781 protein-coding genes, 1 tRNA gene, 2 other RNA genes, 11 pseudogenes and 1 riboswitch (1 of these 796 only partly in view) are annotated in these 922,746 nt (G+C 47.6%); of the genes and pseudogenes, 439 read left to right on the top strand and 356 right to left on the bottom strand.

The window, feature by feature from the left end:
• Positions 1-3 carry the start of a hypothetical protein gene (locus U2F10_RS16975; RefSeq protein ID WP_499872829.1) on the bottom strand. The gene continues 369 nt to the left of window position 1, outside the view, so only the first 3 of its 372 coding nucleotides appear in the window; its start codon is at positions 1-3; its stop codon lies off the left edge, out of view.
• Positions 4-388: 385 nt separating this feature from the next.
• Between U2F10_RS16975 and U2F10_RS16970 the strand changes: the two genes are divergently transcribed.
• On the top strand, positions 389-676 hold the full coding sequence (locus U2F10_RS16970) for a hypothetical protein (RefSeq protein ID WP_006515333.1): 288 nt from the start codon (positions 389-391) through the stop codon (positions 674-676).
• A gap of 93 nt (positions 677-769) precedes the next feature.
• Here the strand turns inward: U2F10_RS16970 and U2F10_RS16965 are convergent, their stop codons facing one another.
• Positions 770-2,686, bottom strand: a complete 1,917-nt coding sequence (locus tag U2F10_RS16965; RefSeq protein WP_163698420.1) for an ABC-F family ATP-binding cassette domain-containing protein — start codon at positions 2,684-2,686, stop codon at positions 770-772.
• Positions 2,687-3,246: 560 nt separating this feature from the next.
• Between U2F10_RS16965 and U2F10_RS16960 the strand changes: the two genes are divergently transcribed.
• On the top strand, positions 3,247-5,151 hold the full coding sequence (locus U2F10_RS16960; protein ID WP_250565085.1) for a sensor histidine kinase: 1,905 nt from the start codon (positions 3,247-3,249) through the stop codon (positions 5,149-5,151).
• Here U2F10_RS16960 and U2F10_RS16955 read toward each other — a convergent pair.
• Positions 5,148-6,623: a DEAD/DEAH box helicase gene (locus U2F10_RS16955; protein ID WP_163698424.1), complete on the bottom strand. Its 1,476-nt coding sequence runs from the start codon at positions 6,621-6,623 to the stop codon at positions 5,148-5,150. The genes U2F10_RS16960 and U2F10_RS16955 overlap by 4 nt on opposite strands.
• 266 nt (positions 6,624-6,889) lie before the next feature.
• Between U2F10_RS16955 and U2F10_RS16950 the strand changes: the two genes are divergently transcribed.
• Positions 6,890-7,060: a hypothetical protein gene (locus U2F10_RS16950; protein WP_163698426.1), complete on the top strand. Its 171-nt coding sequence runs from the start codon at positions 6,890-6,892 to the stop codon at positions 7,058-7,060.
• Positions 7,061-7,538: 478 nt separating this feature from the next.
• On the opposite strand, the gene nrdJ is transcribed toward U2F10_RS16950, so the two are convergent.
• The gene (nrdJ, locus tag U2F10_RS16945; protein ID WP_499872826.1) at positions 7,539-9,716 is read right to left on the bottom strand and encodes a ribonucleoside-triphosphate reductase, adenosylcobalamin-dependent; all 2,178 of its coding nucleotides are present in this window, start codon (positions 9,714-9,716) and stop codon (positions 7,539-7,541) included.
• A 724-nt stretch (positions 9,717-10,440) separates the two neighbouring features.
• On the opposite strand from nrdJ, the gene hpsE reads away from it, so the two are divergent.
• From hpsE to U2F10_RS16925, 4 genes are all read left to right on the top strand, one after another.
• Positions 10,441-11,457, top strand: coding sequence for a hormogonium polysaccharide biosynthesis glycosyltransferase HpsE (hpsE, locus tag U2F10_RS16940; RefSeq protein ID WP_163667858.1), 1,017 nt, complete (start codon positions 10,441-10,443; stop codon positions 11,455-11,457).
• 67 nt (positions 11,458-11,524) lie between these two features.
• Positions 11,525-12,538: a glycosyltransferase family 2 protein gene (locus U2F10_RS16935; protein WP_163667856.1), complete on the top strand. Its 1,014-nt coding sequence runs from the start codon at positions 11,525-11,527 to the stop codon at positions 12,536-12,538.
• 10 nt (positions 12,539-12,548) lie between these two features.
• Positions 12,549-13,796, top strand: a complete 1,248-nt coding sequence (locus U2F10_RS16930) for a glycosyltransferase family 4 protein (RefSeq protein ID WP_499872824.1) — start codon at positions 12,549-12,551, stop codon at positions 13,794-13,796.
• A gap of 92 nt (positions 13,797-13,888) precedes the next feature.
• Positions 13,889-14,767, top strand: a complete 879-nt coding sequence (locus U2F10_RS16925) for a sulfotransferase family protein (RefSeq protein ID WP_499872822.1) — start codon at positions 13,889-13,891, stop codon at positions 14,765-14,767.
• A 152-nt stretch (positions 14,768-14,919) separates the two neighbouring features.
• On the opposite strand, the pseudogene U2F10_RS16920 reads toward U2F10_RS16925, so the two are convergent.
• Positions 14,920-15,029, bottom strand: a pseudogene (locus tag U2F10_RS16920) (IS982 family transposase); the annotation flags it as partial.
• Positions 15,030-15,124: 95 nt separating this feature from the next.
• On the opposite strand from U2F10_RS16920, the gene U2F10_RS16915 reads away from it, so the two are divergent.
• The 14 genes from U2F10_RS16915 to U2F10_RS16850 all read left to right on the top strand — a co-directional run bounded on the left by U2F10_RS16915 (position 15,125) and on the right by U2F10_RS16850 (position 36,432).
• Positions 15,125-15,994 (top strand): sulfotransferase family protein, encoded by an 870-nt coding sequence (locus U2F10_RS16915; RefSeq protein ID WP_499872820.1) that lies wholly within the window; start codon positions 15,125-15,127, stop codon positions 15,992-15,994.
• A gap of 377 nt (positions 15,995-16,371) precedes the next feature.
• The gene (gene htpG, locus U2F10_RS16910; protein ID WP_499872818.1) at positions 16,372-18,348 is read left to right on the top strand and encodes a molecular chaperone HtpG; all 1,977 of its coding nucleotides are present in this window, start codon (positions 16,372-16,374) and stop codon (positions 18,346-18,348) included.
• 841 nt (positions 18,349-19,189) lie between these two features.
• Positions 19,190-19,426: a 50S ribosomal protein L28 gene (gene rpmB / locus U2F10_RS16905; protein WP_006515318.1), complete on the top strand. Its 237-nt coding sequence runs from the start codon at positions 19,190-19,192 to the stop codon at positions 19,424-19,426.
• Positions 19,427-19,922: 496 nt separating this feature from the next.
• Complete coding sequence (hpsA, locus tag U2F10_RS16900) at positions 19,923-24,443, top strand: hormogonium polysaccharide biosynthesis protein HpsA (RefSeq protein WP_499872817.1); 4,521 nt, start codon at positions 19,923-19,925, stop codon at positions 24,441-24,443.
• 56 nt (positions 24,444-24,499) lie between these two features.
• A complete protein-coding gene (locus tag U2F10_RS16895) occupies positions 24,500-25,177 on the top strand; it encodes a prepilin-type N-terminal cleavage/methylation domain-containing protein (protein WP_499872815.1) in 678 nt (225 codons plus the stop codon).
• Positions 25,178-25,201: 24 nt separating this feature from the next.
• On the top strand, positions 25,202-26,245 hold the full coding sequence (locus U2F10_RS16890; RefSeq protein ID WP_163698439.1) for a PulJ/GspJ family protein: 1,044 nt from the start codon (positions 25,202-25,204) through the stop codon (positions 26,243-26,245).
• A 21-nt stretch (positions 26,246-26,266) separates the two neighbouring features.
• Positions 26,267-26,788, top strand: coding sequence for a pilus assembly FimT family protein (locus U2F10_RS16885; RefSeq protein ID WP_163698441.1), 522 nt, complete (start codon positions 26,267-26,269; stop codon positions 26,786-26,788).
• A gap of 222 nt (positions 26,789-27,010) precedes the next feature.
• Complete coding sequence (gene hpsA, locus U2F10_RS16880) at positions 27,011-31,837, top strand: hormogonium polysaccharide biosynthesis protein HpsA (protein ID WP_499872813.1); 4,827 nt, start codon at positions 27,011-27,013, stop codon at positions 31,835-31,837.
• Between the two features lie 46 nt (positions 31,838-31,883).
• Entirely contained in the window at positions 31,884-32,558 is a 675-nt protein-coding gene (locus U2F10_RS16875; RefSeq protein WP_250565083.1) for a prepilin-type N-terminal cleavage/methylation domain-containing protein, read from the top strand.
• Positions 32,559-32,581: 23 nt separating this feature from the next.
• Positions 32,582-33,619: a prepilin-type N-terminal cleavage/methylation domain-containing protein gene (locus tag U2F10_RS16870; protein WP_499872811.1), complete on the top strand. Its 1,038-nt coding sequence runs from the start codon at positions 32,582-32,584 to the stop codon at positions 33,617-33,619.
• Between the two features lie 21 nt (positions 33,620-33,640).
• On the top strand, positions 33,641-34,174 hold the full coding sequence (locus U2F10_RS16865) for a pilus assembly FimT family protein (protein ID WP_499872809.1): 534 nt from the start codon (positions 33,641-33,643) through the stop codon (positions 34,172-34,174).
• 127 nt (positions 34,175-34,301) lie between these two features.
• Positions 34,302-34,847 carry a pilus assembly FimT family protein gene (locus U2F10_RS16860; RefSeq protein ID WP_163698445.1) on the top strand — a complete coding sequence of 182 codons (546 nt, stop codon included), beginning with the start codon at positions 34,302-34,304 and terminating at the stop codon, positions 34,845-34,847.
• Between the two features lie 53 nt (positions 34,848-34,900).
• Entirely contained in the window at positions 34,901-35,545 is a 645-nt protein-coding gene (locus tag U2F10_RS16855; RefSeq protein WP_499872807.1) for an HAD family hydrolase, read from the top strand.
• 71 nt (positions 35,546-35,616) lie between these two features.
• Positions 35,617-36,432, top strand: coding sequence for a sulfite exporter TauE/SafE family protein (locus tag U2F10_RS16850; RefSeq protein WP_163698448.1), 816 nt, complete (start codon positions 35,617-35,619; stop codon positions 36,430-36,432).
• 77 nt (positions 36,433-36,509) lie between these two features.
• Here the strand turns inward: U2F10_RS16850 and U2F10_RS16845 are convergent, their stop codons facing one another.
• A complete protein-coding gene (locus tag U2F10_RS16845; protein ID WP_499872805.1) occupies positions 36,510-37,763 on the bottom strand; it encodes a tRNA nucleotidyltransferase/poly(A) polymerase-related protein in 1,254 nt (417 codons plus the stop codon).
• Between the two features lie 337 nt (positions 37,764-38,100).
• Here U2F10_RS16845 and U2F10_RS16840 point away from each other — a divergent pair, with 337 nt between their 5' ends.
• Genes U2F10_RS16840 through U2F10_RS16830 form a run of 3 tightly spaced genes read left to right on the top strand, consistent with a single transcriptional unit; the run spans position 38,101 to position 41,163 of the window.
• Entirely contained in the window at positions 38,101-38,382 is a 282-nt protein-coding gene (locus tag U2F10_RS16840) for a Ycf34 family protein (protein WP_163667823.1), read from the top strand.
• A 39-nt stretch (positions 38,383-38,421) separates the two neighbouring features.
• On the top strand, positions 38,422-40,197 hold the full coding sequence (locus U2F10_RS16835; protein WP_499872803.1) for a WD40 domain-containing protein: 1,776 nt from the start codon (positions 38,422-38,424) through the stop codon (positions 40,195-40,197).
• A gap of 54 nt (positions 40,198-40,251) precedes the next feature.
• Positions 40,252-41,163: a S66 peptidase family protein gene (locus U2F10_RS16830; RefSeq protein ID WP_163667819.1), complete on the top strand. Its 912-nt coding sequence runs from the start codon at positions 40,252-40,254 to the stop codon at positions 41,161-41,163.
• A gap of 49 nt (positions 41,164-41,212) precedes the next feature.
• On the opposite strand, the gene U2F10_RS16825 is transcribed toward U2F10_RS16830, so the two are convergent.
• The gene (locus U2F10_RS16825; protein WP_499061827.1) at positions 41,213-42,634 is read right to left on the bottom strand and encodes an NAD(P)/FAD-dependent oxidoreductase; all 1,422 of its coding nucleotides are present in this window, start codon (positions 42,632-42,634) and stop codon (positions 41,213-41,215) included.
• A 460-nt stretch (positions 42,635-43,094) separates the two neighbouring features.
• On the opposite strand from U2F10_RS16825, the gene U2F10_RS16820 reads away from it, so the two are divergent.
• Positions 43,095-44,900, top strand: a complete 1,806-nt coding sequence (locus tag U2F10_RS16820) for an aspartate kinase (protein ID WP_163698457.1) — start codon at positions 43,095-43,097, stop codon at positions 44,898-44,900.
• A gap of 50 nt (positions 44,901-44,950) precedes the next feature.
• Here U2F10_RS16820 and U2F10_RS16815 read toward each other — a convergent pair whose 3' ends face one another.
• Positions 44,951-45,796, bottom strand: coding sequence for an AAA family ATPase (locus U2F10_RS16815; RefSeq protein WP_499872996.1), 846 nt, complete (start codon positions 45,794-45,796; stop codon positions 44,951-44,953).
• A gap of 430 nt (positions 45,797-46,226) precedes the next feature.
• On the opposite strand from U2F10_RS16815, the gene U2F10_RS16810 reads away from it, so the two are divergent.
• From U2F10_RS16810 to ctpC, 3 genes are all read left to right on the top strand, one after another.
• On the top strand, positions 46,227-46,697 hold the full coding sequence (locus U2F10_RS16810) for a tetratricopeptide repeat protein (RefSeq protein WP_163667811.1): 471 nt from the start codon (positions 46,227-46,229) through the stop codon (positions 46,695-46,697).
• A gap of 137 nt (positions 46,698-46,834) precedes the next feature.
• Positions 46,835-48,061: a (E)-4-hydroxy-3-methylbut-2-enyl-diphosphate synthase gene (ispG, locus tag U2F10_RS16805; protein WP_163667809.1), complete on the top strand. Its 1,227-nt coding sequence runs from the start codon at positions 46,835-46,837 to the stop codon at positions 48,059-48,061.
• 373 nt (positions 48,062-48,434) lie between these two features.
• Positions 48,435-49,733: a carboxyl-terminal processing protease CtpC gene (gene ctpC, locus U2F10_RS16800; protein WP_163667807.1), complete on the top strand. Its 1,299-nt coding sequence runs from the start codon at positions 48,435-48,437 to the stop codon at positions 49,731-49,733.
• Between the two features lie 16 nt (positions 49,734-49,749).
• On the opposite strand, the gene U2F10_RS16795 is transcribed toward ctpC, so the two are convergent.
• The 4 genes from U2F10_RS16795 to U2F10_RS16780 form a co-directional block, all read right to left on the bottom strand.
• A complete protein-coding gene (locus U2F10_RS16795; RefSeq protein WP_499872801.1) occupies positions 49,750-49,965 on the bottom strand; it encodes a DDE transposase family protein in 216 nt (71 codons plus the stop codon).
• Between the two features lie 22 nt (positions 49,966-49,987).
• Positions 49,988-50,512 carry a CDP-diacylglycerol--glycerol-3-phosphate 3-phosphatidyltransferase gene (pgsA, locus tag U2F10_RS16790; RefSeq protein WP_163698459.1) on the bottom strand — a complete coding sequence of 175 codons (525 nt, stop codon included), beginning with the start codon at positions 50,510-50,512 and terminating at the stop codon, positions 49,988-49,990.
• 5 nt (positions 50,513-50,517) lie between these two features.
• Positions 50,518-51,423 (bottom strand): CDF family zinc efflux transporter Cdf31, encoded by a 906-nt coding sequence (cdf31, locus tag U2F10_RS16785; protein WP_499872799.1) that lies wholly within the window; start codon positions 51,421-51,423, stop codon positions 50,518-50,520.
• 74 nt (positions 51,424-51,497) lie between these two features.
• Entirely contained in the window at positions 51,498-51,992 is a 495-nt protein-coding gene (locus tag U2F10_RS16780) for a gamma-glutamylcyclotransferase (protein ID WP_163671761.1), read from the bottom strand.
• 577 nt (positions 51,993-52,569) lie between these two features.
• Between U2F10_RS16780 and U2F10_RS16775 the strand changes: the two genes are divergently transcribed.
• On the top strand, positions 52,570-52,896 hold the full coding sequence (locus tag U2F10_RS16775; protein WP_006515289.1) for an Hpt domain-containing protein: 327 nt from the start codon (positions 52,570-52,572) through the stop codon (positions 52,894-52,896).
• 107 nt (positions 52,897-53,003) lie between these two features.
• On the opposite strand, the gene U2F10_RS16770 is transcribed toward U2F10_RS16775, so the two are convergent.
• Both U2F10_RS16770 and U2F10_RS16765 read right to left on the bottom strand, forming a co-directional pair.
• Complete coding sequence (locus U2F10_RS16770; RefSeq protein WP_163667798.1) at positions 53,004-53,420, bottom strand: bactofilin family protein; 417 nt, start codon at positions 53,418-53,420, stop codon at positions 53,004-53,006.
• A gap of 401 nt (positions 53,421-53,821) precedes the next feature.
• Positions 53,822-54,511 (bottom strand): diacylglycerol/polyprenol kinase family protein, encoded by a 690-nt coding sequence (locus U2F10_RS16765; RefSeq protein ID WP_499872797.1) that lies wholly within the window; start codon positions 54,509-54,511, stop codon positions 53,822-53,824.
• A gap of 124 nt (positions 54,512-54,635) precedes the next feature.
• Between U2F10_RS16765 and pyrH the strand changes: the two genes are divergently transcribed.
• The 4 genes from pyrH to U2F10_RS16745 all read left to right on the top strand — a co-directional run bounded on the left by pyrH (position 54,636) and on the right by U2F10_RS16745 (position 57,879).
• Entirely contained in the window at positions 54,636-55,364 is a 729-nt protein-coding gene (pyrH, locus tag U2F10_RS16760) for a UMP kinase (RefSeq protein ID WP_006515286.1), read from the top strand.
• The gene (gene frr / locus U2F10_RS16755) at positions 55,351-55,908 is read left to right on the top strand and encodes a ribosome recycling factor (RefSeq protein ID WP_163667793.1); all 558 of its coding nucleotides are present in this window, start codon (positions 55,351-55,353) and stop codon (positions 55,906-55,908) included. Before pyrH ends, frr begins: the two co-directional genes overlap by 14 nt.
• A 215-nt stretch (positions 55,909-56,123) precedes the next feature.
• Complete coding sequence (locus U2F10_RS16750) at positions 56,124-57,254, top strand: geranylgeranyl reductase family protein (RefSeq protein ID WP_163671760.1); 1,131 nt, start codon at positions 56,124-56,126, stop codon at positions 57,252-57,254.
• A 436-nt stretch (positions 57,255-57,690) separates the two neighbouring features.
• On the top strand, positions 57,691-57,879 hold the full coding sequence (locus tag U2F10_RS16745; RefSeq protein WP_006515283.1) for a hypothetical protein: 189 nt from the start codon (positions 57,691-57,693) through the stop codon (positions 57,877-57,879).
• A gap of 63 nt (positions 57,880-57,942) precedes the next feature.
• Here the strand turns inward: U2F10_RS16745 and rlmN are convergent, their stop codons facing one another.
• Positions 57,943-59,001, bottom strand: coding sequence for a dual-specificity RNA methyltransferase RlmN (gene rlmN / locus U2F10_RS16740; protein ID WP_499872795.1), 1,059 nt, complete (start codon positions 58,999-59,001; stop codon positions 57,943-57,945).
• Positions 59,002-59,103: 102 nt separating this feature from the next.
• Entirely contained in the window at positions 59,104-59,922 is an 819-nt protein-coding gene (locus tag U2F10_RS16735; protein ID WP_163667787.1) for an SPFH domain-containing protein, read from the bottom strand.
• Positions 59,923-60,100: 178 nt separating this feature from the next.
• On the opposite strand from U2F10_RS16735, the gene U2F10_RS16730 reads away from it, so the two are divergent.
• Positions 60,101-60,802, top strand: a complete 702-nt coding sequence (locus U2F10_RS16730) for a DUF2135 domain-containing protein (RefSeq protein ID WP_499872793.1) — start codon at positions 60,101-60,103, stop codon at positions 60,800-60,802.
• A 22-nt stretch (positions 60,803-60,824) separates the two neighbouring features.
• Here U2F10_RS16730 and U2F10_RS16725 read toward each other — a convergent pair whose 3' ends face one another.
• Together U2F10_RS16725 and U2F10_RS16720 are read right to left on the bottom strand one after the other, a co-directional pair.
• On the bottom strand, positions 60,825-61,559 hold the full coding sequence (locus tag U2F10_RS16725) for a rhomboid family intramembrane serine protease (protein ID WP_163667781.1): 735 nt from the start codon (positions 61,557-61,559) through the stop codon (positions 60,825-60,827).
• Between the two features lie 122 nt (positions 61,560-61,681).
• A complete protein-coding gene (locus U2F10_RS16720; protein ID WP_499872791.1) occupies positions 61,682-62,605 on the bottom strand; it encodes a LysR family transcriptional regulator in 924 nt (307 codons plus the stop codon).
• A gap of 627 nt (positions 62,606-63,232) precedes the next feature.
• On the opposite strand from U2F10_RS16720, the gene U2F10_RS16715 reads away from it, so the two are divergent.
• The 3 genes from U2F10_RS16715 to U2F10_RS16705 all read left to right on the top strand — a co-directional run bounded on the left by U2F10_RS16715 (position 63,233) and on the right by U2F10_RS16705 (position 66,716).
• Complete coding sequence (locus U2F10_RS16715; protein ID WP_163667775.1) at positions 63,233-63,922, top strand: response regulator; 690 nt, start codon at positions 63,233-63,235, stop codon at positions 63,920-63,922.
• The gene (locus U2F10_RS16710) at positions 63,922-65,898 is read left to right on the top strand and encodes a sensor histidine kinase (protein ID WP_499872790.1); all 1,977 of its coding nucleotides are present in this window, start codon (positions 63,922-63,924) and stop codon (positions 65,896-65,898) included. Before U2F10_RS16715 ends, U2F10_RS16710 begins: the two co-directional genes overlap by 1 nt.
• 614 nt (positions 65,899-66,512) lie before the next feature.
• Complete coding sequence (locus U2F10_RS16705; protein WP_163667768.1) at positions 66,513-66,716, top strand: hypothetical protein; 204 nt, start codon at positions 66,513-66,515, stop codon at positions 66,714-66,716.
• A 376-nt stretch (positions 66,717-67,092) separates the two neighbouring features.
• Here U2F10_RS16705 and U2F10_RS16700 read toward each other — a convergent pair whose 3' ends face one another.
• The 5 genes from U2F10_RS16700 to U2F10_RS16680 form a co-directional block, all read right to left on the bottom strand.
• On the bottom strand, positions 67,093-68,427 hold the full coding sequence (locus U2F10_RS16700; RefSeq protein ID WP_499872788.1) for an HlyD family secretion protein: 1,335 nt from the start codon (positions 68,425-68,427) through the stop codon (positions 67,093-67,095).
• 459 nt (positions 68,428-68,886) lie between these two features.
• Positions 68,887-70,587 carry an ABC1 kinase family protein gene (locus tag U2F10_RS16695; protein WP_163667762.1) on the bottom strand — a complete coding sequence of 567 codons (1,701 nt, stop codon included), beginning with the start codon at positions 70,585-70,587 and terminating at the stop codon, positions 68,887-68,889.
• A 330-nt stretch (positions 70,588-70,917) separates the two neighbouring features.
• Positions 70,918-71,265: a phage holin family protein gene (locus U2F10_RS16690; protein WP_006515272.1), complete on the bottom strand. Its 348-nt coding sequence runs from the start codon at positions 71,263-71,265 to the stop codon at positions 70,918-70,920.
• A 128-nt stretch (positions 71,266-71,393) separates the two neighbouring features.
• Positions 71,394-72,047, bottom strand: coding sequence for a PD-(D/E)XK nuclease family protein (locus U2F10_RS16685; RefSeq protein WP_499872786.1), 654 nt, complete (start codon positions 72,045-72,047; stop codon positions 71,394-71,396).
• Between the two features lie 93 nt (positions 72,048-72,140).
• Positions 72,141-74,204 carry an IMS domain-containing protein gene (locus tag U2F10_RS16680; protein ID WP_499872784.1) on the bottom strand — a complete coding sequence of 688 codons (2,064 nt, stop codon included), beginning with the start codon at positions 74,202-74,204 and terminating at the stop codon, positions 72,141-72,143.
• 581 nt (positions 74,205-74,785) lie between these two features.
• On the opposite strand from U2F10_RS16680, the gene pdhA reads away from it, so the two are divergent.
• From pdhA to U2F10_RS16650, 6 genes are all read left to right on the top strand, one after another.
• Entirely contained in the window at positions 74,786-75,814 is a 1,029-nt protein-coding gene (gene pdhA / locus U2F10_RS16675) for a pyruvate dehydrogenase (acetyl-transferring) E1 component subunit alpha (protein ID WP_499872782.1), read from the top strand.
• A 54-nt stretch (positions 75,815-75,868) separates the two neighbouring features.
• Complete coding sequence (locus tag U2F10_RS16670) at positions 75,869-76,852, top strand: alpha-ketoacid dehydrogenase subunit beta (protein WP_499872780.1); 984 nt, start codon at positions 75,869-75,871, stop codon at positions 76,850-76,852.
• 170 nt (positions 76,853-77,022) lie between these two features.
• Complete coding sequence (gene secD / locus U2F10_RS16665; protein ID WP_499872778.1) at positions 77,023-78,462, top strand: protein translocase subunit SecD; 1,440 nt, start codon at positions 77,023-77,025, stop codon at positions 78,460-78,462.
• Positions 78,459-79,409, top strand: coding sequence for a protein translocase subunit SecF (gene secF / locus U2F10_RS16660; RefSeq protein ID WP_163667751.1), 951 nt, complete (start codon positions 78,459-78,461; stop codon positions 79,407-79,409). The genes secD and secF overlap by 4 nt, the downstream gene beginning before the upstream one ends.
• A 55-nt stretch (positions 79,410-79,464) precedes the next feature.
• Positions 79,465-79,875, top strand: coding sequence for a hypothetical protein (locus U2F10_RS16655; protein WP_163667748.1), 411 nt, complete (start codon positions 79,465-79,467; stop codon positions 79,873-79,875).
• Positions 79,876-80,001: 126 nt separating this feature from the next.
• On the top strand, positions 80,002-80,586 hold the full coding sequence (locus tag U2F10_RS16650) for a GNAT family N-acetyltransferase (RefSeq protein ID WP_163667744.1): 585 nt from the start codon (positions 80,002-80,004) through the stop codon (positions 80,584-80,586).
• On the opposite strand, the gene U2F10_RS16645 is transcribed toward U2F10_RS16650, so the two are convergent.
• The 4 genes from U2F10_RS16645 to U2F10_RS16630 form a co-directional block, all read right to left on the bottom strand.
• The gene (locus tag U2F10_RS16645; protein ID WP_163667741.1) at positions 80,520-81,782 is read right to left on the bottom strand and encodes an ABC transporter substrate-binding protein; all 1,263 of its coding nucleotides are present in this window, start codon (positions 81,780-81,782) and stop codon (positions 80,520-80,522) included. The genes U2F10_RS16650 and U2F10_RS16645 overlap by 67 nt on opposite strands.
• Before the next feature lie 63 nt (positions 81,783-81,845).
• A complete protein-coding gene (locus U2F10_RS16640) occupies positions 81,846-82,649 on the bottom strand; it encodes an ABC transporter permease (protein ID WP_250565698.1) in 804 nt (267 codons plus the stop codon).
• A gap of 48 nt (positions 82,650-82,697) precedes the next feature.
• A complete protein-coding gene (locus U2F10_RS16635) occupies positions 82,698-83,417 on the bottom strand; it encodes a sigma-70 family RNA polymerase sigma factor (protein ID WP_163667737.1) in 720 nt (239 codons plus the stop codon).
• Between the two features lie 451 nt (positions 83,418-83,868).
• Positions 83,869-84,684 (bottom strand): ABC transporter permease, encoded by an 816-nt coding sequence (locus tag U2F10_RS16630; protein ID WP_163667720.1) that lies wholly within the window; start codon positions 84,682-84,684, stop codon positions 83,869-83,871.
• A gap of 145 nt (positions 84,685-84,829) precedes the next feature.
• Here U2F10_RS16630 and arfB point away from each other — a divergent pair, with 145 nt between their 5' ends.
• Positions 84,830-85,249: an alternative ribosome rescue aminoacyl-tRNA hydrolase ArfB gene (arfB, locus tag U2F10_RS16625; RefSeq protein WP_163667717.1), complete on the top strand. Its 420-nt coding sequence runs from the start codon at positions 84,830-84,832 to the stop codon at positions 85,247-85,249.
• Positions 85,250-85,336: 87 nt separating this feature from the next.
• Here arfB and U2F10_RS16620 read toward each other — a convergent pair whose 3' ends face one another.
• The 3 genes from U2F10_RS16620 to U2F10_RS16610 all read right to left on the bottom strand — a co-directional run bounded on the left by U2F10_RS16620 (position 85,337) and on the right by U2F10_RS16610 (position 87,906).
• Entirely contained in the window at positions 85,337-85,630 is a 294-nt protein-coding gene (locus U2F10_RS16620; protein ID WP_163667711.1) for a hypothetical protein, read from the bottom strand.
• 24 nt (positions 85,631-85,654) lie between these two features.
• A complete protein-coding gene (gene uvrC / locus U2F10_RS16615) occupies positions 85,655-87,544 on the bottom strand; it encodes an excinuclease ABC subunit UvrC (protein WP_163667707.1) in 1,890 nt (629 codons plus the stop codon).
• A gap of 80 nt (positions 87,545-87,624) precedes the next feature.
• Entirely contained in the window at positions 87,625-87,906 is a 282-nt protein-coding gene (locus U2F10_RS16610) for a YggT family protein (RefSeq protein WP_163667704.1), read from the bottom strand.
• A 248-nt stretch (positions 87,907-88,154) separates the two neighbouring features.
• Between U2F10_RS16610 and psbX the strand changes: the two genes are divergently transcribed.
• The 3 genes from psbX (at position 88,155) to U2F10_RS16595 (ending at position 89,760) form a co-directional block, all read left to right on the top strand.
• Complete coding sequence (gene psbX, locus U2F10_RS16605) at positions 88,155-88,271, top strand: photosystem II reaction center X protein (protein ID WP_036020238.1); 117 nt, start codon at positions 88,155-88,157, stop codon at positions 88,269-88,271.
• Positions 88,272-88,552: 281 nt separating this feature from the next.
• Positions 88,553-89,491: a Ycf66 family protein gene (locus U2F10_RS16600; RefSeq protein ID WP_499872776.1), complete on the top strand. Its 939-nt coding sequence runs from the start codon at positions 88,553-88,555 to the stop codon at positions 89,489-89,491.
• A gap of 20 nt (positions 89,492-89,511) precedes the next feature.
• The gene (locus U2F10_RS16595; RefSeq protein ID WP_163702720.1) at positions 89,512-89,760 is read left to right on the top strand and encodes a hypothetical protein; all 249 of its coding nucleotides are present in this window, start codon (positions 89,512-89,514) and stop codon (positions 89,758-89,760) included.
• Between the two features lie 8 nt (positions 89,761-89,768).
• On the opposite strand, the gene U2F10_RS16590 is transcribed toward U2F10_RS16595, so the two are convergent.
• Both U2F10_RS16590 and U2F10_RS16585 read right to left on the bottom strand, forming a co-directional pair.
• Positions 89,769-90,239, bottom strand: a complete 471-nt coding sequence (locus U2F10_RS16590; protein ID WP_163702719.1) for a GNAT family N-acetyltransferase — start codon at positions 90,237-90,239, stop codon at positions 89,769-89,771.
• 194 nt (positions 90,240-90,433) lie between these two features.
• Positions 90,434-94,333: a CHAT domain-containing protein gene (locus tag U2F10_RS16585; RefSeq protein ID WP_499872774.1), complete on the bottom strand. Its 3,900-nt coding sequence runs from the start codon at positions 94,331-94,333 to the stop codon at positions 90,434-90,436.
• 208 nt (positions 94,334-94,541) lie between these two features.
• Between U2F10_RS16585 and secA the strand changes: the two genes are divergently transcribed.
• From secA to U2F10_RS16570, 3 genes are all read left to right on the top strand, one after another.
• Positions 94,542-97,352 carry a preprotein translocase subunit SecA gene (secA, locus tag U2F10_RS16580; protein ID WP_163667689.1) on the top strand — a complete coding sequence of 937 codons (2,811 nt, stop codon included), beginning with the start codon at positions 94,542-94,544 and terminating at the stop codon, positions 97,350-97,352.
• Between the two features lie 106 nt (positions 97,353-97,458).
• Positions 97,459-100,674, top strand: coding sequence for a two-partner secretion domain-containing protein (locus U2F10_RS16575; protein WP_499872772.1), 3,216 nt, complete (start codon positions 97,459-97,461; stop codon positions 100,672-100,674).
• Complete coding sequence (locus tag U2F10_RS16570) at positions 100,671-103,187, top strand: CHAT domain-containing protein (protein WP_499872770.1); 2,517 nt, start codon at positions 100,671-100,673, stop codon at positions 103,185-103,187. Before U2F10_RS16575 ends, U2F10_RS16570 begins: the two co-directional genes overlap by 4 nt.
• Here U2F10_RS16570 and U2F10_RS16565 read toward each other — a convergent pair.
• The gene (locus U2F10_RS16565; protein ID WP_006515246.1) at positions 103,184-103,534 is read right to left on the bottom strand and encodes a hypothetical protein; all 351 of its coding nucleotides are present in this window, start codon (positions 103,532-103,534) and stop codon (positions 103,184-103,186) included. The genes U2F10_RS16570 and U2F10_RS16565 overlap by 4 nt on opposite strands.
• Before the next feature lie 275 nt (positions 103,535-103,809).
• Between U2F10_RS16565 and U2F10_RS16560 the strand changes: the two genes are divergently transcribed.
• Both U2F10_RS16560 and U2F10_RS16555 read left to right on the top strand, forming a co-directional pair.
• Positions 103,810-104,100, top strand: coding sequence for an antibiotic biosynthesis monooxygenase (locus U2F10_RS16560; RefSeq protein WP_163667673.1), 291 nt, complete (start codon positions 103,810-103,812; stop codon positions 104,098-104,100).
• A gap of 20 nt (positions 104,101-104,120) precedes the next feature.
• The gene (locus tag U2F10_RS16555) at positions 104,121-105,305 is read left to right on the top strand and encodes an iron-containing alcohol dehydrogenase (RefSeq protein WP_499872768.1); all 1,185 of its coding nucleotides are present in this window, start codon (positions 104,121-104,123) and stop codon (positions 105,303-105,305) included.
• A gap of 34 nt (positions 105,306-105,339) precedes the next feature.
• Here the strand turns inward: U2F10_RS16555 and U2F10_RS16550 are convergent, their stop codons facing one another.
• Both U2F10_RS16550 and U2F10_RS16545 read right to left on the bottom strand, forming a co-directional pair.
• Complete coding sequence (locus tag U2F10_RS16550; protein WP_163667667.1) at positions 105,340-105,792, bottom strand: phosphate-starvation-inducible PsiE family protein; 453 nt, start codon at positions 105,790-105,792, stop codon at positions 105,340-105,342.
• Between the two features lie 183 nt (positions 105,793-105,975).
• Positions 105,976-106,488 (bottom strand): DUF937 domain-containing protein, encoded by a 513-nt coding sequence (locus U2F10_RS16545; protein WP_499872766.1) that lies wholly within the window; start codon positions 106,486-106,488, stop codon positions 105,976-105,978.
• A 170-nt stretch (positions 106,489-106,658) separates the two neighbouring features.
• On the opposite strand from U2F10_RS16545, the gene U2F10_RS16540 reads away from it, so the two are divergent.
• Positions 106,659-108,098 (top strand): YcjF family protein, encoded by a 1,440-nt coding sequence (locus tag U2F10_RS16540; protein WP_499061801.1) that lies wholly within the window; start codon positions 106,659-106,661, stop codon positions 108,096-108,098.
• Positions 108,099-108,327: 229 nt separating this feature from the next.
• Entirely contained in the window at positions 108,328-109,281 is a 954-nt protein-coding gene (locus U2F10_RS16535) for a sulfotransferase family protein (RefSeq protein WP_499872765.1), read from the top strand.
• A gap of 31 nt (positions 109,282-109,312) precedes the next feature.
• Here the strand turns inward: U2F10_RS16535 and U2F10_RS16530 are convergent, their stop codons facing one another.
• Positions 109,313-109,474 (bottom strand): hypothetical protein, encoded by a 162-nt coding sequence (locus U2F10_RS16530; RefSeq protein ID WP_163667656.1) that lies wholly within the window; start codon positions 109,472-109,474, stop codon positions 109,313-109,315.
• Between the two features lie 163 nt (positions 109,475-109,637).
• On the opposite strand from U2F10_RS16530, the gene U2F10_RS16525 reads away from it, so the two are divergent.
• The 4 genes from U2F10_RS16525 (at position 109,638) to U2F10_RS16510 (ending at position 113,781) form a co-directional block, all read left to right on the top strand.
• Positions 109,638-110,624 carry an ABC transporter ATP-binding protein gene (locus tag U2F10_RS16525; RefSeq protein WP_163667653.1) on the top strand — a complete coding sequence of 329 codons (987 nt, stop codon included), beginning with the start codon at positions 109,638-109,640 and terminating at the stop codon, positions 110,622-110,624.
• 86 nt (positions 110,625-110,710) lie between these two features.
• Positions 110,711-111,694, top strand: coding sequence for a CAF17-like 4Fe-4S cluster assembly/insertion protein YgfZ (gene ygfZ, locus U2F10_RS16520; RefSeq protein WP_163667650.1), 984 nt, complete (start codon positions 110,711-110,713; stop codon positions 111,692-111,694).
• A gap of 338 nt (positions 111,695-112,032) precedes the next feature.
• On the top strand, positions 112,033-112,569 hold the full coding sequence (locus U2F10_RS16515; protein WP_499061799.1) for a hypothetical protein: 537 nt from the start codon (positions 112,033-112,035) through the stop codon (positions 112,567-112,569).
• A 468-nt stretch (positions 112,570-113,037) separates the two neighbouring features.
• Positions 113,038-113,781 (top strand): glycoside hydrolase family 24 protein, encoded by a 744-nt coding sequence (locus U2F10_RS16510; RefSeq protein WP_499061798.1) that lies wholly within the window; start codon positions 113,038-113,040, stop codon positions 113,779-113,781.
• A gap of 33 nt (positions 113,782-113,814) precedes the next feature.
• Here the strand turns inward: U2F10_RS16510 and U2F10_RS16505 are convergent, their stop codons facing one another.
• From U2F10_RS16505 to U2F10_RS16495, 3 genes are all read right to left on the bottom strand, one after another.
• Positions 113,815-114,888, bottom strand: a complete 1,074-nt coding sequence (locus tag U2F10_RS16505) for an anthranilate phosphoribosyltransferase family protein (protein ID WP_163667641.1) — start codon at positions 114,886-114,888, stop codon at positions 113,815-113,817.
• A gap of 71 nt (positions 114,889-114,959) precedes the next feature.
• The gene (locus tag U2F10_RS16500) at positions 114,960-115,886 is read right to left on the bottom strand and encodes a LysR family transcriptional regulator (RefSeq protein ID WP_006515233.1); all 927 of its coding nucleotides are present in this window, start codon (positions 115,884-115,886) and stop codon (positions 114,960-114,962) included.
• A 385-nt stretch (positions 115,887-116,271) separates the two neighbouring features.
• The gene (locus tag U2F10_RS16495; protein ID WP_499867088.1) at positions 116,272-117,546 is read right to left on the bottom strand and encodes a HEAT repeat domain-containing protein; all 1,275 of its coding nucleotides are present in this window, start codon (positions 117,544-117,546) and stop codon (positions 116,272-116,274) included.
• A gap of 575 nt (positions 117,547-118,121) precedes the next feature.
• Here U2F10_RS16495 and U2F10_RS16490 point away from each other — a divergent pair.
• The 6 genes from U2F10_RS16490 to U2F10_RS16465 all read left to right on the top strand — a co-directional run bounded on the left by U2F10_RS16490 (position 118,122) and on the right by U2F10_RS16465 (position 129,232).
• The gene (locus U2F10_RS16490; RefSeq protein ID WP_499872764.1) at positions 118,122-119,987 is read left to right on the top strand and encodes a ferredoxin--nitrite reductase; all 1,866 of its coding nucleotides are present in this window, start codon (positions 118,122-118,124) and stop codon (positions 119,985-119,987) included.
• Between the two features lie 478 nt (positions 119,988-120,465).
• The gene (locus U2F10_RS16485) at positions 120,466-120,642 is read left to right on the top strand and encodes a hypothetical protein (RefSeq protein ID WP_250565078.1); all 177 of its coding nucleotides are present in this window, start codon (positions 120,466-120,468) and stop codon (positions 120,640-120,642) included.
• A gap of 653 nt (positions 120,643-121,295) precedes the next feature.
• A complete protein-coding gene (locus U2F10_RS16480) occupies positions 121,296-122,858 on the top strand; it encodes an MFS transporter (RefSeq protein WP_163667628.1) in 1,563 nt (520 codons plus the stop codon).
• A 201-nt stretch (positions 122,859-123,059) separates the two neighbouring features.
• Complete coding sequence (locus U2F10_RS16475) at positions 123,060-125,291, top strand: molybdopterin oxidoreductase family protein (RefSeq protein ID WP_499872762.1); 2,232 nt, start codon at positions 123,060-123,062, stop codon at positions 125,289-125,291.
• A 375-nt stretch (positions 125,292-125,666) separates the two neighbouring features.
• Complete coding sequence (locus tag U2F10_RS16470; RefSeq protein WP_499061794.1) at positions 125,667-127,403, top strand: diflavin flavoprotein; 1,737 nt, start codon at positions 125,667-125,669, stop codon at positions 127,401-127,403.
• 107 nt (positions 127,404-127,510) lie between these two features.
• Positions 127,511-129,232: an oxygen-binding di-iron domain-containing protein gene (locus tag U2F10_RS16465; protein WP_499872760.1), complete on the top strand. Its 1,722-nt coding sequence runs from the start codon at positions 127,511-127,513 to the stop codon at positions 129,230-129,232.
• Between the two features lie 44 nt (positions 129,233-129,276).
• On the opposite strand, the gene U2F10_RS16460 is transcribed toward U2F10_RS16465, so the two are convergent.
• The 5 genes from U2F10_RS16460 to U2F10_RS16440 form a co-directional block, all read right to left on the bottom strand.
• The gene (locus U2F10_RS16460) at positions 129,277-130,065 is read right to left on the bottom strand and encodes an amino acid ABC transporter ATP-binding protein (RefSeq protein ID WP_431732030.1); all 789 of its coding nucleotides are present in this window, start codon (positions 130,063-130,065) and stop codon (positions 129,277-129,279) included.
• Positions 130,066-130,166: 101 nt separating this feature from the next.
• Positions 130,167-131,762, bottom strand: coding sequence for an amino acid ABC transporter permease (locus tag U2F10_RS16455; RefSeq protein WP_499872759.1), 1,596 nt, complete (start codon positions 131,760-131,762; stop codon positions 130,167-130,169).
• A gap of 5 nt (positions 131,763-131,767) precedes the next feature.
• On the bottom strand, positions 131,768-133,216 hold the full coding sequence (locus U2F10_RS16450) for an amino acid ABC transporter permease (protein WP_163667618.1): 1,449 nt from the start codon (positions 133,214-133,216) through the stop codon (positions 131,768-131,770).
• Positions 133,217-133,577: 361 nt separating this feature from the next.
• Positions 133,578-134,672, bottom strand: coding sequence for an amino acid ABC transporter substrate-binding protein (locus U2F10_RS16445; RefSeq protein WP_499872757.1), 1,095 nt, complete (start codon positions 134,670-134,672; stop codon positions 133,578-133,580).
• A gap of 404 nt (positions 134,673-135,076) precedes the next feature.
• A complete protein-coding gene (locus U2F10_RS16440; RefSeq protein ID WP_163667612.1) occupies positions 135,077-135,286 on the bottom strand; it encodes a hypothetical protein in 210 nt (69 codons plus the stop codon).
• A gap of 122 nt (positions 135,287-135,408) precedes the next feature.
• On the opposite strand from U2F10_RS16440, the gene U2F10_RS16435 reads away from it, so the two are divergent.
• Complete coding sequence (locus tag U2F10_RS16435; protein ID WP_163667609.1) at positions 135,409-136,614, top strand: lipid-A-disaccharide synthase-related protein; 1,206 nt, start codon at positions 135,409-135,411, stop codon at positions 136,612-136,614.
• 55 nt (positions 136,615-136,669) lie between these two features.
• Here the strand turns inward: U2F10_RS16435 and ilvN are convergent, their stop codons facing one another.
• Positions 136,670-137,200, bottom strand: coding sequence for an acetolactate synthase small subunit (ilvN, locus tag U2F10_RS16430; RefSeq protein ID WP_163671756.1), 531 nt, complete (start codon positions 137,198-137,200; stop codon positions 136,670-136,672).
• A 312-nt stretch (positions 137,201-137,512) separates the two neighbouring features.
• Between ilvN and U2F10_RS16425 the strand changes: the two genes are divergently transcribed.
• The 4 genes from U2F10_RS16425 to U2F10_RS16410 all read left to right on the top strand — a co-directional run bounded on the left by U2F10_RS16425 (position 137,513) and on the right by U2F10_RS16410 (position 143,297).
• Positions 137,513-138,733, top strand: a complete 1,221-nt coding sequence (locus tag U2F10_RS16425; protein WP_163667607.1) for a caspase family protein — start codon at positions 137,513-137,515, stop codon at positions 138,731-138,733.
• 147 nt (positions 138,734-138,880) lie between these two features.
• Positions 138,881-141,841, top strand: coding sequence for a HEAT repeat domain-containing protein (locus U2F10_RS16420; protein ID WP_163698281.1), 2,961 nt, complete (start codon positions 138,881-138,883; stop codon positions 141,839-141,841).
• Between the two features lie 202 nt (positions 141,842-142,043).
• Complete coding sequence (locus tag U2F10_RS16415) at positions 142,044-142,643, top strand: Crp/Fnr family transcriptional regulator (RefSeq protein ID WP_163667601.1); 600 nt, start codon at positions 142,044-142,046, stop codon at positions 142,641-142,643.
• A 15-nt stretch (positions 142,644-142,658) separates the two neighbouring features.
• Positions 142,659-143,297, top strand: coding sequence for a TVP38/TMEM64 family protein (locus U2F10_RS16410; RefSeq protein ID WP_499867096.1), 639 nt, complete (start codon positions 142,659-142,661; stop codon positions 143,295-143,297).
• Between the two features lie 132 nt (positions 143,298-143,429).
• Here U2F10_RS16410 and U2F10_RS16405 read toward each other — a convergent pair whose 3' ends face one another.
• Complete coding sequence (locus U2F10_RS16405; protein WP_499872755.1) at positions 143,430-144,563, bottom strand: ATP-grasp domain-containing protein; 1,134 nt, start codon at positions 144,561-144,563, stop codon at positions 143,430-143,432.
• A gap of 600 nt (positions 144,564-145,163) precedes the next feature.
• Positions 145,164-145,460, bottom strand: a complete 297-nt coding sequence (locus U2F10_RS16400) for a helix-turn-helix domain-containing protein (protein WP_163667592.1) — start codon at positions 145,458-145,460, stop codon at positions 145,164-145,166.
• A gap of 137 nt (positions 145,461-145,597) precedes the next feature.
• Here U2F10_RS16400 and U2F10_RS16395 point away from each other — a divergent pair, with 137 nt between their 5' ends.
• The gene (locus U2F10_RS16395; protein ID WP_006515208.1) at positions 145,598-146,527 is read left to right on the top strand and encodes an isoaspartyl peptidase/L-asparaginase family protein; all 930 of its coding nucleotides are present in this window, start codon (positions 145,598-145,600) and stop codon (positions 146,525-146,527) included.
• Positions 146,528-146,988: 461 nt separating this feature from the next.
• On the opposite strand, the gene U2F10_RS16390 is transcribed toward U2F10_RS16395, so the two are convergent.
• Positions 146,989-149,241, bottom strand: a complete 2,253-nt coding sequence (locus U2F10_RS16390; RefSeq protein WP_499872754.1) for an MASE1 domain-containing protein — start codon at positions 149,239-149,241, stop codon at positions 146,989-146,991.
• Positions 149,242-150,066: 825 nt separating this feature from the next.
• Here U2F10_RS16390 and U2F10_RS16385 point away from each other — a divergent pair.
• Positions 150,067-150,489, top strand: a complete 423-nt coding sequence (locus U2F10_RS16385) for a hypothetical protein (protein WP_163667586.1) — start codon at positions 150,067-150,069, stop codon at positions 150,487-150,489.
• Positions 150,490-150,542: 53 nt separating this feature from the next.
• Here the strand turns inward: U2F10_RS16385 and U2F10_RS16380 are convergent, their stop codons facing one another.
• The 4 genes from U2F10_RS16380 to psb34 form a co-directional block, all read right to left on the bottom strand.
• Positions 150,543-152,501 (bottom strand): sugar phosphorylase, encoded by a 1,959-nt coding sequence (locus tag U2F10_RS16380; protein ID WP_163667583.1) that lies wholly within the window; start codon positions 152,499-152,501, stop codon positions 150,543-150,545.
• Positions 152,502-153,340: 839 nt separating this feature from the next.
• Entirely contained in the window at positions 153,341-154,855 is a 1,515-nt protein-coding gene (locus U2F10_RS16375) for a hydroxysqualene dehydroxylase (RefSeq protein WP_163667580.1), read from the bottom strand.
• 141 nt (positions 154,856-154,996) lie between these two features.
• Entirely contained in the window at positions 154,997-157,093 is a 2,097-nt protein-coding gene (locus U2F10_RS16370; protein ID WP_499872753.1) for a hypothetical protein, read from the bottom strand.
• Positions 157,094-157,325: 232 nt separating this feature from the next.
• Positions 157,326-157,496, bottom strand: coding sequence for a photosystem II assembly protein Psb34 (gene psb34, locus U2F10_RS16365; protein WP_163667573.1), 171 nt, complete (start codon positions 157,494-157,496; stop codon positions 157,326-157,328).
• Positions 157,497-157,714: 218 nt separating this feature from the next.
• Between psb34 and U2F10_RS16360 the strand changes: the two genes are divergently transcribed.
• Positions 157,715-158,986 carry a GTPase family protein gene (locus tag U2F10_RS16360; protein ID WP_499872751.1) on the top strand — a complete coding sequence of 424 codons (1,272 nt, stop codon included), beginning with the start codon at positions 157,715-157,717 and terminating at the stop codon, positions 158,984-158,986.
• 40 nt (positions 158,987-159,026) lie between these two features.
• On the opposite strand, the gene U2F10_RS16355 is transcribed toward U2F10_RS16360, so the two are convergent.
• The gene (locus U2F10_RS16355) at positions 159,027-159,872 is read right to left on the bottom strand and encodes a CPBP family intramembrane glutamic endopeptidase (RefSeq protein ID WP_163667567.1); all 846 of its coding nucleotides are present in this window, start codon (positions 159,870-159,872) and stop codon (positions 159,027-159,029) included.
• 172 nt (positions 159,873-160,044) lie between these two features.
• On the opposite strand from U2F10_RS16355, the gene U2F10_RS16350 reads away from it, so the two are divergent.
• Positions 160,045-160,932: an ATP adenylyltransferase family protein gene (locus U2F10_RS16350; protein WP_163667564.1), complete on the top strand. Its 888-nt coding sequence runs from the start codon at positions 160,045-160,047 to the stop codon at positions 160,930-160,932.
• Positions 160,933-161,005: 73 nt separating this feature from the next.
• On the opposite strand, the pseudogene U2F10_RS16345 reads toward U2F10_RS16350, so the two are convergent.
• Positions 161,006-161,321 (bottom strand): annotated as a pseudogene (locus tag U2F10_RS16345) (Mo-dependent nitrogenase C-terminal domain-containing protein).
• Positions 161,322-162,215: 894 nt separating this feature from the next.
• Here U2F10_RS16345 and groL point away from each other — a divergent pair.
• Positions 162,216-163,895, top strand: coding sequence for a chaperonin GroEL (groL, locus tag U2F10_RS16340; RefSeq protein ID WP_163667556.1), 1,680 nt, complete (start codon positions 162,216-162,218; stop codon positions 163,893-163,895).
• Between the two features lie 142 nt (positions 163,896-164,037).
• Positions 164,038-164,535, top strand: coding sequence for a hypothetical protein (locus U2F10_RS16335; protein ID WP_163698269.1), 498 nt, complete (start codon positions 164,038-164,040; stop codon positions 164,533-164,535).
• A gap of 203 nt (positions 164,536-164,738) precedes the next feature.
• Here the strand turns inward: U2F10_RS16335 and U2F10_RS16330 are convergent, their stop codons facing one another.
• From U2F10_RS16330 to U2F10_RS16320, 3 genes are all read right to left on the bottom strand, one after another.
• A complete protein-coding gene (locus U2F10_RS16330; protein WP_499872750.1) occupies positions 164,739-167,120 on the bottom strand; it encodes an alpha/beta hydrolase family protein in 2,382 nt (793 codons plus the stop codon).
• A 335-nt stretch (positions 167,121-167,455) separates the two neighbouring features.
• Positions 167,456-168,871, bottom strand: coding sequence for a hypothetical protein (locus tag U2F10_RS16325; protein ID WP_499872749.1), 1,416 nt, complete (start codon positions 168,869-168,871; stop codon positions 167,456-167,458).
• A 137-nt stretch (positions 168,872-169,008) separates the two neighbouring features.
• Positions 169,009-169,233, bottom strand: a complete 225-nt coding sequence (locus U2F10_RS16320) for a hypothetical protein (RefSeq protein WP_163667544.1) — start codon at positions 169,231-169,233, stop codon at positions 169,009-169,011.
• A 499-nt stretch (positions 169,234-169,732) separates the two neighbouring features.
• On the opposite strand from U2F10_RS16320, the gene U2F10_RS16315 reads away from it, so the two are divergent.
• Positions 169,733-170,437 carry a hypothetical protein gene (locus tag U2F10_RS16315; RefSeq protein ID WP_499872748.1) on the top strand — a complete coding sequence of 235 codons (705 nt, stop codon included), beginning with the start codon at positions 169,733-169,735 and terminating at the stop codon, positions 170,435-170,437.
• Positions 170,438-170,806: 369 nt separating this feature from the next.
• Complete coding sequence (locus U2F10_RS16310) at positions 170,807-172,372, top strand: IS5 family transposase (RefSeq protein ID WP_499872746.1); 1,566 nt, start codon at positions 170,807-170,809, stop codon at positions 172,370-172,372.
• Positions 172,373-172,396: 24 nt separating this feature from the next.
• Here the strand turns inward: U2F10_RS16310 and U2F10_RS16305 are convergent, their stop codons facing one another.
• The 6 genes from U2F10_RS16305 to gcvH all read right to left on the bottom strand — a co-directional run bounded on the left by U2F10_RS16305 (position 172,397) and on the right by gcvH (position 180,378).
• The gene (locus U2F10_RS16305) at positions 172,397-172,639 is read right to left on the bottom strand and encodes a nucleotidyltransferase family protein (RefSeq protein ID WP_499872745.1); all 243 of its coding nucleotides are present in this window, start codon (positions 172,637-172,639) and stop codon (positions 172,397-172,399) included.
• A 371-nt stretch (positions 172,640-173,010) separates the two neighbouring features.
• Positions 173,011-175,773, bottom strand: a complete 2,763-nt coding sequence (locus U2F10_RS16300) for a GUN4 domain-containing protein (RefSeq protein WP_499872744.1) — start codon at positions 175,771-175,773, stop codon at positions 173,011-173,013.
• 103 nt (positions 175,774-175,876) lie between these two features.
• Positions 175,877-176,254 carry a HEPN domain-containing protein gene (locus U2F10_RS16295; RefSeq protein WP_499872743.1) on the bottom strand — a complete coding sequence of 126 codons (378 nt, stop codon included), beginning with the start codon at positions 176,252-176,254 and terminating at the stop codon, positions 175,877-175,879.
• Positions 176,251-176,574, bottom strand: coding sequence for a nucleotidyltransferase domain-containing protein (locus tag U2F10_RS16290; protein ID WP_499872741.1), 324 nt, complete (start codon positions 176,572-176,574; stop codon positions 176,251-176,253). Before U2F10_RS16290 ends, U2F10_RS16295 begins: the two co-directional genes overlap by 4 nt.
• 303 nt (positions 176,575-176,877) lie before the next feature.
• Positions 176,878-179,790 carry an aminomethyl-transferring glycine dehydrogenase gene (gene gcvP / locus U2F10_RS16285; RefSeq protein ID WP_499872740.1) on the bottom strand — a complete coding sequence of 971 codons (2,913 nt, stop codon included), beginning with the start codon at positions 179,788-179,790 and terminating at the stop codon, positions 176,878-176,880.
• Between the two features lie 195 nt (positions 179,791-179,985).
• Complete coding sequence (gene gcvH, locus U2F10_RS16280; RefSeq protein WP_490795681.1) at positions 179,986-180,378, bottom strand: glycine cleavage system protein GcvH; 393 nt, start codon at positions 180,376-180,378, stop codon at positions 179,986-179,988.
• Positions 180,379-180,737: 359 nt separating this feature from the next.
• On the opposite strand from gcvH, the gene U2F10_RS16275 reads away from it, so the two are divergent.
• Positions 180,738-181,538, top strand: coding sequence for a M15 family metallopeptidase (locus tag U2F10_RS16275; protein ID WP_163667525.1), 801 nt, complete (start codon positions 180,738-180,740; stop codon positions 181,536-181,538).
• Positions 181,539-181,666: 128 nt separating this feature from the next.
• Here the strand turns inward: U2F10_RS16275 and U2F10_RS16270 are convergent, their stop codons facing one another.
• The 5 genes from U2F10_RS16270 to U2F10_RS16250 form a co-directional block, all read right to left on the bottom strand.
• Complete coding sequence (locus U2F10_RS16270) at positions 181,667-183,178, bottom strand: radical SAM/SPASM domain-containing protein (protein ID WP_163698242.1); 1,512 nt, start codon at positions 183,176-183,178, stop codon at positions 181,667-181,669.
• Between the two features lie 10 nt (positions 183,179-183,188).
• The gene (locus U2F10_RS16265) at positions 183,189-183,560 is read right to left on the bottom strand and encodes a CU044_2847 family protein (RefSeq protein ID WP_163667519.1); all 372 of its coding nucleotides are present in this window, start codon (positions 183,558-183,560) and stop codon (positions 183,189-183,191) included.
• 127 nt (positions 183,561-183,687) lie between these two features.
• Entirely contained in the window at positions 183,688-185,646 is a 1,959-nt protein-coding gene (locus U2F10_RS16260; protein ID WP_499872737.1) for a trypsin-like peptidase domain-containing protein, read from the bottom strand.
• 163 nt (positions 185,647-185,809) lie between these two features.
• Positions 185,810-188,524: an AAA family ATPase gene (locus U2F10_RS16255; protein WP_499872735.1), complete on the bottom strand. Its 2,715-nt coding sequence runs from the start codon at positions 188,522-188,524 to the stop codon at positions 185,810-185,812.
• 458 nt (positions 188,525-188,982) lie between these two features.
• Positions 188,983-190,425, bottom strand: coding sequence for an adenylate/guanylate cyclase domain-containing protein (locus U2F10_RS16250; protein WP_163699038.1), 1,443 nt, complete (start codon positions 190,423-190,425; stop codon positions 188,983-188,985).
• Between the two features lie 266 nt (positions 190,426-190,691).
• Between U2F10_RS16250 and U2F10_RS16245 the strand changes: the two genes are divergently transcribed.
• From U2F10_RS16245 to U2F10_RS16230, 4 genes are all read left to right on the top strand, one after another.
• Complete coding sequence (locus U2F10_RS16245; protein ID WP_163667508.1) at positions 190,692-192,170, top strand: TldD/PmbA family protein; 1,479 nt, start codon at positions 190,692-190,694, stop codon at positions 192,168-192,170.
• A gap of 126 nt (positions 192,171-192,296) precedes the next feature.
• On the top strand, positions 192,297-193,640 hold the full coding sequence (locus U2F10_RS16240) for a TldD/PmbA family protein (RefSeq protein ID WP_499872733.1): 1,344 nt from the start codon (positions 192,297-192,299) through the stop codon (positions 193,638-193,640).
• Between the two features lie 236 nt (positions 193,641-193,876).
• Positions 193,877-195,673, top strand: coding sequence for a serine/threonine protein kinase (locus U2F10_RS16235; RefSeq protein ID WP_163667502.1), 1,797 nt, complete (start codon positions 193,877-193,879; stop codon positions 195,671-195,673).
• A gap of 181 nt (positions 195,674-195,854) precedes the next feature.
• A complete protein-coding gene (locus tag U2F10_RS16230; protein WP_163667500.1) occupies positions 195,855-196,334 on the top strand; it encodes a DUF4198 domain-containing protein in 480 nt (159 codons plus the stop codon).
• Between the two features lie 191 nt (positions 196,335-196,525).
• On the opposite strand, the gene U2F10_RS16225 is transcribed toward U2F10_RS16230, so the two are convergent.
• Positions 196,526-197,155 carry a LabA-like NYN domain-containing protein gene (locus U2F10_RS16225; protein ID WP_163667497.1) on the bottom strand — a complete coding sequence of 210 codons (630 nt, stop codon included), beginning with the start codon at positions 197,153-197,155 and terminating at the stop codon, positions 196,526-196,528.
• A 170-nt stretch (positions 197,156-197,325) separates the two neighbouring features.
• Between U2F10_RS16225 and U2F10_RS16220 the strand changes: the two are divergent.
• Together U2F10_RS16220 and U2F10_RS16215 are read left to right on the top strand one after the other, a co-directional pair.
• Positions 197,326-197,505 (top strand): annotated as a pseudogene (locus U2F10_RS16220) (hypothetical protein); the annotation flags it as partial.
• 66 nt (positions 197,506-197,571) lie between these two features.
• A complete protein-coding gene (locus tag U2F10_RS16215; RefSeq protein WP_163661787.1) occupies positions 197,572-197,823 on the top strand; it encodes a hypothetical protein in 252 nt (83 codons plus the stop codon).
• A gap of 27 nt (positions 197,824-197,850) precedes the next feature.
• On the opposite strand, the gene U2F10_RS16210 is transcribed toward U2F10_RS16215, so the two are convergent.
• Both U2F10_RS16210 and U2F10_RS16205 read right to left on the bottom strand, forming a co-directional pair.
• The gene (locus U2F10_RS16210) at positions 197,851-198,621 is read right to left on the bottom strand and encodes a cobyrinic acid a,c-diamide synthase (RefSeq protein WP_163667493.1); all 771 of its coding nucleotides are present in this window, start codon (positions 198,619-198,621) and stop codon (positions 197,851-197,853) included.
• 134 nt (positions 198,622-198,755) lie between these two features.
• Positions 198,756-199,343, bottom strand: a complete 588-nt coding sequence (locus tag U2F10_RS16205; protein WP_163667490.1) for a sulfite oxidase-like oxidoreductase — start codon at positions 199,341-199,343, stop codon at positions 198,756-198,758.
• Positions 199,344-199,792: 449 nt separating this feature from the next.
• On the opposite strand from U2F10_RS16205, the gene U2F10_RS16200 reads away from it, so the two are divergent.
• The 4 genes from U2F10_RS16200 (at position 199,793) to bioF (ending at position 205,405) form a co-directional block, all read left to right on the top strand.
• Complete coding sequence (locus U2F10_RS16200) at positions 199,793-202,747, top strand: phycobilisome rod-core linker polypeptide (protein WP_499061763.1); 2,955 nt, start codon at positions 199,793-199,795, stop codon at positions 202,745-202,747.
• 213 nt (positions 202,748-202,960) lie between these two features.
• Positions 202,961-203,440, top strand: a complete 480-nt coding sequence (locus U2F10_RS16195) for a hypothetical protein (RefSeq protein ID WP_499872731.1) — start codon at positions 202,961-202,963, stop codon at positions 203,438-203,440.
• 271 nt (positions 203,441-203,711) lie between these two features.
• Positions 203,712-204,221 carry a hypothetical protein gene (locus U2F10_RS16190; RefSeq protein ID WP_163699029.1) on the top strand — a complete coding sequence of 170 codons (510 nt, stop codon included), beginning with the start codon at positions 203,712-203,714 and terminating at the stop codon, positions 204,219-204,221.
• Positions 204,222-204,232: 11 nt separating this feature from the next.
• Positions 204,233-205,405 (top strand): 8-amino-7-oxononanoate synthase, encoded by a 1,173-nt coding sequence (gene bioF / locus U2F10_RS16185; RefSeq protein WP_163667478.1) that lies wholly within the window; start codon positions 204,233-204,235, stop codon positions 205,403-205,405.
• Between the two features lie 71 nt (positions 205,406-205,476).
• On the opposite strand, the gene U2F10_RS16180 is transcribed toward bioF, so the two are convergent.
• A complete protein-coding gene (locus U2F10_RS16180; RefSeq protein ID WP_006515358.1) occupies positions 205,477-205,704 on the bottom strand; it encodes a hypothetical protein in 228 nt (75 codons plus the stop codon).
• A 53-nt stretch (positions 205,705-205,757) separates the two neighbouring features.
• Here U2F10_RS16180 and ribD point away from each other — a divergent pair, with 53 nt between their 5' ends.
• Entirely contained in the window at positions 205,758-206,861 is a 1,104-nt protein-coding gene (gene ribD, locus U2F10_RS16175) for a bifunctional diaminohydroxyphosphoribosylaminopyrimidine deaminase/5-amino-6-(5-phosphoribosylamino)uracil reductase RibD (protein WP_163667475.1), read from the top strand.
• Positions 206,862-206,893: 32 nt separating this feature from the next.
• Here ribD and U2F10_RS16170 read toward each other — a convergent pair whose 3' ends face one another.
• Both U2F10_RS16170 and U2F10_RS16165 read right to left on the bottom strand, forming a co-directional pair.
• On the bottom strand, positions 206,894-207,256 hold the full coding sequence (locus U2F10_RS16170) for a thioredoxin family protein (protein WP_163667472.1): 363 nt from the start codon (positions 207,254-207,256) through the stop codon (positions 206,894-206,896).
• Positions 207,257-207,699: 443 nt separating this feature from the next.
• Positions 207,700-208,101: a hypothetical protein gene (locus U2F10_RS16165; RefSeq protein ID WP_163667470.1), complete on the bottom strand. Its 402-nt coding sequence runs from the start codon at positions 208,099-208,101 to the stop codon at positions 207,700-207,702.
• A 164-nt stretch (positions 208,102-208,265) separates the two neighbouring features.
• On the opposite strand from U2F10_RS16165, the gene gntT reads away from it, so the two are divergent.
• The 4 genes from gntT to U2F10_RS16145 all read left to right on the top strand — a co-directional run bounded on the left by gntT (position 208,266) and on the right by U2F10_RS16145 (position 212,483).
• On the top strand, positions 208,266-209,612 hold the full coding sequence (gene gntT, locus U2F10_RS16160; RefSeq protein ID WP_163667467.1) for a guanitoxin biosynthesis MATE family efflux transporter GntT: 1,347 nt from the start codon (positions 208,266-208,268) through the stop codon (positions 209,610-209,612).
• 74 nt (positions 209,613-209,686) lie between these two features.
• Positions 209,687-210,463, top strand: a complete 777-nt coding sequence (locus tag U2F10_RS16155) for a TIGR00297 family protein (protein ID WP_499872728.1) — start codon at positions 209,687-209,689, stop codon at positions 210,461-210,463.
• A 194-nt stretch (positions 210,464-210,657) separates the two neighbouring features.
• Positions 210,658-211,809: a phosphotransferase enzyme family protein gene (locus tag U2F10_RS16150; protein WP_499867129.1), complete on the top strand. Its 1,152-nt coding sequence runs from the start codon at positions 210,658-210,660 to the stop codon at positions 211,807-211,809.
• 149 nt (positions 211,810-211,958) lie between these two features.
• Complete coding sequence (locus tag U2F10_RS16145; RefSeq protein ID WP_163667459.1) at positions 211,959-212,483, top strand: DOMON-like domain-containing protein; 525 nt, start codon at positions 211,959-211,961, stop codon at positions 212,481-212,483.
• 14 nt (positions 212,484-212,497) lie between these two features.
• Here the strand turns inward: U2F10_RS16145 and U2F10_RS16140 are convergent, their stop codons facing one another.
• Positions 212,498-213,562: a mechanosensitive ion channel family protein gene (locus U2F10_RS16140; RefSeq protein ID WP_163667456.1), complete on the bottom strand. Its 1,065-nt coding sequence runs from the start codon at positions 213,560-213,562 to the stop codon at positions 212,498-212,500.
• A gap of 288 nt (positions 213,563-213,850) precedes the next feature.
• On the opposite strand from U2F10_RS16140, the gene U2F10_RS16135 reads away from it, so the two are divergent.
• Complete coding sequence (locus U2F10_RS16135; protein ID WP_163699017.1) at positions 213,851-214,336, top strand: GNAT family N-acetyltransferase; 486 nt, start codon at positions 213,851-213,853, stop codon at positions 214,334-214,336.
• 140 nt (positions 214,337-214,476) lie between these two features.
• Here the strand turns inward: U2F10_RS16135 and U2F10_RS16130 are convergent, their stop codons facing one another.
• Positions 214,477-215,550, bottom strand: a complete 1,074-nt coding sequence (locus U2F10_RS16130; protein ID WP_163667450.1) for a fibro-slime domain-containing protein — start codon at positions 215,548-215,550, stop codon at positions 214,477-214,479.
• Positions 215,551-215,790: 240 nt separating this feature from the next.
• Entirely contained in the window at positions 215,791-216,816 is a 1,026-nt protein-coding gene (locus U2F10_RS16125; protein ID WP_163667447.1) for a bilin-binding protein, read from the bottom strand.
• A gap of 539 nt (positions 216,817-217,355) precedes the next feature.
• Here U2F10_RS16125 and U2F10_RS16120 point away from each other — a divergent pair.
• From U2F10_RS16120 to U2F10_RS16105, 4 genes are all read left to right on the top strand, one after another.
• Complete coding sequence (locus tag U2F10_RS16120; RefSeq protein WP_499872726.1) at positions 217,356-218,447, top strand: DUF362 domain-containing protein; 1,092 nt, start codon at positions 217,356-217,358, stop codon at positions 218,445-218,447.
• A 148-nt stretch (positions 218,448-218,595) separates the two neighbouring features.
• Positions 218,596-219,219, top strand: a complete 624-nt coding sequence (locus tag U2F10_RS16115) for a TetR family transcriptional regulator C-terminal domain-containing protein (protein WP_163667443.1) — start codon at positions 218,596-218,598, stop codon at positions 219,217-219,219.
• Positions 219,220-219,332: 113 nt separating this feature from the next.
• Positions 219,333-220,007 carry a glutathione S-transferase family protein gene (locus tag U2F10_RS16110; protein WP_163699013.1) on the top strand — a complete coding sequence of 225 codons (675 nt, stop codon included), beginning with the start codon at positions 219,333-219,335 and terminating at the stop codon, positions 220,005-220,007.
• 30 nt (positions 220,008-220,037) lie between these two features.
• Positions 220,038-220,592, top strand: coding sequence for a GrpB family protein (locus tag U2F10_RS16105; protein ID WP_163699011.1), 555 nt, complete (start codon positions 220,038-220,040; stop codon positions 220,590-220,592).
• Positions 220,593-220,616: 24 nt separating this feature from the next.
• Here the strand turns inward: U2F10_RS16105 and U2F10_RS16100 are convergent, their stop codons facing one another.
• Positions 220,617-221,075: an arsenate reductase/protein-tyrosine-phosphatase family protein gene (locus U2F10_RS16100; protein ID WP_163667434.1), complete on the bottom strand. Its 459-nt coding sequence runs from the start codon at positions 221,073-221,075 to the stop codon at positions 220,617-220,619.
• 350 nt (positions 221,076-221,425) lie between these two features.
• Between U2F10_RS16100 and proX the strand changes: the two genes are divergently transcribed.
• Positions 221,426-222,430: a glycine betaine/L-proline ABC transporter substrate-binding protein ProX gene (proX, locus tag U2F10_RS16095; RefSeq protein WP_348918188.1), complete on the top strand. Its 1,005-nt coding sequence runs from the start codon at positions 221,426-221,428 to the stop codon at positions 222,428-222,430.
• Positions 222,431-222,622: 192 nt separating this feature from the next.
• On the opposite strand, the gene U2F10_RS16090 is transcribed toward proX, so the two are convergent.
• Positions 222,623-223,693, bottom strand: coding sequence for a WD40 repeat domain-containing protein (locus U2F10_RS16090; protein WP_163667429.1), 1,071 nt, complete (start codon positions 223,691-223,693; stop codon positions 222,623-222,625).
• Positions 223,694-223,808: 115 nt separating this feature from the next.
• Positions 223,809-224,363 carry a phosphoribosyltransferase gene (locus U2F10_RS16085; RefSeq protein ID WP_163667426.1) on the bottom strand — a complete coding sequence of 185 codons (555 nt, stop codon included), beginning with the start codon at positions 224,361-224,363 and terminating at the stop codon, positions 223,809-223,811.
• A gap of 209 nt (positions 224,364-224,572) precedes the next feature.
• Here U2F10_RS16085 and U2F10_RS16080 point away from each other — a divergent pair, with 209 nt between their 5' ends.
• On the top strand, positions 224,573-225,979 hold the full coding sequence (locus U2F10_RS16080) for an MFS transporter (protein ID WP_499872723.1): 1,407 nt from the start codon (positions 224,573-224,575) through the stop codon (positions 225,977-225,979).
• Positions 225,980-225,988: 9 nt separating this feature from the next.
• On the opposite strand, the gene U2F10_RS16075 is transcribed toward U2F10_RS16080, so the two are convergent.
• Positions 225,989-226,417, bottom strand: a complete 429-nt coding sequence (locus U2F10_RS16075) for a HEPN domain-containing protein (protein ID WP_499872722.1) — start codon at positions 226,415-226,417, stop codon at positions 225,989-225,991.
• A 303-nt stretch (positions 226,418-226,720) separates the two neighbouring features.
• On the opposite strand from U2F10_RS16075, the gene U2F10_RS16070 reads away from it, so the two are divergent.
• Complete coding sequence (locus U2F10_RS16070) at positions 226,721-228,388, top strand: serine/threonine-protein kinase (RefSeq protein ID WP_499872720.1); 1,668 nt, start codon at positions 226,721-226,723, stop codon at positions 228,386-228,388.
• A gap of 117 nt (positions 228,389-228,505) precedes the next feature.
• On the opposite strand, the gene U2F10_RS16065 is transcribed toward U2F10_RS16070, so the two are convergent.
• Together U2F10_RS16065 and purM are read right to left on the bottom strand one after the other, a co-directional pair.
• A complete protein-coding gene (locus tag U2F10_RS16065) occupies positions 228,506-229,336 on the bottom strand; it encodes a prohibitin family protein (RefSeq protein ID WP_163667415.1) in 831 nt (276 codons plus the stop codon).
• A 66-nt stretch (positions 229,337-229,402) separates the two neighbouring features.
• Positions 229,403-230,467, bottom strand: a complete 1,065-nt coding sequence (gene purM, locus U2F10_RS16060; protein WP_163696992.1) for a phosphoribosylformylglycinamidine cyclo-ligase — start codon at positions 230,465-230,467, stop codon at positions 229,403-229,405.
• Positions 230,468-231,060: 593 nt separating this feature from the next.
• Between purM and U2F10_RS16055 the strand changes: the two genes are divergently transcribed.
• Positions 231,061-231,975, top strand: a complete 915-nt coding sequence (locus tag U2F10_RS16055) for a septal ring lytic transglycosylase RlpA family protein (RefSeq protein WP_163696990.1) — start codon at positions 231,061-231,063, stop codon at positions 231,973-231,975.
• 165 nt (positions 231,976-232,140) lie between these two features.
• Positions 232,141-233,691, top strand: a complete 1,551-nt coding sequence (locus tag U2F10_RS16050; RefSeq protein ID WP_163667406.1) for a bifunctional pantoate--beta-alanine ligase/(d)CMP kinase — start codon at positions 232,141-232,143, stop codon at positions 233,689-233,691.
• A 345-nt stretch (positions 233,692-234,036) separates the two neighbouring features.
• On the opposite strand, the gene U2F10_RS16045 is transcribed toward U2F10_RS16050, so the two are convergent.
• Both U2F10_RS16045 and U2F10_RS16040 read right to left on the bottom strand, forming a co-directional pair.
• Positions 234,037-234,801: a YebC/PmpR family DNA-binding transcriptional regulator gene (locus tag U2F10_RS16045; protein WP_499872717.1), complete on the bottom strand. Its 765-nt coding sequence runs from the start codon at positions 234,799-234,801 to the stop codon at positions 234,037-234,039.
• A gap of 145 nt (positions 234,802-234,946) precedes the next feature.
• Positions 234,947-235,966: a glucokinase gene (locus tag U2F10_RS16040; RefSeq protein WP_163667386.1), complete on the bottom strand. Its 1,020-nt coding sequence runs from the start codon at positions 235,964-235,966 to the stop codon at positions 234,947-234,949.
• A 149-nt stretch (positions 235,967-236,115) separates the two neighbouring features.
• On the opposite strand from U2F10_RS16040, the gene cofH reads away from it, so the two are divergent.
• From cofH to U2F10_RS16025, 3 genes are all read left to right on the top strand, one after another.
• Entirely contained in the window at positions 236,116-237,267 is a 1,152-nt protein-coding gene (gene cofH, locus U2F10_RS16035) for a 7,8-didemethyl-8-hydroxy-5-deazariboflavin synthase subunit CofH (RefSeq protein ID WP_499872716.1), read from the top strand.
• 118 nt (positions 237,268-237,385) lie between these two features.
• On the top strand, positions 237,386-238,114 hold the full coding sequence (locus U2F10_RS16030; RefSeq protein ID WP_499872714.1) for a hypothetical protein: 729 nt from the start codon (positions 237,386-237,388) through the stop codon (positions 238,112-238,114).
• The gene (locus U2F10_RS16025; protein WP_163667378.1) at positions 238,029-238,880 is read left to right on the top strand and encodes an alpha/beta fold hydrolase; all 852 of its coding nucleotides are present in this window, start codon (positions 238,029-238,031) and stop codon (positions 238,878-238,880) included. The genes U2F10_RS16030 and U2F10_RS16025 overlap by 86 nt, the downstream gene beginning before the upstream one ends.
• A gap of 29 nt (positions 238,881-238,909) precedes the next feature.
• Here U2F10_RS16025 and U2F10_RS16020 read toward each other — a convergent pair whose 3' ends face one another.
• From U2F10_RS16020 to U2F10_RS16010, 3 genes are all read right to left on the bottom strand, one after another.
• Positions 238,910-239,275: a hypothetical protein gene (locus U2F10_RS16020; protein ID WP_499867144.1), complete on the bottom strand. Its 366-nt coding sequence runs from the start codon at positions 239,273-239,275 to the stop codon at positions 238,910-238,912.
• A 51-nt stretch (positions 239,276-239,326) separates the two neighbouring features.
• Positions 239,327-240,367, bottom strand: a complete 1,041-nt coding sequence (locus U2F10_RS16015; RefSeq protein ID WP_499061742.1) for an alpha/beta hydrolase — start codon at positions 240,365-240,367, stop codon at positions 239,327-239,329.
• Between the two features lie 110 nt (positions 240,368-240,477).
• Complete coding sequence (locus tag U2F10_RS16010) at positions 240,478-240,804, bottom strand: hypothetical protein (protein WP_163667370.1); 327 nt, start codon at positions 240,802-240,804, stop codon at positions 240,478-240,480.
• A 287-nt stretch (positions 240,805-241,091) separates the two neighbouring features.
• Between U2F10_RS16010 and U2F10_RS16005 the strand changes: the two genes are divergently transcribed.
• From U2F10_RS16005 to U2F10_RS15970, 8 genes are all read left to right on the top strand, one after another.
• Positions 241,092-241,598 (top strand): DUF1499 domain-containing protein, encoded by a 507-nt coding sequence (locus U2F10_RS16005; RefSeq protein ID WP_163703222.1) that lies wholly within the window; start codon positions 241,092-241,094, stop codon positions 241,596-241,598.
• 128 nt (positions 241,599-241,726) lie between these two features.
• On the top strand, positions 241,727-242,545 hold the full coding sequence (locus U2F10_RS16000) for a GNAT family N-acetyltransferase (RefSeq protein WP_250565391.1): 819 nt from the start codon (positions 241,727-241,729) through the stop codon (positions 242,543-242,545).
• A 69-nt stretch (positions 242,546-242,614) separates the two neighbouring features.
• Positions 242,615-244,261 carry a phytoene desaturase family protein gene (gene crtI, locus U2F10_RS15995; protein WP_499867147.1) on the top strand — a complete coding sequence of 549 codons (1,647 nt, stop codon included), beginning with the start codon at positions 242,615-242,617 and terminating at the stop codon, positions 244,259-244,261.
• Positions 244,262-245,152: 891 nt separating this feature from the next.
• Positions 245,153-245,671 carry a GNAT family N-acetyltransferase gene (locus tag U2F10_RS15990; protein WP_250565075.1) on the top strand — a complete coding sequence of 173 codons (519 nt, stop codon included), beginning with the start codon at positions 245,153-245,155 and terminating at the stop codon, positions 245,669-245,671.
• 32 nt (positions 245,672-245,703) lie between these two features.
• Positions 245,704-246,033 (top strand): hypothetical protein, encoded by a 330-nt coding sequence (locus tag U2F10_RS15985; RefSeq protein WP_499867148.1) that lies wholly within the window; start codon positions 245,704-245,706, stop codon positions 246,031-246,033.
• 154 nt (positions 246,034-246,187) lie between these two features.
• Positions 246,188-246,637, top strand: a complete 450-nt coding sequence (locus U2F10_RS15980) for a GNAT family N-acetyltransferase (protein WP_499872995.1) — start codon at positions 246,188-246,190, stop codon at positions 246,635-246,637.
• Between the two features lie 193 nt (positions 246,638-246,830).
• Complete coding sequence (locus U2F10_RS15975; protein WP_163667351.1) at positions 246,831-247,364, top strand: hypothetical protein; 534 nt, start codon at positions 246,831-246,833, stop codon at positions 247,362-247,364.
• A gap of 455 nt (positions 247,365-247,819) precedes the next feature.
• Positions 247,820-247,895: riboswitch (Glutamine riboswitch) on the bottom strand.
• 164 nt (positions 247,896-248,059) lie between these two features.
• Positions 248,060-248,599: a GNAT family N-acetyltransferase gene (locus U2F10_RS15970; RefSeq protein WP_163667348.1), complete on the top strand. Its 540-nt coding sequence runs from the start codon at positions 248,060-248,062 to the stop codon at positions 248,597-248,599.
• A gap of 13 nt (positions 248,600-248,612) precedes the next feature.
• Here the strand turns inward: U2F10_RS15970 and U2F10_RS15965 are convergent, their stop codons facing one another.
• Positions 248,613-249,038 carry a hypothetical protein gene (locus tag U2F10_RS15965; RefSeq protein WP_163667345.1) on the bottom strand — a complete coding sequence of 142 codons (426 nt, stop codon included), beginning with the start codon at positions 249,036-249,038 and terminating at the stop codon, positions 248,613-248,615.
• 126 nt (positions 249,039-249,164) lie between these two features.
• Entirely contained in the window at positions 249,165-249,869 is a 705-nt protein-coding gene (locus tag U2F10_RS15960; RefSeq protein ID WP_499061737.1) for a pirin family protein, read from the bottom strand.
• Positions 249,870-250,040: 171 nt separating this feature from the next.
• Here U2F10_RS15960 and U2F10_RS15955 point away from each other — a divergent pair, with 171 nt between their 5' ends.
• Complete coding sequence (locus U2F10_RS15955) at positions 250,041-250,940, top strand: LysR family transcriptional regulator (RefSeq protein ID WP_499061736.1); 900 nt, start codon at positions 250,041-250,043, stop codon at positions 250,938-250,940.
• Positions 250,941-250,975: 35 nt separating this feature from the next.
• Here the strand turns inward: U2F10_RS15955 and U2F10_RS15950 are convergent, their stop codons facing one another.
• On the bottom strand, positions 250,976-251,410 hold the full coding sequence (locus U2F10_RS15950) for a hypothetical protein (protein ID WP_499872712.1): 435 nt from the start codon (positions 251,408-251,410) through the stop codon (positions 250,976-250,978).
• 129 nt (positions 251,411-251,539) lie between these two features.
• Between U2F10_RS15950 and U2F10_RS15945 the strand changes: the two genes are divergently transcribed.
• On the top strand, positions 251,540-252,271 hold the full coding sequence (locus U2F10_RS15945) for an aspartyl/asparaginyl beta-hydroxylase domain-containing protein (RefSeq protein WP_499061734.1): 732 nt from the start codon (positions 251,540-251,542) through the stop codon (positions 252,269-252,271).
• A 53-nt stretch (positions 252,272-252,324) separates the two neighbouring features.
• Here the strand turns inward: U2F10_RS15945 and U2F10_RS15940 are convergent, their stop codons facing one another.
• Positions 252,325-252,813: a sterol desaturase family protein gene (locus U2F10_RS15940; RefSeq protein ID WP_163667329.1), complete on the bottom strand. Its 489-nt coding sequence runs from the start codon at positions 252,811-252,813 to the stop codon at positions 252,325-252,327.
• 122 nt (positions 252,814-252,935) lie between these two features.
• On the opposite strand from U2F10_RS15940, the gene U2F10_RS15935 reads away from it, so the two are divergent.
• On the top strand, positions 252,936-254,603 hold the full coding sequence (locus tag U2F10_RS15935) for a GH3 auxin-responsive promoter family protein (protein WP_163667326.1): 1,668 nt from the start codon (positions 252,936-252,938) through the stop codon (positions 254,601-254,603).
• 32 nt (positions 254,604-254,635) lie between these two features.
• Here the strand turns inward: U2F10_RS15935 and U2F10_RS15930 are convergent, their stop codons facing one another.
• From U2F10_RS15930 to U2F10_RS15900, 7 genes are all read right to left on the bottom strand, one after another.
• Positions 254,636-256,411: a ShlB/FhaC/HecB family hemolysin secretion/activation protein gene (locus U2F10_RS15930; RefSeq protein ID WP_499872710.1), complete on the bottom strand. Its 1,776-nt coding sequence runs from the start codon at positions 256,409-256,411 to the stop codon at positions 254,636-254,638.
• Positions 256,412-256,608: 197 nt separating this feature from the next.
• On the bottom strand, positions 256,609-258,006 hold the full coding sequence (locus U2F10_RS15925; RefSeq protein ID WP_499061732.1) for a sensor histidine kinase: 1,398 nt from the start codon (positions 258,004-258,006) through the stop codon (positions 256,609-256,611).
• The gene (locus tag U2F10_RS15920; RefSeq protein ID WP_499872709.1) at positions 258,003-260,738 is read right to left on the bottom strand and encodes a CHASE2 domain-containing protein; all 2,736 of its coding nucleotides are present in this window, start codon (positions 260,736-260,738) and stop codon (positions 258,003-258,005) included. The genes U2F10_RS15925 and U2F10_RS15920 overlap by 4 nt, the downstream gene beginning before the upstream one ends.
• Positions 260,739-260,959: 221 nt before the next feature.
• Positions 260,960-261,853 carry a DUF928 domain-containing protein gene (locus U2F10_RS15915; RefSeq protein ID WP_499872707.1) on the bottom strand — a complete coding sequence of 298 codons (894 nt, stop codon included), beginning with the start codon at positions 261,851-261,853 and terminating at the stop codon, positions 260,960-260,962.
• 306 nt (positions 261,854-262,159) lie between these two features.
• Entirely contained in the window at positions 262,160-262,345 is a 186-nt protein-coding gene (locus U2F10_RS15910; protein ID WP_499872705.1) for a hypothetical protein, read from the bottom strand.
• Positions 262,320-264,893 carry a CHAT domain-containing protein gene (locus tag U2F10_RS15905; RefSeq protein ID WP_499872704.1) on the bottom strand — a complete coding sequence of 858 codons (2,574 nt, stop codon included), beginning with the start codon at positions 264,891-264,893 and terminating at the stop codon, positions 262,320-262,322. Before U2F10_RS15905 ends, U2F10_RS15910 begins: the two co-directional genes overlap by 26 nt.
• Before the next feature lie 87 nt (positions 264,894-264,980).
• Positions 264,981-267,653, bottom strand: a complete 2,673-nt coding sequence (locus U2F10_RS15900; protein ID WP_499872702.1) for a two-partner secretion domain-containing protein — start codon at positions 267,651-267,653, stop codon at positions 264,981-264,983.
• A gap of 179 nt (positions 267,654-267,832) precedes the next feature.
• Between U2F10_RS15900 and U2F10_RS15895 the strand changes: the two genes are divergently transcribed.
• The 3 genes and pseudogenes from U2F10_RS15895 (at position 267,833) to U2F10_RS15885 (ending at position 270,838) form a co-directional block, all read left to right on the top strand.
• Positions 267,833-268,594 (top strand): ABC transporter ATP-binding protein, encoded by a 762-nt coding sequence (locus U2F10_RS15895; protein ID WP_163667304.1) that lies wholly within the window; start codon positions 267,833-267,835, stop codon positions 268,592-268,594.
• A 28-nt stretch (positions 268,595-268,622) separates the two neighbouring features.
• Positions 268,623-269,426 carry an ABC transporter permease gene (locus tag U2F10_RS15890; protein WP_499872701.1) on the top strand — a complete coding sequence of 268 codons (804 nt, stop codon included), beginning with the start codon at positions 268,623-268,625 and terminating at the stop codon, positions 269,424-269,426.
• Positions 269,427-269,483: 57 nt separating this feature from the next.
• Positions 269,484-270,838, top strand: a pseudogene (locus U2F10_RS15885) (cytosine deaminase).
• Between the two features lie 39 nt (positions 270,839-270,877).
• Here U2F10_RS15885 and U2F10_RS15880 read toward each other — a convergent pair.
• On the bottom strand, positions 270,878-271,564 hold the full coding sequence (locus tag U2F10_RS15880) for a HEAT repeat domain-containing protein (RefSeq protein ID WP_163667294.1): 687 nt from the start codon (positions 271,562-271,564) through the stop codon (positions 270,878-270,880).
• 568 nt (positions 271,565-272,132) lie between these two features.
• Here U2F10_RS15880 and U2F10_RS15875 point away from each other — a divergent pair.
• Both U2F10_RS15875 and U2F10_RS15870 read left to right on the top strand, forming a co-directional pair.
• Positions 272,133-272,519, top strand: coding sequence for a Nif11-like leader peptide family natural product precursor (locus U2F10_RS15875; RefSeq protein ID WP_163667291.1), 387 nt, complete (start codon positions 272,133-272,135; stop codon positions 272,517-272,519).
• A 435-nt stretch (positions 272,520-272,954) separates the two neighbouring features.
• On the top strand, positions 272,955-275,516 hold the full coding sequence (locus tag U2F10_RS15870) for a DUF3536 domain-containing protein (RefSeq protein ID WP_499872699.1): 2,562 nt from the start codon (positions 272,955-272,957) through the stop codon (positions 275,514-275,516).
• A gap of 60 nt (positions 275,517-275,576) precedes the next feature.
• On the opposite strand, the gene U2F10_RS15865 is transcribed toward U2F10_RS15870, so the two are convergent.
• Positions 275,577-276,185, bottom strand: a complete 609-nt coding sequence (locus tag U2F10_RS15865; protein WP_163667285.1) for a peptidoglycan-binding domain-containing protein — start codon at positions 276,183-276,185, stop codon at positions 275,577-275,579.
• Between the two features lie 171 nt (positions 276,186-276,356).
• Positions 276,357-277,214 (bottom strand): peptidoglycan-binding domain-containing protein, encoded by an 858-nt coding sequence (locus tag U2F10_RS15860; RefSeq protein WP_499872697.1) that lies wholly within the window; start codon positions 277,212-277,214, stop codon positions 276,357-276,359.
• 563 nt (positions 277,215-277,777) lie between these two features.
• Between U2F10_RS15860 and U2F10_RS15855 the strand changes: the two genes are divergently transcribed.
• Positions 277,778-278,728 carry an ion channel gene (locus U2F10_RS15855; protein ID WP_250565074.1) on the top strand — a complete coding sequence of 317 codons (951 nt, stop codon included), beginning with the start codon at positions 277,778-277,780 and terminating at the stop codon, positions 278,726-278,728.
• A 142-nt stretch (positions 278,729-278,870) separates the two neighbouring features.
• Here the strand turns inward: U2F10_RS15855 and U2F10_RS15850 are convergent, their stop codons facing one another.
• From U2F10_RS15850 to gyrA, 5 genes are all read right to left on the bottom strand, one after another.
• Positions 278,871-279,962, bottom strand: coding sequence for a response regulator (locus tag U2F10_RS15850; RefSeq protein WP_163667279.1), 1,092 nt, complete (start codon positions 279,960-279,962; stop codon positions 278,871-278,873).
• A gap of 827 nt (positions 279,963-280,789) precedes the next feature.
• Positions 280,790-282,967: a polyphosphate kinase 1 gene (gene ppk1 / locus U2F10_RS15845; RefSeq protein ID WP_499872695.1), complete on the bottom strand. Its 2,178-nt coding sequence runs from the start codon at positions 282,965-282,967 to the stop codon at positions 280,790-280,792.
• Between the two features lie 35 nt (positions 282,968-283,002).
• Positions 283,003-283,209, bottom strand: coding sequence for a hypothetical protein (locus tag U2F10_RS15840; protein ID WP_163667274.1), 207 nt, complete (start codon positions 283,207-283,209; stop codon positions 283,003-283,005).
• A gap of 215 nt (positions 283,210-283,424) precedes the next feature.
• Complete coding sequence (locus tag U2F10_RS15835; protein ID WP_163667271.1) at positions 283,425-285,047, bottom strand: mechanosensitive ion channel; 1,623 nt, start codon at positions 285,045-285,047, stop codon at positions 283,425-283,427.
• Between the two features lie 310 nt (positions 285,048-285,357).
• On the bottom strand, positions 285,358-288,075 hold the full coding sequence (gyrA, locus tag U2F10_RS15830) for a DNA topoisomerase (ATP-hydrolyzing) subunit A (RefSeq protein WP_499872694.1): 2,718 nt from the start codon (positions 288,073-288,075) through the stop codon (positions 285,358-285,360).
• 310 nt (positions 288,076-288,385) lie between these two features.
• Between gyrA and U2F10_RS15825 the strand changes: the two genes are divergently transcribed.
• Positions 288,386-289,312, top strand: a complete 927-nt coding sequence (locus U2F10_RS15825; protein WP_499872693.1) for a histone deacetylase family protein — start codon at positions 288,386-288,388, stop codon at positions 289,310-289,312.
• A gap of 100 nt (positions 289,313-289,412) precedes the next feature.
• On the opposite strand, the gene glgP is transcribed toward U2F10_RS15825, so the two are convergent.
• Positions 289,413-292,040: an alpha-glucan family phosphorylase gene (gene glgP / locus U2F10_RS15820; RefSeq protein WP_499061722.1), complete on the bottom strand. Its 2,628-nt coding sequence runs from the start codon at positions 292,038-292,040 to the stop codon at positions 289,413-289,415.
• Between the two features lie 322 nt (positions 292,041-292,362).
• On the opposite strand from glgP, the pseudogene U2F10_RS15815 reads away from it, so the two are divergent.
• A pseudogene (locus U2F10_RS15815) lies at positions 292,363-292,605 on the top strand (Ppx/GppA phosphatase family protein); the annotation flags it as partial.
• A 29-nt stretch (positions 292,606-292,634) separates the two neighbouring features.
• Here U2F10_RS15815 and U2F10_RS15810 read toward each other — a convergent pair.
• Positions 292,635-293,873, bottom strand: coding sequence for a hypothetical protein (locus tag U2F10_RS15810; protein WP_499872692.1), 1,239 nt, complete (start codon positions 293,871-293,873; stop codon positions 292,635-292,637).
• A 264-nt stretch (positions 293,874-294,137) separates the two neighbouring features.
• Here U2F10_RS15810 and U2F10_RS15805 point away from each other — a divergent pair, with 264 nt between their 5' ends.
• Positions 294,138-296,477, top strand: a complete 2,340-nt coding sequence (locus U2F10_RS15805) for a phycobilisome rod-core linker polypeptide (protein WP_499872690.1) — start codon at positions 294,138-294,140, stop codon at positions 296,475-296,477.
• A 358-nt stretch (positions 296,478-296,835) separates the two neighbouring features.
• On the opposite strand, the gene cpeA (U2F10_RS15800) is transcribed toward U2F10_RS15805, so the two are convergent.
• On the bottom strand, positions 296,836-297,330 hold the full coding sequence (gene cpeA / locus U2F10_RS15800; RefSeq protein ID WP_499872689.1) for a C-phycoerythrin subunit alpha: 495 nt from the start codon (positions 297,328-297,330) through the stop codon (positions 296,836-296,838).
• 72 nt (positions 297,331-297,402) lie between these two features.
• Entirely contained in the window at positions 297,403-297,957 is a 555-nt protein-coding gene (gene cpeB / locus U2F10_RS15795; RefSeq protein ID WP_006515438.1) for a phycoerythrin subunit beta, read from the bottom strand.
• A 319-nt stretch (positions 297,958-298,276) separates the two neighbouring features.
• Between cpeB (U2F10_RS15795) and U2F10_RS15790 the strand changes: the two genes are divergently transcribed.
• From U2F10_RS15790 to U2F10_RS15775, 4 genes are all read left to right on the top strand, one after another.
• A complete protein-coding gene (locus U2F10_RS15790) occupies positions 298,277-298,519 on the top strand; it encodes a DUF8630 family protein (RefSeq protein WP_006515439.1) in 243 nt (80 codons plus the stop codon).
• An 88-nt stretch (positions 298,520-298,607) separates the two neighbouring features.
• Positions 298,608-299,519: a HEAT repeat domain-containing protein gene (locus tag U2F10_RS15785; RefSeq protein ID WP_499872688.1), complete on the top strand. Its 912-nt coding sequence runs from the start codon at positions 298,608-298,610 to the stop codon at positions 299,517-299,519.
• Positions 299,503-299,814: a hypothetical protein gene (locus U2F10_RS15780; protein ID WP_499872686.1), complete on the top strand. Its 312-nt coding sequence runs from the start codon at positions 299,503-299,505 to the stop codon at positions 299,812-299,814. Before U2F10_RS15785 ends, U2F10_RS15780 begins: the two co-directional genes overlap by 17 nt.
• A gap of 47 nt (positions 299,815-299,861) precedes the next feature.
• The gene (locus tag U2F10_RS15775) at positions 299,862-300,062 is read left to right on the top strand and encodes a hypothetical protein (RefSeq protein WP_006515442.1); all 201 of its coding nucleotides are present in this window, start codon (positions 299,862-299,864) and stop codon (positions 300,060-300,062) included.
• On the opposite strand, the gene U2F10_RS15770 is transcribed toward U2F10_RS15775, so the two are convergent.
• The 14 genes from U2F10_RS15770 to U2F10_RS15705 form a co-directional block, all read right to left on the bottom strand.
• A complete protein-coding gene (locus U2F10_RS15770; RefSeq protein WP_006515443.1) occupies positions 300,059-300,676 on the bottom strand; it encodes a HEAT repeat domain-containing protein in 618 nt (205 codons plus the stop codon). The genes U2F10_RS15775 and U2F10_RS15770 overlap by 4 nt on opposite strands.
• A 96-nt stretch (positions 300,677-300,772) precedes the next feature.
• Positions 300,773-302,056: a C-phycoerythrin alpha-cysteine-82 phycoerythrobilin lyase CpeY gene (gene cpeY / locus U2F10_RS15765; protein WP_499872684.1), complete on the bottom strand. Its 1,284-nt coding sequence runs from the start codon at positions 302,054-302,056 to the stop codon at positions 300,773-300,775.
• 301 nt (positions 302,057-302,357) lie between these two features.
• Positions 302,358-302,852 (bottom strand): C-phycoerythrin subunit alpha, encoded by a 495-nt coding sequence (cpeA, locus tag U2F10_RS15760; protein WP_023072362.1) that lies wholly within the window; start codon positions 302,850-302,852, stop codon positions 302,358-302,360.
• Between the two features lie 72 nt (positions 302,853-302,924).
• Complete coding sequence (cpeB, locus tag U2F10_RS15755) at positions 302,925-303,479, bottom strand: phycoerythrin subunit beta (RefSeq protein WP_006515438.1); 555 nt, start codon at positions 303,477-303,479, stop codon at positions 302,925-302,927.
• A 220-nt stretch (positions 303,480-303,699) separates the two neighbouring features.
• Positions 303,700-304,005 carry a hypothetical protein gene (locus tag U2F10_RS15750; protein ID WP_036020344.1) on the bottom strand — a complete coding sequence of 102 codons (306 nt, stop codon included), beginning with the start codon at positions 304,003-304,005 and terminating at the stop codon, positions 303,700-303,702.
• A gap of 49 nt (positions 304,006-304,054) precedes the next feature.
• Entirely contained in the window at positions 304,055-304,666 is a 612-nt protein-coding gene (locus tag U2F10_RS15745; RefSeq protein ID WP_499872994.1) for a chromophore lyase CpcT/CpeT, read from the bottom strand.
• A 305-nt stretch (positions 304,667-304,971) separates the two neighbouring features.
• Entirely contained in the window at positions 304,972-305,499 is a 528-nt protein-coding gene (locus U2F10_RS15740; RefSeq protein ID WP_006515448.1) for a phycobiliprotein lyase, read from the bottom strand.
• A gap of 256 nt (positions 305,500-305,755) precedes the next feature.
• Complete coding sequence (locus U2F10_RS15735) at positions 305,756-305,965, bottom strand: rod-capping linker protein CpcD domain-containing protein (RefSeq protein WP_499872681.1); 210 nt, start codon at positions 305,963-305,965, stop codon at positions 305,756-305,758.
• 118 nt (positions 305,966-306,083) lie between these two features.
• The gene (locus tag U2F10_RS15730) at positions 306,084-306,839 is read right to left on the bottom strand and encodes a phycobilisome rod-core linker polypeptide (protein ID WP_499872679.1); all 756 of its coding nucleotides are present in this window, start codon (positions 306,837-306,839) and stop codon (positions 306,084-306,086) included.
• A 120-nt stretch (positions 306,840-306,959) separates the two neighbouring features.
• Positions 306,960-307,721: a phycobilisome rod-core linker polypeptide gene (locus U2F10_RS15725; RefSeq protein WP_499872677.1), complete on the bottom strand. Its 762-nt coding sequence runs from the start codon at positions 307,719-307,721 to the stop codon at positions 306,960-306,962.
• 545 nt (positions 307,722-308,266) lie between these two features.
• Positions 308,267-309,007: a phycobilisome rod-core linker polypeptide gene (locus U2F10_RS15720; protein WP_006515452.1), complete on the bottom strand. Its 741-nt coding sequence runs from the start codon at positions 309,005-309,007 to the stop codon at positions 308,267-308,269.
• 98 nt (positions 309,008-309,105) lie between these two features.
• Positions 309,106-309,966 (bottom strand): phycobilisome rod-core linker polypeptide, encoded by an 861-nt coding sequence (locus U2F10_RS15715; protein ID WP_499872675.1) that lies wholly within the window; start codon positions 309,964-309,966, stop codon positions 309,106-309,108.
• 511 nt (positions 309,967-310,477) lie between these two features.
• A complete protein-coding gene (locus U2F10_RS15710; RefSeq protein ID WP_490795597.1) occupies positions 310,478-311,167 on the bottom strand; it encodes an ankyrin repeat domain-containing protein in 690 nt (229 codons plus the stop codon).
• Between the two features lie 13 nt (positions 311,168-311,180).
• A complete protein-coding gene (locus tag U2F10_RS15705; RefSeq protein ID WP_499872674.1) occupies positions 311,181-311,756 on the bottom strand; it encodes a bilin-binding protein in 576 nt (191 codons plus the stop codon).
• Positions 311,757-311,868: 112 nt separating this feature from the next.
• On the opposite strand from U2F10_RS15705, the gene U2F10_RS15700 reads away from it, so the two are divergent.
• On the top strand, positions 311,869-312,528 hold the full coding sequence (locus U2F10_RS15700; RefSeq protein ID WP_163670399.1) for a HEAT repeat domain-containing protein: 660 nt from the start codon (positions 311,869-311,871) through the stop codon (positions 312,526-312,528).
• 361 nt (positions 312,529-312,889) lie between these two features.
• On the top strand, positions 312,890-313,423 hold the full coding sequence (locus U2F10_RS15695; RefSeq protein WP_499872672.1) for a phycobiliprotein lyase: 534 nt from the start codon (positions 312,890-312,892) through the stop codon (positions 313,421-313,423).
• A 48-nt stretch (positions 313,424-313,471) separates the two neighbouring features.
• Here U2F10_RS15695 and U2F10_RS15690 read toward each other — a convergent pair whose 3' ends face one another.
• Positions 313,472-314,320: a pentapeptide repeat-containing protein gene (locus tag U2F10_RS15690; protein ID WP_499872670.1), complete on the bottom strand. Its 849-nt coding sequence runs from the start codon at positions 314,318-314,320 to the stop codon at positions 313,472-313,474.
• Between the two features lie 161 nt (positions 314,321-314,481).
• On the opposite strand from U2F10_RS15690, the gene U2F10_RS15685 reads away from it, so the two are divergent.
• From U2F10_RS15685 to cpcF, 7 genes are all read left to right on the top strand, one after another.
• Positions 314,482-315,072: a phycobiliprotein lyase gene (locus tag U2F10_RS15685; RefSeq protein WP_006515459.1), complete on the top strand. Its 591-nt coding sequence runs from the start codon at positions 314,482-314,484 to the stop codon at positions 315,070-315,072.
• A 114-nt stretch (positions 315,073-315,186) separates the two neighbouring features.
• A complete protein-coding gene (locus U2F10_RS15680) occupies positions 315,187-315,915 on the top strand; it encodes a 15,16-dihydrobiliverdin:ferredoxin oxidoreductase (protein ID WP_490794773.1) in 729 nt (242 codons plus the stop codon).
• Between the two features lie 115 nt (positions 315,916-316,030).
• The gene (locus U2F10_RS15675; protein ID WP_499872668.1) at positions 316,031-316,774 is read left to right on the top strand and encodes a phycoerythrobilin:ferredoxin oxidoreductase; all 744 of its coding nucleotides are present in this window, start codon (positions 316,031-316,033) and stop codon (positions 316,772-316,774) included.
• Between the two features lie 678 nt (positions 316,775-317,452).
• The gene (gene cpcB / locus U2F10_RS15670; RefSeq protein WP_490794771.1) at positions 317,453-317,971 is read left to right on the top strand and encodes a C-phycocyanin subunit beta; all 519 of its coding nucleotides are present in this window, start codon (positions 317,453-317,455) and stop codon (positions 317,969-317,971) included.
• A 144-nt stretch (positions 317,972-318,115) separates the two neighbouring features.
• Entirely contained in the window at positions 318,116-318,604 is a 489-nt protein-coding gene (gene cpcA, locus U2F10_RS15665; protein ID WP_490794770.1) for a C-phycocyanin subunit alpha, read from the top strand.
• A gap of 138 nt (positions 318,605-318,742) precedes the next feature.
• Positions 318,743-319,582, top strand: a complete 840-nt coding sequence (cpcE, locus tag U2F10_RS15660) for a C-phycocyanin alpha-cysteine-84 phycocyanobilin lyase subunit CpcE (protein WP_499872666.1) — start codon at positions 318,743-318,745, stop codon at positions 319,580-319,582.
• Positions 319,582-320,223 (top strand): C-phycocyanin alpha-cysteine-84 phycocyanobilin lyase subunit CpcF, encoded by a 642-nt coding sequence (gene cpcF / locus U2F10_RS15655; protein WP_163702033.1) that lies wholly within the window; start codon positions 319,582-319,584, stop codon positions 320,221-320,223. Before cpcE ends, cpcF begins: the two co-directional genes overlap by 1 nt.
• A gap of 107 nt (positions 320,224-320,330) precedes the next feature.
• Here cpcF and cysC read toward each other — a convergent pair whose 3' ends face one another.
• The 5 genes from cysC to U2F10_RS15630 form a co-directional block, all read right to left on the bottom strand.
• Positions 320,331-320,873, bottom strand: coding sequence for an adenylyl-sulfate kinase (gene cysC / locus U2F10_RS15650; RefSeq protein ID WP_006515466.1), 543 nt, complete (start codon positions 320,871-320,873; stop codon positions 320,331-320,333).
• 207 nt (positions 320,874-321,080) lie between these two features.
• Complete coding sequence (locus tag U2F10_RS15645; protein ID WP_163670381.1) at positions 321,081-322,880, bottom strand: SLC13 family permease; 1,800 nt, start codon at positions 322,878-322,880, stop codon at positions 321,081-321,083.
• 490 nt (positions 322,881-323,370) lie between these two features.
• Entirely contained in the window at positions 323,371-324,525 is a 1,155-nt protein-coding gene (locus tag U2F10_RS15640) for an AI-2E family transporter (RefSeq protein WP_163670379.1), read from the bottom strand.
• Positions 324,526-324,565: 40 nt separating this feature from the next.
• The gene (locus tag U2F10_RS15635; protein ID WP_499872665.1) at positions 324,566-325,933 is read right to left on the bottom strand and encodes a TldD/PmbA family protein; all 1,368 of its coding nucleotides are present in this window, start codon (positions 325,931-325,933) and stop codon (positions 324,566-324,568) included.
• Positions 325,930-327,369: a TldD/PmbA family protein gene (locus U2F10_RS15630; protein ID WP_499061710.1), complete on the bottom strand. Its 1,440-nt coding sequence runs from the start codon at positions 327,367-327,369 to the stop codon at positions 325,930-325,932. Before U2F10_RS15630 ends, U2F10_RS15635 begins: the two co-directional genes overlap by 4 nt.
• 235 nt (positions 327,370-327,604) lie before the next feature.
• Between U2F10_RS15630 and U2F10_RS15625 the strand changes: the two genes are divergently transcribed.
• Together U2F10_RS15625 and U2F10_RS15620 are read left to right on the top strand one after the other, a co-directional pair.
• A complete protein-coding gene (locus tag U2F10_RS15625) occupies positions 327,605-328,051 on the top strand; it encodes an Lrp/AsnC family transcriptional regulator (RefSeq protein ID WP_163670373.1) in 447 nt (148 codons plus the stop codon).
• 151 nt (positions 328,052-328,202) lie between these two features.
• Positions 328,203-328,808 (top strand): LysE family translocator, encoded by a 606-nt coding sequence (locus tag U2F10_RS15620; protein WP_499872663.1) that lies wholly within the window; start codon positions 328,203-328,205, stop codon positions 328,806-328,808.
• A gap of 20 nt (positions 328,809-328,828) precedes the next feature.
• Here U2F10_RS15620 and U2F10_RS15615 read toward each other — a convergent pair whose 3' ends face one another.
• Entirely contained in the window at positions 328,829-329,428 is a 600-nt protein-coding gene (locus tag U2F10_RS15615; protein ID WP_163670369.1) for a hypothetical protein, read from the bottom strand.
• 125 nt (positions 329,429-329,553) lie between these two features.
• Here U2F10_RS15615 and U2F10_RS15610 point away from each other — a divergent pair, with 125 nt between their 5' ends.
• From U2F10_RS15610 to U2F10_RS15590, 5 genes are all read left to right on the top strand, one after another.
• Positions 329,554-330,228, top strand: a complete 675-nt coding sequence (locus tag U2F10_RS15610) for a Uma2 family endonuclease (RefSeq protein WP_499872661.1) — start codon at positions 329,554-329,556, stop codon at positions 330,226-330,228.
• A gap of 140 nt (positions 330,229-330,368) precedes the next feature.
• Positions 330,369-332,060 (top strand): AAA-like domain-containing protein, encoded by a 1,692-nt coding sequence (locus U2F10_RS15605; protein WP_499872659.1) that lies wholly within the window; start codon positions 330,369-330,371, stop codon positions 332,058-332,060.
• Positions 332,061-332,493: 433 nt separating this feature from the next.
• A complete protein-coding gene (locus U2F10_RS15600) occupies positions 332,494-336,507 on the top strand; it encodes a tetratricopeptide repeat protein (protein WP_499872657.1) in 4,014 nt (1,337 codons plus the stop codon).
• Positions 336,508-336,639: 132 nt separating this feature from the next.
• Positions 336,640-336,762: a hypothetical protein gene (locus tag U2F10_RS15595; RefSeq protein ID WP_499872655.1), complete on the top strand. Its 123-nt coding sequence runs from the start codon at positions 336,640-336,642 to the stop codon at positions 336,760-336,762.
• 752 nt (positions 336,763-337,514) lie between these two features.
• Positions 337,515-339,818, top strand: a complete 2,304-nt coding sequence (locus U2F10_RS15590; RefSeq protein ID WP_499872653.1) for a choice-of-anchor Q domain-containing protein — start codon at positions 337,515-337,517, stop codon at positions 339,816-339,818.
• A gap of 95 nt (positions 339,819-339,913) precedes the next feature.
• Here the strand turns inward: U2F10_RS15590 and U2F10_RS15585 are convergent, their stop codons facing one another.
• Entirely contained in the window at positions 339,914-340,258 is a 345-nt protein-coding gene (locus U2F10_RS15585; protein ID WP_163670359.1) for a DUF952 domain-containing protein, read from the bottom strand.
• Between the two features lie 59 nt (positions 340,259-340,317).
• On the opposite strand from U2F10_RS15585, the gene U2F10_RS15580 reads away from it, so the two are divergent.
• The 3 genes from U2F10_RS15580 to U2F10_RS15570 all read left to right on the top strand — a co-directional run bounded on the left by U2F10_RS15580 (position 340,318) and on the right by U2F10_RS15570 (position 343,243).
• The gene (locus U2F10_RS15580) at positions 340,318-340,974 is read left to right on the top strand and encodes an SOS response-associated peptidase (protein ID WP_163703718.1); all 657 of its coding nucleotides are present in this window, start codon (positions 340,318-340,320) and stop codon (positions 340,972-340,974) included.
• 288 nt (positions 340,975-341,262) lie between these two features.
• On the top strand, positions 341,263-342,417 hold the full coding sequence (locus U2F10_RS15575; RefSeq protein WP_163670357.1) for a murein hydrolase activator EnvC family protein: 1,155 nt from the start codon (positions 341,263-341,265) through the stop codon (positions 342,415-342,417).
• Between the two features lie 109 nt (positions 342,418-342,526).
• Positions 342,527-343,243: a hypothetical protein gene (locus U2F10_RS15570; RefSeq protein WP_163670356.1), complete on the top strand. Its 717-nt coding sequence runs from the start codon at positions 342,527-342,529 to the stop codon at positions 343,241-343,243.
• A gap of 20 nt (positions 343,244-343,263) precedes the next feature.
• On the opposite strand, the gene U2F10_RS15565 is transcribed toward U2F10_RS15570, so the two are convergent.
• Together U2F10_RS15565 and U2F10_RS15560 are read right to left on the bottom strand one after the other, a co-directional pair.
• Positions 343,264-343,947 carry a response regulator gene (locus U2F10_RS15565; RefSeq protein WP_499061704.1) on the bottom strand — a complete coding sequence of 228 codons (684 nt, stop codon included), beginning with the start codon at positions 343,945-343,947 and terminating at the stop codon, positions 343,264-343,266.
• A 51-nt stretch (positions 343,948-343,998) separates the two neighbouring features.
• Positions 343,999-345,237 (bottom strand): sensor histidine kinase, encoded by a 1,239-nt coding sequence (locus U2F10_RS15560; RefSeq protein ID WP_163670352.1) that lies wholly within the window; start codon positions 345,235-345,237, stop codon positions 343,999-344,001.
• Positions 345,238-345,472: 235 nt separating this feature from the next.
• On the opposite strand from U2F10_RS15560, the gene U2F10_RS15555 reads away from it, so the two are divergent.
• The 4 genes from U2F10_RS15555 to U2F10_RS15540 all read left to right on the top strand — a co-directional run bounded on the left by U2F10_RS15555 (position 345,473) and on the right by U2F10_RS15540 (position 350,540).
• Positions 345,473-346,192: a Spy/CpxP family protein refolding chaperone gene (locus U2F10_RS15555; protein WP_499872651.1), complete on the top strand. Its 720-nt coding sequence runs from the start codon at positions 345,473-345,475 to the stop codon at positions 346,190-346,192.
• Between the two features lie 137 nt (positions 346,193-346,329).
• Positions 346,330-348,453, top strand: a complete 2,124-nt coding sequence (locus U2F10_RS15550) for an AAA family ATPase (RefSeq protein WP_499872649.1) — start codon at positions 346,330-346,332, stop codon at positions 348,451-348,453.
• Between the two features lie 44 nt (positions 348,454-348,497).
• Positions 348,498-348,983: a DUF29 domain-containing protein gene (locus U2F10_RS15545; RefSeq protein ID WP_163670346.1), complete on the top strand. Its 486-nt coding sequence runs from the start codon at positions 348,498-348,500 to the stop codon at positions 348,981-348,983.
• 375 nt (positions 348,984-349,358) lie between these two features.
• Entirely contained in the window at positions 349,359-350,540 is a 1,182-nt protein-coding gene (locus U2F10_RS15540) for an RtcB family protein (RefSeq protein ID WP_499061700.1), read from the top strand.
• A gap of 2 nt (positions 350,541-350,542) precedes the next feature.
• Here U2F10_RS15540 and U2F10_RS15535 read toward each other — a convergent pair whose 3' ends face one another.
• Positions 350,543-351,073 (bottom strand): type III secretion system chaperone, encoded by a 531-nt coding sequence (locus tag U2F10_RS15535; RefSeq protein WP_490793332.1) that lies wholly within the window; start codon positions 351,071-351,073, stop codon positions 350,543-350,545.
• A 184-nt stretch (positions 351,074-351,257) separates the two neighbouring features.
• Between U2F10_RS15535 and U2F10_RS15530 the strand changes: the two genes are divergently transcribed.
• The 6 genes from U2F10_RS15530 (at position 351,258) to U2F10_RS15505 (ending at position 361,293) form a co-directional block, all read left to right on the top strand.
• Positions 351,258-353,792: a glycoside hydrolase family 3 protein gene (locus U2F10_RS15530; RefSeq protein ID WP_499872646.1), complete on the top strand. Its 2,535-nt coding sequence runs from the start codon at positions 351,258-351,260 to the stop codon at positions 353,790-353,792.
• 354 nt (positions 353,793-354,146) lie between these two features.
• On the top strand, positions 354,147-354,872 hold the full coding sequence (locus U2F10_RS15525; protein ID WP_499872644.1) for an ATP-binding protein: 726 nt from the start codon (positions 354,147-354,149) through the stop codon (positions 354,870-354,872).
• 247 nt (positions 354,873-355,119) lie between these two features.
• Positions 355,120-355,998, top strand: coding sequence for an RnfABCDGE type electron transport complex subunit D (locus tag U2F10_RS15520; protein ID WP_499872642.1), 879 nt, complete (start codon positions 355,120-355,122; stop codon positions 355,996-355,998).
• A gap of 450 nt (positions 355,999-356,448) precedes the next feature.
• The gene (locus tag U2F10_RS15515; protein WP_499872640.1) at positions 356,449-357,927 is read left to right on the top strand and encodes a DUF2330 domain-containing protein; all 1,479 of its coding nucleotides are present in this window, start codon (positions 356,449-356,451) and stop codon (positions 357,925-357,927) included.
• 95 nt (positions 357,928-358,022) lie between these two features.
• Positions 358,023-359,792, top strand: a complete 1,770-nt coding sequence (locus U2F10_RS15510; RefSeq protein WP_163699307.1) for an ABC transporter substrate-binding protein — start codon at positions 358,023-358,025, stop codon at positions 359,790-359,792.
• 316 nt (positions 359,793-360,108) lie between these two features.
• Positions 360,109-361,293: a pentapeptide repeat-containing protein gene (locus U2F10_RS15505; protein ID WP_499872638.1), complete on the top strand. Its 1,185-nt coding sequence runs from the start codon at positions 360,109-360,111 to the stop codon at positions 361,291-361,293.
• A 14-nt stretch (positions 361,294-361,307) separates the two neighbouring features.
• On the opposite strand, the gene U2F10_RS15500 is transcribed toward U2F10_RS15505, so the two are convergent.
• The 3 genes from U2F10_RS15500 to sufR all read right to left on the bottom strand — a co-directional run bounded on the left by U2F10_RS15500 (position 361,308) and on the right by sufR (position 363,039).
• A complete protein-coding gene (locus U2F10_RS15500) occupies positions 361,308-361,694 on the bottom strand; it encodes a tetratricopeptide repeat protein (RefSeq protein WP_163670315.1) in 387 nt (128 codons plus the stop codon).
• Between the two features lie 348 nt (positions 361,695-362,042).
• On the bottom strand, positions 362,043-362,327 hold the full coding sequence (locus U2F10_RS15495) for an NDH complex assembly factor CRR9 (RefSeq protein ID WP_499061694.1): 285 nt from the start codon (positions 362,325-362,327) through the stop codon (positions 362,043-362,045).
• Between the two features lie 79 nt (positions 362,328-362,406).
• Entirely contained in the window at positions 362,407-363,039 is a 633-nt protein-coding gene (gene sufR, locus U2F10_RS15490) for an iron-sulfur cluster biosynthesis transcriptional regulator SufR (RefSeq protein WP_006515512.1), read from the bottom strand.
• A gap of 179 nt (positions 363,040-363,218) precedes the next feature.
• Between sufR and U2F10_RS15485 the strand changes: the two genes are divergently transcribed.
• The 7 genes from U2F10_RS15485 to ybaK all read left to right on the top strand — a co-directional run bounded on the left by U2F10_RS15485 (position 363,219) and on the right by ybaK (position 370,856).
• Positions 363,219-363,578, top strand: coding sequence for a ferredoxin-thioredoxin reductase catalytic domain-containing protein (locus U2F10_RS15485; protein ID WP_163670311.1), 360 nt, complete (start codon positions 363,219-363,221; stop codon positions 363,576-363,578).
• Positions 363,579-363,709: 131 nt separating this feature from the next.
• Complete coding sequence (gene sufB, locus U2F10_RS15480; protein WP_163670309.1) at positions 363,710-365,149, top strand: Fe-S cluster assembly protein SufB; 1,440 nt, start codon at positions 363,710-363,712, stop codon at positions 365,147-365,149.
• Positions 365,150-365,181: 32 nt separating this feature from the next.
• Positions 365,182-365,964 carry a Fe-S cluster assembly ATPase SufC gene (gene sufC / locus U2F10_RS15475; protein ID WP_163670307.1) on the top strand — a complete coding sequence of 261 codons (783 nt, stop codon included), beginning with the start codon at positions 365,182-365,184 and terminating at the stop codon, positions 365,962-365,964.
• Positions 365,961-367,241, top strand: coding sequence for a Fe-S cluster assembly protein SufD (sufD, locus tag U2F10_RS15470; protein WP_499872636.1), 1,281 nt, complete (start codon positions 365,961-365,963; stop codon positions 367,239-367,241). Before sufC ends, sufD begins: the two co-directional genes overlap by 4 nt.
• 3 nt (positions 367,242-367,244) lie before the next feature.
• Complete coding sequence (locus U2F10_RS15465; RefSeq protein ID WP_163670303.1) at positions 367,245-368,507, top strand: SufS family cysteine desulfurase; 1,263 nt, start codon at positions 367,245-367,247, stop codon at positions 368,505-368,507.
• A 195-nt stretch (positions 368,508-368,702) separates the two neighbouring features.
• Complete coding sequence (locus U2F10_RS15460) at positions 368,703-370,361, top strand: GGDEF domain-containing protein (RefSeq protein WP_499872635.1); 1,659 nt, start codon at positions 368,703-368,705, stop codon at positions 370,359-370,361.
• A 27-nt stretch (positions 370,362-370,388) separates the two neighbouring features.
• Entirely contained in the window at positions 370,389-370,856 is a 468-nt protein-coding gene (gene ybaK, locus U2F10_RS15455) for a Cys-tRNA(Pro) deacylase (RefSeq protein ID WP_163670292.1), read from the top strand.
• 45 nt (positions 370,857-370,901) lie between these two features.
• Here ybaK and U2F10_RS15450 read toward each other — a convergent pair whose 3' ends face one another.
• A complete protein-coding gene (locus U2F10_RS15450; RefSeq protein ID WP_348918268.1) occupies positions 370,902-371,657 on the bottom strand; it encodes a response regulator in 756 nt (251 codons plus the stop codon).
• A gap of 907 nt (positions 371,658-372,564) precedes the next feature.
• Between U2F10_RS15450 and U2F10_RS15445 the strand changes: the two genes are divergently transcribed.
• From U2F10_RS15445 to U2F10_RS15430, 4 genes are all read left to right on the top strand, one after another.
• Complete coding sequence (locus tag U2F10_RS15445) at positions 372,565-373,863, top strand: GAF domain-containing sensor histidine kinase (protein WP_499872633.1); 1,299 nt, start codon at positions 372,565-372,567, stop codon at positions 373,861-373,863.
• A 124-nt stretch (positions 373,864-373,987) separates the two neighbouring features.
• Positions 373,988-375,793 (top strand): proline--tRNA ligase, encoded by a 1,806-nt coding sequence (gene proS, locus U2F10_RS15440; RefSeq protein ID WP_499872631.1) that lies wholly within the window; start codon positions 373,988-373,990, stop codon positions 375,791-375,793.
• A 54-nt stretch (positions 375,794-375,847) separates the two neighbouring features.
• A complete protein-coding gene (locus U2F10_RS15435) occupies positions 375,848-376,636 on the top strand; it encodes an LmeA family phospholipid-binding protein (protein WP_163670281.1) in 789 nt (262 codons plus the stop codon).
• Positions 376,637-376,783: 147 nt separating this feature from the next.
• Entirely contained in the window at positions 376,784-377,896 is a 1,113-nt protein-coding gene (locus U2F10_RS15430) for an alkene reductase (RefSeq protein WP_499872629.1), read from the top strand.
• 399 nt (positions 377,897-378,295) lie between these two features.
• Here U2F10_RS15430 and U2F10_RS15425 read toward each other — a convergent pair whose 3' ends face one another.
• Positions 378,296-378,571 carry an HNH endonuclease gene (locus tag U2F10_RS15425; RefSeq protein WP_499061685.1) on the bottom strand — a complete coding sequence of 92 codons (276 nt, stop codon included), beginning with the start codon at positions 378,569-378,571 and terminating at the stop codon, positions 378,296-378,298.
• 258 nt (positions 378,572-378,829) lie between these two features.
• Between U2F10_RS15425 and U2F10_RS15420 the strand changes: the two genes are divergently transcribed.
• Positions 378,830-383,452 (top strand): NB-ARC domain-containing protein, encoded by a 4,623-nt coding sequence (locus U2F10_RS15420; protein WP_499872627.1) that lies wholly within the window; start codon positions 378,830-378,832, stop codon positions 383,450-383,452.
• Between the two features lie 607 nt (positions 383,453-384,059).
• Here the strand turns inward: U2F10_RS15420 and U2F10_RS15415 are convergent.
• Positions 384,060-384,761, bottom strand: coding sequence for a DUF4079 domain-containing protein (locus U2F10_RS15415; RefSeq protein WP_163668066.1), 702 nt, complete (start codon positions 384,759-384,761; stop codon positions 384,060-384,062).
• A 344-nt stretch (positions 384,762-385,105) separates the two neighbouring features.
• On the opposite strand from U2F10_RS15415, the gene U2F10_RS15410 reads away from it, so the two are divergent.
• Positions 385,106-387,358: a glycosyltransferase gene (locus U2F10_RS15410; protein WP_499872626.1), complete on the top strand. Its 2,253-nt coding sequence runs from the start codon at positions 385,106-385,108 to the stop codon at positions 387,356-387,358.
• 289 nt (positions 387,359-387,647) lie between these two features.
• On the opposite strand, the gene U2F10_RS15405 is transcribed toward U2F10_RS15410, so the two are convergent.
• From U2F10_RS15405 to U2F10_RS15395, 3 genes are all read right to left on the bottom strand, one after another.
• Positions 387,648-388,751: a hypothetical protein gene (locus tag U2F10_RS15405; RefSeq protein ID WP_499061682.1), complete on the bottom strand. Its 1,104-nt coding sequence runs from the start codon at positions 388,749-388,751 to the stop codon at positions 387,648-387,650.
• Between the two features lie 702 nt (positions 388,752-389,453).
• Positions 389,454-391,052, bottom strand: coding sequence for a glycosyltransferase family 39 protein (locus tag U2F10_RS15400; RefSeq protein WP_499872624.1), 1,599 nt, complete (start codon positions 391,050-391,052; stop codon positions 389,454-389,456).
• Positions 391,053-391,150: 98 nt separating this feature from the next.
• Complete coding sequence (locus U2F10_RS15395; RefSeq protein ID WP_499061680.1) at positions 391,151-392,791, bottom strand: FAD-binding domain-containing protein; 1,641 nt, start codon at positions 392,789-392,791, stop codon at positions 391,151-391,153.
• A gap of 159 nt (positions 392,792-392,950) precedes the next feature.
• Here U2F10_RS15395 and U2F10_RS15390 point away from each other — a divergent pair, with 159 nt between their 5' ends.
• Complete coding sequence (locus tag U2F10_RS15390; protein WP_163668055.1) at positions 392,951-393,481, top strand: hypothetical protein; 531 nt, start codon at positions 392,951-392,953, stop codon at positions 393,479-393,481.
• A gap of 6 nt (positions 393,482-393,487) precedes the next feature.
• On the opposite strand, the gene U2F10_RS15385 is transcribed toward U2F10_RS15390, so the two are convergent.
• From U2F10_RS15385 to murC, 4 genes are all read right to left on the bottom strand, one after another.
• On the bottom strand, positions 393,488-393,955 hold the full coding sequence (locus tag U2F10_RS15385) for a low molecular weight protein-tyrosine-phosphatase (protein WP_163668053.1): 468 nt from the start codon (positions 393,953-393,955) through the stop codon (positions 393,488-393,490).
• A gap of 95 nt (positions 393,956-394,050) precedes the next feature.
• Complete coding sequence (locus U2F10_RS15380; RefSeq protein WP_163671767.1) at positions 394,051-394,398, bottom strand: YbaB/EbfC family nucleoid-associated protein; 348 nt, start codon at positions 394,396-394,398, stop codon at positions 394,051-394,053.
• 97 nt (positions 394,399-394,495) lie between these two features.
• Positions 394,496-395,407 (bottom strand): UDP-N-acetylmuramate dehydrogenase, encoded by a 912-nt coding sequence (gene murB, locus U2F10_RS15375; RefSeq protein WP_163668050.1) that lies wholly within the window; start codon positions 395,405-395,407, stop codon positions 394,496-394,498.
• A gap of 76 nt (positions 395,408-395,483) precedes the next feature.
• On the bottom strand, positions 395,484-396,935 hold the full coding sequence (murC, locus tag U2F10_RS15370) for a UDP-N-acetylmuramate--L-alanine ligase (protein WP_499061679.1): 1,452 nt from the start codon (positions 396,933-396,935) through the stop codon (positions 395,484-395,486).
• 409 nt (positions 396,936-397,344) lie between these two features.
• Here murC and U2F10_RS15365 point away from each other — a divergent pair, with 409 nt between their 5' ends.
• Positions 397,345-398,364 carry a type I glyceraldehyde-3-phosphate dehydrogenase gene (locus U2F10_RS15365; protein WP_499872622.1) on the top strand — a complete coding sequence of 340 codons (1,020 nt, stop codon included), beginning with the start codon at positions 397,345-397,347 and terminating at the stop codon, positions 398,362-398,364.
• Positions 398,365-398,475: 111 nt separating this feature from the next.
• On the opposite strand, the gene U2F10_RS15360 is transcribed toward U2F10_RS15365, so the two are convergent.
• On the bottom strand, positions 398,476-399,507 hold the full coding sequence (locus U2F10_RS15360) for a tetratricopeptide repeat protein (protein WP_499872620.1): 1,032 nt from the start codon (positions 399,505-399,507) through the stop codon (positions 398,476-398,478).
• A gap of 247 nt (positions 399,508-399,754) precedes the next feature.
• On the opposite strand from U2F10_RS15360, the gene U2F10_RS15355 reads away from it, so the two are divergent.
• The gene (locus tag U2F10_RS15355) at positions 399,755-401,416 is read left to right on the top strand and encodes a B12-binding domain-containing radical SAM protein (protein WP_499872619.1); all 1,662 of its coding nucleotides are present in this window, start codon (positions 399,755-399,757) and stop codon (positions 401,414-401,416) included.
• A 296-nt stretch (positions 401,417-401,712) separates the two neighbouring features.
• On the opposite strand, the gene mnmH is transcribed toward U2F10_RS15355, so the two are convergent.
• The 3 genes from mnmH to U2F10_RS15340 form a co-directional block, all read right to left on the bottom strand.
• Positions 401,713-402,744, bottom strand: a complete 1,032-nt coding sequence (mnmH, locus tag U2F10_RS15350; RefSeq protein WP_499872617.1) for a tRNA 2-selenouridine(34) synthase MnmH — start codon at positions 402,742-402,744, stop codon at positions 401,713-401,715.
• Positions 402,745-402,784: 40 nt separating this feature from the next.
• Positions 402,785-405,022, bottom strand: coding sequence for a selenide, water dikinase SelD (gene selD / locus U2F10_RS15345; RefSeq protein WP_499872993.1), 2,238 nt, complete (start codon positions 405,020-405,022; stop codon positions 402,785-402,787).
• Positions 405,023-405,138: 116 nt separating this feature from the next.
• The gene (locus tag U2F10_RS15340; protein ID WP_490793640.1) at positions 405,139-405,555 is read right to left on the bottom strand and encodes a tetratricopeptide repeat protein; all 417 of its coding nucleotides are present in this window, start codon (positions 405,553-405,555) and stop codon (positions 405,139-405,141) included.
• 347 nt (positions 405,556-405,902) lie between these two features.
• Here U2F10_RS15340 and U2F10_RS15335 point away from each other — a divergent pair, with 347 nt between their 5' ends.
• The gene (locus U2F10_RS15335) at positions 405,903-406,592 is read left to right on the top strand and encodes a M23 family metallopeptidase (protein WP_163668035.1); all 690 of its coding nucleotides are present in this window, start codon (positions 405,903-405,905) and stop codon (positions 406,590-406,592) included.
• Between the two features lie 224 nt (positions 406,593-406,816).
• On the top strand, positions 406,817-407,107 hold the full coding sequence (locus tag U2F10_RS15330) for a hypothetical protein (RefSeq protein ID WP_163668033.1): 291 nt from the start codon (positions 406,817-406,819) through the stop codon (positions 407,105-407,107).
• A 132-nt stretch (positions 407,108-407,239) separates the two neighbouring features.
• Here the strand turns inward: U2F10_RS15330 and ftsH are convergent, their stop codons facing one another.
• The 4 genes from ftsH to U2F10_RS15310 all read right to left on the bottom strand — a co-directional run bounded on the left by ftsH (position 407,240) and on the right by U2F10_RS15310 (position 411,855).
• Complete coding sequence (ftsH, locus tag U2F10_RS15325) at positions 407,240-409,159, bottom strand: ATP-dependent zinc metalloprotease FtsH (RefSeq protein WP_499872615.1); 1,920 nt, start codon at positions 409,157-409,159, stop codon at positions 407,240-407,242.
• A gap of 133 nt (positions 409,160-409,292) precedes the next feature.
• The gene (locus tag U2F10_RS15320) at positions 409,293-410,408 is read right to left on the bottom strand and encodes a beta-ketoacyl-ACP synthase (RefSeq protein ID WP_499867215.1); all 1,116 of its coding nucleotides are present in this window, start codon (positions 410,406-410,408) and stop codon (positions 409,293-409,295) included.
• A 29-nt stretch (positions 410,409-410,437) separates the two neighbouring features.
• A complete protein-coding gene (locus U2F10_RS15315) occupies positions 410,438-411,181 on the bottom strand; it encodes a peptidylprolyl isomerase (RefSeq protein ID WP_163668027.1) in 744 nt (247 codons plus the stop codon).
• A 92-nt stretch (positions 411,182-411,273) separates the two neighbouring features.
• Positions 411,274-411,855, bottom strand: a complete 582-nt coding sequence (locus tag U2F10_RS15310; protein WP_499061676.1) for a photosystem I assembly protein Ycf4 — start codon at positions 411,853-411,855, stop codon at positions 411,274-411,276.
• Positions 411,856-412,364: 509 nt separating this feature from the next.
• Between U2F10_RS15310 and U2F10_RS15305 the strand changes: the two genes are divergently transcribed.
• Both U2F10_RS15305 and U2F10_RS15300 read left to right on the top strand, forming a co-directional pair.
• The gene (locus U2F10_RS15305; RefSeq protein WP_163668023.1) at positions 412,365-413,375 is read left to right on the top strand and encodes a phosphoribulokinase; all 1,011 of its coding nucleotides are present in this window, start codon (positions 412,365-412,367) and stop codon (positions 413,373-413,375) included.
• A gap of 413 nt (positions 413,376-413,788) precedes the next feature.
• The gene (locus U2F10_RS15300) at positions 413,789-414,226 is read left to right on the top strand and encodes an FHA domain-containing protein (protein ID WP_006515552.1); all 438 of its coding nucleotides are present in this window, start codon (positions 413,789-413,791) and stop codon (positions 414,224-414,226) included.
• A 106-nt stretch (positions 414,227-414,332) separates the two neighbouring features.
• Here the strand turns inward: U2F10_RS15300 and U2F10_RS15295 are convergent, their stop codons facing one another.
• Positions 414,333-414,668 (bottom strand): hypothetical protein, encoded by a 336-nt coding sequence (locus tag U2F10_RS15295; RefSeq protein ID WP_006515553.1) that lies wholly within the window; start codon positions 414,666-414,668, stop codon positions 414,333-414,335.
• Positions 414,669-414,923: 255 nt separating this feature from the next.
• Between U2F10_RS15295 and tmk the strand changes: the two genes are divergently transcribed.
• From tmk to U2F10_RS15235, 12 genes are all read left to right on the top strand, one after another.
• Positions 414,924-415,586, top strand: coding sequence for a dTMP kinase (tmk, locus tag U2F10_RS15290; protein WP_163668021.1), 663 nt, complete (start codon positions 414,924-414,926; stop codon positions 415,584-415,586).
• Positions 415,576-416,559 carry a DNA polymerase III subunit delta' gene (locus U2F10_RS15285; RefSeq protein WP_499872614.1) on the top strand — a complete coding sequence of 328 codons (984 nt, stop codon included), beginning with the start codon at positions 415,576-415,578 and terminating at the stop codon, positions 416,557-416,559. Before tmk ends, U2F10_RS15285 begins: the two co-directional genes overlap by 11 nt.
• A gap of 77 nt (positions 416,560-416,636) precedes the next feature.
• Entirely contained in the window at positions 416,637-417,815 is a 1,179-nt protein-coding gene (locus tag U2F10_RS15280) for an HlyD family secretion protein (RefSeq protein WP_499872613.1), read from the top strand.
• Positions 417,816-417,817: 2 nt separating this feature from the next.
• Positions 417,818-418,963 carry an ABC transporter permease DevC gene (devC, locus tag U2F10_RS15275; protein ID WP_499872612.1) on the top strand — a complete coding sequence of 382 codons (1,146 nt, stop codon included), beginning with the start codon at positions 417,818-417,820 and terminating at the stop codon, positions 418,961-418,963.
• Positions 418,964-418,974: 11 nt separating this feature from the next.
• On the top strand, positions 418,975-420,144 hold the full coding sequence (devC, locus tag U2F10_RS15270) for an ABC transporter permease DevC (protein WP_163702628.1): 1,170 nt from the start codon (positions 418,975-418,977) through the stop codon (positions 420,142-420,144).
• A gap of 35 nt (positions 420,145-420,179) precedes the next feature.
• Positions 420,180-420,968 carry an ATP-binding cassette domain-containing protein gene (locus tag U2F10_RS15265; RefSeq protein WP_163668013.1) on the top strand — a complete coding sequence of 263 codons (789 nt, stop codon included), beginning with the start codon at positions 420,180-420,182 and terminating at the stop codon, positions 420,966-420,968.
• A gap of 14 nt (positions 420,969-420,982) precedes the next feature.
• On the top strand, positions 420,983-421,465 hold the full coding sequence (locus U2F10_RS15260) for a type III secretion system chaperone family protein (protein ID WP_163668011.1): 483 nt from the start codon (positions 420,983-420,985) through the stop codon (positions 421,463-421,465).
• Between the two features lie 427 nt (positions 421,466-421,892).
• On the top strand, positions 421,893-422,861 hold the full coding sequence (locus U2F10_RS15255) for a sulfotransferase family protein (RefSeq protein WP_499872609.1): 969 nt from the start codon (positions 421,893-421,895) through the stop codon (positions 422,859-422,861).
• A gap of 301 nt (positions 422,862-423,162) precedes the next feature.
• Positions 423,163-425,196, top strand: a complete 2,034-nt coding sequence (locus tag U2F10_RS15250) for an elongation factor G (protein WP_163668007.1) — start codon at positions 423,163-423,165, stop codon at positions 425,194-425,196.
• A gap of 238 nt (positions 425,197-425,434) precedes the next feature.
• Positions 425,435-426,148: an NfeD family protein gene (locus U2F10_RS15245; protein WP_163702623.1), complete on the top strand. Its 714-nt coding sequence runs from the start codon at positions 425,435-425,437 to the stop codon at positions 426,146-426,148.
• A 20-nt stretch (positions 426,149-426,168) separates the two neighbouring features.
• Positions 426,169-427,641 carry a flotillin family protein gene (locus U2F10_RS15240; protein WP_163668003.1) on the top strand — a complete coding sequence of 491 codons (1,473 nt, stop codon included), beginning with the start codon at positions 426,169-426,171 and terminating at the stop codon, positions 427,639-427,641.
• Positions 427,641-428,891 carry a flotillin family protein gene (locus tag U2F10_RS15235; protein ID WP_163668001.1) on the top strand — a complete coding sequence of 417 codons (1,251 nt, stop codon included), beginning with the start codon at positions 427,641-427,643 and terminating at the stop codon, positions 428,889-428,891. The genes U2F10_RS15240 and U2F10_RS15235 overlap by 1 nt, the downstream gene beginning before the upstream one ends.
• A gap of 266 nt (positions 428,892-429,157) precedes the next feature.
• Here the strand turns inward: U2F10_RS15235 and U2F10_RS15230 are convergent, their stop codons facing one another.
• Positions 429,158-429,877 (bottom strand): phycobilisome rod-core linker polypeptide, encoded by a 720-nt coding sequence (locus tag U2F10_RS15230; protein WP_250565089.1) that lies wholly within the window; start codon positions 429,875-429,877, stop codon positions 429,158-429,160.
• Positions 429,878-430,240: 363 nt separating this feature from the next.
• Positions 430,241-430,798, bottom strand: a complete 558-nt coding sequence (locus U2F10_RS15225) for a PadR family transcriptional regulator (protein WP_163667997.1) — start codon at positions 430,796-430,798, stop codon at positions 430,241-430,243.
• Between the two features lie 178 nt (positions 430,799-430,976).
• Between U2F10_RS15225 and U2F10_RS15220 the strand changes: the two genes are divergently transcribed.
• Entirely contained in the window at positions 430,977-432,263 is a 1,287-nt protein-coding gene (locus tag U2F10_RS15220) for an efflux RND transporter periplasmic adaptor subunit (protein WP_499872607.1), read from the top strand.
• Positions 432,264-432,416: 153 nt separating this feature from the next.
• Positions 432,417-435,500, top strand: a complete 3,084-nt coding sequence (locus U2F10_RS15215; RefSeq protein WP_499872606.1) for an efflux RND transporter permease subunit — start codon at positions 432,417-432,419, stop codon at positions 435,498-435,500.
• A 259-nt stretch (positions 435,501-435,759) separates the two neighbouring features.
• Here the strand turns inward: U2F10_RS15215 and U2F10_RS15210 are convergent, their stop codons facing one another.
• Positions 435,760-436,875, bottom strand: a complete 1,116-nt coding sequence (locus U2F10_RS15210) for a glycosyltransferase family 2 protein (RefSeq protein ID WP_499872604.1) — start codon at positions 436,873-436,875, stop codon at positions 435,760-435,762.
• Positions 436,876-437,880: 1,005 nt separating this feature from the next.
• Between U2F10_RS15210 and U2F10_RS15205 the strand changes: the two genes are divergently transcribed.
• The 4 genes from U2F10_RS15205 to U2F10_RS15190 all read left to right on the top strand — a co-directional run bounded on the left by U2F10_RS15205 (position 437,881) and on the right by U2F10_RS15190 (position 441,943).
• The gene (locus U2F10_RS15205; RefSeq protein ID WP_499872602.1) at positions 437,881-438,834 is read left to right on the top strand and encodes a putative 2-dehydropantoate 2-reductase; all 954 of its coding nucleotides are present in this window, start codon (positions 437,881-437,883) and stop codon (positions 438,832-438,834) included.
• Between the two features lie 116 nt (positions 438,835-438,950).
• The gene (locus U2F10_RS15200; RefSeq protein ID WP_163667979.1) at positions 438,951-439,439 is read left to right on the top strand and encodes a WbuC family cupin fold metalloprotein; all 489 of its coding nucleotides are present in this window, start codon (positions 438,951-438,953) and stop codon (positions 439,437-439,439) included.
• A gap of 71 nt (positions 439,440-439,510) precedes the next feature.
• Positions 439,511-440,962 carry an alanine/glycine:cation symporter family protein gene (locus U2F10_RS15195; protein ID WP_499872600.1) on the top strand — a complete coding sequence of 484 codons (1,452 nt, stop codon included), beginning with the start codon at positions 439,511-439,513 and terminating at the stop codon, positions 440,960-440,962.
• A 96-nt stretch (positions 440,963-441,058) separates the two neighbouring features.
• Positions 441,059-441,943: a hypothetical protein gene (locus tag U2F10_RS15190; RefSeq protein ID WP_499872599.1), complete on the top strand. Its 885-nt coding sequence runs from the start codon at positions 441,059-441,061 to the stop codon at positions 441,941-441,943.
• Between the two features lie 195 nt (positions 441,944-442,138).
• Here the strand turns inward: U2F10_RS15190 and U2F10_RS15185 are convergent, their stop codons facing one another.
• Entirely contained in the window at positions 442,139-442,345 is a 207-nt protein-coding gene (locus tag U2F10_RS15185) for a hypothetical protein (protein ID WP_006515584.1), read from the bottom strand.
• Between the two features lie 297 nt (positions 442,346-442,642).
• Here U2F10_RS15185 and U2F10_RS15180 point away from each other — a divergent pair, with 297 nt between their 5' ends.
• The 6 genes from U2F10_RS15180 (at position 442,643) to U2F10_RS15155 (ending at position 450,243) form a co-directional block, all read left to right on the top strand.
• Positions 442,643-443,569: a hypothetical protein gene (locus U2F10_RS15180; protein ID WP_499872597.1), complete on the top strand. Its 927-nt coding sequence runs from the start codon at positions 442,643-442,645 to the stop codon at positions 443,567-443,569.
• 561 nt (positions 443,570-444,130) lie between these two features.
• The gene (locus tag U2F10_RS15175; RefSeq protein ID WP_163667971.1) at positions 444,131-444,718 is read left to right on the top strand and encodes a LabA-like NYN domain-containing protein; all 588 of its coding nucleotides are present in this window, start codon (positions 444,131-444,133) and stop codon (positions 444,716-444,718) included.
• Positions 444,719-444,843: 125 nt separating this feature from the next.
• Complete coding sequence (locus U2F10_RS15170) at positions 444,844-445,143, top strand: hypothetical protein (protein ID WP_499061659.1); 300 nt, start codon at positions 444,844-444,846, stop codon at positions 445,141-445,143.
• A gap of 416 nt (positions 445,144-445,559) precedes the next feature.
• A complete protein-coding gene (locus U2F10_RS15165) occupies positions 445,560-447,869 on the top strand; it encodes an ATP-binding protein (protein ID WP_499872595.1) in 2,310 nt (769 codons plus the stop codon).
• Positions 447,870-447,905: 36 nt separating this feature from the next.
• The gene (locus U2F10_RS15160) at positions 447,906-448,373 is read left to right on the top strand and encodes a response regulator (RefSeq protein WP_163667967.1); all 468 of its coding nucleotides are present in this window, start codon (positions 447,906-447,908) and stop codon (positions 448,371-448,373) included.
• A gap of 274 nt (positions 448,374-448,647) precedes the next feature.
• Positions 448,648-450,243 carry a hybrid sensor histidine kinase/response regulator gene (locus U2F10_RS15155; RefSeq protein ID WP_499872593.1) on the top strand — a complete coding sequence of 532 codons (1,596 nt, stop codon included), beginning with the start codon at positions 448,648-448,650 and terminating at the stop codon, positions 450,241-450,243.
• A gap of 112 nt (positions 450,244-450,355) precedes the next feature.
• Here the strand turns inward: U2F10_RS15155 and U2F10_RS15150 are convergent, their stop codons facing one another.
• Both U2F10_RS15150 and U2F10_RS15145 read right to left on the bottom strand, forming a co-directional pair.
• Positions 450,356-451,021, bottom strand: a complete 666-nt coding sequence (locus U2F10_RS15150; protein ID WP_163667964.1) for a response regulator transcription factor — start codon at positions 451,019-451,021, stop codon at positions 450,356-450,358.
• Between the two features lie 35 nt (positions 451,022-451,056).
• Positions 451,057-452,496: a sensor histidine kinase gene (locus U2F10_RS15145; RefSeq protein ID WP_499872591.1), complete on the bottom strand. Its 1,440-nt coding sequence runs from the start codon at positions 452,494-452,496 to the stop codon at positions 451,057-451,059.
• Positions 452,497-453,012: 516 nt separating this feature from the next.
• Here U2F10_RS15145 and U2F10_RS15140 point away from each other — a divergent pair.
• From U2F10_RS15140 to U2F10_RS15065, 16 genes are all read left to right on the top strand, one after another.
• Complete coding sequence (locus U2F10_RS15140) at positions 453,013-454,380, top strand: UDP-glucose dehydrogenase family protein (protein WP_499872589.1); 1,368 nt, start codon at positions 453,013-453,015, stop codon at positions 454,378-454,380.
• 27 nt (positions 454,381-454,407) lie between these two features.
• Complete coding sequence (locus U2F10_RS15135) at positions 454,408-455,634, top strand: glycosyltransferase family protein (RefSeq protein WP_499867240.1); 1,227 nt, start codon at positions 454,408-454,410, stop codon at positions 455,632-455,634.
• The gene (locus U2F10_RS15130) at positions 455,622-456,908 is read left to right on the top strand and encodes a glycosyltransferase (RefSeq protein ID WP_499872588.1); all 1,287 of its coding nucleotides are present in this window, start codon (positions 455,622-455,624) and stop codon (positions 456,906-456,908) included. The genes U2F10_RS15135 and U2F10_RS15130 overlap by 13 nt, the downstream gene beginning before the upstream one ends.
• A gap of 142 nt (positions 456,909-457,050) precedes the next feature.
• On the top strand, positions 457,051-458,211 hold the full coding sequence (locus U2F10_RS15125; RefSeq protein WP_499872586.1) for a glycosyltransferase family protein: 1,161 nt from the start codon (positions 457,051-457,053) through the stop codon (positions 458,209-458,211).
• A 113-nt stretch (positions 458,212-458,324) separates the two neighbouring features.
• Entirely contained in the window at positions 458,325-459,515 is a 1,191-nt protein-coding gene (locus U2F10_RS15120; protein WP_499872584.1) for a glycosyltransferase, read from the top strand.
• Positions 459,516-459,531: 16 nt separating this feature from the next.
• Positions 459,532-460,608 (top strand): glycosyltransferase family 2 protein, encoded by a 1,077-nt coding sequence (locus U2F10_RS15115; protein ID WP_163667957.1) that lies wholly within the window; start codon positions 459,532-459,534, stop codon positions 460,606-460,608.
• Positions 460,609-460,778: 170 nt separating this feature from the next.
• Complete coding sequence (locus U2F10_RS15110; RefSeq protein ID WP_499872583.1) at positions 460,779-462,617, top strand: ABC transporter ATP-binding protein; 1,839 nt, start codon at positions 460,779-460,781, stop codon at positions 462,615-462,617.
• Positions 462,607-463,695 (top strand): histidine phosphatase family protein, encoded by a 1,089-nt coding sequence (locus tag U2F10_RS15105; protein ID WP_499872581.1) that lies wholly within the window; start codon positions 462,607-462,609, stop codon positions 463,693-463,695. Before U2F10_RS15110 ends, U2F10_RS15105 begins: the two co-directional genes overlap by 11 nt.
• A 668-nt stretch (positions 463,696-464,363) precedes the next feature.
• The gene (locus U2F10_RS15100; RefSeq protein ID WP_499867246.1) at positions 464,364-465,521 is read left to right on the top strand and encodes a glycosyltransferase family 2 protein; all 1,158 of its coding nucleotides are present in this window, start codon (positions 464,364-464,366) and stop codon (positions 465,519-465,521) included.
• Positions 465,522-465,748: 227 nt separating this feature from the next.
• A complete protein-coding gene (locus U2F10_RS15095; RefSeq protein WP_499872579.1) occupies positions 465,749-466,777 on the top strand; it encodes a glycosyltransferase family 2 protein in 1,029 nt (342 codons plus the stop codon).
• A gap of 449 nt (positions 466,778-467,226) precedes the next feature.
• Positions 467,227-467,448, top strand: a complete 222-nt coding sequence (locus U2F10_RS15090) for a hypothetical protein (RefSeq protein ID WP_499872578.1) — start codon at positions 467,227-467,229, stop codon at positions 467,446-467,448.
• 46 nt (positions 467,449-467,494) lie between these two features.
• Entirely contained in the window at positions 467,495-468,097 is a 603-nt protein-coding gene (locus U2F10_RS15085) for a TetR/AcrR family transcriptional regulator (RefSeq protein ID WP_499872576.1), read from the top strand.
• Between the two features lie 176 nt (positions 468,098-468,273).
• Entirely contained in the window at positions 468,274-469,011 is a 738-nt protein-coding gene (locus U2F10_RS15080; RefSeq protein WP_499061645.1) for an SDR family oxidoreductase, read from the top strand.
• Between the two features lie 258 nt (positions 469,012-469,269).
• Positions 469,270-469,863, top strand: a complete 594-nt coding sequence (locus U2F10_RS15075; RefSeq protein WP_499872574.1) for a DUF8737 domain-containing protein — start codon at positions 469,270-469,272, stop codon at positions 469,861-469,863.
• A gap of 165 nt (positions 469,864-470,028) precedes the next feature.
• Entirely contained in the window at positions 470,029-470,226 is a 198-nt protein-coding gene (locus U2F10_RS15070; RefSeq protein WP_431732022.1) for a Rossmann-fold NAD(P)-binding domain-containing protein, read from the top strand.
• Positions 470,227-470,321: 95 nt separating this feature from the next.
• Positions 470,322-471,506 carry an MFS transporter gene (locus tag U2F10_RS15065; RefSeq protein WP_163664652.1) on the top strand — a complete coding sequence of 395 codons (1,185 nt, stop codon included), beginning with the start codon at positions 470,322-470,324 and terminating at the stop codon, positions 471,504-471,506.
• Here the strand turns inward: U2F10_RS15065 and U2F10_RS15060 are convergent.
• Together U2F10_RS15060 and U2F10_RS15055 are read right to left on the bottom strand one after the other, a co-directional pair.
• Positions 471,503-472,051, bottom strand: a complete 549-nt coding sequence (locus U2F10_RS15060) for a TetR/AcrR family transcriptional regulator (protein WP_499872573.1) — start codon at positions 472,049-472,051, stop codon at positions 471,503-471,505. The two genes, U2F10_RS15065 and U2F10_RS15060, sit on opposite strands and share 4 nt — an antisense overlap.
• 19 nt (positions 472,052-472,070) lie before the next feature.
• Positions 472,071-472,553: a hypothetical protein gene (locus tag U2F10_RS15055; protein WP_499872572.1), complete on the bottom strand. Its 483-nt coding sequence runs from the start codon at positions 472,551-472,553 to the stop codon at positions 472,071-472,073.
• A 490-nt stretch (positions 472,554-473,043) separates the two neighbouring features.
• Here U2F10_RS15055 and U2F10_RS15050 point away from each other — a divergent pair, with 490 nt between their 5' ends.
• On the top strand, positions 473,044-473,187 hold the full coding sequence (locus U2F10_RS15050; protein WP_006515612.1) for a hypothetical protein: 144 nt from the start codon (positions 473,044-473,046) through the stop codon (positions 473,185-473,187).
• A gap of 196 nt (positions 473,188-473,383) precedes the next feature.
• Here U2F10_RS15050 and U2F10_RS15045 read toward each other — a convergent pair whose 3' ends face one another.
• Entirely contained in the window at positions 473,384-473,602 is a 219-nt protein-coding gene (locus tag U2F10_RS15045) for a DUF2811 domain-containing protein (protein ID WP_156828329.1), read from the bottom strand.
• Between the two features lie 535 nt (positions 473,603-474,137).
• Between U2F10_RS15045 and U2F10_RS15040 the strand changes: the two genes are divergently transcribed.
• Positions 474,138-474,611, top strand: a complete 474-nt coding sequence (locus tag U2F10_RS15040) for an MOSC domain-containing protein (RefSeq protein ID WP_163702888.1) — start codon at positions 474,138-474,140, stop codon at positions 474,609-474,611.
• A 124-nt stretch (positions 474,612-474,735) separates the two neighbouring features.
• On the opposite strand, the gene U2F10_RS15035 is transcribed toward U2F10_RS15040, so the two are convergent.
• Entirely contained in the window at positions 474,736-476,214 is a 1,479-nt protein-coding gene (locus tag U2F10_RS15035) for an amidase (RefSeq protein ID WP_499867252.1), read from the bottom strand.
• Positions 476,215-476,284: 70 nt separating this feature from the next.
• Positions 476,285-477,211, bottom strand: a complete 927-nt coding sequence (locus U2F10_RS15030) for a LysR family transcriptional regulator (protein WP_348917968.1) — start codon at positions 477,209-477,211, stop codon at positions 476,285-476,287.
• Between the two features lie 215 nt (positions 477,212-477,426).
• Here U2F10_RS15030 and U2F10_RS15025 point away from each other — a divergent pair, with 215 nt between their 5' ends.
• The 5 genes from U2F10_RS15025 (at position 477,427) to U2F10_RS15005 (ending at position 481,630) form a co-directional block, all read left to right on the top strand.
• Positions 477,427-478,113, top strand: a complete 687-nt coding sequence (locus U2F10_RS15025; protein WP_163664638.1) for a type 1 glutamine amidotransferase domain-containing protein — start codon at positions 477,427-477,429, stop codon at positions 478,111-478,113.
• A gap of 228 nt (positions 478,114-478,341) precedes the next feature.
• The gene (locus tag U2F10_RS15020; protein WP_163664636.1) at positions 478,342-479,136 is read left to right on the top strand and encodes a phosphoribosylaminoimidazolesuccinocarboxamide synthase; all 795 of its coding nucleotides are present in this window, start codon (positions 478,342-478,344) and stop codon (positions 479,134-479,136) included.
• A 161-nt stretch (positions 479,137-479,297) separates the two neighbouring features.
• Positions 479,298-480,272 carry a glutathione S-transferase family protein gene (locus tag U2F10_RS15015; RefSeq protein WP_163664634.1) on the top strand — a complete coding sequence of 325 codons (975 nt, stop codon included), beginning with the start codon at positions 479,298-479,300 and terminating at the stop codon, positions 480,270-480,272.
• A gap of 101 nt (positions 480,273-480,373) precedes the next feature.
• Positions 480,374-481,168 (top strand): ADP-ribosylglycohydrolase family protein, encoded by a 795-nt coding sequence (locus tag U2F10_RS15010; RefSeq protein WP_499872570.1) that lies wholly within the window; start codon positions 480,374-480,376, stop codon positions 481,166-481,168.
• Positions 481,169-481,426: 258 nt separating this feature from the next.
• Positions 481,427-481,630, top strand: a complete 204-nt coding sequence (locus U2F10_RS15005; RefSeq protein ID WP_348918289.1) for a hypothetical protein — start codon at positions 481,427-481,429, stop codon at positions 481,628-481,630.
• A gap of 288 nt (positions 481,631-481,918) precedes the next feature.
• Here U2F10_RS15005 and U2F10_RS15000 read toward each other — a convergent pair whose 3' ends face one another.
• The gene (locus U2F10_RS15000) at positions 481,919-483,151 is read right to left on the bottom strand and encodes an aminotransferase class V-fold PLP-dependent enzyme (RefSeq protein WP_250564945.1); all 1,233 of its coding nucleotides are present in this window, start codon (positions 483,149-483,151) and stop codon (positions 481,919-481,921) included.
• A gap of 677 nt (positions 483,152-483,828) precedes the next feature.
• Between U2F10_RS15000 and U2F10_RS14995 the strand changes: the two genes are divergently transcribed.
• Both U2F10_RS14995 and U2F10_RS14990 read left to right on the top strand, forming a co-directional pair.
• Positions 483,829-485,826, top strand: coding sequence for a C1 family peptidase (locus tag U2F10_RS14995; RefSeq protein ID WP_499872568.1), 1,998 nt, complete (start codon positions 483,829-483,831; stop codon positions 485,824-485,826).
• A 111-nt stretch (positions 485,827-485,937) separates the two neighbouring features.
• Entirely contained in the window at positions 485,938-488,742 is a 2,805-nt protein-coding gene (locus tag U2F10_RS14990) for a WD40 domain-containing protein (protein ID WP_499872567.1), read from the top strand.
• 180 nt (positions 488,743-488,922) lie between these two features.
• Here the strand turns inward: U2F10_RS14990 and U2F10_RS14985 are convergent, their stop codons facing one another.
• Together U2F10_RS14985 and U2F10_RS14980 are read right to left on the bottom strand one after the other, a co-directional pair.
• Entirely contained in the window at positions 488,923-489,978 is a 1,056-nt protein-coding gene (locus U2F10_RS14985) for an MBL fold metallo-hydrolase (protein WP_499872565.1), read from the bottom strand.
• Positions 489,979-490,255: 277 nt separating this feature from the next.
• Entirely contained in the window at positions 490,256-490,507 is a 252-nt protein-coding gene (locus tag U2F10_RS14980; protein ID WP_499872563.1) for a hypothetical protein, read from the bottom strand.
• A gap of 518 nt (positions 490,508-491,025) precedes the next feature.
• Between U2F10_RS14980 and rbp (U2F10_RS14975) the strand changes: the two genes are divergently transcribed.
• Complete coding sequence (gene rbp, locus U2F10_RS14975) at positions 491,026-491,319, top strand: RNA-binding regulator (RefSeq protein ID WP_163664623.1); 294 nt, start codon at positions 491,026-491,028, stop codon at positions 491,317-491,319.
• Positions 491,320-491,618: 299 nt separating this feature from the next.
• Here rbp (U2F10_RS14975) and U2F10_RS14970 read toward each other — a convergent pair whose 3' ends face one another.
• The 6 genes from U2F10_RS14970 to U2F10_RS14945 all read right to left on the bottom strand — a co-directional run bounded on the left by U2F10_RS14970 (position 491,619) and on the right by U2F10_RS14945 (position 496,734).
• Positions 491,619-493,031, bottom strand: coding sequence for a tetratricopeptide repeat protein (locus U2F10_RS14970; protein ID WP_499872562.1), 1,413 nt, complete (start codon positions 493,029-493,031; stop codon positions 491,619-491,621).
• A gap of 58 nt (positions 493,032-493,089) precedes the next feature.
• A complete protein-coding gene (locus U2F10_RS14965; RefSeq protein WP_499872560.1) occupies positions 493,090-494,493 on the bottom strand; it encodes a sensor histidine kinase in 1,404 nt (467 codons plus the stop codon).
• Between the two features lie 2 nt (positions 494,494-494,495).
• Entirely contained in the window at positions 494,496-495,125 is a 630-nt protein-coding gene (locus U2F10_RS14960; protein ID WP_499061637.1) for a LysE family translocator, read from the bottom strand.
• Positions 495,126-495,330: 205 nt separating this feature from the next.
• Entirely contained in the window at positions 495,331-495,852 is a 522-nt protein-coding gene (locus tag U2F10_RS14955) for a shikimate kinase (protein WP_499872559.1), read from the bottom strand.
• 265 nt (positions 495,853-496,117) lie between these two features.
• A complete protein-coding gene (locus U2F10_RS14950; RefSeq protein ID WP_163701097.1) occupies positions 496,118-496,543 on the bottom strand; it encodes a type II toxin-antitoxin system VapC family toxin in 426 nt (141 codons plus the stop codon).
• Positions 496,534-496,734, bottom strand: coding sequence for a hypothetical protein (locus tag U2F10_RS14945; protein WP_163671665.1), 201 nt, complete (start codon positions 496,732-496,734; stop codon positions 496,534-496,536). Before U2F10_RS14945 ends, U2F10_RS14950 begins: the two co-directional genes overlap by 10 nt.
• Before the next feature lie 95 nt (positions 496,735-496,829).
• Here U2F10_RS14945 and U2F10_RS14940 point away from each other — a divergent pair.
• Positions 496,830-497,340: pseudogene (locus U2F10_RS14940) on the top strand (Uma2 family endonuclease); the annotation flags it as partial.
• A gap of 96 nt (positions 497,341-497,436) precedes the next feature.
• Positions 497,437-498,372 carry an IS5 family transposase gene (locus tag U2F10_RS14935; protein ID WP_499870216.1) on the top strand — a complete coding sequence of 312 codons (936 nt, stop codon included), beginning with the start codon at positions 497,437-497,439 and terminating at the stop codon, positions 498,370-498,372.
• A 79-nt stretch (positions 498,373-498,451) separates the two neighbouring features.
• Here U2F10_RS14935 and U2F10_RS14930 read toward each other — a convergent pair whose 3' ends face one another.
• Both U2F10_RS14930 and U2F10_RS14925 read right to left on the bottom strand, forming a co-directional pair.
• Positions 498,452-499,843, bottom strand: coding sequence for a mCpol domain-containing protein (locus U2F10_RS14930; RefSeq protein ID WP_499872557.1), 1,392 nt, complete (start codon positions 499,841-499,843; stop codon positions 498,452-498,454).
• 697 nt (positions 499,844-500,540) lie between these two features.
• On the bottom strand, positions 500,541-502,193 hold the full coding sequence (locus tag U2F10_RS14925) for an FAD-dependent oxidoreductase (RefSeq protein ID WP_499061634.1): 1,653 nt from the start codon (positions 502,191-502,193) through the stop codon (positions 500,541-500,543).
• Positions 502,194-502,476: 283 nt separating this feature from the next.
• Between U2F10_RS14925 and U2F10_RS14920 the strand changes: the two genes are divergently transcribed.
• The 3 genes from U2F10_RS14920 to U2F10_RS14910 all read left to right on the top strand — a co-directional run bounded on the left by U2F10_RS14920 (position 502,477) and on the right by U2F10_RS14910 (position 505,527).
• On the top strand, positions 502,477-503,265 hold the full coding sequence (locus U2F10_RS14920) for a phytanoyl-CoA dioxygenase family protein (protein ID WP_499872555.1): 789 nt from the start codon (positions 502,477-502,479) through the stop codon (positions 503,263-503,265).
• A gap of 114 nt (positions 503,266-503,379) precedes the next feature.
• Entirely contained in the window at positions 503,380-503,688 is a 309-nt protein-coding gene (locus U2F10_RS14915) for a cupin domain-containing protein (protein ID WP_163669415.1), read from the top strand.
• 471 nt (positions 503,689-504,159) lie between these two features.
• Positions 504,160-505,527 (top strand): MATE family efflux transporter, encoded by a 1,368-nt coding sequence (locus tag U2F10_RS14910; RefSeq protein ID WP_499061632.1) that lies wholly within the window; start codon positions 504,160-504,162, stop codon positions 505,525-505,527.
• A gap of 16 nt (positions 505,528-505,543) precedes the next feature.
• Here the strand turns inward: U2F10_RS14910 and U2F10_RS14905 are convergent, their stop codons facing one another.
• A complete protein-coding gene (locus tag U2F10_RS14905) occupies positions 505,544-506,104 on the bottom strand; it encodes a TetR family transcriptional regulator (protein ID WP_163669411.1) in 561 nt (186 codons plus the stop codon).
• A 162-nt stretch (positions 506,105-506,266) separates the two neighbouring features.
• On the opposite strand from U2F10_RS14905, the gene U2F10_RS14900 reads away from it, so the two are divergent.
• The gene (locus U2F10_RS14900; protein ID WP_499872554.1) at positions 506,267-506,890 is read left to right on the top strand and encodes a glutathione S-transferase family protein; all 624 of its coding nucleotides are present in this window, start codon (positions 506,267-506,269) and stop codon (positions 506,888-506,890) included.
• A 91-nt stretch (positions 506,891-506,981) separates the two neighbouring features.
• A complete protein-coding gene (locus U2F10_RS14895; RefSeq protein ID WP_499872552.1) occupies positions 506,982-507,587 on the top strand; it encodes a pyridoxamine 5'-phosphate oxidase family protein in 606 nt (201 codons plus the stop codon).
• Positions 507,588-507,663: 76 nt separating this feature from the next.
• Here the strand turns inward: U2F10_RS14895 and U2F10_RS14890 are convergent, their stop codons facing one another.
• Positions 507,664-508,443 (bottom strand): ZIP family metal transporter, encoded by a 780-nt coding sequence (locus tag U2F10_RS14890; RefSeq protein WP_163669404.1) that lies wholly within the window; start codon positions 508,441-508,443, stop codon positions 507,664-507,666.
• A 276-nt stretch (positions 508,444-508,719) separates the two neighbouring features.
• Here U2F10_RS14890 and U2F10_RS14885 point away from each other — a divergent pair, with 276 nt between their 5' ends.
• The 4 genes from U2F10_RS14885 (at position 508,720) to U2F10_RS14870 (ending at position 511,481) form a co-directional block, all read left to right on the top strand.
• Positions 508,720-509,013 carry an STAS domain-containing protein gene (locus U2F10_RS14885; RefSeq protein WP_036018518.1) on the top strand — a complete coding sequence of 98 codons (294 nt, stop codon included), beginning with the start codon at positions 508,720-508,722 and terminating at the stop codon, positions 509,011-509,013.
• 126 nt (positions 509,014-509,139) lie between these two features.
• An RNA gene (rnpB, locus tag U2F10_RS14880) (RNase P RNA component class A) lies at positions 509,140-509,583 on the top strand.
• A gap of 47 nt (positions 509,584-509,630) precedes the next feature.
• On the top strand, positions 509,631-510,401 hold the full coding sequence (rnc, locus tag U2F10_RS14875; RefSeq protein ID WP_163669403.1) for a ribonuclease III: 771 nt from the start codon (positions 509,631-509,633) through the stop codon (positions 510,399-510,401).
• 60 nt (positions 510,402-510,461) lie between these two features.
• Positions 510,462-511,481, top strand: a complete 1,020-nt coding sequence (locus U2F10_RS14870; protein WP_250565137.1) for a Gfo/Idh/MocA family protein — start codon at positions 510,462-510,464, stop codon at positions 511,479-511,481.
• A 95-nt stretch (positions 511,482-511,576) separates the two neighbouring features.
• Here U2F10_RS14870 and U2F10_RS14865 read toward each other — a convergent pair whose 3' ends face one another.
• Complete coding sequence (locus U2F10_RS14865) at positions 511,577-513,589, bottom strand: sensor histidine kinase (RefSeq protein ID WP_163669401.1); 2,013 nt, start codon at positions 513,587-513,589, stop codon at positions 511,577-511,579.
• A 500-nt stretch (positions 513,590-514,089) separates the two neighbouring features.
• Between U2F10_RS14865 and U2F10_RS14860 the strand changes: the two genes are divergently transcribed.
• From U2F10_RS14860 to U2F10_RS14850, 3 genes are all read left to right on the top strand, one after another.
• Positions 514,090-514,809 (top strand): RibD family protein, encoded by a 720-nt coding sequence (locus U2F10_RS14860; RefSeq protein WP_163669399.1) that lies wholly within the window; start codon positions 514,090-514,092, stop codon positions 514,807-514,809.
• Between the two features lie 189 nt (positions 514,810-514,998).
• Positions 514,999-516,189 (top strand): GNAT family N-acetyltransferase, encoded by a 1,191-nt coding sequence (locus tag U2F10_RS14855; RefSeq protein ID WP_163669396.1) that lies wholly within the window; start codon positions 514,999-515,001, stop codon positions 516,187-516,189.
• 194 nt (positions 516,190-516,383) lie between these two features.
• The gene (locus U2F10_RS14850; RefSeq protein WP_163669394.1) at positions 516,384-516,791 is read left to right on the top strand and encodes a DUF4346 domain-containing protein; all 408 of its coding nucleotides are present in this window, start codon (positions 516,384-516,386) and stop codon (positions 516,789-516,791) included.
• Here the strand turns inward: U2F10_RS14850 and U2F10_RS14845 are convergent.
• A complete protein-coding gene (locus U2F10_RS14845) occupies positions 516,788-517,792 on the bottom strand; it encodes a glycosyltransferase family 2 protein (RefSeq protein ID WP_163669392.1) in 1,005 nt (334 codons plus the stop codon). The genes U2F10_RS14850 and U2F10_RS14845 overlap by 4 nt on opposite strands.
• A 615-nt stretch (positions 517,793-518,407) precedes the next feature.
• On the opposite strand from U2F10_RS14845, the gene U2F10_RS14840 reads away from it, so the two are divergent.
• Positions 518,408-518,944, top strand: a complete 537-nt coding sequence (locus U2F10_RS14840; RefSeq protein ID WP_163669390.1) for a PTPA-CTERM sorting domain-containing protein — start codon at positions 518,408-518,410, stop codon at positions 518,942-518,944.
• Positions 518,945-519,094: 150 nt separating this feature from the next.
• Here U2F10_RS14840 and U2F10_RS14835 read toward each other — a convergent pair whose 3' ends face one another.
• Together U2F10_RS14835 and U2F10_RS14830 are read right to left on the bottom strand one after the other, a co-directional pair.
• Positions 519,095-519,364, bottom strand: a complete 270-nt coding sequence (locus U2F10_RS14835) for a YciI family protein (protein ID WP_006515648.1) — start codon at positions 519,362-519,364, stop codon at positions 519,095-519,097.
• Positions 519,365-519,423: 59 nt separating this feature from the next.
• Entirely contained in the window at positions 519,424-520,089 is a 666-nt protein-coding gene (locus U2F10_RS14830) for a cofactor assembly of complex C subunit B (protein WP_163669388.1), read from the bottom strand.
• 115 nt (positions 520,090-520,204) lie between these two features.
• On the opposite strand from U2F10_RS14830, the gene U2F10_RS14825 reads away from it, so the two are divergent.
• Positions 520,205-521,545, top strand: coding sequence for a D-alanyl-D-alanine carboxypeptidase (locus tag U2F10_RS14825; RefSeq protein ID WP_499872550.1), 1,341 nt, complete (start codon positions 520,205-520,207; stop codon positions 521,543-521,545).
• Here U2F10_RS14825 and lptC read toward each other — a convergent pair.
• Positions 521,514-522,668 (bottom strand): LPS export ABC transporter periplasmic protein LptC, encoded by a 1,155-nt coding sequence (gene lptC / locus U2F10_RS14820; RefSeq protein ID WP_499872549.1) that lies wholly within the window; start codon positions 522,666-522,668, stop codon positions 521,514-521,516. The two genes, U2F10_RS14825 and lptC, sit on opposite strands and share 32 nt — an antisense overlap.
• A gap of 62 nt (positions 522,669-522,730) precedes the next feature.
• Positions 522,731-523,363, bottom strand: coding sequence for a LabA-like NYN domain-containing protein (locus tag U2F10_RS14815; RefSeq protein ID WP_163669383.1), 633 nt, complete (start codon positions 523,361-523,363; stop codon positions 522,731-522,733).
• Positions 523,364-523,992: 629 nt separating this feature from the next.
• Here U2F10_RS14815 and U2F10_RS14810 point away from each other — a divergent pair.
• Together U2F10_RS14810 and U2F10_RS14805 are read left to right on the top strand one after the other, a co-directional pair.
• Positions 523,993-524,637 (top strand): MotA/TolQ/ExbB proton channel family protein, encoded by a 645-nt coding sequence (locus U2F10_RS14810; protein WP_163699470.1) that lies wholly within the window; start codon positions 523,993-523,995, stop codon positions 524,635-524,637.
• Positions 524,638-524,832: 195 nt separating this feature from the next.
• Positions 524,833-525,633 carry an N-acetylmuramoyl-L-alanine amidase gene (locus U2F10_RS14805; RefSeq protein ID WP_163669379.1) on the top strand — a complete coding sequence of 267 codons (801 nt, stop codon included), beginning with the start codon at positions 524,833-524,835 and terminating at the stop codon, positions 525,631-525,633.
• A gap of 6 nt (positions 525,634-525,639) precedes the next feature.
• Here U2F10_RS14805 and U2F10_RS14800 read toward each other — a convergent pair whose 3' ends face one another.
• The 7 genes from U2F10_RS14800 to U2F10_RS14770 form a co-directional block, all read right to left on the bottom strand.
• Positions 525,640-526,629 carry a hypothetical protein gene (locus tag U2F10_RS14800; RefSeq protein WP_499867281.1) on the bottom strand — a complete coding sequence of 330 codons (990 nt, stop codon included), beginning with the start codon at positions 526,627-526,629 and terminating at the stop codon, positions 525,640-525,642.
• 41 nt (positions 526,630-526,670) lie between these two features.
• On the bottom strand, positions 526,671-527,609 hold the full coding sequence (locus U2F10_RS14795; protein WP_499061627.1) for an Npun_R2821/Npun_R2822 family protein: 939 nt from the start codon (positions 527,607-527,609) through the stop codon (positions 526,671-526,673).
• 14 nt (positions 527,610-527,623) lie between these two features.
• A complete protein-coding gene (locus tag U2F10_RS14790; RefSeq protein ID WP_499061626.1) occupies positions 527,624-528,622 on the bottom strand; it encodes an Npun_R2821/Npun_R2822 family protein in 999 nt (332 codons plus the stop codon).
• Positions 528,623-528,714: 92 nt separating this feature from the next.
• Positions 528,715-530,802 carry an ABC transporter ATP-binding protein gene (locus tag U2F10_RS14785; RefSeq protein WP_499061625.1) on the bottom strand — a complete coding sequence of 696 codons (2,088 nt, stop codon included), beginning with the start codon at positions 530,800-530,802 and terminating at the stop codon, positions 528,715-528,717.
• A gap of 74 nt (positions 530,803-530,876) precedes the next feature.
• Positions 530,877-532,118 (bottom strand): glycosyltransferase family 4 protein, encoded by a 1,242-nt coding sequence (locus tag U2F10_RS14780; protein ID WP_499872548.1) that lies wholly within the window; start codon positions 532,116-532,118, stop codon positions 530,877-530,879.
• 174 nt (positions 532,119-532,292) lie between these two features.
• On the bottom strand, positions 532,293-533,207 hold the full coding sequence (gene ylqF, locus U2F10_RS14775) for a ribosome biogenesis GTPase YlqF (protein ID WP_490794365.1): 915 nt from the start codon (positions 533,205-533,207) through the stop codon (positions 532,293-532,295).
• Complete coding sequence (locus U2F10_RS14770) at positions 533,204-533,608, bottom strand: universal stress protein (protein ID WP_163669365.1); 405 nt, start codon at positions 533,606-533,608, stop codon at positions 533,204-533,206. The genes ylqF and U2F10_RS14770 overlap by 4 nt, the downstream gene beginning before the upstream one ends.
• Before the next feature lie 178 nt (positions 533,609-533,786).
• On the opposite strand from U2F10_RS14770, the gene U2F10_RS14765 reads away from it, so the two are divergent.
• The gene (locus U2F10_RS14765) at positions 533,787-534,995 is read left to right on the top strand and encodes a phosphoglycerate kinase (RefSeq protein WP_490794366.1); all 1,209 of its coding nucleotides are present in this window, start codon (positions 533,787-533,789) and stop codon (positions 534,993-534,995) included.
• Between the two features lie 129 nt (positions 534,996-535,124).
• Here the strand turns inward: U2F10_RS14765 and U2F10_RS14760 are convergent, their stop codons facing one another.
• The 4 genes from U2F10_RS14760 to U2F10_RS14745 all read right to left on the bottom strand — a co-directional run bounded on the left by U2F10_RS14760 (position 535,125) and on the right by U2F10_RS14745 (position 540,962).
• Entirely contained in the window at positions 535,125-537,599 is a 2,475-nt protein-coding gene (locus tag U2F10_RS14760; protein ID WP_499872545.1) for a DUF4132 domain-containing protein, read from the bottom strand.
• A gap of 1 nt (position 537,600) precedes the next feature.
• Positions 537,601-537,996 carry a hypothetical protein gene (locus U2F10_RS14755; protein ID WP_163669359.1) on the bottom strand — a complete coding sequence of 132 codons (396 nt, stop codon included), beginning with the start codon at positions 537,994-537,996 and terminating at the stop codon, positions 537,601-537,603.
• Positions 537,997-538,082: 86 nt separating this feature from the next.
• Complete coding sequence (locus U2F10_RS14750) at positions 538,083-539,996, bottom strand: hypothetical protein (protein WP_499872544.1); 1,914 nt, start codon at positions 539,994-539,996, stop codon at positions 538,083-538,085.
• A 147-nt stretch (positions 539,997-540,143) separates the two neighbouring features.
• Positions 540,144-540,962 carry a hypothetical protein gene (locus U2F10_RS14745; protein WP_163669354.1) on the bottom strand — a complete coding sequence of 273 codons (819 nt, stop codon included), beginning with the start codon at positions 540,960-540,962 and terminating at the stop codon, positions 540,144-540,146.
• Between the two features lie 279 nt (positions 540,963-541,241).
• On the opposite strand from U2F10_RS14745, the gene U2F10_RS14740 reads away from it, so the two are divergent.
• Entirely contained in the window at positions 541,242-541,967 is a 726-nt protein-coding gene (locus U2F10_RS14740) for a Uma2 family endonuclease (RefSeq protein ID WP_163669352.1), read from the top strand.
• Between the two features lie 7 nt (positions 541,968-541,974).
• On the top strand, positions 541,975-542,106 hold the full coding sequence (locus U2F10_RS14735; RefSeq protein ID WP_499872541.1) for a hypothetical protein: 132 nt from the start codon (positions 541,975-541,977) through the stop codon (positions 542,104-542,106).
• 244 nt (positions 542,107-542,350) lie between these two features.
• On the opposite strand, the gene psaB is transcribed toward U2F10_RS14735, so the two are convergent.
• Both psaB and psaA read right to left on the bottom strand, forming a co-directional pair.
• On the bottom strand, positions 542,351-544,555 hold the full coding sequence (psaB, locus tag U2F10_RS14730; protein ID WP_163669350.1) for a photosystem I core protein PsaB: 2,205 nt from the start codon (positions 544,553-544,555) through the stop codon (positions 542,351-542,353).
• A gap of 23 nt (positions 544,556-544,578) precedes the next feature.
• Positions 544,579-546,846, bottom strand: a complete 2,268-nt coding sequence (gene psaA / locus U2F10_RS14725; protein ID WP_163669349.1) for a photosystem I core protein PsaA — start codon at positions 546,844-546,846, stop codon at positions 544,579-544,581.
• 589 nt (positions 546,847-547,435) lie between these two features.
• Here psaA and U2F10_RS14720 point away from each other — a divergent pair.
• Positions 547,436-548,980, top strand: a complete 1,545-nt coding sequence (locus U2F10_RS14720) for a hypothetical protein (RefSeq protein WP_499872539.1) — start codon at positions 547,436-547,438, stop codon at positions 548,978-548,980.
• Between the two features lie 40 nt (positions 548,981-549,020).
• Here the strand turns inward: U2F10_RS14720 and U2F10_RS14715 are convergent, their stop codons facing one another.
• The 3 genes from U2F10_RS14715 to ggpS all read right to left on the bottom strand — a co-directional run bounded on the left by U2F10_RS14715 (position 549,021) and on the right by ggpS (position 553,516).
• The gene (locus U2F10_RS14715) at positions 549,021-549,956 is read right to left on the bottom strand and encodes an NAD(P)H-dependent glycerol-3-phosphate dehydrogenase (protein ID WP_163671854.1); all 936 of its coding nucleotides are present in this window, start codon (positions 549,954-549,956) and stop codon (positions 549,021-549,023) included.
• A 212-nt stretch (positions 549,957-550,168) separates the two neighbouring features.
• Positions 550,169-551,857 (bottom strand): glycerol-3-phosphate dehydrogenase/oxidase, encoded by a 1,689-nt coding sequence (locus U2F10_RS14710; RefSeq protein ID WP_163670612.1) that lies wholly within the window; start codon positions 551,855-551,857, stop codon positions 550,169-550,171.
• A gap of 147 nt (positions 551,858-552,004) precedes the next feature.
• Positions 552,005-553,516, bottom strand: coding sequence for a glucosylglycerol-phosphate synthase (gene ggpS / locus U2F10_RS14705; protein WP_163670614.1), 1,512 nt, complete (start codon positions 553,514-553,516; stop codon positions 552,005-552,007).
• Positions 553,517-554,041: 525 nt separating this feature from the next.
• Here ggpS and gghA point away from each other — a divergent pair.
• The 5 genes from gghA (at position 554,042) to U2F10_RS14680 (ending at position 560,732) form a co-directional block, all read left to right on the top strand.
• Positions 554,042-556,495, top strand: coding sequence for a glucosylglycerol hydrolase (gghA, locus tag U2F10_RS14700; protein ID WP_163671855.1), 2,454 nt, complete (start codon positions 554,042-554,044; stop codon positions 556,493-556,495).
• A 259-nt stretch (positions 556,496-556,754) separates the two neighbouring features.
• Positions 556,755-557,042, top strand: a complete 288-nt coding sequence (locus U2F10_RS14695) for a DUF6679 family protein (protein WP_006515682.1) — start codon at positions 556,755-556,757, stop codon at positions 557,040-557,042.
• A 315-nt stretch (positions 557,043-557,357) separates the two neighbouring features.
• The gene (locus U2F10_RS14690) at positions 557,358-557,747 is read left to right on the top strand and encodes a VOC family protein (protein WP_006515683.1); all 390 of its coding nucleotides are present in this window, start codon (positions 557,358-557,360) and stop codon (positions 557,745-557,747) included.
• Positions 557,748-557,826: 79 nt separating this feature from the next.
• Positions 557,827-559,317, top strand: coding sequence for a glycerol kinase GlpK (gene glpK / locus U2F10_RS14685; protein ID WP_163702666.1), 1,491 nt, complete (start codon positions 557,827-557,829; stop codon positions 559,315-559,317).
• Positions 559,318-559,637: 320 nt separating this feature from the next.
• Positions 559,638-560,732, top strand: a complete 1,095-nt coding sequence (locus U2F10_RS14680; RefSeq protein ID WP_499872537.1) for a hypothetical protein — start codon at positions 559,638-559,640, stop codon at positions 560,730-560,732.
• Between the two features lie 296 nt (positions 560,733-561,028).
• Here the strand turns inward: U2F10_RS14680 and U2F10_RS14675 are convergent.
• Together U2F10_RS14675 and U2F10_RS14670 are read right to left on the bottom strand one after the other, a co-directional pair.
• Positions 561,029-561,319: pseudogene (locus U2F10_RS14675) on the bottom strand (DUF3179 domain-containing protein); the annotation flags it as partial.
• Positions 561,320-561,344: 25 nt separating this feature from the next.
• Positions 561,345-561,563, bottom strand: a complete 219-nt coding sequence (locus tag U2F10_RS14670) for a hypothetical protein (protein WP_250565983.1) — start codon at positions 561,561-561,563, stop codon at positions 561,345-561,347.
• A 244-nt stretch (positions 561,564-561,807) separates the two neighbouring features.
• Here U2F10_RS14670 and U2F10_RS14665 point away from each other — a divergent pair, with 244 nt between their 5' ends.
• Positions 561,808-562,071 carry a hypothetical protein gene (locus U2F10_RS14665; protein WP_163661795.1) on the top strand — a complete coding sequence of 88 codons (264 nt, stop codon included), beginning with the start codon at positions 561,808-561,810 and terminating at the stop codon, positions 562,069-562,071.
• A 43-nt stretch (positions 562,072-562,114) separates the two neighbouring features.
• Here U2F10_RS14665 and U2F10_RS14660 read toward each other — a convergent pair whose 3' ends face one another.
• The gene (locus U2F10_RS14660; protein WP_163670624.1) at positions 562,115-563,590 is read right to left on the bottom strand and encodes a leucyl aminopeptidase; all 1,476 of its coding nucleotides are present in this window, start codon (positions 563,588-563,590) and stop codon (positions 562,115-562,117) included.
• 273 nt (positions 563,591-563,863) lie between these two features.
• Here U2F10_RS14660 and U2F10_RS14655 point away from each other — a divergent pair, with 273 nt between their 5' ends.
• The 3 genes from U2F10_RS14655 to tatC all read left to right on the top strand — a co-directional run bounded on the left by U2F10_RS14655 (position 563,864) and on the right by tatC (position 568,478).
• The gene (locus tag U2F10_RS14655; RefSeq protein WP_499872536.1) at positions 563,864-566,050 is read left to right on the top strand and encodes a lytic transglycosylase domain-containing protein; all 2,187 of its coding nucleotides are present in this window, start codon (positions 563,864-563,866) and stop codon (positions 566,048-566,050) included.
• 295 nt (positions 566,051-566,345) lie between these two features.
• The gene (locus U2F10_RS14650; RefSeq protein ID WP_499872534.1) at positions 566,346-567,608 is read left to right on the top strand and encodes a helix-turn-helix domain-containing protein; all 1,263 of its coding nucleotides are present in this window, start codon (positions 566,346-566,348) and stop codon (positions 567,606-567,608) included.
• Between the two features lie 108 nt (positions 567,609-567,716).
• Complete coding sequence (tatC, locus tag U2F10_RS14645) at positions 567,717-568,478, top strand: twin-arginine translocase subunit TatC (protein WP_163670630.1); 762 nt, start codon at positions 567,717-567,719, stop codon at positions 568,476-568,478.
• Between the two features lie 82 nt (positions 568,479-568,560).
• Here tatC and rsmG read toward each other — a convergent pair whose 3' ends face one another.
• A complete protein-coding gene (gene rsmG, locus U2F10_RS14640; RefSeq protein ID WP_499872532.1) occupies positions 568,561-569,313 on the bottom strand; it encodes a 16S rRNA (guanine(527)-N(7))-methyltransferase RsmG in 753 nt (250 codons plus the stop codon).
• Positions 569,314-569,374: 61 nt separating this feature from the next.
• Entirely contained in the window at positions 569,375-570,025 is a 651-nt protein-coding gene (locus U2F10_RS14635; protein WP_163671857.1) for an ABC transporter ATP-binding protein, read from the bottom strand.
• A gap of 123 nt (positions 570,026-570,148) precedes the next feature.
• Between U2F10_RS14635 and U2F10_RS14630 the strand changes: the two genes are divergently transcribed.
• Both U2F10_RS14630 and U2F10_RS14625 read left to right on the top strand, forming a co-directional pair.
• Positions 570,149-570,601 carry a DUF3531 family protein gene (locus U2F10_RS14630; RefSeq protein ID WP_499872530.1) on the top strand — a complete coding sequence of 151 codons (453 nt, stop codon included), beginning with the start codon at positions 570,149-570,151 and terminating at the stop codon, positions 570,599-570,601.
• A 60-nt stretch (positions 570,602-570,661) separates the two neighbouring features.
• Positions 570,662-570,916: a hypothetical protein gene (locus U2F10_RS14625; RefSeq protein ID WP_163696251.1), complete on the top strand. Its 255-nt coding sequence runs from the start codon at positions 570,662-570,664 to the stop codon at positions 570,914-570,916.
• Positions 570,917-570,928: 12 nt separating this feature from the next.
• Here U2F10_RS14625 and U2F10_RS14620 read toward each other — a convergent pair whose 3' ends face one another.
• Positions 570,929-571,519: a chromophore lyase CpcT/CpeT gene (locus U2F10_RS14620; protein WP_163670635.1), complete on the bottom strand. Its 591-nt coding sequence runs from the start codon at positions 571,517-571,519 to the stop codon at positions 570,929-570,931.
• A gap of 214 nt (positions 571,520-571,733) precedes the next feature.
• Between U2F10_RS14620 and U2F10_RS14615 the strand changes: the two genes are divergently transcribed.
• The 4 genes from U2F10_RS14615 (at position 571,734) to U2F10_RS14600 (ending at position 575,353) form a co-directional block, all read left to right on the top strand.
• A complete protein-coding gene (locus tag U2F10_RS14615; protein ID WP_499872528.1) occupies positions 571,734-572,291 on the top strand; it encodes a phycobiliprotein lyase in 558 nt (185 codons plus the stop codon).
• Positions 572,292-572,519: 228 nt separating this feature from the next.
• Positions 572,520-573,656, top strand: a complete 1,137-nt coding sequence (locus tag U2F10_RS14610; protein WP_499872526.1) for an SPFH domain-containing protein — start codon at positions 572,520-572,522, stop codon at positions 573,654-573,656.
• Positions 573,657-573,898: 242 nt separating this feature from the next.
• A complete protein-coding gene (locus tag U2F10_RS14605; protein WP_163670641.1) occupies positions 573,899-575,044 on the top strand; it encodes a TFIIB-type zinc ribbon-containing protein in 1,146 nt (381 codons plus the stop codon).
• A 165-nt stretch (positions 575,045-575,209) separates the two neighbouring features.
• The gene (locus U2F10_RS14600) at positions 575,210-575,353 is read left to right on the top strand and encodes a CAB/ELIP/HLIP family chlorophyll-binding protein (protein ID WP_163670643.1); all 144 of its coding nucleotides are present in this window, start codon (positions 575,210-575,212) and stop codon (positions 575,351-575,353) included.
• Between the two features lie 195 nt (positions 575,354-575,548).
• Here U2F10_RS14600 and U2F10_RS14595 read toward each other — a convergent pair whose 3' ends face one another.
• Positions 575,549-575,860 carry a hypothetical protein gene (locus U2F10_RS14595; RefSeq protein WP_163670645.1) on the bottom strand — a complete coding sequence of 104 codons (312 nt, stop codon included), beginning with the start codon at positions 575,858-575,860 and terminating at the stop codon, positions 575,549-575,551.
• A gap of 54 nt (positions 575,861-575,914) precedes the next feature.
• On the opposite strand from U2F10_RS14595, the gene U2F10_RS14590 reads away from it, so the two are divergent.
• Positions 575,915-576,769, top strand: coding sequence for an ABC transporter ATP-binding protein (locus U2F10_RS14590; RefSeq protein ID WP_250565191.1), 855 nt, complete (start codon positions 575,915-575,917; stop codon positions 576,767-576,769).
• Between the two features lie 110 nt (positions 576,770-576,879).
• Here the strand turns inward: U2F10_RS14590 and U2F10_RS14585 are convergent, their stop codons facing one another.
• Entirely contained in the window at positions 576,880-577,299 is a 420-nt protein-coding gene (locus tag U2F10_RS14585; protein ID WP_163670647.1) for a hypothetical protein, read from the bottom strand.
• 379 nt (positions 577,300-577,678) lie between these two features.
• Between U2F10_RS14585 and ssrA the strand changes: the two genes are divergently transcribed.
• Positions 577,679-578,071: a transfer-messenger RNA gene (gene ssrA / locus U2F10_RS14580) on the top strand.
• Between the two features lie 967 nt (positions 578,072-579,038).
• On the opposite strand, the gene U2F10_RS14575 is transcribed toward ssrA, so the two are convergent.
• The 3 genes from U2F10_RS14575 to U2F10_RS14565 all read right to left on the bottom strand — a co-directional run bounded on the left by U2F10_RS14575 (position 579,039) and on the right by U2F10_RS14565 (position 585,768).
• Positions 579,039-581,570, bottom strand: coding sequence for a CHAT domain-containing protein (locus tag U2F10_RS14575; protein ID WP_163670649.1), 2,532 nt, complete (start codon positions 581,568-581,570; stop codon positions 579,039-579,041).
• 296 nt (positions 581,571-581,866) lie between these two features.
• Complete coding sequence (gene ggt, locus U2F10_RS14570) at positions 581,867-583,672, bottom strand: gamma-glutamyltransferase (protein WP_499872524.1); 1,806 nt, start codon at positions 583,670-583,672, stop codon at positions 581,867-581,869.
• A 29-nt stretch (positions 583,673-583,701) separates the two neighbouring features.
• Positions 583,702-585,768, bottom strand: coding sequence for an NAD(P)H-quinone oxidoreductase subunit 5 (locus U2F10_RS14565; protein ID WP_250565463.1), 2,067 nt, complete (start codon positions 585,766-585,768; stop codon positions 583,702-583,704).
• Between the two features lie 305 nt (positions 585,769-586,073).
• Here U2F10_RS14565 and U2F10_RS14560 point away from each other — a divergent pair, with 305 nt between their 5' ends.
• The 6 genes from U2F10_RS14560 (at position 586,074) to U2F10_RS14535 (ending at position 594,871) form a co-directional block, all read left to right on the top strand.
• Positions 586,074-588,086 carry a mechanosensitive ion channel domain-containing protein gene (locus tag U2F10_RS14560; RefSeq protein WP_499872522.1) on the top strand — a complete coding sequence of 671 codons (2,013 nt, stop codon included), beginning with the start codon at positions 586,074-586,076 and terminating at the stop codon, positions 588,084-588,086.
• 364 nt (positions 588,087-588,450) lie between these two features.
• Positions 588,451-589,602 (top strand): hypothetical protein, encoded by a 1,152-nt coding sequence (locus U2F10_RS14555; RefSeq protein WP_163670654.1) that lies wholly within the window; start codon positions 588,451-588,453, stop codon positions 589,600-589,602.
• Positions 589,603-589,756: 154 nt separating this feature from the next.
• On the top strand, positions 589,757-590,737 hold the full coding sequence (locus U2F10_RS14550) for an AAA family ATPase (protein WP_499872520.1): 981 nt from the start codon (positions 589,757-589,759) through the stop codon (positions 590,735-590,737).
• Between the two features lie 3 nt (positions 590,738-590,740).
• Positions 590,741-592,081 (top strand): DUF58 domain-containing protein, encoded by a 1,341-nt coding sequence (locus U2F10_RS14545; protein ID WP_499872518.1) that lies wholly within the window; start codon positions 590,741-590,743, stop codon positions 592,079-592,081.
• Positions 592,066-593,232: a hypothetical protein gene (locus tag U2F10_RS14540; protein ID WP_499872516.1), complete on the top strand. Its 1,167-nt coding sequence runs from the start codon at positions 592,066-592,068 to the stop codon at positions 593,230-593,232. The genes U2F10_RS14545 and U2F10_RS14540 overlap by 16 nt, the downstream gene beginning before the upstream one ends.
• A gap of 559 nt (positions 593,233-593,791) precedes the next feature.
• On the top strand, positions 593,792-594,871 hold the full coding sequence (locus U2F10_RS14535) for a calcium-binding protein (protein ID WP_163666171.1): 1,080 nt from the start codon (positions 593,792-593,794) through the stop codon (positions 594,869-594,871).
• A 74-nt stretch (positions 594,872-594,945) separates the two neighbouring features.
• Here the strand turns inward: U2F10_RS14535 and U2F10_RS14530 are convergent, their stop codons facing one another.
• Positions 594,946-595,176 carry a helix-turn-helix domain-containing protein gene (locus U2F10_RS14530; protein WP_499872514.1) on the bottom strand — a complete coding sequence of 77 codons (231 nt, stop codon included), beginning with the start codon at positions 595,174-595,176 and terminating at the stop codon, positions 594,946-594,948.
• Positions 595,177-595,271: 95 nt separating this feature from the next.
• Here U2F10_RS14530 and U2F10_RS14525 point away from each other — a divergent pair, with 95 nt between their 5' ends.
• Complete coding sequence (locus U2F10_RS14525; RefSeq protein WP_499872512.1) at positions 595,272-595,517, top strand: hypothetical protein; 246 nt, start codon at positions 595,272-595,274, stop codon at positions 595,515-595,517.
• 102 nt (positions 595,518-595,619) lie between these two features.
• On the opposite strand, the gene U2F10_RS14520 is transcribed toward U2F10_RS14525, so the two are convergent.
• Positions 595,620-600,680, bottom strand: a complete 5,061-nt coding sequence (locus tag U2F10_RS14520) for an NB-ARC domain-containing protein (protein ID WP_499872511.1) — start codon at positions 600,678-600,680, stop codon at positions 595,620-595,622.
• An 86-nt stretch (positions 600,681-600,766) separates the two neighbouring features.
• On the opposite strand from U2F10_RS14520, the gene U2F10_RS14515 reads away from it, so the two are divergent.
• On the top strand, positions 600,767-601,117 hold the full coding sequence (locus U2F10_RS14515) for a CU044_2847 family protein (protein WP_499872510.1): 351 nt from the start codon (positions 600,767-600,769) through the stop codon (positions 601,115-601,117).
• A gap of 169 nt (positions 601,118-601,286) precedes the next feature.
• Here U2F10_RS14515 and U2F10_RS14510 read toward each other — a convergent pair whose 3' ends face one another.
• Positions 601,287-601,670: an endonuclease domain-containing protein gene (locus U2F10_RS14510; RefSeq protein WP_499872508.1), complete on the bottom strand. Its 384-nt coding sequence runs from the start codon at positions 601,668-601,670 to the stop codon at positions 601,287-601,289.
• Positions 601,671-602,009: 339 nt separating this feature from the next.
• Here U2F10_RS14510 and U2F10_RS14505 point away from each other — a divergent pair, with 339 nt between their 5' ends.
• The 5 genes from U2F10_RS14505 to hetR all read left to right on the top strand — a co-directional run bounded on the left by U2F10_RS14505 (position 602,010) and on the right by hetR (position 606,899).
• Complete coding sequence (locus tag U2F10_RS14505) at positions 602,010-602,582, top strand: YdcF family protein (protein WP_499872992.1); 573 nt, start codon at positions 602,010-602,012, stop codon at positions 602,580-602,582.
• A 56-nt stretch (positions 602,583-602,638) separates the two neighbouring features.
• Positions 602,639-603,388: a DUF533 domain-containing protein gene (locus U2F10_RS14500; protein WP_163671149.1), complete on the top strand. Its 750-nt coding sequence runs from the start codon at positions 602,639-602,641 to the stop codon at positions 603,386-603,388.
• 23 nt (positions 603,389-603,411) lie between these two features.
• The gene (locus tag U2F10_RS14495) at positions 603,412-605,196 is read left to right on the top strand and encodes an FAD-dependent oxidoreductase (RefSeq protein ID WP_499872506.1); all 1,785 of its coding nucleotides are present in this window, start codon (positions 603,412-603,414) and stop codon (positions 605,194-605,196) included.
• Positions 605,197-605,331: 135 nt separating this feature from the next.
• Positions 605,332-605,730, top strand: coding sequence for a hypothetical protein (locus U2F10_RS14490; RefSeq protein ID WP_499060786.1), 399 nt, complete (start codon positions 605,332-605,334; stop codon positions 605,728-605,730).
• 263 nt (positions 605,731-605,993) lie between these two features.
• Complete coding sequence (gene hetR / locus U2F10_RS14485; RefSeq protein WP_036020477.1) at positions 605,994-606,899, top strand: heterocyst differentiation master regulator HetR; 906 nt, start codon at positions 605,994-605,996, stop codon at positions 606,897-606,899.
• A 168-nt stretch (positions 606,900-607,067) separates the two neighbouring features.
• On the opposite strand, the gene U2F10_RS14480 is transcribed toward hetR, so the two are convergent.
• The 3 genes from U2F10_RS14480 to csaB form a co-directional block, all read right to left on the bottom strand.
• Complete coding sequence (locus U2F10_RS14480; RefSeq protein WP_163661409.1) at positions 607,068-607,295, bottom strand: hypothetical protein; 228 nt, start codon at positions 607,293-607,295, stop codon at positions 607,068-607,070.
• A 224-nt stretch (positions 607,296-607,519) separates the two neighbouring features.
• Complete coding sequence (locus U2F10_RS14475; protein WP_163661411.1) at positions 607,520-608,872, bottom strand: hypothetical protein; 1,353 nt, start codon at positions 608,870-608,872, stop codon at positions 607,520-607,522.
• Between the two features lie 183 nt (positions 608,873-609,055).
• Positions 609,056-610,132, bottom strand: coding sequence for a polysaccharide pyruvyl transferase CsaB (gene csaB, locus U2F10_RS14470; RefSeq protein WP_499060787.1), 1,077 nt, complete (start codon positions 610,130-610,132; stop codon positions 609,056-609,058).
• A gap of 185 nt (positions 610,133-610,317) precedes the next feature.
• Here csaB and U2F10_RS14465 point away from each other — a divergent pair, with 185 nt between their 5' ends.
• Genes U2F10_RS14465 through U2F10_RS14450 form a run of 4 tightly spaced genes read left to right on the top strand, consistent with a single transcriptional unit; the run spans position 610,318 to position 613,095 of the window.
• Positions 610,318-610,614: a DUF2499 domain-containing protein gene (locus U2F10_RS14465; RefSeq protein ID WP_163661414.1), complete on the top strand. Its 297-nt coding sequence runs from the start codon at positions 610,318-610,320 to the stop codon at positions 610,612-610,614.
• Complete coding sequence (locus U2F10_RS14460) at positions 610,607-610,903, top strand: DUF3593 domain-containing protein (RefSeq protein WP_163661416.1); 297 nt, start codon at positions 610,607-610,609, stop codon at positions 610,901-610,903. Before U2F10_RS14465 ends, U2F10_RS14460 begins: the two co-directional genes overlap by 8 nt.
• Positions 610,904-610,947: 44 nt before the next feature.
• Positions 610,948-611,625 carry a Uma2 family endonuclease gene (locus tag U2F10_RS14455; RefSeq protein ID WP_499872504.1) on the top strand — a complete coding sequence of 226 codons (678 nt, stop codon included), beginning with the start codon at positions 610,948-610,950 and terminating at the stop codon, positions 611,623-611,625.
• A 24-nt stretch (positions 611,626-611,649) separates the two neighbouring features.
• A complete protein-coding gene (locus U2F10_RS14450; RefSeq protein ID WP_163661420.1) occupies positions 611,650-613,095 on the top strand; it encodes a protein adenylyltransferase SelO in 1,446 nt (481 codons plus the stop codon).
• Positions 613,096-613,148: 53 nt separating this feature from the next.
• Here the strand turns inward: U2F10_RS14450 and hpsJ-B are convergent, their stop codons facing one another.
• Together hpsJ-B and deoC are read right to left on the bottom strand one after the other, a co-directional pair.
• Positions 613,149-613,931, bottom strand: coding sequence for a hormogonium polysaccharide biosynthesis protein HpsJ (gene hpsJ-B, locus U2F10_RS14445; protein WP_163661422.1), 783 nt, complete (start codon positions 613,929-613,931; stop codon positions 613,149-613,151).
• Positions 613,932-614,074: 143 nt separating this feature from the next.
• On the bottom strand, positions 614,075-614,755 hold the full coding sequence (gene deoC, locus U2F10_RS14440) for a deoxyribose-phosphate aldolase (protein WP_499867324.1): 681 nt from the start codon (positions 614,753-614,755) through the stop codon (positions 614,075-614,077).
• Positions 614,756-615,128: 373 nt separating this feature from the next.
• Here deoC and U2F10_RS14435 point away from each other — a divergent pair, with 373 nt between their 5' ends.
• From U2F10_RS14435 to U2F10_RS14420, 4 genes are all read left to right on the top strand, one after another.
• A complete protein-coding gene (locus tag U2F10_RS14435) occupies positions 615,129-616,073 on the top strand; it encodes a glycosyltransferase family 2 protein (RefSeq protein ID WP_499867325.1) in 945 nt (314 codons plus the stop codon).
• A gap of 142 nt (positions 616,074-616,215) precedes the next feature.
• Complete coding sequence (locus tag U2F10_RS14430) at positions 616,216-617,157, top strand: glycosyltransferase family 2 protein (RefSeq protein ID WP_163661428.1); 942 nt, start codon at positions 616,216-616,218, stop codon at positions 617,155-617,157.
• Entirely contained in the window at positions 617,157-617,813 is a 657-nt protein-coding gene (gene hpsU / locus U2F10_RS14425) for a hormogonium polysaccharide biosynthesis acetyltransferase HpsU (protein ID WP_250564744.1), read from the top strand. The genes U2F10_RS14430 and hpsU overlap by 1 nt, the downstream gene beginning before the upstream one ends.
• 47 nt (positions 617,814-617,860) lie before the next feature.
• A complete protein-coding gene (locus tag U2F10_RS14420; protein ID WP_163661430.1) occupies positions 617,861-618,628 on the top strand; it encodes a TspO-related membrane protein in 768 nt (255 codons plus the stop codon).
• Here U2F10_RS14420 and ilvA read toward each other — a convergent pair.
• Positions 618,607-620,118, bottom strand: coding sequence for a threonine ammonia-lyase, biosynthetic (gene ilvA, locus U2F10_RS14415; RefSeq protein WP_163661432.1), 1,512 nt, complete (start codon positions 620,116-620,118; stop codon positions 618,607-618,609). The genes U2F10_RS14420 and ilvA overlap by 22 nt on opposite strands.
• A gap of 201 nt (positions 620,119-620,319) precedes the next feature.
• On the opposite strand from ilvA, the gene U2F10_RS14410 reads away from it, so the two are divergent.
• Positions 620,320-620,739 carry a hypothetical protein gene (locus U2F10_RS14410; protein WP_499872502.1) on the top strand — a complete coding sequence of 140 codons (420 nt, stop codon included), beginning with the start codon at positions 620,320-620,322 and terminating at the stop codon, positions 620,737-620,739.
• Positions 620,740-620,857: 118 nt separating this feature from the next.
• Positions 620,858-621,403, top strand: a complete 546-nt coding sequence (locus U2F10_RS14405) for an EF-hand domain-containing protein (protein ID WP_163661435.1) — start codon at positions 620,858-620,860, stop codon at positions 621,401-621,403.
• Between the two features lie 45 nt (positions 621,404-621,448).
• On the opposite strand, the gene U2F10_RS14400 is transcribed toward U2F10_RS14405, so the two are convergent.
• Both U2F10_RS14400 and U2F10_RS14395 read right to left on the bottom strand, forming a co-directional pair.
• Positions 621,449-626,344 (bottom strand): WD40 domain-containing protein, encoded by a 4,896-nt coding sequence (locus U2F10_RS14400; RefSeq protein WP_499872500.1) that lies wholly within the window; start codon positions 626,342-626,344, stop codon positions 621,449-621,451.
• Positions 626,337-627,710 carry a P-loop NTPase fold protein gene (locus U2F10_RS14395; protein WP_163661439.1) on the bottom strand — a complete coding sequence of 458 codons (1,374 nt, stop codon included), beginning with the start codon at positions 627,708-627,710 and terminating at the stop codon, positions 626,337-626,339. The genes U2F10_RS14400 and U2F10_RS14395 overlap by 8 nt, the downstream gene beginning before the upstream one ends.
• Before the next feature lie 341 nt (positions 627,711-628,051).
• Between U2F10_RS14395 and U2F10_RS14390 the strand changes: the two genes are divergently transcribed.
• Together U2F10_RS14390 and U2F10_RS14385 are read left to right on the top strand one after the other, a co-directional pair.
• Positions 628,052-628,936 carry a hypothetical protein gene (locus U2F10_RS14390; protein WP_499872498.1) on the top strand — a complete coding sequence of 295 codons (885 nt, stop codon included), beginning with the start codon at positions 628,052-628,054 and terminating at the stop codon, positions 628,934-628,936.
• Between the two features lie 76 nt (positions 628,937-629,012).
• Positions 629,013-629,183 carry a hypothetical protein gene (locus tag U2F10_RS14385; protein WP_250564745.1) on the top strand — a complete coding sequence of 57 codons (171 nt, stop codon included), beginning with the start codon at positions 629,013-629,015 and terminating at the stop codon, positions 629,181-629,183.
• Positions 629,184-629,221: 38 nt separating this feature from the next.
• Here U2F10_RS14385 and rarD read toward each other — a convergent pair whose 3' ends face one another.
• Positions 629,222-630,091, bottom strand: coding sequence for an EamA family transporter RarD (gene rarD, locus U2F10_RS14380; protein ID WP_163661442.1), 870 nt, complete (start codon positions 630,089-630,091; stop codon positions 629,222-629,224).
• A gap of 131 nt (positions 630,092-630,222) precedes the next feature.
• Here rarD and U2F10_RS14375 point away from each other — a divergent pair, with 131 nt between their 5' ends.
• The 4 genes from U2F10_RS14375 (at position 630,223) to U2F10_RS14360 (ending at position 634,112) form a co-directional block, all read left to right on the top strand.
• Entirely contained in the window at positions 630,223-630,642 is a 420-nt protein-coding gene (locus tag U2F10_RS14375) for an HHL1-like protein (protein ID WP_163700698.1), read from the top strand.
• Positions 630,643-630,715: 73 nt separating this feature from the next.
• Positions 630,716-631,627, top strand: coding sequence for an RluA family pseudouridine synthase (locus tag U2F10_RS14370; protein ID WP_163661753.1), 912 nt, complete (start codon positions 630,716-630,718; stop codon positions 631,625-631,627).
• 210 nt (positions 631,628-631,837) lie between these two features.
• Positions 631,838-633,238 (top strand): aspartate ammonia-lyase, encoded by a 1,401-nt coding sequence (locus tag U2F10_RS14365; RefSeq protein WP_499872497.1) that lies wholly within the window; start codon positions 631,838-631,840, stop codon positions 633,236-633,238.
• A 43-nt stretch (positions 633,239-633,281) separates the two neighbouring features.
• Entirely contained in the window at positions 633,282-634,112 is an 831-nt protein-coding gene (locus U2F10_RS14360; RefSeq protein ID WP_163661448.1) for an SWIM zinc finger family protein, read from the top strand.
• Positions 634,113-634,119: 7 nt separating this feature from the next.
• Here U2F10_RS14360 and U2F10_RS14355 read toward each other — a convergent pair whose 3' ends face one another.
• Both U2F10_RS14355 and U2F10_RS14350 read right to left on the bottom strand, forming a co-directional pair.
• Positions 634,120-635,937: a hypothetical protein gene (locus U2F10_RS14355; RefSeq protein ID WP_499872495.1), complete on the bottom strand. Its 1,818-nt coding sequence runs from the start codon at positions 635,935-635,937 to the stop codon at positions 634,120-634,122.
• A gap of 100 nt (positions 635,938-636,037) precedes the next feature.
• Entirely contained in the window at positions 636,038-637,660 is a 1,623-nt protein-coding gene (locus tag U2F10_RS14350; protein ID WP_499872493.1) for an RluA family pseudouridine synthase, read from the bottom strand.
• Positions 637,661-638,103: 443 nt separating this feature from the next.
• Between U2F10_RS14350 and U2F10_RS14345 the strand changes: the two genes are divergently transcribed.
• Positions 638,104-639,807 (top strand): DUF262 domain-containing protein, encoded by a 1,704-nt coding sequence (locus U2F10_RS14345; RefSeq protein WP_499872491.1) that lies wholly within the window; start codon positions 638,104-638,106, stop codon positions 639,805-639,807.
• Positions 639,808-639,943: 136 nt separating this feature from the next.
• On the opposite strand, the gene lnt is transcribed toward U2F10_RS14345, so the two are convergent.
• From lnt to U2F10_RS14330, 3 genes are all read right to left on the bottom strand, one after another.
• Positions 639,944-641,392, bottom strand: a complete 1,449-nt coding sequence (gene lnt, locus U2F10_RS14340) for an apolipoprotein N-acyltransferase (protein ID WP_499872489.1) — start codon at positions 641,390-641,392, stop codon at positions 639,944-639,946.
• Positions 641,393-641,527: 135 nt separating this feature from the next.
• On the bottom strand, positions 641,528-642,289 hold the full coding sequence (locus U2F10_RS14335; RefSeq protein ID WP_163661755.1) for a phosphoadenylyl-sulfate reductase: 762 nt from the start codon (positions 642,287-642,289) through the stop codon (positions 641,528-641,530).
• A 171-nt stretch (positions 642,290-642,460) separates the two neighbouring features.
• Positions 642,461-643,240, bottom strand: a complete 780-nt coding sequence (locus tag U2F10_RS14330) for a class I SAM-dependent methyltransferase (protein ID WP_499872488.1) — start codon at positions 643,238-643,240, stop codon at positions 642,461-642,463.
• Between the two features lie 105 nt (positions 643,241-643,345).
• Between U2F10_RS14330 and U2F10_RS14325 the strand changes: the two genes are divergently transcribed.
• A complete protein-coding gene (locus U2F10_RS14325) occupies positions 643,346-644,257 on the top strand; it encodes a LysR family transcriptional regulator (RefSeq protein WP_499872487.1) in 912 nt (303 codons plus the stop codon).
• Here the strand turns inward: U2F10_RS14325 and U2F10_RS14320 are convergent.
• Positions 644,223-645,887: a Ppx/GppA phosphatase family protein gene (locus tag U2F10_RS14320; RefSeq protein ID WP_499872485.1), complete on the bottom strand. Its 1,665-nt coding sequence runs from the start codon at positions 645,885-645,887 to the stop codon at positions 644,223-644,225. The two genes, U2F10_RS14325 and U2F10_RS14320, sit on opposite strands and share 35 nt — an antisense overlap.
• A gap of 293 nt (positions 645,888-646,180) precedes the next feature.
• On the opposite strand from U2F10_RS14320, the gene U2F10_RS14315 reads away from it, so the two are divergent.
• Positions 646,181-646,867 (top strand): Bax inhibitor-1/YccA family protein, encoded by a 687-nt coding sequence (locus U2F10_RS14315; protein WP_163661460.1) that lies wholly within the window; start codon positions 646,181-646,183, stop codon positions 646,865-646,867.
• A gap of 143 nt (positions 646,868-647,010) precedes the next feature.
• On the opposite strand, the gene U2F10_RS14310 is transcribed toward U2F10_RS14315, so the two are convergent.
• Positions 647,011-647,619 (bottom strand): nucleotide-binding protein, encoded by a 609-nt coding sequence (locus U2F10_RS14310; protein ID WP_163661462.1) that lies wholly within the window; start codon positions 647,617-647,619, stop codon positions 647,011-647,013.
• Between the two features lie 74 nt (positions 647,620-647,693).
• On the opposite strand from U2F10_RS14310, the gene tsaE reads away from it, so the two are divergent.
• The 9 genes from tsaE to U2F10_RS14265 all read left to right on the top strand — a co-directional run bounded on the left by tsaE (position 647,694) and on the right by U2F10_RS14265 (position 659,461).
• On the top strand, positions 647,694-648,239 hold the full coding sequence (gene tsaE / locus U2F10_RS14305; protein ID WP_499872483.1) for a tRNA (adenosine(37)-N6)-threonylcarbamoyltransferase complex ATPase subunit type 1 TsaE: 546 nt from the start codon (positions 647,694-647,696) through the stop codon (positions 648,237-648,239).
• A complete protein-coding gene (locus U2F10_RS14300) occupies positions 648,214-648,669 on the top strand; it encodes an EVE domain-containing protein (RefSeq protein ID WP_163661464.1) in 456 nt (151 codons plus the stop codon). The genes tsaE and U2F10_RS14300 overlap by 26 nt, the downstream gene beginning before the upstream one ends.
• Positions 648,670-648,906: 237 nt before the next feature.
• Positions 648,907-650,403, top strand: a complete 1,497-nt coding sequence (locus U2F10_RS14295) for an ammonium transporter (RefSeq protein ID WP_499872481.1) — start codon at positions 648,907-648,909, stop codon at positions 650,401-650,403.
• 110 nt (positions 650,404-650,513) lie between these two features.
• Positions 650,514-651,704 carry a response regulator gene (locus U2F10_RS14290; RefSeq protein WP_163661466.1) on the top strand — a complete coding sequence of 397 codons (1,191 nt, stop codon included), beginning with the start codon at positions 650,514-650,516 and terminating at the stop codon, positions 651,702-651,704.
• Between the two features lie 157 nt (positions 651,705-651,861).
• Complete coding sequence (locus U2F10_RS14285; protein ID WP_163661468.1) at positions 651,862-652,227, top strand: response regulator transcription factor; 366 nt, start codon at positions 651,862-651,864, stop codon at positions 652,225-652,227.
• 80 nt (positions 652,228-652,307) lie between these two features.
• Positions 652,308-652,811 carry a CheW domain-containing protein gene (locus U2F10_RS14280; protein WP_163661470.1) on the top strand — a complete coding sequence of 168 codons (504 nt, stop codon included), beginning with the start codon at positions 652,308-652,310 and terminating at the stop codon, positions 652,809-652,811.
• A gap of 44 nt (positions 652,812-652,855) precedes the next feature.
• Complete coding sequence (locus U2F10_RS14275; RefSeq protein ID WP_499872479.1) at positions 652,856-655,726, top strand: methyl-accepting chemotaxis protein; 2,871 nt, start codon at positions 652,856-652,858, stop codon at positions 655,724-655,726.
• 46 nt (positions 655,727-655,772) lie between these two features.
• Positions 655,773-659,015: a hybrid sensor histidine kinase/response regulator gene (locus U2F10_RS14270; RefSeq protein WP_499872477.1), complete on the top strand. Its 3,243-nt coding sequence runs from the start codon at positions 655,773-655,775 to the stop codon at positions 659,013-659,015.
• A complete protein-coding gene (locus U2F10_RS14265) occupies positions 659,012-659,461 on the top strand; it encodes a chemotaxis protein CheW (RefSeq protein WP_163661475.1) in 450 nt (149 codons plus the stop codon). The genes U2F10_RS14270 and U2F10_RS14265 overlap by 4 nt, the downstream gene beginning before the upstream one ends.
• A gap of 81 nt (positions 659,462-659,542) precedes the next feature.
• On the opposite strand, the gene U2F10_RS14260 is transcribed toward U2F10_RS14265, so the two are convergent.
• Positions 659,543-660,388 carry a DUF4058 family protein gene (locus tag U2F10_RS14260; RefSeq protein WP_163661477.1) on the bottom strand — a complete coding sequence of 282 codons (846 nt, stop codon included), beginning with the start codon at positions 660,386-660,388 and terminating at the stop codon, positions 659,543-659,545.
• A 395-nt stretch (positions 660,389-660,783) separates the two neighbouring features.
• Here U2F10_RS14260 and U2F10_RS14255 point away from each other — a divergent pair, with 395 nt between their 5' ends.
• The 3 genes from U2F10_RS14255 (at position 660,784) to U2F10_RS14245 (ending at position 664,069) form a co-directional block, all read left to right on the top strand.
• On the top strand, positions 660,784-661,206 hold the full coding sequence (locus U2F10_RS14255; protein ID WP_163700731.1) for a tetratricopeptide repeat protein: 423 nt from the start codon (positions 660,784-660,786) through the stop codon (positions 661,204-661,206).
• Between the two features lie 376 nt (positions 661,207-661,582).
• Entirely contained in the window at positions 661,583-662,554 is a 972-nt protein-coding gene (locus U2F10_RS14250) for a UDP-glucuronic acid decarboxylase family protein (protein WP_163661481.1), read from the top strand.
• 135 nt (positions 662,555-662,689) lie between these two features.
• A complete protein-coding gene (locus U2F10_RS14245; protein ID WP_006515775.1) occupies positions 662,690-664,069 on the top strand; it encodes a UDP-glucose dehydrogenase family protein in 1,380 nt (459 codons plus the stop codon).
• Between the two features lie 142 nt (positions 664,070-664,211).
• Here U2F10_RS14245 and U2F10_RS14240 read toward each other — a convergent pair whose 3' ends face one another.
• Complete coding sequence (locus U2F10_RS14240; RefSeq protein WP_006515776.1) at positions 664,212-664,673, bottom strand: T3SS (YopN, CesT) and YbjN peptide-binding chaperone 1; 462 nt, start codon at positions 664,671-664,673, stop codon at positions 664,212-664,214.
• Between the two features lie 165 nt (positions 664,674-664,838).
• Here U2F10_RS14240 and U2F10_RS14235 point away from each other — a divergent pair, with 165 nt between their 5' ends.
• The 9 genes from U2F10_RS14235 to msrA all read left to right on the top strand — a co-directional run bounded on the left by U2F10_RS14235 (position 664,839) and on the right by msrA (position 674,032).
• On the top strand, positions 664,839-666,263 hold the full coding sequence (locus U2F10_RS14235) for a DUF697 domain-containing protein (protein WP_163661487.1): 1,425 nt from the start codon (positions 664,839-664,841) through the stop codon (positions 666,261-666,263).
• Positions 666,264-666,526: 263 nt separating this feature from the next.
• On the top strand, positions 666,527-667,249 hold the full coding sequence (gene thyX / locus U2F10_RS14230) for an FAD-dependent thymidylate synthase (RefSeq protein WP_163661489.1): 723 nt from the start codon (positions 666,527-666,529) through the stop codon (positions 667,247-667,249).
• Positions 667,250-667,421: 172 nt separating this feature from the next.
• Positions 667,422-667,805, top strand: a complete 384-nt coding sequence (locus U2F10_RS14225) for a response regulator (protein WP_163661491.1) — start codon at positions 667,422-667,424, stop codon at positions 667,803-667,805.
• 212 nt (positions 667,806-668,017) lie between these two features.
• A complete protein-coding gene (locus U2F10_RS14220; RefSeq protein WP_163661493.1) occupies positions 668,018-668,260 on the top strand; it encodes a hypothetical protein in 243 nt (80 codons plus the stop codon).
• A 583-nt stretch (positions 668,261-668,843) separates the two neighbouring features.
• A complete protein-coding gene (gene rpoD, locus U2F10_RS14215) occupies positions 668,844-669,977 on the top strand; it encodes an RNA polymerase sigma factor RpoD (protein WP_163661495.1) in 1,134 nt (377 codons plus the stop codon).
• A 342-nt stretch (positions 669,978-670,319) separates the two neighbouring features.
• Positions 670,320-670,925, top strand: a complete 606-nt coding sequence (gene lexA / locus U2F10_RS14210; RefSeq protein ID WP_006515782.1) for a transcriptional repressor LexA — start codon at positions 670,320-670,322, stop codon at positions 670,923-670,925.
• 145 nt (positions 670,926-671,070) lie between these two features.
• On the top strand, positions 671,071-672,711 hold the full coding sequence (locus U2F10_RS14205) for a DUF3352 domain-containing protein (RefSeq protein ID WP_499872475.1): 1,641 nt from the start codon (positions 671,071-671,073) through the stop codon (positions 672,709-672,711).
• A gap of 176 nt (positions 672,712-672,887) precedes the next feature.
• Positions 672,888-673,208 carry an STAS domain-containing protein gene (locus U2F10_RS14200; protein WP_006515784.1) on the top strand — a complete coding sequence of 107 codons (321 nt, stop codon included), beginning with the start codon at positions 672,888-672,890 and terminating at the stop codon, positions 673,206-673,208.
• Positions 673,209-673,357: 149 nt separating this feature from the next.
• Positions 673,358-674,032: a peptide-methionine (S)-S-oxide reductase MsrA gene (gene msrA, locus U2F10_RS14195; RefSeq protein ID WP_163661501.1), complete on the top strand. Its 675-nt coding sequence runs from the start codon at positions 673,358-673,360 to the stop codon at positions 674,030-674,032.
• A gap of 136 nt (positions 674,033-674,168) precedes the next feature.
• On the opposite strand, the gene pheS is transcribed toward msrA, so the two are convergent.
• Positions 674,169-675,161, bottom strand: a complete 993-nt coding sequence (gene pheS, locus U2F10_RS14190) for a phenylalanine--tRNA ligase subunit alpha (protein WP_163661502.1) — start codon at positions 675,159-675,161, stop codon at positions 674,169-674,171.
• A gap of 71 nt (positions 675,162-675,232) precedes the next feature.
• Between pheS and surE the strand changes: the two genes are divergently transcribed.
• Positions 675,233-676,066 (top strand): 5'/3'-nucleotidase SurE, encoded by an 834-nt coding sequence (gene surE, locus U2F10_RS14185; RefSeq protein ID WP_499872473.1) that lies wholly within the window; start codon positions 675,233-675,235, stop codon positions 676,064-676,066.
• A 345-nt stretch (positions 676,067-676,411) separates the two neighbouring features.
• The gene (locus U2F10_RS14180) at positions 676,412-677,293 is read left to right on the top strand and encodes an MBL fold metallo-hydrolase (RefSeq protein WP_163661506.1); all 882 of its coding nucleotides are present in this window, start codon (positions 676,412-676,414) and stop codon (positions 677,291-677,293) included.
• Positions 677,294-677,546: 253 nt separating this feature from the next.
• Here the strand turns inward: U2F10_RS14180 and U2F10_RS14175 are convergent.
• The 3 genes from U2F10_RS14175 to psbZ all read right to left on the bottom strand — a co-directional run bounded on the left by U2F10_RS14175 (position 677,547) and on the right by psbZ (position 678,628).
• Positions 677,547-677,618, bottom strand: a tRNA-Gly gene (locus U2F10_RS14175).
• 143 nt (positions 677,619-677,761) lie between these two features.
• Positions 677,762-678,301 (bottom strand): 6,7-dimethyl-8-ribityllumazine synthase, encoded by a 540-nt coding sequence (gene ribH / locus U2F10_RS14170; protein WP_163661508.1) that lies wholly within the window; start codon positions 678,299-678,301, stop codon positions 677,762-677,764.
• Positions 678,302-678,439: 138 nt separating this feature from the next.
• Positions 678,440-678,628 (bottom strand): photosystem II reaction center protein PsbZ, encoded by a 189-nt coding sequence (psbZ, locus tag U2F10_RS14165; protein WP_006515790.1) that lies wholly within the window; start codon positions 678,626-678,628, stop codon positions 678,440-678,442.
• A 277-nt stretch (positions 678,629-678,905) separates the two neighbouring features.
• On the opposite strand from psbZ, the gene U2F10_RS14160 reads away from it, so the two are divergent.
• From U2F10_RS14160 to U2F10_RS14135, 6 genes are all read left to right on the top strand, one after another.
• Positions 678,906-681,647 (top strand): CBS domain-containing protein, encoded by a 2,742-nt coding sequence (locus U2F10_RS14160; protein ID WP_499872471.1) that lies wholly within the window; start codon positions 678,906-678,908, stop codon positions 681,645-681,647.
• 413 nt (positions 681,648-682,060) lie between these two features.
• Complete coding sequence (locus U2F10_RS14155) at positions 682,061-682,621, top strand: hypothetical protein (RefSeq protein WP_250565878.1); 561 nt, start codon at positions 682,061-682,063, stop codon at positions 682,619-682,621.
• Between the two features lie 121 nt (positions 682,622-682,742).
• Positions 682,743-683,042, top strand: coding sequence for a DUF6825 family protein (locus U2F10_RS14150; RefSeq protein ID WP_006515793.1), 300 nt, complete (start codon positions 682,743-682,745; stop codon positions 683,040-683,042).
• A gap of 276 nt (positions 683,043-683,318) precedes the next feature.
• The gene (locus U2F10_RS14145; RefSeq protein WP_348917900.1) at positions 683,319-684,995 is read left to right on the top strand and encodes an ABC1 kinase family protein; all 1,677 of its coding nucleotides are present in this window, start codon (positions 683,319-683,321) and stop codon (positions 684,993-684,995) included.
• Positions 684,996-685,021: 26 nt separating this feature from the next.
• Positions 685,022-685,753, top strand: coding sequence for a PP2C family protein-serine/threonine phosphatase (locus tag U2F10_RS14140; RefSeq protein ID WP_163661516.1), 732 nt, complete (start codon positions 685,022-685,024; stop codon positions 685,751-685,753).
• Between the two features lie 88 nt (positions 685,754-685,841).
• Positions 685,842-686,711 carry a universal stress protein gene (locus U2F10_RS14135; RefSeq protein ID WP_163661518.1) on the top strand — a complete coding sequence of 290 codons (870 nt, stop codon included), beginning with the start codon at positions 685,842-685,844 and terminating at the stop codon, positions 686,709-686,711.
• Between the two features lie 21 nt (positions 686,712-686,732).
• Here the strand turns inward: U2F10_RS14135 and U2F10_RS14130 are convergent, their stop codons facing one another.
• The 5 genes from U2F10_RS14130 to U2F10_RS14110 form a co-directional block, all read right to left on the bottom strand.
• Positions 686,733-688,253, bottom strand: coding sequence for a serine/threonine protein kinase (locus U2F10_RS14130; RefSeq protein WP_163661520.1), 1,521 nt, complete (start codon positions 688,251-688,253; stop codon positions 686,733-686,735).
• A 393-nt stretch (positions 688,254-688,646) separates the two neighbouring features.
• Entirely contained in the window at positions 688,647-690,107 is a 1,461-nt protein-coding gene (locus U2F10_RS14125; RefSeq protein WP_163661522.1) for a serine/threonine protein kinase, read from the bottom strand.
• Positions 690,108-690,442: 335 nt separating this feature from the next.
• Positions 690,443-690,889, bottom strand: coding sequence for a hypothetical protein (locus U2F10_RS14120; RefSeq protein WP_163661524.1), 447 nt, complete (start codon positions 690,887-690,889; stop codon positions 690,443-690,445).
• A gap of 180 nt (positions 690,890-691,069) precedes the next feature.
• The gene (locus U2F10_RS14115; RefSeq protein WP_163661525.1) at positions 691,070-692,212 is read right to left on the bottom strand and encodes an anhydro-N-acetylmuramic acid kinase; all 1,143 of its coding nucleotides are present in this window, start codon (positions 692,210-692,212) and stop codon (positions 691,070-691,072) included.
• Between the two features lie 18 nt (positions 692,213-692,230).
• On the bottom strand, positions 692,231-692,935 hold the full coding sequence (locus tag U2F10_RS14110) for a potassium channel family protein (RefSeq protein WP_006515801.1): 705 nt from the start codon (positions 692,933-692,935) through the stop codon (positions 692,231-692,233).
• A 392-nt stretch (positions 692,936-693,327) separates the two neighbouring features.
• On the opposite strand from U2F10_RS14110, the gene U2F10_RS14105 reads away from it, so the two are divergent.
• The 3 genes from U2F10_RS14105 (at position 693,328) to U2F10_RS14095 (ending at position 696,864) form a co-directional block, all read left to right on the top strand.
• Complete coding sequence (locus tag U2F10_RS14105; protein ID WP_499872469.1) at positions 693,328-694,491, top strand: GuaB3 family IMP dehydrogenase-related protein; 1,164 nt, start codon at positions 693,328-693,330, stop codon at positions 694,489-694,491.
• 566 nt (positions 694,492-695,057) lie between these two features.
• Positions 695,058-695,378: a thioredoxin gene (gene trxA / locus U2F10_RS14100; protein WP_006515803.1), complete on the top strand. Its 321-nt coding sequence runs from the start codon at positions 695,058-695,060 to the stop codon at positions 695,376-695,378.
• Between the two features lie 421 nt (positions 695,379-695,799).
• Complete coding sequence (locus tag U2F10_RS14095) at positions 695,800-696,864, top strand: LOG family protein (RefSeq protein ID WP_499872468.1); 1,065 nt, start codon at positions 695,800-695,802, stop codon at positions 696,862-696,864.
• A 61-nt stretch (positions 696,865-696,925) separates the two neighbouring features.
• On the opposite strand, the gene U2F10_RS14090 is transcribed toward U2F10_RS14095, so the two are convergent.
• The 8 genes and pseudogenes from U2F10_RS14090 to prfB all read right to left on the bottom strand — a co-directional run bounded on the left by U2F10_RS14090 (position 696,926) and on the right by prfB (position 704,456).
• Complete coding sequence (locus U2F10_RS14090; RefSeq protein ID WP_163661529.1) at positions 696,926-698,575, bottom strand: N-acetylmuramoyl-L-alanine amidase; 1,650 nt, start codon at positions 698,573-698,575, stop codon at positions 696,926-696,928.
• A gap of 259 nt (positions 698,576-698,834) precedes the next feature.
• Entirely contained in the window at positions 698,835-700,160 is a 1,326-nt protein-coding gene (locus U2F10_RS14085) for an aminopeptidase P N-terminal domain-containing protein (RefSeq protein ID WP_250565590.1), read from the bottom strand.
• A gap of 24 nt (positions 700,161-700,184) precedes the next feature.
• Positions 700,185-700,942: pseudogene (locus U2F10_RS14080) on the bottom strand (MBL fold metallo-hydrolase).
• Between the two features lie 126 nt (positions 700,943-701,068).
• Positions 701,069-701,680 (bottom strand): anthranilate synthase component II, encoded by a 612-nt coding sequence (locus U2F10_RS14075; RefSeq protein ID WP_163661535.1) that lies wholly within the window; start codon positions 701,678-701,680, stop codon positions 701,069-701,071.
• A 28-nt stretch (positions 701,681-701,708) separates the two neighbouring features.
• Positions 701,709-702,152: a diacylglycerol kinase family protein gene (locus tag U2F10_RS14070; protein WP_163661537.1), complete on the bottom strand. Its 444-nt coding sequence runs from the start codon at positions 702,150-702,152 to the stop codon at positions 701,709-701,711.
• A gap of 267 nt (positions 702,153-702,419) precedes the next feature.
• Positions 702,420-702,938 (bottom strand): rRNA maturation RNase YbeY, encoded by a 519-nt coding sequence (gene ybeY, locus U2F10_RS14065; protein ID WP_163661539.1) that lies wholly within the window; start codon positions 702,936-702,938, stop codon positions 702,420-702,422.
• Positions 702,935-703,111, bottom strand: a complete 177-nt coding sequence (locus tag U2F10_RS14060) for a DUF3285 domain-containing protein (protein ID WP_006515811.1) — start codon at positions 703,109-703,111, stop codon at positions 702,935-702,937. Before U2F10_RS14060 ends, ybeY begins: the two co-directional genes overlap by 4 nt.
• Before the next feature lie 219 nt (positions 703,112-703,330).
• Positions 703,331-704,456 (bottom strand): peptide chain release factor 2 gene (gene prfB, locus U2F10_RS14055; RefSeq protein ID WP_163661541.1). Its coding sequence is split into 2 segments (ribosomal slippage): positions 703,331-704,380 and positions 704,382-704,456, totalling 1,125 coding nucleotides; the frame shifts between segments, so codons are not numbered across the junction.
• A 91-nt stretch (positions 704,457-704,547) separates the two neighbouring features.
• Between prfB and U2F10_RS14050 the strand changes: the two genes are divergently transcribed.
• Entirely contained in the window at positions 704,548-705,189 is a 642-nt protein-coding gene (locus U2F10_RS14050; RefSeq protein ID WP_163661543.1) for a TenA family protein, read from the top strand.
• Here U2F10_RS14050 and U2F10_RS14045 read toward each other — a convergent pair.
• Positions 705,165-705,716, bottom strand: coding sequence for a 2'-5' RNA ligase family protein (locus tag U2F10_RS14045; protein WP_499872467.1), 552 nt, complete (start codon positions 705,714-705,716; stop codon positions 705,165-705,167). The genes U2F10_RS14050 and U2F10_RS14045 overlap by 25 nt on opposite strands.
• 80 nt (positions 705,717-705,796) lie before the next feature.
• On the opposite strand from U2F10_RS14045, the gene U2F10_RS14040 reads away from it, so the two are divergent.
• Positions 705,797-706,063: a YciI family protein gene (locus tag U2F10_RS14040; RefSeq protein ID WP_163661547.1), complete on the top strand. Its 267-nt coding sequence runs from the start codon at positions 705,797-705,799 to the stop codon at positions 706,061-706,063.
• Between the two features lie 64 nt (positions 706,064-706,127).
• Entirely contained in the window at positions 706,128-706,613 is a 486-nt protein-coding gene (smpB, locus tag U2F10_RS14035; protein ID WP_163661549.1) for an SsrA-binding protein SmpB, read from the top strand.
• Here the strand turns inward: smpB and U2F10_RS14030 are convergent.
• The 6 genes from U2F10_RS14030 to tig all read right to left on the bottom strand — a co-directional run bounded on the left by U2F10_RS14030 (position 706,610) and on the right by tig (position 714,324).
• Positions 706,610-708,145 (bottom strand): peptide ligase PGM1-related protein, encoded by a 1,536-nt coding sequence (locus U2F10_RS14030; protein ID WP_499868721.1) that lies wholly within the window; start codon positions 708,143-708,145, stop codon positions 706,610-706,612. The genes smpB and U2F10_RS14030 overlap by 4 nt on opposite strands.
• A gap of 203 nt (positions 708,146-708,348) precedes the next feature.
• Positions 708,349-709,134, bottom strand: a complete 786-nt coding sequence (locus U2F10_RS14025) for an RNA polymerase sigma factor SigF (protein WP_006515817.1) — start codon at positions 709,132-709,134, stop codon at positions 708,349-708,351.
• A 564-nt stretch (positions 709,135-709,698) separates the two neighbouring features.
• On the bottom strand, positions 709,699-710,529 hold the full coding sequence (locus U2F10_RS14020) for an alpha/beta fold hydrolase (RefSeq protein ID WP_499872466.1): 831 nt from the start codon (positions 710,527-710,529) through the stop codon (positions 709,699-709,701).
• Between the two features lie 76 nt (positions 710,530-710,605).
• On the bottom strand, positions 710,606-711,952 hold the full coding sequence (gene clpX / locus U2F10_RS14015) for an ATP-dependent protease ATP-binding subunit ClpX (RefSeq protein WP_163661555.1): 1,347 nt from the start codon (positions 711,950-711,952) through the stop codon (positions 710,606-710,608).
• Positions 711,953-711,964: 12 nt separating this feature from the next.
• Complete coding sequence (clpP, locus tag U2F10_RS14010; protein ID WP_036018558.1) at positions 711,965-712,600, bottom strand: ATP-dependent Clp endopeptidase proteolytic subunit ClpP; 636 nt, start codon at positions 712,598-712,600, stop codon at positions 711,965-711,967.
• A 350-nt stretch (positions 712,601-712,950) separates the two neighbouring features.
• Complete coding sequence (gene tig, locus U2F10_RS14005) at positions 712,951-714,324, bottom strand: trigger factor (protein WP_163661557.1); 1,374 nt, start codon at positions 714,322-714,324, stop codon at positions 712,951-712,953.
• 896 nt (positions 714,325-715,220) lie between these two features.
• Here tig and U2F10_RS14000 point away from each other — a divergent pair.
• The 5 genes from U2F10_RS14000 to U2F10_RS13980 all read left to right on the top strand — a co-directional run bounded on the left by U2F10_RS14000 (position 715,221) and on the right by U2F10_RS13980 (position 722,708).
• The gene (locus tag U2F10_RS14000) at positions 715,221-716,255 is read left to right on the top strand and encodes an aspartate-semialdehyde dehydrogenase (protein WP_163661559.1); all 1,035 of its coding nucleotides are present in this window, start codon (positions 715,221-715,223) and stop codon (positions 716,253-716,255) included.
• A gap of 215 nt (positions 716,256-716,470) precedes the next feature.
• Entirely contained in the window at positions 716,471-717,370 is a 900-nt protein-coding gene (gene dapA, locus U2F10_RS13995) for a 4-hydroxy-tetrahydrodipicolinate synthase (RefSeq protein WP_163661561.1), read from the top strand.
• A gap of 143 nt (positions 717,371-717,513) precedes the next feature.
• The gene (locus U2F10_RS13990) at positions 717,514-719,385 is read left to right on the top strand and encodes a ribonuclease J (RefSeq protein ID WP_499059329.1); all 1,872 of its coding nucleotides are present in this window, start codon (positions 717,514-717,516) and stop codon (positions 719,383-719,385) included.
• Between the two features lie 672 nt (positions 719,386-720,057).
• Complete coding sequence (gene rne, locus U2F10_RS13985) at positions 720,058-722,118, top strand: ribonuclease E (protein ID WP_163661802.1); 2,061 nt, start codon at positions 720,058-720,060, stop codon at positions 722,116-722,118.
• 8 nt (positions 722,119-722,126) lie between these two features.
• Entirely contained in the window at positions 722,127-722,708 is a 582-nt protein-coding gene (locus U2F10_RS13980) for a ribonuclease HII (RefSeq protein WP_499872463.1), read from the top strand.
• Positions 722,709-722,748: 40 nt separating this feature from the next.
• Here U2F10_RS13980 and U2F10_RS13975 read toward each other — a convergent pair whose 3' ends face one another.
• Positions 722,749-723,294, bottom strand: a complete 546-nt coding sequence (locus tag U2F10_RS13975) for a DUF1997 domain-containing protein (RefSeq protein WP_163661806.1) — start codon at positions 723,292-723,294, stop codon at positions 722,749-722,751.
• A gap of 177 nt (positions 723,295-723,471) precedes the next feature.
• Between U2F10_RS13975 and pheA the strand changes: the two genes are divergently transcribed.
• Entirely contained in the window at positions 723,472-724,320 is an 849-nt protein-coding gene (pheA, locus tag U2F10_RS13970; protein WP_163661808.1) for a prephenate dehydratase, read from the top strand.
• A 30-nt stretch (positions 724,321-724,350) separates the two neighbouring features.
• Here pheA and U2F10_RS13965 read toward each other — a convergent pair whose 3' ends face one another.
• From U2F10_RS13965 to U2F10_RS13930, 8 genes are all read right to left on the bottom strand, one after another.
• A complete protein-coding gene (locus tag U2F10_RS13965; protein WP_163661810.1) occupies positions 724,351-725,007 on the bottom strand; it encodes an LON peptidase substrate-binding domain-containing protein in 657 nt (218 codons plus the stop codon).
• A 246-nt stretch (positions 725,008-725,253) separates the two neighbouring features.
• Positions 725,254-725,571, bottom strand: a complete 318-nt coding sequence (gene rpsJ / locus U2F10_RS13960) for a 30S ribosomal protein S10 (RefSeq protein ID WP_006515830.1) — start codon at positions 725,569-725,571, stop codon at positions 725,254-725,256.
• A gap of 115 nt (positions 725,572-725,686) precedes the next feature.
• Positions 725,687-726,916: an elongation factor Tu gene (gene tuf, locus U2F10_RS13955; protein WP_163661812.1), complete on the bottom strand. Its 1,230-nt coding sequence runs from the start codon at positions 726,914-726,916 to the stop codon at positions 725,687-725,689.
• 26 nt (positions 726,917-726,942) lie between these two features.
• The gene (fusA, locus tag U2F10_RS13950) at positions 726,943-729,018 is read right to left on the bottom strand and encodes an elongation factor G (protein WP_163661815.1); all 2,076 of its coding nucleotides are present in this window, start codon (positions 729,016-729,018) and stop codon (positions 726,943-726,945) included.
• 80 nt (positions 729,019-729,098) lie between these two features.
• A complete protein-coding gene (gene rpsG / locus U2F10_RS13945; RefSeq protein ID WP_163661816.1) occupies positions 729,099-729,569 on the bottom strand; it encodes a 30S ribosomal protein S7 in 471 nt (156 codons plus the stop codon).
• A 162-nt stretch (positions 729,570-729,731) separates the two neighbouring features.
• Positions 729,732-730,106, bottom strand: coding sequence for a 30S ribosomal protein S12 (rpsL, locus tag U2F10_RS13940; protein ID WP_006515834.1), 375 nt, complete (start codon positions 730,104-730,106; stop codon positions 729,732-729,734).
• A 274-nt stretch (positions 730,107-730,380) separates the two neighbouring features.
• Entirely contained in the window at positions 730,381-730,806 is a 426-nt protein-coding gene (locus U2F10_RS13935; protein ID WP_163661818.1) for a phosphomannose isomerase type II C-terminal cupin domain, read from the bottom strand.
• A gap of 416 nt (positions 730,807-731,222) precedes the next feature.
• Positions 731,223-733,061, bottom strand: coding sequence for a phosphodiester glycosidase family protein (locus U2F10_RS13930; RefSeq protein WP_499059339.1), 1,839 nt, complete (start codon positions 733,059-733,061; stop codon positions 731,223-731,225).
• A 741-nt stretch (positions 733,062-733,802) separates the two neighbouring features.
• On the opposite strand from U2F10_RS13930, the gene gltB reads away from it, so the two are divergent.
• The 3 genes from gltB (at position 733,803) to gap (ending at position 740,450) form a co-directional block, all read left to right on the top strand.
• Positions 733,803-738,449: a glutamate synthase large subunit gene (gene gltB, locus U2F10_RS13925; protein ID WP_499872460.1), complete on the top strand. Its 4,647-nt coding sequence runs from the start codon at positions 733,803-733,805 to the stop codon at positions 738,447-738,449.
• A 141-nt stretch (positions 738,450-738,590) separates the two neighbouring features.
• Positions 738,591-739,190: a DUF1802 family protein gene (locus tag U2F10_RS13920; protein ID WP_499059344.1), complete on the top strand. Its 600-nt coding sequence runs from the start codon at positions 738,591-738,593 to the stop codon at positions 739,188-739,190.
• Positions 739,191-739,385: 195 nt separating this feature from the next.
• Positions 739,386-740,450, top strand: coding sequence for a type I glyceraldehyde-3-phosphate dehydrogenase (gene gap, locus U2F10_RS13915; RefSeq protein ID WP_163661826.1), 1,065 nt, complete (start codon positions 739,386-739,388; stop codon positions 740,448-740,450).
• A gap of 87 nt (positions 740,451-740,537) precedes the next feature.
• Here gap and psb32 read toward each other — a convergent pair whose 3' ends face one another.
• The 3 genes from psb32 to purN all read right to left on the bottom strand — a co-directional run bounded on the left by psb32 (position 740,538) and on the right by purN (position 742,367).
• Positions 740,538-741,248, bottom strand: a complete 711-nt coding sequence (gene psb32 / locus U2F10_RS13910) for a photosystem II repair protein Psb32 (protein WP_250565608.1) — start codon at positions 741,246-741,248, stop codon at positions 740,538-740,540.
• Between the two features lie 97 nt (positions 741,249-741,345).
• Positions 741,346-741,564: a hypothetical protein gene (locus tag U2F10_RS13905; RefSeq protein WP_163661828.1), complete on the bottom strand. Its 219-nt coding sequence runs from the start codon at positions 741,562-741,564 to the stop codon at positions 741,346-741,348.
• A gap of 140 nt (positions 741,565-741,704) precedes the next feature.
• Entirely contained in the window at positions 741,705-742,367 is a 663-nt protein-coding gene (gene purN / locus U2F10_RS13900) for a phosphoribosylglycinamide formyltransferase (RefSeq protein ID WP_499872458.1), read from the bottom strand.
• A 189-nt stretch (positions 742,368-742,556) separates the two neighbouring features.
• On the opposite strand from purN, the gene U2F10_RS13895 reads away from it, so the two are divergent.
• From U2F10_RS13895 to dprA, 3 genes are all read left to right on the top strand, one after another.
• Positions 742,557-744,239: an ATP-binding protein gene (locus tag U2F10_RS13895; RefSeq protein ID WP_499867362.1), complete on the top strand. Its 1,683-nt coding sequence runs from the start codon at positions 742,557-742,559 to the stop codon at positions 744,237-744,239.
• 46 nt (positions 744,240-744,285) lie between these two features.
• Positions 744,286-744,948, top strand: coding sequence for a DUF2301 domain-containing membrane protein (locus U2F10_RS13890; protein ID WP_163696652.1), 663 nt, complete (start codon positions 744,286-744,288; stop codon positions 744,946-744,948).
• Positions 744,949-745,060: 112 nt separating this feature from the next.
• Positions 745,061-746,257 carry a DNA-processing protein DprA gene (dprA, locus tag U2F10_RS13885; RefSeq protein WP_163661836.1) on the top strand — a complete coding sequence of 399 codons (1,197 nt, stop codon included), beginning with the start codon at positions 745,061-745,063 and terminating at the stop codon, positions 746,255-746,257.
• Positions 746,258-746,288: 31 nt separating this feature from the next.
• Here dprA and U2F10_RS13880 read toward each other — a convergent pair whose 3' ends face one another.
• The gene (locus U2F10_RS13880; RefSeq protein ID WP_163661838.1) at positions 746,289-746,903 is read right to left on the bottom strand and encodes an FHA domain-containing protein; all 615 of its coding nucleotides are present in this window, start codon (positions 746,901-746,903) and stop codon (positions 746,289-746,291) included.
• Between the two features lie 626 nt (positions 746,904-747,529).
• Here U2F10_RS13880 and U2F10_RS13875 point away from each other — a divergent pair.
• Positions 747,530-748,939, top strand: a complete 1,410-nt coding sequence (locus tag U2F10_RS13875) for a 1-acyl-sn-glycerol-3-phosphate acyltransferase (RefSeq protein WP_163696656.1) — start codon at positions 747,530-747,532, stop codon at positions 748,937-748,939.
• Between the two features lie 36 nt (positions 748,940-748,975).
• Here U2F10_RS13875 and U2F10_RS13870 read toward each other — a convergent pair whose 3' ends face one another.
• The gene (locus U2F10_RS13870) at positions 748,976-751,159 is read right to left on the bottom strand and encodes an AAA family ATPase (RefSeq protein ID WP_499872456.1); all 2,184 of its coding nucleotides are present in this window, start codon (positions 751,157-751,159) and stop codon (positions 748,976-748,978) included.
• Between the two features lie 234 nt (positions 751,160-751,393).
• Positions 751,394-751,885, bottom strand: a complete 492-nt coding sequence (locus U2F10_RS13865) for a photosystem I reaction center subunit XI (protein ID WP_163696660.1) — start codon at positions 751,883-751,885, stop codon at positions 751,394-751,396.
• A gap of 464 nt (positions 751,886-752,349) precedes the next feature.
• On the opposite strand from U2F10_RS13865, the gene U2F10_RS13860 reads away from it, so the two are divergent.
• The 3 genes from U2F10_RS13860 (at position 752,350) to U2F10_RS13850 (ending at position 758,693) form a co-directional block, all read left to right on the top strand.
• Complete coding sequence (locus U2F10_RS13860) at positions 752,350-756,249, top strand: hypothetical protein (protein ID WP_499872454.1); 3,900 nt, start codon at positions 752,350-752,352, stop codon at positions 756,247-756,249.
• Positions 756,250-756,333: 84 nt separating this feature from the next.
• Entirely contained in the window at positions 756,334-757,167 is an 834-nt protein-coding gene (locus U2F10_RS13855) for an FHA domain-containing protein (RefSeq protein WP_499059358.1), read from the top strand.
• Between the two features lie 590 nt (positions 757,168-757,757).
• On the top strand, positions 757,758-758,693 hold the full coding sequence (locus U2F10_RS13850; protein WP_163661861.1) for a ribonuclease Z: 936 nt from the start codon (positions 757,758-757,760) through the stop codon (positions 758,691-758,693).
• A gap of 22 nt (positions 758,694-758,715) precedes the next feature.
• Here the strand turns inward: U2F10_RS13850 and U2F10_RS13845 are convergent, their stop codons facing one another.
• From U2F10_RS13845 to rimO, 10 genes are all read right to left on the bottom strand, one after another.
• Positions 758,716-759,204 carry a hypothetical protein gene (locus U2F10_RS13845; RefSeq protein WP_499872452.1) on the bottom strand — a complete coding sequence of 163 codons (489 nt, stop codon included), beginning with the start codon at positions 759,202-759,204 and terminating at the stop codon, positions 758,716-758,718.
• Positions 759,205-759,357: 153 nt separating this feature from the next.
• Positions 759,358-759,903 carry a bifunctional adenosylcobinamide kinase/adenosylcobinamide-phosphate guanylyltransferase gene (cobU, locus tag U2F10_RS13840; protein ID WP_163661864.1) on the bottom strand — a complete coding sequence of 182 codons (546 nt, stop codon included), beginning with the start codon at positions 759,901-759,903 and terminating at the stop codon, positions 759,358-759,360.
• Positions 759,903-760,040, bottom strand: coding sequence for a hypothetical protein (locus tag U2F10_RS13835; RefSeq protein WP_499872450.1), 138 nt, complete (start codon positions 760,038-760,040; stop codon positions 759,903-759,905). Before U2F10_RS13835 ends, cobU begins: the two co-directional genes overlap by 1 nt.
• A 116-nt stretch (positions 760,041-760,156) precedes the next feature.
• Positions 760,157-760,783: a DedA family protein gene (locus U2F10_RS13830; RefSeq protein ID WP_163671556.1), complete on the bottom strand. Its 627-nt coding sequence runs from the start codon at positions 760,781-760,783 to the stop codon at positions 760,157-760,159.
• A 242-nt stretch (positions 760,784-761,025) separates the two neighbouring features.
• Positions 761,026-761,583, bottom strand: a complete 558-nt coding sequence (locus U2F10_RS13825) for an Npun_F5560 family protein (protein ID WP_163661868.1) — start codon at positions 761,581-761,583, stop codon at positions 761,026-761,028.
• 429 nt (positions 761,584-762,012) lie between these two features.
• A complete protein-coding gene (gene rpsF, locus U2F10_RS13820) occupies positions 762,013-762,357 on the bottom strand; it encodes a 30S ribosomal protein S6 (protein ID WP_163661870.1) in 345 nt (114 codons plus the stop codon).
• Between the two features lie 156 nt (positions 762,358-762,513).
• The gene (locus U2F10_RS13815; RefSeq protein WP_163661872.1) at positions 762,514-763,032 is read right to left on the bottom strand and encodes a Tic20 family protein; all 519 of its coding nucleotides are present in this window, start codon (positions 763,030-763,032) and stop codon (positions 762,514-762,516) included.
• Between the two features lie 54 nt (positions 763,033-763,086).
• Positions 763,087-763,299: a hypothetical protein gene (locus U2F10_RS13810; protein ID WP_250564847.1), complete on the bottom strand. Its 213-nt coding sequence runs from the start codon at positions 763,297-763,299 to the stop codon at positions 763,087-763,089.
• Between the two features lie 103 nt (positions 763,300-763,402).
• The gene (locus U2F10_RS13805) at positions 763,403-764,797 is read right to left on the bottom strand and encodes a DEAD/DEAH box helicase (protein ID WP_006515861.1); all 1,395 of its coding nucleotides are present in this window, start codon (positions 764,795-764,797) and stop codon (positions 763,403-763,405) included.
• A 38-nt stretch (positions 764,798-764,835) separates the two neighbouring features.
• Positions 764,836-766,197 (bottom strand): 30S ribosomal protein S12 methylthiotransferase RimO, encoded by a 1,362-nt coding sequence (gene rimO, locus U2F10_RS13800; protein ID WP_163661876.1) that lies wholly within the window; start codon positions 766,195-766,197, stop codon positions 764,836-764,838.
• A gap of 304 nt (positions 766,198-766,501) precedes the next feature.
• Between rimO and btpA the strand changes: the two genes are divergently transcribed.
• On the top strand, positions 766,502-767,314 hold the full coding sequence (gene btpA / locus U2F10_RS13795; RefSeq protein ID WP_499872448.1) for a photosystem I biogenesis protein BtpA: 813 nt from the start codon (positions 766,502-766,504) through the stop codon (positions 767,312-767,314).
• Between the two features lie 150 nt (positions 767,315-767,464).
• Positions 767,465-768,385 (top strand): vitamin K epoxide reductase family protein, encoded by a 921-nt coding sequence (locus U2F10_RS13790; RefSeq protein ID WP_163696668.1) that lies wholly within the window; start codon positions 767,465-767,467, stop codon positions 768,383-768,385.
• Positions 768,386-768,442: 57 nt separating this feature from the next.
• Here U2F10_RS13790 and U2F10_RS13785 read toward each other — a convergent pair whose 3' ends face one another.
• Positions 768,443-769,663, bottom strand: coding sequence for a PP2C family protein-serine/threonine phosphatase (locus U2F10_RS13785; protein ID WP_250565610.1), 1,221 nt, complete (start codon positions 769,661-769,663; stop codon positions 768,443-768,445).
• Positions 769,664-770,271: 608 nt separating this feature from the next.
• Here U2F10_RS13785 and U2F10_RS13780 point away from each other — a divergent pair.
• Positions 770,272-770,733 carry a cupin domain-containing protein gene (locus U2F10_RS13780; RefSeq protein ID WP_006515866.1) on the top strand — a complete coding sequence of 154 codons (462 nt, stop codon included), beginning with the start codon at positions 770,272-770,274 and terminating at the stop codon, positions 770,731-770,733.
• A complete protein-coding gene (locus U2F10_RS13775) occupies positions 770,733-772,382 on the top strand; it encodes a CocE/NonD family hydrolase (protein ID WP_163661882.1) in 1,650 nt (549 codons plus the stop codon). Before U2F10_RS13780 ends, U2F10_RS13775 begins: the two co-directional genes overlap by 1 nt.
• A gap of 6 nt (positions 772,383-772,388) precedes the next feature.
• Here the strand turns inward: U2F10_RS13775 and U2F10_RS13770 are convergent, their stop codons facing one another.
• The 5 genes from U2F10_RS13770 to U2F10_RS13750 form a co-directional block, all read right to left on the bottom strand.
• Complete coding sequence (locus tag U2F10_RS13770; RefSeq protein WP_163696672.1) at positions 772,389-773,090, bottom strand: Uma2 family endonuclease; 702 nt, start codon at positions 773,088-773,090, stop codon at positions 772,389-772,391.
• Positions 773,091-773,158: 68 nt separating this feature from the next.
• Complete coding sequence (gene hisB, locus U2F10_RS13765; protein ID WP_163671558.1) at positions 773,159-773,794, bottom strand: imidazoleglycerol-phosphate dehydratase HisB; 636 nt, start codon at positions 773,792-773,794, stop codon at positions 773,159-773,161.
• Between the two features lie 182 nt (positions 773,795-773,976).
• Positions 773,977-775,071: a 3-dehydroquinate synthase gene (gene aroB, locus U2F10_RS13760; RefSeq protein WP_163661886.1), complete on the bottom strand. Its 1,095-nt coding sequence runs from the start codon at positions 775,069-775,071 to the stop codon at positions 773,977-773,979.
• Between the two features lie 125 nt (positions 775,072-775,196).
• Positions 775,197-775,658 carry a Tery_1686 family protein gene (locus U2F10_RS13755; protein ID WP_163703386.1) on the bottom strand — a complete coding sequence of 154 codons (462 nt, stop codon included), beginning with the start codon at positions 775,656-775,658 and terminating at the stop codon, positions 775,197-775,199.
• Between the two features lie 176 nt (positions 775,659-775,834).
• Positions 775,835-776,407 carry a hypothetical protein gene (locus tag U2F10_RS13750; RefSeq protein ID WP_163661888.1) on the bottom strand — a complete coding sequence of 191 codons (573 nt, stop codon included), beginning with the start codon at positions 776,405-776,407 and terminating at the stop codon, positions 775,835-775,837.
• Positions 776,408-776,804: 397 nt separating this feature from the next.
• Between U2F10_RS13750 and U2F10_RS13745 the strand changes: the two genes are divergently transcribed.
• Complete coding sequence (locus U2F10_RS13745) at positions 776,805-777,962, top strand: histidine kinase (RefSeq protein WP_163661890.1); 1,158 nt, start codon at positions 776,805-776,807, stop codon at positions 777,960-777,962.
• Between the two features lie 34 nt (positions 777,963-777,996).
• Here the strand turns inward: U2F10_RS13745 and U2F10_RS13740 are convergent, their stop codons facing one another.
• Together U2F10_RS13740 and U2F10_RS13735 are read right to left on the bottom strand one after the other, a co-directional pair.
• A complete protein-coding gene (locus U2F10_RS13740; protein ID WP_163661892.1) occupies positions 777,997-778,677 on the bottom strand; it encodes a PspA/IM30 family protein in 681 nt (226 codons plus the stop codon).
• Positions 778,678-778,753: 76 nt separating this feature from the next.
• Complete coding sequence (locus U2F10_RS13735; protein WP_499872446.1) at positions 778,754-780,100, bottom strand: hypothetical protein; 1,347 nt, start codon at positions 780,098-780,100, stop codon at positions 778,754-778,756.
• A gap of 132 nt (positions 780,101-780,232) precedes the next feature.
• Here U2F10_RS13735 and U2F10_RS13730 point away from each other — a divergent pair, with 132 nt between their 5' ends.
• Positions 780,233-780,784, top strand: coding sequence for a DciA family protein (locus tag U2F10_RS13730; RefSeq protein WP_163661896.1), 552 nt, complete (start codon positions 780,233-780,235; stop codon positions 780,782-780,784).
• A gap of 327 nt (positions 780,785-781,111) precedes the next feature.
• Positions 781,112-781,417, top strand: a complete 306-nt coding sequence (locus tag U2F10_RS13725) for a hypothetical protein (RefSeq protein WP_163661897.1) — start codon at positions 781,112-781,114, stop codon at positions 781,415-781,417.
• 132 nt (positions 781,418-781,549) lie between these two features.
• Here the strand turns inward: U2F10_RS13725 and U2F10_RS13720 are convergent, their stop codons facing one another.
• Together U2F10_RS13720 and U2F10_RS13715 are read right to left on the bottom strand one after the other, a co-directional pair.
• Positions 781,550-781,897 (bottom strand): DUF4189 domain-containing protein, encoded by a 348-nt coding sequence (locus U2F10_RS13720; RefSeq protein ID WP_163661899.1) that lies wholly within the window; start codon positions 781,895-781,897, stop codon positions 781,550-781,552.
• 113 nt (positions 781,898-782,010) lie between these two features.
• Positions 782,011-783,039, bottom strand: coding sequence for a hypothetical protein (locus U2F10_RS13715; RefSeq protein WP_499059379.1), 1,029 nt, complete (start codon positions 783,037-783,039; stop codon positions 782,011-782,013).
• A 749-nt stretch (positions 783,040-783,788) separates the two neighbouring features.
• Here U2F10_RS13715 and U2F10_RS13710 point away from each other — a divergent pair.
• On the top strand, positions 783,789-784,844 hold the full coding sequence (locus tag U2F10_RS13710) for a DUF8738 domain-containing protein (protein ID WP_499872444.1): 1,056 nt from the start codon (positions 783,789-783,791) through the stop codon (positions 784,842-784,844).
• 108 nt (positions 784,845-784,952) lie between these two features.
• Positions 784,953-785,675 (top strand): annotated as a pseudogene (locus U2F10_RS13705) (IS5 family transposase); the annotation flags it as partial.
• Positions 785,676-785,721: 46 nt separating this feature from the next.
• Here the strand turns inward: U2F10_RS13705 and U2F10_RS13700 are convergent.
• The gene (locus tag U2F10_RS13700; protein ID WP_499870216.1) at positions 785,722-786,657 is read right to left on the bottom strand and encodes an IS5 family transposase; all 936 of its coding nucleotides are present in this window, start codon (positions 786,655-786,657) and stop codon (positions 785,722-785,724) included.
• Positions 786,658-786,748: 91 nt separating this feature from the next.
• Here U2F10_RS13700 and U2F10_RS13695 point away from each other — a divergent pair, with 91 nt between their 5' ends.
• From U2F10_RS13695 to U2F10_RS13680, 4 genes are all read left to right on the top strand, one after another.
• The gene (locus U2F10_RS13695; protein WP_499872991.1) at positions 786,749-787,069 is read left to right on the top strand and encodes a transposase; all 321 of its coding nucleotides are present in this window, start codon (positions 786,749-786,751) and stop codon (positions 787,067-787,069) included.
• A 369-nt stretch (positions 787,070-787,438) separates the two neighbouring features.
• On the top strand, positions 787,439-787,759 hold the full coding sequence (locus tag U2F10_RS13690; RefSeq protein WP_499061304.1) for a hypothetical protein: 321 nt from the start codon (positions 787,439-787,441) through the stop codon (positions 787,757-787,759).
• Positions 787,678-788,127: an HNH endonuclease gene (locus U2F10_RS13685; RefSeq protein ID WP_499872442.1), complete on the top strand. Its 450-nt coding sequence runs from the start codon at positions 787,678-787,680 to the stop codon at positions 788,125-788,127. Before U2F10_RS13690 ends, U2F10_RS13685 begins: the two co-directional genes overlap by 82 nt.
• Before the next feature lie 94 nt (positions 788,128-788,221).
• Complete coding sequence (locus U2F10_RS13680; RefSeq protein WP_499872440.1) at positions 788,222-788,599, top strand: DUF8738 domain-containing protein; 378 nt, start codon at positions 788,222-788,224, stop codon at positions 788,597-788,599.
• A gap of 26 nt (positions 788,600-788,625) precedes the next feature.
• Here U2F10_RS13680 and U2F10_RS13675 read toward each other — a convergent pair whose 3' ends face one another.
• Entirely contained in the window at positions 788,626-789,093 is a 468-nt protein-coding gene (locus U2F10_RS13675) for a ribonuclease toxin HepT-like protein (RefSeq protein WP_499872439.1), read from the bottom strand.
• Positions 789,090-789,461, bottom strand: coding sequence for a nucleotidyltransferase family protein (locus U2F10_RS13670; RefSeq protein ID WP_499872438.1), 372 nt, complete (start codon positions 789,459-789,461; stop codon positions 789,090-789,092). Before U2F10_RS13670 ends, U2F10_RS13675 begins: the two co-directional genes overlap by 4 nt.
• Before the next feature lie 120 nt (positions 789,462-789,581).
• Here U2F10_RS13670 and U2F10_RS13665 point away from each other — a divergent pair, with 120 nt between their 5' ends.
• Positions 789,582-790,196: a phycobiliprotein lyase gene (locus tag U2F10_RS13665; RefSeq protein WP_163661911.1), complete on the top strand. Its 615-nt coding sequence runs from the start codon at positions 789,582-789,584 to the stop codon at positions 790,194-790,196.
• 163 nt (positions 790,197-790,359) lie between these two features.
• Here the strand turns inward: U2F10_RS13665 and U2F10_RS13660 are convergent, their stop codons facing one another.
• Positions 790,360-792,981 (bottom strand): M1 family aminopeptidase, encoded by a 2,622-nt coding sequence (locus U2F10_RS13660; RefSeq protein ID WP_499872436.1) that lies wholly within the window; start codon positions 792,979-792,981, stop codon positions 790,360-790,362.
• Positions 792,982-793,235: 254 nt separating this feature from the next.
• On the opposite strand from U2F10_RS13660, the gene U2F10_RS13655 reads away from it, so the two are divergent.
• The 6 genes and pseudogenes from U2F10_RS13655 to U2F10_RS13630 form a co-directional block, all read left to right on the top strand.
• Positions 793,236-794,180 carry a class I SAM-dependent methyltransferase gene (locus tag U2F10_RS13655; protein ID WP_499872435.1) on the top strand — a complete coding sequence of 315 codons (945 nt, stop codon included), beginning with the start codon at positions 793,236-793,238 and terminating at the stop codon, positions 794,178-794,180.
• A gap of 257 nt (positions 794,181-794,437) precedes the next feature.
• Positions 794,438-796,024: an NAD(P)H-quinone oxidoreductase subunit 4 gene (locus U2F10_RS13650; protein WP_163661917.1), complete on the top strand. Its 1,587-nt coding sequence runs from the start codon at positions 794,438-794,440 to the stop codon at positions 796,022-796,024.
• Positions 796,025-796,174: 150 nt separating this feature from the next.
• The gene (locus U2F10_RS13645) at positions 796,175-797,536 is read left to right on the top strand and encodes an FtsW/RodA/SpoVE family cell cycle protein (RefSeq protein ID WP_499061297.1); all 1,362 of its coding nucleotides are present in this window, start codon (positions 796,175-796,177) and stop codon (positions 797,534-797,536) included.
• 84 nt (positions 797,537-797,620) lie between these two features.
• Positions 797,621-798,361, top strand: coding sequence for a cytochrome c biogenesis protein CcdA (locus tag U2F10_RS13640; RefSeq protein ID WP_163661920.1), 741 nt, complete (start codon positions 797,621-797,623; stop codon positions 798,359-798,361).
• A gap of 42 nt (positions 798,362-798,403) precedes the next feature.
• Positions 798,404-799,765 carry a cytochrome c biogenesis protein gene (locus U2F10_RS13635; protein WP_499872433.1) on the top strand — a complete coding sequence of 454 codons (1,362 nt, stop codon included), beginning with the start codon at positions 798,404-798,406 and terminating at the stop codon, positions 799,763-799,765.
• A gap of 85 nt (positions 799,766-799,850) precedes the next feature.
• A pseudogene (locus tag U2F10_RS13630) lies at positions 799,851-800,155 on the top strand (Uma2 family endonuclease); the annotation flags it as partial.
• A 36-nt stretch (positions 800,156-800,191) separates the two neighbouring features.
• Here U2F10_RS13630 and U2F10_RS13625 read toward each other — a convergent pair.
• The 3 genes from U2F10_RS13625 to menB form a co-directional block, all read right to left on the bottom strand.
• Complete coding sequence (locus tag U2F10_RS13625) at positions 800,192-800,752, bottom strand: DUF6891 domain-containing protein (protein ID WP_499872431.1); 561 nt, start codon at positions 800,750-800,752, stop codon at positions 800,192-800,194.
• Positions 800,753-800,873: 121 nt separating this feature from the next.
• Positions 800,874-801,656 carry an aminoglycoside phosphotransferase family protein gene (locus U2F10_RS13620; protein ID WP_163661927.1) on the bottom strand — a complete coding sequence of 261 codons (783 nt, stop codon included), beginning with the start codon at positions 801,654-801,656 and terminating at the stop codon, positions 800,874-800,876.
• A gap of 132 nt (positions 801,657-801,788) precedes the next feature.
• Entirely contained in the window at positions 801,789-802,622 is an 834-nt protein-coding gene (gene menB, locus U2F10_RS13615; RefSeq protein ID WP_163661929.1) for a 1,4-dihydroxy-2-naphthoyl-CoA synthase, read from the bottom strand.
• 194 nt (positions 802,623-802,816) lie between these two features.
• Here menB and hemJ point away from each other — a divergent pair, with 194 nt between their 5' ends.
• A complete protein-coding gene (gene hemJ / locus U2F10_RS13610) occupies positions 802,817-803,407 on the top strand; it encodes a protoporphyrinogen oxidase HemJ (protein WP_163661931.1) in 591 nt (196 codons plus the stop codon).
• A gap of 189 nt (positions 803,408-803,596) precedes the next feature.
• Here hemJ and U2F10_RS13605 read toward each other — a convergent pair whose 3' ends face one another.
• Complete coding sequence (locus tag U2F10_RS13605) at positions 803,597-804,556, bottom strand: LysR substrate-binding domain-containing protein (RefSeq protein ID WP_163661932.1); 960 nt, start codon at positions 804,554-804,556, stop codon at positions 803,597-803,599.
• A 97-nt stretch (positions 804,557-804,653) separates the two neighbouring features.
• Here U2F10_RS13605 and chrA point away from each other — a divergent pair, with 97 nt between their 5' ends.
• Positions 804,654-805,826, top strand: coding sequence for a chromate efflux transporter (chrA, locus tag U2F10_RS13600; protein ID WP_163703007.1), 1,173 nt, complete (start codon positions 804,654-804,656; stop codon positions 805,824-805,826).
• Positions 805,827-805,954: 128 nt separating this feature from the next.
• On the top strand, positions 805,955-807,016 hold the full coding sequence (locus U2F10_RS13595; protein WP_163661936.1) for an N-acetyltransferase DgcN family protein: 1,062 nt from the start codon (positions 805,955-805,957) through the stop codon (positions 807,014-807,016).
• Between the two features lie 56 nt (positions 807,017-807,072).
• Here the strand turns inward: U2F10_RS13595 and infA are convergent, their stop codons facing one another.
• The 21 genes from infA to rplC all read right to left on the bottom strand — a co-directional run bounded on the left by infA (position 807,073) and on the right by rplC (position 818,225).
• The gene (gene infA / locus U2F10_RS13590) at positions 807,073-807,297 is read right to left on the bottom strand and encodes a translation initiation factor IF-1 (protein WP_006276978.1); all 225 of its coding nucleotides are present in this window, start codon (positions 807,295-807,297) and stop codon (positions 807,073-807,075) included.
• A gap of 251 nt (positions 807,298-807,548) precedes the next feature.
• On the bottom strand, positions 807,549-808,103 hold the full coding sequence (locus U2F10_RS13585; RefSeq protein WP_163661938.1) for an adenylate kinase: 555 nt from the start codon (positions 808,101-808,103) through the stop codon (positions 807,549-807,551).
• A complete protein-coding gene (secY, locus tag U2F10_RS13580) occupies positions 808,103-809,425 on the bottom strand; it encodes a preprotein translocase subunit SecY (protein WP_163661940.1) in 1,323 nt (440 codons plus the stop codon). The genes U2F10_RS13585 and secY overlap by 1 nt, the downstream gene beginning before the upstream one ends.
• Positions 809,426-809,523: 98 nt before the next feature.
• On the bottom strand, positions 809,524-809,970 hold the full coding sequence (rplO, locus tag U2F10_RS13575) for a 50S ribosomal protein L15 (protein WP_163661942.1): 447 nt from the start codon (positions 809,968-809,970) through the stop codon (positions 809,524-809,526).
• A 36-nt stretch (positions 809,971-810,006) separates the two neighbouring features.
• Positions 810,007-810,531 carry a 30S ribosomal protein S5 gene (gene rpsE, locus U2F10_RS13570; protein WP_163661944.1) on the bottom strand — a complete coding sequence of 175 codons (525 nt, stop codon included), beginning with the start codon at positions 810,529-810,531 and terminating at the stop codon, positions 810,007-810,009.
• Between the two features lie 21 nt (positions 810,532-810,552).
• Positions 810,553-810,909: a 50S ribosomal protein L18 gene (gene rplR, locus U2F10_RS13565; protein WP_006515900.1), complete on the bottom strand. Its 357-nt coding sequence runs from the start codon at positions 810,907-810,909 to the stop codon at positions 810,553-810,555.
• Positions 810,910-810,916: 7 nt separating this feature from the next.
• On the bottom strand, positions 810,917-811,453 hold the full coding sequence (gene rplF, locus U2F10_RS13560; RefSeq protein WP_163661946.1) for a 50S ribosomal protein L6: 537 nt from the start codon (positions 811,451-811,453) through the stop codon (positions 810,917-810,919).
• Positions 811,454-811,520: 67 nt separating this feature from the next.
• Complete coding sequence (gene rpsH / locus U2F10_RS13555; protein WP_163661948.1) at positions 811,521-811,922, bottom strand: 30S ribosomal protein S8; 402 nt, start codon at positions 811,920-811,922, stop codon at positions 811,521-811,523.
• A 20-nt stretch (positions 811,923-811,942) separates the two neighbouring features.
• The gene (rplE, locus tag U2F10_RS13550) at positions 811,943-812,488 is read right to left on the bottom strand and encodes a 50S ribosomal protein L5 (protein ID WP_163661950.1); all 546 of its coding nucleotides are present in this window, start codon (positions 812,486-812,488) and stop codon (positions 811,943-811,945) included.
• A 44-nt stretch (positions 812,489-812,532) separates the two neighbouring features.
• On the bottom strand, positions 812,533-812,844 hold the full coding sequence (rplX, locus tag U2F10_RS13545) for a 50S ribosomal protein L24 (RefSeq protein WP_163671561.1): 312 nt from the start codon (positions 812,842-812,844) through the stop codon (positions 812,533-812,535).
• Between the two features lie 29 nt (positions 812,845-812,873).
• Positions 812,874-813,239, bottom strand: a complete 366-nt coding sequence (rplN, locus tag U2F10_RS13540; RefSeq protein ID WP_006515905.1) for a 50S ribosomal protein L14 — start codon at positions 813,237-813,239, stop codon at positions 812,874-812,876.
• Positions 813,240-813,251: 12 nt separating this feature from the next.
• Positions 813,252-813,503 carry a 30S ribosomal protein S17 gene (rpsQ, locus tag U2F10_RS13535; protein WP_163661952.1) on the bottom strand — a complete coding sequence of 84 codons (252 nt, stop codon included), beginning with the start codon at positions 813,501-813,503 and terminating at the stop codon, positions 813,252-813,254.
• 14 nt (positions 813,504-813,517) lie between these two features.
• Complete coding sequence (gene rpmC, locus U2F10_RS13530) at positions 813,518-813,766, bottom strand: 50S ribosomal protein L29 (RefSeq protein ID WP_163661954.1); 249 nt, start codon at positions 813,764-813,766, stop codon at positions 813,518-813,520.
• A gap of 3 nt (positions 813,767-813,769) precedes the next feature.
• Positions 813,770-814,189: a 50S ribosomal protein L16 gene (rplP, locus tag U2F10_RS13525; protein ID WP_006515908.1), complete on the bottom strand. Its 420-nt coding sequence runs from the start codon at positions 814,187-814,189 to the stop codon at positions 813,770-813,772.
• A gap of 36 nt (positions 814,190-814,225) precedes the next feature.
• Positions 814,226-814,957, bottom strand: coding sequence for a 30S ribosomal protein S3 (rpsC, locus tag U2F10_RS13520; RefSeq protein WP_006515909.1), 732 nt, complete (start codon positions 814,955-814,957; stop codon positions 814,226-814,228).
• Positions 814,958-815,001: 44 nt separating this feature from the next.
• Complete coding sequence (gene rplV, locus U2F10_RS13515; protein WP_499872429.1) at positions 815,002-815,364, bottom strand: 50S ribosomal protein L22; 363 nt, start codon at positions 815,362-815,364, stop codon at positions 815,002-815,004.
• 11 nt (positions 815,365-815,375) lie between these two features.
• Positions 815,376-815,654: a 30S ribosomal protein S19 gene (rpsS, locus tag U2F10_RS13510; RefSeq protein WP_163661956.1), complete on the bottom strand. Its 279-nt coding sequence runs from the start codon at positions 815,652-815,654 to the stop codon at positions 815,376-815,378.
• 78 nt (positions 815,655-815,732) lie between these two features.
• Positions 815,733-816,596 (bottom strand): 50S ribosomal protein L2, encoded by an 864-nt coding sequence (rplB, locus tag U2F10_RS13505; RefSeq protein ID WP_163661958.1) that lies wholly within the window; start codon positions 816,594-816,596, stop codon positions 815,733-815,735.
• Positions 816,597-816,637: 41 nt separating this feature from the next.
• A complete protein-coding gene (locus U2F10_RS13500; protein WP_163661960.1) occupies positions 816,638-816,943 on the bottom strand; it encodes a 50S ribosomal protein L23 in 306 nt (101 codons plus the stop codon).
• Positions 816,936-817,568 carry a 50S ribosomal protein L4 gene (rplD, locus tag U2F10_RS13495; protein WP_499872427.1) on the bottom strand — a complete coding sequence of 211 codons (633 nt, stop codon included), beginning with the start codon at positions 817,566-817,568 and terminating at the stop codon, positions 816,936-816,938. Before rplD ends, U2F10_RS13500 begins: the two co-directional genes overlap by 8 nt.
• An 18-nt stretch (positions 817,569-817,586) precedes the next feature.
• Positions 817,587-818,225 carry a 50S ribosomal protein L3 gene (rplC, locus tag U2F10_RS13490; protein WP_490795605.1) on the bottom strand — a complete coding sequence of 213 codons (639 nt, stop codon included), beginning with the start codon at positions 818,223-818,225 and terminating at the stop codon, positions 817,587-817,589.
• A 467-nt stretch (positions 818,226-818,692) separates the two neighbouring features.
• Here rplC and ndhN point away from each other — a divergent pair, with 467 nt between their 5' ends.
• From ndhN to U2F10_RS13400, 18 genes are all read left to right on the top strand, one after another.
• Entirely contained in the window at positions 818,693-819,166 is a 474-nt protein-coding gene (ndhN, locus tag U2F10_RS13485; RefSeq protein ID WP_163661966.1) for an NAD(P)H-quinone oxidoreductase subunit N, read from the top strand.
• A gap of 90 nt (positions 819,167-819,256) precedes the next feature.
• Complete coding sequence (gene ldpA / locus U2F10_RS13480; protein WP_163703010.1) at positions 819,257-820,402, top strand: circadian clock protein LdpA; 1,146 nt, start codon at positions 819,257-819,259, stop codon at positions 820,400-820,402.
• A gap of 99 nt (positions 820,403-820,501) precedes the next feature.
• A complete protein-coding gene (locus tag U2F10_RS13475) occupies positions 820,502-822,286 on the top strand; it encodes a R3H domain-containing nucleic acid-binding protein (protein WP_499872424.1) in 1,785 nt (594 codons plus the stop codon).
• Positions 822,287-822,413: 127 nt separating this feature from the next.
• On the top strand, positions 822,414-822,824 hold the full coding sequence (psb27, locus tag U2F10_RS13470; protein ID WP_163661969.1) for a photosystem II protein Psb27: 411 nt from the start codon (positions 822,414-822,416) through the stop codon (positions 822,822-822,824).
• Positions 822,825-823,040: 216 nt separating this feature from the next.
• Positions 823,041-823,154: a 50S ribosomal protein L36 gene (gene rpmJ, locus U2F10_RS13465; protein WP_006515920.1), complete on the top strand. Its 114-nt coding sequence runs from the start codon at positions 823,041-823,043 to the stop codon at positions 823,152-823,154.
• 106 nt (positions 823,155-823,260) lie between these two features.
• Positions 823,261-823,641, top strand: coding sequence for a 30S ribosomal protein S13 (gene rpsM / locus U2F10_RS13460; protein WP_163661971.1), 381 nt, complete (start codon positions 823,261-823,263; stop codon positions 823,639-823,641).
• 169 nt (positions 823,642-823,810) lie between these two features.
• Entirely contained in the window at positions 823,811-824,203 is a 393-nt protein-coding gene (gene rpsK, locus U2F10_RS13455) for a 30S ribosomal protein S11 (protein WP_163661973.1), read from the top strand.
• 66 nt (positions 824,204-824,269) lie between these two features.
• Entirely contained in the window at positions 824,270-825,217 is a 948-nt protein-coding gene (locus tag U2F10_RS13450) for a DNA-directed RNA polymerase subunit alpha (RefSeq protein WP_006515923.1), read from the top strand.
• Positions 825,218-825,311: 94 nt separating this feature from the next.
• Positions 825,312-825,662: a 50S ribosomal protein L17 gene (rplQ, locus tag U2F10_RS13445; protein ID WP_006515924.1), complete on the top strand. Its 351-nt coding sequence runs from the start codon at positions 825,312-825,314 to the stop codon at positions 825,660-825,662.
• A gap of 9 nt (positions 825,663-825,671) precedes the next feature.
• The gene (gene truA, locus U2F10_RS13440) at positions 825,672-826,550 is read left to right on the top strand and encodes a tRNA pseudouridine(38-40) synthase TruA (RefSeq protein ID WP_499061290.1); all 879 of its coding nucleotides are present in this window, start codon (positions 825,672-825,674) and stop codon (positions 826,548-826,550) included.
• An 89-nt stretch (positions 826,551-826,639) separates the two neighbouring features.
• A complete protein-coding gene (gene rplM / locus U2F10_RS13435; RefSeq protein WP_163661979.1) occupies positions 826,640-827,071 on the top strand; it encodes a 50S ribosomal protein L13 in 432 nt (143 codons plus the stop codon).
• A gap of 48 nt (positions 827,072-827,119) precedes the next feature.
• A complete protein-coding gene (gene rpsI / locus U2F10_RS13430) occupies positions 827,120-827,530 on the top strand; it encodes a 30S ribosomal protein S9 (protein ID WP_006515927.1) in 411 nt (136 codons plus the stop codon).
• 49 nt (positions 827,531-827,579) lie between these two features.
• Positions 827,580-827,822, top strand: a complete 243-nt coding sequence (gene rpmE, locus U2F10_RS13425) for a 50S ribosomal protein L31 (protein ID WP_006515928.1) — start codon at positions 827,580-827,582, stop codon at positions 827,820-827,822.
• A 106-nt stretch (positions 827,823-827,928) separates the two neighbouring features.
• On the top strand, positions 827,929-829,032 hold the full coding sequence (gene prfA / locus U2F10_RS13420; RefSeq protein ID WP_163661980.1) for a peptide chain release factor 1: 1,104 nt from the start codon (positions 827,929-827,931) through the stop codon (positions 829,030-829,032).
• Between the two features lie 109 nt (positions 829,033-829,141).
• Positions 829,142-830,419, top strand: coding sequence for a metallophosphoesterase family protein (locus tag U2F10_RS13415; RefSeq protein ID WP_499872422.1), 1,278 nt, complete (start codon positions 829,142-829,144; stop codon positions 830,417-830,419).
• A gap of 57 nt (positions 830,420-830,476) precedes the next feature.
• Entirely contained in the window at positions 830,477-831,259 is a 783-nt protein-coding gene (locus tag U2F10_RS13410; RefSeq protein WP_499872420.1) for a tetratricopeptide repeat protein, read from the top strand.
• A 131-nt stretch (positions 831,260-831,390) separates the two neighbouring features.
• On the top strand, positions 831,391-833,019 hold the full coding sequence (locus U2F10_RS13405) for a M48 family metallopeptidase (protein ID WP_499872418.1): 1,629 nt from the start codon (positions 831,391-831,393) through the stop codon (positions 833,017-833,019).
• Positions 833,020-833,728: 709 nt separating this feature from the next.
• Entirely contained in the window at positions 833,729-834,169 is a 441-nt protein-coding gene (locus U2F10_RS13400; protein WP_163703012.1) for an RNA recognition motif domain-containing protein, read from the top strand.
• A 102-nt stretch (positions 834,170-834,271) separates the two neighbouring features.
• Here U2F10_RS13400 and crtB read toward each other — a convergent pair whose 3' ends face one another.
• The gene (crtB, locus tag U2F10_RS13395) at positions 834,272-835,201 is read right to left on the bottom strand and encodes a 15-cis-phytoene synthase CrtB (RefSeq protein ID WP_163661989.1); all 930 of its coding nucleotides are present in this window, start codon (positions 835,199-835,201) and stop codon (positions 834,272-834,274) included.
• A 385-nt stretch (positions 835,202-835,586) separates the two neighbouring features.
• Here crtB and glyA point away from each other — a divergent pair, with 385 nt between their 5' ends.
• Complete coding sequence (gene glyA, locus U2F10_RS13390; protein ID WP_163661995.1) at positions 835,587-836,867, top strand: serine hydroxymethyltransferase; 1,281 nt, start codon at positions 835,587-835,589, stop codon at positions 836,865-836,867.
• Positions 836,868-837,155: 288 nt separating this feature from the next.
• The gene (locus U2F10_RS13385) at positions 837,156-838,217 is read left to right on the top strand and encodes a glycosyltransferase family 4 protein (protein WP_163661996.1); all 1,062 of its coding nucleotides are present in this window, start codon (positions 837,156-837,158) and stop codon (positions 838,215-838,217) included.
• A 90-nt stretch (positions 838,218-838,307) separates the two neighbouring features.
• Here the strand turns inward: U2F10_RS13385 and U2F10_RS13380 are convergent, their stop codons facing one another.
• Positions 838,308-839,858, bottom strand: a complete 1,551-nt coding sequence (locus U2F10_RS13380) for an ArnT family glycosyltransferase (RefSeq protein WP_499061287.1) — start codon at positions 839,856-839,858, stop codon at positions 838,308-838,310.
• A 130-nt stretch (positions 839,859-839,988) separates the two neighbouring features.
• Here U2F10_RS13380 and U2F10_RS13375 point away from each other — a divergent pair, with 130 nt between their 5' ends.
• From U2F10_RS13375 to aroQ, 3 genes are all read left to right on the top strand, one after another.
• The gene (locus U2F10_RS13375; protein WP_499872416.1) at positions 839,989-841,257 is read left to right on the top strand and encodes a competence/damage-inducible protein A; all 1,269 of its coding nucleotides are present in this window, start codon (positions 839,989-839,991) and stop codon (positions 841,255-841,257) included.
• Between the two features lie 150 nt (positions 841,258-841,407).
• Positions 841,408-841,563, top strand: coding sequence for a hypothetical protein (locus U2F10_RS13370; protein WP_156828345.1), 156 nt, complete (start codon positions 841,408-841,410; stop codon positions 841,561-841,563).
• Positions 841,564-841,672: 109 nt separating this feature from the next.
• Positions 841,673-842,116, top strand: a complete 444-nt coding sequence (gene aroQ, locus U2F10_RS13365) for a type II 3-dehydroquinate dehydratase (RefSeq protein ID WP_006515939.1) — start codon at positions 841,673-841,675, stop codon at positions 842,114-842,116.
• Positions 842,117-842,211: 95 nt separating this feature from the next.
• Here the strand turns inward: aroQ and U2F10_RS13360 are convergent, their stop codons facing one another.
• On the bottom strand, positions 842,212-843,522 hold the full coding sequence (locus U2F10_RS13360; RefSeq protein ID WP_348918747.1) for an AAA family ATPase: 1,311 nt from the start codon (positions 843,520-843,522) through the stop codon (positions 842,212-842,214).
• A gap of 213 nt (positions 843,523-843,735) precedes the next feature.
• Here U2F10_RS13360 and U2F10_RS13355 point away from each other — a divergent pair, with 213 nt between their 5' ends.
• A complete protein-coding gene (locus U2F10_RS13355) occupies positions 843,736-844,284 on the top strand; it encodes a hypothetical protein (protein WP_250564855.1) in 549 nt (182 codons plus the stop codon).
• Between the two features lie 16 nt (positions 844,285-844,300).
• On the opposite strand, the gene U2F10_RS13350 is transcribed toward U2F10_RS13355, so the two are convergent.
• Positions 844,301-844,915 (bottom strand): hypothetical protein, encoded by a 615-nt coding sequence (locus tag U2F10_RS13350; protein ID WP_499872413.1) that lies wholly within the window; start codon positions 844,913-844,915, stop codon positions 844,301-844,303.
• A gap of 96 nt (positions 844,916-845,011) precedes the next feature.
• Here U2F10_RS13350 and U2F10_RS13345 point away from each other — a divergent pair, with 96 nt between their 5' ends.
• From U2F10_RS13345 to secG, 4 genes and pseudogenes are all read left to right on the top strand, one after another.
• On the top strand, positions 845,012-845,737 hold the full coding sequence (locus U2F10_RS13345; protein WP_499872411.1) for a DUF928 domain-containing protein: 726 nt from the start codon (positions 845,012-845,014) through the stop codon (positions 845,735-845,737).
• Between the two features lie 130 nt (positions 845,738-845,867).
• Positions 845,868-847,589 (top strand): ABC-F family ATP-binding cassette domain-containing protein, encoded by a 1,722-nt coding sequence (locus U2F10_RS13340; protein WP_499872410.1) that lies wholly within the window; start codon positions 845,868-845,870, stop codon positions 847,587-847,589.
• Between the two features lie 577 nt (positions 847,590-848,166).
• Positions 848,167-849,765 (top strand): 2,3-bisphosphoglycerate-independent phosphoglycerate mutase, encoded by a 1,599-nt coding sequence (gpmI, locus tag U2F10_RS13335; RefSeq protein ID WP_163662007.1) that lies wholly within the window; start codon positions 848,167-848,169, stop codon positions 849,763-849,765.
• A 167-nt stretch (positions 849,766-849,932) separates the two neighbouring features.
• Positions 849,933-850,154, top strand: a pseudogene (gene secG, locus U2F10_RS13330) (preprotein translocase subunit SecG); the annotation flags it as partial.
• Positions 850,155-850,514: 360 nt separating this feature from the next.
• Here secG and tkt read toward each other — a convergent pair.
• The 3 genes from tkt to acpP all read right to left on the bottom strand — a co-directional run bounded on the left by tkt (position 850,515) and on the right by acpP (position 854,582).
• Positions 850,515-852,512 (bottom strand): transketolase, encoded by a 1,998-nt coding sequence (tkt, locus tag U2F10_RS13325; RefSeq protein ID WP_499872408.1) that lies wholly within the window; start codon positions 852,510-852,512, stop codon positions 850,515-850,517.
• 507 nt (positions 852,513-853,019) lie between these two features.
• Positions 853,020-854,273 carry a beta-ketoacyl-ACP synthase II gene (fabF, locus tag U2F10_RS13320; RefSeq protein ID WP_163662013.1) on the bottom strand — a complete coding sequence of 418 codons (1,254 nt, stop codon included), beginning with the start codon at positions 854,271-854,273 and terminating at the stop codon, positions 853,020-853,022.
• A gap of 66 nt (positions 854,274-854,339) precedes the next feature.
• Positions 854,340-854,582: an acyl carrier protein gene (acpP, locus tag U2F10_RS13315; RefSeq protein WP_006515949.1), complete on the bottom strand. Its 243-nt coding sequence runs from the start codon at positions 854,580-854,582 to the stop codon at positions 854,340-854,342.
• Positions 854,583-855,005: 423 nt separating this feature from the next.
• Between acpP and psaC the strand changes: the two genes are divergently transcribed.
• Positions 855,006-855,251 carry a photosystem I iron-sulfur center protein PsaC gene (gene psaC, locus U2F10_RS13310; protein ID WP_006515950.1) on the top strand — a complete coding sequence of 82 codons (246 nt, stop codon included), beginning with the start codon at positions 855,006-855,008 and terminating at the stop codon, positions 855,249-855,251.
• A 92-nt stretch (positions 855,252-855,343) separates the two neighbouring features.
• Here psaC and U2F10_RS13305 read toward each other — a convergent pair whose 3' ends face one another.
• Positions 855,344-856,249: a cell division protein FtsX gene (locus tag U2F10_RS13305; RefSeq protein ID WP_163662015.1), complete on the bottom strand. Its 906-nt coding sequence runs from the start codon at positions 856,247-856,249 to the stop codon at positions 855,344-855,346.
• Positions 856,250-856,439: 190 nt separating this feature from the next.
• Here U2F10_RS13305 and def point away from each other — a divergent pair, with 190 nt between their 5' ends.
• From def to U2F10_RS13275, 6 genes are all read left to right on the top strand, one after another.
• Positions 856,440-856,997 (top strand): peptide deformylase, encoded by a 558-nt coding sequence (gene def, locus U2F10_RS13300; protein WP_348917902.1) that lies wholly within the window; start codon positions 856,440-856,442, stop codon positions 856,995-856,997.
• A gap of 80 nt (positions 856,998-857,077) precedes the next feature.
• The gene (locus tag U2F10_RS13295; protein WP_006515953.1) at positions 857,078-857,278 is read left to right on the top strand and encodes a hypothetical protein; all 201 of its coding nucleotides are present in this window, start codon (positions 857,078-857,080) and stop codon (positions 857,276-857,278) included.
• Between the two features lie 146 nt (positions 857,279-857,424).
• Positions 857,425-858,414: a methyltransferase domain-containing protein gene (locus U2F10_RS13290; protein WP_163662017.1), complete on the top strand. Its 990-nt coding sequence runs from the start codon at positions 857,425-857,427 to the stop codon at positions 858,412-858,414.
• A gap of 53 nt (positions 858,415-858,467) precedes the next feature.
• Positions 858,468-858,911 (top strand): DUF29 domain-containing protein, encoded by a 444-nt coding sequence (locus U2F10_RS13285; RefSeq protein WP_163662018.1) that lies wholly within the window; start codon positions 858,468-858,470, stop codon positions 858,909-858,911.
• Between the two features lie 48 nt (positions 858,912-858,959).
• On the top strand, positions 858,960-860,192 hold the full coding sequence (locus U2F10_RS13280) for an FAD-dependent monooxygenase (RefSeq protein WP_163703015.1): 1,233 nt from the start codon (positions 858,960-858,962) through the stop codon (positions 860,190-860,192).
• Between the two features lie 216 nt (positions 860,193-860,408).
• Positions 860,409-860,891, top strand: coding sequence for a hypothetical protein (locus U2F10_RS13275; RefSeq protein WP_163662022.1), 483 nt, complete (start codon positions 860,409-860,411; stop codon positions 860,889-860,891).
• A 30-nt stretch (positions 860,892-860,921) separates the two neighbouring features.
• Here the strand turns inward: U2F10_RS13275 and U2F10_RS13270 are convergent, their stop codons facing one another.
• The 5 genes from U2F10_RS13270 to argC all read right to left on the bottom strand — a co-directional run bounded on the left by U2F10_RS13270 (position 860,922) and on the right by argC (position 873,879).
• Positions 860,922-862,670 carry a DUF3747 domain-containing protein gene (locus U2F10_RS13270; RefSeq protein WP_163662024.1) on the bottom strand — a complete coding sequence of 583 codons (1,749 nt, stop codon included), beginning with the start codon at positions 862,668-862,670 and terminating at the stop codon, positions 860,922-860,924.
• A gap of 401 nt (positions 862,671-863,071) precedes the next feature.
• Complete coding sequence (locus U2F10_RS13265; protein ID WP_499872407.1) at positions 863,072-866,506, bottom strand: EAL domain-containing protein; 3,435 nt, start codon at positions 866,504-866,506, stop codon at positions 863,072-863,074.
• A 483-nt stretch (positions 866,507-866,989) separates the two neighbouring features.
• Positions 866,990-871,192, bottom strand: coding sequence for a DEAD/DEAH box helicase (locus tag U2F10_RS13260; protein WP_499872406.1), 4,203 nt, complete (start codon positions 871,190-871,192; stop codon positions 866,990-866,992).
• Between the two features lie 121 nt (positions 871,193-871,313).
• On the bottom strand, positions 871,314-872,339 hold the full coding sequence (locus U2F10_RS13255; RefSeq protein WP_163662030.1) for a DUF1350 family protein: 1,026 nt from the start codon (positions 872,337-872,339) through the stop codon (positions 871,314-871,316).
• Positions 872,340-872,907: 568 nt separating this feature from the next.
• Positions 872,908-873,879: an N-acetyl-gamma-glutamyl-phosphate reductase gene (gene argC / locus U2F10_RS13250; RefSeq protein WP_499872404.1), complete on the bottom strand. Its 972-nt coding sequence runs from the start codon at positions 873,877-873,879 to the stop codon at positions 872,908-872,910.
• Positions 873,880-874,051: 172 nt separating this feature from the next.
• Here argC and U2F10_RS13245 point away from each other — a divergent pair, with 172 nt between their 5' ends.
• Positions 874,052-875,554, top strand: a complete 1,503-nt coding sequence (locus U2F10_RS13245) for a serine/threonine protein kinase (RefSeq protein WP_499872402.1) — start codon at positions 874,052-874,054, stop codon at positions 875,552-875,554.
• 110 nt (positions 875,555-875,664) lie between these two features.
• Entirely contained in the window at positions 875,665-876,165 is a 501-nt protein-coding gene (locus tag U2F10_RS13240) for a hypothetical protein (protein WP_499872400.1), read from the top strand.
• A 19-nt stretch (positions 876,166-876,184) separates the two neighbouring features.
• On the opposite strand, the gene U2F10_RS13235 is transcribed toward U2F10_RS13240, so the two are convergent.
• The 7 genes from U2F10_RS13235 to U2F10_RS13205 form a co-directional block, all read right to left on the bottom strand.
• Positions 876,185-877,798 (bottom strand): IS1634 family transposase, encoded by a 1,614-nt coding sequence (locus U2F10_RS13235; RefSeq protein ID WP_499871633.1) that lies wholly within the window; start codon positions 877,796-877,798, stop codon positions 876,185-876,187.
• Positions 877,799-877,892: 94 nt separating this feature from the next.
• Complete coding sequence (locus U2F10_RS13230) at positions 877,893-879,383, bottom strand: alpha-amylase (protein ID WP_163696917.1); 1,491 nt, start codon at positions 879,381-879,383, stop codon at positions 877,893-877,895.
• A gap of 469 nt (positions 879,384-879,852) precedes the next feature.
• Positions 879,853-880,149, bottom strand: coding sequence for an RNA-binding regulator (gene rbp, locus U2F10_RS13225; protein WP_006516039.1), 297 nt, complete (start codon positions 880,147-880,149; stop codon positions 879,853-879,855).
• 352 nt (positions 880,150-880,501) lie between these two features.
• On the bottom strand, positions 880,502-881,092 hold the full coding sequence (locus U2F10_RS13220) for a slr1658 family protein (protein WP_163662143.1): 591 nt from the start codon (positions 881,090-881,092) through the stop codon (positions 880,502-880,504).
• Between the two features lie 97 nt (positions 881,093-881,189).
• Positions 881,190-883,328 carry a SpoIIE family protein phosphatase gene (locus U2F10_RS13215; RefSeq protein ID WP_499867503.1) on the bottom strand — a complete coding sequence of 713 codons (2,139 nt, stop codon included), beginning with the start codon at positions 883,326-883,328 and terminating at the stop codon, positions 881,190-881,192.
• Between the two features lie 57 nt (positions 883,329-883,385).
• Positions 883,386-883,739, bottom strand: a complete 354-nt coding sequence (locus tag U2F10_RS13210) for a slr1659 superfamily regulator (RefSeq protein ID WP_499061209.1) — start codon at positions 883,737-883,739, stop codon at positions 883,386-883,388.
• Positions 883,740-883,892: 153 nt separating this feature from the next.
• Positions 883,893-885,089, bottom strand: coding sequence for an aminotransferase class V-fold PLP-dependent enzyme (locus U2F10_RS13205; protein WP_499872398.1), 1,197 nt, complete (start codon positions 885,087-885,089; stop codon positions 883,893-883,895).
• Between the two features lie 228 nt (positions 885,090-885,317).
• On the opposite strand from U2F10_RS13205, the gene U2F10_RS13200 reads away from it, so the two are divergent.
• The 6 genes from U2F10_RS13200 (at position 885,318) to gatC (ending at position 890,921) form a co-directional block, all read left to right on the top strand.
• A complete protein-coding gene (locus tag U2F10_RS13200) occupies positions 885,318-885,896 on the top strand; it encodes a hypothetical protein (protein WP_163662151.1) in 579 nt (192 codons plus the stop codon).
• A 49-nt stretch (positions 885,897-885,945) separates the two neighbouring features.
• A complete protein-coding gene (aroA, locus tag U2F10_RS13195) occupies positions 885,946-887,295 on the top strand; it encodes a 3-phosphoshikimate 1-carboxyvinyltransferase (RefSeq protein WP_163662152.1) in 1,350 nt (449 codons plus the stop codon).
• Between the two features lie 225 nt (positions 887,296-887,520).
• Complete coding sequence (locus tag U2F10_RS13190; protein ID WP_499867505.1) at positions 887,521-889,245, top strand: putative bifunctional diguanylate cyclase/phosphodiesterase; 1,725 nt, start codon at positions 887,521-887,523, stop codon at positions 889,243-889,245.
• 236 nt (positions 889,246-889,481) lie between these two features.
• On the top strand, positions 889,482-889,925 hold the full coding sequence (locus U2F10_RS13185; RefSeq protein ID WP_163696930.1) for a hypothetical protein: 444 nt from the start codon (positions 889,482-889,484) through the stop codon (positions 889,923-889,925).
• 120 nt (positions 889,926-890,045) lie between these two features.
• Positions 890,046-890,567 carry a photosystem I assembly protein Ycf3 gene (locus U2F10_RS13180; protein WP_163662155.1) on the top strand — a complete coding sequence of 174 codons (522 nt, stop codon included), beginning with the start codon at positions 890,046-890,048 and terminating at the stop codon, positions 890,565-890,567.
• A 66-nt stretch (positions 890,568-890,633) separates the two neighbouring features.
• A complete protein-coding gene (gatC, locus tag U2F10_RS13175) occupies positions 890,634-890,921 on the top strand; it encodes an Asp-tRNA(Asn)/Glu-tRNA(Gln) amidotransferase subunit GatC (RefSeq protein ID WP_163671570.1) in 288 nt (95 codons plus the stop codon).
• A gap of 70 nt (positions 890,922-890,991) precedes the next feature.
• On the opposite strand, the gene U2F10_RS13170 is transcribed toward gatC, so the two are convergent.
• Positions 890,992-891,744 (bottom strand): creatininase family protein, encoded by a 753-nt coding sequence (locus U2F10_RS13170; protein ID WP_163662156.1) that lies wholly within the window; start codon positions 891,742-891,744, stop codon positions 890,992-890,994.
• A 143-nt stretch (positions 891,745-891,887) separates the two neighbouring features.
• Between U2F10_RS13170 and U2F10_RS13165 the strand changes: the two genes are divergently transcribed.
• On the top strand, positions 891,888-892,175 hold the full coding sequence (locus U2F10_RS13165; protein ID WP_163662157.1) for a DUF6679 family protein: 288 nt from the start codon (positions 891,888-891,890) through the stop codon (positions 892,173-892,175).
• Positions 892,176-892,210: 35 nt separating this feature from the next.
• On the opposite strand, the gene U2F10_RS13160 is transcribed toward U2F10_RS13165, so the two are convergent.
• Positions 892,211-893,890 (bottom strand): MBL fold metallo-hydrolase, encoded by a 1,680-nt coding sequence (locus U2F10_RS13160; protein ID WP_499872397.1) that lies wholly within the window; start codon positions 893,888-893,890, stop codon positions 892,211-892,213.
• A 59-nt stretch (positions 893,891-893,949) separates the two neighbouring features.
• Positions 893,950-894,072, bottom strand: a complete 123-nt coding sequence (locus U2F10_RS13155; protein WP_284681761.1) for a DUF8629 family protein — start codon at positions 894,070-894,072, stop codon at positions 893,950-893,952.
• 201 nt (positions 894,073-894,273) lie between these two features.
• On the opposite strand from U2F10_RS13155, the gene U2F10_RS13150 reads away from it, so the two are divergent.
• Complete coding sequence (locus U2F10_RS13150) at positions 894,274-894,864, top strand: DNA-3-methyladenine glycosylase (RefSeq protein ID WP_499872396.1); 591 nt, start codon at positions 894,274-894,276, stop codon at positions 894,862-894,864.
• A 19-nt stretch (positions 894,865-894,883) separates the two neighbouring features.
• Here U2F10_RS13150 and U2F10_RS13145 read toward each other — a convergent pair whose 3' ends face one another.
• Entirely contained in the window at positions 894,884-895,459 is a 576-nt protein-coding gene (locus U2F10_RS13145) for a hypothetical protein (protein WP_490793906.1), read from the bottom strand.
• A 243-nt stretch (positions 895,460-895,702) separates the two neighbouring features.
• Here U2F10_RS13145 and U2F10_RS13140 point away from each other — a divergent pair, with 243 nt between their 5' ends.
• The gene (locus tag U2F10_RS13140) at positions 895,703-896,743 is read left to right on the top strand and encodes an aspartate carbamoyltransferase catalytic subunit (protein WP_499872394.1); all 1,041 of its coding nucleotides are present in this window, start codon (positions 895,703-895,705) and stop codon (positions 896,741-896,743) included.
• A gap of 175 nt (positions 896,744-896,918) precedes the next feature.
• Here the strand turns inward: U2F10_RS13140 and U2F10_RS13135 are convergent, their stop codons facing one another.
• Positions 896,919-897,179, bottom strand: coding sequence for a GIY-YIG nuclease family protein (locus U2F10_RS13135; protein WP_163662166.1), 261 nt, complete (start codon positions 897,177-897,179; stop codon positions 896,919-896,921).
• Positions 897,180-897,357: 178 nt separating this feature from the next.
• On the opposite strand from U2F10_RS13135, the gene U2F10_RS13130 reads away from it, so the two are divergent.
• From U2F10_RS13130 to U2F10_RS13105, 6 genes are all read left to right on the top strand, one after another.
• Complete coding sequence (locus U2F10_RS13130; RefSeq protein WP_163696937.1) at positions 897,358-897,849, top strand: molybdenum cofactor biosynthesis protein MoaE; 492 nt, start codon at positions 897,358-897,360, stop codon at positions 897,847-897,849.
• A gap of 113 nt (positions 897,850-897,962) precedes the next feature.
• Positions 897,963-898,823, top strand: coding sequence for a DUF1361 domain-containing protein (locus tag U2F10_RS13125; protein ID WP_163662170.1), 861 nt, complete (start codon positions 897,963-897,965; stop codon positions 898,821-898,823).
• 311 nt (positions 898,824-899,134) lie between these two features.
• A complete protein-coding gene (locus U2F10_RS13120; RefSeq protein WP_163662172.1) occupies positions 899,135-899,386 on the top strand; it encodes a DUF2283 domain-containing protein in 252 nt (83 codons plus the stop codon).
• A 234-nt stretch (positions 899,387-899,620) separates the two neighbouring features.
• Positions 899,621-901,726: a bifunctional arginine dihydrolase/ornithine cyclodeaminase gene (argZ, locus tag U2F10_RS13115; RefSeq protein ID WP_499872393.1), complete on the top strand. Its 2,106-nt coding sequence runs from the start codon at positions 899,621-899,623 to the stop codon at positions 901,724-901,726.
• Positions 901,727-902,298: 572 nt separating this feature from the next.
• Positions 902,299-903,954 (top strand): transglutaminase domain-containing protein, encoded by a 1,656-nt coding sequence (locus tag U2F10_RS13110; RefSeq protein ID WP_499872391.1) that lies wholly within the window; start codon positions 902,299-902,301, stop codon positions 903,952-903,954.
• A gap of 184 nt (positions 903,955-904,138) precedes the next feature.
• Positions 904,139-904,300 (top strand): hypothetical protein, encoded by a 162-nt coding sequence (locus tag U2F10_RS13105; RefSeq protein WP_499872389.1) that lies wholly within the window; start codon positions 904,139-904,141, stop codon positions 904,298-904,300.
• Between the two features lie 264 nt (positions 904,301-904,564).
• Here the strand turns inward: U2F10_RS13105 and U2F10_RS13100 are convergent, their stop codons facing one another.
• Complete coding sequence (locus tag U2F10_RS13100; RefSeq protein WP_499872387.1) at positions 904,565-905,341, bottom strand: transposase; 777 nt, start codon at positions 905,339-905,341, stop codon at positions 904,565-904,567.
• Between the two features lie 59 nt (positions 905,342-905,400).
• Here U2F10_RS13100 and U2F10_RS13095 point away from each other — a divergent pair, with 59 nt between their 5' ends.
• The 3 genes from U2F10_RS13095 (at position 905,401) to U2F10_RS13085 (ending at position 908,609) form a co-directional block, all read left to right on the top strand.
• A complete protein-coding gene (locus U2F10_RS13095; protein ID WP_499872385.1) occupies positions 905,401-905,874 on the top strand; it encodes a hypothetical protein in 474 nt (157 codons plus the stop codon).
• Positions 905,874-906,668, top strand: coding sequence for a hypothetical protein (locus U2F10_RS13090; RefSeq protein ID WP_499872383.1), 795 nt, complete (start codon positions 905,874-905,876; stop codon positions 906,666-906,668). The genes U2F10_RS13095 and U2F10_RS13090 overlap by 1 nt, the downstream gene beginning before the upstream one ends.
• 336 nt (positions 906,669-907,004) lie before the next feature.
• Positions 907,005-908,609, top strand: coding sequence for a DUF6399 domain-containing protein (locus tag U2F10_RS13085; RefSeq protein ID WP_499872382.1), 1,605 nt, complete (start codon positions 907,005-907,007; stop codon positions 908,607-908,609).
• Between the two features lie 64 nt (positions 908,610-908,673).
• Here the strand turns inward: U2F10_RS13085 and U2F10_RS13080 are convergent, their stop codons facing one another.
• Entirely contained in the window at positions 908,674-908,874 is a 201-nt protein-coding gene (locus tag U2F10_RS13080) for a ribbon-helix-helix domain-containing protein (protein WP_499872380.1), read from the bottom strand.
• A gap of 203 nt (positions 908,875-909,077) precedes the next feature.
• Here U2F10_RS13080 and U2F10_RS13075 point away from each other — a divergent pair, with 203 nt between their 5' ends.
• The 6 genes from U2F10_RS13075 to U2F10_RS13050 all read left to right on the top strand — a co-directional run bounded on the left by U2F10_RS13075 (position 909,078) and on the right by U2F10_RS13050 (position 913,327).
• Complete coding sequence (locus U2F10_RS13075; RefSeq protein WP_499872378.1) at positions 909,078-910,079, top strand: ParM/StbA family protein; 1,002 nt, start codon at positions 909,078-909,080, stop codon at positions 910,077-910,079.
• A gap of 3 nt (positions 910,080-910,082) precedes the next feature.
• Positions 910,083-910,223 carry a hypothetical protein gene (locus U2F10_RS13070; protein ID WP_499872376.1) on the top strand — a complete coding sequence of 47 codons (141 nt, stop codon included), beginning with the start codon at positions 910,083-910,085 and terminating at the stop codon, positions 910,221-910,223.
• Between the two features lie 200 nt (positions 910,224-910,423).
• Positions 910,424-910,549 (top strand): hypothetical protein, encoded by a 126-nt coding sequence (locus tag U2F10_RS13065; RefSeq protein WP_499872375.1) that lies wholly within the window; start codon positions 910,424-910,426, stop codon positions 910,547-910,549.
• Positions 910,550-910,613: 64 nt separating this feature from the next.
• Positions 910,614-911,108 (top strand): hypothetical protein, encoded by a 495-nt coding sequence (locus U2F10_RS13060; RefSeq protein WP_499872374.1) that lies wholly within the window; start codon positions 910,614-910,616, stop codon positions 911,106-911,108.
• A 4-nt stretch (positions 911,109-911,112) separates the two neighbouring features.
• Positions 911,113-911,622 carry a hypothetical protein gene (locus U2F10_RS13055; RefSeq protein ID WP_006515979.1) on the top strand — a complete coding sequence of 170 codons (510 nt, stop codon included), beginning with the start codon at positions 911,113-911,115 and terminating at the stop codon, positions 911,620-911,622.
• Positions 911,623-911,695: 73 nt separating this feature from the next.
• Positions 911,696-913,327, top strand: coding sequence for a DNA translocase FtsK (locus U2F10_RS13050; RefSeq protein ID WP_499872373.1), 1,632 nt, complete (start codon positions 911,696-911,698; stop codon positions 913,325-913,327).
• Positions 913,328-913,960: 633 nt separating this feature from the next.
• Here the strand turns inward: U2F10_RS13050 and U2F10_RS13045 are convergent.
• From U2F10_RS13045 to U2F10_RS13035, 3 genes are all read right to left on the bottom strand, one after another.
• Positions 913,961-914,392: a PIN-like domain-containing protein gene (locus U2F10_RS13045; RefSeq protein WP_499872372.1), complete on the bottom strand. Its 432-nt coding sequence runs from the start codon at positions 914,390-914,392 to the stop codon at positions 913,961-913,963.
• Positions 914,389-915,096, bottom strand: coding sequence for a DUF433 domain-containing protein (locus U2F10_RS13040; protein WP_499872370.1), 708 nt, complete (start codon positions 915,094-915,096; stop codon positions 914,389-914,391). The genes U2F10_RS13045 and U2F10_RS13040 overlap by 4 nt, the downstream gene beginning before the upstream one ends.
• Before the next feature lie 247 nt (positions 915,097-915,343).
• Complete coding sequence (locus U2F10_RS13035) at positions 915,344-915,934, bottom strand: Uma2 family endonuclease (RefSeq protein ID WP_499872368.1); 591 nt, start codon at positions 915,932-915,934, stop codon at positions 915,344-915,346.
• 418 nt (positions 915,935-916,352) lie between these two features.
• Here U2F10_RS13035 and U2F10_RS13030 point away from each other — a divergent pair, with 418 nt between their 5' ends.
• Complete coding sequence (locus tag U2F10_RS13030; protein WP_499872366.1) at positions 916,353-916,598, top strand: hypothetical protein; 246 nt, start codon at positions 916,353-916,355, stop codon at positions 916,596-916,598.
• 34 nt (positions 916,599-916,632) lie between these two features.
• Positions 916,633-917,532: a site-specific integrase gene (locus U2F10_RS13025; RefSeq protein WP_499872364.1), complete on the top strand. Its 900-nt coding sequence runs from the start codon at positions 916,633-916,635 to the stop codon at positions 917,530-917,532.
• Positions 917,533-918,117: 585 nt separating this feature from the next.
• Here U2F10_RS13025 and ltrA (U2F10_RS13020) read toward each other — a convergent pair.
• The gene (gene ltrA, locus U2F10_RS13020; RefSeq protein WP_499870311.1) at positions 918,118-919,836 is read right to left on the bottom strand and encodes a group II intron reverse transcriptase/maturase; all 1,719 of its coding nucleotides are present in this window, start codon (positions 919,834-919,836) and stop codon (positions 918,118-918,120) included.
• Positions 919,837-920,402: 566 nt separating this feature from the next.
• Positions 920,403-922,142 (bottom strand): group II intron reverse transcriptase/maturase, encoded by a 1,740-nt coding sequence (gene ltrA, locus U2F10_RS13015; protein ID WP_499870313.1) that lies wholly within the window; start codon positions 922,140-922,142, stop codon positions 920,403-920,405.
• Between ltrA (U2F10_RS13015) and U2F10_RS13010 the strand changes: the two genes are divergently transcribed.
• Positions 922,141-922,467 carry a hypothetical protein gene (locus tag U2F10_RS13010; RefSeq protein WP_499870315.1) on the top strand — a complete coding sequence of 109 codons (327 nt, stop codon included), beginning with the start codon at positions 922,141-922,143 and terminating at the stop codon, positions 922,465-922,467. The genes ltrA (U2F10_RS13015) and U2F10_RS13010 overlap by 2 nt on opposite strands.
• Before the next feature lie 36 nt (positions 922,468-922,503).
• Positions 922,504-922,626 (top strand): hypothetical protein, encoded by a 123-nt coding sequence (locus U2F10_RS13005; protein WP_499870316.1) that lies wholly within the window; start codon positions 922,504-922,506, stop codon positions 922,624-922,626.
• Positions 922,627-922,746: the final 120 nt, after the last annotated feature.

Raw genomic sequence — 922,746 nt, 5'->3', positions numbered from 1 at the left:
CATAGTGGACAGCAGAAGGATAACTAATAGCAAGTGGCGATAGGTCATCAAGGCATGCTGTCCAGTAACAGTGCACTAATAGGTTATTCAACTTTCACCGGCTCACGCTGTCCGTCCGCTGAAATATCCACAAAGTACCAACCCTTTTTGTGGCATACCTTTTTGCATCAACTGTTTCAAATCTCGTATGTAGCTTCAGCAACGTTCGTTCTCTTTCTGATGAAAAAGTTGTCTACCCCCCTCAAGGAATGAACTATGATTTTTAGTTTGACTTCTAAACAAAGGTCTCTAGCCAACCACCCCCACCTAGATCAATTAAGCTTCGCAACAGGAACGTAGGCGATTGAGAATTTTTCTCTTAGCGTAAGGATAAAGCAATTCGTATACTATGTTCACCAAATCTTACTATCTACTACGCTCCACCCACGACGGGCAATATCTCGCTGCGAAACCTCGCAATACTGAAACCTCAAAAGGGTTTTTGATGCTTTTTAACGCTGACTATGAAGCCCTTAGCTATGTTAATCAGCATGCAGCTGAAGTCGCTAATCGCTTTGCCGTCGAACCCATCAGTGGGCCACAGCTTAAGCAAATGATGGAGCGCTGGGGCTATGAGGGGGTAGGAGTCGTTAACGATCCGCTAGTGCCACAGGTAGAGTTTTTAAAACGTAGTTAAGTAAGTTTTGAGTTTAAGAGAATACATCAAGTTGCCTTAATAATTTTTAGGCAGTCCACCCAAAATAAGAACTTAAAACTTAAAACTCAAAACTTACTCCATTAGCTCCGCTAACTCCATCCACCGCTCTGTTGCCGTATCAATCTCCGTTGTCAGATCTGCCAATCGCTGAGACAGTACCTGCATTTCGTTGTAGTCGCTAGGTGGGTTAGTATACAGCTGGTTTTCTAGGGTTCCTTTTTCTGCTTCTAAAGTTGGAATTTTCTCTTCCAAAGAGGCATACTCACGCTTTTCTTTATAGGAGATTTTCTTGGGCTTTGATGAGGTTTGAGTTTTGGGTTTTGAATTTTGAGTTTTCTGTGGTTTGGCAGCAGCTTCCTGTTTAAGTTTCTTTTTCTGTTCAGCTTTCTCTTTATAGTCTAAATAGACTGAATAGTTTCCAGGATACTGCTTGAGATTACCTAACCCTTCAAACGAAAACACGTTTTCAACAGTACGATCGAGAAAATAACGATCATGAGAAACAACAATCACACAGCCGTTAAAGTCTTCTAGATAGTCTTCTAGAATGCCTAAGGTCTGCACGTCTAAATCATTGGTAGGCTCGTCCAGAATCAGTACATTAGGAGCCTGCATCAACACCCGCAACAAAAACAGACGTCGTCGCTCACCACCAGAAAGCTTATGGATCGGCGCATATTGCTGATCGGGCGGAAAGAGAAATCGTTCCAGCATTTTAGAAGCGGTAATCACCGTACCATCGGCAGTGGTTACCAGCTCAGCCACGTCCTTTAGATAATCGATCACCCGCTGGTCTTCATTAATGTTCACATCGTCGGAATACTGGTCAAAATAGCCGATGTGAATAGTAGAACCAATCTCAACGATGCCAGCATCAGGCTGCTCGCGCCCGGTGATAATATTCATCAACGTGGACTTGCCCACACCGTTGGGGCCAATGATGCCAATGCGATCTTCTGGGGTAAATAAATAAGAAAAGTCTTTGATCAGAATGCGGTCATCGTAGCCTTTGGTGACGTTTTCTAGCTCAATGACTTTTTTACCGATGCGGCGACCGGCAGTGGCAATCTCCACATTGCCCTGGACTTGCTTAAACTCAGCGTTTTGCATATCGCGGATGCGATCAATGCGGGCTTTTTGTTTAGTGCTACGGGCCTTGGCACCGCGCTGTAGCCACTTTAGCTCACGTCGGAGCACTCCAGCGTGCTTTTTCTGGCTGCTGGCGGCTGCATCTTCTTGAGCCGCTTTTTTCTCTAGGTAATAACTATAGTTGCCTGAGTAGGGATACAGCTCACCTCGATCAATTTCTAGAATGCGGTTGGTGACTCGATCCAGGAAATAGCGGTCGTGGGTAATCAGGAATAGGGCACCACGATAACGGCCTAGGTAGTCTTGGAGCCACTCTACCGACAGGGCATCAAGGTGATTGGTAGGCTCATCCATAAGAATAAGGTCGGGTTCGGAGAGGAGGGCGGTTGCGATCGCAATCCTTTTCCGATATCCCCCCGACAGCGTTCCAATCTTGACATTAAAATCCTCAATTCCCAGCTTGGTCAATATCACCTTCGCCTGAGTCTCTAGCTCCCACGCATTCGCCTGATCAATCTGCTGAGATACCCGTGATAGCATCGCCATCAGCTGGTTCGTATCTCCTGTCGCGTCCGCCAACCGAGCAGAAATCAGCTCATACTCCCGCACCAGCGCCATACTGTCACCGCTATCGGCAAACACCTGCTCCAGTACCGTCAGGTCTTCATCCAAGTCTGGCTGCTGGGGCAAATAGACAATTTTGCTGCTGGCATTCTTCCAAATTTCGCCGCTATCGATGGGTTCTATACCCGCGATCATCTTTAGCAGCGTTGACTTACCCGAACCGTTGGTGCCAATCAGCCCCACCCGGTCCCCTTCCTCAATACTAAAGCTGGCATCCCGAAGAATTTCCTTAATGCCAAAGTCCTTATTTATGTCCCGTAAAGCCAGCAGAGTCATTAGTCAACGCAGAACAACCGTAGCTAGTGTAACGTGGGTGACCGACCTATGATTCTGGACCAGCATCCCATTAATGGTGGCAGCTGGCTCAATGCCGCCATACCTTAACTCAACAATGCCCCACGCATACTGTCATAGTCACGGACCTCAATAGACATTAGACATTGTTATTGCGTTAAAGAAATAGATAATGGTGTCTTTTTTATTTTGATGTTATCCCATCTTTCCAAGACGAAAATCATCCAATAAAGTTGCCAATCAACTGAAGATTTTTCACAAACTTTAAACACCTGGGGTACTTGATGAATAGAGAATTGAAGACTCGTGGACCAGCCCAATTTATGACGGATTTGACTTCAGCATCTACGTATTATGAGCAAAACCTGGATGCGTTATACCTTGAAGGACAACAAATTTTAGGTAATAGCGACTATCTTCCAATCAACACCAATTAGTCTGGAATAATGTTTTAACCCATGGGCTTGCTGTACTTCAAAAGGTTGCTACTTAAATACCAGAGAGCATCACTACCACTAAAGATTAGCGTGCCTTTCATTGTGATGTTTCTAGGTTTCTGGGTAGTCAGCGTTGCTACAGTAGGAAAGTTTTTCTCACATAAGTTAGAACAAGATAAAAAGGAGCAGGCAGAAGAACTTGCTGCTTTGGTTGAGAGAGATATTTATCGAGAAATGGCTTCTCTACGGCAAGGGGCCCGTTTTTTATCCATTGAAGCCTTCATAACTCAGGCAATCATCAATCAAGATATCAATCAACTCCAGCAAACAATACTCCCCCTCGAAGGGATTTTAGAGACCGATATTACTAATATTATCGATCATAATAAAAGACAACTATTTCACGACAAAGATACTAAACTACAGAGTTTCAATCTTAACGACCAAGAGATCAATAACCTACTAATCAAAGGATCAGAGATTACTGATGTTGTCAGTAGCCATAATTTTGGACCTCCTGTTTTAATTGGTACTGCACCCATTAAAAATGATCAAGGGGTAATCGGCGGCGTTCTACTGGGTACAGCCCTTGATAGTGATTTTCTCAATCAAATTAATTTAACGATTCAAGAACAGATCATTGTTTTATCAGATGATGTAATTGTCGCCTCCACATTTTCATCTGACACTGTCCATTTAGATCAACTAAGTCTCGGTAATCTCCAGGATTGTATTACTATCGATCGTCAGAAATTCTTAGCGGAGTCTATTTCTCTGGCTAGCTTCGATGGTGAACAGTTTCAGCTAGTGCTACTGATTTCCCAACAGTCGTTAACTCAGGCAAAAGATGCACTTTGGTTTTTTATCGCCATTGTCACATTAGGTGGGTCATTTATTACCTCTATCCTTGGCTATTGGATTGCAAAAAGAATAGCCAGACCCATTCAAGATATTACTCTGATAGCACAACAAGTAGCCGGAGAAAGTCGCTTTGATTTACGGGCACCTGCCAGTACGCAAGACGATATTAGTATTTTAGCCCTGTCTGTCAATCAGCTGATTGAATGGGTTGGCCATTATACCTATGAACTAGAAGTAGCGGCCCAAACATTGGAAAGCAGAGTACAACAGCGAACAACAAAACTATCCAACACCTTAAAGGAGCTAAAAGCGACCCAAACCCAGCTGATTCAAACTGAAAAAATGTCTAGCCTTGGCCAGATGATCGCTGGCATTGCCCATGAAATCAATAATCCCATTAGTTTTGTTCAAGGTAACATCGAGCCTCTAAAGGAATATTTTGAGGATTTACTAGAGCTGATCAAAACTTACCAAACAGAGTATCCAGAACCGTCCTTAGCAATTCTTCAAAAGTTAGAAGAAATTGATTTTGACTTTTTATTAGAAGATTTGGATAAGCTCTTGGGTTCAATGAATGTGGGAACAGAACGAGTCCATGAAATTGTCCAGTCGTTACGCAATTTCTCCCGTCTGGATGAGGCCACGGTCAAAGATGTTAATATCCACGAGGGCATTGATAGCACATTACTTATCCTCAATCACCGCATCAAACACGAAGTCACCGTTGTAAAGAAATATGGTGAGCTACCCCTGGTGCGCTGTTATCCCGCTCAGCTTAATCAAGTATTTACTAACGTAATTGTCAATGCCTTAGATGCCATGTTTGAGGCTAATTGCGATCGCAAAAAGCTAAAAATCATCACCCGCAGGGTTGATAACAAGCATGTTCAAATTATTATCTGTGACCGAGGTCCCGGCATTCCCCGCGAGATCCGCAGAAAGATTTTCGACCCCTTTTTCACAACAAAACCAGTGGGTAAAGGGACAGGTCTAGGCTTAGGCATTTGTTTTAGGATTATTCAACAGCACCACGGCAAAATCCGAGTACGCTCTAAGGTAGGTAAAGGGACTGAGTTTCTTATCACCTTACCCATCGACGTATTACCCGCTGATCCAGCCATCGCCAAATCCGCCAGAGTCGCAAGTTAATAGGGTAGATCTTCAGACTGCCAATCCGGACTGGACTCCGCCACCAAGGGCAGCTGTCCAACATCTGTACGATACCCCTTATCCCGCTGATCTGGTTCTCGTTTACGTGGGGACTGTTTGCGTCGACGGGCAATATTCTCCTCCGTAGTCTCTTCTGCAATCACTTCATACAAGATCGCTAATTTATTCCCATCTCCCTTACGGAGCACACGACCTAAACGCTGAATATATTCCCGAGTAGAGCCACTGCCTGATAACAAAATTGCAATTCTCGCGTCAGGAACATCCACCCCTTCGTTGAGCACATGGGAAACAACAATGGTCTTATAGTCTCCTGTGCGAAAGCTTTGCAAAACCTCACGCCGCTCTTTTACCGGAGTTTGATGGGTAATGGCAGGGATCAAAAAATCTTGGGAGATTTTATACACTGTGGCATTGTCATTGGTGAAAATGATGGTGCGTTCAGGGTAATGCTGAGCCAACAGATCTTCTAATACCCTCAGTTTGCCAGCGGTGCCCAGGGCAATATTTTTAGCCTCGCGATGAGCCAGCATTGCCCGACGCCCCGTTTGCGAACGTGCACTGGCGGTGACAAATCGCTTCCATCCCTCAGGGCTGCCGAGCCAAATCCGAGACTGCTGCAAAAAGTCGTTGCGTCGTTGAATCAGCTCTGCATACCGCCGCCGCTCAATTTCTGACAAAGAGACTTTTAGCTGCACAATTTGATAGGGGGCTAACGCCTGACCAGACAATTCAGCCGCCGTTTTGTGATAGACAACTGGCCCCAGTAGCTGATCGAGATCGCTATGGCGTCCATCAGCCCGATCAGGGGTAGCGGTTAGCCCCAATCGGTAGGGTGCGATCGCATATTCAGCAATCACCCGATTAAAGTCACTGGGCAAATGGTGGCATTCATCGCACACCAATAGGCCATAGCGATTGCCCAAACTCTCTGCATGGATCGCCGCACTATCGTAGGTCGCCACTAAAATATCGGTGCGATCGCGACTGCCCCCACCCAACAAACCAATATCCGCATCGGGAAATGCCGTCTCTAAATGGGCATACCACTGATGCATCAAATCTAATGTGGGCACCGTAATCAAAGCACTGCGGGGAATAGCCTGTAGCGCTAATTGAGCCAGGTAAGTCTTACCCGCCGCTGTCGGCAAAACCACCACCCCTTGCCACCTGTTTTGCTGCCAAGCCTGGAGAGCTTCGCTTTGATGGGGATAAGGTTTAAACGTCAGACGAGGCGTTAGTTCCAAAGCGGTAAAGTCAGACGCCTGATCATTCACCTCCACCTGCTCACGACGCAGCGTCTCTAACAATGGGCGATAGCAGTGGGCCGGGATCCGAAACCGTTCAATGCGGTCATCCCACACGGCATGATCAATCCACCCCTTACCTCGCGGCGGCGGGTGCAAAATTAATGTGCCGCGATCAAACCGCAGCGTGGGTATACGCACCATACACAGAAAACATAAAAACGGGTTGCGTGAAGACCGCAACAACAACAGTAGCTAACTATACCAAGCTCAGTTATCTACCCTAGTTCCTGATTAAAGGAACGTTAAGTCTCCTACATTTTTTTGTCGACTACGTGTAATCACCGAGGTCGTTTATGGACATTTGGTGACAATTAAATCAACTATCCGAGAACCCATGCAGCTTTGCTCTGGAATCGATAGGTTCAAAACTGTATTTATCCGTAGCATTTACCAAGGAGAATCGTCATATGGATATGTCAATGATTCTAGGTTTGACTCTTGCCGGTTTAATTATGCTGCTCAATGGCAACAAACATCAGGGAAAAGAGTCCAAAACACGATCCGGTAACTCATCTGAGTTTATAGTCAGCGTTGGCGGCGACGGCGGCGTCTCCATCAGCCCTAAGAAAAAATCCTGAGACTTTAGAGACTAAGGTCCATGGGCTCACGTTTGTTTGTCAACCCCATGCAATGATCATCCGTCATTCTTAACCCGTTCTAATACCAATCGGAATTCAGTCACTCCGATTAATCAGGGACAATCCCGTAGGGGCAATCCCTTGTGGTTGCCCTTCGATATTGGGTGCAGATAACCAGGATGTTGTATAAGACCAAATCCGAATTCAGTCACTCCGATTAATCAGGGACAATCCCGTAGGGGCAATCCCTTGTGGTTGCCCTTCGATATTGGGTGCAGATAACCAGGATGTTGTATAAGACAACAATTCAAAATTAAATTAAACACCTGAGGGGGGATTCGCAAAATTGTGAATCCCCCCTCAGATGTAATTATCTAAAACCAGCGCAAGAGAACCCTGGTTTATAGAACAAACCCTAGTAAGGTGAGTGACTATTTAAGAAATCACCCCACTCTCCACTGTCTATTCCCCATTGCCCCTAGCCAGGCGTCTTCTCCGGCAACAGGCACTTATCAGAATCACAGCCTGCCGGACCAGCTTCAATCAGTTCACCCGCATCATAACGCTCTAACGCTGCATGGAAATTCTCGGTGGAACGACGGGCTAGAACCTCGTTACACAATTCCTCGTAGCGTGCTTTATCAATGGGTTCAAACGGCAAACGTGGGAATGTTTGCAGATCATCAAAGCGTGCCAGTAGGGCCGAAGAAATATAGCCTTCGTCATTTTGAATCGCCCGGTGAATGCGTTCTGCTAGAACCTCAATTTCATTTTCACGAAATTCGATAGTAGCCGAGGTATTATGCGCCGTATAGTGCCGCTGTACCTGCATGTAGAAATCAAACTGAGTCAGGGCAGAGAACTGCTCAATGGCAATCTGATCTGCCCCTGGCAAATTAGCCCAGGGCACCTCCACAGGCATTTCCACTAGCCACTCAGTACAGCGGGGATCAAAAGGATCGTTTAGCAGGTTGCCGTTCTCATCTTTATCAGACTGGGATGGCACCACCGCATAACCATAGTCAATACAAGCCAGGGCCACCGGATCATCCTTGCGGAAGGTAATGCGACGGATAAAGCGTTGGGACTTAGGTGGATGCCAACCAGAAGACGCACCGCTGAGGAGACTCTTCGTACCAGCAGGTTGCACAGTTGTGCAGCGGTTGGGACGCTTGATGTTATGGCGATCGCAATAGTCCCAAACCGTCCCATGGACAATGGCCTTCCAACGGCTTAGATACTCTTGCTCCTTGGCCTTAAACTGTAGTCCCTGCATGGTATCTGGGCGACCAGCTTCCCACCATTTCAGCCAGTCCACTCCAAAGGCCTGCACAAAGAAGTCAAATAGTCCGGTAAAGGACACGCCGACAATGGGATCATCCAACCGTGATTGCTGATAGCGGGGTTCAATAAACTGGTGATTGAGCAGAGCAGCAACTGCGATCGCACCGGCACGGAAGGCATCTTCCTGTTCTTGCAGGTTCTCTGGATCAATTTGGTTCAAGTGAATTTCCGCCAGATTGCAGTGGAAGTTCTGGCCCAAAATTTCACCGCAGGGGTTTAGGCCATAGCGCCCTTCGCCCTGGGCACGGCGTTCTGCTTCACCCGCCCACTGAATCGCCCCTTCACCGGAGTAAAACTGCTTACGCACCGCATTGGTCATTTCCTCCAAGGATGGCTTGGTGTGGAACACCCGCGTGTGGTTAGCCATACGCAGCGCATCACGCTCAGGGTCAATTCGCCAGTTGCCGTCAGCATCCTGTTGCCACAGATTATCTTTAGCCGCCGCCGCTTGCTCATCATGGCTGTCAAACTGACGCATCCCCGCCGACCGCCGGATATTACCAGCCACCACACAGGCCGCAGCTTCATCAATTAACAGACAGCACTCCACAGAGTTGAGCTTACGGCCAATGGCTTTATTTAAAATTGTGGCGCAGCGATTGTATAGCCCCGGCAGCTTCACCGGATTGGCCATGCCGCCAAATCCCTTCAACTTTTCCCCCGCAGGACGCACATCACTCAGATTAACGATAACGTCTACATCCCCTGTGAAATCATCACGGCTGGAAAGCTCTAAAATCGTCTGATACGACATCACCCAGCCATTACGACTATCACCAACACGGATCTCAACACGGTTGCCATCCACCACGACATCCGTTTCTTCACGACGCTGAGCCACAGGCGTAGCCCCCACATCGCCAGCCATGGTCACCGTTAACCGATTACGAATCACTGGCAGCTGATCGATGTATTTAGGCTCTAGCATCGCACCGGTGCCACAGCCCATCATCGCTAAATCCATCATCAGACCAAAGGCACGCCAGTCCACCACATTGGTGCTGGTACAGTTATAGGCCCCAGAGAAATTTTTCTGCTGCCTACTCCACTCAGTCCCCCCGACCCAGAGCCAACGACCCGACGGCAGCGCCTTTAATTCCCGCTGCATTCGCTGCACCAGGGCCTTTTCGTCCGCCGTCAGCTTACCCAGTTCCACCAGACCGCCTAGGGTGCGATCGCAAACGTCATACCAAGATTCCCGCTGTCCATCGTCCAAACGACGGCTATAGGTACGATAAAAAACTGGATAGGCCGCTGGCGCAGTTCCAGGGAAAGGCGTTTTTGTACGTAGTCGTTCTAACTCTTGAACCATTCGTCTGGACTTCCTTACGAATCTAAGGGTGTGAGTGAAATAGGGTCGTTAACGATGGGGATATACATCAAACCTTGGGAAACAGCACATGTAGCGCCAATGATGTCCCCAATACTTGTTAACACTCTAAATGTGCTATGGCACATGGAAATAAAGCCTAACACCACCATCAAAAAAAATCTAGCGTCTTGCCTTTAGGGCGAACGCTAGATGTAGCGATCAGTAAATTTTTTATCCATTACGTGAACTAAAACCCCTAAACAGCCGTCAATCCTAACTAACGAACTAATCGACGATTTAGCAAGATGACGTAAGGGGAGACGATATACCGTTGTCAGGCTATATTAATTGCAAGACCCAGGGGTATTTACATCCACATCCAAGCAACGTTCAAGGCCTGATTCCATTGGATCAAGGCTATTTTTTAAAGCTCAGTTTTAGGGTTGTGAGCCAGGTGCGATTTAAAAAGTGGTCAAATTACTAAAGTTATTAAATAGGTTGACCGGTAAGCTGCAATGTGAGGGTAGCCATATATAGAGGACCTAAAGAATATATGGTTATAGATACTCTAATTGGCACTGGGCTTACATAATGCTCCATATAGCATTCTCGTGGTGTTTGGTAAAGATTTCCTGTCTTAACGATTAACTCAATTCCTTTTACGGGTTTTTCCGAAGTTAGTTCTACTTCCCTGTATCCAATGCTGTGAATCAACCCATTGACCATGAGCCATTCAGTAGTGTTGTCCTCTCCATTAACAGAGACAGTGCAGCGGCCATGTGACTTCACGATTGCTATTTGCACCTATAACGGTGCCCAGCGTATTCCGGCTGTTCTCGATCGACTACAGCAGCAGCTTAATACTCAAATACTGCGCTGGGAAGTTTTTGTAATCGACAACAACAGCAGCGATTCTACAGCTGCAGTCGTCCAGGAATACCAGCAGAAGTGGTCGTCTGACATTCCGTTGCGGTATTTATTTGAGGGTCGTCAAGGGGCCGCTTACGCTCGCCAGCTAGCCATGGAAACGGCTAAGAGCGAGCTTGTCGGTTTTTTAGATGACGATAATTTACCGGCTGATAACTGGGTAGCAACGGCCTATAAGTTTGGCCAGCAGCACCCACATGTTGGGGCCTACGGCAGTCAAATCTATGGCCAGTTTGAAGGCACGCTCCCCGATGACTTTCATCGGATCCAGTCATTCTTCGCCCTAACTCAGCGAGGTGATGAAGCCCATGTTTATCAGCCTCGCCAGCGAGTCTTGCCACCCTCCGCAGGTCTAGTGGTGCGGCGGCAGGCTTGGTTGAAAAACGTCCCCCGTCAACTCATTTTGACCGGGCGTCATGACGAACAAATGCTCACGGGCGAAGATTTAGAAGCCATCGCCCACATCCGCAGAGGTAACTGGGAAATTTGGCACAACCCCGACATGAAGGTTTGGCATCAGATCCCAGCCCGTCGTTTGCAGCGCAGTTATCTGCTGCCATTTTTCCGAGGCATTGGCCTCAGCCGCCACGTGACTCGCATGCTCAACATGCCCTCCTGGCAGCGTCCCTTTATGTTTTGGGTGTTTATAGCCAGCGATTTGCTTAAAGCCCTACACCATGTGGTGACTTACCGCACACTACTCCAAACCAAGGTTGTCCCGGCATGTGAGCTAGAATTCTATCTTTGCAGCTTGGTCAGCCCACTTTATATCTGGCGTTTACTATTGCTTAGGTTTCTAAAAAATAAATCTTGAGATATCAATTATCTCAACTACTTTGGGAATATAGAACCGTAGGGACTGCATAATTCTGCGCCTCCTGATGTCAGCCCTCCAAGGCTATGTTTATTTGATACCTATGACCTGTGTCAGTGCTGCACTCATCCTGCCCGTTCGAAATCGTCAAGCCTATACATCAGCCATTTTGCATCAGCTGAGGGCTCAAATTTCTGCGTCCTCAGGTGCACATACCATCGAAGTGATAGTGGTGGATGATGGGTCTACCGATGGGACACCTGAGTTGATTCGCCAAACCTTTACAGCAGTTCACTTACTACAAGGGGATGGCGAGCTTTGGTGGACGGGTGCGATCGCAACCGGCATGAACTTTGCCCAGCAGCAACTGCAAACAGACTATGTCGTTTGGCTTAACGACGACATCACGTTAGCAGACGACTTTATATCCCAACTAATCCAGGTATGTCAGAAAAATTTAAATAAAAAAGTAATCACCGGCGGCATCGTATGTGCTCAATCTCACCCAGACTGGATTGTATTTGGCGGGGTGATTGCCAGCCAACCCATTAATAACCTGGAGCAATTTAGCGATAGTCCAATAATTCCAGTAGATACCTTAAACGGCAACATTGCCGTCATACCCACTGCATTGATAGCAGACATTGACCTCCCCAATGCCAAACGATTTCGCCACTACGGCGGTGATTACGAATATATCTGCAGAGCGAAGGAAGCAGGGTACAAAGTGCAACTGTCCAATCAACTAAACGCAAGCACTGATTGGCAAACCAGTGACGTCATTCGCTACATGCCCCTGTGGATTCAATGGTATATCAGCCAAACCTTTACGGATAAGCTCAAGGTTCTCCAAAGCTTAACTAATCGAAAATCGCCCCATAACGTCGAGCACATGGTTAACAGCATCCATCGGCAGTCTAACCATGTACCCCGCTGGATCTACCTTATTTTTCATCTCAAAAAACTCATAAAACTCGTTAGTAGCGCCCTCATTCCCGCATCGTTACGCCACAAACATGTTCAAGCTTATTTCCAAAAACATAACGTGCCCTCCGACGTTGTGCAATCTGTCTTGCAATAGCTGAGTTTCGATGAAAATATTACATCTCAGCACATCAGATGCGAATGGCGGAGCGGCTCGGGGTGCCTATTGGATGCATACGGCCCTCAAACGAGCTGGCGTCGATTCCCACATGCTCGTGGCCGAAAAATATACTGATGACTCAACAGTAATTGGCCCAAGTGGCATTACAGGAGGACAAAAAATTCTTAACGGTATTCGTCAAACCGTCGAATACTGGCCCTTAAAACGTTATCCCCACAAATTACCGGGCCTCTTTTCCCCGGCTATTTACCCCAATCCAGTTATCAAACAAATCCAACAAATTAAGCCAGACATCATTAATTTACACTGGGTTGGGTTAGGGCTGCTCAGGCCAGAACAACTCAAAACATTTACCCAGCCCATCGTCTGGACATTACGGGATATGTGGAGCTTTACCGGAGGTTGCTGCTACACCCAAGGCTGTACTCGATATCAACAGCAATGTGGCCGCTGTCCTATGCTGGGCTCCACTCAAGAAAAAGACTTATCTAGAAAAGTTTGGCAACGCAAATATCATGCCTGGCAAAACCTGAATCTAACCTTAGTACCCATTAGCCAATGGGTAGCTGACTGCGCCAGCAAAAGCGCTCTATTAAACCAGTATCCTGCCCAAGTCATCCCCAATGCCGTAGATACTGATATTTTTCGTCCTATTGACAAAAATATCGCCCGTGACATTCTGAAACTGCCTCAACAGGATAAACTCATCCTTTTTGGTGCGTTAAGTGCAACCACTGATAAGCGCAAAGGCTTTGACCATTTAAGAGCTGCTCTAAATACACTAAAAAGTAACAATACCTTGCCTCTGCGAGCTGTCATCTTTGGTGCGAACAAAATATCACCATCAATGAAACTCAATATCCCTCACACTATGCTGGGACGCCTAAACGACAATGTCACACTGGCACTCGCCTATTCAGCCGCTGATGTGATGGTAGTCCCTTCTGTTCAAGAAGCCTTTGGTAAAACCGCCATTGAAGCCATGGCCTGCGGCACACCAGTGGTATCCTTTGATGCCACTGGCTTACGCGATATTGTTGAACATCAAAAGAATGGTTATCGTGCCGCATGCTTTAGTGCTGAAGACTTAGCTAAAGGTATTGAATGGACTCTTGAAAATACCGAGCGTCTACAACAACTCTCTCAACAATCTCGACAAACTGTAATTACAAAGTTTTCATTTGAAGTCCAATCAGCATCCTATAAGCAACTTTACCAAGAACTATTGCAATAAATTTGAGAAATCACCTTTGCACTAATTAACCACTATTAATAAAGTCACCTAGTTAATAAAACCACCTATTAATTTTTATCTGTGTTCCTCATATGATGACTCAAAAGCACAAGCACCCATATACAGCATCTCCTATCTTTATTGTTGGCTGTGCTCGCTCGGGCACCACTCTTCTGCAAAGCCTGCTAGCCAGTCATCCCGATATTGCTTCATTCCCAGAGTCCAAATTTTTTGTAGATCTTGTTTGGATGCCAGAAGAACGCTCACGTCGCTATGCCTTAGGTCTAGTTTCTAAGGAAATGCGCAACACAATGGAATCGTTTTTGCATGAAGTTGGGCATCCAGAACTCACCCATAAACTTCCGCGTTTACCCCTCATTCAGGCCTACGTTCGTAGCTTTAAAGAAATAATGGGCGAATTGACCCATCTACAGAAAAAATCTATCTGGCTAGAAAAAACCCCTGAACATTTACACCGACTGAAATATATCGAGCACTACATGCCAGAGGCCAAAGTGATCCACATTGTTAGAAGCGGCATGGATGTCATTGCTTCTATATATGACCTAGCTCAGCGTCATCCCAACCATTGGGGACGCACCTTTAAAACCCTGGATAATTGTATTCAACGTTGGACTGAGGACATTGCCATCACGCATCAGTACCTGGATAAGCCTAACCATACCTTGATTCACTATGAACAGATGGTTAGCCATCCAACAGATGAAGTCAAACGCCTCTGTAATTTTATTGGTGTCCCCTTTGATGATCACATGCTCGAAAACTATCGGAATACATCGAGCCAATTAATCCGATCTCGCGAAACGTGGAAAGCCTCAACTCAAAAAAATATACAGAATACAAATTCTCAGAAATTTTTATCAGTGTTTACCAGGGAACAGCAAAATCACGTTAAGAGCCTGGTGAAACAAGTCAATTTGCCAGTTTTACCAACACAAACATTGGCCTAAGGCTATTGGTCCGTCAGAACGTCATTACGGAATAAGCCTCAGACAGCAGGCTTACTCCAGATTAAGTGCTGGCTTTTGAGGCTGATGACAGGATGCAACTGCTGATGGAAGCTCACTAGAATTTTCATGGTTTCACTTAAGCTCATCGACTATCGCCGATGGCGATGGCTCAACCTATTGCCAATAAGCATGGCTTGCCATTGAGGCTCAAAGATTTGGCAAAATCATCCATCGGGTAGAACAGCTCTTCTAAACTGGATATAGGAGGAGCTAACTGTATGGTTTATTTTTGGTATTTCCAGCTTGCTCACCTCCTCCATTTCTTATCCCGTACTGAGGTTAATAGAAGCAAAAACTATGTCAGGCACTTTACACAGACTGAATGGAATTGCTTCGCGCTATCTAGACAAGGCATCTCGCCCATTTATTTGGCAAGCACGGTACGCAACATCACGTCATAGAGCCTTACCAAGTTTTGTAATTATTGGAGCCCAAAAAGCTGGAACAACCAGCCTATATCATTACTTAACCGAGCACCCCCAGTTATGGCCTGCTTATATTAAGGAAGTTCATTTCTTTGATGGTGGATTAGCACCCAAGATTGACACTTTCACCAAAGGAGAAAAATGGTATCGGGCACATTTTCCACTTAAAGCCCAGATACAACCAAGGGAACATACCTTTGAAGCTTCACCGCTTTATATGTTTAATCCTTTAGCAGCCAAGCGAATGTTTAACCTAATGCCTGGGGCTAAAATTATCACCATTTTACGTAATCCTACTGAGCGCGCTATCTCTCATTATTTCCATGAAAAGCGCTACGGACGTGAACCACTAAATATTGTTGAAGCAATAGCAGCTGAGGAAAAACGACTCGCACCAGCATGGGCTAACCATGATTATAAGAATGATTTTTTTATCCATCTGTCTTACAAGAGCCGTGGTCGTTATGCAGAACAACTCAAGAGATTTCTAGAGTACTTTCCTAGGAAAAACGTATTAATCCTAAGCTCTGAACAACTATTTCAAAACCCAGCATCTGTTCTACATCAGGTTTGTCAATTCATTGATATTGATACAGATTATAAATTCAAAAAATTGAGGCCTCGTAACATTGCATCTAATCGAGTCAACATTAGGCCCTCAGTTTATGAGTCCTTAAATTGTTATTTTGCTCCTTACAATCAAGAACTGTACAAATTAACGGACAGGTATTTTAACTGGTAAACCGAAACACTACTAATTTGCCAACTTAAAGTTTTTTCTATTTCCACCCAAATAGCATTTGGAAGGAATTCAACGTCTCGAAACACAATAGCTAACGCGTAACGCACTTACCCCTAATTTTTATAAAAGGTGTAGGGGAAACCGAACTACATTAGCGGAAATCTACAATTGGGTTCTAACTTACGATGTATCAGTATATGGTGCGGCATGCTTTATGCACGTTTCATACAAATCCGATAAAAATGGACAATCCTGTCGGGGCACTCCCTTGTGGATGCCCTTCGATAACGGGCGCTATCAGTCAGGATTTCGTATAAATTAGTGTATAAAGCCAACACCGTTAGCAAGTCTTAATGAGTCAGAGTAAATCGTAAGTCATGGCAGTTGTTCAAGAAACGGGAAACATCAGTATCCATACTGAAAATATTTTTCCCATCATCAAAAAGTGGCTCTATTCCGACCATGAAATCTTTCTGCGGGAGTTAATTTCCAACGCGGTAGATGCCATCAGTAAGCTAAATATGGTGTCCCGAAGCTCCGACTTCACTGGCGAAGTCGGCGAGCCGGAAATTACCATCGCTATCGATAAGGATGCCAAAACGCTCAGTGTTAGTGATAATGGCATCGGCATGACCGCTGATGAGGTTAAGAAATACATTAACCAGGTGGCCTTCTCCAGTGCCGAAGAATTTGTATCTAAGTATAAGGACAATACTGACCAGCAAATTATTGGTCACTTTGGCCTAGGGTTCTATTCATCATTTATGGTGTCCGACCGAGTCGAAATCGACACCTTGTCTTATCAAGCAGAAGCCACTGCTGTCCATTGGTCCTGTGATGGCACTACCTCCTTTGAACTGACTGATTCAGAACGAACTGACCGAGGCACCACCATCACCCTACATTTGATGGAGGAAGAGGCTGAATACCTGGAGACGACTCGCATCCAGCAGCTGATCAAAACCTACTGCGACTTTATGCCTGTTCCCATCAAATTAGATGGGGAATCTGCCAATAAACAAAATGCTCCCTGGAAGCAATCCCCCGGTAACCTCACCGATGAGGATTATCTAGAGCTCTATCGCTATCTCTATCCGTTCCAAGAGGAGCCGCTGCTTTGGGTCCACTTAAATACGGACTATCCCTTTGTCGTTAACGGCATTCTTTACTTTCCAAAGCTCCGCCCCGACGTCGACGTTACCAAAGGACAAATTAAGCTTTTCTGCAATCAAGTCTTTGTCAGCGATAACTGCGAGGAAATCATTCCTCAGTTTCTACTGCCCCTGCGCGGTGTCGTCGATAGTACTGACATTCCCCTAAACGTCTCCCGCAGCTTTTTGCAGAATGATCGCACCGTCCGTCGCATCGCTGACTACATTGCCAAAAAAGTAGGTGATCGTCTCAAAGAGCTATACCGCACTGATAAAGCAAAATACATTGAGTGCTGGCAAGATTTGGGCACCTTTGTTAAGTTTGGCTCCCTCAATAACGACAAGTTCAAGCAGCAGATCGCCGATTTTATAATTTTCCGCACCACGGCAAACCTCGTCAGCGATCAGCCGAAAGTTGAAGTGCAAACGGCAGAAGACGATGCCTGGCAGTCGACAGATGAGGAAAGCGCAGCCATTGATGCCAAGGGTAATCCCTACACCACTCTCAAAGAATATTTAGAGCGGAATAAGGAGAAGCATGAAAACCGAGTCTTCTATACAACGGACGAAGTATCCCAGGCCACCTATATCGATCTGCACAAGCGTCAGGGACTGGAAGTCCTTTATCTAGACTCCTTTATCGACACTCACTTTGTACCGTTTCTAGAACGGGAGTATTCTGATGTCAAGTTCTCCCGTGTAGACTCTGACCTGGATGACACCCTCATCGACGAATCAGCGGGTAGTGACATTGTCGACCCAACCACTAATAAAACTAAGGGTGAGCGGGTGAAGGAGCTATTTGAAAAAGCCCTCGATCAGCCCAAGGTTACGATTCGAACCGATGCCCTTAAGTCTGACGATGTCCAGGGTGCACCACCTGCCATTGTGCTACTTCCCGAAGAAATGCGCCGCATGCAGGAAATGATGGCGATGATGCAGCAGCAAACAGCTCAGTTTCCTGAGGAACATACCTTGCTGGTGAATACGGCTCATCCACTGATCCAGAATCTGCTAGACATGAGTCAGGGCGCAATTGTACAAGCTGACGGTGGCGAGTCTCCCACAGCGGCCATGGCTAATATGATTTGTCAACATGTCTATGATCTGGCTCTAATGGCGCAGAAAGGATTTGATGCCGATGGCATGAAGTCGTTTGTGGAACGCTCCAATAGCCTGCTAACAGGTTTAACCAAATCATAGGCAATGGCCGTTTTCTTGAAGACCTAATAGGTGTTTCTTAGAAAAGGCTATACCGGTTGCAGGCTCCCCCTTTTGACCTATCGTGTACACACAAGTCCTGGAAACTAGCGTTTGCGCTTGTCTAACCCCCTCTAACTCCCCCTTGGTAAGGGCTACCGTGTATACATAAGTCGGAGAGTCGCTCCAAATCTCGAGCCCACTCTGCGAGAAGAGCAAAGCTCTACATCCCCCAACCCCTTACTCCCTAAGGGAGAAGGGGGGCCTGGCCTCAAAGTCCTTCGCCCCCAGGGAGTAAGTCGGAGAGTCGCTCCAAATCTCGAGCCCACTCTGCGAGAAGAGCAAAGCTCTACATCCCCCAACCCCTTACTCCCTAAGGGAGAAGGGGGGCCTGGCCTCAAAGTCCTTCGCCCCCAGGGAGAAGGATTTAGGATGAGGGCCAATTCAAGGTCAGGTCTACTTTTTGGGACATTATCTTCTAGATGTGTATACACCGTAGTTGGTAAGGGGGAGGACCGGAGTTTCCCCCCTTGGTAAGGGGGGATTAAGGGGGGTAATGCACGATTGTGAACTCCCTTTCGAGATGTGTGTACACCGTAGCCCTTTTGATGGAATAGTCCACCTTTTCCAAATTAGGAATACTGGGGTTTCCCAATCCTGGGGAAACAAGACTCAAAGCCCCCAGAATTGGGGGGTAGGGGACCTGCCCCCCCTGAAACCCCTTGGCCTGTTACTCAATCATGGAAATATCTTTTGATTAGAGAATCAGCCCTAAAATATGAGGGGGTTGCATTTAAGAGTGCAACCATGTAAGGATTAAGGACTGTATTCCAAGGACTGTACCATGAGCCGCAGATGTGATCTGACGAATAAAAAGGCTAATAACGCCTTTGCTGTTTCTCACTCTCACCGACGTACCAAGCGTCTACAACAGGCAAATCTTCAAGACAAGCGGGTTTGGTGGCCCACAGGCAAACGTTGGGTAAAGCTACGTTTATCCACTAAAGCGATTAAAACCCTTGAAAAGAAAGGGATTGAAGCAATGGCCCGTGAGGCAGGCATTGATTTGAGTAAGTATTAGAGACTGTGGCACTGGTTCAGGCATTAATTTATTGAGTTTGCAATTGCCTGAGTTGATACAACTTAATGCTGCTTACTTAGCTTTATCAAAAGCTTAAAGTTTTGGTATGTTCACGGATAGATCCCCTGGCTGCAAAGTCAGGGGATTTACTGTATGTATAGTCGATGATATTCAAATGCAGGATCTTGCAGAACCTTAGTTATGTCGAACTGATCGTGATGTAGAGATAGATATCTATGGATTGTTTTGATCACGATCTGATCGATTCGTCATAAGGAATGGGTAAAGTTCAAGTAAACTATTCAGGCTTTATACTGATTACCAGTTTGGTAATTAAAGGTTTAGGCTGGGTAAATCTACTATGGGACATGTAGATACCACGCAAGTTTTCGTTCCCTGAGAGTTCAATTGCTTTAAGTCTTAAATAGACTGCAAATCGATGGTCATGTTGGCACATGCCACATCTGATCTAACGCTTATTTTTTAGAAGTCAGCGATGTCTACCCCAAAACGCTCTCGAGTTTCTAATCTTCGTCGATCTTTGACTCACGTTAGGCAATTACCCAAGCATTTTATGGCTTGGCTGCTGCGCCTTATTTTTGCTGGCGCTCGCTTCAGTCGCACAAACCAGGCTGGGTTTATCTTGCCAACAACAGTGATGTTGCTTTTGGTGTTGACTCTAACCGTCGGCGGCCTCAGCTTTCGTTCGTTTAGTCGACTAAACCAAACCATTGCCTATCGTGAGCAGCAGAGCATCGATAATTTTGCTGTTCCAGCAGTGGATAGGGCTAAGGCAAAGATTGAGTTCTTATTTACAAAAGATAAGGCCATCATCGATAAGCGACCGCCATCAAGTACTGATTTGGTCAATGCGCTCTTAGCTAAGTCAGGTACTTGGGGAGATGCAGATCATTCAGAGCAGGATCCCTACACCTTACCTGATGAAACTCAGCTAGATATTAATGGTGATGGCAACCCCGACCCTGCATGGAGTTTTCCATCTGACGACGGCAGTCTCATTGTGTACTCGCTTTTGACCTCTCATCAAGGAACAGATTCAGGTGGTAATGACATAACCTTAAGCTCTAATGAAACAGAGGAAAAAGCGAATGCCCTGGTTACGCGCAACGGTCCTATAAATACACAACGATCAGCAGAAGGTTGCCCTGTAAGCATCCTGTCAGGTGATGGTTGGCAAGATGCTGGCAGTAATCTACAGAAAAACTTCCAAATTGATGTTTTAACGATCACTAATCCTAACAGTCCTAATCGGACGGTTCATTCTGCCGAATATCAACAGGTCCGCAGTACTCCGAAAGGTAATAAGTATGGTGCCTGGTTCCGCTACGACATGGAAATATTTCCAGGTGAAGTTTTCCGTTGGAATGGGGCAATGCACTCGGAATCTAACATCATTACTAGCCAAGGACTGGAGGCATACTTAGTAAGTTCTCCAGAATCCTGTGTTTTCAGCACTGATGCATCGGAAATTACTCTTAGCCTAAGTGGATATGATACTAACGGAGATGGAAATGACGATACGTTCTTCCAGGGCCACCTAGTTTCAGGGGCTTCCAGGGATGACAGCTTTGGGGGAGGTACAGATTTCCACGATGAAAACAATGGGAATCCAGCTAACCCAGGTATTGATAGACTAAGAATTAATACTGACTCAGTAAATGAGGGTGCAGCATTCTTAACAGACGTCGCTGTGGATCCAGTTTTGATTCTTACAGAAGACGTAACTGCTAATTTGGATCCTGGCGACTGGGCTCCTGAAGCTGGTAAAGATGCCATAGCAGATATTGCGAATGATAGGCTTTTAACCAACAGCGCTCGGGTTCGTGTATTCCCCGATGCGACTCGTCCTTTTGTAGATGATGGGTTTCGTGCGGATAATCGCTATGGTCCAAAGCCACGTTATGACGCTTTAAATAGTTTGACTCAAGCTAATAGTGAAACCAATAATGTTTCCCACGTGATTGGTGACGTTATTAATGACAATCCACTGTTAGCCAGTGATAATCCAGCCGAACAGGAATATGGCTTAGATGGCTACTGGGAACGTCGCTCAGTTGCCCAGGGTTTACGAGTTATTGTTGGACAACGACTAGAGCTGGGTAACAGATTGGGTTGGGAAGCTGATGATCCACTCTATCCACCAACAACAGTTCAGGCCATAACCGATAAAGGTGCTGCTCAGGCTAAACAGCAGAAGTCATTGCGCGATAATTTGGCAGCTGTACAGGGCATGGTTGCTTACCACTACACCCAGGACGATGGGGAACTGCCATATATATGTATGGCTTCAACTGTCCATCCAGGGACTGAACAAACCCTCGCAAATAGTCGAACCTTTGGCACCTATCCACAGACGGCTGCTAATCGCATCGACTTTCTGACCGGTAATGGTACTAACGGTTGGGAGTTTGATTTCCAAGGCAGGTATGCAACCTCTGCTGCTTTTAGCGCTGCTGTGATGCCGGATCAACCCTTAGGTAGAGCACTACGCAATCTAGCGCATTTTGCTGGTGATCCCCAGGGAGGAGCACCTTCTTTTCCTCCAGTTCAAGGGATTCAGGGTGATGCTGTAGGGCCTATTCTGGATCCTGATGATGATTTTGTTCATCCCTATCCTTATTTATCTATGTGGGGTGATTTTTCAATCTTGCGCAGAATTCTGTTTGAGCACAACTACTTAAACGGTATTGAGACTGATTTAGTTGATACGTTGGCCAAATATGATGCTTTGAGTCCTGCTGATAAATCGACTCTACATTCCGCAGCTTGTACTCTGGGGATGCTGGCTGACAACATAGAGAAGCTTAAAGCTGAATATAATCTGCTTCAAGCTGATCCTGTAGTTGCTGCAATTGAGGCCGCGTTACCAACGCCTTTGGGAAGCCCGAAGCAAGCAAAGGAATGGCTCAATAATGAATTGGCAATGAGACTCTCCGCCGATGATTTAGAAAAAGCTAAACTCATAGCTCTGTACCGACAAGTTATACGCGATAGAACCTACGGTTTTGCCACAGGGGTTGCTCCTACTGACTGTGCAACAGACTTTCCAGGGAGCCCAAAGTTGGTTGGTGCTTTTTGTTCATCGTCTCAAAATCCAGCTTATCCATCTCTGTATTATTTGTTTCCGGTTCTTGATCATAACCAGAATGGTTCATTAGTTGCAGGTGTGCCTGGTGGTCCTCTTGGCAGTGTTGCTGCAACTCAAACAGATGAATACAATACTGAAGGGCTAGCTGCCGACAGATACATCTTTGATGACGTAACCCCAGGAAACATAAGAGTAAATAGTGAAGTTGTCTATGCAGTAATTGACCCCGCTAATGCATTAGATCCTACTGATTTAAGTAACCTTGCACTTGCTCCTGCAAATACCGTTGCTGATTTTCAACAACCAACAGAAAATATTGCAGCCCCTGAAGCAGATATCCGTGACGAGTTACAAAGAAGCACCATTAATGTCGGTGGCACTACCTTTAACGTTGATGGAAACCTCCATCAGCTAACCTTTTTAGACAAGGCGATGATGGATGGACGTGAGCTTTTAAGCACCCGTGTACTCAACTTAGACATTGAGAAGCTCACCCAAATTACTGCTGATGCAAGTTCATTCTTCATGGATGGCCCTGACCAGGTAGCCTGGCTCCCTGAAGTTGATGGTATTTTTTATGCGGCCCGAGAAGATGCTGTACGTGAAGATAGTATTGTTCGTCCCCGCCGGGCTGATTGGGCAACCTGCGGAGACTTTGCAAATCTTGTGGATAACGGGCAAAACTGTCCAATGGTTGTTGCCAACCCGGCTGATGCAAGTCAGAGAGGAACCTCTGACCCACCATTGGCCGACAACTTAATTAGTCCGAAGCCAGTTGATATGTACGCCGATCCAGATCGACGCCCCAACGGTTTTCGATTAATCAATGGCTCAATTATCTATCGCTCAGCAGATGACAAGGCAGCTGGTGTTACCTTTGTTACCGACAATACGGCCTATATTTATGGTGATTTCAACTTACACCAGGACGCTGCTGGCAATATCCTGGAAGAGTTCCAAACAAAGCTGGGTATAGATTTTGCAACAGGATTAGGTAATCCTTTTAATGATTTTTATGGCCGCACAAACCTGGATGCAGACTTTGCTCGGGGTGGTCAAGATCTTTGGAGGCCATCTGAAATTTTTGCTGATGCCGTCGGCATTTTGTCCAGCGAGTTCCGTGATGGTTGGGTTGAGGATGCCTATATTTACGAGACTGACGGTGCTGAAGGTACTGCAGCTGTTAGCTCCGCATATTTAAATTCGGATCGGCCTCGTAAGGGTACAAACGCTAGGCAAGCTGACGATTGGCAACGTGAAGATTTAGCAGCTACACAAGGTGATACTGATGTTACACTCCCTATCTGGTTTGACCGCAATGGGAGAGTTTTTAAAGCGCAAGATGAGGCTGATCTAGGTTCTCCGTACACCGAGTTTCCTACTACCTTTGGTGGTGCTAATGCTAATCAAATCGGATTAAACGAAAAGCTTGAGCGTCAGAGAAACCTCATAACGGCTGCAGACAATACCCGAGTGAATGCACTGCTAGTGTCAGGTATTGTGCCTCTGCGGTCAGGCCAAAACTATGGTGGGTTACACAACTTCCCACGACTGCTTGAATATTGGCCCGGTAAAAACTTGTTTATTTCAGGGGGCTTTTTCCAGTTGAACTTTAGTACCCAGGCAACGGCTCCATTTGACCAAGATGCCTGGGAACCAGGGGCAAATCCTAATGGTGCTCAGGTGGACAATGGCTTTTACGGTGCCGCCACCCGTATTTGGGGATATGATGTCGCCTTCCAATACACCAGTGTTGCCCCCATTGCCCGTCGATTTATTACATTTGGTCGCCCCAGAAGTGAGTTCTATCGAGAGCTACCGCTCAATGATGAGTACATCGCTAACCTTTGTACAGCAAGGAATAATGCGGGTGATCTCGAACTCGGTGCTGATGTTGGTTGCCAATAGGGAGTGAGCGAAAAATGTTTATGAAGAGTAGGCAACTAAAAAAGATGGCTAGGACAATGTCACAACCATCTACTCAGACCAATGACAGCGGGCTGACGCTGATTGAGGGGTTGGTAGCAATTGTGATTATCGCCATTACCACTACTGTCATGACGCCAATGGTAATTCTGGCAGTCGGAGCCAGAGTTCAGAGTCAGCGAACAGAGCAGGCCTTTCAAATAGCTCAAGCAGAAGTCGATCGCATCAAGGTAATTGTTGAGCGGGGCGGGGCTTACACCCTAAACATTGCACCAACGCCAGCTACTGTTGTTAGTACAGCTGATTTTGAGACACAAGTACCAGGCTCAGATCCTCCTGAATACATAATGCCGCCGCCTGCCACCATTGCGGATGATTACTCCACGACATCTGACTCTGCTCGGGGCATTGACTTTGATAACGATGGCAACGATGATTATGCCGTTCAAATCTTTAGAACTGCAGGGGTTGAAAGAAGCGGTCGACCAGTTGCCTTTGACCTGGGGGTTAGGGTCTATAGAGCTAATGCTTTAGCACCTGGCGCTAATTTAGGGGTAGAACAAGCTCGTCTTTCTGTAAGCAACAGTGAAGGGCAAGCAGGGAGTCGTCCCCTTGCCAATATCTATACAAGCATTATCAGAAGTGATGGTGAAGAATCACTTTGTGACTACTACGAATTTATTGATAATACTGCTTCAGTACCAGCTGATTGTTAACTGCATCATCCCTTGAGAGCATCCATGGCTGATTATCGTTCTAAAACTTTGTTGTATCGATGGCTATTGCAGCGTCGACAATATAAGGCTTCTGGTTTCACATTAACAGAAGTGCTAATTTCAATCGCCATCGCTGGCGTCATTGTGTCTGGTTTGTTATTTCTAGTGGTTGAACTGTTACAGATAGACCGCCGAGAAATTGCCTTGGAAAGGGTCCAGCGAGATATGCAGCGGGCGATGGACTACATTGCTGATGACTTAAAGGAAGCTGTTTATGTTTACGACAGCAGCAGTTTACCGGATATTGTTGCCGATATTCAGGAGTTAAGTGATGAAGAAGGCCCTGGTGTTACTGGTAGTGGTGATGCCGTCCCCTTAATTGCCTTCTGGCGCACGGTCCCTATCGAAGATGATGTCTTGCCCGATACTTGCACAGGCAGTCGTAGGGAGATTGAAATCTGTCGAGTTGCGAAAACACGTCGAGCTAGTTATTCACTGGTTGTCTACTATCAAAAGCATAGAGATGATGGCGCAGCGAATTATCCCTGGCAAGGTGAAAGCGTTCTCAGACGTTATGAGCTTCCACAATACAACCCAGGCACACTGAACGTAACAACTGGCTATATAGAGCCCATTGATCTAAACAATGGGGAAACTATTTTTGAAGAATGGACCGATATAGTAACGACTGCTATCTCTGGGGGTGAAAGTGCAGTACTAGTCGACTTTGTAGAAGAAGCTAATATAGATGGCGCTGGTGCTATTGACTGTCGAGCGTTAATTGCAGACTTTAACAGCCCTTTGACTGGAGAGGTAGACATCGCAGCCGATGAGTACAACTATGTGCTTACTCCTACAGATGCAACTGAGCAAACCGGATTTTTTGCCTGCGTACGAGCACCTGAGCCAGCGGGTGAAAATTTCAGAGCAACTCAGGATGTTTATCTTTTTCTCAGAGGTGATACCAGGTCTGCGAGTCGCTTTCTAGGACCTGCAAGTGACAACAGCATTCGCCCTGCACTGCAAACCCAGGTAAAGCTGCGTGGTGTCATTGACAAAGACGGATAAATAGCAACCAAAACACTCATCATGAAGCGATTTAGATTACCCAATTCTGCTAATGCAACAGCTGGTTTTACTTTAATTGAGCTGTTTGTAGTGATCATTATGGTTGGAATTTTGGCCGCCATTGCTGCACCGGGGTGGCTGGGTTATATGAATCGTCAACGAGTTAGTCGTGCCCGTAGTGATTTAGCTCAAATCATTCAAAATGCCCAAACCGAAGCACAGCAGAGAAACTCAACAAGAGTTATCAGATTTGCAGAAGATACTGGAATACCTGGTGCTCCAACAGTGCAAGTCAATTCTACAGTTGGTGTAACAACGGGTAGAGATCGTTCTGTCGGTGGAGAACAAAACGACAGCATACAATTAACAACTAGCGACCAAGAGTTTGTGTTTAACTACCGTGGTGAAGCAGAGGGTGCGCCGTATATTGTTTCTGTAACGTCTGAGTTCAGTAATAATCCAAGATGCATCATAGTACCAACATTATTAGGTGGGACTGTTCAAGCAGAAGGTGATGAATGCGATGCCGCTCTTTATGAGTAGAAACAGAATACGATAAACAGAATAATGGCTGTAAAAGCAGGCAGATTTGTTAATGTACCCTGTCAGTCATAAAACGTTTCAACTCTCTCAATATCTCAGTACATCCTGGGAACCCTTAGCCCTGAAATGTTGTAGTTGTCTAAACAGATCAGTGTATCCTGGGAACCATCTTTGAACTCAAGGTCGTTAGTCTAAAGTATCCTGCCTCATAGAAGGATACATATGAAACGCTTTCGGGTTCCTGTCCCTAATCGTCATTCACTAAATCATTATATTGGTCGAATACCTAAGCAGTTTATGGCTTGGGTGCTAAGGCTGGCTTTTATGGGTGCTCGCTTCAGTCGCACTCGACAGGCTGGCTTTGTATTACCAACAACCGTGATGCTGCTTCTAGTACTCACCTTAACTGTTGGGGGATTAAGTTTCCGCTCATTCAATCGGGCTGCTCAGACAATCGCATATCGTGAGCAACAACAGATTGACAACTTTGCTGCGCCCGCCGTTGACAGGGCTAAGGCTAAAATTGAGTACTTATTTACAAAAGATCCAGAAGTCATTAACAAGAGACCACCCTCTAGCAGTGACTTAATCAATTCACTTTTAAAGTATTCAAGGCCATTGGCAGACGGAGGTTACGGCCAAATCTGGGGGGCTGCAAATCAAGCCAATGACGATCCATACACATTGCCAGATGAAACCCAGTTAGACATCAACGACGATGGTAATCCTGACCCTGCGTGGAGCTTTGAATCCCGTGATGGCAATACCATTGTTTATTCAATCCTCACCTCTCACGAAGCAAGAGATTCAGATGGTGACATTATTCAAGACTCAGATGGTAATGAACTGACCCTAACCTCTAATCAGGTAGACGAAAAAGCAGATAACCTGGTTACGCGCAACGGTCCTATTAATACACAACAGTCGGTTGATGGTTGCCCTGTAAGTACCCTGGCCGGTGATGGCTGGCAAGATGCTGGCGGTACTCTACAAAAAGTCTTTCAAATTGACGTTCTAAACATTGCTAACCCCAACAATATTAATCGAACGGTTAGCTCCGCAGAATATCAGCAAGTACGCACTATTCCAAAGGGGAATGTATATGGTGCCTGGTTCCGTTACGACATGGAAATATTCCCAGGTGGAGATTTTCGCTGGAATGGAGCCATGCACTCAGAGTCAAACATCATTGCATTTGAGAATCTAGAGGCCTATCTAGTCAGTTCTCCAGAGTCCTGTGTTTTCAGTACCGATGCATCGGAAATTAGTCTCAGTGTGAGTGGCTACGATACCGATGGCGATGGCACTGATGATCAATTTTTCCAAGGGCATTTGATTTCAGGTGCATCAAGGGATGACGATTTTGGGGGAAATACAGAATTTCACAAAGAGAATAATGCTACCCCCACTAACCCTGGCAAAAATAATCTGAAAGATGATACCGATTCAGTTGATGAAACTGGTGGAACTGATGTCACAGATGTTGCTGTAGACCCAGTTTTAATTCTTACAGAAGACATTACTGTTAATTTGGATGATACATCGTGGGATCCTGAGGCTGCCAAAGATGCGTTATCTCCAAATCCTTTAGAGCCCAATGATCAAGTTCAACTGTTAAGTAATAGCAGTCGGGTACGCGTCTTTCCCGATGCGGCTCGTCCATTTGTAGATGATGGGTTTCGAGCAGACAATCGCTATGGGCCAAAGCCCCGTTACGACTCTGAAAATAGCTTGACTCAAGCTAATGGTGTATATCTCTCTACACCTCACCAAATTGGTGATGAAATTAATGACAACTCAGTGTTAGCTAGTGATAATGCGGCTGAGCAAGAGTACGGTCTAGATGGGTATTGGGAACGACGCTCTATTTCTCAGGGTTTACGTGTTGTTGTTGGTCAACGGTTAGAGCTAGGTAATCAGTTTGGATGGGAAGCTGATGATCCACTTTATCCACCCACAACAGTTCAGAATCTAACTCGTAGTGGAGGTGACATAGAAAAGACACCTGCTCAAGCTAAGCAACAAAAGTCTCTGCGGGATAACTTAGCAGCTGTGCAGGGCATGGTGGTTTACCACTATACCGAAGACAATGGAAACTTACCCTATATTTGTTCAGCGTCTACAGTGCATCCAGGTACTTTGGATACTTTAATAAATAGCCGTACCTTTACCAAATACCCAGAAACAGATGATTGGAAAATTGATTTCCTAACAGGAACAGGAACTAACGGCTGGGAGTTTAATTTTAGTAGTTTTGATAGTAATAGTAACGGCGACATCACCGATGAATTTGCCGATGACAAACCCATGGGCAAGGCGCTCCGTAATCTAGCGTATTTTGCCGGGGACCCTCAGGGTGGTGCGCCATCGTTTCCACCAGTTCAAGGAGAAGCCGGTCAGGCTGACGAATTTGTTCATCCCTATCCCTATCTATCCATGTGGGGAGACTTCTCAGTGCTCCGACGTATTTTTGACGACTACACGGTCAACACTGATGCCCAATACGATGATTTGAGCCCAGCAGATAAGTCTACCCTTCATTCTGCGGCTTGTACGCTAGGGATGTTGGCGTATAACTTAAAGAGTTTACAGCTTGAGTTTGATAACATTCCAGCCAATGGAAGTGCTGGTTTAAATGCTCTTGGGGTGCAGCTGGCCAAACTAATGGATGGAAATGTTGCCAATGGTGAGATTGGTGAAGATACAACAACTAACCTTTGTACAACTTCCTTAGGTAGTACAGGTTGTCCACCCAGTCCCTACGATCCAAGCTATTACACTCAATTTACAAAAGAGGAATGGCTCAACGCCCTTGAAAATGATGGTGCTCTGGGTGCAAACCTTGATACAGCCATAGCCCGAGCTGAAGTAATTGGCAGACTACAACAGGTTTTACGAGACCGCACAATGGGCTTTATCCCTGCGGGAACATCCCGTGGGATTGCTGGCTCAGGGACAGGGTATAACCCAGCTACAGGTACCTATACCTATCAAGGGTCTGGCGGAACTTTTGCTGGTGAAATCTTTGGTGCCGGTTGTGACCCAACTGGCTTTGCCACCACTGGTGGTAACTCTGAAGACGCCCAACTTGGTTTAACAATGGCCTTTTGTTCCATTTCTGAAGGGCCAAAGTATCCAAGCTTGCATTATCTTTTCCCAGTCACGGACCACGATTATCTTGACTTAAATAACTCAACTTATCGTCAACCCTACAGGGATAATTTCTATCCCACTGCCGTAACCACAACTGCCGAAGAACTTTTGAATGAAGGAAGCACCGCGTCTCCCTTTGTTGTCGAGGTTGATGAGAAAGGTACCACAGGGAGCCTTGCAAATGCGGCTGACGATGAAATTATTGGTGGTGTAAATGATGATGACAGCATACTCTTTACAACAGTTGGGCCAGATACTATTGCCCTAGCACCCAGGACCAGTCTTGCCAATTTCAGACAGCCAATCAGTGCGGGTACTGGCCTCAGCACCCGCGATGACCTGCAAACAAATGCAATTGATGCAGACGGTACCATCACAGAACTTGCATTTCTTGACAAAGCCATGATGGATGGACGCGAGTTGTTAAATATTCGCGTGCTTGATTTAGATATCGATAAACTGACGGATATTACTGCGGACGCTCGTTCATACTTTACCGTTGGCACCGAGCAAATTGCCTGGATTCCAGAAGACGATGGTATTTTCTATGCCGCCAGGGAAGATACTGTGAGAGAAGACAATATCGTTCGCCCTCGCCAGGCAGATTGGGCTACCTGTAAAGATTTTGCAAATCTACAGGATAACGGACAAAACTGTCCAATGGATGTTGTGCCAAATGGCCCTAATCAACAAGGAACCTACGATCCACCGTTGGCAGACAACTTAATTAGTCCAAAGCCGGTTGATATGTATGCTGATCCTGATCGACGCCCCTACGGGTTCCGGTTAATTAATGGTGCGATTATCCATCGTTCAGGGGACGACAAGGCTGCAGGGGTTACCTTTGTCACCGATAATCCAGCTTATATCTATGGTAATTTCAATCTCCACCAAGATACTTCTGGCAATATTCTCGAAGAATTTGAAGAACAGCTAGGCACAGACTTTGCCACCGGAGCAGGCAACCCCTTTAACGATTTCTATGGACGTAGCACCCTGGACCAGGACTTTGCACAGGGCGGCCAAGACCTATGGAGGCCTGCCGAAATTTTTGCTGATGCAGTCAGCATTCTCTCCAGTGAGTTCCGCGATGGTTACGTTGAAGATGCCTATATTTATGAAACTGACGGTAGTACAACTACCATAGGGGCTAATAGTGCTCAATCCTCATATCTAAATTCGGATCGACCGCTTAGGGAGGATGATGCTACATGGGAGCCACGCCACTGGCAGCGTGAAGATTTAGCAGACCAACAGGGTGATAGCAATGTTTCGCTGCCAATCCGATTTAATCGGAACGGCATTGCAGCTAAAGCACAGACTGAAGGGGACTTAAGTTCTGCATACACCGAATTCCCCACTACGTTTAATGGTGGCCGTGCAAACCATATCCAGTTTTCAGATGAGGCTGAACGTCAGGAGAATCTGATTCCAGCAGCTGATAATACCCGCGTTAATGCACTGTTAGTTTCGGGTATTGTACCGCTGCGAGCAGGCCAAAACTATGGTGGGTTACACAACTTCCCACGGCTGCTTGAGTATTGGCCTGGTAAAAACTTGTTTATTTCAGGGGGCTTTTTCCAGTTGAACTTTAGTACCCAGGCAACGGCTCCATTTGACCAGGACTCTTGGGAACCAGGTACTACACCTATTTCTACTGGTGGTAACAATGTGTACAACGGCTTCTACGGTGCCGCCACCCGTATTTGGGGTTACGATGTCGGTTTCCAGTACACCAGTGTTGCTCCCATTGCCCGTCGTTTCGTTGCCTTAGGTCGACCCAGAAGTGAGTTTTATCGGGAGCTGCCTCTACAGGATGAGTATATCGCTAACCTCTGTACAGCAGAAGATTCGACCGGTGCCCTTGTACTCGGTGCTGATGTTGGTTGCCAATAGGGAGTAATCGAAAATGTTTTTGAAAAATAGGCAACTAAAAAAGCTAATGAGTACTAAGTCGCAAGTACCTGTTAAGGCCGATGACAGTGGTCTGACGCTGATTGAGGGGTTGGTGGCAATTGTGATTATCGCCATCGCTACGGCAGTCATGACGCCAATGGTCATCCTGGCTGTTGGGACCAGAGTTCAAAGTCAACGGGCAGAGCAAGCCTTTCAAATAGCCCAGGCAGAAGTAGACCGGATAAAGCTGATTGTTAGTCAGGGTGGGAACTACACCTTAAATATTGCGCCAACACCAACGGGTGTAAATAGCGTAGCTGACTTTGATGTTGTTCCGGTCCCTGCGCCAAATGTTATTAACGACAACACATACTCAACAACAACTGACGCGGCTCGGGCCATTGATGTGGATAACGATGGCAACGCCGATTACGCTGTTCAGGTTTTCAAAACTGACGGAATTACAAGCGGGACAATCCCCGTCGCGTTTGATCTAGGGGTTAGGGTTTATCGCGCTGACATCATAGGAAGTTTAGATCCCACAGATGTGGAACAGGCCAGCCTGATTATGACCAGCGGTGAAGGGCAATCAGGTAATGCCCCCCTCTCCACTATCTACACTAGCCTCATCAGAAGTGATGATGAAGAATCACTGTGTGACTACTACGAATTCATCAACAGTGTTCAAGGAACAACTGTTTCTACGCCTTCTGAATGTTAACTGCACTATTCTTTGAAAGCTCCATGGCTAATTACCATTCTAAAAGTTGGTTGTATCGATGGCTGTTGCAGCAACGAAAATATCGAACTTCTGGGTTCACCTTAATGGAAGTTCTTATCTCAATGATCATTGCTGGCATCATTATATCTGGCTTGTTGTTTTTAGTGGTTGAACTGTTACAAATAGACCGTCGAGAAATTGCACTGGAACGGGTTCAACGGGATATGCAGCGTGCCATAGACTATATCGCTGATGATTTAGAAGAAGCTGTCTACGTCTATAACGATGTTCGCATGCAGGAGATTGTTGACGATATCCAGATTTTAAGTGACCAGATGGGCACTGGTGTGGAGGGTAGTGGTGATGCGGTTCCCTTACTTGCCTTTTGGCGCACAGTGCCTCTAGATGATGATGTGTTGCCTGATACTTGTACAGGCAATGACGATGAGATGGAAATCTGTCGAGTTGCGAGAACACGTCGAGCGAGTTATTCCCTGATTGTTTACTATCAACAGCATCGGGATGATACTGATGCAGACTATGTTTGGAAGGGTCCCAGCGTCCTCAGACGTTACGAGCTGCCCCAGTATGCCAACTTAGCCACTTTCACTGAAACCCCTGGTTACGCGGACCCTATTACGGACCAGGCTACTGATTTTGAAAACTGGGAGCCGAGTACAACGCCTGATGCTGTTGGCGGCAATAGCGTCGCGTTAGTAGATTTTGTGGAACAAGCGGATCCAGGGGGGACTGCTGTTGACTGTCGTAATTTAGTCTTTGGTCTCAATAGCCGTTTAACTGGAGAAAACGATAACACTAATGATGTATATGACTATGTCGTGACTCCTGAAAATGCGACCGATGCAGCTGGTTTTTTTGCTTGTATACGACAACCTAACCTGGCTGACGGAGATTTTAGGACAACCCAGGATGTCTATCTTTTTCTCAGGGGTGATGTTGAATCGGAAAATCGCTTTTTAGGGCCAGCAAGTGACGGCAGCCGTTTCCCTGTACTACAAACTCAGGTCAAGCTGCGCGGTGTCATCAATAAAGATGGATAATTAGCGATAAGGACACTAATCATGAAGCGATTTAAGCCACAAAAATCTATCTCTTCAACAGCTGGTTTCTCAATACTTGAGCTATTGGTGGTTATCATTATGGTAGGCATTTTGGCCGCCATTGTTGCGCCTGGCTGGCTGGGTTATATGAATCGTCAACGTGTGAGTCGTGCCCGTAGCGATTTAGCCCAAATCATTCAAACTGCTCAATCTGATGCACAACAAAAAAACTCCACTAGAGTCATCAGATTCTCTGGGGCTGCGGGTGTATCAGCTGCTCCTACAGTACAAGTAAACTCTACAACTGGTGAAACAACTGGTAGAGAACAGTCTGTTGGTGGAGAACAAAATGGCAGTATTCGGTTAACGGCGAATGTTCAAGAGTTTGTTTTTAATTATAAAGGGGAAGTTGAACCCGTTAATCCAACAGATTTACCCTATATTGTGTCTGTCACCTCGGAACTGAGTGAGACACCGAAATGTATCATTGTGCCGACTATACTTGGCGGCATTGTGCAAGCGAATGGTAACGATTGTGATGCTTCTCTTTACTAAGGACAACTCTCACAAAATATGAGAGTTTAAGGCTTGAGCATTTGATATTAGTCGAGCTTGTTGACAGCCAATTTAGGGCTATTTCTGGGAATTTTAAAAGTGTTGCAAGTTTCCGCTTAGCTATACTATGAGTAAATTCCACAGACTTCAATATTCTGTTGCTAGGGACTCTGGCTTTACACTTTTAGAAACAATTATAGTTCTCGTCGTTGTTGGTATTTTAAGTGCTCTAGTATTACCAACATGGAATGGATCGCAAGAACGATGGCGGGTTTCTGAAGCTCAAAGTAACGCCTATAGTGCAATTCGCAAAACTCAAGCGATGGCAATGCATCAGCACGTAACCTGGCAATTTAGTATTCGTGAATCACTCGCGGGCGAGGTGGAATGGGCCATGCACCCGCTGTCAGGTGTACCTGTTGACTGGACATCTTTGGGTGATAAAGCTCTGGATCTTGACCTGGCAGATACCACCTTGCATAAGCGCGATGGAGCGTACTATATACGCTTTGACTATAAGGGACGGTTAGCTTCACAGACACGGACGCTTACGTTCACCAGCAGCAGGGCACCATCCATAAAAAGCTGTATAGTAATGTCCACCCTATTGGGTGCTATCCGCCAATCCCATGAGCAACCAAAACCTAACGCCAGAGGACGATATTGTTATTAAACGGTATTGTTATTAAGTAGAGTAATTGTGTTTGCTTGCTTGGAGGGAGATTAATGGCTCCATACTCTCATGCTCAGATTGAAAGCATAGTTTTTGATCTGGGTGGGGTAATTGTCAATTTGGATTATGGTCTCACTATTCAAGCATTTAGTGAGTTGGCTGGTTATGACGTCACTCAGCAGTATAGTCAACAGAGCCAAGCAGACATTTTTTCCAAGTTTGAGGTTGGCAGTATTACACCAGCTGAGTTTAGACGCAGTCTGATGCAGTTGCTACAGTTTAAAGCTGACGATGAGGCAATTAATCAGGCGTGGAGTGCACTGATTCTTGATTTTCCGCCAAAGCGGGTGGAGTTAATACGTCAGCTCGGCCAACAGAAGCGGATATTTTTATTGTCCAATATTAATGAACTACATTTAGCGACGAGCGATCGCAAATTCGCCGAAGCCATGGGCAACGACATTGGCACCCTAGCCGATCAGTTTGAGCGGGTCTATTATTCGCATCTGGTGGGCGATCGCAAACCAAATACCAGCATTTTTCAACGGGTCATCGATGAAAACAACCTTGACCCCGCAAAAACACTTTTCCTCGACGATACAGCCCACAATTTAGTCGGAGCACAGCAGATTGGCTTGCAAACCGTACACATTACCCAGGAGCGCCCTATCGAAAGCCTGAATTTGTTGGATTTATAGCGATTTCAAACAATTTGGCCCTAGGAGAACGTATAGAATAGTAATCTATTCCCTTGATGTTGCATTCTCCTATGGTAAGCCTCGCTGATTTTGCCCTGTTTGCCCTGTTAGGTCTTGGCGCTGGGACTCTCGCTGGCATGTTGGGCATTGGTGGTGGCATGGTCATTGTGCCTGGCCTGTTCTATTTGTTTTCACTGATGGACTTGCCTAGCTACAGCCTGATGCATCTCGCTGCAGGCAGTGCCATGTGCATCATGATTTTTACCTCAGCAGCATCAACGTTTTCCCACCATATGCGCGGGGACGTCCATTGGGATATTTTTGGTCGGATCATCGCTGCCATTGGAGTGGGTGTCTTAATTGGTAATCTACTCTCTAATCATTTAGACACCCATTGGCTAGAAATTATTTTTGGGTCATTTCTCTTATTGGTGTCCGTCAAAATCTTGCTTAACTGGAAACCTGCCTTTGAAGAAACCAGCTCCCCACCCCTTGTACTGATCGCCACAGTTGGAACTTTAATTGGCTTTAAATCAGGCATCCTAGGCATTGGCGGAGGCGCAATCAGTGTACCTTTTCTCCTCTATTGTGGTCTTCCCATGAGCAAGGCTAGCGGTACCTCCGCCTCATTTACCTTGCCAATTGCCATCGTCGGTACCCTGTCATTTCTACTATTCTCTCAAGGATATACAGATATCTCCTGGGCAACGGGTTACATATACTGGCCAGCCGTAGCCTTAGTGGCTCCGTTCACCATGCTCGGAGCCCCCATTGGCACGCAGCTATCCCACATTATTTCCCCGCAGCAGCTACGGCGAATCTTTGGCTGGTTGCTGGTGGTCATTGGCCTACGTATGTTTGGTGGTGGTATTCAATTTTTGGCCTAGGAATAATACCTATAACAAACGACTGTTGAGGCAGCCTCTCCTTTGGAGATGTGCATTCAGCAGTTTGCTATACTGCCCTACTCAACCAACCAATCTTTTGCCCAAATCAACGCTTCATCCGCATTGGTCAATTCTCCACTGGCTTGGGCCTGTTCAATGGCACTGAGCAATTGTCCGATCTGAGGGCCTGATTTTAGATTTAACCCACGCATCAGATCCTTACCGCTGAGTAGTGGTATGGGGTGGGCAACCGGATCATCAGGTGTCTGATAGCGTTCTACCATCACCCCAACAGCGGTGGCCGGTATACCCATGGAAAGGGCGACTAACGAGACAGCGGGCAAGCTGGTGCCAGCGAACTTAAACAAAAAGAATTGGTCTGCTTTGGATAAACAACCATTTTGCTCAGCCATACGGTCCAAATAGGGCTGCACCTGGAGCACTCTAAAGATGGCCTGCCCCTCACTGCGGCTGTACTTTAAACGCATCAACCAACGGTGAGCTGCCTCTTCATCCAGCGGCAGTAACCGAGATAGGCGAGCGGCCTTAATCCAGCTACGATAGTGCCCTGCGGGAACTGTATCTTTCCAGCCATGGAGCAGCTGTAGGTAACCTGGTAGGTTGGGCAAGTTGACTAACGCACTATCTAAATTAGCCAGTTGCTGGGCATGGCCAGCATTGAGATGGGGTAGCCAGGCATCAAATAGGCCATCTTGCCAAGCCATTTTGAAACAAGCTGACCCGTTAGGCTGACTTAATAGGGCATCTAGCTCATGGCGAATACGCTCGGGGGCAATTTTTTGTAGCAGCGGTGCCAGCTCACGAATAGAGGCGCGAGTATCACTGTCAATGGTAAATCCTAACTGAGCTGCTTGACGATACGCTCGTAACAGTCGCAATGGATCTTCAGCCAAGTTTTCACGACTGACCATCCGCAATGTTTGCTGTCGCAGGTCAGCAATGCCATTGAGGGGATCGATGAGTCGATCACTGGGAGGATGATACGCGATCGCATTAATAGTAAAGTCGCGTCGCTGCAGATCCGTTTCTAGGGTGGGGCCTACCTGTTGGGCAAAGTCGATGGTCGCCTGGTCGAAGACAGCACGGGCAATTTGATTATCGGCATCGAGCACCACAAAGCCAGCCCGATAGCGTCTAGCAATGGCACTCGCGATCGCAACTGCTCCATCTGGTAAGACAAAATCTAAGTCTAAATATTCTGCCTGGCGCTCTAGCAAAGCATCCCGAACACTTCCCCCAACAACACAGGCCGTTTCCGGCAGCAGGCGGCTATCAAAGGGCCAAGTTTTAGGAATTAAGGCAGACGCCATAGACGACACAAACTTCAACGATGCAGCTCCAAACGTAGTGCGGCTTACAATTTTCCTATATTGCGTCGCCCGTAAACACGTATTTCGCAACCTAATTTTAGGCTTCTGCTAGGTTTTCGCTAAAACTTAGGGGCAACCGCACATTTTGAAACAAATTCCCCTGGCTATATTTTAGCTGCGTTAAAGTGGTGGCAAAGTGCATATATTCTGCAGGAATGCCCTCACTGGGTACGCCCCATCATCTGCCAAGTGCCAGCAGCAGCAACTTTTATTATTTATTCCCTACCCTGCTTTCACTCTCAACCATTCAGCCCCTTAAGCACACCTTTTCCATTCCATGTGTATTTGCATCAACTGCCACTATGTTGACCGCTGTATCACTTACCATGCGGTTGAAACGAACCATCGGCAGCCCCACTTAACAGATTCTCCAGATTTTGACCCCCAAAATCCGACAATTAACGCCAACATTAGCCCGCCCATTGTCAGCGTAGAAGGCGATCGGATTGTGCAGTCTGGCGACTTTGGCTTTGAATACGATGTGGTCGGCTGCGACAGTTTTCAACAGGATATGGGCAAATGGGCAAGATTGCGTCCCGGTGAAGCTATCCCCACATAATATGCCCATGGGTAACGAAGTGGGCACCGTCCATACACCATGGTGAGTCAAAGGACAGTTAACGGAAAACACCGTTATGAAATCATCCAAAGCTTTGGCAGAGGGCAAAGTGGCCAAACCGATCTCGCCCATGTTGTAGCACCTGAATCCAATCCGACCGCTCAACGGCTCCTCGTTGTCATCAAACAAATTTATCGCCCCCAGGAACCGCTCGATACCTTAACGAAGCGGATGCAAGCTGTGGGCCAACATCCTCAGCTACCGGCACTCGTCGATAGTTGGCAGACATCGGCAGGGCAGTTTCTAGCTTTTGAGTACATTGATGCCCCAGCCATCACCCAAGCAGAGCCTCCGCCTTGGCCAGCAAAAAAGGTGGAAGTTTGGTTGTTATCCCTTTTGGCAGTCTTAGAATATCTGCACAGTTTCCGCTTTATCCACGGTGACATCCGCCCAGACAACATTCGTCAAGGTCAGCAGCCGATGCTCATTGACCTGCGTATCACCAAACGTCTGGACAGACAGCAAACGCCCCTCAACGTCACTGGTGGCGACGCGGCCTATGCGGCCCCCGAACAAGCCCTTGGTCAGTTAGTCTGCGCTAGCGATTTGTACAGCCTGGGATTGGTAGCCATTCATTTACTGACCGGATTAAACCCATTTGATCTTTATTCAGTCGCTGACAATCGCTGGATTTGGCCCGATTTAGTCGCAACACCGATACCCAAGAATCTCAGCACCGTTCTCCATAAATTGTTGGCACGGTCCCTTGAAACTCGCTATGCCACTGCCAGTCAAGCGATTAGCGACCTAAAAAAATCTTCTGCCGTCTCCCTATTGGATAAAGCCCGTTCTCTACTATTGCCAATAGATACCTGGTCCCAGCCTCCACAAGCAAGCAAAGCCCCCGCATCCTCTAAATCTCTAACGGCCCTGTCCTCTCCACAACTCCAGTGGCAATTTCTATACCAATTTTCAACCGGCATCACCACGGCCTTAGCAATTCAAGGCAATATCCTGGCTATGGGCACTAGCTCTGGCAGTCTGCTCATTTGTGATTTACCTAGCGGTGAGGAGGTTTATACCTTAAAGGGTCGACGCCATCGAGATCGCATCACTGCCTTAACCTTCCATCCTCAGCAGCGCATCCTGTTCAGCGCCAGTAGTGATGGCACCGTCAAACTGTGGGATTTGAACCGTGGTGAGCTTGTGCAAACATTGCAACAACCCGGTTGGCAACCAACAGACCTGGCCGTCGCACCACCGTATCTCATCATCAGCGATGGCACAGGTTATATCGATCTGTGGGATTTGGCGAAGCTCTCACCCTGCCATCGGTTTAATCAACATCAGGATTGGGTTAGCGTGATCGCAACCAATGGCAAACAATTAGCCAGCATTAGTCGCGATCGCACCCTGCGGCTATGGTCTTTACCCGAACAGCGTCTGCTGGAAACCATACCCATGGGCCCAAGCCGAGCCCTCGCCCTTCACCCCAGCGGGCAGCATGTGATTGTTGGCAATGACCAAGGGCAGGTAAATGTCTGGCATGTAGCTAACCTCGCTAAACCCGATCGACTATGCAGTGCCGATGATGGGATTACGGCCCTAGCCCTGAGCCCCGATGCCCGATTGCTGGCAGTTGGTACCGATGGCAATGCTTTACGCATCTATCAGGGCACTAACGGGCAGTGTGTTTCTGAATTAGCGCAGGGATGGGGAGTGGTTGCGATCTCGTTTGACGGCAACACCCTTGTCAGCAGCAGCCAGGACGAAACCGTCACCGTATGGCAACGGAGCAACCACTCCGTGACATGATCCGTGACATGATCAGAGGCAACTTGTGAATCTCCTCTGTCAGTTGCCACAGCTATGGTCCATCCCTTACCTTCCCCTCTCGCTCCTGGTGATTTGCTTTACGCTATTGCTCCCAGTGGCGCTTTACGAGCAACCGAAAAATTCGAGGCAGGTGTGGCAGTGTGGCGAAAACGTGGTTATAGGGTAGAACTCAGCCCCACCTACGACACACGTTGGGGCTATTTAGCAGGTAGTGACGAGCAGCGTCGCCAGCAGTTACTTAACGCCCTGAAAGACCCTAGCTATCGTGGCGTACTATGTGTTCGAGGCGGTTATGGTGGCACCCGTCTGTTAGAAAACTTTCAATGGCCAACGGGCATTAATAAATGGCTCATTGGCTTTTCCGATATTACCAGCCTGCTGTGGAGCAGTCAGATGAGTGGCGGCGTCCATGGCCCCCTACTCACCACCATCAGCCAAGAAGCCCACTGGTCACTGCAACGGCTATTTAACTGGTTAGAAAACCAAACCCTAGAACCACTCAAAGGTCATAGCTGGGTCAGCGGCATCGCCACAGGCAAACTGCTGCCTGCCAACCTGACCGTGGCCACCTGCCTGCTGAACACCACCCATGAACCCAATTTTGCCGGAGCAATTCTGGCCTTTGAAGATGTAACCGAAGCACCCTATCGCCTCGACCGCATGCTCACCCACTGGCGGATGTTAGGCAAATTTGACCAGGTAGCAGGTATTGCCCTCGGTCGCTTTAGCCAATGCGAACCGCCAGCTAATATTCCTAGCTTCAGCGCTAAGGAAGTTTTACAAGAACGTCTGGGGGACCTGGGTATTCCCATCGTCGCTAATCTGCCCTTTGGCCATGATGGCGTCAATGCGGCCTTACCGTTCGGTATTCAAGCAAAAATAGAGGCCAGAGCCGATGGCCCTGGCCTCTTGTCATTTCCAAATCATTATCGACAACCGCTGTAGGGGCGTTCCATGGAACGCCCCTACAGCGGAAATTCCTACGTAATTATGATTAAGCCTTAACCATTTTCTTCTCGCCGTCACCAACGGTAACGATTTCGGTTTCCATTTCATTCATCACCGTTTCTGACAATGCTGGAATCGAATCATCTCCGGTAATCAGACGAGCACCACGCTGATAGGTGAAATAATTCCAGCCCCACTGCAACAGCACTAGCAGCTTGTTATCAAATTCGATCAGGAAGTAGATATGAACAAAAATCCAGATAAACCAGGCAGGGAAGCCAGATAACTTCATAAAGTTCAGGTCGGCCACGGCCTCATTACGGCCAATCACGGCCAGGCTGCCCTTATTCTTATAATTAAACGCCGGAACTGGTTTCTTAGCCAACTTAGTCTTGATGGCATTAGCCAAATAGCTACCCATATCCATGGCAACAGCTGCAGTACCCGGCAAAGGCTTGCCTTCATTGCCCTGGTAGGCAAAGTGAGCCAAATCGCCACCAATATAAAGATTGGGATAGTTCGGCACACTCAAGTCAGAGTCAACAATGACTCGACCAATGCGGTCGGTTTCAGCGCCAGTCTTTTCTGCAATGGTTTTACCCAGGGGAGAAGCCTTGATGCCAGCCGCCCAAAGTACGGTGCAAGCCTGCATATCAGTCACGTTTCCATCGTGTTTGATGGAAACTGTGTCACCGTCGATATTGGTAACCAAGGACTGTGTACGCACCTCAACCCCTAGCTTTTCCAAAGAAGCTTTAGCTGCAACTGACAAGTCAGCAGGGTAAGGGGGCAACACCCGGTCCATACCCTCTAGCAAAATAATTTTGGTTTCCTGGGGGTCGATATCGGTGAAGTCATCCTTGATGGTCTCGTAGGCCAGCTCAGCCAGAGCTCCAGCTAGCTCAACACCAGTGGGACCAGCACCTACCACTAGGAAGGTTAGAAGTGCCTTACGACGTTCGGGATCGGTCTCCTTCTCAGCAGCCTCAAATGCCAAGAAAATACGACGACGCACCTCCAGGGCATCTTCGATAGTTTTCATTCCAGGGGCAACATCAGACCAATGATCATTACCAAAGTAATGATGGCTAGAGCCAGTCGCTAAAATCAGACTGTCATAATCAATGACTTCATTACGCTTGAGGCTAACCTTTTGAGCATCGGGATCAACATCCACAACCTCACCCATCAGCACTTTGACGTTCTTTTGACGACTGAGTATAGAACGTAGAGGCGAAGAAATATCACCAGCTGACAGTCCACCTGTAGCTACCTGATAAAGCAATGGTTGAAACAGGTGAAAGTTCCGTTTATCAATGAGCGTCACCCTCACTGGGGCCTTGCCCAAAGACTTGGCGGCGTAAAGGCCGGCAAAGCCTCCACCAACGATCACCACATGATGTAGAGATTTTTGCTGAGCTGTGGTTTTTTGGGCTATAGGAGCCTGACCAGAAAGGGCTGCTGTCATAGCATTAAAAACTATTACGTATGATTAACAATCTTATATCGTCTATCTCTGAGTTGAACGCCTAAACCAGGGTCTTCTTCAAAGTTTATTTATATATCAGCTCATGAAGTAGGCCTGATATAGGGGTTTTTCCTATTTTGAAGATTCCCTTTTTAAGAAAAAAGCCTGAGAAAACTGCCACAATCAGTCCCAAAATCAGATGACGTATTTACTTCTCAGTATGTTTTTTAATGTGTCATGGGATTTACATACATGCTTCTACATTGTTCCGTCCGGAAGAATACATATCATTCAGATTCATGAGTCTGAAGCACCAAGACGGGGCTTGACTTGGTAATCTGATTAACCAGGTTTATAAAACAGTGCTAGGCGCATGTTTTTCTGATGGTTTAGACGAGACAAACTATTCAGATATTTCAGAGGGCAAATTGAGTTTGTGGGTTTGAGAGGGGGATAGACTATGGCTTTAATCGTCCAAAAGTACGGCGGCACATCGGTGGGCAGCGTTGAGCGGATCCAAACCGTTGCTGAACGGGTACAGGCAGCGGTACAGGCAGGCAATTCCGTTGTCGTGGTCGTATCAGCCATGGGCAAAACCACTGATAGCCTGGTCAAACTCGCTAGCGAAATTTCTAGCCAACCGAGTCGTCGAGAAATGGATATGTTGCTCTCCACTGGAGAGCAAGTATCCATTGCGTTATTGACAATGGCTCTCCAAGAACGAGGCCAGGCAGCGGTTTCTATGACCGGTGCCCAAGTTGGCATTGTGACAGAGGCTCGCCATAGCCATGCTCGTATTCTGCGTATTGAAACGGAGCGAGTCAAACGCCACTTAGAACAGGGTCAAGTCGTTGTAGTTGCTGGCTTTCAGGGTATTAGTGATGCCCCTGATTTAGAAATTACCACCCTTGGTCGCGGTGGCTCAGATACCTCTGCCGTAGCGTTAGCTGCTTCCCTACAAGCGGATGCATGTGAAATCTGCACAGATGTTCCAGGGATTTTAACCACGGACCCGCGTTTGGTGCCATCAGCCCAGCTGATGACTGATATCACTTGCGATGAAATGTTAGAACTGGCCAGCCTGGGGGCCAAGGTTTTACATCCAAGGGCCGTGGAAATTGCCCGTAACTACGGAGTTACCCTGGTGGTGCGTTCTAGCTGGACTGAAGATCCTGGGACCAAGGTTACCGCCCCGAACAGACTGCCACGCCCCTTAGAAGGGTTAGAGCTAGCTCACCCGGTGGACGCTATTGAGTTCGATACGAACCAGGCCAAGGTAGCCTTGCTCAGGGTGCCAGATCGACCTGGCATAGCGGCCCAGCTATTTGGTACAGTGGCTCAGCAAAATCTCAACGTTGACCTGATTATTCAGTCCATCAACGAAGGGAACTTCAATGACATTGCCTTTACCGTTGAAAAGGATGTCTTGGAAGACGCCAAAAACCTGGCATCATCACTGATTCCTTCATTGCGAGGTACCTCTGAGGATGGCGATACGGTTGCTTTGGTCACTGATACCCAAATTGCCAAAGTGAGCATTGCTGGTGCCGGTATGATTGGTCGCCCCGGTGTTGCCGCCAAGATGTTCTCCACCTTGGCAGCCGCAGAGGTTAATATCCAAATGATTGCGACGTCTGAGGTCAAGGTGAGTTGTACCATTGCTGCTGAGGATTGCGATCGCACCATCGCAGCCCTCTGTAATGCCTTTGACCTCAATCAGTCACCCGCCCGCTTAGATGCCACTGCGACCGTCCCTGGCCCTGCTGTTCGTGGAGTTGCCTTAGACCGTAACCAAGCTCGCTTGGCTCTACGCTATGTACCCGACCAACCCGGCATGGCAGCCAAACTCTTCCAAGTCCTGGCCGATCGAGGCATCAGTGTCGACATGATCATCCAGGCCCAGCGCTGTCGCGAACTCAACGGCATTCAAACCCGTGATATTGCCTTCACAGTAGCCCAGGCTGATGCGGACATGGCCAGGGGCGTTCTCCAGTCTCTCGCGACCGAGTTTGGCAGTAGTGAAATTGTTCTGGATAAGGCCATTGCTAAAGTCAGCGCCGTCGGCATCGGCATGATGACCGAACCCGGCACCGCTGCAAAAATGTTTCAAGCATTGGCCGATAGCGATATCAATATCCAGATGATTGCCACCTCAGAAATCAAAATTAGCTGCGTCGTCGCTGAAGATAGCGGTATTGATGCCCTAAAGGCTGTGCACACCGCCTTTGGCCTAGCAGGTAGTCAAGAAATTAAAGTACCCGCCTAATGGATAGAGAGTAATGGGGAGTGGCACTTGCCCAGGCAAAAACTTCTCTATCAACGCTCCACTTGCTCCAGCGACAAATGAGGTGCCACTGGTTTAATCACCGGTATGGGTTTAGACAATTGATTAAATAACTCCCAAAGCACCTCATTAGCATCCGTTGTGGGTTGAGAGGACCGGGAAAGCAAAATATCGCGACACACCTGCCGAAACTCAGCATCATCCGCTGAAATGTGGATCCTCTCACGCTGACAAACCTGGGCAATCATCAACTTAGGACGTAAGCTAAATTGCCCTTCAGGAGCCACGTGTCTAAAAAACTGCTGCACAATCCTAATCACCAAAGTGGCAGCATCATTAGAAATGCCCGCTAATTCTACTAACAGCTGCTGCTGAGTCAAAACATCTGGTTCCGACAAATGTATGGTGATCAAACGATCCAGTAATGCAGTTTGGGTGCCATAGGTACCATAGTATTCTTCCGAATTCGAAGTAAAAATCACTCGAAATTCAGGATGAATGGAAACATACTCTGAGCCATGGTCACCAGTCAGCACTAGAATCCGCTCCTCTAAAGCAGATAACAAAGCCGTATTGAGCTCAGGGCGAGAACGATTAAATTCGTCATAGATCAGCGTCCAACCTTCGGCGCAAGCTAGCCTGAGCCAAGAGTCTTGCTGACCAGAAACAGTTAATTCATGACCACCGACAACTAGCAGCATCGGACGCTTTCGACAGTCCGCTAAATGCATAGCTAACGTAGTTTTACCAATTCCCGTTGGACCTTCCAAGTGAATGGAATAGCCAGACCGCAAATATCGCAGCGCCCGCTTCATAATCTGGCCAAGTGCAGCAGTCTTTACAAACTGCTGAGGGCGCACCTGAATTACCGTGGACACCAAAGACACCGATCCCTTGTAAGTGGAGTATGGGCTATAACGTGTACACTGCCCATAAAGATTAGCTAATGCTGCTGTTAAAGATATCCCTATGAAAATGTTTCTACGTAGGAAGTGCCGATAGATAACTGAGAAGACCTACAAAAACATCTCAAAGATGAGCAACGGCATTTGCCTTAACATTCCCCAGTGGGGTATATCACTCTCTATTGTCCCCTCCCTAGGCCTATTCATAACCCAATAGGTGCTTTCCGCACTATTCAGGCTTAGCGTTATCTTTCGACTACTTAAGGAGCTACCGTCTGTTTTCCCAGACTTACTGATTCAGAGATCCCACTATTTTGCCAGGCCCACTGCTTTACAGGACCCACTGCTTTACAGGACCCACTGTTTTACAGGACCACTCGCCCCCGCTCGATTTGTCTAACTGATGGATTCTGCCTACATTGAGCGCCTATTACAGGCATTAAAAGATTCAGATGAAACTGTTCGCAATCAAGCAACAGGTGAGTTCTGGCATATGTGGTTTCACCAAAAAGGGATGCAAGGGGCCAAGCGTTTGATTGAAAGTCAGACCCTAGTAGAAGCCGAGCGGAATGATGAAGCCAAAGCCATTCTCGATGAACTCATTGTGACTGAACCTGACTTTGCCGAAGCATGGAACCGCCGTGCCGTTTTGAATTACATGCTCGGCAAATACCCAGCGGCTATTAACGACTGTGAAAAAACCCTTGAGCTCGTCCCTTACCACTTTGGCGCACTCCATGGTCTAGGGCTATGTCATGCATCCATCGGTAACTATCTAGATGCTATTCAATGCTTTCGTCGCACCCTAGATATTCAGCCGTTCTCCTTAATCAATCAACGGCTAATTTTGGAATGTACGGCCAAATTAACCTGATGCGCTGGTGGATCTAAAGTTGCTGTCTAGTGAACCGTGTTTTTGAAATGTCGCCCAGACTGCGAGTAACCACTTGCATTTTGTGAGACCCTGACAAAATACAATAGGCAATAACTTTAAAATTCGCTTCACGACGTATGCAAACCCTGACGCCCCCTTCTTCAAATACTGGTTTAAACGAACTGCTCGATACCAAAATTATTCGTCGCAAAACGCGTCCAGTGCCGGTTGGCAACGTCATCATTGGCGGCGGAGCTCCCGTCGTTGTGCAATCAATGATCAATGAGGACACCCTAGATATTGAAGGGTCCGTCGCCGCCATTCGCCGTCTGCATGAAATTGGCTGTGAAATTGTGCGCGTTACGGTTCCTAGCATAGCCCACGCTAAAGCCTTGGAAACCATCAAGGAGAAACTGGCAGCAACCTATCAAACAGTGCCTCTGGTGGCTGACGTACATCACAACGGCATGAAAATTGCCTTGGAAGTTGCCAAACACGTTGACAACGTACGCATCAACCCCGGCCTTTACGTGTTTGAAAAGCCTAGCGATGACCGTACTGAGTACACCCAGGCAGAATTTGATGCAATCGGTGAAAAAATCAGAGAAACCCTAGAGCCTTTGGTCATTGCCCTACGGGACCAAAACAAATCCATGCGCATTGGAGTCAACCACGGATCCTTAGCAGAACGCATGTTGTTCACCTATGGCGACACCCCTGAAGGCATGGTGGAATCGGCCCTGGAATTTATTCGTATTTGCGAATCCCTAAACTTCCATAATTTAGTGATTTCCCTCAAAGCCTCACGGGTACCTGTCATGCTGGCCGCCTATCGTCTCATGGCTCAACGCATGGATCAGCTAGACATGGACTACCCGCTGCACTTGGGGGTGACTGAAGCTGGGGATGGAGAATATGGTCGAATTAAATCGACAGCCGGTATTGGCACTCTCCTAGCCGAAGGCATTGGCGATACCATCCGTGTCTCTCTAACCGAAGCCCCTGAAAAAGAAATCCCAGTGTGCTATAGCATTTTGCAGGCCTTGGGCTTACGTAAAACCATGGTGGAGTACGTTGCCTGCCCATCCTGCGGGCGTACCTTATTTAATCTGGAAGAAGTTCTACACAAAGTACGCGCTGCAACTGACCATCTCACAGGATTAGATATTGCTGTGATGGGCTGTATCGTTAACGGTCCAGGGGAAATGGCAGATGCTGATTACGGCTATGTGGGTAAAACGCCTGGATATATTTCCCTGTATAGAGGGCGTGAAGAAATCAAACGTGTGCCTGAAGAAAGCGGCGTAGAAGAATTAATTAACCTGATCAAGAGTGATGGTCGCTGGGTAGAGCCGGACAAATAAGTGACATATCTGTAGAACAAATTACCGAGTACAGCATTCGGGGCTGTCATTTTTTCCTGAGGAAAAAATGACAGCCCCGGATATGTTTTAAGTACTGTTCAAGGAAAACTTCATCTCCAACTCATATCCATTTGTTAACTTGGAGCATAGAGCATGAGTCCAATGCACATTTAACCAGCCAAAAGCTAAGATTCCTTGCTAAATCTACTTACCGATTCCCGAGAGGAGTTGCTAAGCTGCATGAAATAACTAAATATTTCTATACCCCCTGCGGCAGTTGAGCAAAGCCTATATATTTGATAAGGGGTGTGAGTTAGTTATTTTGGCCGTTTGACTAGTTTCGTATCGTCCTATTGTTCTGGATCTCTTTTTTATGGCAACCAAGAAGCATGGCCTGATTTTGGGTGCAGCAGCGCTAGCAAGCATGGCTGTTGTCGTTGCAGGAACAAGCATTCACTGGTCTCAAAGTCAGGCGTTCTTTAAAGAGAGCCCGAAAGAGGTTATTGATGAAGTTTGGCAACTGATCGATCACGAATACGTCGACGAAACATTCAACGATCAAGACTGGCTAGCGATTCGCAACGACTATCTCAACCGTGACTACACAGATAGCACCGCGGCTTATGATGCCATCCGCGAGATGCTGGATTCTTTGGATGACCCCTATACTCGCTTCATGGATCCCCAAGAATTCCGCAATATGCAAATTGACACTTCGGGTGAGCTAACGGGTGTGGGCATCCAAATTTCCCAGGAGGAAGAAACAGAAGAAATCATCGTCGTTTCTCCCATTGAAGATACGCCGGCATTTGAGGCAGGAGTCCGCTCTGGAGATATTATTACCGGTATTGACGGAGAATCGACCGAAGGCATGGATCTAAGCGATGCGGTTAATTTGATCCGAGGTCCAGTGAATTCTGAGGTGACATTAACGGTCATCCGTGATGGTGAGCAGATAAACTTTGATCTTGTGCGTGCCCGCATCGAGATTCATCCTGTACGCTTTGCATATCATCCTGAACAGGAAGGTGGTGTTGGCTATATTCGTCTGACGCAGTTTAGTGCAAATGCGGCTTCTGAGATGCGTGAGGCGATTCAGGAACTAGAGCTACGGGATGTGACTGGCTACGTAATGGATTTACGTTCTAATCCGGGTGGATTACTTTACTCCAGTATTGATATTTCTCGCATGTGGCTCAGCGACGGCACCATCGTTTCAACCGTGAACCGTGAAGGTACCGTTGATGAGAATGTGGCCAGTGACCGCGCACTAACCGATAAGCCCCTGGTTGTATTGGTTGACGGTGGCTCTGCCAGTGCTAGTGAGATTCTGTCCGGAGCGCTACAGGATAATAATCGAGCGGTATTGGTGGGTACGAAAACCTTCGGCAAAGGTTTAGTGCAATCGGTCCGGGGACTTGGAGATGGGTCAGGGATTGCAGTGACCATTGCTAAGTACCTCACACCCAGCGGTCGCGATATCAATACCCTGGGCATTGAACCTGACTTTACCGTTGAACTGAGTGATGATGAGAGGGAATATCTGAGTGAAGACCGTGAACGGATTGGGACAGAAGAAGACCCTCAATACGCTAAAGCAATTGAAGTCTTAAACGATATCATTCGTGGCCAGCGAGAAGCAGCGAATGCTGGAGTAGTTTCGGTTAATTAAAAGCTGCTGTCACTCTCTATTTAGGCAAACATTTACCAGCTCGAATTAGCCCCACACGTTTAGCTATTGCTTCAGCTCGGCTCGCAAATGGTCCCCACATTTGTGGAGACTCACCTCGTTGAGCAAGTTCAGCCTGACTAAAAATTTCACAGTGTCCGTCAGTTTGCTTTATCACGTGCCAGGAGTCGGATTCCTGGGTATTTTGAGTGTCTTCAGGTGTTTCAGCAGCCATAGTTTTCTAAACAGACATCAGTTCATGACTTACCCGTAACTTTTCTAGCCGTGAGATAGATTAGGCCGGACCACCAGGTCAATCCTACAGCTAGCCAGAATATACTCAGGGCTGGTAGAGGATATTGCTGGGATATGGGTGAAATCAGGAGTGCGATCGCAACAATCTGCACCACTGTTTTCACCTTACCCCACATATTGGCTCCTGTAATCGTCGCCTGCCCTACACGCCAACCGGCAATGGTTAACTCCCGGGCCAAAATCAAAAATACGCCCCAAGCAGGTACCGTTCCTAGTTGCACCAAGACCATTAACGGAGCCAGCACCAATAATTTATCCACCAGCGGATCTAAAAACTTTCCCAGGTCAGTCACCTGATTAAGACGTCGTGCTAAATAACCGTCCAGCCAGTCAGTACAAGCCGCTAGCAGAAACACAACCACTGCCCACCAACGATTGTTAGTCGAGGGCGAGGGACTTGCCAGCAAGCCAAACACTAAGGGAATCGCCATCAGTCGAGAAACAGTAATCCATGTAGGTAAATTCATGGGGCTCACCGATAGCTAATATAATCTTCCCGATAGTTCGGCGGCTCGACATGAATGGTGACCCGAATTGGCCCAAACACCTTCTCTAGTTTCTGTTCAACCACTTCAGTAATATCGTGGGCACTGACCACATCTTTGGGTTCCACAATCAAATGCATATCAATAAATACCTGGCGACCCAAGAGGCCTCGTGAAGCAATGCTATGACAGTTCAAAACCCCAGGTACTCGCATTACTTCTCGATGGATTGCCTCTGGCGCAATGGCCATTTCATCCACTAGCCAGGGTAAATTTGCCGACAACACCACCCAGCCACTATGCAACACCAACACTGCCACCGGCAATGCCATCACAATATCTAACCAACCCAGCCCTCGCCACACCCCGATCAGACCCACAATGACAACAATGGTGATCCAGATGTCACTCATCGTGTGGTGCGCATCAGCGATCAGCAGTTTGCTACCCAAACGCATGCCCACCCTGCGCTCATAAACAGCCACAATGATATTGATGCCCAATACCAACAACATGAGCCAAAGAGCTATAGGGGTAAGGATCACGGGGTCAGATCCCATCAACAAACGTTCAAACGCACCCCTCAAAATTTCAAAACAGGCAATTCCCAAAAAAGCCGCAATCCCTAAGGCACCGACAGCTTCATATTTCTGATGGCCATAGGGATGCTCTCGATCAGGCTCTGGAGAGGCTAACTGATTGGTCACCAATCCCAAAATGTTGTTGGCACTATCGGTAACACTGTGCAGCGCATCAGCCAACAAACTCAAGGACCCTGTCCAAAAACCGACCAGTACCTTGAGAAGCAGAACCAATACATTAAGAAGCAGGGTGATTAGCAAGACCTGCCTCACTTCAGACCGATAGCTAACACCAGATACTTCAGTAGACATGCACGACTTCTCCGCAGCATGTTTAATAGTAGCGAAGGACGTTCCCCTATGGCGTAATGCTTAACGCTAAAATTCTAAGCTGCTTGCTGCTGCTGCAATTGCAGACCATGCATATGGGCAAACAACTGCCAGCAGTAAGACTCTGGTAAACCACAGGTAAGAGCTCCTCTCATGACCACATCAAAATACCAATCACTGGGAGCATGCTCATGCCCCAACTTCTCTAACACAGTGTAGGTACGTGTGTTAGAGAACGTCTTACCTCGACATTCGATAGTGACTGGGTGGTGCACATAGCCTTCTTCACGGTGATCAAGCAGCGCACTTAAATGCCAGGGCAATGAGTACAATACTCCGTGCACCGTTGCACCGGGGGTGTGCATAATGTCTAAAACACCGCACTGACGACGGCGCGAGTATCGAAAAAAGCCAAGCCGATAGCCCTTTAGCTGGGCTGGTCCAATCACATAGGGATGGGTGTTTTCCCGCAAAGAGCGCTTGAGATCGACAGGACACATACATGACCCATAGGCAAAATAGTAAAACTGCTCAGAGTTTCCATGGATCATTGTTATTGCCACAGTCAATCTCCCTTATCAACCTCAGAAAATTCAGTAAGTTCAGCCAGCTTACTCAAAACTTACAAATTTAAATGTACGAATATGACAAGAATTTAACAGAGATGGCTGGGGAAATAGAAAATCACAACAATTCCACACGATTTTATAGACTTAGAAAGTAGTTCTATCAACCTCCATGCCACACATCCATGCCATTCATTGTCGGCCTAATCATTTTGCTGATCAGCCTGCCATTATGCTTTGCCATTGATGGTCTAGCGCATTTGACGCCTACTCTGTCAACAATGCCACTATGGCTGTGGCTGATCGTTGGCTCAATTCTATTGAGTTGGTTAATGAAGGATAGCTAATGGCAGAAATACTTGAGACAGGATAATTTACTTGCCATTGCGGATCCTCAGGAGGATTTAATCGGAAACAATAATGTAGAGCAAGCTTTCTAGATCGCTTCATTTCCTGAAGCAGTAACAGCATTTGCTTAATCCCTAACAAAGCAACTAATCCTAAACCGAGCAAGTAAGCTACTCTCTATACAAAGCTGTGTATAAACACGTCATCACAAGCCATGGCCAAGAACTTCGATTTAGAGCAATTAGAACAGCTTGCTGGAGGAGATAAAGCCTTTGAAAAAGAACTTTTGAGGATGTTTGTAGGGGATACTGAAAATAGTCTGACTCAGCTGACAACAGCACTCTCTACGGACAATCCAGTCGCTGTACAAGAGCTAGCACACTATATCAAAGGGGCCAGCGCAAACGTTGGTGCCACTGGGATGTCTAAAACTGCTGCCAAGCTTGAGATGCTGGCTAAGCAAGGCAACCTGAAAAATGCGGCCAATCACATAAGACAGTTACAAGCGCTACACCAAGAAGTAAAGCGGTTAGCGCGTTAGAGTATCATATTTACTACTTATTTTATCTAACACTGAAATGCCCAACTGTAGTCACAGGGACGCAAAGTTGGGCATTCAGGCTATTAATAGCGCTGCGTTGACTGCACCTAGGCAGATGTACGACTCTCAGTAGGTTCGGTGGTGCCGTAAAGTTCTGGTAGATCACGTGATGGTGGTAGTGTCCGTGATTCCCGAGTCTCAATGTATCCTGTGTAGTAAGCCCCCGGTTCTATCTCCAAGGAACCTGCCACTACATCACCTTCTAAACGGGCTGTACCGCTTAACATCAGCTTACCTTCAGCAAATACTCGCGCTTTCAGTACACCCTGAACCACAATGTCGTGAGCACGCACCTCCTGGCCTTCTACCAGGCCAGTTTTAGAAATTTCCAGGTCTCCCTGTATATCAACAATTCCGTGAACAATGCCATCAACAACTAACTTGCCTTCGGCATGAACGTTGCCCTCTAATTCACATGTTCTGCTGAGATAGGTAAAACTAGTCGCTGGCTTTCGCTTGAACATAAACACAGTAATCAGTACCCGTACGGTTGGACAGCAGTAAAAAATGAAAGCTCTACCACGGGGTAAGGCCCCCAGATGCACACTTAAGCTAAATTTTGGCTATTGAACCATACAATCAAAACTCTAAACTCTAACCATCTACTGGCTGGACAACGACTAAGCAGACTGCTGCTTCTGAAAAGTTAAGCCTTTCCTTGCCTAAACTCTAGCATCAGTTTTTGATTCAGACTGTCGCTCAAGCTATTTGTTTACTTGGTTTTTTATACAGGGGGGTGCAAGATTCGTCTATAGGCACAGACAATCACCGCGAACGAAAAGCATGGCCTATGGCCTACATAAATTCCCAGGTAAGCATTCCATGACTTTTTTTGAAACAATCTATCTAGAACACTTGTGTGGGATTAGCCTAACAGGCTGCTTAATATCAGAGATACAGTAGTTGTACCGATAGGAACCGTAAGATTATCGATACCGTATTTAGACACAGCTTCCAGGGCAGTGGCTGCGATCGCAACGCCTAAGGCCACCAACAGCAGCGACCCGCTCATCCCTTGAAGCGAGCCGAGGACAATGAGCACAATCAGCGTACTTGCGATCGCCATCGTTAAGCTACCTTCATAGCTTTTTTTCTCCCCCCACAGTTCATAGGGATGCCGCCCCCATCGCTGCCCCACCAAAGCAGCCAGGCCATCGCCCCAACACATAATTAAAATGCCAATGACACCAAAATAGGGATACCCTTGAGGCCAACACCAGGCCATCACCCCTCCAATACTGACCGCATAAAAAAAAGTCCCCCAGCTGCGGCGACCCACACTGTTAATTCCTGGCAAAATAGGCACCCGATAGGACACTAACGCCACACCTGCAAACACGACGGAGGCCGCTACCCCCATCCAAGCAGGCAACATGAACCACCAAGCCAACAAAATCACATGGCCTGCTCCAATGTGCACAATCTTACGGGTAATCTCTGGACCAAATCCCGAGCGCCGTGCCCCTTCAGAAACAGAACCAATCAGCAACAACCAGGCCAAAACCAAACCAACCTGCCAGCTATAGACTGTAAATCCCACCTCCAATTGCCCCATGCACTACCATCCGCATAATCATTCAACGCGATTGTAAAGCCTACACTAGATCCTCCCTAAATGCGGTTCCCCAATCAACCTCAGACTGCTATCTTGATGGGGAAATTCAGTCACAAGCTATCGCATGGGGAATACCTACAAGCGAGTATTACTAAAACTTAGCGGCGAAGCCTTAATGGGCAATCTAGCCTATGGCATTGATCCAACTATAGTAGATGCTATCGCTCAAGAAATTGCAGCCACTGCTGCTCAAGGAGTTCAAATTGCTGTTGTTGTCGGAGGTGGCAACATCTTTCGGGGAGTTAAAGGCGCTGCATCCGGGATGGATCGGGCAACGGCAGACTACATTGGCATGCTTGCCACCGTCATGAATGCCATGACATTGCAAGATGCCCTAGAACGGATTGATGTCCCTACACGGGTACAAACTGCCATTTCTATGCAGGAAATGGCCGAACCTTATATTCGGCGACGGGCCATTCGCCACCTTGAAAAAAATCGAGTGGTCATTTTTGGCGCTGGTTCCGGTAATCCTTTCTTTACAACCGATACTACAGCTGCCCTGCGTGCGGCTGAGATTAATGCCGAAGTGCTACTTAAAGCGACTAAAGTAGACGGCGTTTATGATTCTGATCCCAATACTAACCCCAACGCAAAACGCTACTCCAGTTTGACCTATAGCCATGTTCTGGCTAAAGATCTCAAAGTGATGGATGGTACTGCCATTGCACTGTGTAAAGATAACAACATCCCCATCATGGTGTTTAATCTAGCTGTTGCTGGCAATATTCAACGGGCCATGACTGGGGAACCAATTGGCACAATTGTGGGAGGATCTTGTGAAGTTAGCTGATATTAACGACGTAGAACAGGCGATGCAGAAGGCGGTTGAAGCCACGAAACGCTCTTTTAACACCATCCGCACCGGGCGCGCTAATGCATCCCTGCTAGACCGTATTTCTGTTGACTACTACGGTGCCCCTACCCCCCTGAAGTCAATGGCTAACATTAGCACCCCTGACCCGAGCACGCTGATGATTCAGCCCTATGATGCCAGCATTCTCAGTCAAATCGAAAAAGCGATTTCCTTGTCTGACGTTGGGTTAGTTCCCAACAATGATGGATCGGTGATTCGGTTAAACATTCCTCCACTAACGACCGAGCGTCGTAAGGAGTTTGTTAAACAAGCTGGTAAGTACGCTGAAGAAGGTCGCGTCGCCATCCGTAATGTCAGACGAGATGGCATGGACTTTGCGAAGAAGCAAGAAAAGAGCGGTGACCTGTCTGAAGACGAAGCCCGCGATTTACAAGATCAGGTACAAAAACTAACAGATCAATACATTAAGAACATCGATAAGACATTAGACGATAAAGAAAAGGAAATTATGAAGGTGTAATCGCACCATATTGGTTCATCCTTAGCACCTAATCATCTCAATCCTGATCGTCACCTATGCAAAATTTGGTGACCACAGCCGCTTAGAATAAGTTGCGTCATTACTATTTGAGGCCTTTCACCTGAAACAGTCAGCTCATCAGTTGGGCTGATTTCAGGCTGATTAACACAATCAATTAGTAGTACAGATAAAGCGGAGCATATGGGGTGTGCATGATGTTTGACTGTATCGTCGTGGGTGCTGGACCTGGAGGGAGCACAACCGCTTATCAATTGGCTAAGCGGGGTCGGTCGGTGTTACTGCTGGAAAAGCATACGCTGCCCCGCTACAAGCCTTGCACTGGTGCTGTAGCTCCCAGTATTGCCACCTGGTTGGACTTTGATATCACCCCTGCGATTGATCAGAAGCTGCGTCGTATCCGCTACACCTGGCAGCTGGATGATCCCATCGAAGCAGAACTCGAAACCGACGAACCCATGTGGATTGTACGTCGGGATATCTTTGATCAATATTTGATTGACCAGGCCCTTAAGGTTGGCGTCGTCGTTAAAGATGGCACGCCTGTTACGTCTATTAGCTTTAAAGATCAAACGTGGACAGTTAACACTGACCACGGCTCCTATGAAGGCCAGTACTTGATAGCCGCAGACGGAGCCGATGGCCCCATGGCTAAGTGGCTCGGATTCAAATCAGAAAAGGTCCGTCAAGGTTATGTGCTGGAAATCGACTTACCGACCCCAGAGCCCCATCCAACCATGGCGTTTGAATTTGGGTTAGTTAAACAGGGTTGTCTCTGGAATTTTCCTAAACATCAGGGTCACTCCCTAGGCATTACCCGCTTTTTGGGAGACAACCTTAAAGATCCCGAACAGTCTTTAGCAACCTTTGCCAGGGGGCTGGGTGACGATGCTGAGGCAGGTCAACTTTATTCCCATGGTCTTAAGCTTTGGAATGGCAACACTCCTCTCCACACAAAACAGGCCCTGTTAGTGGGCGAAGCTGCAGCTTTAGTCGATCCCATGACAGCTGAAGGTATTCGTCCAGCTATTTTTAGCGGAATTCAGGCCGCTAAAGCCATTAATAAGGCTTTGGATGGCGATAACAAAGCATTGGCCAACTACAGCCAAGTTATTCATGAAGAGTGGGGCAACGACATTCAATGGAGTCACCGGATCGCCAATATATTTTTCCGCATGCAAAAAATTGGTTATCGCGTTGGCATTAAACGACCGACAGCAACTAAACGATTGGGTCAACTACTAGCTGGTGAAATTCGGTACGCAGATCTAGCCAATCGAGTCATTAAACGTATCAGTGGTAGCCTTTTACCCGGCAGAGGGGCTTAAGTTTACTTTTTTAGACTTAGCTAGTCACTTTTACTGATTTACACAGAAATATTAATTCTTCGCATAAAATAAAAATTCACTTATGAAAATGTAAATTCACAAGGAGATAAAATACCCATTCACAAGTAAATACGGCAAACAGTATAGTTTGCTGCTAATTATATAAATTAAACCTTTAGATTAATTCCACCAATACAATCCCTTCTAAACACATTCTTCATAAGTTTAATAACTTTTATTTTTTAAATTCTCTAAGTTTTATCTATTTTTTTAGGTCGTATTAAGCGCCTAAAAATAGGTCAGAATAAAGGCTCTAGCGGCAGCGGGGATCGCCCTTCAATCAAGCGATCCCCGCGCTTCTTGTAACTTTTGACACATTGTCGCGATCATGGAGACTTGTCATAATTAGGACCTGTCTACCTACTTAGCAATCTTTATGAGTACTGTGATTCAAACGATTCACTGCCCAAACTGTGGAAGGTCAGCCGAGCGTCACTATTTGAATGATCAGGAGTTAACTCGGACTCAATGTTCAGGCTGTGACTACTTGATGATTGTTTGCCAAAAAACTGGCAAAGTCATTGAAGCCTATGCACCAGGGATTACAGCTGCGATCGCACATTAAAAGAGCTTTAAATGTCTTGAAATACTCACAAAAAATGCAAAACTCTTTCCGTATAACTTTGGGCTAAGCGTTCACTTTGGATGCTCGCAATTGACCACAGGCAGCATCCTTTTCCAGCCCCCGCGAGTAACGAACACTGACGGCAATCCCGGCCGCTTTCAAACTATCGGTAAATTGGTTAACACGTTTACGTGAGGGACGCTGGTAATCTACCTCATCGATAGGATTATAGGGAATTAGGTTGACATGGCTTTGAAAGCCTCGCAACAGCTGTGACAACTCAGCCGCATGTTCGTTACAGTCATTCAAACCCGCTAGCAAAATATATTCAAACGTGACGCGACGTCCCGTCATAACAATATACTCACGACATTCATCGAGTAAATCGGTGAGGGGGTAATGTTGCGCACTGGGAATCAACTGAGTGCGCAACGCCTGGTTAGACCCATGCAAACTGACGGCCAACGTTGTCTGCAAACGATACTGAGCTAACCGGCGAATTTGCCCCGGAATACCCACAGTCGAAATAGTAATGCTGCGCTGACCAATACCAATATCTTGATTAAGGCATTTAACTGCACCCACAACATTCTGAACATTGATTAGGGGTTCCCCCATCCCCATAAACACAATGTTACTGACCCGTTGATCAAACGCTTCTTGTACGGTTAGGACTTGATCAACAATTTCATGGGTTGCCAAATTACGAACAAACCCGCCTTTACCCGTTGCGCAAAAATCGCAGGCCATGGGGCAGCCCACCTGGGATGACACACATACGGTCAAACGCTTGTCCGTTGGCATACCAACGGTTTCAATGATCTGCCCATCGTCTAAGCGCAACAGAAACTTAACCGTTTGATCAGCAGCAATAGAACGATGGTGAATGTCAGAACGCCCAATACATACATTTTCCATACCCTGACGCCAGGCCTTTGGAAAAACCGTAATGTCTGTTAAAGAACGCACACCTTTAGCGTATAGCCACTGGTGCAACTGCTTACCTCGATAGGCCGCCTGCCCTTGGGATTGTACCCACTCAGTCAATTCAGCTTGATTCATCCCCAGAAGAGGACGCTGAGCTGACGCATTGGTTAGTGAACCATCAAGGGTAGAAACCATGATTAAACACAATAAAAAATAGTCCAGACCCATGCTCTGGAACTATATCTTAGAAGATTTAGGTCGACCCTCAATTTTTCAACCTTGAGACAACGTCATTAATTAATTATTTGCCTCAGGATTTTCTTGAATCAGGTCCACCAAGCCTTCAGTCAATGCTCGAGGATCCATAAAGACCACTTTTGAGTTATCGCTCTCACCCAGCTTCTGATTGGCATCTACATAGCGTTGCGCAATCAAGAATTTTAATATATCGCCCTGACTTAGCTGCCCATCAAAGGCTTGAGCAATCAAACGCATCGACTGTACATTGCCCTCTGCTTCGAGAATAGCGGCTTCTTTTTGACCTTCGGCTTTAGTAATCGCAGCCCGCTTAGCAATCTCAGCCGCTTGCTCAAGCCGCATGGATTCTTCCACTTCAGATGGAATCTTAATCTCTTGAACTTCTACACGATTGACTTTTACACCCCAGGGCTCAGTTGCTTCATCCAATACATCAAGCAGGGCCTTATTAATGGCTTCTCGGGAAGAAAAGGTTTCTTGAAGGTCCATCTTACCAATTTCAGATCGCAGCGTTGTCACCACCAACTCTTGGATAGCGGTTTCTACATCTTCAATGGCGTAGTAGGTTTTTTCAAGATCAAGAATTCGCCAGTAAATGACAGCATCTATCTCAACATTGACGTTATCTCGAGTCGTTGCACTTCTAGGCTCAATATCTAGAATTTGCTCGCGCAGTGTATCCTCAATCACAAGAGCATCCAACAATGGCACGATGAAATTAACCCCCGGTTCCAGGGTGGAGCGATAACGACCCAAACGTTCTATTAAAGCTGCGTTGCCTTCTTTGACAACCCTCACAGAACCAACCGAGTAGCCAATAATGATCAATGAAAGGATAGCGAGAATAGAAGAGCCCATGGGGAACCGAAACGCAATGGCGATGGATGAATGTGCTCATGGATAACACATCTTTTGAGTTTCTGTCTAGCGTACAGTAGGGAAATTGAGATACCCTGCTCTCCACGTAACATCAATTCTTGAAAAGGCACTACTCAAGACAGTCTTTATGTCAGAAAAATTAATAGTGCAACACATCATGAAACAGATCGGTGCCACTGCGCTTAAAACAATCCCACTCTTTTTAGGTCTTAGTCTCTGGGAAGCATCAACCACAAGCGTTCTAGCCCAAATTGACCACAGCGGCTGTTATATCCAAGATCGCAATGGTGAATTTTATGACCTGAGTGTACTCTGTACCATCCCTAATGACGGCAATGTTGCACCGGTTTTACAGACTGGTGATGTGCAAGTGACGTTGCGCTGGAATACCAGCGATGATCTAGATCTAATCGTCGTTGACCCAGCCGGAAGCATTGTTGATTTTGGCTCTCCCACATCGCCTTCAGGTGGTCAACTGGATGTAGATGCCAATGGCTTTTGCCAAACTCAAAATTTCTCTCCGGTTGAAAATATCTTCTGGCCCACAGGCAGTGCTCCCGATGGCGAGTATTTGGCTTACGTTACCCTGGCTATCCCCTGTAGTTTAGAAGATCTGGCCAGTAACGATATCAATGCGGCAAATATCGCCTATGAAAACCTGGCAGTCCCCTACACTCTGACGATTTTGAATGATGGGGTGACAACAACCTATGAAGGCATGAGCAAACCTGAAGGATTGGGTGTAGACTACCCGTTTCAGGTAGGGCCGGTTACAGGCTCCAACGAAACGGATCTAGGAACCGATGAAGCACCTAAGGATGATTTAGAGCTGCCTAATTTTGGCCTACCAGAATTGTAGACAAGCACGGTCTAGCTAATGGCTAACGACGACGGCTTTGGTTTGAAGGACCTCGTCCCCCTGGTCCCCCTGGAAACAAACCCAATAGCGGTCCCAAAACCACACCAAAAATAAATCCACCGGCATGGGCCCAGTAGGCAACACCGCCTGTTCCCATATCTGCGCTGACACCCAGGCTAGCAATGCTGTTAAACGCTTGCATGACAAACCAAAAGCCTAGGAAAAAGACCGCAGGTATACGAACAGTTGTAAAGATAAAGAATAAAGGCAACAGTGTGAGAATTTGGGCCTTAGGAAAGCGAATGATATAGGCTCCCATCACTCCTGCGATCGCACCGCTTGCCCCCAATGTCGGAATCATCGAGCCTGGCGAGAAAATCCACTGAGACAACCCTGCCAACGCTCCACAAGCCAGATAAAACAGAATGAAGCGTCGGTGACCCATTTGGTCTTCGATGTTATTGCCAAAAATCCATAGATAGAGCATGTTACCCCCCAGATGGGCAGGCCCCCCATGGAGAAACTGAGAGCTAATCAGGGTAAACCATTCACCTATGGGATTAGCAGCCCGTCCAGCAAAGCTATCTGTCAGTTCAGCGGGGACAATCGCCCATACCGTAAAAAACTGATTAAGCGCCTCTTCTCCTGAGCCTTGAAGAGATAGCTCATACAAAAAAATCGCAACATTAAGGGCAATGATCACAAACACCACATAGGGCGTTGTGCGAGTCGGATTATTGTCGTTTAAAGGAACCACAAAAACGCTAGATAGGCTGGCTACCTACCCATTGTCGGTGATGAATGATGAGTTTTGAATGTTGAGTTTTAAGTTTTGAATTCTTGGCATTTTGTGGGGTGACATACCTAGATGCAATCCCTCTATGCAGCCTTAGGTTCAATGGGTTTGCCGCCCCAGACAGCCTTAATGGTGTCCAAAAAGGCAAACACTGAAGGCGGCTGTAGCGCATCCACCAGGGTTACCACCCCAATTACCCGTTCAAAGGGTTCTGGTAGCTGCGCAACGGTAATGTCGTCAGGGATAGGTTCAGCGGCTAACTTCGCCATAATGGTTGCCCCCAACCCCCGCCTTACCATACTGACAATGGTGGAATCTTCCCTCACGTCATAGGCAAAGTTGATCGATTGAGCATGGCGGGTTAAATATTGCTCAATGTTGTAGCGACAGCCATCGCCAGGGGGTGTTTGAATTAAGGGATATTTAAATAATTGCTCCCAGGTTAGTTGAGCATCAATGGGTTTAGCGGCAGGGGGCAATAACACCACATATTCATCCCGCAGCAGTTCCCATGCTTCAAAGTCGGCACTGGTGGGTAAATAAGTAAAGCCAATATCAATACGTCCCTGGCGTAGATAGTCTTCGACAAGGTGGTAATGACTAAACTCATCAATGGTCACACTGATGCCGGGATACTGCTGACGAAAGCGTTCGATCACCGCTGGCAAAATGTGGGTGGCCACACTGCGGAAGCCCCCCAAGCGCACCTGACCTGATTGCAACCCCTTCGCTAGCTGGGCCTGCTGACAAATTTTTTCTAGTCGGTCCATCACTTGCTCTGCTTCTGCTGTGATGGCTTCGCCGACGGGGGTGAGGACGGCCCCCTGGCGGCCTCGGTTAAGAAGGATCACACCAAGCTCGGTTTCTAGGGTTGCTATCGCATGACTCACCGCCGACTGCGATAGCTCTAACTGTAACGCTGCATCACTAAAAGTACCGGTCTTAGCAATAGCCACCAGTGCCCTGAGTTGGGAAAGTTTGAGTCGATTGGGATTGCTCTCGGCCATGGAGCACCTAATAATTGGACGATGCTTAAAACCGCATCCAAGTTAAAGCCCTTAAAGTCGTCTAAAACTATAGGTATGAATACGGCCTATATTAAATATTGCCTTAGGGTGCTCAATAAAATCGATTAAATTCATCTATACCTTTTATGCAACCCGTGAAGTAGATCATTTGATCTATTTGCTGACCGGACATAGACTAGAAAATTGGGCAAATAGCTAACAACGCTGACAACCATGGGTCTAATCAGCATTCGCCCGGAGGGTTTATAGCGTTCCCCAAGCAGCCTTTGCCTCTGGATGGATGGCAGTGCGGGGAGCCCGCCGTCATCGTGGCTACGAACAAAGAATTTTCATCATTTTGTAGTTTTCTACAAAGGTTCATAGCAATTTTTATTAAACAGATTGCAGGGTTTGATTATTGTCGAAAATGCTACTGAAAAATTAGTGTAGATACACCATTAGACAGGGTTTTCTGATATTTGAACGATCTCTGTCATCGGTACCAACGAAATGCTTGCCATAACCTTGTGCATCTCACCTAAACGAGCAAAAACGAGTCCGAGATCGGGGGCGATTGACCGTTAATGCTTTAGCATCTACAGCAGCCATAGATAGTGAACATGAACCATGGGCCCCACATTCAACGAAGCAACTACCGGTAAAATCCTGATTGTTGATGACCACCAGGTTGTACTGAGCGGCACCATCGACATATTACGGCAGCACTATCCAACCTACGAGCTGTTGACCGCTAAGACAGCCCAGGAAGCTCTAGAACAGCTAGCCAACCATCGCCTCAGCCTGGTTGTTTTAGATTTATCCATTCCTGAGGCCTACCAACAAGATGCCAAGGTAGAAACTGGCATTGAGCTGCTCAGGCAGGTGATGAAACATTACCCAGAGCAAAATATTACTGTCCAAAGTACCTACATTAAAGCTTTGGTCAGAGTTCGTTCAGAGATCGATAGTCATGAAGGTGGCTTCACCATCGTCGATAAGAGCATGTCCAGCCAGGACATTTTTCAGCGGGTTGACGGTGCCCTTAAAGGGTTTAGCCACACTAGAGGCATCAAGGCTCTGCAGGCTGGTATTGAACTTAAACCTGAGTGGTTAGACGTACTTACGTTAGCTTTTCACGAAGGGTTGCAAGATAAGGCTATTGCCCAAAAATTAAACGTACAACCCAGCACAATTCGTCACTATTGGAACAAGCTCTACGACGTTCTAGAAATTGACCCTGAACTTGATAAAAAAGACGGCAAAAATTTGCGCAGCCTGACTGAGATCCGGGCGCGTGAGCGAGGGCTACTGGACTAATGGAGGAGCAACGCCGCCGGGACAGGGTCTTAGATATCTTCAAAACTAGCCTGTGGGGTTTTGGCATCATTGCTTCAGTTTTGGGAGCCCGCACTCTAGGCGCATTTCACGCCCTAGAGTTGATGGTGCTAGATCGTTTTTTTACGCTCAACACCCGGCTTTCTATTGAAGCTCCAGATCAGAAAATTGCTATTGTGCAAGTTGGTCAGCCCTTTGTGGAAGGGTCCGCTGATAAAGGTTACACAATCACTGCCGACTCCCTGGCAAACGTTCTAGAAGGCATCTTCAACAGTGACCCCGCTGTTGTTGGCACCGATATTGTTTCGTATAGAATCACAGGCGATCACCAGGAACTGCTATCTGTTATCAATCAACATTCCAACTTGATCACAGTTGAAAATAGCGACCCCAACATTGCTGAACCCATTCCAGGACTCACTAGCCAACAATTATCTACTCAGGTAGGGTTCAACGATCTGATTTTTGATAGAGATGGCACTGTCCGTCGAGCTTTACTAGGCTCTTCGTTTCAAGGAGAGTCTAATGACTTCAAATTTTCCTTTCCAGTTCAAGTAGTTCGAGAGTATTTCAAAAACAGAGTTCAAAATACTGAAGGCGAAGCCATTGAGTTGGCAAATGGTCTCGAAGATACAGGCACCATGCGCTTTGGTTCTGCTGAGATACCGCGTATCCGACCTATTTATGGATATACCGAGCGAGAAATAGAGGGCGTTGAAACCCTGATTAACTACAGAGGCCAGATCACCCCTTTTAAAGTGATCAGTGCCAGGGAGTTACTGGTATCAGCAAACAAGGATGAGCTCATCAAAGATAAAATCATCATCCTCAACTTAGAGGGCCTATCACCGGGATTTGCAGTTCCTCTCACCAGGGTATTTAGAAGTAGTTTGAATGATAACGATAACGATCAGATAGTGACTGGCATCGAAATTCAAGCTCATATTATTAGTCAATTAGTCCAAGCAGTTGAATCCCAAAGACCTTTAATTTCAACCCATCAATCTGCGCAGTATATATTTTTAATCATTTTCTCAATACTGGGTATCAGCTGTAGTAGATTCTCAAAGGACGTCATCAGCAACATTATTAGCCTATCAATCGTTATTTTTTCAGGTACTTTATTAAGCTATTTATTATTGCTAAATCTAGGTTTTTGGCTGCCCCTGACTGCGACTCTGATATCTACAACGGCTAATGGGCTGATTTATATTAACTATGCTCAGAATAAGCGCCGCTGGGAAAAACTAATGGCGCAACGGAATCTAGCTCTCGAAAAGGAACGTCAGTTGTCTGAGCAATTAGATTCTCAACGCCAAAAAACAATTGAGAATGTATTTGATTCCATTCATAATGGTCCCTTGCAAACATTGGCAAATCTTCTCAGGCGAACCCGTGACGAAACTATTAATTTATCTGAAGTTTGCTTAAGTCTAGAAGATCTCAACCGTGAAATTCGCTACATAGGTGACTCGATTAAACAGGACGCTAGCGATCGCAAACATACCCTCGACGTTAGCTACGCTGGCACTAAGTTTGATTTAGGTATACCTCTGCACGAATTATTTCAAGAGGTTTATGATGCCATGTTATCAAGGCCATTATTAGGGTTTTCTAACCTTAAGTTCACCATCATATCGTTTGACCCAATTGAGTCCGAGAAATTAAGCATTGAAGTTAAACGCAAGCTATGTAGATTTTTAGAAGAAGCCCTCGGTAATGTTGGCAAACATGCAGTTGGTTCAACTCGTCTAGTCGTAACGGGAAAACATAAAGACAGTCATTATGAGCTGACCGTAGCTGATAACGGACCTTGCGAAAAACTTGATGAAGTGGAAACAGGAGAAGGAACACGCATTGGCAAGGAAGTCTCTAAATTAACGAGAGGTCAATTTATCCATAGACTCAACAAACCTAAGGGATTTCTATGTCAATTAACCTTCCCTATATCTACTTAATTTAATAATTAAAAGCCGTTTTTAAAGTGTTGATTTTGAATATCAGGTAAGCATATAAAGATTAGGAATTAAATACATTTATCTTCGAATTTAAGCCCTGATCAATACACAATAGGAACGTATTTATGAGGTGTCACTTAGTAACATTTAGGAGGTGATAAAAACGACTACTTTAAGAGTGACTAAAAGACTATGGCTCCATATTGTCATAGCATCAGTGATTTCAATGCCAATCATTTCTGTATTGGATAGTGCAGCTAGTGCCAACTATGTCCCCCCCCCGGACGCAGGACGCTCTGGTGATGGTAATGGTGGTTTCGGCTCCAGCCGTTAACTATCCACATTAGGAAATGATTTAAATCACAGAAGCGGGGTGATTTCCCATGAAATCACCCCGCTTTTTTAGTAAAGTGTCTACAACGTTGTAGAAAAGTTCAAAGGGCTTTGGAGAGAAGATCTGAGAGGCCTGAAGAAAAGCCCACAAAGGTCTGCATAAAAGCAAATTGTTTTGAAAAGAAGCCTTAGCTATTCTGTGATTGTTCGATAAAGCATCAGTGATACAGCTTACTTTCCTGCATGGCTAGCTGATTTTCCATCCGTATCATTAATTCCAGATGTCTGATGGTCATGCCGCTTTTTCAACATCCTTTGCTTTTCTCGGAGCTTGTGCAATGCCCTTTCTACCACTTTTTACCGTTTGTCTCGCTTTCTTTCTCTTTTCTGAGGTCTTAACTCCTAAGTCCAAGAAAAAGGAAACAAAAGACGTACCTACAAAATTGTTAATTGAGTTAACAAGCGCTGAAGGCAGTGCTGAGTAACTGGGCAATCATTGGAATAAGCACTAACCCCCACCATCTTGAGTTCAGAGGACAACACCATGATCGTTCTATCTTCCATGAAAGCAATGAGAACACGGCGTACAGAGCTATTGGCAAGCCTGGTGTTGTCCCTATGGCACAAGCTTAGACCCGAGCAAGGCTGTGAAGCTGATTGCTGCTAATATTCTGCGTTAGTCGATAGATGTAAGCGCTCGGTAAATAACCCACGACAATTTTTTCAAGTTTTGCTGTGACAGTAAGGAGTGAAGGCCAAGCGTTAGTGGTCTTTGCTCCTTTTTCTTATTAGGGCAGTGGGGAGCTTGCCCTGAGCCTGTCGAAGGGTGGGAAGTAGAGAAAAAGAGGGTGGAACCGACAACTAGTCTTGCTCATCTCGGTTAAAGCGGAGATTATCTAGGGTTTGGCCAGGGGGTAAATCCACAAACACACGGTCCTCAGCCGTGACACCATCTAAAATTTGGATTTGATTGCCGATCTGAGGCCCTAAGGTGACGGGACGGAAACGAATATTTTGATTGTTTGCACCAGGTACCAGCACACCGGTTTCCCCACCCTGGGTAACCACAGCAACCGCTGGTACGACTAAAGCATCTGTGAGGCGATTGCCGAGAAAGGCGACATCGACATTCATATTTGAGCGCAGCTGCTCTAGACCATTCTCTAAGCGAATTCGCACCTGAAAAATGGTGACATTTTGGCGTTCAATGGCCTCTGGGGCAATCAGCCGCACTGTCCCCTTAAACAGATTTTCTGGATAAGCTGTCGATATAATCTCTACCGCCTGACCCACTTGAATTTGACCTAAATCGGCTTCAGGCACTTCGGCAACAACTTCTAAACCATCGGCGATCGCAAAAATAGCACTAGATGTGGCTGAAGCCGCTTCAGATGCTGACGTGGTTGGCGTGACAAAGGCTCCCTCAGTGGCAAATTTTTGGGTCACGACCCCGGCAAAGGGGGCTCGGATAATGGTGTTGTCGATGCGAGTTTGAGCGGCTGAGACTTGGCCTTTAGCGCGCTCGACACGGGCAGTGGCCTGGGCAACATCCTCCGGGTCCGGATCATCTTCTAGATCTACAAACCGTTGTTGCGCTTCGACCACCCTGGCCTCAATCTGGCGCACATTGGCCAGGGCACTCTCGACGGCATTCTCACTATTGTCGAGTTCGCGAGCAGAAATTGCCCCCTGGCTGTAAAGGTCCCGATCGCGATCCAAGTCTCCCTCCACCAGGCTCAATCGCGCCTCAGCATCCACCAGCTGGGCTCTCACAGCCTCCAGATTTGACTCAGCCTGGGCCAGCTCTGGGCGATCTGTCCCCTGTAACAAATCTTGTAGTTGAGCCTCTACCTCTGCCAGATTGGCCTGGTTTTGGCGCAGTTGAGCATTCAAATCATCGATATCCATCCGGGCTACAACTTGCCCCTGCTCAACGATGTCTCCTTGTTCAACCAACAGCTCATCCACAATGCCCGAGTTCTTAGGGCTCAGGTTCACTGTGCGATAGGCTTCTACCTCACCACTGGCATTGATGCGAATCGTGACTTCTGCGGCCTCTACTGCCACAGTCAACGTATCAACATCGTAGGTATTGGCACGATAGCGCCGGAAGGTGACTGCGCCAATACCAATAATTGCGATCGCAACACCGCCAACAATCCATGGCAAAGGGCGCTGCTTAAAAAACCATTTCACTCGCTGATAACTCCGTGGTAATAACCGAGATTACTAGAGCACAAGCCAGTATTGATGCCCCTATGTAGCTTAACGAATTTATTGAATCATCAGGGTCAATAGGCATCACCAAAAACAACTATGGAGGAGAATATTTTAAGCTCACAACAAGGGTCGACAGATTTTCCCGTGCTTGAGCTTTAAATTATTACTGTTGCATAAGAGGGGTTCGATAGATAACAGAACGTCAGATAACAGAACGTTCTGTTAACCGTTCTAAAAACCTATACAAAATCCTGACTGATAGCGCCTGATGTCGAAGGACAGGCTTCGACGGTGCGCTCAGCCGACCTCCACAAGGGAGTGCCCCTATAGGATTGTCCATTTTTAATGTCTACTGACACAACAATTACCAGCGAGACAGACTCAAGCTCTGCTCGGAGTACCCTTAGATATTCGCTCTCTCAGTCAATGGTGGCGCTAATTATTGCCTGATAGTACAGCTGTTAGCTCAGCTGGGACTAGCGCCGCTGCCTGACTGCGAGAGAAATCTGCTAACGCACTCCAGGCTGCATCAAAGAGCTGATCAGGCTGCAAATCGTCCTTTACCAAATCCCACAAACGCCCGACCTCTTCGGTGTGCAAACGATTGTCCTCAGTAAGGGCAGCCAAAATTTGCTGCCGTAGATACTGACCTTCGTCAGACATTAAAAATTGCATCCCCAACCCGGCGGTGGGAATCAGGTTAAAGCCCTGATCGCCTTGGGCAATGCGAATCATATTCTCCAGACGCTGCCATTGGAAGCGGCCATCCTTGAACAAAACGTCAATCAGTCGCCTCCGCAGAGATTCGGTTTCACCCATTAGCAATCGCCTGGCCACATAGGGATAGGCAATCTCCACAATCTTAAATTCCGGATTGAGGGTGAGGGCCAGACCTTCTTGAGTAACCAACGAACGAATAATCAGTGCAAACTTGGCGGGTACTCGGAAGGGATATTCATATACCAGCTCTGAAAACCTATCGGTGATGCTCTTAAAGTTGAAGTTACTCACACTGGCACCAATGGCACCATCAAAAACCGCTTGCAGAGCAGGCACAATGGGCCGCACATCGACATCAGGGGTGAGAAAACCGAGTTTGACAAAATCATCGGCCAGCTTGTCATATTCCTGGTTGATTAGATGCACAACTGAGTCCACCAGAGTTTCCTTCATATCCTGGTTCAGCTGATCCATCATGCCAAAGTCAATGTAGGCCATGGCCCCATTGGGCATGGCAAACAGGTTGCCGGGATGGGGATCGGCGTGGAAAAAGCCAAACTCTAACAGCTGTCGAAGGCCTGACGAAACACCAATGCCAACCAGGTCATCAGAGTCTAAACCAGCCGCTTGCACCCGCTCGATGTCGGTTAGCTTAATGCCATCAATCCACTCCAGCGTCAGCACCCTGGTACTGGTATAGCGCCAGTAAATTGCTGGCACCTTGACCCTGGGGTCATCGGCAAAGTTAGCCGCGAAGGCCTCCGCATTACGACCTTCATTTAAGTAGTCGATTTCCTCAAAGAGCTTGGAGCCGAACTCATCCACGATCAAGGTGAGGTCGTGGCCCAGATTGAGGGGCAACCAGGGGGCAATCCAACCGGCAGCCCAACGCATCAAATATAGATCGCGGCAAATGATCGGCACTAATCCAGGGCGCTGAACCTTTACCGCAACCTCTTCTCCAGAGTAGAGGCGAGCTTTATATACTTGACCCAGACTAGCCGCGGCCACCGGCTCAGGCGATATGTAGCTATAAACTTCGTCAGGGGTGCGACCTAACTCTTTTTCAATAATTAGGCTCGCTACATAGCTATCAAAAGGGGGAAGCTGATCTTGAAGCTTGATCAGCTCATCTAGAAATTTTGGGTTGATTAAATCAGGGCGCGTAGAGAGGGCCTGACCAACCTTGATAAAGGTGGGACCAAGATCCGTTAATATCTGTCGCAATTGAGATGCTCGTTTGGGCTCATTGATGTCTTGACGCCCTAAACCTTTATCAAACAGCAGTCCTAAGAGAAAACTGCCAAGCATTAATACCACCGAAAGTGCCCGCCACAGCACTGTCCAAAGACGAAAGCGATAGTGGTTTGCGATCGCAACCGCATTGTACCGCCGCATCTTTTCAAGCTCAGCCATACAGTCTCATCTCCTAAGCCAAACGCTCAGTCAAGAAGGCACAGTGACACCTGGGTGGTATAAATATCATCAGCCTTCGCCCTAAGCAATGTGGATATTGGGTAAATTCTGCCCCACTATCCAACAGTAAATGTCTTAATCATAGTATAGATAACTACATTTTTATTTAGATTTCTCTGAGAATAACGAGTCCTACTCTAGTTAATCAACAAACAATAAGGAAGGAGCCTCTAGGGGCTCCTTCCTTATTTCACCTCAACTTCAAAAAAATAAACCAGCAAAAGGCTCAGTTGTTGGGGCCGCGCAGATATGTTGGGGCTGCGCAAATATTTAGATGACAGCGTTCAGGATAGAGGTGATAACCGATAGCAAAAAGGCACCGATAATCGCACTCCAGATGCCCCAGCGTAGGCGAAACCCCTCAACTAGCTTGGCAGACAGACCGAATAGAATCAGGTTTAGCAGCAGGCCCCCCAGGGTTACTAACCACAGCACACCCCCTAAAACTGGTAGGCCAGCAACAATATTGACAACGCCATTCAGCACACCAAAAACGAGGGCCGTAATCGCTGTTTTCCCGAAGCTATCAGACTCTACACCAGTGGGCAAAAAAGTAATAATTACCAGAGCAATGGTGGTAATCAACCAGGTAACAATAAAGGGAACGAGAACGTCCATGGCAGGGCTCCTTAGAGGCGATAATAACGGAATATCCGTGTTTACTCGTAGCAGTTTCGCCTGAAGTATATCAAATTTTTCTCTATGCGTAATTAAAGGAGTGTTAAGAGCAATGCCTTTAATTACGGCTATTTCAGCCGGTAATATTGGCGTAGTCGCTGCTGAAATTGTCCCCAGTGTTGGTCTAATTTGTCTGGGGTAAGTGTAAAAAGTTGCGGCGAGGCATCTTCGAGTGCGATCGCAACCATCGCCCGCTCCACCTTAATGTCATACTCCCGATATACCCAATTCACAGCCCAGCAGTAGGCCGCCACCTGTAGAAAATAATCTTCAATCCACTCTGGTTGTTTGGGGCGTCGTGCAGTTTTCCAATCACAGACCAATAGCTGCCCCCCATAGACCAACAGCGCATCTGGATACCCAGCAAATTTAAGTGGATGCCACACCGCTCCTTCCACCAAAAGCACTTCGTCAATATTTTTGAGCACCGGCTCAATAGATGCCCAAAAGCCTTCAGTTCCCTCCGGTAGCACCCAGTCTTCTTGACGCAGATAGGCCTTAATCACCTTGTGAATTTTTGTCCCAGATCGTGACGCTTTGGCGGTAATGCGATTGGCTTCTTCAGCGCCCACCCGCTCCCGCCAGCGCCACAGACGCTCTCTATCTTCCCAAGGCTTGGTCGCTGACAAGACTGTGGTCACTCCAGGCAGTTGCTGTCCTTCTATTTCGTAATGTCGACGACGATTTACCGAAACCTGCTTCGCTTTGTAATGGGGCAGCATTGACCAAATTATCCTAAGAAAAATTCACCCTAAAAACGTAGAGACGTTCCGTGGAACGTCTCTATAAAGCACCAAACACCCCATATGCAATCCCTACTGCACCGCAAAGGACTCAATCATCCATTTATCGTCTTCTTTTCTGAGGCTATACTCCACCGTCAGCTGATCTTCATAGGAGAATGCACCGTTATACTCACCAAATTGATAAGCATTCCCCGTTTCACTGACGTCAGCCGTCACTAGAATCTGGTCATCGCCAAGCTCTTCAGCAGTCAGATTTTGCATCTTTTGAACATATTCTAAATGGACACCCTCCCGCTGGTTGCTCTCTACCTTAGCAACCCACTGGGCAAGCGTTGGTTCCAACAAAATATCGGCCAGGGCATCAACATTCCACTGGGGACCCATGGCCTCAGATTTTATCTCATACCACTTTTCAATGGTCTCTTCAGCAATGACCTGTACATCACCGGTGGCCGTCGGTTGAATATCTGCAGTCGGCAGCTCAATAGCAGGACGCGTCACATCAATATCTAAAGGATCGCCCTTGATCTTAGGCCCACCAAACAGTCCGCCAAACAAGCTCAATAGCTGAGACATCATGAATCCCAGTACAATCAGGCCACCCAGAGCCAAAAGTAACACCAGTGCTAAGCGCCCCCATTTAGGAGATGAACGCCGTCGAGTTTTCACAACCGGCTCGTCAAACCCAACACTGGCAGTTAATTCATCATCGAGTTGGCCATCAGGAGATAGATTAGAAACCTCCTCCGCTGTGTAGGCCATCGGACGCGAGCCAGCAGTAGCAGCGGCACCAGCAGCACCGAGGCCGACCGTGGCCGCTGTACCGACACCAACAGAGGGTGCCGAGCCAAACGATGGACGCTCATAATCTGTAGGCACACGACTATAGCCTGACCCACCATAATCTGATGTGCCAAAGCGGCCAATGGGAGGCTGCGGCACTGCATCCTCAGGGGGCATGGATTCTAAGTAAGCTTGCACCTGCGCATTGGCAAAGTAGTCTTTGAGGGTGACATTGCTTTGATCCAAATCCCGAAAGAAGGGAAACACGTCCTGTTGTAACCAGCGTTCAGTGTACAAACACAGCCCAGGCAACAAATCCGGCGCGCCTGCAGAATGCTCCCTAATAAACGCTATGGGTTCATTCTCATGGCTGCGCTCCAGGGCGTAGGTGGCCTCTTCGGTTTGCCCGAGCAACACTGCACACACAGCCTGTTCTAGATAGACATCCTGGCGCTCTGTTAGCAAGGACAACCGCTGTTTAGCTTGACGCACAAGCTTAGGCTGATGCTTAGCAAAGCCCCTCGCCAAAAGTGCATACACCGATAGATAAACACCAACGGATGACGGTCGCTGAGCTTCACCCTCAAAAATATCCTGTTGCTCTGCCGATGTCAGGTAACTCCGCAACTGCTGCACAAATCGCAAAAAGTCCTCAACGCTTAACCCCGAGGCATCATCATTGGCACCATCAATGCCCCCTCGCGCTTCTAACATGGACTTCAATAAAGCGACACCTTGTTGTCTGGCCGCTTTATCGGCCAGGGGACGAGCCACCAGCTCTAGGATCCGATAGGGCTTAAGTCTATCGAGATCTGCATGAATTTCTGCCTGCATCTCGGGAAATAGGTTTTCCCGAAGCATGAGTTCCTGACCCGTTTCCAAAGACTCTGCTGCATTTTCGTATTGGTGCTGTTGCCACTGCTCTCGCCCTAGTTCCAGACAAGCCAGACCAATGGTCAAGACAACATCGGCAAGGGCATGCTCATCCCCCCCTTCTAGGGCACTAGCTCCGCTAGTTAAGTAAGGTCGTCCCAAGCGAATAACCAGCTCATATTCACCCAGTTCCAACAGCACCAGCAACGCTCCGATAAGCTGCTGCTCATAAATTTCAATTAAAGCGGGCTCAGCACCTGCCGCCAAAAGTTGAGCATCGTAAACCTGACGGGTGCCTGAGTCTTTTAGAGCAACATAGGCGGCATCAATCAGCTGTTTACGGGATTGAATTGCAAACTCCGAATATTCCCGACGAGGTAACTGTAAAGTACGATCACGATGAGCCTGCTCCAGTTGTTCCGCTGTCGCTTGCATGGGCAGCCCCAGAATTCGGTAATAATCTAGCGGAATTTGCACAGTGACTTCCTTAGCACTCAAGTTAACTTCAGCTTGTGTGTGAGGCTTTGCAGAACTCTAGTACAGGCACTAATGAACATCCCTATAATATGGATGGATAGAAACTACCTGAGCCGGGTAAAACAGTTGCCTACTTAAAACCGCATACATAATAGCGATGAAATGCTGATATTTGAAAGCCTACAGCAATGAATCAAACTTTTCAGGCAATTGGCTGAGGAAATTAAGGTTATAAAGCCACTGTTTTTAGTGGATATTTTCCCATGTAGCAGTCCCTATAAATCTATCTGCTTTGCTGGTTCTGGCGCAGAAAGAAACCTCAAAATAAAGTCCTCAGATCTACAATACTAAGCAAATGCTAAGTATTAATCTGCCAGGTACGACTACTCAATTTAAGTGGATATTCAAGCAGATTAAAAACATCGGTCACCGGGAAAGCGAGATTGTCGTCTAAAATTATGTTCGGTCGATTTTAACTTAATCGAGCCAACAAGTATCCGCGTAAGCGCGCGGTGATCATGAATTGATCACTTTTTTGAAATAATCATAATTTGTATTGCGGCGAGGCGATTGGCAAGCCAATGGTTCAGGAAAGGACATTACCAACATTTCAAGCAACTTCGGCAAAGCTCGATAAGCAGGAGGGCCTGAGGATATACGAAGATATGGTCCTGGGCCGCTATTTCGAAGATAAATGCGCCGAAATGTACTATCGGGGCAAGATGTTCGGATTTGTACATCTTTATAACGGTCAAGAAGCTGTCTCCACCGGAGTCATCAAATCGATGCGCCCTGATGACTATGTGTGCAGCACCTATCGTGACCATGTTCATGCCCTGAGTGCGGGAGTGCCCGCCAATGCTGTAATGGCCGAACTCTTTGGTAAAGAGACCGGTTGCAGCAAGGGTCGGGGCGGCTCCATGCATATGTTTTCCAAAGAGCACAACCTACTGGGGGGCTTTGCCTTTATTGGTGAAGGCATCCCTGTAGCCCTGGGCGCGGCATTCCAGTCGCGCTATCGCCGTGATGCCCTGGGTGATGCCTCTGCTGACCAGGTGACTGCCGCCTTCTTTGGTGATGGTACAACGAACAATGGTCAGTTTTTCGAATGCCTGAATATGGCTGCTCTATGGAATCTACCCATTCTATTCGTAGTTGAGAACAATAAGTGGGCGATTGGGATGGCCCACGAGCGGGCGTCTTCTCAAACCGAGATTTATCGCAAGGCCAGCGTGTTTGGTATACCTGGCTATGAAGTTGATGGTATGGATGTGTTAGCAGTACGCGAGGTCGCCCAAACGGCCATTGCCCGCGCCCGTGCGGGTGAAGGTCCCACCTTAATCGAGTGTTTGACCTATCGTTTCCGGGGTCACTCACTGGCGGATCCTGATGAGTTGCGATCGCAGGCCGAGAAAGACGAATGGCAGGCCCGCGATCCCCTCGTCCGCATGGAAGCATATTTGATTGAACAAAACCTAGCTGACGAAGCTGAGCTTAAGGCGATTAAAAAGCGGATCGAAGCCCACGTCGAAGACGCCGTCAAGTTTGCCGAAGAAAGCCCTGAGCCCTCTCCCGCTGAGCTTCATCGCTACATCTTTGCGGAAGAGTAATGTGAAATCCGCCTCCTGAATTAATCGCAGTTAGCAAATCAATAGGGTATCTAAATGGCAGAAACACTTTTATTTAACGCCCTGCGGGAAGCCGTGGACGAAGAAATGGGCAGGGATGAAACCGTCTTTGTTATCGGTGAAGATGTGGGCCACTATGGCGGTTCTTATAAGGTCACCAAAGGGCTGTACGAAAAATATGGGCCCCTGCGGGTGCTAGACACCCCCATTGCGGAAAACAGCTTTACCGGTATGGCCGTAGGTGCCGCCATGACCGGCCTAAAGCCCATTGTCGAAGGCATGAACATGGGCTTTTTACTGTTGGCTTTTAACCAAATCGCCAATAACGCAGGCATGCTGCCCTACACCTCTGGTGGTAACTACCATATCCCCATGGTGATTCGGGGTCCCGGTGGTGTGGGTCGTCAGTTAGGCGCAGAGCACTCCCAGCGTCTGGAGGCTTACTTCCAAGCAGTGCCCGGTCTGAAAATTGTGGCCTGCTCTACGGCTTACAACGCTAAAGGTCTGCTTAAGTCAGCTATCCGCGATCAAAACCCTGTTCTTTTCTTTGAGCATGTGCTGCTTTACAACCTCAAGGAAGACTTGCCTAGCGATGAGTACTTGGTGCCGTTGGATAAGGCTGAGATGGTTCGCCCCGGTAAGGATGTCACTATCCTCACCTATTCTCGTATGCGTCACCATGTACTGCAGGCAGTCAAAGGCATTGAAGCCCAGGGATTTGACCCAGAGGTCATCGACCTGATTTCCCTAAAGCCCATCGACTACGACACCATTGGGGCATCAATTCGTAAGACCCACAAGGTGATCATTGTCGAAGAGTGCATGCGCACTGGGGGAATTGCCGCTGAAATTATTGCATCGATCAACGATCGGTTCTTTGATGAACTAGATGCTCCAGTGATGCGTCTGTCTTCCCAAGATATTCCGACTCCCTACAATGGTCGTTTGGAAAGTCTGACCATTGTGCAGCCCAAACAAATTGTTGAGGCTGTGGAAAAAATGATGACTGCACGGGTGTAGTTCATTACTAAATAGACATCATGAGCACAGAGGATAGCCTTATCTTCTGTGCTTTTTTATTTCTACTAAGGGATTAATGGAACCAATAACGGCAACCTATAATAGGATGTTTGATCGGATAGCTAGTCACACGTACAAGGACCGGTGTATGGATAATACGGAGAAGGGCCATGGGTAAACAACGCTCGATGTTGGTGGTCATTGTTGGACTTGTGATCGCAGCAGTGTTTACCATTGTGCAACTGCCCACCCAGCTAGGCTTAGACCTGCGAGGTGGTTCCCAACTCACCCTCCAAGTACTGACCAATGAACAGATCACCCAAATCTCTGAACGAGAGTTAGAAGCTGTCCAACGGGTCATCGAAAACCGGGTTAATGGCCTCGGTGTGTCAGAAGCCATCGTCCAAAGCTCTGGGCAAGATCAGCTGCTGATTCAGCTGCCAGGTGTCAGCGACCCAGCCCAAGCTCAGCGCGTATTAGGGGGCACAGCCCAGTTAGAGTTTCGCTCCCAGAGACCAGGGACTGAAGGTCAACTGAGGGCGATCTCAGATATTGTCAACCAGCAAGAACTTGAGCAGGCAACTATCCTAGCTGTTGGTAATGAGAACATCACCGATGAGCAGCTGGCTGAACTTGACCGGGTTACAGCGAACCTGCAAACCAGCCGTGAAACATTGTTGGAACTGTTCGAAGATACTGATTTGACTGGGGACAAACTCACAGATGCTTTAGCCAGTCCCCTAGGCACCGGTCAATCATGGCAAGTCTCCATTTACTTCAACAACGAAGGCGGTACTCTTTTCACCGAAATGACCCGTAATATCGCAGGCACAGGTCGAGTTTTGGGCATTTTCCTGGATAATCGACTAATTAGTGCCCCCACAGTTGATGTACAGTATGCTGCCACAGGTATTTCCGGCAATAGTGCCACTATCTCAGGTAGTTTCAATGCCGAAGCAGCCAGGGATTTAGAAATTCAATTACGGGGCGGTGCTTTGCCCGTGCCCGTAGAAGTGGTCGAAAATCGCACGGTCGGCGCTACGTTGGGTCGCGATAGCATTCAACGTAGCCTATACGCAGGCCTTGCAGGCCTGATCTTAGTGCTGGTCTTTATGGCCGTTTATTATCGTCTACCCGGACTCTTGGCGGACGTTGCCTTGGTAGTTTATGCCCTGCTCACCTGGGCGGCCTACAACATTTTGGGTGTGACCATGACCCTGCCAGGTATTGCCGGTTTCATTCTCAGTATCGGTATGGCAGTAGACGCGAACGTCCTTATCTTCGAGCGCACCCGCGAAGAATTGCGAGCCGGTAAAACCCTCTACCGTTCCGTAGAGTCAGGATTTTATAGAGCATTCTCCAGCATTCTCGACAGCAATGTCACCACCATCATTGCCTGTGCTGCCTTGTTCTGGTTTGGTGCTGGTTTAGTTAAAGGCTTTGCCCTTACCCTGGCAGTCGGTGTGGCAGTGAGTCTGTTTACAGCCTTCACCTGCACCCGAAATCTTCTTTTCTTTGTGATTAGCTTTCCTCAATTTCGCAAGGTGGGCTATTTTGCCCCGAGCCTAGCCACCGATCTGCCCTCTACTTCGCAACCGTCCCAATCATGAAATTGAACGTCGTTAAACAACGCGGTATCTGGTGGCTCGTTTCTGGTGTCTTGGTCGTCGTCAGCCTTGCGGCCATGGCCCTGTCATGGTCACAGTTTAATGGCCCTGTTAAACCAGGACTAGACTTTATTGGTGGGACACGACTACAGCTAGAACGCAACTGCAGCGATGGGGTAAGCTGCACCGATCCTATTGATATCGTCGAAATTCGCACTATTTTAGATGAGCAAGGGTTGGAAGGCAGCAGCCTACAGCTAGTGGGCGATTCTGGCCAAGCCCTATCCATTCGTACCCGCAACTTAGACGTAGACGAACAAACAGAACTGCGCTCAGCCTTAGAAGGCTATCTCGGTGAGATTGATCCAACAGCTTCAAAAATCGATGTCGTTGGCCCAACCATTGGTGAACAACTTTTAGTGGCTGGTCTGCTCTCTCTATTGGTTGCTTTTGTTGGGATCACTGTTTATTTAAGTCTTCGGTTTAAATTTGACTATGCATTGCTAGCACTCCTAGCCCTGCTGCACGACGTAGTCATCACCCTAGGTATTTTTTCAATTCTGGGGCTCACCATTGGGTACGAGGCAGACAGTTTATTTATTGTGGCACTACTGACAATTGTTGGCTTTTCCGTCAACGACACCGTAGTCATCTACGATCGCATCCGTGAAAATTTCAAACTGATGCCCGATCAGGATATTGATCAAACGGTGAATGATGCTGTTAATCAAACATTAGGGCGCTCCATCAACACCACCATGACAACGGCGCTTCCCCTATTAGCCATCGTGATTTTTGGGGGAGATACCCTTAAGTTCTTTGCCTTAGCACTGATTGTTGGCTTTTTAGCCGGAGCCTATTCGAGTATCTTTATTGCTAGTACGCTGCTGGCTTTGTGGCGATCTAGCTCTAGCTCTAATACAGATATGGCGACATCAGCCACGGAGTAACTTTATAAGCCGTCTATCTTAAATACGTCGCAAAGGAGATTGATTAATCAGAGAGGTGACTTCTTCCAACGGTTCTAAAAACATCGACAGCAATTACACCACAGTCGCCACCGAACGGGCCATTGAAGCTCTGAGACAGCATTCTTTAACGACCTGGTGGCGGTTGACGGTGGGTATATGGCTAACAATTGGGCCGTTAACTCTATGGCAGCTGCGTTCAGAAATCAGCTTACTGTTGGATTATTTCACCTGGACCTCTGTCTACTACGGATTGAAGTATAACTTCTTAGGAGCTGTGGGGTTCTTTTTGTGCGTCGGTTTGGCTAGCACTCTACTAGTCCGTGAAATTCGTCATTTAGTCTTAGGTATTTCTCCTATCGAGCGCCAACGTTTAGAGAGCCAATTAGCTAAAATTCGTCGACAGGGACCCTCCCATCCATTGTGGTCGTTGGTCAGTCGACCATAAAGATTTCGTCGTAGGGTTCTTCCATGGAAGGGTCCTACGGCGAAATCTTCAATAATTACAAAATCATCCATTGATTTTGTGACACCATCGCTAAAATATCGAGTCTATAATCATTGGCTCTACTTTATGCGACTGACAACTGATCGATTAACAATTCGCGATTGGCGTCCGATTTACGACGCTCAGCAAGCATTTGATATTTACGGCGATCCCAGGGTGACACGTTGGCTACAGGGTCAGTCTGACAGTTCTATTCAGATGACCCAAGAACGACTACAGCGCTATTGTGAACGCTGTGTTGACGGCCTAGGAATTTGGGCCGTTGTTGAAAAAGCCATTGATCGAGCCATCGGCAGCATTCTGCTGATTCCTTTACCTAAGAACGACAAAACTGACAGTGGCAAAATTGAAATTGGCTGGCATTTTCGTCCTGCAAGTTGGGGCTATGGTTATGCTACTGAAGCAGCCAGTACCCTTCTTCAGTATGGGTTTCACACAAAACAGCTACCCACTATTTATGCAGTTACTACCCCAGACAATATTCGGTCTCAGCGGGTCATGACTCGGCTCGGAATGGAAGCCTTAGGGTTTACCGATGACTATTACGATCGCACCTTGCAGCTTTATCGTTTGGCATCTACAAACTATTCTTCTGGCCAACTCGCATCAATGGCCGATAGCACCGTATCAACGTCTGTGCCGCTGATGTAGTTGACCATTTCAGCCCAAAACGTACCGGTGCCTACCGCCGCTGGCATCAAGTCAGAACCATCAAAGCGAATGGTTTCGGCTTGGGTCAATACGGCTGCCATTTGGCGCACTCCATCATTGGGGTAGATAGCCAAGTCCACCTCTTGGTGGGGACTAATATAGCCACGGGCAGCCCAACTTTCGTGGGGAGTCACCGTTGTTAGATAGTTAATGGCCGCTTGGGCCGCTGGGGAATTATTGGTGATCGCAATTACCAAACCGCCCGTTAACAGAGGTGATTGCGGCCCATCCCCCGGCAATAAAAAGACCCGAGTGTCTTTCCCTGGCTCAACGGTATCGGGCAAAAAATCGGTAATAAAGCTAGCTTGACGATGCAGATAACAGCCTGGAGGTTGATCAAACATGGGGGCTGGCGCATCTCCAAAGGGAGTACTGATGGCACCAACAACGCCACCACGCACATAGCGATCGTTACGCACAATGTCTCCAAACATTTGGAAGGCCTCTTTAACCGGGGGAGAGTTAAAGGGAATCTCATGGGCGACCCACTGGTCATATACCTCAGTGCCTGCCGTTCGCAACAAAATATCTTCTACCCAGTCAGTACCCACCCATCCGGTGGCCTCTCCACTCTCCAGGCCAAAACACCAGGGTGTTTTACCATCAGCTGCAATTCTCTCAGTAAGACCGATCAGTTCATCCCAACTTTGAGGGATGTTATAGCCAGCCGCTTCAAAGGCATCAGGGTTGTACCAAACTAAACTTTTTGGATCGGACCGCATCCACAATCCATAAACTTGTTCATCCACGGTGCCTAAATCGACCCAGTCGGGGCCAAAGGCAGCGGTTAATGCGGGCAGCTCAACAATATCATTTAAGGGAGTCAGGGCTCCTTCTCTTGCCAGATCTCTCATGAGCCCAGGCTGTGGAAAAATTGCTAAATCTGGCACATCTCCTCCCGCCACCCGAATGGGTAACACAGTGGAGAAGGCATCTGTACCTTCATAAACCACCTCAATTCCAGTCTCGGCAGTAAAGGGGGCAAAGGCCTCTTCAACAATCTCCTGACCTACGCCAGTTAAGGATCCTAAGATGACTAATGTATCGCTGCTGTTGTTCTGGGAGTTGCCATTACAGGCGGTTAACAACAATGACAACACACTAACAATGTGGAGAGAACGGGGGGTAAATTTCATGACATCCGATGCCTGGTGACCTTGGCTAGTTTACGCATTGTAGGGGCATTGCCTGCAATCCCCCTAGCTGGATGCACTGGTGTAAAAACGTAATGCAAATCGCCAAAATAAACGGGATACTTGAAATAACCCTAAGGCGAGCAGTCCAGAGCCCGCTAACCAGGTAACTTCAATGCGATTAAGAAACACTTGGGCAGGCACTGTAGTTAAAAAAGCGACCGGAATCACAAAGGTGAAAAATATACGAAACGCAGCGGGATAAGCCACTATCGGAAACCGGCCAGCTTCTAAAAAGCCCCGTAGTACTTCTGTTACGTTATAAATTTTGACAAACCAGATACTCGTGGCTCCTAACATAAACCACAGACTGTATAAACTCATAAAGCCTAAAGCCAGGGGGACCATGGCGGCCAAGTAATTCCCCATACCCAATCCCAGTTGGTTGCCTGCGTATAGGATCATGACAGCCCCTAGCACCAGATCTGGAAATCCCCAAGGTGAAATCGTGCGTGTCGACAGCCAAAACTGAGAGCTAATGGGTTTAAGCAGGACAAAATCTAAGGTGCCGTCCTGTACATGCCTAACAATTCGACTCAGATTAGGGCTCAAAAATGTAGCGGCAAACCCCTGTAGCATGGTAAAAACACCCAATACCACTAGCGCTTCTTGCCATTGCCATCCTTGAAACTCGTAGCCCGTGCGATAGAATAAAAACAAACCAAATAAACTGCCACCCAAGGCCGTTAGGCTACTGAGGGTGGCAATTATAAAATTCAGGCGGTATTCAAGTTCAGCTGCGATCGCAACTTCCCAAAACAGCCGCAATACCCTTAAATAGCGCCGCACTGTCATTAACTCCCAAGTCATCAGCTCCATCGTAGCAACAGGCCTTGGAAGAATGGACAAGATTTCTAACTAGGCAGTATGTTGACCATCGATGTAGCGCTTCAGCTCACCTTGTAGACGATAGCGAGCCCGAGCGATACGAGACTTCACAGTACCCAAGGAAACGCCGGTAATTTCAGCAATCTCTTCGTAGGGCAGACCTTGAATCTCTCTCAAAACAATAGTAGTGCGGAATACTTCAGGTAATTCAGCTATAGCTGCTTGTAAACGCTCATAAAACTCATGGGTCATCATCGTATCCACGGGACTAGGGTCTTCTGAGGCAATCTCCCAATCAACCTGACCATCATCCAAATGCCTAGGGGCGTCTAGAGATAACGTGCCTGCGTGACGCTTACGCTTACGTAGCTCGTCATAAAACAAATTAGTGGTAATACGACTCATCCAACCCTTGAACTTTACAGGTGCCTGCAGACGATTTAGGTTGCGATAGACACGAATCCAAACCTCTTGAGCTAGATCAGCTCGGTCGGACCAATCTGGAGCAAGATGATAAAGCTGACGATCTACATGGGATTTGTAGCGACGCATTAGCTCCGAAAACGGTGCCTGCTCTGGATAACGGTTACGCTGACAAACAGTAATTAACTCGGTTAGATCTAACTGATTAAGGTGCTCAGCAATCAGTTTTTGACTGTCGGGTTGAATAGCTTGAAAAGGAGAGATTTTAGTAACAGAATCAAGAACTCCAGTGGATAAAGCGCGTGCGTCAAGTTGGATAGTAGTCATAATAAAAACAATTCAGGAAGTTGTTTAATACGGGGGCTGAATTGGCTAGGTCTTACACCTAAATTTAGTTAGAAATAATGGCAGTGTTCTGACTCTGGAATAACAAAGACTTTCGTGACGATCACTGAGCCCATCAACCAGTGTAATGAAAGCTACCAACATCAAACATCAGCCATCTAACCGAGCGTTGTTCCTAAGAAAACTCTCATTACCACTTTAGTCGGTGGTCCTCAGGTAGTCCGTAAAGTGTTAGTTAAGAGATAGGCAATAAAAGCTTTTGTCTAATAAAAAAGTTCAACTTAATCAGTGAAAATATGGGGGATATAAAGACGATTAGACATGCTTTAAAGTTAAGACGAACAGGCTACATATTAACTTTGCATAACCATCTCTAAGTTTATGTTTTCTACACATACTTAAGTACTGTATGTGCTGTGTTTAAAACAGCTACTTAAGCCCCCATGCCTGAATAGCGCTTTAAACCCTGCCGCCATAGCAAACGATTGAAGCACCAAAAAATTAGACACCATGCCAGGGTAATTAAAATACTCTTACCAATTTGAATAGGTAAACCAACCATCAAACTGGCGGGCACATAAATTAAATAGGGAAATGGAGTCCACATGACAATTGCGCGAACGGTCTCAGGGAATAGGGTAAGCGGTGCCACCATGCCTGAGAAAAAGGTGTAAAGCAAAAACGAGAATTGTTCAATTGCCGTTGCGCGCTCAACCCAAAATGCCATCATGGCATAGGTATATTGCATTAAAAAGCGCAGACAAAAGGCCAAACTAATCGCCACTAACCCCCAAACAATATGGGTAGGCCTTTGACGAGCGACAGGGTATAAGACTAAAAACAGCGCTACTAAAGCGGCAATAAATGGTAGCCTGGCCAGGCGTTCGGCTAGATGAGATGAAAAGTGACGCCAGCCCGGATCTAGTGGCTGTAGCAATAGCGGCGATAGCTTACCTTCTAAAACCTCACGCTCAAAATCCCAAATAACCCAAACAACGGTCAGCTGTCGCACAACAAAAACCGCTAAAAAATAGCGCACCACATCATCGGGATTCAGTTCAAACTGTCCGCTGCGAGCGGCTTCTTGCCACAACCCCATAAGGATTAACGGAAATGACCCCGAAAGCACCCAAAACATGAGTTCAGCACGATACTCAAGCATGTAAGCGTAGTAAACGGCAAGTAGCGTCGGGATTACTTGCACTAGACGTTGAGGATACTTAAGCAGAGACATCACAACTGAAGCCATAAAGGTTACTAGGCTATTAATTGAGCAGGATTGGCGTTTGAGTTACGAACTTTACGCCCTATTCAAACTTCAAAATTCAGCCTTCAAAACTTCTTTAGAGTTTAGTTGGTTATGCTGAAGGTGGGGCTATGGGAGTAAACGGGCAATGCTGAGGATTTCTAACCAGGTAACCATTCCAGATAGTGAAATTGAACTACAGGCGGTGCGATCGCAAGGTGCGGGCGGTCAAAACGTTAATAAGGTTGCCACAGCCATACACCTCCGCTTTAATATATTGGCCTCATCGCTGCCTGAGCACTATAAAACTAGACTGCTGACCTTAAACGATAGTCGCATAACCAAAGGTGGAGTAATTCATATTAAGTCTCAGGCTTACCGCACTCAGCTCCGTAATAAGACTGACGCCTTAGAACGACTACAGCAACTGATTAGAGCAGCCATGGTGGTTAAGAAAAAGCGTAAACCCACCAAGCCTAGTAAAGCAGCCAAGCAAAGGCGTCTTGATAACAAAACCAAACGTAGCCAGCGCAAAGCATCACGTGGTCGCGTTAGCTATGACGATTAATGACTTCAATGGATTTGATTTGCTTAGTCTGAACACAAGGGCCTGTTGTATTAAACCAGCGAGCCATAAGCTACTTAATCATAAAAATTAAAGCTCCAGACTACTATAGCGAGTCCAACTACCACCTACTGTTTCGCGCCAAGCTCCCCAACCAGGTGGTAAATCAGCAATTTCTTTCAGTGTGGGATCAATGTCCACAATACAGCCCATACCCACAACTTTTCCATCCTTGGGGTCATCTGTCGTACCACAGGTAAAGGCCCAGGAATGATCATCTGAATAATGCACAACCCTCAAGATGGAATGATGCTCATCCAAAACCTGTCGAGTCGTAATGGCAGCCACATTTTTAGCTTGATCGAATGGCCAATCGTCATTCATTTTGCTGATTGAGAGGTTAATTTCCTAAGACGATTCTGGATGAAAGTAATCATAGATCTGCTGAGCTAACTTAGGTCCCACCCCCGATACCGCTGTCAGCCGTTCTACGTTGGCCTCACGAATATAGTCGATGGACCTAAACTCAGCTAGCAGCATCTTTTGTCGATGGTGGCCCAGACCAGGAATCTCACTGAGACGAGAACGACGCATGCGATCTGTGCGTTTTTTACGGTGGAAGCTGACGGCAAATCGGTGGGCTTCATCCCGTAACCGTCGCAATAACTGCACTCCCGGCTGTTCTGCTTCAGTGGGCAATGGCATGGATTCCCCTGGCAAAAAGATCTCCTCGCGTTTTTTCGCCAGACTCACCACATTTAACTCACTGAGCAAGTTGAGATCTTTTAGCACTTCGACCACGGCTGAGAGCTGCCCTTTACCACCGTCAATCATCACGAGGTCGGGCCAGTCTGGATTGCCAATCCGTTCCTTAGACGGATCTTCTGCATATTTGCGAAAGCGACGACGGATCACTTCAGCCATACTGGCGAAGTCATCGGAATGACCGCTGGTAACCTTGGGATTTTTAATCTTGTAGTGACGATAGTGTTGTTTCGCAGGCAGACCATCCACAAATACCACCTGGGAAGCCACGGCATCTGAGCCTTGAATGTGGGAAATGTCATAGCCTTCTATGCGCTTGGGTTGGCCCGGTAGATCGACAATTTCCGCCAAATCCTGCATTGCCTGGTTATTGCGATCGGCAAACCGCTGGGTGCGCGCTAGCTCATACTGGGCATTGCGCTCCACCATTTCCACCAACGCTGCCTTGGATTGCCGCTGGGGCACTTCGATGGTAACTTTACGTCCCTTTTGCTGGGTAAGAAACTCCGCCAGCATATCGGCATCCGGCAACGGGTGCTGCACCATGATTTCGCTGGGAATTTCCACCGCATCTACGGTGGGATAATGCGCTTCAAGCACCCGCTGCAAAATTTGCCCCGGTGTGCCTGACTCGGTCTCGGCCACAAAGCCTAAACGTCCCACAAGGCGTCCTGCTCGAATTTGGAATAGCTGAATACAGGTGTGCTGATCGTCACCGGAGAGTGCGATCGCATCCCGCGAAATTGTGTCATCCGGCAACGCCACCTTTTGGTGGGCACTCAACGTTTGCAAGCCACGAATCTGATCCCGCAGTCGTGCCGCATGCTCAAAGTTAAGCTTTTCAGCCGCCTTTTCCATTTGGGCTGCCAAGATTGACTCCAATTCCTGCACCCGCCCCTGAAAAACCATTGCCACCTTTTGGACAATCTTGTGATAATCTCCCGGCGTAATCAGCTGTTGGCATACCCCAGGACATTGGCCAATGTCATAATTCAAGCAAGGTCGATCTTTAAATAAAGGCTGACGTCGCTGCCGCAGCGGAAATATTTTTTTAGAAATATGCAGCGTCCGGCGCAGCAAACCCGTATCTACATAAGGACCGTAGTAGCGATCTTTCTTGGTGGTTTTTCGACGCTTACGAGTAATAAAGATGCGCGGGTAATCTTCTGACCAAGTAATGCAGAGATACGGATATTTTTTGTCATCCTTAAGCAACACATTAAAATAAGGCTGATGCTGCTTAATTAAGTTAGCCTCTAACACCAGCGCCTCGGCCTCAGTATCCGTAACAATAAATTCGATATCCACCACCTGGGTCACCATGACACTGATGCGCGGCGCGTGGTGCTGTTGTCCATTCCTAAAATAGGAACGTACTCGATTGCGCAGGCTTTTGGACTTACCTATATAAAGGATTTGATCATCCCCATCTCGCATGAAATAAACGCCCGGTTCCTGGGGAATTTCCTTGAGACGAGTTGCTAAGCGTTCAGGGTCTTTTAGTAGCGTCGTTGCAGCAGCAGCGGAAGGCACTAAGGGTCTCTCCAAATCCGTTCTAGTAGACAGGGGCTATTGCCTTTCTATTCTGCATACATTTGTCCTAACTAGGTTAGCTAGAACATCTTTAGTAATCCTTGCTGACCCACTAATATTTCGCGCAATAGGCTGATAAAGGCCACCCAAATGATGGGAGAAATATCTACTCCACCAAACGGAGGGACTATTTTACGTACAGGAATCAAAAACGGCTCAGTCGGCCAGTACACCAAATTGAAGGGAAACTTGGTGGATTCTGCCTCGGGGTACCAAGTAAGAACGATGCGGAAAATAAACAGTAAGGTCATCACCGCTAGCAGCGGTCCAACGATCCAATTGCCAATTGTGATACCTGACATCGTCAATGTTCCTCGTTAAATGAGTGATTCACTTTAAGGATTGTAAAGCTTAGCTCGATGGCTATGGCCTGCACATTCGCAATCTTTTTAGTAAAAAAACTAAAAAGCCTTGATGTAAAAAGCATTTAGCGTTTTCAAGCACATTAACCCTGTTTTTTGCCCCAATGAAAAGGCTTCTCAAGGTTAACGTTGCTCGATACTATATTAAGCAAGCATTACAAACGTTTGCGGAACTAAAGAGTAAAGCCATGACACCTTCACTGACTAATTTCTTACTGAGCCTGGTTGCTGGAGCTGCAATTGTAGTGATCCCAGTAACTGTTGCTCTTGTCTTTATCAGTCAGCGCGACAAAATCAGACGCTAAACCTTATTGCATTTGGCTTGAAGTAAACATAAGTACTTTAAGTCTTTAAGTATAGGTAAGAGCAGCGATAATTTCCTGGTCAATGTCTTGTGTAAACGAACCGAGAGTACAGCCGATGCTGTGCTCTTTTTTATGACTGCAGTTTGACCATTGACACATTCTGAGCTGATTTATCAAAAGACAAATCCAAAGCTGCCCGCTAGGATAGAATTGGTGGCTATGGAATAGTCATGTCAGGCAAAACGCCTGTTAGAGGGCCACCATAATACGAGGAAGCAATTGTGAATTTTGGTACTCCTGTCCCGCTGCTGGTTGGATTAATACTCATTCTTGGTGCGGTTGGGCTTTTCTTTCTAGACAAATTTAAGCCGGGCTATGAACGCAGCTCTGACAAGGTTTACTCAATCCTACTTTTGCTGTCTGGCGTCTTCCTACTAGCCCATTTAAATATGGAGCTGCTGGCTTCTTTTCAGCAGGTAATGCTAGTGGGGATGCTGACTACCTTGATTATCAACGATATCAGCAAACGAGAGTCTAACCGCGTCAGGTCAGGGGAGCGTGAAGGTCCACCACCACGGCGCTATGAGGAACGTCCCCGTCGGGTTTATCGTGCAGAATTGGACGACTGGGATACACCAGGACCCAGACAACCTCGTATCCCCAGCGATCGCTATCGGGATGATAGCTATGGCGATCGCTACGAGCCACGCCCTTTAGAGCCCCAGCCCCCAGCCCCATATCAAGACCGTCGACCACCAGCACGCTTACAGCCAGGGCAGCCAAGACAGGGAGAAGAGTTTGATAACTACTCGAACGATCGGGGTCGACCCGATAGTGGTCCAGGGAATCGTTCAAACAGTTTTTACAACAACCCTCGCTATGATGGCAACGGGGGGCCTTCAGGTCCAGGCAGTCGGCCACAGCGACCAACCCAACGCCCACCACAGTCACCACAGCGCCCTCCCATGGATACACCGGTGCCTGCAGGTAATGGCGCTGGCCACAGCTTAGGTGGTTTGCCACAGCCGCCTCGGGAATCAGCCCCCCCCCTGCTGAGCGTCCTCCCCTTAATGTTCGTCCTCGCCCTACAGACGCCAACGAAGGAAGTTATACTGATTTTCGCCCCGCCGCCCCTAACGATGGTGCCTCTGAACCGCGCCCCGATGCGCCACCGCCGCAGCCCCCAGCCAAATACTAACGTTTTTGCATCCTTTTCTTAGAAAGCAGATCAACTCCACAAATGGTAAGAAAGAAACCTACACAGGCCCATATAACCAAGATCATTTCCAAAAGTCAGTCTGAATTTCTCAAAGCACGCACCAAAAAGCAGACGGAATATTATATGGGCGCTAAGTTAATTGAGGTAGGCGTCAACCCAGATAAAGCCATCTATCGATGGAAAATTTTGGACAAGGGTTCCAAAGAAGAATGGACCTACAGCGCCTATTGGGACGATAGCCGCGAAAAAATCGAAGCTGAAGGAGGGTAAGCGCGAGGCTAAGATCTTTGGACAGCCGCTTCAGCCTGTCGCAACAGACTGCCATCAATGGGCTGATTCACTAGCACCATTGTGGTGGTCTCATTTTTTATAAACCCGACACGTTCGTAAAATTGTTTTTGGTTGGTTGTCATCAGGTAAACCCGTTCTACGCTGCTCATATGGGGATGACTTAAAACTGTTTCCACCAATTTACGCCCCAAGCCAGCGCCTTGATAGTCATCATGGATGACCACATCCCAAATAGTGGCACGATAGACACCATCAGATGTGGCCCGAGCAAAGCCAATTAGCCGATCATCATGCCAGGCGACCACCACAGGGCAACTATAGCTAATGGCTTTAGCTAAATCCTCAAATCGTCGCCCCGCAGCCCAAAAAGCAGAGTGATTAAAGAGATTTCTAAGTTGCTCTAAATCTTTTGTTGCTAGCGTTTCGGTATAGCAAAACTGAACAGACCGAAAATCCATAGGTATGAAGCTAAAAAAGAACATTACCTACCCAGTCTGTCTTTAAAGACAAACAGGAATAGTAAAAAAGCTATAATCGCAAAAAGCTAAGGCAATGGGGTGGTAACACGATACATAGACTCAAGCACAGCCACCATCAAATCCACTGATATTTACCATCAAATAGTTTGGTATCGGGGAATACAGATTACCATCTACCAGGGACTGCCAACGAGGGTAAATGCAGCCCAGTAAAAGGGATGACTTAAAACGAGTCCCGTTTCATCGGCCAAGATCGGCGGCATGACTAAGGTGCCACCTGTCCAGACCAGTTGTCCGGCATCCACTGAGACATTGCCCCGTAGCATTGCCAGCTGAGCCTGGCGTAATGCCTCAGCGCGCATGGTGCTGGTGCGTAAATTGGAGTAAAACTCTGTCATTAAACCAGCCGTCCCCACATCATCGACTCGCCAGAGGCTAGCCATGGCGGTTTTCACCCCTGCCTTGACTGCTAAGCCAGCAAAGCCCAACTCCGCTTCTCGGCTGCCGAGGGCTGTGCGACAGGCACTGAGCACCAGCAAATCTACCGGTGGATTATCAAGACTGAGGCGAGAAAGTTGATCAAGGGTAAGGCGCTGATCCCATAACTGGATGTAGGAATTACTGGGATTACCAGCACGAAATTCTCCGTGGGTGGCCAGGTGCAGGATGTCGTAGTCGCCACTTTGACGATTGGCTAAGAGCTGTTCCAGGGTAAAGGATTCATTGAGGAAAAATCGTCCTGGCCAGAGAGTATCGGCAATGGTCCTCAGTTCTAAGGGAACCGCAGGTAGGGCAGGCTGTTCTAAAAAGGTGGAGGCTCCTGCCGCTAAAACCTCAGCAGGCCTAATATCGCTGTAGTCAATATTGGTTAAGCCGACACTGGGCATAATGCCTAAACTGTAACGCTCAATCAAAAAGGTTTCACCATCATGTAGGGCGGCTAGCGGTAGCGATCGCAACCCAGAGGGCAATACAAATGATAAATGACTGATTTCCTGTTCACTAAGTGCACTCTCCAACGGTGAAATCAGCCAGTTGTGTAGTTTTTGAGCTGAACGCAGGTAGCGACGACCAAATGTCACATTAGTCACCCCTCGATGAAATCGAGCAACAATATTTTGCACATCTGCCTTGGTGGTGTCGATGAGCAAACGCTGGGGGGGACCATTCTGAGTCACTAAAACGAGCTCTAACAGATAATTATCCTGGTTTAGCTCCAGTACCTGCTTTGTTTGAGCGCGATCATCAGGCACAAAGTCGATGTATACGATGCCTGGGGTATAGCCAGTTTCTATCGCCACCTGCCCCAACTTTTGCTGAACTTCTGGCAAGGGTAAGTTGGGCTCAGATTCCACCCCCAAGTACTGAGAATATTCTTGGGTTAGAACTTTCTCTTTGCCATCGAGTTTTTCTGCGGTAATTTCAGCATCCTCTAAAACATCAACAGAGAAGTCATCCCCATAGGCAAACTCATCATCGTCAAAGTCGCTGTCGTCGTTCTCATCGTCGTCCTCATCCTCAGCATCATCTGAGTCTGCGGTCTCCTCCGAGTCGTCATCTTCGAAGTCGCCGTCGTCAAAGTCGCCGTCGTCAAAGTCGTCGTCTTCGAAGTCGTCATCTTCGAAGTCGTCATCAAAATCATTATTGTCCTGGACGTCGTCGCCATCCTCATCGCCAGCAATGCTGAGGGGGCTAGAAGAGTCGTCTAAAGCACCGTCATCACCAAAGTCGTTGTCTCCAAAATCATCATCAAAATCGTCATCGTCAAAATCATTGCAGTCATTCACACAATCATTTGGATTCGTGCTGCCCGCTGTCACGATGCTGATATTGCCTTGGGAAAAGCTGTCAAGGAATGATCTGACGGGGGTAATGGCATTATTGGTGCTAGTTGCGATCGCACCTGCCGTTCCATTCACTGCCGCATTACCCACAACAAAAGGCGTTTGCCCTCCTCCCCCGTGGCGAATACGAATGTTGCCGTTATTAGCCGTCGTCACTAAGCTTTGACCAGCGCTATTAGTGCCCGTCACCCGCAACAATCCATCGGTTGTAATGTCAATTTCCGTTGCAGCTTGAATGGAATCCAACTCAACATTACCGACCGCATTCACCAATACCCGATTATCCATCAACGCAAATGTCGAGCGGACAGCGGGTTGAGTCGAGCTGCCTGTTTGACCATCCAAGGTCAATTGGTCGCTAATGGTCAGAGTGCCGCCTAAATCAATGCCAATGCCCGTTTGACTCACTCCATTGATTGCGATCGCTCCATTTCCAGCCGTACCAGCCGTATCAATCGAAGTATTGGCCCCAACCAAGACACCTGAATTATTGCTGTGCCGTCCCGCGATCGTGATATTGCCACCACGGGTCTGGAGAGAACTATTTGCCAACAATGAAACACCCGCCGCTGAAACAGTCTGCTCACCATTGCCCTGAAGCAATAACGCGCCCCCCGACGTGTCGACTAAAACATTGCTAGCAATCTCGACAACACCATTGCCTTGATTGTCCGTATCAGCTCGTAACTGCAGGTTGAGGGGACCAGAGGTATCACCAGGCGTAATGGAAGCCTGAACCCTAATATCGCCAGCCGCCAACAGTTCCAACGTGGCTCCAGGCTGAGCTGAATAGACCAACGGATCAATCAGAGTAATATTTCCAGCGGCTGTCCCCCCATTAGTGGTGGTTGCAACAACAACATTGCCATTGGCTAAACCAGCATTGAGCACACCAATGTCTAAAATGGCCACCGACCCCGTCGCTTCAAACGGAGTTGCGGCAGGGAGGTTCACATTATTACCACCGTTATTACGAATCTCAATGTCAAACGGATCCAACAACCACAAACCAGCACGACCCTGTGCAACGGATACATCCGGGGCTTGAGTCACCTCCAAAAAACCACGACTGCTGGTTTCTATAAACCCTCCATCCCCTGCCTGGGAGCCACCCGTTGCAGAAATTGCCCCATAAATGCGACTACTATCTTCTGACCAGATAATGATGTTGCCACCGGAGCCACTATCCTGAGCATCCGCGCTGAGCTCCACCGTTGGCGCAACATAAACAGCTCGAGCATTGGGTAGGGGGCCTGTGCCTTCTTGATTACCCCCCAACCAAATATTGCCACCCCCTTGGGTACCAGACACATTGACAGTCCCTGCTAATAGCCCCACCTGCTCCCCCAGGAGTTGCACATTACCGCCTTCTAAGCTGATATCTCCGGTAGACAGCACTGTACCGAGAGAGAGATCCATATCTGCCCCTGCCAGCTGAATACTGCCATCAGCATTCACCACCAATCCTGTTGCCGATGCCACAGAAACATCTGTCAACAAAGTGGGCAAGTCTAACGGGTTAAAACCACTGGTAATGTGTTGCGCAGCCAGGTCATAAGACAACACTGAGCCAGCCGAGCTCAAACGGACGTAGTGACTATCGGGCACTGTCGCCAGAGTGATAGAACCGCTGGTGCCACTCAGATCACCAGTATTAGTCACACTACTGCCGACTAAGGATAGCGAAGCTTCTGGATCAACAGTTAAATCACTGCTATTCAAAATAATGCCAGCAGCTCCAGCCCAGAACTCTAACCCGGTGGGTTCACCCACCAACAAGCCATAGTCCACTGAACCAAGGACCGGAAAGGTGCCATTATCGAACGTTACCCCGTCTGCCGTGGTCGCTAAGAAGCTCCCCGGCAAAGCCAGGGTGGCACGCTCACCAAAAATAATGCCCGCAGGGTTAAGCAGAAATAGATCGGCGTTGCTGCCTAAAAGCTGTAGTTGGCCATTGATTAATGAAGCATCCCCACCACTGATCCGTCCTAAAACATTAGCAACACCTGCAGGCACCCAAAAACTAGCCCGTTCAGCCTCATCCAGATTAAAACTCTCAAATCCGTGAAACAGATTCAAACCATCAGCAGACCGTTGGCCACCCGTGATGCTGTACTCATTTGCCCGTTGCTCAACCTGAGTCATGTCCGTAGGCACAATAGACTGTGCCATCACAGGGGCACTAACCCCCATGAGCCCACTGATCAGACCAATTGACCAAAAACGCACTTGCTTTCACTCCTACAGAGCACCCTCGACCTAGCTTGCCACAGTGTCTGAAACTATGGCGCTATTGAGCACAGCCTTGACACAATCAAAATCAATGTATTTACGAGTGAGGTAAACCGTCCCCAAGTAGGGGGTTTATCGGCTTAGGATATCTAGATAAGATAGGTATCGGGGTATAGTACCCACACTCGCCGTTTACTGCCCAGACATGCTGAAACGACTTTTAGGCGATCCAAACGCCCGTAAGCTCAAGCGCTATCAACCTGACGTCAAAGAGATCGCCCTCCTGGAAGAGGAAATCAAGGCCCTCTCAGATGAGGAATTGCGGGGTAAAACTGCTGAATTTAAGCAGCGCCTTAAGGATGGTGAGGATCTTGATGATCTCCTCACTGAAGCTTTCGCCGTTGTGCGTGAGGCGGGTACTCGGGTTTTGGGGATGCGTCATTATGACGTACAGCTGATTGGCGGCATGGTGCTTCATGATGGCCAGATCGCTGAAATGAAGACGGGTGAAGGTAAAACTCTGGTAGCCACCCTACCTGCATACCTAAATGCCCTATCTGGTAAAGGTGTGCACATCGTTACAGTAAACGACTACCTGGCTCGCCGCGACGCCGAATGGATGGGGCAGGTTCATCGTTTCCTAGGGCTATCAGTGGGTTTGATTCAGCAGGGCATGAGCCCATCAGAACGGCGTAAAAACTATGCTTGTGACATCACCTACGGCACAAATAGCGAGTTTGGCTTCGATTACCTGAGGGACAACATGGCCTCTTCCATTGAGGAAGTGGTACAACGCCCGTTTAACTTTTGTATCATTGACGAAGTTGACTCCATCTTGGTGGATGAGGCTCGTACACCGCTAATCATTTCAGGTCAGGTAGATCGTCCTCAAGAAAAATACGAACGAGCGGCAGACCTGGCCCGCCAGCTAGAAACCGAAGTGGACTACGAGGTGGATGAGAAGGCACGTAACGTTCTCCTCACTGATGAAGGGTTTGAAAAAGCAGAAAACCTTCTACAAGTCACGGATTTATTTGATCCGAAAGATCCCTGGGCTCACTTTGTATTTAACGCCGTAAAAGCAAAAGAATTATTTGTTAAAGACGTTAACTATATTGTTCGTAATGATGAAGTCGTCATTGTCGATGAATTCACTGGTCGGGTAATGCCGGGTCGTCGCTGGAGTGATGGTCTGCACCAAGCCATTGAGGCTAAAGAACATGTCCCTATCCAGCCAGAAACTCAAACTTTGGCATCCATCACTTACCAAAACTTCTTCTTGCTCTATGACAAGCTATCGGGGATGACCGGTACGGCTAAGACAGAAGAAGCTGAATTTGAAAAGATTTACGATATCGAAGTCACGATTATTCCTACCAATCGCCCGATTGCTCGTAACGATAAATCGGATGTTGTGTACAAAACAGAGCCAGCTAAATGGAAAGCGCTCGCCCAGGAATGTGCAGAGATGCATGAAACCGGTCGCCCGGTTCTGGTAGGAACCACCAGTGTTGAAAAGTCAGAGCTGCTATCAGGGCTTTTACAACAGCTCAATGTAGACCACAACCTGCTCAACGCTAAACCAGAAAACGTTGAACGGGAATCAGAAATTGTTGCCCAGGCAGGTCGCAGTGGCGCGGTTACCATTGCCACCAACATGGCAGGACGGGGTACAGATATTATTCTCGGCGGGAATAGCGATTATATGGCGCGCCTCAAGATCCGAGAATTTTTCATGCCCAAGATTGTCCGCCCTGAGGATGAACAAGGATTTGGTGTGGCCAAGGTGGCCGCCGCCGGTGGTAGTAGAACCAGTGCCAAAGGATTCCAGAGCAACGGTAAGAAACAAAAAACCTGGAAGGCTTCGCCTGAAATCTTCCCCACTGATCTGTCTAACGAAACTGAAAAGGCATTGAAAGATGCGGTAGCCTTTGCCGTTAAGACCTACGGACCTCAGAGTCTATCTGAGCTGGGTGCCGAGGATAAAATTGCCACCGCTGCCGAGAAAGCGCCTACAGAAGACCCAGCCATTCAGAGGCTACGGGATGTCTACAAGCTAATTTTGGCTGAATATGAAGCCTTTACTGACACTGAGCACGACAAGGTAATTGAGTTAGGTGGCTTACACGTAATCGGTACTGAGCGTCATGAGTCTCGTCGGGTAGACAACCAGTTGCGCGGTCGTGCCGGTCGTCAAGGGGACCCCGGTTCCACTAAGTTTTTCTTAAGCTTGGAAGATAACCTACTACGTATCTTTGGCGGTGACCGTGTTGCTGGCCTGATGAATGCTTTCCGAGTAGAGGAAGACATGCCCATTGAATCGGGTATGTTGACTCGCTCCTTAGAAGGCGCACAGAAAAAGGTAGAAACCTACTACTACGACATTCGTAAGCAGGTGTTTGAATACGACGAGGTGATGAATAACCAGCGTCGTGCCATCTATGCAGAACGCCGTCGAGTGCTAGAGGGCGACAAGCTCAAGGAACTGGTCATCGGCTATGGCGAACAGACCATGGATGACATTGTCGATGCCTATATCAACCCTGAGTTGCCTTCAGAAGAATGGGACCTCGAAAATATTGTTGGCAAAGTTAAAGAGTTTATCTACTTGCTCGAAGACTTAACTGCTGACCAATTAGAAAATCTCTCCATGGGAGAAATCAAGACCTTCTTAAGAGAGCAAGTCCATATTGCCTACGACATCAAAGAAGGCCAGGTGGACAAGATGAAGCCAGGTCTGATGCGTGAAGCAGAGCGATTCTTTATTTTGCAGCAGATAGATACCCTATGGCGTGAGCACCTGCAACAGATGGATGCTCTGCGCGAAACGGTTGGTTTACGTGGCTATGGTCAAAAAGATCCGCTGATTGAATATAAGAGCGAAGGTTATGAGGTCTTTTTGGACATGATGACTGGCATTCGTCGTAATGTGGTTTATACCATGTTCCAGTTCCAGCCTCAGCCGCCACCGCAAGCGGCGGCTACTGATGGCCCTATTGATGTAGAGGTCGTGTAGCAATTTTTTAAAAATTTATAGTTAAATCCGGTGATAACTCAAGGTATTCAACGAAATTAGATGCCTTGGGTTATAAATGTTGGGGTAACTTGAAAATCAAGCCTCCATGGTTTTTGTCACTCCCCTGGCGACCCCGCCCCCCGTTATTGCCTTGGTAGATCCTCTAGCGTCTCCGGTAGACGTTGCTAAGGTTGAAACAAGGATCTCAGATACCCTGTTAGCTCAGGCAGTCATCCCTGAGGGTGCCACTAATGTGGAAGTTGATAACGATCAAATTACCATTAGTGGTGGTGAGCAGGCGGGTTCAAACTTATTCTATGGGTTTGAGCAGTTTAATGTGCCCCCAGATGCCACCGCTGATTTCCTAGCCAATCCAGCTGTGCAGAGAGTGATTGGTCACGTTACTGGCGGTAATAGCTCGACTATCGATGGTCTATTGACCATTACGGGTGGGTCTGCCGATCTATTTATTATTAACCCAGCTGGTGTGCTGTTTGGTCCTAATGCTCGCCTCGATTTACCCGCTACTTTTACAGCAACTACGGCCCATGGTCTTAGTTTTGGCGATCAATGGTTCGATATCACCGGGGAAAATACAATCCAGGAATTAGGGGGTACACCTAGCGGTTTAGCATTTTCTGAGGCATCGGGTGCCATCGTTAACCTGGCAGATTTATCTGTTGATGGCTGCTTAATGTTAGCGGCAGGCACAGTCATTGATTTAGGGTCTTTGCAATCGGTTAATGGGGCTGTGCAGGTCTTGAGCCAAGATTCAGGGACAGTTGCCCTCCAAAATGGTCTGTTGCGACTAGACTTAACCACTGCAGCATTACCTGAGGAGTTAGGGGGCACAACGGTTTCGCTGGCAGATTTATTAACTGGAGGCATGGCAGAACAAGCAGCTGCCATTACCGTTGATGCTGAGGGCAATGTGGCTTTAGGTAACATTGCGATCGCACCAGGCGACAGCATCCTGCGCCAAGTCAACGGCCAAACGGCTCTTCTAGTGGCTCAGAACAACCTGCATCTCCCTGGTAGCCAGGTAAACACCGCCGAAGCAGCAACCCTGATCGGAGAGCACGTTCATATTACCGACAGTGCATCACAGCCCCTCAACCTGGATGCTGGCGGTAGATTAACCATCCAAGGGGATGACAGCATCGACATCCTAGCGCTGTATAACGATCAAACCTCTATTACCGGAGGTGATGTGGTGCTAGCTAGCAATGGTGAGATTTCTTTAGATGCCCACATTGGTAGCACAGGCGATGTTCAATTTACGACCCTTGAGCAACAGTCCGCAAACTTTATCAGTCTCTACGATCCGATTATTAGCGCTGATGGCAATGTCTCTTTTGGGAGCTACAGTGGGCCTGCGCTAAAGGTTGAAGCCACAGGCAGCATTACCGTCGATGGTGACATCACGATCACAGGACCAGACACCACATTGCCACAGATCCTGGAGTGGGAAAGCATCGGAGATGTTTCCTTTGAAACGTCACAGTTTGGCTTTGGCCCTGACATTGCTCCGTCCCAGATAGCGCTCAATATTGCCAATGGGACTAATGCAGCCACCCAAGCTGAGTTAGAAACTTTTTTAGGGTTACCCGCTGGTAGCTTAGACGGACTAGGCGATGGTACGGCCAGTACAGGCAGCGCCATCACCACCACCTTTAATGCTGAGGCAGGAGACACAGTCTCTTTTGATTGGAACTTTGTCACCAGGCTAACCGGGAATTTTGATACGGCTGACGATTTTGCCTTTGTGGCGCTGACTGGAACCGCCACCACAGAACTAGCAACCAGTGACTCACCCGGCTTAAACCCAACATCCAACAATTTTGAAAACTTCCCACGGATTTTTATCTCTCCCAGTGATGCGTCAACGGGTGCCCAGACATTTTCTACTGTGATTCCTGCCAATGGCAGCTATACCTTGAGTATTGGCTTAATGCGACAGAATCCCTCATCTGGCAACTCGTTCCTGCTGGTTGAAAATCCGTTTCCCGTACCAACTTTGATTTCTGATAACTCGCTTTTGGCAACAACCCCAGCTTTGATTTTGAGAGCTGGAGAAACCAGCCTGCAAAATACGGCCAATGTCCCTCAGTTAGGCTTGCCCGATCTCAATACTGATTTTGTAGCAACGGGTGCAGGCACCAGCCCGGCAAGTATCACAATCAATGGCGACATTGATACCAGTAGTAATCAGCCAGATGGGGGACCGGTCATTCTTTCAGCGCCTGGTGCGGTGACGCTAAATGGAGATGTCAATACCGTAGCGCAGTATAGCGGCGATATTGTGATTACAGGTAGTGAAATAACAACCGGACGGCTCAATGCAGGTGGCGGGTTTCAAAACGACAGTGAGGTGGTGCTCACATCCACTGAGGGCAATACGGTGGTGGAAACCATCTCTGCTGGCAGTGGTGGCGTAGATATCTCTGCAGCAGGTCTGTTTCAGGCTACAGATGTCTCCAATGCATCCGTCAGAATTACCCTTAATCCGGTTGAAGATGCAGACCTGATTGCCTTTTTACAAGAGGTTGATGCTGATGCCTTTAGCCAGATTGATTTAAGCCAGCAGATTGAGATTTTGATTCCAGTGAGTGTTGCCACGAGTCCAGGTAATGGACAACAGGGACGCATTCGCATTCGCCATGGAGGCGCAGGCATAGCCACAAACAACGATGATTACGACATTTCAGGGACAGCAGCCGTAACGTCGACACCATTTTTTGTTGGACCTGATGCCGACAATGTCACGATCACCATTAACCCTGAGGGTTCATCGTTTCAGGCTACGGTGAGTGGATTTACACCGCTCTTTAGCGACACTGAATTTCCCAGTGACGCCAGTGGAACCAATGGCGCTATTGCCCAGCTAACAGGTGATGGCAGCTTAGCCACAGCCTTTTTCAATGAACCCTTTGTGCCAGAGGTGCCCGGTCCCGGATCGGGGTCAACGCCCGGACCCAGACCCGGACCTCAGCCAACGGAGCCGTCTGGACCAGAATTTTCCACGGCGGACACAGATAATTTAGAAGAAACAGAAGACGGAGAAACCGTGGCAACAGAGAGCGATGCTGACAATCTCCTGGCGCTACGGGGAACTGCGGAAGACTGTGATGCAGATACAGTCACTCAGGAGGACGGTGTCACCCAACTATTGGGGGATTGTTTAGAAGAAAACAATGGGGAAACAGATCAAAGCAGCATCCCCATTGAACAGATTGAACAGTCATTGGATATGGCACCAGATCTATTACCAGATATATCATCACCGGATACATCTATAGATAGCGTAACTAGCAGACCATGATGTTCTTGGTTAACCGGCGGCTCAAGAGGACAGGTCGCTTATTGCTGGGCGTCTTGCTAGGACTGTTACTTACATTTCAAAGTGTAGTGACCTTTGCGCAGAGTCCTGCTGAGCTTTTTGTCCTGGGTCGGCAGCAGTATGGGAATCACCAGTATGAGGCTGCGATCGCAACCTGGCAACAAGCCCTAGCCCTTTACGAACGCCCCGCAGACCAAGCCGCCACCCTCAATGGTTTAGCAGCGGCCCATCTTGCCCTGGGCCAAAATCGAGCCGCTGTTGCCTTAGCTAGCCGGGCTCTAGACAGCTCAGCTCAGGTAGACGAACCTGCCATGGCTGCCAGGCTCCAGGCTCAGTCTTTAGGAAATCAAGGCATTGCACAGCGAGCATTGGGGCAGTATTTAGATGCGATCGCCACGTACCAACAGGCCCTAACGCTGATGCAGGACCAGGGCGATCAGTTGGGCGAATCAAGGGTACTGGGACTCTTAGGGAACGCCCATGAATCCCTAGGAGATTTTGACCAGGCCATTGCCTTACATCAGCGCAGTCTAGAACTGGCAAAAGACCTGGACAATCCACTACAGGAAAGTGCCGCCTTGAACAACTTAGGCGCTACCTACGCCACAGAAGGGCAGTACCCAGCAGCCATTAAGCTTTACCAACAAAGTTTAACCATTGCCCAATCCCTCAATGACAGCCTGCGCATCGGCTATGCCTTGAACAATTTAGGTACAGCTTTTCATGCCCAAGGCCAGCTAGACCAGGCCATTCAGAACTATGAGCAAAGCCTGGCCCTGGCAACCACCGTGGGCAATACCGGTCTGGAAGTCGACGCCCTCAGCGGCTTGGGACTGGCTTATGAAGAACTTGATGACTATGGCCAGGCGATTGAACTGCACTCTCGTAGCGTTAGCCTTTCAACCGCCATTGATGATCCACGTCGCCAGGGTCGCACCCTAAATAATCTAGGCCATGCCCTATTTGGGGCTAACCGGCTAGCAGAAGCGGAGGCTACACTACGATCCGCTATTCGCACATTAGAAGCACTGCGCCCCAGTCAAGATCAGTACAATATCTCGCTATTTGATACCCATGTGCTCACCTATAATCTGTTGCAACAGATTTTGGTAGCCAAAAACAAACCGGAAGCAGCCCTAGAAATTGCTGAACGGGGACGGGCCCAGGCATTTGTGGAATTACTGGCTCAGCGTTCTGACCAGATTCCTACCACCAAAATTTCTCTTCAGGAGATTCAAACCATTGCCCAGGAACAGCAAGCAACCCTGGTGGAATATACCTTAGTCCCTGATGCTAGTTTTAAGGTGCAGGGCAAACAAAGGGGAACTGCGGAAAGCCTTTATATCTGGGTAGTACAGCCCATGGGAAAGGTGATTTTTCGGCAAGTTGACCTCAAAGGGAAGGATATTTCCATCGCAGCTTTGGTTGAGACGAGTCGCGATCGCAGCGGCCTGCGATCTTCAGCAATTCGCCCCGGTGATCAGGTACGCCGTGAAGGAGAACCCACAGATTGGCCCCCCTATGAAGTTACCGCCATTAATCCCCAGGCTCAAACCGTTACCCTCAGCCACCCCGATTTTGTCCTGCCCAATCCAGTGGTCCCCCTGAGTGACGTCTATCAGGTGACAACTTCAGCATTTGCCCCTGTTCTGCAACAACGGCAGTATTGGAAAGAATTGCATGACTTATTAATTGAACCCATTGCCGATTTGCTGCCCAGCGAACCAACCGCAAGAATCTTTTTTATACCGCAAGAACAACTTTTTTTAGTTCCTTTTCCAGCGTTACAGGCAGAAGACAACAGTTATTTAATCGAGCATCACACAATTCTCACAGCCCCTGCAATCCAAGTTTTACAAGGAGCACAACCAACCAATAACGCTCTCTCCCAAGCCGACGATATTCTGATTGTAGGCGATCCGTCTCCCATGCCAGCCAACCTACAGCCCTTACCCTACGCACGGGATGAGGCCAAACAAATTGCCAATCTCTTCAACACCCAAGCCATCATCGGAGATCAAGCTACTGAGCCCACCATTCAGCAAGCATTGTCATCAGCCCGGCTGATTCACCTGGCCACCCACGGGTTCTTTAATGAAACCAACCCTTTAGAAGGATCGCTGGCCCTGGCCCCTGGCACCAATGATCAGCTTGGACCTGGAAGCGATGGGTTTCTAACCGCCAGAGAGATTTTAGACAGCCAGCTCAGTGCCGACTTGGTGGTGCTTAGCGCCTGTGATACAGGGCGAGGACGGATCACAGGCGATGGCGTGGTCGGCCTATCGCGTTCATTTTTGGCAGCAGGAGTGCCCAGGGTCATGGTTTCGCTGTGGCAAGTGCCCGATGAAGCCACCTCAGCCCTGATGCTTCACTTCTATGGGCAGCGCTTGGCGGGCGAAGACAGCGCCCAAGCCTTACGCCAGGCGATGCTATCAATGCTCGATAACTACCCTGCCCCCATTAATTGGGCGGCATTTACATTAGTGGGCGGCTAACCATCATTCGCCTCTAAATAAAGATTCACATCTTCAATAATGCGTGTGAGCTCAGCCTCGGTCGTCAGGCGTATGTGTTCGTCTCGCACGGTAATTAAAAGCTTGGCTGCAAAAGGGCTAGGCCAAATATTGGGGTTACAGAAAATTTCCAAAAATACATCCCCAGTGTGGCGATATTCTGTTGGTTTAACTGGCTTAGGTCTACCCGCACCCACCGTAGCTGCTGCGGAGGTTTTCAGAGTTTGGGTCAGGGTCACTAATGCTGACTTCAGTTCTTGGGCTGCCGCGACGGAAAAACTAAACTGAACCGAACCTTGAACCAGATTGAGGGTGAGTTGAGAAGCCATGAAACCTAACGATGAGAATTGCTTTGTGATCGTAACCCCAGCCTCTACGCAGAAACGCCACTGTCATAAAGTTTTAGGTTCTCAGCACTCGCCAGGTAAGTTTTTGCAACTTTTGTTGCACCAGGTTACTGCTATCAGCTGAATATCGGTATAAAGAGCAAAATTTTGGATAGGACAGTGAGCGGTGAGCGGTGAGTGGTCTTAATCTAACTCGCTATTCACGACTCACTATTCACGGCTCACCCCTAAAAACTCACCCCCATAAGGAGACATCTATGGTTGTAACCTGCGTTCATGTGTTTGTAAAACCAGAACATGTGGATGATTTCATTGCGGCCACAAAGGCAAACCATATTGGCTCAGTGCAAGAAATGGCTAACATCAGGTTCGATTTTTTGCAGGATCCAGATGAGCCAACCAAATTTATGCTCTACGAGGCTTACGAAACCGCAGAAGGGGCTGCTGCCCATAAGCAAACCGAGCATTATCTAACCTGGCGTGAAACCGTTGCTCCTTGGATGGCTCAGCCTCGGCAGGGTAAGCCTTACAACGTCATTGCTCCTTAAACGGCAACTGGAGAAACTCCATGGTATTTGCAAACTTTAGCTTTGCCAAAGTGCCCCCAATTTATTTTGGGGCTGGCAAACGACAGTTAATCCCTTCCTGGCTAAAAAAGAGAGGGCTGTCGCGGCTGTTGCTCGTCATTGGTGGGCAGTCTCTGCAAAAAACGGGCAAGCAAGCTCAAATTGAGGCAAGCCTCCAACAAGTTGGGCTAACCTACGAAATTATCAGCTGCACCGGGGAACCGACACCTGCTTTCATTGACGGCATTTGCAAAACCTACAGAGATGAGGGGATACAGGCAGTAGTCGGTATTGGAGGCGGTAGCGTAGTCGATGCAGGTAAGGCAATTTCGGCCATGCTGCCCCATGGCAATTCCATCATGGATCACCTGGAAGGCGTGGGTAAAGGTATTGCCCACAGTGGAGCGAAAATCCCTTATCTAGCGCTGCCCACCACCTCTGGCACGGGCAGCGAAATGACCAAAAACGCCGTCATTAGCAAAGTGGGTCCCCAGGGTTTTAAAAAATCTATCCGCCATGAAAATCTGATTCCTGACGGTGTAATTGTCGATAGCGAGCTGTTAATTACCTGTCCACCCCATATTACGGCTGCCTGCGGTTTAGATGCATTTACTCAACTCCTCGAACCCTATCTGTCCCCTACCGCCAGCCCCATGACAGATGCCTTGGCTTGGAGTGGTTTAACCGCCATTGGCCCAAATCTATTGGCAGCCTGCGGTGACGGTGCTGCCGATTTAACCGTGCGTGAGGCCATGGCCTACGGTTCAATGCTCTCAGGCATTTGCCTAGCCAATGCGGGGCTGGGCATTGTCCATGGATTAGCCTCACCATTGGGTGGATTTTTCCCCATACCCCATGGTGTTGTCTGTGGCACTCTCCTAGCCACTGCCAACCAGACAAATTGGCAAGCGCTTTTAGAACGAGAGCCGAAGAATCCAGCAGTAGACAAGATGGTTAAGCTGGGGGCTTTCCTAGGTGGCGAGCCAGGGAAAAAGCCAGCTGAGTATGGAGAGTCACTGTGTCAGATTTTGTGGAATTGGACCGAGAAACTTGAAATACCTAAGTTAAGTGAGTATGGCGTCGAAGTGTCAGATTTAAAACGAATCGTGGCAAAAACTCGTAATCGCAATAACCCTATTCAACTAACTCAAAACGAGATTAGCACTCTTGTACTCTCTCGTATTTAAATCATGGGGCAACTCAATGCCACTCCCTAAAAATTTAGCTATGGATATTCCTCACAATCCAATAACTAATTGACAGGGCGAGAATCGCAACTGCCAAACCAATAAGGCTAATACCGGTTACCTTTTCTAGATCCAAGATAATAATTTTACGCGCCACCGCTGTCAGTGAGGTAACGATCACCAGCTCTACCTGCACCACATGCTTCTTTAGATAGGCGGTGATATTTTCCAAAATTTCTAGAGCAATTAGGACGCTCAGAAATAGGCCAAAAATTTCACTGAGGGTGTTTTTAAAAAAGCCTGAAGGGCTGGGCTCTAATAATGCCACCGCTAAAAACCGAACCAGATCGACCATGATCACAAAGATCACCACCAGCATGGCAATGGATAACAGCTTCGAAACAATAGTTTCTATGCCATCAATACCGTGGAGAAAGCTTTCAGCACTTAACCAACTCCATCGCTTGCCATTTTTCTTACTGCCCATACAGATGCTCCAGAAAACGGATCCCCTCTAGGAGCACTATACAAGGCAGATGGTGGGGAGCGGGGAATAGGGAGTAGGGAGTAATGAATAGGGAGTGGGCTTTGAGGCGTCAAATTATTAGGGTGCTGATAAGCGGTTAAGATCCCCCCATTGCCCATTGCTCACTCCCCGTAGTAGGCCTATTTACATAAATCGACCGGCCATTTTCAAAATATCACCCATATCCACATCGCCATCGCCATCACCATCGAGGAAAGCGGTGACCAGCGGATTGCCTTGGGCTTGAGTCCCAGACTTAGCAGCTCCCTGATTAAGAAACTTCATCACAATGGGAATCACCATGGGCAGCATAGCCTGCACCTGATTGGCATCAAGGCCCGTTTTTTCAGCTACGGCTGCTGCCACCGCACTTTGCTGTGCAGGGCTAAATAGTTGAGGGAGTACACCAGCACCATCTGTCGTACCCTGTTTTACTAAGTCAAGAACAGCGTCCATGCCCTGGGTTTGTTGTTTTTCCCGCAGTGCCGATTGAACAAAGCCACCCACCACAGAGGCAGCTTGCTGAGTTGATGAAGGGTTAGCGTTGTTTGACTGAGCAACCTGCTGCGCCATCGATACAATTTGGCCAAGCTGACCGATGCTAGCTTCACGATTGGGGTCCTGAATGGCTCCCATTACTTGATCAAATATTCCCATGGGAATTAAAGATGTCCTTGGTTAGCAACAATTGGCGACACTCATCCGCCTTGTGTATAGTAGGACGCTACACTAACTCAGGTAAAAAATTGGCAATTTCATTTTATGAATTTAGGCTATATGTCTAATATTCAATCAGCGATGTCACCCAACGACAGCGAGCACCATCTATGCGGCGACCTCTAATCATCGCTATTGCAGTTTTGATTTTTCTCGGTTTGCTGTTATGGCTGATCAGCACCTTGGGGACTCTCTATGCTGGCCTGTCTAACTTACATCCATGGTTGGCTCAGGCAATCACTAGTTTGATCGTGGTGCTTATGCTAGCCGCGTTGGGGGTAGTTGCTTATTATGGCTGGCTGTTTTTGCGTCCGCGTCATCGTGCCCAGCCGCCACCATTGCCCAAAACCACCAGCGAAGCTGCCGTCGCCCAACTGCAAAGTCTGGATCAACAGCTCAGCCACATCCAAGATGAAGTTGCGCGGCAAGCGTTAGTTCAACGGGCGAAAACCGTAACCCATGCCTTTGAACAACAGCGGCTGCATTTAGTGATTGTGGGCAGCGGCTCAGCAGGTAAGACATCTCTGGCCAATGCCCTAATGGGAGAAATGGCTGGAGAAACAGCGGTCACTAAAGGGACAACGACTCAACAGCAAGATTACCGGATAGCTATTCCGGCCATTGATGGGGAAATTATCCTCAGTGATAGTCCCGGTTTACTCGATGTTGGTGCGGCAGATCAAAACACCCGAGAACTCGCAACCCAGGCTGACTTATTGCTGTATGTAGTCGACAATGATTTGCATCGGGCGCAGTATGAGATTTTGATGCAGTTGCTAGCAGTGGGTAAGCGCACCTTGCTAGTGCTGAACAAGATTGATCTTTACACCGATGATGAGGTGGCGCTATTGGTCAGTCGACTGCGGCAGCGGATCGGACAGCAGATGGAGGGTGAGGATGTGGTTGCGATCGCAGCCCATCCCAAAGACGAACCCACCCCCTACATTCAGCCCCTCATCGACCGCATCATTGCCATTCTTCGGGCCGAAGGTCGCGACCTGATTGCCAACAACATTTTGCTACAGTCCCAGCGGCTGAGTATAGAAGCACGACAGCTGCTAACCCAACAACGTCAGCAAAAGGCTGAGGCCATTATTGACCGCTACCAGTGGATTGGGGCAGGAGTATTAGCCGCCACACCGCTACCTGTCGTGGATATGCTAGCCACCGCCGCCGTGAATACCCAAATGGTAGTGGAATTGGGGCAGGTCTATGGCATCTCCGTCAGCATCGAGGATGCCCGCACCCTAGCGATCTCGTTAGCCAAAACCATGGGTAGCTTGGGCCTGGTTAAAGGAGCGCTCAAACTATTAACCGTTGGACTCCAGGCAAATCTGGCCACAGCCGTCGCTGGAAAACTTTTACAGGGTGTGAGCGCCGCCTACTTAACCCGCATTGCGGGCAAAAGTTTTGTGGACTATTTTGAAAACCAGCAGGATTGGGGTGATGGCGGTATGCAAGCCGTTTTGGAAAAGCACTACCAGCTCAACCGTCGCGACCAAATCGTTCAACAATTTATTCAGCAAGCCATCGCTTCTGTTCGCAGCTGAACCCACTGCTGAGCCCACTACGGATCAGGTTTATGTAACAGAGATGAAGTTACCAAAAATGACTATCTATAAGGAAAACTTGTCCATAGAATGGTGATACAGCGATTAATCTGATGGCATCGTCAGATTAATACTCCTTAAGCCCATTAGATACATCTCTACACCCTAGAGATAACGACAATAGATATTTAAATTGTCCTAGCCCCAATCTACTCAGCCCTGATTAACAATGACCGCTAACAACGCGCAGCCTGTCCCCAGTATTCTCAAGTCAGCTGTCGCCAAGCGCACACCCACGTTTCTGATTATTGGTGTGCAAAAAGCAGGGACGACATCTATATATAACTATCTAAAGCAGCATCCCCAGGTGTACATGAGCCCGGTTAAAGAAACAGACTTCTTTAACAAGGACTGGGACAATGCATCAGCTGAGATGAAACGCCGTAAAAAAAATGGACTTGTTAGTTGGGATCTATATACCCAACTATTTGATGGGGCAACCGATGAGCATCTGGCCCTGGGAGAGGTGTCTCCCAACTACATGCTCAACTACCAAACCTCGGCTGAGCTGATTCAACAGCGTTTACCCAAAGCCAGACTGATTGCCATACTACGTAATCCCTTAGAACGGGCCTGTTCTGACTATTTAATGAACAGGCGCGACGCCATCGGCAAACAGACGCCTCTGGCGGAACAAGTCCGCAGCCGTGGCGACACGTCCTATGTGTTGCTAAAGGGAAAATATTACGAATCCCTAAAGCACTTTTTTGATGTGTGCGATCGCAACCGCATAGATGTCTTCCTCTATGACGACCTGCGCAAAAACTCCCAAACCTTTATGCAGGGCATCTATCAATCCATTGGTGTAAACGCTGATTTTGTGGCAAATACCGCTAAAAAAGCCCAAACAGCCAAAGTTCCCAAGAACCAAGCACTCAATCGCCTACTCAAAACCCAAAACCCCATCCGCACGGTTGCCACTGGCATCATGCAGCTCGTTCCCACAGATCTGAGACATCAGTTGCGTGAAAAGCTGATTTCCATAAATTCCCAAGACAAGGACAAAGCGAAGTTCACAGAGGAAGACATGCTCCTCCTACAGCAGTACTATCGCGAAGATATTCTAAAACTCCAGGATCTTTTGCAACGGGATTTGTCGGCCTGGCTGAAGGATGCCAGCTAAGGAAAAGGACTTGAAAAATACAGAATTTCTTTTAACTGACCAAGAAATTCCCCCAACCCAGCACCAAACTACCCATCGGTGCTGGCACCATTTCGCCACGAAAATCCAGCATCTGCACCAGTAATAAATAGGCAATGGCTAATACTAATGAAATTGCACCCGTAATAATCGCAACAATTTTTGAACGATCCATATTAAAAGAGGTAGTCTAACGTTTTGGCATAGTATGACAGGGCTATTTAAACGCTCTGATAACCTAATCTAGGTTATTGAGAATCTACCCCCTTCTCAACTATACCGACTAGACCATACCTAATGTGTGCAGCGCCCCGTTAAGGGTCGTATTTTGTGAGTTAATGGACACCGTTTTTCCCACTGGTGCTAACCCGTCTGCCATTGTGCATCGTCCGGTTATCGTTAAAACTCAGGATCTGAGTAAGACCTATCGCACGGGTTTTTGGCTAAATCAAAAGATAACCTCACTACAGCATTGTTCCTTGGAGATATATCAAGGAGAAACGTTTGGATTATTAGGCCCAAACGGTGCTGGCAAAACCACACTCCTCAAACTGCTTTTAGGTATTATCCGTCCCTCTTCAGGCAGTGCTCAGCTGCTTAATCAGCCTGCTGGCGACCCAACTGTTAAGCAGCAAATCGGCTACTTGCCAGAAAATCCTTACTTTTATGACTATCTAACTGGCTGGGAATTTCTCACCTACTCTGCTGGTTTGTTTAATATTCCAGCCTCTATATATAAAGAGCGAATTCCTGAACTTTTGGATCGGGTAGGTTTATCACGACAGGCGGCCATTAAAAAACAGCTGCGCCAGTATTCCAAGGGGATGCTGCAGCGCATCGGCCTGGCCCAAGCCCTAATTAATGATCCAGATATCATTTTCTTAGATGAGCCCATGTCGGGACTGGACCCTACGGGTCGCTACCTGGTAAGGGAAGTCATTCTGTCGCTGAAAGACCAGGGTAAGACGATCTTTTTTAATAGTCATATTTTGGCCGATGTGGAAGTCATTTGCGATCGCATCGCTATCCTTAACGAAGGTGAACTGATCTGCCAGGGCAGTCTCCATGAGCTACTCGGGGCTCCCGATGCCTATTTTGTAAAAGGCCAGGGGGGCAGCCTGGATGTTCTAGAAAAATGGCTGCAAAATCTCACCTTCGAAGGCGGCTACTGGCAAGGTTATCTCCAAGGGAATCCCAACGACTTTATGGCCAGCGTCACCTTGATGAATGGCCGTCTAATTACTCTAGACCTCAGTCGGCTTTCCCTAGAGGCGTTTTTTATTCAGCAAATCAACCAGCAAGGGACAGCACCCAGCAAAACCTAAACACTAATTTCCCGATCAAGGGGACACAATCACCCCCAAATAGCTCTAAAGTATAAACTTCACCACGTAGTGTCTCAGCATTTGTCATGGTCGAAGTCTCTACTACTGCATTTATTGATCGCTCAGATTGGGGGCGGATTCAGATCACTGGAGATGATCGACTCCGCTTTCTCCATAACCAAACGACGAATGCTTTTGAACAATTAGCACCCGGCCAGGGCTGTGAAACAGTACTGGTTACATCCACAGCACGCACCCTGGATCTAGTCAGCGCCTATGTAGATAACAGTAGTGTTCTGCTGATGGTATCTCCTGGCATGGCAGACGAACTGATCGCCTGGATGGACCGCTATATCTTTTTTGCCGACAAAGTTAATCTCAGCAATCAAACCGAAGTAACCTTTGCCATTACCATCCTAGGCCCAGAAACTGACCAGCTTTTAACCAAACTTGAGTTACCTCAACCCGATACTGCCCCTTACAGCCATATCCTGGCCAATTGGCCTGCTGGCAACGTTGAAATTCAAGTTGTCAGAGAAACCGGTTTGGGAATACCTGGCTATACCTTAATCGGTGCTAAAGAGCACGGTCCTGCGTTACAAAACTGGCTAATTGAGCAACAGATATCTTGCCTATCCGCCCAGGAATGGGAAGTACTACGGATTCGTCAAGGTCGCCCTATGCCTGGGAAAGAATTAACCGATAAAGATAACCCCCTGGAAGCTGGACTCTGGCATACAGTTTCCTTTGAAAAAGGCTGTTATATCGGCCAGGAAACCATTGCTCGACTCAACACCTATCAGGGCGTGAAGAAACAACTTTGGGGCTTTAAGCTGGACAAACTAGTACCTGCTGATGCCGCCCTCAGCCTGGAAGGTGCTCCCATGGGCAAAATCACTAGTGTGGTAGCTGACGATACTGGTGTTTGGGGATTAGGGTACCTGCGTACTAAAGCCGGAGGCGCGGGGCTAACTTTAGAGGTAGAAGACACTACGGCTGAGGCAATAGATCTGCCATTTTTATCCCGTGGCTATTTGGATGACAGTCAGTCTCCCATTACTGCTCCCTAGCTCAACGGATAGCAATGTTATTTTTTAATATTTTCTCAGGAATTTCTTTTTTAAAACAGAACAACTAGTAGCTACAATAGGAGAAGCGTGGGTTTTTCGCTGCAGGTTTTTTAAAATTCGTTTCCGAGTGGAAAGACTAACTCTGACATGGGTACTCTGAAAGTGCGTTAAGAGATTCATGCCAGTTTAGTTCTGAAGAACACTCACCGTCTGCAGGAATAGGCCAACGCATCAGGTTTGAAAAAAACTTTATTCCTAAGACTATCCCTACCCCAGGGCAGGGATAGTCAGTTTCATATCAATGTGGCAAATAACAATACTATTTAGAGGCTTTAGTCATGGCAACATCCCCTTGGAGATTACCGCTTGATCGAGCAGTTCGCTACGCTGTTAGTGATGCGTTAGCGTCAGTCAAATCTTACGTGTACGATTTAGAGTATTCTCAGCGTCAGTCCTCCCAGGAGGTCATTCCCTGGAACAATTATTTAGCCGATCTCAGAGCTCTGCATCAGCTGCTGCTGAATCTACCAAGTCTCGAAACGGCTGCATGGTTAACCGACGACGACGCTTACAATGCCCCCACATTTACACCATTTGTTAATGGCATTGCTGACGCCAAAACAAGTATTCGTAGGGTTCACGGCTGGCTACTCTCTCTGTCTCATGCCACAACAGATCATAAGTCTGAACGTCATCCCCGTTCTATCTCCATAGAACAAGAGTATTATTTTCGTCAGATTGATAAGGCGTTAACTCAACTGCAATTGATGCCTACACCTGGTAGCGAAGCTTGGTACACCAAGTATGAACCGGCTGTTGAGAAAGTAACATCTGTCACAGCAAGTCAGCAACCTCGAGAACGAGCAGTCGCTTAACCCTAAATGGGCTAAATTTGCTCGGTGTTGCTTTCATATATATATGCTGAACTCTCTATAAAGGGAGCTGCCAATAGGCAGCTCCCTTTAATGCTGATGGTTGTTGATGGACAATCCCATGGGAATATTGGCACAGACAGGTCACGTTACCGTGGCGATAATTCAATAGTTCGATATACTAGATGCTCACGAAACTTATAGCACACTGCTGAATGCATATCTCATCTCCGAAGGAGAGGCTGCATATCTCTGAAGGAGAGGCTGCGCCAAGCCATATGTATAGCAATATAGCCACGATTCTATTGCGATATAATCTAGAGCCTTTATCAGGATTCCAAAGATTTTTCGTTTCAACTCCAGGGTCAATATCAAAAGCAACGGAAATTAGACACCCTTATCGTGTATTTCGTGATCGTGGGTCTTGCATCACTCATTGACCATCAATTCACCTGTCTAGGATCCTGAAACTTGTCTTCCCGCCCTCCTATTAATTCTCTTGATGAAGAATCTGCCCCACAGCAAAAGGCAGATTATGGTCCTCTGCTCATCACAATTTTGATGTTTTTAGGGGTTATTGGGGTGCTTTTCCACTGGGCATCCCCAAAAATGAATTGGCCCTACCGTTTACCAAAAGCATGGTTTGATCCATCTAGGTTATTAGGCCTAGGCTCAGCTAATTGGGTAGAATCCCCATTGCCTTTGGCCATGGTGGGGGGTGATCCATATATACGTGCCCTAATGCGGACCATCTCAGCCAGCGAATCGAATATGGATAAGCCATATCGCCTGCTGTATGGTGGCAAGACCATTGATCAATTGAGTCACCATCCTGATACCTGTGTACCGATCGAAACCGGTCCAAATCTGGGTGACTGCACAACCGCTGCGGGGCGATATCAGTTTTTGACAACAACCTGGCAAGCCAAAGCCGAGCAGTACCATCCCTATCCGCCGGACTGGTTTGAATTTTGGCAAGTCTATGATTTTTCGCCTGAATCACAGGATGTTGTTGTCTATCGCTGGCTGGCTGATCCAGATGCTTGGGGAACGGATATTAGTCAGCAATTACAGGCTGGGAAAATCAATCAGGTATTAGAACTGCTATCAGGCACCTGGACCAGTCTAGGTTATGGCATCGAAACCAATTCTATGTCCGGCCATCTGCCTCGCATCTATGGCGAGATGCTAGAAGAAGAACTCTCAGTCCCCTAGCGGCTGATTGGCAGCGGTGATGGAAATCATTGATTAAACAGCAGAGAGTTGAGGATTCAGTACGGTTGCGATCGCATCTCTAATTTGTTGGCGTTTAGCCTGTACCTGACCAGACTCCAGCAACTGCTGCGCCTGTTGTAAACCATCTGTGAGAGTTGCTGCCGCCTCTGCCCGCCATAGATAAAACCCCCCATTCCAAATCACTGAACGGGTTAACTCCGTCGGCTCCCCATAAATTGCCTGTTCTAGATAACGATTAAAATTCTCATCTAAACTCGGATCCGCACCTTCAAACCCATAGTCTCTTGGATGGAGCAACAGACGTTCAAATACAGGTTCTCCATCTTTCAGACTTCCCATGCCAATAATTGCTGTCCGACTGCGGGCTAAATCACAACTGCCTTCTAACCCTTTAACCGTTGTAAATTCTTCGGTATGGCGCAGCTGATAGGTTTCCTGAGTACGGGTTTCTGTAGGCGGATGTACAAAACTACTGACAACATGATGTTTACCATCGCAGGGGGACCACATTAACTCTACGGTAGCCAGTGTGGGTCGTTTGCCAATTTGCTCTCGATATGGAACTAACCCATGGGCTGCAAGAAAGTGTTGAGGCATGTAGACAAAGCCCACATGGGTAAGCTCAAACACTTTTTGGGTTTGGTCAAGCGTTAATGGTCGCCAAGTCAAACCTAAATCATGCCAAATATCAACCAGGGGTAATCCCATTTTGGTGGGCATCCGCTCGCCACCATGTAAAATCACCGGCACCCCTGCAGCAGCCAAAATTAATGCAGTAACAGGTGTCACCGGAGCATTACGAGCACGACCATCGTAGGGATTGTTTAACACCATCGTCCGATAGTCGGTCAGCGGTGCTGTTAATTTTCCCCCCATTTGATCGTAGCAATCTAGCATGCCAGCAAGTTCTGGAATGGTGGGTCGCTTAATCCTCTGCGCAATCATAAAAGCACCAATCTGAGCAGGGGTTGCCGTTTGCTCAAGCATCATCCGAGTAGCAAGGGCAGATTCTTCTCGACTTAAGTGCTTTGAGGTATGGGTGCCACTACCGATCTTCTTTAAAAGATCTCGAAAGGTGTTGCTCATAATGAGACTGGGGGTGGACGTTAGAGATTGGGGGTATACCCATCAAAATGACCTAGATAGGCCAATTAACTTTAGGCTACTAGGCTAGGTAATTCACTGAGCTGACTAAAGCTTTCATCTGCTAAACGCTGAACCATATCGCAGAACTGTCGTACGGGCGGTAACCGCAGACGATCTTGGGTAGTCACCATGACCACTTGACGAGTCAGAACAGGTGCAGCTGTGCTGCGAACAGCTAAACCAGGATCTCGACGACTTTCAGCCAGGGCCGACTGAGGCAATAGGGCAATCATTTTACCTTGGCGAACAACACCTCGAAATGCATCGAGGGTATTAAGTTCGAGGGCCATTTTTAACTCAGTTTCAGGCACCTGAGATTGAACCAATCGCTGCATGCCATAGCCATCTTTAAAGACCACATGGGGGTAACGGGCAATTTCAGACCAAGGAGCCGGGCTATAGGTTGCCAAAGGATGATCAGCCGCCATCAACACTTCCACCCGATCCTCATATAGAGGAGTGACCGACATCTCTTGGGAATTAGTCAGCATGGGATTGTGCATAACGATGGCGATATCCACCAGGCCATCTCGCAAAACCTTGAGAGATCGATCGCTACCGAGGGCCGTTACCCGCAACTGCACCTTAGGATACCGCTGACAAAACTGGGTGATAATTGGCGGTAAAAAGTGAGAACACACCGACTGAATCCCCGCAACACAGAGTTCTGGTTGGCGACCTTCCAGCAAATCTGCAATTTCACTCGTGGCCTGCTTCCACTCCTGACAAATCCGGCGGGCCCTGGGCAAAAGCCGTTCTCCACCAATGGTGAGCTTGGCTTGGGCCGTACGATGAAACAAGGGCATACCCAAGTCATCTTCTAAGCCACGAATTTGTCGGCTAACGGTGGACTGGGTAATGCCACATTTACGGGCTGCTGACTGAAAACTGCCGGTCTCGGCAATGGCTAAAAATGCTTGTAGCTGCTCTATGCGCATGGACTTACAAGGATTAGGGGCTTAAAAATCACCAAAAATGGCGAAGCCGTTCATCTCCACTCTAGGCAGCCTTAACATTATATTTAGTGCGTCTGGCTACCGGTGGCGGACCAACTAAGCAAATATTGCTAAAGATTTTTAAAACTGCACTATACATTCCAACCAGTAGCAATCCTCACAACCCCCTTAGGGTAGGCCGGTTGCTGCCATTTTTTGAAAATAGCAGTCAAACAAGCACTGAAATAATGCCGTCAGTGTTTATCAAAAGAAATATGGTTCTGAAAATAAGGATTGAGAAACAGGAGATCAGATTTTTATCTTTATTTTAATATTTTCTTAAGCTTATAGGTTGACCTTACTCCTGACTAGGCCTTAATCGGGTAAATTACCAAAGCTTCAGAACATCTGCCTGGTGTTCAGGGCTATCTTCAAGGTAGTTTGAAACTCGTTCCAAACTATGGTCAGGCTCCAAACGTTTTAAGGCAGCAATGGTGTGAATTGGGATAGCATCCGCCGTATGCTTCAGTAATGGTAATAGTGCATCAAATGCCTGGGGGAGTCCCAAACTAGCTAATGCCATAATCACTGCCTGCACGACAGCCTCCGATGGTTTGTTTTGTAACTGTTCAATCAAACTGTGGGTGGCTTGTTCAGACAGGGCTACCTGGCGCATGTCCCCAAGCACACGAACAATAGCTACTAATACCTGCGTTTTTTCTTGAGCAGTAAACAACTCGCTATCGTCAGCCTCTGTAGTTGCAAACTCTTTGAACGCATGGGTCAAGATGGCAAAAGCTCGCTGTGTACTTTGTTCGGTGACAGCGGCAACATGATCGCAATACCACTCCAATGCTCTCACTGTATCGATGCGTAGAGCTATTGGCGTGTGGATTGACAATAGTATCCGTTGGAGCGCATCAAGACTATCTTCATCACCTAAACGACCCAGGGCAAGGGCTGTCTGGCAACAAACACTGACATCAATATCCCATAGCAACGGTTGAAGCATTTGACTGATCTGGTGATGTGCTTGCAAATCGTGACGACGCCCCAACGCCATCACGGCTGCTTTACGCACCGCTGTAGCTGGATCGCCCAGGGCAGTCAATAAAACAGGCGTAACAACACTGCTATGGAAACTGCCTAACGCATCGATGGCATAGTAGCGGACAGTTGCATTTTCATCCCCGGCAACACTGACCATAGCGGGAATAACACCGCTAGATCGTACCTGGTTAAGGGCTTTTGCTGCTAGCAAACGTCGCCTGGGGTTTTGTAATAGCTGACTCAGAACAGTAATGGTAACAGGCCCCATGGCCGCCAACGTCTCAATGGCGAAAGCACTGAGCTCTGCCGCTTGCTCTGCCGTACGATTTACATAGTAAGTCGTATTATCAATCTGCTCGGCAATGGCGGCGATCACCTCAGGTCCAGGGAAATGCCCCAAGGCACGAATGGTAAACCAGTGGGTTTCAGCATCAACGGCAGGATCATTCAGTAACTCTAGGAGGGGTGCGATCGCACTATCCCCTTCTCTCACAATCAACTTGGCACTGTTCCACTTCTGCTTAAAATCACCCGTTTTGAAGTGCTGCCAGTGACTTACTCGACGTTCCAACCCTGAGGATTCCACACCGCTAAGACCCTTCGATGGTGGCATACATGAACTCCACAGACATCTCGTCCATTATTCCGCGAAAAGGAGCTAGTAGCACATTTACCCATGCATATATCGATTTTTCAAATGCAACATATGCATTATTTTGCCAACGTATCACTGCTTAAGATGGGATCTCATTAAAGTCCCAATAATTAATTGTAGGCATTTACAGAGGGCCACACCCACTTTAGAAGCTAGACACTGACTACTATCAAGACAAACCCAGAACGCTCAATTAAACCAACTGAAACCTGTAAGAAACAGAGATCAAAACACCAAATAACGCATCACCCCAATGCAATTCATGCAAGAGTGCATTGGGAATGGTAGTTTTCTATACAAAAAAATAAGGTTTTTCTCAATATTCTTTATTTAACTCGATAGCAAGCGAGCTAAATGAACTCCTGAAGCGGTTCCTTATAAGTGTGTCTAGCGGGGCAGGGCCATAGATTCTTAGGAATCTTGGTGTTTTGCTCCCGTTTTTTTTGCTTCGGCTAGACCGATGAACTGCCTAAGGTTGCACCGATGGCCGATGGGCTCAGGTGTTTTCTGTTAATTATGTTGGGAGTGCTGCTGTGGTCACCGCATCCACTACTGAGAAAAAGGTAAAACTCAATAAGTTTGAAAAATACAAAGCCGAAAAGGATGGCTTGGCAGTTAAGGACGAACTACAAAAGTTTGCCGAAATGGGTTGGGAAGCTGTTGATGAGACTGACTTAACCCAGCGTCTCAAGTGGTTAGGCATTTTCTTCCGCCCCGTTACTCCTGGTAAGTTTATGCTGCGGTTGCGCATGCCCCACGGATTAATTTCGGCCCAACAGATGCGTGTTCTAGCTGAAATTGTTCAGCGATATGGTGACGATGGCAGTGCTGACATTACAACCCGGCAAAATTTGCAGCTACGCGGCGTTCACTTAGAAGATATTCCTGATATTTTCTCCAAAATGCATGCCGTTGGTCTCACTTCGATGCAATCGGGGATGGACAATGTCCGCAACATTACAGGGTCCCCTGTTGCTGGCATTGATGCCAATGAATTAATCGATACCCGAGAATTGGTTCAAGCCGTGCAAGACATGATTACCAACAGTGGTCAAGGTAATTATGATTTCACAAATTTGCCGAGAAAATTCAACATTGCCCTCGAAGGAAGTACCGACAACTCGGTGCATGCCGAGATTAATGACATTGCCTTTGTCCCCGCTTACAAAGATGGCAATCTTGGCTTTAATGTATTAGTCGGCGGCTTCTTCTCATCCACTCGATGTGCGGCAGCCATCCCTCTAGATGTATGGGTTCCAGCAGACAAAGAAGATGTTGTTGAACTGTGTCGAGCCATCTTAACGGTTTATCGCGATAATGGTTCTCGGGGTAATCGTCAAAAAACCCGTTTAATGTGGTTGATTGATGAATGGGGGATGGACAAGTTCCGCACTGAAGTGGAAAAAAGCGTTGGCAAGCCCCTAGCCACAGCCGCACCTGAAGATGCCTTAGATGCTGATAAGCGAGATCACGTCGGTGTCTTTCAACAAAAACAGGAAGGTCTTAACTATATTGGCTTACATATTCCCGTAGGTCGTCTACGGGCAGAACAGATGCTGGACTTAGCTCGTGTAGCTGAAGTTTATGGCAGTGGCGAGCTGCGGCTAACCGTTGAACAGAATGTCATTATTGCTAACGTTCCAGATAATCGGTTAGCCGTCTTTTTAGCAGAACCTATTGTTCAGACGTTCCCCATTCAGCCATCTTCTTTAGTGCGCTCTTTGGTGTCTTGTACAGGGGCCCAATTTTGTAACTTTGCCCTTGTGGAAACCAAGATGCAATCCTTGGCCCTCGCGCGACGCCTCGACTCAGAGTTAGATATTTCTGAGCCTGTGCGTATACATTGGACCGGTTGCCCCAACTCCTGTGGTCAGCCTCAGGTGGCACAAATTGGCATGATGGGCACCAAAGCCCGCAAAAATGGCAAAATGGTGCCTGCAGTAGACATCTATATGGGCGGCACCGTAGGCAAAGACGCTCATCTGGGCGAGCGGGTCATGCAAAAGGTACCTTGCGATGAACTCCCCGGCGTAGTGCGCAAGCTGCTGACTGAAAACTTTGGAGCAACCCTCAAACCGGGTGTAGTGATTGACGAGCCTGTTGAAGAAACAGAAACAGCTACTCCTGTTAAAACGAAGAAACCTGCCGTTGTTGTTTTCTCTCAGTCTGACAAAGAGATTAACTGTGATGATGGTCAACCCATTTTGGCAATTGCTGAAGCAGCAGGGATAGACGTTGAAAGCAGTTGTCAGTCTGGTTCTTGTGGCACATGCAAGCTACCTCTGATAGAGGGCAAGATTCGTTATGAAGGCGATCCAGCGGCTCTTGAAGCTGGAGAGAAAGGTGCAGTTTTGACCTGTATCGCGCATGCGGAAGGTCGGGTAGTGATTGACGCTTAAGAAAGCATCATTTTGACAATTGCAAACCCCCTTGACAGCATCAACTATCAAGGGGGTTTTTATTAGGAAAAACGACAGTAAAACACCTGTAAAATGCAAATAATGCATTTGATATATGCAAAATAAAAATCAGTTTGTTAACGCCGTTAAAAATGTTACAGAACTGGCGTATAAACCATGGGCATTATTGGCATCATTAGAAACGCTTTCTCACTAATGAATAATCTAAAGTCATTGATATTTCCTGCTTTCCTGGGTCTTACTGCTGGAGTAGCCCACGGTATTATTTCGCACCAGACTGGATTACCCATGTCATTAACCGAGCAATTTATACAGCCATTCACTGCTTCTGAAACAGTCAGCTACTCGTTTCAAGACTAAATTTCGTAAACAGTATTGTTTGCTACAGAATAATTATGGGATGCTTGAGCTGACATTATAGTTCAGGGTTAGTTATATGGACTCCCAGACTCGTGCCATGTCTACTCAAGTTTCCAGCCTAGATCGAACTTTGGCGGCGGCTCTAGCAGCGTTTTCCATGTTTGTGGTTGGTTACACCGCTGTTCGTGTTTACTTAGCTCAGCCAGCTACAACCGCAGATGTGACTAACGTTACGCCTCACCAGGCTACATTGTGGTCTGAACTTGGCAAGTAGTTTGCATGATTAGCTAGACAAGCTAGCAAGAGCTAGACAAGCTAGCGAGCAACATAGACAGTTGGTTTTTCGATAAAATCTCTTGAAAGCCTGACATTCTCTGAGCGGAATGTTAGGCTTTTTAGCTGAAAAAACTTCTAATATCAGTCACTATCTAAAGTCTTGCATTTAAGCTATGAAACGAGCGCCAGGAATCTTGTAGCTACTGGCCACGACATCCGCAGAAGAGTGATCCAATAGTGTGGCCAAACTGCTTTCACTTCAGCATCTTGGGCGGCTTTATGCAAAAAACAAACAATCACATGCAAAAAAAGAATTACTTGTCGTTAACGGTAGCGAAAGGCACATTTTTACTTGTTGCTCACCGATAATGTAACGCTATGGTGATTTGGCTTTAGATTTTATCTGTTCAACTAATCTTAAATCGGCAGATTTCATCAAGTTTTTGTCAATGATTTTTGTTTTTTAGAGTGAGTTGATTAGAGAGATTAAGGGCTATCCACCATTAAATCTGTTGCGTCGCGTTGTCTGTTGTCCTTTCAGGATCCATAGCATTAGCGATTTTGTTCTAAAAAAGCAGCAGTCTGAAATCTACTAATGAGTGAATTTCAGAAGGAAAGTGAAATGTTTGTCTGTCCAGGAGAATAGAACTGATGCTAGGAGAGATGTGGTCCTTTAGGGGACGCTACAAAATCCTCCACATGACCTGGTTTGCCTTTTTCCTGTCGTTTGTTGTTTGGTTTAACCTGGCACCTTTGGCGACAGCAATTAAGGCGGATTTTGGTCTGGAGGTAGGTCAAATTCGTACCATTGCTATTTGCAATGTGGCTCTTACAGTTCCAGCTCGTGTCATCATCGGCATGTTGTTGGATAAATATGGTCCTCGTTTGACCTATTCGCTGTTGCTCATCTATGCAGCGATTCCCTGTATTATTTTCGCCTCTGCCCAAAGCTTTAACCAGTTGGTGATTGGCCGTCTGCTCATGGGTATTGTGGGTGCTGGTTTTGTCATCGGTATTCGCATGACCGCAGAGTGGTTCCCCCCCAAGGAGATTGGTCTGGCTGAAGGTATTTATGGTGGCTGGGGTAACTTTGGTTCTGCATTCTCTGCATTTACTCTTGTCGGTCTGGCAACTGCTCTCAACTTCATTCCTGGTGCTTTCCAAGTCCCTGACAGTGGTCCATTACTCAACTGGCGCATTGTGATTGCTGCCACTGGTATCATTGCAGCCCTTTATGGATGCTTATACTACTTCAGCGTGGAAGATACGCCCCCTGGTAAGGTTTACCAGCGTCCCCCCAGCACTCGCGGTATGGAAGTCACTACGGTAAGAGACTTCTGGGGTCTGATGCTGATGAATCTACCTCTAACTGGCATTCTGGTTGTTCTGGCTTGGCGTCTTAAGAAAGTTGGTTTCCTCAACGAAGGTACATTTGGTCTTGCGATCGCAGCCCTAATCGCCCTGTATCTCTTCCAGGCTTACAACTGCTGGACAGTCAATAAAGACTTATTGTCTGGTGCTAAGCGCTACCCTGCTGAAGATCGCTATAAGTTTAAGCAGGTTGCCATTCTTGAGCTAACTTACATTGTGAATTTCGGTTCTGAGCTGGCTGTAGTATCCATGCTGCCCGCTTTCTTCGAAGGCACCTTTGGTTTGAGCAAAGCCCTGGCTGGTATGTTGGCCGCAAGCTACGCGTTCATGAATCTGTTTGCTCGTCCTAGCGGTGGTTTGATTTCCGACAGACTCGGTAGCCGTAAAACAACTATGGGGGTTCTAACCCTCTTTATGGGCATTGGTTACCTTGTCATGAGCAGCATCCCTAGTATTCGTGATGCTCTCGGCGGCGGCGGTACCTTTATGGTTGGTCTCGCCGTTATCTTAACCATGGCTTGCTCCTTCTTTGTACAAGCTGGTGAAGGCTCCACATTTGCCATCGTGCCCCTTGTAAAGCGCCGTGTAACTGGTCAGATTGCTGGTAACGTTGGTGCTTACGGTAACGTTGGTGCGGTTGCTTACCTGACTCTTTACAGCTTGGTACCTGAGGGAGATATCGGTAACATCATCTTCTTCCAGACCCTAGGTGTTGCAGCAATTATTGTTGCCTTCCTATGCTTCTTCATCCTCGAAGAGCCCAAAGGTTCCTTTGCAGAGGCCCACGAAGGTGAAGACATATCTAATATATCTGTACCTGCTGATGGTTCCTACGTTGGCTAACGCCACAACAACGTTCGCTTAAGCGAGCAAAACAGCGTCGATACTGGTTGTCATTATCCCAAGTGTTATAGCAACCAGTGATGATAGCAATGTCAACTCAACAGATTGGGGGGCCGGTTTGCGCTCCCCTTTTCTGTCTAAAAAAGATTTAATTTTCGAATTAACATAAGACAGATTTCTTGTGGATGGAGGATGCGATCTATGGCTGATGGAGCAAAAACACTGTGCCCATACTGTGGTGTAGGCTGTGGCCTTGAGGTATTACCTCCTGCGCAACCGGGGCGAGCTGTAAATCGCGATGAACAGGGTAATCCGGTTTGGCAAGCGCGGGGCGATCGCAACCACCCATCAAGCAAAGGTCAGGTATGCATCAAGGGGGGCACCATCGGCGATTCCCTTGATCGGGGGCGATTGCTTCACCCAATGATGAGAGAGTCTCTCGACCAGCCACTACAGCGTGTCTCTTGGGAAGATGCCCTCAATCGCATCACCTATGAGATTCGTAAAACCTTGAATGAACGAGGTCCAGAAGCCATTGCCATGTATGGATCTGGCCAGTTTCAAACAGAAGATTATTACACCGCACAAAAGTTATTGAAAGGTTGTTTAGGTACTAACAACTTTGATGCCAACTCTCGCCTATGTATGTCGTCAGCGGTAGCGGGCTATATCCAAAGCTTTGGGTCAGATGGTCCCCCTTGTTGTTACGACGATTTAGAACAAACTGACTGTGCCTTTTTAATTGGGACCAATACAGCCGATTGTCATCCAATTGTGTTTAATCGGTTGAAGAAATACCACAAGAAAAACCGCAAGGTAAAGATGATTGTGGTGGACCCGCGCCGCACCGATACTGCAAAGGCAGCGGATTTACATTTGGCCATTAAGCCGGGAACCGATATTGCATTGCTCAACGGCATCGCCCACCTACTCTTGAGACATAGCTGGATCGATCCCAGCTTTATTGACTCCTGTACTGATGGCTTTAGTGACTATGCCCAGGTGGTGAAAAGCTATCCCCCCGAACGAGTGACTGAGATTTGCGGCATCACCCTGAGTGAACTTACCAAAGCAGCTGCCTGGTGGGGCAAATCTCAGCGAGTGCTATCCCTATGGTCTATGGGGGTGAACCAGTCCACAGAGGGAACTGCTAAGTGTCGCACCATCATCAACCTGCATCTGATGACAGGTAATATTGGCAAGCCTGGAGCGGGTCCTTTTTCTCTCACAGGGCAGCCCAATGCCATGGGGGGTCGAGAAGCGGGTGGATTAGCCCACATTTTGCCCGGTTATCGCCTGGTAAAAAACCCAGAGCATCGCCAAACAGTAGAAAAGGTATGGCAGGTGCCTGGGGGCAGTATTTCTCCGGTACCGGGGCTGGCGGCTTGGGATATGATGCTGGCCCTGGAACGAGGGGATCTAGGCGTCTTTTGGGTAGCTGCTACCAATCCCGCCGTCAGTATGCCAGATATTAAGCGCACCCAGGCTGCCCTCAGAAATTCTCCTTTCACCATTTGCCAGGACGCTTATTACCCAACCGAAACTGCTGCCTTTGCCCACGTAGTTCTACCCGCTACCCAATGGGGTGAGAAAGCCGGTGCCATGACTAATTCTGAGCGAGTGGTCACTTACTGCCCTGCCTTCCGTAATCCTGTTGGCGAGGCTAAGGCTGACTGGGAGATTTTTGCTGAAGTGGGTCGTCGATTGGGCTTTGAAAAACCGTTTGCTCAGCGCACATCAGCTGAGGTATATGACGAGTTTGTGACGCTGACAGCCAATCGCCTATGCGATTCTACAGGCCTCAGCCATGGGCGACTGGCGAAGGGACCCATTCAGTGGCCTTGCCCGGCAGGGGAGAGTGATGAGATCGCCTATGGCAAACATGACAAGCGACTATACACGAACTATCGATTTGCCACGCCTAATCAGAAGGCTAAGTTCTGTGCCTTCCATATTAAAGGGCTAGCTGAGCCTCCTAATGAGGATTATCCCTTTGTGCTGACAACGGGTCGACTGTATGGGCATTGGCATACTCAAAGTCGGACGGGACGGATTGAGCGGATTACAAAGCGTTATCCGGAGCCGCTGCTGGAGGTGAATCCTCGGGATGCACAGTTGCTGGAGGTGCAGTCTGGGGATTGGGTGGAGGTGCGATCGCAACGCAGCTTTGCCCAGCTAAAAGTTCTGGTCACGCAAAACATTACCCGTGGCACTATCTTTATGCCCATGCATTGGGGGTTTCTCTGGGGTGACAACATGGAAGTTAATGCCTTGACTCACCCGGAGGTTTGTCCAATCTCCCTGGAACCTGAGCTTAAGGCTTGTGCTGTGCAGGTGATTCCAGTTCCGGCACCTCAGATTTCCGATGAGGCCACTGTTAAGTCTCGGTTCGAAGCGGCCCAGAAAATAGCAATGGAACCTGTGAAAGTTTAAAGTTCGAGCATGGCTAATCCTCGGGAGAATTTAAAAGGCATCTAGGCAAACGCTTGATTGACCATATCTCGACACGGTTCACCGCACTAAGGGTAAGGGGACTGCACAACAATAAAGACCCAGGTTGGAGCTGTAGATGGGTGCATGAGTAATGGGGTAATGGGGTGGTTATTTAAGCGCAAGCGCCTAAGCCATCAGAGCTGTCAAAGCTTTTTAAAATTGATCAATACCTATGCATTAGCAAAGCAGATTAAATAACTAAAAAAATATTAGCTAAGCTTATAAGACAATTAGAGAATTAACATTTTACAGATCCTGATTCTGTCGCCACCATAGGGACAAGTCCATTAAATTTTCAGTCAGGATTTTCACCCTATGGTTACTCTTGCTGCTCCGTCAATAACAACGGCTTCACCAAATAGACTGACAATCCAAACTGCTGAAATTGCCTTGGGTTCTACAGCAATTCGTTGCCTTGACTGGGATCGAGACCGTTTCGATATCGAATTCGAGTTAAAAAATGGAACTACCTATAATTCTTTTCTCATCCGTGGTGATCAAACTGCGTTAGTTGACACATCTCACCAAAAATTTGAAGCGTTATATTTTGAGACTCTCGAAGGTCTGGTGGATCCAACAACAATTGATTATCTTGTCGTCAATCACACTGAACCAGACCACAGTGGCTTAATTGGCCGTTTGTTGGAGATTGTGCCCCAGTTGACAATAGTAGGCTCGAAGGTAGCCATTCAGTTTTTACAACATCAGCTGCATCGTCCATTTGCTTTTCAATTGGTTAAAAGTGGCAGCCAGCTAAATTTGGGGCAGGGACACTGTCTGGAGTTTGTTTCGGCTCCTAATCTTCACTGGCCCGACACAATCTTCACCTACGACAGTGGGACTCAGGTGCTCTATACCTGTGATGTGTTTGGCATGCACTACTGCGATGACGCTCTCTACGACGAGATACCAGAGCTGCTAGAGCAAGACTTTCAGTATTATTACGACTGTTTGATGGGGCCTAATGCCAGGTCCGTATTGGGAGCCCTAAAGCGGATGAATAAGTTGACGGTGACCCTGGTGGCCACCGGACATGGTCCCCTACTGCAACATCACCAGCAGCAATGGCTCGAATACTATCGCACCTGGAGCGAAGCCCAATCTAAGGCGACTCCCTACGTAGCGCTGATTTACACCGATGAGTATGGCCATAGTGATCATATCGCCCGTGCAATTGCTCAGGGTATTCACAAAACCGGCACCGATGTTGAGCTAGTGGACTTAAACGAAACCGATCTCCACGATGTGAGAGAAATTGCCACCACTGCCACCGCCCTGGTGGTAGGGATGCCACCTCAAGCAACCAATAATAGTCACGTCTCTGCTGCACTCAGTACAATTTTGGCGGTGGCCCATCCTAAACAGGCCATTGGCTTATTTGAAACGGGTGGCGGTCACGACGAACCGATTTATCCACTGCGTAATCGGTTTATAGAACTGGGACTAATAGAAGCATTTCCACCAATCTTGATCAAGGCGACCCCATCTGATGCCACTAAGCAACACTGTCAGGAAGCAGGCACTGATCTGGGGCAGTGGGTGAGTCAAAACCATCGGCAGCGTCGCAGAGAAGCCTCAGACTCTAGCTTAGACCAGGCTCTAGGGCGGTTGAGTAGTGGTCTTTATATAGTCACTGCCCGTAAAGGAGATGTCACCAGTGCCATGTTGGCCTCCTGGGTCATGCAGGCTACCGTTGAGCCTTTGGGGCTGGCGGTGGCCGTTGCTAAGGAACGTGCTATTGAATCTCTGCTGCATGGAGAGGATTATTTTGTTCTAAATGTGTTGGAAGAGGGCAACTACCAGCGGTTGATGAAGCATTTCCTCAAGCGCTTTCCCCCCGGTGCCGATCGGTTTATTGGCATTGCCACCTACGATGCGGAGAACGGTTCCCCGATTTTAGCTGAAGCACTGGCATATTTGGAGTGTCGGGTCATCAGCCGTACCGATGCAGGAGATCATTGGATAATGTATTGCGCTGCCGATCGTGGACGGGTGGCTCACCCTGACGGTATCACCGCTGTCCATCATCGCAAAGCCGGTAGTCATTACTAAAAATGGCGACTAATAACAAACTTTTTGGGTGTCATTGCCATGCATGACACTTCATTTTGTACTCACAGAAGTTTTTGCTCTAACCTATCACCAAGAGAACATATACGATGACTTATACAACACCAACAATTTCGTCAACCGGCAGCCGTCCTCGGGATGTGCAGGTGGCAGACATTGGTACACAATCCCAAGTATTACGATCTCGCACCTGGGATCGCCTCAAATTTGAAATTGAATATGGACGGCGGCGGGGCACCACCGCTAATTCCTATTTAATCAAAAGCGAGAAAGTCGCCCTTATCGACCCGCCAGGTGAGTCTTTTACAGCTACCTATTTAGCTACGCTACAACAACAGATTAACCCCCATAACATTGACTACATCATCACCAGCCACGTAAATTCTAATCGGATTGTTACCCTCAGGGGCCTACAGCAGATAGCACCCCAGGCAACACTGGTGTGTTCTCACCCTGCCTTCAGTACCCTAAAAAAATCAGGTCTAGTTTGGTCGGTGGTCCCTGTCCGTACAGGAGATACGCTAGACTTGGGTCAGGGACATCGCCTCAGCTTTATTAGTGTGCCAACCCCACGCTGGCCCGATGGACTTTGCACCTACGATCCAACCAGTGAGATTTTATATAGCGATAAGCTATTTGGCAGCCACTTTTGCGGCAACAATATTTGGGATAGCCACTGGCGTGAACTCAATGATGACCGCCGTTACTATTTTGATTGTCTCCAGGCCCCCCAGGCCAAACAGGTAGAAGTCGCCCTAGATCAGTTTGATGCCTTTTCTTTCAAGATTCTTGCGCCAGGCCATGGTCCCTTAGTACGTCATAGCCTGAGTCGATTTCGTCAGGACTATCGACAGTGGTGCCAGGAACAAACCCAACGGACACTGCGGGTTGCCGTACTCTACGCCTCGGCCTATGGTAGTACGTCCACCATCGCCCATGCCATTGCCCAAGGTCTCACAGACAATGGTGTGGCGGTGGAAGCTATTAATTGTGAGTATACTCCCACTGAGACTCTCACTAAAGTTGTTGCCGACTGTGATGGGTTTATTATTGGGTCGCCCACATTGGGTGGCCATGCCCCAGTACAAATTCAAACTGCCTTGGGTACAATCCTGGCAAATATACCTAAAACAAAGTTGACGGGAGTATTTGGCTCCTATGGATGGAGTGGTGAAGCGATTGACTTATTACAACAAAAGTTGCGGGATGCAGGTTATCGGTTTGGCTTTGAGCCAATTCGCGTGCAGTTTAGCCCCGATTCGACTACCCTCAAGATATGTCAAACTGCTGCAACCGCATTTGCTCAGCAGTTGCGTAAGCGTTCCCGTCAGCAGGTACCGCGTCAGACGATGGTCGACATTCAGACTAGCCGTACCGCTCAGGCCCTGGGGCGCATCATCGGCTCTCTATGCGTAGTTACCTTTGAACACCACAGTCACCATCGGGCGATTCTCACCGCCAGGATTTCCCAAGCCAGTTTCGCACCGCCAGGGATTATGATGGCTTTACCTATGGGGGATGATGCGATTTCAAGTCTACAAACCCAGGGCTCATTTGTTCTCAACATCCTCAAAGAAGGACGTAGTATCCGCCGCCATTTTTCCTATCAAAAATCCTGTCAGATTCCCGTAGATCAGCTGAACACCGAAATCTTACAAGGGGGAAAACCGATATTTACTGATGCTCTAGCCTATTTAGAGGGTACCATCATCAGTCAACAAACCATTGGCAGCCATCTATTGGTATACGCTCATATCAACAATGGTCAGGTATTAGATAAAGGGGGACTGACTGCCATCCATCAACTGTAAGGCATTAGGGCACCCACAAGAGCTGTCCCTACAGGATCGGATTCCTAAAGAATTTGAGACAAGAACTTCTGGGAGCGCTCTTCTTTAGGGTTATTAAAGAACTCATCCGGCGTGTTCTCTTCCACGAGCACACCAGCATCCATGAGAACAACTCGGTCAGCCACTTCACGGGCGAAACCAACTTCATGGGTAACACAGACCATGGTCATCCCTGTGTCTGCTAGACCACGCATAACATCGAGTACTTCTCGTACCATTTCAGGGTCGAGGGCAGAGGTGGGCTCGTCAAACAGCATAATCTTGGGTTGCATGGCGAGGGAACGGGCAATGGCCACCCGCTGCTGCTGACCACCGGACAACTGCCCTGGAAACTTATTAGCCTGCTCTAAAATGCCTACACGCTCTAACAGCTGCATGGCAATTTCTTCTGCTTCCCGTTTCTTCTGCTTGCGCACCCAAATCGGAGCCAGGGTGACATTTTGCAGAACCGTCAGGTGGGGAAACAGATTAAACTGCTGAAACACCATGCCCACTTCCCGACGAATCTCCTCAATGTTCTTCAAGTCGTGGGAAATCTCAATGCCATCAATAACAATGCTGCCCTTTTGGTAAGGCTCTAGAGCATTAAACGTACGAATAAAGGTGGACTTACCGGAACCCGATGGCCCCATCACGACCACCACTTCCCCCTTATACACATCAAGGCTGACGCCCTTGAGCACATTAAAGCCGTTGTCGTACCACTTCTCTACATCGCTAGCAACGATCACTGCCTCAGCACCGACAGAATTGCCGTTGGCATGATTGGTCATGGACATATCCGCTTGGGTCATCGTTATGGTTCCTCATGGTGGGGAAAAACCCCAGGACTATTTTGGCATTTACTACCCGTGGCGCTGTGGTGGACGACACGGGATTTAACATCGATTAGTACTTAACGTTCAGTGTTTAAGGCCTGCTCAATTCGTCGACTGCCCAAGGACATGGCATAGCAGAAGAACCAATAGAGCACGGCAATAAACAGATACACTTCGGAGTAATCTCCCAAATACTTGGGGTTAGCCAAAATACTGTTACTGATACCCAATAGTTCCACCAGACCTACAATGCCCAGCAGTGTGGTGTCCTGGAAAAGGCTGATAAACTGGCCCACAATCGCAGGAATTGCGGTCTTTAAAGCCTGAGGTAGGACAATCAAGGCCAATGTTAAGGGGCTATTCAGTCCTAACGAGGCTGCAGCTTCAAATTGACCTCGGGGAATAGCCTGCAAACCGGCCCTCACATTCTCTGCCAGATAGGCTGAACTAAACAGGGTCAAACCCACAATGGCCCGCACAATGTTGTCTGGTCGCACACCCTCAGGTAAAAACAGCGGAATCATTACCTGCCCCATAAACAGTATGGAAATCAGAGGTACACCACGAATCAGCTCAATGTAGGCAACGGATAATCCCTTGATGATGGGTAGACTGCTGCGCCGACCCAGGGCCATTAACACACCAATGGGAAAACATAGGGCAATACCAGTAATGGCAAGAAACAGCGTCAGGGTTAAACCACCCCAGTTGTTAGTGCCAATAGGCTTTAGCCCAAAAAAGCCGCCAGCAAGATCAAATATAGAACTGATGGCAAAGCAGCCTAAGCCAAAGGCAACGACGGCAATGACAAATGTAGTCAGGGTTTTACGCTCAGCCAAAATTGGCACCAGCAGCGACACAAAGGAAATATAGGTAACCAATGTAAGCAGCTTTAGGGGTAGCGGCACATTTAAGAACCCATACACTGGCAAGAACAGTGCTACACTGCCCGCAAACCAGACAATGCGCATCAGCCAAATGCCAATCGGGTTAAGGCTAACGGCATCAATAATTGAAGAATTGGCTAACAGTTTAAGTGCCATTGAGGCTAGCCAAATACTCGCGCCAACGGTGAGTACCAAAAAGATCAGGCTGTTGCGAATATCTCCCCCTGCTAGAATCAGCAGCGAAATAGAGTAAGCAAAAAACCAACCCGCCGACAAAAACTGACTGAGGGTCAGCTTCCGTTGGCCAATAGTTTTAGCCCCCCAGGCACAGGCCAGGGTGAGCACCACCATACCAATCAATGTCAGGGCCGATGGCCGAGTCAGTGGCAAAATAATCAGGCCAGCGCAAAGAATAGCGACGGTGATCAGCCCGCTGCGACCCAAGAGCTTGCTTTGGTTACGCGCTAGCAGTCCCCAGGTAAAACCGCCCATGGCAACATTGACAGCAAGGATGACCCAAATACGTGAACGGATCTCCGATGGGTATAGCCCTGACATAAATAAGGCCAGGTTGTTGGGGATTACGGCCCACTCAGCCAGTCGAATCGCCCAGTTGAGCATGCCCCATAGTGCTGCCAGCATGATGCCGACCAATACGACTGTTAGCAACGCGTTGTACCAGGTGTTGAACAAATGCTTACGCAGCCAGGCTACCGGACCTGCTTGGGCAATGGGCGGCGGGCTAGCGTCAACTACCAAAGGTGAATCAGGTGACGTTGTTGTCATCGCCTCTACCGCTCCTTAAATTGCACAGCACTGTTGAGTTGATTCATATTTACTGAAATCAAAAGGTTGATGATGAGATAGGTGGCCATCATCAGTAAAAAGACTTCTACCGGTCGCCCCGTTTGGTTAAAGGTGGTGTTGGCCACGGAATATAGGTCGGGATAACCAATGGCCAAGGCCAAACTGGAGTTCTTAGCCAGGTTGGCAAATTCACTGTTGAGTGGGGGAATAATCACCCGTAATGCCTGGGGAAACACCACCATACGCATGGCTAAACCTGATGACAGCCCTAGAGAACGGGCGGCTTCCCACTGGCCTTGAGAAACCGATTGAATTCCGGCCCGAACAATCTCAGCAATAAAGGCTCCGGTGTAAAAGGTTAACCCCGTCACAATGGCGGAATATTCTAACGACAGCCTCAGACCGCCAGTAACACCGCCGCTAAATGTACCGTCATCTCTGACACCAGCAACGGGTGCTTCCCAGCCGAGGGCAAAGAGAATAATGAGGACGCCGAGGAGCAGTAGACCTGCGATCGCAATCAGCTGTGGTTTACCCGACTGTCCCTGCTCTACAATCAGCTGTGTCCGCCAGCGGTTCAGCAATACCAAAGGCACAATCATCACTAGCAGCACAATCACCCATAGGCCTTGAGAGCTAGAGAATAGCGCGGGTAATGCACCTTTAAAATAAACCCCCTTACCCGCATTCCAGTTGAACAGCAGAAAGAACTCAGCCAATACCAAAATAGGGATCAAAAGAATGCTAAAGCCATAGTTGAGTAACGGTCCTATGCCGCCCTGATAGCGGCCAGCACGAATGACCCCAATCGAGCGCATCAACACGCCAATCAAAAGCAAGGACACAGCCAACAAAATCAAACTAGTCCACGTTGCTGGTGTAAACGATGGCCCCGGCAAATATATTCCTTTTTTGCTCAGTACCAGCCAGCTAGCATTGGCATTGGGAAAAATAAACGGGCTCCTCGGTGCAGGAAAACTAAAGAAAACCGCCAAATACCAGAAAAACAACTGGAGCAAGAGCGGTACATTACGCACCAGTCCTACATAGGCTCGACTAATTTTGTAAAGTAGCCAATTATCAGAGAAACTGGCTACTCCAGCGGTGATCCCAACCGTAGTTGCCAGAATCACACCGACAATCATCACTCGCAGAGAATTAATGATACCCACCTGGATAACCTTAGTGTAGGTATCCTGCGCCTTATAGTCCAAAAGGCTTTCACCAATCCCAAATCCGGCTGAATTCTTGAGAAAACCAAAGCCAAATTGAATACCTCGACCCAGCATGTTGTCATTGAGCGTGGCTGAGAAATGCCAGAGCAAATTCACCACAAACAACACAATCAGCGCTTGGAACGCAATCTTCCAAAAGCGTTCATCACGGAATAGAGATTGGATACCAGAAATTGGACTGTTACTTCGACTGGTCATAACATAGGAACAACTAAAGGCTTAGCAAAAGCAAATTGAAACCACATCGCACATTAAATTCTCAAATGTGCTCTGATTCTCAGCTGTGCTCTGGGAAAGACATATGTATATACGAACAAAGCTCTTATCATCAACACCTAAGTTCAATCATCATAGGGGGGTGACGATAGGAGATTCTAGCTTTTTTGCCCAGGCCACAAAAACTGTTAGTAAACGTAATGTAATTGCTTAGGTGCCGCAGTACGATGGGCTACCGTGCAACTAACTTCATCATTTGAAATAAAAAAATAGGGGCCTATTAGGCCCCTAAAAACTATCTAATGCTGGTTGTTAAAAAACACCATTAGATAGTTTCAGTTATTTAGCGGAAAGGAGGTGCATACATCAAACCACCATCGGTCCAAAGCGCATTCTGACCACGATCAAGTTCAAACTGGGATTCCTTACCCAAGTTGCGCTCAAAGATTTCGCCATAGTTACCAACGTGCTTAATAGCGCGTAGCATAAAGTCATTGGGCAGACCCATATCATCACCCAAAGTACCTTCAGCACCTACGAAACGTAGAATGTTGGGATCTTCGCTGTTAACGGCTTCTTCAATATTCTCAGAGGTTAGACCAAACTCTTCAGCCTGAATCAAACCGTAAGTAACCCACTTGACAGTATCAAACCAAGCAGAGTCGTTGTTAATGGTTACCGGTCCCAAAGGCTCCTTAGACATGGTGACATCTAACAGAACATGAGCATCGGGCTCGCTGAGGGTACTGCGACGAGCGATTAGCTGAGACTTATCAGAGGTAAAGCCTTCACAACGACCTTCATCGTAGGCAGCATAGCCAGCATCAGCATCTTGGAAGACAACGGGCTCAAAGCTAACACCACGCTGGCGGAACTGGTCAGTCAGGTTGAGCTCAGTAGTGGTACCAGTTTCAACACAAATGGATAGGCCTTCCATGTCTTCAAGGGTTTCAACACCACTATCAGCACGTACCAGCATGCCCTGACCATCAAAGAATGTAGTAGGAGCAAACTCCATACCTACAGATGTGTCGCGACTGATGGTCCAGGTGGTGTTACGGGAGAGCATGTCCACCTCACCCCCCTTAAGGGCCTCAAAGCGCTCGGTGGAATCTAGACGGCGATACTCAATGGCTTCAGGATCATCAAACAAGGCAGCTGCAACAGCCTTACAGACATCCACATCCAAACCGGAGTAAGTACCGCTCTCGTCAACAAAGCTGAATCCAGGAATACCACCATCAACACCGCAGTTTAGGGTGCCGCGACTAAGAACAGTTTCTAGGCGGCTACCACCGCTAACGGCACTCGAAACCGTATCGACAGCATCACCAGCCGCATCAGTAGCTGTATCAACAGCATCTTGAGCACCACCGCATGCAGCTAGCGGTAGGACAACAGCAAGTAATGCTGCTAATGAAGAACCCCTTTTTGCCATAGTTACCTCACACACTCCATTGGAATAAATCAAGTCAGCTTAGTGGAAAAACACAGCCTGTAAATCGAGAACCAATGCAGTTTTCAGAACCACGATCCACGACTTATGTAATGTATCTAGGCTGGATTTTTATGCATTCTAAGACGTTATGTTATCGCCTACCAGGAATTAATACGTATAATACGCGGCAGTTATGGCAAGAATATGAGGGCAATAAGGATTGATTTCAAAGAGATAGCAGCACTTTGTATTGCAGATCACTATTTTTGAAATCGAGTAAAACTTAAGACTTACTTAACCAGTGTTATTTAGGTTATCTATCGAAACGATAGAAATAATGCTAGGAAATGAAGTCTATTACTATGAGAATCTCTAATTCCTACCAGACAAAAATGACTGAAAGTTTATTCATTCTGAGCAATATCTCGAATTAGGGGAAGCTTAGAGCGAATGTAGTGGTTGACCTGGCTCAATTCAACTGTATCTAGAGGAGACTGATGACATAGCTGCTCTATCACCCAGTTGGTCAGCCCCTGATCGTCTAGGCTGAGAATATAGTTGCTGTGGGCGGCATCAATCACAGACCAAAGTTGACGAAGCAGAAAAGGAGACATGCAATTTTAATATTGTTTTAACATTCTCGTTTCCATTATCACTATTACATGCCAGGGTTGATGTTTAATTTTGACAAGTTTTCTCACAGACAAGCCGACTTAACTCAGGGTTGGTCGCTGTCATGAGGCTACTTTGTATCAGTAATGGGCACGGGGAAGATCTGATCGCCATCAGAATTTTGCAGGCTCTGCAAGGGTTAGCCCCTCATCTAAAGATGGCAGCCTTACCCATTGTGGGTGAGGGTCGGCAATATCAGAAATTAGGCATTGAAATTATTGGCCCCACGAAGAAAATGCCCTCCGGTGGCTTTATATATATGGACAGTCAGCAGCTGGCTCGGGATTTGCAGGGGGGGTTGCTTCAGCTGACGATTGCGCAGCTACGGGCTATGGGAAAGTGGCTGAATCCAGATGATGTGGTGCTGGCGGTAGGGGATATCGTGCCGCTACTATTTGGTTGGCTCAGCCGCCATTCATATGGATTCGTTGGCACTGCCAAGTCTGAATACCACGTGCGGGACGAGCAGGGCACATGCCTAGTAAAATCAACGTTGCTTGACGTCCTGGACTTTCAACGGACCTGCGTTTACATGCCTTGGGAGCGCTGGCTAATGAAACGTAGTGCCTGTGTATTCCCCCGCGATGGTATTACCACTCAACGATTACATCGCTGGGCCGTAGAAGCCTATGATGCAGGCAACCCGATGATGGATGGGTTTGCCATTCCTACCAGTCAACAGGTCCACCAACAAGGTCTAACTGTTTTGTTATTGCCGGGTTCCCGTGTACCTGAAGCCTATGAAAATTGGCAGCGGTTACTCCAGGGTGTGGATGACCTGACTCGCCATAGACATGAGCCAACCACTTTTTTGACCGCCGCTGCGCCCAGCTTAGATATGGAAATGCTGACGGAAACGCTCACTCATTATGGTTGGCAGTTTACAGGACAGGACCATCAACGAGGTCAGCATAGGCTACAGCTTGATCAGGGGTTATTTGTGGATTATGCCTATCAGGCTAACGTTGCGATCGCAACCGCCGGTACGGCCACCGAACAGTTTGTTGGCTTAGGTAAACCCGTACTCACCCTGCCGGGCAATGGCCCTCAATTCACCCTAAGTTTTGCCCAAGCCCAGGCTCGCCACCTTGGCCCATCGGTCACCCTGGTGGAGCACCCAAGCCAGATCAACCAAATGCTCACCGCCATCTTAAATGACCCAGAACGCCAGGCTATCATTTATAAAAATGGCTTGCACCGCATGGGTCCTCCCGGAGCGGGCAAGCGTATTGCTGAAATTTTGCTCAAAAAACTGCTATTGGCTGCCTAAATCAAGGGGCAAGGGCGCAGGTTATAGGCGTATGCGCCCCTACGGTTTGCACCATCTAACCGATGACTGCACTCATGGGTGCTTTGGCTTTCAGGTATTCCGTGTTGACTCCAGACTCACGGGTGAGGGCAATTTTGCCAGTGCGGGCAATCTCACGCACACCAAAGCGATCTAATACCTGAACAATAGCCACCATTTTGCCTGGATCGCCAACCACTTCAATGGTCAGCGACTCGTCTGAAACGTCCACCACACGAGCCCGGAAAATTTGGGCAAAATTGATAATCTCAGCCCGCGTGCTGCTAGTTGCATTGACCTTTAGCAACATCAGCTCGCGTTCAACACAGGGCTTCTCAGTAATGTCGTTCACCTTGAGCACATTGATGAGCTTGTAGAGCTGCTTGGTCAATTGCTCAATGACACCGTCATCTCCTGGCACCACCATGGTGATGCGAGAGATACCTGCCTGTTCAGCCGGTCCGACAGCCAGACTCTCGATGTTGAAACCACGGCGGGCAAACAATCCAGCAATGCGAGTCAGAACGCCTGCTTCATCTTCGACCAAAACAGAAAGGGTGTGTTTCATGGGAGGAACAGTGATGGAGATGGATCCAATCATGGGGTAGCCCCAATCATGGGGTAGCCCCCAGCAATGGGGGTGGCCCATTATTTTATTCCAGAACCCTACCTTCGAACACATCAACTTCAAGAAACCAATTTAAGAAACTAGGTTTCTTAAGGTGAAGCATCCCGGAAAGTGAGAATGTCCCTCGAAAATTTTTATACATACGGGCAAAACAGGCAATTAAACAGAAACATTTCAGAAATATTTCAAATAACAGCATTACTAACAGACCTAAAACGCTGTTTATTCAACCCTTTAGGGAGATTGGGAGATATGGGCAAACACATATTGCTGATCGCGGTAAGCACGGATGAATTGGCTATAGACACTATGGAAGAGTCTCCTGCGATCGCAAACGTCACTGCCCTCAGGAAAGCGCTATTAGTTGATTTAGAGGGGCTGCGGGATGATCAGATCATCACCCTAATCAACCCCAATCTGCGACAGATGCGCCATGCCATTGCGCTGATGACCTATCGCTGCCGTCACGATGATCTCTGTTTGATTTACTACACTGGCTATGGTGTGCTTGATCCCCGCACGGGGGCTATTTATCTGCCCGCCAGCGACACTGACCCCCATGCCGTTGCTACCACAGCCATCTCCAGTGACTATATTCGCCAGGCCCTACCGTCACTACAGGAGGGGCTTAATCGAGTCATGATACTAGATTGTCTTTGGAGTTCTTTACCCCAAAGCAACATTGATAATCCAACTATGCTACAAGGGGGAATGTCTCCCAACGGTCACTTACCAATGCCCCATTTGGCAGACTGCAACTGTGCCCTGCTCACAGCCTTAGCTAGCTCCGCAAACCCTTGGCCCACCGTCGATTTAGGTCTATCTCTCTACACTCACTATTTGATTGAGGGGATTACCACAGGATTAGCCGATACGGATGCCGATGGGGGTATCTCCATCGATGACTTACAAACTTACCTGGCGCGGGCACTCAGTGAGAGCCATACGGACATCTTTCCCATTGCTCTCTACACCCACAACGAAACAGCCGACACCCCACTGCTAGCCGTTCCTCCCTATTCTCCTGAACGGGAATATCGCAGTAGCCTTGAGGAATATGCCCACCGCCATCAGGGCCATATTCCACCCGCCAGCCGCAACATTTTAGAATTTCTACGCCATCAGCTGGGCATTAGCGTTTACCAGAGCCAAGAAATTGAAGCCAATGTGATGGCTCCCTACGCCCACCATAAGGACAGTTGCGATCGCTATCGACAGGCCATGCTAGCCGCTTTAGAACTGGAAAACCCCTTGGGCAAACCGCTAAAAAAGTGGCTACAGCATCTTCAGAGTGAGCTTGCCCTGAGTTACGAAGATGTGTGCGCCATTGAAGCCCAGGCCATGACCCACCCAGGCTCTGCAGGGCACCTGCAAACCTTGCCCCGCTGGTTAACCCCCATTGATGATCAACAGCCAAAACTGCCTGCCCATGTCCCCAATGGTCGTAACGGTCAGGACTATTACAACAGCTAGATCGACATTTAAAGATTCCCCTCATTTGGACTGTATGGGCAATATAGTTCAATCGATCACGTCAATTTGCTATTGATGATTGCCAGATGATCCGGTAGCGTCTTTGGCATGATCACCATCGGCTCTGTTTAGCTGTCCTGTTTGACCATGCAGTCAGATTTCTCATATTCCCAGCCCCAGTGGCTCCAGAAAATTTTTACGGCACTGAACCTGCGCCCTGAAGAAGGCCATCGCACCCTGCTGCTGTTTACCTTCTATACCTTCATGTCCATGGGGATTATGTGGCTGGAGGTCAGTTCGGCAGCATTATTTCTAGACAAGTATGGAGCCAAAACACTACCGCTGATCTATTTGTTTACGGCATTGGTAGGGGTAAGTTTAGGCAGCGTCTATTCTTGGCTACAGCGTCTGCTACCCCTGCGCCAGGTGATTGTGTTGATTGCCCTATTAATGACCTTACCCATTGGCCTATTTCGCATTGGGTTAGGCGTTGAGGTTTGGGCCGCCCCCACCATTTTTGCACTGCGTCTGTGGATGGAGGCCATCACTAACCTGAACGAGCTGAATTTATCCGTATTAGCCAATCAGCTGTTCAATATCCGCGAGATTAAACGCACCTTCCCCCTGATCAGCAGTGGCAATTTGGTGGCCGACATCCTCAGCGGGTTTACCCTGTTTGCCCTCCTGACAGTTTTAGATGTCAACAATGTTGTCTATCTGGTACTTGGCATCATGCTGGTGGCAACAGGCGTGCTGTTCTACATCAGCAAAACCTATGAACATGCCTTCCCAGACTCCAAACGCCGGACAGTGGAACTGTCCAATGCCAATTTTTCAGCCAGACGGTTGCGTAAGCTCATTCGCCGTTATGTGCTGCTTTTACTGAGCTTTTTTGTGATCGCCCAAATGCTTCTGTATTTGGTGGAATATCAGTATTTTCTACAGTTGGAAGCCCAAGAATTCAGCATTGATGCCATGGCCAAATTCCTGGGTATTTTCACCGGGGTATTGGGCCTCATGGAATTGCTTACCCAGCTATTTACCTCCAGTCGTTTAATTGAACGGTTGGGATTGTTTATGACAGCAGGTTTATTGCCAGCCTTAATGGCTATCTTCAGCTGTCTGTGCTTAGTGGTAAGTCTACCGGCGGTGGGTGGCGCAACCGGACTGTTTATCGGCCTGATATTGCTGAAGTTTATTGATGAATGGCTACGCTACACCATTGTGGCTAGCAGCCGCCCAGTCCTGTTTCAACCGGTTCCCGCTCAGCCACGGGCCAAGATCCAATCATTGGTCGGTGTAGCAGAATCCATCGCCATTGGTATAGTGGGCATCGGGATTTTACTGGTGATGGCTCTAGCAAATCACATTAGCTGGATGCAGGGGAGCAGCATCTTTTTGTTCATCACCCTCGGTCTATCATTACTGTGGTTAGGCAGCATTTTTTTGTTGCGATCGCAATATCTCAATCTTCTTGTACTCACAGCTGAACGCGGTCTTTTAAGCTTTTCCGACGCCAGTTTACGGGTATTAAAACAGGCGATTATCGAAGCCTTAGACAAACCTGGCCCCGAAGCCGATAAGCGCTCCCTAATTGAGCTGCTCACTCAGATTGAGCCTCGCAGCATCAGCGAAGTGTTGGCTCCCATGCTCAGTGAGCTTTCCCCCAATCTGCAACAGCAGAGTTTGGAGACCATGCTGGTCTATCCAGATCCCACATTTACGGGCTATGTCGACGCTCTCATTTACCCGTCCCAAGAGCCATCCATTTTGGCCTTAGCCCTCCGCTATGTCTGGCTGACCCAGCAAGATGGCGATGTGAATCAGCTCAAGCCCTATCTGAAACCTAGCATTGATCCAGCTGTACGCGGCACGGCTGCTTCCATGATGCTCAGACATGGAAACCCAGCAGAGCGGGCGCGGGCCACATACCTGTTGCAGCAGATGCTCACCCACCAGGAGGAACTGGAGCGGGTGATGGGCTGTCGCGCCTTAGGGGAAGCCGAGTACATGCAAGGACTGCGGCTCCATGTGCCCAATTTGTTGCAGGATGATTCACTGCGGGTACGACGGTCAATGTTGGAAGCGATCTCAGCCACACGGTTAGAAGAACACTATCCCTCACTGCTAAAGGCCCTCAGTTATAAATCCACCCGCGAAGCAGCGATGAAAGCCCTGAGCGAACTGGGCAATGACGCCCTCCCGATGCTAGTCAAGCTGGCCAACGATCCCTATAAAAGTGAAACCTTACGCCACCAGGCTTGGAATGTCATTGGCCGCATCGGCACCCTACAAGCCCTCAACCTATTGTCATCTAATTTGATGACGGCATGGGGAGGCCCCCGTCGCTGGATTTTACGCATCTTGTTAAAGCTCCTGGATGAGCAGGGCTTACGCCGGTCTACGGATATTGATAGTGCCCTTGACCAGCTCGGTCGTCCAGGGGTAGAAACCTTGTTAGATCAAGAGCTACAGTTTATTGGTCAGCTCTACAGTTGTTTGGAGGACTGTTCCGAAGAAAAGGCATCTGGAGAAACCTGCGAATGGCTGCGACGGGCTTTGCAGGATATGAAGGCGGATGCCATGCAACGCATATTGTTACTGCTGCGGTTTCTTTACCCATCTTCAGTGATTCAAGCAGCAGAGCTCAACCTGGATGGCTCAGCCGCCAGTCGAGCCAGAGGTCTGGAGATTTTAGACAATACGTTAAACATTCCTGCAAAGCGCGCCATTCTCACCCTATTTGACCGATCTAATTCTAATAATGAAACGACGCTAGCCGCCCTCCATCCACTGGTCACGTACCAGCCCCTGGAACCCCAGGAACGTCTACGCCAACTCATGGAATTAAGGCATTTTCTATCGGATTGGGCCTTAGCCTGCTGCTTTCATGTAGCCCGCACCGAGCGCTGGCCCCTAAGCGGTGACCATGTGATGGCATCGCTCCGCCACCCGGTCAGCTTTGTGCGAGAAGCCGCTTTAAGCTATTTAGACATGGCTTCACCCAGCAGCCTTCCCAGGTTGCTGCAGTTAATGGAAAAAGACTCTGATCCGCTGGTGGCTGACCAAGTCCAGAAAATGCTGGAAAAGCATGTGGCCACTCAATAAATACACAGTTTGAGGCGGTGGGATTTGGGTATGTTCAGGGTTAAGCAGATGTAGGTTTGGATAATGTATGTGGTCAATGTACTACCCTGTATTGCATCGACTGCCTCCGAGGGTTACACTGCCATAACTGAGCGGCCATCCACCGCTCAACTGTGCTCACTGTGTGGTTTTGACCAAATAGCATATCTAAACCAAGTTCACCATGCTCACCAGCGTTGATCGTTTACTATTCGTGCGGGGTGTCCCCATCTTTAAAGAACTGCGGGACGACTTTCTAGTGCGATTAGCATCCATCATGGATGAGCTGTCTTTTCCTGCAAATCATAGAATTTTTAAGGAAGGTGAAGAGGGCCGTTCTCTTTATATCGTGGTCTCAGGACAAGTACGGGTACATTTGCGATCGCAAAACCTAACCACCCTAGATAAGGGGACGTGTTTTGGTGAAATGTCCCTGTTTGATGCTGAACCACGCTCCGCCTCAGTGACCACCATTAATGCCTGCGATTGTCTGGTTCTGACTCAGCAGCAGCTATACGAAGCCATCGACGAAACCCCCGGCATCGCTGTCAACATTATTAAGCTCCTGTCGCGGCGCATTCGCGAGATTAATAAGGAGCGTAATCAAAAACAAGCCAGTCAACCCACAAAAATCTCACCCATCCTTCAGGATGCGCTGCAAGAAGTCCCCAGACCTAATGCTAGCAACGGCAATAGCAAGTCCCAGAGCCCTGCCAAAACTCGGCAGAGAAAAGTGCGTCAGACGCCAACAACCACTCGCTATGAAAACCCATGGCCCTATTAGTCACCCCGCTAAACCATGAATAAGACAAAAAAGTGGCTAAAACTGGTGGTAATTGCGATCGCAACCATCGCAGTTATTTGGCTCATTCAACGCTATGGCGTTAGTCAGCTACGAGACAACGTTGAAACCTTTGGCGTTTGGGCACCATTAGCCCTATTTTTCCTCAGGTTTACCAGTGTTGTTATTCCCGCTTTGCCAGGCACCGCTTACTCTGTATTGGCAGGGGGCCTACTAGGTTTTTCCCAGGGTCTTTTGGTGATCTGTCTGGCCGATCTCTGCTCTTGCAGCTTGAGTTTCTTTTTATCAAAGCAATTTGGTCGTAGCTTTGTGCAACGCCTGATAGGCGAAAGATTCATCAGCCGCGTTGATAACCTCAGTCAAAGGCACCTAGAACGCAACTTCTTCTTAATGACAGCCTTTCTAATGACAGGTTTTTTTGACTTTGTTGCCTATAGTGTTGGCCTCACAAAAGCACCCTGGTTACGATTTATTCCAGCCCTTATCCTGAGCATTGCCATCTCGAACCCTCCCATCGTCGCACTTGGGGCAGGCGTGTTAGAGCAAGGAAGATTACTGTTAGTTTTTGCAGTTTTAGGAGCCTTTGCCTTAGCACTTTTAACCGGCTTCCTACAGCGCAAGCAGCCCATAAGCTAATGCTTGCGCCCCAACCATAGCCAAAGACTGAATCGCATAATAATCAGTCCTATGGAAGAATAATGCAACATTCACTGCTCCAACGTTAGGGAGTCTAGCACCCATGAATGTTGCATTATCGTTTTTTACTCTTTAGCTAACAGCAACTGGCTGACGACTCCACTGATGCCGTATTTGTTGACTTAACTCCATCTGTTGTACAGGGGAGCCTGCCAATAATACAGTCACCTTACCCGCCTGAATAGTCCCCCAATTAACTAACACAACACCTGTTTTAGTGATTGGGTCAAATTCTAGGCCATCTAAACTCAAGTCCGCCAGTTGTCGACAGTCAGTATGCAAGGTTTCACTACACCAACTTGGTACATTCAACCGAGCGGCAATCTCAGTGGGATACGAGGAACCGTTATATCGAGGGTTGCATTCAATCGCTAAATATAGTGGCCCTGTTGGAAAATCCGCAACCGCCACATCAAACCCAAAGGTCCCCCTCATCCCCTGTTCAAACATCCATTGAGCCATGGGATCTGTAATATGCCATGGCTGATGCAATGTTGGATAACGATTACCGCCATGCACACAACCGTCTAAGATTTGCTCAGACACCAGAGCACGCGTTAATCCCTCCGATGTCACCCGATATTGCAGATTGAGAAAAGCAGAGGCCTGGATCTCCACCTGGACTTGAAAAGGCTTGTCTTTCGGAAACTGTTCTACAGCATCTAACAGATCCGCAGAATTCTCACATCGAAAAATACCAACACCATGATCTGAGACAGCTCGCTTTACATAGCAAGGATAGGAAAAAGCTTCAAGATTTCCTAATTGCGTACGACTTTCAAAACACTCAGTCTGGGGAACAGGAACACCGAGTTGATGAGCCAATGCGACAAAGTTATTCTTAGAATTCATGTATTCAACAACTTTGTACCAGTCGCCATCTAACTGCCTTAGGATCCTGGCATAACCCTGATTATGATCAGAGGAATCATATTCAAACGCATGGCCAAAGAAATAGACCGAGATTTCATCAGGAGACTGTTGAGCCAGCTCTTCAAAAGCAACATCCCAAATAATATCGTGACTATGCTCTAACCCAATGCGCGCATAGTGCTCTCTCAACATTGGCCAATCAGCCATCAAATCTGGATGTAACTGGACTTTATCCCCTGGAGAGCTTAAGCCCAAAGCTCTTCCTGAAAAAAGATGAACCCCCCGATTGGCGTCCAGGGTACTCATCATGATGTCATGGTTAAAGATCTTCATTGTTAAAATTCTCAGAGCGATAGTGAACCTAAATAACTAACGTAAGACTGCGAAGATTGCCCGCTTGCTCTATGTTTCCAGTGTCTGAGAGACAAATCGATTCAGAACACGACCTCCAACCACGGATCAGCATGAAGTATCCTGCATCACTAATGCAATAGTAAAATATTAAATAATTTGAGATATCAATATCTCTAGAGCACAAGCCTCGACTGCACACAGGCACTCCTACCAGCTTCTCAGACTCAACGTATCCAGCAAAAACCTCAATTAAGACACGATTATCAGCCAATCAAAGCTCTTTTCTCCCACTCTAAAAAACAGATTTTTTTGCCCTTAAAATATCTTGTTTTCATGACATGAGAACAGAAAAACTGTAAATCAATACTCTGTTTTGTTTAGAAAATTGTTATATATTCTTCGAACAAATGATTTCCAAGATCAAAATCAAACTTAACTCTTTAGTAAGATTTTAAAATATAAAAAACATTCTCCCGGCATTAAGAAGCCAGGAGAGAATAAAAAACAATGGGGCTTGATCTAACTACTGCTGACTGTAGCAGCAGTTAAACGACCTAATTGCTACTTATGTTGGAGCAATCAAGTTTGAACTGACATCTGCACGGTCAAACCGGCTTTAGTTAGAAGCTGAATCAAATCTTCCACTGAAAACCGGCTAATTTCGCCATTGATCAGATTTTGCATACGGGGAGAAGACTGCCGAAAAGCTTGGGCCGCCTCATCCAATGTCCAATGTCGTTCCTGAATATATAGCCGCAGCGCCAGCATTAACTCTGTCCTAATGCGCAAGCTCTCCAGCTCTGCTATTTCCAAATCTAATGTGGATTGCTCTAATACGGGTAACCCACTCACTCTCAAGTCTTGGAGCAAATTCATGATTAGCAATTAGATATGCTGACTTCAGCCACTACATTATGCGATACTTCTGTAGCCAAAGTAACCGAGTCTAATGCGCTAATAACTGAGTGCGTGAGATAACAGTGGGTTCCAGTTATTTGAAATTTTATTAAGCTATGCCAGATCAATTCTCTCTCATTATCCATGGTGGTGCAGGAGCTTTAGAACAAATAAAGCGTGAGGGAAATGAAACAGAGTTTATGGAAAGTATTCGCAGCATTTTAGAAAGTGGGCGCAGTATTCTAACAGCGGGTGGCAGTGCACTAGATGCAGTTGAACACTGCGCTGCTCAGTTAGAAGATGATCCACTCTATAATGCAGGTCGTGGTTCTGTTTTAAATGAATATGGTGAAGTAGAAATGGACGCTGCCATTATGGATGGCAAAACCTTCCAGGCAGGAGCTGTTGCAGGCATCACCTCAATCAAAAATCCAACTGCCCTAGCGCGCCAGGTGTTAGAGAAAAGTGAGCACGTTATGCTCATTGGGAAAGGGGCCCGTGAGTTTGCTAAATTTTGCGGTTTACCCCGCATGGCCAATGATTATTTCGTGATTGAGACTCGCGTTCGTCAATGGCGTGAGGCTCAAAAGGTAGGGGGCATGATGCTAGACCATGAAGCCGCCACACCTAGCCAAAAACTTGGCACCGTTGGGGCCGTTGCCAGAGATAGTGCCGGGAATCTAGCCGCCGCTACGTCTACGGGAGGGATTGTGAACAAACGCTGGGGGCGTGTGGGGGACAGCCCTATCGTTGGTGCTGGTGTCTTTGCTGATAATGACACCTGTGCTGTTTCCGCCACCGGCTATGGAGAACAGTTCCAACGAACGGTACTGTGCAAAATGATTGCGGATTTTGTTTACTTCCAAAAGTTGGATGCCCAAGCTGCAGCCACTGCTGGCATTGATTACTTAGTGAAAAAAGTCCAGGGTTTAGGGGGGGTCATCGTGATCGATCAAGCAGGCAACTGTGCCGTAGGCCATTCAACATCTGGCATGATTTACGGTTGGATTGAGCATGGCGGCGAAGCCCTATGTAAGTTGGCTTAAATCCATTGGCCATCCATAGGGTTAAATAGTGTGACTAAAATCACTGAATATCAATCAAAATTGTTCTTTAGCGATAAAAATAAAGCTGAATATCGGAGACAAGCCTCCAAAAGTACTCATTTCTGTTGGATTATCTCAAGCTCTTCTGTGTTTTTTGAGAACTATCACTCACCTGAGGTGGAAGCGAATGGGCTTTAGTCGCATCGACAATAATTCCATAGCCATTACAATGTTCACAGGGCCCGCCTGCACCACCGCACACAGGGCATAGCCCCTCGTGAGCCAGGGATTCATTAGATAAACGAATGCTCACGAACATGACGAAGCCTAACGCTGTTAGGATCGCTAAAAAAATCCATAGGGGAAACATCACCACCTAACCTCTGCATCAGCATTAATTATAGCGAATGTCTATTCACAAGGACGACTCTGATGAAGGCCTTGCATATCTTTAGTCGTATTTATTTCTCCTGTAATTGCCAGGAACCATTCCAACTCTTTTTAGGCGGATGTTTCTGAAGCTGCTGACAACGTTCTAAATAAATCCGTGTTGCTTGATCCTCAGGTGTTTTACGGAGCAACGTCATAAAGGTTTCAATGGCAAGATCAAACTCACGCTGCTCGTAAAGCATTCGGCCTTCTTCGTAGAGAGCAATGTGTTCTTGTTGAGTAGAGTTTAGGGGTTGTGACCGCAATCCCAACACTTCATACAAGTGCACCGGCTGCCGTTTACCCCGTACGCACACATAATCCAACTTTCTCACCCAGACTGTCTCCTTGCATAGCTCATAGGTATTTTCGCTAATGATAATGGGGCAACCATAAAACTTGGTAGCACTCTCAATGCGAGAGGTGAGATTCACACCATCACCGATGGCAGTAAACTCCATACGTTTACTGGAACCGATATTGCCCGTAATGACATCATCGGAATTAATGCCAATGCCAATTTGCAAAGTAGGCAAGCCCTGTAGCTGTTGTTGTTGATTAAAAACCGTCAGTTGTTGTTGCATACCTAAGGCGGTGGCAACTGCCCGCTGGGCATGATCTTCTTGGGGAAGTGGTGAGCCAAATACCGCCATAATGGCATCACCAATAAATTTGTCTAGGGTACCTCGGTGGGCAAAGATCACATCCACCATGGTCTCAAAGTAACGATTAAGGAGAACAACAATCTCTTCAGGGGCAAGCCGCTCAGTCAGTGCAGTATAGCTGCGAATATCAGCAAATAAAATCGATACAAACTGGCGCGCACCGCCTAAGGTGGTGTTATTGTTATCTAGTAGTTGTTCAGCCAGATCCTGACTCAAATAGCGATACATAGTAGCCCGCACCGTCTCTGTTTCTCGTAGTGCGGCCTCTGCCCGCTTACGCTCGGTGATGTCCTGTACTGTCCCCGTAATCCGATCGGTTTCGATATGAACATGCTCATTCACCGTACGCTCTGTACCATCGGGTAAAATCAGCCGATAGTCTAAACGGTAGGGTTTTTGATGGGTCCGTGCTACATTCCAAGCTAACCCCACCCGCCGCTGGTCCTCTGGGTGTACCCGTTCTAGAAATAACGATTGACTGGGTGGGACCGAACCAATAGGGTAGCCCAAAAGGTTATATAGCTCATTGGACCAAATGAGAGAATTATTGTGAGGCGACAGTGTATTTTCTCCCGTTTTTGTCACCACAGCATTGACAGTTTTATCAAGCGCTTTTTCATTCAGACTGATGCTCCAATCCCAGTTACCTAGCTGAGCAATGCGCTGGGCGTTAGCCAAGCTTGCTTCACTCCGGGCTAATTTTGCTCGACTTTGCTGACGTTCTGTCACAACCACCGACAACACCAACGCCGTCAGGGTAATCACAGCCGCATAGGTCTGGAGTAGCAATATTGCTTCCTCTAGGTTGCCGTCCGCTTTCGTAATAAACGGCCCACCCCGGTGCACGGCCCCTGTCACGGCAATGACTGACACCAGGAAGCTGGCCAGGGTAGTGCCGCGCAACCCCAATCGCAGGGCAGACCAAACGACAAAGGGGAAGGGGAGGTATTCTAAGGGGTATTTTGCGATCGCACTATCCGTATGTGCCCCAAACACCATGGCACTGACGGCCACCAGCAATCCTAAACAAAGACCTAACTCCCACCGGGAGCCAATGCGGAGGGTCATCTGCCGTTGCCGACCCGCTGCGATCGCTAACAATAGTGGTGTCAGCACCAAAATACCCATGCCATCTCCGAGCCAGATGACGATAGCATTTTGGACCAGCTCTTGCCCTGTTACTGCGCCAAACCCATAGCCCACAATAGTGCTATATACCGCATTAATAATAGGGGTGAGCAATACCCCAAAGCCGATAAAGGTTAGTAGATCATCCAGCTGCCAGTCGTATAGCTGCAAACTTTTCTCCCATCGACGGCGTAAGCAATAACTACCCACCACCGCCTGCAGAGCACTGCCAAAGCAGAGTATCAGAGACATTCCCCAGGGTGCTTGATCAGCGAGCGAGGCCCAAAATGCACCCAAGGCAACGCCAACCCAGAGGCTTTGGCCATTTATTAACAGAGCAGCTAGGGCAATGCCAGCCGGTGGCCACAGGGGCGAAGCCGTCGCTTCTATATTCAGCGCGTTGGTGGATAGCTGGGCGGCGAGAAAGAAACAGACGGCCAGACAGCCGATACGCACCCAATAACTGGTGTGCCATTGATGCTCATTTGCCATTGCTCAGTAGATGTCATAATTTCACGCTACACTGGGACAAACCAATGGTTCCAGTGGTCCCCGTTGAAAAAAATGCAGGTGGGTAAGGTCAGGGTACCCAACATTAATACATGTGTTGGCTAATAGTAGCTATTTAGATGCCGGGGCAGTGAAGAGGCAATTAATGGGTAGCAAAGGTACTATTTACCTAGCATTGCTGATCCTCGGGATGACTTTAGTTATGAGACACCGTTAAGTAGCAATGACTTTAGACCGGTTCATCCCCTAAATCAGCAATCGCATTTATCCCAACAAATTCATTCCTTGACCCAGAGGTGACAGTTAAGGCTACAAGAAAGCGGCATTTGCCACAATTCTATCTGCACCTGACAACTAGTAGTCTGTGACATCAGGACGAAAACCACCTTTAGATCACCAGGCAAACTTGCAAAAGAGAGACAAACTTAATCGAAAAGAGTTTTGTTAGATACAATACATTCAGAAACATGTAGAAGCGTCAGCAATCCCTGAGATGTCTAAATAACAACAAATACAAAGGCCTCAGGCGCATCATTAAAACATTACAACACAATGGGTTAGACCCCCCTTACTGTCCCCCATACTACTGCACCACCTACACTTAAGAACTACAAGGAGACTTTGATTAACAATTTAGACTAAAATCTAAAATCTTTATTAAAATCTTTTTGAGAGCCAGATAGCATTGATGTCAGGCAAAATGGCCCAGTTATCAAAGTTATCGTTGGACTTATACGTAGCTGATCCTCATAACATCCTCAAGGTCATCCTTTATGCTATGTATATCGAGTATTGAGTGAGGCCACTATGAAGAAAGTTGACAGTAAGGCAACTGGATGCTCCAATCAGCCTGGTCCAATTTCTTGGCAAAGCGTTCCTGAATTTATTCAAAAAGCATTGGCTGCGCAGGGTTGCGTTCTACTTAGGCATCGTCAACAACGCCCGTTACTAGCACATATTCGCTTTCAATACACCCCTTTTTCCTATGAGGGCGCACTTTATTACCTACAGTGCTGGTCCCATGATGAATGGGGAGTTTCTCCTAGTCCAATCATCTTTCCCTCTGAAGGCTCTTGTTCTTTTGATGAACTCAACAACGGCAGCCTGCTTTCACTAACTGTCAAAAAAGCTGTTGCTAAGTTTTATGGCATTTTTCCGGACAACTCTCCCTCTACTCCACCGTCACCTACCAAACAGTATGACGATAGATTACTACCGTTAGCTGGTTAAACCCATACGTGACGAATGCTGTCCCACGCTGAGTCAGCAGACAGCATTCCCTATCACTCGATCATTTGCTCTAGCTCAATCAGTGGAATTAGCCAGGCTACATCATAGGCAGCCAAGGTAACACTGAGGGTATCATCAACAATTCGCCAACCGCGACGCCCCATCAGGTCATACCAGTAATTATCCTGAGGAATTGCACAGAAAGGTTTGTTAGATCCATCATGGGACGTGTCTACCCTTTCTGATGACTGGGTATAGACGCCAGCCACCCCTAATCGCTCCAGTGGAATCGTAATCTGACAGCGCTGAGATGTCACATTAGTTAGCGTTAAAATATGTTGCTCACAGTCAGGCGAAATCCGTAGCAACGCAAAAACCGCCGGATCTACTTGAATTATTTTTTGGTCACCATTGGGATGAAAAGCCTTATTGCTGACCCGCACATCCAATAGTCGACTGAGTTGTGTGATCATCTGAGCAGGTCTAGAGTCAAGGTTTTTCAGTTCTTGCTTCAGGTCTGCGTAGTGAATTACGGCACGATTAATATCGCGTTTCACTTTTGTTTTTAGGACCGTCTCAATATTGTTACGGGTACCAACGAGACCATGCAAGTAAATTCCTGGAATGCCTCTAAGGACTAATGCAATACTGCGAGACGCGACCATACGTTTAATTTGTAGCTCTAGATCCTCATATTCACTATCCAAATTCAAGGCGCTAAACCAGGTGGAATTAATCTCATAGGGTTCTTCCACACCTCCTTCAGCCGTTCGATAGGAAATTAAGGCCCCGTGTTCTCTGGCACATCGAATGATAAAGCTAATCTGTTGCTCTGACAAAATATTTTTGACACCCAATAAACCAATCCCATCATGGGTATCAAGAATATTAAAAAATGTCATCGCATCCGACGGATACTCTAGAGTCTGTACCCATTTGGATAATTCTGTTGCGTCTTCTCGGTAAAAGGTGTATAACACCAGCGGTGGCAAAGCGAAGTTATACACCATCTGGGCTTCATCATACCCGTTACCGAAATAGGTAATATTCTCCTCATGGGGAATGTTAGTTTCAGTCGTTAAGGCAACTTGTGGTGCTGCAATGTCCAAGACATCCCTAAATAACCGAATCACCTCATGGGTTTGGGCCAGGTTAGCGCAGGGCGTTCCCGGTTCTTCCCATAAATAGGTCACTGCATCCAAACGGATAATATCGGCCCCCCGCCGAACATAGAGCAGTAATGTATCAATTACCTCCAGCAGCACTTTGGGATTCGTAAAGTTCAGATCAATTTGATCTGGTGAAAAGGTTGTCCAGACCCAGATGGGACCCTCAATGGACTGATATTGGGTCAAAATATCCGATGTGCGCGGTCGCACAATCATCTCTCGCTGTTCAGGTGTCAGCTCATCGGGTGAACGGTAAGCGGTGGCAAAGTTATGATAATCCGGATTGCCATTCAGCATTTCCTGAAAAGCTTTACTTTGAGAAGATGCATGGTTAAAAACACCATCAAACATCAACCGATAACGTTCTCCTAGGGACTCGATATCCTTCCAGGAGCCAAGGTTTGGGTCTACCTCTCTAAAATTGGTAATAGAAAAGCCACGGTCAGAGCTATAGGGAAAGAATGGCAAAATATGCACAGTATTGAATACCCCGCGCAGACCAGGCGTGCATTCTAAAAAGTCAGCTAGTGTTACCAGGGGAGAGACTGATTCGCTGATCAAGATATCGCCATAGGTAATCAGGGCAATATCTTGTTGTGTAAATCTATCGACAGGATTAAAGTGACCATTCTCTGCCTTCTTCCCAGGTATTTTGTGGGCATCGTGCACCTTGATCAGTCGCTCTAGCTCAGGGAGAGCTCGAGTAGCATCTGTTTCACCATAGAGAAAGGTCAGTCGTCCTAATAATCGCTGTCGTTGCTCTGAAGAAATCTGTAACAGTGGGGATGTATAGTCTGGGGCAGCACTATAGGCTTTTCTCTTGAGAAAATCAGAGCTTGACATAAAATACAGACCTTAGAGGACGACTAGCCCAGATTCTCCAGTTATCAATAGGCTCATTTTCAGGTGTATCGAACTCTTACCAACAATGGCAAGCATTCCCAAAAATTAGCGCTGGATTCTTGATAAAAATTGAAATTTTGTATCAAACTACACCTTACAAAATTAAGCCCAGGAGACAGGTCTATGCTACCTTTTTGTGGAAATGCTTAAAATCTCCTAGGCCATGTATGGGCATTACAGAGGTATAAACTCTGCATATTCTTTGAGAAGGGGATATGGGCTATCAAGGAGTGTGGCAGCAAATCTGGTAATAACAACAGGTGCTCCACTTCCTATAAAGAAATGGAGCACCTGAGAAGGAAACGCTTGTACTTTCTAGAATATGAGACTAAATATTGGAGCAGGTAATCACCTGACCAACGGCTGCTGAAATAGCTTCAATAAGACGTAAGTATCTAGACTGTGATTTTAGATACCCACTCCTGAACGAATGAGATCGCACTCTCCAACCAGCTACAACCCATAAAGTTGCAAATTTCAATTGTCGCAAGCAGCATAAGGGTGTTCATAATTATTTCTCCAAAACCTTAGCTACCCATACGCCAGCGGTTAGCTTCTCCCAGGGACACCCTCGTAAAGATCATATAAAGTTCTGAAAAGGCTACGGCATTCAAATTTTGAACTGCCTAGGGCATTGCTGATGGCCTCCAGTTAGGCAATAAAATGAGTAGGCCCCACCGGGTTCTTTGTGAGCCAGGTCAATGAACGCATCCATATGATTGCCAATGAAAGTTAGACACCGTTAGGCATATGCATAAAAACAACATGCAACTCGGCAACTAATAAGACCACCACTGTGGCACTACTTGATTCACCATTTGTCGCACCGTCTTATTAATCGCCCGTGCTGCCTGAATGTGGGGTTCATCGGGCACAATGGGGGTAATTTCTGCCGCTGTTCCGGTGCCCAGCATGCTAATTACCTGATTCGCTGCTTCTAAGCCAGTAACATAGGCCTTTTCCTGGGACCAGGAGCCGTGGCGCGTCACAATCCAATCACCACTCATAAACACATTGCTAAAGCTGGTTGTTCCCGGCAGCAGATAGCGATAGCTTCCCGGTGCAAAGTGGCTAACACCCTGGGAGATTCTCACAACGGCTTGGTCGACAACCTGGGCATCAGCAAACTCTGGAATACAGCCTGCCAAGTCTTTTTTCGTCAGGCTAACCACCTGTTCGTCACTTAAAGGCAACAACTGATTTGCATGGTAGTAGTCCACCTCAATCACACTACCGGGTTCATCCTTATACTCATCATGGAGAGCATTTAAGTCAAAGAAGGTCCATCCTGTGGCCTGATGAAAACCAAAGCAGGCATTGGATGGCAATGGTACGTCAATTTTGCGATCAAACCACAGTCGTGTCGCCAACACATCCACACCACCGAGGTTTTGCAAATCCCTAAATTCAGATCGATTGCGTAGAGCGTCACTGGCCGCAACAATCTTTTTCATCCCAGTAATGCCGACTGAGAAAATTACGGCATCTGCATCAAAGGTCTCATCCCCATCCATACCTGTGCAGACTACACCTGTCACGCGGTTATCCTTTACCTGCACATCACTAACTCGCTTATTGGCCAATACTTTGCCACCTAAAGACTCAATCCGTTCTACCCAGGGACGAAAGATCATCTCGCCTACGGTGCCTCGACACCAGCGCACATCAAAGTCAGGCTGGTGGGCCAAAATAAAGTAGTAGAGCATGCCCAATGCCGCCGCTGCCGAACATTGCTCACCCGGGGCAAACAGCCCCACCAGCAACATGGGTTCAAAGGATTCTTTATATAGACGTTCTGAAACACCATACTGCTTAAATAGCTCTCTAGCGGTCATGCCGTCGTAACGTTTCCAGGCATCGTCAGAGTTATCAAAATCCACCACTGCGTATAGCAACGGCAGTGCCGACAGCCGATCTGCCAGGGGTAGCCGCTTAAATTTGGTATGGACAAAGGTGCCCATGGGGCTGGGCAAATAAGGCATTGCCTGGAATAGGGGCGACTCCACCTCTAGACCCGCTGGGGAATATTGAGACGAGCGGGTATAGGGGGTAAACGGTTGAATACCCAGTTCATCCACCAGGCCAAAAATATTGTTGTAGGGATACCAGAAACCGTGAATACCGGCTTCTACAGAACGTCCCCCCGGCGTTTTCCAACCAGCAACTAGGCCACCGGGCTGGGGGCCAGCCTCAAGTAGCGTAACGTCATAGCCTTGCTTGGCTAGATGATAGGTAGCTCCAAGGCCAGCCCAGCCAGCACCAACAACGATTACTTTTTTCTCGGCTGAATTCATAAATTGCTTACTCGCCTACCTTTGTACTGTAGACCAGAAGCTCATCCGGTGCAGCCAGTCGCGATGCTCATCCCTAGTAAAGGGATTCACCAGACATCGCCAGAGGTATTAGCCAATAGCTTGATCAATCCTTTCCAGAAGTTAGGTATTATCCATTTCCATGGGATTGCCAGCGCTGACTAGACTGAGAAGTGGCCCCATCTGTTCCTGCCCATTGAGGGCTAGTTCACTGTGGCACAGGTAAAGTCTCTCTGTTGTTCGTCCTAATAAATCTCTCAAAATTCTCTCTAACCTGGCCTCGTGCATGGTCTCAGTATCCGCAGCTGTTACCGGTCGTTCTGGCCAACTGCTCAAGAAAATCTCAGCCCCAAACAGTTCATCACGACCCGTCAGCCAGCGGGGAGAACCGGCATCTAGCCAAAACTGCCAACGATGGGTAAGTCGCTGGGCTCGATACTGAAATACGGTGGCCAGGGTAACTCCCTGCCGCTCTCCATCTAACGATCTGGCCGGATAGGGATTGGCTGAGACTGTGCCTCGCTGAAGTAAACGGATAAAACGCCCCACATCACTGAGAGAATCGTCTCCTGGCATGCCGCCATAGAGAGCCAAGCGCTGCTCCACATCCCAAAAGTATTGAGCCGTTTCCATCAGTTCTCGCAGAGCTGAAAGCTGATCGATGGGTAGATAGTTACCACGCCATAAAAAATCTTGCACTGCCCGGTCCAGCATGATCACTGGACTGGTGGGATACCGCTGCTGCTGTTGTTTCTTTTGCTCGCTGAGCCAGTCCAAAATACGATTATAGGACTCTGTAGCCTGGTGGCCCAGACGATCCCACCGGGGAAAATTCTCCACCGGCAGCAGGCGAGGATGCTCAATATCGGGGACAAAACAATGGTCGGCAATTAACTCCGACCGCACTGGATCAATGCGGGTCAGGTCGAACCAGGGCAAACTGGCCTCAGTTTCTGGGGTTTGGCTGAGCACCACTAGCATTTCAGCCACGGCATCACGATTAACCAGTCGTCCTAACCCTGGATAAACCAGAGATAGTAAGGCAAGCAAAGCCCGCACAAATGGAGAACTAATTAAAGGTCGCTGATCTTTAAGGGAGGCAACAACAATGCCTCGATCACTCAAAATCTCGATTAGACTGTAGCGAGCAATGGCGTCTAAACCAGGGCCAATCACCGCAATTTCTGCTGGCGTCACGACTTCACGGTGAATGGCATCGGCCATAAAATCCGCAGTCTGCCGCAGCATTTTGCCTCGGGTGGTGGCTGTGATTAATTGCACCTGCTCGGGCAATTCGGGGATGGCCAACGGGTCTTGCACCCACTGCACCACATCATCGGCCATGGTGTAGCCGAGGCTATCAGTATCGGGGTGGGGCAGCTGTATCTGCTCACAGTCTGTTGCCAATGTTAGAGTGGCCGCAGGGTCAGCCCCTACGCCTAACCGCACTTGACCGCTGGGGTTATAGGTAAATGCCTGGGAGCGACCGGCAGTTTTGAAGATTTGGAAGAGGGGAATTGCGATCGCACTATACTCATCGACATCATCGGCAGCTGTCCCAGCAAATCTCTCTAGCAGCTGCGACTGATACTGAGATAAAGGCAACAAGTATCGCCAATAAAGCTCCGTCATCAGTCCATAGGTAAGCAACCCTCGTTCCAAACACCAAATGCGCCACTGCAACAGCGCAGCCCCAATCGCTTCCCAGGTGTTGGCTGGTACCAGGTTCGGCATCATTCCCTGTTGCAGTCGCAGGGTAATTTCTTCAGTTGGAATACCTGCCGAAGCTGCCAACTGCAATAAATCTAGAGCCCGTCGCACCGTTTGGGATTCTGGCCAGCCTTCCACTTGCAACTCTTCTGCCAAAAGTGGCTCCCATAGCTGCAACGCCAACAGCTGTTCATTTTCAGGACGCAGCTTGAGGGGAAACTGAGCTTTAAGCCCCAGAGACTCCACTAGCAAAGGCCAGAAAAGAATGACTTCATTCTGAATAAAACCAGCGGGCGTAGTTGTGGTGTAAGGTACCTGATCTTGCACAGCAGATGCCAGCCGCTGAGCTAAAGCCATGCGGTTATCACCGTTGGCAGCAAACATTAACCAAGGACGTTCAGCCGTAGCCGTCTGCTGCAATAGCCAATTTATCAAATGCTGGGTTTTACCACTGCGCGTAGGCCCCGTAATCCACATCGATACCATAGCCGCCTCGTCATCCTGGACCATGACATCTGATAGTAGCTCTAATATTCGTGATTAGTTGTGAGTGATTAGTTGTGAGTAATAAAACCCTTATACAGCAAAGAATAGCAGTTCTTAAATTTTAGGCCTTTGGGCAGTTGTCCCCATCCTTAGAGCGTCTCAATAATGGAAAAGGCTCGCATAATGCGAGCCTTTTCTAAAGGTAATAAGCAGTTAGCCGCTACTCAGGCAAGCCAGTCAAAAATTCAAAGCTGTCTTAGGAAATTACGGTTGTCAAAGCAATCAAGCCAACCACCAGGGCAGCACCAGCAAGACCCAAAATAACGTAGTTACGCTTTTCACTGGCTGTCGGAGGCTGAGCCTCATACATCTTGGGCTCAGAAGCAAAATTGTTAAGGCGTCCACCTTCTTCAGTGGTGTATGGCATAGGTATAAACTCTTACGGCACCATCACCTGTTAGCTTAGCAAAAGTTAGTGTAGTTATTTATCAAATCCGACACATTACACAATAAATCGCAATAATTGCTTCCGCAGGCACTTTCATATCGAGTAGTGAAATCAGCACCTAATCGGGGTGAGGTTCCCTCCTAGAGAGCGTTGAACTGATCGATACAATACTATTGAAGGCTCCATGAGGAGATGCGATGGCAGCATCCGCCCAAAATCCCCAGCCCAAAATCCCGTCATCACAAACGCAGCGCTGGCTAACGACTTGGCATGCAATCAAGTCCAGTATATCTCTAGATCAGGTCACCCAACGAGTGCTGAAATGGTTCGCAGTCGATGATGACCAAGTTGCCAATATCCTGGAAAAAATCAGGGCGGAACTACCTACCACTGAAGCTTGGCTGATCGGCAAACCCCAATCGGGCAAAAGTTCAATCGTGCGTGGGTTAACCGGAGTCTCTGCAGATATTATTGGCCAGGGATTTCGGCCCCATACCCAACACACCCAGCGTTACGCTTATCCATCAGCAGATCTGCCACTGCTGTTATTTACAGATACGGTTGGGCTAGGAGATGTGGACCGCGATGTAGACAGCATCCTACAAGAACTCCAAAATGACCTTGCTCAGCAGGCGCGCGGGGCGCGGATCTTGCTGGTGACAGTTAAGGTCAATGACTTTGCAGTGGAGAGTCTGCACCAGATTTTGCGTGGTGTTAGAGCCCAGCATCCAACAATTCCAGTGGTTTTAGTTGTCACCTGTCTGCACGAGCTTTATCCTACCGGGGCTGAGCATTCGCCCTACCCACCTACACAAACATCAATTCAACGGGCCTTTGGTGAACTCAAACGCAGTTTTGACGGTCTCTTTGACAGTGCCATTATGGTTGACTTCACCCTTGAAGAAGACGGCTACACTCCTGTTTTTTATGGGCTGGATGCGCTACTCACTGTCCTATCTGACCAGCTGCCCGAAGCAGAGTCCAATGCTATCCATCAACTGCTAGATCAGGCTGATGACGCCACCACCCAACTAGGGGCGATCTATCGAGATGTGGCTCGACGTTACATTTCAGCTTTTTCCGTGATTGCGGCCACATTAGCTGCGGTGCCGCTACCCTTCGCCACGATGCCAGCGATTACGGCGCTGCAAGTTTCCATGATTGTTGCCCTGGGGCAACTTTATGGTCAACGCCTCAGCTTTTCCCAAGCAGGCGGTGTTGCTAGTACCATCGCTGGAGGTTTCTTGGCCCAAGCCATCGGGCGAGAATTGATTAAATTGATCCCCGGTTTCGGCAGCGTTGTTGCGGCTTCATGGGCAGCAGCTTATACCTGGGCGTTGGGTGAAGGTGCATGCATCTACTTTGGCGATCTGATGGGTGGGAAAAAGCCTGACCCTGAACGCATTCAAGCCGCCATGAAAGATGCCTTTAAATCGGCAAAGGAGAGATTTCGTAAAAACCCCATGTAGGGGCGTTGCATGGAACGCTCCTAAACAACGGATTCGTTTATTATCCAAAATAGGGTGGTTGTGTATTTTTATGGGGCCAACTATTAGAAATGAAGTGCCATAACGTAGGCGCAGCCAAACACAGGCCGATAAGGCCCACCCACCAAGTCTGCTGAAAATCACCAATATCAAATGTTTGGGGACCAGGTGATAGCAATTCCGGTGCAACCGAGACAACATTGTTGAGCGCATGGGCAATAATCGGCACCCACAAACTGCGGGTGCGAATATACAACAGCGCCATAATCACACCAAACATGGTGAGCCCCAAGGGGTTGTTGATGTGTAACATGCCAAACAGTAAAGATGACATGATAATCCCCACAGGCAAATTCCATCGCACAGCCCAGCGTTGTAATAACACACCCCGAAATACAAATTCTTCAGCGATGGGGGCAAAAACCAGAACAACAAACAGCATCAAGTAGCGATATAGACCAGGAGCCACTGTTTCAACATTTAGCAGCTGTTCCGTCAGTCGTTCTTCCACAAACCCAGGAGCAAATAGTGAGACGGGGTAAAACAGCAATAAAAAGCTACTGAAAGAGAAAATCAGCATACTGGAAATTAACAATATGCCATAGGCCCACGGGAAACGCGGCGGCGGCCCAAATAAACGAGTTAGCTGCAAACCAGCTCGCTGCCCGGTGGTGATAAGAACGACACACACCAATCCAAAAATAATTATGAACTGGACAGGTATCCACAGTTTGTCATTTAGGGGCCAGGGCAGCAGCCGTTGATAATCAAGGATGCCATAGATAATTTCTACCAGCAGGTTGCTCACAATAAAAGCAACTAACACATGGGTACGGAATTTGAGTACTTCGAAGGGGTTCCTACCCATGCGAACACCTTAATAATTAGAGTGCATTTAATTTCAAAACAGATGACCAACTCGGGCATTACGGATCTATGCCGTGCATCAGAAACGATATGACGCGTCGGGATGTAACAACATATTTGTACCAGAGCTATGTTAAAACTGCATAGCAGTAGCGGTTTATCAGGATAGATATATGTGCGATCGCACAGACTCACACCCTCGCAAACCCTGGCAGTCCCATACCCTATGGTCCAAACTCCAAGCCCAAACCGAGCACGGCTTAACTACTGAAGCCCTAAAACCCATCGACACCGAGTATGAACTTGTTACCGATGGGTGTGTGGAGTTTATTATAAGAATTTTAACCAACCTAAACCGCAAAGCTCAGGCCCGTAAGGTTCAGGCCAAGAAAAAGACCAATCCGTTTTTACCCTACGACCCCAACCTTTATGTCACAGACATCTCCGACACCCATGTCTGTCTGCTAAACAAGTTTAATGTCGTTGACCATCATTTTCTGATCGTCACCCGTAGCTTTGAGTCTCAGCTCGACTGGCTTAACCTGGCTGATTTTGAAGCCCTTTGCCGCTGTATAGAAGAAGTCGCTGGCTTATTTTTCTACAATGGTGGATCCGCTGCTGGAGCCAGTCAACCCCATAAACACCTTCAGCTTATCCCCCAACAGTCCATGGATTTGCCCATTGAAGCAGCCATCCGCGTCACCAATTTTATTGATGGCATCGGTCAGTCGCCTCAGCTGCCCTATGCCCACCGCATCGTTCAACTCAGTCCTGATGACGGACCGCAGCAATGGCTTCAGCATTATCGACGACTATTACATAGCCTGGCACTAGATGATCCCACCGGACAATGGCAAGGGTCCCAGCGAGATGCCTATAACCTACTGGGCACACGCAACTGGTTAATGGCCGTGCCACGACGTCAGGATGACTATCTGGGCATCTCGGTCAACTCCCTCGGTTTTGCCGGTTCGTTATTGGTCAAAAACCAAGAGCAAATGGACAAACTTAAAGAAATCGGACCGATGACCTTATTAAAGGAAGTCGGCAAGGCAATTTAACTATGTAGGGACGCTCCATGGAACGTCCCTACCATAATGGGAATGTCCCTACACGAGTGGATACAACCCACATCTAAATTAGAGCGGAAATATCTTCGCCGCATTCATCGGCCAAGAAACATAGGGCCCGGAAGCGTAAACCCACTACCTCGTCATATAAAGGGTTAAGCTTACACATCGGAGGGATGTGAGCGATTGTGCGGCCAAACAGGACAATATCACGTTCAAATGGACATTGAGCAGGAACGACGCGAGCAATCCAACGTGCTTGCTCAGGGTCTTTAACATTTAAAGAGATCGATCCAGAATCGAAGAGGCTGCAACGGCTTGAACTGGAACTTGATGCCATGGAGAACGTGGTTCTTCAGAAATGCAGTGGCAGAAGACATGAGTTAGAAAGAAAGACTTAATTTTTCAGGAGAACAGATTGTTAGAAGCGCTGACTGTTTAGATAGAAGATTTATAAGGAGTTTAGTTATTAGAAACGCTAACTGTTCAGACAATGGAGTTATAAGGACTTGAGGAGTTGTGTGTTAATTCCCTCTAAGGTAAGCAATTAACGTTGTGCCTAGGTAAAGCGAATAATAACCCTGACGAAAGTTTTCTAAAGGTCTAATAAAGAACGGAAACTATAAAAACAATGTAATTTGAACTGGATTTCAGCCCAAAATAAATGCTAGAAGATGGATCCCAATTTGTGTGTTACGAACGAGACATTTTCTAGAATCTGATGCAAGATACGCATCTGACCTTTACCTTTCCGGATACTCGTAGCCCCTCAGAAAAACTTTGCAAATTTAGTCAAGGCCGTTGGTAGAAAACTAGGGAACGGAATAACACTAAAGTCATCTTGCCCAGATTCCCAAAGTTATTACCTACGAGATTGACGTAACAATAATTACCTCTCTCGGTAAATATATTAGTCAGTATTCAGCGGCATTAGGCAGTTCCCATCAGATTACCGTTGGGTAAAGCACTTAAGACATTGGGCAAGAAATTTGTCAAACCTGATACTCTACGCTGACCATCTTCTAGAGAATTGAATAAACTCAACAAAAGTTGATACGCCAGGTATGGCCACACTGCACAGCTACAGGGAGCATCTGAATTGCGGCATCTGAATTGCGGCATCTGATGGATACTGCGCAGGCAGACCAAGCATGGGGCGGTTCTAAGGATCGGTTATCGCGAATTAAGCAACACCATGTCGTGATATACGCTTAGTTAGCACTCTGACTCAGAGAGTGCTAAGGTCTTTCATTGCAGAGCTAAACGAGCTGACTATGGCGAAACTGGTAGTATTTGATGAAAAGTCCCGCCAGGCTTTAGAACAAGGCGTTAACGCCCTGGCCGATGCGGTCAAAATTACCCTTGGTCCTAAGGGTCGTAACGTTGTTCTTGAAAAGAAATTCGGCGCACCTCAGATTGTCAATGACGGCATCACCATTGCTAAGGAAATTGAGCTGTCTGATCCCTATGAAAACACCGGGGCACGGTTAATCCAAGAAGTAGCTTCTAAAACTAAGGACTTAGCTGGTGACGGTACCACCACAGCCACTGTGTTGGCTCAGGCAATTATCCGTGAAGGCCTCAAGAACGTAGCGGCTGGTGCGAACCCCGTGAGCCTACGTCGCGGTATTGAAAAAGCCGTTGCCAAATTGGTTGATGAGATTGCAGCGGTCGCTAAGCCTGTAGAAGGTAAGGAGATCGCCCAGGTAGCTACGGTATCCGCTGGTAGTGATGAAGCCATCGGCAGCATGATTGCCGAGGCTATGAATAAAGTTACTAAGGACGGTGTGATTACCGTTGAAGAATCTAAGTCCCTCAATACCGAACTCGATGTGGTTGAAGGGATGCAGATTGACCGGGGTTATATTTCCCCTTACTTCGTCACCGATCAAGAGCGAATGATCGCTGATCTTGAAGGTGCACTGGTTCTGATCACCGATAAGAAGATCAGTTCTATGCAGGACCTGGTAGGCGTCCTAGAAAACATCGCCCGTGCTGGCAAGCCCCTCGTCATCGTTGCTGAAGATGTAGACGGCGAAGCGCTGGCAACATTGGTTGTCAACAAGGCTCGTGGCGTCTTGAATGTCGCTGCGGTTAAGGCTCCTGGTTTTGGCGATCGCCGTAAGGCTATGCTGCAGGATATTGCTGTACTGACAGGTGGTCAGGTCATTTCTGAAGACATTGGTCTCAGCCTGGAAATGGCGACGGTTGAAATGCTAGGTACTGCCGATAAGATCACCATTACCAAGGACACCACTACTATTGTGTCTGAGAGTGGCAATAAGGCAGATATCGACGAGCGCATCGGTCAGATTCGTAGAGAGTTGAACGAAACTGACTCTGATTATGACAAGGAAAAGCTATCTGAGCGTTTGGCTAAGCTAGCGGGTGGTGTGGCCGTAATCAAGGTTGGTGCTGCCACTGAAACTGAACTGAAAGACCGCAAGCTACGCATTGAAGATGCCCTAAGCGCAACTAAAGCAGCTGTGGACGAGGGTATCGTTCCTGGTGGTGGCATTACGCTATTGCACCTGGCGCAAAAGCTTGACGACCTTAAAGCTAGCCTCAGCCCTGAAGAGCAGACTGGTGTCGACATCGTTATGCGGGCTGTAGAAGCTCCTCTGCGTCAGATTGCTGACAATGCTGGTGATGAAGGTAGCGTAGTTGTCGAGAAGGCACGTTCACTTCCTTTTAATGAAGGTTACAACGCCCTAACTGGTGCCTACGAAGACCTGATGGCTAGCGGTATTGTTGATCCCGCTAAGGTTGTACGTTCTGCATTGCAGGATGCTGCGTCTATCGCTGGCATGGTCTTAACGACCGAAGCACTTGTGGTTGAGAAGCCTGAACCTGAAGCTGCTGCACCTGGTGGTGACATGGGCGGCATGGGCGGCATGGGTGGCATGGGCGGCATGGGTGGCATGGGCGGCATGGGCATGCCCGGCATGATGTAACATCCATCCTGTCTTTTTAAGGCCATATTTTGTAGGGGCGTTCCGTGGAACGCCCCTATGTTTTTTATGATTGATTGGCGCAGGGATATTAATCGGCTATATTCTAAATAGTACATATTTACTTAGCGATTGGAAAAAGCCAGTGACTCAAGTGTCTGACCCAGCCAAGCTCCATGAGGTGGAACTCAGCCAGCGGATTTTAGAGATGGCAAGGGCAGGTGTGTATCGCGAGTCGCTGTTTGATACGTTTAATGGGGTGGCGAGCAAGCGTCAGGTGCGGGCTGCGATCGCAACCGCCAAACAGTTCGGCCTCCGTTCCAACCCAGCGCTCCGGGATACTGACCTGGGTACTTACTACCACATTGATTCCAAGCAATACGACAGCTTTCAAACGCTACTAGAATCAGCAATTTCGCCTGTATCCACCGATGATGTGGCCACTCGTCTGCGCAAACTAACGGAAGCTGTGCAGATTTTGGTGCGGGTATCGGGTGGCGTTGCGATCGCTCTTCTAATTAGCGGTAGTCTCTGTGTGCTGAATGGCAAGCTGACGCTAGCCGCAACTATCTGGAGCGCATCTCTGGCCGTAAGCCTGGTTTGGATGCTGCAAAAATTATTGGTTGGGTCATTGTTGGATTAAGGTTTTGCCCTCGGTATACCAATAAAAAATTAGATACCCCGCAGGGGCAATCCCTTGTGGTTGCCCCAATTCCTACGGACAACATATTTCTTTCGGGTGGTACAAAATTCTGGCAAATAGCGAGCAATATCGCGGGGTAAGCACGAGGCATTACCCCTACGGTGTTTCCATATATTGGAGATGTCAGGTGACCAACAAGGGGGTTAGGGTTCACCACCTTTTACATGGTCATCTAACCAAGACACCATTTCCCACAACACGTGGCCAACGGCTTCGCGCGAGCGATATACATGGCCCTCTGCCGGTAATGACACATAGCGCACCGTACCACCGAGGCCTTTCATCGCCTCGTAGAGACGCTCAGACTGAATCGGATAGGTACCTGGGTTGTTATCCTCAGCACCGTGGATCAACAACAGTGGCTCATTAATTTTTTCAGCGGCAATAAACGGAGACATGGTTAGGTACGTCTCAGGTGTTTCCCAGAAATTACGCTGTTCTCCTTGGAAACCAAAGGGTGTGAGCGTCCGGTTATAGGCCCCACTGCGAGCAATGCCTGCCTGAAAGAGATCGCTATGGGCGAGCAAATTAGCGGCGGTAAATGCACCATAGGAGTGGCCGCCGATGGCTAAGCGCTGACCATCGCTAACACCTCGTTCTACCAGCAAGTTAACTGCGGCCTCAGCACTCGATACCAGCTGCTCAATGTAGGTATCATTCGGTTGCTTATCCCCTTCACCCACAATCGGCATGGTTGGTCCGTTGAGGACAGCATAACCCTGCGTTAACAAAAACAAAACCGAATCTCGTCCTGGACGAGTGAACGTATACTCTGAGCGAGTATTCTGGCTAGCAACTGCACGATCTTTAAACTCTCGCGGATAAACCCAAAGCACCGTAGGTAAAGGGCCATCGGTCGCTGGATTATAGCCCGGTGGCAGGTATAGAGTGGCTGTCAGCGTGACTCCATCCGCACGGGGATAGCGCACAATTTCTTTTTGTACATCAGCATACCAAGCCAGGGGATCAACAAATTCCGTTAGAGGCTTCTCTTCTCCACTGGACAGCATCAGCTGATGATAGTTGCCTGGGCTAGTCTGAGATTCTCTTCGAACAATAATATTTTCAGCATTAGCATCTAGCAAACGCGTTATCCGACTAAAGACGTCTCCTTCAGCCTGCCAAAGACGCTCTGTTTCTAAGCTAGTCAGATCCAGACGATCTAAAAAGGGAAACACTCCATCGGGTGAAGCACCACCGCCGTTAAGGTACATACTCTTGCCATCCTCACTGAGCATCAGCACTGAACGGCCATAGGGCCCTGGCATCAGAACTGGACTACCTGGATTGGCATAGGCATTCTGAAAGTCTCTTTCATCTAGCAAGACTGGCTCCGAGGCAGTTTGCCCAAGATTAATGGACCAGGCTTTTAATTGACGGCTGTCGTACCAGGCTTCTGTCACAACAGCAAAATCTTCTGTGCTCCAGGTAACCCCACGAAATCGCAGGGTGGAACGCCATAGTTCTGTTGGCTCCCCGTCAAAAGGTGCAGCCAGAGTATACAGCCCATCCCGATGCTCCGCCTCATTGCTGGCATCACCACCGTCTAGGGCCTCTGTCCAGAATAGGGTGGCAGGCTGATCGGTCCGCCAGCCGATGCCCCGTTTACCCTGCCGCACTGAGTCAAAGGCAATGGGAATATCGTCGGCCAGGGGTAAATCCGCTAACTCATGTACCACCTCCCCCTGGCGGTTAAGCACCTCGTAACGCACCGGAAAACGAGATAGGGGAACCTGATAGGAAAAGGGACGATGCACGGTGGACCGTAACAGCCACTGACCATCGGGAGAAACCGTTACATTGCGGAGCAGGCTGGGATCATCCAGCAGGGTAATCTCTCCATCCAGGCTAATGTGGGCAATCTGAGATGAGAAATAATATTCAAGCAAAGCTTCATCGTGGGGGCTCTGCAACAAATTAGTGTAGGTGCGAGTCGCGGCCACCCGTCCCTGGCTGCTTTCAATCACAGGTCCAACAGGCACCTTAGGCTCAGTGGGGGGGACACCTAGCCCCTGGGGTCGCACTTTACAAATCAGCCCCTCATCCCCCGGCAGCCAACGACAAGGGCTGTTATACACACCATTGAGAAGCGGACCGCTCAGGGGTCTTGCCTTAGCTTCCGCCACATCTAAGACCCATAGCTCAATGCCATCAGCCTGGGTCAGCGTAAATGCCAAATAGCGATTATCGTAGGACCAGCGCAGGTTGCGGATCCGTGCATCCGGTGGTAAGTGGATGGGAGTACTCTCTAAGGTCCCTAGACGACGAACCGTCAGTCCTTTATAGGAACCTTCTTGGGCAGGTCCCCAGGTGTTAGGGTTGATTTTTGTACCTGCGATCGCAAGCCAGGGTTCTGATAATTCTGAAATTGGCAGCAGCGCCCGTCGTTCTAGTTCTACCAGCCACTGGTTATCTCGTGAAATCGACACTGCCGGTAGCGGGTCCACATCCAACATCGACGTAATCGGTTCAGGTGGATTTTGCCAGGTGGACATGGGCTGATCGGTCTGGGCTGAGACAGGCATAGCAATTAAAGGAATAACAACAAGCGGGAGCAAGTGTCGAAACATAGCGTATTTTGGGCTAGAACCTAGAGTCTAGATGCTTCCCGCAGCCTTGTGTTGTGCTGTCATGAAATCTAAAAAACTCAACATACGGGAGTTAAAGGGAATGGGAAGTAGGGGCAATCCCTTGTGGTTGCCCTGAAACGACAAGGCAGAACAGAATCAATTCCTTGTGGTTGCCCTGAGGCAGCATTACATACCAGGAGCAATTCCTGATATTCACCCTCGGCAACAAAAAATAAGGGGGCAGTAGAAAAATAAAGGACTGGTTAACAAAGGTATTAGGTTCTAGATAGTTAATCCTGCTGCCCCAAAAGGAATTCCTCCACATTTAGCCTGTCAGCTTCTGGAATGTTCACAACGACAAGATATCCAGCGAAATCTTCGCCATCAATATCCGTCAAGGCGGCCAAAATTTTGGGCATATCAGCCCGTTGTAGCCGCCCCTGATGATCATAGATTTCAATGGCAGACAGACAACCAATGGTAGGATTCCAGCCTGCGCTGGCAGGGTACTGACGGCTATTGGCAAAAAAGCCTGGATCTTCACCGGTACCGTGGATGCGGAAATAGTTACGTCCTGCTTTGCCGGCCCAGTAGGTTTGCTGAATGGGTAAATAATTACGCCAGGTTGGGGGCAGCAACGCCTGGTAGGCAGCCAGTCCACCGCTCCAGGGGGCTTGGTCTGCCTTAGTTTGGGATGGTAAAAAGGCTTTTACACCGGGTTCGTGGGGCACAAACAGCTGCACCAGGGCAAATTGACCGTAGGGTCGAAAGTAGTCGGTATCGGGCTGGGGAATGGTGCCTTCGATGCGATAAATTCCCTGGGGTGTTTCGCCTCGGGTGAAGTTCCAGGAGAGACCGGTGTGGAGAGATCGCAACCCCAACGGCACAGACCAAAGCTGTCCGTCTGCTCCGCGTACAAATTTGCCCTGGCGATCTTTGAGTACGGCCTGGCACAGCTGACCTCGGTCAGGAGAACAGAGCACGTAGAGATGCAACTGTTCAGGGGCAATGGTCCAATCTAATAGCTCATCCAGGGGCGGCATGGCGATCGGGTGATCGATGGCAGCAACATCGTGCAGAGTAGTCCTGAGGTATAGATCTTGGTGCCAGTTGGGGAAGCGTTGGCGGATGCGATCGCTGAGGACATATCGCTGTTGAGGCGTCGTTTCACCTTGAGCCAGGGCAGATAAGGCCATGGCTGACCACTTGGTATTGTGCACCTGGTCAACGGCATCCGCCAAAGACTGCTGAATTTTAGGATGGGCATTTGGAGCGCTTAAATACAGCTGGGTACCGATTTGAAACGCCATTTCTATGGTTTGGCGTTGATTGGCCGATAGCTGAAATGCGTTGGCTTGCCCCATCAGGTATGCAATAGCCTCATCAATGTATGCAGCCCGTGGTTCTAAAATGCCAGTGGACCAGAGGAGGTTTTGCCAGTGGGTCTGGTGCTCTTCGGTAAAGGGATAGAGGACCAGACTGTAGTTGTGGGGTTGGATGTGCGATCGCTGCTCTTCAACATAGGTTTCTCGGGCGGTTGCTGTTGCCACCGGCAGTTGGGTAATGGGCTGGGTGCCATTGCGGGTTAAGTCCTCAACCGCTATGGCGTCTGCCTTGGCGGAAAGTGAGGGACACAAACCAAGACAACAGACCTGAAGAACGACAAGACCGCTGACTCGATTGAGTTGGCTCGGCAGATTGAACATAAGGCTATATGGGCCAACATTATATTTGGATCATGTTTTAAAGATAAAACATATCCCATACAGCAGCTTACGAGCCCAGACGTTATTGATACCCGTGCTAGTCATATTGTGGGAAAGCAACAATTGAAGGTTAGCCTTTATCCCATAATGCCGTACTCCCAAACCCAATCGGGGGCTAGGTCTTCTTTTTTCATTGTCTCTTGCTTTTTCATCATCTCATGGTGGTTATGGGTATCCCAGGTGAAACCTGATGAGGGAATCTTAGGCATCTCATAGGGACTGCCTTTTTCTTCTATGGTTCTAGTCGAAACAGACTGAACATTGTAAGACTGACTGCCAGGAATGGAGGGTTCAGGTGCCATGGTGATTGCCTTGGGTTGCTTGAGGCTTGTATTTAAATATGGATACATGCCTGTAGCAGTAATTTCCAAGGAGGAAAAGCTAGTATTTTAATTTTTTCTGATTTTGGAAACTCATTGTTGGGTTGATGGTTGTTGGATTAGGTTGAAAAATACACAACGGTTGGTTTTATTGGTTTTCATACATTCAACCCAACTTACGCATTGGCCATATGGAAAGTTGGGATGCATCCCGGAAAATGGAGATAAATGTAGAATTAGTCTAGGTTAAATTTTCTGATTTTAACTGATGGACCCATGAAGCTAAAATCATGATGACTACGATCTGCATAGCCATTTCAACTCCACCATGGAGATCAGTCATGTCAGTGGATGACATTTTTTATGGAAATTTATCTGATGCAGTCTCAATATAACTATCTAAATTCTGTTCATTAGACGTTCTAAACAAAGCCGTTGCTTATCAATGATTGTCATCTAAGAATTCCAAGAGGTATTTAGTGTGATCCAAAATTGTCAAATCGATCCAACCCGCCTTAAACCCATGATGGAATGCATGGATATTATGGATATCAGTGAGTTAGTTGATTCTGTTCCAGAAGATGAGTGGGACTGGAATATTATCTCAAAAAGAACGGTTATTTATTCTTGTGGGATCATTTGTCGAGATGGAGATGTTGTAGAACACAACCACCATCCGACCGAGTTTGAGCTATGTCAGCGTCTATCCCAGGCAGCCGCTGACATTATGGATGGCATATATATCAAGATGGGAGATGAAGGCGATCATGACTTCTCACCATTCTATATTGTTGCGAATAGTGGCTCTAATATTCCAGAAGAGATTACAGAAGACTTAATACGTTCGGCCTTTGGTGGCACCATTCACTATACTGCCAGAATCACAGTTGAGCCATTAGACGGAATTGTCAGTCGGGTAGAAGACAATGCTGACCTGGACTATGGCGAAGATGATGGGGATAAAGTGTACAGGCAAAGTGAAGAACGTTATGTCAAAGCTTGGCAAGCTCTAGCGAAATGGTTTAATGAAACACCAGAGTTACAGGCTCCTGTGTTTGTGAGTGTGGACGAAAGAGGTGACGATGATGATGAGTCTATGGTGGGCTCTGTGTTTCCTAGGCTAGTGCTGGCACTAACTAACAATGGTAGTCTAGTTGGTCTTTTTAGCTGTGTGGTTCATACTTAAACGAATCGTAGCTGTCAGGGTGGATTAGGGGGTTGCGATCGTACCATCGTAGGTTGGGTTTCATCCCATCAAAATCTCTCGCCTGCAAACAACAACCTGATTAACCAAACATTATCAACATCCCAAAACACTTTCGATAGCACGTAGAATATCTCGGACACATAATTGCCAAGTTCTAGAAGACACGAACTTTATCCTCTAAAACCGGCTGTCTTAAGTGTTCTTTCAATGCATCTTCAGTGCCAATATCTAGGGTTTGCTGTTAAAGTCAGGCACCCATATTCTGCAAGGGTTTCAATCTATTGCGACGTGCTTAAGTGCACGGGAAAATAGCTAAAATGCTCAAAACCCTTGCACCTACTTCGGGAAATGTACCGACAACCTTCGCCCGGTCAGCTATCGTTCCAAGATTTTTATTTGCCGTTTGGGGGCAAGTTATCGGAAAAGAATCGTTGGGTCAAACTAGCTGGGATGATCCCATGGGATGAGTTTGAATCGATCTACGCTAGCCAGTTTAGTGAGGATATGGGAGCACCAGCGAAAGGATTTCGGATGGCGTTGGGGGCCTTGATTATCAAAGAGAAATTGGGAGTTAGCGACCGAGAGACGATTGACCAGATACGGGAGAACCCATATCTGCAATATTTTCTAGGGCTTCATGAGTACAGCGACACGCCCCCCTTTGATGCGTCAATGCTGGTCCATTTTCGCAAACGAATCAGTGTCGACCTAGTGTCAACGGTCAATGAGTCGGTGGTTCAAGCAGGCCTGCCTCCATGCCCCCAAGTCTCTCCCCCACCTGAGGAGCCTTCATCCGAGAGCGATGATGATGACTCAGACCCACCCAACCCGCCGCCATCGATTGGCAATCAGGGTCAGTTGATTGTGGATGCCAGTTGTGCGCCTGCCGATATTCGCTATCCAACCGACCTGGATTTGCTCAACGAGGCCAGGGAACAGAGTGAACGTCTTATCGATGAGTTGTATCAACAGGTTGCGGAATGTCTTCCTAAAAAGCCGCGAACGTATCGTCATATCGCTCGCAGAGACTTTCTCAGGATTGTGAAACGGCGCAAAAAGCCCCGCAAATTGATTCGTAAGGGACTGCGCCAACAGCTCAACTATATGCGTCGAAACCTGGGCCACATTGACCAGTTAATCGAGGCAGGAGCGACGCTTGCGGCGTTGAATCCACGGGAGTACAAGACGCTGTTGGTGATTCATGACGTCTATCGGCAACAACAGCACATGTACGACCGCAAGCAGCGCCGGATTGATGATCGCATTGTGAGTATTTCACAGCCCCATGTGCGTCCGATTGTGCGGGGTAAAGCGGGCACACCCGTCGAATTTGGGGCTAAATTCGATATCAGCTGTGTGGCAGGCTATGTGTTCCTCGACCATCTCAGTTGGGATAACTTCAATGAATCCACACACTTGATTACTCAGATAGAACGGTTTCGAGCTCGAACCGGACACTATCCAGATTCAGTCCATGCCGACCAGATTTATCGAACACGGGATAATTTGAAGTGGTGTAAACAGCATGGCATCCGTCTGAGTGGACCGCCTTTAGGTCGACCGTCTCTTGATGAGGCTCAACAAGCGCTCCTCCGACAACAAGCCCGAGACGATGAGAGTATTCGGGTCGCTGTCGAAGGTAAGTTTGGCCAGGGTAAACGACGATTTGGACTCGGACGGGTGATGGCCAAACTCGCCCAAACCGCCGAAACCATGATTGCCATCACCTGTTTGGTGATGAACTTGGAGAAACGGCTACGCCGTTTTATTGTCTTGTTTTTGCTAGTCTTGATGCGCTTACTACGCGGCTATCAGGCGAATGTGTGTCCCTTTACAGAAACGTTAAGCAAGGACTGGCTGAAAATCCTTGCCTCTGGGAAAGGGACTACTGACCCTGTCTGGGCTATTGGATAACCCCTGAGATTTCTATTCAGTTTTTCAGCAAACCCTATCTACAGGATACTGAAGCAGATCTTGAAGAAATAACCTGATTTTACTCAGACCAAATAGCCCGATAGGACGGGAAAACTCTACTAAACAATCAATGTCACTATCGGCAGTAGCCTGATTCCTGGCAACTGAGCCAAAGAGCTGCAACGAGGAAACACCTAACTCCTGTAGAACAGGTTGCTGAGCTTTAAGCTGAGCTAGAATTTCGTCTCGAATAGGAATCGACTTCATCCTGGTTATTGGCTAACAAGTATGAGCTTATCGTAGCAAAACATCGCAATCCATTAATGGCAAGGTTGATATTACACACCTTGCAGAGATTTATTGAATGGCTCGTAAATCAAGAATCTTACGCCATAACTTCTGTTATCACATCACCACACGATGTAATAATCGAGAATTTCGTCTGATACGCTATGAATGTCGTTCAGTCTTGTTGTATGACATTCAAAATGGAAGAAATTCGGGCAATGACAGAGAAATTTGTGATAGCCAATACACTGAATCCAGAGATTGCTAGGTGCCAGGTATTGAATTAACGAAACAGCGAGGATTGGTATGTAGAGACTGTGTTTAAGAAAGTTTAGATCTAACTGAAGCACTTACATACTACAGTTCACAAGTCTGGATGAGAGAGAAGAAATCCCCCACAACACCCTACCCCCCCTCCGAAGGGGGAGATGTCCAACAGGGCTTTGGGTCAAATCATATATCATCTGAAGTTTCCAGGAGTCGTTTTCACGCCATCCCACTTCTACTCCAAACTTTTCGAAAGCTTCTTTATAGTACTTGTAATCTGCCTTACCGCCACAGTTCAGATAGATTTCTTTTTGCATACTAAAGCCAAAACGCCCGCCACTAAACTTCAGCCATAAATGGTCAATCAGCTGTAAGTCTTCGCAAGGAAAAGCTTTAATGCTGTCAACATCCAACCATCCCTCTTCTTTCCGATTGGCCACCTCCAGCATCACTTTTTCAGTTTCCTTATCTGCCTCTTGCCACTGGGCGTTAGCCAGATAGTTGATTAGATTCCCATAGCGAGGATGCACCTGCTCGCGAACAATACATATAGCATTACCGGGAGTATTAGCAGATTGAGTAAAAGGTTGGAGATCTCCACTAGCGCCTCTTCGCCACTCCTCCTCTGTCGGAAAACGATAATGATACGTTTCTGTATCTGTAACCAAGTCAGCCTGAGTACTTAGCCATGCACAAAACCAACGTGCCTCCTCCCATGTAATTGGGCAATAACAACTTTCATTCGCAACAGATTGCGGACAATTGTCTGGATTCACAGTTGCATGAAACTGCCCATTAGCGACATCTTGCAAAAATAATTGAAATTCTCCCCAAGATGCCAACGTTTTACGAATAGATATATTTTCATCAAGTTGAATAACTTGGCTAAATTTTTCTCTTTGGTCTAAGTCACTTAGAAATTTATCATTTTCTGTCACAAGCGAAACAGACTCAACTTTAGGTATATCTAAAATATTTGGCAATTCTTCTGTAGATGTAATATTTGTTTTTACTTTGCGCGTAATAAGAGCGAGTTCATCATCCAAGTGTTGAATGCTTTGTGCTGAGATTTCTCGTCCTTCCGTTCGACAACGATCAGCCAATGCTAAGAGTTCAGTATTATTACCTTGGGAATATTGACTTATTAGGGCATCCACCAATCCTGTTGCATCTTTCTGGGCTGCATAAAAACAAACTACTTCATGCCATCGAGCATTATCCATATTCTCAAACAATATTGTCTCTCCAGCATCTCCCAATTCTTTTATATGGCAGGCGGCTAAATATTCTTGAAATGTCTGATGGCTAAACTCATACAGTCCTAACTCTTTCTCAACCAACAGGCCAGAAATATCTCGAATCTCTTCCCAAAACTGACCAGGTGCAATAGCTTGATCTTTATTGCATCGTCCTAACTTCTCCTCAACCCAAGGGGTAGCATCCATCAAGGTAAATTGGGTTACTTCCCGTTGCACCATCTCCCAAGCCAATAACTGCAACAACACCTTATTCTCCGTTGCCGTCAAACTCAGCTTTGTTCCTTTCGCATAGGGTCGCGTTCCCAGAAATAAATTACAAATCCGCTCGTATAGCTCCACCCGCCGCTTAGGTAAAAATGTATCCGCCCGATGAGTATTAGCAATCAATGTTAGCAACAAAGGATTGCTGGCAATGGCCGTTAGTTGAATATCTGCAAACAGCTGCTTCTTTAAATCAGCTGCACTTTTCTCCACCTCATCCTCAATGTGCGCACTGACCTGTTCAGGATCTAATTGCTCTCCTCGCTCCTGCTGATTACTGCCCCACTCCCGCTCATACAACGCCCGATACCAGTTATTGATAAAGGTTTCCTTTTGGAGATTATTAAACTTCAGCACCTCTAACCGAGTATCAATTTCAATCGGATGACTGGGCTCATCAGGTCGTAGGTCAAAGCCATGGGGTCGTGATGTCAAAATAAACTGCACATTGCCATAATCCTGCATTTGAGTATCCACCCACTGCCGGACTATCTGCCGCTGGGCCTTGGGTACTTCATCCAACCCATCAAACAACACCAAGCATTTTCCATCCTTCAGTACCTGATCAAACCAATGTTTTGAAGGCTTCAGGTTCTTACAGCCTCGCTGTTTTGGAATATGCTCCACAATCAGCTCACTCAAGGAGCAAGTCCTTTGTTCGTCCTCATCTATCCACCGTAATAGTCCATAAATTTCTCGCAAGCGCAACAGTACTGGAATAAACTGCGGAGTATCTTCCGGTGGGTCAATGGCATAGGTACGGGTCAAATGGCGCATCAGTGTCGTTTTGCCATAGCCCGGAGCTGCCAAAATTGCGATACGTCGATGGGGTGACTGGCTCGGCGTTTGATAACGTTTGGGCAAAAAATCCCAAATTGTTTTCTGGCCTGATAGATTCAGCTGGTCACGGGTTTGAATCTGCAGCGGCACATAAACCTTATCCAACGCTAGAGGCTGTAAGTTTTGAAAACCTTCTAGTTCAATGCGATCGCACTGAACCTTCAAAGCTTCCAAATACTGCTTATCAAAGCCACGATTCAGTACCCTTGACGCCGCTTTGTCGAATTCCTCATTCAATGCATCTGCTGTTTTTTCACCAGAAGACTTCAATCCAGATTTCCACTTGTCGATAATCGGCTGCCCAAAGCTGGTAACCAAACTGGTCGTCAGAGAAATCCCAAATGAGATAGCCGCCTTTGGAATGTCCTCTAGATAAAGGTTGTATAGGCCATAACCGCCACCGCCCAGCACCAAAAACTTGATCAAAGCATCAGCAAGTTTTTCTTCCAGAGACTTATCATCGGGCTGATTTCCAGGCGAAGACATAGGATGCAACTGAGGAACTCACGCCCCTATTCTACTCATGTAGCATCAGTACCGCGATAAAGCTCAGCCAGCGAAAACTCCAACTCAATACTGATCAAAATAATCACAGTAAATTCTGCTCTGCCAATGCAATAAACTGCTCACTCTGCTGAATCAGGATCCGTACCTCATCCAAGCTCAGATTAGTATCATCAATATTATAATCACCTTGTGTTCTCTTATCTTGAGCATCGATCAAATAACGATGCAACTCAACGGGAACCAAACCTGGCTTAGCAATCTCTCTACCAAACGCTGAAATAACGGCAGAATGACTAGAAAAGGATAGTCCCTTCTTCCACAGGAACGCCTCGGCAATGTAAAACATGGTGTAATACGCCCTTGAACCAGCAAAGTCATAAAGGCCGTTATCAGCCAGGAGTTTAGAAGCTACTAAACTTTCTTTTGCCTTATCAATAAATGCGTTCAGGCTAGCTGTCATACAGTCATACCTTCTTTTTTGACATTAGAGAGAAAGGGATTATTCTCTGTATGAAACTTCTCTACAGAAATAAAATGCCGTGAGATTACCACATCAAATTCAAGACACAGGTGTGCAATAAACTGGCTTGTCCTATCAATTTCCTGATAAGGATTGACTGGCTCATTCAGAACTACCAAAACATCTATATCAGAATCTGAACGACTATCCTCCCGAGCTTGGGAGCCATACAAGATAATACTTTGCAGCCGTTCCCGATACAGGTTGCTGAGAAACTGCTTCACTTTTTCTAAAATTAACGCTAGATCAGGATGTTTCATTGCAGCATTTGTCCTACAAAGACTAATTTTAGCAACTCTTAAGGGAGCAAAATGCCGCACTGACCGCCTAGATCCATTCTCTAGATTCATTGTAGACAGCTAGTTCCGCAGTTGTTCTAAAAGGGCAGCGTCTGCTGGTTGTAGATGATTCAGTAGTATGGCAGCTTGAGTTGCACATAGCTACAGACGAAAGCTGTTAGCGATCGCAAACTAAATGCACCGAGCCAACAAAAAAGAGATTGCTAGACAATATTTTATGCACTGTATAAACGTGATAACTAGCCAAACATTGGCAATCAATAACTACGCTTCGTAGGCCTCCATAGGTAAGCAAGAGCAAACCAAGTTGCGATCGCCATAGGCCTGATCGATCCGATTCACCGTCGGCCAGAACTTACGGTTCTTGGTCCACTGTGTGGGATGTACCGCCTGCTCACGACTGTAGGGTCGATCCCAATCAGCCGTCAGATCCACCGTCGTATGGGGCGCATTCACCAACGGATTATTATCCTGGGGCAGTTCACCCGCCTCAATTTGGCTAATCTCATCACGGATGGCAATCATTGCTTCGCAGAAGCGATCCAGCTCTGCCAAAGACTCACTTTCAGTCGGCTCCACCATAATGGTGCCTGCCACCGGCCAGGACATCGTGGGCGGATGGAAACCATAGTCAATCATGCGCTTGGCAATATCATCCACATTCACATTGGCCGACTTCTTAAAGCCACGCAGATCCAATATGCACTCATGGGCAACCAAACCAGCATTGCCCTTATAAAGAATGTCGTAGTGACTTGCCAAACGCTTGGCAATGTAATTGGCGCTGAGAATCGCTGTTTCAGTGGCATGGAGCAGACCAGCAGTCCCCATCATCTGAATGTACATCCAGGAAATGGGCAGAATGCTAGCGCTTCCCCAGGGGGCAGCTGCAACCGCACCGACGGACTGCTCAGTGCCCAGGGCGGGCGTCAGACTATGGCCAGGCAAGAAGGGCACCAGGTGCTTTTGTACACCAATGGGGCCAATACCCGGGCCGCCACCGCCGTGGGGAATACAGAACGTCTTGTGCAGATTCAGGTGACACACATCGGCACCAATGTCCCCCGGGCTACACAGGCCCACCTGAGCGTTCATGTTGGCCCCATCCATATATACCTGACCACCATGCTGATGAATGAGGTCGCACACAGTGCGGATAGTGGCTTCAAATACACCGTGGGTGGACGGATAAGTAATCATTAAGGCCGCTAGCTTATCGCTATGCTTCTCAGCCTTGGCAGTCAGATCCGCCACATCAATGTTGCCGTCGTCATCGCACTTAACGCTGACAACTTTCATACCGGCCATGACAGCACTCGCTGGGTTTGTACCGTGGGCAGATTGAGGAATTAAACAGATATTACGGTGCTCGTCACCTCGTGACTGGTGATATTGACGAATTACTAACAGACCAGCGTACTCCCCCTGGGACCCGGCATTAGGCTGTAGAGAAATGCCAGCAAAGCCAGTAATCTCAGCCAGCCAGGTTTCCAGTTGCCCAAACAAAACCTGATAGCCTTGGGTCTGCTCCAAAGGCGCAAAGGGATGAATCTGACCAAATTCAGGCCAGGTAACCGGCATCATTTCAGCGGTGGCATTCAGCTTCATGGTGCAGGACCCCAGGGGGATCATGGCCGAGGCCAGGGACAGATCCTTCATTTGCAGCGCGTACATATAGCGCAGCATCTCGGTTTCTGAGTGGTAGCTGTTGAATACTGGATGGGTTAAATAGTCACTGGTACGGGCCAGCTCTGTGGGGATAGTGGGCTCAGACTTAAGCAGTTCTATGGCTGGCATCGGCAGCTGGCCTGCAAATACCTGAAGGAGATGGATAACAGCCTCAGGGGTGGTGGTTTCATCCAGGGAAATACCAAGGGTGGTGGCATCAATGCGGCGGAGATTAATACCTTGGGTGAGGGCGCGATCGCAAATCTCCCCAGCCTGCTCACCCGCATCCACCGCCAACGTGTCAAAGAATGGCGCTTGCGGCAGCTCAAACCCTAGCTTACTCAGCCCTGCCGCCAGAACCACCGTCAACCGATGTACTCGGGTGGCAATGGCCTTGAGTCCAACTGGACCGTGGTACACCGCATACATGCTGGCCATGACCGCCAGCAGCACCTGGGCCGTACAAATATTGCTGGTCGCCGAGTCCCGACGAATGTGCTGCTCACGCGTCTGCAAGGTTAAGCGCAGAGCCGGTCTGCCCTTACTGTCTTTGGAAACACCCACCAGACGACCGGGCAGCTTACGGGCATAGGCCGTCTTGGTGGCAAAGTAGGCAGCATGGGGACCGCCATAGCCCAATGGCACACCCAAGCGCTGGGTATTACCCACAGCAATATCTGCCCCCATCTCGCCCGGAGCCTTTAGCAGAGTCAGGCTCAGTAGATCGGCGGCAACGGTCACCAGCGCCCCCGCTTCGTGGGCAGTGGCAATCACATCGGTATAGTCAGTGATCGCCCCAGTACTGGCGGGATACTGTAGCAACAGACCAAACAAAGGTTGACTAAAATCGGGAGCCTCGCTGACCACCACGTTAATTCCCAAGGGCAGCGCACGGGTTTGAATCACTTCAATCGTTTGGGGATGACAGCTGGCTGATACCCAGAATGTCTTGGCGGTCTTGGCGGCTTTGTTTTTGCACACGCCTAGACTCAGGGCCATGGCTTCAGCAGCAGCCGTGCCTTCGTCCAGCAGCGATGAGTTGGCAATTTCCAGCCCCGTCAAGTCGCTGACCATGGTCTGGTAGTTCAGTAGCGCTTCTAAACGACCCTGGGAAATCTCGGGCTGGTAAGGGGTGTACTGGGTGTACCAGCCGGGGTTTTCTAAAATATTGCGCTGGATGACGGGCGGGGTGATGCAGTTGTAGTAACCGAGGCCAATGTAACTGGTAAGGACCTGATTTTGGGTTGCGATCGCACGAATACTCTGTAACGCCCCATGCTCACTCATCCCCTCTCCCACAGACAAGGCACTGGCTAATCGAATCTCACCAGGCACCGCTGTATCAATCAGTGCTGATAGACTGTCATACCCCAGCACCGATAGCATCTGAGCGATGTCCATCTTAGTAAGACCGATGTGCCGTTGAGGAAAATCATTGGGTACAGCTAACTCATTAGCCCAGGTATTTGAAATGGTTGCAGACATCGACTCAGACTGTTCGTAGGACATCAATAGCTCCAGATAAAGCAGTTTTATGGACTGACACCAGCAAGCTGAACACCAGCTGAACCAACAAGCAAAAACCATCAGACATAAGCTGATGGCTACAAGTACTTATTCTTACCTATTTCATTGGGGATTTCACCTGCAATTCAAAGCCTGCTTTTCAAATATGGCACCTCTGTAGGGGCGTTGAATGTCCCCCTACAGACCCTCGACCTGTTCGGTATACTCCTCAGCCGTCATCGTATCGTCATCAATACCATCCAAATCATCAGCTTTGACCCGAATCAGCCAGCCATCACCATAGGGGTCATCACCAATTTGCTCCGGGGCATCTAGTAGCTGATCATTGCGCTCAAGGACCTCACCATTCACAGGAGACTTTAGATCTTCTACCGCTTTGACCGATTCAATCGTGCCAAACTTCTCACCAACTTCTACGTTGTCACCCAAATCAGGCAGTTCCAGAAACACAACATCACCCAACTGGTCAATGGCAAATTCTGTGATGCCGATGGTAACGATGTCACCGTCAATCTTTAGATACTCGTGAGTATCGGTATATTGCAAATTGTCAGGATATTCAAAGGCCATGGGGGTTCCTCAACAAGTCCATAACTTGTGAACAATAAGCCGCTGCTGATTTAGAGGATGAATCAATCTGCAAGACGGGCAATTAGCCAAGACTTTACAGATGGAGCCATACTCAGGATCAGCAACGCCCACAATGAGACGCCCAATGCCTGTGATCACAGGCCTTAAGCATGTTGCTCCCTGATGGATAGCATTCGTTGATGAAAGTTTGCCACGGAAGTTGGCCCAATTGATAGAGGTTTTAGACTTTTTCTTGGTTTTTATAGGATTTTTTTTGTTAACTTGCCTCAAAAAAACATTGATGCCATACACTAGCCGCAGAACGTATGAGTGACCCATTCACAGACCCTGGCAAATCCATGGCAAATTTTACTGACGATATCCCTGAAGCTAGGCGTGAAACCTTGATGGCAAGCGCTGAGCCAGCGTTAGCTAATTCTCCTGCAAACATCACACCGTGGATTTTCCTGACGATGGCAGTCTTAGGGTTGGGCAGTGCCGGGTTCTGGTGGCTAAGGCCCAGTACATCACTGACAGATGCACCTGACATTGAAGCACCGCCCGCTACCACAACCAGCTCTGCCGTTGCTGCAGAGACCCCGGATGTCACTGCCAACACACCAGCAGCCACTCCAGACAGCAATGAACCGGGTAGGCCCAATAGTCTTTTGGGCCATCGTCCTTACGATATTGCCGATGCCACTAGTCTGACCCCATTATCGACTAATGCCATGGTGCGGCTCCAACCTGAAGCCGCTCAAAAGGTGGAAACAATGATCACCGATGCTAAAGCGGTGGGTGTACGTTTGGGTGTTATCTCTGGGTTTCGTTCCTTAGAAGATCAGCAATACTTGTTTTTTGACCTGAAGGCAGAACGGGGCCAAACGACTCAAACCCGTGCAGAGGTCAGCGCCCCTCCTGGATATAGCGAACATCACACAGGCTACGCAGTTGATTTTGTTGACCTCTCACAACCTGCCACTGAACTCAATGCCTCTTTTGAAGAGACTCCAGCCTTTCGCTGGCTAAAAGAGAATGCTGCGTATTACGGCTTTGAAATGTCGTTTACTAAAGACAACAATCAAAATGTTGCCTATGAGCCCTGGCACTGGCGATATGTGGGCAATCAAGAGAGTTTAGAAATGTTTTATCAGGATTAGTGCGTGTCAACGCTAAGAATTCTGGTTATGACAGTGAGTGGTGAAGCGCGAATTGTGGGGAAAAGGATGTATTCAATACGATTGAAAATCGCTATAAACTACGTCCAAGAATGTCGGCAATACCCAATTTAATAACCGTGGCATTTAAGTAAACGTAATCCTTCCAATCGTAACAGTTCTGGATAAAGGGTTTGGTAAATAGTACAGTTAGGACTTTTTACATCCCAACGGCCAGTAACGCGAAAGGTTTCCACCGGGCAACCCCCCGTACAGCGGTAGCGATAGGTACAGGTCTGGCACTCTGGCTTTTCCTGTACCGATAGGTTTTGAATCGGACCATGGGCCAATGTAGGCAAAAGCTGATGAGCATCGAGATGATCGCTAATCGGCTGATCCAGGTGCATTTGACATTGGGCCACTTGCCCAGTGTGAGTGACCACCGCGTAGGTTTGCCCCACACCACAGGTGTGGGTATGGGCCTGGGATTGCACCTTATCCAATAGGCCATTGACCAGGGGGCGCGACGGTAAATTCTGCACCGTTGCCTGGTCAATGGTCTGCTCAATTACACGATAGGCAGCTTGCATGCCCTCAATAATAGTCTGCTGTTCTAGTTCAAAGTCTTGACGATCAGCACTCAACGGGGTTTGGCGATAAAAGTTCAGACTAAAGGGCCAGTTGTGGTCAAGTATCCACTGTACTAAATCCGCTAGATAGGGCGCACTGGCCCCCGTAACTGTGACACTCAGGTGTAGATCAATTTGACGCGGCTGCACTAAATTTTCTAACGTGTGCATTACCTGTTCAAAGCTCGCCCCTCCTCCTTTGCGTGGACGTTGCCGATCGTGGACGGCACCCAAACCATCTAAGGAGACCATTAAACGTACTTGCGTCGATTCAAACCAGTTCAACATGGTAGAAGTCAGGGTAACTCCGTTGCTGAGTACCACTTCTCTTAACTCCAATCCCGTTTTTTGGGCTAATGCCATGGCCCGTTCATGTAGTGTTTGAACCAGGGAAAAGTGAAGTGTGGCTTCTCCTCCAGCGTATTTCAGCTTAATTCGAGAAAATCCCTGACGACAAGCAGCGGTAAAAAGATTGTCTACAGTTTCTAAGCCCGTTTCTAAGCTCATATGGGCAGACGATTTACGCACATAGCAATAGGGACAATCCAAATTACAGGCATTAGTAACATGTAACCAGGCCGTCAGCTGATCGGGGGCAGTGGGTTGAATCTGAGGCTGATGCCCGGTGGGAATCAATAAATTTTGTTGTACCAATTCATGATCGATTGTCTCTTTTAATGGCTGGGCCTGTTGGTGAAAGGTTTGGTATCGCTGCCATGCGGCTGGATTCAACACACTGGGACCAGCAGGAGCAAAGGGACTAAACGCCAGTTGATACCCCTGGCGTAGAGACACCGTATAGGTTTCTGGCCAGGTAGAGAATGTAGTGTCTAATAGGTTTGTTGTGGTAATGGTAAAAGGCGCGTTAGGACAAGCACAGTCGCAGTCTGTTTCACCACTATTGACCACATTGTCAGCCGATTTGCTAGTCAGCAACTGTGGTGTTTGCAAAGCACTAGAAGACGGCTGCAATGTTTGATTGCCTAAATCTTCTGATTTATGTAAGCCAGACACGGCGATCGCCTCAATTGTTATTGATATCAGATTCAGCCTGGGAAGACTCTTTCCCTTCTTTCTTAGAGTGATTTCCAGACTGCCACTTGAGGGTCACGGTATAGCTGGCCTCTCCATTAGCCTGGGCTAGAGCAAACACAGGGACACTGGCTTCTACACCTACGCTCATCCCAAAGGTGACTTCTACTTCCTGAGGCCCCAGACTAGACATTAAGTTGATTAAATACTGAGCATTTTTCTTTAAGGCCTGGGCAGAGGCTTCAAAGGTACGATGAATATCTCTTTTATTGGCCACTAGTTCTACAGATTCAGTATCTTCTCCATCGGGGACTTCTACCCAAATAGGCCCCCCTGGTGTTTCGACCGATAGAAATTGACTCATAATATTACCTCATAAAAATTTCTGGATACACAATGTATTTGATTACAATGATTTTCCCCTTATTTCCTACATCGTCTAATTTTTTCCATATCACCTAACAAGAAGTAGGCTGCTATTGCTCTTATAATCATCTCCTCACTTCACCTAAAATCCCTAAAATAGTAGTGGAAGGAATGCAGTAAACGATATCTGTTCCTATCTTTGCGTGAATCATTCCCACTAACTCTCTGCCTTCAATATGACAGAGAGGTGCACCGCTGACGCCCCCTTCAACATTAGCAGGCCCACGATTGAGCAGTTTAAGAAAGCCGTTCGCGACTTTTTCCTTAAACACTAGAGATGAAAAACTGTCGCCTTTAAGATGTTTTGAGGCGGGATATCCAAAGCTATACAATGTCATTGCTTGTCGATGCTCGTTTAGATTGATAGGGTCAGAACTGAGGGGTAATAAATCATCCCAACAGACAACAGGGAGTCGAGGTGCCTTTTCAGAAACCAACCCTAAAATAGCAATATCTTGTCGAGCGCTCCAATCCTTTTCACTCCGAGCTTCAGGAACTCTGTACCAAAGTACTTTTAGATTTAAATCTTGAACATTAGGACCAAAAGTTCTTACCTTAACTAAATTTCCTTCTGAAGATTCTAGTTGTTTTATCACATGGGCACAAGTCACTACATAGTATTGCTGATTCAGCGTTATCCAAAAGCCTGTGCCTGAGACTTCTCCAATATCATTAATTAAGACGGTTGTCATTGTTTTACATTGATCTTGAACAGTCTGATTTAATGTTCGAATATCATCTTCAACAACTGTATCTGAATAAGAAAGAAAGGCATACTTGAGTAATTTTATCCAATCTACATCCAGCTTTTGTAGCAAATATTGACTCTCTTCATCATCGTCTAGTAAGGTTTCTAGTACTGATCGCGGTGAATCCATAATCTCTGTTTGTCTGTAATTCAAAATTTGAATACCGTAATGCAAACAATCCATCAATTCCGATGATTCTTCTAAACGATCCTGCTCTTCCATACGGCTTAAACAATGATAAATACTTTCTTTTAGACATCTAATCACATCGTTATAGGACCATTTTTTTGTGGCAGCCCATTCCTGATAAATTTCTTGAGCAAATCTATGTTGTTCTGAATACTGTTCGGGATCTTTGAATAACATTTGCGCCAGCGAACCTAGACGAAAAACAGGATCTAAAGCCTTTATTCCTGGAGAATTCTGAGGAGAGTAAAGCAAATTGCATTGAAGAAATTTTTCTATTAGTTTCAAGTCTGTCTGTTCAACAGATACTTGATACTTTTGCTCAATAAATCTAAGAATTGCCAAATCAACACGACGAAAAATTATCAAATGTGATAGGTAGGTCCGAAAACCAGGATCTAAATTTTCTACAAACCTACTTAATTCTTTTTCTACATGCTTCTTAAAGACTCTCAGATCTTTTCTACGTCTTAAGCTACGCGAAGGAATCCAACCATTTTTGAGTTCCTGTAGCAGTCCTAGAGATGCTCGAGGATGACCACCGGAAAATTGAAAAATTCGATCTACTACAGAGGGACAATAGTTTTGTGATCGATCTTGCCAGAGTACAGGAATGTTATTTTTTTCAATAAAATGATTAATAACTTCTCGATGAAATGCAGTCAACTTAATGGGTTTTCTGACAGTTGGCCAACGGGATGGACTAGGACCACAAATGCTATGACCAGAAAAAATCAATAAGAAGTTATCATCAGTTAAATCTTTTAGCTCTTGCTTCAACTCACGGGCAAGCTCACGTTTTACCCAATCTAGTGTTTCCTTTTCCAAATAATGGACATCGTCAAACATCAATGCCTGAGGCTGCCTAGATTGCAGTTGCTCTAGCAGAATATCAAGAGCATGCTGTAAATCTTCCGGCGATTCAATGGACTCTGCAGAAATTTCTTCAATGGCGGCAGTTACCGCATCCATTTTGCTTCGTGCTCGCTTTAACGAAATCAAAGAACAGCGCCATTCTTGGGTTTCATACTCTGTTTTCAGCTTAGTAAGAAAGGCGGTCTTACCATAGCCTGGCAGGGCATCTAACACCAATAATTCCCCTCGAAAACGGTTGACCCAGCTTAGGGCCTTTACTTGATTGTGAAAAGCAAACCTGAGGTTCGATGAACTGGTAGACATTTTGAAAACACACTATGACGTTAAGTCGAAAACTCTCAAATCGTTACTCTATAAAATCGACAATCACCATATTTCAGGTTTTTAACTCAGATAGTAAATCTTCTAAGGTGATGATGAAACCTGGATAGTGGTCGACAAGCACATGATCATTGGTTATGAGTTCTCTCCAGTAGTCGAGCAAATACTGGCACTGTTTCTTTTTTAGGGTTGAGTCTTCTATCTTTTCCAAGAGATCTTCTGTTAACCACGTTAACCACTCTTCTATTAGTAGCTCCCGCACGGCAGGGCTATTGCTGTTATTTAAACTGCATTGATCTAATTCAAGAATATTTATGTAGGACTGTAGGGCCATTTCCAATGATTGTGGATATTTCCCTTGATCAAATAGAATATTTGACAACGTTCGTTGTACTCGACCCATCAGATGAGGTGATTTCTTTTTCTCTGCCAGCTGTTTAGCTTGGATAGAAATGGTTTTAGCCTGTTCTAAATCCCCCTGAAGATAGAGGGCAACACCTGTATCTTGTAAGTTATCTATCTGCCAAACAAGATCGTTTAGCTTTTCGGCAATCACTTGACTCTTCTGATAGTAACCAAGAGCATCTAAAAATTTCCCTTGCTCTCGCAATAGGGTACCTTTTTCGTTATAGGCTTCGATGAGTAACTTTTCATACTTTTGTTGGCAATATTCAATGGCCTGGTCGAACATCGTCATCGCCTTTTCATAGTCTGCTTGGACTGTAGTAGCGTTTGCGCGATTTGGTTTGACCTTATTCCATCCGCTTTGACGAGAAAGCCTGCCATGGGCAATATTCACCATGGCTAACCCGCGGTCATAGTCAATTTCAGAAAAATGTTCAAAGGCTGCTTTAAAGTGCAAAGTAGCCTTATGCTCCTGCAAAGAGTTAGCAGCAATAATCCCTAACACATTATGAGTTAAGCCCAATTGCTTTGAGTTGCCTGAACGTTTAGCGATTTTTAGAGCACTCTTACTATGGGCGATCGCTTCTCGATTTTTTCCCTTAGCGTGAAAGAGATAGGCCAAATTTGTTTTCGTGGAGGCCCGATCAAGGTCGGCTGTTGGAATGTCTTTAAGCTTATCTAAAGACTGTTTATAATAGTCAATAGCCTGATCAAATTCTTCCCGTCGGCGATGGGTCCATCCCATGGCATTGAGAGTTTTACCAAAGTCCTGTAGAAGCTGCTGCTTTTCCCAGTGAGTACATTGGGAAAAGTTGAGTTCAGACCGAAACCAGTCCAGGCTTTGCTGACCTATCTCTAGGGCAACGGCAAAATTATTTAGATGAGCATAGGTAAAGACTAAATTAGGACGTACCTGGCTCTGAATAACCTTGGAAAGCGGCTGCTCAAAGATATCTTCAAAGCCTTGCCTTGCTTCTTGATATTGACCTTTATCATAGGCTAACGTTGCCCATGCCAATGCCAGTTCTTGTTTTTCTTGGTTATTTAATTGACCCTTAAACTGTTGAACTTCTTCATTTAGTGCTTCTTTAAAGCCGTTGATATTGGCCTGCTTAAGGAGGCTACGCCATCGGTCTAACCCCTGGTCCTTATCAGCATAAAGTGCATAGTAAAGCTGTTCTAGTTGAAGACTTTGTTTAAATACCTGATTTTTCTCTGCTGCAATCAGATGATTATAATATTCTACGGCCTTAGCACTCCATTCTCGCCGCAGACGGTTGTCAGGATCGCATGGCTGCCAAATGTAGTCATACACTAATCGCTGCATTTCATCGTGTAGCAAGCAGCTCTGGTGTTCACCGTTGGTATTGTAGTGAGATTTAACAAAGGAAAATTTAGAAACAGATTTAATCAAAGCTGAGGCGTTTTCTAGCGATTCCCCTAATATTTCCACCAAAAGCCCAGCATCAAAGCGTCGCTTTAGTTGAGCCATAGCCAGAATGGTCTGATCTTCTGGGTTACGGAGTTCACTGATGAGTTCAATCATCATCTGCTTAAACTCTTCTGGACTGTCTGCATTTAATTCTTCTGGTAGGCTGCCATAGTTTAACCAATCAATGGTTAATGCTACTAAAATTGGAGCCCCCTGGGAGAGTTTGGTAATGCGATCGATAAATTCTTGGGTAATTTCAGGTGCGGACTGCGTCTGAAAGGATCGATCAAAGTAATGACGTATCTCTTTGGGTGATAGGCCCTGTAATTTTAGAGGACTAATCTGGGGATGTTGACAATAGTCAGTAAGAGGTTTCCGACCCGCGGTGATCACTAAGGGCTTAAATTTTCTTTGTTGTTGCGGCCCGAGCTGGGGCAGCATTTCTCGAAAGAAACGTTGAACGGCCTGATTGGCAAGTTCGATGGTATCGAACAGTAGAATTATTCGTTCGGTATCTAACGTGTTATAGCAGTCTAAAAAACTTGATCGTAAATGCTCAATATCGTCCTTAGTCGCTTGAAAGCTATAGTCTAAATCTTTAAAGAATGGGGCAAAGGGTTGGGCTTTAGACGCCGTGGTTAGTTGTGCTGCGATACTTCTGAGAATTCCTCGCTCCGTTTGATGGGAGGTCAGATATAGATCAATGGGATACTGGGTAATAAGGATACGCTGATTTGTAGACCCTTGAGGTGCTTGGGCCAGCTCAACAAACTGCTTAAGTAATTGGGTTTTACCCATACCCCCATCGGCTTGGATGGAAAGCATCCACTGGGGATCAGGGTCGCTTAGGGAAGCCTCCATCATTTGGGTTAACCAGGCAAGCTCTTTTTCGCGACCCACAAAAATGATACGACTGTAAATAGAATCTGACATAGACGTACTACACATGAGATAACACTCTGAGCAGATGCGTGTATCAACAGCGGGGTTACTGTTAGGTTCAAAAAACGCTGACCAGGTCAAGAATCGGCTATTTAAGCAGGGGGAATGCTAACTGTTAACCAAAAGGCCAGCTTATTATGACGATTTGTGGATAACAATTCCCCTAAAGGTCAAGGTTCAATTTAGTTAAGAAACATGTCTTGCTTTTGACAATGCCTAAAAACTGCCATGGAGATAATTTGTATCCGTTAACTTTATTTTGGCAATAATTGCGACAAGTACATTTGATATTGGCATCTACTAGAAATTTAGGAAATCGCAAAAACACCTGTTCATATATTAGAACGCAAGCAAAAATTATTGCCCCTACTGGATAACCCCGATATCCTACGCCATAATTTGGCCATTGGTTATGGGTGAATACAAGCACCATCGGCCAATAGTCATTGCTATGGCAGGGCTTGTAGGGGCATCCCCTTGTGGGTGCCCTGGATACCTTTTACTGACGGCAACCATAGGTACGTGTGGGCCTGCCCCCGTCCTTTGATAGGAATACAGCCTCGGTCTTCAAATTGGAATTTTTCTTTGAGCAACTCATAGGTATCAGCACTGACCTGAATGCGATCTACTACCCCATGGGATTCCATACGACTGGCAATATTAACGGCGTCTCCCCATAGGTCATAGCTAAATTTCTTTTTACCGATGACACCAGCAACAACGGGGCCAGTATTAATCCCAATCCTCAACTTAAAGGGATGTTGTTTCACAGCCGCTTGCATATCAATGGCCATGGCCATGACAGCCTCGGCATGGTTGGTCATGGGTGCGGGCACACCACCTACCACCATGTAGGCATCGCCGATAGTTTTAATCTTTTCTAGACCATGGCGTTCCGCCAGAGCATCGAACACAGAAAAGATATCGTTAAGCTGGCAAACCAGATCGGTGGGGGCCGTGTGGGCTGCTAGCTGGGTAAAACCAACAATGTCGGCAAACAAGATGGTGACGTTTTCAAACCGGGAGGCAATGGCGGTGCGGTTGGAGAGATCGTTTTTGAGTCTGTTTGCGATCGCAACCGGCAACACATTACGCAACAATGCCTCTGTTTTCTCCTGCTCACCCCGCAGCGCCAATTCCGCTTGCTTACGCTCCTGCACTTCTTGAGAGATTTGACCAAACATCGAAGCAAACGCCTGAATAACCTCTCCAAGCTCATCCTGTTGAGCCTGCTTAAGACTTCTAAACTCAGCTAACTGGGGCTGATCAACCACATCTGCCGCTTGACATAAATCATCTCGTAACAACAGTAGCGGGTTAATCAACATCCGCTCCAGCATAAAAATCGTCACCAGGGTAACAAAAGCAGCAATAATAATAACAATAAAGAAAATTAGAGCCGAATACTGCACCATGTATCGCTTAACAGAGTTCGCATCATGGCGAATAACCAGTATGTAGCGATCCTGAAATTGTTTGCTGGGCCAGGCCACATCGTAACGGGTACCTGCATCTGTCAGCTGTGTTTCAATCTGGGTCAACCCAGTGGCTGGCACCCCTAACGAAGGCATTTCTCCAAACCCATCAATAAACTGTCCCGCCTCATCATAGAGGGCAGCCCCTAGAATAATTGAGTCAGTTTTTAAGACTGCCTGCGCCTCTACCAACAGTGATGTAGACAGCATATCTAGCATCGCGTTGGCCTTAATGGTGGCAATCACCTCTTGCGAGAGCGTCTCTAGCTCCCTCAGTTTGTCCGCCCGTCGCTGGCGATAGGACGGAATAAAAACTATAAATTCGATAACAACAAGGCTGAGAAAAATTGACGCAACAATTTTTCGAGACAAGCGAGATTTGAGTAACCCCAATGACGTCTGTAAAACACTAACCATGGTGACGGTCAACAACAACCACTCTAAATAGCTACCTACATAGATTTAATACCCATCGATAATGACAGACGCCCACTGATGTTATGGCCAACCCCATGCTGGGTCAGCCCCCCTAGGGGCCATCATACAAAGTTCCTAGGAGTCTATCCTGAAAATTAGCGAAGGATCCCATGAGCAGCCGCTTAGGTCTCCCAAAGATCCCTAATTAAACCCATGCGTTAGACTGATGGGAATTCACCCACGTTTTGAGAAATTAGGCAACCGCTATGACTCTTGCTGCTCCGCCACTGTCATCCCTACGCCTGCAGGAAATTCCTAATCAAACCTACCAGGCTGCCACTGATCGATTTGATGCCTCTTGGGCTGCTCCCCTGTCGACACTACTGGGCCTGGGTCGGGCGGCTGGAGCCGATTTCATTGAATTTTTTCTAGAGCGGCGCAACTACATTAGCTGCCTGGCCGAAGATGATGCTATCACAAGCATTTCCCCCAGTCTAACCACCGGTGCAGGGGTACGGGTTTTCAAAGGCAAAGCCGACTGCTACGTCAGCACTAATGATGTCAGCTTCCACGGCCTCAAAGCTGCCCTTGAAAAAGGGCTATCCATTATGGGGCTATTGCTACCCGCGAACTCCGCCTATGTGCCAGAAGTCACCCTGGAAATGTTCCGCGACTATGCTGCCACCAAGGAAAATTGGCTAGCTAACTGTAGCTCAATGCAGGTCATGGGCGATGTATTACTGGGGGCCAACGCCTCGGTAGAAAAGGTGGCCAAGCACCTCCAGGCAAGACGCACAGCCTACTTTAGAGATTGGCAAGAGGTCTTGGTGGCCAGTAGCGACGGCACCTTTGCCCGTGATATCCGCCTGACTCAGTCGGTGGGGGCCAACGTCCTCTGCGCCGACGGTGACCATCGCTCCTCCATTGGTCAGCGTTTGGGCAACACCAGCGACCCCAGCTTTCTAACCGCGTGGGACTATGGCACCACTGCCGAAGAACTGGCCGAGTCCGCAGGCAAAATGCTCTATGCCGACTATGTGGAATCGGGTAGCTATCCCATTATCATGGCCAACCACTTTGGCGGTGTGATCTTCCACGAAGCCTGTGGCCACCTGCTAGAGACTACGCAAATCGAGCGGGGCACCACACCTTTCATTGATAAGAAGGGCGAAAAGATTGCCCACGAAAATCTAACCGCCTGGGATGAAGGTCGTTCTAGCGAGTCCTTTGGCACCATCGATATGGATGATGAGGGCATGCCTGCCCAGCGCACCCTGTTGATTGAAAATGGTGTCCTTAAGAACTTCCTGTCTGATCGGGCAGGGGCTATGCGCACTGGCCACCCCCGCACTGGCAGTGGTCGTCGTCAGAACTATACGTTCTCCGCAGCATCTCGGATGCGTAACACCTTTATTGATACCGGTGACTACAGTCTGGATGATCTGTTTGCATCGGTAGACAGGGGCATCTATTGCAAGAAAATGGGTGGCGGTAGCGTTGGTGCCACCGGTCAGTTTAACTTTGCAGTGGATGAAGCCTATTTAATTGAGAATGGCAAAGTCACTCGGCCCCTTAAGGGTGCCACCTTGATTGGTGAAGCCGTGGACATTATGCAAAAGATTTCCATGTGCTCCCAGGATTTGAGCTTAGCCCCTGGTTTCTGTGGCTCCATCAGCGGCAGCGTTTATGTGACCGTTGGTCAGCCTCACCTGAAGGTGGACAGCATCACAGTCGGTGGCCGGTAAACCACAAACCAGCCAATAGGGTAGGCATTGCCACCGGCCAAACCCCCGATATCCCCGGAGGATGGGCAATGCCCCCTCCCCACGCAATGACATTCTCTTCAAATATCTCGCTGTTATTGTTAACCCATGTCCAAAGTCATCGAAATTTCTTCTAACGCCCAAGCCATTGCCCAGCGTCTCGGCATCACCAAGTACGATATCTACGGTGCTACCACCGATAGCACCAGTGTGCAGGTGGATAAGGGCGAACCTAAACAAGTTAAAGCATCAAATCGGGCCAGCGTTACCGTACGTGTGTGGAACGACCAGGGCCGGTTGGGGGTTACCTCCACCACCGATTTGGATGAACGGGGTTTAGAACTAGCCTTAAAAACAGCGGCTGAAGCCAGCGCCTTTGGGGCCACTGAAAATATTCCTGATTTTAGTCCTGAAGCTACGGCTCCATTACCAGAGGTGGAGATTATCCTAGCTGATCCGGCTCCAGTGGGAACATTGATTGATCGGCTGGTGACCGCTGAACAGGCATTATTGAATGCCCATGATGCGATCGCAAGTGTCCCGTATAACGGCATCGCCCAAAACACAAGCGAAAACTTCTATGTGAACAGCGACGGTGCCCAACGTAGTGCTGAACGCACCTTCGCTTCCGTTTATCTGTACACCAAAACAGAACAAGAAGGCCGCAAACCCCGCTCTGGTCATGCCATGCGGGTGGGTGTAGGTCCCAACTCTCTTGATATCGACGGTTGTCTCAAGGAAGCAACAGATAAAACCCTTAGCCACTTAGACTATGAGAAAATTCAGTCAGGCAAATATCGCGTTGTCTTTTCACCCGATGCATTCTTAAGCCTAATTCGGGCTTTTGGCAACCTTTATAACGCTCAGAGTGTTCTCGACAAACGTAGTCTCTCCACTGCCGAGAGTCTCAATACCACCATTGCATCACCGCTGCTATCGGTTTACGATGACGCCCTGCATCCAGGCAATATTAGCTCCGAAACCTTTGATGGGGAAGGCACCCCCACTCGACGACTGCCCATTATTGAAAATGGTGTGCTGACTAACTTTCTACATAGTGCAGGTACCGCCAAACGCATGGGGGCTCAACCCACAGGTCACGCTAGCATCGGTGCCAAAGTCAGCGTCGGCAGTAATTTTCTCCATATTACCCAGGGACAACCAGCAAAACAAAATTATAGTCTGGAAGATGCTGATGATAATATCGTTCTAATTGACGACTTACAGGCACTTCACGCCGGGGTCAATGCACTGCAGGGCTCTTTCTCACTGCCCTTTGACGGTTGGCTCATCCAAAAAGGCAAACGCACAAGTATTGAATCTGCAACGGTTGCTGGAGATTTTCGTCAGCTACTGCAATCCATCATCTATGTCTCCCCCGACGAAAAAGTGACGCCTAGTGGTGTTGCTCCTCATGTATGGATTGATGAATTATCGATCACAGGGGAATAACAGTAGAACCATGGTTGATCAGTGGTTGATCAGTCTCTAAGTCAGCCATGCAAAACAATACTGGCTTAATTACGTATTTCCTAGCGCATACTCGGTATCAACACGCCATGGGCTAGGAAATATCAACACACTATTCACACGGCGGATGTTTTCACTTTAAAGACGCTTCATTTTTTCTAGATTAAGGCAGCATTGTACGCTATTGGATAAGAGATATACTTACCCATATTGTAAGAATGACAAGCCTTACAGGTTCATCTCTAGCATCTGACCTACCTGATTTTCATAAATATGGTTTTCAACTTGAGTCTGAGCTGGGTGTCAATCGAGCTGGGGGACGAGTTACCTATTCAGCTACTCATCTAAAAACTAAACGGCGAGTAGTTATTAAACAATTTCAATTTGCTAAGTCTTCTGATTGGCAAGGGTATGACGCACTACTCCAGGAAGGGCAAGTTCTCAAAAGCCTCAAACATCCAGGCATTCCCAGGTATCTGGGAGCATTTAAAGCCGAAGAAGGCTTTTGCATGGTGCAAGAGTATAAACATGCCAAAAGCTTAGCGGAGCCCCGTAGTTTTAGCCCCGACGCAATTCGTCAAATCGCCGTCTCCTGTTTAGAAATTCTGGCCTATTTACAAAGTCGAATCCCACCCATTATCCATCGCGATTTTAAGCCTGCAAACATTCTGGTCAGCGATAACTTAAAGGTCTACCTCGTAGATTTTGGCTTTGCGCGCATTGGTGATGGTGAAGTTGGCATGAGCAGCGTTGTTAAAGGAACGCTAGGATTCATGCCGCCGGAGCAAATTTTTAACCGGCAGCTTACCGAAGCCTCAGATCTGTATGGGTTAGGAATGACCCTGATCTGTCTGCTGACCAACACACCCGCCCATCACGTAGGGAAATTAGTCGATGTCACTTACCAGGTTGATTTTAGTCAGTTCAAAGCCTATTTAAGCCCCCAATGGATAACGTGGCTCGAAAAAATGGTCCAGCCGCGTCTGAGCGATCGCTTCGAAAACGCCAGTGACGCCCTGGACAATATCCCAGAACATGGTCTACGCCAACCCCAGGCAAAGTTTAGCCAATCCACTATCAACCTGGTCGCCACAGACCGGGGAGAGCTATTAACAACGGCAATCACATTAAACAATTCTGTCCCCGAAACCACCTTAACGGGGCATTGGCAGGTTGCACCCCACAGCAGTGACCCCAATTTTGATAACGCTTACCATAGCTGGATTCAATTCTCCCCAACTGAGTTCCATGGCAATGACATCACAACTCAGCTTCAGATTGATACGAGTCAGTTAATGTCGGGGCAAACCTATCAGCGCAATCTATTACTGAGAAGCAATGCCCAAGAAGCAATTTATTCCCTTAATTTAAATGTGCAAACGGCCCCCATGCCGCTACTGAAGCCCCAAGGATCACCCTATCCATCACTGCTAGTTTTATTAGCAACCTGTTGGGTAACGGTTTGGGTTTTAGCGGCACTGGCCCCAGAGTATGAAGTGATTACACCGGGCATTAGAAACGTACTGATACTACTGGCACTCTTCGGCAATAGCCTGGGGATGCAAATCGGTGGTTGGCTGCTACATGAAGTCAGTCTTAAATCCCCAGCAGCTCGCATTATTACAATCGCAGGAGCCATCGCGGTCGCCTTGGTGGCACCGCTATGCCTATTGCTAGACATCACCGCTACCGACTACGTTACCTCCGCTATCACTGTGGGTCTTGGCATCATCAGCGGTAGTGTCATTGGGGTAATCGATGGTCTAACCATCGACCGTTTTTGGCAACGGGGCTTTCAACCCAAATTTTCCCTTGGGTTAACCTTACTAACCGGGTTATTGGGCACCAGCCTAGGGCTGATCCAGGGTCTGGCCCTTAGCGGTCCTTGGATTACGTTCGGATTAATTGCTAACGTGATTGCCATCGGCACTATGCTGACCTATATGCCTATCCAGCAGGCCAAGGCTATTGCCCTGTATCGTCGTAATGTGGAACGGAGTCTTATTCGTCCTTAGGCTCTAGGATAGACATGCATTGCCCATCAACAATAATTGCTCGTCAACAATATCTATCAATCACTCCTCATAAAATTAACTGCGCATTTTGAATTTAAAGGGGTAGCATTGGGATGTTCCATTGGAAAACGCTGTTAAATTGTGCCGTCAGCATTGGCATCAGATTTAGAGGGATTTTAGGATGACTCTTCGAAAACTAACACCGTTCATCGTATTCGGACTGCTTACAGTCGCAGGCAAGGCTTCGGCCCATATGGTTGAGACTAACTACTTTCTTGACCAGTTTTCGAACGAGCAATCCCAGCAGGTTTTAAGAATGCAGAGCACCTTTAGCAACGGTGCACCCCTTAAGGGCGCTAAGGTGAACGTGTATTCTCCCAATAATCCGATCAAACCCTGGACCCAGGGCGTTACTGACCAGGAAGGTCGGTTTAGCTTTAGCCCTGACCAAACCCTCACAGGTGACTGGGAAGTGATCATCCGTCAGCAGGGTCACGGCGATATTTTGACAGTCCCCGTCAATGAAACTGGCGTGACCACAGAACTGATTAGCGATATCGGTGACACCGATATCCACTACGGCGGTACCTCTTATATTGGCTGGGCCCTATCGTTGGGAACGCTAGTTACCTTAGGTCTTTGGCGACGCTTTCGGAAATAATTAAGCAAACTTCTACAGAATCAGGCAAACCAGTCGATCTGAGTCTAGATCGGCTGGTTTTTTAATGAATCTATAATGTGGAAACCCTGGTTGATCGCCCCTAACACATGGGAGCTTGCACAAGGCAAATCCCCGACAAGATACGCTGTCAGCAATCACTGATGGTGTGAACTATGGGGACCAATCTATAGTTAGGACAGCTTACAGATATACTCTTGTAGCTCTGCCAAATCTGTGTAGTGGTCAGCCAGATCAATTAAGGTATCGCTCGTCATCGATTGTAGGCTCACCAACTCTACCCGCACACCACGATAGCTCAGGGCATCTACCGCATAGGTTAAATGACCATCACCGCTCAATAAGGTGATGGTGTCGCAACTGTCAGCCAGACGTAGCATATCCACCGCCATTTCCACATGTAGATTGGCTCGACGGGAGCCATCAGCGACCTGGGCTAAATCTTTACTAATGACTCGATACCCATTGCGGTTAAGCCATAATAAGAAGCCACGCTGCTTTTCATTTTTAGGGTCTACACCGGTATAGAAGTAAGATCGCAGCAACTGCCGCTTGCCCACTAGCGCATTGAGCAACCGAACGTAGTCAACTTCAATCCCCAGATAAGAGGCGGAATAAAATAAGTTTGCGCCGTCAATTAAGACGGCCATGCGATCGCAACTAGCAGCAACATGATTGCCCGTATAGGGAGCAAACAATGTGCCATCTATGGGCGACAGCTTAAGATCCCCTCCTCGTGCCATACGACCGTTTGAGCCATGGGAAGAATGAGTCGCCCCATTGTGTTCAATATTATTTTCCATAAAGTTGATTGAAGCTGATATGCCGCAACATGCAGACTGGTTATATTGAGAATAGTATGAAATATTAATTATTTCTTAAGGTTTTATCCAGACTTTATAAAGTGCATTTGGATTTGAGCAGCTTCAAACTCTCAGAGAGACATCCCGTGAGCATCGGGCCGAAGGATTAATTTGAAATTGGTTTTGAGGGAATCGCCCAGTCTAAGCGACACAAATCAGGGATTTCTATCCGATTTCCTCGTATTTTACGCTGGCAGCATGATAAACCCATTGCAGAACAAGAGAAGCTAATTTATAGTTTGCTACTCGATAGCATTTGTTTCAGATTGGGTCATTCCGCCAATCAGTAAAGGCTTTCCGGTAGGATGCCAATATTTAAGACATCGATTCTTGGCAAACGCTCATATCTTAAAGCTATGAACGAACCTTCTGACAAGGCAATGAACCCTGCAGACAGTAATGAACAGCAAGAAAACGCTGAAACGGATGAAAATAATGTCGTTCAGCTAGTTGATCAACTCATCAGGGCCAAGCGTATTACCTACACCCAATATCAATCCCTTTCAAAAATGGTCTTGGCCGATGGCACCGTCGATGAGCAAGAACGCCGTCAAATTAATCGCCTATTCGATGCCATTCAAGCAGGGGGCATACGTATTGTGGAATAGAAACTCTGTGGAATATTGGCATAGGCGTTAGCCAAAAATAGCCGCATCGGAGTTTTGTTGAAAAATATGCTCGTAGTCAAATTGCAACGCATTTTGATGACGCATCACAATGGCCCCCAAATGACTAATCTGTTTGGGGGAGAAGCTTGCCATCACTAGCGCCACCGTTTGTCCAGGCTTCAGCTGAGGGATACGGATAAAATATTCGCGACGGGCAAAAAAGCGATTTTCATCCTTAGGCACAATTACACCATTTAGGCGATGGGCTCGCTGCACCGGTCGAATATACAGGTTAAAAAAGTCTTCTTGATTGGGCTGCAACCCATAAAACCGCTCGTGCTGCTCCCAACTCATACTAAACAGCAATATGAGTAGCTCAAATCCAAGGATGTAGGTGAGGACGCGATTGTGTTCCTGGCCATCTATCATCAGCCGAATGGCAGATTCCAGGTAGGCTTCACCCTCATGATGACGCGCCTGGGCAGTGTGGACATAATACTGACGCACATAGCGCCGCAGGACACTTTCAGTCAGCTTGGTCTCAATATGAAAACGCTGTAGATGATGATAAATGCGCTGCGTCGTATCGCGATCGTGAATGATGCGCGAAATCACACCATCAGCTGTGTACTCATCCAAGAACTGTATCTGCTCCTCCAGTGGAGTCGCACACATCACATGGCATAGGGACAACACGTAGCGGCGTTGTACCCAGGGCAACCCTAATAACCACTGTTGAGCTTCTGGAGGCAGAGATTGAATTAATTGTTTTGTTTGGGGGCCATTAATCGCAGACATGCGACCTGTAATTTACCGGTTTGCATCACACAGTGCACTGACATTTTCAGGAAGTTTGACCTGAACAACCTGGTTTAGGCCTGTTCAGGACTACAGATAAGTAAGCAGACGATCAGGAAACTTTTGTGTTCCGTCTAATCGCTATACCGCTCTTCGGCCCAAGGTTCACCTCGTTTGTGATAGCCATTTCGTTCCCAAAAACCAAGCACTGGCTCTACAGAAAACTCTAGACCACTGAGCCACTTAGCACTTTTCCAAGCATACAGATGGGGGACAACTAATCGCAGGGGTCCGCCGTGCTGCGAGGGTAAAGGCTGGCCTTCCAGGGTATGGGCCAGGAAATTTTCAGGTCGGGCAAAATCTGCCATGGCTACATTTGTAGTGTAACCGCCGTAGCAGTGGGCCATCACATGGGCAGCCCGCCCATCCACCTCAACCGTCGCTAATAAGTCCATAACGTTGACGCCAGTCCACGTCACATCTAGCTTGCTCCAGGTCGTTACACAGTGAAAATCCGCAGTGAACTGGTGCTGCGGCAATGCCATTAAATCGGCCCAACGTAAGGTTTTAGCGGTGACTAAACCCGATAAATTTAGCTGCCACTCGTCCTGGGTCACCTCTGGCGTAGGTCCATAGGTCAACACAGGAAACCCTTTAGCTAAATGCTGACCTGGAGGTACACGATCAGCAACGTCAGGACCGGGCTTTTCAAAGAACTTCATAGGAGCTGCCTTATTAAGGATGCTGCACGGGAGGTTGGGCTATGCAAAAACTGAGCTATGCGAAAACTGAGCTATGCAAAAACTGAGCCATGCAAAAACTTGGCTATTTAATTGTAGGGTGGCGGGGAGCAGATTGTAGGGTGGCGAGGAGCAGCCCCCCATCACGATCAGCCAAAATTAAATGTAGCTTTTCAAGTTATTACAACTCTTTACACCTGGATCCCGTTTTCTGGCAGACTCGGATATGTAGCTATTATCTGAAACGTTGACCGGGCACGAGTTTTCGCAGTTAATTACGGTGTAGCCCAGCTCTACACAAGCTCTAAGAAAGTTGAAGCCATTTATGCATAGCTCTCATAAACGGTCAAAGTTGGCTAGATCAAAGCGTTGCCGTTCTAAACGGTGGAGTGTACCAAAGTTTTCAAATAGAGGAAGGTATTGCCAAATCCATGATTAACAACACTTTGTTTCGCCCTACAGCAATAAAGGCTAACAGAAAGAAATTTAATCCTGAGGGTTTTGATTTAGCTGTAGCTCTGAAGAAAAAAAAGGCAGCTGAAGCAGCAAAAGCGGCAACTCCTCCAACAGCTGATTTTGACGTTCAAAAAAACTATTTAAGTCCTTTCTCAGACAGTCAACCTGTAGAGCTCATCGGCACAACATCCGTTACAGATTTAGATGTTGTTATCCGCGCTGCCTATAAGCAGGTATTTGGTAATGCTCATTTAATGGAAAGTGAGCGCTCTGCGATCGCAGAATCTCAACTGCGTAGAGGCGAAATCACCGTGCTGGAGTTTGTGCGTCAGCTAGCCAAGTCCGATCGCTACCGCGCCGTATTTTTTGAAAACTGCCCCAACATCAGAGCGGTCGAATTAAACTTCAAGCATTTGCTGGGTCGGGCTCCTGAGAATAACGCAGAGATTTCTGAGCACATTCAAACCCTGGCTGAAGATGGCTTTGAGGCCGAGATTGATTCCTACCTGGATAGCGACGAATACTTCCAGGCGTTTGGTACAGATTTAGTGCCCTACTATCGCGGTCATAAGACCCAAACAGGCAAGTCTGTATCTGGCTTTACCCACTCTGCTCAGCTGGTCAAGGGAGCCTCTAGCAGCGATAAATCCATTGAGAGCAACACCACACCTCAAATCCAGTCAGGTTTGCTAAGTGGCACACCGACTGAAATTAAGCCCCTAGCAACACTCCCCTTCTCCACACCTGTTATTCCAGAACAGGAATACCAGCAGCCTCAGCAGCAACTCACCAAAGCAGACTTTATTCCTGTCTATAAGTCAGCTGCCTTTTTATCGGAGCCGATCACGCCCAATGAATGGGTTAAACAGTACAACGCTAAGCAGGCGGCGGCCACATTCCCAGCCTCTCGGGCTAGCCAGCCAGTTAAGTTGTCCCCCGGTGCCTCTGGTGAAGATGTTGAAATTGTTATCCGAGCTGCCTATAAGCAGGTGTTTGGTAACGTTCACCTGATGGAAAGCCAGCGCATGGTGACGGCTGAGTCCCAGTTCAAGGATGGGGCTTTGACGGTTAAAGAATTCATCCGGGCCTTAGCTAAGTCTGACGCCTATCGTTCTCTATTCTTTGAGAACTGTTCAAATGTTCGTGCCATCGAGCTGAACTTCAAGCATTTGCTAGGCCGGGCTCCTGATAATTTCAAGGAAGTGTCTAAGCATCTTGGCATCCTGGCGGAAGGCGGTCTCGAAGTTGAAATTGATTCGTACTTTGATAGTGCGGAGTATGACGAAAACTTTGGTAAAGATACCGTTCCTTACTATGTAGCCTACGCCACCCAGACAGGTAAGAATGTTGCTGGTTACAACCGCATCTTTGATCTGATTAAGGGTCTTTCCAGCAGCGATCGCTCGGTTTCTGAGTCCATAAAAGCGAGTCAGAAATCCCAACTGCAAACAGCCCTAACCAAGACCTTCGAATCCAAGCAAGAAAACGTTTTCAATCCTAAGGGGTTCCAATTAGCCCAGGCCATTGGTACGCCCATCTTTGTTTCTAAACAGGATGTGGGGACGTCTTCTATCATCGGAGCCTATACTGACTCATTTGCTGAACAACAACCAGTTGAACTGATAGCGGGTGATAGTACTGCTCAAATCGATATAGTGATTGAAGCAGCCTACAGACAGGTGTTTGGTAACGCCCATCTAATGGAAAGCGAGCGCTTCCCCATCGCTGAGTCACAGCTACGCAACGGTGACATTACTGTCTTGGAATTTGTTCGGGCTTTAGCAAAGTCAGATAGATATCGCACCCTATTCTATGAGCGTTGCACTAACTTAAAAGCAGTGGAGCTGAACTTTAAGCACTTGCTGGGCCGAGCACCCGAGAGTGGTGCAGAGATCTCGCGTCATATTCAAATCTTGGCTGAGGAAGGATTTTACGCTGAAATTGACGCCTACCTGGATAGCGACGAGTACTTTGAAACCTTTGGGGCCAACATCGTTCCTTACTTCCGTGGCTACCAAACCCAAACTGGGAAAGGAATGGCCAGCTATACCCATTCCTTCCAATTATTACGTGGTGCCTCCAGCAGCGATAAGCAACTGAGCCAGTATGGTAGTGCTGCCGTTGATCAGTCCATTCTCAAAAACCAGTCCAGCCGTATTCCTGATATCTCCGAGCAGACTGTTCCGGTAGCCGATATTCGTCCTAAGACTCAGCCCGCTGCTCCAGTCATAACCCCTGATTATTCCTTTAACCTGGAGGCCACAAGCCCTCTAGCTTCAGTTGAACGTACGTCCATTTGGCAAGGGCAATACAACGCTCTGGCGAATCAGGATCCCATCAAACTCAACGCCGGTGCATCGGATGAAGATGTGAATCTGGCGATTAGCGCTATCTATAAGCAGGTGTTGGGCAATGCCCACATCATGGAGAGCGAGCGGTTGGCTAGTGCAGAATCCCAACTGCGCAACGGTGACTTAACCGTACGCGGCTTTGTGCGTGTATTGGCTAAGTCAGACCTATATAAGTCTCGCTTTATTGATAATGCCCCCCGTTATCGCTGCCATGAGTTGAACTTTAAGCATCTGTTAGGACGGGCTCCTGAAAGCTATGACGAGACTGTTTATCACAGTGCCGTCGTGGACAACCAGGGTTACGATGCTGACATTGATGCTTACATCGACAGTGAGGAATATCAAACTGCTTTTGGTGAGAATACAGTTCCTTACTACCGTGGCTATAAAACCCAGACTGGTAAGCGTCTGTTAGGCTACGTCAACATGTTCGATATGCTCACCAGCGTTTCCACCAGTGACAAGGCAGGCTCCAACAAAGCTCGGGTCGAGAAGCGTCTCTCCTACGAAAACCCTGCTAAGGTTCAGCCGGTCACCGATGGTAATCTGTTGATTCAGAAAATGTTTGGTCTGATCTAGTAGCGCCCAATCAAAAATCGTAGCGGCGGTTAAGTCGTGACTGAGCCATGGCCTTCCAGATGCCTAGTTTTAGGCATCTGGAAGGTTTTAATATGTAAGCAAACCTAACCACTGAGACGAACTGACCACTGACAAGGGATGTTTTGGCCGTGGATCTAAAATGGAAATAGAGGTGCCCCTGTAACGTTACGTGCAATGCACATTGAGGCCACTATGACACGCCCAAAATGGCTGAGGCTAGGAATTTTAGGAATGATCTGTGCGATCGCATCCCCGCTCGTCGTTCCCCCACTGGCTGAAGCGAATCAGATTATCATTCGCACCGACCACCACGGGCACCATCGATATCCTATTTACGAACGGCGATACCCTGCAAGAGACGATGTAACCGTGGAATTTATTGCTCGGGGCGACGAATGGGCCAATGTGTACGTTGACGGTCGTCGCATTTTTTCACCCCGCAATGCCAATCGCCGTAAGCGCTTCAACTTCAGAGAAGGGGCCTACGAAATCAAAATTACCGGTGCCGATTATTTTGATATCTGGGCAGAAGGCTATTTAGATGTGGGTCGCGATGATACCAACATTATTGTCGTCAGCTTTTCAGAAAGAGGCGTAAGGGTTTCCGGCGATCCCTATGCCTGGATTCCAATCTCCACAGAGCGCAGCTCCTCAAGGCGTCATCGTCGCTAATAGTTTGTCAAGCTCAAAATTCGACGTAAGAGGGTGAATCGTGACTAGCGAATGGGATTGCGATCATGAAAGCTACTCTGCTGAGAAACTCTCTCTCCAAAATTAAATCCTGACAGACTACCAGCATGGACTGGAGATACGTCTCAGGAAAAAATCTAAATGCGCTAGTGTGATATTTCCGAAATTTGATAGGTGGAATTTGATTACACCTATCGTCACAGCAAAATTTAGATCATTTCAATGAGTACCTATCAACTAAACCAGGGTCACTATGACACAGAAACAATGGCTCAAATTAGGGCTAGCAGCCCTGCTGGTTAGTGCAGTTACACCTTCTTTAATCAACCATTTAGCCACTCCCATAACAGCAGAAACTCTTATTGCAGAAACCCTTATTAGTGAGACAATTATCAACTACCCGTCCACGTCAAGAACTGACGAGCGCGACCATAGCGACGAGGACAATCACCATGACCGCGCAGCGCGAGAAGTCACCGTAGAAATTGTCGCCCAGGGCGATGAATGGGCCGATGTGTACATTGATAATCGCCGCTTATTTTCCCCTCGTACCCTGAACCGCAGCAAAAAATTTCAATTCGAAGCGGGAATTTACGACATTCGGGTTCACAGTGCCACCAATTACTTTGATCGCTGGGTCGATGGCTCTCTAGAAATTAGTGATGCTAATGGGGCATCGAGCACAGTCGTTCTTAGATTTTCAGAAACTGGGCGGGTGCGTGTATCTGGGCGGTATCATACCTGGATATCGAACTTAGACTAGCAATCACGACTTTGGTAGCAACCAATCCCTACGGATGGATTACGAAATCACTGCAGACACTGCAGCGAGCTAACTGGTACCGCCAGGTTCAAACTGTTGATGGCAAAGGTGGTGCTACCATCAGCGTCAATGGGCATACCTGCTTAAACTTCGCCAGCAATGATTATCTGGGCCTGGCGGGCGATCCAAGATTAGCCAAAGCAGCTGCGAATGCGATCGCAACCTACGGCACCGGTAGCACCGGCTCCCGACTGCTTAGCGGTCAGCGCCCCATCCACCGAGAGTTAGAACAGGCCATCGCAGAACTTAAAGGGACCGACGATGCCATTGTCTTTAGTTCAGGCTATTTAGCAAACTTGGGCACCCTCGCCACCCTGGTGGATCACCGCGATCTGATTGTGGCGGATCAATACAATCACTCCAGCCTACAAATGGGCGCTCGCCTCAGCGGAGCCACCATTGCCATATATGACCACAACAATTTAGAACAGCTACAGCATCATTTGACGCAGATGCGCCCCCAATATCGTCGCTGCATCATCGTCACCGACAGTGTCTTTAGTATGGATGGAGACCTGTGCCCGCTGTCAGAAATTTTAGCCATCGCCGACCAGTGGGACACCATGGTCATGGTGGATGAAGCCCACGGCACCGGCGTACTCGGTAAAACCGGTGGTGGTGCCGTAGAACTTCTCGGCTGTCGTCATCGCCCCATGGTACAAGTCGGCACCCTTAGCAAAGCCTTGGGCAGCTTAGGCGGCTACGTCACCGGTTCCGCTGAATTGATTGATTTTTTACGCAACCGTGCCGCCACGTGGATTTATACAACAGGTCTCTCCCCCGCCGATGCCGCCGCCGCCAGGACTGCGATCGCAATTCTCTCTCAAGAGCCCGAAAGACTCACCCAGCTAGCACACAACGCCACCTACCTCAGACAGCGCCTAGACCAGCTGTCCCACATTAGTCGCTTACCCTCCGAATCCCCAATTGTTTGCATCCAAGTCAAAGACGCAGCAACAGTACTTCAACTGGGTCAACACCTAAAAAAACAAGGAATTTTTGCCTCCGCAGTGCGCCCCCCCACTGTCCCCACCAGTCGTCTAAGGGCAACGGTAATGGCGACCCATTCGAGGGGAGACATTGATCGATTGGTAGCAGGGATTCAAGATTTTTTTGGTGAGTAGGGCATGGGCAGCGGGAGGTACACGAAGACGCTGTTAAACCAAACGGATTTTTCAGGTCCTTACCCTACTCCCTATTCTCCCAACTCCTCCGGCATCACCCACTTTCTCGGTTCTGTTGCCCGTGCCAAAATCTTCTTACGCAGTGCCTCTTCAGCAATTTCTAACATTTTGTCGAGAGACGTGTTTTCAATAAAATTCGACGCCTGTTGAGTATAAGCCTCATTGGGACAAGCATCGCCTTTAATGCAGCCGTTAACGCACTCAACGGCACAGTTCACGCTAGTGTTCTCAGTAGTCATGGGGTTATGTTAATAACTCTTCTTCTAATACAAAATTCTAGATAAATTTGCCCATGATTTCACAGAACGATTCGTCACTACCGACAGGTGAGAGTCACATCACAATGATGCATCGCTGTCTAGAGCTAGCGGCTCAAGGAGCCGGGCGAACAGCGCCTAACCCGATGGTGGGGGCGATCGTTGTTAAGGATGGACAAATTGTTGGAGAAGGGTTTCACCCCCAAGTAGGACAACCCCATGCAGAGGTTTTTGCCCTACGAGCAGCTGGTGAGGCCGCCCGAGGGGCCACAATCTATGTAAATTTAGAACCCTGCAACCACACAGGACGCACCCCACCCTGCACAGAAGCTGTGTTACAGGCAGGCATTGCTACGGTAGTGATTGGCATGCGGGACCCCAATCCTAAGGCCAGCGGCGGCATAGAGCGTTTACGCGCCGCTGGCGTTGAAGTTATTACCGATGTGGAAACAGTCGCCTGTGAACGCCTCAATGAAGCCTTTATCCATCGCATACGTCACCGTCAACCCTTTAGCATTTTGAAATATGCCATGACCCTTGATGGCAAAATTGCTACGGATACTGGCCATAGTGCCTGGGTCACCAGCCCTGCATCACGACGACATGTACATCAACTGCGAGGTCAGTGCGATGCCGTTATTGTCGGTGGCAATACGGTCCGAAAAGATAATCCTCGATTGACTAGCCATGGAGTATGCGATCGCAACCCACTCCGTGTAGTGATGAGTCGCAGCCTAGAGCTACCCACCAATGCTCATCTTTGGCAAACTGACATTGCCCCGACATTAGTATTTACAGAAATCAATCAGAAACAGGCAGAGTCCATATTGCCAACATCTATAGACGTCGTTTCCCTCAATCCATTAACACCCGAAGCAGTCGCTAATAACTTATTTGAACGGGGGTTATCCACAATTTTGTGGGAATGTGGTGGCACCTTGAGTGCAGTAGCTCTACAGCAGGGCGTTATTCAAAAAGTATGGGCATTTATCGCCCCTAAGCTGATTGGTGGCAGCAACGCTCAAACACCAATCGGCGATATGGGCTTTAGAGAAATGACTGAAGCCTTAGCCCTAAACAACATAGAGCTACAAAAAATAGGTCCAGACTGGCTGATTGAGGGATATCTAAAGGATTAAGTAAAAAATAAGTACCTTAAAACCGCTAGCTATTACCAACCAGTCCTACGATCCTTAGTCAGCCCAGCCTCTAACTGATGACGACGCATCAATAAGTTGAGCGCTCGGACAAACTCATCACGATTGCGCAACACATCAAACCGCTGAATCACCTGTCCTTGATCTAGAAATAGCAGCGTGGGTAACGTCTGCAGTCGATACAGATTTGCCAGCTTGAGATTTTCATCAGCATTAATATTAAAGACATTTACCTGACCTGACCAGTCTTGCTGAAACCTATTGAGCATGGGAGTCACTCGACGACACAACCCACACCAAGGAGCCCAAAAATGCACTAGAACCGGCACAGGAGAAGCTAGTACAACGCTTTCGAAATTGTCTTCAGAAATTGTCATTGACGCTTAATTATTGTCAGTATTGATAAAAATCTTTTAGTACTTCCAATCTTATTAAGAAAAGTCTAATACCGAAAGGGTATTGCTCTATTATTGTGAACCTTTTCTCACAAAAAAGACAGCCTGCCAATAATAAAAATCCACGTACGCTCAGCAATACCAACTTAAAGACATCAAGCCAAGATTAGAATTGTTACTAATCGTCGAAAGTCTTGTATAGATAGAGATATTGGACCATCAATGGTCACTTTTGTACAGTGTTTTTTTCTATGAAAACTTAAGAAAACATTAAATAATGTATCTGAATGATTCAGAAATTTATGTTTTGTTTGATCAACATAACCTCTGAATTGAGGCGTTCTCTCAAATGATGGCAACTAAATTTTCTTTGGCTGCAAACATTTACCTATAGCTAAAAATACAATTGGGTATAACTGACGATGTCACACCTCGCTTTGCATTTCTTTTTCAATCATATCCAGGGTTTTCACAACTAAGCGTTTGGCCTCTAGCTTCCAACCCCATGATTGAATACCATACGCAACGTAGAATCCTACGCCTGTAGCCATGAAGTCTAGGGGTTGCTGCATGGCAACCCCTAACAGCAGTCCTAAACCGCCAATGCCCCAAAAAGGTAGTGCTACCATCTGTCGGTCGCGTTCAACAATTTTGGCAAACATATTTTGAGGTATATCTGCCAGGATCTGCTCTTTAATCTGCTTTTGCTGAGGATATGGAACCGTCAGCCCAACCTTAGGCCGTAATTTTTCAATTTTTCGCGCTTCTGTACTGTATTGAGTCAGCTCGTCTTCGGCCATGGTGATGAGCTTTTCGATAGAATCCATAAAAAACGCAGAAATAACTGTAGGGTCAGCCTTTAAGGAGTCAGCTAAGACCTGAAAAACTGGCAAAAATGCTTTTAAGTATGCAATATTAACGTTTACTTAAGCATTATTAATTTAAGTCAGTAGTGTAACTCTCTGCAATCGGCTGGACTGCCTCAAAATCTATGGTTTCTGCTATCCCAGCATCGTACAAAAGCTTTTTGCCCCGGTTTTATCGGCTCTCAATCGTTGGGGTGTTTTCCAACATGATGGTGCCTTTAGCAGGTCTTTGTGATACTGCTTTTCTAGGGCATTTATCTGATATTCATTATCTGGCTGGAGTGATTCTAGGCAGTATTTTATTTGATTACCTCTATCGCATTCTTAAATTCTTACGCAACAGTACCAATGCATTAACGGCCCAGGCTGTCGGTGAAGACGATATGACAGGCGTATTGGTCGCGGTCTTGCGATGTGGGTTGGTGGCACTTGCGATCGCAGCCGTCATTTTACTGTTCCAATACCCCATCCATGAACTAGGCTTCACTATCCTGTCCGGAGCCCCTGAAACTGAACAGGCGGGCATCACCTACTTTAATGCCCGCATCTGGGGAGCCCCAGCGGTGCTTCTGAACTTTGTTCTCATTGGCTGGTTTTTAGGACGTGAGAAAAATGGCGTGGTTTTTCTCATATCCCTCATGGCCAACGGCTCTAATGTGCTGCTGGACTATATCATGATCAACCGCTGGGGTTGGGAAAGTACCGGAGCTGGTTTAGCCACTGCCCTGAGTCAGTACCTGGGCTTGTTAGTCGGGTTTATCGCCATTGTGCTGACCATAGACTGGACTTATCTAGGTAAGGCTATGGGGCAAGTGCTCGATCGTCAAGCACTCAGTTCCACCCTGATTCTCAAAGGCAATATCCTGGTCCGTTTTTTAGCCCTAATTTCTGCCTATTCCATCTTTACTAACCTGAGCGCCACCTTTGGTACCGTGTCTTTAGCAGAAAACGGTTTATTGCTGCAAATTGCACTACTCAGCCAGTTTACGGTTCAGGGAGTGGGGATGACGGCCCAAACCCTGATTGGCAACTTTAAGGGGCAAGGACGTACAGATAACTGTGTACCCGTCCTTAAAACCGCCATTGTAACGAGCCTGGTTATCTCCCTTGGCTTTGCCCTATCGGCAGTGATCTTTCCCAACACGATATTCAGCCTGCTCACCAGCCATACAGAAGTGAGTCAGGCCATGGGCAGCTATGCCGCTTGGCTGGTGCCCCTACTCAGCATCACGTCCGTTGCCTTTATGTTAGAAGGCTACTTTATTGGCTTAAAAGAAGGGGCAGTGTTAAGGGATGGTGCCCTGCTAGGTTTTGGCATCGGTTTCATTCCCTTAGCATCGTTGGCCGTCTACTGGCATAACAGCTATTTGCTATGGACAGCGTTAACAGCCTACATGACTGTCCTAATGCTGTTTTTGGTCTACAAGTTAGTCAAAATGCCATTGGCAGAACCGACAACGATATCATCTTAGAAGTAGGCCACTCCCACCACAGAAAACACTAACAGCCCGCTCCCGGTACACTATAAGCATAAGGAAACCGACCCATGACATGGCAAAACCCTTGGTTGGTTGCAGCCCTTTTCAACCTAGTTCTCATCGGCCTCGCCTTTGCTAGTCCCAAAAAGCTCTTAACTCCCATGGGCTATATCCATGCTTGGGTTTTGGGCGTTATCCTCTGGGGGTGCCTGGGCTGGCAGGCGTATTTTGTCACGTTGGTTTATTTTGCAGCCGGTTCTACAGTCACTAGAGTAGGCTTTGCCCAAAAAGCAGCTGCAGGCATTGCAGAAGATCGGGGCGGCGTGCGAGGCCCCGGCAATGTCTGGGGGTCAGCGTTGACAGCGGCCCTCTGTGCCCTATTGGTATGGTTTACAGGCCTGACATCTGCCACCCTAGCAGGATTAACCACTGGCCAAGTGACCCAGCTGCTGATTCTGGGGTTTGTGGCCAGCCTGAGTACGAAGCTATCGGATACGTCCGCGACAGAAATTGGCAAGGCCTACGGTCAACGGACATTTTTAATTACGACACTACAGCCCGTACCAAGGGGTACAGAAGGCGCTGTCAGCCTGGAAGGCACACTGGCCGGAGTCGTCGGCTCTCTGATTTTGGCAGTCGCAGCCTGGGGTGTTGGCTTGATTCCAGTGGTCGGTGTTGTTATCTGTGCCATTGCAGCCTTTGTTGCCACCACCATTGAAAGTTTGATCGGGGCAACAATTGAGGACAAGCTGCCAGGATTGACCCACGATGTGGTGAACATTATTAATACGCTGATTGGGGCTGTAGTTGCGATCTCACTAGGCGCTCTACTGGCTATTAAATAATGGTATGGCATTGACATTGCAGTAAAGTCCTAGGAATATTCTTTTAATCACCCATGGCTCGACATCAATCATGTCCTGGAGCTTAAACATATTGAAACTTCTAAAACCGTTGATGGAACCTTTTTATGGCCTATCCGGTTTCCCTAGTTCTAGGGATGAACGTATGATTAGCCAAAGTTTTATTAGACAATCCCATGCTCTCTGAGGCTGAGCTGCCTAAATCATCAACAAGCCAAAACAACACCCTTGCTCACATTGCCCAACAATTTATTGGCTATGGCACTGTAGGAGATATTCGCCCCCTCGGTAGCGGTAATATCAACGATACATATCTAGTTGATGCAGAACAGCCGTTTGTCCTCCAGCGCATCAATACTGAGGTATTTCCCCAGCCTCATCAGGTTATGGATAACCTGTGCCAGTTTGTCAGCCATGCTCATCAGCGCTTAGACAAAGCTCCCCTCAATCGTCGTTGGGAAGTCCCCACTGTTCTTAAAACAGATGACAATCAGCACCACTGGATAGATACCCAGGGTAATATTTGGCGCGGTCTGAGCTTTGTACAAGGCACCACCACATTCAACACCATTCAACACCAGGAACATGCCACTGAGATTGGCTATGGTCTTGGCTGTTTCCACAGTTTGCTCAGCGATCTGCCCTGTGCAAATCTGGCAGATACCCTACCTGGATTTCACATCACCCCTCACTATCTGAAACAGTACGATGCGATTCTGCCCCAAGCTGCTTCCCTATCTTTTGAAGAACATCACTGCTGCCAACTGATTGATAGCCATCGCCAGCGACTATCGGTCTTGGAAGATGCCAAAGCCACAGGTCGTTTGCCCCTACGCTCGATTCATGGGGATCCAAAGATTAACAATATCCTGATTGACACGACCACCGGACAGGCCACCAGCCTTATTGATCTAGACACTGTCAAACCCGGTCTGGTCCACTATGACATTGGCGATTGCCTACGCTCTAGTTGCAACCCATTAGGGGAAGAAACCCAAAATTGGCAAGCTGTCATCTTTGATGTGGAGCTGGGTGCAGCTGTACTAAAGGGGTATCTTTCCAGCGCTAGTGATTTCTTGAATGCGGTGGAATATGACTACATCTATGACGCTATTTGGCTGATTACGTTTGAGCTAGGATTGCGCTTTTTTAGCGATCACCTGGCAGGGGACATTTATTTTAAGACTCAGCGACCGAACCATAACCTTGAACGAGCGTTAGTTCAATTTCAGTTGGCTGAAAGCATTTGTCATCAGAAACCCTTAATTCAAACCGTAATTAATCAATTAAAAGCCCATTACTGTTCTGAAGTTGGGTATGTAGCTTAGAACTATTTAGTACGTACTGAGTTCTACAGGTAACTCAGTAGCTGTCCCCAGGCCTCTAGGCCCTTGGGCAAAGGAGCTTAGCAACATCGTTGTGGCTCCTCCCTTGGTAGACCTTATTTATCTTGTGTTTGTTCCCTTAGGAGACATCAATGGCTATACCATTTTCGCTAAAACCCTTCGAACCAGTCTCGAATTTAGTGATTTCTGGTCGGGTAGTCCGGGCTCAATCCTCTCTCACGGTCGAATACACCCTTACCGGTGCTGTCGAAGATCTCAAGCTCCCCCCTACTGACAGCAAAACCCCTAGCCGCCGCGATCATCTTTGGGAAAATACCTGCTTCGAGGTCTTTATTGGCATACCGGACTCATCCCGCTATTGGGAAGTTAATGCTTCCCCCAATGGCAATTGGAATGTATATCGCTTTGATGATTATCGTCAAGCTATGGTGGCCGAACCCGCCTGTAGCAAAATTGCTAGCACCTGGCAGCCTCTGACGAAAGGCTACTATTTAACCCTAGAGTTACCTACAGACGACTGGCTTGCTATCGATCAACCCCTAGAGCTGGGGATCAGCACCGTGATCAAAACTGACAGTGTTTCCCACTGGGCTCTAGACCATACAGGCCAAGAACCGGATTTCCACCGTCGAGATAGCTTTAGCCTCGCAGTTTAGGGGGTTTTGAGGTCTTAGGGCTTAGTGTTGAGTCGATTTAAGTACAACACCTGAGTTGGATAGGCAAATTCAATTCCAGCCTTGTCAAATTGTTCTTTAATGGTTAAATTCATCTGTTGTTGTACATCTATATAAACCATGTAGTCGTTAGTTTCTACGAGATAAACAACTTCATAGTTAAGACTGCTATCACCAAAACTAGCAAAATGAGCCCGGTCAAACGTGACCTGAGGGATTCCTTCAATGATGTGACGCAAAATATCGGGAATCAGCTCCAGTTGGGTCTTACTAGTCTCGTAAGTAACCCCTAAGTTAAACGCAATCCGTCGTTGGGCCATGCGCTGAAAATTCTGAATGCGCGAAGCCGTTAGATCGGTATTCGCTAAAATCAGCTGTTCTCCATCCAGGCTTTGCAGTCGAGTTGTTTTAATACCGACCTGTTGTACAGTGCCAGACATGTCGCCAACAACAATAAAATCACCAATCTCAAATGGGCGATCTAACAAAATAGAAAAATAGCTAAACAGGTCCTGCAAAATACCTTGGGAGGCTAAGGCGATGGCCACGCCACCAATACCTAAACCGGTTACAACGGCAGAAATATCAAACCCCAGGTTATCTAAAACAAAAACAATTCCAATCGCCCACAGAAATACACGCACAGCTGGGATTAGAGCATTAAGGCTCTGGCGCATATTGGGCTGGTCGCGATGGATAAATCCATAAATACGCAGGCTATATTCAGCCACTGACCCCACTAGCTGCAGCAACAGTAACGTGGCAAAGATAACGCCCACAACGGTCAGCAGCTCAGCAACAGTGGGATACAATGTCAGATTTTGCAAACTGATGTAGCCAAACCCCAGGTAAAGCAGCCACAGTGTCGGACGCTCTATCAAGCGCACCAGCTGATCATCTAAGGTATTGGCAGTGCGTTTAGCCCAGCGTTTGAGACGACGGAGGATAAGACGCTTAAGCAGATGTGCGATCGCAATACCTACACCAATATTAAGGAGCGAAATACCATAGGCCTCCAGGGTATTACCTAGAAAAGTTTTCTGCAGAATATCAGACAGCATGGGGACCAAGTCATCATCAGATTTAGGTTAACAGGGGTAGAGGTTCCTTGCATGGCTCTAACCTTGTTTACACAGCTCGCGCCGGTAACCAGAACCAAATCCGTAGTTCCTTATTCTCCTATTTTGATTCTCTCTGCAATAATCTCTTGTTGTCTTGACAGTTTTATTGAGACATTAAATAAATATAGCAATTGTCAATCGTGCTAAATACACCCTACGCCCTATTCCCCACCCACCCACTCACGCTAGACTAGACACCAAATTTTACACTCCCAAAAGGTGAACCATTTGGATTCCATAAAAATACGTCGGGCTCAGCTAAGTGATGCCCAAATCATTGCCAACTTCAACCGAGCCATGGCACAGGAAACTGAGAATAAAGACCTGATTCCTGAAGTGATCTTAGCAGGGGTAAATTCTTTATTGAACAACCCATCCCGGGGCTTTTACATCGTTGCTAAGGTTGACACTCAAGTAGTGGCTTGTTTGATGATTACGACAGAGTGGAGTGACTGGCGAAACAGTCTTTTCTGGTGGATTCAAAGTGTCTTTGTCAGTCCCAACTATCGTCGTCGTGGCATTTATCGCCGCATGTACCAATTCATTAAAGAGCTTGCACATCAGGAGCCAGATGTTTGCGGATTTCGTCTCTATGTTGAACAAGACAATATGCGAGCCAAGGAGACCTATGCAGCATTGGGTATGACCCAAAGCCCTTATCATCTCTTTGAAGAATTAAAGCCAGGTATCAAGTATTTGCAAAGCCCCATATAACCAACAGTCATTGGATATGGCTGTTAAACCTCTACCTGAAAACAGTGCGACTGATGTTTCCAATGATTGAAAACATCAGTCGCACTCAGTTGAAAGGATCACAGACACCTATTTGAATGTTACCGTGTCACATTAATGGACTAATGCAGGAAGTACCAGAGGCCGCAGATGGCCAGGAAGGCCAAAACCAGGTAGATAAATAGATAGCTGATCTTCCGAGGGGCTTCTGCGATCACAACCTTGGCCACCTTGCAGTCACCCACTGTATAGCCTTTACCAGGTTCTAGAGTCACCACAACCGTTTCATCCTTTTCACAAGCAACGGCATCAGCTAGAGGCTTCACTTCAATGCAGACCTCACTCTTACCCTTGGGTATCGTGACACTGCGACTAATTGCCTTATAGTCCTTGCCCTCTGTAGCTGTGCCACTAACACTGTAGGAAACTACAGTATCCTGCATGACGGGCTCTTCCGTGCAAATTAGGAACTTGCCTGTATCAATACAAACTTCACCTTTGTAAGGTTCAGTTGCTTTAGGATCGGGCGATTTAATGCAGACCTCTGGAGCGGGCTCCAAAAGGAGAGAGGTATCAATGCGAAAATGAGATTTTGTAGTGTGCCGCTCAGCAAAGAAAAGGTCAAAGGTATAATCTTTGCCCTTTTCTAGAACAAGAGTTTCACCGGTTGCTAAAGCTTGGTTAAACTGAGTTTCGCCAGCACTAATACCAAGATCAATGGTATCGGTCATGGGTGGATGCACACCACCTAAATCAATCACTAGCTTGCCGTCAATAAAGATCCACAGATCATCGTCGCCGACAAATGTAAATTTCTCAGTGCCCTTATAGGTAAACTTAGCGTGAATTTCGTAGGTAAAGTGATAGTTATGGGCACGTCCCTCATTGCCAAATAGCTCATTGTCAATGGGGAAAAATTCCGAATTCTCATAGGTAAAGACACCGTCATTGTCGGCATCTTCCAAAAGAATATCTAACTGCTTACTCTTGTTAACATCTACAACGTCACGGAACCACTGGTCAAAGTTCTCCTTACCTGTGGTGGTTTTACCTTTCCCTCCCTTATAAATAGGTTTTTTATCAACGCCAAGTTTAGATTCAACAATATTTTTCTCGGCAGCAATCACATGTTGAAAATCATTATGGCTGTCTTTAAAATCGCGAACTTTTCCAGACAATGTAATTTTTTGTGTCATGGGAGCTTCCTTGTTCTGAAATAGAGGCTCTTTTTTATACAATCACCATCCTAAACTTTCCAGAACCCACCTAAAAATTCCTCTGAAACTCCGTCACATCAAGGCCAACCAAATCATGAATCAACGTAACAGTATCAGCAAAGCTCTATAGAGCCTTACAGAACATCATTAACCATGCCGATATCACACCTATCCGCCATCTCTGCATCAACGGAGATTTGACGTAAAAATACCTAAAACCTAAAAACTATAGGCAGCTTCCACAACCTCTGCAGAAAATATGGTTTGGAGTAAATCAAAGTGAGGTAAACATAGGGCAAACTCATCGGAGGTGAGCAGCTGACCATATTCTCGTTGTAATAGCTTTAGCATATAGCGCACTAGCTCCCATCTCACATTGAATGTGGGATATAGCATCACACACAACGGAAACAGTTCCTGCTGAACAACACTGGTATTTTTCTCTAGTAAACAGACCCAAAGATAAATTTGAAACATTTCTGTATCTCGGGTACTAGAGGCCCTAACAGTTGTTGAACCCAAAGAGCCACTATAGCACTGGTGCCTTGGGAAAACCTCTAGAACTTGAGTTACCACATGCTGGGCAATGGTACTACTCTGAGGTAGAAGCGTTCGCACAACCTTTAGTTCCGACGAATTATAGCCATAATACGATGCAGCATCATAGGCTCTTTGCAGCGGCATATAGAGGTGATCATCAATTGCTTTGAAATAAAGCTGTAATATTCCCCGCTGCGATGGTTCAACTGATTCTAGCAATAGCTGCCCAGTGTAATGGAACTGCATACTGACAAAGCCAATGACCCTAGGATCTACAGCCGTAAATTTTGCTCGAATAATGCCTAAATCTGGGGCAATATTGACGGCAAATCGCTCAGGGTAAACAAATGAGGCGTAGCTTTCAAACGCTCTGTCAAAGATCTGAAACACATCACCAGCAATCGCCCATGGGTCAATAATATCGGGGTCTAACTGATGTTGTACTACCTGTTGTGAGAGAAGTTGCTCGGTTTTGTTCCATGCCCTCGCACTAATGGAGCGCAAATCTTGATGCAGCATCTTTGCAACTGCAGCCCGCAATTCACGTTCATCAGAAAAGACGGGTCGTGATGCTCCTTCCTTGACCATGCGCATGTAGCGAACAGCCCAAGCTTTAGAGAATGAAGACGGCGAGTCTAATTGATTAACTTTAGATAAGTCAATTTCTTGTGAAACAGATGACCCTATAGAAGATTCGGCAAACATTGTCTTCAAACGAGACTCTCGGAATAACGTTGACACACTTATAAAACAATTTGCCAACAAGATCCATCACCGGCAAACCATTAGTCCCCACAGCTAAGCGAGTGATCCCATAGCTCCTACCTATCAACACAACAATCATCAACGCGGTTCACATATCACTGCGCAAGTCAAGTAAGTCAGTTGGAACGACAAGCTGAACTCAGTACAAACTTCAGAACTTGTTACTGATTATCTAGCTATGGCCTTAAGATCAACTTAATATATTTACATTTCTTAAACTTAAGAGGTCCAACAACGTCCTAAAGTCTGACCACCTGAGATAAGGCTATGCATTGTTCGGATTTTTGTCAATCCATCAGGTCTCTAACGCTACGTAGGGTATATCGAACAGAATGAAATCAATGTCGTTCTATGGGCCAAAGCATCAATGTCGTTATGCAATTTTTATGTGAGTAAGAAATTAGGGTTCAGGGAATTCTCATATGCGCTAATCAAAATGGAGGCGATCTATCTCCAGTTACAAAAAGCCTCTGCTTGCCATGTCCCCCCAATCAAACCAACAACAAACTCGTCGTGGTCTACTGAAATATTTAGGGCTTCTGGCAGGTGCAGCCACCTTACCCCCTGTTCTCAATTCATGTAGTGCAGAATCAGCCTCCACGTCAGAACAATCTCGCTTCCCCCCAGAGCTATCTTCAAGCTTAGCTAAACCACTGGCAGCAGCTGGCCTTAATCCCCACCGAGTGGCTCTTGTTAAAACGACGGATCGAGCAGCTGGTGTAAGGCAGGCCATAGCGTTGTTGCAGCCCCCTAGCTTTAAGCAAAAGCGCGTATTTATTAAACCTAATTACAACACAGGCGATCCAGCCCCAGCTGCCACAGATCCAGTTGTATTGGAAACTTTGGTGCAAGAAATTCAGGTAGCTGGAGCAAGCGCTATTACCGTTGGTGACCGGTCTGGCATGGCAAACACTCGCAACGCTATGGCCCAAATGCAGGTTTTCAATCTCAGTCAGCGCTATGGGTTCAACACCCTTGTGTTTGATGAGTTGAGCCGAGACGACTGGCAATATTTTGCAGCGACTGGCACAAACTGGTCCCAGGGATTTGCGATGGCCCGGCCTGTTCTTAATGCCGATGCCATTGTCAATGTCTGCTGTCTTAAAACCCATCGGTTTGGTGGCCACTTTACATTGTCCCTGAAAAATACCATCGGCATGGTGGCTCGCTATGTGCCGGGTGATGACCATGACTATATGCGTGAATTACATCGCTCTGGCAGCCAACGGTTAATGATCGCCGAAGTCAATAAAACCCATCGCCCCTCGCTCATCATGATTGATGGTGTAGATGCCTTTGTCGGCGGCGGTCCTGAACAGGGACGGCGGGTACAGGCAGGGCTCATGCTAGCCAGCACAGATCGCATTGCCATTGATGCGGTTGGCATTGCCATACTACGCAAGCTAGGCACAACTCGCGAAGTATCCAGTGGGTCAATTTGGGATCAGGCTCAGATTAGGCGAGCAGCTGATTTAGGCTTAGGAGCCGTTAGCTCCGAGCAAATAGAACTGGTGACCGCTGATCAAGGGAGTGCCCAACTCGCTGATGAAATTCGTCAGTTTTTGGTTTGAAGCGCCTATTACGAAAAAGTTGACCATTGGATTAGATACCTATGCAGGTGAACTTTACTTGGCGATAGCTATTCTGATACTTTCAAGAAAGACCGATCGGTCTTTTTAGGATTTTCTCAGGCTCTAAACTTGTTTACCTGTTGCGACTGTGTCTAAAGCCCAGACTACAAAGGCCCATATTATCCAACAAGCGGCTGTTGTTTTTAACCAGCAGGGCTATGCGGGAACATCAATGGCTGACATCATGCAGACGACGGGATTAAAAAAAGGAGGCATATATAACCATTTCAGCAGCAAAGATGAATTAGCCTTGGCGGCTTTTGACTTTACCGTTGGCTTGGTGGCACAGCAATACAAAATTGCTCTGCAAGGGAAGCGCCACTCTATTGAACGTCTTAAGGTCATTATTGAAACCTTTTGCAGCATGGTGGATAAACCCGCTTTCAAAGGGGGATGTCCGTTAATGAATACGGCAATTGAGAGCGATGACACCCATCCAACTTTGCGCGATCGCACCTGCCAAGCCATGGATAACTGGCGGCAAATGATTCGCAAAATTATCAGTCTCGGCATCAAACATGGTGAAATTAAATCTTCACTCAATGCAGATGCCACCACTACCATTGTAATTTCCACCTTGGAAGGTGCTTTAATGATGAGCCATCTCTATGGTGATCACGTCCACCTATCCTGGGCTAAACAGCATTTATTTCAATACATTGCAACCCTTCAGCAAACAGATGACTCCACCCCCCTAGGTCTTTTGGAGTAGGGAGCCACCCAACCTAGCCTCAGGTTATTTTTTTCACCATTGCTTTTTCCTCAAAAAAGACCGATCGGTCTTTTTTTTAAATTTTATTTCTATTAAGGATTAAGGAGGACTCGATGCTGACGTTTTACTATCACCCCCTATCGCCTATCTCCCGACGTGTTTGGCTAGCGTTATTGGAAAAAGAGATTCCCTTTCAACCCGTCATCGTGGATCTGAGTAAACGTGAACAGTTTCAGACTGATTTCCTCACCCTCAACCCCTTTCACCATATCCCTGTGATTGTTGAAAATGGCTTTCGCGTGATTGAATCCATCGCAATTCTAGACTATCTAGAGGATCAGCATCCCCATATTCCATTGGTACCGGCATGTCATAGGGAACGGACAACCATGAGAATGATTCAAATGGTAACCGTCAATGAATTGGTCTCAAAACTCTCTAAAGTAATTAACCAAGACCATGTTCCATTGACAGCAGATGTCAAACAACAACTCAATGCTGCTTTAACATTTCTGAATAGTCACGTGGGCAAAGGGGGGTATTTTGGCGACACTCATTTAAACTTAGCTGACATTGTAGTGGGTGCAACGGTGCCATTATTCTGCAGACTGGGCATAGGGCTAACAGATTATCCTGCCCTCAATCAATGGAACAATCACATCACCGCTCGCCTGGCCTGGCAGGCAACAAATCCCAGTGATGTCGACTTCGAGGCTTGGAAACAACTACTACAGCGATGGATTCGCATAGCCATGAAGCGGCAAAAGCGACAGCATCAGAACAATTAACTCAACGGCTTTAATTAATTGACAAAAACCATGATCGTTATCCACTCTTACAAACCCACATGGCCCCAAGAATTTGCAGTGATTCAAGCCGCTTTGACAAAAATTTTAGGAGCACAGGCTCTCTGTATTGACCACATTGGTTCAACTTCAGTACCTGGCTTGGGAGCAAAAGACGTTATTGACATTCAGCTCACCGTACAGGCCCTTACACCCAACATTCCAGAAAAGCTAACGGAGGCAGGCTATTACCATCGGGAGCATATTACCTGTGATCACGTTCCCCTGGGTGCAGATGCCACTCCTCACCTATGGAAAAAACAATTCTTCCATCAACCGGATGGGCAACGGCGTGCAAACATCCACGTGAGAGTTGAGGGCAATCCTAATCAACAATATCCTTTGTTATTTCGCGATTACCTTCGTAGTCACCCAAATTCAGCCAAATCTGTAGAGCTGATTAAACGAGAAATTGCCAAGCGTCATGGCGATGATATTGATGCATACTATGACATTAAAGATCCGGTTTACGATTTGATTTGGGAAGCTGCCCTGGCCTGGTCAAAGGGGTTAAGTAAGGTTGAGTAGTCAACAACTTGTCAAAATTGTGCACTATTTGTTGCGATCGCATCCAGCTTGACACAATTCTCTATAGAGCAATACGCAACTCCGCTGAATAAATTCAGCACATTGTCGATATGCCTGCAATGTCTCACCATGGGGCACCGGAATATCTTGGGCTGGATGACCAATGTATTCCTGTATTGTGTATACCTTATCAGCAATAGCTGGCACCATACTGATGAGAAGAAACTTCTGGGGCCGGGTCATGGTAAAAATCAAATCAGCCCAGGCCAAATTTTCAGACGAAATCTTCTGGGAACAATGTTCAACAGAAAATCCATACTCTGCAAGCGTTTGCTGCATCTTATTAATCATCGGTTGCCCCTCCGATGCATAAATACCAGCTGAACGAACCTCAATACTGCCATTTTCTAAAATAGAACAAAAGAAGGTGGCCGCCGTCGGACTGCGACAAATGTTTCCATCGCAGACAAATAAAATCTTCATCCTGATTGTGAGTCTTATTTCCTGAATTTAGTAGTTTTGGTAAGTATGTTTAAAAACAATTTTTCAGCATCGAAATCAACCCAACCTTTGCATCAAAGAGATCGCCATAGTTACTGTATCAAACAAGTATAAACAGCAACCATTTAGATGTTTATCTCTTACAAAATGACGCCACTTAACTATCATTAAAGACGAACGAAAAGGTTAAAAACAAGTTAAGAAACCAGAGTTTTTTTCGAGGTTTATCATTAATGCAGCATATAATTAACCCCCATAACAATAACTTTATTACTTGACGAATATATCGACTAATCATGAGAGATTTATTGCTTAATTTATCAAGTTGTGTCGTGAAACCAGGGAAACGATTTTGCCCACTGTTTACGGCCCTCAGCGCTCTAACACTGTTTACTAGTTGCAGCAACGACACAAGCCAGAATGTTTCATTAGTCAGTTCAGATAACGTAATTCGTTCAGCCTATGGAACTTTAGAAGAGCTGTTTCAAACAGAGGTAATTAATATTGGCTTAGAATCATTAGGCTATAAACCAATCGCTGGTTCTGAGTTGGAATATGACGTTATTCACCAGGCTATTTCCCGTGACTACTTAGATTACACAGCCGTTCATTGGAATCCCCTCCATCGGAATTTCTTTGAAGAAAATGGAGGCCATGAAAAACTAAAACGAGTCAACCCATTAATCGATAATGCTTTACAGGGCTATCTAATTGACAAAGAAACATCGACCCAAAAAGGTATTGGTAGCTTGGAAGATCTGAGAGATCCAGAACTTGCTAAGCTATTTGATACCGATGGGAATGGTAAAGCCAACTTAATCGGTTGCCCACCAGGATGGGGATGCCGAGACGTGATCGAATCTCATCTCAACGATTACAATCTGCGAGATACTGTAGAGCACGATAATGAGAATTACTTTGCCTTGATGGAGACAACTATCAAGCGCTACAATGAAGGTAAACCAGTACTTTACTACACCTGGACTCCGCTATGGGTAAGTGGTGTGCTGGTACCCGATGAGGATGTTGTCTGGTTAGACGTTCCCGTTGTCGGTATTCAAGAAAACGCCTCTGTGATTGATGGTAAAAATCTTGGCTTTGAAGTTAATCAGATTGAAATTTTAGCCAATCGACAGTTTTTACGAGCACATCCAGACATCGCTCGATGGTTTGAACTCGTTAATATTCCCATCACAGACGTCAGCCTGCAAAATCAGCGTATGCGTGATGGAGAAAACACTCCCGCAGACATTCGTCGTCATGCAGAAGACTGGATCCGCGACAACCAAGGCACCTTTGACGATTGGATTGAAGATGCCAAACAGGCTGCCAAGTGATAAATGCAAACTAGAGAAAATCAGCTAGGTTTTCAATTTTGAGTTCTCGGCTTTAGTTGATTTCAAACTCAGAAATGAGGGTTGAATTAGAGCCTATTTTTGCGCAAAAGCGTTCTATAGCATGCTTCTTCAGAGATAATTGTCAGCACGATTGTTGGATTTATAAAATCCTTACCCCCTCCTATAAGCCTTTTAGCTTGGCAAACAGCCAGTCTTCTCATCTGTCAGTAGCCAAGTCTTTACCAAGCCATCATACCCACCACTTGCCAATATAGTGCCCTCTTGGTTAAAGGCAAGACTATACACAAATCCAGAATGGCCCCGCAAAGTGCAGCGTTCTACCGCCTGTTTCCAGTCCCATACCTTAACAGTTTCATCAAAGCTACTGCTAGCCAGCACCCCTCCATCGTCGCTAAATACAACATTAGCGACAACAAAATTATGTCCGCTTAAGGTTTGTTCAGCCACGCCGGTTGCTAAATTCCAAATTTGCACATTGGTATCATAGCTACTGCTAGCAATATATTGACCATCGGGACTAACGGCAACACCTGTTATTCTATCCGTTCCCGATTTGTAAGTTCGCACTGATTCTGAGGTCACAACATCCCACAGAGTCACCACTCCATCTTGATCGCCGCTCACTAATTCCTGAAAACTGGCAGAAGAGAATGCCAAACTGTTCACCTGTGCTCCAGAATCCACCAAGGTTGTAAATTCACGTCTCAGGTCAAGATCCCAAACTCGAATGGTGCCGTTACTGCCTCCGCTAGCGATAAGAGTGCCATCAGCGTTCACTGCTAGACTCACTATTCGACCAGAGCGACCCGTAAATATATGTTCTTCTAATCCTGTTTCAACGTTCCATACAACGATGTTGCCGTCACCTCCACCTGATATCAAATATTTTCCGTCAGGGGTAAACGCGACACTATTCACCCGCCCTGCATGGTTGAGAGTACGCTGTACTTTACCTGTATCTAGATCCCAAAGCTTAACCGTTTGGTCATAACTCCCGCTAGCGACAAGGGCTGCCTCTGGCTGCATGGCAACACTGAGTACCGTGGCGGTATGCTGTGCCAGAGAATGCTGTGTTGGCGTTGGTGCCGCTGCTATTGACCCATCCGCAGATTGTGTCGTCGTTTGAGAATAGTTTGAGTGCTGATTTAGACTCCCCCAAATTAATCCAAACACTGTTCCAATCACGCCAAGCGCCACTAAAACAATAATAGAAGGGGCTAGAAGCTGATTTCTTTGAAGCATTTTTAGTTTATTTCACTCCAATAACAACAAAAACAAACAACTTCTGCTAAAACAGCATAAAAGCCCAGACTATACGGTTTAAACCACAGTATTTTTCAGCCAAATTGCTTAATATTTATCGTTCTTTGGATTCCGCAAGGTCATCGATAGTCATCTCTTCGTACTTTTCAAAGGGTTGGTGAATCCATGGATTGGTTTCTAAATAATCAACATAATAGTCAGGCTTAATCACTGAACAGGCTTTGTACCAAAGTACGGCAGTCTTAATATCGTCAATATAGAACCCATATCGATGCTGCAACCAGCGAATGCTACGCTGCAAGCTTTGGCCTGAATCCACCAGATCATCCACTAAAAGAACATGGGTGCCAAGATTGGTGGTGGTCATACTCAAATCCCTAGAAAATGTGATTGACCCACGGGTCCGGTTGCCTTCACCGCCATAGGACGATGTGGAGAGAATAGCCAACGGTTGACCATAAATACGACAAAGAACGTCTCCAATCCGCAGACCGCCCTTAGCCAGACAGACAATCTGATTAAATTGCCATCCTGACTGATGAATAGCGACTGCTAAATTTTCAACGGCTTGGTAGTAGTCTGACCAAGACACATAAAGATCAGTATCGGTAGAAGGCCTAGTAGCTGCAAGATCTGAAGTTACGGACATGGATAACTCGGAGGAAAGGGGGGACACAAATAGGGCAATAATATAGCGTTGTTACATGGCCTGAAAGCAGCGTCTTTTCTTAAAAACGTTGCCCCACCAGGCAATGGCAGCGTACAAAGATTCTAGTGTGACGCTTGGTGTGACGATACAGTCAGGTTTGAGCCTCATTCTACAGATGATTTAATAATTTCTAGCAACCTCTCCACACTATGGAAACTTCAGGCAAACCATCGCATCCTCCAAAACTGACTTGGTCTACAAAACTGGCCTACGGTGCCGGGGATATGGGAGCGGGTCTAACCTCTAATTTATTAGCGTTTTCGTTTCTGATTTTCTTAACCAATGTTGCTGGATTAGACCCGCTCAAAGCAGGCACCGTGTTGCTGATTGGCAAAATTTGGGATGCTGTCAATGATCCAGTTGTCGGGATCTTGAGCGATCGCACCCGCACCCGTTGGGGACGACGCTATCCATGGATAGTGCTAACGGGCATTCCATTTGGAGCTACGTTTTTCCTAAATTGGATTGTTCCAGGGAGTACCAATCAAAACGTACTGTTTTGGTACTACGTTTTTGTTTCTGTGGTATTTCAGATATTTTTTACGACGACAAACTTGCCTTACTCGACCCTGACCGCCGAAATGACTCAGGATTATGACGAGCGGACAGAGCTTACATCCTTTCGACTGTCATTCTCCTTAGCAGGGGCAGTGCTAATTTTGGCGTTAGGCCTGGTGGTGGGTCAAATTACCACAGATCCCCAACAGCAATATCGCATCCTGGGCATCCTGGGGGGTGGCATTTCAATTGCAACGATCTATTGGTGTGTCTTTGGCACATTTCGGCACTCTCAAGAACAGGCAGCTTATCTCGGGAAATCGCTTAAAAACAGCGATTTTGACAACAACGGTTCATTTTTACAGCAGATAAAAATTGTTTTAAGCAATGGTCCCTTTCTATTTGTCGTAGGAATTTATCTTTTTTCATGGCTGGCGCTCCAGATTACAGCCGCCATCATTCCCTTCTACGTGACTTTTTGGATGGGAGCCGATGATTATTTTTTAGCCGCACTGTTGGTACAAGGTACGGCCATTCTGATGATGTTTATCTGCAACTTATTGGCTAAACGTATTGGTAAAAAAGGGCTTTACTTTTTAGGAGCTGGCGTTTGGACAATGGTGCAAATTGCTCTATTTTCCCTACAGCCAGGGCAACTCATGACCATGTATGGACTATGTATCCTTGCCAGTTTTGGTGTAGCCACAGCCTATGTTGTTCCCTGGTCGATTTTGCCAGATGTGATCGAACTTAATGAACTCAAAACAGGGCAACGTAGTGAAGGGGCCTTCTATGCATTTATGACTTTGCTACAAAAAATAGGGCTTGCTGTCGGTATTTTTCTCGTCAGTTTAGCGCTAGAAACATCAGGATTCGACAAAAGCTTTGCCACACAGCCAGATTCTGCACTGTGGGCAATTCGCTTTTTTATGGGACCTGTGCCCTTGATCTTACTCGTGGGTGGCATGGTGCTGGCATACTTCTATCCCATCACCAAAGCAGTCCATGCCGAAACCCTACTTAAGCTAGCTGAACGCCGTAAACAAATACAGCAGTAGGCAACACCACTAACTGCGTCGGCGAGCACCAACTTCCGCTGGCTCTGCTGGCGCCATTTCAGTAGAGAGATAATGCTTACCTAAATCTAAAAACGCGTTAGCACGATTAATGTGTTGCTTAGCATCAGCCAGGGTGGCTTTATCTGTATGAGAATAATCTGCGCGCAGTCTTGCGTTTAAGCCATCGTTTAGATACGCACTATAGGGTTGAAATAGAGGCCTTTTTTCTGAAAATTGTTCTGAAAATAGACTATTGACAGCTTCATTTTGAGTAGGTACAGCTGCAGTCTGCTCCAGGAGAAGTGCCTCAGCCACATACAACATGGCGTAATAGGCGCGAGAAATAGCAATATCGTAAAAGTGACTATGGGCTAATAGCTGAGCTGCCTTTATATTTTCCTTTGCATTTAAAAGACGTTGCTTCTGCTCAGACTTCATGAACAAGAACTCCGGAAAACATTGAAAATATCCGTCCCAGCGGACATTAAAGCATAAATTGGTCCCAATCTTAAAGATTTCTTTAAAAGATATGAAAATATGATTCTGAACCTACCACGGATAGTCAGATATATTAAGCCCCTTGCTCCCAAGAGGTTAAAACGATTGAGACATTGGGTCATATCTTGTCTAGGATTATCTTGACAGCAACCCATGGCACAGTTTTTAGGCTGTCGCTAATATCATGCACTCAAGGAAATTTTATGTTAGAGGTAATCGTGTGAAATTATACAAAGTGGCACGGTGAGCAGCATAAATTTGGTGGGCACCCGTCTCCAAAACGGAAAGTACGTCATCGAGAACGAGCTGGGACGCGGCGGTTTTGGGGTGACCTATCGTGCTATGCACCGAAGCCTCAATCAAGTAGTCGTCATTAAGACGCTACGTTGGCCAACCAATGATGCAGAAAACGATCAGCAACTGCAAAAGTTTCAGGCAGAAGCACGTCGTTTAGCTCAGTGCCAGCATCCCCATATCGTTAACGTTACTGACTTTTTTATCGAGGCGGAGCGCCCCTATCTGGTCATGGATTTTATTCCAGGGCAACCGCTATCAGAGCTTATTTTTCCCAATCGACCTTTACAGGAAGACCTAGCCTTACAGTATATTCGACAAATTGCCAGTGCATTACAAACCGTGCATGCCCAAGGCTTGCTTCACCGCGATGTGAAACCTCAAAACATCATGGTTAACCAGGGCAATGCGATTTTGATTGATTTTGGCATTGCCCGAGAACTGGTGAGTGGTCAAACCCAAACCCATACAAATTTAGTTTCTGAAGGCTACGCTCCCCTAGAGCAGTATTTGCCCAAGGCAAGACGTTCAGCGGCCTCAGATGTTTATGGTTTAGCGGCCACCCTCTACTCTGCTGTCACCGGTCAAGTGCCGGTAGCCTCTGTGGTGCGATCGCACCACCCCCTCACTCCCCCTCGACAGGTCAACGCCACTCTCAGCCCCAGCACAGAACAGGCAATCCTCCAGGGCATGGCGTTGCAACTAACTGAGCGCCCCCAGTCAATTGCCACCTGGCTAATGCTGTTACCAGCAGCCAACAAACGGGGGTTACAACCACCCACCACCCAAGCGACCCAGGTTGTGGCCCCTGGCAGCCCTTCAGGCTATGTTTCAGGTCAGGATGATTTTCAAACTGGTGCTAAGGAGAAGCAACAACAGAAACGACAGGGTCCAGGCGTTATTAAAGCATTCTTTTCTCTTATGCTCCTGGGACTGATAGCAGGTTCAGGATTTTTAGGCTATCGCGTATATATTGCTGTTCGCCAAGCGGTCAGTAATGTAAGGGACAAGACAGAAGACTTTGAAGTCTCTATGCCAGAGATTAGACTTCCCGAAGTCTCCCAACCTGAGCCAGAGGAAACATTAGCAGAAGAATCCAGCACTCCAACAGAAGTCCTTCCGGATCCAACAACTGCTGAGAGCGCACCGCCAAAACCTGTTGCCACATCGCCACGACTAATATTAAAAGACAGTGGCAATCCCAATACTGCTACACCTGGCAATGGCAGTATCGTACCCGTACCTGGCTTTGCCCCTGGCACAGCGGCAACAGCTGTTGTTAATCGCCTGGGGGAACCCACACGACAGTCTGTGTCTCCATCAGCCACAACGGCTGTATACGAGCTAGATCCAAATAGAGCAACCGTTGCCTATATATACAATGCTGCTGGTGACACTATTCAGCAAGCCGAGGCCGTCTTTGCCCCTTCTTACGATCGTTTAATCATGCGCACAGCGCTAGCAGGTATGCTCAATGGACAATCTACCCGAGAGATTGAAGGGGGGTTAGAACAGGTACGTACCGGTCAGGCAAATCAATTTCCCTTTGAGCACAACGGTTTAACCGGCAGCATCGAACGCAATGATAACGGGTTTATTCACATCCACGTGCGTTAGAAAACCGAGATCTCTCATATAAAACGAGACCCGGTGTAGAGACGTTCTATGGAACGTCTCTACACCGGGTTTGGTAATTAGGCGTAATTATCGACAACAACGTAATTACGTTCTCGCCTATTCGTTTTCCATGTTGAAGATAAAGGGTACCTGACCGCCCTTATCTCCCATAACCAACACCCTGGGCATCTGGGAACCACCGAGTTTCCAGGCTTCAATGGCCTCTTTCTGAAGCACCAGTTCACCCCCTTGGGCCTTTAATGTTTCAGCCAACAAACGCTGGGCTTCGGCGCGACCTTTGGCCCGGTTGACTTCTGCCTGGGCTTCTTGTTCAGCCTGCTGGGCTACATACACAGCTCGACGAGCACTTTGCTCAGCAATTTGCTTTTCTTCTACCGCTCGGGCAAATTCTTCTGAAAATGAGAGATCAACAACACTCGTATCAAGAATGATGATGCCGTACTTTTCTAAACGGCTACTGAGAGTATCGTCAAAATCTTCCTTTAGCTTCGTTCGTTGCGTAATCGCCTCTTCTACAGTGCGACGGGCAGCAGCAATCTTAAAGGATTCCTGGGTCTGGGGGGCAATGATCTTGGTAACTATATTGGCCAACGTTCCTTGCTTTCTGCGGATTTCCACAATATTGCTAGGATCTAACCGAAAGTTAATGGCAAATCGAGCCCGTAAATCCTGAAGATCCTTAGTGGAACTTTCAGCGGGCACTTCAAATTTCTGAACCGTAACATCGTAAACATCCACAAAAGACACCAGGGGTGGCTTGATGTGAATCCCCTCTAGCAAGGGGGCATTTTGGGCTTTCCCTAGAATGCTTAAGACACCGGCCTGACCAGGATTAATAATGACCAAAGTGCTGGTCAAAATCAGGCCGGTAATAATGGCCAAAAGTGCGATCGCAGCTGGCTGCCAGCTACCCGTCCGAGCGCTCAAAATTAGTTCCTCCGAGTGTAGATGGGGAAAATTTTTTTAGACAAAATTTTCTTTCCCCAACGTATCCTAACCTTCTGGCAACCCGGTGACCACTTTATCTCCATCAATCACAGTGCCAATTTGATAGGCGGATTGAAAATGAGCCAACGTAGCTTCGGCTTGATCAGCAGGTACAACCAGTACAAAACCAATACCCATATTGAAGGTTTTAAACATTTCAGCAGTCGCTACATTGCCAGCTGCTTGTAACCACTTAAATACCGGCAGTATGGGCCAACTATCCGCCTCTATATATATAGATTGATTTTCACCGAGGCAACGAGGCAAGTTCTCAGGAAAACCACCCCCCGTAATATGAGCCATAGCGTGAATTTCTAAGCCACTCTTCAGGGCAGCTAACACTGGTTTTACGTAGAGTTGAGTGGGTGTCAGCAACACCTCGCCCAGGGACTGACTCGCCAATAGCTCCGGGCATTCATCCCAGCCATAACCGACCGATCGATCTACGACTTGCCCACCCAAAGACTCCTGCCGGGGCGCTTCCGCCATAATTTTGCGCACCAGACTGTAGCCGTTACTGTGCACACCGCTGCTGGGTAGTCCAATTAAGACATCCCCTATGCGCACCCGAGAACCGTCTAAAATGGCACTTTTTTCGACAATACCGACACAGAATCCGGCCATGTCATACTCACCCTGGCCATAAAACCCAGGCATCTCAGCCGTTTCTCCACCTAGTAGGGCACAGCCCGACTGACGACACCCCTCGGCCACCCCTGCTACCACCTGGGTCAGCTGCTCAGGGGCCAATTGCCCCGTGGCCAAATAATCTAAAAAGTAGAGAGGTTCCGCCCCTGACGTCAGCACATCATTGACACACATGGCCACAAGATCAATGCCCACCGTATTGTGACGATTCAACATGTGGGCCAACTTGAGTTTGGTACCTACACCATCTGTCCCCGAAACCAGAACGGGCTGAGAATATCCCTCGGGAAGCTCAAAATAACCGCCAAACCCACCTAAACCACCCAACACTCCAGGACGGCGAGTTCCTTCCACCAGGCTGCGAATAGTTTCCACAAACGCACGACCTGCTTCAACGTCCACCCCTGCCTGTCGATAATCCATAGACCTTACAAGAAATAGCATCCCTTAGAATACTTGTGGACGGTGGGCAATGCCCACCCTACGCGCTAAGGGCCTCAGCCCCTAAGGGAAGATGGGCGATACCTCCAGTAGACAATGCCTAAAGACAATACCCAAAGACAATGCCCAAACCTATAGAATCTTCATGATATGTCCGTTGACAAGAACATTATTGGTCATGGAAACTAGACTTACCACGGGGACAAAGTCTAAAAACGAACTGTAAGGTTATTTGGCATCTATTAATAATCTGTAATCATTGCAAAGCCATACATAATTTTTCAAAAACTAATTAGTCTGCTAGGACAGCTAGAAAACCGTCTATAAGCCTTGGCTGTCGAAGCCTGTAACTGGCGAATGAAGAAATTGTAAAGATGTTCCGCTAGGCCATTGTCTGTTTTCCCGGTCAAAAATGCGGTTCCAAACAGCAAAATCTTCGTGATAGATTAGCTCGCGTTGCCAATTTTTATTTTGTCCGCGATGCATTGTCATCTTGAAGCTACCCTATTCAATCCATTGAATTTGCCACTTCTCGCTCTGCGATGTAGACGCATATGCCTGGTGCACTCTGATTTATGAACAAAAAGTTTATTGGTCGTGTAGCAGTTGCCACATTGCTTGCCACTGCCGTTTCGATTCCTGAACGGGTCCATGCCCAAACCTTTGATACAGGTCCCATTGGAGCGTTTGAGGTTTCAGTCAACGACCAGTCCTTGGAGTCGTCTTCAACCGATACGCTTCAGAAATTTAATCGGTCGACGACCACCGTTCGCGTTAATGCCCATGCCCATGAAAGTCGGCAAGCTGCAACGGTTTACGTTAAAGATATTCCCGTATTAACCTACATCGATTCATCTGATACAGCTGAGGTTGTATCTGGTTGGGTGCCCCTAGAAGAAGCCGCAACCAACAGGGTTATTGCTGATGCAACTCAAATGGCAGCACAGCTGGAGCAATTGAGCGATCGCAACACAGATTTCACCGCCCATTGGGATGACGGCACTTACATGGTCAAAGCTGGAGACAGCCCGCTGCTCACCTTGGGTGAAACAGTGCAGCTTTCCGATGCCACCGAAAATGACGCAGAAAACGTTCTGCAAATTACCAATCGGTTACGCCGTCTTATCGGTGATGGTGCGACAGAGCCCATTACTGAAGTCATCGGTAGACCCGAACCACAGCAAGTGGCAGCCATCCGTTCTAGCTATAGTGGCATGGCCTCCTGGTATGGGCCAGGATTTCACGGTCGGATGAGTGCCAGTGGTGAATCCTTTAACCAATACGCCATGACTGCCGCTCACCGCACCCTACCCTTTGGCACTCAAGTTCGGGTCACCAACTTGAACAATGGTCAGCAGGTTGTGGTCCGCATCAATGACCGTGGCCCTTTTAGCCGTGGGCGCATCATTGACCTCTCAGCTGGTGCGGCCAGTGCCATTGGGCTGCAAGCAGCTGGTGTCGGTCCTGTACAAGTTGAAGTGCTGCGTTAGTCTGGGTCAATCAGGTCTAACCCTATGTGGCCATGGCGACACCCAAGTGTTGCAATCATCTAGAGACAGGCTACGGGCCTATCCCTAGATGATTGTCTTAGTAAGACAACTAGGCCGTCTGCTATCGTTAAACCTTGTGTCTAAGGCGGTTGCCAGGAGACTGTCTTGCGTTTACTAAAAACGATAGAAGGATTGCGATGTTGGCTACGCAAACAGTCTGGCTCCATTGGTCTAGTGCCTACCATGGGAGCATTGCACCAAGGTCATCTCAGTCTGATTCATCGGGCACGACGCGATAATGAGTTGGTCATTGTCAGCATTTTTGTTAACCCCCTACAGTTTGGCCCCAATGAGGACCTCGCAGCCTATCCGCGAACCTTAGACTTAGATGCCAGAATGTGTGAAGCTGCTGGCGTTGACTGTATCTTCGCGCCAACAGCGTTAGACCTTTACGGGCCTAATTTTCAAGACGCTGACGCTCTGGTTACAGTTTTGCCCCCTCCCGCATTGGCGAGACCCCTGTGTGGACAGTTTCGCCCTGAACACTTTAACGGAGTCGCCACGGTCGTCACGAAACTTATTAGCCTAGTGAGACCACAGCGCTCTTATTTTGGTCAAAAGGATGCGCAGCAATTAGCCATCATTCGCCGATTGGTTAAGGACTTAAATCTGCCAGGAAGCATTATTGGTTGCCCAACTGTGCGAGAAGCGGACGGATTAGCCCTTAGTTCTAGGAATAAGTATTTAAGCGAGCAGGAACGTCAACAAGCAGTTATACTCTATCGGGGGTTAAGGAGAGCCAAAGAGAAGTTTAAAGCAGGTGTGCGATCGCAACATTCTCTCGCTTGCATCGTCTTTCAGTACTTAGAAACGGCACCCGCTGTCGCTCCCCAGTACATCGAACTGGTAAATCCATATACGTTGGCCCCCTTAGAAAAAGTTGAAACAGTTGGTATGTTGGCAGTAGCAGCATTTGTAGGGACTACACGATTAATCGATAACGTCGTTTTACGGGCACGGCGACCCATCATTGCCATTGATGGTCCCGCTGGTGCTGGTAAATCAACGGTGGCTAGGCAGTTGGCTCAGCAATTGGGTCTGCTTTATTTAGATACTGGGGCTATGTACCGTGCTTTTACCTGGTACGTTCTTGCCCAGGCATGCAACCCAGACGATGAAGTTGCTGTTGCTGACCTGCTACCTAAGTGTGAGATCAAGCTTGTTGCAACTCCTGCCGATGCAGGCCCTCACCCCCCGGAAGTCTGGGTAAACGATACATTGGTAACCCAAGCTATTCGCACCTCAGAGGTCACTGCCAACGTATCCACGATTGCCGCCCAGAGTTCTGTGCGGGAAGCGCTGGTCAAACAGCAGATGCAATATGGCCTAACCGGTGGTGTCGTGGCAGATGGTCGAGATATTGGGACCCATGTCTTCCCCGATGCTGAGCTCAAGATCTTTTTAACAGCATCCGTTGAAGAACGGGCTCGTCGTCGTCAAAGAGACTTGGCTAACCAGAACCAGCCTGTTCCTGAGCTGTCTGATTTGGCTCAAGCCATTAGTGAGCGTGACCATAAAGACAGTACGCGAGAGATTTCTCCTCTGCGCCAAGCAGATGATGCCATTGAAGTTGTTACAGATTCTCTGGCCATTGAAAGCGTCTTGGATAAGCTGTTGACCCTCTATAAAGAAAAAGTTGTCAGTGATGACGAGTAACACACACTGATAACGACTAGCCTCCTGCTCAGACCGCCCATAAAAACCAGGGGTAAATATACGTAAATTGGCTCAGATTTTCCGTCAATTTTGGCTCTAATTTACGTGTTTACGAGGAAGCTTTTACCCATATAAGCAGGGGAAAATAAAGCTAATTCTGAAGAACGCGTGCAAGGCGACTAATCATCCGAGGGGGCATTTGGATGGTTTATTTGAATCTTGTATCCATGCGTTTTACAGGTGAGCTGTCTGACCCTGGGGGCTTTATGGGGTCAGGCATTTTTCTTTTAAACGTTTGTTGGGTCGTTCCATGGAACGACCCAACAAACGTTTAAAAAGAATCTTCTAAAAGACCGCTGCTAAGATCTCCTCTTTCATGTCAAAGTTAGCAGTCACCGATTGTACATCCTCAAGATCTTCCAAAGCATCCATCATTTTTAATAGAGACTTTGCTTGATCAATATCGGTCACATCAACGGTATTACTCGGTACCCAGCGCACCTCAATATCCTTCACTGTATAGCTTTCACCTTTGAGATGAATGCTGAGATTCTCCAGATCGCTAGGGGGGCACAACACTTCTGCACCGGGGGTATCTTCATCCACTTCGGTCAATTCGTAAGATTCAGCTCCCCCTTCAATGGCCGCTTCTAATAGGGCATCTTCTTCCAACTCACCCTTGACGACAACTACGCCTTTTTGGTCAAACATCCAGCCGACACAGCCAGTTTCGCCAAGGTTGCCACCGTTTTTGCTAAACGCCGCTCGCAGATCGGCAGCGGTGCGGTTGCGATTATCGGTCAGGGCTTCCACCAGTACAGCAACACCGCCCGGACCATACCCCTCGTAACGAATGGATTCTAAGTCACCATCGCTGCCTAATTTGCCAGTCCCTTTTGCGATCGCACGGTCAATATTGTCATTGGGCACCCCCGCTGCCTTCGCTTTATCAATGGCCGTCCGCAGCTGAAAATTACCATCGGGGTCACCGCCACCATGCTTTGCTGCCACAATAATTTCCCGTGACAGCTTGGCAAATACTTTGCCCTTAACCGCATCAACCCGTGCCTTTTGGCGTTTGATATTGGCCCATTTACTATGCCCTGCCATAACGTCTTAGTCGTCATACACTAGCCCACTATTGTAGCGAGAAGTTTTGAAAGGAAATTGGAAAGGTTGGGAAAGAAATAGGGAATGGGCCATGGGAAAATCTCCCCTGTAGGGGCATTCCATGGAACGCCCCTACAGGGGAGCCTCACGCAAGTTGTCCCGCCCGTAACGCTGCCCCAATCAACCCTACGCTTTGATTGGTAACCAAGTGAATGGGCACATTATCCAGCAGTGGGCCCACGCGACCTTTGTGGCTAAAGGCTGTGAGAAAACTGCCGTCGCGGATCAGGGGCATGTTTTTGGCCGTGACGCCACCGGCTACGTAAAGGCCGCCGTAGGGTAAAAGTTTGAGGGCTAAATTACCAGCCGCCGCCCCGTAGGCATCAATAAAAATTTCCATGGTGCGGCCAGCAAGACGGTCAACGGTGGCAGCTTTGGAAATGGCAGCGGCTGGATCGGGGAGTTCGCTGCGTTTGCCTGCGCCTTGCTCCCAATTGCGCACCACTTGAGCGAGTTCTTCGGACTCAGTGGCAAAGTTGCGATCGCGTAAAAACTGATAGATAGAGACAATACCCTGGCCAGAAACCACCCGCTCCACAGAAACACGGGAAATAGAATGCTTGTCTAACAGGTAATGCAGTAACTGAAACTCCAGTTCAGAGCGAGGGGCAAAGTCGGCATGGCCACCTTCAGAAGGAAATACCTGGTATTGGCCACCGCAGTTAATTAAAAACCCCTGGCCCAGTCCAGTCCCAGCACCAATAATGGCAATGGGCGCTTGATCATCATGGGTTCCCGACTGTAGCGTACACACATCATCTGACGTTAGTCCTAGTACACCATAGCCAACGGCAGCAAAGTCATTGATCAGCTCTACCGTTTTGAGACCCAGTTCATCAGCGATGCGATCGCCACTCAAAGACCAAGCTAAATTTGTGAGCTGGGAACGATTATTGACCACAGGTCCAGCAATAGCAAAGCAGGCCGCTTGGGGCTGGGCATTTGAAACCGCTGCCAGAAAGTCTTTTACCATCGGCACCAAATCAGCATAATCGCCACTGACAAAGCGCTGTTCATGGAGCGTTTCTTGGGGATTAGTGCCAGACTGCACCAACCGCAAAATTGTTTTGGTACCGCCGATGTCACCCGCTAGTAGTTGCATCATAATGATTTCGAAATCAGGTCAAATTTAACGTGATAGTTGGAGAATATAGAAAGTCGTTGGCACGCCCTTTTAGATACCCCGCGATCATCGACGATCTCTTGAGGAATTAATTTCCCACAGTCCATTAGATCTATACCGCAACGAGTGTAATGCCCCTCCCCGTAGTCCCGACCATAGCCGACATTTTAGACCGAGCCCTAGACGGTGAGAATATTTCGCCAGACGACGGCATCACCTTACTGAGCCAGACCACAGCCGCAGCCGTGGAAACCATCCGAGCGACTGCTGATCAACTACGTCAACAGCAAGCGGGAGACACCGTCACCTATGTGGTCAATCGCAATATAAATTACACCAACATTTGCGAACAGCACTGTAGCTTTTGTGCATTTCGTCGCGATGCAGGGCAGGCGGGGGCTTACTGGCTCAGCTGGGAAAATATTCTAGAAAAAGCAACCGCTGCCGTAGAGACAGGCGCAACGGAAATCTGCATGCAGGGAGGCCTGCACCCAACGGCAAAAATTAATGGTCGCTCTTTGGACTATTACCAACAGCTCGTCACCACCATCAAGACAACGTTTCCTCACCTCCACATCCATGCTTTCTCACCCCAGGAGGTGCAGTTTATTGCCCGCGAAGACAATTTAGACTTTGCAACGGTCATAGGTGAACTGGCCCAAGCCGGTGTCGGCTCACTCCCAGGGACCGCCGCTGAAGTGCTTGATGATCGGGTGCGACGGGTGCTCTGTCCTGAAAAAATTGACACTGCCACCTGGATCAAGATTGTCACCCAGGCCCACGAGCTAGGCATGCCCACCACCAGCACAATGCTGTCAGGCCATATTGAAACCATTGAGCAGCAAATTGGCCACTTTGAAAAACTACGTCAGCTGCAACAGCGCTCTTTAGCAAAGGGTGACACAGGCATCACTGAGTTTATATTGTTGCCCTTTGTGGGACAGGATGCCCCAGCTCCCTTGCGGAAGCGAGTCGGTCGAGATCAGCCAGTGATCTCAGATGCACTATTACTAACGGCAGTGGCGCGTATTTATTTGGGTCGTTGGATCAAAAACCATCAGCCTAGTTGGGTAAAACTTGGTCTGGATGGTGCTACTGAAGCCTTACGCTGGGGCTGCAACGACATTGGTGGCACCCTGATGGAAGAGCACATTACCTCCATGGCCGGAGCGCAAGGGGGTACCTGTCAGTCAGTGGACAATTTGACGGGTGCGATCGCAACCCTTAATCGTCCCAGCCAACAGCGGGATACCTTATATAACTGGATAACGATCAATTATTAACAGACGCATCTAATCATTAATGTTTACTCAAATCTATTTCCATACCAATAGCAGATTTGTAGAGTAGTGCAGGACCATTAATCCGCTCGAATTCCAAGCCCTAGCATCCGTTAGCTGCATGCTTAAAATAGTCAGCATCTTACCTCCTGCCAAGCAGCATAAGCTCCGCAAACATCTCAACAAGCATCGATCCCTATTAGAACTGGATACGTCTAGCTATGGTATAGGACGACAGCGTTATTGGCTTGAACATCAGCCGATTTTAGGCAGCTGTGGTCGGTCTTATCAATCCGCCGTGCAGCACACCCAGTTTTGGGGCTTCTGCCGCACCATCTATCAACGGGCTAGCCAAGTTGCCCTACCCGATCAGGACGCACTTACCCCCGATGTGGGACTCGTTGCCTATGGCGGTGTGGGCATTCGTGAGCATCGCGACGATCCCTATGCCGCCTGTCCAGCTGTCAGTATTAACCTGTCAACTGTTCCAACTCAGTGGGGATATACCCCGAACTATACTGGCTACGATAAACTCCACCAAAAGCGGGCCACGGAAACAATCCATCGCTTACCACCGGGGTCAATTATCGTGTTCAACAGTCAAAATCCCCATCGGGTGATTAGCCCTGACCTCGAACGCTGGTCCATTAATCTGTGGCGGATCGCCCCCTCCTGTCGCCCTTACTTTCAGAGCTACTTAGACGCTTATCCCCTGGCTGTCAATAATGCGGTAAGCTTTTTCCCACAGGTGGGAGAAAAAAGCTATGGCCAAAATCGAGCTCAAGGATGTGCAAATTGGGGATCTGAACTGGGTATATCGCGAGCTAGTGCCCGACACCCCCAACGATAAGCCACCTGTTTTAATGCTCCATGGTCTGGTATCCCAAAGTTACAGCTGGCGCGATGTTCAGCCAGCGTTGGCTGAACAGGGGTTTCGTAGCATTGCCCCTGATTGGATTGGCCACGGCTCCTCTTCAAAACCAGATAAACGTCAGTTTGCTTATGACCAAGCCACCTATCTCAAAGCCCTTAGCGACTATATCGATACTCTGGAGCTGAGCCGTTTTTCCCTAGTAGTGCAGGGGTTTTTAGGGGTTACTGGTTTACTCTACGCTGCGCAGAACCCTGACAAAATCGAAAGATTAATTATTCTCAATACACCTCTCCCACCCAAAGCAGAGCTACCTTTCTCTGTAAAAATGATGGGCTGGCCTTTTGTAGGTGACATGGTGACCCAAGACCCGCTCTTGGTGGATCGCACCCTGGAAGGTGGTGGTCCTTACCAGGTCTCGGATGACGATCTAGATGTTTACCGCCGTCCATTTCTAAAAAGCTCTGATGTGGGCCGTTCATTGATGTGGACAATCCGCGCGATGAAAATGCCTCAAATTACTGAGCAAATTTCCCAAGGGTTTGCCAACTGGTCACGTCCTACCTTAGTGGCTTGGGGCATATCGGACCCCTGGCTATCAGCAGAAAGCGCCAAAGCATTCGCCAAAGGAGTTGAAGATGGCGAGTATATCGAAATGACAGAAGTAGGCCATTATGCCCAAGAAGATTGGGCTGATAAGGTGAGCGAGGCGGTGGTGCCATTTTTACGAAAACAGGAATTGTAGAAAAACCGCATCAACTCAAAATTCAAAACCTAAAACTCTTCTTTGTTGGGCAATTGCTTTTTTAGCTCTGCCAACAATATTGCTTGCTCTTCCTGTAGGCTGTTTAATCGCTGCAAGATTGTTGCAACGTGTTGTTCTTGAGCTGATTCTCCAGCTGTTGTTTTGGTCAATAGCCAACGCCCCAAGGAGAATGGAGAACGCCCCAGCCACTTGAGCAGACGGCGCAGCAGCTGACCAACAAGGGAAATGCCAAGTTGAAGCAGAATGATTAGAGAGATCGCGATCGCAACCAGCCAATAGGGGTGATGCAGTCCCCACAGAACTGCCGTTTCAGTCGGCGTTAACAGTGCTTCTGCAACTGTCCCTTCTAACAATAGACTGGCTCCGCTATTCACTATTGACTCTCCTACTTGCTACCAGCAGGCATTTGGACATTCCCTGTTGTCTTAATCATTCCGCCGTCTATGGCGTCTCCATCCTTTACGCCCCTTCAACTCCCGCTTAACTGCAATATCCCACTTATCCACCAGGGTCATCATGGCAGGCATATCACGAGATACCTTGTCCTGCCAGCCGAGATCAGCTACCACCGAATTAAATGTGCGGCGCTTGGTCATGCGATAGGCAATTTCCTCCACCTCTTCCCAGGTCAGATTACTCTCAATGTAGGCCTTCGTAATCACATTCAACAAGTTGGTAAATCGATTCCCCTCCGCTTCAGTCATCATCGTATGGGGGATATCTAACACCCGATCAAAGCTGTTGTACCAGCAATAGGGTTGATGTTCTAGTGCTGCTTCAAAGAAACGATGGTGATCGTAGTTGTTCACAGCGCGATCGCTTTCACTAGAGATCATAAAGATCGGGGCAATGGGAGACTTTTTGACCCGCTTAAAGTTATATTTTGCAATTCGTAACACTGCTCGCAGGGCAGAAATTTCAAACCCTGGATAGCTGGGACCCATTAATTTTTCCCATTCAAAATAGGTATCAATATGCCTAACAAATAAGTCAATCACCTTGCTGCTGGCACTAAAGTAAGGTGCAAATAACAGTGCCCGATAGATATCAGCAGCTTTTTCCATGGCCAGCCACGTCGCCAGGGTCGCACCACCAGACAAACCACCAATAATCACCTTCGAGCCCATTCTCTGGGCAATTTTAAGCCACTGCAACCCAAACTTAAGATAGATGCGGGGGTCTTCTGCTAGCGGCGGGGGATTACCCGGCCCCCATTGACCTGCCAAACCATGCATCGGTAACAAGGGCACTAGCACATTACACCCTGCTTTGTGTAAGGTTTCTGCCATGGGAATAAACTGATAGGGACCAGCCGTAAATCCATGGAAAAACAGACACACTTTTTCAGTGGGTTCGCTATGAAATAAAAAATACGACCGACAGAGATTATCAATTAGCGATAGCTCTGATTCACGAGCTGATATTTTGCTCTTCAGAACATTTTTAAGCGTTAGGTAGTCTGCCATAGCAACCTGATATCTGGGCATAGACGAATACTACCGCTCAGACTCAGCATATTCCTAAAGATTGCGGGACTGCTTAATTATCAGCTCGCCTTAACGCACAGATAACACGACTACTCTTGAGAGGCAGGTTGTTCGGTTGATTGCTCTTCAGACTGCGTGTCAGCGGCATTGCTCGTCAACAGCAACACTGCTCCGCGACCATCTACGATGCACGAACCACGTTCATCAGGCAATTCTACAATGGACCAAGGAATCAAAAAGGTTCCGTCTTCCATGGCCTTTGAAGGAGCAAGTTTTGGCGTCTTCTCAGCGGTAGCAACGGTTTCATAACAGCGATGGGCAATCGCTTCAACATCGTCAGGAATGACTGGCTTCTTAGGACCACAGGCACTTACTCCAGTCAGCAGCACTAACCATAAATAACGCAGCTTACCCATAGGCTTAGCCCCCAGATAGGGTTGATGTCGTACCGCACGGCACCCATTAGATATCCTCGACAGAATCATTCCTTAACTTGGTAACGCCCTTACAATCAATAGGAGCTGAAGGGAATCAAAGTAAACTGACAAATCTTGGCGGCGTGGGGAGTCAGGAACCAGGAATCAGAAGTCAGCGAAGGGCTGGATTTTGACTCCTGAATTCTGACATCCGGCTTAACCAGAATTTTTCGGTTTAAATGAGTCCTTACTGATAGCAGCTTACAGAACTTTTAGACCCAGTCCCCATGCAATTATTTCGCGTATTACTTCCCCTGTTAGTTGCCGTTTGCTTAGTGTTCACCAGTGCCCCTGCGGTGGCTGCACCCATAGCTGTTTTACCTGGCTTGCAGGGTGTATTTACGGGCACACCGCCGACTAACATTGGCATTCATGATGCTCAACTGATTGCCTGCCCTACGTCGCCTAACTGTGTTAGCAGCAGTGCCAGCGATGATGAGCACTATATTGCACCGATTGAGTATACGGCTGACAAAGACGCTGTTCGCGATCAGCTGGTGGCCATTATTAACAATCAGCCCCGCACTGAGATTATCGAACAGACTGATGACTATATTTTGGTGGAGTTTACCAGCCGTCTGATGGGGTTTGTGGATGATGCTGAGTTTTACTTTCTGCAAGATGGTAATAGCATTGCGATGCGCTCTGCGGCACGGTTAGGAGAGTCAGATCTAGGTGTGAACCGTCGACGTTTGGAGCAGTTTCGTTTAGCGCTGCAGAGTTTAGGGGCTTAGTATCAGAGCTATTGCTGTCAGGAAAGCTGGCCTTCTGAGTAAAGCCCTGACAGCAATTATTTATCCCTGAAATTTCCCCTCATCACTATCAAAACACCGTGACCTCACCCATCTACCAAATTCGACCCATGACTCGCGGTGAGCTCGACCTCGCCGTTGACTGGGCTGCGGCAGAAGGCTGGAATCCAGGCCTGCACGATGCCGATTGCTTTTATAATGCCGACCCCACAGGGTTTCTGATGGGATTTCTAGATGGAGCACCCATCGCTTCAATTTCAGCCGTTAAATACGGTGAATCCTTTGGGTTTATTGGCTTTTATATTGTGAAGCCAGAATTTCGGGGGCAAGGGTATGGGCTAGCCATTTGGCATAGTGCACTTGCATATTTAAAGGGACGAAATGTCGGTCTAGACGGCGTAGTTGCTCAGCAAGATAACTACGTTAAGTCTGGGTTTAGCCTGGCGTATCGGAATATTCGCTACGCAGGTGTGGGTAATGGTCAAGCGGATGATTCGGGCTGTGTGCCGCTGGCAAATCTGTCGGTAGAAACCGTGATTGAATATGATGGACGATTTTTTCCTGAGGTGCGATCGCACTTTACCCCATGCTGGATCGCGCAACCCAACAGCCACGCCGTTGCCATGGTGCAAGGACAAACCCTAAAAGGCTATGGCGTTCTGCGCCTCTGTCACAGCGGATACAAAATTGGCCCCTTATTTGCCGACACAGCAAACGTTGCCGATGGCATTTTTCAGGCCCTAATAGCCAAAGTGCCAGCAGGGGACTCATTTTACTTAGATGTACCGGAAGTCAATGGTGCAGCAGTCGCACTAGCCAAGCGATACAACATGCACTACGTATTTGAAACCGCACGGATGTATACCCAGACAACTCCAGAATTGCCGCTTAGCGGAATTTTTGGGGTGACTACATTTGAGTTGGGGTAGTGCTACGGCCCTGGAACGCTACAATATTAGAAATATTAAGTGTTCGTTACATTTGGATGGGAGTTGGTTATGGGGCGCAAGCAGGCCATCGTCATTGGAGCTGGAATTGGTGGACTTACCATGGGTATCCGCCTCCAAAGCTTAGGATTTGATACCACTATTGTGGAAATGCTGGATGCCCCTGGTGGTCGCGCTTACGTGCGTAAAGCAGATGGTTTCACCTTTGATATGGGTCCCACAGTCATCACGGTGCCCCACTTTATTGAAGAATTGTTCTCTCTGGAGCGTGATCAAGCAGCCCTAACCCAGGACGACTTCCCGGCAGAAATTGTCGATGAAAGCAAGCGTATCAAGTCCGGCATTTCCGGTGGCCCCAACACCAGTCGCTACGTCAAGATTGTTCCTGTACTCCCCTTCTACCGCATCTACTTTGATGATGGCACATTCTTTGACTACGACAGTGACCCTGAGAACACTCGCCGACAAATTCTAGAGCTGGGTGAACCCGGCGACTTTGAAGGGTACCAACGTTTCCACGCTGCAGCTAAAGCTGTTTTTGACCGGGGTTTTTTGGAATTGGGCTATACCCATTTTGGCAGCGTCGGCTCCATGCTCCGGGTAGTGCCTGAACTGCTGAAACTAGACGCTGTACGGACTCTATTTAGCTTTACTAGCAAGTACTTTAAGAGTGACAAACTGCGCCAGGTCTTCAGCTTTGAACCGTTGCTGGTGGGCGGCAATCCCCTTTCAGTACCTGGCATCTACGCCATGATCCACTTTGTTGAAAGCACCTGGGGCATTCACTTTGCCATGGGGGGTACCGGTGCTTTGGTCAGTGGCTTTGTCAACAAGTTTGAGGATCTGGGTGGCAAGATTGTTTACAACACCAAGGTCAACAAAATTAATGTCAAAAAAGAGAACGGCAAGAAAGTAGTCAAAGGCATTACCTTAGCTGATGGCACCGTCATGACAGCTGATGCTGTTGTTTCCAATGCCGATTGGGCCACCACCTATGGCAAGATGATTGAGCCCAAGTATCGCTTCTGGAATAGCGACCTACGGGTAAAAGTGACTCAACAGTCCATGTCGGCATTTGTACTGTACCTGGGCTTTAAGGCCGATGGCAATGAGAACACCAAACTGCGACACCACAGCATTATCTTAGGCCCTCGCTACGAAGAACTGTTAAAAGATATCTTTGGTCGCAAGGTTATGCCCAAAGACTATTCTCAATACGTTCACTTACCGACGTTGACAGATCCGTCTCTAGCCCCCGAAGGACACCATGCAGCCTACATTCTTGTACCTGTTCCTAATAATGCCTCTGGCATCAACTGGGATGAGATGGGTGAAAAACTAAAAGACAATGTGTTGACGTTCATGGATGAACGAGGATATTTGCCTAACATCAAGGAGCGCCTAGTCCATTGCAGTTACATCACACCTGACTACTTTGAGACTACGCTACAGGCCCACATTGGTAATGCCTTTGGCCCTGAACCCACATTGATACAGTCGGCATTCTTTAGACCCCATAACCGCAGTGAGGACATTGCTAACCTATATATGGTCGGTGCAGGCACACAGCCTGGTGCAGGTACACCCAGTGTGATGATGTCTGCAAAGATGACAGCCCGCTTAGTAGCAGAGGACTTTGCCATTGCCCCTGAGATTGTAGGGGGTATTGCTGAAGGGAAAGAGGCTTCTCTCGTTTAGGCGGTTGTTCACACAAACGAACGGCTTGTTTTTCCCCGATATGACAACTTTTGATCAGTGTTAACGGTTTAACCGATCACAACTTATCAGCTGAGGCCAGTTTGCTGTAATAGCGGCTGGCCTTTAATTTTAAGCATGATTATGTCTGTCATTTAGGATATGCGATCGCAAAGGTAAAGAAAAACTAAGAGTCTTTACCTACTTTTCAAAAACCAAGCCACTATCTTGGGTAAGCGAACATAATTAACGCTTTGATGGTGATTGGTCCATTAATCATCATTCAAGTCCGACAAGTGATAGGTATGAGGAGTTTATGTGTTGAGGTGACTTAGGCAAGCCTAGGCCATCTTGTTGATCGTTATACCAAGGAGTTCCCATGACACTTTTTCCCGCAATTATAGTGTTCGCTACAGTTTTTCTGCTTTTTTCCAAAGACGTCCTTGGCAAAAAAGAAGAGCCCAGGAAAAAGCTAAAAACTAATGCGTCTGAGACTAGTATGTCTGATGTATTGCTCAGATATAAGCTACTGAATGAACTGGGAGAAAAGCCCTAGCGACATCAACTTGTCCACAACTACAATGTCAACTGGGCACCAAAATAGTGATTAGAGCCAGTTTATCTTCATAGAAACTGGCTCTAATTCTTGTTTTTTAAGTGCCATTAAACTTTAACCATCACAACGGCATCGTCCTATTAAGGCCTTTATCAGTTGCTTTTCAAGCATAGTCTTGAACAGACTCAACGATACAAACGACTGCCAACTACCAGCATTGCCCTGACTGTTTGTACTACACCTGACATAAAGGCCCCCTATGGGTCATGTATGAGATTTATCCGAAATCCATACTTAAGGGATTGTTGTTTAAGCGACAGCAGTCAAGGTGTCTGTCTATGTCTACACAACTCATCCCACAAAGCCCGATTTTACTCCGAGCCTATTGCGATGAAGATTGGTCAGTTGTATGTGACATCCATGATCGCGCTCGGCCCCATGAGCTAACAGGTTCTTGCGATGCCAATAGCTTTTTGCCCCTGGCAGAGGACCCAGAAGATATCGACAATTTTCATCGCTCAGAAAAATTTGTTGCCTGCATTCAAGGCCAAGTCGTTGGTTTTGTCGGCATTGACGAAAATTTAGTTTCCTGGCTATATGTAGACCCAGATTACTTCGGCATTGGCATTGGCAGAGAACTTCTACAGCTAGGGTTAGAGCTCGCTGGCTCCCAAGCCTGGACAGTCGTTTTGAGTGGCAATACCCGTGCCCGTAGGCTCTACGCCAGCGAAGGCTTTCAGGTAGTCCACACATTTGAAGGTAGCAATGCAGGCTATCCATGCACCTGCCTGGAGCTATCCTTCAAGCCTAATCACATAAAATTACCCCAAGAACAAACGCAGTTTTATGCAGCCTAATTAGGTCAAGCTAAGCAAATAGTCAAATCATCATGAACACAGTCACAATTGTGTTGTTTGCGATCGCAGGCATCACCCTATGTTCTAATGTGTGGGCATATTGGCTCAACTCCAGATATCACACGTCTGACTATATGGGTGCATCAATTAATTTCCATGCCGGAAATTTTATGGTGGGCTTATTTATCGGTATAGGGATTGCCCTGCACATCAGCTGGCCATGGTGGTTAGGCATTATCGGCCTATTAGCCTGCTGGACTGGCAGCACTCCGCTTATGTGGCTTATCCATTTAGCCCTGGCTCCATTTCGTCAACCTCATCCCAGAACAACAGAGCTAAGACAAAAACAAGTAAATCGTTAACATGCTTAACAAGACCTCATATCTTGACCGTTGCTGATCCAGGAAATAACTTGACCTGACAGAATCTTCCTACATTGGCATTGATCAGATTAACGCTGCCCGAGGATCAGCAACACTATATTTTTTGACCCATAAGACTATGCTTAGATCCGCCATGAATATTCGAATTGCCCAGCGGCAAGATATTGAAACGCTGTTTGAAATCAGAACCAGCGTTATTGAAAATCATCAATCCCGTGAAGACATCGCTGAACTAGGTATTACTCCAGCATCGATCGCAGAAATGCTTGAAACCGACTGCTGCGCCTGGATTGCTGAACTAGATGGTGAGGATATTGGTTTCTCCATTGCCAATCAAACAGGAAAAAATATTTTTGGCATGTTTGTACGCCCCAGCTTTGAAGGTCGGGGTGCCGGTCGTCAGCTGATGCAAGCTGCTGAAGATTGGTTATGGTCCAGCAACATTAATGAGATTTCGCTAGTCACTGGAAATAATCCCAACTTGAGGGCTTATGGCTTTTATCTTCACCTGGGTTGGACACCCATCGCAGTCGAACAATATGGAGACTTTGCAGGCGAGATGAAATTTATCAAACGTCGTTAAGAGTAAGGGTTACGTATACCGAATGATACTGTTGTTTCAGATTTATAAGCATGCACTAATGCAACGACTATTTTAAGTACAAAGAGGTATTAAGCATTATTTCAAATCGACTTTTTCTGTTTAGCTCAAAAAAGTGTTGGGCAATACTTAAAGCATCAGAATCATTATTCTAGCTAGGTTCTCTACCACCAGAATGTTAGAAAAACTCTTCACTGGGACCGCTGTAGGATTTATTGCACTGTTAGCACTGGTCAAATCAACCTATGCATCTCCTAGCGAGCCAGTGACTGTCGATGTCTACGGCTCATCCTACAGTGTTGAGTTAGATCATGAGGCTACAGACCAGGTACTTAGAAACCAACCATGGTGGGGCAACAAAGCCCTCGCCAGCGAACTATGTGAAGCTTTAGTGTATGAAGGCGAAGACATTGCCAGTGTCGGATTTAACACAATGGAAATCAGTGGTGAAGATTACATTGAAGCTTATCTGGTCATGCCCCTCACCACATGTAGTGGACCAGTTTTAATTTCCCAAGCCGATATTGGACAAATGACTGGCGGCACATTTTTTGTTGTCTCAGGTAATGTTTGCTTCACAAGCAATTCAGAAACTCTCAGTGCTCAAGTGCGTAAGAATCATCCCCTGAGTCAGAACCTATACATAACGCCTCAAAATGTAAGCGTGTTAAATTGTGGCTATTTCAATAACTCAATCTTGTATTACTAGAGTTATCGGCGGCCCATTTGGAAGCTATAGATTTAAGCAGTGCACAAAATAGGCATCAACGGGTTACCGTTGACGCTTGTGTTTTATCTCCCATAGTAAACTGCTGAATGTATTCAGCAGTTTACTGCACACATAGTCGCTGATATTCAGAGCTTTCAGCTATAACTGTTGTTGTGAACGATATGCGCCAAGCTACAGTTATGATGCCTAACGACAGCATCATAAAGATCAGCAAGGCCGTACCGATTGCATATTGGTCAAATGCAAACAAACCTAAGCGTGAGAGTGCTCGTCAAATGAGTCAGAAGGCTGCTTGAAAGGTAATGAACCACTAATCGTCCAGCACAAAACCGGACAAAATACGATGCAATAGACTGTCAGTACGGTAATTAGCTCGGTAGCGGTTAAAGCGTTAGATGTCATGAGAATCGCCTCCTAAAAATACACATTGCAGAGGCGCGTTCCTTCAGGAAAATATCCCTACTTCCGTCCTTCAATATTCAAAGCTTTTTGAATCAAAGGATGAACGGTCTTTACATCTATATTCTATGTTACACATACCCTAAATGGTCAAGGAGTACAGCCAAAATGTCTACAATTCATAACAGAATCAACCTGAATTTATCTAGCCACTAGAATCATTTTTTTTAGTATGAAAATCAGGTTACAAATCAAAACGATTGAGGTAAAGATTCTTGAATAGAGCTATTAGGGAATTGGAAGCTAATGACATTGACCAAATTATCCAATACTTTCTGAAAGCAGAGTCTAAGTTCCTTAAAGGCATGGGAGTTGAACCTACCAAGTTACCCAGTGCTGATGAATGGAAAGCCCTTCTGAACAAAGACCTTAACCGCCCAATATCTGAAAGACACTTTTACTATATTCTCTGGGAATTGGATAACCATGCCATCGGTCATTCCAACATTAATAAGATTACATTTGGTCAAGAAGCCTACATGCATTTACATCTCTGGGAACCTCAAACGCGCCAGAGAAATCATGGAACTTATTTTATTGGGCAAAGCATTAGCAAATACTTTCAGACATTTGAACTTAAACGATTAGTTTGTGAGCCTTATGCTATGAATCCAGCCCCTAATAGAACCTTGGCTAAAGTGGGGTTTGAGCTCGTTAAAACCTATGAAACAACTCCAGGCTGGATTAACTTTCAGCAAACTGTTAACCGATGGATATTAAGTGAAGAAAAATGGTCACAGTCTGCGGCCATGTGAGACCTCACACATCTCACTGAGTATCTGGATTTAAGGGCACAATATATTGATTATTGGCTCGAACATAACAGGTATAAGCAACAGCAAAGTCATCCACCACCCTACGCTGCACATCCCTTAAGTCTGCGTTCACTTTGAGCCAAGGTTGACCGTTGACCAGGCTAATGGCATCATCGCCCTCAAAGACAGAGTCAACAACCGCACCATAGGCCAGTACAACGATGACATCTCCGTTGTCGCTGCGACAGTTAAGGCCCAGGTTATCCGTCTCTACAACAACCCATTGCCAGTGGGGATACATGCCTCGGTTGCCCTGCACACGCGCTGAGAAAAAATCTCCGTTAGTATCAAACCGGGGTACATCACTCATCTGAGCCTGTGCCGCAGTAGCTATGGAAACTATTCCGAGAAATGATGCTAGGAATCCACGAGTAATCATCAAACTATCCCTAATGTTAGCTAGGTCAGAATAGCACTTGCAAAAAACATCCCAATGACAAACCATGGGCCTACATAAGTAGGCCCATGGTTGCAGGCTATCTCCTATTGAGCATGACTTGCCTGGTTATGCAGCCATATCAAATAACAGAATCTCAGTATCATCTGTTTGACCTGCTATGGAGACTGCTTCAGAGGCCGAAATTGCGGCTCCATCACCGGCACTAAGGAGATTCTTATTCAAGTTAATCTGCCCGCGCACCACCTGAACCCAGGCAAGACGATTGTCTTGCAGCGTATAGTCAACTTGCTCGTTGAGCCCTAGTTGAGCTGCATAAAGATTCATATCCTGATGGATGGTGATGGATCCATCGCGACCGTCTTGGGAACCAACCAAGCGTAATCTGCCCTGTTTTTCTTCAGGGCTAAAGTACGTTTGTTCATAGCCAGGCTCAATGCCTTGCTTGTCAGGCAACACCCAAATTTGGAGAAAGTGTACAGGACTCTCTTTAGAAGCATTGTACTCACTGTGGCTAATGCCACTACCTGCAGACATGCGCTGCACATCACCAGGGCGGATGATGGAGCCATTGCCGATACTATCTTTATGCTCTAAAGCACCGTCCACAACATAGGAAATAATCTCCATATCGCGATGGCTATGGGTAGGAAACCCGCGCCCTGGAGCCACTTTGTCTTCATTGATAACCCGCAGAGTACCAAACCCCATATGGGCTGGGTCATAATAGCTGCCAAAAGAGAAGGTATGACGGCTATCGAGCCAACCAAAATTAGCGCTACCTCGTTCTGATGCAGGGCGAACAGTCATCATAGGTCTACCTCCCGTGTGGTGTATTGGGTGGAACTAATCCAATTATGAATTGCGTCTTTAAAAAAGACAATAATCAATTCAATTGACGCATTGTCCTTTTTTAGGCAACAATGAACCTACTTGAGATTCACGAAAAAAGCTATTCAAGATTGATTGAAAGGATAGGTCAGCATGGATAAGTTTGCGGCCATTCATGCCTTTGTACAGGTCGTGGAAGCTAAGGGCTTTGCCGCCGCGGCGCGGGACATGGGGATGTCGCGATCAGCAGTCAATAAATTAGTGATTAGCCTAGAAACAGAATTAGGGGCACAACTTTTGCAACGCAGTACCCGCAAGGTCACGCCAACGGCGACGGGTACCGCCTTTTACGAACGCTGTTTGGGTATTCTGGCAAACCTAGAGGAAGCTGAACTGGCAGTTTCCCAAACCCAAGTTGAACCGGTCGGACCGCTGCGAATCAATGCTCCAATGACCTTTGGCACCATGCATTTAGGCCCCATTCTGGCAGATTTTATGGCGCAATATCCTGGAGTCCAAGTACAGCTAACGTTGGAAGATCGGTTTATAGATCCATTAGCAGAGGGATTCGACCTCACGGTACGCATTGCCCAACCCCAAACATCCCTGCAGTTGGTGGTGCATGAATTGGCTCAACTCAATTGTTTACTCTGCGCTGCCCCTGAATATTTATGGCATCAAGGAATTCCTCGATCAGCACAGGATTTGGGTAACCATAATTGTTTGGCCTATGGTGAATTGTCAGGTCGCCATGAGTGGGTATTATCAAATGGTAATAAAGAAAATAGAGTCACTGTCACTGGGTCAATGTGCTCAAATAATGGTGAAGTGCTCAGGGACGCATCCATTCGCGGATTGGGGATTGTTTTATTGCCTCAGTTCATTGTTAAGCAAAGTTTAGCTTGCTGGGACCTGCAAGAAGTGGTGTTGGATTATCAACCTCAGGCATTATCGCTATGTGTGATTTACCCGATCAATCGACACTTATCCCCTAAAGTACAGCTGCTAACAGCATTTTTGCAGAAACGATTTGAACGATTGTTTACGCCATAGCTGAGCTAGCTTGTATGGGTCGTGTTACCTATCAACTAGCCCTTCGCTAATCGTTCACAAACAAACGCTTCCATCTCTTCATAGAGAAACTGTAGCTTGAGACCTGACTCGATATCAGCAGCTTGATCACTGAGTTCCATAAGCTCACCCACCCGATTGGCAATGATTTCGCTGGAATTGTAGAGAGTGTCAGGGGTTATGCCACCTCGACGTCCGGCTTCTAAAAAAGTGGCTTCCAGGTCTTCTCGCAAGTAAGCCGGGTCGATAATCCCGTTAGGAAAGCTCACCGCCAGATAAGCGCGGCACTCTAGCTCCATGCGATCAACGCTGTTATTCAACATCACGGAGTAGCCATCCTGATCCACAGTACCTGCTACTTCAGGGGTATTTTCAGCAGGAATTACCTGGGCTATCGCCGGCGTTCCATAGAACGCTACGGAGCCAAGGACAAAAAGCAGAAACGATTTCATAGGGAAGCAGGGGTAGAGCATGCTGACATGTGGGCCTAACCAGATACTATATCTTTACACTGATGTAACCACGGGTTTTGCCCAGTTTTTAGAGTGTTTTTTAGCTTGTCTTAACGTATTACGCTGTTTATGCAAATCACTCAGCCCCAAAGTCCAGACACCCCTATTCACCCAATTTTTGACCGCCCCTGGTATCGCCGATTTGAAGCGTGGCTTGGCAACTCATCTCCCCTCGGCAATGCGTCTATTTTTCCACCGGAAACGTTCCCTTGGGCAACAACACTTGAGAACAACTGGACTGTCATTCGCCAAGAGCTGGATCAGGTGTTAGCTGATGTGGATGCTCTGCCCAGTTTTCAGGATATTATGCCGCGCCAGAATCGGATTAGCCCAGATAATAAATGGAAAACCTATTATTTTTGTGCGTTTGGCTTTGTTGCTACTAAAAACTGTGAAAAATGCCCTCAAACCTGGGAGCTGCTCCAGGATATTCCTGGCTTAAAGGTGGCTTTCTTTTCTATTTTGGCCCCTGGGAAACACATCCCTGAACATCGCGGCAAACACAAAGGCCTAATTCGCTATCACCTGGGTCTCCGGGTGCCAGAACCGAAGGAAGCCTGTCGCATTCGGGTGGACACCACCATTACCCATTGGGAAGAGGGCAAAAGCTTGATCTTTGATGACACCTACTACCACCAGGTTTGGAACGACACCAATGGCTATCGTGTGGTGTTGTTTTTAGATATTGAGCGCCCCTTTAATTTTCCTCTGTCTTGGGTAAATGCGGCTATATCCAAACTTTTAGCGCTATCACCTCAGGTGAAACAGGCTAAGGAAAATTACGAAAGCTTTAGCCGGTAGAAACGGTGTATAGAGGCGTCTGTAGAGGCGTTCCAGGGAACGCCTCTACAGACCTACCACCATCTGACTGCCAGCATGGGTAGCTCTGGCAAATCGTCTTCCGTTGGCCACTCGACTGGCTTGTAAGTTCCAAAAATATGGTCCCACCAGTCAACGCCCAGGCCAAAGTTGTGGTTCCACATACCGTACTTGTGGTGTATGTAGTGGACGGGCATCTTCATCCAGAAGCACTTGCGAGGGTTTTCATGCTGTAGCTGGTGGGCATAGGCAGAAAAGGCGGCATACACTAGCGCGCCGCTGGCCCAGCCTAAACCCACCAGCAGGGAAAAGATAAAGGGAATGGCCATTGCGATCGCACTTCCCACGACATAATCTCGAAACTCCCACACCACACCCTGGCCTTCATTGCGGCGATGGTGATCGCGATGGCGCTGGCCAATTTGAGGGGAGGAATGCATTAGCCGATGCAGCCAATACTCAACAAAACTGGCAAACACAAAGGCCGCTACAAAGCTAATGACAAAAACTAGAGGCTGAGGCATTGATAACTCCATTAAGGACAAACACAGAGGCACGCCAATAAATCTACTGCTTCATCTTATTATTGTGAAGGATTTTTACGCAGACAAGACGGATTGTGAAGTTGCCCATGCCCCATGCCCCCATGCATTTATCCTTAACTGTGTTTGCGATGGCCGCCCAGTGGCAGCAACGAGCCTTTACCCGTCAGCTGCCCCAGGCCCAAGCCATCCAAGCTCGCTTTCTACAAAAATTACTGAAAGAACAGCAAGACACGGTCCTGGGAAAAGCATTAAAACTAGACCGCATCAGTAACCTTGAGGAATTTCGCCAGCGGGTGCCCTGTTGGCGCTATGACGGATATTCCCCTTATTTTGAACGGGCGGCAGCCGGCGAAACTAACGTGGTGTCGCCGTTTCCGGTGCAGGATTTTAACATGAGCAGCGGCTCCACCGGCAGCCGCAAGCTCATCCCCATCACTAAACGAGTCCAGCAAACTCGCTCCTATGCCAATCAGGTTGCCATGGGTTATGCCTTTGAGCAAGCTCAAGCCCAGGGTAGAGGCTTGGGGCAGCTATTGCTAACCACATTGATTACGCCCTTAGGGCAAACTGAGGGTGGCATTACCTATGGCCACGTCAGCGGCAATCAGATAAGAAGCACCCATCCTTGGGTCTTCAAACAGCTATTTCCCCAGCCCTACGACGCCATGCGGGTGAGCGACACAGCTGCCCGTAACTATGTCTGTCTGCTATTTGGACTCCGTCAGGAAAACCTCACGTCCATAGCTGCCAACTTTCCGCTCATTATGCTGCAGTTTTGCAGCTACTTAGAACGTTTTGGGCCAGCCTTGATCGATGATATTGGCCGCGGTGATATTTCCCAAGACATTCTTCTAGAGCCTGAACTGCGTCAGACTCTACAAAAACACCTATCGCCTCAGCCGCAACGGGCCAAACAGCTACAAACCTTACTCAAGCAACATGGGTGTTTATTACCCCGCTATGTCTGGCCAAATTTATCTTTTTTGGTCACCGCCCGTGGCGGCCCCTCAGATTTTTACTTCGAGCGTTTTGACAAATATTTTGGCAAAACACCGATTTTTGGGGGCACCTATGCCGCCTCAGAAGCCACATTTGGTAGCTATTGTCGACTTGATGCAGATGGGGCTATTTTAGCTATCAAAACAAACTTCTTTGAATTTGTTCCTCCCGATCAATGGGAAAAGAGCAATCCCCAAACGTTACTGCCTCACCAGCTAGAAGTGGGTGAATATTATCGCGTGCTCGTCACCAACTACTCAGGTTTTTGTCGTTATGACATTGGCGATGTCCTACAGGTGGTGGATATGTACCAAGGTGTGCCAGTAATCGTCTTTCGTTATCGCCAGGGGGGAGTCCTCTCAGCGATTTCAGAAAAAACCACTGAATATCATGTTACCCAGGCAATGGCAGCTTTGCAGGGCAATCTCCCCATCGAAGATTTTTGCGTCACTCTCTCAAAATCTCTCATTGATCCCTATTACGTTCTCAATATGGAATTGGCAGAAGCGACAAAACTCGCTGAGCCACAACAGTTTTTGCGGACATTTGACCGCCATATGCAACGGGCCAATGAGTCTTATGCATTGAAGCGTAAGAAGAATGATATTACCTCCCCTCAGCTCAATCTTTTAGCCGCCGGTAGCTTTAAACAACTACGACAGCAGCGTTTAAAGTCAGGGGTTTCTGATGATGCCCAGGTAAAACTATCGCACATTAGTAGCGATCGCACATTGCTGGATGGCATAACAATCATTCAGCAGATTCGTTAACCCAGAGGCCCTACCTTAGATTGGGAGCAACCTCAAAACGGCGTATATTGCACTGAGAAATAAATCCCACTGTCCTGCAGGCCTTCATCGTCCGTATCCAAATCAACTAAGGGAATGCCCCAGTCTATGCGGGCTGACACGTTGTTGCTCTGTTGCCAGAGTAGGCCAAAACCAATACCTGCCAGCGTATCGGGTCCCGGTGAACTCCCGTCATCATTCCAAACGGTGCCCACATCGACAAAGGGTGTCACTTGCAACAGGCCATCCAGCTCTGGCACCCTGGCGATGGGCCAGCGCAGCTCTGCCGATAACAGCGCCCCGTTATCCCGTCGCAAAGCATCTTGCCGATAGCCCCGTACGCTTTGAGCACCGCCTAAACTGAACTCTTCCTGGGAGAGCAAATCGTCAGTGGTAACCTGAATGTCACCCCGTAGAAAAAAGAGCTGATCTGGTTTGCCCAACAGTTTCACCCATTGTCCCTGGCCTCGCCAGGAAAAGAAACGGCTGTCAGGTGCATCAGTATTGATGTTGGCACCGAGTAAATCAACACCGACATTGAACTGCGATCGCAATGCCAGTACATGACGCTGACTCCGCTGGGTCCATTCTTGAAAAAACCGCACAGTGCTAATGCGAGTGCGGCCATTCTCATCGGCCCCCGGAGACAGGGGAAATGGCCCAATATCATCAAGGCCTAAACGGGTCTGGCTGGTTTGGTGGGAGAGTGTGAGGCCCAAAGCCGCCGACTGGGTGGGGGTTTCAATCAAAGGGCGACGATAGCCCAACTCATAATAGGCACTGTCAGAGGAAATATCGAGCACTGAGAAGGCAGAATTGATCACCTGGCTATCGGCATACCCAGCGGCCAGTCGCACCGTATCATCATTGGGGCTAACTGGCAGAGTATAGCTAAAGTCCACACCATCACTGCCATCAGTGTGCTTATAGCCCAGAGTAATGCGATCGCCAATACCCAATAAGTTGCCTTCGTCTACACCGACACTTACCTGAGTCCCCCCAATATTGGGCGACCGGCTGTTGGCCAAGCCCGTATTCACCGCAAATGAATCAGCCTCAACAATATCGATAACCAGCAAACTAGTGCCCTGGCTCACACCTGCCTGCAAATCAGCAGAAACTGTCTCAATTAATGGATCTAGCTGTAACCGCTGCAAACCCGCTAAAAGGTTATCAACGTTAAGCGGTGGCTGGGCCACCAAACCCACACGGCTCCTCACATAGTCGGGCTGTAACCGCTGGGTGCCCCGAACAATAATTTCTTCTAACTCACCCTCAATCACTTGAACAATGACCGTATCATCGACCAGGGTTTGGGGTGGAATAAACGCCCCTGACGTTAAATATCCTGCCTCTAAATATCGATCAGTAATGGCCGAACGCAGTTGTAACAGTTCATTAAAACTAACCTGGCGACCACGGTACTGGTCCAGCAGATCCGCAAAATCGTCTGCATCAAAAATCGTACTGCCAACAACTTCAATATCTGCCACATAGAAAGCAGCATCACCCTCACCTAAATCATCCTGCGGCGATAATGTATCTCCACCAGGCGATAGCAACTCATCGGGCGAAGGTAACGAAGGTGGCAAGGGTTCATCTGGCAACGGTATGTCGGGGGGGATATCAGGAGGGAGCGGTATTTCGGGGGGGGTATCAGGAGGGAGCGGCGATACCTGGGCTATGAGAGCGCCTTCAGGCCTTTGGCCAATAGCCGAATACAAGAGTAAACAGCCACATTGCCCTAACCCCAACAATACTTTAGCTAAGAATTTGTCTCTCAATGCCATAATCCGATTGATATGCCATCCGGCAAAGTTAGAAACTATAAGCTGCCTCCGGGTGTCCCGTTGGTGGCATAATTTTCAACGTTTCAGCAGTATGAGCGTTTGATAACGGGGTCTAGAATAACAGAGAAGCGATGTCAACGAACCTATTCCAATGGCATCAATATCGCCTACCAACAACGTTAATCTGCTTTCATTAGCTAAATTATTCCAGATTGGAGCGGCAACATCAGGGTAAAACACGTTCCCTGTCCTAAAGTAGATGTCACATCAATAGAGCCACCGTGCTTATCAACTACAATCTGCCACACGATAGCTAAGCCCAAACCTGTCCCCCGACCAACCTCTTTGGTTGTAAATAAATGATCAAAAATGCGTGGTTTGATCGCTTCATCCATACCTGCGCCATTATCTTCAATTTTTATCACAATATTATTACTATTTACTGCCAAGCCAGTGCTGACAGTTATCAGATTTACTCGGGATTGACCCATGTCACAACTGGATGATTGATTAACATCATCCAACGTATCAATGGCATTGGCTAACAGATTCATAAACACCTGATTGAGTTGCCCCGCAAAACACTCAATTTCCGGAATATTCTGGTAATGTCTCTTAACTTCGATTTCTGGCCTAGTTTCATTGGCCTTGAGGCGATGCCTCAGAATTAGCAATGTGCTATCAAGACCTTCATGGACATTAAACAATACCTTATGTTCTTTGTCTGCCCGTGAAAAAGTTCGAAGACTATCGCTAATATTATGAATACGCTCCATGCCAGTGAACCATGAAGACAAAATCTTTTCTAAGTCCTGACGTAAAAAGTCCCATTCAATTGTTTCAATCTGCTCTTGAATGGCCTGCCCTGGCTCTGGGAATGTCTTTTGGTACGCTTCAACTAAAGCTAACAGATCTTGAATATACTCTTGGAGGGGCCCTAAATTACCTTGCAAAAAACTAATGGGGTTATTGAGCTCATGGGCTATACCTGCCACCAAATTCCCCAATGCCGACATTTTTTCGCTTTGGACTAGCTGTAACTGAGCCTGCTGCAATTTGTTTAGGGAATCTGACAATTCAGCCGTACGTTGCTCAACCCTATGTTCAAGTTCTTGAGCTAATTGTTGCAGCCGAGATTCTGCCACAGTTTTTTCAGTAATCTCCTGGGTTAACAATTTATTTTTTTCTTCTAACTCTTGAGCCAGAAATTTCAAATGCAAATGAAGTTTGACGCGAGCGATGACTTCTTTTTGCTGAAAAGGTTTAGTGATATAATCTACAGCCCCCATCTCTAACCCGCGCACTTTATAGTCAGAATTCGAGAGGGCGGTCATAAAAATAATGGGTATTGCTTTCGTTTTAGCGTTAGTCTTTAGCCGCTGACAGGTCTCAAAACCATCAATACCTGGCATCATCACATCCAGTAAAATGAGACTAGGCTGAGCATATTGAGCCTGTTCAATGGCAGATACTCCATCAGTAGCAACCAGCATCGTCCAATCATTACCTTTTAGCGCATCGGACAGCATTTTTAAGTTTGTGGGTTTATCGTCCACAAGCAAGATCCGCACTGGTTTATCACAGGAGACACTCATAAAAATCTTCTCGATGACACGTGAACTTGCAATAGTTGTTTGATTTCTGAAATTTGAAAATTTTCAGCCAACTTTTTTAGGGTGTTAATTAACTGTTGTGATTGAGCGTCTGTCACCACTAGGGTCTTTAGCTTTTGTTCAATATCTTGAACATTCCCCATCATCGCCCAGTCATAGAGCTCATCTAAAACAGCATCGGGAATTAAAACAGGTATATGGACACCTATGTCAGCAGGCTGACGTGTGTCAAGGGTAAGATTATTACAATCGCTCTCATCATATATCCACTGTAGGTTGAGTAGTGTTTTTAGTGTTTCTGTTAAAGCATCTAAATCAATGGGTTTGGGTAAGAAAACATTAGCTCCAGCAGCTAAACTTCGTTGGCGGTCAGCTTCAAAAACACTAGCGCTGATGACAATAGTAGGTATGGTATTGAGTTCTTGTGTCTGGCGTAACTGCTGAAGAAATTCAATGCCATCTAAATTTGGCATGATCAAGTCAGTGATAATCAGATCAGGGGGTTGCTGTTTGACAAACTCTAAGCCTGAGAGACCATTATCAACACTATGGGCTTGGAATCCCATGTAATCAAGAAAATCTAACAACAGGTTAGAGTCTTCTGCACTGTCATCAACCACTAAAATACTGGGGACTTTCCCTTTAACACCAACAATGGTGTGATTTAGAGCTATAGGGTTATTACCATCGCCATAGTCCAATACAGGAATTTCCAAGTCCATCCAAAATAGACTGCCTTCTCCTGGAGTACTACGCACCTGAAGTTGGCTACCCATTAAATTGACAATTTGTTGACTAATCGCCAACCCTAAACCTGTGCCTTCTGACTTACGCTGGCTATTATCAACCTGTTCAAAGGGTCTAAAAATCTGTTCCAATTGATCCGCAATGATGCCAATTCCCGTATCTTCAACCGATATGCGTAACCGACAACTGTGAGGTAGCTCTGGTGAATGACCAGAATGGAGATTATCCAATTGTTCTACTCTGAAAGTAACGCTGCCTTGATCGGTGAATTTGATCGCATTGCCCATCAAATTGATTAAGACTTGGCGAAATCGTTTTTCATCAATCCGCACGATCTGAGGCAGGGGGTAATCAAAGTCAACGTTAAAAGCCAGCTGCTTGGCACTGGCCCGAATTTGACACATCTCAGCCACACCAGATAAAAGTGGTTCTAGATACACATCTTTGGGAAACAGTTCAAGCTTACGTGCCTCAATTTTTGCAAGGTCCAAAATATCGTTAATCAAAGTAAGCAAATGATTGCCACATTGATGAATAACTGAAATTTTATTGTGTTCTTCGTTCGTTAACGTCCGTGAGTTTTGCAAAATTTGGGCATATCCCAAAATGCCATTAAGGGGAGTACGCAACTCATGGCTCATGTTGGCTAGAAACTCACTTTTTGCTTGATTAGCACTATCAGCAGCCTGTTTAGCTTGAGCCAGTTCTTGGGTGCGCTCCTTTACTCTTGTTTCCAGGGTGAGCGAATAATCCAAAAGCTGTTGGTTAGAAAATTCTAATTGTTGATTTGTGAGCTGTAACCGATGCTTTTTAAAGCGACTAGTCGTTGCGATCGCGCTACCCACCAAAGCAGCCATCGGTGATACCACAGGGGCTACCCATCCCAGCAGAAAGCTGACATAACTTCCCCCCAGCAACAACACAGTACCCATTGCCGTGACAATGCTTGGCATTAAAAACCAGCGCTGCTGACGATTTTCTTGATGATTATAGGTTTCCAAAAACCAGTTGCCCACGGTTCCAAATAAGGACCATAGGATAATCCAGGCCCATTGATACTCCCATGTCCATCCCTTCAATAAAGGTCGCTGTCCCAGGGCAATGTTTAATAGATAACTGGTAATGTTGGCATGGACAAGCACACCAGCCATACGCTGATCCGTAGGCATGAAGCTATTACTGTAGGGAGTACCAAAAAAGTCCTTAGTACTGGCTGCCACTGAACCGATATAGACAATGCGATCTCGCATCAAATTCTCAGGAATCTTACCAGCCAGCACATCCATAATTGAAATTTGCTGATATCGCTGACTGGGACCATGCCAACCCATCAAAATTTGATAGCCCCCGAGTTCACTATGGGTATAGCCTGCCGTCCGTCGCACCATTGGCAAAAAATCAGCCTGCCCTAACCGAAAGTGCTGGCGCTCAGCATTTATAGCTTCAAGAAAAATATTATCCTTTTCTAAATAATTAAGGGCGACTTGAGTACCCAACCCAGTTTTAATAACAGACGTTCGTTTATCTTCAGCAACGATTAAAATACGTCGAATTGTTTGATCCTTGTCTACCACAAAATCGGCAACAGCCACCTGGCCAGAGTCTGCCAAGATCGGTGGAGGGGCTACCTGCGTACCAAACACCTTTTCAACACCAATGAGTTGAGGCGTTGTCTTAAAAACATCCAATAATTGTTGGTGCCCTGGTTCTTCTGGTAAATCTCGATAAAGATCTAACCCAATCACTCGAGGCTGTTGAGCTCGAATATTGTTCAACACCTGGGCCAAAGCTTCATCAGTAATCGGCCAGTGCCCCAACGCCTGGATATCTGGCTCATCTATGGTGACCACCACTACCCGCTCGTCAGTAGGCCCTAACCAACGACGACGATAGAACTCATCGCGTATAGTCCATTCCAGCAAATTTAGTAGACCAAACCCATTAGCAAACATCACAATAGCTGCCACGCTGGGTGCCACAAGCCAAATGGGCTTAGCTTGTTGAATAAATTGTCTCAGGGCAATTAAAAACACGTACTGATTAATCTATCTGTCAAAATTACACTCCATGCAGACGTTATGAAGTATTCAAGATTTGCTGTCTCAATCAGTCAATGATGATCGACACACACCCTTCACCAGCAAAGTTTAGACTTCATTTTTAACAGATAATATACGCTGCGGGTTAATTAAAGAAAAGAATGCTCTAACAGTACATCTAAACCAACCGATCCAAGGAATTCAGTCCAATTAGTAGCCGTATCAGCCTGGGTTTGAGAGTTGATTTGTAGTGCAGCCAGTTGCTCAGCAGCATCGTACCAAATACCAGCCTGGGCTAATGCCTTAGCTTTAGCTAAACCATCTTGCGTAGGACAATCTGCCTGAGCCAGCACCAAGGCCATATCAACTCGCTTAATCCAAGCTGTCACATAGGGACTACCTGGATTAATATATTTGCCCGTTTGCAACGTTACATACCATTGATAATATTCACCAATGGATAATTCTGGAGCCCCCTCTGGCAGAGTAATCCTTAAAATGCCATCAGCCTCATTCAGAGGAACAACCTGACGATAAATGACGGATTGCGTCTCATCTTTAAGACTAAAAATTGCAGTATGAGCCTCAGTTTCAGGCAAATAAGCCATGATTGTAGGTCGCGCTGAAACAGTAAGGCCATAAAGACTTGATGGGGTTACCGCCAACATAGCAGTCCCATTGTTGTTATGGGCGAATTCATCTACTGTGCCACCATTTGGCAAGAATAGTAGTGCAATATCTTCAGCATCCCCTACTCTAGACGCGCCACTCGCAGCTTGGTCAGGGGCAGAGTTTTCTGGCGGTGGAATAAAACCAATGCGCGTCGCACCGCCATCTGCATTTGCAGGTGCTGAATTATCTTGAGGCGGAATAAATCGAATACTACCACGGGAAGCCCCCCCATCAGCTTGATGGGGGGCGGTGTTATCACTTGGAGGAATAAAGGTCACGGCTAAGCCTGGCGCTAGGGTGACTAGCCAGACACCTAGAACCGTCCCAGCGAATCTGACCAAACGTATCGACACGCCACACTTCATAGTCATCAGCCTCACTCAACCCCCAGTAAGATTTCTGAAGTAATGATCCATAGGAACACAATCTTGCAGATGCCCCCTTCTGAAAGCACCAAAAGCATGACTGACCTTCGGCACACCGCATCAAAATTGGAGGCTTAAGGTTCCTTTCAAAAAATATGCATTATATGCAAGCACCAAGACGTCAACTAGAGCTAGAGCAATTCTTTAATAAACAGATTTCTAATGGAAATTGTAACTATTTAGCAACAATATCGCTGTCATCCATGACAGGTCTTTGTCAATTTTAATAAAAAAGAAACCATTTACCCTTATTTATTTCAGCACCTTACGGCGCAAAGTAATAAAAAGATTATCAGAAAAACCTTTGCCATGGGCTTTCCCCGTAAATCCACGGAAAGACTGTTGTGAAAAAGCATGGGCAGTTTTTACGCAAATCCACGGAAGTTTCTCGTCTTCTTTTAACAGACTCACCTCAGAGCCAATTACCGATGAGTACATAGGCTGACCAGAAAAAGGGATCAGCAAAGTCTTTTTTGTTTAAAAGGTTTAATTGTGCCTGGCGCAGGGCTTCTGCTTTAGTTAGTCCAGATTGTCCTAAATTTTTATACACATCGATCATCAGCTGCTTAGCCACTTCATCCTTAACAGACCAAAGTGTGGCCAACGTGGAACGGGCCCCCGAGCGCACTGCTAATCCAGCCAAACCTAGCAAGGCCCGATCATCCCCTGTAGCAGTTTCACAGGCACTCAAGGTTAACAACTCAATCGCCTGACTACGGTCTGCTTCTCTACGTTCCAGGAGTTCCGACAGTTCATTGATATTGATCGCCCCATCCCAGGTTAGGAAAAAAGTTTGGCTAAAATCAGAGCTAAACTGACCATGACTTGCCAAGTGAAGAATATTGACTTGGCGAGCGGCCAAGCTTTCGCGTAAAGCTTGACGCGTAAACTGTTGATCTAATAGCTGAGATGACGGAAATAGCTTACTGATATTGGCCACCTCTTCTTTAACTGCAGGCAATGCAGCAAAACGGCCACGAGCTTGACTAATACCAGCAACAATCCCCCTAGCATCTTGGCTATCTAATGCATTAGCAGGTAGAAGCTTTAAACCAGGGGATAGGGCAACAGCATATTTTTCAATTAGGTACTGCTGTCCATCGTGGAGAGCGGCCATGGGCAAATTGCGTAGCAGACCGTCTAAAACAAATACCAGTGTTTGATCCGACTTGAGGATACCAGCGTCTTCTGCCGGACGGATCAACCAGCTATACAGGGTTTGAGCATAGCTTAACTGTTCCTGGAAATCGGTAGATGGATGTAAGCTCGCCAAAAATGAACGCAGTGTTACCTCAAGAGTCGTGTATTCAATCTTGGTTTCGTAAACTTGCAGCGGCTGCTCGAACTGAGAGTAAATGACCGCCAATCGATCATCCAGAATGATGGCATAAACAACTGTAGCGTTGGGATCAATTTGCTCCACGTTACTACTCTCGATGTCGATACAAGCTTCCCGGAAGAAATTATCTAATGCAGCTATCTGCAGGTTTTCTAAAACGAGTCGTGCTTTTTCTAAAGAGTCCTGACTACCTTCTATTAGGAGTTGGGAAACAAGATCTCGATAAACGGGCTCGACCTGCTCTCGATAAGAAAATTGAATATCTTGATTGATCGCTAGTAGATCTCCTCTTAAAAGCTGAAGGGCTTCCACAGCCTTGGTATAAGCTTCGATTGATGATTGTAATTCTCCCTGCTGCTCAAATAGCTTTCCCAGTTGCCAGGCTGACTGAGCAATGATGTCTACTGACTGAATTGATTCGGCTATAGCAAGGGATTTTTGGGTCAGATTAAGGGCATCGGTAGATTGTTGGTTCTGACGATAAAGCTGTCCCAACTGAAAGAGAGAATACGCTTCTGCACGCTGATCTTTGAGTACGTTTGCGGCTTGAGCACCATTGGTCAATAGCTGATGTATTTGAGGTGCAGATAGGGGCTGAGCATCGCGGGGGAGGCGGGCCAGGTGGTGAGCCAGGTTCACCGTACTGTATATGGTTGTCCGGCTCAGGGGCAGGGTAACAAGCTGTGTTTGAATTTGCTCTGTGATTTTTGGAATCGCGATGGTGTCGTTAAGTTCAATATAGGTGGAGAGTTTATCTAAACGAGCCTGGAGCTGATCGAGGGGAGTGAGCGCCGCGTCCTCTGCAGCCTGGAAGTACTCTAGTGCCTTATGGGGTGACTCTATCCTGGCGGCCAATTTACCAATACTTAAGAAAATAGAACTGAGTTCAGATTGAGATGCCTCTAAATCGCGGGCAATTTCAAGACTTTGGGCCAGAGCGTTATAACTCTGCTGGGGAGAACCGATCAGCTGTAACGCTTGCCCCAAACTGCGCAGTGCTGCAATTTTTAACTCACCATCAGGCATCGTATCCAACTGTTGCGTAATGGTTTGCAACTGTTGCTTGGCACGTCGGTAAAACCCTAACGTTTGTAATGCCTGGGCCTGATTAATGCGAGCCCCCAACACACCTGCTGTGTCACCGACTTGGAGATAGTACGTCTCCGCCTTTTGCCACAGCTCTAGAGCTGTTTTAGCCTGCCCACTATGGTTAAGGACCAGGCTGGCTTGCGTATTCAGAGTTTGAGCCCAAAGAATGGGTTCTGCAAGGGAGGCGCGCTCTAGCAACGTGCGACTATTTTCAATTGCTTGATGGGCCTGGTCCCAGTTATTGAGCGCTTGATGGGCAGAGGCAATCCCATTCCAGCCCATTACTTGACGGGCTAGATCTCCCTGCTGAGCAGCCTGCTGGACTGCCATTTGCCATTGTGTAACAGCAGTGGCGAACTGTCCTGAGCGGTAGTAAGTGCGTCCGGCAGCCAGGGGGTCTGTCTCAGGGGCAATCTGCAACGCAGCGGGTACATCTTCGGTCACGGCTGGAACAGGTAAAACAAGGGGGCCAAGGGCGATCGCAACTGCCCCCAAAAATCCCAATACCCCAATCCCAAACCAACGGAGTCCTTTAAAGTAGAAAGACAAACGCGCCATAGCCTGACTTTTGCCCTAATGCAACCAGAATTTTCCTAAAGCAACAATAGCGTTAAGCAGATAAAAGCATCCTTTTTCTCCCATAATTTAACGAGGCGATAATGAACAGGTAGCCCTGAAATTGGGTGGAACAGTGGCATTAGCTGTAACTAGCTCAACTTGACCCAGCTCATTCTTGTACCAGACATTGGCCTCCGCTAATGTCGCCTCAGTGGAAACATCCGGTACCTCAACCTGCACGTCACCCTGGGTGGGGTTGAGAAAAGCAGTGAGGTCGCGGGTATCAGTCCAGGTGAGAGCTTGACTCATATTCTCAGTCGGGACCACAGGAACGCCCCCTCGCCCCGTGGCAACAAACCGATTACTCCCCCCCGTACATCCTTGAGCAACCTGGTTACTCGTATCAGCCAAGCTTGCAGGCAATTCTACCAAACCGGCATCTGGTTGGACATCAAAGTTACTAATGGCAACCGTACCACTAAGACCAAACTCAGAACTTGCGGTAATGTCGTTATTTGGGGTGAGTTGCCCACGGAACACTAACCCAAACAGCCCCTTGGTCGTAATATCAATGTTGCCACCACTTCCAAATACTGCATTGGCAACAATGTCACTGTTCTCTAAACCAACTATCACGGGAGCCGTTAGGGTAATGTTTCCCCCGGTTGCCATGCCCGTGGCACTGGTAATAATTTGACTATTCTGACGCAGCAAGATAACGTCAGTTGCCATGATGTTGAGATCCCCTTCATTACCTCCAGTTACCTTAGCTTGAAGGGTGCCATTGTTCAGAGAGAGTCTCTCAGTAGAAATCGTTAAGTTACCCGCAGCACCGCCATCAAGACTATTGACTGAGACACTGCCCCCATCACGAACCGTAATCTGGTTACCGATGAGATTAACTGAACCCGCATCGGCACTGGTTCTCGAACCAGACATAATGGCGCTACCCAGGAAATCATTTGTCGATTGTCCTATGACCTCAATGTCATCGGCACGAATCGTTACGCTTCCTGCATTACCAGTTCCATCCGTAGACGCTGTAATTTGCCCACCGTTATACACAGTTAAGCGATTTGCTTCAATATCTAACGACCCACCATTGCCCGTCGAACCAGTCACTGCATTGGCCACTAAACCACTGACTGCCCCAGTAAAATCTATAATCGGATCAGCAACGTCTATTTCATCTGCTCGAATAGTAATATTTCCCCCATCCCCATCTCCAACTGTGTTGACAGCGACTTTACCCCCCTGCACAACACTTAATCGCGGCGTGGTGATACTCAAGTTGCCAGCATTACCAGTGGAGCCAGGTTCAGCCGTAGAAAATAGACCACTTGACAAAGGTCCCGCTACAGATGTGTTAAATCCAGTGATTTCCACGAAGTCTGTTGCCACCACGACTAACTCACCAGCATCACCACCTGCCCCTTGAAGCGGTCCTGTGCCTATCTGGGCTCCATCACGTAGGACTAAAGAGCCAACATTCAGTTTTAAATCACCCCCATTTCCAGCATCAGACCCTACTCCAAACACATCATTAGTCAACCGTGAAATACCCTGAGCAATTAATTGATCAGCAGTAATTTCAATGTCTCCTCCTCGTCCAGTGCCAAACGTGCCTGAACTAAGAACAGTTGCAGCTTCATTTCCGTCAGGATTACCCAAAAGAAAAATCTCGTTTGCGTTGATGGTCATACCACCACTAACACCTGAAGCCTCAGTATCGGTGATGATCCAAGCGGCTTGACTCAGTAATAACTGACTGACATCAAGCACCAAATGGTTACCTCGTCCCTCATCAAAAACATTCACGAAGATAGCACTGGTAATATCACGGCTATTTGTACCCGTCACCTCTAACTGTTCAGACGCTCGAATGGTCACCGTTCCACCATCGATTGGTCCCAGATTAGAGGCTTCCAAAGTAGCATTACCAAGTAACCTCACATTACGCCCCTGTATTTGGAATCTACCACCGCCATCACCACTGACATCAGCATAGGTGCCTTGGTCGAGGGTAATATCCTGAAAAGAGTTTGCTTGGGTGTAGGCCAGCAAAAAAGTATCTAAATCCAGACCAACTTGACTACCGGAGGCTACGCTACCTAGAGATAACATTCCTTCAGGGGCACTCAAGAGACTTTCTGTAAACTGAAGATCTCCCCCTAAAAATCCTAGGGATTCTCCTGGATTAACCATGAGACTTCCTTGCTCCACAGTAATTGGCCTCGCAACATTGCCAAACTGTAGGCCTACTGGCACACTCACTGACAACAAAGGAGCATCTCCAGGCTCACGGCTGCTAAAACTCAGACCACCATTGAATAAAACACTTTCTGCTGTACTGGCAAAAAATGAGCCTGGCAACAACAACTCTACATTAGCGCCAAAGGTAATGCCGTTGGGATTAATCAGAAAGAAATCTGGATTGTTACCACCAGTTAGCTGTAATCGTCCATCTATCAAAGAGAGATTTGTACCGGTTACGCGACTAATAACAACATCTACAGTACGCTGAGTGCCATCTAACTGAAATAGAACATCAGCTGTGTTTGGTGAAAATTCTTGAAAACTATGGAACAGTGTGGTCAGTTGCTGACTACCTCCAGTGACTATAAAAGAAGCATTGCCTGAAACGGTCGTACCCACCGTTCCATCGGAAACTACGTTTTGGCCATAGCTAGGGCTAACATATACCAAAAACCCGAGCATACCCAGCAAACCCACACGCCAGGCAAATAGTCCATTGCTCATATCTACAGGTCAGTACCCATATAGCAGCTTAATTCTAGGCCCATAATACCCGCTGTCTCAATGATTAATCAGGGGCTAGGGTTCAAGTTTGCACCCATTCCCTCTGTAGAGTAGCAAAAATAGCGATGCGATCGCACCAAAGCCGTTACCCTAGAATTCGACGATTCACGACAACCCCTATGCCGGCCTCCCTGCTCTCCCTTAAGGATATCGATAAAGTTTATCAAAACGGTACAGTCGCTTTGCAGGGGCTCAATCTAGATGTCAAACCGGGGGAATTCATTAGCCTGGTGGGGCCATCGGGCTGTGGAAAAAGCACCGTGCTGCGTTTAGTGGCCGGGTTGGGTGCCCCCACAGGCGGCATTATAGACTGGCAAGACCCTAGCCAGCAGCGGCATCTAGCCTTTGTATTTCAAGATCCCGCCCTCATGCCCTGGGCCAGCGTTGTGGACAATATTCATCTCCCTCTCAAGCTAAAGGGGCAGTCATTACGTTCTGTGCGGGCAAGCATTCAAGAAACCATCAACACCGTTGACCTCTGCGGCTGCGAACACAGATATCCTCGCCAGCTATCAGGGGGGATGAAAATGCGCGTATCCATTGCCCGAGCACTGATCACTAAACCTCAAATACTGCTAATGGATGAACCCTTTGGTGCCCTGGATGAAATGACCCGTAGCCGTTTGAACAGTGACCTGCTGCATCTATGGGAAGCCAAACATTGGACCGTCTTATTTGTCACCCACAATATTTATGAAGCAGTCTATCTCTCCACACGGGTTATCGTTATGGCCGCTTGCCCTGGACGAATTGTGGCAGATATTCCCATTGAAGCAGCCTATCCCAGAACAGATTCGTTTCGCACATCGTCACAGTTTAATCATTATTGTCGCGAGATTATGGCCGCTCTATCGCAAGAAGAAGGTGTGAGTGTAGGATAGCGTACATCAGAGAGGGAATCAAAAACAGGTGTTTAAGCAGAGAAAACCAGCAGCTGTGTGGAGTTGGCTAGCTCCAGCATTGGTAGGCATTACAGCCGTCATTGGTTGGGATATTTTTGTCCGCGCCACCCATACTCCACCCTATCTCTTACCAGGGCCAGGGCTAGTGATCAAAACTCTCATAGAAGAATGGGGAGATTTGTTCCCATCACTGTTGATCACAGTTCAAATCACCGTGATGGCTTTTTTAGCTGCTGTGATTTCAGGCTTGTTGATTTCTGTTTTATTTGCCCAAAGCAAGTGGGTGGAGCGCAGTTTTTTTCCCTATGCGGTGATCTTGCAGACAACGCCAATTGTTGCGATCGCACCCCTAATTATCATTTGGCTACAAAACAACACCTTTATGGCCCTGGTGGTATGCGCCTGGATTGTGGCCTTTTTCCCCATTGTGTCTAACACCACCCTGGGCCTCAACAGCGCTGACCACAACCTCCAGAATCTGTTTGAAATCTATGGAGCGTCTCGCTGGCAAACCCTAATTCATCTACGTTTACCCAGTGCTTTACCCTATTTTCTAGGGGGTTTGCGCATCAGCGGCGGTCTCGCCCTAATTGGAGCAGTTGTCGCTGAATTTGTGGCGGGTACTGGCGGCACCCGTTCTGGCATTGCCTATCAAATCCTAATTTCTAGCTTTAACCTGCAAATTCCTCGCATGTTTGCCGCTCTGTTAATGACGACAGTGCTAGGGGTGGCTATTTTTGTTGGGTTAACGGTTCTGTCTGATCGCCTGCTCCGGCATTGGCATGAGAGCGCGGTTCGGCGCGAAAATTAACGTAAACGACATTAGCTACTGAAAATGGGGAATAGGGAGTGGGGAACGGAATACGGAATGATGCCTAAAACTGGATTTGTTGCTATTCCTGATGAAGACCATTATTGGTTAGCCAATGGTCGAATACCGGTTTGTTTTTTAGAGAATGATACGGACCTCAAGCCAATGCCATCTTTACAGGCAGTGCCGCATCAAGAAGACCTAGTGGCGGTGGATGTCGAGGTGCGGGGGGAGCGATCGCAAGTATCAGGCCAACGGACACAACAGATTTCCCCTCCCAACCGGCCATAGAACGACAAGTAGATCTACAACAAGGTTTAATTTGGCCTGGCTTTGTTGATATGCACACCCATTTGGACAAGGGGCATATCTGGCCACGCTGCCCTAACCCCAACGGCACATTTATGGGAGCCTTAGACACTGTACGACAGGACCATGGCAACTGGCACCCTGACGAACTGTATCAGCGCATGGAATTTGGTTTGAAATGCAGCTATGCCCACGGCACCCAGGCTATTCGCACCCATTTAGACAGCTTTGGCCCCCTAGGCAAAACCAATTTCACCGTATTTGACCAGCTGCGACGTCAGTGGAGCGATCGGCTCACCTTACAAGCTGTCTGCCTCGTATCCCTCGATTATTTCCTTACCCCCGACGGTGAGCCTTTAGCTCAGCTAGTGGCCAATTTTGGCGGCATCCTCGGCGGCGTAGCCTACATGAATAAAGACATCATCGCCCAATTAGATCAGGTCTTTACCCTGGCCAAACGCTATGGTCTGAATCTCGATTTCCATACAGATGAAAGCCTCGACCCAGAGGATATAACCCTGCGCTATGTGGCAGAAGCCGCATTACGCCATGACTTTCAAGGCTCAATTACCTGTGGTCACTGCTGTAGCCTATCGGTTCAGTCCCCTGAAGTCGTCGAAAAAACCCTCTCACTGGTCAAAGCTGCCAATATCGGCATTGTTAGCCTGCCCATGTGTAATCTGTATCTGCAAGATCGCCGGCCTGCTTACACGCCTCGCTACCGTGGGGTGACCATCCTGCATGAACTGCATCACTACGGCATACCCGTAGCACTTGCTAGCGATAACTGCCGAGATCCGTTCTATGCCTATGGCGATCATGATGGGTTAGAGGTGTTTAAACAATCAGCTCGCATTGGTCACCTCGATCGTCCATTTACCCACTGGCCCAAAAGTCTAGCCAGTCGCCCTGCCCAACTCATGGGTCTAGCCAATATGGGAACGTTAGCCCCCGGCAATTGGGCCAGTCTAATTTGCTTTAAGGCCCGGACGTTGAATGAATTAGTAGCCAGGGCCCAGTGGGATCGAGTAGTACTCCACCAAGGGAAACAAATTGATACAACGTTACCCGACTACAGCGAGCTAGATACCTTGTTCACATGAGCATGACCAACGTGAGCATAACTAGGCTCAACGTCGAATCTAGATGCGGCCTTCCAAGCCCACAATACGTCCAGCTAGACGATCTAATGAAATTTCTGCTGCTTCAGCCACTTGCGGATGGCTATCCTTGGCCAAATATCGTAAGGCTGATGTCCCCTTCTCGCTAGGCATATTGCCTAAGGCTTCGGCTAATCGCTGGCGTACGAGCCAATCGTCGGATTGAGCAAACGCCAAAATTTCATCCAGGGCTTCCAGGTCACCGATTTCACCAAAGGCAGCAATGGCCGCTTGCTGCAAAATCACCTCTGGACTGTGGAGAGCCTGAATCAAAGCATCATGGGCACGGGGATCTTTGAGATTGCCCAAGGATACCGCTGCACTAAAACGTACCAGCCAATCGGTGTCTTCATAGAACGAATGAATCAGGGGTTCAAATGCGCGGGGATCTTCCAAATAGCCCAAGGCACCTGCGGCATCTGCGCGGATTCCATAGTCTGGATCAGACTCTAAGATTTTGACTAAAAGGGGAAAACTTTCGTCAGTCTGCTTCACACCCAACGCAAAAATTGCCATTGAGCGAACCTGCTGATTATCATCATCCAGAACCAACTTAATCAGCTCTAATGCATCCGGCCCCGGTACGTCTCGCAAAGCTGCCAGCGATAGCTTTTTATCTTTGAGATCGCCAGTTTTAAGTTTCTCAGCAAGAACGACGAGATCGAGCATGACATCGTTAGTAGGGTCTTATACGAAATTAATTATAGATAGGATTTTAAGTGTGTGGAACCATTAATGCTAGGCACTGGGTTTGATCCCATCACATTTTATAGGGCTGCGGTGAGCCCAATGCACACCTACATATCCTAAAAAAATATTAGGGTGAAGCAGCGAGTTCACTGTTTAAGGTTAAGGGGAATTTGATTAGAAAAGTGCGGAATTCCGAACAGGGTCTCTGAAGAAACCAATACAGAGAAATCACAACCAGCGTTTTATACCCACGTTGGCCATTGGCTTTCTGACAGCACCTGTAATATTAGTTAAAGGACTCTGCACCATGGCTTATTTGGCTCACAACAAACGTAACAAACGTCGTAACCGCCATCGCTTTGCTCCTGCGCCCAATGGCAAGCCCAGACGTACACGTTCTGGCGGTGCTCGGTAAAATTTCTGTTTTTGTTAACATTAGCTGCGGGGCAGAGTTGTTATAGCTAGTGATGTGAATAGACCTTTTGGAGTATTAACTCGTGGGGGACTTTTCACTAGATCAATTGAACAACCTACCCTAATGCTAACCATGACTACCCATAATGTTCTGCAGTTTATGCAGAAAACCGCTGGCAATACCGCACTCCAGAAGCAGCTTGAGCAATTGCTTGGCTGCGGGGACGGCGACATTAGTTCCAGCGTCAACCTTGATCCCGAAGAATCGTTAGCCCTTAGCCAGCGGGCTCCTAAAGTGATTGAATTAGCCGCATCCATGGGCTACCAGTTTTCTAACGATGAGCTACTGTCAGTTATTGATGCATTTAGACAGCATCAAAATGGCACCCTGTCTGATGAAGATTTTGCCAATTTTCTAGGGATCAGATCAGGAGAAAGTGTACGCCCAGCCGTGCAGAATAACGTGAAGCGTCTTGCCAACTATCTATCTAAAACTTACTTGGGTGTACATCTGTCTTAACGATGCATCCCATCAGCACTGTCCAAATCGCCTGGGTTTTCAAAAGCAACGGTTGAAAGCTCAGGTTTCTTTATTGGTTTAAATAAGGAATGGAACCGTCATGTAGCCTCAATAATGCCTAAACAATTCTCACTCTCATGAAAAAAGTGTTATGTCGTCACAACAAAATGAACAACAGAAAAAATTAGGCATAGAGAATATTTTTTTACGTAACACTGCCTTGAGAAACGTAACGACGCTGGATCAGAAATCCTACCTTCGTTAGAGTGTCATTGGACTATACATGGTCCTGATATCGTAGCAGGCGATTACTCTAGCTAGTGTATGTAGGCTGAGTTTTCAAGGCTAATCACTCTGGATATGGTGAATCCCAGGGAAAGTCTATCGCCAGTCTCTTTTTAGAAGATTTTTGTCTATAGTGCAGTGTCACATAACATGGTTAATTCCCATTCTGTGACGACATCATTCTCTGATAATCAAGGGTTGATGCCGTCGTCTGAGGTACTTTCATCTGAGGTGCCCTCGTCTGAAGTATATGTATGTGTTCATGGGCACTTTTATCAGCCGCCTCGAGAGAATCCCTCACTAGAAGTAGTTGAGCGACAGTCAGGTGCAGCCCCTTTCCATGATTGGAATGAACGGATTTTGCGTGAGTCCTATCGCCCTAATGCATTTGCCCGCATCATGGATCACCAGGGCCAGATACTGCAAATTATCAACAACTATGAGTTTATTAGTTTTAATATTGGCCCTACGCTGATGAGCTGGCTAGCTCGCCACGATATTGAAACATACCGACAAATTTTGGCTGCTGATAAACGCAGTTGCGATCGCAATAACGGCCACGGTAATGCCATTGCCCAAGTCTATAACCACATCATTCTGCCCCTGGCCAACGAACGTGACAAGCTCACCCAGGTGCGATGGGGCATTGCAGATTTTCGTAAGCGATTTAATCGTGATCCCGAAGGCATGTGGCTGGCGGAGACAGCGATTGACCAAGATACACTGCGGGTCTTAATCCAAGAGGGCATTAAGTTCACCATTGTGGCTCCGTCCCAGGTACAGCGTTGCCGTCAGATGGCAACTGGGGATCAGGCCGCCGGAGAATGGCATCAGGTGGGTGGCGGCCAGATTGATCCCACCCGTCCCTATCGCTGTTTTGTGCCAGGTTTACCGGCAGGGCAAAACTACATTGATATTTTTGTCTACGACGGGCCGATTTCTGGGGACATGGGCTTTAGTGATATTTTGCAATCGTCCCAGTCCTTTGCAGACCGCATCGGCCAGGCCATTCGTGGCGAGCGCAAAGGGGCTCAGTTAATTTCCGTCGCCACCGATGGAGAAACCTTTGGTCACCACCGTGGTGGGGCAGAACGTGCCTTAGCCTATGCGCTGCAACATGAGTTTATGGATCGGGGTTGGAATGTCATTAGCTATGCCCGGTATCTCAGCCTATTTCCCCCCACCTGGGAGTTGGAACTGAAACCGGTCACGGCTTGGAGCTGTGCCCACGGTGTGGAGCGCTGGCAAAGTGACTGTGGCTGCGGTGGCGGTGGTGAGTGGCACCAACAATGGCGTGCCCCATTGCGTCAGGCCCTAGATTGGCTGAGGGATGAGCTGATCGAGATTTACGAAATTACTGGGGAAGATCTGTTTAAGGATGCTTGGGCGGCACGGGATAGCTATATCAATATTATTTGCGATCGCACCCCCCTCACCATCGAACAATTTTTCGCCAAACATCAGCACCATGAGCTGACACAGGTTGAACGCACAGATGCTTTGTCTCTCTTAGAGATGCAGCGCCATGCCATGCTGATGTATACCAGCTGTGGTTGGTTCTTTGAAGAAATTTCCCGTCCAGAAGGCACCCAGGTGCTCCGTTACGCAGCCCGTGCCATTGAACTAGCGGAAGAAATCTGCGGTGAGTCGCTAGAAGAAGACTTTATTGCCAAGCTAGCCCTGGCCCCCAGCAATATCCCCCTATTTAGGGATGGTGCTGGGGTTTATCGAGCCCAGGTACGCCCTGCCCGCATCAGTGTCGAGCAGGTGGTGGCCCACTACGCAATGTCCTCCTTGTTTCACACCTATCACCGCGAACAGCGTCTGTACTGCCATACGCTAACGCACCAGGACTATCAAAAACAGACCATGGGAGCCCTCACCCTAGCCCTGGGTCAGGTGACCATTGTGTCAGAAATCACCCAGGCAAAGGGCTGTTATACCTTTGCCGTATGTCATCTAGGGGGCCAAGAATTCCTGTGTGGCATTCGCCCCTTCAAAAATCGAATTGCCTATGCCCGGGCTAAAGAAGCCGTACTCAGAATTTTTGCCCAGGGCAGCATTGTCCAGACAATTGATGCCATCCAGACTCAGTTTGGAGAGTACACCTTTAACTTGCAACAGCTGTTTAGTGAAGAACGACAGCACATTATGCAGCTGCTGAGCCAAAATACCTTGGATCAGCTTAACCAGCTGTATACCCAAATTTATCGGGAAAACTATGGCGTGCTCATGGCTTTTCATCGGGAAAGCATGGATGTTCCCCGAGAACTACAGGTAGCTGCCGAAATCACCCTTAGCCACCGTGTTATCGACGTTTTACGACGTTTAGAACAAGACCTTAGTGATATTGACGAACACATTTTAGCCATCAGCACAGGCTATCTAGGGGAGCTAGAGGGTATCGCTATTGAAGCCAATCATTTGCGATGTCACCTCACCCTACCCCAAGCGACACCGATTTTAGAGGGCTTAATCTTACAAGCTCTACGTCAAACATTGCAGATTGAAACTGATGCGACGCATCAAGCCTGTACCCTCGCCGTCAATCCAATTGCTATTCAAGGCATTAAACGATTAATTGTCTTGGGAACTAACTTGGGACTCAATCTCAATTTAGAGCGATCCCAGGAGGTGTATTACAACTACGTACAACAATGCCCGCCCATACCCAGCCTAGGACAGGCACTGGGCATCGTAGAATCAGCGTAGAATCAAGCCCGGAGGGAGCTTACCCAGCTTTTATCGCAGCCTTTATCAGCGATAAAGGCTTTATCGCTGATAAAGCACGCGAGCTTCAAATCCTAATCGGCGAGCTTCCCGCACTCGGGCAACCGCATCAGCATGACTGCCATAACGCCCAATGTTAATAAACTCACCCTGACGTACATAGTCTATGGTGGCATTGCCAAAGGATTGTTGAACTTGTCCTAACTTTCTACGTGACTCGATAACGGCAGCCACATAGGGCGTATCATCTCCCTGCTCATTGCCACCATTGCGACCATCTTCTACGACCACATCAACTGTATTGGGGTTGAGCCCCAGGATATCGAGGGTTTGTGGGCCAGCCACACCGGTCACCGGCAAATCGTACAGCTGCTGAAACTCTGCCACAGCAGCCTGGGTCATGGGGCCATAGGCACCATCGACCGGACCTGTTTCAATCCCGTTACGATTCAAAGCTTGTTGCAATGCAGCGACGGCCTCGCCCGAATCACCCGGCCCAAGGGAAGGTGTCGTCACGGACCGAGGCACCCCACTAGGACTAGGCAGTGGCGGTGGTCCTGGTGGGGGTGGTAAGCGCTGCTGAGCATTACCAGGCGACCCTAGAAGTAGAAAAATACTGCTAACGACGACAGCTGTCAGTAACTTAGGCATCACAATAATCCCTGACTATAATGCGACAGATGCTAACTCAGCGTACAAACAGCTGCTCAGCCATATACGCTCATGCCAGCTCAGTGGATATCAGTCCCGCTCAGCTGGATGGCGTATATATTAGCGGATGATCACCGAAATTGTACTGATTAGCGTGGCAATCACTCCCATTTAATCCCGCAGCACCCGTGCGTCATAACCAAGGTCACTGGCGAAATCAGCCCAAGTACCAGCATCGGACTGGTCGAAAAAGCGTCCAATGCTGATATATTCGCCTAGATTATTCCGCTCCACCGTGGCATTGGGAAAATCTTCTTGAACCTTACTTAGCTGAGATGGACCGGCAATAATCGCGGCAACATAACGTCCCCGAGGAGACCGACTACTGTCAGCATCACGAATAGAGCTGTCCCCAGTAGTACCGGCGCTAAATCCCATATCGATCAAGGTGGTTCGATCGGCAATGCCATCAACCGGTAGATCTGCTGTTCGCTCGTAGGTTCTGATCGCTTGCTCAGTCTGAGCGCCATAAACACCATCTGCCTCCAGATTGAAGCCAAAGGTTCTGAGTACTCGCTGTAGAATTCGCACATCGTCTCGACTGGAAGCAGGCGTAATGCGATCAGAACTAATTGCCCCGTGCACAGGATGGGATAGGCCGACAGGTAAACGCGACAGGTCAACCCCGAGCAAATCTAAGGTTTCCGCATCAGCAATGCCGGTCACATCGAGACGGCGAATACGTTGGAACTGTCGTACTGCTTGGGTAGTGGCTGGACCATATACGCCATTGATGGCAACAGGAAACAACCCGATACTGTTTAGCTGTCGCTGCAGCTCTAGCACAGCAGGGCCCCGATCGCCTTCCCGAAGACGGAGCCGACTTTGGGCAATTAAAACAGACCCATCAAATCGGGTTGGAATCTGCGCCATAGCAGGCACACAGCTTAACAACCAGACACCCACAAGCAGCTTGACACTGAGGCGAGCAGTATGACGAATGGTGGGCAAAAAAACCGAAACGCTCATGGCTTGTTGTCCTAATGTCATCATTTCTAACAAATACAACATCCGGCTAAGTGAAATTACGCCCAGATTTTCTCCGATATGCGCGATATGTCTATTAAATCACCTGCCTAAGGAATATAAGCCTTCGTCAATATCAGCACGCATAATTACGTAAAAATATCAGCTATTTAAAGCTGGTATGGGGGCAACTTTGCCTTGGCGTGATCCTTGGACACCCACCTATGGTTTCAGGTGTTTTGTCCTAAGATTAGAACCAATCGATAAACGAATACTGGGAAAGCAATCGGTTTTAGCTACAATAAGCGGAAACAAAGCGTGAAAATTTGTAACACATTCCGGATTGAGCTATTTTAATTGGCTTAAGCGCTTGCCATCAATGCTCATATTTTCCAGCTGTTACCTCTAATAAAACCTGGTTCCAGCCTGGCATTCTTACAGCAAATAGGGCTAACCCATATTGTTCAACCTGCGACATGTGGCTGTAGTTGTCCCATGCCCTATGTTTGTCGTATCTGGCTGTAACAAATCCTGATGTCCTCCTAGTCCTATCTCGCTAAGACCGTATGCTAAAACCTCGACTTCGTCGTGCCTCAAGACGGCTACTGCTGTACCGAGAACAACGTTACCCCAATATTGAGCGGATTGGGGTAACCCATTCCCATTGGGGAGACCTCTATCACATCTTACTGACCATTTCCTGGCCGGCTTTTATCATGCTGGTCAGCGGTTGCTATCTACTGGTGAATAGTCTGTTTGCCATGGCCTATGGTCTGGATGCGAATGCGATCGCAAACATTCGAGATGGTCACTTTCAGGACTTATTTTTCTTCAGCGTTCAGACCATGGCCTCCATCGGCTACGGTGCCATGTACCCCACCAGTACATACACCCACTGGCTAGTGGTGATCGAGGCAATTTTTGGTGTGTTTTTCATCGCGGTCACTACGGGGCTGGTATTTGCCCGCTTCTCCCTGCCCACCGCTCGAATTCTATATAGTCGTGTCGCAGTGGTAGCCCCCTTTAATGGCGTCCCCACATTGATGTTTCGCACTGCCAATGAGCGCCGTAACTACATACTAGAGGCGCAGCTGTGGGTTACCCTCGTTCGGGATGAAACCACTGAAGAAGGTGAGTACATTCGCCGCTTCCACGATCTCCCCCTGGTCCGTTCCCATACACCCGTATTTAGCCTCTCCTGGACCGCCATGCACCGCCTGACCAGCGATAGCCCATTCTATGGTGAAACCCCAGAAACATTACGCCAAAACCGAGCTGAGATTATTGTTACCCTCACCGGTTTAGATGAAACTTTATCCCAGACAATCCACGCACGCCACTCTTTCAGTGCATACGACATCTACTGGAATCATAAGTTCGTAGATATTATTTCAACCAATGATAAAGGTCGCTCTGTCGTGGACTACAATCATTTTCACTCGATTGAGCCCGTGGAACAACATAGTACAGCCCATCGAAATCCTCAAGAGCAACTCACCAGCTGGACATCCCATTAAACCAATAGGTGCCCCTGATACCTGAAGATTTGCCCCCTCACAGTAAAGGGCCAGAGGACATCATTGTTGTTGATGCCCTCTGGCCTTAATACTCTGATTTTTAACCTGGGACCCCCTTATGGTTCCATTACAACGCTTTTGCCTAAACCAGCAGGGTGAAAAGCTTCACCATCAGCTTTGTACGATTGATAGGCTTACTGATATAAAAGGAAGCACCACACAGTTTGGCGCGAATACGGCCAATAAGGTTGGCTTTCCTAGCCATCAGAATAATCGGTACATCCTTATACTGGGGATGCCGACGCAGGTGAGAGCATAGGTCAAATCCGTCCAAACCTTCCATCGCAGTGGTCAGCATAATCAAATCAGGCTGACACTTTGCCAGGTCTGCTACGGCTGTAGCCACGTCATCCACTGATGTAATGGAAAAGACCGTGTCTTCTAGAAACTCTCTCAGCTCCCGCAAGGATTGGCTATCAGAATCAATACAAACGAGCTGATACGAAGGAGATCCACCCCCTGCAACCATTTGAGCAGGATTAAACGTATCAGGGCTCAGTACCTGTAAAGAGGACCCAAATGTGCTGGAAGACGACGCCTGATTGAGCAGGGTATCAATATCACTCTTTGGCTGAACCAGTTGATCAATAACGTTTCCTGGCTCAGGCATAACGACCTCCTGTTGTTTAACAGGAGGTGGCGTATTCCGCTTGGATGAAAAGGTTTCTGCCTCTTGATGACATTGCTCAACCAATGTACGAATATCTAGCGTACAAAAAGCTGGGTAATCAACAATATTGCTAAAGTTATTAACCTCATAGCTGCCTCGGCTAACCCTTAGTAGCGATGTGACTGTAGTCACTGCCAAAGCACGAATAAACTGCCCTGCTTGGTCAAAAGTGATGTGCTCTTGCTCTACGAGCCAACGAATAGCTCGATAGTCAGCAGTCAAATCATTGCCCTGGTGCGTATATTGCCGATGGTAGAGCTGCAGCTGGGCTAGAACCAAATCGGAAATTGCGTCAGGAAACAGCTGGCGTCCTTCAAATCTCAGTGCATCGAATCCATTCTGAGAACTCGTTGCAAACAGGAGCTTACCCCGCTGTAGCCATAGAGACCAACGAACATCATTGGAAACCACCAAGAGTTCGCCACTCACTTGACGCCCGACAAGCTGAGCTAGCAACGTGAGCGGATGTAATGTTTTTTGTGTAATAGTGCCTGCTAAAACCATGGGAAGAGTTCCGGTCAAAGAACGGTATTCGAAGGGGTAAAAATCAGATAGAGCAGCGATGGATGATGACTTAAGGACTAGTGGAAACAGATTCGATACAGTCGTGACAATATCGAAATTGCAGTCTCTTCCTGGTGTCGTTATCCAAGCAATTAAAAAGAAATTAATTGCCTTGCACTCTCTTGATATAAATAAAGATGAGAAGTAATTAACAACTAAGTAGATACACCTATATTGAAATTAAGCTCAAGCTGATCCAGGCACAGAATCTGTATTTTCCTAGAGTTTCTTTCAAATTGAACTTAACGACAATCGAAGAACACAAGCTTGAACGATTCATTTCACGGTTATATTGACTAATTTCAATCAACTGTTTTAGAAATGCAAGTATTTTCGTAGGAACTGGTCGAAAGTTTATATGTTTTGCCTTAGCAGTTTATATAAATCAAATTTTAAAATTTGATGTTTCAATTGATGCACCTTCCGGATATGTACGTAAATCGTATTTTTAATGATGCCATGCTTAGATCACATCCAATGTAAGACTTAGTTTTTAGAAGGCTCAGGCATTTGAACGGTTCCTTAAAATTACAGTAAACCTCATATACGGACTTCCAAACATACGTAGGTAGATGGCTCTTTTCTAACAGAATACCCAGCCACCAACCAGGTCTTTTCAGTCCATATTTATACGCACTTTTGCTGATAAAAGTGCATTTCTAGCAAGGTGTCATGGACATATTCCTTCAACAGCCATGAAAGTGTCCGCCGAACTGTCTCACAAACATCGGTATATTTGACCAAGGAGAACAACTCCGCAGAGAATCTTAGTAGACCTTGACACCTCTAGCCTGCTCCATCAAACATTGATGGGTACTCTTTTCTACCTCCTTGGGTTGCGGCTGACGCTGCACATAGGTCCCGTCTGACTGCATCTCCCAAGCCTGACGATTGTCGGCAAGACAAATATCCAAAATATTGCTCAGCTCTCGGCGTAAATGCGGGGCTAGAATCGGTGTCACAGCTTCAACTCGGCGATCTAAGTTGCGGGGCATCCAATCGGCACTACCAATGTAAAACTGCTCATTGCCATCATTCTGAAAGTAAAAAATACGAGAGTGCTCTAAAAATCGTCCAATAATACTAATGACTCGAATATTTTCGCTCACAGCTTTGACACCAGGCGTTAAACAACAGACACCCCGCACAATCAGGTCGATACTTACCCCCGTTTGAGATGCCTGGTAGAGAGCCTGGATAATACCGGGGTCTACAAGAGAATTCATCTTGGCAATGATGCGCCCCTTATCACCATGGGCAGTTTCCTGATGAATTAATGCCAGCATGCGCTCTCGCAAAGTAATGGGTGCAATCAGCAGCTGACGATACGCTTTTTGTCGCGAGTATCCCGTCAGGTAGTTAAAGAGATCGGTTAAGTCTGCACCCAGATCTTCACTACAGCTCAGCAGGCCCAGATCTGTGTACATCCGGGCGGTCTTAGGGTTGTAATTGCCAGTGCCGATATGAACATAACGACGGATGCCATCGTGTTCTTTACGCACAACAAGGGCAACTTTAGTGTGGGTTTTCAGACCTAAGAGCCCATAAACCACATGTACTCCCGCTTTTTCTAGGGTACGAGCCCAGTTAATGTTGTTTTCTTCATCAAAACGAGCTTTTAGCTCTACTAAGGCAACAACTTGTTTCCCATTTTCAGCTGCTGAAATCAGCGCATTGATTATGGGAGAATCTCCGGATGTGCGATAAAGCGTCATTTTAATCGTTAGCACATCCGGATCAGTTGCCGCCTGAGTAATAAATTGCTGAACGGTGGCCGCAAATGAAGTATAGGGATGATGAACTAGACGATCGCGACGGCGAATAATTGAAAATACATCATCGCCTTCACCGTCGGTCTCATCATGGTTGATGCGGTGCCATGGCAAAGGAATCACAGCATTCCAGTCAGGATCTTTCAACTCTGGCAGAGGTAATCCAATTAATTTCATCAAATCACCTAGACCAATAAGACCTTCGACGTCATAAATATCGTCCTCGGTCAAATCCATCTCTGAAAGCAAGGTGGCACGTACCTCAGGAGACGTATTTACCTGGAGTTCTATACGTACTAAGGAACCTCCCAGACGACGCTTACGCAGTTCTTGCTCCAGCGCCAACATTAAATCATCAGCATCATCCTCTTCCACGAACAAATCGGCATTACGGGTAATGCGAAACGTGTAATAGTCTTCGATTACCATGCCAGGGAAAAGGAACGCGAGGTTTTGGCCAATCACTTGTTCTAGGGGTATAGCAGCCCAGAGTGCGCCCTTCGGTTGTTGTGACTTAGGCAGTTGGATAAATCTTGGTAAAACCCTAGGTACTTTGATCCGGGCAAAGTGAGTTTCTTCAGAATCTGCCTCCCGCACCACAACCGCTAGATTGAGACTCAGATTAGAAATATAGGGAAAGGGATGGCCCGGATCTACGGCCAGTGGTGTCAATACCGGAAATATCTGATCTTCGAAATAGGCTTGTAGGTAAGCCACTTGCTTGCTGCTGAGATCGTCATAGTCCAGCAGATAGATGCCGTGTTCATGGAGCTGAGTTCTGACTTGCAAAAAGCAATCTTGTTGCCGAGCAAATGTTGGCCTGAGCTTACTGCCAATGGCTTGCAGATGTTCCATAGGGGTACGACCATCAGCAGTACGACGACTGACCTGGGCTTCAATTTGTTTTTTGATCCCCGCCACGCGCACCATAAAAAATTCGTCTAGATTATTGCTAAAAATCGCTAAGAACTTTAGCCGCTCTAGCATGGGTGTACGTGGATTTAGCGCTTCGTGGAGCACTCGTTCATTGAACGAGAGCCAGCTTAATTCTCGACTGATGTAATAGTTAGGCGAGGTTAAGTCAATATCAGAGGATACTGCTTTAGCTTGGCCATTGACATCATCATCTTTCGACCTCTTAGGTGCCGTTTTCTCAGCGCTTTTATCCAACATTTTTGTAGATATCCCTAGTCTATTTCTGACTTGTTCTAGAAAACATCACGCTCACGACCGACCCACCACTCGCCCAATTTCATGAGGTCGTCATGGATATCTGCCACCTGCTTAGCATAGTCATCCGCCGATAGCTCATGACGACGTTCTTGAAGCTTTTTGAGCCGTAATTGTATAAGCAGCCAAGGTTTACTCATACCGTCAGTTGCTTCAATATATTTTGCTAACTCATGGCTGTTCATAGGATTGTTGCCCTCGCAAATAGTAAGGTAAGGTCACTGACAGAGGTATATTTTTTTCACACCATCTTTACCTTACTGAAAAATCCAGACTCGTTATGGTGAACCGTCCTAATGAGTAAACCCGCAGAAGGGGAAGCACTTTAGCTTCTCTCTGCGGGTTTTTAATTAAGTTAGCATCCTATCAAGTATTTTGGATGCTTGTATCCCTGAGCAGATTAACGCTTCAGGGTATTTACCCAATCACGCAGGTTTTCAGCAGCCACATCACGTCCACCCAAACCAAAGGCAATCGCAATTGCCACAGCCACAGCCCCCAACAATAAACCAAAGGCCAGATTAACGATGCTAGTGGCCAAACCAATGTGCTGTAGAGCCATCGAGCCAACTAAAGCAATAATGGCAATCCGAGCAGTCTGGGCCAGGGTATTCGACGAAGACATGCCCATACCGCTAACCAAACGGAAGGCTAAGTTCGCCGCATATAGGCCAACGGCAAAGATAAGAACACCGGTTAGCACTCGGGCTGAGACGGCCAGAATATTGCTAACAATTTCAGTTAGAACGGGAAAACCAAGAATTTCAGTAGCAGTCACTGCACCGAGTAGAACAATGCCCACTAGAGCAATTATCCCAACAATCTCAGAAGGGGTTTTTTGAGGTGGCTCTACGGCAGGCATGGGCTCACCTTCAGCCAAGGTAGACACTTCAGGTTCAGGCTCAGTGAGTTCAGGGAAACCAAGCAGGCTAGTAACATTGTCAAAGCCGATACCCGATAGTAAACCCACCACTAAATCGGACACAAATTGACCAATGAAGTAGAAGACCACCAATACTACACCAGCAGCAAGTACCTGAGGAATGATAAAGAGCACTCGCTCCAACATCTCCACGGCAGGCCCAGAAATTGCCTCAATGTTAAGCTCATTTAGGGCTGCGATCGCAGCTGGGATCAAGATCAAGGTGTAAACCAAAACACCCGCCAGGCTAGAAATAGACGTGCCATCATCCGGCCGAGAGGCCAGACCAAAACGAGCGCCAAAGTTATCGGCCCCTGTTGCCATCAGCAGATTGGTGACGATTCCTTTAACAATATTGGCAACCAACCAACCAATGCCAAAGACAATACCGGCGGTAATGATCTGAGGAATGGCCGATAGGAAATTGCTGAGCAGCTCTTCAACAGGACCTAATAAACCGGGCAGCTGTAGAGCACTCAGTACCAGCGGCAAAGATAGGAGGAAAATAAACCAGTAAACGACATTCCCTAGGGTGTCGTTTACCTGGAAAGAATTGCCTTCAGAATCAACGCCCGTCTGTTCAGACAACCGCTCATCCAGGTTAAAGCGACCAAGACCGTTAACAACAGCGGACTTAACTACCTTAGCAATCACCCAAGTAACAAATAGGATGACAGCTGCACCTGCAAGACGAGGCACATACTCAAAGACAGTTTGCAATAAACCGCTAATGGGCTGTGAAACCGAATCCAATTTGAGCGCATTCAAAATGGCGATCAAGAAGAAAAGCATCACCACCCAGAACACGACGCTACCGACCGTGCTCTCGACAGAGACATCATTCCCTAACCCAGCCTTACTAGCTAGCTGATTGTCGAGATTTGTTTTACTGAGCAAAAACTTAACAAATGCTTTCGCAATTGTGGCAACCACCAGGCCCACAATTAAAAGCAAGAATGCACCGAACAAACCAGGCAAAAACGTACCCAGCTGATTACTAATGCTACTCGTAAATTCAGTAATCGAATTTGTCTGAGCAAGATTGAATGTAGGGTTCAAACTTAACCAGTCAAACCCAACCACCCCGTGGAGTTGAGTCATTGTTCTCTATTGCCTACTGAACATCTACATGTGCCGAACATGGCGCTAACCTATGGGCAAAAAAAATCATGTTTGCCCATAGGTTAGCGCCTAATATCAATTTTTTTTCCCGGAAGCTACATTAATAGCAGACTTTGTAATAAATCCCCTGTATTTCTAGGTACAACCGCCCATAATTCATGATTTCCTGGGGTTGTCAAGCAACAATTAGCCGATTTTAGGCATTTTTTGCTACTTCACGTATGCAGAAGACTACTCAGTCCATGGGCTATTCCGGGCATTGCTGATCCCCAGACACTGACTCCTCAGACTATTCATCACCAGATGCGTCATCACCAGATGCGTCATCGCCATTAGCATCTTCTAATTCATCGTTAACAGCCGCATCAGCTACAGACTCATCTCCAGGCTCAGGGGACTCATCAGTTTGAGCCTCCGCTGTGATCACAGCCTCTGGGACGTCATCTTCTGCGATCACAGCCTCTGTGACATCATCCGCAATCTCCAGCTCAGGCACAACAGCTACCGCCGCGATCGCATCATCGCCATCCAAACGCTGCAGTTGCACGCCCGTTGCCATTCTTGACTGGATTGAAATGGCATCAATTGCCTGACGAATGATGATGCCGCGTTGGGTAACTAACATGAGCTCATCCTTGGAATTTACAATTCGAAGGGCGACTAGCTCATCATTTTCCTTGCGGAATTTCATACCCACCAAGCCCATACCAGCCCGATTTTGCAGGCGGAAATTATCCACAGGCACCCGTTTACCCAAGCCACCAGCCGCAATAATCAATACCCAGGGACCACAATCTCCTTCGGCCACAGTCGCCGCATCATTCTCCTCCTCATCCACATCAGACGCTGCCACCTGAGCCGTAACCGCCGCAGGCAAGATATCCATGCTAATCAGCCGATCACCATTCCGCAGAGACATTGACTTCACACCACGGGTGGGGCGTCCCAAGGGTCTGAGCTGATCGTTGTCAGCCCTAAAGTGAATTGTCATCCCCTGCTGAGAACCAATAATAATGCTGTCTTCAGCGCGGGCTAAGCGGACCCATCGCAGCTGGTCGCCCTCTTCTAGAGAAATAGCAATCAGACCATTGGCCCGAATATTGCCAAAGGCGGATAGGGCCGTCTTTTTGATAAAGCCCCCCTGGGTGAGCATAACCAGGTACACATCTTCGGCAAACTCTTGCACACCCAGCACTGACGTCACTTTCTCTTCCCGAGGAATGGGCAACATTTGCACAATTGGGTTACCCCGTGCTACTCGAGACCCCTCCGGAATCTGATAAGCCCGCAGCGTATAGGCCACACCCCGATCGGTAAAGAACAGCATATGGTCGTGGGTGCAACAGGTAATGAAGTGTTCAATGGCATCATTGTCCTTCATCCGGGTACCTGACTTACCACGAGTCGCTCGATTCTGCGCCTCAAATGTAGACACAGGCATACGCTTGATGTAGCCTTGCTCGGTCACCAGAATGACAACCTGCTCATTGGCAATTAACGAAATATCCGTCAGCTCGTCTTCAGCTGCTTCAATTACAGTGCGCCGTTCATTGGCATGGCTATTACGCAGCTGCTGTAATTCTTCCTCAATAATGGCCAGAATGCGTTCACGACGAGCCAAAATATCACGCAAATCGGCGATTTTCTCCTGGAGAGCTTCATGCTCCTGTTGAATTTTGTCAGCTTCCAATGCGGTCAAACGACGCAGTTGCATCTGCAAGATGGCATCGGCCTGGGCAGACGATAGCTCATAGGATTCCATTAGTTCCTGTTTCGCAGTGCCCACATCGGCAGCATGGCGAATCAGCGCAATCACCGCATCCAGATTATCCAGGGCAATCAGATATCCCTGTAAAATATGGTCTCTCTCTTCAGCCTTACGTAGCTCATACCGAGTCCGTCGGGTAATTGTCTCTACTCGAAACTCTAAAAAGACCTCTAAAAATTGTCGCAGTGTTAACAACTGAGGCTCACCATTGACCAAGGCCAACATGTTGACGCCAAAGTTGTTCTGTAACGGCGTTTGCTTATAGAGATTGTTGAGCACCACCTTAGGATAGGCGTCTCGCTTGAGTTCGATGACGATACGCATGCCGTCGCGATCGCTCTCATCACGGATATCGGAAATGCCGTCTAATCGACGATCGTTAACGAGTTCAGCAATCTTCTCAATCAGACCAGCCTTGTTAGTTTGATAGGGTAGTTCCGTAACAATAATGGCTTCCCGATCAGGACGACCTGGGTATTCAATGGTCTCAATGGTGGCCACAGCACGCATGGTGACAGAACCACGACCTGTCAAATAAGCATCGCGAATGCCATTGCTGCCAATAATCTGAGCCCCTGTGGGGAAATCGGGTCCAGGGATATGATTCAGCATCAGTTCCTGACTAGTGATTTCAGGATTTTGAATCAGGGCAATCACGCCATCGACCAGCTCACCAAGATTATGGGGAGGAATATTAGTCGCCATCCCCACGGCAATTCCAGAAGACCCGTTTAGCAATAACTGAGGTATCCGTGCAGGCATGACGGTGGGTTCTTGCTGAGAACCGTCAAAATTATCTGCAAAGTCAACAGTCTCGGATTCGATATCTTGTAGCAGTGCATTACTGGTCAGCGCATGCAACCTTGACTCGGTATATCGCATGGCCGCTGGCGGATCATTGTCGATGGAACCAAAATTTCCATGGCCATCAATCAACGGGGCCCGCATGGAAAAGTCTTGAGCCATCCGCACCAGGGCATCGTACACAGCGGTGTCACCGTGGGGATGGTATTTACCTAAAACTTCACCAACAACACGAGCACATTTTCGGAAAGGTCTATCCGCAGTTAAGCCCAATTCGTGCATAGCGTAGAGAATGCGACGATGTACGGGCTTTAGACCATCCCTAGCGTCCGGCAAGGCCCGCCCTACAATGACGCTCATGGCGTATTCTAAGTAGGACCGGGACATCTCGTTGCGCAGATCAGTGGATACAATCCGCTCTTGGGGATTACTCATACGGAAAAGAGACTCCAAAAATGCCGGAAAAACAATACCTAACTTGATAAATTCTTAGCAGGTTTTTTAAGGTCCCAAATTTAGGGATATTTAGGAAAGTTTTCCTGGGAAATTTTCACTAAGAATGCATAAAATTTTAGCACATTACTGGCATTCTTGATGGTCACCGTAACCCAATAAAAAAGGGGGTTTGAGGTGGATCCTATGTCACTGTCTAACCCCACGAATTATCCATGGGGATGTTCCGATAAAAGGAGTTCTCGAAAAAAGTAATTTGCAATGGCCTTTAAAGACTCTGGAGAGAAAATTAGTGATACCCACCACTGCCCCCTTTCGCATCATCTATTCCGACCGTTTTTTGGACCACGATACAGGACCGGGCCATCCTGAAAATGCCGGCCGATTAACGGCGGTGGTCACAGCCTTGAAAGCCCATGCCATGGGCAACCAGTTGGAGTGGGTAGAACCCTGCGATCGCAACCCCCTAGACTGGATTAATGCTGTCCATGATCCGGCCTATGTCCTGACCCTGCAACGCATTGCTGAACGGGGTGGCGGGCGATTGGATGCCGATACTCCGGTGTCAACCGCCAGCTACCAAACCGCCCTACTGGCGGTATCTGCTTGGTTAGACGGGGTGGACTATGTTACGGACAACCATGGTACCTCTGGGTTTGTCCTCGCCCGTCCCCCGGGTCACCATGCTGAATATGGTCAGGGTATGGGGTTTTGTCTGCTCAGCAATGTTGCGATCGCGGCCCGCTACGCCCTAGAAAAACCTGGCATTGAGCGAGTTGCCATTCTTGACTGGGATGTGCACCATGGCAATGGCACCCAGCAGCTAATCAGCAATCAACGTCAGATCGTTTACTGCTCCTTACATCAAATGCCCGCCTACCCCGGCACTGGTCAAGCAGGGGAAACAGGGATGCACCGCAATGTGCTCAACATTCCCATGGCCTCAGGTAGTACCGTCGAGGATTATAAACACCGGTTTGAACAGCAAGTGGTCCCATTTTTGCAACAGTTTCAGCCAGATTTATTACTCGTCAGTGCGGGATACGATGCCAACGCCTCTGATCCCCTGGCAGGCATCGATTTAATGCCCGCAGACTATGGCTTTTTGGCAGCAGCCTGTCACAAAGTAGCCCCCCGAGTCCTATTTGGACTGGAGGGGGGCTACGATTATCAGGCCCTGAGCCAATCAGTGATTGCCACCATTGAAGCAGTCCTATAGACGAGAAATCTCAGGGCCAGCTAAACGCCCGAGAAGAGCATGCTTCAACGAAAACGTGAGGAGAGAGACAGGGGTTTGCCTGCCTTCTCCTCTTATCCAGCTAGGCAGTTACCTGGGTAGCTTCCATAGCCTCTAAATAGCCAATGACAATGCTTACATTGTCTGGATCGGCCCAAAGAATGAGGCGCGGCATATAGGAACTACTCAGATATTCATGCTTAGGTAACACCCTTAGAGAGAAGCCCTGAAGACCACTTTGGGTGTACGCAACATTGAGGTTATACAAGCTGCTGCCATCGGCATCTTGACCGCGATAAACCATCTCTGTTGCTTGGCCACCTTGCAACTCACCATCAATGTCGATCCCCCCTTGGTAAAACTCCACCGAAACATCCGAGGCCTTCAATTGCCCCAAATAAACGCGAGCATTTACCTGTAGCGGTTCATTCACCTGCAAACCAACATCATGGGATAGATAGATTTCGGCGATAGAAATCTGTTGCCAGTGCTGGTACAAGTCTGACTGCCACTGGGCTAGAGCCTTAGCTGGAGCATAGCTCTCGGCGACCAACTGCCGCCCTCGATCCGACGCTGCAAAATATCCTTGGTTGGCATAGTCCTGTAGCATGCGGGCCGTATTGAAGGTCGGGGTATTCAACCGGATAGCATTCTTCATCTTCGCCACCCACCCACGGGGAATGCCATGGCTATTCCGATCGTAGAAGAGAGGGACAACGGCGGTCTCTAACAGCTCATAGAGGTCATTGGCCTCCACTTCATCCTGATAGTCTTGATCATCGTAGTCTTCACCAGAACCGATGGGCCAGCCTGTGCGTACATAATCCGCCTCATCCCACCAGCCATCTAACACACTCAGGTTGGGAAGACCATTCATTGCCGCTTTCATCCCACTGGTTCCCGATGCTTCCCGAGGACGACGGGGGTTATTCAACCAGACATCACAGCCTGATACCATCCAGCGGGCGACGTGAATGTCATAGTTAGGAACAAACACAATGGAGCGATCTAAGCCTTCATCACGGGTAAAGTGAATAATGTTGCGAATCAGCTCTTTGCCTGGAATATCCTTAGGGTGAGCTTTACCGGCAATCACAAACTGCACCCGCCGCCCCAAGGTGTTAGAAACAATCTTCCGCAGACGTTCAACATCTCTCAAAAAGAGTGTGGCGCGCTTGTAGGTGGCAAATCGGCGAGCAAAACCAATGGTAAGAGTACCCGGGTCTAACACTTCTTGGGCCCGTTCCATTTCTAAATGAGAACCGCCTCGCTCCTTCACCGCTTTGTGTAGCCGGTCTCTAACAGACACAACCAGGTGAGAACGACAACTTTCGTGGTTGCGCCAGATCTCTTCATCGGGAATGGCAGCCACTTTGTCCCATAATGGATCATCCACACCGACGCTATCCCAGTTCGGTCCTAAGTAACGGTCATAAAGCTCCTGGGTAGATTTAGCCACACAGCTGCGGGCATGGACGCCATTGGTGATGGACGTAATCGGCACTTCATCCACTGGCAGACTGGGCCACAGACCACCAAACATCTTACGGGATACAGCACCGTGGAGCTTGCTCACACCGTTGACAAATGAGGCCATCTTAATGGCCAAAACCGCCATACTGAACGGAGCATCATGATCGACATCATCCTCTCGTCCCAGCCCCAAGAAATGCTCATGGGACAGACCAAAGCGTGCAGCATAGTGCCCTAAGTAATGGAATATTTTTTCTGGGGGGAAGAGGTCAATGCCTGCCGGGACAGGGGTGTGGGTAGTAAATAGCTGAGTTGCCTGGGCCATCTGCTGCGCTTCACTAAAGCTGAGTTCCTGGGCATCCATCAGCATACGAATGCGCTCTAAAGCCAAAAAGGCTGAATGACCTTCATTGAGGTGATAGGCCGATGGCTTTAACCCTAAGGCCTGGAGCATACGGACACCGCCAATACCCAGCATCATCTCCTGCTGGATTCGCATATCAATGTCGCCACCGTACAAGCGATCGCAAATGTCCTGATCGTGGGGGGCATTCGGCTCAATGTTGGTATCCAACAGATACAGAGGCACACGCCCTACGGTCACCCGCCAGATACGTGCATAGACTTTACGCCCCGGATAATCTACAGAAATGCGCAATTCATTCCCCTCACTGTCCCGCTCCAGAGCCAGGGGCATGTTGTAAAAATCGTTGATAGGATAGCGTTCCTGCTGCCAGCCATCAGCATTAAGATACTGGGCAAAGTAGCCTTCTTGATAGAGCAAACCAACGCCAACTAAGGGCAGCCCTAAATCGCTAGCCGTCTTTAAGTGATCACCCGCTAGAACGCCCAAACCTCCCGAATACACCGGCAGACACGTCGTCAAACCAAACTCCATAGAGAAGTAGGCGTAACACTCGTTATCCACAGGATTTGCCCGATTTACGTCGTACCATGACTGGGCATTCAAATAGTGCTCTAAACGCTCGACAGCATGGTTCATCTGGGCAATAAATCCACCATCCTCAGCAACGGCATGGAGCCGATCCTGACTAATGGTGCTGAGCATTAAGATGGGGTTGTAGCGACTAGATGCCCAAAGGTCAGGATCCAGACGTTTAAACAGGTCAATCGTCCCCACATCCCAATCCCAATGGATATTTTCAGCAAGCTGACGCAAAGGAGCTAACGAAGCGGGTAGTGTGGGTGTAACGTTAAAGGTACGAATCGGGCGCATAGATTTTTGATGCGAATGCTTCAAGTCCACGAACATTCTGGCCCTGAAATTTAGTTTGGCACCAAACCCTTAACACTGTTTTCGCTCCCCAGCTTGGCTTGTCTGCGGACAAACCAACCAGAATCAAGGCATCGCCCGAAAGCTAAAATTTTTCTTCATTTCAACAAGACCCGTATATTTTAATTGCGTTCAATTGCCTTTTATTGCATTTTATGTTTAGACGCAACATTAATGATAGAAATCGATCATGGCCAACGCAACCACTCATCTTGCAATCGATATCGACACTAAATCGACACCAAGTCTATAGGCTCGTTGTACGCTTCAAGGAGCCGTTAGTTCCCTTGCGCCCTCTATACAACAGAACACCACCTTAGTCATCGACCTTGGTGGTGGCAGCACCAAAATTGTTTATGGAGCCAACAATACCATTGAGTATCAACAAACTTTCCCTACAGGTACAGTGGTTGCCAAAGAAAAGTTTCAGCTGACGAAAAAGATTTCTACATCAGAAGTAGTCGCCCTACAAAAGAAAGTAAAACACTTGATAACAAAAGGCTTCTAACACGAATAACCAATAACCAAGAACTAAAATCATTGCATCGCACCTTTCAGTCGGCAGCCGACGCCTCCTCGATCTTGGAGACTTTTTTGGGCGACTTCTTGAGGGCTAAAGAACACTTTTTCTACAACCTGCCAGTCTCTTACCATCAACATTTCAAACAACATCTCTTGCTCGCTGGGTCCGCCATTGGTAATGTAGTAACAACAGCCATCCGCTCCCTCCACAAACTCTCCATTGAAGAAGTTATAGAGCATGGCCTTCTCTAGATTCTCTCGTCGTACCTCCATCCCTGCTTCTAATAGGTCTTGGGCTGCATCTTCTTCTAAACTGCATTGCAGTTTCAGCTTCGCTGCCATGGTTTTTGTTGTCATACAAGGCACCATTTCTGCCATCTCAATGGCGTCTTTAAGCGCTTGGCTGTTGTCATTGACAATGACAACTCCCTTACCAATAAACAGCATGCCCATATCTAAATGGAATTGTCCGGGCTGCTCCACACAGACCAGCTGATCAATACTGGCTAGCCCAAAATCCTCACAGATCACATGGCGCACCTCATGATCATTGAGCTGATAGAGATGGGCTGTGGTTGCGATCGCATCTTTGCCAACCAAAATCAAGGGTTTGCCAGTGGCATCCTCCCCCGTAATCATATTTCCCCCTTCTATATAGGCTCGAATGTGACCGACAGTTTGTCCCCTTACCTGGGCAACCAGCTCTCGTTCCACCGCCATTTTGAATTCATTTACCCTGATTCCCAAAGGAATCCATAAGTGGTCATCCTGTAGCACTTCCTCCAAAATATCTGGGGTCAGTTTTCCTTGCCACCGTTGTCGTCGCCCTGCGGTCATCGCCTTTGCCAGAAGATCATCATCAAACTGTCTCAGCACGGCCACACAATCATTTGCCAGATATTCCACACTATCCTCAGCCCACTTTGATACAGGCTTTAGGTTTTCGGTAATTGTATAGTTAAGCGCCTTATAGCAATCTTTTGCGAATTCCTGCTGAATCTCTTCTCGACAGCCACTGTCCGTCAAGATTTCCAGGTATACCCCCAGCTCATTGGCTATTTTCGCAAAGAATCTCAAATATTCTCTTTCAGTTTCGGCAGATACCTCGGTTTGGCCTCGCGTAAAGTTCATATGCAAAACCGTTGTCCGACCACCTGGCGTTTTCTTTTGGGGTAAGGCACCCCCAGTATCCACACTCGGCAGCTCTATCCTGTGATCCCATAGCGTCTCTATGTTCCTGTTCTGCACATTCATGCTGCTAGCCTCACAAAAGCTGATTGAAGGAATACCCAATCAGACCACCCAATACATTATGAAACGTCCTGCAAACAGATGTGAAGCGCCAGCGCTGGGAGTTGCCATTGAGTTGTAACAATTCCTCAAAGTTTACAGACCCTAATCTTAATAAAATGGTAACAATACACACTGTTTAAAATGGGCTGGATTATTGCCTTCACTGAGCAAAACGGCTCACAGACCCGGTTCAACTTATACAGCTATAAAAATTGGAGACGGTGAATGGTCAGCACATTTGCAAATCCTGTTGTTAATTCTGCCATTAGTTTGGGCACCCAAGCCTTTGATGAAACAGATCCCGTTCAACTATGGCCCAATGACTCTTTAGAAACCGTCGAGGTCGTTATTCGGGCTGTTTACCGGCAGGTTTTGGGCAATACCCATGTGATGGAGAGTGAGCGGGCTACCGTGGCAGACGCAGAATCACAATTACGAAGTCATGCTATCACCGTCCGAGAATTTATTCGTCAGATTGCTAAATCAGAACTGTATCGGTCTCGGTTTTTTGAGCCTTGTTCTCGCAATCGTTTTATTGAACTTAACTTTAAACATTTATTAGGGCGAGCGCCCAACAGTTATAGCGATATTGCTGACCATAGTTATCTCTTAGAAGCACAAGGATTTGAAGCAGACATTGACTCCTACCTAGATAGCGATGAGTACCAACAAACCTTTGGTGAAAGCATGGTGCCCTATTATCGGGGTCACAAGTCCCCGACAGGCCAGCAGGTATCCGGATTTCCCAATCTGCTAAAACTACTGCGCGGTGCAGCTAGCCATGACAACAACTTAGCCCACAATCAACAGTCCCGGTTAAATCAGGCCCTCATGGCGAATCAGATTGGTAAGATCGCCCCTGTCACTCGTCCCACCACACTCTGGAAATCTCCAGCCACCCAGGAGTTAGAGGCACGTTATGCAGCTTACGCTGCCGCACGGTTCTCACCCGCTAGACCTGCCATCGAGTTAGGGACTCAAGCCTTTGATGAAACAGCCCCAGTTGAACTACGCCCCAACGATTCATTGGCAGCCGTTGAGGTGGTGATTCAGGCAGTCTATCGACAGGTTTTGGGCAATGCCCATGTGATGGAAAGTGAGCGGGCTGCCATTGCGGATGCGGAAGCACAGCTACAAAGTCAAACTATCACTGTGCGCGAGTTTATTCGCAGAGTCGCCAAGTCAGAGCTATATCGGTCTCGCTTTTTTGAACCTTGCTCCCGCAGTCGGTTCATTGAATTGAACTTTAAGCACCTGTTAGGCCGTGCTCCCAATAACTACAGCGATATTGCTGACCATAGCCAGATCTTAGATTCAGCAGGGTATGAAACCGAAATCGACGCTTACCTCGGTAGCGATGAATATCTCCAGGTGTTTGGGGACAACACAGTGCCTTATTATCGAGGACACCAGTCTCCTATCGGACAAAAAGTAGCCGGATTTGCGAACCTACTAAAACTACTGCGGGGCAGAGCGAGCAATGATAGTAACCCGGCTTATTATGTCTCCCAAGCACGACTAATCCAGGCCACCATGACCAATAAGATTGGCGAAATCGAAGCGGTTAATAGCCCCGCTAAGCGCCAGCTGACTGTGATAGAACCCGAGAGACTCCTAACTGAGCAAGAAAAAATTGCCCAGCAAACATTCCAGGGTTACGCACCTTTCCGTCAAACATCACCAGTAGAACTATTGCCAGGTGCATCAACAGAGGAAAGTGAAGTGGTTATCCGGGCCATCTATCGTCAGGTGATGGGCAACGCTCACATTATGGAGAGTGAGCGTTTAGTGGTCCCTGAATCTCAGCTCAAAAATGGTAATCTGAGCGTTCGCGAATTTGTTCGTCAGGTCGCTAAATCTGAACTTTATCAGTCTCGGTTTACAAACTGCTATCGCTATCGAGCCATGGAGCTGCACTTCAAACATCTCTTAGGTCGTGCCCCCCAAAACTTTGCCGAAATGAAGGCCCACAGCGCCATTCTAGATACCGAAGGCTACGAAGCTGACATCGATAGTTATATCAACAGCGATGAATATCAAAATGCCTTTGGCGAGAACATTGTGCCCTACTATCGGGGCTATAACAGTGCGCCAGGACAGACCATGGTGGAATTCACCAATATGTTGCACCTGCTCAAGGGGGCCTCTGGCAGTGATAAGGATCTAACGGATAATCGCCCCCGCGTAACTAACGCGATGCTGCCCTATCAACCGATCAAAGTGAGCAAGCCCCGCGATGCTCAAGAGATTCTGGCAGAAATCTTTAACTTCACGCCAGCTGCAACATCTCCAACTGTTCCGGAGCCCCAGCCCCAAGTAAGTGAACAGGACGCACTGATTAGCAAACTGCAACAGCAATTAGCTGCCCTGCGTCCCTCCGCCAGTATTGGGGCATCTGTTCTAAACAAAGGAACGCAGCCAAGAACAGTCTTGTCTGGCAATAATTCTCTCTCCCAACCAACTGATGAGAAGGCAGCTTTAATTCAACGGTTACAGGGCGAGCTGATGGAAGCCCGAGCTTTAGCCACGATTGGTGATGCTCGTCTAACTAAGTGGCGACGATAAGCAGCACCCTATGTCTACATAGAGTGTGTCTACATAGAGATAAAGGTGAGTTCAAATACCCCTAATGTCAAAGGAGCTTGAGATTATCAAGCTCTTTTTTTGTTGAAAAGAGCCTCCATGGAGAACTCATCATAACTGGGCTCGCAGGTATTTTCATCATCCGCACAGACAAGATGCCATCAAGTTTGCCGACCAAATAGGTTCGTCAAATGCAATCCTAATCCTATCTATATAAAAACAACTCTGGGAGGCCATCAAGACCTCCCAGAGTAAGCTATTCAACTAATCTCTCAATCACAGTCAAATGACTAGGTTAAGTCAGTAATGACCAGGAAAGAGTCCCTTAGGAAAGAGTCCCTTAAGAAAGGGAGTTGATTACATAGTCAACCAGAGCGTTGTACTCAGTTAGAGCCTGAGCAGACATGTCGCGAGGAGCGCAACCACGGTTACGGGCAAAGCTTAGAGCCGCTACGTAAGGTGCAGTGGGTAGGTTAAGCGCACGGTAAACTTCACGCTGACCTGCAATACCCCACTCATCAAGAGGACCAGTACCACCCACGACTAGGCTGTAGCTGATCAGACGCATGTAGTGCTTAACGTCACGAAGACACTTAGCTTTGAATGTATCGGTGGAGTTTGCTTCACCCGCATTGTTCAAGTAGGGATACTTGGAGATGCATGCATCATAAGCTTCTTTAGCTACGTTATCCAAGTTGCCCGCTAGCTTCTCAGCAGCTTCAAGACGCGCTGCTGCACGCTGAAGACTACCTTGTACGGACTCTAGGTCGGAAGAGGAAGGAAAACGACCAGCTGCATCAGCTGCAGCGATCACAGTGGTAACAACAGATTTCATTTTTGGTATTTCTCCAGTAGTTAAATTGATCGTGATTGAGTCAGAGCAATCTCGCTTAGGTGCCTAATGAGACTAACCTAGAGCAGAGATAACGCGATCAAAGTAGCTGCCAGCTTCAGCAACCAAGGAAGCGCAACGATCGTCAGTTACAATAGAGCCCATCTTACGCAGACGTGCACCAGCGCGAGCTTCGCTAGGCTCATCTTTGATGTGAGCAGCGGCCTGTGCCTTCATGATCTGTACAGCGCGTACAGTGGATGTTGCAGGTACGCCTAGAGCAGCGTAAGTCTCTTTTAGACCATTCAAGCAACGATCATCTAGAACGGAGGCATCACCAGCTAGTAGCGCGTAAGTTACATAGCGAAGAACGATCTCGCCGTCACGTAGGCAAGCAGCCATACGACGGTTGGGGTAGCAGTTACCACCAGCTTGGATAAGACCTTGGTTCTCACAGATCATTCCAGCAATGGCATCAGAAACCATGCAGCTTGCGTTGGATGCAATGGCGTTTACTGCGTCTAGACGACGGTTGCCGCTTGCAACAAATGCCTTAAGGGCAGATAGATCACCTACGGGTGCAGTGCTAGCATCAGCGGATACTACCGCTCTAGAAAAAGCGTCAAGCATTGAGCTCTCCTTACTTCAACAACATATTTTGTAAGTTCTTCAGTCAACCGCCACAGCAGTTCGGTTGACGACAAAACAACAATAATCAATCGCTGTTCTTTAAGTCTTTGATATTAAGAACAAAGCAACATTCCGTTACATAAAACTCATTTACCTGATATTGAAGCAGACAAACTAATGACAAACGGCAAATCAGCCGTAAGAATAGATAAATACAAACCTTGTCCACGTCCAGAACTATAGTTTTGCCTTAGGGGACGCTAAGGGTTTCAACTTGGACGCGGTTTTTTAGAACACCTAATTTTGAAGAAACACTGCCATGACTAGCTCGACTGATACTGCTGCTCCTCAGGCTAGCATTGAAGAAATTACTGAATTAATAATTGAGTTTGAAAAGTATCGTGAGCGCTTAATGACTGAGACCCTAGACGCCGCCAAGAAAGCCAAAATGTCCAAGAAGGAAACCATGGCACGGTTGGAGCCTGAGCTAGCCAAAATTGATGCAGCTCTGACACAGCTGAATGCACAACTAGCCGCTCTACAGCCAGAAGTAACCGAGTAGGTTGATGATCTTGACAACTTGGTTGATCTCATTCACCAGACTAGCCTGGTGCTTATTTTGATTGGTTTTTGGATAGTCACCCGCAGTAATGGCAAATATGAGTACTGATTTAACTAGTGAAACAGCACGTCAGGCAGCAACTGACCAGCTTGTCCAACGTGTGAATGAGCAAATTGATTTGCTCTCATTTGATGAGTCAGACCAGGATACCCTCCGGCAGCTGGTAGAGAGTTTCTCAGATAAACGAGGCATGATGCGGCTACGTATTGCTGAAACCCTGGGACAAATTGGTGAGCCAGCTACACCTGTATTGGTTAATGCCCTGGCAAACCATCCCAATGAGGTTGTTCGTCGTGCCTGTGCTAAAACCTTGACATTAATTGCGGACCCCACCGCCATTCCTACGTTGGTCAATTCGTTTCTCAACGATAGTGATACGGTGGTGCAGGGCTCCTCGGTGGGTGCTTTGGCTAGAACCGGGCGTCCTGCTGCTCCAGAATTACTGAAGATTTTGGAAGATCCTAGCCATCCTGAAACCATTAAGGGGCATGCGGCTTGGGCACTGGCTTTTATGGGGTCTGAGGCTAAGGATTTGCTCTTGCAAACCTTGAATTCTGAGTCAGAAGCAGTGCGAGCTGCCGTGGTGGGTGCGATCGCAAAAGTTGCCCAAGAAGAAGGTAGCCCCGACAACTTCGATATTTTGATCAATGCCCTGGGTGACAAAGCCGAAGTTGTCCGCTGCGAAGCAGCAGCTGTTTTAGGTAATCTGGCCTATCAACCAGCTATCCCTACTTTGTTGCCGCTATTAAATCATGCCAGCCCGGAAACCCGTAAATCAGCGGTTTTGGCAATTATGAAAATCGGCCAAGCCAATACTATCGAAGCCTTGCAAACAGCCATGGCCAAGGAAACCGATCATAGTTTGAAACCCATCTTTAATTTGGCTATTAGCCAAATCCAGAAAAAGTCAACCGCTGCTAATAATGATGACTGGGATTGACGATCAAAATCCACTACGAACACAGCTGGAAAATGACCTAAGTAACTCAGAATGGCTTCAAAAATTTAAGGCCATTAATCAACTGCTCCACAGCCTTAAGGCTGAAATTTTAGAGATTCAAAGCTGTGAGCTTAAATGGGATACCCATAGCAATGGTTTGGTGATTCATTGCCCATCTGTAGACATTGCTCAACAATTGCAGTCTCAACAGCACCAGATTATTACTATTGCAAGCTATGCAAACTGCATCACATTAGTTCACCCTGGTAGCTCAGATATAATTCTGAAGGCATAGGACACTTATGCCCTTAGTTAAAAACTCAGGACTCTGCGATATTCGATATGAAAAACTATCGCCAAGCCCTTGATGAGGTTTTTCAATTAGAAAAAATAGGTGGCTTTCACTACACTCATCAAATCAAAACTTTAATTGAGAACGCTAAAAAAGCACGCCATTGGACATCCTTACTGAGGACACCGCCCTACCAATGGCGTACTGTTCTTAGAGACACACGATATGTACTCGATCAGCTTGAACCTTAACTCTCTGACTGTGAGCGACGAGAGAAGTTTTGCACCATTTCCAGGCGTGATATGGCACTGATGGCAGTTTCTTTAACGTAGCCATCCACTGATTCGTCCTCAGATAGCTTTTGAAGTACCTCAGCAACCTTGTCTCCTCCTACGGAAGCTAGGGCATTCACAATAGATACTGAGAGAGCCAGATTTTCAGTGGTTTGTAATGTCTCTAGCAAAATATCTAAAGCCGCATCGCCAATTTCTCCTAAGGCCATGGCAGATGCAATATGCACCACGGGATTTGGATCGTTAAGAGATTTTTTAAGACCTTCTAAACCCAGCTCTGGGAATGGTTCATTGGGAAAATTGAGGGCGACCTGTGCCAATGCCTTAGCACAGCTGCCACGCACAGTGACATTCTCGCTGTTACCCAAAGCTTCAACGATCGCAGGAACAGCATCAGCACCCACCGCACCCAGGGTTTTTACCGCTGCACGACGATAAGTAGTGTCTTCAGCATCCAGAGCCGCCATCAGTCGAGGAATTGTCGCATCATCGCGATTGTCAATGATATCCACCATGGCCCGCTCACGGATATGGGGATTGGGATGCTTTAGCTGTTCAAAAAAGGAATCCATGGGCTATTAAACAAAAAAGAATTTACTAAAAACAGGAGAATTGTAAGCCTCAGGGGGGTGGGTATTGCCCAACGTTTACAGACATTGGGCCATCAATTAAACTTCAGCCATCTTCCCTGAACGATTGGCTTTGGCCCTTACTGCCCAGTCATTGGCGTCTACCAATAATTGATGTTGACTGTAATCGCCTAATTTCTCCAGGGCCATTAACGATGCATATTGCAACATCCAAATTTTACTGTGGGCACTGGCCTGCAATGGGGCAATCGCCTGTGGATTCCCAAGTTCTCCCAGGGACAAGGCCGCTGCCGTCCGTGATTTCATAAATTGAGGCGAGGTATTATCAAGGGCCTCTAACAATAAATCATAGGCAGGCTCATGTTTGAGCCACCCCATTAGTTTCATCACGTGATAATGTGCCCCATAATCATTATGGGCTTCGGCTTCGTAGGTATCAAACAGTGCAGCCGGAGCAGCACCCGCTTGCTGCTCAATAAAGGTTTGAATGGCAAGGTAGGTGCGACCAAAATCTGTCTGATATAGCTCTTGCACCAAAAACTCTAGGGATGGAGGCTGATCGTATTCATGGACCAGTTCTAAATCGTTGGGATGATCCCATAGGATTTGCTCAATTACTGGCAAAACCTCGTCCAGGTTCACCTCACCACTCGCCATACCACTTTCTGCCAGGGCCCGCACTGCCCGTAGTCGGAACATTAGCGAAATCGGACAGCGGGCAATGGCAGGAAGTGCCGGATAATACTGAGCATTGATTAAATCTTCGAGACAGGCCCGACGGGCATTTACACTATCACTTTGGAGAAACGCAACGACCCGATTAATCTGGCTAAAGTCTCGGGTAAACCGACAGACGGTCGCGATCGCAGCACTGGCTGTGGGCTCATCCTCAGCATCCATAAAGGGCCGCACCCGATCCACTGCAGCTGCATAGTTCAATTTCACCAGGGTATGGATAATCACCCGATAGGTCTGGTCCGGTTTTTCTAGCAGATGCGCAATTTCTTCCAAAATCTCGGCATTCTCGGTACCAATTTCACCAATCGCCCATACAGCAGATTCTACGGTGTAGCGATCTTCATCTGCCAAACAGGTACGAATGACCTCTAAACCACGGATCGCCTTTAACTTTCCCAGGGTCTCCGCCGACTTACGTCGAGTAATGCGATTGTCCAATGAATCGTACGTGTTATTCACAGCACGAATCAGGGCGTCAATCGAGGCATCCGATGGATAGTTTGCCAATTGAGATGCGGCAATGTAGCGCTCACTTTCATCATCAGACTGCTCGGGAGGCGTATCTAGCAGCGCAATACATTGTTCTTCTGTTAAACCAAAAATATTGGCAAAACGCTTATCCATAGGACGGTTGAGCGACAAAAATCGTGAACATTCCCTTCGACTCCGCTCAGGGAAAAATGGCCAGAAAAACGAAGCATTGTGCAATCGTTTTATAAATCTTGTTGGCTGAGCGCAGTCGAAGCCAACAAACGACAACAAACCTGGAGACTCCAAAGAATCTCCAGGTTTTGACTAACTCAATGTAGTCAAGCTCTTAATCGTAGTCAGATGACTAGGAAAGGGTCCCTTAGGAAAGGGTCCCTTAGGAAAGGGTCCCTTAGGAAAGAGTCCCTTAGGAAAGAGTCCCTTAGGAAAGAGTCCCTTAAGAAAGGGAGTTGATTACATAGTCAACCAGAGCGTTGTACTCAGTTAGAGCCTGAGCAGACATGTCGCGAGGAGCGCAACCACGGTTACGGGCAAAGCTTAGAGCCGCTACGTAAGGTGCAGTGGGTAGGTTAAGCGCACGGTAAACTTCACGCTGACCTGCAATACCCCACTCATCAAGAGGACCAGTACCACCCACGACTAGGCTGTAGCTGATCAGACGCATGTAGTGCTTAACGTCACGAAGACACTTAGCTTTGAACGTATCGGTGGAGTTTGCTTCACCCGCATTGTTCAAGTAGGGATACTTGGAGATGCATGCATCGTAAGCTTCTTTAGCTACGTTATCCAAGTTGCCTGCTAGCTTCTCAGCAGCTTCTAAACGTGCGGCTGCACGCTGAAGACTACCTTGTACGGACTCTAGGTCGGAAGTGGAAGGAAAACGACCAGCTGCATCAGCTGCAGCGATCACAGTGGTAACAACAGATTTCATTTTTGGTATTTCTCCAGTAGTTAAATTGATCGTGATTGAGTCAGAGCAATCTCGCTTAGGTGTCTAATGAGACTAACCTAGAGCAGAGATAACGCGATCAAAGTAGCTGCCAGCTTCAGCAACCAAGGAAGCGCAACGATCGTCAGTTACAATAGAGCCCATCTTACGTAGACGTGCACCAGCGCGAGCTTCGCTAGGCTCATCTTTGATGTGAGCAGCGGCCTGTGCCTTCATGATCTGTACAGCGCGTACAGTGGATGTTGCAGGTACGCCTAGAGCAGCGTAAGTCTCTTTTAGACCGTTCAAGCAACGATCATCTAGAACGGATGCATCACCAGCTAGTAGCGCGTAAGTTACATAGCGAAGAACGATCTCGCCATCACGTAGGCAAGCAGCCATACGACGGTTGGGGTAGCAGTTACCACCAGCTTGGATAAGACCTTGGTTCTCACAGATCATTCCAGCAATGGCATCAGAAACCATGCAGCTTGCGTTGGATGCAATGGCGTTTACTGCATCTAGACGACGGTTGCCGCTTGCAACAAATGCCTTAAGAGCAGATAGATCACCTACGGGTGCAGTGCTGGCATCAGCGGATACTACCGCTCTAGAAAAAGCGTCAAGCATTGAGCTCTCCTTGTTTTGTTAAAAACTTTTTGTTGGTGAAACCAAACTCGTTTCGTTTGCGTTTCTCACCATCAGAACAATAGGAAATTGTGGTTACCCCTGTCTCATTTAGTAAAAACAAAGCAACATTCCGTTACAAGAGACACAGTTTTCTAATTTTCCGACTTTTTGTAGTGGTGTGATGAGCCTGTCAAGCTCCGGATGGTGGGCATTATCCACCCTACGCACGTTCATCAAATCGTGTGTGAAAGCTGCCGTATTTGATCCAATATTGCTGCAAATCATGGTGGGGAGTGTGCAAACTCGCTTTAGCTCTATACAAAACCACCCGGCGATGCTGACCAATCCAGATTTTTTTGACAGGATCTACACAGATTAGCGTCCCACCTAGGGATTTTAAGCATTCCTGAAATTTATCGACCGTTGAGTATTCAACAGTTTCAAAGATGAAGAAGTTACCCGAGCGAATCAAGTGTCGACTACGGATCCACGATTTCATTTTCTTTTGTGCTTGGGGAGGCAGCATGGAAATCCGAAGCGTTTCAGGGTCTATATCAAGGGTCGTTTCACGTTCTTCAGAAAGGTAACTCATTATCAAAACTGGCGCGTTTACGGAACTGCAAAATTCCCTCCGTTGAACCCCATACATATTCATCTGTTTCGACATCAATCCCTTGATCGATGCTCATCCATGTGTTTTCGGTAATTTCCACATGGCTAGTGAGATAGGTCAGTTTGCCTGCTTTAGGAATAATGCAAGCTTTCCCAGGTTCTACGCCGCCAATAAAGGTATCCTTTTCTCGCTTAAAGACCATCGAACAACCTTCTCGCCGTTCAATACAGTCAGGAGTAATGGTTTTCAGAATATCTAAGTTATGGCCTGCCCCAGCGTACAGAAACCGATCCTTAAGACCATAATTTTCAATGTAAATATGATCCCCCTTATCTACCAGGCGATGAACACCTTGACGATAGGGACTCCAAAGGTCGTAGTCCTGAGTTTGTTCAGAATATAAACCTATCCCCGAAAAAAAATCATAGGGTAATGGCCGAAAAAAGATGCGAATATGGGCAAATTTTGTGGGATCTTCAAACGCTTGATGCTGATTGCTAAAGTCCCCAGACATCCAACGGGCAAGAGTTATAAAGTTCTGAGAGTAAGAAACACTAGCATTGCCAGAAAGCATCATTTCTTAATAAAATGTTAAGGTTTTAACGTTGTTTTTTGAATATTAGAACAACACTGTTTTAAGGCTGGTGTTGCGATCGCACATAATCAAATTAGCACCTGCTTTAGTGTAAGCAAGCAACAGGCAAAAGCGCCAGATTTACAACAGCATCGCCCTACAGATTATCAATATTCGATGACTCAAGCCTAAAAATCATTGGACAGGCTTGTCTAGACAATTAAAACCGATAGAGGCGTTCCATGGAACGCCTCTATATTGGCATGTCTCTATATCGGAACGTTTTAAGCTAAAACGCCATATACCTAGCTCTTAACTCCGCGTCTGACCTCTGAAGAGAAACTAGCAGTGGTCACCCCCTTACCACTACTGGTTTTAATGAGCGAAACTCGGAATCGTAAATTGGGAGTAGCAAACCAAATCTTTTCTTCAGCCGCTGCCCGATCATAGGCCGTTGTCAAAATAAACGTACCGTCATCAGTCAGACAGTAAGAGCCAGCTGATTCCATGGTTTCCGCATATCCTTGCTCCCGCAATAATTTACCTGTAGTCGCACTATCAGGCACAGGCACCAAAATGGTAGAGCCCTCGATCACCTGCTCTTCGTCCCAGTCCGATTCTCCTTCCCAACGCATTTTGAAGGGACTCACTATCGCATCAGTAGCAATCTCATAGCGTTGACACAGGTCTAACACCCCCGGATCATCAACCGTTAGCGCTTCAATATTGATGGTGGAACGGACTTCTTCAAAATGACCAAATGCTAAATGATGGGCACTGCGTTGCGATCGCCATTCCCCTAGTGAGCGTTCGACAAAGGTTTCAATATCCATTGAGGTAAAACATTTTTTGAACCAGCTTATAATTTTATCTCTTCAGGTAACCACCCCAAGATGTCTTGCCTGACCTGAACGTTTGCTGGCAAACATTCAGTACCTACACCAAAGCCTCCAGGATGGCAGGTACATTACATCACCACCGATTCCTGAAGGCTTTAATGACTAACCTTGCTATCGCCCTATTGCCACAGCAATAAAAGAAATAGCAATCATCAGCTGTTATTTAGATATCTGAACTATCAGAACCAACTTAAGCACCGGTCACAGATACTCCCACAACCTTGCCACCAAGCTCAGCAATATTACGCATTGTTTGGGACATCTGGCTAAAGGGAACCTTGATCTGGTAGTTGCTAGATTTTGCAACAGACTGACGAGCAACACTTGCCACATCAATGGTGACTGCACGGGAGTCATAGTCACTCACACCAACACAACCAGTTGTTGTCATTCCTGCCATAGGTCATTACCTCGCAATAAAACCAATTTTCTAACACATACCCATTAGGTACATCTCCTCTCCAATGGTTAAGTGCTCAAGCCAACCTTGAACCAACCATGATCAGAGGAGAATTCGCTTATACCTCTGAGATACTGACGATCTTGGCACCAGAGCGCTGCATATTCTGGATACGGTTAGAAAGCTGACTAAAACCAACTTCTACACTGTAGTTACTCTTAGTTACCCGAGAGCCAAAATTAGCCTTGGATGCCACAATGCGGAAACGCTTGCCAGTATTGCTATAGGCTCCTGAACCAGTAGCAGGCGACTTAATTTTAGTGCCTAAATTACCGGCAACATCACTAATGAGTTTAGCTGACTTGCCTGTGTCATTGGCTGCATAACCACGATCTAAAGTAAACAGACGATTGAACGCTACATTCTTGACACCGGTTTGAGTATTAGCACCGCAGGCATAGGGCACAACATTCTCGCCAAATGCAGCGAGATACTCGTCACTACCAAGGTAAGAATCGATCTCAGCTTCATACCCCTCTGCATTGTAGGTCTGCACGTGGGCGGAGATTTCTGTTTGATCCTGGGGGGCACGACCTAGTAGATGCTTAAAGTTCAGCTCAATAAAGCGGTAAGGAGATGAATTGTTAAAAAAGCGATCCTTATAAATGTCAGATGTAGCTACAGCACGAACAAAACCACGCACAGTGATTTCGCCGTTTTTTAGCATTGACTCAGCACTGGTGAGGCGCTGACTATCTAACACATGAGCATTACCCAAAACCTGCTTATAAACCGCACGAATAACAACCTGTAGGTCGTCTTCAGTCGCATTGGAACGCAGTTCAACAGCTGCGTCGTTGATCCACAGTGACATAACCGTTTCTCCTAAACAATAGTGATGATTAATCAATCCGTAACCCTAACGTTACGGTACTTTTCACAACACAACACCAGCAGAGAATAGTCTCTCTGCTGGTGCATGCAACATCTAAACCTAGTTGGTTTCGGTGACGCTCAGAATCTTGCCACCCGTCTTCAGAATGGTCTGAATACGTTGGGACATCTGGTTAAAGGAAACAACGTATTCCTGCTTGCTAAGGCGACCCAGCGCAGCCGTAGCGGTTGAAGTCGTCGCTGTGATGCGGAACCGCTTACCTGTACTGCTACGGCCCGTACCAGCTTGGGGTGCAGAAATCTTAGTCGCCAAGTTACCACCGATATCACTAATCAGCTTGGCTTGGTTACTTCTATCGCTAGTTGCATCGCCGCGTACAAGGGCAAATGTACGGTTAAAGCCAACATTCTTAACACCGAGCTGAGTCTGGCTACCGCGTACAAAGGGGACACGGTTTTCGCCAAAATGAGCAGTGTACTCATCACTGTCGATGTAAGAATTTATCTCAGCTACATAACCACGCTCATTATAAAGAGCCACATGATTAGCAATTTCTGATTGCTCCTGAGGAGCACGACCGAGCAAATGCTTGAAATTTAGTTCGATAAAACGGTAAGCCGAAGAGCTCTCAAAAAAGAGGGCGCGGTATAGCTCAGACTGGGCTACTGCCCGGACGAATCCTCTAACTGTGATATCGCCATCACGCAGCAGGGACTCAGCACTAGTTAAACGCTGAGTCTCCATCACATGCTGGTTGCCTAAAACTTGCTTGTATACAGCACGGATAACCGTTTGCAGGTCATCTTCGGTTGCATTAGAGCGAAGTTCAACGGGCACAGCATTGGTCACCCAAAGTGCCATGGAACAATCCTCCGAAATATAAATTTGAGTTTGCTAAAGGGCATACCGCTAGAGCTGATGTAGCGATCAGTGCTCATCAGATAACGGATAGCGGGCTAACTAAATCTTCAAATCATCAAGCATTAGGGTCTGAGGCAGCTATTCATCATGGATGAAGCAACCAATCTGAACTGAACCTTTAAATAGCCCTATAACCACTAAGACCGATGTTCGATAACAGTGCCCTATTTAGACAGATATCGGATTTTGAGGGTCAAATGAGAACAACTTTGTTTTTCTTAATGTTTTTGGCAACGTATTTTGCACAAAAAGTAATAAACATAACAATTTTCCAGCAAATATGACGCTATGCGATCGCAAAATAATCCAGCATATCGCAACAAATCTCGCAGAAATGACAAATTATGGATAGATAAAACAATGAAATCGCAAACATTCAGTCTGCAATCCAAATATCTATATTTCACAACTTTAAAGACAACAAAGCCAACTAAAAAGGCCACCTTGTTAAACAAGATGGCCCTAACAAGTCACATCAAAAGAGATTAAACAATCTCAGTAATGCTCACAATCTTGGCACCAGTGCGGTGAATACGCTGAATCTGAGGTGTCATCTTATCGGCAGAAACAATGTACTCATTCATGCTGACGCGACGAGGAGAATCAAACTTAGCTGCTGTTGTCTTAATCTTGAAGCGCTTAGTTGTGCCAGAGTTCAAGTTAGTTGCAGCGCGCTTAACCTTATTACCCTTCTCAGTACCAGCCACCTGAGCAACTAGCTGGGCAGACTTAACAGAGCTGCTGACCTGAGCAGGACCGCGGTCAATTGCAAAGATACGGTTGTAGCTAACCTGAGATTGACCCACCTGAGTCAAATTAGCATTATAGAAGGGCACCACATTCTCGCCAAAACGAGATTGATACTCATCGCTGTCGATATAGGAATCGATCTCAGCGTCATACCCTTCTTCTACACAGCGGCGAATGTGCTCAGAAAGCTCAGCCTGGCTTTCAGGGGCACGACCCAAGAAATGCATGAAGTTTAACTCCACAAAACGGTATGGAGCACACTTCTCAAAGTAACGGCTGCGATAAAAATCAGACTTACCAACAGCACGAACAAAATCGCGCACGGAAATGCTGCCATCACATAGCTGAGATTCAGCAGTCACCAAACGCTCACTTTCCATAACATGGGGGTTACCCAAAACATGGCGATAAACAGAATTAATAACAGCCTGCTTTTCTTCGCTGCTGCTATTAGCCCACAACTCAAACGTTGCCATTGGAGATCTCCTACTGGTGATTATTAAAAAAGTCTCAACACTATTTACTACAAACTGACTAGAGCATTAATGGCCCTAGTCAGTTTTGCAATGAATACTTAGGAAACAAGGGTGATACTAGCAATCACACCGCCTTGCTTATGAATACGCTTGTATTCATCGGACAGCTTATCAAAGGGAACCATGTACACCTTGTTGGAGCGACGGAATTTAGACACACGGTTAAATGCGTTAGACCGGTAGCTAGTCACCTCAACGCGATAAATCTTGCCATTGGCACTGGCTCCTACACCATGGCGAGTGCGAGAAGAATCGGGGGGAGCCTGGAATGTGCCACCAGCAGACATTGGCGACAAAACAGGTCCCGGAATAGCGTTGATGACCAACCCATTCAGGCGAGGCTTCTTACCACTAACACTACCCTTCAAGGAACTGCTGGAAGCACCACGCACTAACTCAAAAGTATGGGTAAAGCCAACCATATTACTAGCTTCGGTCTTATAGCCACGGATATAAGGCACAAAATCCTGACCAAAGACATTCTGATACTCGTCGCTATCGATATAGGAATCGATATCAGCCCCAAACCCCTCTGTATCCAGAACGGCACTATGGGCTTTCATCTCTTCAAAACTATTGGGAGCTCGCCCCAGCAAATGACGGAAGTTGAGCTCAATGCTGCGATAACGGGGGCAGCTTTCAAAGAAACGGGCACGGTACATATCAGACTTAGCCACCGCCCGCACAAAGTCTCGAACGGTTAACTCACCACGCTTAAACTGAGATTCAGGCACCGCAAGGCGCTCGCTCTCCATTACGTAGGCATTACCTAAAACCTGTCTATAGACGGCTTTGATAATAGACTCGAGGCCCTCACTATCAAGGCCAGGAACCCACTCGACTGGAGGGGTCTCGTCGAAAAGGCTCACGCCCAATCGTGAAGCTGGTCCAAAAGCCATTAATGCTATCTCCTAGACGACAACAATGGTCTAAATAATTTTATCTCGGAATGTTAAGAAACTCAGGGGTAACAATAACCTCTAAGCATTGCTGAACCTTCTATGTAAATTGTTAGAACTGCTGACTAGCCTCTAACCAGCTAGTTTTAGAAAGTTCTGACAAGTCATACTGAAACCAGGCATAAACACTCACTAGAACCCATCTTCGTATATAAAAGCAGCCTCTAATCATCAAGAATTATAAACTCAGCATACAGACTGGGATAGGGGATATAAAACCGCCCATCACAGCCACCAAACAAGGAACAGAAACCCCTCCTATATATACACTTCAACCTCCATGACTATATCCTTGATATGACCCATCAGTTTGACTTAACTAGCAACCCGAAAGACACAAAAGTATACATTAAGCATTAGACCAGGGGATTTTCACAAACGAGATTTCAAGGCTTCTAGCAACTCAGATCTTAAAAGTTTACATTTCTACATTTATCCCCTCAGTAATGCACTATTCAGCCCCTGCTTTACGCAGCATAGCAACGGCCTGGCTTGAACGAAATGACTGCTGAGCTTCACTGAGAGCCGTACCTCCCCAACGGTTTTGGGACGTCACATCAGCACCTTCTGCCAGAAGTATTTCAATAATGTCAATGTCACCTCGGGCGGCAGCCATCATCAAAGGTGTCCACCCCCCTACATTGGCAGTATTCACAGCTGCACCCAACCGGATTAAACTCGCCACAGTAGGGGCATGACCATTACTAGCGGCCAGATATAATGCCGTGTCGCCAATCTTGTTGGTGTGGTGCACATCATCCCCGATCTGGGCCAATCGCTCCACAATATCGGCATGACCTTGACGAGCCATGAGCAGCAGGATGGTTTCTTGATAGCGATTGCAGACACTGGCATCGGTTTGTGCCCCATGGTCAAGCAATGTGAGCACAATATCTCGCTGATCGGCTTCAGCTGCATACAGAATGGCCGTGTAGTTAACTTCGTTGCGAGCGTTGACATTGGCTCCCACGTCCAGCAACAGCTCAACAATAGATAGATGTCCTTCAGCTGCCGCCCACATTAATCCTGTGCAACTCCGCCAGATACCTTCAATATCAGTACCTTTCACTAAAAGCCTTTTGATCGTTGCCACATCACCACGGATACAGGCATTAACCAAGGGTTCATGGGTAGATGACATGGCGTTCGTAAAACTAAGTGGCAGATTGAAACTGGCTCAGGGCCTGAATCAGGTGATCAAAATAGGGGTCAATCTGGCGATCGCTAGCCGTTATCTCCAACATTGCTAGTTGGTCTTTACTGGCCGTTTTTAGAGACTGCAAGCCATATACCATGGCATCGAGGGGTACCTGCAACTCTTGGTAAAGCTGCTCCATGTAAGACAGTCCCGTACTATTGGTATAGTCAGGTCGCTGGGCCGCGATGCCATAGGTAATGCAGCGTAAAAAATGCCAAAAATCTCGCCAACAGGCTTCAGCACGAATCGCTGGATATAATCTGCCACCGGCCCCAGTGATACCAGGAAATTTTTCAAGGACTTGTGCCCGAGCAGAATCCACAATCGCACTGGCATGGTCGCGTAGGTGACGGGCAATGGGACCAGCAGGCATTGTGTCTAGTAACGCATCGCCTAAGTAGACACGTTCGTTATCGGCGGTTTGGAGCTGTGCGATCGCATCTTCTCCAAATTCGTCTTGCCAGCCATTAAAACTGACAATTCGTGCTTTAAAAATGAGTTCTTTGACCCGAGGACTGAGGGACGATGACATGATTGTTTTAACACTCTCTAATTATTGTTACACACTGTTACAACCAAGGTAAAATCATCCTAGATGTAACGCTTCATCAGTGGTCCGCTGCTGACAATTGGCCCAATCAACTATGGAACTTTCCGATATTCAAGCCATCCTTGAACACCCCGATTCGCAGGAGCGCCTGAAGGGCATTGTGGCTCTCAAAGATTATGACGCTGATACGGCCAGCCCGCTACTGCTAAGTAAAAAGGACGATCCTGAGTTCTTGGTCCGTTCATTCGTAGCCATGGGCCTTGGGCGGAAACGTAGCGACACCGGCTTCGAGGCACTACTGGCAATGATTGACAATGATCCAGACGCTAACGTGCGGGCAGAAGCCTCTAACTCCCTGGCAATGTATGGTGACGCATCTATTCCCCATCTGGTTAAGACATTTCATGGCAACAGCAACTGGCTGATTCGGCGTAGCATTCTAGCCGCCATGATCGACCTCAACAGCCCAACAAATATGCTTGACATTTGTCTAGCGGCCATCATCGACAGCGATCTGACCGTAATCAACGCAGGCATTGACCATTTGAGCACCTTGGCAAATACCCACCAAGCAGAGGCAGCACTAGCCGCAATCTTACCCCTGAAAACGGCAGAGAACTGGTACACACGCATGCATGTCGCCTATGCCCTTAAGCGTTTCGACGCGCCAGCAGCCAAAGAGGCGTTGATAGAGCTGCGCCAGGATCAGCAACATAAGGTTGTCGCCGCCGCCCTGGAAGGGTTGGTGCCCTAAGCACAAGCGGCACTCACTCAGCCTATTCCCACTGGACGAACCTTGATAGATGCCAGTGACGCCACCTGAAGGACAGACAATTCTGTACGGAGAGTTGGGCAATGAGACTGTAGTCATAGCCTACGAATGCCCCCGCCAGACGTAGAACGGTAGGTATGGCTACAGCCATCAGAGCTAAGCTCTGTTAGCTTTTCTCTCAGTGGAAGATTAGTTGAGTCCACTGGGAGAGACGTGGCGCGTTCAATAAGTGCTTTATTGCTGTTTGATTAGATTTTCGCTACCTTTAATGTAAATAAATATAAACTTGTTTACCTATAGCTTGATTTCGAGTGCATCGCTTAATTTTAAGGTCCTAGATTCTATGTCATTGCCTGTGATCACCACCCCTATTGAAAACTTGGAAGCCTTGGCGGCTAATTTCTTTGAGCAATCTGCTGGCCAATGGACCTCCCAACGTCGTTACTACACACTCAAGAATGGTGAAGCTCAAGAAGTCGTGAGCGCCCTAAATATCGAGTTTTTAGAGGCTAATCACCCTGAACTCGTCGCTCTAGAAGCTATGCATGGCCTAGACACACCGATCATTTGCGGTGTGAAATCTTCGTGGGAAAGCAACTACATTAGTCCCAGCCGTAAACAAGCCACGGGTTCTACTGTTTTTGGGCTGCAAGGCAATATCCTGTATCGCGATCGCGGATTTGCTACGACAAAACCTGTGTTAGCTACCTATGAGATGCGCAATCTCAACACCATGCAGCTCCACACTGAGTACGGTGGTTCTGCCTTCGATGAAGAGCTTAAGCTAGTCGGCGACAAACACCGTACGCGCCAAACCATCATTTCGAGAGCTGGTCAGGAAATCATGATTGGTCAATATTTAGAGACACGGGCGTAAATCATTTGGAGGGTGGGCAATGTCCACCCTCCAAATGATTCCACCTGTCTATTCTGCTTCAGCGTCGAGCGTTAAACTCCGCCGCGTCGAATTGCGGGTCAGACCATTCCATACATCTAATTCACCGGACGAACGGCCTAATAACTGGCCTCTGGAATTTTGGGTCAGCCCCTGAGCCATCGTAAAATCGGCTCCGGCAATATTACCCACCATGTCAAACTCCACACCCGTTAGGTCTGCTGCCCGCAGATCCGCTTTCTGAAACTCAGTACCGCTGACTCGAGCATTTCGCAAACTGGCCCCCGTCAGAAACGCCTTCTGTAAATTTGCTCCACTCAAGCTGGCATCATCCAAAATAGCGCCTGTTAAATCGGCCCCACTTAGGTAAGCGCCTAAAAGTTTTGCTCCGCGAAGATTGGCCCCCCGCAAATAGGCCGTGTTTAAAAACGCACCATTGAGGACAGCTTCTGGGCCAACAGCCCCACAGCTTTTGTAGCGAAATCCTTCTGGCCAAAGGGTTTTATCATCATAGAGCGCAATGTTGAGCTTAGTCTCTGATAATACTGCGCCGCTAAAGTTAGCCCCACGCAGGTCAGAACGATGAACAAAGGCCCCTGTCAAATCCGCTCCACTTAAATCGGCCCCTGTGAGCTCCACACCGCGCAAATCAGCCTGTTGTAGCTGGGCACCGCTCAGACTTGCGCCAGCGAGGTTAGCACCAATTAAGGTCACCCCTTGCAGACAACTATTGGTCAGATTGGTCGCTGATAAATTAACTCGATATAAATCAAAGCCCCGCAGATCTTTACCCGAGAGATCAGCTCCTGACAAATCATGGTGAACTGCCAGACGATCTAACAACGACGCATCTAAACTTAGAGTTTCGGGATGGCTCATAGATAGCTAAACTTTGTAACTAAAGGATGAAACGTCGCTGGGCCTCGCAGGGATGAATCAGCGACGAAAGCAGTGATTTAAAGGTGTTCTTTAAGGTCAGTGTAACAGTGCCCTTGAACACATTCTTGAGCAAATAACCTATTTAATACGGACAATCTCCCATGCCATTTCAATCTCCCATGACCATGATGGATTTTTTTCGCAAAAGCGAAGGCATCTGGTTTATTCAGCGGGCCGTCCATCATTTTGACTCGGTGGCCGATGAATCAGGAGAGTCTAACCTGATCGTGGATGTCATCGAAGCGCAGGATCCGCGCATTGTAGAAATTTGTCAGAGCCAGGGGGTGGATCCAGGGAAAGCAGCGGGGGGAGCTCAGTTTTCCTGGCAGTCTAATACCAAAGAATTTACCTATGACTCTAAATATGCAGCCATCCTGGTGGATATTCCCAACAATGACCAGGGTCGCGCTGGCCAACTTTTAAGGGACCGCGGCTATGTGGAAAATATGCCAGTGGTAGGACGCTATGGATTTGCTGATGATGGTGTATTGACCATTGACAACGAGTATGACAAAAACCAGGGACAAGAGCGCTGCTGGTTTCTCTCCGACGACTTTCGCGTGCGGGTCAGCACAGCCCGACTCGCCAACGGCATTAATCTGATGACCTACTGCTCAGAGCGACGGTTTGTCACCCAGGATGACCTGGCAGCGATGGTTCAAGCCAATGCCGCCCGCTTGCCCACAGCCTGATGTAACGGAATGTATCTTTGTCTCTAAGATTCAAGACATGGGCCTCAGATATCTCCTATGCTGCAAATGGCAGAAGGTATCTGTCGTAACCGTTATAAATTAAGGCGAAGACACATGTACCGCCCTTTTCTAGAGCATTTAGAAGCCTCCTTAAAAGAGAGATTTGAACTACAGCCACGGGCTATTCCAGAGGGACTAGAGTGCCAAATTAGCGAGCGAGGGCGGAATCCAGCATCGATTCAAAGCTGGTGTTATCAGTCATCTGAATTACGAAAAATTCGCTACACATATATCGACGCTGGTAAAGGCGCACAAATATTTAATAGTGTCCTTTATCCTAATCATTGCTACGATGTGCCCCTACTGGGGATTGACTTTTTGTCCTTTGGTAAGGTTAAGAACTTAATTGTTCTCGATTTTCAACCCCTGTTCCAGGATGAAGCTTACGAAGCCAAGTATCTGATGCCACTCAAGGAGTTGCGCGATAACTACGCTGAGTTGGCCCAGGGTCTGGAAATGAAGTTTTACGATGCCAATCAGTACTTCTCTAAGTATTTATTGTTTGCAAAAACTGACACTGAAACAGTATCTACACGGGTTTTAGCGGCATTTAAAGATTATCTAGATCTCTACTGGAGAATTCTTGAAACTGCTGAACCGTTAACAACGGATGAAGAGATTGCCCGGGTGAAGAAAGCTCAGATTGATTATGACCAATATAGTGCTGAGCGAGATCCTGCCCATGGCCTCTTCAGCAGCTATTTTGGTTCAGAGTGGGCAGATCGCTTCCTCTATGAGTTCCTGTTTGAGGACGCAGTTCCCCTTGCTGTGCAGGCTCATTAGGTTTGAGCCTATTCGTGAGATAAGCCCCACCCAACTGATGATATTTCAGGGCACCTGTTAGAGACGTCCTTACACGATAAGGAATCTATGGCAGGTGCTTTAATTGTTTTTTCCTATGACTCTATATCAACCGTTTTTAGACCATGCGATCGCCACTCTCCAAGATCGCCTAGAGCTTTCTCCCTACCCAATTCCCGCCGGTTTTGAGAGCAACACAGCCACCACTGGCAAGGGCAAGCGCGAAGTCACTGTACTGACCACCAGTCACGGCTATTGTTCTCCCAAACTACGACAGATTCGGGCAGCCCATGTTCAAGCAGGCGACAGTTTACAAGTCCTCAACTTTGTGATCTTCCCCCGGCTAGAATACGACCTGCCCTTTTTTGGTGGAGATTTAGTGACATTACCTGGCGGGCACCTGATCGCCATTGACATGCAACCACTCTTCCGCGATAGCAAAGATTATCAGGCTCGCTATAGCCAGCCGATTATGCCCATGTTTGAGCGCTATCAGCAGAAGCTACCTTGGGGCGGTGATTTTCCAGCAGAAGCACAACCCTTCTTTTCCCCTGCGTTTCTATGGACCCGACCCACTGAACTAGAAGACGTGACCACCCATGTATTTAACGCCTTTAAAGACTATCTAGACGCTTATATAGGCTTTGTGGAAGCCGCGCAACCCGTAACCGACCCAGAACGGCTTCAGGCCATTGAAACCGCCCAAATTAACTATATTCGCTATCGTGCTGAGAAAGACCCGGCCCGAGGCATGTTAACTCGCTACTACGGCGCTGAGTGGACTGAAGAATATATCCATGGATTTCTGTTCGACCTGGAACGCTATTTACAAACTGCGTAGGCCCTTACAAGAAATCGCATAGGATACCTCAGGGAATTGCCCAAAAATAAAGACCCAGGTTGGGGCTGTAGATGGGTGGATGAGTGATGGGGTAATGGGGTGATTATTTAAGCGCCAGCGCCTAAGCAATTAACAAGTAAGTGGAAGAGACGGATCAACTCCGTACCACTTAATCTTTTGGTTGAATGTTTTTAATTGACAGAATACGAACCCCATGTATGCATGGGGTCAAGTTATCTTGGCAAAATATTTCTGACGACAGCCAAAAAATCTAGCATATTTTTAGGTGTTACATCTGTTATCAACTCCCCACAACCCTTATAATTCGTAATATATTGTGTCCCCGACGCGGTATATAAAATAGACTGATAGCTTTTAGCAGACAGGCTTGTAGCTGTTTTTTACAGAGGGCAAACAAGCAGAAGGCAAACAAACATCTGTTGCCAAGGGTGAAGTTTCTTTAACTTTGTTAGATTCGGTCCCTATTCGCTTTAATCTTCAGATTGAGGAGAGCGATGTTTGCTGAGATGATTCATGACTTCTGTAAAAGTCGTTTCAGATTGTCTGCATTCGCCTATCTCTATAATGAAACTGTTTTTGATGCAGTTGCTTAACGGGTTCTCGTCCCCACTTTTTTGGAAACTTACTTCGACGAATCAAATTTAGGAGAGTCAATCTATGTTTGATGCGTTTGCTAAGGTCGTCTCCCAGGCTGATGCAAGAGGCGAATATCTCAGCAGTGCTCAATTGGACGCTTTATCTGCAATGGTTGCTGACAGCAACAAGCGCATGGATGCGGTTAACCGTATTACCAGCAATGCGTCCGCTATCGTAACCAATGCCGCTCGTTCCCTATTTGCCGAACAGCCCTCGCTGATCGCTCCTGGCGGTAACGCTTACACCAGTCGTCGTAACGCTGCTTGCTTGCGCGACATGGAAATTATTTTGCGCTATGTCACCTATGCTACGTTCACTGGTGACGCTAGCGTTCTCGATGATCGTTGCTTGAACGGTCTACGCGAGACTTATTTAGCTCTTGGCACTCCCGGTGCTTCGGTTGCCGTTGGCGTTCAGAAGATGAAGGAAGCTGCTATTGCGATCGCTAATGATTCCAATGGCATTACTCCTGGTAACTGCTCCAGTCTAATGGCTGAGATTTCTGGTTACTTTGATCGCGCAGCTGCTGCTGTTGCTTAAGCTAACTCCCTAGGTAGTTTTTGGCGAGCTTAATGCTCGACAGCCTTTAGTGAGTTTGGTATTTGACAGATCAAGAGAGTTCTCTAATCAATAACTTCCTTTTTCTGTCCGTCTATTTAGAAACTTTGGGAGATATCTCAAGCAATGAAAACCCCTCTGACTGAAGCAGTATCTGCTGCTGATTCGCAAGGTCGTTTCCTAAGTTCCACCGAAGTACAGTCTGCATTTGGTCGTTTCCGTCAGGCAACTGCTGGTCTGGAAGCTGCTAGAACATTAACTGCTAAGGCTGATAGCCTATGCTCCGGTGCAGCAAACGCCGTTTACACTAAGTTCCCTTACACCACTTCCACTCCTGGTCCTAGCTATGCTTCTGACCAGCGTGGTAAGGAAAAGTGTGTGCGTGACGTCGGTTACTACTTACGCATGGTTACTTACTGCCTGATTGTTGGCGGTACTGGTCCTATGGATGATTACTTGGTAGCTGGTCTAGATGAGATCAACCGTGCTTACGAGTTGTCTCCTAGCTGGTATATTGAGGCGCTGAAGTATATCAAGGCTAGCCATGGTTTGAATGGTGATCCTGCTACTGAAGCTAACTCTTACATCGATTACGCTATCAATGCCCTAAGCTAGTTGCATCTTTAGCCTGTGGCAAGTTGCCGCACTGGTTAAGATTCAATTATTCCCAGAGATATTTGCGATCGCGCTTATTAGCGTTTGCCACTATCTCTGGGTTTGTTATGTTTGAATGTTGCAAATTTGAGGTCATTTGTGATCGGCGTTCCCCACAATCCGGACGGCAAGCCATTAACCTTGGATCAGGCATTGATCAATATCAACCAAACTGCCGATTCTGGGTTACGTTATTACGCAGCCTGGTGGTTAGGTAAAATGCGTATTTGCCAACCAGTAGCCATAGACGCTTTGCTTCTAGCATTAGAAGATAAAACCAATCGCTCACCAGATGGTGGTTATCCCTTACGGCGTAATGCAATCACAGCACTGGGAAAAATTGGATATGGTGATGACAGGGTGGTACCTGCCGTGATTCATAGTCTTCGCTGCGAAGATTATTACGTGAGAGAAAAAGCGGCTCAGACCCTAGAATGTTTGGGTGACTCGGTTGCGGTCCCGCCTTTAGTCGAGCTACTGGATGGTAGTGTCGAGAAAGCGGTACAGGCACCTGACAAACCCCATTTGGTACAACCCTATAACTCTATTTTGGAAGCTTTGGGCACCTTAGGCGATAAAAAGTTAGCTAACACCATTGCTCCTTTTTTGACTCACGATGTTCCTCAGGTACGTAACGCCGCTGCAAGAGCCATGTACCAAATTACTGGAGAGGCCCAGTATGCTGAGCGATTGGTTGATGTACTCAGTCATGATCAGCTACAGCTACGACGAGCGGCACTGATGGATTTAGGAGCTATCGGTTATTTGGCCGGGGCAACTGCAATCGCAAACACCCTAGCTGAAAACAGCATGAAACTGATTGCCCTCAGGGGCATACTTGAGCACCAAATTAGTTTTGAAATACAATCTGGGGAAGACACGTCACCCATTTCTGACGACAGCCGTCAAGTGATGGAACTAATGGATAGCTTGTTGTAATGGTCGCCCTACTGAAAACCTTTGATAGCTGTTTACAAGCGGTTAACGATGCGGATTCTGCCCAAGGCTTGTTAGATGCCGTTGAAGATCTAACCAGCCTTAAGGATGAACGCTCCATTCCCACGTTAATTCAAGTATTAGGCTTTAATAATCCAGGTGCCGCCGTCGCCGCCGTTGAAGGATTAGTCCAAATTGGTGTTCCATCGGTCTCACACCTGTTGGAAAAATTGGATAACTATAACTACGGCGCAAGGGCCTGGGCGATTCGGGCATTGGCGGGCATTGGCGATCCGCGTGGTCAACAACTATTACTGGATGCCGCTGCCAATGACTTTTCCCTCAGCGTCAGACGGGCTGCAGCGAGAGGTCTAGGCACCATTCGTTGGTCTGACATAGAAGAGGATAAGCGTAATGTGGCGATGGTGCGATCGCTAACAACATTGTTGCAGGTTACTGGGGACGAAGAATGGGTGGTACGTTACGCAGCGGTTGTAGGGCTAGAGGCCTTAGCCATGGAGCTCACCCACAGTACCCACAGCACTCAAATCACTCAATGTCTTAGCCAGCTTAGTCATCGTGACGAAACAGCAGCGGTACAAGCAAGAGCCCAATGGGCTTTAGAAAAACTGAGCCAAAAATAATACACAAAAACAGTAAAAGGGATAAAGAGACATAATGTCTCTTTATCCCTTTTTATCCCAAAGAAGACAATTCGCTGTTTACTCAAACAGCAATTCGAAGAACATTTTTAAGCTGCTACAGGAGATAAGTAACCAAGCTCTTCAAGCTTGGCCATCACCTTATTTACAGACTCTTCTAGAGTCTCGTTAACAGTCTCACAATTAACCTCGGGGTTTAGTGGCTCTTCATAGGGGTCGCTAATACCGGTAAAGTTCTTAATTTCACCAGAACGAGCCTTTTTATAAAGGCCTTTTACATCACGCTGTTCGCACACTTCAACCGGTGTGTTGGCATACACTTCTACAAAATCGCCAATGCGCTGACGGACCTGATCGCGCACTTCACGGTAAGGAGAAATTGCTGAGACCAACACAATCACACCGTTGCGAGTTAGCAGGTGAGATACAAAACCAATGCGGCGAACATTTTCGTCGCGATCTTCTTTGCTAAAGCCCAGACCTTTAGTGAGATTGGTACGAACAATATCACCATCTAGCACTTCAAGTTTGGCACCAGCCGCCCGTAATTTTTTCTCTAGAGCCTGACTGATAGTAGTCTTGCCTGAGCCGCTCAAGCCAGTAAACCAAACGGTTACACCACGATGTTGCATATAAAGATACTCCTAAAAACTATATTTGAACGCTACCCATATTCATGCAAACGTATTATACGTTACTAATCTTCATAAAGGGGTAGCTTAAGTAACGTTCCATGCTTTGGCGACTCTACGATGACTCCATAAGAGCTTAATCCGTTTTTGGTTCTTAGCTGTATAAATAACAAACTACTCACCCAAAATTGTAAACGCATTCGTTTACTAGATGCCGTAGAGCCAAATTGCCAGCGGTGGTGTCACTAGAGCCAACAACAGACTCAGAGGTCCTCCCACCCTAACAAAATCCAAGAAGCGATAGCCTCCTGCCGTATACACCATGGTATTCGTTTGATAGCCGATGGGAGTCATAAAACTGTTGGAGGCAGCAAAGGTGATCACAAACATCACCGTGAACACGTTAAGGCCTAGCTCTGAAGCCACCCTTAACCCTACTGGCAAAAGCAAAATAACAGCTGCACTGTTCGACAAAATGCTAGAGAGCACCGTTGTCAGCACATATAGCGCGCTTAGTAACCCATAACCTGATAGACTCCCGCCTATCGAAATAAGTTGCTGGGCTAGCAAAGCTGTTGCACCAGAGCTTTCCATGGCGGTTCCCAGAGGAATTAAACACGCCAGTAGAAAAATTACATCCCACCGTACTGCCTGATATAGTTCTCCAGGTTTTAGACAGCCGGTCAGGATCATCAGCATCACCCCTGCCAGGGCTGAGACCAAAATATTAATGGGTGTAAATGCTGCAACGGCAACTACACCCACACCAATCCCCATGGCTAAGTTAGCTCGATCAGATCGCAGACTTTCCAGATCGCGCTGCTCTAGGACTAGCAAGTCGCGACTGGTTTGCAAACCCAATAAGCTCTGCTTAGGCCCTTGCACTAGTAGCAAATCGCCAAACTTCAGCCGCACCTTGCCCATACGCTCACGCACCAGATCTTGACCTCGACGAATCGCCAAAACTGTCACATTGTAGCGCTGACGAAACCGCAGTTCCTTCAAAGTGGAGCCGACTAAATTGGAATTGGCAATGACTAGCGCCTCGGCGACGCCCTCTTGCCCTGAACTCAAGTCTGCCTGCCAGGACTTTTGTCCAAATTGCACATCGGGCAAAATTTCGATACCTTCGCCATCACGGATTTTCAGCAAATCATGCTGTCTAGCCCGCACCAGCAAAATATCCCCCGCACATAAGGACTTATCCCCCAGGGGCTGAGGAAAATGGTTGTCGTTACGGATAATTTCCAGGACATCTAGGTCAAACCGACGCTGTAGCTGACTTGACTGTAGTGTCTGTCCCACCAGACTGGAGCGGGGGGTGACAACCACCTCACTCACGTACTCTTTAAGGCCATATTCCTGGCTCAGGCTATTGCCAGAAACATCGCGATTGGGCAACAGAAACGGAGCAATAAATGTGAGATACAGCAACCCCACCACAAATATGACTGCTCCCAATTCCACAAATTGAAACAGGGAAAATTCGCCGTAACCCAACTGGTCTGACAAACCACTGGCCAATACGCTAGTCGATGTACCCACAACCGTCAGCATACCGCCCAGGATTGTGGCAAACGATAAGGGCATCAGCAGCTTTGATGGGGAAATACGATGCTGTTGGCAAAAGTCTTCAATGATGGGCAAAAACACGGATACAACCGCTGTATTGTTGATCAGACCAGAGATGGGACCCACAATGAGGCCCAATGCAAAAATCTGACGGCGGCAGGTTTTGCCCCCCCACTGAATCAACCAATTACTGGCTTGCTGTAGCGCTCCAGTGCGAGCAATGCCGGCACTCAGAATAAACATGGCCATTACCGTGATGGTGGCTGAGTTACTAAATCCAGCAATACCTTCTTGGGGACTCACTAGGCCTAGAACCATCAGAGCCACCATCACACCAAGGGCTGTGATGTCTGCTGGCAACCATTCCACTATGAATAGCAGTAGGGCAACCGCAGTTACCCCCAGAGTCATAAGAATTTGAATATCAATAGTCATACATCGCTAGCCAGACCAATAACGAGTAAGCCTTAGCGTGAAAAATTACTTAACTATAAGAAAGTCGAGAATATATATCAGCCAGCCCTACGGAGTAGAAAATCTACAAAACCCTTCTACCTTAGGACTTAAGGGAACATATGCCCTCAATAATTTGACATGCCATAGAGGGTAACCATGACAAATTATCCAACCTAAGGTTAGGGTCTTTGGTTAAATTACGGCAAGATAAACAAACTATTGCAGGCGACATTAACTCATCACATTAACTTAATGTAGACCGCTGCTAATTTAGGGACACTTCCAGCTGCTTATTCACTATTTTCTAGGAATTTACAGAGGCACACACCTAGAGTCAGCAGAGCCTGACGTATGTACGAACAGTGAGTTTGTAGCACAAGTCGTCCGTATCAACGGAACTTCATCAGAGCCTCACAGACAGGGTGCTCCAAAAATTGATGGCGTTCGACACTAATTACACAGGGTTTAGTTAGCTATCCGCCTGAAACGCAGCTAATTCTGGTAAAGCTCCACTGCGGCGCTGCTGCCGTTCAGCAATCAGCTTGGGACGCAGATATAGGTTTTCAAGCAGCACAGCACCTCCAGCAATCCAGGGAGGAACGATTAATGCACCAATAATGCCTAAGACCTGGGCCCCGCCCAAAACCGCCAGTAGCTGATACAGGGGATGTACTCCCACAGAGGAGCCTACGAGCAATGGATCAAGGACATAGGTCTCAAGATTTTGCGCCACAACATATAGCAAAAGCACCCATAAAAACGTCCAGCCGCCTTGGGGAATAGCCACTAACAGAGCTGGCACGGCCCCTAAAATTGGCCCTAAAAATGGGATCAAATTGGTGATGCCTGCGATCGCACCTAGCCCCACTGCTAAATCCCTTAAACCGAGTAAACTCAGCCCCACACCAGTGGCAACGGACAGCAACGCCGACACCACAATCCGTCCCCGCAAATATCCCCCAATCCGCTGCCCCATGGGAGGTACCTGGGCCAAAATTCGCTCATCCCATGGACTCGGCAGCAAGCGGGTCAAGTTTTTGATCAGGGTCCGACTGTCAGCCACCATGTAGCCCGACACAAATAGGGCCAACACTAAACTCAGCACGCCCCCCAAAATGCCCGTGGTTACCCCGTAGGAACGAATCAGCAACTGCTGACTCGACTTAATCGTCCAGCTAATCAAGCCCTGGACATCAATTAGCTGGGTAAAAAGTTCATTAGTGGTTAAGGCCTGAGTATCCGTAAAGGCCGTCAGCCAAGCATCGGCTTCATTGAGTAACCCTCTGATCGCCACCGGCAAGCGGCGAATGATCCGTTCTACCTGTTCAAATACCGTTGGGCCAATCAGCAACCCCAGCAAAACCAGGCCACCGATCAACGTGAGATAGACCAAGATTACCCCCAGCCAGCGAGGGACTCGATAGCGTTCAGCCCAGTCAACAACAGGAGCAATTGAACAGGCCAGGACGACTGAAATCATCACCAGCAGCAGTAAACTTTTGAGTTGCCACAGTAGAACCAATAATGGAATGGCTGCTATTAACAGCACAACACTACTGACAGAGATGGTTAACCGCTGAGGTGAATTATTAGCTGAGCTTTCGGCCCAGGATTCTTTGGCCATAAAGTGGCAATAGGGTGCAGTGTTTTTAGTCTACTGGCCTTTATAACGTATAGGTAAAATCATCCGCCAACACACCCGGTACACGACTATCCCCCAGACTGCGCTGGTCATAGGTATCGATACTGGAAATGGTTTCTTGAAAATCAGTCAGATCAATCAAACCATCGCCAAAGCATTGATACAGGCTTTCATCAAACCGCAGATTTTCAATGGGAGCAACAATTTCCCCATGTTCTACCCAGAAGCAAGCGTAGCGAGTCATGCCCGTCACCCGAGCATTGGGGTGATCGCTCCAGTTTAGGTAGTGCAAATTGGAAAGATATAGCCCTCGATCCAAGCTGGATAGAATTTTGTCAGCCGCCAATTTTCCCGGCAGAATCTCGGGGGCACGCAAATGCTCACCACGACTGGCGTAATTGGAGGGTGTCTGGTACTCCTTAGCGCTACGGGAACTGACCAAACTATTGACCAACTGCCCCTGCTCAATAATGGGCAACTGTAGGGGGGCTACCTCACCATAGGTATTAAATCGAGGCGTATTAGCCTGATGAAAATTTTCCCGCAGGTTAAATTTAGGCGAAAGTTGACGCTCGCCCTGACGCAATAGGCAAAATGCACTGTTGCCCTGCTGCAGGTCGGCTTCCCCTACACCGCCCCAGGAAAACATGTGGAGTAATTCAGCCACAGCCGCTGGTGCAAGATAGGTGCGATACTGCCCCCGCTCAATGGTTTTGGCCGGACGGCTCATCATGGTCAACTGCTGTTTAGCCTGGTTGATTTTATCGATGAACTGGGCCTGCTGCCATTGGCTACCAGCAAATGTGCCTTTGACAGCTCGATTTTGAGGATCAAATAGAGAGAAATCCAGACTGTAGCTGGTGCTCTCAAACCAGTGATGCTGACCGGCAGAATCTGCATACCCTCGGAAGATGAGGCCACCGGCATAAATACCTGTGAAATCCAGGGATTGGACCGGATCGAGCAGGGTGGATGCGATCGCATCGGCTGCCAACAGCTCTCCCTGATGGACGGTGCGACTGCTGGCTGACCCCGTAGGCAACACCAAAAACGGATCAACCGGCAACTGAGGCACCATGGCCTGCAAATCGTCCAATGCCGTTTTTAGCAACGGCCAGTCAGTTTCAAAATCTCCCACAAAGGGCACCGTCGCTGACGCTATACGATCGGTCTGCATCAGGGTCAAGGTCAGATTGCCATCGCTTACCTGCCCCGTTTGCCGCACCCGGGCCCGATTAAACCGAGTGAACTGACTATCTTCACCGCTGATGGTCAAGGTGTAATGATTAATGGTCGCATGGGCGGAGGCTAACGCATCAGCCAGCTGACCAAAAACACATTCCTTAGTCGTCACTGATTCTGCAACTGTTTCCGCTACAACACTACTCATACCGCACCCCCAAACACTTCAATATTGTCAAATGCACACATCGGCGAACCATGCCCCACCCGAATCAGCTGATTGGGTTCTCCCTTGCCACAGAAGGGGGTGCCATACATTTCCCAAGTGTTGCGATCGCCCACCTGGGAAAGACTGTGCCAAAACTGCGGTGTGACAGAGCGATAGTTAGGGTTCTTGATGGTGCGAGTCAGCTTGCCATTCTCGATCAGCTTGCCGTACTCACAACCAAACTGAAACTTGTGGCGTTGATCATCAATAGACCAGGAACGATTGGTCTCCATGTAGACGCCGTGCTCAATGCTGCCAATGATTTGCTCAAAGGAGCGATCCCCCGGCTCCAAATTAATATTGGCCATGCGGTCAATGGCGGGTCGATTCCAAGAGGACGCCCGGGAATTAGCCACCCCTGGCACCTGGGAACGCTGCTGGCTTTCCAGCCCCCCCAAGCCTCGCTCCAGTTTACCCCCACAAATCAAATACTCACGGGTAGCCCGAGTACCCACATCATCAAAGCCATAGCTGGCAAGCTCACCGGGCACGGTGGGATCAAAGGTGACATTCATCAAGGGGGAGCCATACTCTAAAGAGCCAAAATCCTCCAATTTGATAAAGCTGCCCCCGGCATAGTTACGTTCATCCCCCAAAATCCGATCCAGCTCTAAGGGATGCCCAATGCTCTCGTGAATTTGCAGCATCATCTGATCGGGGGCCAGCACCAGGGTAGTGGCCACATTGGGACAATTGTCTGCATCCAACAGCTCCACCGCCTGTTCTCCCACCTGCTGCACCCGCTGCCACAGATCTAAATCTGGAAATAGCTCCCAACCCCCTTGATAGCTATGGGCTAAATAGCCATGGTCAGTGCGCAGTTGTGTGGTCGGCCCATCTTGGGCAATGGTGCCAAAGTGGGTCTCTACTAAGTAGTCACGCTGGTAAATCTCTGAACCATTGCTGCTGACAAACCAGGTCTCAATATCATGGCTTCTAGCAGATGCACTGGTCTGAGCAATCTTGTCAGAGACCTTCAGGCGATCGCAAACCTGCAGCAAAATTTGATTGAGTTCAGCGGGAGATAGGGCATCCAACCCTTTGCGATGGGGGGATACATAATTCCCAGTAGCTTTGGGTCGGGCAGCTGTTGTAAACCTGTGGACTGCCCAGACACTAGCCGCAATGGCCTGATGGTAAGCAGACTCAATAGCCCTGGTCAGGGCAGCCGCCGAGAGATCATTGGTGGCGCTGTAGCCAAATTGCCCTTGAGCCAGCACTTCCACCATGGCTCCATGGCCAAATTGTTGAGTGTTGCGTTCCGGATGTGAATCGCGGATAGCACAGGACTTAGTTATATCTTTGACGGCACGAATACCGATCCAGTCGGTAGAGACCGTCGTAGCTGTGACGACGTCAGAAAGGAATTTAAACATATTTTCTCGGGTAGTGCAGACCAGGCGTAAAGCAATCCTGCGTACTACACCCTGTCTTGATAGTAGTAATTCTTACTCATCCAGCCCCTCAATGGGGGGGCAGACCCTCTACTAGCAACCACCTCTTTTTAAATTATTTAAGAAAAATCCAAATTAGCCTTAATTTAAAAATAAAAAATAGATTTATAACTTAAAAAAACAAGGTAAAATCAAAAAATACTTAAATACATTTTTAATGGACGACCTTGACAGCAAAATTTTAGGGGCATTGATGGTGGATGGTCGGGTGACGTGGTCTGACCTGGCTTCTCGTTATGGGGTGTCATCACCCGCCATTAGCGAACGGGTACGGCGTTTAGAAAAACGCGGCATTATTCAGGGCTATCGAGTGGTGGTTGATGCGGTGGAACTGGGCTATGACATCACGGCGTTTGTGGCGGTGGTATTGGAGCATCCGCAATATCGCCAGGGGTTTTTGGACTATGTCCAGGGGACACCTGCCATCCAGGAATGTCATCACGTGGCGGGAGATGGGGATTATCTACTGAAGGTGCGGTGCGGCAGGATGGCTGACCTGGAGCAGATTCTCAGTGAGGACATTAAGGGACTGCCAGGAATTTTGCAGACGAAGACATCGATTGCGTTATCGACGGTGAAGGAAACAACGGCGTTGGCGGTTTAAGGACGGGTGGGGTTCGATGCAGGGCACCCACAAGGGGAGCCCCTACAGGGATGTCTCCTCTGAGAAACCATTCGATATTGGGTCTATGCGATGCAGGGCACCCACAAGGGGAGCCCCTACGGATTAATCGATAAATTTGGGGTGTATTGCCATGATTTCTTTGTTTTTGCGGGGTTTAGTGTTGGGGATATCGATTGCGGCCCCCGTCGGTCCGATTGGGTTGTTGTGTATTCGGCGCAGTCTTTCCTATGGGACCATTACAGGCTTGCTGTCGGGTTTGGGGGCGGCAACGGCGGATGGGGTGTATGGTGCGATCGCAGCCTTCGGCCTGGCCTTTATCTCCAATTTCCTAACGAATCAGGCCCGGTGGCTGGGCATCATCGGCGGCCTATTTCTCTGTTATCTAGGCATCACCACATTTTTGAGTAAACCCGCCGAGAAAACCACAGAGACTAGCCGCACTGGCTTAGCCGGAGCCTATCTATCCACATTTGGTTTGACCTTAACAAACCCAGCCACGATTTTATCCTTCGTGCTATTGTTCGCTGGCTTTGCCCCGACAGGACTGGACTATGGCCAGGCAGTAGTAATGGTCGGTGGCGTATTTTTGGGCTCGGCTCTATGGTGGCTGATTCTAAGCAGTGGGGTATCTCGCTTACGCCATTGGCTAACACCTGGGCGATTGGTTTGGGTAAATCGTGTGTTTGGGGTATTGATTGCCGGGTTTGGGATTGTTGCCCTAAGCTGGCGGGGATAAGGCGAGGAAAACAACAACGACTATGATGCCATCCATACTAGGGATGCCAAAATTTGCTCAACAGGAGGTAAGGCATATACGGCCAAATCAATGGTGACCATGGATTCTGTAAGGGACAGAAACTGCCACTGAATTCCATTACTGATACTGCCGTAAATGGTTGCAATCTCATTTCCCTGATCTTGATTAAACCGCTGGGCCGCTACCATTTCAGCAATACATGGACCAAAACCAGTTTTAAGATCCGTTTTCTTCGCTTCGACCACAATAATGGCAGGCGCTTCAATTTCAAGCACTTCGGTCGAGCGGGTGATAAGGAAATCACATTGGCCATTCAAGCCAACGGTTTCATCAACATTAAAGTCTTCTCCTGAAAATAGACTGACGTGGCGATCCAGGTAACGACGTACTTCTAATAGGACAGGGTAGATAATGCCTTCAGAGCGGGCTTTCTCGCTGCCGGATGTAGCGACAATAGGCAGGCTTTCTTGGAGATAACCAGCAAGGATAGCAGATGGAGTAATATCGTCGAGTTTTGGTAAAAATCGCTTACCTTCAACCACAGTGAGGTCAAAGGCCATTTTTACACTGGCAATGGTTTTGAATTGACTGTAAGCCACAAAATTCGCCCTGCTTAACAGCTCCATTTTATTAGATGGGCTGAGAATTCCTGTCTATCCAGCAAACGGCTAAGCTCTAACTGGTGAAGTTAAACTAGAGTACAGACTATTTTGAGGCCAGACCTATGGTTCAGCAGCTAATCTCCGACAGTCAGCTTCCTGAGCAATACCCTGACAGCGATGGGCAACCCATGGCCGACAATACGAAGCAGTTCCGGTGGATCGTAGTAATTAAGGAAAATCTGGAGCGGCTATTTGCGGGTAATGCAAATGTCTTTGTTGCCGGGGATTTGCTGTGGTATCCGGTGGAGGGGAATCCAAAGCTACGTCAAGCACCGGACGTAATGGTGGTGTTTGGTCGTCCAAAAAGAGATCGGGGATCTTATCGGCAGTGGTTAGAAGATGGCATTACGCCCCAGGTGGTGTTTGAGATTTTGTCACCGGGGAATCGCTCTGGGGAAATGCTACGGAAGCTGAATTTCTATCAGATGCATGGTGTGGAGGAATATTACATTTACAACCCAGATGATAATGAACTGACCGGATTGCAACGTTCGGGAAAGGCACTACAGTTAGTTAGTGATATGCGAGGCTGGGTAAGTCCGGCCTTAGGTATCCGGTTTGAGCTAACGGAAGAAACGTTAGAAATTTATCGGCCTGATGGGGAACGGTTTTTGACCTACGTGGAGCTGGGAGAACTGCTAGAAGCTGAACGGAAACTCAGGCAAGCAGATCAGCAAAGGATTCAGACATTAGAAGAACAATTGCGGGAATTAGGGGTGAATCCAGAGTCGTTGTAAAAGTACCCCTGGGGGTAATAGACGACCATTGGAAAGCTGTATCAAAATTTTTAGTTAAGCTGTCGAAAATATTTTTTCTCCAGAGACTAGAGTAAAGACAGATACCTGCTCCCCATTAGCCCCCACTTTTGCCAAGTACCATGGCAGCAAAGACGATCCTGATCCTGACGGCAAATCCTTCAGATACTAGCCGTTTGCGGTTAGACGAAGAAGTTCGTGAAATCCAAGCAGGATTAAACCTATCCGCAGAACGGGACAGCTTTAACGTAGTGTCCCAATGGGCCACCCGACCTGACGATCTGCGGCGTGCCCTGCTCAAGTACCAACCCCAAATTGTTCATTTTTCAGGCCACGGTGCTGGAGCCGCAGGACTGCTCTTAGAAAATGACACGGGCGAGACTAAACCCGTCAGCAGCATTGCCCTATCGCGTCTATTCCGACTCTTTACAAGTGTAGAATGTGTGCTGCTTAACGCCTGTTATTCGCAGCATCAAGCAGAGGCCGTGGTGGAGCATGTGGACTATGTGGTCGGCATGACCAATGCCATGGGAGATAGGGCCGCCATTGAGTTTGCCGTTGGTTTTTATGATGCCCTGGGCTATGGCCATCCGGTGCCCTTTGCCTATGAAGTTGGCCTATCAGCCATTGCGTTAGAGGGCATTGATGAAGTTGCCACCCCCATTCTGAAAATACGCAAAGGGTTAACCGAAAAACTCGATAAGTCTCCAGAGCCCCAAACATCAAAGACTAACAATAAAGCCAAACCTGAGCTTGAACCAGAAACTAAGCAACGTTCTGTTGCTAAAACTGCTAAACCCATCACCCTTGAAGAACCAGAGGGACTAGTACCCTTAGACTCACCTTTTTATATAGAACGGCTACCCATTGAAACCGACTGTTATGAAACCGTCGTTAGACCGGGGTCTCTGATTCGGATCAAGGCCCCCCGACAGCTAGGGAAAACATCACTGCTGGTCAGAAGCATGGCCCATGCCAGGGCACACGGGTTTGAGACGGTGCGCTTAAGCTTTCAAACCTCTGACAATGAAACCCTGAACGACCTGGATGAGTTTCTCCAGTGGTTTTGCTGCAGCGTTACCGAAGAGCTGGATTTAGAAGATCGGCTGACGGACTATTGGAAAGGAGCGCGAGGCATCGTCCGCCGATGTCAACGCTATTTTGAACGCTACTTGTTGAAGGAGCTGGAGCAACCGCTGGTGTTAGGCCTGGATGAAGTGGATCAGGTGTTTGAGCATCCCGAAATCGCCACAGACTTTTTTGGCATGTTGCGGGTATGGCACGAAGAAGGTAAAACCAACCCCATATGGCGCAAGCTCAATCTGGTAATTGTCCATTCCAAAGAGGTGTACGTTCCCCTCAGCATTAACCGTTCCCCCTTTAATGTGGGGTTACCCCTTGAACTACGGCAGTTGAACGCAGACGAAATCGAAACCTTGATTGCTCGGCATCAGCTCAGTCTTTCTGCCCATCAAAAACAGCAGCTAGTGGAATTGGTGGGGGGACATCCATATCTCATGCGGGCAGCACTTTACCAGCTGGCGCGAGGTCGCATGAGTTTGACTCAGCTGATGGAAGAAGCACCCACTGAGGGTGGTTTATACAGCGATCATCTGCGGCGGCATTTACTTAATCTGGAAGCGGATTCAGCTTTGCTCAGGGCCTTTAAGCAAGTGATTCCCAGCTATCAACCGGTACAGATTGGCTCCACAGAAGCCTTTAAGCTCCACAGTATGGGTCTGGTGAAGTATGACGGCAATGCAGTGGTGCCGTTATGTGGTTTATACCGGCAATATTTCCAATCGCGGTTGTGAGGTTAAACAATTGAATATGCGGCAAATCCCTGATAGGACATTGTTGAGTAAGATCCTCCCCTTTATAAGGGGAGGTGCCGAAGGCGGAGGGGTCTTCGATCGTTGGCGCAAGTTATCCAAGCCCCTCCGTTGGTTCCCCCTACGAAGGCGGTGTACATACATCTCGAAAGGGAGTTCACAATCTTGCATTACCCCCCTTAATCCCCCCTTGGTAAGGGGGGAAACTCCGGTCCTCCCCCTTGGTAAAGGGGAGTTAGAGGGGGTTAGACAACCGCGAACGCTAGGTTCCAGGACTTATGTGTACACGGTAGCCTTGCGAAGGGGAACCGTTGCCAAAATGAGCGATTGTGATAATTTTCCAGACCTTGGACTTCATTCAAGATTCAGCGTTCGTTAAACGATTACTTTCCTGATGCACACCCCCTAAAAGATCATGGCTGAGTATCGATATCAAGTGGGCGGTAGCCTGCCGCCAGATGCCCAAACCTATGTTGAGCGTGCGGCAGACGAAGAGTTTTACCGGTTGCTTAAGGCTGGGGAGTTTTGCTATGTACTAAACTCACGGCAGATGGGTAAGTCTAGCCTGCGGGTGCGCACGTCTAACCGATTGCAGGCGGAAGGGGTGGCCTGTGCGTCTTTGGATGTGAGCGGCTTGGGTACCACTACTATCGAACCGGCAGAGTGGTACTTCGGCATTATGGATAGCCTGGTGGATCGGTTTAATATCGATGGGCTAGATCCTGGCTTTGATCTGGATGATTGGTGGGAGGAGAACCATAATCTGCCCCCGGTGCGACGGTTTGGTAAGTTTCTTAGCCATGTGCTGTTGCGGACGGTGGCCCAGCCCATGGTGATTTTTCTAGACGAAATTGACAGCGTCCTCAGCCTGGAATTTGATGCGGATGATTTTTTTGCCGTCATTCGAGAGTGCTTTAACAATCGCGCGGATAACCCTGACTATAATCGGCTGACATTTGCTCTGATTGGGGTGGCCACACCGACAAATTTGATCCAGGCAAAAGAACGGACGCCGTTTAATATTGGTCGAGCGATTCAGCTAACGGGGTTTACGCTTGATGAAGCGGCTCCACTGCTGCCGGGGTTAACCAAGAAAGTGAGCGATCCAGAAGCGGTGTTGCGGGCGGTGCTGCACTGGACGGGGGGACAGCCTTTTTTAACCCAGAAGGTATGTCAGTTAGTGATTCAGGCGGTGGAACGCACAGCAGAACAACCCACAGCTGATCAGCTGGTGGCTCAGGTGGTGCATACCCACATTATTGACAACTGGGAGATGCAGGATGAGCCGCCCCATTTAAAGACAATTCGGGACCGGTTAAGGGAGAATTCACGGGCGGGACAGTTGTTGAGCCTGTATCAGGAGATTGTGGAGCGGGGGCATATCCCAGTAGACGGCAGTGCTAAGCAAATGGCACTGCGGTTATCAGGGCTGGTGGTGGAGCAGGATGGCAGGCTACAGGTGTATAACCCGATTTACCAGACGGTGTTTACCCAGGACTGGATAAGGGATGCGTTGGTGAGTATTCGGCCCTATGGGGAGAAGTTGGAGGCGTGGGTAGCGGACCCGCAGGATAGTTTGTTGTTGCAGGGGAAAGAGCTGACCGATGCGCTGGACTGGTCGGAGTCGCGTAGTTTGGGAAAACAGGACTATGAGTATTTGGTGGAGAGTCAGAAACTGGGGTTGCGGGCTGAGTTGGCAGCAGTGCAGGCGACGGTGGCACAGCAGACGCAGTTGTTGAATACAAAGAATAAGGCGATTCAGCGGGCGGATGATGAGTTGGCAGATGCTAAAGCAGATCTCAAGCGTATTAATCAACAAGCCCGTTGGACTACTGGCATAGGCATAGGCCTGGTAAGTATGGCTTTAGCAGGAGCATTTTGGTCTGGGAACCATGCTCTTGCCCAGGGAGAGGAAGCCCGTAGAGCGAGGGAAATTGCTGAAGACTCAGAAATAGAGTTGTTAACGACTCAAAAATCACTCGAAAGATTAGAGACAAAAAATAATGATCTACTTGAAAATAACGAAGATCTTTCAGAAGCAAATGAACAGTTAACTGAAGCCAATGCAGAAGTTACTGAAGAGGCAAACATAGCTTTAGCAGATGCAGCAACAGCGAAACAACAGGCTGAAACTATCCGTAGACAAGTGGTAGGGCTTAATCAGGATTTAGCGGATAAAAATAGCCTGTTAGAAAATTTTCAAACACAACTTTCTAGTATTCAAACCGAGTTTAATCGAGTATCACAGGCAGTAGACACAGCACAGAGAGCACGCGACCAAGCTAATGAAGAACGCGAAAGTGCAGAAAAGTCTCGCAATATTGCCGTTAATCAAAGAGAACAAGCTCGGGAAGCCATTCGTTTTTCTATTGGTTCTTTAGGCATTCAGCGGTTTAGAAATACTTTTTATGAACTGGGTGGTTTACAAACAGCTATTCGCTTCCTCAATGATGGTTTAGAAAAAACTCAAGAGACTCAAAATAAACGAGGAGAGAGTTATGTGCATGGAAACCTGGGCGAAGTGCATAATGTTTTAGGGCAATATCCTCAAGCTTTAGAGTTTCACGGGAAACATTTAGAAATTGCTATAGAGATTCAAGACAGGCAAGGGGAAGGACAGGCCCTGGGTAATAAGGGAGAAGTGCTTTATAACCAGGGCAAATATTCCGAAGCTTTGATATTTCATGAACAACATTTAGCAATCACCCGTGAAACAAAGGATAGATTAGGTGAAAGTCAGGCATTAATGCACCTGGGACGTGTGTATCTGGCTACGGGCAAACCCAATCAGGCCTTAGAAATCCATCAAGAGAGTTTAGAAATTGCTATAGCCATTAAAGACCAATTTGGAGAAGGTCAGATTCGTAGCTATATGGGGGATGTGTATGATTTTCAGGGTAAGACAGCAGTAGCCCTGGAACAGTATGCACAGTCTATTGTTATTGCTAAAGCTGCTCAGGACAGTGTTGGCGAGGCAGAAACCTGGAGAAAGATAGCTGACATTAAAAAGCGCCAGGGCAACTATGATGAAGCATTTAATGACTATGAGTATGCACAAGTACTGTCTAGAGATGCTGATGATATCAAAGGTCTGAGTGATAGTTTGCGTGGTGTGGGTCAGCTTAGGGCTGAGCAATATAACTATGATGCGGCACTAGACAACTATCGTTTAGCCCTCAATTATTTGGCAGAGTTGGGAGATAAATCTGGCGAGGGCAATATGCGCCTGACCATTGGATGGTTATATGACGTTCAGGGACAATATGCTTCTGCCTTGGACGAATATCAAAAGGCTCTGGATATTCATCAGTCGATTGATAATCGACATGGTGAGGCAAGGGCTACAGATTTAATTGGAGGTATTTATTGGCATCGGTCTGAATATACAACAGCTTTAGACCTTTATGGACAGGCGCTAGCAATGCGCCGCGAGGTGGGCGATCGCGCGGGCGAAGGAACCACCCTTAACAACATTGGCACTGTCTATCGCGCTCAAAGCAACTATGCTGAGGCACTCAGCTATTACCAACAGTCCTTAGCCATTCAGCGTGAGGTGGGCGATCGCGCGGGCGAAGGAATCACCCTTAACAACATTGGCTTCCTTTATGATGACCAAGGCAACTATGCTGAGGCACTCAGCTATTACCAACAGTCCTTGGCCATTCGGCGCGAGGTGGGCGATCGCTCAGGCGAAGGAATCACCCTTAACAACATTGGCGCTGTCTATCGCGCTCAAGGCAACTATGCTGAGGCACTCAGCTATTACCAACAGTCCTTAGCCATTCAGCGTGAGGTGGGCGATCGCGCGGGCGAAGGAATCACCCTTAACAACATTGGCTTAGTCTATCGCGCTCAAGGCAACTATGCTGAGGCACTCAGCTATTACGAACAGTCCTTGGCCATTACGCGCGAGGTGGGCGATCGCTCAGGCGAAGGCGTCACCCTCAGCAACATTGGCTTAGTCTATCGCGCTCAAGGCAACTATGCTGAGGCACTCAGCTATTACGAACAGTCCTTGGCCATTCGGCGCGAGGTGGGCGATCGCGCGGGCGAAGGCGTCACCCTCAGCAATATTGGTGGCGTCTATGACAACGAAAATCGAGATGAAGAAGCCTTAGTTTATTATCAGCAAGCTCTTAATATCGCAAAGGAATTAGGACTGCGCTCTAGTGAAGCATATAGAACCTATTTAATTGGTACAGTCTATGTTGAACTTGCCCGATATCCAGAAGCCCTGGACACTCTTCAACAAGCATTTTTTATTATGAAAGAGTTAGGCCAGGAAGAGCTTATGCAACGGGCTCAGCGTTGGATGACAGATGCACTCGATGGCATTCGCAACACTTCTGTCAGTGAGTATCAACAACAATGTTATGCGGTTAGCCAAGCCACAGACATTCCCCTGATCGAGCTTTGTCCAGCAGAGTAGCGGGTTTGCCAATGCCATGGCGCAAGACACCGTAGGTTGCGGTTGTTGCACGAAACCCAACACACCAACCACCATCGCCACCAACATAACACCCAACATTTTTTATACAATCACCATTTGGAATTATCGGCTATGTTGGGTTTCGCAAGATTGAGATTCTGGCATAAAGCGTTTATTTTGGCGGCTCAACCGCAACCTACGATTTCGGATATCGTTGGCTTCGTTGGGTTTCGCAAGATTGAGATTCCGGTATAAAGCGTTCATTCTGGCAACTCAACCGCAACCTACGATTTCGGATATCGTTGGCTTCGTCGGGTTTCGCAAGATTGAGATTCCGGTATAAAGCGTTTATCCAACACGATCACCATTTGACGGAACACCGTAGGTTGCGGTTGAGGCACGAAACCCAACACTTCCAACCGCCACCAACACAACACCCAACATTTTTTATACAATCACCATTTGGAATTATCGGCTTCGTTGGGTTTCGCAAGATTGAGATTCCGGCATAAAACGTTTATTCTGGTGGCTCAACCGCAACCTACGATTGTGGATATCTTTGGTATCGCTTGGTATCGTTGGGTTTCGTGGGTTTGAATCTGTTTATAGATTTGACAAGCACTCACCCAAGAAGTTTTAATGAATTAAATTCTGGGAAAACTACAAAGGAGTCAAAGAGGGTAGAGCCCGCACAAACCTTTCTTTGGCAATGCATCTTACCGAAAATCTAGTTCCCTACACATTCTTTAGCGACACGAAAAGATATTGAACGGTAAAGACTTTACCCTCAATCAAACCATTATCCGGGCCATACCCTACTCAGAGGTAAGTGGTCTATATGGTCGCAACCCATAATCTGGATTTCGGGGTATTAATTGTTACCGCGTTTCAGGCGGTGCACTAAATCAGACAGCTCTAACCGACATTATTGTTGTGCTTCCGACAGCGCTTAGACCTGTCGGAATTTCCCTGCGCCAAAATCATCTGCAACCATTATTAAACTCGCTATGGCCACTATCACTGTCACCTCTACAGCAGACCGAGGAGCAGGATCACTTAGAAGCGCGATCGCAAAAGCCAAAAAAGGCGATACTATCCAGTTCGCCAAAAAACTCTCACAGAAAACCATTAGTTTGACCAGTGGACAACTCTCACTCGATAAATCAGTCACAATTGATGGCAAAAAGGCACCTGGCTTAACCATCAGCGGCAATAACTCTAGCCGTGTGTTCCTAGTGGAACGAAATCAGAAAGCTACCTTTAAGAACCTAACCATCGCCAATGGCAAAACCAAAGGTGGCGGTGGCGGCATCCTCACACGCCACGAAAGTACCCTGAACCTATTCAATGTGGCCCTCAGAAACAATACCTCAGCCTTAGGTGGTGGCATTCGTGTCGGGCATCTTGCCAAGGCAAACATCATCAACAGTCGCTTTACAGGCAATGATGGTACCCTCACCAACAAGTATGCAGGTTTTAGTGCTGGGGCCATTTCCCATGACGAATCGCGGGCTCACTTAATCGTCAAAGGAAGCACCTTCGCAAATAATCGCGGCTTTAATGGTGGAGCCATTTACGGTCGCTCCACCGTTGCCTTTCGGGTTGAAAACTCTGTCTTTCGCAATAACGTTGCTGTCAACAGAGGTGGCGGTGGAGCAATTTTCACAGATGGGGTTAGTTCCATCGGGTATTCCGGTCCTGGCAATAAAGGCACCATTGTCATCCGAGGCAGTCGCTTTGAAGGCAATCAAGCACAAGGGATGGGCGGTGCACTCTTCCTCTGGGGCTATGGCAAAGATAAAGCCATCATCAAAGACACCGTCATCATCGATAACAAAGTGACTTTCAATGCCAAAGGGGATGCCAAAGGGGGAGCTATCTGGGCCAAAATAGGTCTAAACCTGGAGAATGTAACCTTGGCCAACAACACCGCCACCCAACAAGGAGGTGCCCTATGGCTGGAGTCCAATTTACCCGCCAATATCGTCAATAGCACTTTCTCAGGCAATCGAGTGTTTAAGGATGCTGGCGGAGCCATGTTCCTGAACAATCGCTCTACACCTGTCAACATCACCAATTCAACCATTGCTTATAACTCGGCAGGTCGGGCCAATGGAGCCCTCTGGTATGCCAGAAACCATGCAGTAACCTTAAAGAACTCCATCATTGCCTTTAATACGGCTGACAAAGATAAACGTCAGAATCAAGTGGGTTTTCAGGCCATTGATGGGGGCGGCAATGTTGAATTTTCTAGCGATCGCAAGTCCATGCGGGTGCTAAAAAACAGCCTGGTTGCAGATCCCAAGCTAGCCCCCTTGAAACAACGCAACGGTGCCCTAATCCATCCGCTGCGCTCCGGTAGCCCCGCCATTGATGGAGGTAGTCGAGCCGGTGCGATCGCAGGCAACCAACGTGGCATACAACAAAATAATCGCGCCAATATTAGTGCATTTGAAGGCACCTTTTCGACGTCTCCCAAAGCCCGAATAGAATCTATTGGCGAATACGGCAATCTCACGCTCAACCATAGATGGAAAACGGTTTCCCTAGATGACACCTACAAAAACCCAGTTGTCCTTGTTTCTGACCCCACAGTCAATGATTCAGACCCAGTCGCTATACGTCTCCGCAATGTGGGCAAACAATCCTTCCAAATCAGGCTCCAGGAACCCAACTACAGCGACGGCATCCATAAAAATGAGTCCCTCTCCTATCTCGTCATGGAGGCTGGCGATTGGACCCTTAACGATGGCACTCGCATCTCAGCTGGCACTTACAACTCCAACCGTTTGACCTCCCAAGGCTTTGATACCAGGAAGCTACAGGGCTTCGACAAAACTCCCACAATCTTGTCCCAGGTACAAACCACCAACGGTGGCGATTGGGTGACCACCCGTGTCAAACAACAATCTTCCCAAGGTTTCCAACTGGCAATGCAAGAAGAAGAAGCCTTAAATCAGGGAGGACATGCCACTGAAACCTTAGGTTGGCTGGCCATTGAGCAGGGCACAGCAAGTGATGGTGACACACTATTACACGGGGGAACCACCAGCCGCAGCTACGATCACAATCGTTCTCAGGTCAACTTCAAGGCAGGGTTTGATACGGCACCTTCACTGATCGCTAAACTGGGGTCATTCTACGGTGCAGACACCGCCAACATCCGAATTGACGATATCACCCGTCAGAGCTTTGGTGTCGGTGTCTACGAAGAGAAGTCCCTCAATAGTGAGCTCAACCACACCCCCGAATCCATCTCCTTCCTAGCGTTGGAAGGTCAGTCAGGCATCTTAAGTGGAATGGCCGTGTAATGGCCGCGCCATAACTATTCCGCCATACCCCGACAGATCCTCGGTTTCTAGAATTGGCCTGGGCCTAATGGAAACCGGGGATTTATGCAGGAAGCTTATTTTAGCGCCAACGGCAACTGAAACACCCCCGCCTGATCATAGGTATCCTTATAAACCTGCTTCACCGCCGCCCAGGGCACCCGCCCATAAATGTGGGGATACAACTCCGTTCCACCCGACGTATTCTCCACACGAATCTCACAATCCATCGCTGCCGGGTCAATCCTAAACAACACCAGCCCCTGCTGCCCTGCATAGTGCCGACGGCTCACCCCCATGACCTGGTGCAAAAACGAACAGTGAATAAAGCCTTCCTCTGCTAAATCAGCTGACTCAAACCATCCCTGCGCCGCGGCCATCTGCACATCAGCCGCTGGCGCAATGCGATACAGCATTTCCATCGCCTTATCCTCCCTCTCAAAATTTTTTAGTACAATTGTCTCAGTTCACATTACTCCCCATGTGTGGTCGCTACACCCAAACCCACTCCGGCGCAGACTTAGCTGAGGCCTTTCAACTCACCACAGAGCCGGAACCACCACCGCGCTATAACATCGCTCCATCTCAACCTGTCTCAGCGATCATTGCCGGTCCTGACTATCGCATCTTCCAATGGGGTCTGGTTCCTTCATGGGCTAAAGATTACAAAATCGGCTATCGGCTGATCAATGCTAGATCTGAAACCGCCGCCGAGAAGCCCTCATTTCGCGCAGCCTTCAAACGTCGGCGCTGTCTGATTCCAGCCGATGGTTTTTACGAATGGCAGCGCACGGCTAGCAATAAAAAGAAGCAGCCTTTTTATATTCACCTGAGAGAACGGCCTATATTTGCTTTTGCTGGCCTGTGGGAGCAATGGGAAAGCGGCGATGGCAGTTACCTGGAAACCTGTACAATTCTCACCACGACACCGAATGAACTGATGGAGCCTATCCATAATCGGATGCCAGTGATTATTCCTAACGCAGACTATGACCGTTGGCTAACGGGAACACCAGCCCAAGTACAGGGATTAATGCAACCCTACAATGCCAACGACATGGAGGCTTATCCAGTCAGCACATTGGTCAATAGCCCCCGCAATGAGTTAGCTGATTGTATCGCGCCCCTTGAAGTTTAAGGACATTTCTAGGAAAGAAACTACCAGTTATCAAGGCCCCCAAACCCGCAATTCTGGGGGCTTTGAATCTTTTCCCCCAGAATTAGGGGCTAAGGGGGCCTCCAGCTGGTGTGGCCTTCTTGAGAAAACACCTAAGTTCGTACAGCAGAATCCATTACTGTGATCAGATGGACAGTACCCTTAAACTGAAAATCGTTATAGATGAATTTCGTTTTTTAAATCACCAAGTCGGGCTATCATGTGCTGCGTGTGTTCAGCTGGTGATCAAGCGAGTTCCTGACAAAACCAATGACTGCAAAACGAACACAGCGGTTTTTATCCCTCTTTGCCAGTGTGATAATTGGCGTGTCGTTTTTAGTGCCCATAGCTCTGGGGCAAACTCAAAACAGTGCGCCATTGGAACAGTTACAACAGCAACAGAAAAAAAATGAACAACAGCAGCAAGATTTAGAAAGAGAACAAAACCGGCTAAGGAATCTAGAAAACGAAGCAGCTCAACAGCTAGAAGGCCTACAGGACAGTATTACCATTACTGATCTCAAAATTGAAGAAACGGAGTTTCAAATCACCCAAGCCCAAGAGCGGCTAAAGCGTCTAGAAAATACGCTGACCATGGCCCAGAACGAATATGAAACGGTCAGAATCGGCGCGGTACAGCGATTGCAGTTTATGCAAAGACAGAAGGATGCCGAAGGCTGGGCTGTATTGCTTAAAAGTGAAAACCTAAACGAGTTTTTAGAGCGACGCTATCGGCTTGGTAAGATTTACCAGGCAGACCGCGATTTTATGGCGGAACTTCAAGAAAAAGCTGATTTTATCGTCCGGCAGCAGCAAGGGGTGGAAGCTCAGAAGAATTCTATTGCCCTATTACGTCAACAGCTGCTCGCCCGACGGGATCAATACGAGGCTCAAGCAGATCAGCAAACTCAGCTGATCACCAGGCTTAAGGATAATCGCAGTGCGCTAGAAGCGGCTCAGGCTCAGTTAGCGCGAGATTCTGAAAGTTTGGCTAATTTAATTCGCCAGCGCATTGCCGCAGCCAATGGCAGCGTACTGGGCACAGGCCAGATGAGCATTCCCACCTCAGGCGTTATCACCAGTCGTTTTGGCTCACGAATACACCCTGTGCTGGGATATCGTCGCTTTCATGCTGGTGTGGACTTCGGTGCGCCCTATGGCACCCGCATTACCGCCGCTGACTCAGGCAAGGTCATTTTTTCGGGTTGGTACGGTGGCTATGGTAATTCGGTGATTATTGATCACGGTGGTGGGCTGACCACCCTCTATGCCCATGCCAGTCGATTAAATGTTCGTGAGGGCCAAGCGGTGGTAAAAGGGCAATCTATAGCAGCAATAGGTTCCACTGGTCTTTCAACTGGGCCACATTTACACTTTGAAGTGCGTCGTAATGGTAATCCGGTAGATCCCATGGGATTCTTGTAGAACTAGATTACAAGCGCACAGACATCTTTTGCGACAGTACTCGTTACCAGATTTACAGTCACAGTCATTATGCCGATGCAAGCACTCACCAACTTGGGCTGGATAAACCATGGCTGATATCTATACTCGAATCAGCCGACTAGTTGCCCCAGTCATTATTGGATGCTTTATTTCTATTCCAGTTGCTCTAGCAGAACCCACGATTAATGAACAAATAGAGTCTGAGTTTGAACTTGAACCAGGCACAGTGGATAGTAGCCCCGTCCTACAGGAGTGGTTGCAGGGAACTCCGGATGTGCTTAGCAATATCCGCAATCAGCCCAGCTTTCCCTCAAGGCTACAGCTAAGCTACGCGCTATTTCCATCTAGCCAAGATGAGCGTGGTTTATCCATCGGAGTCGAAGATGTCTTTGTCGGGGATTTACCGCTGACGGTAAATGCTGATTATGTAGCTAATTTTGATGGTGGGGATATGGACCGAGAAGCCTACGGGGCACACCTGCGTTATTACGTATTGCCCTTAGGTGGCTATGTGAATGTGGCTCCCATTTTGGGCTATCGCCATGTGGAGGCGGTGGACTATAGCGAAAGTGGTGTGCAGGTAGGGTTTCAGGTAAAGGTGGTGCCATCGCGGGGGGGCGGTGCTGATTTTGCCTATACCCAGACCTGGGTGAGTCCTACGGAAAATGATTCGGTGATGATTACTCAGTTGGAGTTTGGCTATGGCCTGACGGAGCGATTACGGCTGGCAACGGATGTGGAGTGGCAGTTTGCGCCGGGGGCGACGGATAGTCGACTAGGTATTGGGATGGAATGGATGTTGTAGGGGCGTTCTATGGAACGCCCCTACGATAATTTGGAGGATAGTTTGGCGGCAAGCAGGGCGGCCTGGGTGCGATCGCGAACGCCCAAACGCCCTAAAAGCCTAGTCACATGGTTTTTCACCGTCCCTTCTGACAAAAATAACGCTTCGGCAATTTCCCGATTATTGGCCCCGGTGCCAATCAGGCGCAGCACATCTTTTTCGCGAGGCGTCAGCTCATCAAATCCTTCAGGCACATCTACTGGAGGGTCCTGCTGTCCGGCTAATATTTTTTCTAAAATGCCGGGACCAAACTGACTGTAGCCCTTAGCCACGGTACGAATGGCCTGGGCGAGTTCTTCAGACGGGGTATCTTTAAGCAAATAACCCCTGGCACCGACGGCCATGGCCTGGGCAATTAGGTCGTCATCGTCAAAGGTGGTAAGCACTAGAACCTGAATTGATGGATAGCGGGATGCGATCGCATCCGTTGCCGCCACCCCATCCATCACCGGCATGCGCATATCCATCAGCACCACTGCCGGCAGCTGAGCCGTTGACTCCAGCTGCCCCAGCACGGTTAATGCTGTCTCACCATTATCGGCATCGCCAACAATCACAATGTCGTCTTCTAAATCTAATAAAGTCTTTAACCCTTGGCGAATAATCTGCTGATCATCCACCAGCATCACAGGAATGGCATGAGGTTGATAATCTTGTTGCGTCATTGTTGTATTGCTATAAGTATCTATCGTTTAGGGCAACCACAAGGGATGCCCCTAGCTCGGAATAACTAAACGAATTTCGCACCCCTCCCCCGGTCGACTATTGAATGTAAGTCGACCACCCATGGCCTGGGCTCGCTCTCGCATCCCCTGTAAGCCAAAGCCTGTCGATGTTTGACTAAGGTCAAAACCACGACCATTGTCGCGCAATAAAAGTCTCGTACCAGACTCATCAGTGATCAATGTGAATTCTACTGCCGTTGCTTCAGCATGTTTCACAATGTTAGTAATGCCCTCTTGGGCAATGCGATAAAGGGCCATACTGGTTGCTTCAGGCAATGGCTGCAATAGCTGAATATTGATATTAGGGATAATGCCAGCACTGGTGCGTAGGGTGTCAATCAGTACATTTAACTTTGTATGCAGAGACTCTTTTAACTGGCCATCATCCCGCAATGTTGCCACAGACTGGCGGACATCCTGCAAAGCAACAGAGCCCAGCCGTTTTGCCTCAGTTAAAAGAGTTTTTGATTTTTGAGGATCTCGTTGAGAGAGTTTCAGAGCCCCTTCTAACTGAATATTAAGAGCCGTTAACGAATGACCTAACGAATCATGAATCTCACGAGCAATCCGGCTACGTTCTTGAACGGTTGCTAGCTGTTTCACCTGTGATGCAGAGCGCTTTAACTCTTTATTCGCCTTCTGTAAACGAGTTTGAATCGTTCTCTCATTGAGCAATGCATTCACCAACAACAATGTAAATACGAGAGAAAGGCCAAAGAACACAATCAGGTTCATTTGGAGACTACCAACTAAATGTTGTCGAATATGCCGAGGGATTTGCCCGTCAAATCCTCTGAATCTCAGGCTGAGTGTGGTCATAAATAACAAAAACGAGAGGGCCGTCACGGCAATCCGACCCATGACCCCCACCATTAAGCAACTACGAATGACCAGAACCAAATAAACAAACGGGAAAAGCCTAGCCCCTCGCAGCATCAGCCCTGATGTGACTAAAATCAATGCCACTTGCAGGGCAATATGGCCAAATCGCAGCCAAAAGCCTCTGGTGGGCAAATAGAGGCCCAAAAAGCCAAATAACAACAGGCAACCCACCGTGACCAATGGCCACTGCGTAAACATACGCACAGGCACATTCGGTAAGCTACGACGAGCCATATCCCGCAGCGGTGGTGCTGTCAGGATCCCCATGATCGACACCGCCAGCAAGCCCCACTCTAGATAGAGTAAAAATCGAAACGGATGATTTTGGAACTGGATGGCTCGGTTCATAGACAAAAATCCTTTCAAGATACACACCGGGATGGTGGTTATTGCTTACCTTACATCCCTACCCCTTTCCCAACCCTACCCAAAATTTCAAGCTTATACAGGTACTTTATTGGACCAGTGACTAAAGTCATCACTTCTCCCATGACTTCGGTCCTTCCTTACGGATGACTCTCGCTAGCAGCCATCAAAGATCTCCCTTGGCTAAGATGAGGCCATCAACAAGCAAACAAAACCTATGAAATTTCCAACCATCAAACAATGCTGTGGCGGGGCCCTGATGTTGACCGCTTTAGTAGCCAGCCCAGCTATTCTCAAAGCCAGTAACGCCAATGCGTTCTCCCCAAATATGGCAGAAGGGCTGAATCTTACGTCTGAACAGCAGGCTGAACTAAACGCCATTAAAGATAACGCCCGCACTCAGATTGAAGCTATCTTGACTGAGGACCAGGTGGCGGAACTGGACGGGCAAACGGGTCGCGATCGCAGACAGGCCATGCGCAGTATCAATCTCAGTGAAGAGCAACGGACCCAGCTCCAGGCCATTCGTGAAGAATCCCGAGCATCTGCTGATGAGGTTTTTACAGATGAGCAACAGGCTCAGCTCCAGGCCATGCGAGCTAACCGCATAGAGGGTCGTAAAAACCGCCGTGAAGAGTTTGCAGAAGAACTGAATCTCACCACTGAGCAGCGGGCTGAACTTGATGCCATTAAGGAAGATGCTCGCACCCGAGTGGAAGCAATTCTGACGGAGGAGCAACTGGCAGCACTGGAGGGTAAAACCGGTCGCGAGCGGGGACAGGCGATGCGCAGCTTCGATCTTAGCGAAGACCAACGAGCAGAGCTGCAGGTCATTCGTGAAGAATCCCGAGTCGCAGCCGATGCTGTGTTGACCAATGAGCAAAAGGCGCAATTGCAGGAAATACTAACCAATCGCGGCAATCGTCGCCCTCGCTAGTTATTCCAGGGTGCATCAGCATACAAATCAATAAGGGAAACACCTCAACCAGGAACGCTTTATGTTCCTGGTTTTTTCTTGTTTTTTTTGGGTATCATCTGCCGAAATGCCATCGGGATTGCTTGAATAGAACTACTATGGATAATTCTAAAAACCTGGTTTCAATTCAAATTGGTAGTCTAGTGTTACTGTCAGGAGCCCCTGGAGCAGGCAAGTCCACAGCATGTCAGCACCTGCCATCGGCATTAATCCTATCCAGTGACGCGCTGCGGCAAACTTTTTTTGGCACCGCTAAAACACTGGTGGATGGGCAGGTGGCCGACCGTCCCTTAGCCACCGACGACCGACTGATTTTTTCCACCCTGGAAAGCGTCGTTCGAGCGCGGCTAAAGGCGGGGCTAACCACCATTGTGGACGCCACATTGATTAGTGATAAAGAACGTAAACCCCTGGCCACAATTGCCGAAGAACTGGGCGTACCTGTGCAGGTGGTGATTTTTAATCCACCGTTGGAGCGGGTACAGCAGCAGAATAAGCAACGACGCTGTAGGGTGCCAGAGCAGGTGGTGGCTAAGTTTTGCGATCGCATCCAAACCAACTCCCAATGGCCCTTCATCCTGACCGAAGGCGACATCACATTGTCAGTGGAAATCCCTACAATTCCAGACACTATCAAGCTAGATGCCATTGGTGATATCCACGGATTGGCCAACACCCTCCAGACCATGCTCCACAAGCTGGGGTATGACGAGAATCTAATCCATCCTGAAGGGCGCAAACTTTGTTTTTTAGGAGATTTGGTAGACCGTGGACCTCAGTCCTTAGAAGTCCTGGATATTGTTATGCAGGCAGTGAGTCAGGGCCACTATTGTGTGCGGGGTAACCACGACAACAACCTGGCCCGAGGATTACGCGGCGATACCATCAAAAGCAAATCTACGCGGGGAACGCTGCACAAAGCCATGCAGCGTGACCAAGATTACCAGGCTCGGATCCGAGAGTTTATCCAATCCCTACCCTCGTTCTATCGATACCGCGATTATGTGCTGTGCCACGGTGATATTGAATGGTTTGATCCGGTGTTACAACCCGCCCACGATCGAGTGTATGGCCGCTGCCGTCTAGGCGAAAATCACGACACCGATGGTGTTTTTCGCAAGACCAGTCATTTAACCGTCGTTCGCGGTCACATTCCCCTCACCTCAGCAGGCGAACGCACCTACTCCTTAGAAAAAGGAGCCGGATTTGGTGGCCCCTTAGCCGCCATGCGTTTACCCGAGCAAGAACAACTAGACGTCCCCTGCGAGTTTGACTACAGCAAATGCCCACCCAGCTTTGCCAAACAGATGGAGGCACTTGTGCCGAAAAAGCTAGTCAAGCGAGTCAATGAAGGTTGGCTCACCCTATATAAGTACAGCTCCAAAGCCTTTTTCACCCCCTCAGCCTGGGACGACTATCCCGAGCTAAAACTGGCCCGTGGCATAGTGGTCGGGCTGGATGGCAATCCCGTCAGTCAACCCTTTCCACGCACATTTAACTATCTAGAACGAGACACCACTCTACCCCATGAAACCGACGTGATTGCCGTCGAAAAACTCAATGGCTTTTTAGTCACCACATTTTTGCATCCCTACGATCCCCATCAGGTTGTTGTGACCTGTTCTGGATCGTTTCAAGGAGATTATGTAGAATACGCCAAGTCACTGCTTTACAAAGATGGCCTCTATGGTCGCGTTTTAGCCTGGCTCAAGGCTAATCGGCACACCACCTTGCTATGGGAAGCGATTCATCCAGAAGACCCCCATATTATTCAGTATGGACCAGACGATTATGGCCTTCACTTGATTGGGGGTGGAATTTTAGGCCATGGATTTATGGGTGAAAAAGAGTTGGATGCGATCGCAACCACGCTGCAAACACCACGCCCCACCTGGTTTCTCTGTAGCTTTGGCGACGCCATTTCCAAATCCCACCACGTTGAACACGAAGGCTTTATGATCCGCCTCGCCAGCGACGGCAGCTTCGCCTTGAAATTAAAGAGTCCCTATTACCTGCGCACCAAATTCTTAGCCAGGATGACACCCAAAAAGTCTAAATTTATGTATGCCCAACCCAAGCGCTTTAAACATGAACTAGACGAAGCCTTCTGGCCGTTAGTCGATGCCGTCACCAGTCAAGTTACCCAAGAAACCTGGCTCAACTGGACCGATGTTGAACGTCGCGATTTTGTCCAAAGCTGGATGAACGAAGTATACAAGTAGTAGAAGTGTCACCAAGCCAATGAGACCATCTCCCAGAGATAGCCATGTCGAGTCCCACTAATCAAGCACCTACAACAGAGCATGCCTCAGCGGCCTCAGCGCCACGAGAAAATCTGTACGACACTGATTTTATGGCTTGGTGTGAGTATCAAGCCGAGGCATTGCGATCTCAGGACTTCAGGAATCTAGACTTAGCAAACTTAATTGAGGAAATTAGCGATATGGGTCGGGAGCAATTTAACAAAACTGCCTCCCTAACCCGTCAAATCATCATCCATATCCTTAAATTACAAGCTTTTCCTGATGATCAAGCAGCTGAACACTGGCGTGATGAAATCGAAGCATTCCAAGATAGCCTAGATGATATTGTCAGCGGCTCCATTCGCTATCGATTCCAACAACAAGAAACCTTTGCCGCCCAGCAAGCCAAAGCCTTACGACGACTCCAACGCAAATACCCCGACACCAAGTTCCAACCACTAGATTCAATGACACTTGATGAGATTATTGCTTGGCCTGAAAAGAGCTAACACAAAATTCTGCATAACAGCCATCAATACTGCCGGGTGGGCACAAGGCCGCACCCCTACGAAGATATTCACTTTGCGCACTAGAGATATGGGGTAAACACCCCCTCCGATTTAAGAAGTTTCGATCACCTCTTTTTTACGGTGTGGAGCGAACGCGGAGCAGCGTAACCACCTCACCGGCAACCAGTGCAACTACCTTCAGCTATTCCCCTGTAAACCTCTTATGCGAGGGGCCTGGGGAAGTTGAGTTCCCCAGATCGGGGGGTTTCAGGGGGGAAAGCCCTGAGCAACCCACTCCGCTATAAACCAGTCAACAAAAGCTATAACCAGCCCACATCTTCACCATTCCTCCCAGATCACGAATAAGATCGCACCATGCCCTACCAATCCGTCCCCTTCAAAACCAACAAACCCGTCCTCTCTTGGGCCAACCACGATCTCGGCTCCAAAGAGATCCAAATGGCCAAAAACGTCGCCTCACTGCCCTTTGTCTACAAACATGTCGCCCTGATGCCCGACGTTCATCTCGGCAAAGGAGCCCTCGTCGGCTCCGTCGTCGCCACCGAAGACGCCCTAGTCCCCGCTGCCGTCGGCGTCGATATCGGCTGTGGCATGTGCGCTCTTCAGACTCCTTACAAAAGCAAAAAGCTAGACGGCAAACTCAGAAAAATCCGTAAAGAAATCGAAGCCACCATCCCCACTGGCTTCGAAAGCAACAAGAAAGTTGGCAAATCCGTTTACAACTGGCAAGGCTGGCGTCACTTTAAAGACCTACATAAGGGCGTGCAGCATCTAGAAAAGAAAGCCCTGAGTCAAATGGGCTCCCTTGGTGGTGGCAACCACTTTATCGAAGTGTGCATCGATACCGAAGACACCGTCTGGCTTATGCTCCATTCCGGCTCCCGTAATATCGGCAACATGCTGGCCAAGAATCATGTCAGTACTGCCAAAAACCTGCAAAAGCTAGCCAACCAGAAGCTGCCAGATCCCGATCTCTCCTATTTTGTCGCCGGTACTGAAGAGTTTCGTAGCTACTGGAACGATCTACAGTGGGCACAGGCCTACGCCCTACAAAACCGAGAAGAAATGATGGCCCGATTTAAGCACATCATCGAAAAACATCTCGGCGGCGGCAAACCCTTTAAGCCATTATTGGCCGTCAACTGCCACCACAACTATGCCGAAAAAGAAGAACACTTTGGCAAAGATGTATACGTCACCCGCAAAGGAGCCGTTCGGGCACGCACCACCGACTATGGCATTATTCCCGGCTCCATGGGCACCAAGTCATACATCGTCAAGGGCAAAGGGAACCACGATAGCTACTGCTCCTGCAGCCACGGGGCCGGTCGCGTCATGTCCCGTAGCAAAGCAAAGGATACCTATACCCTGGACGACCTGATCGAACAGACCGCCGGCGTAGAATGCCGTAAAGACAAAGGCGTCATCGACGAAATTCCCGCAGCCTATAAACCCATTGATGAAGTGATGGCTAACCAGCGGGACCTGGTAGAAGTCGTCGCCACCCTCAAACAAGTCATCTGCGTCAAAGGCTAAGCCTAAATTTCTTCCACATTGCTACGACGCTGACGCTGGCGCAGACCAAAATTCAGCTCATTACTGGAGTAAGATGTGCCAAAGGTCTCAGCCAAGCTCACCACCTGACGCAGAGCTGAACGAAAGTTGTCTCCTTGCAGAGTGCTCAAGGGATGTAAATATACAGCAACCACAGCGCCATCGGTAACGGCATAACGGGCATCTAGGGCCGTATGGAAGTTAGCCGCCAGCATCGCCTGAACTTGCTGAGCCGTCAAGTCTTCCACCGGCATTACTGGGCTAAATACCCGCATCCGATCGTTATTGGCATCGGCCAGGATAATGACGGTGCGATCGCTAACCCTAAATTGCCACTGACCATTTTCTCCCTCAACGTTATCAACCTCCGACTGTAGGATTTGCTCTAGACGAGCCAATGTCATCAACTCCAGCCGCTCTGGTGTTTGAGCACAGGCCGCAGTCGTCACAAGCGGTATAGATGTGGCCATCAGACCAGCCGTTACAAAGGCTGCCGTACGGGGAATTAAAGTCATGGTTGGAGCTATAAAAGTTGCAGCCATGCTAAATAACCAAAATGAGCCCATCCTGAGAGTATCTAAAGGTTTTGATGATTTAAACAGCCGCTCATAAAGCTAAGACCTAGTAAACGTACTTAACACCGACACAGAGAAGAATTCACTTTACGATCTTCCATGGCAGCCCATCCCTTAAACTCTTATGATCAATATGAAAGTCACCCTTATTGGCCTACTGTTTGTATTCACACTCAGTAGTGCACTGATTGCATACTTGAGAACAGCAGCTAAGGGAAATGGGATGCCATCGATAGACAGCAGCGCCTCCCCTCAAATTACTCCAGAAAATTGGCCAACCACCCATGGCGGCGCACCCATAGAACCTGAGATTGAAGCCCGCATTGATGAATTAATGGCATCAATGACCCTTGAAGAAATGGTGGGTCAAACCATTCAAGCAGATATTGATCATGTCACCCCAGAGGATGTGCGTCGATATCGTCTAGGCTCAGTTCTCAACGGTGGAAACTCAGCTCCTGGTGAAAATGTTCGAGCCCCAGTTGAAGATTGGTTAGCCCTCGCTGATGAATTTTATGCAGCCTCCATGGATACCAGCAACGGCGGTCAGGCTATTCCCATACTGTGGGGCACAGATGCCATCCATGGCCACAACAATATTGTTGGAGCCACTGTCTTTCCCCATAATATTGGATTAGGGGCCACTCGCAATCTAGATCTGATCCAACAAATTGGCGAGATAACAGCACGGGAAGTAATTGTTACTGGCATGGACTGGACCTTTGCCCCCACCCTAGCAGTTGCCCGTGATAACCGCTGGGGACGCACTTACGAAAGCTATTCCGAAGAACCTGAGATTGTTGCCCAATATGCCACAACAATTGTCAAAGGCCTCCAAGGGGCACTGGGCACCGATGATTTTCTCAGCAACCAACACATTCTGGCCACAGCTAAACATTTTATTGGCGACGGCGGCACCCATAACGGAAAAGACCAGGGCGACAACATCGACAGTGAAGCTAACCTGCGAGACTATCACGGTGCCGGCTATCCACCAGCGCTCGAAGCCGGAGTACAAACTATCATGGCATCATTCTCAGCCTGGCATGGTCGGCACATGCACGGCCATGGACCCTTGTTAACCGATGTGCTCAAGCAGCGCATGGGCTTTAACGGTTTTATTGTGGGCGATTGGAACGGCCATGCTCAAATTCCAGGCTGTTCCACCAAAAGTTGCCCCGCTGCGTTTAATGCAGGCATTGATATGTTTATGGCTCCAGACAGCTGGCGTCAGCTACTCCAGAATACGGTGGCACAAGTCAAGTCTGGAGAAATTTCTCGTGAGCGCCTGGAAGATGCAGTAAGCCGTATTCTTCGGGTAAAATTTCGTCTTGGTTTGTTTGAAAAACCTAAACCCTCAGAGCGTCCCCTTGCTGGTCATTATTCGCTGTTGGGGCATCCTAATCACCAGGCTGTAGCACGACAGGCCGTACGTGAGTCTCTTGTTCTACTTAAAAACCAGGATAATCTTTTACCTTTACAGACCCATCAAACGGTATTAGTCACGGGAGACGGGGCTGATGCCATCGGCAAGCAGACCGGTGGTTGGACCCTATCATGGGAAGGCACTGGCAACACCAATGCTCACTTCCCCAACGGCACTTCAATCTGGGAAGGCATTCGCAACACAGTTGAAGCCGGTGGTGGAACCGCCATCCTCAGCTCAGATGGCAGCTATGATCAAACACCCGATGTGGCCATCGTGGTCTTTGGAGAAAATCCCTATGTTGAGTTTAAGGGAGATTTAGACAACTTAAATTTTGCCTCCGATCAGGAATTTCAATTACTTGAAACATTCCAAGCAGCAGGCATTCCCACAGTTGCTGTTTTTCTCTCAGGCAGGCCCCTATGGGTCACCCCTGAGATTAATGCTGCCCAGGCATTTGTCGCTGCCTGGTTACCGGGCACGGAGGGAGCGGGTATAGCCGATGTGTTAATTCGCAAACCCAATGGTGACATCAATTTTGACTTTACAGGCAAACTCTCTTTCTCATGGCCTCGCACAGCGATTCAGACCAAAGTAAATCGGGGTGATGATAATTACGATCCATTGTTTCCCTATGGGTATGGGTTAACCTATCAAGACAATGGCAATCTACCGCAACTACCTGAATTCTCAGGTTTAGATGGCAGCGAACAGACCACCAGTAATGCTCTTTTTGCATTGGGTAGACCCATGGCACCCTGGAGTCTGCAAGGTATTGTAGGCGATACCGCCAGTACAGTCGTGGATGCACACACTCAGCTAAATAATGTGCTCACCATCCGTTCAATTGATCGGGTAGCGCAGGAAGATGCAAAACAGTTTATTTGGAACGGGCAAGAAAAGGCTGCAATAGTACTCACTGGACCTGCCACTGACTACAGCGCTGCATCCCACTACGATGGTATGACATTGGTCCTACAGTATCGGGTAGATGCCCTACCAGAAGCACCGGTCACACTATTTGCAGAGTGCGGCGAGAACTGTCGCGCTAATTTGGATATGACTCAGCTATTTATGACCGAGTCTTTGGGAGAATGGACCCAGACAGAAATTAGTTTACGTAGCCTGGTAGACGCTGGCGCAGATATGGCTAGGCTGACAGCGTTAGGCTTTGAAACCGAGGCTCCCTTTTCTTTAAGCCTATCGGATATACGATTAGTGCCTAAAGATTAACGTTGACCCTCGAAAGTCAACCGTAAGGGGGACAGCAAACCTCAAACATATCTCAAAGAGGTACATTATTTTCATGCAGACGCCTCAAGGTCCGAGCTGTTGCATTCAGGCTCATCCCCTCACTTCTCGCACGGAATCAGTGCCAAAGACTGGAAATGGCTATTTCCAGTTGGGGATTAAGTATGGACTGTAGCTCCAGCCTGTTTTCCCTATGGCGGATCGACTGCCACAGTGACGTAAGCTAAACACGGTTGTAAGAGGCTGGACAACGAGATATCACCTCATCATTTTCAGCAATCAAACTCATCTAACGCTCAACAGGCTAAAATAACGGCGTTTGTAACCGTTTTCCCCATGGCGCGTTGGTTTAACATAGCTGGTCCCTGCAAGCCAGATAAGCATTACACACTGCCACCAACCGAGCGACTGCCCAATCTAGAGCGCGTCATTGACCAAGAGGGGTATTTCGTTATCCATGCCCCCCGGCAAACGGGTAAAACTACCGCTATGCTGGCCTTAGCTCAGCAACTTACTGCTAGCGATCGCTACACGGCTGTGATGGTTTCGGCTGAGGTGGGAGCCCCCTATGCTCAATCTCCCCTACAGGCTGAAACGGCTATTTTACGCGCATGGCAAGAGTCGGCTACATTTTGGCTACCGCCAGCGCTGCATCCACCGGTCTGGGAAGACGGGGCAAGTATTGGTCAAGCCCTAAGTCAGTGGGCTAAAAAATCGTCGCGCCCCATTGTGTTATTTATTGATGAGGTGGATGCGCTGCAAGATGAAGCTTTAATCTCACTGTTACGGCAGCTGCGGGATGGCTATCCCCGTCGGCCCCTGGGGTTTCCCCAGTCAATTGCACTGATTGGTGTGCGGGATATCCGTGACTATAAAGTTGCTTCTGGAGGCAGTACCCGACTGCATACAGCCAGTCCGTTTAATATCAAAGTTAAGTCGTTAACGCTGAGAAATTTTTCGGCTACGGAAATAGCCAATGAATCGCTAGTCAACCAAAAGGTTCAACAATTAACTCCCAGCAGAATTAAAATTCCCCTTGCGGGGATGGAAACAATTATCTAACAGAACTGAATATCTATAACAGAACGTCACAACCAACCACATTATTTTCATGCAGACGCCTTAGTCCAGAGTGACAGAGAGCAAGAATTAAGCCAAAAATAAGCCAGCTATACAGTAGTCTTTCTGAATCTAAGACATAGTGAGTCATTCAGCGATTCAATTCGTTTCGTTTTTTGTAACTCAGAGGACATCCGGGCTCAGCATCAGCCATACTAGCGGCCATAGTTGCCTGTATGGAAATCGGCCTATGGTTATCCCCACCATTCAAGCTCAGCTGAGCATTTTCAAAGATGCACGGGATTATCAGATCTTGTGTTTAGCCTTATTTCTAATTTTAGGTGTTGCCATGCGCGATTGGTCACTACAGCCAGCCATCGTCGCTACAGCAATCATCACAGCGCTGGGGAGCCAGGGGTTATTTTCTTGGCTAATGTCTCACAATTCATCATCAAACCAGCTGCAAACAATATCTCCAGCTGAATTCAACTGGCGTAGTCCACTGATTACCGCATTAGGTCTCAGCCTACTGCTAAGGACAGACCACATAGCCACTATGGCTCTAGCCGCCAGCATTGCCATTGCCAGCAAATTCCTTTTTAAGGTTAACGACAAACATTTTTTCAATCCTGCCAATCTTGGCATTATTGCGGCTCTGACGCTCACCAATGACGCTTGGGTATCACCAGGACAATGGGGGGATGAGATTTGGTACGGCCTAATTTTTATGGGTGCTGGAGGCATGGTACTCAAGCGCGTAGGCCGCTGGGACACCACCGGCATGTTTCTAGCCAGCTATGCCCTACTAGAAGCAGTGCGTAATCTATATCTTGGCTGGACCTGGGATGTGTGGGCACACCGCATGATGAGCGGCTCGTTATTGTTGTTTGCGCTGTTTATGGTAACGGATCCAAGGTCAATTCCCAATGCCCGACCAGCCAGACTAATTTGGGCGTTAGCAATTGCTGTGCTGACGTTTGTTTTACGTAATCACTTTTATCTCTCTACAGCAGTTTTTTGGGCATTGTTTGTATTAGCTCCGTTAACAATTATGCTTGACAAACTTTGGGAGTCTCCTCGATTTGAGTGGAAACAGTTTGGGAGAGTAGAGATATCGTCTGCAAAATAGACAAAAAATGCCTCAACAGAACTCTTCTAATTAGTTCAGAAACATCTACCAGCAAAAATTCCATCCCCTCTCGGGCTACAGGGTATACACATCTAGAAGCTAATGTCCCAAAAGGTAGGCTTGGCCTTGAATTGGCCCTCATCCTAAATCCTTCTCCCTGGGGGCGAAGGACTTTGAGGCTAGGCCCCCCTTCTCCCTTAGGGAGTAAGGGGTTGGGGGATGAGGGCTCGAGATTTGGAGCGACTCTCCGACTTATGTATACACGGTAGCCCTCAGGGAGTAAGGGGTTGGGGGATGTAGAGCTTTGCTCTTCTCGCAGAGTGGGTTCGAAATCTAGAGCTAGCTCTCCGACTTATGTATACACCGTAGCCCAGGAGGGGAAAGAGTTTCGGCTTCGCATTAAGGACTGCATTATCTCTCTATTTTCCGTTTTTAGTGAAGGAACCCTGTATGACTAGTTTGTTGCGCATAGCCATGATGGTGATGATTGCCATTGGCACATTCATCATCCATCCCCAACCTGCCCACGCCTTCTGTGGCTTTTATGTTGCCAAGGCCGATACTAGCCTTTACAACAAAGCCTCTCAGGTCGCCATTGCCCGCGATGGGAACCACACTGTATTGACCATGGGTAACGACTATCAGGGTGAGGTAAGCGACTTTGCCCTGGTGGTGCCTGTGCCCACCATCATTACTGAAGACCAGGTGGACGTGGCCGAAAAAGTGGTGCTCGACCGCCTTGATGCCTTCAGTGCACCGCGTCTGGTGGAATATTTCGACAGTGATCCTTGCGAAATTATGTACCGTTTGGAAGCTGAAGAATCACTGCGATTTGCCGATGGTGCCCCTCCCTCGGCAGCCCCATCACCCCGATCGTCAGCAGCTTTAGGTGTCACCATTGAGGAACAATTTTCCGTTGGGGAATATGACATTTTAATTCTCAGTGCCCGTGAATCGGATGGACTAGAAACCTGGCTTAGACAAAATCAATATCAGCTACCCGACGGCGCTAGCCAGGTATTGGCCCCTTACATTCGTCAGGGCATGAAGTTCTTTGTGGCTAAGGTCAATTTGCAGGAGTTTGATAGCAGTGGATATCAATCTTTGAGACCGCTACAAATCAGCTATGATTCACCAAAATTTATGCTGCCGATACGGCTGGGCATGCTGAACGCCGATGGTGATCAGGATCTGCTGGTCTATCTTCTTTCTCCAGAAGGACGTATTGAGCTGACGAACTATCGCACGGTGAATATTCCCACTGATGTTGACCTGCCTCTATTTGTGCAGAACGACTTTGGCAATGTTTATCCAGAGATGTTTCAGCGGCGCTATGAGCAGGAAAATAAAAATGTGGCGTTTCTTGAATATGCCTGGGATATGCGCAGCTGTGATCCATGCTCGGCTCCGGTATTGAATCTGTCTGAACTAGAGGCAGCCGGTGTCACCTGGCTCAGCCAAGGCGCGAACCAGCGACGTCCGTCTCCCAATATTGGCACTCCGCCAAGACCAGCAGCACCTTCTATATTTATTTCCCGGCTCCACGTGCGTTACAACCGCGATAAGTTTCCGGAAGATCTGATGTTTCAAACTACATCTAATCGGCAGTTTTTCCAGGGGCGCTATGTCACTCGCCATGCCTTTACCGGCAGTCTCGATTGCCCAGCTCGCCTACGGGAGGAGTACCCCAATGTCGAGGCTCGTCGTGAGTTGGAAGCATGGACCGGTGAAGACTACCGCAAAATTGTTGACGATGCCCAAGACCGTGGGCGGGCCTATGTACGTAACCTCATGGCTCGCTTTGAGCGGGAGTCCCAAAATTTAGCTCGCCTTACCGGTCGGGATATCCAAACGATTCGTCAGCGCATTAGCGACGAAGTCCCTCAACCAATACCATCCCCCTGGCTAATCCGATATCCCAAAAGTTAGCAAGGTGGACCATGCCCACAGCGACCAGCCGACAATGGCATGTATCGGTGGGCATGAATCGCTAGAATAGCTAGGACTTGGTTCTGGATAGTCCTATGTCCTTTCGTATGTTGCGCAAGTGGCTCTACTTGCTGATGAGCTTGGTGATGGTGGTTGCGATCGCAAGCTGCTCCATAGATAACTTCAAAGCCAGAGACATTGAATCATCACGGTTGGTTTATAGCATCCTCAGCGATCCCAAAACCTTTAACTACGCCCTTAACAGCGAACGCCCCAATATTTTTGGAATGACCTACAAAGGACTGATCGCCGAAAACTACGAAACTGGCGAAATTGAACCAGAACTCGCTGAGTCGTGGGAATTTTCCAACAATGGTCTTGCCCTGACCTATACCCTACGGGAAAACCTAAAATGGTCCGACGGCGAACCCCTCACCGTTGACGATGTCATTTTTACCTACAATGACGTTTTTCTAAATGACACCATTCCCACGCAAATTCGCGATGTCCTCCGCATTGGAGAAGAAGGCAAATTGCCCAAGGTGATCAAGCTGAACGAGCGCCAGGTTAAGTTTGAAGTACCTGAACCTTTTGCCCCTTTCTTACGAAACACTGGGGTCAGTATTCTGCCGAAGCACGCCCTGGCCAACTCCATCACCCAAACAGATGCCGAAGGCAACCCGTTATTTTTATCCACCTGGGGCACCAGCACAGCGCCCAATGAAATTGTCTGTAATGGACCTTATATGCTCAAGGCCTTTACTCCGGGTGAGCGCGTCGTCTTTGAGCGCAACCCCTACTATTGGCGCACAGATGACCAGGGTCAGCCTCAACCCTATTTGCAGGAAGTCATCTGGCAGGTAGTAGAGTCCCAGGATAGTGAATTCGTACAATTTCGCTCCGGCGGTTTAGATTTAACCGGCGTCAAACCCGATAACTTCTCATTGCTCAAGCGCGAGGAAGAGCGGGGTGATTTCACCATCTATAACGGTGGTCCGGCCCCCAGCAGCCTATTCATATCGTTCAACCTGAATAAAGGCTCCCGCGATGGTAAGCCGTTAGTCGATCCCGTCAAGTCCCGTTGGTTTAATGCCCTAGAATTTCGACAGGCTGTGGCCTACGCCATTGATCGACCGACGATGTTAAACAACATCTATCAGGGGCTGGGTGTTCTGCAAAATTCATCTATTTTTCCCCTAAGTCCTTATTCTGCAAGCCCTGAAGAAGATGGTGTTCGGGCCTATGACTATAACTTGGAAAAAGCTAAAGACCTGCTGCTATCCGCTGGGTTTCAATATGATGCCAACGGTCAACTACAGGATGCCGACGGTAACCAGGTGCGGTTTACCCTGATTACCAATGCTGGCAATAAGGTGCGCGAAGCCATCGGCGCTCAAATTAAACAGGATCTGAGCAAAATTGGCATAACTGTGGACTTTAACCCCGTCAGCTGGGGCTCCTTGGTGGAAAAGCTAGGGGATAGTCTTGATTGGGAATGCCACATGATTAGCTTGGTCGGTGGACTCGAACCCAATGGTGGCTCCAACGTATGGAACCCAGACGGTGGCCTGCATGCATTTAACCAAAAACCACTGCCAGGTCAAGACCCCATTGAAGGTCGTGAAGTGGCCGACTGGGAAGCAAGAATCGGTCAGCTCTATATCAAAGGAGCCCAGGAACTGGATGAAGCCAAACGCCGCGAAATCTATGTGGAAGCTCAGCGTATTGTTCAAGAGCAGCTGCCGTTTATCTACCTGATCAATCAGTACTCCATGGCAGCCATTCGCAACAAGGTCCAAAATGTGAAATACTCTCCCCTGGGAGCATTATGGAATATTTACGAACTGAGCCTAGCTGAACAGTAGTTTGTTACTAAATAGTCTTTTTTAATAAGGAATTGCAACGGAGCCTTAAAGGAATTGGAGGTTCTAAGGCCAGTCATTAAAACGCCAGGCATAATCGGCGTACATTAGACTTTTAATATAAAAGTTGCATTTTTAGATACGGTTTTGAAATTGAGTTAATACCCTTAAAGACTCCCCATGCATTAGTGAACCGATTGATAGGTTCATCATTTTCCAGCATATTTAGACTGGCGATTGTACGGCAGCGCCTTCTGAACAAACAAATTTCTTGTTTTAATCGACTCGCCGTTCCATCACCGTTGTTATAACTCTACCTATGGACGATATCGCGAAAGCCTATACCGTACTGGAGTTAGAGCCCGGTGCTTCACTCTCAGACGTAAACCAGGCTTACAAAGACCTGGTCTTTATCTGGCATCCTGATCGGATTCCAGCCGATAACACACGGCTACGCGATAAAGCCCAAGACAAACTCAAACGTCTTAATGACGCTCGTAGCCGTCTCAAACAGCATCTGCGTCACGGCACAACAACAGCCTCTAAATCCAACAATAAATACAACCCTGAACGTTACGGCAGCCACCGCTACCGTTCCTATAGCCAAACCCGGTATACCCATCCCTACAGTTCTAGCAACGGCAATGGGTCAACAAACGACACCGCAGCAGCCGGGTATGCCAACCATAGGAGCAATGGCGCTAGCGCAAGAAATGGTGGTCCATCTGCCCAAAATAGCAACCGAGCCACGAATGGTTATAGGTCAGCCAGTAGCAACCGACCCACACATACTTCTAATGGCTCTAACTCTAACGGCTTTACAGCGCCCAAGCCGTCTACTACCAATCCAGCCTCATCCAATGGGTATAGCACAGCTGGTGGTTCTACCAACGGCTCAAACAGCTCGGCTAGAAGTCATGACTCTGCTAATGGTGCTGCGACCAATGGCGCTGCCGCGAGCAGTAGCAGCAGCAATGACCGCAGCAGCGCATCTAATAATGGACGCAGTTCGCCTTACAGTTCGCCTTACAGTTCGGCCTATCGACCTACCAACGACAATAGCTACGCAGATTACATCTACCGAGCCCCTCAACCCACCTATTCGCCGCCTCAAAATTCACCGACCCGCAAGAAACCCGATACCGATTTGGAAGGGTCTGACTTTAAAGGGGCCAATCTTAAGGAAAAAGATTTCTCAGGTAGAAATCTCAGCAAGTCGAATTTAGAAGGGGCTGACCTTAGCGATACTTTTTTACATAAGGTCAACCTTAACCAGGCAAATTTACACAAAGCAAAACTTTTCCGCGCAAACTTACTACAAGCTAACCTCAGTCACGCCAACCTCCGAGAGGCCAACCTGATTGGGGCCGACCTCAGTGGGGCTGACCTCAGTGGGGCTGACCTCAGTGGAGCCATTATCGGCTATGGCGATAAAATCATGGTCAAACTGACAGCCGCCAGGTTAACGGGCACGATTATGCCCAACGGCAACATCCACGAGTAGGTAGCTTAGCCCCCTTACCAATCACTAGTTTGGGTCCATCGAGCTTCAATAAACTCCCATATAGCCTCACGATTGTCATAATTAGCAGTCACCTGTAGCCGCTCAAGCAAGGCCTTTTTTTGAACGTGAGTATCATTACCTGGCTCAATGGCAATGAGCGAGTCCACAATCTCCATGGCATTCTGCGTAGACCCAAGCGCCATCAACACATCACTCAGTAACACCAGTGATGGAACGTGACGAGAATTTTGTCGTCTAGCTTTTTGTAGCAATCTTTCCACTGAATGCAGCATGTCTTCACTGTCATGAATGCTGAGACTCACAACTCTGGTCCATCGCTTACGAGCGTCTAAATAAAGGTTATCTGCTGAACGATTGCCCCGATCAAATAGCATCATCATATTCACTCAAATTCCATAATCCTTCACACAGCAGCCAGACTGAAACGCATGCCATAGAAACCTGACCTCCATGAACAACCAAAGCCCATGGAGATTCCTCGCATAACACAATCGCTATGCTGGGCGGGTTTTCTTGATAAACAGCATCCATAGCAAGAATGCCGTTTATCCCTAAAACATCCACCTACAGCAAACGCTTCAAATCATCTGTCTTATTACCCCAGACTGTCCTTAGCTAAGGACAGTTTCCTTTGAGAGAAATCCTTTACCGTTACTATAAATAGGCCAGATGCTAATAGAAACTCGTAAAGCTATGACGTTGTGGCTATCCTGAAAAGTCAGATAGTGCTAGCTTTCTAGGTTTACATCCTCTAAGTTTGTGGCCTCCCACTTCAGAACCGAGGCATTTATACCTTGCTCTTGCTTACGCTTAGAATCTGCTTCAAACCAGGCGATGATCTGGGCTGTGGTCAGCTCGTCTACAGAAATATCCATATCCTTAGCTATAAACGCCAACAGCTTTGCTGTCGAAAGCGTTAATCGAGTGAGAAACTTCTCTGGTGTCGTTAGCAGAGCTTTGTCTACCTCAGCAGATTCTTCGGGCGTTAAAAACTGAAGGGTTTGATCGAACATAAAATTCAAGGTAGTTAATTATCTTGCGCACCAATAATTTAGGGACGTTCCATGGAACGTCCCTAAATTTAAATAAACCCTATTTCTTTTGAATCTTATAGGCGCAGAGGTTCTCACCCCGTACTAGCCAATGTGTACGCTCAACCTGGCAATCGGGTAGGGCTACGGCAAACATGGCTAACTCATAACCACAAACCGATGGATAGGACGCTGCCACCTGGGAAATAGCACAGTTATATTCGGCGACGATATAGGTGTTTTCGTCGTCGCCCTGATGTAGCTCCGCCATATAGCCTTCCGCCTGGCGAAGTTCTACCAGTTGTTCTACTCGTTCAGGTAATGAGCCAGTACCGATGATTTCAAAGTAGTGCTGAGCCTTGCGCTGCCACTGCTGCTTCAAGATCACGCCCACCTGCTCAGAACCGACGGTGTCGGTCAATGTATCGAGTAGGGAAACTGCAAACTGATCGTACTGAGATGGAAACTGATCACGCCCTTTGGAACTGAGTTGATAGATATAGTTGGGACGTCCCATACCTGACTGCATTGCCTGGTGCTCAACTAGCTCCTCGGCTTGCAAATCTTTAAGGTGACGACGAATGGCTTGGGGGCTCACACTTAAATTTTCAGCTAGAGTCTGCGCTGTCGCTTGACCCGCCTTCATTAAAAACTGGAGTATATCGTCCTTTGTGGATGGCTGCACTGACTTCATGGCCTGAAGTTTCGATCGCAATATTACAGACTGTAAACAGTAAACCTGATCTGATCCCACTTTAGCAACATATATGTTGCTAAAGTCTGCTAACTCTATTACTCTTTAAAAAGAGTTAAGCAACCTATGTGTTGTTTAATTATAGAATCATCTGGTTGTCTCAGCATCCCCATTCACCCATGAGCATAAGTAAGCCGACCCAGGCCACAGAAAAAAACCTTGAGCTGATGCGGAATTTTGCCCAAAGCTATGCCAAACGCACTGGCACTTATTTTTGTGCTGACCTTGGTGTGACTTCCGTAGTGCTTGAGGGTTTGGCAAAGCATAAAGACGATTTTGGCTCTCCCCTGTGTCCCTGTCGCCACTATGAAGATAAGGAAGCCGAAGTCAAGAGCACCTATTGGAATTGTCCTTGTGTTCCCATGCAGGAACGCAGAGAATGCCATTGCATGCTGTTCTTAACGGAAGACAATGACTTCGCTGGTAAGGATCAGGAAATTTCCTTTGATCGTATTCGTACAGAGACGAATAAATATTAGACATTAGACAGCTATTGTGGTCTAAGGCCGATTTCTGTCACCCTGGTCATTCCACTTTAGTCCTGCCATTCCGACCCCGATAAACTTCCAGATTTCGTTCAATCGCCCCTCCCAACCTTCTCGGTTAAACCATGAGCACTAGTAGCGTTCAATCCGTTGTTAGCCAACCTTACAAGTACGGATTTGTCACTGACGTAGAATCCGATGTCATCCCCCGTGGATTGAGTGAAGATATTATTCGTTTGATTTCAGAGAAAAAGAACGAGCCGGACTTCATGCTTGAGTTTCGACTCAAGGCCTACCGGCAGTGGCTAAAAATGACAGAGCCTACTTGGCCTAACGTCAATTACAAGCCCATCGACTATCAGGACATCATCTACTATTCAGCCCCCAAGCAAAGTGAAAAGCTGAAAAGTTTGGATGAGGTAGATCCAGAAATTCTGGCTACCTTTGAAAAGCTCGGCCTGCCTCTGTCAGAGCAGAAGCGCTTAACCAATGTGGCAGTTGATGCTGTCTTTGACAGCGTTTCTATCGCAACCACATTTAAAGAAGAACTGGCAGAGCACGGCATTATTTTCTGCTCTATATCTGAAGCTGTACAGGAGTACCCAGATTTAGTTAAGAAGTATTTAGGCAGCGTTGTACCGTCAGCCGATAACTACTTCACAGCCCTAAACTCAGCCGTTTTCAGTGATGGCTCCTTTGTTTACATCCCTGAAAACACTCAGTGTCCAATGGATTTGTCCACCTATTTCCGGATCAATAATGGAGATTCAGGTCAGTTTGAGCGCACACTGGTGATTGCGGACAAGGGCAGTTCCGTCACCTACTTAGAGGGCTGTACCGCCCCCATGTATGACAGCAATCAGCTACATGCGGCTGTGGTTGAGCTAGTTACCTTGGATGATGCCAAGATTAACTACTCCACAGTGCAGAACTGGTTTGCTGGTGATAAAGATGGCAAAGGTGGTATTTACAACTTTGTCACCAAGCGAGGCCTGTGCTCGGGTAAGAATTCTAAAATCTCCTGGACTCAGGTAGAAACCGGTTCAGCAATCACCTGGAAGTACCCCAGCTGTGTACTGGTGGGTGATAATTCTGTCGGTGAATTTTATTCGGTAGCGCTGACTAACAATATGCAGCAAGCCGATACGGGCACGAAGATGATCCATGTGGGTAAAAATACTCGCAGCACGATTATTTCCAAAGGAATCTCTGCGGGAAATTCCAAAAATAGCTATCGCGGTCTTGTCAAGGTAGGCCCCAAAGCTGAGAACGCCCGTAACTATTCTCAGTGTGATTCCATGCTGCTTGGCGATACCTCTAACGCCAATACCTATCCCTACATTCAAGTCCAGAACAACACTGGTCAGGTAGAGCATGAAGCCTCTACTTCGAAAATTGGTGAGGACCAGCTATTCTACTTTGCCCAGCGCGGCATTTCTCCTGAAGATGCGGTTTCTATGATCATCAGTGGCTTCTGCCGCGATGTGTTTAACAAACTACCCATGGAGTTTGCAGCTGAAGCTGATAAGCTACTGGCCCTTAAGTTGGAAAATTCTGTTGGCTAACGCCTGAATCTACACCGTCAGACGCACTTTCAATGATTAACTCAGACGCAAAAACAATTCTCTCTGTCAAAGATCTACGAGCCAGCATAGATGGAACTGAAATCCTGACAGGTGTAAACCTTGAAGTGAAAGCTGGTGAGGTCCACGCCATTATGGGTCTCAACGGTTCCGGTAAGAGTACGTTTTCTAAGGTGCTAGCCGGTCACCCCGACTATGAAGTTACGGGTGGCACCATTGAATTTTATGGTAAAGATCTCTCCGAGCTAGAACCCCATGAACGGGCCACAGCAGGTATTTTTCTAGCCTTTCAATATCCTCTGGAGATTCCGGGTGTCAGCAACCGTGAGTTCTTGCGGGTGGCCTACAATGCCCACCGTAAGGCCCGTGGGGAGGACGAGATTGATGTATTCGACTTTGATGATTTAATCGAAGAGAAAACTGAAATCGTCAAAATGGATGTGAGTTTTCTAGACCGTAGCGTTAATGAGGGCTTTTCTGGTGGTGAGAAAAAGCGGAATGAGATTCTGCAAATGGCACTGCTAGAACCTACGTTGGCCATTCTAGATGAGACCGATTCTGGTTTGGACATTGATGCTTTAAAGACTGTGGCAGAAGGCGTTAATAAGCTGGCCACACCGAACAGTGCTAACTTGGTGATTACCCACTACCAACGGTTGCTTAACTACATTGTGCCGGACTATGTCCATGTGATGTGCGGTGGGCAAATCATCAAAACCGGCAGCAGAGAACTGGCCCTAGCCCTTGAAGCTAAAGGCTATGAATGGCTCTTAGAAGAGCAGGTGGTGGCTTCATGAGTAAAGTAGCTACCGTAACCCAGCGCGATCGCTATCTAGGGGAACTGCTTGAGCAGGCGGCCCTCTCCGCTAAGCAGTCTCCCTTAGGGTTAGATGCCTTGCGAGCCGCTGCTCGTGCGCTCGTACAGGAACGCACATTTCCATCCAACCGCGATGAAGATTGGCGATTTACCGATCTGTCATCCATGTTGGAAATGTCTTTTCAGGCCCCAGGGGCTTTAAAAGATTCGGTGATTGCTGAGGCTAAACAGCAGTTGGCCAACATCAGCCTGGGGGATACAGCTCGCCTAGTGTTTGTTAATGGCATCTTTGCAGATAGTCTCTCTAACGTCGGTGACGGCACTAGCGTTCTAAGTCAGGCAGAAGCTACACCTGATGCGTTGGCTCAGATACAGGGAAGCAATGAAGTCTTTACGGCTTTGAATACAGCTGGCTTTACCGACGCTGCCGTACTCCACATCAAGAAAAACACAGCCATTGAGCAGCCGATTCAGATTGTTTATCTGACCATTGGTAATGGGTTGTTTGTACAGCCACGGTGTCTCGTAGTTGCGGAAGCAGGTAGCGCTGTCACGCTGGTAGAGGAGTTTCATGGCAGTGGCGCTAGCTTTACCAACAGCGTCAGTGAAGTGTGGGTTCATGATAATGCTGAGGTGACTCATCTGCGGTTACAGCAGGAGTCATCGGAGGCAGTCCACATTGGTAAAACAGCGGTTTCTCAAGCGCGGGATAGTCGTTATCGGAATACGGCATTCATTTTTGGGGCAGGCATTTCTCGCCATAACCTGGAGGTTTATCAAACAGGACCCCAAACTGAAACTGAACTCACTGGGTTAACGGCTGTTCGCGACAAACAATTGGCTGATACCCACAGTCTGATTGCCCTTAGCCACCCCTACGGCACTGCCAATCAGCTACAGAAAAACATTATGGACGATCGGGCCCATGGTGTATTCAATGGCAGGGTGTATGTGCCCCATCAGGCCCAGCTCACCAATGCATCACAGCTGAACCGTAATCTGCTACTGTCATCCAAGTCCCGAATAGACACTAAGCCAGAGCTTGATATTGTCGCTGATAACGTCAAGTGCGCCCACGGTGCAACTGTGAGCCAACTGGCACCGGATGAGATGTTTTATCTGCAAAGTCGGGGCATCAATCGTGACCAGGCCCAGCGGCTATTAATTTACGCCTTTGCAATGGAAATTATTGAGCCGATTACTGTGGCTCCCTTGCGAGAGCGCATGAATCAGTACATTCAGCAATGGACAGTGTAGGCAATGACTTTAACTATGGCTAAACCTCTCGCCGATGAAGTCCGGTCGGATTTTCCGATTTTGGACCAGACGGTGAATGGTAAGCCGCTCATCTACTTTGATAATGCGGCCACGTCACAGAAGCCTAAGGTTGTTCTTAATGCTCTGGTAGATTATTACCACCAGGACAATGCCAATGTTCATCGTGGTGTACACACCCTCAGCGCTCGGGCAACGGCGGCCTATGAAGGTACCCGTGACAAGGTAGCAGCCTTTATAAATGCATCCAGTCGCGATGAGATTGTCTTTACCCGCAATGCCAGTGAAGCTATTAACCTGGTGGCCTATGCCTGGGGCTTGAGTAACCTCAAGGCAGGCGATGAGGTGATTCTGTCGGTGATGGAGCATCACAGCAATCTGGTGCCCTGGCAGCTGGTGGCTGAACGGACGGGCGCTGTGCTCAAGCATGTACAGCTGACGGATACTCAAGAGTTCGATTTTGAGCATTTCAAAGGGCTGCTTTGCGATCGCACCCGCCTAGTGGCCATTAACCACATCTCCAACACCCTTGGCTGTATTAACCCAGTTGAAGACGTCATCAAGCTAGCCCATGGCCAAGGTGCCAAGGTACTGATCGACGCTTGCCAAAGCGTGCCCCACATGCCAGTAGATGTGCAATCCCTTGACTGTGACTGGCTAGTCGCCTCAGGTCACAAAATGTGTGGTCCCACGGGTGCCGGTTTCCTCTACGGCAAACTAGATATTCTCAATGCAATGCCCCCCTTCCTGGGCGGTGGTGAAATGATTCAGGATGTTTACCTGGATCATTCCACCTATGCTGAACTGCCCCACAAATTTGAAGCAGGTACGCCAGCCATTGCTGAGGTGATCATGTTAGGGGCAGCGGTCGACTACCTCACAGGCATTGGCATGGATCGCATTGCCCAATATGAGCATGAGCTGACACGGTACCTCTACGAACGTTTAGCCGATGTGCCTAAGATCAAACTCTATGGCCCTAAACCCAAAGCTGATGGCAGTGGACGGGCTGCGATCGCAACATTTACCGTTGAGAATCTCCACGCCCAAGATTTATCGACATTCCTAGACCAAACTGGAATTGCCATTCGCTCTGGGCATCACTGCACTCAGCCGCTACATCGCTTTCTAGGCAACGACTCCACTGCTCGGGCCAGCCTGTATTTTTACAATACCTACGATGAAATCGATAGCTTTGTCACTGCCCTCAAAGACACAATTGAGTTCTTTGGCAATATTTTTGACTAGCCTGGAGAATCTGGGTTAAGGAGAGCTGAGCTAGCGGATTAAGACTGAGCTGACACAAAGAGTAGTGTCTAACTATAGTTAAAACACCGCCCATTTGAGGCACCCTTATTGAAGTAAGTCTGGTATGTACAACTCCGGTTGAATGTAACCCAATCGGAGGTTCACATCAGCTTGATCCATTCTTCATCAGTTGGGATGTCGCTTGCGCCTGAGCAATCTAATCAGCCATTGGTCACGCCTGTTTTCTTAGACAGTCATTCACCTCACCATGCCTTATCTCAAGCACTTTTAGAGTTAAGCCAAAGTGCAGCAATCTACAGCGGTGATGTGGAGGTTGCTACTGCCGCTATTACATACGCCATCGTTAAAAATCTAGGTACAACCAACTGTCAGGTTTGGTTATACACCGAGGACCGCAACCTATTTCAATTAGTGGCTGATTACGGTCCCCATGCTTCCCATAACTCGCTAAGCCAGCTGCATGTAGACAACCATATCGACTATTTTCATTGCTTAACCCAGCAAGATTGGCTAGTCCTCAACACAGGTGACGCCACTACTAATCAGTTAGGCACGCAGTTAGGGCAACCATCGTCAACAGAGGACAAAGACGCTTCCCTATTACTGTTTCCCCCCTATTTATCCGGTCAAGAGCAGACCATTACCGCCTTAATTGAAATTCCCATTTACCATCAAACCCAAATAATTGGCGTTCTCTGCTGTAATCAGCAAGAATCTCCCAGGGTCTGGCAGGCAGCACATAAGGATTTTATGATTGCAGCCGCTGGTCTCATTGCTCTAGCCATTAGCCACGCCAGCGAACAAAAAAAACAAAAACTTTTAAGCAAACAAAAACGTCAACTCAAGCTCGAAATGATTGAGCGGCAGCAGGCTGAACAAGCCTGGCATGAGAGTCAGCACTTTATTCAAGGCATCCTGAATGCCAGTACTAATATTCTGTATGTAAATGATTTTGCCAGTGGTGAAAACTACTACATTAACGGTTACATGAAGAATATTCTGGGGTATTCTCCTGAAGAAATTCAAAAATTTGGAGCCCAGTTTTTAGAAAGACTGGCCCATGCTGAAACTATCCAAGCCATTCACCAAACCCGCAAGCGTCTGGCAAAGTCAACCCGGGGTGAGATTGTGGAGAATGAATATCGCTTTCGCCATAAACAAGGCGATTGGTTGTGGATGTTATGCCGAGAAACTATTTTTCAATGGAATTCAGACGGCACGCCACAACAGTTGCTAGGCACAGCCACAGATATTACGGCCCATAAGGAGAATGCCCAGGCACTGCAACAGCAGAACCAGGCACTGACAGCCCTGGCACGGGTAGATGGCCTCACTCAAATCGCCAATCGTCGGGCTTTTGATGAATTTCTCGACAAGGCATGGAAAGCTCGTAACAACACCCCCCTAACGCTGATTCTTTGCGATATCGATTATTTCAAACTCTACAACGACACCTATGGTCACCAGGCGGGAGATGCCTGTCTCCAAGAGGTGGCTCAAGCACTCAAAACGGCTGTCAAGCGCGAACCTGACTTTGTCGCTCGCTATGGTGGAGAGGAATTTGCGGTCGTGCTACCCAATACAATTGGGAAAGGGGCACAACACGTGGCAGAGACAATTCGAGCGGCTGTCCATGCACTGCACATTGAACATCATCTTTCAGACGTTAGCCCATGGCTGACGGTCAGTCTAGGCATTGGCAGTGTGACATCCACCGACCAAGGCACTTACGAAGCAATCATTGCCGCCGCCGATCAGGGGCTTTATCAAGCAAAATCCAACGGTCGCAATCAATTTGCCATTGGACATGTGGAGATATCCCAGCAACAATGATTTGGCACCATTGATTGCACACCAAAGATGAAAACCAATGCGGCTCGTCTTCTAGACGCTTTGGACATTGACTATGGGATCCTGACCTACCCGGTAGATCCCAATAATTTAGTGGCTGGCGCTACAGCCGACAAACTAGGCCTGCCCCATGATCAAGTATTTAAGACTCTAGTCATTCGTGGCGATCGCAACGGTATTTGCTTAGCTGTGCTGGCTGCCAATGCCCAACTCAACCTCAAAGCCTTAGCTAAACTCACCAAAGACCGAAAAGTACTACCGGTTCCCCTCAAAGAAGTGCAGCCTCTAACCGGCTACATCCGAGGCGGCGTTACCGCCCTTGCCTGCAAAAGGCACTATCCCACCTACGTAGACGAATGGATTGAGGCCCACGACCACATTGCCGTATCCGCCGGTATGCGTGGGGCCATGCTATGGCTAACTCCCCAGGATTACATCAAGGCAACCCAGGCCACCGTGGGAGCTATCGCGATGTAGGGGCGCGTTGTATGCAACGCCCCCCAAACCAGGAATCAATCACCCCTACCGGGCAAGCAACATATAACCATGTCCTTGAATAGTCATAATCCGCACCGTGCTATGACCTAGCTTTGTTCTCAGGCGCGAAATGTGAACATCTAGGGCCTTAGTATTCAAATCAGCATCCGCAGTATATCCCCATACCTGTTGCAAAATATTCTCTCGCGTCAAGATTTGACCTGGAGTTTGAACCAAAAAATATAGAATATAAAACTCTATTTCAGTCAGCCGGATATATGCATTTTGCCCATAGACTTTTCGAGTTTGGGGATAGAGAACAAGATCACCGACAGAAACCACAGTCGTATCAACACTTCGGTCCGCTAATGTACCACGAACACCTGGAGATACCCGCCTAAGTATCGATCGAATGCGCGCAATCAGCTCTCGACTCGAAAATGGCTTAACAATGTAGTCATTAGCCCCCAGATCTAATCCAGTCACTCGATCTGCTGGACTCCCTAAGACAGTGGCCATAATGATCGGCACATCCGATTCTTGCCGAATCAGCTGACACACCTGCAAACCGTCCAACTTAGGCATCAGGACATCCAAGACAACAAGGTCAACCACATTAGCTCTAAATTGAACCATGGTTTCCTCGCCATCTGAGGCCAGAATCACATCAAATCCAGCCTTAATGAGATTTCGCTGTAAAGCATTACGGATGTGAACCTCATCCTCAGCAATTAGGATGACAGCCTTAAAGTTACCCACCTGATATAACCTCAATACAAAGCCCCGCAAAATGAGCGCCACAGGGCGTTAATTTTGCTCATTCGGAGCATCGTGGAGGATAAATCGGCAAAAGCAATTGGGGTACTCGTAGATAGCTAGATAAACAATGAATAACTAGCCAAATAACTAACCTATGAGTAAGGAAATAATACCTACCCATACGCCATAGTACCGAAGAAAAAACTTTCCTCAAAGAGGAATTAAAAGTGACTTAATTACTTTTTTGCTGCATCCAAGTTCCCTTAATCTTGCTAAATCTGCCTATATTGATGAAGTCTTACTAGTTAGCTACTGTAGCATTTGAAAGGTCTGATTAAATCCTAATCCCTCACTAATGAGAGAGGCCCTTAATAATTCGATACATTTTTAAATTAATGTGTCGCTCAATCGACGTTCGCCAGGCGCTAGAGTCTAATACTTTTAGCGAGTTTCATGCGAGGTTATAAATCGGTCGCCTTGGTATCTATATGTTTAGAAAGTTAGAATAAAGGTTTAAATGATTAGTTAAAGGGCTAGTAATTGTTATTGTTTTAAGTTTTTTAACCTTGAAAGGCCCGTTGATTGCTCCCTTAATTTTGCCCACAGAGTCATATTGATGAACGTCTTTAGATACATTATTGCTCAGTGAGTTATAGGGGTATTCATCACCATTTTTTAATGTACTACTTTCTAGTAAACTGATTTCTCGATAAACGTTTCCATGCAGATATGGACCAGGACAATACCTAACTCATATCAGGTTTATAACTATTGATTAAAGCACCCCATTAATACACTAGATAATCTATGCAATGATGTCTTAGCTATCCAAGAAGCTAAGACTTTTGTGGATGTCTAACTTTTACATATGTTTTAATAACAGGTAGCTAGTAGGTATGACATGGCTACTAGCTGAAAGCGACTTGGATTTAGGAGGCTAGGTCGACTTTTGATAAGTAACGGATTCGAAGGCAATCCATTGCAGTCTGAAACGATTGATTCAGACCGGTTCAACGTGGCTTTTGCAGGTTCCCATACTGCCCGCAGTTATCAAACCCTGATGCAAAAGATTTTATTCACGACTCTCCAAGGGGGTACTTTTGAAGAGTTGATTCACTGGTTACCGACAGCCATCGCCGAGAACTTCAAGCTGAAGGGTTGCCAAATAGAACTAGTGGATGAGAACCAACGCACTGCCACCTTGGTTGGCAACGTGGGTACTGGTTGGTCAATTCCACTTAACCATTCCCGTAACCTCGACAAAGTTTGGGAATTTTATAAGCCTTCCAAACTGGGTAAGTCCTTGCTGCTGAACACTCAACAACTAGGCATAGAAAATGGTGCAACAACGTCTTTACCTTGGCTAGGCTGTCCAATGTTACATCAAACAACTTTGCTGGGTAGTGTTTGGGCAATCCGCCGTAAGGGTGAAACCTTTGATGAGACTGAAATCAAGGAGTTACAACAGATTGTTGATTGTCTTGCGATCGCATTGCACCAAACCCAACTGACCCAGACAGTTAACATCCAGAAAACAGAAATTCATCAATTACGCCAAGCCAAGGATGAATTTCTACAGCTCATCTCCCACGAACTATTTGTTCCCCTAGGGAATATCCAACTCTCCACCCAAACCTTAGAAAGAATCTTCAAAGACGTCTCATGGCGAAAGGTGCCCCAGCGCAGCACTGTACTAAAAGTGTTGAGCTTACTTAGCCAAGAATGTCGCAGACAAAAACAGTTTGTCGACAATCTCATCACCCTGATGTTTCCTGAACATCAGAAAACATCAGAATCCATGTTGATGAACCTCAGCGATTGGCTACCCTCACTGTTGCGCACATTCGAGACTAGATTAGAGCAAGAAGAGTTAACCCTAAAAACCAACATTCCTGCTGAACCTCTGTTAGTGGAATGCGACATCACTCAGCTAGAACGTACCATCACCGAGTTAGTGACCAACGCAATCAAGTATACGCCTCCTAAAAAAACCATCAAAATCGCAGTCCAGGCAACGGATAAAGCAGTGGAAATTGCGATCGCAAACACAGGCGTACAGATTCCAGCCAATCATCAATCCCACATTTTCGAGAGGTTTTATCGAGTCCCTGAACTGGACCAGCAGAACTATGGCGGTAGCGGTCTGGGTCTGGCTTTAGTCAAGCAGTTGGTGAGCAATTTGGGTGGAAACATTGGGTTTAAGAGCACCAAGCAAAAGACAACATTTACCGTGCAACTACCGAGGTAGAAGCATGCCCGAATCAGAGGAGGATGGGCAGTGCCTACCCTCTTCTAAAATTTTTCGCCCCAATGCAGCAACCCTTTACCCTAATACATTAGACTGTGTTGATGTTGTGAAAACCTGCTGAATTATGCGCCTGTCCCAGATGCTGTTTGTCACGCTGCGTGAGGATCCTGCTGAAGCAGAGATTCCCAGCCACAAGCTAATGCTACGGGCGGGTTATATCCGACGGATTTCCAGTGGTGTATTTGCCTATTTGCCGCTGATGCTACGGGTTCTAAATAAGGTATCGGCCATTGTGCGCGACGAAATGAATGGGACTGGAGCCCAAGAGTGTTTGCTGCCTCAGCTACAGCCTGCGGAACTGTGGCAAGAGTCCGGGCGGTGGGACACCTACACCAAGGCAGAAGGCATTATGTTTGCCCTGACGGATCGTCGCCAGCAGGAAGTAGCCCTGGGGCCTACCCACGAGGAAGTCATCACCATGGTGGCGCGGGATATGGTGCGCTCTTATCGGCAACTGCCCACCCATTTATATCAAATACAAACCAAATTTCGCGATGAAATTCGGCCTCGTTTTGGCCTGATGCGGGGGCGCGAATTCATTATGAAAGACGGCTATTCATTCCATGCGGATATGGATAGCCTCAAGGCCACCTATGGGGATATGTACCAGGCCTACAGCAATATTTTGAGTCGCTGTGGACTTAAGTTTCGTGCTGTGGAAGCGGATTCTGGTGCCATTGGTGGTTCGGGATCCCATGAGTTTATGGTATTGGCTGAGGCTGGCGAAGATGAGGTGCTATATACCGAGGATGGCAAATACGCGGCTAACGTAGAAAAGGCAGTATCTGTAGCCGCTGATGCAGTTCCTTCAGAATTTAGCGAATACAAAAAACTAGAGACACCTAACACGTCCACCATTGAGACCATGGCGAAGTTTCTAGACTGCTCGCCCACACAGATCGTCAAAAACGTTCTGTACCAGGCGGTCTATGACAATGGCAAAACGGTACTGGTGTTGATCAATATCCGGGGAGACCAGGACGTCAACGATACTAAGTTGCAAAATGCCCTGACTAATCTGGCGGCAGATTATGATGCGTCTACTCTATTGTCCTTAGAAGTGCCCGACCCCGAGGCCCAAGCCAAATGGGCGGCCAAGCCGTTACCCCTGGGCTACATTGCCCCCGATATTTCCGATGACTACATTCAAACGCTGGACAATGTAGCGCCCAAGTTTCTGCGGCTGGTGGATGAAACGGCTGTAGACCTCAAGAATTTTGCCACTGGGGCCAATGAGAAGGGCTACCACGTGGTCGGTGCTAACTGGGGTGACCAGTTCACCCTGCCCGAGATCGTGATAGATATCCGCAAGGCCAATGCCGGTGATCGCGCTGTCCACGACCCTAGCCAAACCATTCAAACTGCACGGGGCATCGAAATCGGCCACATTTTCCAGCTGGGCACCAAATATTCTACTGCCATGGGCGCAACGTACACCGATGAAGGTGGTAAGTCTCAGCCATTGGTCATGGGTTGCTACGGCATCGGCGTATCCCGTCTGGCCCAGGCTGCGGTGGAGCAGTCCTATGACAAGAATGGCATTATTTGGCCAGTTGCGATCGCCCCCTACCAGGCCGTCGTTGTCGTGCCCAACATCAACGATGCTGACCAGATGGCCGCCGCTGAGAAGCTTTACGAAGAGCTAAATGCAGCCGGTGTAGAAACGTTGCTAGATGACCGTAAAGAACGGGCCGGTGTGAAATTCAAAGATTCTGAACTCATCGGTATTCCTTTCCGGGTAGTGACCGGGCGCTCATTGAAAGAGGGTAAGGTAGAAGCGGTCAAGCGGGCTGATGGCGAATCGGTTGAGCTGGCCGTAGACGAGGTGGTCAGCACCATCAAGCAATGGGTTGACGATGCCATTGGGTGATTCCCTCACCCTGGGATACCCCTACAGTTTTGATGGCAATTATTTTTGTAGGCCATGGAATTTATTTCAATCCTGCTTTCTAGCCTGATTTTTATCGGTTCACCCATTGGCTTGGGCCTGGATACCCTGGCCGAAAATGCGCTGCGGGCTCGGCTCAATGGCGTGGAAGATATTCAGGTACGGGTGGATAATGGCTCGAATTTAAACTTGCTGAAGGGTAAGATCAACCGGCTACAGGTGGGTGTGCGGGGTATGTATCCGGTGGAAGGGTTTCGGGTTGCGATCGCAGACCTGGACACTGACCCCATTGATCTAGATTTCAACAAACTCAGACGCGGCAAAGTAGCCCTGGATGAGCCCTTAAATGGCGCACTTCATTTGGTAATTACACCAGAAGATCTCAACGAGTATCTGCTGTCACCGGAATTTACAGAACGGCTTAACAACATTGAAATTAACTTAGGAAATGCGGCCCAGTCCCGTGAAGCTAGCCGCTATCAGTTTAGTAATCCTAAGGCAACTTTTTTACCCGACAATCGCCTCCAGCTAGAGCTGGATCTCTCTGAGCCGAGCCTGGGGGAAGGATTAAAAATCAAGGCTCAGACTGGCTTTACCATTGAAAATGGTCATCGCTTGATTTTGGTAGACCCGGAAATGTCGGTCAATGACAGCGAAGCGCCAGAACAGTTGCTGGAGGCATTCACCAAGAATTTGGGTGATCGCCTGAGCCTACGTCGCCTGGAAGAGTCCGGCATTACTATGCGGATCTTGGACGCATCGATTCAGTCCGAGCAATTTGATCTGGTGATGTGGGTTAGCATTGACCCAAGTTTTACACAATAGACATTACGGTCGGCAAGGACAATCTCCTATGCCATCAACCCAAATTGTGAAGTAACCACCCCTGAATCACAGTTGCCGATTTGTCGATTAGCAAGCTATAGTTCGATTATTCGAAACTTTCGAACTATTGAATAAGGAAAGTTTTTTATGGTTACCGCTACAGCTGACCCAGCATTAGCCGTGCTTTTTCAACCTTTGCAACTGGGCGCGATCGCAATTCCCAACCGCATTATCATGGCTCCGTTAACCCGCGCCCGGTCTGGGGTATCCCGCATCCCCAACGACCTGATGCTGGAATACTACAACCAACGAGCCAGTGCCGGCCTGATTATTTCTGAAGCCACACAAATTTCTGAGCAGGCAGCTGGCTGGCAACAATCCCCTGGCATTTACACTGCTGAACAGATCGCCGGTTGGCAAAAGATTACCGAGGCGGTCCATCAGCGAGGTGGCAAGATTGTTCTACAGCTATGGCATACTGGGCGGGCATCTCACCCTGACTTTCAACCCAATGGTGAGTTACCGGTATCTGCTTCGGCCATTGCCCTGCAAGGAGAGATTCATACGCCCCTTGGCAAAAAGCCCTATGTCGCTCCCCGCCCCCTGACGTTAGAAGAGATTCCAGGTGTCGTTGAGCAGTATGTCACAGCCACTCTCAATGCCAAAGCAGCCGGATTTGACGGTGTGGAAATCCATGCAGCCAATGGTTATCTGATCGATCAATTCTTACGAGATGGCTCTAATCAGCGTACTGACACCTATGGCGGTAGTGTGGAAAATCGGGCTCGGTTTTTGCTAGAGGTTACAGAAGCTGTGGTGAAGGCATGGAGTTGCGATCGCGTCGGTGTGCGATTATCGCCCTATGTCGCCTTCAACGGCATGAAAGACAGCAATCCTCTGGCTACGTTTACCTATGTGGCAACAGCTTTGAACCGATTTAATCTAGCTTATCTCCATGTCATAGAAGCCTTACCAGGTCATTTTATGGCAGCCGCAGACGGCGTTGAGCGAGTCACCCCCCATCTGCGTCAGGCCTTTAAGGGGCCCATCCTTCTGAATGGAGGCTATGGCGCAGAAACGGGAGCAGCGGCCCTTCAGAATAATGAAGCAGACGCCATTGCCTACGGTATTCCCTTTATTGCTAACCCTGATTTGGTCGAGCGTTTTAAGCAAGGTGCGCCTCTAAATGAAGCAGATTCAGCTACGTTTTATACCCACGATCGCAGGGGCTATGTGGACTATCCAGCGTTGGCGGCTTAACGGAAGACCAATAATATTAAATCCTGGTTGATAATCTTCGGTATCGCGGGGCTGGCACAAGGCACAGCCCCTACGAAATTATCCATTTTGAATCAGATACTGAATCGGATTTGGTGGAGTTAATGGCTATAGTGATCGTTCATTAGGGTCATCACTGAATGCTAGTGAACCCTGATAATCGACCTCACCGTAACCCACACCAAACCTGCATATTTGCTACGAACGATCACCTTGTCGGGGGGTGTGGGGGCCTAAACTCCCCCACGAATGGAGGGTTTCAGGGAGGAAAGCCCTGAGCAACCCCCATCCCTATTTACCAGTTTTGATAGCTATATTTCTTGAATGCTCTAGAGAGAACGATAAACTCATTCTTCACAAGCCCTGAGGCTATATCCCCCACTAACGATAAGTTCGCACCTTCTTATACGGATCTTGCTTCTGAATCCAGCCCAAAAATTTCTCCATTTTCGGATGGGACCTCAATCGGTCCACCGTATTTAAATCTTGGGCTAATTCTTTATTGGTAAACAGAGTGTGAATTTGCTTATGGCAGGGGGCACAAATATCTGTCGTTGGTCCTGGGTCTTGCTTTTTTCGCTTAGTCTGCTGACGGGGTACAAGGTGATGCTCCGTTAGTTTGGGGCAATCACGCTGGCAAAGTTCACACTGAGACATGGAAGAAAACAAGCAGAACTATCCTCCATGGTAGTGTTGACGCGACTGCTATGCTATGAAGCGTGCCCCCTCAAAAAATTTGAATTTACATCACTAATCCCCTGAATTAGGGCAGCTTACAGCCACAACCTTCCAGGGGTACTTTTTGTGAAATATCCTTGGAATTCAGCTGTGAATGGCTAGACTATGAGCAATCCTAAAAAGTAAGCCTACTGAGCATGCAGGTTACTTAGCCTCACTGCTGATCCTGGACCGTCAATGCGCAAAAAAATCCTAATTCTGGCAGCTAACCCTAAAGATGTCACCCGCCGTCGGTTAGATGAGGAAGCTCGGGATATTCGTGAGGGCCTGGAACGAGCAAAAAAGCGGGATGAGTTTGAGATTGTACAGCGGTGGGCGGTGCGACCTCGCGATCTACAGCGGGCCATGTTGGATGAGTCGCCGCAGATTGTGCATTTTACGGGCCATAGTGAGGGGACGGCTGGTCTGGTCTTTGAGGATGAGGTGGGAAATGCCAAATTAGTAACTGGGGATGCACTGGCTAAACTGTTCAAATTGTTCAAACAAGAGTGCAAATGTGTTGTTCTGAACGGTTGTTATTCCCTGGAGCAGGCAGCTGCCATTGCTGAGCATGTTCCCTATGTGATTGGTATGCGTCGGGCGGTGAAGGAGCAAGCAGCGATTGAGTTTGCGGTGGGGTTTTACGATGCTCTAGGTAGTGGACGACCGGTAGAGTTTGCCTTTGAGTTTGGCAAAACAGCGATGGAGCTACAGGGTGCGGGTGATTCGGATATGCCTGTACTGTGGCCGGATGCATTTACGGAGGTGGATGAGCCGGAACTGGCAAGGTCGCAGACTGGGTTAAAGCTGGGGGCTCCGTTTCCTAGGGTGCGGTTACCGGAGAACTATGTGGAGCGCCCGGACGCGATGAAGGCAGTGAAAGACATGCTGCTGGCAGAGGATGAGCGCACGCTGGTGGTAAGTGCGATTTCCGGATTAGGGGGTTTAGGAAAATCGGTCTTAGCGACGGCTTTAGTTCTGGATCAAGAGATACAGGCTCGTTTTTCGGATGGGATTTTGTGGGTCACGTTAGGACAAAACCCTGACCTGTTGACCATGTTGGGGGATTGGATTCGAGAGTTGGATAAGTCGCGGGAGAGTTTTTCTGCAAATACGTTGGCAGCGGCTTCGCGGTATTTGGGAAATTTGTTGGCTGAGCGGCGAATGTTACTGGTGGTGGATGATGTGTGGAATGCAGCTCATGTGGAGTGGTTTCGGGCGGGTGGTTCTGGCTGTCAGGTGTTGGTAACAACAAGAGAGGCTGTGATTGCTGGAGCAGAGCGATACAGCTTGGATTTGATGACGCCGCAGGAGGCACTGAACCTGGTTAAAGGGGAACTAGGAACAAAGTGGACAGCAGAGATGGAAGAACCTGCGCTAGAGTTTGCGCGGATGGTGGGATACCTGCCATTGGCAGTACGATTGATGGCCGTTCAGGTGGCACGGGGGCGGAAGTGGGCAACTCTGAAAAAGGCATTTTTAAAAGCTGCGAAGGGGCTGCAAGCACTGGACTATCCTAGTGTGCGCCTAAAAGATCTCTCGGAAGAGGAACAGCGAAAATATAGCTTGCAGGCATGCTTTCAGGTGAGTTTGGAGCGACTAAAAGAGGATAGCCTAGAGTATTTTGAACGGTTTGTATGGCTGGGAATTTTGCCAGAGGATGTGATACTCCAACAGCAGATGGCGACAACGCTTTGGGATGCGGAGGATTGGGAATCGGAAGAGACTTTATTAACGCTGTATGAGCGCTCCTTTTTGACTAGTGGGATTACTACGAGCGAGGGAGAACCCACTTATCGGGTGCATGACCTGATGCACAATATGGCCCGCAATTTGATTGAGCAGGGTAATCTGGAACTCTCCGTTGATAAGCAGTGTGACCTTGCTGGTAACAAACAACAGAATCTTACATTAGCCCACCGGCAACTCTTGGAAAGATATCGCGACACTTGCACTAATAAATGCTGGTATACCTTACCCAAGGATGATTATATTCATCGTCATTTGACCTGGCACATGGAGCAGGGAGATTGGATTGATGAAATTCATTCACTGATGGTAATGTCGGATGTTAAGGGACGTAATGCATGGTTTGAAGCATGTGACAGGATTGGACAACCGGCAATTTTTGTAGAGGATTTGGCGCGGAGTTGGCGGCTGACGGAGCAAAGCTACAACCAGGAAAGAACTCGTTCAATTGAGCTGGAATGTCGGTATGCCCTAATGACAGCAACGCTTAACAGCTTGATTGCGAACTTGCCCATTGACATAATGGCGGAGTTTGTAAAACAAAGCTTTTGGTCGGTGGAACAAGCATGGGTCTATGTAGAGCAGATGCAGAATGAAGCAAGAATTTTTACAGCAATTCAGGTATTAGCATCCTACTTATCAAAATCGCTATTTCTAGTTGCAATTGAGAATGCCTATGGAATTCAGACTGAGTACATACGAGCCGATGTTTTGAGTCAATTAGCGCAACAGGATGGGGGTGATTTAGACAAAGTATTGGAAGCTACTCTTAGTCTTCAGTCTAAGTACAAACGGGTCGATGTTTTAAGCCAGTTAGCGCAACAGGACGAGGCCTACGTTAAGGAAGCATTGGAGGCTGCCCGTCAGCTTCAGAATGAGGACAGGCGGGCCTCTATTTTGAGCCAATTAGCACAACGGGATGAGACCTACGTTGAGGAAGCATTGGAGGCTGCCCGTCAGCTTCAGAATGAGGACAGGCGGGCCTCTATTTTGAGCCAATTAGCACAACAGGATAAGGCCTACTTGGAAGAAGCATTGGAGGCTGCCCGTCAGCTTCAGAATAAGGACAGGCGGATTAGTATTTTGAGCAAGCTAGCGCAGCAGGATGGAGCTTACTTTGAGGAAGCATTGGAGGCTGCCTGCAAACTTCAGAATAAGGACAGGCTAGTTTTTGTTTTAAGTGAGTTAGCACAACAGAGTGGGGCCAATTTAGACAAGGTATTGGAAGTTGCCCACCAGATTCAGTCTGAGTACAGACGAGCCTCTGTTCTGAGCCAGTTAGCGCAACAAGACGAGGTTTACTTTGAGGAAGCATTGGAGACTGCCCGCCAGATTCAGTCTGAGTACAGACGGGCCTCTGTTCTGAGCCAGCTAGCGCAACAGAATGAGGCTTACTTTGAGGAGGCATTGGAGGCTGCTCGTCAGATTCAGAATGAAGACAGGCGGGCCTTTGTTTTAAGCCAGTTAGCACAACAGAGTGGGGCCAATTTAGACAAGGTATTAGAGGCTGCCCGTCAAATTCAGGATGAAGACAGGCGAGCCTTTGTTTTAAGCCAATTAGCGCAACAGAATAAGGCTTATTTTGAGGAAGCATTGGAGACTACCCGCCAACTTCAGAATGAGGATAATCGAGCCTCTATTTTAAGCCAGTTAGCACAACAGAATGAGGCTTACTTTGAAGAGGCATTAGAGGCTGCTCGCCAGCTTCAGAATAAGGACAGTCGGGCCTCTATTTTGAATGAGTTAGCGCAACAGAGTGGGGCTAATTTAGACAAGGTATTGGAGGCTGCCCGTCAGATTCAGGATGAAGACAGTCGGGCCAATGTTTTAAGCCAGTTAGCGCAACAGGATAAGGCTTACTTTGAAGAGGCATTGGAGGCTGCTCGTCAGATTCAGAATAAATACAGTCGGGCCAATGTTTTAAGCCAGTTAGCGCGACAGGACGAGGCCTACTTTGAAGAGGCATTGGAGGCTGCCTGCCAACTTCAGGATGAGGATAGATGGGAGAAAGGACGGGCCGATGTTTTAAGCCAGTTAGCACAACAGGATGGGGCCAATTTAGACAAGGTATTAGAGGCTGCCCGTCAAATTCAGGATGAATACAGTCGGGCCGATGTTTTAAGCCAGTTAGCACAACAGGATAAGGCTTACTTTGAAGAGGCATTGAAGGCTGCCCGTCAAATTCAGGATGAATACAGTCGGGCCGATGTTTTAAGCCAGTTAGCACAACAGGATAAGGCTTACTTTGAAGAGGCATTGGAGACTGCTCGTCAGATTCAGAATAAATACAGTCGGGCCAATGTTTTGAATGAGTTAGCGCAACAGAGTGGGGCTAATTTAGACAAGGTATTGGAAGCTGCTCGTCAGCTTCAAGATGAAGACAGTCGGGCCTTTGTTTTAAGCCAGTTAGCGCAACAGGATAAGGCTTACTTTGAAGAGGCATTGGAAACCGCCCGTCAGATTCAGAGTGAAAACAGTCGGGCCTCTATTTTGAATGAGTTAGCGCAACAGAGTGGGGCTAATTTAGACAAGGTATTGGAAGCTGCTCGTCAGATTCAAGATGAAGATAGACGGGCCGATATTTTAAGCCAGTTAGCGCAACAGGATGAGGCTTACTTTGAAGAGGCATTGGAAGCCGCCCGTCAGATTCAGAGTGAAGACAGTCGGGCCAATGTTTTAAGCCAGTTAGCGCAACAGGATGAGGCTTACTTTGAAGAGGCATTGGAAGCCGCCCGTCAGATTCAGAGTGAAAACAGACGGGCCGATATTTTAAGTCAGTTAGCGCAACAAGTTCCTAACGATCGTCTACTCAATCTCAAAACAGCAATTACTGACATTACCCATAAACCCACAGCAGCAAAAGCTCTTAGCAACAGTCTCGTCCACTTCCCTCTTGCCAACTTATCCTATACCAACTGGAAATCATTCCTCCACCTCCTTGCCTACCGCAAACGCAGCTACCTAATGCAAGACCTCGTCACTCTCTATCCCGCCATCATCCACCTCGGCGGCGAAGAAGCAATGCGCGGCGTAGTCGATGCCATGAAAGACGTCTGTAGCCAGTGGAGATAACTCCCACTAGTTCGCCCCACTCAACGTAAACGCAGACCAATCTCTCTTCTTCTTGAGAAATAAAAACAACAGTCGCCTACGGATCACCAGGCAACAACTTGGCAATAGACTCAATCAACAACTCATGTAGCTACGTTAGTTCCTCTATCGGATCTCTTGACCATAAAAATTGAGACGTGCAACTTAAGCCCATAGCAGAAAAAGAGGTAAACTTTCGTCCCCTTACACCCATCGCCCGGCGGGAATCCTGAACCAACTCCTTCAGAATAATCTCAGCCAGAGAGCACTGACAAAAGCTAATCTGACCATCAATGAAAACAGCGGATAACCGATGAGGAGAATAGGACGAGAAACCAATCATCCGAGAATGCTTGGGCAGGGTGATTAGTGCCCACGGCTAGCACTAGTAAGCCTGCCAACCATCCCAGTCGCCGATTTACTCGTCCCATTCTGTTAGATCAACTTGAGCGCACAAGGGGTTTAACAGACCCATCTAGAGATATTCCCCAGATTGCAGCACACAGCAAACCGTAACTTTATAAAAAAGGACCGTAGCTTCACATATGGCTCGGTAGGGGTGTACTGCTGTGCGCCCCTACTGCCCCCATCATCCACAGGTTTTATTAACAAAGTCACACCCAAACACAAAGGGCTCCTGCCAGCTGAGGGGAATCTCTAACAAATCCCTGGTACCCGTAATTCCCTGACCAATAAAAAACAACAGAGCAATACAGTTCAAAGCAATATGGACTTTTCGCCAGGTCTTAGATTTATAAATCTCTGGCAAAATTGCTAACGAAATGATCATCAGCGTCGCCGCAATCATGCCGTAGTAATAGTGAGACACTTGCCACTCATAGGTACGACGAAACACGCCATCCTGACTACCCAAAATCCATAGGCCTGCAGTGGTCAGGGCAGCAAACAGACCACGCCAGAGCTTTTGTGGAGCTGTTGCCCGGTATAAACACACTAATGAGCCTATGGTGAACAAAAACATGATCGCGATAAATATCACTGTGCCCTGCGGTACTGGGCTATCTGTCGCCGCTTTCTTAACGATGTTCTTGATGATTGGATGCCCTACTCCAACTAAGGTTAGACCCACAACAGCACCCGTTAGCCACTTGCCTAAATTGACATGCTCTTTACCGACTACGGGTGGAATTTTGGATTTTTCTTTTGCCTGCACCGCTAGACGACGCTGCCGAGTCTGAAGTGCAAAATAGGACACCATACCAATAAGCGGGAATACCACACTTACCGCCAGTATCGGATGCATGAGTCTAAGCCAATCGTTGATGGTCATCGTTCTCTCACTTGCTGGTTAATGTCTGCTGGATAACAACTAGTATTTTGCAATAGTTCAGGAAAACTACTGTGCCGGATTTCTGAATTTCAGGATCACTGTAAACGGACTAGAAACCCGCTGCATGATGAAACTAAAAATAGTAGCTGATGACTAGCTGAAAAGTTTAAAGATGACAATTCACTGAGCTCTCAGCAAATTTTCAGCCCAGTATGCAACTTATTGAACAGTTGGGGCAACACCTATATGTGTAAGTTGAGCGTGGCATACATCCAAATTCGTGCCGTATTCGTAACCTTACATAGACTTAATTCTATTAATGCGTATTACTCGTGGAAGAATCCATGGTTCGGATCAGTAAACCAGCCTTGCAACGACCGCTTTCTATTTCTAACGCGACGGTAGTGATGGTAGCCGTAGTTGCGATCGCTCTCGCCATGGCCTTTGCATGGTTTACAGGCGAGGGGAAAATCAGCCGGATTTTTGCCCAGCTTAATTTGTTACAGCAATCTCCACCCATGTGGCTAGAGGCCCCCATGGTGGCAGGCCACTATTTAATTTTTCCAACGGTCGCCCTGTTTTTGTTTGCAGTAGCGATCACTCGAATTTCACCCCAACCCAAACCCTGGTCACGCACCCTGGTGGTGGCTGTCTTGCTCATCTTGGTAATTCGCTATGTGTCGTGGCGCAGCCTGTCTACCTTAAATTTTGATGATCCCCTCAATGGTCTGGCTAGCACGGTGCTGTTTGCCATGGAAATGCTGGGATTGCTAGTGAGCATTATCCAACTGGTGCTGCTGCTGCGGGTGCGAGACCGCCATGCCCAGGCGGATCAAGTGCAGCAGGCGGTAATGGATCAGACGTTCCTGCCATCGGTGGCGGTGTTTATTCCCACCTATGATGAGCCGGAGTTTATTTTGCGGCGCACCATCATTGGCTGCCAGGCGATGGATTACCCAAATAAAAAAGTCTATCTGCTGGATGATACACGGCGGCCTGAGATTCAGGCATTGGCGGCTAAGCTAGGCTGCGAATATCAGACTCGTCCCAATAATCTCCATGCTAAGGCGGGGAATTTGAATAGTGCGATCGCAAACACCGACAGCGACTTAATCGCCTCCTTTGATGCCGATTTTGTCCCTACCCGCAACTTTCTCCTGCGCACGGTTGGTTTTTTCCAAGATCCAACCGTAGCTTTGGCACAAACTCCCCAGAGTTTTTATAACCCTGATCCCATCGCCCGTAACCTGGGTCTAGAAGATATTCTCACGCCTGAAGAGGAAGTATTTTATCGGCAAATCCAACCGATGCGAGACGGCGTGGGCAGTGTCGTCTGCTCTGGTACATCTTTTGTTGCCCGACGCAACGCCCTGGAAGCAGCCGGAGGATTTGTCACCGACTCTCTAAGCGAAGACTACTTTACGGCAGTTCGTCTGGCCTCCAAGGGTCACAAAATTATTTACCTGGATGAGAAGCTAAGTGCCGGTCTAGCGGCTGAGAATATTACAGCCCACGCCATTCAGAGACTACGCTGGGCTCGGGGTACACTGCAATCTTTCTTTATTGAAACGAATCCACTGACAATTCCAGGATTAAAGCTGATCCAACGCCTGGGGCACCTGGAAGGTATTTTGCACTGGTTTACCAGCATATCCAGGATTATTTTCTTAATTGCACCCCTATTTTATGCATTCGGTGTGATTCCCATTCGTTCCACCCCCGAAGAAATTATCTATTTCTTCTTGCCCTATTACTTTGTGCAGATCACCGTTTTTTCCTGGCTAAACCACCATTCGCGTTCCGCCATTCTTTCGGATGTCTATTCGCTAGTGCTAGCATTTCCTCTGGCAGCAACGGTCATTCAGGCACTGCTGTCACCCTTTGGCACAGGGTTTAAGGTCACTCCCAAGGGCACATCCAGTCAAAGCTTTCGGTTTAACTGGAGCCTAGCCTGGCCTCTAATGCTCATGTTTGTGCTGACGGCCTGTAGCATCTGGTTAAATTTGGGAGAATGTTTGGCACGCGGCAACTGGGCATTGGAAGTAACGCCTGAGGCTGTAGCCCATTTACGGGGTCTCGGCATCGGCTGGATCTGGAGCTTGTACAACCTGATGATGCTGGGTGCGGCTTTGCTGGTGTTGCTAGATGTTCCTCGCCCTAACCCTTACGATTGGTTTGATCTGCGTCGGGTGGTGCGTCTACAAATTGGCGATCGCATCTGGTGGGGCACCACAACAGCTATTTCAGAAATTGGAGCTCAGATTACCCTTACTCAGCGAGGATTACCCCAATTGGCACCTGGGGAAACTCGACCAGTACAACTCTCCATTAGCGAAGACCTGATTTCTCTACGCGGGGTATTAACCAGTGTGAGCAATGATGGGGAATTTCCCTGCGTTAACGTGCAGTTCCAAAATGTCACCCTACCCGAAACTCGCAAAATGGTTGAGCTTTTGTATTGTCGTCCCGGTCAGTGGAAACGTTGGAATACACCAGGTGAGCTGCAATCCCTCTGGATTTTAATCAAAACGCTCTTCCGACCACGGGTACTCACAGGTGACATCCGAGTTAAAGCAATGACTGTAGCCAAAGGATAAATCAGCACTAAATGGGTATCACGTAAGTCAGGAAATTTTGGCTAGTCATCGCAGGGCATAGCTTCGACGGTGAGCGGTTCGGCTGAGCTCATCGTCGAAGCCTCAGCCGAACCCCACAAGGGAATGCCCCGACAGGATTGTCCATTGTTAATCAGGTTTAAGACATCCGAATTCGTATTACTTCCGAGTACTATCCTTAGGAACATGCCCCACTCAAAACTAAGCACCTGGAACTAAGCACCTGGAACTAAGCACCGAGAACTAAGAGCACCAAGAACTGAAACCAGCATCACCTAAATAGTGGATAACGCAGCGCGCTGATAGGTGTAACATCCACAGCACTACTATCGATAAATGCATTGATCATATTGGATGCAAATGGGCTCACCAAACTAAGTTCATGGGGCTCTAAACAACTCAGCAGCTTATCTATTAGCAGCTTTGTTCCTTGCATTGTCATTTCCCAAGAAATGCCGATTTGACCATATACCACCCGACACAGAGGTACCAACTCCTCTACAATTACTTTTGAATTGCTCTGCAAAAAGCTAAGCCATAGATAGACCTGAAACATGTTGAAATCCCGCAGCGAAGAATGCCTCACATCGGGATTATCCAGGCGACCTCTACGGCCACAATAATAGGGAAAGTCCTGACTCCATGGTGTATACGTTGCCCTGGAAATGTCAGAAATCATGGGCAACATGCGTTCAACCACCCCAAACACGGGTCCGCCTACCCTATGGTTTCCTGCGGCAACACATAGCCTGCGCCATGGCACAGCAATGTGGTCCTCTAAAAAGTGAAGGTAAGGACTCATCAAAGCTTGCTCTACCGGGTCTAAATCTTGCAATAGCAACGTATTCGTCAAGTTTATCTGTGTTGTCATAAACCCCAAATTCTTCCCACCATCTGAGCGAATGCTCTGAGCCCCAAACCGATCGAGAAGCGGCTCTAAAATACACGACAGTTCATTCAGATTAGGAACCTTAAAAAGTTGGCCCAAACGATCTAATGGAAAATGCTCTAATTCCCACTCTGAGACCGTTAGTACAGCTGGATAGGCTTGATAAAACTCCAGCAATTGCCGGTAAACACAGCTCGCTAGTCTAGCCAGGCTTGTAATCTCCTGCAAGTCTAAGTCATCAAACTGGACATAGAAGTCTTTAGCTCTGACCGCAGCAAGCTTGCATGACTCCACAACCCTTTGGTCATTTAGTTTTTCCGATACTTTTCTACAGCCCGGTGCTTGCAATGATTGATATATCTCTCCAATAATCAAAGATCTTGCACTGGCTTCTAACGCAGAAAAATCAGGGCGATAACGTGCGGCCCAAACATCACCTAAATGGCTAACTGTTTCTACCTGGGAGCGATGAGAGCTATTTAGCATATTAGATAATCTTTGCTACGTAGAATGATTCCTCAGATACCTCACTCAGACTATTGAGCGTTAGCTCAATTAGAAGATAGTTCTATCTCTCATTGTTGCTATGCATCAACTGTCAGCAAAACAATTCATCTTGAGGATAAGATAAAACAGCTTGCTATTACCTTCTATTCAAAGTAATCTACTTAATCCCTATAAGCAGTGCTTTTCACCAAAAGTTAGTAGAATTTTTGCCATCTCTTTATCAAATTCAAGGCATACAAATCAAGAATTATTGTTCCAATTCAAACAACCTTTAAAGAGCTATTTAAACACAGCATCTATCCTTTTATTTGTTCCAAAAAGAAGCTTTAAAAGTTACTCGGCATAAGTAATCCCCAATCCGAATTCATTGATACCGGGCACCGGACACTGCACCGGGCACCGGACACTATCAGGCAGGATTTCGCATCAGCACCGAGTAGCTTTATTTAGGCACTAGAGGATCGACGCTAGAAGATCTAAGGGGAACATTTATTGAGTTAGACCATCTACACAGTAGGTATCGATCGATATGAATACTCTCTGGTGGTGTCAGTGATTAGAGAATTGCCATTCCTGTTTTTGAAGCAGCTAAGACTCAACTCTTATTTGAAACCTCACATTCTCTTATCTAAAAGATGTTTATTTTCATAGCTACGGTTTGAGAATAAAGTAGCCACAAAACTATTCTAGTCGCCACAAAGGATAGTCTCCTCCAGCTAGTACGGGAGAACGGCCAGTTTTAGATGCGATCGCATCTAACAATTCCCCGGTTGCATAGGGAACAAAATAATCACTATATCCTGCTGGAATGTCAGGTAGCTGACCAGGTTTAAACAAAACAAAGTCAGTTTCAGGAGTCACTGCATAACTCAATGAAATCATGCTGCCTAACCCCGTCGATCCCAATTCAGCAATTACCAAGGGTTTTGTAGTTTGCCGAATAACCTCTCCCATCACATTACCGTGATAATTAATATTCTTATTCCACCAGGTAAAGGATGCTGCACTGAGGGTGTTAGAGACTAATCCCATAACCAACAACAGGACTAAAATACCCTGCCCCCAAAACCGATATAGTCCCCGGTCAGACAACATCAGCTGTCGTAACCAACCTGCCAATATTAACGTCACCATCAGCAAGGATGGCATAAAGTATCGGGTACTGATAGATAACTGCCCACCATTAATCAAATCAGGCAAAATCAACCCTAAAGCAGGCACCATCAGGGTCATTATGCAGAAGGCCATTGTAGGGGGCGGAGTCACCAACAGCAACTGCCATAGAGCCATCAACAACAATGCCAACACAATAGGGGGCACCCAGTAAGTGTACGAATGTTCCAGCGGCAAACCCAGATCAATCACTGCTGAGCTGAGATGCAGTCCCCACAATTTGATTAGCTGGCCTAACGGTTGTCGAAACGAGGTCCATTCAGTTGCTGACTCTAACTTGGCCCTGTTACTCAATATGACCAATAGCCAAGGAATAAAGGCTAAAAATGCTCCACCAAGAGCGATCGCAAACCGTTGCCAATGTTGTCGTGAACCACTGATCAACACATACAAGCTGTGGGCTACTATCACCAAAATACTCAACAGCGTCGTGTATAACATCAATGCAACACTGAGACCGTAAAACCCCCACGGACGTACAACCGTTGCCAAGGAAGAACGGACCACGATAGCACTGCTGGAGTATCGGCCAGAAGAACGCATTGCTCTGATTAAAAAGCCGTTGGCCACCAAAATCAAACAAGCCCACAGACTATATTCTCGAGCCTCTTGAGCGTAGAGCAGCTGTACGGGTGACAGCGCCATAAGACAGGTGGCAATTAGGCCAGCCCAGTGATCTTGCCAAAGTTGCTGACAAAGCCAGTAGGTTAACGGCAATAAGGCTAAACCAAATACAATAGCCAATGCTCGAAACGATGTTATGGAAGGTGATAAAACTCCTACCCACAAGCGTTCTAACAGATAAAACAAGGGTGGATGTTCTGGGTGGCTGACCAGAGCAGACCAGGTATCGCCCCAACGTCTGGGCTGAGGAAATTGCTGCAGTTCCTGTAGCTCAGATGCTGATATTACAGGCGCTTGAGTCACTTGCTTTTCAAGCGCTTTGCCTGAGTGGCCTAATACTCGAATTGTTGTGTATACTTCGTCATGCCAGTAAACTTTGTGGGCGGCATTAGTGCAGCGCAATGTAATGCCCACCAACAGACAGACAACCAACAAAATCTGCAATCGCCTTTTAATGACTGCAATTGAACGAGAACTAACCACGGCTTAGGTTTGCAATTAATTGCAACCATCAGTTGTTAAGTTATCAAGCATACGCTACTTTCCTGGCGCTCGCAGCTATATAAGCACTGTAGCTAGATCTAGAGTAGGCGTAGCTGTTGTAAATCCGGCGAATCCGACGATTTTTGTTTGCGTTTTTTAGGGGGTGTAATGTTCCCATGGGCGACAAACCATGTACGTAAATCACTACACTGCTGAGCGTCCAAATTGTCTAACTCTAGTGCGGTCGGGAACAGGTTGGGGGCCTCAGTAGCGGCCCAATCTGTCTCACTAGGGTAGCGTTCAACGCCGAAAGGCATCACATTTTTGGGCATACGCCCTAAATAGGGCACAACATTATCGCTGTGTAAGAATTTTTCCCGTTGTTGTTCTAATTGTTGTACACGGCGAGATCTCGTTTGCCGATAGTCCAAAATTGGCTCTGGATATCCCTTGGTGGGCGGCGGTGTCCCTAGCTGTTCTGGGGGTAAGTGGGCCAGTTCTGGCACCCAGTGCTTAATAAACAGCCCTTCTGGATCACAGCGGTCAACGGCCACCTGCTGAGGGTTATAAATACGCGTCCAGGTCTTATCCACACAGTGGGTCACGCCCGACTGCATAGCCCACTGATAATGGTCAATCGGGCAGTCACCATCAATTAGGTGACGCATAAAGTGCAACGCTCCATAACGCCAGTCCATGCCCAGCAGATTGCTGAGAAAACTGGAATAAATAGCCCGCGATCGAAAATTGAGGGATAAATACCCACCAGTGGCCTGCAAACAGCGCGCCGCCGCATCCACCATGGGAAATCCGGTCTGCCCATGCTGCCAAGCCTGGTAAAGGTCCTCGTCGAAGTCCCAGCCGTCGTCGTCAAAAATTTTGTATAGCGATCGCAGCTCCAATTGAGGCAGATAGCGAAAACGCTGGGTAAACCCATTTCCCCAACGCAATCGAGAAATCAGCTGATGGTAGCTACGTTGAATACGGCGGTCACCCCGGTCATCAGCCCGTTGAATAGTCTGTACACACTCCCGGACAGAAATTACCCCAAACTTGATATGCGGGCTTAGCCCCGTTGTAATTTCCGCACTGGGGTAAGACAGTTGCCAATAGTAGCGATCGGCTTTCTCGGCTAAAAACTGCTGTAGTTGCCGTCGCGCTGCCTGAGTACTGCCTATGGGAATCGGCTTATCATCCAAACTATGCCCCAGCTGTTCTAGATCAGGCAGCTCATCACTGACCACTTCAGCAGGCACCTCTACCCAAGATGGCGCAGGCACCAATGGCATTGCCATCTCTTGGTACCACCATTGACGGTACCGAGGATAGGCCATCAACTCTGACCGGCTAGCAGGTGGTTCAAACCAGCGAATTTTCATCTGCTGAGCGGCTAGCACTCTATGGAGATTGGCATCGCGAACTCGACCATAGATGCGCTCACAGTCGGTATAGCTATAAATGCCCTCAGCCTGAGTTTCCCTAATCAGACGGGGCAACACATCCACTGGGTTACCACTACGCAAAATTAAGCGCCCCCCAAGATGGCGCAAATCCTGATGCAGATGACGCAAACAGTCCACCATAAAAGCGACTCGAGCAGCCCCCGTTTCTGGATGCTTTAGCAACGCACGATCAAACACAAACACCGGTATGACTGCGCCACGACGTGCGGCTCGATAAAGGGGCTCATGGTCATATATCCGCAGGTCACGACGGAACCACACTAGGGTCCGATTCATCAGCGCCTCCTAGCCCAGCAGATTACATCCATACCTTTGGTGCTCGCTATAATTCGCTGCCTAAATGATAAAAACTTTTTTGTTTTATGGCCCTAGACTAGCCTCTTTTTAGTTCAAATGTACTATTATTGATGTCACAACCATTAGAACGTTTGTCCTATGTCTCGGTCTGATCTGTATACACCACGCCGTCGTCCAGCACCCCAAAGACGGCCCCAAAGACGTCATGAAAGACACCCCGCAGGTTATTACGTCAAAGCACGTTCATCCCGGTCATCGCAGCGACCCAATTGGCTATTTGGCAGCATTGCACTAGCGACCTTAGCACTTATTCCCCAAGATATATGGTCGCGCATTTCCATGCCGATCTCTACTCAGCCTACCCAGTCACAGTCTGTGCAGCCATGGTATCTGAATCGCACCAAGGCGACTCAAACATGCGAGACAGTCGTAAATGCCGACCAGCGTCTTTCCCGTGGCCAATTAACTAAATTTTTAGTGATTGCCCAAGATTCAGCCCAGACAATCGTCCATGAAACCATTTCTAGCCCCTATTGCACATTGTCTAAAGCAAATCAAAGCAAGCAAAGCGAGGCCTATCCCTTAGAGTTTGACCCAGACACCTGGTTTGTCGTCAATTACGAGCAAGGCCTCTATAAAAGCTACGACTTTGTCTTCAAAGTCGATTAGCAGCTACTACATATTCAACTCTCGCAGCAGGCCATCACAGGCATCCATCAATAAATTAATCACATAGTCAAACCCATCTGACCCACCATAATAGGGGTCAGGCACTTCCCGGTCAGAATGTGTCTGGCAAAAATCGCACATCCGCTTTACTTTGTGCGCGTATTTCCCAGACGGGTCAAGGGCCAAAATATCGCGATAGTTACTGTCGTCCATGGCTAGCACCAGATCAAATTGATCCAGGTCAGACACTGTAAACTGTCTTGCCCGACCGACTAGTTTAATGCCGCGCTTTTTAGCAGCAGCTGTCATACGGCTATCTGGAGAGCTGCCGATGTGATAGCTCGATGTTCCTGCAGAATCACAAACCACCTTCGATTGCAAACCTCGTTGCTCCAACAGGTGGTTCATGATGTTTTCTGCTGATGGAGATCGGCAGATATTGCCTAGGCAGACAAATAAGAGTCGGGTCGTCATGGCAGAAACTCGATGAACGTAGAGAAATTGGCTATACAAAAACGACTAGCGATCATTACGCTAGCCGCCTTTGGGCAAAAACTATTTCTATGGACTTAGAGGCCTGGAAGCTGTAAACCACCCGTCAACTCTTCCATACGCTCACGCATGGTCTCTGTAGATTTGAGATAAGCGTCACGCATAGCGGCTGATACTAGGTCAGAGAGAACCTCTGCCCCTTCATTCATCGCTTCAGGGGAAATAGAAACCCGTTTGGGCTCCTGATTGCCACTGAGGATAACTTTAACCAAGCCACCGCCAGACTGGCCTTCAATTTCCATTAGTTCAAGTTCTTCCTGGAGTTTCTTAGCTCCCTCTTGAACTTGCTGAGCCTTTTTAAAGGCTTCGCTCAGCTCTTTCATTTTTCCAAGACCGAAGCCAAAACCTTGCCCTTTGCTCATAATTGGCGGCGTGATTTTACTAAATGAACTGTCAAACTATACGTCGCCTTGGCAGGAATTGCAATCGCTACTCACACAGTATCGGCAACTGTCCATTGGCTCATACAGCCTGAAAGTCTCCTAGAATCTGCACCTCAGGCCTTAGTTGCAAAGACCATTTGTCATCTACAATGCCCTGAATATGTCGGATCAGCTTGAAAATATCGCTAGCGGTTGCACCACCACAGTTGAGAATAAAGTTGGCATGCCGCTCTGCCACTTGAGCTTGCCCCACTTTGAATCCCTTCAGACCTGATTGTTCAATCAGCCAGCCTGCACTTTTGGGCTGAGGATTGCGAAATACACTGCCACAGCTGGGTAAATGATAAGGCTGGGTGGATCGGCGCTGCTCTAGATCGGCAGAGGTCTCTGCCCGAACTACTTTTGGCTCATGGCCAGGCTGTAGTTGAAACGTGGCCTGGGTCACAATCCGTGGATCGGCTTGTAGAACAGAGGTTCGATATTGAAACTGCAGCTGCTCAGGAACCAGGGTTTCTAGAGAGCCATCTGGATTTAACACCTGAGTACTCACCAAAATTTCTTGGGTATCACTGCCATGGGCTCCCGCATTCATGACAACCGCTCCACCAACGGTTCCTGGAATTCCTACAGTCCACACCAGCCCCCTCCAGCCGCGTTTAGCCACTTTCCAAGCTAATGTGGCCATGGGCATACCGGCAGCGACAGTGACTCGACCTGCCTCATCAAACTGAGTTTGCCGCAGATAGCGGGTACAAATTACCAGACCGGGTAAACCGCGATCGCTAATCAGCAAGTTGGAGCCAGCCCCCAGACGAGTAATGGGTAACCCTTCAGCATTTGCCCACTGAACACAGGCCTGTAGCTCGCTGACACTGCGGGGGGCAGCAAACCACTCCGCTGGCCCACCCACCTTAAATGTGGTCAGACTTGCCAGGGGATACTGGGCCTTAGCGATACAGCCGGTACTCGTAAGTTGCTTTTCAATGGCCATTGCTAAAAATACGGATTAGAGAAGTTGTTGCCAGCCGAAATTTTCATCTTGGCACAACATGATTGCTGGCTGTGTCCTAAACACTTGTCAGGGCGGTTTTTTCAGATTGCTTGGCTTGATAGTCCATCACATCTGGAATGACCTGGTTTAGATTACCTGCCGTTAGAAAAATAACCAGATCGCCCGGCTGCAACAACGCCGCCAACTTTGCTTTCACGTCATCTAGAGTAGCTGCATAACTTACCTGGGTATGGTGTTCACCAATGGCACTAGTGACATCTTCGCCCGTAATTCCCGAGGGATTTTTCTCTCCAGCACTATAAATGTCAGTGACAATCACCTGGTCTGCCTCGGCAAATGCCATTGAAAACTCCTGCAGTAGCGTTGTAATGCGGCTATAGCGATGGGGCTGAAACACAGCTACTACAAGGCGTTGGTTAACACCTTCTAGACTCTCCGTACTTTTTACTTTGGCCGCTGCCAGGGTTACCTTAATTTCACTAGGATGGTGGGCATAGTCATCAATAAACAATATGTTGTTGTGAAACCCACGGTGATCAAAGCGACGCTTAGCACCTTCAAAGGTAGCCATGATGGTGGAGATCACATCAAACTCTACCCCTAATCGGCGAGCCACAGCAATTGCCGCCAAAGCATTACTTAAGTTATGACGCCCTAAAATCGCCAGGTGTAATTCCCCCAGACGCTGGCCTCTTTCCCAAATCTCCGCCGTTGTCCCTTGCGATGTTTCACAAATATCTGTGGCAATATAATCAGCCCCTGACTCGGGCCGCAAACTGTAGGTGACGTTAGGCTGAATCTGGTTCATAACCGTCTCACAATCAGCGCTACCAATCACCACATCGCACTGATGTGCAAAGTGTTTGAAAATGCCTACTACCTCATCCAGAGTGCTGTAGTGATCCGGATGATCTAGTTCAATGTTAGTGATAACACCAATTTCAGCTGACAGTTTCACTAAGGAGCCATCAGACTCATCTGCTTCAGCCACCATATAATCGCTGGTCCCCACATGGGCGTTCCCCTGCCATGCCGCGACCTCACCTCCGATAACGATAGAAGGATCGATGCCGGCCTTAAGCAGCAGATACCCCACCATGCTGCTAGTGGTGGTTTTGCCATGGGTGCCTGCGATCGCAATACCCTGACTTTCATTCATCAGGGCAGCCAAAATATCAGAGCGATGGAACATAGGACAGCCAGCATCCATAGCAGCCTTATATTCAGGGTTACTAGGACCAATTGCCGTAGAACAAACCACTTGGGGCAAGACCTGCGTATCGTCCGCTAGCGTCTGGGTTGCCTGAGCAATATTGTCAGCTTCTTGACTCCAAAAAATGTGGACACCTTTCTCTTGCAAGCGCCGAGTAATGTGAGTTAAATGGCAGTCAGACCCAGACACTGGTAACTGCCTTTCGGCCAATACATAGGCCAAAGCTGACATACCAATGCCACCAACACCAATAAAGTGTAATGGTCTGCCATTAAAATCTACTGCCATTGGCATAAAACTTACCTCACACACCACACACAGATATTTCAGGCGTATAATACCAGGAATCTATAGAATGGCTACACACCCAACTACCAGGGTTCGCCATTTCGCGCAATTTACTAGGTACCAATCCTTAAAACTTCAACATTGATTCCAGGAAAGCGATATATGCTGGATCTTCGTCAGAACTTCACGCAGATTCCTGAGACTGACTTGTAAGCCAATACCGTGAGCAATTATACTTAATTTCAATATAGAACGATAATCCATTTGTTAAGCTCGGGCATCCCTTTATTACATGAATTTGGCACAGGCTTGACTGTGATATCTACGAGCCCGGGCTGTTTAGACAATGGGATATCATTGATTTTGCTAACGCAAACGCTAATTTGACGCAGTTGTACGACAGAGGGTAAGCGCAGTGATTAGAGTAGCTATCAACGGTTTTGGGCGCATTGGACGCAACTTCCTACGCTGTTGGTTAACCAGAGAAAATTCAGGATTTGACATTGTTGCAATCAACAATACCTCGGATCCTAAAACAGCTTGTCATTTGCTGAAGTATGACTCCTTGTTGGGACGTTTGGATGCAGATGTTAGCTTCACCGACGACACCATTACCGTCGGCAATAAGACTATCAAATGCTGTTCTGATCGCAACCCCAACAATTTGCCTTGGGGCGCTTGGGATATTGATCTTGTAATTGAATCCACAGGCGTTTTTGTTAGTGAAGAGGGCGCACGCCGCCACTTAGAGGCGGGAGCTAAGCAGGTTCTGATTACAGCTCCTGGTAAAGGTGGCAACATTGATACATATGTGGTTGGCGTTAATGCTGACCAGTATGTTCACGGCAAGAATCCCATCATCAGCAACGCTAGCTGCACCACTAACTGCTTAGCTCCCGTAGTTAAGGTCGTTAACGACGCCTTTGGCATCATCAAAGGAACAATGACCACTACCCATAGCTATACAGGTGATCAGCGCATTTTAGATGCTAGCCACCGTGATTTGCGCCGTGCCCGTGCAGCTGCCATCAACATTGTGCCGACATCCACCGGTGCTGCTAAGGCCGTGGCTCTAGTTATTCCTGATATGAAGGGTAAGCTTAACGGTATTGCAATGCGCGTCCCCACACCCAACGTTTCCGTCGTTGACTTGGTTGTTCAGGTTGAGAAGAAGACAATCAAGGAAGAAGTTAACGAGGCCATGAAAGCTGCTGCTGCTAGTGGCTCTATGAAGGGAATTCTGGGCTATACAGAAGAGCCTCTTGTTTCCATCGACTATCGTAAGACTGATGAATCTTCGATTGTTGACTCCAGCCTAACGTTAGTTATGGATGGTGACATGGTTAAGGTTGTTGCTTGGTATGACAATGAGTGGGGCTATAGCCAACGCGTTGTTGATTTAGCTGAGGTTGTTGCGGCTAATTGGCAAGCATAACCCACGTAGCTTTCTAAGCATTCAAAGCCCGCTGTATCTTGTATGCAACGGGCTTTGTCTATAAATAACACATCCAGTGGATAGTGGTTCCCATGTCTCAAGACTTAAATGTTATACGGCCTGCTCTACTTGAGACCTATAGCGATTGAACAAATGTTGGTATTTAAGAATACGATCAAAGTCTCCTAAAGCTAAACAGGTCGTTTTCAAGGTGTTGAGTGCCTGCTGTTGCAAATTCAAGTTTTGCAGTGCTAAACACACCTGAAGTCGTTGTTCTTGATAGCGAACAACGTCATCCGTCTGACCTAAAGCATCATAGTTAATGCTTAAACTGTCTAAACTTTGTTCTTGAGCCCTTAAATCACTTAATTCTCGGGCTAATTGAAGACGTTGTTTCAGATAGCCAACCGCCAATTGATAACGGCCTAATGCGTAGCAAGCAGTCGCTAAGTTACGCAAAATTTTGATCGCTGCCGATTTATCCAACCTAGGATTGTCTATATCTAAAAGTCTGCTGTAGTATTCAACAGTTTTGCCATAGTCACCGATACGATGATAGAGGTTGCCAATATTGCGTAAGATTTGAGCTATATCTTTGGAACCTTGATGTGATTGTGCTAATTGCAAGCTTTGTTCATAACAATCAATGGCCTGAGGATACTGACTTTTTGCTTTATAGGCTAAACCCAAGTTGTTAAGGCAACGGCTCAGCACCTTATCGTTATTCAGTTCTTTAGCTAGCTCATAACCTTGCCACAGAGCATTGAGCGCTTTATCTAGATCATTCAGGTGGCGATAGCTATTACCAATTTGATCTAGAGCTGACATTTGCAAATAAACATAGTTAGAGGCGTTAGCAATATCAAGGGCTCTGCGAGCCGAGTCTAAGGCCCAGAGATAACGCTTTTGACTATACTGAGTCAGCGCGATGGCATGATAAATTTTGCCTTCTAAGAGGCAATCACCCGTTGGATTCAGGCTATGCAAGGCAATTTGCAATGTGTCTAATGCAGACGAGTATCGACCCTGACGATGGTAAGCCAATCCTTCCTTGAGATAGTGATCAGCTATCTTATCTGCACTACTCTGTGCCGCAGGCAGTTGACTACCGGAGATCACGATTGGCGAATCCTTATTGTGCATACTCAAATCTCCAGGAAGCTTAGTCAGCCCAGTTAGTCAGCTCAGTTAGTTAGCTCAGTTAGTCAGCGCAATGCGAGCATGAATCTACGTACGCATCTATACTAATGTGCTCGTTGAAAGCCCCATAACCGTACTAACCCCTAGTTGATTGCCACGGTCTCTAGTTCAGCTAAATAGCTGACCATAATATGGCCCGTCAGTTAATCTCTATGATGGAAAGAGACACCCATCGCTATAGGCAATTATTTTGACCGCGTCCGTATTTGCAGCCGAACATCTACTTTTTGAGCCCGCTGCCCCCCACTCCGATGCAGTTCCCGTTATTTTCGCGTTTCCCAACGAATATTCCGTTGGGATTACGAGTTTGGGGTATCAGGTAATTTGGGCCATGTTGGCCCAGCGCAGCGATCTGGCCGTGGGCCGTCTGTTTACAGACTTGGCCAGTGGTCTGCCTGCCAAGCCTGAGCTCATGGGGTTTTCGGTGTCCTGGGAATTGGACTATATCAATATCTTAAATTTGCTAGAGCAGCAGCAGATTCCTGTTCGTAGCAGCGATCGCACCTCCGATCATCCCCTCATTTTTGGCGGCGGTCCGGTCCTCACCGCTAACCCTGAACCCTTTGCTGACTTCTTTGATATTGTTCTTTTGGGCGATGGTGAAGATCTGATTCCCACTTTTATAGACACCTATCAAACTGTACGGGACGCCAGCCGATGGGAACAGTTGAAGGCTCTGGCCCAGGTCCCTGGCATCTACATACCCAGCCTCTATCAGCCCATATACGACGCCCCCACCGGACCCATCAGTCGAGTAGAACCCGCCGATGGTGTCCCCGCCGTTGTCAAAAAACAAACATATCGAGGCAATGTGCTGCTAGCCTCAACGGTGGTTACAGAAAAGGCTGCCTGGGAAAATATTTTTATGGTGGAGGTGGTGCGCAGCTGCCCCGAGATGTGTCGATTTTGCCTGGCCAGCTATCTAACGCTACCGTTTCGTACAGCTAGTCTGGATGAATCGCTCATTCCTGCCATTGACCGTGGCTTGGCAGTCACCAAACGGTTAGGGCTATTGGGGGCCTCGGTAACTCAGCACCCAGGGTTTGAAGAGCTACTGGACTATATTAATCGGCCCGAATACGATGATGTACGGCTAAGTATTGCTTCGGTGCGCACCAATACCGTCAATGAGAAACTAGCCCATACGCTGGTTAACCACGGGACCAAGTCCATCACCATTGCCGTGGAAAGTGGTTCAGAACGGGTTCGTGAAACCATTAATAAAAAGCTTGAAACCGCTGATATTGAACGCGCCGTCGTCAATGCTAAAGCGGGCGGTCTCAGCAGCGTTAAACTCTACGGTATGGCCGGTATCCCCGGTGAAACGGAGACCGATTTAGAGGATACGGCCAACATGATGCTGCAATTAAAGAAGGCGGCTAAGGGACTGCGGCTCACCCTGGGCTGTAGTACGTTTGTCCCTAAGTCCCACACCCCATTTCAGTGGTACGGCGTGAACCCTAAAGCAGAAAAGCGGCTGAAGTTTTTACAGAAGAAGCTGCGATCGCAAGGCATTGATTTCAGACCAGAAAGTTACAACTGGTCAGTTATTCAAACTCTGATTTCCAGAGGCGATCGACGCATTGGCCAGCTATTAGAACTCACCCGCCACTACGGAGATTCCTTGGGCAGCTACCGTCGGGCATTTAAGGAACTAAAAGGGCAACTTCCCCCCCTAGAGTTCTATGTCTATACAGATTGGTCAACAGAGCAGCCCTTACCCTGGGACCACCTAGAAGGGCCTCTGCCTAAACCCACACTCATTAAACATCTGCAAACAGCAGAGTCCTACATGGATGAACCTAGATTATGCAGGGCTAATCCTGCCGTTAACTTATGTGGATCCGCTTGAACTCAAAGGCAACATCGCTGTTGACGCTAAACCGTGACACTATGTTTTTCCAAACAATAAACGGCAGCGTGATCGGCCAAAGTATGCCGGCAACAATGACAAAAGCCCAGTTCAAGATGCTCCGTTTAGAAGCAGCGGTATCCCTAAAAAAGGCAAATAACGCAATTAAGAACGTGAGCATCGTGGGCAAGTAGTACAAGTAGCTCATAGTCAATCAGATACTTAAAGGCGTAGACACAGAAAACCCACAGTTGACTAGCCAAGAAGCGTGACTTTTAGCCCCTTCTCCGCAGCAGTCAACGGGTATACCACCCCCAATCATTCACCTGGCCCAGTAAATGCTGGGCCGCCTGCAAAACTGACATCTCAGCAATATCAATTTTGGGAATTTCTTGACCGCGACGCACCAAGTCATGACGGTAAGTACGATCATAATAAGTCAAGATAATTGCCGCCGCAGCTGCCAGTTCCCCCTTCTTAATGTGCTGAACGGCCTCCTGGGTACGTAGTCCCCCCAAACGCTTGCGGAGACGCTCAGTAGCGGCTGTTAACTCATCTGGGTTTGCTTGACCATAAACATCCACCAAAATTGCCAACCGTTCTGCCTCGGAGCGAACCACCTCCAGGGTGGGAGCCGCTTCCATCTGGTCCACAATTTCCTCCGGTACTCGGCAGGTACCCACACGGCGACTTTCCGCCTCAACCCAAACAGGGCGCTGAGGGTTAAAGGTTGCCCATTGCTCAGCAATCAGATTTTCAAACTGCTCAGTACTGGGCTGGGGGGGCAACATCAGGGCTCCATAGCTGCTGCCACGATGATTGGCTAAACCTTCTAGGTCTAAAACCTGTTCTCCTAACTTTCTAAGGGCATGGAGAATATCGGTTTTGCCTGTGCCAGTCATACCGCCCACCACAATCAGGGTTCGAGGGGTGGCTAACGTGGTTCTCACCCAGTGGCGAAAAGCCTTGTAGCCCCCTTTCAACAACTTGACCTCTAAACCACTGGTCTCTAAAAGCCAGCCAACAGACCCACTGCGCATCCCACCACGCCAGCAGTGCACCCTGACCTGACGCTCCGGAGCCAAAGCCTTAGCCTGTTTAACTAAACCCACCATTTTAGGAGCCACTAACTCCAACCCCAATTCAACGGCAGTCTCTTGTCCCTGCTGTTTGTAGCAAGTGCCCACCTGAGCCCGTTCTTCATCCGAAAACAGAGGAAAGCTCAAGGCTTCAGGCAGATGCCCCTGGGCATACTCCCCAGGACTACGCACATCTAAAATCGGACCGGGGGCCTGCCAAAAGTCAGAAATTGGGAGAAGTTGGGTCACCACATAGTTACTGAAAAAACAAATGAAACCCCTCAGGATTTCACCCTCTGATTGTAAAAGGCGCTTGTCCCTCCACAGCAGGGACAACATTGCCAATGTGACGGCTATGGCTATATCCCTGAGTCTTTAAAGCACTCAAGCAATCATTGACACGGTTCTGGGGAATGGCTGCCACGAGTCCTCCAGAGGTTTGAGGGTCAAACAAGAGTGGGTAATGGGAGTGATGGGGGTGAGGATTATGTAAGTGCCGTTCAATCTGCTGATTACGTTTTTGAAGAGAGCTAAGATAGCCCGCCTCAAAACAGGTGTGCGCACCGGGCAATACAGGCAAAGCATCCAGATTCAAATCTATCGCTACCTCAGGCCGCAACATTTCATGGAGATGGCCCAATAAACCAAATCCGGTCACATCCGTACAGGCCACTACACCATGTTTTTGGAAACACTTGGCAGCCGTCTGATTTGACTGCACCATAGTGGCCACAGCAGCTTCGATCCACCGCCCTTTAGCCGCCCGCTGCATATCTGCCGCAAATAATACCCCCGTCCCCAGGGGCTTAGTCAAAATTAAGCCTAAACCAGGTCGCAAGTTTTGTTTGGTCAAAATCTGATCGGCAGCAACCCAACCGTTACAGGCAAAACCTAGAGATAGCTCTGGACCTTCGGTGGTGTGCCCGCCCACGAGCCAGGTCTGGGCAGGGGCCAATGCCTGGTAGGTCCCTGCCATCAATTGATAAAGGGTCTCCGTTTGGAGAGTATCTGTCCCGTAGGGCAATGTAGCCAGCGCTAAAACCGTTTGGGGCGTTGCCCCCATGGCAAAGAGATCGCTTAAACAGTGGTTCACACAGATCTGCGCAAACGTGTAGGGATCATCCACAATGGCTCGAAACTGATCCACCGTTTGCACGGCTAGCTTGTCAGCGGGCATGGCAACTACGGCAGCATCATCCGGTGCATCTAAACCGACCTTGACGGGGTTCGACCAGTGCTCCATCTCTGGAAATTCTGCCCTGGCGCGGTTTAAGGCTCGACTCAGCACTGAACTACTGACCTTGGAGCCGCATCCGGCACAGTGGGGCGTCATGGTTGCACTCTCCGGTGTCATCTTGCTACCGCTGACCATGGGGGGGAACTGATCAAACAGCGCCATAAATTTGCCGTCGATCTGATGTTTCCAGCGCCGAAACCATATAGATTCAGCAGACCAGCGACCGCGAGATGCGATCGCCCCCCCCATGCCCAAATCAATTATGTTGAGAAACTGACGCTGGGGCTTAAAGGGCTTGAGGGATTTTCCAGAGAAATAACGCTGCAGATTGTTATATAGAGGGGGGCCTTGTCGCACAGCAAATACCCCAGCCTTAGGACGGCGATGGTTCGCCATGGTAGCCACATCCCCCACAGCAAATATATTGGAGTGGGACAAGGTTTGCAGCGTATCTTGGACCAAAATAAACCCATCTTTATCCGTTGATAGCCCCGTACGAGCCAGCCAGGGTGCGGCACTGGCACTGGTAACCCAAAACACGCGATCGCATGTCACCTTTAACCCCGACTCACAGTGCACCTGGACAGCCCCCGCTGTCGCCGGCTCCAATGCACAAACCGATTCTGATAAATGGGTATGGATATTGCGATCTCGAAAAATCTTAGCCAGCTGGCGTTGCGTCGTCCGGTTACGCCCCGTTGCTAATCGCGCCCCTCGATGAAACACATGGATATTTGCCGCTTCACCCATAACCTGCTGTAGCCGCACCTGCATGTTGAGGGCTAGCTCCACTCCACCGACACCACCACCGACAATGCCAATGGTGGCCGACTGCGCCTGATCTAATCCTTCTAAATAGTGATGCCAGGCTCGTAACAAGTTGGGCACAGGTTTGGCCGGAATTGCATATTCTTTCGCCCCCGGCACCGACACTGTCCCCGGTGTACTACCAATATCGATGGACAGAGCGTCATAGCGCATCGGCGGATGATGGCGACAGTGAATCAGCTGTTGATTCACATCAATATCAACCACCTCATCCATAATCAATCGGCAATTGGCAAACCGAGTCAGCGGCCGCAAATCAATATGGGACTGGTCAAAGTCATAGAGCCCTGAAATATGGCAAGGCAACATCCCAGAATAGGGAGTATCCACCAGGTTGGTAATCAGCGTCAGCCGCACCCCCGCCGGTAGACCGTTCATGCCAATTTTGCGTAGCACAATAGCGTGGGTGTGCCCTCCCCCCACAAAAAATAAATCCGTATGAATCGAAGTTGTCGCCTGCATAGCCATCAGGGAGCCAATAAAAACCGCGCACCGCGCCCACTATAGATAGCAGAAAAAATAGGGTGACGCGTGAATTTTTCCTGAAGAGCTGGTGCCAGACTTCAGCGACAGCAGCGCTAATTACCCCCTAATTCCTGAAAGCGTGGATCGCCCCGCAGCCCATCAAATGCAGGCTCCTTATTCGCCATGGCAATCCACTGCGTAGGATTGAGGGCAAAGGCCTTTTGTAAGGCCAACAGGGCAAAATCATCCGCCTGCATCTGGGCATGGCAGTAGGCCTTGAGATACCAGGCCAAATCCAGATCCATTTTTAGCGCCACCGCCTGATTAAAATTTGCGATCGCAGGCCGAAACTCCTCCAGCAACATCAGGGCCAGACCACGTCGCACCCAGGCTTCGTAATAATCAGCCTGGAGGTCAATGGCCTCGGTGTAGCATGCGATCGCGTTTTGGGATTGCCCCTGCTCATCCAAGAAAACACCTTTTTGATACCAATCCACCGGAGTTTGTAATTGCTCATCCATCGATCCCATCCCCCTCTCCAATTCACTCTCAAGACTGCATAGGCCAACCCATATGTTTTATTACAACCACCTAAAAACATCCTTGACACTAATCAGAAAAACAAATGTATGCAATTTCAAGAAATTGATGTACATTAGCGGGCAATACTATGAGCAGCAGTTGGGCAAACTAATGCGTTCGATCAATGACTTTCAGTCATAGACGCACTTTATTAAATCTCCGTAGTTAAAGCTCCGTAATATTGAGGCTGCCCTAGGCTAAATCAGTTCCGCCCTAAACTGATTTACCCATTGACCTAGGAAAACATTGTAAAGGCCAGTCTTTCAAAACCAATCGTTCTGCGTTTTCGGGATATATGAAATCGAGTTCTTTTAAATCCATTCCTCTCAAGGGGTTTACCCAAACTCTTATGGGTCGCTTTAAAAAACTCATGCAATCCCGACGCCGACGTACTGCTTACACCAGGGTTTTACTTTTGGGGGTTCTGTCTTTATGGATGATCATCGGTCTGGTCTTGCCGGCCCAACGCAAAACCGCCAAAGCTGCCGAAGTAGAACTCGCCAGAGCTTCAAATCCTTGGAGTTTTGCTTCATTTCCAGTGGAGAATTTTCAAGCCTACACCTCTCCCTTTGGTTATCGCCAATCCCCCTATGGAGGCGAACAATTCCACTATGGGTTAGACATCGCTGCTCCGCTGGGCAGCTATATCCGCAACTGGTGGGAAGGCCATGTGGTGGAAATCTCAGACGATAGCGCCTGCGGCACCTCCGTGGTCATTGAATCAGGAGAGTGGCTGCACATTTATTGCCATATGCAAGGCTATGTCTCCTATGAAGAAGGGAGACGGGTTATGGTGGATCCCGATGGCAATATTCGTATTCGAGAAGGGGCCAATATCGGCACTGGCCAGCCTATTGGTCGTGTCGGTATGACAGGACGCACCACCGGCCCTCACTTACACTGGGGCTTAAAGTTTGAAAATAGCTGGGTAGATCCAGCGATGGTTTTACGAGCAATGTATGACGATCAGCAGGCCATTCGATAGGTTTGAATGCATTGCCATGGGCGGCTACAAGCACCGAGCGGACGGTTAACGTTCTCTACAAGTTCCGACTCTCACCGGGCTTCATGATTTGCACTCTTGAGTCTTTATGATCTGTAGCACAATCTATCAACCAGCCGAGATGCTATCGTCTAGCTAAGGCCATCATTGCGAGTGGCTGGGTACATTACAGCTGTACCCCTGTTCGACAACCACCCACTTAAACTATGACTGCTCCAATGTCTGAAGCTGAAAACACTCGCGCTGTTCTTCGTTCTCAAGAGCCCAATTCACAATATGAACTGCCTTGGAATCGTGAAGGTGAGTTCGAAATCGAGGCACTCATCGTCAGTCAGAGTAAAGATGACTTGCTGGTCAAAGTTAAAACTGACCGCGGTGAAAATCATCTCACCATCTCAGGTTTTCTTCCCGGTAGAGTATCCGGTCAGCGCTGGCGCTTAGAGTGTCTACGCACCTCCGGTCGGATTGAATTGCTGGACGGCGCACCACTCGAATAGACCTCCGCGCTGTTACTCAAGACTTAAGACCGCAGTTAGGTTTAGTTAACGTACCCTTGGCTCCTACAAGGGTACGTTTTAGGGCGAACTTGAGGCGCTGATAGGGCTACAGCCTCGCCTTTATTCCCTCGCTCATTGATGAGGGGTCGGCAGGTCTACGTATTCACTCACAATGCCGCGAAACTCTTCACCATCGATCGTCTCTTTTTCAACCAACCGATCGACTAAGCGATCGAGTAGTGAGCGATTGGTCTTCAGCATTGAGCGCGCTTTAATGTACGCCGTCATGGCAATTTCCCGCACACGTTGGTCAATTTTGGCAGCCATTTCCTCTGAGTATTCCGAGCGCTGCATCAGGTCGCTACGCCCCAAGAATACGGCACTGCTGGGAGATTCCATGGCAAATGACCCCAGCTCTGACATACCGAAACGCGTAATCATCTGACGGGCGATATTGGTCACCTGCTGAATATCGTTAGCAGCCCCCTGGGTTACCTCATCAGATCCAAAAACAATCTCTTCAGCCGCACGCCCTCCGAGGGCCATAGTGATGCGGTCAATCAATTCCGCATAGGAAATCAAGCCATCATCCACCCGATCTTCCTTGGGCAGATAGCTGGCAAAACCACCCACACCGCCAGATCGAGGAATGATTGTCACCTTTGCGAGGGGATCGGAATGCTTCAGCATGGTGCTGACCAACGCATGCCCGACTTCGTGATAGGCTATCAGCCGCTTCTTTTTACTATCGAGTAGCGGTGTCAGGGTGAGTCCAATGGTCAGTCGGTCGATGGCGTCATCAATTTCTGCCATGGTGACGGCATCTTTGCGACGGCGGGCTGTCAGAATAGCGGCTTCATTCAGCAAATTAGCCAACTGAGCACCGGAAAAACCAGGGGTGCGACGTGCGATCGCATCCAGGTTGACATCATCCGCAATCTTCTTATCCCGCGCATGCACATCCAAAATGCCCAAACGCCCTTTATAGCCAGGCAAATCAACGGTAATTTGACGATCAAATCGACCGGGACGCAACAATGCAGCATCCAGAACATCGGGACGATTTGTGGCAGCAATCACAATGATGCCGCTGTTACCTTCAAAACCATCCATCTCCGTCAGTAGCTGGTTTAGGGTTTGTTCACGTTCATCATTACCGCCACCAATACCGGCTCCACGCTGACGACCAACGGCATCGATTTCATCAATAAAGACGATGCAAGGGGAGTTTTCCTTGGCTTTCTTAAACAGGTCACGGACACGGGAAGCCCCCACCCCCACAAACATTTCCACAAATTCAGAGCCTGAGATACTAAAGAACGGCACACCGGCCTCACCAGCAATTGCTTTAGCTAGGAGGGTTTTACCGGTGCCAGGCTGCCCCACCAGCAACACACCTTTTGGAATACGGGCTCCAATGGCCGTAAACTTCTCAGGATTTTTGAGGAAGACCACCACTTCCTGTAGCTCTTCCTTCGCTTCCTCAATCCCGGCCACATCATCAAACATGACCCCGGTCTTAGCTTCCATTTGAAACCGGGCACGGGAGCGGCCAAAATTCATGGCACCGCTAGCCGAATTAGCAGACCGCCGCAGGATCATTAACAGCGCAAACACCACAATCAGGGCTAACAAGGCATTCACGGCTAATCCCGTCAGCGCACTATTATCCGAGCGTTCTAGAACTTCATAGTCAACATCACTGCTGCCGCGCAGCTTTTGTAGCAAAGGTTGGTTGTAAACATCATTGGCAAACAGGGTCACCTCATGTAGCGGCGCATTATCGTCATCGCCTTTAATGCGCACATTGGCTACACCCCGCAGGTTGTCCAGCTCAACTCGCTGCACATCACCCTGCTCCAGTTTCTCTAACAGCTGGCCATAGGTAATTTTAGTTTCTTCATCCCCTTCTGCCTGGGCAAGGACTGGCTGAGTTGCCACCATGGGGGCTGCAATCAGAGTTTGCAACACAAACCATCCAGTGGCCAAAGTCCGAGCAGCCTGACGGCTAAGGGCAGATTTATGGGACGAGGGGGGGGTGGGCTTATTCATAGAAGAGAACGTAGAACTAAAAATACAGCTAGTAAGCCAGTGGGTCTTTGTCAAATCAATTCAATATCCTCAGTTTAGCGTTCTAATCTGCTAACCAGGGGGCGATGATAGACATCCCTGAACCGATAGGAATTTATCGGGCGATCGCAACAATGCCATTCTGCCCACCAAACCCAAAACTACTACACAACACATGCTTCACGGTTTTAGCGTCAGGGGAAGCAACTCGCACAAAATTCAGATCAAACTCAGGCTTACTGAGACCAACACAGGGGGGTAAACACTGCTGTTGCAGGCTTAACACACTAAACACAACGCCCATCAACCCAGCGGCACCCAGGGTATGGCCCGTGGCTCCTTTAGTGGAACTGACGGCAGCCTCAGGAAACAGCTGCTGAATCATGTATGCCTCGTTGGCATCATTAAGGCGAGTACCCGTGCCATGGGTATGGATGTAGTCAATGTCATCTGGATGTAAACCACTACGCTGTAAACATTGGTGGGCCACAGATAAGGTTCCATCTGGACGGGAAGAACTAATGTGGTACGCGTCATTACTCAGGCCAAAACCCAATATTTGGCCGTAGTAATTAGACGGGCGTGTGCTTGTCCCCCTAATTTCTAAAACTACAGCCGCTGCGCCTTCTCCCAGGACTAATCCACTGCGATCGCAATCAAAGGGATAGCAGCCATCCTTCGCCATCGCCCCCATCCGTCGAAACCCCGCCAGCGTTAAGGGCGTAATCGGCGCATCCACAGCCACCACCACCACTCGCTCACATTGCCCTGCCTGGAGCAACATATAGCCCTGGAACAGAGCCCACAAACCTGTGGCGCAGGCCGCCATCGGAGCCAGCACCGGCCCTTGGCTACCCACTGCTTGAGCGATCTGATGCGACAAACCGCAGGGCAATGCAGCGAGCCAATGATGCATTGCCATATCACCCCGTGCCATGGCCTCCCAACGGTTTAAATAACTACGGCTAGAACCCACCACCACCCCACAATCCACCAGTGACGATGATGGGAGACCGGCATCCGCCATGGCGGCTTTGACAGCGGTAATCGCAATATCTTCTGGGTCAGAAGGCAATTTGCCTGCCATGCCCACGGGCATGACAGGCAATGAGGGAAAAGGCTGGCGTAGTGCGATCGCACTTTTACCCGCTAGTAAGTTGGCCCAGGTTGTCTTGGTTGTTTTCCCCAAGGCTGTCCATAAACCAATGCCGGTAATATCGACATCAACCATCAAGCAAACTTACCAAGACGTTCCCTACACTATTCAGTCACCAAGTTGTCCAAGCCCTCAAGCACCGTGGCCGATTCAACCACATCTCCCTGTTGAATAGCATCCACAGTATCCAGACCTTCAGTGACATACCCAAAGACAGCATAGCTACCGTCTAAGAAAGGCAAATCTGCCAGTGCAAAGTAAAACTGGGAAGAGGCCGAATCAGGAAATTGTGAGCGTGCCATAGCCACTGCACCGTGGGTATGCTGCAAAGCAGGCTGAGAATTTTCAAGGGTTTGACCATAGATAGGTTGCTCTGAGCCCGCAGGGGTTATCTCCAAAGGAATCAGGCGTTTTTCCTGGGTATCAGGATCAACAAAACCACCCGTACCAAGTTGCTGAACAGGCACAGTAGGATCCTTGCTCTGTGGATCTCCCCCCTGCACCACAAACGGTTGAGGCTCACGCACTACTCGATGGAAGACAGTGCCGTCATAAACACCGCGTTCAACTAAGTCAACAAAGTTACCAGCTGTAATTGGAGCTTGAGTACCATCAACCTCCACCAGAATTCGCTCCCCATTCACCGTCAACTCAACAGTGGCCTTACCCTCTAGACGAGCCAGCCCCTCAGGTATAGAAGGAGTCACAGCCAACTCCGTTGACTCAGCGGGTTCAGCTAGCGAAGTGGTGCTCGACTCAGATGGGTCAGTGGCCCCAGCCGTACAGCCCACCATAAACAAAGCCACTACCAAACCAATGGCCCATTGCATCCGGAAACCGAAAACCATGATTAATTCCTTTGTTCACTAAGGGCACCATATCTTGTCACAGGGAAACACCCTTTTCAATAGGGAGCCTCCTGGACATTCGGCACTATTTATTACAGACCTTCTAGGGGAACCTGCAGAAAGCGAGCCAACTCAGCACCCTGATTTTCCACAGATGCCAGCGACATCGGTTGACCAACACGGGTCAATGGAATATCTCCTTTACCTTTAACCTTCAGATAAAGCGCACGCTTAGGACTTAATCCTTCTCGAATATCAACACGAATCGCCGTGACAGACGCCAAAGGATATTTGAAGTCAATCTTGCGGTTTTTACCCGGAAAACCCCAGCGAAAAATCTGCACTTCCTCGCTCTTCTTATCAAAGAGGTTATAGCCACCTCCAACATTCCAAGCACAGATTAACCAAAGGTAAAGCGATAGCAGCAAAGCCGCTGTGCCATAGAAACACATCACCAACCCTTGTGGGATAAAGATAAGCTGTGTGGGATCTGCAAAAGGCAAAAGGTTAATCCCCATGTAGCTAGAAATGCCTGCCAGCAAAAATCCCGTTCCCCCAATGGTCGTTACCACGGCCCACCAATAGTTGCTCCAACGACGAGCTCCTAAAATTTCACGACGCAGGACACTATCCTTATTGGTTGTGTCAGAAACAGTTGCTTTAGAAACAGCCATGTTGATTTAGAAAGAGTATTGAAATGAGGTTGGCAGACTGACTGAATAGTCAGCATTGCCAAAGCATCGCTTTAAACTAGAAAACTATTAACCAGGCAATGATTAAGCCTATAGTCAGTTTAAAGTCTAAGGTTAACAAACGGTATAAATCCCACACCCAAAATCATCAGGAACCATTATCTGACTGGTACGGAGTAACTGTTAACAGCACTCTCAATAAATGATGACTGAGCAAATGAGATAAAACCACTACAGATTTGCTGTTTTTGAGCTAACGGAGTCCCTATCAGGTCATCTATTATTTCAGGCAAACAACCTTTTTAATTAACTTAGCGATTTCATAAGCACAGCCCCTACTTCAGCCTTCCAAAAGAATACAGATTCTGATAGGATCAACCTTAACTTTTGCAACGTTTACAACCCACTAGTGATACCCAAATGAGTCAGGGTTCATAGACTCGTTGATTGGTTTTAGATCAATTTGTCAACTATTTTCAGAAGAGGATTCCATGACCAGTCAGCCCGACCGCGTGGTTTTAATCGGTGTTGCCGGTGATTCAGGATGTGGAAAGTCTACATTTTTGAAACGCCTCAGCGATCTGTTCGGTGAAGAATTTATGACCGTCATCTGTTTGGATGACTACCATAGTCTGGATCGTCAGCAACGCAAGCAAGCTGGGGTGACGGCCCTCAACCCAAAAGCGAACAATTTCGATCTGATGTATGAGCAAATCAAGGCTCTTAAGTCAGGACAATCTATCGATAAGCCAATTTACAACCACGAAACTGGTTTCATTGATCCGCCTGAACGTATTGATCCAAATCATGTGGTCGTTATTGAAGGTCTGCACCCCCTTTACGATGGGCGCGTTCGTGATCTGCTAGATTTCAGCGTTTATCTTGACATTAGCGACGAAGTCAAAATTGCCTGGAAAATCCAGCGTGATATGGCTGAGCGGGGCCACACCTATGAGGATGTTCTAGCCTCTATTCAAGCTCGTAAACCTGACTTTGAAGCCTATATCGACGTTCAGAAGCAATATGCCGATGTCGTTCTACAGGTTCTACCCACTAACCTGATTAAGGAGGACAAAGAGCGCAAGATTTTACGGGTACAAATGATTCAGAAGGAAGGCATTGAAGGCTTTGAGCCCGCCTACCTATTTGATGAAGGTTCTACCATTAACTGGGTGCCCTGTGGTCGCAAACTGACCTGCTCCTATCCTGGTATCCGTATGACCTATGGTCCTGATACCTATATGGGCAATGAGGTGTCAGTTCTAGAAATTGATGGCCAGTTTGAGAAGCTGGAGGAGCTAATCTATGTTGAAGAGCACCTCAGTAATATCTCCACCCGTAGCTACGGTGAAATGACTGAGCTGTTGTTAAAGCATCGGGAATATCCTGGCTCTAACAACGGTACCGGCCTCTTCCAAGTGCTGGTTGGATTGAAAATGCGCGCTACTTACGAACGTCTAACGAATACGCGAGCTGGTGTTAGTGCCGCCGTCGTTGCTTAAGACGCTTATTTAAGCTGAAGACACTTGCTTAATCAGTCAAAGTACTATCAGTTCGATGCCATTTTGCTGGTTCAGCAAAATGGCATTTTTCTGGATATGGGCAGGATTTTTCTAAAACGGGATACTGAATGACTACAGGATAAGGACTGTCATATTCCAGTATTCCGCCGGGAATGCTATATTGGCTGCTGTGCCTTCATGAATATTTGATGAGCAGTAACATCTTGCTGTTATTGGGTTAATTCAACCTCTTATGAAGACAGCGGAATTCATCTACAGACATGGTGTCCCCATCGAATCAAGCTGAAGAGCATGGGAGAATCCTGAAGGCCCCAAATACTGGCGGAATAATATAGTAAAGAAATTATTGACGGCCTGATTTTTTCTCGAAGATTTATCATTTCACGGTTAGCATGGCTTCAGGTTCTCATCTCAGCAGTATTCTTATAGTCGAAGATAGTCAAGGTCGACGGGAGATTGTCCTAGATAGCTCCGTCTATTCTGTTGGTCGCGATGCAAAATGTGATATTCGCTTAGCTTCACAGTTTGTTTCTCGGCACCACGCCACACTAGTGCAGCTTCCTAGGGACGACGAGACCTACTACTATCGGATTGTAGATGGAAACCTGAAAGGTAAGCCTAGTGCCAATGGCATGCTCATTAATGGGCGTAAGCTACAGGCCCATGATCTAAAAAATGAAGACGAGATTGTCTTTGGGCCACAAGCACGGGCCATTTACTATCAGTTGAAACGGGATACCACATCAACTGTTCCCCCCGACGAATTCGATATCACGTTGATCAGCCCCAACATGATTGACGAAGAAGAGGAAAGTGAATTAAACGGGTAGTTTAAGTACTTTCTGACCGTATCCCATTGCGCAAAACTCAAAAGGGGTCTATGGAAGTTTTGCAGGCCCCTGTGTATTAATTATTACTGGCTTGTTGATAAGCGGGTTAACCTGCTTTGCTTTCGAGAGCCTGATTAACCTGCTGAAAAACCTTGTGACAATGGTTATTGACCTGTAACGGCAGCTCTTCATTCTTCACTACCAGATTCACAGTTGCAGCACTATGTTGGGTGACTAGCTCAGTTTCATCGGTAGAACCGATCAAAACCTCAACCGTAGCTAGCTTGCTGAAGGAAACCAGACCAGGGCGTTCTTTAGCCATCATATAGTCTCCATCCTGATAGACCAAATGAAGACCACAGGACTGTAGTACATCTGGTAGGGATTCACGCAAGTTATTTGCGGGTAGAACGCTTACAAAAATGTTGGTATACCGGGCCATAGAAAATTCTGGAGCTATTGCACAATTTCAGAATCTAAGGGTGTTTAAGATAGGGAGCAGTAAATTTAGACTAAACAATAAGTCACAAACTTGCAATTTTTTGTCCAGATATACTATGTCACTAGATCTAGATATAAATCTGCATCTACCTTTACCCTTCTCGAAAACAGTAAGCTTTTCAGGATAAATGTAGGTTAAATTCCCAGAGCATCCCTGTTGGGTTAGTGTAATGATATTCTGCTGCTGAGGAAAAGGATGCGCGGTAAACTTATCGTCTTTGAGGGAATTGAAGGTAGTGGTAAAACTACGCAAATTCAGCATCTGCGTCAGTGGTTAGAGCACACACTTCTCAGCAGTGGTCCATCTGACTATCCAACGGGGGTGATTGTCACTCGACAACCAGGGGGCACCAGCATTGGCCAAGAAATCAGACAGATTTTATTACAGTCGTCAAAAAATGCTGAGAGTCTAACTAGTCGGACTGAGCTGTTGCTGTATGCGGCTGATCGTACACAGCATGTGGAACGAATTTTGATTCCTGCCCTTGAAACTGGACATCTGGTACTTTGCGATCGCTACACCGCATCAACGGTTGCTTACCAAGGCTATGGCAGACAGCTAGACCTAAATCTGATCAACAACCTTAACGCCATTGCCACTGGTGGTTTGACCAGCGATCTTACCCTATGGCTCAAGCTAGACGTCATGCAAGGGCTTAAACGCATAGCCAACCGTGGCGAAGCCGATCGGATCGAACAGGCCGGAGTTGAGTTTCATCGTAGGGTCCATAAGGGTTTCAGCATCCAAGCCGAAGGGGATGAGTTCGTTACCGTGGATGCTAGCCTCAACCCAGAAGCAGTGGCTGAGCAAATTCAAGCCATCGTCTCCAAGTATTTACAGCAGTGGTATGCCTTCTAAATTGTCCTCAGCCTCAATGGGGCAAAAACAGCAGTTGATGCAGCACTTTGCTGACATTGTTGGGCAGTCCCAGGCCGTTGACCTACTGGTTCAGGCCGTCACTCGCCAACGGATTGCCCCTGGTTATTTATTTATAGGCCCCAATGGCATTGGGCGTAGCCTAGCTGCCACAGCCTTTGCCACTATGCTGCTTGGCGATCAACACACCACCCCAAATAACCTTCAACGTCGTATTCAGTCTCGCAATCATCCTGATTTATTGTGGGTTGAGCCCACTTATTTGCACCAAAACAAGCTATTGACCGTCGCTGAAGCCCAAGCAGCTGGTATTAAACGACGGGGTCGTCCCCAGGTTCGTCTTGACCAGATTCGAGACATTGCTCGGTTTTTAAGTCGTCCACCCTTAGAAGCCTCCAGAGCCATAGTGGTGATTGAAGCAGCCGAGCTAATTGCAGAAGCAGCCGCCAACGGTCTATTAAAAACCCTGGAAGAGCCGGGGCAGGCGTCAGTTATCTTAATTGCCCCCGACCAACAGGCACTGCTACCCACATTAATTTCACGTTGTCAGACCATTCCATTTCGGCGATTGAGCCCAGCTGACATGGCTCAAGTATTGACTAAGGTGGGTCAACAGGAGATTTTGGACTCCCCTGAAGTACTCTCCCTGGCCCAAGGATGTCCGGGTAGTGCGATCGCAAGTTGGCAACAGCTACAGTCCATCCCACCAGAGCTAATACAACAGGTCAGCCAACCCATTAGCAACGTCCGTAGCGCCCTAGAACTCGCCCGCCAAATCGTACAAATCCTCGCACCAGAATCCCAGCTTTGGTTACTGGACTATCTCCAACAAAGCCGCTGGCGGCAAGGCCATGCCCAAGGTATGGAACACCTGGAATTAGCACGCAAGCAGCTGCTCAGATATGTGCAACCGCGTTTGGTATGGGAAGTGACGTTAATGAACTTGATTTATTGAAGAATTAAACTAAACAGTACAATTCAGCCAATTTTCTCTAACCCCCAGCACCATAGAGAAAGAACTTAATGATCCATATGGTTCCACAGTCTGCGCAACGTCCCCTGAGAAAAACCAGCGTCTGGATTGGGGTTGCATTACTTTTATTCATTACCACTGCATCCTTACTAGCCCTACGGTCTGCACGGCAGGCACGACAGGCAGCCCTGGAAGAAGCTGCTAAACCACCCCCCGAACGAGTAGATGTCGCTGCCCTGGGGCGGATTGAACCCAAAAGCGAAGTGATTGATGTGGCCGCCGCTGAGACTGGAGTGCTCGCTAAATTACTGGTGCAAGAAGGCGTGCAGGTAAAGTCTGGCCAAGTCTTAGCTGAGCTAGATATGTACGAAATCCGTAAAGCTGAGCGGGACTATGCCGCCAGTCAGCTGGCGGAAGCTCAGCAAACCTTAGCGGCGGAGCGCAGTCTAGGCGCGGCCCGGATTACCGAAGCTAACACCAAAGCGGGGCAAATTGATCAGCCGCAGATTCAGGCGATTGAGGCCCAGGCAGCTCAGATTCGCAGCTTAGAAGCTCGCCTGGCTCTGGCGGAAACCGATCTGGCTCGGTTTAAGGATTTGTTTAGCCAAGGGGCCATTACCCGTCAAGATTTGGACCGTCAGCAAACCGAGGTCGACGAACTCACCAGCGACATTGCCAATGCTGTGGCCACCAAAACCCAGCTAGAACTAGCTCGAAATACCGCCTTAGACAATGCGGCTGCCCAAGTTTCCATGGCAGAGGCAGATTTACAACTGGCCTCCGTAGAAACTGGCGTAGAAGCGGCTCAGCAGAATTTAGCCCTGGCCGAAGCGAGACTTAATCGCACCGTGATCAAAGCACCAGCTGCGGGTCAAATTCTCGATATCTATGTGCGCCCAGGGGAGACTGTGTCTAACAATCGGCTGCTTTCCATGGGCGATACGGAGGAAATGTATGTAGTCGCCGAGGTCTATGAAACGGATGTCGGCCTGGTGAAAGCGGGACAAAAGGCGATGATTACTAGCCGTAACGGAGCCTTTGCAGGAGAACTGACCGGCACCGTAGAAACGATCGGTCTGCAAATCTTTAAAAATGATGTGTTGGACGATGACCCGGCTGCCAATGCCGATGCCCGCATTGTGGAGGTGCGCATTGCAGTCGATCAAGATGATGCCGTCGCCATGCTAACCAATCTCCAGGTGGATGTGCTGATCGACATCCAAGCTGAGGAGAACTAGCGATGGCCAGGGTGTCGGTGGCTTGGGCCAACTTAATGCACGAGCGTACCAGGTTAGTGGTTGCGATCGCAGGTGTGGCTTTCGCCGTCATCCTAATTTTTATGAACCTTGGGTTCATGGGAGCCCTGATCTCCACGGCCACTAATTTCTATGAACAGTTCAATGCCGAGCTCTTCTTAATTTCGCCAGAAACACTGGAAATTAGCACCTCTACCGCATTTCCGCGAGAGCGACTGTACCAGGTCGCTGGCGTGGATGGTGTAGAGCGCATCATGCCCCTCTACAGCGAATATCTGCTGTGGCGTAACCCAGAAACCGGTGTCAGCCGCGCCATCTTTGTCTATGGCATCAATCCCAATGACCCCGTATTTCTGATGCCTGAGTTACAGGGTGAAGAGGCCCGCCGCATCCTCAGTCGACCCGACACCGTATTTATAGACAAACTCTCACGCCCCGAGTTTGGCCCCCAAGACATTGGCACCACCACTGAAGCGGATCGTCGTCGCGCCACCATCGGCGGCACCTATTTTCTAGGAGGTGGATTTGCTGCCGATGGCACCCTGATCATGAGCGATCAGAATTTTATCAGGTATCTAGAACCACGACCGTTGAGTCTGGTCAATGTGGGCCTCGTCCAACTCCAGCCGGGAGTCTCGGCAGAAAAAGTGGCAGAAACTATGCGTTCAGTCCTACCCGCCGATGTGGATGTGTACACCAAGGCAGGCATCATCGAGCATGACTCCACCTACTGGCTAGAAGCCACATCCATTGGCTTTATTTTCAGCATGGGTGTAATGGTTTCATTTGTAGTGGGGGCTGTGATTGTCTATCAGATCTTGTTTACTGACATTCGCGATCACCTGCCTGAGTACGCCACCATGAAAGCCATGGGGTATCGCTCCCAGTACTTATTCAAAATCGTGCTGCAGGAAGCAATTTTATTGGCATTATTGGGCTATATTCCGGGGCTAGCAGCGGCTCTCGGGCTCTACCATCTCACCGCCACCGCCACCGCTGGCACGTTACCCGTCGCAATGAACGGTGGTCGAGTCATCTTTGTGCTGATCCTAACATTAGTCATGTGCTGCCTATCGGGTCTGATTTCCGTACGCAAAGCGGTGAAAGCTGACCCAGCAGAAATCTTTTAGAGGGGAAAGCCATGATCAAACGCATTCCCCTAGCCTGGCTCAACCTGACCCACGACCGCAGACGTTTTGCCACGTCGTTAGCGGGTGTAGGCTTTGCTGTGCTGCTGATGTTTATGTTCAACGGGTTTATGAATGCCCTGTACGACAGTCAGCTCCAGCTACTCAATCGGTTTAACGGTGAGGTAATAATCGTCAATCGATTGCGTACCAACATGTTTGTGCCTCGGGCCTTTGCCCGCAGGCGGCTGTACCAGGCCCGTGCCTTCGAAGGTGTCCAGGACGCCTTCGCCATATACGTCAGTGAAGTGAACTGGAAAAATCCAGACAATCGTACGTCGCGTGGTGTCAGGGTCATTGCCATCAACCCCGATGAACCAGTCCTCAATATTCCTGAAATCAAGGCCCATCGCCAGGTTTTGAAGCTCCCAGAAACCGCGCTCATGGATACCCAATCACGGGCAGAGGTAGGGCCAGTGGAAGCTGGAGTAGTGAGTGAATTGGCCGATCGACGCATTCGTTTGGTCGGCACCTTTACCATGGGCACTGACTTTGCCTCAGGCAATGGCAACCTGATCATGAGCGACCAAAATTTTCTGCGCTACTTTGCTGACCGAGGTCCCGAGGAGGATAAGCGTAGCTTTGCCACGGTGGATATAGGTGTCGTCAAACTTGAACCAGGAACCAATGTCGATCGCATCGTGAAAACGCTGCAGGACAATCTACCCAATGATGTGTTGGTCATGGCTCGCGATGGGGAGAACGGTTTTGTCATTCGCGAACGTAAATATTGGCAAGAAAACACCAACATCGGCTTTGTGTTTTCGCTGCTGACCAGCATGGGCTTTTTTGTCGGCATTATCCTGGTCTACCAGATTCTCTACACCGATGTGGCAGACCACTGGGCTGAATATGCCACGCTCAAGGCCATGGGCTACAAAAATGGCTATCTACTGGGGGTCGTGATGCAAGAAGCCTTGATCTTATCTGTATTGGGATTTATTCCAGGGGTTCTGGTCAGTCAGCTGCTCTATCAGGCAGCAGGTAATGCCACTGGTCTATTTTTTCAAATGACCCCCGAACGCGTCCTGAATTTGCTAGTGGCCACATTCATTATGTGTTTAGTGTCGGGGGCGATCGCAGTCCGCAAAGTCCAAACCACCGACCCAGCAGACGTGTTTTAGCAACTTTTATAGTGGCGTTGAATTAGGTTAATAGCATGTTCAAAACTCAGCAACAATCTACGTTTGACCCTCCACAGGACGACCTAGCCGTCCATATTCAGCATCTTAACTATTACTTTGGTATCGGCGACCTGAGCAAGCAGGTGCTGTTCGACATTTCCCTGGAGCTACCCAAGGGTCAGATTGTTATCCTGACCGGCCCATCAGGTTCCGGTAAGACAACACTGCTCACCCTGGCGGGGGCTTTGCGACATTTACAGGACGGCAGTCTGCGCATACTGGACCAAGAACTCGTTGGCATGAGCGAACGCGCCATGGTCAATGTCCGACGCAATATCGGCTTTATCTTTCAAGCTCACAATTTATTTGAGTCTCTGACCGCCAGCCAAAATGTAGAAATGGCCGTGGAACTGACAGGAGACTTTGTTTCAAAGCGAGAGCAGGCCGTAGCCATGCTCAGTGCACTGGGACTCGCTGATCGAGTCGATTATAAGCCCCATTCGCTGTCTGGGGGACAAAAACAACGGGTGGCAATTGCCCGAGCCCTAGTCAACCATCCAAAGCTAATTTTGGCTGATGAACCCACAGCGGCCTTAGATAAAAAGTCTGGTCGGGACGTGGTCAACTATCTCCACACCCTATCGCGACAAGAGGGTTGCACCGTGCTGATGGTTACCCATGACAACCGTATTTTAGACGTAGCCGATCGGATTATTAACCTGGTGGACGGTCGTCTAGAATCAGATACCACTCCCAATGCCTTTGTCCAAAGCAAGACAAAAGGTGCCATGACAGAAGTCAGCGCCGACATGTTCATTATGTAAGTGGTAAACCACCTATGAAATTTACAAATGGAGCCCAAGAGTTAACCTATGAACGGGTTCAAGACTATCTAAGTGGCAGCGTATTTAAGAAAACGGTGCGGGCGAGCGATGAAAAGCCTTATTTTGACTTAATTTACCAAAATACAACGCTGATTGAGCTTTACATATTGCCCTGGGAGGCGCATCCTTACCCCGATAAGGAACTGGCCATTGTGCGAGCCAGCAGCTGTGTGGCCATCGGCTGTGGCCCAGAGTTATATTTACTGAGGTTTTTACTGGACGAAAACCGAAAAATGCGATTTGGCTCCTTTCAAACCGATGCAGCAGGCACCGTATTCTTTGCCAATCGTATTTTGGGTGGCAAGCATATGGACCCAACGGAGCTAGAAGTATGTTTGCTGTCGGTGGGTGCGATCGCAAGTCATTATAGCGACATCATGCTTGACAAGTTTGACGGTCAGCGTGCCCGCAACTCAACACCAACCTCTAAACTATAAGAGTATAAAAACCTTCACTCCGCACTATGGAAGACCTAGCAACCTACGACGGTATTTTTGTAGCTTTGGCCATCATTATTTTGGCTAGTGGTTTCATCATGTTATTTGGCAATCTCATTGGCGTGAATAAAAATTGGAAATAAGAAATAACAGAGATATGAAACATGTTGCCTAGTTCGTGATTTTCCGTTAGCGCGCATCGCTTTAGGGGAATTTTACCTATAGAAAACAGCTAGTCCGTTTGGACTAGCTGTTTCTCATTTCACCGAACCTATAGGTTTAATTCGGGTATCAAGTCAGAGCGGGACAGGTCTCCAAGCATAGAAGTCAGGAGTCAGAAGCCAGAATTCATGAGCTTCTAACTCCCACTCAGCCAAGCTTTCCCAGCTTAAATTGATGCCCTTACTTCTCGATAAAGCAGGCTTAAATGGAAGCTCAGATTTCTTACAAAAAGATTTTTATTGTTGGTTGTCCTCGCTCGGGCACTACGTGGTTACAGAAAATGCTCTCTAATCACAGAAATGTGATTCCCGTAAAAAATGAGAGTCATATTTATCGGCTTATCTATGAGCCATTCACCTATATCACTAAATTAAATGCACAACGCCGTTGGCAAGACTGGCCACACTTCGCAAGACATTTTGGCATCACTGCTTTGCTGTTTGGAGCAACCTCTTCAGATGTTTGGAACAGTATCTTGAAGAGCTATCAAATTTATCAAAAAAACAACGATATCGGTTTACATCATCTCATTAGCTATCAACAACTTAAAACCTTAATCCACCAAGTAAGACAAAACTCAGATTCAGATCTAGAGAAGGCCCAGTACCTAATCCAGCTTATTATCGATATTTTTTTTGAACAGGTGGGCGGACAGCCACAACAGTTTTTTCTCGAAAAAACTCCATTTCACATTAAATATGCTGATGTCATCTTAAATAGTTGGCCCGAAGCCAGAATCATCAACATAGTCCGAGATGGTCGGGATGTTTGTGCGTCTTTACAAGCCAGAGCTACAACAAAGCGATGGGCTGAATACGACACAAGAACCATAATTTCTCAATGGGAAAGATGCATTGCTTTAAGTGAAAAACTTTCTCTAGATCCAGCCTTTTCAGCTCGTATGTATTCAATCAAATATGAGGAACTTCGAGAAGATCCGATCGCTCAACTCAATCAAATCTGCAACTTTATTGATTTAGAGATTACGACTACAGAACTGAGCCAAATTATAGAATCCTACAATATTGAAAACATTAAGAATAAAGGCATTGGCCAACATATCAACAAGGGAAATATTAACAACTGGAAAACAGCCTTATCGCAAGAACATATCGACCTGTGGCATCAATCTGCCGGAAAAACCCTAACGCGACTCGGTTATTCGTTAACTTAGTTGTCCAGTTGGATACTTTCTAAGCTCAATTCAAAACTCAACATTTACCACTCAAAACTTCAAGGTTGCTCATGCTTCTTAACCTAGTGAACTTTTTCAAACCCCTTGTCATTAAAGGTTTGCAGCAGCGTTAGGCTGGCTATATAAACCAAGGGGTTATACACTTCTTAACCAATCGTTTCGCCCTTAATTTCCGTTAAGAGGTTGTTTTCCCCGCTCTACCAGCTCAGACGCCCTATAACCTAACAAGTCAATCTGAGCTTGGCCAATAGTCGTCTCTTTAGAAAAAGGGGTAAACCTAATGGCAAAAGCTGCTGTCTCTCGTTCACGAAACGTGGCGATTGTAGGCCCATATTCCAGTGGTAAAACCACATTGCTTGAAAGTCTACTTTCGGTCACCGATACGATTTCTCGAAAAGGATCCATTCCTGAAGGTAATACGATTGGAGACCATACACCTGAAGCCCGCAATCGCCAAATGACGGTCGAAACGAATGCCGCCTGTACTGAGTACGGCGGCATTCGTTTTACATTCCTTGACTGCCCAGGTTCCATCGAGCTGCTCCAAGAACCGCTACATATATTGATGGGAGTAGACGCCGCCATCGTCGTGTGCGAACCTGACCCTAGCCGAGTACTTACCGTATCGCCACTGCTGCATTTTCTAGATAAATGGGAAATTCCCCATGTTCTCTGGCTCAACAAAATGGATCGGGCCAGTGCACCATTTTCTGACGTCTTAGAAGCCTTAAAATCAGTCTCCAGTCGGCCCCTGGTCCCCCATCAATATCCCATCGGCGCTGGAGCAGACTTGGTCGGGTTCATTGATTTAGTCAGTGAGCAGGCCTATCACTACCACGCAGGAGCCGCCGCCGATCCAGTGCCATTGCCTCAGGAGTTGGCGGTCGAAGAAGCAATAGCCCGCACGGAAATGCTAGAGACCCTGGCAGACTTCGATGATCACCTCTTAGAAGAGCTACTGGAAGAAATTGATCCACCGGAGGACGAGATTATCCAGGATCTCAAAATGGAACTGGGCGCAGACCTAGTGGTGCCCGTCTTTGTCGGTGTAGCCTCTAAGGACTATGGCGTTCGTCCACTGCTGGATGCATTAGTACGAGAAACGCCTGAGCCTCAGGTCACTGCAGAACGACGTGGTATTGATCTGAACTCTACTGAGCCTTTGGTTCAGATTCTCAAAACCTACTACAGTCCCCAAGGCGGCAAACTGTCTTTAGCTCGGCTGTGGCGAGGCACCCTCAAGGATGGAGCCAACCTAGGGCTAGATCGCATGGGCGGTTTGTATTCTTTGATGGGCAGTCAGCAGCAGGCACTCAGTGCAGCGGAAGCAGGTAGCGTGGTTGCGATCGCACGTCTAGAACACGCTAGGACTGGCGACACCCTCACCACAGCAGAAAACTCTGACGAAACCTTACCTATCGCAGATATTCTGCCAGCGGTTTACTCCTTAGCCATTGCTCCCGAAAAGCGCGATGACGAAGTCAAGCTGAGTGGAGCACTCAACAAGCTAGTAGATGAAGATCCTGCTCTGCATTGGGAACAACATGGCGACACCCACGAAGTAATCTTGTGGGGACAAGGAGACGTCCATCTCAAAATTGCCATGGACTGGCTCCGCCGTAAGTACAATCTATCCATGGTCACTCACGTTCCCCAGGTGGCCTATAAAGAGACCATTCGCAATGCCAAAGAGGACATTCGCGGACGCTATAAGCACCAGACCGGCGGCCATGGACAGTTTGGTGATATTTACATCGACATTCAGCCCCTACCGCGCGGAGAAGGGTTTAAGTTCGCTGAGAAAATTGTTGGCGGTGTTGTTCCTAAACAATACATTCCCAGCGTTGAAACAGGTGTGAGAGAGTTTCTCAAGCAAGGGCCATTAGGCTTCCCAGTGGTGGATGTCTCGGTCACCCTTAAGAACGGGTCGTACCACCATGTAGACAGTTCTGACCAGGCATTTAAGCAGGCTGCACGCATTGCCATGCAAACGGGTCTACCCGAGTGCAAACCTGCGTTGTTAGAGCCGATTGCCTCTCTGTCTATATCCGTTCCGAATCGGTTTACCTCTAACGTGCTCACTCTGATTAGCGGTCGTCGGGGTCAGGTGATGGGGTATACCAACAAGGCTAACTGGCCTGGTTGGGATGAGGTGTCTGCACAGCTACCGGTTGCTGAAATGCAAACGCTGATCCTGGAACTGCGTTCGTTGAGTATGGGTGTGGGCTTCTTCAGCTGGCAGTACGACCATCTGAATACTGTACCTGAGAGATTAAAGGAGAAAATTGTGGCTGAGGCTAGCAACCATAAGTAACCGCACAAACTCTCATAACTAAAATCAGGTGCGCTGTTATTTAACTAAGTGACGGCGCACCTTGATCTGTCTGGGATATGATAAGTACATCTATTCTATGATGACGATATTGGGTAGCACTTCCGCTGCAAGGATTGGTGGGCGCTGCCCACCCTACCAATCATTAAAAATTGTCAGGAATTTTAGAGGCACAGACTGTATCTGACTATCACTAGGGAATGAACCCTAAGGAGATACTGTGCAGTCAATTTATTGGTTTTGTTTTGTCATTGGCGGCGTCTTTGTTGCGATCGCCACACTAGGTGGTGCCGGTGATGCAGATTTCGATGCCGATACCGATGTTGATTTTGACGCTGACTTTGATGCCGATATAGATCTAGATGCAGATTTAGATCTTGATGGTGATGTAGACCTTGACGGCGATGCGCCAGATATTGGCCCCAATATCAGTACAGGTGGTGGCTTCGATGCCGAGATAGACACTGATCTTCAGCTCCTACGAAAAGTTAAAGGAGCCTACATCTTCAGCCTGAACATCCTCACCAGTTTCAAATTCTGGACTGTCGGCGGATTTTTCTTTGGTTTGACGGGCCTCAGCCTGAGCTGGGTACAATCCAATTGGCCCGCCTCAGTCATCTTTATCGTCGCTTTGCTCATGGGCATTGTGCTAGGAGGCACCTTGGCCATTACCCTGCGCCACCTGGCTCGTCGCCATGCCGACAGCCTTATTCGTACCGAGGATTTTGCTGGACGGGTGGGCATCGTAGAACTGCCCTTTGATGCCAAAAGCAAAGGCAAAGTGCGTCTGGAACTACGTGGTAGCACTTTGCACATGATGGCACTCACGGACGACACCAAACAATTTGTACCGGGTGATAAAGTGCTCGTCGTTAATGTCGAGAAAAACCGGCTTTGGGTCGTTTCAGACGAAACCGCTGCTCAGCAGAACTAACTTATACCCATTTCATACCCATGACACACACTTTATTCTTGCTGGGACAGACTACACCAGCAGGGGATCAAAAAATATCGGTCCAGGCCGAAACCACTGAGACCGTTAGTTACGAACTTGCCCAGGCCATTCCTATTTCACAGGCTAACCAAAATACAGCCCAGGCAGGTGCCGTTTTAGGCGGTAGTGCCTTAGTTCTTGGCCTGATTGGCATTGGCGCGCTAATCATAGTGCTCAAAACCTGCCTGCGTATTTGCAACCCCAATCAGATTTTGATTATCTCGGGTCGTAAATACAAAAACAAAAGGGGGCAGACAGTCGGTTACCGCGTAGTGTTTGGTGGTCGTACGTTGGTGGTACCCATTATTGAACAGGTACAAAGCATGGACATGACCACCATGCCTATCCCCGTTGAGGTGACAAATGCCTATGCCAAAGGGGGTACACCACTGAATATTCAAGCCATCGCTAATGTCAAAATTTCTAGCAATCGCAGCGTTGTTGGTAACGCCATTGAGCGCTTTCTAGGCCGCAACCGCTCCGAAATTCGTCGGGTGGTCCGCGAAACCCTTGAAGGTAACCTACGCGGTGTTGTCGCCCTACTTACCCCTGAGCAGGTCAACGAAGATCGCATGAACTTTGCCGAGCGCATTGCAGCTGACGTTGCTAAAGATCTCAGTAAGTTGGGACTGCATTTAGATACGCTCAAAATTCAAAGTGTCACCGATGATATGGACTATCTCAGCTCCATTGGTCGCCGCCAAATTGCCAATATCATTCGCGATGCTGAGATTGCCGAATCTGAAGCTGTGGGTGAAGCCGACCGTATCGAAGCCGATTGCCAAAAGCAAGCGGAAGTAGCAAAAACCCAGGCTCTGACAGTTGTACAGCAACAGCAAAACGAACTTCGCAAAATCAAAGCTGAGCTAGAGGAACGAGCCAAATCTGAAGAGGAACGCACCATCGCTGCCGCCAAAGAAGCCCGCGCCCGTGCCGAGCAACAGCTCCAGACAGTACGAGCCGAGCTAGAACGACTGCGTCTACAAGCCGATGAAGTACTGCCTGCCCAAGCTGCAAAACAAGCTCAGGAACTACACGCCAAGGGTCAAGCCGCTGCTCTCGAAGAGAATGCTAAGGCCGCTGCTCTCGTCAACAACATGCTGGCTGAGGTCTGGGCCGAAACCGGAACCGATGCCACCCAGGTCTTTTTGATTCAACAAATTGACATGGTACTGAAGGAAGCCGCTAAAATTCCTGACCGCATCCATCTTAAGAATGTCAACGTTATTGACAATGGCGACGGTAAGTCTATTGCCAACCTGGTCAATGTCTATCCCGACGTTGTCCGTCAGTTCCTTAAACAGGTAGACGACACCCTGGGTATCGATGTTACGGGCACCCTGAACCAAAGCTTAGATTTTCAGCGCCAGTTAGAACCCGCTGTCACAACCCATACAACAACTGTAGAGCCCAACATGGAGGGCAATCGCTAATGGAAGGTTTAATTCTTTTACTCGTTATTTTCGGTGGTGGTTCTGGAGTAATCTCCCTAATCATCCGCAACCTCTACTACATTTGTCAGCCGAATGAGGTACTGATCTTTGCGGGCGCTCAGCAGCGATTGGGGCAAAAAACGATAGGCTATCGTCTGGTCAAAGGTGGTAGCAGCATTCGTAAGCCCTTGGTAGAAAAGGCGCTGCGCATGGACCTCACCAACATGATTATCGAGCTCAAGGTAACTAATGCCTACTCTAAAGGCGGTATTCCGCTGCAGGTAGATGGCGTTGCTAACATCAAGGTCGCTGGTGAAGAACCCGCCATTCATAATGCCATTGAGAGATTGTTGGGCAAGAGTCGAAAAGAGATTGAAAAAATTGCCAAAGAGACCCTAGAAGGTAACTTACGGGGCGTTCTCGCTAGCCTTACACCAGAACAGGTAAACGAAGACAAAATTGCCTTTGCCAAAAGTCTCTTAGATGAAGCAGAAGAAGATCTCGAAAAGCTAGGATTAGTGCTCGATACCCTGCAGATTCAGAACATTTCTGATAACGTGCGCTACCTTGACTCCATCGGTCGTAAACAGCAGGCCCAGCTCCAGCGTGATGCCCGCATCGCCGAGGCCAAAGCCCAGGCAGCATCAGCTATTCAAACAGCTGAGAACGAAAAGATTACCTCTGTGCGCCGGATTGAGCGTGACACTGGCATTGCTGAAGCGGAAGCCGAGCGTCGAATCCAGGATGCCCTTACTAAGCGAGGGGCTGTTGTGGCCGAGGTAGAAGCTGAAATTGCCTCTGAACTCGTCCGTATTCAGTCCGAGATTCCAGTACAGCAAGAGCGCATTAAGCAAGTGACTGAACAGCTTAAAGCAGATGTGATTGCCCCAGCTGAGGCCAATTGCAAACGAGCGTTGGCAGAAGCCAAAGGGGATGCGGCTCAGATTGTTGAAGATGGTAAAGCCCAGGCCGAAGGTACTAAACAGTTAGCCGAGTCCTGGCGCGCTGCTGGAGCAAATGCCCGCGACATTTTCTTACTACAAAAGCTAGAAATGTTGTTGAAGACCCTGAGTGCTACGGTACCCGATGTTGACATTCAGAATGTCACCATGATTGACAGTCAGACAGGGGGCACCGCAAAACAGGCAATTGCCATTATCGAGCAGTTAAAACAGACAACTGGCCTGGATATTGCCAGTGCCGTGAACAATCTGGCTAGTAGCTCCCAGCGATTACCAGAAGGGAAATAATATCAAATTCGATAAAGTCTCCCTGATTCACATTCAAACTAGATAATCTCGTAGGGGTGGTGCCTTCCACCCTGGGATAATTGTCTAAATCTCCTCGTAAACAAAACCCCATGGAGGCAAGCCTATGCCGCTATGGGGTTTATTTGTGCTGACCTTATGCAAGGAAGACCTTGAATTTTGAAGATAGACGTTGTAGGGGCAGCCACAAGGGCTGCCCCTACAGAAATCCAAAGAATTAGGCAGTAATTAAATGATTGAAACAACCATTACATGTGGCCAGCAGTAATGGCACCCACAGCCGCTGTAAACAATATGCGAGTGACTTCAATAACGCCAGCAACGGTAATCACAGCACCAATCTTACGGATAATAGCTGGCGGCATGTTGCCGTCCCATAGTGGGTTAATAGCACCAATGTAGTTAAACTGATTAACGTTACCTTCACCTTGATAACGCTTGATGCTGAGTTCCTTAGGTAGAGCAGGTAAATCCTGATCGCTGGACGATAGCTTGATGGAACGACGGCTAGGCACCTGGTAAGGACCAAACGCATTTATGTACTCTTCAGAACCGGTCAGCTGCTCAGCAAATGTGCGAATGCCCTCTGAAGCCAGCAATGAACTCCACTTGAATACTTCTGACTGAATGGCAGGGCGACCTAGAACCCGCTCAAAGCAAAGCTGAACAAAGCGATAGTTGCTGTTGTTGGCCAGAATGTAGTTCACGAACATATCAGAGCAAATTAGCTCGCGAACCAACTCCTGCGTGGTAATTTCACCATTGAGATAAGCTGAATCCAGAGACTCATTGTGGTGAAAATCAATGTTGCGATTGTCTTTGAAGAGACGACGATAAACTGCTTGCAAGCAGTCTGCCTTATCCATCGTAGAAAACATCTTAATGCCGCTGGCATCACCACTTTCTAAACGGATACCACCGTTGGTGGCTACGGGGATGACCTGATTGTTATTGGCAAGTGTCTGCATTTTTAATTGACTTTTATAAATGGACAAGCAGGCCGACATAGAGCCCTTTAGTCAAGGACATATTAGTGACAGGCCGTCCCCCACTAGCAAAACTGATAAGTATATTTACTCAATTTGTTTAATTATGTTGCATTTTCCTCAGAAAAGGGAGCTCTAAGTGGGGTGCTCACCCACTAGAAACGACTGATATCTGAAGATTCTTGAGAAATCGTTAGGGTTTTTAGACTTCTTTTAGGATACGTAAAGAAGCATAACGATAATTGCAATTGAATAATAATCAGTCTTGTACGCCTGAAGTCAAATCAATAATTTTGCACTAAGGCCATGGCAACCGTCGAAACTAGTATGCGATCGCACCCCACCCTAAGACACAGTCCTTTGCTGCGCATCGTACTGCTCCAAAAATAAAAGCACATCAGCACACCACTGCAGCCAGCTTGTTTCGTAAGCAATCCCTCGTTTCAGGGTGAGGTATTTAAACTGCAGCTCCACAGGGGGTTCAGGATGCCCCAAACACATCTCCTCAATGACACGATACTCATCTAACTGTGCCTGATGTAGTGCCTGGCGATGGTGTAATTCTTTCAACAACATCTCCCGGGGCATTTTATAGCCAATCATCGCCTTCACCAGCAAATCTTCTCGGATTTGGGTGCGTTCAGTAGGTTCTGCATACCAGCGGGTAAGTTCACTCCATCCCGAATCTGTAATGCTGTAAATCTTTTTGTCCGGCTTACCTTCCTGGGGCACCTTTTCAAAATTCACCCAGCCTTGGGACTCCATTTTAGATAGCTCTCGATATACCTGCTGCTGGGAGGCTTTCCAAAAGCAGCTAAGCCCTTCGTCGAAGCGTTTACTAATGTCGTATCCGCTATCGGGTCGCTGGGCTAACAACGCAAGGATGGTGTGGGCTAGGGCCATAGAATTTAAAGACTTAACAGACAGACTTAACAGACAGATTGAATGGAGAATCCGTTGACATATCCAACATGTTGAGTATACGCTATGGAATCATAAGCAACAAGTTGAATATCAATTATTTGATTATCAACTACGCGAATATCAATTAAGTGAATATCAACTGTTTGGATATTGAGCTATGGTTTCATCAACGTCTGATACCAGTGCAAAGCGCCCTAGCTGGCACTGGTTATGGTTGCTGCCGGTATTAGTAGCTCCTGCCATCTGGCTGGGGCGTTTTCGGTCTGGCTCAGCTGTGGCTGAGGATGCGATTCAACCGCTCCCCGTTCAAACCCAAGCCTTAGAACGTGTTAATGAATATCAAGTAGAGCGCACCTACACCGGTGAAATCGTTGCTCGACGCAGTAGTGATCTGGGTTTTGAGCAAGCAGGTACCCTGGTGGAAGTGCTTGTAGATGAAGGGGATACCGTCGCTGCCGGAGCACCTCTAGCTCGGTTAGATACCCGCAGCCTGCAAGCTCAACGTCAGCAGATTGAGGCCCAACGTCGTCAGGCTCAGGCTCGATTTGAAGAATTAGAACGCGGTCCCCGTCAGGAAGATATTGCCGCTGCCGCTGCTGCTGCTCAAGACTTGCAAGCTCAGCTTGACCTGGCGCGGTTACAGCAGGTGCGCCGTGAGAATCTCTATATTCAAGGTGCAATTTCTTTAGAAGAACGAGATGAGGCCAAATTTGGTGCCGATGCCTTAGAAAGTCGTCTTAATCAGGCCAAAAGTCAGTTAGATGAGCTAAACACAGGTACTCGGGTGGAACAAGTCAGCGCTCAGGATGCCCAGGTAGACCAAATTGAGGCCAGTTTGAAAAATTTAGATGTCTCCATTGCTAAAAGCGTTATCTACGCTCCTTTTGATGGTCGTGTCTCTCTGAGGCTTATGGATGAAGGTGTCGTTGTCAGCCCAGGTCAAACCATCATGCGCCTGGTGGAAGGTAATGCTTTAGAAGCTCGTATTGGAGTGCCTAACCAGATAGCAAATCGTATTAATAACGGAGACGTTCAGACTATCGAAGTCAATGGGGTAGCATTCGAGGGCAGGGTCACTGCTGTGCTGCCAGAGCTTGATGATGCTAGCCAGACGGTCACTGTGGTAATGGCTTTGCCACCGGCAGCACAGCCAACAATTGGTGCAACTGCACGACTGGAGTTGCAAGATCAACAGAATGAAATTGGCTACTGGTTACCAACCAGTGCTCTTGTTGCTGGAGAGCGAGGATTGTGGTCGGCCTATGTGTTGGATGAGGCGGAAAGTAACATTGGTGAGAATCTTTATGAGGTGAGTCGTCGAGAGGTGGAGGTGCTTTATGCGGAAAGTGATCGGGCTTTTGTGCGGGGGCTTCTACAGCCAGGGGAAGAGATTATTACAAGTGGTACGCATCGGCTGGTGCCAGGGCAGCTGGTGAAGAATTAGGAGCGTGAAAATTGGTCAATAGCGGTGGGGTTGCTCAGGGCTTTCCTCCCTGAAACCCTTCCTTTCGTGGGGGCCTCCACTCCCCCACCGCTAACCAAGCTATTTTCCTATACAAAGTCTTGACTAAGAACTGCTTTTTCTCTTGACCTAATTATGTTTAATCTATTTTTTCGCAATCGGCAGTTACTGTTTTTGACGCTAACATTAGTTATTGTCTGGGGTCTGTCTGCATTCTTATCATTACCCCGGTTGGAAGATCCTGAAATTGTTCAGCGGTCATCGACGGTGACTACCTTTTTCCCAGGGGCTAGTGCAGAACGAGTAGAGTCTTTAGTAACTGACAAAATTGAGGAAGAGCTGTCTGATATTGAAGAGGTTGAGGAGATTAGTTCGTCTTCTGGTCCTGGCATATCGGTAGTTACAGTGGAGCTGAAGGATACGGTGTCTGCTGTGGAGCCAGTATGGGCACGGGTGCGGAGTCAGATTGACGATGTGATTCCTGAGCTACCTGCTGAGGCAAGTCGGCCTGAGTATGAGGATCAAGAGGTACAGGCAAGCGCCATGATTGTGGGGCTAACGTGGGAGCTGAATGAGCCAGTTAACTATTCGATTCTGCGTCGGGTGGCAGAGGGCTTGGAAGCTGAATTAAGAAACTTGCCTGGGACGGACAGTGTAGAGCTGTTTGGTGAGCCAGATGAAGAGATTCAGGTGGAAATTAGTCAGGCTGATTTGCTGAAGTTAGGCATTAGCGCCCAGAGTTTATCACAACAGATTAGGGCTAGCGATGCGAAGATTTCTACTGGAGAGCTGCGAAGTGATGCTACTGAACTCTTGTTTGAGGTGGACAGTTCTCTGGATTCGCTGGATCGGATTCGAGAAATTCCAATTCAGGTAGGGGCAGAGGGGCAGATTGCTCAGCTAGGAGATATTGCTCAGGTAACCAAAGGAGTAAAAACTCCAGTCTCTGACCTGGCATTGATCGGTGGTCAACCCGCGGTTGTAGTGGCAGCCACTGTTGAGTCTGACTACCGTGTAGACCAATGGGCACAGCAGGCCAGAAAAGTTCTCAAAATGTTTGAAGCTAATCTGTCAGATGGTCTTGGCATCAACATTGTGCTGGATCAAAGTCGGTATGTGCAACAGCGATTGAATGGGGTAATTGGCAACCTGATTGTTAGTTCTCTTTTAGTGATTGGCATCTCCCTGGTGGTGCTGGGATGGCGCTCAGCTCTGATTGTTGGCATGGCGCTACCGCTCTCTACACTGATGGTATTTGGCAGTATGAACGTGCTGGGCATTCCGCTACACCAGATGTCTGTTACAGGGTTAATTATTGCCCTGGGCTTGCTGATTGACAATGCCATTGTGGTGGTGGATGAGGTGCGGGTACACTTGCAAAGTGGCAGCCATCCTGCGATCGCGGTGGGTGAAACAGTGAAGCACCTGACAGTTCCGTTGCTGGCATCCACACTGACTACAGTGCTGGCATTTGTTCCCATTGCCACCTCTCCTGGTGGTACAGGAGAGTTTATTGGCACGATTGGCAGCACTGTAATTTTAGCGCTACTGAGTTCGTTAACTCTTTCACTAACTGTAATTGCAGCCTTAGCCGGCTTAGTCTATCGTTGGCGACCGTTACGTTCTCACTCTCAACATTGGAGTATTGGTGGCTTCTCTAATCAAACTCTCTCACGTATCTATGAGGGAAGTTTACGAGCTGTCTTTCGTCGACCTATTTTAGGTGTATTGATAGCCATGGTGCTGCCTATGGTGGGATTTGTGCAGTTTGCCAGTTTACCGCAACAGTTTTTTCCACCAACAAATCGTGACCAGTTTCAAATTGAAGTGGAACGTCCGGCATCTAGCGCGATCGCAACCACCCGCGCTCAAACCCTGGCTATCCGCAACCTGATCCAACAACATTCAGCAGTCAGCGATATCCATTGGTTTCTAGGCCAAAACGCCCCGTCTTTTTTCTATAACGTAATGGGCAGTCGTCGGAATGCATCTGAGTATGCCCAGGGAATTGTGCAGTTGGAGTCCACCGATAATCTGCGAGAGACAATTAGAACACTGCAAACTGAACTAGATAGGACATTTCCCGATGCTCAGATCCTGGTGAAACAGCTGGAGCAGGGACCACCTTTTGATGCGCCGCTTGAGGTCAGTCTCTATGGACCTGATTTGGAGCAGTTGAGGACACTGGGAAATCAGCTGCGGCTAATATTGTCTCAGCTGAATGAGGTTACCCATACTCGGGCCACGTTGACGGAGCTATCGCCAAAGCTAGCATTGGAGGTGGATGAGGCAGCAGCTAAACGAGTGGGATTGGATAATGGTGCGATCGCATCCCAACTCAGTACTCTTCTAGATGGTCAGCTCGGCGGTTCTATTCTAGAAGACACAGAAGATATTCCTGTGCGTGTACAGCTACCGGAGCAGGAGCGCGGTGACTTAGCAAGCATTACCTCTGTTGATTTACTCAGTGCTACTGGGACAACAGTTCCCTTTTCTGCCGTGGCATCAGTTAACCTACGTCCAGAACTGAGCACTATCGCTCGACGGGATGGACAGCGGGTGAATACGGTACAGGCATTTATTACGGCGGGGTCTTTGCCCAGCACTGTTTTGACTGAGTTTCAACAAGCATTGACAGAGCAGGGCTTTGAGCTACCCACGGGGTATCGTCTCAGCTATGGAGGGGAGGCTGATGCCAGAGGATCTGCCGTTGGTAATCTGTTGTCAACGGTGGGAGTTTTGGTGGTATTGATGACAGCGACACTGGTATTGTCATTTAATTCCTTTGCATTGGCCGGGTTGCTGGCGGTTGTTGCAGTGGCGGCAGTGGGTTTAGCAGCAATGGCCCTGTGGTTGTTTAACTCACTATTCGGCTTTACTGCCATTCTTGGTACGCTGGGTCTGATTGGTCTAGCGATTAATGACTCGATTGTGGTGTTGGCAGCATTGCGAAATGATCCCCTGGCACGAAAGGGAGATGCAGGCGCAACGCGACAGGTGGTGATGAGGGCAACGCGGCACGTAGTGGCGACGACGGTTACAACGATTATTGGGTTTACGCCGCTATTGCTCGATTCGACTGGGTTTTGGCCACCGTTGGCGATTGCGATCGCTGGGGGTCTAGGGGGGGCAACACTGTTGGCGTTGTATTTTATCCCGTCAGCTCATTTGTTAATTCATCGACCTAGGAAAACATTGGTTAAGGTTACAACGAGCTAAAAGGACAACAAGAATAAAACTTTGAATACAAGAGTATCTGAGCTAGATCTCCCCTTGATAAGGCAGGATGTCGAGCATCTTTTCGAGATGTGCATATATGATAGCCCGTAGTTGGGTTGAAACATGAAACCCAACACCCCATCCAACACCTATCCCCCTCCCTTAAGCCCATCCATCGATTTTGGATGTAAAGCCCAACGATATTATGGAGTTAGTAATTGGTGAAACCTTAAGTGATCTTCAAATAACAAGGCTGCTATTACAAAGAAATACTGACTAAAGCCCGTGTGCGAGACTCCATCGTTTGAATCGATCCCACAGCAGCGTGAACCACCTTACCAACAGCCTCCTCACTAGACTGAGCATATCGATCTGCAAGTGTTTGATTGAACCACCTTTCAACATCAATGGTCAGCTGCTCCAACCATGGAGAGATATTGCCTATGGTTAACTGACGAAGTAAAGGATAAACAACAGTCTCCTGACGATGCTGTCCTAGATGACTGTAGCGCGTCTGAAAATAGCGTTCCACATCTAAATCCCATTTCTGTTGAAAACGCATCAGACTTTCCAGCCCCCACGCATCACTCCAACGCAACATAAAACAAGACCAATCAGCCCAATTATTGGGTTTCTGTGGAACATGGGTCACAACTGAGGCAGGTTCACAGAACATGAGCCCACCAACGCGATTCACATTGAGACAAAAATCCATATCTGCCTGAGCCCCCACCAACCTTGGGTCTAAATAGCTAATCTGAGCAAAAATCTCTCGTTTAATCAACAGACAGTTTAACTCTGCAAATTCACAGGCTCGTCTAGACAATTGAGATTTCATAGCTGTTGCTGAACAACCCACAAGAAAGGGTTGTTCATAAAGACAACGACGGGGCTGTCCATCCTGAACATCCATGAAGACCCTGGCCTCACCACCAGCTAGATGAATGCGCTCATGTAAAGGTGTACCCACACAGGTAAGGGGACAAACAACGGCTGCATCCGTCTCTTGGGAACATTGCCAAAGCCTTTCTAACCAACCATTTGAGACATGAATATCATTAGTAATAAAAACTATATAATCTGTCGTAACTTGACTTAGGCCCAGATTCCGGGCTTGATTTGGTGTAAGAAAATGCTCAGAACGTAATAACGTGAAATTATATTTAACTGCTGCTTGGGATAGGTAATTTTTAATCTGTTTGGGTGAACCAGTATCCACATATACAAGTTCAAATGGCATTTTAGTATGCCTGTAGATACTTTCCAGAGTCTGCTGTGTACTACCAAAGCATTCGCGCGGTGAGACGACGATTGTAATCGAAGGCTTTGAGGCTGCTTGGGGTAAAGCATTGGGGTTAAAGCGTTTAGCAGTCATGGAAACCACTCAAAGTTTTCAGGCAAGGACAATAGACAGTAACTGTCAGCAATGACGGGTGGCTCTAAGCGTAGATATAGTTTATTTTTTTCTCAGCTTATTTTTTCTCAATGGAGCATGCTTACAGCTAAACTAAAAGCATGGGTAATTCTACTCAAATATTGTAGTGGCAACCATACACATTGCTACCTCACGGACACAGAAAAAAATAGATAAGAATGGAATGAGGTGTAATTTCTTCTAAGTCATTCAGTTATGGACAGCTGACAGGCTAATCTATCAGCATCCAACATTGAAGCTGACTAGAAGAAGAAATTAAAAGCGTTAACCGGGCTCTAGCTTAGCAAATAGCCTCAGTTATTCAGCCATAAATAGCTAACAGGCTAACCTATCGGCATTCGAATTAAAGCTTACTGGAAAAAGACAAAAGCGTTAACTGGGCTCTAGCTTAGCAAACAGCCTAGAGGAATGTGGGGGCTTTCCAAGAAACTGTTGCTGCTGCTTTTAATTAATAATTAGCTCTCATCTTACTCATCTAAATTATTAATTAGTTCTCATCAAGAAAACTCAGTATAAATAGGGATTTTTATAGCCTTTAGGGAAATTTAAATTCAAGATCATAAATAACTTGATATTGATGCATACCTATAGCTTATACAAATAAACCTCAAAAAAATAATGGTTACTATAGATTTTTGTCTAATTTCTAATGGTAAACCCGACCAAACCATCACCACACACAACGCCTAAACTAAAAACATAGCGGCTGTAGTATGGCACTAAGGTCTAACTCTGTTTTTGAGAGGCAGTTTTTGTCGAATAATCGAATACTCGAACACCACAACCAAGAAAAATCTACCATTGCTGATCTGCGGTATGTTTCAACCCGCCCAATCTAGGTTGCTGGCAAGTTTTACGGGGCGATTCATCGTCTAAATCAGCAACGGCAGAGATCTCAGTTTGCCCCGTACAATTGATGGGCATGATACATCGGAGTAGGGAAGGATGTCGGCTAAACGCTATGCCATCATTGGCACAGGGGCCATTGGCGGTTATTACGGAGCACGATTACAGCAAAGCGGCTGTGATGTGAATTTTCTGTTGCGTAGCGACTATGAGCATGTAAAAAAATACGGCGTATTGGTGGAATCTGTCGATGGTGATATCACACTGCCCCAGGTAAATGCATACAATAGCCCAGCAGATATGCCACCGGTAGATGTTGTTGTTATTGCCTTAAAAACAACACAAAATCATCGTCTTACAGAGCTAATGCCACCGATGCGTGAGGGCGCAGTAATACTCACCTTACAAAATGGCCTAGGCATTGAAGAAGATATTGCCCAACTGGTGTCACCACAACAGATTATGGGAGGCCTTTGTTTTATCTGTTCTAACAAGGTCGGGTCAGGTCACATTCATCACCTGGATTACGGAAAAATTCAGCTCGGAGCCTACAGTGGGAAAAATCAACAGAGAGAACTTACAACCACGATGATGGAAATTGCCGATGACTTCCGTGGAGCAAAGATTCCCATAGATGTCACCGAAGATTTGTTTATGGCTCGTTGGCGCAAGCTAGTGTGGAACGTGCCTTATAACGGATTGTCGGTGGTGTTGGATGCGACCACGAATGAGCTGATGGCAGATGAGGCGGTTAAGGCACAGATCCACACCCTGATGACGGAGGTGATCACGGCTGCCAATGCCTGGGTTGACCATCTTTCTAAGCAAACTGCTTCAACTCGCCATATTCCTATAAATTGGGCCGCTGACATGCTGAATGCCACTACAAAAATGAAGCCCTATCGTACCAGCATGAAAATTGATTTTGATGAAGGGCGACCATTGGAGGTGGAGGCGATTTTAGGTAACCCGGTGAGGGCTGCGACAGAGGTAGGGGTCAAAGTACCGGAGATGGAAAAGCTTTATAAGCAAGTGCGGGCGCTTTCAAATTGAGACACCCTTTACATAGGTTTACACTAGCGGGCGCTTTCGAATTGAGGCACCCTTTACATAGGTTTACACTAGTAGATAACTGGTAACTTATTCCGAAATCATCACTGTTCCATCCCATGCCCACCGTCATCAAACGCGTATCTCAAGAGCTGTTTGACAGCGTTTCCCAGGAGGCATCAGCGCTGCCTCGTTTACGGAAAAACCACAACTTGCATCAGCTACCGGACTCTGTCCAACGGTTTATCAATGTGTTACAGCCTGGCACCTATGTGCGTCCACACCGACATCTACGGGCTAAAGATAGCAATGGGTTTGAGCTATTTCTGGTGCTTCAGGGTGAGATTGGTTTTTTAATGCTGAATGAGCAGGGGCAGGTGATTCAGATTGAGCGCCTATGTGCCCAGGGACCAACCTATGGTTTAGAGCTGGCGGAAGGACAGTACCACACGCTGATCGCCCTGGCTCCAAATACGGTGATGTTTGAGATTAAGGAAGGGCCTTACGTACCAGCAGCAGATAAGGATTTTATGCAGCAGTTTCCGGCAGAGGGAACCGTTGCGGCACAGCAGCAGGTACAGGCATGGGCTGAGTTGTTTTCGGGTTAGGCCTGTACCGATGGCCCTAGGGTGACCTTGATCCTAGAAAAGATGATTTGCCGTTAATGGAAAGCGCAACCTTGAATCAACTGCTAACACATATGGACCATGGTTTTGATATCGGGGTGACGCTGTTGGAGCGTACCTTGTTTTTTGGACTGTGGGGTGTGCCGCTGATTGTGCTGTGGTTGATGGCAGGGTCGGTGTATCTGACGCTGCGCATGGGGTTTATTAATGTGCGGGGGCTGCGCCATAGCCTGGCGGTACTGCGGGGTGACTATGATGACCCGCATGAGGTTGGGGAAGTGAATCACTTTCAAGCGTTGGCGACGGCGATGTCGGCAACGGTGGGGTTGGGGAATATTGCTGGAGTTGCGATCGCAATCCAACTGGGAGGCCCCGGTGCAGTCCTTTGGATGACCATAGCAGGACTACTGGGCATGACCACCAAATTTACCGAATGCACCCTGGCCCAAGAATATCGCGTTATCCAAGATGGCCAGGCATTGGGGGGCCCCATGTATTACCTCAGCCAGGGCCTGGCCGAGCGCGGGCTCAAACCCATGGGACAGTTGCTGGCAGCTACCTTCGCCATTCTTTGCATGGTTGGGGCCATCGGCGGTGGCAATATGTTTCAGGCCAACCAGTCGGGGATGGCAGTCGCTGCCCTGGGGAAACACCTGCAGTGGAGCTGGCTAAGTGAGCCTAGCGTTTACGGTATCGCTCTCGCCCTGGCGGTTGCTACTGTGATTATTGGCGGTATCCAACGCATTGCCCAGGTAGCCTCAGCCATTGTGCCAACCATGGTGGGGCTATACCTAACTGCCGCCCTCTGGATCGTATGCCATCACCTGGGAGATATCCCCAACGCCATGGGTCAAATTTGGCATTCGGCCTGGCATCCAGTGGCCATTGAAGGGGGCATCGTCGGCGTCATGGTACAGGGTCTACAGCGAGGTGTTTTCTCCAATGGTGCAGGTACGGGTGCTGCAGCCATTGCCCACGCCACCACTAAGAATCCTGAACCCGTCCGCGAAGGTATCGTCGCCCTGATAGAGCCACTGATCGACACAGTTATTATCTGCAATCTAACCGCCTTAGTCTGCTTGCTAACAGGTGTTTATCAACCTGAAAGCATCGTCAACGGCATTGAGCTCACAACGACTGCCTTTGCCACCGAAGTGCCGATGATGACCTGGGGGCTGGCCATAATTGTTTGCCTATTTAGCTTTTCCACAATTATTTCCTGCTTTTATTATGGCGAAGCCTGTTGGCGCTACTTGTTTGGAGAGCAAGGTCTATTGACCTATAAGCTACTCTATATTTTGGGTAGCTTTTGCGGCACCATCATTGGCCTAGATACTGTGATTCGCTTTAGTGACATCATGGTCTTTGCCCTTGGTATTCCCAATATGCTGGGTCTCCTACTGCTATCCAACCAGGTAGCCCGTAGCCTAGACAAATACTGGCATACTGAACATTCCTTTCAGTCACCACCCACCACTGACCACTCATCCTCTTCTAATCCCTAACCATCTTGCCCCAATCTACAGCCCTACTTTTTACAAATAGGTGTAACCTATAGGCACTTTTGGTCAGTAGTAAATCTATAGGGCTGTAGTCGGGTAATGGGTAGTGATGTTCTAATTTTGACAGTCTATTTTTTGGTAGTGATTTATGTGCTCTACCAAATGGCACTCTCTGTAGAAAATACCCTGGAAAACAAATTAAAGGTTGACTTAAACCGTGGAGCGTTACTTGCTCAGGTTAACCAACAGCTGCAACAACTCCCCGATACACAGCAAATTACGGCGGAAATCGAAGAGCTGGAGCTTAAAGGATATAAATTACCTCCCCAACTGGCACTAACGGTCAAATCTCAAAATAATGCTCAGCAAAAGCGCAAAGTGACCGTCAATGTTGGCCCCATGGGCCGCATGCCTCTGGCCATGTCACTGATGGACCTCAATGTCACTATCCGCAACACAACGAGTGATGCCCAGGTATTTATTGATTGGGACAGAAGCACGGTCAGCTCAGGAACTACACGACGAACACAGCGCGTTGTACGTGCAGGCATCCCCATTAGTGGCGACTTATCTCGATCTCAAGTATTAAGCGTAATTAACCCTGGTGAATCTTTTGTTACCAGAGTCACAGGAGAGAATTGTCTAGGCCTGGATCCAGAGACCCGCAACCTAAGACCGGGCAGACCTTTGATTGAGATGATTGAAGTAGCGGATCTGATAACAGATTTGATTGAGACCCCTGAGGACATCCAGGATCTTCCACCGATGATGGCCTATAGCTTAGGATTGATGATTGGCATCCGCCAGATCACTCACGATCAGACAAACCACACTGCTTATCTGTTGCTGCCGTTTAATTTTCAAGCTGTCTTACTTCCCGATGAAATTGCCTTTCCGCCCCTACGTTGGTTACTTAATCGCCCCCGTCCTGAAAGTGCACGAGACGCCTTAACTACATTACTTTTAGGGCGACCAAAGCTATAAGCCACCCACGATACATTTTTCAAATAAAGAAGCCTCTAGCACTTATTACTAGAGGCTTTGCTATGGGTACGACTGGCAGAATAGCCCCTGATGCTCTCATCCTCCAGGTCTATGACGTAGCCAGTGATTAAAATATTCTGATTTTGGTGGCATTGAGCTAAATTGCTGAGCTTACTGACACTAAGTTACCCATTCTCAACTATCGTCAGGATTAATCCTTTCTCGGCCAATCCGTAATGCTTCATCTAAGAGACGTTCACTCAACTGTATGCAAATGGTTGCGTAAGAGCTCTTAAAGATCTTAAAAAACTCATCCACCACCTGGTCTACAACCTCAGGTGGCAAGTTTTCAGCCTGGATAATTTCTTGAATTCTAGGATCCTCTGGTTCATGCTCAACCATGCGTCCGGCATATTGGATATTCTGTCAATTATTAGTTTGGCTTATTTATCTGACCTAGTCTAGCCTTGCTATATGGTTAAAGCGTATTGATTATGCAGTTGGCTTGCTGAGAAAAGCCACAGTTCATAGAAAAAAGCTGGCCAAACTCCTCATGTAAGACCAACCTGAGAGCTAGCATACGTCCCTAACATCAAGCATTACCGGAAAACCCCAGCCAGATTTGGAAGATATCTTTGCACCTGATTGCAGCTTGTGGTCAGCCAGTTGTAATTGATTTCCTTAGGAGTCTGATTCGCCATGGGTATTCGTCATATAGGCCATGTGGTAGCCCTAATCCTGCCGCTGTGGATTGCCTGCAGTCTAGCCAAAGCTGAAGCCCCCGCCCCGGCCACACCAGCTACCTCCACACCAGCCGAGCTGCAACAGGTACCACCCAATGGGCTAGAAAGTCTTGATGAGCAAGGCTTCAGATATTTTCAAACCATGGGACCCTTAGAATATGCAACACGTTTAGGTAGTATCCCAGACACACCGACTTGGCGTGTAAGAGTACGCTTGTATCCGGTTTGGCAAAATTCTGAGTTTCTTTATCACGTAAAGCTCGATCACTACAATCTATCGCCAGCACTTTATCAAGCTTTAGTAGATAGCCATGGGGTAGAGAATGTGGACCCTAGCTTAAACAGCACGACGCCACACCTAGCCATTGGATTGGAATTTTTACCTGTGATGAATATGGCTGCTGACTGGCTGCCAGCCGCTACACAAATTGAGCAATCAGCACTTGATAGGGCTACAACCTGTGGATTAGGACTAGACTGCGCAGCCATAGAAGAGCCCAACAACAGTACTTGGGCAATTGAAACAACTATGGATATGGATATTGCTCCTTGGGATAGTGATAATGAGCCGCTTTACATGCTGGTCAGAGCATTAGCCAAACAAGCAGGTTGGTTGCAAGGGGACTGGATATTACCCAACGAAATCCCTGAAGGCATTAGTGCTGAACGCCCCTGGGTGGAAGTATTGGTAACCAATTATGCAGGCAATGGCGGTGGCTACCTAGCAACCTGGATTGAGCATGTTGCCGATGACAGCATCCGTTCTATTGTTCATCAGATCTATTACGATGCTGCCTGGATGGATGTAAGTGGTAGCGCCAGCACTGGCTATGTGTGTAGCCGAGGGAGTGATGCAGGTGCAATCAGAGCGGTCTGTCCATAAAAAGACGATTCACCTAGTGACCACCAGACACCCACCATCTACTCAAGTAGCACAGTACAGACACCTATTTTCATGGACATATGTAACAAAAATCTTAAGTCTAAAAGCGACAGCGGCTAACCAGTACTTTAAAAGCACGCAACATTCCTAAAAGTACGCCTGACAAGCATTTTAAACAATTACCTGTCTTTGGTTTAGATGATTAGGCAGCTTCATAACACCCTTAACCTTGGGCCTAAATGAACTTTCACATATTTTTACTTCTCAGAATATAAAATAATCCGCAAATCTTAAGATATTATTAAATCAGTGTTTTTTTGAACTCCCCAATCATGCCAGGTTTTATTAGTCATCTGGCAGTTTTTTAAGTAACTCAGTTGAGAGTTTTCGAAAATTCATTTGTATATCGATTGAGAGTCCTGTAGACGATCTTGTTTTTCGGCACAAGTGATCTTGCAAGCTGCTCAGAATCGAGCCATTCGCTAGAACACCGGAATCGATCCAAAAGAATGCCTCGAATATCTCTCTGATCTATTAACTCAGTAGAGGAATCTTTCTGCGATGCTAACTAATAACCCAGCTACCTTTAAAGACTTACCCACTTCCCCTGCAATTCTAGAACAGGGTAGGGTATCTGTCTTTATCGATGCTGCCCATGTTTTTTATGCAGCGTCAACGCTGGGCATTGAGATTGATTACAGCAAATTGATATCACAGCTTGTTCCCAACGGTCAGCTATTACGGGCTTATTTTTACACTGGCGTAGATCCCAACAACATTAAACAGCAAGGGTTTCTGCTGTGGATGAAGCGCCATGGCTATCGTGTAATTACTAAAGAGATTTCAACAAAAGAGAATTCTGATGCCTCCCAGCGCTCTATTGACTTTTGCGTTGAAATAGCAACGGACATGATCACACAGTCGGCTTTTTGCGACACCGTTGTGCTAGTCAGTGGAGATGGTCGCTTTACTCGCTTACTTAACCACTTTGCCCATTCAAGCACCCGCACAGAGCTGGTTAGCCTGCAGTCCATTACGAGCGAACGCCTGCTTAGTGAAACGGATAGTGCCACTGATTTTGCAAGTTTTAAGGATGCGATCGCAAAGCGGCATGCTAACTACAAACGTGCCAGATTTAGTGCGGCCTAAACATCAGACCCCAACCATAGTTGCATTCCATCAGATTGAAACGCTTATTAAACAATACGAGTTTCCTTACCTCTAAGGAAACTCGTATATCTCTTTAACCTTTAGCAGTTTTATACTTTATAAAAATGATTTCATTTAATAGTGAGCATCTCCGTCTGATTTGGAGCATGGTGGAAACTTATAGCTATATACTAGAAGGCTTAAGTGACGAGGCTATCTGCCTATGGTTATTGAAAAAAATAAAAGATAACATTCATCTGAGCCACGATGAAACTAATGAGATCAGAGCGTACATTCGCAGCCGCAGCCACTTAATTCGTGAAGTTGCTAACAATCAACCCATTTCTGACAATGTCAGAACAAAACAGTTCTCAAATACCCATGGCAGCAAACCCATAGAGCTTCCATACAATAAAGCAATATAGGGCCGTAGGTAGTACAACAAGACTTGCCAAAAATATAACAGTCGCTTTTACCGGCCAATGACGCTGAGAAACCATTGCCTTTGAATTCTAAATCAACAGTAGAGACATACACTTTCAATAAGCAAAGCAGTTAACCGTCTCAGGCACTTACTTAAACTATTGAAAACAAACTGCAAATAGCTGATTAAGGAAAAATGCTAGCTCAAGTCGCTTCAAATCCGACATTGAGAACCTTAAAAACTCTGACTAAGCGCTAGGACCAAACACATTTATCAGAGGTGTGTACATATTTATAACTAATATCCCTCGGACTGTTAAGAGAAGCTGAAGTTCTCTTAACTTTCTGTAATACTTGTAGCAGTAGGAAAATGTATTAAGTTGTTCCGTGTAGCTCTCCCTTCGTTGCCCCCTCCAGAATGAGACAGTTTGATCCGCCACACGGTCCAGGTAGGCTCCAGCAAGACCATGAATCATTTCCTGTCCATCGCATTGGTTTGACTCAGCCCCATGGCGTGTTGATGGCACTAGCGGCATCAGACTTCACCATTACACAGCTCAGTTGTAATACCACTGACTATCTAGGTATGGAGCCCCAAACATTGCTAGGACAGTCATTCCTGGATTTGTTAGAGTCCCCGGTATCAACGCAAGCGGAACTGCTACACCACTTAGCAAACGCTACGGAGCGTCCCAGCTATATACCCATTGCTATTTCCACATCAGATGACACCAAATACTTTGATGGTCTGGTGCATCGAATGAATGAAATCATCATTCTAGAACTAGAACCAACCCGTCTATATACGGCCCAGGGTCTGGCGGTTTTACAAAGCAACGCTCAACAGGCTATTGCTCGCTTACGCGGTGTCAACGACTTAATTGATTTTCTCCAGGCAGCTGCCACTGAAATACAGACATTGACTGGCTATGACCGAGTCATGGTCTATCAGTTTGATGAAGAACAGGCTGGTGCAGTGGTTGCCGAAGTAAAGCCCGCTGAGGCAGTGTCTTACTTAGATCTGCACTATCCCGCCACAGATATCCCGACCTCAGTGCGACAGCTTTATCAAAAGAGCACGGTGCGATTTATCCCCAATCTAACCGCCCCCCCCGTTGAACTCATTTCTACAGAGCTTGAGTCGGGTAAGGCACCATTAGATTTAAGTTATTCCATCCTCAGAGGTGTTGACCCCTGCTGCATTGAATATCATCAAAACATGGCCGTCACTGGATTACTGGTGATTGCCTTAGTCAGTAACAATCAGCTGTGGGGTCTGATTTCATGCCACCATCCCACAGAGAAGTTCCTTCCTTGTACCGTTAGAGCGGTCTGCGAGATATTAGGGCAGTTTATTGCCGCTGAACTAACCAGCAAAGTTAACCAAAATGAACTCCACTATCTCAACACCCTCAAGGCAATCCAGGCTGACTTTATCTCATCCATTGCCAGCGCAACAGACTTTAAACAGGCACTGATTCATCCAGAACCAAGGCTATTAGAAGTCCTCCAGGCTCAAGGCGTCGCAGTTTGTCTCGGTGAAGATATTACGCTAATTGGTCATACCCCTGCCACGGAAGATGTGCAGGCCTTAATTAACTGGTCTATAGAAACCAAAACCACAGAAATTTTTCACACCAACTGTCTGTCTGAGGAATATCCAGCCGCCATCAATTTTAAGGACATCGCCAGTGGTCTAGTTATTCTCAAAATATCTCAACTCCGGCGTTATCTCATTCTCTGGTTTCGGCCTGAAGTTCTACAAACGGTTAATTGGGCAGGAAATCCACAAGAGTCTATCCATGAAACCGAAGATGGCAGTATTTTTCTCTGCCCTCGCACGTCATTTCAACAATGGCAAGAGACTGTACAAGCCACAGCCCTGCCCTGGAAAGCAGCAGAAATAGACAACGCCCTAGCCTTAAAAAATGCCATCGTTGGCATTGTGCTGAATAAGGCTGATGAACTGGCACAAATCAATCTTGAATTGGAGCGTAGCAATCGGGAACTCGATTCGTTTGCCTATGCAGCTTCCCACGATCTCAAAGAGCCCTTGAGAGGGATTAGCAATTTTTCAAATATCCTTTTAAGACGCCATAGTCAGGCTTTAGGTGACTCTGGTGTCAAGCGATTAGAAACTTTGGTCAAGCTAGCAGAGCGCATGGATGGGTTGATTGATGCTTTGCTTAAATTTTCACGACTAGGGCAAGCTGAATTGAACTCTCAGCCCATCGATCTGAATAAGCTTTTACCAACAGTTATCGATATTTTACAAGCTGGTCGTGAAGGTAGCGAACCGCTACTCCAGATTCAGATTCCACGACCTTTACCTACAGTCAGGGCTGACCCCGTATTAATTTTGGAAGTTTTTAGCAACCTCCTTAGCAATGCTCTTAAATACACTGATAAGCCCCAGCCCATGATTGAAATTGGCTATTTAGTTGAGCATGAGCAGCAGCTTGACAGTCAAGACAAAATCACCATCGTGCCCAATACATGTGTACTTTACGTTAAAGATGATGGCATTGGCATTCAGGAACGCCATTTTCAAAACATATTTCGGCTATTCAAGCGCCTCCATGAACGTGATAGTTACGGTGGTGGAACAGGGGTGGGATTAACGATTGCGAAGAAAATCATCGAACGCCATGGTGGGCACATTTGGGTGGCATCTAACTATGGTCAAGGGACTACCTTTTACTTCGTGCTAAACTGTGAAGAAAAATAATAAACTCTAACGAAAAATTAAACCTTTCTTAAGTTTATGCCCGACAATAGCACAACGCCTCTATTAGTCATTGAGGATAGCGATGAAGACTTTGAAGTCCTACAGATCTTCATGGAAGATCTGGCTGTTGCCAATCCTATCTATCGCTGCACCACCGGGGATAAAGCTCTAGATTTTTTGTATCGAAACCTGGATCAAGAAGCCCCTGAAAATACAGCACGTCCCTCCATGATTTTGCTGGATCTAAATCTTCCTGGAACCGACGGTAGAGAAGTATTAGAACGGCTAAAGCAAGATGATCAGTTTCGTGAAATTCCGATCGTTATTTTTACAACCAATTCTGATCCAAGGGATATTAAATTTTGCTATAGAAAGGGAGCAAATGGGTATCTAATAAAACCGGTTGGGACAGAAAAATTTGAGAAAGCAATTCAAGCCTTTGTAAACTATTGGTTGCATACAAATACTCCCCCTGATTGGGTTGAATTAACTGGGATAAATTAGGGATATATCAAGCTTAAAAATCAAAGTCAGACAAATGGGTATAGCGGACTGAAAGTCAGATTGCGCATGGATTCACTGCCTTACAAGGTAGGCAATCTTCTAGATGATCAAAGTCTGCACATTTACATTTTGATTAGGGCACTTGCAAACCTTTCTAAAGCAGATTTTAGATCAGCCCCGGACACGTTATTAACTTTTGTATACTGTCTTTTATATTTTATTAACAATTAAAATATGGTGGCACGCTGTTATTTGAGATGCCCCATTATGTTATATGCCTGTAGCTCACACTTTACTCATCGTTGATGATTGCGCAGAGGATAGGGAAGTCTATCGTGAATATCTTTCTTGCGATCCTCATAATACCTATGAGTTTTGCGAAGCTGGTTTAGCCGAGGTGGCTCTAGAACTCTCTTTAAAGCAGCAGTTTGATGTTGTGTTGCTAGATTTCTATATGCCCGATATGACTGGGTTAGAATTTCTCAGTCAGTTACAAAAACACCAACGCAAAATTCATTCTCCCATCATCATGCTGACAGGTCAGGGGAATGAGGAGCTGGCTGTGCAAGCAATGAAGAATGGTGTGCAAGATTATTTAGGGAAGCACCATCTGCAACCAGAGATATTACAACGCACGGTTAGAAGCGTTATTCAACAATCTCATCTCCATGTTGCTCTGCACAAAACCCGTGAGCAGCAACGGCTAATCGCCACTACCGCGTTACGTATTCGGCAATCGCTAGACCTTGAGCAAATTTTGGATACGGCAGTAGCAGAAGTACAGCAGCTGTTGGAATGTGACCATGTGGCAGTGTATCAATGTGACTTGCAGAAGACACCCACCATCAAGGCTGAGTTGGGAACACGCGATCACCCCCCCTCATCTTTCAATGCACCAGCCCAGCTTAATGGCCAGAATACTGATAGTCCGCCCAGGCCTAACTATCGAGAACTGAGTGCCCCCATTGTCATCAACTCACCACAGTCACTTCAAAATCAGATTTGGGGATATTTAGTAGCTAATCAACATTCTAAAACAACGGATTGGCAACCTGAAGAACATAATATTCTCAATGAATTAGCGGTACAACTTGCGATCGCAATCCAACAATCTGAACTCCTATCCCAAACCCAGATAGCATTAGCAAAAGCCCAAGAACTGAACCACTTTAAATCCCAAATCTTAGCTACGGTTTCCCACGAATACCGATCTCCTCTGGCAGTTATTCTCGGGGCTGCTTCTACCCTTGACCGCCATAGCGAACGTTTAGATACATCACAGCAGACCCGCTTTCTGAGCATGATTCAGGATAAGGCCAAACACATGACCCGACTTGTGGACAACATGCTGATGATGCATCAGTGTGAGCTTGATCAAGCCCGATTTGAGGCCGCTCCCATGAATATTCTGCAGTTTGTTGCAGATATTGTTGAAGAGCATCGAGAAACAAGCCAAAACCATGAGTTAATTCTGCAAATAACCGGCAAAACCAATGGTTTTTGGGGAGACCAGGGCATGCTACGCATAGCCATCGACAATCTCCTCTCCAATGCCATTAAGTTTTCTCCCGATGGAGGCCGCATCGAAATTCATTTACTGGGAGAACACACCACAATTACGCTCTCCGTCAAAGACTTTGGCATTGGCATTCCCAGTGCCGATCAGCCCCATTTGTTTCAGTCCTTTAGCCGGGCCAGCAACGCTAGCGACATTCAAGGCATTGGCTTAGGGTTATCGATTACTAAAGCCTGTATTGACCTACATGAGGGCAATCTTGATTTAGAAAGCGAGGAAGGCTGCGGGACTAAAGTGTTTTTCACATTACCCAAACAACCCCAGGCTGCTAAAAATATTTACCAAGGGGATTAAGATCAGGGCAACCCTACCAGACATAGCTAAGGCAAGGGCCTGCTCACCACATGTAGACGCCACACTGCAATTAGTCACGATTAATCAAGGGCAACGATGCGTAGTAGCTCACCTAAGTTGGCATGCGATACCCCATCCCCCGTACAGTTTCAATCAGGCCACTGCCTAGTTTTTTACGTAGGTAACCGACATAGACATCCACCACGTTAGAACCGGGGGAATAATCATAGCCCCATACCCGATCCAAAAGCTGCTCACGGCTAAGCACTTGCCCCGGATGACTCATAAAGGTTTCTATCAAAGTAAATTCGCGGGCTGATAATTCAATGGCCTTCTCACCCACATGTACCAACCGTGTACGTAGATTTAGCACAATATTCTGGTGTCTAAGGATAAACTTCTTTTCAGGTTTAGAACTGGCTGCACGCAACCGCGCCCGCACACGAGCTAAGAGTTCCTCAAAGCGAAATGGTTTGGTAACATAGTCATCCGCCCCAGATTCAAAGCCTGTGATCTTATCGGCAATGTCATCACGGGCGGTCAAAATTATAATCGGGCTCTGGCAGCCCTGGCCACGCAACTCGGTCAGGACTGACAAACCATCTTTACCCGGCAGCCCTAAGTCCAACACAATCAGCTCAAATTCGCCATCCAACGCATAGGCAACGGCTTCAAGACCTGTAGTTGCTACTGTCGTTATAAATCCATTGGCCTGTAGCCCCTTATCCAAAAATTCAGCTACTCGCACCTCATCTTCAACAATCAAAATCCGGTTCATTGTTCACATTTCCTTGTTCACAGTTCCTTACGAGGCTATAAGACAGAAATCGGTTGAGACAGATCTATGGGTAAACGCAAAGTAAATACTGAGCCTAAACCAGGCTGACTGGATACCCCCACCTCACCACAGTGGGCTTCAACGATTGCCTGTACAATCGCTAGCCCTAATCCTGACCCCTCTGACTTACGCTGGGTATATTGCACCCGCGCAAAGCGATTAAAGACACGAGATTGTTCTGCCTCAGGAATACCTTCCCCTGTATCTTTAACCCAAAGTTCCACTTGATTGCCAGCTTGACGACACCCAAGCTCAATGGAATCCCCTGGTTGAGTGTGCTGAGCCGCATTGTTCAGTAAATTGAGCAGGGCCCCTGTCAACCGTTGAGAATCAGCAACAATACGTACACGGGTTTTAACAACCAGTTTCCAATCTCGCTCCGCTAAGGTTTGAGCTTTAGTAAAAATGTCCTGACAAAAACTAGCCATATCTAACGTCTCTAAATGAAGAAACTGAGGGTGTTCAGACTTAACAATCAGAATTAGGTCGTTGACCAAACGTCCCATCCGATCCAATTCATCCAGGACTAGATCAACGGTTTCAGCCTGTTCTTCAGGATCATCTCCCATCAGCTCCAAATGCCCCTGTATGATAGTGATCGGGGTGCGTAACTCATGGCCCGCATCATTGATAAAATCACGCTGAGTTCTAAACGATGCCTGCAAGCGGTCCATCATTGAGTTAAATGTCTTTGCTAGCTGGGCGAATTCTCCCGTGCCAGTGACCTGAATACGGCCACTCAAGTCAGTTTCATTGATATTATGAGCCGTCTTGGCCAACTCTTGCACCGGTCGCAACAGTCGACCTGTTGCCACCCAAGCCAGGCACAGTGACAACAGAATTAGGATGCCAGCAACTTCCATAAACACAACTATCCCGGCCAAAGCTTCACCTCTTTCCCCTGCCGAGAGGTGAACAATCACAAACTGGCCCTGTAAAGTACCATCAACTGTTATAGGTTCTACTACATAGAGAGCGTTACCCGCTTCTGGATCCCCTGTATCCTTATGCCCTTGGGTACTCTCATCAAGTTGAATCCATTGTTCAAACAGCTCTGACTCTGTGTATATCACAGAAGGCAGAGCCGGTGGATTCGACCGATAAACTTTATCCTCTAAAATAGCGATGAGAAAATTATCGTCTTCTGGCAGTGTATTCGTTATGTAGTCATCCAGAGCCTGCTGGAGGGATTCGTAAGATAGATCGGTCGACTGTGCCCATTCAGCATAGACATCATCAAATTCTTCAACCTCTTCCAAAAGATCTTCCTTGACACGTTCGTCAACAGCTCGAAACAGCAATATCCTAAAAATAGGAACAGACAAACAGACAGCCACTAGCATCAAGATCACATAAATCAGAAAGATTCTGGTCCGTGCTTCCTTAAATAAACCGAATAATTTAAAGCGCTGCATCCTACAAACGTATACGGATAATACTTAGTTCAATTGTGAGGGAAAACATCCGTGATTTTCAGTATTTTCTGTGAAAATCATCCAGAACTGCTCAAAAAGTAAGGTTGTCTGTTTAACAAAGCCATCAAAGTTGTGACATTTCAAAAACTGACCACAGTTGATATAAAATTAGCCCTAAGAAGGATATTTCAATATAAAATTCCGTTCATTTTCCTCGATTAAGCGGCGTTTTAAAAAACCTTTGATGAATGCTTAAAAAGATTCAGTTTAGATAGGGAAGTCTTACATAGAGTCAGTTTGCAGGAAACCTAAGTTTTTTAATTAATGTCAGCTTATCATTTTCATATTTTTACCGTTGGTAGCTGAGATAACTCCCCAGCAATTTAAACAGGCTATCGAGCGAATTACTTAATGAAATTTTCATGAGAATTTTCTAACGATCACTTCATTGAGAATTTAATCAGCCTGACGACAGTAGTTTTATCGGTTCAAGAGCAACTACTGGAGAATGATGCCATGCGTGTATCTGTCATTGGGACTGGCTATGTTGGCCTGGTAACTGGAGCCTGTCTAGCACACATCGGTCACGAAGTCGTGTGCGTAGATAACAATGCTGAAAAAGTTGCCATGTTGCAGGCGGGTCAGTCGCCTATTTATGAACCTGGGCTTACCGATATCATGGACTCAGAGCAGCTGTCATTTACGACTGATTTAGCTGCTGGTGTGAGCCATGGCGAGGTGATTTTTATCGCTGTCGGTACACCACCGTTACCCACAGGAGAAAGCGATACTCGCTATGTAGAAGCTGTGGCACGGGGGATTGGTCAGCATATTGGTAACGACTATAAAGTCATTGTCAATAAGTCTACAGTGCCTGTTGGTTCTGGTGATTGGGTATGTCGACTCATTTTAGATGAGTTGGAAGATCGCGATGCTCAGGCCAATTTCGAAGTTGTGAGCAATCCTGAATTTCTGAGGGAAGGATCTGCCGTTTATGACACCTTTAATCCAGATCGGATTGTTTTGGGAGGACATTCTCCCAAGGCCATTGAACGTATGCGACAGCTGTATGCACCCATTATTCACCGACAGTTTGCAGTGGATACCACCTTGCCCGCGGTGCCAGTGGTCGTTACCGATCTGGCCTCTGCTGAGACAATTAAATACGCCGCTAACGCCTTTTTAGCTACAAAAGTCAGCTTTATCAATGAAATTGCTAATATTTGCGATCGCATCGGTGCTGATGTCACCCAGGTGGCCCAGGGCATTGGCCTCGACAGTCGCATCGGTGGCAAATTTCTACAGGCAGGGATCGGCTGGGGCGGCTCCTGTTTTCCGAAAGACGTATCAGCCCTAATGCACATCGCCCAGGACTACGGGGTAGATACAACTCTATTGGATGCCACCATTGCCACCAATCGGCGTCAGCGACTACAGGTGGTCTATCAGCTCCAAAAAACCCTAAAAATTCTCAAGGGTAAAACCATTGGTCTATTGGGTCTCACCTTTAAGCCCAACACAGACGATCTGCGAGATGCGCCAGCCCTCGACATTATTGTTGAGCTGAAACGGCTAGGTGCCAAAGTAAAGGCCTATGACCCCATTATCGAAGACATCTCTGCCCCCGTCATCCTGGTGGATACACCAACAACATTGGCCTATAACTGCGACGCCCTGGTTCTAGTCACCGACTGGAATGAGTTTCAAAACCTGGACTACAGCGATTTAGCCCGTCGTATGAAACACCCAATTTTGATCGATGGTCGCAATTGTCTTAACCCACAACAGCTGCAACAGTCAGGTTTCTACTACCAAGCGATTGGTCGACCCAGTGCCGGTCAGTTGCTGTGGCCCACTGTTCGCCATTCTGTTCTTGCTGCCTAGGTTCGGATACCCTAAGGAGATCCTGACATGAGATTGATGGTCTATTCCCATGATGCCTTTGGGTTAGGCAACATTCGCCGCATGCTAACAATCTGTGAGTATTTGCTACGAACCTTGCCTAATATTTCCATATTAGTGGTGTCAGGTTCCCCCGCCCTGCACACCCTGAGACTACCTGAAGGTCTAGATTATATTAAATTGCCCTGTCTGGGGCGCAACACCTCCGGTCAGCTAGAGGCCAGATATCTTAAGAGTATGCCAGAGACATTGGTGCGGTTGCGATCTCACCTAATTCTCACCGCTGTAGTACATTTTCAACCGGATGTGCTGCTCATTGACAAAAAACCTCTGGGCCTACGCAATGAACTCAAAGAAACCCTCAACCATCTGAACCGTCATAGCCCCAACACCAAACGAGTATTACTACTCAGAGATATCCTGGATACTCCTGCTGCCACCATTCAACAATGGCAAGTCAACAACTATTACCAGTTAACCCAACAACATTATGACCAAATATGGATTGTAGGCACACCCGAGATTTTCAATCTACCTGATGAGTATAATTTTCCGCTACCGTTACGGCGCAAAGTTAGATTCTGTGGCTATCTCAGCCGTGGCTGTGGCCGCACATCCCAAACTGTCCTTCGCCAGCAGTTAAAGATTCACCCTCAGGAAAAACTGGTGGTGGTCACCCCTGGTGGTGGTGGCGATGGGCATCAACTGATCCAAACCTATTTGGCAAGTATGGACCAACAACTAAAAGCGGCTCAACCCATCCCCAAAACGGTGATAATTTCAGGTCCAGAGATGCCCACTGAAGAACAGCAACAGCTACAGACTCAAGTGGCCGCTTATCCTCAAATTCGTCTCCTCGAATTTAGCGATGACCTGATTAGCTATCTCAATGCCGCCGACGCCATCGTTGCCATGGCCGGGTACAACACCACCTGCGAGATTCTCTCTTTACGCAAACCTGCCGTTGTTGTACCTCGTACTCGTCCCGTTCAAGAACAGTGGATGCGGGCCAAACGCTTTGCCGATAGCGGCCTTCTATACGCCATTCATCCCCAACAACTCACCCCCCAACAGTTATCCCAAACCTTACATCGGGCACTGACCATCAAACCCCATGCCATCAACAGCTTTCGCCTAGATGGCCTGCCTCGCATCGCCCAGCTCATGCATGACCTCATGGCTTGTGCCGTCCATCCATCCAACCGTGATTTAGCAGAACTATCATGCGCCCTTTAATTGGCTTTTTATTAAAAACCTACCCCAAACTGTCTGAGACTTTTATTCTGAATGAGATTCTAGAGTTAGAAAGGCAAGGCCTTAACCTACACATATTCTCCTTAAGACAACCACCAGAGCGATGTACCCATCCCGGTGTAGCCACCGTCAAAGCACCAATCACCTACCTGCCATCATTGCTGCCGGAGTTTGACCCAGCCCAAGAAAAAAAGCTTCTGGACGCCCATCTCGACTTATTCCACCAGGATGGCAGCACCTATTTAAAAGCCCTAAAGTTTTATATGAGTCGCCCTGAGAAACGACGGTTCCACGAGTTTTTACAAGGAGGCTACTTGGCCTGGAAGCTAAAAACACTAGGCATTACTCACCTCCATGCTCACTTTGCCAATGTGCCCACAGCCACAGCAGAAATTGCCCAGGCATTCACCGGACTCTCCTACAGCATTACGGCCCATGCCAAAGACATTTACTTAAGCAACCATGATGCTCTGAACCGGCGCATGGCCAAAGCGGAATTTGTGCTCACCTGTACCGACTATAACCGTCACTATCTTGAACAGATTTCCACATCTCGCACTCCTATTCACCTGGCTTATCATGGTTTAGATGTAGGCCGCTTTACTCCTGCACAAAAAACTCAAACGTCTGATGTGCCTTTAATCTTGAGTGTTGGTCGTTTTTGTGAGAAAAAGGGTTTTCCCTATTTATTAAAGGCCTGCCATATACTTAAACAGGTGGGACTATCTTTTCGCTGTGTCATTGTTGGCTACGGTCCCCTAGAGAATTCTATTCGACAACAAATTAACGATCTAGAACTCAACGAGCACGTCACCCTAGTCGGCAAACTGACCCAGGACCAGCTAATTGAGTATTACCAACAGGCAGATATGTTTGTGCTCCCTTGCCTGGTCACCGATGACGGCGACCGCGATGGTATTCCTAACGTTCTTTTAGAGGCCATGTCCATGGAATTACCCGTGGTCTCGACTAATATCTCAGGTATTTCTGAGCTGGTGCAGTCTAATGAAAATGGTGTGCTGGTGCCGGAAAAGGATGCCCTATCTTTAGCACAGGCTTTGGAGGCTCTTGTGCGACAGCCAGACCTGAGAACAAAATTAGGCAAAGCCGGACGTCTTACAGTGTTAAATAAGTTTGGCCTGAGTCGCAACGTGGGCGCAGTTAAAGATTGGTTACTACAGGCTATTAAGGAACCCATGAGACCGCAAATTCAAGCCAGTGTATTAGGGGATTTACTCAAGCTAGCTGCTTCCTAAGGTCGTGCCGCACTGAGCAACGTGCCACCCTATACTCTCCCCTCTTAGGAGAGGAGAGTCGCGACATTAAAACCACTTCCCAGGAAGAAAATATCTTCGAGATTTATCTACATCAATACTCTATTCTGCGAGGGACTATGCTATGAAGACTTTGCTTTTTTACTGTCAACACATTCTCGGTATCGGTCACCTGATCCGCAGTATGGCTATTGCCCATGGCTTGACTAAGGATTTCAAAGTTTACTTTGTCAATGGTGGGGAGGTCATTCAGGACTTTCCTGTACCGGCAGGCGTTGAAGTGATTAATTTACCTGCCATTAAAACCGATGCAAATTTTCGGGAACTACAGGTACCTGATGGGTTTACCGATGTCGAGTCCACATTGGAATATCGTCGTGATCGGTTGTTGGAGGTTTGCGATCGCATCCGCCCCGCCGTCATCATGGTAGAACTATTCCCCTTTGGTCGTCGGCGTTTTTCTACCGAGTTAATTCCGCTGTTAGAGCGCGCTAAAGACCACGGCGCTAAAATCACCTGCAGCCTCCGAGACATTGTTGTCACCAAGCAAGATCAGGAGCGTCATGAAGCTAAAGTATGCAAACTGATGAATCGGTATTTTGACCAGCTGCTGATCCATGGCGACCCAGAGTTTTTACCCCTAGAAAACAGTTTTTCTAGGGTGAACGATCTTGACTGTGAAGTTCACTATACCGGTTACGTAGTTCCCGATGTAGATCGACAATTTACCCAAAAAACAGCATCCGATCCACCGATGATCCTGGCTAGCGTTGGTGGTGGGCGCTTTGGCCATGAACTTCTACAGTGTGTGGCCGAAGCCAGTCAGTTGTTAGAAAACAAAATCCCTCACCACATTCAAATGTTTACAGGGCCATTTTCACCAGATGACGTCTATAAACGTTTACAGACAATTGCAACCAATCGCTCCAATCTAACAGTCCAGCGTTATACCCCCGATCTTCTCAGCTACATGGCTAAGGCCGATTTATCCATTAGCATGGCAGGCTACAACACCACTCTCAACATTTTGCAGACAGGGGTGCGGGCTATGCAGCTACCGTTTACCGGTAATGATGACCAGGAACAACGACTGCGGTCTAGCCGTTTAGAAGATCTGGGCATTGTCAACGTCATTAATCCTGACGATTTGGATCCTATTTTCTTCTCCCTTAAGGTGATGAAAACGTTAAGCGTCAGCCCCAGCCATCAACACTTCTGTCTTCGTGGGGTGGAGATGACGGCTGCTCGCGTTAAGGCACTGATCAAAGAAGAGATTTTGGTTTGAGCCAGCCCCATCCTCTACGACAAGCATCAGTCTTTGCCCCTGAGTGTTGAGTGTTGAGCTGGGAGCTCAACACTCAAAATCCAAAACTCTTAACTCTTAACCTCTTACAATCTATGACACAGTCTAAAATTTGTATTACCACCTTAGAATTCCCCCCCGATGTTGGTGGCGTTGGCGAGTCAGTGGCTCGTATTGCCAATTTGCTTCAGGATATCGGCTATGAGGTTCACGTTGCTGTTTTTCATTCCAAACAGCGTAAGGCCGAAGGCTATTGTCGCTCAGACTGTGACACCACCAAACAAAATGGCATCCAGGTGCACCGACTCACTCCAGCTAGTCGCTCAAATACGCCAATTTTACAAGACTATCGCAGCGAAGTTTATTTCCAGTTGAAACAACTGCACCGTCAGCACCAGTTCAACCTGTTTCACGCCTTTTTTATTAATGAAACTGGCTTTATCACTACGTTGTTGGCCAAGGAAGAAGGTATACCCATCATCAACAGCGTGCGCGGCAGCGACTTACACAAGCACGTATTTAGCCCCAAACAACATGGTCAGATTGGCTGGATTTTAGAAAATTCAGACTGGGTCACCTTTGTCAGTCGAGATTTACAACGACGGGGTCAGGTGCTTGTCCCTGCCCTTAAAGGGAAATCCAGTGCCTTCTGGAACTCAATTCAGCCTGTAGAGTTTTCAAACCTACCTAAACCACCCCTAGCCGATCGGCTCACCGGCTTAGTCATTGGCTCAGTGGGTCGATTCCGCGATAAGAAAGGGTTGGAATATCTGTTAGACGCTTGTGCAGATCTGAAACAATCCATGCCGATAACACTGTTACTGGTGGGCGACTTTGCAGAGCGAGAACGTCCCTACTGGGAAGCCGCTATTCGCGAAAGTGGCATGGCGGACAACACCGTGCTTACAGGAATGGTTCCTCGGACTGAAGGCATGGCCTACCTACAATATATGGACGTATACGCTGTACCTTCTCTCCACGATGGCTGCCCCAATGCTCTGCTGGAGGCCATGCTGGCTGGTCGCGCCATTGTCGGTACCAGTGTTGACGCCATTGGCGAGATTTTAGATCATATTTACAATGGCTTAGTTGTAACTCCAGGCTCTAGTGCTGAACTTAAAGATGCCATTCTCATATTGGCTCAGTCTCCAGAGTTACGACAGCGCTTTGGAAAAGCGGCTCAAGCCACCGTCCGCCAGCAACTCTCTCCCATGGTTGAACAAAGAAATTGGGCCAAGGTCTACCGCCAGGTCTTGAGCCAATCTCTTACCGTTCTTGCATCTTAGCTTTAGGAGATTAATGATGACTTCTACGATCACAACAGAAACCTCCACCGTATCTAACATTACTCAACCCGCAATTACAATTGTGGTTGTACCACGGGAGCGGTTTAGCTATAGTCAACAGTCTTTAGAGAGCATCTACCAATACACAAACCTACCGTTTGAGCTGGTTTATGTAGATGGCGGTTCTCCTAAATATGTCCAGCAGTATCTGAACCAGGCATCGGAGGAAAAAGGCTTTACCCTGGTGCGCACCGAACACTTTCTGTCCCCTAATCAAGCTCGTAACCTGGGGCTAAGCTATGTTAAAACTGACTATGTGCTCTTTATCGACAATGATGTTCATGTGTCCCATGGCTGGCTACAGCAGCTGTGGCAGTGTGCCCAAGAGACGGATGCAACTGTTGTTTGCCCGCTGACCTGCATTGGCAAACCCTTACACCAGAAAATCCATCTAGCCGGCGGTGAAGCCAGAATCTTTACTGACCTGAAGGGTGATAAGACCCATCGTCGAGTGCATGAAAAACATTATTTTGTGAATCGTGCCGTCATTGATGTGGAAGAGCAGTTGCACCGTCGGTCTTGTGAGTTTGCAGAGTTTCACTGCATGTTGGTTAAACGATCTGTTTTTGACCAGATTGGGGTATTGGATGAAAAACTCCTCAACACCCGGGAGCACATTGACTTTTGCCTGAATGTCAGTCAAACAGGTGGGCGCATTTATTGTGAGCCAGCGTCAGTCGTGACCTATGTGCCTGATATTCTCTATCGCTGGTCGGATCTGGCATTCTTTATGTTGCGCTGGAGCGATGAGTGGGAAGTGAAAAGTCTCAAACGGTTCCGCAAGAAGTGGAATTTGGATAAGGACAAGTATTTTAAGAAACGATATAAGCGTTTGGGACACCGTCGACATCATGCGTTTTTGCGTCCGTTGGTTCGAAAGTTCACGTTTGGGAAAACGATTCCTTGGCTAGAAAAGCTGGTTATTCAGCTAGAGAGACAGTTGAATCGCATGCTCACCAGTCGATATCAACGCTTGTATGGAACAAATACTCAGGTGCAAGGTACACAGACCATGAGTAAGATGCCTGGATAAACACAACATTGTCTCCGTAGGGGTGCACCACAGTGCCCCCTTCGAAACACAGGCCAATGGTCAATATGTTGAAGGGCGCATAGCCATGCGCCCCTACAAGGCCATCTTTAATTTGAACAAATTATTTAATCCATATTCCCTATAACGGGAAGTTCCCCAATCCTAGCATTATGGCTAAACAAAAATCCTTTAGGTCATCCTTACCCGGTTTGAAACGCATAGCCCAACGCTTTTGGCCCCACATCTGTAAACAGGCTCACCTACTCACAGGCGCATTCTTTGCCCTGCTGGCAGAAACAGGTCTGCGCTTGCTGGAGCCCTGGCCCCTAAAGCTGATGTTTGATCGGGTCATTTTACCTACTGGCTTTAATATCCATAGTCACAACATTGAAGCGCTGGGAGGAGTTTCACCACTGTTAGTACTCACGGGCCTTGCCGCTGCCCTAATTGTGATCTCAGCAGCACGAGGGGCTGCCGCCTACTTTAGTACCGTTGGCATGGCCATAGCCGCAACCCATGTGATGACCGACATCCGTGGACAGCTCTATAGTCATATCCAAGCGCTCTCACTGTCGTTCCATAGCCGTGCCAAAAGTGGTGACCTGATTACCCGCGTCACCTATGATATCGAACGTCTGCGGGAAGTGACCGTGGTGGCTGCGCTCCCGTTGACCACACATTTTCTCACCTTAATTGGCATGGTGGGTGTGATGTTTTGGCTGAACTGGGAATTAGCACTAATTGCGATCGCAATCCTCCCTCTCTTTATCTTCACCACCACCACCATGTCAAAAAAAATCCACAAGGTGGCACGCACCCAGCGTAAACGGGAAGGAGCCATGGCCGCATCTGCAGCGGAAGCCATTGGAGCTATTAAAGTGGTGCAAGCATTATCACTGCAAGATTTTCTGGGTAAGTCTTTTGCCAAAAACAATCGTAAAAGTCTAAAGGAAAGTGCAGAAACCCAGCGTCTGCGAGCAGGACAGGAACGTCTTGTGGAAACGCTTGTTGCCATTGTGCAAGCTCTGGTGTTGTGGCGTGGGGTACAGCTAGTGCTGACTGGCAGTGCTACACCAGGGGACCTATTAGTGTTTATCACTTACCTTAAAGTCGCCTTTAAGCCCATGCGACAGCTAGCCAAATATACGGGTCAAATTGCGAAGGCTGTTGCCTCTGGTGAACGAGTCATTGCTTTGCTAGAGACCGAACCTGAAGTGCGTGACTTGAAAGGAGCTAAACCGGCTCCTGTCTTTCGAGGTGATGTGCACTGCAAGCATGTCACCTTTGCCTACAATCCGGAGCAGGGAATTTTGCGCAACCTCACCTTTTCAGCTCAGCCTGGAGAACAGGTTGCCATTGTCGGCCCGTCTGGGGGGGGTAAATCTACCCTCATCAGTTTGTTGCTACGGTTCTATGATCCCATTGAAGGGGGCGTTCACATCGACGGGCATGATCTCAGAGAGTACACCCTCACCTCTCTCCGCAAGCAAATTAGTATTGTGCTACAGGACAGCGTACTCTTTGCTGCCAGCGTTCGCGACAACATTGCCTATGGGGCCATCGGGGCCAGTAATGAAGAGATTGAGGCCGCAGCGCGTCTGGCCAATGCCCATGACTTTATTATGGACCTACCTGAAGGCTATGAAACCATTCTTGGAGAGCGGGGGGCCACTCTCTCCGGCGGTCAGCGACAGCGGATTGCCATTGCCAGAGCTGCCATTCGTCGAGCCCCCATTATCATCTTGGATGAGCCCACCAATGGCCTGGATAGCGCCAGCGAACGCCTCGTTAGCGAAGCGCTAAATCGTCTCACCCAGGGTAAAACCAGTTTCTGGATTTCTCATAACCTTAGTACTGTGCAACATGCAGACCAAATTCTTTACATCGAACAAGGCTGCATTTTAGAACGGGGGACTCACCATCAGCTCATGGTCTTAGGGGGTCGCTATGCCCAAATGTATCGTTTGCAATCCGGTAGTTATTCAGCAGAGAAGAGTTATGCGAACTGACGCATTCCCTAGTCGCATTATTTTAGTTCGCCATGGTCGCAGTTCTTTTAATGACCAAGGGCGCTATCAGGGCAGTTCAGATGAGGCAATACTCACCCCCAAGGGTGTGGCCACGGCCCAACAGGTGGGTGCATATCTCCGCTCCATGACCATCGACGCTGTGTATACCAGCCCCCTACTGCGGGCAAAACAAACCACAGGAGAGATTCTCAAAGCGATAGCGGATAAACGCCCTAAACCCATTACCGTGAGTCGCTATCTCCGAGAAATTGATTTGTCTGTGTGGGAAGGTCTCACCTACGACTATGTCCGGCAATACCATCGGGAGACCTATAAATGTTGGCAACAGCAGCCCCATGAGTTTAAGCTACCCGCTGATGATAGCTATCATTTTCCAGTCAAGGATCTCTATCAGCGTGCTCAAAAATTTTGGGCCCATAGTTTACATCATCACACAGGCAAAACTGTTTTAATCGTTAGCCATGGGGGCACTAATCATGCCTTAATTAGTACTGCATTTGGGCTATCTCCTGAGCACCACCATAGCTTGCAGCAGTCTAACTGTGGCATCAGCATTTTGGAATTCTCGGGGCAGGGGGTGCAGCTGACTCAACTGAATCAGACGACAGCGATTAAGGAGACTCTGCCTAAACTCAAAGCTGGCAAAGAAGGATTGCGACTGTTGTTGCTACCAGAAGACTCACTGACCGATAAGGCCTGTCAACAAATCGCTCACCGTTTAGCAACCATCAAGTTGGACTTTTGCCTGTCGAATACGACCGGAAAGTATTGGCTACCGATGCTGTTACAGCATCATTCTCAAACAGCTCAGTTTATAGATGACCGAGATGACTTTTTGCAGGATTGGCAACAGATCTTAGCTGATGCTTTGGAGCCAGAGCAAAAACTGATTACGGGGATTGCGATCGCACCCACCAACCGTATCCAAACCCTGCTCATCCAAACCTTGGGTGGTCGTTCCTACGAAGGCGCAAAACTCTCCTTAACACCCGGTCACCTTAGCGTCATCCACTATCCCAAAAACCATCGCCCCATCGTCCAAGCCATCAACATTTAATCATCCCCTTAGAAGTAGGTCTCTCCAAGTTTATCGACTAGTATCAAAACCATGACTAAATTCAAAACTTATCTCTCGCAGATTAGATCTCAGAAATGCTATTATCGAGGCACACAGCTACAGTTCTATGGAACTTTACTTTAATCACATCCAATCAGTAAAAATACGACCACTGTAGACATATAAAAATACATACACATTTATTCTCAACAGTCTTCGAAAAATCCTATATGTTCATAACGATATTTTAAATCAAGCGCGAAAGCCTTATTTTACAAGATTTCCAAAAAATACCAATTTATACTGATTTTTCTTGATGAGAATTACCTTATGATTTGGAGTAAGTAGCAAAAGAACGCTGAAATGCCCCCGCAGCAGTATCTAAGCTAGTACTCACCTAAATCAGAGATCTATATCAGTCAATGATGATGGACCTCCATGAAAGTAATCTCATGTCTACTTCATTAGATTCTTAGTCGCACCTGTCATAATTTTGACTCAGAGATGTTCGGTGCCACTACCGAAATGTTGAACTAACGTCTGTAGCTCCTTAGTTTAATCAGGGGGCTTCAATACCATCAGGAAAAAAGCATATCTGGACTCAGGTCCGCGGTCAATCGTGACCGCACTATCCCATTGTCCTCACTGCCAAATTCTGGATAGTTCCCATGACTGCTACACTTCTCTCACCGCCTACCGTCACTGCGTTACAGCCATCCGTTACCATTGTGGTTGCCCCACGAGAACGCTTTGGCTACACGCAAAAGTCTCTGGAAAGCATCTATCAACACACAAAAATACCATTTGAGCTCATATACGTAGATGCTGGCTCCCCTAAACATATTCAAAAATATTTAGCAAGAGAAGCAGCTAAAAGAGGATTCACCCTCCTACGTTCCGATCAGTTTCTCTCACCAAATCAGGCACGTAACCTTGGTCTTAGTCAAATAACGACAGACTATGTAGTCTTTATCGATAATGATATTCATGTTTCGAGTGGCTGGTTGGAGCCTCTTTTACGTTGTGCAAAAGAAACAAATGCAGCTGCTGTCTGTCCCTTAACTTGCATCGGCAAACCACTCCATGATCGGATTCACTTTGCAGGAGGTGAGGCCAGGATTTTTATGGATGTGCAGGGCGAACAGATATGGCGGCGTCTTTATGAGAAACGTTTTTTGGTAAGTCGCTCCGCTGCCGCCATCAAGCATCAGCTTTACCGACGCGCCTGTGAGCTTGTAGAACTGCGCTGCACACTGGTTAGGCGAGATATTTTTGAACAATTAGGATGCTTAGATGAAAAACTATTGGGCACTCAAGAAGATATAGACTTTTGCCTAAGCGTTAGTCGAGCCAATGGGCAAATGTTCTGTGAACCGGCTTCAGTGGTCACCCATGTACCTGAAATTTCCTATCGTTGGTCTGATTTAGGGTACTTTATGCTGCGCTGGAGCGATATGTGGGAAGTAGAAAGTCTCATGTATTTCCAGCAAAAGTGGGCTTTGGACATGGACGAGTACTTTTTACAACGATACAGACAGCTGGGCCAACGTCGCCATCAAACATTCTTATACCCACTGCTACATCGGCTGCAAGGAAACCGCAAAGTCTCTTGGTTAGAAAACATTGTCATAAAGCTAGAACAGTGGTTGAACCAGATACTTGCAGATCGCCATGCCAAACTGCGGCACACCCCTATAAAAAAGCTAACCCCTACATCTCCCTCACCCAATCATAAGACTGTCCCTCACAAAAAATTGCATAGGTCAGTGCTTGATAGTCACAGTCATCCTACGCAACTATCTCAACCACATTTAATGCCCCATTAGACCGGTTACTTTGCCTAGGTTAGGCAGATGCAGCCTATACTGGCTTAAAAGCCCATTCAAAGGTTTACTTTACTCCTAAATAGGTAGAGATAATCCTCTATGCCTAGGAGTTTTATAAAATCTCTTTTTCAGCAACAAACGAGTGCAATTGCTCGACGTCCCATCAGTTACCATCTCTTCAAGACATACACTTGTGAACTCCACCTCTTTTTTGAGAAGATTATGACATGAAAACACAAGCTCTTGCTAAACGTGCTACAGCTACACGTCTCTCTATACCATCAGTCACGCTTATCATAGCACCACGGGAACGTTTCAGCTATATCCAACCATCACTGGAAAGCATTTACAAATACACGAAACTACCGTTTAAGCTGATATACATTGATATCGGTTCTCCAAAGCACCTGCGCCATTACTTAGCTCAATCAGCTGCTGACAAAGAGTTCACTTTACTACGCACCGAGCGGTTTATTTCGCCAAATCAAGTTCGTAATCTGGGGTTAGGTCATGCAACTACAGACTATGTTCTTTTTATCGATAACGATATTCATGTCTCTCCTGGTTGGTTAGAGAAGCTTTTAGAATGTGCTCAGGAAACAGATGCTACCGTCGTCTCTCCACTTATGTGTATTGGCAAGCCATTGCATGAGCGAATTTTGATGGCTGGGGGTGAGATCCGATTTTTTGTGGAAACAGGTGACGAATTTGAGCATCGCCGTTTGTACAAAAAGTGTCATTTGGTTAATCGTTCTGTTTCTTTGATGCAACGCCAGCTACATCAGCGTGCCTGCGACTATGCAGAGTTAAGCTGTTTGCTGGTAAAGCGCAGTATCTTTCGCGACATTGGTCCCTTAGACGAAAAGCTCTTGAATTCTCAGGAGCACCTTGATTTTTGTCTCAGTGTGGCCCAAGCAGGTGGCAAAATTTACTGTGAACCTGCATCAGTGGTCACCTATGTTCCTGAGATGCCCCGTCGTTGGTCGGATCTGCTCTATTTTATGCTGCGCTGGAGTGATGCTTGGGAAGCGGAAAGTCTGATTCATTTCCAAAAGAAGTGGTCTCTGGATATTGATCGGGATTTTATGCTGCGTTTTAAACATTTAGGTCAGCAGCGACATCAAATCTTGTTGTTGCCGTTGCTACGGCGGTTGACAGTGGGCTGTCGGGTACGCTGGATGGAGAAACTCGCGATTTACTTAGAGCGTTGGTTTAATCAGTATTTGACGAACCGTTATAGACGGTTGTCTAGGTGAAAGGGAGTCTCTTGATCCACCAACTTAGACAAGCATGGATAACTTTCCCCTCCGGGGAGGGGCTCCGGGGTGGGTTTCCGGGATGGGTCTCCCGATTATTACCAACCACCAGCAGCCCTCTTAATTTCCTTACAAATCTCCACTAAAGCCTGATCTTGCTCAGCAGGACTAAGACTTTTCAAAGGCCGCTCCGGAGCATGCGCAGCCTGATATTTCGCTATAGCACTCTCTTCATAGAGACTAGAACTAATCAGTACCCAAATGATTTTTAGCCCTCATTCTTAGCCGCATCTAAAAGGGGAAGCAGCTCATTTTCATGGATAACGCACTCAACTGGTTCTTGCTAAGATCTAGTGTTTGAAGACTCGTCAGCTGGACAATCTCGGGTGGTAGCGCACTCAATTGGGTCCGAATCAATTGCCCTTCATAAAGTTTCCAACCCCACTGCAATGTTTCCAACTGAGTCAACTGCCCAATCTCCGGCGGCAACTCCGTCAACCCCGCCCCGACAAATTCAACTTCGTAGCCCCAGTCCTCGCCGCTTCCTCCAGCAACTCCAGCAACTCATCCCGCGTCATACCGACCATCTCCAGAAGCCATCCCCGCTATTCTGCCAAACCCACACCAGCCAAGCTCTAAAACTTAATCCAAAACAAACCTTGACCAGTTAGTCTAAGTTCGCTATTCTTAAATCAAGGTCGTCAACCACCCAGACCCATGACACGCGGACCCAGCAAGCAATTTGACACCGAAATCGCCCTTAGCAAGGCCATGGACGTGTTTTGGGAGCACGGCTACGAAGCCGCTAGCCTCTCACAATTGCTCAAGCAAATGGGTATCGGCAAAAAGAGTCTGTACGACACCTTTGGCAACAAGCAATCGCTGTTTCTCAAAGCTCTGGAGCACTACGCCCATACTACGCTGCGAGATATCCGCAAACGCTTGTCAGCAGAGGGTTCTGCCCTTAACAACATCAAACAGCTACTCCTCGACTGGCAAACCATGCATGGTCGCCCTGGTAGCTGCGGCTGTATGCTCGGCACCAACATCGCCGACTTCAATACCGACGATGAAGCCATCGCCAAAGTTATGCGCGGCTACCTGCGCCAGCTAGAAGATACCTTCAGCAGCGCCCTCATCCGCGCCCAAAAAGCCGGAGAGCTAAGCCCCAACAAAAACCCACGGGACCTGGCTCGCCTGCTACTTTGCACCACCCAGGGCATTGCCCTCCTGGGCAGAGTCATGGAAGACGACACCACTCTAAAAGGCGCAGTGCAATCCGCGTTGCTACTTTTAGAGGAAGAGCCCCCCTCACACTAAATCCCTCTCCCTGGGGAGAAGGGCTTTGAAGACTGAAGATCTTCTTATTTTGAATAAGATCCACGTTCTCTAACTCCCCTTCTCTCTCGGGGAGAAGGGGCTGGGGGATGAGGGGTATTTTTTTGCAAAAACCTAGACCGATCAGTCAATACTTATTCACCTTTGGAGGTATCACCATGGCACGTTTAACTAACAAAACAGCAGTTATCACTGGCGGCACCACTGGCATCGGCTTTGAAACCGCAAAGCTGTTCATTGCCGAAGGCGCACGGGTGATCATCACCGGTCGCAACCAAACCCGCCTCGATGAAGCTGTTGCTGCTCTTGGCTCCAATGTCGCTGGCATCAAAGCCGATGTCCAATCCCTCGATGAACTTGACTCTCTCGCTACCCAAGTCCAAGAAATCGTTGGCCAGTTCGACATTCTCTTTGCCAATGCAGGCATCGCCAAACGTGCCAACTTCCGCGATGTTACCGAAGCCGACTTCGACCAAGAAATTGCCATTAACTTTAAAGGCGCTTTCTTCACCGTCCAAAAACTAGAGCCCCTGATGAACAATGGCAGCAGCATTATTCTGACAACCACTATTCTCGACCAAACCGCCCTCCCTGGTGAAGGCATCTATGGAGCCTCTAAAGCCGCTGTTCGCTCTCTCGCCCGTTCCCTCAGCAGAGAACTGCTAGATCGTCAGATTCGGGTTAATGCAGTCGCCCCTGGTCCTATTGAAACGCCTATCTGGTCAAAGATGGATCTGCCTGAAGATGTTCCTGCGCAAGTGCTGGGACGTACACCTATTGGTCGCTTTGGTAAACCTGACGAGGTTGCTAAAGCCGTTCTGTTCTTAGCCAGCGATGATTCTTCCTACATGCTCGGCGAAGAGATCCTGGTTGATGGTGGCTGGGCAACACTTTAGAACTTCAGAAATTGTCTGCACCATTAGTACTCTTGTAGCTCTTATGAGCAGCAGGACTCATTACTGCACCATTCCTAAAAAGAAACCTTATTTCAAGGCTAAACACTTGCCTCAGGCAGGGTTCTCCGAACAAAGGGGAACCGCCAGGGAGGAGGCTCGAAAACTTACGCCATCACTCGCCCTCCTCCGCCTAAGACAGCTCCCTGGCGGTAAGGGGAGGACACTCTTAGAACTTACTCCCAAAAAAGGACAATCATCATGCATTACACTCATAAAAATACCCAACAAAAAGTCTTCTTCTCTCTCTCCATATGGGCCACCACCGTCGCTATCACCGGTTATCTCGGTCTCTTCACCCACATCCCTGCCAACGGCATTGCCCTACTCGTCATCCTCAGCCTCACTATCCTAGTCGTCCTCTACTACCGCAACCCAGCACTGAACATCTATATCAACAACCTACCTCCCCGACAATTAGTCATCTTCCACCTATGGCGCATCGTCGCAGGCTTTGCCTTTCTCTCTTACGGCAGTCAAAACCTCTTGCCAGAACGCTTCGTCATCAACGCTGGCTACGGTGACTTAGCCGTCGGCTTCCTAGTCCCTATCATCCTCTTAGGCAAAGAAAGCATCCAAAAGTACATCGCGTTCCACCTGTTCGGTCAGCTTGATTTTATTCTTGCCGTTGGCACTGGGCTTACCTTCACCGTATTGCAAGTGCCTCTGATGGAGAATATTGCCACTTTCCCTATTGTGCTCATTCCTTTATTTGGCGTTCCCTTGACCGGAGCAAGCAGTATTATGGCAATTGATGCGCTGCTTAGACAGCGGCGACAGATAGCTTCCCGTTAATGTGAGATTTCGGTTGGTGGCTCTTGGTATTGCAGGGCATCCACAAGGGATGCCCCTACGTAATGTGGAATTTCGGTTTGTGCTGCTAGATATCGCAGGGTAACCACAAGAGGCAGCCATACGTTTGGATTTGAGATAACATCCCATATCCCCCAAGGAAAAACCATGACAGATTTCAAAACAGCGCTCATCGTCATTATCGATGGAGCCATCCTGCCACCAGGGCAACAACAATCTGCGGACAGTCCTGATCGATTTCTGGAACCGGATGAATATGCCACCAGCTACTGGCATATTCTGCAACAACACCGCAGCGCCTGGACCTGGGAAATAGAATTACGCCCCTGGGTAGAACGGTTTTAACCTAAATCAATCCCATAGATAGCCATACTACAGATCATAAATAGATCTCCAAGGACAACCATGCTAGGCTCGAAGCCTAACCATAATCCACTCCCATGAAATCCGCTAAATCCCAGGTTGCTCTACTGGCCTTGTGTCAGGCGACGGCCATGACCATTAATACGGTCTTGGTCACTGTTGCTGTTCTCATCGGCTACGCCCTCGCCACAGACAAAGCCCTGGCCACACTACCACTGGCCATACGCCAAGTTGCAATGATGGTAGCCACGATCCCAGCTTCACTACTCATGCAGAGAATTGGGCGACGCAATGGATTTCTGATGGGCAATTTTATCGGTCTGGTTGGTACGGGTGTCGGTATTTATAGTCTCGCCATTGCTAATTTTTGGCTGTTTACCCTCTCCATGACGGTGCTCGGTATCTCCGGTGGCTTTTTTGGTTACTATCGTTTTGCAGCAGCTGATGTGGCCGATCGCGCATTTCGATCGCAAGCAATTTCTTGGGTGTTAGCAGGCGGTATCATTGCAGCCATTCTGGGACCATGGTTGGCCACAGGATCACAAGGATGGTTTAACAGTGAGCTATACATCGGTGCGCTAGTGGCATTGCTGGGGCTACATGTATTCACGAGTCTTTTGTTATTAGGGCTGCAGATTCCTTCAATGACATCAGCTCACCATACCCAGAACACACGACCGCTGGCCGAGATTATGCGACAGCCTAAATTTTTGGTAGCTACCCTGGGAAGCACTGTCAGCTTCAGTGTCATGGCGTTTGTGATGACGGCTACGCCGTTGGCCATGGCAGCAGCAACCTACTCTTTTGAGCAAACGGCTTCTGTCATTCAGTGGCATGTGCTTGGCATGTTTGCTCCCTCGCTGGTGACGGGCTGGCTGATTAAGCGATTCGGCACGTTGCAAATTATCGTGACTGGAACAGTGCTAAATCTGGCTTGTATGGGGTTAAATTTATCCGGTACCAGCTTTTGGCACTTTACTATTGCCCTATTGTTACTGGGCCTAGGTTGGAATTTTATGTACGTGGGTTCCACCACCCTACTCACAGAAACCCATACACCTGAGGAGAAAGGAAAAGTTCAGGCGATCCACGACTTTATTATGTTTAGCTTTGTCGCTCTAGCTACATTCCTAGCAGGGCCAATATTTCATCGGTTTGACTGGGAACTTCTTAATCAGATGAGCTGGCCGCTGGTGCTGCTCACTCTGTTGGTGGTGCTGTGGTTACAGCAAAAGCGATTGCGCAGTCAGCATCTGGTTTAGGTCGACTTGCATGACTTTGCAACAGCCTGGGCAATTAAGGCCATGGCAGCACTCTTAAAAGTATGGCCGATCTGCTCAGTTCCTAAATATCGGGCTTGGGAAAAGCCGCCGTCAATGACCATTGTTAGTTGGGCTGCCAGGGTTTTGGGCTGGTTGAGATTGGCAGCTGTGGCTAGGGTTGTGATGCGATCGCACACACTCCCCTTATGCTCCAAAACCACCTGCCGCGATAAATGCTCTGCATCCGCAAACTCACTGGCCGTCAGCAAAAACGGACAGCCCTGACAGTCAGACCTCTCTAGCAAATGGGCAATGAAATCCACAATGCCCACCAGCTGAGCCATGGGCTCAGGGTCACAGTCCGCTAAAGATGCCTCCAACAACTGCCAAAACTGCTGATTCCGTTGCTCCAAGTACGCCTGAATCAACGCATCCTTTGACGGAAAGTAGCGATAGAGGCTCGTCTTAGCAATTTTCGCCTCAGCAATCACTCGGTCCACACCCACCGCATGCAGCCCACATTCATAAAATACCTGAAGATGCAATAAATCCAATGCCAGCAGCCTACAAGAAAGGATTTACACCGGCTCCTGTCACCTCACAAACATAATTCAGAACAACGGGTGCCCGAGGTGCTCCATCTAACTCTGGCGGATACTGCGTTACTCTCAAATACTCACTGTCATCAGAGTTCCACTGATCTAACAGAACAATATCATAGAATAATTGTTCATCTACTGAACTGCCAGTAAACTCATACTCCCATGCCCATAGCTCACCAAATTCGTTGTAGTCAGCATAGGGACTCAGCTCGTCGCTGACCCCCAGAAATTGAGGAAAATCTCTCTCGTCACTAGTCAGAAATAATCCCCCTTGGGTGGTAAACAACTCGACATTGAGGTCTTCCAATCCCTCTTGACTGGAACAAACATAATCTACATAAAAACCCAATGGGGGCTCAAACGAATCGTACTGTGCCTGGGTAGCAGAACCAAAGAACACTAAAGCAGAGCCAACACCGATAGAAATTGTGAGTAAGGGTTTCATACTCTCCATATGCGTGCGTATGAGTAGTAATTTTGGCGTTACTGATCCTCAGAAAGTGATCCTCAGAAAGATTTAATCTGAAAAATTACGAGTTTAGGGTAAGTCTGGCAGATCGATTCATCCTCTCAAGCAGCAACGGCAGAACTTTCAATGATTAGTTACAGCCGTTGTTCATAGAGCAATAGTGCCCAGTACGCCCATAAGAATCACATTTTTTGATATTGACTGACAGTGCAATGATGAGCAGCACCGTCGGTCAAATACCTAAAGCTTAGACGCCTAAAGTTAGAAATGTTTACCAGAACACTTGACGACTTTCTAGAAAAACGGTAACAATAGATACAGAAATGAACGTTCGTGATCCATTCATTACTTCTTTTGCTAGTGAGTTGGGTCATGGAAGTAGGCAGCAGAGCTTCTATGCACTGCCATCCGAAGGAACGCACCTCAATTTCTAGACACATCACGTTGTATTGAGGAAGTTAATCCCATGACACTACATCCTGTTACTCCCCTAACCTCTGTTGAGAATAAAGGACGCCTTCTTAAGCATGCCAATCGTCAGCAATCGCGCAACCGTCAGCGCTCTATGTTGATGCGCACTATTCAGCAGGTTGCTACTGAACAAATGTAAGCGCTGTTTACTCTCCTCTTTTTTATTAACTCTAAAAGGGTCCTGATCGATTGATCAGGACCCTTTTAGGTCATTAAGCCTAATATCTGCACCGCTGAGTGAGTCGCTGAGGTCTACGCTGAGAGCATCGACAGGACCGATGACTGGACACGGGCGCATGGACACTCACGATGAAGATCACGTAGCCGATCAACCGCTATGCGGCACAGCCGAACAAACTGTTCAGGTAGAGTTTATTCACCTGGGGCTGATTCACACCATTTTGCATGAGAAAGAGAGACAGAGCGGCCTGCATCACCCGTTCCTGGCTCCACAGTTCATGGGTGCTCAAATAATCCTGCATTGATTGATGTAGCGTTTCGGGAATCTCGATCATGAGGCTGACAGTGGCTGGAGCTGTGGTCATTGGAGTCATAAAGATAACGAGATAAATGTATAGACACAACAAACTGGAGCCTAGTACAAACTCTTTGCCCAAGCGTGCCACGGAGGGCTAACGACATTTGGAACACAGAACAAAGAAGACGCAACTAGGTCGCCTGATGCAGTGGTGTTTCATTGTGCAGGAGACCCTAGGAATTCGCAATGTCCGTCAGTTTTGGGAATGTTCTAATTCGAAATTTAGGCTGACGACACCAATAGGGTTCAGCCCATTTTTTTGTTAATTATCGTTACAAACTGAGAGCGATCCCCGGTCTTCATCATTTTCCACAAAAGGGCTGAATGCACTGAATCTTCGTCTTAATTTGTGGATAACTCCATGTAAACTGGGGAAAAGTCACGGAAAACCCTGGGGAAAACGCCTTCTATTCTTAAGAAAAATAAAGTCGCAAATTTACGCAAATAGACCTCGGTGGCATGGGACGAAAGTTGGCACTTCATAAATACTGCTCAACACCAACCTTCGTTAATTTTTGGGGGTAGATGCCAATGACCACTGCCTAATACCTATGAAAAAAATATCCTCAGGTCAAATCGTCCAAATCAACATCTCTGACGGTGGCACTCCCAAACGCCCTATTTTCGAAGTTCAAATCACCCCAGCTGGTCTCACCGGCGATCGCCAACGCAACCTCAAATATCACGGTGGCCCAGACCGTGCCGTTTGCCTCTGGTCCGCCGATATCATCCAAACCTTACAAAACGAAGGCCACCCCATAGCACCAGGCAGCACTGGCGAAAATATCACGGTGGCTGGCCTCACGTGGGCACAACTTGAACCGAATATGCAACTTCAGCTTGGCGATACAGTTCGGCTGCTGATCACCGACTATGCCGCCCCCTGCCGCCACATTAGCCGCTACTTCAGCGATCGTCGCTACAGCCGCATTAGCCAAAAACACCATCCCGGTACCAGTCGTCTCTATGCCCGCGTTTTATCTCCGGGTCTTGTCCACGTCGGAAATAACATACAGCTCACATGAAACAATTTGCCCTGCAAGGCTGCGGCTGTCTAAGGGTCTTACCAGAACCCACTGATAAAGCCCCCCCTCGTTTGTGCCGCATTGGTTTCGGTGCATGGATAGGGCACCTTACAAGGTGTGGCATCTAATATCCCGGTGGTTGCCAACATTCTCCAATGTATTGATCTAACATTTGGGCAATGCTTAACAATTCCATCTCTCGCCAACGTTTTCCCACTAATTGAACCCCTACCGGTAGTCCTTGGGATGTTTGCCCCACGGGTATGACAACCGCCGGATGGCCACTTAAGCTAAATGGAATCGTATAGGCACCATTGGCAATACTGTGGGGATATTGTTTGCCATTGACTTCCACAGCAGTCCAGGCAGGTCGATGGGTAAAGGCTGCTGTCGCCGCCACGGGCATCAGCCAGACATCCCATGGTTCTAAGGCTGCATCCAACCTAGCAATATAGTTATCGCGCTCCGTCAGGGTTTCAAAGTAACCCTTGAGGCTAGGTCGCAACAGCTCTGGCCAGAACTTGGCAAAATTACCTAATTGACGCAGGTTGCGATCGCCCTGGGTTGCCGTTCGATATAACAGTGTTAAACTGCGTCGGATCGTATACCAATCCTTAGGTTGGGCGTAGTTATTAAGATAGGCCGCCATTTGACCATACAGCGTCCATATCTCAGACAAATCAAAATCACCTGGTGACCATTGATCTGTCTGGGCTCCAGCTTCTGTTAAAGTATGTACCACCGTTTGCATCGCTGCAAGAATCTCAGCGGCTACCGGAATCTCTGGCCATTCATAAATCCACGCAATTTTTAGCTCACTGAGTTCTTTGCCAGAAGGCACATCTAAAGGCACTGGCGGAATCTCTGGGCGTCGTGGATCGGCACCTGCTAGCAAGGAGAATCCCAACCTTAAATCCTCTATGGAACGGGCAAAGCACCCTATGGTCAGCATTTGCCGCAGGCAGTGGGGCATTCCAGGTGTTTCTGGAATATGACCTGCTGTGGAAATCCTTCGCTCTGTTGGCTTTAGCCCATATACTCCACAAAAATGAGCGGGTTGACGTACCGATCCAGCAATGTCATTACCAATCTCCAGCGGCGATAATCCGGCTGCCACCGCCGCCGCACTGCCGCCTGAACTCCCTCCAGCTGTATAGTCAACATTCCAGGGATTATTCACCCGAGGGAAAAGAGAATTCGTACTTTGAAAATCTGCCGCTAGTTCCGCCAAATTAGACTTGCCCATAATTACAGCCCCAGCTGCTCTTAGACGAGCCACCACGGTGGCATCCTGCTTGGGAACATAATCTTTTAGAGGCGGATAGCCCACCGTTGTCTGGAGACCAGCAGTTTCAAAAATATCTTTTACAGTCATGGGCACACCATGCAAAGGTCCCCAATTTTCTCCTTTTGCCAGAGCATCGTCTGCTTGTTGCGCCTGTTTTCTTGCTCCCTCCGCATCCAAAGTGCAAATAGCATTCAGCCGAGGATTATATCGATTAATCTGGTCTAAATGAGCTTCTAGCAACGCTACAGCAGAGATTTTGCCGTCCCGAATCATTTTTGCCAGCTTATGGGCAGGTAGAAACACCAGATCGCTCATTAGATTGATTTTCCATAGGCTAAAGGACACATTATAGGATTGCCTGGAGGTGAAGACGGTAGGCGTTAGACTACACAGCCAGTGTTTCCTGGCGCTGACGAAAGTAGTCCACCAAAAAATCAATCGCCCGACGTACCCGCAAAGGTAAATGCTGACGATTGGGATACACAATCCAGGTAGAGCGATCCCGATCCCAGAAGTCTTGCAAAATAGGCAATACCTGTCCAGCCTCTAAAGCTTCCGCCAAATTTACCCGAGGCGAATAGGCAATGCCTAATCCCATCACAGCTGCTGCTGCTAACGCTGGTCCATTGTTGCTACGCCAGACCCCAGATACCCGGATAAACCGTTCTCCATTAGGGTAGGAAAATCGCCAGCGGTCGGTATTGGCAATTAAACAAGCATGGTCGCGCAGTTCCTCAGGCTCGATGGGCTTACCCCATGCCCGTAAATAGTCAGGACTGGCACAGGCCACCAGGGTGCGCCCGGTTAGTTTGCGAGCAATCAGACTGCTATCTTGCAGCACTCCATAGCGAATGGCAAAGTCAAACCCTTCATCAATCAGGTCGATATTACGGGTATTAAAGTCGATGTCGATGTGCACTTGGGGGTGCTGTCGAGCAAACTCTGCCAAAGCGAGGGCCACATAGCGTTCTGCAAAAGCTCCTGCTGCCGATACACGAATGCGACCCACCACCTCAGCCGTCTCACCCACCACCACCTGGTTGGCTTCTTCTAACCCTGCCACCAGTTCAGAACAGCGACGATAGTATTCTGCTCCAGCATCTGTCATGCGCACTTTACGGGTGGAGCGGGCCAATAACCGAATGCCTAATCGCTCCTCCAGAGCAGCCACCTGACGACTGACATAGGATGTGGAAACGCCCAGCCGCTTTGCGGCAGCGGAGAAACTGCCTGCATCCACCACGGTCACAAATTCTGACACACCATCCCAAATGCCCATGGATCTATATTGTTGCTGCTGAGCAAAGGTCATTTAACTAAACTCGATTTTATATTGTCTGAGCAACAATAAGCATATAGTTGACCGATTCGACCCAACTGGGACTGTAGTACTGGCTTTTAAGACAATGCCGACGGGTATTGACAGTTAGGCAAAATAGCATTGGTTTAGCGTGCTTTAGGGTTTTCGGATTAATTTCTTTGTGCTAAATTTTTCAGATTTTCTAAATTCGTTAGGAGCAACGTTCCATGGCTAATCCTCGTATTCTGATTGTTCTCACATCCCACGACCAACTAGGTGACACCGGACATGCCACTGGGTTCTGGCTAGAAGAACTGGCCTGTCCCTATTACACCTTTTTAGATGCTGATGCCACTGTTACGCTTGCATCTATCCAGGGGGGCCAGGCTCCGTTAGATCCAAAAAGTCACCTAGAAGAGAGTCAAACTGACGATACAAGGCGTTTTATAGCAGATAGTGCAGCCCAAAACGCATTAGCCAATACCCTGGCTATTGACCAGGTTGATGCAGGTGATTATGACGCTATTTTTATGCCCGGTGGTCACGGCACCATGTGGGACTTTGCAACCAGTTCTACCCTGAGCAATTTGATTGAAGCCTTTGATGAGGAAGAGAAAATCATTGCAGCTGTCTGTCATGCGCCTGCTGGATTAGTGAATGTGAAAACCTCTGCGGGGGAGCCGTTGATCAAGGGTAAAGTAGTCACTGCCTTTTCCAACAGTGAAGAAAAGGCAGTTGCATTAGACACGGTTGTTCCCTTCTTGTTAGAAACTCGTCTGCGGGAGTTGGGGGCAATCTTTGAAGCCGGTCCAGACTGGGGAGCTTTTGCTAAGCAGGACGGTAACTTGATTACGGGTCAAAATCCAGCTTCGTCTGAACCAGCAGCTCAGGCTGTTTTGGCGGCGTTAAAGTAGGCTTTGGAAAAGTTTTTGAGTGGTGTGCGATCGCATCACGCTGATGGAAAGTCGGATGCGATCGCACAGAGTAAACAACTGCCTCCCCTTACTCCCTCTTCCCCTTGAACTCTCCTTATCCTCCATCACCTTCCACTTTTATCAAGATTCTTATCGCAAAAGTGTCACTTAGCACCTATTAAGGCAAAATTGGGCGGCTACAATAGCCTCACCAATCTGGAAAAGGCGATGGTATCCCTCAGATCCAAAACGTTATTCTTTTCTGGCATCACCGCTGGTATTGTTATCAGCTGGTTGACTCAGCTAACCCCAGCCTGGGCCAACTGCCCCGATTGGGTCGGTAGTGTAGAGTGGCATCGCCCTACAATGACCGCCCATTTCCAATTTCTACAAAACCAGACCAGCTATCCATGGGGTAACGCCCGTGTTTTTGAACGTATTGAAAACGGCCAGGTCTTTCTAACAGAAGCTTTTGATACGCTCGACGGAGAACAAAAGCAGCAAGTACTTCAGACACTGTTCTCCTTTGATAGTCGAGACTACCTCACCGAAGAAGACTATTTAGAACGTCTGAAAGCACCAGGAATGGGACTGTCTCCCTACCAGGTCATGACCCATGAGGGCCGTTTACTACGCGGAGTGTATGACGGCTGTACTGTGTTTATCCTATTGACCGAAAAGCAGCGCTACAGCTGGGCCTATCTTAGTCAGGGTCGCAGCCAGCCCTATAACCTAGCCGATAGCCTGTTACGCAACGCGGGACAACCAAGCTGGCGACAGGTTAATTTCCCCATCGGTGCCATGGCCGAAAAGAGAGTCCGGCTTAACTTCTGGAAATCCATAGGCTATGAAAACCGTGACTGGTGGATTGCCTGGGTGCCAGAAAATGGCTATTTTGAAATTAATGTCCCTGGGAATTTTGACACAGCTCTACTAGAAGACTATTGGCAAGTTGCCGATCAAAACTACCGTTATATGATTGTAGGCAACGACGGAACCTGGCTAGAAGAGAAACGATTTTAGATAAAAGCTAAGCATGAGTGTTTAGGGACTTACCGCTGAATAAAATACCCGTTTTGCCTGGCTGTCAGATGTTAGGCGTTGGGTGCTTTAGCCTATTAGCTATGAAGCTAAAGTACTGTCAACATTTCAAACAGTGAACTTTACCAGAATAGCGTATAGCGATGGGACTATTAGTCAATGGCATATGGCAAGACCAATGGTACGATACCAGTAGTACCGGCGGACGCTTTGTTCGTAAGGCCTCTCAATTCCGCAATTGGATTACACCTGATGGTGCCCCTGGCCCCAGAGGAGCAGGTGGCTTTAAGGCAGAAGTTGGACGCTATCACCTTTATGTCTCTTACGCCTGCCCTTGGGCACACCGCACCCTAATTTTTCACACCTTAAAAGGCCTAGAAGAGATCATATCGATCTCTGTTGTCCATTGGCTTATGGGTAACAATGGTTGGACCTTTGAACCAGGAGAAGGCGTCATTGCCGATTCTTTATTTAATGCTAAGGTTTTACATGAAATCTATACCCATGCTGATCCTAACTATACTGGGCGGGTAACCGTACCTATCCTATGGGATAAACAAACTCAAACTATTGTTAACAACGAATCGTCAGACATCATACGCATGCTTAACAGTGCGTTTGATCAAATTGGGGCTAAATCAGGAGATTTCTATCCTGATTCGCTCAGAAAAGAAATTGATACCTTGAATGAACGTATTTATAACACCGTCAATAATGGCGTGTATAAATGCGGCTTTGCCACTACCCAGACAGCCTATGAAGAAGCCTTAAAACCACTGTTTGAATCCCTTGATTGGCTGGAAGAGATTCTAACTAATCAGCGCTATCTTACCGGTAATCAGCTTACCGAAGCTGACTGGCGATTGTTTACAACGCTGGTGCGCTTTGATCCAGTCTATGTCGGACATTTCAAATGCAACATGCGGCGGATTGTGGATTATCCAAACCTTTGGGGGTATGTGCGCGAGCTATATCAAATGCCTGGTGTGGCACAAACGGTAAATTTCTCACATATTAAACGCCACTATTACCAAAGTCATGAAACCATTAATCCAACCAGCATTGTTCCCAAAGGTCCGGAAATCAACTTTATGAAGCCTCACAAACGCAAGTTGTAAAGGATATTTTCAGGTTTTAATCAGTAACAGTATCCCACTTGAACACATATACGTTAGAATGCGGAAGCGGCGAATGTCGATGGAAATCAATTAACTAAGATATGCTCGGAGTCATTCTTGGAGATGCGTTTGGTTCTGCCCATCAACGCACCAAAATCCAAGACTTTGAACTGATTACTCCAGATAGCCACTGGACAGAAAACACAGTTTTTACACTGGCTACTGCAGACTACTTGCTCTATGGCGGGGAATACGAAGAAAGCTATACACGTTGGTATAGTTGGTATCCCGATGTAAAGGGAGGGTACAACAACAGCTTTAGTGAGTGGGCTAAGACAAGTGGCCTAAAGCCTTACTACAGTTGTCGTAACGATGGCGCATTGAGAGCGGCCCCCATCGCCTATGCATTTGACAATCTTAAAGAGGTTATGGAAGAAGCTGAGCGCTCTGCCATGGTCAGTCACAACCATCCTGACGGCATTAAAGGTGCCCAAGCAACTGCTGCTGCTATCTTTCTAGCCAAAGAAAAGGCTCCAAAGGAGACCATCTCACAGCTGTTAACCAGTATTTTTGGTTATAGCTTTAAGACACCTTACCAAGAGTTGCAACAAAGCTATCAGTTCAGCTGCTTAGCAACAGACACTGTGGAAGCAGCTATTACTGCATTCCTGTACTCCAAGGACTTTGAAGATGCTGTTCGCAAAGCCATTGCCCTCGGGGGTGATGCTAAAAGCCTGGCCGCCATTGCTGGTGGTATTGCGGAGGCCTTTTATCCAAAGGTGCCAAAATCACTACAGACATTAGTGTGGGATTTACTGGATGAAGGTCAGCAAGATTTAATCACCGAGTTTCAGACCGAATTTGTAAGAGAGGTGTTACAAGTACAAGCCGCTTAATCCTTGGGTAATGAACACTGATAACGTTCAACCTCAGTAAACAGAGATACCGATAATCGACTGTTCCAAATTTCTTGTCGGCACTCCAAAAAGTCAGCAGCACACCGCGCAAGCAATTTTTCGAGCCTGCCACGGTGTGGGTTTTCTATAGCTAAAAAACCACGGCATTCCTTTATACGCGATTGATCAAGCTTTTGATCAGTCGCGGCTTTTTTTAACCGTCCCCTCACCGTAAAACAGCAATTCGCCTGGTCTAGCATCCATAGCAATCGTGGCTACATCGGCATCGAACGAGAACGTCTCGATGAAACCAAACCAGCAGATCTTAAGGAAGCCTTTAATATTGGAAAAGAGCTCTCTACTCCACTGAACAGACTTTTGTCCACAATCTTTGGCCCAGTGATCAACCATTTTTTTGCCAGACCATTAATATTTTTTTCAGATATGCTTAGCTACCGCTAATAAGCATATCTGTTCAAGCATTTGCCTGGGCGCGCGCTGTAGGCCAATTCAATCGTTCCGATAGATCCCCCCCTACAGGAGCACTCGTTTAAAGAACTAACCAACACCAAAACCAGACCAAACCTCTCCCGCCGCACCATGGGTGACGAAGCCACCTACATACAAGTCGACATCCGCAACGCCCCAGTGGTTAGCTTCCGATGCCATATCCTATGTGCCGGGTATGTGCTTTGGCATTGATAGTGGCGGATTAGACTAACCCATGCGCAAATGGAGAGGTTTATCGTGTTAATCCAAAGCAGCGGCAAGCCCGTTAATCAATTGGCTAATCTCATCCTCGATTGTGTAATGGAGAAACGATAATCGCAAAACTCCAGTATCAACGGGAATATTCATCTCCGCTAACGGACGCATGCTGTAAAAATTTCCCTGCCCTACCATCAGTTTCTTTTCTGCTAGTACCGCACATATCTCATCAATGGATTTCTTTTTGGGTACGACAGATACAGTGGGCGCGCGCAACGCTGGATCATCTGGCCCGATAATGGAAATATCGTCGCGCTGCCGTAGCCACTCCAGAAGAGGTTTTAGCAAGCTTTTCTCATGCTCTTGGAACAGTTTCTTAAGCTGCCGTCCCTTTTCTGCATGGTTAACAGCTTCAGAGAAATGATGCTCATAAACTGTATCCAGATACTGGGCTACACCAACAGCAGCAGCAATCTGGGCATGGTCCGGACCAGCTGGCAACATCTTTTTCCGAGCACTATGTGCATTAAAGGAATGTCCCTGGTTGGGTAATTTATCCATGATCTCTTTTTTAATAGTCATGAGACCGAGATGTGGCCCCCATGTCTTGTATAGGGAAAACAGATAAATATCGACCCCCAGAGCCCTAATGTCCGGCAGGCCATGGGGGGCATGGGCTACCCCGTCAACAACAACACAGATATCCGCAGTCTTTACCTTTGAGACAATCTCTGCGACCGGATTCGTATGGCCAATGACGTTGGAACAATGGGGAAATGCCAGCAGTCTGGTTCTATCGGACAACAGGGTATCCAGATGATCCGGATTCAACCTACCTGTCTCAGGGGCAATGCGCCATTCCTTAATCACAATGCCTGTTTTTTCAAGACGTCTCCAAAATCCGGCATTGGCCTCATGATCCTGATTAGAGAGGATGATTTCGTCCCCCTCGTGCCATATCTCCCGGAAGGCATGGGCCAAAACATAGAGGTTCTGGGTAGTAGATGGGCCAAAATGAACGTCATCTTCGCTAACATTGAGGTATGCAGCTAGTTGACGGTAGGCTTCATCCATTGCCGCACCAGCTTTTTGTGCGGCTGGATAATTGTAATAAGGTTGAACTTTGGTCTGTGTATAGTAGTCGTTTAGATGGGAAATTACCTGTCGGCATGTATAGGACCCGCCTGCATTTTCAAAAAAGCCCCATCCGTCTAATGACGGTTCTGCAAAGGCAGGAAATTGACTTCTAATAAACTGTGAATCTAACTGCGTCAAAGTTCTCTCCTCATCTCAGGCAACAGTAGGTAGTCATTAGCTTATAATGATCTCGCCTCGCTCAGGGAGATGCTAATCCTTGTGCAGGCAATGCTAGAGCGTTACATTATTCTATGGCAACAGATTTGTTAGGCGATGGTCTGCTCAATCAGGCAATAACAGTAATAGTCCCATAGCGAGGCTAATCCACTCGTCGCCATCAATGTCGAGTCACCAAAACAGCGTGGACCACAGATGGAGCAACCACCACACTCCACTTTGTCAGATGAACGGTACCAATGAATACTGTTTTATCCCTCAATAGACAGAGCTGTTTTGAAATCACCCAGGGACTGAAAGCCTATTTTTTCGTTCAGAAAACCGAGCTTTAGGGGCCAGTTTCAATGCCAAGATCTCATACTGAGAATTGCTGCGATTGAGCATAACGGATCGTGAAATCAGGTAATAATTTGATAATTTACTAAGTTATGTCCGAAAAATCAGTCCGTAGTTTCGGAGAAGAAGTTACAAGGAAGTTACAAAGAAGTTACAAATTTAAGGAGAGATTGGTACCTACGGTCACTCAAGCTGTTGGTGGCTGATCCAAGTAGCAGCTTGACTGCTGACTTTTTTGACGATTTTTTCGCACTTGAGCAAAGTCAATCGTATCTAACACTATTAGGGGTGCTAAGAGTACTATGGGCGATCGCAAAACTGGCTGGATTACTGACGGGCAGAGTCTCCAGGATTACCAGCTAGAAAATCAAGAAGTGAGGGCGCTTTTAACCCGTGTAAAAGTGACCAAACAGTTTATTCGATTCCTGGAAAAGGCCAAGCAGGAAATTACCCAGAATGATGAAGAAATTTTAGCGGCTACTCAGCAGGAGCTATCTGAGGAAAACCTCATCCCGAGATTTTTTAGATCCCTTAAAAAGTGGTTTACAAAGGATGCTAGCTCGAATGAGCTGCTGAACACATCGATCAAGCATCTTCAAAACAACATTAAACAGATTCTGGCTAATGTTGATTCGGACATAGAGTTATTTGATGCTGAGTTGGTGATACCGAATGACTACCAGGCCCAGAAAGATGTGGTCAATAGCGATCGCATCGCCCCCCCTATCGACACGGAAATCAGCCAGCACCTCGCCAAGATTTTAGATAGCAGCCTAGCAAATCTGCCAAAAAGCGTAGCATTTAACCATGAGCTGCTGGCACAGGTTGAGGGTGCTCTGCAGGAACTTTCTCCTATTTCAGCACAGGAAAAAGCAGCCTATTCAAAGCTGATTGAGGATGCTTTTCACCTGCTACCGGAGCTGATAGCTAAGCTCTCCAATGCACCAATACTACAGGAGCTGATGCAGCAGCCAGAGCTAATAGCCAACTTCACCAACTTCACAGATTCAAAAATGCTAAAGGAGCTGATGCAGCAGCCAGAGCTAATAGCCAACTTCACCAACTTCAAAAATTTGATATCACCCACTAGACCATCGGGGGACAAGCTTAAAATTCGTCAGTTTCCGCTCCCTACTACTGATCCAGACTCGGTTACTGGGGAGTCAAAGACGATCAAACTGCAACTGCCCCTGACTCGGCATCTGGTGAATCGCATTACCCATGGCGAAGACATCCTGCTGGAGCTGCCTAGGGTCGTGGATTTATCCTACTGGTGTTCGCCAGTCAAGGACCAAGGGAGCCTGAATGCCTGTACCAGCAGCGCCATTGCATCCCTGGTGGAATATTTCCAAAATCGCTACGCCCAGGGCTCATCAGCAGATGGTACCTTTACCCCAAGCCATCTCTCCGCTCGCTTTTTATATAAGGTTGCTCGTCGGTTGGGGGCTGGGGAGCTAGGAGCTGACGCAGTGAAACGATATGGGCGATACCTCAAAACCGAGACCGGCCAGGCTGTCTCCGAGGCAAAGCAGCAGGCTCTCTTGCAACAGCTTAAGGCAGACATGGAGGTCGCGTTTACGTCCACCGCACAGTTGCAGAAGTACATTGACGATGAAAAAATCGCCGAATTTATGACCGACTTTACCGATATCGGCGCTTCCCTACGGCAAACCTTTAAAGCACTACAGCTATTTGGGATTCCCCAAGAGCGCTACTGGCCCTATACCTCTAGCTCTCCAGATTTTGATCTAGAGCCCAGCCCCTTCTGTTACGCCTTTGCCCAAAGTTATCAGGCACTTAAATATTTCCGATTGGATCCCATAACAGAGAATCCTGGGTCCCCCAATGAGCCGACCTTGGAATGTGCTCAAATCATCCTGTCTCAAATTAAAGTGATTCTAGCCTCGGGCTTTCCTGCTGTCTTTGGCTTTATCCACAATGAAACCTACGATCAGCCCTACGGCAAAACATATACTAACGGGGGTAATATTGTCTGTCCGATAGATTCAGAGAAAATCAGCGCTCTCAAGCAGCAAATTCACGACCCTAACAACAGCCAGGTGACGGGCCATGCGGCTTTGGCGATAGGCTACGACGACGATCGCCGGGCCTTTTTGATTCAAAACTCCTGGGGAACTGACTGGGGCAAGCAAGGTTATGGCTGGCTGTCCTATGATTATGTGCTCCAGGGACTGGCCACCCACTGGTGGACGCTGCTGACCACCAAGTGGGTAGAGGTGAGCAACTACGGTCTTGATACTCGTTTAACGACACCGATTAAAACGAAAAAGGACAAGTAGGCTTTGCGCCAGTGGTGTCCCACGTTCTGTTTGCTAGAGCCCGTTTACTAGAGCCCCAGCCTGGTGCTTCCCAAACGATTACACCTAACTACCATCTACCCAGTGTTCCCAATGGATTTTTCACCTACGTCATCTGACGCGTCACCTGATACTGTTCAAGAGAGCCCTCGCAGCCAGTACGATCTCTTTGTTTCCTACTCCAGACGCAACAAGGTCTTTGTACAACAACTGGTGGAGCGGCTCCGCTCCGTCGGTTACAAGCTATGGGTAGATTGGGAAGAGATTCCCCTACTGTCTCAATGGCGAGAAGAAATTCGTCAGGGGATTGTTGCAGCAGACAATTTTTTGTACATCATGAGCCCTGATTCTGTGGCATCAGCAGAATGCACTAATGAAGTGGACTGTGCCATTGCCCACAACAAACGTTTAGTGCCGATTCTCTACCAAACGGTTGAGCCTCAGACAGTGAATCATAAGATCGCAGACGTCAACTGGGTCTTTTTTCCAGATCCTGACAAAGAACCCGACCAATTCGAGTCCGCTTTTACCGACCTGTGCGATTCTCTCAGCAAAGATCTCGATGCTGTCCGTGTCCACACCCGCCTGCTCACTAAGACCGATGAATGGTTGCATCACCAACAGGATACCAGTCTGTTGCTGAGGGGCAAAAACCTAGCGTTCTTCGAGCAGTGGGCGCTGTCCCCAGCTCAGCAAAGCTCTTCTCTGACGGAGCAGCAGCGGAACTATTTGCTTGCCAGTCGTCAAGCAGAAACTCAGCAGCAAAAGCAAACCCTGCGGCAGCAACGTCTGGCCTTGATGGTAATTTCCAGCCTACTGCTGCTGGTTGGTCTTTTCGCCACTGTCGGGGAGATGAGGCGACGCACCGCTGTCACCCGAGAAATTGCGGCCCTCACCACCGCCTCTGCCGCCACCCTGGCTCAAGGCTATCCCCTGGATGGCCTAAATCAGGCCATCCAGGCGGGCCATCGGCAGCAGCAGGCCCACTGGCTGAAGCAGCCAGATCTGTTGGCGTCGGTGCGGACCGCTATGGTAACGGCACTCTATCAAACCCAGGAATATAACCGCCTCGAAGGTCATGACGACTGGATATACGGCCTTGCAATACATCCTACCGATGGCACGATCGTCTCCGCTAGCCGGGATGGAGATATCAAATATTGGGAGTCATCGGGGCAGCTGCGCCAGACCCTGACCGACGCCCATGGTGGTGCAGCGATCAACTACGTGCGCTATAGCCCTGACGGGCAAATGATGGCCTCCGTCGGGGAAGACAGCCTGGTGCGCTTGTGGACCGCCGAGGGAGACCCCCTACACACCCTGAAAGGACACCAAGATTTTGTGCTTGGCCTGGCCTTTAGCCCCGACGGCAACGCCCTGGCATCGGCCAGTGACGACGGTACCGTCCGACTATGGAATTTGACTAATCAAACCAGCATAGAACTGACGGGGCACAAGGATATTGTAAATAAAATGGCCTTTAGCCCCGACGGGCAACTGCTGGCCTCTGCCAGTGATGATGGCACCGTGGGGCTGTGGCAGTCCGACGGTAAGTTTTTAAAGTTCTTAGCAGGTCATGGGAGCTGGGTGATGGATGTGGCCTTTAGCCCCGATGGCACAACCCTGGCTAGCGCTGGTGACGATGGCACTGTCCATCTGTGGCAGCAAGATGGGACTCTGATCACAAAATTCGTAGCCCACGACGACAGAATCAACGCCGTAGCCTTTAGCCCTGACGGCAGGTGGATTGCCACCGCCAGCCGCGATCGCACCGTCAAGCTATGGCGCAGCCAGGATCAGACCCTGGTAAGAACTCTACGGCAGCACCGGGGAGCGATCCAGACCTTTGCCTTCACCCCCGACAGTAGCAGCTTGCTGTCCGCCGGTCGCGATAGCGTTGTGCGTTTCTGGGCCTTGGATCTACCGCTGACCCAGCAATACTTGGGCCATCAAGGCGATGTCTACAGCGTATCCCTTGGTCCGGGTCCGGGGCAGTGGGTGTCCACTAGCGCCGATGGCAACCTCCGGATCTGGAACCAGGAGGGAAAGAGTCATGTGTTGCAAGGAGAGATCGACACTGTCTATCACGCTAGCGTCAGCCCCAACGGTCAATATATTGTCAGCGGCGGCAGCGACGATGACACAAACACTGGCCTAGTGGAGCTGTGGGACTCTGAAGGTCAGCTCCTCCGCAGCCTGGGCCGCTATGGTCAATGGGTTGTTAGTGTGGCCTTTGACACTGAGAATCAGACCATTGCCGCCGCCACAGATGATGGAACAGTTTATCTGCTGGGGCTAGATGGCACAGTCAAACACACTCTGGCCTATGGCGACTCGGTCTTTAATGTGGGTTTCAGTCCCGACGGCCAGCATATGACCGTCGCCGGAGAAGGCGGCCTCCAGATCTGGAATACGCAGACCTACGAGAAGGTTGAACAAATTGACTACCCCGCCAGCGTATACCAGTTTGACTATAGCCCTACCGGAGATTTGCTGGCCTTTGCCGCCAGTGACAACAAGGTGGGTCTTTGGACAGTGGGTTCAGGGAATCTACAAATCCTGGAGGGCCATGCAGGAGAAGTCTACGGAGTGGAGTTTAGTCCCGACGGCCAGCTCCTGGCCTCCGCCAGTGCTGACAAAACCATTCGCCTCTGGCAGCGATCCGGAGATGCGATCGCATCCTGGTCAGGCCACCAAGACGCTGTCCTTGATGTGAAGTTTTTCCAGGACGGCCTCTCCTTGATCTCAGCCAGCTATGACGATGCCCTAATCAGCTGGGACCTCAGCGTTCTAGATCTCAATCGGGCCATGGCAGTTGGCTGTGACTGGCTCCAGGACTATCTCACCAATCATCCCGAGAGTGAAATTGCCCAGCAGGGCATCTGTAGCGACGGGTAGTCTGATGGTGAGTGGTCGCGATTCATTATTTCGTATAAGGCAGCTTGATCATGGATAACTGCCACAAAATCGCGACCCCTGCCGCTCAACCCTGCTGGAATCCCTCTTGGAAATACAAGAAATGGGGTACACACCTCTACAGAAGATCTGCACCCCAATCTCCATAAATTTAGGAGTAAGCTAAGCTGTAAACTGCCAGACAACAGGTTCCCAACCATAGGCATTCCCCTGGGTTCTCACGTGCCCCAACCCTGGAAAGGGCATATGGGGCACCAACAACAGTTGACGCTCAGCTGTCGTCGTTTCAAGTAGCTCACGACGGGCCATCACGCCCTGTGCAGGATCATCATCAAAGACAACTTCCCAGTCCGGGTTTTCCAGGTTGAGAGGATCGCTAAAGAACACATCTCCTGTGGAGAGCAGACTATCTTCACCAGAGGTAATGAGGAATGACGCTTGTCCTGGGGTGTGCCCGGCAGAATCAATCGCCTGGATATGGGGAATGACCTCATCGCCCATGGCAAATAGGGTGGTGCGATCGCGAATTGCCGTCAGGTTCCCCTTAGCCGCAGCAATGAGTCCGGTGCGTGTTTCTTCGTCCAATAGCGACTTAGGCATCTCCACGGTGTCCGCCATCCAAAACTCAGATTCTGCCTGGGAGATGTAGAACCAGGCATTGGGCAAACGTAACTGACCATCGGTGTCTAAAATACCGCCAATGTGGTCCGGGTGAGCGTGGGTCAAAATAACAGTGTCAATATCTGTGGCAGCAATGCCTGCCGCTTCTAGATTTTCCAACAGATGACCAGCGGTAGGCCCAAAGGCATTGCCTGCACCCGTATCAATCAGCACTTTATGGTCGTCAGTTTCAATGTACAGGGCATTGACGTGGGCAAACACATCTTCTGTTGAGAGAAAATGTTCTGTCAGCACCGCTGTTACGGCACTGGGGTCGGCATTGGGGACAAAGAAACTGGCGGGAAAGGAGAGGGTACCATCACTTACCACCATGGCGTTAAGGTCACCCACTTTGAAGTGATAGACGGCGGCATTGGTCGGGCCGGTTTCAAGTGTCGTCTCAACCGGATCAGTTTGTGCGATCGCGTCGTGCCCCAAGATCACCAGGCCAAGGGTTATCCCTGTCGCTAGCACCAGTAACTGCCAGCGACGAAACCTGCGAGAAAGATAGTGTGTTAGTCCTCTTAATAGAGCACCATACCAGTGTTGTTCTCTCATATTTGCTCCTATTTATTGGGTTCCAGAGGCGAGTTTATTTTGGCGGCAAATTCAGCCATTTTCTAAACTCATTGGGCGCGATTTTCAAGTTTCCTGGCTATTTTAATCCACCTAAGACTATCGCGCTTTGCAGCACCAATAGAGGAATCCTCAGAGAACTGTTTGATATCTGACGTGATTGATACCTGATGTATTAATGACTTGCCATCCTATGGTTTCGGCAACGAAGCGATCTCCAATCATTAAGAACGTTTGCACCAATGATGTTTCCAGTCCCTTAGAACAACAATGCAGACAAAGGAAGTCTCTGTTCTCGCAAGCTAGCGGACCAGAGTAAGTACCCATTAAAGGCAGCGTAATAGCCAAAAGCGACGTAATAGCCAAAAGCGACGTAATAGCCAAAAGCGACGTAATAGCCAAAAGCGACGTAATAGCCAAAAGCGACGTAATAGCCAAAAGCGACGTAATAGCTAAAAGTGACGTAATAGCAACTTTCGAACCCTAAAGTTGAACTCTTAGAGATAGTCATCTAAAACATATCTCCAGGAGTTCACTCACCTGGCAAAATTGGCTTAACACAGTCTCAAACCGTATCGCTATGGAACGAATAGATATCGAATCAAGACGCTCGTACATCCATGATTTTTTCATACTCCAGATTAATTATGCAGTTTTTCGTATTTTTTTTGACCTATAGAATAATAGCTATGTATAACGCCTGATTCAGCGTGTAATCGCAAATATACGGAAGCCCAAGAATTAGGTGTGTTTAGAGCTATGAATTGACTTGATCTAGTAGATGCAACACACCACTACGCCAATCCAATAAAGGTCTAAATTTCGGAAATAGTAAAGTAATAAGCTAAAACTCCACCCTATTAACTAAAAAAGCTATCACCATAGGGTTCCCAAATCCTAAAGTCAAATGCTACGATAGTGTACGGTAAGTTTTCGGCAGAGAAATCAGTTTTGTTGCAGTCTCAATTTCAGTAACAGGAATATCTCCGTTTAACTCGCTACATGTTTTTCAATTAAGGGGATTTCCTTATGTCTATTTATGTGGGCAATTTGTCCTACGATGTCACTCGTGAAGATATCGAAGACGTTTTCAATGAATACGGTCGTGTAAACCGAGTCAGTTTACCCATGGATCGTGAATCGGGTCGTCCTCGCGGCTTTGCGTTTGTAGAAATGGCGGCTAAAGAAGATGAAGCCAAAGCCATCGAAGCACTAGATGGTGCTGAGTGGATGGGTCGTGTGATGAGAGTCAACGAAGCCAAGCCTCGTACTGCATCTGCAGGTAGTGGTGGTGGTGGTGGCTATCGTCGCAACTCTTTCTAGACTTTTAACTGCTAACTAAATCGAGATTTTGTTAGTGTTATTCGCGGGTGGTTCTATGAATCACTCGCTTTTTATTGGCTCACTTTAGACCACAGGGGTGTCGGCCTAAGGCCACATAATGGTCCAACTCGCTCAATATCGTCTCATTCAACTGATTAGACTTTGCAGCCAGGGCCATGGCTCACATTGCTTTTACCTTGGTCGCAGATAAACCACAGTTACGTCAACTGTCAGGGGCAACGGTAGAAAAATGGTCTACACCTTTCACCCCCACCTCAAGTCTCCCATTTTATGCAAGCCTAATTTAAATTAGATTCAAGAATGTGCTTCGTGTTCAACTGCAAACCAATAGCCCCAGTGCCTAGTCGTAAAATATCTTCGTACTGCTCCAACGATGCGGGATAGGCATTCTGTTGACAGTTCTGCCAGTTATCCGCAGCACTACTCAAACGCTCATTTTGTTCATCCAGGGTAGCAATATAGCAATAAGCCACCCCCTGACCTGGATACGTGCCTTCATTCACGACCATTTTCTCAATATTGATTGATGCTTGAAAGTGCTGATGAGCTTCTGTAAGTAATGCCTGCTGTTCTACGTCAGAAACATCCTCAGATTTCCCTCGTTTCATAAGGGTAATGCCTAAGTTTCGATGCATTGATGCCTTTAGAAACAGCTTTCTGTCATCTAGCTCGTCCATATCCTCCAACTGATTTAACCCGATACGAAACAGAACTTCTGCATCCAATAAACCACTAAGTTCTCCAAACTCAGTAGATTGCTCGTTTTCAGCGGCAGCTAAACTCAAAGTACCCATGCCATTAAGGGCAACCAGATCTCCTTTCAGCAAACCATCCTGATATTCGGCTTGGGCTTCTTGAAATTTCTCTAAATTCTGATACACTTCTGCCAGGTGATTATGGGGCTCTGTAGCATCTGGATTAAATGCAATGGCCTCTTTATAGTACTCAACTGCCACATAGAGATTACCAGCATGTTGAGCCCTAAGCCCCTGGTGATAATAGTAATTAGAAAACTGAGGCAGAGAGTTATACACCCCATAGGACGCCAACAATAACAAAATAGAAACCACCAGCGTTGCTTCCGAGTGAAAATAGGTGGGAATATTAATTTTTTTGAGAGTGTTTTTGACTAACCTGCGACCACGGTGGGTTAAGGTACCACTGGCAATTACCACCAGCCCTGTCGCTTGGGACAACGTACTCAAGGCCTGGATCAAATCAAACCCACCGACAACCGAAAATGCCTGTGCTGTAATGGTTAAGAATGACGCTGAAATCACCAAACAACTGGCACTCAAAAAATTCCACAGCCAGTCAAAGCGATCTAATCTATGACGCTTTTCTTCGGATACATAGGGCTCTAACCACCACCACCAAGCAGTTTCATCAGGTTGTCGACTACGACGACAGTCAGCCAGTTTGCCATCTTTAAGCAAAGCTGGAGCTAGAAGCTGGAGCTGATTATCCAAATCACTGAGACGAGCTAGCATATTTGCCTGCTGAATAATAGAGCTAGTTGCCTGGAGTTTGCTCTCAAGGGCATCTCGGATCAACAGTAATCGCAAAACTTGCTGCTTAGTTATAGTGTCAGAGTTTTTCGCCAATCGCGCTAGCTCCTGAACATAGGCTTGCAATGCCATTTGCACAGGAGGAGTATGGCTGGGTAATGATTTGGGTAGTATCTGGGCCATGCCTAGATTCCGTCTACAGTATCGGAATAATTGATGTTCCTACAGATATACAGTTCCCTTAAAGTGGGAGCAGCACAATAAAACAGGTACATCCTGGCATAGACTCAATCATCAGGCTACCTTCATGGCGATTTTCAACAATCCTACGGACCACATCTAATCCCAGACCAGAACCTTTGCCCATGGGTTTGGTGGTAAAAAATGGTTCCGTTAATCGGTTTTTAATCTCTTCTGGAATCCCCGGACCATTATCCTCGACTTCTACTCTAAGGCAGTTATTTTTCTCACAGGTTCGAATCGTTATCTTTGGCGGTGCTCCTGAGTCGCTCTCACAGAGAGCATCAATGGCATTGTCGATCAGGTTAGTCCATACCTGGTTTAGCTCACTACCAAAGGCCGTAATCTCGGGAAGCGTCTGATCATATTTGCGCTCCACTGTAATGCCGTGTTTCAGTTTAAAGGCAAACAACCGTAGGGTATCTTCAATGCCGTCATGGACATTAATCTGTTGCTGGGCCGCCCGATCCATGTAGGAATAGGACTTCATCGATTGAACCAGGGTAGAAATCCGTTCGGCACCGTCTAAACCGTTCTGAATCATCCCCATGACGTCAAAGGATAAGGCTAGCCAGCGTAGTCCCATATCTCGCAGTTCAGTTGGGTCATCGCGCCAACGCGCCATTAAGTCTTCTAGCTTAGCAGGGTCAACATGACCAGCTGCTAAGGGTTCTACCAGCTTCCACGCATCTTCTACGCCATAATCGTCTAGCCAGTCCGTTAAGGCATCTTCTCGATCAGCCTGGGCTAAGGGGTCATTATCGGGATGGGCAATGGCAGCAAACCCGCGATCGCGAATGGCTTCCCATTCCTCAGTATGGTCATCCTCGACTTGCTGTTGACCATATACCAGGTTCATCCGCTGCAACTCCAGCATGGCAGGTTGCAGATCCTTAAGTGCTCGCACAAGAGCTGCTGCTGGGTTATTGAGTTCATGGGCTAACCCAGCGGACAGGGTGCCCAATGCGGCCATTTTTTCGCGGCCCTGAATAAATGATTCTAAGCCCCGCAATCGTTTGCCAACGGTGCGAAAGATATCGCGTTCAAATTCTCGGCAACTGTGGATAACGTCTAAAAAGTCGGCACACTGTAGACGATAGAGGTCGACATCTGTGTCTGCTGTCAAGGTTACCGGCACCAGATCTTCTGTGAGTACTTGAATCTCTCCAAAAAAGGATGGGCTCACGTTCCGACCCAGGGGCATATCGACACCATTACTTTTACGGCTGATGGTAGTCTGACCACTTAGCTGAATAAAGAATCCTCGGGGGCGATCGCCTTCTTTAACTAGGACTTCACCGGCAGAGAGATGGATGTGTTCGGCGCGATCGCAAATCCAATCCAACCGCTCCCGAGGCAATGTTTGAAACGGTTTCATCTGCAACAGAGAATCAACACAGAGCATCGTTATTCTCCCTCACCAGTTAACGCCACATAGCTACCCAGCGCAATCAGCCCTGTTCCCGTCGCATAGCGCTGTCCTCTCCTCAGCCTCGGACTGGACTTCAACCACTGACCAATGGGGCCGGCTAGGACAATAACAAGAAAATCAACACTAGTATTGAGGGCAACAGATGTGGAACCCAGCAACAGAAATTGAGCAAACACAACACCGTCTGGATTAATAAACTGAGGAATAAACGCCAAAAAGAAGAGCGCTGTCTTAGGGTTCAGAACTTCGACAGTCACCCCTTGAAAAAATGCCCGTTTATACCCTGTGCTACGAACATTTGCCATCCCTATGTGGTGATCTCGGCTCAGAATCGTCTTGACGCCAAGATAAATCAGGTATGCTGCGCCCAGGTATTTCACCAAATTAAACGCAAACGCTGACGCTGCTAGCACAATCGAAATCCCTAAGGCCGCTGCTACCACATGAAACATTCCCCCCACTGAGGTGCCGATTGCTGAAGCAATCCCCTCAATGCGACCACCCCTGAGACTGCGGGTCATCACATACAAAATACCGGGACCAGGAGTAATCGCCAGCACAATGGCAGCACTGAGAAACAATGAAAAGGTAGCAAAATCAGGCATGGGAAACACTTAGTGATGGGGCCAATAGACTATCTAACGTTAATTTGTATTCTTTTAACTCTTTCGATAAAAAAATGACTTTCAAGTTCCTGCGGCTATTTTAGCGGGTTTAACACTGATCTAAGGCGCTTACGCTTAAATAATCCCCCATCACTCATCCACCCATCTACAGCCCCAACCTGGGTCTTTATTTTTGTGCAGTCCCCTAAGCCTTCACATCACCAAGCGTGGCTAACCAGTTATCGGTTTGGAACTGAGATTGCAGATGTACCACTTTCAAATGTTTATACTCGGGTTGCTTCAACAACTGAGGATATTGTTTACGGCGTTTAAAATAGGTTTGCAATATCCATAACAAAATGGACTCCCGGCTAAAAAAAGACTGCCGAATCGTTTCGCGGTTACCGTTCCACAATTCTTCTTGCTGAAATGCCCGTCGTACGGTGCGTCGCCACAATCGTCGCCACACAAAGCCAAATGGATAATCTAACAATACAACCGTATCGGCTCGTCCCCATACAATATCGCGCACCTGGCCATAATTGCCATCAATAATCCAGCAATTGCCCATCAGTGCATCTGATACCCGTTGGCGAAATATATCGTCTGGTGGTTCTCCCCAGTTTGGCTCCCAATACAAGGCATCTAGCTCTAAATGAGGGATTTGTAATCTCTGCGACACCTCACGCGCCAATGTTGTTTTGCCTGAGCCGGGCGTACCCACCACTACAATTCGCTGACCAGAAAAACCTGTTTGTATAGCGCCTACACCCTAACCAATGTTGCACAGGATTTACTTCTACAACAGAATTCAGTTAATTTACGCCAAATATAATCAATTCAGACACATTTTCCGCATTTCATCAGAGAGAAAGGATAACAACCTAGTTTCTCTAAACAATGATTAGAGAATTGGATAGTCGTAATAGGCTTGGAAAATACTGATGAAAGTATGTTGCCATCATCGGATTAGCACGGTATGAGTTTCGGTCTTATTCATCTTCTGATTCTGACTCTGACTCTGGTTCGGGAATTAACTGAATGAGTCCAGTTTGAAAAGCATTGTCATAGGTAATGATTGGCAATTGCTCAAGTTCCGCTTGAGCCATAAGCATACGGTCGAAAGGATCACGATGGGCAATCGGCAAATTTCCAGCTCTAAGAGCATGGGTAGCCGTAATCGCTAATTCGATCAACCTTGCTTTGTGCAAAATCTGCGGATAATTCTCAACCAGCTCTTTGGCCTCAGGAAGTTTACCAATGCGATATTTGGTAGCAATTTCCCAAGCAGATGCACTGCTTACCAAAATGCGATGCTCCGGATTTCGAATAATATCCCGACAGTCAGCATTCAGCTTGGGATCATCAAAAAGCCACCACAATAGGATATGTGTATCGAGAAGATAGCTCATTCCCATCTTTGAAGCTCCTCTTCGGGTAGAGGCTCGAAGAAGGTATCATCCAGCTGACCGGTTAATAGCCCAGGTGTACGAGGCTGAGGATGTTCTTTTGCTAGCCCTAATCGAAAGTAATGAATCAAGTCGTAAAGTTCGACCAACTTTTCCTCAGGAATAACTTGCAGTTCGTGGATGATTTTTTGGATCAATATCATCAGGCTTACTCCTCTAAGGTCTAGTAAGGTGACTTGACTTGGGCTTTGCCTATCATGACGCATCATCTTAGCAATCGCCAATAGCTTTGATACCAAATGATGCTTCGTTTAGTGACTTAGTAACGGCAATTTTCTTTTATCTGGGCTTTCTTGCATCCTGATGAGGTGTTTCAGTCCTATGGGCGTTGTTTGCTTGAGAAACCAGAGACTCAGGCTTGCGCTCCAGATTTGGTACTGCATAAGGGTGACAATATTCCTAAATGGCAATCGGGTGAACCCAGGCGGATTAGCACAACTCGTTATCGGCTGCCAGACTTGGTCGGTGAAATTGGAGACACCACTCTTAGTCTAGATTTGGATGAACAGAAACAACTCTATGCCAGTTGAAGCATTCCTGAGTACTGGGTAATTGATGTAAAAGGAATGCGGCTCTTTGCGTTTGGGTTAACTGAATCGGGTAGCTATCAGTCAATTGAGGTTTCGCAAATACTCCCAGGCATGAAACTCTCACTCGTAGAACAAACGCTAGAACGCTTAGAAGCAGAAACAAATACAGCTACCGCCAATTGGCTACGACAACAATTACAGAACCAATCAGCCTAAAAACATTGTAATTTATACGGGCTTTGGTGCGTGAATAAAGAAGTTGCGGAGCCGTAGGTGCCGGTAAAGTGTAGTTACCACACAAACACGGTACCGATGAAACGCACCTACAAACTCCGCAACTGGTCTGAGTATAACGCTGCTCTGGTAAAGCGAGGAAGTCTGACGTTATGGCTCAGTGATGAGGTGATTGCCGAGTGGAAAAACACTCAAAAGACTGGTAAACCAGGGGCATCGAAAGACTATAGCGATTTAGCCATCCAAACACTCTTGACCTTCAAAGTGCTCTATGGACTGGCCTTACGTCAAACCATTGGCTTTGCAGGGTCTATCTTTGAACTGATGGATGTATCGGTAGACTTACCGGTGCATACAACATTGTCACGTCGTCAACAGACATTACCGATTGATTTACCGATTCAGCCGACCTCTGGCAGTCGTCATGTGGTGGTTGATAGTACGGGCATTAAAGTGTACGGAGACGGGGAATGGAAAACCCGGCAGCATGGGGTGAGCAAACGTCGCACTTGGCTCAAACTCCATTTGGGTGTCGATGAGCAAACCGGAGAGATTCTGGCTGCCGTAGTGACTTCGAACGCCATCACTGATGGCGAGATACTCCCGGACATCCTCGACCAAATTCCCGATGAGATTGACCAAGTGAGTGCCGATGGGGCGTATGACCGCACCTACTGCTATGACGCCATTGATGAGCGTGATGCAACGGCAGCGATTCCCCCTCGCAAAGATGCCAAAATTTGGTTTCATGGCAATCGCAAACAGGCCCCGCATCCACGAGATGAAAACTTACGAGCGATTCGCAAACAGGGACGGTCTACCTGGAAAGAAGAGATAAACTATCATCGACGGTCTTTGAGTGAAACCATGATGTATCGACTCAAAACTATGTTCACAGGTGAGGTGTCTGCACGAGGGATTGAAAATCAAACGACAGAATTACTGTTGGAATGTTCTATTCTCAATCAGTTCACCCACTTAGGAATGCCCGATAGCTATCCTATTGAAGCCTAAGATCGATATCCTAGAGGACCGATCTGTCTACCAAAATATTCACGCACCAAAGCCATTTATACGTTAAGAAAAGCTGAATTTACTTTTCATTGATTTCTTTCGAAATTCTTCGAAGCTTCCAACTTTTCAAGTTCTCATATATAGATAAAGGATTAATAGAAAGCTTTCTTCCAAAGAATGCCTGAAGGAAAAAGCCGGTGAAGAAATAGACAATCACAGGAACTATAAAAGTATATTTTTCAAAGTCATTCCATCCTTTAAGAGCAAGTAAGGCCAATAAAACACAGCATGGCAGAACTGCAACAAAAAAAGCAACTGTCATCCAAAACCTTGCAAAACCCTCTGCAAGAGAGAGTTCCATTAACTTATTAGATTGCTGTAATTTATCAAACTTAATCTGTAAAGACGCATTACGAAGCTTATAGTCTTGAATATTACCAGACTCTTTTCTCGAAGCAACCATCTTATCTGCCGTATAACTAGAGCTGGCAACAGGTACATATCTATATGTTTTCTCACAGTGGAGAGCATGTATCATGTCTTGTTCTGAATAAGTTGGAGGCAATACAAGCTGAAAAGTATTGATATCCCGTTCATTTTCAACACATAGTATAGTGTAGATATCAACAATAAACTCTTTCTTTACAGTAGTGATATCAAAAACAGACTTAATAGAAACATTTCTATTGTTTTCAATATGTTTTCGAAGAAAATTCCCTAGGTCCTCATAACTAACTATTTTAAACTTAAAGTCAATAGATGGAATAGCTTTAGCTATATCCCTGTATATCATTTGCGCAGGCTTTTCTAGTGTAATGGCAATTGACTCCCACTCATCTCTAGAACCAGTTTTCTTACGCAAATAATTTGACTTCGACATCAATGAGAGTTGAAGCTCAATTCTTTTCTTCAGTGCCTCCAGATAAACTTCAGCATACCGTCTCTTACCCACATCACTATCAATTTTCAGAAGTACAACTTCTTGGATAGGCTTCCTAGCAAACCAATGAGAAATAACATTAATATATGGATCAGGATAAGCAGAATCAGCAAATATCAATAAAGAAATAGTGCTTTTAGGTTGTCTAACTAAAACATTTTCTTCAGAAGTGTCTAATTGATTGATGGGCATCATTGCATATCTTTTAGAAAGGTCTAAGGTCTCCATAGACTCATAGATAGTATTACCAAGCCCAAAGCTCATTGATAGTCCTGTCTCTTCTTTAAAGATCGCAGGAATAGAAGGCAGTATTTCTTTTTCTATATAATCAGCTTCATATGCTAATAGAACATCATCCCCTCCTGCCAGAATAATTTTTATATCTTCACAAGCATCTATCTCTTTCTCTATTTTAGATATAGCACTTTTAATATTATTCGAAAGCATTTCTGCTTCACCTATCTTATTTGAAAGTAAGAGATTCCTAATGGAATTTCCTACTTTGTCACCATCGAAAAAAGCATACTTCATTAGCTCAATATCAAATTCTGTAATACTACACCGACTTTATGTCATCTAAATATCTCAAAAGGTTACACTATAAAGCAGTTTTGCAGTTTCTAGATTTTTTGACGATGAGTCCAGCTGTGATTTTTTCCCACTGAAGCTTTTGTCAGTACATTGACCTTACACTCCAAAAGCGTTTCCAAATCTTGCTTCATACTTCCCCCATCTGGCTTCTGGTGCAAATGTCACCATGACATCGATATTGCTATATCCTAGTTGAAAATCATCTCGAAACACTGAGCCAAACAGATATTAAACCGGCAATCAAATAGAAGTAGGAGACTTTAGCCTAAAGCTTCTATTTCATAAGGCCTGCACGAAAAACCATGCCTGTTTGATTGCCGGTTTAATAAATTCCCTGAACTTTCCAGCGATCGCACCATTGAACAACTGCTTTCTTTAGTGAAACAATTGCTAAAGAATTGGCTAACGGTTGAAAAACTAATAGTGGAACATCCTGCATGTAAGTGATACCAAATCCAAATTCATTCAGTCCGATTAACAATAGACCATCCTGTAGGGGCACTCCCTTGTGGATGCCCTTCGATACCAAGCGCTATCCGTCAGGATTTCATATCATTGCCACCAATCAACACACATAGGTGATTTCCTCATGGTTAGACTGTGAGGAAATCACCTATGTACTCTCTTTCTGAGTAACCTACACATTCGCTAAATGTCGATGGACAAACTGCACACAAATCGAGCCTTCACCCACACCAGATGCCACCCGCTTCACTGATCCATGGCGTACATCGCCCACCGCAAAAATCCCCGGAACATTCGTCTCCAACAAAAATCGATCGCGCTCTAACGGCCAGAGCGCACCATTGGGAATATCCGCCCCACTATAAATAAAGCCACGCTCATCCCGCTGTACCACATCATCAAGCCAGCCTGTGCTCGGTGTCGCCCCAATAAAGATAAACAGCGAATTGGTCTTAAACGTTTTCACCTCTCCTGTTTGAGAATCCTTCACCAAAATCTCTTCTAGTCGATCACCGCCCTTAGCCTCCACCACACTGTGAAACGGCATCACTTCAATATTGTCAGTCCCTGCAATCTGGTCAATCAAATACTGCGACATGCTTTTTGTCAGCGACTCACCCCGCACTAACATCCGTACCTTGCGGGCATACTTCGAGAAATACATGGCCGCCTGCCCTGCTGAGTTGGCACCGCCCACCACATACACATCCTCATCCTTGCAGGCAGCCGCCTCTGTTTGGGCCGCACCGTAGTAAACACCTGCCCCCGTAAACTGCTCCACACCAGGCACCGATAGCCGACGCCATGACACACCCATGGCTAAGATCAGAGCATGGCAACTAATCTCACTACCATCTGATAGGGTCACAATCCGATAATTGTCTTCCAACCGAATCCCCGTTACTTCCTGAGGCGTTAAAATCTCCACCCCAAAACGTTTTGCCTGGGTGACTGCGCGTCGAGCTAAATCGCTTCCACTAAGTCCCACCGGAAAGCCTAAATAGTTTTCAATCCGAGAGCTTGTCCCCGCCTGTCCGCCAGGAGCTTCTCGCTCAATCATCACGGTCCGCAACCCTTCTGAAGCACCGTACACTGCAGCAGCTAACCCTGCCGGACCACCACCGACGATCACCAAGTCATAAAATGGATTCGCCGCTTCAGTCTGCATCCCCACCTGCTGCGCCAGGTCAGCCGTACTAGGCTTTACCAGTTTCTCACCGCTGGGCAGCAGCACCAGCGGCAAGCAGGGGTTATCCTTCTCGCCGGCATAGGTCACTAGCTGCCGCGCTTCTTGGTTCGACTCAATATCTAGCCAACGATAGGGCACTTGATTCCGCGAGAGAAAATCCCGCAGCGCATGGGAATCTGGTGACCAGCGATCGCTAATTACCTTTACCCCTTGAAATACTGGCTTAAATGTTGCCTGCCAATCGTGCAGCAGATCATCTAATACTGGGTAAAGTTTTTCTTCTGGCGGGTCCCAAGGCTTTAGTAGATAATAATCTAGTTGGGCCATATTGATGGCATCGATCGCTGCATTCGTGTCTGCATAGGCCGTCAATAATGCTCGCTTAGCAGCAGGAAAGATGTCTGAGCCCTGGTTCAAAAACTCGACACCGCTCATGCCCGGCATACGTTGATCTGCCAAAAATAACGCCACAGTATTGCCACGCAACTTTAACTGCTGGGCAGCTTCTAGGGCTGTTGCACCTGAGTCGGCCCGTACAATGCGAAAGCGATCCCCATATTGTTTGCGCAGATCGCGGGCAATAGTCTGTAGCACAGCAGGATCATCGTCAATGGTCAGAATGACAGGCTTATCCATGGGGCAAAGAAGGCTAACTTATTTCTCGCATTCTTACAAATTCTAAGCCCTGTTGACATGAGAATTGCCAATGGCATGGGCTCAAGATTTTCATTTTGATGGAGATTTTACACCTAAAATCATTAGAACAGCCGGTATATCCTTAAAAAGCTAAGCCTTACAATGTCTCAGTTATATTTATGCTTGAGTCGATAATTCGCAAAAATTTTGACCAGGCAGCAACGCACTATGATCTTATTGTCTTGTCTAAACTTGTCTTTTTATACTTTGCAACCAGGCTTCTATGAATACGGCTAAACAATTTGAAGAGCAAGGTCATGTCATTCTGCCTAGATTCTTTAACCCGGAGGAGATTGAGCAACTTACTCGTATCATTGACCGCATCTACAATCAGTGGCAGGAGGAAAATCATGATGCCCTGATTGAGCAGAAACTCATCAATATGCACTCGCTGACTAACCCTAGATATTTTCAAGGTTGCAGTCATAAAAGAACTGAGTTCTTCGAACTACTCTTACCAAGTAAACTCACGAATAGATTAGAGAGTATCTTCAAGACAGATATTTATTTTCACAATACACAACTCTTTTTTAACCCCCACGACAAGGAAAAACGACCCTACTGGCATCGTGATCTGCAATACAGCCCCATTGATGATAATGTGCAAGCCGCTGAACATAACAATATGCTTAGTCTCCATGTGAGAATTCCCCTTGTTGCAGAAAAAGGAGTAGAGCTCATACCTGAAACCCACAAACGTTGGGACACTGAACTAGAAAGAAACGTACGCTTCGAGCAAAATGGCCATAGAAATTATGAATCCCTGCCTGGCTCTGTCTTAATTGAACTTGAACCAGGGGATGTACTGATTTTTAGCGCTCAAATAATTCATCGAGGCAACTATGCTCTAAATCCTACCCGCAAAGCGCTAGACCTTTGTGTAGGCAAACCTCACCCTTTAGTCGAAAGTTTTCTAGACCCAACAGATCTACCGACTGACGAAGAAATCAAACATATCCAGAATAGTAATTGGTATGATCTGGCACGAAACATTGTACCCTCCCACAACTAGCAATAGATTCGGAGTGACACCCTGTGAGGCCAGCAGTTGTTGATAACGTTTAGGTGTAACTCCCAAGGTTTTTTGGAAAACAGTAGTATCTACAAATCTTCTCAGCACCGATCTATGACCCACTTTCCCAAACAGCTACGTGCTTTACCTAAATTCGATGGCCCATTTGATGCCTATAAACTCATGGCCCAAAACTGCGATGTTCTCTTTGCCACCTATCCCGCTGGAACAGAAATCTCACCCCACCATCACAATACCGACAATGTTGGCGTCATTACCCAAGGCGAACTTATTCTGATTATAAATGGTAAAGAGAGTCATTATCAGCCAGGTGATTGGTATCACGTTCCCGCCCAAGCAGTCCATGCGGCAAGGTTCGAACAAGAAACCTCAGAAATTGAATTCTGGTTCAGAGCAGATTAGATAGAGAATTTTCAGTAAAGACACATTCAGTTATCCACCACTCTTAAATCCCCAAACATTGGAGGGCTTTCAGGTTTGCCTAAGGATTAGGTAAACAAAAAGAATTACGTTATGAGAGTCTGGTCAATCGCTGCAAATATCGGAGGGCATCCACAAGGGAGTGCCCCTATGAGGTGATCCAAATTAATTAATCCAACTCACATCTTGCACCTGGCGTGGTGGCGATAACCCACCGTGGACTCAAAGTCGCACGGCTAATTGGATCAAAACCCTCTAAAGGGGTTAAAGAATCGCTGAAAGCCTATATTTAGGGCATCATAGCCAACGTTGTCGCTTTAGCAGACAGCCCTCAATTAGCGTTGGGTTTTGAACCCAACGTGGGTTTTAGCCTCACAATCGACTTAGTGCAAGATCTCAGTACAACCTCCAATCACCACCTACTCTACACTGAGCAAAACCCCTTGCCCCTCTATGAACCCAAAACTCACCCAAGGCCCCGTCGGCAAACAACTCATTACCCTCACTATCCCCATGGTCTGGGGCGTCTTCGCCATCATCGCCTTTAACCTTGTCGACACCTACTTCGTCGGCCAACTCGGCACCGCTCAGCTGGCTGCCATGAGCTTCACCTTCCCCGTTGTCATGACCTTCGGCAGTCTCGCCATGGGCCTTGGTGTTGGTGCATCTTCCGTCATCGCTCGTGCCATTGGCGAAGGCGACATGAGTCGAGTCCAACGCTTCACTACCAATAGCCTTACCCTTGCCGTCACTGCCGTCATCCTCTTCGTCAGTCTGGGTCTATTCACCATCAACCCACTTTTCAAAGCCCTTGGTGCAGGTCCTGATGTTCTCCCCTACATCCGTGACTACATGCGCATCTGGTACTTTGGCATGGTCTTCCTGGTTGTACCTATGGTTGGTAACAGCGCTATCCGTGCCGCAGGCAACACCCTGACGCCGAGTATCATCATGACCCTGTCCGCCGCCGTCAACATCATTCTCGACCCGCTATTAATCACGGGTGCCCTCGGCTTCCCCCGCCTCGAAATCCAAGGCGCAGCCCTCGCCACGGTTATTGCCCGTGCCACCACCTTAGTCGCCGCCTTGCTCGTTCTTCGCTTTAAAGAGAATCTTCTCTCTGCCCAATTCCCAGATATCAACGAAACCCTCTGGTGCTGGAAAGACATTCTCACAGTCGGTCTCCCAGCGGCAGCCTCCAGTATGATCAACCCCATCTCCATCGGAGTGATTACCAGTTTTCTCGCCATCCACGGTCCTGCAGCTGTTGCCGGATTTGGTGTGGCCTCAAGACTGGAAGCCTTTGCCCTCATTACCGTTATGGCCCTATCCACCAGCATGGGACCTTTTGTGGGTCAAAATTGGGGAGCACAAGAGTTTGGCCGAGTCCGCCTTGCCCTGAACCAAAGCTTTTTATTCTGCATGGGCTGGGGATTGTTTATGGCCATAGGTCTAGGATTGGGCGGACGCCTTCTTTCGGGCTTGTTTAATCAAGATCCCAATGTAATTGCCGTGGCCACCCAGTATCTGTGGCTAGTTCCCATCAGCTATGGTACCGCAGGCATCATTCAGGTTAGCAGTTCTGCGTTTAACGCCATGGGTAAACCGGTGCCATCCATTATTATGACCATTACTCGGATGTTTGTGCTGTATATTCCATTGGCCTACCTAGGTAGCCGTATCGCTGGCCCTATAGGAATTTTTGTTGCTGCGCTGGTGTCCAATTTAGCCGTGGGAATAGGAGCCTATTGCTGGAATCGTAAGCTGTGCTTTAAACCAGCAACGATTCAGGCCACACCTCAAGAAGCTTTGAATCAGTAGTGCAAAAGCTCAAAAATTAAACCTTCATAGGCAATCCGTCCCAAAGGCGATCTGGAAGCTGAGCGATAGCTCGCTGAAATGGCTTGGGGTCATCTAAACCACGAGATAAAATCAATGATCCTTGGATGGTCATTACGGCATCTTCACCTCGCTGCTGGGCCAGGTCTGGATCTAAGCCAGCTTCGATTAAGACTGATGCGATCGCATCCACCAACGTCTGCAAGCGATCCTTAATCGCTTCATGAAACATATCCCGCGATGCCCCCAGCGTCAGCGATGCCAGCAAACAAGGCTGTTCACCGGCCTCATATAAGGCAGAGATGCGATCGCACATCCCCCTTAACCGCTCCAACGGCTCGCCATCCCCTTGCAGCGGGGCCACAATATTGTCCGCCATCCATCTACCCGAATAGGCCAACGTCTCCCGTACCATCTCCGCTTTCCCACCTGGAAAATGATGATACAAACTCGCCTTACCGAGACCCGTCGCCTCAGCAATGTTCGCCAAACTCACCCCGTCATAACCATGACGACGAAATAACCGAAATAGCACTGGCAAATAGGGTTCACGCGCCACAAACAACCACCAAACTTACAGTCTTGAGCCTTCCCAAAAGGGATCAACCTTACGGCCACCTTTAAAAGAGAATCATCTTTATTGACATTGTACCGTTCGTTCGGTATAAATTAACCAGACCGATCGTTCGGTTCAATATTAAATCATTTAAGGTCTCAACCCATGCCAAAACTTTATGGTCATCCCATGTCCGGCAACAGCTACAAAGTCAAACTGTTCTTGAACCTCCTAGGGATAGACCACGATTGGGTCACCGTAGACCTGCTAAAAGGTGAACATAAACAGCCAGAATTCTTAAAACTCAACCCCTTTGGCCAGGTACCTGTACTCACCGATGGCGACGTTGTTCTAGCTGATGCCCAAGGTTCACTGGTTTATTTAGCCCGTAAATATGACAACAATGGGGCATGGCTACCAACGGAACCATTGGCCATGGCCGAAGTGATTCGCTGGCTCTCCATTACGACGGGGGAAGTACGCCAAGGTCCAGAGTCAGCGCGTCTATACCATTTGTTTGGTGCTAAAACCATTAACATTGAGCGCGCAACCGAAAAAGCAATATTTATTCTCAACCAGCTCGATCAGCATCTGAGCGACCATAATTGGTTGGTTGGTAGTACGCCTACTATTGCTGATGTTGCCGTCTTTCCCTATGTTGCCCTTTCGCCCGATGGCAAAATTGACCTCTCGCCCTATCCCCATGTGTTGTCCTGGATTAAACGAGTCAAACAGCTCCCTGGTTTCGTAGGCATGCGAGGAATCGAAACTCTTGCAGTGACTGCCTAGTGAAAAACAAATCTTATAGGGACGTTGCATGTAACATCCCTATAAGATTCGTGAAACCCTAAATATTCTCAAATCTTCCCCCCCTAAACTCATGCCCAGCAAATTCGCCGACATTGCCTTCACCCCTGCCGTCAAAGCCGCCCAAACCCAGCGAGGTTCTCGAGAAACCTACGAACGCTACACCGCCAAAGCCCCGCCAAATGACACAATCACGCCGGAGTTGGCTGAGTTTATCACTCAGATGGATGGTGGCTATCTAGGCACCATCGGTTCTAACGGCTATCCCTATATACAATTTCGCGGGGGACCACCTGGCTTTCTCAAAGTACTAGACAATAAGACCATTGGCTTCGCTGATTTCTCCGGCAATGTGCAGTACATCACGGTGGGTAATCTGTCTGAAAACGATAAATCTTTTCTCTTTTTGATGGACTATCGACATCGCCGTCGGTTCAAACTGTGGGGTCGTGCCCACTATGTCGAAAATGATCCTGAATTAATTGAACAACTCCACATGCCAGGGTACCCAGCGAAGATCGAACGTGCAGTCTTATTCACCCTTGAAGCATTTAGCCAGAATTGCCCTCAACATATTCCCGTACGCTATTCTGAGCAAGACCTTCAGGATGCAATTGAGGCAGCTACAGCGCCCCTACAGGCAAAAATTATCGCGTTAGAAAATCGTCTTCAAGGTTAATCTCTCTTCTCGTGTAGAGATGTGTCATGGAACGTCCCTACACGAGATAATTTTTCATTCAATAATTCCTAACTCTTTAGCCTAAAAACTGTTCGACCATTCCCATGATCACAACGCCAGTCAACAACCCAACCGAACCGCTGCTTTTTAGGGTCTTCAAGTTTAACTCAGGCAATAGCTCATGGAATACAACAAACAGCATGGAACCTGCCGCTAATGCCATGCCCATGGGGGCGATCGCACGCCCCCCATCGACCAGTGTTACTCCCAACCATCCTCCTAAGGGTTCTAACCAGCCAGATAGGGTAGCAAACAGCAGCGATAAACCGATGCCATAGCCTAACTGACGCAAAGCTAGCGCTACCATCAAGCCTTCAGGCAAATTTTGCACAGCCACACCAATGGCAATGCCCGCATCATGGGTAGACGCTGCCCCCAAACCCACTGCCAAGCCCTCTGGAAAATGGTGTAGAGCAATAGCCAACACAAACAGCCACAGGTGTCGCCCATGGCCTGGCTGTGTCAGCTCTGGCTGAGGCAATACACGGTCTAAACCATAGAAAATCGCAACACCAATAATGACGGCAGCCACAATTTCTCCTGTGCCTGTGCCATAGCCAGCCGACTGCCCCGCCAACTGCACAGCCGGTATCAATAACGAGAATGCTGCCGCTGAGAGCATCACCCCACTCCCCATACTCAGCAACAGGGTCTGCCAACGATCACTTAACTGAGACGTAAACAGTATGGGTACCGCACCCACACCTGTGCCAAAACTGGCTAACACACTAGATGTAACCCCGTCAGACATCACATCCGACGCGACACTAGACCAGGATTGAGAGAGCTGTTCCATAGAAAACCTCCGACAGAAAATCTCCGACTCAGGACTCCATACTAACTCAAACTCATTATGAGTACGGGTGAGTTAAATCACACAAGCACCGATCTTTAAAGATGTGCAGTTCTATACGACAAAGATCTAAGTGTTTTCAGGGATATTACGGTTCTTAGAAACGACACATCATGTGGAAACTTTACGCAAAATGGTGTCTATCTCCGTGCAAAAACCCAAGGATTCATCGAGATATCTCGCTTAATTTAGTAATGTACTGAGTAACATTTACTACCCATGAATACAAGTTCGGTTGCATCCCATGTAGTCATTCGTCTACCCAGTCGTGTGGATAGTTTTATCTCACCGTTTTTTGAGCAAGATTTGAAACAGAAGCTTCAGCCTGGCGTCACCATCATCATCGACATGGCAAAGACTAAGTTTCTCGAACCTGCGGCAGCATCTGTATTTTGGGCAGGAATTATACAATCTCGCAAAGAAGGAGCCAAAATTATTGCTAGGGACATGAATGAGCAGGTCAAGCTTGTTTTAGAACGATCCGGCCTACTGCACCATTTACAGGAATTGTAAATGGCAGCTAAATGCCAAACGATAGAACAATACGCCTTGATCGTCCATGCCCGCACTCACGATGCCCTAACTTAATTATCGGCTTTGACGCTACACTGTGACGCCGCGATATTATAGTTAGTCGGAAAGAGTTGGTGCTGCGGTTGCGGGCTAAGGACTTAGCAAAGCCCTTAGCTTGAGGAAAGTCCGGGCTCCTGAAAGGTCAGGCTTGCTGGGTAATTCCCAGTGCGGGTGACCGTGAGGATAGTGCCACAGAAACATACCGCCAATGGAAAGGCGGAAGGCGGAAGGCAGAAGGCGGAATTTAAATTCATCCTTCATTCTTCATCCTTCATCCTTTTACAGGTAAGGGTGCAAAGGTGCGGTAAGAGCGCACCAGCAGCATCGAGAGGTGCTGGCTCGGTAAACCCCGGCTAGGAGCAAGGTCGCAGGGGTCATGGTTGACCTTTTTCCAGCCCCGCTTTTGGTGTACCGCTAGAGGCAACTGGTAACAGTCGTCCCAGATAGATAACCGCCCGTTGATGTTCGCATCAGCGAGAACAGAACCCGGCTTACGGCTGACTCTTTCCATTTTTTTGAGCATAGGAGGGTGGGGCAAGTCCACCAAATAACAGTGAATGCTAAGTGGCCACAGGGCAGTAGACAGCAATCAGTCAGCAATCAAGGATGATCCACGACGACAACAAGAGTTATCACAATTTGTAGCAAAGTTAGGGGTAACGGATCCTACGGCAGTGCGTTGGGACCTGCTGCATCAGGCCCTGATAGATATTTCTCGCTCAGCAGATCAAAATAATGAAGTGCTGGAGTTTCTAGGTGATGCAGCCCTAAGGCTAGCTGCCGCAGAATTTTTGCAAGCAACCTACCCCCACATGTCGGTGGGAGAAATGGCAGCAGTGCGATCGCAACTTGTCAGCGACCGCACGTTGGCAGTTTTGGCCAGAGACTACAACTTTGGGCGCTACCTACATATATCGTCTAGTGCCGCTGGGGACCAGGCCGGCAGAAGTTCACGGCTGGCAGACGCATTTGAAGCTGTCTTGGGCGCACTCTACCTGAGCACCCAAGATCTCAGCCTGATTCATCCCTGGCTTGATCGTCAGTTTGAGCGGCTTACCCAAACCATCAAAAACGACCCAGCCCGCCACAACTATAAAGCAGCCCTCCAAGAACTCACCCAGGCCCACAGTAAACAGCTGCCAGCATATACTGTCGAAGAAATTAGCCAGCGCCACGGCGATCCGGAGCGGTTTTATGCCCAGGTCCAGTATCAGGGCAAACTCTGGGGAGACGGCAAAGGTCCCTCCATTAAACAGGCAGAACAACGCGCCGCGCAGCAAGCCTATCAACAATTGGAACCCTTGATTACCGTTAACTCAAATAGCTAGTAACCCTGACTGCCACAATGGGCAAAATGGACAGCGGACCGCTCAGCGAGGTATAGGGCAATGGATCCAGAAACAAGGCAAATCAAGCTGGCACTGATGGGAGTGGGGCGGTGGGGCACCCATCTACTGCGTAACTGTCTGGCTCATCCCCAACTTCAGGTGAGGGCGGTCGTCGATCCGTCTTCAGAACGGTTGACGACCATAGCCCAAACGTTTCACCTAGACGCCTCAGTGGCACTACTCAGGAGTTGGGAAGCGGCCTTAAACATTGACGGTTTAGAAGCTGTTGCGATCGCCACCCCCGCCACCACCCACGAGGCTATGGTCACCGCTGCCCTCAAACGTCAGCTGCATGTGCTGTGTGAAAAACCCTTGACGCTGACTGCCAATACATCTAAGGCACTTTGCCAATTAGCCCGTCAGCAAAATCGGCAGCTATTTATTGACCACACCTATCTCTTCCATCCGGCTGTTATGGTGGCCAAGGCGAATCTAAACCGTCTAGGCACTCCACGCTACGGCTATGCCGCCCGCACTAACCTGGGTCCCGTACGTCACGATGTTGATGCCCTCTGGGATCTAGCGATCCACGACATTGCTATTTTTAACCATTGGCTGGGGGATTTTCCCACACATGTGCAGGCCCAAGGTCTGAACTGGCTAAAGCGTTCAAACCAAGTGCAGCTAGCCGATGTGGTGTGGTGTCGTTTGAAATATGCCAGTGGGTTTGAAGCAACGGTACATCTATGCTGGGCCAATCCCCACAAGCAACGACAGTTGACTATGGTTTGCGATCGCGGCAGCCTCATCTTTGACGAAATGCGACCTGAATCGCCCCTCACACTACAGCTAGGGCAGCTAGAAGCCGACACATTTAGTCCCATAGGCTTAAGTACAGAGTCCATCGACATTCCTAAGCAGGAGCCATTGGCCACGATGTGCGAGCATTTTGTCCAAAGTGTGCTCACCAATCAGTCATCATCCATATCTTCGGGCATCGTTGGCACTGATCTAGTCGCCATCCTAGAAGCCTTATCCAAATCCCTAAATCAAGCAGGCGCATGGATTTCTACACAGTAAAAGCAAGACAGTAAAAACAAGAGTCGTTTTGCGTTCTCAGATCTTTATTTTGAGTTGAGTTGATACCCGTTAACTCAAAACTAAACACTCCAAACTTACCCCTCTGTCTTCTGCCCCACCAGCACCTGCTCAGCAGCTTCTGTCTTATCCTTTTCAGGAGTCTCGGGTTCATCGGCTTCACCCTGGTTAGCCAAGAGCGGTAGGCTCACGGTAACTGCCGTACCTTGAGCCACCCCCTCACTGTAGAGGCTAATGCTGCCCCCCATCAGTTTCATAAAGTTCTTCGAAATCGCCAGGCCTAACCCTGTCCCCTCATAGCTGCGGGTGTGACTACCGTCCACCATTACAAAAGGATGGAAAAGCTTTTGCTGATCCTTGGGATCAATGCCAATTCCAGTATCCTGAATAGTCACGCTCACGCGAGGTGCGGGCACTGGTGCAGAATCGTCATCTGGAGCATCAACCGATTGCACTATCTCAATCTTGGCCGTAATACTGCCACTGTGGGTAAATTTAACGGCGTTGTAAACGATATTCAGGAACACCTGCTTGAGTTTATCGCCATCCCCCTTCACCCAGATGGGGTCTGACTTCTCAGGACGATTCAGGGTCAAGCCCTTTTGCTGAATCTGTAGAACCTGCATATCCAGAACATCTTGAACGATGCCCCCCAAGTCCAGAGTATCTAGATCAAGACTGACGGTGCCCGATTCAATTTTGGCAATGTCCAAAATGTCGTTGATAATTTTCAGCAAATGAATGGCTGCATTATCCGCCCGTTCTAGAAATTCCAGTTCCTCTTCGCGATCATCACAGGAGCCATCGCGCACCAGACGGACACAGCCAATAATGGCATTCAGTGGTGTGCGCAATTCATGGGATGTATTCGCCAAAAACTCATTCTTAAGCTGATTGGCCATCTGGGCGTTTTCCCAAGCCTGGCGTAACTCCTGGGCTCCTCCTTCCAGACGACGCAGCATGCGTTCTAGAACTTGCCCCAAATAATCAAGTTCCCAAATACTTCGGTTCTTGGGCGCAGCCTTGACCTCAGAGGAAAGGTCCTGAACTTGCTGAGTATAGTGAATCAATCGCTCCACCGGCAATGACAGACTACGGGCCACATAAAGCGCTAACAGAGCATTGGCAGCTAGCAATCCCAGGGTCAGCAAAAATAGAATCATCCGGATTTCCCACAGCGCGTGGAGGGCTTGATCAAGCGGCGTTACCGCTAACACATTCCACGTCTGAATCTGACCGGTAGACACCGGCAGTTTGGCACCGCTGTAGCCCGCTAGCCACTCGTCACCACTTTCCAGCAAACTAAACAGGTGCAGGGTATCCGAATTCCCTACGCGAATACTGCTCATGATGCTAACAAACCGATCAGCACCATGGAGGTCATCGACCGATAGACCGACTAGGTTGGGATTGGGGTGGGTAACGACAATGCCATTGGGATCGATAATGACCGTTTTACCTACCAGAGAACGGGGATTGGTGTCTTCTAGCTGCGTAAATCCAAACTGAGCTGATAGGGTATAGCGCAGCTGTCCTTCGGGGCTATAAATAGGTGTGGCGACAATCAAATCAAGCAGGGAAGAGTGCATCCCTTGCTCTTCATTTTCCACTTCAAGGACAGTTTCTGAAACCGTCCGATTAGGGCTATCAAGGTCCACTAAATAGAAGTCTGACTTTCCCGTGGATTCTTGTTGCCAAGGCAGCTGTAACGGTGTGGGCAAGAGGGAAGACTCACAGGTACTTAACACGACATTACCGGTGCCAGCATCAGTCAGCTCTAAGCACCCAACCGTGTGGGAAGCTATTTCGGTATACTGCCTCAGGGCTCTAGAGACTTCAGGGGTCTCTCCAGTTCTCAAAGCTTGGCTATCAGCGAGCAACATCAGCTCTGATTCTACTGCTCGTATGCTGTCCCTAAGACCACTTGCCTTGTTAATAGCACTGCTGGTCAAGTTTTGGCGGGCCGTGTCCAATAGGCTTGAACGCGCCTTACGCAAGGTAATCGCCTGACCAATGAGTAGCACAGGCGTACTCAATAGCAAGATACGCAGTATCAGTAACCGGCGAAATGAAAGAGGACGCTTAGCCATAAACCGCTAACAACTTATAGGATCGTCGCTGACTTCAACAAGGAAACGTAGATAAGACATGGAGTCAAATTCGTAGATAACAACAAAAGAAAACGCTTGCCATCTTGGTCTGCCGCAGTCTAGCCAAAATGGTCCGCAGACGTCACCGTCTCATTTACTTTGATGTTATATCTACTGGTAAACCACAATGAACCAATATCAGTTTTCGCAACGACCGTACCCATGACCATCGTGTTATTACTGATACCGGTACTAACACCCACTTAGTTTATCGACTGGTCTTGTCTAGCTACCGGCTAGCAAGCCAAAAGTTGAAGTAGCACTCACATAGATGAAGCCTTATCAAAGGTAGCTTAATCCCTTGAAATTGAATATTGTCAGGCATCAGACAGGTCAGTGTCGATGCTTCAATTCGTCAATCGATCGGTCATGTTCGCTATGCTTCAGCCTCTCACAAATTGCTTCATACCGAGAAGAAACCATCACCGCTTTTTGAATAAATGCCGCCGTTAAACCTACAGCCCTACGCCAAAACATCCAATCGTCCCTACGTCACTACTGTTTTGGCCATGAGTGCCGATGGCAAGATCAGTAATCCTCAGCGCGGTGCTGCTCGTTTTCCATCAGCCGCCGACCAGCACCATCTAGAAAAGCGATTAGCGATCGCAGATGCCACTCTATTCGGCGCTGGCACCTTACGAGCCTACGGCACCACGGCCCTGATCAAAGACGCAAAGCTCCTGGAAAAACGGCGTCAAAACACTCAACCCCCCCAACCCATCCACATCGTCTGCTCCAGATCAGGCCAATTAGATCCGACTGCTAAGTTCTTTACTCAGCCAATCCCCCGTTGGTTGTTAACAACCAGCCATGGGGCAGCCAACTGGCAAGACACAGATCATTTTGAACGGCTATGGATCGCCCCTACTGCCCCCACAGGCCAAGACTTCGCTTGGGAACAAATCCTGACCAAACTCAAGGCCTTAAATATTCATCAACTAATTATCATGGGCGGCGGTCAACTCGTGGCGGCTCTGATGGCCGCTGACTTGATTGACGAACTCTGGCTCACCATTTGCCCCTTAATCATCGGCGGAGACAAGTCCCCCACCCCATGCGACGGAGATGGATTTTCCCTAGACAATGCACCAAGATTCACCCTGATATCGCATCAAACCGTTGGGAATGAAGTGTTCTTAAACTATAAACGTCACCGCTAAGACTATTGAGTTTTGAGCTGACGTAGTTTGCCTGGTTTGAACTTGCCAAGCCGCAACTAACTAAGAACAAGGCACCAGGAACCAAGAACTTACAAAACTCAAAACTTACCCTACGCCGACTTTGCCCCATTCCCATTCCCCATCTGCCGCGCTACATTACCGTAGTGGATCAATACGCTATGCCAAGTAATGGGGAAAACCATCAATCAGCCGTTGACCGACTATACGCTGCGTTGGGTCAATCGTATGGCAGACTTACCCGCAGCCGATTGGGATAGCATGGCACAATCGATCAAGACCCCTTTCTTCGAGTGGTTTTGGCTAAATTCCATGGAGGTCTCTGGCAGTACTAAAGCTCAGACCGGTTGGCTGCCCAACCATTTGACAGTGTGGTGCAAAAATAAATTAGTGGCTGCCGCACCGCTATATCTCAAAGGCCATAGTCGCGGTGAGTTTGTATTTGACCATCAGTGGGCAGATTTAGCAGATCAGCTGGGCATTGACTACTACCCTAAGCTGCTGGGCATGTCGCCATTTACCCCTGTCGAAGGGTATCAGTTTTTAATCGCGGCTGGGGAAGATGAGACTGCACTCACCCAAGTCATGGTGGCAGCTATCGACCAGTTTTGCGTCCAGAATCAGATTTCAGGCTGCCATTTTCTCTACGCGAACCCTGACTGGCGGGCGTCAATGGAAAAGCTGGGCTTTCAAAAATGGCTACACCATAGCTATATCTGGAAAAACGAAGGCTACAGCAGCTTTGACGATTATCTAGCTCGATTTAATGCCAACCAACGCCGCAATATTAAGCGAGAACGCAAGTCTGTCGCCAAGGCTGGACTGCATTTTGAAGTGCATACTGGCAATGGCCTATCTGATACCCTGTGCAACCTGGTGTACGACTTTTACAGTGATACCTGTGACAAGTTTGGCTGGTGGGGTAGTAAATATTTAACCCGCAAGTTTTTTCAGCAGCTATATCCAGAGTTTTGCGATCGCACCGTTGTATTTGCCGCCTACAGCGACGACAGTAACGATCCCATTGGCATGTCCTTTTGCCTGACCAAGGGAGAAAAGCTCTACGGGCGCTATTGGGGAGCTTTTGAAGAGTACAATCACCTGCACTTCAACGCCTGCTATTACGAACCTATCGACTGGGCCATCGCCAACGGCATTAAGCTATTTGACCCTGGTGCTGGAGGACGCCACAAAAAACGACGCGGTTTCCCCGCTTCCCCTAACCACAGCCTGCATAAGTTCTATCATCCCACCTTGGCCCAGGTGCTAGACAATTACATCGACCGCATTAATGTCGCCGAACAGCAGGAAATTGACGACATCAATGCAGACCTCCCCCTCAAGCCATTAAGGACGGAATAAAATAGAAGCATTGCTGAGCCTCGGGATAACTTGAGGGGTGAGACACCGTCAAATCGCCATAGTGCTAGACCGGTGCATCCCCTAAATCAGCACGGTCCTAGGTGAAATCAAGGGATCTGCACGGTAGAATATGGGACCCAAAGGACCCTATGGGTCCCAAAAATGTTCTCACGTTGTGAAACCGTCTCTTTACCATGGCTCTAAGTCAAGACACACGCCCATCTGCCGCCACCCTCAAAACCCTAGACGACAAACTGTCTAAACGGTTTATTGAACTCGATCCTGACGGTTATTTTTTGATCTATCTAGACACTGAGCAAGGGCTGATCTGCGCCAAGCATTTTACCAATGTCATTAACGACAAGGGCGTAGCCTGCGATCCAGACACAGGCAAACCTTTATTGGGGAAAAAGACTGAGGCCCCACGCCAGTCTTCTCGCTTATATCAGGGTCGCACCGCTAAAGAGTTGTGCATGAAAATCTTCGAAGACAAAGAAAACCCTTGCCCCATAAGCTATTTAGACCATGCTGCTTATCTTGGTCGAGAGTTTGTGCGCGCTGAGATTGCCCTGGTCAATGATGAGCCTTATGTTCAGGATTAGTCCTGAACACCACTCAATTTGCCACCCACGATTTCGCGCACCCGATAAATGGGGCGTTTTTGCGATTCGTGGTAGGTGCGCATCATCAGCTCAGCTAACAGTCCTACGCTCAATAACTGAATTCCTGAAATAAATAACACCACTGCCAACATCAACAGAGGGCGATTGCCGATCTCAGCATTCAAAATAAACTTTACAAATGCTAGATAAATGCTCAGCCCTAACCCGGCAAACACGGATATGGCTCCAAACGGCCCAAAGACGTGCATGGGGCGGGTCAAAAAGGTTTTCATAAAGTAAATGGTCAATAAATCTAGGGCAACTCGAAAGGTGCGACCCAGACCGTATTTACTTTGGCCAAACTGACGAGCGTGGTGGCGTACGGGGACTTCACTAATACGCGCTCCCTCAATGTAAGCTAGGGCTGGTAGAAACCGATGGAGCTCACCGTAGAGGTTCATATCTTTGACCACATCGGCGCTGTAGGCTTTCAGTGAACAGCCATAGTCATGCAGCCTAACGCCGGTTACCGTGGCAATTAGCCAGTTGGCAATTTTGGATGGCAGCAGTCGAGTAATGGCATTGTCCTGCCGATCTTTACGCCAGCCGCTTACCAGATCGTAGCCTTCGTGCAGCTTTTGGTAGACCGTGGCAATATCTGCAGGCTCATTTTGCAAGTCTCCGTCCAGGGTGACGATCACCTGCCCCCTAGCGTAGTTAAATCCAGCTGCCATGGCAGGAGTCTGGCCATAGTTACGTCGTAGCAAAATCACCCGCAAATCATGGCGTTCTTTGGCCAGGGCTTTAAGTAGCTTCGCTGAACCATCCGTTGAGCCATCATCCACGCAGATCAACTCATAGGAAACCCCCATGGTCCGAACTGCGTTGGTAATTTTTTCCACCAGCAACGGAATACTGTCATATTCGTTATAAATAGGCACAACGACCGATAACTCATACCGAGTATTAACGGCAGCAATTTGACTGGGGGAGGTCACCATAGTGGGATTTGAATCCAATGGACTTAGGCAGAGCTAAACAAACACTAACATTCCCCACCACTCATTATTCGGTTTCAGAGGTCAGAATAGACGTGTTTAAGTGCCTCGATAAGCGTTAACCATGCTTTAGACGCATCACTAACTGTCCATTAGCACCGCCTGCAAAGGTCACTGTTTCGTTAAAGTTGTGCCCGTGCATCACGTTTTGCCAATCTGCTGCGCGTCAGGCCCAACTGAGTGAATTTATGATGCAGCTTTTGCCTGACGAGTTACGTTCATTGCGTAGTAACTAAATAATCGACCGTAAGGGTTGCCCACCACTTTCCAGTGGTGTCCATCACTGTATTGTTGTCATCTATCCCACAGCTTTCATCTACTGGTTCATCTCAGTCTGCGCCCTTTTGACTCAGTAATAACGTAGCGCTGTGACCTGATTGATGGTATGGGGCTGTATGCAGTGCTCGTCTGTGCTGATTGTCTGTGTGCGATCGCGAGTCACGTCCTTGTTGCGATCTCAAACTCGCCAAATCTCTCTCGTCAAATCGTCTATGAGATCTTGGCAAAGTGGTAAAAGCTGTGGCTTACATCTACTTTGTTGTTTTGGAGCTAAGCTCGATGAAAGCTCAATATACTTCTGTGGCACTAGTTGCGGCTGGCATTGCCATACTTTCGACGACAACACCTGCTGCTGCCGCCAATATCTTTATTGGTAGCCGCGAATTTTCTGTTTCAACAATTTCTGGTGAGACATATGAAGATGTCTTGCCCACACTAAAAAAACAGCTCTTTTACGGGAACGAGGAACTCGCCGTAGATCTAGCAACACAGCATGCAACTAAAGGTCCCCTGTTCGCACATCTATTTGGTGAGCGCTTCGTTGGCCTCGATTTCATTGGAATCAAGTATGATCCTGCCTTTGTTGCCACCATTCCTCCCGAGTTTCGAGACTACGGAGACGAGGTATATCAAGAGGTTGTGTTTGCCGCTTCTTGCGATCGCCCTGATTTCTACGAATGTATACCCACCCCCTTTGACATATCTGATGTTCAGTTTGCCGTACTCCAACAGGTTCCTACACCGGCTCTACTGCCGAGCTTAATTGGACTAGGGCTGGCGGCTATTCGTAAGCGGAAGCAATCCATCGAAGCTTAGGACTATAGCTGGTCTAGTGTGCCTATAACAGGCGCACTAGACAACAACTGAGCATATTAACCAAATGCCTAACAATCAAACAAAGACGAAGACAATATCCTGAGCCATTGGACCGATGTCAGCGACCGATGTCAGCGACCGATGCCAGCGTTAGAAGACTTTATTCCACTCGTACACTTCGTACTCGGTCCAAATACCATTAACCCAATAAGGATCATTCTCCACTAGCTGCCGAACTATGGCCTCATCATCAGCTTCATAGGTACCGAACACTTTACTGTTATCGGTTGTTGGCCCCAACGAGGTCAACACGCCCTTTTCTTTTTGTGCTTGCAGTCCAGCGAGATGATCTGCACGATAAGGGGTGCGTTTCTCCAGAGCATTCTCACAGTAGCTCCCCCACATCACAAACTTGGCCATGGCTCTTTACTCCTGCTATCTGTTCACTAGCACAATAGACAGAATACAAGACCATCGCCTCAGGCCTTCACTTCACGAGTAGCCTGCGTATCCAAACTAGCCCCTAGCTTATCGGCAATGCCCTCAACCCAGCTTTCATCCTGTTTAGTGTAGCTGCGAGGCGCATTGGCCCCCAAAACCAGTACCCCCTTTTCCCCCATGGGTTGGCAAATTATTCCTTGGGTGTTTTCAGGCAAATAATTGAATTCAACCTTACCAGGATAAAGTTTAAGATTCACCAAATAAACCGGCTGTTTTCTAGTCAGCGTACGCTCCATAATGGGGCCAACTTCAACCTCTTTATTGGGACCAAGAATACCGCGCCGCATCAATGTCTGACCATCGTAGTAAGCCACCAACGAACGAGTAACCGTATTGGTCAGCAATAGGTGAGAAGCCCAGGCCAATTCAGTAGCAACATCTTCCGACAGACCATCTGCTAACTCAAAGCCTTCTTCCCCTTCTAAAATCACAGCTTCTGGTGGTACCGGCTGAATTTGACGCCACAGCAATGTTGTCAAAATCAAAATTGCACTTAAAAAGACACCCACCACATCAGCACGCGCCTGGGAGTCAGTCACAACGGGGGTTAACAGCCGATTTAGCATAAGCAACGTACCGCCCACACTGCCTACAATCAGCGGTAATCGCCGCAACCACTGGTTATCATTCGCTGCTTTAGCCATCCCCTATCTCCCGATTGCCCATGGGTATCTTTAAGATAAACCCGTCAATTAACTACTGCCTTTAGTCGATTACTAGTGTATCTTTAGCCAGTAAAACTGCTGATACTCTACTGCTGTGAACTGGCTTTTCCAACTAGCCTTCATCTCCGCTCTCATTGGTCCCCGTCCTTGGCAACCAATGGGCAGCATCAACTTCGCCGACATTGATATCCGACCGACCTGGGAATCACCATGGCTCCAGCAAAAACTAGCAGCCGATCCGGTCGCTGAGACCATCCTTAATGGCTATGTAGCAGACCTAACGAGTCTGGGGTTTACGGCTAGCCAGCAAAGTGTGGCCGTCGATGTGGGGCGCTATCCAGTGGCTCGTCACCAAGAATCTCGTCGCTTACCGGCAGCATCCTTAACTAAAGTGGCCACCACCTTAGCTGCCCTTGAGACCTATGGCGTCAATCATCAGTTCGAAACCTTTATCGGCTGGCAAGGGACCATCACCAACGGCACCCTCCAGGGCAATCTCATTATCAAAGGGGCCTACGATCCCCTATTTGTTTGGGAAGAGGGAATTGCCCTGGGGAATACACTACAGCAGCTTGGTATTCAACAGGTCACGGGTAGCTTAATTGTCATTGATCAGTTTGTAATGAATTTCAACACAGACCCATTGGCATCAGGGGAAATGTTGAAACAGGCCATGAACTCTGCTGCTTGGGGCTGGGCAGTAGAGAAACAATACGCCACACTGCCACCCGGCACCTCTAAACCCACACTGCAAATCCAAGGACCAGTACAGATAGCCTCTGCAGCACCCACCATCAATCAGGCCTCAGGCTGGTTGGTACGCCACAAGTCACTACCGCTAGCAGTGATTCTGAAAGCGATGAATATCTACAGCAACAATGTGATGGCCGAGATGATCGCTAATCTATCCGGTGGCTCAGCCAATGTGGTCAAAATTGCCGAGCAGACGGGAGTCACTCCTGGTGAAATTAGTCTGATTAACGGTTCGGGCTTGGGAGAAGACAATCAACTCTCAGCCCGTGCCGTGATTATACTTATGCAAGCAATTCAGAACCGACTACAGCCTTACAATCTCAACTTCGCCGACCTGTTTCCAGTTTCTGGCACCGACACGGGCACCTTGATCGACCGTACGTTACCCATCAATGCTTCAGTCAAAACAGGGAGCCTAGCCGTGGTTAGCGCGCTGGCAGGGGCTTTTCCCACTGAGCAAAAGGGTATTGTCTGGTTTGCCATTATTAACTACGGCTCAGGGCTAGAAACGTTGCGTGCCCGTCAGGATCGGTTGCTAGCTTCCCTTGAAAAACAGTGGGGTAAGGCAAATCAAGTTCCCAATCCCATTAAGGCTACACTACAGTTCAATCAAGAGCCGTACCGTTTAGGCGATCCTAAACGCAATGAGATTATTCAACTGCCTCAGGCACAATCTCAGTGACAACATTGCGACCAGTAACGACCACCGTTTGTTGCTCTAGGTTACCGACCGCACGATCACCGTTCACCGTGGCAGCAGGATCCTGCTGGCGATAGCTCACATTGCCTTGCCCATCTATATCCTGGGTCTTGATATTCCAAGTGAGCTGGTCAGCCGTTAACAGGGATTGTCTGGTTTGATCGACGGATCTGACGTTGCCATTTAAGACAAGAATCTCAGTGATCAAATTTAGACGACCTTGATTAGCATTAGCCGTGATTTTTCGCTCGGGATACTGAATGCGTACAGGTTTATCAATCGTGATAATACCTGGCTCCACATCCCAAACAGCGATATCACTATTGGTTTGCAAGGGAATTTCAAATGCGTTGAGCTGTACCTGCTGCTGTAATGTGGCTTGTTGCTGTGCCAGGTCAAACTCTCCCCGCTTACCCACTAAGCGATCAGTCACCGTAGAATCATCCTCAGAGACATACTGCTCTACCTTTAGGGGTGTGTCTGTTTCGAGTTTTTCAGCATCTAGCTGCCATACTAATTTGTCTGACTCAAACCCAATCCAAGGCTCCTGTTGAGTGTTAGCAACCACACCGTTGAGTAACTCCAGACGCTGAGTTTTATTAAATAGTCGGGCTTCCTGGGCTGTGGCTTTGAGCTGGGGATGATCGCCACGAATACGGTCTCGCACTAACAGTAGATCCTCTGCGGGGATCCATTCCAAACTATTGCCATTGAGCGTGAGCTGATTGTCTGGATTAGTGGCGACAATGTTACCCTGCAAAAATATTGACTTGCCATCTTCTCGGATTTCCCCCTGATCGGCTTTGACTCGGTATACTAACTTTCCGTCTTGAAAAAGCTCACCCTCTGGGGACTTCACGCTAGCTAATCGACGATCGGGACTGTAGGTAGCGGCTTTTGCCTTCACACGCCAAAGCAGCCCACCATTCTCGTCAGGCTGCTCTAGGGTGACATCTTTAAGCGTTAGTTCTGCTTCGGTTTGTTCAGTGCTGTCCTGATTTTGAAGACTTTGCAGGGTATCTCCTGACGATTGACAAGTTCGTACAGCTACGACTATCACAGCAACAAACGCCGCAATCACCGCAAACCGATACCATTTATTCATACAGCGTTAGTTGTGCCAGTACATAATCTAGTCACCCAGATTATCCTAACGGATAACGGTTCTTACCCCGGCTCACTGGTTGCCTCTTCTTCCATAACGCTCAAACCAGTGAGTGGGCGATAGGTATAGCCATTGCTGTGGCTGCGTGGAGTCTTTTTGATATCGTCTTTGACACCGTCTAAATCAATATAGCGGTCAGATACATTGATCAAACTGTCACTGGTCATAGAGCGCAAACTGACCACCTCTACCCTGACGCCACGATAGCTAGCAGCATCAACCGCATAGGCCAAATCTCCGTCACCACTCACCAAAATAGCTGTGTCGTAACAGCCGACAAGGGCCATCATATCGACAGCGATCTCAACATCTAGATTAGCTTTTTTAGACCCATCAGGCAGCTGTACCAAATCTTTGGCAATGACTCGGTATCCATTGCGGCGCATCCACAGTAGAAACCCTTGCTGCTTTTCATTAGTACGATCAACACCTGTATAGAAAAAAGCACGAAACAATCGAGAACCTGCGGTTAATCGGCATAGCAGCTTGGTGTAGTCAATTTCAATTCCAAGCTGAAGCGCTGCATAAAACAGATTCGAACCATCAATAAAAATGGCAACCCTACCACGATTTTCTAATACTTGCTCTGGCGTAAATCCAGTGTCATGACTGAGGGTATTACGGTGATTCAACATGATTTAATCCTATCCAATTTATTATGATTTACACCCCTAACTTGTGGTTAGTATTGCCCTTTAACGAACCCCCAGTATTCAAGGGCAATTGAGGGATATTTTGTCAAGAGTTTACAAAGGGCTCCTAGGGGAAGAAACACAGCGAATAATTACTTAGCCATGCACAATTTTGAGCCTGTCTTGAATTGTCCTTTAAACCCACCAATCAAAGTACACACGCCATTAAATAAAGGCTTGTTTTCATCATACATGAGGCATTTGTAGATGAAAGCGATATGGCTGTAACTTAATTTCTTCTCAAGAAGTAGAAAATAAATGTGATTAAAAATTGAGTGGGTATTTATTGAAATCCTGACGTGAAAATAATAGGTTTTGACACCTAACTAAAAGTCATTGGCAAATAAGTTTACAAGGGTTAAAAATGCTATATAAAAGCACATGTCTTGAAATGCTCATAAACGCAGATTATTACCGCTGAGGTATTCAATGTCAGCATTTAAATGTCAGTATTATCGAGCCTTATCATGGATTAAGCTGCAATATGCCGATAAATAGCGATTGCGATCGCAAGCTTCGTTTTTTTGCTTTATAAATAGCAAAAACTGCCAAAAACCAACAGGGAGCTATTAGTGGGAATTTCAGAACTCTTTAAGGCTGGTGGGGTCGTCATTTGGCCACTACTGGTCGCATCAATCTTAGTAGTGACTCTAATTTTGGAGCGGAGCTGGTTTTGGTGGCAGATTTCTCAGCACCAGGAACGTGTGGTCAATACGTTTCTAGTAGATTATGCCCAGCAGCCTAAGGCAGCGATTCAACAACTAAAGCAGCAGCCGTCGTTACCCATGGTGCGAATTTTTTTGGCGGCGCTGTCCCTAGAGCAGGCCACCCCTGATGAATTTAAATTGGCTTTAGAGAGCGCGGCTCAAGCAGAGATCCCGATGCTTAAGCGGTTTAGTACTGTGTTTGAAACCGTCATTGGTCTCGCCCCCTTATTGGGACTACTGGGCACTATTTTAGGGTTGATTCAGGCCCTGTCGTCTTTGCAAATTGGCGATGTGGGTACGGCTCGGGCATCCGGTGTTACAGCAGGCATTGGCGAAGCATTGATTTCCACAGCCCTTGGCTTAGTGGTCGCCATGGTGACTCTGTTCTTTGCCAATGTCTTTCAAGGGTTATATCGTCGGCAGCGGGCTGCGATCGCAGATTATGGTGGCCGTATTGAAATCGCTTATCGACAGTATTATCGAAAGTTTATGCATCGTCAGAACCGCTAAGCTGTCCAAACATCAACGGTTTGCCTAAATACCCTCAACAAATTTAGATAATTTGCTCATTTGGCTACTTCAACAATCGGAACAAACCCAATATTCTAGAAAAAATGAGTAATATTCTTTGAAGTATTGGCCATTCAGGCATTACCTTAATGAGCACATACAAATTCACCATCCGGTTCTTTCCTAAAAACTTTCATGGGTGATCGTCGTTGGTTCAAAATTGGGGTATACGTAGGCGCGTTTTGTTTAGCCATGGTAGTGACAATGGTATTGGCAACGACCTACAAAGTATTTTTTGGGCCACCCCAGGGAATAGCAGCAGCAGCCCCCTCTTACACCGTAGAAGTAGCGCCGACAGGAGCTAACGTGCCCTCAGCTAACCATGGGCTCATATACACGGCGGAAAATAACCCTACCTATAGACCCCTTGAGCGGGTAGAACTGGCTGACCCATCGAACTATGGCGAACGATATGATGTCGATGCCTATGGTCAGCCCCTCAACCATGAATTTTTGGCCGTGCTTCACGAAACTGTATGGAGCGCCAACAGTGCGATTAATACCTTTCAAACGTATCACCCACGGGACGAAGACCAGGTGAGTTACCACAGCATCATTGACCGCGATGGCACGGTTATCTATGTTGTCCCTCCTGAAAAACGGGCCTTTGGCGCAGGTAACTCTGTCTTTGAGGGGCCCAACGGTCCTGAAACCGCTGTGACGAATCCCGCGTTTGCGTCATCTGTCAATAACTTTGCGTATCACATTTCCTTAGTCACCCCCTCCGATGGCCAGGATAATGCCTCTACCCACAGTGGTTATACGGATGCGCAGTATAAGTCCTTAGCCTGGCTAATGGCCCAGACAACAATTCCTGAGGCACGGATTACCACCCATGCAGCGGTTGATCGTTCAGGTTCTCGACAGGATCCCCGCAGCTTTAACTGGGCTCACTTTTTAGAATATCTGCACCAGTATCCTAGTCGAGCGGCGTAGACAAGATTAGGAATCCTCTAGTTGTAGGGGCGCACGGCTGTGCGCCCCTACAACTTTGTTTAACCACAGATCGAGGTTGAGGTCGTAATAGCCTTCTTGGCCAGCAGGATATTCCCCCTGTTCGATGGCATTAATAATTTGCGGCAAAGCGGCAATGTAATCTTGGCTCCGTACCACAGGATGAAGCGTCCAGGCATCAGGATTTGAAAGTGTTGCCCGCCAACCGTGAGTGCGTTCAAGCTCCCGAGAAATCATCACCTCCCAAGAATCTAACTTGCCACGACCGGTCCAGTAATTTAACCAGGTCAGCACCCTGGGTGGTAACTGCTTTAGCCATTCGTTTTTATAGTCCATCCACAGGACAGGAATTGGTAGAAATGCATCGAAGCTTTGCTTTTTAATCAGATAAGCACGGCTGCCAAAAAACTTAAACCGATAGAACCCATCGTCCTGTTCATAGGGCACACGCTGGTTCATGGTACCGTCAGCCCGTGGTGGCCCCGATAAAGGCCTGACAAACAACACATCGGGTCGCTTGTCCATTAGCTCTATGCCCTCAGTAATCCAGCTGTGGCCAGGCTGCTGATGCTGCAGCATATCGCTATCAAAATGCACCACATAATCACCCACCGTTTCTTCTAAAGAGAAAATTGTGCCCAGAATGGGATAGCCCTTCCAGTTGTGGGTGGGTTTAGGCACAGAGCCAAAGTGCTTTTGATAGACTCGCTGACGATAGGCGTTGTCATAGTCCATATCAACCAGCCGATCCACTACCCCCATTTCCATCAGCTGGGCACAGTTATCCCGCAGTTGCTCTAAGGTACCAATGCCGGGTCGCCCCACTTTATCCCCCGTCAAAGGGGCCGTATCTAAAAACAACACCCGCTCCACAAAGGGATAATGGCTAGTGTGCACCAGGTGGGGAATCGTCTCCATCATGAATGGAATATCGGTGCGAGCCACCATGATGGACAATGAACAGCGAGGAAGATTCATAGGTCGTTTTAGGGTGGGTACTGCCCACTATGGGTGAAACGTTATTTCTTCATCCGTCTAGCCAACCGACCGATTGCTTGTTTAAGTTTGCGGATCGGTTGACGCTGTAATTGAGATGGGGACTTGCCAGCTAACGGACGACCATCCGGATCATCGAGGTAGCGGTAATATTCCCACAGGTCTCGATAAGGCCCCCCCGATCTCATCGGTGTGCCCGCCCAGTGCAAATAACGCAGCCGTGTATCGCCATCGTAGAGAGCATGGTCTCGGGATACAAAGTGTTGCATCCCTCCCCAGCTGCCGGGCTCATCAGCCTTCACTTGAACAATGTTGAGCCGTGTATCGATGCTGTTGAGGACCAGATAATTCATGATGGGCTGGTCTGTTGTGCCCCCCGAAAAATCAAAATAATCGCGATTTTGGGCACATTCGCTTAAACGCTGATACATCTGGTGAAGGGTGATGGTGTCTTTTTTAGCCCCCCAGAGACCGCTATTAAAAACAGAATTGACAATATCTTCAGGAAAAATGCCTCGTTCAATCACACTGGGCGAAAACACATCACGCAGTTTACGACCCTTGAAATGATAATCACAACAAATAAAATCTGCTTGATCTAGATAGGCGAGGGTATCAGAAACTGGCTCAAAAAAAAGAATATCGGTATCTATATAAAGAAACTCATCCAGCGGCCCAAACCAGGCTGCTAACTTGCGCATTTTATTGGGGAGTGCCAAGAAATCACGGGGAAAAATCTCGCTAATTTTTTGGGTAAACGCCTCAAGAAAAGCTAGATCTGGAAAGAGCTGCACTTGGTAAAGTGTATTTAGTTTTTGAAACAGCGATTGATAGTCATCGTTAAACGGAATCATATATACCGGTACATCCGGATCATGAAGGCGCAGACTAGCGAGGAGTGCGATCGCATTGTCCCCCACCTTCTCATTCGCAACAATATACACACCTCTCTTACCAATCATCAATAGTCCTCCCTTCAGGTAAGTCCAATCTTTTTCATCAGTCGTTTCTGTAGGGACGGTGGCTGATTATATTGCTGGGGTTTGCCCTGAAACTCTGGCATGGGCTCATGTAAATATCGATAGTGCAAAAACGTTTTACGATACGGAAAATCAAGGTTTTCACCACCACAAACGCGACGAAATATCTTTGAGGACAGCCCAATAAAATGCAGATAGCTCAACAACTTACCGTCGTCGTAAACCAGACCGTCTTTCTCCTCAAAATGTTTCGATGAAACTGCATTTCCCGTCGCTTTGCCTTCAGCACGCCACTCTAATGCCACATTGTGAACAGTATGATCATTAATCTGCACCATATAGTTCAGCAGCGATTGATTGGGCGCTCCCATGTACAGCACATCTGAATTCCCCTGGGCCAGGGTCTCTACCACATGATCCAGCTCTGCTTCAGGAAATAGACTGCGCTTAGAGGCATAGCAACCAGAACAAAAGATGTCACGCTTGAGTCGTTCCTCGGACAGTACCGTGGTCAGTTTGTCAGAATTGACATTAAAAATGTGGCTGAGGTCTTTGAACTGAAAATCATAAACCACGACATCGGCACGGTTTAGACGCTCAAACATAAAGTCCAGAGGCTGCATTACCAACGTGTCAGCATCTAGATAAATAAATTCTTCAAAAGGAGCCGCCGGGTCAAAGGAAACATAGCGATGGTTTTCTCCCACTCGATAAAATTGGGTTTTCACACCTGACGCTTTCCACTGTTGTATCGCCGTTGGATGGGTTTGCCATACCCGTAGTGAAAAGTTTTCCCAAAATTTAAATAGTTCAGAGTCATTCAGCAGAGATACATTCTCTCGCTTGGCGACTTCAGCAGCGACCTTCTCTATCTGGTCGTTGTAGGCAATCACGCAGACCGGAATATGCCCCGAATTTTGTTCAATGCTATTGAGCAGAGCGACCAACTGGTCGTAAACTACATCGTTTGCCAGGGTGTATATACCGCGCTTCATAGGACGTCCAATGGGTAATTAAGTATAAAAAATCACATTAAAAATACAGGGTCAGACAAGATGGAATGCTAGAGAGAACAGACCTGTCAGCATCACGGGGTGGATTGTGCTGGACTAGACGCCTCGGTTTGTTGGGATTTACTCACAGGTGTGCTAATGGATTCGAGATTTTCCACAACACTGAGCAGGTCAATGGCGATGTTCTGGGCATGAACCATCAGCTCTGCTTGCTCATAGGGGTCATCAACATCGTCCTGGATCAACGCCAGCAGACCAATCATGGAGTTTAGCTGCGATCGCAACTCATAGGATGACTTACCAATCGCCTTACGGTAAACAGGCAAAACATTCGACACAAGGGTGCCACTGCCATTGGCATTCTCACGAATACTTTTAGTCAGCTGCATCGCATGGAGTTTGGCATAGGCCCCTCTCTTCTCCAATAGCTCAGTATGGGTCCCTAATTCCACTACTTTGCCTCGATCTAGGACCGCAATTTGGTCAGCTTTATGCACAGTGGACAAACGGTGGGCTATAACCAGCGTGGTACGGCCACGACTGAGATCATCAATTGCATTTTGGACTAACCGTTCCGAGACCGTATCTAAAGCACTCGTCGCTTCATCCAAAATCAAAATGTCAGGATCCTGCAACAGGGCTCTAGCGATGGCTAACCGTTGGCGCTGTCCCCCAGACAGTAATACACCGCGATCGCCAATCATGGTTTCAAAGCCTTGGGGTAGGTTCTCGATAAACTCATAGGCATTGGCCTGCTTAGCCGCTGCCCTAAGTTCCTCGTCTGTGGCATCGGGGCGACCGTATAGCAAGTTTTCCCGCACAGACGCATTAAACAAAAAGGTTTCCTGACTGACAATCCCTAAGTTAGAACGATAGCTATGTATATCTATGGTCTTCAGATCCACACCATCCAACTCAATTGACCCATGGGTGGGATCATAAAATCGGGGTAATAAGTCCGCCAATGTGGACTTACCTGCCCCTGAAGAACCGACTAAAGCTAGGGTTTGCCCCTTTGGCAAAAACAGATCAATCCCCTGCAAAACCTCCTGATCATGGCCTGGGTAGCTAAATCGAATCTGGTTAAACCGAATACCTTCCTGTAAAGTTCGGTATGGCTGAGCGCCCCGAGGCATAAACGGCTTATCATCTCGCCGGAGCAAGGCAGTCACGACCTCAACACTGGCCGAAGTATTCGCTAAAGTGCTGCGTTGGCTATTGAGCTGACCAATATAAGGCAGCATTCTAAATAAAATAATCAGGTATGTCAGCAACGACGATGAAAATACCTCAAGCTGATTACTAAAGGCCATTCGACCCAGTACAGTGATCAATATCAACGCCAGAATATTAATAATTTCGTTAAAAGGACCAATACCCGCAAAAATCAGCTGGGAGTTAAACTCAGCGCTTTCTCGTTCGACGATAATTTTGTCTAAACGTTGATATTCTCGCTCTTCATTGGCTGTTGCCTTCACCAAACGAATACCCGACAAAATCTCAAACACACGGGAAGAATACGCCTTGGAGATTTTAGACAGTTCTTTACCCAGGGACTTGGAGCGTTTAACGACAAACTGATTCAGCAGGGTAACCGACCCCAGTGTCACGATTGAAATCAGCGTCAGCTGCCAAGAAGTCAGCAGCAACAAGATCAAAAACACCGTGATCGTAATGATCACTACCATGATGCGCACCAAATTTCGAATGGCAATGGTGGTGCGATTCACCTCAACGTTTAATTGGTTAATCAGATCTCCAATTTTAGTCCTGGCAAAATACCCTAAATCCACATCTAAAAGCAGCCTAAGTCCCCGTTGCCGCAGCGACATCGCTAGTTTTCGATTCAATGTGCCAGCTGTCAGAGCACTGGCATAAGCCGAAAGACTTTTAAGAACAATGACACCGACTACAGCGGACGCCATCACCGGTAAACGTGCATTGTCAGGCAGGCCATCAAATATGCCAATAAAGCGCTGCAAAATCGGCGGTAGAGATCTTGCGTACTGCGCCGCTTGCCCTAACAGCTCCAGTAAGATTGGCACAATCAACAAGGTGCTTACACCATTAAATAGCGCCCCTGAAAAACCCAGTAATATCGTAAAAAATAACAGAACTGGATATCTGAGAACCGACTGAAGTAATAAGCGGGTGGAAGACATGAATAAGTAGGCAGGCGACGCTTAAGAAATATAACTTTGAATACGTATGTATGGATATTGTTTAAATCAAGCAATTAGCGGCCACTCTCCATACGCCTGTAATTTTGCTTATAGCCTAACTGATTCCGTGGCTGCCTCTTCACACACTGCTGGATCAAAGGCCCTAGGGTTTCTGCCATGGCATTGACACTGTAGTGTTGAATACAACGCTCCCGTGCCAGACGCCCGCGCTCAGCCGCTTGCCTTGGATTATCTAAAATAGTTTGTAGCATCTGAGCCAGTTGATCAGCAGCACAGGGCGCTACAAGATAGCCCGTATCTCCCAAAATTTTAGGGATATCCCCCACCGTGGTAGACAGTATGGGTTTGGCCATCGCCATGCCGTCAGTGAGTTTAATGGGAAACTGAGCGCGAGCTATCGATGTATCTCGCTGGGGCACCACCACCACATGGGCAGCAGCCACCACCTCCGCCATTTGATCCGAGGGAAATCGCGGCAGCTTAATCAACCACTGGGGCCAGCGAGCCATCAGGTCATCTTCGTAGCCATCTGGTTTACGACCACCGACAATGACTAACCGTAAATCGGGCTGGTCTAGCTGATCCATGGCCATTAACACATCCTCCAACCCTTTATGGGGACGGGCTGTACCTGGAAACATCAACACCCGATAGTCAGACAACCCGTAGGTCTGCCGACTGACTGTTGGGTCAAAACGAGCTGGGTCAAAAATATCCGTATCTTTACTATTAGGTAGATAATGGCCACCAAACTTCTGCTGTAAAAACTGGTTATTGACTGTCACCACATCGGCCTGCCGCACCCACTGTTCACCTAACGATATATAGAAGGGATGCTCCAAATCCCGCAGCGCTCCATCGGGCTTAAAAATGTCACGGGCCAACTGTTTAACCGTTGGACGATAAGCATAGTCCTCTCCCCCAAACCAACTCAACTCCCAATCATCCATGTCGAGTAAAACGGGTCGGCGAGTATACATCTTTTTCAAAAGGGCAATACCAAGACTCGTTGGTCGAGGCTTAATGGCGTAAATTACATCACCCCGAATCTGATTGAGTAGCTGAGTGGCCGACTGAATAAACTGAGGCAGTTGTTGGCCTGGCACCGCAGTCACCGACAACGTGTCAGGGGGCGGTGGATAAATCACATCCCCAAACTGACAGCCAATGACCTCGACATCATGCCCTAGCTTTTGCAAAATCTGACTGACTAGATAAACACGCGTCATCCCACCACCAGAAACATCTGGGGCGATGACCGACACCTTGGTCGTGGGGGCATTAGATAAATTCACCGCTCTGATTTGTGTCCCTTTTTGGGTAATAGTGCCTGGCTATCTATCACTATTACCCATCAAGATTTCCCATTTGATCCGCATCCTATCTCAGTACGTGATCTCAAACCGATGGATGAATTTAATCTTTGTCGAAGATTCACACGTCAAACGTACACTTAGGGACACGATATGCTAATGGCCAACAGCAAGTGATGATGTGGGTTCAACCATCGGTACTGGAGGTAATTCCAACACCAGGTTACCTAGATGGCCTTTGCGAAAGTCATTGAGCAACTGATGGGCCGCTCGCTCTAAATCATCGTTATGACGCTGGGCCAATATTGATAAGTAGGTTTCCCCCGTATAGAATTCGCCAGTCTCAGAGGTTAATGGGGTATCGTAGCGGGATGCGATCGCACCTTTATACCCCCCCGATTCATCCCATTGGTCCAAAGCCTGAATCAAATCCAAAAACGCAGCCGCCACCCGCTGCGTGTCATAGGCAGCACCGCCAATATCGTCACAAATTGCCAGCTTTAGCGCCACTTCCTGATCATTGAGCTTCAGCGGGATAATACCCGGAGCATCTAATAATTCAATTTCATTTGAAATCCTTACCCAGCGCAACTGTCGTGTTACCCCTGCCCGGCGCTCACTCACCACAACTTTACGCTTTAGCAGCCGATTGATCAGAGCTGACTTCCCCACATTAGGAAAGCCAATAACCACAGCCCGCACAGGTCTCGGCTTCATCCCTCGACGTTTACGCCGCTCGTTCATCGCCTTGCCCGCATCCTGGGCAGCCCGCAGCAGGTTCTGCACCCCCTTACCCTGCTTTGCATTGGTAAAGTAAGCCGCCTGCCCCTGTTCTTTAAACCAGGTTTGCCAGGACTGTCGCGCTTCTGCTGAAATCATATCTACTCGGTTCAGCACCAGCACCCGCGATTTATCCCCAATCCAATCATCCACCTCAGGGTGATGGGTGGCCAAGGGAATACGCGCATCTCTAATTTCCAGCACCACATCAACGCGCTTTAGCTGCTCCTTCAAAGAGCGCTCCGCCTTAGCAATATGACCGGGATACCACTGAATAGACGGCGAAGTCATGGCACCACCATCACCGGACAGGGTGACAGGTTAATTACCCGATTGCTGACGCTTTCCGACTGCCCTTCCGGGGTCAGACCAATACCACGACAGCCCATCACAATTAGATCCGCCGACATCTCGTCAGCCACATCACAGATTACAAACGCAGGATTGCCCTCTCGCTCAATGGTTTCTGTCTCAATTCCTTGACTGGTAAATACAGCCTTCGCTTTCTCTAGCAGCTGGGCAACCGCCTCAGGCGAAGCCTGTTCAGGATGAGCATTGTGCCCATTTGAGGTCTCAACGACCGACAGCAAAATCAAATGGCTGTGATGATGTTTCACTAACTCCGCAGTCTTAAAAGCCGCCTGTTGAGCTTCGGGACTAGCATCTATCGGAAATAGAACGGTCTTAAACATAACGTGGGAAAACCCTCAGACTTCGATCAAAAATCAGAGCCGCAATAAGCGATAATACCTAGTGAGTAACGAAAATGTATCAACGCTTTACATCTAGGGTAATCAAGCTTGTCCTAGCTTTGAAGTGGGGTGTACGTAACGTAACAAAACTGCATTAGGAGATAAGGAGGATAGTTCTGTGGCAAAGAAATCCGTGACTGATTTGTCAGCGGCTGATCTGTCAGGCAAGCGCGTGCTGATGCGGGCAGACTTTAACGTGCCCCTCGATGATCAAGGCAAAATTACTGATGACACCCGGATTCGTGCTGCACTGCCTACCATCCAAGCATTGACCAGCAAGGGTGCTAAGGTGATTCTTTGCAGCCACTTCGGACGTCCCAAGGGTCAAGTTGTTGACAGCATGCGTCTGACGCCGGTTGCTGTTCGTCTTTCTGAGCTGCTAGGCCAGGATGTCATCAAGTGTGATGACTGCATTGGCGACGCAGTTAAAGCTGCTGTCGATGGCATGTCTGATGGTCAGGTTGCTTTGCTTGAGAACGTACGTTTCTACGATGGCGAAACTAACAACGATTCTGAGTTTGCGAAGAACCTGGCCTCCGTTGCTGAAATGTATGTCAACGATGCCTTTGGTACTGCTCACCGCGCCCATGCATCTACTGCAGGTGTCACTGAATATCTTAGCCCCTCTGTTAGTGGTCTACTCATCGAGAAAGAGCTTCAGTATCTACAAAGCGCTGTAGATAGTCCTCAGCGTCCTTTTGCTGCCATCGTGGGGGGTTCCAAGGTATCCTCCAAGATTGGCGTCATCGAAACTCTTCTAGAGAAAGTGGACAAACTGTTCATTGGCGGCGGCATGATCTTTACCTTCTACAAGGCTCGTGGCCTGGATGTTGGTAAGTCTCTAGTTGAGGAAGACAAACTAGAGCTGGCTAAGGCACTGGAAGCTAAAGCTAAGGAGAAGGGTGTTGAGCTATTGCTACCTACTGATGTGGTGGTTGCCGACAACTTTGCTCCTGATGCCAACGATCAAACCGTTAGTATTGAAGCGATTCCCGATGGTTGGATGGGTCTAGACATCGGCCCCGACTCCATTAAGGTATTTCAGGCTGCTCTGGCTGACTGTAAGGGCGTTATCTGGAACGGCCCCATGGGTGTATTTGAGTTTGACAAGTTTGCTAAGGGTACTGAAGCTGTAGCGAACACTCTAGCTGAGATTACTACCAGCAATGGCTGCATGTCCATCATCGGTGGTGGTGACTCCGTTGCCGCTGTTGAGAAAGTGGGTGTTGCTGACAAGATGAGCCACATTTCTACCGGTGGTGGTGCCAGCCTTGAACTGCTAGAAGGTAAGACTCTACCGGGTATTGCTGCCCTGGATGACAAGTAGAAAAAGTAGGGAAAGCGAATAATCTTTTCGCACATTATTTCCTGATTGTTCAGTTCTTTAAGTCCCTGCCTATGGGTAGGGGCTTTTCTTTTATCCAGCTTCCACACATTAATACTGCCTGATGAGATTTCAAGCAGATAGACTCCTGAATTTTAACTGCGAAACAATCGTAGGGTCATCAATTTTATCGTCAGCAGCGAGCAAAAAAGCTTTACTCAAGATTATTGCTGTGGTGCCATCACCTTCAAATGGTAAAAACACATTCGTAGTATTAGATTTGGATGTACGACCCGGTACGATGCAGAGATATTGATCGTTTGGCTCCATAAGAATATTGCCACTTCCTAAATGAATTTTGTAAGTTCGTAGTTTGCCCTGAACAACTAAAAAGCGCTCTGTGACGTGACAACAGTCAGCTATTTTCAGACGAGGGATCAGGTTCTCGAAAAGCTGCCGTCGCGTTTTGGCAGTTTCTGACAGTTGCCCAAATGAATAACTTTGCCAGTAAGTGTTGTAGCGCTCTTGCTGCTGACCAGGTCGCCAGTTAGGGTCATTGCCGATACTGGCAACGCCTACAAATAGATCCACATCACGCAACACCTCAGAAAATACTAGTTTTGGAACATCTGACAGGGATATTGGAGTATCAGGCGTATCAGTAGTATAAAACCTGACTTGATCCGTAGAGAGATATGGATATGCGCCGTATGGATCTTCAGCATTATCAACAATGGCCTCAACCCAAAATTCTGCCTGTAGTGACCATTCAGATAGTTGTCGTCGCGCTTGTGAACCCGGTTCACGGCAATCAAACGATAAAATTAAGTAGTTCTCCCATTCTCGACTTCTGCATAGACTATTAAATTGATGTTGCTTGATAATGTGTGCCGCAAATCGGTTGGAGTAAGTATTTGTTGTTTTCTCCGCATCAGTTAATAGATAAATTTCTCGATGGGCTTGCTTAAAGGGTTGTTTTACTCGATGGTCTAGCAGCCAACTACGCCAAGCCAGCACCTGTTCAGTGGCCATATTTAGAGGATGCCATAGGTCTACCGTAGTGTCTGGTTGTATTTTCTCCAGCGGTTTTCCCTCTGTCGTTACAAGCTGACCTTGCCACCAAATGGCTGGAATTGTTTGCTCCTGAATATGAAACTGCCAGATGAGGCGTCTGGCTAAAATCCCTATTAATGGGTGGTTTAGGTAGTTTTTACACCAGGTTGCATAGGTCCAGGTGCGACGTTGAAGATAACTGCTCTCAATGCGATCGCACTGCACCGACAACAGTTTCTTAATATCCTTTCCTGCTTGTTTAAGTGCTTTTAGCTCATTAGGATGATTTTCTTTAACAAACTTTGGTACAGATTTTTGTCTTTTCCCATCTGGCCGATACCAGGCAAATTCTATCGTTTGAGTGTCGACAACTGACAACGTTGCCGTAAAGTCTCCAAATTGCTCCTGTCTTTTGCCAACTTCTGAGAGACCATAGGTAGGAACAGCCTCTTCAGTTAAGGCTTCTAGCGATTGCCCTGTTCTATTGGAAATAACCGTCAACGCTTTAGCAATCTCTCTCTGAGCCCCCCTATATTTAACCTTAGCTTTGAGAATGGCCAGCTGCCCCATGGTCTCTTCAGTCGGTATCTGTCCCAAACACCACACACAGGCATTGCCTAATCGGACACAGCGTTCACCGACTCCTTTGACTCGTCGATAGGCAGATAAACCCAAAGCACCCACTGCTCGAACAATATCTGCCGTCTCAAAATTGGTGCACAGCCAGACTAAGCCTTTGAGAATATCTACATTAACCTCATGAAGTAGATGACTCTGATCTTCATAATGTCTAATTGGTTGAGTACGAGGTTTATCAACCAATGGGAACCATCTCACAATAGCTTGGCGAAAATCCTCGTGACCGACCTTCTCTAACGCAGCCGCTGATATACGCTTCCATTTTGCACTGGGTTTGGACTGCTTAGCATTGGCACAGATAATAAGCAACTTCTTCCAATCAGACTGTGCTGATGTTGATAGAGCTAATAAATCCGATATTGCCACATCTGACCATGCTTCCCCGGGCACAATGGGCAAAAGCTGGCTAGCTATCCTGAGTTGAGAGATTTCCCGACGGTAATATATATGACCGTGCTCCAACTTTGAGCAGAGAGTTCCAACGGTTGACTGTAATTCTGAAGTCAACTCATTATCTTTTGAATAAGACTCAATCGTGTTGACTAATGTAGGTAGATTCTTAATAAGAGTATAGCTATAGTGAAAATAATTCCGATGTCGCTCTCGATCCCAAACATCAGCAGGCTCTATCAAAAGCTCTAGCAGCAATAATAGGTCATCATGGCCTATTGGGAGTCGCCGTGAAAGTAATTCAAAAAGCGCTTCTTCCAAATGAGAAATTAACTGCCAATCTTCTTGGGTCTGTGATAACTGGCGTGCAATCTCAATTACCACTAAAACCTGCTCTGCTGAACTCATGGCCAAAATTGGTTTAGCAGACTTGATGGTTTGAAATGTATAGGGATACTGCCAGTTTTGTTCCTCCACCAGCAGTTGAACAGCAGAAGTAATTTCATCAAAATGCTTTCTAGTCATGTCATCCACCTACCAACGGCACCAGCTTTAGAAAAGAGACCGAAGTATTAGACCGAATTTCAATCTGTTCTTCTAAAGAATCCACCTGCTGATCATCAACAAGCACAATAAAGCCATTACCCAAAAATGCCTCAATAGCCTGATCATATTGCTTCTCCCAATCAATCTTCCTAGGCTGACGCAACTTGTATCCATTTAACGTTTGCTCTGCTTCTGTGGGTTTTACTAAGCCATGGAAATGATCCGACAGTTTGACGTTATAGTCTTTAACTTCTTGATAAATACGGCTACGAATCAACTCTTGAACGGTAATCCGTTCCGTTGGGAAAGTCAGCATCAAGCTATGGCTGCTTTGCCCCAATGTGGTCTCATCACGAACTAGAAGCTTGCTGCCCATAACACCTCCGGAAAATGAGCCATTACCAATGATTCCGCAATCTAGATCATATGAACTAGAAGGCCACTAAAATTAGTCTATGCGTACTACTCGGAAAAATCAAGAGCTGGTTCTTCTATATGCTGTACATCCCTATTTTCAGTGAATGCGGACAAAGAACCATGCCATTGATTTGTTTCAGTTTGCGCAATTAGGGTTAACCACGCCCGCCAGAGCACACCCGAGTCGTCTGTAAAGGTCCAAACACTGACTAGTGATTTGTCTGATTGTGCTACTGCTTGCTGCTGCCAGCCAGCCTGATGCATCTGTCCTAAGTAGTGTTCTGCTAGCTCATCTGTCGTTAGCTGACTAGAAATATGAACATTTGAATCAAAGTTCGTTGCACTACCCCCACTGCCTAGGCTTTGAACAAATGTCTTGGATGGTGTTTGCAGGGTTGGTATGGGGAGATTTAAATCTCCCCAAATATCCGAGAGCCTACCTCTTTCTACGTAAAACTGATCCTCGCTACTACAAGGAGATAACGAACCAATGGCATGGCGCTCAAGGTAAATAGTTGATGCTTCCTTCTGAACAGGTCGAATTTGTAAAATAAGCTCATCTACTCCGTTCGAATGACAAAATAATTGAGGAAACCAAGAATAAAATCTAGAAGACTCAAAACCAAAATTAAAGCTAGGCAATTGAACATTTTCACGAATCTGCCAATCATCTTCAGTCAAAGACTCACGATAGAAGTCAGATATTAGTCCGGGGTGTAGTGAGGTTTCTAATATCGCAATATCTTTTACAACATCTGATGTACCCCCTAAAACAACCGTTTCTGGAGGAACAGGTAAGTTATCAGAAAAGGCAGGTGGCAGCTGGTTCAGCCATAACTCAATTTCCTCACTGTCAGAGAGTTGCCCCATATCTTTCAAGATTCCTAGGGCTGTACTTTCGGGGATTTCTCCATCTGGAATATTATCAGTAACAAGATCGGGCCAAAAATCTTGTTGCGAGCTGCGTCTCCGGCCAAACATTCCTATATAGTGCTCGGGTTCTTCTGTGGCAAACAGATAAACTGTCGCTTGCTGCGGTAATTCGGAATCAACCGATTGAGACCATACAGACCACTGCAAGCGATCATTACCACTGCGGCTTTGCAGGCTCCAACCCTGCTGGCGCATTTGGGTTGAGTAGTGAGCCGTTAGTGCCCCTAACGATAAAGTTGTCTGAATCTTGGTCTGTGTGTCTAAATAATTATTACCACCGTTACTATCTAAAAATTCAAGTTGTGCATCGTTAGGGGGGGATAGTGATAATTCTGGTAAAAAGTCTGGAATATCGGATTCGAGCGATAACGTACTCTCGGATTCAGACCACGAGTCTTTCTCAGAATTACATGCAAAGCCAGATTGTGTAGAAATCAGAGTAACTCTGAGCTTAGTGGTATCTAAACTGCTTTGAAAAGTATTAAACGATAATTGAATATCACTGCCTTGCTTGCAAAATATTTGTTGATTTTCTGACTCTGGCAAAGGTTCACTCGGTCTACCAAAGGTAATAGAAATTACTAGTGCACCAGTAGTAGCGCTATCTTCCGTATCGGTGATCTCCAGGCCGGGTTCTAACTCAGGCGTCATCCAGCGTTCCCATCCAGCATGTTGCAAGTCTTCTAAATAGTCAGACTCAACTTGCGAGTATTCTCCATCTACCTCAAAAAATAACAAGTGATAAGGTGCTGTAACCATAGTCCATTGATGCACTCCAGCAGTAGGTACTGGTAGTTCAGTTGGTAAATCTGGGACATCATTGCCAATGTGTAACTGTACCGTCTCTCCAAATAGAGGATAGGGCTGTAGCAAGGGTACTAATAGACGATAGGGAACTTGCGGATTGTCTTCAGGTGTAGGATCAGGCTGTGCCCTAACAGATAAGGGAATACTCAACAGAGCTAGTAACGTTAACCATATTCTCCAAACTGACTTGGTTAAACGTGATGCAGTTAACGACATCATCCCAGCTCCAAATCTAAGTTCCTATTATTTTAGCTAAGGATATCGTCCCACAAGAGCCTAATGCGAACTTTATCCAAAGTCTACACAGGCTCTAGAAGCAACTCTAAAAAGAAACTTACGGGGGGATAGCACCCTATAGTATGATCCCTAACCTCCTTGGCCTTCCAGTAATAACTCTCTCACCACGTCAGGTGCGTTTCCTGTCTGAACAAATTCAGCAAAGCCTTTTAAAAATAAAGGATCATCTCCTTTCTCTTCTTGCCAGTCAGGAGACTTTTCATAGATCTGTGCCAAGGCTTCTAAATAATTAATCATGGTCATCCGCGCTGAGTTTGGCCAATGCAGGAAAATCTCTCCTAACTCATTCAGCTCATCTTGTTCCAGATCAAAATCAGTCACATTAACCTCTAACAACAACTCTAATACCCGCTTATATGCATCAGGATATTCTGGTTCCAACTCAATTGCTTCTTGGTAAAACGCCATTGCATCCTGTTGCATTTGAAGGGATTGAGCAGCCTCTTCTTCAGAAACAACCCAATAACTATTACGCTCTAGCTCCTGAGCTTCAAGCATTAATGTTTCATAACGTGTTGCCAAACCTACAGTGATGGAACAACTCCCGGTTTCATCTAAAGGCATTGGCAGACGATACTCATAGGTACCATCCTCATAAACCTCAAATACATAGGTTCTATCACTGGCAGTTCGCTTAACCTCCCCCATGGGCAACAAAGATTCTGTGGGAGTCACCATCGGAAAACAGGTCGTATTACCACCTGCACTCTGGGTACGAATCATGATCACATCACCCCCATGGGCCGAAAAATTATTAGGCCCAGGTGCTAAAGCATTTAGGGTTTCAATTTCATTATGAAATGCCATAGCTGGGCGTAAGTTTAGTACAGTCAGCCCAGCAATCAACCCACATCCCAACAACCTCAACGTGACCTTACGTCTATCCATAACTATGATTCTGAATTTATGAGCACACTGACAATAACCTTCAATTAGAGAACAGTATTTTCGTAGTCATCTGATGTGAATGCCATGAAGTTACCGTAATGGAATGGATATCTTTTGCACAACAAGGTTTTGTCCTTGGCGCACTCCACTACATCTTTCAAGAATGTCTGATACAACGGCAACTCAGCAAAGCCAAACAGGCTTAAGTTGCGCTGTCACCCTTGCTCTATAGATATCGCATTACAATAGCTCTATTGTCGGTCTAATCGAACTTGACCAGTGGTTTTACAGTATGACCCTAAGCAGCAGTGTCTGCCTTCCTCTGCTGAGTTGCCCGACTCAGATGATACCCCTGTGGATAACGAGTTACAGAATTTAATCCCGAATCTACTGGAGGCAATTTTGGCAATGGCATGGCCTGACCGTCAGGACTGGTTCTTTGGTGTGGATATGGGGATTTACTATGCGCCATCAACACCTGCGGTTGTTCCTGATGGGTTCCTGAGCTTAGGGGTGGAACGCTTTATTGGCGAAGAGGGTCGCCTCAGCTATGTGATGTGGGAAGAGGACAATATTGCTCCCACCTTGGCGTTGGAGGTGGTTTCTAAAACCTATGGTGGGGAATACGAACGTAAAAAGGACATTTATGCGGATCTAGGCATTCCCTACTATGCGGTTTATCTGCCAAATCCATCTAGCAGCACGCGAGCTCGTCGGCAGCGACAGCCGCTAGAGGTTTATGAACTGGTGGATGGCACCTATCAGCTTTTGGAAGGTGGACCGATTTGGTTGCCTGAAATTGGTTTGGGGCTGGGACGTGAGCGGGGTACTTATCTGGGACGAGAGCGGGAATGGCTCTATTGGTATGACCAAGATGGGAATCGGTTACTGACACCAGAGGAAAGAGTTGATCAGACCCAGGCTCAGGTTGATCAAGAGCAAGCTCGGGCTGATCGATTGGCGGAAAAGTTAAGAGAGCTGGGAGTTGATCCGGATTCGCTTTAGGGTTTCCATGTCAACTGACTTGCTGAGGGAGATGAGGAAGATTATGTTATTTGCGATCGCGCAACAAAACTCAGTCCTGAGCTCACTCCGCGACATCTTTCAAGAATACGTTGAACAGCTAAAAATTATTGTTCAGTAACCACGGTTGAGATCTCGCGTCATGAAGTTCCAGATGGGGGCAACTGCACGTGCTCGATGGGGATACCCAGCTTTTCGGTTAGCTCGATAACGTTATCTGTGAATGTAGAGACATCGCTGGTTGATCCGCCTTGACTAGCTTCACCGCCTATATAACCTGATTTACGTGAACATGCTTAAAAAACAAAAAGCCCTTCAGGCTTAGCTGAAGGGCTTTTTTCATTCTCCTAAGAGAGCTTCAAACGCTATCCAAATCGGCTAGACGTTGACGCTATCAGGAAGGCGGCGTAGGTGAGGACAAAGCCCACAGTAAAGTGAGTTAGACCAACCAAACGAGCCTGAACGATGGATAGTGCAACAGGCTTGTCCTTCCAGCTGATCAGGTTAGCTAGAGGAGTACGCTCATGAGCCCATACGATGGTCTCGATAAGCTCCTGCCAGTAACCACGCCAGGAGATTAGGAACATGAAACCAGTTGCCCAAACCAGGTGAGCGAACAAGAACATCCATGCCCATACAGACAGGTTATTCATGCCGTAGGCGTTGTAGCCGTTAATCAACTGGGAAGAGTTCAACCACAGATAATCACGGAACCAACCCATCAGGTAAGTAGAGCTGTCGTTAAACTGCGCTACGTTACCAGACCAGATAGCCAGATGCTTCCAGTGCCAGTAGAAGGTTAACCAGGCGATGGTGTTAAGCATCCAGAACATGGCTAGGTAGAAGGCATCCCATGCAGAGATGTCACAAGTACCGCCACGACCGGGGCCGTCACAAGGGAAGCTATAGCCAAAGTCCTTCTTGTCGGGCATTAGCTTAGAACCACGGGCATCCAATGCACCTTTGACCAAGATCAAAGTAGTTGTATGGAGACCCAGGGCAATCGCATGGTGAACCAAGAAGTCACCAGGGCCAATGGTCAAGAAGAGAGAATTGGTACCGCTGTTAATAGCTTCGAACCAGCCAGGTAGCCAGATGCCGCCAGCAGCAGCTGTAGCAGCACTGTCAGCATTGGAAAGCAGAGTATCAAAGCCATATAGGGCCTTACCAGAGGCAGCCTGAACCCACTGTGCAAACACAGGCTCAACCAGAATTTGCTTCTCGGGAGTACCAAAGGCAACTACGACATCGTTGTGTACGTAAAGACCCAGGGTATGGAAACCGAGGAACAGAGTTACCCAGCTCAGGTGAGAAATGATTGCTTCTTTATGTTCCAAGATGCGAGCTAAGACGTTGTTAGCGTTCGCAGCAGGATCATAGTCGCGAATCAAGAAGATCGCACCGTGGGCAAAGGCACCCATCATGATGAAGCCAGCGATGTACTGGTGGTGGGTGTAAAGCGCAGCCATGGTGGTGTAATCCTTAGCCATAAAGGCATAAGGAGGCAACGCATACATGTGCTGAGCCACTAGAGACGTTACTACACCCAAGGAGGCAAGTGCCAAACCTAGCTGGAAGTGCAAGGAGTTGTTGAGCGTGTCAAACAGACCCTTGTGGCCATCACCAAGCTTACCGCTAGGGGGTTGGTGAGCATTGAGGATCTCCTTGATGCTATGACCAATACCGAAATTAGTTCGGTACATGTGGCCAGCAATGATGAAGACAACCGCAATGGCTAGGTGGTGGTGAGCCATGTCAGTGAGCCATAGAGACTCAGTCTGAGGATGGAAACCACCCAAGAAGGTGAGAATTGCAGTACCCGAACCCTCAGATGTACCAAACACATGGTTTACAGTGTCAGGATTCTGAGCGTATACACCCCAGTTTCCAGTGAAGAATGGGGCCAAGCCAGCGGGGTGAGGCATAACAGTTAGGAAGTTATCCCAACCAACATGCACACCACGGGACTCAGGAATTGCAACGTGTACCAGGTGACCGGTCCAAGCCAGAGAACTCACACCGAACAAACCAGCAAGGTGATGGTTTAGGCGAGACTCAGCATTTTTGAACCAGGACAGGCTGGGACGGAACTTAGGCTGTAGGTGCAACCAACCTGCAAGCAGGAAGATTGAGGACAGCACTAGCAGGAACAAGGACGCCGAATATAGGTCGCCGTTGGTCCGCATACCAATGGTGTACCACCAGTGGTAAACCCCAGAGAACGCCACGTTAACGGGGCCAGTAGCACCAGCCTGGGTGAACGCATCCACCGCATTCTGGCCAAAGTGAGGATCCCAAATCGCATGGGCGATGGGCTTGGTACCGAGGGGGTCAGCGACCCACTGCTCGAAGTTACCTTGCCAAGCAACGTGGAACAGGTTGCCGGATACCCAGAGGAAAATGACTGCCAGGTGACCAAAGTGGGAAGCAAAAATCTTTTGATAAAGATTCTCTTCCGTCATGCCATCGTGGCTTTCAAAGTCATGGGAAGTGGCAATCCCGTACCAGATCCGACGCGTAGTTGGATCTTGTGCGAGGTCTTGGCTAAATTTTGGAAATTTAGTTGCCATAGTGTTCTATTAAGTCCTCCCCGCTAACCTATCGACAGAATTCGAGCATGGAAGAACGCCCAAGTCGTCACAATACCGCCGAGGAGGTAATGGGCGACACCAACCGCACGACCCTGAGTAATACTCAGTGCGCGAGGTTGAATTGCAGGAGCGACCTTGAGCTTATTATGAGCCCAAACGATGGACTCGATCAGCTCTTGCCAGTAGCCACGGCCACTGAACAGGAACATCAGGCTAAATGCCCAGATAAAGTGACCGGCTAGGAACATCAAACCATAGGCTGAGATAGCAGAGCCGTAGGAGTTAATTACCTGTGAAGCCTGAGCCCAAAGGAAGTCACGGAGCCAGCCGTTGATAGTAATTGCGCTAGTCGCGAAGTTACCACCAGCAGGGTGAGATACCGCACCGCCGGAAACCGTGCCCCATACATCCGATTGCATCTTCCAGCTGAAGTGGAAAATCACAATAGATAAGGAGTTATACATCCAGAACAGACCTAGGAAGACATGGTCCCAACCAGAAACCTGGCAAGTACCACCACGACCGGGGCCGTCGCAAGGGAAGCGGAAACCCAACTCGCTCTTATCAGGGATGAGGCGAGAGCTACGGGAGTAAAGCACACCCTTAAGCAGGATTAGAACAGTTACGTGAATGGTGAACGCATGGATGTGGTGCACCATAAAGTCAGCTGTGCCAAGAGCAATGGGCATCATAGCCACTTTGCCACCAACGGCAACCATGTCACCACCAAAGGCAACACTAGTAGGACCAATTGCATTAGGAGCAGTGGTACCGCTAGCAGCTAAGGTGTGCAGGTTCTGCAGCCATTGAGCAAAGATAGGCTGTAGCTGAATCGCACTGTCGGAGAACATGTCTTGGGGACGACCCAAGGCACGCATAGTGTCGTTGTGGATATATAGACCAAAGCTGTGGAAGCCTAGGAAAATACATACCCAGTTGAGGTGAGAGATGATGGCATCACGAGCGCGTAAGACGCGGTCGAGCACGTTGTCGACATGCATGGCCGGATCGTAGTCACGAACCATTGCGATCGCACCGTGAGCAGCACCACCCACAATCAAGAAGCCGCCAATCCACATATGGTGAGTGAATAAGCATAGCTGGGTAGCGTAATCAGTTGCTAGGTAAGGATACGGAGGCATTGCATACATATGCTGAGCCACAATAATCGTTACCGAACCACCCATAGCCAGGTTGATAGCCAGCTGAGCATGCCAGGAAGTGGTCAAGAACTCAAACAAGCCATCGTGGCCATTCTTAGCAGGGAAGAGCAACGGATCGCCCTTCTGACCCTCTAGGATCTCCTTGATGCTATGACCAATACCCCAGTTAGTACGGTACATATGACCAGCAAAGATGAACATGACAGCAATCGCCACATGGTGATGCGCAATGTCAGTCATCCATAGACCACCAGTCACAGGATTTAGACCGCCCTTGAAGGTCAAGAAGTCAGCATAAGCACCCCAATTCAGGGTGAAGAATGGAGTAATCCCCTGCGCAAAACCAGGGAATAAGTCCGCCATGAACACTTTATCTAGCAGATACTCGTGGGGCAAAGGAATATCCTGTGGAGCCACCCCGGAATCCAATAGAGCGTTAACAGGCAAAGAAACATGGATCAGGTGACCAGCCCAAGCTAGAGAACCTAGACCAAACAAACCAGCCAGGTGGTGGTTCAACATGGACTCCACGTTCTGGAACCACTCAAGCTTAGGAGCCTTGATGTGGTAGTGGAATACACCGGCATTAATCATCAAACCAGCCATTACCAGCGCACCGATGGCAGTGCACAAAAGCTGGAAGGAGTTGGTGTAACCAGCTGCTCTCCACATCTGGAACAAACCAGACGTGATTTGAATACCTTGGAAGCCGCCGCCCACTTCACCGTTCAGGATTTCTTGACCAAAAATAGGCCAAACCACCTGAGCACTGGGATGAATATTAATGGGATCTGCTAACCAAGCTTCAAAGTTAGAAAAGCGAGCGCCATGGTAATACATGCCACTCAACCAAATGAACACGATGGCCAAATGGCCAAAGTGAGCGCTAAAAATTTTACGAGAAATGTCCTCTAAGTCACTGGTGTGACTATCAAAGTCGTGAGCGTCGGCATGGAGGTCCCAAATCCAGGTAGTAGTTTTGGGTCCCTTGGCCAAGGCACGGCTGAAGTGACCGGGCTTGCCCCATTTCTCAAAAGAAACAGGTACCGGATTCTCATCAACTGCCACCTTGACTGCTGCCTCCCGCTCCCGCGGGGTAGTTGTCATGGAGACTCTCCTCTCTCTAGACAAAGAACGAACAGCCTAAAAAACGAGATCAGCAAATGCTTCGTGAATGAAACAATTGCAAACATTTTCATTGAGATGTTAACTCACAGAAAATTTTGACGCTCGCCATTAATAGGATTGCTCCTGAGCATTATAGACTTGGCGCTTCACCAATTTTGCGTCGAGTTAACAATAATTCAACCTCCGAAATCCTCTTAGGATAAGGATCGCAAGGTAGTCAATGCCACAAAATTGACATCGAGCATGGGTGATATTAACAAATCTCAATAGAGATCTCTATTTTGGGCCGTAAGTCATGGAGATTGCATACAAACCCAAAAACTCAACTTCTTTTTCCTAATGAACACCATAGAATCTAATAATAGTAAGGGATTCAGTCTCGTACATGCATATATTTAGATTTATTTATTTTTGTAAATTAGCTGAGTAATTTTCTCCTCTTGCGGTGGTTGTAGAGGATTTCCTCATTAAGCGTGACAGTAGCCCGCTAGGATCGATTAAGCACAGTTCTGTTTGGTTTCAAAGGCAGGGCAGGGGCACATTTAACTGTCACAGGAAGAGCTACACCATGACTCTGGTTTCTAATGTTTTGGGACGTTGGCAACAGCATTTAGTCAAGATAATTGGAGCGTTGGTTTTAACAGCACTTTTATTCAGTACGGGCTGTAGCAATCCTCAAGGAATCGAACCGTCAACCGTCACGGAGACCGCTAAGTCCTCCTTATTTACGCCAAGTCCTCCGATCAAGCAGGTAGACACACCGGAACTGATTCAAGAATTGGCCCCGTGGCTAGATACCTACGAACCCCAAGTCCAAATCCTGGAACCCAAAGCTGAAGAAGTTTTTGACAAAACTACAGTCAGTGTAGTCCTAAGGGTGAAAGATTTACCTATATATAAGGACACAAGGTGGGAGATGGGGCCTCACTTAGTGCTTCTGCTGGATAATCAGCCCTATGGTGCGATATACGACCTTGATCAATCTATTACGTTGACGGATCTAACGCCAGGCACCCATACCATCAGGATCTTTGCTGAACGCCCCTGGCATGAAAGCTTTAAAAATGAAGGGGCTTATGCCCAAGCGACATTTCACATCTTTGCCAAAACGGATGAAAATGCACCAAAGGCTAATCAGCCACTGCTCACTTACGGTGCACCCATGGGTGTCTATGGAGCTGAGCCGATTTTATTGGATTTTTATTTAACTGAGGCTCCTCTACATCAAGTCGCTGTAGATAACCCAACGATTTCAGATTGGCGAGTGCGATACACCATCAATGGCCACAGTATCACCCTCCAAGATTGGCAACCTATATATATAGAGGGCTTAAAACCTGGAAAAAACTGGGTACAGCTCACACTGGTTAACGAGGACGGTAAGCCAATTGCAGGGGTTTTTAATAACACTGTGCGACTGATTGACTATGACCCCAATGACAACAATAGTCTTGCCAAAATCATCCGGGGAGAGGTGGCCTTAGAAGATGTGGGCGGCATTATCGATCCAACCTATGAGCCACCGGTTGTCGAAGAGCCTGAGGTAGCGGCCCCAGAAGTAGCGGTACCAGAAGTAGCGGTACCAGAAGTAGCGGCCCCGGAAGTTATCGAATCGCCCACTCTGGACGAACCGGAAGTAGCGGCACCGGAGGTAGCCGCACCGTCCATTCTGGAAAAGCTGGATAAACCTGGTGAACTAGCACCAGCTCAACCGGAGACACTGGAGCAAGAGATTCCTGACATAGCAGCCCCGGAGATCATAGAAACCGCTGAGCCCTCTGAAAATACTGGCGGCTCGATCGATCAGACCATGCAGGATAACAGCCTGACTGAGGATCGTGATACTGAGGATCGTGATGATGCTGAAGTTGATGAGTCTGATTTACCAGTAACAGAAACAACTGCTGTGCCAGAACGTTCTGACAAACTTGACTTAGAAATAAGTGCTGAGTCAGCTACTTCTGCTGATACAGAGGAAAACATTGAACCCTCATCAGAGGCCATGTCTGAACAGACACCCATTACGGATAAGCAAGACTCATCATCGAGACGCTATTTTCAGAAACTGTATGACTATAGCGATCGCGCCATGAAAAATCGCGATCGCAATTAAGCCAATCTCCCGTTCCATACCTACTACGGCGTAAACGGACTTAGTTTTTAGCCCTTAAATCACAGGCCTCTGGCTTAAGTTGCCGCTCCATCAAGTTGCCAACGGCTTCCTGGGGGGTGATTACCCCCCGCAGAAGACGATGAACCTGGCGAGCAATGGGAACTGGAATACCGTCACGGTTGGCCATGTCGATCAGGACGTGAGCCGTGTTCACCCCTTCAGCCGTACTACCTAACTCTGCCAAAATATCATCGAGTTTTTTCCCCTGCGCGAGGCCATAGCCCACACGATAGTTACGACTGAGGGTGCCATCGCATGTGGCTAGCAGATCACCCAAACCCGAAAGCCCGTAGAAGGTCTCTACCTGCGCCCCCATGTGGACACCCACCCGCAGCATTTCGGGAATGGCGCGGGTAATTAGAGCCGCTTTAGCATTGGAGCCCAGCTTAAGGCCATCACAGACACCCACTGCGATCGCAATCACATTTTTCAATGTCCCCCCCAGCTCAGCCCCCACTGGATCTGGACTGGTATAAATGCGAAACATCTCAGACGAATAGACCTGCTGTACCCTTGCCGCTGCATCCACATCGGTGCTCGCCACCACTGTGGCCGCTGGTAGCTGCGCTTCGATTTCCTTAGATAAATTAGGGCCAGACAAAACCACAATGGGATTGTCTGGAAAGGTGTCGCGAAAAATCTTAGACGGCGTTCTGGTGGTCTCAGGATCTAACCCCTTAGTCGCCGTCACTAAAATAGTCGAGGTTTTGAGAGCCGCCGTCTGAAGCTGACTCGCTAACGCCGAAACCCCCTTCATGGAAATGGCCGATACTACAATGTCAGCATCAGCGACCGCAGACTTGAGATCTGAAGGCCCCCGTCGCGACCAGATCTGCACCTGATTGCCATTGCTCAGGGCTAGCCTTGCTAACGCTGTTCCCCAAGCTCCTGCCCCTAATACCGTCACCCGAGCCATCTGCTTTAAAGCTTCTGAGAGCGGAATAATTGGAGTTTCAGACGGTGCAGATGAAGTAACCACGAGACAAGCTCCCTTTACTCTAGAGTTTTAAGTTTTAAGTGTTGAGTTTTGAGTTAGTTGCCCAATTCAAAACTCAACACTAAGAACCTACAACTAGCCTAAGCGACGGTCGTAGCTATGGCAGGGCTATATCAGAACCGATCACTGATCTAAGCAACGGTCGTAGCTATGGGAGGGCTGTATTTGTCTAGCTGATAGTCGGGGATACAGTTGTCGCGCATGTAGGTGTAGTAGTCGATCAGGTTGCGATCGCATTTACCCTCCGACCAACCACAGTAGCGCTTCAACACATCCGCCAATACAGGCAGTACATCAAAACCATAGTTACTCCGCATCGACAAAGCTGTCCGCCGTCGACAAATATCTAGGTAGGTGCGAGCCATCTCTGACCTCACACTGTAGACAATCTGTGCCTTAATATCAGGCTGGTCTGGCACAATCGGCTCGACCAGTTCAGGAAACTCTTCCACGATGGCCAATACCTGAGGCGTTCGCGCACCATAGAGCGATAACAAATGAGCGACCACATCTCGATTGGCCGTCGTCATTAGTGTCTTAGCCTCGCTAGTTGAAATTGCACCGGGTAGCGGTGCCTGTCTAGTGACTGAATGACTGCCAGATTTCTTCTGCTTTTTCAATCGCTTTCTAAGCGCTGCATCCACCATTTCCTCGCCCACCTGACGGTGAGTAGTGAGCTTGCCACCAATCAAGGAAACCATGTTATTCACCCCTTCGGATGTGTGGTCATATAGCACATGGCTACGGGTAATACTGCTAGTCTTTTTGCCTTTGCTATAGGGCAAAGGGCGCACACCCGCATAGGTAAACTGCACCGATTCCCGCGTCAGCTGAGCTGTGGGGATGACCCGATTAGCCTCATTCAATAGGTAATCGATTTCATCATTACTGACATGGACCTTATCCAAATCGCCCTCAAAGCGAATATCCGTGGTGCCAATCAGACACATCCCTAACCACGGCAAAATAAAGAAAGGTCGACCATCGGTAAGGGCTTCCACATAAAGAGCTTCATCCGGTGCCCCTGGGAATTTATCGACGATGATATGGCTACCCCGTGTGCCACCAATTTTGCGACTTTTACCGACAGGCGCAGGCGCATTACCCTTAATTCCACTGCGGCAAACCTGATCAACCCAAGGGCCAGAGGTATTGATCACCACTGTTTGATCATGACCATGGACTGTGAAGGCTTCACCGGTTTCAGTATCGCGACAAAGCAGCGACGAAATGCGCTGATCCTTCCGTTGGAGCTGGGCTACGGTCACATAGCTCAGCATGGTAGCCCCGGCCTCCTGGGCCGATAGCACAATTTCTAAACAGAGCCGCTCAGCATATTCCACTTGAGCATCATAATATTGGGCCGCACCACGACAGCCCTCTGGCTCCACTGCTCGAAATAGCTGCTGTAACTTTTGAGCCGCTAACATCCGATGATTTGGCAAGCTCTTATCATAGCTCAGCAGATCGTACAGCACCATCCCCGCCTGAATCTCCCAATAGCTACGAGACCCCTGGGCATAAATAGGAATTGTCATTTGAATGGGCTTCACCAAATGAGGGGCTGTTCGCAGCAAGATTTCTCGCTCTCGCAGTGACTCCCGTACCAAGTTAAATTCGAAATACTCTAAATAGCGCAAACCACCATGAACCAAGCGGCTTGACCAACTAGTGGTGCCGCCACCAAAATCCCCTTTCTCAATCAAAATGGTCTTTAAACCACGTAAGGCACCATCACGGGCTACGGCTACTCCATTGATACCACCACCAATCACAATTAAATCGTAGGTCGTCGCTTCTATCGTTGAGTAATCAGGCATAGTTGCCACCAAAAGTAACGAGCTATAGAGAAATAAAGTATTAAATCACGAACTAGAATTCCCCATGTTTCAAGATGGCACAGTTTTTTAGAAAGAGGTTGAAATTGTAGGGGTGTTCCATGGAACACCCCTACAATTTCAAATTTCCTAAACTCTAGCAACCTCCTTCGTCTCTGGCTCAATCGCTACCGTCGCTTTGGCTTCCCTAAATAGATGATTGGCCCACTGCTGAACGTCATAACGACAAATAGCCTTGTGGAGCTTCTTCATGCGCTCGGCTTGTTCCTCATCAGACATGGCCAGCGCTTCATCAATACGCTCATCCATACGTGTGGAGGAATAGGGGTTGGTGAGTAGCGCATCAGGCAGCTCCACAGCGGACCCCGTAAACTCAGACAAAATGAGGACACCGTCTTCGCCGTTATGAACAGCTACATACTCCTTAGCGACCAGGTTCAAACCATCTCTTAACGGACAGATCCAGGCAATATCTGCGGCTTTGTACAGTGCCATCAAATCGTCATAGGGCAAAGGCTCAGTAAAGAGCTGCACAGGCGTCCAGTTAAGGGAACCAAAGCGACCATTGATCTGGCCCACCATTTGTTCAATTTGCTCCTGAGCAATGCGATAAACCCGCATCCCTTTGGCCGCCTTCACCGCCGTCATCATTAAGTTGACTTTGCCAATCAACTCAGGGCGTCTGGCTAACAACCGTTCGTAGCAGGCCAGCATTTCCTTAGCACCTTTGACATAATCAACCCGCCCAGCGGACATGATCAGCTTGTTATCACCAATCTCAGCACGCAGTACCTTCACCCGCTCTTGAATCGATGGGCGCATGACCACATCGTGAATCTTTTGGGGACTGGTTCCCACAGGGAATGCATCAATGGTGACAATGCGACCGTTGTAGCGCAGCTTAGTGACCATTTCAGGTTCGGCTAGGGCAGTACCTGTCTTAGTAAAGGCTTCTGGTACGGGGATGCGCTCTACAACTTCTACATCACGACAGCTGCGGGCAGCCGACACAAAGTTCTGCACATAGCGAGGGATATGGAAACCACACAAATCACAGCACAGTAAGCTGTCAATAATGGCATCTCGCCAGTGGAGAATATTAAACACATCCGCTGCCGGGAAAGGCGTGTGATGGAAGAATGCAATCTTCACATGGGGCATCTTCTGACGGATGTAATAGGGCGTGAGCCAGAGGTTGTAATCGTGAATCCAAATCAGCGCATCGTCTGCTGCATCTTCGCAAGCCGCTTCGGCAAATAACCGATTAATGTTCTGGAAGTTTTCCCAGTCAGAGCTGTCATAGGTAAAGTGCTCAGGGAACGAGTGCAAAATAGGCCAAAAGGCTTCTTTTGAGGTGATGTGATAAAAGTTACGTACCTGATCAGCATTGAGAGGGATCCGCCGCACCACACAGCTATCGCTGCCCCCGTCCATGGTGACTCGATCAACAAATCCTTCTTGCTCAGCCTCAGTAATTTGTTTCCACGCTACCCAAGTGCTCTGATCGGCATTAGCAAAAAAGCTCTTTAGGGTAGGAACAATACCGTTAGGACTCTTTTTTTCTCGATAATAAATCTTGCCATTTTCCTTCACCTCATCATAGGGTTCACGGTGGTATAGGATGACCAAGGAAGACTTCATGTTATTTTCTCCTGCAAGTTTATTAGCAGCGGTCAATTAAGCTTGAAACTCGAACATAATAAAGCTCAGCAATGACAGCTCACTTACCAAGCTGCCTCTGCTGAGCCCCAAAAAATTGCATGAAATAGTACTTAAAATCCGCCGACGATTTTTACCAACACATCAGGGTTTACAGAGAGTTACATTACCGTATTAAGCCTGATTTAGCAATTTAACGGGTATTCTCCTTTCAGCCCTGCATTGGGTAAGGGAAAACATTTCGGGAACGAATTTAACAACGTCAACCATAAATATGTTTTCACTCGATATCGATCTTACACTCAGTTTAGAGATGTAAATCATGGACACATTTTCGTCTTACTTTTGATCGATGGGAACTATGGGCGTTTTCAACATTCTGAGCTAATGTAGCGCCGCTAAACCACATCCGAGTAAACTGCGCTCCCCTCAATAACGAGACATACGGTGATTGCAACTGCCCCCAAACACATTCAACTAGTTGAAGATGAAACCCAAAGCCTGCTGATGTGGGCCGAAAGCATCCAACGTTCAGAAGCCACATTTTTTGAAAAAGCTCAGAAAATTGCTCGACGTCTGGGCGCACATTATCGTGCTGATCGGTTGACTGAAGTTGGTTTTTGGACCCCCGATCTAACGGGGGACATTATCCAGTCAGAAGACCGAATTGTACTGGAGATTTATACACCGACAGAGAATATTAACTTTCGAGCAACAGAACAAACCGTTACGTTTAATCGAGTTCAAATCCCCCTAGTCAAACAGGGCGAATTTGTTTGGGGCGTAATCGAGGGCATGCGGTCAGGACGTCGCGATCGCGCTGGCTGTTTTTACTGGTTACGCTATACCGATCAGGATGGAAGAGTACACATCATCCGTGATCCGCTAGCCTATTCTCTGCCCTACGGTATCTTTGCCCCCGCAGAACTGTACGACATGCGCTTAATACAGCGGCAGCGAGCAGACCGTAGCTATTTTCGCCGTACCGGCAGCAGCTATAGCGACACGGACATTCCCCGCATCGGTGCGCCCACTAATATTTTGCAGATTCACGTCAAGACGGCGTCGCCCCAAGGCACATTTGAGGGATTGACGGAAATTTACCAGCGGATCTCCGACAAGCTTGCCGCTGGGGAAGAACTCACCGCTGAAGAAGCCGTTTATGCAGGCTACGATGCTATTCAGCTACTGCCTGTAGTACCCACCATTGAGTATCGTCGCGAAGACTCCCATGGAGACTATGAGTTTTTTGCGATTCTGCCAGACAAAAACGAAGCTCCCCATCCATCGTTTGCAGAAAATTCTGTCCCTGACCTTTCCCCCAGGGTCTCTCAGGCCGTTTTACGCAAGCCCGACACCCAAAATTGGGGCTACGATGTTCCCATGCTGGGCTCAGGCACAACTAACCCCTCGGTTTTAGGGAGCCTGAGGCCTGATGAGGTGATCGACTTTATTGCCACACTCCACAACTTTTCTACAGGCCCAATTCAGCTGATCTATGACTTGGTCTATGGCCATGCCGACAACCAAGCCCTAGAGGTCATGACCCATCAGTTCTTTAAAGGACCCAACATGTATGGGCAAGATCTGAACCACCAGCTACCCCAGGTAAGGGCTATCTTGCTAGAGATGCAGCGACGCAAAATCAATACAGGGGCTGACGGCATCCGCGTAGATGGCGGCCAGGATTTTCGCTTCTTTAACCCGCTCACGGATCGAGTCGAGCAGGATGATGCTTATCTGTTGGCCATGAGCGATGTCGTGCAGGACATCAACGGCTATCGACGGTTGATGTTCACTATTTTTGAGGATGGCCGCCCCTGGCCCCAGGAAGGCTGGGAAGAAATTTCCCGATACCGGGAGCTAATTGAGCAAAAACCTGAATCATTTCAGTGGGGACCACTGATTTTTGCCCACAATACCCCATCCCTACAAGGATTTTGGGACCGCAAATGGCGACGGGTGGGGGAAGTCATTTTCCAAGGGAACCGTTGGATTACAGGCTGTGGCAACCATGACACGGTGCGGCGTGGCACCCAGGTAAAAACGGACCAGCCGATCAACTGGAATCTGGGCAAAACCCTACCGAATGTTCTGCACAAGGCCTATAACAACCCAGCCACCCAGATATGGGTATGTGGTTTTAGTCCCGGCTTACCCATGGACTTTATCAATGCCAACGTAGGTGCGCCCTGGGGGTTTTTCAGAAACACCGATGACCGATATGGGGTCAAGGTCGTTTCAGAAGAAATCAGCTTTCTAGACTGGCAAATCGAACCCGATATGTACGATTTGCCAGAAGTGTATCCCCAGCTCAAGCAAATGGGATTTCGTGATTTCCAGCAATTGCAGGACTTTTCACGCACACTACAGGAAGCCATGGTATCGACGGACTATAACCTACAAGAGGTAGCTGCCATTTGCAGTAAGTGCCTGGGACCCAGTACCGAAAGCTGTGAACTCCCTGCTTTGGCTGAGCTCAACGAGTCTTCTCTAGCGGAGTTTTTAGCCAATTTAGATGTCCCAAAACTGAAAAGGTTTGCCATGGCTTTTATGGAAGATGGCCATGATTTGTGCAATGTCTCCCGTTCCTATGGGCAGATCGATCAAGGCATTGCCAAATTCCACCTCGCCCTGAGACAGTATCGCCGCCGCTATCCCTGGTTGCAGGACAATTTGACTGGCCATGATCGGTTTAATCGCATTAGCGACGACCAGCGTACGGTTTTTTATGGCCTCAGATGCAATCCCGATGAACCCGGGGCATCCCCAATTATGATGGTGGCCCATATGGGGGGAAAGCCGCTGACCATCAAACTGGAGGATTGGTTAGGCATAAACATGGAGGATTGGCAGGTTGCGATCGCAACACCCGATCTCAATCTCGACACCGATCTCAAGAACTTGAGCCACTTCCCCCTAAAGGATAGCCAGGGTGTTCTTTTTGAACAGAAAAAATAAACACCCTAGCTTTAAGAAATCAATAAGTCTTGAAAGACAATTGTGTAATGCCCAGCCTGTACTGGAGCAGTAGTTTTTCCCTGACAACAATTAATGAAACTCACTCTATTAATTACGCCAGAAGGATTTTAGAGATCATAGAACATTTATTTTTTTGTCTACATATAACTTTTCAAAGTGCTACGATATATAAAATCAACCTTAAGAAAAGACAGCATTATCTCTTCGTAGACCTGTGCAGTGTCTGGGGAATTGCCATATGGAAAAAAAACTCAAAGAACTCGTCGGCCAAAGCAGTGTTTGGCTTTATGTCAAAAGTAGCAATGGCTGGTTCAAGAATGTGGAAATTTTAGAGGTAACCGACACAACCATTACATTCCGTTACGAGTCTGAGTCTGAGGTTGAACGTAAACTTTGGGAAAAAACCACTCGCATTGACAACATTGCTGAAGTGGAAGTAAGACTGCTTACTGTGCCAAAAGTTGATAAGAAGCTGGATGCTATTCGCGGACAGTTATCTAAACTCTTGGATCAAGACAATTATTAGGTCGCCCATAGGAACCAGGCATTGACCCCATTGCCTCTAAATCGTTTCAAAGCACCTAATTAGTTTGCTCGAAACACGTCAAATCCGTTCAGACTTGAAAGAGCGCTAAAAGAAATCAATACTCAAAAACTTCGTTGAAGGGGAGTGCGGCAACGCACCCTCTTTTTTTTGGGGTTCGGCTACGCTCCCTCCACCACAACTACGCTCAGTCGAACTCCAACTTTTATTAATTTCCCCTAAGACTTGCCTCGTTTTTTTCCAGAAAAAAGAACCCGCGACACAATAGGTGGAGTTCTTTAATTAGATCGGTTTTCCATGGATGTCAAAGCCGCGTCTACGCGCTTACTGGTGTCAGATATTACCAACTGTTGCAGGTTTTATCGGGATTTACTGGGCCTGAAAGTGATCGTAGAAACCCCAAGCTACGCTGAATTTGAGGCCGCAGGTCAAACCATTTCCCTGTTTCATCAAGAGGAAATGGCGTCCATTATCCACACTAGCGATAAGCCTACTTCTGTCGATAGCCAAGATAAAACCGTTCTAATTTTTACCATCACAGATTTGGATGGCACCTATTCTCAGCTGCGGCAGGGTGGCGTTCACTTTGATGAACCACCTACGCAGAACAGTGATTTCAATCTCAAGATTGCCTACTGTCGGGACCCTGAAGGCAATTTGATTGGACTGTTTGAGAACCTGATGTAATCGACCAGCGGGTGGGCTGTGCCCACCCTACAGATATACCCATTAATTATTCACCCCCTATTTCCAAGAGGAATCGTCAATGGCAAAACAGTACGTCATGGCCCTGGATCTGGGCACCACTGGCAACCGCGCCATCTTGTTTAACAAAGCGGGCGACATTGTGGGTCAGGCCTATAAGGAACTGACTCAGTATTATCCACAGCCAGGCTGGGTGGAACATGATGCCATAGAAATTTGGGAGCAGGTGCAGTGGGCCATAAAGACAGCCATTGGCGAAGCAAATATTGATGTCAGTGAGATTGCGGCCATCGGTCTAACGGTGCAGCGAGAGACCTGTTTGCTGTGGAATAAGACAACGGGTAAGCCCTTACATAAGGCCATTGTGTGGCAGGATCGACGCACAGCAGATATGTGTGCCACCCTAGCAGACCACAAGGCAGAGATTTATGAGCGCAGCGGTCTATTTTTGGATGCCTATTTTTCGGGTACCAAGCTGCGGTGGCTACTGGATAAAGTTCAGCCGGATAATCTAGACAATGTTCTAGCGGGCACAATCGATACCTGGGCGCTATGGAATCTAACGGATGGCAAGGTGCATGCGACGGACCATAGCAATGCCAGTCGTACGTTGCTGATGAATCTGGCACAGCAGCAGTGGGATGACAAACTGTTGGATATTTTTGGAGTGCCACGATCGCTACTGGCAGATATTAAACCCAGCCAGGGAATTTTTGGCTACACTGACCCCAGTTTGCTGGGTGTGGAAATTCCGATTGCGGCACTTTTGGGCGATCAGCAAGCGGCGTTGTTTGCCCACGGTTGCGATCGCCCCGGCTTACTAAAGTGCACCTATGGCACTGGAGCTTTTCTGGTTGCTCACACTGGCCAAGAAATTGTCCGGTCCAAGAACCAGTTGCTCTCCACCATTGGCTGGACCACCACTAAGACAGACGGCAGCTATGACCTGGGCTATGGCCTAGAGGGCAGCATGTTTACCGCCGGGGCCTGCATTCAATGGTTGCGGGACGGCCTACAAATTATCGATAGCGCCGCAGACAGTGAGCCCCTAGCCACTTCAGTAAACGATAACGGTGGCGTTTATTTTGTACCTGCCCTGAGTGGTTTGGGTGCACCCCATTGGGATATGGGGGCTCGCGGTGCGTTTTTGGGCGTTACCCGAGGGGCGACTAAGGCCCATATGGTGCGGTCAGTGCTGGAAGCGATTGCCAACCAGGCCCGTGAGGTAGTAACCGCCATTAATGATGATAGTGGCACACCCATCACCACACTCAAAGTGGATGGTGGTGCCTGCAACAATGACTTTTTGATGCAGTATCAGGCGGATGTCTTGGGTATTCCAGTGGAGCGTCCAGCAGTGTTGGACGCGACAGCTCAGGGATCTGCGTTTGCCGCAGGTCTGGCAGTGGGTTTCTGGGATGACTATACGACGCTGGTAAATAGTCGGAAGATTGATAAAACCTTTGAACCTGGGGAAGGCAAAACCGCAGCTCAGGAAAATTTTGCCACCTGGAAGCGGGCAGTGGAGCGGGCGAAGGGGTGGATTGTTTAGAATCAAGTCGTTGGCTTCGACTTCGCTCAGCCAACGACTTCGCTCAGCCAACGATTTCGTTCAGCCAACCTATATAGCAGGCACGGACGGGTTTAATGAGATGACTATACTGAAACATAATTACTCCTCTACTCCCCATGGTTCCAGTTGTTCAGGCTAGCCAACTCACTCTGCATTTGGATCATGGGCACTCTACAGAGTGTGGGTAATTTGTATGGTTTCTCTTAGGTGCGGTTATCCCCGCGTATCTCAGCACGTAAGTTCTATTGGATTGGGTGAAGCCATTTGTTGCAAGGCCGCACATGTTAAGTCACCAATAAATGATGCTTCTCAAATTAGACCGATTTGGAAAATTAGTTTTGGGTGTGGGTGCGATCGCAGGTAGCATCTGGTTTTTGAACCTGCCCTATCCCATGATTCGCTGGCCCATAGCAAAAGTCGCTCCCATAATCCTGCTGCCCAGCTTTATGCAGATGGATCACCACTATCGCCAGGCCATAATCCAAACCGAACAGGCCGATCAGCTAATCAACCAGGCCACCACAGTAGAAGATTTTGAACTGGGTTCGGAAAAAGCAGCCCAGGCCCAAGAGCATCTCGACAACTTACCCGTCTGGTTTCTGGGATACTACCCCAAAAGATACTGCGGCTTATTTGGATGTGGCTGGAAATTTACCCTGGATGAGTTTGAAGACGCCCGCGCCCTGATCGGCAGAATGGACGCCCAAATTTTTCAAGAACAAAATGCATTAACTGTTTTAGAAACCACCTCTAACCAGGTGGTTGAAGCTAGAAACAGTTTTGAAACCAGCGATCCAGCTACCCAAGAAGACATTTTAAAAGACTGGCAACAATCGATGGATCAGCTAAGTGAAATCCCGTCAGAAACCCTTGCCGGTCGCCTGGCTAACACCAGATTAACCGCCTACAAACGAGACTATGAAGCCATCTCAGGACAGACAGCCGTTCTGAGTAAGAGCAATGCGCTTTTAGCCGCTGCCCAACAGTTTGCCGATGCAGCTAGTTCAGAGGGGAAGAACCCACCTCACAGTACTGAAAAATGGGATCGTATTGCCACCCTATGGGAGGCGGCCCTGGCTGAATTGGAGAATATTCAGTCTGACGAGCCAGATTATGTAAAAGCTCAAGCGTTGAAGGCTCAGTATACGATTAATCTGGGGGAAGTGAGAGAACTGCAAAACTATCAACAGAAAGCTGTCAAGTTAGTCCAATCAGCAGAAAAAGACATTAACAAACTGATTGAGTTATCTGCACAACAAAGTCCAGAGAGAACCATAGCGGCTGTAAATCAAGTGATTAGTAACCTTGAAAAAGTCCCCTCCGGAACAACGGTAAGCAAAGATGCTCAAGTTTTGATTCAACAAGCTCAGGCGTATCTGAGTAAAGCAAACTAGACTTTACCCAAAAAACTGAACCCACAAAGCCAGATTTAGTCACAAAGCTAGATGTAGTATAGTCTTGAGATTAAAGCAGCACATCAACAGCCGACGATTACGGTGTGTCAGTTGGTCGATGATGAGTATAAACAACAACAGTTTCGACTGGGTGAGAGAATTGTCTCGCAGACATTTCCAGAGTTAGAGCTGCGACTGAATGATGTGTCGCCGCGTTGAGTTAAATGAGGTGCGTTACTAACAGCACCCTACATACTACTTTTCAACAGAATCTTGAGGCAAGCCCTTAATCACAATCACTCACCATAAAAAGCAGGATAAACAAATGCAAACGCCGTCGAACTCGGAATCACCGTCCCATCCATTTCCTCAATAATAACCGTCTCCAACGTCTCATCCCACCGAGCTCGCACAGTACGCCCAGAGAGTTGAGCCTCTTGCCTACCCTGCCGCTTCACCTGATCATGCACAAACTGCAGACTGTCTCCCGAAAACTGATTGTGGGGCGTTTCCCCATCCGGCTCCCACACATAGCTAACAATCGCCTTCGGATGCAGGTCTAACTGCTCCTGATTACGCACATCAAAGTTATTGATCGGCCACTAACTGTGATTAGGTTGGATCGATCAAGGTATGAGTCAGCTGAAAACCACCTGAAAAATATATGAGAAATGCTAAACAGAATTGGGCCATCGCTATTGGGCCATCGCTAATGCCTGCGATCGCACCCCCATTATCACCCCCACACCCAAATTCAATTAATATCCCATTCACAAACATGTGATACAAATCACTGCCATTGCCACATACAACGTTTTCAGCTAAGGACAACCGCGGTCAAGCGGCATTGATAATCTCGCAAACCATGACGCAGCCCTGGGCAACCCATTCTAATTGCCCTGCCCAAACCACTCAAAATCACATACCTAAACGCATTATGCGCACATCAGAGCAAAATGTTATGAAATGCAAACTCTTTAAATTTTGTACAAATATATGCAAAGTTACAGCAATTTTTTAGAAGGCTGGGCATCGTAGTGATAGTCAGTGACGTATCGAGACGATGCGACGACATATGAAAAACTCTTTTAATAATCCTCCATCAAACAATGGAGCCCTTTGCAGTCTTTGCCAAGACACACTGTTGCGCCATATCAGCCAAAGCAGAATGTTTTGGTACTGCCCCAGCTGTCGCCAAGAGATGGTGGTTAGTGAAAGCGAAGATGAGCTGCTCCCCCACGCAGCCGTAGTTAACCAGGTTGGCCAAATGCCCCAACATTGCCCACCTGCCAAAGCAGAAAACTACAACAAGCCCATGAGCGTCCAAGCAGCAAGCTAATGATGTAACAGGCGTTATGGATAACGCCTGTTACAGCCTTCTACTAATTGCTTTCCAAAATCCATTGAACCAATGTGCGTACACCGTACCCTGTTGCACCAGGGTTATTGTACGCATTATCTTTTTCACTCCATACAGGGCCAGCAATATCCAAATGGGCCCATGCCGTATCCTTGACAAACTGCTTAAGGAACAGAGCTGCGGTAATAGAACCACCGGGGCGAGGGCCAGTATTTTTCATATCCGCCACAATTGACTTAAGCCCATCAAAATATTTCTCTTCCATGGGCATGCGCCAGAGTTTTTCACCCGCTTCCTCAGAAGCGTTAGCCAATGCTCCAGCGAGTTCATCATCCGGACTAAATAAACCGGCCAGGTCATTACCCAGGGCCACAATGCAAGCACCCGTCAAAGTGGCCAGGTCGACCATGGCATCTAAACCTAACTTATCGGCATAGACCAGGGCATCAGCCAGGGTCAGACGACCCTCAGCATCCGTGTTATTCACCTCAATGGTTTTGCCATTAGACGCCGTCAAAATATCGCCTGGATGCAGCGCATGACCGCTGATCATATTCTCAGTAGCGGCGCTAATAAAGTGCACTTCTACATCAGGTTTGATTTGGGCAATGGCTTTAGCAGCACCTAATACTGCGGCAGCACCACCCATATCCATTTTCATCAACTCGATCATGCTGCCTGCACCAGCCTTAATATTTAGACCACCGGAGTCAAAGGTCAGACCCTTGCCGATCAGTGCTAATTTTCGCTTGGGTGTGCCTTCGGGAGTATAGGTTAAGTGAATAAACTTGGGCGGCATCTCCGACGCCATGGCTACCCCCAGGTAAGCGCCCATACCCAGATCTTCACACTCAGCCTGCTCTAACACCTTGAGCGTCAAACCATGCTCCTTAGCAATGTCAGCAGCAGTCTCGGCCATACTAGTCGGGGTCACTACATTAGGAGGAGCAGCCACTAGCTCACGGGCAAGGATCACACCGTCACACACATGGGCAGCTGTCTCCAAAGCAGCTTCGTAACCTACCAAATCTAGTAATGCAATATCGCTCAGCACTACCTTTGGAGCGTCGGTATCCGACTTAAACCGCTTATCCTCATGCATTGCCAACGTCACACCTTCAGCAATCGTCTGGGTCGTTCGCTCCGGACTGTTGTTCCAAATGGGGAAACTAATACCAAGGGATGCACACTTTTCACGCTTAGCTAACTTGGCAGCAGTAGCGGCAGCACGACGTAGACTTTCTAGCTTTAGATCTTCAGAAGCACCTAAACCAACAATGGCCAATTTACGCACGTCATTACCGACGCGGATCACAGCAGAACTACCGGCCTTTGCTTTAAAGTCTGTTTCGTCGATGAGCTCTTGAAGCAGCCCAGATACTCTCTCATTTAACTCAGATAGCAGCCCTGTCAGGGGCAATGACTCTTCAGATAAACCGACAACAAGGCAATCGCCTGACCACGTTAAACAAGACTTATCTGATGCTACAAACTTCATTCCCATCTCAGTGCTAATTCCCGTCTTAGTATCTAATGATTTCGGCGTGTTTATTGACTGAATATCATATATGGCTCTCTATCATGTTCATAGTTTTTTAGATAGAACATTTTGGGGCGATATTCGTTCACTTTGAGAGCACGGTAGCGCATCCTTGCACTTTCTAAACCGTATCCCCTTAAAACCTTGGGTATCTTCTACCAGAAACTCCTGTTCCTGGCTACGAAGAACTCTCTAGACTGTCTTCTATACCTTTGATTGAGCTGATCCACCATGGGAAAACGTCTCATAGATTTTGGAAAAGAGCGATTACCCCTGTTGCTGTTGGGGGGAGTTAGTCTAGCAAGTTTAGCCCTAATTGTATTTTTTGGGCAGGCGACGAAACGATTGTTGCCGACTGAGCCAGCGACAGAATCTGCCCAGCTGCAACAGGCAGCCTCAGCCAAAACGTTTCAACTGGCATTGCAGCCAGCGGAAACGCGCCGTGATATGTTGCAGCAGGTGATTGACTCTGGGATAGATGGTGATGCCTATCTGGCTACCTATCTGCTGGCAACGGATTTATTAAATCAAGGGCAGGCGGCTGAAGCACTATCTACCCTGGGAGAACTGGAAAAAACTAAGCAGTCTGCCCTGACTCCCTACGTGCTGCTAAAACGAGGACAGGCGCAGCTATTGACAGGGGAGTCGCCCACTAGTTGGAATGAGCTTTTGGGTAACTATGACACCCACAGTGCTACGGCTGAGGCTCGCTATGAGCTGGGTAAACAGGATCCCAATGAGTGGGAAGCATTGCTAGAAAAGCACCCCAGTCACCCACGAGCCGTCGAGGTAGCGCTAAAGAAGCTAAAAACTGGTACGTCCAAGGATTTGCTACTGCTGGTGGCAGCCCATGGTCTCTACCGTGAGGAGTATGAGGCCAGCCTTGACCGACTCACACAGGAATATGGCCAGGAACTAACACCTGAACAATGGCAAACCGTAGGGTTTGGCTATTGGGAAAATCTGCAATATGCCAAGGCTTCAGAAGCCTATGCTAAAGCGCCTGCATCGCCTACCAGCTTATATCGGGCAGCTCGGGGGGCTCAGATTGCTCAGAAACGGGTGGTTGCGATCGCCAACTATCAAAAGCTTGCCAAAACCTTTCCCAATGCCCCTGAAACCGGTCTTGGACTCATCAAGCTCGCAGACTCTCTGCCCGATAAAGCAGCCCTTGCCCCGCTGGATCAGGCCATGAAAGCCTTCCCAGATCGAGCCGGCGAAGCACTACTCAAAAAAGCCAACATTCTAGACCAGCTGAATAGCCCTACGTCTGCCAAAGACGCCCGCACATCAGTGCTCAGCCAGTACAGCGACTCAGAAACTGCTGCCGAATTACGCCTCAGCCGTGCCCATAAGGCCGCCAAAGCCAATGACTCAGCCACGGCCCGTCAGCTGGCGGAAGAGTTGATTACGGCTAACCCCCAAAGTGAACTGGCTGCTGAAGCCAGCTTCTGGTCTGGGAAATGGGCTCAAAAATTAGGACAAGATAACCAGGCCCGACAGGCCTATGAACGCACCCTAGCCCAATATCCAGAATCCTATTTTGCCTGGCGTTCAGCCGTCATGCTGGGTTGGGATGTGGGGGATTTTAACAGCGTCCGTTCATTAAACCCTGAAGTCAGCCTGCCCCAACAACGAGAGCCCCTGCCTGCCGGCTCAGAAACATTGCAACTGCTATACCGCCTGGGGCAAGATGCCGCCGCCTGGAGCCTCTGGCAAACTGAATTTGAAAACGTCCAGGACCCAACGGTGGCAGAACAGTTCACCGACGGCGTTATGCGGGTGGGGGTGGGCGACAACCTCGACGGTATCTTTATGCTAACCAGTCTGGCCTGGCGTAATCAGGCCGATGAACAGACCGAGTATCAGCAGCTCAGGAATACATCCAACTACTGGCAAACGGTTTACCCCTTTCCGTTTTCTGACCTGATTCAAGCCTGGTCCCAGCAGCGTCAGCTGAACCCGTTACTGGTCACCGCCCTGATGCGCCAAGAATCTAGATTTGAGACCAACATCGAATCCGTCGCCGGGGCCATTGGCCTGATGCAGGTGCTCCCCAGCACCGCTGATTGGATTGTCAGTCAAATCGGCGAAAATAACAGCGACCTGGATACCCAACTCAAAACCCCTAGTGAAAATATCAAACTAGGCACCTGGTACCTGGACTACACCCATCGGGAATATAGCGATAATTCAATGTTTGCTGTGGCTAGCTATAACGCTGGCCCTGGCGCTGTGGCCGACTGGATTGCCAGAGGATATGGCGACCCCGATGTCTTTGTGGACAACATTCCATTTCCTGAAACCAAAGGCTACGTGGAAGCTGTGTTTGGCGGCTACTGGAACTATTTAAGACTGTATAATCCGGCTATTAGTCGTCAAATGGCGCAGCACACTGCTCAACAGGCTACGCCGTAGTCCAGACTACATTTGTCTAGATTCCATTCATCCAGACTACATTCGTATTGACAACCCTATGCGATTCGAACGGTTGACCATACAATAGGTCAGATAAATAGGGACAGACACCTAGATAACCAACGCTTGGGATCATGCATTAGTGTAAATGCGCAATTTTTATAGCCCATTCGTACTTGCACCGATACAATGCACCCTAGCTAGTGCAGTTAATCTGCCTGGCTCTTGTGGCCTAGGATAGTCCACTTCATTTGAGGCATCGGCTCTCATCGTTCATCACAATTAGCAGAGTAACGTGACTAGCTATAGCACCGTTCAAAAGCAGCAACTGAGTCAACTTGGCGCTTACCTGCAAGAAAAGCGCCAGGAGCAGGGAAAATCCTTGGAAGATATCTCCCTACAGACTTACATCCGTGCTCAATTGCTCAAAGCCGTAGAAACCGGTGATACCTCCGATTTACCTCAGCCAATTTTTGTTCAAGGCTTTATCCGTCGTTATGCAGATGCCTTAGGGTTAGACGGAACTAATTTTTCTAAGCAGTTTCCAGTTCACTCCATCCCTAATACCCCTCGGCCCGTCCCTCGGCCAGCGGCCCAGGTCGATATGTCTTATCAGAACATCGACCAAAAGCCACCAATTCCAGCAGCCAAAGAGCCTAGCCCAGAGATAGGCGCTCTACCGATTAAGAGTGAGCCCACTCCTGTGATGGGAAGTGTTGGGGTGCCAGAAAAAGCGACGTCTGCACAAGCCACTGCCGAGGAAATTGCCCCTGCTCAGCCTGTCACCAGTCCCCCTAAGGATTTCACCTTAGATCCCGGCCCCTTAGATCCCGGTCCCATGGATGACAGCGAGTTAGCATCATTGGGGATCAAGCACAATACCCTAGGCGATGGAATTGCGACTCAAGCTCAAGACTCTAAACCGCTGCAAAGTTCTCCATTTACTCCAACTCCAGAAGAGACAGATCCATCTCTATCGAAAGCAGCCCCTCCACCATCTCCCCCTGCACCAGAAGAGCTTGCATCAGTGAGCGCTATGCCGGTTGAGCCTGCTGAGCCCATAGCGTCTAGTCTGGTCAACGATACTACGTCTTCTGGCGTTAACTGGTTGCCCTTGGGGATCGGTGCGGCGGTGCTAGTGGGTGCGATCGCACTCATTGGACCCAGAATCATTGGCGGTGGTTCTAACCAACAGCCGGAAACAGCTGAAACAACCACCACTGAGCCAGAGATTATCGCCCAGACCGCTCCCGAAATTGAAGCTGTGCCAGACTCCGAGCCAGATCCCGAACCTGCAACGAGTGATGCCCCAGTTAATCTCCAGGTAGAAATCACTGAAGCAGGCCCTTCTTGGATGAGCATTGTGGTTGATGGCGAACTTGCTTTTGAAGGATTGATGGATCCTGGCACTAGCGAAACGTGGGAAGGCCAAACATCCATTACGATGAATGTCGGCAATGCTGGTGCAGCCCTCATCTCTGCCAACGGTAGCGAGCCCAAACCCGCTGGGAATCCGGGGGGCGCAGAGTTCCTAACCTTTGAGGTCGCAGCAGAATAACGTAGCAACCCTCTGTCGGTTAGCTTCCACGGGGGATTCCCACAGACGCAGTACAAGCACAGCGATACAATAGAAAACAATCTACATAAAGTACTGGCACTGTAGCCCATGACGTCCAACCTAGAGACGGTAGAGCCCACTGAGCAGATTGACCACCTCGACGAAATGCCTGACGAGGTAGAAATGTCCCTCTTCGACCACCTCGAAGAGCTGCGGATGCGCATTTTTTATTCGTTGATCAGTGTTTTGATCGGTGTTATCGGCTGTTTTTGTGTTGTTAACCGCATTGTCGAACTTCTAGAGATTCCCGCCCAGGGAGCTAAATTTCTACAGCTTTCCCCCGGTGAGTACTTCTTTGTCTCCATTAAGGTAGCTGGCTACAGCGGCATTTTAGTTGCTAGTCCCTTTATCCTTTATCAAATTGCCCTATTTGTCCTACCTGGACTGACCCGGCGAGAACGGCGGCTGGTAGGTCCTATCGTTCTAGGCTCTAGCGTTCTTTTTGTCGTCGGCATCTTTTTTGCCTACATTGCCCTAATTCCTGCCGCTCTAAACTTCTTTATTAACTACGGCGAGGGCGTTGTTGAACAGCTGTGGTCCATCGACCGTTACTTTGAGTTTGTGCTGCTGTTGCTCTTTAGTACTGGCTTAGCTTTCCAGATACCCGTAATCCAATTCATGTTGGGAGTCTTAGGAATTGTCAACTCCGCAACTATGCTCAAGGGTTGGCGTGCTGTTTTGTTGGGGGCCGTAGTCCTTGGGGCGGTTCTGACCCCCTCCACTGACCCCATTACTCAAAGCCTATTAGCCGGAGCGGTTCTATTTTTGTACTTTGGCGGCATTCTTGTGGTCAAAGCAATTGGTAAGTAGATAGGCAGTGGGCATGTTGCCCTGAACCTGTCTTTACCTAGTCATACTGGAGAGAGAGCTATAGGGCGGACAGATTGAAGGCCTATAGCGGCTGTTTTGCAGGCATTCCTACCTGTCTTGGAAAGTCTTTATCGGTCTTTTCAACCTTTTTTATATACAGGCAATGCCTCAGCCCTTGGGTAAGCGGTGTTTCCCATGGACAAATGGCTACTAGCTCACCACCAAGGGTGTCCAAAGCTCCCATGAATAGTTCCTCTTCTTCGGCAGTCCACTGACCACGAAATAGGACGGCAAACCCACTTTTTTTGAGCAGCGGCAACGCATATTCTGCACAGGTAGAGGCTGGACCAACTGCTCGCACCATTGCCAAATCGTACTGGGCACGATGATGCGGATCCCGTCCCACCGTTTCTGCTCGCTCGGTCAAAAAGGCTGTATTAGTTAACCCCAGTTGCTCACACAAAGTTTGCAGGAAGGCAATTTTTTTGCGGGTGGAGTCTAGAAGGGTGACTTGCCATCGGGGACGTGCGATCGCAACCGGCACTCCAGGAAATCCGCCCCCCGTACCAATGTCAATTATCCGCTTTACGGTCGGCAACCAGTCCGGCTTTTCAGGCTCATACCACGGGGCCAAAGCGCTGAGGGAATCCCACAAGTGTTTTTCCCAAAACTCGTCCGGCTCAGTAATTCGCGTCAGGTTCACCTGACGATTACCCTCAACAACGCCTCGATATAACTGATCAAACAAGGCCTGCTGTGCCTCAGAGGGCTGCCACTGCAATGTTTCATGCCATATCTTATCGTTGCCGGGTAATGTGGCTACGGTTTCCGTCATTCCTAGATTCCCCTGATTCCCCTGATTCCCCTAATTTATTGGGTTTACCCAACCCAACGACTCACGCAACTGGAGCCGCCTCTAATGGCTGATTAACCAGCTCTCCATTGTGCAATGACCAGCAGTAATCTGCCAAATGGGCTAAATCACTAGCATCGTGGGACACCACCAGCAAACTCCAGTTTTTTTTGAGCTCTGCCAGTAAGCCAATGAGTTGCTGTTTCATCGACCAATCCAGCCCAGCCGTTGGCTCATCCAGCAACAGCAAATAGGGCTGTCGAATCAGCTGTACAGCTAAAGCCAAACGACGCTGCTGACCACCGCTGAGGGCATGGGGCGCAGTCTGCAACCCAATTTCACCAAGACCGACTGAATCCAGGGTCTTGGCAACGGGTTCAGACCCGAGTTCAGGATGACCAATGCGCAACTCTTCCAGGATGGTGTGCCCACAAAAATGACGCTCTGGAAACTGAAACACTAAACCGGCCAACTGTTGCAGTGTTTCCGGCTGAAGTTCCTGATTGCGCCAATGCAGCGTGCCCTTAGACGGAGACACCAATCCCGCTAAAATTTCCAATAACGTGCTCTTTCCCGAACCACTTGGCCCCACGATCAGCCCCATTTTTTGGGGTTCTAGAGTAAATGAAATATGCTTCAGAATAGGCGCTACACTAGCCGCCGGATGGTAGGAAACATTATCAAGGGTGAGCATTAGGGCAACAAGAAAGGCCATCTCACACTATAGCCAATGTTTCCCCCTCGCAGGGATTTAGGAAAAACGTAGAGGTTCAAAGAGCTTGCTATTCTATATACCTAGAATCATGAAACTGACGCTATGGAAATTCGCTTTCGCGAGTGCGACTTCTTCAATTTGTGGATTTGGCTAGAGCTCGACAATGTTCCCTCCGCCATGGAACAACAGTATATCGAAGAAATTTTTGACTCATGGTTTTTCCTGGGCAAATTAGGTGGCTTTAATGCTGAAAACTTGCAAGTTCAAGATGGTGGCCACGAAATCAGCTACATGGGCTACGACAACGATGGCGCTGAAAACAGCCTAATGTCGGTTATGCATAATATGTCTGAAGTCCAATTCGAAGGCACCTGGGCTCGCTGCTGGTTTGATTTGGGCACCACCGATGCCCTGGCTCTAGATGTATTGGTAAACACATTGAAACAGTTCAGCAAAGACTATATCAATATCAATCGCGTCTACATCGGCGGTGAAAACGAAGACTGGCCTATCCCCCGTGATCAACATGCTGACTTTGTCGATGCAATGCATTAAATCGATACTGGGTAGGCTTCACCAGGCATAATGACAGTGCCCTCTCAAAGAACATCTATCATGGACAATGCAGCCCAGCGTCAAGCTAGCCTAGAATCCCCGGTCTTTAGCCAGTTCAACCAATGGCTCACCAAACGTATTCGCGATCTCAGCGTGGATGCTCTGTCCTCCAAAGCATTTACCTGTACGGCCTGTGGTGAAATTGAGGGTGAATACATTGTGGACTATGAAGGCAAAACCTATCGATTTGACACGGCTACAACCTACGCTTTTCTGGAATTTATCTTGGCCAAACAACCCACTACAGTGAAGTAGGGCGACCTCTTCCTAAACCACTACTTCATTAGCAAATCGCTGGCGTTTCTCAAATTCAAAGGGTCCGGCAATGGAGCCCCACAGTAACTCATCGGTCTCTGGGTCACGACCTCGATCGTAGCTGATGAGCTTATCGTCAGTAATCTCAAATTCGTTATCTAGATAGCTAGTCTTGCCCTGGCGGACGACTATGCAATTTTTGCCTGGCACGACTTTACCAATAAAGCTATGGCCGGTCCAGCGTACAGTCATGTCACAACCTGTCATTTTTTCAAGCTGGTCTGCCGTTAATGTAGCCAATTTCACCAGGTCTCGCCCTGCCCCGATAACAGCCTCCTGATCTTTGAAGGAATAATTTTCAAGCAAAATGTGATCGTCCTGCGGTAGGAAACGCAGCACTCGCACCCGGTAAGGTTGCCCCAACATGAAGTCGTATGCTTGCTCAAGATACAAGCAATTCCCTGACAAAAAGTTTGATGGCAACGGGCGCATACACACCCGAATATGGGCAAAAAAGGGAGGATTTTCAATTGCTTGGGCCTGGTTACTAAAATCAGCAGCCATCCACTTGAGCAAGGTACAAATATCGGTTGGGTGAGACATATAAGCAGGGATTAGTAGCTGAATTCTCTAACGAAGAGGCGTCAGCACGGACAACAGAGACAAGTCACATACCCATGGCTCAGTTTTCTGGTCAGATGACGTATGACATCCAGATAACATCCAGACTACCAAGCATAAGGATTCTCTCAGGCTAAGCATTGATGCGACTTTGCCATTTATTATGAAAAGATAAAATCCTCTTAAGAGCAACCCCATGGAGCTTCGCTCAGTTTTTCATACATTTTTTGACCACTGTGTTGGTAGTTGGTCCACAGAGCGTACTTATCACTATCTCACTCAAAACGAAGTAGAGCGTTCCCACACTGACTTTCAAGTATCGCCAATCACGTCAGAGATTAAGACTAAGGTGCTGTCTGACAATGCCTACAGTGACGTTAAGGATCTAGATGCGTTACCGGGCTTTCGCCTTGCTTTTAATACGGTGTCGGAAAAAGGCGAAAAGATTTCTCAAAGTCTGAATTTGCTCTTTGTCACCCACACGGAAACTGGTCATATTTTAGAGGGCGACTATCTTCGCGATCGCGCCTATGAAGAAGCCCGTCCCATCATCTCCCACTTTCGGTTCGACACCAACACAAACGAACTGTTGATGACCACCAATTACACTCGGGTGGTTTCAGTCGACTCCATTACCCTAATCAATCCCCAAACTCGGATTCGACGCATTCTCAACTACCTGCGACCACCGACAGGTCAACCCCTGGAAACATTGGGCTTAGTAGGTTTCGGCGTTGAACAAAAGGGGGCTTAAAGCACGTAGATAGAAATCAGGCTATGGGATCCAGATGTGAACTTTATTCTCGATCCCATAGCCTGCCCTCAAAACTGCCCTCAAAACCCACTGCTCTGGTGACTTACGGAACCGGAACAAATGAAGGTGTATTGATTTCTATAACAGTTAAACAAAATTACCCAAGCTACCGGGAAAGCTGGGGTAACTCTTATAGAACAGATACATCTTCGCTACGGAGAGCGCACAGTGGGCTTATTTGAGAAAGTTCGGGCCGAGTTTATTGACATTATCGAATGGCTCGATCCATCGCAAGACACTATTGCCTATCGCTTTGAACGGTTTCAGAATGAAATCAAAATGGGGGCGCAGCTGATAGTCCGTCCCGGTCAAGTTGCGATTCTAGTGGGCGAAGGCCAGGTCGCCGATATCTATGAGCCGGGCCGCTACCGCCTAGAAACCCAGAATATGCCCGTCCTAACGACACTGATGGGCTGGAAATACGGCTTTAACTCTCCATTTAAAGCTGAGGTTTATTTTTTTAATAGCAAGATTTTTACCAACCTAAAATGGGGTACAGCTAATCCCATTACTATCCGTGATCCCGAGTTGGGGCCAGTGCGTCTGAGAGCCTATGGTACCTATACGATGCGGGTCAATAATGCTCGCACATTGCTAGAGCAGCTGATCAGCACCGATGGCCTCTTTCAAACTGACGAAATCAGCGATCATTTACGCAACATGATCGTGTCAGCCTTTGCTAGTTGGGTCGGTCAGGATCAAACACCGTTATTTGACCTGGCCGCCAACTATCAGGCCATGGGCGAACAAGTGCGCGCAGCTATGCAGCCCAATATGGAGCAGTTTGGCTTAGAGTTACGCCAGTTACTCATCGAGAATATTTCACTCCCCCCCGAAGTCGAAGCTGCCCTTGATAAGCGCGCCTCCATCGGTATTTTGGGCAACATGCAGCAATATACCCAATACCAGGCCGCTAATGCCATCGAGCAATCGGCTAAAAATCCGGCTGGAGCTAGCCCTGGCCTTGACCTCGGTGTCGGCATCGCCATGGGTCAGCAGATTGCCAATGCCATGAATCCAAGAGCTACAGCTGCACCAACTGCAGCGGCCCCCGCTGCACCACCGGCCCCCGCTGCACCACCGGCCCCCGCTGCACCACCGCCACCCATGCCAACCGCTGTCTGGTATATCACCCGAGACGGTCAAAATTTTGGTCCTTATGCCCAAGACCAGCTACTGGCCAATGGATTAACGGCTCAGTCCAATGTGTGGAAACAGGGCATGGCTGGCTGGCAAATGGCCAATACGGTACCTGAGTTACAAGCATTGTTGAGCAGTGTGCCACCACCGCCACCGGGGGCTTAGCATCACCCCATAAGCCCTCTCCTGGGACCCTTACAGATTCTTAACAGGCAAAAAATTCTCTCCATGAAGCGAACATTGCTTCCAAGGAATAGCTTGGATCGACACGTGATCGACATTGAGCAATAACGGCTGAGCACACACCCCTGCACTCTCCTAGGAGGAGAATTTGTTAGCAAATTTCTTACTAGATAACTTCACGAAAGCGTTTTCCCAATTCCCTACTCCCTATTCGCCACTTCCCAATGGAGCCCACAACCTCCGTTAACCAATATAAATGCCCTGGCTGCAAGGCAGACATGGCTTTTGCCCCCAATCTTGGGCAACTTCAATGTCCCTACTGCGGTCGCGCCGAAGCGATGCCAGAGGTAACGGCTACGAAGCTCAGTGCCACATTACAAGAACATGACTTAGCGGCATTCATTGAAACAAACCGCACGCACATTGCCCAGTTAGCAACCACAGCCCAGGAAGTTAATTGTCCGGGCTGCCGAGCCACCATTACCTTTGAACCACCTGATGTGGCGGGGAAATGTCCCTTCTGTGCCACCAGCATTGTTACCCAGAAGAGTCATGCGGCTGATCCCACCCTGGCTCCATCGGGTTTGGTGCCCTTTACCGTGGGACGCAAGGTGGCCCTAAAAAACCTACGAGACTGGCTAGCATTTCGTTGGGATTGGAAAGACCTGAAGGCCATATTCTTGCCTGGAAAGCTCAAGGAGCTAGCTCAAAATAAAGCGTTAACCGGCGTTTATCTACCGTTTTGGACCTATGATGCCCAAACAAACAGCCGCTATCGGGGTGAACGGGGCGAGCATTACTACGAAACCGAGACTTATACGACGACCAACGCTGACGGTGAGTCAGAAACTAAAACTCGCCAAGTCCAACACACCCGCTGGTATTCAGCCTCAGGGCGTGTGTCTAGATTTTTTGATGATGTGTTGGTGCCAGCCACTAAAGCCATTAGCGACAAAAAACTGCGGAAACTATGGCCCACCCTGGCAGTATCCCAACTCAAGCCCTACAGCGCTGAGTACCTGGCAGGCTTTAAGGCACAGCGGTATGCAATTCCAGTAAAAGAAGGGTTTGAGCTCGCTAAGGGGATCATGACAGAGCCTATCCGCAGTGATATCCGCTCTGATATTGGTGGCGATGAACAACGCATTCATTCAGTATCGACGGACTACTCTCAAGAAACGTTTAAACACATTTTGCTACCTGTGTGGATGGCCAGCTATCGCTATGGGGGGAAAACCTATCAGGTGTTGATCAATGCCCAAACAGGCAACGTGATGGGCGATCGTCCTATAGCAACATGGAAAGTGGCACTAGTGATCGCGATCGCAATCCTGATTCTCATAATCGTTCTTGTGGCCGCCAACGGATAACCGACCATTGAACCGAATCAATGGTTCATGGCAAACATCTCTAACCCTTGACTTAAGTATTATCCAAGTTTTTTCAAACACCCATTGCCGATTCAAAAAATAGTGTTTAACATTTAGTTACAAGGTGTAACCCACCTTAACGTTTCGCTTGAAGGACTTGGAATCATGACTGAAGAGAACGCAAAGTTTGGTTTTACTCAGATCGCTGAGAACTGGAATGGTCGCTTGGCTATGCTAGGTTTTGTCATTGGTCTAGCTACTGAGCTAATGACTGGTCAGGGCATCCTATCCCAGTTGGGCTTGATGTAAACCTGAGATTAAACAGGTCATTAAAAGATGATATCTCCAGTATCAGTCTTTTTTTGTACAGTCAGAGAACTATAGGGCAAGCTTTGGCTTGTCCTTTTTTTGTCAGAAGTGCCAGAGTTCTGAATTTTGAGTTCTGAAGTATCTATGCTTTTGCCGAAAGACCGAAGATAAAGGTCACCAACTCAAACTTCAAACTTATTCTTCCTCCTCCAATTCTGCCCAAGTCGCCACGGCCTTCAGCTCAGGGGGAATTTGATCATCGGGATGAAACTCCAAGATCGTCTCCCGATATCCTAGGTAGCCTGACTCCGTAAATGACATCAGCATACGGGCCAGGGCAATCCACACTGTTTCATCGAACTCCCAGTCGTGACTAAAGCCAGCGCGATCAGCAATGGACTTGAGGGCCCAAAAATAGCTATTGCGGACGACGGATCCTTTCTTTTTGTAGGGGGGCACATCGTCCTGATAGATAAATAAAACTTGATTGCTGATCTTTGCTCTCATGGGGGTCAATGTTCTACAACTGTATCCATACCTTAATTTCTTCTAAAACATCCCATGGTGGCGGCTGTTTGCCTGCGTAACGTTCACAAAGTCTATAACAACACCTGTGTGGTCAATGATCTATCACTGACGATTCAACCGGGTGAAATCTTTGGTCTGCTTGGACCTAATGGTGCAGGTAAGTCCACCACAATTCGCATGGTGACCACCCTGACTCGGGCCACCCAGGGAGACATTGTTGTCTCTGGCTATGATGTGCAACGGCAGAAAGCCGAGGTGCGTCGTCAAATTGGCGTGGTACTACAGCAAACTAGCGTTGATGGGGATCTGTCTGTCTGGGAAAATATGGAATTCCACGGCAGAATGCACCATTTACCCAACCCACGACGGCAGCGCGATATTGATCAATGGCTGGCCTATGTGGAACTATCTGAACGCCGTGATGATAAGGTAAAAACCCTATCAGGCGGCATGAAACGACGCTTACAAATTGCCCGCGCCCTATTACATAAGCCCAAAATTCTCTTCCTAGATGAGCCTACAGTGGGCCTAGATCCACAAACTCGTCGCCGTCTATGGGAAATTATCCTCGACCTGAACAAGCAGCAGGGGGTGACGATGCTACTAACCACGCATTATATGGAAGAGGTTGAGTATCTGTGCGATCGCATCGGCATTATGGACCAGGGGCAGCTGATCGAAATGGGCACATTGGCGGAGCTACGCTCTAACCACGGCGAAGGCATCGTTATCAAACAAACTGACGACCGTTGGAACTATACCTTTTTCCCCACCCTCCAAGACGCCAATCGCTATTTGGACCAACAGCCTGATAAGACGGGCATGATGACCCGCCCCTCCAACTTAGAAGATATCTTCGTTGAGCTGACCGGCCATAATCTGGACTAGTTCAATCCCATTAAACACAAAGAGGGATGACCCCATAAGTCATCCCTCAACCAAATAATCAATAATGTAGGGGGCGTTCCATGGAACGCCCCCTCACCGTATAAATTCTATTAATCCAAATAGCCCATCAATACGGAGGTATCTTCGTCAATATCATTAGACGCAATGGGACGATGACCAGGCAGAGTATCTAGGTCAGAAACCACCAAAGTACTCACCGCCACAGGACGATGACCAGGTAGATGATCCGTGCTAGCAACCTCAAAGTTATCCTCCATTACTGGACGAACACCTGCTGAAGAAAGATTATGCACTACCTTCACATCACTAACGGTGATGGGGCGATTGTTAGGCAATGTGTTTGTCTCAACAACGCGAGTATTATCTTCTAGCACAATAATGTCAGGCTTTTCAGCCTTAACTATGCCGCCGCTCTTGGCAGCAGCAGATGTAGTCTTCTTTTGGGTCCTACTCGAAGAACTAGATTTTTGAGTCGTTGTACCAGTGGTTTCCGGTGCGTCGCTGCTCATAACCCTATAACCCCTTCTACTAGTTAAAGTATTCCTGTGGAACTCATTTGGCTAACGATCTAGGCATTCTCAAAACTGAACGCCAGACCTTGATACCACCAATGAATACCCTGCAAGTCACTGAGCAAAAACCCATGAGGCATCAGGGCATTGTAAAGCTCTAGTGGTGCAAATATCTAAATACTAAATAATTATAAGTTAAAAAACAGCCGCTTTAGTTTATTAAAGCTAATCAATCCCATAAATCTCTATTCGTCAACTGCCGCTAAAGCTTTGGAATGTTTGTTAACTAACGGTCGCCAAAGTAGAAATTCCGAGCTAAAATTAGAGGTGCTCTTAAGCTACCAAACGTTAATTTTTTAACTGAGGTTGTCATCAGGGGGCTGTAACGGTTTCGACGTTTTGACGAAAGTCGCGTTGTGATACAGGCCGAGAGTGAGTCCACTCTCGAAAATCAAGACTCAACTAAATACAGATGCAAACAACATCGTACCTTTTGCTCGTAAGCAAGTAGCTGTAGCTGCCGCTTAAACACCTCTTTCAGGTTCGAGCGCTTATCATTTGACTCCGTTAAGGATGGTAAGCTTAACCCCAACGGATGCGTTAGGTTGATTTCTCTAGTGAGTAACCTAACAAAGACCTTTACTAGAGCATCCCACCGTTCGGGATAATGAATGGTTCCCGCCTAGAGGGTTAGATAGGCTAAGCCTGTGAATGAGTGGCGTGTTATTACTCAGGGCGGACACGGGTTCGACTCCCGTCAGCTCCATTAATTTTTTCGACGGTGTGTTGTCCCTGGCGGTGATTTTAATCTGTCAAATTTAGGCTATCGGCAAGTTTTACAGATTGATTTATCCCTAAATCAGCAACGGCAGTTTTTCGTATCTTTAAATGCTCCTAGGATTGAGTGTTTAGATTCTGCTAAGGGATTGCTCTGAGGGATCTTTCTAGGGGCTATATCTATCTACCTATCATGTATATGTATTAACGCGATTATGATGATCGCCGTGGGTGCTACCTATTAGATTTCACTATTTTTTTTCTTTAAGCTGAGTGAAGTATTTTTCCAAGTTTGGAACAAGCCTAGTTGCTAAAAACTGAGGTGTTTATACTGAAGGAGAAAGGCTTCCAGTCGAAGATTATAGATAGTAAAGATAGTAAGAAACCTCGAAGTTATCAGTTTAGATATAGGTTTACAAACAGTATTTTGAGTGGTCAAGTCATTGTCTAATCAATAGACTTAGGTCATATAGGTGGTGTGTTATTTCAAATACTGTTGTTTATCTGTATCTGATCCTTATCTGGTCTTCAGTTACTGTTCTCGTTTGTTTTGCTGAGTCGCTCAATAATGAAATTCCCCCTTTGGCCTTACCTCCAACAACCGGTTTTTAGCTCTGATCACAAAACATTCTTTAGTCCATTCAAGTTTTGGCAACAACATAAGATCCAACATTTAGAGCGGTGTTGGGAAAAAGAATATCGTCAGCATGGAAAACTTAACTAATCCAGCCTTCAAAAATCCTTTACTTGCAAGGGAAAAAACAACCAAACAACATTGTTTGATTTTTGACATCACTTACTGACTTAATGTCAAAATTTTCTAACAAAATAATTTGTTCTATGCAGCCTAAAGGCATTTGTGAAAGTATCAGCAGACGCCTTTAGGTTGCCAAGTTATTTGCCCAATACTGTCTACTTATTAATTCAAATCTAAAGACCAGTTTGAACGGTCGAAATGTTTAATTTGCCTGACTGATGTAGCTGGCAATTTTTTGTCGGGCTTCTTGCCAATCTTGTAACGCTTTTTGAGACCATAGCCAGTGGAATGATAGATGGTTGGTGACATCTTCGTCACTAGCCGACTCAATCACATCTTGCCAATGGCTAGCAGCAGTGGCTAACAATGGCAAGCTATCATCATCTGTTAATCCCTGCTTGGACTGTTGATAGTAAGCCATGGCCAAACCAATTTGTGCATGCAGCTTAGTAGGCGCATTTTGAAGATCGACATCTTGAGGAATCTGCCCCAGGGTGACAATGGGAATGTCATAGTCTTGCCCTGAACCTAGGGCATTTTTCCAGGTTGCGATCGCATCTTCCCAAAAACCACTTTCATAGTAAGCAAACCCCAAGGCAACCTGAGCATCTAGCCAGTCAGGCTGTGCGTCCAAAGCATCTTTCCATGACCTTGCTGCTTCTGCAGGCCCGATGGAATTATCAATAGAGGGGTTTTGATTCATTAACGCCCACTGTAGTTGTCCTTTGGAAAACAACAAGGCAGGATCTTCAATCTGGCCTAAAGCCAGCAGTTGATTGAGAGCCTTATCTTGGTCACCCACCGCTGCCATCTCATTAATGGCCATGACCGCACTTTCAGGGTTACCACTGGCGATGCCACTAATTGCCAGCAACTCAGATGAAGGGGGTGTCGTGGTGGGTTGAGAGGATGGCGGCTCAAACCACTTAAAGGGATCGTTAATACCCACACCAGCAACGGCAATAGTAGCGGCTAAAGCACCAATACCAATGGCAAGCTGACGTTTGCGCCGTCCTGAAGCTTGATCTTTAACACTACGCTCAGCCAACTGAGGCACATTGTCTTCGGGAAGTTTCGCCCCATAAGTTGTACCATCGTCGCCATGGTCATAGATGCTAGCCCCATCATCTGACTCAGCGAGGGGGGGCGAGTCTGGCTTTTGGGGTAGTTGATCATGGAGATCTAACCCTGGCGTTTCTAGGGTTTCGGGCAGCAGTGATTCATCGACCTCCGCTAGTGGCACTTCATCAGACGTTGACGCTTGAGACAGCTGCTCTACCAGTTCCGTCATTGTCGAAACGTCTTCTTCGTTGTAATCAAGGATTTCCTCAAGTTCTACCGTTTCAACGACGCTGTCTAAATCTATATTCTCTAGAGCATCAGGATCTGTCGCTGAGCGTTTTGGCACCACAATAGCAGCATCAACCGCCTTAGGGGGGTGTTCTTCCAATGCCGCTAAAGCAGTCTCAGACTCACTCAACAACTTATCAAGGGCACTGTTGTGGTTACCAGGTTTACTGGCAAGATAGCCATCAAACCCAGGCTGCATATATAAAATTGGCAGTGCCCAATAGCTATAGTTGGAATCGTGGGCCGAGATCAGCCCCTGGCGAGTACGGTTAAGACATAAATCGATGGGATTGCCTTGCTTTAAGTTGCGATAGAGCAAGCGGGTAAACGTAATGGCCACATCGTCAGGAATGCGCTCGGCCATAGCAATCACCCCAGGAATGCCACGATTGACCAGGGCATTGGCCAGGTTTTGCTCATGCCAACCCAACTCAGAACCTTGGCCCTGGGAATAGGCTCCCCGACAGGAGTTGAGAACGGCTAGTTTCACACCATTGTTGGAAAGCAGCCCTGCTAGGTCTTCACCGCTGATGCGTTCGGTGAGTCCTGTCTGGCGGCTGACAAGATAAAGATCACCACCAGCATTGCCTAAATTACTATGGCCGGCATAGTGCAACACCTGGTATCGACCATGTTCTAACGCCTGGGTCAGTTCACTACGGTCAGGCTGTTCTAAGACTGTCAGCTGCACGTCCAGTTGCTGTTTTGGCAGCAAGTTATAGTCATCTCCAGAACGCATTGATAAGGGATGCAGCTCATTTTTCAGGTGATTAGCTTCACGGGCCAGTTCTAAACGATCCTGATCGTTGGGTGCAGCAATCACCATCAGGACGCGCAGAGGCTGATCAAAATCAGGCACCGTTGCCACCGGACGGTCATATCCCTGGCGTCGGCCTAGATGGTAACGAGAAAATGTGACATCGGTACCAGTCCCCAGGGGCCGATCACCTGCATGTAAGACTTCCCAAGGGAGCTTTTGCAGCTTTTCCCCCTTTAAACCAAGGCGCAGCCGCAGGGGAGAACGGCGATGTTGGGCAATCCCTTGGGCTGTCAACCAGCTATCGCGTAAGGCTTTATCAAAGACGCTGTTATAAAGAGCCTGGCCTAGACTAACGAGGGTTGGTGGCTGACTGCCAGACGAATCATCATCACCGTCTGAAGAAGAATGTACATTTGAACGAAATGCCCAGCGCTGACTCGACTCGCCCTTGAGGATCCCTAGCAACGGATCATGCATCAGGTTAGATGCCTCTGCTAGCCAGCTATCAATGGGCCAGTGAAACTGTTCTTGCGCCAAGGGGACACCTGGCGCAACTTGCTCTGTGCGCACCAGGTAGCGGTTATCACCGACGGCTGTAATTGATATGTCAAACTCTTGGAGCACTGTTAGCAGATCGCGTCCCTGTTACGTTTAATTTTTGCTTTCTATCTGATACCCCTGACGCCCCTAGGCCGTTTTAGTATCCCCAATAAACCACCATAACGTGTCGAAATGGATACGATGCCCCGACAAGATGCAGTTATCTAACTGTCTACATGGCTTTGGTGCCCACATCGGATAGACAACTATCAGCCGATACATTTGTCATCGCCAATGATTGAGGACTGCTATGTATCCGGCATCTTATGTATTCGGCATCCTATGTATTCGGCATTCCATAGGGTAACCCATTCCAAAGTTTAATTCACAACCATGGCGGAACCACCTCCGCGTCGCCTGGGTTCCGCAACAGCCTGCATCGCAGTGCCATCAGGCGATACCTCTACACCAGTAGCCGCCCCAATTTCCTCCACCGTCCGAAACTGATGGCCTAACTGTTCAAGTAAGTTCACATTAGCAGTTGCACCTTGATCAACGGTGGTGGTACTGCCATTGCGTTGGGAGAAGCGTGGAGCGCCAATGGCTTCAGGCAAGGATAAATCAAAATCAATTAAATTAGTAGCGATGCCAACGACAGTGGTAATGATAGTGGAACCACCGGGACTCCCAAAGGCCAAAATTCGACCATCCGGAGCAAAGGCAATGGTGGGGGACATACTGCTGCGAGGTCGTTTACCCGGTTCTGGCGCATTGGGGTGGGGCACAGTCGTGTCAAAATCTGTGAGTTCATTGTTGAGGATAAACCCATAGCCAGGGACGACAATCCCAGACCCACCGGTAGATTCAATGGTTAGGGTATAAGAAACAACATTGCCAAACCGATCGGCAGTCACTAAGTGGGTCGTCGATAGCCCTTCTTGGCCATTGGTAACTGCTACCTTAGGTGCTTGGGTGAGACTGGGGCTAGGGTCGGTTTGATAGGGCAGCGGATTACCAGGTGTGGTACAGGGTTCAGCAGCCCTGTCCGGAAGCTGGCGACTGGCAATGTAATTGGCATTGAGCAACCCGGCTACGGGAACATCTACGTACTCAGGATCGCCAAGGTAGGCGTTGCGATCGCAAAATGCCAGCCTTTCCGCCTCGATCACCCGATGCAGCGCCTGACTGCGATCCAAGCTGCCCAGATCGCTAGACTCCAGCAGTTTAAGCGTTTGAGCTACCGTGATCCCACCGCTACTAGGTAACCCCATGCCATAAAACTGATAGCCGCGATAGTCACTAACCACGGGCGGTCTTACCCGCACCTCGTAGCGGTCTAGATCGCCTAGATCCATTGCCCCAGGGTACACAGTAAATGGAGGCTCATTGACGGTCGGTGGTGACTGTACGGTCTCCACAATCGCCTGGGCAATGTCACCTCGGTAAAAGCTATTAACGCCCTGGTTTACCAGCAAGCGATAGGCCTTGGCCATGTCCGAGTTCTGAAACCGTGAACCAACGGCTGGCGGTTCGCCGTTTGGCAAATATAACTGCTGCGTAGAGGTAAATGCCTCAAATCGTTCCTGGTTACGGACTACTTGCTGAACAAATGTTTCATCCACGGTAAAGCCAGACTCCGCTAGCTCAATCGCTGGAGCCAACGCATCTGCCAGGGATAGGGTGCCATAGCGAGACAGCGCCGTTTGCCAATTGAGTGGCGTCCCTGGCACACCGACGGCCAGACCGCTACTTATGCGATTTGGGAAAAACGGTAAATTTTCCCCTGTGGGACTTTCTGGATCGCGGAACAAATCAGCGGTTACTGCCGCTGGAGCTTCCTCACGACCATCCAGGGTAATCACCCGGTCCTGGTCATGGAGGTAAATCACCATAAAGCCACCGCCACCGATACCAGCGGAAAAGGGCTCAGTTACCCCCAGGGCAGCAGCGGTTGCCACAGCCGCATCCACCGCATTCCCCCCCTGGCGTAGCACCTCAATGCCAATGCGACTGGCAGCTTCATCGACTGAGGCCACCGCACCGCCAGCACCATTGGCCACAGGAACTTTACCCCCAGACTGGGCAAAACTGGTACAGGCAAAAACCAATACCAGGCAAATGGCACAACACCACAACCACAAATAATTCGTAGGGGCGTTGTATACAACGCCCCTACGAATGTTCATGGGATTAAATAGAGGTTCCCGCATTCAACCTAGGTCAAACCTGACAATAGAACTAATCCCAACACAGCTCCAAACACAATCAGAGCGTAGAATTGGGCACGACCGGTTTCCAGGTATTTCAGCCCCTCACCTGTAATCAGCGTGACGAAGCCAGTTAGGTTAACGATACCGTCCACTAGTTTGACGTCCATGGTAAGGGCAAATTTAGCAATTTTGCGACTGCCCTGGACAAAGACCACTTCGTAGATGTCATCGACATACCACTTGTTGAGGGAAAAGTTGTAGAGGGGTTTGATCTTGGTTGCGATCGCACCCGCATCTATCGTCTTCGTCACATACATCAACACCGCTAAGGTAATACCCACGACCGAGATCGCCACAGAACTACCTGCCATCACAGCAAACTCATGCAGGTCTACTTCTTCCGCCAGCTCAGCAACAGTAACCACTTCACCAGGGGCAGAAATAAACGCCTCAAAGTAATTGCCAAAGGGCGTACCCACCAGACCCACCAGAATCGAAGGCACTGCTAAGAGAATCAAAGGCAGAGTCATCGTAATCGGTGACTCATGGGGCTCAGACGCATGGTGGTGATCGTCATGGTGGTCCTCTGCAGCCATGGGCATTTCCTGAGTACTCATGGCACCAGGGCCGAGGGAAGCGCCCATACTCTGGAGATTCTCAATGCGCAGTTGCTCTTTGATGTCACCGTTAGTCCCGCGAAATTCCCCTTCAAACGTGGAGAAGTACATACGGAACATATAGAACGCAGTGATACCGGCGGTTAACCAACCAATGGCCCATAGGAAAGGACTGACCTGGAAAGTGGAACCCAGAATTTCATCCTTAGACCAGAAACCAGCAAAGGGAGGAATACCGGAAATCGCCAGGGTACCAATTAGGAAGGTAGTGGCTGTAGCTGGCATATATTTACGCAGACCACCCATCAGACGCATGTCTTGGGCATAGGTGGGGTTGTGGCCAACCACACCTTCCATACCGTGGATCACAGAGCCAGACCCCAGGAAGAGCATGGCCTTAAAGTAAGCGTGGGTCATCAGGTGGAATAGACCAGCGCTGTAAGCACCCACACCCATGGCCATGACCATGTAGCCCAGCTGGGACATGGTGGAATAGGCCAAACCTTTCTTAATATCGTTTTGCGTAATGGCGATTGTGGCCCCCATCATGGCGGTGAAAGCCCCCACGTAGGCAATGGTTGTCATTGCTACAGGGATTTCCTCAAACACCGGATACATGCGGCCAATCAAGAACACCCCAGCTGCCACCATGGTGGCAGCATGAATTAGGGCAGAAATGGGTGTGGGGCCTTCCATCGCATCCGGCAACCACACATGTAAGGGGAACTGAGCCGACTTGGCCATGGGTCCCATAAAGACCAGAATCGCAAATAAAGCAGCGATTACACCCGGTAAACTGCCAACTTCCACCATATGGGTCAAACGCTCACCCATAATGTCAAAGTCAAAGCTACCCGTGGCCCAGAAAATGCCGAGCATACCCAGCAACAGCCCAAAGTCACCTACGCGGTTGGTGACAAAGGCTTTCTGACAAGCGTCAGCAGCTGGTTTGCGGTTATACCAAAAACCGATGAGCAAGTAGGAACACATGCCCACCAGTTCCCAAAATACATAAACCTGTAGCAGGTTAGGACTCATCACCAGCCCTAACATGGAGAAGCTAAACAGGCTCAAGTATGCATAAAACCTGACATAGCCAGGATCGTGAGCCATGTAGCCGTCGGTGTATACCATCACCAGAAAGGCCACGGTGGTCACAATCACCAGCATCAGTGCAGCCAGATGATCGATGGTGTACCCCATCTGCAGCTTAAAGCTGCCCGCCGAAGCCCACTCAAACATAAATGAGTAGGGCTCGTGACCATTCCATTGACTCCAGAGGATGCCGAATGACATCACCATCGCCACCCCAACCAGGCTGACGATAAAGATTGAACTAGGGGTACGCAGCTTGCTTGTAGCGTCGCTGTAGCTGATTAGACCCACACCGACAATAGCTGCACCGAGGAGTGGCAGTACTGGGATGAGCCATGCATATGAATAAAGAGATTCCAAGGGTTCCATAAGTTTTTTTGGTGCCTGCCCCACACGCTAGAGTTGGCAAAACCGCCTACATTCTTACACATGAGAGCTGGACTATTATCCAACTTCTGACGGACCTTTCTTACAGGACGTTGATTTTTCCTTGAGCAATCAATCACTCAAATTGGTACAACGCAAGTAAAACGAGGGCTTCTGTTTAAGCGGGTTTGAACAAGGTTGCGATCCTGAGAAAAAGGTTATTTTTTACGACATCGCTGAATGGTTTAGGTTTCTTGATGTTGGATGAGTAAGTTCACAACAAGGATTGATAAAGCCCAATGGGTCATTGGCGATGGGGAGGGAGGGTGAAGCGAACAGGGCAATGGGCAATGGGCAATGGGCAATGGGGTAGGTGGACACACCGTACCCTCTGGGTTAAATATTTTTTCCGCATTGCTATCGTCACCCTTGTGCTGCTGGCGAACATCCTAGCGTTGCCGATCATGGCGCAAACAGGGGCGCAACCAATGGCGCAAAAAGCTGATGTTGTTATTGATGGTCGGGTGTTGTTCCAGCTGCGCAGCATTGAAGATATCAGTGCCGAGGAACGAGCCGTTTTTGCGAACCAGGCCCTATGGCAGGTGATTGACAATGCTGATCAGCAGCCAACACCAGCACCGATTCGAGTGCGGACACGAGAACGCGATGGTCTAGTAACGCTCAGGGCTAACGGTCGTCATTTGCTCACGGTGACCAGTGGCGATCTGATGGCTGGAGTGCTACCCGAAGAGCGGGCTGAGCTGTGGGCTGAGATTTTGCAAGTAGCTTTGGATCGAGCCCAGAAAGAACGGCAGCCTGATTATCAGCGAAAAATGGCCTGGGTAAGTGTGGGAGTGGTTGCGATCGCACTCTTCTCTTGGGTGCTCCTCTACAACATCCGCCGCTGGCTCTGGCGACGGCAGACCCGCAAGGGCAGACTACCCATGTGGATTTTGCCATCATTGCTGGGTGCCCGATTTTTGGTATGGCTAGCCGCTGGCATCTATGTATGTGAGTTATTTCCTGTAGCCCGGTCTATCCGCTATCGCATCTTTCAATTTTTAGAACGGACATTTACCGACCCCTTATTTGACATTGACGGCCAAGGGTATTCCCTGGTCAGTTTATTTAATGTGGTCTTGCTCACCCTGGCGCTGTGGATTGGGGTGCGGGTTGTCACATCGGCAGTCAAGTCTAGATTTTTGCAGGCGGCGATACCGGATCGGGGTGTACAAGATGCGATCGCCACACTCATGCAGATCATCCTCACAGGCATTGGCCTTTTTTTGATTCTGCAGGTATTAGGCATTGACCTCAGCGCCTTAGCCATTCTTGCCAGTGTGCTCGGTGTTGGCCTAGGTTTTGGTCTACAGAATATTGCCAATAATGTGGTCAGCGGCTGGATGATGCTCTTTGAGCGATCAATTCAGGTGGGAGACTTTATTAACCTGGGCGACCTGGCCGGAACAGTGGAAAGTATTGGCGTGCGCAGTACGGAAATTCGCACATTAGATCGCGTGTCGATCATTGTGCCAAATGCACAGCTGCTGGAAAACAAGGTAATCAACTGGAGCCATGGGCATCCAGTATCGCAACTTCATTTGCCCATGGGAGTGGCTTACAACTCAGATATTCGACAGGTACATACGACGGTGATGGAGGTAGCGAGAGCGCATCCGAGCGTGTTGCAATATCCCCAGCCCCGTCTGCGGTTTTTAGGCTTTGGCGACAGCGCCCTCAATTTTGATGTACTGGTATGGATTCGGGACCCACGCCTACAATTCGATATCAAGAGCGACCTTTATTACATGCTCGAAGCCAATTTTCGTCGCCACAACATCGAGATCCCCTTCCCCCAACGAGATTTAAACATCCGTTCTCCCCAGTGGGATGCAACTATCTGGACACAACAGAGATCTCAAGCAGGAACTCCAGCCGCATTAGGAAAGGAAGAAAAACAGCCCCAGGGATTAAAAACCTCCGATTTATTGGCGGATGTTAGAGATTTTTCCAGCTTGTTACAAAATCAGCAACATTTACAAGATGCATTATTGGAGCGTTTAGTAAAACAGATGCGCTCGGAGAATGGGTTAAATATTCAGAATCGTCGGTTCCGATTGACGGTGTATCCCAATTGTTTTATTGGCAGTGAAACCGTAACGTGGCTAGCCAAAACACAAAACGCCACCCGAGAAGCCGCCGTCAGGATCGGCCAGGCCTTAGTAGAACAAGGCATATTTCACCACGTCACCGATGAACATCCCTTCAAAGACGAATACCTATTTTATCGGTTTTACGAAGATGAACCATAAATCTGACAAAAACATACCCCTTAACAAGAGCCTGACTGATAGCTATCGCGTCTCAGGGCTGGCACAAGGCACAGCCCCTACAGGATTATCCATTTTGAATCGGGCTATATGAATAGGAGGGTTTTGGGGAGGAAAGCCCTGAGCAGCCCATTTCACCATGGACCAACCCACAGTATTGTTCACATATTGAAGGATATCGACTACGACAAAATAACCGCGCCGCTTTTACACAAAAAACAACCACCTTTGTAGAAAAGTCGCAGATATTGCCATTTCGCACTTCCGCAGCAAAAACACTCCGCAAAATGGCTGAGGTAAACTGAATAACTTGCCAGATGCCCATCGCCCCTCGGACAAAATCACCATGTATACCGCATTTCTTGCCCTCCCCCCCTTAGACCCACAAACCGGCAAGACTGAGCCAGCAACCACGTTTATACCTGAAACAAATCTGGCTGCTCCTCCAGAAATTTTTGAGTTATCCACTACTGCCTCCCACGCGATGAATGGTGCTGCCCATAGGTTGAATAGCACGTTGGCTAATAACGTTACAGTCAGATATGTGGTGGTACCAGCGATGTTTGGCGGTCTAGGTAGCGTTGCATTGCGGCTGATCCAGGAGGGGGGCTCGTTTATGGCCACAGCCAATGCCCAGGCGATTGACACACAAGATGGCGAAGAGATTTCAGCACAGGCCGAAACAGTTGACAAAGAACAGGGCAGTGAGGAGATTTTAGGACAAATTGAGCCAAGTTTAGAAGCGGAAGATGGCAGTGTATCTAACACTCAGGAGCAACAAACGGCAACAGAAGAAACCGCCGTCCATGACTTTGTTCCATCGATTCAATTGGGGGCTGGTTTAGAGTTTTTAATCTTAGTAACTTCCAGCATTTTGTTAGGGGCAGTAGTGGGCTTTATCGGCACCATTCTTAGTTTGGATGGTCCACCAGAGAAGGCGAACAACAAGTCAAAGCTAGCAGCGACATCGCTCATGTTTGCCCTCTTTTTCCCTTCTGTGATTACGGTATTTCAAGAAAATGCCATGTCACAGGCCAAGCTAATCAGGGCAGATGAAGAGAAAACCGTACTTGAAGAGAAAGTAAGAGAAACCACTCAACAGGCAGAAAATCTAGAAGAGGTTGCCCATGATCGCATTATTAATGATATTGAAACATTGGATATTGTTCCTGAAACAATAGAACCATCATTGCCAGATGATCTAGCCCCACTTAGTCGAATACAAGCAACTAGCCCAACTGACAGTCAGACTTCTTTGATTGATAGTACAAAAGCGTTAGTTTTGAATGCCACTTCAGACGAAAAGGCACAGGAATTTATCGACAGTATCTTTAGGATTGGTAATGTTACCGATGGCGCTGTAAGGGACCACGCAGTTAGAGCTTTAAGAGAAATCAACGAGAATCCTACACTATCAGAAGCGGTGCAACAGGCAGCTGAAGAAAAGGCAGAGGAGTTACAAAACGCGGTAGTTGACGGCTTACAAGAATCACCATAGAAACCATTTTCATAACCAGCTTAAAAAGTGGCATAGCGAAGGGTTGAATGGCCTTGCATATGCCCCTTAGGGGTACTCCTTTGAACGCACATTCCTCAGTGCCTTAATTCCAAAGTTTCGGTTATCTTGAGTCATGGACACCAAGGACCCAGCTATGGAATCGTCGACTGTAGATTCAGGTTCAAATACTATTTCTAGCCAAGCTTCTGGACAAGAAATTTATACCCGTTTATCCGAGAATATTCAGCAGGTGGTGAAAGGGCAAACTGCTGCTGTGCGTAAGCTGCTGGCCGCCTTTATCAGTGGCGGGCATGTGCTGCTAGAAGACTACCCTGGCACAGGTAAAACCACCCTGGCCAAAGCGCTGGCTTTTTCCGTCGATGTTTCCTTCAAGCGAATTCAATTTACGCCTGATTTGCTCCCCTCTGACATTTTGGGCGTCTCAATCTTAAACCCCATCGAACAGTCCTTTCAGTTTCACGAAGGCCCTATTTTTGCCAATATTGTTCTAGCAGATGAGGTGAATCGCGCCTCTCCCCGCACCCAATCGGCGCTGCTGGAAGCCATGGCAGAATCTCAGGTCAGCATTGATGGCACCCTGAGAACGCTAAGCCCACCTTTTTTTGTAATTGCTACCCAAAATCCAGTGGGAGCCCAAGGCACCTATCCTTTACCAGAAGCCCAAATGGATCGGTTTGCCCTGCAGTTTAGTTTGGGCTATATCTCTCCAGAAGAAGAAATGGAGATTTTAGCAAGTCAGCTCCAGCAACATCCCATTGACCAGGTTAAACCCTGTCTCTCACGAGATGATATTTTTACCCTCAAGCAACAGGTGCAGCAGATCCGAGTCAGCGATGAACTCAAGCGTTACATCATTGATATTGTCGGGGCCACCCGCCAAGCAGAAGGGGTACAGCTAGGGGCTAGCCCCAGGGGAGCCATTGCCTTAATGAAACTGGCCCAGGCACTTGCCCTCTTTGATGGTTACGAATTTGTTTTGCCCGAGCAGGTACAAGAGATGGCGCTGTCAGTCCTGGCCCATCGGTTGGTCCTCGAACCCCAGGCCCGATTTTCGGGCCAAACAGCCGATGCGGTGATTCAAGACATCTTAAATGCGACGCCTGTGCCTGCCTGAGCCATGAATCTTTTCTTTTATCGTCTATTTCGATGTTTGGGCTACAGCCTGCGGCAATGGTTAAAAAGGCGATTTACGCCGCTGGGTGTGGGTGTTTTAGTGTTTGCCATCATTGCTGGGCTGGCAGGTCTGGATACCCAGCAGAGTTTGTCTTACCAGGTGTTTGCCCTGGCCTGCTTATTATTGACTGTGTCTATGGTGGCTACCGCCTTTTCACGGCCTCGGTTTCAGGTTAGGCGACGGCTACCGCGCTTTGGGACGGTAGGCTTGCCGTTACCATACCGAGTAACGGTACAGAATTCTACTGGCAAGGATTTTAGGAAACTGCGACTGATTGAAGCGTTTGCCCATTCATTTCCTAGCTTTGAAGACTATCTTGACATTAGCCGTCCAGGCCGCAAGGATGCTCAGTCATGGAGCAAATTAATTGATCAGGCTCAGCGTGCGATCGCACCTGCCGTCGGGATTCCTGTATTGGCAGCCCAGGGCACAACTGAAATCAAAGGTGAGATTACCCCCCTACGACGAGGGTTACTACAGTTTGAGACCATGACCCTGGCCTGCCCTGATCCGCTCGGCCTATTTAATGCCTGCGTCAGACTACCCCTGCCCCAATCGGTATTAATCTTGCCAAAGCGCTACCCGGTGCCGTCGTTTCAACTGCCAGAACGTCAAGGGTATCAACCGGGAGGCTTATCGCTTGCCCTATCGGTGGGAGAATCAGAAGAATTTTGGTCCTTGCGCGACTATCGCCCCGGCGACTCGCCGCGCAAGGTTCATTGGAAAAGCTGGGCTAAATTGGGTAAACCGGTGGTGCGAGAAGAACAAGCCGAGTACTTTGTGCATCAAGCTCTGGTTTTAGACACCTTTCAACCGGAGTCATTTAGCGAAATTTTAGAAGAGGCGATCTCAGTGGCCGCGTCGTTGGCTGGTGAAATGCAAAACCAGGAGTCCTTACTGGACCTTATCTTTTCAGGCTTAGGTGGTGGATACGTTACCCTGGGCCGAGGTTTGGGCCAAACAGAACGTATCCTTGAGTTGTTAGCATCGGTAGTCCCCTGTCAGGATAAGCCCTTTGGCTCGTTGTTGCCAATCATGCAAAATCGTTTGCCGCTATTAAGTAGCTGCATCTGTATTTTTCTCACCTGGGATGAGCCACACCAGACATTGGTTAAGCAATTACAGTCCGCTAATATCCCGACATGGGTTTTGATCATGACCCGTGATCGACACACACTATCGTCGCCGATGTTAGACGACTATCAAAGTCAGTTAATGCGGGTTTATCCGTTACCGTTGGGTCACATTCAGCCGGGTCTTCAAGAGATATGCAATTCCATATAGCTAGCCTGTGCAGTTTGGCATTATGCCTGTGGGGATTTCAAACGGGGCTGTGGGGTCTGACAGTGCCGATGATTGTGTGCATCGAAGGGAGACAGGTGTTCTCCAAGCGCTGGACACTCTCTGCAAAGGCAACCGTATGGATTGTGTTCATCTGCATTTCCGTGCTCATTGTGACACTCCAACTCACAGGTGCTTTCCAGGGCATGCTGCAATTGCTGCCGTTGGCACTGTTTCCACTGATGTTGGCGCAACTTTATACGACCAACCTTTCCCAGCAGATTCAAGATTTCTTAGTGAATCCTTCCTTTACCAAGCGAGGAATTCAGTGGAAACGACCCTCCTTTAACTTTGGTTATGTTTACTTTGGCCTGTGTTTGTTATCGGCCAGTGCTGTAAACGCCAATAGAGTTCTTTTTTATAGTTTAGCTTGGCTGCTGGTTGCCATACTGTTCTTTTACCTGCGGCCTGCGAAATCTAAAGTGATGGCTTGGCTTGGTTTAATCTGTTTGGCTGGGGTTTTGGGGATTTTAGCCCATAGGCAGTTGAGTCGGCTTCAGTTTGACCATACCTCGCTTAATGATGGTAATGGGCAAGGTAATGGACAGGGCTATGGACAGGGCTATGGACAAGGTGATGGGTTTTCTCAAGGCCTTAATCAAGATAGTCCTTTGGAATTGATGTTACGGAGGTTAGGGGAAAAACTATTAGCGTCTATCCAAGAACAACTACCGCAAGATACCAAATCTAGAGTGCTACTTCTGCTAATTTTCTTAGGTATTGTCACTATTGGTGGTCTCTTGATCTGGTGGTGGAGACGAAGGCGACAGAAAATGCTTGCGCAAAATGTAGATGTTGGGATGCGATCGCAACCGACTCTCCCCGGTATCGATTCAGAGTTTTACCAAATCGAACAGATTTTCAAGCAATTAAAACTGAGGCGCAGACCTGCGGAGAACCTACAGCATTGGATGGAACGACTAACCGAAAAACTATCTGTTGCTCAGGTAGAAGCACTCAAACCGATTATCCAACTACATTATCGCTATCGTTTTGATCCTGAAGGTATTGATGCTGCTGAGAGAAATCAGCTGAGGTCCCTAAGCCAATCCTGGTTAGACAGTTATCGTGTCAGCCAGGATGCTCAAGGGTAGATGGGTGGCCTGTCCTGAGCGAAGTCATTGGCGTAGCCTTCCCAGGGGGAATAGGGATGGGTGGATGGGATTTGGGCAGGGAGATTGGAGATGGGGTGAAGAGGGAATTGGTTAGGAGTTGGTTGGAGGTGTGGCGATGCATCGTACCCTAACTGGCACAAGACTATTATGGCGATTAACAAAACATATTTTATTCAGGCCAACCAGTATCTTCAGAAAGCCTTTAAACACTAGTAGATTTTTCATCCTCTCCAGTTCCTAGAGTCCGTACTGTAGATATTCCTACATCAACGGCCTTACTGATCTAGAAAGAGGGTGATTTTTTAGCATAAGTAAACTATCTAATCGTGATTTCTACGGTTGTGTTTAACGTAATAAACTAGTGAAGTTGTTGAAAATTTTTACCAGACTAGGTAATTGTTCTTGCAAAATCTGTTTCGTTAGCTTTATTCTCTCCTGATATTAGATAAGGAGCTATTACCGATTTCCTCTCTATCGGTAACTTATAGAATCGGCACAGGCTCTAAAGCCAATAAAACTGCTATCAGTCGAGAGATACATGAGTACACAAGGGAACGCATCACTTATTGCCGACATTGAACTGGCTCTATTAGCCAAGATTGAAGAAATTATTGGTGATGGTGGAGACAATACACTTTTTGGCAATAGAGAACAAAACAAACTGATTGGCCAAGCGGGCAATGACACCCTTCGCGGGAGAGCTGGAGATGACATTCTTTTAGGAGGCAAAGGCAACGACATCCTATTTGGCGGTCGTGATAATGACATTCTCCTGGGTGGCATCGGCAATGATAATTTGCGGGGTGGAAAAGGCAATGATTCTCTTTTGGGTGGTTTTGGTAATGATCGCCTGGCAGGCCAAGCTGGTGATGACATTATCATTGGTGATGAAAGACTCACCGCCCAAGACTATGATGCCGATGGCTATTTGTTAGATACTACCAATGCTCTCCATGGCAATGATCGCCTAATAGGTGGTGATGGCAATGACTTTCTACAAGATCAATTAGGTAGTGATCGTCTAATTGGTGGAGCTGGAGATGATGTTTTGGTAAGTATCAGTGATGCGAATGCTCCGGCTGAGAACACGAGAATCGTTGCTAATCAGGATGATGGCAATGATGTTGATAAACTTGTCTTTGCGAAAAAATTCTACAATCCCGATGGTCTGGCAGCGAATGATAGGCTAACTGGTGGTGCTGGTGCAGACACCTTTAAATTTGACATCCTTATGAACGCACCTGCTGCTATCTATACGCAGCATCTGCAAGACGACGGCCTGGTCAACTGGGGCATGGGAGCTGTTGCTGGGGAAAATGACAACTACCATGACCACTGGGTTGAGAGTATTGGTCGTGATACAATCACTGACTTTAGCGGTACCGGCGGCGAAGGGGACCAAATTATCATTACTGGCCATACTGTCACTTACAAGGTGATCAAGGAGCTAGATGAGCGTATTGTGCTTGGTGTTTATACTGATCAAGGAGGTGACGGTGTACGTGGGGGCGGTGCTCATGATCTGGATGTGCTGGGTGTGATTAACGTTAAGCATGATGGTAATTTTAATCTGGCCAATGATGTCACCGTTGTAAAAGCTGATCTAGGCGCATTCTAACCTTGCCTAGTATTTGCCTGTAATTGATACAGATGTGGGCTACTACAGTCAGTGTAGTAGCCTTTTTTAAATGGCTAGTCCTCAACAATTACGCCTAGATAAAGCCGTACGAATTCTCTGGCTGCGTCAATATTTAGGGTTTTTAGGGCTTTGGCAATTAGGGCAATATTTTCGGCGCTGGGGTCTAAGCCGTGATACCAGCGGCCAACGTTTGCACGGCTAATACCCATGGTGACAGCCAGCTTATTCTGACTGATACCGTAAGTGTCTAAAACCTGCTTCAGTGCTACGCTTGCCCGTCCCATGTTCTGATCATCTCAGAGTCATTTCAGAAGGTAAATGTCACACTTGTGGATACATTTTATCTGTGCTAATGTCACATTTATGACGACATTAAATTATGTTGACTATGCAAGAATTTATTCCTAGCAATGATATCTATGGATCTCAGACTCCGCTGACTCCAGAGGAACCTCACCGTGAGTCGGTTCTGATTACTCTGATTGGTTCAACTGTTGCTATGGAGCTAATTGTTAAACACCTTCATAAGATTGGTTTTGCTGAGCCGAATGCGTGGAGTAAAGAGCAGACTGAGCCTAAAAGTGGTCAGCTGATGCGAGTGTTGAAAAAATGGGTGCGAGTGTGAGATTTCTGGGTACGCAATTGTTGTCTCTGGCAACACTACCAGCTTGAAGCCGGAGCCAGAGGCTCCATTGGGGTACTCAGCCAGAGACTGAGCACAAAAAAGTTACGGCCATTGAGCACAGACATCACGTACGGCTTGCAAGACATCTGAGAATGCTCGTTCATCGGCTAAGTGAAGAACAATCGGTCGAATATCTGGTAATAAATCCAGTAAGCTCTCGCGTTTTTGATAGGCCAATGTGTCTAACATGTTGACCGTGTCAGTAAATGAAATGCTATCTTGAGCTAGATGCGGTAATAATCCCTTCAATGCTTTAGATCGATAATAGGGATCCCGGATCTGCCAGAGCATTTCTAATACTTCAGACAACCAGGACTCTGGCAATGATTTACCAACACTCCTCAACGCTGATGCCCGTGCTGCTTCAGACTGTATATTATTGCGGATCATAGTCAGGACATCTTCTGATAGATCAGAAGGTAAATATCGGACCAAATTACTAATTGCTAATGCTCGCCGAGATTCATCTTGAATCTCTCTAATAAACGAGACTACATCTGGCATTAGCTCGCATGGTAGGCATCTAAAGAGAGTGCATAAAGCTATTGTTTGCAAGGCTTCATTGTTGACTTCACGAATGTTAGTGAGCACTGTCGGAAACAATGAAGGTTGTTGTATTGCTAATTTACAAAGAAGCGATATCCGATGAAAATCAGTCTGGATGTTATGGACAGTAGCCAAGGTTTCCGACAATAGCTCAGGAAACCGTTCACATAATGCAGCCAACACATCGGCTTGATGAGAACTCTTGTGAAAACCACGAGTGAGTTCCAATACCTCTGGTAATAAGGCTGGTGATAATTTTTCACTCAGCTGTCTGAGGTTTTGAGCTTGTTGCAGTTCATCCGAAATATTACGGACCACACTTAAGGCCTCTGCGCAAAGCTCTGGAAACCTATTAGCTAATGTACACAAGATGGATGAACGACCAGAGGGATTTTGAATGCTATGAGCTATGGCCAATACATCCGGCAGTAATTCCTGTGATATGTGTTCAGCAAGGCTCTGCGTATATGAAGTTCGATCCTGTTCATCTGGTAGCTCATGAATGAGAGCGAGCGCGTCCGATAACACTACCGGTGCCTGATTGCTTAATGCAATCAGTAGTTTAATTAGTTCATCTTTATCAGGTATTTCACGACTTGCTATCAGTGTCTCTGGCAACAAACTGGGATATAGCTGGCTGAGATCGCTCAAGGCCCAGGCACGATCCGTTGCATCTTGAATCTCACGAACAACTGCTAATGCATCTGATAATAGTTCAGGAAATTGCCGACTCAGTTCTCGTAACTCACAACTCTGAGTGTGTTTGCTTTGAAGTTGTTTAATCACCTTTAAGGTCTCTGTTAAAAGCTGCGGCATCTGTTTGGTTAACTCCCGAAATGCTCTTACCATGACCTCTTTATCTCGAATCTGTTGTACTAGCAACAATGCTTGTGGCAAGCTTTCCGCTGGCAGTCGTTGTACAGCTTGGTTAATATCCTTAATTCGGTAATAGAGTTCTGAACTTTGACACATGCCTTCCAATGCCTCAACCAATAGATCGGAAGATATTTGTAAAATGGACGAAGGCGGTAACCAAGAGGAAACAGCTGTGGTTAAAAACTCAGTTCGAGCGAATGTATCTGTACTGGGAAAAAGAGATAAGATTTCTGGCAATGACTCTGGATGATATTTCACTAGATGTCGCAATGGGATTACTCGTGCCATAGCATCGGGAATCTGGTGCACTAAGCTTAGAACCTCATCAACTAAATCCGATGACTGTGCTGACAAAGCTGCTAACATCAGTGCCCGTGTTTTCTTATCTTCAATTTGCCGAGCAGCTTGAATCGTTTCAGGTAAGACTTCTGGAAATCGTTGTGATAAGTTTGCTAATGTGGTTATGCGATGCTCATCCTCTTCAATTTTCCGTGCTACTGCCAACGCTGTTGCCAGGATGTCTGGCATCCGCTGACTGAGGCCAAGCAAAACGCGGGACCGATCTAAATCCTCCTGAAAGCGCTCTGTCGCAGCTAGTATATCGGGCAATAAAGCTGATGGACAATCCTCAGTAAGCTGAGCAAGCAGATGTGAACGGAAACAGTCTCCTTGTATCTGCTGTATGATGTCGAAGGCTCTAGTATAAAGCTCCGTCGGTAGGTCCTGAATAAGCGCTTGCAGGGCAAATTGCTTTCGATTTTCGCTGTTTACTGCGGTAATGATATCCAATGCATCAGACCATAGCTCTTTGGGCAATATTGGTCTGATGTCTTCTAATGCCGCCATCTGTTCATGGTCTCTCTGAATCTGACGGATAACAGCCAACGCTTGAGGCACAAGACCCGGTCGAACTCTGGACAGTCGGTTCAATACATAGGCTTTCTCAGTAAAATTTTCAATAGTTTGAATCTTCTCTAACGCTTCGGATTGCAACTCTGGGTTACGAATTGCCAATGCAGTTAGAGCCAGAGCCTGCCCTGCATTTCCCCGAATTTGGTAGGCTAGGATCGTAGCCTGAGGAAGACAATTTTCAGGTAAGAGAGTAATGATTTTTGCAAGGGCAATGGCTCGACAGAAAAAGCTTTGATCGTGAGGTCTTGGAATGATAGTTTGATGGTCTTGAATAGCTGGAATAGCATTTAACACATCTGGCCACACAGATGGAAAGTGCTCTGCTAATTTGGCTAGAGTATAGACTTGATAAGGTGAATCTTGAATCTTCGCAATCACTGTTCTAGCCTCTGGCAATAGTGATTCAGAGAGATAAGGCACAATAGCCACAATGTACTCAGAGCATCGCTTAGGTTCCGGCACTTGCTGAATGTAAGCCAATCCCTGGGCAGCAGACCACCAGCCATGTTTAATAAGTGCTACCAGTAGTGCAGTCGGTACATTGCTAGCCATGCTGTGCAGTGAAGCACGGATCATGGCATAACGCCATAGTAATGCTAAGGTTTCTCCTGGTGCACTGTTATAGTTCTCAACTGCTAACCGCCAGGCACGTCCGAGGTCGTTGAGGAACAATGCCGGTTGACCAAGTTTGTCGCATACTTCGTGCCAACCATTTCTCCCAGATTCATTACTCGCTTTCAACAATGCATGGATTGCCTGTATCTTCCCAGCTTGTTCCATATGCCAGGTAAGATAGCTATGAATATAGCCATCATTTGGCAGAGTGTACCATTGGTCTTTTTGAGTCTGGAATTGATAGTTTCTTAACAACTGTTGATGGGCTGTTTGCAAGGTTAATCCCAGACCTGATAATGTTTCGGGTTTCTCAGGTTGGCGGGGGCTAGTGAGCAACTGTCTAGATAAATCATGCATTAAGTCGTGCATTCGGTAAGTCACGCGCTCAGCATTATTAGAACTTTGGGCACTCCCTATGAGCAAAAATGCTTTTTCATGGAATTCTCGCAACTGGTCTTGGGCTTGTTGTAGGGTGACTTGCCATAGAGTCATGGCCATATCCTGGGTCAGCAAAGCATCTTCGGGCAATACGCCCAACCAGGCAAACTGAGATAATTGTTCAGACGATAATCGCTGCAAACTTAAATTAAAACACGCTGTTAAGCTACAGTGTCGTCGCTTTGCTTCATCGGGCATGTCAGTCAAACTGAGAGCATCTAGAGCTTCGAGTCGTACTACCTCGGATCGAAAATTTGCCAATAGATTTGACCAGGTTTCTCCATTTTCTACCTGCGACGCTGCCAGCTCCAGTGCCAGGGGCAAATATCCCACACGCTCTGCAAAGTCCAACGCCTGTTGTCGATCTTTTACGTTTAGCTCTGCCTTAAACTTTTGCGTCATTAGCTCCAATGCTTGTTCCGGAGTCATGACATCCAAACTGTACCTATGGGCCTCTGGGATCTGCGCCTCCCGTGTCGTCACCAGCACACAGCAACCGTAGCCACCCACCCGAAACGCTTCAAGACGTGTGGGATCCCATACATCATCTACTACCAGCAGTACTTTTTTGTCATATAACAATGTCCGCAAATGATTCGATGCTGCCTCCACCGCCGTGGGCTTATAGTCATGGTCCCCCAGCGTCTGTATCCACCCACTCAACAACGGCAAAATATCCGGGTTCTGGCCTAACGTGGACCACAAAATCCCATCCGCAAAGCGAGCCTGCACCTCATCATCATGGGCCAGCTTCGATGCCAACACTGACTTGCCAATACCACCGAGACCATAGATGGCACTAACAACCAATGTGCCAAATGTTTTCTTGTCGTCACATAGCAGTTGTTCTTTTACCTTGTCCTGGTGCTCTGGTCGCTCCACAAAATGCTCCGGCAACGGCGGCATTTGTAATGGTATGCCCCAGTTACGACGAGTTTTTTTCTCGGTATCAGCAACAGATCCATAACTCTCCTCACCATTCTGTTGTCCACCCTGAAACCAAACAATCGGTAACGCCCTGCCCTTACCAAACCGTCTGGGCTCCTGACGGTTATTTTTCAGCACCTCATCCAGATGGGCAAATACCGTATCCCCAGAAATATACCCCTTATTATTCACCTTTTCAGGCATCAACACATCCAATACAGCACCTGTAAAAACGCTATGGTCTTCCCGCTTCTTTGCCCAAGCGCTTTCATGGCCACGACAGGATGTAATCAGATAATAATCTTGCTCAGAATTTAACCCGGCAAAACTATGCTCAACTAGCTCTGATTCAATCAACTCGCCACTGTGGCAAGCGTCGATAAACATTACTAAACTGCTTAGATCTGAATCGCAAATCAGATCATTCAGGTCGGAAAACGAAATTGCTTTTGTCTGCCGTTTCGGTTGGTTATTCTCAATAGTGACCGTGCAGTCAGACGTGGCCAGATAGCCTTTTGTACCCCCTAGCCCACCTTTAACGGCCAGACCATGGCCAGTGAAATAGATAAATGCCTCATTTCTAGCTGCATCTTGCTGAATCAGCTTAGTTAGTGCGTCTTCTAGCTCTTCAGCTGTGACATGCCCTGAAAGCACTGTCACCCGTTCACATTGCCCATGGTCTCTAAGGAGTTGTGCTATAGCTTCTGCATCACCAATCGGTTTACTTAAATTTTTGAGGTAGTTGCTTTTGTAATCAGAAATTCCAACAACGAGGGCGTAACGGGCCATGGGCTTAAGACTTTCCAGGAAAACACGGAGTTTAGGACGCCGGCACCCTTAAGATAACCGATGTTTTCAGCACCTCCTAAAAACCTATGACTGATGTGAATCGCCTCGTCTTGGAAGATGAATCTGGCACTGCCTACACCATGTATTTTGAAGCCGATGACGCTATAGATACGCCACCAGAACCCAGCGATGATGACGAATATGAATCCATGGGTGTTAGCACCGAGGTTCAGGCGAAGCTGGCGGACATTCATGGCACGCTGAAGAGCTATGCCAATTATGCCCTTGGTGCATTCAAAGGGGTGGCGGGCGCTGAGGTGGAGGAAATTACGCTGAAATTTGGGATTAAGATTGCCGGGTCGACGGGGTTACCGGTCTTAGCGCAGGGCTCGGCGGAGGGCAGTTTTGAGATCGAGGTGAAGTGTAAGCCGAAGTGATGGAAGTGGATGTTTGGAACGGAAGATTGAGCCCTCACCCTAAATCCCTCTCCCTGGGGAGAGGGACTTTGAGAACGGAGATAGGTTTGACCCCGGTAAATCTTGCTAACCCCCTTCTCCCTCGGGGAAAAGGGGCTGGGGGATGAGGGCCAATCCCTAGGCCACAAATTCACCCCGGCAAACATCGCCCAATCTCCTCCAATACCCCCTCGATATCATCAAATACCCGTCTATTCTCGAACCGTAACACCTTCAACCCGCAAGCCTGCATCCATGCATCGCGTTCTGCATCCTTTTCTGGCTGTCGTTTATGAACTAGGCCATCCAACTCGATCACCAGCTTTGCCTCATGGCAATAGAAGTCAGCAATAAAGCGACCGATATTGTGCTGACGTCGAAATTTAAAACCGTGTAATCGACGCGATCGCAAACATTCCCATAAAACACATTCTGCCGTAGTCTGCCGCAGCCGCAGCTCACGTGCACGCTGTAGCAATATTTCAGGAATCCGACGGTTACAGCCTGATAAAAGAGAAAGGTCTAGATCAGTCATGGGGCTAACATGCCCGGGGCCTCACCCTAAATCCCTCTCCCTGAGGAGGGGATTTTGAGAACGGAGATGCATTTACCCAGGTAAATCTTGCTAAACCCCTATCTCCCCTTCTCCCCAGGGAGAAGGGGCCGGGGGATGAGGGCTGATTTTCTCCCCGAGGGAGAAGGGGCTGGGGGATGAGGGCAACCCATTGTTAAAACAAGCGCACATTTTCCAAAACGGGCATGGTAGCCTCCTTTAGAATGAGGAATCATCAGTTATCATCATCTACTTACCGATAGTTCAGCCTTACTATTTCAGCTCGTCCACCCCTTTTTGAGGAACCCATCAGTGCCCAAAATGCGTCGCAAAAATCGTCGCTTAACTCTGGCGTCCTTGCTGCTCTTAGCAACAGGACTCTGGCTTGGTCAATGGCACATACGCGGTCGCCTATCGTCACCAACGGTTGCGCTGGTCTTAGGGGGGGACACTCATCGGGAAGAGTTTGCGGCTGAATTCGCCACTGATCATCCTGATATAGACGTATGGATTTCATCGGGGGCAAATCCTGAATACGCCACTTGGGTATTTCAAGAATCTCAGGTATCTCTAGAAAGGCTGCATTTGGACTATCGAGCCGTGGATACGGTGACTAACTTTACGACGTTAGTTGATGATTTTGAGCGGCTGGGAATCAAAAGCGTTTATTTAATTACATCGGACTACCACATGCGACGGGCAAATACCATCGCCACCATCGTGTTAGGTAGTCGCGGCATTCATTACAAGCCTTTACCCGTAGCTTCTGAACGTCCACCAGAGCCATTGCTCCGCAGCTTTCGTGACGGAGGTCGCTCAATTCTATGGGTATTTACTGGTAAAACTGGATCGGAGTTGGCTCAGCTGTCGTCCAAGTTGCCCGCTCTTCCGTAGCTGTTGGGGCAGGGTTGCTCTCCCCGGCAGACATTTGATGTTTTTCGAGGCTGGCTATGTCTTCTACATTGAAGGATTCTCTCTACACTGAAGAACAGATTAAAGCCTGGTTGCGAGGGCTGTTGGCGATTGCCTGGGCCGATGGTGAGTTTGATGCTCAAGAGCAAGAGCTGATCCACACCATGATGGATGAGGATTTTGCCCCAGGTCTGGATTTTGAAACCTTTGAGCCCATTACACCAGCAGATCTAGCAACTGTCCTCAAGCCGAATCCAGGCGCTGCGGAAAACTTTTTGCGAATGGCGGTGATGGTTGCGATCGCAGACGGCATCTACTCCGCCGCCGAAGATAAAGTCCTTATGGAGTTCTGCCAGGCCCTCAATCTCGACACAGCCATCCTACAGACCCTGCAATCAACCCTCTACAACCTGCGTCAGATCAAGGAAGAGGTTCAACCTGGCACCAGTCTGATCAAAGATAAAAAAGATAAAGCCACCCCCGTCGCCGCTGCTGCCAGTCCCCTACAGCCCCCCACTCCCAAAACCGGCCCTGATCCGCTTAAGCCTATGCGCGAGTGGCTGGACCAGCTAGAAGTCCAAGACCCGCGTCTGGCCCGCTTTGTCTGCAAAATGATCCCATCCCAGTGCCCCTTTGAGCGCGATGTCACCCTATTTGGCAAAAAAGTGGTACACATTCCGCCCATGTGTAAGCTCAACCCACTTTACGAACAGCTAGTGGGGCTAAGATTTCGGGCCCTGTCTCATCTAGCCGATGACCTGGGCGAGGATGTCACACCTTATTTGTAGAAGAACTTAAAACTCAGGGTGTGATGGAAAATCTTAAAACTGAAGTCCTCGTAGTCGGCGGCGGCACGGGCGGTACTGCGGCGGCCATCCAAGCGGCCCGGTTAGGTGCACAGGTATTGTTAGTGAGCGAATGGCCCTGGTTGGGCGGCATGCTCACCGCTGCTGGAGTCACCGCACCCGATGGCAATGAGCTGGCCGCATTTCAAACGGGTCTGTGGGGAACGTTTCTGAGAGAACTGGAACAACGACAACCGGGGGGCTTACACAATGGCTGGGTGAGCTTCTTCACCTATGAACCAGCGGTGGGCGCAAGCATTTTTGCCGACTGGGTAGCCGCTCTGCCCAATTTGACCTGGCGTTGGGGTCACCACCCTCGAGAAGTATTGCGGTCAGGCAACCGGGTCACTGGAGTGGTGTTTGACCCGTTTTCCGTAGAAGCCCAAATCACAATCGATGGCACTGAGCTGGGAGATTTACTGGCCTTGGGAAACATCCCCTATCGTTGGGGGTGGGAATCGCAGGAGAAGTGGCAGGAACCTAGTGCACCTAACTCTCTCACCGATCCTGCTGATCCGTTGTTTCCTGCCATTCAGCAATACCCGGTGCAAGCCCCCACCTGGGTCGTCGTAATGCAGGACTACGGCACAGGTGAAACCGCGCCACTGATTCCCTCAACTGGCTCCCAAGCCTCGTTTGTCGGGGCCTGGGAGGGCTATGGTCCAGAGCAGTTTCTCAACTATGGGCGGCTGCCAGGCAATCGCTTTATGATCAACTGGCCCCAGCAGGGAAATGACTACGGTGTGGGCCTGGAGCGCCTGATTGAGCCAGAGACGACGCGTTATGACTATTGGCAGGAGGCCAAGAACCACAGCCAGGAGTTTGCTCGTTTTATTCAGGCTCAACTAGGGCAACGCTATGGTTTAGCCGAGCATGTCTTCCCTGAGCTGGAAGGCACCCCCGGCGGCGGTGGGTTTGCCCTTTATCCTTACTACCGTGAAAGTCGGCGACTGGTGGGGCTAACGACCGTGAGCGAGCGAGATATTTTGCCAGTGCCGGGTAGTCAGGTGGCTCCGTTGCCAGTGAATGAAGAGGGTGTGGTGGATGCGATCGCAATCGGCAACTATCCCAACGACCACCATTATCCTGGCTTCAAGATGCCCCTTGCCCCCAAAGCTATTGGTTGGGGAGGCCGCTGGACAGGAACACCCTTTACTATTCCTTACCGAGCCCTGGTGCCAGCTACTGTTGATGGGCTCTTAGCCTGCGACAAAAACATTTCCGTCACTCATATTGCCAACGGAGCCACCCGTCTCCAGCCCATTGTCTTAGGCATAGGACAAGCTGCTGGGGCAGCTGCCGCCCTATGCATCCAGCATCCATGCCAACCCAGGGAACTGCCCGTAAAGCACCTACAGTACACTCTGCTACGGGACCCTCAAGCCCCTGCCATGCTCATCCCCTGCTTTGACCTATTGCCTCAAGACGAACATTGGCTCAATCAACAAACAACATTTCTAGATACCCCAACGGCATATCCCGCAAGTGGCTTTACAGACTCTTCAAGAACATCGAGCCAGAATTTCACGTCTGGTAACCATATTTTCTACGGCCATTATCAACGGGGTAAAGACCATAGTCATCAGCTGCTTAGGGATACTGAAACCATTAGCCTTGTCGCTATCTCTCCCCAAGCAGCAATGCAACTAATGCAGGTCACTGCTGGCAGCAAAGTTAAGGTTTTCGGCATTCATAATCTGGGTGGTGCCTGGATTTTAGTCAAAGCTATCCAATCAGTGGACGATGTGTAACACACAGTACTAAAAATCGGTGTTACCACCCACACTTTTTTCACGTAGTTTTTCCTGAGTTATTTGTCAATTCCATGTAATCAGAAAGTAGCAATACTACTCATTTTCTGACCCATGAGAATTTCTCTATCGGTAATGTCAGTTGCTACTACCATCAGCCTTTGCAGCTTACTAGGACTATCTATTACTTCTAGCTCGCAGTTAGTTGACCGTGGCAGTGGACGAATCACAACAGCTCAAGCTGACCGTGGCAGTGGACGAATCACAAATACCCAAGTTGACCGTGGCAGTGGACGAATCACAAATACCCAAGCTGACCGTGGCAGTGGCCGGATCACGATTGCTCAAGCTGACCGTGGCAGCGGTCGGATCACGATTGCCCAAGCTGACCGTGGCAGTGGTCGGATCACAAATACTCAAGTTGACCGTGGCAGTGGACGAGTTACAACCGACCAATCTTATCGCGGTAGCGGTCGTATTATGAACGAAACCATTGACCAAGCGTACCGTGGCAGTGGTCGTTTAGTTGCTTAGAGGATAGTTTTATGGCCCCTAACCAACTTTTTCAGCAAAAGGCCACACAAAACACTATAGATATTAATCAGAAAAAGTTTTACGCTAACCGTTACAAGCTAGTGAGGAAATTAGCTATCAATGTTGAAGTTCCTCTGTCTGATTAAACAAATCAAGAATTATTGGTGCTTCTTTAAGGTAGCCTAGTTCCACTACGTAGATTTCCATTCGCTATATCAGCGTGTGTCTATCCCTAAGCGTCCATGACCAATGTTCAATCACCGATGACTGCTGATGCAGATCTGATTAAACGCCTGGAACCCAGTGCCATTGATCAGATCATGATGTACTTGGCATTCAGTGCTATGCGTACTGGCGGTCATCGCCACGGTGCGTTCCTAGATGCGGCAGCGACCGCAGCCAAGTGTGCAATCTACACGACTTATATAGAGCAGGGCCAAAACCTGCGCATGACGGGGCATTTACACCATATTGAACCCAAACGTGTTAAAGCCATCGTAGAAGAAGTACGGCAGGCTTTAAGCGAAGGTAAATTGTTAAAGATGTTGGGTGCTCAAGAACCCCGCTATTTAATTCAATTTCCCTACGTCTGGCTCGAAAAATATCCCTGGGAACCAGGGCGCTCTAGGCTAGTAGGCACTAACCTAACATCAGAAGAAAAAGCCCAAATCGAGCAAAAGCTGCCGTCCAATCTACCAGAGGCTCAACTCATAACCTCATTTCAGTTTGCTGAGCTAATTGAGTTTCTCCATGCTCGTTCTCAAGAATCTGTTCCCAATGGTCGACAGCTGCCGCTGAGTGAAGCCTTAGCAGAACATATCCGCCGTCGCTTACTTTACTCTGGTACGGTCACTCGCATTGATTCTCCATGGGGTATGCCCTTTTATGCATTAGCTCGGGCGTCGTATATTCCGACAGATGATGCTGAAAGAACTTACACCATGATTGAGGATACAGCCCGTTATTTTCGCATCATGCGAGAATGGGTTGCCCGTAAAGATGGCACCATGAGGGTCTTGGAGTCTCTTGATATCCCCGCAGAGAATCGTCAACAGGCCCTTGATGAATTGGATTTACTCTTACGAAAATGGGCTGACAAGTATCACCAAACCGGTGGTGAACCTATGGTTTTACAAATGGCCGTAGGTGTAGGCGACATTGATGGCTAGTTCAGCCAAAGCTGTCTGTAGCTTCTATTTGGATTCATATTAGCAACGGCATCAGCGAGGGAGGCAATTCCAGCTGATGCCGTTATTATTACGTCTATCACTGCCTAGGATTACTGTCTAAGCATTTTGACTCATCCCACAACAATCTTCTCAACTTAAATACTCTTCTCAAAGAGTATTCCAAGCTTGGGTCAGGATGTCTCCCAGCAGATGGCGACTTTTTCTATCTAACAAGGCATCGTCAGCCATTAGTTCAGTAATAACATCATCCAGGCTTTGACCTTGAGAGCGAGCAGTCTCAATCACATGGATAATCGCAGTGGCTATATGCGCTTCGCTCACAGACTTATCTGGAGAAGAGCTTTCTAAAACAGTTTTTAAAGATGACGGGCTCATATTTTATTAATAGGTAAGATGCAAACTCTACCCGATGGGCTCAGGCAAATCGCAGGAATATTTATCAACTAATACCGACAGATCAGTTCAGACGCACCTGCGAACTAGCATTTGCAAGGAATAGCTACCTGTTCCTCACACATATTGACCAGAAGTTAACAAAGTCTAACCTAAGTTGACCAAGAAAAAGTTTTTAATTTTGGGAATTGCGGTTAAATTTTCCCTTAAGCTTGCGCTGTAGGAGGTTGTTTTTTTAGACGAGGAAAGTTTGGTAGATCAATCGCAGATAAGGACGTAATTCGTTTCTGGGGCTTCAATGGATTGACTAAAGGTGATGGAGTACCCTGGGCAGACATTACAGGCAGATAAGTATCAGTCAATCCCCCTGTACGCGAAGCTTGTACACGAGCCAGGATTTCACTGGCCTGCGGAGATAACTGGGAGGAAATTGTTGTAGCATCCCCTAAGTTATCTGCCATAACAGAGTCGTTAGTTTCCTGAGGCTCTTTAGCCCAAGGAGAGGGTTCAGTAAACTGAGAGGGTTCAGTAAACTGAGGAGACTCTTCAGTTTCCATGGGAAGGGTTTGTCCCTCAGCTGCTGGGGCAACTTCATCGGGACCCATTACTCTGGCTAAGTCATGCCACAGCTGATCTTCGGCCTCAGTTGCTAATCTGGTTTCAACCCTCTGAGCATCTAACATGATCTCAGGGGTCTGAACGGTAACCTGAGGTCTGCCTTGCGCTCCCCGAATCAAGGACTCAAGCTGAGGATCTAACTTGCCATGGCCTAATGTAGACTCCCAAGGGCGAATTTCGTCTGCTTTGGGCATGGCCAGGTTTGATACATCAAGCGGTGCGACAGAACTATTGGATGCCTCTGTAGACATACTCAAACACTTTTCAAGGGCGGCTTTGAATTGCAGTGTGTAGCGCTGCTGCCTCTGGAGCCGCGCTCTCAAATCTCGACAGTTTGTATTGGCCTGCAATAATTCCTGAGACTGCTCAGTATTTTGCCTAAGTAGGGTGTTATGCTCGGCTTCTAACTGGGCTGTCCGCTCTCGATAGGCAGCCAACTCTGTCTGTAGGGTTTCGTTTAGCATCTGGTGATGCTGCAATGACTGGTTGCTTTGTTCTAGTTCAGTGACTAATTGTACAATTTCACGATCACCCACACGGTTTACGTCAGGGGCACGATCAATCTCAGCCTGGAGGGCAGCTTGCGATCGCTCCAGAGATTCTTCTAACTGAGATACCTTAGCCAGCAGTACATCGTTGCACTCATTTAGGTCCCGCACCAAATTAAGCAGTTCGGCCTCACGCTGATGACCAGTCTGCTCAGTAGCGGTTTCAGAAATACTGTTACCTGGGAGTGTGCTAGAAGAATCCATAGCGTTAGTTTGCAAATTAGGGGTAGTCCCTGGAATTTCATCGATAATGACCGTACCTGGGAAATGGACGGTCTGCCAGCTATTGTTATCTGAATTTTCAACAGGTAACTGTGCCCCATGCGACGAAACGTCACGGGGAGTGTTCCCGTTATCAGGAAAACTATCGTTTGATCTGGCGAAATTAAACATTATGTTTCAAAGCGCCGCAATAGCAAAGCGGATAACGATGGCATATTACGCCAATCTCCCCACAGTGTTAACACAGAAAATTTGATTGAGCACAAGTTCCTACCAGGAATTACCAATAAATCAGTACATTCAAGGAATTTCTCAATCGTTAAAATGTATTAAAAAGTTACACGAAAGTACGTTTCATCCTACATGATCAATATCCTCAACAAGGGTTTGCGCCAATAAGGTGCTGTGTATTAAAGCACGATCAACATGGGCACGAACCTGTACATCACTTAAGCCATCACCATTGGCATAATGGTCTAACCACTGCTGAGTCATGGTGTGGGCATGGTCAGGGATGAGTGGCAACGGGTCGTTAGGGGAAAGTCCCCAGCCCGGTAGCGACAGTTCTTGCATAATCTGGGTGACCTTAGGGTCATAGCTAATGGCAAAACAGCGACAGCCCTCGGCAACGGCCATAACAACACCGTGAAACCGCATGGCAATGGCCATTTCAATCCCGCGAAAGACGCCTTTGAGCTGCACCGGATCGGCCACTTGGATAATCTTGTGGGGACCGTTCAGATGTTGGGCAATATGGGTTGCGATCGCACCATCCTTAACCGGTTGAAAGGGCAATAACACAACACAGGTTTGGGTTGCTGCCTGAAAGTCTGCAATGGCTTTTGTTAAATTTGTCAGTCGTTCCGGTGTCAGCTGAGCATGGCCCCGCAGCACAACAGCAATTCGAGGTGCAGGTAAATCCGCAAATCCTGCTAAGGGGCTAGACTTGAGTGCCCAGACAGGATCTGGGGCTAGCTGACAGTTAATTCTCCAATCGGCCAGCAGTTGGGCAGAAGCACTGTCTCGCACACTAATCCCATCACAATTCTTCAGAGCCCAGCGGGTAATCCATTGACTGCTACGTCGCTTTAAAGGCCCCATTCCCTGGCCCCAAGCAATGGTACGCAGCCCCAGCCACTGCGCCAGTATCATCAAACCACCGTAGTACAGCGGATTGATAGCACTGGTGGCATCCTGCATTAAACTGCCCCCGCCCCAAATAAATGCCTGAGAACTTTTTAGAGCCGACCACACCGCCGACAAAGATTTTCTTGGCACCGCTTCAACACCATAGCGTTGAGCCGTTTCCTGGGGATTACCGGAGAGAACAATGGGGGTGACAGACGGCGGCAATAGCTGTAGCAACGTTGCTAACAGCGCCTCATCGCCGCCATTGCCCATGCCATAGTAGCCACACAACACTGCCCGCATGCACGCTGTTCCCTTAACTGTCTGCCGAATCTACTTTAGACTAGAGCTCGTGGTTATCCCAGGGCACCCACAAGGCGATGCCCAGACAGGTAGGCAATAGCCCACCTTCATTAACCCATTTTGACCTGGAGCAATTAAAAGGGAATGCCCCTTATCGTTGCCCCTACCATTGACGTTCTAGATTTATGCACGCCCTCTCGATTCCTACCTGGATGGTTCATATCTCCAGCGTGATTGAATGGATCGCCGCCATTTATTTTGTCTGGCAGTTTGCTGATATCACCGGCTGGCTCGCATGGAAATGGTTATCCTTCGGCATGCTACCGGCCTTGGTCAGCGCCATGTGTGCCTGTACCTGGCATTTTTTCGATAATTCTCCCTCTCTAAGCTGGTTGGTAATTTTACAGGCCTCTATGACCATGGTAGGTAACTGTACCGCCTGTGCTGCTGCCTGGTATATCTGGAGACAAGCCCGTGTCTAAAGAAACCTTGTTCGCGATGTCCCTATTTCCTTATCTAGGGTTTCTTTATTTTTTAACCAGGTCAAGGCAGACACCCAAGTTGGCATTAACTGGGTTCTACGTGCTGCTCATTTTCGTAGCAGTGACTATTCCAGCAGGCATCTATGCTCAGAAAGCTTACGGTCTAGAGCTTGCCAATGTGGACTGGCTCCACGGCAGTGCTGAGATTTTCCTCACACTCTCTAACATTTTTGTAGTGCTAGGCTTTAGAAACGCAGTACAGAAACTAAAAGCAAAGAAAGCTAATTGAGGTTTCTGCTAGAGATACCAGCAACTGTGGCGTAGGTAATAACAATGTCTGCTGTTTTAACTGCCAAAAATAAGTCTAGTCTTGCAGAATGGTACCAGGCCCAGTGGGGTGACTATGTCCGCTATCGAGATAGCTTGTCCCCTGATCAGTACCGTTTATTTTTTCATCAAGGCTATCTACTCATCACCGAAATGGGCTGGGAAGACATCACCCACGCTACAATTTGCGACTTATTCACTATCATTCTGGGTTTCTGGTTCAGTATCCATCCTGAACAAATAGCTAGTTCACTGGGTCGATGTCTTATCGAAAAAGATAAAGACACGGCTGGTGCACCTGATTTAGTCCTATACCTTGGTGATGACTATCCACGTTGGGAATCTGGTCAACCTCGCAGAATTGACTTACACCAATGGCGTGCCCCCGATTTGGTGGGCGAAATTTCAGACACGACTTTAGCGAGTGATTTAGATGAAAAGAAGCAGCTTTATGCCGCGCTTGGTATTCCTGAATATTGGGTAATCGATGTGCGAGGCATCCGTGTTTTTGCGTTTGCACTACAGTCTGATGGTAACTATCAGCTGACTGACACCTCCCAGGCATTAAAGGATTTACCCATAGCCCTTTTAGAACAGACCATTGCCAAGCTAGAAAACAACAGCAACATTACTGCCGCACAATGGTTTAACCAGCAAGTCTTAGCTTTAAGAGATACTAAATAAAGCCTACTTTTTGATCCCTTCTCTGTGACCGAGAATCCTTTTCTAAATTTGACCTATGAGCCTGCCTTAGAGGCCTTAGGCGATGACTATTATGACGTTGTTGTAGCAGCCAGCTTTCCTCAACACATTCTGCGGTTTCGCAATGATGACCTCTTACCAAGGTTGAACCTAGAGCCAGATAACGTCAGTGACTTCGACTTTATCGAAGCATTCGGGCAGTTTCAACAACGCTCACCGTTGATGGCCCTGCGCTACCACGGCTATCAGTTTGGTGACTACAACGTCGCGCTGGGTGATGGCCGTGGCTTCCTTTATGGCCAAGTGAGAGGTACCGATAAAGTACTCTATGACTTTGGCACTAAAGGTTCCGGCACCACACCTTACTCTCGCAATGGAGATGGGCGATTAACCCTCAAGGGTGGCGTTCGAGAAATCTTAGCCTCTGAGGCTCTACATGGGCTTGGGGTCAACACATCTCGATGTTTTAGCTTGGTGGAAACCGGTGAAAGCCTATGGCGCGGGGATGAACCATCACCAACTCGGTCATCAGTCATGGTGCGCTTCAGCAAATCTCACATTCGGTTTGGCACCTTTGAGCGGCTGCACTATCTGGGACGTGCTGACCTAATGTCTCCCTTACTCGATCATGTGATTGAGGTCTACTACGCCCATTTGCTGGGTATACAGGATCCACAGGAGCGCTATGGGCAGTTTTATGCCGAACTCGTGCAACGAGTAGCCCAGTTGGCAGCCCAGTGGATGTCAGTGGGCTTTTGCCATGCTGTACTCAATACCGACAACATGTCGATCACTGGGGAAAGCTTTGACTACGGTCCCTACGCTTTTATGGATGAGTTTAACCCTCGGTTTACAGCGGCCTATTTTGACTACATGGGTCGCTACAGCTATGGCAACCAGCCTCGGGTATGCGAATGGAATCTACGGATGTTGCAGAAGCCTCTGGCACTGATTATGGCTGCCGAAGATTTGGAAACTGGCCTTGCCCGCTATCGCGATCATTATTACGCTGCCTACAAACAGAAAATGCTAACCAAGTTAGGCTTTGGGGAACTGCTACCGGAACTTGGGGATGAACTGCTGCGCTTAACCCTAGAACTGTTAGAAAAAACACAGGTGAGTTATCACGACTTTTTCACGGGGCTAACGGGCCAGTTTTCCCCACAATGGTGTGAAGACCCCGAGCACATTCTACAGACGACGGTTGAAAACTCTGATGATGAAGCAGCCACACTGCTCAAGGCTTGGCGATTTCACTATCACACTTGCCTGACCACGCTGTCGTCAGAGGAGATTACCCAGATAGGTCAATGCTTACGCCAGCACAATCCAACAACTGTGTTGCTACGACCTGAAATTGAAGCAATTTGGGAACCCATCGTTGCTGAAGATAATTGGCAACCGTTCTACGATCTAGTGGCCAAACTTCAAGACCCGTTTGGTGAAGGTTAATCGTGTAGAACCTTTCCATGAAAGGGTTCTACACGATTCATAATACCGCTGATTTAAATGGCCAGCAGACGTCTGATGCCACTGATGCCAATGCCAGCGTAACCAACAGCTAACAAAATGCTACTTAAGGCGATACGAATACTTGCCTTAGTTGCCTCCGACCGCACCCGCTTAGTCGCTTCTTCGCGACGGGTGCCAATTTCTGTTTCTAGACGCGTACGCAGTTGAGAGGCTTGACCAGAGAGAAACTCATCTAAAGATTCTGGGTTTTCCTCAAACTGACGAATTTGAGCTGCCTGCTCTGCAGTGACATTACCGCTAGCCACCAGCTGATCAATTTGTTCTGGATTATTCAATAAGCTGCTGATGCGATCGCGTTGCTGAGTCACCTCTACATTAAGACGCTGCTCCAACTGATTAGCGGCTTCAGTAGCTTCAGTGGAGACCTGGGTCAGCGCTTCCTGGCTCTGCAACCGCACATTATTCATATGCACCGGTGCCAGGACAGCAAATAGCAAACCTAGGATGCAAGCCAAGAGACAGGTCCAAAAACGCACATCTAGAAACAGGCTGCCACTACCGCGCTTACCACGGACATAGCTATCAATCCAAAAGCCAGTGAATAGTAGGGCAATACCCACTAAAGGAACGATGCCGCGATCAACTAGCTGGGTAGTCGTTGTGATTTGCCAGGTACGGTTCAGTAAATCTGGCGGTAATAGTAGCACCAGAAAATCCACTAAAGCGGCCAAAATGGTAATACCACCCACCAGCTTGAGAGCTAGAGCAGCAATGGGAGATGGCGCATTACTCGTCGATTGAGCAGAGGAAGTCATGTACGATCACGAAGTGCTACATCATAGTTAATAGTGCCCGACATAGTTACCGTTGGGGTAGATTGCCAGAAAAAAATATGCAGTTTTCTTAATTATTTAGCTTTCCTGACGTTCTTAAGTACAACACAAGAAATGCTAAATGCCTAGCCAGCGCCCTGAGCTTTCGTGGCCCGCTGCCGCAAAATATCGGGACCGCGCGATGTGCCCAGGCGAGTAGCCCCTGATTCAATCAGCATGAGTGCCTGATCAGGGGTACGAATACCACCAGAGGCTTTGATGCCAACTCGACCACGGCTGACGTCTTTGAGCAAGCGAACGTCTTCTACGGTCGCTCCACCATGCCAGCCAGTACTAGTTTTAAGGAAGCTAACGCCCGCATCCATACAGACATCGGCTGTCGTTCTTTTCTCAGCTTCGTCCAACAGCGCCATTTCCAAAATGGCTTTTACACACTGCCCCGTAGCTTCCACAATCTGGGCTAATTCTGCATGTAGCCGTTCTAGTTGACCCGATTTGACCCAGCCCAGGTTAATCACTACGTCCAGTTCAGTTGCGCCATTTTCCGTCGCTTCTTGGGCAGCAAACAACTTGCTAGCTGACGTCTCTGCTCCGGTCGGAAAACCAATCACGGTACTCACAGGAATAGAACTCTCATGCAGGTTCTCAACCGCCCGTTGAACATGCACTGGATAGACACAGACACTGGCAAACCCAAAGCGTTGAGCTTCTGCACACCAGTGATCGACATGCTCTAAGGTGGCAGTGGGCACCAATAGGGAATGGTCGATGTAGGGGGCAATATCAATATCAATAGAGGTGTTCATGGCTCAGCGAAAAAATGGAAAACCGAGTAAATAGCCGATTAGAGAAGGCTTTATACGTTTGAAGAATAGATAAACAGAACTTGATAGCTGAGACTCAATTACGTAACTTCAGTAAAGTTTAATGAGTACATTCACAATAAAGCGGGAATTTTGATCAGAGCTAGATGGCTCAACTATTATTAAACAAGAGATTCATTAAAGGCTTGCAAGCCTACATTATGGCTCTTTAAAGCCTGTCTGCATCGATTCCCACCATCGATTTGTAATCCAAACAACTGCATAGTTTAAGCGGTAGGCAGTTTGTGCCTGACATTTGTGCCTGACATAGTCTTACTCCTTATTTCAGTACATTTCCTTTTTATTCAAGATTTTTATGGCTGAGCTATCTATTTCCGCCATTATTTGCACCCATAATCGTGATCAATACTTGGCAGCAGCCATCGATAGTTTGTTGACTCAGACGCTACCTGATATCGAAGTCATCGTAGTTGACAATGCTTCGACCGACACCACAGCAGAAATCGTCCAGATGCGACTGTCGGACCCTCGGTTGCGCTACGTGTACGAGCCCACATTGGGACTGTCTACCGCCCGTAATACCGGGGCAAACGCTGCTAACGGGGATATTGTGGCTTACCTTGATGATGATGCGGTTGCCAGTTCTCAGTGGTTAGCATCCCTGCTAGAGGTATATGAGAAAAATAGTAAGGTTGCAATCGCAGGTGGCAAAGTCACCCTCCTCTGGCCCCCCGACGTGGTTCAGCCACCCGCCTGGCTGTCAGACGATTTAGCCAGTGGCTTAGGGGCCTATGATTTAGGCGATCAGGTACGTTACATCAAAAACCCGAGTCTGACCCCCCGAGGTCTCAACTACTCCCTGCGCAAAACCTTCTTAGATTCCGTTGGTGGCTTTGACGTCAACCTTGGTCGGGTTGGCAAAAATCTGCTTTCCAACGAAGAATTACACATGACTCAGTTAGCGCTTAGAAATGGCTGGGATGTTGTATATGTTCCTGATGCGCTGGCTGCTCACAATGTATCCCCCGCTAGACTTAAGCCAGGCTGGTTCCTAAGCCGTAGCTGGTGGCAAGGCATTAGCGAATGCTACCGTGAGCAAGTATCAGGGCGCGCTGGTGTAGCTCAATTACGATGGGGTGGGGAACGCCTTGTGCGCGGTGTTTACAAGACCGTCAAATACGTTAACGACCCAGCACAACGGTTTGAGAATTTGACCTATGCCTATGGTCAGCTGGGCTATTTGGGCAGTGTTTTGCGATACCTAATCAGACCCTACAAACCTGCTAAGTCATCCGCCTAGCTTGGCACCATAATTAGTTAGATGTTAGTTAGATAAAAACCTTACTTCAGGATTTCGATAGCGTAGGTCATACGTAGATTAGGAACTCAATCGCTCAGGTTTTAATCAACCATCTACCGTTCATTTAGATTTCCATTTACCCATGAGTGCTGCCACCAAAATCCCTGTTTCTGTACTGATTCCTGCCAAAAATGAGGAAGCCAATCTACCTGCTTGTTTAGAAAGCGTCGCCCAGGCAGATGAAGTATTTGTGGTGGACTCCCACAGTGACGATCGCTCTGTTGAGATTTCAGAATCCTACGGTGCCCATGTGGTTCAGTTTGATTTCAATGGACGCTGGCCAAAGAAAAAAAATTGGTCCTTAGATCATCTCCCCTTCCGTAACGAGTGGGTACTCATCGTAGACTGCGACGAACGCATCACCCCAGAACTTTGGGCAGAGATGGCAGAGGTGATTACAGAGAACACACTAGATGGCTGCTACCTCAATCGCCGGGTTTACTTTTTGGGTAAATGGATTCGCCACGGGGGTAAATATCCTGACTGGAACATGCGCTTTTTTCGCCATGCTAAAGGTCGCTATGAAAATCTAAACACCGAGGAAATTCAAAATACCGGTGATAACGAAGTGCATGAGCATGTGGTTATTGAAAGTGGCAATGTAGGCTATCTCAAAAACGACATGCTCCACATCGACTTCCGTGATCTGTTCCACTGGTTGGCCCGCCACAACCGTTATTCCAACTGGGAAGCGCGGGTGTATTACAACTTACTCACTGGCATGGGCGACGACGGCACCATTGGGGCCAATCTCTTTGGAGATTCTGTGCAGCGCAAGCGATTTCTCAAGAAAATTTGGGTGCGCTTACCCTTCAAGCCATTTCTACGCTTTGTACTGTTTTACTTTATTCGCCTTGGTTTTCTCGATGGCTATCCCGGCTACATCTATGGCCGGTTGCTCAGCCAATATGAATACCAGATTGGTGTCAAACTCTACGAACTTAGATTTGGTGGCAGCCTGAACATCTCTGAGCAAAAAGAACCCAACGAAAACCCTCAAGCTGCTTTATTAGGTGATGCTTGATGGCTGATGGTATGCCCCAAACCTCTCCCCAGACATCTCATGACCCCCTGTCTGCCCCCTCTAGCCCCCCTGAGCCTGACTTTGGCCCCCCATCCTTGGTGGATTTGAGGCGTTATTATCAGCCGGGCTTCGAAGTGGGTCGTCCGAAGTGGGTCGTCATGGTGTGGTGGCTCGTCCAAGCCGTTGTGTTTCCCCTCACCCTGCACACGGCCCATGGGCCACGGTGTGCCCTACTACGGCTGTTCGGGGCAAAAATTGGCAAAGATGTAGTTATTCGTCCATCCGCTCGATTTACCTATCCCTGGAAAGTGGAAATTGGCGACTATAGCTGGGTGGGGGAAGACGTTACCTTCTATAGCTTGGCTCCTATTCGCCTCGGGCAGCACTGTGTTGTCTCGCAAAAGTCCTATTTGTGCACCGGTAGCCATGACCCTAGCGATCCCTGCTTTGCCTTAATGACGGCTCCCATTGTGATTGAAAATGGAGCCTGGGTAGCGACGGATTGCTTTATCGCACCGGGGGTCAAGATTGGCGCTAATGCCCTGATCGGGGCCCGTAGCAGTGTCTTTAAAGACATGCCAGCCCAACATATTTGTGTCGGATCACCCTGTCGACCTCAAAAAGTACGTGTCATTACGTCTGACGTACCTAGCTAACATTGTTGGGAAACGTCACAATAACTGAGTAATCCGCAGGCAGAAAGATGGGGTTGATTGGAGATAGGACATTAGCGATCGCAACCTGGGTAGCTATCCTTGGCACCCTGGCCGTCAATACCCTATCCAATTTTTTCCCCATTGATGGCAACACCGTTGCCGACCTGGCCAATGGCCCCCTTGGCGGCGTTCTCATTACCCCCGCCAACTATGCCTTTATTATCTGGGGGGTAATTTACGTCGGTCTGATTGCCTATGCCTGGTATCAGTCTCGGCGTAAATATCGAAGTCAATTGTTGATCCAACGCATCAACTACTGTTTGATCACAGCCTGTGTAGCTCAGATGGCCTGGATTTACTTATTTACACTACAGCTCTACTGGCTGTCAGTGGTGGCCATGGTGATTATTTTATCGGCTCTCATTGCCGCCTACAGCGAACTGGAAGAGGGCCAGCACCAGGTCAGTAGTCGCCGTAAACGTTGGGTCAATGGACCGATTAGCATTTACTTAGCCTGGATTTCAGTAGCAACGGTGGTGAATGTAGCATCGGCTCTTTATGCATCCGGCTTACCAGAACTGGGGCTGTCCGGTGCCGTTTGGACAGCCATCATGATTGTGGTGGCTAATTTAATCGCAGTTTTAGCCCTGGTGCAACGGGGAGATCTCCCCTTTACCCTGGTTTTCATCTGGGCAAATGTAGCCATTGCCCAGCGGCATCACACCATTCCCACCATTTGGGTGCCGGCGTTAGTCATGAGCATTGCCCTAGTGGGTCTCTTGGCCTATCGTCGCTATCCCAAAAAGAGCTGGTAGGCAGGGTTATCGTTTTCTTCCCAGTAGCGATAGCCTAGGGTTTCTAGAAACGCCTGCCATTCATTCATTTCTTCCGGTGGCACCTGCATACCGACCACGATGCGGCCATAGTCTGAGCCGTTGTTGCGGTAATGGAACAGACTAATATTCCAATTGGGGCTCATGGAGCTGACAAACTTCATCAGGGCACCGGGGCGCTCAGGAAACTCAAACCGGTAAAGGCGTTCGTTTTTGGCCAGGTTAGAGTGCCCACCCACCATATGGCGCAGGTGCATTTTGGTGAGTTCATCGTCGGTAAGATCCAGGGTTTTAAAGCCGTTGGCCTCAAACCGTTCTTTCATGGCAATGGCGTCGTTGCGATCGCAAATCTGCAAACCGACAAAGATATGGGCCTCAGTATTATCAGCAATGCGATAGTTAAATTCCGTTAGATTGCGTTTGCCAATGTGATCGCAAAAGCGTTTTAGACTGCCTGACTGCTCAGGAATGGTGACCGCAAAAATCGCTTCCCGCTGTTCTCCCAACTCTGCCCGTTCAGCCACAAACCGCAGCCGGTCAAAATTCATGTTGGCACCACAGGCCACCGCCACCAGGGTTTCATCTTTAATGCCGGTTTGTTTCACATAGGCCTTAGCCCCTGCAATGGCCAACGCTCCCGCTGGTTCCACAATCGAGCGTGTATCTTCAAACACATCTTTAATGGCAGCACAGGTATCATCAGTGCCCACCCGGATAATGTCATCCACATATTGCTGACAGAGCCAGAAGGTTTCTTCCCCCACCTGGCTAACGGCTACACCATCCGCAAACAGGCCCACTTGGGAAAGCTTAACTCGCTGCCCTAGCTTTAGGGATTGGTACATGGCGTCGGCATCCTTGGGCTCGACGCCGATGATTTTAATTTCCGGTCGCAACCGTTTTACATAGGCCGCAATGCCGGAAATCAGACCGCCACCCCCAATGGCGACAAAAATGGCATGGATGGGCTGCTGGTACTGACGCAAAATTTCCATGCCAATGGTGCCCTGCCCGGCAATCACATCCGGATCATCGAAGGGATGGATAAAGGTCATCCCTTTTTCCGCTTCTAACTGGCGGGCATGGATATAGGCATCGTCAAAGGTCTCACCATGGAGAACAACCTCACCGCCACGGGTTTTAACTGCATCAACCTTCACATCCGGTGTGGTTTCAGGCATGACGATAATGGCACGGGTGCATAGACGTCGAGCCCCCAAGGCCACCCCCTGGGCATGGTTTCCAGCCGAGGCAGCAATCACCCCACGGGCTAGCTTATCCGGTGGCAGCTGGGCCATTTTGTTGTATGCCCCCCGCAATTTAAAGGAAAAGACTGACTGCATGTCTTCTCGCTTGAGCAGTAGCTGATTACTCAGACGCTTAGATAAATTGGGAGCCAGTTCTAGGGCCGTTTCTTGAGCAACGTCATAGACACGGGCATTGAGAATACGTTTGAGATAGTCAGCGTGCATGGGCGGAGGGGAATGGAAGGTGCTTTAGATTACATGTCCTAATGAAAATATACAGCCCCACCTCCCAGTAGATTGGCTCGATTGCCTTGCGAAATTCCTTGGAAACGTCATGAAGCTACCGTTGGGTCTTGTTCTGTAGCAGGGTGCATCTTTTTCTCAGTTCTCAGGTTATGGATAGAAGATAGGTAGATGCGCTCTTTAATGCGAAAACTTTTTGTGGGCATTGAGATCGCAACCAGCGCCAGCATCCACGGTCTGATGCTCCTGGGCTTCAGCCTGATTTGGGCCGTCATTTACCTGTCCTTAGTGCAGGTTGAATACGACCGATTATCCGATCCCACAGGAAAGTACGAAGCAGTCATCACGTACCCCAAGATCTATCACTTTCTTCCAGCGATGCCCGGACAAGGCAGTGACATGAGCGGCAGCATCGCTATCTACGATCGCGGGGGTAATTTTTATGGGGGCGACTCGCTGGACTTTGTGCGGGATGGCTATGGCGTCGAGTGGACGGAAACCGGCGCATCGTTACAGTTTGTCGGCGAGTGGGATTTTGCAGCTGGCACCTATGCTTACTGGTCAGATGATGGAGAGCGGGTTGTTGAGCAGGTACGAGAGTAAAGCATTTTATAGCTAACGATTTTTGGGTAATGAATGATTTATGATTCTCGTACCAATGCTACGGTTCTTGGATTAACACGCAATCACTCACCCATCTACTAGGAGATTTATAGACACTATGTTGACAGAGCTGCAAAACCGCAAACTCCTGAAGCTGTTCTGTATGTATGATTGCGATCGCGATGGGTTCTTAGTTTGCAAAGATTTTGAAAATATCGCCACCAAGCTAGCAAAAGTTAAAAATCTAGGTGCCCGTTCGCCTAAGGTATTAGCCCTCAAAGAACGCTTTCTTCAGGCCTGGAAGTCTCTATTAAGTGGTGCTGATAGTAATAGTGATAAGAAAATCAGCTTGCAGGAGTGGCTCACCTATTACGATGATGTTTTAGGTAACAAAGACCGATACTTTAAAGAAGTTCAATCCTTAATGAAGCTGATTTTTGAAGTGTTTGATACCAATGGCGACGGTCAGCTGTGCACAGAAGAGTGGGCCGAGCTTTTTCAAGTATACAATGTGCATCCTGCCTATGCCCCTCTTGCTTTTGAGCAATTGGATATGAACGGCGACGGTTTTCTCAGCAAGGACGAAATCTTAGTTTTAATTGACGATTTCTTCTGCGGCGATGATCCCACTTCAGTGGCAAATTCCATGTTTGGGCCTTACTAATGGGCAGTCATAAACTCCTGCGATTATTCCCCTGCTGCTTCAACCTTAGCCTGAGGTCTGGCAAAGGGCAGGAGGGGGACTATTCCCAGAACTATCTTCATCAGGAGCCAGATACTCGGCCAGTAAGTCACAGCTCGACTGCATTAGCTCATCCATATCTAAATTCCAAAGGTTGAGCTTACCAGCCAACCCCAGTGACAACAACGTGGTCTCATCTACATCAAAGTCCAAGAGAATGGGATACCCACTACGGTGAATATTTAATGTTGCCACCGTTGTATCCGTAGGGTAATGCCAAACATGAATCTTACCCTCCGTTGACGCAACAATAAGTAATTCATCACTGTCACCATAGGTTATATCTGTAATCCGCCCCAAGTAACTCCTGGAAAACAAGAAATTACCATTCTGAGCACTCCAAATAGAAACTGTTCCATTAACGTCAGCCGAAGCCACATGATTCCCTCCGGCATTAAATTGAATGTTAGAAATAGCATGCTGGTGACGCCTTAGGGTTTTAAGCCGTTGGCCTTCTGTATCCCAAAGATGAATAGTGCCATCTTGACTACCCGACGCTAACAGTTTTCCATTAGGGCTGTAGCTAATGCTGGATATGGGTCTGTCCCTATCACCAAAGTGATGCGTCAGCTCGCCGTTAGCACTCCAGAGCTTAATCTCTCCATTTATACCTGCTGAAGCGATTGAGTCATCTCTCGGATTAAATTCAACACTGGAAACAGAACTGTCGTGACCATCAAATTCTTTGATCAGTTCGCCGGTATTACGCCACAACTTAATCGTGCCATCATTACTGGCAGAAACAATCAAATCTCCCCTAGAGCTGTAGCTAAGATCAGTAATGCTCCCATTATGGGCTTGAATAATGCTCACCAAACTGCCACTGCCATCCCAAAATTTAATCGTGCCATTTCGATAGCCTGAGATAAAAGCACCGTTAACATTAGCCGATGCAATGCTAGTGGCCTGTGTCTCTGTGTGACTAATAAGTGTTCTATCTTTTGCTCTGAAGTCCCATAGGCTGACCCGTTCATCCGCACTGGCCGAAACAAATGCGTTTTCATTAGGGCTAAAACTAACGTTAAAAAAGCTGGCTTGAGCATCACTTGATTGATAGGCATCCAGTTGTTGCCCCTGTAAGTTCCAAAGCCTGATCGTTCTGTCACTACTGGCAGAAACCAGAAACTGACTATCGGCACTAAAGCTGACGTCCCAAACCTTAGCTTGATGACCATCAAGACTATCCCTCAGCTGGCCATCAAGCGTCCAGAGTTTAACGGTTCTATCGGTGCTAGCAGAAGCCAACAGCTGGCCATTCGGACTAAATACCACTTGATTAACTGAAGCCCCATGGCCCGCCATCTGACCTAAGTCTTCACCCTCTGAGGACCAAAGCCGAATCGTTTGATCACTCCCCCCTGAAACCAGGAGATTGCCATCACGATTAAAACCAACACTGTTCACCCAAGATGTATGTCCGCGCATGGTGCGTACTTCAAGACCAGTATTCACATTCCAAAGTTTGACCGTCCTATCAGCACTGGCTGAGGCCAGCATCTGGGCATCTGGGTTAAATACAACACTGTTAACTGCTCCTGTATGGCCCGTGAGTGTTTTTAGTAATACGCCATTTAAATCCCAAATTTTGATCGTCTGATCGTCACTGGCTGATGCAATCCGTTCATTATTAGGACTGAAGGCAACACTTCTAATGCCTTTTGTGTGGGCTCTAGATATACTGCTGATCAAACGCCCATCTTTTTGTCGGATATTAATTGTGCCATCATCGCCAGCAGAAGCAATCATTGTGCCATCATTGCTGTAGGCAACAGCAAGAACAGATTTGGAATGCCCACCAAAGCGATTAATCTCCCGAATCTCGCTTAAGGATTTTTGTAACTCAATAGAGATGCGTGCCTTGAGCTCTGGTTTATCCCATTGCAGCTGTCGAAATATTTCCGCAGCCTCCAGCGATTTAAGCAGTGGTTCCATCAGCTGCCCCTTATCTGTTTGATGAAAAGTGTTCGAACTATCGAGCAATCGTTCAATGGACGATTCCTTGGTTCGACGAGTTAGTGCGCGTGTATTCACCAAAAGTATCGCCAAAACAATGCTAGTCACAACAGCGGCAACACCCACTACTCCGCCAAATATCATCAGGGCTTTAAAAAATCGAGAAAGCCTATTTTCAACTCGTTCTCGTTCTTTCCTTTCCCTGGCTAGGTCATCACGTAGTCTTTCAATTTTCAGAAACTGTTTTTGCTCACGCATGAAGCTTGCCAGATAGTCATGCACTAACTGGTAGCGCTCTTGAGGGAACTCTGGCACCTCCACCACCAACCCTGACTTAGTAAGAATCTTGAGAATAAGGTTTATTTTCTGGCGTTTTAGCGCCTTCTGCTCACCATAACTACGTAAATCATCCACTAAATCAGATTCTGTCTTTAGGGGACGAATTCCTTTCTCATCCGTTAGCAAATACAGCGTTAGCTCAGCAAGCTGCTGATTTTCTCTAGGACCGCATTCGTATAAAACGTCATTGAGATACTTCTGTACGAGCAGTTCTTTAGTCGATAAATTTGGGTCCCCCCAATTGTGATACTCTCGCTTAGTGGTGATGTTTTCCGTCTGTAGCTGCGCTCCAACAATTTGCAACTCAATGGGACGCACTTCTCCAGCCCCTGCCGCTAAGTCTTTAACCACCTGTTCTATCAGGTCATCTTCAGGGTTATAGGGGGTAGGATAGGTCAGATCCTTAAAAACCGATTGGGTTTCCTCAAGGCTAAAATTCCCTATGTAGTAGAGCCACTTTTTGTCGAGAATATTATTGTCGATAATATCTAAAGTAGTGATGCGATCGCACTCTAACAAATAGTGAATATAATCTTCCCGCAGCGATAGCAACACTTTGACATAGGGCATCGTCAAGCAGGACCGCAAAAAATCATAAAATGGGCGACGCTCTGCCGTTTGCTCAAACTCAAAGAAGAATTCTTCAAACTGGTCAAAGACCAATACCAATACCTGATTTTTCTGAGTGTAATGCTTTAAACGACGGAGAACCTTCTCAGGTGGTATTGAACTGGCAGCAACAGACTCATCCGCTTCCTCAGACCCTTCTTGCACATAACCAAGAATGCCAGAACTATACAAATCTCCTTTAGCATCTATATCCGTCAGAGTTTGGACTAGATCCTCAACCCAGTTACGATATCGTCGTAGATACACGGGCACCACCCGACGAGTTTCAATGCGCTCCCGCTCCAATGCAGGCACCAATCCCGCCTCAATCAGAGAACTCTTACCTACTCCCGATGGACCGTACACAATGGTCAAAACATACTCATCTTGACCCAGCCGTCGTACCAGTTCTTTTACATCCTGTTTACGACCAGATGCCACAATGACATCTTTGAAGACTTCGTCAGAAGGCAAGGCTGGATTTGCCATTTGTTGTTTTGGCTGTAATCGCCCCGCACCAACAAATGCACGATAATTAAACCGACTCTCGATAGCATCTCTCTGACGACGGGTCTCAAAGGCAGGGAGATATAGCCCCTGCTGAAAATATCCTTTTTGTAACTGTGCTAGCAATAAGCTATACAACCTGGGATCGTAGTCTGGATGAGCCACACTACGGGCTTCTTCTAACGTAGCAACTGCTGTATCAATTTCTCGTTGTTGAAACTGGGCTTTCCCTAACGAAAATAGATACCAGCTACGATGAAAACTATTCACCCAATTGAACAAATCAACATCCTGTTTATCTTTTAGAGAAAGATTAGCCGGTTGAATTAGTCGCAACGCAGATTCAGCATAGGCTTGAGCCTTAGCCCAGTCGCCTCTAGCTAAAGCTACCTCCGCCAGAAACCCCCCAGCACGAGCTAGCCGAAAAGTATTCTGCTGTTGTTGTTGATGTAGACTTTTAGCCTTAGTCGCCACGATCTCTAGTTCTGACCACCGTTCCAAACGATGAAGAGACTCCGCCAAGTAATTGATATACTTGGCAGCTAATTCTGGTTGCTGAGCAATTTCGAACGTATCTATAGCCGCAGTAAAATATTTACAAGCATTATTTAAAGCACGCTCAAAGTCAGGCAAGTGACGCTCAGCATGGGTGCGCCACCACAGCCCTAGATAAAATTGCACATGCCCCATTTTCTCCTGCCACTCAAGAGCATGATCTGTTTCAGCAATCAAGCTTTTCCATTGCTTCAGACTATGTTCATAGTGGTGGCGAGCTATATCTAGATTGTTATTAGCAATGCGTCCACGCACAAATTCCAAGTCAGCCGTCTGAAATGGAGAAAGCTGCACATTATGAGCACTCAATGCCGCCAAGCTCGTTTCTAATTCTTGGTAGTTAGCCGAACTAGTTGTAAAACCTAAGTCTCGGACAGTGAGAAAGCGATGCTCCTGGGACTGCGTTACCTGTTGCCATACATTTTGAATAAATTTATCGATAAATACTAGAAAAAAGGACGACGGTGTTTCAAACGTAATCGAATTAGCCCAAGTATAAAAATCTGGTGCAGTGCGAATAATATGCTTCAGGTCACTATCAGTGAGCCATAGTACCAGGGGAAACGAAAACTCACGAAACTCTTCACGAATCTGGTTAGTAGCAGTTAACAATTGCTCCGAATCCTGCACCTCATTGAGACCGTACACCATCAAAGCATCAGGGTCAGCATTCCTGGTATAGGCATTAACCGTGGTAAAGAGTGTGGTCGCCGTTGGAGCCAGAGTGATCTCATCAAACGGAAAAGCACATTGTTGCCGTAGCTTACTAATCAACTCCTGACGGTGAAGCGTGGAGTTGCATACTGCCAAAATCAACGCAAATTCACCTTGGGAAAACCGCAGTAGACGACAAAGTTCTTCCAAAGCTTCTTGATTTTGCGGTGATGGCACCTCAGGCATCAGACTTTAGTTCCTCAGCATTGAGTAAAACTGGGTTGAGCGCAAACCAGGTTTGTCCAGCATCCCGATATTCAAACACAAATAAGCTGCGTAATAGCGACTGATATTCCCCTTCGCCTCGAACAGTTTTCGTGCGATTCACCTCCCGCAGCAGACCCCATTCCTCAAAGTCGATGGCCTTGGTTAAATCGCTGAGTCGCAGACTAATCACCCGGTCCAGCAACTCCCTGGTAAAAGGTGGATCGGCTTTTTTTAAGCAGTAGTTAATTAATACAAGTAAATTTCGCACATGACCACCGCTGGCAAGGCATAGTCGATCTAGAGTTTCTAGCGAGTCAAACAGCTCACCAACTCTAGCTAACCGTTCCTTAGCCGATAGGTCTGGAAATGCCCGAGCCAGCAGCATTTGTCGGAGGGCACTAATACCGGCTTCGCAAGGACTGCCATCTCGGTTTTGGGTACGGACCATGGGCAATACTTGAGGCGCACTACCAAACCGATTGGTCAGGTTCTCCTGCTCATTAGAAAAAGACAGCACTAGCGGCACGGTATACACCACATGGCAGCGCAGTTTCTTGAGCTGGTCACCACGGTCAACAAATAGATATTCTGGCTGACGACGCCCCTGGCCACGGGGTTTATTATCAATGCGGTCCAGGTTATCAACGATCACCACCAACCCAGCCTTATCCTGAGTACTCAGCTGCTGATTCGCTGTATCAATCAGTTCGCTATTGATCACCTCCAAAATAGAATTAATGCGGGGCTCTAAATGCTGTCTTAGTAGGGATCGCACATCTTTGCTGTCTTTTGCTTTCGTGGTCAGCTCACCAATGCCAAAGGCCAGGGAATAGTTACCATCTTCACTGCTCAGACCCACCTCTTCGCCCACCTTGAAGCCAGCGATCTCGGGAATTTTCACCTTGAGCCCTGTCACTTCAGAATTCAGTAAAGTAGCCGTGCTTTGGAGCAGTTTCTGAAACTTATTGGGTGTCAGACGCAGACGTGCCTCCTCCAGGCTTTTACTAACTTGTTTAGCAATGGCTAGCAGGATATCGCTAATGTCCACATCTCCCATATCCAGGTCATCAGTGGACTCAAAGTAAACCACATGGTAACCCTCATCCTCCAATTCCTGACGCAGACGGGATAACTCGGTGGACTTGCCACAGCCAATGTGCCCCGTAAACAACTGACAGGTGGGCTCATGATCCGAAAAGGTAATGGTGCGCTTTAGCTCTCGCACCAAGTCACTACCCCGCACCTCCGAAAAGTCGATGTAATACTTACCATCATCAGGGGATATGAGATTCAGCGTTTTGCTTGGGTTACACGCTCGAAAAAATCGACCTAGATTTACTCCCATGGTTTATCCCACTTCCTCTGACTAGCGCCGCTCTGCATAAGACTATGGCTTATTTTTCTGAGACCACCCATCGACTGTTGAAAAATTTAAAGGCTTCAGCCTAGATATCTACAGCGACTAATGATTTGAGTACGGATTTTTGTGGAATTTAGTAGATATCGTCTCATTAGTCAGCACTGCTAAGTCAGCCCCATGGGCAGGGAAGAATTACTCATAAGCACTGCTATGAAGCAACGATGAACAATCAGCGCTCTTGCTTTGTAAAGCTATCTACGGACATAACAGGCAGTATAGGATTTATAACTAATGACACGTGCTACCTCGTCATCGAAGAAGTTCAAATGAATCCAGTCAATCAGCTGTCTACCCTCATCAATGGGCAACTCAACCCTTTGAGAAAGCTAAAACGCGATTTAGCCTATGACGCCCATGATGCATGGCGCGCGTTAACGCAACGGAGTGAACTCTCAAAAATTATCAATCAAAAGGAAATTCGCTTCATCGGCCTGCGACGCAGCGGTAATCATGCGGTTTTGCACTGGATTAAAGCTCAAATACCGAACGTTAAGTTTCTCAATAATGTGTCAGTGGAAACCAGTCCGTTTCGGCACTATCATCTGCATTTTCCCCATAAAGGTTTTCATGACGAAGCTTGGGGTAAGTTTCAACCTAAAGACTGTTTTATCTACAGCTATGAAGACTATAGTGTGGCTGAGATTGTTCATTCGAGTACTGAGAAGAAACATGATCTCTACATTGGCAAAACCCAGAATAGATACAATGTCTTAGTCCTTAGAGATCCCTTTAATCTTTTAGCTAGTCGTCTGAGGAAAAACTATCTAGATGTGAAAACGGAAGGCATCTCATTGATTGACATGTGGATTGAGCATGCCAAAGAATATGTAGGAGAAACGTCTTATCTCGGCAATCAGAAAGTTGTTATTAACTATAATTATTGGTTTTCAGACAAGGACTATCGTCAGGGCGTTGCAGAAGCACTGGACATCAACTTCTCTGATGCAGGGTTGGATTATGTCAGCAGCTATGGTGGTGGCAGTTCGTTTGATCAGCAAGGTTTAAGTGGCAATGCACAAACCATGGACGTCACTAATCGTTGGCAGACTTTCGCTGAAGATGAACGATTTTTATTATTGCTCAAAAACGAAGAACTGCTTCACTATTCCAATCAGATTTTTGGCATCATGCCTGGAACTGAAGCCATGTAAATACTTGATAACGGTCACATATGGAGAACAAGGGTCACTAGCATAGAGGTGTCATTCGTCTTTTAGCCAGAAATCCATGGAAATTAAGCAGTTGATCACGGATGCATTGCAATTGCCAACGAATGCGATCGCATACCACATCAGCAAATCCCTAACCGAACTATACCCAGATCGCGAAATGGTTGAAGGCAACGAATGTGCCTTTGATCTCGAAGCCTATGCCCGTGATGGCCAGTTACGAATATGATTCTGTTAAACAGTGATGCTATCCATTGATGAGTAACATTAAGCTGTTGATCTTGCTCTAAACAAAGATGTACTCGAATAAACCAACAATGCAGTCCAAATACAGCTAAAGCTAATTAAATGTGTCTGTGTAAACGACTCCTGATACAAAAATACGCCGAGCATCAGCTGAAGTGAGGGAGCGATGTACTGACAGAATCCTAACGTGGCTAATGACAACCGCTTCGCCGCATTGTTAAACCACAGCAAGGGCATCGATGTCGCCACACCAGCCCCAATAAACAACAACGTCAGGCTAAAGCTACTACCAAAGCTCCCAGTTCCCGATGATTGCCAGTAAAAAATGAGTAACAATGCCACTGGCGTCATCAGTGCTGTTTCCACTGCCAGTCCCACCATTGGAGACACAGCTACCATCTTCCTCAACAATCCATACAGTGCGAACGTGCCTGCTAGTCCCAATGCAATCCAAGGTACTGAGCCAAACTGCCAGATAAAGTAACCCACCCCGATAGTCGCCAGCACTACTGCTAATTGCTGTCCTCGATAAAGCCTCTCTCGCAGAACGACAAAACCCAGCATCACCGACACTAGCGGATTGATAAAGTACCCTAGGCTAGTCTCTACAATCTGATCCGTATTCACACCGTAAATGTACAGCCCCCAGTTAACACTGAGCAGTAAAGCTGTTGCCAATAGTCCAAGCACCTGACGCCGTGGTAGCTTGCGCAATTCTGACAATCGCCGTTGCAGCGTCAAAATCAAACTCAGAAAGACCAGTGACCACAGCATGCGGTGACTGAGCACCTCTATGGGTGAGGCCGCACTAAAAAACTTCCAATAAATGGGTAGCAAGCCCCAAGAACCATACGCAAGAATGGCGTAGAGCGGACCAGATTGTATATTCAAATTAAACCTGGGTAGATACTGCAACTAACCCTAGCAGTCACCTAAGCTAGCCACCATCGACCACATTTATAAGGGTCTGTAATTAAAAAGATGTAAACTTTTACAAAGCACTAACCTCAAGAGGTATTCCTATGGCCACCGGATTTGGCAAAGCTAAACCTAAACCCAAGGTATCGGAACGCACTAAGCGACGGCAGGAAGCCTCTCAGGAAATGGATAAGCGCCGTTCCTCTGGCGATCCTGAGTTTGAGGTGCATATTCGCATCAAAGATAAAAAGCAGTGGTACCCAGTGGGCGTAGTGGCTGTAAAGCGGTCGACTGATATCGATCGCGCTATCTTTGCCAGTGAAGAAGATCTGCTCCAAGGTGCGTTTCGGATTTATCCAATTCTGCGGAAGAACAAGACTAACCTGGAGTATGGCTACAGAGTAAAGGCGTTTAAGGATGAACCGATTACTGTAGCAGTGCCTCCTAAACCGGGTATTGCGGGTGGCGTTCAGGCCATTGCAAATCAGGTTAAGAACAGCGTTACTGGTTTATTTAAGCGATAAACAATTGGATGAGACGCGCAATCAGATAGATGGTGTTCAACCCCGAAGAGTGGTCAATGCTCACCCTCCGGGGTTGAATGATGGCTGGGTTTATTGCGATCGCATCAGCCCTGACTCGTCAGGCCACATATCCACCCAACCACCCCCAACCACCGTCCTCGACTACTACACCCACCATTACCGCCATTCAGACCGAGCCACCTGGCAAACCCGCATCGAATCAGGCCAAATCCTCCTCAACGGCCAGCCCACAACATCTGACACCCCCCTAGTAGCCGGACAACGCCTCAGCTATCATCGTCCTCCCTGGCAGGAACCTCCAGTTCCCCTAGATATCGCTACGATCTACGAAGACGATTTGCTGCTAGTCATCAATAAACCGTCAGGCTTACCCGTACTCCCCGGCGGCAATTTCTTGCAGCACACCCTCCTATGGCAGCTCCGCCAGCGCAATCCAACCGCAGCCCCTATTCATCGATTAGGCCGAGGTACTTCTGGGATTCTGCTCATCGCCAAAACCAAGGCGGCCCGTGCCCACCTCAGTCAGCAGATGCGTCAGCGTCAACTAGGCAAAACCTATCGCACCCTCATCGGCCCAGCAGATAACCTACCTGACCAGTTCACCATCACCCATCCCATCGGCAAAATCCCCTATCCCCAATTGGGATACATCTACGGCGCTAATCCAAACGGTCTCGATGCCCATAGCGGCTGCACCGTGGTCCACCACCGTCCTGACGCCACCCTGCTAGACGTCGCTATCCTCACCGGCAGACCCCACCAAATCCGCATCCACCTAGCCACCATGGGCTACCCACTCCTAGGCGATCCGCTTTACATCGCTGGCGGTCACCCCCATCCAGAAGGCACAGCCATACCTAGCGACTGTGGCTATTGGCTCCACGCCCATAAGCTCTCATTCATACATCCCGCAGGCGAATCAATGACACTCACCTGTGCACCACCACCACAATTGCTACCGTAGAGATGACCACAGGTTCACTCTAACCGCTACTATCAACTAGGCAGTTTTGAGTTTTGTAGAGCTTTGCTCTTCTCAGCTTGCTGAGCATTTTGAGTTACTCAAAGCAAATAACTTTAACTAGTCAGAGCTGGTTTAACCCTAAAAACTAATAACCAATAACTAAGAACTCAAAACTCCCCCACCGATCGCTATTGCTCTTTCCATTTCACAATGACTACTTCCACCAACCGCATTGAAAAAGATTCCATGGGGGAAAAGGAAATCCCTTCAGCAGCCTATTACGGTATCCAAACCCTGCGGGCGGTGGAAAATTTCCCCATCAGCGGTCTAAAGCCATTACCCACTTACGTAGATGCGTGTTTGCTGATTAAGAAAGCAGCTGCGATCGCAAACGGCGAACTCAACTGCATCCCTACAGAACTATCCCAGGCCATCGTCACCGCCACGGATGAAATCCTCAAAGGCAAGCTGCGGGATCAGTTCATTGTGGATGTGTACCAGGCCGGGGCAGGTACTTCCCACCATATGAATGTGAATGAGGTGCTGGCAAATCGGGCACTGGAACTGCTGGGGGATGAAAAAGGCAACTATAAGCGCATCAGCCCTAACGACCATGTGAACTATGGGCAGTCAACCAATGATGTGATTCCCACAGCGATTCGCATTGGTGGGTTACTGGCGTTGGAGCATACCTTATATCCGAGTTTGGCGGGTGCGATCGCAACACTCCAAACCAAAGCCACCGAATTCCAAGACATCGTCCGCTCTGGCCGTACCCACATGCAGGACGCTGTGCCTATCCGCCTTGGCGAAAGCTTCCGTGCCTGGGAAGTTATTCTCACCGATCACCTGCGCCGTCTGCGCACTGCCGCTCAGGATCTTTGCGTGCTGGGTCTGGGCGGCAGTGCCACTGGTACCGGTCTCAATACCCATCCCCAATACCGCCATCGCGTGGCTGAGCTGCTGGCAGGCTTCACTGGTCAACCCCTCACCAGTGCCCCCCACCTAATGGCCGCAATGCAGAGCATGGCTCCCTTTGTCGCCGTCTCCAGTGCCCTCCGTAACCTGGCCCAAGACCTGGTCAAAATTTCCCACGACCTGCGCTTACTAGACTCAGGTCCTAAAACAGGACTCAAAGAAATTCAGCTCCCCCCAGTCCAGCCCGGATCCTCCATTATGCCGGGGAAATATAACCCCGTCATGGCTGAAATGACCTCCATGGTCTGCTTCCAAGTTATGGGCTACGATCAGGCTATTGCCTGTGCCGCCCAAGCCGGTCAGCTAGAGCTAAATGTGATGATGCCTTTGATCGCCTACGACCTGATCCACAGCATCGAAATTCTCGGCAACACCATCAGAGCCCTTGATCAGCGTTGCCTCGCAGGTATCACCGCCCGCCCTGATCGCTGCCGTGACTTCGCCGAAGGCAGTCTTGCCCTGGTGACAGCCCTCAATACTCACATCGGTTATCTTAATGCCGCCGCCATTGCTAAAGAATCCTTAGAAACCGGCAAGTCCATGCGTCAGCTTGTGCTAGAAAAAAATCTAATGCCCGACGATAAACTAAACGAAGTGCTTGATTTAGAAAAAATGAGCAAAATTCCTGAATAAACCGTCCCCACAACATCCACCAGTCACCAAAACCTGCACATTCATGACCTCATACCAAGCAGCACCCAATCCCTACGAACTCGAATCCGAAGCCTGGTGGGTACAGCAATGGGTGGACCTCCTTAATTCCTATCGCTTCAAAAAGCGCTTAGAACGTGGTCGCCGCTACGCCCGTGAAGGTCACATTCTCCGACTGGATTTCACCGAATCTAAGGTCCATGCCTCAGTGCAGGGAACGGCGGATGAACCTTACAAGCTGTCTATCTGGATTGATCGCTTTGCCGATGAAGATTGGGATTTCGTGGTAGATACGTTATCTCAAAAAGCACTCTACTCAGCACAGCTCCTGGCTGGTGAAATGCCTGCCGACATTGAAAGCGTATTTACCGCCAACGGGTTAAGCCTATTTCCTTTTACCCTGGCGGATGTACACTCCAAGTGCAATTGCCCCGACCCGAAAAATCCCTGTAAGCATATTGCCGCTGTGTACTATCAGTTAGCAGATGCATTTCGAGAAGAGCCATTCGTTCTGTTCCAGCTTCGCGGTCGTACTAAAGAACAGATTATCGATGCTATTCGTGAAAAGCGGAGGCAACAGGTAGAAGAGAATCCTGTAGAAATCATCGCTGAAGACACTGAAGAAGTTGTTGTTGCGGCTGAGACAAAATCTCAAACCCTTAACTTAGAAAACTTCTGGCAATATGATGACGCTCTAGACTCATCTCTCGTCGTCATTATCCCAGCGGATCAAACAGTGTTGGATCTCTTAGGGCCAATGCCCCTCCCAGCCAGCGATGCCCAGGTACTAAGTGGCCATTTTACGAGCCTTTATCAAAGCGTTGCCCAACAAGCCATGATGTCGGCCTTGAGTTGATCTGAATTCACCTATTAGAAGTAGTGAGTTGGATTAAGTTTTCAGATCTGAGAACTTCTAACTGAACGGGTGTTAAGAACAAATATCCAGGAGTATCATAGCCAACATCAACAGCATAAAACTGACCTGTCGAGATTTCTTGATCTGCAACTGATTGAATAAAACTAAAAAAATTAGGGTCGAGCCAGTCTCCATTAAACTCTAGGGGTGTGTGATATTGCGTGCCATTCAGGATAAATGTCTGTGCAGCGGTCTGACTCTCCCAGTCAAATTCATTGGATATCTCAGTTGGTGAAAATTGTCCTCGCGAAATAGCAGCAAAGTTTTCTGTCAGACTCTGGTAAGGCGTATCCACATTGCCTGACTCCCATTCAAATAGAAGAATTACATCTTTAAAGGCTGAAAAAAGTTCATAACGCTGAGTGATATAGCTTTCGGCAATTAACTTTCGGCTAGCCTCAATCTGGTCTGGACTCAGGTGGTCTAGCAGATCAATTTGCTCAAATAAGTCCAGAATTTCATCTATGCGATCGCTAGTAAACTGTAAGGGAGAATGATTCGCTTCAAAACCGTGATCAAAATAGATATCTGCTTGAGCCTTTGTTAGGGCAATAAAGCCTAATTGGTTGGCAAGTTCAGTCGAATCCCCAAACGTTGGTCCAAAATTAGAAACACTATAAACTCGATAGGGAGATGCCTGATCATACAGAACTTTGTTAAAGAGTTTAGTAATGTCTTCAGGTGTAACTCTGTAAGAGTCATTAGGTCCTTCAGGATTTCCTCCGTAGAAATTTCGTTGATAGTAAGTACGATCATTTACTTTTGCTGATAAAATCGCATCGTAATACAAAGAGTCGTCATTAGCTAAAAGTCGATAGCGATCACCATGTTCGCTTGACTCTGCTAATCTCCTATAAGCTTCTAAAATTACTCTAGACTCTTCGTTGACTTCCAACTGGACCTCAAAGTTGTCAATAGGCGTATCAACTACATCATTTTCCAGTAGCATTTCTGCAACAGCATTATATATGGCTAAGAGGTAATCTTCTGGCTGTTTAGAATAACTGCGCAGGTCAATGAGTAATGCTCTGTTGTAATAGTTGAGAAATTGGATGGGATGAGCAATTTCCTCCTGTCTCAGTGCTTCTGTCAGCTTTGTATGATTTTCTTCAGAGAGAATCTCTGCAGCATTAAAGTTTTCAAGTTCGGGAGCTAGTATCTCAGCTGAGAGCTGTTCGTCTAGACTCATCCAGCTTGCCGCCTGTTGATGCAGGGCAAGTTCCGAAGCAATTTCTTCAGAATCAATCTGTGAGTGTAGCTGACGGTAAACTCTCTCGGTAAGCAAACCAGCTGAGTTCAGCTGGTTTAACAAGTGGTATAGCCGCTCCTCTAAATCATTTACATGAGAGTTCTGCCTAGCAGTCAACTGTTCAAAGAAACTCTGTAATTGCTGCAAATCATCTTCACTAGGCCCCTCTGTAGCATTTAACCGATCCATTAAATGGCGTAGCTGCTCCACCTCAGCCACTGACATCAGGATATCTGCATAACCAGACTCCACTCCTAGATCGAGTCTATATCCGCCTAAACTGCGTTGACTCAAGTCGTCAGCCATACGCTGTAAAATAGCAGCGCGTGATTTATCGTAGCCTTGTGCTAAAGCTGCTCTTAGCTCTTGATAGGTAGCTTCGCTCAAAAGACCCATCTGATTTAGAGTTTGGATACTATCTTGTGTCATTTGGAGCTTTCCCGATGGTAATGCTTCCACCACAAAAACTAGAGTCATCAACAGCATCGCGGCCCCTAGCAAGACCCTAAGCTTCATATCCTGACACCTCCAATAGAGCCTTACCTTATATTAATATATAGTACATTTGAATTGATTGAATTGCTGCTAATTCACATCCACAGTCCAATCAGATTATCTAAAATTGCAATTCACACCTAAACTGCAATCGCTTTTGCGTAACCGGATGAATAAACTGTAGCGATGTAGCATGCAAGTGCAAGCGCTTTGTCTGGTTTACCTCACCATATAACGAATCTCCTAAAATGGGCGAATTCAGGCCTTGAGGAGAGGCTGCATGAACCCGTAGCTGATGTGTTCGACCTGTTTGAGGCATAAACTTCACCCTGGGGTGGTTGCCTGTTTGCAACACTTCAAAGTGGGTCACGCTAGGTTTTCCGTATTCTATATTCACAGATTGTTTAGGCCGTTCGTCAGGGTTACCCCAAAGCGGTAAATCAATCACACCAGCCGTCTTACCAATTGGACGACTGAGAATAGCCTCATAGGTTTTATGTACCTGATGTTTAGCAAACTGTCGGCCTAATTCTTTATGGGCACTGGGAGATTTTGCTAGGACTAAAATACCAGATGTGGCCTGATCCAGACGATGAACAACTTGCAAAAAGTCATAATCAGGCAACTGATAACGAAGACGACTCAGCACGCTGTCCTGGAGATCATGTCTGCGCCCCGGAACCGACAGCAAACCCGCAGGTTTGTCGACCACAATTATCGCATCATCTTGATAGAGAATAGGAAGAGGCACAGTCTCCGCTACTAATATCGGTTTCACCGGCATCCGCGCAATGCGCATCAGGATTTGGCAATCTTTAGGGGAAGCCCCATAAAATTGTCCTGTATAGAAATCTTCTTTTGGCTCTCCCCACCAAAACTCTGCCATGGCAAGAGGCTGTAAAGCATGGGTAACTGCGTAATGTAAAAGTTTGGCAGCAGCCCGTTGGCAGACTTGCTCTAGAGAAGAACTAAAAATACCGCTATCTATAGCTCTTTCCAACAAGACTTCGCCTTCTCCCAATCTTTCAGTTGCATAAGCAACTTGCATTTGGGCCTGCCATTGCCGAGAAAGTGTACTGTACTGCTGTTTGAGTTTCTGTATTTGTTGATCGACTTGGGTAATTTCCTCAATAAGAGATGCGAGTGCCCGATCACGCTCCTGCTTCAAGCGACGGCGTTCAAGGCTATCTTGTTGACTCTCTTTCCTGAGAATATTGAGAACATTGCCTAAAGCATCTCCTTGTAAGGTGCTGTAATAGTGGGTGCGTTTGCGATCGCGCCCCAGTTTTCTCTTACGATGCCTTACTTTTAGCTGCTTTACTTGGACCTCATAGCCCTGTAACACTTGCTGATAAGTCATGCGTATGGGCAACTGGTCAAGGATAATCAGCTCACGTTTTAGCTGGTCAAGCGTCGCCAAAGTTTGATCTTCAATGAGCGCTATTCGAGCCTGATTAGATAATGGAGGCACCCAACCCGACACTTGACCTCGACCATCCATCACTCCGGAGAACCCCTTAAGCACCCCCTTATCACCGGTTGCTGTCTGTACCAGGAGCACACCGTATAAGTTACCTTCTGACAGATACTCAGGTGCGGTGACAAGACATTGCATTAGCCCCCTAGCGATTGACTCAATTTCACCCGTGCGAGGTACCTGCCAGACAAAACCGGCCTCAGAGCACTGAGCAGTGTATGTATACTTTGGGGTAGAAGATACATCATAGGTTGAATTAAAATCCAAAGGAGAATGTAGTATTTCCATACTCCAGCTAATATGAGGCACAAGTTAAGGCAGTAGCAATAAATAACTTGTCATTAGTTAGTAGTTTGGGTTAACATCCATCACAAAAAGCCTCAGTTCTTAAGTTATTTCAGCTATTTAAAACAGTTTTTATGCCAAAAGCTTGAAAAGCATAGACATCTGCATATATAGATTATTATCTATATATGCTTTAGGCATTTAGCTATTTTTCAGATTGCATCAATCAACATCTCATGGAGATTGATAAATACATCTAAATCTCGGCACAGATCACTCGTTTTAACATCACTCATCCTATATAGAGACATTACTTAAAGTTAAATGTCTCTATATATTAAAGCTTCTACCGCTTAAGCTGAGAATAGCTGTTGAACTACAGTAACTCTCCCCTTAATTATACACATACATCTACATATTTAATTATGCCAACTTCTAGTATAGACAGCCGCTTAATGAGCTTTGGAGAGCTACTTATGAGTAGCAATTACTACTCAGTACCACACTACCAAAGAGATTATTCATGGACAGACAAGGAAATTGACGAACTTTGGGTTGATCTGACCAATACAATTGATGAGAATCGAAGTGAACATTTTATTGGTGCAATTGTTGTTAACAATCACCAAAAACCAAACCTTAGTCTAATTGACGGACAACAACGCTTCACCACTATTTCTTTATTAATGTGTGTAGTTCGAGATATAGCCCAAGTAAATAATGATGCTGAATTAGCTTTGTTGATCTCTCAAAATTATTTAGGCTCAAGAAATTTACGTACACGAAAAACAGACCCAAAACTGATATTAAACAATAGGAATAATGAGTTTTATCAAGACCACTTTATTGACAGCAAAAGTATAGAGGAACTGAAAGCCAAGAAAAAAGAACTAAAAATAAAAAACCAAGAAAAATCCAATATTTTAATGATTGATGCATATTTATGCTTGCATACAAAAGTCAAAGAAAGAATTTCTCAAGCCATTGATTTCAGAGAAGGATTGATTCAGATCGAAGAAAACATAAGAGATAAGTTGATCGCAATCGTTATATCAGTGGCAGACGAAGCAAATTCATATTTGATATTCGAGACCTTAAACAATCGAGGTTTAGAACTTTCAGTAGCAGATCTCCTAAAAAACCATATTTTTTCAAAAGCTGGCGACAATCTCGAACTTGTACAAAGATTATGGACAGAAATAATTCAAGAGCTAGAGGGTTTTGAAATAACAAAATTCATAAGACATTATTGGATATCAAGTAACAAAAATGTTAGTGAAAAAGATCTCTTCAAAGTAATTTCGTCTAAATTCAGAAATTCAGACGATGTTACAGACTTTGTTAAATCGCTTCAAAAATCATCAGAAATCTATGGAGCTTTTTCTAATCCAAGCAGTCCTGTATGGGATGATGGAAGGCTAAGAACAAGACATTATATTTCAGAAATCATCTTACTTGAAACCACACAATGTTTTCCAATGTTGCTCGCAGCAAAGGAGTGCCTTAAAGAAGATATCTTTCACAAAGTACTAAGGATGATAACAGTTTTTTCGTTTAGATATAGTACTATATGTGGTTTGAACCCAAATAAACTTGAATTAACATATAGTAATGCGGCAAAATTTATCAGAAAGAATAAGCCTAAATCTGCCAGGCAAATATTTGAGCAATTAAAGGATTTATATCCAAATGATGAGGCATTTTGTAAAGCCTTTCAGAAAAAGAGCATTCGATCTAATCACTCAATAGCTCGATACATACTATGCAAAATAAATAATTATTCAATTACTGGGAAAGAAGTGGTAGCTAATGCTAATCCAGAGGATGTAAACTTAGAACATATACTCCCTAAAAAGCCTAATGAAGAGTGGTTGAGAAAGTTCAAAAAATCTACTCCTAAACAATACATTTACAGACTAGGGAACATGACACTTCTTGATAGTTCTGTAAATCGAAAAATAGGGAATGGTTCATTCTCAAATAAGCGTAAAGAAGCCTATGAAAAGTCAAAATTATTCATTACAAGAGAAATAGCTGAAAATCAATCATGGGGGCCTAAACAAATCGAAGAGAGGCAGCAAAAAATGAGCGATAAAGCATGTCAAATATGGAGGTTAGATTATTTGTAGTAGAATCTTCTGGAAATTTTGAATATAAAGCTAATAGCTTACAACAGTAAGGTAGTTAGGCAAGTTTTAAAGTAAACAAAGAAGTTTAAAAGAATACGTTAATCATCCTCAAATGAAAAATTTGATTGCACCATTATTAGAATAATAATGGTGCAATACAAAGCAACAATAACAATGGAACAAACCAAGTCCCCCACTGAACATACAGTGTCTGTGTATTACGTCGATAAATAGTTTCCACTTGGGTGTCAAAGGTCATCGGCGCTGACATCCATTGCGTCCGTCCATGGGGATCCACCACAGATGATAACCCCGTATTCGTACTCCGCGCCACCCAACGATCTGTCGAAATCGCTTGAATAACATCCTGCCCATGGTGTTGTGCCATCATGCGAGGCGGATAGGGATCGTTATTGGATACGGTGAGAATAAACTGGCCTCCCTGACGCACCTGATGACGAAAGATCCAACCATAGGCAGAGTCATAGCAAATGCCCACTGCCGCCTGCCCCAGGGATGTTTCAAATTGTTGGTCCAGCTGGCCTGGGAGCAAATTGGTGCCAATGGCCGAAAGCTGACGTACTAAATTGCCCAAAACAGATGCCAGCGGAATATATTCTCCCAGAGGAACTAATTTGATTTTGTTGTACCGAGTAGTTCCTCTAGGAGAAATTGCCAGCAGACTTTGGTGAAGATAGGCGGGTTTATCGGGTGCTTTGGTAAACGTGCCCAACCATAGGGGAATGCCTGTTTGGGCTACGGCTTCACCAAAGATACTTGTATCTGGGTTCCAGATGGTAGGGATGGCAGCCTCCGGCGTTAGGACAGCATCCACACCTGTAGCCACTAGCTGCCGATAGCTACTTAGGTAACGGTCATCAGCACGACGAAGACCTGACAGCGTTAGCTTTTCTCGACTCGGGATATTTCCCTGGATCACACCAACTTTGATGGCTTCTGCCGATTGGTCTTGCAAAGGTTGCTGATAAAGACCCCAGCCAATGAGGTGCGCGATCGCAAAAACCCCCAGCGCCATCACCAACCAGCGACGATAGTCAGCACTCCGTTGCCAGATTTTTGCCGCAGCTACTGCCAATACTCCATTCACCGCCACAATAGCCGCCGTAATTGTCAAATGCCCTGATAGTCGAGCTAAATGCACAATCACCAAATTACCGGGGCTCTGGGTAATTGCTAAAGACGTCCAATATAGTGGGCTCATGCTCCACAGCGCCTCAACGCCGCACCATAAAGCTGTACCCACAAAAATTCGACCAGCATTACCCAAAGTCGCTACTCGATTTAGGGCCGCCATCCCCATGGCCCAAGTAATGACGATCCCGGCTCCCCAAAGCGTGACAAACGTGTAGGCAAAGAGTGCGATCGCAACACTTCCTAACCACGGTATTCCCAACCACATCATAGGATGCAAGTGCAGCACCCACTCCAACATGGTGCCGTGATAACCCACACCCCAAATCAGCGCGCATAAAGCACTGTGGCGCAGTCCTGCCCCTCGATGGATCGTCAACCAAGGGGGTCCTAGCGCCACCCAAGCCAAGGGCCAAGCAGGCCACAGCCCCATTAAAATCCCTGCAATCAGAAGACCTATATACTTTGGCCTTTGATCAGGTTTAGATTTTAAGGTTAAAGGCTCAGCCCAGTGAGATATCGCCATCCTATACAGACGCTACATGCAACGTTTCGCCAATTCCTTAACCTACAACGAACTCGAATTTAAACTATCGGCTTCTCCCTGGGTTTGTGGTAGATGCAGATGCAAGCCACACTCCTGCTTCAATCCCTTGAAGCGGGTTGCCCGCTCATCGCCATCATCATCCGTCATCGGACGGCTTGAATGCCAATCACCCACCGTCACATATCCTTGATCAAACAAAGGATGGTAAGGCAAATCGAACGTGGTCAAATACTTATACACATCCCGTGAATGCCAGGACAAAATTGGATGTAGCTTGTAAATATCATTCTGCTGAGCAATCCGGCCTAAGGTTTGGCGATGGGATGTTTGATTTGCTCGCAATCCCGCCAGCCAGGCCCTAGCCCCCAGATCTTTAAGCGCCCGCTGCATAGGCTCCACCTTGCGAATATAGTCGTATCGGTTCAGCGCCTCGACATTATCTTGATCCCACAGTCGTCCATGGAGAGCTTCCATGCGAGCCGGACTCATGGGCGACTGATAAACCTTAAGATTCAGGCCCAGACGCTGGGTTAGTTCCTCAGCAAAGCGGTAAGTTTCTACAGGTAGATAACCCGTATCAACCCAAATGACTGGAATATTGGGCATCACCTGAGTAACTAGATGCAACATGACAGCTGACTGAATGCCAAAGCTGGTGCTCATCACCAGGGACTCCCCAAAGGTTTCAGCTCCCCAAGAAACAAGCTCAGCAGCATCCATGCCATCTAAGGTTTTATTGAGTGCTTCAAGATCTAGCTCGCTTTCTAGCACTACATTTGCCATAGTTTCAGCCGCTCCGTGATGCCGATGTGAGGTGTCATAACTTCCATGGTAAACACGTTCTCGTTGCACGCAGGGTACAACATTATGAATTACGCTTAATACCATAGAGACCTGCCCCATCATCGCATCATAATGGAAAGGCTTTCTTAAATTTGTTCAGATAAACCAGTCCTAAGCAGGCTTGTGGGACTGTTTAACTGCAACCAGGCGCAGTCGACGATAATCTGCTATCCATTGGTTACCATCGTACATTTGCGATCGCAAAAGACTTTCCACCTCTTGAATGACAGATTCTATGGCCGTTTCATTCAAACCTATAAAAAGATTGCTACCAAACATTTTGAGCCAGTTGACTAAGCCTTGAGCACCGTCATTTAAGGGCGTCGGTCGATCGATTAAGGCGGCAAACATCACGTCTAAACCATGGCTTTCTAGCAAGTGAGCATATTCGCCAATACTCGGGAAATACCAGGGGCAGAGTTTTTTCTGCTGTCTGACGGTTTCCACCGCCCCCACAATAGCTTGTACGTTGCCCTTGCCACCAAATTCAACGACCAATTTCCCACCAGGTTTTAAGGCATTAGCCATAGCCTGAACAGCTTGCTCTGGTGGCTTAACCCAGTGCAGCGCCGCATTGGAAAAGATGCCATCCACCGGCTGTGCCACTACAAAATTACGAGCATCAGCGATGGCAAAGGATAGCTGTGGATATTGCTGCTGAGCCTTAGCAACCATGGCAGCATCTGAGTCAATCCCACTGACAACAGCCCCCGTTTCTGCCAGCGCATGGGTCAGTTCCCCCGTGCCACAACCCAGGTCAAGGATCTGTTGCCCCGACTGCGGACTGAGTAAATCAATCAGAGCTGCACCATATTCCCAAACAAAGCTGTGCTGATTTTGGTAGCGATCAGTATCCCAAACGTGATGGGCATAAACGGTATCGGAAGCCATAGCAACTGGATTTGAAACGATATCTCAAAACTATGGGCAAGCTATTGAGATGTCCAATATATTTTTTAGTATCTATTGATATCTAGAAAGTATTAGAAACCCATTATGGAATTACGGCATCTTCGTTACTTTTTGGCGGTGGCTGAAGAGCTACATTTTGGTCGAGCTGCAGGGCATTTACAGATGGCTCAGCCTCCCCTAAGTCAACAGATTAAACAACTCGAAATTGAGCTAGGCGTACAACTCTTTGCACGAACGCGGCGCAAGGTATCCTTAACGGCGGCGGGACAAGTACTTCAGCAAGAAGCTCAACAACTTCTACAACAGTTAGAACAGGCTGTCAGCAAGACGCAACAAGCTAGCCGTGGAGAGTTGGGAAGACTTGCGATCGCATTTGTTAGCTCTGCCATGTACAGCCTCTTACCTGACTACCTAAAACAGTTTCGAGAACAATATCCCCATGTGGAAATTGTTCTCCATGAACTCTCCACCCAAGAACAGATTCAAGGATTGTTAGATAGCCGACTGGATATTGGCTTTATGCGTCCCCCTGTGGATCATCCAACTCTACAGGCAAAGCCAGTTTTACAAGAATCATTAGTGGTCGCCTTACCGTTGGGTCATCGACTTGCCTCACAACCAAATCTTTCTATCCAAGAGTTACAGGGAGAGTTATTTGTATTGTTCCCTAGGGCCATGGCTACCCGGCTGTACGATCAAATAATTAGCCTGTGCCACCAAGGGGGTTTTAGTCCCACCGTGGCCCAGCAAGCGGCTCAAATGCAAACAATTTTAAGCCTTGTCACCGCTGAAATCGGTGTGGCAATTGTGCCTGAGTCGTTACAGAATCTCCAGCGCCGAGGGGTATGTTTCATTCCCTTTCAAGAAACGACTCCCCAGGCTGAAGTATGTGTCGTTTGGCAACAAAACCAGATAGCTCAGACGAGCCATACCTTTTTGCAAGGAATATGGACATGGGGTATTAAGCCTGGTGACGCACCTGCAGTTGCAAATTAAACTCCTGTTCAAAGCAAGCTTTTTTGTCATTAGCACTCCAGATTTCTAGCTCACAGGCATCGTTAGCATGGGTGGGGATAAAGCTTAGGGTTAAGGTATGAGCTTTTGAAGCATAGGTGGTTTGAAAACTTGCGATCGCACCTAGCCGTCGCCGATCCAGACCGACCGCTACCCGCAACATAGCGCTGAGCTGACTGACAATCTTACGACTCTTCTTAGTCAAGTCTTTATAGGGATCATGCTTGATCTTGGGTGCGCTCTTGCGATGGTAACGAGCAATGTTAGCAATCAGCTCAATCTCAGTGCTGGTGAAACCCAGTAATTCACCATTCCGGATTAAGTAATAAGAATGCTTATGGTGGGCTCCATGACTGACAAAATGACCGCAATTATGGAGCATAGCTGCTGCCCACAGAATCTCACGTTCCAGAGGTCCCCACTGATGCAAAACACCACGGGTTTGATCAAATAAGGCTAATGCAAATTTGGCTACTAACTCACTGTGGGGTTTATCAACCCGATACTTATGGGCGGCTTTCATAACGCTCCGCTCCCGTACCGATTGTTGATACTGCATCCGGTCTTCAATAAGACCATGGGTGAGCATCCAGTCCACAACCAAGCCTTCTCGCAAGGCATGTTCACAGATGGTGATCCGATCCACACCTAGCATCCGCATTGCTTCCTGTAGAATCACGGCTCCAGGCACAATGATCTCAGCTCGTCGAGACGACATTTCTGGCAGCTTAAGCCGTTCACTAAAACTCATGCGGCGCAGCTTTTGGATACAGCGTTCTAGCTCATTCATGGCCATGGTATACCCATTCATGCGAACAGGAACTGAACCCAACTGATCAATGGCTGTCAAAATAGCCAGGGACTCAATCGTGCCAGATGTGCCCACCAATGACAGGGGTTCGCCATCCACCAGCTTAGCCTTCAGCGCATCGATATTGGGCTCAAGCCGCCCCCGCACATAGGCCTGCAACTGCAAAAACTCTTCGGTACTAATGGGATTGGTGGTCACCATTCGCGCATTCAGCCTAACGGCCCCCACCTTAGTACTGCTGAGAAATCGATGACGTTCCCCAGTACCCAAAATGATCTCAGTGGAACCACCACCAATATCGATAATGGCGTGGGGCTGACCATTGAGTTCCATGCCAGACAGCACACCCAAGTAAATGCGTCGGGCCTCTTCAAGGCCAGAAATTAGGTTGATATCCAAACCAACGTCTTGTTTTACCCGATCAATAAATACTTGACCGTTGTTCGCTTCACGGGTAGCACTGGTGGCTACCGTGACAATATCGTCAGCATGGTGACTATTGGCAATTTGTTTACACCGTTTCAAGGCAGCAATACCTCGCTCCATGGCTTCGTCTGACAAACAATTAGTGCCAGGACGAAAATTACCAAGGCGGACAGTATCTTTCTCACGACCAATAATAGTAAATGCGGGCAACTCTGGTTGAATTTTGACAACAACCATATGAACTGAGTTGGTTCCCACATCAATAGCGGCTAAGATTCGATCTTCCTGAAGCGATTGACGTAGTTCAATCGAGGTGTCTGAAAGACTAGGAACATAGACCATAGAGTCTAAGGGGGCAGTGGCTGAATCAACCATCGTGAGTATTGCACAGGGTGTTATTCATCATACATTTCCAGTACTTTTACCGAAATCAGCAATGCAAGAGCTTATTGTCAGCTTCATATCCTAAATTGGCATTTTTGTATCCTAAACTACATTACGATTAATATTTTCCTATGCATTACGTAGTGGCCAAACAGCTACTGTGCATGGAGAAGCTGTACATTGAGCAAGTATGTTAGCCTCTGAGAGAGGTATCGCTGATTGACAGTGCGCAGTTTGCATGCAATCAGACTAATTAACTTTTTGCCTACAGGAGGCATTTGTGCATGGTTATGGTGGCTCAGGCTCGCCCCAGTGAGCGAGCGGAATTTATTAAACGTACCTACACCCATCTTGCTGGGGCCGTTGGTGCGTTTGTAGTGGTTGAATTTTTATTTTTTCAGCTAGGTATTGCTCGTTTTCTCGCCAATGTATTCCTCGGAGGGGGTCGATTTGGTTGGCTGGCACTGCTGGGTGGTTTTGCGTTATTAGGCTATCTGGCTAGTAATATGGCCGCCAAAGCTGACGATGTTAATGCGCAGTATACGGGTTTGGGTCTTTACGTTGTAGGTGAGGCCATTATCTTCGCCCCCCTACTCTATATGGCGGTCGCCTTTTCAGATCCAACTGTCCTACCTACTGCAGGCATTATTACCCTGTTCCTATTCGGTGGGTTGACCGCAGTCGCATTCACCTCCGGCAAGGACTTCGCTTTTTTAGGCGGCATTCTTAAAGTCGGTGGCATGGTAGCTCTGGGCCTCATTGTTTGTAGCCTGCTGTTTGGCTTCTCCCTGGGGCTATTCTTCTCTTTCTTTATGGTGGCTTTTGCGGCCGCAGCGATTTTGTACAAAACATCCAATGTGATGCATCGCTATTCCACAAATCAACACGTGGCAGCATCCTTAGAATTATTTGCTGCGGTCATGCTCTTGTTCTGGTATGTGTTACGCATCTTGATGTCTTCCCGCCGCTAAGGAAATATAACTATCCAATTTGCAATGCAAAAATACGGAGCCCTGGCCAGAAGGTCAGGGCTCTTGTCTATTAGTCGGCACCATAAATAGATTCAGATTCCTGTTGACCAAGCAGTGTCACCATTACCCTCTGTCTTTAAAAATTACAGCCCTTTCACCAAATTAAGAATCTCATTCCCAACTGCTTCATAATCTTGCCACCCTCGTTCAGACCGCTGATCTTTGACAGCATAAACTGGTATGCCTTGCATAGCGGCTTTTTGGAACGCAGCTAAACGAGCTATTCCCACATCAAAGGTAGGAATATCAGCTTCCTTAAGCAACTTTTTGACTTCGTCACCTGCACGGCTGGGTTTAGGGGGTATCGCAGTAATCAAAATCCGATACTGGTTAGTCTGAATGGATTTGAGATATTCAATGGTCAACACCAGAGCATCCAGGGACAAAATATCTGGCATGGTGGGTAGCACGAGTAAATCACAGGTATTGGCTAAGGCGGCTAAATCTTCAGTAGTCGGTCGAGCCTGCGTATCAATAATGACATGCCCATAAGATTCAGTTTGGGCTTCGGCCTGCCACTGATCCACCACTTCAAACGGTAATTCACCACGACTGGCCCACCCCAACGCTGAGCAGTTGGGGTCAGCATCAATCAGTAATGTTCTTCCTTTTCCTTGGAAAAATGCGGCCAAGTGAATGGCAGTGGTAGTTTTGCCAACGCCACCCTTGAAGCTGGCGACCGTGATAATCATGCAGTGTTGCCTATCCTGAACTCGGTGTGAACTCGCTATTAGATTAACGATACAGTTGGAGGGTTGCCCATCCAATGGCAGTTACCATACCTCAGTCCCGCTTAACCTTAGCAATGTCAACCGCTCTTTCAATTCAGTTACCAGACTTGAGAGCTACCCATCGCCTGGGATGGCTGATGGGTCAACACTTGCCAGTAGAAACAGTGCTCTTGTTATCAGGTCCTTTAGGTAGCGGCAAAACCACCTTTACTCAAGGCTTAGGGGCAGGTTTAGGTATTGAGCAAACCATTGACAGTCCCACATTCACGTTGATTAATGAGTACTTGACGGGTCGAGTCCCCCTGTACCATGTCGATTTGTATCGTTTGGATAGTATGGGAGGGGATGGTCTTTATCTAGAAACCTATTGGGATGGGGAAGAGGTAGCCCCCGGAATAGTAGTGATTGAGTGGGCCGAACGTCTACGGTATTTGCCGAATAAGCCAATTACGCTTAATTTAGCCTATGCAGGCGATGGGCGTTGCGCCGAAGTTAACTGGCCCCGTGGTTGGCACGATAGCGTATGGAATGACCTACAGGAGGTAGTAAAGCACGATGAAGTACTGGTTGATGAAGTCTGAACCAGATGTGTATAGCATTGATGACTTGGAGCGCGATCGCAACGAAGTTTGGGATGGTGTGCGTAACTATCAGGCTCGCAACTTTCTCAAGTCTATGAAAATGGACGACATCGCCTTCTTTTACCACTCCAATACAAAGCCCCCTGGTATTGCTGGTCTGATGAAAATCAGTGAAGAAATGGTGGTTGATCCCACCCAGTTTGATGAAACCAATAAATATTACGATCCCAAATCCACGCCCGCAGATCCTCGATGGCATACGGTTACCGTTAGTTACATTGAGACTTTCCAGCACTACATCAGCCTCGATGAGCTCAAAGGTAATTTTGAACCCGACGAACTGCAAGTGGTTAAACGAGGTAATCGGTTATCGGTCATGCCAGTCACCGACGATGTGGCAAAACGAATATTAGCACTCGCTAAGGGGTGACATCTCTTATGTATATGACGCAAAGTTGCCCTTAAGGACATTACGCTTCAGTAAAATCAACCGATTTATGCTGATTTTTTGATTAGAACTGCCCTCTACCTGAGAGAACAAAATCGCTCTGGGAAATATAGATCTATTACAACCTCGCCCTTAGCAATCGATAGACAATCACATCCACTAGGGTGAAATTGTCTCTTAATAGCTACTTAAGTGAGATTTTTAGATGTTTTCTCCATAATGAGACAATTTTACCAGAAGCGCATGGGGTGGCAGCCTACCCTATTACTAGTCATTGCAATTTGGCTAGTTTGGAATGGAGCCGTCCTGGCTGCGGATACTACGCCTGAGTCGCTGCCTGAATCTCTCCAGGTAACTGTAGATACCATTTGGGTTTTGTTATGCGCAATACTCGTATTCTTCATGAATGCTGGTTTCGCCATGCTGGAAACCGGTTTCTGTCAAAGCAAAAATGCTGTTAACATCCTCACCAAAAACGTCATTGTCTTTGGTGTTGTTTCTCTCTGTTTCTGGGCAGTGGGTTTTGCCCTAATGTTTGGAGATGGTAACGCGGTTATCGGTTATTCTGGATTCTTTTTACAAGGCCTAGATTTAAGTCCATTAACGGACGAGCACTATAGTGGGGTCTTTGACTCCCTTGCCTGGGCAGGTATACCCCTGGATGCTAAATTCTTTTTTCAATTAGTATTTGCAGGTACCGCAGCAACAATCGTATCTGGCGCGGTTGCAGAACGTATATCATTTTTAGCATTTTTTACATTTAGCGCTGTTCTCTCCCTCGTTATTTATCCAATGGTTGGCCATTGGATCTGGGGTGGGGGGTTTCTACAGACTATGGGGTTTTGGGACTTTTCCGGTTCAACAGTAGTCCATAGTGTCGGGGGTTGGGCTGCATTAACCGGTGCTTGGCTATTAGGGCCACGGGTTGGTCGGTATAGGCCGCATGGTGAAAACACCATACCAGGTCATAACCTTGCGATCTCAACACTAGGTGGATTAATTCTGTGGTTTGGCTGGTTTGGATTTAATGCGGGTTCAAGTATGACAGCAGACCCAGCCATCGCTAGCCGTATTATCCTGACCACAAACCTGTCGGCCTCCACTGGTGCCGTAGCGGCAGCTGTTATATCGTGGTTAATCACCAGCAAACCCAGCCTCAGCATGATTACTAATGGTGCCCTAGCTGGGTTGGTCTCTATCACCGCAGGGTGTGCATATGTCACCTCCATCGGTGCCATTATTATTGGTTTTATCGGGGGCATGTTTGCAGTCTTTGCAGCGGGCTTGTTTAACCAATTACGGATTGACGATCCCGTAGGTGCGCTCCCTGTCCACCTAGTAGGTGGAATCTGGGGAACAATTGCCGTTGGCTTATTTAGCGTTGGTCCTAATATTAATGATTGGCACTCGGAAACATCAGGTCCAGCCCTTGGTTTTTTGCTGGGCGGAGACATTAAACCTGTTCTAATTCAAATTACAGGAATTGTCATTGTGGCTGCGTTTGTAAGCATCAGTACTCTGTTTAGTTGGTTCATGCTCCGCATCATTTTTGGGCTGCGAGTATCTCATCAGGCTGAGTCAACGGGATTAGATCTGAGCGAACATGGGCTCGAAGCCTATCCAGAATTCTCTCAACGCTCTTTACCCCTTAATAATCTTTTCCATTCTGTCAAGGATAATGTCATGAAATCAAACACTTCAACCTTGAACCACTAAAGAATCATGGGGTGTCGCAACATGTTATGTAGCGACTCAAAACTTTGATTACCAGGGGGATAAAGCAATAATTTAAGTCTATTTACCCTGTCTACGCGATGACAATAACAATGACCAATAAACAGTCTGTCATCACCATTAGTGATTTTACGGCAGCAAAACAAAGTCGGCTTTTTGGGCTACTCAAGCAAAGTCAGTTTAACGGGCAGTTACAACTAACCGCCCATCACACTAAGTGGACATTTGAGTTTTATATGGGCCGATTGCTCTATGTCACGGGTGGCAAACAACCAATGCGTCGTTGGTATCGTCATGTCAAACACGCCTGCCCTGACCTTTATTTGGAACTCTCGACTCTCAAATCCGAGTTTAGAAAGTTATCTAAAACAGAGAATCAAAAAAAATTAACATGCTGGGAATATCAACTGTTAGGCTTTTGGTATAGCCAACAAAAAATATCTCGTAAACAAATCAATCAAATCATTGAAAACATTTTTTTAGAAGCCTTCTTCGATATTAATCAGGCCCGTGAAGTGGTCTATCAGGTGCAAACTGACAATCAACTATCACATCAGCTCTTACTGATAAATGCCGAAACTATCATTTACAAAGCCAAAGCCCTTTGGAAATCATGGCTTGAGGCAAAATTAGGTGATCGTTCTCCTGATTTAGCTCCCATAGTCCGTCATCCTCTAGAACTCAAAAAACAGGTTCCTGAACCTCTATACCGAAACCTGACAATGATGCTCACGGGTCAGCAGACCCTCAGAGATCTAAGCATTAAACTCAATCGTGATATTGTCTCCCTTTCAGCGTCTTTGCTACCGTATGTGCAACAGGGTGCAGTAGAGCTCATTGAAATTGATGATCTAGAATCACCAATTTCACCCTCTACAGTACAAGAGCCATCTCCTAGTGGCCCTTTGATTGCTTGTATAGATGACAGCCCCGCCATTTGCCGAGCATTAGAAAGAGTTTTAGGCACAGCAGATTATCAGACTCATTGTGTCCAAGATCCATTAAGAGCGATCGCCGTATTGTTATCCAAAAAACCTGCATTAATATTTCTAGACCTTGTGATGCCTGGAACCAACGGCTATGAGCTTTGTAGTAAGCTAAGAAAGATATCCTGTTTTAAAGAAACACCGGTTATAATTCTGACTGGGAACGATGGAGTAATTGATCGAATGCGTGCCAGGATGGTAGGTGCATCCGCATTCTTGAGCAAGCCAATTAATCCACATCAGGTATTATCAGTCGTTGAAAGACAACTTTCTAAACACGCTTCAGTTGAAATATAGATAGTTTTATTATCCAATTTTGGGAATAATTCTATTTCTTTAGATATAAACTATCACTCAGGTCTTAAAGCTGGGAACACTGCTAACAAGTTTGTTCTAGGCATTCATTACAGGGTTTGCTCAAGCTATTTTTTGTTTATTGAAATTGGATAAATCCATGGGAATTGCACTAGTTGTTGATGATTCTAAAACTATTTTAGAAATGCTGGCTAAATGTCTGTCACAAGATGGCTTAACCGTAATGACAGCAACCAATGGTGCCGATGCCTTGGCAAAACTGAGTACCCAGACACCTGACATTATCGTGTTAGATGTAGTCTTGCCCGATCGTAGTGGATTTGAAATTTGTCGCGATCTTAAAGCAGAAGCTACAACCAGTGCAATTCCCATCATTATCTGTTCTACAAAAGATACTGATATGGATAAATTTTGGGGAAAGAAACAGGGAGCTGATGCCTATCTCACAAAACCCATTGATCAAGCAGAGTTATCTAAAACAGTTAAGCAACTGATTGGCCACTAGGGAAAAGTTGTCAGTTTTACCATCAATTCTGTACCAGCTTCTTGATGGGACTAGACAAATGGAGATCATAAAAAACAACTATGCAACTGTCTACACAGACATCATCTCAAGCATCAGCTGTAGATCAGTACCTAAAATTTAGCCTACTGAATGATGTGACGGCACTGTTACCGATAAGTCAGTTAGCAGCAGCCTTAAAGATTGAAGTTTCTCAGATTACCGCAATCCCACATTTACCACCTTGGATCATGGGAGTTTATAACTGGCGCGGTGAGATTCTATGGCTAGTAGATATAGGTCATCTGCTTGGAGGAAATCCCTTACATCAACAACCCACACTAACTACACACTACAATACTCTACTCTTAGAAAAATCATCGATAGAGACACCCGAGCGATATCATCTCGGCTTAGTTGTTCATCAGATAAAGGGAATAGAACTATTCTCTCTCGATACCATTCAGTCTCCATCAGTTATATCTGAAACGCTTGTGCCATTTTTACGGGGTTATTGGTTAGGAGAAGCCGGTGAAATGCTTATTCTCTTGGAAGGCTTATCAATTTTTGACCACATGCCCGTTTAATTAATCACACTATTCAACCTATCACTTGAGTTCAAGAGTTTTCTATGACATTAAGCACACCCACACATTCTGACAGTGGTGATTTGCCTACTGAAGACACCACCAAGATGCAGTCTGATGAACTATTCGCTAGTTTAATCACAAAACCTCGCTCAGAAACAGTATCACGTTTACCTATACAAAGTCAGTCTATATCTCACCAAGGTACACTCAGAGTCTGGTGGCATCGACTGGGGCTAAAGACAAAAGCATCACTATTAGCCATATTACTAGGTACGTTTCCTGTCATTAGCGTGGGTGCGATCGCCTATAACATTGCCAACCAGGGAACCTTTGAAAAACTCCAAGAGCTAGAAACAGTACGCGTCAATGATCTACAGTCAGCAGTAGCACTCTTCATGAAAGAACGCTACTCAGACATTCAGTTTTTAGCTAACTTAGAGATTTTCACTGACCCTCAGCTACGGAGCACAATCACTCCAAAACAAAAATCTGAGAGCCTCGACCAAATGATGAAGGCCTATGATGGGGTTTACAGCAGCATCGCGTTTTTTGATCTTGCTGGTAATCCCATTGCTCAAACCTCCCAAGGGAAAAAACTGTCCAACCACCTTAATCGTTCCTATATTCAAGCCGCTAAAGCCGCTAACGGCGCAATTTTGAGTCAGCCACTAATTTCCACCACCTCTGGTGAATTTAGTGTGTATTCAGCCTCTGTTGTCAAAGATAAGTTAAATGGGCAACCAATAGGATATATCCGTGCACGGATTCCCATTGAAAAATTAGGAGAAATTCTCAACAATTTTGGAGATGATGGCCATAAGTTTTATCTAGCTAGCGAATCAGGGGATGTCTTTTTATCTCCCCAGGCAGGTTACATCATACCAGTGAATTCCTCCGGTCAAGAAGTAGATCTCTCTGAATCCACTGACATTGAGATCTTAACTCTAGCAAAGATTTTTCCCGATATTGCGGGCATTGTCCAGGGTGAGCGTGGTAAAACTGTAAAAGCTAGCAATAGCCTAACTGAAGCTCCAGAAATCGTTGCTTTCTCGCCATTTATAGCGACAGAAAATCTATCTAACTTAAATTGGAATGCAGTCACTTCAGTTGACTTAGCCGTCCTACAAGCCACTCAGCGGCGATTATTTTTTGCGATCGCCCTAGGAACATTAGCCGCAGCAGGGGTGGCAACAGGTTTAGCAATTTGGATAACTCGACGCTTCACCCAACCTATTTTGCGGGCTGCCGACGTTGTCAATAAAATCGGAAAAGGGGATCTGCGTACGCGACTAGACGTTACTGGGCAAGATGAAATTGCTCAGCTTGGTAACAACATCAACCAAATGGCTACGCAGCTCAAGCAGTTTAACAATGAACAACAGACTACTGCACAGCAATCAAAGCTGTTGGCATCAGCTACGTCAATTACAGGCGATTTAGACAGTGACCACAATCAAGCCCAACTAAATCTGTTTGTTGAACAAGTACGGACCTTCCTCCGCTCCGACCGTGTTGTCCTATACCGCACCAAAGACGCCCAAATATTAGGCCAGAATGAATCCGTTACAACTAGCCAGCTTAGTATTCTTGATGAAACAGTACCGTCCCTATTCATCTCACAAACAGAAATTGAGAACTATATCGATGGTCAACCGTTAATCGCAGATGATGTTACTATTGCCGATTTAACAGACAGCGTACGTCAGCGGTGGCACGTCCTCAATGTTAAATCTGCCTTGGTGATACCAGTTGTGAGTCAGGCTCGCCTGTTTGGCTTGTTGGCAATTCATCATGTGCAAGGGCTACACATTTGGACAGAGACAGAAATCCACTTCTGTAATCAGCTAGGTCGACAGTTGGGTGTCTTAATGACCGTTCAACAGGTTTCTTCCCTAGCAGCAGAGCAGAAATCCTTAAAAGAGAACTTACAAAAACGTGCTTTAGAGCTGATGCTGGAAGTTGATCCAGTCAGTCAAGGTGACCTGACCGTCAGGGCCCAAGTCACCGCCGATGAAATTGGTACTATTGCCGATTCGTATAACGCTACGATTACTAGCTTGAAGAAAATTGTCGGACAGGTGCAAATTGCTTCGCAGCAGGTATCAACCACAGCCAGTCAAAATGAAGCTTCTGTCCAAGATCTTTCTCAAGCCGCACAACAACAAACCCAAGAAATTACAGCCGCGCTTGAGCAATTAGATCAGATGGTTGCCTCTATTCGAGCCGTAGCCGCCAACGCAGACCAAGCTGAAGCTATTGTTCAACAAACAACTGCCACTGTAGAATCTAGTGATGTTGCCATGGATCGGGCAGTAGAAGGGATTCTAGCCATTCGAGAAACAGTAGCCGCCACCGCAAAAAAGGTTAAACGTCTGGGTGAGTCATCACAAAAAATCTCAGGTGTCGTTAACCTAATTAACGAATTTGCTGCCCAAACTAATCTATTAGCGCTGAATGCATCTATTGAAGCCGCTCGGGCTGGCGAAGAAGGACGAGGTTTTGCAGTTGTTGCAGATGAGGTACGTTCATTGGCACAACAATCCGCAGAAGCAACCACCGAGATCGAGAACCTGGTCGCCGAAATTCAAGCAGAAACCAATGAGGTGGTAGAGGCCATGGAAATGGGAACCGAGCAGGTAGTCGTAGGAACTCAGCTAGTAGACAAAACACGTGAAAGCTTAAACAGCATCGCCCAAGTCACTACTGAAATCAAAGACCTCGTCAATTCGATTAGTCAAGCCACATTCTCCCAATCTGAGAGTTCAGAAAATATGACTAAAGTGATGAAGGATGTAGCCAACATCGCCCAGAAAACATCAGCTGATGCCAACACTGTCTCTACATCTTTTAGAGAGCTACTAGAAATTTCTCAAGCTCTACAGGAAAGTGTGCGTCAGTTTAAGGTGAGCTAGCTCCAAACTATTGTTTCAATCTTGACCCCTCAATGCTCTGCAGGCTATGACCATCGATCCTGAGATTCGCGATCAGGCTTATCAATTTTTTATTGAAGAAGCGTCTGAACTGCTAGACATCATTGAAACTGGCCTGCTTAGCCTGCGCCAAGACACTAGTGTACAAAGGGTACATGAGCTGATGCGAGCAGCACACTCCATCAAAGGAGGAGCTGCCAGTGTCGAACTAGATACCATTAAAATCATTGCCCATCGGCTGGAAGACTCACTAAAAGCGTTGTACAGCGATACAGTAGTGGTGGACGCAGAGTTAGAAACTTTGTTTTTACGTGCCTATGATTGCTTACGCCATCCCCTGCAATCACAGATTGACACAGGCAAATTTAATGAAAAACAAACTCTAGTTGCATTTGAGAGTATTTTTAATGACTTGGAGGAATACCTTGGACCAGCATTACATGCTACAGATAGCTTTATGCCTAGCTCTGCCGAGCTAGGCATAGATATTGTCGCCTCACTTTTTGAGGTCGATGTGGCTGAAGTATTAACACAACTGCGCACCTTAATTACCGATCCTCAAAACTATGATTGTGGGCAAGAGCTACAGATTCAGCTTGAGATTCTAACTGGATTTGCCGAAATTATAGATATACCGAAATTTACAGAGATTACAACCCTTGCTCAAGCAGCTGCAAACAGATATCACGATCAGCCATTACCTGTAATTGAACAAGTTATAGACAATATAGAACATGCTCGCCAAGCTATCCTTGCTGGGGAGCGAATTGCAATTGGCGAACCTTCAAAGAAGTTATTGACATTAGCAGAAGGCAATATAATTGAGCTTGATGAACCAATTCATACTCATATCTCCGAACATATCGATGACCTGGATTTGTCTAATCTCAACCTTGATATGTTGGAACCTCCAAACAACTATGAAATAGAAAAAACAACCTCTGCTCCATCAGACAGCTCAGCCAACCAAATTTCGGCTTTAGAAGAAATCTGGTCCATAGAAGCTTTAGAATTCCCTTCGGTAGAAAAGATAGAAAAGGAAGACAATTCAAAGCTTATACAACCTGATGTCAATGCCTTAGCAGACATATGGGGCAATCCAGAATCAACAGACAATAACTTCGATGTAGAAATAACAGATTTTGAAGCTGTTATGGCAGATGCTCCAACGGAGTCAATCTTAGATTCTTGGTCAACTCCGTCTACTCCAGACCTTGAAATCTCTACAGATGCCACAGATAGCCCTGAGGTTTCTATGGCAAAAAGTGTTGGAGGTGCAGATATTATTTCTAATAATATTGAAACCACTGTAACCAACATCAGCGAAATCTATGATTTGCTACCAAGATTGCCCCAAGCGGCACAGCAAAAACCTTCCAAAAAGAAGAAAGCTCCAGTTAAATCAACTACACAATCTAGATTGTCAGCCAAAGTTGCCCTAGATCGTCTAGAGCGAATGAACAATTTAGTAGGTGAGTTAGCCATCAACCGTAACAGCTTGTCGTTGCAAAATGATCAATTTCAACGCACAGTTCATCGACTCGGCCAACGATTCTCTTCATTCCGAACCATTGTCCGACAGTTACAGAGTATCTCTGACCAAATCTTGGTTTCTCCTAATCAACACCGATCTAGCACGATTATTCGCACTGAAGATAGTACATTTGACTCTCTTGAAATGGATAGCTATAGCGAAATTAATTCGCTACTCGAAGGAGTGCTAGAAGAAGTATTTCAATTGGCAGAATCGGTTGATGATGTAGCCCTGTTTGCTGGCCAATCAAACCGATTGTTAGAACGACAGCGACGGACTCTCAATCAATTGCGGGATGAGCTGATGTGGTCACGCATGGTTCCCCTAGATCAAGTCTTAAAGCGATTCCCTCGGGTGATTCGAGAACTCTCAAACACATATCAGAAACCAGTTGAACTTAAACTAACAGGCACAGATGTTTTAGTCGATCGCGTCATGCTTGAAAAGCTCTACGATCCGCTACTACATCTGGTACGAAATGCGTTTGACCACGGCATTGAGCCCCCCGATAAGCGGCAAACATTGGGCAAACCTGACCAGGGTACTATTGAGGTTCGAGCATTCCATCAAGGTAACTATACCGTTATTGAAATTGACGATGATGGTCAAGGTTTAGACACTGACAAGATTGCTCAACGGGCAATTGAAGCGCAAATGATTGCTCCAGAGCAGGTAACAACAATGACAAAACAGCGCATCCAGCAGCTAATCTTTGAACCTGGTTTCTCCACCGCCAATCAAGTGAGTGAACTCTCAGGGCGTGGTGTAGGTCTAGATGTTGTAAGAGAGAGCTTACAAACGTTTAATGGTAAGGTATCAGTAACCACCAATAAACATAAAGGTACCGTATTCTCCCTAAAAATCCCTCTCACCCTTACCCTTACAAAACTGGTAGTTGGCAGTGTTGGGACGACAGCCATCGCCATCGCTTCTGATAGTATTGAGGAAATTATTAGACCTGCTGCTGACCAACTTAAACAGTCTGGTGGTCAACGATTTCTCCATTGGAGATCGCAACTAATCCCCATATATCAATTAGCTGAGCTTCTCAACTATCAGTGCCAGGTTCCCAAGCAGCTACCCAAGGAACTGCAAACGGGCCAGACAGTCAGAGGACAACAGCAAACCATGCTAATCATTGAGCAGGGGCAAGGATTATTAGCCTTAGGCCTGGAACAGATCGTCACAGAGCAAGAACTAGTCATAAAACCGATGGGTAAAGCCATTGCCACACCTAGCTACATTAACGGTTGTACTGTTTTAGCCGACGGTAGCCTAGTGCCTGTCATTGACGGAGCGGCTCTAGTGCAGTTTAGTACAAAACTCTCGCTCCCAATACAGCCCCAACCTCAGTATGAGCATCATTCCCAAACACTGATGATTATCGATGATTCATCAGCACTACGGCGCACTTTAGCGTTAACGCTACGTAAAGCAGGTTACCAGGTGCTACAGGCAAAGGATGGTCGTGATGCGCTGGACCAATTACAGAGAGGGGCGCTACCAGAATTAATTATCTGTGATGTGGAAATGCCTCGCTTAAATGGATTTGAATTTCTCAGTCATCGTCGGGCTAATTCCTCATGGACTCAGATCCCAACAGTGATGCTGACATCACGTGGTAACCATAAGCACCGAACGTTAGCCAAACATCTAGGTGCTAACGATTACTTTACTAAACCCTACATTGAGAAAGATTTTGTAGGTGCGATCGCAACTCTTCTCCAAAAGCCATGACACGCCAAACATCTACCGCCACCATCAACTCACTTAGACTCATTGTGATGAGTCTAGGAGAATTAACCCTCGCCTGTCGTATTGAATCTGTTTATAAAGTTGTTAGCCACTCCCAAGTTCACAGTAGCGGTTTAGGATACACAGGAGTAACCCATATCGATGATCATGCTGTTGTCGTAATTGATCTACATCACAAACTATTCAATATACCCACTGCCAATAAACATGGATATTTTGTCATCCTCAAACCTCAGGTGGGTGACCTCTTGGCTATTCCTGTAACAACTTCACCCAATCTAATGGATATTCAACGAGACCACATCAGGATATTACCAGAGTCTTACCGACAATCTGACACGCTTGCAATTGCCAGCCATGTCGCTGTTGTTCCCCATGGAGAGGATACTCTCACCCTATTCGTAATAGACGAAAATACGTTGATCTAAAACACAATGTAAACCGGAAAATCTTTTTGCTCAAACGCTTATAGGTTTTGGGAGTGTAGCCAATCCAATAGCTGATCATGCCTATAGATGTGCACTTTGTTTTGTGAGCTTTCCTTGATCATATCGATTTATGCTCTGGTGCGATGGCCGCAGACTTGATCGTTCCAATAAAGTTGTTAGCCAAATAGTTTCCTCTGGAGGTAGAGGGGGAATTGGAGATCGCTCATAGTCAATTGAAAAATAACAAGGAGACCGCAAACACGCTTCATCAAGTGCCCGTTTGAGATCCACTGTGCAATATGCCTGAGCCCCTACATCGTCTTGGGGATAACTTAAAGGTAACTTCAGGGGGGGAATCGGCGCATTCACTTGCCAGGCATACAAATCTGCCTTTGGGCGCTGATCGCTACGGCTCACCAACACTCGATAATCAACATTACCTGCTGCATAGGCAGAAATTGGCTCCCATCCTCGTAGCAAGTCTATCTCGACAAAGTGAGTATCACTGCCAAAGATAGCCTCACAGCGCTGCTCATAATTTTCACGACCACGGCCAGGACGTTTCTTTTGAGGCGTTAACACTTCGATGATGGTAACCGTCCTACCAATTTGACAATCGAGAATCTCAATATAGTCCTCTTGTATGGTTTGCGGCACCGCAATGTAGGTAGGAATTGGTTGCTGATGGGAAGCAGCGACATCATTGGTCGGTGGACTATTGGGAGAACAGTCATGGGCCAACTGCCCAACGACTAGACTATCTTCACCACTAACGCGATAGACCCGTTTGCGGATGAGGATACTGTATCGTTCAGAAACTTCTTTCTGTAAGAGGTTGGCCAGGGCAGTTACAAACTGTGGATGAATTTCAGGCCAAAGATCAGGGTGCTCTAGGTAAGGGTTCATGCCGGGGAACATATCAGGCATTAACTATCCTCTAAATTTCGATAGCGGAGCGTTATGACAAATCAGATAAAACGGCTGTTGGTCCTGTTGCTAACCAAACTGCATGGAATGAACCTCATAAAATTTTAGCAAGAAGCCATATTAGTATCCACCAAGCGTTCATAGTTATGTACTTTTTAGATCAAGGTTCACTTGGTGTATCTATAGATACTTGACCATCATTAAAGATGAAGATTTTATAAAGTCAATGGAAATACAGTGTGGCAAAACTACTTTAAACAGTGAATCAGTTGTCTTAGCTGTAGGACTTCATAAAATCTTTTCAGGGGGCTCATCAGCCAAACAGGATTTTAATAAGACTTTATTAGTAGTAATTTTTGCTGAAAAACAGGCTGAAGTCAGCTTTGTAAGGAATTATGGAAATCTCAACCAATGGATGGATAGTAATCGCTGTAATATTGGCGATTTTGGGAATTGGGGGCGGTGCGATCGCAACTACAATTCTCCAGCCCTTGGGGCCCAACATCCCCTTCACCACCCCGATCACTGATATCTCCACACCCATTGGTGGTGATGCACGTCATCAGTTCAACCAAGGCATCTGGGCCTATCGGGAAAAAGCATATGCTCGAGCCATTGACTGCTTTACTAAGGTCATCGAAGCTGAACCTAATTTAGCAGAAGCATTTCATAATCGAGCACGGGCTCAAGCAAATCTGGCAAAAACACAAGCTGCCGCTAGCGATTTTGTCACTGCTAGCGACATCTATAGCCGCCAAGGTAGTCGCTCAGGTATCAATTGGATTAAAACCGACCTTAATGTCTTGACTAACCTTTAGATAGAAGATCACAGACATCCTTCGTTCTTTTTGTTACAGCTTAGAATACCTAAAATCGGTCACTGGTATATTCAGTCAAATTTTGGGTATTCCTGTAAAAAGGATTTGAAGTTGTAGTGAATGCCTATTGCAGTCGATCGTTTAACCAGCAAACTTTGTTAAATTGCAGACATATTAGGGAAATTATGTAGGCATTCTGACTTAGGTAAGCCAGCGATAGCATCAAGGCCTCCTGAGGAATTGGCCGTACAACTTGTGATTTCTATTACAAGTTGCGTCTGCTCTGCTGTGCCCTCAACAAAGGTCTGGTCTTAAGGAAGCACGTAGTTTATAAACATTTCACATTGTGTTGGCGTCTTACTAGTTCAAAAGTATTATGCGAATTTTAGTTACCGGTGGAGCCGGTTTTATAGGTTCTCATCTCATTGATCGCCTAATGGCAGATGATCATGAGGTTATTTGTCTAGATAATTTCTATACTGGCCGGAAGCAAAACGTTTTGCAGTGGTTGAATAACCCCAAGTTTGAGCTCATTCGCCATGATGTTACTGAGCCTATTCGGCTAGAAGTCGACCAAATTTATCACTTAGCCTGCCCTGCTTCACCAGTGCACTATCAGTACAATCCGGTAAAAACCATCAAAACTAATGTGATGGGTACCCTCAATATGCTAGGTCTGGCCAAACGAGTCAAAGCTCGTTTTTTTCTAGCGTCTACCTCCGAAGTTTATGGTGATCCTGAAGTTCATCCTCAGCCAGAAGAATATCGAGGCAGTGTGAATACCATTGGGATTCGTAGCTGTTACGACGAAGGTAAGCGGGTCGCTGAAACTCTCGCCTTTGATTATCACCGTCAAAACGACGTTGATATTCGGGTAGTACGCATTTTTAACACTTACGGCCCACGTATGCTCGAAAACGATGGTCGGGTAGTTAGCAACTTTATTGTGCAAGCACTGCAAGGTAATCCTCTGACTGTATACGGTGATGGTTCTCAAACCCGCAGCTTCTGTTATGTGTCCGACTTAGTAGAGGGCTTTATTCGTCTTATGAATGGTGACTACATTGGTCCTATGAATTTAGGGAATCCAGGTGAATACACTATTTTGGAACTGGCTCAGTCTATTCAAAAAATGATTAACCCTGATGCTGAATTGAAATTTGAACCCCTGCCCCAGGACGATCCACGTCGTCGTCAGCCAGATATTACAAAAGCTAAAACCATGCTGAATTGGGAGCCAACAGTGCCCCTTCAAGCAGGTTTGAAGCTGACCATTGCGGACTTTCAAGCTCGCTTAGAAGCAGCGGGTAACCTGGCTATGCCGACAACGGCAACGTCATCTTCTTAGATGATTGGCCCAGGTTACGGTTAAAACGCCTTTCTGTATTCTCCTCGGGTTCCAGGAACCCGAGGACTAGAACAACAGATAGCGCTGATTACGGTTAATTTCATTGGATTTATCTTTTAAGTAAGGAGTATTTATATGCGTGTTTGCGTTATTGGTACAGGCTATGTCGGCTTAGTTACAGGTGTATGCCTTTCCCACATTGGTCACGACGTTATCTGCGTTGATAACAATGAGGAAAAGGTCAAATTGATGCAGTCTGGGCAATCGCCTATTTTTGAGCCAGGACTGTCTGAGCTGATGCAATCTTCCATGGAAGCTGACCGCTTAACGTTTACCACTGACCTGGCAGCAGGCGTTTCCCATGGCGATATTCTTTTCATTGCTGTTGGTACCCCCCCTCTACCGACTGGTGAAAGTGACACTCGCTATGTTGAGGCAGTTGCCCGGGGCATTGGAGAGCACCTGAATGGTGGTTATAAAGTCATTGTCAACAAGTCCACAGTGCCCATTGGCTCTGGTGACTGGGTCCGCATGATTGTGATGGATGGTATTGCTGAGCGTAAACAAGTGCCAGTGGGTGCAGGTGCTCCTGCTGGCAAGCCTGAGGCTCCCTTGTTTGACGTTGTTAGCAATCCTGAATTTTTACGTGAAGGGTCAGCAGTCTATGACACTTTCAATCCTGACCGGATTGTTTTAGGTGGCAGCAATCCTAAGGCAATTGCCATGATGAAGGAGCTTTACGAGCCTATCGTTGAGCGTAAATTTGCCGAAGAACAAGAAGCACCTCAAGTACCTGTTTTGGTGACTGATCTCAGCTCAGCTGAAATGGTGAAGTATGCATCCAACGCATTTTTGGCCACTAAGATTAGCTTTATCAACGAAGTCGCTAACATTTGCGATCGCGTTGGTGCTGACGTAGTACAAGTTGCCCAAGGTATTGGTCTAGATTCTCGCATTGGTAGTAAGTTCCTCCAAGCTGGTATTGGCTGGGGTGGTTCTTGCTTCCCTAAAGATGTATCCGCCCTGCTGCATACCGCTGATGACTACGGCTATGAAGCCCAGCTATTGAGAGCCACCATTGATGTCAACACTCGACAGCGCCTACTCTCCCTTGAAAAATTACAGCAGATGCTGAAAATCTTAAAGGGTAAAACCGTCGGACTATTGGGTCTAACCTTTAAGCCCGACACCGATGACATGCGCGATGCACCTTCTTTAATTCTGATTGAACACCTCAATCGTTTAGGAGCCAAAGTCAAAGCCTACGATCCCATTGTTTCCCAAAGTGGCATGCGCAATGGCATGACCGGCGTGATTGTAGAAACTGACGTTGAGCGTCTAGCTGATGGCTGTGATGCGCTGGTGCTCGTAACGGATTGGCAACAGTTTAAGGATTTGGACTATGGCAAGATGGCTAGTCTAATGAATACTCCTAACCTGATTGATGGCCGGAATTTCCTTGACCGTCAAACCTTGGAAGAGGCTGGCTTTACCTATTCTGGTGTTGGTCACTAATTTTCCTTTAGAGGGAAATTACACTCCCTCTAATTAATTAATAATTTTCTAAAGGGGCGCTATCTAATAGATAACGCCCCTTTAAATTAGGCAATGTTTATTTATTTTTAATTGAACGCGGATATACGTTGACACACAGCGACTAATTTCTAACATCAGGGGAAGCCCAGCGATCAAGCGCCCGCTTACCGCCCCAACGGGCAACAATTTCATCATCATAATCATCGGCAAGTCGCACTACTGTGGTCACCGAATGTTTGAGTTCAATGCGATCGCAAGTAGACCCCACTAAACTGTGCTCAAATACGATATCGTCTTCACTATCCAAAGCAAAACGTCCAAACAAGATATTGTCATTAGCCCGTAGTAGATAGTACGTAAGCTCTGAAGTAGCATCTACATCAGTAACTACATAAGATCGTGTAGTAATCAACGCTTCACTTTCTCCCCAGGGAACTACACGGGTAGAAGCTACCGCTGAGCCAATAGTAATAATAAAAAGAGGTTCATCTTCGAAAGCTACCGTCGCTTCCCCAAATAACTCATCCATCCAGGGGGCAATGCGTTCGTAGCAAGTTTTCTGAGCTGAACTTTGAAAATCCATGAAGCGGCAGCAAGATTGACGACTGGTGGAGATATCTCCCGATATCCAAGCAACATTCTCTCACCTATGTTTTACAGGTGCTCAAAAGTTTCTTGATGATGTTACGGCAATGAAGGCAGTATTAAACTTATAAAGCTTTCCACACTCACAAAAAGCATCCCGACATTGACTAATTTGTCTGATTCTTCGTTAGAGCCATCGCCAGATAACCTGCCAGAGTTTGATCAACTCGCAGCCGATCTCTACTACGGGCAGGCACAGGCCAGCTTAAAACAAGTCATTGACAGTCTAGATTTAACCCCTCGAGAACGCGAGGGTCTGCAGCCTGAAATCAATAACTTGCTTGGCTTGCAACACAAGTTAGAGCAAGGCTCTCTGCATATTGCAGCCTTTGGTATGGTGGGCAGGGGAAAATCCTCATTGCTCAATGCATTAATTGGGCAGTCTATTTTTATTACGGGACCACTGCACGGGGTAACCCAGGATGTAGCCAGTGTAGATTGGCAGTCGGTCTCTAAAGATAGCTCGATTCACCGGGTGTCTGTAGGTGACAAAGCAGGTAACACTGGAGCGTCCGTCGAACTCATTGATACACCAGGAATTGATGAAGTTGGCGGTGAACAACGTCAGCTACTAGCCGAGCGCGTAGCCCAGCAGAGCGATCTAATTCTATTTGTAATATCAGCCGATCTGACTCAAGTGGAATACGACGCGTTGGGATGGTTACGCCATGCAGGCAAACCAATTTTGCTAGTTTTCAATAAAGCTGATCAGTACTCGTTAGAGGAACAGACATTACTGCTCAAGAAAATTCAACAACGGGTTACCCCCTTAAGCATATTGACTGAAGACATTGTGTTGGCAGCTGCAGCCCCACTAACCACAACAGTAGTGCAAGACCCGAAAGGTGTGCGGCGGCGGCAGAACACCCGAGGCACCCCCGATATTCAGACTCTGAGGCTCAAAATATTAGATGTACTCGAACAAGAGGGTAAAGCCTTAATTGCTCTCAACACGCTCTTATATGCAGATGACGTACAGGCGAAGTTAGTTGCACGTAAGCTAGAAATTCGTCAGCGCCGAGCTAATGACCTGATCTGGCAAACCGCCCTGACTAAAGCCGTGGCAGTAGCCGTAAATCCAGTGTTACTCGCCGATATGGTTGGCGGCATCACAGTAGATGTAGGTCTTGTAGTGGGCTTATCTAAACTTTATGGGTTACCCATGACCCAACAAGAGTCTTTGAAACTTTTGCGGACAATTGCCCTATCCACCGGCAGTCTCTCCGCCAGCGAACTGCTGATTACCTTAGGGCTAAGCTCTCTGAAAAGTATTTTAGGAGCAGCCGGTTTAGCAACGGGAGGATTAAGCGTAGCCCCCTACTTCTCAGTAGCCCTAACCCAAGCAGCTGTAGCAGGTGTTGCCACCTATGCCATCGGCCAAGTTACACGTACATATTTGATAAATGGCGCAAGTTGGGGCGAGCAAGGCCCTAAGGCAACCATTACCAAAATTGTGAATAACTTAGATGAAACATCCATAATGGCTCGCCTCAAACATGAACTCAAGCAAAAACTTAATCGGACGTAGTTTGCTTGAATCATATGTCGCTATCCTAACAATGAGAAGCTTCAAGGCTATAGATCTCAGTCTAAAATTTATCGCTGCCCAAAGGACTTCGTTAGTTAGTTTTAGGAAACTACATGTTCTGAAAGGCTGGCTTGAGCTGTTGCTTCTCTGCCGATAGACTATATCGGTCGACTATCCATCAGTGAGTTCGTTGCTGACATTTAGTCGTCCCTAAACACGTGAATTCATTCGCTGTCTAATAGTATTCCTTTTTACAATTGCCCATGCATCGGTTTACCGTCGAAGTTATTTCCCAAACACCTAACCCACAGCAAACCATTTACGCTGCGATGCACCAAGACTATGCTGAGGGTTTTGTTTGGAACGATCGCCAAAACTGGCCTTCTGAAGAGAAATGTGGTGACCTAATCATTCGAAATTTACTAAGAGGCGGACGGGGACACTATGGCCCCCTAGAACACCCTCAAATCATCTTGAACTGTGGCTGGTTCCCGCATTCCACCATGCAACAAGTGCGCACCCATCGAGTCGGGGTTTCCTTCGATGTTCAGTCTTTTCGCTATACAGGCTCCCGCATTTTAGATGTTATAGCCGGGAAACAGGATGTGGAAGATGTTTTTTATTTGCGTCCTGTTGGTGACTATAGCGACCGACAAGGCAAACACTACGCCTATACTGAGGAGCTTCGTCAGCAGGATATCGCCTGGTGTTTAGAAGCCTGTGAGCGCTACAAAACTCGCATTGGGCAAGGTTTTTCTGAAGAGCATGCGAGAGGCCTGATTCCCTTTGACGTACGGCAGCATTGGGTGATGTCGGCTAATGTCCGATCGCTCATGCATTTGTTAGATCTCCGCTGGAAAGCAGATGCCCAACTAGAGGCACAAAAGCTTTGTGAAGTTATTTGGCCACACTTTCAGAGCTGGGTACCTGCGATCGCAACTTGGTACGAAACAACTCGACTTAAGAAAGCACGTCTTGCGCCTTAAGGATTATTGCCATTTTCACAGGTTAATCTTGCAATTCATTAACTTGAATGTACTAGTTCTCAACTTTGATAACCCACCCTAAGAAGCCTTTCGATACCTTTCATGGGGCTGTGTTTTTTAGACATTCCCCATAGACTTAGGGTGCTGAAATAGGCCTTATGGGTAATGGCATATGGACAGCTCTAGCGGTTACATCTTATTGCTGGACCAGTACTGTGGAACAGAACTGGTCGTCCAATCACTCTCAAACCAGGTTGAGGGCTCCGTATTTGTAGCCCATTCAGCCGATCAAGCTGTTGCCCGTATCGAAGAAAGCATTCCTTATTTAGTCATCCTCTCTGGCACTCAAAAGCACTGGTCATCAGCCTTTGTAGATCGACTAAGAGAAACTGTAAAACCCTTAGGAACAACTATCGTAGCCCTGACCAAATCCCATGAGCCAAGCTGGCCTGTGCAAGAAGAGCATCCAGGGGTTGATGGATTTCTAGTTGAACCAATTAGTAAAGATGTGCTGCATTTACTAGTGAAGTCAGCTGTAGCAAAAGCCATCTTATAGATATTTAGATATACAGATAGATTACAGCTTACTGTAGGCAACTACCCTGGTGTCAGGGTAGGCAAGCATATTTATGACCTCAGTGCCATAGGTAATATTAAGCGGCTTGTCCTGCTACAAGAGTTTCCTAATCTAGAGTTGAAAGACTAAAGCAGTTTAGCGGCTTAACAAGAAATATCCTGCGCCACTGTATATTCTGCGACACTGTATCTGTGACATCTAAATCATTTAAGTCCCAGCAAATCAGACGATTCAAGTTTTGGCGCAACCAGCGCTTGCGGGATGGCATGCAATATCAATACGCTCTTTTCCAACGAATACATACAGCAGACTACAAACAGCGCCATCAGGTTTATCAACAGGCCAGCCAGCTAGCGCAACAAGGGGCTGACATACTGGTAACCTACGAAGATCAGGCATGTCACCTTTGGTTAAATCTTAAACACAAAGCATAAACCACATAGCCTTGATCCTGCACACCCTTAGCCCAAATTAATTCAAACAATTACGCCATCAAACTAGCTCCACAACCGCTCTATAAATCAAAAGCACAAAAGTTTTATATTTTATTTAGTTTTTGATAGGCAAAATTAATGTGTGCATTGATACAGTCTGAAACCCGTTGAAAATAAAGGGATTGAGTCCAGAGTTGTTCATAAAAAACCATGGATTGATGACAACTTGCTCAAATTCCTCTGGGCGTTTTGTTGAAAGCGTGTTACTACTGTAGAAACACGGACAGCTTCAGCAGTTGGTCCTGAGTTTTTACATTGGTAGTGAAATTTCAAGCTTTGCTGACTATGGAATCCCTATTCAAAGTGTTAGCGAATGTTTACCGTTGTAAACTATGGACCTTTATGCTAGGCAGCTCGTTCACCATATCAGATAAGTATTTCACTAATTAATAAACTTCAAGGGGTCCATCGAGTTGCCTTAGCACTTTTAATGTTGAGTCTCTAGTATGGACCTGCTAGGTTTGGTGATCTTCTGTTTTGATATTTTGATCTGTTGCATTTGAAGGAATACGAGGAAAGCGGCATGACCCAAGCTAATACTGTTCTTGAGGACTTGAGGCCCAGAAATGAACTGGATTCGCTAATCGATCCTGAGGCTGGGAAAACTTTTTCAAGTTCCGAGGAAGATATCCAGGGTGCTAAGGCTGCTAAAGGTACAACTCGGCGTCGTAGTTCATCATCATCATCATCAGCTCAGTCGAAGAAAAAACACTACACCGAAGACTCTATTCGACTTTACCTACAAGAAATTGGACGCATTCGTCTACTAAGGGCAGAAGAAGAGATTGAATTAGCTCGTAAGATTGCTGATTTGCTAGAACTTGAACGAATTCGCGATGATTTGTCCGATGGAATGGATCACGAGCCCGATGATGCTGATTGGGCAGCGGCTGTTGATATGCCTTTACCGGCCTTTCGTCGTCGTCTTCACCTTGGACGCCGTGCCAAGGATAAGATGGTGCAGTCTAACTTACGATTGGTGGTTTCCATCGCCAAGAAGTACATGAACCGTGGTCTATCTTTTCAGGACCTGATTCAAGAGGGCAGCTTGGGTTTGATTCGTGCTGCTGAGAAATTCGACCACGAAAAAGGTTATAAGTTTTCAACTTACGCAACTTGGTGGATTCGTCAGGCTATTACCCGTGCGATTGCTGACCAATCCCGTACTATCCGGCTGCCTGTCCACCTGTACGAAACTATTTCTCGTATCAAGAAAACCACCAAACTTTTATCTCAAGAGCTAGGTCGTAAGCCTACCGAGGAAGAAATTGCTACTCGGATGGAAATGACCATCGAGAAACTACGCTTTATTGCTAAATCTGCTCAGTTGCCCATTTCTTTGGAAACGCCCATTGGTAAAGAGGAAGATTCGCGTCTAGGTGACTTTATTGAATCAGACGGTGAAACTCCTGAGGACGAAGTATCCAAGAGCCTTTTACGCGAAGATTTGGAAGGCGTCTTAAGTACGTTGAGTCCCCGCGAGCGCGATGTGCTGCGTCTACGTTACGGTTTGGATGATGGTCGTATGAAGACGTTGGAGGAAATCGGCCAAATCTTCAATGTGACTCGTGAGCGTATTCGTCAGATTGAGGCTAAGGCCCTTCGTAAGCTGCGTCATCCTAACCGCAACAGTGTTCTGAAAGAGTACATCCGCTAAGGATTTACTGTAGCAAGCACATATTCATTAGTTCAGGCTTGAAGGAATCCTTCAGGCCTGTTTCTTATGCTTGGGTCGACAGACATTGAGCGTAGCCGCCGAGTCTCAGTATTATTTTTGCCGTTGCTGAACCTCGGGGGGATTTAATCTGGGAAATACTGATGTAGGGCAATCCTGCCAGATCGATTCATCTCCTAAATCAGCAACGGCTTATTTTTATGGGGTGATTAGAGCATCCTGTTACCTGTTTCAAAACCAAGTGGACAAAAAGACAGTTTTGTTGGTACTGTTGTTCTTATAGGGGTACGCTTGTTCCCTTATGGTTCGTCCTGTGAGTAACCCATGGAACCTCTTACTAACGCTCAAGAGGAGCTGTATAACTGGTTGGCTGATTACATTCGTGAGCATCAGCATTCTCCCTCCATTCGTCAAATGATGAGGGCTATGGGGCTAAAGTCCCCAGCTCCTATTCAAAGCCGTCTCGATCACCTCAGAAAGAAAGGCTACATTGACTGGAATGAGGGTAAAGCTAGAACAATTCGGATCTTGCAGGGTGGGGGAGTCCCTGTGAAAGGCACCATTGCTGCGGGCTCTATGGTTGAAGTTTTTGCAGATGTTGCTGAAGAACACCTTGATCTCTCCTCATTACCTATTAAGTCGCGTGATTACGCTTTGCGCGTGCGAGGCGATAGCATGATCGACGCACTCATTGATAACGGCGATTTTGTCATCATGCGTCCAGTGGAAGATCCCAACAGCATTCGTGATGGCACCATTGTGGCTGCCCGGGTAGAAAGCGCTACCACCCTTAAGTATTTGTATCGTCAGGGTGATGATGTAGTGCTTAAACCTGCCAATTCTAACTATGAGCCTATGGTTTATCCAGCTCAAGAAGTTGATATTCAAGGTCGCTTATTAGCTGTTTGGCGTAGCCAAGATTTGATTTAATCTCAACTTTAGGGTCACTGATAGCTGGTTTATGGAAGCTACTGCCACGTTTCAATGCCTAAGCATTAAAACGTTAATTGTTCGCTCAGTTCCAGGGTCGTTGCTCTACTAAACTAGAGTCGCACAGGATTGAGCAAGACTATCTATGGTGAATTTGTCGGGGATACCTTGGCGGCGTTGGCAATTAATAGTAATTGCGATCGCACTATTATGCCTTAGCCTTGGTATCAACAGCTGCAGCCAGCTATCCTCAGATGCAAATCAACCGTCCCATCTTTCAAGCAGTGAAACTTTAGCGTTTGTTTCAAAGCATGCACTGTTAACAGCGGTAGTGAGTACTGATGTTAAACCTGGCAAAGATTGGGAGAAATCTGACGTTTTCAAGGCTTTATCACAGGCTAGGGACCAACTAATAGCTTCCTTTGATTTTAATCTCGATGAAGATGTTCGTCCCTGGCTAGGGCAAGATATTGCCTTTGCGATCACGAATAAGGATCTTGATCAAGATAATAGTAATGGTCGCCAGGTTGGATACCTTTTGGTGGTTGATGCAGACGATGGTGATCGACTACGTGAATTCTTAGAGCTGTTTTGGCAGCGACAAACTATTGCGGGCACTAAACCTGTTTTCACCCAGACCAGTGGAGTGCCCATCATTACTGGTCAGCTAGCCAAAACACAGCAGCAGATAGCCACCGCAGTTATCAGTGGGAGTAGGTTGCTGGTTGCCAATGATATAAAAGTTTTACAGCAGAGCCTGCGTGTTGCCCAGACGCCTACTTTGCAGCTCTCACAATCCGAATGCTGCACACCAGTCTGGCTAAGTTTACGCATTCCAGACCTTGTTGATTGGCTAGGGTTAGCCACGCCAACAGAGCCACGATTTATGTCGGCACTTCAATGGCAGCAGCTAACTGCAACAGCGACATTTCATCAACAGCAACTAGTAATCAGCAGTCAATTACAGACTCTGAATAATAGGGCATTTTTAGATAAATCAGCCGCTAAATCAACAGACCAGAGTTCTAAATTAAAGGCCACTACCAATATCTCCGACAAGTATTTACCCGCATCACTGGCTTGGGGAGCAACAGGGCACGATCTACGACCTTTATGGCTGGCAGTACAAAGTGAACTGAGCCATTATCAGCAGCTACCGGCTCCATTCCAACTGGCACAGGAACAACTGTCCACCCAGTTAGCCCAGACACTCTTACAACCGCTTGCTCAGCTTCTAGCTAGCCACTATGCAATTGGTCAATTAAACGATGGCTCGTGGTTAATGGCTGTGGAGGATCCTGCCCCAAGGTTAATCAGTCAGCTGGATGCAATTGCAACGGACCAAGGGTTAACAGTCAGTCAGTTCACCCTAGGTAATCAAGCTGTCACAGCATGGAGTCGCTTAAAAACTCGGGTAGCAAACAGCCGTAATCGAGAAACTACGGTTGAAACCGACCTTTTAGCCCTCCATACTAATGTGGATGCACACACTATTTTTTCGACGTCCATTGATGGTTTAACTGCCGCTTTAGAAGCTCCAGACAACCGACTGTCAGATACACAAAGGTTCCAACACACTATGCCATCAATGGCTATCCTTGACCAAGGATATTTATATGGAACTTGGAACGAACTGGAACGTCTTCTAGCTAGTAATCGTTGGTTTTCCTTGATAGAACCCATTTTACAGCCATGGAATCAGTCAATTGATGCGATCGCAATCACTGGCAATCAACCAACAGTTAATCAATCAGCCGGAAAAATCTCAATTCTGTTGAAGGATTAAGTGTTCTAAACTGCAACCATGGCTATCTAAAACTGACAGCCTAATGTACAAGGGGACGAACACTTCTCTATTGCTTCAGTTCAACAGCTCCCAATGGCGAACTAAGCAAAAGTGCAAGTTTTGAACATCTGTAAAGCTAAACTATAGTTTATTGATATTAAGCCATGACAATCTCTATGGACTTAGGTGTTCATGTAATTGAGCCGAGCGGTATCTTAGACGGAACTCAAACTTCGGCATTTCGCCAGCAAGTTGATGAAGCTCTAGAAAAAGGTGCCAAAGTATTGCTAATTGACCTGAAAGACATCACTTTTGTAGACAGTTCAGGTCTGGGCGTTTTAGTCGCCTGTTTGAAAAATGCACGTACAGCTGGGTGCAACATGTACGTTTGTTCTATCAACGATCAAATCCGCATGCTGTTTGAACTAACCAGCATGGATAGGGTCTTTGAAATTTTTGAGGACCGAGCAGCGTTTAAGGCAGGTGTTCTCAAATAGTCTTGATACAACATTCAGTTGCTTCAGTACTGGTAGCCCCTTGCTCTGTCAGGGGGCTATTGCTTTTATAAATGCGAAGTAAGTACTCACCACTCTGGGCTAGATTGAGTAGACTAAGACATAGGCGTTCTTAAATCTATTGCAAATCTATGGTGTTTTTTGGACTTGGTAGCTTAGGCAAAAAAGGCACAATGCCGTCTACTAATGAAGCATTGCCAGGTCGTTCTGATAAGATGCCTGTCCCTAAGCAGCATTACGTTAACCACAATCCTTTACAGCCACCGTTTCCCGATGGCATGCAGACAGCAATGTTTGGTCTGGGTTGTTTCTGGGGAGCTGAACGCCGCTTTTGGCAACAAGAAGGCGTATTTTCAACATCCGTAGGCTATAGCGCAGGTTACACCCCTAACCCCACCTATCGAGAAGTTTGTTCCGGGATGACCGGACATAACGAAGTTGTGTTGGTGGTGTTTGATGCCAACGTGATTAGCTACGAGCAACTGCTAAAAGTATTTTGGGAAAGCCATAACCCTACTCAAGGTATGCGCCAGGGTAACGATGTAGGAACCCAGTACCGGTCTGGAATTTATACCTACTCTCCTGAGCAAAAAGCCGCTGCTGAGAAGTCCTTAGCCATGTATCAAGAGGCACTGACCCAGGCTGGTCATGGCACCATCACAACCGAGATTTTGGATGCACCTGAATTCTACTATGCTGAAGATTATCATCAGCAGTATCTAGCGAAGAATCCTGGTGGTTACTGTGGTCTTGGTGGCACCAATGTGGCTTGCCCCATTGGTATTGGTGTGGCATCCGATAGTTAATCAACGGTTTCATCCACAACAGATAGCTAAAGTAATCCCCTCTGTCAAATGGATGTTCCATAGGGGGGTTAGCTTGTGACTAAAGCTGTCCCTGTTTCCCAACAAACAACGAACGGTCATCAAGCTTCACTCAAACCTAAAACTGCTTGAGAAAGCGTAGATCGCTGGCATACAACCGACGAATATCATCAATCTGGCTTTGTACCATCGCCAGGCGTTCAACCCCCAGGCCAGCTGCAAAGCCGCTGTAAACCTCAGGATCATAGCCAACAGCCTTAAGCACATTGGGGTCAATCATGCCGCACCCAAGCACTTCTAACCACTTGCCTTTCCATTTCACATCCACTTCGGCTGAGGGCTCAGTAAATGGGAAATAGCTGGGCCGTAATCTGACCTCAATCTCACCAAATAAAGCCTCTAAAAAGAGTTGGATAGTGCCACGTAAATCAGCAAATGTGATGTTTTTATCAACAGCAAAAAATTCTATTTGATGGAACACTGCCGCATGAGTTGCATCAACTGTATCGCGACGATAGCAGCGCCCCATAGCCAAGGCCCGCAACGGCGGCTCATGATTTTCCATGTACCGGATTTGGGTATTGGACGTATGGGTACGCATCATCTTGCCGTTGGGCAAATAGAGGGTATCCTGCATATCCCGAGCAGGGTGATCAGGTAAGAAATTAAGGGCTTCAAAGTTGTAATAATCCTCTTCGATTTCAGGTCCACTGGCCACCGTATACCCAAGGCCCACAAAAATATCGGTAATCTGGTCAATAATGCTGTTGATAGGGTGAACCCTTCCCTGGGGTAAGTATGTTCCAGGCATTGACACGTCTAAGGTTTCAGCCTCTAGCTGCGCTTGGATTTTGGCATCTTGCAAAGCGGTTTTACGCTCGTCAATGCTAGTTTGCAGCACTGTCTTGACCTGATTAGCCAAGGCCCCTATGCGAGGGCGATCTTCGGCAGAGAGTTTGCCCATACCGCCTAAGATTTTGGAAAGCTTACCTTTTTTGCCCAAATAGCTCACCCGAAACTGGTCGAGTTCGTCGAGGTTACTTAAGGTTGCGATCGCATCGCTGGCTTCTTGCTGTAATGTACTCAGTTGCTGCTCTAGGTCGGTGGTCATACTGGCCAAAAAGTTGAAACGGGAGGGTCACAAAAGACAACCTTTAGTCTACACCTAAGCTTTGATTCCCTATGAAACTATTAATCAGCAACGATGACGGTATTTTCGCCACTGGCATTCGTACCCTCGCCAATACCCTGGCATCCAAAGGTCATGACGTGACCGTAGTTTGTCCCGACCGTGAAAGATCTGCCACAGGTCACGGCATTACGATGCACCGCCCGATTCGAGCCGAACAGGTCTCCTCTGTTTACCATGAAAGCATTCAGGCATGGGCCTGTTCAGGTACCCCAGCCGATTGTGTAAAACTTGCCCTCGACGCCCTGTTAGACACAGCACCTGATTGCGTACTTTCAGGCATTAATCACGGAGCCAATTTAGGTAATGACGTCCTCTACTCAGGCACCGTATCAGCAGCCATGGAAGGCTTGCTAGAAGGCATCCCTAGTGTAGCCCTTAGCTTAGCCAGTTTTCATTATTCAGATTTTCAACCTGCAGCAGATTATGCCTGCCAGTTAGTGCAAACGCTGACACAGCTCGATCAGCCATTACTCCTCAACCTCAATATTCCACCGATAACGAAATCCAAAATACAGGGAATAACGGTAACCCGCCTAGGGATACGTCGATACCGAGATCTTTTTGAGAAACGCATTGATCCCCGTGGAAAAACCTATTACTGGCTGGCAGGAGAAGTCTTAGAAGAAAGCGACAGCGAACTATCCCATGGCTTACCCAATAGTTTGAATCAGGCGCAGACTATTGACTTTATGAATCGGTTTACCACCGACGTAAAAGCGATTAAAGCTGGCTATATTACAGTCACACCTCTACACTACGACCTCACAGCTTATAGTGACTTAGCGAGCCTACAAAGCCATTTACCTCAGCTGCTGCCTTGCTAGCAAGAAGAGGCATGCCTTGCGCCTACTTTCGATAAAGCTTTGGGCAAACTGGCTGTAAGCAAGATGGCCTAACCTGAAAATGCTTATTCAAACGCCTAACCATGCGATGAAGTCAGCTCGGATGTAAAAATCTTAACGATGGCCAATGTGCGCACTATGGCTTGATCTATAAAGACAGTCTGGGTTTACAAGCAATTTGTATGGATCACTGGGTAAGATTACTCCTGATTACCATATATTTCTCTAGAAAAAAGGGGGATACGCTACGCTAATGGGTTTAACCACTCTCGTCAATAGCCATTCAGCAAGATTCGCGTCCCTCATTAACGTCATTATTAGCCACTGATGTCCGACTCGAATGCTCAATTTACGATTCACTTTTGGGGAGTACGAGGCAGTATCCCCTGTCCTGGTGCAGAAACAGTTCGCTACGGCGGCAATACTTCCTGTATCGAAATGCGAGTTAATGGTGAGCATTTGATTTTTGACGGCGGGACAGGCTTGCGCGAACTGGGACAGCATTTACTGAATGAAGGCACGCCCATACGGGCCAGTATGTTTTTCACCCATTCCCATTGGGATCACATCCAAGGATTTCCATTTTTTGTGCCTGCTTTTTTACCCAGCAATCAGTTTGAGGTATACGGCGTAATTTCCCCAAACGGAGCCACCATCGAACAGCGTCTTAACGATCAGATGCTGCATCCTAATTTCCCGGTACCATTGCAGATTATGCAGGCCCAGCTAAAGTTCTGTGACCTGTCCGTTGGTGAAACAGTCGCCATTGGAGACATCAATGTAACCAATGCTTTACTCAATCATCCAGGTGAAGCAGTGGGTTATCGCGTGGAGTGGAATGGCCTCGCAGCCGCCTACGTGACTGATACGGAGCATTTTCCTGAAAGACTGGATGAAAACGTCTTATATCTAGCGCAAAATGCAGATGTGATGATTTATGACTGTACCTACACCGATGCAGAATATCACTCTGAAACTAGCAGTAAAGTTGGCTGGGGACATTCCACCTGGCAAGAAGCAGTGAAATTGGCAAAGGCTGCCAACGTGAAAAAACTAGTGGTCTTCCATCATGATCCACTTCATGATGATGACTTTATGGACGATATTGGTCGCAAGACTGCTGCTGCGTTTCCCAATAGCATTGTGGCTCGCGAGGGCATGATTCTAGATCTCGCCGAATTGAAAGCGCTCGAATTAGCTCAACGCTAAGCTGACGGACGACTCTAAACATGTAGACTTGACGCAGCCACATTGACCAGATGCACTGTCAGTAGGTACAAGTTAAAAGCCTGGGAGTCTGATGATGCAGAGGCAAAAACGCTTAAACTATGCATCTGAATAAATTTATTCAGATAGCCTAATCACCTAAATACACCTTGTCTAGACATAACCTTGATAGCAATCAAATCTGTAAAGCAGATTACAAAGCCGTCGACTAGACTCACTTATAGTCTATTTTGGAAGCGGGTGACGCGATTCGAACGCGCGACATTCACCTTGGCAAGGTGACGCTCTACCACTGAGCTACACCCGCATTTGCCTTGTTTTGACCTTATCAAGGATGCCACAGAAAGTTTTTCCTTGTCAAACAAATTCTAAAAAAACTTTCTGGAGTGGGTTTTAAGAACTTGAGAGTTCCGAATTCAAGGTACCCCCAAGTCGCCGACGCCCTAACCATCAGACCTCTGCAGATTTGGGCAATTGAGGCATCACACTGGACATCTCCAGAGCATTAACTGGTTTAGGTAACTGAGACATTAGACTAGCCATCTCTAAGGCACTCATGGCGTAATTCCAACCTAAGTTGCTTTTGATGCCTGCTCGTTCTAACGCCTGTTGCATAGAGTCGGTGGTTAAAATACCAAACACCACTGGAACGCCAGTTTGAAACCCTGCTGCTGCAATACCTTTAGAAACTTCAGCCGCAACATAGTCAAAGTGAGGGGTTTGACCACGAATGACGGCCCCTAAACAAATGATGGCATCGTATTGTCCACTGAGAGCCAGCTGTCGGGCCACTAAAGCCACTTCAAAGCTACCAGGGACCCAGGCGTAGTCTACTTGGTTACCATTGGGGTCTACATTTACACCATGGCGCTTTAAGCAATCCTGGCATCCCTCTAGCAATTTGTTAGTAACCAAATCATTGAATCGACCAATTACGATTGCAAATTTAGCAGCGCTGGCACGGTCGAAACTTCCTTCAAAAACAGCCATGGAGTTCTCTACTTTTTCAAAAAAATAAGGTGGTAGGTCTCAATGACCTTACCACCCGACAGCAAATATTTTTCACCAGTAAAACACTCAGCAATGACAGCTGCTTAAGTGCCCAAAACTAGGTTTCGAAATAATGGCTTACACCACAAAATAATTCAGACTACCTACTACAATTACCAGGACTGCCCAGATAATAGAGCCAAGGAATATCAATCGCTTGGATTGATCCCAGTTTTGGGGTGAAGCATAGGCCACGGGAACCCCAATAACCATAACGAAAGACCAAACTACCAGAACAAACAGAAACAGTTGAAACAGGATAGACATAACGCGCCACTCTCAAGACAGCAAAAAATCTGATTCACCGTGCCCAGTCGGAAAACTGCCATATTAACCGAATAGAATTTCGCCTCTAAAGCTGGGCAAGCATCTTAATCTATCGATGGTGATACAGTATGGAGCACTGATTGCTCTGCTTAGTAAGCTATCAAATATTAGGTACTTAAAGAAAGCGTTTTATTTGAATCCCTTGGGATTAATTTTTCTGAACTAATATTTGCAGATTGCCATCGACAAGTCAGTTGCTTGGGCTGATGGATCTCCTATGGACTTAATTCTTTGCCATACCACTGCAGATTTTGACACGTTGGGAGCAGCGGTTGGCTTGGCTTGCCTGAATCCGGGCAGTCGGATTGTACTGACCGGTGGGGCTCATCCAGCCGTCAAATCCTTTTTAGCCCTGCATCGGGATGAGTATCCCCTGATTGAACGACGGGCGGTGACGACGTCTATGATTCGTTCAATTACGTTGGTAGACACTCACCAACGTCATCGGGTAGGAACCGCCGCCGCTTGGATTGAACATGCGATCGCAACCCAGCTACCCATCACAATTTATGACCACCATACGGAGTCTTCTCCTGATATGCCTGGCAAAACCCATATTGAGGCGGTAGGAGCCACTACCACCCTTGTGGTGGAAGCCTTACAACAGTCTGACAGACAGATTTCCTCTACCCAAGCCACAGTCATGGCCCTCGGTATCCATGTCGACACGGGTTCATTGACATTCGCCCAGGCCACAGCTCGAGACGCCTATGCCCTGGCCTGGTTAATGGAACAAGGGGCAAATCAGCAAACCATTGCTGAAGCAGTGGAACCCGGTTTATCAACCACCCTCCAAAATTTGCTGAGCACAGCCCTGGACACCACAAAAATTCAGCAAATCGAAGGCTACACCATAGGCACTATCTATCTAAAAACAGACAATTTTGTACCTGGGCTCTCAGGGTTGGCCAGTCATTTAATAGCTCTATTAGGTTTGGATAGTTTACTGCTAGGGAGTGTTTACACATCTAAGGCCAAACCTCGGCTGACATTAATTGGCCGTACCCGCCCTCAAACCGGCATGAACTGTCGGGCATTGCTCCAACCCCATGGTGGCGGAGGTCATGTCTGTGCGGCATCGGCGAATCTCACTTCCGATGAACCTGAAACCATTTTCCATCAACTCTGTGATGCTGTTGTCCAATCCCACACCCAATCAGTCACAGCTCAGGATGTTATGTCTTCGCCAGTACGGACTATCCGACCAACAACTACGGTAGCGGATGCACAGCGCATTTTACTGCGCTATGGCCACGCCGGTCTGTGTGTGGCTGACGACATCGGGAAACTACAGGGAATTATTTCTCGGCGAGACATTGACTTAGCGCTACACCATGGTTTTAGTCATGCTCCGGTAAAAGGGTATATGACCCTCAACTTGAAGACCATCACGCCTTATACCCCCCTGAGCAAGATTCAGGCCTTGATGGTCACCTATGACGTGGGTAGATTGCCCGTACTGGATGGAAATGAGCTGGTGGGTATTGTCACCCGCACTGACGTTTTACGACAGATGTACCCACCTCAAGCGGTGGATGACGATGCCCTCACACCGCTCAAAACCAATGTATATGAAAGATTACAAACGTCATTGCAAGCCTATCCCACAGCTTTAGAGTCCAAAGAGCTATGGACGTTGTTAACTCACATTGCCCTAGCGGCCCAGGAACAGGGGTGGCATCTCTATTTGGTGGGTGGAGCTGTACGGGATTTATTATTGGCTCCTATCGATCAAATGGTGCCCCTCAAAGACATTGACTTGGTGGTAGATAGCTTTCGATCTCCTGTTGTAGAAGGGGCCGGCATCGTTTTGGCCCAGCAGCTACAACAGCAGTACCCAGATGCTGAACTCCAGATCCATGGAGAGTTTCAAACTGCCGCTTTAATCTGGCGGACACGGGCTGGCCATGCTCCGTTGATGATTGATATTGCCACCGCCCGCACCGAGTTTTATCCCTATCCCGCTGCCAATCCAGAGGTTGAACCCAGCTCAATTCGCCAAGATCTCTATCGGCGTGACTTTACCATCAACGCCATGGCCATTCGTCTGACATCGCCTCAGCCAGGGTTGCTGCTAGACTTTTTTGGAGGCTATTTGGATATCCAGCAGCGCCAGGTGCGGGTACTCCATGCCAATAGCTTTATCGAGGACCCTACTCGCATTTTTCGAGCTGTACGTTTTGCCGTGCGTTTAGGCTTCGGCCTCGACTCTCAAACTGAAACTTTTATCCGTTATGCGGTAGATAGCGGCATCTATGCGGACCTGCAGGCACAGCAAACAAAGAAACGAATGCCAGCCCTGCAAACACGACTTAAAGCTGAGCTGACCTATATTTTCCAGGCCGATTACTGGGCTCAGTCCCTAGGATTATTGGATAAGCTCGGTGCTTTAAGCTGCCTGCATCCATCTTTGACCATTGATGCAGACCTATGGCGGCAAATGCATCGGGCCGGTCGTTGGCGACAGCGATTTATCGATGAAGTGGGCAAAGATATTGGTGTGGAAGCCTGGCTCATTAGGCTTGAGGTTTTGCTGGCAAGGGTGGAGGTGCGATCGCAAATAGCAACCAACTTACAGTTACCCCTCGGCTCAATTCAGCGATTACAACAGCTAGCACAGGTTGAAAATCAATTGTTAGAACAATTTCAGCACGCTGATCAGCCCCAGCCTAGCTTTATCTATCAGACCTTAGCCCCCCACGACCTGCCTAGCCTATTGCTGATTAGCGTACGCCATCCTCGATCAATTGGCACTTACATTTGGTATTACATCAGCCATCTGATTCACATCTGCCCTCCCATTGATGGACATCACCTTAAACAGTTGGGTTACATTCCTGGCCCTCTATATCGTCAAATATTGACTGCTCTAACCCATGCAACCCTAGATGGAGAGATCAATTCCATAGCTTCAGCTGAAACCTACCTGCATCATCACTATCCCCTTGAAGTTAAGTAGCAAACAGACGTTAAGTAGCAAACAATTTAAATTGGTCGAAATCCTCTAACACGAGTTCATATAGCCATAAAGGATAAAAGTTACTTAGCTAATACCATTGCCATTTCTCCACTGCTATCGATAAAGTTGGAAATTGAGGAAATATTAAATCCCATCCGCACTTAACTCACCTGGCAAGCGTCAAATGTTCTAGTGAAGCTTGCGGCCTATCAGACAGCATCGTTATTTCATCCTCTTATCCTCAAAACTTTCAGCGACTTCTTACTGAAGCTTTTTGTGTTCGTATGCAGATAATGCCGCCGCCAACTAGATCCACTGTGAAGACTTCAAGGCCAAAATCTGTCAGAGTTTCCAAACAGAAATTATTCTCTTTAGTTGCAACAGCAGCTTTAGCCAGTACCCTGGGTATTGCTATGGGCAGCACCTTACGTTTTCAAGTATTAGCTGTGAGTCCAGCACCACTGTTTAATCCCCAACAAAACTTTCCTCCGTTAGCAGAATGGCCCCCCCAGGTACCCTCAGTTAAAGAGCGTAATGCCTTTGATATTGATCAAGAAAATTCAATATCGCCCCCTCAGTTGGTTTACACCAATACTCCCGATACGGATGTCGAAAACTATAACGTCAGCGAAGACATCTACCGTGATGAAGAATTTCCTGCTGAGGAAGCTGTAATTCTAGACGATGCTTCTAGCCCAATTCCAGCTACCTTCAATGAAAAAGATGCTGTACGGGATATTACGAACGAAGTTTTCGAAGAAGAATCCTTACCTCCAGTAGTCTCAACCAATAGAGGAGAGCTCACCCCTGAGCCTGGCTTCATCGATGAGCCACCAGCTGACTACACAATCCCCTTAACTGAAACGCCTTCTTGGTTTAACAAACAGCCCGCGTCAGAATCTCAGTTTGAAGATGGGCCGATTATTATCGCTCCGGAAGAACCCATCCAGTCATCTGATTTACTGTCAGATTGACTTAACTACAGTAGATTAGAAAAGTTTCCATCTCTAGAAAATATTGGGTGGGTTTGGTTATTGGGCTCAGGTAGTCTTAAACCATGGGTATAATGTCGCTTAGATATCCGTAATTTTTTTTATGAGCAATCCAACGCTGCAAGCGTTCTTTCTGGGACGTGCCTTAGCAACGGCTATCGGTGAAAAAGTTGAGGAAGCTATTACTACTGGCATGAGTGGTGTTGGCCGCTTTGACGCTGAGCAGAGAGAATGGCTACATCGATTTGTTGAAGATGTTTTTGAACAGGCTCAATCCTCCCAAGCAGGGATGGACTCTGAGACTGATGATGGTGTAGGTGAAGATCTGCAGGCAACAATCGATAATCTGCGCGCTGAAATTGCTCAAGTGCGTGTTGCTCTACAGCAATATCGTTCTTCTTAATTTCTAGACGACGCTCCCACAGTTAGATGCTCACATCTAACTGTGGGAGCGTCGTTCCTTAACAGTTTCGCGTTCCGTTCATAGTTATAAGAATCCGCTGGCCATCTAGGAGACTGCGTGTCTACAGTTCCCAATACAACTGATCAGCCATCGTCCAGTGAGCGTTCTAGTGAGCACTCACTCAATGGGCATGGTGGCGATAATTCCCGACTAGCCCTAGTTGAAGTAGCGGATGCAGCCTTAGAAGCAAGACAGCTTGCCGACAAACCGCTTAATGTGACATCAGTCGAGACAAACTATCGCTGGAACCGACGTTATAGTCGTCCAGAGCGATTTGTTGATATCTGGTCATTTTTTCTATCCTTCTTGGGTAAACGCTGGCTGTATAACAAGTCTTGGAGTTATGCCGGAGGCATATCACCTGAAAAACAGGCGGCTCGAAGACGCGCCCAAGCTCGTTGGATTCGCTTGACTTTCTTAAACCTTGGGCCAACATTCATTAAATTAGGCCAACTATTTTCCACTCGTTCTGATTTATTTCCCACTGAATACGTTGAAGAGCTGTCTAAACTCCAGGATCAAGTTCCAGCCTTCAGCTATGAACAAGTCAAGGCAATTATTGAGGATGACTTGGGGAGACCCATTGGGGAACTATATCGAACCTTTGACCCAATACCGCTAGCAGCAGCTAGCCTAGGGCAGGTACATCGGGCTCAGCTCCATTCAGGTGAAGAAATCGTTGTTAAAGTTCAACGACCTGGCTTGCAACGTCTCTTTCAAATAGACCTTTCGATTTTGAAGGGCATTGCCCATTATTTTCAGAGTCATCCTGAGTGGGGTAGAGGGCGAGACTGGATCGGCATCTATGAAGAGTGCTGTCGTATTCTTTGGTTAGAAATCGACTTCCTCCACGAAGGTCGCAATGCAGATACCTTCCGGCGTAATTTCCGCGCTATTGATTGGGTAAAAGCCCCTCGTATTTATTGGCGCTACGCATCACGACGAGTATTAACCTTAGAGTATTTGCCAGGCATTAAGATAAGTCATTACGAGTCTCTAGAAGCTGCAGGCTTAGATCGTCAACAACTAGCCCAATTGGGAGCTCAAGCATACTTGCATCAGCTTCTAAATGATGGTTTTTTCCATGCCGATCCTCATCCTGGCAATATTGCTGTGAATCCAGATGGTGCTCTAATCTTTTATGATTTTGGCATGATGGGGCAGATCCAACCGCTTACCCGCGATGGTCTGATGCGGACCTTTATGGGAGTATCTCAGCGAAATGCCGATATGGTAATGGCGTCCCTAATTGACTTAGGTGCGTTAACAGAAACTGAGGACATGGGGCCTGTGCGTCGCTCGATTCAGTATATTCTGGATAACTTCATGGATAAGCCTTTTGAGGAACAGTCCATTACTGCTATCAGCGACGATTTGTATGCGGTTGCCTACGATCAACCCTTCCGGTTTCCAGCAACGTTTACATTCGTTATGCGAGCTTTTTCCACATTAGAAGGTGTCGGGAAAGGCCTAGATCCAGACTTTAACTTTATGGAAGCCGCAAAACCGTTTGCTAATCAGCTTATGACTAACGTTTCTAATTCTTCTACCAATGGACTGATCGGCGAAATAGGTCGTCAAGCCGCTCAAGTTGGAAGTTCAGCATTTGGCTTGCCACGGCGAATTGAGGACTCGCTTGACCGGTTGGATCGAGGCGATATTCGGGTAAGAGTACGCTCTATTGAAACAGATCGTGCTATACGTCGCCTTAGTAGTGTCAATTTAATGACAAACTACACTCTGCTGTTGGGCACGTTTACTCTGTCAGCTACCCTTTTGTTAATTAGTCAATTACCATGGGTTGCTTTGGGTATGATATTACCCGCCATTGCTTCGGGAATAGCGTTAGTCCGCGCCTTGATGCGTCTTGGTCGCACTGATCGTATGCCTTAGTTCCTCCCTTTATGCCTAGATGCTTTATGCAACGCTTTTTTGCCGGTTTAACTGATCCAGGATTGCTACGCACTAGTAATCAAGATGCTTATTACCTGGATGATTTAGGCCGTTTTTTTGTGGTTGCAGATGGCATGGGGGGACATGCTGGTGGTCAGGAGGCCAGTCGTTTAGCGACAGAAGCTATTTATCAGTATCTGGACAATCATTGGGAGAGTTCAGAGGCTCCCGATGTAATGCTACGCAAAGCGTTTATCGCAGCTAATGACGCTATATTAAAAGACCAATATCACCATCCTGAGCGGGCAGATATGGGGACAACTGCCGTAGCAGTGATGTTCCGAGATTGTGACAACCATCCCTGGTGCGCCCACGTCGGTGACTCTCGTCTTTATCGCTTACGAGGGGCTAAGCTAGACCAAATTACCACCGATCACACTTGGGTTGCTAAAGCTATCGAAGATGGTGAATTGACTCCCGATGAATCTAAGCATCATCCTTGGCGGCATGTGCTTTCCCAGTGTTTAGGCAGAGAAGATTTAAACCGCATCGACATTCAGTCACTGGATGTCGATGCGGGTGATCGACTATTGTTATGCAGCGATGGATTAACTGAGGAGTTGTCTGATCCCCTAATTGCTACCCATTTAAAGAGTATTCGTTCATGCCCAACTGCTGTTGAATCTCTGGTTGATGCAGCCAAACAGCGGGGTGGACGGGACAATATTACAGTAGTGGTAGTAGCCTTTCAAGATTAATTTTCCACTGTAGCACTGTTGCACATAAGGACTCTACAGCAGAAAATTAGGCGTGAATCTCAATGCTATGAGGGTAGAGTGAAGCCAGATGTTTAAAAGTGCACTAGTCTGTACTGATTTTGAGGATAGTCTCCAACGGCTGATCAAGTTTGTGCCTGATTTAGTTCAGTCTGGCTTAGATACAGTAGTTTTTTTCCATAATGTTTCGATTACAACTGAGCGCGAAATTCCTCAAGTGAACGATGACGCTGTTGAAGAAGCCAAATTGCAGCTCGCGGCAGCTAATGAAGCTGCACTACCTGATGGCAAGTCAGTTATCGTTGATGTTCGTTCGGGGCGTGTCATCAATAATATTGAGAAGGCAGTGCGCTGCTACGATACTGATGTACTGCTTCTGGGGACTCCCACGCGTTCGCTTTTAGCTGAAAAATTTTTTGGTAGCACAACCACGGGGATTACCAAGCAACTTAATATACCGCTTGTAATTTTAAGACCCCAGTTGGTAGCTACCTATCGTGAGCAAGAGCTGGCGTTGCGTTGCCAAACTCTATTTACCCATTTATTAATTCCCTACGATGGCAGCAACAGTGCTAAACATCTAGTCTCACGTATCCAAGCAGCAGCTAAAACCAATGGTTATCCTAAGCAGTGCACACTTTGTTGGGTCATTGATGAGTGTATTCGTGTGGAACTAAGGGAGTCTGAAGAGCAGGTTCAGACTTTACTGGCTGAGGTAAAAGCAGACTTAGAAGCGTTTGGAATAGAGGTATTTACTGAGATTCGTCAGGGTGATCCTCAGGGTGAAGTCTTGAAATCAGCAGAGGTAAATGATATATCTGCGATCGCAATTTGCTCAGGCAGCTCCAAAGGGATTTTAAAATGGTCGGTCCCAAGCTTTACAAGTGCCATCTTACGTTCTAGTTGGCATCCAGTCATACATTTTCCCGGCATCAGTTAAATGTAAGGGGTGGCTTTGTAGTTAAGTATCAGATTGCATCGCTTCAAAACTCAAAAGCATCCGAGGTTTTAAGCTATCGTTTAGCTCCTTTCTAAGGATCTTTTTACTATCTCGAGGACTACCGATTGGAACAATCGTGCGGGCCATCAGGACCCATTCTTTCAGAAGTTTCTGCTGAGGTAGAGCAATGTGTAAACGACGAAAGTTTAGACACTGGTTAGGCGCTTCCTTTGAGAAAAAGAGAATGCGGTAGGCCCCCGCCGCACCCAAATGCCATACAAACTTTTGGTTACCAGGATTTTTGAGATCTAGGTAACTAGATAACCATCGTGCTCCATGGGTCTTGCTGTAGAACGCTGTAACCCAAAGAACCATGGGATGGGGATTACGAACACACAGAAAATTATTAGAACTCGTATTACCAATTCGTTGGTTAATTTCTTGCGCAGCCAGCATTGCCCAGAGTGTAGGCAACTGACGATTGCTCATGTTGAGCAGTTGAGGAAAAACGATTTCGGCAACAGGCGTAGTTTCGGGCCACATCTGTAGTCGACAAAAACGATCTTCTTCCGAATCGTTGGGTGGGTCCGATTTAGGAACCACCGGCAGCTCTCGCAACGTCCCCCTGATCTGCTTACCCAGATCAATTGAGCGACCAAAACGATTTTCTAAAGGCGCTAGACTATCCAAAAGATGGCTAACGCTATTAGGCCGTTGCGCCCGATCTTTCGCTAGACAGCGGAGAATCGTATCTTTTAGCACCTTAGGTAATACACCATAGGGTGATAACCCATCCAACGGTATGGGGTCTTGGGAAAGATGGACTTTATACCAACCACCGAACGTATTATTACGAGGGCGCAACGGCAATGTACCTGTCAGCATCTGGTACATCATTACCCCAAGACTATAAATGTCGGAACGCCGATCAAGCTCTTGTCCCTCCATCTGCTCTGGAGATGCATAGGCCAACGTTCCCATAAAACTGCTGGTTTGCTCGCTGTTATCAACTTGAATTAATTTCGCGATACCAAAATCCAAAATCTTGACCAGCTCACCCACACTGGCACTTTGAGTAACCAAGATATTGCTGGGTTTAATATCACGATGAATAATAGGAATAATTTGACCGTTCAGAACGATGCCTTTATGGGCTGTCTCCAGCCCTAAACAAATCTGGCGAATAAAGTCGAGAAAACGTGGAATAGGCAAAGGAGTTGGGTGAATGACCTGGCCTAAATTTTTTCCCTTCAAATATTCCATAACGTAGAAGGGAATCTCGTCATCCGTAACACCATAATCGGTAACCCTGACGACATGCATACTATTGTTTCCTAGCTGAGCACAGGTCATGGCCTCACGCATAAACCGCTGGGCCATATGCTCATTAAGCAGGGTTTGAGAAAGGAATTTAACAGCAACAGGAACACCTCCGAGGAGCATATCTTCAGCCAAATAGACTTTACCCATGGAGCCTTGACCTATTGAGTCCATGAGCTCATAGCGATTGGCAAGTCTGCGACCGAAATTACTGTCTGTCATGTAACGCTGTTTTTCTAAGCAAATAATACATAGCGTTGGTCCTATTGCTGAGAATAGCGAAAAACCTAAAACACTCAGCTACAGCCACAAATCAACGCATCAAGACCTATGACATCAAGGTTGCTACTCGTCGTAAACTAGGTTGCCCCGCCCCTTTTCGCTGTAATGCCCCAGAGACACAACTGGTAGCTTAGCAATAAAAGTATTTTAGAAAATAGGTGATGGCAGTGTAGCGATTTTGCCCCATCTAAAGGGCAATCAGCATGTTAAATCGCAACAAACCAGAATTCCTCCCGATTCGAACTTCACTAGCTTTAAGAACGTTTTAACTGTTCTTAAAATACCCGTTTTGTCTAACACACCCCCATTCTATAGAGAGCAACAGTGCCAGATCTACCAGAGCATCTGAGGCTTTAGATTGGTATTCAGCTCTTTTCTCAGCATACTTTTACTGTCCTGGGAACTACCTACTGAGATAGTCGTACGTGCCCTCAGCACCCATTCCTTAAGGAGTTTTCGCTGAGGGGGAGCAATATGTAAACGGCGAGAATCAACAAATTGGTTAGGAAAGTCTTTAGCGAAAAACAGCACACGATAACTACCGTTTCCCCCTAAATGCCAAATGATTTTTCCATGGTAAGGGTTTTTAAGATCTAGATAGCTAGATAGCCATCGAGGCCCTTGAACTTTACTGTGAAACGCCGTCACCCATAGAACCATGGGATGAGGGTTAAGGGTACATAAAAAATTGTTGTAGCCGGTGTTACTAACGCGTTGCTCTATTTCTTGCGCAGATAGCATAACCCACAGTGTAGGCAATTGGCGTTCGCCCATAGTCAAGAGTTTTGGAAAAACAATCTCAGCAATCGGCTTATCCTTCGGCCATACTTGCTGCCGGTAAAACCGCTCTTCCTCAGACTCTTGTGGCAGCTCTTCGGGATCTTTCGCTGACCTTAGAAAGGCTGACATGGGACTGTCAACAGCCCCTTCAAGATGTGCCAGCAAATGGCTAACGCTAGTCGGTCGCCGGGACCGTTCCTTGGCTAAACACCCCATTACTGCTTCTTTGAGCCGTTGCGGCAATGTGCCATAGGGCGATAACCCATCTAAGGGTGTTGGTTCTTGAGAACGGTGGGCTTTATACCAGCCTCCAAATGTATTAACCTTCGGACATAATGGCAGCGTACCTGTCAACATCTGGTACATCATGACACCCAAGCTGTAGATGTCAGAACGACTATCCAGCTCTTGACCTTCCATCTGCTCTGGTGACGCGTAGGCTAAGGTTCCCAAAAAGCTGCTGGTTTGCTCACTGATACCGGCTTGCGTCAACTTCGCAATACCAAAATCTAAAACCTTGACCAGCTCCCCTACACTGGCACTTTGAGTGACCAGAATATTGCTAGGTTTGATATCTCGATGAATAATAGGCACAAGCTGACCATCGAGAATAATGCCTTTATGAGCTGTCTGAAGGCCTAAACAAATTTGTCTAGTAAAATCGAGAAATCGTTTGACTGGTAGGGGATGAGACTGAATCACTTGGCCCAGATTTTTGCCCTTCAGATATTCCATGACGTAGAACGGCACACCATCATCAGCCACACCATAATCGGTAACTCTGACGACATGGATACTGTTATTTCCCAGCTGGGCACAGGTCATGGCCTCATGCATAAATCGCTGGGTCATTTGCTCATTTAGCAGGGTTTGAGCCAAAAATTTAACAGCAACCGGCACACCACCAAGCAGCGTGTCTTTGGCCAAATAGACTTTTCCCATGGAGCCTTGGCCTATGGAGTCCATGAGCTCATAGCGATTGGCAAGTCTACGACCGAAGTTATTGTCTGTCATTGAACGCTGCGCTTCTAAACCAACAATATAGCCACTGCGATTTTTGCAAGGTTGACAGTGCGAGCTTATAAAGCAAGCTCATTCAGCCTTAATTCCCAGTCTAGAGAATTAAGTAGCCAATTTTACCGTTGCTGATTTCAGGGATGAATCGATCTGACAAAATTGCCCCACATCAGCATTGTCAGATTAAATCCTCCTGGGGATCAGCAACGCCCAAATTTTATTAGCCTTGGTGTCTAAAAACACAATTTGAGAGTTCGACTATCTATCAATACATAGGACTAAACAAACTCCCAGGGCGAATTGATAGCAACTTGAAGAATAGTTTCATCAGCCTAACTCTGATGACGTTCAACGACAGCTTCCATGGTGCTGGTCAGATGATGACCTGCCATAATGCCTCCGGAGAAATGATATCGCTTTGGACTTAGGCGGTAGAGGGTTTCAAACCCGGTACGCATTTGTCTATCCTGCAGTGCCCAGTATTGTTGAACAATTGAACTAGGGGCGATCCAACCTTCACCTTCTACTCGCCCAAGGACACTGTGCTGCAATACAAATGTGTATTGACGATCGCCTCTGACAATCCGCCCTTTATACTGCAAGGAAATATCGTCTAATTCTCCATTAGGAAAAATGAGCTTGGTAACCATTGTGAACCAATCATTGCTATTCCAAGCAACCAGGATTTTGCCTTTGACAGTTATAGGGAGTAAATCCCTGGCTAACCAACTCCCTTGAAGGGTCCAGCGTCCTGGCTCAATCAGAAAACTGTGACTCACGTGTTCTCCCTAGTGGTTTGATGAAAATGCGCAATCGAACAATCAACAGTTTATGGATTTGAGACGTTAAACCTTAAAGCTCTGAGTGCATGTGTTCTTAACCTTAACAGGTATACCCTTACGGAAGAGATGAAAACGATAGCTATGGCTATCGTCACACCGTACCCTGTGGTTCAGTTGTTAGTTGTTAACGCTATCACCAACTGTATAAATGTTGCCAAGCAGGCAAGGTTGACGAGCACCGGTAACAGCAAGGATATTACCTGGATGTTGATGCCAACGCCAATATCCTAGGACAGTGAAAGCAATAGCTTCCTTATGACTGCTGCTGATACCAGCATCATCAGTAGTCATAAGGTTGACGCTAGGCAATCTAAGCTGAAGCTGCGATCGCAAATATCCATTTTGACTACCTCCGCCACACAACAAGACCTCATCTGGAAGACAGGGTAGCTGTTGGTAACTGTCAGCAATAGTTGCAGCCGTAAAGGCTGTCAAAGTCGATAGAAAATCGGCTTGACTCAGATCAAGTGCCTGAGCCTCTTGCCAACACCGCTGACCATAGTCAGCACCAAATAGTTCCCGTCCTGTCGATTTTGGAGGAGGCTGCCGAAAAAATGACTGAGCAAGCCACTGATCAATTAAGCGCTGACAAGGGTGCCCTTGGGCTGCCCAGTCACCGTTGTGATCATAGGTTAGGTTGCCATCGCTAAACAGGCTCACAGCCCAGTCGATCAGGGCATTACCAGGCCCCGTATCCCAGCCAACAATAGCTGCTGGTGGTGGACCCGCTCGATCCCAAGGCGGCAGGTAAGTGAGGTTGCCAATACCGCCAATATTTTGTACACAGCGATGGTGCTGAGCATGACTGAGAAGACTAGCATCTACCGGTGGCACCAGGGGAGCCCCCTGGCCACCAGCTGCAATATCAGCAGCACGAAAGTTACTGATGGTAGGTGTTTGGGTGAGCTCCGCAATTAGCTCTCCACGTCCCATTTGCCAGCTATAGCCCATCTGCTGGGCGGTTGGGGGCCGATGATAAACCGTTTGGCCATGGGAAGCAATTAATTCAGCTGTACCTAAATGGTTGGCAGCGTTAGCAAAGGCGATCGCAATATCGTCATCCATGCCAGCAATATCGGCCATCGCTAAAGGCTTATTAGCGCATACGGCCAGGATGCGATCTCGCAGAGACGGTGAATAGTCAGCAGTATGAGCCGCCAATAGTTCAACCTTCACCCCATATCCTTTACCTGTTACCTCCACCAAAGCTGCATCAATGCCATCGACAGAGGTACCACTCATCAGGCCAATGACTTTCATACCCCTACTTGCCTAGCTCTACATAGGTAGCTTATCAATGCCTTTGTTAGAACCCACCACTACCATCAAGGTTCCAGCTCTCAATCGAGTCACTGGACTGGGATTGATCTCAAACTTGTCCATAGCATTGGCTTTGCTGATAGCCATCAAGGTTAACCCATAGTGATTTCGTAGATCGAGTTCCACAATGGTTTTACCGTCAAATTCTTGAGGAACGACCACCTCTACAATGCTGTGATCTGGATCAAGCTCAAATCGATCGAGCACGCCTGGACGCGTTAGCGAGCGAGCGAGTTCACAGCCCATTTCAAACTCTGGAAAGACAACATGATCCGCCCCTACTCGCTGAAGCAACTTACCATGAATCTCTGTAGACGCTTTGGCAACTACGTTAGCAACGCCTGCCTCTTTAACATTGAGAGTCGTAATAATGCTCTCCTGGATGTAATTACCAATGGCAACAATCACCGTATCAAAGTCAGGAATGCCTGCCTCTTGCAAAGCGGACGGCTGGGTAGAATCCATCTGCACAGCATGGGCTGCAATTTGATCAGTTAGGACTTGAGCAACCCGATTTTCATCAGAATCAATCCCCAAAACCTCATACCCCATACCATGGAGCGTAAGACAGACAGCTCGCCCAAAACGCCCCAATCCGATAACCGCAAACTGACGATTATTAGCACGCAGATTCCTAAAAAACTTTAGTGACGATAAATTCACGTTGATTGCCAATAAATCAATAATGGAGTCTAAGTTGCATCTGATTCTGTAGCCTAAAGGTTTCTAAGATTAAACCTCCGATTCCGGAACAGATGACACCTATTTTGCCCAAAGGTCAAGCGGCTTAGCCATCCCCCATTGCTGAAGAATATCTCGCTACCCCATCAACATTAGTGTGTTAAAGCACCAATAGGGTGTAGGGTGTTTTTACTCTAATGAGAGTTTATCTTGAAAAATGGCTCTACCTTGCCATGCTCAAGCCTTAAACGACAATCACTCGTTCAGTATAAAGACGCCTTGAGCCAAATTCCTAAGTGACCCGCCAACAAACAATTGAGTATCGATTTCTTTCTTTGCTAGGCTTACCTAATGATCTTGGGAAGGAGATATCAGTGAACATTCAACTTGGTCGTGGCAAAACAGCAAGACGTGCCTATGGCATTGATGAAATCGCATTGGTGCCCGGACCGAAAACCCTAGATCCAGAACTAGCCGACACGCGTTGGACCCTTGGTAACGTAGAACGTGAAGTTCCGATTATTGCCAGTGCGATGGACGGTGTTATTGACGTCCGCATGGCAGTTGACCTGTCAAAGCTTGGTGCTCTCGGCGTCTTAAACTTAGAAGGTATTCAAACTCGTTACGCCGACCCCAACCCTGTGTTGGACCGCATTGTCTCTGTCGGCAAAGCAGAGTTTGTCCCTCTCATGCAAGAAATCTATGCTCAGCCGGTTCAGCCAGAGCTAATTAAGCAGCGCATTTCAGAGATCAAGACTCAAGGTGGGATCGCAGCCGTTAGCCTGACTCCAATGGGGGCAGCCAAGTATGGCACAACAGTAGCCGCAGCCGAGGCTGATCTAGTCTTTATTCAAGCAACGGTAGTATCTACCAACCATCTCTCTCCTGAATCTATCACTCCGTTAGATCTGGCAGAATTTTGTGCCGACATGCCTATGCCAGTGATTTTAGGCAACTGCGTTACCTATGAAGTCACCCTAGAGCTAATGAAAGCAGGCGCAGCAGGTGTTCTGGTTGGTATCGGTCCCGGCGCAGCCTGTACCTCACGAGGTGTATTAGGTGTGGGTGTTCCCCAAGCAACCGCTGTCTCCGACTGTGCAGCCGCTCGAGATGACTATCAACGTGAAACAGGACGTTATGTACCGGTAATCGCAGATGGAGGTTTAGTCACAGGGGGGGATATCTGCAAATCGATTGCTTCCGGTGCCGATGCAGTCATGATTGGGTCACCGTTTGCCCGAGCAGCCGAAGCTCCTGGTCGTGGATTTCACTGGGGTATGGCAACTCCCAGCCCAGTACTCCCCCGAGGGACACGTATCCAAGTAGGCACAACCGGTAGTCTGAAGCAGATTTTGCGGGGTCCAGCCCAGCTCGATGACGGTACCCATAATTTGCTAGGAGCCATCAAAACCAGCATGGGAACCCTGGGAGCTAAAGACTTAAAGGATATGCAACAGGTAGAGGTTGTCATTGCTCCCTCATTGCTGACAGAAGGGAAAGTGTACCAAAAAGCTCAGCAGTTGGGCATGGGTAAGTAGGCCATATTAAGATATATTCAGAGCATCAGCTTTTTAGATCACAAGGCAGCATGTTCTGAGTATGTTTTTTAATTAAAAGGTGATTTTCAAAAAAATTGTGGAGTGTTATTCATGATTTTCTCAAGATGATGATTGTTATCACGCCTTGAGGATGACCAGCATCACTAACACTACGTTTTCTTACAGACACAAGAAAACAAAACTTATAATCCGCGTCAGACCTCAAGTGTAGGGGATGGCAAAAGCTGAGACTTGACCTACAATAGGACTGAAAGCGGAGACGGAAGTTTCCGTTCACTCCTCACACCACACTCCGCCTAAACCTGTTTGGTTTAGGCGGTTCCTATATGAACCAAATTTGATAATTATTGATAATTACTCAAGTTTGAATAGGGCCTATGACACTAGTCAGGTTGGGCACAAAAAACCTGCAATAAAACTTTTGCAGTCCATGGAAGCGGTCATAAAGGAGTATTCTTAAGGTTGATTTTTCCACTGCTGAGATGAGTCACAAGCCAAAATCAGCTATGGTAAGAATCTGATATTTGTCGACAAGGAATATAGGGATGTCAGCCGCACAAGTCACAGATTCGACATTCGAACAAGAAGTTCTCAAAAGTGAACTACCGGTACTTGTAGACTTTTGGGCCCCTTGGTGTGGTCCTTGCCGGATGGTTGCTCCCGTTGTGGATGAGATTTCTGAACAGTACGATGGCAAGGTCAAGGTTGTTAAGGTCAACACGGATGATAACCCCAAAGTTGCTAGCCAGTACGGTATCAGAAGTATTCCAACATTGATGATTTTTAAAGATGGGCAACGGGTTGATATGGTAGTGGGTGCTGTCCCCAAAACCACCTTGGCAAATACTCTTGAGAAGTATCTATAGGCGTTTGATTTGGTTTTATGGATTTATTATTGGCTAAATGACTTAGCTGTAACCCAATATACTGAGACAGATATTAGGGTGCAGATAGATCGGGTAAGTTCAAATTTTCAGAAATAAACGGTTTCAACAGTTTCTGTTGGAGCCGTTCATTTTTAGAGGCTGAAGCAACTGAAAGAGCAGTCTGTGCACAACAGGCACAGACTGCTAAACTGCAATCACGCTCTAATACTGCAAGAATACCGATTGCGTTGACTCAATGAGTTGACTCAATTACTAGAGATAACAAGGAGCGTTAGGTACATAGAGAGTGCTGTAGCAATTAGGAGAGACCAGCATCCTATTGAATCAATCCATTGCTATACAATTGGGGAGCTAGATGCTCTGATTCAACGCTTAAGAATCTTCACTAACTGCGTGTTTTATGGTGACCTCTACAACAAAATTGCCCACTCACTTACAAGAGAAGATTTCTGAAATTGTCACCCAGTTGCCCTCCATGGAACATGGGACTGTAATTCAACAGATTTTAGAAACCCTAGTAAGAATGATTGGGCGAGAGGCTGATCGGCTGGATTGGAAGATTTTAAACAATACATTACAGGATATGGAACTGGGTTTTCAGGGTTTCTATCCTTACCGCCATACCCGAAAAATAGCCATTTTTGGGTCAGCACGTACTCCATCAGAGCATCCTGATTACCAGTTAGCAAAGACCTTTGCCCAACGAGCAGCACAACAGGGATTCATGATTATGACTGGTGCCGGACCAGGCATCATGGAAGCTGGTAATGAAGGAGCTGGCGTCGAGCATTCCTTTGGTCTGAATATTCAGTTACCGTTTGAGCAGGGCTCTAACCCAATTATGGAGAATGATCCAAAACTGCTCACATTCAAATATTTTTTTACACGCAAGCTATTTTTTTTGAGGGAATGTGATGCCTTAGCAGTATTTCCAGGTGGTTTTGGGACTCAAGATGAGGCGTTTGAGTCGTTAACACTCGTCCAAACTGGGAAAGCCGAACCGATACCTATTGTGTTGATTGATCACCCTGGTGGCAACTATTGGCAAGGTTGGGATACCTATGTACGCGATCACTTAATGGCCAATCGACTGATCAGTGACGACGATCCTAGCCTTTATGTTATGACCGATAACATCAATGACGCATGGCAGGAAATAACAAACTATTATCGAGTGTTTCATTCCAGCCGATATGTCGGTGATCATTTGGTGATAAGGCTCAATTCTTGCCTGCGGTCTGGAGCGTTAGAGGAGCTCAATCAATCATTTAGCGATATTGTTGCTGCTGGCAAAATAGAAATGTCAAATGCGCTACCAGAAGAGCAAGATGATGAAACCGCAGAGCTGTCTCGCCTGGTATTCCAATTTAATCACCGTGACTTTGGTCGACTACAACAGCTAATTCGTAAAATTAACACTCTTGGTGAGCCCTGTGAGGCTACTGAACACCCGGAACATAAATAATCAACACTCTTTTTCCAGATACACCTTTTATAACAAGCTAATGATGCAATTAGCTTGCTTTCTAGAATTCGCGCTGGATGTGGGTTAGGATTCCGCGTGCGATCGCATTAGCCATCTCACTGCGCCACTCTGGATCACGCAGATTGTGAATATCTTCCGCACCTGTGACAAATCCTACTTCAATTAAGATTGCTGGCATTGAGGTACGGCGTAGCACATAGAAACGAGCCTGTCTTACACGCCGATCGGACATCCCCATCATGCGCAGCACTACATCATGCACTGTGCGCGCAAACCGAGCTCCTGCACCAGAATAATAGTAGGTTTCTAAACCGTTAACATCGGGCCGACTCAGGTTAATGGCATTGGCATGAATGCTGACAAATAGGTCTGCATCTGCACGTTCAGCAATCTGAACGCGGGGGTCAAGATCGAGCTCGATGTCACTATTGCGGGTCATAACCACATCTACCCCTTGCTCCCGTAGAATAGCGGCAACCTGTTGAGAAATTGGAAAAATCACCTGCTTCTCCTGCAGACCGCCAATTCCGACAGCACCCGGATCACGTCCTCCATGCCCAGGGTCAATGGCAACAACAATGCGCCCTTGGGGTACCCGAGGCAGATCGCTCGAAGCTGAAGAAGGCTCAGTTGGGTTAACCCTAGCTCTGTCAGAGGGACTAGAAGGTCGCTCTGAAGGACGTCTCGTCACCGCTGTAGAGGGTACTGGAACAGTGCTACTAGGCGCACTATCAGGAATATCTCGAATCGCTACCCCATCAGGAAGTACAGAAATTCCCCGGAGACTACTACCAATTTCAGTCGTAATGGTCTGCCAGTCAGGGCTGTCATCCCCCAGAGTCATAGTGATAAACACCGTTGAGTCGCTCTGAGATATCTCCCAACTTTCAATACTGTAACGATTGTCTGGCAGTGACGCTGGCGTTAATCTGGGCGAAACAGAGCTGTTGGGTAGTTCTAAGGTGATTTTTCGTTCTGGATCCCGTCGCCGGGAGCGGCTAAGGCGCACCTCCGGTGTATCACCCGATAAGCGAATAAAAAAGCCATCAGCCGTTGCCACAATACTTTGCACCTGAGTGCTTTGACTCTGGGCTGACGCGTTAGCATCCGCTGTCACCTGGTTTGTTGTCCGCCCAGATGCGCGCTCGGCTTGATCCGACGACTGATTAACTCGAGCAGATGATGATGAGCGTCTTGGGCGGTCCTCATCATCGGTAGCCACTAGTTCAGGCAGCTGCACAAACCAACGACGATTGGTTTCGCCCCGAACTTCCACTTGTTGTGGATCAAGGCTATAACCAGGGGCTACTTCAATCACAATGCGGGCTGTTTGGTCATCTAATTGACCCACGCGGACTTCACGCAACCCTTCTTGTAGTCGCTGTCGAGAAGTCGCACTCGTCACCTGAGTACCTGGTAAATCAATGACTAAACGGGTCGGATTAAAAATTAACTTGGCTGTTGGCTGGACCCGAGTGTCCGTTGTAAATGTCAGACGATTTTGCTGCTGGTCAAAACGCCAAAACTGAAGATTGGCAGCATCGGCTGGCAAGGCAATCAGCACAGCCCCCAAAATACCAATCACGCCAGACGTCAAGCTAGACATTCTGGAGGCTACCGCCTTACTAGAAAGTAAAGGATTCCAATGCACAGCTTCAGTTCCTTCTAACAGTGATGATCCCACAGCCATTAACTGGCTCAAGTAAATCCGAGATCAATATTGCAAGACAAGAGTAACCGCATTTGTGCAATGTTTAAGATATCGAACATCAAAATTGTGCGGTTTTCAGGATACTCCTTTCTTTGATTCATCTGACTTTTGTAGTTTCAGACAAGAATCGTTAGGGAAACCTGCCACCAGCGACGAGCTAGATTAACTCCAGTTCATCGTTAAAGTGCCCTTCTCAAAAGAAATTAATACAAGAACTATTTATACAGTTCCCTAGTTACTAAGCGTACTCAGCACGCGATTCCATTGCAGCAATGCTTTTAGGCACAGCTGCTGTCAGAATTTCATGGCCAGTTTGGGTGACCAGAACGTCATCCTCAATACGGATACCTATACCACGCCAACGCTGTTCCACATCGGGCTGTCCCTCTTCAGGTTCATAGTCTGGAGCAATATAGATACCTGGCTCAACCGTGACTACATTGCCAGGCGTAAAGGGTTTCCAGGTTTTATCCGAATTCCGTAGAGTACCACTATCGTGTACATCCAGCCCTAAAAAGTGACCGGTACCATGCATGAAGAAGGCTTTATGTTTTTTCTCTTCGATTAATGTGTCTACGCTGCCCTTAAGCAGACCTAACTCGACTAATCCTTCGGTAATTGTGCGAGTAGCCGCATCATGAAAGTCATTAAAGGGACGCCCTGGTTGAACGGCATCAATCGCCTTGAGCTGAGCTTCTAAGACTAATTCATAGAGAATGCGCTGCTCAGACGTGAAGCGTTCTCCCACGGGAAAGGTGCGGGTAATGTCGGCATTGTAGTAGTTGTAGGCGCAGCCTGCATCAATGAGCAGCAGATCGTTCGTCTGCATTTGGCGATCGTTTTCGATGTAATGCAAAATGCAGGCATTGGCACCAGAGGCCACAATCGATGGATAAGCCGGCCCTAGAGCCCCTTCTAAGCGAAATATATGTTCCATTTCAGCCTGGATTTCATATTCATAGCGACCAGGCTGGGTAATAGCCATGGCATGATTATGGGCTTTGGCTGAAATAGCAATGGCTTTACGCATCTGTTCCAGTTCGCTGGCGCTTTTGACTCGGCGAAACTGCTGCATTAACAGCCGCCCATCTTCAATGGCTACCGGGCCTCGTCCACGTTTTGGGTACTTGGCTAATAGTCTTCGCCATAGGGCCAGGATGTGCTGGTCTAAACGACCATCATCACCAAAATGGTAATAAAGCCGATCAGCATTTTCCACATATTGAGGTAGCTTTTCAGCTAATTCTTCAATGGGATAAGCTTCATGGGCTCCATACTTTTGCTTGGCTAGCTCTATACCTGTGCGATAACCGGACCAGGTTTCTTTTTCCTTATCCTTGGGTCTGACAAACAGCACAAACTGATGCTCTTCGTGATGGGGAGCTAGGACTGCGATCGCATCCGGCTCATTAAACCCCGTCAGATAGAAAAAATCACTGTTCTGACGAAATGGGTGTTCCACATCGTTGTGCATGACAGCTGTTGGAGCACTACCAAAAATAGCAGTACCTTGACCAATAGCGGCCATCACAGCCTGTCGTCGCTGTTGATATTCTGAATTCATGGACATGTGAGCAGTTTTGCTACGTTAAGAGAGAACCTTAATTCGCATACCACTGGCTGGCAAGCTACCACTCTGAAGTGTCAGCGTACTACCAACTCGGTCAACAGGTGTACCCGCCATTGCTCCTAGGAACTCATCGACACCTTGCAGTTCACAGCTGTCGTTGGCAGCACTGGTGCGATATTGAGTCGGGATAACCAATTTGGGCTGCAAGCTCTGCACAGCCGCCGCCGCTTCCGTGGCATTGTAAGCCTTGGAGCCACCCCCTACTGGTAGCAGTAATACATCAGGGCGACCAATCAAAATTTTATCTTCTAAATCAATGGGTGCTGCAGCCCCGCCAAGGTGAACAACCTTGACCCCAGCTTGAGTCCATAGCCAAGCCGTATTCGTACCAAATCTTCTCCCCCCTCTCGATCGTGGGGCATACCAACACCTTGAACACTGAGACCATTGATCTCATAGGCACCTGGTTCATCTAGATAGTTGACGGTTGTGCCTTCAGGAATAAATCCTTCGTCAAATAATCGGCTACTAATCAATACCAGGTCTGAACCAGCCAAATTTGGAGCTGTATAACCTTCAGTACAGCCCAAAGGTCTGAACGGGTTGGTCAAAATGGTCTTACCACCACCGGAAAACTGGAAACACATATGCCCCAGTGCTGTGATGCTTAAGGTGCCCGTTTGCGCTTGGTAGGCTTGCCAATGAGAAGCAATGCCCAATCCAAGCGTACTGACGAAGGCTGCACTGGCATTTTGAAGCAATTGCCGCCGTTTCATAGTGTCCTCACATCCCATTGAGATCAACTGTCCATGACTTGTTATAGTGCCACAGGCTTGGAATACTCGCTAAGAAAGACAGCCAGTTTTCTGGGTCATACCGCCCTGTCAAAAGCCCCAAACCCCTTAGACGGTGGCCGGTACCTTCATCGGAATAGGACTCAAAAAGTTATGCAGGAGCCGTTTACCTGATTTAGTCAACACACTTTCAGGATGAAACTGCACTCCTTGAATATGAGGGTACTCGCGATGACGAACCCCCATAATCGTGCCGTCATCAACCCAAGCAGTGATTTCTAAACACTCAGGACAGCTCGCTCGCTCCACGACTAAGCTGTGGTAACGAGTTGCCGTCAATGGATTTTCAAGACCTGCAAAAACCCCCTGATTTGTATGGGTCACGGGGGATGTTTTGCCATGCATCAGTTCAGCGGCAGCTGTGACGATACCACCAAATACCTGACCAATGCTTTGGTGTCCCAGACATACCCCCAAAATCGGAATAGTTGGACCCAATTTTCGAATTATTTCCAAAGAAATGCCGGCATCGTCAGGAGTGCCAGGCCCCGGAGAGATTAGGATTCCATCCGGTGACAAATCACGAACCTGCGCCAATGTAATTTGGTCATTACGAAAGACACGAATGTCAGATGCAACAGGAAGCGTTTGTCCCAACTCTCCTAGATACTGAACCAAGTTGTAGGTAAAACTATCGTAATTATCAATGACTAAGATCATTGTTTGCCTAAAGCTCAATGAGCCTAGCTTAAGCGATCCCAGTATTCAACAGCACAAGTAGCGGTGGCAAGTATATAAATCCAGCCACAAGCAAGGCAGCCATAGCAGAGATCAGAACAGCCCCAGCAGCACAATCCTTTGCAATCTTAGCCAGCTCATGGTAGGTCTGGCCAACCGTTAGATCCACCACAGACTCTAAAGCTGTATTCATCAGCTCCATCACCAGAACAGCACTGATGGTAATAGCAACCACAGCGGCTTCAATTGCTTTGATGTGCAGCATTACTCCTAGAAACAACGCTACTAGACCAATGCCTAAATGAATACGGAAGTTTCGCTGGGTTCTGACGGCATAGATAATCCCTGCCCATGCATAGCGAAAACTAGTGAATAAATTCGGGGCAACCTGCCAAGCAGTTTTGCTTTCTTTCTTACTCTTAGGAGCAGTTTGAAGGTTAGAGGAAATAGACATGCACAAACCTTAAGAGGTGATGTATATTCAGTCAGCACAAAAAGCGCAAGACCGCTTAATTTAGCTAGCAGCCACCGCAAACTAAATGCCGGAGCTACTGCTTAGTCCATCAATAAGACTTATATAATCTTCGGACCTAATTAATCGAAGCCTGAAACTACTAAATAGGTTCCCGAAAGAATTATCATTTTGTCGATTATATTAACCTTTATCAAAATCTGTAATCGTATATTACCTATCCAGATTCAGGAAATATCACCTATCTTGCTAAAACGTCAAATCAATACACTTCAGAAGACTATGTTGCTTCTCTAGCATATTTTGAAGAGCCGCATCATCAGGATGATCCCATCCCAATAAGTGCAGAAGACCGTGGGCTGCCAGCCAAGCCAACTCCTGAATCAGGGAGTAATTATCATTGTGACGCTGCCGCTGAGCAGTTTCCACAGAAATAATCAGATCACCCAAGGGAATAGGCGATGTTTGATAAATGGTTTGAGCTCCAGGGATTTCCGTTTCTTGAGCCGCAAAGGCTAGGACATCCGTGGGCTTATCCTGGTGACGATATGTAGCGTTTAACTCTTGAATGGTAACGTCATTCGTAAGCAGAAGGTTAATCTCGTATCGACCTATGGGGGATGCCGTTGGAGCTAGTTCCCTAAGCCAAATATTAAACCAGGTTTGCCAAGCCGACGTAGGGGGTAAGTCCGGCTGCTTGGGTAAAAGCTCTGTCGCCTCTACCCAAAGCTCTACCTCGGGCACTAAAGTTTGAGTCAATGGAATCACCGGGTAAGGTAAGCCAAACCAATCAACACTCCTAGTAAGCCCATAGCGGTCAGAAAAAAGTGAAATAACGATTTACTACCTTTTTTGACCATATTGCGCATGGCTAGTTTGACGTAGCTGGGTGCAGGCTCCATGGGTTGTGGGTCTACAGAAGGCGGAGGCGATTGGGACATAGCTCTTAAGTAATAAATAAAAATGGTCGTTGTTGATCTTCGGGAGGATTTAATCTAAAAAATACTGATTTAAAGCAATCTTGTCAGATCGATTCATCCCTGAAATCAGCAACGGCTACAAACGCCTAGGCCATTAGGCTAAATATTGACGCAACAGGCTAGAACTAGAATTCTTTCAAACATTAAGTAATGTATCAGCTCTCACTATACCCCGGTCGACTACACGGTTGATTCTTGAGTAATTTGATTTTCTTGCTGAAGTAATGCCTGAATAAATAGATCAAGCTCGCCATTCATAACATCGTCAACTGCCGTAGTTTCAACATTTGTTCGTAGATCTTTCACCATTTGATAAGGGTGAAAGACGTAGTTACGAATTTGATTTCCCCAAGCGGCTTCTACCATGTCACCACGAATATCAGCAATCGCCTGGGCCTGCTGTTCTTGAGCAATGACTAACAGCTTCGCTTTTAGTAAAGCCATGGCTTTTTCACGGTTTTGCAGTTGCGATCGCTCCTGGGTACACCGCACAGACAGGCCTGTCGGCAGGTGAGTAATCCGCACAGCCGTTTCCACCTTATTCACGTTCTGACCACCTGCTCCCCCAGAACGGGATGTTTTAATTTCCAGGTCTTTATCGGGAATATCTAGCTCGATGGTGTCATCTAAAACCGGCATCACCTCAATGCCCGCAAAACTAGTCTGCCGCTTGCCGTTGGCGTTAAACGGAGAAATGCGCACCAGTCGGTGCGTCCCCTTTTCTGCCTTCAAATAGCCATAGGCATAGCGCCCATCAATTTCTAGGGTGGCCGATTTTAGCCCCGCTTCATCTCCTTTAGATTCTTCCACCAGCCTGATGTTGTAACCGTGCTGCTCACACCAGCGGGTATACATCCGTAGTAGCATTTCAGCCCAGTCCTGAGCGTCGGTCCCCCCTGCCCCAGCATTAATGGTAACGACAGCACTGTTCTTATCATAGGGACCCGAAAGCAGCTGTTGTAGCTCCCACTGGTCAAGGGCCTTGGCTAGATTTTGAGCTGTTTCTTGCGCTTCAGATAAAAGGGCTGGATCTGACTCTACTTCCAGTAATTCTGCAATGGTCTGAATATCATCAAGTTGAATATTCCAAGTATTGAGCTGTTCCAAATAAGACTTATATTCGTTCAGCGTTTGTAGTGTCTTCTGAGCTTGTTCTTGGTTATCCCAAAAGTCTGGTTGGGCAGCTACCTGCTCTAGGTCATCAATTTTTGCCTGAATAGCAGGCAGGTCAAAGATACTCCTGAGCTTTGCCCAGGCGATTAGTGAGCAGATCGCTTTCGCGTTTGAGGTCGGACAGGTCTAACATTAGGCAATGGGCTTAGACGATGAAAACCAATGGGGTCGTAGCCTATTAATTCTATAATGTCACCCGCAGTTCGACCGCTGATCCCTATCCTATGGTCCTTTCTTCCAAGCTTTGGCAAGACCACCTAGACCTGGCCAATGAAAGCCTTGCCCATCCATTTGTTCAAGGTATTGCAGACGGTACACTTCCCCAAAAGACCTTTGCCTACTATGTGGGTCAGGACGCATTCTTTCTAGAAGCCTTTGCCCGAGCTTATAGCATTGCAGCGGCCAAAGCTCCCACCTGGCAGAGCTTTAATGTATTTCATGATTTGGCGGCTGGGGTGTTATCAGAACTCAAGCTACACCAGAGCTATGCTCAAACTTGGCATGTAGACCTGACCCAGGTGAGCCCCGGAAAAGCTACACGGCAATATACGGATTTTTTATTGGCAACGGCCTGGGGTCAGTCTATTGGGGTCACAGCTGTCGCCATGTCGCCATGCATGCGTCTGTACGCCTATTTAGGTCAACAGCTCGCCCAGGGTGGCATTCCAGAGCATACCTATGGGGATTGGATTGCCACATATAGCAGCGACGAGTTTGAACCCTTAGCAGCTCAGCTAGAAGCCATTGTGGATGAATATGCAGCAGACAGTGCGTTGATTCGATCTACGTATCGCTATGCCATGGTCTGTGAGCGGGATTTTTTCCAGGCGGCATGGCGATATCAGAGTGAAGTTGAGAGTGAATAATTTTGATGAATTTGCCAACGGTGACCGTCATGACGCAGTAGCGTCAAGTGTTGGGCTATGAAGTCAAACGCTAATGTTTTTTGTTGAAATTTTGGCCAAGCTTGGTGAAATGCCGTTTTGGTGAGATCTCTAAAGGCAACGGTAATGTGGGGACAGAAGTTACGATAACGGCGATCGACAACACCATATCTAGTTTCCATAAATATGGCTAAATCTTTTTGTAGGCTCATTAAACCTGGAACATGAACGACATCCACGTAAATGACGTTGGGAGGAAAGGCTCCGAAATTACGCAGTGCGATCGCAACCTCCTCCCTTCCCACAGCAAACCTCTTCAATCCCTCAGTCAACTCATCCATATCCCGCTCTTTAGGCCACTCAAACGGAGCCTGCAACGTAATGTGAGGCGGTGAGTTAAATGCCTTACAAGAGTCATACTGTTGCTCAAAGTAGCCCTTAATCTCATTGACAGACGCTTGAATCTCCGATGGTGGCACCAGAGCAATGAAGAATCGCTGCGAATTCATAGGTTAGCCATTAATCTTTCTACAATGTATTTTGTAAGGCCTTAGTCTAAAACCAAGGCCACTATCTCCGAAGGTTGCTTATGGCCTGGTTTGTCAAAATTGAGCGTGGGATTGTCAATAAATCCACGTTTGACCAGTTTGTGCCTGCCCATGTTGACTACGTCAACGATTTAATTGCAAAAGGACACCAAGCCAAAACCGGGTATTGGGCTGAGCATGGCGGTGGCATGTTGCTTTTCCAAGCATCGTCTCTAGCCGAAGCCGAAGCCATTGTCAAAGCCGATCCGCTGATTGAAAATGGCTGCGTCGACTACGAACTTCATGAATGGTGTGTAGTGGTGGAATAGCCCGCTACAATAACAGACCCGAGGACTTCAGCATTTTTCATAGTTACCACAACGTTAGGTCAACATGGCGAAAACCAATAAAAAATCCCAGCCCAGTGACGGCTTCAAAGTCATGGCTGACAATCGCCAGGCCAGATTTACCTACGAAATCTTAGACAGCTATGAAGCGGGTATTGAATTAAAGGGCACTGAAGTCAAGTCTATCCGCGCTGGCAAGGTCAACCTGCGAGATGGCTATGCCCAGGTCAAAAACGGTGAAGTGTGGCTACTGAATGTCCATATTTCCCCCCACAACATGACTAACCAGGCGTATAACCACGAACCGCGCCGTCCACGTCGACTATTGCTGCACAAGGCTGAAATTCGTAAGTTGATTGGCAAAGTAGAAGAAAAGGGTCTAACTCTAGTCCCCTTAAAGCTCTATCTCAAAAAAGGACGCGTCAAGGTCAACATTGCCATTGGGCGTGGTAAAAAACTCCACGATAAGCGCGAGTCCTTGAAGCAAAAACAAGAAAAACGCGATATTGCCCGCATGATGAAAAATCGCTAGATCGTTTCTTTGTCTAGGGCAGCCACTACTTGCTCATAAATCTGCTCAGCTTCTTTGGGGGTATTTCCAATGCAGGTGAGGCCCAGCTTGCCATACTCCGAGAGGCAACCCATCAAGTGAAATGCAGCCCCAGTGCCAGCAATAGAATTAAAGTGCAACTGTTCAATCATGATGATATCCATCAGATCATTGGGCAACAGACCTTTGTACTGCTCCTTTTGTAAGTTATCAGACGCTCGATAGTATTTGGGTTGCCCCTGGGGAGTGTAAAACTGGCCATCCTCCAGGTTATAGCTGCCGTTGGTTAATAGCTGCAAAGCCATAAATGGGTGGGTAGTGCCCCCTTTACGCAAGTTAATTTCAATGGCATTTAAATCCCAAGTTTGATCCGCGTTCTGCACCGCAATAAAATCAACACTATACCTTTCAAGGGCTCCCTGTTTCGCCAGGCTTTCTCCGACGCGACGGCCCATTTCCTGCAATTCCAGCCGATAGGCTCCGTCTGCAGGAAAACGACAACCTAAAAAGATTTGGCCATCAGGGCCTCCTAAAATCTGGTCATGGGTGGATAGAATTTCGACTTCGCCAAAAGGGGTGATGTGACCTTGGACACTAGGAGAACGCTTAATGTCACCCTCAATGAACGCTTCTGCGATCGCACCTAGCTCTTCAATCTTGCGACTAAAGTGGTCCCAGGTTTCATGCACATACTGAAAACGCATATGTTTCAGGGCTTCGTGAATCTTGACAACCCTTTGGCTGTGAGATGCATGGCCTGGAGCAACATCTTGCAACTCATCCAACAACAGCAAAGCATTTCCTTCCCCTGAAAATCCCTCATTCAGCTTGATCACAATACGTTTCAAGGTTGGCTGTTGCTCCCATAAATCAGCTGTGGCCACAGCCAGATCTTTGACACAATATGTAAGCTGACTACCTTGCGGATGGGGTACACCACAGACACCAAAAATTTCACGACTCCCAGCCTTAGTACCCAAATCCAACAGCGCTGGAGATAACGCCATTAGTGGAATATTCAATGTCAGCGCCAACTGCTGTTCCCAAGACGTAGAGTTAAAACAAACCATGTAGGCTTCCTCGGGAGAAAGACAATGGCGAATACGCTCCACCAAGCGTGGACGTTTCAAAATCTTTTCAGTCAAGGGCCGTTGTGACCCATCATAGGTAGAAAATAAATTCAGCCGGCTCTGAGCATGGGAGCTAGGAATACCTGGTAATAGCTCCAAATAGTAATCGACAATGCTAGGATGCAGCGGCTGCGAAGTGACATAGATCAGAGACGTATTAGGATTCCGCAGGTGCAGGAGTGAAAACAGCAGTCTCTCTTCATAGTGATGCACACCTTCCACCTTTCTCAATTCCTCTTGATCAAGGCTAAGGGAAGGCACCACCAAAATTTGCCTGGGAGCACGGTCAAAGCAATCTACAGGTTGCCAGCATGTCGTCAATTGAGCCTGGAGCTGACGAAATTTGAAATCATCTTTAATTTCAGAGTTGGCTAACTTAAATATCACGACTGCTCCTTAACCAACACAACTGGCTACTGAATCTGATTAACACCCCAACCATAGACTTACTATTTTCTTAATACAAAAGTAGCGGTGTGAAACAACCCTTCACACCGCTACTTTTTATCTATATCAAAACCGGATCCAAGAGAGGCAAAATTTTTGACACTCTTACAGGTTTAAACAACCTAAACGCAACCCAAACCCTAGGGATCTGTCTGCAATGTCTGGGGTTGCAAATAATTAATCATTTGATCAACTCCCCGTTGAATGCGACGAGTCACTGTCATCGGACTCACACCAATGCGTTCAGCCACCTCTTTACGGGAAAGTCCCTTAAAAAAGACAAATTCAATAGCTGAGCGGGTTTTATCCTCTAACTGACTGAGCGCCCGCTGCACTTGCTGACGATCTTCTTCTAGCGCTTGCAGAAGCTGATAATGCATATCCGGCAGGGTATCTCCCAGAGTAATTGTTGAATCAGTTTGATGACAAACAGTAGCGTCTAAACTCAGTGGCATACGATTCTTATTAGCCATTTTCACCTGACGCCACTCTTTAACCGAAATACAAAGGGCTTGAGCCATTTCATGATCAGACGGCTGGCGACCATATTGTCGAAGTAGATCAGCTTGTAGCTTCTGACTAGCCTTTTGCAAATCTTGCCAACGACGAGGAATTTTAACCGTAGATCCGCGATCCCTCAGAAAGTGAAGCATCTCACCTCGAATATAGGGAACCGCAAAAGAACTAAACGCACACCCTTGACTTGGATCAAACCGTTCAATTGCTCGAATCAAACCAAGATAGCCAATCTGCTCAAGGTCTTCATAAGGTTCAGCACACTGATGACTTACACGGTGCGCTATTTTTCGCACTAAACCTGCATTTAAGCGAACTAAATCATTACGCAACTTAATTGATGGCTGTTGTTTATATGCCATCAGCATCTCCATCCCGCGAGATCGAAGCGATGAGGTTTGAGTAGCCATAGTGTACTAAATATCCTGTGTTAGGGCGTTAAATCGTGATTTAAGTACATTGTCGGGATGTTGACTTAAGCCCACCATCGTTGGATTACGGGACTCGGACTATAAATTTCCCGAGAGACTCCGTATATTCACTCTGGCTGTTTAAAGTATTACTTCGAGATAGATATCCCCAACACACCCAGTAGAGTGCACTGATGATATCTAAGTCAGTAGATACTCTTAGGAATTATTTATTCATCAAAAATTATCGCCATGTAATTTTTCTTGCCTGATCGCAGCGACATTAATGCACTACAGCCAAACTTTAGACTTATACATATAGTTCTTGGAAAGAACCTAGAACGTTACCTAATCGCTACCTGAAATAATTAACTTTAGAAACTATGTGAGATATAAGCATCATAGACATTCATATATGCCTGTATTCAGCATTCCCATCAAGCTTTGTGTATGTAACTTTTTCTTTAAAAGAAATAATGAATTTAGACCATCCTCGTTACTCACTGAAATTTTGTTGCTCAAAGTTTTGAAGCACACTACAAATTTTTCAGCAGTATCTAGCCATTAATCAAGAAATGCTTTGACCACCGACAAATAGGTTGAAGCATCCTCCAACATGGGAAAATGAGCAGTACCCGGCACTTCTACATACTTAATATGCTTGCTCAAGAACGCCGCCTGACGCCCGAGCTGAGCAGGGGTAATCTTGTCATATTCCCCAGATATCATCAGCGTGGGTACGCTAATAGCTGAAAAGGCCCGAGGCATTGTTTCTGTAGCATGCTTACTGACAGAGGCCTTTAAGGTACCTAAGGCAGTTGCCATATCAGCTTGCAAAAAATCGTTAAGAAATATTTTTTTGTCAGGATAAGAAATATTTTTTTTCAGAAATCGTGCCATAAACATCTGAGGTGCAAAAGGAATATTCGCTAACCATGATGGGCGAAACATCACGACGTAGCTACCAAACCGATGAAAAGCTTGAAAGGCAAGCTCATCATATTCAAAAGTCCCATTGCACGTAAGAATTGCCTTATTCACGCGTTGAGAAAAACGAGTAAGAAAGTAAAGTGCTACTGAAGCCCCCATAGAGTGAGCATTTATAAAGACACGTTCCAGCTCCAAAGCTGTTAATAAACAATTAAGATCATCTGCAAAACTTTCCAGAGTTCCTAAATCAACTGTTGTCTTGACTGCAGCTGCGGATCTACCAAATCCACGCAGATCATATAGCAAACAGTCAAAATCATATTTCATTGCCTGAGCTGTACTTTCCCAATAACGGGCAGATCCTCCCCAGCCATGCAAAAACACTAGAGTTGGGCGACTTCCGGGTGAACCATCGCAAATCCATTCATAGTAATGGTTGACCCCATTAAGCTTTATATAAGCCATATAACCCTCAACACTCAGCTTTATACAGAGTGACATTCAGGCAGACATAAGTCAGGTATTCTCTGGTTTTAATTAATTAAGCAGATTCTGGTTTAGGTAATGAAGAGGGATGCATAAGCAACTCTGCGGTAGAGCGTTTTTCAACCATTTCTCGGGTAATTTGAAAACGCTTCATATCCTTCCTTGAAGGCAGCTCATACATCACATCCAGCATAATTTCTTCAATAATGCTACGCAGTGCTCGTGCACCGGTCTTACGCCGATACCCCTCTTGGGCAATCGCACGAATAGCGTCCGGCTTAAACTCCAAGCTCACATTGTCCATAAGCATGAGCTTCTGAAATTGTTTGACAAGGGCATTTTTAGGCTCTGTCAAAATTGCCATCAATGCTTCTTCATCAAGTGGATTAAGTACGGATATGGCTGGAATTCGGCCAATAAATTCAGGAATCATCCCAAATTTAACAATATCGTCAGCTTCTAAATTTTTGAGGACATCAGCAGCTCTCTTATCACGATTGAACTGTGTTTGAGGTTCTCCTGACCCTTGTACAAAGCCCATAGACTTTTTGCCAATACGCTGCTCAATAATTTTCTCTAAACCAACAAACGCACCACCACAGATAAATAGGATATTACTTGTATCAATCTGAATACAATCTTGGTAGGGATGTTTCCGTCCCCCTTGAGGTGGCACATTGGCAACAGTTCCCTCCAGCATCTTCAAAAGTGCCTGCTGCACACCTTCACCAGACACATCCCTTGTTATTGATGGATTTTCACTTTTACGAGCAATCTTATCAATCTCATCGATATAGATAATGCCGCGCTGAGCTTCTTCTACATCTAAATCTGCGACCTGTAATAACCGCAGCAAAATATTTTCAACATCCTCACCTACGTATCCCGCTTCGGTAAGCGTAGTTGCATCAGCTACAGCAAAGGGAACATCCAAAATTTTTGCTAATGTCTGAGCCAACAAAGTCTTACCTGAACCAGTAGGTCCAATCAAGAGAATATTAGACTTTTGCAGCTCGACATTCTCTTCACCAGGCCCACCCCCCGACTGCACATAACTTAGTCGCTTGTAGTGGTTATAAACTGCAACAGAAAGGACCTTTTTAGCCTCGTGCTGACCAATAACATGCTCATCCAAATAAGCTTTGATATCACGAGGCTTAGGAATTTGGTTTAGGGAAATATGTGACGGCGACTTTCGACTACGCTCAGGTTGCTGCTCTCGTCGAGGTGTCGGAGGAGTCACTGCAGAACTGGAGTCAAACAGTTCCTCATCTAAAATTTCATTACAAAGATCAACGCACTCGTCACAGATATACACACCTGGACCTGCTATTAACTTGCGCACCTGTTCCTGAGACTTCCCGCAAAAGGAACATTTGAGATGGGAGTCATATTTAGACATATCAGCCCTAACCTAGTGCGTTGACATCAAATCGGCGGTTGTATCGCGAGAAATCACGGTATCAATTAAGCCATAGTCAGCAGCCTCAGCAGCAGACATAAAGAAATCACGTTCAGTATCTTCTGCGATTCTGTCCAAAGGCTGCCCAGTGTGACCAGCCAATAGCTCATTTAACCGCTGCTTCAAGTACAAAATTTCCCGAGCCTGAATTTCAATATCAACTGCTTGGCCCTGAGCACCGCCCAGGGGCTGATGAATCATTATGCGGGAACTTGGCAAGGCCATGCGTTTCCCTTTAGCCCCACCAGAAAGCAAAAACGCCCCCATACTAGCAGCTAATCCAAAACAGATGGTCACCACATCCGGACGAATCTGCTGCATAGTATCGTAGATAGCCATCCCTGCGGTAATCGATCCTCCAGGGGAATTGATATATATTTGGACGTCTTTCTCGGGATCTTCGGAATCCAAATATAGCAACTGAGCCACAATTGAATCAGCCAGCGTATCGTCTACACCACTGCCAAGAAATACGATGCGCTCCCTCAGCAGGCGTGAGTAAATATCAAACGCCCGTTCACCTCGACCAGATTGCTCAAGCACTACTGGAAGCATACTTTTTGCTCCGTCAGTGCCACTGGACAACATGTGCCCAGACAAATCTGGTACTGTTGTACTCTGGCAGAGATGAAACATTGATGAATACATATATTGATTAATAGGCTCCCTATACATTATGCCTTATCCCTCAGTTGAGATGTGTGTAGGGAAGGCCCCCATACTCTAGCGAAAACCGACCAATTTCAACAGCCACCTGGCAGGATTTTTTGCAATCCTTTAATTGATTCCAACATTATTGGCAATGCAATCCCTTTCTGGGTAGTAACGCCCGCACCCGGCAACCTTATTATCTCTAAAAGAATTTGATCGGCTTAAGCCATGAGTAAACTCTATGATTGAGAAGGCTAACCTCAATCAATGGTTCTTAAACCAGACGACTATTCTTCCTCCAAAGTAGCCGCTGTTTCAGTGTCAGCTTCTTCATTGGGAGCCAGAGTACCTTCAGGCACAAGCTCAACACTTGCGTTCTCTGAAAGCCAAGTCAAAATCTTTTCCTTAAGAAGATCCTCATTTACCACTTGCTTCAAACGATCTTGATCAATTTTTGTCGGATCGTCTACTTCAGACATCATTTCTTTCATGCGAGTAGTCACAGCATCCTCATCAACGCTGATGGATTCCTGCTTTGCAACTTCTCCCAAAGCAAGCGTGCGACGTAAACGTTCGGTTGCTTCAGGCTTTGCATTTTCACGCATATTTTCGACCAGCTCCTTGGTCAAAAATTTATTGATATCAATACCTTGATTAGACAGCTGCATCACTGTCTGGGTAACGATATGATCTACTTCCCGCTGCAATAAGGTTCTGGGAATTTCTACCTGTAGGTGAGTAACCAGCTCATCTAGAAGGGCTGTTTCTGTATTGGCCTTAGTCGCATCCTCCGCCTCTTTCTTAAAACGCTCTTCCAAGGACTGCTTTAATTCTGCCAGAGTTTCAAATTCACTGACCTCTTGCGCAAGATCATCATCAAGATCAGGGAGTTCGCGCTCCTTCAAGTCATTTAAGGTGATGCTGAAAACAGCAGGTTTACCAGCAAGATCCGCCTGAGGATATTCATCTGGGAATGAAACTTCGACATCTTTAGTTTGGCCCAACTCCATGCCAACAATGCCTTCAACAAATCCTGGAATAAAGCGGCCTTCTTTAATTTCAACCTGAAATTCGCTGGCAGAGCCTCCTTCAAATTCTTCAGGTTCTTTACCGTCTTCAACAATTTTGCCGACGAAATCAACTACAGCGACATCCCCTTCCTGCGCTGTTCGATCTTCGACAGGGACCAGGCTGGCTAGATTTTGCTGATAGCTCTCTAAAGTTTCAGTGATTCGATCCGCACTGTAAGCAATTTCCTCAGCTTTAACCGATAGACCTTGATATTTATCAAGTTCAGCCTGAGGAGGAACATCTACTGATGCGGAAATAGTTAAAACTTTACCTGGCTCAAATTGCTCAATTAAGGATTCGAAACCAGAGCGCAGTTGATAATTGCCTAATGCTTCAATTTTTTCTTGAGAAATCGCCTTATCAATAGCAGTTTGGACTAACTCTTCAAGAGCAGCAGCTTTGAGCCTATTTGCTCCCAACTGCTGTACCAGGATCTGACGAGGCACTTTGCCTTTACGAAACCCAGGGATATTAGCCGTCTTCATATACTTACGTAGCGTCTGCTCATAAGTCTGCTTAGAGATATCTGCAGGAACTTCTATTTCTAAGCCAACCTGGCTATCGGGCAGTTTTTCCTGGGTAACTTTCATTTCGGCTTTTTGTTCTTATTGATTGGGTTGCGCAGCAGGTTTTACCACAAACTGACTTTGTAAAGTTTTGCTCCATTAGAGGGACAGCACTTTTACATCTCAGTCGAGTGCTGTCTTGTGACTCAAGATGCAGCACCATCTTTATTTGGCTAAAGTATCGTGGCTGTGTGAAGAACACCTAAAAAATTCAACGCTCAAAGCATGAGCTGCGAGCGCAGTTAGCTATATTACCTGATTATTCCTATATCGAAGCGTTGACTCTTAGATGCCTTGTTAAGAAGTTTAGCCTTTTTGCTTAATTTCTTACCTGCCCACACCAGCAAGCCGCACTGAATATTAACTATTGGCCAACATTAAGGCAGGGCTAAATGGGTGTAGTATCATAGGCGAGTATTCATGATTGCTATTTGTAAAGCACCCAAGCTTTATTACATGGTGCCTTTAGCTTGGGTGCTTGTAGGCCGGTTGACTTCAACCGGATACAGCCATGGCAAATTGATTTGGGGACATGGGAGCAATTTGTAGGGAGAAGTAAGCTGAACCGCTAATTGTTTTAGGAGTACTAGTGTTTCCCTTTTGGACTGTGTTTGAGTTAGGCTCGAAAACTAACCCATTACTTTTACTGAGTAAGACACAAGGCTGAATAAGACACAAGGGATTATTTGGCAATCTGGCCATTCTAGAGATTCCTGTTTTAGCTTTGGTATCTTTGTATAAATGGAACTCTACTGTATGGTTCAGCGGTGGGCTTAGGGATCTGAAAAGAATTTAGAATTTATTTGTAGGCATTGTCTCGTTCGTTAAAAGTTAAATCAGGCTTATTTTCTGCTTATTTTCTATTTTAATGATTATTGTTTGTGTGCAAGTTTTATTAATAAATGAGGAGGTTAGATCTTTTGCCTGAAGCGTATCATGTAGCGATTATGGGGGCTACAGGTGCCGTTGGCACCGAACTGCTAGAGCTTTTGGAAGAGCGTAACTTCCCTGTTCAGGAGTTGACTCTTTTAGCTTCTCAGCGCTCGGCTGGGAAGGAGCTATTCTTTAAAGGGAAACCTATTAAGGTTAAAGCTATTAGCGATGTAGATTTTGCTGATATTGACCTAGTCCTTGCCTCTGCCGGGGGTTCTGTTTCTAAAGAATGGGCACCTAAAGCGGCTACAGCAGGTGCTGTTGTTATAGATAACTCTAGTGCGTTTCGCATGGACCCAGATGTCCCTCTTGTGGTACCTGAGGTGAATCCTGAATCTGCGCTCAATCACAAGGGAATCATCGCCAATCCCAATTGCACCACCATATTGATGAGTGTGGCCCTTTGGCCATTACATCAGCATCAACCGATGGAACGCATTGTAGTTGCAACTTATCAATCTGCCAGTGGAGCGGGAGCTCGGGCAATGGAAGAGGTTAAGCAGCAAGCTCAGGCAATATTACAGGGTGAAGAGCCTCCAACTGAGTCATTTCCATATCCACTGGCATTTAACTTGTTCCCTCATAATTCACCACTCAATGACCAGGGATACTGCCAAGAAGAAATGAAGATGGTGAATGAAACTCGTAAGATCTTTGGGGTTCCTGGTTTGCGTGTGAGTGCAACCTGCATAAGGGTCCCGGTTTTACGAGCTCATTCAGAAGCCATAAATATTGAATTCACACAGCCGCTCACAGTGAGTAAGGCATTAGACCTGTTGCAAACAGCACCTGGTGTAAAGGTAGTTGAAGATTGGCAGACTAATTATTTTCCAATGCCTATGGAAGCTAGCGGTCAGGATGATGTGTTAGTTGGTCGAGTTCGTCGTGATCTTTCTCATGATCATGGCTTAGAGCTTTGGCTCAGTGGTGATCAAATACGAAAGGGGGCAGCTCTCAATGCCGTTCAAATCGCTGAACTCTTAGTGGATAAGCAAGCTCTGAAACCAAAGGCCCTAGCCTAGAATAAGGCTGTCATCTGAATTGGTTGTTAGTCTTCGGAAAGTTAAAAGCTTTGTAGTCAAGCCTTATGGGGAGCTTGAGCAGGTAATAGTTTATAGATTCTGTAATAGGAGGTTCCAAACGGCCATGCCAATTGGCAGGGTTGTCAATTAATCCTTTGAAGATAGGATTTTATTAAGTTTTCTGTATGATGTGATGTAGTGAGGATAGATAGGACGTGACATATTTTGGGCGAGTACTCACGGCAATGATTACCCCTTTTGATCAGGCAGGAGCCGTCGATTATGAGTCTGCGCAGCGGCTAGCATCCCATCTGGTCAGTCACGGTACAGATACTATCGTTGTATGTGGTACCACAGGAGAATCTCCCACACTTACGTGGGAAGAGGAATACAAGCTTTTTCAAGTCATTAAAGCTGCTATCCAGGGTCACGGCAAAATTATTGCTGGCACTGGCTCGAATAGTACGACAGAGGCTATTGAAGCAACCAAAAAGGCAGCTGAGCTAGAGTTAGATGGGACACTTCAGGTAGTTCCGTACTATAACAAGCCTCCTCAGGCTGGATTACAGAAACACTTTAGTGCGATCGCAAACGCAGTCCCCGACTTACCTGTGATGCTTTACAACATCCCAGGACGCACCGGGCAAAATTTGGCAGCGTCTACCATTGCCAACTTGGCAAAAGTGCCAAATGTCGTCGCGGTCAAAGAAGCTAGTGGTGACTTAGACCAAGTAAGCGAAATTCGTCGGCTGACCGCATCTGATTTTGACATTTATTCCGGGGATGACTCCTTAACGCTACCCATGCTGTCAGTAGGAGCCACAGGTGTTGTCAGTGTTGCCAGCCACCTCGTGGGAGAATCTCTACAGCAAATGATTCAAGCCTATGAGCAGGGTCAAGTGGTGGCAGCGCGGGATATGCATCTTAAATTACTGCCCTTGTTTAAAGCCCTATTCGCAACCACCAATCCCATTTTGATTAAAGCTGCCATGCATCTTCAGGGATGGTCTGTAGGTACCTGCCGTTTACCTCTAGGTGAAGCTCCGGCTGAACTCAGCAATGAACTTAAAGGTTTAATGGCTGAATTAGATTTACTACCCGTAGCCGCTGCATAGACCTAGCACTGCTTCAAATATCTGAAAGCCACAAAACTCAACTTTTTAGATATCTATTCCCCTGTAGTTAACGCTTCAGACTTTACAGCACATCTTTACTAAACGTTTTCAGACAATTTTTTTGACCTTTCATTAAGGAACTCATGCGCCAACGATCTAGAACAAGCCAACGATCTAGAACTACTGCAAAAAGTAGCAACCAGTCTGATACTCCTAGAATTAAGGGCACTTCCCCTGTGCCATCTCCCAGTAATACCAAAACAATAGAGAAAGACACTCTTAAAATCATTCCCCTAGGCGGATTACATGAAATTGGTAAAAATACCTGTGTCTTTGAAATTAATGATGAAATCATCCTGGTAGATGCAGGCCTAGCATTTCCATCCGATGAAATGCATGGCGTGAATATCGTGCTGCCTGACGTTACCTACCTCAGGGAAAATCATCATAAAATTAAAGGCATGATTGTCACCCACGGTCATGAGGACCATATTGGTGGCATTGCCTTTCATCTGAAGCAGTTTGACATTCCCATTATCTACGGCCCACGGCTGGCTATGGCGCTGCTGGCTGACAAGCTAGAAGAAGCCGGGGTAGCTGATCGCACCGAATTACAAACAGTCCAACCCCGTGACACCGTTAGGCTAGGTCAATCCTTTGTAGTGGAATATATCCGTAATACCCACTCAATGGCCGACAGCTTTACAGTAGCCATTCGCACACCAGCAGGCACTGTTATTCATACAGGTGATTTTAAGATCGACCATACTCCTGTAGATGGTGAATATTTTGATTTCGCCCGATTAGCTGCCTATGGAGAAGAAGGTATTCTGTGCTTAATCAGCGACTCTACAAACGCTGAGGTTCCAGGTCATACCCCTTCTGAACGGTCAGTATTTCCAAACCTAGATCGTGCCTTTAGTGAAGCCAAAGGTCGTCTCATGGTGACGACCTTTGCGTCCTCAGTGCACCGAGTCAACATGCTACTAGAGCTCGCACAAAAGCATAAGCGCTCGGTGTTCGTGGTCGGACGGTCCATGCTCAATGTGATAGCTCATGCCCGCAGCTTGGGTTATATCAAGTGTCCAGACAATTTATTTAAGCCCTTAAACGCCCTGAATGGCTGCCCTGATGAACAGGCAATGATTCTGACAACAGGCTCCCAGGGAGAGCCTATGGCCGCACTTACGCGTATTTCTAATGGTTCCCACCGCCAAATCAGGGTACGTAGCGGAGATACGATTATCTTTTCAGCCAACCCTATCCCTGGCAATACCATAGCAGTCGTCAATACTATTGATAGACTGATGGCTCAGGGTGCTAATGTTATTTACGGCAAGAGACGAGGACTACATGTATCTGGCCATGGTGCTCAAGAAGACCAAAAGTTGATGCTGGCCCTGACTCGCCCGAAATACTTCTTACCTGTCCATGGTGAGCATCGTATGCTAGTTAAGCATGCGGCTACTGCTCAAAGCATGGGGATACCTGCAGAGAACATGGTCGTCATCCAAAACGGCGATATCGTGGCTGTTGATAAAAAGCAAGGTATCCGGATTGCTGGCAAAGTTTCTTCAGGTATTGAATTAGTGGACTCATCCCGCAATGGAATTGTCGGACGGACAGTATTGAAGGAACGTCAGCAGCTAGCAGAAGACGGCATCATTACGATATCGACTACTGTAGACAGTAATGGCAAGTTATTGACCCCTCCTGCAGTACATCTACGCGGTGTGGTTACCAAGCACTCACAGGCCGATTGGGATGCCAAAGTTTACCAAGTAGTCACGGCTGGACTACGGGGTCGTTGGAACGAAGTCATTGATACCTCTGGGAATCAGCGGGTTATTCGATGGGATGGATTACGTTCACGCTTAGAGGAGGAGGTTCGTCATTTTGTCCGGCGTGAGCTCCCCAAACGTTACCCCTTAATTGTTTTCCTCATGCAGCCCATTGATACGACAACGCCTTTGGAACCAGCACAGCCAATAAAAAAACGAGTTGTCGCTGTTTAGTATTAGCTATCTAGTATTAGTAGCAACGTAACTCCAAGTCTTTGAGGTGGATGGCAATATCCACCTCAAAGACTTATTTTTATGGGCTTTAGATATAGCTTGGCGCACATAGTTCACAACATCAGTCATGACTGGAAGCTATGAATAGCAAAAGCTTGACACTCAGCAAACAGCTGAACGCATTCAGCTGTTTGCTATAAATCTGCATAACGGCAACTATATTTTCTCTGAAAAAATTTAAATAAAAAGTCCAAAATCCTGGCCATATGGGCAGGCTCAAGCTATAATCCATTGCAACTGAAGCTGTCATAGGATAACTACAGAGCTTGTTAGCTGCAGCTCAACCAACGGCGAGTACTGACCAGTTCCGCTTCTGTCAGAACACTTGCGATTGCAACGTACCAGCGACGCTTACGGTCTGTCTGAGGCCCCAGTACTCTAATCGGATTTATCTAAACGTTACTTCTAGCTGCTAAGCAGTGAAGTTTTTGGATTCCTGCGGTTTGCTCTGTAGCCTGCCCATGGCCTCACCAGAGCCCGGTTGACTTTAACTGAGGTGCCAGAGGGTTTAGGTTAGGGCGGCTGTCTTAGATTTGAAGGATTAATCGTTGAGCTTACGTAAGCCGACCCCGGTGAATATGGGTTGGCTACATGGGTTTTTGAGGAAATTGGATGCCTAAGCAGATCATTATTGCGGAGCAGCATCGTACTGCCGCCGTTTTTTCGGAAGATCAAATTCAAGAGTTAATTGTGGCTACCGGTAGCCACCAAGTTGGAGATATCTATGTAGGTACGGTTGAAAACGTACTGTCAGGCATTGATGCCGCTTTCATTAATATTGGTGATAGTGAGCGCAATGGCTTTATGCATGTGTCCGACCTTGGGCCACTAAAACTAAAGAGAGCTCCGGGGCCTATTACTGAGTTAGTTGCACCTAAGCAGAAAGTGCTGGTGCAAATTATGAAGGAGCCTACAGGAAATAAAGGTCCTCGACTGACTGGGAAAATCACTCTCCCAGGACGATATCTGGTGTTAATGCCCTATGGCAGAGGGGTTAACCTATCTAGACGAATTCGTAATGAGGCTGAGCGCCATAGGCTACGGGCTTTAGGTATCTTGACAAAGCCACCAGGTATGGGGCTACTGGTACGTACTGAAGCTGAGGGCGTATCTGAAGAAGCTATTATTGAAGATTTGGAAGCGTTGCAAAAACGCTGGGAGATGATTCAGCAAGAAGCCATGGCCACCAGACCACCAGCCTTGCTGAATCGGGACGATGATTTTATTCAGCGGGTTTTACGGGATGTTTACAATGCAGACGTCAATCGCATTGTAACTGACTCAGATATCGGTATGCAGCGGGTGAAACAACACCTATCAAGCTGGAGTGATGGTCGCTTACCAGCTGGAGTATTGGTCGATCATCACCGAACTGAGTCTCCGCCGATTCTAGAATACTTCCGCGTTAATGCAGCAATTCGTGAAGCGTTAAAGCCACGAGTCGATCTGCCATCTGGTGGATATATCATTATTGAGCCCACTGAAGCTTTAACCGTCATTGACGTTAACTCTGGATCATTTACTCGATCAGCAACTGCACGGGAAACCGTTCTTTGGACTAATTGTGAAGCGGCTGTGGAAATTGCCCGACAGCTACGTCTGCGGAATGTGGCAGGCGTTATTGTGATCGATTTTATCGACATGGAATCCCGGCGTGATCAAATGCAAGTCCTAGAGCATTTTGGTAAGGCACTACAGGCTGATAAGGCCCGTCCTCAAATTTCCCAGCTATCTGAACTAGGACTGGTAGAGCTGACTCGAAAACGTCAAGGCCAGAATATTTACGAGTTATTTAGCTGCCCTTGTACCGCCTGTGGTGGACTGGGTCATCTTGCTCAGTTACCGGGCGAAGCTCCTGTAGAAGTGCAACAATCAGCAGTAGCGAGTCGTGTTGTACCGATGCCAAGTGTTCGTATGGCACGCCAAGAACGTTCGGATAGCTTGGAGCCCGAGCAAAATCTGAAGTCTCTCGATTTGGTCAATCATCCTGACTATCACGATAAAGGTAACGGTCGCAGCAGCCGCCGCCGCCGTCGTCGTGGCAATGATAGCCCCAGCAGCACTCGCAGCGGTCGGTCAATCACAACTCCACCTAAATTAGTCAATAACGGCAGCAACGTCAGCTCTATTGTTGGTTCTGCTCCTATTTTGGCCACTAATGGAGACAGTTCCCGAGACGAGCTATCGACAACAGAGACAACCTCAACTCGTGGTAAACGTTCTCGTGGACGTGGACGTAAACCCGAAGTGCCCCCTCAGGTGGTAACCGTCGCCCTGACCCCTAATGAACAAAGAATCTATGCAGAAATGGGGATTTCTCCTTTGGTGTTAAGCCAGGAGGAAATCCAAGATACAAAAAACGTAGTGGTATCTGTCGTACTTCCTGGAGAGACTTCTACATCAGTGGATTCCAGTCAACTTCAGCCTGAACACTTTGATACTATGCTGGTTAAGAGTTTAGGGTCTGAGGAGACTCAAACTGATATGACTAGCGTGTCTGCTGAGGTTACTGATTCAATCAGTACAGATGCTCCGCTAAGTACACCAGACCAGTCTGATGTTGTCCCTGAGGATATTACTGAAGCTTCTCAAAATTCACCAGAATCAGAAGAACCTGAAACACCTCCCACTCGTCGCCGTCGCCGTCGCCGCTCGTCTGCCACGGTGGGCTAGGGTTCCACATGGCAACGGCTGGTGTAGATGAGGTTGGGCGTGGAGCTCTTTTTGGTCCTGTAGTGGCTGCGGCCGTTATACTACGGCCTGATTTGGAATTATGGCTGCAGGAGCAAGGGGTAACAGATAGTAAGGCCCTCACGCCCAAAAAACGTCAACACCTAGTGCCTAGGATTCAATCAGCTTCTGTGGATAGTCAAATTGGCTGGGTTTCAGTTCACCGCATTGATCAGATAAATATCCTACAGGCCTCATTGCAAGCCATGCGGCAAGCAATTGGGCAATTATCACCTCAACCAACACAATGCCTGGTGGATGGGAACCAGATGATTCCCGAACTAAGGATAGAACAAAAAACAGTGGTTAAAGGAGACCAATCAGTGGTTGCGATCGCAGCTGCTAGTATCATTGCCAAGGTTTGGCGAGATACACTGATCATCCGCTTATCACACCGTTATCCAGGATACGATCTTGCATCTAATAAAGGTTATGGCAGCCCTAAACATCTAGCTGGTTTACAAAAACTAGGGCCTACGCGATACCATCGCCGCTCTTTCAAAAGTTGCCAACAACTATCACTACTAGAGTGACTAATATGCGCTCTAGCTCAAGTTAGGGGATTAAGTGCGGTTATCGTAGCTGATGAGACGACGCCAGTACACCTGTAGACCACCCGCGGTATTCATGGATTAAACGCCGCTGCAACCGCTGTTTAATCGTACTTAAAATACTATTAGCAATAGTATTTCCCGTCGACTCTAGCAAAGGTTTTGGAGTCAACTGGAAGGCAGCAGGTAAATCAATGCTGATATCTAGCTCAGCATTGCCCGAAACACCAGAATTATCTGGACGTGCGGCCAGCCAGCCTTGCAGTTTGAACGAAAACCTTCGATTGAGTGCAGCTTGCTGTCGGAGCCGACAGGAGTCTGAATAAATCACTACTTCACCAGCATCATTGGGATAAATCTGAACATCTGCCACGGGTTCCAACGTCAGCATCAAAAATTTGATGGAGCGCATACTAAATTGGAAAGTATGACGTCCCAAGACTTTAATTTGGCTAGGATCTGCAAGGGCATACACCAATCGATCAGTATTTCTTAAATACTGATCGATTGGCACAGGAGCTGGGGATATAGCGATTTCTACAGACTGCGACGCACGCAAATGAACCATTAGCCAATTTCACCCCAAGGTCGCATCGTACAAATAAAATGTCCGTAGCATGAACAGCATCGCAGGCCATCACCCCTTGCCGTCATACCCCTCAACAATCATTTTGCTTAAAAGTTATTAAGCTAACTCTAACACCTTTATTTCAGCGGTCGCTGACGCCCTCTATATATTTTCTAGATGACTTCTATTGCGCACTTAGGACCAGCAGGGAGCTACTCTGAATTGGCGGCTACTAACTATGCACATTGGCTCAAGACACACCGTAATGAGGTACCGCCGACCCTAAAGCCCTACAGTACCATTTCTAAAGCTATTCAAGCCGCTGCAGCTGGTGAAACTGATACCGCTGTAGTTCCCATTGAAAATTCTATTGGTGGAAGTGTACGCGATACCCTAGACATGTTATGGGAATTAGACAGTTTAAAGATTCAAAATAACCTGGTAATTCCTATTCACCACGCTCTATTGTCTCAGGCCACAAGTCTAGACTTGATTAAAACAGTCTATTCTCATCCGCAGGCCCTGACTCAATGCCAAAAATGGCTTGCCACTAATGTGCCAAATGCTCTACAGATAGCAACAAGTTCAACAACTGAAGCTTTGCCTAAACTATCTGAAAATAAGACGTTTGCAGCAATCTCTCCCCTATGGGCAGCTAAGCTATATAACATCCCAACATTAGCAGATCCCATTAATGACACCCCCGATAATGCAACCCGATTTTGGGTTCTAGGTCAGAACCTGATAAACCATGGCAGTCACACATCCCTAGCATTTAGACTGCCAGACAATACCCCAGGCGCTCTACTTAAACCACTCCAGCTATTTGCCACTCAAGGAATCAACATGAGTCGTATCGAATCACGTCCTACCAAGCTAGCTTTAGGAGACTACCGATTTTTTATTGATATTGAAGCTAGCTTGGATGATCCAAACACCCAAGCAGCTTTACAACTACTCAAAAACTGCACTAAAAGCTTAAAAGTTTTTGGTAGCTACAAAGAAATTAAAGCCCAAATTTTATGAGTAAATTAATACCTATACCGACATCAAAGCTTACGAAGGACTATCCTCAGGAAGCACATCTTTCAAGGCAGTACGAGCAGCTAGATGATTACGCGTAGACGTTAAGATATCAGCCTCACGCTCCAAACGTTGAGCTGTATTCTGCATTTCTAGGAGTTGTTGTTGCTCTCTGGCTACACCATGTAGCGTACTGGCAATCCAGTAGGACAAATCTAAGGGCAATTCCGGTACACTCTCAGGAAACTCAATCTCTTGACTTGTAAGCTTGGATGAAAGATGAACAACATCTCGAAGCAGTTGATCTACCTCAGATGCTAACGGTGATAAATCTTTATCCGCAGCTTCATCCTCAACCCACTCAACCAGACCTACTCGATAAGGTTTTTCACGAACATAATCTAAAACACGGAACCTCTGATGCCCCATGGTTAATATTTTCATTCGATCATCAGGCAGACGCTGAAAGTGAATCACCTCAGCACAGCAACCAACTTTCGAAATTTCACCACTATCAGGATCAATCATCAATACACCAAAACGACGATCCGACTGTAGGATCGTATTCATCATGATGCGATAGCGAAACTCAAATATATGGAGAGGTAAATGCCTACCAGGAAAGAGAACCAACTCAGGCAATGGGAACAAGGGTAGCTCTCGGACAGCGACTGATGAAGCAGAATCCATTATGGCAGGTAGGAGATACTTTGCAGCAAACACCCCATAGGACAACCAAATAATGGCATGTCTACCAGATGCAGCATGCTTATTCTAACCTATCCACCCATTTCAAACAGCCCTAGACACAGGATATGGAGAAGTAATACCTGAGCATCTCAAAAACTCATGCCCAGGCATATACTCTTAGATCCACCATCAAGTTATTACACAAAAACCAGCGCAATAACTAACTACAGAACTAATATTAGAAGACTAAAGCTTAACTTCAATATCTACACCAGCAGGTAAATCCAACTTCATCAAAGCATCAATGGTCTTTGAAGTTGGCTGATATATATCAATAATGCGTCGATGGGTGCGGGTTTCAAAGTGCTCGCGCGAATCTTTATTTACGTGGGGAGAGCGGAGTACACAATAAATTTTGCGCTTAGTAGGTAAAGGGATTGGACCAATCGCTGTTGCATTAGTGCGGTTTGCCGTGTCTACAATCTTTTCGCACGAAGTGTCCAGGAGACGACGATCGAAAGCTTTTAAACGAATGCGAATTTTTTGCTGCTGAATAGTAGCCATTACGACTAAAGTATCCTTTAATTATCAAGGTTCACAGGCCTTACGACCAAGGGAACGAAGAAGGCATTGAGAATGCCCTCTTCGTATTAATCTAAAACAGATTACTCAGTAATAATTACTCAGTGATCTTAGAAACTACGCCGGCACCAACAGTACGTCCACCCTCACGAATAGCGAAACGCATACCTTCTTCAACCGCTACAGGGTTAATTAGCTCCACGTTCATCTTGATGCGGTCACCAGGCATAACCATTTCAGCAGCACTGCCATCGTCAGCAGTGAAGCTAGCAATAGAACCAGTTACATCAGTGGTACGCACGTAGAACTGAGGCTTATAACCGGGGAAGAAGGGAGTATGACGGCCACCCTCTTCCTTATTTAGAACGTAAACCTCAGCCTCAAACTTAGTGTGAGGAGTGATACTGCCAGGCTTCGCTAACACCATACCGCGTAGAATGTCTTCTTTTTGAATACCACGCAATAAAACACCAACGTTGTCACCAGCCATACCTTCATCTAAGGTCTTCTGGAACATCTCAACGCCTGTAACTGTGCTCTGAGTAGTGTCACGGATACCAACAATCTCAATTGTTTCACCGACTTTAACCTTACCACGCTCGATTCGGCCAGTAGCTACAGTACCACGACCAGTAATAGAGAAAACGTCCTCAACAGCCATCAAGAAAGGCTTGTCAACATCACGCTCGGGAGCAGGAATGTATTCATCCACCTGATTCATCAGGTCATGAATTTTATCTACCCATTCATCCTCGCCCTTGCCAATACTACTATTCGCCTGCAATGCCTCAACAGCCTTCAACGCAGAGCCTGCAACGATAGGAATATCATCACCAGGGAAATCATAGGAACTGAGCAACTCACGAACTTCTAGCTCAACCAGCTCAAGTAGTTCCTCATCATCTACCTGGTCTTGCTTATTTAAGAAAACGACGATGTGAGGTACGCCAACCTGCTTGGAAAGCAGAATATGCTCACGGGTCTGAGGCATAGGGCCATCAGCTGCAGAGCAAACCAAGATAGCACCATCCATCTGGGCTGCACCTGTAATCATATTTTTCACATAGTCTGCGTGTCCGGGGCAGTCTACGTGGGCATAGTGACGGTTTTCGGTTTCGTACTCTACGTGAGCAGTATTGATCGTAATACCCCGCGCCTTTTCCTCAGGAGCAGCATCAATATCCTCGTAGTTACGAGCTTTAGCACTACCAGCTGCTGCCAAGGTCATAGTGATCGCAGCTGTCAGCGTGGTTTTACCGTGGTCAACGTGGCCAATGGTGCCGATGTTAACGTGGGGTTTGCTTCTTTCAAACTTTTCGCGTGCCATGTATTTTACTGTGTCCCTAAACTAACTTATGCGTTCCCTTTGTTTCTAGCGATAACCGCATCAGCCACGTTGCGCGGAACTTCCGCATAGTGGCTAAACTCCATAGAGAATATGCCTCGACCCTGAGTCTTTGAACGAATGTCAGTGGCATAGCCAAACATTTCAGCCAAAGGTACGTTTGCACTTACCTTGGCAAGTCCGCTCTCAGACCCCATACCCTCAATCTGGCCTCGACGAGAGTTAAGGTCTCCCATAATGTCACCGAGAAACTCATCAGGAGCTTCAACTTCGATTTTCATCATAGGTTCCAGTAATACTGGAGAAGCCTTCGTGACTGCATCCTGAATAGCCATCGATCCAGCGATCTTAAAGGCCATTTCAGACGAGTCCACATCGTGGTAAGAACCATCAACCAGTGTGACTTTAAGGTCGATCACGGGATACCCAGCTAGAATACCAGATTCGCACTTTTCTTTCATGCCAGCTTCAGCAGGGCCAATGTATTCCTTGGGCACCGTACCACCAACAATCTTAGATTCGAACTTGAATCCGGAGCCTTCTTCCCCTGGTTCAACATCAATCACTACATGACCAAACTGGCCCTTACCTCCACTTTGACGCACAAACTTACCTTCAGTGGTAACCGCCTTGCGAATAGTTTCACGATAGGCAACCTGGGGTGCGCCAATGTTTGCTTCTACCTTGAATTCTCGCTTCATACGATCCACGAGAATATCCAGGTGAAGCTCCCCCATTCCTGCAATCACTGTCTGATTCGTCTCAGGGTCTGTAAACACCCTGAATGTGGGATCTTCCTCAGACAGCGACTGTAAAGCTTTAGCCAGCTTTTCCATATCTTGCTTGGTTTTAGGTTCCACAGCAACGGATATGACGGGTTCCGGCACGAATAAGGACTCTAACACAATCGGGTTATCAGTGGTACAGATTGTGTCACCGGTAGTGGTGTCCTTGAGGCCTAATACAGCACCAAGATCGCCAGCTCGTAGTTCCCCAACTTCGATACGTTCGTCCGCCTTAAGGACAATTAAGCGAGAAACTCGCTCTTTTTTATCCTTAGTGGCGTTATAAACGTAGCTACCTTTAGTCAAAACACCAGAGTACATTCGAATAAATGTCAGTCGCCCATAGGGATCTGACATAATTTTGAATGCTAAAGCAGAGAGTGGACCATCATCCTCAGGTGGTCTTTCACCCATTTCCCCATTAGGCAATGTTCCTTGGATAGGCGGTATATCCAAAGGAGAGGGTAAATAGTTAACCACTGCATCTAACAGAAGCTGAACACCCTTATTTTTAAATGCTGAACCACAGAGCATGGGGACCAAGCCACCACTAGTCACCCCTGTACGCACCGCATTAGTAATTTCTTGAGCGGTTAATGCCTCCCCCTCAAGATATCTTTCCATAAGAGCATCATCAGTTTCAGCGATCGCCTCAATGAGTAGTGTCCGGTACTCCTCTGCCTGTTCCCGAAGCTCTTCAGGAATATCAACCTCCTCAATGTCTGTACCTAAATCATTGGCATAGATGTGAGCCCGCATCTTTACCAAATCCACGACGCCGCGAAATTTATCCTCAGCACCGATGGGAATCTGAATAGGAACTGCATTAGCCTTAAGACGTTCGCAAACTTGTTCGTAAACTCGAAAAAAATCAGCCCCGGTACGGTCCATCTTGTTGACAAACGCAATTCGAGGAACGTTATAACGATCAGCTTGACGCCAAACAGTTTCTGACTGAGGCTGCACCCCACCTACTGAATCAAAAACAACGATGACACCATCAAGAACACGCATTGAGCGCTCTACTTCAATAGTGAAATCCACGTGACCGGGTGTATCAATGATGTTTATCTGGTGGTCGCGCCAGCTAGTACTAATAGCAGCAGCAGTAATCGTGATACCCCGTTCCTGCTCTTGCTCCATCCAGTCAGTAACAGCATTACCGTCGTGAACCTCTCCAATCTTATGGACAACACCAGAGTAAAAGAGGATACGTTCAGTTGTCGTGGTTTTACCCGCATCAACGTGAGCGGCAATCCCAATATTTCTAACTTTTTCTAAGGGAGAGGTGCGTGCCATGGCAATAACCTTCAAACAACATAGCTGAAGAAAGTCGTATCGTTACGCTTAGGCCAAGTAGGCCAAGCTTGACTCAAAAATCAATAACGATAGTGGGCAAAAGCTTTATTGGCTTCTGCCATTCGATGAGTCTCTTCACGCTTACGAACAGCACCACCTGTTTCATTGGCCGCATCCATAAGTTCATTCGCAAGCTTAATAGCCATACTCTTACCAGCGCGCTGACGAGCAAACTGAGAAATCCAACGCAAAGATAGAGCAGTGCCTCGATCGGCGCGCACTTCCATAGGAACTTGGTAAGTAGCACCACCTACACGTCGCGCCTTCACCTCGACCAAGGGAGTGGTGTTACGTACGGCCTGCTCGAAAACCTCTAAAGGTTCATTTCCAGTACGTTCTTCAATGATTTTAAAGGCTCCGTAAACAATACGGAGTGCCAGGGATTTCTTACCGCTCACCATGATGCGTCGAACCATCATGCTGACCAGTCGGCTGCTATATACAGAATCAGGTGGAACAACGCGCTTCTGAGCGCTCGAACGACGAGACATATTAATCCTTTAATAGACTATGAGTTGAGTGCTAAGAGTTGAACAGCTTCAACAATAGCTAGCTAGAGAGTCTGTGGCGGATACACTAGCAAACGCACTGCAACTACACGAAAGCCTAGGGCCACACCTGCCCACCTCCCGTAGTGCGCTGCCGCAGAACCGTTACTCCTTAGGACGCTTAGCGCCATATTTGGAACGACCTTGACGGCGATCCTTCACCCCAGCAGTATCCAGGGTGCCGCGGATAATGTGGTAACGAACACCAGGAAGATCCTTAACACGCCCGCCGCGAATCATGACAACGGAGTGCTCCTGCAAATTGTGTCCAATACCTGGAATGTAGGCAGTCACTTCAAAACCAGACGTTAGTCGAACTCTAGCTACCTTACGCAACGCAGAATTAGGCTTCTTAGGCGTTGTGGTGTAGACACGAGTACAAACTCCACGACGCTGAGGGCAACTCTTCAGCGCTGGGGATTTGGTCTTTTTCTGAGCGTTACTGCGCTCACTCCGAATGAGCTGTTGAATAGTTGGCATACTGAGAAAGGCAAATGCCTATTGCTTCCAAGTTTTCACAAGACCCCATCGTATCGATTTCGAGGCTTTATTGTCAATCTTTATTCTGATTACTTTTGAGGGAAAGCTGAGTCGAATCTGGACTTGTTTGGACGCAGCTCTGAATATTGAGCAGATAGAGTGAAGGGCAGTCCAAACCGATACAGCAAGCCCAGGTAGGATTTGTCTGCCTGGGCCTGCTGTATAAAGATTAGATATCTGTGTTGTCAGCTGCCATTAATGGCTCAAACTGAATTTACTTGCTGTCTGTGCGAGCATAGTCATCCTGAAAACGGATGATGTCATCTTCGCCCAAGTACTCACCATTCTGTACTTCAATAAGTACGAGAGGGATAACGCCTGAATTCTCTAATCGGTGGGCGGTACAAGCAGGTACATAGGTGGACTGATTTGTGCAAAGAAGAATCTCCTGATCGCCACACGTTACTTTGGCGGTACCGGACACCACAATCCAGTGCTCACTACGGTGGTGGTGCATCTGTAAACTCAGACGATGACCAGGCTGAACCTCAATACGTTTGATTTTGTAGCCCTTACCCTCTTCAAGGACGGTGAAAGACCCCCAAGGACGGGTGTCACTGATGGGAGTATCTCTGATAGTGGTCAAGCTCTCTTTATTTTCCTGAGTAGATGATTTAGGACGATCTTGAGTTTGGACCATGGTTATAGTTCCTGTTTGGGAAAGTACAGATACGGATAGTGGCTACGATTTTTAATGGCGGACCCTGTAGAAATTGCCAAGGCCAAAGAAAACTTAGCCTGCCAGTAGCTGAGCAGTAGCAGTAGGCGTAATAACTTCGCTGATACAATCAGCACAAGGTTTGAATACCGGTTTAGTTACCGTAGGTATTAAGGAGCTACAGGGATTTTTTAATGCATCGCTTCCCTAGAGAAATTGGGTTTAGTAAAAAACGCCGCGATCTGTGGTAGCGATTTTGAATAACGTTTTCAATTCAGGTCTCATCATAACAGCGGAAATTGGATAGGCGTCACGAGTGAGGCCACCGAAGCAATTAACTAAACGGAGTCTTCAAGTTACGGAAAATACTTTAAAGGTTGCTTCAATCAGGGGCACTTTTACAGACGATTTTCCACAGGGGAACTAGCAAACACTCCTAAAGCATTATTGATGCGCGCGGCTGTGCGGGGATGTCGATTGAGCAACATCCCGCCTAGATAAAGGCTAGATGAGCTACCACCATCTAAATTAAGTGCATCAGTACATCCCAATTTCTGAACAATCTGAGCAGTTTCTGGCAGCGTAGGACCACGGCCACCCACCCGATCTTGAATAGCGATTAGCTTGATTTGACCAGTCGGAGTAAGGCCAATAATACTGCGGGGGGCTCTACCTTCGATGAAGTTACGGCTAAACGATTCCTGCTGGGCGTTCAAGACTATTTGCCCTCTGGTTATCAGCAAAGGACCCGCCCCTAAAGTGTGGGGCAACTGCTCAAAACTAGAGGGTTGCATTTGTTGTGTTAAGGCGACGGTTGCTCCTGGTGCAAAAGCGGATGCAGCGGAATTAAAAGACCGTAAAACGAGCAGATAACCACCTGGAGGAATGGGCACAGTCTCTTGACCTGCAGATCCCAACGTACGTTGCTGCAGCACTCGCTCATTTTGCACCGTGACAACCACTTCATTATCAACCAGGGTGGTGTATTGAGGCCCCCAATGTTCTGTGTAGCGAGCAATGCCAGCTTTGACATAGCCGCTGTTGAGGTGATCAATAGGATAGGTTTGATTGTTAGCGGTGACGGTGGCCGCTAGAGTTAGGCGACTCATGATGACATTACCTTGGTCATCCCAACCCATGGCCCCACGCCCAAGAATTGGGCCAGAAATCCAGCTGTTATTAAACCGTAATGCCCCTAGTGGCAATTGATTATTTCGATTAAAGAAGCCGCCATTGATTAAGGCTATAGGCTGCCACTGCTCGGCTAAATCTGATGGCGGTTTAATGCCAGCCGCTTGGTCAGGAAACGCCCACAGAGGCAGCAAAGAAAAGTCAGGATGATTGGCGTCTAGACTTAAGGTATACACAGGGAAGCGCTGACTGCCTAAGCTAACGTAACGCTGTTGAAATTGCACGCCATCGGCCCAGAGGATTTCTTTAGATCTGAGAGCATCAGGGCGAATATCAATCACCAGGCGGTTAGGCTCAGCTAAACTCCAGACATGGGGCTTCAGATGGTTGGCCACGGTCAAGGTGAGGGTGGTGCGTTGAGCACTGGAAGTGATGTTGGCACCTTTGAGGCTGTTGGTGGGCGTTAGTTTAAAGGCTGAGATAGCCCCTGTATCCATTGCGGCATCAACGGTCACCGTAATGCTATTGGTTGCCGGGCTTACCTGCCACGAAGCTTCTTTACTTAAATCCAATACCAGACGATCACCCCAGGATTGACGCCCCTGGCGAACCGCCATGATCTGACTCGTTGGCAGGGTTAAGTCTAGAACTGAGCCCTGGGCAGTGACTTGCCACTCATGTTGACGACCCAAGGGGGAAATATCTACATAGCGATGATGTTCGTATCGCCATGCAGGCAAGGTCAGCATGCCTTGATTAGCGCCATTGAACCAAGATACAGGCTGCTCAGATGGGTCGCCTGTACTGCCTAAATCAACACCTAAATGGGTTGCGATCGCACCATCTGCAATGCCAATCAAATCACGTCGCTTTTGCCATGCACCATTCACCAGGCGGCCATTGAGTCGCAACTGTCGACCACTAGCGGTTGGCTCTGTAGCCTTCACCAGTGCCAGTCGCCCTAAGGATGCTGTAACAACATTAGTTACAGCTGGTTGTGAATCTATTTGCGCACCGCCTAGCACAAAGCTACAGACACAAAGCATTAAAACAAGATACTTTAGTGACGATCTGACATGGGGCGACCAAGGACCTTGCACCGACATAGGCAACCAATTCAACGAGGTGAAGCGAATTAATTAGCAGCAGGGCTTTTAAATTACCGACCGCTTTCCAGGCGTTATCAATCCTGAAACTACCCCAAGGGTACTACCTAGAAAGAAGTGGCTATGGACAGTGAAGTCACTTTAAATAACCTTCACATACCAGCACAATTAAAATAGGCTGAGCCAAGACAACTGTAGCTTTCACGGCTCAATCTGGACTTTGGCATACCCATAGCCAGGCACCAAGACCCCACAAATCCCACAAGCACCTCATCTTTCAAAGCCCTTAAAGATTCTTGACGAATCCAAGTGAGGCACTTGATAATAGCGATCCTCAAGAATTTTGAGGACATTTCCCAACGCAGTTCGTCAAGTTCAGTGAAGGATCGCTAAATTTGATTTACTTTTACTATGTAAAGATAGTGTGATCATTGTCACACCGAACGCCCGCTATGGGCGTTTGCAGGCAATGGTCGGCTCATGGGAGATTTCCCACGTAGTGCTGTTGGGAGTATCAGTTTATACACACCGATCCTGTTCAGCGATGTTGACTGGTGTCAATAGCTCGTTTCCTTAGGTGGATTTATTACGGTCTACCAATTTTGTAGAGCGATATATCTTAATCGCCCTTAGTTGCGTATCTGGGAGATTACTTTTCAATCGCTATCAGTAATAACGGCTAGTAATTCTCTGGCAGTTAGATAATCAATCGTTTTTCTATTTTCTTCTTGTGACTGGCCCATGGGTAATAAGCGTGTAGATAATGTGCAAACAAATCAGCAATTTCAAGGCCTGGAGCCTTTGGGGCCTAAATCACTAGTGGAGGAACGAGACGCTTGTGGTGTGGGTTTTATTGCTGATCAGCAAGGCCGTGCTAGTCACCGCTTAGTTACTGATGCGTTGCATGCCCTTAGCTGCATGGAACATCGGGGAGGTTGCTGCGCCGACCATGACTCTGGGGATGGGGCAGGTATTATGACCGCCATCCCTTGGAAAATTTTGCAGTGCTGGGCCGCTGGCCAATCATTAAGGCAGGGCCATGTTGGCGTGGGTATGACATTCTTACCCCGTCATGGTGATGCCGCTGAAATTGCTAAACAAAAGTTTGCTCAGGTAACTAAGGCCGCTGGTATGACCCTGATTGGTTGGCGGCCTGTTCCCGTAGCATCTGAGACATTAGGTGCACTAGCTCGGGAATTTGAGCCTCAGATTGAGCAGGTGGTTGTTGAATCAGAAGCAACTGGTGATGAACTAGAACGCCAGCTTTTTCTATTGCGCCGTGCCTGGCTAAGAGCAATGGAAGCGGTTCAGGGCAGTGACGAGCTGGCAGCGGCCCTCAAAGAAGCCTACATGTGCTCCTTCTCTGGTCGAACTTTGGTCTATAAGGGCATGGTCCGCAGTGATGTGCTTGGACAGTTCTACTTGGATTTGCAAGATAGTGATTATGAAAGCGCATTTGCTGTCTATCACCGTCGCTTTAGCACCAACACCATGCCAAAGTGGCCCTTAGCCCACCCCATGCGTCTATTGGGTCATAACGGTGAAATTAATACGCTGATCGGTAACATCAACTGGATGATGGCCCGAGAGGCTGATTTGGCAAGTTCTGTATGGGGAGACAGCATCCAGCAGTTGAAGCCCATTGTGAATGCTGATAACAGTGACTCGGCCAACTTAGACAACGTCATGGAGCTGCTGGTTCGCTCAGGACGTACGCCAGCCCAAGCCTTGATGATGATGGTGCCTGAAGCCTATCTAAATCAGCCTGAGCTACTGAATTATCCTGAAATCACTGACTTTTATGAATACTACAGTGGTGTGCAGGAGCCCTGGGACGGTCCAGCACTTGTGGTGTTTAGCGATGGCAAGCAAGTGGGTGCCACACTGGACCGCAATGGACTGCGTCCTGCTCGCTACGCCATTACCCGCAGCGGTTACCTGGTTGTCTCGTCCGAAGCAGGCGTCGTTGAGCTACCTACAGAGGAGATCGTTGAAAAGGGACGTTTAGGCCCTGGTCAAATGATCGCTATTGACTTTGAGACCCATGAAATCCTGAAAAACTGGGATATCAAACAGCGGGTGGCTCAAACTCAACCCTATGGAGCATGGCTCCGCAACCATCGTCAAGACATCTCTCCTCAGCTTTTCAGTGAACAGCCATACCTGGAAGGAAAGTCTCTACTGACACAGCAAACCGCCTTCGGCTATACGGCTGAAGACCTGGATATGGTTATTCAGGATATGGCGGCTCAGGGGAAAGAGCCCACTTACTGCATGGGGAACGATGCCCCTTTAGCGGTGCTATCTGAGAAGCCTCATCTGCTGTTCAACTACTTCAAGCAGCGATTTGCCCAGGTGACCAACCCCCCCATCGATCCTCTGCGGGAGCGACTGGTGATGTCGTTACAAATGCAGTTGGGGCAGCGCCATAATCTATTGGATGAACAACCGAGTCAGTTGATGAAGCTGGAATCACCGGTGGTTAACGACAATGAGCTGGCGCTAATTCGCCAGGGTAGTTTGAAAACAGCTAGCATTTCTACGCTTTACACCATTGAAAACGGCCCCCATAGCTTGAGCCAAGCGCTGGAGGCTCTTTGTAATCAAGCCGATACAGCCGTTAAGGCAGGGTCTGAGATTTTAATCCTTAGCGATCGCATCGATGCCCATGGCAACCCAGCCACACTATCCGCCACTCAAACCTACATTCCACCTCTATTAGCCGTAGGTGCCGTACACCACCATCTGATCGGTAACGGCTTGCGGATGAAAGCTTCACTGATAGTGGATACCGCTCAGTGCTGGACCACCCACCACTTTGCTTGCCTAGTGGGCTACGGTGCCAGCGCAGTCTGCCCATACCTGGCACTAGAAAGTGTTCGTCACTGGTGGGCCAACAGCAAAACCCAAAAACTGATGGAAACCGGCAAGCTGCCTGGCACTACATTGAATGGAGCCCAGGCCAACTACCGTAAGGCCGTGGAATCTGGATTGCTGAAGATTCTATCCAAAATGGGCATTTCTTTACTTTCCAGCTATCAAGGTGCGCAAATTTTCGAAGCAATTGGTATTGGCCCTGAACTATTAACAGCAGGCTTTAAGGGCAGTATTTCTCGCCTGGGCGGTCTAACCGTGGCTGAGCTAGCCGAGGAAACCATGCGTTTCCACAGCAAAGCATTCCCCGAGCTCACTGGCAAACGTCTAGAGCACATGGGCTTTGTGCAAGCAAGGCCTAAGGGGGAATATCACAGCAACAGCCCACAGCTCACTAAACTGCTGCACAAGGCAGTGAAGTCTAATCAATATGACCACTATGCTTTGTACCAGGAGCAGCTGAAGGGGAGTCCTGTAGCAGCGCTGAGAGATCTCCTGGACTTCAAGAGTGACCGTGGGTCTATCTCGATGGAGGAGGTGGAACCAGTGGAAGCCATTATGCGCCGCTTCTGCACCGGGGGGATGTCCTTGGGGGCACTGTCTCGGGAAGCCCATGAGACACTTGCGATCGCAATGAACCGCATCGGGGGCAAGTCTAACTCTGGAGAAGGCGGCGAAGACACCGTCCGTTTCCAGCCCATCAACGATGTGGACGATAACGGGCTGTCAGCCACGCTGCCCCACCTGAAGGGCTTAAAGCCGGGTGACACCGCCTGCTCCGCCATCAAACAGGTAGCCTCAGGCCGCTTTGGCGTCACACCTGAGTACCTCATGAGCGCCAAGCAAATCGAAATCAAGATGGCCCAGGGTGCCAAGCCGGGTGAAGGGGGTCAGCTACCCGGTCGTAAGGTGAGCGACTACATTGCTTCACTACGCCGTTCCAAGCCTGGCGTAACGTTGATTTCACCACCACCTCACCACGATATCTACTCGATTGAGGACCTGGCTCAGCTGATCTTCGACCTGCACCAAATCAATCCAACTGCAGGTGTTTCAGTCAAGCTGGTGTCTGAAATTGGCATTGGTACCATTGCAGCCGGTGTGGCCAAGGCCAACGCCGACATTATTCAGGTCTCTGGCCATGATGGAGGTACGGGGGCATCTCCCCTCAGCTCTATTAAGCATGCAGGTGTGCCTTGGGAACTGGGTCTGACCGAAGTCCACCGCGTGTTAATGGAAAACCAGCTGCGTGACCGCGTGCTACTGCGTGTTGACGGGGGCCTTAAAACTGGTTGGGACGTTGTCATGGGTGCCCTGATGGGTGCAGAAGAATATGGCTTTGGCACCATCGCCATGATTGCTGAGGGCTGCATCATGGCCCGAGTTTGCCACACCAATAGCTGCCCCGTTGGAGTCACTACCCAGCGCGAAGAACTGCGTAAGCGCTTTACCGGTGTGCCTGAGCATGTGGTTAACTTTTTCCACTTTGTCGCTGAGGAAGTTCGTTCACTATTGGCGCATTTGGGCTATCGCTCATTGAATGAAATTATTGGTCGGGCGGATCTGCTGACCACTCGCGCTGATGCTAGCCTCACCAAAACCCAGGGCTTGACGCTGAATATCATTACCCAATTGCCGGATACCCGTAGCGATCGCACCTGGCTTGACCATGGTGATGTTCATAGCAATGGTCCCGTATTGGATGACACTCTCCTGGCAAATGCCGAGATTCAGCAAGCCATTACTAACCAGACTGAACTCCACAAAACCTCTGATGTCATCAACACTGATCGCTCTGTCGGTGCCCGCATATCTGGAGCCATTGCCAAAAAATACGGCAATACTGGCTTTGCTGGCACATTGAACCTCACATTCAAAGGCAGCATCGGTCAAAGCTTTGGAGCCTTTAACCTACCGGGGATGAATCTCCGTCTCATCGGCGAAGCCAATGATTATGTCGGCAAAGGGATGCACGGTGGCGAACTGATCATTACGCCCTTCGAAGGCGTCCAGTACGATCCATCGAAAAACGTCATTGTCGGCAACACCTGTCTCTACGGAGCCACTGGCGGTACACTTTATGCCTTTGGTAAAGCTGGTGAGCGATTTGCCGTACGTAACTCTAAAGGTCAGGCTGTGATTGAAGGAGCCGGTGACCACTGCTGTGAATACATGACCGGTGGCGTTGTGGTTTGCCTCGGTAGCGTAGGACGTAATGTCGGTGCCGGTATGACCGGTGGCCTAGGCTACTTTCTCGATGAACAAGGTGATTTCCCCACCAGAGTTAACCCTGAGATTGTCAAGGTACAGCGGGTGATCACCACAGCCGGTGCTCAACAGCTTAAAGAGATGATTACCAATCACGCAGAACGCACCGGCAGTACTAAAGCGGCCCAGATTTTAGCGAATTGGGACAACTATCTACCCAGGTTCTGGCAGGTGGTGCCTCCATCAGAAGCTGATCGTCCTGAAACGCTAGATAGCACAGCAACCGTTGTCACCACAGTTGGTTAAATTAACCGAAATGCTGACATTTACTTGACTTGTCATGATCTCCTCAGCCATCTCCATTCAGTGGGAGATGGCTATGTTTTTGACAGACATCCAGCTAGTCTAGGATGTTACGATTTCAAGCGATTTCGGAGGTGCCCAAAATTGCTTCAACATGCTCTGAAGGAATGGTCTGTAGCAGTGGATGCCCTTGTCCAAGGCCAAACAATTTTGCTGCTGCGCAAGGGAGGCATTCGTGAGGTAGGCAACCATTTTCAAGTACCCCATCAGCGAGTCTGGCTATACCCCACCTATGAACACCAAAAAACGAACTTATTAAAACCCCAATGGGCTACACAAGTAACACCTGTGGCAGCTGGCTGGCATCCAACCCAAGTGACTATTCAAGCTTGGGCCAATATTACCCAGGTGTGGACCGTTAGAAATGAGCAGTCTGTTAACTCGTTGCTGCCATTTCACATTTGGAACGAGCAGTTTGTAACGGAACGTTTTCGCTGGAAACCCAGCCAACCCCTGCACCTGCTGTTAATGCGTGTATATCGATTAACAACACCAGTACAGCTTGACTGGCAGGCTGCCTACGGTGGCTGTCGATCTTGGCTAAACCTAGAAACCCCTAGAGATACCAAACAATCTGTCCCCGTTTTAGATGAGCAGACATGGACGGTAGCCGGACAAAAGATATACCATCAAATCCAGCAATTTGAGACCATCGGGTCCTGGCAAGGCAATGAAATATTTTGAGATGTTTCATTGCAAATGATCTTACTTACGTCATATTTACCTACGTTTTGAAACCATAATTTATATGGAAGTCGATAACTATAAAGGAAAACCGACGATCCCCAGCTTCCCTAGCTAATCAGCCATACAAAGTACAAGCTGCTCGCTTATTGAGGCAGTGATTTTGTACACCATCTATGAGCAATAGGGTTTGTTATGACCGTGCTAAAAGTTGGCATCAATGGGTTTGGCCGTATTGGTCGTTTAATACTGCGAGCCGCTGTCAATAACTCTAATATTGAGTTTGTTGGTATTAACGATTTAGTCTCCCCTGAGAATCTGGCCTATTTACTTAAATATGATTCCACCCATGGTCAGTTCCCAGGCCATGTGGAAGCAAGAGATAACGGCATTGTTGTCAGTGGTAAATTTATCCCCTGTTTTTCCATCGCTAACCCAGCTGAACTGCCCTGGGGCAGCTTGGGTACCGATTATGTGGTTGAAGCGACAGGACGATTTTCAACCTATGACAAAGCCGCCAATCATCTAAAAGCTGGGGCAAAGCGAGTTGTCATTTCAGCTCCCACTAAGAGCCCAGAACAGGTTCCCACGCTATTGGTAGGGGTAAACCATAAGACCTTTAATCCCGAAACCGATCAAATTGTCTCCAATGCTAGCTGCACCACAAACTGTCTAGCGCCTGTAGCCAAAGTGATCCACGAGCATTTTGGCTTCGCTGAAGGTCTGATGACTACAGTGCATGCATCTACAGCGACTCAATCCACCGTGGATAGCCCGAACAAGAAGAGTTTGCGCAGTGGTCGTGGTGCAGCTCAGAACATTATTCCCGCATCCACAGGTGCCGCGAAGGCCGTTACCCTGGTGCTCCCAGAGCTAACAGGTAAACTAACAGGTATGGCTTTACGGGTACCCACGCCTGATGTATCGGTGGTTGATTTGACCGTTCGAACTGAAAAGGCCACTAACTATCGTGAAATCTGCGATGCCATGAAAGCGGCATCTAACAACGGGTTACGTGGGGTCTTAGGCTATACAGAAGATCCCGTTGTTTCAACTGATTTTGTGGGTGATCCGCGCTCTAGCATTTTTGATGCAGGCGCTGGTATTGAACTTAACCCCAATTTCTTCAAGCTGATCACTTGGTACGACAATGAGTGGGGCTACTCCAACCGTGTAGTTGATTTGATGCTGCACATGGCCATCACTGAAGGCCTCCTTCAGGGGGTTACTAGCGATGCTTTAGAAGCAGTTTATGCATAGTTTGAGATAAGAAAAAGCGACCCAAAATTGGGTCGCTTTTTCTTATAAACACTTATTAGCCAGAGGCCACTAAACATTAGCGCAGACTTAACCACCCATAGACTGATACCAGTAATAAGTGGCCATAGGAATGACCGTAGCCAAGATCAGTAGAACCACAACGATCCAAGTTGAGCTGGTGCGATTTTCCTCAGTTTCCTCAGCAGTGGCAAAGGTACCTTCCACATTGATGGTTTCTTCGATCACGGGAGGGCCAGGGTCAGGATCGCCCGTTAATATAGCAGCTAAGCGTACGGTGGCATCACCAAATGCTCGGTTGTAACTGTTGCTTTTAATTAACGGTGCTTTCATTGTTTCCTTCGTGATGCTTTCGGAAATCTCTTCAGGAAGTAAAGCAGCTGTTTCTTCACCGGATTTAATGCCAATGGTATTGGTGACATCATCCAGAACAATCACAGTTTGATTTGCACCTGCTTCTGGAGAAGGAAACCAACGAGCAAAAATTTGCTCAGCAAAACTTTGAGCCGTTTCACCATAGTCCAAACGATGAATGGTGACATAGCGAACCTCTTGACCGGTTTCAGTTGCTAGTTTCTTCAGGTCTTTGTTCAGATTACTTTCGTTAAGCCGAGTGATTTGCTTGGCGTCATCTAAGACCCAGTTGTCGGCATTAGGACTAATGGGCATGTCATAGATCCCGGTAGCACTGGCTGGTGTCGCAATTGATAGATTAATAGCTAACGCGATCGCAACCACAACTATCCAGCGGCAGCGATGAAATATCGAACTCAAGCGCATGATGTTTCAAGAAGCAGCAGTCGAGCAGCCATATAGCGGCCCTAATCACTACTATAGATGACCACATGCCTCTGAGAAAGCTAGTACAGTCTTGGGACTAGCGTTTAGCTGATTGTACTTGTACAGCTACAACACAACCATCTGAGATCGCACTGTCCAAAATTTGTAATTGTCGTTGTTCTACCACTGTCAGACTGGATTTTGAGCGATAACGCTCAACCGCTAAGGCAATACCAGGGGCCAATTCACCATGGGTAAGTGCTGTGCGCACCAAAACTTCTAGATCCTTGCCAACAAATTGAGAGGTGTTGAACATCGTAAAAGCTGGGTGAGTGGGTAACTGTTTATACATTCGCCCTTCTCAGCTCAACTTCCGGATCAAAGGTTATCTAGATCACATGGATTTTCGATTAAAGAGCCACTTAAACAACTGGTTGTCGCACTGCTCAACCTCACTCAACTAGTTTTTGTGAAATGAGCATGGGCTGCTAAGGCTATGGCAGCTGGATAAATCCGATGCTCTTGTACCTGAATACGAGATTGGAGACTTGCTTCAGTGTCACCAGCCAGCACGGGCACAGCTGCTTGCATAATTATGGGACCGCTGTCGACTGCTAGCTCTACATAATGTACTGTACAGCCCGCCAGCTGAACCCCTGCATCTAAGGCCTGCTGTACCGCATGGAGACCCGGAAAACTGGGCAATAAACTGGGATGAATATTGAGCAAACGTCCACTAAAAGCATCAATTAGGTGTTGCGTTACCCGCCGCATCCAGCCTGCCATAATCACCCAGCCGACATCATGTTGGACAAGGGTATTGACAATGGCCTGATCCAGCACTTCGCGAGACGCAAACTCACGATGATTTAGAAGAACCGTAGGGATCGACCATTTAGCCGCTCGCTCCAGAACGTTCGCACCGGGGTTGTTACAAACGACAACATTAACCTTGGCATTGAGTCGTGAGTCCTCAATGGCGTCCATAATGGCCTCAAAATTGCTGCCGTTACCAGATGCTAAAATCCCCAGCTTGAGAGTGGGGTAGCTGAGCGTTTGCCAATCAATGTTAGGACTTAACAAACCAGTGATGGAATAGTCAGTGGGAACAGAACCCATAGCATCAAACAAGAAACAAACTCTAGAATTCTACAGGGGCATAGGCAACGTTCATTTCATTCGCCATAACCTACGTATAATCACTGATTTAACGGAAAAGGGCTGACTTAGCGATACACCGTTAGCTCTTTTCTGAAAAATCGGGGCATAGTTAGGGAACACATCACGTTCACTCATTGCATTGGTGAAATGAGTTTATCTGTCGCTTCAAATGTTGATACCCCAAATTTGCTTGGCGTAATAACCAGCGCCTTAAATGCTGTTGCCGCACCTATCTACGTCAAAAGCCAAGATCATCGATGGTTGTTTGCAAATACGGCCTGTTGCCAGTTGCTGAATGTATCCCTAGAGAGCATTAAAGGTTGCCTGGACCATGACGTGACAGCAGTAGTTGATGCAGATTTGTTGCGATCGCAAGACGCCAGCTTCTTCACCACAGGCACAGTTGCTGAGCAAACGATTTACCTGAATACCTGCCATGGCAAGCACCAGTTTTCAGGGGAGCGTGCCCTCTTACAAACCCCAAATGGTCTAGTCCTTATAAATACCCTCCAAGACATCAGTGAGTTGGTTCAGCTTCGCCACCTTAACACTGACTTACAGCAACAACTCGAAGAACGTGACAGCGCTCTAGATCAACTAACAGAATTTGAGGCCACCTTAAAACGGATTACTGACCGGGTACGGGACAGCCTGGACGAGAAACAAATTTTACAAACAGCCGTACAAGAAATCACGGAAGCCCTCAACGTTAGAGGTTCCAATACCTCTCTGTATGATCTAGAGCAGGGCACCTCCACCATTTATTACGAGTACACCACCCTGCCATCCGACCGGGGGCGCGTCTCCCAAATGGAAGCCTTTCCGGAGGTTTATCATCAGCTGCTCGAAGGCCAATACTTTCAGTTTTGCTCCATTGCCCCTAACCCAGTACGGGGCCTGGTGTCGATGTTAGCCTGCTCAATTTTTGATGACCGGGGTGTCCTCGGCGATCTATGGCTGATTAACGATAAAGAACACGGCTTTAGCGAATATGAAATTCGCCTCGTGCAACAGGTGGCTAACCAATGTGCCATTGCCATTCGCCAGGCACGGCTTTATCAAGAATCCCAATCCCAGGTACGTGAACTAGAGCAAGTCAATAACCTTAAGGATGACTTTCTCAGCACCGTTTCCCACGAGCTGCGCACACCCGTCACCAGTATGCGTGTGGCTCTACAGCTGCTCGGAGTCACCCTCACCCAAGAACTAGGGTTGGAGCATGAACTGACCAACCCCGATGCAAAGCAAGGTCGCATTGCCCGCTACTATCGCATTCTCAAAGAAGAGTGTGAACGGGAAATTAGTTTGATCAACGATTTACTAGACCTACAGCGTTTGGACGTGGGCAACCACGATTTAGCACTACAAACGATCCAAATCAACGAATGGCTCCCTGCTTTGGTCAGTAGTTTTCAAGAACGTGCTGCCAGTCGTCAGCAACAGCTGCAAGTGACCATTGCGGAGAATATTCCCCTATTGAAGTCAGACTTGTCGAGCCTCGATCGCATTTGGGCCGAACTTCTAAACAACGCGTGCAAATATACCCCTCCCGGAGGTGAAATCACACTTTCCGTAGTGCAGATGAAGGACGACATCTTAAAACTTGCCCTCGTAAATACAGGGGTGGAAATTCCCCAGGATGCACTGCCACGTATTTTTGACAAGTTTTATCGGGTGCCTAGCGCCGACCCCTGGAAACAGGGAGGAACCGGATTGGGCCTAGCATTAGTCCAAAAGCTGGTGGAACACATTAACGGAGTTATTACAGTTAGGAGTGAAGATGATCAGACGTGTTTTACGATTGAGTTACCGCTCTCCTTCACACCTTGATGAGAGATAGCACTCACATGGATTAAATCCATATCAGGAGGTAGTTATGGTAACTGCACCGTCAGACACGAGTCTAGAAACCTATGAGGGTCAATTTGGCCCGTTTGTCATCACTGCGGACGATCGACGCGAGGTCGTGATTTACCGCTGTGGTTTAGCCATAGCCGCTTTCAGTTTTGCTTTGGGGGTTATGTTGCTGCGCCTAGGCAATGGTAGCACCGGGCTACTTTGGACCATTTCTGGATGTTACTTAACCATGTGGTTAGGTCTGGGCATTAGTCTTTGGTTCATTCATATTTATCTAAAACCGCTACATCAGGCATTACAGGGGTTGTGGTTAGCAGGAGGCCTAGCCAGCCTGGGCATTGCCATAGGTGTACCGGGACCATTAGCCCTGACAGCGTATGAACAGCCTTTGTCGATTTTGGGCATAGGGTTTACCTTTGCAGCCATGACCGGCATCTTTATCAAAGAAGCCTTTTGTTTTAATCGACTTGAAACAAAATTTCTGGTGCCCCTAGTTCCTAGCTTGCTGTTGACCCACATGGCACAGGCTATGCCCAGTCATATAGGTCAGGGGTTACTGATCGCTTGGGCAGTGTTGTTTGTCATCTTTGCCCTACGTAAACTAATGCAGCCAATCCCACCTGACATTGGCGACAAAAGTGTCTTTGAGCACCTCAAACAGAAGCGTCAGGCAAACATCTAGGGGCATTGCCCATACAGGTAAGGGCGTTCCATGGAACGCCTCTATGATTTTGCTCCTATATTAGGGTTATTCATGGGCATCCTAGAACCGTTGAAACAACGGGGATGCTAGGTTGGAACGAGCATATTGGCTGGCTTGGTCACGGGTTAAGGATGTCGGGCCAGTGTTGATAAAGCGGCTGCATGAGCAGTTTGGGTCACTGGAATTAGCCTGGCAGGCTGACCCAGTTGAACTGCTTGCTGTGGCAGGCATTGGTTTGATCACAGCGGATCGGATTAGGGAGATGCGATCTCATCTCAACCCCCAAGAACTATTAGACAAGCACGAATCACAATACCCAGACTTTTGGACACCAGCTGACTCTGACTATCCCAGTCTACTGTGGGAAATTCCAGACCCACCTCCCGTGCTTTACTATCGCGGTCCTCTCAGGCCTAATGCTTGCACAAATCCTATCACCATAAGCATTGTCGGAACTCGCCACCCTAGTCCCTACGGACGTCGTTGGACCCAGCGCTTAAGTCGTCGCTTGAGTCAACGGCAAATCACCATTGTTTCTGGCATGGCCACTGGCATTGACACCCATGCCCATCAAAGCTGTCTAAATAACGACGGCCAAACCATAGCCGTACTTGGCACTGGTGTAGATGTCATCTATCCCCGTAGCAACGCTCAAATTTACCAACGCATCTTAGAAACCGGCTTGATCGTGAGCGAATACCCCAACGGAACGCCGCCTGATCGTAGTCACTTTCCACGACGCAACCGCATCATTGCTGGCCTTAGTCATGCCACCTTGGTTACCGAAGCCCCAGAACGCTCAGGTGCACTGATTACAGCTTATTTAGCCAATGACTATGGTCGTCATGTCTACGCATTACCTGACGGTCTAGATAATCCCACCTGTCGAGGTTGCTTAGTCCTCATCAATACTGGAGCAGCCATCATCATGGGTGAAGACCAGCTGATCAAAGATCTGCTCAATATTGGCGTTCCCAATTCAGATATGGCTCATAAAAATATGACCCATCAAAACGACCGTAACAACCAGGGTGGCGATGAAAACAGGCATTTTATAAACACTCAGCCAGATACATCAGCACCTGAACCGGCAAAGTCTGCACCGGAGGTAACACTGGATAAAAACCTACAGCATATTTTGCAGATGATTCCTGAGGAACCGGTCAGCCTGGATAACCTAGTAGAAACCACCCAGCTAGACACAAGTGCCCTGCTGGGTGGCTTACTACAGTTAGAACTCGCTGGTGTTATCGTCCAATTACCTGGTGGCCAATATCAGCGCACATAGTCATGGCTACACCTTTTAGTTTTGCCCCATATCAGTTTCCTGGATATGTTTCCATACCGGTGTAGGTTACCTCAAACCCTGTGTAGGTGATTTCGTGGCCATCTAGCGGATCTTCTATGCAATCAAAATTATCGACAAAGAATTCTACCACCAGGTCTCCCAACTCAATCATGTCGCCGTCCCTAAGGGCCTGACGTTTTTGAGGAACAAGACGACGACAATTTAAACGGGTCCCTGATTGACTACCAACATCAGCAATGAAAAAACCAGACTCAGGGGTATGGCGAATCACTGCATGACATGGAGCAACAGTTGCATTGCCGACTGGCAATGCGCAGGTTACGGATTTTCCTAATAGCCAACATGCACCCACATGGGTGAGATTTAAAGTTTCAGAACTGCCCGTATTAGAGACTAAAAATACAGAAGAATTAGCGATGATCGCCTGAACGTAAAAAGGTGTATTTTGACAGCGTTCTTTAACTGTCAAGATAGAGTCGGCAATTACATTAGCCGTTTCAAAATCATTTTTAACATTATTAAACAGCGCATCCCAAGGAAGTGATAAAACATTTTTGCTGATAAGATCACCAGCTGTTTCTTTAACTGCCTGGTTATCGGATAGGAAAGCTCTAAGCGTGGACATGGACAATGACTAAACAACTTAACAGCAAGAGGCTATAAGTGCGGTCGATTGTCACCCTAATTCAGTAGATTCACATATGAATTTCCCAAAGAATTGAGAAATCATTAATGAGGTAGAAAAATAGATTTTAAAGTCAGCTAATGAAAAATTGCTGCTCACCTGTAGCAATACCCTCATTGTCTAAGATTGAGAAAATCTCTAAAAAAATCTAGCTACAACGGTGGTGGGACATACATAAAGTCCTAAATATACTTAAGTATAGTTTTAGAACTTTCTCTACAGGTGCTCAGCAATTCTATGTATAGGATATGAACCTATCAAAGGTATTGCCTTCTTTATATCTTTTGTTTATTAAAGCCTGTGCTTTCAAAATAAGTAATTTGGCGGATACCGTTTTATGGAAGCTTTAAAAGCCACAAGTAAATATTAAAATCCCCCAAGATTGGTATATGCAGTCCTGAATCCGTAAAGCTGTACTCATAGGGGTTTCAGCGTCTTGAAAGTAGACAGTGTAGAAACCATCACATCCCCTTAATATCGTCATGACACAGCTTAAATTAACTGTACCTATTAAGTAATTATTAAGCAGCTTTATTTTCCCTGCTATTTTCTGGAGAGTTCCTGCTGTGATCAGTGCCATCATCCGTGCTCAACCCCCCCTAGATTTTATTCCCGAACGCTTTAATCCATGGGTGCGACGTTTTGTGCGAGTAGCCTTGCCAGGCTGGATGCGTTGGCAAACTGATCTCGTAAACATCAAGGTCAATAATGCCGGGGTTCTCGCCAAGCACTACGCAGAATTTCAGGCAGGGCATAGCAGATTGATTCTGGCTTTCCGGCATCCTGCTCCTGAAGATGCCTATGGCATGGCACATTTGCTGTGGAAAGCAGTGCCACAATCGGCTGTCCAAATGGGAAAAAAACTGCAGCCTGTGCACAGCCACTTTATCTATGACCGGGGCATTCCCCTATGGGCAGGGAAGTGGGTTGGCTGGCTATGTTCTCACTTGGGGGGGGTGTCCATTCAACGCGGTAAGTTAGATTTAGTCGCCCTAAAAGCCGCACGGAAGCTTTTGGTAAATGGGAAATTTCCCTTAGCAGCCGCTCCAGAAGGGGGCAATAATGGCCATAACGAAATTGTCAGCCCTCTAGAACCGGGGGTACCCCAACTGGCTTTTTGGTGTGTGGAGGATCTGGCAAAATCCCAGCGGTCTGAACCGGTTTATATCGTGCCATTGGGAATCCAGTATCGATACATCAATCCGCCGTGGGATGCTATTGACGAGCTGTTAAGCCAATTAGAACTTTATAGTGGTTTATCGAGTACTGATGAAAAATTTGTCCCACCTGTGGAACTACCCACAGCTCAAATTACCAATCTCTATGGCCGTCTCTATCGCTTAGCTGAACATTTACTCAGCTTGATGGAGAGCTACTATTACCAAATCTATGGCCTAGAACAACTCGATACTCCAGAAGCTAAAGATGCTAATGCACAGCTGGCTTTACGGTTAGAACACTTGCTCAATGGTGCGTTAGCAGTAGCAGAAAAGTATTTTAATTTGCGGCCCAAAGGCTCTGTGATTGATCGTTGTCGCCGTTTGGAACAAGCTGGCTGGGAACGTATTTTTCGCGAAGACTTACGTAATGAAGCAGCGTTGTCTTCAGTGGAACGAGGACTAGCCGATCGGATTGCGGAAGAGGCGGACTTACGTATGTGGCATATGCGTCTTGTGGAAAGTTTTGTGGCAGTAACAGGCCGCTATGTCTTAGAAAAACCCACAGCCGATCGCTTTGCCGAAACTGTTTTATTGATGACTGATATGGTCACTCGACTCCAGGGGAAAACACCCTTCCCGAGGCCTTCTTTAGGTAAGCGAGAAGCTCAGGTAATAGTTGGAGAACCCATTTGTGTCAGTGAGCGCTGGGATGATTACAAACAAAGCCGACGTAAGGCAGTGTCAGCATTGACCAAGGATCTCCAAACAGCTCTTGAAAGCTTAATTGTGGATTCGTTTGAAGACCAGAATCGTTGATGAGATTTTGAGATCACAGTCAGGGAGCAAACATCACTATAGTTGACTCTTTTTTGTAGCTTTGATTAGGGCAATATTGATCTGCCAAGAAATCGAAGACTGAGATTGCAGCTGTCTTGTAAATGCCTGTCTCACGATCTCCAAGCTCTGTTCGCTCAAAGCCTTAGCTAAATGGGTCATATAATGGGACTCAGTATTAAACCATCGAGCTTTTATTTGAGAGGTAATGGGTAACTCAGTTTGGAGTTCTATTAGCTCAACAGTCGGCATCAGCGGCGTGTTCTCAAACCATGTAGTCACCGCATCTATATCCCAATATTTCTGACAATCACTAGTGTAGAGATCGTCTTCAGCCTGTTGTAGCCTTTGGAATAATTTAGGCGATATGCTCTGATGAGTCAGTAGGGAATACAGCCGTAACGTGCGGAAGGGAATCGTTTCAGCCAGCACCATATACCCGTTAGGAGCAAGGTAATCAGCCAATTGATTGAGCACTTGCTGTTGGTTGGGCAAGGATTTCAAGGCATTACGCCCCACAATGCCATCAAACAAAATACCTGATGCTTGAGTCGCTAGGGTTTTAGCTAAGGTATGCAGCGGTGTCGATAGAAATGTAGGTCGAGCTAACGCTGTCAGTGCCTCAGCTTGTTCGCTCAGAGCAGCATAGGTTTCAGTAGAGGTACAGGCATACACTCCACCTTCGGGCACCTGGCGTAGAGCCTCCCAGGTTAAAAGGCCGGCATTGAGGTCCAGCAAAACGTGGTGGCGTTGAGGCTTTAGTGTGGAGTAGATGCGATCGCACACCGCCCTCAACTGCTCCCCTGCATTGCCCAAAGTCCTTTGCAACCATTGCTCTTGCCCCTGATCCGTCGGCCCAAATGTCAGCACTTCGGGCAAATCCGCCTCCATCACCGCTGCTAGCTGAGCCTCTCGTTTACGGGCAACCTCTAGACGAATAGTATCTTCATAGCCCTGATTCGACGGTTGGAAAAACACTTTGCCCTGGAGACCTGTGGGTAAATATTGCTGCTCCACCCAATGATCGCGATACGCATGGGGATACAGATATCCCTGACCATGGCCAAATTCTTTCTTATCCCGATTTGCATCTCGCAAGGGATTGGGCACATCGGCTTCCCGTTCCTTTTCCACCGTGGCTAAGGCATCAAAAAAGCCCATGACACTGTTGGACTTGGGACAGGTAGCTAGATAAAGCGCCGCTTGAGCCAGCGGATAGCGCCCTTCTGGCATACCCACTCGGTCAAACGCCTGGGCACAGCTATTGGCCACCACCATTGCATTAGGATCTGCCAGACCTATATCTTCTCCAGCAAAAATCACCATACGACGAAAAATGTAGCGGGGATCTTCACCGGCATAAACCATGCGGGCCAACCAATAGAGGGTGGCATCGGGGTCAGAGCCGCGCATGCTTTTGATAAAGGCACTAATGGTATCGAAGTGCGCATCCCCCTCTTTGTCATAGAGGACGGCTCGTCGCTGAATTGATTCTTCGGCAACAGCTAAAGAGATGCTTACCTCAGGCGTAGTTTCGACCGCTAGTTCTAGGGCATTGAGCAGGGCACGGGCATCGCCATTGGCGACATTAACCAGGTGATCTAAGGCATCTTCGTCGATTTGGATGGTGCGATCGCCATAGCCCCGTTCTTTATCAGTCAGCGTTTGGTAAACAATCTGCCGTAAATCATCGGGTTCCAGAGACTTTAGCTGAAACACCCGCGACCGACTGACTAAGGCTTTATTCACCTCAAAGTAGGGGTTCTCAGTAGTCGCCCCAATTAGAATAACGGTGCCGTTTTCTACCCAGGGTAAGAGGGCATCTTGTTGGGATTTGTTGAATCGGTGAACTTCGTCGACAAAGAGGATGGTGCGCTGACCGTGCTGGCCGCGAAGGTCTTGGGCAGTTGCGATCGCACTCCGAATATCTTTCACCCCAGTCAACACGGCATTAATGGCAATAAAGTGGGCTTTGGTGGTGTTGGCAATCACCTGAGCCAGGGTCGTCTTGCCTGTCCCCGGTGGCCCGTAAAACAATAACGACGATAGCTGATCCGCCTGGATAGCCCGACGCAGCAGACGACCTGGCCCCACAATGGCACCCTGCCCCACGTATTCATCCAAATTACGAGGACGCATCCGGGCAGCCAATGGTGCTTCCGCTTCGATTAGTGTCTGGCGATGTTGCTCAAAGAGATCCATGGAAATGGAGAATTTTGAGTGTTGAGTCTTGTAGAGCTTTGCTCTTCTCAGCTAGCTGAGTATTTTAAATTGACTGTTTATGCTTTAAACATTGAGATTCAAATAATTTGGCTCCAAGAAAGCCGTTGCTCTAGAAAGCAAAAGCGCCCCCATAACATGGAAGCGCTTTCAACGTTATCTAATCTAGTTCAGCAAGCTTCAGAATCTGATATCTTACTCAACTCAAAACTAAAGTTATGAGGACCAGATACCACCAGCAATTTCCTGCAAAGGTAGCAGGTGAGGAGTTTGGCAAAGTAGATAAGCGAAGAATGCACCGCTGCAACCGCCTACTAAGAAGCCGCTAGCAAAGTTGCTCCAGCCTTCGCGATTAGAAAACGCTTCAGGAGGATTAGGAGTAGTCAATGTACCCTCGGGACCATCGGGGCTAGTAGCGCTGTAAATAGAAATAGCTACAGTCAAAATAAAGACGAAGCTAATTGCTGCAATCACACCAGCCACAGTGCTGTAGTCACTGGCACGTAGTGGGCCAAGAACAGCAAAGGGACCGTAGAACCAGTAGCCGTGAGCAACGCCCACTTCTAAGCCGCGGCTAAACGGAGACAAACCTGCGCGGTAGGCAGGCAAATTATTAATGTAAGTACGTGCAACCGCAGAGGAGTTAATCGGAGTCGCAACGTCACCCACTTCGGGAGCTCCAGTTGCGCTTGCAAAACTAGTTGCCATAAGAACGTCTTCCTATGTAATGGACAGTCGTAAGACGGGAAATTCGAATTTATAACGCCAGCCAAATCGCCAAGGATAACAATCCTTCGCAGCCACCATTTTTAGAGAGGTAGCCACAACGACATGACCCACTAGCCCCTTTAACAGGAACTAGCTGCATCTGAGCCCAATACTCTCATAGAAGCTAACCAAACATGGTGAATGCAACAGTTTTGTTAAGTACAAACAAGCAGAACGTTAACTTACTTAACAATCGACAGCTTCGGCAGGGGGTAACACGCCATAGCTAATGGGTCTGAAGAACCCGTCTTTAGTCAACTTCGGCTCACTTCGATGCAATGCGTCTAAGTACATAGGTTTGGTCACACACCACCTACACTTCGTAACACTCATGGGCGTTGATAAATGAACTAGCCACAATCAATATGTGTAGCGCTATTAGCATCTAACCTGTGGAGCGTGGTATGTGGCTGAAAATTCCGATTGATTTAGAAAATGAAGCGGCTAATGTCCATCTTTTGCAGGAATTAGATCGCTGGATAGAGCTGGGATTGTTATCGGAAGCACAGGTCATCAGTCTTGGCCGCAAGTTATGCAGTCCTTTACCTATTGCCCATAAAGCACCTACGGCAGTGCAGCAGAAATCTGTCGAGGTCAATACTGAGGTAAGGAGATCAGAGACAGCCCCTCCTGAAACTCTGACTGAGGTCCCGACGGCTACAGGTCAGCCATTCTTTTCACGCTTCAAGTCCCATCTAGTGCAGTCATTTTTGGCAGAGGTCAGCGTGCTATGGCTGCTGTTTTTGGGCGTATTTTTGGTGGTGGTGTCGTCTGGGGTGTTGGTAGCCAGCCAATGGCAGTCCTTTTCCATCGTCGGCCAGTACAGCATTTTGTTGGTGTATACCCTGGCCTTTGGGGGGGCGAGTCACTGGGCAGCAGGTCAGGCCAAACTACAGACGACGGCCCAAATGCTAAAGGCGACAACACTGCTCCTGATTCCCCTAAATATGTGGATGATAGACACCTCAGGATTAATCAATACGACAGCAGGGCTGGCCATTGTAGCGAGTATTGGCTTGAGTATATTAACCCTGGTGTTAGCCCCACAAAGAATGATCGGGTTAACCGTATTGGGCCTAAGTTGGTTGCATTGGGGATGGGGATTCGCGACCTGGCCTCTGATCGCCACTTATGTGGGCACCTTGAGCAGTGCAATCAGCCTGGTCTGGGGAATGCCAAAGATAACGGCTGAGGAGACGGGTGAAGATCGTGAGGCAGAATCTCAACCTCAAGGAATTTTAGTTGCGATCGCACTCCTCATTCTTCTAGTACGCAGCGTATGGATTGCCCAAATACCCATAGCCCAGTTGGGCCTGGCCATGGGCCTCTGCGGCTGGGTACTGCGCAGGCTTTATCAACGATATCCCCTGTGGCCCCAGTTAGGAGCCGGATTAATGCTACTGGGCTGGCTTGTTTCTGTCATCCCATATCCACTACAGGCCCTGGGTATCAGTGGACTCGCCATCTGGCTATTACTAGAACAGCTGGGACAACACACCCAAGAACGAGACCAGCTACGTACCCTATCGAGACTTTGGTTAGTGGGATTACAAGCCTGTGGTTTGGTTTGGTTAACCTTGCCTGGTCCCCTGCGGCAGACAATACTTTTGGCAGTTGGCAGCCTTAGCCAGGACCCCGTCAGCACGATCGAGTTTTCAGGCCTATGGCTTTATGGCTATGTTGGCCTGATGGTGGTGGGAGCCAAGAGATTTCGGCAAAAAGAACACACTGCTTGGGCTCAACTGACTGAAAATCTAGCCATGGGACTCAGCCCACTATTAGTCCTGTTAATAGTCCCCCAAGCTCAATCATTTTTGTTGATGATGAGTTTGCTCGGGCAAACACTCACGTTAGGTGCCATTACTCGCCTGCGATGCCCTGCAACCAATTGGTTGATTTATTGCACACACATTTCAGCACTGGCAACCGTGATCAGTGGTCTCTATGTGATTAGCGGTTGGTTTGGCTATTGGAACCGGTGGCAGGGCGCTTTAGTTTTCTTAAGCCTGATGACGGTGGAATGGATCGCCAGTGTTGCTAGCCACCGTTATCCCCAATGGCGACAGTCATCGTGGTATTTGGGCATAGGTCTAAGCATCATTGCCTATAGTCTTTTGCTAGATAACTGGGGCAGCTGGATTAACTTGAGCTGGTTAGTTGTGCCGGGGCTATTAACGTGGTTGGCATACCGACGCCAGCTCGTAGCCCAACCACAGCTGGTCACCACAGCGCTGACGGTCCTTGCTTTAGGCAGCCAGATATTACTCATTAGCTCCTGGCCCATGGCAACGGTTGCCTTGTTCACCGGGGCTGGACTGCTGTATCTCCATAGTCAGCGCTGGCCTACACAGACATTTCTACCAGTCATAACCATCGGCTTTGCCCTGGGGGGCGGGCACGCAGCTGCCATCTGGTTGTGGCTGATGCCAAAAGTATGGCCCGAGAATGTTGCCTCGCTATTTTTAGTGATCGCTCTGTTTTCTGGAGGCCTTAGCATTTTGGCTCGACAGCTCAAGCACCAGGCCCAACCTTTGCTACGGGTCTATGGCAACGCCAGTTATGGCTGGAGTCGAGCATTAGCAGTTGCCTTAAGTTTTGACCTCACACTGATCATGGTGCTGAGCTACAGCCTAAATTATCCATTTGCTGAGGCCCAAGCAATATCACCGGATGTCGCCACATTGCTGCAATATGGTGCAGCAGCCATGGTCCTCATATTGGCCAGGTTTTTCACTGAGCGGCGGCTGAGCAATCTAGACTACTGGGAAGTCTCCCATGGAGTGGGTCTCCTCGTAGCCATGGGTCTAACCCTATGGCATCAGGAGATGAAGCCCCAGATGCTGGCTACAGCCATGGTGGCATTAGGGCTAGGCACCCAGATGCTGGGGAGTATCTATGTCGCGAAACATCAGCGTAATTACCCATCGAGCTGGCACTACATTCCACTGGCTTACGGTGCTTTAGGGCTAGTCCTTAGCCATCTGAACTTCACAGCAATAACAGGCGTCTATTCATTCGTTGTTGGCATTGTGGTTCTCGCCATTGGCAGACGGCAGACAGATCTACGACCTTTAGGTTATGGCGGTCTTGGGCTGCTTTCTTTAGGCACCTATGAGCTAGTTGTCTATCAAATGCTACAGGCCAGTGGTGGAGAACCAGGAGATGGGTTGACGCTGTTGGCTTTAGTGGGTAGTGCGATCGCACCCCTATACCTCCTAGGCGATCGCTGGATTCAGCGCTACAGCAAGTTAACAACATCTGAAATTGCAACAGGCTCCTTACTCCATTGGCTGTTGTCCGTCATGCTAGCAGCTCTGGCCATGATCAGCGGGCACAGTCAGTTAGGCGTCTGGCTTTGGTTGAGTACCTCCTGCTTTCTGACTCTCTACGCGTTGTTAAGAGGTAATTCTCGTTGGTTTCCGGCCTATGCCACTAATGCCAAAAGTGGGCACATTGTTCAGCTCAATGGCAATCATCACAGCTACAGACAATGGACCTGGAGCGGTCTGGTGATTGCCACTATCGCTGTCTCCTATGGCGTAGACCATCTCCTATCACACCTGACTTTATTGCGCGGCTGGGGTGCTTTATTCGCCTGTCTTTTCAGCTTGATAGCCCATCGCCTCCCCTGGCAGCGCTGGGGGTGGCCGATGCGCCCATGGCAGCGGATAGCCATTGTTTGGCCGGTTTTAGCTACGCTCTTAAGCATAACGACCATCACAACCCAAAGCCTGCTGCTGATAGGAGCCTTTTATGCAGCGATGGCTAAACAACTGCGGGCTGTACGCCTCAGCTATTTAAGTCTGGGGCTACTGAACTGGGCCTTACTCCGCTATCTTTTCGACCAAGCATGGCTCACACCACTTTGGCTAGGCACCATGATTGGAATATCGGTGCTGTACATTCTAGAAGTCGACCCCCGTTGGCAACTGGTTTCCGCTCGTGAAGAACGCCATCGCCTACGGAGTTTGGCCACATTATTAATAGGGCTAACCGCAATTTTTCAAGCTGAAACCACGTCAGCTCTCTTTATTAGCCTGAGTCTATTGATTAGTTTTGGCTTTATCGGCCTGGGCTTATTCACTCGAGTACGCGCCTATCTATATGTGGGCACCCTCACCTTTAGCCTGCAAATATTGCGTGCGATCGCACTGTTTATTAGCACAGACGGTCGTATGCTTTGGGCCATCGGCATCCTACTTGGCATCGCCCTAATCTGGGTAGCCGCTACGTTTGAAGCCCGTCGAGCGCAAATTAGTGAACTGCTCAATAAGTGGGCTTATATGTTGCAAACCTGGGAATAAGCAAAGCATAGGCCACCCACATAGCAACGCCTCCATCATTTAACGCTACCCTAGCATTCATAATGAACTTCGCAGAGTAAACCAATGGCCGCAAATTTGGAGAAAATGCTGCAGTTTATCGATGAATACCAACAGCAGCGGCCCAAGGCGACTTCACTGCAAATAGTGCGGTCTTTACGGGCCTATACCCGAGCATCCTATGCCAATACATTTTGGGAGATGGTCGCAGGTAGCAACCCAGACTTTGTTAAAGGCGAGCTGGATGACCAATCCGTTGAGATCATGGGTCAAAGCATTGATTTTGCCCATTTTATGGCAGCCTTATCAGATCAGACCTGGGGAGGAAATCTCACATCTACCCTCAGCGACGGATTTCTTTGGATCACGTCGAAAGTAATGACCGGCCATGGTTACGACAGCCGCGAATACACGGCAGCCATTGGGGATACGGCACAACCCATCGAGGTCTACCTCGATAAATATGGCCTCACCACCTATCAACCAGAAACCTTAAGTGAACTGTTGGGGAAATTTGCTTCTGAACAGGACTATGCATCTGACTTAGTTGCCTTCGCTGTTGGGCGACTGCTGTATGAAAACCCTAGCCTCTCGGTTAAAGCTGCCATCTTAGAGGCCAATTGGCTCAACTACTCTGGCACAGTCAAACGTTACCTAGTGGACATGTTTGGAGCCAAAATTTCGGCCAATGGGGTTATTGTCAACGGCGAACAAATACGCACACGTATTTACGAACGGATTCGCGCCTATCTACTGATCAAACGCGATGTCATCAAAGGCAGCATCTTCCATCGCACTTATCGGCAGCGTATTCGTCCTGCTTTGATTAACCACGCTACCGACTACTTCATCAAATATCTACAGCAGGCCTTAGTTCAAAGCCCCCAACCTGAGAGTTGACGGTTCAACAGGAGTTTTTTATCGAAAGTCAAACTAAGAATAGTTCATAATAATTCGTCAAAAGAAAAATCGGCTCTAGAGCAGAACCGATTCAAAAAGTCTTTTGACTTTGCGTTTATCTCTCATTTGGAGGTGGCTGAAAATGCGTTGTGCACTAACTAATCAATCTCCGTACGACATTGTAACAATCAGTACAATTTTTTCTGTGATGAATCTTTACTAAATTGCAATAAGTTTGTGTAGGCGTTACTCGGTAAAACTACCCAAAGATTGACAGCAAATGAGTCCATCCATCAAATCAAGTTAGTGCAAGAACCAAAAAAGTCATGAAATTCTGACATATGAGCCCTAAAAACTCTGCTTATGGCATCTCAGTCAGCTGACAAATCCTAAACTCAATGGCTGAACTATTTATCAAACCCATGGATAAAGATAGGAAATTACCTGGGTAATTAAAGCTAGCAATCCCATGTGTCTCAACACAGTAGCCACTTCCACGGTAAGGACTTCCGCAAACCCAACCCTTGTCAAGGATAATGAGGAAAGTTTGCTAGCTCATATCTTCTTGTCCCACTCCTTCATATATTCCTTTGCAAATTACGTTTCTTGGTACTAGTTCTGGTGTCCCCACTAGGGCACGCAATGTGTCAAGCGTTGCGCTACGCCTACCTCAGCGCGCTGAAGTATGGCTGCTTGATTGTGGAGAAGGAACCCAACACCAGTTTCTTAAGAGTGATCTAAAGTCCAGCCAAATTCGGCGCATTTTCGTCACCCATATGCATGGGGACCACATTTTTGGTCTGATGGGACTGCTGGCTAGCTGTGGTTTAGCCGGTAATGTATCGCGCATTGATATCTATGGCCCGCCTAAGTTAAACGAGTATTTGCAAGCCTGTCGCCGCTACTCGCAAACTCATTTTTCTTATCCCATCAAAGTGCATACGGTGGAACCGGGTAAGGTATTGGATGATGGAGAATTTGCGGTTTACTGCCAACGTTTAGAGCATCGAGTACCTGCTTTTGGCTATCGGATCGTAGAAAAAGATCGAACCGGTCATTTTGATGTGAAGCGCGCAGCTGCCTTAGGCATCCCCCCTGGCCCCATTTATGGCCGTCTCAAACGCGGTGAGGCGGTTACCTTGGCAGACGGTCGAATGATTAACGGCTCTGACCTATGCGGTGAGACCATTCAGGGTAGAAAGATGGTGTACTGTACCGATACAATTTTTTGCGATCGCGCCATCGAATTATCAGAGCACGCCAATGTACTCATCCACGAATCCACTTTTGCCCATCAAGATGCTGAACTCGCCTACCAGCGTCTTCATTCCACATCCACTATGGCAGCCCAAGTAGCCCTAGCTGCCCAAGTACAGCAGTTGATTCTCACCCACTTTAGTCCCCGCTACGCCCCAGGCAACACAATTCAGCTCAAAGATTTACTCTTAGAAGCCAAGGCAATTTTTCCGAATACGCTTATGGCCCACGACTTCTATGTCCATGATGTGGAGCGGGCAACAGCTTAATCAGACAGACAACTTTAGAAAACTAATTTGCGCTGTGCTGGTTGTTGATGGCAGCTTTTTGAGCATTCACATTACGTTTTAGCTGATGCTCACCACGGGGGTGTTCGTCTAACCGTGTTTTGAGCCTGCCAAAATGCTCATTATTGTTGATCGGCATATGGGGAGCCGGTAACTCATCATTGGGCCAAGTATCAATATCACCGCAGGGGCAGAGTTGAGCAACAGGCATCACAGTCTGCATAGCTGTCGGGATACTACAGCGGGCACAGTCAGTGATTTCCCATGCGGGTGACAACAACTGCTCAATGGTTTCTTGGGAGCCATCTAGATAACAATCCCGTCCACCCACGGACATAATCGCTTGCCAACAATCTTGAAAAGCACGGCTAAACTGATTGCCTTCTAATACAGGACTAGGACGATGAGTAATCTGCCGGTTGTTGATATGAACAGGCTTGCCAAGCTGAAACCAATAGGCCAGATAGATTTTTACTTCGTTAGGAGACGCCATAGACCACCTCGCACTGTGAAATAACCTTTTGCTACAGCACGGTGACTGTCACAGCTTCATCCTAACGCCTGATTTTTATAAGTCTTGAGACATTAATCTATTTTCAAGGTCTGTGATGTGTCCACATAATTGGGTTCTCCCAAGGTTTTTACCTCAGTGTTTATGTGGTAGCGGTGTGCCTATACGTTTGAGATCAAGGGCATACCCCCCTGTCACTAGATAAAACTCGGTTGCGATCGCACCAATCCGACGCACCAAATATCCCAAACGATCACGAAATATACGGCCCAAGGGATAGGCAGGCACAATCCCCCAACCTGTTTCTTCCGCAACTAAAATCACATCACAAACAGCCAGGTCCAAAGCTGTTAACAACTCATTGACAGACATTTGCCAGCAGCTATCATCTTCATCCAGACAATTAGCTAACCAAGTCCCTAGAGAGTCAACTAACAAACAACTATTAGCCTCAGCAGTTTGGATAGCATTCGCCAAATTTTTCGGAGTTTCTAACGTCTGCCAGCTCTCAGGACGACGAACTCGGTGTTGCTCAATACGCTGTTGCCACTCAACATCATCAACTGACACGGTCGATGTAGCCACATAGATAACGTGCTTATGGGTTTGTTCAGCCCAATGCTCAGCCCATTCACTTTTACCAGAGCGGGCAGGCCCCGTCACCAAAATCAATTGAGGCATTAAATCCAGTCATGGTTATAAGTTTGAGGATTCTCGCTATTAGCTGTGTCATAGCCTTCAAACAGCCAAGCGAGAAAAGAAATGACTAACCCAACCGCTGGCCCTGCCCCAAAAATAATAACTTCGACGCCGCTCATGGCTAAACCTCATCTGTTGCCTGTGCCAATTATTTCACTGGTACACTCAAGCAACATCAGCGCATGCACCTAAAACGGAAGTCTAGAAACTATAGGTAGCTAGGTAAGTTAGCGGATCAGTCAGGGGCTGGCGTATGCTGACGGCGTTCTAACCACCATAAAACCGTAATCCAAATAGTCACCAGAACCAGGGCTGCCACTGTAAATTGAGTGACCCAACCCACCAAGGTAGCCAATGGAATCAAACGGCCTACAAAAAAGGCCAAGCTCACCATCGCTGTTCCCCACAGGCTAGCTCCCAACAAATTACACAACAAAAATTTCCAGTAAGGCATCCGAGCGATACCTGCTAAAGGCCCTGCGAAAATACGCAACAACGCTACAAATCGGCCAAAAATCACAGCTTTGTCGGCATTTTGACTAAACTGCTCACGAATTTTAGCGAGGGCAGCTTCATCAATACGAAAGAAAGTGCCCAACTTTAAAAGCAATGGCCAACCACCGTAAAACCCAATCCAATACCCCATGCTGTCACCAATAACGGCACCTGCGATCGCGCTCGATAAAACCCAACGATAGACTAACTCTTCACTCCCCGCTAAAAATCCACCTACCAATGTGACTGTTTCCCCCGGCAAAGGTAGTCCCATATTTTCGAGCATAATGCCAAAAAAAATGGCCCAATAGCCATAGTCCTGAGCCAATGTTTGGATCGTTTCAAGGGAAAAGAAGTCAAACGTCAATGGGACAGTGTGCATAGATACAGGTTTATCTTTCGTTTATTTTATTCATTTTTCTTACAAGTGTGAGGGCTGACGTGATGCAAACCACTGAATTTCATCTAGACAGCCTCTAGCGAAACTATTTCTATACAAATGAATACCCAAAAAGATCCTAAGTAATACCCATAACACTGGCTAAAAATAAAAAACCCTCCCAGTCGGGAAGGCTAATGACTAAGTTAAAGTATTGATTACGGAAACCCTTAAGCCTCGGAAAAACTGGCCATAGGTGTAGCCCCTAACATCGACTGAGGGAATGTAGGTAAATCCAGACAGTGCTGAGTACGGCGAGTTCTCACAGCCAACCGATAGCTAACATTTTGCAACTCAGCATTCAGTTGACGGTTTTCTTGCTGAATACGAGCAACTCGATTTTTTACCTCCAGCATACGCTCAGCAAACTTTTGCTTATAGATTTTCGGTAATTCCTGAACGACCTGCTCAAGCATACGAGTACGGTCAGTGAGCTCTTGAACAGTCTGCCGCATTTGATGATTCTCTTCATCTCGACTCTCGATTTGTTCTTGATAAAACGCTACCTGAGTTTCTACACCTTGCAGCTGTTCTCGTAGAGCCCTGACCTCAGCCTGATGACGCTCAGAAACATCCGTCGATGGCAGAAAGTCTTGATTCCCCTTTACCAGGCGAAACAATTCTTGGGATAGCTGTTGGACTAGCTGATCCCGCATTTGCAATTCTTCTTGCAAGCGAGCAATTTCTACCTGGGAATCAGACGCTTTCAACTTAGTCAATTGGGGCACGAGATCACTCCTAACAGTAGTAACGATAACTTTTCAAACTGTCGTCAATTGATTCAGAGTATTGACCAGCACAATGACAAATTTCCTCACAGATTAGTTTTGAGAAAACTGGCAGTCATACCGAAATCATTTGAGCGTAAGTGTAACAGCAAACATTGCACAAGCTGGCAGCCAAACATTTCAACGTTAGTTAAAGTAAAGCCCACCAATACACCCTAAATAACAGAACAAAAAATGTTTACTAACTTCAAAAGCATTGAAGCCAACACCTAAGTGCCCACAAATTTAGCATCAATTTCGCAAAATGCAAGGTTTTTATTCTATAGGTTTGTAATTTCCTGCAAACTAAGAGGCCGCAGCCTTTTGTCATAGCTGCGACCACTTAAAGAAATTAGCTTTTAGAATAAGGCCACCGAACCAATTACTGACTTAGGAACCTAGAGGTGCAGCCTGAGGAGGAACTTCATCAGCTTCAGCTTCTTGGGGCTCATCAACCACCAACGTTAAGTAGCGAATGATATCCTCACTCAAACGCATATCGCGCTCCATAGGGGCAATAGTATCCCCAGGAGTTTGGTAGTTCATTTGAATATAGATCCCTTCACGGTAACGATTGATTTCATAAGCTAGGCGTCGCTTACCTCGGTGTTGGGTTTCTAATACCTCACCACCCTTATCCTTAATCATGCCCTGGTATTTACCAATGGTATTATCCACGGCCTCATCACTAATGTCAGGCCGAAGAATATACATGGTTTCGTAAAAATGGCTCATACTGCTCCTTATGGACTAAATGGCTTGACAAAAAAGCATGTCAAGCAAGGGTCTTCCATATTAGCAGCAAGGCATCACCATTTAAAAAATTTAAAATCGCCAGATAAAACCGTCAGAGGAGTCTTGAGCTGCCAGCATTCGGTCTAAACCAAAGTCTTAAAAGCGGCCAAGTTGTATATGCACAGCTTCCGAAATGGTAGGAATTTCAGGATAACGTCCCATCACACACTGAGCGATGGAGTAGATAACAGCTGCAAGACCACCAAATAGCAAGACATTATAGAGCGTGTCACTAATTAAACCTAAACCTGGCAAGTTGATCAGGCTCAGGATAACGCTTCCGATGGTAATCATAAAACCAATCAGAATTGACAATAAAGTGTTGAATCGAATGAAGTGACTGATATTGGGATTGCGCACCACAAAGAAAAATAGTGCAAAGAAGACAACAATCGAACCAAAACCAAACGGCACCAGACTATAGAGAAACTCAACTGGTACGACAAGAGCAATAAGGATAGTAGCAACAGGCTCCAGCACTGGGAAATTGCTAATCAAGTTAACAAAGGCCCCCCAAGGAGTTGGGCCAACTCGAAGAGCGTCTAATAAAGCGATTAGATAAGGCAAAGAACCTAATATCTTGTCAGAAATTTCAGTGGTGCTACGCCAAGTCATATAATGCTCAAGTGATTTTTGCAAACCTCGCTCTCAGCATAGCGTAGCTTGATGCTAATGCTCACACTGTTGAAATGACTCTATGTTAGCCAACCGAAAGCCCATCTGACATTGATACTGAGGCAGTGGTGTAGCAGACTCCAATTGTCTGGCACAGCCTAGCTTCCCATCATTAAAACGAGGTTGACCGCTCTGATTTGCCATTAAGCAGCTGGCACATACAGATGCTGACGGAATCACCTGGTTGTCTAGCAGAATCACCAACATAGTATGACACCCCACCAAGAACAGGCTTTAAGCCTATCTTAGGCGAGGTATCAATTTATTGGGCATAACTTTATCCAGTTTTTACTGGTCTGGTAAAGTCTTTTTACGATGCGGGTGTCTCAATTCGACGACGACGATGACGACGATGACGATGACGACGAGGTTCTTCTTCAGCCAGGTATTGTTCCTTATCACCCCGCATCCAAACAGGGCGAGTCTGGTCATAGGCCATTTGCAAGGCCGCTGCTGCCACTGTGTGAGGATCGTAATCTTCAGTGAGTTGAGAGACAATGGGCAAGAAGGAAGCCAGCCGCTCACTGGTAACAGCTTCTTTAACTTGAGTCTGTAGTTTTTCTAGGGAGCGAGCAGCAATTTCTGCCCGAGTTGGCACCTTACAAAAAGCTAGCTCCTGCTTCAGATGACGCTCAATTTGCCGCAACTGATACTTCTCTAAAGGATGCACAATGGAGACAGCTCGCCCTTCTTGCCCGGCACGCCCAGTGCGACCAATGCGATGAACATAGCTGTCCTGATTATCAGGTAGCTCATAGTTGATTACATGGGTCAGGTTATCTACATGAATGCCTCGAGCAGCAATGTCAGTAGCTACTACCCAACGTACCTGGCCCTGCTTAAAGCGTAGCAGCAGCCTCTCCCGCTGAGCTTGGTTAAGGTCACCATGGTATTCATCCACACTATGACCTGCAAACTGTAATTGACGAGTCAGTTCAGCTGCTGTGCGTCGTGTCCGCACAAAAATAATCGCTGACTCTGGATCTTCCATTTCTAAAATTGGCATCAAAGCCCGTGGCTTACTCCAACCAGGGGGAACTACATAGGCTAGCTGAGTAATGCGCTTAGGTGCAGTATTTTGAGACTTAACCGTCACCGTCACCGGCGACTTTAAGAACTTAGCCGCCAACTCACGAATTGCCGGTTCCATAGTAGCGGAGAAAAAGGCAGTCTGTCTCTCTGCTGGAGCATGACTCAGGATGTTTTCTACATCCTGAATAAAGCCCATGTTGAGCATTTCATCAGCCTCGTCTAACACTAGCCAACTCAGTTGCTCAAAACTTAGAGCCCCACGGCTGAGCAAATCGAGCACGCGTCCTGGTGTACCAACAACCATATGAACACCACGGCGAAGCTGACTAAGCTGGCGTTCGATAGACTGCCCACCATAGACGGGTAATACCCGTAGCTGAGAGTTGTATTTGAGACCTTGCACTGCCTGGCAAACCTGCATAGCAAGTTCACGGGTTGGAGTGAGCACCAATGCTTGCACAGAACGCTTGTTAATGTTGACCTGTTCCAAGATCGGCAAGGAGAAGGCAGCTGTTTTGCCAGTGCCTGTTTGGGCTAGTCCCACTACATCATGCCCAGCAAGCATGTGTGGAATAGCTTGAGCCTGGATGGGTGTGGGCTCCTTAAAGCCAAGTTCATCCAAATGTTGCGCTTGGGGTTCGGATAACCCGAGGTCAGCAAAAGACAATGTCATTTAGACTCCTTTGAGGTCATTGAGTGCAGGCGGGAATTTCAAAGAGAAACACTTACGGGCGCTTGGACCGCAACCGAGGCATCGTCAGATAGGACTGTACCGAACAAGTCATAGGTATCAGCCCCGTGAATTTGCACAGGTACTATCTGAGCTAAAGGCGGCGAACCTTGCACATACACAAGGCCATCAACATCAGGAGCAAACCGAGCAGAACGGCCAATGCATTCACCTTGACTTGGGTTTTCTTGCTCGATTAAAACATCCACAACTTGACCAATCTGAGCTTGATTGCGCCTAAAAGAAATCTCTTGTTGAGCCAGCATTAGCTCTTCCCGCCGTTGATGCATAATTGCTGGATCAATTTGATTTGGTAATGTAGCTGCTGGAGTCCCCTCTTCAGCAGAAAAGGTAAATACACCGACATGGTCAAACTCATGACGCTGCACGAACGCTTTGAGATGTTCAAAGTGAGCATCTGTTTCACCGGGAAAACCAACGATGAACGTGGTGCGCAGCACCGCACCAGGCAAAGCAGTCTTTAAGTGCTGAATGATTTCATCATTCACACGCCCTTGCCATGGACGATTCATAGCTCGCAGAATCTCAGGGTGAGAATGCTGTAGAGGTAAATCTAGGTAAGGTAAAACATTGGGTGTATCTCGAATCGCGTTAAGCACTTCCTGGGTAAGACCCGTGGGATAGGCATAATGCATACGAATCCACGGCACATTTACGTCCCCCAAAGCCCGCAACAGCTCTGCCAATTTGGGTTTGCCATAGAGATCAACACCATAATTAGTGGTTATTTGGGAAATCAACACTAATTCTTGAACCCCTTCTGCGGCCAGCTGATGGGCCTCTGCCACAATTGATTCAATGGGGCGAGAACGTTGGTTGCCACGCAAGTGGGGAATAATGCAAAAAGCACAGCGATAGTCACAACCTTCTGCCACACGAACGTAGGCAACGCCTTCACTAGTTGTGCGATAACGGGGCACTGTTTCATCTGCAATGTAGGTAGGCTCAGCAGAAACAGCCTTAACTCGCTCACCAGCTTCAGCCCGCTCAATCACATTAACAATGCGGTGATAGTCCCCAGTCCCAACCAGCGCAACGGCTTCTGGAATCTCATCTAGCAGCTCTGACTGAAAATGTTGAGCTAAACAGCCCGTAATAACAATTTTTTTGTCAGCTTCAGCTAACTCTACTAGCGTTCTAACCGACTCTTGCCTTGCAGCTTCGATGAAGCTGCAAGTATTAACAATTACATAGTCAGCAAGTTCTTCATTGGCGTCAACCTGATAACCGGCCTTAACCAGAAGGCCTAACATGTGCTCGCTATCGACTCGATTTTTCTCACAGCCTAGGTGAGTAATAGCAACGGTTGGTTTACGAACCATAAATTCTTTTATACAAAAAACAGAATGCTGGTCTCCAAGCAGGCGTTGCGATCGCACGGATGACTCAGCACCCTACCCTATCACTGAGCTGTTGAACGGGTAGCGATTGTTTTGGCCCGGTTGAGGAAATTATAACATAACTATACAATTCTGTGGGTCTTACCTGAAAAGGGTTGATTTATCGGGGAAAGCAGCTTGTGTTATGTCTGTATGCAATGGCCAATACGTTTGGGTGAGAACGGCTGCAATCATCATCCTTGGTAAATAATCTCGATCCATGCAATAACTAAAACTTTTGAGATCTGTGGAGTTACAAACACTTTTTAAGACATCAACGCCAGTGATCGGGGTCGTTCATTTACTGCCTTTACCCGCATCGGCTCGCTGGCAAGGCTCATTACAGGCCGTAGTAGACCGTGCTGTCCAAGAAGCCGTTGCTCTGGCCTCCGGTGGTGCTAACGGCATTATTATAGAAAATTTTTTTGATGCACCCTTTACAAAGGGATCGGTAGATCCTGCTGTGGTCAGTGCCATGACCATTGTAGTCAGCCGTATACAACAGCTAGTAACGCTTCCCCTAGGTATTAACGTATTGCGTAACGATGCCCAGAGCGGTCTGGCCATTGCCGCCTGTACCGGCGCTGCGTTTATCCGGGTTAATGTGTTAACTGGAGTAATGGCTACGGATCAGGGTGTAATCGAGGGAGATGCCCATCGACTCATGCGTTATCGCCGAGAATTAGGTCGTGATATTAAGGTCTTTGCTGACGTACTAGTTAAGCATGCTACCCCTGTAGGTACCATCAGTCCGGACACAGCCATGGCCAATGCAGTCGCTGATACTATCCATCGGGGCTTGGCAGATGCTGTGATTGTTTCTGGTGGTGCCACGGGCCACCCGCCCACCCATCAGGATCTAGCAACGGCGAAAGCAGTTGCGGGCAACATCCCTGTGTTAATCGGCAGTGGTGCCACCGTGGACAATATTCCTAAATTGATGAAATCGTCAGATGGTGTAATTGTTTCTAGTTCTTTAAAACGATGGGGGCACATTGAACAACCTGTCGATCCTAATCGTGTAAGCCAATTTGTGGATGCAATATCGTCATCCCCGTAGGGGGGCCATGGAAGGCCCCTACAGGGATGATTCTGGAATATCTCTACCGAAGGCCCTGTTTTTTGTCTAAGATGCAGTCGGGGGCGCAGCCTGTCTACTGGGGTACCCTGCTTTTGTTGATCTTGATGAGCTTAGAGTTATCTGTAAACTATGGGACGTCGCCGTAAAGAAACTCGTGGGATTTATCGTTGGTCGCGCCCAGCTATTGGTGCGATCGCAACCGTTGGAGCCTTAGGCACAGGTTACCTAACGGTGATCAAGCTAATGGGTAATGATGCTGCCTGCCCTGTAAAGGGTTGTGACCAAGTACTGAATAGTGCCTACGCAGACGTTTTTGGTATTCCGCTAACGTTGTTTGGCTGCCTCGCCTATCTATCCATGGTGGCTTTGTCCCTAGGGCCACTGTTATTGAACAAAGAGAAGATTAAGCAGCGTCAAAAGCTAGAAGATATAACCTGGCCGCTCTTGTTTATCGGAGCTACAGGCATGATGGTCTTCAGTGGATACCTAATGTATCTACTGGCTACCGAACTCAAGGCCGCTTGTCTCTACTGTATAGCCTCCGCCACATTTACATTCTTAATGTTTTTGCTAACGCTCTTAGGTCGCCAATGGGAAGACCAGGGAGCTCTTGTTTTTCGTGGCGTGATAATGGGAATGGTCACCCTGGTGGCTACTATTGGGATGTATTCCATCAGTATTAATGGACCAGCGGCAACCGCTAGTAGTGTTGGCAACACCGGCCCTGCCGTTACCAATACATCTGGGCCTGCTGAAGTTGCCCTAGCGAAGCATTTAAAGGAGGTAGGGGCAAAAATGTACGGTGCCTACTGGTGTCCCCACTGTTTTGATCAAAAACAGCTCTTCGGACAGGAAGCCAAGAAATATATGCCCTACATTGAATGTGCTGAGGATGGTGCTGACTCCCAGACAGCCCTGTGCCGATCTGTACCTGAAGTTACCGGTTTTCCCACATGGGAGGTCAACGGACAATTTTTACCTGGTACTCAAACCTTGACAACCTTAGCTGAAGCATCCGGCTATCAAGGTCCGACAGACTTCAAGCATTAAACCCTTCACAAGGTTAGAAACACGTAGGGGCGTTCCATGGAACGCCCCTACGTGTTTCTAACTAAAATTAATTTCTAGTAGCGATAAATCGTCTGAGAGATCTTGCCCAACATCAATACTGGGCATAGTGGCATGGCTAATTAACTGATCAAGCTGCCCCGGTCGCGGGCATTTAACAATGTGATCAATAAAGCTATCTAAACCCAGAATTTCTCCGGTTTCAGCCAGGGATGTTTCAGGTACTTCATAGACGCCATCACTGAAAATATAGAGATAGCTGTTGTCTGGAATCGAACAACGTTTCCAGGTGTAGGTGGTACCGGGCATCATGCCAATGGGCATACCAGGGGTACGCAGACGCATTGTTTCAGCCATGGGAGCGCCACCACCATTACCATTCGCAGTTACATCAGTTGTATTAGGAGGGGGGGGCGGAGACAGAAGCACAGCTGGAGGATGCCCCGCACTGGCATACATCAGCTGGCGATTAACGCGGTTATAGACGCCGTACCAAATGGTAAAGTACTTTTCATTTTGAGCCGTCATCTGAAACATGTTGTTCAAACTTTCAAGCACCTTGTCAGGTCGATAGAAGTTGGTGCCTGGCAAAGATTGCGATCTCAACACATTCAGCACAGAGGTGGACAATAAAGCTGCCCCTAAACCATGGCCTGATACATCCAGCAGATATATCACCAGATAGTCAGGATCTAGCCAATAGAAATCAAAACAATCGCCCCCAAGCTGTTGCGATGGCAAAAAGCGAGTTTGAATCTTGACCGGAGGTTGATCCGTATCCCTGGGCAAAAGCGACTGCACATAGGAAGCAGCTTCCGCCAGCTCATTCTCTAAATACTGCTTTTGCTCTTTCAAATCGCGAGTAAGCTGACACAATCGCATACCAGACTTAACTCGGGCCTTAAGCTCAGCCATGTCGATGGGCTTCATTAACAGGTCGTCTGCCCCTGCTTCTAGAGCCTCGACTCGACTGGCCGTCTCGGCATGGGCCGTAATCAGCAGAAACGAGCTCATGGACAAATCTGGATGCTCTTTCAATCGACGGCAAATTTCCAAACCGTCGATGGATCCAGGTAAGCGCCAATCGCATAAAATTACTGGTGGCGTGATCACCAAGGCTTGCTCTAGGCCATCGGCAGCGGTTTCTGCAATAGCAACGCGATACCCCTGGCTTTGCAGCATCCGCTGAAGGATACGTCGAATGATCGGATCATCATCGATCACCAAAATATCTGCAATAGAATTAGCAGCCTTAACCATTACACCGATACGACGCAGAGGTTTATTTCATAGTGCCATGTCCCTAGTCCCATACTGGCATTCCCCCATGGGCTATTAGTTCTACTACTCATGGCATTGAAGTCCTACCAAAGTCATTAACAAGCATCTAGCAATCGAATGATATTAAAGGCTAAAAACTCTCTGATTAAATAAGAAACGTTGGTTTCAGCTAGAGTGTACCCTTCTCATTCAGACATATGAAGGCGGTTGGCCAAATATGCACATTACAGCTTTCCAAAGGACATTGGTCAAAAACAGTAAAGCATCTGTGATGATTTTCTGAGCAAATAGCAACCTTAGCCATAAACCACAGCGTTGATGGCCTATTTTATCAGTCCACAGAAGATATGTGCGATTCAGCAATTGGCAGTGAAGATAGAAAAATCAATGTATTTGCTGTAGCTGTGACGTCTCAGGAGCAAAACTGTGCCCTCATGCCAGGAAATCAACACAAAATTGGTAGGTATATGTCACTAATTTGGCAGTAAAGAAGGTTCCTAAGTGAAAAATTATTGCAAGACTACCCTAGGGTTAAGGGTGATTTCTAAGCTGAAGAAGCGCCGCTAATATCTGCATGATTTTGCATAATGGAAAGTACCTGTGATCTGCCTAACAGCTGCGTTTTACCCGTTCTAAAGTCCCCCAGCGATTATCAGGTATTTCGCATTAGTCCTGATGATAAAAACCGACTAGCACTTTTGGTAGATCCTACCCTGGGCCATGCCAAGTTAACCTGCTGTGTAGAAATTTTTGATGTGGGTGGCAGAACCCCTATCCATCGACACCAAGTGGCCGTAGAAATGTTTTATGTGATCAAAGGAGAAGGTCGAGTTGTTTGTGATGGTAAAAGTTCAACAATTAGAACTGGCGATAGCATCCTAGTACCATCTTACGGTGTTCATTTTGTTGAAAACACTGGTCCACAACGACTCTATCTACTCAGCGTCATGGTACCTAATGAGGACTTTGCGGAATTAATTCGTGATGGGATACCGGCAGAGTTAGATGAAGAAGACATGGCTGTTTTAGGACGTACCCACAGTATTTAATGCCGTCTGATTTTCTGCCCGTCAAACCCAAACAGGTACATTCATTAAAAACTCGGGATGGTAAGCGTCTGGATGCAGATGTTTATTATCCCGATGCCGAAGGTCCGTGGCCTGTATTGCTGATGCGACAGCCCTATGGTCGTGCGATCGCATCCACGGTTGTCTATGCTCACCCCACCTGGTACGCCGCCCAGGGCTATATTGTCGTGATTCAGGATGTGCGCGGGCGCGGCACTTCAGAGGGAGAGTTTCACCTGTTTGCCCACGAAGTAGACGACGGCTACGACAGCGTTCAGTGGGCCGCTCAGTTACCTAGAAGCAACGGCAGGGTTGGCATGTATGGGTTTTCATATCAGGGGATGACCCAGCTCTATGCAGCTCAGGCTAAGCCCTCAGCTCTTAAGGCATTAGCTCCGGCCATGGTGGGTTACGACCTTTACCAAGATTGGGCGTATGAAAATGGTGCACTACGTTTGCAGGCTGGTTTAGGCTGGGCCATTCAATTAGCCGCAGAAACCGCTCGCTTAAAAGGAGACAAAACTGCCTTTAACGCCTTACGAGCCGCTTCTCGTAACTTGCCGCTCAACGGTCCCATCTCTGCCTATCCAGATGTCATCAAACAATACGCCCCTGATTCTTTTTGGCATGACTGGTTGGCACATCCCCAAAACGATGATTACTGGCAGTCACTTAAGCCCGATTTAACGAATGTCGATTTGCCAATGCTCCATGTGGGTGGCTGGTTTGACCCTTATCTCACAGGGGATATCCGCCTATTTAAGGAAATGGCATCAAGCCGCTATCCTCAACATTTTTGGGTGGGCCCTTGGAGCCATATTCCCTGGAGTCGAAAGGTAGGGGAGGTGGATTTTGGTCCTGAGGCGATGAACCCCATTGATCGATTACAAATTTGTTGGTTTTATCGTTGGCTCACCGATAAAAAAGATGTGGCCCCCCTGGATGAGCGCCCCGTACATCTCTTTGAGATGGGCAGCAACCAATGGCGACTGTTTGAGCAGTGGCCAAGTGAATCTGCAACTCAAACCTATCGCTTGCAAAGCTCTGGTCTAGCAGCCATGCGTGAAGATGATGGCGCTTTAGTGCCATCCAGTTGCGAAGATCCAGCTGTAACTGCAGTGCCTGATGTATTGGTTCATGATCCATGGCGACCTGTGCCCTCCTTGGGAGGACATGCAAGCTTTCCATCCGGATCTTTTGAGCGCAGTGCGTTAGACGGTCGCAGCGATGTCTTGACCTATACAACTGCTTTGTTGGAAGCAGACTTGGCTGTAGCAGGGGACGTGACGACAACGCTTAAAGTTCAGGCTGATGCCCCTAGTTATGACCTATGTGCCGTGCTGTCAGTGGTCTACCCTGATAATCGAGTGTTTAATTTGACACAGGGTTATACACGTATTCATGGGGGACAAGCACAAGTCGTGTCTCTATCTTTGCAACCCACCTATTTTTGCTTGATGGCTGGCCAAGCCTTACGGTTAAGCCTCAGTGCAGCTTGCTTTCCAGCCTATACCGTTAACCCTGGAACACAAATTTATCCTTTAGATACCGTGCCAACCATAGATCAGCGGATTATTACCCTAACGGTCTATCAAGATAGGGATACGTTGCTAACTTTACCTATGGCCTAATCGCCATCACTGCAATTCATCATCTAGCTCAATCCCTTGAGCTTTGAGTTTTGCCTTGAGTGCTGCTAACTCACCTTCTGCTCTATCAGCCCGCTGGGCTTCTTGGTCAGCCCGCTGGGCTTCTTGGTCAGCGCGTTTCTTAAGTTCATCAGGAATTAAGAGCTTTTTCCCGGTTTCTAACTCGTAGAACTCAATCAGAGTGCCTACTGCGGCTAATCGTAACCCCAGCACCTGACTGACGCTATCGGTAATTTTTTTATAGGCCTCATCTTCCAGGCGGTACCCTCGCAACCGGTCAGTAATCCATTCACCCTTGGGATCGAACTGCCAATATTCAAGCACCCCCATGGCTTCATAGAGGTCGTACTTGCTAATTTCGTCTTTTTGTCGAGTTCCCTGGGAGGTCATTTCAAAAATGACGGCTGGAACCGAACCTTCTTCCCAGATTTTGTAGTTGTCACGACCACCGGGTTCTACATCAAAAATCACCATCACATCAGGGGCTACTCGCATATTGGGTAGCCCCTGGGCGTAATACAAGAATTGATTACCAAGAACAGTCGCTTGCTGACCTTTCAGATACTGACGTAAAACTTCCAATGTAATCAGCAGAGCATAGAGATGGTCAAAGGTTTCAGCCACAGGCATGCCATCTCCGCTGGGATAAAGACTCTGAGATGTCTGGGTGTTAGGAATAATCGCTGTCATGGCTTTATCCCTGTTTTAGTCACAGGTACTTTTGTACTTATTCTACCGGCTGTTTGCTTGAGTCGTGATTACACTTGCAAAACGCCTTTGGAACTGGGAATTGCATTGGCACGACGGGGATCAATCTCGGTAGCCATGCGCATAGCGCGGGCAAACGCTTTGAAGGTGGCTTCAATAATGTGGTGGGAATTGATGCCGTCAAGCTGACGAATGTGCAGCGTCATGAGGCTGTGATGAACGACAGCCATGAAGAATTCGCGGACGAGTTGGGTGTCGTAGGTGCCAACGCGCTGGGTGGGGATATCGAGGCCATAAGCGAGGTAGGGGCGACCGGAGAAGTCCAACGATACTTGGATCAGGGATTCGTCTAGGGGGGCGACAAAGTGACCAAAACGGACGATGCCTGTGCGATTACCTAAGGCTTGGTGCAGCGCCATGCCGAGAGTAATGCCAACATCCTCGTTGGTGTGATGGTCGTCGATTTCGAGATCGCCTTTGGCTTGAATGTCGAGGTCGAAGAGGCCATGGGAGGCGATTTGATGGAGCATGTGGTCAAGAAAGGGAATGCCAGTGTTGGCATTGCACTGACCAGTGCCGTCGACGTTGAGGGTGACGGTGACGTCGGTTTCTTTGGTGGTGCGGGTGACGGTGGCGGTACGAGTAGGGAATTCGAGATTAGTGGTTGGGTTTGCTTTTGTTTGCATGGTGGTTATGGGGGTGTAGGGACTGCCCTTGTGGTTACCCTGGATGGAATCTAAGGGAATTACGCTGCTACGCATTCGCTACGCACCGTAAAAGAGTAATCGTCGTTCGACATTGATCTCAGCTCTAGTTTATCTGAGGAAAAGAGTCTCCCTACTCCCCATTGCCCGCTGCCTCTCCACCCCTAGAACATCGTTTCCAAAACACTTCGAATAACGTCATCGGTCACCTGATCCGTGACGCAGGCTTCGCCGATGCGTTTGGGGAGGACGAAGCGGACTTTGCCAGATTTAACTTTTTTGTCGCTGCGGAGGGCATTGAGGATGGCGTCGATGTTGAGGGTGGCGGGAAGCTTGGTGGGGAGATTGGTTTTCTGGATGATGGCAAGTTGTCGGTCGGTGGCGGTTTGGGGCCAAAGATCCATGGTGGTTGCGATCGCACCCGCTGCAACCATGCCAATGCCGACAGCTTCACCATGGTTGACGGATTTGTAACCGGTCAGACTTTCGATCGCATGGCCAATGGTATGGCCGTAGTTAAGAATAGCCCTCAGTCCAGCCTCTTTTTCATCTTGACTGACAACATCGGCTTTAGCCTGACAAGAATGTTTGAGAATATCGTGGAGCAGAGCCTCACTAACAAAGCACAGCTGATCGAGGCGCTCGGCTTGCTCTAGCTGATGGAACAGACCTTCATGCCAAATAATTCCATACTTGATGACTTCAGCCATACCAGCGCGAAATTCACGCTCAGGGAGTGTGCTCAAAACACTGGGATCAATCAGCACCAAACTCGGCTGATGAAAGGCACCAATTAGATTTTTTCCTTGAGGATGGTTCACGCCAGTTTTGCCCCCGATGGCGGCATCAACCATGGCTAGTAATGAAGTAGGCACTTGAACAACCGCAATACCCCGTAGCCAGGTGGCTGCAGCAAAGCCCGTCATATCGCCAATTACACCACCACCTAGAGCCACCATGGTAGAACTGCGTTCTAAATGGTGGTCAAACGCAACACTATGGATTTTCTCGATAGACTGTAGAGTTTTGTATTGCTCTCCAGCAGGTAAAACACATTGACTAACCTCAAAACCAGCCTCCGTTAAAGAGGTCAAGGCGGTTTCGCCGTAGTGTTGAAAAATAGCAGGGTTAGAAACAAGCAGCACCTTACCAGCTTTACCAGCGGCAGCGAGCCAGGGGCCTAAGTATTGCAGCCCGTCAGTAGCAATTTTGATGTCATATTGAGTTTGGGGTAGCTCGACGGGGATAACGGTCTTCATTGCATTGAGTCACTGTGTACTCAACTATCCTACTGCTCAGGGTAAACAGTAGTAGGGAGTAAGGGAATGGGGAAGCACAACGCATTCCCTACGCAACCTTGGGCTCCACTAAACCTCAGGCTCCACTAAACCTCGGGTTCTGGGTTAAACACCTGAAAAATTTTTCGACAGCAAAGCTTGATTTTTTCCCCAGCATTAGCCTGAGGTGGAGCTACACCTTCAAACTGCCAGTTGTTAATGGTAGAAAGATGCCACTGTTCACCATGGTGGTTAAACCCAACGACTTCAACACCAATCGCCTTGACAATATTTGCTACAGCATCCGCTGTACCTTGGGTTGTCCCCTCAGCCACTGAATGAAGACGAATCTGCACGAGAAGACTACGGCAGTTGAATGAGCGGCTAAAGCCAGGGAAATGAAACCCGATATCGATGGAATCAGGATCAACGAGCTCTCTTGTATCGGGATCGTTTGCCCAGGGTTTAAGGTCAGAGCGTAAATCAGGAAGCTGCCCCTTAAAGGCACCCACAATAGCGGCTATTTTACTGGCATACTCGATGCTTCGTGCTTGTTCTGCTGCGTTCACACTTACGACCAGGGAAGTCAAAAAATTTCACCTACCAAGATAAAACAATGCCTAGGCAAATAGCCAAGGCATTCATTCTGCATCTTTGGATAGTTAGCAAATGCTACTAAGGAAAAAAATAAATGAGCTCACCAGAAGAAACTGTAGCTGATTAAACGAAAGTGAAATTGATCTGCTTAGATCGTCGGACTATAGTGGGCCTGACAGGTGTTCAGCATACGCAGATCGTTGTCGCTAACAGTGTCAATTTGATGGAACCCTTCAATCGCAAATTGACGTCCACCTGGTCCAGCAACAGCGGTATCTTCGAGATCGAGGGCATAATCATATTCCTCTTGGGAATAGGTTTCAGTAATCGCCAAGGAAAGCTGTGCGTTTTCTACACTGCCTCGAAAACAATCGAATGAGGAATGTGGAGAATAGAACGCTCCTACAACTTCACCTGCTTGTGCTTCGAATACCATGTAGGCAGTTTGCAACTGATCGGGTAAAGGCTGTTCACCAAAAAGATAAATGCCATTGCTGAGGGGTGTAGAAACAGACGGGGCAGCCTGAGCTAATAGAGGGTGGATGACTTCCGTATCAACCTCTAGCGACGGTTGCATGGACATTCTGGCATTAGCGGCATGGGCAACTAACAACGTTGCAGTTCCCACCAGCAGAGCCCCTGTACGCAAAGTGTTTCCGCATATCTGTTTCTGAATACGTTGCTGACGGATGTGACGTTGAATAACTGTTAACACTTGCATGACCAGCGCGCCTCACTGTATTTACCGAGTACCGCTAACGAATGACTGAATGCGATCAAAAAGGAAACTCTTATCTCTCACTGTAGGTGAGAAATTTATGGGTAAACCTGATTAGCAGCGTTCCTTTAATATCTCTTTAACGATTGCATTCATGTCAGTTAGCCAAATTACCGCTATCATTCCCTACAAATTTGAGGCTTTTGATTCCGTATGGGAGGGTTTTATAACTGGCATAGAGTGTACTCTGTCTGGAATACTAGGGGGCGTTCTGCATAATTCTTTGAAAGAGTCACCGTCATCCATCGTTGGAACGATGTAGGCTAAAAGAATAACTGGCTAGCTAGGCACCCAGCCATTGGATATGCCGTATCGCTGAGCAGGAGTCAAACGTTCATCTATGCCGTCCCTTGAAGTGCCGCTAAAGCTTTTGCTGTTTATTGATAAGCGGCCAAGTTCTGCTGAGCAAATTCGCCAGATCCGTCAGCATATTGAAGGTTTAGAAAGTAAAATTGAGCCGGTTTTGGAGGTCATTGATGTTAGTGAGCAGCCTTATTTGGCTGAACACTTTAAGCTAGTCGTGACTCCGACCCTCATTAAAATTTCGGAGGGAGGACGCCAAACACTAACCGGCAGTGACATTATTTCTCAGATTGACTACTGGTGGTCACGCTGGCAGGCAGAAGTTGAAAACGACGGTGATACTTCGGAACGTCATCTTGTCAATAATCCGTCAATTGCTCAGTCAACGGAAATCATTCACCTATCAGATGAAATTTTTCGGCTTAAGCAACTCAATGCTGAAGCGAATGCCAAGCTAGTATTCAAGGATCGCATTATTGCAATGTTGGCCCATGATTTACGCAACCCACTAACGGCAGCTTCCATCGCTATTGAGACCCTAGAAATGGGGTATGACCCTAACCATGAGCGTCGTGCGCGCTTCCGGCCTGAGCTAACGGTGCAACTATTGCGCAACGCCAAAACTCAGATCCGCTCCATTGATCGCATGATCACGGATATTTTGCAGGCAGCCCATGGCCCCAGCGTTGATCTCCATATTTTTCCAAGAGAGTTGAATCTACAGGAGCTCTGCCAAGAAGTCGTGGATTCAATGATCACTAAAGTCAAAAACAAGCAACAGACTATTGGCCTCGATATTCCCCAGGATTTACCCCAGGTGCATGCCGATATCAATCAGGTACGTCGTGTGATTGTGAATCTTTTGGATAATGCGATTAAATATACGCCCAATGGGGGTGATGTGATGATTACGGCATTACATCGCACCACTCAGAAGGTTCAAGTCAGTATTCAAGATACGGGACCCGGTATCCCCGCTGATAAACAAGCCCGTATTTTTGAGGAGAGTTTTCGGCTTCAGAGAGATCAGTCCCAGGATGGTTATGGCCTTGGGTTAGCCCTATGTTTGCGCATTGTTAGGGCTCATTATGGTCAAATTTGGGTTGATTCAGCTCCCCAAGCGGGGAGTACGTTTCACTTCACACTCCCTGTCTTTAAGCAGTCGAACAGTCGGCAACCATTATCAGAACTATAAGAACTGGACTACAGAAATCGAACAATAATCTGCTTCAACCTTCAGGTAACTTCAGGCGAGCTTTCATGGCGGCTATCTCAGCATCCACTGGATTTTGATTGGGGTCACGACCAGATTCTAAAGCTGAAAATTTCTTCTCTAGGGCATCTTGACCGAGATCATTGAGTTCTGCCGCTGCCGCTGCCTTGGCTTCCATAGATAAAATTTTGTCTTCGATTTGATCAAATGCACCTTGATTAACCTGAGTCATCATCTCGTTCAGCTTCTGGCTCGCTTTCGCTGAGCGGGCCCGCGCAATGTACATATCTTTCTGGGTGCGCGCCTGGGAAATTTTAGTTTCCAGCGTGCGCATATTGGCTTTTAGCTGCTTCACGGTATCTTTCTGCTGTTGCAGCTGCCCCCCCAAAGCTTGGGCCGTTTCTAAATAGCTTTGACGGCGGTTGAGAGCTTCACGTGCTAGGGGCTCATTCCCTTTAACCAAGGCACTCTGGGCACGATTGTAAAACTCACGGGCTTGGGCATTCGCCTGCTCACACTGCCGCTCGTTGCGCTTTTGAGTTGCGATCGCAACCGCTACTGCCTGCCGCAGTTGCAGCAAATTTTCCTGCATATCCGCCGTCGTTTGCTCAAGCAGCTTCTCTGGATCTTCAGCTCCATTGAGCGCATCGTTAAGGCTGGCACGTACCACTCGAAAGAAACGATCTAGCAATCCCATGGAAGTTTTTAGCTTGATACGCAAAAATGATGCTGCGCAACTCACACACAGCACCATTTTTAGGATAGCAGGGGGGCTATTCGTTCGTGGGGCCAAAGAGCTCTACAATTGCACCTTGTTGGGTCAAAAATCGCACCTGTTCTTCAGCTTGGGCACGATTATCAAAGGCTGCCAGCTGAATACGAGCACCAGCCTTAAAGTTCCGCACAAAAGCGTCGGGCACTAACTCACGTGCCTTGGTTAAAGAAGCATCCCCCGTGTAGCTAGCAATCACATAGAAATTAGAGCCTGTTACGGCTGTGGTGAGAGCAGGGGGCGGTGTGGCTGTCGGTGCTGGTGTAGCAGGGGCTGGTGTGGCTGATGGCACAGCCGCAGAATTTGTTTCTGTACCGATCGGGCTCGTTGTCGGATTGTTAGTAACAGCCGGTTGACTATCTGCAGCAGCGGTTCCGGGTGCTGGCAATGGAGACTGTGCTGGATTAGGCAATGGCGATGTCACCGGAGCAGAGGTTGAACCATTGACACCATCAACATCTAAGGTCACTAGATCTTCGACGCTATCAAGCTCTTTAAACTCACGAGTAGACAGATCGGGACCTGGCGGCTTGTAGCCATCGGAGGCAGGATCCGGAGCAGTGGCCGCTGGCTGAGTAGAGGCAGGTACCTCAGGCAAATCACCTGCACCCTCAGCAGTAGTGTCAGTGTCAGCATCAACAGGCTCGGTTTCGCTCGCTGGCCAGAGTTGCGATCGCAGTTTTTGCAATTGTGCTGGGGAGGTAATGGCAAACCCAACACCGATACCAGCCAACAGCACCAACACCAAGCCTGCTAGCTTCAACAAAATATTACTCTTGCGCCCAGGAGAATAGGGTTCAGGCACCGACTCTGGATCAGCCTGCTCCTCCTCAATACTCTTCAACAGCTCTTCTGAGGATTCTAAATAGCCTTCTGCCGGCATATCGTTAGCAGGCACCGACAACGCAGAGACATCCGTGTCAGCATCCATCTGCTCAGACTCCGCCACGTCCGACGTCAATTCGTCAACATCCGCAAGCTGATCCAGAGTCGGCGGCAGTTCATCTTCTAGACCAGATGACTCAGAAGCATCCTTCAGGAAGGGGTTTGGCGGTGGCGGTGGCGGTGTAGGTGGTTGCTTAAGCGTTCCCCCGGCATCTGACGCTGCTGCCGGTGTTGATACTGACACAGAAATTAAGTCAAGCGTGTTACGGTGGGCCGCCCGACGTGGCGGTGGCGGCGGTGGTACTCGCCCATGGCGTTGACGCCGATAGCGGGTGAGCTCATCCTCAAGATTGACATTAAGATTTCGCAGAACACTTTCTAGCTGCGGATCAATCTCAGTTTCCGGCCCTGAACCGGGTCGAGGAGGCATGGGAGGGGGAGTGTTGTCTGAGGAAGAAGCCATGGAGCACAGCTAAAATAACAGGTAAAAGCGGGCAGCGTCTGCTGATAGACCATACGTTAGCACGTTAGTTAAGGGACGTTAGCCGCAAAGTCCGTACATCATGAGAGTAATTTGTTTTAGCAAGAGGTAAGGATGGGATTTTCTGGATTGCGATCGCTCATTACAGATATTGAAGCCCACCCCAACTGGCAATCCCGACGACAGTTTGCCCAAGTTGTTGAATATTGGCCGAAAACTGTGGGGTATGTCGTCGCCCGCCAGACAAAACCTGTCAGCATTCAGCGCCACATCCTTTATGTTACCGTCGCCAATGCATCCTGGACTCAAACCCTAACCCTGGAGCGTCGACGCATTCTTCATAAACTCAATCGCCTCATAGCAGTTCCTTTGCATGACATTCGCTTTTCCAGCGCTCAGTGGCACACCAAACCTGTACGCAAAACGCAACCCGTCAGCGACTGGGTCAAGGCTCACCCTAGCTATCTTGGAGAAACAGATTCCGAAGAATTACCTCAAGAGACATCAACAAAAACACCTGAAGAAGCCTATGCTCTATGGGCAAATATGAAAAAGAAACAACAAGAATCCCAAGAGATTTGTCCACAATGCCATTGTCATTGCCCTCCTGGAGAAATCGCAAGATGGACAATGTGCGCCCTATGCATCGCCAAAACTTGGAAATAGCAATCAACAATAAATAAGCAAAAATAATTTTACAGTTCAAGCTTTCAGATAGATATTTTTTGAAATTTAACAGCCGTAATTCCATCTATCTCATCGGGTAATATTTATGGGGATCACCCATCAGTAAATGATCCCAGACGCCTTCAAAACATTGATTTATTTAAAGAAAATATAAAGAAAACATTAATGAAGATAACGAACTTAAATTAACTGCCGAGTCTTGGCGTATCAAGCTTTTAACATTTTCCCAATGTTGAATCCTATACATTAACTAATCCACAATGACGAAAGTTAAGGCGTTTAGTGAGTCTCTCAATTATTTTTTTCATGAGTATTAAAAAAGGTGAAATTGCGCGATGCGGTGCGTGCCGGTTTTATACGCCTACTGGTCGCCGTGGAGGAGAATGTTCGCAATTTGGAGTACACGTTCAATCTGTTTGGAAAACATGCTCTTTAGCAAAATCACCGTTCCAAAAATTAACGAACGTTACTAGTGCTGAGATAGACTTAACTTCGGGGATAGATTTAACGAAAGTTGCGCAAGAGAAACAGATAGCTTCAGAACCTTTACCGATGCCATCCAACCGGTTTTCATCTTCTGAAAAGCCATTAGTCGTCAAGATTTCTCAATAGTTAAATATCAATAGATGAGCAAAGGTTAGAGTAAGACTTACTTAAACAACAAGAGGCAATGGTAAAAATGTACCATTGCCTCTTTTGATCTAAATTTAGACAAATCAAACTAGATTTAGTATCTCCTAAACCTTAGTTCTCACGATTACATACTTCGGCAAGAATCTCGCCTTGCCCTTCTAAAGCACTTAAGGCCTGTCCTCTAGCGCGGATTAATGTGGAAGCTACTCCCCAAGAAAGCGTACGATCATATTCAGCAATGGCACCACAGCCTCGGAATGATACCCGAACGGAGCAGTTAATGTCTCCACAGCTACGTAGAGCTTCCCGCTCAGCGCTGTTGACAGATAAATAGTTAGTGGCTACTCCCCAATCACCGGAATGAGAAATAGCGATCGCACCATATCGTTGAGCTGCTTGGACATGCGTTACCAGGATTGTGCTCAATATCAATAAACTCAGAAAAATAGGCTTTAGCATAGACTATTAAGGAACAACAAAACGGCGATATAACTTGAGTTTTGCACAAGCGCCAAATGCAGAACGGCCCCGTAGTCCTCTTTACGGGGCCGTCATACATGATCCGAATCTACCTAGGAGAGATCATCCTTTTTGTTACTATCCCCACCCGATAACATCGACTTTTCGGTGCGGGCCAGGAAATCGGGTACCAATACTTCGCTAAATCCAGCAATAAATGCGATCGCAAAGTACAGATACTTAGACTGAGTCTCCGCTTCGCTGGGGCTAAATCCGGACACGACTACAATCTCTGATTCGATCAGGGCCACGGCCAGCAAGCTAAAGGCGGTACCCACCACTGGCTTAAAGAAACCGATAAAGAAGGGAATCACTGACTGGGACCGATTACGGTTTTCCAGTTTTCGCGATCGCAGCATCACACTGACAATGCTGCCCAAACCACCAGCCGCCAGCACCAGCTGAATGTACTGCCACTCTTGAGACGAAAACAGTTCCACCTGGGACCCCTTGGCTTCTCCCTCAGCGATGGTGGCAGAACCTGATGACTCGCCCACAACTAGGGCATCGCCAGTTTCCGAGGGTTCACCCGCAGCTTCATCATCAGCTTTATCAATGGGTTGAGCATGGTTGATGCCGTGCTGGTAGCCAATATTATATTGATTCGATAAAAACATGCGGGCGGCGGTGGTGCTGCCAATCAATAATGAGATTGTGATTGTGAACCACGTCAAGCCTGAAATCAACTGTGCAGCAGGGGACCCGCCAGCACTAAGCACAGCCACCAGTGGATTTCGATAAATTCGGATCTCACGAGCAATGCGTTTACGAATGTCCCGAGCCAAAGAAACTCGCTCCGCCATAGACATAGCTGGAGATTGATTATTTTTCGGTGTCGCATCTGTCGGCAACAACAAACTGACCGCCAATTGCATCATTGGCATCAACATTTGATCATTGGTAAGTTCTAGATGAGGCACTTGCTCAAGCAACTTACCCAACTCACGATAAGCAGATTTTGATAGATGCTCAGACGCTAGTCCCTGCTCAATACGCTCGATTAATTCGCGCGCATCCTGACGAATAACAAGATCAATATTATCTACTAGGCCTGATGGTAGACCCATTGTATGTACAGCCATTACTGTGTGTGCATCCTGAAGGTGACAACGATAAGAGAAATTGCATGCCGCTGCGGATATGACACACCTGATTCCGATAGAGCAAACGTCCTGATGCATGAAGACGTTTGCACGTCACATTGGCATGAGAACTCAATGCTTTTAAGGATAGAAATTATCTTGAAAAAAGTGAGAAATAGTATGGAACTCTCCGAAGAGAGCAATAGATAGCACCCAGCGGCAACACCTAGACCCTAGCCATCCGTTGTTGAAGACATGATGAGAAGGGACCATTCTTCTAAGCGGCACAGGTTGAAATGCTGCAATTTCGTTCTGAGACGATAGTGTTGCCCTATTCACACAGGACAGTTTGAAAACTGTTCTCTTGCCGGGAACAATCTGATTTAGATCAAGGCACTTTACTCTGGGGAGATATCAACAAAAGAGGAGATCTATCTTACAGTTTTCTGTGATCTGCATCATCCTTTTAGACTCTACAGAGAGAATTTAGGAGGGCGGCAATCCCTTACAACACATAGCCTTCCCATAAATCAGTGTTGTGGTATCAAACCCCCTGTCTCAAAATCTGCAGCGCAGGGTTGTTTCTTTACAATCAGGTCTAGGATGAACTCATCTTTCAAATAGCCTTCCCATAAATCAGTGTTGTGGTATCAAACCCCCTGTCTCAAAATCTGTAACGCAGGGTTGTTTCTTTACAGTCAGGTCTAGAGTGAACTCATCCTTAAGGAGGTTTCTCTATGCTTTGCCCCATGCGTTTAACAACCTCATTCCTTATGGGGTGTCTCTTAGCTGAGGCTCCCATGCCAGAAAGCTCACCTGGGCCAGACATCATGACTGCCCCAGAAATTGAGCAAACAGTTGAAGTCCAACCTCTACCCGACTCTGTTCGTAACCGTGTTCAAACGGAGCTTTCCAACTATCTCGGCATCCCGACTGACCAAATCAACATTGCCCGTTATAGTCATGAAACCTGGTTTGATGGCTGTCTGGGGTTGGGTGGCCCAGCCGAGTTATGCTTAGCGGCCCTGACGGAGGGGTGGCAAGTGGAAGCGATTGCACCAACGGGCGAAAGTTATTTTTATCGCACTGACCTGACTGGCAACCAGGTACGTCGTTCTACGTTGGACAATAATTTGCCGCCTTCCCTCGAAGCTCGGATTTTGCAAACGGTACACACCGATGTAACGGAAGCTGAGGGACGTGAACCGGCATTGTCTATTACCCAAGCTCAACCGGAGGTCTGGGATGGTTGCTACGGTTTGCCCAGCGAAACAGGTAATTGCCCTGAAATTGCGATTATGGGCTGGCGGGCCATTGTTACCGATGGTGATTACCACTGGATTTATCACACCGACAATCTTGGCAATACGATTCTCTTAAATGAAGCAGCTAGTACGAATACTGTTATTCCAAACCTGATTACCGGCCCTATGTCTGGGCTCTCAGAGGCTGATACTACTTTTCAAAGTGTGAGTACTGGGGGAGGGGCAGATAAGGCCCGTGAAGTTGTCGTATTAGACGCTGATGGGAAGCTTTCATATTCTCAGTATCGGCTTGATCAACCTGAGGAAAACGAGATTATTAGCCTCAGCCAACAACAGATTGACAGTTTCTTTAGCCTTTTAGAAGAGAACAATTTTCAGAGTTTTATGGGGCTGTATTATTCTCCTACGGCTGACAGGATTGAATTTGACTCGGTGGCTTTGATGGCTCCGACGGGTATGGTGCTTTATGCTGAAGCTAGCCTGGATGATTTGCCAGGCCAGCTTCAGACGATTATTCGCAGCTGGGAAGAGATGCGGTAAGAGCTGTAATCATTTGCGATTGCAATTGGTGGGCACCTCGATTAATTCAAAAATAGAGTCTCAATATGAGATCATGGTTACGGATTAGGGTTGACAGGGAGACTTCTGATGGGACAACAAGGATTTTGGGATTTTGAGATCCGTCATCAAAAGCTGGAATCAAAAAAAGACCTGTTGACCTGCCTGGACGAGCTGATTCCGTGGGATGAGTTTCGACCGCTGTTAGAAAGCGTGTATGTCAAATCCCGTAAGCGTAAAGCAGGTCGTCGCCCGATAGATGTCATCCTCATGTTTAAGTTGTTAAGCCTGCAACAGCTCTACAACATTGGTGACGATGAGCTGGAATACCAAGTGAATGACCGGTTGTCATTTATGCGATTTCTACATCTGGGCCTGGAAGATGCGGTGCCAGACGCGAAAACGGTGTGGTCATTTCGGGAGCGCTTACGCCAGGCCGAGTTAGTGGAAGGACTATTTGAGCAGTTTGGGGCCTATCTGAAGGCAACGGGCTACCAAGCCCAATGTGGTCAAATCGTCGATGCCACCTTAGTGCCAGTGCCTAAACAACGGAATAGTCGAGACGATAATGCCGAGGTCAAAGCAGGCAAGGTGCCTGAGGATTGGCAGGACAAGCCTCATAAGCTATCCCAAAAGGATGTGGAGGCTCGTTGGACCAAAAAGAATGGCACGTCTCATTACGGGTATAAAAACCATATCAATCGGGATGCGGGGCATGGGTTTATTCGTCGGTATACGGTCACCGATGCCTCGGTTCATGATTCTCAGGTATTGGGTCAACTGCTAGATGCGGACAATTCTGATGGGCTTTGGTGCGTGAATATTTTGGTAGACAGATCGGTCCTCTAGGATATCGATCTTAGGCTTCAATAGGATAGCTATCGGGCATTCCTAAGTGGGTGAACTGATTGAGAATAGAACATTCCAACAGTAATTCTGTCGTTTGATTTTCAATCCCTCGTGCAGACACCTCACCTGTGAACATAGTTTTGAGTCGATACATCATGGTTTCACTCAAAGACCGTCGATGATAGTTTATCTCTTCTTTCCAGGTAGACCGTCCCTGTTTGCGAATCGCTCGTAAGTTTTCATCTCGTGGATGCGGGGCCTGTTTGCGATTGCCATGAAACCAAATTTTGGCATCTTTGCGAGGGGGAATCGCTGCCGTTGCATCACGCTCATCAATGGCGTCATAGCAGTAGGTGCGGTCATACGCCCCATCGGCACTCACTTGGTCAATCTCATCGGGAATTTGGTCGAGGATGTCCGGGAGTATCTCGCCATCAGTGATGGCGTTCGAAGTCACTACGGCAGCCAGAATCTCTCCGGTTTGCTCATCGACACCCAAATGGAGTTTGAGCCAAGTGCGACGTTTGCTCACCCCATGCTGCCGGGTTTTCCATTCCCCGTCTCCGTACACTTTAATGCCCGTACTATCAACCACCACATGACGACTGCCAGAGGTCGGCTGAATCGGTAAATCAATCGGTAATGTCTGTTGACGACGTGACAATGTTGTATGCACCGGTAAGTCTACCGATACATCCATCAGTTCAAAGATAGACCCTGCAAAGCCAATGGTTTGACGTAAGGCCAGTCCATAGAGCACTTTGAAGGTCAAGAGTGTTTGGATGGCTAAATCGCTATAGTCTTTCGATGCCCCTGGTTTACCAGTCTTTTGAGTGTTTTTCCACTCGGCAATCACCTCATCACTGAGCCATAACGTCAGACTTCCTCGCTTTACCAGAGCAGCGTTATACTCAGACCAGTTGCGGAGTTTGTAGGTGCGTTTCATCGGTACCGTGTTTGTGTGGTAACTACACTTTACCGGCACCTACGGCTCCGCAACTTCTTTATTCACGCACCAAAGCCATTCTGATGATGAGATTTGGGCCGATAGCGCCTATCTCTCGATAGCGATTGTCACCGTGTTAGAGATGATGGGTTTTGAGAGCCATATTAACGAACGAGCCTATCGCAATCGCCCCCTAACAGAGGTGCAGATAGCGGACAATCGTGAGCGTTCAAAAACCCGGGCCAAGGTTGAACATGTATTTGGGTCGATGGTCAATGAGATGGGGGGCAAAGTTGTTCGCACCATTGGGTTAGCCAGGGCCAAAACCATGCTCGGCCTCAAAAACTTGACCTACAATCTCAAGCGGTATGTCTTCTGGCAAAAACAAGACATGGCTGAAGTATTTGCCTAAAGGATGGGATATTCAGCTCTAAAACGGACACAATGCATGGGGGGTGTTTATTTCATATTCTGATTTCCAGAAACAAGGCTGGATAACAGTCTTATTTGAGACTCGATTCCTCAAAAAATCAATAAATAGAGGTGCCCTGGTGGGTTTCGTATATGAAAAATTGGAGCGATCGCAATGTTGGGTTCCGCTAGCTCAACCCAACCTACGTTTGGGGTTCTGGTTCTACTCGCTTAGTCATTGATTCAAGTGGCACACTATCTACTCAAGCCTGGGATAGTGCTTCGAGAGTAAGGATACAGATCAGCATAGGCCTCGTGTTGAATATTGACGGGCTTAGTAAAATCAGGATAGAAGTAACCTTGCAGACCCATGACACCGCAATTGATGATCCAACCATCAGTGCTCATCCAATCTGGTATGGAAGTTGTACCAGTCGGTGATTTTATGGTGTTTCGCTTTACTCCCGAACTGCAGCAGCGGTCAGACGAACTTATTCAACGAGCCAAAGAAAGCCAACTAACTCCTGACGAAGAAGCCGAAATGGCAGGCATTTCAGAACTCTCCCGAATTTTTACCTTCATTAACGCCCAACTCAGTGCCAGTGCAACATGGTCTCCGAGCAAACTAGACGACTGGTACAACAACGAGCCAAATACCTCTGTGAATATTGCCACTCCCCCGAATACCTGAGTCCAGATCGCTTTGAAATAGATCATATTCAGCCAAGATCATTAGGTGGTTCCGATCAGCTAGAAAATTTTGCGTTAGCATGCCGTCGATGCAACTTAAGGCGATACAACTTTATCGATGGCATAGACCCAACGACTCAAAAAAGCTATGCACTTTTCAATCCACGAATTGATAAATGGACAGCCCATTTTGCATGGATAGATAAAGGATTGCGCATCGAAGGCCTCAACTCAAAAGGTCGAGCAACCTGTAATCGTTGGGACATGAATGATAATCACCATGATGCAGGGGCAATTATTAATGCCAGAAAGTATTGGATTCAGGGTGGTTGGCATCCTTCAGCAGAAGATGAGAAGAAAGCTGAGTAGGCTGCTAAAAGCCCTCGTCTCCAAATCTGTAACCAAAATCTGATGGAGAAATACCGAAGCTAGAGTAGACTCATCTATCTCACTAGGTCTAACCATGCGCTCCGTACCTCTACTACTGCTCAGTGTCCCACTCCTCTTCGGCTGCACGCTCCAACCCGAGACAGCCCAGCCCGATCCTATTCCCAGCACGCCCATAGCCGATACCCCCTCAGACACCCTATCGGCGGATATCCAAACCCAAATTCGCACTGACCTCGCCAACCATCTCAGCATCCCCAGCAACCAAATCAGCATTCAACACCACAGCCGCCAAACCTGGTCCGACGGCTGTCTTGGCCTCGGCGGACCTGCTGAACTCTGCCTCGCCGCTCTCACCGAAGGCTGGCAAGTTGAAGCCATCGATACAGAAACAAACGAGACCTATATATATCGCACTAACCTAAACGGCGATCAAATGCGTCGTGAGCCTTAGTACTAATCAGCTACAGTCAATTTACTTCAAAGCTCTGAACGCTGTTCTAAAAAACTTGCAAAAGCTTTTAGTTCCATAGCAACCTGCGTAAAAACTTGTCGAGACTCACCGACCAACTCGCCAATCCTTTTAGCCTCAAATTCTTCAGAGTAAACATGACGGACAATATGCCGAAAAGCTCTGTAGTTATCCAAACCTTGCAAACTTTCCCCAGAGATCACAGCAGGGCGTATCGTACCCATTTCCATTGCCATCTGATGGAGTAACTGTTGATGCCAATTATTGCCAGCTGGTCGCTCACCATCGATATCACGGGCAATTATTTCGAATAAACGCTCTACAGCGTTGTAAGCACCTTGTAAATTCAAGGCAGCACTGTCAACGTATAGTTCATCGTCAGTTCGCTCAAATTTTTGCCAACTCAACACAGCACGTTCAAGAGCAACATTAATCGACTGAAATTCTTTAATAATTCGCTGGGCAAGTCTACTCAAACTTCAATGCCCTCTTCTTCAATCGATTCCATAATCCATGGCCGACAGGTGCCAGGGTTCACCAAATCCACCTTAAACTCCTCGCTATAGTCCATCACAGCCAAAAAGGCATCATAATACTGCTCACTTGGAATACCCCAAGCTACCAGATCAATATCCGAATCCAGCGAAAAATAGTCTGCCTTAATTGCAGAACCGAACACCTTCACTTGCGTTGCACCAAATCTATTTCTCAGCAGTGCCGTCAGTTCAGGGATGAGTTCCCAAGCCTTTTCCCAACGCGCTATCACTTCAGCAGACACTGGCCTTTTGGGTACCGTGTACTGCTTCCATTCTTCTGGTGTCAGCTCTAACGCAGTTTTAGCCATTAGTGTTCGAGCCTGAAACTTGGTCCAGCCCAATCTTAGCTGACCTCACTGCCCAACCCATGGAAAACCCTCTCCGTAGCGGTTTATCATAGGGAAAAGCATCAAATCCTCAATGCACCTATGGATGTAATGGAATTTTTCCAGCATAGCGCTGGGCAATGGCAATCCCAACGAACCACCCACCACCTGCCCTTCCGACGGGCTGAGTTGGGTGGCTCTAACATTACCGTCGAAGCCCTCGACAAAGCGAACGAAAAAATCATTGCCATTTGCGAACTCCACGAAATCGATCCAGCATTAGCTGTGGGTGGTGCCTATGTTGCCTGGAATGGTGAAATGGCCTGGGATCGCGATGGTGAAGGAAACCATGAAGGGACTACAGTTTTTGCCTTGGTTCCTGATCAGGACAATTCTCGCAAGGGTCGTCTGCTGCGTGAACGCGGTTATGCCGAAATCGTACCCGTAGTCGGTCGCTACGAAATGGATGATGAAGACGGGTTAATACTAGAGACCGAGTATGACACCATGAGCTCTGTCGAGCGCTTTTGGTTTGTCACCCCTGATCTGCGGATGCGTAGCAGTATCGTCAAACGGTTTGGTGGGTTTAATACGGCATCCTTCTGCGCAGAAACCCGTGTGGTAGATGGCAAAGCAATTGAGGGAACGCCTTTGGCAGATACTGCAGCGGTTGAGGCATTTGACCAAACATCACAATTGGCAGCAATGGGTTGGTAGGGGCACTCCCTTGTGGATGCCCTTATGCTATGGGTATCTAAAATTTCGTAGGGGCATCCTTTTGTGGGAAGCCCCATTATTTTTGGGTTTGTAATCTCAATATAAGCTGGCGTTTGGCGATGGTTATGGATGGGGCAGCCACAAGGGCAGCCCCTACAAATGTTTATTTCTCCTTGGTTTTCTTCTCGGCCTTCGCCTTGGCTTCCAAGGTTTCCAACCGGCTCTTTAGATCTCGATTTAACTGCTTCAACTCATCAAGATCTTTGCGCAATTCATCGACTGCCTGATCAGCACCGATGGCCCTACGCACTTTACCCATGGCTTCTTCAGCACGGCGTTTTACGCGACCATCAGGGCTTTGTTCAGCTAGCCCTTGTAATACTCGCACTGCGCCAGAGACCTCCATTTGGCCTAAGGCCATGACAACAGCAACCTGGGTTAAGAAGAACTCTTCGCGGGCAATGGCTTCGAGGCGATCTAGGATGCGATCGCAATTCACCTTACTCTGCCCCGCTGCAATCTTACCCAACGATCGAATTGCATTAAGCCGCAATGCTTGAGGAGTACCAATCTCGGTGTAGGGCAGTAACAAATCTAGAGCCGCTTCTGAAGATTTGAACACACTCAAACCGCCCATAGCACCTGAACGCACCACTTCATTCCAACCTGCACGCTCTTCTAGCACCCTTTCCAGTAGCTTAAGCGTCTTTTTCTCTTTATTTTTACCATTGTCTAAAGTGCTAGAGCCCACTTTACCCAGGGCTGTGGCCGCTGCACCTTCAACGTAGTAGCTCTCATCACCATTTTCAACAACAGATTTCAGAGCCTTATAGCTCGCTGCTGTTTTTACCCTAGACAAGGCATCTACCACTGCCCGACGCACTTTGGGATGCTGATCATCTAACCCTTTCAACAGCCCCTCAACGGCCTGATCCAGCTGAATCGTAGCCAGGGCTTCGGCCACTTCGGCTCGAACCGCCCAAAAAGAATCTTTCAGTAGGGCTGCGCCCAGGGTCTCTACCGCTTCTAACGTGCCTTTTTTAGCAATGGCCTTCGCAGCGTATACGCGAGAGATAGGATCAGGATCATACTTGAGTTGGGATTGGAGCTCTTTTAATGGGTACTCCAACTTAACGGTTTTGAGAGTATGGTTGCCCACATCAAAACTAATAAAGTCAGGCTTTTTCTGAAGTGGGAAGTAGAAGGCCTGCTGCCGTTCGTGAATCCTCACGGTTACGGTTTGTACATTGACAGTGTCATTCTCAATATAGCCAAACCCCATGGGAATCTTCAGGTCAAAGAGTCCTTCTTGCACCTGGGATTTGCCATCGGCCACCTGGGTCTGAGTCACCATCAGCTTCACAAGATTACTATCGCCATCCCAGCTGTAGCTAATGGAATAATCAGGATGTCCACCACGATAAACATATTGATCAAACAGATAGCGGAGATTCTTGCCAGTTGCTTTGTCAATGGCCCGTAATACATCTACCGTTTCCACAGTGGTGTGGGCATTCTCGGTGAGAAGAGTTTTCAACGTTTTAGTAAACAACTGATCCCCCAAGGCTTCACGAATCATGTGATAAACACAGGAGCCTTTTTCGTATATATGTCGGTCGTATAGCTCAATGGGCTCTCGATAAATGTGAGTAACTAGCGGACGACGGTAGCGACTAGCATCTTCAGCGAGATACGCACGGGCATGGTTGAGATGATAATACATGGCCTCATCACGGCCATAGGCTTCTTCTAACCACAACACTTCTGAATACGTGGCCATGCCTTCTTTTACCCAAGCATGGGACCAATGGTTAATAACTATCAGATCACCAAACCACTGGTGGGCCAGCTCATGGGCCACCAACGTTTCAGACCGAAGGTCGTCGATAGCAGCCCGCTTATCTAACAAACAGCGATCGGTCAGCAACGTGGTGGTCGTGTTCTCCATACCACCAAAGATGAAGTCAGCTGGACAGGCTTGATCATAGTTGGAGAAGGGATAATCGTAGCCAAACACCTGACTAAATTTCTCCATCATCTGGGGCGTTTTCCCCATGGTCAGCTCAATTTGATCCTTGCGCCCTTTAGCCACGTAATACCGCACAGGACGACCGCGCCATTCGGCTTCAATGCTGTCGTATTCACCAATGGCCAACGTCATCAGATAGCTAGGATGAACCTGATCTAGCTTCCAGTGATAAATTTTGGCTTTGCCATCCTCTTCGGTAGAGATTAATTCTCCATTAGACAGGGCAAAATACTTTTTCGGTACCCGTACCCGCACTTCAGATGTCGCCAGTTGACCTGGGTAATCAAAGCAGGGAAACCAAAAACGAGAGTCTTCATCTTCCCCCTGGGTCCACACCTGATAAGGCTTTTCAGGATAGTGCTCGTCGGGTGCAATAAAGTAAATACCCCGCTGGGGCTCTTTCACGCCATAGGTAATGACAAGGGTAATCGTCTGCCCCGCCAATGTAGGTTTATTGAGGTGAATGTGCAGCTGTTCACCGTCATAGTCAAAGGACTGCTGCTCGTCGTCGATCGTGATTGAATCGACGGACAAACTAACGGCATCAAGGGTCAAACTCTCAATCCCATTGCGTACCGGATTGAGGCGAATGGCACAGGTACCTTTATAGCTTTTCTTAGGAATATCAAAGTCTAGATCAAGGGCTATGTGCTCAACCTGTCCAGGACGGTCAGGATTATAGTGGGGCGATGCACCGGGAAGCGCGAAGGGTTTATGGCCGTTTTCATCGGCATTGAAATAGGCAGCGACGGACATAGAGAATTTGTGGTGGGTGAAGGCCCTATCCTCCAGTCCCTGCTCCCTGGGGAAAAGGATTGAGGGCGAGGGATCAAGGGCAACGTATTAGCAATTTAGGTTAACGTTTTCCCTAGGATTACGCCGCTACACTTTGGGATATTTAAAGTGTCTCTGGAGCGAGACCTTTAGTTTTCGGAGAGGAAACTTAAAGTTCAGCGATTGACCGTGGCTCTAAGCTAAATAGGACAAACGTGTTTGAGATGTGCCGTTAAATGAACGCCATTGCGACTCGCTCTATTAACCGCTTGATCAATGGAGCCTTGGCCATTAAGCCCCTGGTCAATTTTGCTAAGGATCGTGCCCGCAACATGATGATCAAACGGGCTGAATCTATTGGGGTGTATTGGCTAGATGAGGTGGCCCAACTGCGATCGCGAGGTGGCGATCAGCCATTTAACCCGGTTTGGGAAAAGGAAAGAGAGGAAATTTGCGATCGCAACCTCACCTATCCCGACTATTACCTCACCAGCTTTCACGCCTACGAAGAAGGCAACCTTGGCTGGGAACCTGCCCTAGAGGAATCGGTGGCAGCCAAAGCCGTCCATGCCCGTCTGTGGCCCGAAGGCGATGCCCAAGGCGACTTGCGTCTACGTCAAAGCCATCTTGATGTCCTGCTTGAAAAATTACCGACACCCCCCGAAACCATCGTGGACATTGGCTGTAGCACCGGACTCAGCACCCGCGCATTGCAACGGGCCTATCCCCAGGCAACCACCGTCGGTGTAGATCTATCCGACTACTTTTTAACCGTAGCCCAGTACCAAGCAAATGCAGCTACAGATGGCCTTAAAACGCCCCAGTGGATACATGCCGCCGCCGAGAAGACCGGCTTTGCTGATCAGTCCGTGGATTTAGTCTCAGCGTCTTTGCTATTCCATGAGTTACCTGTTTCCGCAGCCCTGGATGTCATCCACGAAGGATATCGAATCCTACGAGCCGGTGGCCATTTCACCATCATGGACATGAATCCCCAGTCGGAGGTGTACAAGAAAATGCCTGGCTATGTCCTCACCCTACTTAAGAGCACAGAACCCTACCTCGATCAGTACTTTGCTCTGGATTTACATCAGGTGCTGATGGATGCAGGTTTTGCTCAGCCGAGCCAGACGATTAATACCTCTCGGCACCGTGTGGTCATTGCCCAGAAGCCTGCCTAGTTGTCTGGCAAAGCTGAGAGTCAACCAACTTTATTAATGACTTGTAACGTTCTGATTACACACCTTTAAGAAATCCAGGAGATGGCTGGGAATCAATATTTTTATTCTTACAGTGGTTAACAAGGCTGGACAGTTGCCGCCTGGCAGCTATAAAACAGCCTGATTCCTACAGCCACGTTGTCTTGGCTGAGAATCTATGTTGAATACCTTTGGTCTAAATCATTTGGCCCACGCTCTAGAAACTGGCCCTAACGTCTATGGACTTTGTAACATTTCCTTGGTTAACCACCATCATCTTGCTGCCCATTGTGGCAGCATTAATTTTGCCGTTCATCCCAGATACGGATGGCAAAACAATACGGTGGTATTCCCTCATTGTTGGGTTAATTGATTTTGCCCTAATTGTCACTGCCTTTGTGACTGTTTATGATCCCACTAGCTCCGGGATGCAACTGGTGGAAAGCTACAGCTGGGTGCCAGCCCTAGATCTCAAGTGGTCAGTCGGCGTAGATGGCCTCTCGATGCCGCTGGTATTATTGACCGGCTTTATTACCACCCTGGCTGTCTTGGCATCATGGCCAGTCACCCTGAAACCCAAGCTTTTCTACTTCTTGCTGCTGTCAATGTACGGCGCTCAGATTGCAGTATTTGCAGTGCAGGATATGCTGCTCTTCTTCCTGGTATGGGAGCTGGAGCTGATTCCTGTGTACTTGCTGCTGTCAATTTGGGGAGGTAAGCGACGTCTGTACGCAGCCACAAAGTTTATCCTCTACACCGCTGGCGGTTCACTCTTTATTTTGGTAGCAGCCCTAGCCATGGCCTTCTACGGTGACACTGTCACCTTTGACATGCAGGCACTGATGGCTAAGGAATTTCCCATTCGCCTACAGCTCTGGCTATATACCGCATTCTTAGTAGCCTATGCAGTGAAGCTACCCATCTTCCCACTGCATACCTGGCTGCCTGACGCCCATGGTGAAGCCACAGCTCCAGTGCACATGCTACTGGCAGGCATTCTACTGAAGATGGGGGGCTATGCCCTAATTCGCATGAATGTGGAAATGCTGCCCGATGCCCATGCCATCGTGGCCCCCGGACTGATCCTATTTGGCGTCATCAATATTATTTACGCGGCGCTGACATCCTTTGCTCAGCGTAACCTCAAGCGTAAGATCGCCTACTCATCCATTTCCCATATGGGCTTTGTGATCATTGGTATTGCATCCTTTACCAATCTTGGAATGAGCGGTGCGGTACTGCAAATGGTGTCCCATGGATTGATTGGGGCGAGCCTGTTCTTCTTAGTGGGCGCGACCTATGATCGTACCCACACACTGATTCTGCCGGAAATGGGCGGTGTTGGTACCAAGATGCCGAAAATCTTTGCCATGTTTACAGCCTGTTCCATGGCATCCCTGGCTTTACCTGGCATGAGCGGTTTTGTAGCTGAGCTGATGGTCTTTGTAGGCTTTGCCAACAGCGATGCTTACAGTTTTAACTTCAAGCTGGTGATGATTCTGCTGATGGCGGTGGGTGTAATTTTGACCCCGATCTATCTGCTGTCCATGTTACGGGAAATCTTCTTTGGTCCTGAGAACAAGGAGTTAACCGAACATCAGGCACTGATTGATGCAGAACCTCGCGAAGTATTTATCATCGCTTGTTTACTGATTCCCATCGTTGGCTTTGGCCTCTATCCAAAGCTACTCACTCAGGTGTATGACGCTAAAACGATGCAAGTGAGCGAGAGTTTGCGTACAGAGCTGTTTGCCATTGCCGATCGGCAACCGCCGCTACCCATTGGCAATATCCCAACCACCAAGGCACCAGCCATCGGCCAATAGGTCCCGTGTGTAGAGGTGTTCCATGGAACGCCTCTACACATGGAAAAAATTCTTATCCTCTACTAAACTATCGATCTTTACGAGGTTACCCCTTGACAAGGTCGATGGTTTTCTTTATTTCTTAAGCACTCCTACACCAAGATCATCACATTGAATCTGAATCGCTTTGCAGGTGTCATTAACTTCTTTTCGGTGCGAGATTGGGCACTGGAAGCAAGACTACTGCGATGGTTGACCATGCTTTGGTTATTCATCGGCTTGGTAGTTCTATTTTCAGCATCCTTTCCAGTGGCTGATGCAGAAGTTGGTGATGGTGCCCGCTATTTCAAGGCCCAGATTTTATGGATTCTTGTGGGTCTCCTCATGTCTCGGTGGATTACACGCAATCCCCTCAGACTAGTCATGCAGTTTTCTGGCCTGGGATTGTTTGTGTGTTTGGGATTAATCGTGGCAACACATATTCCAGGTTTGGGCGTTACTGTTAACGGGGCGACCCGCTGGCTTCCACTGGGACCATTCCTGATTCAACCTTCGGAACTTCTAAAACCCTTTTTGATTTTGCAGAGTGCCAGACTATTTGGTCGCTGGCACCGGTTCCGTAATACGATGCGGTGGCTATGGCTAGGAATATTTGCCCTTTGCTTGTTAGCAATCTTGGTGCAGCCTAATCTCAGCACCACTGCTGTTTGTGGCATTACGCTGTGGCTGATTGCTTGGGCGTCGGGCCGTCCCTATGGGCAACTGATGATGACAGCTGGCACTGGGGTAGTCGCTGCTTTACTGAGTATTAGCATTAAGGCCTACCAACGGGAGCGGATTATCTCATTCTTAGATCCCTGGGCCCAGGCAAGTGATAATGGCTATCAGCTGGTGCAGAGTCTTTACGCCATTGGTTCTGGTGGTCTATGGGGTACCGGTTTTGGCATGGGTCAGCAGAAGCTGGGGTATCTACCGATTCAATATACTGATTTTATTTTTTCGGTCTACGCCGAGGAATTTGGCTTTATCGGGGCAGTCATGCTGCTGCTGTTTTTAGCGGTTTTTAGCACCGTTGCCCTGCTAGTAGCGCTGAAAGCAAAATCATCAGTTAATCGCCTAATTGCCATTGGTTGCATGGTATTACTAGTGGGCCAGTCTCTGATCAATATTGGAGTAGCAACGGGCTCTTTACCCACCACTGGGCTACCATTCCCCATGATGAGTTACGGCGGTAGCTCGATGATGTCTAGCTTAGTGATTGCTGGGCTCTTGATTCGCGTTGCCCGTGAGGCACATGAAGCAGATATTGTGGCGATGACTGAGCAACCCATTCGTCCCAGGCGTTATCGACCTGGCAGTCGTCGTCGTCGCCATGGGCAACAGCCTCAAACAGCGCCTACTAAGGCTAAGCAGATACCTGACAAACGAATTTTTCGCCCTCGTCCTCCCACACGGATTCACCCTGAAGTGAATGCAAAACCAAAGCTCAGTAGCAAGCCCATCCGCAAACGTAAGCGAATACGAAGCATTTAATGTTTCGATACAACTACAATTAGGAAAGTTAAGAAGCTATGGACAGGGGTCCGTAGGTAACGTTGATTTGCAGCCCGATTTTGTATGTGGGAAACGCTTCAGCTCAGTCTTTATAACCTTAGTCAGCTGGCTAATCAGTGGGTAGGCGCTCAGCTAAACCATCTTTCGTTGGCCAGTGTTGCCATTATTATGGCGGCTGGTTTACTCACCAGCCTGACACCATGCATGTTGTCCATGCTGCCGATCACAGTGGGCTACATGGGCAGTTATGAGCTTGAGAATCGCTGGCAGGCCGTTGGCCAATCTAGCTGGTTTGCTTTGGGTTTAGCCACTACCCTGGCTGGGCTAGGTGTGGTGGCCAGCAGTCTGGGCTGGGTCTATGGTCAGGTAGGTGTGGGCTTGCCCATTGTGGTGAGTGCGATCGCAATCATCATGGGCCTCAATCTCCTCGAAGCTTTACCGCTACCGCCTTTGCCGTCCTACAGCGGCATGGACTTTATGCAAAACAATATTCCGCGATCGCTAAAGTCCTACTTGCTCGGTCTCACCTTCGGCTTAGTGGCCTCACCCTGTAGTACCCCAGTGCTTGCCACATTATTGGCGTGGGTTGGTCAAAAAGGCGATCCGATTCTGGGTAGCTCTCTGTTACTGGCTTATACGATCGGGTATGTTACCCCGCTGGTCATTGCCGGTATTTTCACAGCTTCGATCAAAAAAATTCTGACCATTCGCCAATGGTCTGGTTGGATCACTCCTACTAGCGGTATTCTGCTAATCGGCTTTGGCGTCTTTTCACTGGTATCACGGTTTATGCCAGTTGCCTAATATACAGACGTTACATGCAACGTCTCTCCATCGAAATTTCCTATGCCTGCTGCCCTCAAACGTTATTTCAAAAAAGAACTGATTCCTCTACTTGCAGATTTGCGTCTTGCCATCGTTTTGCTGCTGGTGATTGCCGTATTCAGCATCCTGGGTACCGTCATCGAACAAGGGCAAAGCCTAGCCTTTTATCAACAGAACTACCCGGAAAACCCAGCTCTATTCGGTTTTCTTAGCTGGAAAGTACTACTCATAGCAGGCTTGGACCACGTATATCGCACTTGGTGGTACCTCTCCCTACTAATTCTCTTTGGCGGCAGTCTCACCGCCTGCACTTTCACACGGCAAATTACGGCCCTAAGGTGGTTTTCACGCACCTGGAACTTCTACAGCAAGCCGCGCCAGTTTGAAAAAATGGCCCTCAGCACCGAGCTTAATCAAGGCTCTCTTGACCAGCTAACTGAGCTATTGGAAGAAAAACGCTACAAAACCTTCCATAAAGATGGCACGATGCTATACGCCCACAAGGGTTTAGCAGGGCGCATAGGTCCTATTTTGGTCCATGCCAGCATGCTGATCATTTTGCTGGGAGCCATGTATGGAGCCATGACCGGGTTCTTTGCCCAGGAGATGGTACCCAGCGGCAATACATTTACAGTGCAAAACATTTTTGATGCCGGACCTTGGGCAGGTCCTCAAATTCCCAAAGATTGGTCGGTAAAAGTGAATCGCTTTTGGATTGACTACAGCCCTGAAGGACGTGTGGATCAGTTTTACTCAGACCTATCGGTTCTGGACGACCAAGGTGACGAAGTTAAACGTAAAACCGTATGGGTGAATGAGCCCCTACGTTATCGCAATGTCACCATGTACCAAGCGGATTGGTCCATTGCAGGAGTGCGGGTGAAAGTCAATAATAGTCCCATTTTGCAATTGCCCATGGCCCCCATAGCCACGGAAGATGGTGGCAAGCTTTGGGGAACTTGGGTACCCACCAAACCCGACATGAGTGCTGGCGTATCGCTGATTACCCAAGATTTACAGGGAACTTTGTTGGTTTACAACGAGCAAGGTGAGCTAATTTCCACGGTGCGAGAAGGCATGTCGGTGGACGTTAATGGGGTGACTCTATCAGTGGCTGAGATTATTGGCAGTACTGGCCTCCAGATCAAAGCAGATCCAGGTGTACCCTTTGTTTACTTAGGCTTTGCGTTACTGATGTTGGGGGTGGTTATGAGCTATATCTCCCACTCTCAAGTTTGGGCATTACAAGAAGGGAATCAGCTTTATGTGGGAGGCCGGACTAACCGGGCTCAGGTAGTGTTTGAGCGAGAATTAGTCACAGTTCTAGATAAACTAAGCGCTCAGGCAGATGCCGAACCAACGGAGGAATTAGTCGTTTTCTAGAGAACATTTTCTATGGGGCAATTGTCACCAACCATATTAAAAACAAGATAATCGAGAACCCTATCCAGTCAGGAGCAGTTCTAGAATGAGAACCCTTGCAAAATGGTCTATCAACGACTATCACCAGATGGTAGCAGCGGGTATTTTAGATAATCGCCAGGTGGAGCTGCTAGCGGGGGAGACATCATCGAAACGGCACCGGAAACCCCACTACCTTACAATGTTGCCAAACGGGATTCTCGCTATCTAGAAACTTTGCTCCAGGGTAAGGCTGATGTTCGCTTCAATGCTCCCATCACTTTGGCAGATTCCGAACCGGAGCCAGATATAGCTATTGTTCGGTTACCAGAGTCTACCTACGACAATCGTCATCCTTATCCTCAAGACATTTCAGGTGCATCGATTTGTTATGCGACTTTTTATGAATTAACGCCGTTGCCATTCCAATTTGGGCACGCCTAGCCTCTTGGCAAACGTTCCATCCCAATCGACTTTCAGGCCAACACGTTCAAGTTCTTCACGAATAACGTTTCCGATTTCCGGCCCCTTGGTTTCTTCCTCAGTTGGATCGACTGGGCCAAACGCGAAGTACAGGCCACCACCATACACAGCACGTTCAAGGTCCTGTCCGTGATAGAAGCAATAACCCAGAACTGACGACTTGTTCGGGTGATTCTCATAAGCATCAAGAAAGTCTTCATAGCCATCGCTTTGCGTGTAGCCCGCATTTTGTAATGCGATAATCCCGCGTTCGTTGATTGCGGCAAAAGCTGAATCGAGGCGATCACAATCAGTCACCTCGGGCCATGTTTGTTTTTCCGCTTCCCATGTTTCGAATTCAACGTCAATTGCCGCCGACACTTCGTCTGGCTCAAGGTCTCCAGGCACGTACATCTCCTCGCAGAAGATATCCATCAGGCGGTTCTTGCGGTAGAACCCTGAGCGAACCAAAGCGGCAATTTCTTGAACGGTTTCTGAACTGAGCATTGTGATGATTCAGATACGCGAGTGGAATCAGCAACATACCGATTGAGTCCAGCGGCGATTAATAGCCTTGTTATTCGACCGAGCATCTTTAATCGCCTTCGACTGCGGTTATATCGCTAGGTTAAGCGATTCGCTTCAGTGTATCCAATCCATCGTTCAGAGTTTCGTCATCTGCGTGTTCAACACCGAAAACTGCATCCATCAAAGCAAACATCTGATGATAAAAAGGCGATCGCTCCAGTAATGATCCAACTACCGGATAAGTTAAGGCAAGCTGCTCAACAAACAGACTGCCATAACTGGCAAACAGCCCTGCTATGTCCCAACCAGGATCACCCCACCCTAATGAACCGAAGTCAATAACACCCGTGATATTCTTTTCACCGTCCCACAGAATATTACTCGAACCAAAGTCACCGTGTCGCAGCACACAAGGTAGGTTCGGCAGTTGCTCGATATGGGATTGAATTTGAGAACGCAAAACTTTGGCAGTCGTAGAAGTTACCTTAGGAAAAACAAATCGCTCTGCTTTATCAAGAAAATTCGTCCACCATCTTTGATCGATGCAGGGTAAATCAATATCACCCAAGACAACTGACTCGATCTCATGTAGAGACTTCAAGAAACTACCAAGCTGAGTTGCTAGATGCTCTTGGGTTAAGTTGCTAAGATTTTGCACTGACCATAGCGGTTCACCTGGAAGTCGGGAATGAAGGGTCACAATTTCATCTCCAACCTCTACGATTTGCATAACGGGAACTGGCAGAACAAGCAGGTTACGAAGTCGTGGTAAAACAGACACTTCTTGACGAACTCCTGCGACCGCTTCAATATTTCGAGGACGACGAATTACAACATTACCTAAGACAGCAACATCACTGTTTTGGCTGTCGAACAGTTCCATAAAAGAGTTTCAATCAACACTAAAGGTTTCTGCTCAAAATCCATAGTAGGTTGTTCGATTGCTCAATAGTTATTGCTCAATAGTTATTGCTCAATAGTTATTGCTCAATAGTTATTGCCCAATAGCCTATAACTAAGGCAGCCAGGGATATTGGCTAAAATCAGGCGGACGTTTTTCCAGAAAAGCCTGTTTTCCTTCAGCACCTTCTTCTGTCAAGTAATACAGCAACGTAGCATTACCCGCTAATTCTTGCAGACCAGCTTGACCATCGCAGTCGGCATTAAATGCGGACTTAAGACAGCGAATGGCAGTAGGGCTTTTTTGAAGAACTTCCTGTGCCCACTGAATGCCTTCTGCTTCTAGCTGTTCCACGGGGACAACATGGTTTACCAGTCCCATATTCAGTGCCTGTTGGGCATCGTACTGACGACAGAGAAACCAGATCTCGCGCGCTTTTTTCTGACCGACAATGCGGGCCAGATAGCTAGCCCCAAAGCCCCCATCAAAACTCCCCACCTTAGGGCCAGTCTGACCGAATATGGCATTATCCGCAGCAATGGTCAGGTCACAAATCAAATGCAATACATGGCCACCGCCAATGGCATAGCCTGCCACCAGGGCAATGACTACCTTGGGCATGGATCGAATCAGCCGCTGCAGATCTAGCACATTCAATCGAGGAATGCCATCAGCCCCTACATAGCCTGCTTTACCACGCACGCTCTGGTCACCACCTGCACAAAAGGCATACTTGCCATCGGTGTGGGGACCCGCTCCGGTCAACAGAACAACACCGATGGAGGTGTCTTCTCGCGCATCACAAAAAGCTTCGTAGAGTTCAAATACTGTTTTGGGGCGAAAGGCATTGCGTTTGTGGGGACGATTAATGGTGATCTTCGCAATGCCATTGGCCTTGTGATAAAAAATATCCTCATAGGTTTTGACAGATTGCCAATCAACTTGCATGGTGTGTCTGCTGGTGAATGATCGCCCGATGGGCAATGCCCACCCTACCATTCACTACTCACCACTCACCATTCTCTAATCATTACAAGGCCGTTACAAAGCCAGATCGCAGCAGTCAAAACCATGACATTTACGGGAGAATAGTCGCTAGAGAAAAATAGTGGCTTCAAGTTTTAGCCCCACTGTGCAAATTCATGGCTTACTACTGGTTCAAAGCATTTCATATTTTTGGTGTCGTGGCCTGGTTTGCAGGTCTTTTCTATCTGGCACGTTTATTCATCTATCATGTCGAGGCTGACATGGAGATTGAACCCGCTCAGAGTATTTTGAAAAAGCAATACAGCATTATGGAAAAGCGGCTGTATAACATCATCACTACACCAGCCATGGTGTTAACTGTGGCCATGGCCATAGGCTTACTCACAGTTATGCCTGAATATCTTCATCAGGGGTGGATGCACGCCAAACTTGGCTTTGTAGGATTGCTATTGATCTATCACTTTTACTGTGGTCGCTTAATTAAGCAGTTAGAAAATGGCGAATGTATGTGGAACAGTAAAACGTTGCGGCTCTTTAATGAGGGACCCACTTTATTACTGGTGATCATTGTCATGCTGGTCATCTTTAAGAACCAGTTTCCCACTAGCGCCACCACATGGTTGATTGTGGCTTTAACTATTTCGTTTTTGGCAACTATTCAGCTCTATGCCCGAAAGCGTCGCTTAGATAAAGAACGAGAAGTGGCAGAGGCTACTGACAAGACGAAACAGGCCTTGTCATCTTAGCCATGGGATATGGTATTGACTAACCTGCAAAAAACAATAAACTTTTGCAGGTTACAGCTCTAGGGGAAATGCCTTGTACGATAGCTGCCTGAGTAGCAGTATTTGGCATCCCAAGAGATGTCATAAACTATCAGGTTTCGACTTTGAACCAGTTGTCAAATGTGAACTTTATATTGGCTTGATAAAGTCTCAGCCAACCACTACGGCTTCCTGGTTCGGCATTGGTTGCCCCAGACCTGGTAAAAACTTTTTAGCCATAGCAGGACTTTCCTCTAGCAAGTATGTCAAGAAGCTTTCAGCTACTACAGAAAGCTGCTTACCGGCTAAATGACCAACATACCACTGGCGAGGAATGGGAAAACCTTCAACATCAAGAATGGCAAATTCACCACTCGTGCCTTCAGAAATAATGGTGTGTTGGGATAGGACCGAAACACCTAGACCACCAGCAATCCCTTGCTTAATGGCTTCATTACTACCCAGTTCAAGACGGACTTTTACATCCACATTATTAGCGGCAAATAGCTTTTGTACCGCTTCGCGAGTACCTGAACCTGGCTCACGCATAATGAAGGGCTCGTTATTTAAGGCCTCAATCGGTATATTTGCTTTGCCAGCCAGTGGATGATCTGTAGGCGCAATTACCACCAGCGGGTTATCCAAAAAGGGATAAGTTTTGAGATCAGGCTGGCTGGGCAGTTGGCTGAAAATAAACAAATCATCCCGATTATTGATCATACGCTCCTGAATATTTTGGTGATTTGTCACCTTGAGCGAAATGTCAATGCCAGGATAGCGCTTGCAAAATGGTCCTAACAGGCGTGGAACGAAATATTTGGCAGTTGTAATGACAGCTATACTCAAGCGCCCCTGTTTCATGCCTTTAAGATCGGCAATGGACATTTCAAACTGAGATAGCCCTTGAAAAATTTCTTGACAGGTTTCTAGTAGCTTTTTACCAGCCTGGGTCAGGTATAACCGCTTACCAATTTGTTCAAATAATGGCAATCCTACAGCTTTTGTAAGCTGCTTGACTTGTATTGATACTGTTGGCTGGGTTAAATAAAGTTCTTCGGCTGCACGGGTAAAACTACCGTGGCGCGCAGTTGCTTCAAATACCTTGAGCTGATGGAGCGTCGCATGAATCACGGTCTGAGTCCTCGTTGCAGCTAGCGGTAATCAATCGTCACGTATCCTTCGATAGAGTCTATTCTATCAAAGAAACCTATTAGAGTGGACTTTTTCTATGAATAGTCAGATAAATCGACTTAAAGAATTGTCTGAATTGTTTCTAAAGTTAGGTGCTATTGGCTTTGGAGGTCCCCAGGCTCACATTGCCATGATTAACGATGAGGCAGTTGAGCAACGCGGCTGGCTTGATGCTGATGAGTTTAGCGATGGTCTGGCGTTATGTGAAATGCTTCCAGGCCCAGCCTCGACTCAGATGGGTATTTACACCGGCTATGTTTATGCTGGTTGGTTGGGGGCTTTGGTAGCAGGTCTGGCATTTATTACACCAGCCTTCTTGATTGTGGTAACTCTAAGCTGGGTTTACTTTCAGTTTCAACAGCTACCCCAGCTAATCGCTCTATTTTTTGGGCTATCGCCTGTCATGATCGCCATCATTCTGGGCTTTTGTTATAAGTTAGGCCGCAAATCTATTCAGAACTGGATAGGGATAACAATTGCTGCTATGGCTTTTTTGGCAAGCACATTCAGCAATCTCAGCACCCTGGTTTTATTCTTGCTGGCAGGACTATTAGGGATTGGATTATATGGCTCTAAAAGTCTCCGGTTCAATAGCGTCGCCCCCTTAGGATTATTGGCAACATTGCAGCCTAGTTTTTGGGGAACTGAACGCATATCAGAATATGGCTGGCCTTTATTTACGTTTTTCCTACAGGTAGGAACACTTATTTTTGGCGGTGGATTAGTCATTATCCCGCTGTTGGAGTTCGAGGTGGTGGAACGTTTAGGTTGGCTATCTACTGCTGACTTTATCAATGGCGTTGCTATCGGACAGCTTAGTCCTGGCCCTGTCGTCCTCACAGCGGCATTTGTGGGATATAAAATGGCTGGTTTTTTTGGAGCACTGATTTCTGCCATAGGCATTTTTACGCCATCGTTTCTATTTATTATGCTGGCAGCTCCTGTTTTGGTTCGGTTACGACAAAATACTTGGGTCCAGGCATTTCTAAAGGGTATTAAACCAGCTGTAGTCGGTGCAATTATGGCAGCGGCCATCCCCTTAGGGCAAACGGCATTTGGGCGAGAAACTTGGGCGCTATCGATCTTGGCTGGGGTGGTTGCGATCGCATCCCTAATCGCCATTATCCGTTTCAAAGTTACCGCATGGAAACTCATTCTAGGCGGTGCTGCGGTGGGTCTCATCGGCTATCCCCTCTTAGGAGGAGCTTAAGTTTTGAGTGTTAAGTGCTGAGTTTTAAGTGATTCCGGTTAAAACGTTTTACACGGCACGAAAATCCGTGAGTAATAAACCTCATAATTTAGAACTCAAATCTTTTCTTACCCACGTGTCTCCCTACTATGCATCTCCAACCTCACCATCGCATTGCGATCCTGCTTCACAACGGCATTACTGGAGCCAAGGGTAAAACCGGGCTTGCCCTGCTGCGCTATAGCCAGAATCCCATTGCCGTTGTTGTGGATGAAACCTGTGCGGATCAATCGATTCAAGAACTTACCGGCATCAATCGAGATGTACCCATCGTGGCCACGATGGCAGCCGCTTTGCACTATCAGCCCGATGTACTGGCTATTGGACTTGCTCCATCTGGAGGTCGTTTACCAGAACCATGGCTGGAAGATGTGAGGGTTGCGATCGCAGCAGGCCTGAATGTGATGAACGGTCTCCACACCTACTTCAACGATGATCCGACGTTGACTAAGTATCTTGACCGAACCCGCTACCCCGACCAGTGGATTTGGGACATGCGCCAGGAAATACCTGGGCTTTCCGTTGGGTCAGGCAAAGCACGCGACTTAAACCATTGCCGTCGCGTATTAGCAGTTGGAACTGACATGGCAGTTGGCAAAATGTCTACATGTATTGAACTGGACCGCGCCACGCAGGCAAAAGGCCTTCGATCACAGCTCATTGCTACTGGTCAAACAGCTCTAATGCTTGGGGCTCCAGGCATAGCCCTCGATGCTGTGCGCGTAGACTTTGCAGCCGGGGCAGTAGAACAAGCTGTCCTCGACCATAGCGCCCAAAATGATGTGCTCTATGTAGAAGGTCAAGGCTCTTTGCTCAATCCAGCCTCGACTGCCACATTACCCTTACTACGGGGCACTCAGCCAACCCATCTTGTCTTGGTACACAAAATTAATCTAGAGCGCATTCAACACTTTCCAGACTTTACTATCCCCCCTATGCAAGAGGTGATTAATCTCTATGAAACTGTAGCTCATGCAGGTGGAACCTACAGAGCACCTCGAATGGTAGGCATTGCTTTGAATACATTTGGAGTCAGTGAAGATGAGGCTAGAAATGCAATTTCAAACTTATCAGAAACGACCGGACTACCTTGTACAGATGTTGTCCGTTTTAGCCCATCTCCAATCCTCGACGTTATTCTAAATACCTAACTCTATTGAGCTTAGATACAATAACCCAAAACTCAAAACTAAGCATTTAGAACAACCTACTTTTTCCTCAAACGATAGGTAATGCGGCCCTTAGTCAAATCATAGGGAGTTAGTTCAACCTTAACCCGATCTCCTGGCAAAATCTTGATGTAATTACGACGAATTTTGCCAGAAATATGAGCTAATACATTAAACCCATTATCTAAATCCACTCGAAACATAGCGTTGGGAAGAGATTCGGTAACAGTCCCTTCCATTTCAATTAAATCTTGCTTAGACAATTAGCTAATCCTCAATTCAATCAATAATCAAACACGAAGCGGACAGACTTCACCGTCCACCCGCTCCAATAGCAGCTACTTGAACACGTTAGAATAACTGCTGACATCGCTAGTGCAATTTAAATCTCTCACGATTGTCCCTTGTTCTAGACAATGGAACCACCGTTATAAGATTAACAAACGATACCCAAATTGCTATGAAATGGTCCGCCAATAGATGTCTACTAATAACATATACATAGACAGTTAACCTATGCTTGTAAAACCTGTTTCAAATCAGCTTCTACAGACCCCATTGCCTGATGCCCATTGACCGACACTAGTTGCTGGCGACTTCTAAAGAATTCAATCAGGGGTTCCGTTTGCTTACGATAAACCTCTAATCGGTTACGAATAACATCTTCGTTATCGTCCTTACGACCGCGCGACAATAAGCGAGATATCAGCACATTATCCGGTACCTCCAGATTCAGCACACATTCACAAGGCTGCTGAATCTCTGCAAGCAGCTTGTCTAGAAAGTTAGCCTGGCTAACATTACGGGGAAAGCCATCCAAAATCCAACCCTTACTGGCATCTTTCTGACCTAAACGCTCACGAATAAGATCCAAAATCAGCTCATCAGGTACCAACTCCCCAGCATTCATATAGGATTCCGCTTTTTGACCAAGCTCACTCTTGGCAGCCACCGCTGCTCGAAGAATATCTCCAGTCGAGATGTGAGGCACATCAAAATCCTTAGATAAAACGGCGGCCTGAGTCCCCTTACCAGCACCAGGAGGACCTAAAAAAATTACTCTGATCACTATTTTTTCACCATACCCTCGTAACGTTGAGAAATCACATAGGTCTGAATCTGCTTGGCTGTATCAATAGCCACACCTACCAAGATCAGCAGAGAAGTAGCACCTAAGCCTTGAAATACGGTTACGCGCAAACCACTTTCTACCATACTGGGAACCACCGCAACGACCCCTAAGAACAAGGCACCAAGGAAAGTTAGACGATTTAAGACTTTCCCAATAAAATCACTAGTAGCCTTACCGGGCCGAATACCTGGGATGCTTGCCCCCATTTTCTTCAAATTCCGCGACATATCTTCAGGATCCACAACCAGTGATGCATAGAAGTAGCTGAAGAACAGAATCATAACCAGATACATCAGGTTGTAAGGTGGAGAACCCGGGCTCAAAAATCGATTTACAAAGTCTGAGATCCCAGGATTAGATAGCGTGCTGGCAATATAAGGAGCCGCCTGTAAAGGTAGAACCAAAATAGCCGACGCAAAAATGATAGGCATCACTCCACCTTGGTTTAGACGCAGAGGCAGGTAGTTGCTCTTTTCCAGATAGAGTTTTCGACCTACCTGTCGTCGTGCGGAAACAATGGGAATTCGACGCATGCCCTCTTGGACAAACACAATCCCCACAACCATAGCCAAATATACAAGGCTGACAACTATGATACCTGCTACTTCCTGACGAGAGGATGTTGGCGACTGAGCTACGGTGACGGCACTATCAAGTAAGCGAGGTAGTGATGAAACAATGTTCAGAAAAATCAGTAAAGAAGCCCCATTACCAACACCACGCTCGGTAATTAACTCCCCTACCCACATCACAAACATTGAGCCAGCAGTTAAAGCAACTGCCGTTTCAACAATGAATAGGATGCCAGGCTCATTCGCAAAAGGACTTAGCAAAAAGCTAGCCAGCAATGTACTCTGCAGTACCGCCCACCCCATCGCAACATAGCGAGTGATTTGGGAAATCTTGCGTCGTCCAGCCTCACCTTCATTTTTCTGTAAATCCTCCAATTGAGGAATAGCGGCTGTCAGCAACTGCATAATGATAGAGGCGTTAATGTAGGGCAAAATGCCTAAGGCAAAAATACCCAACAGGGATAAACCACCACCCACAAAAATATCAAGGAAACCAAGCAGGCCTCCAGCATCAACCTGCTGTGAGAAAGCGACACGATCAATCCCTGGCACAGGGATATACATTCCCAAGCGTACCAACACTAACAATCCCAAAGTCACCAGCAAACGCCCACGCAAACCGGCTGCTTGAGCCATTTGCAAAAACGTTTCCTGAGCGCTTGGTGTCTTCCCTCGACTGACAACCATAATCTTTAGATTCTGTTTTAGATTCTAATTAAACATAAGCTGCGCCCAGGACGGAAACCAAGACACAGCTAACTGAGTTATATGCTTATTCTAGAGGCTTACGCCACGATTTCACAGGTACCACCAGCTGCCTCAATCTTAGCTTTCGCACTTTGGGTAAATGCTGCAGCTTTAACCGTTAAGGCAACATCAAGCTGACCATTGCCCAAAATTTTCAGTGGTCCATCGTTAGATGTAATGATTCCAGCTTCCATCAGAGATTCTATAGTCACCTCTGAACCTGCAGAAAGCTCAGCCAAGCGCGAAACATTTAGCACTGTGAATACCTTTTGATTCACAATGGGAAAATGCTTAAGCTTTGGAATTCGGCGATATAGCGGTAGCTGCCCACCCTCAAAACCAGGGCGCGTAGGGCGACCCGAACGAGATTTTTGCCCTCGCATTCCAAAACCACAAGTAGCCCCCTGTCCGGCTGAAATGCCACGCCCTACGCGACGACGACGGCGTCTTGAACCAGCTTTTGGCTGAATATCCTCTAATCTCATTGTTCTAAATCTCAACAATTTTTAATTATCTCAGATCTAAGCGTAGAGCTTCTCAAGGGGGATATCCCGCTCCTTAGCAACCTCAGAGAAAGTTCTCAATGAGGCCAACGCATCAGCAGCAGCTCGAGCATTATTTAATTGATTACCAGAGCCTAACTGTTTAGCTAAAACGTTCCGCACACCTGCAAGCTCAAGCACAGTACGAACGGCACCACCAGCAATTACACCAGTACCAGGAGCAGCTGGGCGCATGAAGACACGAGCACCACCCGCTTCACCAGTAGCAGGATGAGGCAGCGAATAGGCCTTATTCAAAGGCACATCCACTAAGTTTTTCTTCCCATCAGCTACACCCTTCTTAACAGCACCGATTACGTCGCTGGCTTTACCAACACCAACACCAACTTGGCCTTTCTCATTGCCAATTACTACGATGGCGCGAAAACTTAGCTTTTTACCGCCCTTAACCACCTTAGTGACACGGCGGATTTGAACAACTCGCTCCTGCCACTCTGACTCTTTTTCTTTACCTTTATTGCTCTTGCGACGTTCCTTTGCCATGATTTAACCCTTTAAGAAGTCCTAGAAATCCAGACCAGCCTCACGAGCAGCATCTGCCAGAGCTGCCACACGACCGTGATAAAGCTTACCACCACGGTCAAAAACAACGTGCTTAACTCCCTTAGCTAAGGAACGTTCAGCAATCAACTTACCGACCTTAGCTGAGGCATCCTTAGTAGCGCCAGTATCTCCTTTAAGGTCAGCCTCTAATGTAGATGCTGCAGCCAGGGTGTGATGCTTATAATCATCAATTACCTGGGCATAGATGTGATTATTAGAGCGGTAAACCGCTAACCGAGGGCGCTCAGCAGTACCCTTGACTCGGCGACGAATGCGCGCGTGACGACGACGGGTAGATTGTTTACGCGTAGCTTTCATAACTCAATTACTTCCCTGCTTTACCAGCTTTACGTCTCACCATCTCACCGAGATAGCGTACACCTTTACCCTTATAGGGCTCAGGCGGTCGGGCATCACGAATCTTAGCAGCGACGGTTCCTACTAGTTCCTTATCAATACCAGACACAATTATATTCGTGTTGTTTTCTACCTTGAACTCAATGCCTTTTGGTGGTTCGAATTCGACCGGATGGCTATAGCCCAAGTTCATATTCAAGGTCTTACCCTTGACAGCAGCACGATAACCAACGCCTTTAATCTCAAGACGCTTCTCAAAGCCCTTAGAAACACCCTCTACCATATTGGCAATCAAAGTACGTGACAGCCCATGACATGCTCGCGCAGCACGCGACTCATCTTGACGGGTCACAATTACTTGCTCACCTTCCTGGGTAATATTGACTTCCCCAGGTAAAATGCGAGACAGCTCTCCCTTTGGACCTTTGACAACTACTGATTGAGCATTGATAGACACGGTAACACCTGAAGGTACAGGTACCGGTTTTTTACCAATCCGAGACATTTTAATTTTTCCCTAACCGCCAGCAATAGCCGCGAAAACAACTAATTAATACAAGCAAGGCAAAACATTACCAGACGTAACAGAGCACTTCTCCACCGATACCCTTATGACGAGCATCTCTGTCAGTCATGATGCCACTTGAGGTAGAAACGATGGCAATGCCGATACCCCCCAACACTCGCGGTAAATCTTTGCAGCTTGAATAAACTCGCAAACCCGGCTTACTGACACGAGTCAGATTACGAATAATAGGTTGCTGCATCTTACCCTTGTACTTTAGACTCACCGTCATCATGCGTGCCACACCTTCAGTTGCGTCCGAGGTATCACCAATAAAGCCCTCTTCCTGAAGCACTTTGGCAATATTACGGGTAACTTTGGTAGATGGGATTTGGACAGTCCTATGCCGCGCGAGATTTGCATTTCGAATGCGCGTCAGCATGTCTGAAATCGTATCGTTAGACGCCATATTTCTCTCTCGTATAAACCTTAGTTATCCCGGAACGGCATTCCCAGCTCTTTGAGAAGAGCACGCCCTTCCTCGTCAGTCTTGGCAGTGGTAACAATCGTAATATCCATGCCGCGAACCTGATCAACACTGTCGTAATCGACCTCAGGAAAAATCAACTGCTCACGCAGACCCAAGGTGTAGTTTCCCCGACCATCAAAACTCTTAGGACTAACCCCTCGAAAATCGCGAATACGGGGTAGAACCAAATTGATTAAGCGATTTAGAAACGCATACATACGCTCAGAACGAAGGGTAACCATAACCCCGACTGGCATACCTTGACGAATTTTAAATCCAGCAATCGCCTTCTTAGCACGAGTGATCACAGGCCGTTGACCAGTAATTACACCCACCTCGCTCACAGATGCTTCCAATGCTTTAGCATTCTGTGAGGCTTCTCCTAAACCACGGTTGACAGTTACTTTGAGTACCTTGGGTACCTGGTGTACATTTTTGTACTCAAATTGCTCCATTAACTTAGGAACAACCTTTGTATTGTAAAAATTTTTCAGCTGTTCAGCCATTCTCTCGTTCCTTTCCCTGGGCTTGGTCAGGGACAAATAGTGAGCTAATCAATGATCTCGCCTGTCTTTTTCAAGATGCGGACTTTACGACCATCATCGGTAAACGTATAGCCAACACGACTAACAACTTTTTCCTTTTTGGAATAAAGCATCACGTTTGAACTATGAATCGGAAACTCAGATGTAACAATCTGTCCCGACTCCCCCTCTTGACGAGGCTTAACATGCTTAGTACGAATGTTGACACCTTCAACAATTATCAGGCTCTTCTTAGGCAAAACAGCAGTAATTTCGCCTACTTTGCCTTTATCCTTACCGGTGATAACCTGCACAGTGTCGCCTTTCTTAACGTGCATCTTGTGACGCACAGCTTGTTTGCTAGCCACTACAGTACCTCCGGTGCTAGTGAAACAATTTTGGTAAAGTTTCTGTCACGCAACTCACGAGCAACAGGCCCAAAAACTCGAGTACCTTTTGGATTGTTGTCATTATTAATGAGAACAGCGGCATTATCATCAAAACGAATGCTCATACCACTGTTGCGACGAAGATTTTTCTTGGTACGTACAACAACAGCACGGACAACGTCAGATTTCTTTACACCCATGTTTGGTAGCGCGTCCTTAACAACGGCGATAATGACATCACCCACGCTCGCATAGCGACGATTACCGCCGAGAACACGAATGCACATTAGCTTTCGTGCGCCGCTGTTGTCTGCCACATTCAGATATGTTTCCTGCTGAATCATTAGTTGGCTCCCCTACACTTTTTCAGAACGGCCTACAATATCGGCAACGACCCAGCACTTGGTTCGGCTAAGAGGGCGACTTTCGCGAATACGAACAATATCGCCATCCTTACACTCATTAGCATCGTCATGGGCCTTGTACTTTTTAGTACGGACGACGATTTTCTGATATTTGGGGTGGGGGACACGATTTTCAACAGCCACAACAACTGTCTTATCCATTTTGTCGCTCACCACTCGCCCCGTTAGTTCTCTAGCTGCCATAGCTTTTTCAACTCCTACTGCTCGCTACTCACTGCCGCATTTTCGCTAGTCGTCGCACCAACACTCAGTTGCCGTTCACGCTCGATAGTCATTAGCTGAGCCAATTTACGACGAGCATGCTTAAACTGATGAAATCCTGTCTCCATCTGACGGGTGGCTAGCTGGAAGCGCAAATCAAACAGTTCACGCTTAACATTAGCAATTTCAGTAGACAGCTCATCTTCACTGAGTTTCCTCAACTCTTTAGCCTTAGAAAGCGCCATAAATTATCCCTCCAATCCTTCACGAGCGATGAATTTTGTTTTGAATGGCAGCTTAAAGGATGCTAAACGCATCGCCTCACGGGCAATTTCCTCAGGCACACCAGTAATTTCAAAAACAATTCGACCGGGCTTGATCACAGCAACCCAAAATTCAGGGTTACCCTTACCAGATCCCATACGGGTCTCAGCCGGACGCATCGTCACAGGCTTATCTGGGAAAACACGAATCCAAATTTTCCCGCCACGCTTCACATAACGAGTCATCGCACGACGAGCAGCCTCAATTTGGCGAGAAGTCATCCAAGAGCACTCAGTGGCTTGGAGAGCATATTCACCAAAGTTAATTGTGCTGCCACGATGGGCCATACCGCGCATACGACCGCGATGCTGTTTACGAAATTTTGTTCTTCTAGGACTCAGCATGATGCTTAAACAGGCTAAACAGTTAAAGAGAAATAATTAGGACTCGTTAGAACGGTCCTCGAACTGTTGACGACGACGTGGCTGACGACGACGTGGCTGATTATTAGCAGGTTGAGGAACATCTTCCTGACCTGGAATAATTTCACCTTTGAAAACCCAGACCTTAATGCCTAGAATTCCGTAAGTAGTCTGAGCAGTTTTGTAGGCGTAGTCAATGTTCGCGCGCAACGTATGCAGGGGCACACGCCCTTCACGTGTCCATTCAGTACGAGCGATTTCAGCCCCATTCAAACGACCACTAACCTGAATTTTGATCCCTTCAACACCAGCACGTTGAGCACGTTGAATTGTCTGTCTTACCACTCGGCGAAACGATACACGTCGTTCAAGCTGCTGAGTAATGTATTCAGCAATCAGAGCAGCTTCAGCATCAACTCGAGCAACCTCGATTACATTGATACGAATTTGACGGGTATTATCTTTGAGTTGTTTTTGTAAACCAGCCCGCAGAGACTCAATACCTGTGCCACCACGACCAACAACAACACCAGGTCGAGCTGTGTGCACCTCTAAATCAATTTGATCGGCTTTACGAGCAATCTTGATATCAGAGATACCAGCGTTATTGAGGGTTTTCTCAATAAACTGACGAATTACATGATCCTCTTGCAATTGACTAGGGTACTGCTTTGAGTCGGCATACCAACAAGAAGCGTGCTCTTTAGTAATGCCAAGACGAAAGCCAATTGGGTGAATTTTTTGTCCCACAAATCCTTCCTTATACAGAGCTAACAGCGAAAAAATACTAGACCTTAACTAGCAGAGCCAGGGGCCACTGCAATTGTTATGTGACAGGTTGGCTTACGAATTTGATAAGCACGCCCCTGGGCCCGAGGTCGATAACGCTTAAGGACAGGCCCCTGATCAGCAAACGCTTCGCTAATGTAAAGATCAACGGGGTCCATGCCATTGTTATGCTCAGCATTGGCTACAGCAGAGCGGAGAACTTTAAGAATTGGTTCACAAGCCCTGTAGGGCATAAATTCAAGAATGATTAGAGCTTCTCGGTAGGAGAGGCCGCGAATCTGATCAAGTACCCGACGCACCTTATGAGGCGACATTCGAATATAGCGAGCAACAGATTTAACTTGATTATTACTGTCAATATCAACCATGGCTAACCTCCCTATCGTCTCGCTTTCTTATCACTCTTGACATGCCCACGAAATGTACGCGTGGGGGCAAATTCACCCAACTTATGCCCGACCATTTGTTCGCTGACATACACCGGGACATGCTGACGACCATTATGAACAGCAATGGTATGCCCAATCATTTGAGGGATAATAGTAGAGGCACGAGACCAGGTTTTAATCACCTGCTTGTCCCCTTTAGCATTGAGCTTTTCAATCTTTTTGAGCAGGTGATCCGCCACAAAAGGACCTTTCTTGAGAGAGCGAGCCATAGTTTCGCCAGCCTAACAACAATCGGTTGAACAACAAAATTTGGATGAGCAATAGAATCCAAACGAATGGATAAACATTTATGCGTCTCGACCACCGCGGCCACGCTTAGAGGAACGACGACGACGACGAACAATTAGCGAGGTACTAGCCTTCTTCTTATCGCGGGTCTTATAGCCAAGTGCTGGTTTACCCCAGGGAGTCACAGGACCGCTACGCCCAATGGGAGCACGACCTTCACCACCACCATGGGGGTGATCCACAGGGTTCATAACACTGCCTCGAACCTCTGGTCGACGCCCCAACCAACGCTTACGACCAGCTTTACCTAAAGTTACGTTACGAGACTCTACGTTACCTACTTGACCGATTGTGGCGTAACATTCACGACGAACCATACGGACTTCACTCGAAGGCAACTTGAGGGTGACATATCCCCCTTCCTTAGCCATTACTTGAGCAGAAGCACCAGCTGCACGAACAATTTGACCACCACGTCCTGGATACAGTTCAACATTATGAACCGACGTGCCAAGAGGCATCTTATATAGTGGCAAAGCATTACCCACCTCAAGGGGAGCATCAGTCCCAGCGACAATAGTAGCCCCCACTTTTAATCCCACGGGATGCAAAATGTAGCGCTTCTCGCCATCTTCATACTGAACCAGAGAGATGCGCGCATTTCTGTTGGGATCATATTCAACCGAAAGAACCTCAGCCGTTACCTCTCGCTTATCGCGCTTAAAATCAATCACGCGATAGAGACGCTTGTGACCACCACCACGATGACGGCAAGTAATCACACCACGGTTGTTTCTTCCCTTGGCACGATGAATAGAGCGCGTTAATTTCTTTTCCGGCTTACTCCGAGTGATTTCTGAAAAGTCAGAAACACTGCGCTCACGAGTACCTGGAGTCAGAGGCCGATAAGTACGAATTCCCATGTTTTTATCTACAAACTAATTGAGTAGTGCTAAAGCCGGTACTAGACATCTGGGAAAAGAGGAATGCTATCACCCTCAGCGAGAGTCACAACTGCTCGCTTATAGGTAGGCTTATAGCCTATAAAACGACCAAGGCGCTTCTTCTTACGAGGCGGATTCATAGTACTAATGCCAGTCACTTTGACATCAAACAATGCTTCAATCGCTGCCTTAATTTCAGTTTTTGTAGCTTTTGGAGCAACCTCAAAGGTGTACTGATTATTTTCCAGATTGAGGGTCGCTTTTTCACTAATAATTGGCTTCCGAACAATGTCGGGCAGATCTCGGGGGTCAATTGCCTTAGGCACTGTACACCTCCTGAATTTTCTCGAGAGCTTTTGCTGTCACCACTAGCTTGTCAGCTAGAACGATGTCGTAAGCATTGAGATTAGTAGCCAAAATCAATTTGATGTTGGCCACATTACGCACAGAGCGATAGACCACTTCATTTTTCTCAGCTGTGATCATCAAAACTTTCTGCTCAACATCAACTCCCCAACGTTCCAGAGCTGAAAGCACTTCTTTCGTCTTAGGAGCTGAGAGTTGATCAGCAAAGTTTTCAACAACGACCATGTCATCCACTCGACTTTGGAATGCTGTACGCAGGGCTAAACGACGCTCCTTGCGATTCATCTTGACATCGAAGTCACGAGGTTTGGGACCAAAGATAACCCCACCTCCACGCCACAATGGAGAACGGTTAGAACCAGCACGAGCTCGACCGGTACCTTTTTGACGCCACGGCTTACGGCCACCTCCACGCACCTCGGAACGCGTCTTTGAAGACAACGTGCCTTGGCGAGAATTATGCATCTGACGCACAATGGCGCGATGCACTATATGAGCAGCGTTGTCTTCCTTGGCAACGCTTAGATCAAGGGTGGCAGTACCTGCATCAGCCCCTTGCCAGTCTTTTATTACGCAATCAACCATGATAAGTTCTTAGCCCCCTTATTTCTTGCCGACAATATTTGCAGGGGCGATGTTCAATAGTGCGCCTGGCTTACCAGGAACAGCACCTTTAACCAGCAGAACACTACGCTCACTATCTACCTTTACGACCGCAAGCTTGCGCACAGTAACTTGCACATTACCTAATTGACCGGCCATTTTCTTACCAGGGTAGACTCGGCCAGGTGTTGTACCAGGTCCGATAGAACCAGGTAGGCGATGATTCTTGGAGCCGTGACTCATTGGACCACGACTAAAGTTGTGACGCTTTTGGTTACCTGCAAACCCTTTACCAATGCTCTTACCAGAGATATCTACTAGTTGACCAGCTTCAAAAATATCCGCTGCAACAGTTTGACCCAACTCAAATGACGAGCTGTCATCAACACGATACTCACGCAGATGACGCAGACTAGGAGCTCCTGCCTTTTTGAGATGACCTAATTCAGGCTTAGTCAATGCCTTCTCCGCTACTTCCTGATAGCCAATCTGCACGGCGCAGTAGCCATCGGTTTGCTGCGTTTTAACCTGAGTAACGACACAGGGGCCTGCTTGAATGACAGTTACCGGTACTGCGTTACCAGCGTCATCAAACACCTGAGTCATTCCCAGTTTTGTCCCGAGAATACCGACAGACACAATCAATCTCCCTAAACATTTCAGCTAAACTGTGGTGATTCACAGCCAGCACTTTGAGCCCCTTGTTTTTTCACAGCGGGGGCAATTACCCGGAAAGACAGACAAATGCAAAGAGCACTTACCCGCTCTCCAGAAATTCAACCGTATTTGATTGAATATTTTGAACATTAGCCAGGGCATACAAACAACCTCAATACCTTTGATGTATTGAGACACAACCCTTTGAGCCGTTAAAGTTGCGCCTTAGACTTAAGCAGCAGCACCACTTAGTATCTAGCTTGGCAGCGGTTTATAATAATACAGACATTTGAGATACTTGTCCATTATTTTATCAAATTAAATTTGAAATCCTAATTTGATAAAGCTTTGAATGCAAAGAACCTGCCGTGTTTTTATCAAAGGTGACGTTTAACCGGCCTAATATATGTAGTAGAGCAACCACCATTTAGGCACTGTTTGCATAAGTTATGGGATTACTTGTATTCGGCAATCGATTTGTTCGGGATTTAGAGAGCAACGGTGCACTGGCAGTGCAGGTACCGTTGGAGGGTGGCTTCGAAGGCCGCTATCAGCGACGCATGCGGGCATCAGGTTATGAAAGTTTACACATGACGGCCCGTGGGCTGGGGGATTTATCAGCTTACTTAGGTGATGTACACGGTGTCCGCCCTCCCCATTTAGGTAAGAAAAGTATGGGGCAAGCCGCTGTCGGAGATCGCTATTTTGTGCCAGCCGTGTTGGATTATCGCCTAGAGCGTATGGCTAAAGGCATGAAGGGTATTTTGCTCTGGTTAATTGAGGGACATATTTTATCTAGCCAAGAATTGGCATTCTTAACAACCCTATGTGAATCCGACTCCCGCATCAAAGTGGTTGTTGAACTAGGTGGTGACCGCTCATTTAAGTGGTTTCCGCTTAAGGACGCTGTTAAATCTGCATAGGTCGACCATTGGCCAACCAGAAACTGGCCAAAAAAGAACATTTGTTCTAATTTGACTGCAGAGTATTTTGCTAAGCGATAGTATAGGTGGGTGACTATTCCCCTAAATCCGCTAGATTCCCTGAGACTTGGACAATGGTTCAAGCTTATTTGTGGCGCTAGTTATCAAGATGTCTCAAAAGTCCGTAATTTGTCCCTGGTGTATAGCCTTGCAGGGGCAGATTGCGTTGATGTAGCAGCTGATCTGGCAGTGGTACAGGCTGCCACTGATGGAATAACTGCATCACAGTTTGTGACACCAACTGGCTCTGGCAGACGTCCGTGGTTGATGGTGAGTTTTAATGATGGTCAAGATCCTCACTTCCGCAAAGCGTGGTTTGATGGCCGAAAATGCCCTGTCAATTGCCCCCGTCCTTGCGAGCGAGTATGCCCAGCTGATGCGATCTCGTTACTTTCAGACAAACCTGGGCTGTCAGGGTTGGGGGTAATTGCTGAACGCTGTTATGGCTGTGGCCGTTGTTTGCCGGTCTGTCCCTATGGTTTGCTGAAAGAGAACGCATTTACTGTAGCCGCAGGTGAGCTCGTACCCACACTGATTCCCTTCATCGATGCAATTGAAATCCACACTCAAATTGGTCGACAGATTGAATTTCAGCGCCTATGGCAGCAAATTGCTTCTTATATTCCGCAGCTGAAGTTGGTGGCCGTCAGTTGCCCCGACAGCGAGGCTTACGGCATCACCATTGTTGACTATCTAACTGAGCTCTATCAGTTAATGGATCCTAAGCCCAACCAATTGCTGTGGCAGACGGACGGACGACCCATGAGCGGCGATATTGGTAGGGGAACAACCCTTGCGACGGTTCGGCTAGCTGAAAAGGTCTTAAACGCTCGTTTACCTGGCTATGTTCAACTAGCAGGCGGAACCAACGACTATACGGTGGCTAAGTTGCGATCGCTAAATTTGCTCAAGCCTCGCCTACAGTCTCTTGGAGAGACTAACTCCAACACCATAGGGATTCACGGGATTGCCTATGGTAGCTACGCCCGTCGATTATTGAACCTGGGAGATGGCCATCTCGAAGATGAGCCAGAGCAGCTATGGCAGCAGGTTAACTTAGCGCTGGGCTTGGTAAGTCAGATTAAGCCTGATATCCGGAACGCCACCAGTATTTCACACTTCTTAAAACAAGAGAACTATCCAAAACCAAGCTCAGCTGCGACGGTTCCCCCATAGGAGGTAGCTGTAGTCAGGCAAGCCAGTTTGACTCCTATGGCTGAAAACCTGGCTCGATTCTACCTATTTTTAAATATTCCTTTTTAGTTTCCCGAATCTATGGCTCGTTCAGACGAATATCAATCTACGCCTGAATCGACTGCTGCACTTTCTAAAAGCAGTGCTCCAATTCATGACGACCTGGATCAGCTTTTAAGTATCCTGCCTGAAGGCCTGCGGGCTCCCCTGAGTAATCACCCTCAGCGTTCTCAGCTAATTGAGGTCATCCTAGATTTAGGTAGACGACCCGAAGCTAGATTTCCAGGCAAGGCAGACTATCTTTCAGAGCAGGTTATTTCCAAGGAAGATTTACAGCACTGTATTGAACGGGTTGGGACGTTTGGGGGTGATAATCGCGCTGGAATTGAGAAAACGCTACACCGCATTAGTGCTATGCGGAACCGAGCTGGAACCATTATTGGCCTGACCTGTCGAGTGGGTCGAGCTGTTTTTGGTACGGTCGAAATGATTCGTGACCTGGTTGAAGCAGGCCAGTCAATTTTACTGCTGGGCAGACCAGGTGTGGGCAAAACTACTGCTCTACGCGAAATTGCTCGCGTCTTAGCAGATGACCTTGATAAACGCGTCGTCATTATAGACACGTCCAACGAAATTGCTGGTGATGGAGACATACCTCACCCTGCCATCGGTCGAGCCCGCCGTATGCAAGTAGCTCGACCGGAACAACAGCACCAAGTCATGATCGAGGCCGTTGAAAACCATACCCCCGAAGTCATTATCATTGATGAAATCGGTACTGAGCTCGAAGCACTAGCAGCCCGAACTATTGCAGAAAGAGGGGTACAGCTAGTGGGTACCGCCCATGGTAACCAACTAGAAAACCTGATCAAAAATCCAACTCTGGCTGACCTCATTGGCGGTATTCAAACGGTCACCCTAGGAGATGATGAAGCTCGTCGTCGGGGTAGCCAAAAAAGTGTTTTGGAACGCAAAGCTCCACCCACATTTGACATGGCCATTGAAATGCTGGAGCGACAACGGTGGGTTGTCCATGAGGATGTAGCAGCTACGGTTGATCATCTATTGCGCGGGCGCATGTCGGAAACCCAGGTTCGGACGGTGGGAGAAAACGGCAAAGTCTCCATTACCCATGAACTACCGGATATTGTTAGTCAAAGGCGCACCACTCGACGGACTCAGCGAGGTTGGCGCGAGGCTGGCCAAATGGAACCCGTTGCACAACGAGCTCGCCAGCATGGCACCAAGGCACCGACGCCACTGCCCGTACCTAATGCTACTGATGAGTTTCAAGCCTTGTTGGATCGGCAACTGGATACAAGTAGTTTGGAGCTGTCCACACCAGTGGGGCCTAATGGGGAAGATTTGGTGCCGCTTTATCCCTATGGCATTAGCCGTGAACAGCTACATCATGTCATTGATACGCTGAAACTTCCGGTATCAATTACCAAGGAGCTTGGGGTGGCTCAAGCAGTGTTGGCATTGCGATCGCATGTGCGAAACCACTCTAAACTCAAAACCATTGCAAAATCGCGTCAACTTCCTATTTACACCGTCAAATCCAATACCATTCCACAGATCACACGGGCCCTGCAACGTCTTCTAGATATTGACCCTAGAGATCAATCAGCAGCTATTGATCTTTCTCTCTTTACTCGCCAAGGCGAAGATGATGAACTCGAAGCCCTTGAAGAAGCAAGGCTAGCAGTTGAGCAAATTGTGATTCCTAAAGGACAACCCGTCGAATTATTACCCCGCTCCGCAAAAATCCGAAAAATGCAACACGAATTAGCCGAGCACTATCGACTTAAGTCCTTGAGTTTTGGGGATGAACCCAACCGTCGGCTACGTATTTTTCCCGCCTAAATATCGCCATACCTATGGGTGCCATACACCTAAACGTTCTCCTGAGTACCCCATTCAGATAAGATAATCACCACAGGCCCAATGGCCAGGCACACAATTGGAGCCATCTGTAATTGGGAATAAGTTTATGAAACGTATTTTGTCTCGTTTGTTTGCATTTACCCTAGTGGCCATCCTAGGTCTCACTGGCTGCGGTGGTGACGGCATGGGAGCTGACGGACTCAGCGGTAACTATCGCCAAGACACCATGGCAGTTGTAGAAACCCTCAGAACCGCCATTGAGCTACCCGCAGATGCTCCAAACCTCCCTGAGGTTCGCTCCCAAGCCAGACAACAGATCAATGCATTCTCAGCTCGCTATCGTCGATCTGCAAATGCAGCTAGTCTAAGTTCCTTTGCCACCATGCAAACAGCAGTGAATGCGCTGGCAGGCCACTATAGTTCCTATCCCAATCGCCCTATTCCCGCAAAGCTGAAGGCTCGGTTAGAACAAGAGTTTAAGCAAGTCGAAGCTGCACTGCGTCGAGAATCGGCTTAGCTAATAATTAACAGTCACAAATACCCAAAAAAGCCTCGCCGGAATCCGGCGAGGCTTTTTTGGGTATTCCCATGGCAATTTACATCTACTAATGGCTATATCGAGTAGCAAGCGAGCTCAAGACACATCAACTGTCCATAACAAAAATTAATTGACCGCTTGTTAAGCTATTTGCTAGAATCACACTTCTGTAGGCAAGTTTTTTACATTTTCAGCATGAAAGTACGGGCATCCGTCAAGAAGATGTGCGACAAGTGCCGGGTGATCCGTCGGCGCGGTCGAGTGATGGTTATTTGTTCTAACCCCAAGCATAAGCAACGCCAGGGTTAGCCACTGTAACGAGTTTAACGATTTATTTCACATTCAACTGAGCGGTTGCCAACTGACATGTCAGTGCCAACGTAACCGCACGGCAGCAAACTAGGGAGAAAGCACGGTGGCACGTATTGCAGGCGTTGACCTACCAAGGGATAAGCGCATTGAGATTGGTTTAACTTACATCTACGGTATCGGCCTGAGTCGGTCCAAAGAGATCCTGGAAAAAACTGGGGTCAACGCCGATATTCGCGTTAAGGATTTGGCCGATAGCGATGTAGCAAAACTACGGGAAGTGGTTGAAAACGACTATCAAATCGAAGGTGATTTGAGACGTTGGGAAAGTATGAACATCAAGCGGCTAATGGATATTGGCTGCTACAGAGGACGTCGCCATCGGTCAGGACTGCCCGTGCGTGGTCAGCGGACTCGCACTAATGCGCGCACACGTCGTGGTAAGCGCTTGGCTATTGCTGGCAAGAAGAAGCCTGGTAAGAAATAAAACCTGACGACGCAATCTGTAGGTGATCTTTACATTCCAAGGGTTGCCGATTTAGACATGCGTGCTACAACAGGAAAGGCATTTTGGCAAGGAATTGGCAATCAGGTGGGTCACTAGTCGGCGACTACACAGGTTTTTAAAGAGTTAACGTTTTCGGAATACAGGAACTATGGCTAAAGGCGTCAAGCGCGCGGGTGGACGCAAACCCCGGAAGAATGTCCCCAACGGTGTTGTCCACATTCAATCAACATTTAACAACACCATTGTGACTATTACAGATACCAAAGGTGATGCAGTTTCATGGGCATCAGCTGGTTCCAGCGGCTTTAAAGGTGCCAAGAAAGGAACTCCCTTTGCAGCTCAAACAGCAGCCGACAGTGCTGCCCGTCGAGCTATGGACCAAGGAATGCGTCAGGTTGAAGTCATGGTTAGTGGCCCTGGTGCTGGTCGTGAAACGGCCATTCGTGCTCTTCAAGGGGCTGGGTTAGAAATCACTTTAATTCGTGATGTGACGCCTATTCCCCACAACGGCTGCCGCCCACCCAAGCGCCGCCGCGTCTAATTTTTTTTAACCTATCAGCTAAAAAGTTAGCCACCAGGCAATAGCTATCTAAGGGAGGTCACTGTAGTGGGACAGTTTAAAATTGAATGTGTAGAATCAATCGTCGAAGACGATCAGAGCCAATTTAGTCGTTTTGTACTCGAACCTCTTGAGCGTAGTCAAGGGATCACAGTTGGTAACGCACTCAGACGGGTTTTACTCTCAAATATTGAGGGTGCTGCTATCACAGCGGTGCGCATGGCAGGGGCAAATCATGAGTTTGCAACAATTCCAGGGGTACGTGAGGATGTGCTTGATATCATTCTGAACCTCAAGGAAGTTGTTGTTAAGACCTACACAAACCAACCTCAGATTGGCCGCCTAGCTGTACAAGGTCCTGCAACTGTAACGGCAGCGCATTTTGAGTTGCCTGCTGAAGTTGAGCTTATTAACCCAGATCATTACGTGGCCTCAGTTGCGCAGGGTCACACACTTGAAATGGAGTTTCGGGTAGAAAATGGTCATGGTTACCGTGCTGTCAGCAACAATCGCGATGAAGCAACAGCCCTAGACTTCATGCAAATTGACGCTGTCTTTATGCCAGTAAGAAAGGTCAATTATTCAGTTGAAGAGACAATCGTTGGTGCCGATCAGCCTAAAGATCGCTTACTGATGGAAGTTAGTACGAATGGTAGTCTGACGCCTCAGCAGGCAATGAGCCAGGCAGCGGATATTCTGATAGACCTGTTTAACCCACTCAAGGATGTTACCCTTGAGCCCAAGCGGGATGAAGACGTCAAAGAGGAAGACACCACTTATCAGATTCCAATTGAAGAATTACAGCTGTCTGTACGTGCCTATAACTGTTTGAAGCGAGCGCAGATTAATTCTGTGTCTGATTTGCTGGACTACAGCCAAGAAGATCTCCTTGAGATTAAGAACTTTGGTCAGAAGTCAGCGGAAGAGGTGATTGATTCACTACAACATCGATTGGGAATTACCCTACCTATCGAAAAACCGGCTAAACAATCTTAGGCCTAACGCCTTGGCCTTGAGTGTTTTCAGGCCAATCTCTCCGAAGCCCAAGGCTTCGGTTTTTTCTTGTCTATTTGCTAACAGAGGAGACCCTATGCGCCATCGTTGTCGTACGCCCCATCTGGGCAAACCTGCAGATCAGCGTCGTGCTTTGTTGCGATCGCTAACTACTGAACTCATTCGTCACGGTCGGATCAAAACCACACTCACTCGAGCCAAAGCCGTCCGTTCCGAAGCCGAGCGTATGATCACCCTAGCCAAGGAAGGTTCCCTGGCGGCTCGCCGTCGAGCCATGGGGTACATGTACGACAAAGACCTTGTTCATTCTTTGTTTGAACAAGCCCCCTCTCGATATGCTGAGCGTCAGGGTGGCTATACTCGCATCGTGCGCACAATTAGCCGCCGAGGTGACAATTCAGTGATGGCCATTATTGAGCTCACCTAGTTCCCATTGATGGCTAATCGTACGCCCGCTAAGCAGCTCGAAGCTGTCCCTAAAGCCAACCAAGGTAACCAACGGGTAGCCATTGTTATTCAATATCAGGGCACCCATTTTTATGGATGGCAACGTCAGCCGGAAAAACGTACGGTACAAGCGGAGATTGAGGCAGCGATCGCGTCATTACTGGGTTATCACGTCACCATTCATGGCGCAGGGCGTACTGATACGGGGGTACATGCGGCAGCCCAAGTAGCCCACTTTGATGCTCCTAAAATCATCCCAGCCTACCGTTGGGCATCTATACTTAATCATCGATTAAGTGAAGACATCGTGATTCGCGCTGCGGCTCAGGTTCCCGATGATTGGCATGCCCAATATTCGGCCAAATGGCGACGGTATCGATACACCATCTACACCGATGCCTATCCCAATCTCTTTGTTCGTCCCTACGCATGGCATTTTTACCATGAGCCGCTGGACGATCAGCTAATGCAGTCGGCATTAACCCCCATGGTGGGTTATCATGAGCTAACTGCGTTTCATCGCGCGGGATCTAGTCGTGCCCATTCGTGGGTTGAGTTGCAGGCGGCTGAATGTTCCCGCTGTGGACCGTTTGTTCAGGTTGAGCTGCAAGCTGCCGGTTTTCTGTACGGCATGGTGCGCCTGGTGATGGGCTTGCTAGTGAGTGTGGGACGCCGCCGCTTAACCCCTGCTGCTTTTACTGAACTATGGCAGTCAGGGCGTCGTGACTTGGTTAAGCATGCCGCACCGGCTCGAGGACTTTGTCTGTTGCGAGTCGGTTACCAACATTTCCCCTTTGCACCGGATGCTTGGTTTGATACTCAACCACAGCTAACGCTGCATTCCACCACCAAGAATTTGGCTGTTTAGATTGCTGTGGGCAATCGTTGAGATGTTACTCAACACTCTTAGAAAAAGAAGCAGCCTTTCATCCAGTTCGTTGATATCAGAGCCTAAGCATGTTTAAGACCTACATTCCCCCTGTCCAAGAAATTGACAAGAAGTGGTACGTTGTCGATGCGGCTGACAAGCGCCTTGGTCGTCTAGCAACAGAAATTGCCAATATCTTGCGTGGTAAAAATAAACCCACCTTCACCCCCAATATGGATACGGGTGACTTTGTTATCGTAATTAATGCTGAGAAGGTTAACGTTACCGGTAACAAGCGTCAGCAAAAACTCTACCGCCGTCACTCTGGTCGTCCTGGTGGAATGAAGGTTGAAACATTTGACCAACTACAGAACCGGATTCCTGAGCGCATTATTGAAAAGGCTGTTAAAGGAATGCTGCCTAAGAATGCTCTCGGACGTAAGCTGTTTACCAATCTGAAAGTCTATGCAGGTCCTGAGCATCCCCACGCTGCTCAACAGCCTGAAACAATCAGCCTTTAGGAGTCGACCTCATAGTATTTAGCAGTATTTACAGGAGAGCATAATTCCATGTCAGAAGGACAGTCCGATCGCGTTGTTTATTGGGGTACTGGCCGTCGCAAGGCATCTGTCGCCCGCGTACGCTTAGTTCCAGGAGAAGGCAAGCTTTTTGTCAACGGTAAACCCGGTGAAGATCATCTTCAGAACAACTCTGCCTACTTGTCAGCAACCAAAGCTCCGCTAGAGACTCTAGGCCTGGAAGGTGACTACGATATTTTAGTTAATGTTCGTGGTGGTGGATTGACTGGTCAAGCTGATGCCATCAAGCTCGGTGTAGCTCGAGCTCTGTGTGAACTAGACCCTGCAAACCGTGGTCCTTTAAAGATTGAAGGTTATCTAACCCGTGATCCCCGTTGTAAGGAGCGTAAGAAGTACGGTTTGAAGAAAGCCCGTAAAGCCTCCCAGTTCTCCAAGCGTTAAGTTTGGATTCTATCTATTTTTTAGATCATCTCACTACCGGATTAGAACAATGCCAAAAGCTGATATTCATCCCGAGTGGTATCCTGACGCTAAGGTTTACTGCGACGGCAAGTTAATTATGACTGTGGGCTCTACTAAGCCCGAGCTTCACGTTGATGTATGGTCTGGCAACCATCCCTTTTACACAGGAACGCAGAAAATCATTGACACTGAGGGTCGTGTAGAGCGCTTCTTACGTAAGTACGGCATGGCCGACGATAAGGCCAAAACAGCTGATAGCTCAGAAGGCTAGCTGCTCATAACGTCATCTTGAATCCGAAGGATTATTGTATCCTTCGGATATTTTTTATTTGACATTTCTTCTAGCCCGAATCCGCTGAAATCATTGAGCAAATCCCATGGCTGAGCAATATCTACTCGACAAATTAAAGTCGGTTGACCAAACTTTTGAAGAACTCACCCGCCGCCTTGCCGACCCGGATGTGGCAAAAGATCCGACTGAGTTCCAAAAAATTGCCAAGGCGCGGGCGTCATTAGAGGAAACTATCACCACCTATAACGACTGGAAAAAAGCTCAGTCAGACTGCGAGGGCGCTCAAGAAGTTCTGAAAGAGTCCGCAGGGGACGAGGAACTTCGAGAAATGGCAGCCATGGAAGTCAAGGAACTTCAGGCAACCATTGGTGACCTAGAAAACCGCCTCAAAATTCTTCTGTTACCACGCGATCCCAATGACGATAAAAATATTATGTTGGAGATCCGAGCAGGTGCTGGTGGCGATGAGGCTGGCATTTGGGCAGGGGATTTGTTGCGGATGTACTCCCGCTATTCTGAGGGGCAGGGTTGGAAGGTACAGACAGTTAGTCAGTCGGTCGCTGATATGGGTGGCTGCAAAGAAGCCATTCTAGAAATTACAGGCGACCAAGTTTACAGCAAACTCAAGTTTGAAGCAGGCGTCCATCGCGTGCAACGGGTGCCTGCCACAGAAACTAGCGGTCGAGTGCACACATCGACAGCAACCGTGGCAGTGATGCCAGAAGTGGACGATGTGGAAGTTAAAATTGATTCCAAAGATATTGAACTGACCACAGCACGTTCTGGTGGTGCAGGTGGTCAGAATGTCAACAAGGTAGAAACAGCCGTAGACTTATTCCATAAACCTACAGGTATTCGAATTTTCTGTACGGAAGAGCGATCGCAGCTACAAAACCGAGAGCGCGCTATGCAAATTTTGCGGGCTAAGCTTTACGAAATGATGCTCCAAGAGCAACAAGCAGAAGTCACTGATATGCGACGCTCTCAGGTAGGGACCGGCTCACGCTCAGAGAAAATTCGCACCTATAACTATAAGGATAACCGAGTCACGGACCACCGTCTGGGACAAAACTTTAGCCTATCCCCCGCGTTAGAAGGAGACATTGAAATCATGGTGCAGTCCTGCATCACCCAAGACCAACAGGCTAAATTAGAACAGCTGGCGGCTGAAACTGATACGCCTGTTTAAGATAGCCTCCGGGATGATGCCCCCATGCTCTGGGTAAGTAGTCATTAGTTTTATTTGACAACCTCCAGCTCAAAACTAAAATTAATCACTCACATTCATTCCCTTTACCATGGCGAAATTTCTGCACATTGCCGATGTACATCTGGGATTTGATCGTTACAACAGCAAGGTACGCACCACCGATTTTTTCCATACGCTGTGGGATGTGTTGGAGCGTTATGCTATCCAGACACGTGTAGACTTTGTAGTCATTGCCGGTGATCTGTTTGAACATCGAATGATTCAACCGGCTATTTTGAATCAGGCTCAGCTCTGTCTCCAGCAGTTGCAGAGTGCGGGTATTCCAGCAATTGCCATTGAAGGCAATCATGACAACTGTCCCTATGGCACTAAGACCAGTTGGCTACGCTATTTATCAGACTGGGGATTACTCACACTGCTAGAGCCCAGTCAAGATGAAGCGATGTACACCCCTTGGAATGAGGCAACAAAACGGGGTGGCTATATTGATCTTGACTGTGGTGTGCGAGTACTCGGCTCTAACTGGTATGGTGCTGCTGCCCCTAAGGCCATCGAACAAATTGCACAGGCTATAGAAACATTGCCTGTAGGCCCCGGCTCAACTGTTTTACTCTTCCATCATGGTTTAGAAGGGCAAATTGCTCGTTACTCTGGAGCGTTACGCTATGGCGATTTATTGCCTCTTAAAAAAGCTGGTGTGCACTACGTCGGTCTAGGGCATATCCATAAGCACTACACCGTCGATAACTGGGTTTTTAATCCTGGCTCCCTTGAAGCCAACAATATTGAGGAGGGGGGTCTGGAGCGCGGCGCTCTTCTAGTGGAAATCAATAATGGCCAAGTGGATGCTCAGCTACAAACTGAATATCGACAGCGTCCGATTATTCGTCTGTCCTTAAAATTACGGGGGCAAGAAGCGCTAGAGGATATTGAAGGGCTAGCCCTTAAGGTCATTGACCGGGCAATGGAGCAAAAACGCCTCATCCCTGCGGAGCAGCCCATTGTGGAACTGCGGATTGAAGGGCAGATCGGTTTTGAGCGCTTAGAACTTGATACCAGAAAATTGCAAAGCTTATTGCAAGAACACTGTAGTGCATTAATTTTTCTACTTAGGTATGAAGTTGAAAACGTTGAGTACGGCACGCCATTGCCGGACGATGCTGATCGTCATCAAATTGAACGAGAGATTTTCACCGATCTGCTAACAGCTCACAATGTCTATAAAAAACGAGCACAGCCCCTTGCCGCAGGTTTGATCGATCTCAAAGAACAACAGCTTACTGGTGTAAATGAAGAGACTCTCTACACACTGGTTGAACAGATATTAAACCCACCGACGAAAGCATCTCCTGGCCATTCGGGTTAAGATTGCGTCAAACTTGTGTCCCCTGCACTGCCGTCAATAACATCAGAGGATATCTGCATGGGTTTAGATCGATCACCGGACTATTTGATTAAAACCGGGCTAGCTGCACTCAAGCAAAAAGATTATGAGCGTGCGATCGCAACGTTTACACAGCTCAGTCAAGCGGATGGGGTCAGCACAAACCATCGACTCAAAGCTCAAATGGGTCTTATTCGTACCTATGAAGCCCAAGGAGCGAATATCCAGGCCCAAACCCTATGCAAATCTCTACTAAACAGCCATAGTCAGGCTATTCGTCAATGGGCCCACGATAAATTAAAACATTTAGAGACTGACCAACCATCAATAAAGAGACCCAATAGCACACCTGAAGCACCCCAGAGTAGAGGGTTTGTCCCTGAGAGCAGCGGCTTTATCCCTTTTAACGACCAGACACCGACCGTCAATCAAACACCCCCCTCAAAAGACAGTATTTCCTCACCAGACATCCAACCAACATTGGCTGAAGACGGCCCTAGCCAATCGCTAACGCACAGTGAGCAAACCATTGCTGACAGTCGTGGACTTTCTAACCAGACATTAAACGTACAGCCTCAGTCCACCAACGACCTCACTCACCAAACTGTAGGCAGATCGTCTTTGTTCCATTATGAAACGCTCAACACTAAACAAGATTTGAGCACCATTGACACAGGCGTCAATCAAGTGCCGAAAAGTACGCCAACTGCTGCATCCACACCACAGCAAACTAGCACGTCCACACAACGGCCAAAGCCACAGCCCCCTAAACAGCAACAATCCCCTCACCAAAAACAACAAGACTCTCCCCCCACCCTCTAGCTTCTGCACCTCCACCACATGGCCCTGACACTTGGCCCCAAGGCACTCGCCTCAGAGCCCTGAAATCTCTAGGTAAAGTCAGTAAAGGGAAACTTTGGTTTGCTCAAATAACAACAATCCCAATTCTTTTTTTGGTAATTCGTTGGTCGCTAAAAACTAGCCTGATCTTTATTCGCGGCTACTTACAGTTTCTCGATCGGATCTTACCGATCAATATTAGACCAGCCCCATTTTTTTGGGGTAACCAGACCTGGACAGTCCTGATTGGATTGGGACTATTGACGTTGGCAGCGCCCTGGTTATGGGCATTGCTTTTACGCCCTTCTGAACAAATCACCCATCAACAATTACAAAACTACAGCCCGGAAGCTGCTCAGTTATTACGACGTCTCTGCACAAATCGACGCTGGAAATTTCCCACAATTCAGCTAATAGACAGTGAACTAGCCGTTATTTTTTCCTATGGCTGGCAGCCTCGCGTTGGTCAACTGGTGGTCAGCCAGGGGCTACTCGATCGCCTACAGCCCGATGAGTTGGCCGCAATCATCATGTATGAAATCAGCCACTGGCCCAAACTTGATTGGATCTTGTTTTCCGGACTAGGGCTGTTATTACAAGGATGCCATCGTGTCTATTGGTTCTTGGCACGGCACGGCGAGCATCGCCCAATCCTCATCCAGTGGACTGCTGGTACACTCGCCACTCTTAGTTATTGTATGTTTTGGCTACTGGCCAAGATCGGGTGTAGCTTAGCGCGTATTCGCACGCCCTATCGAGATCGCATCGCCACCGAACTTACGGGCAATCCCAATGGCCTTGTACGGGCACTGGCCAAATTGTCACAAGCCAACGCAGAGGCTATCGCCCAGCAAGGCTACACACCTCCTTTATTGGAAAGTTTGGACTTAATGCTGCCAGTTGGATTGGAAGAAACGGGGACATCGGTGCAGCAGTATGCTTGGGGAGCGTTTAATCCATTGCGGCACTGGCTATCCATCAATCAAGCCCACCCACCCCTAGGAGATAGACTCTATACCCTAGGGGCTTATGGACGGCATTGGCGACTCAAACCGAGTCTCAACTTTGCCCATCTGACCCTCAAAAATAGAGCGCGCATTCTCTCTGCCCATGATTGGCAAGAACTCCTATCCCAGGGGGGCGGATGGTCTGGATTAATCGTGGGGTTGGGTGTAGCAGGTGTAATGTGGCTCATTGGTGCGATCGCGACAAGCCTCGATTTCCCTCTACTGGATTGGCTTTATAAAGATCGCAGCATTCTCATTGGTATCCCTCTGATCTGTGCCGCAACTGGCCAGTTACTAAGGATCAATCCCTTTTTTCCAGAAATCAGCAACACTCAGCCAAAAAGTGAAGCACACCTAACAAGCTGGCAAAAAGATCCTACGCTGATTCCCCTCAGTCATCGACCTGTAACTATCAAAGGTACTCTGACAGGCCGCCCAGCCTTAGCAAACTGGCTAGGTCAAGAATGGCGACTACGCACACCCCAAAACTGCATTAAACTGCATTACACCAACCACTTTGGCCCCTTGGGCAATATCAAAAGCCTCACCCCTTGGCTCCAACAGTCATTACAGGTAACCGGATGGTTTCGCCGAGGACATCACCTCTGGATTGATATTGACCGCCTCCAAAACGATCAAAACCAAATCAAGATTGCTCAACATCCCATATGGGCTACCATTAGCAGCCTCTGCCCTTTGGCGTACGGCCTTTGGCTCATCTTCAAAGGCGGCTGACCATACCGACACGTTGCACCCATTACCAGAAAATGTTAAATATTGTAAATGAGTACTGATTGCCTAATTTCGTTTCAGATTGTTTATTTAGCAATTTGTCGTTGGGCATCGGGTTCTCCTACTCTCAACACAGCAAACCAGCCCTACTAAAGTGGCTGGTTTTTTTATTACACAGATGCTGTTGTTTTGAAAAAATGGTTTAACGATAAATCATTTACTTATATCAATTGTCTTTCCCTTCGAGTAAATGCCCTCAATGGTTTTACCCACGGAAGGGACAAAACAGACCAATACACTTGATGGCATACTCTACGCTATCTTTAGGGAGCTTCACCAAAAAAACCACTGAATAGCTTGGCTAGGCATCGGACAGCGTGATACCTTGAAGGTGTAGAGATACGTCATAGTTCTCATTGAATATAATGAGAATTCTCTGGTAACGATAGTGATGAGTAGTCGTTTTAGTTGACTGTTACCAGAGTTTTAAAGTGATTTTTGCAGACCCCTAAGTAGGGTTGTTAGCTCATCAACGTAGTTGCTCGCTTAAAATGGCCAGTTTTTTTGCTGCGGTTCGTCACCTGTTAATCATTTCAAGCCACAGTTACAAGCTATTTTCTAGAGATTTCCAAGCTCTGGTAGGGCTAGTTGGCTAATTTTTTGTTTGCCTATCCGCCGCAGTTGTTTTTTAGATTTTTTTAAGAGGTATCCCATGTCAGTGCGCTTATATATTGGCAACCTACCCCGCGATCTAGAACGCGAGGAGTTTGAAGCTGTCTTCTCAGAAGACGTGGATAATATCGTTTCAGTAAAATTGATTGCTGACCGAAAGACTGGCAAGTGCCGCGGCTTTGGGTTCGTAACTGTTAAAACTGATGAGATCGCAGACACCCTTGTTACCAAGTACAATGGCCAGGCTTTGCAAGACATCACTCTAAAGGTTGAGAAAGCAATGCCCCGTACCAAAGAAAATGAGGGCGCTAATGCTAGTAGCGGAAACAATAATCGAAAGGGCGGTAAGCGTAACGGCGGTGGACGTAAGCCTGCTACCTATTCCTCCCCAGCTCCTGAAAGCACACAGCCCGATCCTCGATGGGCTTCCGATTTGGAAAAGCTCAAGGAAATGCTAGCTGCCCAAACAACTGCTTCATAGAAGCGCCCTCCACTACTTGACTTTAGGAAAAAGCCAGGGGATGCATCCCCTGGCTTTTTTTAATGCTGAAAGTTTATAACCTTTAGAGGATTCAACGCTAGCTTAAAGCACCCGAGCACGAAGCAATGCAGGTGGCAAGCAGAGCAGCTTACGTACTGTAGGGACAAATGCACGTCTGTTAAAGACATCGTATTGATTCTCAGCAATTACATCCAGAATCTTGCGATAAAGCATCAGAGCAGACCATACAGGCCAGCGAGCATCAGGGCTTAGAACACTGATACCGCTTTCTGCCTGACGATAAAACTTTAATGCCCGTTGAATCTGAAAGCGCATCAGTGCGCACCAACGCTCATCAATCACCCCATTCATTAAATCGTCTTCACTATATTTGAATAGCTCAAGGTCTTCGAGGGGTAAGTAAATACGACCACGACGGGCATCTTCTCCCACATCACGCAAGATATTAGTGAGCTGATTAGCAATGCCCAAGGCAATAGCTTCTTCCGTAGGACAAGGTAATGCCTTAGCCCAGGGTGCTGTGTTGTATTCAGGGTCCACACCCATCACTACGGTGGACATTAAACCCACCGTACCTGCAACCCGATAGCAATATAGCTTTAGATCTTCAAAGGTCTCGTATCGAGAGCATTCTAAATCCATCCGTTGCCCCGAAATCATGTCACGGAAAGGCTGGATATCTAAGGAGAAATGCTCTAGAGCGTCCACCATAGCGACATCGTAGTCATCCTGAGGATGACCTGAAAAGACAGACTCTAGTTGCTTCTCCCAATCATTAAGGGTGTCTTCAGTCGTGAACTGAGCAGAAGGGCCATCAACCAACTCATCTGTACGCCTACACCATACATAAATCGCCCAAATGGCACGGCGTTTGACTTCCGACATCAGCATCGTACCCATATAAAATGTCTTTGAGTACTTAGCTGTAATTTGCCGACAGCGTTCGTAGGACTCATCTACAGAAGCCAACTTGGACGCAGGCGAGACATTAGTAGTGGGTTGCAGCAGCATGGGTGTCCTTCTTAAGCAAAAAAGCGTCAAGAGCTAGTAGGGAGTCAAAAAACAAGAGATGAATGTTTGCCAGCTAATGACAAATGCAAATTCACCTTACTATCCTTGAACATTTGTAAATGCCCAAGCACAGGATTAATCACAAGTTTTCGTGGATTTTATCCATTATAGATTTTCAAGCGTTACATTCTGATACAAAAACGTAACATTAACCTTAGTGAGGTTTCAATTAACCAGAAATTGAAACAGCTAGAGGCGATGGCTCTAGCTGGTAACCACCCTTTGCAGCACGGTACTATAGTTTGCTGGTAAAACCACGAAGAATTAAATTCCTGTCCTAACTCTTCAGCCAACCAGACTTATCCAACTTAAAGTATCCATCCCCATGACCACTAATTTTGAATTTTTGAGACAAACTGACCCAGATATTGCCGCCATCATCGAGAACGAACGTCAGCGTCAACAGGAACACTTAGAGCTAATTGCCAGCGAGAACTTTACATCCCCTGCTGTCATGGCTGCCCAAGGTTCTGTTCTGACAAATAAATACGCAGAGGGGTTACCTAATAAGCGATATTACGGCGGGTGTGAATTTGTCGATCAGGCTGAGGCTCTGGCAATTGATCGAGTCAAACAGCTGTTTGGAGCGGCCCACGCTAACGTTCAACCCCATTCGGGTGCTCAGGCTAACTTTGCAGTTTTTCTAGCCTTACTACAACCCGGCGATACCATCCTGGGTATGGATCTTTCCCATGGTGGTCACTTAACTCACGGCTCTCCGGTGAATGTATCGGGCAAATGGTTCAATGTTGTCCAGTACGGCGTTAACAAGGAAACTGAGCAACTTGACTACGATGAAATTCGGAAGCTAGCCCTTGAGCATCGACCTAAAATAATTATTTGTGGCTATTCTGCTTATTCCCGAACTATTCATTTTGATAAGTTCCGAACCATTGCTGATGAGGTAGGTGCTTACTTTATGGCCGATATCGCTCATATTGCAGGGCTAGTTGCGACAGGTCATCATCCCAATCCCATTCCCCACTGTCATGTAGTGACCACCACCACACATAAAACATTGCGAGGTCCCCGTGGTGGTCTGATCATGACCAATGACCCTGATTTGGGTAAAAAGTTTGATAAAGCCGTGTTTCCTGGTAGCCAAGGGGGGCCCTTAGAGCATGTCGTAGCCGCTAAGGCAGTCGCTTTTGGAGAGGCGCTTAAACCCGAATTTAAGACCTATTGCGCCCAGGTAATTACCAATGCCAAAGCCCTTGCAGCGCAGCTACAGACACGAGGGTTTAAGGTGGTTTCAGATGGCACCGATAATCACCTGGTATTGGTTGATTTGCGTTCCATTGGTATGACTGGAAAACAGGCTGACGCTCTAGTCAGCATGGTCAACATTACAGCCAATAAAAATACGGTTCCCTTTGATCCAGAGTCTCCCTTTGTGACCAGTGGTCTGCGTTTAGGGTCACCAGCTATGACCACTCGCGGGCTAGGCAGTGAAGAGTTCAAGGAGATTGCCAACATTATTGCTGATCGGCTACTCTCCCCTGAGGATAGTGATGTTGAAACTGACTGTCGAAATCGTGTTGCAGCTCTCTGTAATCGATTTCCTCTTTATCCTCATCTCCACCCAACAGAGGCTATTTTGGCCTAGGTAATCTCTTCATGGCTAGATAGCTTCACAATTGCTCTATCTTCCATGGAATTCCTACAAAGAATCTTTGATACGTCATGAGTACCTGACGTATCAAAGATTTATAAAAATCCCTATATCTCGCCAATTCCTTTGACAAATCCATAATCGTTATTTGAACCATATAATTACCGGCTTGAAAGATCTAGAAAACCTGCTAGGGTGACGGTGACTATTGTGTGTGCTGCCAACCCTGTGCGTTGAGTTCATATAAGAGCTTGTGTTGTCTTCCCCCTTACTCTGTCACCCATGCCCTTTCAGATATATCCCCTGTTAGCTTTTACGCTGTCGGCTGTTGTGGTTCTTGTCGCTACACCGATTGTCAAAAGAATTGGGTTACACAGTGGCCGAGTTGATATGCCTGGTGGCCGTAAAGTACATAAAGTCCCCATGGTTAGGTTGGGGGGCGTATCAATTTTTTTGGGCTCCGTCGTGGCTCTATTGGTTGTTTGGAATATTGGTGGCTTTGTTGATGCCCAAGGTCAACAGCTGGTTAATGAACCTGAGGCTGAAATCTGGGGTGTTACCTTGGGAGGCTTGGCATTCTTCTTAATCGGGTTGTTGGATGATCTATTTGGGCTTTCTGCCATTAGTCGTTTGTTAATGCAGGCTGTTGTCGCGGCTATTACCTGGCATGTAGGGGTGGATATTGAGTTTGTGTCTATTCCAGGGTTGGGCATTGTTCAACTAGCTGGCTGGGTGAGTTTACCCATAACGGTTGTATGGCTGGTGGGGATGGCTAATGCAATTAATTGGATTGATGGGTTAGATGGCTTGGCAGCTGGGGTTTCCGGAATTGCCGCGATTGTCATGATGCTGGTAGCTCTGTTTATGGAGCAGCCTGCTGCAGCCCTTATTGCTGCCGCTCTTGCCGGTGGAGCCTTGAGTTTTCTCAAGTACAATTTCAACCCTGCCCAAATTTTTATGGGGGATGGCGGGGCCTATTACATGGGCTTTACCCTGGCAGGGGTAGGGGTCATTGGTCTGGTCAAAGGTGTAACAACAGCTGCGGTATTTTTACCCTATTTGTTGATATTGGCTGTGCCCATCTTGGATATGTCAGCGGTCATCCTGGCTCGTCTGCGTCGAGGGCTGTCCCCGTTTGTTGCAGATAAAAGACATCTCCATCATCGGCTTTTAAATGCTGGATTATCCCATCGCTTTACAGTGTTATTTATTTACTCTTTGACCCTATGGGTGGGTAGTCTAGCGTTGGCCTTCTCTGATATGCCCAGTGGCAGGGCCTATGCGCTTGGTTCAACAGCATTATTAGGCTACACAGGTTGGCGGGCTAAACGTCATGCGAGATGAACCGGTAACGAATCGGCAATGGCCACTGCCAACAAACAATAAATTCGTAGGGCAGGCCTTATACCTGCCCTCTCTTATATCTATCGACCGTCAATATGGATAATCGTAGGGCTTTATGAGTTGACCAACGTCGTATAGATAGAACGTCTCCGTTGTCGATCTTGCCCGTTGAGTGTCTACGCTTGCTAACAAATCGAACCGCTCAAAGTAGGGGGCGTAGGTAGCTCGGATCTCAGATTGATCATCATCGGCAATACTCAGAAACAGCCCTGAATATCCCAACCAATCTTTTGGCTGAAACCAGACTGCATGACCCCGTGGATCTTGAGTAAATGCCATTACGGGAGATGACGTGAGAGGGCTAATGGCCATGTCTACATATCCACTGAGCCAGAACTCATTCGTCACTAGAAAATTCGCGGCTGCGATCGCATCTCCCACACGCCCCTCTTGCAACCGTCGCCGTAGCTGTACCACGTCAATCATGGTGGTGGTTGGATCGGTTTCTGGTGCCACCACCTCAACCACGCCACCGGGGCGCTGTAGGGTCCCCAGCGCGACATGGCCCAGGGCAAACACTAACAATGTGGCTATCACCAGGGCACTGCTGACCAACCATCGTCTTACTGTTTGGGATGACCAGCCGGCCATGGTTACCGCCAGCAATAAACTCAAACTCCACAGTCCTGGAGCAGGCCAAGCCGGATAAATCCGGGTAAAACCGCCGAGCAAGGTAAACCCAGCCGCAATGGGCAACCCTAGCCATAGAATAAATCGATGGCGCAAATCACCGTTGGGTACATGCCAGAGGTGACGACCAATGGCCCACCACAGTGGAAACCCCAAGGCAGGAAACAGGTAGGCAATACCCACCAGCCACACCCCCACCATATTCAGCAAATTAAACTGAGGCCCCGTGGCATCACCGTCAAACCGGGTAGATAAGTGAAATCCAAAGGAGAGCCAATCATGGTGAAGGTTCCAGTACACCAGCGGCAGTAAAGCCAGGCTAAAAAGCCCTAGGGCGGCCAAGGTCCATACGGACACAAGTGCTTGACGATGACGCGTGCTGGTTAAACAAAACCCCACCAAACTCAGCCCTAAAACAAAGCCGTGATATTTGCTCAGACAGACCAGCCCTAGCAACAGACCAATCAAAGCAATTTTGGCAGTGGGTTGATAGGGTCCCTTCACTGGGAAAAATTCCAAGACAGCCACATACATCGTCACTGACCACCAAAAGATCAAGGCGTTATCTGGGGCTGCTAGCAGACCAAAGCTGAATATAAATAACGGGCATAGGGAGGCGATCGCAACTGCCCCCATCCCAACTTTCTCCCCAAACAACTGCCGCCCGCTTAAATAGAGCAACCACGTACTGAGGCCATATAGAATCAATGCCCCCAGTCGGATCGTCAAGGGTGAAATATACCCCGTTAACCAGGGACCCAGTGCCGTCGTCAACGCCACCATGACCGGATGGTCAAAATAACTCCAATCCCAATGCTGGGTGTACAAGAAGTAGTAAGCTTCATCAAACCCTGGCGGCAACAGCCATGCAATAAGTATTCGTAAAATCCAAGAGCCTATTACCAGCCCCATCAGCCAGCTTGGCCATTGCATCAATTTTCCAGTGGCCATGTTTTCATCCCAATTGCAAAGCGCACGCACCTTCCAAGTATCAGATCAAATTTGCAAGAAATGCTTTACCATCAACCAACACAGGGCACTTTCTCCGCTTTCCTTTATTAACGACCTATCTTGGCCAACCATGATCACCGGCAGTGCAGAAATCATATGTGTGGGAACTGAGCTACTTTTAGGCGATATTCTCAACAGTAATGCCCAATACCTGGCCAAGCAGCTGGCCCATTTGGGTATTTCCCATCACTATCAAACCGTTGTGGGTGATAACCCACTGCGCTTAGCAAGAGCAATCGCCATTGCCTGTGAACGGTCACGGTTGATTATTTTTACCGGTGGCCTTGGCCCCACCCCTGACGACATTACAACTGCAACGATTGCAGACTTCTTTGGGGTACCGCTAGTGGAAAACGTCGAGGTTCTGGCTGATATTAAAGCTAAATTTGCTCAGCGCGATCGCGTTATGACTGATAACAATCGTAAGCAAGCCTGGCTTCCCGAAGGTGCAGATATACTACCGAATACTCAAGGCACAGCCCCCGGTATTCTCTGGCAACCTCGCCCCGGACTGCACATCATGACGTTTCCAGGAGTACCGCGAGAACTGTACTCCATGTGGCAAACCACTGCTGTTCCTTATCTACAAGATCAAGGGTGGAGCAATGGTATCATTCATAGCCGCACCCTCAAATTTTGGGGCACCAGTGAGTCAGGTCTGGCCGCCAAAGTCAATGATTTTCTTCAGCTAGAAAACCCAACAGTTGCCCCCTACGCCAGCGACGGCGTGATTAAGCTGCGAATTTCAGCTAAGGCAGACTCTTTAAACGCTGCTGAACAGCTCATCGACCCTATCGCCAAACAACTCAAAGCCATTGGTGGTGTCGACTGCTTTGGAGAAGACGATGAGACCTTGGGCAATGCTGTCGGGCGGTTGCTCATAGAACAAGCTGCCACTCTAGCTGTAGCCGAATCCTGTACCGGGGGTGGGCTGGGTGCCATGGTTACCGCCGTTCCAGGCAGTTCCCAATATTTTATGGGGGGAATTATCTCCTATGACAACACCGTTAAAGAGCGGCTATTGGGAGTTTCGCCTCAGGATTTAGTAACCCATGGGGCTGTCAGTGCTCCAGTTGCTGAACAAATGGCAGGTGGTGTCCGTGCACGGCTGCGAACCGATTGGGGCATCAGTATTACAGGCATTGCCGGTCCTGGTGGCGGCAGTCCGCAGAAACCTGTTGGTTTAGTATTTATTGGTGTGGCAAACCAGACAACTACGTGGCATATTGAATGCCGGTTTGGCCATCGTAAAAGCCGCGAGTGGATTCGTTTAATGAGTCGTAACACCGCGCTAGATATACTCCGACGTACCTTACTCAGTAATCCTCAGACAGTGTAAGTACCGACATCGGGATGACAACACCTTGATCATTTCTGCTAATTCGTTATTATGGTGAATACTTCCACAAGTAACTTCACCGAAGTTTACTTCAAGTTGATTTGCTATTTGTGGAATTTATAATGGTCTTGTTAAATGAGACCGCACCAGATGAGATTAGGAGCAGCCTGGCTCATGGATATTGGCAAAATTCTGGAAAAGTTGAAGAACTGGGTAAATCGGGTTTTAGACTCTTTGCTTGGCCCTTCAGCACAACCGGAGCCAGAAGCAATCCCTATTCCAGTTAACGATCGCCGCCGTCGTTAAGCCCCAGCATTATTTATAAATGGGCTTTCAAGTATTGTCCTAGGATTAACCTCTGTCGCTTCGCTGGTTAGTCTTTGATACTATTCCATGTGTAGCTTTAGGTGACTCATTGGATAGTATTTTTGTACTTCATGGCCCTAATTTGAACATGTTGGGCAAACGTGAGCCTGAAATATACGGTCACGACACCCTGGATGATATCAATCAGGCCTTAGTATCTCTGGCTGAGTCTTTGGGTGTGCAGGTTAGCACCTATCAGTCTAATCACGAAGGTGATTTGGTGGATGCAGTACAGGCTACTAGTGAAAAGCATCAAGGATTATTGATAAACCCTGGAGCCTACACTCACACAAGTGTTGCCATCCGTGATGCCATTGCCGCTGTAAATATTCCAACGGTTGAGGTCCACCTCAGCAATATTCATAAGCGTGAGGCATTTCGTCACCATTCTTACATTGCCCCCATTGCCATTGGTCAAATCTGCGGCTTTGGCATAAATAGCTATTACCTGGGTCTACGAGCCCTGGTCAATCATTTACAAAATTCAGCCTAGTACCCGATGGCAGAATTTTGGGAGCTATTGCATCCCCCCGTCCACATTTATAGTGGGCAAACTTACGCCACAGAGTACTAGTTTAATGGGGTGGTTCAAGTCTCAGCAGTTGCAGAGTCAGAGGTTACTTTATCCGATGCCGCCCCATTCATATCGGATGTTGGGTGCTCATCCTGGCCCTTAGACTCGGAAGATTGGCTCTGCATTTGCGTCTTAAGTTTTTTAAGCTGCTCAACCATGATACTGGCCATGGTGCCCGGTGTACGTTGTTGAACCCAAACCATACTGGCTGACAGCAACAACTCTTTGAGATAAGCATAGGAAAAATTCTCAGAGGTAGTTGCGATCGCATCAATTTCATCCAGCGATAACTGCATTTCTGACTTCAACTTCTGATTCCAAAGCTGCAAATAAGCCACGCGGTCGTCCATTCCAGGTGCTTCAAAATGATACTTGCGATCAAACCGACTAGGACGCTCCAAAATTGCGATATCTAACCGTTCTGGGTGGTTGGTAGAGGCAATCATCAACACTCCATCGTTGAGGGCGAAACCATCCAACTCATTCAGGAAAAACGATCGATTCTCATCGTCTACTAGAGCATCCAAATCTTCAATCACTACAATGCAAGGGGCAGCCTCCCTAACCCGATTAAAGGCCAAGCGCATGTTATCAGTATCACTACTCTGACGGGTCTTAAAGCTCTTGATATATAAACAGGGATATCCCAAAGAATTGACTAACGCCTTGACCATGTGGGTTTTCCCATTGCCTGGCGGGCCAATAAACAAAAGGCCACGCTTCCAAGGCACGTTGTACTCGGCATACATAGCCTGCGATTCAAAGAAGCGTTGAGCATCTTTGTAGATATCTTCTTTGAGGGTGCCAGCCAGGACTAGATTTTCGAGCGTGGCACTTTTAATCGACGCGTATAAATCACGATTTTTTTGCCAAAAGCCCCCCTCAAACACCAAAACTTCTTCCCTTACTTGGGAGTTCCATTTACAAACATCAGCAAAAAAGTTATCGGCAACAACCTGGGTATCTGACAAAATCCAGTAATAACGGCAATCGTCAAAATACCCCTGAGGCCAGGACAGCTGTAAAACCATCAATATGTGCTCCTGCCACTGGACCTCAAAACAAAAATTCTTTTGCTCATAGCGCAGTTTCTGGTTCTTGGCATCCCAGAGGGTCATTACATGGTTATGCACAACTGCTTCGCGGGCACTTGCCGCATAGCCTGGTGGCAAATCAACCGTGCTAATTACCTGGGTCGTACACAGTCCTTCTTCAGCATATTTACGAAGATCAAAATAGTAGCTATCCCCCTCTAAAATCTCCTTTTCAGGAAAGCTCTCTGCCAGAAACTGACTGACGTAGTAAGGAATGGAGGCGGGAGACATCCGCAACGCTTCTAGAATTAAATACGTAAGATTGACTGAACGCGAACCTGATGAATAAAGCATGCTGAAGCGTATGTGAATGCCTAAAAAGACTGATTTTGCCCTTGGACTATATTTTGCACCGCTTTTCCATAACCGATGGGAAAACTTGGGTTTCTCGATGGAATTCGACAACCTATGCTAGGTTATCCACAACAAAGTCCAGGAGTAGCTATGGGTGATTCGCAAGGTAATCCCTTTATCGGCAATCCCTTTATGCAAAAGGGCAGAAAAAAACCACCCGCTGATCCTGACGTATCTCCCCAGTCTCAACACAAATCGCCAACGGATCTTTCCCTCGCTACGCCAGAGAAACTCAGCAAGTCGCCAGCCGTTGCCCCACCTCAAAACTCAGCTAAACCAACAGCAAAAAAAGTATCAAAATCGTTATCTAAACCGAAGGCCACAGCAAAAACGACAAAAACTCGATCTAGCCCTGCCAAAAAAAACACTAGCCCGCCTTCTACACCAACACCTTCTGCAAGCTACACAGGGAATGGCTACAAAGTTCAGGTATTGGCCAAAATCCCAATGCCCACCAATACCAATATGCCCAGCCGCGACTATTTATGGTTTGCGGTGTATCCTATCATTCCCCGTGTGGGTGACTGCATCTTTCACGATGGCCGCTATTTTCGTGTAGATGCCGTATTTCTATACGAAAACACGAATGCTGGCTGGTGTGCTGACTTAGAAGTTTCTTACTACACCCGACGACACTAGGCCCACGATGTTTATATCACTGCTCAGGCTTAGCCGCGCGGGCAATTGAATGATTCACAAATGAATCATGAATTTGAGTAACCAGGACTTCAGCATCCTCAACCTGGGAATACTGACTGGAGAGGACAACTGTTTGCTCGTTACCATAACCCACAAATGTGATTAGTGCTTGTTGCCCAGCTTCTGGCTCGTACCAAATCCGAAACCCCGACTGTCCATCGATAGCAACCAGGGAGTAGCGCTGCACAGCTACTGCGTCAGCCACGATTTGATCTAGTTTTTGGGGCACAGCAGTCTGCGGATCTTCCCGGAGCATTACAATATCGGTGCGAATAGGCATATTGACGCCATCGGCAATACTGACAATTTCCACACCATTATCTTCTTGGGAGGCTATTTGCCATTCCCTGGGGTAATCCACACTGAACTTAGCAGATTCATAACGAGCAAACTCACTGGGGGCCGACGGTTCCTGCTTAACGTTAACGGCATTACCGGCAGCAAACTCAACCTCTTGGTGATTAGCAAACATCTCAGCGGCAACCTCGGTTGAGCCAGGGGCTAGGACGATCCCTAAAGCGCCTATGCTCAATACAAATTGCCTTACAGTCTGCTTAGTATCAAAGTCCATAAGTGTTTAGCGATGACGTCTATATCTTTGAACAATAGCCCTCAAAACTCTAGTCGCCTGAACACCTCAGTCTAGTATCAAGCATCTCAGGTTTCCATGAAAATTCTTAGCCTTGTCTCAGCATTAGCTCCAGTGACGTTGGGGCTATCTGTAATGGCCACGAGTGCCGAAGTATTTCCTGGCTATATCCCCAAACCTCGTGGCATTCCCAATGTACGCGTTTCAGGAGGCACCCGTTCCCCCGCTGGTGCTAGCTGCATTAGTGATCCGCAAGCACCTCAGCTGACATCCATCTTTCCAGACGATGATCTGGGCTACACCACGGATAATTATCCAGCATTCCAGTGGTATATGCCCAGCAACAACGCTAGCCATGTCGAATTTAACCTCTACGAAGTTGTTAGTGAAGAAGAGGGCATCTTTCAGCCGATTTACCAGACGGCTTTTGTCCCCACCCCCACAGCAGGCATTGCCACTCTAGAGCTTCCTCGTAATATTGGTCTGGCCCCCCTCAAAGCAGAGAACTATTATTACTGGAGCGTAGAGATTTACTGCTCCGATGAGACAACTGCCGTGATGATGGCGGAGGGGTTTGTAGAACGATTGGAGCCTGATCCTACTTTGGCGGCAGCCCTCGCAAATAGTGACGGAATTAGTCGAGCTGCGATCGCAGCTGAAAACAGCCTGTGGTTTGATACCACCCGTGCTCTAACGGACCATCTACAGGAGCAACCCAACGACCGTCAGGCCATTGCCAGCTGGCAAATCCTACTAGAATCTATCGGGCTAGAGAATATTGCGGATGCCCCTCTCCTACCCTAATTAGCAATGTTTTAGCTACTGTTGATCGCCAAATTAAACCAAGGCTTTAACCTACAGTAAACAAACTGTACGTTGATTTTTGTTAAAGTTTATAAACGCGTTCAACGTTGGTAATCTCACTCATTAACCTATGCTGCGTCTCGAAAACATTACAAAGGTTTATCCTACCGGAGAAGTATTGCGAGACGTTACCTGGGAGGTCAAACCAGGTAATCGCATTGGTCTAGTGGGGGTTAACGGGGCTGGCAAATCCACTCAGCTTAAAATCATCATGGGGGAAGTTGAACCCACCAGCGGCAATGTCATTCGCCCCAATGAACTACACATCGGCTATCTCAATCAAGAATTTGAAGTTGATCCCCGCCGCACCGTACGTGAAGAATTTTGGACAGTCTTTGAAGAAGCCAACACAGTTCAACAAAAGCTGGCAGAAATTCCTATACACATGGAAAGTGCCGACCCAGATGCACTAGAAAAGTTGATTAAGGCCCTAGACCGCGAACAACGGAAGTTTGAAGCTCTTGACGGCTACGGTTTGGAATCCAAAATTGAGAAGATTCTGCCCGAAATGGGATTTCAAAATGATGATGGAGAGCGACTAGTTAGCTCCTTCAGTGGCGGTTGGCAAATGCGCATGGGTCTGGGCAAGGTGATGCTCAAAGCTCCAGATTTATTACTGCTGGACGAACCTACTAACCATCTGGATCTAGAAACCATCGAATGGCTTGAGGGCTATCTCAAAGGCTTAACGACACCGATGGTGATCATTTCCCATGATCGTGAATTCCTCGACCGCCTCTGTACTCAGATTGTAGAAACTGAGCGAGGCGTCTCCACTACCTATTTGGGTAATTACAGCGCTTATCTGGCTCAAAAAGCGGAAAGTAAGCTTGCTCAACAGGCCACCTATGATCGTCAGCAAAAAGAAATTGCTAAACAGCAAACCTTTGTCGATCGCTTCCGTGCCAGTGCGACTCGCAGCACCCAGGCCAAGAGTCGTGAGAAACAGTTGGAAAAAATAGAGCTGATCGAAGCTCCCATTTCCGACGTTAGAACTTTGCAATTTAAGTTTCCCCCCGCCCCTCGTAGCGGTCGTGAAGTCGTTCAAATCAGCGACCTCACCCATACTTACGGTGATAACATTTTATTTTTAGGGGCAGAATTGCTGATTGAGCGGGGCGATCGCATCGCTTTTGTGGGTCCCAATGGCGCTGGCAAATCGACGCTTCTGCGCCTAATCATGGGTCTAGAAGAGCCTGTAGAAGGCGATGCCACCCTAGGGGAGCACAATGTCATTCCTAGTTACTTTGAGCAAAATCAGGCAGAGGCCTTGGACCTTAATAAAACGGTCATGGCCACTATTCATGATGAGGTGCCCACCTGGAAAAATGAAGAAGTACGCACCCTCCTAGGTCGCTTTCTATTTAGCGGCGACATGGTAAACAAACCTGTAACCGCTCTCAGTGGTGGTGAGAAAGCTCGTTTAGCCTTGGCCAAAATGCTACTTGCCCCAGCTAACCTTTTAGTTTTGGATGAGCCCACGAACCACCTGGATATCCCAGCTAAAGAAATGCTAGAGTCGGCGTTAAAAGAATATGAGGGAACTGTTCTCATCGTTTCCCACGACCGCTTTTTCATTTCCCAGGTAGCCAATAAGATTGTAGAAATCCGAGAAGGTGAATTACGGCTGTATCGCGGTGACTATAGCTACTATCTTGAGAAAATAGCCCAGGAGAAGGAACGGGCTAGATTAGAAAAAATAGAAGCCGAAAGAGCAGCTAAAGCAGCCGCTAAACGGCAGAAACAAAAGGATAAGCAAAAGGCCAAGGCCGCTGCCAAGAAAAAGGGATAACCATTGACACTGCATCCTTCCTTACGGACATTAATATAAGGTTTCAGATGTACTTCTGTCATGCTCCCAAAACTTTTATATAGTTCTGACAGTTACTCAAGAGCACACCATAGACTTGGAAGTATATAGGCATCCTTGCCCACAGTTATTTTCAATAGCATTAATTTTGGGGTGCTAAGAAAACACAGAGTAAAGCTGTTCAAATAGAAAAATCTATTGACAACGTGGTTGTTCCAATGAGTAATTCAACTCATTGACAAACTGGGGGTAAACAGAGAAAAAAATATAGCTAGATGCTCTATATTCTGGATAATTTTTAGCAAGCGATAATACTCTGATCAATAGCTAAAATATTAGGAAGCTGTTGATACCAAAATGTAGTTAAGCAGTCTCAGAATATACGCCAGAGCAGTTAGGTCTTGCACTGACAGTAGGTTTTTGCTAGCCGCCTAACAAGCTATACTTTTGTACGAGAAAGAAATGTTAAGAAAACCTTAATATTTGAGAAAGGGCGAGTGATATGATCTCGCTAGGCAAAAGGCACAGTCGTTCACAGTCAGAAGAAGGAATTGTAAGTATGGCGCAGGAGTCTGTTTCTCCAATGGTTCTCGTCATCCTGGATGGATGGGGACATCGCGATGAGGACAATGGCAATGCAATTCGCAATGCAAGGACCCCTGTTATCGATAGTCTTTGGACCGCCTATCCACATACCTTAATTCAAACATCAGGTAAACAGGTGGGGTTACCTGATGGCCAAATGGGCAACTCTGAAGTGGGGCATTTAAACATCGGTGCAGGTCGCATTGTGCCTCAGGAGCTTGTGCGCATTTCTGATGCCGTCGACGATGGCTCAATTCAAGAAAATCAGGCTCTTCTGGATGTATGCCAAAAAGTCCGTTATAACGGCGGCAAGCTTCATTTAATCGGTCTTTGTTCGGAGGGAGGTGTACATTCACACCTGGACCACTTGCTAGGCCTAGTGGATATGGCAAAGGCACAAGATATCCAAGAGATCTGCATTCATGCAATTACCGATGGTCGTGATACCCAGCCTACTGCAGGGCAATACGCTATTGGCAAATTGCAAGACCATCTGGAACAGAGCGGGATCGGTCGGATTGTTACCTTAAGCGGACGGTATTACGCGATGGATCGCGACCATCGGTGGGATCGTGTGGAAAAGGTATACAGAGTGATGACAAGTTCAGGCGCTGGCAATGGACTTACAGCCCTAGAAGCAATCCAGGCTTCTTACACTGAAGGCATCACTGATGAGTTTATCGAACCAGTCCGTTTATCATCTGGAACTTTGGCAGCCAATGATGGTGTTGTGTTCTTTAACTTCCGTCCAGATCGGGCACGTCAGCTAACTCAAGCGTTTGTCGCTCCTAAGTTTGAAGGGTTTGAAAGACAGCTAATTGCCCCGCTCCACTTTGTCACCATGACTCAGTATGATGGGTCATTACCTGTGCAGATTGCTTTTGAGCCTCAAAACCTGAGCAATATTCTGGGGGAAGTGGTTGCTAACCATGGGATCAAGCAGTTCCGCACCGCTGAAACTGAGAAATATGCCCATGTCACTTACTTCTTTAATGGGGGTCGTGAAGATCCCTTTGAGGGAGAAGACCGTGAGCTAGTCGCCAGTCCCCAGGTCGCAACCTATGACAAGGCTCCAGCCATGTCAGCGAAGGCCGTTACTGATACAGCAATCACAGCGATCAACAAAAATAAGTATGGTCTGGTTGTGATCAACTACGCTAACCCAGATATGGTTGGCCATACTGGCAATATGGAAGCCACTATTCAGGCCCTTGAGTCAGTTGATGTACAGCTAGGTCGATTGCTCGATGCCGTAGGTCAAGCTGGAGGAACAACTATTATCATTGCCGACCATGGTAATGCTGAATATATGTGGGATGACGAGGGCAGACCTTGGACAGCCCACACAACTAACCCAGTTCCGTTTATTTTGGTCGAAGGTGAGCGTTTGAAGATTCCAGGTCGCGGTTGCGAAGTAGAGTTGCGAGAAAATGGTTGCCTGGCGGATGTTGCACCAACTATCTTGGAAATTCTGCAACTAACCCAACCTGAGGAAATGACAGGTAAGTCTATGCTTGAACCGGCTCGTGTGGATGTGAAGCGTAACCGCACACCGGTCAAAGTATCTCGTTAACTGCATTTCCAGATACAATCTATCATCAACCTGAACTTTTGGGGTGGATTAGATGGTTCGTCATGGTGCCATTACCTGCGGTACCATGGTTTGATGCTGGGGTTTAAGAGTGTATTCTTAAACTCAACAAATATGAATTTACGGAACAGTCAGGCTAGAAAATTGAAATGGTATTATCGGTTTTACAGGTGGTATGGCTAGTGTCTGCCATTGGATTGATCATTTTGGTGCTGTTTCACAGCCCAAAAGGTGATGGCCTTGGAGCTTTAGGGGGACAAGCTCAGATGTTTACGAGTACTAAGAGTGCTGAAACGGCTCTAAATCGTGCTACCTGGCTCCTGACAATCTTGTTTATGGGAATTACGGTGATTTTGAGTGCTGGCTGGCTAGGTAGTACGGTATCTGAACTATCTCCCTCCGTAGACAGTCTTCCCATTGAAGAAACAGCCCCAGCTCCCGCAGCTGATACCATTCCATCTGAACTAGGTTCTCCTGAAGCCCCTGCCGATGCAGCTACAGAATAGGGGCTATTTTTTATAGCTGTCAGCGCTCACTTACACTCATAGTTGTGAACTATGTGCGCCAAGCTATATTTCTTAGACTAAACAAGAAATGCCTTAGAAACCAAGGTTTCTAAGGCATTTCTTGTTTAAAGGAGTCAGTTAAGCGCCCTTTGAGGTTCCTGGGTGAGTCAGTCTGTCCAGGATGCAGCACCCAGGACAGGATGCCCCCAGGAAATCTTCTACAGATTAAAGAGCCTTGGTACGAGCAATGACATTCTCAACCGTGTAGCCGAACTCTTGCATAATGCGTCCACCGGGAGCAGATGCACCAAAGCGATCAACACTGATCATGTCACCTTCAGCACCGTAGTACTTACCCCAACCCATTTCGATACCAGCTTCTACAACCAGGCGCTTGGTGATTGCCTTGGGTAGAACGGACTCCTTATAGGCTGCATCTTGAGCTTCAAAAAGTTCCCAGCAGGGCATGGAAACAACGCGGACTTTCTTGCCTTCGGAACGTAGTTGCTTAGCGGCTTCTAAACAGAGGGAAACTTCACTACCGGTTCCGATTAGCAGTAGGTCAGCACCCTCGTCATCGGAAAGAACATAGGCACCCTTGGCTACACCATCGATGGAACTACCTTCTAGCTGAGGTAGATTCTGACGAGAGAAGGCCATCAGTGTGGGAGTCTTACGACTAGCGATCGCAACCTTGTAAGCACCGGATGTCTCATTACCATCCGCAGGACGAATCACATAAAGGTTAGGAATTGCCCGCAGGGAAGCAACCGTTTCCACTGGCTGGTGGGTGGGACCATCTTCACCCAATGCGATGGAATCGTGGGTCATCACATACAGAACACCCGCTTCAGCTAAAGCCGATAAACGGATAGCCGCGCGCATGTAATCAGCAAATACCAGGAATGTTGCACAGTAGGGAATCAGACCCGAGTTGTGCAGCGCAATACCATTACAGATAGCGCCCATACCATGCTCACGTACACCGAAACGTAGGTTGCGGTTTTCATAGGCTCCCTTCTGAAAATCACCGGAGATCTTCATCAGGGTATTGTTGGACTTAGCCAGGTCAGCAGACCCCCCCACTAGCTCAGGCACAGCAGGTGCTAACGCATTCAATGTCGCTTCAGAGGTCTTACGGGTGGCAATAGCCTTATCACCGGGGGCGTAAGTAGGCAGTGCATCAGCCCAGTTTGCAGGTAGTTCACCCTTGAGCATGCGCTCAAACTCAGCAGCTTCTGTAGCGTACTTAGTACGGTAAGTTGCCAATGTCTGGTTCCACTCAGCTTCTGCACTAGCGCCTTTCTCAACTGCCTGACGAAAACGGCCTAACACATCCTCAGGAATCTCAAAAGGAGCGTGGTCCCAACCCAAGTTTTCACGAGTTAGCGCAATCTCGTCACCACCCAAAGCAGCACCATGGACTCCAGATGTATCAGCCTTGTTAGGAGAACCATAACCAATGGTGGTAGTCACCTTGATCATGGTGGGCTTGTCAGTTACCTTCTTGGCTTCTTCAATCGCTTTGGCAATGGCTTCTAAATCAGTATTGCCATCTTCCACATGTAATACGTGCCAGCCGTAGGCCTCGAAACGCTTGCTCACATCTTCAGTGAAAGCGATATCGGTAGAACCATCAATGGAAATATGATTGTCGTCATAAAAAGCGATGAGTTTACCCAAACCTAGGTGACCGGCTAAAGAGCAGGCTTCACCGGAGACACCCTCCATGTTGCAGCCATCACCCAAAATTACATAGGTATAATGGTCAACCAATGTGGAGTCAGGCTTGTTAAAGCGAGCTGCCAGGTGAGCCTCCGCCATGGCCAGACCCACGCCATTACAAATACCTTGTCCTAGAGGCCCCGTGGTAACTTCAACACCGGGGGTCTCAAAATTCTCAGGGTGCCCAGGAGTGGTTGCGCCCCACTGCCGGAAATTCTTAATGTCCTCAATCTTGACACTGTCGTAACCTGTGAGATGCAACAGAGCATACTGCAGCATGCAACCATGTCCTGCAGACAGCACGAAGCGATCGCGGTTGAACCACTGGGGGTTTTTGGGATTAAAGCGCATAAACTGATCCCAAAGAACAAACGCCATTGGCGCAGCTCCCATGGGCAAACCAGGATGACCAGATTTTGCCTTTTCAACGGCATCAATGGCCAAGAACCGAATGGCATTTATACACTGCGTTTCAAGAGATTGGGTTGCGACAGCCATAGTCTTCCAAGTAGTTAACGACGGTACAGTCCAGGTGTGAACAAAGCAGACGAACGCACCTTTGCTGATGGTGATAGAGATTCGGAGCTCTCAGATGGGTAACCCCAACACGCCAAAGCATGTGCTAAAAACGGATAGGTACGTAATCTACGCAGCTGTGCACCACAGCGGAAGAAAGCTGAACGCAATAGCTCAAGCCTTCACCCCTGAGCACATAACCACGGGGCAAAAACATTTTCACAGACAACAGGCTGGAGCAGACACTTAGCCGCTCACCTGAAACGCTGATTGTGACAGAAGCTCGCTGCAGCTGACTAAGCATACGAGCTAACTACCTCAACCTGGTCCAAGGAGAGCCACTGGCCTAAGCCTATACCGTAATATTGAGCATATCCATTGGTTAAGTTAAATATGCTCAGATACGAGTGGCAGCTTATATGAAATAAGCAAACCTTTCGTTTTAATTAATGTTTCCTGTTAGGTCATTATACCTACCAAGCTGTAGCACTAGCTACGATACTTGCGAAAAACCAGAGTAACGTTGTGACCGCCAAAGCCAAATGAATTAGACATCGCCACATCTACCGTATGGGCACGGCTCTGATTGGGCACGTAGTCTAAATCACACTCATCATCTGGATCTTGCAGATTAATGGTGGGAGGAACGTGGTCGTTGGCCACAGCCATACAAGCTGCCACACCCTCAATACCGCCAGACCCCCCTAACAAATGCCCGGTCATTGATTTCGTAGAACTCACCAGTATTTGTTTTGCATGATCGCCCAACGCAGTCTTAATAGCTGCCGTTTCAGTGGGATCGTTAGCAGGAGTACTTGTCCCGTGGGCGTTAACGTAGCTTACGTCTGAAGGAGAAATTTCTGCATCCTTCAGGGCTAGTTCCATAGAACGGGCAGCACCAGCACCACCGGGGACTGGCGCAGTCATGTGGTAGGCATCACAGGTCATGCCGTAGCCCACCATTTCAGCATAAATGCGAGCACCTCGACTGAGGGCATGGTCTAGCTCCTCTAAAATTAAAATGCCAGCCCCCTCACCCATCACAAAACCATCACGACCTTTGTCAAACGGGCGACTAGCATGATCCGGATCGTCGTTGCGTGTAGATAACGCCCGAGCTGAGGCAAACCCAGCAAACGACAAGGGCGTAATGGCAGCTTCAGTACCGCCGCAGATCATGGCTTGGGCATAGCCATTTTGGACAATACGAAACGCATCGCCAATGGCATTAGAGCCAGCTGCACAGGCAGTCACAGCACAAGAATTGGGGCCTTTTGCACCGGTATGAATAGCTGTTAAGCCTGCTGCCATGTTGGCAATCATCATAGGCACCATAAACGGACTGCAACGATTGGGCCCTTTATTTAGGTAAACAGCCTGTTGTTCTTCCATAACCTTGAGGCCGCCCACCCCAGTCCCAATCATGACACCCACTTGCTCGGCGTTGAGATCAGTAATGGTGAGATCGGCATTGGCTAAGGCCTGCTTGCTAGCTGAGATCGCAAACTGGGCAAATCGATCAGTCCGCTTAGCATCCTTAGCATCCAGATACTCTAGTGGATCAAACCCTTTAACCTCACCTGCAATGCGGCATTTGTGCTTCGATGCATCAAATAATGTGATCGGCCCAATGCCGCTTTTGCCAGCCAGCAATCCTTGCCAATAGGCCTCTAGAGTATTACCGATGGGAGTAATAGCCCCCATCCCTGTAATCACAACGCGTTTTTTTTCAGTACTTGTCATGGTCATCGACACAAGGGGGACGGTCCCAAGGCATTAAAAAACAGATTTTCAAACAGACAGGGGCGCTCATGCAGGCGACTTTTCTTGAATGAAGTCGACAGCGGCCTGAACTGTGCCAATGCCCTCAGCAGCCTCATCTGGGATCTCAATATCAAACTCTTCTTCGAGAGCCATTACAAGCTCTACGGTGTCTAAGGAATCAGCACCTAGATCGTTGGCAAAACTGGCCTCAGGTTTGACCTCAGCTACATCTACACCTAGCTGCTCAGATACAATCTTCTGAACCTTTCCTAAAATGTCGTCAGCCATAATCTCCAAATTTCCTTTTCAGCGGCAGCAAAGAACATACCCTAGCCCCAGACCGGACCTTGCCACAATGGCAAACCGTCCGTCCAGATTTAGGCATTTTTTCATCTTATAGGAAAGCGTGCGCCCTACATGGGCATACAGTGGTCGCATTTTAGGTAACCTATGGCTGGCAAAGACAGAAGCCTAACAATATTACAATCCATAAACTTTTGACATGTTGCCCCGTTCGCTAAAAATGGCACTGATAGACTGAAACTTGATTGGAGAACTCTTCTGGCTAGTTTGGACTAATGTAAACAAACGTCGCTGAATTGTGATTTATCTATCTTTTTGAACGCTTTTTAGGCGATTGTTTGCATTCAAGGTCATAGCCAAACTGCTATATAGCTGAAACCATTTAATAATATTTGGAGCATTCCTTCGATGTCTCATTCGGTCAAGATTTACGATACCTGCATTGGTTGCACTCAGTGTGTTCGGGCTTGCCCAACAGATGTACTTGAAATGGTGCCCTGGGATGGCTGCAAAGCTGGTCAAATCGCCTCTTCCCCTCGCACTGAAGATTGTGTTGGCTGCAAGCGCTGTGAAACTGCCTGCCCAACTGACTTCTTGAGCATTCGTGTATACCTGGGTGCTGAGACTACTCGGAGTATGGGTCTGGCTTACTAGACTTCAGATTCGATAACAGCTTTCACTCGAAACGTTTACATCTCCTGGTCTGTATGGGCTAGGAGTTTTTTTATGGAAATATGCACCGCCGACTAGGCGCGCACAGCAAACTTGCGCACAGCCACTAAACTGCCCAGCAATCCCACCAAGCTACCTAGGGCAAAGAGGGATGCTGGCAATAGCAGCAACTGTTTCGGCGTAAACTGTAGTCCAACAGCTAAAAATTGTAGGAATTCAGGTTGCTGGGCTGACAGTCGCTGTAGTGACTGATGGGTACCGACCAAGAGTGCCCAGGCAATAAACGCCCCCATCAGACCAAAGGTAATACCCTGCAAAATGAAGGGCATATAGATCCATACGGACGTGGCTCCCACCAGCTGCATTACTTCGATTTCTCGCCGTCGGGCCATGACAATTAAGCGAATTGTGGTGGTGATAACTGCGATCGCAGTCAAGCTTAAAATTGCCAACACACCGAGACTGACATACTGCAATCCCTGGTTCAGTTCCGTCAGCCGCTGCACAGCTTCCGTGATATACAACACTTCATCCACCCCAGCCAGACTTTCTAACTGAGCGGCCACAGCAGGTACCGCCTCAGATGACCGTACCTTCACCTTGATTTCATCAACCAGCGGATTACCTTTCAGCTGTTCAGTTGCGCCGGAGATATCAGTAATTCCGAGTTCCTGACTCAGCTGCGTCCAGGCCTCTTCCTTAGTAACCGTTACGACCTCAGCCACCTCGGCTAAGCTGCTAACGCGAGGGCTCAAACTATCCGCAGTAACACCGCTTTCCAAATAAACTGCTATTTCTAGCTGGCTACCAAATTGATTGAGTAAGCTTTCCACTTGCCAGGTTGCCTGCAAACTAATCCCAAACAGGAATAACAACACCATAATGGTGCTCACCGCGGCCCAGTTCATCCAACCACCGCGCTGCAGGCCCAAAAAGGTTTCCCGCAACAAATAGCTTGCTTTAGTAAAAAACTTCCCCATGCTGGCTTACACGCTGAGAGCGCAGTTAATCACAGTTAATAACGATTTTGGGAACACAATGCAAAGACACAAACAGCCTGATTAAACCATTATCTCAAAGGCTTTTGCGTTCATAGCCCCGTACACATACACGAGGTGAAGTCCTACTTGCTAGGATAGGGTTAGATCCATCAGCCTAATCAATTTAATCGTGGGTATTTCAGTCAGCAAAGAAAAGTTAAAAAATCCGCCTCTTGAGCTGCACTATTTGGGAGATCGGGTGCTCAGAAAAGCAACCAAACGCGTTGCTAAAGTAGATGACGGCATTCGTGATTTAGCCCACCAGATGCTACAGACCATGTATAGCGAAGATGGCATTGGTCTAGCCGCCCCTCAAGTTGGCATTCATAAGCAGATTTTAGTGGTTGATACGGACCCTGAAGAGGCCGCTAACAAACCGCTAATATTGATCAACCCTAAGATCACTCGCAACAGCAAGGAAATGGCCTGTGGTCAAGAAGGCTGTCTCAGCATTCCCGGCGTTTTTCTAGATGTCATTCGTCCAGCGGCCATTGAAGTGAGTTACAAAGACGAAAACGGTCGTCCTCAAAAGATTAAAGCTGATGATCTCTTAGCTCGTGTGATTCAACACGAGATGGATCACCTCAACGGAGTCATGTTTGTTGACCGGGTTGATAATGCCATTGCCTTAGCCCAGGAACTTCAGAAGGGCGGATTTTCTGCTAATGATGTTAGGAAGGTTGCCTAGGAATATGTAGAGGCGTTTCATACAACGCCCCTAAGAGCAATATCCTTTAAAGCCTCATTTTTCATTATCAGGAGAAAACTGTGACCCCTAAAAGTGGTTTGTTTCTAGCCGGCACATGTATCACTGCCATTGCCGGCGTCGGGTCTGTATTTGAGCTTGCCTATGGTGAACCTGACTTGGGTGTGGTTCCAACCAGTATCGTGTTGGCCTTAAGCATCCCCATTACCGTTATTTTCTTTATGGCTGCCGTTAAGGATACTCGGGAAAATCAACAGTGGTAGGCGATTGTGATTCTACGGTCCAACGCAGCACAGGAGAACTCTACGGAGTAAGATGTAAAGGAATGTATCGTTTCTAAGGTTTGATTGATTGTCTGGAATCGCAAAATCAAACCTAACTACAGCTATTTACATCTCCGCTTTCACCCATGAATCTACTGTTTTTAATCAAGCTGCTGTTGGCCCTATCAGTGCTTGGTGTGGTTGCCTATCTTTTGACTGCCCGGCGTTATCAGTCCTCAGATTCTGTAGCAAACTCCTATGACCAGTGGACTGAAGACGGCATCTTAGAGTTTTACTGGGGTGAGCATATTCATCTGGGGCATTACGGTTCACCAGCGCGATCTAAGGATTTTCTAAAGGCCAAGGCAGATTTTGTGCATGAAATGGTGGCCTGGGGAGGTTTGGATCGACTAGCCCCTGGGACTACATTGTTGGATGTGGGCTGCGGTATCGGTGGCAGTAGTCGGATTTTGGCCAAGGAATATCAGTTTGATGTTACGGGTGTCACGATTAGCCCTCAACAGGTGATGCGAGCTCAGCAGCTGACACCCGCAGGCGTCACTGCCCAGTTCAAAATTGATGATGCCATGGCGCTATCGTTTCCAGATGCCAGCTTTGATGTGGTGTGGTCAGTGGAAGCAGGCCCCCATATGCCCGATAAAGCGATGTTTGCCCGAGAATTGATGCGGGTACTAAAACCCGGTGGTATTTTAGTCTTGGCAGACTGGAATCAGCGAGACGATCGTCAGGTGCCGTTAAATGTCTGGGAAAAACCAGTGATGCGACAGTTACTAGACCAGTGGTCTCATCCTGCTTTTGCCAGCATTGAAGGCTTTGCCGAAAACTTAGAAGCAACCGGCATGGTGCAAGACACTGTTGTAACCGCAGATTGGACCCAGGAAACCTTGCCCTCCTGGTTGGCTTCAGTTTGGCAAGGTATTGTTCGTCCCCAAGGTCTTATCCGCTTTGGGTTTTCAGGGCTGATTAAATCCCTACGCGAGGTGCCCACTATCTTGTTAATGCGTTTGGCTTTTGGAGCGGGCCTGTGTCGTTTTGGCATGTTTCGGGCTGTTAGAGCCGAGGTACAGGCATTTTCTACAGATGTAGAACCCAAGACACTGACTGCAAATCATTAATGACTACCCATAAAATAAGAGATCAGAACTCGAACGTTTTTGGGTAAAACGCCATGGGCAAATCAACACTCCATAGTCAAGATTTTCTGCAATGGACCCAAGAACAGATTGACTCTTTGCGTCATGGTCGTTGGTCAGACTTAGATATTGAAAATCTAATAGAGGAACTGGAAGATTTGGGGCGTAGTGAACAACGGGAACTGGGTAGCTATCTTAGGGTACTCATGATGCATCTGCTGAAATGGCAGTATCAACCTGAACGCCGCACGGCCAGCTGGCAAATAACAATCACCAATTGTCGGGATAGCATCCAAGATTGCCTAGAAGACGCACCGAGTTTGCAGCAGTTTGTCAATAATGCTGAATGGCGTCAGAAGTATTACCGACGAGCACGCCGAGATGCAGCCCAGGAAACTAACAAGGCATTAACTTCATTTCCAGAAAAATGCCCCTATCTACTTGAGCAACTTGTGTCTTCCGACTGGTTACCCGAATAAAGTTCGATTTTATAAGCGCAGTACCACAACCAAACTGATATCAAAGTTATGACTAAACGCGTCATTATTGTTGGTGCAGGGCCAGCGGGTACCAGTTTAGCGCTGTTGCTGGTTCGCAATGGCATTCATGTCACATTGTTGGAAAAAGATACCACCTTCGAACGAGTTTTTCGAGGTGAAGGGTTGATGCCTGTAGGCATGGACGCACTGAAACAGATGGGGCTCACAACAATGCTCACTAAGGTGCCCCATCGTCGGCTTGAGTCTTGGCATATTCATCTGGGTGGTAACGAGGTTTTTGTGATTCCTGAGCCTGACTTAGGAGAACAGTCCCTGAGTATTGTTTCTCAACCTGCTTTATTACAGGGCATTGTGGATGAAGCTGCTGGGCATGAGGGCTTTGAGTTTAAAGCGGGCTGCCAGGTACAGGATTTACTGTGGGAAGAGAATCGCGTTGTTGGGGTGCGGATTAAAACAAATAATACGTCCTCAGACATTAGAGCTGATTTAGTCATTGGCTGTGACGGTCGCGGTTCATTGGTGCGCCGTAAAGCTGGATTAACCATTGACCTACAGCCTGATCAGTACGACGTCCTGTGGTTTAAGCTACCGCCCCCGGAGCGATTGCAACACACCTGCCAGTTTTATTTGATGGCGAAATCTCAGCAGCATCCGGCCAGTTGTTACACCTCCTGGGACGGTCAACTACAGTACGGGTTAATTTTGCCCAAGGGGGGATTGCAACAATTAGGGGATGCAGATTGGCTCAGTCTGGCCGCTGCCTCTGCTCCCGATTGGTTGGCTGAGCATGTACTCGCCCACCGCGATTCTGTCAGCGAACCGGTAAGACTGAACGTGGTGGTGGGCAAATGTCCACAGTGGTGGGTGCCGGGGGCTTTGCTATTGGGAGATGCGGCCCATCCCATGTCTCCAGTGCGAGCTCAAGGGATTAATTTAGCGCTGCGGGATGCCATTGTGGCGACGAACCATCTGGTGCCAGCTCTCCACAAAAGTGATGAAAAAGTAGATGAAGCCTTGGCAACAATTCAGCAAGAACGATTGCCAGAAGTGGTGCGATCGCAAACCTTACAGCTTCGCGAAGCCAATGGCCTCAAAGTGGTGCGATCTTCTCCTTGGAAGTTAGCCATTGCTCAACAGATTTTACCTATCATTGGCAAGCTGTCGTGGGTGCAACAAACCTGGTTAAATCGCCAGCATGACTTACGCTATGGCTCTCAATCGGTTCAGCTCATAGGGCATCAAGCTCACACAGTGGAGTAGGACGGTGCATCGTGCATTTTGTTACACCTAACCCCGTGACCTTGGACTTTTGTGGTGTTTCAGATGTAGATATCAGGCCACTAGCAGAACATATGCAGGGTTCACATAAACCTCATGGAAACTTCGGTAGTTTTAGTGAGGAGACCACGGAGAAAACTTATGTATAAATATGTACAGACAGCACATAAGTACTGCATACTTTTTGTAATATCACCCATGCCAACCTCCCAGCAAAACCCTAGTCTGCCTGGACAAGTACCCTGTGATTTAGCCCTTAAGATTCTCCATCGAATTCCGGCAGAGCATCGTCACAGCATTACGCCACAACAAATGGTAGCGATCCAAAGCGTACTGCGAGAACGGCAACAAAAAACGATTTTTAGAACGGCATTGGGGCCTTTTTGTCTATCGCTCACAGCCGGTCGCAAGCGGAGTAAAAAACGGCTCAATCAAAGCTTGCTGGCACCGGCACTCTGCCTGATGGCTAGCATGATCGGTATGGGTAGTATGGTCGGCTTAATGAAATTTCGCTATGACTATCAAATTGCCGCCTACACCAAGGCCACTCTGCCCATCGAGAAAGCGTCAGTTCACCCAACGGTTTTACCCTTCCGCAAAGGGCAAAATACCTGCGAAAAAAATGGAGGAGTCTGGACCCGAGAAGAATGTGTAGATCACACCCATGACCCCACATTTTAAACTGCCCTCACTACCCTGGCACTGGCAATATCAGCGTAAGTAATCAATAATCCCCTGGGCGATCGCATCGGCAATCTGTTCGCGGGCGGCAGTACTTTGAAAACGAGCTGCATCCTCACTGCCGGTAACAAACCCAGTTTCCACCAGTACCGCAGGCATGGAGGTATTGCGCAACACATAGAAGCGGGCCTGGCGGACACCGCGATCGCGAAGATCGGTACCGCGTAGAACACTGCTGTGGATTGCCCGCGCCAGGTTACGACCTGACGAATAATAGTAAGTCTCTAGACCATTCACCTCGGGACGACTGAGACTAATGGCGTTGGCGTGAATGCTGACAAATATCGTTGCATTGGCCCGCTCAGCGATATCCACCCGTGGCTGCAGGTCGAGTTCTACATCTTGGGTACGGGTTAACGCAGCACGATAGCCTCGCTGTTCTAAGGTACGTTGAAGACGACGCGCAATAAAGGTATTAATTTCTTTTTCTAATAGACCATTTCGACCGACGGCACCAGGATCACGGCCACCGTGCCCTGGATCGATCATGATCAGTACTTCTCCGCGCCCTGCAGATGGCGTGGCGGGTCCTGGAGAGGGTCGGCTAGGAGGAGTTGCCACAGTTCCCGTTGTTTGCACAATGCGAGCATCCAACCCTGAATCTTGCAGACGCTGCAGTAGCTGATTCGCCCGGCGTTGTTCACGAAAACGACCGGCCTGAATCACCGTCTGACCATTTACCGTCGTGCGAAACGCACCAGGCTCAACGGAGTTTACGCGCGTTCGCAAAACTGTAGAGCCCCCCGGCACAATTACCTGGTAAACCACATTGCCAGCAGGGGTGGTGGGCGCAGGCGTGCTGGGACCATCTGAGCGACCGGCTTCTACAATTTGTGCTGACAGACCGGCTTGCACCAACCGTTGACGTAACTCATTAGCCCGCGCCCGCTCACGAAAACGGCCAGCCTGAATCACCGCTCGGCCATCCACCGTAGTGCGAAACGCACCAGGCTCAACGGAATTTACACGCGATCGCAAAATCGCAGAACCGCCTGGCACAATCACCTGGTAATCAACATTAGACCCATTGCCGGGGGCAGGCGTACCGGGTCGGGGTAATGGTCGATTAACGGGGGGCGTCGGCAGCGGTCTAGGCGCAGGCGTGGAGGGCCGAGGAGCAGGGGGCTCAGCCCCTACCGCTGCAATCACAGCATCTAAGGATTGATTATTGGTGATGTAAGTGTGACCGAGAAGCTGGCCGTTATAGACCCGTCGGGTCATCGTCCACCCTGGATCTAACTCAATTTTGACAAAATCATTCGCACTCCCATTAGAGCGCCCCAACTCTAGCCGTGGCAACCCTCGTTGTAACGGACTCGGGGAGGCGACCAGCACCAAACTATCCCCTTGCTTCTCCACTTGCAGACGATAGCGAGACCCTAAATCTTCTCCGCCAATACGTACAGAATATCCATTGCTGTCAGAACTACGTCCACAAATCCCTGAGAAATCAAAGTTTAGCAACAGGGGATTAATTGTCGTCGGATTGCTGCCTTCCTCTTGCCAACAACGTCTGACAGAGCTCAATTGCTCAATAATCAACAATTTATAAAACCGACCATTGCTTATGGGTTCGGCGACAGCGACGACACGCTCGTCTGAAATAGGCTGCTGACCAAATTGAGCTGCCAATGCGTTAGAGGGCAAAGTGAGCACTGCACTACAAGCAGTAGCAGCAACAGCTGACAGTGTGGTGAGTTGGCGAAGAAGTGATTTCATATCCCTAAGGGGTCGCGGGTAGGAGATAGCGTGTCTAAAAGTGCGGCTACAGGAAACACAAGGTTAGCGTCTAACAGGTGTCTATGTAGTTTTCCGGGAAAGTTTGCCCATTCGGTAAGAAACTATATCAGTTCATCAGCTGTCCGCAATGAGATTTGATTGTAAGTGATTAAAAACCCCACATGGGCATGTCTTTGTAAACACTGAGATGTGGAGCTTTCAGGGTTGGCACAGCTAAACACTACCGATTAAATATAGCTGGGCGCAGCCTTTCCTTTGGGGATATGCAGTCAGCAGTTGACTATAACCGCCTGGGTATCAAATTGACTGGCGGGAAATCAGATTTGTAGATGGGTGGATGAGTGATGGGGTAATGGGGTAATTATTGAAGCACAAGCGCCTTAGCACCAAAAAGATGGGTAGCTAATGCCATAGCCTTGGACATAATCAACACCAATTGTTTGCATTTTAGTTAGAATGGCCTCGTTTTCCACCGATTCGGCAATGGTCTGTAAACCCATAACATGGCCGATGCGATGAATAGATTCGATGATGGCCTCCGTTGTAGAGTCAGTAATAACACCTTGAATAAAGTCACCATCGATTTTGAGAAAATCAACTGGTAGTGCTTTGAGATAAGCAAAGGAAGACATGCCGCTACCAAAATCATCTAAGGCAAAGCGGCATCCTAAACGATTTAACGCTCGAATAAATGAAATTGCACACTCAAAGTCAGCAATCGCTGCTGTTTCTGTAATCTCAAAACAAATACATTCAGGCGGAACATTAAATCTCTCAAACTGAGCACTCACATACTCAAGAAAGTGCTCATCATTCAGGCTCATACCGGATAAATTAATACTGTAGAGGACGTTTTCAATACCGTCTTGCAGTACCTGTTCTAGATTGGCTAAACAGTTTCGTATAATCCAACGGTCTAACATTGGCATTAAGCCATAGCGTTCAGCAGCTGGAATAAACTCCCCTGGAGAGATATTTTCCCCAGAGTCTCTGATCATCCGCACCAGGACTTCATAAAAAGCAATCGGTGTCCCCTGAGGGTTTATCGTTTGGGCAATTTGTTGACGATAGAGACAGAAACGATCATTTTCAAGGGCCTGACGAATAACAACACTCCAGTGTCTTTCTTGGCGTTGTTGATTAAGTTCAGCATTATCTTTTTGATAAATCTGAATACGATTACGACCCCGATATTTAGCTGCATAGCAGGCCGCATCGGCAGCACTCATAACAGCTATGGCATCAGTACTATTGGAGTCTATAACAACTAAACCAATACTGACACCCACACGAAAAATCTTCTCTTGCCAGATAAATGGATAGTCGGCTATTGCCTGACGTAAATCTTCTGCAATGTTGACGGCTCGATCAAGGGGACACTGAGCCAATAGAATGCCAAACTCATCACCGCCTAGACGGGCTATGATATCGACAGCTCGGATGTGTCGCTTGAGCAATCGAGCTAATTGGCGCAACAACTCATCTCCAGCTAAATGACCGCTGGTATCGTTGACCACCTTAAACTGATCTAGATCTAAATAACAGAGCACATGGGACTGATTTTGTTGCACAGCTGTTGTCACGATGTCTTCGAGTTCGGCCTCAAAGTAGCGACGGTTAAACAATTCTGTTAATGTGTCGTGGGTTGCCTGCCAACTGAGCTGGCGTGCCATGGAACGAGACTGGGTCACATCATGAAAAACCATGACAACCCCAATTAATTGACCGCTTTTGTTGCGAATTGGTGCGGCTGAGTCTTCAATGCTAAATTCCTGGCCATCCCGTCGGATCAAAATAGTGTGATTCGCTAACCCAGTGATAAGACCAACTAAGAGCACCTGTTCTACGGGATTAATGGCAGGTTCTCGAGTCGTTTCATTGATGATTTGAAAGACTTGGGTTAAAGGGCGTCCACGGGCGGTTTGGGTAGTCCATCCTGTCATCGTCTCAGCTATTGGATTGAGATGACGCACATTACCAGCAGCATCGGTAGTAATTACGGCATCACCAATAGAGTCCAAAGTCACTTGAGCCATTTCTTTTTCGGCCTCTAGTGCTGCTTCTAATTGTTTATGCTCAGTAATATCAGTAATAGTACCAACGTAGCCCATGTAATCACCGTCATTGTCGTACTGAGGAACAGCCTGACCAAAGACCCAAGTTACACTGCCAGCAGGGGTTTGCAAGCGATACTCAGCCTGAAAAGTTTGACTCGTTTGGGTAGCGTGATGCCATTGTTGCGATACTCGCATACGATCATCGCAATGAATTGCCTCAGCCCATCCTGTGCCTAATGCGTCTTCTAACGAGAGGCCAGCAATCTTACACCAGCGTTCATTTACATAGACGCAATCGCCCCATCGATCAGCACGAAAGATCCCGACAGGAGCGGCAGCCGTCAGACTAGCATAGTGATTCTGACTTTCCTCTAATTCAATTTCTATACGTTTGCGATCGCTAATATCTCGTCCTTCTGGAATAATTAAAATCACCTCACCTGCGTCATTTTTGACCGGACTCAGTGAAAAATCAATTGTAATAACTTGATTATTCCCCCCGATGACATCCACCTCATATCGAATGAATTCACCTTGAGCAGATCGCTCAATATTCTTACGCAGTTGGGCCTGAATAGCAGCCGATAACCTCCACCAAGGTGTCTGCCAAAACGGTAAATTGATGACATCTTCTTGACTTAGCCCAACAAAATCCAGTGCGGCCTGATTGGCTTCGATCAGAGTTCCATCAGGTTCTAGCAAACCAATAAACTGAAATGTGTGGTCAAAAATTGCCCGAAATCGAGATTCACTAACTTTTACTTGCTGCTCTAATTGAGATGCTTTGGCTTGCAATAGATCTAAACGCTGATCTTGCAATCGATTGAGCTCTTCCCTCAGGACTTGAATAGTACAATACATCTCTGACGGATCGAGCATTGCCAGGATGCTGGTTTGGGTGACAAGCCCACTCAAGGCACCCTGATCAGCAACGACTAATCGACGTACACCCATGGTTTGCATCTGTTTCTGAACAGTCCAAAGACTATCCTCAGGAGCAACACATTGCAAAGGTTTGCTCATTACAGCCTCGACCACCAGAGCAGATAAATCTATGTTTTGAGCCTGTAGCTTAACAATGTCACGCTCGGTCACAATGCCAATTGGCACTTGAGCACCTTTCCCATCATTGACGTCAACAATGACAACACAGCTAACCTGATGGGTAGCCATAAGTCTAATCACACCTAGTAGTCGCTCGTCGGCAAGAGCCGTTACCACATGGGTAGACATCGCTTCATGAACCCGCCTTAAACGCAATAGATCAGCGGCCTTTAATGCTTGACGTAAGTTGGTATGCGTAACAACTCCCACAAGATGATGCTGGTCATCTAACACAGGTAAATGGCGAATATTATGTCGCCTCAAAAGAGCAACTACATTAAATGGTCGCTCCAATTCTCCAGGCGAAATTGTAATCAGCCCACGACTCATCACTTCAGCAATGGTGAAAGCACTTAAATCTATATCCTGGGCAATGATTTTAACAACATCACGCTCAGTGAAAATACCGAGTAGCTGCTCGCCAGACATGACAAGGCAGTAACTGGATGGGCGAGGCCTATCGCTAACAGCATCTGGACTCTGGCTCTCGGCCTCATCAGCCTGACCATCTTCCCCTTGGGACATCCATGATAAAACCTGACTTAAGGGAACCTGGGGCTCCACAATTAGAGGAGTTTGATCAAATTCGATCCGATTACTAAATCCCTCAGTTGATGGGATGGCAAGCTCACTATTATCAGGATCTATACTCATCAGCTATCTCAATCAGATATGCAAGCAAAAATATCCAAATCAATAAGTGAGCGTACAGTGGATGTTCTAAATCACATACCAGCAAAGGAGACTCTTATTGTTGGAATCGATTCACTCACTGTAAAGTCACGCTAATTTTGAAGTCACAGCTAAAGCATGATTGATTTCGCTGACACAAAGCCTCAACCTACACCACCCGACCTAGGGTTAAAATCGCGATGCAATTTTCTTCTGCATTAAAGGCCCTAAAAGTTCGCATACCTTACTCAAGATACATCATTTTAAGGAGGATATAGGAGGAGCCTGACTAATCAACAGTAACCTCTTGAGGGTAGGGAACTGTCGCTAAATGAAATACCCGTTTTACCTGGATATTAAGTGTTGGGTGCTTTAGCTTATAGACCGATACCTAGAACCTCATATTTTGTTAAGTGGATATTAGCGAGCTCTGCCTTAGCCTCAGGGCTCCATAAACGGGCTATCTTATGCTTCTTCGCTCATGAGTTGCAATAACGCATCAGTAGAGAGCTTACCACTCATGTCAGCGCCTTCTAAAAGGCTGTCAGCTAGATCTCGTTTTTTATTGTGTAGTTCAACAATTTTTTCCTCAATAGTGCCTTCAGTGACCAGACGATAAATGGTCACTGGGCGAGTTTGGCCAATACGGTGGGCTCGGTCCGAAGCTTGATCTTCCACGGCTGGGTTCCACCATGGATCCATATGGATCACATAGTCAGCCGCTGTCAGGTTAAGGCCAGTGCCACCCGCTTTTAGGCTGATTAAGAACACATTACCCTCACCGGATTGAAACGCATCGACTCGCTGTTTACGCTGTTTGACTGGCGTGCTGCCATCCAGATACTGATAGGTAATATTTCGTTTATCCAGATACTCTCGTAAAATTGTTAGGTGATCGACAAACTGGCTAAACACCAAGGCTTTGTGACGGTTACTGAGCAATTCTTCTAACACTTCGCCAAACAGCTGTAGCTTGGCGCTGGTGGGAGGCATCTCTGGCATCACTAGCTTGGGATTGCAGCATATACGTCGTAATCGAGTAATCTCAGCCAGGACCTGTAGGTGTTTAGCTCCAGCTTTTGCATCAGTTGTCGTAAGCTTTGCGATCGCATCTCGCCTTAGCGCCTCATACAGTGCTTTCTCCTCACCGCTCAGTTTTACATGAAGAGTAATCTCAGTACGAGAGGGCAGTTCATCCAACACCTGCACCTTAGTACGCCGCAGCATAAAAGGTTGAATTAGTTTCTTAAGCCGTAAACGCGCCTGCTTGTCTTGATGACGTTCAATGGGAATCGCAAATCGTTCATTGAATTTCTCTGACGAGCCTAACAAGCCGGGGTTGATAAATCGAAACAGATTCCACAGTTCTCCCAGGTGGTTTTCAATGGGGGTACCAGTGGTCACCACCTTAAACCCAGCTTTGAGCTTCATCGCCGCCTGGGAACGCTTCGTAGCACTGTTTTTAATGGCCTGAGCCTCATCTAGCACAATGGTTTGCCATTCAATTTCCGCCAGCAGTGCCGCCACCTCCGGTTGCTGTAGCAGACCGTAGCTGCACACCAGTAAATCAAACCCACTCAGCTGATCAACCACAGCTTGACGATCACCACTACCCAACTGGAATACATTGAGTGTGGGCGCAAACCGCTGCGCTTCACTAATCCAGTTAGCCCCCACACTGGTGGGAGCAACAACAAGTGTGGGTCCCCCAGGAGCCCGCATCAAAATCACCGCCAGTGCTTGGAGAGTTTTACCCAAGCCCATATCATCAGCCAGGCAAGCACCCACCCGCCAGTGGGCAAGCTGGGCCAACCATTGAAACCCCTCCTGCTGATAGTCTCTTAGCTCAGCCTGCAGTGTGGAGGGAACTTCTGGAGCGATAGTTTTAGATTCTTTTAGTCTTTTAATGTGGGATTTCCAGGTTTTATCCGCCTTTAACTGTCCCACTTCATCGAGAGTTTCTTCTAAAGCCAGGGCCGCTAATGGGTGAAAGCGAGCCCCTTTACCGTGACGTTCCGAATAGGCTCGAAATTCATCCAGCCGTTTACGAAAGGCTTGAGTCAAGGCCAAAAACTGACCATCCCCGATGGGTATAAATCGACTAGAGGTTTGATCTAATAAGGATAGTAAAGCCTGCATATCCATGACACTGCCATCATCTAGCTCTAGCTCGCCACTGACTGAGAACCAATCCTGTTCCTGCTTAATGTGCAACCGCCAGCCATCGATACCGGCTTTATTGCGAATCTTTAGTTTCTCTCCTTCAGGCCACTCCAAAACAATATCTTCTTCCACTGCCTCAAGCTGCAACAACAGCTCCAGGCAGGTTTCGGGCTCGTCTAAAATCCATTCTCCTTCAGCTTCTTCCCCCAGTTGTAGCGCTGGACAAGCCTGCTGAATATCCTGGGCCAGGCGTTTTTCCATGGCTAAATCGCGAGTTGCCTGGGAGCGTTTGCCATCAATTTCGGCAATCACTGTCTTGCGACCAGTTCCCGGCGGATAGTAAGCCCCAGAATTGGGGAAAGGTCGCGTCAACATTGATAACTTCAGACCATCACCGGCTGGCATCAGGTGCACATGGGGTTTGGCGTCTGCCTCAATTGCTTCCACATCATCCATATCACCGTCGATGTCGGAGTGCACCGTTACCAAGCTCGACACCGATTGAATGGCAGCCAGCACCTGCTCATGCCCGGCAGCAGGCACCGTCAATTGATTACGCTTACCCAAAATTTCGGCAATCTGCTGGTGTTCGGAGGTAACATCCAAAACCTTGATCCGAGTGGGGGTTTCCTTCAACAAGGTAATGCCATCTCCTGGACTAATGGCAGGCTCCATCTTAAGTATGAGGGTGCCATCACCAGCCTGTTCAATCACCAACTCTGGTGTTGCGGCAACAATCTCCACACGCACCGTTGGAGAATCTTCCCAAAATACGAGGGGATGACCCACTAAAGCCTTGATGGCGTCTCGATTGAGGGCGTATTGAGAACCAGAATAGTAGTCATATTTGATATGGTTGCAAGCCTTGAGATCCTGAGCTGTTAGGTAATCAAATTCTGAGGCATTCTTGGCCAGGCGACTGAGGGCAACAACGCGGCCCTTAGTCCACGTTCCCTTGGCGCTGAGTTTTTGTTCTCGAGGCTGTAGCAACCAGTGCTTAGTATACAGGGTCAAAAACCAGGCCAAACGCCGTTCTGTTTTGGCATCATTACTACTGACACCGGCCACTTTGGTCAATGCCTTTAAGCTGATTTCCCAGGTGCTTTGGGGTTCTAGGGTATCAACAATTGAAACACCCACTCGCTGGTCAGCCCATGCTCGATAGTCACTATCCGGAATTAAACGACTGAGAATCTCAGCCGCTTCGGTGGCAAACCAATAGAATCCTGCATCGTTTGCCTCTTCGGCAAATATCCCGAGGGGACGGGGCGACTCTGCCCTAGCTTCATCCAAATCTAGCCAGTAAAGGCAGAGCTTGCTAAAAAATCGGCCAAAGCTATCTTCTGCATCATCCCCATAACATTCGATGAGCTCGAATAGTCTCTGACGAGCAGCGAGATTGCCTTGTTGGAGCACTGTCATCTCATGCAGCAAGCCGTAAGCATTACTCAAATAGCCAGAGTTTTGCATCAGTGGGGTGCTAATGGCAATCGCTTGTTTTAGATGCTTGGCATCCCCGGACTTCAGCAAAGCCAACATATAAAACAAGCCAGCGATACCACCAATCACTGCTTTTTTGTTGAGCTGTTTACGGGCTAGCTTGGTAGCGGTTGCATAGTACTCCAGGGAGAGTTTGGTCTCCCCTAGCAACAATGCGAGTGCGCCTCTTAAAGCGGTGGCATAGACCTGGGACTGTTCGTCAACGGTTTTGTCTAAGATGACTTCAGCCTCAGTCAGCCGATTGCGCAACAGGTATTGCTCCACCAGCAATACATTAAACTCACTGGAATCAGCGGGATGATTTTCCAACAGGTCCAACAGCTGAGCAGCGGGCTTTAACGAAGCTGTTGCCCCTACCAGGAGAGTTTTCAAAACCATGCTGTAATGTTCAGCAGGCAGTCTTTGCAACCAGGTCACATCAAAGGGGTTGTTGACGACATCTAGGAGAAAATCTTCTAGGGCAACGGGCGTAGCGTAGTAGTTATAGTTGCTATAGTCGAGAAACAGCTGAGGCAAAGCGTCATAGTCCTGCTCGTAAAGCGCCAAACGCGCTTCACGATATAGCTCGTCTTTAGATCGGCAAATATGGCGTATGCGATTGACCCGACCGCTATATTGGCGATGTGGATGAAAGATATTTCTAACGGCCTGAAGCATCGGCTCAAACGGGCCTGATTGCACCACATCCCGAGTGACCTGTTCCACAATCAGGGGGTGGCATTGGGGTAAATGTCCGGCACCATAAATCAGGAGTTGGTCATTAATCAGCCCCGTAATCTGAGTTTTTAGAGAGCTGGGGGTAATGGTTTTACCCGTTTTAGTAGTGATGCCCACATAGTTGAGGGCTGTCGTGGCATTTGCAAGACTAGTGGGTCCGTAAAAGATTGAGAGCAATTGGACAATACTTTTACGTAAAGACGTTTGTTGCTGATAGGTTGTGAAAAGTTGCGATCGCAGCTCCTCAAAATCGAGCAGCTCGTCGTCTTCATCTATCCAGCTATCCATCTACATCCCCAGTATGCTTGCCTAAATGGTTGATTATAGCTTGGCGCACATAGTTCAGGCTATAGCCGATCGCTGGAAGCGTTAGGGAAAGCTGAGGAATCAGGAGCGGTTAAGTCCGCTCTCAAGCGGCGATTCGATGCCTGGTAGTACTACTGGCATCACACGTCTCATCACACCTCTGCTGGGCAACAGCGGGTGTATTTCGGAGGCGATGGACCAGGGCCAAGGCGTTAAATTCTAAGTCCCGACAGCTGAGGGGCTGAATAAATTTATCCAGTGGGTTGAAGTCAACCACACACTGGCCTAATTGAATCCCCACTGGCTCTAAATGGTTGCCTTTGAGAAACCGTCGCCGAATGTGGGGCTGTTCATGCATCAGCTGTTGACAGGTATTGGCGGTATTGCGATCGCGAGCAAATTGGATCAGCCCGGTGAAATGAAATAGCCGACTATGGGCAATCAGCTGATGGGTTTGATCAACGGTAGGGGATGCCGTCAGCAGTTTACTCAAAACCCATCGTAGCCATTTGGCAGGCACAGGCACTTTAATCGCAGGGGCCAACCATAAAGAGGCCTGTTGCATAATCGACGGTAGACCGTAATCAACAGTCTGCCCGGTCAGCCGTTGGATACGCTGTTCCATCAGACGTAGACGCGCATTGAGGCAGGATAATCCCTGCTGAATCTCTTTTAGCTGCCGAGTGCTAGGGGCGTGCGGCGGCAACGATTGCCAGCATTCTGTTAACACCTCTGTAGAGGACAAAAGTTCTAGTAAGGCTACATACTTACAGCCCAGGCCATGGCCGATCCAAGTGTAGTTAGCCGCATTTAAGTACACCGCTGACTCATACCCCTTAGCCATTGCCGCCTCGACCATCGAGCCCCGTAACGTGTAGTGCTCATCTAAAAGGTCAATGGCTGTGGACCAATGGTGCAACGTAAACCGAAACGGAAAAGCGACAACGGTATAGCCAGCGGCAAAAAGACTTTTGAGAAAATGACGATACACGAGGATGGGAAATGTCCCCCATAAAGCACTCCCTACAAACTGAATCACACCTTTGGGTTGGGGATGGAGGGCAACCCAACTGTGGGAATACGGTTCAAATTGAAACCGAGCGGCATTACTAGGCGACGATAAAACCATAGAAAATAATGTATGAAAAGACTCCCAGAGCCGCTGTAAATATTCAGCCGTTACTGCCTGAGTATAGAAACCGATCACCCCAACAGGTTACCAACCAAGACTTGAGAGATGAAACCATACCGAGGAGCAGCACCGCCGATCTTAGACACCTCTGAATTGTTACCCCGCCAATATTCATAATTCCGGACAGTCCTGGAAAACTAATACCGCTATGTAATGCCTTTACAGGAGTACACAAAAGGGTACTATCCAAACTCAAAGGTTTTAAGCCAAAGTAACAACAGCTTGCCTTGAGAGTGAAGCAGCGTGTGGCTGGTCTGACACTGTCAGTTAACTGATCTTTCAAACTTGCATCAGGGTTGGGGAGTTATCGTTCTCCCCTGGCGGTTCTTGCCATGCAAGAATCCGTGTCTTCCACAGTGGGAATAAGTCTCTAAGTGAGGAGTTGCTAGTTGTAAGCGGCTCCTTTTTTATCTGAGGTCCTTTGTCTTAGGTATAAGGATGTGTCTAGAAAAGACGCTACCCATTACTCAGCCCCCTAGCCCCCCAAATGTAAAGGTTTCCATGGTTAGACTCCCTGATTCAACCCTGCCTGCTCCGGCAGCCCCAACATGATGTTCATATTTTGCACAGCAGCCCCTGAAGCCCCTTTGCCTAAATTATCCAATCGTGCTGCGACCAATGCCTCGTGGGTATCGTCGTTAGCAAAGACGAACAGTTGGACCTGATTAGTTCCGTTAGCCGCTTTTGTATCCAGAAACTTGCCATCACGCAGACCCGCTTCATCCGCCAGAGCCGCCACCTGCACAAAGGGTTCATCGGCGTAGTAATCCGTGAGGGCAGCGCACAGTTGCTGACCAGTGGGTGGATGATCCAACGTCCACAGCGGCAGCGGAATTTGCACCAGCATGCCCTGCTCAAACGTACCTACCGCTGGCAGAAATAAGGGCGCATGGGCCAACCCAGAATATTGATGCATCTCTTGCACATGCTTATGGTCAAAGGCTAGACCGTACACACCATAGGGATAAAGTGGTTCTGATTCACCGCGATACCCGGCATAGGTCTCCATCAACTTACGGCCTCCACCGGAATAGCCGGAAATCGCATTAACGGTGACTGGGAAACTAGCGGGAATTAGACCAGAGGCCACTAATGGCTTGATGGCTGCTAGAAATCCGGTAGGGTAACAGCCTGGATTACTAACACGATGGGCTTTTGCGATCGCATCCCGCCGCCCCGGTGCTAACTCTGGGAATCCATACACCCAATCCTGATGGGTACGATGGGCCGTGCTAGCATCCAAAATTTTAACCGTGGGACTTGACACCAGATCAACCACCTCACGAGCGGCGGCATCGGGCAAACACAAAATCGCCACATCCACAGAATCAATCAGCTTTGCTCGCTCTGCCACATCTTTTCGCTTAGCAGGATCAATACTGACAACCGTGACATCTTCTCGCTGGGCTAAGCGGGCATAAATCTGCAGCCCGGTTGTACCTGCTTCACCATCGATAAAAACCCTGGGCTGCGCCATGGGACAACTCCTGATTACTCTCTTAAACCGTCTGTGTCATTTTATAGGGCCATGATTCGGTGGACCATGGTCATTGGCTTAATATCAAACAGCATTGTTCAGTATCTATGCCGCTACCCTGGGGATGCAATCGGGAATTCTGATGAATAATTGCAACCCCGTCAATAGTTTCATGGTTTCCCCCAGCGTTTTAAAGACGACTCCTCGACTTCTCAATCGCTACAGTATTCAACAAAACTTAGGGGCTCGCCTTGGTCGTAGAACGATGCTGGGTTACGACCACACCCGCCATAGCTGGGTTATCATTAAATATTTATGTTTTGACGATCCACTTCAAGCCAACGATATCAACCGTTTTCACCAAGAAGTCAAAACCCTTAAAAGCTTGAAGCATCAAGCTATTCCAGCTTACTACGACAGCTTTGAGATCAAAGACCATGGCTATCACGGCTGCATGCTTGTACAAGAATACATTGAGGGTAAATCACTATATACCCTGATCAACACTCAAAGAGTCTTTACCGAAGAAGAGATTCGTAAACTGGCGCAACAGATTTTAGCGATCCTTGATTATCTACACACCAAAAAATCACCGATCATTCATCGTGATATCAAACCTAGCAGTTTTGTGCTGAATACCCTCGCTAATTCTACGCCAGGTGATCTCTATTTAGTGGACTTTGGCTTAGTACAATGTGCTAGCACAACTCAAACTGATACAGAAACTGATACAGATACCCCCATTCTCATCTCAGGGACTCCAGGCTACCGCCCACCCGAACAACTGGGAGATCGGGCCATGCCTGCCACAGATTTATACAGCCTGGGAGCCACACTCATCCATCTTGCTACAGGAAAACATCCCAACACGTTGCCCCAGAGCGGCCTACGTCTGTTGTTTAGCCAAGAATTAGAGCATATGAGTCGGCCCCTCAAATCTTGGTTACGCTGGCTCACCCAACCCAAGCAACATAAACGACCCATATCCGCAAAATCTGCCCTGAAAGGATTAGAGCAAGCTGATGAGATTTTTTCCTCATCTCACTGGCTATCCTTCAACAGTCTTAGCCATCGTTTGCAACGCACGTTTTTAGAAACAATGGCCCCAGCCAACACCCAGCTAAAGATTCTTGAGTACAGTCAAATGTTGGAGGTCTTGTTTCCTCCATTGGGCTGGAAAAGCAGAAAATTCTGCCTGGCAATGCTCCAGACAATCGTGAGCGCAGCAAGTGTATGGCTGACGTTTAGAGGGTTTTTATACTTCTGGCCTCAGCTGGTCAACGTTTGGCAACAGTTATCTATTATTATCATCGGGCTAGGATGGACATATTTTAACGTACGCTCTGGGTACCGAGGATTGCAATCTATCTGTTCTAGTCTTTTCCAACAGATCAGCATTCAGCTATTGCCAGAAATTATTTTGTTAGGGCATCGGTTCCCCTGTCGGCCAGTTGACTATAAAATCAATACCTATAAACGCGATATTGAAGATATTCATTTCCAAAAAGATAGCTCTCTCATCAAGTTTTTCCTACATAATAATCGCACCATCGTTGGCAAGCTGAAGTATACGCTTTCAGCCAAAGAGCTGGAATTAACTCAGTCAGAAATCAGTTGGGTGAATGACATTTTACAACTTTGGTTAAAGCAGCCATCTTCTACAGGGCTAGCATAATTCGTGACCGTTACGGATGCATTAACCAGGTCAGGCAGAAAAGCCATGGGGAAGAACAGAGCACTTTCCCATACACTAGAGTTTAGTCTCCGTATTGCATTGGCCGTTCTATGCCTCAATTTGCCACTGCCCAAGATCAACGTTACGCCCAAGCATTAATGCAGCCTGCGTTAATTCGCATTATTGACAATATTCGTAAACAGCTAGATGTCTCTGCTTGGGAGGGGTCTTATCGAGACGATATGCGATGGCCAGCAGAGACAACGGCTGAACAAAAACAACAATACTTAGCGCTTCAAGAGATGTTAGAAAAAGCAACGCCTGAAGAGCATGATCAAATTCAGGCCACGCTTGCCCAGTTGCCATCTCCTGACCATCGGTATGCCCTATGCCTTAAAAAGCAAGATCAACAGCAGGAAATCGATGTTTGGCAGCTGTGCTATCGGCTCTGTAATGCAGCGGATACAGCAGATACAAAAAATCATACTGGCCCCATCACCATAGATACAAGTCTATTGGACCTGGAAATGGGTGATGTGGATTGGATTGCCCTGGATAAAAAAGCTAAGCGGCTAGTGGAAGAGACTTTTCAAGCCTTGCCCACCCCCTAACGGACATTCCGCAGGTTAGTCAGCAAATCAAATAATATTTCTGGCAGGGCGCGCCAAGAAATCTGAGGATATTCAGCCGTTCAGGTGAGAGGTTGGAAACCTGAGGTTGCTCATTGAGCCAAGCCAGGTGAATTGCCTGAAACTTCTGAAAAATCCACCGTAAGGACGGCGTTTGAGTCGGTCGCTTGCGTTGGTCGAGAAGGGTTTCATTCGCCTGATCCAAGGCGTGTCTCACCTGCCGTTGAGCTAAAGTGTACACCATCAGGGACAATCCCATGATGGTCGCCAAAGCTACAATGCGTTCAGGTGTTTTGAGAAAAACACTGGAGGTAAAAAACAAGGGATCCTTGAGCATACCGAAGCCTTGTTCAGAGACCGATTGCCCTTTGTAATCGGAGAGAATGATTTCGTCAGTCAAGGTGTCATCATCGATGACATTGGTCGCCAAAATGAAGCGTCCTGCCTTTCGCTTTGCCTGATGAATAGCAGCGTCATCGGCGACGATTTGAGCGGTAATTCGATAGGTGGTGTGGGTAGGTGTCGCCCCTGTTTTCGGGCGTCCTGACTGGGCATAGTGGTGCTGTTCGACCACGTCTAACTGGCTCAAACAGTGATAGGGCCAGCGGGTCGCTAGGGCCTCGGCCTGGCGGCGAGCATCGGCGGCACAATTAAACTCAATGGTCTGTTGACGACGCAGTTGTTTTGTTGCCTTGACGAGGTGTTTGGCAACCTGTTTATCCACCTGTTGGCAATCCGTCTCGACCCGTGTCTGATTCTCGACCACGACCCACCCTTGTCGAATTCCCCCATAGGTTGTGCACACACGAGCCAATCGATAGCCGTCCCGTTCACTTGCCACAAAGGCCTCTGGATCGATCTCAGTAACCACCGATTGGGCGGCGGATAGCGTTAACGGGACACGGGTAATCCAACGCAGTGCCCCCAAAATGGCTAAGTTATCGGCACTGTATAAGGCACTGTCAGCCACCAAGATTCCCTCGACACTCCAGTGCTCTGCAAACGTCTTTAATCGGTCTGCAAACACCGCTTTGTCGGATTGATTGCCACTGGCGACCTCAAACGCTAAGGGGACTCCCCCATCATTCGTACAGATTGTCTCCACTACAAACTGTTTTAAGTCAGGTCGGTGGTCTTTCGAATACCCATGGGTGATTTCAATGCAACCCGGCTCTTTGTTCGCGCTTTCATACGCCCCATGCACACTCAGGCTACTACTATCAAGATGATAACGACGGCTATCTAAGCCAAAGGCTTGATAGGCTGCCATCGAGACGACACTGAACAATTTGCTGGGTCCATAGGCCCACACTTTGTCGAGTAATCGACCCAAGTAATCATCATTCAGATGGGAGGGCGCAATCCCCTCGCCAAGCAGATGCTCCGTTGCTTTGCCCACAAAAAATTCTTCATACAGATACAACGGTGCACTCACAAAGCCTAATCCATTCAGAATCATGGCTTTGATCCCTTGTCCCGGACTCACCTTTTGCTGCACATGGGTCCCTAGACAACCATTCACCAGCGCTTCGAGTCCGATTTGGTCTACAATCCCTGCAATGATGCCTAAGTGATCAATATCCTCGACACGCATCTTCTTTAAGCGGCTCTGCAAAAACGTTACCGCTTAAATTACCTGATTTTCAAACCTAACCTGCGGAATGCGCGTCAAAACATAGTTTGACAGTAGTTTGGCAATACTGACCGACTTACGCCTCTACCCAAACAGAGACAGAACCACCATTACAGCGAAATTCTGCCCAACCCGACTCATTAGTAGTAATCGGCGTCTTCACATGCTCAGTCAGGTCATAGAACTGAGTATTTGCCTTACCCACTTCCATCCACTTAGAACCCTCAGGACCATCGCTCATAATCACAGCCATCGCCTGGGGATGCTCTGGGTCTCCTAGTCGAGTCCAACCAATGGTATTGAAATGATCAAAATAATCATACTGAGGACCATAGGCGAAGTGCTTGCGGGCATACAAAAACTTATCAATCAGCCAACGATGAGCATGAAGGGTGATGGGATACTTATTGCCATCTTTGCCATAGTCTTCATACTGAGCACCATAGTAATCAGCATAGAAAACACAGGGATAACCTTCTGCTCGCAACAAGATGAGGGCATAGGCCAAGGGTTTAAACCAAGCCTCTACCGGAGCCTCTAACGCTTGTAGTGGCTGAGAGTCATGGTTTTCAACAAACGTGACTGCCTGGGTAGGACGCGTTTGCATCATCGTCCCATCCAGAATCTTGCCCATGTCATAATGCCCTCCTGCTTTACTGGCATAGTGGAAGTTATAGTGCAAAGGCACGTCAAACACCGACATCCGACCTTGCACAGCATCTACATACCATTGGAGGGTACCAAGGTCGTTGTACCAGTACTCGCCCACCATAAACAGATCTTTCTGAGCATAGTGTTCCAGAGCATCAATCCACAGCGGAAAATACCAGGCAGAAATATGCTTAATTGCATCAAGCCGGAAACCATCTACACCGGTTTGCTCTAGATACCACTTACCCCAGTTTTCAACTTCTTTTTGCACCTCGACACTTTGAAAGTCCACATCGGCTCCCATCAGATAGGCAAAATTTCCTTTCTCTAGGGCGACATCATCATCAAATGCCTTTCCTTCAAAGAGATAAACCGTATTGCTATCTTTGGAGTAGTCATCATAGTCAACGGCATCAAAATGCCACCAATGCCACTCAAAATCAGAATATTTCTTACTCCCGTCCGGCAACACGCGTCCTGGAAAGGTGAAATGCGTATAGGCATTAATGTCCTGCTGCCCACCTTTGGGATTTAAGCGATCATTCTGCCAAAAGGGGGTAGCTTTCACAACTTCCGTCTGGTTGGCCCCCATCCGATGGTTCAGCACACCATCGGCATAGACCTGGATACCAGCCGCTTGAAGCGCTTGAACGGCACTTAAATACTCGTCTCGGGTACCGTACTTGGTACGCTTCGAGCCACATTGATCAAATTCACCCAGGTCATACATATCGTAAACGGCGTATCCCACATCGTAGCCACCACCCATGCCTTTATAGGCTGGAGGCAACCACATCGCCGTAAATCCCGCATCTGCTAATTCCTTAGATCGGGTATTGACTTGATTCCATAGGCTGCCGTCCCCCGGCACATACCAATGGAAATATTGCATCATGACACCATTTAGTGCAGACATTTATGACAGCTCCTTTGAATAACAGGTGAGTAAGCAAAACACTGAATTCAGACAATAGAGGGAGAATGTACTGACTATTGAACTCAGAATATACAGGCTATAACAACCACAGAGATTGCTTAGAGCACGGCTGCAATACTTAGCCACAGGACACCAAACAAGCTCCATCGTCACCAGAAGAGATTCCTGGCTTGAGGATGTGACATTAATCACACGCCAATGAATTTATCCTACTAATCCCACTGATACAAAATCCTGACTAATAGCACCCAGTATCGAAGGGTATGGCTTCAACGGTGAGTTCAGCCGAACCGTACAAGGGAGCGCCCCTACAGGATTATCCATTTTTAACCGGGTTTAATGGATTCGGGGTGGATATCAGACACAAATAGAAGCCATGCAGAGTAACCTACATGACTTCTATTTGCAAGGCTCAAAAACAATTTAATCGCGGTAATCGCGATAACAATTAGTAACGGCGATCCCCTTTGTTACCCCAATTTCCCCCTGATCCCCCCCGAGGCTCACGGGGCTTAGCTTTGTTAACCTTGAGTACGCGTCCCATCCACTCAGCACCGTCTAAAGCCTCAATGGCAGCGGTCTCTTCCGCATCTGTCTCCATCTCAACGAAGGCAAACCCACGAGGCCGGCCTGTTTCTCTATCGGTAGGTAGATGAGCACTTTTGACGGTACCGTACTCAGCGAAAACATCAGTCACATCTTCTTTGGTGGCATCGTAAGACAAATTGCCAACATACACTGACATATGAGATTCTCCAAACATTCAAATTCAAAGGACACAGAGTTATATTCGGAGAACCATTTTAGAAAAGATTGCATAGCCGAAAATAAATCTGACCAAACGCTAGCACAGAGCCAGGGATAGTGCATAAAAATGCAGCAAAAATCAATTTTTGCCGTTACCGATTTAGAGGATGAATCGTCTGTGGCACTTTCAAACAGCCTAAATTCAACGGATGGAATCATGGGGGAAGCTCAGAAACGCCCAATCTTTAAAGGATTCAGACATTCTAGCGACCGCTTCCATCCCATTCACAACGAAAACCGATGTTTGTGTAGACTTTCTACTGTAGGGAAAACCTACTCAAAAAAATAGGCTATACGGTGACTTGGGCCATCACCGTTACAGCGATCGCATCAGGGAGTGTTGGTAAAGGCTCAAACTTCCAACCTAGGCGAACCTGATAATCATTAATCATTGTGAGAAACCCTAACCCTGAGCGCGTAGTATCGTTTTCCATAGCGCTCTCTTCCACTTGTTGTAGGTATAACTCCTGGGGATCAGATGCTAATAATTCTTTAATAAATATCTGGAATTCCGCCGCTTGGGCTTTATTAACACTATTGGTAGCGAATATAACAGCAACTAACTCTGGATTCTCTAGAAAATAAATTCCAAGTTTTACTTGATGGGTAGACGTTTCTAAATTGAACTTCACAGCGTTTTCGATGAGTTCATTAGCGACATAGCTAATGGAGCCCTGGGCTTCTTTTATCCTTTGTTCCTCTTCAGGGTTATTCTCATCTAATGGCAGAAAATTAATAAAACAATTGGCCAAAAAATGCGCTGACAGCCGTTGATTACGCCAAAGGTTTTTAATATCTTCTGATGTAGAGGTAAAACTCAGTTCTAGGGAATCGCGCTCAGGAGGAAGAATAGTAATATAATCACCAAAGATCTGATGCATCCAATTTTCTCCTGGAACGTCGATTTATATAAGATCTGTTAGGGGAATCTTTGGTTAAGGGTTAATTCAGAGAGAAGGGCCAAACTATACGAAAGTATTACTGCTGTTTGAGGACAAGCAGGGTAATATCATCAAATATTTTTTGTTCACCAATAAACGCTTTAACATCGTTAATAATAGCTCGTTGAACATCTTCAGCCGTACTACCATGCCAACTTTGGGATATCACCTGGCGCAAACGAGGCATACCATATTGTTTTTTATGTGAATTATAGGCTTCAGGAATTCCGTCAGTGTAGAGTACAATCCCGTCACCAGGCTGCAACTGAACTTTGACATAGCTAATGAAGCCACCTATATCATCGTCCAACCCAATTGGCATCCCTAAGTCCATCGTATCAATGCTCTCAACCGTGCTATCGACTCTAACGATAAGAATCTCTTCATGCTGACCACTAATACTAACGTATCCGTCTGAATAGTTGAGAATAGCAAGGGTTAAGTTCTTTTCAGAGTCCATCCGCTGGACATTCTGATAGATCGTACTATTCACGGTTTCTAGAAACTTAATGGGGTCATGTTCTTGAATTTCTTTGAGGGTTCGCACCGCCGTTTGGGTCATGAGCATCAACATACCGCTTTCCAGGCCATGCCCTGTGACGTCACCAATGCCTAAGGTAACGATACCCTCCGTCTCTAAAACATCATAATAATCTCCACCCACTTCATCGGCAGGTTCCATAAAGCCAACAATATCGAGGCCGTCCACATTTTTTAGTTCTTCAGCCTTAGGCAATATCATTTGCTGAATTTGTCTAACAACATCGAGTTCTGCCCCCATCCGCAGGTTTTCGGCCTTTAATTTGTCATTTAAGGTACTAATTTGAGCATTAGCATTAGCAAGTTCTGCCGTACGCTCTTTAACTTTATCTTCTAATGTTTCAAAAGATGTTCTGAGCTGACTGGCCATGCTATCGAACGAGTACGCTAACGTGCGTAATTCGCGGATGGGACCTGTTTCACTATCGCTCAGTCTAAGCTCTCCATGTTTTAGGTCTCCGCTGGCAATGGCTTTAGACGCTTGAGTAATACGTAATACAGGCTGGGTCAGCCAGCGGGTAATTAATAACCCAACACCGACTGCAACCCCAAGGGCCAGTAATGTTAGTGCAATGGTATTGCGATTATTGGCATAGATTTGTCCCATAAAATCAGCTTCTGGAATGGCAACCACAATTAGCCAATCAAGACCACGGCCATCACGAAATGGGAGAACTTGGACAAAATGCCGCTGTCTATGAAGTTTAAAGTTGAGCTGTTGCGATCGCGAAATTTCCTGAAGGCTGCCAAACCGTTTTTCAATATGTTGCGTGGTTCCCTGCACCAGAGGATCTTGGCTATCCACAGCCTGTAAAAATTGGGGATCTTCTTCATCTCCTAACATTAAGGGTTCATCCGCCGAACTCGAGATCAAACGACCTTCACGGTCCACAACAAACGCCTGGCCTGACTTACCAATATCTAAATCTCTTAAGAAATCCCGAAACTCTTCTGGTAAGACAACATCAGCCGCACACACACCCAACAAACGTTGCCCTGCTCTATCGTAAACAGGCAATGCCGCTGTGATATTGGGTAGACCTGTGGTAAACGCAATATAAATATCTGTCCAAACTGGTTGCTGGGCTTGGGTAGCTGACCGATACCAGGGGCGCTGTCTAGCATCAAATATAGTTTTTAACTGACGTAGAAAATAAGTCCGTTGCCCCCGGACATTGAGGGTGTAATATTGACGCTTAGCCTTAGTTGCAGCATTGCTATAGGACAGCTGTAACGAACCATCTTCTGGGTCTCGTAAAACACCAAAGAAATCTCCTCGATTGTTACCACAGTAAACAAACGCCACATTTGGGGCAATTTTCATTTGTTGATAAAGCTGGGCTTCGCCACGGGTGGCAGTTGTGACATCAATCACGCCATGAATCAATGCCGTTGAATTCAATCGATTGATTTCGTGGGGGGTTTCAAAGTAGCCCTGCAGTTCTCTCTGAATTCGGGCTGACACCTCGGTGCGTAGCTGAGAGGTTAAGTCTTGTACAGCCTGTTGACTATTGCGAAATGAAAGATAGCCAACTAACCCTACAGTGGCACAAATTTGGAGAACAAATGGAACCACCAGGATTCTGCGCATAGGAATGCGAAAATCACTAGGTAATCCACTAAACAAGCGTTTCATGCTTATACTCCACCTTGGCTGCTGGGGACAATCAAGTCTTGAGGCAGACTAATAGAACTACTCTACGTCCAACCGTAGGCTAGGAAGAAATTTCTGGAGATTTCTCAATGATTTGCCCTGCCAAGGCACCTCATGGGAACCCAAAATGGTTAACTGAATCTCTTTCTTTTTGCGTAAACCCAAGACAAATTTAGACAACATACTGATACCAGAGCTGTTGAGAAACCCTAACTGTCTTAGATCGATGGTCATGACAGCAGGGTTGCCACTGGCTATCTCCTGTAGCAAGTCTTTAATCGGAGCGTAATCTTTGGGACCGCTTAATGCCAACTCACCCTGAAACGTTACAACGACAGCATCGGCATCGTAGTGAACAACGTAATCTTCGCCTTTGATTTCCTGATTGGCCATTAGCAGCATCTTTTGCTAGTACAGGGTATGTAGAGAAATTATCCTTCACTAAGTCCCTTAAGCACCAAGCCCCTTTCCAGTTTTTTAGGATGGAGAAATGATAGCTTGGACCGCAACCGTCGTGTAGATGGAGCTGTTTTCGATCTTGATTATTTATAGAGAATGACCATGCAGAAAGGCTTCTATGGTATCAATTAGGCGATCAATTTCCGCCTCAGTCGTAAAGTAATGGACACAAGCTCGCACACAGCTGGGTGACAATAGGGTGCGTAGATAGAACTGTTGCGATTCCAAATAGGTAACAAGTTTTTGATGCAGATCTGGGGAATACTCTCCTGCTTGAAAAAGCTGAAATGATACTAAACCAGACTCTGGAGGCGACTTCAAAAGACACTGGACTGCCCGCAGGCTGTTGAGCTTACCCCAGAGATAACTACTGAGCTGACAAATACGAAAGTAGCGTTCTTCCGCAGTACCCCAGCTATTATGGGCTGCGATCGCAACCCGTAAGCCACTACATAGCGCCACATTAGAGGTAGCCACTTCATATCGCCGGGCATCAGACTGCCACCCCGTAGGCTGTCCCTCTTTGTTCATAGTAATGCCGCGCCAACCAATAAACGTCGGTGCCAGATCCTCCATCGCTGCGGGACTGACATACAGCCCCCCCAACCCAGCCGGACCGCAACACCATTTATGGCCGGTAAATGCATAGAAATCCACACCGGTCTCAGCCATCTGTAGGGGTAACATACCTACCGATTGAGCAGCATCTGACAAAACACGCACCGTCTGGGGTTGAGCATGGCACAGCTGACAGATCTCCGTTAGTGGCATCACCTGACCCGTATTCCAAAGAACGTGGCTCACCACCACCAAACGGGTATTGGGACGCAATTGGGATTGAATCATGGCCACCGGATTGGCCCTATTGATCTGACTGAGGTGAGGAAAAATACTGACCTCTAAGTCGAAGCGTCGCTGTAGCTCATACACCGCCGCAAAAATACCAGGATGCTCGCAATCCGATAGCAGGATATGATCACCGTTGCGCCAGGACATCCCCCACAGCGCAATGTTACAGCCAACAGTAACATCCTCCGTCAGCACCATGGTCTGGGGTGACACACCTAGCTCGTCCGCCAAAACACGTCGGGTTTTCTCCCCTTCAACCTGCATCCATGTATTAACCGCACTCCCAAAGGGACCGCGAGTTTGCATGGTCTGATGGGCAAACTGAATTGCCTTCAGCGCATTGAGCACCATCGGGCCTTGACCACCGTAGTTGAAATAAGATTTGTTTTGCAGCGCTGGAATTGTCTGACGATATTGCGCAATGCTGACACTCATGAAGGCACAACCAAGCCAGTTAAAGATTTATCAAGTTTAATCTATCCTGCATCGGTTATTTTGTCTGTAAAGACAGGCTTTCTGGGGGTTTTTTACAGATTCCGGATGGAGGTTAAATCGATCTGAACCTATTTACTATCAGGCCGGGTAAATTGTAAAAGAGATTACTATTCCGCATTAACTACTTAATGGTTAATGCTGTAGCGACCATAACGGAAACCGATACTAATGCGCCTTTCACGCTCGATTTTGCCAGTGGGGTTAGCAGCCCTAACACTAGCCAGCTGTGGCCCTTCAAAGGTCGCTCAGTGCAACGCGTTTGCCGATGTGATCAATCAGGCCCAGGTGTTCAAGGATGAATTTGAAACTGAAATCGATAGCTTCACCCAACAGGCCCAAGGTGCTGAAAGTCTAGGGGACATCCAAACCGCGGCCACCCAATACATCAGTGCAGTCGAAAAGGTGGTGGTTAGCATCGATGGCATGGTCACTAGCCTGGGTGAGTTAGAACTGGCTGATGAACAGTTATCCCAATACCGTGACGGTTACGCCGAAATCATTTCTGGCTCAGCCACAGAACTCAATGTGGCCGGTGAAGCCATGCAGCTGGTGGCCAATGCCGAATCAGAAACTGACCTCAGCAATGTATTGGAGGAATTTCAAGGCAAAGCCAACAATGCATTCACCAATTTGCAAACCTTGTCGCAAAACGAAGCCACCCTGGTGAATGACATTAATACCTATTGTGGTGCCGAGGTCCCCATCGGCACTGAAGAAACGGCTCCCGCAGCACCTGCCGATGAATAGGTAGGCCTTCACGATAGAATCTATAGCGCCGCTTGCTGATTCCATCGCCATGGTTACCTCGTCTTCTGCTTTGCTTATTGAAACTGATGCCGCCTCTCACCAGGCGTGGACTATTACGGCCAATGGTCGAGGGCTAAAAGGGCGGCTCCAGGTGCCTGGCGATAAGTCTATTTCCCATCGGTCTCTAATGCTGGGAGCGTTAGCCAGCGGTGAAACTCGCATTAAAGGGTTACTGCTGGGAGAAGACCCCCGCAGTACTGCGGCTTGTTTTCAGGCCATGGGGGCTAAGATTTCTGACCTAGAAGCAGAATGGATCACCGTCCAAGGCTTAGGGGTGGGCAACCTCCAGGAGCCTAATATTGTTTTAGATGCGGGCAACTCAGGAACCACGCTGAGACTCATGCTGGGGTTACTAGCTTCGCAACCAGGTCGTTTCTTTACCGTGACCGGTGATGATTCTTTGAGATCGCGCCCCATGGCACGGGTGATCACCCCCCTGACTACGATGGGCGCTCAGATTTGGGGCCGCAATAACAACCAGCTTGCGCCCTTAGCCATCCAAGGCCAAACGTTATCTCCTATCCATTACCAATCTCCCATTGCCTCAGCCCAGGTCAAGTCCTGCATCTTACTGGCTGGCCTCTCAGTGGATGGTGATACTACAGTTACCGAGCCCAGCCTCTCACGCGACCACAGTGAACGCATGCTCAGTGCCTTTGGCGCTAACCTAACTGTTGATCGAGACGCCTGTCGCGTGACACTACACGGCCCGAGCCAGCTGCAAGGGCAAACCGTGATTGTCCCTGGCGACATCAGCTCTGCCGCCTATTGGATGGTGGCCGCCGCCATCGTACCTGGATCAGACCTCGTAATTGAAAACGTCGGCGTCAATCCAACCCGTACTGGAATTTTAGAGGCGCTACAACGGATGGAAGCCGATATCACCTTGGAAAATGAGCGGGAAGTCACGGGAGAACCCGTCGCTGACATTCGGGTACGTACCAGTCAACTCAAGGCCTGCACCCTTGGTGGCGATCTCATTCCTCGCTTGATTGATGAAGTCCCCATTCTGGCCGTGGCCGCCCTCTTTGCTGATGGCACTACGCGCATTGAAGATGCCGCCGAACTGCGGGTCAAAGAAAGCGATCGCATCGCTGCAACCGCCAGCCAACTCAACCAACTAGGTGCATCCGTCAGCGAGCTCTCCGACGGTCTAGAAATTCAGGGTGGAACCACCCTCACGGGCGCAAATGTCGATAGCTTTACCGACCATCGTATTGCCATGAGTCTCGCCATTGCGGCCCTGCGCGCCGCTGGCTCTACCACCATTCACCAGGCAGAAGCCGCCGCTGTATCCTACCCCCCCTTTGCTAAAACCCTAGAGGAATTTGCCCTTTAGACTTTGAGTAAATTGCATCTTGAGTCAGGGCAGCTGTTGCGTAAAAATTCCCAATCCCTATTCCCCTCTCCCAACTCGATTGATTTCTCTCCACGTCGGGAATTCTAGAGCAACTGTGGAAACCATCAAGGGGAAGCCATCCAACGTTGCTCAAGCGACTGGTTGTCCTGCCTCCGCCATGCCATCTGTTGCCCGATTTTTGATCAGGGTTGCAACATAGCATCTATGCAAAAGATTTTATTGATTGGGTCATCGAAGTTATATACGTCAACAACGGAGCAAACGATTGCAGCTGCAGGCTACATCGTTGAACGGGCAGACACAGGCACTGCTGGGTTGGAGCTAGTCCGTGCTCAAAATCCTAATCTGGTGGTCTGTGATTGGGAGTTAAGTGATTGCAATGGTCACTACGTGCTGAAACAAATGCGTAAAGACCTACAGCTAGCGGTCACGCCATTTATCATGCTGAGCCCACTGTATGACCGAAAACACCTGCGTCACACCATGCAGATGGGGGCAGATGACTGTCTGATCCATCCATTTGCGGATGATGTCTTGATTGCTGCAATCTCAGCCCGATTAAAACATCAAGAAGCCATTAACAACCACTACCTCAGCCATTTACGGCTAGCCGCAGAACACCTGAATCGGCTGTCTTACTATGACAGTCTCACCAAACTACCTAATCATCTGTTATTTGAGCAACGGTTTACTCAACTCATCCAAACATCGGCTAACCCCATAGCCTTGCTTTCCCTCAGTCTGGATCGCCTCAGGCAAATCAACAACATTTTAGGCTACCCAGCCGGTGATAGCCTTTTGCAATCCACCAGCCATCGCCTCCAGGCCTGTCTCCCCAATGGTACGATGCTGGCCCGACTGACCGGCAATCAGTTTGCGATCGCCCTCAGCAACATAGATAGCCTGGTAACCGTCAAAAAGCTGGCAACAGAGCTGATGGATGCCCTAAGCCGCCCATTTTCACTACCTGGCCACGAAGTTTTTCTCACCGCTAGCGTAGGCGTAGCCATGTATCCCCACAACAGCCGAGAATTAACGGTGCTCATGCGCCAGGCCGATGCGGCCCTGGAATATGCCAAACGTCAAAAAAGTAACTACTGCCAGTTTTATCAACCTGATATGGTAGTCGCCACCGAATATCAAATTCGGTTAGAAACCTGGCTACGCTATGCCCTGGAGCGCGATGAATTTGAAGTGCACTACCAGCCTCAACTCAATCTACAAACGGGCCAGATCGAAGCAGCAGAAGCCTTGATTCGGTGGCACCATCCCGAAGCAGGCAATATATCCCCCGGTTTGTTTATCCCACTGGCCGAAGAAACAGGATTGATTATCTCCATCGGCCAATGGGTACTAGAGACAGCCTGCCGTCAAGTCCGCCAATGGCAAGATATGAATCTGGGTCTGCGCCACGTATCAGTAAACTTATCCAGCGTCCAGTTTAACCAGGGCAACCTGAGTCAGCGAGTGGCCCAGACCCTGCAAAATATTGGCTTATCCCCACGCATGCTAGAACTGGAAATCACCGAAACCGCATTGATTCAAGATGCCAATGCCGCCATCCGCACATTAAATGAACTTAAACACTTGGGCATTCGTTTAGCTGTGGACGATTTCGGTACTGGGTATTCATCCTTGAGCTATTTGCAGAAACTGCCCATCGACACCCTCAAGATTGACAACTGTTTTGTACGCGGCGTCACCACTGACCCCAAAAATCAGGTTATTCTCAAATCGGCCATTGATATGGGGCATGATTTAGGACTTTGTATCATTGCAGAAGGTGTAGAGACCTTGGATGAACAAAGTCTATTGGAAACCTATCAATGTGATTTTGCCCAGGGCTATTTCATCGGCAAACCGATGAGCGCTCAGCACCTACAAGCTTATTTAGAACAACAAACAGCACTGGTCAGTTTAGCGTCGTAATCATCGCTAACGGCCTTTGGGGGTAGTTTTTTGGAGATACCGTAGTTATGCCAAAGGGCCAGGGAATAATAGGCACATAGCTAGACAGTACATATTACGAGACTTAGGTGTATAACCCGCATTAGCTAGTGGTTAGCGAGTTACCATAGCGTTGGCCCTAGATCGTTCTTATATATCAGGATGCTTGGGGCACCGACAAGTAAACACGTTTCTGGGTTGCGGGTTAGGCAAAATATATGTGGCGACAGTGGAGAAAGGTCAACAACTACGTCCATAGCGTACAAACGTATCAAGATATGAGCCCTGATTTAACCATACGAAATCAGGTCAATCAATCACTACGGCAGCATCGTACTCCCCTATCATCAGAGGACTGGTGCAACGAATGCCATCGAGTCACGCAATCTGCGCCTACAACCCTGAGGTTTATCTACCGAACCCTAGAAAAATATTCCGGTATCGAATTTAGTCGCGTCAGACCCCAGGATCACCTAGTGGAGGATCTGCAATTTCCGATGGTGTGCTGGTTTGACTGGTCGACAAGCTTTTGTGACGAGGTCATCCAGCACTTTGATATAGATATTAGCGACTGCTTTGATGAAACGCGCTGCGATACCCTAGCCGACTTGATCATGTTCTTGGATGCCTGTTTGGCCAGTCAATCATCTCCAGCCAACTAATGCCACTGCTGATCCTAAATCAGCAATGCCGACTAAATATTACAGACCGAAACTAACCAAGTAAGGTTGTAACAGCGTTACATTAAAATGTAATCCTGGCTCTTATTGACTAGCCCTGCCATGCCTAGAACTCAGCGCAACGATAATTTCATCGATAAATCCTTTACGGTCATGGCCGATATGATCCTAAAGATGCTGCCAACGAAAAAGCAGGCAAAAGAAGCCTTTGCTTACTATCGTGACGGCATGTCTGCCCAGGCCGATGGCGAATATGCAGAAGCCCTAGATAACTATGACGTAGCCCTAGAGCTAGAAGAGGATCCCTACGATAAGAGCTTCATTCTCTACAACATGGGGCTAATCCACGCCAGTAACGGTGACCATGATGCAGCTTTAGAAAAGTATGCGGCAGCCATCGCACTTAACCCCCGTATGCCCCAGGCATTAAATAATACTGCCGTCATCCACCACTACCGAGGTGAGCAGGCCGAAGCAGCGGGTGATAAAAAGGCTGCTGAAGTTTTTTATGACGAAGCGGCTAGCTATTGGCTGGAAGCATTACGCATGGCTCCCAATAACTATATTGAGGCGCAAAACTGGTTGAAGAATACGGGTCGAATGGCAGCAGATGTATTCTTTTAACTCATACATTGGACGGTGGGCAGAGCCCACCCTATCCTTTATTTACTTACGATTAGCCTTTCCCAAATGATTGATTTAGAACAGGTTCGCAAGGTGGCGCTCCTAGCTCGTTTAGAGCTGACAGAAGCAGAAGAACAGCAGTTTACAGAGCAGCTAAGCGGTATTTTGGACTATGTGCAGCAGCTCAATGAGTTGAACACAGAGAATATTGAACCGACAACTCGGGCCATTGAGCTGAGCAATATTACTCGACAGGATGAGTTAACTCCCTTTGCAGATCGAGAGTCTATCTTGGATATTGCACCGGACCGTGAAGATGATTTCTTCAAGGTGCCTAAAATTCTTGGCAGTTAGTTGATTCAGTCGATTCGATTGGTGAAGACGTTCCATAGTTTGTAAAGACGTTCCATGGAACGTCTCAAAATTAATGGTTATCGCCAAGGAATTGCAGGTAGTCGTTGCTCATTTCTTTAACAGCGGCTTCGTAAAATTGTTTGCCATGTTCTGGTGTGGCCAAGTCTGGGTTAGAACCCATGCGACCATCGGTGTAAAATCGTCGAAAATCAACAGCGCCATAAATACGATGGCCCGAGGGAGCAACTTGAGGGTCTAGGGGAGCTGATTTAATGAAATCAGGATAAGCATATTGCGTTAGGGCAACTTCACTGGGCGTGGCGTGGGAACCTTCTTGATCCCCGTACAGTTCCTTGGCAAGAGCATAGACAGATCGACACATAAACCAGTTAGCCAGTTTACAGCGCACATTTTCCGCCCCTGAGATATTGAGATCAGCCAGGGTCGCATAGGTTTCCGAGAAGGCAGCTTTAAGGGTGGCCATGTTGCCACCATGGCCATTAATAAAGTAGAACCGGTTAAACCCAGCTCGCGCTAATGGCTTAATGTAATCCTGAATGAGGGCAATTAACGTACTGGGTCGTAAACTAATGCTGCCGGGGAAGGCCGTGTGATGCAGTGCCATGCCAACATTAATGGTAGGGCCGATCAGAGCATCCGTTTGCTCACCCACACCCGCAGCCACTGTTTCTGCACAAATGGCATCGGTGCCAATCAAACCTGTGGGACCATGCTGCTCGGTGGAACCAATGGGAAAAATAATGCCTTGCGATCGCAACAAATAGGCTTCGACGTCAGGCCATGTACACAGATGCAGTTTCATTGCTTCACCTTCATCAGTGGTCAACCTATGATCTGGGTGGTCAAACTTCGTTAACCTCCCTTAAGCTGTATTTAAGATGTGGTTGCAATACCATAGGTATGACTGCAAACCACAGTAGTCGCTTAGATGACAGGTAGATTTCTATGCTACATCGCAAGATATACCAACTCTCATGCGACGGTCGTGAGGTGTGGGTGTTTTTAAGGGATCAGCACCGCTGGATTGAGCGGGCTAAGATTTTAAACATCGAGGGCGATCTCGTAACTCTACGCTACGAAACCGAAGAAGATGACAAGCGCTGCGCATGGGAAGAAATGGTGCGGTTAGAGAGTATTGGTTCAATTCAGCAAAAGCTGGCCACGGTTCCCAAAGGAGATACGGAAATCATAATCTCGGACGATTGTCCCACATCTGAACAAATTCACGAATAGTCGCGTTCCATGTAGGGGCATTCCATGGAAAGCCCCTACCGAGATGTAAATTCTGGGCAATGCCCATCTGGAGCCACTAGCCGACCAAACAATGGTGAGCGAGGCTGCTGACAGCTACGTTGCTGATAGAACTGACAGTTATCACAGGCAATGCGATCGGGAGCTAATCGGTTGGTAATCTCAACCAGCTCCGATGAATCTACGCCTCGTAGCACCAGGTTTTCACCCTGCCAGCGGGCCTCGATAATGCCTGTTTCAGCAAAACTTTGCCAGCGGGCATCAGCAGTAATAGTCGGTGGCAATTGAAGCGAGACCTGATCCCGAGAGTCGCTCACGGTGCCCTCAAAGGTGGGTTCACTGGGTGGAGGTAGAGAAGCAAATCGGGTATCTAGAAATAGCGATAACGGATTTCCCGGCAAAGGAATATGCACCTGATAGCGACTCTGGAGGGATTCTAAATTCGCTAAGGCACTAAGACGCTCTAGTTGACCATGGACCAACACCACATGGCGCGGTCGCAAATTATGGATCAGCTGTGTCGTCCCATCACCATCGCAGTGGCTATATAGCTGATAGGTTTCAAGCTGCACCGTGCCGGAAACCGTGGCATTTTTTAAACTATCAAACCAGTCATAAGCAGGACCATGGGCATCCAACTCCCGTTGCCAGCTCCTCAAATCTGCCTGTTCTGGCAAAAAGACACTCCAAGCCCCCCGATATCGTTGGCAATAGAGATCAACGGGAGTAGCTGGGTGCACTAATAACACCGCAGGTGCATCGAAAGACCCTATTTGCGGTTCTAGCGGTAGGCTCGACAACCGTTTAATCGTGGGATTGATGCGATCATCCCAAAAAATAGATTGATGCTGGGCAAAGTTCTGGACATTGCGGGGAAACGCATCGGGCATCTGCTCCAAAAGCTCCAGATAGGCATCACAGCTGCTAGCCAAAGCGGGATCAACCCAAATAGTTAAAGGCTGACCGGTAAAGTGATAATGACTGCGCCAGAGCATGAGCAGCTCTTGCCCCAGGCCTAGCATCGGTACCGGAAAAACCACACAGCGTAACTGATCGAGGTGAGATCGCAGTCGCTCAATCAGCTGATGTTCCTGCTGCCGCCGATTTGGATAGCATGTCGCCCCCAAACTTCCTTCCACAATCAGCACATCGGGGTTTAAGCCTCGCAGTGCCGCTAAGGGCAACCCATCCACCAGGCGTGTACTGGAGAGAAAACAATCCCCGGTGTAAAAAATTTTGTAGGTACGACTATCTTGAACGTAGGTAAACAGGGTGCAAGCCGCTCCCGGCAGGTGCCCAGCGGGCCAGAGCTCCACAGTTAAATTATCCGCCAGCTCAATCGGCATGCGCCAGGGCAAAATTTGGATGGAGTCAGCCAGAAGCCTATCTTCTAATAGAGCAACTGTCCCCGCCGTGGCATATATCGGTACATGGGGCCACCATTGCCTGAGTAAGTTTAAGCTGCGGCCATGGTCAACATGGGCATGGCTGCAAAACACAGCATCAGGCGGAGGATGCTCCTCCAAAGGAGTGATATCTTCTAAACCGCAATCTAACAGGATGCGATGACGACCAATAACCAGACCTAGACTAACGCCTTCATCGCCATGGCCCACACCATAGGGATAACATACGACGGTATTCCCATCGGCTATAGCAGAGGATCCTATTGGTGGTAAAACAACATCGGCCCCCATTCAGTCAGGCCAACCCCTCCTAACCAAAGAACTACCCACCGACTAATTAGTAGGTCTAATTAGTGGGCAGAACCATTGCCATGGTAGTCATCAGAATCGTAAAAGCCATTTTGGGTGCCAAAAAACAGGCACGCCACCGAGAAAACAACCGCTAAAACTGGCAAGATCGTTTTAATATCCACAGATAATTTTCCTTAGTGAAGGTTCTGGGTGCTTGATAACTGAGCAAGGCCCAGTCCGTATTCAAATGCAGCTTATAATCTTTTGTCAAAGAAAAACTGGTGCTTTGCATACGGCCTTTGGATCCTAACAAGTTCACTGAGGAATGCCATCATAGTCCCTGTGACTGTTATCAACTGAAACATTCTCTGTTTGTGTAGCCGATGATTTCTGCTGAATGGTGCGATCGCAATACCCTCGAAGTTGCCCCTGATCTCATCGGTTGTACCCTTGTCCGCCAGCTAAACGGCGAAACCTTACGGGGTCTGATTGTGGAAACCGAAGCCTATTGCCCAGGTGATCCCGCCTGCCATGCCTACCGGGGTAAAACTCCCAGCAACGCCGCCATGTTTGGGCCACCGGGTCATAGCTACGTTTATTTTATCTACGGCATGTACCACTGCTTCAATGTCGTTACCGAATCACTGCATACTGGCAGCGCCGTTTTGATTCGCGCCATTGAACTGGACCATTTACCCACGGGCCTTGATGCCAAGTACAAGAAACAGGGAAAACGCATTGCAGCCGGGCCAGGTAAACTATGCCGTACCCTGGCGATCGATCACAGTCAGAATGGGGTGGCACTTCAGCCAGGGCATCAGCTATGGCTTGAGCATCGCACCTCTGAATTTCAGGCCAAACTCGATCGAAGGCAACATACCCTGGTGCAAACCACACGCATTGGCATTTCAAAGGCTGCTGAGCATCCGTGGCGCTGGTATTTAAAGGATCACCCAAGCGTATCTAAGACTTAAGAGATGGGCGCAAACTATCTTACAGGACAATTTCTTTGCCACGGTTGGTAAATTCAACCTGATTAACTTTCCAGGTGGGATTTTGAATAAGGGTCTCTTCTAACCCTCCAAATAATCCCTGTTGCTCACAGCTAGACAAGGACAGAAACTGACGCTGAGAATCCTCTGCCAGGCGTAAATCAACAATCGCTTTGCTATCTTCAACATTGACCCGATAGCCCGATAGCTTAAACGCCTCAAACTTATGGCGATCCAGCACTTCGCCCACCGCCTCAGTGATGGCTTGATCAGCTTGGACCTTAACCGATTCCGCCTTAAAATTACTACAGCTATCATCCATCACATAGATGGAGACAGCCACCATATCAGCATCTGGGGTCACCCCATCCGTCTGCGCTTCTATCTTAGGTTCATCGCCTTCAGCTGATTCGCTGGGCTTCTCAGGGGATAGTGCGGGCTCCTCTTGGACTACCGCAGCTGGATCTTCCACAGTCGGTGGTTCAGCCACATCGGTAGGCGTTGAACCATTACAGCCTGCAATGGTTACCCCTACACTCACAAATACACCTAATAATACCTTTGGGAACCGAACCATCGAATGAAATACTAAGTAAAGCGTTTGCTCATATCCTACAAACTAGAGCTACGGTCTGTCCCTAAACTGTGACAGTTTGATAAATCTGCGGTCTGTCACTTAAAGTGTGACAGTTTGCCAAATCTATGGTCTGTCACTTAAAGTGTGACAGTTTGCCAAATCTACGGTCTGTCACTTAAAGTGTGACAGTTTGCTTGACCCGAAAACACGTTAACCAGTCCCCTACTCAAATGTGGTCTGTCTATGGCCGACAATTCCTGGAGTCGTCGTCACATCATTTCCCTAGAAGACTTCACCCCAAGCGACTATCAAACTATTCTGCAAACGGCGACCAGTTTTCGTGAAGTCCTCTCCCGCCGCACCAAAAAGGTGCCTGCACTACAGGGTCAGGTAATCACCAATCTATTCTTTGAACCCTCTACCCGCACCCGCAGCAGTTTTGAATTAGCCGCCAAGCGATTATCTGCTGATATTCTTAACTTTTCGCCAGGTAACTCATCCCTTAAAAAAGGAGAGACCATCTTAGATACGGCCAAAACCTACTTAGCTATGGGCACTAACCTGATGGTGATTCGCCATCAAGAGGCAGGGGTACCCACTATCATTGCCAAAGAGATGGACCGAATTAATTCAGGTGTGGGCATTCTCAACGCTGGTGACGGGCAGCATGCTCATCCATCCCAGGCACTACTGGATTTATTCACCATTTGTACCAGCCTCAACGAAAAAAAAACCCATATCGAGGATTTACAGGGCAAGAAAGTCGTTATCGTTGGCGATATTTTGCATTCGCGCGTTGCCCGATCTAATATTTGGAGCCTGACTACCTGTGGTGCAGAAGTGCATCTCGTCGCTCCGCCTACCCTATTACCAAAGCATTTTCTAGACGCTTTTCAGCGTCCGACCCAACCATCTGCCCAACCATCTGCCCAAGCATCTGACAGTGACACAAACTCAACAGGCAAACTCTATGTTCACTGGCAATTAGAACCAGCCTTAGAAAATGCTGATTTTGTTATGGCGCTACGGCTACAGCATGAGCGTATGAGCCAACATCTGCTGCCTAGCTTGCGAGAATATCACCAGCAGTTTGGCATTACCCGTGAGCGCTTAAAAACCTGTAAAGCCACCGTCAAAATTATGCACCCTGGCCCCACCAATCGCGGTGTTGAACTGACGTCAGACTTGATGGATGATCCAGAACTAAGCCTCGTCCCCATGCAAGTCACCAGCGGTGTCGCCACCCGCATGGCCCTGCTTTATTTAATTGGCGGAGTGAAGTAAGGAGCGGCACGAAAATAATGTGCTGGTAGACGATTCACACATTAGATCAGGAAAACAAGCATGGGGCAAAAATTCTATGGGCTCAAATGCTTGTCATAACCCAAACCTCACGCCCTATTCTCCATTTCCCATTGCTCACCTATCCAAGATTTTCTACCCTGACACCGCCCTACTCTCAAGCCTCAGCTCCAGTGTCTTTCAAAAACTGACGATAGCCAAGTAAATTTGTATCTTCAGAAATTTGCTTGGCAGTATGAAAGGTAAAACGGCGCTCTTTGCTAGATTCTTGCCAAGCCTGCTGAATTTTTTTGGATGGAAATTTACCCTGGGAAAACATTGCCATCATTTTGGCCCAGCGAGGCTTGAGTTGATGGGTTTCACCGACGTATAGACGATATTTACCAATATTGGCTACAGCAAAAATTCCAGAACTCATAGTGGTTGCGATCGCGATCCCTGATGGCTCAACCTTGACAGGCTGGTAGTCTACTTTTCAGTCAATTTTCCCCTAGAGTTGGTCAAATCACCAAAGATATGATGTTTCGCAACTCTTAGTGGACTATCTACAATAAATAACGTCCATTCTCCGCATCCGTCTCGCAATACGCACAGCTATGACCGTTGGCCTGCCCTTTAACCTCGATGTTCAAACCCAAACCAATGAGGCTGATAGTTTTGCTATCACCTTTGCCCCTCTATCCCTAGATGAGGTTTATCACTTAGCAGGTGATGAGGCCAATGGAGCCATTGTTGTTATGAGCGGTATGGTGCGCAACAATACCGAGGGGAAAGCCGTTGTTGCATTGGAGTATCAGGCCTATGAACCAATGGCCATAGCTGTCTTCAAACAAATTGCTGCGGAGATGCGTCAGCGATGGAACGATATTACCCATGTAGCGATTCATCACCGCACTGGCAAACTCACAGTGGGAGAGATCAGTGTGCTTGTTGCTGTCGGTTGTCCCCATCGATCAGAGGCCTTTGCTGCTTGCAAATATGCTATTGATACGCTGAAACACAATGCCCCCATCTGGAAAAAAGAGATTTGGAAAGATGGTTCCACCAGCTGGGTCAGTATTGGAGCTTGCGAAGATGACAGTGAATAGCTTTTTAAGGATAATGCAGTCGCCCTAACTCTAAACGCTATTATTCATTCCCTCTGCAATTACCCCCTAGAAATTAGTAGAACTGTAATGTTCGATATGGGGTTGATAAATCTATGGGATGGATCATCGTTGATATTTACCAGGGCATCAATAACTTCTATAGCGGCTGGATCTGGTGGAACTTATTTTTGGCCTTTATTCCAATGCTGCTTAGCTTTAAGCTATTTCGCCGGAAAGCACTGTCTCCTTTCTGGTTTGCGCTAGCCTGTTTTGGCACCGCCCTGATTGGTATCGTCGGGTTGGAGTCCAGGCTGCCCAGGCTTAGACGGTTTGCATCGAGTATCGTTCGTGATATCCAAACAGGTGATCCTGGCACCTTACTGCAACTGCTCTGGCTGGCCGGGGTTATGGTGATTGCACTTGGCATCAGCATTTGGCTATTTAAACAGTCCCACACGCGTAAACTTTGGCTTTGGTGGATAGGTCTGGTCACATTTATCGCCTTTCTTCCCAATGCTCCCTATGTTTTGACCGATATTTTGCACCTAATTCGTGGCACCAGTGCTGGAAGTATCAAGATTTGGGTGGTTGCTTTTATCTTTATTCCGATGCATATGGCGGCCATTATTATCGGGTTTGAAGCCTATGTGATTGCTCTTTTAAATGTAAATTTCTACCTGCAACAAAAGGGATTACACGCACTAGCTGGGCCGGTTGAGGTTAGCATCCATGCCCTGTGCGCTTTTGGTGTTTATCTAGGTCGTTTCATTCGGCTTAATAGCTGGGATATTGTTGTTGATCCGTCCAGCGTTTTGGCCATCACCTTGAATACTCTGACTTCAAAGCGACCGCTAGTTGTTATTTTCTTTTCATTTGTTCTACTGACGGTGCTCTATTGGATTATGAAACAAGTAACCCTAGGACTAAAGTTGAGAATTCACTATGCCCAGATGGGGCAGAATGCTCTTGATTAGCCGGAGAAGATATTCAACAGTTACGGCTTGAGAACAGATGGGATATGGGCAGACAGGATTAGCCAATGTATTTGGCAACACCCCAAACTTCCTCCCGGCTCCTGCCCCCCCACTCAGTCAAGGTTTCTCAGCTTAAGCTGATGCCCCCAGTTTTCCTTTTGTCAATTCTTCAGAAAGTATTGCATCATAGCGAAGCAACTTTCTCAAACTTATAATTGTGTGATGCACAATTCAAGCCAAGCAAACGCTTTGGCGATGCCAGTTTATGCTGGTAAGTAAGTGCGTCATTGGAATCAAGGAAATCTTTGCCCATGAAAGTCGTTTATGACCCAGATAAAGACATCCTACAGATTGCTTTCGTCTCTACTGTGATTGAGGAAACAACGCAAATCTCACCGGGATTAGTGCTTGACTATGACGAAGATGGGCAGGTGATTGGTTTAGAAATCAGAAGGGCATCGATTAAAACAGATAGTCCTTACGCTATCTCCTTCAATATCGGTCAAGCCAATCTCAATAAGCCGGTGACCAACGGCAAAGAGTTGGCAAGTGGCAAAGAATAAGGAGTTCGGTGCTAAAGTTTGTCATGCAACCGCCCATGCGGTTTCTGCATAAACGACATTCTTAAAACACAACAGGTCAACAGGTCATAACTTTTGGAGTCATTCTTGAAATCATAAAAACACTTCAAAACAAAAAAATGGTTGTTCATCATCGATCAATGATAATTGAGGAAGGAACGTAGACTTCTCCTCTAGCTATTGACCGTTCTACCACTCTGCTCACTTGAGGTGACCATGAAAGAGTCCGTGCGAATTTTGATGTGCGCTCCACAGCACTATGACGTTGATTATGTAATTAATCCCTGGATGGAAGGCAATATCCATCGCTCATCGCGCGATCTTGCCCAGGAACAGTGGAACCAGCTCCACAATATTCTCAAAGAGCATGCAACGGTGGAGTTAGTGGCACCTCAGCCTGGATGGCCAGATATGGTATTCACAGCAAATGCTGGGTTGATTCTCGACCACACCGTTGTTCTCAGTCGCTTTTTTCATGCTGAGCGGCAAGGGGAAGAACCCTATTTTCAGCAATGGTTTGCAGACCAGGGTTACACCGTCCACACGTTACCTAAAGGGTTACCCTTTGAAGGAGCTGGGGATGCCCTGATTGATCGCGTCGGGGGATATCTGTGGGCCGGATACGGTTTTCGCTCAGAACTCGACTCCCATACCTATTTAGCTAAATGGCTAGATGTGGAGGTCCTTTCCCTGCGGCTCATTGACCGCCGCTTCTATCATCTGGACACCTGTTTTTGTCCGCTGAACAATGGGGATTTACTTTACTATCCCCCAGCGTTTGACACTTACTCAAATCATCTAATTGAGCGACGCATCCCGACCGAAAAACGGATTCCAGTGAATGAGGTAGATGCCGTCAACTTTGCCTGCAATGCGGTCAACGTTGACCAAACTATTATCATGAACAGTGCCAGCGATGGTCTCCAGAAAACTCTAGCCGCACGCGGTTTTAAGGTAATTGAAACACCCCTCACCGAATTTCTAAAAGCGGGCGGGGCTGCCAAATGTTTAACATTGCGGGTAACAGAACCGCGTCAAGACTCTCCTCAAGCCTCTTCTATTCAGAGTCGGATGGTTCACCTAGAGGGCCATTTGCTAGACTCCGGCATCGTTAATCGAGCATTGGACACAATTGTGTCTGGTGGCGGCAGTTTTCAGGTATTGCACTTTGACCTCGGCGCACAGCGGCAAGATATCTCAACGGCAGACGTGAAGGTGTCAGCCCCCGATGGAGATGTCATTGAAGACATCATGGGGCAACTGGTTGATTTGGGAGCAGTCGTCACCTCAGAGGATGTTTCCCCTGACGCTCACTTAGAAGCTGTATTACAGGCAGGCGTGGCCCCTGATGATTTTTATGTGACCGCCATCTACCCTACAGAGGTTTCTGTGAACGGGCAATGGATTAAGGTACAGGGCCAGCGCATGGATGGAGCCATTGCTATTACTCAAACTCCAGACGGTCTAGTAGCTCACTGTAAACTGCTTCGGGATTTACAGATAGGCGAATCTGTTGTGGTCGGTAGCGAAGGTATTCGCACTAAACGTACGACTACCACCCTTAAAAAGAAATCCACAGAGGAGTTCAGCTTTATGGGCGCTGGCGTCTCCAGCGAACGGCGTGTGGAGTTAGTGGTGGAGCAGATCGCCTGGGACTTACGTCGCATCCGTGATCAGGGTGGCAAAGTGGTCGTCACGGCAGGGCCAGTGGTGATTCATACTGGCGGCAGTGAACACCTGCGGCATCTCATTCGTGAAGGCTATGTGCATGGGCTGTTGGGGGGAAATGCGATCGCAGTTCACGACATTGAGCAGGCACTCATGGGCACCTCCCTTGGCATGGATATGAAGCGGGGCGTTTCCGTCCATGGAGGGCATCGCCATCACCTCAAAGCTATCAATACTATTCGCCGCTGCGGCAGCATTGCCAATGCAGTGGACCAGGGGATCTTACAAAGCGGAGTCATGTACGAATGTGTGAAAAACAACGTGCCCTTTTCCCTGGCTGGATCTATTCGCGACGATGGCCCACTGCCCGATACCCAAATGGATTTGCTCCAAGCCCAGGCGGATTATGCTCGTTTGATTGAAGGAGCAGACCTGATTTTGATGCTCTCGACCATGCTGCACTCCATTGGTGTGGGGAATATGACCCCCGCCGGGGTGAAGATGGTTTGTGTGGATATTAATCCAGCAGTGGTTACAAAGTTAAGCGATCGCGGTTCGTTGGAATCGATTGGCGTGGTTACTGATGTGGGACTGTTTTTGAGTCTGTTAGTTAATCAACTCAATAAGCTCACTGGAAAATATGCTCGCGTTTGAAGTGTCCTCGAGGGATGTTCAAAATTAGGCTCATAATTTCAGCCAGGAATATTCTTGCCTAATAGGAAATTCAATAACTCCTCTTTTTAGAATTTTGTCGCAGCGCGCAAAATTCTAAATCACCTGACCGACCGCCCAAACCGCCTACTGGGGATATCAATCATTTTTTTCGTAGGGTTCTAGGGCGGCGGAACGCCCTAGCCATGGGGGTGTGGGGAAATCGGAGGGATCCCACGCAGCCGGTTTTGCTGTTAGCCAACCTACAAAATACAGTGGTCGAAAATTGGTTAATTGCGATGAGGGTTGCTCAGGGCGTTCCTCCCCGAACCCCTCCTGTTCGTGGGGGCCTAAACTCCCCCCCACCCCCCGAAAGTAGGCTGTCGTTTATCGCTAAGATTTAGGTTTGGAAGGAGTTACGGCGAGATCAGGGGCAAAGTTACACTAAAATTCGTGAAAGTCTTCTTTTCCCAGTACTTAAAGGGACAATTGTCAGTGTAGTAGACTGCTATTTGGGAAGACCGTAACTCCTTATAATAAAAACCTTAAATAACCGTTAAATTCTCCCCTGATCTATGCCTGAGCAAGGGTTCACCAATAAAACATCGCGGCTGTCTACAATTCGACCAATTGGTGTCTATGCCCTGTCAGGCCTGGCAGCAGATAACGAGTACCTTTTTTCCATTGACAAGGTAAGAGGCTATCTTGTCTCTATCAATCTCCGCACCAACAACACAGTTATCCTCAACCCGTATCAGCTGGAAGATAAGGAATGGATGGGGGCAGTCGGTTTGTCTCTCTGGCAAGATACCTTTTGGTTCGCCAGGGACGAAGAGGTGTTTTGGTGCGATCGCGCAACCCAAAAGCCTACCTTCTTTACAGAACTGCCCTACCCAGTAGCCGGTATCGCTGTTTGGGAAAACATCGTCTACGTTAGCTGCCAAAAATCTGGATATATCCATCTCTTTGATTGCCACACGAGCGATCCTCTAGGAAAATTTCCACAACCTGGTGTAGGTGAGGAAACCTTGGCAACCAACGAGGATGGATTATGGGTATGCGACCAGACAGAACAAACAGTCTACTGCCTTGATCGCGAAACAGGCAAGATTCAACTGAGTGCCCTAACGCCCTACAGTTCACCCACCGGCATCACATTCTATCGACCTGAGGCAGGGCAAGATCCCGTTTGCTATATCGTCTATGCCGATGAAGAACCCTATATTCGTGATAATCCCAATGCAGAGTCGCCCTATGAACTGACATTTCGCGATCGCACCTTTATCCATCCGCTTTATCTTCACAACAACCCAGTCGAACACTACACCCTCTCAAACGGATATCTGGTGGAATTCTCCTATGCTGAGGAAATCATGCCGCTCGATGCCGTCACCCTCAACAACGTCGAATGGCGCATTGCCCTACCTGCCAACACCCTGCGCCAGCGCGTCCGCCACGTAGAACCCATTGGTCATCCTTTTACAATTGAAGAACAAAATGGGCAGCAGGTAGCTGTCTTTAAGTTTGACCAAATTCAGCCTTTTCAGGGAGGTCTCTTAGGCTGGAAGGCCACTGTCGAAATGTATAGTCTCAAATATTGCCTCACCCCTGACGATATTGATGGCGACAAGCCACTACCCACTGAACTACAGCACTACCTCGTTGATGACGACGATCTGGCAATGGATACGGACACCATTCAGCAGGCAGCTAGTGAAGGCGCAGGAACTGAGACAAATGTATTGCGGAAGATGTTGCGGATTCGCAATTACGTTTACGATCGTCTCTCCTACGGTATTCAACCCAAAATCGATACTCCCGATGTGGCGCTAGAACGGGGGACTGGCTCCTGTGGAGAATACGTAGGGGTACTGCTGGCTTTAGCTCGTCTAAACGGCATTGCCTGTCGCACCATTGGTCGCTATAAGTGTCCGCCCCAACCCGAATACCGCCACCTACCCCTAGAACCAGACTTTAACCATGTCTGGCTAGAGTTTTATGTCCCTGGTGTTGGCTGGCTGCCCATGGAATCCAATGTGGATGATGTAATTGAGCGAGGTCCCTATCCTGAGCGTTTCTTTATGGGGCTGGCCTGGTACCACATGGAAATAGGTAAAGGGATTCCCTTTACAAAAATGACTGCCGACGACAAACCTGAAGAGTTTTCATTGCGCGATTTGGCTATTAACCATATTCGCTTTCGAATACTCGATGAGCTGATTCCGCAGTAACTGTGCCACAACTACTGTTGACTGAGCGGAGTCGTTGGCTGAGCGGAGTCGAAGCCAACGTTCCTTTGGGCGGAGTCGTGTAGCCCTGCGGGCATGGGCAAGCCTAACGCGAAGCATCTCCAGCAGGAGTTAGCCAACCCTAAATAAGTTCTTGTTCTTCATTCAAGCTGTTAATAACTCACCTATGTCTACTTCCTACCCTCTGATGATCCATGGTGGATCGGGTTGCCTAGAAGATCTCAAGTACGAAGCTGGTGAAAACGATTTTCGGCAGAGTATTAACGCGATTTTGGAAAAAGGGCGTCAGTGTCGCGCGCAGGGAGACAAGGTGCTGGATGTTGTCTAACATAGGCCCTGAGGCGGACGAGGTCAATAGCAAAGGCTAAACTTCTTTTTCTGCTTTAGCTTTAGCGCGGATTCAGACGTTCAAAATTGACCTAATAGTCAGTTGCTCAGGGAGACTGAACCGGCCCTATTAGATGGGTCTGCTTTGCTGAATGAGCATTGATACGGGTTAGCTGTTCATCAGATATTTCTCCAAGTGACTGCCTAGAGTGATCGATCTTGTTTTGGTTGTTATTGTTTGTTTTTTAAGTGCAATTTATTCTTTCTATGCTTGTTGCTGAGGTTGTTGTTGAACGCCTAATAACTTTATTAATGGTGACTTTTTGCGTCTCAGTGCAGCCAGATACTTCTCTTCATCATAGGGTATGCTATCTTGCCAACAACGCCAGAGAATCCTCCCCCACTTATAGGCCAAGGCTCGAATCGCTTTTTGATGTGACTTACCCTTGCGCCGTTGCTGTTGATAAAATGCCTGTGACCAAAGCGAGCGCGGTCTGGCATGAGCAACCCACTCAACAAAGGTTTGTCTTAGAAAGATAGGGCAAGACCAACGCCAATGAACCCATCGCTTTTTACCACTCTCTTCTTTGACCGGCGCAATGCCAATGTAGCTCAGAAAAGACTGAGCGCAATTAAAGCGAGTTCGGTCTTCACCAAAAGCTGCTAACAATCGAGGCGCTAAATGGGGGCCAGCCCCCGGCAATGCCTTAAAGAGTTCTGCATCCGGCAGCGATTCAAACAACGATTTAATTTGGCGCTCAAACACAATCACTTGCGACAAGACTACTTTCAATAACGCGACTAAGCCTTGTATTAACGCTTGGGCTGGAATGGTAATAGCGTCGTCTCGCGTCAAGGGTGGCCCAGCGTCTTGAATTTGCTGAGTGCGTCGTTGAATCGTGGTTTTGCGGATGATGTGATAGCTACGAAAGAAGTCTCTCAAGACATTAGCCGTGGCAGCTTGAGCCGCTTGTAAGTTTGGAAACTGTTCGAGAAATTCACAAAACGCAATGGTGTCTTTATCGTCAAACCAATCGAGCACTTCTAGTTCCAACTAAGTTTGTTTGGATATCATAAGGTCATCGAGTTTGGAGGCCAAGTATGATGGCCAAACGCAAGCAACGAGGGACAGCAGGGGATAAAACGATCTGCCTGCCCATCGCCGATAGCATTGATTATGACCAGTTGGTTGAGGACCGTGAGGCCTACCGAGAGTACCTGAACGAGCAAATAGCCAGCTATCCGGAGCTGTTCCCCGAGGGAATTGAGGAGGGATATCGGTTTCATGGGTGGGTGACCTCAGCTCGTCAGCACCTGAAAACACGTCGTATATATCTTCCCAAACAAAAAACAGCCTATCAACTGCATCCCGATTTCGTCACGCCTTATATGAGTGAAACGTCTGAGCTAGCAGGCAAAGCAATGTATTTGAGAAAGCATGGCCTCTCTTATGATGGGATTGCTTACGTATTGGGCCGCTCGGAGATGCATTGGTATCGGTTGTGTCAATCTCTTGGCCGAGCATCCATTGTCGGAACAACGTTGAAAACAGAAGAGTCGCTCCCCCCCATCTAGTGGCCGATGAAAAGCATGGTAGCCATCAAGGAGAGCGTATCTATTGGGTGGTGACAGCGGCTAAGGGGTGTATTGTGGGCAGTGGTCTGAGCCCAACGGCTGGATACGAGGACTTGCAAGCGGCGTATGGGGACTTTGAGCAAGAGATGAGCGACCATGCCCCTGACTATCGACCTGAGACAGTCACCACCGATGGATGGGACGCGACTCGTCGAGCCTGGGAAACCCTATTTCCTGGCATCACCTGGATTCTATGCTTTCTACATGAGGTGATTAAAGTGCGTGATTGGTGTCGCTCTAAGCCTGAGTTACGCACCTGCTTAACCGACAAGCTTTGGCATATCTATCACGCCACCAGCAAACGTCAATTTGCTCAGCGATTGCGTCGTTTTCTCGAATGGACACAATCGGTGGAGCTTCCCGACGCCATCCATGACCGGTTACAACGACTCAGAGAAAAATCTCTATTTTTCCAGAGAGCCTTCGACTTTCCTAATGCCTCTCGCACCAGTAATCAGGTGGATCGCCCCATGAACTATCTCGACCGGGCACTCTATGCCATGCAAGATTTTCATGGGGCTTGGGAGGCTGCTGAGTTATCCGTTCGCTCCATGGCGATGCTGTGGAACTTTCATCCATTCTGTCGTAAAACTCAGCAGCAAAATGGAGGCTGTTTGTGTCCCTTTGAGAAACTCAATGGCTTCCGATATCATGACGACTGGATGCGTAATTTGTTAATTGCCTCTTCTCTCAATGGACGGAGACCGTTGATTACATCCCCTCACACAAACTGAGGTGGAATCAGGAATGGTCATCTATCAAGTATGATATTTCCTCTCCTAAAGGGCACCTCCCGAGACATATCTTTTCGGGCAGAGGATCATACGTAAAATTAGTAGTACTGTGTCTTTCCTCTCGCATCCAAACTTGCGAAGTATAAGCTATAGGGGCGGTTCAGCTCTATAAAAACTTTATTCTCGATGTTCTAAAAGGGGTAACTCTTTAAGGCGGGAAATAAATACAGCTTTCAGGTGTGTATAAATAAACACCTCAGTCAAAGACCAGAAAAAGAGCTCTGCAGCAATGCTCAGAGCCATGTATCGTACCCATGCAAAGTAAAGTTGGGAACGATGTCTCTTACTATACGAGAGCGCAGTCAAAAAGTCGCCGATTGTATCAAAACGAATGCAAAGCAAGGGATAGAGTCGATAGCAACCACCCTTGGCATCAGCAAAAGTAGTGTGCATCGTCATCATCAGGCCATTGCACGTCGCAACCAGCATCCGGAATCAGGTTTGTGGGAAACTGCGGCTGGGACTGCCTGGCTATTACGTCTGGTGGTGGGGGTGATCTATCACTTTGGCATTAAGCACGGGGTAGGAGCCGAGAGCCTATCGGAGTTCTTCAGAGCCGTTCACCTCGATACCCATGTGGGGAGTTCTGCGAGTGCGCTACGTCAACTCAAACACCGTCTCTATGAGGCCATAATGGCCTACGAAACGGCGCAAGCCGAGCAGTGCCAACCGGTCAACAAACCTGGCATCTGTCTCGGAGGGGATGAAACCTTTTTTGGCCTGCCGATTCTGGTGCTGGTGGAGTTAGCCAGTGGGTTCATTTTTACAGAAGTGGAATGTGAGAACCGCCGTTATGACACTTGGCTCAAACAGACTGAGACCTGGTGGCATCAGACCCAATGGCAGTGTCACTTTATGGTCAGTGATGGAGCTCGTGCCTTGGTCAAACTAGCGCTCTGCGGTCTGGGAACAGCCAGTGTGGCGGATCTATTCCATGCGATGCGGGCGCTCGGACGTCCTATCGGCAGTGCTCTGGGACGTCAACTCGCTCAGCTTGAAAAACAAGTAGACACCCTTCACCACCAATTAGGCCAAACAACAGACAAGGCCAAGCAACAGGTCTTGTCTTCGCAGCTAGAGTCCCTCTCTCACCAACACCAACAGCTTGAACAAGATCAACACATTTACCATCAGGCCTTGGCAGACATTAGCCAAGCGGTCCATCCCTTCACGCTCGACACGGCCCAATGGCAATTCTTCGACGGCTTAACCACACAACTGACCGTTCCCTTGAGCACCTTGAGCAAGTTGACTTGTCTCTATGGGGGCGATACGGCTCAAAAAGCGATTGCCACCTTTCAAGCTCAGATCCCCCATTTTGCCACGGGGATTCATGCCTGGTGGCAGTGGGTGATCCAGGCCTTAGCCACTGAAACTCAGGAGGTTGACCTCCAAAATTGGGTACTGACAGCCTTGTTGCCCTGGGTCTACTGGTTACAACAAGCTGATAAAACTCGACAGCCTCACCTCAAATCTCGCTATCAACAGGCCGCTAGCGATGCCTATGATCAGCTCATGGCCCAGACGATGACCCTACAGATGGATGCCCCTCAACACCAACACTGGGTGCAGTGGTGTCAGTGGATGTGTGCAAAGTATCAACGCACCTCCTCTGCTGTCGAAGGGCGCAATGGCTATTTGTCGCAGCGCCATCATGTCAACCGAGGCTTTTCTCATCAGTCGTTGAAGGTGCTTACCATTATTCACAATTTCGACCTGAAACGACCCGATGGCACCACCGCCGCACAACGACTCTTTAGACAGCCTTTTCCGGACCTATTTGAATGGATTCTCAGTACGATTGATGAGCTGCCAATGCCTAGACGGTCATATAAAGCACATCAGATACAACCGTTACACGCAGAACTTTTCCCGGCTTAAGTTGTTACCCTTTAGAAACTTAACGAGTCTCTAAAAAACACCACTACCTTTTCCTGTTTCTTAGTTAGTGCCCCTCATCCTTACCAACAGGAAACTTGCCTTGCCCTTCCGCCTCCCGCACTGCCGTCTCAATAATGTAAGCTGCCAAATTTGCTGTGGGTCGTCCTTCATGGTCGGCCCATTTCTCTAGTAGCTCAGCCACTGCATCCGGCAGGGTTACGTTAATCCGCTTGCTCACGCTTTGCCCTTGCATCAACTCGTACATCAGTCTATCCCCTTACATCGCTTTAGACGCGACTCGTATTTCATTACACCTATTGCGTATCTTATTAGATGTAAATATGATGTAACTAGATGCAGGTACGTCAAAACGATCCGCATTTCGTACTTGCCCTTCTAATCAGGACTTGCCCTTCTAATCAGCCATCAAGCCTGACCGCACATCACTTCAAGGAGGCACTGACCTTTATGAAACTTGCCATTGAGCGTGCCGAAACCAGCACGCAACCCGTCACCCAAACGCCTAATAGCGTCCTCACCTATCGCCGTTTTGCCTTTGATGGAGGTAACCGCTTCATCAAAGGGGTTAGCCCAGACCATCAGCCCCGTTGCATTCCCTCCTACATCAAACCCCTGGAAGATTGGGAAGATGCCCTGCCAGACTCGAACACCGTGATTATCGAATCCAACGGCGTCCGCTACGTGGTCGGTCAGGTTGCCCAAGAATTGAAGGGTAAGCCTACCTATCAGCACAGTAAAGCCAACCTGGCCCAAAAGCTATTTCTTGTCGCCCTGGAGCCAACGGAAGATCGCACCCACATTCTGATTGATACCCTGGTCGTCACCACCCCCGATACCCGCGATCAGCAGGCCGTAAAACGGTTAACCGCCCTGCAGGGATTGCACCAGTTCAAACGCAATGGTGTTGAAATTGCCGCCAAAATCAACCGAGTAGAGGTGGTCGATGAATGCCTCAGCGCCTGGCGTTATGCCTGGAATCAAGGCCTGTTTAGCTATCACCGCAAAAACGCCGTGCTCGATCTTGGCGGTGGGACGGCACTGGCGCGCGTGATTCTGCCCAATGGTCTGATTGACCGGGCCGCTGATGTGAAACTGCCCGGTACCTTTGACCTGGCCAATAAGATTGCCGCTGCCCTCAAGGCTCGCTCCGAATACAGTCCCGATTTGGGGCTAATTATGGATGCCATTGCCACCGCTACCTTCACCATTGGTCCACGCCAGAGCTTTGCCGGACTGTTCGAGCGCTGCCGTCAGGATTGGCTGGCAGATATCCAGGCCACTCTGCGAGAAACCTGGGTCAAGCAGGCTGCTGAGATTGGCGAAGTTCTAATTGTGGGTGGATCGGCTACCCTGGCCACGGCCCTGGCCGAGACCAGCAATGGACGATTCAAGATTCCTGAGCAGCCTAGCCCTCAACTCATCAGCCTCTATGGACTGCTGGAGGACTAGACCATGGCACAAGCACGGATTGTCCTGCGGGAAGAGCATCTCACCATTGCCAATGACCTGAAAGAAAACACTCGGCTGGGCAGCCTGACCGAAGTGGTGGGAGTGCTCTTAACCCGCTACGGACGACACCTGAAGGCCACCTGAGAGCTGGAGCCCAGCGCTGACACCATGGCTGATGTGGCCCCAACACCGACTGCCCAGCCCGTCACCCTTTCAGAACAGTCCACCCCTCCAAGGGATCCAGGCACCCATCTAGCTCCCCTCTGGTCCTGATATCTCTCTTATTTCCCACCTCGATGGGTTCCTGAATCTCCATACCATCCACCCCAGGGAGGTTACCAACAATGAAATTTGCACTGGGCGCAATCTTGTTACTCCTTGTTGTAATTGCCGCCAACTTATCGCCTGTCCCCAGACCTGATCCGCTCCACCGAGCTGGCGAGATCCCCCAGCGGTTAACAAATCCGTAAACCCACAAACCTCAAACTCTCTTCTATCCCTGCAGATCCTTTCCCCAATCCCCCGACATGAACCATGACACATTTAGTAAGACGTCCCAATACCATGCCTGTGCTAGCGGGTGATATCATCCACCCCACACAGCTCGACACCGAACGGCAACAGCTGTTCTATGACGTGTTTAATCTCATCCCTCAACCCTATCAAACCGCTCAGATGGTGGCCGATATTTGCCAGGGGCTGGCCCAACATCGAGAACAGGAACTCTGCGCCCTGATCAGCCAGTTCCAGGGACTGCAGCAACAGCAGGCACAGCAGATGAACCACCACATGGCAACACTGCAACAGATGCTGTTGGCTCAACAACAGGCCCAGCAAGATCTCCTGAGTCAGCTGGCCCAGCAACAATTCAACATGCCACCGCCCCCGCCACTGATACCCACCATCAACCTGACCGTAGATAACAAGGTTGAGGCGACAGCTGGGGGAGATTCCACCAATGGGTTTCTAGCCATTTTCTTCGCTGTGCTCACAGTGCTGTGTATTGGTCTTATCACTGAGGGGGACTAACACCATGAGTTTTAACGAACTAAAGCGACTAATCTCCACCATGCAACCGCCGGTCCAAGGTGCCGGAACCTCAACCCCGATGCCGGGCATCAAAAACTTCAGCCTGGGCAAATCCTCTGGGGATGAACTACTGGCAGCAGTAGGCTTTGCCGGTCTCCTTGCCACTGCGGGCCTTTTCCTGGCCCCACGCCTGGTACCAGGGATGGACCATCTGGTGTTTTTCGGCTGGACTGTTGCTGTTGCAACTTTACTCAAATTCTGTTCCGAATGGCCTAATCCCAAGCCCCTAACCACGGCCAGCTTTACCCTTTGGGTTGCTCTCCTGCTAGAGAATCTCAACTATTTCCCCATGTGGAAGACCGGCTTACTGGTGCCCCTGGTGGCCACCGCCTGGTGGATCTTTAACGATCTCTTTCGCGATGGCAATGGCAAAGTCGCCTGGTGTACCCGCTTTGCCCTGGGGGCCTTTGGCGCAGTCGGCCTGCACTGGCTAATCACCGGCTCACTGGTATAGGTCAGCCCCTACCCCCATTATCAGGCGACTGCTTCCGGGTAGTCGCCCTTTGCCATGTTTAGAGGAAGTCACCATGTCCCCCGTACAGTTCCAACGATTCAAGCAGTTTTGTGCGATCGCTAACCAGTACACCCAAGAATATCCCCACGAATTTCAAGGTGTCTCTGGGCAGCAAATCTGGCGTGACCTGATCCAGGTGGCAATGGCCTTGGGAGTGGTCAGGAATCGCCAGGAATTTGAAACCGGCTGGAATGTCCTAATGACAGAGGAGGCGTTCAATTTGCCTGCCTATGAACCCAATCAAGGAACTGAACCTGATAGTGTCCAAGCAAAACCTTTATCCGTAGGCATGGGCGGCCAAATCGTCTCGGTACTCAAGGCCTTTCGGGTACAGGTGGATTATCTGGAGGAGGTACCAGGACCAACCTTCACCCGACACCAACTCAAGCCACGCTTGGGAGTAAAGGTATCAGCCATCTCAGCTCTGGTCACTGACCTGAAAGTCCATCTAGGATTAGACACCGTACCGATCATTTCCGCCCAATCAGGCTGTGTGGCCCTGGACGTACCGCGTCCGGATCGGCAGTTTGTCCTGTTTGAGGATTATGTGCAGTCAGAGTTGCGATCGTCGCCCCCCTCAAAAATCACCCTGGCCTTAGGCGTCGGTCTAGATGGCACCCTGCGAGAAGTGGACATCTCCGATGCCAACAGTTGTCATTTGCTCGTGGGCGGCACCACAGGCGGCGGCAAATCCGGCGTCATTCGAGCCATGCTCTACAGTCTGTTCTGGCGCTATTCTCCGGCCCTGGCCAAAGTGCTACTGATCAGCATCAAACGCTCTGAGTTTCCTGACTTTCAGAATATTCCCTGGCTTTATGGACCAGTAGTGTCAGAAGCCATTGAGGCAGTCTATGCCCTGGAACATCTGTGTCAGGTAATGGACCATCGCGATCGGGTGCTGGCCGCTGCCCGCTGCAAAGATATCGATGTGTACAACCAGAAGCATCCGGCTAAACCCATGCCACGCTTGCTCGCCGTATTTGATGAGCTGGCAGATTGCATGTGCGTGCTACCTGCCAAGGTCTCGAAGGAAGAATCGGAACTACCTACTAGCAAACGGTTAGAAACAGCCATGGTACGGATTGCCCAGAAATCCCGCTCCACCGGTATCCACCTCATCGTGGCCACCCAGAGACCTGAAGCGTCAGTCCTCACTCCACTAATCCGCTCCAACCTCCCAGGAAGGATCGCGTTGCGTACAAAAACAGACGCAGACAGTCGCATGATTTTCGGCAATGACGACGGATCAGCCGTAAACCTTCTGGGAAAGGGGGATTGCTTTCTCGCAACAACGGAAACAGAGCGGTTGCAGGCATTACATGTAAACCAGACGCTGATCGATCGGTTCTCTGACAAATATGTCGATTCGGTAGAACCTGCAAGGCCCTGGGGATTGGCAGCTGTACATCAAAAGGGAGCCTCTGAAAAGGCTGACGACCCATTGTCAACGATTGTCAATTATCTAGCTGAGCAAGGTGGACAAGCCACACAGCGAGAGATTCAGCGAAATGCGCTAGCTCAACGCTTTAATGCAGAGGAAGTTGGGGAACTAGTGCAACAGCTTGAAAATCAGGGAAAAGTGGAATTGTCCAAAGAAGGGAAAAGCACTCTTATTAGCCTGTCAAACCCGGACAATGACAATTGACAATATTTGAGCACGAGAAACAACAATTTATAGAATCGAATTAATATCATTACTCGTTACGGCAAACTAATTGTTTCCGTCATCTTTTGTTGCCGTCTAACAACTTTGTTGTCTGAACTGTTATTTGGTCTCAGGAGCTCAATCTTTTTTCCAGGCGACAAAAACTAAACCATGGCTCAGTTCTAACTCCACCTGACTAACTTCGAGAAAACAATCTAATAAGAGATGAGACAATCTCACACCCCTATTACTAGAATTCAACCCGCTATATATTCAGGGTTTAATAGATTCAATGCACTACACGCAGTAGGGCTGAGATCAGCTCAACTGATTACCCTCTATCTATTAAATCAACAGCTATTCTAAATTAAACGTATTAATAGTATGAAAAACAAGAAAAATATTGTAGATCTGCAAGCAGACATAAGCTTTACGGGCAAAAGTTAAGAATATTCATTATTTTTAACTTACTACCTGTAGCCAGATTTGGATTGGCTCTCTCCTACGAACCATCCTTTAAAGTCAGCACCATTACAACTGACTGTTCCGGAGCGATCAGGCAGTATTCAGGGATCTCACGCGACTCATACTGAATCACGCTTTTCTTCATAGTTACAACTTTCTTCTCAAACTCTAGCGAGGTTTCAGCAACTTCAGTAATTGAGTTCTTGATTGCCATCCCCGAACAAGTCCTCGCTTATAAACCTTGGCAATGAAGGGCTGAGAATTACCCTGGGAAAAACGTTGCATGCTAGATAATGCCGCCACAAAAATGTCTGCCATTTCTGGCCCCGTCAAATTAGCCGAGTAAAGCACAAAAACTCGTGCACCAGAAGCCGCTACTGCCATTTGCTCCAACACCCTACGACCAATGGCATCATCTTTGGTCAAAATAAGCCATCCACGTTTCCCAACGACGGGTAGCCATTCAACATCCAAAGCCTCGGGAGGAAAATGATCGTCATGGATTTCCACAGTTGCCCCAGCCTTACGCAGAGCTTCCGCAACGGCCCTTCTACCCAAAGCCCGATCAACAAAGAAAACCGGCTTCTTCTTTTTACTCACGCCGCCTTAGACAACGTCAATTCGTAGCGCAGCACTTCCTCCAGTTGCTGACGGCTAAATCCATAATCATCCGCCAGAGACTCCATATCCTCCCCAGCCCTGAAGCGGTCAATAATCACATCAGCAGGAATGCCTGTATTGATCACCACAGGCCGACCAAACGAAATACGCGGATCAATAACCAACACCCGAGGCGCATCAGCTTTCTGTACCTGGATCAACGGAAATAGTCGCTGTGCCAACCCTTCTTCATCCCACTCAATCCGCTCCAGCAAATGCTGTAGGGTCTTTTGCATCGCCAGTTGCCCATCCCTGGAAGCATTAATCAACTTACCGACCGACTCAACAAACAGATCCACACCATCAGTCTGAAATTGAACACGGGCCAGGGGATGAGGTAACCCAAACTTTTGCTCCACATAATCCAGAGCAGTACGTACTTTATCCAGACGTACTTTATGATCCTGACGAATCACCCTTAAAACATGAGCTTCCACCAGGTTAGTAAACGAAAGCTGTGGACTATCAGGATCTGGCAAGGAGAGCAACGGTTCAAAATACTTCGTGCCACCAGCTGTAGGATATGACCGTCCATGTAGCCATGACCCTAGCGTCCTTCTTGGAATCGTTAGGTAGCGAGCTGCATCAGCAACTGTATAAGTTGCCACGTTGCGGATATCTACCTGGTCATAGGTAAAGGTCATAAACCTGGAGCTAAATCTACCTGAAATTTACACTACATCTTATATATCGACTACAAAACACCTTAGCGGCTTCACCTAAATAATGGCTGCTCCGCCATGGCAACGATCGCCAAATCGAGACTAATACGAATGTTCCCTAATTAATATACTCGGCTAAAGACATCGCAAATACCGACAGTGGCTTCGCTGACGGAATATGAAAGCAATTCTTGATATCCCTGTAAAAAAGTCCCAAGTCACTGATGACCTACTCAGGTGGGTTCAAAATCTGCTCAGCAGTCAGATCGAAATCTGGGAATGTAGAAGAAACAATGAGATCGCTACCACTAAAACTAGCTTCCTGATACGAACCATCCTGTAAAGTCAGCACCATCACGACTTCCTGCTCCGGGTCAATCAGCCAGTATTCTGGGATCTCCCGCGCCTCATACTGATCACGCTTTTCCTCGTAGTCGCGATCTCGATTAACTTTCCCTGGACTAACCACCTCCACAACCAACACAGGCGGAGGCATATCCAAACGAATCGTCAACCGTTTCTGGGTCAGCTCAATATGCTCCGGTCGCAGAATGATTAGATCAGGAAACCGATTACGAGCCTGCTTTGGCTTAAGGACAGGGACCTCCAGCTCACAACTATAGCGATGGGTGAGCCGAGGCTTAATCAGACCTGAATTAATGAAATAGAGCTGGAGCGCAAACGAAATCCATGCATTCAGTTCAGATTCCGTTGGCATTTCAACCAGTACTCCATCAATCCACTCGTAACGGCTATCCGTCCCATCGTCATAGGCCAGATAGTCTTCAAAAGTCATCCTAGATTTGGCTTCAGTAGGCATAGGACTTACCTCCAGGACTGAGCCCTGATTCAATTTGAATCGTAGCCATCCGCTGACTGTCGAGCATCGAATAGGTATATCTATTCTATAGCCGCTACCATACAGCCGCCGCCATCATACGACAGCGATGATGACCCCTACTACACATAAGTAGGAGCCATCATCGCCTAAAAACTAACCAAGACCTGTAAACTTAACTGGGGCAATTTTGGTCCAAAATAGGTACGATTTGGGTATGATAATTTTTCATTGTCCTGTGTAGGCTTTTCATACCAAGGGTTATAGCTCTATCGAATATGGCCTTGGGGTAGTAGGGGTCGTGGGTTCAAATCCCGCCGCTCCGATTAATGAAAACCGCTGATATCAGCGGTTTTTGTGTTTTTAAAGCCAGGGTTCGTCAAGTATCAATTGGTCGACGGTGACGCCTGAAAGCGTCATTGTCACGTCACAATACGCCATAAACTGGTCGATAGTTGGTCGACGAAAACTGGTGACTGAGCCTAAGCAAAAGAAAGCCCGTAAGGGGCAAATCGCACTACATGTAGATAAAGGGTGGCTTCGACTGCGGTGGAACCACCAGGGAAAGCGTTACACCATGGTGGTGGGCTTGCTCAATACACCGGCAAACCGCAGCTTGGCAGAGGCTAAAGGGGGCCATCATTAGAGCAGACATCCTGTCTGGTCAATTTGATAAATCTTTGGTCAAGTACAGATATGAGTCGGTCGATAGCCTGACAGTCGTTGAGCTCTATCAGAAGTTCGTTGACTGGAAACGTCGACAGGTGACAAAACGCTCACTAGATAAGTATCTTGGGTTGCGATCGCAACTTGAAACTTACTTTGGTAGCCGCCAGGCGGAGCGGGTTATTGAGGACCATGCTTTAGACTTCCGTGATTGGCTGGTGAAACGCCTGGCCCCTTCAACAGCGAAGGAACGTATCGGCATGATTCGCAGTTGCTGGAGCTGGGCGATCGGCAAGAAGCTGGTAGCCGAAAACCCATGGGTCAATGTCAGGGTGAAGGTGCCTCCGAAGCAACGCCCCAGACCCTTTACTCAAGATGAATATGGCCGCATCCTCGACGAGTTTAAAGCTAACCATGCCCATTACTTGGACTTCGTTAAATTCCTGATGGGTGTTGGTTGCCGGACGGGTGAAGCTGCCGGTTTGAGGTGGAAGCACCTATCGGAAAATTGCGATCGCGTCTGGATTGGTGAATCGTGGGGACGGGGTGAACGGAAGCCGACTAAGACCAATCGGAGCAGAGCATTTAAACTATCGCCCGACCTGGTCGCTATGTTCCGAGCCAGGCGATCAGCCACGGCTCGCGACGATGATTTAGTGTTTACCAGTCCCAAGGGTAACCCCATCGATGACCATAATTTTAGAAAGCGACATTGGACACCGGCGCTGGCCGCCGCCAATGTGCCCTACCGCAAGCCGTACAATACGAGACACAGTTTTATCTCTCAGGCAATCGACCAAGGCTGGTCTATAAGCGAAATAGCCTCCATCACTGGCAATAGTGAGGAGACTATTTTGAGGCACTATACGGGCAGTGTGAGAGGTGAAGCGGAGCTTAAGTCTGTTTGGGGTTAATTGACTCTTGTCTGGAGTTGAACAAACTATCCAATACCCATGAGCATCAGCGTACTCGTCGAATATAAAGTCTGAAACTGCAGTGTATACAACCAAGTAGTTAGCAACAGATTCATGTATTTCAAAACGGGATTCTGTCATATCTAAAACTAACCAGAGAAATAGGTGCTTAAGTCTGTTTGGAATCTAGTTAATCCTGAAGTGATTTTAAGATAGTAATAAATTCAACAATAAGATGATGCTGTGCTTGCAACAGCTTTCTTTGGGCAGGTTGAAAATTACTATCAAGTTCTACTTCTAATCTCGTCTTTCTACTTTCGTATCTCAGTAAGTATGAATCAATCATATTCAGAAGGTTTGCGGGAGGATGCAACTAGTCAACGTAGTTACGCCCGTTTCACTCATAGCCCCCAACGAAGGAATGGGGCGTTGACCTGTGTGACAGTTAGCTACTTTGTTAGACTAAGCCGCTGAGTCGCCTCAACGGCTCGTCTTGTCGGGTAAGGGAGAGTAAGTCGCCTCATCTCCCTCCCCTTAGAACCGGACGTGGCACTTACATGCCATCCGGCTCAAGCCTTCTGCAACTCAGAAGGTTGTCTCCATGTGTAGGTGCTGATGACACACTTTGTGAAGGTGGAGTAGGTTTTCAACCCGGTCTGTCCCTCCGTCTGCCACCTTAATTACATGGTGGGTATGCAGTTGCTCTCCGTTAAACAGGTGCTCTTCACAGGCTGGACATTGCCAATTTTGGTTCTCAGCTACTTGGTAGTACTTCGAGCCTTTGGCCCAGTAAATTTTACCTTGCCGGGTTTGACGCTGTTGCCAGTATGTTCTGAGCGTTGGGTCATCTGGTGATGCCTTGCCAGTAACCTTGACATGGCGTTCGATGGGAATGGTTGCCAAGTGAGTCAGGGAGTAGTGAATGGCTCGACCGTCTCGGCTTGTGGCCGAGGCCGTAAAGTACCATTTCTTTTCCCGAAACACTTTGAAATATTGATCCACAACCCATCGCTTCCCTTTTCTGGGATGCCGCCTCTTGCACCATTGGAAGAGGGCTTTCCAGATGTAATGGTCGAGGGAAGAGAAGACCTTTGCACTGTTAACATGTCTGTAGTAATTGGCCCATCCTCTGAGAATTGGGTTGAGATGTCCGATGACAACTTCCGGCTTGTGCGAGGGATTGGCTCTGAGCCAGTCTCTGATGCGCTGGAGGAAATCTTTCACCTTTTGTTTGGCTGGGGTGATCAGGCATTTGCCTTTGAATTGTCTGACAGTAAATCCGAGGAAGTCGATACCCTGTTCGATATGAACAATTTTCGTCTTTTCTCGATTGAATGTCAGGCCCCTTTGTTTTAGCCAATCCTCTAAGATGGGTTTGACCGCTTCAATGTCCTCCTTAGAAGGCGCAGTCACAATAATGTCATCCGCATAGCGAATAAATCCATACTTATTGCTCCATACGCGTTTGGTTTGATATCTCCCTGTTTTCTGGTTGAAACTTCGATATTCTTTTACCTTTTTGAATTGAGATAAAAGTTCTTCTATTCCATCCAGTGCAATATTTGCGAGTACAGGTGAAATGATTCCACCTTGCGCGGTTCCGCTTTCTGTCGGGTAAAACACCTCTGCTTCAATATAGCCTGCTTTCAGCCATTGTTTAATGAGTCCTCTGCCAGGAATTAGCCCGATGGCATTGAGGATATAATCGTGACTGATATTGTTAAATGCACCTTTTATATCGGCGTCTAAAGCCCAAGTATCCACGCCTTTCCTCAATCGAGAATGACATTGTTTAATGGCATCTTGACAACTGCGGCCAGGGCGAAAACCGTAACTATGTGCCTCAAATCGAGCTTCCCAGCTCGGTTCTAGTGCATTTTTAACAATTGCTTGTGCGACTCGATTTTTGAGTGTGGGGATGCTTAATGGACGACGGTTTTTCCCATTATCCTTGGGAATATAAACCCTTCGAGCAGGGTGAACTTTCCATAAGCAGTAAGCCTGCATCTCATTAACCAAATTGACCCTGGCTTGAGGAGTCAGGGCAACTTGGCCATCAATGCCAGCCGTCTTCTTTCCTCGGTTTTGCTGGGTCACCCGTCGCACTGCTAGCAGCAGGTTAGAGTAACTGCGGAGCATCAACTTCATCAGGCTTCTCACCCGATTCCATTGATGTTCCTGAGTCGCACGATAAATTCGCTGCCTTAGATTTCGTACCTTCTTCTTGACGCGTTTCCAGTTGATGGAAGCCCATACTTGAAGACGGCCCACCGTTCCGATGTCTATTTTGACTCTATCTTTCACGTTGGTTAGATTTCTTCACGTTGATTTATCGTTGAAGACCTGTTGGAAGTCAGCTACCTTTTCGGTATCGGGCAAATTTTTGAACCCGTATCTCCCGCATTACCAGGAGCGTTCGCTTTTTCCAATTTCCCTTACCCTCTAGGTAGTTGTGTCGTCCTTGCGGTTGACCTACTCTGGTTATCGACCTTTGCCAGAGAACCTATAGGGCTTACCGTGTTCCGTGCGTTTGATCTGCGACTGAATTAGGTTCCATCTATACCCCGGTGGGATTATTGTCCTTTCGCTTTGAGCGTTCTGAGACTCATTGCCTACCCACTTACCAGTTTGGTTAAGGTGTATCAGCCTGATTTCACCTTTCACGCCTCACGAGACTTATGATGATTCACTTGCGTTAACCCGTTTCAGTCTTCCCTTTGCTCTCCATATCAACTTGGGCTGCCAATATCGTGAGCTTTCGTGCTTTGCTTTCCGCTAGTTTCATTACTTACTCCTGGCGTAAGCGGAGTCAGTGACTCTTTTACGTAGGGACAGGGAGGAAGGCTCCCCTGGGGAAGACGGCTTCCTAATCAAAATGCGCCAGTGGCGCTGAACGCACGACTTTCACGTCGCACCAAAACCGGACGTGAAAGTTTCCCTTCATCCGGCTCCTCAACAATGCAATGCCCTGACAAGGCAGACCTCTTCAAATCGATAGCCGTTTTGCTGTCATGACAATGTCGATGCAGAAGTTGTAGATTGTCGTAACATCCATTCCCCCCTTGTGACTTAGGAAGAATATGATCTACTTCCATCCGGTCTTCAGCTTTAAAGTACAATCCACAGAAGCAACATTTACCTGATTGTCGTTTGAGTAGTGTAGCTACTCGTATCGGCAATGCAGGATGTGTACCAAGTCGTTGACTCCAGTACACCCAGTCTCCGTCAAACGGGCTTCTATCCGCTTTCACCTTGATGTGCCGTTTTATCGGAATATCGTGGTGATTGATCAGATGAAAGCTCTGATTGTTTCGGGTCGAGAATTTAGACTGGTGCCAATATTTGTGCATTATCCAACGTTTACCCTTATTGGGGTGTCGTCGAATAGCCCATCGCCATAGCTTCAAAAACGTCTGCCGTTGAGCGGTTTGAAAGGTCTTTTTACTGACGCCAGTAGCGTAGTAGTTTGTCCATCCTCGAATTATCGGATTGAGTGTCCGAATGAGCACCTCTTGTGGAGATGCTTGATGAGTATGAATGATAGACCTGACTTGCTTCAGGTGGCGTTTGAGATTTTGCCGACTGGGAGTAATCAGCGTTTTGAATCCTTGATGAGACTTTGATTGGTTCTTCCCAACTCGATATTGTCGAACCGTGAATCCCAGAAAGTCAAAGCCCACATTGCCCTGATGCTCATATAAGGTATGGGTACACCGGGTTTTACTAGGATGTAAGGCTAATCCCCGTTCGGCTAGCCATTGAGCAATGGCCTGCTGACAGGCTTGAATGACCTCAAGCTGTTCATGCAAAATGACCAAGTCATCAGCATAACGAATCAGACGAGCCTGAGGGTTCACCTGCTGGATTTGGGTTTCCATTCCGTGGAGTGCGATATTTGCCAGCAAGGGAGAGATAACGCCCCCTTGTGGTGTCCCCGCATCCGTTGGAAACCATTGACCTGATTCCATCACACCCCCTTTGAGCCATGCGTTTACCAGACGGTAAATGGTCGGCGGGGCATTGAGGGTTGTCAGCAGTGCAGAATGACTGATGCGGTCAAAGCATTTCGAGATATCGGCATCTAACGCAAACTTGGGTTTAACGCGGATGCAGTTAAAAATGGCTTCGATGGCATCATGGGCCGAGCGTCCTGGCCGGAAACCATAACTGTTAGGCTCGAACCTGGCTTCCCATTCGGGTTCCAGGGAGAGCTTTAGCAGTGCCTGTCGGGCTCTATCAGCCATAACAGGAATGCCGAGCGGGCGTTTCTCGTTCTTGCCAGGTTTGGGTATCCATACCCGACGAGTTGGTTGCGCCTTATCCGTGAGGTTCATCGTCTTGACCAAGAACATGCGTTGCAGTGGGTTTAATGACGCTATGCCATCAACACCGGCTGTTCGCTTGCCTTGGTTATCTTGAGTGACCCGACGGACCGCTAGACATCGGGCGGCCCAGGATCTCAGTAGGAGTCTTTGTAATCTGTGGACTGCCTTGACATCACCACGGCGAGAGGCTCGATAGATTCGGGTTTGCAGCTTAAAAACCTGCCGTTCTAGCTTTCGCCAAGGCAGTGTTTTCCATTCATACCTCGTCTGAAACGACGGGTTCATGACATGTTCACCACGACTAACAGCTCTATCTTTTACATCATCGTGTCTACGTCAGCGTATCCCTGCGATTAAGCGGGGCCTTTGCTTCTTAGACAATCCTGCCTGCGATGGACATGTAGGTGGCCCCTACTCAGGCTATCGACCATCACCTGAGAGTCTCATAGCAGGTTACTTCGTTCCAGATAACCGTTGGTTTGAACGTTTAGGAGGATGCTATCCACCGGGTTTATCGGGAGTGCTTACTGATCCATGGCCTGCAGGTCAGCCCCATATCCTTTGCCTTTTTGGCCCCAGCCGGTTGGCCTCAGCGGCTGGTTCTAATTAACGATGACTCAGACACACCTTCGCTTTCGCTCTCCATATGTTCATGCTCAACGGGATTCCAGGTGAGGCTCCCTGGTTACCGCCTTTTATTCCCGCTTCACCCGTTGATAGCCAGTCGCTAGGTGGGGAATACGCTGTCACCCATGCACTTTGGGGGTAGGACTTGAGCATTCTAGGATACTAACTCTCACCTACACGGTTATCTAGTTGTCAAGGTACGCTCGTAGCGTTCACTCTTGCTGCTCATCCCCAAGTTTTTCAACTTGTTTCGAGCAAACGA

This window comes from Leptothoe sp. EHU-05/26/07-4 (assembly GCF_043421015.1).
GTDB lineage: Bacteria > Cyanobacteriota > Cyanobacteriia > Phormidesmidales > Phormidesmidaceae > Leptothoe > Leptothoe turfae.
Note: the sequence above shows the minus strand (reverse complement) of the source record. Positions and strands in the feature narration are given on the sequence as shown.

What these genes read in the sequence shown, in the direction of transcription:
- U2F10_RS16970 (WP_006515333.1), top strand. Translation starts at nt 389, where the DNA reads ATGTTCACCAAATCTTACTATCTACTACGCTCCACCCACGACGGGCAA.
- U2F10_RS16965 (WP_163698420.1), bottom strand. Translation starts at nt 2,686, where the DNA reads ATGACTCTGCTGGCTTTACGGGACATAAATAAGGACTTTGGCATTAAG.
- U2F10_RS16960 (WP_250565085.1), top strand. Translation starts at nt 3,247, where the DNA reads ATGTTTCTAGGTTTCTGGGTAGTCAGCGTTGCTACAGTAGGAAAGTTT.
- U2F10_RS16955 (WP_163698424.1), bottom strand. Translation starts at nt 6,623, where the DNA reads ATGGTGCGTATACCCACGCTGCGGTTTGATCGCGGCACATTAATTTTG.
- U2F10_RS16950 (WP_163698426.1), top strand. Translation starts at nt 6,890, where the DNA reads ATGGATATGTCAATGATTCTAGGTTTGACTCTTGCCGGTTTAATTATG.
- nrdJ (WP_499872826.1), bottom strand. Translation starts at nt 9,716, where the DNA reads ATGGTTCAAGAGTTAGAACGACTACGTACAAAAACGCCTTTCCCTGGA.
- hpsE (WP_163667858.1), top strand. Translation starts at nt 10,441, where the DNA reads ATGAGCCATTCAGTAGTGTTGTCCTCTCCATTAACAGAGACAGTGCAG.
- U2F10_RS16935 (WP_163667856.1), top strand. Translation starts at nt 11,525, where the DNA reads ATGTCAGCCCTCCAAGGCTATGTTTATTTGATACCTATGACCTGTGTC.
- U2F10_RS16930 (WP_499872824.1), top strand. Translation starts at nt 12,549, where the DNA reads ATGAAAATATTACATCTCAGCACATCAGATGCGAATGGCGGAGCGGCT.
- U2F10_RS16925 (WP_499872822.1), top strand. Translation starts at nt 13,889, where the DNA reads ATGATGACTCAAAAGCACAAGCACCCATATACAGCATCTCCTATCTTT.
- U2F10_RS16915 (WP_499872820.1), top strand. Translation starts at nt 15,125, where the DNA reads ATGTCAGGCACTTTACACAGACTGAATGGAATTGCTTCGCGCTATCTA.
- htpG (WP_499872818.1), top strand. Translation starts at nt 16,372, where the DNA reads ATGGCAGTTGTTCAAGAAACGGGAAACATCAGTATCCATACTGAAAAT.
- rpmB (WP_006515318.1), top strand. Translation starts at nt 19,190, where the DNA reads ATGAGCCGCAGATGTGATCTGACGAATAAAAAGGCTAATAACGCCTTT.
- hpsA (WP_499872817.1), top strand. Translation starts at nt 19,923, where the DNA reads ATGTCTACCCCAAAACGCTCTCGAGTTTCTAATCTTCGTCGATCTTTG.
- U2F10_RS16895 (WP_499872815.1), top strand. Translation starts at nt 24,500, where the DNA reads ATGTCACAACCATCTACTCAGACCAATGACAGCGGGCTGACGCTGATT.
- U2F10_RS16890 (WP_163698439.1), top strand. Translation starts at nt 25,202, where the DNA reads ATGGCTGATTATCGTTCTAAAACTTTGTTGTATCGATGGCTATTGCAG.
- U2F10_RS16885 (WP_163698441.1), top strand. Translation starts at nt 26,267, where the DNA reads ATGAAGCGATTTAGATTACCCAATTCTGCTAATGCAACAGCTGGTTTT.
- hpsA (WP_499872813.1), top strand. Translation starts at nt 27,011, where the DNA reads ATGAAACGCTTTCGGGTTCCTGTCCCTAATCGTCATTCACTAAATCAT.
- U2F10_RS16875 (WP_250565083.1), top strand. Translation starts at nt 31,884, where the DNA reads ATGAGTACTAAGTCGCAAGTACCTGTTAAGGCCGATGACAGTGGTCTG.
- U2F10_RS16870 (WP_499872811.1), top strand. Translation starts at nt 32,582, where the DNA reads ATGGCTAATTACCATTCTAAAAGTTGGTTGTATCGATGGCTGTTGCAG.
- U2F10_RS16865 (WP_499872809.1), top strand. Translation starts at nt 33,641, where the DNA reads ATGAAGCGATTTAAGCCACAAAAATCTATCTCTTCAACAGCTGGTTTC.
- U2F10_RS16860 (WP_163698445.1), top strand. Translation starts at nt 34,302, where the DNA reads ATGAGTAAATTCCACAGACTTCAATATTCTGTTGCTAGGGACTCTGGC.
- U2F10_RS16855 (WP_499872807.1), top strand. Translation starts at nt 34,901, where the DNA reads ATGGCTCCATACTCTCATGCTCAGATTGAAAGCATAGTTTTTGATCTG.
- U2F10_RS16850 (WP_163698448.1), top strand. Translation starts at nt 35,617, where the DNA reads ATGGTAAGCCTCGCTGATTTTGCCCTGTTTGCCCTGTTAGGTCTTGGC.
- U2F10_RS16845 (WP_499872805.1), bottom strand. Translation starts at nt 37,763, where the DNA reads ATGGCGTCTGCCTTAATTCCTAAAACTTGGCCCTTTGATAGCCGCCTG.
- U2F10_RS16840 (WP_163667823.1), top strand. Translation starts at nt 38,101, where the DNA reads ATGTGTATTTGCATCAACTGCCACTATGTTGACCGCTGTATCACTTAC.
- U2F10_RS16835 (WP_499872803.1), top strand. Translation starts at nt 38,422, where the DNA reads ATGGTGAGTCAAAGGACAGTTAACGGAAAACACCGTTATGAAATCATC.
- U2F10_RS16830 (WP_163667819.1), top strand. Translation starts at nt 40,252, where the DNA reads ATGGTCCATCCCTTACCTTCCCCTCTCGCTCCTGGTGATTTGCTTTAC.
- U2F10_RS16825 (WP_499061827.1), bottom strand. Translation starts at nt 42,634, where the DNA reads ATGACAGCAGCCCTTTCTGGTCAGGCTCCTATAGCCCAAAAAACCACA.
- U2F10_RS16820 (WP_163698457.1), top strand. Translation starts at nt 43,095, where the DNA reads ATGGCTTTAATCGTCCAAAAGTACGGCGGCACATCGGTGGGCAGCGTT.
- U2F10_RS16810 (WP_163667811.1), top strand. Translation starts at nt 46,227, where the DNA reads ATGGATTCTGCCTACATTGAGCGCCTATTACAGGCATTAAAAGATTCA.
- ispG (WP_163667809.1), top strand. Translation starts at nt 46,835, where the DNA reads ATGCAAACCCTGACGCCCCCTTCTTCAAATACTGGTTTAAACGAACTG.
- ctpC (WP_163667807.1), top strand. Translation starts at nt 48,435, where the DNA reads ATGGCAACCAAGAAGCATGGCCTGATTTTGGGTGCAGCAGCGCTAGCA.
- U2F10_RS16795 (WP_499872801.1), bottom strand. Translation starts at nt 49,965, where the DNA reads ATGGCTGCTGAAACACCTGAAGACACTCAAAATACCCAGGAATCCGAC.
- pgsA (WP_163698459.1), bottom strand. Translation starts at nt 50,512, where the DNA reads ATGAATTTACCTACATGGATTACTGTTTCTCGACTGATGGCGATTCCC.
- cdf31 (WP_499872799.1), bottom strand. Translation starts at nt 51,423, where the DNA reads ATGTCTACTGAAGTATCTGGTGTTAGCTATCGGTCTGAAGTGAGGCAG.
- U2F10_RS16780 (WP_163671761.1), bottom strand. Translation starts at nt 51,992, where the DNA reads ATGATCCATGGAAACTCTGAGCAGTTTTACTATTTTGCCTATGGGTCA.
- U2F10_RS16775 (WP_006515289.1), top strand. Translation starts at nt 52,570, where the DNA reads ATGGCCAAGAACTTCGATTTAGAGCAATTAGAACAGCTTGCTGGAGGA.
- U2F10_RS16770 (WP_163667798.1), bottom strand. Translation starts at nt 53,420, where the DNA reads ATGTTCAAGCGAAAGCCAGCGACTAGTTTTACCTATCTCAGCAGAACA.
- U2F10_RS16765 (WP_499872797.1), bottom strand. Translation starts at nt 54,511, where the DNA reads ATGGGGCAATTGGAGGTGGGATTTACAGTCTATAGCTGGCAGGTTGGT.
- pyrH (WP_006515286.1), top strand. Translation starts at nt 54,636, where the DNA reads ATGGGGAATACCTACAAGCGAGTATTACTAAAACTTAGCGGCGAAGCC.
- U2F10_RS16750 (WP_163671760.1), top strand. Translation starts at nt 56,124, where the DNA reads ATGTTTGACTGTATCGTCGTGGGTGCTGGACCTGGAGGGAGCACAACC.
- U2F10_RS16745 (WP_006515283.1), top strand. Translation starts at nt 57,691, where the DNA reads ATGAGTACTGTGATTCAAACGATTCACTGCCCAAACTGTGGAAGGTCA.
- rlmN (WP_499872795.1), bottom strand. Translation starts at nt 59,001, where the DNA reads ATGGTTTCTACCCTTGATGGTTCACTAACCAATGCGTCAGCTCAGCGT.
- U2F10_RS16735 (WP_163667787.1), bottom strand. Translation starts at nt 59,922, where the DNA reads ATGGGCTCTTCTATTCTCGCTATCCTTTCATTGATCATTATTGGCTAC.
- U2F10_RS16730 (WP_499872793.1), top strand. Translation starts at nt 60,101, where the DNA reads ATGAAACAGATCGGTGCCACTGCGCTTAAAACAATCCCACTCTTTTTA.
- U2F10_RS16720 (WP_499872791.1), bottom strand. Translation starts at nt 62,605, where the DNA reads ATGGCCGAGAGCAATCCCAATCGACTCAAACTTTCCCAACTCAGGGCA.
- U2F10_RS16715 (WP_163667775.1), top strand. Translation starts at nt 63,233, where the DNA reads ATGGGCCCCACATTCAACGAAGCAACTACCGGTAAAATCCTGATTGTT.
- U2F10_RS16710 (WP_499872790.1), top strand. Translation starts at nt 63,922, where the DNA reads ATGGAGGAGCAACGCCGCCGGGACAGGGTCTTAGATATCTTCAAAACT.
- U2F10_RS16705 (WP_163667768.1), top strand. Translation starts at nt 66,513, where the DNA reads ATGTCTGATGGTCATGCCGCTTTTTCAACATCCTTTGCTTTTCTCGGA.
- U2F10_RS16695 (WP_163667762.1), bottom strand. Translation starts at nt 70,587, where the DNA reads ATGGCTGAGCTTGAAAAGATGCGGCGGTACAATGCGGTTGCGATCGCA.
- U2F10_RS16690 (WP_006515272.1), bottom strand. Translation starts at nt 71,265, where the DNA reads ATGGACGTTCTCGTTCCCTTTATTGTTACCTGGTTGATTACCACCATT.
- U2F10_RS16685 (WP_499872786.1), bottom strand. Translation starts at nt 72,047, where the DNA reads ATGCTGCCCCATTACAAAGCGAAGCAGGTTTCGGTAAATCGTCGTCGA.
- pdhA (WP_499872782.1), top strand. Translation starts at nt 74,786, where the DNA reads ATGGTTCAGGAAAGGACATTACCAACATTTCAAGCAACTTCGGCAAAG.
- U2F10_RS16670 (WP_499872780.1), top strand. Translation starts at nt 75,869, where the DNA reads ATGGCAGAAACACTTTTATTTAACGCCCTGCGGGAAGCCGTGGACGAA.
- secD (WP_499872778.1), top strand. Translation starts at nt 77,023, where the DNA reads ATGGGTAAACAACGCTCGATGTTGGTGGTCATTGTTGGACTTGTGATC.
- secF (WP_163667751.1), top strand. Translation starts at nt 78,459, where the DNA reads ATGAAATTGAACGTCGTTAAACAACGCGGTATCTGGTGGCTCGTTTCT.
- U2F10_RS16650 (WP_163667744.1), top strand. Translation starts at nt 80,002, where the DNA reads ATGCGACTGACAACTGATCGATTAACAATTCGCGATTGGCGTCCGATT.
- U2F10_RS16645 (WP_163667741.1), bottom strand. Translation starts at nt 81,782, where the DNA reads ATGAAATTTACCCCCCGTTCTCTCCACATTGTTAGTGTGTTGTCATTG.
- U2F10_RS16640 (WP_250565698.1), bottom strand. Translation starts at nt 82,649, where the DNA reads ATGACTTGGGAGTTAATGACAGTGCGGCGCTATTTAAGGGTATTGCGG.
- U2F10_RS16635 (WP_163667737.1), bottom strand. Translation starts at nt 83,417, where the DNA reads ATGACTACTATCCAACTTGACGCACGCGCTTTATCCACTGGAGTTCTT.
- U2F10_RS16630 (WP_163667720.1), bottom strand. Translation starts at nt 84,684, where the DNA reads ATGGCTTCAGTTGTGATGTCTCTGCTTAAGTATCCTCAACGTCTAGTG.
- arfB (WP_163667717.1), top strand. Translation starts at nt 84,830, where the DNA reads ATGCTGAGGATTTCTAACCAGGTAACCATTCCAGATAGTGAAATTGAA.
- U2F10_RS16620 (WP_163667711.1), bottom strand. Translation starts at nt 85,630, where the DNA reads ATGAATGACGATTGGCCATTCGATCAAGCTAAAAATGTGGCTGCCATT.
- U2F10_RS16610 (WP_163667704.1), bottom strand. Translation starts at nt 87,906, where the DNA reads ATGTCAGGTATCACAATTGGCAATTGGATCGTTGGACCGCTGCTAGCG.
- psbX (WP_036020238.1), top strand. Translation starts at nt 88,155, where the DNA reads ATGACACCTTCACTGACTAATTTCTTACTGAGCCTGGTTGCTGGAGCT.
- U2F10_RS16595 (WP_163702720.1), top strand. Translation starts at nt 89,512, where the DNA reads ATGGTAAGAAAGAAACCTACACAGGCCCATATAACCAAGATCATTTCC.
- U2F10_RS16590 (WP_163702719.1), bottom strand. Translation starts at nt 90,239, where the DNA reads ATGGATTTTCGGTCTGTTCAGTTTTGCTATACCGAAACGCTAGCAACA.
- secA (WP_163667689.1), top strand. Translation starts at nt 94,542, where the DNA reads ATGCTGAAACGACTTTTAGGCGATCCAAACGCCCGTAAGCTCAAGCGC.
- U2F10_RS16575 (WP_499872772.1), top strand. Translation starts at nt 97,459, where the DNA reads ATGGTTTTTGTCACTCCCCTGGCGACCCCGCCCCCCGTTATTGCCTTG.
- U2F10_RS16570 (WP_499872770.1), top strand. Translation starts at nt 100,671, where the DNA reads ATGATGTTCTTGGTTAACCGGCGGCTCAAGAGGACAGGTCGCTTATTG.
- U2F10_RS16565 (WP_006515246.1), bottom strand. Translation starts at nt 103,534, where the DNA reads ATGGCTTCTCAACTCACCCTCAATCTGGTTCAAGGTTCGGTTCAGTTT.
- U2F10_RS16560 (WP_163667673.1), top strand. Translation starts at nt 103,810, where the DNA reads ATGGTTGTAACCTGCGTTCATGTGTTTGTAAAACCAGAACATGTGGAT.
- U2F10_RS16555 (WP_499872768.1), top strand. Translation starts at nt 104,121, where the DNA reads ATGGTATTTGCAAACTTTAGCTTTGCCAAAGTGCCCCCAATTTATTTT.
- U2F10_RS16550 (WP_163667667.1), bottom strand. Translation starts at nt 105,792, where the DNA reads ATGGGCAGTAAGAAAAATGGCAAGCGATGGAGTTGGTTAAGTGCTGAA.
- U2F10_RS16545 (WP_499872766.1), bottom strand. Translation starts at nt 106,488, where the DNA reads ATGGGAATATTTGATCAAGTAATGGGAGCCATTCAGGACCCCAATCGT.
- U2F10_RS16540 (WP_499061801.1), top strand. Translation starts at nt 106,659, where the DNA reads ATGCGGCGACCTCTAATCATCGCTATTGCAGTTTTGATTTTTCTCGGT.
- U2F10_RS16535 (WP_499872765.1), top strand. Translation starts at nt 108,328, where the DNA reads ATGACCGCTAACAACGCGCAGCCTGTCCCCAGTATTCTCAAGTCAGCT.
- U2F10_RS16530 (WP_163667656.1), bottom strand. Translation starts at nt 109,474, where the DNA reads ATGGATCGTTCAAAAATTGTTGCGATTATTACGGGTGCAATTTCATTA.
- U2F10_RS16525 (WP_163667653.1), top strand. Translation starts at nt 109,638, where the DNA reads ATGGACACCGTTTTTCCCACTGGTGCTAACCCGTCTGCCATTGTGCAT.
- ygfZ (WP_163667650.1), top strand. Translation starts at nt 110,711, where the DNA reads ATGGTCGAAGTCTCTACTACTGCATTTATTGATCGCTCAGATTGGGGG.
- U2F10_RS16515 (WP_499061799.1), top strand. Translation starts at nt 112,033, where the DNA reads ATGGCAACATCCCCTTGGAGATTACCGCTTGATCGAGCAGTTCGCTAC.
- U2F10_RS16505 (WP_163667641.1), bottom strand. Translation starts at nt 114,888, where the DNA reads ATGAGCAACACCTTTCGAGATCTTTTAAAGAAGATCGGTAGTGGCACC.
- U2F10_RS16500 (WP_006515233.1), bottom strand. Translation starts at nt 115,886, where the DNA reads ATGCGCATAGAGCAGCTACAAGCATTTTTAGCCATTGCCGAGACCGGC.
- U2F10_RS16495 (WP_499867088.1), bottom strand. Translation starts at nt 117,546, where the DNA reads ATGCCACCATCGAAGGGTCTTAGCGGTGTGGAATCCTCAGGGTTGGAA.
- U2F10_RS16485 (WP_250565078.1), top strand. Translation starts at nt 120,466, where the DNA reads ATGTCTACTCAAGTTTCCAGCCTAGATCGAACTTTGGCGGCGGCTCTA.
- U2F10_RS16480 (WP_163667628.1), top strand. Translation starts at nt 121,296, where the DNA reads ATGCTAGGAGAGATGTGGTCCTTTAGGGGACGCTACAAAATCCTCCAC.
- U2F10_RS16475 (WP_499872762.1), top strand. Translation starts at nt 123,060, where the DNA reads ATGGCTGATGGAGCAAAAACACTGTGCCCATACTGTGGTGTAGGCTGT.
- U2F10_RS16470 (WP_499061794.1), top strand. Translation starts at nt 125,667, where the DNA reads ATGGTTACTCTTGCTGCTCCGTCAATAACAACGGCTTCACCAAATAGA.
- U2F10_RS16465 (WP_499872760.1), top strand. Translation starts at nt 127,511, where the DNA reads ATGACTTATACAACACCAACAATTTCGTCAACCGGCAGCCGTCCTCGG.
- U2F10_RS16460 (WP_431732030.1), bottom strand. Translation starts at nt 130,065, where the DNA reads ATGACCCAAGCGGATATGTCCATGACCAATCATGCCAACGGCAATTCT.
- U2F10_RS16455 (WP_499872759.1), bottom strand. Translation starts at nt 131,762, where the DNA reads ATGACAACAACGTCACCTGATTCACCTTTGGTAGTTGACGCTAGCCCG.
- U2F10_RS16450 (WP_163667618.1), bottom strand. Translation starts at nt 133,216, where the DNA reads ATGACCAGTCGAAGTAACAGTCCAATTTCTGGTATCCAATCTCTATTC.
- U2F10_RS16445 (WP_499872757.1), bottom strand. Translation starts at nt 134,672, where the DNA reads ATGGCAAAAAGGGGTTCTTCATTAGCAGCATTACTTGCTGTTGTCCTA.
- U2F10_RS16440 (WP_163667612.1), bottom strand. Translation starts at nt 135,286, where the DNA reads ATGTCTCCTTTTCTGCTTCGTCAACTTTGGTCTGTGATTGATGCCGCC.
- U2F10_RS16435 (WP_163667609.1), top strand. Translation starts at nt 135,409, where the DNA reads ATGAGGCTACTTTGTATCAGTAATGGGCACGGGGAAGATCTGATCGCC.
- ilvN (WP_163671756.1), bottom strand. Translation starts at nt 137,200, where the DNA reads ATGAAACACACCCTTTCTGTTTTGGTCGAAGATGAAGCAGGCGTTCTG.
- U2F10_RS16425 (WP_163667607.1), top strand. Translation starts at nt 137,513, where the DNA reads ATGGGCAAACACATATTGCTGATCGCGGTAAGCACGGATGAATTGGCT.
- U2F10_RS16420 (WP_163698281.1), top strand. Translation starts at nt 138,881, where the DNA reads ATGCAGTCAGATTTCTCATATTCCCAGCCCCAGTGGCTCCAGAAAATT.
- U2F10_RS16415 (WP_163667601.1), top strand. Translation starts at nt 142,044, where the DNA reads ATGCTCACCAGCGTTGATCGTTTACTATTCGTGCGGGGTGTCCCCATC.
- U2F10_RS16410 (WP_499867096.1), top strand. Translation starts at nt 142,659, where the DNA reads ATGAATAAGACAAAAAAGTGGCTAAAACTGGTGGTAATTGCGATCGCA.
- U2F10_RS16405 (WP_499872755.1), bottom strand. Translation starts at nt 144,563, where the DNA reads ATGAAGATCTTTAACCATGACATCATGATGAGTACCCTGGACGCCAAT.
- U2F10_RS16400 (WP_163667592.1), bottom strand. Translation starts at nt 145,460, where the DNA reads ATGAATTTGCTCCAAGACTTGAGAGTGAGTGGGTTACCCGTATTAGAG.
- U2F10_RS16395 (WP_006515208.1), top strand. Translation starts at nt 145,598, where the DNA reads ATGCCAGATCAATTCTCTCTCATTATCCATGGTGGTGCAGGAGCTTTA.
- U2F10_RS16390 (WP_499872754.1), bottom strand. Translation starts at nt 149,241, where the DNA reads ATGGCAAATGAGCATCAATGGCACACCAGTTATTGGGTGCGTATCGGC.
- U2F10_RS16385 (WP_163667586.1), top strand. Translation starts at nt 150,067, where the DNA reads ATGAAGAAAGTTGACAGTAAGGCAACTGGATGCTCCAATCAGCCTGGT.
- U2F10_RS16380 (WP_163667583.1), bottom strand. Translation starts at nt 152,501, where the DNA reads ATGTCAAGCTCTGATTTTCTCAAGAGAAAAGCCTATAGTGCTGCCCCA.
- U2F10_RS16375 (WP_163667580.1), bottom strand. Translation starts at nt 154,855, where the DNA reads ATGAATTCAGCCGAGAAAAAAGTAATCGTTGTTGGTGCTGGCTGGGCT.
- U2F10_RS16370 (WP_499872753.1), bottom strand. Translation starts at nt 157,093, where the DNA reads ATGGTCCAGGATGACGAGGCGGCTATGGTATCGATGTGGATTACGGGG.
- psb34 (WP_163667573.1), bottom strand. Translation starts at nt 157,496, where the DNA reads ATGCCATACACCACTGAAGAAGGTGGACGCCTTAACAATTTTGCTTCT.
- U2F10_RS16360 (WP_499872751.1), top strand. Translation starts at nt 157,715, where the DNA reads ATGGCAGCATCCGCCCAAAATCCCCAGCCCAAAATCCCGTCATCACAA.
- U2F10_RS16355 (WP_163667567.1), bottom strand. Translation starts at nt 159,872, where the DNA reads ATGGGTAGGAACCCCTTCGAAGTACTCAAATTCCGTACCCATGTGTTA.
- U2F10_RS16350 (WP_163667564.1), top strand. Translation starts at nt 160,045, where the DNA reads ATGTGCGATCGCACAGACTCACACCCTCGCAAACCCTGGCAGTCCCAT.
- groL (WP_163667556.1), top strand. Translation starts at nt 162,216, where the DNA reads ATGGCGAAACTGGTAGTATTTGATGAAAAGTCCCGCCAGGCTTTAGAA.
- U2F10_RS16330 (WP_499872750.1), bottom strand. Translation starts at nt 167,120, where the DNA reads ATGCCTGTCTCAGCCCAGACCGATCAGCCCATGTCCACCTGGCAAAAT.
- U2F10_RS16325 (WP_499872749.1), bottom strand. Translation starts at nt 168,871, where the DNA reads ATGTTCAATCTGCCGAGCCAACTCAATCGAGTCAGCGGTCTTGTCGTT.
- U2F10_RS16320 (WP_163667544.1), bottom strand. Translation starts at nt 169,233, where the DNA reads ATGGCACCTGAACCCTCCATTCCTGGCAGTCAGTCTTACAATGTTCAG.
- U2F10_RS16310 (WP_499872746.1), top strand. Translation starts at nt 170,807, where the DNA reads ATGTACCGACAACCTTCGCCCGGTCAGCTATCGTTCCAAGATTTTTAT.
- U2F10_RS16305 (WP_499872745.1), bottom strand. Translation starts at nt 172,639, where the DNA reads ATGAAGTCGATTCCTATTCGAGACGAAATTCTAGCTCAGCTTAAAGCT.
- U2F10_RS16300 (WP_499872744.1), bottom strand. Translation starts at nt 175,773, where the DNA reads ATGTCTTCGCCTGGAAATCAGCCCGATGATAAGTCTCTGGAAGAAAAA.
- U2F10_RS16295 (WP_499872743.1), bottom strand. Translation starts at nt 176,254, where the DNA reads ATGACAGCTAGCCTGAACGCATTTATTGATAAGGCAAAAGAAAGTTTA.
- U2F10_RS16290 (WP_499872741.1), bottom strand. Translation starts at nt 176,574, where the DNA reads ATGAAACATCCTGATCTAGCGTTAATTTTAGAAAAAGTGAAGCAGTTT.
- gcvP (WP_499872740.1), bottom strand. Translation starts at nt 179,790, where the DNA reads ATGTCCTACGAACAGTCTGAGTCGATGTCTGCAACCATTTCAAATACC.
- gcvH (WP_490795681.1), bottom strand. Translation starts at nt 180,378, where the DNA reads ATGGCCTTTGAATATCCTGACAATTTGCAATATACCGATACTCACGAG.
- U2F10_RS16275 (WP_163667525.1), top strand. Translation starts at nt 180,738, where the DNA reads ATGGCAAATTTTACTGACGATATCCCTGAAGCTAGGCGTGAAACCTTG.
- U2F10_RS16265 (WP_163667519.1), bottom strand. Translation starts at nt 183,560, where the DNA reads ATGAGTCAATTTCTATCGGTCGAAACACCAGGGGGGCCTATTTGGGTA.
- U2F10_RS16255 (WP_499872735.1), bottom strand. Translation starts at nt 188,524, where the DNA reads ATGTCAGATTCTATTTACAGTCGTATCATTTTTGTGGGTCGCGAAAAA.
- U2F10_RS16250 (WP_163699038.1), bottom strand. Translation starts at nt 190,425, where the DNA reads ATGGTTAGTGTTTTACAGACGTCATTGGGGTTACTCAAATCTCGCTTG.
- U2F10_RS16245 (WP_163667508.1), top strand. Translation starts at nt 190,692, where the DNA reads ATGACTCTTGCTGCTCCGCCACTGTCATCCCTACGCCTGCAGGAAATT.
- U2F10_RS16240 (WP_499872733.1), top strand. Translation starts at nt 192,297, where the DNA reads ATGTCCAAAGTCATCGAAATTTCTTCTAACGCCCAAGCCATTGCCCAG.
- U2F10_RS16235 (WP_163667502.1), top strand. Translation starts at nt 193,877, where the DNA reads ATGACAAGCCTTACAGGTTCATCTCTAGCATCTGACCTACCTGATTTT.
- U2F10_RS16230 (WP_163667500.1), top strand. Translation starts at nt 195,855, where the DNA reads ATGACTCTTCGAAAACTAACACCGTTCATCGTATTCGGACTGCTTACA.
- U2F10_RS16225 (WP_163667497.1), bottom strand. Translation starts at nt 197,155, where the DNA reads ATGGAAAATAATATTGAACACAATGGGGCGACTCATTCTTCCCATGGC.
- U2F10_RS16215 (WP_163661787.1), top strand. Translation starts at nt 197,572, where the DNA reads ATGAACGAACCTTCTGACAAGGCAATGAACCCTGCAGACAGTAATGAA.
- U2F10_RS16210 (WP_163667493.1), bottom strand. Translation starts at nt 198,621, where the DNA reads ATGTCTGCGATTAATGGCCCCCAAACAAAACAATTAATTCAATCTCTG.
- U2F10_RS16205 (WP_163667490.1), bottom strand. Translation starts at nt 199,343, where the DNA reads ATGAAGTTCTTTGAAAAGCCCGGTCCTGACGTTGCTGATCGTGTACCT.
- U2F10_RS16200 (WP_499061763.1), top strand. Translation starts at nt 199,793, where the DNA reads ATGATTAACAACACTTTGTTTCGCCCTACAGCAATAAAGGCTAACAGA.
- U2F10_RS16195 (WP_499872731.1), top strand. Translation starts at nt 202,961, where the DNA reads ATGACACGCCCAAAATGGCTGAGGCTAGGAATTTTAGGAATGATCTGT.
- U2F10_RS16190 (WP_163699029.1), top strand. Translation starts at nt 203,712, where the DNA reads ATGACACAGAAACAATGGCTCAAATTAGGGCTAGCAGCCCTGCTGGTT.
- U2F10_RS16180 (WP_006515358.1), bottom strand. Translation starts at nt 205,704, where the DNA reads ATGACTACTGAGAACACTAGCGTGAACTGTGCCGTTGAGTGCGTTAAC.
- ribD (WP_163667475.1), top strand. Translation starts at nt 205,758, where the DNA reads ATGATTTCACAGAACGATTCGTCACTACCGACAGGTGAGAGTCACATC.
- U2F10_RS16170 (WP_163667472.1), bottom strand. Translation starts at nt 207,256, where the DNA reads ATGACAATTTCTGAAGACAATTTCGAAAGCGTTGTACTAGCTTCTCCT.
- U2F10_RS16165 (WP_163667470.1), bottom strand. Translation starts at nt 208,101, where the DNA reads ATGGATTCTATCGAAAAGCTCATCACCATGGCCGAAGACGAGCTGACT.
- gntT (WP_163667467.1), top strand. Translation starts at nt 208,266, where the DNA reads ATGGTTTCTGCTATCCCAGCATCGTACAAAAGCTTTTTGCCCCGGTTT.
- U2F10_RS16155 (WP_499872728.1), top strand. Translation starts at nt 209,687, where the DNA reads ATGACATGGCAAAACCCTTGGTTGGTTGCAGCCCTTTTCAACCTAGTT.
- U2F10_RS16150 (WP_499867129.1), top strand. Translation starts at nt 210,658, where the DNA reads ATGCTCTCTGAGGCTGAGCTGCCTAAATCATCAACAAGCCAAAACAAC.
- U2F10_RS16145 (WP_163667459.1), top strand. Translation starts at nt 211,959, where the DNA reads ATGGCTATACCATTTTCGCTAAAACCCTTCGAACCAGTCTCGAATTTA.
- U2F10_RS16140 (WP_163667456.1), bottom strand. Translation starts at nt 213,562, where the DNA reads ATGCTGTCTGATATTCTGCAGAAAACTTTTCTAGGTAATACCCTGGAG.
- U2F10_RS16130 (WP_163667450.1), bottom strand. Translation starts at nt 215,550, where the DNA reads ATGACACAAAAAATTACATTGTCTGGAAAAGTTCGCGATTTTAAAGAC.
- U2F10_RS16125 (WP_163667447.1), bottom strand. Translation starts at nt 216,816, where the DNA reads ATGTTTGCCGAATCTTCTATAGGGTCATCTGTTTCACAAGAAATTGAC.
- U2F10_RS16120 (WP_499872726.1), top strand. Translation starts at nt 217,356, where the DNA reads ATGTCCCCCCAATCAAACCAACAACAAACTCGTCGTGGTCTACTGAAA.
- U2F10_RS16110 (WP_163699013.1), top strand. Translation starts at nt 219,333, where the DNA reads ATGCTGACGTTTTACTATCACCCCCTATCGCCTATCTCCCGACGTGTT.
- U2F10_RS16105 (WP_163699011.1), top strand. Translation starts at nt 220,038, where the DNA reads ATGATCGTTATCCACTCTTACAAACCCACATGGCCCCAAGAATTTGCA.
- U2F10_RS16100 (WP_163667434.1), bottom strand. Translation starts at nt 221,075, where the DNA reads ATGAAGATTTTATTTGTCTGCGATGGAAACATTTGTCGCAGTCCGACG.
- U2F10_RS16090 (WP_163667429.1), bottom strand. Translation starts at nt 223,693, where the DNA reads ATGCTTCAAAGAAATCAGCTTCTAGCCCCTTCTATTATTGTTTTAGTG.
- U2F10_RS16085 (WP_163667426.1), bottom strand. Translation starts at nt 224,363, where the DNA reads ATGTCCGTAACTTCAGATCTTGCAGCTACTAGGCCTTCTACCGATACT.
- U2F10_RS16080 (WP_499872723.1), top strand. Translation starts at nt 224,573, where the DNA reads ATGGAAACTTCAGGCAAACCATCGCATCCTCCAAAACTGACTTGGTCT.
- U2F10_RS16075 (WP_499872722.1), bottom strand. Translation starts at nt 226,417, where the DNA reads ATGAAGTCTGAGCAGAAGCAACGTCTTTTAAATGCAAAGGAAAATATA.
- purM (WP_163696992.1), bottom strand. Translation starts at nt 230,467, where the DNA reads ATGGATTATCGACAGGCAGGGGTGGACGTTGAAGCAGGTCGTGCGTTT.
- U2F10_RS16055 (WP_163696990.1), top strand. Translation starts at nt 231,061, where the DNA reads ATGAACAAAAAGTTTATTGGTCGTGTAGCAGTTGCCACATTGCTTGCC.
- U2F10_RS16045 (WP_499872717.1), bottom strand. Translation starts at nt 234,801, where the DNA reads ATGGCAGGGCATAGTAAATGGGCCAATATCAAACGCCAAAAGGCACGG.
- U2F10_RS16040 (WP_163667386.1), bottom strand. Translation starts at nt 235,966, where the DNA reads ATGATGCAACTACTAGCGGGTGACATCGGCGGTACCAAAACAATTTTG.
- cofH (WP_499872716.1), top strand. Translation starts at nt 236,116, where the DNA reads ATGCCCCTCCCCGTAGTCCCGACCATAGCCGACATTTTAGACCGAGCC.
- U2F10_RS16030 (WP_499872714.1), top strand. Translation starts at nt 237,386, where the DNA reads ATGCTTAAAATAGTCAGCATCTTACCTCCTGCCAAGCAGCATAAGCTC.
- U2F10_RS16025 (WP_163667378.1), top strand. Translation starts at nt 238,029, where the DNA reads ATGGCCAAAATCGAGCTCAAGGATGTGCAAATTGGGGATCTGAACTGG.
- U2F10_RS16015 (WP_499061742.1), bottom strand. Translation starts at nt 240,367, where the DNA reads ATGGCAGACTACCTAACGCTTAAAAATGTTCTGAAGAGCAAAATATCA.
- U2F10_RS16010 (WP_163667370.1), bottom strand. Translation starts at nt 240,804, where the DNA reads ATGGGTAAGCTGCGTTATTTATGGTTAGTGCTGCTGACTGGAGTAAGT.
- U2F10_RS16005 (WP_163703222.1), top strand. Translation starts at nt 241,092, where the DNA reads ATGCAATTATTTCGCGTATTACTTCCCCTGTTAGTTGCCGTTTGCTTA.
- U2F10_RS16000 (WP_250565391.1), top strand. Translation starts at nt 241,727, where the DNA reads ATGACTCGCGGTGAGCTCGACCTCGCCGTTGACTGGGCTGCGGCAGAA.
- crtI (WP_499867147.1), top strand. Translation starts at nt 242,615, where the DNA reads ATGGGGCGCAAGCAGGCCATCGTCATTGGAGCTGGAATTGGTGGACTT.
- U2F10_RS15990 (WP_250565075.1), top strand. Translation starts at nt 245,153, where the DNA reads ATGTCTACACAACTCATCCCACAAAGCCCGATTTTACTCCGAGCCTAT.
- U2F10_RS15985 (WP_499867148.1), top strand. Translation starts at nt 245,704, where the DNA reads ATGAACACAGTCACAATTGTGTTGTTTGCGATCGCAGGCATCACCCTA.
- U2F10_RS15980 (WP_499872995.1), top strand. Translation starts at nt 246,188, where the DNA reads ATGAATATTCGAATTGCCCAGCGGCAAGATATTGAAACGCTGTTTGAA.
- U2F10_RS15975 (WP_163667351.1), top strand. Translation starts at nt 246,831, where the DNA reads ATGTTAGAAAAACTCTTCACTGGGACCGCTGTAGGATTTATTGCACTG.
- U2F10_RS15965 (WP_163667345.1), bottom strand. Translation starts at nt 249,038, where the DNA reads ATGATTACTCGTGGATTCCTAGCATCATTTCTCGGAATAGTTTCCATA.
- U2F10_RS15960 (WP_499061737.1), bottom strand. Translation starts at nt 249,869, where the DNA reads ATGATGACTGTTCGCCCTGCATCAGAACGAGGTAGCGCTAATTTTGGT.
- U2F10_RS15955 (WP_499061736.1), top strand. Translation starts at nt 250,041, where the DNA reads ATGGATAAGTTTGCGGCCATTCATGCCTTTGTACAGGTCGTGGAAGCT.
- U2F10_RS15950 (WP_499872712.1), bottom strand. Translation starts at nt 251,410, where the DNA reads ATGAAATCGTTTCTGCTTTTTGTCCTTGGCTCCGTAGCGTTCTATGGA.
- U2F10_RS15945 (WP_499061734.1), top strand. Translation starts at nt 251,540, where the DNA reads ATGCAAATCACTCAGCCCCAAAGTCCAGACACCCCTATTCACCCAATT.
- U2F10_RS15940 (WP_163667329.1), bottom strand. Translation starts at nt 252,813, where the DNA reads ATGCCTCAGCCTCTAGTTTTTGTCATTAGCTTTGTAGCGGCCTTTGTG.
- U2F10_RS15935 (WP_163667326.1), top strand. Translation starts at nt 252,936, where the DNA reads ATGCATTTATCCTTAACTGTGTTTGCGATGGCCGCCCAGTGGCAGCAA.
- U2F10_RS15930 (WP_499872710.1), bottom strand. Translation starts at nt 256,411, where the DNA reads ATGGCATTGAGAGACAAATTCTTAGCTAAAGTATTGTTGGGGTTAGGG.
- U2F10_RS15925 (WP_499061732.1), bottom strand. Translation starts at nt 258,006, where the DNA reads ATGAGTGTCTCCTGTGATAAACCAGTGCGGATCTTGCTTGTGGACGAT.
- U2F10_RS15915 (WP_499872707.1), bottom strand. Translation starts at nt 261,853, where the DNA reads ATGACTATGAAGTGTGGCGTGTCGATACGTTTGGTCAGATTCGCTGGG.
- U2F10_RS15910 (WP_499872705.1), bottom strand. Translation starts at nt 262,345, where the DNA reads ATGTACTCATCGGTAATTGGCTCTGAGGTGAGTCTGTTAAAAGAAGAC.
- U2F10_RS15905 (WP_499872704.1), bottom strand. Translation starts at nt 264,893, where the DNA reads ATGGCGCGTTTGTCTTTCTACTTTAAAGGACTCCGTTGGTTTGGGATT.
- U2F10_RS15900 (WP_499872702.1), bottom strand. Translation starts at nt 267,653, where the DNA reads ATGAGCAATGGACTATTTGCCTGGCGTGTGGGTTTGCTGGGTATGCTC.
- U2F10_RS15895 (WP_163667304.1), top strand. Translation starts at nt 267,833, where the DNA reads ATGCCGGCCTCCCTGCTCTCCCTTAAGGATATCGATAAAGTTTATCAA.
- U2F10_RS15880 (WP_163667294.1), bottom strand. Translation starts at nt 271,564, where the DNA reads ATGCTCGATCTCGTCGTTCTTGCTGAGAAACTTAAAACTGGCGATCTC.
- U2F10_RS15875 (WP_163667291.1), top strand. Translation starts at nt 272,133, where the DNA reads ATGACTACCCATAATGTTCTGCAGTTTATGCAGAAAACCGCTGGCAAT.
- U2F10_RS15870 (WP_499872699.1), top strand. Translation starts at nt 272,955, where the DNA reads ATGGTTAATTCCCATTCTGTGACGACATCATTCTCTGATAATCAAGGG.
- U2F10_RS15865 (WP_163667285.1), bottom strand. Translation starts at nt 276,185, where the DNA reads ATGCCTAAGTTACTGACAGCTGTCGTCGTTAGCAGTATTTTTCTACTT.
- U2F10_RS15860 (WP_499872697.1), bottom strand. Translation starts at nt 277,214, where the DNA reads ATGAGCGTTTCGGTTTTTTTGCCCACCATTCGTCATACTGCTCGCCTC.
- U2F10_RS15855 (WP_250565074.1), top strand. Translation starts at nt 277,778, where the DNA reads ATGCTAAAACCTCGACTTCGTCGTGCCTCAAGACGGCTACTGCTGTAC.
- U2F10_RS15850 (WP_163667279.1), bottom strand. Translation starts at nt 279,962, where the DNA reads ATGGTTTTAGCAGGCACTATTACACAAAAAACATTACATCCGCTCACG.
- ppk1 (WP_499872695.1), bottom strand. Translation starts at nt 282,967, where the DNA reads ATGTTGGATAAAAGCGCTGAGAAAACGGCACCTAAGAGGTCGAAAGAT.
- U2F10_RS15840 (WP_163667274.1), bottom strand. Translation starts at nt 283,209, where the DNA reads ATGAACAGCCATGAGTTAGCAAAATATATTGAAGCAACTGACGGTATG.
- U2F10_RS15835 (WP_163667271.1), bottom strand. Translation starts at nt 285,047, where the DNA reads ATGACTCAACTCCACGGGGTGGTTGGGTTTGACTGGTTAAGTTTGAAC.
- gyrA (WP_499872694.1), bottom strand. Translation starts at nt 288,075, where the DNA reads ATGAGTAATCCCCAAGAGCGGATTGTATCCACTGATCTGCGCAACGAG.
- glgP (WP_499061722.1), bottom strand. Translation starts at nt 292,040, where the DNA reads ATGCGCCCGATTCGTACCTTTAACGTTACACCCACACTACCCGCTTCG.
- U2F10_RS15810 (WP_499872692.1), bottom strand. Translation starts at nt 293,873, where the DNA reads ATGAATGTGCAGAACAGGAACATAGAGACGCTATGGGATCACAGGATA.
- U2F10_RS15805 (WP_499872690.1), top strand. Translation starts at nt 294,138, where the DNA reads ATGGTCAGCACATTTGCAAATCCTGTTGTTAATTCTGCCATTAGTTTG.
- cpeA (WP_499872689.1), bottom strand. Translation starts at nt 297,330, where the DNA reads ATGAAATCTGTTGTTACCACTGTGATCGCTGCAGCTGATGCAGCTGGT.
- cpeB (WP_006515438.1), bottom strand. Translation starts at nt 297,957, where the DNA reads ATGCTTGACGCTTTTTCTAGAGCGGTAGTATCCGCTGATGCTAGCACT.
- U2F10_RS15790 (WP_006515439.1), top strand. Translation starts at nt 298,277, where the DNA reads ATGACTAGCTCGACTGATACTGCTGCTCCTCAGGCTAGCATTGAAGAA.
- U2F10_RS15785 (WP_499872688.1), top strand. Translation starts at nt 298,608, where the DNA reads ATGGCAAATATGAGTACTGATTTAACTAGTGAAACAGCACGTCAGGCA.
- U2F10_RS15780 (WP_499872686.1), top strand. Translation starts at nt 299,503, where the DNA reads ATGATGACTGGGATTGACGATCAAAATCCACTACGAACACAGCTGGAA.
- U2F10_RS15775 (WP_006515442.1), top strand. Translation starts at nt 299,862, where the DNA reads ATGAAAAACTATCGCCAAGCCCTTGATGAGGTTTTTCAATTAGAAAAA.
- U2F10_RS15770 (WP_006515443.1), bottom strand. Translation starts at nt 300,676, where the DNA reads ATGGATTCCTTTTTTGAACAGCTAAAGCATCCCAATCCCCATATCCGT.
- cpeY (WP_499872684.1), bottom strand. Translation starts at nt 302,056, where the DNA reads ATGGATAAGCGTTTTGCCAATATTTTTGGTTTAACAGAAGAACAATGT.
- cpeA (WP_023072362.1), bottom strand. Translation starts at nt 302,852, where the DNA reads ATGAAATCTGTTGTTACCACTGTGATCGCTGCAGCTGATGCAGCTGGT.
- cpeB (WP_006515438.1), bottom strand. Translation starts at nt 303,479, where the DNA reads ATGCTTGACGCTTTTTCTAGAGCGGTAGTATCCGCTGATGCCAGCACT.
- U2F10_RS15750 (WP_036020344.1), bottom strand. Translation starts at nt 304,005, where the DNA reads ATGCTGCCTCCCCAAGCACAAAAGAAAATGAAATCGTGGATCCGTAGT.
- U2F10_RS15745 (WP_499872994.1), bottom strand. Translation starts at nt 304,666, where the DNA reads ATGCTTTCTGGCAATGCTAGTGTTTCTTACTCTCAGAACTTTATAACT.
- U2F10_RS15740 (WP_006515448.1), bottom strand. Translation starts at nt 305,499, where the DNA reads ATGGATATTGAAACCTTTGTCGAACGCTCACTAGGGGAATGGCGATCG.
- U2F10_RS15735 (WP_499872681.1), bottom strand. Translation starts at nt 305,965, where the DNA reads ATGGCAGGAATGACAACAACTGGTTGTGTTGGTGTGAGTGACTATGAC.
- U2F10_RS15730 (WP_499872679.1), bottom strand. Translation starts at nt 306,839, where the DNA reads ATGTCACTGTGGATCAACGACGCAGCTGTTGAACTGCGTTCCAATGCG.
- U2F10_RS15725 (WP_499872677.1), bottom strand. Translation starts at nt 307,721, where the DNA reads ATGGCACTTTGGGTGACCAATGCTGTGCCCGTTGAACTTCGCTCTAAT.
- U2F10_RS15720 (WP_006515452.1), bottom strand. Translation starts at nt 309,007, where the DNA reads ATGGCAACGTTTGAGTTGTGGGCTAATAGCAGCAGCGAAGAAAAGCAG.
- U2F10_RS15715 (WP_499872675.1), bottom strand. Translation starts at nt 309,966, where the DNA reads ATGGCTTTTGGACCAGCTTCACGATTGGGCGTGAGCCTTTTCGACGAG.
- U2F10_RS15710 (WP_490795597.1), bottom strand. Translation starts at nt 311,167, where the DNA reads ATGTCATCTACCCATGAACCCTTGGTTAATGCCTGTATCCGTGGTGAT.
- U2F10_RS15705 (WP_499872674.1), bottom strand. Translation starts at nt 311,756, where the DNA reads ATGTCATCGTCCCTCAGTCCTCGGGTCAAAGAACTCATTTTTAAAGCA.
- U2F10_RS15700 (WP_163670399.1), top strand. Translation starts at nt 311,869, where the DNA reads ATGGAACTTTCCGATATTCAAGCCATCCTTGAACACCCCGATTCGCAG.
- U2F10_RS15695 (WP_499872672.1), top strand. Translation starts at nt 312,890, where the DNA reads ATGTCATTGCCTGTGATCACCACCCCTATTGAAAACTTGGAAGCCTTG.
- U2F10_RS15690 (WP_499872670.1), bottom strand. Translation starts at nt 314,320, where the DNA reads ATGAGCCATCCCGAAACTCTAAGTTTAGATGCGTCGTTGTTAGATCGT.
- U2F10_RS15685 (WP_006515459.1), top strand. Translation starts at nt 314,482, where the DNA reads ATGCCATTTCAATCTCCCATGACCATGATGGATTTTTTTCGCAAAAGC.
- U2F10_RS15680 (WP_490794773.1), top strand. Translation starts at nt 315,187, where the DNA reads ATGTACCGCCCTTTTCTAGAGCATTTAGAAGCCTCCTTAAAAGAGAGA.
- U2F10_RS15675 (WP_499872668.1), top strand. Translation starts at nt 316,031, where the DNA reads ATGACTCTATATCAACCGTTTTTAGACCATGCGATCGCCACTCTCCAA.
- cpcB (WP_490794771.1), top strand. Translation starts at nt 317,453, where the DNA reads ATGTTTGATGCGTTTGCTAAGGTCGTCTCCCAGGCTGATGCAAGAGGC.
- cpcA (WP_490794770.1), top strand. Translation starts at nt 318,116, where the DNA reads ATGAAAACCCCTCTGACTGAAGCAGTATCTGCTGCTGATTCGCAAGGT.
- cpcF (WP_163702033.1), top strand. Translation starts at nt 319,582, where the DNA reads ATGGTCGCCCTACTGAAAACCTTTGATAGCTGTTTACAAGCGGTTAAC.
- cysC (WP_006515466.1), bottom strand. Translation starts at nt 320,873, where the DNA reads ATGCAACATCGTGGTGTAACCGTTTGGTTTACTGGCTTGAGCGGCTCA.
- U2F10_RS15645 (WP_163670381.1), bottom strand. Translation starts at nt 322,880, where the DNA reads ATGACTATTGATATTCAAATTCTTATGACTCTGGGGGTAACTGCGGTT.
- U2F10_RS15640 (WP_163670379.1), bottom strand. Translation starts at nt 324,525, where the DNA reads ATGGCCAAAGAATCCTGGGCCGAAAGCTCAGCTAATAATTCACCTCAG.
- U2F10_RS15635 (WP_499872665.1), bottom strand. Translation starts at nt 325,933, where the DNA reads ATGAGTAGTGTTGTAGCGGAAACAGTTGCAGAATCAGTGACGACTAAG.
- U2F10_RS15630 (WP_499061710.1), bottom strand. Translation starts at nt 327,369, where the DNA reads ATGTTTAAATTCCTTTCTGACGTCGTCACAGCTACGACGGTCTCTACC.
- U2F10_RS15625 (WP_163670373.1), top strand. Translation starts at nt 327,605, where the DNA reads ATGGACGACCTTGACAGCAAAATTTTAGGGGCATTGATGGTGGATGGT.
- U2F10_RS15620 (WP_499872663.1), top strand. Translation starts at nt 328,203, where the DNA reads ATGATTTCTTTGTTTTTGCGGGGTTTAGTGTTGGGGATATCGATTGCG.
- U2F10_RS15610 (WP_499872661.1), top strand. Translation starts at nt 329,554, where the DNA reads ATGGTTCAGCAGCTAATCTCCGACAGTCAGCTTCCTGAGCAATACCCT.
- U2F10_RS15605 (WP_499872659.1), top strand. Translation starts at nt 330,369, where the DNA reads ATGGCAGCAAAGACGATCCTGATCCTGACGGCAAATCCTTCAGATACT.
- U2F10_RS15600 (WP_499872657.1), top strand. Translation starts at nt 332,494, where the DNA reads ATGGCTGAGTATCGATATCAAGTGGGCGGTAGCCTGCCGCCAGATGCC.
- U2F10_RS15595 (WP_499872655.1), top strand. Translation starts at nt 336,640, where the DNA reads ATGTTGGGTTTCGCAAGATTGAGATTCTGGCATAAAGCGTTTATTTTG.
- U2F10_RS15590 (WP_499872653.1), top strand. Translation starts at nt 337,515, where the DNA reads ATGGCCACTATCACTGTCACCTCTACAGCAGACCGAGGAGCAGGATCA.
- U2F10_RS15585 (WP_163670359.1), bottom strand. Translation starts at nt 340,258, where the DNA reads ATGGAAATGCTGTATCGCATTGCGCCAGCGGCTGATGTGCAGATGGCC.
- U2F10_RS15580 (WP_163703718.1), top strand. Translation starts at nt 340,318, where the DNA reads ATGTGTGGTCGCTACACCCAAACCCACTCCGGCGCAGACTTAGCTGAG.
- U2F10_RS15575 (WP_163670357.1), top strand. Translation starts at nt 341,263, where the DNA reads ATGACTGCAAAACGAACACAGCGGTTTTTATCCCTCTTTGCCAGTGTG.
- U2F10_RS15570 (WP_163670356.1), top strand. Translation starts at nt 342,527, where the DNA reads ATGGCTGATATCTATACTCGAATCAGCCGACTAGTTGCCCCAGTCATT.
- U2F10_RS15565 (WP_499061704.1), bottom strand. Translation starts at nt 343,947, where the DNA reads ATGACGCAACAAGATTATCAACCTCATGCCATTCCTGTGATGCTGGTG.
- U2F10_RS15560 (WP_163670352.1), bottom strand. Translation starts at nt 345,237, where the DNA reads ATGAACCGAGCCATCCAGTTCCAAAATCATCCGTTTCGATTTTTACTC.
- U2F10_RS15555 (WP_499872651.1), top strand. Translation starts at nt 345,473, where the DNA reads ATGAAATTTCCAACCATCAAACAATGCTGTGGCGGGGCCCTGATGTTG.
- U2F10_RS15550 (WP_499872649.1), top strand. Translation starts at nt 346,330, where the DNA reads ATGGATAATTCTAAAAACCTGGTTTCAATTCAAATTGGTAGTCTAGTG.
- U2F10_RS15545 (WP_163670346.1), top strand. Translation starts at nt 348,498, where the DNA reads ATGTCGAGTCCCACTAATCAAGCACCTACAACAGAGCATGCCTCAGCG.
- U2F10_RS15540 (WP_499061700.1), top strand. Translation starts at nt 349,359, where the DNA reads ATGCCCTACCAATCCGTCCCCTTCAAAACCAACAAACCCGTCCTCTCT.
- U2F10_RS15535 (WP_490793332.1), bottom strand. Translation starts at nt 351,073, where the DNA reads ATGACTTTAATTCCCCGTACGGCAGCCTTTGTAACGGCTGGTCTGATG.
- U2F10_RS15530 (WP_499872646.1), top strand. Translation starts at nt 351,258, where the DNA reads ATGATCAATATGAAAGTCACCCTTATTGGCCTACTGTTTGTATTCACA.
- U2F10_RS15525 (WP_499872644.1), top strand. Translation starts at nt 354,147, where the DNA reads ATGGCGCGTTGGTTTAACATAGCTGGTCCCTGCAAGCCAGATAAGCAT.
- U2F10_RS15520 (WP_499872642.1), top strand. Translation starts at nt 355,120, where the DNA reads ATGGTTATCCCCACCATTCAAGCTCAGCTGAGCATTTTCAAAGATGCA.
- U2F10_RS15515 (WP_499872640.1), top strand. Translation starts at nt 356,449, where the DNA reads ATGACTAGTTTGTTGCGCATAGCCATGATGGTGATGATTGCCATTGGC.
- U2F10_RS15510 (WP_163699307.1), top strand. Translation starts at nt 358,023, where the DNA reads ATGTCCTTTCGTATGTTGCGCAAGTGGCTCTACTTGCTGATGAGCTTG.
- U2F10_RS15505 (WP_499872638.1), top strand. Translation starts at nt 360,109, where the DNA reads ATGGACGATATCGCGAAAGCCTATACCGTACTGGAGTTAGAGCCCGGT.
- U2F10_RS15500 (WP_163670315.1), bottom strand. Translation starts at nt 361,694, where the DNA reads ATGATGATGCTATTTGATCGGGGCAATCGTTCAGCAGATAACCTTTAT.
- U2F10_RS15495 (WP_499061694.1), bottom strand. Translation starts at nt 362,327, where the DNA reads ATGTTCGATCAAACCCTTCAGTTTTTAACGCCCGAAGAATCTGCTGAG.
- sufR (WP_006515512.1), bottom strand. Translation starts at nt 363,039, where the DNA reads ATGAAGTCAGTGCAGCCATCCACAAAGGACGATATACTCCAGTTTTTA.
- U2F10_RS15485 (WP_163670311.1), top strand. Translation starts at nt 363,219, where the DNA reads ATGAGCATAAGTAAGCCGACCCAGGCCACAGAAAAAAACCTTGAGCTG.
- sufB (WP_163670309.1), top strand. Translation starts at nt 363,710, where the DNA reads ATGAGCACTAGTAGCGTTCAATCCGTTGTTAGCCAACCTTACAAGTAC.
- sufC (WP_163670307.1), top strand. Translation starts at nt 365,182, where the DNA reads ATGATTAACTCAGACGCAAAAACAATTCTCTCTGTCAAAGATCTACGA.
- sufD (WP_499872636.1), top strand. Translation starts at nt 365,961, where the DNA reads ATGAGTAAAGTAGCTACCGTAACCCAGCGCGATCGCTATCTAGGGGAA.
- U2F10_RS15465 (WP_163670303.1), top strand. Translation starts at nt 367,245, where the DNA reads ATGACTTTAACTATGGCTAAACCTCTCGCCGATGAAGTCCGGTCGGAT.
- U2F10_RS15460 (WP_499872635.1), top strand. Translation starts at nt 368,703, where the DNA reads ATGTCGCTTGCGCCTGAGCAATCTAATCAGCCATTGGTCACGCCTGTT.
- ybaK (WP_163670292.1), top strand. Translation starts at nt 370,389, where the DNA reads ATGAAAACCAATGCGGCTCGTCTTCTAGACGCTTTGGACATTGACTAT.
- proS (WP_499872631.1), top strand. Translation starts at nt 373,988, where the DNA reads ATGCGCCTGTCCCAGATGCTGTTTGTCACGCTGCGTGAGGATCCTGCT.
- U2F10_RS15435 (WP_163670281.1), top strand. Translation starts at nt 375,848, where the DNA reads ATGGAATTTATTTCAATCCTGCTTTCTAGCCTGATTTTTATCGGTTCA.
- U2F10_RS15430 (WP_499872629.1), top strand. Translation starts at nt 376,784, where the DNA reads ATGGTTACCGCTACAGCTGACCCAGCATTAGCCGTGCTTTTTCAACCT.
- U2F10_RS15425 (WP_499061685.1), bottom strand. Translation starts at nt 378,571, where the DNA reads ATGTCTCAGTGTGAACTTTGCCAGCGTGATTGCCCCAAACTAACGGAG.
- U2F10_RS15420 (WP_499872627.1), top strand. Translation starts at nt 378,830, where the DNA reads ATGCGCAAAAAAATCCTAATTCTGGCAGCTAACCCTAAAGATGTCACC.
- U2F10_RS15415 (WP_163668066.1), bottom strand. Translation starts at nt 384,761, where the DNA reads ATGACCATCAACGATTGGCTTAGACTCATGCATCCGATACTGGCGGTA.
- U2F10_RS15410 (WP_499872626.1), top strand. Translation starts at nt 385,106, where the DNA reads ATGGTTCGGATCAGTAAACCAGCCTTGCAACGACCGCTTTCTATTTCT.
- U2F10_RS15405 (WP_499061682.1), bottom strand. Translation starts at nt 388,751, where the DNA reads ATGCTAAATAGCTCTCATCGCTCCCAGGTAGAAACAGTTAGCCATTTA.
- U2F10_RS15395 (WP_499061680.1), bottom strand. Translation starts at nt 392,791, where the DNA reads ATGAATCGGACCCTAGTGTGGTTCCGTCGTGACCTGCGGATATATGAC.
- U2F10_RS15390 (WP_163668055.1), top strand. Translation starts at nt 392,951, where the DNA reads ATGTCTCGGTCTGATCTGTATACACCACGCCGTCGTCCAGCACCCCAA.
- U2F10_RS15385 (WP_163668053.1), bottom strand. Translation starts at nt 393,955, where the DNA reads ATGACGACCCGACTCTTATTTGTCTGCCTAGGCAATATCTGCCGATCT.
- murB (WP_163668050.1), bottom strand. Translation starts at nt 395,407, where the DNA reads ATGGCCATTGAAAAGCAACTTACGAGTACCGGCTGTATCGCTAAGGCC.
- murC (WP_499061679.1), bottom strand. Translation starts at nt 396,935, where the DNA reads ATGCCAATGGCAGTAGATTTTAATGGCAGACCATTACACTTTATTGGT.
- U2F10_RS15360 (WP_499872620.1), bottom strand. Translation starts at nt 399,507, where the DNA reads ATGCACAATAAGGATTCGCCAATCGTGATCTCCGGTAGTCAACTGCCT.
- selD (WP_499872993.1), bottom strand. Translation starts at nt 405,022, where the DNA reads ATGCAGGCGACAACTTCGATTCATACGGATTTATTTTTTGTGGGGGGA.
- U2F10_RS15340 (WP_490793640.1), bottom strand. Translation starts at nt 405,555, where the DNA reads ATGGGATCGATGGATGAGCAATTACAAACTCCGGTGGATTGGTATCAA.
- U2F10_RS15335 (WP_163668035.1), top strand. Translation starts at nt 405,903, where the DNA reads ATGAAATCGAGTTCTTTTAAATCCATTCCTCTCAAGGGGTTTACCCAA.
- U2F10_RS15330 (WP_163668033.1), top strand. Translation starts at nt 406,817, where the DNA reads ATGACTGCTCCAATGTCTGAAGCTGAAAACACTCGCGCTGTTCTTCGT.
- ftsH (WP_499872615.1), bottom strand. Translation starts at nt 409,159, where the DNA reads ATGAATAAGCCCACCCCCCCCTCGTCCCATAAATCTGCCCTTAGCCGT.
- U2F10_RS15320 (WP_499867215.1), bottom strand. Translation starts at nt 410,408, where the DNA reads ATGGTTGATGTCGATATTACCGGCATTGGTTTATGGACAGCCTTGGGG.
- U2F10_RS15315 (WP_163668027.1), bottom strand. Translation starts at nt 411,181, where the DNA reads ATGGTTTTCGGTTTCCGGATGCAATGGGCCATTGGTTTGGTAGTGGCT.
- U2F10_RS15310 (WP_499061676.1), bottom strand. Translation starts at nt 411,855, where the DNA reads ATGGCTGTTTCTAAAGCAACTGTTTCTGACACAACCAATAAGGATAGT.
- U2F10_RS15305 (WP_163668023.1), top strand. Translation starts at nt 412,365, where the DNA reads ATGACCAGTCAGCCCGACCGCGTGGTTTTAATCGGTGTTGCCGGTGAT.
- U2F10_RS15300 (WP_006515552.1), top strand. Translation starts at nt 413,789, where the DNA reads ATGGCTTCAGGTTCTCATCTCAGCAGTATTCTTATAGTCGAAGATAGT.
- U2F10_RS15295 (WP_006515553.1), bottom strand. Translation starts at nt 414,668, where the DNA reads ATGGCCCGGTATACCAACATTTTTGTAAGCGTTCTACCCGCAAATAAC.
- tmk (WP_163668021.1), top strand. Translation starts at nt 414,924, where the DNA reads ATGCGCGGTAAACTTATCGTCTTTGAGGGAATTGAAGGTAGTGGTAAA.
- U2F10_RS15285 (WP_499872614.1), top strand. Translation starts at nt 415,576, where the DNA reads ATGCCTTCTAAATTGTCCTCAGCCTCAATGGGGCAAAAACAGCAGTTG.
- U2F10_RS15280 (WP_499872613.1), top strand. Translation starts at nt 416,637, where the DNA reads ATGGTTCCACAGTCTGCGCAACGTCCCCTGAGAAAAACCAGCGTCTGG.
- devC (WP_499872612.1), top strand. Translation starts at nt 417,818, where the DNA reads ATGGCCAGGGTGTCGGTGGCTTGGGCCAACTTAATGCACGAGCGTACC.
- devC (WP_163702628.1), top strand. Translation starts at nt 418,975, where the DNA reads ATGATCAAACGCATTCCCCTAGCCTGGCTCAACCTGACCCACGACCGC.
- U2F10_RS15265 (WP_163668013.1), top strand. Translation starts at nt 420,180, where the DNA reads ATGTTCAAAACTCAGCAACAATCTACGTTTGACCCTCCACAGGACGAC.
- U2F10_RS15260 (WP_163668011.1), top strand. Translation starts at nt 420,983, where the DNA reads ATGAAATTTACAAATGGAGCCCAAGAGTTAACCTATGAACGGGTTCAA.
- U2F10_RS15255 (WP_499872609.1), top strand. Translation starts at nt 421,893, where the DNA reads ATGGAAGCTCAGATTTCTTACAAAAAGATTTTTATTGTTGGTTGTCCT.
- U2F10_RS15250 (WP_163668007.1), top strand. Translation starts at nt 423,163, where the DNA reads ATGGCAAAAGCTGCTGTCTCTCGTTCACGAAACGTGGCGATTGTAGGC.
- U2F10_RS15240 (WP_163668003.1), top strand. Translation starts at nt 426,169, where the DNA reads ATGACACACACTTTATTCTTGCTGGGACAGACTACACCAGCAGGGGAT.
- U2F10_RS15235 (WP_163668001.1), top strand. Translation starts at nt 427,641, where the DNA reads ATGGAAGGTTTAATTCTTTTACTCGTTATTTTCGGTGGTGGTTCTGGA.
- U2F10_RS15230 (WP_250565089.1), bottom strand. Translation starts at nt 429,877, where the DNA reads ATGCAGACACTTGCCAATAACAATCAGGTCATCCCCGTAGCCACCAAC.
- U2F10_RS15225 (WP_163667997.1), bottom strand. Translation starts at nt 430,798, where the DNA reads ATGGCCCTAGCCCACACCATCCTTGCGTTGTTAGCCCAGCGACCCGAT.
- U2F10_RS15220 (WP_499872607.1), top strand. Translation starts at nt 430,977, where the DNA reads ATGGTTTCATCAACGTCTGATACCAGTGCAAAGCGCCCTAGCTGGCAC.
- U2F10_RS15215 (WP_499872606.1), top strand. Translation starts at nt 432,417, where the DNA reads ATGTTTAATCTATTTTTTCGCAATCGGCAGTTACTGTTTTTGACGCTA.
- U2F10_RS15210 (WP_499872604.1), bottom strand. Translation starts at nt 436,875, where the DNA reads ATGACTGCTAAACGCTTTAACCCCAATGCTTTACCCCAAGCAGCCTCA.
- U2F10_RS15205 (WP_499872602.1), top strand. Translation starts at nt 437,881, where the DNA reads ATGTCGGCTAAACGCTATGCCATCATTGGCACAGGGGCCATTGGCGGT.
- U2F10_RS15200 (WP_163667979.1), top strand. Translation starts at nt 438,951, where the DNA reads ATGCCCACCGTCATCAAACGCGTATCTCAAGAGCTGTTTGACAGCGTT.
- U2F10_RS15190 (WP_499872599.1), top strand. Translation starts at nt 441,059, where the DNA reads ATGGGTAGTGATGTTCTAATTTTGACAGTCTATTTTTTGGTAGTGATT.
- U2F10_RS15185 (WP_006515584.1), bottom strand. Translation starts at nt 442,345, where the DNA reads ATGGTTGAGCATGAACCAGAGGATCCTAGAATTCAAGAAATTATCCAG.
- U2F10_RS15180 (WP_499872597.1), top strand. Translation starts at nt 442,643, where the DNA reads ATGGGTATTCGTCATATAGGCCATGTGGTAGCCCTAATCCTGCCGCTG.
- U2F10_RS15175 (WP_163667971.1), top strand. Translation starts at nt 444,131, where the DNA reads ATGCTAACTAATAACCCAGCTACCTTTAAAGACTTACCCACTTCCCCT.
- U2F10_RS15170 (WP_499061659.1), top strand. Translation starts at nt 444,844, where the DNA reads ATGATTTCATTTAATAGTGAGCATCTCCGTCTGATTTGGAGCATGGTG.
- U2F10_RS15165 (WP_499872595.1), top strand. Translation starts at nt 445,560, where the DNA reads ATGAGACAGTTTGATCCGCCACACGGTCCAGGTAGGCTCCAGCAAGAC.
- U2F10_RS15160 (WP_163667967.1), top strand. Translation starts at nt 447,906, where the DNA reads ATGCCCGACAATAGCACAACGCCTCTATTAGTCATTGAGGATAGCGAT.
- U2F10_RS15155 (WP_499872593.1), top strand. Translation starts at nt 448,648, where the DNA reads ATGCCTGTAGCTCACACTTTACTCATCGTTGATGATTGCGCAGAGGAT.
- U2F10_RS15150 (WP_163667964.1), bottom strand. Translation starts at nt 451,021, where the DNA reads ATGAACCGGATTTTGATTGTTGAAGATGAGGTGCGAGTAGCTGAATTT.
- U2F10_RS15145 (WP_499872591.1), bottom strand. Translation starts at nt 452,496, where the DNA reads ATGCAGCGCTTTAAATTATTCGGTTTATTTAAGGAAGCACGGACCAGA.
- U2F10_RS15140 (WP_499872589.1), top strand. Translation starts at nt 453,013, where the DNA reads ATGCGTGTATCTGTCATTGGGACTGGCTATGTTGGCCTGGTAACTGGA.
- U2F10_RS15135 (WP_499867240.1), top strand. Translation starts at nt 454,408, where the DNA reads ATGAGATTGATGGTCTATTCCCATGATGCCTTTGGGTTAGGCAACATT.
- U2F10_RS15130 (WP_499872588.1), top strand. Translation starts at nt 455,622, where the DNA reads ATGCGCCCTTTAATTGGCTTTTTATTAAAAACCTACCCCAAACTGTCT.
- U2F10_RS15125 (WP_499872586.1), top strand. Translation starts at nt 457,051, where the DNA reads ATGAAGACTTTGCTTTTTTACTGTCAACACATTCTCGGTATCGGTCAC.
- U2F10_RS15120 (WP_499872584.1), top strand. Translation starts at nt 458,325, where the DNA reads ATGACACAGTCTAAAATTTGTATTACCACCTTAGAATTCCCCCCCGAT.
- U2F10_RS15115 (WP_163667957.1), top strand. Translation starts at nt 459,532, where the DNA reads ATGACTTCTACGATCACAACAGAAACCTCCACCGTATCTAACATTACT.
- U2F10_RS15110 (WP_499872583.1), top strand. Translation starts at nt 460,779, where the DNA reads ATGGCTAAACAAAAATCCTTTAGGTCATCCTTACCCGGTTTGAAACGC.
- U2F10_RS15105 (WP_499872581.1), top strand. Translation starts at nt 462,607, where the DNA reads ATGCGAACTGACGCATTCCCTAGTCGCATTATTTTAGTTCGCCATGGT.
- U2F10_RS15100 (WP_499867246.1), top strand. Translation starts at nt 464,364, where the DNA reads ATGACTGCTACACTTCTCTCACCGCCTACCGTCACTGCGTTACAGCCA.
- U2F10_RS15095 (WP_499872579.1), top strand. Translation starts at nt 465,749, where the DNA reads ATGAAAACACAAGCTCTTGCTAAACGTGCTACAGCTACACGTCTCTCT.
- U2F10_RS15090 (WP_499872578.1), top strand. Translation starts at nt 467,227, where the DNA reads ATGTTTCCAACTGAGTCAACTGCCCAATCTCCGGCGGCAACTCCGTCA.
- U2F10_RS15085 (WP_499872576.1), top strand. Translation starts at nt 467,495, where the DNA reads ATGACACGCGGACCCAGCAAGCAATTTGACACCGAAATCGCCCTTAGC.
- U2F10_RS15080 (WP_499061645.1), top strand. Translation starts at nt 468,274, where the DNA reads ATGGCACGTTTAACTAACAAAACAGCAGTTATCACTGGCGGCACCACT.
- U2F10_RS15075 (WP_499872574.1), top strand. Translation starts at nt 469,270, where the DNA reads ATGCATTACACTCATAAAAATACCCAACAAAAAGTCTTCTTCTCTCTC.
- U2F10_RS15070 (WP_431732022.1), top strand. Translation starts at nt 470,029, where the DNA reads ATGACAGATTTCAAAACAGCGCTCATCGTCATTATCGATGGAGCCATC.
- U2F10_RS15065 (WP_163664652.1), top strand. Translation starts at nt 470,322, where the DNA reads ATGAAATCCGCTAAATCCCAGGTTGCTCTACTGGCCTTGTGTCAGGCG.
- U2F10_RS15055 (WP_499872572.1), bottom strand. Translation starts at nt 472,553, where the DNA reads ATGAAACCCTTACTCACAATTTCTATCGGTGTTGGCTCTGCTTTAGTG.
- U2F10_RS15050 (WP_006515612.1), top strand. Translation starts at nt 473,044, where the DNA reads ATGACACTACATCCTGTTACTCCCCTAACCTCTGTTGAGAATAAAGGA.
- U2F10_RS15045 (WP_156828329.1), bottom strand. Translation starts at nt 473,602, where the DNA reads ATGACTCCAATGACCACAGCTCCAGCCACTGTCAGCCTCATGATCGAG.
- U2F10_RS15040 (WP_163702888.1), top strand. Translation starts at nt 474,138, where the DNA reads ATGAAAAAAATATCCTCAGGTCAAATCGTCCAAATCAACATCTCTGAC.
- U2F10_RS15035 (WP_499867252.1), bottom strand. Translation starts at nt 476,214, where the DNA reads ATGAGCGATCTGGTGTTTCTACCTGCCCATAAGCTGGCAAAAATGATT.
- U2F10_RS15030 (WP_348917968.1), bottom strand. Translation starts at nt 477,211, where the DNA reads ATGACCTTTGCTCAGCAGCAACAATATAGATCCATGGGCATTTGGGAT.
- U2F10_RS15025 (WP_163664638.1), top strand. Translation starts at nt 477,427, where the DNA reads ATGGCTAATCCTCGTATTCTGATTGTTCTCACATCCCACGACCAACTA.
- U2F10_RS15020 (WP_163664636.1), top strand. Translation starts at nt 478,342, where the DNA reads ATGGTATCCCTCAGATCCAAAACGTTATTCTTTTCTGGCATCACCGCT.
- U2F10_RS15015 (WP_163664634.1), top strand. Translation starts at nt 479,298, where the DNA reads ATGGGACTATTAGTCAATGGCATATGGCAAGACCAATGGTACGATACC.
- U2F10_RS15010 (WP_499872570.1), top strand. Translation starts at nt 480,374, where the DNA reads ATGCTCGGAGTCATTCTTGGAGATGCGTTTGGTTCTGCCCATCAACGC.
- U2F10_RS14995 (WP_499872568.1), top strand. Translation starts at nt 483,829, where the DNA reads ATGGGCGATCGCAAAACTGGCTGGATTACTGACGGGCAGAGTCTCCAG.
- U2F10_RS14990 (WP_499872567.1), top strand. Translation starts at nt 485,938, where the DNA reads ATGGATTTTTCACCTACGTCATCTGACGCGTCACCTGATACTGTTCAA.
- U2F10_RS14985 (WP_499872565.1), bottom strand. Translation starts at nt 489,978, where the DNA reads ATGAGAGAACAACACTGGTATGGTGCTCTATTAAGAGGACTAACACAC.
- U2F10_RS14980 (WP_499872563.1), bottom strand. Translation starts at nt 490,507, where the DNA reads ATGACTATCTCTAAGAGTTCAACTTTAGGGTTCGAAAGTTGCTATTAC.
- rbp (WP_163664623.1), top strand. Translation starts at nt 491,026, where the DNA reads ATGTCTATTTATGTGGGCAATTTGTCCTACGATGTCACTCGTGAAGAT.
- U2F10_RS14970 (WP_499872562.1), bottom strand. Translation starts at nt 493,031, where the DNA reads ATGGCCCAGATACTACCCAAATCATTACCCAGCCATACTCCTCCTGTG.
- U2F10_RS14965 (WP_499872560.1), bottom strand. Translation starts at nt 494,493, where the DNA reads ATGCTCTGTGTTGATTCTCTGTTGCAGATGAAACCGTTTCAAACATTG.
- U2F10_RS14960 (WP_499061637.1), bottom strand. Translation starts at nt 495,125, where the DNA reads ATGCCTGATTTTGCTACCTTTTCATTGTTTCTCAGTGCTGCCATTGTG.
- U2F10_RS14950 (WP_163701097.1), bottom strand. Translation starts at nt 496,543, where the DNA reads ATGGGAATGAGCTATCTTCTCGATACACATATCCTATTGTGGTGGCTT.
- U2F10_RS14935 (WP_499870216.1), top strand. Translation starts at nt 497,437, where the DNA reads ATGAAACGCACCTACAAACTCCGCAACTGGTCTGAGTATAACGCTGCT.
- U2F10_RS14930 (WP_499872557.1), bottom strand. Translation starts at nt 499,843, where the DNA reads ATGAAGTATGCTTTTTTCGATGGTGACAAAGTAGGAAATTCCATTAGG.
- U2F10_RS14925 (WP_499061634.1), bottom strand. Translation starts at nt 502,193, where the DNA reads ATGGATAAGCCTGTCATTCTGACCATTGACGATGATCCTGCTGTGCTA.
- U2F10_RS14920 (WP_499872555.1), top strand. Translation starts at nt 502,477, where the DNA reads ATGAATACGGCTAAACAATTTGAAGAGCAAGGTCATGTCATTCTGCCT.
- U2F10_RS14915 (WP_163669415.1), top strand. Translation starts at nt 503,380, where the DNA reads ATGACCCACTTTCCCAAACAGCTACGTGCTTTACCTAAATTCGATGGC.
- U2F10_RS14910 (WP_499061632.1), top strand. Translation starts at nt 504,160, where the DNA reads ATGAACCCAAAACTCACCCAAGGCCCCGTCGGCAAACAACTCATTACC.
- U2F10_RS14900 (WP_499872554.1), top strand. Translation starts at nt 506,267, where the DNA reads ATGCCAAAACTTTATGGTCATCCCATGTCCGGCAACAGCTACAAAGTC.
- U2F10_RS14895 (WP_499872552.1), top strand. Translation starts at nt 506,982, where the DNA reads ATGCCCAGCAAATTCGCCGACATTGCCTTCACCCCTGCCGTCAAAGCC.
- U2F10_RS14890 (WP_163669404.1), bottom strand. Translation starts at nt 508,443, where the DNA reads ATGGAACAGCTCTCTCAATCCTGGTCTAGTGTCGCGTCGGATGTGATG.
- U2F10_RS14885 (WP_036018518.1), top strand. Translation starts at nt 508,720, where the DNA reads ATGAATACAAGTTCGGTTGCATCCCATGTAGTCATTCGTCTACCCAGT.
- rnc (WP_163669403.1), top strand. Translation starts at nt 509,631, where the DNA reads ATGCTAAGTGGCCACAGGGCAGTAGACAGCAATCAGTCAGCAATCAAG.
- U2F10_RS14870 (WP_250565137.1), top strand. Translation starts at nt 510,462, where the DNA reads ATGGATCCAGAAACAAGGCAAATCAAGCTGGCACTGATGGGAGTGGGG.
- U2F10_RS14865 (WP_163669401.1), bottom strand. Translation starts at nt 513,589, where the DNA reads ATGGCTAAGCGTCCTCTTTCATTTCGCCGGTTACTGATACTGCGTATC.
- U2F10_RS14860 (WP_163669399.1), top strand. Translation starts at nt 514,090, where the DNA reads ATGCCGCCGTTAAACCTACAGCCCTACGCCAAAACATCCAATCGTCCC.
- U2F10_RS14855 (WP_163669396.1), top strand. Translation starts at nt 514,999, where the DNA reads ATGGGGAAAACCATCAATCAGCCGTTGACCGACTATACGCTGCGTTGG.
- U2F10_RS14850 (WP_163669394.1), top strand. Translation starts at nt 516,384, where the DNA reads ATGGCTCTAAGTCAAGACACACGCCCATCTGCCGCCACCCTCAAAACC.
- U2F10_RS14845 (WP_163669392.1), bottom strand. Translation starts at nt 517,792, where the DNA reads ATGGTGACCTCCCCCAGTCAAATTGCTGCCGTTAATACTCGGTATGAG.
- U2F10_RS14840 (WP_163669390.1), top strand. Translation starts at nt 518,408, where the DNA reads ATGAAAGCTCAATATACTTCTGTGGCACTAGTTGCGGCTGGCATTGCC.
- U2F10_RS14835 (WP_006515648.1), bottom strand. Translation starts at nt 519,364, where the DNA reads ATGGCCAAGTTTGTGATGTGGGGGAGCTACTGTGAGAATGCTCTGGAG.
- U2F10_RS14830 (WP_163669388.1), bottom strand. Translation starts at nt 520,089, where the DNA reads ATGGCTAAAGCAGCGAATGATAACCAGTGGTTGCGGCGATTACCGCTG.
- lptC (WP_499872549.1), bottom strand. Translation starts at nt 522,668, where the DNA reads ATGAATAAATGGTATCGGTTTGCGGTGATTGCGGCGTTTGTTGCTGTG.
- U2F10_RS14815 (WP_163669383.1), bottom strand. Translation starts at nt 523,363, where the DNA reads ATGTTGAATCACCGTAATACCCTCAGTCATGACACTGGATTTACGCCA.
- U2F10_RS14805 (WP_163669379.1), top strand. Translation starts at nt 524,833, where the DNA reads ATGGGTGATCGTCGTTGGTTCAAAATTGGGGTATACGTAGGCGCGTTT.
- U2F10_RS14800 (WP_499867281.1), bottom strand. Translation starts at nt 526,629, where the DNA reads ATGAATCTTCCTCGCTGTTCATTGTCCATCATGGTGGCTCGCACCGAT.
- U2F10_RS14795 (WP_499061627.1), bottom strand. Translation starts at nt 527,609, where the DNA reads ATGATTGGTAAGAGAGGTGTGTATATTGTTGCGAATGAGAAGGTGGGG.
- U2F10_RS14790 (WP_499061626.1), bottom strand. Translation starts at nt 528,622, where the DNA reads ATGAAGCGCGGTATATACACCCTGGCAAACGATGTAGTTTACGACCAG.
- U2F10_RS14785 (WP_499061625.1), bottom strand. Translation starts at nt 530,802, where the DNA reads ATGTCTTCCACCCGCTTATTACTTCAGTCGGTTCTCAGATATCCAGTT.
- ylqF (WP_490794365.1), bottom strand. Translation starts at nt 533,207, where the DNA reads ATGACTTCGCCGTCTATTCAGTGGTATCCCGGTCATATTGCTAAGGCG.
- U2F10_RS14770 (WP_163669365.1), bottom strand. Translation starts at nt 533,608, where the DNA reads ATGTTTAAGACCGTTCTATTTCCGATAGATGCTAGTCCCGAAGCTCAA.
- U2F10_RS14760 (WP_499872545.1), bottom strand. Translation starts at nt 537,599, where the DNA reads ATGACTAGAAAGCATTTTGATGAAATTACTTCTGCTGTTCAACTGCTG.
- U2F10_RS14755 (WP_163669359.1), bottom strand. Translation starts at nt 537,996, where the DNA reads ATGGGCAGCAAGCTTCTAGTTCGTGATGAGACCACATTGGGGCAAAGC.
- U2F10_RS14750 (WP_499872544.1), bottom strand. Translation starts at nt 539,996, where the DNA reads ATGATGTCGTTAACTGCATCACGTTTAACCAAGTCAGTTTGGAGAATA.
- U2F10_RS14745 (WP_163669354.1), bottom strand. Translation starts at nt 540,962, where the DNA reads ATGGATAGACGTAAGGTCACGTTGAGGTTGTTGGGATGTGGGTTGATT.
- U2F10_RS14735 (WP_499872541.1), top strand. Translation starts at nt 541,975, where the DNA reads ATGTCAACTGACTTGCTGAGGGAGATGAGGAAGATTATGTTATTTGCG.
- psaB (WP_163669350.1), bottom strand. Translation starts at nt 544,555, where the DNA reads ATGGCAACTAAATTTCCAAAATTTAGCCAAGACCTCGCACAAGATCCA.
- psaA (WP_163669349.1), bottom strand. Translation starts at nt 546,846, where the DNA reads ATGACAACTACCCCGCGGGAGCGGGAGGCAGCAGTCAAGGTGGCAGTT.
- U2F10_RS14720 (WP_499872539.1), top strand. Translation starts at nt 547,436, where the DNA reads ATGACTCTGGTTTCTAATGTTTTGGGACGTTGGCAACAGCATTTAGTC.
- U2F10_RS14715 (WP_163671854.1), bottom strand. Translation starts at nt 549,956, where the DNA reads ATGGCTCGGGTGACGGTATTAGGGGCAGGAGCTTGGGGAACAGCGTTA.
- U2F10_RS14710 (WP_163670612.1), bottom strand. Translation starts at nt 551,857, where the DNA reads ATGCCTGATTACTCAACGATAGAAGCGACGACCTACGATTTAATTGTG.
- ggpS (WP_163670614.1), bottom strand. Translation starts at nt 553,516, where the DNA reads ATGAAGTCTTCCTTGGTCATCCTATACCACCGTGAACCCTATGATGAG.
- gghA (WP_163671855.1), top strand. Translation starts at nt 554,042, where the DNA reads ATGTGGGCCGAAAGCATCCAACGTTCAGAAGCCACATTTTTTGAAAAA.
- U2F10_RS14695 (WP_006515682.1), top strand. Translation starts at nt 556,755, where the DNA reads ATGGAAAAAAAACTCAAAGAACTCGTCGGCCAAAGCAGTGTTTGGCTT.
- U2F10_RS14690 (WP_006515683.1), top strand. Translation starts at nt 557,358, where the DNA reads ATGGATGTCAAAGCCGCGTCTACGCGCTTACTGGTGTCAGATATTACC.
- glpK (WP_163702666.1), top strand. Translation starts at nt 557,827, where the DNA reads ATGGCAAAACAGTACGTCATGGCCCTGGATCTGGGCACCACTGGCAAC.
- U2F10_RS14680 (WP_499872537.1), top strand. Translation starts at nt 559,638, where the DNA reads ATGATGCTTCTCAAATTAGACCGATTTGGAAAATTAGTTTTGGGTGTG.
- U2F10_RS14665 (WP_163661795.1), top strand. Translation starts at nt 561,808, where the DNA reads ATGAAAAACTCTTTTAATAATCCTCCATCAAACAATGGAGCCCTTTGC.
- U2F10_RS14660 (WP_163670624.1), bottom strand. Translation starts at nt 563,590, where the DNA reads ATGAAGTTTGTAGCATCAGATAAGTCTTGTTTAACGTGGTCAGGCGAT.
- U2F10_RS14655 (WP_499872536.1), top strand. Translation starts at nt 563,864, where the DNA reads ATGGGAAAACGTCTCATAGATTTTGGAAAAGAGCGATTACCCCTGTTG.
- tatC (WP_163670630.1), top strand. Translation starts at nt 567,717, where the DNA reads ATGACGTCCAACCTAGAGACGGTAGAGCCCACTGAGCAGATTGACCAC.
- rsmG (WP_499872532.1), bottom strand. Translation starts at nt 569,313, where the DNA reads ATGACGGAAACCGTAGCCACATTACCCGGCAACGATAAGATATGGCAT.
- U2F10_RS14635 (WP_163671857.1), bottom strand. Translation starts at nt 570,025, where the DNA reads ATGCTCACCCTTGATAATGTTTCCTACCATCCGGCGGCTAGTGTAGCG.
- U2F10_RS14630 (WP_499872530.1), top strand. Translation starts at nt 570,149, where the DNA reads ATGGAAATTCGCTTTCGCGAGTGCGACTTCTTCAATTTGTGGATTTGG.
- U2F10_RS14625 (WP_163696251.1), top strand. Translation starts at nt 570,662, where the DNA reads ATGGACAATGCAGCCCAGCGTCAAGCTAGCCTAGAATCCCCGGTCTTT.
- U2F10_RS14620 (WP_163670635.1), bottom strand. Translation starts at nt 571,519, where the DNA reads ATGTCTCACCCAACCGATATTTGTACCTTGCTCAAGTGGATGGCTGCT.
- U2F10_RS14615 (WP_499872528.1), top strand. Translation starts at nt 571,734, where the DNA reads ATGGAGCTTCGCTCAGTTTTTCATACATTTTTTGACCACTGTGTTGGT.
- U2F10_RS14605 (WP_163670641.1), top strand. Translation starts at nt 573,899, where the DNA reads ATGGAGCCCACAACCTCCGTTAACCAATATAAATGCCCTGGCTGCAAG.
- U2F10_RS14600 (WP_163670643.1), top strand. Translation starts at nt 575,210, where the DNA reads ATGACTGAAGAGAACGCAAAGTTTGGTTTTACTCAGATCGCTGAGAAC.
- U2F10_RS14595 (WP_163670645.1), bottom strand. Translation starts at nt 575,860, where the DNA reads ATGAGAGCAAAGATCAGCAATCAAGTTTTATTTATCTATCAGGACGAT.
- U2F10_RS14590 (WP_250565191.1), top strand. Translation starts at nt 575,915, where the DNA reads ATGGTGGCGGCTGTTTGCCTGCGTAACGTTCACAAAGTCTATAACAAC.
- U2F10_RS14585 (WP_163670647.1), bottom strand. Translation starts at nt 577,299, where the DNA reads ATGAGCAGCGACGCACCGGAAACCACTGGTACAACGACTCAAAAATCT.
- ggt (WP_499872524.1), bottom strand. Translation starts at nt 583,672, where the DNA reads ATGAACATTCGTAGGGGCGTTGTATACAACGCCCCTACGAATTATTTG.
- U2F10_RS14560 (WP_499872522.1), top strand. Translation starts at nt 586,074, where the DNA reads ATGGGTCATTGGCGATGGGGAGGGAGGGTGAAGCGAACAGGGCAATGG.
- U2F10_RS14555 (WP_163670654.1), top strand. Translation starts at nt 588,451, where the DNA reads ATGTATACCGCATTTCTTGCCCTCCCCCCCTTAGACCCACAAACCGGC.
- U2F10_RS14550 (WP_499872520.1), top strand. Translation starts at nt 589,757, where the DNA reads ATGGAATCGTCGACTGTAGATTCAGGTTCAAATACTATTTCTAGCCAA.
- U2F10_RS14545 (WP_499872518.1), top strand. Translation starts at nt 590,741, where the DNA reads ATGAATCTTTTCTTTTATCGTCTATTTCGATGTTTGGGCTACAGCCTG.
- U2F10_RS14540 (WP_499872516.1), top strand. Translation starts at nt 592,066, where the DNA reads ATGCAATTCCATATAGCTAGCCTGTGCAGTTTGGCATTATGCCTGTGG.
- U2F10_RS14535 (WP_163666171.1), top strand. Translation starts at nt 593,792, where the DNA reads ATGAGTACACAAGGGAACGCATCACTTATTGCCGACATTGAACTGGCT.
- U2F10_RS14530 (WP_499872514.1), bottom strand. Translation starts at nt 595,176, where the DNA reads ATGGGACGGGCAAGCGTAGCACTGAAGCAGGTTTTAGACACTTACGGT.
- U2F10_RS14525 (WP_499872512.1), top strand. Translation starts at nt 595,272, where the DNA reads ATGTTGACTATGCAAGAATTTATTCCTAGCAATGATATCTATGGATCT.
- U2F10_RS14520 (WP_499872511.1), bottom strand. Translation starts at nt 600,680, where the DNA reads ATGGCCCGTTACGCCCTCGTTGTTGGAATTTCTGATTACAAAAGCAAC.
- U2F10_RS14515 (WP_499872510.1), top strand. Translation starts at nt 600,767, where the DNA reads ATGACTGATGTGAATCGCCTCGTCTTGGAAGATGAATCTGGCACTGCC.
- U2F10_RS14510 (WP_499872508.1), bottom strand. Translation starts at nt 601,670, where the DNA reads ATGACTGATCTAGACCTTTCTCTTTTATCAGGCTGTAACCGTCGGATT.
- U2F10_RS14505 (WP_499872992.1), top strand. Translation starts at nt 602,010, where the DNA reads ATGCGTCGCAAAAATCGTCGCTTAACTCTGGCGTCCTTGCTGCTCTTA.
- U2F10_RS14500 (WP_163671149.1), top strand. Translation starts at nt 602,639, where the DNA reads ATGTCTTCTACATTGAAGGATTCTCTCTACACTGAAGAACAGATTAAA.
- U2F10_RS14495 (WP_499872506.1), top strand. Translation starts at nt 603,412, where the DNA reads ATGGAAAATCTTAAAACTGAAGTCCTCGTAGTCGGCGGCGGCACGGGC.
- U2F10_RS14490 (WP_499060786.1), top strand. Translation starts at nt 605,332, where the DNA reads ATGTCAGTTGCTACTACCATCAGCCTTTGCAGCTTACTAGGACTATCT.
- hetR (WP_036020477.1), top strand. Translation starts at nt 605,994, where the DNA reads ATGACTGCTGATGCAGATCTGATTAAACGCCTGGAACCCAGTGCCATT.
- U2F10_RS14480 (WP_163661409.1), bottom strand. Translation starts at nt 607,295, where the DNA reads ATGAGCCCGTCATCTTTAAAAACTGTTTTAGAAAGCTCTTCTCCAGAT.
- U2F10_RS14475 (WP_163661411.1), bottom strand. Translation starts at nt 608,872, where the DNA reads ATGTTTAATTTCGCCAGATCAAACGATAGTTTTCCTGATAACGGGAAC.
- csaB (WP_499060787.1), bottom strand. Translation starts at nt 610,132, where the DNA reads ATGCGGGCAGTGTTGTGTGGCTACTATGGCATGGGCAATGGCGGCGAT.
- U2F10_RS14465 (WP_163661414.1), top strand. Translation starts at nt 610,318, where the DNA reads ATGCACGCCCTCTCGATTCCTACCTGGATGGTTCATATCTCCAGCGTG.
- U2F10_RS14455 (WP_499872504.1), top strand. Translation starts at nt 610,948, where the DNA reads ATGTCTGCTGTTTTAACTGCCAAAAATAAGTCTAGTCTTGCAGAATGG.
- hpsJ-B (WP_163661422.1), bottom strand. Translation starts at nt 613,931, where the DNA reads ATGACTTCCTCTGCTCAATCGACGAGTAATGCGCCATCTCCCATTGCT.
- deoC (WP_499867324.1), bottom strand. Translation starts at nt 614,755, where the DNA reads ATGAACACCTCTATTGATATTGATATTGCCCCCTACATCGACCATTCC.
- U2F10_RS14435 (WP_499867325.1), top strand. Translation starts at nt 615,129, where the DNA reads ATGGCTGAGCTATCTATTTCCGCCATTATTTGCACCCATAATCGTGAT.
- U2F10_RS14430 (WP_163661428.1), top strand. Translation starts at nt 616,216, where the DNA reads ATGAGTGCTGCCACCAAAATCCCTGTTTCTGTACTGATTCCTGCCAAA.
- hpsU (WP_250564744.1), top strand. Translation starts at nt 617,157, where the DNA reads ATGGCTGATGGTATGCCCCAAACCTCTCCCCAGACATCTCATGACCCC.
- U2F10_RS14420 (WP_163661430.1), top strand. Translation starts at nt 617,861, where the DNA reads ATGGGGTTGATTGGAGATAGGACATTAGCGATCGCAACCTGGGTAGCT.
- ilvA (WP_163661432.1), bottom strand. Translation starts at nt 620,118, where the DNA reads ATGCACGCTGACTATCTCAAACGTATTCTCAATGCCCGTGTCTATGAC.
- U2F10_RS14410 (WP_499872502.1), top strand. Translation starts at nt 620,320, where the DNA reads ATGCGAAAACTTTTTGTGGGCATTGAGATCGCAACCAGCGCCAGCATC.
- U2F10_RS14405 (WP_163661435.1), top strand. Translation starts at nt 620,858, where the DNA reads ATGTTGACAGAGCTGCAAAACCGCAAACTCCTGAAGCTGTTCTGTATG.
- U2F10_RS14400 (WP_499872500.1), bottom strand. Translation starts at nt 626,344, where the DNA reads ATGCCTGAGGTGCCATCACCGCAAAATCAAGAAGCTTTGGAAGAACTT.
- U2F10_RS14395 (WP_163661439.1), bottom strand. Translation starts at nt 627,710, where the DNA reads ATGGGAGTAAATCTAGGTCGATTTTTTCGAGCGTGTAACCCAAGCAAA.
- U2F10_RS14390 (WP_499872498.1), top strand. Translation starts at nt 628,052, where the DNA reads ATGAATCCAGTCAATCAGCTGTCTACCCTCATCAATGGGCAACTCAAC.
- U2F10_RS14385 (WP_250564745.1), top strand. Translation starts at nt 629,013, where the DNA reads ATGGAAATTAAGCAGTTGATCACGGATGCATTGCAATTGCCAACGAAT.
- U2F10_RS14375 (WP_163700698.1), top strand. Translation starts at nt 630,223, where the DNA reads ATGGCCACCGGATTTGGCAAAGCTAAACCTAAACCCAAGGTATCGGAA.
- U2F10_RS14365 (WP_499872497.1), top strand. Translation starts at nt 631,838, where the DNA reads ATGACTACTTCCACCAACCGCATTGAAAAAGATTCCATGGGGGAAAAG.
- U2F10_RS14360 (WP_163661448.1), top strand. Translation starts at nt 633,282, where the DNA reads ATGACCTCATACCAAGCAGCACCCAATCCCTACGAACTCGAATCCGAA.
- U2F10_RS14355 (WP_499872495.1), bottom strand. Translation starts at nt 635,937, where the DNA reads ATGAAGCTTAGGGTCTTGCTAGGGGCCGCGATGCTGTTGATGACTCTA.
- U2F10_RS14345 (WP_499872491.1), top strand. Translation starts at nt 638,104, where the DNA reads ATGCCAACTTCTAGTATAGACAGCCGCTTAATGAGCTTTGGAGAGCTA.
- lnt (WP_499872489.1), bottom strand. Translation starts at nt 641,392, where the DNA reads ATGGGGCTGTGGCCTGCTTGGCCCTTGGCTTGGGTGGCGCTAGGACCC.
- U2F10_RS14335 (WP_163661755.1), bottom strand. Translation starts at nt 642,289, where the DNA reads ATGGCAAATGTAGTGCTAGAAAGCGAGCTAGATCTTGAAGCACTCAAT.
- U2F10_RS14330 (WP_499872488.1), bottom strand. Translation starts at nt 643,240, where the DNA reads ATGGCTTCCGATACCGTTTATGCCCATCACGTTTGGGATACTGATCGC.
- U2F10_RS14325 (WP_499872487.1), top strand. Translation starts at nt 643,346, where the DNA reads ATGGAATTACGGCATCTTCGTTACTTTTTGGCGGTGGCTGAAGAGCTA.
- U2F10_RS14320 (WP_499872485.1), bottom strand. Translation starts at nt 645,887, where the DNA reads ATGGTTGATTCAGCCACTGCCCCCTTAGACTCTATGGTCTATGTTCCT.
- U2F10_RS14315 (WP_163661460.1), top strand. Translation starts at nt 646,181, where the DNA reads ATGGTTATGGTGGCTCAGGCTCGCCCCAGTGAGCGAGCGGAATTTATT.
- U2F10_RS14310 (WP_163661462.1), bottom strand. Translation starts at nt 647,619, where the DNA reads ATGATTATCACGGTCGCCAGCTTCAAGGGTGGCGTTGGCAAAACTACC.
- tsaE (WP_499872483.1), top strand. Translation starts at nt 647,694, where the DNA reads ATGGCAGTTACCATACCTCAGTCCCGCTTAACCTTAGCAATGTCAACC.
- U2F10_RS14300 (WP_163661464.1), top strand. Translation starts at nt 648,214, where the DNA reads ATGAAGTACTGGTTGATGAAGTCTGAACCAGATGTGTATAGCATTGAT.
- U2F10_RS14295 (WP_499872481.1), top strand. Translation starts at nt 648,907, where the DNA reads ATGAGACAATTTTACCAGAAGCGCATGGGGTGGCAGCCTACCCTATTA.
- U2F10_RS14290 (WP_163661466.1), top strand. Translation starts at nt 650,514, where the DNA reads ATGACCAATAAACAGTCTGTCATCACCATTAGTGATTTTACGGCAGCA.
- U2F10_RS14285 (WP_163661468.1), top strand. Translation starts at nt 651,862, where the DNA reads ATGGGAATTGCACTAGTTGTTGATGATTCTAAAACTATTTTAGAAATG.
- U2F10_RS14280 (WP_163661470.1), top strand. Translation starts at nt 652,308, where the DNA reads ATGCAACTGTCTACACAGACATCATCTCAAGCATCAGCTGTAGATCAG.
- U2F10_RS14275 (WP_499872479.1), top strand. Translation starts at nt 652,856, where the DNA reads ATGACATTAAGCACACCCACACATTCTGACAGTGGTGATTTGCCTACT.
- U2F10_RS14270 (WP_499872477.1), top strand. Translation starts at nt 655,773, where the DNA reads ATGACCATCGATCCTGAGATTCGCGATCAGGCTTATCAATTTTTTATT.
- U2F10_RS14265 (WP_163661475.1), top strand. Translation starts at nt 659,012, where the DNA reads ATGACACGCCAAACATCTACCGCCACCATCAACTCACTTAGACTCATT.
- U2F10_RS14260 (WP_163661477.1), bottom strand. Translation starts at nt 660,388, where the DNA reads ATGCCTGATATGTTCCCCGGCATGAACCCTTACCTAGAGCACCCTGAT.
- U2F10_RS14255 (WP_163700731.1), top strand. Translation starts at nt 660,784, where the DNA reads ATGGAAATCTCAACCAATGGATGGATAGTAATCGCTGTAATATTGGCG.
- U2F10_RS14250 (WP_163661481.1), top strand. Translation starts at nt 661,583, where the DNA reads ATGCGAATTTTAGTTACCGGTGGAGCCGGTTTTATAGGTTCTCATCTC.
- U2F10_RS14245 (WP_006515775.1), top strand. Translation starts at nt 662,690, where the DNA reads ATGCGTGTTTGCGTTATTGGTACAGGCTATGTCGGCTTAGTTACAGGT.
- U2F10_RS14240 (WP_006515776.1), bottom strand. Translation starts at nt 664,673, where the DNA reads ATGGATTTTCAAAGTTCAGCTCAGAAAACTTGCTACGAACGCATTGCC.
- thyX (WP_163661489.1), top strand. Translation starts at nt 666,527, where the DNA reads ATGCATCGGTTTACCGTCGAAGTTATTTCCCAAACACCTAACCCACAG.
- U2F10_RS14225 (WP_163661491.1), top strand. Translation starts at nt 667,422, where the DNA reads ATGGACAGCTCTAGCGGTTACATCTTATTGCTGGACCAGTACTGTGGA.
- rpoD (WP_163661495.1), top strand. Translation starts at nt 668,844, where the DNA reads ATGACCCAAGCTAATACTGTTCTTGAGGACTTGAGGCCCAGAAATGAA.
- lexA (WP_006515782.1), top strand. Translation starts at nt 670,320, where the DNA reads ATGGAACCTCTTACTAACGCTCAAGAGGAGCTGTATAACTGGTTGGCT.
- U2F10_RS14205 (WP_499872475.1), top strand. Translation starts at nt 671,071, where the DNA reads ATGGTGAATTTGTCGGGGATACCTTGGCGGCGTTGGCAATTAATAGTA.
- U2F10_RS14200 (WP_006515784.1), top strand. Translation starts at nt 672,888, where the DNA reads ATGGACTTAGGTGTTCATGTAATTGAGCCGAGCGGTATCTTAGACGGA.
- msrA (WP_163661501.1), top strand. Translation starts at nt 673,358, where the DNA reads ATGGTGTTTTTTGGACTTGGTAGCTTAGGCAAAAAAGGCACAATGCCG.
- pheS (WP_163661502.1), bottom strand. Translation starts at nt 675,161, where the DNA reads ATGACCACCGACCTAGAGCAGCAACTGAGTACATTACAGCAAGAAGCC.
- surE (WP_499872473.1), top strand. Translation starts at nt 675,233, where the DNA reads ATGAAACTATTAATCAGCAACGATGACGGTATTTTCGCCACTGGCATT.
- U2F10_RS14180 (WP_163661506.1), top strand. Translation starts at nt 676,412, where the DNA reads ATGTCCGACTCGAATGCTCAATTTACGATTCACTTTTGGGGAGTACGA.
- ribH (WP_163661508.1), bottom strand. Translation starts at nt 678,301, where the DNA reads ATGGCTGTTTTTGAAGGAAGTTTCGACCGTGCCAGCGCTGCTAAATTT.
- psbZ (WP_006515790.1), bottom strand. Translation starts at nt 678,628, where the DNA reads ATGTCTATCCTGTTTCAACTGTTTCTGTTTGTTCTGGTAGTTTGGTCT.
- U2F10_RS14160 (WP_499872471.1), top strand. Translation starts at nt 678,906, where the DNA reads ATGGACTTAATTCTTTGCCATACCACTGCAGATTTTGACACGTTGGGA.
- U2F10_RS14155 (WP_250565878.1), top strand. Translation starts at nt 682,061, where the DNA reads ATGGGCAGCACCTTACGTTTTCAAGTATTAGCTGTGAGTCCAGCACCA.
- U2F10_RS14150 (WP_006515793.1), top strand. Translation starts at nt 682,743, where the DNA reads ATGAGCAATCCAACGCTGCAAGCGTTCTTTCTGGGACGTGCCTTAGCA.
- U2F10_RS14140 (WP_163661516.1), top strand. Translation starts at nt 685,022, where the DNA reads ATGCAACGCTTTTTTGCCGGTTTAACTGATCCAGGATTGCTACGCACT.
- U2F10_RS14135 (WP_163661518.1), top strand. Translation starts at nt 685,842, where the DNA reads ATGTTTAAAAGTGCACTAGTCTGTACTGATTTTGAGGATAGTCTCCAA.
- U2F10_RS14130 (WP_163661520.1), bottom strand. Translation starts at nt 688,253, where the DNA reads ATGACAGACAGTAATTTCGGTCGCAGACTTGCCAATCGCTATGAGCTC.
- U2F10_RS14125 (WP_163661522.1), bottom strand. Translation starts at nt 690,107, where the DNA reads ATGACAGACAATAACTTCGGTCGTAGACTTGCCAATCGCTATGAGCTC.
- U2F10_RS14115 (WP_163661525.1), bottom strand. Translation starts at nt 692,212, where the DNA reads ATGAAAGTCATTGGCCTGATGAGTGGTACCTCTGTCGATGGCATTGAT.
- trxA (WP_006515803.1), top strand. Translation starts at nt 695,058, where the DNA reads ATGTCAGCCGCACAAGTCACAGATTCGACATTCGAACAAGAAGTTCTC.
- U2F10_RS14095 (WP_499872468.1), top strand. Translation starts at nt 695,800, where the DNA reads ATGGTGACCTCTACAACAAAATTGCCCACTCACTTACAAGAGAAGATT.
- U2F10_RS14090 (WP_163661529.1), bottom strand. Translation starts at nt 698,575, where the DNA reads ATGGCTGTGGGATCATCACTGTTAGAAGGAACTGAAGCTGTGCATTGG.
- U2F10_RS14085 (WP_250565590.1), bottom strand. Translation starts at nt 700,160, where the DNA reads ATGAATTCAGAATATCAACAGCGACGACAGGCTGTGATGGCCGCTATT.
- U2F10_RS14075 (WP_163661535.1), bottom strand. Translation starts at nt 701,680, where the DNA reads ATGATCTTAGTCATTGATAATTACGATAGTTTTACCTACAACTTGGTT.
- U2F10_RS14070 (WP_163661537.1), bottom strand. Translation starts at nt 702,152, where the DNA reads ATGTCTATTTCCTCTAACCTTCAAACTGCTCCTAAGAGTAAGAAAGAA.
- U2F10_RS14060 (WP_006515811.1), bottom strand. Translation starts at nt 703,111, where the DNA reads ATGTCCCAATCGCCTCCGCCTTCTGTAGACCCACAACCCATGGAGCCT.
- U2F10_RS14050 (WP_163661543.1), top strand. Translation starts at nt 704,548, where the DNA reads ATGGTCCTTTCTTCCAAGCTTTGGCAAGACCACCTAGACCTGGCCAAT.
- U2F10_RS14045 (WP_499872467.1), bottom strand. Translation starts at nt 705,716, where the DNA reads ATGAATTCGCAGCGATTCTTCATTGCTCTGGTGCCACCATCGGAGATT.
- U2F10_RS14040 (WP_163661547.1), top strand. Translation starts at nt 705,797, where the DNA reads ATGGCCTGGTTTGTCAAAATTGAGCGTGGGATTGTCAATAAATCCACG.
- smpB (WP_163661549.1), top strand. Translation starts at nt 706,128, where the DNA reads ATGGCGAAAACCAATAAAAAATCCCAGCCCAGTGACGGCTTCAAAGTC.
- U2F10_RS14025 (WP_006515817.1), bottom strand. Translation starts at nt 709,134, where the DNA reads ATGGCTACTCAAACCTCATCGCTTCGATCTCGCGGGATGGAGATGCTG.
- U2F10_RS14020 (WP_499872466.1), bottom strand. Translation starts at nt 710,529, where the DNA reads ATGGCTTATATAAAGCTTAATGGGGTCAACCATTACTATGAATGGATT.
- clpX (WP_163661555.1), bottom strand. Translation starts at nt 711,952, where the DNA reads ATGTCTAAATATGACTCCCATCTCAAATGTTCCTTTTGCGGGAAGTCT.
- clpP (WP_036018558.1), bottom strand. Translation starts at nt 712,600, where the DNA reads ATGTTGTCCAGTGGCACTGACGGAGCAAAAAGTATGCTTCCAGTAGTG.
- tig (WP_163661557.1), bottom strand. Translation starts at nt 714,324, where the DNA reads ATGAAAGTTACCCAGGAAAAACTGCCCGATAGCCAGGTTGGCTTAGAA.
- U2F10_RS13990 (WP_499059329.1), top strand. Translation starts at nt 717,514, where the DNA reads ATGCGCCAACGATCTAGAACAAGCCAACGATCTAGAACTACTGCAAAA.
- rne (WP_163661802.1), top strand. Translation starts at nt 720,058, where the DNA reads ATGCCTAAGCAGATCATTATTGCGGAGCAGCATCGTACTGCCGCCGTT.
- U2F10_RS13980 (WP_499872463.1), top strand. Translation starts at nt 722,127, where the DNA reads ATGGCAACGGCTGGTGTAGATGAGGTTGGGCGTGGAGCTCTTTTTGGT.
- U2F10_RS13975 (WP_163661806.1), bottom strand. Translation starts at nt 723,294, where the DNA reads ATGGTTCATTTGCGTGCGTCGCAGTCTGTAGAAATCGCTATATCCCCA.
- pheA (WP_163661808.1), top strand. Translation starts at nt 723,472, where the DNA reads ATGACTTCTATTGCGCACTTAGGACCAGCAGGGAGCTACTCTGAATTG.
- U2F10_RS13965 (WP_163661810.1), bottom strand. Translation starts at nt 725,007, where the DNA reads ATGGATTCTGCTTCATCAGTCGCTGTCCGAGAGCTACCCTTGTTCCCA.
- rpsJ (WP_006515830.1), bottom strand. Translation starts at nt 725,571, where the DNA reads ATGGCTACTATTCAGCAGCAAAAAATTCGCATTCGTTTAAAAGCTTTC.
- tuf (WP_163661812.1), bottom strand. Translation starts at nt 726,916, where the DNA reads ATGGCACGCGAAAAGTTTGAAAGAAGCAAACCCCACGTTAACATCGGC.
- fusA (WP_163661815.1), bottom strand. Translation starts at nt 729,018, where the DNA reads ATGGCACGCACCTCTCCCTTAGAAAAAGTTAGAAATATTGGGATTGCC.
- rpsG (WP_163661816.1), bottom strand. Translation starts at nt 729,569, where the DNA reads ATGTCTCGTCGTTCGAGCGCTCAGAAGCGCGTTGTTCCACCTGATTCT.
- rpsL (WP_006515834.1), bottom strand. Translation starts at nt 730,106, where the DNA reads ATGCCAACTATTCAACAGCTCATTCGGAGTGAGCGCAGTAACGCTCAG.
- U2F10_RS13935 (WP_163661818.1), bottom strand. Translation starts at nt 730,806, where the DNA reads ATGGTCCAAACTCAAGATCGTCCTAAATCATCTACTCAGGAAAATAAA.
- U2F10_RS13930 (WP_499059339.1), bottom strand. Translation starts at nt 733,061, where the DNA reads ATGTCGGTGCAAGGTCCTTGGTCGCCCCATGTCAGATCGTCACTAAAG.
- gltB (WP_499872460.1), top strand. Translation starts at nt 733,803, where the DNA reads ATGGGTAATAAGCGTGTAGATAATGTGCAAACAAATCAGCAATTTCAA.
- gap (WP_163661826.1), top strand. Translation starts at nt 739,386, where the DNA reads ATGACCGTGCTAAAAGTTGGCATCAATGGGTTTGGCCGTATTGGTCGT.
- psb32 (WP_250565608.1), bottom strand. Translation starts at nt 741,248, where the DNA reads ATGCGCTTGAGTTCGATATTTCATCGCTGCCGCTGGATAGTTGTGGTT.
- U2F10_RS13905 (WP_163661828.1), bottom strand. Translation starts at nt 741,564, where the DNA reads ATGTTCAACACCTCTCAATTTGTTGGCAAGGATCTAGAAGTTTTGGTG.
- purN (WP_499872458.1), bottom strand. Translation starts at nt 742,367, where the DNA reads ATGGGTTCTGTTCCCACTGACTATTCCATCACTGGTTTGTTAAGTCCT.
- U2F10_RS13895 (WP_499867362.1), top strand. Translation starts at nt 742,557, where the DNA reads ATGAGTTTATCTGTCGCTTCAAATGTTGATACCCCAAATTTGCTTGGC.
- U2F10_RS13890 (WP_163696652.1), top strand. Translation starts at nt 744,286, where the DNA reads ATGGTAACTGCACCGTCAGACACGAGTCTAGAAACCTATGAGGGTCAA.
- U2F10_RS13880 (WP_163661838.1), bottom strand. Translation starts at nt 746,903, where the DNA reads ATGTCCACGCTTAGAGCTTTCCTATCCGATAACCAGGCAGTTAAAGAA.
- U2F10_RS13870 (WP_499872456.1), bottom strand. Translation starts at nt 751,159, where the DNA reads ATGGATCTCTTTGAGCAACATCGCCAGACACTAATCGAAGCGGAAGCA.
- U2F10_RS13865 (WP_163696660.1), bottom strand. Translation starts at nt 751,885, where the DNA reads ATGGCAACTAGTTTTGCAAGCGCAACTGGAGCTCCCGAAGTGGGTGAC.
- U2F10_RS13860 (WP_499872454.1), top strand. Translation starts at nt 752,350, where the DNA reads ATGTGGCTGAAAATTCCGATTGATTTAGAAAATGAAGCGGCTAATGTC.
- U2F10_RS13855 (WP_499059358.1), top strand. Translation starts at nt 756,334, where the DNA reads ATGGCCGCAAATTTGGAGAAAATGCTGCAGTTTATCGATGAATACCAA.
- U2F10_RS13845 (WP_499872452.1), bottom strand. Translation starts at nt 759,204, where the DNA reads ATGGCGTCTCCTAACGAAGTAAAAATCTATCTGGCCTATTGGTTTCAG.
- cobU (WP_163661864.1), bottom strand. Translation starts at nt 759,903, where the DNA reads ATGCCTCAATTGATTTTGGTGACGGGGCCTGCCCGCTCTGGTAAAAGT.
- U2F10_RS13835 (WP_499872450.1), bottom strand. Translation starts at nt 760,040, where the DNA reads ATGAGCGGCGTCGAAGTTATTATTTTTGGGGCAGGGCCAGCGGTTGGG.
- rpsF (WP_163661870.1), bottom strand. Translation starts at nt 762,357, where the DNA reads ATGAGCCATTTTTACGAAACCATGTATATTCTTCGGCCTGACATTAGT.
- U2F10_RS13815 (WP_163661872.1), bottom strand. Translation starts at nt 763,032, where the DNA reads ATGACTTGGCGTAGCACCACTGAAATTTCTGACAAGATATTAGGTTCT.
- U2F10_RS13810 (WP_250564847.1), bottom strand. Translation starts at nt 763,299, where the DNA reads ATGTTGGTGATTCTGCTAGACAACCAGGTGATTCCGTCAGCATCTGTA.
- U2F10_RS13805 (WP_006515861.1), bottom strand. Translation starts at nt 764,797, where the DNA reads ATGACATTGTCTTTTGCTGACCTCGGGTTATCCGAACCCCAAGCGCAA.
- rimO (WP_163661876.1), bottom strand. Translation starts at nt 766,197, where the DNA reads ATGGTTCGTAAACCAACCGTTGCTATTACTCACCTAGGCTGTGAGAAA.
- U2F10_RS13790 (WP_163696668.1), top strand. Translation starts at nt 767,465, where the DNA reads ATGGGACGTCGCCGTAAAGAAACTCGTGGGATTTATCGTTGGTCGCGC.
- U2F10_RS13785 (WP_250565610.1), bottom strand. Translation starts at nt 769,663, where the DNA reads ATGGTTAAGGCTGCTAATTCTATTGCAGATATTTTGGTGATCGATGAT.
- U2F10_RS13780 (WP_006515866.1), top strand. Translation starts at nt 770,272, where the DNA reads ATGGAAAGTACCTGTGATCTGCCTAACAGCTGCGTTTTACCCGTTCTA.
- U2F10_RS13775 (WP_163661882.1), top strand. Translation starts at nt 770,733, where the DNA reads ATGCCGTCTGATTTTCTGCCCGTCAAACCCAAACAGGTACATTCATTA.
- U2F10_RS13770 (WP_163696672.1), bottom strand. Translation starts at nt 773,090, where the DNA reads ATGACAGCGATTATTCCTAACACCCAGACATCTCAGAGTCTTTATCCC.
- hisB (WP_163671558.1), bottom strand. Translation starts at nt 773,794, where the DNA reads ATGCAAACAAAAGCAAACCCAACCACTAATCTCGAATTCCCTACTCGT.
- aroB (WP_163661886.1), bottom strand. Translation starts at nt 775,071, where the DNA reads ATGAAGACCGTTATCCCCGTCGAGCTACCCCAAACTCAATATGACATC.
- U2F10_RS13750 (WP_163661888.1), bottom strand. Translation starts at nt 776,407, where the DNA reads ATGCAAGTGTTAACAGTTATTCAACGTCACATCCGTCAGCAACGTATT.
- U2F10_RS13745 (WP_163661890.1), top strand. Translation starts at nt 776,805, where the DNA reads ATGCCGTCCCTTGAAGTGCCGCTAAAGCTTTTGCTGTTTATTGATAAG.
- U2F10_RS13740 (WP_163661892.1), bottom strand. Translation starts at nt 778,677, where the DNA reads ATGGGATTGCTAGATCGTTTCTTTCGAGTGGTACGTGCCAGCCTTAAC.
- U2F10_RS13735 (WP_499872446.1), bottom strand. Translation starts at nt 780,100, where the DNA reads ATGGCTTCTTCCTCAGACAACACTCCCCCTCCCATGCCTCCTCGACCC.
- U2F10_RS13730 (WP_163661896.1), top strand. Translation starts at nt 780,233, where the DNA reads ATGGGATTTTCTGGATTGCGATCGCTCATTACAGATATTGAAGCCCAC.
- U2F10_RS13725 (WP_163661897.1), top strand. Translation starts at nt 781,112, where the DNA reads ATGAGTATTAAAAAAGGTGAAATTGCGCGATGCGGTGCGTGCCGGTTT.
- U2F10_RS13720 (WP_163661899.1), bottom strand. Translation starts at nt 781,897, where the DNA reads ATGCTAAAGCCTATTTTTCTGAGTTTATTGATATTGAGCACAATCCTG.
- U2F10_RS13715 (WP_499059379.1), bottom strand. Translation starts at nt 783,039, where the DNA reads ATGGCTGTACATACAATGGGTCTACCATCAGGCCTAGTAGATAATATT.
- U2F10_RS13710 (WP_499872444.1), top strand. Translation starts at nt 783,789, where the DNA reads ATGCGTTTAACAACCTCATTCCTTATGGGGTGTCTCTTAGCTGAGGCT.
- U2F10_RS13700 (WP_499870216.1), bottom strand. Translation starts at nt 786,657, where the DNA reads ATGAAACGCACCTACAAACTCCGCAACTGGTCTGAGTATAACGCTGCT.
- U2F10_RS13690 (WP_499061304.1), top strand. Translation starts at nt 787,439, where the DNA reads ATGACACCGCAATTGATGATCCAACCATCAGTGCTCATCCAATCTGGT.
- U2F10_RS13685 (WP_499872442.1), top strand. Translation starts at nt 787,678, where the DNA reads ATGGTCTCCGAGCAAACTAGACGACTGGTACAACAACGAGCCAAATAC.
- U2F10_RS13680 (WP_499872440.1), top strand. Translation starts at nt 788,222, where the DNA reads ATGCGCTCCGTACCTCTACTACTGCTCAGTGTCCCACTCCTCTTCGGC.
- U2F10_RS13670 (WP_499872438.1), bottom strand. Translation starts at nt 789,461, where the DNA reads ATGGCTAAAACTGCGTTAGAGCTGACACCAGAAGAATGGAAGCAGTAC.
- U2F10_RS13665 (WP_163661911.1), top strand. Translation starts at nt 789,582, where the DNA reads ATGGATGTAATGGAATTTTTCCAGCATAGCGCTGGGCAATGGCAATCC.
- U2F10_RS13660 (WP_499872436.1), bottom strand. Translation starts at nt 792,981, where the DNA reads ATGTCCGTCGCTGCCTATTTCAATGCCGATGAAAACGGCCATAAACCC.
- U2F10_RS13655 (WP_499872435.1), top strand. Translation starts at nt 793,236, where the DNA reads ATGAACGCCATTGCGACTCGCTCTATTAACCGCTTGATCAATGGAGCC.
- U2F10_RS13650 (WP_163661917.1), top strand. Translation starts at nt 794,438, where the DNA reads ATGGACTTTGTAACATTTCCTTGGTTAACCACCATCATCTTGCTGCCC.
- U2F10_RS13640 (WP_163661920.1), top strand. Translation starts at nt 797,621, where the DNA reads ATGTGGGAAACGCTTCAGCTCAGTCTTTATAACCTTAGTCAGCTGGCT.
- U2F10_RS13635 (WP_499872433.1), top strand. Translation starts at nt 798,404, where the DNA reads ATGCCTGCTGCCCTCAAACGTTATTTCAAAAAAGAACTGATTCCTCTA.
- U2F10_RS13625 (WP_499872431.1), bottom strand. Translation starts at nt 800,752, where the DNA reads ATGCTCAGTTCAGAAACCGTTCAAGAAATTGCCGCTTTGGTTCGCTCA.
- U2F10_RS13620 (WP_163661927.1), bottom strand. Translation starts at nt 801,656, where the DNA reads ATGGAACTGTTCGACAGCCAAAACAGTGATGTTGCTGTCTTAGGTAAT.
- menB (WP_163661929.1), bottom strand. Translation starts at nt 802,622, where the DNA reads ATGCAAGTTGATTGGCAATCTGTCAAAACCTATGAGGATATTTTTTAT.
- hemJ (WP_163661931.1), top strand. Translation starts at nt 802,817, where the DNA reads ATGGCTTACTACTGGTTCAAAGCATTTCATATTTTTGGTGTCGTGGCC.
- chrA (WP_163703007.1), top strand. Translation starts at nt 804,654, where the DNA reads ATGAATAGTCAGATAAATCGACTTAAAGAATTGTCTGAATTGTTTCTA.
- U2F10_RS13595 (WP_163661936.1), top strand. Translation starts at nt 805,955, where the DNA reads ATGCATCTCCAACCTCACCATCGCATTGCGATCCTGCTTCACAACGGC.
- secY (WP_163661940.1), bottom strand. Translation starts at nt 809,425, where the DNA reads ATGGTTGTCAGTCGAGGGAAGACACCAAGCGCTCAGGAAACGTTTTTG.
- rplO (WP_163661942.1), bottom strand. Translation starts at nt 809,970, where the DNA reads ATGAGATTAGAGGATATTCAGCCAAAAGCTGGTTCAAGACGCCGTCGT.
- rpsE (WP_163661944.1), bottom strand. Translation starts at nt 810,531, where the DNA reads ATGGCAAAGGAACGTCGCAAGAGCAATAAAGGTAAAGAAAAAGAGTCA.
- rplR (WP_006515900.1), bottom strand. Translation starts at nt 810,909, where the DNA reads ATGAAAGCTACGCGTAAACAATCTACCCGTCGTCGTCACGCGCGCATT.
- rplF (WP_163661946.1), bottom strand. Translation starts at nt 811,453, where the DNA reads ATGTCTCGGATTGGTAAAAAACCGGTACCTGTACCTTCAGGTGTTACC.
- rpsH (WP_163661948.1), bottom strand. Translation starts at nt 811,922, where the DNA reads ATGGCGTCTAACGATACGATTTCAGACATGCTGACGCGCATTCGAAAT.
- rplE (WP_163661950.1), bottom strand. Translation starts at nt 812,488, where the DNA reads ATGGCTGAACAGCTGAAAAATTTTTACAATACAAAGGTTGTTCCTAAG.
- rplX (WP_163671561.1), bottom strand. Translation starts at nt 812,844, where the DNA reads ATGCACGTTAAGAAAGGCGACACTGTGCAGGTTATCACCGGTAAGGAT.
- rplN (WP_006515905.1), bottom strand. Translation starts at nt 813,239, where the DNA reads ATGATTCAGCAGGAAACATATCTGAATGTGGCAGACAACAGCGGCGCA.
- rpsQ (WP_163661952.1), bottom strand. Translation starts at nt 813,503, where the DNA reads ATGGCAGCTAGAGAACTAACGGGGCGAGTGGTGAGCGACAAAATGGAT.
- rpmC (WP_163661954.1), bottom strand. Translation starts at nt 813,766, where the DNA reads ATGGCGCTTTCTAAGGCTAAAGAGTTGAGGAAACTCAGTGAAGATGAG.
- rplP (WP_006515908.1), bottom strand. Translation starts at nt 814,189, where the DNA reads ATGCTGAGTCCTAGAAGAACAAAATTTCGTAAACAGCATCGCGGTCGT.
- rplV (WP_499872429.1), bottom strand. Translation starts at nt 815,364, where the DNA reads ATGGTTGATATTGACAGTAATAATCAAGTTAAATCTGTTGCTCGCTAT.
- rpsS (WP_163661956.1), bottom strand. Translation starts at nt 815,654, where the DNA reads ATGGCTCGCTCTCTCAAGAAAGGTCCTTTTGTGGCGGATCACCTGCTC.
- rplB (WP_163661958.1), bottom strand. Translation starts at nt 816,596, where the DNA reads ATGGGAATTCGTACTTATCGGCCTCTGACTCCAGGTACTCGTGAGCGC.
- rplD (WP_499872427.1), bottom strand. Translation starts at nt 817,568, where the DNA reads ATGGTTGATTGCGTAATAAAAGACTGGCAAGGGGCTGATGCAGGTACT.
- ndhN (WP_163661966.1), top strand. Translation starts at nt 818,693, where the DNA reads ATGGGATTACTTGTATTCGGCAATCGATTTGTTCGGGATTTAGAGAGC.
- U2F10_RS13475 (WP_499872424.1), top strand. Translation starts at nt 820,502, where the DNA reads ATGGCTCGTTCAGACGAATATCAATCTACGCCTGAATCGACTGCTGCA.
- psb27 (WP_163661969.1), top strand. Translation starts at nt 822,414, where the DNA reads ATGAAACGTATTTTGTCTCGTTTGTTTGCATTTACCCTAGTGGCCATC.
- rpmJ (WP_006515920.1), top strand. Translation starts at nt 823,041, where the DNA reads ATGAAAGTACGGGCATCCGTCAAGAAGATGTGCGACAAGTGCCGGGTG.
- rpsK (WP_163661973.1), top strand. Translation starts at nt 823,811, where the DNA reads ATGGCTAAAGGCGTCAAGCGCGCGGGTGGACGCAAACCCCGGAAGAAT.
- rplQ (WP_006515924.1), top strand. Translation starts at nt 825,312, where the DNA reads ATGCGCCATCGTTGTCGTACGCCCCATCTGGGCAAACCTGCAGATCAG.
- truA (WP_499061290.1), top strand. Translation starts at nt 825,672, where the DNA reads ATGGCTAATCGTACGCCCGCTAAGCAGCTCGAAGCTGTCCCTAAAGCC.
- rplM (WP_163661979.1), top strand. Translation starts at nt 826,640, where the DNA reads ATGTTTAAGACCTACATTCCCCCTGTCCAAGAAATTGACAAGAAGTGG.
- rpsI (WP_006515927.1), top strand. Translation starts at nt 827,120, where the DNA reads ATGTCAGAAGGACAGTCCGATCGCGTTGTTTATTGGGGTACTGGCCGT.
- rpmE (WP_006515928.1), top strand. Translation starts at nt 827,580, where the DNA reads ATGCCAAAAGCTGATATTCATCCCGAGTGGTATCCTGACGCTAAGGTT.
- prfA (WP_163661980.1), top strand. Translation starts at nt 827,929, where the DNA reads ATGGCTGAGCAATATCTACTCGACAAATTAAAGTCGGTTGACCAAACT.
- U2F10_RS13415 (WP_499872422.1), top strand. Translation starts at nt 829,142, where the DNA reads ATGGCGAAATTTCTGCACATTGCCGATGTACATCTGGGATTTGATCGT.
- U2F10_RS13410 (WP_499872420.1), top strand. Translation starts at nt 830,477, where the DNA reads ATGGGTTTAGATCGATCACCGGACTATTTGATTAAAACCGGGCTAGCT.
- U2F10_RS13400 (WP_163703012.1), top strand. Translation starts at nt 833,729, where the DNA reads ATGTCAGTGCGCTTATATATTGGCAACCTACCCCGCGATCTAGAACGC.
- crtB (WP_163661989.1), bottom strand. Translation starts at nt 835,201, where the DNA reads ATGCTGCTGCAACCCACTACTAATGTCTCGCCTGCGTCCAAGTTGGCT.
- glyA (WP_163661995.1), top strand. Translation starts at nt 835,587, where the DNA reads ATGACCACTAATTTTGAATTTTTGAGACAAACTGACCCAGATATTGCC.
- U2F10_RS13385 (WP_163661996.1), top strand. Translation starts at nt 837,156, where the DNA reads ATGCCCTTTCAGATATATCCCCTGTTAGCTTTTACGCTGTCGGCTGTT.
- U2F10_RS13380 (WP_499061287.1), bottom strand. Translation starts at nt 839,858, where the DNA reads ATGGCCACTGGAAAATTGATGCAATGGCCAAGCTGGCTGATGGGGCTG.
- U2F10_RS13375 (WP_499872416.1), top strand. Translation starts at nt 839,989, where the DNA reads ATGATCACCGGCAGTGCAGAAATCATATGTGTGGGAACTGAGCTACTT.
- U2F10_RS13370 (WP_156828345.1), top strand. Translation starts at nt 841,408, where the DNA reads ATGAGATTAGGAGCAGCCTGGCTCATGGATATTGGCAAAATTCTGGAA.
- U2F10_RS13360 (WP_348918747.1), bottom strand. Translation starts at nt 843,522, where the DNA reads ATGTCTCCCGCCTCCATTCCTTACTACGTCAGTCAGTTTCTGGCAGAG.
- U2F10_RS13355 (WP_250564855.1), top strand. Translation starts at nt 843,736, where the DNA reads ATGGGTGATTCGCAAGGTAATCCCTTTATCGGCAATCCCTTTATGCAA.
- U2F10_RS13350 (WP_499872413.1), bottom strand. Translation starts at nt 844,915, where the DNA reads ATGGACTTTGATACTAAGCAGACTGTAAGGCAATTTGTATTGAGCATA.
- U2F10_RS13345 (WP_499872411.1), top strand. Translation starts at nt 845,012, where the DNA reads ATGAAAATTCTTAGCCTTGTCTCAGCATTAGCTCCAGTGACGTTGGGG.
- U2F10_RS13340 (WP_499872410.1), top strand. Translation starts at nt 845,868, where the DNA reads ATGCTGCGTCTCGAAAACATTACAAAGGTTTATCCTACCGGAGAAGTA.
- gpmI (WP_163662007.1), top strand. Translation starts at nt 848,167, where the DNA reads ATGGCGCAGGAGTCTGTTTCTCCAATGGTTCTCGTCATCCTGGATGGA.
- tkt (WP_499872408.1), bottom strand. Translation starts at nt 852,512, where the DNA reads ATGGCTGTCGCAACCCAATCTCTTGAAACGCAGTGTATAAATGCCATT.
- fabF (WP_163662013.1), bottom strand. Translation starts at nt 854,273, where the DNA reads ATGACAAGTACTGAAAAAAAACGCGTTGTGATTACAGGGATGGGGGCT.
- acpP (WP_006515949.1), bottom strand. Translation starts at nt 854,582, where the DNA reads ATGGCTGACGACATTTTAGGAAAGGTTCAGAAGATTGTATCTGAGCAG.
- psaC (WP_006515950.1), top strand. Translation starts at nt 855,006, where the DNA reads ATGTCTCATTCGGTCAAGATTTACGATACCTGCATTGGTTGCACTCAG.
- U2F10_RS13305 (WP_163662015.1), bottom strand. Translation starts at nt 856,249, where the DNA reads ATGGGGAAGTTTTTTACTAAAGCAAGCTATTTGTTGCGGGAAACCTTT.
- U2F10_RS13290 (WP_163662017.1), top strand. Translation starts at nt 857,425, where the DNA reads ATGAATCTACTGTTTTTAATCAAGCTGCTGTTGGCCCTATCAGTGCTT.
- U2F10_RS13285 (WP_163662018.1), top strand. Translation starts at nt 858,468, where the DNA reads ATGGGCAAATCAACACTCCATAGTCAAGATTTTCTGCAATGGACCCAA.
- U2F10_RS13280 (WP_163703015.1), top strand. Translation starts at nt 858,960, where the DNA reads ATGACTAAACGCGTCATTATTGTTGGTGCAGGGCCAGCGGGTACCAGT.
- U2F10_RS13275 (WP_163662022.1), top strand. Translation starts at nt 860,409, where the DNA reads ATGCCAACCTCCCAGCAAAACCCTAGTCTGCCTGGACAAGTACCCTGT.
- U2F10_RS13270 (WP_163662024.1), bottom strand. Translation starts at nt 862,670, where the DNA reads ATGAAATCACTTCTTCGCCAACTCACCACACTGTCAGCTGTTGCTGCT.
- U2F10_RS13265 (WP_499872407.1), bottom strand. Translation starts at nt 866,506, where the DNA reads ATGAGTATAGATCCTGATAATAGTGAGCTTGCCATCCCATCAACTGAG.
- U2F10_RS13260 (WP_499872406.1), bottom strand. Translation starts at nt 871,192, where the DNA reads ATGGATAGCTGGATAGATGAAGACGACGAGCTGCTCGATTTTGAGGAG.
- U2F10_RS13255 (WP_163662030.1), bottom strand. Translation starts at nt 872,339, where the DNA reads ATGGTTTTATCGTCGCCTAGTAATGCCGCTCGGTTTCAATTTGAACCG.
- argC (WP_499872404.1), bottom strand. Translation starts at nt 873,879, where the DNA reads ATGGCGCAGCCCAGGGTTTTTATCGATGGTGAAGCAGGTACAACCGGG.
- U2F10_RS13245 (WP_499872402.1), top strand. Translation starts at nt 874,052, where the DNA reads ATGGTTTCCCCCAGCGTTTTAAAGACGACTCCTCGACTTCTCAATCGC.
- U2F10_RS13240 (WP_499872400.1), top strand. Translation starts at nt 875,665, where the DNA reads ATGCCTCAATTTGCCACTGCCCAAGATCAACGTTACGCCCAAGCATTA.
- U2F10_RS13230 (WP_163696917.1), bottom strand. Translation starts at nt 879,383, where the DNA reads ATGTCTGCACTAAATGGTGTCATGATGCAATATTTCCATTGGTATGTG.
- rbp (WP_006516039.1), bottom strand. Translation starts at nt 880,149, where the DNA reads ATGTCAGTGTATGTTGGCAATTTGTCTTACGATGCCACCAAAGAAGAT.
- U2F10_RS13220 (WP_163662143.1), bottom strand. Translation starts at nt 881,092, where the DNA reads ATGCATCAGATCTTTGGTGATTATATTACTATTCTTCCTCCTGAGCGC.
- U2F10_RS13215 (WP_499867503.1), bottom strand. Translation starts at nt 883,328, where the DNA reads ATGAAACGCTTGTTTAGTGGATTACCTAGTGATTTTCGCATTCCTATG.
- U2F10_RS13210 (WP_499061209.1), bottom strand. Translation starts at nt 883,739, where the DNA reads ATGGCCAATCAGGAAATCAAAGGCGAAGATTACGTTGTTCACTACGAT.
- U2F10_RS13205 (WP_499872398.1), bottom strand. Translation starts at nt 885,089, where the DNA reads ATGAGTGTCAGCATTGCGCAATATCGTCAGACAATTCCAGCGCTGCAA.
- U2F10_RS13200 (WP_163662151.1), top strand. Translation starts at nt 885,318, where the DNA reads ATGCGCCTTTCACGCTCGATTTTGCCAGTGGGGTTAGCAGCCCTAACA.
- aroA (WP_163662152.1), top strand. Translation starts at nt 885,946, where the DNA reads ATGGTTACCTCGTCTTCTGCTTTGCTTATTGAAACTGATGCCGCCTCT.
- U2F10_RS13190 (WP_499867505.1), top strand. Translation starts at nt 887,521, where the DNA reads ATGCAAAAGATTTTATTGATTGGGTCATCGAAGTTATATACGTCAACA.
- U2F10_RS13185 (WP_163696930.1), top strand. Translation starts at nt 889,482, where the DNA reads ATGTGGCGACAGTGGAGAAAGGTCAACAACTACGTCCATAGCGTACAA.
- U2F10_RS13180 (WP_163662155.1), top strand. Translation starts at nt 890,046, where the DNA reads ATGCCTAGAACTCAGCGCAACGATAATTTCATCGATAAATCCTTTACG.
- gatC (WP_163671570.1), top strand. Translation starts at nt 890,634, where the DNA reads ATGATTGATTTAGAACAGGTTCGCAAGGTGGCGCTCCTAGCTCGTTTA.
- U2F10_RS13170 (WP_163662156.1), bottom strand. Translation starts at nt 891,744, where the DNA reads ATGAAACTGCATCTGTGTACATGGCCTGACGTCGAAGCCTATTTGTTG.
- U2F10_RS13165 (WP_163662157.1), top strand. Translation starts at nt 891,888, where the DNA reads ATGCTACATCGCAAGATATACCAACTCTCATGCGACGGTCGTGAGGTG.
- U2F10_RS13160 (WP_499872397.1), bottom strand. Translation starts at nt 893,890, where the DNA reads ATGGGGGCCGATGTTGTTTTACCACCAATAGGATCCTCTGCTATAGCC.
- U2F10_RS13150 (WP_499872396.1), top strand. Translation starts at nt 894,274, where the DNA reads ATGATTTCTGCTGAATGGTGCGATCGCAATACCCTCGAAGTTGCCCCT.
- U2F10_RS13145 (WP_490793906.1), bottom strand. Translation starts at nt 895,459, where the DNA reads ATGGTTCGGTTCCCAAAGGTATTATTAGGTGTATTTGTGAGTGTAGGG.
- U2F10_RS13140 (WP_499872394.1), top strand. Translation starts at nt 895,703, where the DNA reads ATGGCCGACAATTCCTGGAGTCGTCGTCACATCATTTCCCTAGAAGAC.
- U2F10_RS13135 (WP_163662166.1), bottom strand. Translation starts at nt 897,179, where the DNA reads ATGAGTTCTGGAATTTTTGCTGTAGCCAATATTGGTAAATATCGTCTA.
- U2F10_RS13130 (WP_163696937.1), top strand. Translation starts at nt 897,358, where the DNA reads ATGACCGTTGGCCTGCCCTTTAACCTCGATGTTCAAACCCAAACCAAT.
- U2F10_RS13125 (WP_163662170.1), top strand. Translation starts at nt 897,963, where the DNA reads ATGGGATGGATCATCGTTGATATTTACCAGGGCATCAATAACTTCTAT.
- U2F10_RS13120 (WP_163662172.1), top strand. Translation starts at nt 899,135, where the DNA reads ATGAAAGTCGTTTATGACCCAGATAAAGACATCCTACAGATTGCTTTC.
- argZ (WP_499872393.1), top strand. Translation starts at nt 899,621, where the DNA reads ATGAAAGAGTCCGTGCGAATTTTGATGTGCGCTCCACAGCACTATGAC.
- U2F10_RS13110 (WP_499872391.1), top strand. Translation starts at nt 902,299, where the DNA reads ATGCCTGAGCAAGGGTTCACCAATAAAACATCGCGGCTGTCTACAATT.
- U2F10_RS13105 (WP_499872389.1), top strand. Translation starts at nt 904,139, where the DNA reads ATGTCTACTTCCTACCCTCTGATGATCCATGGTGGATCGGGTTGCCTA.
- U2F10_RS13095 (WP_499872385.1), top strand. Translation starts at nt 905,401, where the DNA reads ATGATGGCCAAACGCAAGCAACGAGGGACAGCAGGGGATAAAACGATC.
- U2F10_RS13085 (WP_499872382.1), top strand. Translation starts at nt 907,005, where the DNA reads ATGTCTCTTACTATACGAGAGCGCAGTCAAAAAGTCGCCGATTGTATC.
- U2F10_RS13080 (WP_499872380.1), bottom strand. Translation starts at nt 908,874, where the DNA reads ATGTACGAGTTGATGCAAGGGCAAAGCGTGAGCAAGCGGATTAACGTA.
- U2F10_RS13075 (WP_499872378.1), top strand. Translation starts at nt 909,078, where the DNA reads ATGAAACTTGCCATTGAGCGTGCCGAAACCAGCACGCAACCCGTCACC.
- U2F10_RS13070 (WP_499872376.1), top strand. Translation starts at nt 910,083, where the DNA reads ATGGCACAAGCACGGATTGTCCTGCGGGAAGAGCATCTCACCATTGCC.
- U2F10_RS13065 (WP_499872375.1), top strand. Translation starts at nt 910,424, where the DNA reads ATGAAATTTGCACTGGGCGCAATCTTGTTACTCCTTGTTGTAATTGCC.
- U2F10_RS13060 (WP_499872374.1), top strand. Translation starts at nt 910,614, where the DNA reads ATGACACATTTAGTAAGACGTCCCAATACCATGCCTGTGCTAGCGGGT.
- U2F10_RS13055 (WP_006515979.1), top strand. Translation starts at nt 911,113, where the DNA reads ATGAGTTTTAACGAACTAAAGCGACTAATCTCCACCATGCAACCGCCG.
- U2F10_RS13050 (WP_499872373.1), top strand. Translation starts at nt 911,696, where the DNA reads ATGTCCCCCGTACAGTTCCAACGATTCAAGCAGTTTTGTGCGATCGCT.
- U2F10_RS13040 (WP_499872370.1), bottom strand. Translation starts at nt 915,096, where the DNA reads ATGACCTTTACCTATGACCAGGTAGATATCCGCAACGTGGCAACTTAT.
- U2F10_RS13035 (WP_499872368.1), bottom strand. Translation starts at nt 915,934, where the DNA reads ATGCCTACTGAAGCCAAATCTAGGATGACTTTTGAAGACTATCTGGCC.
- U2F10_RS13010 (WP_499870315.1), top strand. Translation starts at nt 922,141, where the DNA reads ATGACATGTTCACCACGACTAACAGCTCTATCTTTTACATCATCGTGT.
- ltrA (WP_499870313.1), bottom strand. Translation starts at nt 922,142, where the DNA reads ATGAACCCGTCGTTTCAGACGAGGTATGAATGGAAAACACTGCCTTGG.
- U2F10_RS13005 (WP_499870316.1), top strand. Translation starts at nt 922,504, where the DNA reads ATGTTCATGCTCAACGGGATTCCAGGTGAGGCTCCCTGGTTACCGCCT.